We start from the raw sequence: 914,184 nt of genomic DNA, 5'->3' as shown, positions 1-914,184 counted from the left end.
TTTTTCTCAACTCCCTTCGGGTCACGTTGCGGGGCCGTCGGAGCAGGGAACGAACGCTGCGCGTCATAGACGTCGTCGCAGCGTCTCTTCTGCCCCTACAGCCCCAGCCCCCGCATCAGCGCCTCAGCCCGCGCGCTCACTTCCGGTGTCATGTGCATCGGCCTACCCCATTCGCGCTGCGTTTCGCCGGGCCATTTGTTGGTGGCGTCCATTCCCATCTTGCTGCCCAGGCCGCTCACGGGTGAGGCGAAGTCCAGGTAGTCGATGGGCGTGTGCTCCACCATCATGGTGTCGCGCGCCGGGTCCATGCGGGTGGTGATGGCCCAGATCACGTCCTTCCAATCGCGCACGTCCACATCGGCATCCACCACCACGATGAACTTGGTGTACATGAACTGGCGCAGGTGGCTCCACACGCCCATCATCACGCGCCGCGCGTGGCCTGCGTAGGCCTTGCGGATGCTGACCACCGCCATGCGGTAGCTGCAGCCTTCGGGCGGCAGGTAGAAGTCCGCGATCTCGGGGAACTGCTTTTGCAGCAGGGGGATGAACAGTTCGTTCATTGCCAAGCCCAGCACGGCGGGCTCGTCCGGCGGTTTGCCGGTGTAGGTGCTGTGGTAGATCGCATCGCGCCGCAGGGTGATGCGCTCCACGGTGAGCACGGGGAATTCGGCGCATTCGTTGTAGTAGCCGGTGTGGTCGCCATACGGCCCTTCCAGCGCGTGCTGCCAGCCGCTCGCATGGTTGGCGTCGGGCTGGATGTGGCCTTCGAGCACGATCTCGGCGGTGGCGGGCACTTGCAGCGGCACGCCTAAAGCAGCAGTCACTTCGGTGCGCGCACCGCGCAGCAGGCCTGCGAACTGGTATTCGCTCAACCCATCGGGCACGGGCGTGACGGCGCCCAGCAGCGTGGCGGGGTCGGCCCCCAGCGCCACGGCCACGGGGTAGGGCTGGCCGGGGTGCTGGGCGCAGTGGTCGGCAAAGTCCAGCGCGCCGCCCCGGTGGGCCAGCCAGCGCACGATGACCTGGTTGCGCGAGAGCACCTGCTGGCGGTAGATGCCCAGGTTCTGCCGGGCCTTGCGCGGCCCTCGCGTGATGGTGAGGCCCCAGGTGATGAGCGGGGCCACATCACCGGGCCAGCAGTGCTGCACGGGCAGGCGCGCCAGGTCTACATCGGGCCCTTCCCACACTTCTTGCTGGCAGGGGGCGTTGCGGCCCACGGTGTGCGGTGCCATGTTCCACAGGGTCTTGAGCAACTGGCCCATGCCCAGCATGTCTTTGAAGCCTTTGGGCGCCTCGGGTTCTTTGAGCGTGGCGAGCAGCTCACCCAGGGCGCGCACGCCGCGCAGGTCGGGCACGCCCATGGCGCGGGCCACGCGCTCGGGTGTGCCAAACAGGTTGGTCAGCACCGGCATGCGGTGGCCTGTGGGCTGGGTGAACAGCAGCGCCGGGCCGCGCGCGCGCAGCACGCGGTCGCTCAGCGCGGTCATCTCCAGGTGGGGCGATACGGGCTCATTCACGCGGCGCAGCTCGCCCGTGGCTTCGAGCTGGGCCATGAAGTCGCGCAGGTCTTGGTAGGCCATGGTTTTGAATAAAAAAGGCCTCTAGCGCTTGATAGGTAAGCGCTGGCAGCTATGAAATTGATAGTTTTTGACGCGCGGTGGTGAATCTTCCCCACCCGTTCGGGCTGAGCCTGTCGAAGCCAGGGCGCAATGTCCCTGCGGCGCTTCGACAGGCTCAGCGTGAACGGTTTGTTGAGCGTTCACGGCGATGCCATGGCTGTCTCGTTAGGCTGAACAGGCAGCCCGGCCCAGCGTGTGGCCAGGGTGTGGGGCACGTCGATGAGGTCGAGCACCCGGGCCACGCTGGCGTCCACGATGTCTTGCACGCTGCGCGGGTGCTGGTAGAAGGCGGGCAGGGGCGGGCAGCAGATGGCGCCCATCTCGGTCACGGTGAGCATGTTGCGCAGGTGCACCAAGTGCAGCGGGGTTTCGCGCACCATCAGCACCAGTTTGCGGCGCTCTTTGAGCATGACGTCGGCCGCGCGGGTGAGCAGGTTGTCGCTCAGCCCGTGGGCAATGGCGGCCAGGGTGCGCATGGAGCAGGGCGCCACCACCATGGCGTGGCTGCGAAAGGACCCGCTGGCAAGTAGGGCGCCCACGTTGCGCACGTCGTGCAGTTGGTGGCCGGGGGCCAGGGCCTGCAGCGCGGCGGGGCCGTCCACACCGCATTCGTGTTGCAGCGTGCGCCAGCCTGCGTCTGACACCACCGCATGCGCTTCGATGCCCGGCTGGCCGTGCAGCGCCTGCAGCAGCCGCACGCCGTAGGTGGCACCGCTGGCGCCCGAGATGCCGACGACGATGCGGGCCGAGGTGCTGCAGGGGGCGGCTTCGGCATCAGCCATGGGCAGTCTCTGGGCGGGGCTGTGGGTGGTGGGGCGCGCCCGCCAGCGGTTCGTAGTGCAGGTCGTCCAGCACGCGCTCCAGCACCAGGGCGGCCTGGGCGGGGTCGAAGTCTTCATGGGCGCGCTTTTTGACGCCGTATTGCTGCAGCTGGTAGTGGCGTGCGGGGTCAATGCCGTGGCGGGCCAGGGTGCTTTTGACGCACACCAGCGGGCAGCCATCGAGCGCAATGATGGGGCGGCCCGAGCGCACGGTTTTCATGAGGTGGGGCACATCGCCGCCCACGCCCGCAATGCACGACATCTCGGCCGCGCCGCAGCGGTCCAGCCGCAGGGCAACGTGGTTGGCCAGTTGTGCCGCGCTGGAGCAACCCGAGCACGAATACACGAGCGGCAGGGGGGCGTTGGCGTGGGGGCTTGCGTGGGTGGGGGGGCTGGGCGGGCGCAGGTCGCCGGGTTCGGTGTTCATACGACAGGCCTCCTCAGGGCTTGGGGAACAGGCGCGCCAGCATGGCGCGCGGGGCCCATTGCGCGGGGTCGAGCACGGGCAGCTCCAGGGCGTCGAGCGCGTTCTTCACCACCAGGCCCAGCTCGGTGTCGCCCTGCATGGACAGGCGGCGGCTGAAGAACAGCGTGTCCGGGTCTTGCTGGCGCTGGGCCAGCAGCACAAAGTCGTGCGCACTGGCGCTGATGGTGAGATCGGGCGCGTTGGCCGCTGGGGACGCACCGGGGGCATCGGCCGCTTTGGCCGCGCCGCCGGGGCGGGCGGGGCTGCAGGGGGCAAAGCGCTGGCCGTTCCAGGCAAAGTCAAAGGCCACGCGGGCATCGCGCACCTCAATGCGCAGCTTGCGGTGCAGCAGCAGGGCCAGCACGTCGGCGGGCAGGTGGCGGGCCAGCGCCAGGTTCAGCGCGGTGACGAGCAGCACCGAGCCGGGGTAGGCCGGCAGGCGCGAGAGCACGGCGCCCACGGGCGCGGGCAGTTGCCGGGGGCGGGCGGTGTGGTGCTTGGCGGAGGACGGGTGTGTGGTGGGGTGTGCGGGCGGGTACATGGCGGTCCAGAGGAGGGTGTGCGGCGGGCCGTTCAGGCTGCCGAGCGTTGGGCGGTGTGCTGTGCCTGGTGCAGGTCGCTGCGGCCTTGCTCTAGCCCGGGGCGGCCGTGCCAGAAGCCGTTGCATGGCCAGTCGGGCATCAGCGCCAGGATGCGGTTTTGGGCGTGCGCGGCGTTGGCGGGTTGGCGGCGCACTTCGTCAAACAGGGCAATCACCTGCTCCATGTGCTGGGGCTGGGGGCTCAGTCGCACCAGGTCCACGCCCAGGGCTTGCATTTGGGGCAGCTCTTCGATGAGGTTGTAGACGCGGGCCGACTGCGTTTGCGTGCCGTTGAGCACGAGGAAGCCCTCTTTCTCGCGCGTGCGCATGGGCAGGCCTTCGGGGTGCTCCATGCAGCTGAAGCGGCAGTCGTCCTTGGGCTGGTTGTAGTGCCTCGCGGTGAAGCAGCGGGCCGAGTACGCCAGCGGCAGCCGCCCGTAGGCGAAGACCTCGGTCTGCAGGCCTGCGGGGCGCGCGGCCTGCACCACGGCCAGGTCTTGGTGGCGCATCTCCAGCGGCATCACCCAGCGGCTGGCGCCCAGCTGGGCCATCCATTGCACGGCCTGGGGGTTGTAGAGGTTCAGGTGCGGCCCGGCCACAAAGGGCTGCTTGCCCGCCAGGCAGTGCACGGCGCCCATGTCGTTGGCCTCGACGGTGAATTCGCCGTTGGCGGCCAGCTTGTGCAGCCAGGCCACGTCCGAGCCCGATTCGAGCAGCACCTGGCTGGACATGACGACCCGCTTGCCCTTGCCCTGCAGGTGGCGGGCCAGCCCGAGCCAGTCGGACAGGCGCAGCTCGTGGCGGCGCGAGCACACGGTCTCGCCCAGGTAGACCTCGTCCACGGCCGTGTCGGCCATGGTTTCGTAGAACGCAAAGACGGTGTTGCGCGGCCAGTAGTACTGCAGGGGGCCCAGGGTGATTTTCATGGTGGGGGACTCCGTGTGGTGGGAGAGCGGGCGCTGTGCGCCTCTTGGCTCTTGTGTTGCGTTAGCGCTGCGTATCAGTGGCGCCCCGGGGGGGGCGGTGGCTTATTTCCAGGGGCGGTGGTAGGCGCCCAGCGTGTGTTGCTGGCCCTCGGCCACCTGGTCCAGCTGGGCCATCCAGTGGGTTTTGGGGGCGTAGCGGTGGGGCTGGGCCATGCAGTGGTCGATGGCCTCGCGCCACACGCGCGTCACGTCGGTCACGTAAGCGGGGCTGCGCTGGCGGCCTTCGATCTTGATGGCGCGCACGCCGATCTTGACCAGCTGGGGCAGCAGCTCCAGCGTGTTCAGGCTGGTGGGCTCTTCGATGGCGTAGTAGTTTTCTTCATCGGCCACGTCAAAGCGGCCCTTGCACAGCGTGGGGTAGCCCGCGTTCTCGCCGGGGGCGTAGCGGTCGATGAGCACGCCGTTCAGGCGCGACTCCAGGCCCTGCGGGGTTTCTTGCCAGCGCACGGCTTTGGGCGGCGAGCATACGCCGTGGGTGTTGGGCGATTCGCCCGTCACGTACGACGACAGGGCGCAGCGGCCTTCCACCATCACGCACAGGCTGCCAAAGCCGAAGACCTCGATCTCGACCGGCGTGCGCTCGATCACCTGGCGCACCTGCTCCATCGACAGCACCCGGGGCAGCACGGCGCGCACCACGCCAAACTGCTCGCGGTAGAAGTTGATGGCCTCGAAGTTGGTGGCAGAGCCTTGCACCGACAGGTGCAGCCGCAGCTGTGGGTGGTGCTGGGCGGCGTACTGCATGAGGCCGGGGTCGGCCAGGATGACGGCGTCCAGCCCCATGTCCACGGCCTTGTCCACCGCGCTGCGCCAGGGGCCGGGGTTGGAGGCTTGCGGGTAGGTGTTGAGCGCCATGAACACTTTGCACCCGCGCTGGTGGGCGTAGCCAATGCCGTTGGCAATGGCGGCTTCGTCAAAGTTCAGCCCCGCAAAGTTGCGGGCGTTGGTGGCGTCGCGCAGGCCCAGGTAGACGCAGTTGGCGCCGTGGTCTACGGCGGCTTTGAGCGCGGGCAGGCTGCCTGCGGGGCAGACGAGTTCGGGGGAAAGCTGGGCAGCCTCGGGGGCGGCGGCAGGGGCTGCGGAGGTGGCTGCAGCAGGGGTCAAGGGTTCCATGGCAAGCGTTTCATCGCCAGCACCGGTAGGGTGCCAAGGCATTGGCCGCCACCTTAGTCAGCCCTGCGTGCGCAGCCGCTGATCTTCATCAACCGGGCTGCAGAATGCCAGACAAATTTGATCGGGATTTGACGCGCCTGCCGGTCCAGCGCCTGCGCTGTGGCGCCGGGGGCACGGGCTGTGCTGCCAGCGGACCGGATCGGCTGGTTGGGGTTGCTATTAAAAATATAGCTGCTAGCGCTTATTGGATAAGCGCTAGAGGCTTTTTTTCTGAGTGGTTGCTTGCCTCAGGTAGAGCGTTCGCCCTGAGCCCGTCGAAGGGCTGTTTGCAAAAGACGCCCTGGCTTCGACAGGCTCAGCCCGAACGGCTGGGGGATGAGCAGACTGAGGCAGGACGCCAATGAGGCATTTTTTCCTCAAAACCGGGTTCAGTATTTCACGCCAAAGCGCGCCAGCAGCCAGTCCTGCAGCATCTGCAGCACGGGCATGGCGTACTCGGGGGTTTCGTTGAACAGCTCGTGGAAGGCGCCTTCAAAGCAGTGCGACTGCACCACGGCTGGCGGCGCTGCCTGCGCAAAGGCGCGGCTGCCTGCGGGGTTGACCAGCCGGTCGGCCCCCGCCCACATCAGCAGGGTGGGCACGGCCCATGTGGGGGCGGTGGCCACAGTGGCGGGGCCTGCGTCGGCTATGAAGCGGGCCAGGCGGGCGCTGATGCGGTCATGGCACTGAGGGTCGGCCCGGTAGTCGGCCACCACCTGCGCGTCGTGCGAGAGGTAGTGGGCGTCCAGCCCGTTGCCCACGCGCAGGTTGGGGGCGATGCGGGGCAGGGTGGACACCAGCAGCTTTTGCACCGCGCCCAGGCCTGCATCGAGCGCGGGGGACGACAGCACCAGCGCATCCACCGGGCACAGGTTGAGCGACACCAGCCGCGCAGCGACCAGGCCGCCCATGCTGTGGCCCAGCAGCACCAGCGGCAGGCCGGGCGGCAGGCGGGCGCGGGTGCATTCGACCATGTCGGCCAGGTCGTCCAGCAGGCGCGTGTCGCTGGTCAGGCCGCCGCGCGGGCCGGCCGATGCGCCGTGGCCGTAGTGGTCGTAGCCGCGCACGGCAAAGCCCCAGGCGTTGAGCTGCTCGGCCAGCGCGCCGTAGCGGCCCGCGTGCTCGCCCAGGCCGTGCACCAGCACCACCAGGCCGCGCAGGGGGGTGTTGGCGGCCACGGGCCATTCGTGCAGAGCGAGGTTTTCCCCATCGGCAGCGGTGAAGGGGCTGAGGGTGGAGGGTGAACAGTGCTGGGGCATACCGGGGCGCTGGGTGGCGGGGGTGGGCGCGGTCAGCGCAAGGGTTCAGGGGGCTGCGGTCGCGCTGGTGGCCGCCTGGGCCTGCGCCATCGTGGCAATCACATGCGCCACCGAGGCCGTGAGGCGCTTGGCGTAGGGCACATGCAAAAACTCGTTGGGGCCGTGCGCGTTGCTCTTGGGGCCGAGCACGCCGCAAACCATCATTTGCGCGGTGGGAAAGCCTTCGCTGAGCATGTTCATCAGCGGAATGGTGCCGCCCTGGCCGATGTAGCCGCAGGGCGCACCAAAGTGCGCCTGCGAGGCTTCGTTGAGCGCCTGCTCGAACCAGGGCGTGGTGGCCGGGGCGTTCCAGCCCGTAGCGCCGCTCAGGCTCTGGAAGGTGACCTTGGCCTGGTAGGGCGCGTTGTCTTCGAGCAGGGACTTGAGTTCTTGCACCGCCTGGGCCGCATCTACCAGCGGGGGCAGGCGCAGGCTGAGCTTGAAGGCGGTGTAGGGGCGCAACACGTTGCCCGCGTCTTGCAGGGCCGGAAAGCCTTCGGCGCCGGTCACGCTGAGCGTGGGCTCCCAGGTGCGCTTGAGCAGCGCCTGCAGCGGGTCGGTGGTGGTGGGCAGCGCAAAGGTGGTGGAGCCGCCGCAGTCGTAGTGCGCCCACGGAAAGCGCCGATACACCTCTTCGCCCAGGATGGCGGCGGTGGCTTGCGCCTGGGCCAGCCGCTCGGCGGGCACTTCGCAATGGAAGCTCTGGGGCAGCAGGCGGCCGGTGGCGCTGTCTTCCAGGCGGTCGAGCACCTGGCGCATGATGCGAAAGGACGAGGGCACCAGGCCCGAGGCGTCGCCCGAGTGGATGCCTTCGGTGAGGATTTCGACCTTGAGCGTGCCACTGGCCATGCCGCGCAGGCTGGTGGTGAGCCACAGCTGGTCGTAGTTGCCCGCGCCGCTGTCCAGGCAGATCACCAGGCCCACATCGCCCAGGCGGGGGCGCAGGGCGTCGATGTAGGGCATCAGGTCGCGCGAGCCGCTTTCTTCGCAGGTCTCGATCAGGCCCACGATGCGGGGGTGCGGCACGTTCTGGCGCTTCAATTCCTGCACGGCGGCGATGCTGGCGTACACGGCGTAGCCGTCGTCTGCGCCGCCCCGGCCGTAGAGCTTGCCGTCCTCGTACTTGGGCGTCCAGGGCCCCAGGTCGTTGCGCCAGCCGCTGAATTCGGGTTGCTTGTCCAGGTGGCCGTACATCAGCACCGTTTGCGGGGCGTGGGCCTGGGTGGCTTCGATCTCAAAGAACAGCACGGGGGTGCGGCCGGGCAGGCGCACCACTTCCAGGCGCAGGCCTGCCACTTTTTGCGCTTCGACCCAGGCGGCGGCGTTGCGCACCACGGTGTCGAGCAGCCCTTGCTCGGCCCAGTCGGCCGCAAACATGGGCGACTTGGCGGGGATGGCAATGTAGTCGGTGAGCTGGCCCACGATGTCGCTGTCCCACGCCTGGCTCACCCGCTCCAGTGCCAGGGTGGGTTCAAGGGCTTGGGTGGGGACACGGGCGTTCATGGCGGGCTCCTGTGGGCGGTGGAAAAAGCACCATTCCAACACAAGCGCGCGGGGGCTGCCATCGAATTTGGCGTATTCCGACCATGGGCCGGGGTGCATGGTGGGGCCGCTGAAAGGGGGCGCTGCCGTGGCGGCCGCCCCGACCTGCGGGCCTTAAAAAAGCCCGGGCTGTGTCTCAGGCCCCGAGACAGCGGCCGCCTGCGATGCGGGGCGGCGCAGCACCTCGCCCACCTCCACGCGGTTGCGCCCACGGTTTTTGGCTTCGTACAGGGCGCGATCGGCGGCAGAGATCAGCATGTCCCAATGGTCGCCAGGCTGCAGCGTGCCGCCAAAGACGCCAATGCTCACCGTGATCGGGATTTCATGGCCCTCGTGGATGAAGCTGGAGGCCTCGACCGCTTCGCACAGCTGCAAGGCCAGCAGATAGGCGCCCTTGATGGTGGTGTCGGGCAGCACCACCAGGAACTCTTCGCCGCCGTAGCGGCCCACCAGGTCTTGCGAGCGCACCCGCTCGCGCAGCACGTTGACCACGCTGCACAGCACCTGGTCGCCCACGGGGTGGCCGTAGCGGTCGTTCACAGCCTTGAAGTGGTCAATGTCCACCATCATCGCGGCGATGGGCTCGCGGGTGCGGATGGAGCGGGCCACGTCGCGGTCCAGCGCCGCAATCACGGCACGCCGGTTGGCCACACCGGTGAGCGAGTCCACCGCTGCCATGCGCCGGTTGCCTGCGTCGGCCCGGTCACGCGCCATGAACACAAAGCCCATCGAGGCCACCAGCACCACGGCAAAGGTGGTCATGAATGTCATGGTTTGCACCGCGCTGGATTGCAGCAGCTCGCTGCCCGCCAGCGGGCTCACGCCCACCAGGGCCACGCGCAGCAGCAACACCAGGGTTTGAAAGCCCAGGGCCCCCACCACCAGCCAGGCGCCGCGCCCCCCCACGGTACGCCAGCGCACCAGCAGGCTGCCCAGCAGCCACAGGTTCAGCGCGCACAGCAGCAGCCCCGCCACCACCACGCGGGCCGAGTAGCTGCCCAGCAACAGGGCCATGCAGCCCGCCATCAGCAAAGGCAAGGCCAGTGTCAGCCGGCGCGGCAGTGCGCGCCCCTGGAACTGCAGCACCGCAGCCAGCATGGACAGGTACACGCCCACCAGCACGGCGTTGCCGACCACCACCGACAGCAGGTCAGGAATGCGGCCGCGCAGGGCAAACAGCAGGTGGGTGACCGCATTGAGCAGCAGCCCCAGCGCCCACAGCCGCACGCCGTCGTCCTGGCGCCCCCAGCCCACCACGGCCATGCCCCCGGCGGTGACGAGGGATGACAGGATGATCATCACCAGCATCGTGGGAACGTCGGCGGCGGCAAGGAGCATGGGGCGGGCGAGATGGCTGGTGTTGGATGGCGCAAGCCTTGTGCATGGCGCACCCACGGCCAGTGGGGCGGTGCAGACAGGCGGGCAGGCGGACAAAGGTCGGCCCGGGTCAGGCCGCTGTGGTGTTTCATGTTGGCATGAAATCCGCACCCAGGGCAATAGGCAAAAGCGCTAGAAGCTATTATTTTAATAGCATGCGACGGGGTCGCTCCTGTGGCGCCTTGGGGCTTAGGGGTGCATCCCGCAGAATGGCCCACCGCACGGCGCCGCAAGTGCGCAGCGGTCTGCGCCATGCGACCGTGGATTTGTGCGGTTCCAAGGAGGTATCAGATGTCTCGCCAAGTGTTGGTGGTGCTTGGGCACCCTTGTTCTGACAGCCTGTGCGCGGGCCTGGCCACGGCCTATGCTGAGGCCGCCCGTGCCGCGGGGGCCCAGGTGCGTGTGCTGCGGCTGGGCTCGCTGGCGTTTGACCCGCTGCTGCATGCGGGCTACCGCCAGGTGCAAACGCTGGAGCCTGACTTGGTGGCGGCGCAGCAGGACATCCTCTGGGCCCAGCATTTGGTGTGGGTGTACCCCATCTGGTGGGGCGCCATGCCTGCGCTGCTCAAGGGCTTCATCGACCGGGTGTTTTTGCCCGGCTTTGCCTTCAAGTACCGCGAGGGATCGTCCCTGTGGGACAAGCTGCTGGCCGGGCGCACTGCCGAGCTGTTGGTCACCATGGATTCGCCGCCCTGGTACTTTCGCTGGGTAACGCGCATGCCGGGCCACCATCAGATGAAGCGGGCCATCCTCGAGTACAGCGGCATCCGGCCGGTGCGGGTGCACAGCTTTGGCCCGGTGCGCAGCGCCAGCCCCACGCGCATCGCCCAGTGGCTGGAGAAGGCGGGGCAGCTGGGCTCGCGCCAGTCTTGAGGGGGCGGACGGGCTGGTTGGGGCGGCTCAGGCGTTTTCGAAGCGGAACACGGCCGTGCCCGCCAGTGCATTGGGCAGCCAGCGCACCTCGCGCCCGTCCTGCAGCCCAAAGGAGTCGAGGATGCGCAGGCGGTTCTTGTGCGCCAGCACCTCAAAGTCTTTGTAGGTGCCCACGCGGATGTTGGGCGTGTCGTACCACTGGTAGGGCAGGCGGCGCGTGACGGGCATGCGCCCTTGCAGGATGGACAGCCGGTTGGGCCAGTGCGCAAAGTTGGGGAAGGCCACCACACCGGTGCGGCCCACGCGGGCGGTTTCGCGCAGCATGACCTCGGCGTTGCGCAGGTGTTGCAGGGTGTCGATCTGCAGCACCACGTCAAAGCTGTTGTCGCCAAACATGGCCAGGCCTTCGTCCAGGTTGAGCTGGATCACATCGACCCCGCGCTGCACGCAGGCCAGCACGTTGGCGTCGTCAATCTCCACGCCATAGCCGGTGCAGCCGCGCTCGCGCTGCAGGTACGACAGCATGGCCCCGTTGCCGCAGCCCAGGTCCAGCACGCGCGAGCCCGCTGGCACCAGGCGCGCCAGGGCTTCCAGGGTGGATTTTTCGCTCATGCAAACTCCTTTGCAATGCTATCGAAATAAGAGCGCATCACGCCCATGTAGCGAGCGTCATCGAGCAAAAAGGCATCGTGCCCGTGGGGCGCGTCGATCTCGGCGTAGCTCACGCGGCGGCGGTTGTCGAGCAGGGCCTTGACGATCTCGCGGCTGCGCTGGGGCGAGAAGCGCCAGTCGGTGGTGAAGCTCACCAGCAGAAATTTGGCCTGGGCGCGCGCCAGCGCCAGGGTGAGGTTGTTGGCGTGCGCGCGGGCCGGGTCAAAGTAGTCGAGCGCCCGGGTGATCAGCAGGTAGGTGTTGGCGTCAAAGTATTCGCTGAACTTGTCGCCCTGGTAGCGCAGGTAGCTTTCGATCTGGAACTCGATGTCCTGCGTGCTGTAGAGATAAGCCCCCACGCTCTGCGCTGGCGCGTCATCGCCGCCCCCCAAGGGGGCTTTTTCGAGCACCTGGTGCCTCAATTGACGACCAAACTTCTCGTTCATCACGTCGTCGCTCAGGTACGTGATGTGGCCAATCATCCGCGCAATGCGCAACCCGCGTTTGGGGATGACGCCGTGGCGGTAAAAGTGCCCGCCGTGGAAGTCCGGGTCCGTCACGATGGCGCGGCGGGCTACTTCGTTGAAGGCAATGTTCTCGGCTGTCAGGTTGGGGGCGCTGGCCACCACCACAGCGTGGCGCATGCGCTCGGGGTGCTGCAGCGTCCAGCTCAGGGCTTGCATGCCGCCCAGGCTGCCGCCCAGTACGGCGGCCAGTTGTGCGATGCCCAGGCGGTCAAGCAGGCGGGCCTGGGCGTTGACCCAGTCTTCCACCGTCACCACCGGAAAGTCCGCGCCGTAGATCTCGCCCGTGTCGGGGTGCGCATGCATCGGGCCGGTCGAGCCGAAGCACGAGCCGAGGTTGTTGACGCCAATGACGAAAAAGCGGTTGGTGTCCACCGGCTTGCCGGGGCCGATCATGTTGTCCCACCAGCCCTCGCTCTTGGGCTGGCCCTCGTACACACCCGCTACGTGGTGCGAGGCATTGAGGGCATGGCACACCAGCACGGCGTTGGACTTGTCGGCATTGAGCGTGCCGTAAGTCTCAAAGGCCAGGTGGTAGTCGCGGATGGACGCGCCGCTTTGCAGCGGCAGGGCCTCCGGAAAATGCATGGATTGGGGCGTGGCAATGAACGACATAAAAAAACCCGGCATCGCTAAAAACGAGGCCGGGCGGGTATGTCGGACGGGTCTTTAGCAGGATTTATAAAGCGCCCGCAAGCTGTGGCAAATCGGCGCGTTCGGTAAATATACCAAAAGCACCCCAGCCTGCGCTACCCGATTCCGCCTGCTGTCTGGCTTAACCTGCCGGAGCAAAGATTGCCAGCAAGCCCAGCACCAAAAAGATCACTGCAGAGACCACGTGCACTGCGCGGATCGGCACCTTGCGCGTGATGCGGTCGCCCAGCCACACCACGGGGGCGTTGGCCAGCATCATGCCCAGCGTCGTGCCGGCCACCACCCACAGGTAGGCGTTGTACTGCGCTGCCAGCATCACGGTGGCGATCTGAGTCTTGTCGCCCATCTCGGCCAGGAAGAACGCCACCACCGTGGTGCCGAACACTCCCCAGCGCGGTTTGCCATCGGCATCGCCCTCGTCGAGCTTGTCCGGGATCAGCATCCACACCGCCATGGCGATGAACGATGCGCCCAAAATCCAGCGCAGCACCTGCGGGCCGATGAAGGTGGTGACCCAGGCGCCGACGGCACCCGCCAGGCCATGGTTGACCAAGGTGGCGACCAGAATGCCCAGAACAATGGGCCAGGGTTTGCGGAAACGGGCTGCCAATACCAATGCGAGCAGCTGGGTCTTATCGCCCATCTCGGCCAAGGCGACGATGGCGGTTGAAACAAAAAAAGCTTCCATGGTGGGGGTTCAATCCGGCCGGATTGTGTTGAGACGCGCATTGACTGCACCCCGACTCCGGCCATTGGATCGGCATGCAGTCAATGGTCTCGCCCAGCATTCAAGCCGCATACGCCATAGGTTTTCAAGAAACCCAAGTGTGTTGACGCATGCCCCGGCGCATTGCGCAACCGGCGGGCTACTCCCCAAAGACCCGCGAATTTTAGCGCAATGCAATGCCTATTTTCCCGAACAAGAAAAACGCGGGTACAAATAAAAAGCCACAACACCCATAAAGTGATTAATAATGGATCGGTCCTTATGTCGAGCTTTGCGCGGCACAAGGGCGCCGAAGTAAGCGGTGATTGGTCAGTTTCGCGTCTTTGAAGTCGTCACAGGTTTGTTGATTGCGTCGGGCTCCATCGCGTTTTCATGTTTTTTGAGGAGTCCCTCCATGGGCAACAAACTTTACGTGGGCAATCTGCCCTATTCTTTCCGCGACCAAGATCTGGAACAAACCTTCAGCCAGTTCGGCTCCGTGGGCAGCGCCAAGGTCATGATGGAACGTGACACCGGCCGCTCCAAGGGTTTCGGCTTTGTCGAAATGGGCAGCGATGCCGAAGCACAAGCCGCCATCCAAGGCGTGCATGGCCAAAATTTTGGCGGCCGTGACCTCGTGGTCAACGAAGCCCGTCCTATGGAACCCCGCGCTCCACGCAGCGGTGGCTTCGGTGGCGGCAATGGTGGTGGCGGCTACGGCGGCGGTGGCCGCAGCGGTGGCGGCGGCTACGGCGGTGGCCGTGAAGGTGGTGGCGGCGGTTACGGCGGTGGCCGTGGCGGCTACTAAGCACTTCGCTGCTTAAAAGCACCCCGTTCGGGCAGGCGTTCAGTCTGCTCCGCAACAATCAAGGAGCCCTCGGGCTCCTTTTTTTATGCCTGAGACTTTGCCGCCACACTGGCTGGCTCCCATGCATCGGCTTGCTTTTTTTTTAATTTTGTGGCGCATAATGCCAAAGCGAGTTTTCCTCGCTTTTGGTTTGCGGTGATCCGTCAGTTTCGCGCTGAGAGCGTCATTGAGATTAGCTGGCTGCGTTTTCGGGACTCCATCGCTTTATTCATGTGTTTTTGAGGAGTCCTTCGATGGGCAACAAACTGTACGTCGGCAACCTGCCTTACTCGGTGCGCGACAGCGATCTGGAACAGGCCTTTGGCCAATTCGGTGCCGTGACCAGTGCCAAGGTCATGATGGAGCGCGACACAGGCCGCTCCAAGGGCTTCGGCTTTGTCGAAATGGGCAGCGATGCCGAAGCACAAGCCGCCATCCAGGGCATGAATGGCCAGCCTTTGGGTGGTCGTGGCATTGTGGTCAATGAAGCACGCCCCATGGAGCCACGTCCTCCACGCAGCGGTGGCTTCGGCGGCGGCGGTGGCGGCTTTGGCGGTGGTGGTCGCAGCGGTGGCGGCGGCTACGGCGGTGGTCGCGAAGGCGGCGGCGGTGGCTACGGTGGTGGCCGTGAAGGCGGTGGCGGCGGCTACGGCGGCGGTCGTGAAGGCGGCGGCGGTGGCTACGGTGGCCGTGGTGATGGCGGTGGTCGTGGTGACGGCGGCTTCCGCAGCCCCTACGGCTCGGGCCCACGCAACGGTGGCGGCGGTCGCAATGGCGGCGGCGGTGGCTACGGTGGCGGCAACAGCGGTTACTGATCCCATCCTGGGCTATCTGGCCCCAAGATACGCAAAAAGCCCCTTCGGGGGCTTTTTTGTTGTCTGTGCGCGGTGGAATGCGGGGGTTGTCAGTGTCCGGTTTCGGTTTGGCGGCGTTTGCGCGGCCGACCGGCCAGCAGTTTGTCAAACACGGCATTGGGCAGGGCGCGCAGCAGTTTGGCCACCACGCCCATTTGCCAAGGGATGACGCGGTAACTGTCTGCTGTGTCGATGGCCCGGAAGGCTTGGTCTGCAAAATCCTGGGGCTGCATCAAAAACGGCATGCTGTACCGGTTTTCGCGGGTCAATGGGGTGTCGATGTAGCCGGGCGACAGGGTGACCACACGCACGCCAAAGGGACGCATTTCGCCGCGCAGGCTTTCGCAGTAGCTGATGACCGCGGCTTTGCTGGCGCAATACGCGCCGTGGCCGGGCAGGCCCCGGATGCCGGCCACGCTGCCAATGCCCACCAAGGTGCCGCTTTTGCGCTCTGTCATGCCCTGCACAAAGGGGTGGAAGGTGGCGGCCATGCCGATGTTGTTGGTGGCAAAGGTGCGGGCCATGACATCCAGGTCGTCGCGGTCGGCGGTGTCCATGCCCACGCTGATGCCCGCGTTGGCGATCACCACATCGGGCAGGCCCTGGCGCGCCAGGCAGTCTTTACCAGCGGCCACGATGCTGTCGGTGATGGCCACATCGGCACTATAAATTTCATAGCTGCTAGCGCTTATTCCATTGGCCTCAGCCCATGATTTGACTTCGGCTGTGCGCCGCGCCACCAAGGCCAGGCGGTGGCCCGCCTGGTGAAAGCGCAGTGCCAGGGCCTGTCCGATGCCGCTGGAGGCGCCGGTGATGAATGCGAGGGGCTGGGTCATGGCGTTTGCTTGTGCGGTGGCGCAATGGCGCTGGGGTTACTTGGGCGCCGCCGTGCCGCCGGGCATGAGCATGCCGCGCACCCTGCCGCTCAGTTGCAGCACCTGGTCGAGGTTGTTGTACTCCATGGCGTCTGCCGTGAAGCGGTCGCTACCCCGGGTGAGTTGGACTGGCTGATTGGAACGCACCTTCTCCTCCTGGGTAAATGCGTGCAGAAATTCGCCACGGAACTCCAGCCGGGGCTGCGCGGATGCGCCCTGGCGCGCGGGCACGGCCTCGCGCGTCACGATGGCGTTGCCAAACAGCTGCACCTCGGAGCCGTCGGCGTTGCTCAGGGCCCGGTCCGATGTGGCGAAAGTCAGACGCCCGTCGAGGGCAATGGAGCGCATGCGGGCTTTGTCGATTTCCAGGGTGTCGGTGGCGGGGAAGTGGCGAGCCGTGTCGCCCTGCACCTCGCTTTGGAGCCGCCCCTTGGCATCAAAACTTTTGACGGCAAAGGTTTTCATGGAATAGTCCGGCTGGTCTGGCGCCACCTTGGGGGCGGTGGCCGCCAGTGGGGTGGGGGCATTGCGCACCAGCCACCAGGTGCCCAGGGCCAGCAGGCCCATGAGGAGCACCGGCAGGTACAGCGAGAGCCGGTCTACGGCTTGCAGCATGCGGCGGCGCATCATGCGGCGTAGTCCGAGAGCAGGCGGGCGTAGGCGCCTGTGGCCACCAGCAGCAGGTCGCAAAATTCGCGCGCTGCCCCCTCGCCACCGCGTGCCTGGGTGGTGTGGTGCGCGCATTGGCGCACCTCCACATGGGCGTTGTGCGGAGCGCAAGCCAGTGCGCTGCGCCGCATCACGGGCAGGTCGGGCCAGTCGTCGCCCATGGCCGCTGCTTGCGACCAGTCCAGCCCCAGGCTGGCGAGCACTTGCTCGGCGGCGGGGCGCTTGTCTTCGGTGCCATAAATGGCGTGCTCCACCCCCAGGGCCTTCAGGCGCAGGCGCAGCGGGGCGGAGTCTCGCCCGGTGATGATGGCGGGGGTGATGCCTGCCTTTTGCAGCAGCTTGATGCCGTGGCCGTCCAGGGTGTTGAAGCGCTTGAGGGTTTCGCCCGCTTCGCTGAACAGCAGGCCGCCGTCGGTGAGCACCCCGTCCACATCAAAAAAGGCCACGCGCACGCTCTGGGCGCGCAGCAGCAGCTCGGGGGGGAATTGCAGCACGGGAAAGGTTGCGTCAGAGGTCATTACACAGCATTTGAACAGGCACGGCCAAAGCCAGTGCACCCGTGGAACCGGCTTCGCCGGGCCGGGGGGGGCGTCCCTCTTGGGGGGAAGGCGCGAAGCGACTCAGGGGGGTCATATCACTTTTGCCCGCATCAGATCGCCAATGTGCACCACGCCGGTCAGTGCGCCGCCCGCGTCCACCACCAGCACGCTGGTGATGCCATGGGCTTCCATCATCTCGGCAGCGTCCACTGCCAGTGCATCGGCCGCAATGCGGCGTGGCGAGGGGTGCATGACCTGGGCCGCCGTGGCGGTGCGCAAATCGGCTCCTGCCTCGATGCGGCGGCGCAGATCGCCATCGGTGAAGATGCCCAGCACCTGGCCGCCTGCATCCACGATGGCCGAGGCGCCCAGGCCTTTGGCACTCATCTCGCGCATCAGGTCGCTGAACGACGCGTCTGGCGCGACGCGGGGCACCTGGCTGCCGCTGCGCATGACGTCGCTCACGTGCGTGAGCAGTTTGCGGCCCAGCGAGCCGCCCGGGTGTGAGCGTGCGAAGTCTTCCGGGCGAAAGCCGCGGGCGTCCAGCAAGGCCACGGCCAGGGCGTCGCCCATGGCCAACTGGGCGGTGGTGCTGGCCGTGGGGGCTAGGTTCAGGGGGCAGGCTTCGCGCTCCACGCTGCAGTCCAGCACCAGATCGGCATGGCGAGCCAGGGTGGATTGCAGCCCGCCGGTCAGTGCGATGAGGGGCGCGCCCAGGCGCTTGAGCACGGGCAGGATGGCGGTGAGCTCGCCGCTTTCGCCGCTGTTGGAGATGGCCAGCACCAGGTCTGCGCCAGTCACCATGCCCAGGTCGCCGTGGCTGGCCTCGGCGGGGTGCACAAAAAACGCCGGGGTGCCGGTGGAGGCCAGTGTGGCGGCAATCTTGCGGCCCACATGGCCGCTTTTGCCCATGCCCATCACCACCAGGCGGCCGGTGGTGCGCAGCACCATCTGTACGGCCTGGGCAAAGCGCTCGTCCACGCGTGCGGCCAGCCCGGTCAGCGCGGCGGCCTCGATGTCAAAGGTCTCGCGGGCCAGTCGCAGGGCTTGCTCTGCGTCGAAATGGGGGAGCGTGGAGGGGCTGACGGTCATGCCGGGATTCTATCGACCGGGGCGCCATTGCTGGGTGATAGGCGTCTCAACGCCCCTGTGCCTCGTATAGCATCACCCTATGTCTTCACTCGCCCTGACTTTGCTGTACCTGCTGGCCGCCGTGCTGGGGGTGGTCGTCTGCCGCAGCCTGAAGCTGCCGCCCATGTTGGGGTATCTGGCGGCCGGGGTGTTGATCGGGCCCCACGCCATGGCGCTGGCCCAGAACTCCGAGGGCGTGCGGCACCTGGGCGAGTTTGGGGTGGTGTTCTTGATGTTTGCCATTGGGCTGGAGTTCAGCCTGCCCAAGCTGCGGGCCATGCGCCGCCAGGTGTTTGGCCTGGGGCTGATGCAGGTGCTGCTGACCATGGCGGTGGTGGCGGGCGGCGGGATTTTGCTGTCTTACGCGGTGGGCGGTATCTGGGACATGGGCTGGCAGACGGCGCTGGCATTGTCGGGCGTGCTGGCCATGAGCAGCACGGCCATCGTGGTCAAGCTGATGGCCGAGCGCGCCGAGCTGGAGAGCGAGCATGGGCGCCGCGTGATGGGGATCTTGCTGTTCCAGGACCTGGCCGTGGTGCCGCTGCTGGTGCTGATCCCGGCGCTGGGCTCGTCGTCCGACCAATTGCTGGTGGCCCTGGGCTGGGCGCTGCTCAAGGCGATGGTGCTGGTGGGGGTGCTGCTCACCGGCGGGCAGCGGGTGATGCGCTGGTGGCTGACCCTGGTGGCGCGCCGCAAGAGCGAAGAGCTGTTCATGCTGAACCTGCTGCTCATCACCCTGGGCTTGGCCTGGCTGACCGAGCTGGCGGGCCTGAGCCTGGCGCTGGGGGCCTTCATTGCCGGGGTGCTGGTGTCCGAGACCGAATACCGCCACCAGGTGGGCACGGACATCCGGCCCTTTCACGATGTGCTGCTGGGCCTGTTTTTCATCACCATCGGCATGATGCTGGACTGGCACATCCTGGTAGACCGCTGGGCGCTGGTGCTGGCTTTGCTGGCTGTGCCGCTGCTGGTCAAGCTGCTCATCATCATGGTGCTGGCCCGGCTGATGGGCGCCACCACGGGCGTGGCGCTGCGCTCGGGCCTGTTTTTGGCGCAGGCGGGAGAGTTCGGGTTTGTGCTGCTGTCGCTCACGCAAGACCATGGCCTGGTGCAGCCTGCGCTGATGAACCCGATCCTTGCGGCCATGGTGCTGTCGATGCTGGCCACGCCCTTCCTCATCATGCACAGCAACCGCATCGTGATGAAGCTGGTGGCCAGCGACTGGTTGCAGCAGTCGCTGCAGATGACCACGATCGCCCGCAAATCCATCAACACCAGCAAGCACGTCATCATTTGCGGCTACGGCCGGTGCGGCCAGAACCTGGCGCGCATGCTCGAGCGCGAGAACATCCCCTACATGGCGCTGGACCTGGACCCCGACCGCGTGCGCCAGGCTGCAGCGGCGGGCGATTCGGTGGTGTATGGCGACGCCACCCGGCTGCAGGCTCTGATGGCGGCGGGTCTGGTGCGCGCCAGTGCCGTGGTGGTGACCTACATCGACGTGCCCGCAGCCCTCAAGGTGCTGGCCAACACCCGCTCGCACGCACCGCAGGTGCCTGTGGTGGTGCGCACGCAGGACGACGCGCACCTCGACAAGCTGCAGGACGCCGGGGCCACCGAAGTGGTGCCCGAGGCCATCGAAGGCTCGCTCATGCTGGCCAGCCACGCCCTGGCGCTGGTGGGCGTGCCCATGCGCCGGGTGCTGCGCGTGGTGCAGGACCAGCGCGACGCGCGCTACAACCTGCTGCGCGGCTACTTCCACGGCGCCGACGACGACACCGTGAACGAACGCGACCAGGAGCGCATGAGCACCGTGAGCCTGCCGCTGGGCGCCAAAGCCCTGGGCAGCCCACTGGGTGACCTGGCCCTGCCCGCCGTGGGCGTGCGCGTGGTCAACCTGCGCCGCGCCAACGGGCACCAGTCCAGCGTGGTGGACAGCGCCGTGCTGCAAGAGGGCGACACCCTGGTGCTGTCGGGCCACCCCGCTGCCCTGGCGTTGGCCGAGGACAAGCTGCTGCGCGGTTGATGGTGGTCTGCCCTGGGCCGCAGTGCGCCGTCTCCTGTGGCCCGGATCTTCGGCTTTGGGGTCGGGCGATGGCCTGTGGGATGTTGGGTCGGCCTCTTTGAACTTGAAAGATCCGTTCGGGTTGAGCTTGTCGAAACCTTGCGCGGCGCTTCGACTGCGCTCAGTGAACGGTTCAAGTAGATCCGTGCCGGATCAGTAGCAAAATATTGAATGAAATCAGGCCCTGTCGCTTATTGATAAAGCGCTAGAAGCTATATTTTCAATAGCAAACTAGAGCAGGTCGGCAGGCCCAGGCCGCCCGAACAGGTAACCCTGGAACTGCTGGCAGCCGTTGCGCAGCAAGAACTCGCGCTGGCCCTGCGTCTCCACGCCCTCGGCCACCACGTCCAGCCCCAGGCTCTGGGCCAGGGCGACGATGGTGCAGGCAATGGCGGCGTCGTTGGGGTCGGTGAGCACGTCGCGCACAAAACTCTGGTCGATCTTGAGCTGGTCCAGTGGCAGGCGCTTGAGGTAGCTGAGCGACGAGTAGCCGGTGCCAAAGTCATCCAGCGAAAACCCCACGCCCCGCTGGCGCAGGGACTGCATCTTGGCAATGCTGTCTTCCACGTCGTGCAGCAGCAGGCTCTCGGTCAGTTCGATCTTGAGCTGCTGGGGGGGCGCACCGGTTTCCTTCAAGGCCTGCCACACCTGGGCGACAAAGTCCGGGTCGCGGAACTCCTGTGCACTCACGTTCACGGCCACCGTCCAAAAGCGGGTGGCGGGCTGCTGGTGCCAGTGCGCCAGTTGGGTGCAGGCCATGCGCAGCACCTGCTGGCCCAGCGGCAGGATCAGCCCGGTTTGCTCGGCCAGGGGGATGAATTCGCCCGGCGACACCATGCCGCGCTGTGGGTGGCGCCAGCGCACCAGCGCCTCGGCGCCCAGCACCTGCCCGCTTTCATTGACCACTGGCTGGTAGTGCAGCAAAAACTCGTTGCGCTCAATGCCCCTGCGGATATCGCCCTCCAGGGCCGAGCGTGCCGAGGCCGCTGCCTGCATGGCCGGGTCAAAAAAGCACAGGGTGTTGCGGCCCTGGGCCTTGGCCTGGTACATGGCCAGGTCGGCGCGCTTGAGCAGCTCTTGCACCGGCTGCGCCTGGTCGCGAAACAAGGTGATGCCAATGCTGGGCGTGCTGTGCAGCACCGAGCCCTCCAGCGCGTAGGGCTTGTTCAGCTCCAGCCGCACCTTTTGCGCCACCAGCTCAGCTTCCACCGCCGCCTGCGTGGGGGCTTCGTGCAGGTCCTGCAGCACCAGCACAAATTCGTCGCCCCCCAGGCGGGCCACGGTGTCGCTGGCCCGCACGCTGGCGGTGATGCGCTGGGCCACTTGCACCAGCAGCTGGTCGCCCCACTCATGGCCCAGGGTGTCGTTGATGCCCTTGAAGTTGTCCAGGTCCAGAAACAGCAGGGCACCGTGCTTGCCGTCGCGCGCGCTGGTGGCCACGGCGCGCTCCAGTCGGTCCGTGAGCAGGCGCCGGTTGGGCAGGCCGGTGAGCTCATCGTAAAACGCCAGGCGCTGGATTTCGGCCTCGGCCCGCTTGCGCTCGGTGATGTCGCGGGCAATGCCCCGGTAGCCAGCGAACTGGCCCTGTTCGTCGTAAAAAGGCTCGCCGCTGACCGACACGCACATCATCTCGCCCGAAGGGGTCTGGCGCTGGATTTCAAAGTCGTGGAACACCTCGCGGGCTTGTAGCTGGGCCCGGTGTTCCACCCACAGCGTGTCGTTCACAAAGGTGTTGTCCAGCTCCCAGCGGGTGCGGCCATAAAAGGAGTTGTCCTGGATGCCGACGGCGTCGCTCGATCGCCCGTCCAGCCGCACAAAGCGCAGCTGCGCGTCCTGCTCCCAATACCAGTCTGACGACAGGTGCGTGAGGCTGCGCCAGCGGGCTTCGCTCTGGCGCAGGGCCTCCACCGTGCCCAGGTAGTCGGTCACATCGGTGAAGGTGCGCACCCGGCCGCCGTCGGGCATGGTGCAGGTACGCACCTCCAGGTAGCGGCCGCCCTGTGTGCGCCGCACATAGCTGTCGGGCACGCTGTGGCCGCGCCCCTGGGCGGCGTATTCGGCCTGCACATAGGCGCGTGCCGTGGCCTCGATCAGCTCAAACCCCATGCCAAAGTCCCCGCGCTCGGTCTGAAACCGCACGATGTCTTCGTGGCTGGGCTGGTTGGCCAAAAAGGCCTCGGGCAGCTCCAGCAGCTCCAGGTAGCGCTGGTTGTAGACGCGGATCTTGCCGTCGGCATCGACCTTGACGATGCCCTGCGACACGCTGGCCAGCGTGGCGTGCAGGGCGTTGGATTTTTCGCGCAGCAAGGCACTGGTGCGCAGCAGCTCGGCGTCCAGCTGGCGCCGGTCTTCCTGGGCGCGGCGCGCCATCTCCAGCTGCCCCACGGTGTTGAGCAGCGGCTGCATGAACGGCACATCCTCGGCGGCATAGCCGTGGTGGCTGTTGGCCAGCAGCACCATGGCCACCATGTCCTGGGCGGCGTGGATGGGCAGGCACAGGCAGGTGCGCAATGCGGGCAGGCCGGGGGGAGCGTTTTGGCAGCGTGGGTCGGTGGCTGCGTTGTCTGCAATCAGGGGCTGCTCGCTGGCCAGCACCGTGCCAATCAGGGAGTCTGGCTCGTCAAAGACCAGGGCGTCTTGCGAGCGCCGCACGGTTTGCATGCGCGCGGCCTCATCCCAGCGGATGTCCGTCATCGCGTGCACATGCAGGGCCGGGGCGCGGTCGGGGTGGTGCTGCACATGGCCCACCATGCCAAAGCTGCTGCGGGTCAGCTCCATCAGCTCTTCGAGCAGGGCGTCAAACGCCGCCTGGGGCCGGGCGCTGGCAATGAACACCGCCTGTGCCCGCGAAATGGCCTGCAGCAAACGGTGCTGGCGGTTCAGCATGGCCTCGGCAGAGCGGCGCGCGCGGGCGCTGGTGCTGCGCTCCAGCACGGCTTCAATCTGCGCGGGCAAGGCCAGCAGGTAGTTCATCCCGGGGTCCTGCACCGCAAAGTCGGCAAAGCCGTGGCGCATGGCGTGGGCGGCATGGCCCTCCTGGCCAGGCCGCACCAAGATCAGGGCCGGCACGCCGTGCAGCGTTTCCAGTACGTCAAATGCACCACCGTCGTCCACCTGCTGGGTGCACACCACAATGTCCACCGCCTGCTGGCGCAGCCGTTCGCGGGCGGCCTGCACACTGCTGGTCACGTCCACCCGCCAGCCCAGCCAGGGGTCTGCCAGCGCAGAGACCAGCGCTTGGGCGTGTTCCCTATCGTTGTCAATCAAAAGGACGGTGATGGGCATGGACTGTGGTGGAGGGCAGGCAGCCAGGGGCGCGAGAACATCCGTTAGGACTTAGAACAGGTTCTTACGCAAATCATGAGGCAACAGCCGCCTTTGCTTGGGGCTGAACGGCTTGGTTGTGCCCTGTTTTGCGTCAGTCATGTCCGGTATCCGCGCATCGTGCCTACCATTGTGCAGAGAACTGGCCGATATCGCACACAATTTGGAACAATACGCCCCCTTCGTTGTGGCGCAGCGCCGCACAGCGGCTTTTCGATAGCGCCCTGGCGCCGGGTTCGTCCGGCCGGGGCGCTTTTTCCCGTGTTTCAGGATTCACCTTGCGGCCCCAGGCCGTTTTTGCTATGCAGTCATTCAGCGTCAACCAGTACCTTCGTCAACACATCCGCACGGTGCCCGATTGGCCCGCGCCGGGCGTGCAGTTCCGCGACATCACGCCGCTGCTGCAAGACCCCAAGGTGTTTCGCGTGTTGATCGACGCCTTTGTGCACCGCTACATGGACAAGGCGCTGCGCCCCGATGTGGTGGCCGGGCTGGACGCGCGGGGCTTCATTCTGGGCGCCGTGGTGGCCTACGAGCTGAACGTGGGGTTTGTGCCCATCCGCAAAAAGGGCAAGCTGCCCTTCACCACGGTGGAGGAAACCTATGAGCTGGAATACGGCAGCGCTACGGTAGAGCTGCACACCGATGCCGTCAAGCCCGGCGACCGCGTGCTGTTGATCGACGACCTGATCGCCACCGGCGGCACCATGATGGCCGGGCGCCGCTTGCTGGAGAAGCTGGGCGCCACGGTCACCGAGGGGGCCGCCATTGTCGATTTGCCCGAGCTGGGTGGCTCGGACCGGCTCAAAGCATCGGGATTGCCGCTGTTTACCCTGGTGGATTTTGCGGGCCATTGATGTCCGTTACCGCCTGCATCTGGCCGCCTTCGGGCGGCTTTTTCGTTTATTGCGCGCGAATACCATCTTTGTAAAACCCCGTGTTTTGACTTTGAGGGTGTGAATCCGTAGACTTTCCCTGTGTTTCACTACCTGCCACGCAGGTGTTCAACCCTTGAGTGAAGTGCCGCCGGGAGTCGTGCATGCGACTCTGTATTGCCAACGCATTGGCAATGGCAGCACCCGGAGCGGGCCTTCGTCCGCTCCAACCATGTCGAGCGAGCTGGTCTCGCGCAGCGGCCCGTCCGCTACTCGACCCTTGCGCACGTCTGCCGCGTGCCATCCGGGTCGGTCTCTGTAAATCCCACGTTTTTTCGTGCTGCTGTGCACGCCGCAAGGCGCTGCCTGGCTGCTGCATCGCCAAGGCGTGGGCTTGTCGCCCTCCTCGGACCCTGCGCTCGTGTGGGGCGGCTTGTGTCGTTCAATCGGGAGGAGAAAGTCCATGGCAAAACAAATCGTTATTGATCACGTGTTCAAGGTCTTTGGAGACGATCCACAAGAGGCCCTGGCGCTGGTCCGCCAAGGCCTGAGCAAGCAGGAGGTCCTGGCCCGTACCGGGCAGTCCATCGGGGTGTTTGATGCCCACTTGTCGATTGAGGCGGGCGAGATTTTCGTGGTCATGGGCTTGTCGGGCTCTGGCAAATCCACCCTGGTGCGGCTGCTGAATTTGTTGATTGAGCCCAGCGCCGGGCGCATCCTGGTGGATGGGGTGGACATCGCGCAGTTGCCCGACGCGCAACTGCGGGCGCTGCGCCGCAAAGACATCAGCATGGTGTTTCAGTCGTTTGCCTTGATGCCCCATATGACGGTGTTAGACAACACGGCCTTGGGCCTGGAGTTGGCCGGTGTCGATCGGGTTCAGCGCCAGGCGCAGGCAGCCCAGGCGCTGGAGCAGGTGGGCCTGGCCGGGTGGGGTGACAGCTACCCGGACGAACTCTCTGGCGGGATGCAGCAGCGCGTGGGGCTGGCCAGGGCGCTGGCATCGGACCCCTCGATCCTGTTGATGGACGAGGCGTTTTCGGCGCTGGACCCGATCATCCGCACCGAGATGCAGTCAGAGCTGCTGCGCCTGCAAAAGGTGCGGCGGCGCACCATCGTCTTCATCTCGCACGACTTGGACGAGGCCATGCGCATTGGCGACCGGATTGCCATCATGAAAGACGGGCAGGTGGTGCAGGTGGGCACGCCCGACGACATCCTGCGCAACCCCGCCAATGACTATGTGCGCAGTTTCGTTCGGGGCGTGGACGCGGCTGCCGTGTTCAAGGCCTCGGACATCGCGCGAAAGCCCCTCACCGTGGTGGCCGAGCATGCCGATCGGGGCTCGCGCGCGGCGTTGAAGATGCTGCAGGACCAAGACCGTGAGTACGCGTATGTGGTCAGCCCCGCGCAGCAGTTCCTGGGCGTGGTGTCGGTGGAGTCGCTTCGCTCGGCTTTGGCGGGGCACCAGGGGCCCTTGGGGTTGGCGCATGCCTACCTGCCAGGGGTGCAGCCCGTTGTGGCCGACGAGCCCGTCAGCGAGTTGTTTGGTCGTGTCGCCCATGCGCCGTTTGCCATGCCCGTGGTGCAGGCCGATGGCCGCTTCGGCGGCGCCATCAGCAAGACCACCTTGCTCAAGTTTCTGGACCGAGACACCCCGCCGGTGCCTCCTTCTGGGCCTCCCTCTGGGGCCGATGTGGCGTCTACGCCTGTGCATTGACAGCCGACGAAACGCTCCGATTCCAGAACTTGAAAGAACCTGACCCATGTCTGACCTGACGCTTGAAAAAACCCCCTACGACAGCACCCCACTGAGCGCAGCGCCGTCCGCACCACCACCCTCCAATGACGCACCGGTGGCCGACAACCCCTGGGCCAATGCGGACGCACCGTCCCTGGCATCGCCCGATGTCGCTGCCGACGCGGCATCTGCCAACCCCTGGGGCGAGACTGTGGCCGTGCCCGATGCCGGGGGGGATTGGCTGGGGGCGGCCCCCGCAACCCCCACGGGCGCCCTGGACGCACCGGCGGGTATTGACAGTGCCGACCCAGGGTTTGCGCTGCACGCGCTGTGGGATGGCAGCCTGCCGGTGGAGTCCTGGATCAACCAGGGGCTGGGCTGGGTGGTCCTGCACTTTCGACCATTTTTCCAGACCGTGCGCGGTCCGATCGACAGCACGCTCACCGCAATGGAAGGGCTGCTGCAAAGCGTGCCCACCTTGTGGATGGTGGCGCTGCTGAGCCTGTTGGCCTGGCAATGCGCAGGCCGTGGCGTAGCCATCGGCGCGATGGTTTCATTGCTGCTGGTGGCCCTGCTGGGCATCTGGTCCGAAGCCATGGTCACCCTCTCCCTGGTGCTGACCTCGCTCGCGTTTTGTCTGGCCATCGGGCTGCCGCTGGGGATTGTGCTGGCCCGCAGTGACCGGGCCCAGCGCTGGATGCGGCCCTTTTTGGATGCGATGCAAACCACTCCGGCGTTTGTGTACCTGGTTCCCGTCGTGATGCTCTTTGGCATTGGCAACGTGCCCGGCGTGGTGGTCACCATCGTCTTTGCGCTGCCTCCGCTGGTGCGGCTGACCAATCTGGGCATCCGCCAGGTGCGCCCTGACCTGATCGAAGCGGCCCGCGCCTATGGGGCATCGCCCTGGCAGATGCTGGTGAAGGTGCAACTGCCGCTGGCCATGCCCTCCATCATGGCGGGCATCAACCAGTCGCTGATGCTGTCGTTGTCCATGGTGGTGATCGCTTCCATGATTGCCGTGGGTGGTCTGGGCCAAATGGTGCTGCGCGGCATCGGGCGGCTGGACATGGGGCTGGCCACCGTGGGTGGCCTGGGCATCGTGCTGCTGGCCATCACCCTGGACCGGATCACCCAGGCCATGGGCCAAGCACGCCGTGGTGCGCGCCACTGGTGGCAGGTGGGCCCGGTGGGTTGGGTGGTCCGGCTGTGGGCGCGTTTGCGCCGGGCTCCAGCGCACCGAGCCACCACCGCGCCTGCAAATACAGACAACGCTGGCGCGCACCCGCTGCCTGCAGCCCAGGCTGCGGCGTGAATGGAGCGCGCCAGCCTGCGCGCCTCCCTCTTTTTCTCTTCTCCACCGTGCGTGCCCGTTGCCACAACGGGCGTGCAGGCCTTTTGCATTCATTCACCCGTGAAGGAGCTATTTCATGCACCCCCAAATTTTGATGACAGGTGTGTACCGCCTAACCCGTAACCGCCTGGCGGCGGCGCTGTCTGTGGGTGTCCTCTCGCTGGGCTTGGCGGGTGCGGCGCAGGCCCAGGGGCTGCTGCCTGGTAAGGGCACCACAGTCCAACCCATTCAGAGTTCTATCGCAGAGGAGGCCTTTCAAACCATGCTGGTTTCCAAAGCGCTGGAGACGCTGGGCTACACGGTGAAAGCCCCCCAAGAGACCGAATACGCAACCGGGCATCTGGCCCTGGCCAACGGCGATGCGACCTTCATGGCCACCCATTGGGACCCGCTGCATGCCGACTTCTATCGCAACGCGGGGGGCGATGACAAACTGTGGCGGCAGGGGGCTTATGTGCGCAACTCTTTGCAGGGCTACCTCATCGACAAGAAGACGGCGGACCAATACAAGATCACCCACATCTCGCAATTGTCCGATCCGGCGCTGGCCAAGCTGTTCGACACCAATGGCGACGGCAAAGCCGATTTGACCGGGTGCAACCCTGGCTGGGGCTGCGAGCTGGTCATTGAGCACCAACTCACTGCCTACCAGCTGCGCGGCACCGTCACGCACAACCAGGGCAGCTACGCCGCGCTGATTGCGGACACCATCGCGCGCTACAAGCAAGGCCAGCCCATCCTGTACTACACCTGGACGCCTTACTGGGTCAGCGGTGTACTGCAGCCTGGCAAAGATGTGGTCTGGCTGCAGGTGCCGCACTCCTCCTTGCCGGGCGATCAAGCCAAGCTCAGCACCAGGCTGCCGGATGGGAAGGACTTTGGCTTCACGGTCAACACCCAGCGCATCGTGGCCAACAAGGCGTTTGCCCAAAAGAACCCCGCTGCGGCCAAGCTCTTTGAAGTCATGCAATTGCCGGTGTCGGATGTCAACGCACAGAACCTGCGCATGCGCGATGGCGAGAACAAACCCCAAGACATCGAGCGCCATGTGAAAGGGTGGATCCAGGCCCACCAAAAAACCTTCGACGGGTGGGTGGCGCAGGCGCTGGCGGCGGCGCGGTAGGCGTTAGGAGGACTCAGGCGCCGCAGCGCGCCTGCTCGGCCAGACGCTGCATGAGCCAGCCTGCAAAGTCATTCCAGTGGGTGCGTGCCATGGTGGTGCTCCGCACGGTTCAGGCTGCTGCTGGGGCGGTTGGGGCGGCTTGCGTCATTGGCGCGTTCTGCCTGCGTGCCCAGGCCTTTTCGTGAAAGAAGAAGGCCACCGCCTGCACCGTAGGCTCCAGCAAACTCAGCGTGAGCGACGCGAGCAAATTGCCCGTGACGACATAGGCGACCATGGCTGCGACACCAATGTGGATGAGGTAGTAGCTGCCCGTCTTCATGAGCATGGTCTTGTTCTGGCGGGCGATGCGGCGGATGTGGGACATGGCGGGCTCCTTGAGGGACGGTGTGCTGTGGGGACTGGTTCAAATGGTAGGCATTCTCAATAGCAAACACCAATTGGCATTGGCTAAACAAAAGATAGTCACTATGAATAAGCGGGCGTGATGGCCCTGCAATGCCGTGTTGCCGCTTGCCCTAAATCCATACGCCGCGTGCTCTTTCTTCGCAACACCCCCGTTGCTATGATGGTTGTCTTTTCAACAGCGCAGGCGCGCAAGCGCTACTGGGAGCACACATGGCCCTGATGGACTTCATCAAGAAACAGTTCATTGACATCATCCAGTGGACTGAAGACAGCGACGGCACCCTGGCGTGGCGCTTCCCGATGCGCGACATGGAAATCCAGAACGGGGGCACGCTCATCGTTCGCGAGTCGCAGATGGCGCTCTTCGTCAACGAAGGCAAAGTGGCCGACGTGTTTGGCCCTGGTACGCACAAGCTCACCACGCAGACGCTGCCCGTCCTGACCTACCTGAAGAACTGGGACAAGCTCTTTGAGTCGCCCTTCAAGAGCGATGTCTACTTCTTCAGCACCCGCCAGCAGATCGACCAGAAGTGGGGCACGCCCCAGCCGATCACCATCCGCGACAAGGACTTCGGTGCCGTGCGCCTGCGCGCCTTCGGTAACTACGCCTTCCGCGTGGCCGACCCCAAGCTGTTCCACACCGAAATCTCCGGCACCCGCGAGGCATACACCGTGGCCGAAGTGGACGGCCAACTGCGTGGCCTGGTGCTGCAAAACATCAGCAACGCCATCGCCAGCAGCGGCCTGCCGTTCCTGGATTTGGCGGCCAACCAGATTGCGTTTGCCGACGCGCTGGCCAAAGAGCTGCAACCCGCCTTTGCCAAGATCGGTCTGCTGCTCGAAGCCATGACCGTGCAGAACGTGTCGCTGCCCGAAGAGCTGCAAAAGATCCTCGACCAGAAGATTGGCATGGGCATGGTCGGCAACGACATGGCCAAGTTCATGCAGTACCAGACGGCGCAAGCCATCCCCAAATTTGCCGAAGGTGCGGGCAACGGCGGTGGCATTGCGGGCGACGCCATGGGCCTGGGCGCTGGCGTGGCGCTGGGCCAGGTGCTGGCGCAAAACCTGCAGCAAGGCCTGCAAGGCGGCGGCGCCCAGGCCGCCCCAGTGCCCGCAGCACCCGCAGGCGTGCGCCCCGACGAGGTGATGGCCACGCTGGAAAAGTTGGGCGACCTCAAGGCCAAGGGCATCCTCACGCAGGAAGAGTTCGACGCCAAGAAGGCAGAGCTGTTGAAAAAGCTGGTCTGACCGGATTTGCTATTGAATCAATAGCTGCTCGCGCTTGTTGAATGAGGGCTGGAGGCATTTTTTTGCCTTCAGCCCTTGTTCGCAGGTGACGCCTACTCGCTCACCGCCTTCCCATCGCCTGCCCATGGCCACAGACCCAACCCAGCGCGCCTACCGCGCCCCTTGCCCCGGCTGCGGCGCGCCGGTGGAATTCAAGAGCGCGCAATCCACGCACGCCGTGTGCGGCTACTGCCAAAGCACCGTGGTGCGCAGCGGCGACGTGCTCACGCGCCTGGGCAAGATGGCCGAGCTGTTCGACGACCACAGCCCGCTGCAGCTCATGGCCAGCGGGCGCGCCAAGCTCGATGGCAAGGAGCAGCCCTTCACCCTGATCGGGCGGCTGCAGTACAAGACCGATGCCGGGGTCTGGACCGAGTGGGTGGCGTTTTTGCAAGACGGCACCATGGCCAGCCTGGGCGAAGACAACGGCGCCTACGTCTTCACCCGCAAGATCAACCCGGGCCGTGAGCTGCCCGAGGCCAGCCGCTTTCGCCTGGGGGCCACCACCGCCATCAACGGCAAAAGCTACAGCGTGGCCTTCAGTGGCAGCGCGCAGCTGTTGTCGGCCCAGGGCGAGCTGCCCAAACTGCCGCCCCTGGGCCAGCCGTTTGACATGGTGGAGCTGCGCAGCGCCGATGGCGAAGTGCTCAGCATTGACTACGGCCACACGCCGCCCAATCTAGAACGCGGCACCTCGGTGCTGCTCGAAGACCTGCAACTGCAAGGCCTCAAGGACGAATCGGCCAAAGAAGAAAAAGGCCGCCAGTTCAACTGCCCGCACTGCGGCGCGCCGGTGCAGGTGCAGCTGTCCACCACCAAAAGCCTCACCTGCGGCTCGTGCGCCAGCCTCATCAACCTGGACAGTGGCGTGGGCGGCGAGCTGCGCGCTGCCGAGCAGGACGAGCCCGTGCAGCCCATCATCCCGCTGGGCACCAAAGGGCAGCTGCAGGGCGTGCACTGGCAGGTGGTGGGCTTTCAGCACCGCATGGGCGTGGAGCCTGGCGACGACGAACACTTTGGCTGGAGCGAGTACCTGCTCTACAACCAAAAGCGCGGCTTCGCGTTCCTGGTCGACTCCGAAGAGGGCTGGAGCATGGTGCGTCCCACCACCGGTGCGCCGCAGCTGGCCTCCAGTGGCCGCACGGCCACGTACATGGGCACCAAGTACGACCTCAAATACACCTACGAGGCCGAAACCACCTACGTGCTGGGCGAGTTCTACTGGCAGGTGAGCCGGGGCCAGAAAACCTCCAACCGCGACTTCGCCAGCAGCAAGGGCCTGCTGTCGCTGGAACAAAGCGCCAACGAAATCACCTGGTCGTCGGGCGACAAGATCAGCAGCGACACGGTGGCCAAGGCCTTCAAGCTCGACGACAAGAAGGACGTGCTCCAGCGTGACGACACCGGACCCTTCGTGGCCAAGTCGGGCATGGGCTGCGGCACCATCATCCTCATCGCGGTGGTCATCATCATCGTGCTCATCCTCATGAGCCGCTGCTCCAGCTGCGACCCACGGGTCGAGAACTGCTCCTCATCGGGCTACCGCAGCTCGGGCGGCTCGTACGGCGGGTATTCCTCCGGCGGCGGGCACAAGTAGCCTGCGGCAGTCATTCCAAAACTCTCAGTCTTTCCCTCTTTTCAAGGAGCAACCACCATGGTCGGAATCGAATGGCTCAAGCCCGCAGCGTTCCTCGGGTCCATCCTCTACGCACTCATCGGCGTCGTCATCTTCTGGGTCTGCTTCATCGTGGTGGACAAGATCACCCCCTATGACCTGTGGCGCGAAATCGTGGAAAAGCAGAACCAGGCCCTGGGCTTGGTGGTGGCCGCCATGTGCCTGGGCATCAGCATCATCGTGGCGGCAGCGATCCATTGACGCCTCCCGTCGGCTGCCTTGTGCCGCCAACGGTGTGGTGAATGCCCTGGCCGACCCCAACGGGCTGTCCTCGCATGCGGGCAGCCCGCTTCTTTTATTTTCTTGAGCGCCGACATTGAAGCCGCGCTGGGCGAAGCGCGATGTACGCATGAATGCCCGTATTTGCCGACGATTTGTGTTTGTCCAGCAAGCGATAGCATTCCATTTGAATCAGATAACCTGAACCAGGAACCCGTTTGATGTTCTCGCCCACCTCGTTTGAAGATCTGGCCCTGCTGCGCGAAACGGTGGAGCTGGAATGCAAGCTGGCCCAAGGTCAAAATGGCCAGGGCGAGGTGCCCAAGGATTTCTGGCCCACCTACTCGGCCATGGCCAACGCCCATGGGGGTGTGGTGCTGTTGGGAGTCCGCGAGAAGGATGGGGTATTTTCTATCGCGGGTATCCCCAACCCGGCGAAGGTGCGGGCTGACCTGTTCAACAATCTCAACAATCCGGGTAAGGTCAGTGTCAATTTGTTGGCCGATGCCGATGTGCAGGAACTGGTGTTGCAGGGAAAAACGGTGGTGCTGGTTCGCATCCCCCAGGCCACGCGCAAGCAGCGGCCTGTTTTCCTCCACAACCAACCTTTGGAGCACACCTACAAGCGGCTCAACGATGGCGACCGGCTTTGCGATGAGGAAACCGTCAAGCGCATGCTGGCAGAGCAGGTAGAAGATGAACGGGATGCCCGCATCCTGCCGCACTTTGGCATGGATGATGTCGACATGGAGAGCCTGCGCATCTACCGCCAGATGCTCAAGGACGAAAAGCCCGGCCATCCGTACCTGGAACAGGACGACTTTGCCTTGATGCAGAGCCTGCGCGGTTGGCGCCTTGACCGGGCCACCGGTGTGGAAGGATTGACACTGGCTGGTTTGCTGATGTTTGGCCGCTGGTCGGCCATTCAGGAGGCGGTGCCGCACTATTTTGTGGACTACCAGGAGCGGCCAGAGGCCAAGACAGAGCTGCGCTGGGTGGACCGATTGGTGCCAGATGGCACCTGGTCAGGCAATCTGTTTGATTTTTACCGCCGGGTGTACCGCAAGCTGGTAGCAGACCTGAAGGTGCCTTTTGGCTTGAAGGATGGGCAGCGTCAAGACGATACGCCGGTGCATGTGGCCCTGCGCGAGGCGCTGGTCAACACGCTGGTGCATGCAGACTATACGGGGCGGGTGTCCGTGCTGGTGGTCAAGCGGCCGGATATGTTTGGCTTTCGAAACCCCGGTGGTTTGAGATTGCCGCTGGAGCAGGTGATCCGGGGTGGCGAGAGCGATTGCCGCAATCGCATCCTGCATCAGATGTTTTTGTTGATTGGCCTGGGAGAGCGTGGTGGCTCGGGCATGCCCAAGATTTTTAGCGGCTGGCAAAGTCGGCATTGGCGCCAGCCCTTGTTACGTGAAAAGGATGTCCCAGAACAAACTCTGCTGGAGTTGCACATGCTCGATTTGCTGCCTGAGCCTGTGCTGGAGGCATTGCGCGCCCGGTTCGGAGCAGCATTTGACCAAGTGGATGCATTGGGCAGGGTCATTTTGGCCACAGCCATGATTGAACGCGTGGTGAACCACGCTCGCATGGCCGAGATTTGCACGGACCACCCACATGATCTGAGCCGGGCGCTCGCTCGGCTGGAGCGCGATGGAATGTTGCTGTCTCAGGGGCAATCCAAGGGCAAGGTCTACCACCTGCCGGGTGCAGCGCCGGTTTCCCCGGAGCAGGTGTTCGCGTTCTTGGAGAGCTCTGGTAGTAGCGAGCCGAGCTTCGGTAGTAACGCGGGTAGCTCTGGGAGTAGCGAGGACAGCTTTGGGAGTAACGGGGTAAACCCGGCCGATGGGGGAAATGATTCGACTGATGCGGGCTTAGGACCAGCGAGCCGCGACGAAAACGGGTGCTTGATCTCTCCGCTGCTGGACGCACCCGTGGTGGACGCGCTGTCCGAACTGACCCCTCTACTGCGCAGCGAATTGTTGCAGCGCGCGACTTTACCGAGGAAAAAGGCGCGATTGGATAGAGATAGCATGATTTCCGTCATCCTTGCGGTATGTGATGGACGCTATGTCCGTCTGAGTGTTCTTGCTGAGTTGCTCAGCAGGAATGTGGACGGCCTGCGCAAAGGCTACCTGGACACGCTGGTCAAAGACAACCGCATCCTGCGTGCCTTCCCGGGTACGCCCACCCACGAAATGCAGTCTTATCGCACCGCAGAGGTCGGTAGCAAGGGCTCGCACCGCTCATCACCAAGCAATGGCACTTTCTCTCCCTGTGAGGGTTCGAGTGCATAAACAGCCTTGTTTTGGTACACATATCGGCCAGAAGGACCTCAATGACAGAAGACCTGCATGAACGAAAGCCCCTGGTCTGGTGGCAAGACTTGGTGAACATCCACCTGAGCCTGAACCCGTCCGTTGAGACCGCACAGGTGACGGCAGAACAGAAGCATATGGCCAGGAAGATCTGCGAGGCCCCGGACCGGGGAGGGCGGCTGGAGGTGCAGCAAGCCCAGATATTGGATGAAGCGTGGTTGGCGTGATGGCAATTGCGACCTCCACTCCCCAGCAGGCTCCCCGCCCCATCGACATCGCCCTGCTCATCAGCGTCTTCGTGGTGGCGGCCTGTGGCCTGCTGTACGAGCTGGCGGCGGGGGCGCTGGCGTCGTATGTGCTGGGCGATTCGGTGCTGCAGTTCTCCACCATCATCGGCACCTACCTGTTTGCCATGGGCGTGGGGTCGTGGTTGTCGCGGTACTTTGAGCGGCAGTTGCCCGCGCATTTTTTGCGCATTGAGCTGCTGGTGGCGCTGATCGGCGGGGCGCTGCCCGCCACGCTGTTCCTGGCCAATGCGTATGCGCCGGGGGCCTTTCGGTTTTTGCTGTACGGCATGGTGCTCATGGTGGGCACGCTGGTGGGGTTGGAGATCCCGCTGGTCATGCGCATCTTGAAGCGCAACACCGCCCTCAAGGACCTGGTGTCGCAGGTGCTCACGTTCGACTACCTGGGCGCACTGGCTGTGTCCATGGCCTTTCCGCTGCTGCTGGTGCCGCACCTGGGGCTCATCCGCACAGGGCTGCTGTTTGGGTTGATGAATGCGGCCGTGGCGCTGTGGGCGGTGTGGTTGTTCCGTGCCGAGCTGCGGCGCCTGCGCGCGCATGCGGCGGCCTGCGTGATGGTGCTGCTGGCGTTGTTGGCGGGCTTTGCCGGGGCGGACCACATCACCACCTTGGCCGAAGACAAGTTCTACCAGGACCGCGTGGTCTACAGCACCGCATCGCCCTACCAGCGCATTGTGGTCACCCACGGCAAGGCGGGGCACCGGCTGTTCCTCAATGGCAACCTGCAGTTTGCCGAGCGTGACGAGTACCGCTACCACGAGGCCCTGGTGCACCCGGCGATGGCGGCGCACGGCCGTCCGAAGCGCGTGGCCGTGCTGGGCGGCGGGGACGGCATGGCGGTGCGCGAGATTCTCAAATACCCCTCGGTCGAATCCGTCACGCTGGTCGAGCTGGACCCGGCCATGACCCGCACCTTCACCGAGCACCCCACGCTGGCGCGGCTGAACGGCGGCGCGCTGAAGAACCCCAAGGTGCACATCGTCAACACCGACGCCTTTCAGTGGCTGCAGCAAGGGGAAGACACTTTTGACGTGATCGTGGTGGACTTTCCAGACCCGACCAATTTTTCGATTGGCAAGCTCTACACCAACAGTTTCTATTCGCTGCTGGACAAGCGCCTGTCGGCCAGCGGTTACGCCGTGGTGCAAACCACCTCGCCCCTGGTGGCGCGCCAGAGTTTTTGGACGGTGGTGAGCACCATCGAATCGGTGGGCCTGCGCACGGCCCCTTACCACGCCCATGTGCCCAGCTTTGGCGAGTGGGGCTACGTGCTGGCCAGCCGCCGCCCCTGGCGCATGCCCGATGCGCTGCCCGGTGGCTTGCAGTTCCTGAGCCCGCAAACGCTGCCGCTGCTCTTCGACTTTCCGCTGGACATGGCGCGTGTGCCTGCCGAGGTCAACCGCCTGTCCAACCAGGTGCTGGTGCACACCTACGAGCGCGAGTGGGGCAAGGTGGTGGCGCACTGAGCCTGGCTGCCCTGCGTGTACACCGCGCCGTGTTCACGTGGGGCGCTCAGGCTTTGTCGATGCGGTGCAGTTATTCCCGCTACCATGCCAAAAAACAGGCGGTAACCGCTGGAAACAAGCGCCTTGGGCGCGGTTCACAAAACGCCCCTGGCGCCATGGCGCCGCTCTGCTGCGCAGGACTTGCCGGCCACGGAGCGCTTGGCCTGGGCTGCCTTGCTGGGTTTTGTTCACCGCACCAGGCTCCGATCACACAGGTGGACTCCATGCTGGACCAATTTTTCATTAGCAAAGCGCAGGCCTATCCCTTGCTATGGGCGCAGCACAACCCCTGGCTGGTGGCGCTGTCGGTGGCGATGGCGATGCTGGCCTCGGTGCTGGCGCTGCAAATGGCCGCCCTGGCGCGCCGGGCCGATGTGGGGTTCACCCGGCAGTTGGCCCGGGGCTCGGGGGCTCTTGCGCTGGGCGGAGGCATTTGGTCCATGCACTTCATTGGCATGCTGGCCTTTGCGGTGTGCGCCCGGGGGCGGTTCGATGCGGTGACCACCGTGCTGTCCATGCTGCCCAGCGTGCTGGCTTCGTGGGTGGCGCTGGGGCTGTTGATGCGCCGTGAGGTAGGCCGCATGGCGCTGGTGGCGGGTGGGGTGTTTGTGGGTGCGGGCATTGGGGCCATGCACTACATCGGCATGGCGGCATCGGAGTGGGCCCCCGTCATGCGCTATGACCCTTGGGGCTTTGCCGCATCGGTGCTGGTGGCGGTGCTGCTGGCCATTGTGGCGCTGTGGGTGCGCTTTGGGCTGGAGCGCGCGGTGCGCTGGCGCAGGCAGCGCCTGAACTGGGCGGCGGGCGCGGTGATGGGCCTGGCGATTGCGGGCATGCACTACACCGGCATGGCCGCCCTGCGCTTCATCGATGCCCCGGACGAACCCGAGCTGCTGGCAGCCTCTGCCGGAAGCACGCCGCTGGCGCTGGCCATTGCGGGCGTGGCGGTGGTCATCGGGCTGCTGGTGGTCGCCATCAACGCTGGCCTGCGCTACCGCCAGATGTTCATGAAGGTGCGCCAGAGCGAATCGCGCCTGCGGGCCATTGCCGACACCGCAGCAGACGGCATCGTGATGATCGACGCGCGGGGGCTGGTGCAGTCGTTCAATGCGGCGGCCGAGCGCATCCTGGGCTGGCACCCCAGCGAAGTGGTGGGGCAGAACGTGTCCATGCTCATGCCCGAGCCCGACCGCTCGCGCCACGATGGGTACCTGCAGCGCTACCTCCGCGGCCAGGGCGGCAGCATTGTGGGCTCCAGCAGCCGCGAGGTGCAGGCCCTGCGGCGCGATGGCAGCACCGTGCCCATCCGCCTGTCGGTGGGGCGTGTGCGGCTCGATGGTGACCCGGTGTTTGTGGGCTTCATCGGCGATCTGAGCCAGCGCCGTGCCATGGAGCAAGAGCTGCAACGCAGCGAACAGCGCCTGCGCTCCTTGATGGGCAATATCCCCGGGGTGACGTTTCGCTGCAGCTACGACGCGGACTGGACCATGCTGTTCATCAGCGATGCCGTGACGGCCCTGACCGGCTGGCAGCCGCAGGACTTTCTGGAGGGGCGTGTCAACTTCACGCAGCTCACCTTGCCCGAAGAAGTGCCCCGCCTGTGGGAAGAAGTGTCGGCCGCCATCGCGCAGCGCCGGCCCTACCACGTCGAATTTCGCCTGCTGGACCGCCAGGGCCGTGTGCGCTCGGTGTCTGAAAGCGGCCGCCCCGTGGTGGGCGACGATGGCGAGGTGCAGTGGATCGACGGCGTGATCATGGACATGACGGTCTTCAAAGAGCGCAACGCCGAGTTTGAAAGCACCGTGCGCGCCATTGACCGCGCCCTGGCGGTGGTGGAGTTCGACCTGCAAGGCAACGTGCTCACGGCCAATACCAATTTTCGCGAACTCATGGGCTATCGGCTGGACGAAATCGTGGGCCAGCACCACCGCATGTTCTGCGAGCCGGCCTATGCGCAAAGCGCCGCCTACACCGAGTTCTGGCAGCAACTGCGCGATGGCAAGCTGGACGGCGGCGAGTACCAGCGCCTGGGCAAAGGCGGGCGGCGCATCTGGATCCAGGCCACCTACAACCCCATCTTCGATGCGCAGGGCCAGCCCTTCAAGGTGGTGAAATTTGCCACCGACCTGAGCGAGCGCCGCGCCATGGAGCAAGAGCTGCGCGCCGCCAAGGAGCGTGCCGAACAGGCCGCTGCCGCGCGCAGCACCTTCCTGGCCAACATGAGCCACGAAATCCGCACGCCCATGAACGCCATCATCGGCTTCACCGAAGCGCTGCTGGACACCCCCATGGAACCCCAGCAGCGCCGCCACCTGGGCACGGTGCAGCATGCGGCGCGCTCCATGCTGCGCCTGCTCAACGACATTCTGGACACCGCCAAGCTCGAAAAAGGCGCGGTCGAGCTGGAGATTGCCGACTTCTCGCTGCAGGAAGTGTGCGAGCAGATTTTGGCTTCGCTGCGCATCCATGCCGCCAAGAAGCAGCTGGAGCTGCAGTGCCTGGCCACCGAGCAGGTGCCCGCCTACCTGCGTGGTGACGCGCTGCGGTTGCAGCAGGTGCTGCTGAACCTGCTGGGCAACGCGCTCAAATTCACCCAGCAAGGCCATGTGCTGCTGCGGCTGGACTACCAGGACGGCTCGCTGGTGATGGAGGTCGAGGACACTGGCATTGGCATCGCAGCCCAGCACCTGGACCGCATCTTCGACCCCTTTGCGCAGGCCGATGCGTCCACCACCCGCCAGTTTGGTGGCACCGGCCTGGGCACCACCATCTCTCGCCAACTGGTCGAACTGATGGGCGGCACCATCGGCGTGCGCAGCACCCTGGGCGTGGGCACCACGTTCACCGTGCGCCTGCCTCTGCCCGTTGGTCAGGCCACCGAGGCCGTTGCCACCCCCAGCCATGCGGCGCAGCTACCCCCGCTGCGCGTGCTGGCCGTGGACGACGTGCCCGCCAACATCGAACTGCTGCAAATCCAGCTCCACCGTGGCCGCCACCAGGTCACCGTGGCGCGCGACGGCGAAGAGGCTGTGCAGGCGTATGCACAGGGGCGCTTTGATGTGGTGCTGATGGACCTGCAAATGCCCGGCATGGACGGCCTGGAGGCCACGCGCCGCATCCGCACGTTTGAGCAGGCGCAGCACCGCAAGCCTGTGCCGGTGATCGCCTTGTCGGCCAGCGTGCTGGAGCAAGACCGCCGCAACGCCCGCGCGGCAGGCATGGACGGCTTTGCCAGCAAGCCCCTGGAGCCCGCGCGGCTGTTCCGCGAGATCGCACGGGTGCTCAACCTGCAGCCCGATGCGGCCTCGGACTGGGGCGCACTGACCGCAGCGGCTGCGCTCAGCAGCCCCGCAGTGGCGCCCGCCCCCCAGGCGCAGGGCGTGATCGACTGGGAGCGCGGCACCCGCCTGTGGGGCCAGCGCGCGCTGCTGCGCGATGCCATTGCGCGCCTGGTGGGCGAACACGAGGCCACCCCCGCAACACTGCAGGCCCTGGTGGCCCAACGCGACCTGGACAGCGCCCGGGCCCTGGCCCACCGCCTGCGCGGGGCCGCGGCCAACCTGGCGCTGGTGCCGCTGCAAACCTTGTCCCAGCGCATTGAGGAAGCCGCCCGCGCGCTGGACCGCACCGCCCTGGTCCCGCTGGTGGCCGCCCTGCCCGCCGCCATGCAGGCCGTGCAGCAGGCCCTGGCCAGCGAGGCCGATGCCGCCGCTGCACCCGCCCCCGGTGTGGGCCAGCACGCGCCGCTGGCGCCTGCGCAGCGTGCGCAGGCCCTGGCGGCGGCGCAGGCCTTGGCACAGGCTTTGGCACGATCGGAATTGGCCCAGCCGCCTTTGGACGTGCTGGCGCAGCTGCTGCCCGGCGACGCCATGGAGCGGCTGCAGGAAGCGATCGATACTTTTGACTTTGACCAGGCGCTGGTGCAACTGCAGCAGCTGCGCACCCACTGGATCGACGAGCCCACGGAGACCCCCGCATGAACCAGGCCCCTGACCAGCGCCCCCGTCTGCTGCTGGTGGACGACGAGCCCACCAACCTGCAGGTGCTGCGCCATGTGTTGCAGGCCGACTACCGCCTGCTGTTTGCCACCGACGGCGAGCGCGCACTGCAGGTGGCGCGCGAGCAGCAGCCCGACCTGGTGCTGCTGGACATCATGATGCCCCACATGGACGGCTACGCCGTGTGCCACGCCCTCAAGGCCGACGCCGCCACCGTCCACATTCCCGTGATCTTCATCACCGCGCTGAGCGACAGCCAGGACGAGACGGCGGGCTTTGACGCGGGGGCGGTGGACTACATCACCAAGCCCGTCAGCCCGCCTGTGGTGCGCGCACGGGTGCGCACGCATTTGTCGCTGGTGCGCATGGACGAGCTGCGCCAGACCCGCCTGCAGATCGTGCAGCGCCTGGGCCGCGCGGCCGAATACAAGGACAACGAGACCGGCCTGCACGTCATCCGCATGAGCCACTTTGCCCAGCGGCTGGCGCTGGCGGCGGGCTGCAGCCCCGCCTGGGCCGAAGACCTGCTCAACGCCGCGCCCATGCACGACGTGGGCAAGATCGGCATCCCCGACGCCGTGCTGCGCAAGCCCGGCCCGCTGGACGCCAGCGAGTGGGACACCATGCGCCGCCACCCTGAGATTGGGGCCGAGATCATTGGCCAGCACCCCTCTGGCGTGCTGCAACTGGCCCGCGAAATCGCCCTGGCCCACCACGAGAAGTGGGACGGCAGTGGCTACCCCAACGGGCTGGCGGGCGAGGCGATTCCGCTGTCGGCCCGCATCGTGGCCGTGGCCGATGTGTTTGACGCCCTCACCACCCGCCGCCCCTACAAAGAGCCCTGGCCCGTGCAAGAGGCCATGGACCACATCACCGCCCAGGCGGGCAAGCACTTTGACCCGGCCCTGGTGGCGCTGTTCATCCCGCTGCTGCCCCAGCTGCTGGAGATCCGCGCCCAGTGGGCCGACTGACCATGCAACGACGCCACTTTGTGACCGGGGCTGCCGCCTCGGTGGCCAGCCTGTCTGCAGCCTCGCTGCTCAGCGGCTGCCAGAGCCCGCCGCCCGCGCTGGAATACGCCTTTGCAGGCATCGACATGGAGCGTGGCCACGCGCTGCGCGACCTGCTGGCCCGGGGCACCTTGCCAGAGCCCGCCGTGGTGCGCCGTGCCCAGGTCATCATCGCCGGGGGCGGTGTGGCGGGGCTGGCCGCCGCGCGCAGCCTGCGCCTGGCCGGGGTGCACGACTTTGCCCTGCTGGAGCTGGAAGACACCGCAGGCGGCAACAGCCGGGGCGGCGCCGTCAACGGCGTGGCCTGCCCCCTGGGCGCGCACTACCTGCCCGTGCCCGGCGACGATGCGCCCGAGGTGCAAGACCTGCTCGAAGAACTGGGCCTGCGCCAGCGCGTGGCCGGGCGCTGGGAATACGGCGGCGAGGGCGGCCGCCACTTGTGCCACAGCCCGCAAGAGCGCCTGTACTTCGAGCACGAGTGGCAAGAAGGCCTGCTGCCCGTGCAAGGCGTGGGCGAATCCACCCTGGCCCAATACCGCCGCTTTGCCCAGGCGGTAGACGCCGCCAGCCGCGCCGCCCGCTTCACCATGCCGCAGTTTGCCGCTTTGAATGCAAAAACCGGCTTGGCGACCGTCCATCAAGCGCTAGATGCTATGACTCTGGAAGCATGGCTGCAGCAGCAAGGCCTGGACGATGCGCACCTGCGCTGGTACCTGGACTACTGCTGCCGCGATGACTACGGCGCAGGCATTGCCCGCGTGTCGGCCTGGGCCGGGCTGCACTACTTTGCCAGCCGCCACGGCTTTCACGCGCCCGGCGAGGCCGTGGCCGAAGACCGCGAAGGCGTGCTCACCTGGCCCGAGGGCAATGGCTGGCTCACCCAGCAGCTCGTCGCACCGCTGAAGGCGGCAGGCCAGCTGCGCACCGCCACCAGCGTGCTGCGCATTGCCGAAACCCGGCGTGGCGTGGAGGTGGACGCCTACAACCACCAGACGGGCAACGTAGAGCGCTGGCAGGCGCCGCGCTGCGTGGTGGCGCTGCCCGTGTTCGTGGCCGCCCGCGTGGTGCAAAGCCCCCCCGCGTTTTTGGCGCAAGCCGCCCAGCGCCTGCAGTGGGCGCCTTGGGCCGTGACCAACATCCACCTGAATGCGCCGCTGACCGACCGCCCCGGCGCCGCCCCGGCGTGGGACAACGTCATCTACGGTGACACCAACCCTGGTGGCCTGGGCTACGTCGATGCCTCCCACCAAAAGCTCGACCCCCGCCCTGGCCCCACCGTGCTCACCTGCTACCAGGCCCTGGGCGATGTGGCCGATGCGCGCCAGCAACTGGCCACCCACAGCGCCGAACATTGGGGCAGGGCGGCCCTGGCATCGCTGGCGGGCCCGCACCCCGATGTGCTGCAGCGCGCCACCCGCGTGCAGGTCACCCGCTACGGGCACGCCATGTCCATCCCCGTGCCGGGGGTACAGCAGTTTTTAAGTCAAATCGGGTTGCAGGGCGCACAGGGTAAGCGCAAGCTGCTATTGAATGGAGAGCGCCAGCGCCCCATCCCCACCCCGGCCACCGCGCGGCTGGCCTTTGCGCACAGCGACTGGTCGGGCTACTCGGTGTTTGAAGAGGCTTTTACGCGGGGGCACGCGGCGGGGCTGTGGGGTTAGGGATGAAATAGCCTTCTAGCGCTTGCTAATAAAGCGCTAAAAGCTATTAAAAATATAGCAATTTGTTTGCAACTTCCCTGTTGCGATGCCGGCGCTCCAGTGGCGTAGCTAGCACCCATGGTGCGCCTGCGAACAGACGGCGGTGCCCCCGCGTGAGACAGTGACTGCAGAGGCTGCCGCCCGGTGGCTTTTACCTTCTGAGGGTCTGTTCCATGCGCCGCCAAAAAAACCATATCCAACGCCTTCGCCGCACGCGCAGACGCGCGCGCTCTGTTGCCCTTTGTGGTGGCGTGCTGGCTTTGCTGGCCTTGCAGGGCTGCCAGCACGTGGACACCACCACCTCCTGGGCGCTGGTGAGTCCGGCGCCCAGCGCCTACCTGGAAGACAGCGTGCTGACCTCGCGCGTGAAGGCCGCGCTGCTGCTCTCGCCCGTGCAAAACAGCATCTACATCGGCGTGGATGTGCGCCAGGGCGTGGTGTTGCTCAGTGGCCGGGTGGACGATGCCACCCAGCGCGACCTGGCCGTGTTTGTGGCCCAAAGCGTGCGCGGCGTGCACAAGGTGGACAGCTTCATCTTCATGCCGGGCGTCGCCTACGCCGCGATGGACTATGGCAGGCCCGATGAAGGGTTGGAAGCCGCGCAGTCCACCTCTGACGAGCTGCCCACACTCAGCAGCCCGTTGGCTGCCGACGATGCTGGCGGCAGGTCGTACAGCCCCACGGTCTCGCCCATGAGGGCCTTGGCCTACCGTGTTTTGGGTATCGGCAGCATCCAGGACGAGTTGCTCATCAAGCCTTGAGTGTGAAAAAGAGGCTGCGCGGGGCAAGGGGGAGGCATTGGCCCTTTCCATGCTGTGTCTCCTGCAAGCTCTTCCTCATCGCGTCCCTTCCCATTCAACGTGTTCAGCCCGCCATCCCCTCCAGCGCCTACGCACCCACGTGCATCAGGCGCTGGTAGATGTCTTTGTCTGCCGCATAGCAACTGCAGGCCTCGGCTTCCAGGGCCTTGCGGTTGAGCACGGTAAGTTCTCCCCGGTGGTACGAGATCAGCCCGCTGTCCTGGAACAGGCTGGCGGCCTCCGTCACCCCCACGCGGCGCACGCCCAGCATCAGGGCCATGAACTCTTGTGTGAGGTGAAAGCTCTCGGTGCGTGAGCGGTCCTGGCTCATCAGCAGCCAGCGGGCCAGGCGCGGTGCAATCAGGTGGTAGCGCTGGCACGCCGCAGCCAGCGTTTGCTGGTGCAGCCGCACCAGCAGGCAGGCCTGCAGCAGCTTTTGCAGGGGGGGCAGGGCATCGCATTGCGCACGCAGGTCGTTGGTCCCAATGCGCCAGCCAGCCCCCGCGCCCTGCACCAGCGCCCGCCAGGGGGTAGCGGCCAGCCCCAGCACCAGCTCTGAGCCCAGCATGCTTTCGGCCCCCAGCATGCCCACCTCCAGCGCGGGGTGGCTGTCCACATCAATCACCAGTGACAAAAACCCCTCGGTCGGAAAGTAAGCGTGGCGCAGCGGCTGCCCGCGCACACTCAGCTCGGTGGACAACGACAGTTCACACAGCTCGCAGTGGCCCAACAGTTGTTGGCGTGCCGCCTGCGGCAGCTGGCGAAGGAGTTTGTTTTCAGGGCGGTGCATGCAGTGCGCTTCACAAAGGAATCAGCGCAGTCCGAAGGGGCCGCAGCCTGAGGACTGCACGGTGGCCTGCCCCTTCCATCATGGGGTGGCAGCACGCCGTGCCAGTCTGCGTTCAGTGTGGGCGCTTGTGGTGGGTGTGACTGTCTGATACCGCACACAGCGCAGTGCGCACAGCGGTCTAGCTGGCGACTCCCTTGGGGAGCAGCCGGTCGTACTCTTTTTTCACCACCTCGTAGCACTCGCAAGTGCGTGCCTCTAGGCCAGGGCGGTTGCGCACGTTGATGTGCCCCCGGGCGTAGCTGATGAGGCCTGCCTTTTGCAGCTTCATGGCAGCTTCGGTCACCCCTTCTCGGCGCACGCCCAGCATGTTGGCGATCAGCTCTTGCGTCATCACCAGTTGGCTGCTTGGCAGCCGGTCCAGGCTCAGCAGCAGCCAGCGGCACAGTTGCTGGTCAAGTGAGTGGTGGCGGTTGCACACGGCGGTTTGCGCCATCTGGGTGATGAGGGCCTGGGTGTAACGCAGCATCAGGTGCATGACGGGCCCCGAGCGCTCAAATTCCGCCTTGATGGCCTGGGCGCTGAGCCGGTAGCCCCGTCCGGCGCTTTGCACCACGGCCCGGCTAGGGGTCGAGCCGCCGCCCATGAAAATCGACACGCCCACCACGCCTTCAAAGCCCACCACAGCAATCTCTGCCGATGCGCCGCTCTCCAGCACATACAGCAGCGACACGATGGCACTGGTGGGAAAGTACACATAAGGCATGTGCGCGCCGGACTCGTACAGCACCAGCCCGAGCGACAAATCCACAGGCTCCAGCAGTGGCAGCCAGCGTTGCATATCGGCTGGGGGCAGGGCGGCCAACAGCCGGTTGTTCAGGGGGTTATCGGTGGCGTGAATGGCGGGCCCCTTCGTCGTCGTGAGGAGGCGTGGCAGCACCCCGGGGGGACGGCACGCCTCCCCGGGTGCCGCCACGCTGCGCGAAGCCCAGTGTGCGATGCCGGGCCGCGCGCAGTCTGTACGGTACCGCACATAGGGTACGCCCCCCGCAAAAAAGACGGTGCAGAGGCTTTGCTAGGCCGAAAGTGACCCCGCTTCGTCCACCCGAGGGGGCGTGGGCTGGGGGGCTGCGCCAGGTGCGCGGGGATCCAGGGAGGCAAGGGGCGCCATGGCTGGGGCATACAGGGGGACTACAAAGCACGCGCTGCCGGGCAGGTCGGCCCAGCGCAGGGGCTCGCCGGCCTGCAGCAGGCGCGCGCCAGCGGGTGCGTTGGGCGGCAGCAGGTACAGCGCCATGGCCGACGTCACCCGCACCAGCAACAGCCGCAGGGTGCGCTGGCCGCGCACCAGGGTGATTTCGGCGCTCGGCCAGTCGTGCGGCATGCAGGGCGCTAAAAACAGCTCGTGGGCGCTCATCTGCAGGCCCAGGAGGGATTCCACCGCCGCCCGGTGCAGCCAGCCCGCGGCGCCGGTGTACCAGCTCCAGCCGCCGCGCCCCACATACGGTGGCTGACTGTAAACATCTGCCGCCATCACATAGGGCTCCACCCCGTACGGCGCACCCCACACCGGGTGCTGTGCGCGGTGGGCGGGGCTCAGGTAGGTGAAGTACCGGTAGGGCACGCGGGCTGCCTCAGCGTTGCGGGGGTCTTGCACGCCCAGCGATGCAGCGGCCATCAGCGCCCACACGCCTGCGTGGGCGTACTGGCCCCCGTTTTCGCGCACGCCCGGTGGGTAGGCCTGGATGTAGCCCGCGCTGGGCTGTGCATGCACCAGCGGCGGCTCCAGCAGCTGGATCAGCCCGGCACCCGGGTCAACCAAGTGCGTCTGCACGGCCTGCATGGCGCCATGCTGGCGCACCAGACTGGCCTCGCCAGAGAGCACTGCCCAGGCCTGTGCAATGAGGTCAATGCGCCCCTCGGACCGGGTGCGTGTGCCCAGCGGTGTGCCGTCGTCAAAAAAGGCGCGCAGGTACCAGTCGCCGTCCCACGCGGTGGTGGCCAGCGCTGCACGCCAGCCGGCCAGGGCATCGCCCCAACGCTGCACGCGGGCCAGGTCGCCCTGCTGGCGGGCCAGCGCAATCCAGGCGCGGGTGATGGTGCACAAGAACCAGCCCAGCCACACCGATTCACCCTGCCCGCCATCGCCCACGCGGTTCATGCCGTCGTTCCAGTCGCCGCCCCCCATCAGCGGCAGGCCATGGGCGCCCACGTTCAGGCTGTGATCGATGGCGCGGGCAGCATGCTCGTAGATGCTGGCGGTGGTGGCGCTGGTGTGCGGGGTTTCGTACACATCTTCTGCCCCTTCGGGGATCTCGGCGCCTTGCAAAAAAGGCACCTGCTCGCCTAGCAGCGCACTGTCTGCGGTGTGCTGCAGGTAGTGCGCGCAGGCAAAGGGCAGCCACAGCAGGTCGTCTGAAAAGTGCGTGCGCACGCCCGCGCCGCTCGGTGCGTGCCACCAGTGCTGCACATCGCCCGCCTCAAACTGGCGCGATGCGCACAGCACGATCTGCGAGCGCAGCAGGCCGGGCTGCGCCCACACCAGGGCCATGGCATCTTGCAATTGATCGCGGTAGCCCGTGGCGCCGCCCGCCTGGTAAAAGCCCGCCTTGGCGTACAGGCGCGATGACACGGTCTGGTACAGCAGCCAGCGGTTGACCAGCACATCGAGCAATGGGTCAGGGGTGCGCACTTGGGTGGCACCCAGCAGGGCGTTCCAGTGCGCCAGCGTGGCGTGCTCGCGCTCGGCCGCAGCCACGCCAGCGGCCTGCTGGGCGAGCGTGCGGGCAGCGGCCTCGGTGGCGGCATAGCCCAGCAGATACACCCGCGCAAACGAGGCCCCCGGGCGCAGCGTGACCAGGCGGGACAGCGCGGCGCACGGGTCCAGCCCAAAGCCGCTGCGCTGGCCCAGTTGCAGCGGCAGCACCAGGCGGCCCTGTGCGTCCCAGAACTCGCTGCGGTCACAGGTCCAGTCGGTGCTGTCGTTGGACCGCTCCTCCTCTCCCGCCCCAACCGATGCTTCGCAGAAAAACGCCGTCCCCCCGCCCAGCCCTGCGCCCGCTTCGGTCTGGGTGCACAGCAGGCCCAGCAGCCGCTCTGGGCTCGGTTCAGTGTCATCGGCCGGTTCAAAGCAGGGCCGGGTGGCCAGCGTGGCGCGGTCGCTGCGCTTTTCGCCCAGCATCCACTCCACCATGGCCACGGTGCGCAAATGCGCGCGCTGCGTGCCCAGGTTGGTCACCTGCACATGCACCTGCTTGACGGCGGTGGCAGCGTCCACACACCAGCGCACCACCACCTGCAGTGGCCCACGGCGGTGGGTGATGGTGGTGGTGCCCTGCGCATGTTCCACGCGGTAGGGTACGCCCGCGCCCCAGGCCGAAGGCGTCAGGCTCCACACCTCGCGGGTGCGGCGGTCTTGCAGCAGCAGCCACTCGGCGGTGGGGTCTGCCACGGGGTCGTTAGACCAGGCCGTGAGCTGGTTCAGGCGGCTGTTGCCCGCCCAGGTGTTGCCCCCGCCCGTTTCCGACACCAGGGTGCCCAGGTGCGGGTTGGCCAGCACATTCACCCAGGGCCGGGTGGGCCGCAGCTGCGGCGACACCTCAAACCCGAACGTGCCGGTGCCAGGCGCAAACTGCCCCACGGGCGCGGGCACGGCGGTGTGTGCCGCATGGGTGGGCACGTCGTCGGTCGCGCCACCGCGCCAAGGGTTGGCCCCCGCACCGGCACCCCTGCGGGCAGCACCGTGCGCCGCCACCCAGGCCTTGACCTGGTGCATGAGGGCGTGGCCATCGGCCTGCAGCGTGATGCGTGCCAGGCTGGCCAGGGTGCCCAGTTGCTGGGCCGATAGCTCCTCCAGCCGCAGCACCCGCAAGCTGGTCACCGCCGGGCCGCTGTGGGCGAGCAGGTCGGTGTCGTGGTGCTCGCGCAGCAGCGTCAGCTCGCGCTGCAGCGGCATCAGGTAAGAGTGGGGCTCGCTGCTGAGCACCACCAGGTCGCAGGCCACACCGCCGTGCGCCCATTCGCGCAGGGCCTGGGCCAGGGTGCGCAGCAGTCCCATGCCTTGGGGTGGCCCGGCGGTGACCAGCACCAGCGGCCGCTCGCCCGACAGGCCCAGCTGCCACAGCACGCGCCGGTCACACACGCGCGAGGGCGCTGGCGGCACGGCCAGCACGTGGGTGCCGGGCGCATCCACCTTGGGCAGCGTCAGCACCAGGGCGGTGGTCAGCATTTGCAGGGCGGGCAGGTAGTCGCGGTGCGGGCGGTGCGATGCCCACTGGATGCTGGCCAGCGTGGCCGACATGGCCGAGGCGCGCTCCACATAGCTGGGCTGGCGGTATTTGTCCACGATGGCGCGCAGCGTCACCGCGTTGGGCGAGGCCGCCGTGCCAAAGGTGATGCACGCCTGCCCGCCGGGCTCCAGGCGCAGGCGCACCCCCAGCGCCGCCACAGGGTCCAGGCCCGTGTCCAGCACGGTGGGCTGGTTCGGTTCATTCGGATCTGTGGGCACGGGCTGCAGGTACGCCAGGGGACGGGCAGGCGTGTGGTTGCGCCCCAGCCAGTGCTGGCGGTCGGTCTGGTAGAGCAGGCCCAGCACCTGGCCCTCGGCATGGGCCACAAAGTGGGCGGCGTGCAGCGTGGCTTCGGTTTGCAGGCGTGGGGTGCGCTCAAAGTGCAGCGCCTGCTCGGCAGGCAGCCAGTGTGCGGTGACAAAGAGGTTGGAGAAGGCCGGGTGGGCCTCGTCGGCGGCATGGCTGGTCAGCGTGATGTCCAGCGCCGAGATCAGCTCCAGCTCCAGCGTCTCCGTGCCCAGGTTGCTCACCTCCACGCGGCGCAGCTCGATGTCGTCCTCCGGGCTCACCCACACGGTGGTGTGCACTTTCAGGCCGGGCCACAGGGCGTCAAAGCACACGCGGTCGGTGTGGAACACGCTGCGGTACACCGCTTGCGCATCGGGTGCGGGGTGGCTGGTGGTGGACACCGGCACGCCCCCGGCGGCGCGCACGTAGATGAAGCTGCCATGCGCGTCGCGCAGGGCGTCGTCGCGCCAGCGGGTGATGCCGGTCTGGTGCCAGCGGCTCCAGCCCGCGCCGTTGGGGCGCAGCGTCACGCTGTAGCGGCCGTTGCCTAGCAGGTGGGTGGGCTCCAGCGCCTGTGCACCGGGCACTACAGCGCGTACATGGTCGGGCGTTTTTTGCTGGCGGGTGTGCAGCGGCAGGCGGGGCGGCGCCAGGCGCAGTGAGGGCAGCTCGCGTGGTGCACGCTCTTGCAGCAGCGGCAGCACGGCTTCGATGCGGGCATGCGCCATGCCCCAGCGCTGGGCCACCCCGTCCAGCAGCACATTGGCCAGCGCCACGATGGTCATGCCCTGGTGGTGGGCCATGTAGGTGTGCACCAGCGTGTAGGGTGCGCCGTGCGTCTGGCGCTCGGGGGTGAAGTCCAGCGCTTCGTAAAAACCATAGCGCCCGCGTGCCGACAGGGCGGCCAGGGTGCGCAGGTTGCTGCAAGCCATGCCCGCATCCACCTGCGTGGCCAGGGCCGTGGCGTAGGGGGCAATCACCAGCTCGCCCACTGGTGCGCGCCGCAGCGCCAGGCGCGGCACGCCCTGCGGGGCGTACTGGTAGGCCAGCGTGTGGTCGCGCCCGGCGTAAGCGCATTCTGAAATGCCCCAGGGCATGGGCAGGGCGCTGCCCGTGGCGGGGTGGCGCAGGGCTTCGGCGCTGTGGGCCTGGGCTTGCGCCTGCACGTAGTCACGGTGCTCGCGCAGGGCCGATCGGCCCGCCTCGCCCAGTGCGCTCAGGTGGGGCTCGGCCATCACCAGCGCGGGCATGAGGTACTCGAACATCGAGCCCGACCAGGACCGCAGCACGGCGCGGTGCCCGCTGGCAAAGAACGGGCGGCCCAGCGCGGCCCAGTGGCGCACGGGCACGTCGCCCTTGGCCACGGCCAGCAAGCTGGTGGTGCGCGACTCAGACGCCAGCAGGTCATAAAACGATGCGTCCAGCTGCTGCTCTTCCACCCGGTAGCCAATGTGCAGCAGGTGCCTCCGTGGGTGGTACAGAAACCGGAAGTCGGCCTCCCACGCCAGTGCATCCAGCGCCTCGGCCACTGCCATCAGGCGCTGGGCGGCCGCCTGCGCGCCGCTGGGCTGCTGGGCGGCAGCGCGGTCGCGCTCGGCCGATTGCAGCGTGGCCAGGTGGTCTGCCAGCAGCCACTGCAGCTCGTCGTGCGCGGTGGGCGGGGTATGCACGATGGCCGGGTTGTGCGGCAGCGCCATGCTGTGCAGCTCTTGCTGGGCGCGCGCCAACAGGGCGTTGTAGGCGTCGCTCAAGGCGGGGTCGGGTGTCGGGTCGGACGCTGGTTGCACGGGCTCTGCATTGGGCATGCCCAGCAACTGGCACAGCGCGCTTTGGTGCAACAGGCTGCGGGTGCCGTGCTGCAGCGAATCCAGCCAGGGCTGCAGCCGCGCCCTAGAGGCGCGCACGGCCAGCACGCTGGCGGCGGGGTTCAGCGGGCCTGATGGGCTCAAGGTGTCGTGCGCCAAGGCGCTGCAGGCCTGGGCCACGGCCACCAGGTGGGCGCTGAGGTTGCCGCTGTCCACGGTGGAGACGTAGCGCGGCAGCAGGGGCTGCAGCGTTTCGGTGTCGTACCAGTTCAGAAAGTGTCCCCGGTGGCGTTCCATGCTCTGCAACGTGGCCAGGGTGGCCTCCAGGCGCAGCAGCAGGTCTTGCGTGCCGATCCATCCAAACTCACGCGCGCAGGTGGCGCTGAGCAGGTACAGACCGATGTTGGTGGGCGAGGTGCGGTGCGCCAGCATTTCGTAGGGGGCGGTCTGCAGGTTGTCGGGCGGCAGGTGGTGGTTGGCAGCGTCCACGCAGCGCTCAAACAGCCGCCAGGTGTCGCGCGCCACACCTTCGAGCAGCAGACGGTCTGGCGCCTTCAGCGCCTGTGCGCTGCCGCGTTGGCGGGCGGCGTTGGCACCCCACACCAGCAGCGGCGCCAGGGCCCACAGTGCCAGCACCGGCCACGCCAGTGCGGGCGGCACGCTGTCCCCACCCCAGGCCCACAGGACGGCCGCAGTGGCCAGGGCCAGCCAGGGCGCCAGGGTGTGGCGGCGCAGGGTGGGGCCCAGGCGGGTGACCAGGTTGTTCTGGGCGGTTTCGGCGGTGGTCCACTGCAGCAGGTTCAGGCGGCTGGCGGCTTGGCGGTGCACGGTGCGCACCACGGCGTCGGCCATCAGCCAGGCTTGCTGGGGCAGCAGCGCCAGGTGCCACACGCCGCTGGCCAGCGCGCGCAGCAAGTCGGCCCCTGCGGCATGGGCAAAGCGCAGGCCCACCAGCCCAAAGCGGGCGGGCACGCCACCCGCCAGCGCGCCCATCAGCGGTGCGGCCATGTGGGCCGCCAGCACCACGGCCAAGGTGGCGGCCAGGGGCAGGCCCACGCCTGCAAAAGACAGCCACAGCAGCAGCAGCGAGGCCGGGGCCAGCAGCGAACGGCGCAGGTTGTCTGCCATCTTCCAGCGGTGGATGGGCGACAGCCCCCAGCGCCGGGCGTGCCGCAAAAAGGGCCACAGCTGCCAGTCGCCCCGCGTCCAGCGGTGCAGGCGGGCGGCGGCGCTGTCGCTGTGTTCGGGCTCAGCCTCTACCAGCGTGACATCGCTCACCACGGCGCAGCGCGCCAGCGCGCCTTCGAGCAGGTCGTGGCTGAGCACCTGGTCGGCGGGCAAGAGCCCGCCCAGCACCGCGTGCACGGTGGCCACGTGCAGCAAGCCCTTGCCGGTGAAGCTGCCTTCGGCAAACACGTCCTGGTACACGTCCGAGGTCATGGCGCTGTAGGGGTCCAGCCCCTGTTGCCCCGCAAACAGCCACTGCCACAGGGTGGCGTGGCGCTGCGCTGGCAGCGGCGCCAGCACGCGCGGCTGCAAGATGCCGTAGCCCTGCACCACGCGCAGGCCGCTGGCGTCGAGGCGGGGCTGGTTCTGCGGGTGTTCGGCCACGCCCACCAGGCTGCGCAGGCGCCCTGGGGGCAGCAGCGTGTCGCTGTCGAGCGTGAGCACGTAGCGCGTGTCTGCGGCCAGTTGCGACAGTGTGCCCAGCGGCATGAAGGCGCCGGGCATTTCGGTGGCCAGCTCGGCCACCAGTTGTTCGAGCTTGCCGCGCTTGCGCTCCCAGCCCATCCATTGCTGCTGCGTGGCGCTGTAGGTGCGGGCGCGGTGCAGCAGCACAAAGCGGGGGGGCTGGCCAGCGGCCACCGGGTGTTGGGCGTTCAGGGCCTGCAGCTGTGCGCTGGCCTGTGCCAGCAGTTCGGCGTCTGCGGGCAGGGTGGGGCTTGGGGCGTCCACGTCGTCGCTCAGCAGGGCAAACTGGGCGCAGGGCTCGGGGTTGGCCAGGTAGTGCAGGTGCATGCGGTGGGCCAGTCGCGCAATGGCGCCGGGGCTGCTGAGCAGGGCGGGCACGGCCACCAGGACGCGCGCGGTGGGCGGTATGCCGCCGGGCAGCAGGTAGCGCGGCATGTAGCTGGGGCGAATGGACTCGCCCACCAGGCGGTTGACCACCGCCACCACGATCTCTGATGCTGGCAAAAGCAGCAGCAACGCCACGCCTGCGAAGCTGCCCAGGCCGGCCAGCCAGGCCAGGTCTGCGCCACCGTCTTCCACGTCTGCAGCCATGAATGCCGCTGGTGACGGCCACGGGCCAGGAGGCCAGGTGGGCAAGGCATGCCACAGCGGCGCCAGCCACCAGGCCAGCAGGGCCAGTGTGCCCACCAGCAGCGCGCCCAGGTACCAGGGCACGCGCAGGGCGCGCACGGCGGCGTGCCACAGCGCAGCGGCGGTGATGGCGTGGTGGCGCACGCCCAGGGCTTGCTCCAGCGCGGCCCGGCCCGGCCCTTGCAGCCAGTAGCCCGCCAGGGCGCTGTGCTGGTTGCTGAGCGGTGTGTGGCTGGGCGCTGCGGCTTCACTGCCCGTGCCCACCCCGCTGCCCATGTGCGCTATCAGCGTTTGCGCCACGGCCGCTTCGCCGCAGTGGCTGCGGGCCGACAGGCGCTCAATGCCGTGCAGCGTGGTGTTGCGCGTGGCCTCGTCTTCTGCCGCAAACACGGGCGACTGCAGCATGGCGCGCAGCACCAGGCTCGTCTGTCCCACGATGTCGCTCCAGTCGGCCGCGCCAATGAGCCGCAGCGCCGTGACGGCATTGCCCATGCTGAGCTGGTTTGCGGCCTGGTTGATCTGCTGCTGGGTTTGCAGTGCAGCCAGGTCGGGCACCGCGCCTGCCAGCCACTGCTGCACGGGCCATTGGGGCGCTGCCGCGGCCGCTTCCCTGCTATCCCCACTGGTGCCGCCCTGCGCCCTGCGTCCCGCCATGGCTTGCGCCAGGTGCACCAAAAACACGGACCCCACGCCGCGCCGCTCCATGGCAGCCCAGGCGGCCTCAAGGGTGGGCACCGTGAGGTCGTCGCAACGGGCTGCGCACAGGCTGGCAAGCTCTTGCGCGGCCTTGTGGCTGGCCAGCCGCTCCGCCAGGCGGCGCAGGTTTTCAATCAGCACCACGCGCAGCGTGGTGGGCAGCGCCCACAGCTCGCCCTGGCTCAGCTCGCAGGTCTCTTGGTAGGCGTTCAGAAAATGCACCAGCAGGGTTTCATCGAACGCGCTGTCGGTGTGCGCCACAAACGACCAGGCCACGCCATACACGCGCGGCAGCCCCACCAGCGGGGCGTTTTGCAGCACGGGCAGCGAGCGGTAGTAGCGCGGTGGCAGTCCGGCGTGGATCTCTTTGAGCTGGCTCTCGATCAGGTGGAAGTTGTCAAACAGCCATTCGGCGGCGGGGCTGATGGTGTGCTCTTCATGGGGCGCATCAAAGAGGTAGCGGTGGGCCGAGCGCAACGCGCGGATGTTGCTTTGCAGCCGGGGGTAGAACGTGGCCCGCCCAAACGGGGCCCTGCGGGCGCGGTGTGTGTTGCCCAGGTGCCTGCCATGCTCTTCAAAGCGCGCCAGGCCAAAAACCTCGGCGCGCACTGGCTCCAGCACGGCGCCAGCGCGTGCGTCCAGCATGCGCTCCATCGCGGCTGGAACCCAGGGCCACTGCGCGCGCAGCGCCCTGCGCGCCGCGCTCACAGCGCCAGCGATACCGCACCCACCAGCAGTGTGATGACCAGCACCACGGTGACCACATGCTCAGCCACCACGGCCTGCAGCCACAGGGCGCCCGTGAGCAGGCTGTCCATGGGCCCACGCAAGGCGCCGCAGTGCTGCAGGTGCTGGCCCAGGCTGGACAACTCCAGCAGCGACACATCGGCAGGGTGCCCTGCACAGGCGGTGTCCCAGGCGCAGGTTGAGGGGTGGATGGGGTGGGTCATGGCGGCCTCCTGTGGCGGGTGAACGGCACGGCGGCGGTGCCGCCCTGCTCTGGTTCACTTGTACCGACCGGATGCAGGGGCGTCTGTGCGTTGACGAACACAACCTGGGCCCTTGGCACTGGCAACTCTGCTGGGGCACCATGGAGAAAAAGGCTGTGTAGGTAGAGTGAAAAAGAGGCTCTAGCGCTTGATATATAAGCGCTAGCAGCTATCAAAAATGTAGTGCGTTAGGGTGCTGAAGAGACAGTGCAGTGAAGGAGGGTGCCCACTTCGCCGCCTGGCTAGCCTGCGCCGCGCTGTCACGCCATGGCGCTCGGTCTGTCATACCGCCGTCACAGCGCGTGGGCAAGCTCTCGCTTGTCTTCATCTTGTTGTGTTTTTGGACTGTCATGCCCGTTCTGTCTGCATCCTCCATCGTCTCCCGCATCGCTGCCAACATGGCCCACGTGGCCCACGCAAGCAATGCCACCGCCATGGCCCTGCTGGCCGTCACCGCACGCGCCTGGGCGCTGCCCGTAGCTCAGCCTGCCCCCATCGCGCTGGCCAAGTAATCCACCCACGTCCGCACGCGGCTGGGCAAAAACCGGTTGGGCGGGTACAGCAGCCATGCCGTGCCTGAATAGGCCGTGTCGTGCCGCCATGCGGTCAGCACCCGCACCAGCGCGCCGCTGGCCAGGGCCGCTTGCGCCGCAAAGCCTGGCAGGCTGGCAATGCCCAGGCCTGCAATGGCCGCCTCGCGCCGCATCTCGCTGTGGTTGACCACGTAGCGCCCGTGCACTGACACGGTGGCTTGTTCCCCATCCTGCAGCGGCTTTGGGCCTGCTGGGTCGTTTCTCTTTCCCTTGGTTGGCGCCACGCGCTGCGTGAACCGCCAGCGCCGGTCGCTCGGGTCTTCGCCCAGGTAAATGCAGTCGTGCGCGGCCAGCTCGCCCGGGTGCTGCGGCGTGCCGCGGCGCGCCAGGTAGGCGGGGCTGGCGCACACGATGTGCTCCACCGCCTCCAGCGGGCGGCCCGCCAGCCCGGGCGGGGGCGTGTCGGTGATGCGAATGGCCAGGTCCACATCCTCGGCAAACAGGTCCACCACCCGGTCGGTCACCACCAGCTGCACATCGACCTGCGGGTGCGCCGCCAAAAACGGGGGCACCAGTGGGTGGATGCGCTGGCGCCCATAGGCCTTGGGCACGCTCATGCGTACCAGCCCCTGCGGAGTGTGGGTGTGCTGCTCGGCCAGTTGCAGCACCTCGCGGGCGGCGCTGTCCAGTGCCTGGCAGCGGGTGTAGGCGGCGTGGCCCGCTTCGGTCAGCCGCAGCTTGCGGGTGGTGCGCTCGAGCAGGCGCACCTGCAGCAAGCCTTCCAGCCGCGCCACCTGCCGGCTCACGGCCGACGGTGTGGTGCCCAGTGCCCGCGCCGCGCCAGAAAAACTGCCCGCCTCCACCACCCGTGCAAACACGGCCATGTCGGTCAGGTGCGCCAGGTGCGCGATGGGTGCCAAGGCTTCATTTGTGCGCATGGGGAACAAATGTTGTTCTGAAAGGCGGGATTATCAGCGTGGCTGCGCAAATTTACGATCGCAGGCATGAACTCTCCCGCCGCCGTGCACAGCGCCCCCTCCCTGGCAACCGCCCCATCTCCTCTGCTGCGCGGTGCCGACCTGGCCCTGCTGTTGGTGGCCATCGTCTGGGGCACCAGCTACGGCGTGGCCAAGGGCGCGCTGGCGTTTTACCCGGTGCTCGGTTTTTTGGCCGTGCGCTTCTTGCTCACCACGGCCTTGCTGGCACCGGTGGCGCTGCGCGGCACCACGGCCGCGCAGCGGTGGGGCGCGCTGCGCAAGGGGCTGCCGCTCGGGGCTTTGTTGCTGTCCATCTTTGTGTGCGAGACCTATGGCGTGGCCCACACGCCCGCCAGCCGCGCCGCCTTCCTCATCAGCCTGTGTGTGGTCTTTACCCCCGTGGCCGAATGGGCGCTGATGGGCCAGCGCCCCAGCCGGGCCGTGTGGATGTGCGTGGCCGTGTCGCTGTGCGGCGCACTGCTGCTGGCCGGGGGCTGGCAGGGCGCCTGGAGCGGGGGCGACGCCCTCATGCTGGCCGCCGCCGTGCTGCGCGCCCTCATGGCCTGCGCCACCGCGCGGGCGGCCCGCCACATCTCGCCCAGCGCCGCACCAGGGGCTGCGCCAGTGCCCGTGCTGCTGCTCACCACCGTGCAGTCGGCCGTGGTGGGCTTGGGCACTCTGGCCATGGGCTGGGCGCTGCTGCCGCAAGGCCTGCCGCCGCTGCCCACTTGGGCTGCTGCCAGCGCCTTCTGGTGGGCCACCGCCTACCTGGTTCTGGGCTGCACCGTGTTCGCCCTGGTGGCGCAAAACTGGGCCCTCAAACACACCAGCCCCAGCCGCGTGGGCCTGCTCACCGGCACCGAGCCCGCCTGGGGCGCGCTGTTTGCCGTGGCCTGGCTGGGCGAAAGCCTGGGGCCGCAAGGCTGGCTGGGCGGGGCGCTGGTGGTGGGGGCTGCGCTGTGGATGTCGCGGCGGTGAGGGGGCGCTGCCGGATATAGTTTTCACTGACCCTTGATCGGTGCCTGCGCCACCGACCCAAGACCCGTAACGTTATTCGAGGACGCCCTTGCAACGCGAAGCTTTGACGGTTACAGACCGATTGCAGTACGGCCTGATTGCTCTGGCATTTGGCGCGGTGGTTGGTGCCTTTGCCGCCGTGGCGGCGCTTGGTTTGTTTGCGTCATTGGGTGGGGTGCGTCCGTTCAATTTTTGGATGATTGGATTCAGCGCACTCTTCTTTTTGGGCCTTGGTTGCCTACGAGGTTCAGAGGCCGCAGATACGGTGGCTGATGCACTGACGGCCACGGGGTTGATCGTGCTGGGCGCGTTTGGCTCCTTGGGCAGTGGCGCGGGCGTGGACGGTCGAGTGAGTTGGCGACCTGGCCTTGGGTGGGTCGTTTTCTACATTGGTGCAATGGCTTTGTTGGCCGTGTGCATCTGATGTGGCGGTGCACGCCATGCTCGCCATAGAGAGGCCAAGATGATGGGTTGGGAGTTCGCTTTCGTTCTTGTGTGGCTGCTGCTTCCTCCTCTTGTTTTAGCCAGCGCTGCTTTGGTCTTGCTCCGTCGAGTACGTGCTCGTCGCACTGTGTCCCAGACGATGGGTGCGGTGACGATTTTGGTGGTGGTTTCCTTCGCTCTGGCGTTCGCGTTCGTCGCTTGGGGCCCTCCTGGCTTAGGGCCTAGCCTTGGCGTGCGCGACGAGCCGGTCATGTGGGCGCCATTCGCGTTCATTGCGGTTGCTTTGGCTTTTCCCATAGCGGCTTGGTGGGCCTCTAGACGGCAGCCGGTTCGTTGAAAAGAACTCGCAGGACAGGCGGTGCCATGAGGCCGCCGCAGTCTTGTGTGGATCACGGGCTCATGTGATCAGGCGCAGTGGATAGGGCTTGATCGGTCACACCTGCGTCACATCCCCCCGGCAAGGTTGCGCCTTTCATTTTGTGCACCCATTGCCACCATGTTTTCCAACACGCCTGCTCTGCTCACCCTGAATCGCCTGGCCGCCTGCGCGGCTTTGGCTTGTGCGGCCTGGTCGCCTGCCCACGCCCAGCAAGCCTTCCCCGCCGCGCTGGCGGGCCATGCCGTGATGCCTGCCATGACGGTGATTGCTGCCCCCGCCGATGCCCCGGCCGATCTGCGCCATGCGGGCAAGTTCACCACCGCGCAGCGCGTCGAGAAGCTGGGTTCGGTGGCGGGCCTGTCGGCTGGGCGCCCCACGGGCATTGGCCTGCCGTTTGACGGCCAGCCCTTGCAAGGCCACTCGGGCATCAAGCGCATGGCGGATGGCAGCTTTTGGCTGCTGACCGACAACGGCGCGGGCTCCAAGGCCAACTCGCCCGATTTCATGCTGCACCTGAGCCACTACACAGTGGACTTCCAAAGCGGCCAGTTCAGCCGCCAAAAGACCATCTTCCTGCACGACCCCGACAAGAAGGTGCCCTTTCGCATCACGCAAGAAGGCACCGACAAGCGCTACCTGACGGGCGCGGACTTTGACCCCGAGAGCTTCCAGTTCGCAGGCGGTGCGCTGTGGATTGGCGACGAGTTTGGCCCATTCCTCATCAAGGCCGATTTGAATGGCAAGGTGCTGGCGGTGTTCGAGACGAAGGTGGACGGCAAGGTGGTGCGCTCGCCCGATGCCCCCGGCGTGCTGATGCCCGGCGCGCCCGATGCCAAGCCCACCGCGTTCGATGTGAAGCGCTCCAAGGGCTTTGAAGGCATGGCCGCCAGCAAGGACGGCAGCAAGCTCTACGCCCTGCTCGAAGGCGCGCTGTGGAACGACGCCGCCAAGGCCTACGAGAACGTGGGCGGCAAGCAGTACCTGCGCGTGCTCGAATTCGATGTGAAGACCGAGCAATGGACGGGTCGCCACTGGAAGTACGTGCTGGAGGCCAACCACCACGCGATTGGTGACTTCAACATGATCGACGCCAGCATGGGCCTCATCATCGAGCGCGACAACGGCGAAGGCACGGCCGACAAGGCCTGCCCCACGGGCCAGCAGCGCACGGATTGCTTCCACGACCTGGCGCAGTTCAAACGCGTCTACAAGGTGGAGCTGAACGACGCCAACGTGGGCGGCGAAATCCGCAAGGTGGGCTACATCGACCTGATGGCCATCCAGGACCCGCAGCGCCTGGCCAAGAAACCACTGAACAACGGCGTGCTCACCTTCCCGTTCTTCACCATTGAAAACGTGGACGTGGTGGACGACAAGCACATCGTGGTGGGCAATGACAACAACCTGCCTTTCAGCTCCAGCCGCGACCCGAACAAGGCGGACGACAACGAGCTGGTGCTGCTGCAGGTGGAGGCGCTGCTCAAGGCGCGTTGAACTTTGCGCTGCCTGCGGTTGGATGTGCGACTGCCCAGACACCGTGCCCTGGCTTCGACAGGCTCAGCCCGAACGGGTAGGGTGTGGCGGGGTCGGGCGGGGGATTGGTGCACCTACCGACCGTTCGGGCTGAGCTTGTCGAAGCCTTGCGCAACGCGTGAGCGCTCAGTCCAGCCAGCCTTTGGGCGCCTTGTCGGCCTTCTTCTCGACCGGGTTGGCCAGCAGCGACTGCGCGGGGTACTGGCGCAAAAACTCTTTGGCCTTGTCGGTGCGGGCGGTCAGCCAGGCGTCGTAGGCGCCCTCGTTCAGGATGACGGGCATGCTCTTTTCGCTGCCCGGGGGCTGGTAGCGGTTGAGCAGCGCATGGTTGTTGGCGTTCACGGTGATGAGCGCGTAGCTGATGATCTCTTCGCCCTCGGCCCCCTGCCAGCGGGCCCACAGGCCTGCCAGGCCCATGGGTTTGCCGTCGACCCGGGCAATGCGGGTGGGCACGGGCTTGCCCTTGCGGTGATCGACTGCATAAAAGGCCTGCATGGGCACGATGCAGCGCTGCCCCGCCAGCCAGGCTTCGCGAAAGGCGGTGCCGGTGCCCAGCAGGTCGGACTTGGCCGTGGTCAGCTTGGGGGCACGCAGCTTGGCGTCCGACGCCGACTTGACCCAGTGCGGCACCAACCCCCATTGCGCGGGCACCAGCACGCGGGTGCGGTCGGCGGGTGGGGTGGGGGCCGGGGCCTCTGCGGGGGGCGCATCGGCCGCCACGGCCTGGGGCGCAGCCGCCGTCACCTCAGGCCCTGCAGCTGCGGGCGCCCGCAGGGCGGTGGCCACGGGCCGGTGCACGATGAAGAACCCCGGCTTGCGCGGCCACAGCATCCGCTCGGCAGGCACCTCGGGGGGCTCCACGCCAAAGGCCTCGCGGTAGGTGTCTTCGGGGTGCAGGGTTTCGTACTGGGTGGTCATGCGCGGATCGTACCGTGGAAAGCCTGGGTTTGGGTTAAAAATGCCTTCTAGCGCTTATCTAATAAGCGCTAGAAGCTATGAAAATAATAGCGTTTGGTGCGGTGCAAGGGCGTGCCTCACCCTTGCGATGACCTGCGTCAAGCCGGGTGTCGCCTGCGTTCTGACAGGGGCCTGCGCGGTTTTCACAATGCCCGCATGGACTTCAACCCCTCCCCCCTGGCGCGGCAGTTGTGCGATCGGCTCAACGCCTTCATCGACCGCTACGTGCTGCCCTACAACGCCGCCTGGCATGCCGCCGTGCAGGCGGGCGACTACCCGCCGCCGTTCCTCGAAGACCTCAAGGCCCTGGCCCGCGAAGAGGGGCTGTGGAACCTGTTCTTGCCCACGCTGTGCGATGACGAGCCCGGCACGCGCCTGTCCAACCTGGACTACGCACCGCTGGCCGAAGCCATGGGCCGCTTGCCCTGGGCGGCCGAGGTGTTCAACTGCAGCGCGCCCGACACCGGCAACATCGAGCTGCTGCACCGCTTTGCCAGCCCTGCGCAGCGCACGCAGTGGCTGCAGCCGCTGCTGCACGGCCAGTGCCGGTCGGCCTTTGCGATGAGCGAGCCGGACGTGGCATCGTCCGACCCCACCAACCTGCAGACCACGGTGCGGCGCGAGGGTGAAGTCTTTGTGCTCAACGGCCGCAAGTGGTTCATCACTGGCGCGGCGCACCCGCAGTGCCAATTGCTCATCGTGCTGTGCCGCAACGCCGATGGGGACGAAGACGCCGCCAGCATCGACAGCCCCGGCAGCCTGGGTGGCCCCCGCCACCATGACCCCCACCACTGCCACAGCATGGTGCTGGTGCCCCTGGGCACACCGGGCGTAGAGGTGGTGCGCAACATTCGCGTGCTGCACCACCACGCGCCCGAGGGGCATTGCGAGATTCGCCTGCACAACGTGCGCGTGCCCGCCACCGCCTTGCTGGGCGCCTGGGGGCAAGGCTTTGCCATGGCGCAGGCGCGCCTGGGGCCAGGGCGGGTGCACCACTGCATGCGCACCATCGGCCAGTGCGAGCTGGCCCTCCAACTGGCCGCTGAGCGCGCGCTGGAGCGCCACGCCTTTGGCAAGCCGCTGTCTGAACAAGCCAATGTGCAAGAGTGGCTGGCCGACTCGCGCATCGAGATCGACCAGGCGCGCTGGCTGGTGCTGCACACGGCCTGGCTGCTGGACCAAAGCCCGCACGGGGAAGAAAGCGGGGTGAAAACGGGGCAGGGCACTGGACAAGGCGCAGGGCCAGAAGCGGCCAACGCCCGGCAGGTGCGCGCGCAGGTGGCGGCCATCAAGGTGGTGGCAGCCCGGCTGCAGCAGCGCGTGGTGGACCGGGCCATGCAGATTTTTGGCGCCATGGGCCTGTCGCCCGATACGCCCCTGGCCGCCTTCTGGACCTGGGGCCGCGCCCTGCGCCTGATGGACGGGCCTGACGAGGTGCACCTGCGCACCGTGGCCCGCCAAGTGCTGGCCCAGGCGCGCGCTGGCTTGGGCAGCCACACGGCTTACTTCACCACGCCCGAGCAGCTGGCGGCCCCGCCGCGCCTGCAGGCCTGAGCGGCTTGGGGCTTCAGCCGCGCAAAAACTGCCCCAGTACGCCCATCAGGTCACTGCTGTTGCCCAGGCCGCCCTGGGGCACCTGGCCCTGGGGCGTGAGTTGGTCCACCAAGCCGGGCAGCAGGTGGCTGAGCTGCTGGGCCACATCGGCCGGGGCTGCGCCCACCTGGCTGCCCAGTTGTGACAGGGTGCCCTGGCCCAGCACGCTGGCCAGTTGCTCGCCCGAGATCGGCAGGTTGGTGCCCGTGCCAATCCACGACTGCAGCACATTGCCCAGCCCCGCTTGCTGAAAGCGCTCTACCAGCCCCGCCAGCCCGCCGTGCGCGCCATCGTTGCCCAGCAGGGACAGCACGGCTTGCACCAGCTGCGGGTTTTGGGCGGCCATGCCCAGCAGCCCGCCCAGGCCGCCGCCTGCGGCAGTGCCCCCGGTCTGGCCTGCGTTGTTCAAGACTGCGCCGACGACTGAATCGAATAAACCCATGGTGCTGCTCCCTGTGAAACCGTTGAAAAGGCGGGCGGGGTGGCCCACCGCTGCGCGGCACGGGCTGAGGGCCGGTTCGGGCTCTCAGCCGTGTGCGTGGGGCAGTGTGCCGCAAGCCACCATGGGCTTGCTGGGCCAATGGTCAACTTGTGCAAACTGGCGGGGCCGGTTGATTCAGTCTCTTTGAACTTGAAATCTCCGCTCGGGCCCGTGCCGAATCCATAGCGGGCAGAACAGGCAGAGGGCCGCCGCCTGGGCTCTTTGAACAGTTCTTCGAGCCGCCTCGAACTGCGGCTAGCCGCGTCTAGCCGCTCTTAGCCGCAGCTGCCCAGCGTTTTGCCCGCCATGGCGGGGCGCAGGGTGGCCAGCCACTGCTGGCGTTGTGCATCGGTCACAGCGGGCAGCTTGAGGGTGAAGCCCGGGGCGGCCTGGCGCTCCAGCACCACGCGGGCGGTGCGCACGCCCTGGGCGTTCAGGGTGGTCAGGCCCCGCTGTGCGGCCTCTTCGGTGGAGAAGCGGCCCAGCGAAAGGCCCAGCTCCAGCGTGCCGCCCGCGCGGTCAAAGTCCACCTTGCGGGCGCGCAGCTCGGCGCGCTTTTTGTCCAGCGTGTCCTGGTCGTCAAAGCGGCCCATGTAGATCATCCAGCGCCCGGTGATGGGCGTGGGCTCCAGCGTCCAGCTGCCCTGGGGCAGGCTGGCGGCGGCGGTGCGCAGGGCCGCCGCCTGCTTGTCGTCAAACACACCGGCCTGCAGGCATTCGCCCGCATCGGCGGCCGGGGCGGCTGCGGCCGTGGCAGAGGCCCCGGCATCGGCCGCAGCCGCCGGTGGGGCGGGCGGCGTGGGGGCGGCGGTGGTGCCTTGCGTGCGCAGCACTTTCAGGGTCTCGGGGCGGATCTGCTGCTGCATGCGCAGGGGCTCGGCTTGCTCGGGCTGGGCCAGGCCTGCGCTGCGCAGCCAGCCCTGGGTGTAGGCGTAATAACCGGCATTGGCCAGCAGCAGGGCGATGACGGCAAGGCGCAGCATGGGTGGGGGCTTCTCTCGGTTCAGTTCAAGGTGGGGGTCACAGCGGGGCGGCCACCACGGCAGGGCGCACGCTGATCTCGGCACTGGTCACGGCCTGCATGCCCTGGGCGGTGTGCACCAGCAGCGCGCCGTCTTCGCCCACGCCATGGGCGGTGCCGGTCTGGCCATCGCTCAGCGTCACAGGGCGACCCTGCAGCACATCGCGCGCAGCAAAGCGGGGCTGCACGGGCGCAAAGCCGCAGGCCTCAAAGCCCTGCAGCATGGCCACCAGCGGGGGCACGATGCGCAGCAGGGCGGCGGGCGCATCCAGGCCCGGCTCCACGTCCTGCAGGCTGCCGGGGGGCATGCTCATGCCCTCGGCGCTGCGGGGCTGCACATTGATGCCAATGCCCACCACCACGTAGCGGGCGGCGGTGCCATGCTGGCTGGCGCCGGAGGCGGCTTGTGCGGCCTGGGGCGATACGAAGCTGGCGGTCTCCACCAAAATGCCGCCCAGCTTGCGGTCGCCGCTCAGCCACAGGTCGTTGGGCCACTTCAGGCCAATGCGGGGACTGTGGCCGGGCTGCAGCGGGGGCAGGGCGGGCTGCAGGCTCTCGGCCACGCTCACGCCCACGGCCAGCGACAGGCCGGACCAATCCTTGGGCGCCAGCGGCAGGCCCAAGGACAACATCAACGACGCGCCTACATCGCTCTGCCACACCCGGCCCAGGCGGCCGCGTCCGGCGGTTTGCTGCTCGGCCACCAGCAGGGTGGGCTCGGTCTGCCCGGCACGGGCGCGGCGCATCAGCTCGGTGTTGGTCGAGTCGATGCTGGGCAGCACCTCGACCGTGAAGCCCGGCAACAGCGGGGCTACGGCCTCCCAGACGGCCTCGGCGGGCCAGCGGATGGGGGCGGTCATGCCTTGCCGCCCTTGTCGCCCTTCGTGGCTTTATTGGCCTGGGGGCTCTTGACTTTGCTGCGTGCAGCGCGGGGCTCTGGCGGGGGCAGGTCGGGCATGGGCGGGCGCCAGCCGCGCTTGGGGGCCAGCAGCGTGCCCCGGCAGGTGGCCGCGCCGCACCAGCAGGGGTATTCGGCCTTCAGTTTGGGGGTGTAGCGCTCTTCAATGATCAGGCCGTAGTCGTAGTTCAACTCGTCGCCCGCCTTGATATTGCGCAGCGCGGTGATGAAAATGCGGCCGTCCTGCTCGTCGGCAAAGCAATTGGGATCGCAGCTGTGGTTGATCCAGCGGGCCGAGTTGCCGCCGTAGTTGGCGTCGATCACCCGGTCCTCGTCCACATGGAAGTAAAACGTGTGGTTGGGCTGGCTGGGGTCGTGGGGGTGGCGGTCTTGCGCTTCTTGCCAGCTGATGATTTCGCCGGTGTATTCCACCAGCACCTCGCCAGCGGCGATGTCCTGCAGGGCAAAAACCCCTCTGCCGTGCACGCCCGAGCGCCTCGTCTGGATGCGGCGGCCGGAGTGGGCGTTGGGGTCGGCGGGCGTTGCATTGCGGGCCATGGCAAAAACTCTGTTAACTTGATGGTGCACACATGTGTGTGCGTGCGCGTGTATGCGTGTGCATGCGCGTGAGAGCCGAATTGTAGAAGCGCCCGCAACCCGGGCAACCAGAACGACTGGCGAGAGCCCCAAAATGACCAAGACCCTGGTAATTGCAGAAAAACCCTCAGTGGCGCAGGACATCGTGCGCGCCCTGACCCCCGTGGCGGGCAAGTTTGACAAGCACGAAGACCACTTCGAGAACGACCGCTATGTAGTCACCAGCGCCGTAGGCCACCTGGTGGAGATCCAGGCCCCCGAGCAGTTCGATGTGAAGCGCGGCAAGTGGAGCTTTGCGCACCTGCCCGTGATCCCGCCGTTTTTTGACCTCAAGCCCGTGGACAAGACCAAGAGCCGCCTGAACGCGGTGGTCAAGCAGGCCAAGCGCAAGGACGTGTCTGAACTCATCAACGCCTGTGACGCGGGCCGCGAGGGCGAGCTCATCTTCCGCCTGATCGAGCAGTACGCCGGTGGCGCCAAGCCTTTGGGCAAGCCCGTGCGCCGCCTGTGGCTGCAATCGATGACGCCCCAGGCCATCCGCGATGGCTTCAACGCCCTGCGCTCTGAGCAGCAGATGGCGGGCCTGGCCCACGCGGCGCGCAGCCGCTCTGAGGCCGACTGGCTGGTGGGCATCAACGGCACCCGCGCCATGACGGCCTTCAACTCGCGCGACGGCGGGTTCTTCTTGACCACCGTGGGCCGGGTGCAGACGCCCACCCTGTCGCTGGTGGTGGAGCGCGAAGAAAAGATCCGCAAGTTCATCAGCCGCGACTACTGGGAAATCCACGCCACCTTCGGCGCCCAGGCCGGTGAATACCCCGCCAAGTGGTTTGACCCCAAGTGGAAGAAGGGCGAGGACGCTGAAGCCAAGGCCGACCGCGTTTGGTCTGCCGCCGAGGCACAGTCAATAGCCAACGCCGTGCGCGGCAAGCAGGCCACCGTCACCGAAGAGAGCAAGCCCACCACCCAGGCATCGCCCCTGCTGTTCGATTTGACCAGCCTGCAGCGCGAGGCCAACGGCAAGTTCGGCTTCAGCGCCAAGACCACGCTGGCCCTGGCACAAAGCCTGTACGAGCGCCACAAGGCCCTGACCTACCCGCGTACCGACTCGCGCGCGCTGCCTGAAGACTATTTGCCGGTGGCCAAGCAGACCTTTGAAATGCTGGCCGACAGCGGCATGCGCCACCTGGCGCCGCACGCGCTCACCGCGCTGAACAACAACTACGTTCGCCCGTCCAAGCGCATCTTCGACAACAGCAAGGTCAGCGATCACTTTGCCATCATCCCCACGCTGCAGGCACCAAGCGGCCTGAGTGAAGCCGAGCAAAAGCTGTACGACCTGGTCGTGCGCCGCTTCATGGCCGTGTTCTTCCCGAGCGCTGAATACACCGTGACCACGCGTATCAGCACCGTGGCCCCGCACAGCTTCAAGACCGAAGGCAAGGTGCTGGTCAAGCCGGGCTGGCTGGCCATCTACGGCAAGGAAGCCGCCGAAGAAGTCGAAGGCGGCAAGGACGGCGACAAGGGCCAGAATCTGGTGCCGGTCAAACCCGGCGAAAGCGTCAACACCCTGGCCGTGGACCCCAAGGGCCTCAAGACCAAGCCCCCCGCACGCTACTCCGAAGCCACACTGCTCGGCGCCATGGAAAGCGCGGGCAAGCAGATCGACGACGAAGAACTGCGCAGCGCGATGCAGGAAAAAGGCCTGGGCACCCCCGCCACGCGCGCGGCCATCATCGAAGGGCTGCTGACCGAAAAGTACATGCTGCGCGAAGGCCGCGAGATGATCCCGACGGCCAAGGCCTTCCAGCTCATGACCCTGCTGCGCGGGCTGGAGGTGGAAGAACTCTGCCGCGCTGAACTCACGGGTGAGTGGGAATACAAGCTCTCGCAGATGGAAAAGGGCCAGCTCAGCCGCGAAGCCTTTATGGCCGAGATCGCCGCCATGACCGAGCGCATGGTGAAAAAAGCCAAGGAATACAACCGCGACACCATCCCCGGCGACTACGCCATGCTTGAATCGCCCTGCCCCAACTGTGGCGGTACGGTGATGGAGAACTACCGTCGCTACGCCTGCATTGGCAAGCCTGCCAATTCGTCCATCCAACACAGGACGGAAGGAACACCACCCTGCGGCTTCAGCTTTGGTAAATCGCCCGCAGGCCGCACGTTTGAAACGGCCGAGGCCGAGCAGCTCCTGCGCGACAAGAAGATCGGCCCGCTAGAGGGCTTCCGCTCCAAGGCGGGCTGGCCCTTCACGTCCGAGATCGTCATCAAGTACGACGACGAGGCGCACAACTACAAGCTCGAATTCGACTTTGGCGACGACAAGAAGGGCGAAGAGTCCGGCGAGATTGTCGAGTTTGAAGACGCCGCCCTCGGCCCTTGCCCCATCTGCGGATCAGAGGTGCACGAGCATGGCAGCAACTACGTGTGCAGCAAGGCCGTGCCCACTGCAGCGCAGCCCACACCGAGCTGCACCTTCAAGAGCGGCAAGATCATCCTGCAGCAGCCCGTGGAGCGCGAGCAGATGCACAAGCTGCTGGAGACCGGCAAGACCGACCTGCTCGACAAGTTCGTGAGCATGCGCACGCGCCGCAACTTCAAGGCCCACCTGGCGTGGGACAAGGAGGCGGGCAAGGTCAACTTTGAGTTTGCGCCCAGCAAGTTCCCGCCCCGCCCGGGCGCTGCGGCCAAAACCGCCGCCGCCAAGGCAGGCAAGACCACCGCAGCCGCCAAAAAAGCCCCTGCCAAAAAGGCCGCAGCCAAGTCCACCGCCGCAAAAGCCCCGCGCAAGGCCGCCGCAGGCAAGGCCCCCAGCGCCGCCCTGGCCGCTGTGATTGGCAACGAACCCGTGGCACGCCCCGAGGCCGTCAAGAAGATGTGGGAATACATTAAGACCCACAACCTGCAAGACCCCAAGGACAAGCGCACCATCGTCGCCGACGACAAGCTGCGCGCCGTGTTCGGCAAAGACAGCGCGGGCATGTTCGAGCTGGCAGGCATCCTGGGCAACCACCTGGGCGGCGACGCATGACCGCGCTGGCCTGCGCACGGGTCTGGGCGCTGTGCGCAGCCCTGGGCCTGCTCGCAGGCTGCGCAGGCACACCTGTCGCCGGGGGCGATGCCCCTGGCCCCTTGTACAAACGCAGCGCAGGTAGCAGCAGTGGCCCCCAGGGCAACGCTGTGACGGACATGGGCGGTGGCAGCAGCGGCGTTACCGTGTATGGCGAGATTGACGTGGGCGTGGGCCGGCGGCGCTGACCTTCGCGCGGTGCCTACAGCGTTTGCATGCAACCCGCGCCCCGTACCGGGGGCGCCGGTGCACGTTCGATCCGTCAGGGACTGAGCCGCGGCCCAAGCCCGAACCGTTCGGGCTGAGCCTGTCGAAGCCATGGCACGGGCGGTGTGCTGCAACAGGCCCCGCGTGAAAGGTTGTGTCGATTTTTTGAATGCCCACCTGCATGCCCGGCATACCCGGTAAGAGGACCCCCGTTGGCCACCGTTCACCCCTACCAACCCAAGCACATCACCCCCACCGACGAGCAAGTCGCCGTGCAGATGTCTGCCGAGCGCACGCTCATCATCGAGGCCAACGCAGGCGCCGCCAAAACCACCACGCTGGCGCTGCGCATGGCCCAGGCGTGGACCACCGGCATGCCGCCCGAGCGCTGCCTGGCCCTCACCTACACCGACACCGCCTGCCAGGCCCTGCAGGCCGCGCTGCGCAAAATTGGCCTGCCCGCGCCCGTGGTGCAGCGTTTTCGCATTGCCAGCTTTGACGCCTTTTGCGCCGCCATGCTGCAAGAGCCCTACGCTCCGCCGGTAGAGCAGATCGACACCATGGAGGCCCTGCGCCCCTACGTGTGGGAGGCCGTGCAGCGCGTGGAGGCCAACGAATACGAGCGCTGGCCCGAAGAACTGCAGCTGCCCAGCGCGGGCGATGCAGGCTTTATCGAAGACTTTCTGGCCATGGCTCTCTGGCTCAAGGGCACGATGAAAGACGACCTGGAGCGTGACGACGGCCCGGCCACGCCTGACTATGCGGGCGACCTGGGGCTGGGCTACACGCAGCTCAAGGTGTTCCGCGCGTACGAACGCATCCGCCGCCGTGAGCTGGCCGAGCAGCCGCTGTTTCGCGGCCCCTACGACGCCACCTACGACCTGGCCCGCCGCCTGCTGGAAGGCGACACCGCCGCCAGCCTGCCGCACTGGCCGCGCAACCTGCAAATGGTGCTGGTGGACGAGATGCACGACATGAACGCGGCCTCGTTCCGCGTGCTGCGCGAGCTGCTCGATTCGACCCCGTGCCAATTCTGCGGCGTGGGCGACCGTGACCAGGTCATCTACGGTGCGCACGGGGCCGATGCCGTGTTCATGGGCGACGCCATCACCGCGCACACCGGCCGCCCGGTGGCGCGCCTGCCCCTCACGCCCAGCCACCGCTTTGGTCGCAAGCTGGCCATCAAGGCCGGGCGCTTGGCAGACAAGCCCTACGGCTCTTTGGCTGCGCACGACACCGCCGTACAACTGCTGGGCTACGACGACGAGGCCGAATGTGTGGACCTGATCGCCCACCAGGTGCAGCAGTGGCGCACCGCTACGCGCGGCAAGATGGCCGGGCTGGCCGTGCTGCTGCGCCACCCGGGCCAGTCCATCGCCATCGAAAACCGCCTGCTGGCCGACGGCGTGCCCTACACCATCAGCGGTTTTGAAAGTTACCTGCTGCGCCCCGAGGTGCTGCTGGTGCGCGGCCTGCTGGCCGTGGCCACCGATAACTTCGACAGCGTGACCGAGCCGCGTACGCGAGAAAAGCTCATGCGCGCCCTGGTCTTCTTCTGCGGTGCGCGCATCGTGGTCAAGGGGCGCGAGCACGAATCGCAGCACGACCTGCTGGCCGACGCCATCCGCAGCGTCACAGACAACCCGCTGTTTCTCGAGAGCTTCTTCACCAACCAGATCGTGCCCAACGTTGAGCCCGCCATGCAGCGGCGCCTGCGCAACGCGCTGAAGGTGGCCAAGGAAGCCCATGGCCCCGATACCCTGGCCCGCCTGCTGGAGGCCCTGCAGATCGAGGCCGTGGTGCGCGAGGTGTTTGTCTCGCGCCAGCGCCGTGCCGACGCCCTGGCCAACCTGGCGGGCCTGAGCCACGCCGCCCAGGCCTTTGGCAGCGCGCGCGACTACTTTTTGCACCTCAACGCCGCCGAGCAGCGCCAGCGCGAGCTGCGCAGCACCGCCAGCCTGGTGCTGGCCCACATCGGCCATGTGAAGGGGCTGGAGTTTGAGCATGTGCTCATCCCCTACCTGGAGCAGGGCGCCTTCCCCGACCCGCAAGCACCCTTTGCGCAAGAAAAGAACACCTTGTATGTGGGCATGACCCGCGCCCGCCAGCAGCTCACCCTGCTGTCGCGCCGCCAGCACCCCAGCGTGTTTGTGGAGCAACTGGGCTACGCCGCCAGCCCCAAAGCCACAGCTGCTGCCGCTGCCAAGGGTGCGGACGCAGGCGACACGGCCGTGCCCGGCGCCCGCACTGCAGCGACCTGAGCCGCATCCACCGCACACCACACACCGGAGCCCACACCATGCGCAGCCCCCGCCAACGCGCCTTCTGGACCTTGCTGGCCGTGCTGCTGCTGGCCGCCGCCGTCGCCGCGTGGTGGACGCGCGACCAATGGGCCGGGCAGGTGCAGCCCTGGGCCGAGCAGGCCTGGCGCAAAGCCACCCGCCCCGGTGCAGACACCTTGCCGCAGGACCGCAAGGCGGCATCCGCTAACGCAGGCGGTGCCGGCAGTGCGCGCGGTGGCGCATCGGCCCCCGTGGCACCCACCCCCCGCAAATGCGTGCAGCAAGGGCGCACCATCTACACCGACCAGCCCTGCCCACCCGGCAGCCAAGAGCAACTGCCGGACGGTGGCGCCGTGACCACGCTGCCTCGGTAAGGCGGCTGGTCTACTGCGGGTAAGGCAGCGCACGCCCCGCGCCGCCCTGTCCGGTCGGCGTCAGTCCCATCGCGCAATGTCACCACAATGTCATTGCGCGTCCCTAGAGTCGCGCGTTTTTCCCACCACGGAATCACGCCATGAAAGCCCTCACATCCCTTGCCGCCGTTTGCTTGTCTGCCCTGGTCCTTGCCGGTTGCGGTGGCAGCGATGACGCGCCCGCACAGCCCCAGGTCATTGCCCACCGGGGCGCCAGCGGCTACCTGCCCGAGCACACCCTGGGCGGCTACGAGCTGGCCATCCGCATGGGAGTCGACTTCATCGAGCCCGATCTGCAAATCACCAAAGACGGCGCACTGGTCGCCATCCACGACGACACCCTGAACCGCACCACCAACGTGGCCACGCTGTTTGCGCAGCGCAACGGCGGCTACAAGGTCGCCGACTTCACCCTGGCCGAGATCAAGACCCTGACGGTGATCCCCACCGGCACGGGCAAGACCAGCTACCCCGGCTTCACCCCCAGCGCCGCCAGCCCCTTCACGGTGCCCACCTTCCAAGAGGTGGTGGACTTTGCCAAGAAGCAAAGCAACGCCGTGGGCCGCGAAGTGGGCATCTACCCCGAGGCCAAGCAGGCCGACCCGGTGATGGAAGACGGCATCCTGAAAACGTTGAACGCCAACGGCTACAACGCTGGCAGCAAGCTCTTCATCCAATCCTTCAGCGACGCCACCCTGCGCAGCCTGCGTGCCAAGCAGATCGCGCAGAACAACAAGATGCCGCTCATCTTGCTGGGCGTGGCCACCAAGGCGGCCGATGGCTCGCTGCGCATGGGCGTGGTGGGCAGCACCAGCGTGACCACCCTCACGCTGCAAGAGGTGGCAGGCTTCACCGAAGGCGTGGGCGTGCTCATCAACAACACCACCTACCCCCTCACCAAGGCCTTCATCGACCAGGCCCACGCCGCTGGCCTGAAGGTGCACGGCTGGACCTTTGCCCAGGCCGACGCCACCCTGGCAGCGGCTGAGTTCCGCCAGTTCCTGGACATGGGCATGGACGGCATGTTTGCCAACTACCCCGACCTGGCTGTCACCGCCCGCAACACCTACGTGCAAGGCAAGTAAGGCCACCTGAGCACCCCAGGGGTTGGCACCCCTGGGGCTGTCGGTGCAGCATTTGCTTCATTTTTTATAGCGGCCAGCGCTTATTTATTAAGCGCTGGCCGCTTTTTTCATGCCCAATCCATCGCGCGCAATGAAGCGCAGCAAAAGGGGTTGAGAACGCAACAAAAAATGTTGCTTGAATGTCAAATAGAAATATTTGGTTACGAGATTTGGTTAACAATCCAGCCTCTCGCATTCCGTCATTGGTGTTAACCCTAGGTCTTGGGTGTCTGCTTCGGCGGGTCGCGTTGTCCTGATTTGTTTCCAACCCGTCTAGTCCCCCTGGGGCCCCATCTCTCTATGCGACTGAAAACCAAACTGACATTGGCCTTGATCCTGATGTGGCTCGGGCTGTTCTTGCTCGGTGCGTGGGCCGCGTTCCATGCCCGCTCTGTGGTCACCGACGAGCGGCAGGCCGCCGTCAACCATGTGGTGGACTTGGGCTACAGCCTGGTGGAGTCGTATGCCGCAGAGGTGGCCGCCGGGCGCCTGGAGCTGCCCGCCGCCAAAGAGCAGGCCCTGGCCCGGCTGTCCAAGCTGCGGTTTGACGGTGGCAAGAACTTCCTTTTCGTCATCGACTCGGCGCCGCTGATGCTGATGCATCCCACCGGCGGCAACCTCATTGGCACCAACGTGGGCGACCGCAAGGACCCCGACGGCGTTGCCTACTACCGAGAGCTGGCCGCCATGGGCCAGAAGAACGGCCAGGGTTTTGTCTCCTACCAGGCCGGCGTGACACAGCCCGATGGCAAGGTCGAGCGGATGCCCAAAGTCACCTACGTACGCTACAACAAAGCGTGGGACTGGCACATCATGGCGGGCGTGCTGGTGGGCGACATCCAGGCCTCCTTCTACAAAACCATCACCAAGCTGCTGGCCATCGTGCTGGTGCTGGGCACCATCATCCATGTCTCCATGCTGCTCATCATCCGCAGCGTCACGGGCAGCCTGGGTGGCGAGCCCGCGCAGGCTGGTGACGTGGCGGGCCGCATTGCCGATGGCGACCTCACGGTGGTGGTGCCGGTCTCGGGCAAAAACCCGCACAGCCTGATGGCCGCCATGCACACCATGCAAACCCGCCTGGCGGGGCTCATTGGCAACATCCGCAACGGCACCGAAGAAATCCGCCACGCCGCCAGCGAAATCGCCTCGGGCAACCTCGACCTGTCTTCGCGCACCGAATCGCAAGCGTCATCGTTGCAGCAAACCGCTGCCAGCATGGAGCAGCTCACCAGCACCGTCACACAAAACGCCGACAACGCCCAGCGCGCAGGCGAGCTGGTGCACAACGCCGCTGCCATTGCCGAGCGCGGCGGCGCCGTGATGGGCAACGTGGTGGACACCATGCGCGGCATCACCGACAGCTCCAACCGCATCTCTGAAATCATCGGTGTCATCGACTCCATCGCCTTCCAGACCAACATCCTGGCGCTGAACGCAGCGGTGGAAGCCGCCCGCGCAGGCGAGCAAGGCCGTGGCTTTGCCGTGGTGGCCAGCGAAGTGCGCAGCCTGGCCGGGCGCAGCGCCCAGGCCGCCAAAGAGATCAAGGGCCTGATCGACGCCTCAGCAGGCAAAGTGCGCGAAGGCTCTGGCCTGGTCGACCGCGCGGGCACCACCATGACAGAAATCGTGGGCGCCGTGCAGCAAGTGCGCGTCATCATTGACGAGATCACCGCCGCATCGCAAGAGCAGCGCGCAGGCATCCACCAGGTCAACCAGGCCGTGGCCCAGATCGACCAGGTCACCCAAGAGAACGCCGCCCTGGTCGAAGAATCTGCCGCCGTGGCCAACGCCCTCAACGACCAAGCCCGCCAACTGGCCGAGCTGGTGGCCGTCTTCCGGGTGCCCGGCGCCAGCGCGCAAGTCGGCACCAACCAGGGCGCCGGTGCCCTGCGTCAGCCTGGCCGGGGCCAAGAGCCCACCCTGCGCCTGGCATGAGTGTGGCCTGAGGCTGCCTGAGGTTGGGGCGCAGCGCACCTTGCGTGCCATGGCGCCCGCTTATCTCTCTTTTGCAGCCCTGCGCGCACAGCGCCCCGCACACCACACCAAACCACACCATGCGACGGGCGTGCGCTGCGCATCTGGTGGGTCGGTGTCGGCACCTATTGCCTGCGCCGCCCAGCTTGCCCACCATGGCCTCACCCGTGCCCCACCACACCGTTGGCATTCCATCTGTCCACCCGTTCCAGCCCAAGGGTTTCACGATGCACCTCCACCTGACTCCTTCGCCCGCACCGGTCCGCATGGCCGCCCCTGCGGCCATTGCCCCCACGGCCCACCGGCCCCAGGCCACCCTGCTGGCCCGGTGGCTGGCACCCCGCCCCGCACTTGCCAGCCTATGGCAGGGCGGCTGGGTGGCTGGCGCGCTGGCCCTGTGCGCCGCAGCCCCCGTGCAGGCGCAGGTCACGCAGTTTGAAGTGCTCAGCACCCAAGCCCCGGCCCTGCAGGCCCGCAGCTTTGGCGAGCGCGGCACCGCCCGCAAAATCACCGCCCGCGCCACCTTTGCGGTCGACCCCGCAGACCCCCGCAACGCCGCCATTGCCGACATCGCCCTGGCCCCGCGCAACGCCGCAGGCCGCGTCACCGGCGTGGCCGACGTCGTCATCCTGCAGCCCCAGCGCCCCAACGGCACCCTGCTCATCGAAACCCCCAACCGGGGCCGCAAGCTCATCGGCCCCGGGTTTGACGACGCCCCCACCAGCTACGGCCGCCTGAGCGAGCCCGCCGACGCAGGCGCAGGCTTCTTGCTGGCCCAGGGCTACACCCTGGCGTGGATCGGCTGGCAGGGCGACCTGCCCGTGAGCGGCGGCCAAGGCGCCGCAGCGCTGGGCCTGAACGTGCCCGCGCTGCCAGGCATCACCGGCCCCTCGCGCGACGAATGGGTCTTCACCCCCAAGCAGACCGAGGCCGAGCAGACCGTCAAGCTCGCCTACCCCGCCGCCACGCGTGAAGGCGCCCAGCTCACCGTGCGCGCCCGCGTGCAAGACCCCCGCACCCAGCCCGCAGGCCTGGCCTGGCGGTTTGTGGACGACCAGACCATCGCCATCACCCGCCCAGCCAATCAACCGGCAGACGCCATCTACGAATTCACCTACACCGCCCGTGGCGCCAAGGTCATGGGCCTGGGCTTGGCCGCGCTGCGCGACATCGCCCACTTCTTGCGGCACGACACCAGCGCCGCCAACCCACTGGCCGCGGGCGGCCAGCCCACCATGCAAACCCTGCTGGGCACCGGCATCTCGCAGTCAGGCCGCGTGCTGCGCGACTTTGTGTACCTGGGCTTTAACGAAAGCGCCGACCACCGCCCCGTGTACGACGGCCTGCTGCTGCAAATCCCCGGCGGGCGCCGCAGCTACACCAACGCCCGCTTTGCCCAGCCCGCCCGCAACCCCGGCCCCAACAGCGACGACCTGTACCCCGTAGACCAATTCCCCATGGCCTACGCCACCAGCACCGATGCGCAAACCGGCCGCACCGACGGCCTGCTGCAACGCTGCACCGCCACCAGCACCTGCCCGCGCATCATGCAGGTCGACTCGGAATACGAAATGTGGGCATCGCACGGCAGCCAAAGCGTGACCGACCCCCAGGCCCAGCACCTGCCCCTGCCTGCCAACGTGCGCGCCTACTTGGTGGCAGGCACCCCGCACTTCGCCGCGTTTGACGCCCTGGCCAAGCCCGAGGCAGGCTGCCTGCTGCCCACATCGCCCATCTACGTCGGCCCGCTGATGCGCGCCTTGCTCACCAGCATGAACGACTGGGTGCGCCACGGCACCGAGCCACCGGCCAGCCACTACCCCAACGTGGCCGACGGCACCCTGGTGCCCGCCGACCACACCAGCTACCCCGGCCAATACCAAGGCCTGCGCACCCTGCTGGGCTACCAGGGCTACGCCACCCCATCGTGGCGCACCGACAGCGCCAGCGGCCTGCCCACCGTGCTGGGCCACTACCCCGTGCTGGTGCCCCGCACCGACGCCGACGGCCTGGCCCTGGGCACCGTGCGCCTGCCCGCCGTGGCCGTGCCCCGCGCCACCTACGTGGGCTGGAACGCCAAGACCACCGCCCCCATCGATCCTCTGAACCCCTCCGGCATCTGCACCCAGCAAGGCGGCACCTTGCCCCTGGCCGCCACCCGCGCAGAACGCCTGGCCCGCAAAGACCCCCGCTCCTCCATCGCAGAGCGCTACCCCACGCCAGACGCCTACACCGCCGCCGTGCGCGCCGCCGCCTGGCGCCTGGAGCAACAACGCCTGCTGCTCCCCGCCGACGCCCAGGCCGCCGTGCGCGCGGCAGAGGCAGGCACCCTGGCCCGCCTGCCCTGAGCACCCGCACGGCCACCCCGCTGCACACGGCGTGCACAGCGGGGCGGCAGCGTGTCGGTGTATTAATTTGCTATTGAAAACATAGCTGCTAGCGCTTATTCAATAAGCGCTAGAGCCTGTTTTTGCATAAATTGACGTACCTACCAACTTTGGCAGTTGCGCAAACCGATCCCTGACCCTACAGTGTTTTAACAATTACACACATATTCAGCTCAGGAAAACTGCCAGCAGCATGGCGACATTGATACCGGCACTGGGTGCGTGCTTGCCGCGCATGACCCGTGGAGAAAAACGCCTGGCTGACAGGCCGCAAGAGAAAGCCAACGACTCGCTTGCATCGAGGCCGCACCACCTTGGGCGATGCGCGCCCTCTGCTGCGTGATGGACTTCGCCACCATCACGCAATTCGGCGGCGCCTTGGCCGCCTTGATTCCGCTCGTACTGATCGTTGGCTTTGCCGTTGTCATCTGGCGCACGGTGTCGCTGCACACCCTGCTGCGGCGCCTGTGGCTGCTGGTGCACGGCAGCGAAGAAATCTCAGACCCCAAGATCCGTGCGTATGTGGACGAGCAGACCAACCTCATGTCTTTTCGCATGTTCTCTGGCGTGCAGGCCGCCAGCCTGGAAGAAGCGCACCAGTTGATTGCGTGGGCACAACTCCACCGCGTTGATTTGCGCCAAATCGCCGCTTGCGGACGTTACTTCGACACTGGGCTGCGGCAGGTGCGTAAGCAAGACTTTCCTTCACGCCCTTACCTTTTTGCCCAGATTGCAGTGTTTGCCGTGTCCCTTGTCGGATCGATGGTCTTTGCTTGGCTGCTGCTGATTCCGCAAGTGCCGTTCACCTTCAAGGCGAGCGAGCGGACCTTCCTCGCCACCGAGTTCAGCGCGCAGACCTTGTGGCCCCCCTTCTTCTTCAACAGAAACCCATTGAAAAAAAGCGACTGCGATCAGCCGTTGGCAACGAACGCGGCGCGCACCTCCTTCACCGAGGCGGAAGTGAAAACGTTGTGCGAGCTGTTGCCTGCCGACGAGTGGCCAGAGCATCTGGCAAGCAAGCTGAAAGAGCAGCGCTGGTCTTTGATTGTCTGCACGTTGTTCTTTCTGGCGCTGCTCGGTTACGTGGCAGTGGTGGTGAACAAGGTCATTGCGGCCAAGGATCTTTTGGCCCGTGGACTGACACCAGCGTTACCGGGGGCGCAGGCCGAGCTGGATTTCTCTAGCGCGAAAGACTGACATGACGGACTTCGACTGTTCAAAACGGAGGCGTATCGGTATGACTTCGCTTTGGGACAAAGCGGTGCTGTGCGCCGACCGGAAAACCATGGACCTGTGCGCCAGCGCCCTGACCCAGCGCAAGCTGCCGCACCGCGTGCGCAAGAAGAGTGGTGAGTACCGGCCCGGCGCGGATGCGATTCAGGTGATGACCATGAAGGTCAGTAAAGGTTTGGAATTCCCTGTGGTAGCGCTACCCGGCGTGGGGCATATGCCTGCGCCTAGGGAGGATGAGAAGGAAGCGGCGCGTGTGTTTATGTAGCGGCGACTAGGGTGGCGTAGAGGTTGGTGATCGGGGTAGGTGGGGCCGGTATTTTTGGCTTGAAGTTTCCCGGTTCCCAAATGAAAGCCGATTAATCCCAAATAAACAAAATATCCAAAGATATAGGTAGCGCGAAAAGTCACCATGAAAAAACTAACTGTCAATTTACAAAACTGCTATGGGATTCAGTTCTTAGAACATACATTCATCTTCGACAAATACCCAAGAGAAACAAATTCCTATGCCGTGTACGCTCCAAATGGCTTGATGAAAACATCTTTCTCAAAGACTTTTCAAGACATTTCTGCTGGAAATACGCCAAAGGAAGAACGCTATAACCGCCCATCAACTTGCAAAGTTGAAATTAATGGTGTAGCAGTACATAAAGAACTCATATTTTCTCTAAAATCCGAAATTGACATAAGAGAAGAAAGTCAATCAATCACCGACATCCTTGTCAACCCAGAAAATAAATCCGAATACGACAAGATATTAATTGAATTGGATGCTGCAAAAGAAAAACTAAAAACATCCCTGCAGAGAATATCCAAAGTAAAGAAAAAAGATGTAGAGGAATTCATTCTGCGTGATTGGAATCAAGATGATTTTCCAACCTGTATCTCAAGCATTCTTAAAACACCATCAACAGAAGAATTAAAGTCATTTGAATATGGTGCCATTTTTGATCCAAAAGCAATTGAGGTATTCAATAGTCCAGAGTTTATTGCAAAAGCAAAAGAATTTAATGAGCGCTACCAGGAGCTTTTCAACCAAGCGGGGACAATATATACAAAAAATATTTTTAACCCAAGCAAAGCTGAAACAGTACTTGACACCCTAGATCGACAAGGTTTTTTTGGCGGCGGACATCTGATTCAATTGCGGGGAGAGTTAGCCCCTATTGGAAAGGAGGCACTTGAAACCAAGCTCAAAGCAATTCACTCTCGAATAGATGAAGATGAAGCGCTGAAGAAGCTTCGTGTGAATTTGTCAAAAAATGCGCAGACACAAGCACTTATTCAATTAATTGAAAATCTATCCGCTGTCGAAGTAGATTTTCTTCTTGAAAATATTAAGCCCGCAAACCAATCCAAATTCCGTCAAGCGCTTTGGCATTACTACCTTCAAAACAACATAGATGGGGCCGCATACATTGAGTGCCATACGAAAAGCAAAGGCGAGCTTCAGCGAATCGAGGCATTGGCGGCCTCTGCTGTTCCGCAGTGGACACAAGCTGTGGGACTTTTCAATGATAGATTTCTGGACATGCCCTTTACTCTCTCGGTGCCAAATCAGGTACAAGCCGCACTCGGCAAAGAAAGTGCAAAGCTCCGGTTCACATTTAAAGATGGCCCAGATAAAGTTGAATGGTCACGCCAAGAAGTTAAAACTCTTAGCCAAGGCGAAAGGCGGGCGCTGTATCTTTTGAACTTCATCTTTGAGGTGGAAGCAAGAAAATTACGCCAACAAGAAACTATTTTTATTATCGATGATATTGCAGACTCTTTCGATTATAAAAACAAGCATGCAATCATTCAGTATTTATATGATGTTGGTAAAGTTCCATATTTTCGCCAAATAATTCTTACCCATAACTTTGACTTCTTTCGAGCACTTTCAGATAGTTTTGTTCATAGAGATAGATGTCTAATGACAAATCGCGGGCCGACGGGAATTATTCTTACCAAGGCCGATGGAGTTAGTAACTACTTTATCGGCATGTGGAAAAACAATGTCGCGAAGGATGATGCAGTCTTATGTGCAACAATTCCATTTACTCGGAATCTTATTGAATACACCAAGGGTGCGGCAGATGATGATTATTTGGATTTAACTTGTTTACTTCACTGGAAAGAGCGTACCAGTACAATTACCGTTGGAAAATATTTTGAAATCTACAATAAACTTTTTGGCACTGAGCACGACACTAGTAGTGCAGTGATCATGACGGATTTGATTTTTGCAAAAGCAGAAATTATTTGTCAAAAGCTTAGTCATGATGGCTTGAACTTGGCTGACAAAGTTATTTTGTCAATTGCAATACGTCTTCAATCTGAAGTATTTATGATTAAAGCGCTTCGCATTATAAAAAGTGACGAAAATTACTGGTGCACTGTAAATAATCAATTTGGTGAATTGATCAAGGAGCTCACTGAATTGAAGCCCACATCGTCGGCACTGCAAGTACTAGGCAAAGTAAGTATCACTGTAAGCTCAAATATACACCTTAACTCGTTTATGTATGAGCCAATCCTCGATCTATCAATCGACCACCTTATTAGGTTGTATAAAGAGATTAAAAATTTGGCGTAATTTTCAATTTTAGACATCAATTTATTAGCAGCATTAGAAAAATATAATCAACGAATGCAGGGGCGCACAAATGAATGGTAATTACGAACTTATTCGAGCAGCAATCCAGAACAAGCAGCAAGTTTTTGCCACCTTTGGCGGCTATGCTCGTGAACTATGTCCTCACGTAATTGGTACAAAAAATGGCAGGCCGCAGGCCCTGTTCTACCAATTCGGTGGCGGTAGTAGTAGCGGAACCATCGTCCCCGGTTCCCCGGGAAATTGGCGTTGCCTTCCCATAGAGGGTCTGAGTAATGTCAGTGTTCGTGCAGGGCAGTGGCACTCTGGGTCAAATCATTCGCGCCCACAAACCTGCGTGGACATCGTCGATGTGGAAGTCACATAGTCCTCGGAGGACGGGTTGATGCTACTTCTGCAATAACTGAAACGCATATTTCACGAGGGCTGTAGGCCAACTTTGCTTACGGCACTAGCGTTTGCTCGCCCCCTCACGCTGCCGGCAGTTTCAAGGACTCTCGCCCCGCCCCAACTTCGCCAACAGCTCCGCCATCCGCTTCTCCCGCGTCTCCGGCCGCTTGGCACTCTGCAACCGGTGGTAGATGGTGAACAGGCTCTGGCGTTTGAGCGTGGCGTAAAAAGCCTGGGCAACCGGGTCTTTTTGCAGCGCCGCCAAAAAGTCTTCGGGCATCACCATGGTGGCGCTGCCGGCGTAGGCGGTGGCCCAGCGTCCGTCGCTGCGTGCGGCTTCTACCTGCGCCAGGCCAGCGGGTTGCATGCGCCCTTGCGCTATCAGCCGCTCGGCGTGCTGCACGTTTTTTTGCGACCAGTTGGATCGCGCACGGCGCGGCGTGAGGCGTTGCAAAAACGAGGTGTCGTCCAAGCTCTTGCGTATCCCGTCGATCCAGCCCCAGGCGATGGCGGCCACCACGCAGTCGTCCCATGTCACGCTGGGTTGGCCGGTGGCCTTTTTGAAGATGCGCACCCACAGCTCCGTCTCGCTGGCATGGTGGGCCTGCAGCCATGCGTGGAGCTGTTCTGGCGCTTCAAAGGTGTGGTGTGTCTTGGTGCTCATTTTTTTATAGCTGCTCACGCATATTCCATAAGTGCTAGCCGCCAATTGCTTAAACCTGCGGCAAATACTGCTCCAGCAGCACCTGCACCGCATCGGCCTGCAACACGTCCCGCCGCCGCTTCAGCGGATCTCGGTCAGGTTGCCCTGCCATCCACCGCTTGAAGGCTACAAAGGTGGCCGGGTGCACGGTGTGCATGCGGGCCATGGTGCCGTTGGTGGCGACGATGACGGCAGAGAACCCCGGTGAGTCCAGCAGCACGCTGGCGCGGCGGGCCTGGGCCACCCAGAAGTCCTCATCCGCGTCGCTGAGCTTGATGGGGTGGGGGTCGTCGTCGGTGCGCTCGCGGCGGATGATGTCCACCTCAAAGCCGTCTTTGTTCACGGCGGTGTACTTTTGGCTTTGCCTGATACGAAAGGTGGGGTCTACTTTTTTCAGCACCCCCAGCATGGAGCTGTCCACCCGGGCGAGTTGGGTGGAGAAAGTGATGCGTTTGCGGGTGTCCCACAGCAGGTCAATGTCGCGCGTGGCGAGTGCGTCGGCCTCTAGCCGCACCCCGGCGGCGGCCTCGTAGGCGTAGAGGGCGTGGGTGCCCACCACCCGAAAGTGCTCGCTCAGGTGGGTGCTGGCCAGGCGGTTGAGCAGCGCCACCACCAGCGGGTCTACCCTGCCGACACGCAGGGCGCGGTTCATGCGCTGTTGCTGGTCTAGCGCAGCTTTCAGGCCGGTGAGCCGTTCGGCGCTGGCCTGCTTTCTTTGCATAAATTTGTCGTAGATGGCCTGCGTCTCGGGCGTGCGGGGCCCCAGGCTGGTTTCGGCCCCGGCGGGCGAGGTGCGCACCAGGTATTGCGCTTGCGGCGATGACGCTGGCCCCGCGTGCCAGTACATGCCGCCGCGCACCTGGGCGGCTTCTTCGGTGGCTTCGGCCAGCGCGTCAAACACGGCAACGGCGTCGATGTACTGGCGGGTGATGACAGGGCTGAGTTCGAGCATTTCGGTATATTTTGTGTTTTTAGATTTTTTACCGAAAAGTGAATATTGACAATAAGTTAAGTTACTTTTTTCGATTCATTTTTCGATGCGATCAGCTTGCATGCGCCCATAGGCGGCGCGAATGCGCTACAACCCACCCCTCAGCACATTGATGAGTACAGGCTCCCCCATGGCAACCGCTCCCATCCTCGGCCTCAGCCACCTCACCTTCATCGTGCGCGACGTAGACCGCACCGCCCGCCTGTTCTGCGAAGGCCTGGGCGCGCAGGAGGTGTACGACAGCCAGGGCCGCAACTTCTCGCTCTCGCGCGAAAAGTTTGTGCTGCTGGGTGGGCTGTGGCTGGCGTTCATGGAGGGCGATCCACCGGCAGAGCGCACCTACCGCCATGTCGCCTTTGCCGTGGCCGACGAGGATTTGCCCGCCTGCGAGGCGCGGCTGCGGGCGCTGGGGGCAGAGGTGAGGCCGCCCCGCCCACGGGTGGAGGGCGAGGGGCAGTCGCTGTACTTTTACGACTTTGACAACCACCTGTTTGAGCTGCACACCGGCACGCTGGAGCAGCGGCTGGCGCGGTATGCGCAGGGGTAGGGCGTAGGGTTGGTCTGCCGCTGCGCCGTCAGGCGGGGGCGCTTCTTCTAATCACCGCGTTTTGTGCGGTGAATACCGCTGCAACACGGCTCAAACGCGTGTGCAGAAACCCATTCTGCTGCGTTTTTAATAGCTGCTTGCGCTTATTCCATGAGGTCTAACGGCTGATATGGCTCAAATTTTCTGCGGCTATTTGCCGAAAGCCGTCGGATATGCGCGCATCGGCGCTGGCGGCGGCCCAGAAGCTGCGGGCCAGGGCCTGCGCCTGCGGCCACTCGGGCAGGGTGGCTGCGGTGGGTTGCAGGGGGCGGGCTGCAAAGTCGCGCGGCACCAGCTCGCCGCCTACGGGGGCGTAGAGCATGGGCAGCGTGTCGTAGGCGGGGGCCAGGGCCCAGTCGTCACCGTCCAGCAGCAGCGAGATGTTTCCGTAGTGCCGGTCGGTGTTGGCGATCAGCTCGCCATACGCCTCCAGCAGGCGCAGGGTGCGCGCGTCGGCAGGGCGCAGCAGCCCGCGCTCTTGCATGCGGTTGGCGGTGGCGGCCCAGTTGTCCATGGCGCCCACGTATTCGGCGTCGTACACCTTGAGCGACACCATGCCGATGCGCCCCAGGCCCTGCGGGTTGGCGGCGTTGATGGGTGTGCGGTCGAACCGCTCCACCTCCAAAAACACGCGGCCTGCGCCGGTGCTGATGCGGCTGGAGGCGGCGGCAATGCCGGCACTGGCCAGCGTGTGCAGGGCCAGGTGTTCGCAGACCAGCAGGTCGCGGGTGCGCAGGTCGGTGGGGGCGTTGCCCGCAGGCGAAAACTTGACCAGCACATGGCGAGCAACTTCACCCGAGGCGTCGCCCCCCACGATGGTGCAGAACTTGGGCTGCTCGCCCCCGGCGGACGAGCCGCCGATGCTGCCTTGCATGGCGGCATCGGCCAGGGCCGGGTAGTCGGCAGGCGATGCCGCACGGCTGGCCCGCTGCGGCAGGGTGTGAAAACGCGCAAACGCGGCCTCGCCCACCACCAGGTTGCCGGGCAGGTCGTCGCCGCACAGGGCCAGTGCACGCAGCACGTCGTCATCGCTCCAGAAGCGGGGGTCGTTGGCCAGCTGCAGCTCAGGGTGGGTGGTGGCAAAGGTGCGGCCCATGAAGCCCTGGGGGCGCATGTCGTCCAGAAACCAGGGCAGGCCGTCAAAGCGCTTAGAGAGGCCGTCTTCTTCGTCCACCCACACGGCGCCGCTGGCCAGCGGCACCATGCGCGCAAACGGGCTGGGCTGACCCTGCGCGTTGATGCGCATGACCGGCACGCTGCGGCCCACATCGCGCACGGTGCGGGGCAGCACATAGCGCTGTTTGCGGGCGGCCCCTACCTTTTGCACTTCGCCCGACTGAATGAGTGGGGCCAGCGCGCGCGACACGGTGGGCTGGCTCACCCGTAGCTGGTCTTGCAGCTCGGCGCTGCTAAGTGCCCCGCCCTGGCGGCGCAGGGCTTGCACGATGCTGGCGGAGAGGTCTGGGGTTGGAGGCATGAATAATTATATGAATAGATTTATTTTTATAAAAATCATTATTTATCAATGAATTACAGCCATTTGTGAATAGATATTGGTGGCTGTGGCTTTACGCTACGGTACCGAGAGTTGGAGCCTGTGCCAAGTCGGCAGGGAGGCAGGCGGTGGGGGCGCTAGCTGTCGCATCCCGGACGATCATATGGTCGCTTGCGAAACAGATGCTGATGCGTCTGGTACCACTCTTTCATAGCCTGCATCGGTGTACTGCTCTTGAGCGCTGACTGCGGCAACTGGTGGTTGTACAGGGCCACATAGCGCAGCAGGGTCTGCTCCATATCCTCGCGGCTGTTGAACCTATGGGTCTTCAGAACGTCCGCAATGCGGCCGTTAAACCGCTCCACCATGCCGTTGGTTCTGGGCGTCCTCGGCTTGGTCAAGCGGTGCTCTATGCCCAGCTCCTGGCACAGTTGGTCGAACTCATGGTTGCCGCTGGGTTCGCGTTCCTTGCTGGCAAACAGACGGTCCGTGAACTCTTTGCCGTTGTCGGTCAGCAGCCTGTTGATCCTGATCGGACAGGCCTTGTGCAATGCCTTGAGGAAGGCCTGTGCACTTGCTGCAGTCTTGTTGGTTTTGAACTGCACGAACACCCATCGCGTGGCCCTGTCGATGGCCACGAACAGGTAGCGTCGGCTGCTCTCATCCTGCATCTGGGGCAAGTACTTCACATCCATGTGCAAGTAGCCTGGCTCGTAGCTCTTGAAGGCCTTGTAGGCCAGCACAGGCTGCTGGGGTTTGAGGGCATTGAGGTTGCCCGCTCCATGGCGGCGAAGGCACCTGTCCAGCCCGGAGCGCGAGACATGGGCGCAGATGAACTCCCGTGTCACGGCCAGCAGGTCATCCAAAGGCAGCAGCAAGGTACGTCGCAAGTGAACCACCACGGTTTCTTGCGCAGGCGTGAGCACAGTTTGCAGGTAATGGGCCGTGTGCGAGCGGTCTGCAAAGACGGAACGCTTCTTCCACTTGTAGACCGTCTGCTCAGTGATCCCAAAGCGTTGGGCCAGGACGCTGGCTGGTTCATTGCTCGCTGCGATCTCGGCACGCACGGCAGGTGTGGTACGGGCGTTCTTGTGCAGGGCTATCAGCATGGAGTCACTCCTGGGGTGGATTGCAGGGACTCTATCAACTTCTTCAAAACAGCTCGGGCCATAAAGAGCGGATAGCGTTTAGAGTCTATGCAATCGTCCGGGATGCGACAGCTAGCGCAGGTTCAGGCAGGTTCGCTACAGACAGAGACGCTGTGAATACATGAAATGCCATGATTTTTCATATTGGCGGCCTCATTTTTTGCCAACGGCTATTCATCAATGGCCTTGTGCGTGGGGCATTGCTTTATCGATTTGGCATGAACGCATGAACGCACGAAAGCCCCCAGGCACTTCGCATAGCGCAAACTGCGTTGGGGGCCTTCTGTAGGTGCCTTGTCAGGCACCTCTGGCTCAGATCTTGATGAACTGGCTGGCCGACAACGCGCCAAACGGCAGCTCTGACAGGCTGCCGCCCGCAGCCAGCGTGCCCAGGTCGACCGGGAAGTAGCCGATGGCGTCCAGCACCTTGCGCACTTCTGCCTTGGCTGCTGCGTCGTCGCCCGCGTAGAACATGGCGCGTTGGCCGCCGGAGACTTGGGGCTGGGCCAGCACGTTCACATCCAGGTGGTTGAACGCCTTGACCACGCGGGCGCCGGGCACGAATTCGCTGAACACTTCGCTGGACGAGCGCCCGCCCAGGTCGATGGCCTTGATGCCGTAGGCCGCCAGCGGGTTGGTGGGGTCTTGGGCGTCTGGCGAGTTGGGGTCCAGAAACGCCACGGGGTTGGTGCCATCGATGACGATGCGACCGTTCCACGCAGGCAGGCCGCCCAGGGCCTGGCCCAGGTCTTCCCAGCGCACGGCGATGAGCACGATGTCTGCGGCGGCAGCTTCTGCCACGGTGCCCGCTTTGATGGTGGGGCCCAGTTCGGCTACCAGCGCGGCCAGTGATTCCGGCCCGCGCCGGGTGGAGAGGGTGGCCGACAGGCCTTTGCTGGCCAATGCGCGTGCCACGTTAGAGCCGAGTGCGCCTGAGCCGATGATGCCGATGTTCATGGTGATTTCCTTGTCAATGAGTGAAGTGGGTGGAGGGAAAGGGAACGGTGAAAAGTCGAATGTGGAGGGGGTGTGAAAGGGATTAACCCAGCCGCCCGGCTTGGCGCAGTTGCCCTGCAATGCGCCGGATTTCTGTGGTGCCCTGCCGCAGTGCTGCCTGGCTGGTGTGCACGGAGTAAGTCCCCATGACCAGCTCATGCGGGTGCGGCACGGCAGAGCCCAGCACGAAGCGGGTGGCTTGGGTGGCCACAAAGTCGATGCTTTGGTGGGTGGGCTCAAACGCCACCAGCTCGCCTGCCGCAATGGGTTCGCCCGCCGTCAGCGCGCCGGTGGCCACAGCCGCCCACGCCACGGTGTGGCCGGGGGGCGGGGTGTAGGTCCAGCGTTCGCCCTGGGCCAACTGCACGGCCAGATAGGTCATCCCCTCGGGCGCCGCCACGGGGCTGTGCACTGCGCCGTATTCGCCCAGCAGCACCCGCACCGGGCCCACCTGGGGCACCAACTCGGGGGCCAGGTACTGGCTGTGGGCGGGGGCGTTTTCCAGCGCGGCGGGCAGGGCCACCCACAGTTGAAAGCCCCGGCCTGCTGTGTCGCCCACGGGGGCGCCGGTGTGCCACACGCCGTTGCCAGCACGCATCCATTCCACACCGCCTGCAGGCAGCAGGCCCGCTTGACCGGTGCTGTCTTCGTAGCGCACATCGCCTTCCGACAAAAACGTGACCGTGGCGATGCCCGAGTGGGGGTGCATGCCAAAGCCCTGCTGCGCTGCGCCGGGCTGAAAGTGCACCAGGTCCAAAAAGATGAAGGGCTTGAGCACCTGGCCCAGGTCCCCAGGGCTCATGAGGCGGGTGATGGGGCCGTGCGTGGTGCCACGGGTGCGGTGGGTGATGGCGCGGGGGGCGGTGGCGGGTGCCGACATACAGAGAACCTTGGAGGTGTTGAACTGATGCCTGTAGCTTAAAAATTCATCGATTAATTGACTAGATAGCGCAATATGATTGCACTCGTCCATTAATCGAATGAATGAATGAATGAGTGAGATCATGCTGGATCTGAACGACGTGGCCATCTTTGTGCAGGTGGTGCGCTGCGGCAGCTTTGCCGAAGCCTCGCGCCGCCTGGGCGTGCCGCCCAACACCCTGAGCCGCCGGGTGCAGCAGCTGGAAGCGCAGTTGGGCACCCGGCTGATGCAGCGCTCGACCCGCCACCTCACGCTCACCAGCGCGGGCCAAGTGTTTCTGGAGCGCTGCAGCGGCGCTGTGGAAGGGCTGATGGATGCGGGCGAGGAACTGCTGGCGGTGAACCAGGAGCCCAGCGGCCTGGTGCGGGTGGCGGCCCCGGCTGATTTTTTTGATTTCTTTGCGATGGAGTGGCTGACCGAGTTCCTGGTCGCCCACCCCAAAGTGCGGGTGGACTTTGTGCTGAGCGACGGCCGCGCGGACCTGATTGCAGACCGGATTGATGTGGCGTTTCGCGGCGGCATTCTGGAGGACTCGGGCCTGTTTGCCCGCAAGGTGCTGGACGCGGGCAGCGACGGCCTGATGGCCAGCCCGGCCTACATCGCCCGCCGGGGTGTTCCGGCCACGCTGCAAGACCTGGCAGGCCACGACTGCCTGGTGTTCAGCCACCCCAGCGGCAAGGCCACCTGGCGCGTGACAGGGCCGGAGGGCGCACCGGCCGAGGTGCAGGTGACTGGCCGCTTCAGCGGCAACGCGGCGCAGGCCCTGCGCAAAGCCGCGCTGGCGGGCTTGGGCATTGCGCTGCTGCCCTCCACGCTGACGCAGCGCGATTTGCGCGCGGGCCTGCTCGTGCCCGTGCTCCCGCAGTACCACCGGCAGGGGCACGGCGTGCACATGGTCTACCCTAGCAGGCGCTACCTGCCCCTGGCGGTGTCGGCTTTCATTGAGCTGGTCATCAGCAAGATGGGAGCGATGCAGGAACTGCCGCCGCAGGGGGAGGGGGGATAAGGCATGAGGTCACTGGAGCTGTTCACGCTGAGCCTGCGCCAGCGCTGCGCAGGGCTTCGACAGGCTCAGCCCGAACGGGTATTTGTGCCACGATGCCCAGCGGTTTAAAGGCCGCAGTGCGGGCCTATGAATCCGGTACGAACCTGCTGGATCCGTTCACGCTGAGCTTGTCGAAGCGCCGCGCAAGGCTCGGGCAGGCTCAGCCCGAACGGATGTGTCCGGCAGCGGCCCTACACCACCAGCCGCGAATGCCCCACGCCCCCGCCTTTGACGACCCGGATCTGCGCCGGGATGCGCTCCTTCAGCGCTTCGACGTGGCTGATGATGCCGATCATCTTGCCGCTGGCGTTGAGCGAGTCCAGCGCGGTCAGCGCCACCTCCAGCGTGTCGCCGTCCAGCGTGCCAAAGCCTTCGTCCAGGAACAGCGAGTCGATGGACGTTTTGTGGCTCACCAGATCGGACAGCGCCAGGGCCAGGGCCAGGCTGACGAGGAAGCCTTCGCCGCCCGACAGGGTGCGGGTGTCGCGCGCTGCGTCGCCTTGCCAGGCGTCGACGATCTCTAGCTCCAGCTCGCCCGTGGTTTTGCGGCGCAGCAGGTAGCGGCCGTGCAGGCGCGCCAGGTGCTGGTTGGCCAGTTGCAGCAGGTGGTCGAGCGTGAGGCCCTGGGCAAACTTGCGGTACTTGTCGCCTTTGGCAGAGCCGATCAGCGCGTCCAGCCGCTGCCACACATCGCTGTCTGCGGTTTGCTGGCCGATCTGCGCGAACAGGGCCTGCTGGTTGGTGCGCTGCTGGGCGTCTTTGGCCAGCAGGGCGCGGTGGGCGCCAATCTGTTCGCTGAGGGCGCTGCGCTGGGTTTCCAGCGCGGCCAAGTGGGCGTTCAGCGCATCCAGTGTTTGCGGGGTGAGCGCTTGGGCCTGCAACTGGGCGTGGCGGGCCTGTGCGGCCTGCAGCAGAGCGTCGGCGCGTTGCTGGGCGGCCAGCAAGGCTTCCCTTTGGGCTGCCAGGCTTTGGCGTTCGGGCTCGGGCAGCAGGGCGGCTTCAAAGGCGGCCAGGTCGGCAAAGGGGCTGGCCTGCAGTGCGGCGTGCCATGCGTGGGTGGCCGCCTCCAGCTCGGTGGCTTGCTGGGTGCGCGTGGCCTGTGCCTGGGCTTGGCGGCCTTCCAGGGCGGCCAGGGTGCGTTGCAGGCGCTCGATCTCGGCCACGCTGGCTTGCAGGGCTGCGGCGGCATCGATGGCGCCGTCTTGGTCTATGTCGTGCGCTGTGTCGTGGGGCTCGCCCGCCCATGCCGCCTCGGTGGCCGCATGGGCCGTGGCTTGCAACGCGGCCCAGCGTTGCGACCACTGCTGAGCTTGCGCCTGGGCTGCATCGCACTGCGCTTGCAGGCGCGTGATGCGCTGGGCCAGTGTGTGCAGCTCGGCCTGGGTGTCGCGCCAGCGCTGCCATTCGGCGTCCCGCGCTTGCAGCCAGGGGGCGGGGTCTGCGGGCAGGTCGTAGCCTGCGGCTTGCAGGGCGGCGCGCAGGTGGGCCTGCAGCGTGGTGCTTTCGGCCTGGGCCGCCGCGATGGCGTCTGCCAGGGCGGCTTGGCGTGCTTGTGCTTCGTGCACGGCTTGCTGCTGCAGCGCCAGTTGGTGCGTGGCGGCTTGCAGGGTTTGGTCGCACTGGCCGGCGGCGGCCTGGGCTTGTTGCACGCGCTGGGCGGCGGCCTCTGCACGGTGCAGGGCGCCCTCCAGTTGGGCCTGGGTGGCCTGGGCGGCGGTGTGGCCTGCGGCGATGCGGTCGGCGTGCTGCCAGTCTTCGGAATGCAGGGTGTGCTCGGCACCCAGCGGCCCGATGCGGGCGGCCAAGGTGGCCCAGTCGGCCCAGTTGGCCTCCCACTGCGCGATGCGCTGGGCAGTGGCGTGCTGCTGCGCCTGGCGCTCGGCCAGCCGGGTTTGGCTGGTGGTCAGGGCTTCGGCCACGGCCTGGCCTTGGGTGGTGATGGCCTCCAGCTCGGTCTGTTTTTGCTGCAGTGCGGCTTCGGTGGCCGATACGTCCAGCGCTTGGTACGCATCGATGGCGGGGTGCGCCGTGGCGCCGCACAGCGGGCAGGGCTCGCCGGGCTGCAGGGCGTGGCGGTGCTGGTCCAGGCTTTGGATGCGGCGCTCTTGTTCCAGCAGCTGGCGCTTGTCGGCCACCTGTTCCTTGAGGGCGTTGTACTGCGCGCGAAGTGCCTGGCGTGTGGCTTCTTGCTCTGTGGCGGCGGCTTGCAGGCGCAGCACTTCGGTGCCCAGCGCGGTGTGCTGGTCTGCCAGCTCGCGGCGCTGCTGGGCCTGTTGCATGGCCTGCTGCCACGCGGCTACGTGGCTTTGGGCGTGTTGCCAGCGCTCGCGCAGCGTGGCAATGCTGTGGCCGCCCAGCGCGTCGGCGTGGTCTGCCTGTGCGGCGTGCAGTGCGGCGGCGGCAGTGGCCTGGGCCTGTGTTGCGGCTTCTACGTGGCCGTGCTGTGCTGTGGCTTGTGCGCCGCGCTGGGCAATGTCCGTTTGCAGCGCTTGCAGGGCCTGTTGCTGCTCGGCCAGGCGGGTGTGCCGTTGCTGTTGCTGTTGCAGTAGCTGGCGCCATTCGCCCAGGCGCTCGCCCAGGTGGGCGTGCTGGGCGTGGGCGCTGCAGTAGTCGGTGTGGCGCTGCTGGGCGGCCTCGGCCTGTGCCAGCTCGGCCTGCGCAGCGTGGGCCACGCGCTGTGCCTGTATGGCGGCGGTGCGTTGGTGTTGGGCGTGCAGGCCCGCTTCGGCCCGGTGCTGCGCTTGCAGGCTGGCCAGCAGGGCATCGCTGCTGTGGCAGGCGGCCTGGGCCTGCTGCCACGCGGCGTGCGGTGCGCGCAGGGCCTGGGCAGGTTCGCTGTCGGCCAGGCGTTGCAGGCTGGGGGCGGCGGCCTGCAGGGCGGCGGTGGCTTGTTGCTGGCCCGTGGTGGCGTCGTGCACGGCCTGCGCGCTGTGGTCCACGTCGATGTGCCACTGGCGCTGCGCGCTGGTGGTGGCGTGGGCTTGCTGCACCTCGGCCAGCGTTTGCGTCCATGCCTCCTGCTCGGCCTGCATGGCGGCGATGCGCTCGGCGGGCAGCAGCTCCACGCCGTCGGCGCGGGCCTTGAGCTGGTTCAACTGCTCGCGCGCGTCACGCGCCTGCTCGAACACGCGGCGGGAGATTTCGCCATAAATGTCGGTGCCGGTCAGTTCCTCCAGCAGCTCGGCGCGGTCGTTGGCGCTGGCGTTGAGGAAGGCGGCGAACTGGCCCTGCGCCAGCAGCATGGACCGCGTGAAGCGCCCAAAGTCCAGCCCGGTCACATCGGCAACGCGCCGCAGCTTGTCGTTGCTCTGGCTGCTGAGGATGGTGCCCAGGCCCGTGGCCGGTTCCACCTGGGCCAGCTCGACCTTGGGGTCTTGCAGCGCGCCGTCCACCTTGTCGCGGGCGCGGCGCTGGCTCCAGAAGGCGCGGTACACGGCGCCCTTCACTTCGAACTCCACCTCGGCCAGGCAGTCGGCGGTGTGGCGCGTCATGAGGTCGTTGGCGGATTTGGAGACGCTACTCAGGCGCGGCGTCTGGTGGTACAGCGCCAGGCAGATCGCGTCGAGCAGCGTGGACTTGCCCGCGCCCATGGGGCCGGTGATGGCGAACAGGCTGTTCTCGGTGAACGGCGGCTGGGTGAAGTCGATGGCCCACTCGCCCTTGAGCGAGTTGAGGTTTTTGAGGCGCAGCTTCAGGATCTTCATGCGGTGCCTTCCTCGGTGGGGTCGGTGGGGCTGGTGATGCTTTGCACCACGGCGCGGTAGCGGGCCTCCAGCGCCTGCTGCAGCTCGGGCGCCAGGGTCTCGGCGGCCAGGCGGCGGGCAAACACGTCGTGGGGGCTCAGCTCGTCCAGCGTCTCCTGGGCGGCCGACTGCAGCGCGGCGGCGGCGCTGGTGCGCTGGCGGCGCACGCGCAGCACCTCCACGGGCAGGCCCTGCACCATGGCGTTGATGCGCTCGGGCAGGTCTTGCAGGTAGTCGTCTTCGGCCACGGTCACTTCCAGCCACGCGTGCTGCTCGGCCGTGCCTTGTGTGGCGGCGGTGGCAATGGCTTGCGGCAGCGCGGCCAGGTTGCCGCTGACGGCGATGAGCGCCTGAAACCGGGGCACGGGCAGCGGCGTGACGCCCGCGAGCCCGCTGGCGTCCAGGTCCACCAGCAGCACTTCCTTTTGCTGCTTGGCCTCGTCAAACCCCAGCGCAATGGGCGAGCCGCAGTAGCGGATGTGGTGCAGCCCGCCCACCTTTTGCGGTTGGTGGATGTGGCCCAGGGCGATGTAGTCCACCGGCGGAAACGCGGCCGTGGGGAAGGCGTCGAGCGAGCCCACATAAATCTCGCGCACCGAGTCGTTGCTGCTGGCGCCCACGGTGGTGAGGTGGCCGGTGGCGATGAGCGGCACCACGCGGCCCAGCGTCTGCTGCAACTGCGCTTGCCGCGCGCGGCCCGCATCCACCACCGCCTGGTAATAGGCCTGGAGGGCCGCTTGCAGGGACTGCTGCTTGTCCTGCGCGCTTTGCCCCGCCTGGCTTTGCCACACATCGCGCGGGCGGATGAAGGGCACGGCGCAGACGATGCAGCCGGGCTCATGGCTGCCGCCAGCATCGCCGCGCTGGGGCAGTACCACCACATGGTCGGCCGCATCGCCCACGGCCCCCACCACGGTGGTGTTCAGCACCGCCAGCAGCGCACGGCTTTCGCCCAGCGTGGCCACCGAGTCGTGGTTGCCGCCCAGCAGCAGCAGCGCCACGCCTGCGCGGTGCAGGCGCACCACCAAGTGGCTGTACAGCTCGCGCGCGTAGCTGGGGGGCGCGCCGGTGTCGAAAATGTCGCCCGCAATCAGCACCGCATCCACCGCATGCGCATCGACCTGCACCAGCAGCCAGTCGATCAACGCCTGGTGTTCGGCCTGGCGGCTCTTGCCCATGAAATGCTGGCCCAGGTGCCAGTCGGAGGTGTGAAGGATGCGCATGGGGTACTACGGTTTTGATAGCTTCTTGCGCTGATCTAGATTGCGCTAGAGGCCAATTTGACCTGATGGGATTTGTGCCTCCGCCCGAACGGGTGGGAGAGGTCTCTCAGGGGTTTTGTCGATCAGGCCATTTGACCAGAAGACAGGCGGTGCTGCGCCTTGCTTGCGGGGCGCCAACCCAGGTGCACTGGCCTTCACCCGCTCAGGCCGGGGGCGTGCCCTGCGCCACCCGCGCTTCGCGCAGCAGCCAGTGGGCGATGGCCTGGGTGTGGGGGTTGTCTTTGCCGCGCGCGGGCAGCAGCAGGTGGTAGCCCGCGGCCATGGGCAGGTGCTGGGGCCAGGCTTTGACGAGGCGGCCTTCGGCGATGTCGTGGGCCACCAGCACCTCGTGGCCCATGGCGATGCCCAGGCCCGCCACGGCGGCCGATAGGGTCAGCTCGGCGTCTTGCAGCTTCAGGTGGCGGATGCCGGTGAGCTGCGGTGCGTTGCAGGCCGCCAGCCATTGCGGCCATTTGCTGCTGCGCAGCGCGTCGTGCAGCCAGGGGAAGCGCCCCAGGTCTTCGAGCGTGCGCACGGGCCGTTCGTGGGCCAGGCGGGGGGCGATGACGGGGACGAGGCTGTCGTGCATGAGCAGCTGCGCACCGGGCAGCGATCCGTCGCCGTAGTGGATGCCAATGTCAAAGCGCTCTTTGCGGTAGTCGGCGTCCCAAATGGAGGTGGCCAGCTCGATCTCGGCATCAATGCCTGCCAGGCGCAGATGGGCCAGGCGGGGCACCAGCCAGCGTGCGGCAAACGAGGGCATGGCCAGAATCTTGACGCTGTGCGGGCGCTGCGCGTGGCTGGCCAGGCGGGCGGTGCCGCGCTCGAGCTCTTGCAGGGCGCGCTGCACGGTCTCCAGGTACAGGGTGCCCGCCGGGGTGAGCTGTATGCGCCGGTGCCCGCGCAGCACCAGGGTTTGGCGGGTGCTTTCTTCCAGCAGGGCGATGTGGCGGCTGATGGCCGACTGGGAGCAGCCCAGGTCGTCGGCCGCCGCCGTGAAGCTGCCGCACTGCGCCACGGCCCGAAAGGCATGGAGGGCGGCGATGGTGATGTCGCTCATGGGCTGCTGGGGGTGGAAGGCACGGGGGCACGGTGGGCGGTGAGGCCATCATAAAACCCGTGCAGCCCCCCGACCACCGGGGGCGGGGCTTGCAGATCAGGCGGGCAGGGCCTTCAGTGCGGCCACCACGGCTTCGCCAAACGGCTTGGCAGAGGCCGGGTTCTGGCCCGTGATCAGCCTGCCGTCCACCACCACGCGGCTTTGGAAGATGAGGGCCTCTTCAAACGCTGCGTTTTCTGCACGCAGGGCGGTTTCCAGCTCAAACGGAATGAGCTTGTCGTACTGGCGCGATACCTCCTCTTCGTTGGTGAAGGCGGTGAGCTTGCGGCCCGCGATGAGAGGGGTGCCGTCAGACAGCTTGAGCCCCAGCAACCCGGCGGGGCCGTGGCACACCGCGCTGACGATGCCGCCGCGCTCGTACACGCTGCGCACCACGGTGTGCAGGCGGCTGTTGCGCGCAAAGTCCCACATCGGCCCGTGGCCGCCGACCAGCATGACGGCGTCGTAGCGCGTGGGGTCCACATTGGCCAGCTTGAGGCTGTGCGCCAGCTGGTTGCGCAGCGTGGGCTGAATCCAGAACCAGCTGTTGCCCTCGTCCTTGAGGTCAAACCCATCAAAGGGCGGCATGCCGCCTTGCGGGCTGGCGATGTCGAAGGCGATGCCCGCCTCGGCAAACACTTTGGCGGGGTGGGTGAGCTCGGGAAACCAGAAGCCTGCCACCAGGTCTTTGCCTTTGCGGTCGTGGCTGGAGACAACGATGAGGATGCGGGGCGCCTGGCCGTTGGCCGTGCGGGCATTGGCGGCGCCGTGCACCGAAGCCAGGGTGGCGGCAGCGGCCAGGGCTTTCATGGCAAAGCGGCGGTTCAGGGAGGTCATGCGGGCTTCCTTGCAAAAAGAGGTTCAAAGGGGCGGCGCAGTGATGGGGCAGGGGGCCATCGCCGCCGGGTGATGGGTGGCGATGGCGGCCGCAGATGCGCAGCCCCGTCCACCACCGCAGACACGATTGGACGGTGGAACCGGGGTGCCTGCGATGCGCCGGGCACGGGTCATGCCATGCAGTGGGTGCATGCCTCGCCAGGGCACACCCGTGCCTGGTTGGCTCCGCTTTGGTGGGGCGCTGGTGCAGTGCCGGTGGCGCGATGGCCCCGGCAGCTGTGAAGGCCCTGGCTATGGCCGGTGTCGGCAAGTGCTTCTGTTTTGATAGCAGCTAGCGCTTATTGGGAGAGCGCTTGAGGCTAATTTCATCTAAATTTTTGCCCATTCCGCCAGCTTGCGCTGCAGGTCTTCCTTGCTGGGCAGGTAAAGCTGGTATTCCTTGGCGTGGATGTTGGCGTCTTTGGGCAGGGTGATTTCCACCAGGGCCTCGTGCTTTCTCTTGCACAGCACGATGCCGACCGTGGCCGCTTCGGCGTCTGTTTTGACGTGGCGGTCAAAGTAGTTGACGTACATCTGCATCTGGCCCAAGTCCTGGTGCGTGAGCTTGCCCAGCTTGAGGTCGATGAGCACATAGCAGCGCAGCAAGCGGTTGTAGAAGACCAGGTCTACAAAGAAGTGCTCGTCGTCGAATGTGAAGCGCTTTTGCCGCGCCTCGAACAGAAAGCCTTTGCCCAGCTCCAGCAGGAAGCGCTCGATTTGGCTGATGATGGCTGCCTCCAGATCGGATTCGGAAAACCGGGCCTGCTCAGATAGGCCCAGGAACTCCAGCACCAGGGGCTCCTTGAGCAAGTCGCTGGCGCGGCTGACGGTTTGCCCTTGCTGTGCGAGTTGGCGGATACCTTCTTGGTCGCGGCTCAGGGCCAATCGCTCGTAGAGCCCGCTTTGAAACTGGCGCCGCAGATCTCGCAAGGTCCAGTTCTGCTGGGTGGATTCGATCTCGTAGAAGCTGCGTTCCTCGGCTTTCTTGATGCCCAGCAGAAAGACGTAGTGGGACCAGCTGAGGGTGAAGGGGCGTTGAGATTGTCCAGACGCTGTCTGGCCCATCTGAAATGGCGCTGTGCCAGACGCTAGCGCAGATCGTCCAGACGCTGTCTGGACGATTGCGACGCGCTCCCGGTATGCCAAGTAAAAGCTGCGGCAATACGCGATGTTGCTGCGCCCGAAGCCTTTGCCAAACTCAGCAGTCAGCCGTTCGGACAAAAGGGTGAGCAAAGCATCTCCGTAGGCGGCTCGCTGTTCCCCTTGCTGCTCAAACTCGACGATGTGGCGCCCAATCTCGAAATTGGTGTGCACCTGCACCAGATCGACACCCCGCGCTATGGTGCTGCGGGCCGATTCGATCAGCGAGCGGATGCGGGTGAACAGCTCGGAGGTGGGGTCGGCCGCAACGGGGGCGGTGCGGGGCGTTTTCGGCATGCCTGAATCCTCCATAGCGGGGCAAAGGGTGTAAAAGGCTGTATTTTTGCACAGTGTTTTAAGCGTGGGCACCATGCCCGCGTTGGCTCGCCGCTGCGCGCCGCCTTTGCGGCGGGCGCAGGGCTGCGCACCTCAGCGTGCTGGCTGTGCGGCGCCCTCTGCTTTGGTTTGCGCTGCCAGCTTCGCTGCCGCCCGCCGCCCCGCCCACAACCCCTCGGCCGTGTACAGCGCCAGCGCCGCCCAGATCAGCACAAAGCCCACGGCGCGCGGGCCGGCGAAGGGCTCGTCGTACAGAAACACGCCCATCAGCGCCAGGATGGAGGGGGTGATGTATTGCAGGAACCCCATGGTGGACAGCGGCACGCGCCGCGCCCCGGCGGCAAACAGCAGCAGCGGGATGGCGGTGACGGGGCCGCTCAACACAAAGAAAAGCCAGGTGTGCGTGTCGTGTGCGGGCCAATGCTGGGCGATGCTGTCGGGGCCGGTGGGGCCCAGGCACAGCAAGGCCACCAGGGCCAGGGGCGCGAGCAGCATGGTCTCCAGCGACATGCCTTCCAGCGGGCCCAGCACGGCCACCTTGCGCATCAGGCCGTAGAAGCCAAAGGTCAGCGCAATCAGCAGCGCCAGCCAGGGCACATGGCCCGACTGCACCGCCATCCACAGCACGCCGCTGGCGGCCACGGCAAAGGCCAGCCACTGGGCCCTGCGGGGGCGTTCGTGCAAAAAGACAAAGCCCAGCGCCACGTTGACCAGCGGCAGGATGAAGTAGCCCAGGCTGGCGTCCAGCACATGGCCGTTGTTTACGGCCCAGATGTAGCTGAGCCAGTTGGCAGACAGCAGCAGCGCCGACACTGCAAACTTGCCCAGCAGCGCGGGGCTGCGGCGCACATCGCCCAGCCAGGCAAACCGGCGCAGCACCGCCAGCACGATGAGCACAAACACCAGCGACCACACCATGCGGTGCAGCACCACCTCCAGCGCCGTGGCGGCTTGCAGTTGCTTGAAGAACAGGGGGAACAGGCCCCACAGGACATAGGCCGACAGGCCGTACAGGATGCCGCTGGACATGGCGATAAGGCAGTTGCTATCGAAGAGGGGTGAGAACCTGTTCACGGACTTTTCGCGATCTCCGCAAAGATCGTGAACAGGGTCCAAGGACAGGGGGAGTGGATTCGCCGCCCACCACGGCGTGGCGGCGCGCCCCGTTTTTTCTTCTTTGGCACTGGTGGCTGCGGGCAGCAGCCGGGGCGGGCTGCACGGTAACACGAACGGACAGAGCGTACGAACGGCGGGCAGGGCCGCGTCACGCGGGTTGCAGCGCTGCGCCGGGCGGCCAGCAGGCCGCTTGCACGGCCTGCCCCCTTCTTTGGTTGCTCATGTTTTGATAGCTTCCAGCGCTTTGAGGATAAGCGCTGGGGGCCTTTGGGCTTACTTGCCGCTTTGCCACGCCACCAGGGTGGCCTGGGCGCATTCGTGCATCACGGTCAGTGCGCGTTGGGTGGCGTCTGCGCCAATGACGAAGGGGTTGGCGGAGCGGCTGCGCGCAGGGTGCTGGCTCTGCCCGGTCTGCTGCATCAGCGCCAGCTTCTCCACAGCCTGGTCAAAACCGTTGTGGTTCGAGATGAACACATCCACGTTCTGCGCACGGGCCACATCGCGCACGCGGGCCGTGGCGTCGATGTAGGCCTGCAGGCGTTCCATGCGGTTGGGTTGGCGGCCAAAGTTGAACGAGGTGCCGCCCCACAGCAGCGTGCGGTGCACCTGGCTGCCCTGGCGGGCGCTGAACAGCAGGGATATCGTGCCCATGGTGTGCCCGGGGGTCAACAGGATGTCGATGGCGGTGTCGCCCAGGCGCAGGCGGTCGCTGTCTTTCAGGGCCAGGTCGGTGGCGGGGTTGCGCACGGGCGGGCGGCCCCAGTCGGGGCGGTCAAATTCGAGCTGGGTGGCGGTCATCTCCCAGTCGGGTGCGCCCATGTGCACAGCGGGAGCGTAGCGGCGGCGCAGGTAGCCCACGCCGCCGTAGTGGTCGCCATGGCCGTGGGTGACGATCACCATCTTGATCTGCGCCGGGTTCAGGCCCAGCCTGCGCATGCCAGCTTCGATGATGTGCTCGGCCTCGTCGTCGTTGTCCATGGCATCGACCAGGATCAGGCCCTGGCTGGTGGCAATGACCCAGGCGCTGACCCACTTGTTGCCCACAAAGTACAGGTTGTCAAACGCCTGGCCGGGCGGCGGTGCGGGCAGGCGCATGAGTTGGTCGCGGGGCATGGCTTTGGGGTCGGCCATGGCGGGGTCGGCCACTTCGCCCAGGCGCAGGTAGGGCAGCAGGTCGGTGCCCGCAGCCTTCTTGGCGGCGGCCAAGTGGCTTTGCACGCCGGGCAATTGCGCCGCCGCAGGGCTGATGCCGCCAGCCACCATGGCGCAGCAGGCGCAGCCCATGGCCAGCATGCGGCGTCGGCCGGTGTTCAGGCCCTCGGGCGCGGGGGCGGGCGTTCCCTCCAGAAATCGGAACAGCTTCATGGGCAAGTTTCTCCAGTGTCCAGTGATCAGGTTGGCATGAACCAGGCTTGCTCGCCTGCAGGGGCGGCAGATGGTTATTTTTAATACCGGATGCTGGAGTGGGGCACCGCTGCAAAGTTCCGCCTGTGCCGTGCGGGTGGGCGGCGCAGGTAGCAGGTATTCGCTATTGTTTTGGTAGCTGGTTGCGCTTATTGTGCGGGCGGTGCATGTGCTTTTGGTTCAAACCTTGACCGACGCACCCGTGGCATAGAACTGCCCGCCCGCCACGTAGTGCAGCGTGCGCAGGCTGTCGGGGGCGGAGTCAAACTCCCAGTGCCCGTTGCGGAACACGCGGTCGTCGGCCCAGGCGCCCACCACTTCGCCAATGAACAGGTCATAGGCCTGCTGGTTGTGCGGCTCGGGGATCACGCGGCACACCAGCCAGGCGGCGCAGCCTTGCACCAGGGGCGGGCTGTGCTCTGCCGCGATGTCTGGCAGCGCAGGTGCGTCAAACAGTGGCACGGCGTGGCGCTGCAGCTTGTCGGGGTGGGTGTGGGCGCTTTCGGTGCCGATGGCTTCGGTCAGCGCGGCCATGGGCACGGTGGGCAGTTGCAGGGCAAAGTGGCCGCTGGCCTCGACCAGTTCGCGGGTGCGGGTGGCTTTGTCGAGCACCACGGTGACCTTGGGCGGGGCAAAGTCCAGCGCGCAGGCCCAGGCGGCGGCCATCACATTGCGCTGGCCCGCGTGCGCAGCCGACACCAGCACGGTGGGCCCGTGGTTGAGCAGCCGGTAGGCTTTGTCGAGCGGCACGGGGGTGAAGTGGGTGGGGGCTGTGGAGGCTGCGGAGGAAGGTGTCGTCATGGTGTGCGCTGTCGCGGTGGTTTCAGGGCGGGGCTGAGAGCCTGTTTACGATCCCCTGCGAGATCGTAAACAGGCGCTTGGGCCAGGATGGCGGCTGCGGGTACGATCCGCGCAACCTTTGCCCGCTATTGGGCGCCCCCTTTGGAGATCAAAACAATGTTCAGTCACGTGATGCTGGGTGTGAATGACCTGGAAGTGTCCAAGAAGTTTTACGACGCCGTCCTCGGCACCTTGGGCGTGCCACCCGGTGTGGCCAATAAGAACCGCTACTTTTACCGCAGTCCCACGGGCACGTTCTGCATCTCTACCCCCATCAATGGCGAGACTGCCACGCATGGCAATGGTGGCACCACCGGCTTTTTGGCCACATCGCCCGAGCAGGCCGATGCCTGGCATGCCGCAGGCGTGGCCAGCGGTGGTGTGACTTGCGAAGACCCACCCGGCTATCGCGAAGGCCCCAGCGGCAAGCTGTATCTGGCCTACCTGCGTGACCCCACGGGCAACAAGCTGTGCGTGCTGCACCGGCCCGCTGCTTGATTGGTTTGCTCTATTTTTAAGAGCTTCTGGCGCTTGATTGGTAAGCGCTAGAGGCTCTTTTTGTTTTGAATGATGGGATGGCTGCGGATGCAATCTGCCAGTGCAACGATGTTTGACGAGGCGTACTACCAGCGCTTTTACTTTGACAAGAAAACCAGCGTGGTAGACCCGGCCCACACCGAGCGGCTGGGTGCGTTTGTGTGCAGCTATCTGCAGTACCTGCGCGTGCCGGTGCTGCGCGTGCTGGATGTGGGCTGCGGCATTGGCCTGTGGCGCGACGTGGTGGCGCGGCATTTCCCCACCGCGCAGTTCCATGGCGTGGAGTTCAGCAGCTACCTGTGCGAGCGTTTTGGGTGGGAGCGTGGATCGGTGGTGGACTACCGCGCACACGACCCGGCCGAGCCGTTTGACTTGGTGATTTGCCAGGGCGTGCTGCCCTACCTGAACGAGGCCGATGCGAAAAAGGCCCTGCGCAACCTGGCCCGCCTGAGCCGAGGCGCGCTCTACATCGAAGCCGTGGCCCGCGAGGACTGGGAAGACGACGTGGTGGACGAGCAGGTGACCGACCCGCGCATGCACAAGCACCCCGCCAGCCTGTACCGCCGCACGCTGGCCGAAGGCTTTACCGAACTGGGCGGCGGTGTGTGGTTGAGCGAGCACGCCGAGGTGCCCCTGTTTGCTTTGGAGAAGGCGGGGCGGCTCTGATGCCGTTGCCACCCCTCGCCCCGCAGGCGCTTGGCGGCCCCCAAGCGCCCGCAGCTTCCCCTGCGCGCTCTGAATCCCCGTCGCCCCATGCCGTGGCCCGCCTGCGCACGGCGCGGCTGGCGCGCAGCGCCAAGCCCTTTTTGGCGCGCGGCGGCCCGCGTGGCGAGCGCTGCCCTGGCTGCCGCCTGGTGCCCAGCCACTGCCTGTGCGGCGTGTGCCCCGTGGTGCCCACGCGCGCCGGGGTGTGCCTGCTCATGGCAGACATCGAGCCCCTCAAGCCCAGCAACACCGGCTGGCTGATTGCCGATGTGGTGCCCGACACCTTTGCCTTTGGCTGGGCCCGCACCGAGGTGGACCCGGCCCTGCTGGCCTTGCTCGCCGACCCGCAGTGGCAGCCTTACGTGGTCTTCCCTGGCGAGTTCGTGGCGCCTGAGCGGGTGGTGACCGAGGTGGCCTTGCCCCCTGAAGGCGCCACCGACAGCAAACGCCCGCTGTTCATTCTGCTCGATGCCACCTGGCCCGAGGCGCGCAAGATGTTCCGCAAAAGTCCGTACATCGACCGCTTTCCGGTGCTGAGCCTGCAGCCCGAGCAGATCTCGCGCTACCAGCTGCGCCGCTCGCGCCGGGAGGACCACTTCTGCACCTCGGAAGTGGCAGGCCTGTGCCTGGACCTGGCGGGCGAGCCGCTGGCCGCGCAGGCGCTGCAGGCCTACCTGGACGTGTTCACCCACCACTACCTGCAGGCCAAGCACCAACTGCCGCCCGACTGGCAGGGGCCTGAGCACCAGCGGCTGCGCGATGTGACCGCTGGCGGCTGAGGGGCTTGCGCGCCGGGCGCAAAATGCACCGATGAAAGCACCCCCCCGCCTGCAGTCCCTCATCGAGGAAGGCCTGATCGACACCGTGGTTCGGCAACTCATGAGCGGCAAGGAGGCCATGGTCTTTGTGGTGCGCTGCGGTGATGAAACGCGCTGCGCCAAGATCTACAAAGAGGCCACCCACCGCAGCTTTCGCCAAGCCGTCGATTACACCGAGAACCGCAAGGTCAAGAACTCGCGCTCGGCCCGCGCCATGGCCAAGGGCAGCAAGTTTGGCCGGCAAGAGCAAGAGGCCGCCTGGCAAAGCGCCGAGGTCGATGCGCTCTACCGCCTGGCCGCTGCGGGCGTGCGCGTGCCGCAGCCCTACAACTTTCACGACGGCGTGCTGCTGATGGAGCTGGTGACCGACGCCCACGGCGACGCCGCCCCGCGCCTGAACGATGTGCGATTTACGCCCGAAGACGCGCGCACCCACCACGCCACGCTGGTGGGCGAGGTGGTGCGCATGCTGTGTGCGGGCGTAGTGCACGGCGACCTGTCGGAGTTCAACATCCTGCTGGCGCACCTGCCCGGCGACGACGACCAGCCCGCAGCGGACGGCCCCGTCATCATCGACTTGCCCCAGGCCGTGGACGCTGCGGGCAACAACCACGCCCAGCGCATGCTGCTGCGCGACGTGGCCAACCTGCGCGACTTCTTCGGCCAGTTCGCCCCCGAGCTGCGTACCACCCAATACGGTCCCGAAATCTGGAGCCTGTACCAAAGCGGCCTGCTGACCAACGAGACCCCACTGAGCGGCGTGTATGCCCCCGACCACGTCGATGTGGACATGCAAGCCGTGCTGCGCGAGATTGACGACGCACGCGACGAAGACGCGGCGCGCAGGCTGCGCATGGCGGCGGGCTGACGGTTTCACGACCGCGTGGTGCTGCGCAACGCCCGCATGGCGAAGGTGCTGGGGTCGCGTGATAGCTCCTGATTTGATAGCTGCTGGCGCTTTTGTATTAAGCGCTAGAGGCCAATTTGGCTTGTCAAAGGTGCGCCCCGCTGTGTTCATGCGCGCACGGGTGCCTTACAGTAGCCGCCCTGCAGCACGCAATCCCACCCCACACCCCGGCCCCCGAGGGCTGCCCCCACATGACCAAAGAACTAGCCCGCCAACGCGAACTCAACCCCATGACCCTGTGCGAGCCCTGCCAGGGCATCCAGCGCAACTGGCGCAAGGCCCCGGGCCACGCCGAGCTGGTGCAGCGCGGCAACCGAAAGGAAGACCGCGAGCAAGGCTCGGTCACCATCACCCGCTATGTGTGCGACCGCTGTGGCACCGCCTGGGAATATGAAAACGACAAGTCCAACCAGAAGGCTGGCTGGTCGGTGGTGGGGCGCTGAGCGCTGCCCTGCCGTCGCAGCAGCAGGCCGTGCTGCTGCAAAAGTGAAATAGTGCACAACATGTGCCATTAAGCGTTGCAAAGGGCGATGTTTGGCGGTTGAGGCGCATTGGCGCGGCGCACAATGCGCCCGCTCCAGGGGCCTTTGAACAGGTTCGGGCAGGCATGAAAGGGGAGGAGCCCTTAGAACCTGTTCAAAATCTTTTCGGGGATCGCATTGGAGTGCAATCGGGATGAGTGGATGCTTCGGATGTGCCGCATGGGCTCGTGCCCATGCAAGCAGCCGGGGCGTCCAATCGCCCGATTTCACTCCAACCCGTAGGGCAAGTGCCTTGCCGGGCGGTTTGCGGCGTTGCGGCGCTTGTGGATAGCTGAGCTATCCACTGCGCACCGCGCCTTGCATCCCATCCCGGCAAGGTACTTGTGCGACCCCGAAAAGACCTTGAACAGGTTCTTAGCCTGGGAGCATGTTTCAACCGACTAAGGATTCCTGATGAAATTCAACTCGCTCGTGCTCGCATCGTTGGCCTTGGCCGGCGCTTCTTTGGCCCACGCTGGCAAGGCAGAACGCGACTTCTACACCGCCGAAGTGGAGCCCGCTGTGCGCAGCGCGGCCGGTGCGCTCAAGCAGTCTTGCGGTTGCGATGTGAAGATGGACGTGCAGATGAGCACCTTCCAGACCGTGGACCACCTGCGCCAAGTGCGCTATGTGGCCGAATCCATTACGGAAAAAGCCCGCGGCTACTGCACCGATGCGCCCTCCAAGGCCGCTATCTGCAAGCTCAAGACCCTGGAGATTGCCCGCACCGGCACCGCAGCCTTCAAGTTTGCAGGCGGCAAGGGCACGGCCAGCACCGACGAAAGCTCTTACCCCCACTGGGACATGATCACGACCGTGCTGGACAAGTAATGGCCTGACGCTGCGCGGGCCCCCAAGCGGCCTGCGAATCCCCAGCGATTTTGTCCTGCACACAGCCCAACGCCCCGGACCGTATTGCACGGTGCCGGGGCGTTGGCTTATGGGGCATAGCGAGGTGCGGCGCTCAGCGCTGGGTCAGAACGACTCCCAGTCTCCGTCGTTGGAGTTCGCGCTGGCGGGTGTCTGTTTCGCCGGGGCCGCCAGTGGCGCAGACCGTGCGGGAGGGCGTGCTGCGGTGGCGGGCGAGTGGGCTGCCCGGTGGGGCAGTGCCCTGGGTGCCGGGGCCTTGGCCGTGCGCATCATGGGCGCGCGCACGGCGGGGGCGGCAGCGGCAGACACCGCCCTGCGTGGCGCCGGAGCGGGTGCCGCAGCAGGCTGCCATGCTGCGTGCTGCCCCATGGCCTGGCGGGTGTCGTTGTCTGCCAGGCTGAAGACCGCCACCGATGTCACCAGTGCGTGGGCTTGGTGGTTCAGGCTGCTGGCGGCTGCGGCCATTTGTTCGACCAGTGCGGCGTTTTGCTGGGTGGCCTGGTCCAGCTGGGCCACGGCCCCGCCGATGTGGCTGATGCCGGTGGTCTGCTCGCGCGTGGCGGCGCTGATCTCGCCGATCAGGTCGGCCACGCGGCTGACCTCGCCCACGATCTCGGTCATGGCCGAGCCTGCGGTGTTGACCAGGGTGGAGCCCGCTTCCACCTTCTGCACGCTGGCCTCGATAAGGGTTTTGATCTCTTTGGCGGCCTGCGCGCTGCGCTGGGCCAGCGTGCGCACCTCGCCTGCCACCACGGCAAAGCCCCGGCCTTGCTCGCCGGCGCGGGCGGCTTCCACTGCAGCGTTCAGCGCCAGGATGTTGGTCTGGAAGGCAATGCCGTCGATCACGCTGATGATGTCGGCGATCTTGCGCGAGCTGGTGGTGATGTCGTCCATGGTGGTGACGACCTGGCCCACCACGGTGCCGCCATGCTCTGCGGCCGAGCGGGCGGCCGATGCCAGCTGGCTGGCCTGGTGCGCGGTGTCAGAGTTCTGTTTGACGGTGGCCGTCATCTCTTCCATCGACGAGGCGCTTTGCTGCAGGTTGCTGGCCTGTTGTTCTGTGCGGTGCGACAGGTCGGTGTTGCCCGTGGCAATCTCTTGCGAGCCCGCTTCGATGGAAGTGGCCGATGCGCGCACGCTGCTCACGATGCTGGCCAGGGCCGCCTGCATCTCGCCCAGCGAAGCCAGCACACTGCTGGCGGGCGCGGTGGCGCTGCCCGGCACGGGGCCCAGGTTGCCCGATGCCACGCGTTTGGCGGCGGCGCTCAGCTCCAGCGGGTCAGCCCCCAGCGATCGCATCAGGCTGCGGTTGATCAGCGTGGCCAGCGCCAGGGCGGCCAGCACGGCGGCGATGGCGGCCAGGATGAGCGTGAGGCGCTTGGTGCTGAACTTGTCCGCCGCCTTCTGGATTTCCTTGTCGCCCGATGTGGCGATGAACTTGGTGTATTCCGACGTGGTGCCGATGAGCTGCTTGAGCAGCGGCTGGCACTCGGCGTTCATCTTGGCCGTGGCCTCGTCCTTCTTGCCTGCCAGGGCCATGCCCACAATGTCCAGCGCCACGGGGCCGTATTTGGCTTCGATGGTTTCGAGCTTCTGGAACAGTTCGCGCTCTTGCGCCTGGGCTTCCTTGGAATCGGCCAGGGCCTTTTTCAGCAATGCCAGGCGCTCTTGCACGCGCTCGTGGGCGGCCTTCACGGCCACGGTTTCTGCGCTGATGTCTTCGGGGTTGTTCAGCAAGATCAGGTTGCGCGCCGCAATGGCGCGGGCGCTGGCGGCCGCCCGCACGTCGCGGGCCAGCCCGCCGCGGCTGAATTCGTCGCTGACAAAGTCCTGGAATTCGCGCTGGGATTCGCTGAGGCTGTGCACTGACAGGATGGACACCCCGATCAAGATGGCGATGAGCACCGAAAATGCGATCGTCAATTTTTGGGTAATGGTTTGGTTGTGGAAGTTCATGGCCTGCGGGTCACCCGCGTTTAGCGGTGGGAAGGGGTGTCATTGCTTTTGACAATTGATTGACGTTTACCTGTTTTGCATGCAAATGATGCAATTTGTTGTTGTTTTTACCGGCGTACGCAGTATGCGATGGCTGTTGCCCATAGGGTGTAGGACGCCGCAGACATCAGAGCGCCACGCAGGGGTATCGGGCGGCGCCGTCTGCGCAGACCGTTTTGAGGGCCCGAATTTTTGGGTGTTGCGGGCGGTGGCGCCCATGCAACCTTGCGGCCGGTGGGTGCTCAGACCCTGGGTGCGTTGGCCTGCCCCGCGCCCTCTCTTTTTTTTCTGAACAGGTGGCCCAGCCCATGCATCGCCGATCTTTTTTGAACCACTTGACCGCCGCCTGCGCACTGGCCAGCCTGCCAGGCCTGGCCCAGGCCCAGCCGCGCTGGACGGTGCCGCTGGACCAACTGCAAGAGCGCGTGGCCCAGCGCTTTCCCCTGCGCTACCCGGTGCAGGGCATGCTCGATTTGACCGTGCACACGCCCCAGCTGTCCCCGCTGCCTGTTGCCAACCGCCTGAGCGCCGCCATGGCCGTGGACGCCGCAGGCCAAGCCCTGCGCCGCACCCACAGCGGGCAGCTGGTGGTGGAGTTTGCGCTGCGCTACGAGCCCAGCGACCGCACCGTGCGCGCCCACCAGCTGCGGCTGGCGCGGCTGCAGTTCCCCACCCTGCAGCCTGCGGTGGTCGATCTCCTCAATGTCTACGGCCCCGCGCTGGCCCAGCAGTCTTTGATGGAAGTGGTGCTGCACCAGGTCAAACCACAAGAGCTGGCGCTGCTGGACGGCCTGGGCCTGCAGCCGGGCGCAATCACAGTGACGGACAGCGGGCTGGAAGTGGCATTTGTTCACAGGCCCCCAGGGTGACCGAGGTGCCGTGCAGGGGGCGTGTTTGTCCTATCCAGCCCATGCTGCCGTCTCACCTGGAGGCCCCACCAGTGGGGCCCTGCGCGGGGATCACCTTGTCTGGTGTGCGCGGGGCGTCCTCACCGGTTTTGCCTGAGCGAGACCCAGTTCCTGGGGCGTGAGGGCATACGCGGGATTGTTGGCCAGCATCTCCACGGCCAAGTCGATGAAGGCACGAACCCTTTCGGGCAGTGCTTTGCGGTTCCCGTAGTACACGTACAAGCCCAGGTGCTGCGCTACATGCTGGGGTAACAGTGGCACCAAATGTCCGCTGCGCACCAGGGGGGCGGCCGTGGTTCCCACCAGTTGCCCTACTGCGTGGCCGCCCAGTACCGCGCGGGCCTCGACTTCGATGTCATTGGTGCAGAACGCGGGCAGGATGTCACGAGCGACGATGTCATCGCCTACCTGGAATTCCCAGGGCATGGGCTTGCCGGTGGCAGCGTGGCGAAAGCCACTGCAACGGTGCTGGGCCAGATCAGCGATGCATGTGGGCGCTCCGTGGCGAGCGATGTACGCGGGTGAGGCGCAAACGATGAGTTGCAGGCTTAGCAGCCGCCGCGCCACAACGCCCCCTTCGGGCGGGTACCCCGAGCGAAAGCCCACGTCCACGCGGTCTTCCACCCAGTTGCCAATGCGGTCGTCCAACTGCACATCAGGCTCCACTTGCGGGTGACGGCGACAGAATTCGGTGATGACTGGCCAGACCACTTCCAGCAAGATGGAGCGCGGCGCCACGATGCGCAGTGGCCCAGCCATCGCTTCGCCCCCTCTGCGCGCGCCCTGTATGGCCTGTTGCAGCGTTGCCAGTCCCGGTTGTGCAGACGCCAGGAACTGCCGGCCCTCCTCGGTCAGGCTCAGGCTGCGCGTGGTGCGGTGAAACAGCCGCACCCCCAAATGGGACTCCAGTTGCCCCAGCAATTGGCTGGATGCCTGGGGCGTGAGGCCTTGTGCGGCTGCTGCCTGGCGCAGGCTGCCCATTTCGGCGGCCTTGGCAAAGTTGAAGATGGCACGCAGTTCGTTGATGGCCATGGGGTGTGATTGCCAAAGAGGGAGCGCAGTCGATGTGGATTGGCAACCATGCGTTGCCAATGAATCCGTGAATTATGGGCTATTCAAATGGCAATGCCGTCCCTAAAGTTCATCGCTGCGGGCGCGGTAAGACGCCCATCCACCCCTGATGGGGCCTTTTCCACACCACCACTCACTCCTTCATTCGCCATGGCCGTTGCTGCTCCTTCCTCCACACCCCATAACACCTCTTCCTACCCCCGCGTCTGGATGATCACCGGCGCCTCGCGCGGTATCGGTGCGCGCATCGCCGAGGCCGCGCTGGCCCAGGGCGACGCCGTTATCGCCACGTCGCGCGACGCCGCATCGATCGAAAAGCGCTTTGGCGGGCACGATGCCCTGTTGCCCCTGGCGCTGGACGTGACCGACGAGGCCCAGGCCCGCCATGCCGCAGGCGCGGCGCTCGACCGTTTCGGCCGCATCGACGTGCTGGTCAACAACGCGGGCTACGGCCTGCTGGGCGCGGTGGAAGAGGCCACCGCCGACGAGGTGCTGCGCCTGTACGACACCAATGTGTTTGGCCTGCTGCATGTGACCCGCGCCGTGCTGCCCGCCATGCGCGCGCGCCGCGCCGGGCATGTGGTCAACATCTCGTCGCTGGGCGGCGTGCAGTCGGCCGCCGGGTTTGGCCTGTACTGCTCCACCAAGTTCGCGGTCGAGGGCATCACCGAGGCGCTGCACGCCGAGCTGGCGCCGCTGGGCATCCACGCCACCGTGGTGGAGCCCGGGTACTTCCGCACCGAGTTCCTGGACAGCGCCTCGCTGGCCGTGTCGCCCCGCGTGCTGGACGACTACGCCGAGAGCGCCGGTGCCGTGCGCGAGGCCGCACGCCGCATCAACCTGAACCAGCCCGGCGACCCTGTGCGCCTGGCCCAGGCCGTGATGCAGCTGGTGGCCAGCCCCCACCCGCCGCTGCGCCTGCCGCTGGGTACCGATACGTTGCAAGCCATTGCCGACAAGCATGCCTTTGTGGCGAAAGAGACGGCGCAGTGGCGCGCGGTGGCTGCGTCCACGGACTTCCCAGTGCAGGAGACGGCGCTTCAGACGGTGTGAGTCAATGCTCCTGTTTTGGTAGCTGCTAGCGTCCTGCCACCGTGCGGCAGGGGCTGTTTGGGTCCCAATCTTTGGGCCTGGGTGCTGCGGGGGCTGCCGACGCTCACACCGGCCGTGCAAACTCCATCACCCAGTTCACCTCCCAGGTCGCGCCTCCGTCGTCCGAAAACGCCTGCTGCCAGCGCGGCGCGCCGGTGTGCATCTGCGACCACTCGAAGCGCACGCGCACCGGGCGGCCCTCGAACAGCTCCTCGCCTTCAAACAGGCCCACGCCATTCTGAAAACCACCCATCACGGGCGGCAGCAGCTGGCCGGTGGCAGGGTCCAGGCCGCCCGTGAGGTTGTCGATCCAGTAGATGCTCCAGCGCTGCGATGCCGGGCAGTACACCCGCAGCGACATACCCACATAGCCCGGCTTCCACGCGAGTGGCGTGAAGTCGTCGCAGTTGCCGATGCCGCCGGGCAGCGGGCGCGCGGTGCCGGTGGCGTCGAACACCTCCCAGTCGTGGCAGCCCGCCAGGCGACGCACCAAGCGCGTGTTGCGGATGCGCCAGGGGCCCATGAGGAAGTCGAAGTCGCGCGCGGCGCTGGGGGCCACGGTGGGCGAGGGGATGGTGATGAGATGGGGCGTGGTCATGGCGGTGCTCTGGTGGGGCTTCATGCGTGCAAGGCGCTGCGCGCCGTGGGCTGCAGGCGCAAGGTGTGGGGCGGGCCCGCCAGCCAGCGGGCCAGGCCCGGGGCCAGGCCGCGCTCCCAGGCGCCGCTGCTGGTCACGGCCTGGGCGGCCGCTGCGCTGCCAAACAGGGCCAGCGCCAGCAGCACGGGTTCGCCCTCGCGCACGGGCAGGCGAGGGAAGGTGTTGGCGCTGGCCTCGGTGCAGTACCACGCCACCTGGCGCGCGCCACTGCGCTGCAGCAGCGGGGCCATGCGGTGGTGGCAGAAGTCAAGCAGCGCGGGCGTGTGGCTCTCGCGCAGGGGGAAGACAGTGGCGGTGAGCACGCCCGGTGCCGCACCGCTGCAGCCCGGCGCGGGTCGTGCGTGCTGGGGCAGGGCGATGGCGGCGCCGGGCCAGGCGGGGCGCAGCAGCAGCACGTTGTCCGAATCGACCATGGTGGCGTTGGCCGCGCTGCGGTGCGCGGCCCACACCGGGCCGCCATAGAAGCCTTCGAGCGCGCGGCGGCGGGATTCCATGCTGGCAAAGCCGCGCAGCCACACAAACATGTCGGGCCGGTCCAGGTCGCGGAACTGGCCCAGCACGCGCATGCCGTGGGCCTCCTGCGTTTCCACGAACTCGCGGTCGAACAGGTCGATGAGCACCTCGCGCTGCTGCGGGTGCAGTGTGTACTGGCGCAGCTCGACGACAGCACATTCGTCGGCGGCGGGCGCTGCTGCGCAGGGAGGGGGTGGCGTGGCCATGAGGGCTTCGGGCATGGGGGGCTCCTGGTGAAAAGGGGCAGAGAAACACAACGAGCCCGCAGTCTGCGCCGCCATACATGCCACCTTGTGGCAGGTATTTGGGATATCTTTGCGCATCGCCTTTTAGAGCGGCTAACAAACTCTTCTGGCGTCGTTGCCGCGTCTTGTCGCACTACGCGTACTGCCTGCGACGCAGCGCCTAGCCAGAACCGCTTCGCTGAGTTTGTTAGCCGCTCTTGTCGCACCCACCACACCCTTTTTGCACCATGCGCGCCAGCCGCCTGCTTTCCCTTCAGATGCTGCTCGAAACCCGGGGCCGCATGAGCGCAACCGCGCTGGCCGATGCGCTGGAGGTGTCGGTGCGCACGCTCTACCGCGACGTGGACCAGTTGAGTGCCGCCGGTGTGCCCATCTATGCCGAGCGGGGGCGCCATGGCGGTTTTGCGCTGTTGCCGGGCTGGAAGACCACGCTCACTGGCCTCACGCCGTCCGAGGCGCAGGCCGTGTTCTTGAGCGGCCTGCCCGGCCCCGCGCAGGACCTGGGCCTGGGCGGCGATGTGGAGGGTGCGCGCCTGAAGTTACTGGCCGCGCTACCCGCCGCCTGGCGCGAGGACGCCCAGCGCGTGAGTGCCCGCCTGCACCTGGACCCGGTGGACTGGTACCGCGAGAGCGACCCCACGCCGCACCTGCCCACGGTGGCCGCAGCGGTGTGGAGCGGCCACCAGATCGCGATGCGTTACACCAGTTGGACGGACACCGTGGAGCGCACTGTGAGCCCGTTGGGCTTGGTGCTGAAGGCGGGCGTGTGGTACTTGGTGGCCATGCCCACGGGCGCGGACGAGCGCGCGCCTCGCACGTACCGGGTCTCAAACATCCTGGCGGCCACCGTGCTGGGCAAATCGGCCAGACGCCCCGCGCGCTTTGACCTGCCCGCCTATTGGGCCGCATCGATCCAGCGTTTTGAGTCGGGCCTGTACACGGGTGAGGCCGTGCTGCTGGCCACGCCCGCTGGCCTGCGGGGCCTGCGCGTCCTCAGCAGCGCCGTGGCGCGCGCAGTGGCCGCCGCGCCACCGTCCCGCCGCAAGGATGGCCGCACGGCCGTGACGATCCCCATCGAGTCGGTGGAGCATGCCTGCGGGCAGCTGATGCGGCTGTCACCCCAGGTGGAGGTGCTGCGGCCCGCGGCATTGCGCCGCGCGCTGGTGGTGCGGGTGCAGGCCACGGCGCGGCTGTATGGGCTGGTTGCCAGATGAGGGATCGTGGGCTTTGCTATTAAGTCAATAGCTGTATCGGCATGATGGATAGGCGCTACCGGCCGATAACGTCATAGGAGCCCGTTCAGAGTCTTTTGGGAGCCGCACAAGTACCTTGCGCATCTCTGCCCAAAAAAACCGTTGTGTGACTCCTGGAATATCGTCAACAGGTTCTCAGAGCCCTCGTTCCACCATGTCCAGCAGTCGCTGGCTCAGCTGGTCCAGCATCTGCTGGGGCGTGCTACGCAGCGGCCCGTCGATGGCGAGCAGCGCCATGCCATGCACCGTGGACCAGGCCAGGTATTCGGCCCCGGGGCGGCGTGCGGGTGGCAGGGCGCCCGCAGCCACCAGGTCGTCCAGCGCAGCGCTCAGGTGCTGGAAGGGGTTGAGTCCTGTGGCGCCGCCCATGGCGGGGTCTGGGTTTTGCTGCACCGTGAAGCGGCCACCGAAGGCGGTGCGAAAGAGCCCTGTCTCGGCGTGCGCAAACCGCAGGTAGCCCGCGCCCACGGCGCGCACCTTGGCATGGGCCTGCTCTGTGGGTGTGCCGGTGGTGGGCACTTGGGTCAGTTCGGTTTCCATGGACCGCGCGGCGGCGGCCACGGCAGCAGCGCGCACGGCACCCAGCAAGTCGTCCCGGTTGGCGAAATGGCGGTACGCCGCATTGGGCGCCACACCCGCGCGGCGTGTGGCCTCGCGCAGCACCACCGCATCCGGGCCGCCCTGGCGCGCCAGTTCGATGCCTGCGTCCAGCAGCGCACGGTGCAGGTCGCCGTGGCGGTAGGTGGTGCGTGCGGTGGGCTCACTGGATGTGGCGGCTTTGTTGCGGGGGGTTACGGTCATGGACAGCTTGGATGTGGACACTGTCCATTATCTTTGCTATTGTTTGTGGACGGTGTTCACAATGACGTTGGCACCGTTGCCACTCCGTCCGTTCCATCCCGCAGGAGATCCCATGAGAGTTGAGCCCTATCTGATGTTTGAAGGCCGCTGTGAAGAGGCCCTGGACTTCTACCGCAGCGCGCTGGGCGCGCAGGTGACCATGCTGATGCGCTACAAGGACAACCCCGAGCCCGCCGCCGGGCAGGGCTGCAGCGAAGGCCCTGGCCCCGGCCCAACGCCCGAGATGGTGATGCACGCCGCCTTCACGGTGGGCGAGACGGTGCTGATGGCGTCCGACGGCATGGGCTCGGGCAAGCCCACGTTCCAGGGCATCTCGCTGGCGCTGAGCCCGGCCAGCGAGGCCGAGGCGCAGCGCCTGTTCAACGCACTGGCCGAGGGCGGGCAGGTGCAGATGCCGCTGTCCAAGACGTTCTTCTCGCCCGCCTTTGGCATGGTGGCCGACAAGTTCGGCGTCAGCTGGATGGTGGTGGTGCCCGCATGAGCGCGCTGGCGTCCACCCCCGCAGGCGCTGCCATCCTCGCCCTCTACGGCCACCCGTTTTCTTCCTACACCCAGAAGGTGCTGACCGCGCTGTACGAGAACGGGACACCCTTTGAGCTGCGCAACCTCGACCCCGCAGCGGCGGACAACCATGCCCCCGACTGGCTGCGCCGCTGGCCGCTTGCCAAGTTTCCGGTGCTGGTGGATGGTGACCGCACGGTGGTGGAAAGCAGCATTGTGATCGAGCACCTGCAGCTTGCGCACCCGGGGCCGGTGCCGTTGATTCCGCTTGATCCCAAGGCGGCGCTGGAGGTGCGGTTCATGGACCGCTTCTTTGACCTGCATGTGATGGCCCCCGTGCAGCACGCGGTGAATGCTGCGTTGACCGGCGACCCCGAGCGCCGCTCAGAAGGCGTGGCCTGGGCGGCCGACAAGTTGGACAAGGCCTATGCCTGGCTGGAGGGCGCATGGGCTGGGCGGACCTGGGCTGTAGGGGACCACTTTTCGCTGGCCGACTGCGCAGCAGCCCCCTCGCTGTTCTATGCCGACTGGACGCACCCCATCGCCGCTACCTACCCGCAGCTGCGCGCGTACCGTGCCCGGCTGCTGGCACGCCCCTCGTTTGCACGCGCGGTGGAGGGCGGGCGACCTTACCGCCACTACTTTCCGCTCGGTGCGCCAGACCGCGACTGAGCCACAGAGTGACTGACTGACGGAGCGAGCGACGGGCGGTGTGCAAACGCGCCGCCATCCACCCCACCAGGAGACCCATCGATGATGAATCCAGAACCCCATGCCCTGCACCGCTGGCTGCACCAGTTGTTGGGCGACTGGACCTGTACCTCCGAGGCCGACATGGGCCCTGGCCAACCCCCTGAGCGCGGCACCGGCACCGAGCAGGTGCGGGCGCTGGGCGACTACTGGGTGCTGTGCGAAGGCACCGGCACCATGCCCGGCGGTGGTGAGGCTCGCATGCTGATGACCTTGGGCTACGACCCCGCGCAGCAGGTGTTTCGCGGCAGCTGGGTGGGCTCGATGATGGCGCACATGTTTGTGTACAGCGGCACGCTTGACGCCGACCAGCGCGTGCTGACGCTGGAGACCGAAGGCCCCAGCTTCACGGGCGACGGCAGCACCACACGCTACCGCGACACCATCACCCTGCTGAGCCCGCAAGAGCGCACCCTCACCTCCGCAGGCCTGCAACCGGACGGGCAGTGGAACACGTTCATGCGCGCCAGCTACCGGCGCGTGGGGTGAGTGTTGCGCTGGCAAGTGGTGATTTGCTATTGAATGTGTAGCTGCTAGCGCTTTTGGAGACTGCGCTAGAGGCTGAAATGGCTTGCATGTTGGGTGGGTGCCGGCCACCGTGGGTTGGGGCCGCACCTGCGCAAACCGCAGGCAAGTTGGTACCCACAGCGCCTTAGGGCACACGGCGGCAGGAGGGGCGGGTTCAGGCCTGGGCGGCTGAAATACCTTGTAACGCAACCCTTGGGGTTTGGCCGGAGGCAGCGCCAGATAATCCTTCGGCCTTGTCCTCCTCTGCCACCATCCATGCCGACTGAAAACGCCCTAGCGCCTGTGCTGCCCACCGATCTCTTTGAAGAGCGAAACCGCCAGAGCGAAGAGATGCTGGTGTATCGCCACGCTACATCACATGAAGTGCCCGTCGTCAGCCTGCGCGTGCAATGGCTGGTGTTGGGTGGGCTGGTTGTGGTGGCGCTGGCTTTTGTGGCGTGGATGCTGCTGCGCACGTTTCCCAATCTGGTCCACATGAGCTGGGATGAGTGGCGGGACATGGGTGCAGCGTTTTTGCAAAAAATGCAGAAAAAAGACGCAGCGTGGTTACCTTGTCTGTACCTGGTTTGGGCAATGGTGTTCTGGGGAGGACGCTGGCTGTGGAATCGCCACCTCAGGCTATACATCACCCCGCAAGGCTTGCGCCAAGAGCACCGGATGCCGCTGGGCTTGCACCACCTGTTTGGGCAGAACTGGCAGATTGAGTGGAGCGAGGTGCGCGGCATCACGACGCGCCGTACAGATGTCTTGAACGGGAATATCAGCCCGATGGCATGGGCAGAGATCGTGCTGCAACTCGGCAAAGGCCGGCAACGCGTGCTCCGCCCTGCCTTTTGGTTTCGGCCGGGCGATCCGCCACGCCCGCGTCTGAAATCGGTATACGGCGTGTGGTCGATGTCACCGCCTTGGTCGGGGCCAGACAACCACAGCCAACTGACGCGGGCGTTTGCCAACCTGCGCCTGGTCAGCGCGATGCAGAGCCACGCCCCCCTGCCGGATGTGGCCTTGCCGTGGCCGGGCATTCCAAACTCCTTCAGCACCGACCTGAACCGCCAGCCCGAGGTGCTGACCCTGCTCGGCGGTGCAGTCCTGGTGTTTGTGGTGGGCCTGTTTTTGATGGTGGCCGCCCCCAACGTGCACCTGCACGCGTCTCCGGGCTGGGTCGCTCGCGCTACATGGGCCGTGGGCACACTGGCCCTATGGGCGGCGGCGTGGCAGGCGTGGCGTCGCTATCTGGCCTCGCAACCGGTTCCGGTGCCCACGCAGCGGCCTGCCGTGCCTTTGTCCAAGCCCGCCCTGGCCTTTGCTGCGGTGTTGTGGATGGCAGCGCTGGCCTTTGTCATCGAGCCCTTGCTGGTCCACTCCGCCTTGCTGGGCCGCGCCGATGCGTGGCACACCCACCGCTTTGCGTTGGGGGGCGGCTGGGCCAAACCTATCGGCCCCGAGGCGGCCCACATCCCGCCCATCGAGTTGCCCGGCGCGCAAAGCCGGCTGGCCTGGATCAAACCCGGCAGCGAGGCCGACCTGGCCACGGTGGAGGGCCGCTGGGGGCTGTGGATTTTCAACGACGCGCCTTTGCGCGCTTTGGCCACGCAGCAGGGCGTGCGCTGATCGCGCAGAGGGCCGATGGCAGTGGGCACTGTCCTGTTCGCAGGGCGCATTGTTCCAGCGGCCGCACTAGTGCTGGGGCGCGCGGGCCCCATATTCACCCTGCGTGCCGCCCGACAGGGGCGGCGCATTTCATAAGGAGCCAGCATGTCGTCCGCCCCCACCGCCCCATCCACTGCCGCCAGCAGCCCCGTGTTGCAGACCCAGCCCCTGGGCCCGCTGTGGCCCACGATGGATCCGTTTCTCTTCTGCGCCCACCACGACGACGCCTACCCCGCTGGCGACGGCGCGTTTGCGCCCGCCGTGTCGCGGGAAGGGCGCCAGATGGGCAGCGACTTCAGCCGCAAGGACGGCTGGAGCATGTACCACGGCGACACCGTGCCCGGCTTCCCGGGCCACCCGCACCGGGGCTTTGAGACGGTGACGTTGGTGCGCAAGGGGCTGATCGACCACGCCGACTCGCTGGGCGCGGCCGCGCGCTTTGGCGGGGGCGATGTGCAGTGGGTTACGGCGGGCAAGGGCATCCAGCACTCTGAGATGTTCCCGCTGCTCAACGCCACCGAGCCCAATCCGCTCGAACTCTTCCAGATCTGGCTGAACCTGCCTGCGAAGAACAAGATGGTGGAGCCGCACTTCACCATGCTGTGGAACGAGCGCATCCCGCGCCTGCAACACCGCGACGCTGAAGGCCGCCTGACCACCGTCACCGTGGTGGCTGGTGCGCTGCCAGGCGCCGCTGCCCCGTTGAGCCCGCCGCCCGAATCCTGGGCCTCGCAGCCGGATGCGGACGTGGCCATCTGGACGCTGCACCTGGAGCCCGGCGCACGCTGGACGCTGCCCGCCGCCACTGGCCAGGGCACGCGCCGGATGCTGTACTACTTTGTGGGCAACGGCCTCACCGTGGGCCCGCAGGCCCTGGCGGGCCACGCCGCACTGGAGATCGTGGCCGGGCAAGCCTGGGAGCTGGTCAACACCGGCACCACGGCGGTGGAATGCCTGCTGCTGCAAGGCCGCCCCATTGGCGAGCCCGTGGCGCAATACGGCCCGTTTGTGATGAACACGCAGCAGGAAATCATGCAGGCCATGCAGGACTACCGCCGCACCCAGTTCGGCGGCTGGCCCTGGCCTGAGAGCGACCCCGTGCACGGGCCTGAGGCGCGCCGGTTTGCGCGCTACCCGGGGTCTGACCGCGAGGATGACCCGGTGCTTGGCTGAGCCATGCGTGGGCATGGGTTTCCCACGGGTTTGGTGGCCGCCCTGGGTGGACGGCGCTGCGGGTAACATGGCGGCGCTTTTTACATTCAGGGGGTTTGCATGCGTCTTTCTAGTTGTGTTCGGCAGATGGGGTTGGCCGTAGCACTGTCTTCGGTGGTGGTGGGGACTGCCTGGGCGGCGCAGCCCAGCGACAAGTCCATTGCGGCCTTGCTGGCGGTGACCCAGAGCGAGCAGTTGATGGAAGACATGAGCGCCCGCATGGCCCAGTCCATGCACCAATCGATGATGGGCATGTTCCAGAACCAGAAGCTCAATGCGCGGCAGATGGAGGTGCTCGACAGCATGTCGCGCGAGATGGGGGTGCTCGTGCGCGATGAGATGAGCTGGGAAGTCCAGCGCCCGCAAATTGTGAAGATCTACCAATCGGTGTTTACGCAAAAGGAAGTGGATGCGCAAATTGCGTTCTACCGCTCGGCGGCAGGCCAATCGATGGTGAAGAAAATGCCCCAAGTGACGGAGCAGAGCATGGCCCTCATGCAAGAGCGCATGAAAATCATGATGCCGCGCTTTCAAGCCTTGGCCGAAAAGGCCGCTGCGCAAGTCCAAGAACTGAAATCCGACCCCGCGCCTGCGGCCCCCTAACTTTTCTCTGTTGAACCATGACTTCCATTACCAAAGACTCCGCAGTCACCATCACCTACAAGGTGACCACGCCCCAAGGCAAGCCGCTCGACTCCGGCAGCCTGGCCTACCTGCACGGTGGCTATGAAAACATCTTCCCCAAGGTCGAAGCCGCGCTGGAAGGCCAGGCCGTGGGTTTCACCGCCAACATCGACCTGGCCGTGGAAGACGCCTTTGGCGCCCGCGATGAAAGCCTGGTGCGCACCATCCCCAAGAGCGAGTTTCCACCCGGCGTGAAGGTGGGCGGCCAACTGCAGGGCGTGGGCGCAGACGGCCAGCCCGCCGTGTTCAACGTGGTCAAGATCAAAGGCCCTGAAGTGCACCTGGACGGCAACCACCCCTTGGCGGGCGAAGCGCTCAAGTTCAGCTGCAAGGTCACGGCCGTGCGCGCTGCCAGCGCCGAAGAAATCGCCCACCGCCACGTGCACGGCGCCCACGGGCACCAGCACTGATTGGGCCACCCCGCCGTGCAAGGGTTATTGGACCGCCTGGGCTATGCGCTGATCGGCCTGTTCTTTGGCGCCCTCATCGGCGTGGCGGGCTGGTGGCTGTATGGCGTGGCGCATTCTGTGCGCTACCGAGGCCCGGGCATGGACCCGCTGCTGCGCCACTGGGTGCAGTACGGCGGTGCCATTTTTGGCGTGCTGGGCTTCCTCCTGCGCGAGCGTGCGGCCGATGTGGTGGCCGACACGCTGTCTGCGATGCTCCACTTCGAATTCAACCCCGCGCCCGGCCGCGTGGCGTCTGCCGTGCTGGGCGGCGTGGTGTTGGTGATTGCGGTGGCGGCGATCTGGTTCACCAGCCCGATCAAAGGCTAGCCCATGGCTGGCGTTGCCGACCCAGCACTGGGCCTCTACATCCAAAGTGTGGAGGCCGAGGCCAAGCTCGATATTTGCGCAAGCCCATCGGTCGGCATGGGCTCAGATTTTGGTCGGGCGTTCCAGGCTTGGCGAGCCGCCCATGCAGCCGCACTGGCCGAGGGCGCTGCGATGGCTGCAGAGCGGGGCATGACCGGTGGGACCCGCCCCAGCATTCAGTCCTTCGCGCGCATGAATGCGCAGACGTTGGCGTCCTTGCCCCTCGATGACCGGCAGCGCCGTTGTAACGAGCTTCTGGCATTTTTCAGTGGCAAAGAGGCCCGATAGATTGCTCATCTATTGATAGCTGCTAGCGCTTGATTGGTAAGCGTTGACGGCCAAAATGACATAAAACTCAGCGCCCCTTTCGGGTCAAGCCTTTGCCCTGTAGCACCGGCTCGGCCGCCAGCCGCTCGCGCGCAAATTCCACAAACGCCCGCACCTTGGCGGGCGCACGCCGCCCGGCGGGGTAGACGATGTGCACGGGCACCGGCGGTGGCTCAAACCCGGCCAGCACAATGCGCAACCGTCCCGCGCGCAGGCTGGCCGCCGCCTGGTAGGCGAGGCAGCGCGTGAGGCCCAGGCCCGCCTCGGCGGCGGCAATGTCCACCTCGTTGGCGTTGCTGATCCATGCGATCTGCGGCTGGCCCACCAGCCCTTCGCCAAACTTCCAGGGCGCAGCGGCGCGGGCGTCGAACGAGAACGCAATCGCTCGGTGCTGCGCTAGGTCCTGCGGGTGCTGCGGCTCGCCGTGGCGTGCCAGGTACTCGGGCGAGGCCACCACCAGCCGCCGCAGTGCGCCCACGGGCAGGGCGGTGAGGCCCGAATCCGGCAGGTGGGCAATGCGCACGGCCACATCCATGTCTTCTTCCAGCAGGTGCACCAGGCGGTTCACAAACAGCGTGCGCGCCTGCACGCGCGGCTGGGCCTGCAAGAAGCTCTGCACGATGGGCGCCACATGGTGGATGCCGAACATCTGCGGTGCCGTGATGGACAGCAGCCCCTGTGGCTGCACTTGCGCGCCACTGGCGGTCTGTTCGGCCTCTGCCAGGTCGCTCAGGATGGGGCGGCAGTCGGCCAGAAAGCGCTCGCCCGCCTCCGTCAGCCGCACCCAGCGCGTGCTGCGCTGGAACAGCAGCACACCGAGCCGCGCCTCCAGCGCCGCAATGGCGCGCGTGACGGCCGCCGCCGAGCAGCCCAGCCGCCGCCCCGCCACGGCAAAGCCGCCCGCATCGGCCACGGTCACAAAGCAGCGCAGGGTGTCGAGGTGGTCCATTGTTGCGTCTCTCGAAATTCTGAAAGACGCACTATCGCTATTCACGCCGCCAAGTGCAATAGATAAGGTTGAGTCCTTCACAGAACCTGTTTTGACAAGGACGTACCCCATGGCCGCCACCCACCTTCCCGCCGCCCCGCTCACGCTGCACCGCACCGCCATCTCCGGCCACTGCCATCGTGTGGAGCTGCTGCTGTCCCTGCTCGGCCTGCCCCACCGGCTGGTGGAGGTGAACCTGTTGCAGGGCGAGCACCAATTGCCCGCGCACCGTGCACTCAACCCGCTGGGCCAGGTGCCCGTGCTGGTGGATGGCGACGTGGTGCTGAGCGACAGCAACGCCATCCTGGTCTATCTGGTGCAGCGCTACGCGCCCGGCAGCGCATGGATGCCGCAAGACCCCGTAGGCCAGGCGCAGCTGCAGCGCTGGCTCAGCCTGGCGGCAGGCTTTCTAGCGGCGGGCATTGGTGGGCCGCGCTTTGCGACGTTGACGGGCAAGCCCATCAACGAGGTCGCCCAGGCCCAAGGCCGACGGCTGCTGGACTTCATGGAAGCCGCGCTGCAAGGGCGCGACTGGCTGCTGGGCGGGGCCACGCCCAGCCTGGCCGATGTGGCCATGGTCAGCTACACCTCGCAGGCCCATCTGGCAGGCCTGCCGTTGCCCACCGTTTACCCGCGCATCGCCGCCTGGGTGGCACGCCTGCAGGCGCTGCCCGGCTATGTGCCGTTGCTGGACCACCTCAGCGGTTTGACTCCTCAGCCTGCGGAGGCCGTATGACCGCCCTGCCCACAGGCGGCAGCGAAGGCCCCGCCCCCAGCGCCTGGCACGCCGGTGAACAAGCTCTGCAAGCCCGCGCTGGCGTGCACGAGCGCATGGCCGCCGTGGGCGAGGTGGTGGTGCGCGACCACATGCCGGACCAGCACCGCGAGCTGTTTGAAAAGCTGCCCACGCTGCTGCTGGGTGCACTCGACGCACAGGGCCAGCCCTGGGCCACCATGCTGGCGGGCCCACCGGGCTTTGTGCACACGCCCCACGCGCAGCGCATGGACATTGCCGCGGCTATCGACCCGGCCGACCCCGTTGACCCCGTTGACCCAGTGATGGCGGCGTTGGCCGCGCACGGCACCGGCGCACCCGTGGGCGTGCTGGGGCTGGAGCCGCACACACGCCGCCGTAACCGCATGAACGGCCATGTGGTGCGCTGGGGCGCGCAGCAGGGCCTGTCGATCACGGTGGCGCAGAGCTTTGGCAACTGCCCCAAGTACATCCAGGCCCGCGCACCGGGCCTGCGCGCCGCCGTCACTCCACCCCAGCCTGCCCAGCCGCTGGGCCCGGCGCTGGATGCGGCGGCGCTGGCGCTCATCGCGCGCAGCGACACGCTGTTCATCGCCAGCGCCTCGGCCGCCCGGCCTGGCCTGCAGCGCGGGGAGGGCGTGGACATGTCCCACCGGGGGGGCGAGCCCGGCTTTTTGCAGGTGAGGCACACGCCCCAGGGCCTGGAACTGTGGCTGCCCGATTACCCCGGCAACCTGTTCTTCAACACCCTGGGCAACCTCGCGCAGCACCCGCTGGCCGGACTCTTGTGGGTGGACTACGACGATGGCGGCCTGCTGCACGTGGCCGCCCGCGCCGAGCTGCTGTGGGGCGAGGCCGAGCGCGCCCCATGGCCCGGCGCGCAGCGCGTGCTGCGGTTGTTGGTGCTGGGTGGCGTGTGGCGCGCCCAGGCACTGCCCTGGCGGTGGACGGCGGCGCAGCCTGCGCCGCAGTTCAGTGCGATGCGCCAGGCCGAGGGCGTTCAGGGGCGGCGCCCATCCACCTGAACCGTTCACGCTGAGCCTGTCGAAGCGCCGCGCAAGGCTTCGACAGGCTCAGCCCGAACGGGGTTTCATGTGCAGAGGCCTACTCATTCCAGCTCCACGGGTCTTGGGCGCTTGAGCGGCGCAATCATCTTGCGCGGTGTGGTGGGCTCGGCCGCCACCATCTGCGCGCTGCGCTCGTGCGCCGTCTGCGCCAGCTCGGTGATGAGCGCGGCTTCGGGCAGGTTGTGCCAGTAGCGCGTGGGCATCTCCTTTTTCATCATGGTCAGCTTGAGCCGCGCGGGGTTGAAGATGTGGCGGTAGTAGGTGAGCCACAACGCCTCGCCTGCGTCGGGTGGCGGCGTGTCGCTGCGCTGTGCGCCCGGGCCGGTGTGCAGCTGCTGGCCGTCCCAGCGCACGCTGGCGTCGGGTGTGAGGATGGCCCAGCGCATCTGCGTGAACCGGCGGATGAAGAAGCCCGCATTGGCCTCGGTGATGTAGTGGTCGGGCTCGAACCAGGCCATGTGCAGGGTCTCGCCATCGGGCTGGGTCACGGGGCGAAAGCGCACAAACGCGTGCATCTTGTGTTTGTCGCGCGCCACGGCGCGGACCATGTGGTGGGCCAGCATGCGGTCCGCGTCCAGCGGGTCGTGCCGCGCGGCTTCGGCTTCATTGCCGCCTTGCGCCATGCGCCACAGCAGGCGGTACATCAGCGAGAAGCGGCCCGGGTCGCGGTGCAGGATGAGCTGCTCGCACAGGTGCACAAAGTCGGGCGGTACGCGCAGCGCGGGCGCATCGGGGCTTGGTGGTGGCAGGACGTTGTGGCTGTGAGGCTCGGGCGCAAACAGGTCGCTTGCCGCATCGGCTTGGCAGCGCCAGTCCACGGCCTGTGGGGGTACGTTGGCTTGCACCAGGGCGCGTGCCGCTTGGCGAAAGCCGGGCCAGTCGGTGGGGTGGTCCAGCGTGATGGTGTGGCGCTGCATGCGGGCCTCTCCAGCTCAAAACAAGCTGCGCTGCACCGGCGGCGGCGCCAGTTGCGCCGCCAGGTCGGCTGCGTCCAGCGCACGGCCGGGGCGGTAGTCGGCCGCCTCCACAAAGGGCAGCACCTTCTTGAGCGGCACATGCAGCCGCGCCAGGTCGGCATGCCGCAAGCGGCGCACGCGGCGGGCGGCCAGCAGGCGGTCCACCGTCTGTACACCAAAACCCGGCACGCGCAGCAGCAGCTCGCGCGGGGCGGTGTTCAGGTTGACCGGAAAGCGCTCGCGGTGCGCCAGGGCCCAGGCCAGCTTGGGGTCCATGTCCAGCGCCAGCATGCCGGCCTGGCTGCCTGTGGCGCCTTGGCTTGGCGGCACGATTTCGTCGTGGGTGAAGCCATAAAAACGCATCAGCCAGTCGGCCTGGTACAGCCGGTGCTCGCGCACCGTGGGTGGTGCGGCCAGTGGCAGGGCGCGGGCCGCATTGGGAATGGGGCTGAAGGCTGAGTAGTACACCCGCCGCAGCCGGTGCACGCCATACAGTCGTGCGCTGGTGGCGAGGATGGTGCGGTCGTTGGTCGCATCCGCCCCCACGATCATCTGCGTGCTCTGCCCGCCGGGCGCAAAGTGCGGCACGCTGGCCCGGCGCGTGGTGCGCGATTGCGGCATCGACACGATGGCCTGTGCAGCCTGCTCCTTGCGCGCGGCGCGCGATTCGCCAATGTGCACGGCCATGCGGGCCATCGACCGGTCAATCGCGGCGCTGTCTTTTTCTGGCGCCAGGGCCGTGAGGCCTTCGGCTGTGGGCAGCTCGATGTTGATGGACAGGCGGTCCGCATAGCGGCCTGCGCGCTCCATCAGCTCCGGCGCTGCATCGGGCATGGTCTTCAAGTGGATGTAGCCGCGAAAGTCGTGCTCTTCGCGCAGCACGCGGGCCACCTCCACCACCTGCTCCATGGTGTAGTCGGGGCTCTGGATGATGCCGCTGGACAGGAACAGCCCCTCGATGCAATTGCGGCGGTAAAAGTCCAACGTGAGCTGCACCACTTCATCGACTGTGAAGCGTGCGCGGGGCACGTTGCTGGTGACCCGGTTCACGCAGTACAGGCAGTCGTACTGGCAGAAGTTGGTGAGCAGAATCTTGAGCAGCGAGATGCAGCGCCCGTCCGGCGCGTAGCTGTGGCAAATGCCCATACCCTCGGTGGACCCCATGCCGCGCCCGCCCACGGAGTTGCGCGGCGCAGCACCGCTGGATGCGCACGAGGCGTCGTACTTGGCGGCGTCGGCCAGGATGGCGAGTTTGGACTGTAAATTCACTGTATGAATTTACAGTATTTGGAGGCTGGGTACCAGCCCTGGGGGAAAATTCCCTGGGGCGTGATCGTTCAAAATTGATAGCTGCCAGCGCTTTATGGACGGGCGCTAGAGGCCAAAAAAGTGCTAAATCGTAGGTCGGATTAGCGCAGCGTAACCCGACACCATCGCTCCCGCCGTTCCCTGTCGGGTTACGCCCATTGGGCTAACCCGACCTACACCGCTGCGTTACACCGCCTCCAGCGCCATCACCGCCGTGGCGGTGTTGGAGATAGGGATGTGGTAGTTGCTGTGCACCCGGCGCACGCCCGCACTCGCAGTGGCCAGGGCGCCCCGCATGGCCAGCCACATCAGCAGCTCCACGCCCTGGGTGCCGGTTTTTTCCACCAGCTCGTGCACGCTGAACTGCGTGGCCCATTCGGGGTTGGTGGTCAGGCTCTCGATGAACTGCAGGTCAAACGCCTTGTTGATGAAGCCCGCGCGCTCGCCGTCGAGCTGGTGGCTGAGGCCTCCTGACGCAATTACTGCCACCTTCTTGTTGCTGTCCCAGCTCTGGATCGCCTGGCCCACGGCCTTGCCCAGGGCGTAGCAGCGCTTGGCCGATGGCAGCGGGAACTGCACGGTGTTGATACACACTGGCACCACCGTCACGGGGCAATCGCCCTCGGGCCAGAAGAGCTTGAGCGGCAGCGTGCAGGCGTGGTCCACCAGCATCTCCTGGCAGGTGGTCACGTCAAATTCCTGATCGATCAGCGTGTTGATGAGGTGCCACGACAAGTCCACCTCGCCCGGGAACGGCGGCAGCGTGGGGATGCCCCAGCCTTCGTCGGCGTTGTTGTATTGCGCCGCTGCGCCCACGGCAAAGGTTGGCATCTTGTCGAGAAAGAAGTTCAGGCCGTGGTCGTTGTAGAACATCACCACCACGTCCGGCTTCTTCTCGCCCAGCCATTGGCGGATGGGCGGAAAGCCGTCGAAAAAGGGCTTCCAGTACGGATCGTTCTGCAGGCCCTTGTGGATGGCGTTGCCAATGGCCGGGATGTGCGAGGTGCCGAGGCCGCCGATGAGTTGTGCCATGTGAGTCTCCAGTTCAGTGTTTGAGGGCGTGGTGGGCTAACCCGCCGCGCGCGTTGCGCAGCGTTGTGGCTGCTGGGGTTGTTGGGGCTACTGCTGCCCCCATCCGTTCGGGCTGAGCCTGTCGAAGCCGGGGCGCGTTGGTGGTGCGGCGCTTCGACAGGCTCAGCGTGAACGGGTGGGGTGGTGCTGGAAAGAGGTGGGCTCAGCGCAGGTCAGTCCCGTCCTGCCGCCACCAGCATCGCCTTGAATTCGTCTTTGGTCATGCCCGTCTGCTGCGCGCCGATGTCCTGCATGTCCAGCTTGAAGATGCCCGCGAACTTGGCCAGGTAGTAGGCGTTGCCGCCTGCGGCAATCAGCTGCAGCACGTTCTTGGCGCGGATGGCGGCTGCTTGCTGCTCGTTCAGGCCGTACTTGCGCATGTACGCCTCTTCATCGGCCACAAAGGCCTTGCGATTGGCCTCGTCGTTGAACGAAAAGCACATCTTGTTCAGCGCATAGCCCTTGCGGGCCTGGTCGCCGTCGAACGGCGTGGTGCCGGAAATCGGGGGCTGTTTGGAAGGCATGGTGTCTCCAGGTCTTGATGTAAGTCAGCGCAGTGTCAAGGCGCCATTGCCAAAGATGAAGGGGGCAAAGATCATCGAATGCATGAGCAAATTCGATGGATCACAGCTGGACGGGCACCTGCTGAAGCTGCTGCTGGCGGTGCTGGAGACGGGCAGCATCACGGCGGCGGCCGAGCGCCTGGGCGTCACCCAGTCGGCGGTAAGCCACCTGCTGGACAAGTTGCGTGCCATCACCGGCGACCCGTTGTTTGTGAAGCGCGGGCGCGGCATCGTGCCCACCGCCCGGGCCGAGGCGCTGGCCCAGCCTGCGCGCGACATGCTGCACCAGATGCAACTGTTTGCCCACGGGGCTGAGTTTGACCCAGCAGCGTGGCAGACCGACCTGACGATTGCCGCCAACGACTTTCAGCGTGATCTACTGCTGCCCGCCCTGGCCGCGCGCCTGCGCACTGCCGCACCGGGCGTCACCCTGCGCATCGTGCCCAGCGGCGCGCCCAGCGCCGAGCTGCTGCGCTCGGACGCGTGCCAGCTCGTCATCAGCCCCCGCCCGCCGGATGGCACCGACATCGTGCAAAAGCGTTTGTTTGAAGACCAGTACCGCGTGTTCTACGACGCCAGCGTGCGCAGCGCGCCCGCCACCGAGGCCGCCTACCTGGCCGCCGACCACGCCACCGTGGCCTACGAAGCGCACCGGGGGCTGGACCTGGACCGCCAGCTGCAGGCCCACGGCGTGCGCCGCCGTTTTTCCGTGCGCGTGCCGGGCTTTGCGGCGCTACCGGCCTTTGTGCGTGGCACGGCGCTGCTCACCACGGCCCCGTCGCTGCTGGCCCGCACGGCCCTGGCAGGCCTGGCCAGCGCGCCCGTGCCGGTGGTGTGCCCGGCCATGCCGATGTATCTGATCTGGCATGCGCGGTATCAGCAGGATGCGGCGCATCGGTGGCTGAGGGCCGAGGTTGAGGGGGTGGTGGGGCCAGTGTTGCAGGTATCCAGTTGACGCATGGGGGTGTTGCGGCGGCTGTGGGCGCGGGCCTTCACAATCGTTGGCCAACGAATTCTTGACCTTTAGGCAGGGGAGTGGGGAGGGAATGATGAACGTCAAAAACCGAATGGCCGCAATGTTGGCCATCGCGCTGTGGGGCGCGCTACCAGTTGCGCATGCGCAAGCACCTTACAGTCTGAAAACAGTGGAATCGAACCCGGTTCCGCGCACCGAGATGCTCAACCTCTGGCGGGAGGTCGCGTTGCAGCAATGTGCCGATGCGCGCAAACGATTCAACCTATCGCACGACGACTGCTTGCGTGAGGTGGGCAAGCGGGCCGATGCTTGTACTGCGGCCCAGATGTCTTCGACACCGGCCATCGTGTCCAGCATGGCCGTCTCCAAAGATGTGGGACGCAAATACCTGCATTGCGCAGTGCCGTTCTATTTCTGCAAAGGCGTCGAGGTCAAAACCGAAAAAGAGGTGCTTGAGCAGTGCCGTTGATAGGCCGCTGAGCGCCGCTTCAGTGACCTTCTTCGACGCGCTGGCGGTCCTTGCGCAGTGCCGTTTTCAGCAACCGCGTCGCCCGGTCCTTGAGTCCCACCGGCTTGCCCGGCCGCACCGGGTGCTTGCGTGCCTCCACACAGGCCGCCAAAAAGTCCTGCAGGATGGCCGTGTCGTCCAGCGTGTCCGAGCCTTTTTTATGAAACTCCGGGTGCCACTGGGTGGCCGCGATGTAGCCGCGCCCGGGGGCGGGCTTGAGGCGGATGGCTTCGGGCACGCCGTCGGGTTCGCTCAGGGCTTCCACCTCAAACTCGGGTGCCACACGCTTGATGCCCTGGTGGTGGATGCTGTTGACCCGTGCGCGGGGCAGGTCGGGGTAGAGCTGGGCCAGGTGTGAGCCGGGAACGATCTGGATGTCGTGGAAGTGCTGGTCGTAGGTGGTGGCGTTGCGGTGCTGTCGTGCGCCGGGGTGCTGGGTTTCGATGTCCTGGTACAGCGCGCCGCCAAAGGCCACGTTGATGAGCTGCAGGCCCCGGCACACGCCAAAGATGGGTTTGCCCACTTCGGCAAAGGCTTTGACCAGGGCCAGGTCGTAGATGTCGCGCACGCGGTCGCCCACCCATTCTTCACGCAGAGGTTCTTCGCCATAGTTGCCGGGCCACACGTCGGCGCCGCCGTGCATCACCACGCCATCCAGCCACTCGGCATAGTGCTGCAGCGTCACATCGCCGCGCGCCGTCTCGCCCGTGGGGCAGGGCACCATCACGACGATGGCGCCGGACGACATGATCCAGTGCGCGATGGATTGCTCGACGTACTGCAGCGTCTTATTGGTGAACAGGGGGCGGGTGGGGTCTGCGTGCTGGAAGCAGGCGGACAGGCCGATTTTGAGGCGGGGGGCGTCGGGCATGGCGGGGTGGTGCTGAAGGTGCGCTGGCGAGGGGGCGCACAGGCCAAGCATGGTTGTAGCACCTCGCTGCCCGTGGCGGTGTAGGAGAGCGTCGGCTTCCGTTGCCGCATCTGAGAACCTGTTCAAAGTCTTTTGGGAGATTGCATTGGAGTGCAATCGGGATGAGTGGATGCCTCGGATGCGCCGCATGGGCTCGTGCCCATGCAAGCAGCCGGGGCGTTCAATCGCCCGATTTCACTCCAACCCTTCGGGCAAGTGGCTTGCCGGGCGGTCTGCGGCGTTGCAACGCTTGCCAATAGCACGGGCTATTGGCTGCGCGCTGCGCCTAGCAGCCCATCCCGGCGAGCCACTTGTGCAACTCCAAAAAAACTTTGAACAGGTTCTTAGGCCCGGCCTACCTGCCGGTTGGGCGATGGACGACCTGGCGCAGCACCCGCAGGCCCTGCAGAGCCTGGTTAGGCATGAAAATGGCCTCTAGCGCTTGTTGAATAAGCGCTAGCAGCTATACAAACCATAGCGTTTGGCCCGCTCAGGCAGTGACCAGCTCCGGCGCCTGGCGGGCGGCCTCTGCTGCGGCAGGCTGGGCTTGCAAGGCGATGCCGGGGCGCGTCAGCAGCGCGTGCAGCTGCACCACCTGGCCCACCATGATGAGGGCAGGGGGCTGCACCTTCTCGGCCACGGCCAGTGCGGGCAGGGTGGCCAGGGTGGCGGCCAGGCAGCGTTCGTTGGGCAGCGTGGCGTTTTCCACCACGGCAGCGGGTGTGTCGGCGGGCAGGCCGTGGGCGATGAGCTGGCTGCAGATGGCGGGCAGGGCACCCACACCCATGTAGATCACCACGGTTTGGCGGGGGCGGGCCAGCAGTTCCCAGTCCAGCCCCACGGTGCGGTCTTCGCGCAGGTGGCCGGTGGCAAACACCAGGGTGCAGGCGTGGTCGCGGTGGGTCAGTGGGATGCCCACCGACGCCCCTGCGCCTTGCGCTGCCGTGATGCCGGGCACCACGTCAAAGCCAATGCCCGCCTGTGCCAGGGCCTGCACTTCTTCGCCGCCGCGCCCAAAGATGTAGCCGTCGCCGCCCTTCAGGCGCACCAGGCTGCGGCCGCTTTGGGCCAGGCGCACCATCAGTTCAATGATCTGCTCTTGCGGCAGGGTGTGGCGCGAGGACTCCTTGCCCACGTAGATGCGCTCGGCTCCGGGGGCGATGCAGTCCAGCACGGCGGGGCCGACCAGGTGGTCGTACAGCACCAGGGTGGCGCTTTGCAGCGCGCGGTAGGCCTTGCGGGTGAGCAGATCCGGGTCGCCGGGGCCCGCGCCTACCAGCGTGACATGACCCGCCTGCGGGCATGGGCTTTGGGCCGCGCAGGCCCTGTCTGCGGCGGTGCCGGTCGCGTCGTTCATCGGGCTCATCGTGGATCTCGTTGTGTGATGGGAACAGGCCCGATGTTTAAACGCAATGCACCGCCCGACCTTGACTTAGTTCAAGGTCGGCGCTTGCAAGCCGCGAGACGATGCGTTCATTGGCGGTGACGACTGGCGCAGGGCAAGCACTTGTCTTGCGCATGCCACGCCGCCCACGCTCCCCACGGTGAAGACATGACACACAACCCCCTCTCCCCGCAGGCCAGCCCGGTGCGTGCGCGCCTGGGCGCCGCCTGCCTGGCCTGGTGTGCCGGCCTGGGGCTGGCAGGCATGGCTGCCGCGCAGCCCGCCCAACCCGTCCCCGCTGCCCCCAGCCCCGAGCGCCAGGGCGCGCTGGTGCGCATGGTGCGGCAAGACTGCGGCTCGTGCCACGGCATGCGCCTGACGGGCGGGCTGGGCCCGGCCCTCACGCCCCAGGCGCTGGAGGGCAAGCCCCTGCTGTCCATGGCCTCCACCATCTACGGCGGCCGTCCTGGCACCCCCATGCCGGGCTGGAGCGCCATGCTCACCCAGGACGAAGCCCAGTGGGTGGCCCAGCAACTGGCCGATGGCTTTCCTGAAGAACCCCGGAGACCCGTGCGATGAACCCGATTCCCCTTCCTGCCATGCACCGGCGCGGCTGGCTGTCCTTGGCGGCCAGCGCTGCGGTGGCGGCATCTCCCCTGTGGGCCAGCGGCTGCGCGGCCCTGGCCGATGGCGCAGCACCTGCCGCCGACACCCTGCGCGGCACGGGCGATCTGGGTGTGGTCATCCAGCGCGCACGGGGCGCCATCACGGTGGTCAACACCAGCCAGCGCACCTTGCTGGGCGAGGTGACCGGGCTGGGCGATCTGTCGCACGCCTCGGTGGTGTTCTCGCGCGATGGGCGCTATGCCTATGTGTTTGGGCGCGATGGCGGCCTCACGCAGGTGGACCTGCTGCGCGAGCGCACGGTGCACCGGGTGATGCAGGCGGGCAACTCCATTGGCGGCGCCATCAGCGCCGATGGCACGCTGGTGGCGGCACAAAACTACGTGCTCGGCGGCGTGAAGGTGTTTGACGCGAAAACCTTGGCCCTGCTGGCCGACCTGCCCGCCACCTACGGCACTGGGCAGCGCTCGCGCGTGGTGGGCCTGGTGGACTTGCCCCAGCGCCGCTTTGCCTACAGCCTGTTCGATGCCGACGCCATTTGCATTGCCGACTGCGCCGACCCGGCCCACCCGCGCGTGCACACGCTCGAAGGCATTGGCCGCCAGCCGTACGACGCGCTGGTCACCCCCGACGGGCGCTACTACATCGCAGGCCTGTTTGGCGAAGACGGCCTGGCCATGGTGGACCTGTGGGAGCCCAAACCCGTGGTGCGGCGCATTCTGGCGGGCTATGGCCGGGGCCAGCAGCCTTTGCCGGTGTACAAAATGCCGCACCTGCGCGGCTGGGCCGTGGCCGGGCGCCATGCCTACCTGCCCGCCATTGGCCGCCACGAGGTGCTGGTGGTGGACACCACCACCTGGCAAGAGGTGGGCCGCATCCCGGTGGCCGGGCAACCGGTGTTCGTGATGGCCCGGCCCGATGGCCGCCAGGTGTGGGTGAACTTTGCCGTGCCCGACTACGACCAGGTGCAGGTCATCGACACCCCCAGCCAGCGCGTGGTGGACACGCTGCGCCCCGGCAAAGCGGTGCTGCACATGGAGTTCACGCCGCGCGGCGACGCGGTGTGGATCAGCTGCCGCGACGACCACCTGGTGCGCGTCATCGACACCGCCACGCGCCAGACCCTGGCCACGCTGGCGGTGGACGCCCCCAGCGGCATCTTCTTCACGGCGCGTGCGCAGCGCATGGGGTTCTGACATGCAAGCCGTGCCCGACCCTGCTGCGCCATCCCTGGCCAGCCCAAGCCCAAGCCCTAGCCCCTATCCCAGCCCAGCGCAGCGGCTGTCGCTTCTCAATGCCTGGCAGCGGGGCTTTCCGCTGTGCGATGAACCGTTTACCGTGGTGGGCGCGGCCCTCGGCATGCCCAGCGCCCAGGTGCTGCAGGCCTACCGGCAGCTCGCGCAAGAGGGCGCCCTCAGCCGCATTGGCGCCGTGTTTGCGCCGGGCAGCGGCGGTGCTTCGGTGCTGGCCGCCATGGCCGTGCCGCCCGACCGGCTGGAGGCCGTGGCCGCCGTGGTCTCGGCGCACCCTGGCGTCAACCACAACTACGAGCGCGAAAACACCTACAACCTGTGGTTTGTGCTGACCGGCGCCAGTGAGGCCCAGGTGGAGCAGGCGATGGTGGCGCTGGAAGCTGCCACGGGCCTGAGCGCACTGCGCCTGCCCATGCTGCAGCCCTACCGCATTGACCTGGCCTTTGACTTGGCGGCTGGCCTGACAACGGGGCCGTGCATTGGCCCCGTCGCTGTGGGCTGCGCTGCGCTGCCCGCCTCACAAGCCCCCCATGGCCCGCGCGCTGCGGCCACGGCAGTGTTGGCCGATGCCGATTGGCCCCTGGCTGCGCTGGCCGAGGCGGGTTTGCCCCTGGTGGAGCAGCCCTACGCCGCATGGGCAAAGGCCCTGGGCACCACCGCCGCACAGGTGCAGGCGCGCCTGCAGCAGTGGGTGCACACCGGCGTGCTCAGCCGCTTTGGCGTGGTGGTGCGCCACCACGAACTGGGCTTTGCCGCCAACGCCATGACGGTGCTGGACGTGCCCGATGCCCAGGTGGATGCCGCAGGCCGCGCCCTGGCCGCCCAGCCGGGGGTGACCCTGGCCTACCGCCGTGCCCGCGCCACGGGCTGGCCGTACAACCTGTATTTCATGGTGCATGGCGCCCACCGCCAGGCGGTGGAGCAGGTGCTGGCCAGCGCGCTGGAGCGCAGCGCCCTGGCCGATGTACCGCGCGCGGTGCTGTTCTCGCGCCGCCGCTTCAAACAAACGGGGGGGCGCCGCTTTGGGTCTGCCACCCCGGTGGCGCCGCAGGGGGTTGTGCAGGGGGTGGCCGATGCCGTCCATTGACGACCTGCGTTTGATGGCCTACCTGCACGGCGGCTTTCCGCTGGTGGACGAGCCCTATGCCGCCGTGGCGCAGGCCCTGGGCACCTCCGAGCAGGATGTGCTGCAGCGTCTGCAGCGTTTGCTGGGTGATGGTTACCTCAGCCGCTTTGGCCCGCTGTTCCAGATCGAACGCGCAGGCGGGCAGTTTGTGCTGGCCGCTTTGTCGGCCCCCGAGGCGCAGTTTGACGCCGTGGCCGCACAGGTGAATGCCCTGCCCGAGGTGGCCCACAACTACCGGCGCGAGCACGCCCTGAACATGTGGTTTGTGGTGGCAGCCGAGTCGCCCGCGCTGGCCCGCGAGGTGCTGCAGCGCATTGAAGACACCACGGGCCTGAAGGTCCACGCCTTTCCCAAAGAACGTGAATACCGCGTGGAGCTGCGCCTGCCGCTGCTGCCGCCCGGTGAAGCGTTGCCCCCACCGCTGTACCCGCCCCAGGAGGTGCCCCATGGCGCTGGATGCGTTTGACCGCGCGCTGATTGCCGCCACCCAGGCTGGCCTGCCCCTGGTGCCCCGCCCCTACGACGCTGTGGGCGCTGCCCTTGGCGTGAGCGGTGAGCGCGTGCGCCAGCGGCTGGGTGAGCTATTGCACACCGGTCTGGTGCGCCGCATAGGCGCCGTGCCCCACCACTACAAGCTGGGCTTTACCGCCAACGGCATGAGTGTGTGGGACGTGGCCGATGAGCAGGTGGACGCGCTGGCCCAGCAGGTGGCGCTGCTGCCGGGCGTGAGCCACTGCTACTTGCGCCCCCGCAGCCTGCCCGTGTGGCCCTACAACCTGTTCGCCATGCTGCATGGGCGCAGCCGCGATGAAGTGGCCGAGCAGGCCGCCCACCTTGCCCAGCTGCTGGGGCCGCACTGCCGCCAGCACGACATTCTGTATTCAAGTGCAGTGCTCAAGAAGACAGGCCTGCGCCTGAAGGAAGACTAACCATGTTTCGCATCAGCCAATACATGCGCGAGCTGGCCCAGGCCGAAGCCACGGGCCAATACCCTGTGCCCTCTTTGCGCCGGGGTACGCAAGGCCGCAAGGCCCCCGGCCCGGTGGTCATCTGGAACCTGATCCGCCGCTGCAACCTCACCTGCAAGCACTGCTACGCCCTGTCGGCCGACCACGACTACGCGGGCGAGCTGAGCACCGAGGAGGTGTTCACCGTGATGGACGATTTGCGCGCCTACAGCGTGCCGGTGCTGATCCTCTCGGGCGGCGAGCCACTGATGCGCCCGGACCTGTTCGACATTGCGGCGCGTGCGCGCGCCATGGGTTTTTATGTGGGCCTGTCGACCAATGGCACGCTCATCGACGAGCCCATGGCCGACCGCGTGGCCGCCGCAGGCTTTGACTATGTGGGCATCAGCCTCGATGGCCTCAAGCCCACGCACGACAAGTTCCGCCGCCTGGACGGCGCGTTTGACCGCAGCCTGGCCGCCGTGCGCCACCTGGACGCACGTGGCGTGAAGGTGGGCCTGCGCTTCACGATGACCTCGATGAATGCGCACGACCTGCCCGCCTTGCTGGGGCTGATGCGCGAGGAGGGGGCGCAGAAGTTCTACTTCTCGCACCTCAATTACGCGGGGCGCGGCAACATCCACCGGGGCAAGGACGCGCACTTCACCGCCACACGCGAGGCGCTGGATTTGCTGTTTGAGCGCGCCTGGCAAGCCGCGCTGGACGGGCGCGACGAAGACTACGTGACCGGCAACAACGACGCCGACGGCGCCTACCTGCTGCAGTGGGTGCAGCAGCGCATGCCGCGCTGGCACGCCGATCTGCGCGCGCGCCTGCAGGCCTGGGGCGGCAACGCCAGCGGTGTCAACGTGGCCAACATCGACAACCTGGGCCATGTGCACCCCGACACCATGTGGTGGCACCACGACCTGGGCAGCGTGCGCAAGCGGCCCTTCTCTGCCATCTGGGCTGACACCAGCGATCCGCTGATGGCGGGTCTCAAAGCCCACCCCCGGCCGGTGGAAGGGCGCTGTGCGGCGTGCCAATACTTCAGCCTGTGTGGCGGCAACACCCGGGTGCGCGCCCAGCAACTCACCGGCAACGCCTGGGCGCCTGACCCCGGCTGCTACCTGAGCGATGAAGAGACCGGCACCGAGCACCTGGCCATGGCTGTGCCAGTAGCCCAGCACCCCGTGCATTTCATGGAGGTGAGCCATGCGCAGTGACCACTTTGCCCGCACCGCGCGCTGGATTGCGCTGTGCCTTGCCGCCGCCACGGGCGTGTGGACTGCCTCGGGTGCTGTATGGGCGCAAGCCCCCGCGCCCAGCGCTAACGCGGCTGTTACGGCCGCTACGGCCAACCTGCCCAATGCACCGGCCCTGTACCAGCAGCACTGCGCTGTGTGCCACGCCCCGCAACGCACGGGTGCCATGGGCCCAGCCCTGCTGCCCGAGAGCCTGGAGCGCGTGCGCCCGGCCGAGGTGCTGCGCGTCATCGGCCAGGGCCGCCCCGCCACACAGATGCCCGCGTTTGCCGCCACGCTGAGCGCCGCCGAAATCCAGGCACTGGCGCAGTGGGTGCGCAGCCCCGCGCCCGTTGCGCCCACCTGGGGCGACGAGGACATCCGTGCGTCCCGCGTGGTCACCCCCGCGCCTGCCGATGAGCCCGCCAAGCCGGTGTGGTCTGCCGACCCCATGAACCTGTTTGTGGTGGTGGAAGGGGGCGACCACCATGTGTCGGTGCTCGATGGCGACAAGCTCGAAGTCATCACCCGCTTTGCCAGCCGCTACGCCCTGCACGGCGGCCCCAAGTTCACGCCCGATGGGCGCTATGTGTTCTTTGGTTCGCGCGATGGCTGGATCACCAAGTACGACCTGTGGCGCTTGCGTGTGGTGGCCGAGGTGCGTGCGGGCCTGAACATGCGCAACGTGGCCGTGAGCGGCGACGGGCGCTGGGTGATGGCCGCCAACTACCTGCCGCGCAATGTGGTGCTGTTCGATGCCGACCTGAACCTAGTGCGCAACTACCCCTCCACCACGCTGGACGGCAAGCAGGCATCGCGCGTGTCGGCGGTGTACGACGCCACGCCGCGCCGCAGCTTTGTGGTGGCGCTGAAGGATGTGCCCGAGCTGTGGGAGATTTCGTATGACCCGGCGGCCGCGCCCATCCACGACGGCTATGTGCACGACTACCGCATGGGCGAGTCGATTGCCAAGCCTGGCTTCCAAGGTGTGCGGCGCACGGCGCTGGAGGAGCCGCTGGACGACTTCTTCTTTGACCAGACCTACACCTACGTGCTGGGCGCCACGCGCCCACGGCAGGCGGAAGGCGCTGGCGCTTCAAGCAAGCCTGATGCAGCAGCCCCAGCGGCGGCGGCCCCTGGCGCCACCGCCCAGGTGGTGAACCTGGACATCCGTCGCAAGGTGGCCGACCTGCCCATTGCCGGCATGCCGCACCTGGGCTCGGGCATCACCTTTGCCTGGAACGGCACCACCGTGCTGGCCAGTCCCAATCTGCAAGGGGGCGCCATCGACGTGGTGGACATGAAGACCTGGAAGCCCGTGCGCACCATTACCACGCCCGGCCCCGGCTTTTTCATGCGCAGCCACGAGAAGACGCCCTATGCCTGGACCGATTCCATGATGAGCCCCAACGCAAAAGACACGCTCACCATCATCGACAAGCGCACGCTGGCAGTGGTGGCCCAGGTGCGGGAGCCGGGCAAGACGCTGGCGCACATCGAGTTCACCAAGGACGGTCGCTACGCCCTGGCCAGCGTGTGGGAGATGGACGGCGCCGTGGTGGTGTACGACGCGCAGACCTTCAAAGAGGTCAAGCGCCTGCCCATGAGCAAGCCCGTGGGCAAATACAACGTGTGGAACAAGATCTCGCGCAGCGAAGGCACCTCGCACTAGGGGCCTGTTCACCGATCGCTGCGCAGGGCTTACAAATCCAGCACCAGCAGCTTGCTGCGCGCGCGTGAGCAGCAGGGCAGGAACTGCTCGTTGCTGGCGCGCTCTTCTTCGGTCAGGTACATGTCGCGGTGCTCCACCTCGCCCTCCAGCACCCGGGTGATGCAGGTGCCGCACACCCCTTGTTCGCACGCGGTCATGATGTCCACGCCGTGCACGCGCAGGGCGTGCACCACCGAGGTGTCTTTCGCCACGGTGTAGGTCTTGCCGGTGCTGGCCAGGCGCACTTCAAAGGTTTGGTCTGCCGACGTGTCTTGCTCGGGGGCGGCAAAGTATTCGAGGTGGATGTGGTCTTGCGGCCATGCCAGGTTCTTGGCGGTGTTGACCACATGTTCGATGAATCCTGCCGGGCCGCACACATACAGGCGCGTGCCGACTGGTGCATCGGCCAGCAGGGCCAGGGCGTCCAGCTTGTGCCCGCCACTGTCGGCGTAAAAGTGCACGTGCGGTGCCATGGGCGATGCCGCCAGTTCGTTGGCAAAAGCCGTGCGCTCGGGCGAGCGGGTGCAGTAGTGCAGCGCATAGCTGGCCCCGGTGCGCTGCAGCCGGTCTGCCATGCACATGAGGGGCGTCACGCCAATGCCCCCAGCCACCAGCAGCGTGTGCGGCGCGGGGTGCAGCGCAAACAGGTTGCGGGGTGTGCTGATGGTGATGAGGTCGCCCTCGTGCACGGCATCGTGCATGCCCACCGAGCCGCCGCGCGAGGCGGCGTCGCGCAGCACGGCTATGCGGTAGCGGTGCTGCTCGTGCGATGCGTTGCACAGCGAATACTGCCGCACCAGGCCGCCCGCGCTGGCGGGCAGGTGCACATCGATGTGCGAGCCTGCGCTGAACGGCGGCAGCGGTGAGCCGTCGGCGCGGGCCAGCTCAAAGCTGGTGATGCCTTCGGCCTCGGCCTGCTTTTGGGTGACGCGAACGAGCAAGGTTTCCTGGGCGGTCATGCGGTTTCCTTGAAGGTCTGCTCGGCGGCGAGCAAGCGGTCCAGAATACGGCGCGACTGCACACCGCCCGAGTCGATGTTGAGCATGAGCAGCTTGCGGTCAGGGTAGCGCAACAGGTTCTCTTGCTGCAGCTCCAGCATCTCCTGGTCCTCGGCAAAGATTTTGCCTTGGCCGTCGCGAATCTGGGTCGTCAGCGACGGGTCTTGCGGCTTGAAGTTGCGCGCCATGCCCCAGAAGTAGTGGATCGAGGTTTCGGTCTCGGGCGTGATGAAGTCCACCACGATGCTGGACGCCTTCTTGTCAGCGGGCGCATCGTAGCCGCCATGGCCTGCCAGTGCCACGCCCACCTCGATCAGCACATGGCTGGGCGGCGTGAAGTGGCAGATCTGCCAGCGGTCCACAGGTTGGTCGTCGGGCAGGCCATTCATGCGCAACGCCATCTTCCAGAACGGCGGTGCTTCAATGCCTTCCATGAAGCGGCTAGTGATCACCTCGTCGCCCTCCACGCGGGTCTTGCAGGGCACCTCGTCAATTTCCTTTTGGCCGATGCTGGTGGAGTGCACATAGGTCTCGTGCGTCAGGTCCATCAGGTTGTCGATCATCAGGCGGTAGTCGCAGGCAATGTGGTACAGCCCGCCGCCGTAGGCCCATGCGGGGTTGTTGGCCCAGGGCAGGTGGTGGATGGTGGCCGGGTCGGCCAGGGCGGCATCGCCCGGCCACACCCAGATGAAGCCATAGCGCTCCACCACCGCAAAGCTGCGCGCCTTGGGAAAGGCCTGCACCCGCTGGCCGGGCATGGAGACCGACTTGCCCGTGCAGTCCACCCTGAGGCCGTGGTAGCCGCACTGCAGGTGGCCATCGCACACCTTGCCCAGCGATAGGGGGGCACCCCGGTGGGGGCAAAAATCGTCCAGCGCCGCGACCTGGTCGGGGGCAGGGCGGTAGAGCACCATCTTTTCGCCGCAAATGGTGCGGCCCAGGGGTTTGTCGGCGATCTCGTCAGGCGTGCAGGCCACGTACCAGGCGTTTTTGGGGAACATCGTGTTTGTCTCCTTGTTCGGGGGGGCGGGGCCTGCGGTCTGAATGCCGCTTTCGCCCAAGGCGGAAGGCCCTGTGTCAGCGATGGCATTGTGCAAAGTGTTGGATTTTATGTATACAGAAAAATACGATCTGGCTGTTATTGCAATTTGGCATACATCGTAAGTTGTTGTTTTGCATGCATTTCAAAGTGCGGCGAGATATTTTTGGATAGATTTTGTATACATTGATGGCGTTCAGTGCGACTTTGTATGCAAAACCCCATGAATCCATCAGACCTTTCTTCTGCACACCCTTCGACAGACGCAGGGGCCTCGCAGGCGGTGCGTGCGCAGCTGCGGTTGCGCGAAATGATCCTGGCGGGGGACCTGCCCGGAGGCGCCCGCATTGCAGAGCTGACGCTGGTGGAGAGGCTGGGAGTGTCGCGCACCCCCATCCGTGAGGCCCTGCTGCGCCTGGAGCAAGAAGGTCTGCTGCATGGCCTGCCCAGTGGAGGCTATGCGGTGCGCACGTTTTCAGAGACCGATGTGGCCGATGCCATTGAGCTGCGCGGCACCATGGAGGGTTTGGCTGCGCGCTTGGCGGCTGAGCGCGGGGCCGATGCGTTGCTGCTGGCCCAGGCCGCACAGTGCCTGGACGCCATTGACCAAGTGCTGCAACCGCAGGCATTGGACGACGATGGGTTTGCCCGCTATGTGGCGCTGAACGCGCAGTTTCACCACCTGCTGGCCCGCATGGTGGGCAGTGACCTGGTGGTGCGCGAGCTAGAGCGCATCAAAAGCCTGCCGTTTGCCTCGCCCTCGGCCTTTGTGGTGGTGCAGACCCATTCCAACGCGGCCCGCGACATGCTGGTGATTGCCCAAGACCACCACCGCCAGGTGCTGGACGCCATTGAACGGCGTGAAGGCGCACGCGCAGAGGCCATCATGCGAGAGCACTCGCGCATCACCCGGCGCAACCTGCTGGCGGCTGTGCAAAGCCCCCACCTCAATGGCCTGCCCGGTGTGAACCTGATCCGCGAGCGCGCCGCGGCCGTGGCGATGCCTTGACCATGTAGCGTGGCAAGCTATAGCCGAGATGGCAGCTATTGCATTTGGCGATAACTAAAAGTTGGAAACCTCGCTTGTGCAATAGCCAGACTGGTTTCACACTGCGGCCTGCATTTTTCTGTATACAACGATTATTTCCACAGGAGACAACGATGCAAAAACGCACTCTTTTGCGTGCCTCGGCTGCGGCCGCCCTGATCTTGGGCGCTGGCATGCCGGGCGCCTGGGCCCAAGATGGCACGTTCAAGATCGGCCTGATCCTGCCCATGACCGGCCAACAAGCCACCACCGGCCGCCAGATCGAGGCCGCCGCGCGCCTCTACATGGCGCAAAACGGTGACACCGTGGCGGGCAAGAAGGTGCAGCTCATCATCAAGGATGACACCAGCCTGCCCGACGTGACGCGCCGTCTGGCGCAGGAGCTGGTGGTGAACGAGAAGGTCAACGTGCTCGCCGGCATGGGCATCACGCCCTCGGCCATGGCCACGGCCCCCTTGGCCACGCAGTCCAAGACCCCGCTGGTGGTGATGGCCGCCGCCACGTCCAGCATCACCGAGGCATCGCCCTATGTGGTGCGCACCAGCTTCACGCTGCCCCAGGTGTCGGTGGCCTTGGCCGACTGGGCACCCAAGAACGGCATCAAGAAGGTGGTGACCCTGGTCAGCGACTACGGCCCGGGCATCGATGCCGAGAAGTATTTCAACCAGCGCCTGACCTTCAACGGTGGCCAGGTGACCGAGGCGCTGCGTGTGCCACTGCGTAACCCTGACTTCGCTCCCTTCCTGCAGAAGGTGCGCGACGCCAAGCCCGATGCGCTGTTCGTCTTCGTGCCCTCGGGCGCGGGTGCGGCCGTGATGAAGCAGTTCTTGGAACGCGGCATGGACAAGGCCGGCATCAAGCTGATTGCCACCGGCGATGTGACCGATGACGACCAGCTCAACGACATGGGCGACGGCGCTTTGGGCGTGGTCACTTCGCACCATTACTCGGCCGCGCACCCTTCGCCGCTGAACAAGAAGTTTGTCGAGGCGTTCGAGAAGGCCAACAAGGGCCTGCGGCCTAACTTCATGGCCGTGGGCGGTTATGACGGCATGCGCGTGATCTATGAAGCGCTCAAGGCCACCAAGGGTGCGGGCGGCGGTGATGCGCTGCTGACCGCCATGAAGGGCCAGATCTTCGAGAGCCCGCGCGGCCCCGTGTTCATTGATGCTCAGACCCGTGACATCGTGCAGAACGTGTACCTGCGCAAGGTGGAGCGGGTGAACGGGCAGCTTTTCAATGTGGAATTCGACGTCATCAAGGACGTCAAGGACCCTGGAAAAACTAAGTAACTCCCTTAGGCGCTGCGCGCCTTCCCCCTACAGGGGGACGCCGCCGGTGCGGTGGCGCGGCCCTTGCACGGCGGCCGCTGGCGCAGGGCGCGCCGGTTGCGAGGGGCGGTGGCCTTCCTCCACCCGTTCGGCCCGGGCTTGTCGAAGCCGGGGCGCACGGATCGAGTGCTCGGCTTTGGTGATTCGTCGCACTTCCACAGCCCTGAGCAGGGGGGTGCACTTTTGTCTTCAATGAAGTGATTTCATGCTGACCATTCTTTTCGACGGCGTTGCCTACGGCATGCTGCTGTTCATCCTGGCAGTCGGCCTGGCCGTGACCATGGGGCTGATGAACTTCATCAACCTCGCGCACGGCGCCTTTGCTATGGCGGGGGGCTACATCACTGTGCTGCTCATGCAGCGGCTGGATGTGCCCTTCCTCGTCTGCCTGCCCATCGCCTTTGTCGGTACGGCCCTGCTGGGCGGCGTGCTGGAGCGCACGCTGTACCGCCCGCTGTACCACAAGGCCCACCTGGACCAGGTTCTGTTCTCCATTGGACTGGTGTTCATGGCCGTGGCCAGTGTGGACTACTTTGTGGGCTCCACGCAGCAGATCATGCAGCTGCCTGAATGGCTCAAGGGCCGCACCGAAATTGGCAGCGGTGCCCTCATGCTGGGCATGGGGCACTACCGCCTGTTCATCATCGCGGTGTGCGCTGCGCTCACCGTGGGCCTGCAGTATGTGCTCACCAAAACCCGCTTCGGCAGCCGCCTGCGCGCCAGCGTGGACGACCAGCGCGTGGCCGCAGGCATGGGCATCAACGTGAACATCGTGTTCCTGTCCACCTTCGCGTTCGGCTCGGGCCTGGCGGGCCTGGGCGGTGCGCTGGGCGCCGAAGTGCTGGGTCTCGACCCGAGCTTCCCGCTCAAGTTCATGATCTACTTTTTGATCGTGGTGGCGGTGGGCGGTACGTCCTCCATCACCGGCCCGTTGCTGGCCGCGCTGCTGCTCGGCATTGCCGACGTGGCCGGCAAGTACTACATCCCCAAGCTGGGCGCCTTCATCGTGTACAGCCTCATGATCCTGATCCTCATCTGGCGCCCGCAGGGCCTCTTTGTGCGCAAGGGGGGCAAGTGATGGCGAATCCGCAAAACACCTTGCTGCAGGCCCGGCGCTTTCGCTGGTGGGAGCCCGTGCTGTGGCTGCTGGCCTTTGCCGCGCCGCTGGCGTTGCCCAGCCATGCGCTCATCATCAACGAGATCGCCATCGTGGCGCTGTTCGCGATTTCGCTGGACCTCATCCTGGGCTACACCGGCATCGTGTCGCTGGGCCATGCGGCCTTCTTTGGCTTGGGTGGCTACGCGGCCGCACTGTTTGCCAAGCATGTGATGCCCGACCCGCTGGTGGGGCTGGCCGTGGGCATTGGTGCCGCAACTGTGCTGGGCGCGGTGGCGTCGCTCACCATCCTGCGCGGCACCGACCTCACGCGCCTCATGGTCACGCTCGGCGTGGGCCTGGTGATGCTGGAACTGGCCAACAAGCTCGACTGGCTGACCGGTGGCGCCGACGGCCTGCAGGGCGTGATGATGGGGCCGGTGCTTGGCCAGTTCGAGTTTGACCTGTACGGCCGCACGGCCGCGTGGTATTCGCTCACCGTGCTGCTGGTGTTCTTCCTGCTCGCGCGGCGCATCGTGCAGTCGCCTTTTGGTGCCACGCTCAAGGCCATCCGCGACAACCGGCTGCGAGCCATGGCCATCGGTATCCCCGTGACGGCCAAACTCGCGCAGGTGTACACGCTGGCCGCTGCGCTGGCCGGTGCCGCGGGCGCACTGCTCACGCAGACCACGGGCTTTGCCTCGCTCGACCTGTTCGAGTTTCACCGCTCGGCCGACGTGATGCTGATCCTGGTGATCGGTGGCGTGGGCTGGCTGTACGGCGGCATCCTCGGCGCCATTGGCTTCAAGCTGCTGCAGGACGTGATCTCGTCCATCACGCCGCAGTACTGGACTTTCTGGATCGGCCTGTTCCTGGTGGTGCTGGTGTTGGTGGGGCGTGACCGCCTGTTCCGTCCCTGGACCTGGTTTGGCGCCGGTCGCAAGGCCGGGGCTGCCTCCAAAGCGGGAGGCCATTGATATGAACACGACAACCTCCAGCACCGTGCTGTCGGCCAAGGGTTTGGTCAAGCGTTTTGGCGGTATCACGGCCACCAACAACGTCACGCTGAACCTGCAAAAGGGCGCGCGCCATGCGCTCATCGGCCCCAATGGCGCGGGCAAGACCACGCTCATCAACCTGCTGACTGGCGTGCTGGAGCCCACCGAAGGCTCCATCACCCTCGAAGGCCAGGACATCACGCGCCTGGCGCCGCACCAGCGTGTGCAGCGCGGCATGGTGCGCACCTTCCAGATCAACCAGCTGTTCGACACCCTCACGCCACTGGAGACACTGGCGCTGACTGTGTCGCAACAGCAAGGCCTGGGCGGCAAGTGGTGGCAGCCGCTGGGTGCGCGCAAGGCCGTCACCGAGCGCTGCGAGCAGCTGCTGGAGCAGTTCCACCTCACCTCGGTGATGGCCGAGGAAACGCGCGTGCTGGCCTACGGCAAGCGCCGCCTGCTGGAGATTGCGATTGCGCTTGCCTGCGAGCCCCGCGTGTTGCTGCTGGACGAACCCGTGGCCGGTGTGCCAGCGGGCGAGCGCGAGGAGCTGCTGCAGACCGTGGCGGCCCTGCCCGCCGATGTGTCAGTGCTTTTGATCGAACACGATATGGACCTGGTTTTCAGCTTTGCCAACCGCATGACGGTGCTGGTCAACGGCACCGTGCTCACCGAGGGCGACCCGGACACCATTGCCAACGACGCGCAGGTGAAGGCCGTGTACCTCGGCCATGGGGAGGACGCGCATGTCTAAGACCGATCTGCTGCATATTGACGGTTTGAGTGCAGGCTACGGCGAAGCCGTGGTGCTGCAAGGCGTGTCACTGGCCCTGCCCGAGGGTGACACGCTGGCCCTGCTGGGCCGCAACGGCACGGGCAAGACCACGCTCATCAACACGCTGGCCGGGGCCACGCGCCAGCACGCGGGCAGCGTGACCCTGGGCGGCATTGCGCTGCACAAGTTGGCGTCACACGAACGTGCGGCCGCCGGCATCGGCTGGGTGCCGCAGGAGCGCAACATCTTCAAGTCGCTCACCGTGCACGAGAACCTCACGGCCGTGGCGCGCCCGGGCCGCAAAGGGTCGACCGCACGGCAGTGGACGCCCGAGCGCGTGTACGAAATGTTCCCGCGCCTGGCCGAGCGCAAGACCAACCTGGGCACGCAGCTGTCCGGTGGCGAGCAGCAGATGCTGGCCGTGGGCCGCGCGCTGGTGCTCAACCCGCGCCTGCTGCTGCTGGATGAGCCGCTCGAAGGCCTGGCGCCCATCATCGTGGAAGAGCTGCTGCGCGCCATCCGCCGCATCACCCGCGAGGAAGGACTCTCTGCCATCATCGTGGAGCAGCATCCGCAGGCCATCCTGGCCATCTCCGACCGCGCTGCGGTGCTGGACCGGGGCACGGTCGTGCACACTGGAGCGGCCGACGACTTGAGTGCGCAGCCCGAGTTGCTGGCGCGCTTGCTGGGTGTGGCAAGGTAACGGCACGCCATGACGATCCCACGCAGAACCTGCCTGGCCGCACTGGCCGTTTCGCTGGCTTCGGGTGCGCGCGCCCAGGCTCCGTTTCCCTCACGTCCGATCCGCATCGTGGTGCCCAATGCAGCAGGCGGTGCGGCAGACATCACGGCGCGCACCGTGGCGCAAAAGATGGCGAGCCCGCTGGGGCAGAGCATCGTGATCGAGAACAAGCCCAGCGCGGGCGGTGTGGTGGCCGGAGACCTGGTGGCCCGTGCCGAGCCCGACGGGCACACCCTGCTGCTGGTGAGCAGCGGCACGGCCGTGAGTGCGGCGCTGTTCCAGACCCTGCCCTTCGATACCCTCAAGGACTTTGCGCCCGTGTCGTTGCTGGCCACCTTTGATTTGGCGCTGGTGGTCCGCGAAGGCAGCCCCTTCAAGACCCTGGCCGATCTGCTGGCCTATGGCCGTACCCACCCGGGCAAGCTCAACCTGGGCACCCCGCAGATTGGCACCACGCAGCACCTGGCGGCGGAGTTGTTCAAAGCCACCGCCGGGCTGGATGCGCAGATCGTGCCGTTCAATGGGACCCCTGGCGTCATCACCGCTGTGCGGGGTGGCGAGGTGGACGTGATGGTGGACATTCTGGGGGGCTTGATGCCGCAAATTGGTGCCAAGGCACTGCGGCCTTTGGCTGTGCTGGGGGCGCAGCGTGCGGCGCAACTGCCCGAGGTGCCCACGGTGCGTGAAAGCGGTGGTGCTTTTGCCTCCTTCAATGTGACCTCCTGGAATGGGCTGGCCGTGCCCTCCAGAACCCCTGCTGCCGTGGTGGAGCGGCTGTCGCGCGAGGTCAACGCCGCGCTGGCGCAACCTGACGTGAAGAAGCGCCTGCTGGAGCTGAACCTGAATGCGCAGGGCAGCACACCCGCCCAGGCGGGGGAGCACTTGGCTGCCGATATTCGCCGCTGGAACGACGTCATCGCCCGTGCGCGCATTGCCCGCCAATGAGCGGGTTGAGCGCTTGAAAAGCCACCAAATCGAACCCTTGTCATGGCCAATGCATGTCGTGGAGCCCAGGCCGTGATGGCCTGGTCTGTTTTTCGCGCGCCGCATACCGCAGGTGCCTTCAGGCCAACGAAGGATCTTTGGCGTGCTTGATATTTTGTCCATCACGGGCCCCATCTACCTGATCATTGCCCTGGGCTATGGCGTGACGCGCTGGGGCTTGTTTGCCAAGGCCGACATGCGTGTCTTTGGCAAATTTGTCATGCACCTGGCCTTGCCTGCCATGCTGTTCAGTTCGCTGTCGCAGCGCCCTGTCAGAGAGGTGCTCAACCTGCAGTACCTGGGGGCCTACGCGCTGGCGTGTGGCCTGGTGCTGCTGTTGGGCTTTGCGTGGATGCGCTGGGGGCGGCGCCAGACCATGAGCTTCAGCAGCATGGTGGCCATGGGCATAGGGTGCCCCAACAGTGGTTTTGTGGGGTACCCGGTGGCCCTGCTGGTACTGGGGGGCTCGGTGGCCAGCGTCAGCCTGGCGCTGAACATGGTGGTGGAGAACCTGCTGTTGATTCCGGTGCTGCTGGTCTTGTCTGACCTGGGCGACCGCCGCAAAGGTGCCTGGCATGCGGTGTTGTGGCAAAGCCTCAAAGGGCTGGCGCGCAACCCGATGGTGCTGAGCATTGCGGCGGGCATTCTGGCGTCATGGGCCGGTGTGGCGCTGCCTGCAGCGTTGTCGCGCACGGTGCAGCTGTTTGCGCAGGCCAGCGGGGCGCTGTCGTTGTTTGTGATTGGTGGCAGCCTCGTGGGGCTGCACATCAAGGGCACGCTGGGCACGGTGGCGCAAATCAGCGTGGGCAAGCTGGTGTTGCACCCACTGGCCATGCTGCTGGTGCTGGGCTGGCTGGTGCCGGTGGACGACCCGCAGCTGCGCACAGCAGCCTTGCTCAGCTGCGCCATGCCCATGCTGGGCATTTACGCCATTCTTTCGCAGCGCCATGGGCACGAAGGCATCAGCTCGGCGGCCCTGCTGGTGACCACTGTGGCCTCGTTTTTTACCCTGAGTGCGTTTTTGTGGTGGCTGGGGCTGGCGCCGGTGTGAGGGCCTGCCAGCAGGCGCTTAGCCCTTGAACACGGTCGCCACAGTTTGGCGTACCAGGTCCAGCGCCGCCTTTTGCACCTGTGTGGACGGCCTTTGCAAGCTCGTGGCCAGCGACAGCGCAATGCGCAGCGGTGGTGTGCCAATGGCCTGCGCGGTGTAGGCGGACGGGCGCGGCGAGTTGAGCAATGCATTGCGCGAAAGCACGGCACTGCCCGCGCCGTCGGCCACCAGGTCCAGGATGGCCGACACCCCATCGATCTCCAGCGCGATCTCAGGGCGGCAGCCGATCTGCGCCATTTCGGATTCGACATGCATGCGGATGGCGTTGGGGCGCGACGGGATGACCAGCGGCAGCGCGGCCACCTCGCTCAAGGCCACGGGGCCGGGAGGCGGGTCTTCCGACAAACCCGGAGGGCGGGCGCGCACCAGCACCAGGTCCTCGTCCAGCAGGTGCTCCACGTCGATGTCGCGCGAGGGCTGCCCGTTGTAGAGCACCACGATGTCCAGATGCCCGCTGTTGAGTCCTTCAAGGATGGCTCCCGACAAGCCTTCGCTGATGGACAGCCGCGCCTCGGGTAGCACTTGGCGAAACGCACGGGTCAGGGGCACCGTCATCACCCGGGCCACGCTGTTGGGCAGACCAATGGCTACGCGCCCGGCCAGCGCGCCGCGCACCCGGCCCAGCTCTTCGCGGGCCCGCTCCACCTGGTGCAGGATGCCCCGCCCGTGCTCCAGCAGCACCTTGCCCGCTTCGGTGGGCGTGGCGCCCCGGCCATTGCGCACCAGCAGGTTTTGCCGCAGCTCCACTTCCAGCAGGCGCACCTGCCGGCTCAGCGCAGGCTGGGCGATGTTGAGCACCACCGATGCCCGGGTGAAGCTGCCCAGCTCGGCCACCCGCACGAAGTACTCGATTTGCTTGAGGTCCATCGCCTGTGCCTTGTCAAAAGGGGTCTGCAAACTAGCAGGATTTTGAATATCTCTGCATCACCAATTGCAGAATGATATATCTGGTAGTGCCGCAGACTGCTGTCGCAGCGGGGCAGCCCTGTTCACAATGCGGGTGTTTTCACCTCCGGTAGAGGGGTGATGTGGCGCACTGCTGGGTGTGCGCCACGGTGGCCACGGGATGCCTTTCCTGGGCCTTCAAGGAGACAACATGACTATCGATATCAAAGGCATTTCGTCCATGGCCACCCGCCAGGTGCTGGCAGAGCTGGTGGCCTTGTACGCGCAGCAGTCATCCGACCGCGTGGGCATCGAATCCGTGGGGGGCGTGGACGCTGCCAAGCGCGTGCAGGCGGGGGAGCCCTTTGACGTGGTGATCCTGGCGTCGGATGCCATCGACAAGCTCGTGGCGGCAGGCCATGTGAGCGCGCCCAGCAAGGTCGATCTGGTGCATTCCGGTGTGGCCGTTGCCGTGCAGGCCGGTGCGCCGGTGCCAGACATCGGCTCTGAAGACGCCTTGCGCGCAGCGGTGCTGGCCGCCCCCAGCATCAGCTATTCCACCGGCCCCAGCGGGGTGGCCCTGGCCCAGCTGTTTGAGCGCTGGGGCATTGCCCAAGAGATTGCGCCGCGCATCGTGCAGGCCCCCCCAGGCGTGCCTGTGGGCACCCTGGTGGCGCGCGGTGAGGTGGCACTGGGCTTTCAGCAACTGAGCGAGCTGCTGCATGTGCCCGGCATCACCCTGGTGGGCCCGCTGCCCGCCGCCATCCAGATCACCACCACCTTCTCCGCAGGCGTGGGCGCTGCCTCTGCCCAACCTGCGGCAGCGCAAGCCCTGCTGGCCTTCATGGCATCGCCCCAGGCCGCCGATGCCAAGCGCCGCCAGGGCATGGACCCAGCCTGAGCAAGCGGCCCGCACCATTTCAAAACAATCACAACCAACTCAGAGACATTTGCAATGCAGGCACACGGCAAGGACACCGACGTCCAGACTTTTCTTGATGCGCACCCGTTTTCAGCCTACCAATGGCTGATTTTTGCGCTGTGTTTTGTGGTCGTGCTGCTGGACGGCTTTGACACCGCCGCCATCGGCTACATCGCGCCCTCTCTGGTGGGCGAGTGGGGGGTGAGCAAGCCCGCCCTGGCGCCCGTGCTGAGCGCTGCGCTGTTTGGCCTGGCCGCTGGCGCTTTGGTGGCAGGCCCTTTGGCCGACAAGCTGGGCCGCAAGCGGCTGCTGACCGGGTCCGTCTTCCTGTTTGGCGCAGCCTGCCTGGCTTCGGCGTTTGCACCGGGGTTGACCGAGTTGACCGTGTTGCGCTTTGTCACCGGCATTGGCCTGGGCGCGGCCATGCCCAACGCCGTGACGCTGATGAGCGAATACTGCCCATCGCCCCGCCGTGCCTTGCTGACCAACGCCATGTTTTGCGGCTTTCCGCTCGGTGCGGCCTTTGGTGGCTTCTTGGCAGCGTGGATGATTCCCCTGTGGGGCTGGCGCAGCGTGCTGGAGCTGGGCGGTGTGGCACCCCTGGTGCTGGGCGTGCTGATGTTGCTGCTGTTGCCAGAATCGGCCCGCTACCTGGTGGCGCGCGGTGCGGCCACCGAGCGCGTGCGGGCCATTCTGGTGCGCATTTCTGCCTCTGCTGCGCAGGTGGGGCGCTTTGTGGCCGGTGAGGCGCAGGCCGCCCAAGGCGCCAGCGGCCTGGGCGTGGTGCTGTCCGCCCGTTACCGCTGGGGCTCGCTGCTGCTGTGGGTGACCTACTTCATGGGCTTGGTGATCTTCTATGCGCTCATCAACTGGATGCCCATCTTGTTCAAGGAAGGCGGCATTGAGCCGCACACCGCCACCCTGGTGTCTGCGCTGTTCCCCCTGGGGGGCGTGGGCGCGGTGTTCTTTGGCTGGCTGATGGACCGCTTCAACGCCGACCGCATCATTGCCCTGGGTTACCTGCTCACCGCACTGGTCATCTATGCCATTGGCCATGCCCTGGGCAATGTGGGACTGCTGGTGGTGGTGGTGTTTGTGGCGGGCACGTTGATGAACACGGCCCAGTCTTCCATGCCTGCACTGGCTGCAGCCTTCTACCCCACCAGTGGCCGCGCCACCGGTGTGGCCTGGATGCTGGGCATTGGCCGCTTTGGTGGCATTGCGGGCTCGTTCCTCGTGGCCCAGCTGTCGGCGGCCCACATGGGCTTTGGGCAGATTTTTGCGGTGGTGACCATCCCCGGCCTGATCGCGGCTGCTGCGGTATGGGCCAAGCAAATGATCTACCCCACGCAAGCGGCCCCCTTGTCCGCCGTGGCGGGCTCGGCAGCCCACTGACGGCGCTGCGATCCCTGTTGTCACTGATTTTCGATTTCCTAGGAGCAAACCCATGAGCCTCATCATCGACTGCCACGGCCACTACACCACGGCCCCCAAGGCGCTGGAGAACTGGCGCAATGCGCAGATCGCCGGTATCAAGGACCCCGCCGCCATGCCCAAAGTGGCAGACCTGAAGATCAGCGACGATGAACTGCGCGAGTCCATCGAGACCAACCAGCTCAAGCTGATGAAAGAACGCGGCAGCGACATCACGCTGTTCAGCCCGCGCGCCAGTTTCATGGCCCACCACATTGGCGACTTCAACGTCTCCAGCACCTGGGCCGCCATCTGCAACGAGCTGTGCCATCGCGTCTCCACCCTGTTCCCCGACCATTTCGTGCCCGTGGCCATGCTGCCGCAGTCGCCCGGGGTGGACCCTGCCACCTGCATCCCCGAGCTGGAAAAGTGCGTGAAGGAATACGGTGCCGTCGGCATCAACCTGAACCCAGACCCCTCGGGCGGCCACTGGACCAGCCCGCCGCTGACCGACAAGCACTGGTACCCCATCTACGAAAAGATGGTGGAGTACGACCTGCCCGCCATGATCCACGTGAGCACCAGCTGCAACGCGTGCTTCCACACCACAGGCGCGCACTACCTGAACGCCGACACCACGGCCTTCATGCAGCTCATCCAGGGCGATCTGTTCAAGGACTTCCCCACGCTCAAGTTCCTGATCCCGCACGGCGGCGGCGCGGTGCCCTACCACTGGGGCCGTTTCCGTGGCCTGGCGCAGGAGATGAAGAAGCCGCTGCTCGACGAGCACCTGATGAACAACGTGTTCTTTGACACCTGCGTGTACCACCAGCCCGGCATCGACCTGCTCAACACCGTGATCCCGGTGAAGAACGTGCTGTTCGCCAGCGAAATGATCGGCGCGGTGCGCGGCATCGACCCCACCACCGGCCACTACTACGACGACACCAAGCGCTACATCGAAGCCTCCAAGATCCTGAACGCTGCTGACAAGCACCAGATCTACGAAGGCAATGTGCGCCGCGTGTTCTCCCGCCTCAACTCCCGCCTGCAAGCCAAAGGACTGTGACCATGTACGAACTCGGCGTTGTTTACCGCAACATCACCCGCGCGGACCGCACAGCGGCCGATGGCCTGGCTGCCCTGGGCTCAGCCACCGTGCACGAAGCCATGGGCCGCGTGGGCCTGCTCAAGCCCTACATGCGCCCCATCCAGACGGGTGTGCAGGTCAGCGGCACGGCCGTCACGGTGCTGCTGCACCCCGGCGACAACTGGATGATGCATGTGGCCGCAGAGCAGATCCAGCCCGGCGACATCGTGGTGGCTGCCATCACCGCCGAATGCACCGATGGCTACTTTGGCGACCTGCTGGCCACATCCTTCCAGGCCCGTGGCGCACGCGCACTCATCATCGACGCGGGGGTGCGCGATGTGCGCACGCTCAACGAGATGAACTTCCCGGTGTGGAGCAAGTGCATCTCGTCCAAAGGCTGCATCAAGGAAACCATCGGCTCCGTGAACATTCCTGTGGTGTGCGCTGGCATGCTTGTCACGCCCGGCGATGTGATCGTGGCCGATGACGACGGCGTGGTCTGCGTGCCCGCCGCCCGTGCTGTGCAAACACTGGAAGCCGCGCAAAAGCGCGAGAGCTTTGAAGGTGAAAAGCGCGCCAAACTGGCCAGCGGCGTGCTGGGCCTGGACATGTACAAGATGCGCGAGCCGCTCGAAAAGAAGGGCCTGCGCTACATCGACTGACCCGGTTCAAGACAGCAAAAACAATACCGACAATTCCAAGACCAGGAGACAAGCTGTGAACATGTACCCCCAACCCGACCACCCCTTAGCCACCCGCCGCAGCGCCCTTGTGGGCGGCTTGGCGCTGGCCGCGGCCCTGGCCTGCGCCACCACGGCGCATGCCCAAGGCGCTGCGGCAGATGCCGCCTGGCCCACCAAGCCCGTGCGGCTCATTTCGCCTTACCCAGTCGGGGGTGGGCCCGACGGTGTGGCGCGCCTGCTGGCCGACAAGCTCTCGCGCAAGTGGGGCAAGCCGGTGGTGGTGGAAAACCGGCCGGGCGGCAATGGCTTCATTGCCATCGATGCGTTTAAGCGCGGGGCCAAGGACGGGCATGACCTGATCCAGCTCGACAGCGTGCATTTGGCCGCCTACCCGTACATGTTCAAGAAGCTGCCCTACGACGCGGGCAAAGACTTTGACGTGTTGGCCACCATGTTCAAGAGCTACATGTTCTTTGTGGTGCCCACCAACAGCAAGTACAAGACCGTGGCTGACATCGTGGCCGACGCCAAGGCCAACCCCGGCAAGCTCGACTATGGCTCGTGGTCCATTGGCAACCCCGTGCACCTGGGCATTGAGGAGCTGCAGCAGCGCACCGGAACCAAGATGGAGCATGTGCTCTTCAAGGAAACCACCCAGCTGTATGTGGCGGTGGCCAATGGTGAGCTGCCTTTCACCCTGGGCACGGCGGGCACAGCTGGCCCGCTGTACCGCGCGGGCAAGGTGCGCTTTGTGGCGGTGGCTGCGCCCTACCGTTTGTCGGCTTACCCCAATGTGCCCACCGTGGCCGAGGCCGGTGGCCCCGCAGCACCCTATGAGGTCAGTGGCTGGAATGCCATTGCGGGCCCCAAGGGGTTGCCCCCAGCCGTGGCCGAGAAGGTGGGTGCAGACATTGCCGAGGCGCTTTCCACCCCCGATGTCAAAGAGAAGTTCGACTCGTTTGGCTACGAACCCTTGACCCTGGACCGGGCCAAGCTGCAGGCCTACATCCAGAGCGAATCCGCACGCCATGAGGCCATCATCCAGCGCGCCAAGATCGAGATGGACTGATGTGGTGCCTGAACACAACGTTGAAGCCATGGGAGACAACCCGATGACCATGTGGAACACCGAAGGCACCCGCCGTGGCGTGGTGCAGGCTGCAGCCCTGTGTGCTGCGCTGCTGCTGCCCACCTGGGGCTTTGCGCAGGCTGCTTACCCCACCAAGCCCGTGAAAGTGGTCGTGGGCTATGCCGCCGGGGGGGCGGTGGATGCGGTGGCCCGCACCATCGGGCAGGCGCTTTCTGCCAGCCTGGGCCAGGCCTTCATTGTGGAAAACAAGCCCGGTGCGGGCACAAACATCGCCGTCAAATCCGTGATTGCGGCAGAGGCCGATGGGCACACCTTGCTGATGGCCGCCAATGCGTTGGCTGCGAACATGGCCCTGTACCAGCCTGCACCGTTTGATGCCGAGCGCGACCTGGTCCCCGTGTCCCTGGTCGGGCGTGTGCCGGTGGTGCTGGCCGCCAATGCCCAGACGCCCTATGCCAACGTGGCGGCCTTGCTCCGGGCCGCAAAAGACAAGCCCGGCAGCATCTCCTTCGCCTCCCCGGGCAATGGCTCCACGCCCCACATGGCGCTGGAGCTGTTTGAGCGCACCGCAGGCATCCAGTTGCAGCACGTGCCTTACCGTGGTGGCTCGCCGGCCATCACCGATGTGATTGGCGGGCAGGTCCCGCTGATTGCGGTGAACGCCCTGGAGGTGCAGCCGCATGTCAAAAGCGGCAAGCTGCGGGTGCTGGCAGTGCTCAGCCCCAACCGGTCTGCGATCTTCCCGGACGCGCCCACCATGGCGGAGTCGGGCTTCCCCGGCTTTGAGGCCTCGGTGTGGTACGGCCTCGTGGCCCCGGCTGCCACGCCTAAGGCTGTTGTGACCAAGCTGCACGCCGAGGTGCAAAAAGCCCTGCAGACCAAGGAAGTGCGCGAGCGCATGACCCAGGTGGGGGGCGAAGTGATCCCAGGCAGCAGCGAGATGTTTGCGGCGCTGATCAAAGCGGAGCGCCAGCGCTATGAAAAGCTGGTGCGAGAAGCCAACATCCAACCTGATTGACCAAGGCCCGTGCCACCTGATTCTGAATGGAATGGCAGAGCCCAGCGGCAGCACGTTCGCACGGTGCGCAGCCGTGGTGCCCGGCCCGATTTTTAACAAACCTAGCAAGTGAGCAAATCCATGCAATTTGAAAAAACCCCAGGCTGGCTCGACTGGTACGCCGGTCCTGCCAAGCCGCAGTTCAAGGTGCCTGCCGGTGCGGTGGACGCCCACTGCCATGTGTTCGGCCCCGGCGCGGAGTTTCCCTACGCCCCCGAGCGCAAGTACACCCCGTGCGACGCCAGCAAGCACCAGCTGTACGCCCTGCGCGACCACTTGGGCTTTGCGCGCAACGTGGTGGTGCAGGCCACCTGCCACGGTGCGGACAACCGCGCCATGGTCGATGCATTGACCCACTCGGGCGGCAAGGCACGGGGCGTGGCCACCGTCAAGCGCTCGGTCACCGACGAAGAGCTGCAAGCCATGCACGACGCCGGTGTGCGCGGTGTGCGCTTCAACTTCGTCAAGCGCCTGGTGGACTTCACGCCCAAGGACGAGTTGATGGAAATTGCCGCGCGCATCCACAAGCTCGGCTGGCACGTGGTGATCTACTTTGAGGCGGTAGACCTGCCCGAGCTGTGGGACTTCTTCACCGCACTGCCCACCACCGTGGTGGTGGACCACATGGGCCGCCCTGATGTGAACAAGCCCGTGGACGGACCAGAGTTTGAGCTGTTCCTCAAGTTCATGCGCCAGCACCCCAATGTGTGGAGCAAGGTGAGCTGCCCCGAGCGCCTCTCCGTGACCGGCCCCAAGGCGCTGAACGGCGAGCAGAACGCCTACACCGATGTGATCCCGTTCGCCCGCCGCGTGGTGCAAGAGTTTCCCGATCGCGTGCTGTGGGGCACCGACTGGCCGCACCCCAACCTCAAGGACCACATGCCCGACGACGGCCTGCTGGTGGACTTTATTCCCCACATCGCGCCGACGGCCGAGCTGCAGCAAAAGCTGCTGGTGGACAACCCCATGCGCCTTTACTGGCCTGAAGAAGTCACTGTGAAAGACTGACACCATGTCCCTTGATAAACCCTACTTGGACGTGCCCGGCACGACCATTTTTGATGCCGAGCAAAGCCGTAAAGGCTACTGGCTCAACCAGTTCTGCATGAGCCTGATGAAGGCCGAGAACCGCGAGCGCTTCAAGGCCAACGAGCGCGCCTACCTCGATGAATGGGCGATGACCGAAGAGCAAAAGCAGGCCGTGCTGGCGCGCGACCTCAACTGGTGCATCCGCCTGGGCGGCAACATCTACTTTCTGGCCAAGATCGGCGCGACCGATGGCAAGAGTTTTCAGCAAATGGCTGGCAGCATGACCGGCATGACCGAAGAGGAGTACCGCAACATGATGATCAGCGGCGGCCGCTCGGCCAATGGCAACCGCGTGATCGGCGAAGACGGCGACGCACAGGCACACCGCCAGCCACAAGGCGCTGTCGGCAAGAAAGGAAACTGACCATGGCCAAGATCACCGCCTCCGTGTTTACGTCGCACGTGCCTGCCATTGGCGCTGCGCTGGACCTGGGCAAGACACAAGAAGACTACTGGAAGCCCGTGTTCGCGGGCTACGACTTCTCCAAACAGTGGATGAAGGACAACAAGCCCGACGTGATTTTTCTGGTCTACAACGACCACGCCACGGCCTTCAGCCTGGAGATGATTCCCACGTTTGCCATCGGCACGGCCGCGCAGTTCCAGCCCGCCGACGAAGGCTGGGGCCCACGCCCCGTGCCTGTGGTGCAGGGCCACCCCGACTTGGCCGCGCACATTGCGCAGTCGGTCATCCAGCAGGACTTTGACCTCACCATCGTCAACAAGATGGACGTGGACCACGGCCTCACCGTGCCGTTGTCGCTGATGTGTGGCCCACAAGACCCCAAGACGGGTGCCTGGCCCTGCCCGGTGATTCCGTTTGCCGTCAACGTGGTGCAGTACCCCGTGCCCAGCGGCCGCCGCTGCTACAACCTGGGTCAGGCGATTCGCAAGGCCGTGGAGAGCTACGACGAAGACCTCAATGTGCACATCTGGGGCACGGGTGGCATGAGCCACCAACTGCAGGGCCCGCGCGCGGGGCTCATCAACAAGGATTTCGACAACGACTTTCTCGACAAGCTCATCAACGACCCCGAGGCCGCCGCCAGCATCCCGCACATCGACTACGTGCGCGAAGCGGGCAGCGAAGGCATCGAACTCGTGATGTGGCTCATCGCCCGCGGCGCCATGGCCGATGTGGCCGGTGGCAAGCCCCCGAAGCTGGCGCACCGCTTCTACCATGTGCCCGCATCCAACACGGCCGTCGGCCACCTGATTCTGGAGAACCACTGACATGACCACCAAAACCATCAAAGTCGCCCTGGCGGGCGCTGGCGCCTTCGGTATCAAGCACCTGGACGGCATCCAAAACATCGACGGCGTGGAAGTCGTCTCGCTGATCAGCCGTGACCTGGAAAAAACCCGTGAGGTGGCCGCCAAGTACGGCATTGGCCACGTCACCACCGACCTGGCTGACAGCCTGGCGCTGCCCGAGGTGGACGCCGTCATCCTGTGCACCCCCACGCAGATGCACGCCGAGCAGACCATCGCCTGCCTGAAGGCGGGCAAGCATGTGCAGGTCGAGATTCCGCTGGCCGATAGCTTGAAGGGCGCCGAAGAAGTCGTGGCTCTGCAAAAGCAGACCGGCCTGGTGGCGATGTGTGGTCACACCCGCCGCTTCAACCCCAGCCACCAGTTTGTGCACCACAAGATTCAGAAGGGCGAGTTCAACATCCAGCAAATGGATGTGCAGACCTACTTCTTTCGCCGCACCAACACCAACGCGCTGGGCCAGGCCCGCAGCTGGACGGACCACCTGCTGTGGCACCACGCTGCCCACACCGTGGACCTGTTCGCCTACCAGGCCAACAGCCCCATCGTGCAGGCCAACGCCATGCAGGGCCCCATCCACCCGACGCTGGGCATTGCCATGGACATGAGCATCCAGCTCAAGGCCGCCAATGGCGCCATCTGCACGCTCTCCCTGAGCTTCAACAACGATGGCCCGCTGGGCACGTACTTCCGCTACATCGGCGACACGGCCACGTACCTGGCGCGCTACGACGACCTGTACAACGGCAAGGACGAGAAGATCGACGTGAGCCAGGTGGATGTGTCGATGAACGGCATCGAGTTGCAAGACCGCGAGTTCTTCGCCGCCATCAAGGAAGGCCGCGAGCCCAACGCCAGCGTGGGCCGGGTGTTTGCCTGCTACCAGGTCTTGCACCAGCTGGAGCAGCAGCTCAACGCCGCTTGATTTCAAGCCAAATAGGCTGCTAGCGCTTATTGAATAAGCGCTAGAAGCTATATATTTGATAGCAATTACTGGTGGGCTGCATGCCGCCAGCTCCGCTGCCAGGGTTTCTTTCAGCCCCCGGCCACACGCTGCCCCGGTGCAATGGTGGGCGGTGCCGCATTCAGCGTCTCGATCGCAAAGCCCGCCGCCGCCTTGTAGCGGACCATGAAGCCCTCGCGCTCCTCGCGCGGCAGCACATCGTCGATGTGGTCGAACACCCCGCCGCAGCGCTCGTCCACCAGCCCCAGCAGCCCAAACGGGCCAGAACCCCGGTTGCGCAGCACCAGCGCCGAGATGTCCTTGCACAGCTTGTCGTCGTAGGCGCGCAGCGCCTGCGGGCCCACGCCATGCGCGACCAATTGAGCGCCCAGCACGCGCGCATCCACAATGGCCTGGCTCGCACCGTTGGAGCCCACGGGGTACATCACATGCGCCGCATCGCCCAGCAGCGCCACGCGGCCGTCCACCCAGGTAGGCACCGGGTCGCGGTCGATCATGGGGTACTCAAACACGTCCTTCGCGCCGCGCAGCATGGCGGGCACGTCGAGCCAGCTGTAGTTCCAGCCGTCAAAGTGGTGAATGAACTCTTCCAGCGCCACGCGCCGATTCCAGTCGCCTTGCTGCCAGCCGCCCTGGTTGTCCACCGTGATCTCGGCAATCCAGTTGATGGTGGCCAGGCCCGTGGCCGGGTCGGGCGGCGTGATGGGGTAGCACACCACGCGGTGCCGCAGCGAGCCCACGCCCACAAACGAAGCCCCTGTGCGCACCGGCACCCCCGGCGTGGTGCCTCTCCACATGATGGCGCCACCCCACTGGATGGGCGGCTGCGTGGGATGCATCTGCGCCCGCACGGCCGAGTGCAGGCCATCGGCCGCAATCAGCAGCGAGCCCGCCATTTCCCGCCGCTCGCCATCGCGCGTTTCGATGATGGCGGTCACGCCCTCCGCATCCTGCCGGTAGCCCACCACACGGTGCCCCAGTTGCACAGCGTCGTTTCCCAGGCGCTCTCGCACGGCGTTGAACAGCATCATCTGCAGCTGTCCCCGGTGCACCGAATACTGCGGCCAGTGGTAGCCCGCATCCAGGCCCCTTGGCTCGGCATACACCTCGTTCCCGTTGCGCCCCACCAGCGCCCATTCGCGCGCCTGCAGGCCAATGGTGTCCAGCACCGCGTTGCCAAAGCCCAGGTCGTGCAGCTCCCGCACGGCATTGGGCTGCAGGTTGATGCCCACGCCCAGCGGCTGCAGTTCGGGCACCGTTTCAAAGACGATGCAAGGCACGCCGATCTGGTGCAGGGTGAGGGCCGTGGCCATGCCACCGATGCCGCCACCGGCAATCAGCACGGGGCGGGGGGAGGAGGTGTGGGAAGGAGTGGTGCCAGACATGGCGAGATTGTCCATCCAATGGCGGGCGAGGCTTGTCGCGAACGCCGCAGGCGAATGGGGAGAATGGGTGGGGGTTTAGCGAGGTGGTCTAGAGCTGGCCGATAGCAAGCTTGACCAGCTCAGCAGTTCGGTCCACTTCACTCGCTGTTCTGAAGCGCACTTCGATCCAGGGTGAGGAAGGCGAGCGGGTTGGGTGGTGAACGGAACCAGTGGGGTGAGCCAATCCCTCGGCTTGGATGACCTTCTTGGTCAGTCGCACATCAAGCTCGTTGTCATTGTGAAAGTGCGCAAACTCGCGCCCCTGATAGAAAAGGGCTGTTCCGCCCGACACGGGGGAGGGTTCGGCCGTCAGCCCGTCGATGGTGGCAAGTGCCTGCAGAAGTTGTTGCTTGAGCATGGGCGTGGGCTGCGTGGGGTTTGGAGTTTTGAAGGTCTGGTGTGGCGACGTGCTTGCGGCTTAACATGAAAGTGATCGGCCGCCGAAGGCTGTCCGGTTGACTGACATGTTGAGTGGAAGCCAGCGGTTAGGAGCATGTGCATTTCTCTCGATACACGCCCCGGGCAGACATTGGGTATTCTTTGTCCGAGACTACCTTCCCCACTCGAGGCGCACACCGTGTACGGCACTCAGTATGAGCGTCTCGGAGCGGCGGTAGAAAGGGCACAAGTGCCAGGGCTCCTCCGATGAGCAGCGCGAAGGCGAGAAACGTGGCTACTCCCGACGGGATCCGGCGAAGAACGTCGCGAACGCGCGCCAGATGTCTCATGCCATTTAACGCAATTTAGACAGTAAAACCTGCGGGATCAACTGGCGCGCGCGGGGTATTCTGGACACGGCTTCCTCCTGAAAGCGGCTTGCAGCTTGGCATTGCGGTCGATGCACTGCTCAAAGAGCAGGTATAAAAATCCGTGAAGCCCGGCAGGCTTCACCGCTGCCCACTATAGCTTGATGGCCTGCGCTCTGCGTCTGGCGGTCACCACCCCTTCACACCCAAGCCCTAGCCACCCGCTGGGTTGCCGCGCTTGCCGTAAGCTCACGCCATGCAACAAAGAAACCTTGGACCCTTCTCCGTCTCGGCCATTGGCCTGGGCTGCATGAACCTCTCGCACGCCTATGGCACGCCGGTGTCTGCCGAGCAGGGCGAGCGTGTGCTGCTGGCCGCGCTCGATGCGGGCGTGACGCTCTTCGACACCGCCACACTGTATGGCTTTGGTGCCAATGAAACCCTGGTGGGCCGTGTGATGAAGCCGCACCGCAGTCGCTTCACCCTGGCCAGCAAATGCGGCATGCAGGGCGTGGATGTGAATGGTGATGGCAAGCTGGTGCGTGTGATCGATGGTCGCCCCGCCACGTTGCGCCAGACCTGTGAGGACAGCCTGCGCCGCCTGCAGACGGATGTGATCGACCTGTACTACCTACACCGCTGGGACAAGAGCGTGCCCATTGAAGACAGCGTGGGCGCGCTGGCCGACCTGGTGCGTGCGGGCAAGATTCGCAGCATTGGCTTGTCGGAGGTGTCAGCCGCCACGCTGCGCCGGGCCCATGCCGTGCACCCGATTGCGGCCCTGCAAACCGAATACTCGCTGTGGACGCGCAACCCTGAGATTGCTGTGCTCGATGCGTGCCGCGATCTGGGCGTGGCCTTTGTGGCCTTCAGCCCGGTGGCGCGTGGCTACCTGTGCGGTGATTTGACGGACGTATCGACCCTGGACGCCAAGGACATCCGCCGCAGCATGCCGCGCTTTGCGCCTGACAACTATGCGGCCAACCTGAAGCTGCTGGACAGCTACCGCGCCATTGCCACGGAGGTGGGCTGTTCGCTGGCGCAGCTGGCCATTGCGTGGCTGCTGCACAAGGGGGAGCACATCATCCCCATCCCGGGCACGACCAGCGTGGAGCATCTGCACGATGACCTGGGCGCTGCGCAGGTGCAACTGTCGCCCAGCGTGATCGATCGGCTGCAGGCGCTGTACACACCGCAGGCCGTGGTGGGCGGGCGCTACAACGCGCAAAGTGCCAGCGAGGTGGATACCGAGAACTTTGCGGCCTGAGGGCCGTGAGCAAGGCCTAGGGGCCTGGCCTCGGCACAACGTTGTGCGGGGCAAGGCGCGATGCCCAGGGCCTTTTGCACCCGCTGCGGTGCAGGCAAAAAAAAGCCGGAGCCCCTGACGGAGCCCCGGCTTTAAAGGTGGTAGTTTTCTCTATCGCTTCTTCAACTCAAATCTTCGGCAGGGCATGAATTACTTGGAAATCACGCGCACCATTTCCAGGCACTTGTTCGAATAGCCCCATTCGTTGTCGTACCAGCTCACGATCTTCACGAAGGTTCCGTCGAGGGCAATGCCTGCGTCGGCGTCGAAAATGGAGGTGCGGGTGTCGCCACGGAAGTCAGTAGCCACTACCTTGTCTTCAGTGTAGCCCAAGACGCCCTTGAGTGCGCCTTCGGACTGCGCCTTCATTTCGGCCTTGATTTCTTCGTAGGTGGCGGCCTTGTCCAGCTCCACCGTCAAGTCCACCACCGACACGTCGGAGGTGGGCACGCGGAAGGACATGCCGGTCAGCTTCTTGTTCAGCGCTGGAATCACCACGCCCACGGCCTTGGCAGCGCCAGTGCTCGAAGGGATGATGTTTTCCAGAATGCCACGGCCGCCGCGCCAGTCTTTGTTCGATGGGCCGTCCACGGTTTTTTGCGTGGCAGTGGCTGCGTGCACAGTGGTCATCAGGCCGCGCTTGATGCCCCACTTGTTGTTCAGCACCATGGCCACGGGGGCCAGGCAGTTGGTGGTGCACGAGGCGTTGGACACGATGGCCTGGCCAGCGTAGCTGGTGTGGTTCACGCCAAACACGAACATGGGGGTGTCGTCCTTGGAGGGGGCCGACAGCAGCACCTTCTTGGCGCCCGCATCGATGTGCTTCTGGGCCGAGGCCTTGTCCAGGAACAGGCCGGTGGATTCGATCACGATGTCGGCGCCGACTTCGTTCCACTTCAGGTTGGCGGGGTCGCGCTCTTGCGTCAGGCGGATCTTCTTGCCGTTGACGATCAGGGTGTTGCCCTCGACAGCCACGGTGCCGTCAAAACGGCCATGCACCGAGTCGTACTGCAGCATGTAAGCCAGGTAGTCGGGCTCCAGCAGGTCGTTGATGCCCACCACTTCAATGTCGCTGAAGTTCTGGATGGCCGAGCGCAGCACGTTGCGGCCGATACGGCCGAAACCGTTGATACCAATCTTGATCGTCATAGCTAGTAGTCTCTCCAAGGTTGCAAAGTCGAAATCAGAAACCTGCCGCCCCGCGCCCGCTGGCAGCGGGGCGCAGCGGGCAGTAAGAGTGTCAGCGGGCCTTTTTGGCGAGCTTCAGGCGTGCAGCGCCAATGGCGACCAGCACCGTGTTGGCCACGTTTTCTTCGGTGAAGCCGAAGTGCTTGAACAGCACCGGCGCAGGGGCCGATTCGCCGTAGGTGTCGATGCCGACCACGGCGGCGCAGCCGTATTTCCACCAGCCGTCGCTCACGCCCATTTCCACGGCCACGCGGGGCACGCCAGCAGGCAGCACGCTGCTCTTGTACTTGGCGTCTTCGCGGTCAAACGTCGTGGTGCTGGGCATGGAGACCACGCGCACGGCGATCTTCTTGTCGGCCAGCAGGCGCTGGGCCTTGATGGCCAGCTGCACTTCAGAGCCGGTGGCGATGATGACGGCCTGGGCCTTCTTCTTGAGGCCCACGTCGGCAGGCTCGGACAGCACGTAGGCGCCACGGCTGATGTCGCCCAGCACGCGCTTGGGGGCTACGGCCGAGAGGTGTTGCAGGTTTTGGCGCGACAGGGCCAGCACGGTGGGCTTGGTGCGGTTGGACAGCGCCACGCTCCAGGCCACGGCGGTTTCGGCCGTGTCGGCAGGGCGCCAGACGTCCAGGTTGGGGATCAGGCGCAGGCTGGCCACGTGCTCAATGGACTGGTGCGTGGGGCCGTCTTCGCCCAGGCCGATGGAGTCGTGCGTGAACACATGGATCACGCGCTGCTTCATCAGCGCGGCCATGCGGATGGCGTTGCGGCTGTAGTCGCTGAAGGTCAGGAAGGTGCCGCCGTAGGGGATGAAGCCGCCGTGCAGCGCCACGCCGTTCATGATGGCGGCCATGCCGAATTCGCGCACGCCGTAGTTGATGTGGCGGCCACCGATCTTCTTGCCTTCGGCCACTTCGGTCTGCACCACAGCGCCTTGCTGGTCAAAGCGCAGGTTGGGCGTGCTCTTGGTGTTGGTGAGGTTGGAGCCGGTCAGGTCGGCCGAGCCGCCCAGCAGCTCGGGCAGGGCGGCGGTGAAGGCTTCCAGCGCGATTTGGCTGGCCTTGCGGCTGGCCACGGTTTCGCCCTTGGTGTGGGCGGCCACCACGGTGTCCACGGCCACTTGGGCAAAGCGGGCGGGCAGGTCGCCCTTCATGCGGCGGGTGAACTCAGCGGCCAGCTCGGGGAAGGCCTTGCTGTAGGCGGCAAAGCGGTCGTTCCAGGCGGCTTCGGCCTTTTGGCCGCTGGCCTTGGCGTCCCAGCCTGCGTACACGTCTTCGGGGATGGCGAAGGGCTCCGCCGTCCAGCCCAGGGTTTCGCGGGTGAGCTTGATTTCTTCAGCGCCCAGGGGCTCGCCGTGGGCCTTGGAGGTGTTGGCCCGGTTGGGGCTGCCCTTGCCGATGTGGGTCTTGCAGATGATGAGCGAAGGACGCTCGGTTTGCTTCTTGGCTTCGGCAACGGCATCGGCCACCTTGTCGGCGTCGTGGCCGTCGATGGGGCCAATCACGTTCCAGCCGGCCGAGACAAAGCGCAGGGCGGTGTTGTCGGCAAACCAGGGGGCCACTTGGCCGTCGATGGAGATGCCGTTGTCGTCGTACAGAGCGATCAGCTTGTTCAGCTTCCAGGCGCCTGCCAGAGAAATCGCTTCCTGGCTGATGCCTTCCATCAGGCAGCCGTCGCCCAGGAAGGTGTAGGTGTTGTGGTTGACGATGGCGTGGCCGTCGCGGTTGAACTCAGCGGCCAGCAGCTTTTCGGCCAGCGCAAAGCCCACAGCGTTGGTGATGCCCTGGCCCAGCGGGCCGGTGGTGGTTTCCACACCGGGGGTCACGCCCACTTCAGGGTGGCCTGCGGTCTTGCTGTGCAGCTGGCGGAAGTTCTTGAGCTCGCTCATGGGCAGGTCGTAGCCCGTGAGGTGCAGCAGCGAATAAATCAGCATCGAGCCGTGGCCGTTACTCAGCACGAAACGGTCGCGGTCAAACCAGTGGGGGTTGGTGGGGTTGTGCTGGAGGTGGCGAGCCCACAGGCCCACGGCCATGTCGGCCATGCCCATGGGGGCGCCGGGGTGGCCGGAATTGGCTTGTTGAACGGCGTCCATGGCCAATGCGCGGATCGCATTTGCCATCTGTTGAGATTGCTGGGTGTTGGCCATGGGGTCTGGGGTTCAGGTGGGTGGAATCAGGGAAACCGCCTATTTTACCGGGGCCGCAGCGCTCACTTCGCTCGGCTTGCCCTGCGCACCGTGTCGGTACCCCGCGTTGGGGGCAGTCGATGCACTACAGTGCAGCCCCATGCACGGATTGCACCTCACCGCCGACCTTCACGGATGCCGCTGCGCGCCGCTGTGGCTGACCGATGCCACCGCCCTGGGGCAGGCCTGTCTTGCGGCGGTGCAGGCATCGGGGCTGCAGGCGGTGGGGCAGGTGTTTCATGCCTTTCCGGCCACGGTGCATGGCCCCGGCGGCGTTACGGCCACCGTGCTGCTGGCCGAGTCGCACCTGTGCGTGCACACCTGGCCCGAGCAGGCCGCCGTGACGCTGGACGTGTACGTGTGCAACTTTGGCGCCGACCACAGCGCCAAGGCCCATGCGCTGATGAACGCGCTGCTGGCCTTGCTGGACGCAACCACCGTGCAGCGCCACGCCTTGCAGCGGGGCGAGTTGGCCCCTGCGCCCAGTGCCCATCAATCGCCAACTGCGCCCGGCACTGCCGTGGCCTGATCCCCATCGCTTTGGAGCCCCTTTTGTCGCCCCAGTTTTCCTCTCCCTCCGGCGCTCACCAGGTGCCCGCCATGCTGCTGGCCGCAGGCCGTGGCGAGCGCATGCGCCCGCTGACCGATACCTGCCCCAAGCCCTTGCTGGTGGTGCAGGGCCAGCCGCTGTTGCAGTGGCACTTGCAGGCTCTGGCGCAGGCCGGGGTGCGCCAGGCGGTGATCAACACGGCGTGGCTGGGCGAGCAGATCAGCGACCGATTTTTAAGTCATTTTGGCCTCCAGGGCGCACTGGGTAAGCGCGAGCAGCTATCAATTTCATACTCGCACGAGGGCGTGGACTTTGGCGGGGCGCTGGAGACGGCGGGCGGCATTGCCCGTGCGCTGCCGCAGTTGGGGCCGGTGTTCTGGCTGGCGGCGGGCGATGTGTTTGCGCCCGACTTCACGTTTGACGCCGCTGCCGTGCAGGCCTTTGAGGCCAGCAACCGCCTGGCCCACCTGTGGCTGGTGCCCAACCCTGAGCACCACCTGCGCGGTGACTTTGGCCTCTCGCCCGAAGGCCTGGCGTTGAACCTGCCTGCAGACGACCCAACCCCCCGGTTCACCTACAGCACCATCGCCTTGCTGCGCGCCGAGTTGTTTGGGCTGCCGTGGTGTGACATCCCGCCGGGTAACCCTGGCGGCGTGGCCCAGCCCTTGGCGCCCTTGCTGCGCCGTGCCATGGACCTCAGCCGCGTCAGCGCATCGCTCTATACCGGCCGGTGGACCGATGTGGGCACGCCCGAGCGCTTGGCCCAGCTTCAGCGTTGACATCGCCTGGGCCACCGGTGGCCCAGACCGTCATTTGGATGCGGCGGGGGATGGAGGCACGGCGGTCGCTGCCGATGCGGCTGGTTGGGTCGGCAACGCCGGGGCACTGGCGGCTGCGCTGGCGCCCTCTGCGGTTTCGGGGGCCGCAGGTGCTACGGGGGCGGGCAGCACCCACACCGTGTCGCCTTCAATTGGCGCTGCGGGCTGCACGGTGACGGGGGGCGCGGCTTCGCAGGTTTTGAACAGCCACTGGCTGGGTGCAAAGCGCGCATTGGGGCCGTCCGGTGGCGCCTTGCCCACTTCGGCGCGCACGTCGTAGTCGATGTGCGGCACCTGGAAGGTGGCGATCTGCCCTTGTTTGCAGTTGATGTAGGGGACGACCTTGTTGGGCACCCAGCTTTGGCTGGCGGTGTCATAGCGGTACACCGGGCCGAGGCGCTGGTTCTCTGCCAACTCCATGCGCATGGGCAGGGCTTGCAGCGCGTTGACCTGCACGCCCGCCACCTCCACCGGCTGCGGGAATCGCACCGCATCCAGGCCATGCAGGGCCAGCGGGCGGGTGGGTTCGCCCCGGTCAAACGGGTCGGTGCGGTTGACGAGGCTGCCCGCAGGGATCAGCAACTCGCCGTACTGGAAGTCTTGCGGCAGCACAAAGCGCTCGCGGCTCGCGCGCACGGCGGCGCTGTCGTGCCAGGCTTGCTGCTTGCTTTGTGACAGGTACATCTTCACGCCCAGCCAGCCATTGCACAGCACCGCCACCACGACCATGCCGATCACTGCACCGGGCGTGAGCAGCCACTTCTGCGGCACATCAACCCAGCGGTAGTAAACGCCGTAGATCAGCAAGAGGGCTGTGATCACCACCCCCAGGGCGGGCACGAAAGTCGTCAGGAAAAAGTTCGACATGGATAGGTGCAAATGGGAAGAAGGCCGTGGTGCCTGAGCGTCCGCATCAGGGACTTTGCCAGGAGGGGTCGGCAGGTTTTGGGCCGTGAGTATCTGGACCAACGGGAGTGGATTCTCTGCGACAACCCGGGAGCGGTGTCGGTTGGGCTCAAAATGTGCGCATGAATGCAACGCAATCCATCTACGCCCAGCGCCGTGCCCGCCTCGCCTCGATGCTGGGCGCTGGCGGCATCGCCATCGTTCCCACCGCGCCCGAACGCCCGCGCAACCGGGACACCGACTTCATCTACCGCCACGACAGCTACTTTTATTACCTGACCGGCTTTACCGAGCCCGGTGCGGTGCTGGTGCTCACGGCCGAGGGGCACAGCACGCTGTTTTGCCAGCCCAAAGACCTGGAGCGCGAGATCTGGGACGGCTACCGCCTGGGCCCCGCCGCCGCGCCCGAGGCCTTGGGAGTGGACGCTGCACAGTCGGCCGCCGTGCTGGACGCCCAGCTGCCCCGCCTGCTGGAAAACCGCAGCTGCGTCTGGTACCCGTTTGCCACGCATGCAGGCCTTGCCGCGCGCGTGGAGGGCTGGCTCAACGCCGTGCGGGCTCGTGTGCGCTACGGAGCCCTGTGCCCCACCGAGCAAAGCGATGCCTGCACCTTGCTCGATGAAATGCGCCTCATCAAAGACGCGCACGAGCTGGACACCATGCGCCGCGCCAGCCAGATCAGCGCCCAGGCCCACATCCGTGCCATGCAGCGCTCGGCCCGCATGCTGCGCGCGGGGCAGGATGTGCGCGAATACCACCTCGATGCCGAGCTGCTGCACGCCTTCCGCGAAGGCGGCTCACAGTACCCCGCGTATGGCTCCATCGTGGCGGCCGGTGCCAATGCCTGCGTGCTGCACTACCGCGCCGACGCGGCCCCGGTGCGCGATGGCGAGCTGGTGCTGATCGACGCGGGGTGCGAGCTCGACGGCTACGCCAGCGACATCACCCGCACTTTTCCGGCCAACGGAAGGTTCACCGGCCCGCAGCGCGCGCTGTACGACCTGGTGCTGCAAAGCCAGGTGGCCGCCATTGCCGCCACCAAGGCCGGCGCCCGCTTCAACGACCCGCATGACGCCACGGTGGCCGTGCTGGCGCAAGGCCTGCTCGACGTGGGCTTGCTCGACAAGAACAAGTTCGGTACCGCGCAGGACGTGATCGAAAAGCGTGCCTACTTCCAGTTCTACATGCACCGCACCAGCCATTGGCTGGGCATGGACGTGCACGACTGCGGCAGCTACGTGGAGCCCGGCGAGGTGGGGCAAACCAGCGAGCGCAAGGACCCGCTTTCGGGCGAGACCATCACCAACCGCCCCAGCCGCGTGCTGCAGCCCGGCATGGTGCTGACCATCGAGCCAGGGCTGTACGTGCGTCCCGCCGAAGGGGTGCCAGAGTCGTTCTGGAACATCGGCATCCGCATCGAGGACGACGCTGTGGTCACCGACAGCGGCTGCGAGTTGATCACCCGCGATGTGCCGGTGGATGGCGATGAGATCGAAGCGCTGATGCGCGATTGACCCGTCACCCGGGTGAGTTTCCGGGCGGCGTGTCAGGGTTTTCTGGTAACGGGGATGTAACCGGTTTCGTGTGAAAATTGAAACCCGATTACATCCACGCGAAAGAGACACACCATGGCCATTCGCCGCGCCACCAAGATCGTTGCCACCCTGGGCCCCGCTTCCAGCGACCCGCAATTGCTGGAGGCGATGATCCGAGCGGGCGTCAACGTGGTGCGGCTGAACTTCAGCCACGGCAAGGCGCAAGACCACATCGACCGCGCCGCCACAGTGCGCGCTGCGGCCCAGCGCGCTGGGCGCGAAGTGGCCATCATGGCCGACTTGCAGGGCCCCAAGATCCGCGTGGGCAAGTTTGCCGAAGGCAAGGTGTTTCTGGAGCCGGGCGCCAAGTTTGTGCTGGACGCTTCGCGCACCGAGCCGGGCGACATCAACGGCGTGGGCCTGGACTACAAGGAGCTGCCCCGTGACGTGAAGGCGGGTGACCTGCTGCTGCTCAACGACGGCCTGATCGTGCTCACGGTGGACGCTGTGCGTGGCGAAGAGGTGCACACCACCGTCAAGCTCGGTGGTGAACTGTCCAACAACAAGGGCATCAACAAGCAAGGCGGCGGCCTCACCGCACCGGCCCTCACGGCCAAGGACATGGAAGACATCCGCACGGCCATGAGCTTCCAGGCCGACTACGTGGCGGTGAGCTTTCCGAAAAACGCGACCGACATGGAAATGGCCCGCCAGCTGTGCAACGTGGCCGCGGCCGAATACCGCCACAAGCCCGGCCTGATCGCCAAGATCGAGCGTGCCGAAGCCATCCCGCACCTCGAAGCCATCCTGCGCGTGAGCGACGGCATCATGGTGGCGCGTGGCGATCTGGCGGTGGAGGTGGGCAATGCCGCCGTGCCCGCACTGCAAAAGAAGATGATCCGCATGGCGCGCCAGCTCGACAAGGTCGTGATCACCGCCACGCAGATGATGGAGAGCATGATCACCAACCCCGTGCCCACCCGTGCCGAGGTGAGTGACGTGGCCAACGCCGTGCTGGATGGCACCGACGCTGTGATGCTGAGCGCGGAGACCGCTGCAGGCAAGTTCCCGTTGGAGACGGTGATCGAGATGGCCACCATCTGCGCTGCTGCCGAAGCCGCAGAAGACCACCCGCAAGACGCCGACTTCACCGGCCAGACCTTTGGCCGCATTGACCAGTCCATCGCCATGGGCGCATTGTTCACCGCCCACCATCTGGGGGCCAAAGCCATCGTCGCCATGACCGACAGCGGCGCCACGGCCCTGTGGATGAGCCGCCACCGCATCCACATTCCGATCTATGCGCTGACCCCCAAGATCGCCACCCAGCGCAAGATGGCCATGTACCGCAATGTGCGCCCGTTGCTGATGGACACCAGCGCGGACCGCGACACGGCCCTGGAGCAGGCAGAGCGCCACCTCAAGAGCCGCAACATCGTGCAAAAGGGCGATGTCTACGCCATCACCTGCGGCGAGCCCATGGGCGCGCCGGGTGGGACGAATATGCTGAAAATCTGCGTTGCCAGCTGAGCGGCGCTTGCGTCACCAGCCAGCCCGTGGCGCCAGCGGCCAGGATGCCGGTGGTTGCGCCTGCCAGCACATCCAGCGGAAAGTGCACGCCCAGGAAGACGCGGCTCCAGGCAATGGCGGTAGCCCCTAAAAATGCCACCCCTGCCCACCGGGGCATGCGGCACAAGGCGAGGCTGGTGGCCAGGGCAAAGGCCTGTGCTGCATGCATGCTCGGGAAGCCCGCCCTGGCGCCATGCTCCAGCCACTGGATGCCCAAACCCAACTGGGCCGGGCGAGGCGCCGGAACCCCCCAGCGCAGCAGGTGAACGCCGACCCAGGTGACGGCCATGGCCACCAAAGCCTTGGCGATCACCCACCGGTGTTCGCGAGTTCCCAGCGCGCACCACAGCGCCAGGGCCGCACCCACCAGCAAGGGCAGGGTGACGGAGACCCAGCGGGCCAAGGCAATGAGAAACAAGGGGGTTGCAGGCCCCGCGTTGATGGCCTCAAAGAGGCTTTGATCAAGAGTGAGCACGGTGCTGCGAAGCCCCCAGGGTTGCAGGGGTGCTGTCAAGAAAGACGGCGTGCTGTCTCCAGGCCTGGAACGCCATGTCCCACAGCCAGCCAGCCGTCCAGCACAGCCAAGCGGTCCAGAGGGTGTGGCTCATGAAGTGGGCACCGCGCACCTGCTGCGCGCCGCCCAGAATGAAGCCTGCCAGCAGCGATGCGCCCAACCACACCCAGGCGGCCCTTGGGTGCCTGCGCCGCAGCGCGAAGTAGCCCCCTAAAAATGCGAAGCCTGCCGAAGCGTGCCCCGCCGGAAAGCAGCGTCCGCCGCCGCCGTCCAGAATGCCCAGCGCCCAGTGCGACACGTGCCGGGCCACTCCGCCAAACTCCGCCAGGTCCCAGGGGCAGCTGGTATTGCTGATGTTCTTGAAAATGCTGATCACGGCCAAGGCCAGCAAGGCGCTGCTGGCCAGTTGCAGCCGCTCGCTCAGCTGAAGCTGCCGCAGGATGCCCTTGGGCCACCACACCCCCAGCGCCAGCAGCAACACGACCACCCAGCCCAATCGGCGGGCGCCTTCGTGCATGACATGCACGAAAAACCACTGCTCCCGCAGCGGAAAACCGGCTTCTGACCCAAAAAGCTGGGCCATGGCGAGGTCTTGCCCTGAGGCGTCCCAGGCAATCAGGCAGGCAAAGCAGGCCAGGGTCCATGCCAGCAGGGTGCGGTTGCCGGGGTAGTCCAGGCTGGAGCGGGGGGTATCAAGCATGCCCGCACTGTAGGAACGGGGCCTTAACAGCTTCTTAAAGTGCAAGAAAATGCAAATGGCAGTGGGTGGCGGGGCTCCCGTTGCCAAAGTTTGGAGTGGGGGCGCGCCGGGGTCGACGTGGTGTGCAGCGACAATGCCCCTATGCGAATCCTCGTGATTGAAGACGATGCAGGCATTGCCGACGGCCTACGCACCACGCTGCAGCAACGCGGTTACGCCGTGGATGTGTGCGGCGATGTCGCCAGTGCCTGGAATGCCCTGCGCACCGAGCGCTTTGACGCCATCTTGCTGGACCTGGGCTTGCCCGATGCCGATGGCGGGGTGCTGCTGCAGCGGCTGCGCTCGGCGCCTGGCAGTGCAGGTTCTGCGCTGCCCGACCCCGCCACGCCGGTGCTGATCGTGACCGCGCGGGACCAGGTGCAGCAGCGCATTGCGGGGCTGGACATGGGGGCCGACGATTACCTGGCCAAGCCGTTTGATATTGACGAGCTGGATGCGCGGCTGAGGGCACTGCTGCGCCGCGCCGCTGGCCGCGCGGCGCCGACCATTCGCCACGCAGGCATCGAGATGGACCCGGCTGCCCGCACGGTGCGGTTCCAGGGCCAGCCGGTGGACATGTCACCGCGCGAGTTTTCGGTGCTGCGCGTGCTGCTCGAGGCGCGTGGCCGGGTGCTCTCGCGCCAGCAGATCGAAGAGCACCTCTACAGCTGGGACGCCGCCATTGAAAGCAATGCGGTGGAAGTGCACATCCACCACCTGCGCCGCAAGCTGGGCAGCGCCAGCATCATGACCATGCGCGGTGTGGGCTACTTCATGCCCCAGGAGCCCACATGACCGCCCCTGCCGCCCCCCGTGCACCCACATCCGGCGGGCGCGCCTCCCTCACGCGCCACCTGTTGCTGTGGTCCCTGGGGGCGCTGGTGGTGGTGTGGGGCAGTTTTGTCTTTCTGGGCTACAAAACCGGCGTTCACGAGGCCGATGAGCTGACCGACGGGCATCTGGCCAGCGTGGCCGCCTTGCTGCTGAACCTGCGCGCTTTTGAAGCCGTGGACGGCGTGCACGCCACCGAACGCACCCCGCTACCAGGCCTGAAGGCGCACGACTACCAGCAGTCCTTGAGTGTGGCGCAGTGGGATGCGCAGGGGCGCCTGGTGGCGGTGAGCGGCTCGGCGCAATTGCCCCCGTTCGATGCACGCGAGGGGTTTATTGACCTGCAACTGGGCACACCGCCCGTGGCCTGGCGCGGTTTTTCGCAATGGAACGTGGAGCGCACCCGCAAGATCATGGTGCTGGTGGCGGTGCACGAGCGCGATGAGCTGGCAGAAGACATTGCCGAGCAAATGATCGAGCCGGGTCTGTGGCTGCTGCCTGTCATTGCGCTGGCTTTGGGGCTGGCCTTGCGCCGGGGGCTCAAGCCGCTGTATGCCCTGTCGGACGACGTGGCCGCGCTGGACCCGGCCATGGACCACCGCCTGGCCTCCCAAAACGCCTGGAAAGAGTTCGAGTCTGTCGAAGCCTCCATCAACACCCTGCTGGACCGCCAGCAGGCCGCCATGGCCCGCGAGCGCCGGCTGGCCAATGAAGTGGCCCATGAGCTGCGCACACCCCTGTCGTCGATTGCGCTGCAAGCCAGTGCGCTGGACGGCGGCCTGGCGCCGGACGCCCAGGCGCAGGCTTTGGCGCGCATTCGGCAAGACGCCCTGCGGGCCGGGCATGTGCTCAACCAGTTGCTGGCCCTGGCCCGCGCCAGCCGTGCTGAGCTGGACAGCGCGACGGCCCAGGTAGACCTGGCCGCCATGGCGCGCGGTGTGTGCGCGGACTATGCCCAGGCGGCCTGGCAGCGGGGCGATGAGCTGGAAGTCAGCGCCCCGGCCAGCCTGTGGGTGCAGGGGCATGCCGTGCTGCTGGACCTGGTTTTGCGCAACCTCATCGAAAACGCCCTCAAACACACGCCCCCAGGCACCCACATTGCGGTGCAAATGGCAGAAGACAGGGCCGAGTACAGTGGGGCCCCGGCGGCTTGGCTGCAGGTGTGCGACGACGGTGCGCAGCCCCACCCTGCCCAAGGCGGCGCGCCCGCCCCCGTGGTGGCGGTGGACAGTCTGCACCTGGGCCATGAAATCGTGACCCGCGTGGCCCAGGTGCACCGCGCCCGGTTTGGCCAAGCCCCTGCGCCAGTGCCATTCACCACCTGCTACCGTCTGGATTTCCTGAAGGAGCCTTTCCCCGCACCCAGGTAAAATCACAGAGTTACCAAGCGGTTACCAACTTCCGCTTGAAAAATTGCCAGCCCGTGAAGGGCCCTGGCGCCTCCTCACCCACCCACAACGGACCCAACGACCATGCCTCTCGTCTCCATGCGCGAACTGCTCGACCATGCCGCTATCAACGGCTATGGCATCCCTGCATTCAATGTGAACAACCTGGAGCAAGTCCAGGCCGTGATGGCGGCCGCAGACGAGGTGGGGGCCCCGGTCATCCTGCAAGCCAGCGCAGGTGCCCGCAAGTACGCAGGCGAGCCCTTCATCAAGCACCTGATCCAGGCGGCGGTCGAGGCTTTTCCGCACATCCCGCTGGTGATGCACCAGGACCATGGCACTTCGCCCAAGATCTGCCAGGGCGCGATTGACCTGGGCTTTGGCTCCGTGATGATGGACGGCTCGTTGATGGAAGACGGCAAGACGCCTTCGTCCTTCGATTACAACGTGGATGTGACCCGCAAGGTGGTGGAGCTGGCACACAAGTACGGCGTTACCGTCGAGGGCGAGCTGGGTTGCCTGGGCAACCTGGAAACCGGCGATGCGGGTGAAGAAGACGGCATTGGCGCCGAAGGCAAGCTCGATCACAGCCAGATGCTGACCGACCCCGAGGAAGCCGCCCAGTTCGTCAAGGCCACGCAACTGGACGCACTGGCGATTGCCATCGGCACCAGCCACGGCGCGTACAAGTTCAGCCGTCCGCCCACAGGCGACATCCTGGCCATCAGCCGCGTCAAGGAAATCCACGCCCGCATCCCCAACACCCACTTGGTGATGCACGGCTCGTCCTCCGTGCCGCAAGAGCTGCTGGCCATCATCAACCAGTACGGCGGCAAGATGAAGGAAACCTACGGCGTGCCCGTGGCCGAGATCCAGGAAGCCATCAAGCACGGCGTGCGCAAGATCAATATCGACACCGACATCCGCCTGGCCATGACCGGCGCGGTGCGCAAGTTCCTGGCCGAGAACCCTGAAAAGTTCGATGCCCGCGAATGGCTCAAGCCCGCCCGCGAAGCCGCCAAGCTGGTGTGCAAGCAGCGCTACCTGGAGTTCGGCTGCGAAGGCCAGGGCTCCAAGATCAAGGGCCTGAGCCTGCAGACCATTGCTGCGCAATACGCTTCGGGCGCTCTGGCCCAGGTGGTGAACTGATGGAGATACGCGGGTGAGGCGCCGGGGCGCTACCCGCAGTGGTCTGCCCGCCCGCACAGCCCGCAAGCACCTGGTGCTTTCGGGCTTTTTCTTTGGGGGCCAGGAGCCTGTCGGACTTGGAAATCGTCGGCTGCAAACCGACCGCAGCGGTCCATTTTTTACCGCCTTTTTGCCCCATAGCTCGGCTATGGGGCTGCAAATTCGGCAAAAACTGTCCTCGCTGGGGCCGCTTTTCGCTGTCGACGCTCCAAGCCCGACAGGCTCCTTGCGTTCATTGGCTGACACAACGCAGCAAAGTCGCCGCCAAGTGCGGTAAACCCCCCATGCCGCCAAAACAACTTCATGTAAGCTGCCGTTCAGAAATCTGAACGACCACCGGGTTCCCCAACGTGAGGAGATGACATGTTCATAGGAGTGCCTGCAGAGACGGTGGCCGGGGAAACCCGGGTCGCGGCAACGCCCGAGACCGTCAAAAAGCTCACCGCCCTGGGGCACGGCCTGCGTGTGCAGTCGGGGGCGGGCCTGGCCGCCAGCGTGACCGATGCTGCCTATGAGGCCGCAGGGGCCGAGATCACCGACGCCGCAGGCGCCTGGGGTGCCCCTTTGGTGCTCAAGGTGCGCTGCCCGTCGGAGGCCGAAGCCCCCTGGCTGCGCAGCGGTACCACCCTGGTGGGCATGCTCAACCCCTTTGATGCCGCCGGTCTGCAGCGCTTAGCGGCGGCGGGTGTCACGGCCTACGCCCTGGAGGCCGCGCCACGCACCACCCGTGCCCAGAGCATGGACGTGCTCTCTTCCCAGGCCAACATTGCGGGCTACAAGGCCGTGATGATCGCGGCCGACCGCTACCAGCGCTTTTTCCCCATGCTCATGACGGCCGCTGGCACGGTGAAAGCCGCGCGCGTGGTGGTGCTGGGTGTGGGCGTGGCGGGCCTGCAGGCCATTGCCACGGCCAAGCGGCTGGGCGCGGTGATCGAGGCGTCGGACGTGCGCCCCAGCGTCAAGGAGCAGGTGGAGTCGCTGGGCGCCAAGTTCATTGACGTGCCCTACGAAACCGCCGAAGAGAAAGAAGCTGCCGAAGGCGTAGGCGGCTACGCCCGTCCCATGCCCCCCAGTTGGCTGGAGCGCCAGAAGATGGAAGTCGCCAAGCGCGTGGCGCAGGCCGATGTGGTCATCACCACAGCGCTCATCCCAGGCCGCCCGGCGCCCGTGCTGGTCACGCCCGAAATGGTGCAGGCCATGAAGGCAGGCTCAGTGATCGTAGACCTGGCCGCCCCGCAGGGCGGCAATTGCCCGCTGACCGAGCCCGGCAGCACGGTGGTCAAGCACGGCGTGACGCTGGTGGGTGAGACCAACCTGCCCGCCCTGGTCGCGGCTGATGCGTCGTCGCTGTACGCTCGCAACGTTCTGGATTTTTTGAAACTCATCATCAACAAGGAAGGTGCCCTGCATGTGGACATGCAGGACGACATCGTGGCCGCCTGCCTGATGGCCCACGAAGGCACCCTGAAACGCGCATGACCCTTTCGACACGCATGACCTTATTTACCCGGCTGACCCGTTTGAACACTGCCTCCCTTTTTTCTGAGCCCGCCCGTGCGGTGGGCGCCCTGCGCCAGTGGGGCCTGCGTGCCGTGGTGGTGGTGGGCGTGCTGGCCACGGTGGCCTGTGCCCCTGTCAAGCCTGCAGCCACCCCTGAATACCCCGTAGGGCGTGCGCGGCTGGCCCTGCCGGAAGGCACCTGGGAAGACCTGGGCCAAAGCACCGTGGCCCTGCCCGTGCGCCCCGCCCCGGGCACCATCCCCTTGCAGACCCGTGCCGTGGGGCTGCGCGGTGCCGACAAGGAACTGCTGGCGGTGGCGCTGGTGCAGACCAATAGCACCAACTACCCCCGTGAGCAAACGCTGTGGACTGGCACCTGCCCCCGCCAGGACGGCGTGTGGGTGGAAGACGCCGCCCAGGCCAGCCCGGTGCGTGTGGACTGCCTGCGCCTCAAGCGCTGGGCCAACAACCGCGACTGGCTGGACAAGAACCAGCCCGAGCTGGTGCGCTGGATGGCCGACCACAAAGTGACCTTCACGCGCCCGGTGTCGCACCTCAACTACCGCTACGCCACCCAAGGCGGTGCGTATGTGGAAGTGAACATCGTCGCCGACCAGCGCCTGGTGCGCCCCAAGACCATCAACAACGAAGAGTTTTTGCGCGCAGGCTACCCCGCGCAGGACTGGGCCCAGAAAGTGGCGCAGGCCGCACGCCAAAGCGTCAGCATGATGGACGGGTATCTGGCCTTGCCAGCGTTCCCGATTCCTGAGTCGAAGTTGTGAGCCATCCCTGGGGTGCTTCGCGCCAGCGGATGACGATATTGCCTTTGCCAGCCAGGGCTCCCGGGGCCCTGGCCAATCCCGGTTAACCCCGTCCCCACAGGAGAACCCCATGGATGCTGTCTCGCCCACGTTGATCAACCTCATCATCTTTGTGCTGGCCATCTATGTGGGCTACCACGTGGTGTGGACGGTGACGCCCGCCCTGCACACCCCGCTCATGGCGGTGACCAATGCCATCTCGGCCATCGTCATCGTCGGGGCCATGCTGGCGGCGGCGCTCACCGAGACGCCACTGGGCAAAACCATGGGGGTGCTGGCCGTGGCACTGGCGGCGGTGAATGTGTTTGGCGGCTTCCTGGTCACCCGGCGCATGCTGGAGATGTTCAAGAAAAAAGAGCGGAAAGCGCCCGTGGATAAAGCGCAAGAAGCTATCAAATAAGGAGCGGATGGCATGAGCATGAACCTTGTCACGCTGCTGTACCTGGTCGCCAGCGTCTGCTTTATCCAGGCCCTTAAAGGGCTCTCGCACCCCACCACCTCCATCCGGGGCAACCTCTTTGGCATGGTGGGCATGGCCATTGCCATCCTCACCACGGCGGCGCTGATCGTGGAGCTGTCGGGCGGCAAGGCCGAGGGCATGGTGTATGTGCTGGGTGCGCTGCTGGTGGGCGGCGCAGCGGGCTCGGTGATGGCCAACCGCGTCGAGATGACCAAGATGCCCGAGCTGGTGGCCTTCATGCACAGCATGATCGGCCTGGCGGCGGTGTTCATTGCCGTGGCCGCTGTGGCCGAGCCCTGGGCCTTCCAGATCGTTGCCAAGGGCCAGCCCATCCCGGTGGGCAACCGGCTGGAGCTGTTCCTGGGTGCGGCCATCGGGGCCATCACCTTCAGTGGTTCGGTCATTGCGTTTGGCAAGCTCTCGGGCAAGTACAAGTTCCGCTTCTTTCAAGGTGCCCCCGTGCAGTTTGCCGGGCAGCACTTGCTGAACCTGGTGCTCGCGCTGGCCACCGTGGGGCTGGGGCTGCTGTTTGTCGCCACCGAAAGCTGGAGCGCCTTCTTCGCCATGCTGGCGCTGTCGTTCGTGCTGGGCGTGCTCATCATCATCCCGATTGGTGGGGCGGACATGCCGGTGGTGGTGTCCATGCTCAACAGCTACTCGGGCTGGGCGGCAGCGGGCATTGGCTTTAGCCTGAACAACTCCATGCTGATCATTGCGGGCTCGCTGGTGGGCAGCTCGGGCGCGATCCTGAGCTACATCATGTGCAAGGCCATGAACCGCTCGTTCTTCAATGTGATTTTGGGCGGCTTTGGCGGCGACACCGCCACTGCAGCAGCGGGCGCTCAGGTGCAGCGCAGCGTCAAGACCGGCAGTGCCGACGATGTGGCCTTTGTGCTGGGCAATGCCGAGACCGTGGTCATCGTGCCCGGCTACGGCCTGGCGGTGGCGCGCGCGCAGCATGCCGTCAAAGAGCTGGCGGCCAAACTCACCGAAAAAGGCATTACCGTGAAATACGCCATCCACCCCGTGGCAGGGCGCATGCCGGGCCACATGAATGTGCTGCTGGCCGAGGCCGAAGTGCCCTACGACCAGGTGTTCGAAATGGAGGACATCAATGGCGAATTCGGGCAGGCAGACGTGGCTATCATTCTGGGCGCCAACGATGTGGTGAACCCCGCTGCCCACACCAAGGGCAGCCCGATTTACGGCATGCCCATCCTCGAAGCCTACAAGGCCAAAACGGTGATCGTGAACAAGCGCTCCATGGCCGCAGGCTATGCGGGCCTGGACAACGAGCTGTTCTACATGGACAAGACCATGATGGTCTTCGGCGATGCCAAGAAGGTGGTCGAAGACATTGGAAAGGCCTTGGAGTAAGCCCCTCCCCGAGAACGCCGCCCGCAGGGATGGCCTTCGGGCGACATCACAGAGTTTTTTAGCAACCACGGAGCACCACCGGCCACCACAAGACCGGGCTCCACCGACAGAGAAGTTTGGAGAGACACGCATGACCGACCGCCCCTGGCTGGCCGCCTATCCGCAAGGCGTACCCGCTGACATTGACCCCACCCAATACGCCTCCCTGGTGGCGCTGATGGACGAGGCCTTTGGCCGCTACGCAGACCGTGTGGCCTACAGCTTCATGGGCAAGGACATCAGCTTTGCGCAGACCGACGCGCTGAGCCGTGCGTTTGCCGCCTACCTGCAGGGCCAGGGCCTGGTCAAGGGCGACCGTGTGGCCATCATGATGCCCAACGTGCCCCAGTACCCCGTAGTGGTGGCCGCCGTGCTGCGTGCCGGCTTTGTGGTGGTCAACGTGAACCCGCTGTACACCCCGCGCGAGCTGGAGCACCAGCTCAAGGACTCGGGCGCCAAGGCCATCGTCATCATCGAGAACTTTGCCTCCACGCTGCAGCAGTGCATTGCCAACACCCCCGTCAAGCACGTGGTGCTGTGCGCCATGGGCGACCAGCTGGGCTTCCTCAAGGGCATGCTGGTCAACTACGTGGTGCGCAACGTCAAGAAGCTGGTGCCCGAGTACAGCCTGCCCGGCGCGGTGCGCTTCAACGACGCCATCGCCCAGGGTGAGCGCGGCAGCTTCAAGCCTGCCGACATCAAGCCCGACGACATTGCCCTGCTGCAGTACACCGGCGGCACCACCGGCGTGAGCAAGGGGGCAGTGCTGCTGCACCGCAACGTGATTGCCAACGTGCTGCAGGCCGAGGCCTGGAACGAGCCGGTGATGAAGTCGCTGGCCGCAGGCGAGCAGCCCACCAGCGTGTGCGCGCTGCCGCTGTACCACATCTTCGCCTTCACGGTGAACATGATGCTGGGCATGCGCACGGGCGGCAAAGTCATCCTCATCCCCAACCCGCGCGACCTGCCTGCGGTGCTCAAGGAGCTGTCCAAGCACACCTTCCACAGCCTGCCTGCGGTGAACACGCTGTTCAACGGCCTGGCCAACCACCCCGACTTCAACACCGTCAACTGGAAGAACCTGAAGGTGTCGGTGGGCGGCGGCATGGCGGTGCAAGGCGCGGTGGCCAAACTGTGGCTGGACAAGACGGGCTGCCCCATCTGCGAAGGCTATGGCCTGTCGGAGACCTCGCCCATCGTCAGCTGCAACCCCGTCACGGCCAAGGAGTTCACCGGCACCATCGGCGCGCCCCTGCCCAGCACGCTCATCAAGCTGCTGGACGACGAGGGCCGTGAAGTCACCACCCTGGGCCAGTCGGGCGAGATCGCCATCAAGGGCCCGCAGGTGATGGCGGGCTACTGGCAGCGCCCCGACGAAACCGCCAAGGTCATGACCGAAGACGGCTACTTCAAATCGGGCGACGTGGGCGTGATGGACGAGCGCGGCTACTTCAAGATCGTGGACCGCAAGAAGGACATGGTGCTGGTCAGCGGCTTCAACGTGTACCCCAATGAGGTTGAAGAAGTGGTGGCAGCCCTGCCCGGTGTGCTCGAATGCGCTGTGGTGGGCGTGCCCGACGAGAAGACTGGCGAGGCCGTGAAGCTGGTCATCGTCAAGAAAGACCAGGCCCTCACCGAAGCCCAGGTCAAGGAATTCTGCAAGGCCAACCTGACTGGCTACAAGCAGCCCCGCGTGATCGAGTTCCGCACCGAGCTGCCCAAGACGCCCGTGGGCAAGATCCTGCGCAGAGAGCTGCGCGACAAGAAGTGACCCGAAGGGGCACTTCTTGCGGCGAAGGCTCATGTTGCGTAGCAACGTGAAGCGCAGCGGCCGCAGCCACAAGCGGTTGCACATGCACATCGTTTGAAAAAGGAACGGCCCCGCTGGGGCCGTTTGTCATGGCGCAGTGGCTTGCGCCGTTACCTATCCCGGAACATTTCCTTTATGACCACCGCCATCCTCAGCGCCCTGCCCGAAGAACAAAGCTCCCTGCTACCGCACCTGGCGCAGCCCCAGCGCATCGTGCATGCCGGGCGCGCTTTTTGGCGGGGCGACTGGCAGGGGCGCTCCGTGGTGCTGGCGCTGTCGGGTATTGGCAAGGTGGCCGCGGCCACCACGGCCACCGCACTGGCCGAGCGGTTTGGCGTGGCGCGCATCGTGTTCACCGGCGTGGCCGGGGGTGTGGGCGACGGCGTGCAGGTGGGCGACGTGGTGGTGGCGCAAGACTATGTGCAGCACGACATGGACGCATCGCCCATCTTTCCGCGCTGGGAGCTGCCCGGCTACGCCCGCACCCGCCTGGGCTGTGACGCGGCACTGAGTGCTATGCTTTTGGAAGCTGCCAGCGCCTATGTAGAAAGCTCTAGGGGCCTATTTGATTTCAAATTGATCACGGGCCAGCCAAGGGTGCACCACGGGCTGGTGGCCAGCGGCGACCGCTTTGTGAGCGCCGCCGCCGAGGCCCAGGGCCTGCGCACTGCGCTGCACGACGCCGGCCACGATGTGCTGGCCGTAGAAATGGAAGGCGCCGCCGTCGCCCAGGTCTGCCACGACTACGGCCTGCCCTTTGCCGCCATGCGCACCATCTCCGACCGCGCCGACGACACCGCGCACGTGGACTTCCCCGCGTTTGTGAACACCGTGGCAACACGCTACGCCGAACACATCATGCTGGGTTTTTTGCAAATGCTATGAAATTCATAGCTGCTAGCGCTTATTCAGAAAGCGCTAGCGCTCAATTTGATGGATGTTTTGGCACTGCCAAAGAAAGCCCGGCGTAGAAACTGGCGCGCAGCCATGTCAGTGGCCGCCGCGCAAGGGCCGCCCCGCCGCGCTGGCGGCGTCCCCCCTAGGGGGAAGGCGCGCAGCGCCACAGGGGGCTTCTTACTTCAACCAGCCGCGCTTGCGGAAGTACCACATCGGGCCGAGCGCGCTGGTCACCATCAGTGCCAGCACGTAGGGGTAGGCTGCTGCGCCCAGCAATTCCAGTTCAGGGAACTTGAGGTTCATGCCATACACGCTGGCAATCAGCGTGGGCGGCAGCAAGGCGACGCTGGCCACCGAGAAGATCTTGATGATCTTGTTCTGGTTGATGTTGATGAAACCGACCGTGGCGTCCATCAAGAAGTTGATCTTGTCGAACAGGAACGCGGTGTGGTTGTCCAGCGACTCGATGTCGCGCAGGATCTGGCGCGCTTCTTCGAACTGCTCGGCGTTAAGCATCTTGGAGCGCATCATGAAGCTCACGGCGCGGCGCGTGTCCATCACGTTGCGGCGGATGCGGCCGTTCAAGTCTTCCTGGCGGGCGATGGCGCCCAGTACCTCACCAGCCAAGGCGTCGGTCACGTCGCCGGCCAGCACCTGCTTGCTGACGGTTTCCAGCTCGTCGTAGATGTTCTCCAGCGTGTCGGCCGAGTATTCAGCGTCGGCGTCGAACAGCTTGAGCAGCACTTCCTTGGCGTCTTCGATGAGGCCGGGCGCGCGGCGTGCGCGCATGCGCAGCAGGCGGAACACGGGCACGTCTTCGTCGTGGATGGAAAACAGCACGCCCCGGCTCTTGAGGTTGGCGTTGTGCTGGTTGAGGATGAAGGCCACGCGCACCGAGCGGGGGTCCTCGTCGTCGTCGATCAAGAAGTCGCTGCGGATGTGCAGCTCGCCGTTGTCTTCTTCGTAGAAGCGGGCGGATTCTTCAATGTCTTCGTCCATCGCATCCTCGGGGATGGACAGGCCGTAGTGCTGCTTGATCCAGCGTTTTTCTTCGAGCGTGGGGGCTTCCAGGTCCACCCAGATCGGCTGGAACTTGGTCAGCTCTTCCAGCGATTCAATTTCTTCCTGAAACAGCCGGCCGTTGGCGAGCGTGAAGATGTTGAGCATAGGCTCACTCCCTTGTCATATGGCATCTGCGGTGTGGGGGGATAGGGTTGCTTTCAACCCCACGTGGCGTGCCAGGGAGCTGAAAGCTACCAACTCGGGTAGGTTTCCAAGGAGCTGTCTCCGTTTGTTGATTGAGCCCGCGATTATGGCACCCGACGGCCGCGCGCGCCCATGGCCTGCGGCGGCCTGGCCGCAAAAAAAGCGAGGAGTGGACGGGGCTCCACGTGCCTGTGGGCGCCCCCTTGCGAGACCGTTTACCGGTGCTTAACCCTTGCGCACCAGCGCCAGCGCGCGGCACAGGTCGGCCCAGGTGGCGGCCTTGGCGTCTTGCGAGCGCAGCAAGAAGGCCGGGTCATAGGTGACCACGGCCGGGCGTCCGCCCACGGTGTGGGGCACGGCACGCAGGCGCCCCAGGGGCTCGGTGCGGCCCAGGGCCGCACGTGCGGCCACGTGGCCCAGCACCAGCACCATGGCGGGTTGCAGCGTGTGCACTGCTTGCTCCAGCGCTTGCGCCACATCGGTGGGGGCATCGTCTTCGGCCGCCCGTGCGCCCGGGGTGGGGCGGGCCAGGGCGGCCAGAAACACCCGGGGGTGGCGGTGCAACTGCATGGCACGCAGCATGTTGTCCAGCAGCTTGCCGGTGTCGCCGCCCAGGGGCTCGGTGGCCGATACGCCTTCGGTCACGATCAGCCAGCTGGCGCCCAGGGTGCTGGGGGTCTGCGCTGGGTCGGCCGTGGGGTACAGCGGCTGCGGGGCATGCAGGCGCAGGGCCGGGGCTGCGGTGGCGGGTGCGCCCAGGCCCGCGGCGGGTGCAGCGGCAGGGGCGGGCCTTGCGGGCGCGGCACTGGGAGCCATGGGAGCGCGGGCCGCTGGGGTGGCTGTGGCCTCCGGCCGCTGGGCCGGAGGGTGCTGCGCAGGCGGGTGTGTGGTGGCCAATGGGGGTGGTGCGGGCGGCTGGGCCGTGCTGGCCGCAGCGGCGGGGGGCAGGGTGGCCACCGGCACAGGCGTGGTCGCCTCTGCGCGGGCCCACACGGTCACCCCCATCTCTTGCAGCATGGCGCGCTGGCGCGCATCGAGGTTCAGGCTCATACAGGTAGGCTCACAACAAGGGGCTCAGAGGCTGAGAGTTTTTTGCCAGTGTCCGAAAGGTGCGACAAAACACCGCTGATCGAGGCGCAAAGCACAGCCATAGCGCGGGCTATGGCGCGCATTTGCAACGACGAGCAGCGGTGTTTTGGCGTGCAAGGCGGGCATAGGCATAAGACTCTCAGCCTCTCAGGGCGATCATTCACAGCGGCAGACTCATCACGACGGCATCTTCCCGCTGCCCTTGGGCGGCGGGGTAGTAGCGCTTGCGTTCGCCCACGCGCCGAAAGCCGTGGGTTTCATAAACATGCTGGGCGCGCAGGTTGCTAGCGCGCACCTCCAGCCACAGCCATTGGGCCTGGCGCCCGCGCGCCCACAGGGCCAGGGCGTCCAGCAGCACCCGGGCCCACCCCTGGCGCTGGTAGGTGGGGGCCACGGTGATGTTGAGCAGGTGCACCTCTTCCACCCCCAGCATGGCCACAAAGTAGCCCAGCAGGTGTTCACCCGCCATCAGCAACTGGCATTCGTAGCCCGAGGCCATGGCGTCGGTGAAGTTGCCACGCGACCAGGGGTGCGAGTAGGCGCTGAACTCCACGTCCAGCAGGGTGTCCAGGTGCGCCAGCGTGAGCTTTTCAAAGCGCACTTCCACAGGCGCCGGGGGGGCCTCGGCGGTAGGGTGGGCCAGGGAGGCGGGCATGGCGCTCATGGGGCAGGCGGGCTGGGTTGGGTGCTGGCGGCCAGGCTGGCCTGGGCGCGCATCGCCTCGCGCTCGGCCGTGGTGTTGGCCACCTTGTCGCGGATGTAGCGCGGCAGGGCTTCGCTGGCAGGCACGGCGCCGCCAGCGGCCAACAGGGCGGGGGCCAGGCGCAGCAAGGCGGTGGCCGTGGGCAGGGCCAGCACATGGCGGGCCTGGGGCAGCAGGCGCTCGCCGTACGGGGTGTGGGCGTTGCCCGCTACGGCCCAGGTGGCCAGGTCGGCATCGGGCAGGGCCAAGGCCTCAGGGGCGCAGAGGCCAAAGTCGGCGTCGGCCTGCCAGCGCTGGGTGGCGTCGCTCCAGGTGCAGCGGGCGCTGTAGACCTCGTTCATGCGCGCATCCAGCACCGCCAGCACCTGGGTGCAGCCATGCTGGCGGCGGGCTTCCTCGGCCACGGCCAGCAGAGTGTCGACCGGCAGCACCGGCACGCCCTGGCCGTGGCGTGCCCCAAAGGCCAGGCCCTGGGCCACGGCGCAGGCGGTGCGCAGCCCGGTGAATGAGCCCGGCCCCCGGCCAAACACGATCAGCTCCAGGGTGTCAAAGCTGAGCCCGGCCTCGGCCAGCAGCCGCTGAATGGCCGGAATCAGCGCGGCAGAGGCTTGAGGCCCCCCGGGCGCGGTGTGCTGCCACACCGCATCGCCGCGCTGGACGGCGATGGAGAGGGTGTCGGTGCTGGAGTCAAAGGCGAGCAGGTTCATGGGCCGGGGCGGTCAGGGCGGGTGCGTGGCGCACCGCAAAATGGGCAGAAGGCGGTGGATTGTCCCCCATTGCCCTCAGCCCCCTGGTGTGCCTGCATAACACCCGACAGGATACCTGCGGCGGCAGAGGGCCGCCGCCCGCCCTCTGACTCAGCCTGGGATCAGAAGGATTCCCACTCGTCGTCGTTGCCAGGCTGCGGCGCGCGGCTGGCGGGCTTGGCGGCGGGTTTGGGTGCTGCGGCCAGGGCGGGCGCTTTGGCCGCCTGGGGTTGCGTCACCTTGGGGGTTGCTGCCTTGCTGGGGGCTTTGGTGCTGGCAGCGGGGCGTGCCGGGGTGGGCAGGCTGCGCGCTGCAGGGGCGCTGCTGTGCGCCATGGGGGTGTGGCTCTGGTCTGCCGTCAGCTTGAATACGGCCACCACCTGCACCAGGTCGTGGGCCTGGTTGCGCAGGCTGCTGGCGGCGGCGGCCATTTCTTCGACCAGGGCGGCGTTTTGCTGGGTGGCCTGGTCCATCGACGTGACGGCCTCGCCCACCTGTGCCACGCCTGCGCTTTGCTCGTTGCTGGCGGCACTGATCTCGCCCATGATGTCGGTCACGCGGCGGATGCTGCTGACCACTTCGTTCATGGTGGCGCCCGCCTTGTCGACCAGCGAGGTGCCTTGCTCCACGCGCTCCACGCTGGCGTTGATGAGGCTCTTGATCTCCTTGGCGGCCTCGGCGCTGCGGCTGGCCAGGCTGCGCACTTCAGAGGCCACCACGGCAAACCCGCGTCCCTGCTCACCGGCGCGGGCGGCTTCCACGGCCGCGTTCAGCGCCAGGATGTTGGTCTGGAAGGCGATGGAGTCGATCACGCTGATGATGTCGCTGATCTTGCGGCTGGCGTCGTTGATGCCCTTCATGGTCTCGACCACCTCACCCACCACCGCGCCGCCTTGTACGGCCACGTTCGAGGCTGTGAGCGCCAGCTGGTTGGCCTGGCGGGCGTTGTCGGCGTTGTTGCGCACGGCAGAGTTGAGCTCTTCCATGCTGGCGGCGGTTTCTTCCAGCGCGCTGGCCTGGTGCTCGGTGCGGGCGCTCAGGTCGTTGTTGCCCTGGGCGATTTCGGCGCTGGCGTTGGAGACCGACTCCGAGCCCCGGCGCACGTTGTTGACCACATTGGCCAGGTTGTTCTGCATGAGCGCTAGCGACGACATCAGCTCGCCCACTTCGTCCTTGCCATGCTCTGGCACCTTGGCCGTGAGGTCGCCTTCGGCCACGCGCTTGGCCAGGTCAGACGCCTGGGCCAGCGGCACCGTGACCGAGCGGGCCAGCAGCCACGAAAACAGCGCGCCCAGCGCCACGCTCAACACCCCCAGGGCCACCAGAAGGCGGCGGCTGGTGGTGCGGTTGTCTTGAATGGCCTGGCCCAGCTGGTCCACTTGCTCGCGCTGGTTGCGCTGCAGCTCGTCCATCTTGGCGGCGTATTTGTTGGCGTCGGGGATGAACTGCTTTTCCAGCAGCGCATTGGCTTCGTCCACCTTGCCTTCCTTCTTGAGGGCAAAGATGGTGTCCCGGTTCTTCAGGTAAATCGTGCGCAGCTCGCCAATTTCCTGGAACAGCTTCTTTTCAGAGTCCAGAAACATCAGCGCCTCGACGGCCTTTTGCAGCTCGCCCGAGCTTTTGGACGATGCCTTGCTGTCCTCGGCAAAAAAGTCGGCCAAGGACGGGTCACTGCTGCGCGCGACGGCGGCGGTGCGCGTGATGCCGGTGCGCAGGTTGCGCGACCAGTCACTGACCAGACGCTCGGTTTTCACCGGGTTTTGCACCATTTCTTCGGTCGCGTCGGCCAGGGCGTTCAGCCGCGAGATGCTCAGCGCGATCACCCCTATGGACAGCAGCAGGACCAGGGCAAATCCAAGCGCAAGGCGCTTGGCGACGGAGAGGTTGGAAAGCTGTTTCATCGAGGCACCCTGTGGTATCAGTTGGTTTTGTGGGGAATGACTGGCCCTGTCGCTGCTTACCGCGTGGACGGCTGGGGGCCGGCTTCACCGATGCACTGCAGGGCCCGCGCGGTCTCCGAAGCGCCGGGTCATTTGTTGCTTAGTGTAAATATTTGGCGGCCCGCGTGGGGGCTCAATGTGAACTTCTAGACTCGGAGCATGAGCCAACGAATGACAGACAAAGCCCCCTGGCGCCGCACCGTGCGGCAGGGGTTGGTGTGCGGTGCCCTGGCCTGCGGGGCTGCTTGGGGCGTGGGGGCACAGGCCCAGACGGTGGGGGCAGCGCTTGGGGGGCTGCCGCCTGAGATCGAGGCGGCGCTGGCCCGCAGCAAGCTGCCGCGCGACGCCATCAGCGTGCTGGTGGCCGATGCACAAGGCGGTGCGCGCACCGCACCGCGTCTGTCTTACCGGGCGCAGGTGCCGGTCAACCCGGCTTCGGTGATGAAGCTGGTCACCACTTACGCGGCGCTGGACCAGCTGGGCCCCGCCTACACCTGGAGCACGCCGGTGTTTGTGGAGGGCCCGGTGCAGGGCGGCAGCCTCAAGGGCAACGTCTACATCCAGGGCCAGGGTGACCCCAAGCTGGTGGTAGAGCGCCTGTGGCTGCTGATGCGGCGCCTGCAGACTCAGGGTATCCAGGTCATCGTGGGCGACATCGTGCTGGACCGCTCGGCCTTTGACGTGCCCGAGCAAGACCCCGGCCGCTTCGATGGCGAGCCCTTGCGGCCCTACAACGCGTCGCCTGACGCATTGCTGCTGAACTACAAGTCCAGCGTCATGACCTTTGTGCCCGATGGGCCCGCCGGGGTGGCCCGCATCCAGTACGACCCGCCGCTGGCAGGGGTGCAGCGGCCCGCCACGGTGGCATTGGCTGCCGCTGGGGCCGAGTGCGGCGACTGGCGCGGCGCGCTGCGGGCCGAGCTGGGCGACCCGCTCAAGGTGAGCTTTCAGGGCGCGTACCCCGCGTCGTGCGGCGAGCGCGTGTGGCCCGTGGCCTACCCGGCGCCGCGTGACTTTGCCGCCCGTGCGGTCGAGGGCATGTGGCGCGAGTTGGGCGGCAAGCTCACCGGCACCGTGCGCGACGGCAAGGTGCCCGCCGGGCTCAAGCCCGCGTTTGTCAGCACCTCGCCCGCGCTGGCCGAGGTGGTGCGCGATGTGAACAAGTACAGCAACAACGTGATGGCACAGCATGTCTTTCTGGCCCTGGCCCGCCAGAAGGGCGGCGTGGCCACCATGGACGGCGCCCGTGAGGCGCTGCGCCAGTGGTGGCAGGCCCGCTTTGCCGATGTGGACGCCCCCGTGCCCGACAACGGTGCAGGCCTGAGCCGCGAGGCCCGTGTGACGGCCCTGGGGTTGGGGCGCATGCTGCAGTCCGCCTGGGCATCGCCCGTCATGCCCGAGCTGGTGGCGTCGCTGCCCATTGCCGGGGTCGATGGCACCCTGCGCCGCAGCCAAAGCCGGGGCGCCGCCCACCTCAAGACCGGCAGCCTGCGCGACGTGATGGCCGTGGCGGGCTACGTGCACGCCCAAAGCGGCAAGCGCTATGTGCTGGTGGCCATCGTCAACCACCCCAACGCCAATGCCGCCCGGCCTGTGCTGGACGCCATCACAGACTGGGCGGCCCGGGATTGATTTGCTATTAAATTAATAGCTATTAGCGCTTTATCGGATTGCGCTAGAGGCCAATTTGGTTCAAAGTGGTTAGCGCTGCCCCTTGTTGCTCTACGCCACTTCCTCCCATGCCTTTGTCTGACCTGATTGGCTACCTTGCCGCCACGCTGACCACCTGCAGCTTTCTGCCCCAGGCCCTGCACACGTTTCGCACACGCGATGTGAGCGGTATCTCGCTGGGCATGTACAGCGTGTTCACCTCGGGCGTGGCGCTGTGGCTGGCCTACGGCGTGGTGCTGCAGGCCTGGCCCATCGTCATCGCCAATGCCATCACCCTGGTGCTGGCCAGTGCCATCCTGGGGATGAAGCTGCGCTTTGGCGATCGCCCGGCAGGCTGAGCCCGCGGCACTGGCAGGCCGTGCACGGCCTTGTCGCCTAGGTGTCACCTGGGGCCCGGGTGCCTCGTTATCCCCTATGGATGCTGCAGCGCAGGTGCGCGCACCATGCGCGGTCTGCGTGACCCATCCACCATCCATGAGAGGGAATGTCCATGACTCCATTGCGCCTTACCTGTGTGGCCGCTGCGGCGGCCTTGCTTGCTGCTTGCGGCGGCTCTGACGATTCTGTGCGGGGCGAGCTCATCGACCCGCCCACGGTGCTCACCACGCTCACGGTGGCGCAGATCGATGCTGCCACGGCCGCCAGCGGCCTGCAGGCCCTGAGCGGCAAGGCCAAGTGCGATGTGAAGGTGGTGGCACTGAACTACCGCACCCCGGGCGTGAAGGACGGCGAGATGAGCAACGCCTCGGGGGCCATGCTGGTGCCTGCGGGGGCTTGCGCTGCCGCTGCGCCACTGGTGGTCAACGCGCGGGGCACCGAGGTGCTGAAAACCCGCACCCTGGCCAACCCGCAAGACCCCGAAACCTTTTTGCTGGTCGCCATGTATGCCGCCCAAGGCTATGCCGTGGTGGCCACCGACTACCTGGGCTATGCCAAGTCCACCTACGGCTTTCACCCCTATCTGCACGCAGACTCGCAGGCCACCACCATCATCGACTCGGCACGCGCTGCGCGCAACGCAGCCGACACCGTGGGCGCCAAGCTCTCGGGCAAGGTGATGTTCACCGGGTACTCGCAGGGCGGGCATGCCTCCATGGCCGCCCACCGGGCGGCCGAGCGCGACCACGCGGGCGAGTTCAACGTGGTGGCGGGCGCCCACCTGGCCGGGCCGTACAACATGTCGGGTTCTTTGCAGGTGCCCAATGCTGTGGCCGGGGTGCAGTTTTTCGTCCCCATGATCGTTACCTCTTGGCAAAAGGTGTACGGCAACATCTACCTGACCCCGTCCGAGGCCTTCAAGGCACCCTACGCCAGCTACATCGAAACCCTGCTGCCCAACCCCACGCTGACTTACACCACCCTGGTCACCAGCGGCAACCTGCCCGGCGGTACCCCCACCCAGGCGCGCGATGCGTTGTTCCAGCCCGCCTTTCTGGCCTCGGCCCAGCAGGGCGGCAACAACCCGCTGTACCTGGCAGGCAAAAAGAACGACCTGCTGGGCTGGACGCCCAAGGCCCGTGTGCTGCTGTGCGGCGGTGCGGGTGACCCCACCGTGCCGCCTGCCGTGCACCAGGTGGTGATGAAGGCCGACTTTGACAAGCGCGGCGTGACCAATGTGACCTCGGTGGATGTGGATGCAGCCATCCAGACCACCTACGGCCCCGGCGGCAAGGCGCCCACCGATGCCACTTCAGCGGCCTTTGCCACGTACTACGGCAACTACCACGGCACGTACGAGCCGCCGCTGTGCCATGCGCAGGCGCGCGGCGTGTTTGATGCTGTGAAGTAGCCCGGCCCAGGCCTGCGTCAGCCGGGCCCACTTTGCGACCCTGGCCTTACCGGTGTTTTCCCGGTGAGGCCTTTTTTTATTCCTGCGTAGAATCGCCTGAAAATAGAACGGTCGTTCTATTTTTTGTTTATAGCAGGACAGATACCAATGAATTTCCAGCGCAAGGCATTGTGGGTTTCACTGGCGGCGGCAGCGCTGCTGGCAGGGTGTGGCGGGGGCGGGGCAGACACGACCCCTGTGGCCCCCATCCGGGGCATCAAAGTGGTGGGCGACAGCCTGGCCGACAGCGGCACGTTTGGCTACAAGTTCACCGTGCAGGGCACTGCGCCCACCGGCACTGGCGCCACGGCCCTGTGGGTGGACCGTGTGGCCGCCAGCTACAGCCAGACGCTGTGCGCACGCTACGCATCGACCGACGGCGTCAGCTTTGCCACCAAGGCGGGCTGCACCAACTACGCGGTGGGTGGTGGGCGCATCAACAACGTCAACGCACCCACATCGCCGGTGTCGATCACCCAGCAGATCAAGGACGCGGGCGCTGCGGGCTATGTCGCTTCCGATCTGCTGCTGGTGGATGGCGGCTCCAACGATGCGGCTGATTTGATTGGTGCCTACCTGCGTGCCGGCACCGACGGCGGTGCTACCTACAAGGCGCTGCTGGGCACGGTGCTGGACGCCGCTACCGTCAATGCCGCGCTGGCAGGGGGCTCGTCTGGCCTGGCGCAAGTCGGTGGTGCGTACATGAAGGCCTTGGCCGCGCAGTTTGCCGCCACGCTCAAGGCCAACGCCCTGGACAAGGGCGCTACGCGCATCGCCGTGCTGAACGTGCCTGACATCCTCAAGACCCCGCGCTTCAAACTGGTGGTGGCTTCGATTGCCGCCGCCCAGGGCACAGCGGCCAGCGTGCAGGCCACGGCGGTGTTTGACGCCTGGATCCAGGCCTTCAACACCCAGCTGAGCGCCAGCTTTGCGGGCGACAGCCGTGTGGCCATCGTCAACTTCAACGAATCTTCCAAAGACCAAGCAGACCACCCAGCCCAGTACCAGCTGAGCAACACCACCACGCCTGCCTGCCCAGCGACTGGCCGTGGCAGCGACGGTTTGCCCACCTACAGCTTCCCCACCTGCACGGCCGCCGCACTGTCGGCTGCGCCGCCGGTGGGTGTGACGGGTGGGGCTGACTGGTGGAAGTTCTACGGCTTCTCGGACAGCTTTCACCCCTCGCCCTACGTGCACCAGCTGATGGGGCAATTGGTCTCGCGCTCGTTGTCCCAGGCAGGCTGGCTCTGAGATGGCCGCAGCACCACACCAAGGAAGCTTCATGCAGCATTTCTCCAAGACCGCCCTGACGGCCTCTCTGACCCTTGCCGCCGTGCTGGTGGGCGCCAGTGCCAGCGCCCAGGTGGCGGGTACTTTCAGCGCCCGCGCTGGGGTCACCCACATTGCGCCCCAGGTCACCAGTGGCAACCTGTCCACCCCCAGCTTTCCGGGCACCACGGTGGATGTGGGCTCGGCCAGCGCCCTGACCGGCGGGCTGAACTACATGGTCACCGACCACTGGGCTGTGGACCTGCCCGTGGGCCTGCCGTTCAAGCACAACTTCTACGGCGATGGCGCTATTGCGGGCACGGGCAAGCTGGGCGAGACCAAGGTCGTGCCGGCCACGCTGTTTGCGCAGTACCGCTTTGGCGAGGCCAATGCGCAGTTCCGCCCTTACCTGGGCCTGGGCGTAACGTACAGCCGGTTCTTCAAGAACCGCTCCACCGCCGCGCTGACGGCCGTGACCGGCGGCAACCCAGCCAACCCCACCACTGCATCCATCGACAACAAATGGGGCCTGACACCCCAGGTGGGCTTTGTCTGGAACTTCAATGAGCGCTGGTTTGTGGACGCGGCGTACTACAAGAGCTTCCTGAAGACCACCACGCACCTGTCTTCGGGCCAGTCGATCCACATCAAGCTCAACCCCAACGTGTTGGCGGTGGGCATTGGTTACCGGTTCTGAGGCTGCAGCACGCTGCGCTAAATACTGCGCCGAGCAGGCACAAAAAAACCGACCCTTGGGTCGGTTTTTTTGTGGTGCCCAGAGGGCTGATTACCAGCGAGCGCGCAGGCGGTCGTAGGCGTAGGTGCCGAATTGGCGGTGCGCCGAGGGCGTCATGTACACCGAGTCAGCAAACGCATACTTGTCCTGGCTGGCGCCAGACAGCAGGGTCGAGGTGGTGCACAGCGAGGAGTTCACCTTGCCGGTGCCAATGCCGATGCCGTTCGTGGAGTCCACCGAGTTGCACACCGCTGCCGTAGCGTTGCTGAAGCCGTAGCTCGACGGGCTGCTGGTGTACAGGTTCACGTAGTAGGCCAGGTCCACGTACAGCACGTTGGAGCCCAGGTCCACAATGCCGACGAGCAGGCCCTCATTGAAGGCGCTGCTGGCCTGGTTCAGCACCGTGGTGCGGCCAATTTCGGTCGCCCAGGGGGTCTTGCTCAGGTCGTAAGTGCCCGCCACCATCACGTACTTGCCGCCGGCATTGACCAAGCGACGCACTTGTGCGGCGAGGTCTGTGCCTGCCTGGCGCGAGGCGGTGACCATCTGCTCGGTGGTCATGGTGCCTGCGTTCACAGCGGCCATGTTGGCGATCACGTCGCTGATGCCGCCGTTGACCATCACCAGGTCGTCATTGGTGAAGGTGTTGCTGGCCAAAAAGCTGTCGATCTGCTCTTTCACCGTCAGCGTGCTGCTGTTGCCTGCTGCGTCGGGTTTGGCCGTGATGCGGGCATTGCCTGCTGCGTAACTCTTGCCGCCAGCCGACGAAGCGGTCAGGCCCTTGCTGTAGCCAGCGGCCACTTGCAGCGTCCAGTTGTTCACGGTGCCGTCATTGACGGTGTAGCGTGTGCCTTTTTGGCCCACATCGCTCATGCCGTCGCCGAAGGCAACCATCCGCTGGGGCGAGATGGCCGATTCGGTGGTGCTGGAACCGCAAGCCGCGAGCAACGCGGCCGACGCACATGCGGCGACCATGAAGGTGCGGCGCATCCAATTTGCTGCCATGTATTTCTCCAGAAAAGTGGGGGGTAGTTTAACGATGCGAAAGTAAAGCCGTGTAAACCGCCGTTGCGGTGCCCAAAGCAGCTTCAAGCCGCCGCTGCGCGTTGCAGCCGGTCGCGCACGCCTTCCCAGTCGGGGGTGGCAGGCGGGGTTTCAATCCAGATCAGCTTGACGCCCTGGTCGTCAAAGGCGCGCAGCGCCGCAAACAGCTGCTGGGCCGTGGCGCTGGCGTCGTCGGGCATACGGCGCATGACCAGCTTGGAGGACTGGGTGCGCAGCGCAGCGCGCGCGTACACCGCAATGTGGGCCGCATCAGCGCCCAGCAGGTCCAGCCCGGTTTGCAGGGCCTTGGCGTCCATCAGCCGCACCTTGGCGGCAGGGGCGTAATGCGCCTCCAGCGTGCCTGAGGCGCGTGGGGTGTGGCTGGGCAGGTCTTCTTTGGACAGCGGCGCCACACCGCAGGCCTGCTGGATCTGCTCGCGTGTGATGGCGCCGGGGCGCAGCAGCACGGGCACGCCCCGGGTGCAATCGACAATGGTGCTTTCAATGCCCACTTGGCAGGGGCCGCCGTCGAGCACCAGCAGGGCTTCGCCCAACTCGTCCTGCACATGCTCGGCGGTGGTGGGGCTCACGCGGCCAAAGCGGTTGGCGCTGGGCGCGGCCACACCCCACACGGGGGCATCACCGGGCACGGCGGCATCGCTTGGCGCGGCGCAGGCCACCAGCAGCGCATGCGCCACCGGGTGGGCCGGGCAGCGCAGGCCCACGCTGTCCTGCCCGCCGGTGGCGGCGGTGGCCACGCCGGGCAGGCGCGGCAGGATGAGGGTGAGCGGGCCGGGCCAGTAGGCATCGACCAGCTTTTGCGCAAACGCGGGCACGTCGCTGGCAAAGTGGGCAATGCCTGCGGCGTCGGCCACGTGCACGATCAGCGGGTGGTCGCTGGGGCGGCCCTTGGCCGCAAAAATCTGTGCCACGGCCGTGTCGCTGCTGGCGTCGGCGGCCAGGCCGTACACCGTTTCGGTGGGCAGGCCGAGCAGGGCGCCGCTGCGCACCGCGCGTGCGGCGGCGGCAATGGAAGCAGGCTGGGTGCCGTCAAGAATCATGGTCAAAACGGGTCAATGCCTAGCAGCGCCGCTGCTTGCAGCGCTGTGGCGCGGGCGGCCTCGGGCGTGGCGGCGGTGATGTTCAGATGCCCCATCTTGCGGCCGCGCTTGGCGTCGTGCTTGCCGTACAGGTGCAGGTGGGTGCCGGGCAAGGCCAGCACTTCGGCCCAGGGCGGGGTCTGCGCGGCGTTGCCGTGGGCAAACCACAAGTCGCCCAGCAGGTTGAGCATGACGGCGGGACTGTGCTGGCGCGGCTGCGTCAGCGGCAGGCGGGCCATGGTGCGCACCTGCAGCTCAAACTGCGACACGTCGCAGGCGTTCTGGCTGTAGTGGCCGCTGTTGTGCGGGCGCGGGGCGATCTCGTTGACCACCAGGCTGCCGTCCTGCAGCACAAAGAATTCCACGCACAGCACGCCCACGTACTGCAGGCCTTCTGCTACAGATTTTGCAGCTGCTACCGCTTGTACAGCAAGCGCTGGGGGCAGATTTTGTTCGTGAACTTCGGTCACCGCCAGAATGCCATCGCGGTGCAGGTTGCGCTGCACGGGCAGGTGCACCATGGCACCGTCGTGGCCACGGGCGACCAGCACGGAGCATTCGAGCTGCAGCGGCAGCATTTTTTCCAGCACGCAAGGCACCTGGCCGACGGAATCCCACGCGGCGGCCAGCTCGGCGGCCGTCTTCACGCGCACCTGGCCTTTGCCGTCGTAGCCCATGCGGGCGGTTTTCAGGATACCCGGCAGCAAATTAGCGGAAACCGCTTCGAGTTGGCCGGCCGTTTCGATCACCGCATACGGCGCGCAGGGCACGCCGCAGGCCACAAAGTGCGCCTTCTCCCGCGCGCGGTCTTGCGCCACTGAGACTGCGCTGGCGGCGGGCGACACAGGGCGCTGCGCGGCCAGTGCAGCCAGGGCGGCAGCGGGCACGTTCTCGAATTCGGTCGTCACCGCATCGGCCACACGGGCCAGCTCGGCCAGGCCCTGCGGGTCTTCATAGCCGGTCTGGATGTGGTGGTGGCTCACCAGCCCGGCGGGGCTGGTCGGGTCGGCATCGAGCACGGCGGTGAAGTAGCCCATGGCCTGCGCCTGGTGCACAAACATGCGGCCCAGCTGGCCGCCGCCGAGCACGCCCAGTGTGGATCCCGGCAGGAGGGGCTTTGCAGCGTCGGTCATGCGGAGGGCGGTAGGGTCATGTTGCGGGCCACCTCGGTCTGCTCGGCGCGGAAGGTTTCCAGGCGCTGGCGCAGCTCGGGGCTTTCGTTGGCCAGCAGGGCCACGGCAAACAGGGCGGCATTGGCAGCGCCTGCGGTGCCGATGGCAAAGGTGGCCACGGGAATGCCCTTGGGCATTTGCACAATGCTGTGCAGCGAATCCACGCCTTGCAGGTGGCGGCTGGCCACGGGCACGCCCAGCACGGGCACGGTGGTTTTGGCGGCGATCATGCCCGGCAGGTGGGCTGCGCCACCGGCGCCCGCGATGATGGCTTTGAGGCCCCGGCCTGCAGCGGCTTCGGCGTAGGCAAACATGTCGTCGGGCATGCGGTGGGCCGAGACCACGCGGGCCTCGTGGGCGATGCCGAACTGCTCAAGAATTTGCACTGCGTGCTGCATGGTGTCCCAGTCGCTGCTGGAACCCATGACGACGCCGATCTGAATGGGTTTCATGGTGTGTGGGGTGGCGAAGCGGTGGCCCTGGGGACCGGCCCCGGGCATCCGCCCGCAATGGGTGGAACCCGCGATTTTACTTTTTGCTTTGCCGTGCGGGGCATTGGGTCATGGGGATGCGCCAAAATAGCGCGAACTTGCCCTTCAACGGCGCTCTTGACGAGCCTTTCACAGGCCTACCCGGCCCGCTTTTCCCATGATCGACATCACCGTAGAGAATTTTGAAGCCGAGGTGGTTGCCGCCTCGATGACCGTGCCCGTGCTGGTGGACTTCTGGGCGCCTTGGTGCGGCCCTTGCAAGTCCCTCGGGCCGGTGCTGGAAAAGCTCGAAGTGGAGTACGCCGGCCGCTTCAAGCTGGCCAAGATCGACTCGGACCAGGAGCAGCAGCTGGCGGGCATGTTCGGCATTCGCAGCATTCCCACCTGTGTTCTGCTCAAAAACGGCCAACCCGTGGACGGCTTCATGGGCGCGCTGCCCGAGGGCCAGGTGCGGGCCTTTTTGGACAAGCATGTGCCCAGCGAAGGCGCACTGGTGGCCGAGGCCGAGGTGGACGAGGCGCACGAGCTGCTCGAATCCGGCGACACCCAGGCCGCCCTGGCCAAGATGGCCGACGCCCTGGCCGCCGACCCGGCCAACGACGATGCCCGCTTTGACTATGTGCGCCTGCTGATTGCCACCGGCGGCTACGAAGAGGCCGAAGCCCTGCTGCAAGAACCCCTCAAGCGCATTCCGCAGCCGCTGCGCTTTGATGCGCTGTGGCGCTGGCTGGACGCCTTGCAGTTTGTGCAGAACGACGACCGGGGCAACTGGCCTCTGGAGCAGTTCGATGCGCTGATCGCCCAGAACAAGCGCGACTTTGACACCCGCTTTGCCAAGGCCCGCGTGCTCATGGCCGAAGGCGAATGGGCCCCGGCCATGGAAGAGTTGCTGGAGATCATCATGCGCGACAAGGCCTGGAATGCCGAGGCGCCGCGCAAGACCTATGTGGCCATCCTGGAGCTGCTCACCCCGCCCCAGCCCAAGGCCGACCCGGCGGCTGCGGGCAAAACGGCGGGTGGCATCGAAGTGATGGGCAAGGCCGCCCTGGAGCAGGACGAGGTCACCGTGATGCTCAACGGCTACCGCCGCAAGCTGAGCATGGCGCTGAACTGAGCAGCAGCAGGGCCGTTGCGCCGATCCCTGGCCACCCAGGCATGCGCTGGGCGCGGGCACAAAAAAAGGAGGCTGGGCCTCCTTTTTTTGTGTGCGGTTGCATCGCTCTGTGGTGCTATTGTATTTATAGCTGTTTGCGCTTGTTTGGCGGAAGTTCCAAGCCTTTTTAGGCTGAATGCATTGTGCAATCAGCGCGGGCAGCTATCTTTTGCATAGCGCCCGGCGGGGCTTGATCATGCCGTCAGCCGCTCCAGCGCTTCGCGGTACTTGGCGGCGGTTTTTTCGATCACGGCCTGGGGCAGGCGGGGCGAGGGGGCGGTCTTGTCCCAGGGCTTGCCGTTCACCTGGGCTTGCTCCAGCCAGTCGCGCACAAACTGCTTGTCGTAGCTGGGTGGGTTGGCGCCAGCGGCCAGGGCGGTTTCGTAACCTTCCACGGGCCAGTAGCGCGAGCTGTCAGGCGTCAGCACTTCGTCCATCAGCACCAGCGTGCCGTCGGGCGCCAGGCCAAATTCGAACTTGGTGTCGGCAATGATCATGCCTTTGGTCAGCGCAATCTCGGCGGCGGCCTTGTAGATGGCGATGCTCAGGTCGCGGATGCGGGTGGCCAAGTCCAGGCCAATCATCTCCACGGTGCGCTCAAAGGTGATGTTCTCGTCGTGCTCGCCCATCGCGGCCTTGGCGGCGGGGGTGTAGATGGGCTCGGGCAGCTTGGCTGCGTTGGTCAGCCCGGCAGGCAGAGGCACGCCGCACACGGCTTGCGATTCTTGGTATTCCTTCCAGCCACTGCCGGCCAGGTAGCCGCGCACCACGGCTTCGACCGGGATGGGCCTCAGGCGCTGCACCAGCATCGAGCGGCCACGCACCTGCTCGACTTCGGCGGGGCTCACCACGCTCTCGGGGGCGTCGCCTGTGAGGTGGTTGGGGCAAATGTGACCGAGCTTGTCGAACCAGAACAGCGCCATCTGCGTGAGCAGCGCACCTTTGCCCGGAATGGGCTCGCCCATGATCACGTCAAAGGCCGAGAGGCGGTCGCTGGCGACCATCAGGATGCGGTCGTCGCCCACGGCGTAGTTGTCGCGCACCTTGCCGCGTGCCAGCAGGGGCAGCGATGTCAGGGCAGAGGTGTGCAGGGCGGGGTTGCTGGGCTGTGTCATGGTGTCGGTTGGGCAATCTGCGCCGGTGGGCGCGCAGCATACGAAGGCAACGGAGGGTCGGTCGCTGCAGCGGTGCACGGCGGGGTGTTCGTGGCATGTGCCGCAGCAGCAGGATTTTACTTGGCTTGCTCGCCCGCGCCCCGACCAGCGAACAGCCAGCCGCTGTGACACCGTTGTGGCACATTGGGCGCCCCTCTCTGCTTTGGCTTAGGCACTGTTTGTGAACCCACCTTCTGCACCCACCCCCCTCACTGCGCGGCGCGAGCTTTGGCTGCTGCTGACCCTGGCCGGCATCCAGTTCACCCACATCCTGGACTTCATGATCATGATGCCGCTGGGGCCGCAGTTCACTCAGCTGTTTGGCATCAGCGATGCGCAGTTCGGGCTGCTGGTGTCGGCGTACACGCTGTCGGCCGGGGTGTCGGGGCTGCTGGCATCGACCTACATCGACCGGTTTGGGCGCAAGCGCCTTTTGTTGGTGCTGTATGCGCTGTTCGGGCTGGCCACGCTGGCCTGCGGTGTGGCGCCCACGTATGCCACGCTCATGGTGGCGCGGGTGCTGGCGGGCACGTTTGGCGGGGTGCTGTCTGCGCTGTGCCAGACCATCGTGGCCGACGTGGTGCCGTTTGAGCGGCGCGGCCGGGCCATGGGCATTGTGATGACCTCGTTTTCTGTCTCCACCGTGGCGGGCGTGCCGCTGGGGCTCATCCTGGCCGAGCACTGGGGCTGGCACATGCCGTTTGTGTCGATTGCCGTGCTGTGCGGTGTCTTGCTGGTGTGTGCGGCCCGCTCTTTGCCCACTATGGACCACCACCTGGCGGCAGGGCAGGCCCGCACCGCCTTCGGGGGCATCGGGCAGGTGCTGCGCGATGTGAACCACCGCTGGGCGTTTCTGTTCTCTGCGCTGCTCATGTTCACCGGGTTCACGGTCATTCCGTACATCACCATTTATCTGCAGGCCAATGCGGGCGTGCGTGCCGACCAGATGCCGCTGGTGTACCTGTGCGGCGGGGTTGTCACGCTTTTTACCGCCCGTTTCTTTGGCCACCTGACCGACCGCCGGGGCAAGGTGATCACCTTCCGCTGGCTGGCCTTTGCCGTCATGCCCACCTTGCTGGGCATCACCCTGGTGCGGGGCGTGCCGCTGTGGGCGGTGCTGGTGGTGTCTACGCTGATGTTCACCTTCATGAGCGGCCGCATGATCCCAGGCATGGCCCTGGTCACCTCGGCCGCCCAGCCTGCGCTGCGCGGCACGTTCATGACGCTCAATGCCTCGGTGCAGTCGGCTGCCATGGGCGTTGCGTCTCTGGTGGGTGGGGTGCTGATTGGCCGCGACGCACAGGGCCTGGTGCAGAACTACTGGATGGCCGCCGTGGTGGGCATGGTCGCCAGCCTGGGGGCCGTGTGGGTGGCGGGGCGCCTGCATTTGCATGGGGCTGCGGGGGCTCCGCGCCCTTGAGCACGTAAGGGGTTGCCGCAGCGGCTCACGCCCCTTCAGAACTGTGCTGACTCACGCATTGTGAGGGGTTTTTGGCCGTTTGGCACCTTCGGCCCGATAACCCGCCGATGCACATCGGAATGGGATTGCAATTAGCACAGTCCAGGGGCATAGTGAAGTCACGTCAACGGATGCATCCAGTTCGCCGGGCCGCCACTCTGATCCAGTGCGGCAAATGTTTTTCACCGAGAGCCACAGGAGACTTACCTATGAATTTGACGATCAGCGGTCACCACCTCGAAGTTACCCCTGCCTTGCGCAACTACGTCACCACCAAGCTCGATCGGATCACGCGCCATTTTGACCAAGTGGTTGATGTCAAGGTACTGCTGACAGTTGAGAAGCAAAAGGAAAAGGAAAAGCGCCAACGAGCGGAATGCAACATCCACGTCAAGGGCAGCGACCTGTTTGCCGAAAGCTCGCACTCTGACCTCTATGCCGCTGTGGATGAACTGGTCGACAAGATGGACCGCCAGGTAGTGCGTCACAAGGATCGCCTGCAAGACCACCACCACGAAGCGGCCAAGCGCGAACTGCACGCTTGATGCACCTGCCCGTCAGGTGCCCACACAGCAACCGCCCCATGGGGGCGGTTTTTTTCTGGGCCACGCGGCTTTACTCAGGGTTTTCGCCAGTGTGTGCATAATTGTTACCTCCATGAACCGACTCGCCTCCATCCTCCCCGCCGCTCAAGTCCTTGTGAGCGTGGACGCTACTAGCAAAAAACGTGCTTTTGAAGAAGCGGGGCTGCTTTTCGAGAGCCAGCACGGCCTCTCGCGGGCGCTCATCACGGACAGCCTGTTTGCCCGTGAGCGCCTGGGGTCTACCGGCCTCGGTCATGGCGTGGCCATCCCCCACGGTCGCATCAAGGGGCTCAAGGCCCCCATGGCGGCGGTGTTCCAGTTGCTGCAGCCCATCGGCTTTGATGCGCCGGACGAAATGCCGGTCAATCTGCTGATTTTTCTGCTGGTGCCCGAAGCGGCCACCCAGAAGCACCTGGAAATCCTCTCTGAAATCGCCGAACTGCTGAGCGACTCTGCCCTGCGCGAGCGGCTCAAGGCATCGACCGATGCAGCCGAGTTGCACGGCATGATTGCCGGATGGCAATCCACCCAGACCGCCTGATCCTTCCGATCTGTCCGGCGCGTTTCCCGTTCCACCCAGCGCCCTGTCGCTGTGAACTGCTGTGAGTTGCCGTGAAACCTAACGTAGTCAGCGCCGACGTCCTGTTTGAAGAATTTCGCGGCTCCCTCAAATGGGAGTGGGTCGCAGGCCTGGGTGCCTCTGAGCGCCGGTTCGATGAGGTGGCTGTGCGCTCCGCGCGCTCGGGCGCCGATTTGGTGGGCTATCTCAATTACATCCACCCCTACCGCGTGCAGATTTTGGGTGAGCGTGAGGTCGCCTACCTCAGCAGCAGCGAATCGCCCGACGATTGCAAGCGCCGCATTGCCCGCATCGTGACGCTGGAGCCGCCCGTGCTGGTGCTGGCCGACAACCAGGTGGCCCCCGATGCGCTGGTGTCCATGTGCGAGCGCGCGCAGATTCCGATGTTCTCCACGCACGAGTCCTCGGCCTTCGTCATCGATGTGCTGCGTGCCTACCTGTCCAAGCATTTTGCCGACCGCATCACCATGCACGGCGTGTTCATGGACATTCTGGGCCTGGGCGTGATGATCACGGGCGAGTCAGGCCTGGGCAAGAGCGAGCTGGGCCTGGAGCTGATCTCGCGCGGCAATGGCCTGGTGGCCGACGATGCCGTGGACCTGTTCCGCATCAACCAGACCACCATCGAGGGTAAGTGCCCCGAGCTGCTGCAAAACCTGCTGGAAGTGCGCGGCATTGGCCTGCTCGACATCCGCGCCATCTTTGGCGAGACGGCGGTGCGCCGCAAGATGCGCCTCAAGCTCATCGTGCACCTGGTGCGCAAAGAGACGCTGGAGCGCGACTACGAACGCCTGCCCTACGAGCCGCTCACGCAGGATGTGCTGGGCGTGCCCGTGCTCAAGGTCGTCATCCAGGTGGTGGCCGGTCGCAATATCGCCGTGCTGGTCGAAGCCGCGGTGCGCAACACCATCCTGCAGTTGCGCGGCATCGACACCTACCAGGAGTTTGTCGACCGCCACCGCCGTGCGATGGAACGCGACACGGGTGGTTAAATCAGATTGCTATTGATTTGGTAGCTGTTTGCGCTTGATGGACAAGCGGTAGAGCCTGTTTGGGCTCAAATCGGGCCTGCCAGAGTGCCTTTGCCCACCGAACCCTCGCCCCGGGATTCGCTGAAACAGGACATCCCCACCCCCAGCGCGAAGACACCAGCACCAGAGCGCCCAGAGTGCCCAAGCGTCACAACCCATTTGCGCCCCGAGGCCGTAAATACTGGCGCTCCCTCAACGCCAGTGCACCCGTGGAACCGGCTCCGCCGGGCCACCGGGTGCGTCCCCTTGAGGGGAAGGCGCCGAAGGCGACTCAGGGGGGAGTTATTTGCTAGCGCAGGCAGCGCACTGGCCGTACAAGGCCATGGTGTGGTCTTGTACCACCCAGCCTTTGGACTTGGCCACGGCCTGCTGGCGCTTTTCGATTTCAGCGTCGTAAAACTCTTCCACCTTGCCGCAGGCCGTGCACACAAAGTGGTCGTGGTGCTGGCCTTCGTTCAACTCGTAGACGGCCTTGCCGCTTTCAAAGTTGCTGCGGATCAGGATGCCCGCCTGCTCAAACTGCGTGAGCACGCGGTACACCGTGGCCAGCCCGATGTCCGAGCGCTCTTCCAGCAGCACCCGGAACACATCTTCCGCCGTCATGTGGCGCTGCGCGCCCTTCTGGAAGATCTCCATGATCTTCAGGCGGGGCAGGGTGGCTTTGAGGCCCGTGCTCTTGAGTTCGTCGATGTTGGTCATGGCTGCTGGCTCCTTGCGGCTGTGCGGTTGCGGGAGAGGGGCCCGCCCATGCAAGGGAAGGCTGCCGCTACAATGGTTTGATCATATCCTTTGCCCTTTTCCCCATGCCAGACAAAGCTTGTTGCAACGCCCGCCTGGGTCGCATTCTTTTGGCCAGCGCTGCGCTCGCTGCCTTGGCGGCATGCGGCAGCCTGGACGGCGCCAGCCGCCGTGTGGCCAGCGTCGTCACCCCCTACAAGATCGACATCGTGCAGGGCAACTTCGTCTCGCGCGAACAGGTGCAGGCCTTGCAGCCTGGCATGAGCCGCCAGCAAGTGCGCGAGTTGCTGGGCACGCCCCTGATGACCAGCCTGTTCCACGCGGACCGCTGGGAGTACGTCTTTACCATCAAACGCCCCTCGGCCGAGATGGAATCGCGCAAGCTCACCGTGTTCTTCCAGGGCGATGCCCTGGCGCGCCATGAGGGCGACGAGATGCCGTCGGAGACGGAGTTCGTGGCCACGCTGGGCTCGCACAAAGGCAAGCCCAAGGTGCCCACGCTGGAGGCCACCGAAGCCCAACTGGCCCGCTACCCCGCCCGCAAGGTCGAGGCCACTCCCGCCACGCCACAGACTCCGGCTGCGGCCATGCCATCCGAGCCACAGCCCGCACGCTACCCACCGCTGGAATCGACTGCCCGCTGATGGGGCGCAGACCCCGGCGCTGACTTGATTGCCCGCGCGGGCCCGGCCTGAACGGGCCCCGCCTTTTGCCCAGTGCCCGCGCGCCGCGCTGCCGCTTGCAGCCCCTGCGTTGGCCAGACTTGCTGCCGTTTTGATGGCAGCCTTTATTGCAGGATTGACATGTCCGTGAACCCCTCTGCCACTGCGGCCACCCCCTCCACCCCTTGCCGCATTGCGGTGGCCGGCGCCTCGGGCCGCATGGGCCGCATGCTGATCGAAGCCATCCGTGCCAGCGACGACTGCGTGCTGGCCGGAGCGCTCGACCAGGCCTCCAGCCCCGCCGTGGGCTCGGATGCCTGCGCCTTTTTGGGCTATGCCAGCGGCGTGGCCATCACGGCCGACCTGAAGGCCGGCCTGCAAAACGCCGACGTGCTCATCGACTTCACCCGCCCCGAAGGCACCCTGGCCCACCTGGCGGTGTGCGCAGAACTGGGCGTGAAGGCCGTCATCGGCACCACCGGTTTCACCGATGCGCAAAAGGCCGAACTCGACACCTACGCACAGCGCACGGCCATCATGTTTTCGCCCAACATGAGCGTGGGCGTGAACGTCACGCTCAAGCTGCTGCAAATGGCCGCCAAGGCCATGGCCACGGGGTACGACATCGAAATCATCGAAGCCCACCACCGCCACAAGGTCGACGCGCCCTCGGGCACCGCGCTCAAGATGGGCGAGGTGATTGCCGAGGCTTTGGGCCGCGACCTCAAGGACTGCGCCGTGTACGCCCGCGAAGGCGTGACGGGCGAGCGCGACCCGTCGAGCATCGGCTTTGCCGCCATTCGCGGTGGTGACATCGTGGGTGACCACACCGTGCTGTTTGCGGGCATTGGCGAGCGCATCGAGGTCACCCACAAGTCCTCCAGCCGCGCCACGTATGCGCAGGGCGCCCTGCGTGCCGTGCGCTTCCTGGCGGCCCACAAGACTGGCATGTTCGACATGTTCGACGTGCTGAACCTCAAGAACTGACGCAGGCCCCGCGATGGACGCCCTTCACTGGTGGCGCCAGGGTGATGCCGTGACCCAGGGCGCCGCCGTGCTGCTGCTGGCCATGTCGGTGGCCAGCTGGGTGGTCATGCTCTGGAAGGCGCGCCTGGTGCTGCGCGCAGGCAGCGACGTGGCCCGCTGCACCGCTGCCGTGTGGCAGTCGCCCTCACTCGACGTGGCCGCACAACGGCTGGCCGTGCTGGACCCGCAGGCGCTGGTGCTCCCCCTGGTGGTGGCCGCGCAGGGCGTGGCCCAGTCTCCTGCGGTTTCAAGCCCTGCCGCCACCCTGGCTTCGGCAGGACCCTTGTCGCAACAACTCACGCGCGTGCTGCGCGATGCCCTGCACGGCGTGCTGGGCCGTCTGCAATACGGGCAGGTGCTGCTGGCCACCGTGGGTGCCACGGCCCCGTTCGTGGGCCTGCTGGGCACGGTGTGGGGCATCTACCATGCGCTCACGGCGCTGGGTGGGGGCGGTCCCGTCACCATCGACCGCATCTCCGGCCCTGTGGGCGAGGCCCTGGTCATGACCGCCGCTGGGCTGGCCGTGGCCATTCCGGCCGTGCTGGCCTACAACGTGTTTGGCCGTTTGATTGGCCGCATCGAGGCCGATCTGGAAGGCTTTGCGCTGGATTTGCGTGAGCTGCTGGCGAGCCCGGGCATGCCCTCTCCCCAGGCCGGGCCTTCGTCCTCAGACGGCACACAGCCATGAGCTTCGGTCGGCTCGAACGCACCACGGGCGCGCAGCCCATGAGCGACATCAACATGACCCCGCTGGTGGATGTGATGCTGGTGCTGGTGGTGATCTTCATCCTGACCGCTCCTTTGCTGGCCAGCTCAATCCGGCTCGATTTGCCCAAGGCCGAGGGCACCGGCCCTGCCGTGGCCCCCGAGTTTGTGACCGTGGTGGTGGACGCCGCAGGCCAGGCGTATCTGGACGACCAACCCGTGTCGCAAGCGGCCCTGGCCGTGCGCCTGCAGCGCATTGGCGCGGCCCAGCCTGACACTGAAGTGCAGTTGCGCGCCGATGCCACCGTACCTTATGGCCGCGTGGTCGAGGTCATGGGCGCAGCCCACCAGGCCGGGCTGCAGCGCATTGGCTTTGTGGCCGATCCTGCCAAGGCCGGTGCGCCTTAGTGTTCTTGGTTGCTATTTAATTTGTAGCTGCTTGCGCTTATCAGTCAAGCGCTGCAGACCAATAAGGCTTCGGGTAGGACTTTAATCTGCCAGCAGCGAGACCGCTTGGGCATCCAGGCGCAGGAGCGGCTTGGCCCTGACACTGCTCGCTCGCCGTGCCGTTTGCCCCGTGTCGGTCCGCTTCACCGCCTAAAATCCACCGATTGCAGCCCAGAGTGGGCTTGCACCGTCCTCTCACCTTCAAGCTCCCATGCAAGACAAATACTCCCACCAAGAGGTTGAACGCGCCGCGCACAGCCACTGGACTGCCCGCGACGCCTACCGCGTGACGGAAGACACCAGCAAGAAGAAGTTCTACGCCTGCTCCATGCTGCCCTACCCCAGCGGCAAGCTGCACATGGGCCACGTGCGCAACTACACCATCAACGACATGCTCACGCGCTACCTGCGCATGAACGGCCACAACGTCTTGATGCCCATGGGCTGGGACGCCTTCGGCCTGCCCGCCGAAAACGCGGCGCTGAAGAACGGCGTGCCACCGGCCAAGTGGACGTACGAAAACATCGCGTACATGAAAAAGCAGATGCAGGCCATGGGCCTGGCCATCGACTGGAGCCGCGAGGTGGCCACCTGCGACCCCGAGTACTACCAGTGGAACCAATGGCTGTTCCTGAAGATGCTGGAAAAGGGCATTGCCTACCGCAAGACCCAGGTCGTGAACTGGGACCCGGTGGACCAGACCGTGCTGGCCAACGAGCAGGTGATTGACGGCAAGGGCTGGCGCACCGGCGCCACGGTCGAGAAGCGCGAAATCCCTGGCTACTACCTCAAGATCACCGACTACGCCGAAGAGCTGCTGGGTTTTGTGACCGGCGACAAGCTGCCCGGCTGGCCCGAGCGTGTGAAGCTGATGCAGGAAAACTGGATCGGCAAGAGCGAAGGCGTGCGCTTTGCCTTCACGCACGACATTGCAGGCGACGACGGTGCGCTGATCGGCGACGGCAAGATGTACGTGTTCACCACGCGTGCCGACACCATCATGGGCGTGACCTTCTGCGCCGTGGCGCCTGAGCACCCGCTGGCCGCCCATGCCGCCAAGACCAACCCCGCGCTCAAGGCCTTCATCGAAGAATGCAAGAGCGGCGGCACCACCGAAGCCGAGCTGGCCACGCAAGAGAAAAAGGGCGTGCCCACGGGCCTGTTCGTCACGCACCCGCTGACCGACGAAAAGGTCGAGGTCTGGGTCGGCAACTACGTGCTGATGGGCTATGGCGACGGCGCCGTGATGGGCGTGCCCGCCCACGACGAGCGCGACTTCGCGTTCGCCCTCAAGTACGGCATCGAGATCAAGCAGGTCGTGCTGGTCGATGGCGAGCACTTTGACTACCACCAGTGGAACGACTGGTATGGCGACAAGCAACGCGGCGTGACCATCAACTCCGACAGCTTCAGCGGCCTGTCGTACAAGGAAGCCGTGAACGCCGTGGCCCATGCGCTGGAGCAAAAGGGCCTGGGCGAGAAGAAGACCACCTGGCGCCTGCGCGACTGGGGCGTGAGCCGCCAGCGCTACTGGGGCACGCCGATCCCGATCATCCACTGCGACGAGCACGGCGCTGTACCCGTGCCCGAAAAAGACCTGCCCGTGGTGCTGCCGCAAGACTGCATCCCCGACGGCTCGGGCAACCCGCTGCACAAGCACGAAGGCTTCCACGCGGGCGTGACCTGCCCCGTGTGCGGCAAGGCTGCCCGCCGCGAGACGGACACTATGGACACGTTCGTGGACAGCTCGTGGTACTTCATGCGCTATTGCGACCCCAAGAATGCGGACGCCATGGTGGCCGGTGGTGCCGACTACTGGATGCCGATGGACCAGTACATCGGTGGTATCGAACACGCCATCCTGCACTTGCTGTACGCCCGCTTCTGGACCAAGGTCATGCGTGACCTGGGCCTGGTCAAGGTCGATGAGCCCTTCACCAAGCTGCTCACACAAGGCATGGTGCTCAACCACATCTACAGCCGCCGCACCGCCAAGGGCGGCAAGGACTACTTCTGGCCGCACGACGTGGAGCATGTGCTCGATGAAGGCGGCAAGATCATCGGTGCCAAGCTCAAGAACGAAGCCACCAGCGGCGACGGCCTGTTGCCCGTGGGCACGCCCATCGACTACGAGGGCGTGGGAACCATGTCCAAGTCCAAGAACAACGGCGTGGACCCGCAGGACCTGATCGAGAAGTACGGCGCCGACACGGCCCGCCTGTACACCATGTTCACGGCCCCGCCTGAAGCCACCCTGGAGTGGAACGACGCCGCCGTGGAAGGCAGCTACCGCTTCCTGCGCCGGGTGTGGAATTTCGGCGTCAAGCTCGCCGCCATTGACCGCGATGCCGCCATCGCCAGCGTGGCCGGTGCCAGCAGCTTGCAAGACGTGCAGTTTGGCAAGGAAGCCAAGGCCCTGCGCCTGGAGATCCACAACGTGCTCAAGCAGGTGGACTACGACTACCAGCGCATGCAGTACAACACCGTGGTCTCCGGCGCGATGAAGATGATCAACGCGCTCGAAGACTTCAAGGCCACCGATTCGGCCGGCGCCCAGGTGGCGCTGATCGAAGGCTTTGGCATCCTGCTGCGCAGCCTGTACCCCGCCACCCCGCACATCGCCCACAGCCTGTGGGAAAGCCTGGGCTACGCGGGTGCCCTGGGCGACCTGCTGGACGCCGCCTGGCCCCAGGTGGATGCCAATGCGCTGGTGCAGGACGAGATCGAACTCATGCTGCAGGTCAACGGCAAGCTGCGTGGCTCGATCCTGGTGTCCGCGCAAGCCGACAAGGCCGAGATCGAGCGCGTGGCCCTGGCCAGCGAGGCTTTTATCGCCCAGGCTGCCGGTGCCGCGCCCAAGCGCGTCATCGTGGTGCCAGGCCGCCTGGTGAACGTGGTCGTGTGAGGTGAAGCAGCCCGCGCCCTCCAAAAGAAAGGCGCTGCGGGCTGCAGTCCATGAGGGGCCTGCGGGCCCAGCCAACGCAACAAACAACTGATATGCAAAGACGCACTCTGCTGACCCTGGTTCCTGCTGCCGTGCTGGCGGGCTGCGGCTTTCGCCTGCGTGGCGTGCCGGAGTTCGCTTTCTCGTCGCTTTACATTGCGGCGCCCACGGGCTCGTCGCTGGCGCGCGAGTTGCAGCGCACGCTCGATGGCTCGGGCAGCCAGCTCAAGGTGCTGCGCAATGCGGCCGACCTGCCCACCGCGCAGGTGGTGATCGACCTCCTCTCGGAGCAGCGCGATCGCGTGGTGGTGGGGCAGAACGCCTCGGGTCAGGTGCGCGAAGTGCAGCTGCGATTGAGGGTGAAGTTTCGCCTGCGCACGCCGGGCAGCGTGGAGATGATCCCCGAGACCGAGATCCAGCAGCAGCGCGACATGACGTACAGCGAAACCCAGGCGCTGTCGAAAGAGGCCGAAGAAGCCTTGCTCTACCGCAACATGCAGACCGACATCGTGCAGCAACTGCTGCGCCGCCTGTCGGTGGCCAAACTGCCGCAGTGACGGTGCGGTGTCTCTGTTTTCTATAGAAAAAAGCCTCTAGGGCGCATTCATGAAGCGCAGCCAGCTATTGTTTTAATAGCTGGCTGTTCTTTCTTCGGCGCAGATCAGGGGGCTGTTGTGCTGTGGGCCCGCCGCACAAAGCGGCCTGCCCTTGCCCCGGTGGCGCGCTGCGCAGCGGTGTAGCTCAGCACACCGTTCACCCACACCTGCTCGATGCCTTCGCTGAACTGCTGGGGCTGCTCGAACGTGGCCAGGTCGCGCACGCGCTCGGGGTCAAACACCACCACATCGGCCATGTGCCCTGCCTGCAGCAGGCCGCGCCCGCCGAGGCGAAAGCGCTGGGCCGACAAGCCCGTCATCTTGTGCACGGCCTCTTCCAGTTGCAGCAGGCCCTTGTCGCGCCAGTAGCAGGCCAGCACGCGCGGGAAGGCGCCCCACAACCGGGGATGTGGCCGCTCGTCGTGTGGCAGACCGTCCGATCCGATCATGGACAGCGGGTGCGCAATCACACGCTCCACATCGTCCTCGCGCATCTGAAAGTAGCAGGCTCCACCGGGCTTGAGGCGCACGGCGGCCTTTTGCTGGGGCACACCCCACTCGCGCGCAATGTCCGCCAGGTAGCGCCCGGCCATCTCAGGGTGCGGCTGGCTGCCGGTGATGAGGATGTCGATGATGCCGTCCACCAGGTCTTCGCGCAGCACGGTGGAGCCGGCGGTGTAGGGGTACACGTCCATCGCAATCTCCTGGCCCTGTGCCAACTGGTCGATCAGTGGCAGCGTCTCGCGCGTGCGGCCCCAGTTGGCAGGCCCGGCGCATTTGTGGTGCGAGATGACCAGCGGCAGGCCCGACTGCCGCGCGGTGAGTGCGGCCTCTTGCAGCGCAGGCAGGATGCCCGCCAGCTCGTCACGGATGTGCGTGGCATACACGCCGCCGTGGCGCGCCGCCACCGAGGCCACGGCCACCAGTTCCTCCACATCGGCCGCATAGGCCTCGCTGTAGAAGATGCCCGACGAGAGGCCCAGCGCCCCGGCGGCCATGGCTTCTTCCATGTCGGCGGCCATGGCCGCGCGCTCGTCGGCGGTGGCAGTCTGCCGCAGGTCGGCCAGGTGGCGCATGCGCAGGGCCGTGTGGCCCATCAGCGCGGCCACGTTCACGGCGGGCTGGGCGGCGTCTACGGCACGGGCGTAGTCGGCCATGCTGGCGTGGCGAAACTGCAGGCGCCCTAGCAGCGAGAGCGGGGCGAGCGGGCTGTCGGTCACTACCGGCGCCAGCGAAATCCCGCAGTTGCCCACGATGACCGTGGTGATGCCCTGTGAGAGCTTTGGCAGCATGGTGGGCGCGTCCAGCACGGCGGCGTCGTCGTGCGTGTGCACGTCGATGAAGCCGGGGGCGATCACGCGGCCGGTGCAGTCCACCTCGGTGAAGTGTTCGCAGGACCGCGCACGGGCCAGGGCGGTGGGGTCGATCTGGCCGTGCGGGGCCAGGGCGGTGATGCGGTCGCCTTCGATCAGCAGGTCGCCCACCCAGCCGAGGCGGGTGGTGCCATCCACGATGCGGCCATTGCTCAGCAGCGTTGCGTGCGCCATGTCATTCCTCTGCGGCCAGGCCGCGCGATGGGTCAGGGGCTTGGCTGGCGGCGCTGGAGTGGCTCTGGCCCGCGTGGCTGTCAAACGCGCCGACGTATTCGGCGCTGTCAAAACCGTGTTTGTGCAGCAGCTGCTTGAATTGCTGCAGCCCGCGGGTGGCCACGGGGCCCAGCTTTTGCGCCAGGCGCACGGTCAGGATTTCAATCACCACCAGGTGGGCCAGATAGGCCTCGGTGCCTACGCGCATCACCGCGTCCTGCGGCACCGACACGGCCAGCACCAGGTCGGCCACCTCCGCCAGCGGCGTGCCGGGCTGCGTCAGCGCCACCACGGTGGCGCCTTGCGAGCGGGCAAACCGCGCGGCCTCCAGCGCATAGGGCATGCGGCCCACGTGCGAGATGACAAAAGCCACGCCATCGGGCCCCAGCGTGCTGGCCGACACGAGCTGCTGGTGCGCATCAAAAATCGCGTTGGCCGTGCAGCCCAGGCGGAACAGGCGGCTTTGCAGCTCGCTGGCCATGAAGGTGGAGGCGGCACCGACCGAGTAACAGTCGATGCGTCGCGCCTGCGCCAGCCGCTCGGCCACGCGGTCGAGCACTTCGGCGTCGATGCTGCGGCCCAGCTCGGTCAGCGACGACACGGCCGCGTGCACGATCTTGCTGGCCACGTCCTGGGCGCTGTCATCGGCCAGCACGCTGCGGTGCAGGTGCGAGCCCGAAACGGCCAGGTCCTGCGCCAGGGCGACCATGAATTCGCGCACCGAGTCGTGGCCAAAGCTGCGGCAGGTGCGCACGATGGTGGGCATGGACACGCCCGCCTGCTGTGCCAGTTGCTCCACGGTGGCGACCACGGCGGCGCGTGGGTCGTCCAGCACCACGCGCACTACGCTGCGCTGCGCCTCGGGCAGGTCGGGCTGGCGCTCGCGCAGTTGTTGCAGCAGGCTGGTAGAGGTAGCTTTGGACATGGTCAAAAACGGGTGCTGATGGCGCGGGTGATGGTGCCTTCGTCGTCCACGACGGGCAGCCAGCGCCATTTGTCAAAAGTGGTGCAGGGGTGCGAAATGCCCAGGGCCACCCGGTCGCCCACGGCGGGGGCGGGGCCTGCAGCGGGGTCGTAGCGCAGGTAGGCGTGGTGGTCGTTGAGCGCGCTCACCGTCCACCCGGTGGGGGTGCTGGCAGCGCGGCGCTCGTGGCGCGGCGCCCAGCGCACGGGCACGGGCATCTCCAGATCGTACGAGACATCGCGCCGCCCGCCGGTGAGCAGGGCCAGCCCAGGCTCGGGCACCGATTGCACCATGGTCCACACTTCGAGCGCAGGGCGCAGCGAGGCGTCCAGCCCCTCGCGCTGCTCCACGTGCTTCAGAAAGCGCTGGTAGTTGCCATGGTCGTGCGTGATGTAGCAGCCCGAGCGCAGCACGCCCAGCACGGGCTTGGACAGCCCTTGGGTGCGCAGCAGCGGGATGACCAGGTCGAACACCGCGGAGCCGCCCGCCGTCAGCAAAATCTCTGGGTCGGTAAACAGGCCCTGCGCGTCGCAGGCGCGGGCTACCTCGGTCACGCGGCGCACCAGCGCTGTGACCTCGCGTGCGTCGTGATCGCTGTCACAGCGGGCCACGCCGCCTTCGTAGCATTCCACGCCGCCCAGCTGCACGGCGGGCGATTGGGCCATGGCCTGGGCCAGCGCCAGGGCTTCTTCCAGCGTGCGGCAGCCGGTGCGCTGGCCTTGCACGCCCATCTCCAGCAGGCTGTCCAGGCGCCGTTCACCGCGCGCGGTGTGGCCACGTCGCTCGGCCCAGTCTTCAATGCAGCGCAGCTGCGCCAGGCTGTCGATGAGGAACCACACGCGCAGATCAGCGTGGCGCTGCAGCAGCGCGTGCAGGCCGTCCAGGTCGGCATCGCACAGCACCTGGTTGGCAATGATGGCGCGGCGCGCACCGGCTTCCACCCCCACGCTGAGCTGGTACACGGTGGCAAAGGTCAGCCCCCAGGCGCCCGCCTGCAACTGCTGCGCAAACAGCTCGGGCGACAGCGTGGTCTTGCCGTGCGGGGCCAGGGCCACGCCCTTGCGCTCGGCGTAGGCCTGCATCCAGGCCAGGTTGTGGGCCAGAGCGCTTTCGCGGATGACGGCAATGGGCAAGGGCAGATCGCCCGCCAGCACGTTCCAGCCGCGCTGGCCCAGGTCGGCGGGGCGGCAGGGCGTGGCGTGCATGGGGTAGCCCTTGCAGCGGTGGTCAAGCAGGAAGTCGGTCATGGGGCGGGATGAGAAGGTGCGGTTTTCCAGCAGGCGTGCAGGTGGCCGGGGGCCACCTCGCGCAGTTGCATGTCGGCGCTGGCGCAGCGCGCCTCGGCCTGGGGGCATCGGGTGCGGAACACGCAGCCCGAGGGCGGGTTGGCCGGGCTGGGCAGGTCGCCTTGCAGCAGCGCAATGCTGCGGCGCTGGGCGGGGTCGGGGATGGGCGCTGCGGCCAGCAGGGCCTGGGTGTAGGGGTGCTGGGGCTGGGCGTACAGCGCCTCGGTGGGGGCGATCTCCATCACCCGGCCCAGGTACAGCACCACCACGCGGTCGCACAGGTACTCCACCACGTCCAGGTCGTGCGAGATGAACAGCAGCGTGAGGCCCAACTGCTCCTTCAGTTCGCCCAGCAGGTTCACCACCTGCGCCTGGATGGACACGTCCAGCGCCGACAGCGGCTCGTCGGCCACGATGAACTGGGGCTCCACCGCCAGCGCGCGGGCAATGCCGATGCGTTGGCGCTGCCCGCCTGAGAACTCGTGCGGAAAACGCTCGGCATGCTCGGGCCTGAGGCCCACCTGCTCCAGCAACTGGTGGACGCGCGGCAGGCGTGCGGCGCCCTTGGCCAGGCCGTGCGTATCCAGCGCCTCGGCCAGCACATCGCGGATGCGCATGCGCGGGTTCAGGCTGGCGTAGGGGTCCTGAAAAATGATCTGGATCTGCGAGCGCAGCGGCCGGTATTGCGACTGCGAGAGCTGGGCCAGGTCTTGCGGTGCGGGGCCGCCGTGGTAGCGCATGGCACCACTCGTCGGGTCCACCAGGCGCGTGAGCAAGCGGCCAATGGTGCTTTTGCCTGAGCCCGATTCGCCCACCAGACCGAGCGTTTCGCCCCGGCGGATGGTGAAACTCACATCGTCCACCGCGCGCACGGGGTGCGGGCCGCTGCCAAAGTGTTTGCGCAGGTGGGCAATTTCCAAAAGCGGTGCGGCGGTGTCGGTCGGTGCCATGGGCTGTGGGGTGTTCAGGACGGCGTTCATGCGCTCACCTCGGTGGGTTCGGCGTGTTCCTCGCGGTGCAGGCAGCGCACCATGCGGCGCGGGCCGGTGGCTTCCAGCGCAGGCATAGCGTGGGTGCAGTCGGCCTGCTGGCGGGTGCAGCGCGGCGCAAAGGCACAGCCGGGCGGGGGCGCGAGGGGGCTTGATACCTGGCCCGGAATGGCCACCAGCTTGCGCCGCCCGGCGGCCGCTGCAGGGTCCGTTGCCTGCGCTTGCCGCCGCGCCACACCGGGCAGGCAGGCCAGCAGGCCGCGTGTGTAGGGGTGCTCGGGCCGTGCAAACAGGTCGTGCACGCGGGCCGATTCGACAATGCGCCCGGCGTACATCACGGCCACGGCGTCGGCGTATTGCGCCACCACGCCCAGGTTGTGCGTGACGAACAGCATGCTCATGCCGGTCTCTTTCTGCAGCCGTCCCATCAGCGCCAATATCTGCGCCTGGATGGTCACGTCCAGCGCCGTGGTGGGCTCGTCGGCAATCAGCAGTGTGGGGTTGCAGGCCATGGCCAGCGCAATCATCACGCGCTGGCGCATACCGCCCGAGAGCTGGTGCGGGTACTCGTGCACGCGCTGCGCAGCGGCGGGGATCTCGACCAGCTCCAGCATGCGGCGGGCGTGGGCCAGCGCGGTGCTGCGGTCCATCTTCAGGTGCAGGCGGGCCGACTCTGCAATCTGCTCGCCCACTGTCAGCACCGGGTTCAGGCTGGTCATGGGCTCCTGGAAGATCATGGCCAGCTCGTTGCCGCGCAGCGTGCGCTTGTCGGCCTCGGGCAGGGCCAGCAAATCGACTTTGCGGCCGTCGCGCTGCACGAACCAGGCCTGGCCCGTGACCTGCGCCTGCGAGGTGCGGGCGTGCAGGCCCATGAGGGTGAGGCTGGTGACGGACTTGCCCGAGCCCGACTCGCCCACCAGCGCCAGCGTCTCGCCGGGGTGGATGGCAAAGGACACATCGGCCACGCTCTGGATGCGGCCCGCATCGGTGGCAAAAGAGGTGGACAGGCCGCTGACTTCGAGCCGGGGCGCGGCGCTCATCGTGGGGGAGGTCATACGGTCTTCTTCAGTTTGGGGTCGAGCAGGTCGCGCACGCCGTCGCCCAGCATTTGCAGCGACAGGGCCGTGAGCACGATGGCCACGCCGGGGGCAAAAATGGTCCAGAACGCCTTGTCGGCGTAGTCCAGGCTGCCCGCGATCATGGTGCCCCAGGTGGGGATGTCGGGCGGCACGCCCACGCCGAGGAAGGACAGGCCCGCCTCGGCCAGGATGGCGTAGGCAAAGATGAAGGTCACCTGCACCAGGATGGGCGACATCAGGTTGGGCAGGATGTGGCGCCACAGGATGAGGTGCGTGCGCACGCCCAGGGCGCGGGCCGCGTCCACAAACAGCAGCTCGCGCAGCACCAGCGTGGTGGCGCGCACCACTCGGGCCACGCGCGGGGTGTAGACGATGACCAGCGCCAGCATCACGTTCCACAGGGACACGCCCAGGATGGACACGAGGGCGATGCCCAGCAGGATGTCGGGGAAGGACATCATCGCGTCCACCACGCGCATCAGCGGGGCGTCGAGCTTGCGAAAGAACCCCGCAAACATGCCCAGCAGCGTGCCCAGCAGCACGGCGCCTGCGGCGGTGACCAGGCCAATCAGCAGCGAGTAGCGCGCGCCATGCACGATGCGCAGCAGCACATCGCGGCCCAGCTCGTCGGTGCCCGCCCAGTGCGTGCCTGAAGGCGCGTGCAGCCGCTCGCTGATGGACAGGGCGTTGGGGTCCGCATCGGACACCCAGGGGAAGACGACAGCGATGCTGGCCACCAGCGCAATCACGATGGCGGAGGCCAGCACCACCTTGCGGGCGAACAGTCGGCGCAGCACGGCCCGCAGGCGGTGCCAGAAAGAAGGGCTCGGGTTCATGGGGCTTCCAGGCGGATACGGGGGTCCACCAGCGTGTACAGAAAGTCGATGGCCAGGTTGATGAAGACGTAGATGGCGGCAATCACCAGCAGCGTGCCCTGGATCACGGGGTAGTCGCGCCGCAGCACGGCCCGCACCACCAGGTTGCCCACGCCGGGCAGGTTGAAGACGGTCTCGGTTACCACGGTGCCGCCAATCATCAGCGCCATGGTCAGCCCCAGCACAGTGACGATGGGCACCAGCGCATTGCGCAGCACATGCTTGACCATGATGGTGCCCTCGGGCAGGCCCTTGGCGCGGGCGGTGCGCACGTAGTCTTCGCCCAGGATGTCGAGCATGGAGGCGCGTGTGAAGCGGATGATGAGCGCCGAATTGAGCAGGCCCAGCACCAGCGCGGGCAACATCAGGTGCTGCAATCGCTCGCCCAGCGTGGCCGTGGGGTCGCCGTAGCCCGAGGCCGGAAACCACCCCAGCTTGACCGCAAACAGCTGGATGAGGATGAGACCCAGCCAGAAGCTGGGCACGCTGGCGCCCAGCATGGCCACGCCGCTCACGGCCTGGTCGGTGGCGCTGCCGCGCCAGACGGCGGCGGCCATGCCGCAGGGCACGCCCACCAGCGCCGCAATGCCCACGGCAAACAGCGCCAGGAACAACGTGGGCTCCGCCCGTTCCAGCAGGGCCTGGGCCACGGGGCGCTGCAGGAACAGTGACTGCCCCAGGTTGCCCTGCAGCAGCTCACCCACCCACAGCCCAAACTGCACGGGCAAGGGTTTGTCCAGCCCGTACTGCGCGCGGGCCTGGGCAATGTCGGCGGCGGTGGCCTGGTCGCCCAGCAGCAGCGCCACCGGGTCCCCAGAGGCCAGCCGCGTGAGGCAGAACACCAGCACCGCCACCAGGGCCAGCACCACCACGGCGCCGCCCAGGCGCTTCAACAGAAATCGCATCATGGTGCTGTCTGCCCCTGCTTACTTGGCCAGTCCTGTGTTCCAGAAGAACGGCCAGATGGCCGGTGTGTAGCCTTGCAGCTTGGCCGAGCGGGCCGACAGGCCGTTGAACTTGCCCACTTCGATGAACGGCACTTCGTCGTACACCACTTGCTGCACCTTGCCCCACAGCGGGCCGCGCTTGGCTGGGTCGGTCTCCTGGTTGAACGCGGCCAGACTGGATTTCTTGGCGTCAGACTCCCACCAGCCGGGCGCACCGTCACCCAGCTGCGGGGGCGAGAGCATGGGCTCGGGGAACAGGCCCGAGTGCGTGAAGTACACGTCCCACAGCTTGGGGTCGTTGCGGCGCTGCACCAGCGTGGCCCAGTCCACCACCTGCAGCTCGGTCTTGAAGCCCGCCTTCTTGAGCTGCTCGGACATCACCAGCGCCATGTTGTAGTGGAACTCGTACTGGCGGCTGGCCATGATGCGCACGGGCTGGCCGCCGTAGCTGGCCTTGGCTGCCTGGTCCTTGGCGGCTTGCGGGTTGCGCTCGTTGTAGAGCTTGCTGCCCGCGTCCGAGTAGTACGGCGTGCCCTTGGGGAAGAAGTTGGGTTCCACCACAAAGAAGCGGTTGTCGCCAAAGCCTGCGGCCAGCAACTCGCCTGTGCCCACGGCGGTTTGCACCGCGCGGCGCAGCGGCTGCGAGGCCAGCACGCCTTCCTTTGTGTTGAACACGATGTACGGAAAGCCAAAGTTCTTGGTCACGATGGGCACCACGGCCGGGGCGCCTTTTTCGATGCGGCCAATAGCCTCCACGGGCAGCAGGTCGGCGTACTGGAACTGGCCCGAGAGCGCGCCTTCGACGCGTGTGTTGGCGCTGGGCACGGGCACAAAGCGCAGCTCATCGAGCAGCGCCTCGCGCTTGCCTGCGTAGCCGCTGGCGGCTTCCTTGCGGCTGGCATAGCCGTCAAAACGCACCAGCACGGTGAACTGGTCGGGGCGGCGTTCCTTGAACTGGTAGGGGCCGGTGCCGACGAAGTCTTTGAGCTGCGGCGCAATGCTCTCCTTGGCCATGATGGCGGCCATGCCGCTGGGCAGGGCCAGCTGGGCCAGCAGCGGTGCGTAAGGATTTTTCAGCTTCAGTTCCACAGCCAGGGGGCCTTTGGCGGTGAGCGAGGCCACTTCTTTGCCCACGGCCTTGCCGCGGGGGTTGAGCTCCATCCAGCGCTGCAGCGAGGCCACCACATCATCGGCCGTCATCTCGCGCCCGTTGTGGAACTTCACGCCCTTGCGCAGGGGGATGGTGTAGGTCAGCCCGTCTTTGGAGACGGTGGGCAGGCCCTCGGCCAGCATGGGGGCGATGGCCCAGTTCGCGTCGAAGGTGTACAGCGGCTCGTACACGTGCTGCATGATGGTGCCCACCAGGTCGGCGGTGCTCACCATGGGGTCCAGGCCCTGGGGCTCGCCCACCATGGCGAGGTTGGCGGCGCCGCCCTTGGACGGGGTGGCGGTGGCCGTTTGGGCCCAGCTGGCGCTGCAGGCCAGGGTGAGGGCGGCGGTCAGCGCCGCTGCACCCAGCAGGTTGCGGCGGCCCCGCAGTTCAAGCGTTGGCAGCGGATGCTGCACCAGGTTGGTTCCAGACGTTTGCATTGCACACCTCGAAGTAATAGGATTACACGAATAAGCACATTTGATGCCAGAATTGCGAGCGATATGGGCATTTCTGGAAGGAAGTGTGTAATATCTTTACTCAAAGGAGCGTTTTCCATGCCAGTAGAAACCCTCGGCCAAGCGCCGCTCGCGTCCGATCGCCTCGCACGCCCCCTCTCGCCCGCCACCCGCGCAGGCGACTTCGTTTTTGTCTCGGGCCAGGTGCCCACCGATGACCAGGGCCAGGTCGTTGTCGGCGGTATCGAGGCGCAGACGCGCCAGGTGTTCCAGCGCGTCAAGGACGCCCTGGCCCTGGCCGACTGCACGCTGGCCGATGTGGCCAAGGTCAGCGTCTGGCTGGCCGATGCGCGGGACTTTGGCAGCTTCAACCGCGTGTACATGGAGTGTTTTGGCGACCACCGCCCCGCACGCTCCACGGTCGAATCGCGCCTGATGATCGACGCCAAGGTCGAGATCGACGTGACGGCCTACAAGCCGCGCGGCTGAGCCATGACTGCGGCCAAACAACCCGTGTGGGACGTGGTGGCGCTGGGCGAGGCGCTGGTGGAGTTCAACCAGACCCGCCCTGGCGAGCCGCAGTACCTGCAGGGCTTTGGGGGCGACACCAGCAACGCGGTGATTGCCGCCGCCCGCGCGGGCGCACGCACCGCTTACCTGACACGCCTGGGCAGCGATGCCTTTGGCCAGGCGCTGCTGGACCTGTGGGCGCGTGAGGGCGTGGACACCTCGGCGGTGGAGCGCGATGCGCAGCACCCCACGGGCATCTACTTTGTGACGCATGGTGCAGCGGGGCACGAGTTCAGCTACCTGCGCGCGGGCTCGGCCGCGAGCCGCATGGCACCTGCGTGGTTGCAGGATGCATCGGCGAATGGGCCCGCCACCGTGCTGCAGCAGTGCCGCATCCTGCATGTGTCGGGCATCTCGCTGGCGGTGTCGGCCTCGGCGTGCGACACGGCTTACGAGGCCATGCGCGTGGCCCGGGCGGCCGGTGCGCGCGTGGCGTTCGACCCCAACCTGCGCCTCAAGCTCTGGCCCCTGGCGCGTGCGCGGGCCTGCATTGCGCATGCGGTGTCGCTGTGCGACATCTTCCTGCCGGGGCTCGATGACATGGCTGCGCTGCTGGGCCTGCACGATGCCGATGCGATTGCCGACTGGGGCCACGCGCAGGGCGCGGCCACGGTGGTCGTCAAGCTGGGGGCCGATGGGGTGCTGCTGAGCAGCGCCGACCCCGCCGTGCCGCGCCAGCGGGTGCCGGGCCGCAGCGTGGCGCTGGTGGACGCCACGGGGGCGGGCGATTGCTTTGACGGCAACCTGCTCGCGCGCCTGGCGCTGGGCGACGACCTGGCCGCTGCGGTGGCCTATGCCAACACGGCGGCATCGCTGACCGTGCAGGGCTTTGGCGCCGTGGCGCCGCTGCCTACGGCGCAGCAAGTGCGGGCGGTGATGCCGGGGCTCTGACAAGCCTTGCTTTGCCCTGTGTAGGCGGGGATTGAAGTAAAAATAGCTGCCAGCGCTTATGGGGTAAGCGCTAGCAGCTATTGTTTTGATAGTGACTTGCGCTGTCTAAGCAAGCACGCTGGCCATCACACAGGCCGTGTGCGCATCAGCGTGCTCTTGCCAAACAGCGACTCCACCAGGTCCACCGCCAGCACAGCGGTTTTGTTGCGCACGTCCAGCGCGGGGTTCAGCTCCACGATGTCGAGCGAGGCCAGGCGGCCGCTGTCGGCAATCATCTCCATGCACAGCTGTGCCTCGCGGTAGGTGGGGCCGCCGGGCACGGTGGTGCCCACGCCGGGCGCAATGTCGGGGTCCAGAAAATCCACGTCAAAGCTCACATGCAGGTGGGTGTGGGCGTCCATGCCCGCCAGGGCCCGTTCCATCACCTGGCGCATGCCCACCTCGTCGATGGCGCGCATGTCAAACACCTCCAGGCCCTGCTCGTGCACAAAGCGCTTTTCGCCCTCGTCCACGCTGCGAATGCCGATCTGCCGGATTTGCGAAGGGTGCAGCGCCGGGCCGCCGCCGGGCATGGCCGCCAGCTGGGTCAGCTCGGCCGGGCCAAAGCCGCACAGGCAGGCCACGGGCATGCCGTGCACATTGCCGCTGGGGGTGAGTTCGCTGGTGTTGAAGTCGGCATGCGCGTCAAGCCACAGCACGCGCAGCTTTTTGCCGCTTTCTGCGCAGTGGCGGGCCACGGCGCTGATGCTGCCCAGGCCCAGGCTGTGGTCGCCGCCCAGCAGGATGGGCAGGTGGCCCAGTTGCAGCTCGGCATACACGGCGTCGTACACCAGCCGGTTCCACTGCGCCACTTCGGGCAGGTGGCGGTAGCCGTCCACCGGGGGCTGCCAGGGGTTGGAGGGGCCGCTCAGGTTGCCCCGGTCAAACACCTGCAGCCCGTGCGACTCCAGCGCCGCCTGCAGCCCCGCCACGCGCAGGGCCTCAGGGCCCATGGATGCGCCGCGCGCGCCCGCGCCAATGTCGGTGGGCGCGCCAATCAGGCTGGTGGGGTGGGCGGGACGCAGGGCCGGGTGGGGGGGCGGGGGCTGTTGGGTCATTGCAGGCTTTGGGGTGTGTTGGGGGGAGGAGTCGTGGAATTGTCCTGCACTGCCCCGCCAAAGAACAGCGCCCAGGCTGCGCACTTCGCATGCTCTGGCGCGCAATTTGCGTAGCCCAGTGCGGCAGATTGCGCAGTTGGTGCCGCATGCCGCCATGGGGCTCAGCTGACCGCGGGCTGGCTGCACGAATGCCTGCCGGGGCTGAGGGTTTGTCCCCGTGCCTGGCAGGTGCCATTGGGCCGCCGTCTCGCTTAGGCTTGTCACCTGTTTGTAATGGAATGTTTCGGAAAGGGCGCATGGCCCGGCAAGCATTCCGCGAAGCGCAGCAAACCGCAGGAGACAACATGCAGCTCGACAATATCCGCGTTTCTCGCAAACTTTGGTTTGCGTTTTTGGGGTTGATGTTGGCCATGGCCGTGGTGTCGGGCTTGGCGCAAAACCGCAGCAACACTGCCATGTCGCGCGCCATTGACGCCGTGGCCGACATCGATGGGCGCCTGGCCTCGGTCATCCGCTGGCGTGGTGCCACCGGTACGGCCAATTTGATGGTGCATGGCATCGCCATCACCACCGACGAGGCGCTGGAGAAGCAATACGGCGCGCAACTCAAAGAGGCCATCGCCGGGATCGGGAAGATCCAGGAGGGCATCAGTGCCGGTATCTCCGACCCGGCGGACAAAGCTGCCATGGACAAGATCCAGGAAATCCGCAAACGCGTGCTGGCCGGTGTTGGCAAGATCCGCGAGCTGCGCGGGGCGGGTGATATCGCCGCTTCGCAGCGCTTTGCCAAGGAGGAGTTCACCGCGCTGATCAACCAGTACGAAGGCGCGCAAGACGAGTTCATCGCCCTGCTGGAACGCCGCCGCGACGCGGTGCGTGAAGACGCCACCACCCAGCGCATCCGCGCCGGGGTCATCGGTGCCATCACGGCGTTGCTGGTGTTTGGCGTGGGCACGCTGCTGGCCTGGTGGCTGGTGCGTTCCATCACCGCGCCGCTGCAGCAAGCGGTAGACACCGCCAACGCCATCGCCGCAGGCGACCTCACCCGTGAGCTGCAATCGGGCCGCAAAGACGAACTCGGCCAAATGCTGCGCGCCCTCTCGGACATGTCCACCCGCCTGCGCGGCGTGGTGAGCGAAGTGCGCCAGGGCGTGGACTCCGTCTCCAGCGCCTCGGTACAGATCGCCAACGGCAACCACGACCTCTCGGCCCGCACCGAACAAACCGCCGCCAACCTCGAAGAAACCGCATCGAGCATGGAAGAGCTCACAGCCACCGTCACCCAATCGGCCGACACCGCCCGCCAGGCCAACCAGCTCGCAGGCACCGCCGCCCAGGCCGCAGCCCGTGGCGGAGAAGTGGTGGGCCAGGTGGTTACCAGCATGCAGCAGATCACCGAAAGCAGCCGCAAGATCAGCGACATCATCGGCGTCATTGACGGCATTGCCTTCCAGACCAACATCCTGGCGCTGAACGCAGCGGTGGAAGCCGCCCGGGCCGGAGAACAAGGCCGAGGCTTTGCCGTGGTGGCCAGCGAAGTACGCAGCCTGGCCGGGCGCAGCGCCGAAGCCGCCAAGGAAATCAAAGCCCTCATCGGCAAATCGGTCGAAAACGTCGAAAGCGGCTCCGAACAAGTCACCCAGGCAGGCAAAAGCATGGACGAAATCGTCGCCAGCGTGCGCCGCGTGAGCGACCTCATTGGAGAAATCACGGCATCGTCCACCGAACAACGCGACGGCATCGGCCAAGTCAACCAAGCCGTGGCCAACCTGGACCAGATGACCCAGCAAAACGCCGCGCTGGTGGAGGAATCCACGGCAGCCGCTGCCTCCATGCGCGACCAGGCGCAGCGGCTGGCCGAAGTGGTGAGCGTCTTCAACGTGGGCGCCAGCACCCGCGCGAGCGCCCCGGCCCCCCGGGCCGCCCCTGCCCAACGCTTTGCCCCGGCCCCCGCCCGGGCCGCAGTGGCGGGCAGCAAGGCGGCGCCAGCGGCCAAGCTCACCAGCAGCGCCAAGGCACCCGCCAAGGCCAAGGCCCCAGCGCCTGCGGCGGCCAAGGGCAATGACGATGAGTGGGAGAGCTTCTGAGGCTGCGGGGCAAGGGCTTGCTATTGAAGTGATAGCTTCTAGCGCTTACAGATAAAGCGCTAGGGATCCTCTGCACGAATCGAGCGGAAAGTGTGCGCTGCGGATCGGGATGGGCTGCAAGGCGCAAAGCGCAGCAATAGCTGTAGCTATTGCGAGCATTTGCAACGCGGCAGACCGCCCGAGGCCGCAGATGCACACGGCGCGGTGATTTGTGCAGAGGATCCCTAGAGCCTGTTTTTGCTATGAAATGGCCGCACGGGCCCAGCGCCTGCCTTGCCCGGCCAGCCAGGGCGATAAACTTTGCCCATGCAAGTCGCCCTGGCCCAACTCTCTACCCACCTCCAACGGGCCCTGTCGCCGCTTTACGTGCTGCACGGCGACGAGCCCTTGTTGCAGCAGGAAGCCGCAGACGCCATCCGCGCCACCGCCCGTGCCCAGGGCTACACCGAGCGCAGCAGCTACACCGTGGCCGGGGCCCACTTTGACTGGAGCGCCGTGCTGGCCGCAGGCGGCTCACTCAGCCTGTTTGCCGACAAACAGATCGTTGAAATCCGCATCCCCTCGGGCAAGCCTGGCAAAGACGGCAGCGTGGCCCTGCAGCACGTGGCCGAATCGGCCCGGGGCAACGACAGCACGCTCACCATCGTCATGCTGCCGCGCCTTGATAAAGCCACCAAAACCGGTGCCTGGTTTGCCGCGCTGGAGGGCAATGGCACATCGATCCAGATCGACCCCATCGAGCGCGGCATGCTGCCGCAATGGATTGCCCAGCGCCTGGCCCAGCAAGGCCAGCGCGTGGTGGCGGGCGAGGAAGGCCAGCGCACGCTGCAGTTTTTTGCCGATCGTGTGGAAGGCAACCTGCTGGCCGCGCACCAGGAGATCCAGAAACTGGCTTTGTTGCACCCGGCGGGTGAACTGACCCAAGCCCAGGTCGAAGCCGCTGTGCTCAACGTGGCGCGCTACGACGTGTTCAAGCTGTCTGAATCGGTGCTGGCCGGGCAAACCGCCCGCGTGCAGCGCATGCTCGACGGCCTGCAGGCCGAGGGCGAGGCCGAAGTGCTGGTGCACTGGGCGCTGGCCGAAGACATCCGCGCCCTCAAGCGCGTGAAAGACGCGATGAACGCCGGCCGCCCCTTGCCCATGGCGCTGCGCGAGAACCGCATCTGGGGCCCCAAGGAGCGGCTGTTTGAACGCATCCTGCCCAAGGCCAGCGACGCCGCTTTGGCTCGCCTGCTGCAGTCGGCCCACACGGTGGACGGCATTGTCAAAGGCCTCAAGCAGCCCGACTGGCCTCAAGACGGCTGGCAGGCCCTGCAGCGCCTGGCCTTTCAGCTGTGCCGCCTGACCAGCGCGGCACGGTGATGGCGGCCGCTGCTGCCTCCCAGCCACTGCCGCAGGGCTCCCCGCCTTTGCGCCTGCCCAACGACGACGCCACCAACGGCTGGTCCGCCATCCTGCCCCCGCGCACGCCGCGCCCTGCGCTGCAGGGCGAGGTGGTGGCCGACTGGCTGGTGCTGGGCGCGGGCTTTGCGGGCCTGGCCGCCGCGCGCCGCCTGGCCGAGCTGCGCCCCCACGCCCACATCGTGGTGGTGGATGCAGGCACCGTGGGCAAAAACGCCTCGGGCCGCAACTCGGGCTTTGCTATTGATGTGCCGCACAACATTGGTAGCTCGCTCGAAGAACTGCGACAGGCCGCGCACTACCAAGCGTTGCTCACGGCGGGCATGAACGACCTGGAGCTGCTGGTGGCGCAGCACCGCATCGACTGCCAATGGCGCCGCGCCGGCAAGTACCACTGCGCCGTGTCGCCCGCGGCCGAGCGCACGCTGCAGCACCATGTGCAGGAGCTGCGCGCCCTGGGTGCGCCGCACGAATTGCTGGACCGCAACGCCCTGGCCGCGCGCCTGGGCACCCGCTACTTTGCCGCCGGGCTCTACACGCCGGGCACCGTGCTGCTCAACCCCGCCGCGCTGTGCCGGGGCCTGGCCGATGCGCTGCCCGCCAACGTCAGCCTGCACGAGCAAACGCCCGTGCAGCGGCTGGACCTGTCCAGCGGCAAGGTGGTGGCGCACACCCCGCAGGGCCGTGTGTGTGCGCCGCAACTGTTGCTGGCGGCCAATGGGTTTGCGCAGCAGCTGGGGCTGTTCGGCAGCGCCTGGGGGGCGGAGACGTTTCCGCTGGTCACCTTTGGCTCGCTGACTGCGCCACTCACGCCTGAGCAGCGCAGCCGCCTGGGCGCGCCCGAGGGTTGGGGCGTGACGCCCGCCAGCGCCATCACGGGGGCCACGCTGCGCTACACGGACGATCACCGCATTCTGGTGCGCCAGGGCTTTGAATATGCGCCGCAGTTCCGCGTCAGCCCTGCGGTGCGCGAGCGGGTGCGGCGCGAGCATGCGGCTGTGTTTGCGGCGCGTTTTCCGCAGCTGGCCGATGTGGCGTTGGAGCATTTTTGGGAAGGCTCGATTGCCATCACCCGCAATGGCGCACCGCGCTGGGGGCGGCTGGCGCCGCAGGTGCATGGCGTCGCCGGATGCAATGGGGCGGGGGTGGTGAAGTTCACTGCGCTGGGGGCGTTGGCGGCGGATTTGGCGCTGGGGCAGGACCACCCGTTGCTCGCGCATGCTTTGGCGTTGGGCGGGCCGACGCGCATGCCGCCCCAGCCGTTCATGGGGCTGGGGGTGCGGGCTTATATTGCGCGGGAGAAGTGGTTGGGGCGGGCGGAGGTTTGATGAGTTTTTGGCTGCTAGCGCTTGTGGGTTAAGCGCTGGCAGCTATGAAATTGGTAGTGGTTGCCCTTGTTTCTTGTCCCTCGGTCACACCCCATCCGTTCGGGCTGGGCTCGTCTAAGTTTGGGCGCTCCGCCCAGACATCGTCGTAGGTCGGGTTAGCCCGCAAGGGCGTAACCCGACGCCCCCGTTGGAGGCGGAGTTGATGTCGGGTTACGCTGCGCTAACCCGACCTACACGGTTGGGTGATTTGACGCATGGTTTTCAACTTAAAACTCCGATGCGTTCAGGCCAAACTTCTTCCCGATGCCTGCCACCTTGGGAACAAGATCAAACCGTACTGATGATGAATAGCTTATGACCGCACATTGTTCATACAGCTCTAGAACAAACGGACGAGCAACTTCATCTGACCCAAATACCGCCTCAATCTCATTTTTGAAATCATTGATATCTGCATGACCAATGGCCGGATGGTGGCCGTGCGTCGCAAAACTTTCGGTGATATCTCCGAACTTCAATTTCGCTTGTTTTCGCTTCGCAGGCGTATCAAAGGCTTCTGACCAGCGCCACAAGAGTAGGTTATGGTTCATCGTGCAATGACGTCTAGCGTGCCTTGGGCTTTTTCTACCCACACCGTTAAGTTCGCCACCAGGTCTTTTTGGCTGAAGGAGCAGCTTTCTTCCGAGAACAAGGCGCTCGATTCAAGCCTGTCCAGCAGGTTCAGCAGCACCTCGCTGTAGCGCGGGGGCAGGGCGGTGAGCAAGGTGGTTTGCTGGCGGGCCAGGGTGCTCAGGGCGGCGGCGGTGTGGTCGCCGCGTTCAAAGGCTTGCAGGGCTTGGGCCAGGGTGGTGAGCTGGGCTGATGCGGTGTCGGTCATGGTGGTGCGGTGGTGTGCAACGGGGCAGGGCGCAAGGGTAAAGCCAACTGCGGCAAAATCGCAGGATGAATGCTCTCAACGTCGCTGAATACACGCACACCCTCGGTCTCCAGGCAAAAACGGCCTCTGCGCTGATGGCGAAAGCGCCGGCAGCTATCAAAAACAAAGCATTGCTGGCCCTGGCCCGTTTGCTGCGCGAGCAGACCGAGGCGCTGCAGGTGGACAACGCCCGCGATCTGGACCGCGCCCGCGCTGCGGGTTTGGCCGAGCCGATGGTGGACCGCTTGAAGCTCAGCCCCAAGGTGCTGGAGACCTGCGCCCAGGGCTGCGAACAACTGGCCGCCATGGCCGATGTCATCGGTGAAATCATCGGCATGAAGCAGCAGCCCAGCGGCATCCGCGTGGGGCAGATGCGGGTGCCGATTGGCGTGTTCGGCATGATTTACGAGAGCCGCCCCAACGTGACCATCGAGGCCGCGTCCTTGAGCATCAAGAGCGGCAACGCTTGCATCTTGCGCGGTGGTTCCGAAGCCATTGATTCCAACCGGGCCCTCGCCAAGCTGGTGCAGCAGGCGCTGGCTGAGGCGGGTCTGCCGCAAGACGCGGTGCAACTGGTGCAGACCACCGACCGCGAGGCCGTGGGCCAGCTCATTGCCATGCCGCAGTTTGTGGATGTGATCATCCCGCGCGGCGGCAAGGGGCTGATCGAGCGCATCAGCCGCGATGCCAAGGTGCCCGTGATCAAGCACCTGGACGGCAACTGCCACACCTATGTGGACGACCCCTGCGACATCGCGATGGCCGTCAAGGTGGCCGACAACGCCAAGACCAACAAGTACAGCCCCTGCAACGCGAGCGAAGGCCTGCTGGTGGCGCGTGGCGTGGCGGCAGATTTTCTGCCCCAGATCGGCGCTGTGTATGCCGCCAAGGGCGTGGAGATGCGCGGCTGCCCCGAGTCGCTGGCCATCTTGCAATCGGTGGCTGGTGCCAAGCTGGTGCCTGCTACGGAGCAGGACTGGAGCGAGGAATACCTGGCCCCCATCATCAGCGTGAAGGTGGTGGCGGGTGTGGATGAAGCCATTGCGCACATCAACCACTATTCCAGCCACCACACCGATGCCATCCTGACGCGCGACCACATGCACGCCCAGCAGTTCCTGCGCGAGGTGGATTCGGCCAGCGTGATGGTGAATGCCAGCACACGCTTTGCCGATGGCTTTGAGTTTGGGCTGGGGGCGGAAATCGGTATCAGCACCGACAAGTTCCACGCGCGCGGGCCGGTGGGCATTGAGGGCCTGACTTCGCTCAAGTACGTGGTGCTGGGCGAAGGCGAAGTGCGCGCCTGAGCGGCGCTGGGCCGCTGTGTGCATTTACTCCTTTTTTGATAGCTGCTTGCGCTTATCTATCAAGCGCTAGCGGCCTTTTTGCCTCAATCGCTGACCCCTCATGAAAATCATCATCCTCGGGGCGGGCCGTGTGGGCGAGAGCGTGGCCGACAGCCTGGTGTCCGAGCGCAACGACATCACCGTCATCGACACCGATGCCGAGCGCCTGCGCGATCTGGAGTCGCGCTTTGACCTGCGCGGTGTGGTGGGCAACGGCATCGAGCCCGCTGTGCTGGCCGAGGCCGGGGCGCGCGACACCGACCTGCTGATCGCCTGCGCGGCGCAGGACGAGACCAACCTGGTGTGCTGCAAGATTGCGCAGCTGCTGTTCAACGTGCCCACCCGCATTGCGCGGGTGCGCTCCACGGGGCTGGAGGGCGATGCGCGCCTGCTGGGCGCCGAGGGTTTTGCGGTGGACCGCATCATCTGCCCCGAAGAATCGCTCACGCGCTACATCGGCAAGCTCATTGACTACCCCGAGGCCATGCAGGTGCGTGAGTTTGCGGGCGGGCGCGCTTGCCTGGTGTCCGTGCGCGCGCGCCACGGGGCGCCGATGGTGGGCGGCACCATTGCCGCGCTGCGCGCCAGTGCGCCCGAGGTGGCGGTGCGGCTGGTGGCCATCTACCGCCGCTTTCCTGACGAGCCCGATCGCTTTGTGGCCTGCGCGGGCGACACGCGCATTGAGCCCGGCGACGAGGTGTTTGTGCTGGCGGCGCAGGAGCACATTGCGCATGTGCTGTCGGCCCTGCACCGGCGCGATGCGCGCCATGCGCACCCCGTGCGCCGCATCATGATTGCCGGAGGCGGGCGTGTGGGCCTGCGCCTGGCGCAGCAGCTGGGCCAGCAAGAGGGGCGGTTTCACCTCAAGGTCATCGAGTCGGACCCGCAGCGCTGCGTGGAGCTGGCCTCGGTGCTGCCGCACGACGTGCTGGTGCTTCAGGGCGACACCACCGATGAAGACCTGCTGGGCGACGAAGGCGTGGAAGAGGTGGACCTCTTCCTGGCCGTGACCGATGACGATGAGGACAACATCATGTCCTGCCTGCTGGCCAAGCGCATGGGCGCGCAGCGGGTGCTGGCGCTCATCAACCGCCGCAGCTACGCCGATTTGATGCACGGCACACAGATCGACATTGCACTGTCGCCCGCGCAGGCGATGCTGGGTGAGCTGCTGGCCTTTGTGCGCCAGGGCGATGTGCAGGCCGTGCACAGCCTGCGCCGAGGCGTGGCCGAGGCGCTGGAGATCGTGGTGCGCGGCGACCGCAGGAGTTCGCGCGTGGTGGGCCGCAAGGTGAGCGAGCTGCACCTGCCGCGCGATGTGCACATCGGCCTCATCGTGCGGGGCTTGCCGGACGCCACGGCGCCTGCGGGCGAGGGCGGCGCGGTGCTGCCTGAGCCGCAGGTGATCATCCCGCGCAGCGCCACGGTGCTGGAGAGCAACGACCATGTGGTCTTCTTCCTGCCGCACAAGCGCCTGGTGCGCGAGGTGGAAAAGCTCTTTCGCGTGAGTGCGACGTTTTTCTGACGCAGTGGGGCGACGACCATGACGGACATGTTTCCCGTCCTGCGCGTGCTGGGCATTTTGGTGATGATCTTTGCGTCGTCCCTGGCCCTGCCCACGGCCGTGTCGTGGTGGATGCAGGACGGCATCTGGTTTGTGTACCCGCTGTCCATGGCCGCCACGGCGTTTGCCGGAGGCTGGCTGTGGTGGAGCTTTCGCGTCTTCCGGCGCGAGCTGCAGCCGCGCCACGGGGTGATGCTGGTCTCGCTGGTGTGGCTGCTGCTGCCCTTGTTTGCCGCGCTGCCGCTGATGCTGGCGGGGCATTTCATCGGGCGGCCGCTGTCGTTCACGCACGCGTACTTTGAGGCGGTGTCGGGCCTCACGACCACTGGCTCCACGGTGATGAGCGGGCTGGACGCGTTGCCGGTGTCCGTCAACATCTGGCGCACCTTTTTGCAGTGGCTGGGCGGCATGGGCATTTTGATTTTGGCGGTGGCCGTGCTGCCGCTGCTGGGCGTGGGCGGCAGCCAGCTCTTCAAGGCCGAGGCCGCCGGGCCGGTGAAGGACGCCAAGCTCACGCCGCGCATGACCGGCACCGCCAAGGGGCTGTGGGGCGTGTATGCGCTGTTCTCGGTGGCCTGCGCGCTGGCCTACTGGCTGGGCGGCATGGCGCCGCTGGATGCGGTGATGCACATGTTCACCACGGTGAGCCTGGGTGGCTTGTCGCCGTACGACGCGAGCTTTGGGCACTTTCAGTCGCCGCTGCTCGAAGCCATTGCCATCGTTTTCATGCTCGTGGCCAGCTGCAACTTTGCGCTGTACTTTGTGGCCCTGCGCAAGGGCGACTGGCGCGGCTTTTGGCGCGACCCGGAGCTGCGCGCCACGCTGGGCACGCTGGTCGGCGGCGGGCTGGTGGTGTCGCTGCTGCTGTGGGCCAAGGGGGTGTACGAGCCGCTGGCCGCCCTGCGGCACGGCATGTTCAACACCGTGTCGCTGGCCACTACCACGGGCTACGCCACGGTGGACTACCTGGGCTGGCCGGTGTTTGCCCCGGTGCTGATGCTGCTCATGTCGGGCGTGGCCACCAGTGCGGGCTCCACCGGCTGCGGCATCAAGATGGTGCGCATGCTCATTTTGGTCAAGCAGGCCCGCCGCGAGATGACGCGGCTGGTGCACCCGCGCGCGGTGCAGCCGGTGCGCCTGGGCGATGCGGTGGTGGACAACCGGGTGATCTTCTCGGTGCTGGCTTTCATGCTGGTGTACGGCGCCACGGTGATCGGCCTGAGCATGGTGCTGCTGCTGACCGACCTGGACCCGTTGACCGCGTTTTCTGCCGTGCTGGCCAGCGTGAACTGTGCGGGGCCGGGGCTGGGCAGCGTGGGGCCTGCGTCCAACTTTGCGGTGCTGACGGATTTTCAGATCTGGGTGTGCACGCTGGCCATGCTGTTGGGGCGGCTGGAGATTTTGAGCTTCATGGCGGTGCTCACCCCCGCGTTCTGGCGGCGTTGATCGCTGGCGGCAAGGCGCACCATTTTTTTGTACTGCGCGCCAGGGGTTGGCATTGCGAAAGCGGCGGGCGTCCCCATATCCCGAAATCCCACCTCCCTACAATCGGTTTCAACTGTGTCCCCCGAGGGCTTTTATGGTTCCGCATCTCATCACGGCCCTCACCGGGCCGATCAACGAGCTTGAACAGCGCATTCTGGATTCCATGCCCGCCATCGAGCGCTGGTTTCGCCTGGAGTGGATGGAGCACACGCCCCCGTTCTATACCTCGGTGGACATCCGCAACGCGGGCTTCAAGCTGGCCCCGGTGGACACCAACCTGTTTCCTGGCGGCTGGAACAACCTGACCAAGGAAATGCTGCCGCTGGCGGTGCAGGCGGCCATGGCGGCCATCGAGAAGATCTGCCCCGAGGCGCGCAACCTGCTGATCATTCCGGAGAATCACACGCGCAACACCTTCTACCTGGCCAATGTGGTGCAGCTGCAGCGCATCTTCAACATGGCGGGCCTGAATGTGCGGGTGGGCTCCATCAGCCCGGAGATCAAGAAATCCACGCTGATTGAGTTGCCCAACGGCGATTCGGTGACGCTGGAGCCCGTGGTGCGCAACAAGGGGCGCTTGGGGCTCAAGAACTTTGACCCCTGCACCATCTTGCTCAACAACGACCTCTCGGCCGGTGCCCCGGGCATTCTGGAAGACCTGCATGAGCAGTATTTGCTGCCGCCCCTGCACGCCGGCTGGAGCGTGCGCAAGAAGAGCACGCACTTCAAGAACTACGAAGAGGTGGCCAAGCGCTTTGGCAAGATGCTGGGCATCGACCCTTGGCTCGTGAATCCGATGTACAGCCAGTGCAGTGGGCTCAACTTTGCCGAAGACTCGGGCATGGACGCACTGCAGGCGTCAGTGGATGCGCTGCTGACCAAGGTGCGCCGCAAGTACAAGGAATACGGCATCAACGAAAAGCCGTTTGTGGTGGTCAAGCCGGACAACGGCACCTATGGCATGGGCATCATGACGGTGCGCGACGCCAAGGAGCTGGATGCGCTCAACCGCAAGACCAAGAACAAGATGGCTGTCATCAAAGACGGCCAGACGGTTTCGGACGTGATCATCCAGGAAGGCGTGCTGACCCAGGAGCGGGTGAACGATGCCGTGGCCGAGCCCGTGGTCTACATGATGGACCGCTACGTGGTGGGCGGCTTCTACCGCATGCACGCTGAGCGCGGCGTGGACGAAAACCTCAATTCCCCAGGCGCCAGCTTTGTGCCGCTGGCCTTTGAGCACAGCACGCACATGCCCCAGCCTGGCGTGCGCCCTGGGGTGAGCGCACCCAACCGCTTCTATATGTATGGGGTGGTGGCCCGCCTGGCCATGCTGGCGGCCAGCTACGAGCTGGAGGCCACCGACCCGGATGCCGAGGTTTACGACTGACGCTGGGGTGTGAAGGAGCCGCTGCGGCGTGCCCGCTTCAAATGCTTGCCATTGTTTGACGGCAGGCGCCAGGGGGCAGTTGCTGCGGTGCAACATCTGGATACGCCTTGATGGGGGGCGTAGCCATGCAGCGCAAAATAGCGCTCTCCCAAATTATGGAACCCTGTCCGGCGCACGAGTGCGGCGGGGTCGCTCCAGTGCAAAGCTCTTCCAAATCCTCGCTCGCAGCCCTGACGCTGGGCGCGATCGGCGTCGTTTATGGCGATATCGGCACCAGCGTGCTGTACGCAGTCAAAGAGGTGTTCGGCTCGGGGCATGTGCCCTTCACGCACGAAAACATCTACGGCATCCTCTCGATTTTCTTCTGGACCCTCACGGTCATCGTCTCGCTGAAGTACGTGGTGCTGGTGCTGCGGGCCGACAACAACGGCGAAGGCGGGCTGATCGCCATGCTGGCCCTGGCTTCGCAAGCGGTCAAAGACAAGCCCAAGCTGCGCGGTGTGCTGCTGGCGGTGGGGATTTTTGGCACTTCGCTGTTCTACGGGGATGGGGTGATCACACCGGCCATCTCGGTGCTGTCTGCGGTCGAGGGGCTGGAGGTGGTCTCTCCCCACTTCAAGCAGTACGTCATCCCCATCACCCTGGTCGTGTTGTTTGGCCTGTTTGCCGTGCAAAAGCGGGGCACCGGCGGTATTGGCAAGTTCTTCGGCCCCATCACGCTGGTTTGGTTTTTGACACTGGCGGTCTTGGGGGTCTTCCATATCCAGGGGCACCCTGAAATTCTGTGGGCCATGAGCCCGCACCACGCGCTGCTGTTCATGTGGCACCAGCCAGGCACCAGCTTCATCATCTTAGGCGCCGTGGTTTTGTGCGTGACCGGTGCCGAGGCGCTGTATGCCGACTTGGGGCATTTTGGCAAACGTCCCATCCGCCTGGCTTGGTTCAGCGTGGCCATGCCTTCGCTCACGCTCAACTACTTTGGCCAGGGCGCTCTGCTGCTGGCCGAGCCAGAGGCCGTCAAAAACCCCTTCTTCATGATGGCGCCCGATTGGGCTTTGATCCCCCTGGTGGGCTTGGCTACGTTGGCCACGGTCATTGCATCGCAGGCCTTGATCACCGGGGCCTTCAGTGTGACCAAGCAGGTCATTCAGCTGGGGTACTTGCCGCGCCTGAACATCCAGCACACCAGCGTGCGCGACACGGGCCAGATCTACATGCCGCTGGTGAACTGGGGCCTGTTTGTGGCCATTGTGCTGGCGGTGGTGATGTTCCGCTCGTCGAGCAATCTGGCAGCGGCCTACGGTATCGCGGTGACGCTGGACATGCTGATCACCACCACGCTGACGTTTTTCGTGATCCGATACGGATGGGGTTACCCGCTGGCGCTGTGCGTGGCGGCCACGGGATGTTTCTTCATGGTGGATTTGGCGTTCTTCGCGTCCAACCTGCTCAAGCTGCTGCAGGGCGGCTGGTTCCCGCTGATGATTGGTGGCGCGGTGTTTACGCTGATGATGACCTGGAAAGAGGGCCGCCGCCTGCTCAATGAGAAGCTGCGTGCAGACGCGATTGACCTCAAGGACTTTCTGGAGTCCGTGTTCATCAGCCCGCCCACCCGGGTGGATGGGACGGCCATCTTTTTGACGGCCGAGCCTGGTGCGGTGCCCAATGCACTGTTGCACAACCTCAAGCACAACAAGGTGTTGCACCAGCAAAACCTGTTTGTGACGGTGCGCAACCATGAGGTGCCCTGGATTGGTTTGGACAAGCGGCTGCAGGTGGAGTCGCTGGGGCACGATTGCTGGCAGGTGGTGGTGCATTACGGCTTTAAAAATGACCCCGACCTGCCCCGGGCGCTGGAGGCGCTGCGTGGGCGGGGCTGCGATGTGGAGCCCATGACCACCAGCTATTTCCTGTCGCGCGATACCGTCATCCCCACCATTGGCAGCGGCATGGCCCACTGGCGCGAAAAGCTCTTTGCCCAGATGCACCACAACGCCAGCGGCGCCGCCGACTTCCTGCACCTGCCCAACAACTCGGTGGTGGAGTTGGGCTCCAAAATCGAAATCTGACACCGTTTGCCTCGGTCCTCCGGCTGTCGGGCCGGGTGGTCCGCAGCGGGGTGCCAGAATGCGCCCCCATGCAATTTTTCAAAGATATCAGCCTGTCGGCCTTTGTCGCAGGCTTTGTGGCCGTGCTGGTGGGCTTCACCAGTTCGGTCGCCATCGTGTTTCAAGCGGCCCAAGGCTTTGGAGCAACGCCTGCCCAAATCACCTCCTGGATCTGGGCCCTCGGCCTGGGGATGGGCCTGTGTTCATTGCTTCCCTCGCTTGTTCTGCGCAAACCGGTGATGGTGGCGTGGTCTACCCCTGGCGCCGCAGTGCTGGCGACTGCAGGCGTGGCGGGTGGTTTCTCCATGGGCGAGGCGGTGGGTGCGTTCATGGTGTGCTCGGTGCTGGTGGTCTTGGTGGGTGTCACCGGCCTGCTGGAGCGTGTGGCCGATCGCATTCCTTCAGAAATTGCCTCGGCTTTGTTGGCCGGGGTATTGACCCGGTTTGGCATCCAGACCTTTGCGGCGCTGCAGACCGCGCTGCCTCTTGTCTTGCTCATGGTGGGTTCCTATCTGGTGGCACGCCGTTTGTTGCCGCGCTATGCCGTGGTGATCACGCTGGCGGCGGCCATCGCCTGGGTGGCGGCTTCGGGGCAGGTGGCGTGGTCCATGGGGCCGATGCAACTGGCCATGCCCGTGCTTGTTGCCCCGCAATGGAGTGTGGCGGCTGCTGTGAGCCTGGCGATTCCTTTGTTTGTGGTCACCATGGCATCGCAGAACCTGCCGGGTATTGCGGTGATCAAGGCCTCCGGCTATGAGCTGCCTGTGTCCAAACTTATCACTCTGACTGGTGTTGTGTCTCTTCTGCTGGCGCCTTTTGGGGCGTTCGCGTTGAACTTCAGTGCCATCACGGCAGCCATCTGCATGGGGCCGGAGGCGCATGAGGACCGCAAGCGGCGCTACACGGCTGCGGCCTCGTGTGGCGCGCTCTATCTGGTGATCGGCTTGTTTGGTGCCGTGGTCACCGGAGTGCTCACTTCCTTCCCCAAGGAACTCGTGGTGGCCATTGCGGGGATTGCCTTGTTGAGCACGATTGGCAATGGGCTGGCGTCTTCGTTGAAGAACGAGACCCACAGAGAGGCGGCGTTGATTACGTTTCTGGTCACGCTCAGCGGCGTTACCTTGATGGGGATCGGTTCTGCCTTCTGGGGTGTGGTCGCCGGCAGCTTTGCGCTATTTGTGCAACAGTATGGGCGTTCTACCTCAAGCGCTATGGGTTCGTGAATTGCCCTTGGGGTTCGTGCCTGGTCTTCTGACGCGACCCGGCCTTGCCCGCCCTCTGTGGGGTGCTGCGTTGTCCCTCTTCATTTTTGAGCCACCATGAAATTCCTGTTCATTGCTGACCCGCTGGAAAACTTCAAGATCTATAAAGACACCACCTTTGCCATGATGCGGGAGGCGCAGCGGCGGGGCCACAGCCTGGCAGTCTGTGAGCCAAGGCATGTGGGTTGGGTGCGTGGCGGCCAAGTCACGGCCCAGGTGCGGCACATCACGCTGACGGGTGACAAGGATGCCTGGTTCTCTGTGAAGTCGGAGGAAACAGTTGCTTTGGCGGGGTTTGGTGCGGTCTTGATGCGCAAAGACCCGCCTTTCGACAGCGAATACTTCTATGCAACGCACATGCTGGAGCAGGCGGAGCGTGAGGGCGCCAAAGTGTTTAACAAGCCGCGCGCTTTGCGGGACCACCCCGAGAAGCTGGCGATCATGGAGTTTCCGCAGTTCATCGGCCCCACGATCGTGACGCGAGACGCCGCTGAAATCCGCCGTTTTCATGCTGAGCATGAAGACATCATTCTCAAGCCCCTGGATGGCATGGGCGGTATGGGGATCTTCCGGGTGGGGCCTGATGGGCTGAACCTGGGTAGCATCACCGAGACGCTGAACCGTGATGGGGCGCAAAGCGTCATGGTCCAGAAGTTTTTGCCGGAAATCGCAGCAGGCGACAAACGGGTGCTGATCATTGGCGGCAAGCCTGTGCCTTTCTGCCTAGCGCGCATTCCCCAGGGGGGCGAAGTGCGCGGCAACCTGGCCGCCGGTGGCAAGGGAGTTGCACAGCCCCTGGCGGCCAGAGACCGGGAAATCGCTGAGGCGCTGGGTCCTGTCCTGCAGTCTCGTGGGCTGTTGCTGGCTGGCGTGGATGTGATCGGTGATTGCGTGACAGAAATCAATGTCACCAGTCCCACCTGTTTCCAGGAGATATTCGACCAAACGGGCTGCGACGTAGCGAGCCTCTATATAGATGCCTTGGAAGCAGCCTTGGCATAAAGTCCAAGGGCAGGTAATACGTTTGTTTAAAAACCTTCGTTTGCTTGATTTGTGCTCTAAAACGGTGCTATGATCGAGGGCTTCGCTACTGAGACGGTTTAGATTGTTAGGGTAGCGAAGGGGGTTGCAGAAAGTTGGGTTTTTGTTGTCGGCGGGTTAAAAACTGTTGTACAATCTAAGGCTGCGCTAAATGCGGTAGTTGTTCTGAAAAGGGTAATTGCTGCAAACTGCAAAGACCCTCAAGTTTGACGGGACTTTAAAACCTGTGCTAGAATTCAAGGCTCAGCTGATTGCAGCTAAGTCGGGAAAGCAAAGAAAACTTCGGTTGCTTTGTGATCCGGTTCATTAAAAATATACAGCCGATAAGCGTGGGCGTTTGATGGCGAGTGCCAAGTTCTTTGGAACTAGTGCTTAGCACTACAAACGCTCATGAGAATAGAAGTGAAGTTCACTTCAATTCCGTTTTTATGAGTTAAGTCGAAAGACTTTAAATTTATCAAGATCGAACTGTAGAGTTTGATCCTGGCTCAGATTGAACGCTGGCGGCATGCCTTACACATGCAAGTCGAACGGTAACAGGTCTTCGGATGCTGACGAGTGGCGAACGGGTGAGTAATACATCGGAACGTGCCCGATCGTGGGGGATAACGAAGCGAAAGCTTTGCTAATACCGCATAAGATCCAAGGATGAAAGCAGGGGACCGCAAGGCCTTGCGCGAACGGAGCGGCCGATGGCAGATTAGGTAGTTGGTGGGATAAAAGCTTACCAAGCCGACGATCTGTAGCTGGTCTGAGAGGACGACCAGCCACACTGGGACTGAGACACGGCCCAGACTCCTACGGGAGGCAGCAGTGGGGAATTTTGGACAATGGGCGAAAGCCTGATCCAGCCATGCCGCGTGCAGGATGAAGGCCTTCGGGTTGTAAACTGCTTTTGTACGGAACGAAAAGACTCTGGTTAATACCTGGGGTCCATGACGGTACCGTAAGAATAAGCACCGGCTAACTACGTGCCAGCAGCCGCGGTAATACGTAGGGTGCAAGCGTTAATCGGAATTACTGGGCGTAAAGCGTGCGCAGGCGGTTATATAAGACAGATGTGAAATCCCCGGGCTCAACCTGGGAACTGCATTTGTGACTGTATAGCTAGAGTACGGTAGAGGGGGATGGAATTCCGCGTGTAGCAGTGAAATGCGTAGATATGCGGAGGAACACCGATGGCGAAGGCAATCCCCTGGACCTGTACTGACGCTCATGCACGAAAGCGTGGGGAGCAAACAGGATTAGATACCCTGGTAGTCCACGCCCTAAACGATGTCAACTGGTTGTTGGGTCTTCACTGACTCAGTAACGAAGCTAACGCGTGAAGTTGACCGCCTGGGGAGTACGGCCGCAAGGTTGAAACTCAAAGGAATTGACGGGGACCCGCACAAGCGGTGGATGATGTGGTTTAATTCGATGCAACGCGAAAAACCTTACCCACCTTTGACATGTATGGAATCCTTTAGAGATAGAGGAGTGCTCGAAAGAGAGCCATAACACAGGTGCTGCATGGCTGTCGTCAGCTCGTGTCGTGAGATGTTGGGTTAAGTCCCGCAACGAGCGCAACCCTTGCCATTAGTTGCTACGAAAGGGCACTCTAATGGGACTGCCGGTGACAAACCGGAGGAAGGTGGGGATGACGTCAAGTCCTCATGGCCCTTATAGGTGGGGCTACACACGTCATACAATGGCTGGTACAGAGGGTTGCCAACCCGCGAGGGGGAGCTAATCCCATAAAGCCAGTCGTAGTCCGGATCGCAGTCTGCAACTCGACTGCGTGAAGTCGGAATCGCTAGTAATCGCGGATCAGAATGTCGCGGTGAATACGTTCCCGGGTCTTGTACACACCGCCCGTCACACCATGGGAGCGGGTTCTGCCAGAAGTAGGTAGCCTAACCGTAAGGAGGGCGCTTACCACGGCAGGGTTCGTGACTGGGGTGAAGTCGTAACAAGGTAGCCGTATCGGAAGGTGCGGCTGGATCACCTCCTTTCTGGAAAACTGCATTCAATATTGAACGCCCACACTTATCGGTTGTTGGAACAAGCTGCTGACTTGCGAAGTCATTCGCAAGAAGGCGGAATGGGTCTGTAGCTCAGCTGGTTAGAGCACTGTGTTGATAACGCAGGGGTCGTTGGTTCGAGCCCAACTAGACCCACCATATTCCAATAGACGGATACGTGAGAGGAAACTGGGGGATTAGCTCAGCTGGGAGAGCACCTGCTTTGCAAGCAGGGGGTCGTCGGTTCGATCCCGTCATCCTCCACCACCAACAAGCATCGGACTTCAACACCAAAGCGGCTTTGCAAAAGGCCACTTTGTTGTTGATCAATATCGATTGATCAATCGGCTGTTCTTTAAAAATTCATAGAGTCGAATCAGAGTTGTCAGAGGAAACTGTACATTCGTAAAGGTTTAGTGCAGACCGTGCCTCTGATGACAATTTTTTGATTGCGTCAAAACGAATATTCAATAAGCGAAAGCTGATTGAAATTCAGTAATGACGAATGTTCTCAGATGAAAGGTAGAAATACCTAGAGTCGAGGAATTATTCACATTACGGCATAACGCGTCAGGTGAAAGACCTGGCAAGTCCTTGAAAATAATGGCGATATCTCGAAAGAGATGTCAAAGTTATAGGGTCAAGTGACTAAGAGCATGTGGTGGATGCCTTGGCGATTACAGGCGACGAAAGACGTGATAGCCTGCGATAAGCTTCGGGGAGCTGGCAAATAAGCTTTGATCCGGAGATTTCTGAATGGGGAAACCCACCTCGCAAGAGGTATCGCATACTGAATACATAGGTATGCGAAGCGAACCGGGTGAACTGAAACATCTCAGTAGCTCGAGGAAAAGACATCAACCGAGATTCCGAAAGTAGTGGCGAGCGAAATCGGAAGAGCCTTCTAGTGATAGCACGACTGTTAGCAAAACGGAATGGAAAGTTCGGCCATAGCAGGTGATAGCCCTGTATGCGAAAACAGACGTGTGGTACTAAGTTAGAGAAAAGTAGGGCGGGACACGAGAAATCCTGTCTGAATATGGGGGGACCATCCTCCAAGGCTAAATACTCGTAATCGACCGATAGTGAACCAGTACCGTGAGGGAAAGGCGAAAAGAACCCCGGGAGGGGAGTGAAATAGATCCTGAAACCGCATGCTTACAAAAAGTAGGAGCCCGCAAGGGTGACTGCGTACCTTTTGTATAATGGGTCAGCGACTTACATTCAGTGGCAAGGTTAACCGAATAGGGAAGCCGTAGAGAAATCGAGTCCGAATAGGGCGAATCAGTCGCTGGGTGTAGACCCGAAACCAAGTGATCTATCCATGGCCAGGATGAAGGTGCCGTAACAGGTACTGGAGGTCCGAACCCACTAGTGTTGCAAAACTAGGGGATGAGCTGTGGATAGGGGTGAAAGGCTAAACAAACTTGGAAATAGCTGGTTCTCTCCGAAAACTATTTAGGTAGTGCCTCAAGTATTACCGTCGGGGGTAGAGCACTGTTTAGGCTAGGGGGTCATGGCGACTTACCAAACCTATGCAAACTCCGAATACCGACGAGTACAGCTTGGGAGACAGAGCACCGGGTGCTAACGTCCGGACTCAAGAGGGAAACAACCCAGACCGCCAGCTAAGGTCCCTAAAATTGGCTAAGTGGGAAACGAAGTGGGAAGGCTAAAACAGTCAGGATGTTGGCTTAGAAGCAGCCATCATTTAAAGAAAGCGTAATAGCTCACTGATCGAGTCGTCCTGCGCGGAAGATGTAACGGGGCTAAGCCAGTTACCGAAGCTGCGGATGTGCAATTTATTGCACGTGGTAGGAGAGCGTTCTGTAGGCCTGTGAAGGTGTCTGGTAACGGATGCTGGAGGTATCAGAAGTGCGAATGCTGACATGAGTAGCGTTAAAGGGGGTGAAAAGCCCCCTCGCCGTAAGCGCAAGGTTTTCTACGCAACGTTCATCGGCGTAGAGTGAGTCGGCCCCTAAGGCGAGGCAGAGATGCGTAGCTGATGGGAAACAGGTCAATATTCCTGTACCGATCAATAGTGCGATGTGGGGACGGAGAAGGTTAGCTCAGCCAACTGTTGGATATGTTGGTTCAAGCCTGTAGTCGTGCCTGGTAGGCAAATCCGCCGGGCTTAGATGAGGGGTGATAACGAGTCTGCTTGCAGACGAAGTGAGTGATACCCTGCTTCCAGGAAAAGCCACTAAGCTTCAGCTATTGACGACCGTACCGCAAACCGACACTGGTGCGCGAGATGAGTATTCTAAGGCGCTTGAGAGAACTCAGGAGAAGGAACTCGGCAAATTGATACCGTAACTTCGGGAGAAGGTATGCCCCAAGTAGGTGAACTCGTACAGAGGGAGCCCAAAGGGGTTGCAAAAAATCGGTGGCTGCGACTGTTTAATAAAAACACAGCACTCTGCAAACACGAAAGTGGACGTATAGGGTGTGACGCCTGCCCGGTGCTGGAAGATTAAATGATGGGGTGCAAGCTCTTGATTGAAGTCCCAGTAAACGGCGGCCGTAACTATAACGGTCCTAAGGTAGCGAAATTCCTTGTCGGGTAAGTTCCGACCTGCACGAATGGCGTAACGATGGCCACACTGTCTCCTCCTGAGACTCAGCGAAGTTGAAATGTTTGTGATGATGCAATCTCCCCGCGGAAAGACGGAAAGACCCCATGAACCTTTACTGTAGCTTTGTATTGGACTTTGAACAGATCTGTGTAGGATAGGTGGGAGGCTTTGAAGTGAGGACGCTAGTTCTCATGGAGCCAACGTTGAAATACCACCCTGGTGTGTTTGAGGTTCTAACCTAGGTCCATTATCTGGATCGGGGACAGTGCATGGTAGGCAGTTTGACTGGGGCGGTCTCCTCCCAAAGCGTAACGGAGGAGTTCGAAGGTACGCTAGTTACGGTCGGACATCGTGACGATAGTGCAATGGCATAAGCGTGCTTAACTGCGAGACTGACAAGTCGAGCAGATGCGAAAGCAGGACATAGTGATCCGGTGGTTCTGTATGGAAGGGCCATCGCTCAACGGATAAAAGGTACTCTGGGGATAACAGGCTGATACCGCCCAAGAGTTCATATCGACGGCGGTGTTTGGCACCTCGATGTCGGCTCATCTCATCCTGGGGCTGTAGCCGGTCCCAAGGGTATGGCTGTTCGCCATTTAAAGAGGTACGTGAGCTGGGTTTAAAACGTCGTGAGACAGTTTGGTCCCTATCTTCCGTGGGCGCTGCAGATTTGAGGAAGCCTGCTCCTAGTACGAGAGGACCGGAGTGGACACACCTCTGGTGTATCGGTTGTCACGCCAGTGGCATTGCCGAGTAGCTAAGTGTGGAAGAGATAACCGCTGAAAGCATCTAAGCGGGAAACTCGTTTCAAGATGAGATCTGCCGGGGCCTTGAGCCCCCTAAAGAGTCGTTCAAGACCAGGACGTTGATAGGTCAGGTGTGGAAGCGCAGTAATGCGTTAAGCTAACTGATACTAATTGCTCGTGAGGCTTGACCCTATAACTTTGATAGCCAACGCTCAAGCAGTCATGCTTGTGTGAAAAGCTCAAAGATTGTTATGCCAAGTTGACGCAGTCAAAACACATAAAATCTGATTCCAAACTCTATGAATTCGCTAGGCTGTTCCATGAACAGCCCAGCACCAAGTTATGCCTGATGACCATAGCAAGTTGGTACCACTCCTTCCCATCCCGAACAGGACAGTGAAACGACTTTGCGCCGATGATAGTGCGGGTTCCCGTGTGAAAGTAGGTCATCGTCAGGCTCTTATAGCCCCAATACCCCCCAGTCCATAAGGATTGGGGGGTTTTGCGTTTGGGGCTATCGAAACGAACACTATCCCCAACCTCGGATGGAGAGAAACTAGCCTTGCTCTAGTGGCGGCTGCTGTTCGAGTATCCGGCGCCTTCGCTTTTGATGCCTGCGCGCGCCAGTAAGCCAGATCGCCTGTTCTGCGCGCTCGTTGTGTCAGGACTGCGGACAGTTCAATCAGCTCCGCCTCACCCCATCAGCAAAAACAGCCAATTCACCAGAGTTGAAGGCGGTCCAGCGCTCGTTGTTGGTCAGCGGCGCAGTGACGATGATGGCTACGCGGTCCGTGGGTTGTGTTTCTTTGGCGAAGTCAATGCGTACATCTTCGTCAGACAGTTGTGCCTCGCTGAAGGGGTGGTGGCGTTCGATGTAATGAAGCTGGGTTGTGGCGTGGGCCCACAAGGCCTCGCCGTTGGAGAGCAAGCAATTGAAAGTTCCATGGGGCGCAATGTAGCGTGTGAGCTCTTTGAGAGTCAGTGTGAGTTCGTCAATCGGTGGCAAGCAGGCATGTGACTTGGCCAACTCCTGCATTAGCCAGCAAAAAACATGTTCGCTGTCGGTGTTGCCCACGGGATGGAAATGGGTGTGCAACCGGGGGCGGAAGTCTTTCAAATCGCCGTTGTGGGCAAACACCCAATAGCGCCCCCACAGCTCGCGCACGAAAGGGTGGCAGTTTTGCAGTGCGACCACGCCCTGGGTGGCCTTGCGGATGTGGGCAATGACGTTGCGGCTCTGGATGGGATAACGCCGAATCAGGTCTGCAATCGGTGAATCTACCGCAGGCAGATGGTCCACAAAGTGCCTGAGGCCCCGATCTTCAAAAAATGCGATGCCCCAGCCGTCGGAGTGGTCGGCCGTGTTGCCGCCCCGTTGGGCAAAGCCCTTGAAACTGAAGGTCACGTCCGTGGGCGTGTTGGAGTTCATTCCCAGCAGTTGACACATGATGAGCGCGATTAAATGTTAGTTTGCAGATTTTGGGCCGGCTGCGGGTTTTTCTCGCAATTGCCACGCGGCCACCATGGCGATCAGGCACAGCGCGGCCAGCATGAGGAAGGTCTCTCCGAAGGCTGCAATCCTTTGGGGATTGCTGGGCCCCAGCGACAAGGATGCGCCATGGGCGGCGATGCGCCACTCCAGAACAATGCCGCACAGGCTCACGCCAGCTGCGCCACCGAGCATGCGCACAAAGCCAATAGCGCTGGAGCCTTGGGAAATCAGCGCCTTGTCCAGCGGGCGCATGGCTCCCAGGTTGAGCGAGGGAAGAATGAAGCCCAGGCCGATGCGCCCAAGGATGGCGAATGCGATAAGCATCCACAGCGTGGACTGCAAGCCGATCAGTAGCATGAGCGCGAACGAGGCGGCTAGCAGTGCCAGGCCCGCACTGACCAGGACATGGGTGGGATGGCGGTCTGCCAAGCGGCCTACCCAGGCAATGGTGATGGCCAAAACAATGCCTGCCGGCAGCATCAACGTGCCCACGTGCGAGGGAGTGAGCTCCAGCCCAAGTTGCATGAACACCGGCAGCAGATAGGTGGAGCCAAACAGGGCGGTGCCGTAGATAAAGGCCACGATGCTGCCCATCGCAAATTGGCGAAATTGGAAGAGCCGTAAATCCATCAAAGGCTTTTTTCCCAAGCGCGCCATGCGCTTTTGCCAGGCAATGAACCCGAAAAAGGCTCCCACCGCCACCAGCAGCAAGACACCCGCTTCCGCGCCCGTGCCGCCATGCAGCGACACCAGCCCGTTGAGCAAGCACAAGGTCCCCACTGTGCCCAGTAGCAGGCCGCGCCAGTCCAGCCCTTCACCGGATCGATTGGCGGGGACTCCCCCCGGGGCTGTCATGGGCACAAACCGGTAGGCCAGCCAGATGGAGGCCAGGCACAGTGGCACCACCATGAAGAAGATGGAGCGCCAGCCGAACCAGTCGACCAGCAGGCCGCCAATGCTGGGGCCGATCGCTGGGGCCAGCACCACTCCCATGCCAAAGATACCGCTGGCGCGGCCTTGTTCATGGGGCTGAAATGCATAAAGAATGATGACGGCAGGAATGGGCTGCACGACCCCTGCGGCCAGGCCTTCTGCCACGCGGGCCAGCAAGACCAGGCCAAAATTCTGTGCCAACCCACCCCCTACGCCACCGAGCAGCAGGATGAGCATGGCGCCCACATACGTAGCCCGGTACCCATAGCGTGCCAGCAGCCACGGGGTGGTCAGCATGGACACGGTGGTGGCGACCATGAAGCCAGAGGTCACCCATTGGGCGCGCTCTTGCCCCAACGTGAAGTAATGGCTCATGTCCGGGATGGCCACATTCACAATGGTGGACGACATGATGGAGGCCATGGTGCCCACCATCACCGAAAGCAGCAGCAACCACCGATAGCGTTGGCCGTAGCGTTCTTGCAATACGGCCAGCGAGCCGGATGGTTGCGTGCCCATGGAAATGCCGGTCAGGGTGGGGTTAGCTGCGCTCAGTCCACAGCGTGCCGCCGGTGGCCCAGTTTTCCCGCTTCACATCGGTGATGAGAATGTCGACCGACTCGGGCGAGCCGCCCAGGATTTCGACCGAGACGCGGGTGATTTCTGCGACGAGCTTTTTCTTCTGCTCGATCGTGCGGCCTTCCATCATTTCGATGTGATAGGTGGGCATGGGGGGAGTCCTTTCGGGTTTAAAACGCTAAAGACCCATCATATCGGCGTGGTCCGTGCCTAGTGCCCACTCGGGTTTGCCTTGGCTAGCCCGCCACCCTGTGGCGGGTGGGCCCGGGTGGCGCAGGCGGGGCACAGGCAGGCCCTGCCTTGCGAAGCTTGGGGGATGGCCTGCAATGCCGTGGGCTCAATGGGGGTCGCGGTGCACCAGCACGCCTCAATGCCCAGCCCCGCTTCCATGGCGCACTGGTTGCTTTGGCCGCACAGGGGGCACGACGATGGGTCTGGGGTCACGGCGTTCAATCAGGATGAGGGGGCAGAGGGCTCGTGCAGTGTAGGGGGCTGGCGTGCCTTCTTGCCAGCCCTCGGCCCGAGGGCGCCGTGCCCAGTGTCAGGCCGCGATGGACAACGCAGCGCCGGGATGGCGCTGCAGCCGGCCGGTGTCTGCATTGCCCAAGCTGAACACCGCCACGGCCTGCACCAGCTGGGTGGCCTGGGATTCCAGCGAACCTGTGGCGGCGGCCGCCTCTTCCACCAGGGCGGCATTTTGCTGGGTGACCTGGTCCATTTGTGCGATGGCCCGGTTCACCTGCTCCAGGCCGCCCGTCTGTTCCTGGCTGGCCGCGCTGATCTCGCCCACGATGTGGGTCACGCGCTGCACGCCACTCACCACGTCGCGGATGACGGTGCCTGCTTCCTCCACCAGCCGGTTGCCCGCGTCCACCTGCTGTACCGAGTCGTCGATCAAGCCCTTGATCTCCTTGGCAGCCGCCGCACTGCGCTGGGCCAGGGTGCGGACTTCGCCAGCCACCACGGCAAAGCCGCGTCCCTGCTCACCTGCGCGGGCGGCTTCCACGGCCGCGTTCAGGGCCAGGATGTTGGTTTGGAAGGCAATGCCATCGATGACCGAGATGATGTCCACGATTTTGCGTGAGGCGGTGTGGATGCCACCCATCGTGCTCACCACATTGCCCACCACGGTGCCACCCCGCTGGGCCAGGCTGGAGGCGTCTTGTGCCAACTGATTGGCTTGCCGGGCGTTGTCCGCGTTTTGCCGCACGGTTGCGGTCATCTGCTCCATGGACGCTGCCGTCTCTTGCAGCGCACTGGCCTGCTCTTCCGTGCGGCTGGACAGGTCCAGATTGCCCCGCGCAATTTCGCTGGAGGCGAGCGCAATCGTCTCTGCCCCCTGGCGCACTTGCCCGACGGTGGAGCGCAGTTGCTCGCTCATGGCGTCCAGTGCGCGCAGCAGTTGGCCGGTTTCGTCGCGGGCGCTGGCAGCGGCACCGGCCTGCGTGCTCAGATCCCCACTGGCAACCGTCTGGGCCACCACCACGGCGCGGTGCAGGGGGCGGGTGATGCTGCGGGTGATGATGTACGCCAGGGCCGTAGCGGTGAGCAGTGCCAACGCGCCCAGGCTGATCATGAGCACGCGGCCCCGGGTGTAGCCACTTTGCACGTTCGCTGCGGCGGTATTGATGCTGGTGCGCTGCTGGTCCAGCAGGGCTTGCAGGCTGTCCAGATAAGCCACGCCTGCGGGGCGGAAATCGCTGTTGAAGCGTTTTTCTGCCTCCTCGGCCTGACCATCGGCTTTGGCTTTGTTCACCGCGTCGCGTGCCGCAATGTAGCGCTGGCGGGCTTGCGACAACGTGGCAAACAGGGCCTTTTCCTCGGGCGTCTCCAGCAGGGCCTCGATTTGCTTTTGCTGCTCTGTGGAGTTGCGCGAGGCCTCTGCGTTTTCAGGGGCGAAGAAGGTCGCCAGGGACGGATCGGAGCTCTTGGCCACTGCGGTGGTGCGGCGCACGCTGGTGTGGATGGTGCGGTACCAGTCGGAGACCAGGCGCTCCTTGGTCAGCGGCCGCTCCATCATGGCGTCGGTCTCGCTGGCAATGGCCTGCAGCTGCCAGATGCCGATGCCCAAAATGGCCGCCGTGAGGAAAATCACGGCAGAAAATGCCAGCGCCAAGCGGCTGCCGATGGAGAGGTGGTGGATGTGCATATCAAATCGAGGGTTTACCCTAGTGTTTCGACATGATTTATCGCAAACTTTAGCCAAATTGCGTCTTGGTAGCCATGTTCTGTGGTGTATGCGGCTCCGCTTGCGGTGCGTGAATGCCTTGAATTTGGCATAAAAAAAGCTGCTAGCGCTCGATATATAAGCGCTAGCAGCTATTGTTTTTATAGTGAATCTTTACTTTGCCAAGGCCTTCACCTTCAGGCGCCAGGCATGCAGCAGCGGCTCGGTGTAGCCGCTGGGCTGTTCCTTGCCTTTGAAGACCAGATCGCACGCCGCCTGGTAGGCCATGCTGGTGTCGAAGTGGCCGGCCATGGGCTGGTAGAGCGCATCGCCAGCGTTTTGCTTGTCCACCTTGGCGGCCATGCGCTCGAAGGTTTCGCGCACTTGCGCCTCGGTCACCACGCCGTGGTGCAGCCAGTTGGCCATGTGTTGGCTGCTGATGCGCAGCGTGGCGCGGTCTTCCATCAGGCCCACGTCGTTGATGTCGGGCACCTTCGAGCAGCCCACGCCCTGGTCCACCCAGCGCACCACGTAGCCCAGAATGCCCTGGGCGTTGTTGTCCAGCTCTTGCTGCTTTTCGGCCTCCGTCCAGTTCGGGGTGCCAGTGACGGGGATGGTCAGCAGGCCGGTCAGCAGGTTGTCGCGCTCGGCGTTCACGTCGGTCTTTTCCAGCTCGATCTGGATGTCGCTCACCTTGACCTGGTGATAGTGCAGCGCGTGCAACGTGGCGCCCGTGGGGCTGGGCACCCAGGCGGTGTTGGCCCCGGCCTTGGGGTGGCCAATCTTCTGTTTGAGCATCTCGGCCATCAGGTCGGGCATGGCCCACATGCCCTTGCCGATCTGCGCCTTGCCGCGCAGGCCACAGCTCAGGCCCACCAGCACGTTGTTCTTCTCGTACGACTGGATCCAGGCGCTGGTCTTCATGTCGCCCTTGCGGATCATCGGGCCGGCCAGCATGGCGGTGTGCATCTCGTCGCCGGTGCGGTCCAGGAAGCCGGTGTTGATGAAGGCCACGCGGCTTGATGCGGCGGCAATGCAGGCCTTGAGGTTGACGGAGGTGCGGCGCTCTTCGTCCATGATGCCCAGCTTGACGGTGCTGTCGGGCAGGCCCAGCAGCTTCTCGACGCGGCCGAAGAGTTCAGCGGCAAAGCCCACTTCGGCGGGGCCGTGCATCTTGGGCTTGACGATGTAGACGCTGCCCTTGCGGGAGTTGCGGATGCCGTTTTGTCCATGGCCCTGCAGGTCGTGCAGTGCAATCGCCGTGGTCACCACGGCATCCATGATGCCTTCGGGGATTTCGCGCACGGCACCCTGAGCATCGGTCCAGAGGATGGCCGGGTTCGTCATCAGGTGGCCCACATTGCGCAGGAACATCAGCGAGCGGCCATGCAGGCGCACTTCTCCGCCTTGGGGTGCCGTGTAAACACGGTCAGGGTTCAGCCCGCGTGTGAAGGTCTTGCCGCCCTTGGCAACCTGCTCGGTCAGCGTGGCCTGGATGATGCCCAGCCAGTTGCTGTAGCCCAGCACCTTGTCCTCGGCGTCCACGGCGGCCACGGAATCTTCCAGGTCCAGGATGGTGGACAGGGCCGCTTCGAGCACCAGGTCGCTTACGCCCGCGGCGTCGGTCTGGCCGATGGGCGTTGCGCGGTCGATCTGGATGTCCAGGTGCAGGCCGTTGTGCTGCAGCAGCACCGACGACGGCGTGGCGGCATCGCCCTGGTAGCCCTTGAACTGCGACGCGTCCTTGAGGCCTGTGGTGCTGCCGTTGGCCAGTGACACGACCAGATGGCCGCCTTCGACACGGTAGCCGGTGGAGTCCTTGTGCGAGCCGCTGGCCAACGGCGCGGTGTCGTCCAGCACTTGGCGTGCAAATGCAATCACCTTGGCGCCGCGCACGGGGTTGTAGCCCTTGCCCTTTTCCGCACCGCCTTCTTCGCTGATGGCATCGGTGCCATACAGCGCGTCATACAGGCTGCCCCAGCGGGCGTTGGCGGCGTTCAGCGCATAGCGTGCGTTCAGGATGGGCACCACCAGCTGCGGGCCGGCCTGGGTGGCCAGTTCGTCGTCCACGTTGGCGGTGGTCGCCTTCACCTCGACTGGCTGGGGCACCAGGTAGCCGATCTTTTCGAGAAAGCTGCGGTAAGCCACCATGTTCTGGATGGGGCCTGGATTGGCCTTGTGCCAGGTGTCCAGCTCGGTCTGCAGGCGGTCGCGCTCGGCCAGCAGGGCGATGTTGCGGGGGGCCAGGTCGGCCACGATGGCATCAAAACCCTTCCAGAAGGCGGCGGCATCGACCCCCGTGCCGGGCAGCACCTTGTCTTCGACAAAGCGGAACAGGGAGTTGGCCACTTGCAGGCCGTAGACGGTGGTGCGATCGGTCATGGTGCGTGCCTCTAGCGATGGTTGCAATGGTTGAAAGGGGGTCTTTCCCAGTTGCCAGGGGGCATGGGGAACAGCTTGTGGGCCAATGTATTGCAAATGTTTGACGATATAAAGATCATCAAAATCTCAAAACCAATGACTTTTATGCAAAAGTGAGGCCATGGACAAACTCAAAGCGTTTGAATCGTTCGTGTCGGTGGCCACACGCGGCAGCCTCACCGCAGCGGCCAAGGCCGAGGGCGTGGCCCCGGCCATCATGGGCCGCCGCCTGGATGCGCTGGAGGCCCACTTGGGCGTGAAGCTGCTGGTGCGCACCACGCGGCGCATCAGCCTCACGCACGAGGGCAGTGCCTTCCTGGAGGACTGCCAGCGCATGCTGTCGGACGTGGCGAATGCCGAGGCCAGCGTCTCTGCGGGCGGGGTGAAAGCCACGGGGCAACTGCGCATCACCGCCCCGGCGGGTTTTGGCCGCCGCCATGTAGCCCCGCTGGTGCCGCGCTTTCGTGAGTTTCACCCGGATGTGACCATCTCCCTGAACCTCAGCGACCGCGTGGTGGACATGGCGGGCGAGGGCTACGACTGCGCCGTGCGCGTGGGGGACCTGCCCGATTCGTCCTTGGTGAGCGTGCGCATTGCCGACAACCGCCGCCTGTGCGTGGCCACGCCCGCCTATTTGCAGCGCCACGGCACGCCCCGCCACCCGAGCGAGCTGGTGCAGTTTGACTGCCTCACGCTCTCCAGCGAAGCTTCGCAAGTGCGTGGCTGGGCGTTCCGCATCCCAGCGGAGGGCGGCCATGAGGTGCTGCACCTCAAGCCCGGCGGCCCGCTGGATTGCTCCGACGGCCAGGTGCTGCACGACTGGTGCCTGTCGGGCTACGGCATTGCCTGGCGCAGCACCTGGGAGGTGGAGTCCGAGATCGCAGCCGGGCGTCTGGTGGAGGTGCTGGGCGAGTTTGCTGCGCCGCCCAACGGCATTTACGTGGTGTTCCCGCAGCGCAAGCACTTGCCCTTGAGGGTGCGGCTGTGGATCGACTACCTCAAGCAGCAATACGCACGGCCCGCGTTCTGGGAGGGGCGGTGATGCCCCTTCGCGTTCCCCTCCACGCGTCCCATTTTCCCACCCAGGCCGCCCGCGCCGTGGCAGACTGAGCCCATGTCCGAGCCCACGCTCCTCGTCGCTGACGACCACCCCCTGTTCCGCGCTGCCGTGCTGCATGTGCTGCGCGAGCGCCTGCCGCAGTTCCGCACATTGGAGGCGGCCAGCGCCGCCACCCTGGGCCAGGCGCTGCAAGAGCACCCCGAGGTGGAGTTGGTGCTGCTGGACCTGAGCATGCCCGGCACGCGCGGCTTCTCGGCACTGCTGCATGTGCGCGGCGAATATCCCGAGTTGCCGGTGGTGATCATCTCGTCCAACGACCACCCGCGCGTCATCCGCCGCGCGCAGCAGTTCGGTGCGGCGGGCTTCATCCCCAAGTCGGCCCCCGCCGAGGCCATGGGCGAAGCGATTGCCGCCGTGCTCGACGGCGGCAGCTGGTTCCCGCCCATGGCGGCCGAGCGCTCCGAAGCCGACGCCGAGCTGGCCGCGCGCCTGGCGCAGCTCACTCCGCAGCAGTTCCGCGTGCTGCTGTGTTTGGCGGATGGTTTGCTCAACAAGCAGATCGCCGCCGAGCTGGGCCTGGCCGAGAACACCGTGAAGGTGCATGTCACCGCCATCCTGAAGAAGCTGGCTTGCTACAGCCGCACGCAGGCGGCGGTGCTGGTCAAGAGCCTGGAGGCAGAGGACGGCTCTGCAGGCTGATGCCACGCATTGGATGCGGTGCCGGATTGCCGATGTTTGAATGAAATAGGCCGCTAGCGCTTATCAATAAAGCGCTGGCAGCTATCAAAAGCGAAGCGAATTGCCAAGGCAGTGAATCAGGCGCAGCACGGGGCGCCGCGCCAGCGGCTCAGGGGGGTGAGCCTGGCTTCAACCTGAGCAAGGTCTGGCTCACCAGCGCCCGCAGTGCGGGCGCACGCACCGGTTTGGCCAGAAAGCCCCAGCCGCGCTCGGCGGCTTGGCGGCGCAAGGTGGCATCGCGCTCGGCGGTGACCAGGATCACGGCGGGCGCCTGGCCCCAGCGTTGGCACAGCTCGGTATAGACCTCGGGGCCGAGGTGGCTCGCGCCCAGGTGCACGTCCAGCAGCACCAACTGAGGCGCCAGGCCGGGCTGGGCTTGCTCCAGCGCTTGCAGCGCGCCCCCCGCCAGTGGCACCGCGCAGCCCCAGCGTTCCAGCAGGGCCTTCGTGGCGGCGCAGGTCGGGCCGTCGTCCTCAATCACCCAGGCGCTGCTGCCTTGCAGGGGCGCATCGTCGCCGGGCTGTTGTGTGGTTGCGGGGGCGGCGGCCTGCTGTGCCGCAGCCGGGTCGCCCAGCGGCACGCACACCCAGAACACGCTGCCACGCCCTAGCTGCGATCGCAGGCCAATCTCGTGCCCGAGCAGGCGGCCCAGGCGCTCGACGATGGCCAGGCCCAGGCCTGTGCCCCGGTCGTCGGCGCGGCCCTCGTCCAGACGGCGGAATTCCTCAAAAATCTCGCGCTGCAGTGCCTCGGGGATGCCGGGGCCTTGGTCATGCACCTCAATGCGCAGGTGTTCGCCGTCCGCCCGCTTCACCCGCCGGCAGCCCACCACGATGCGCCCGCGCCGACTGTAGCGGATGGCGTTGGAGACAAAGTTTTGCACGATGCGCCGCAGCAGGTTCTCGTCGGTGCGCACTACGGCGCGCGTGGGCACGCAGCTGAGCTTTAGCCCCTGGCTCTCGGCCAGCACGCCAAAGTTGTGGGCCAGCACCTGCAGCAGTGGGCCCAGGGCTACGTCGTGGATGTGCACGTCGAGCTGGCCCGATTCCATGCGCGAAATGTCGAGCAGGCTGCCCAGGATGGCGTCTTGCGCGGCCAACGCGCCTTCGATGCTGTCGGCGGCATGCTGCGCTGCATCCCCCTGCAGATGGCTGCGCAGCAGCGAGGTGAACATGCGTGCGGCGTTCAGTGGTTGCAGCAGGTCGTGCACGGCGGCGGCCACAAAGCGGGTTTTAGAGCGGTTGGCCTGCTCGGCCTCGCGCCGCGCGGCGTCCAGGTCGCGGGTGCGGTCGGCCACGCGCTGCTCCAGCGCATCGGCCAGCGATCGCAGTTCGCGCGCAGCGTTCTTGTAGCTGGTGATGTCGGCGTAGCTCGTCACAAACCCGCCCTCGGGCAGTGGGTTGCCCCGGATCTCCAGCACGGTGCCGTCGTCCTTGGCGCTTTCGTGCAGGTGGGGCGTGCCACTGCGCAGGTGTTCCAGCCGCCGCTCGATGGATTCCTCCACCCGGCCGGGCCCCAGCAGCCCACGGCGGGCGTTGTGGCGCAGCAGGTCGGCAATGGGGCGGCCCACCTGCATCAGGTCGGCCGGGTAGCGAAACAGCTGCACGTAGCGCGAGTTCCAGGCGACCAGGTTCAGTTCGGCATCGATGATGACCACGCCTTGCGGCAGGTGCTCCAGGCTGCGGCTCAAGCCCGTGTCCGTCTGCTGGGCGGCCTGCTGCGCGGCCTGCACGATGCCGTCCTGCGCGGTGCGCAGCTCTTGCGCATGCTGTTGCAGCACAGTTTCCAGCTCTTGGCGGCTGCGCTGGCGCAGGCGGGCCAGGCGTTGGCGCTGGCGCACAAACAGCACCAGCAGCGACAAGGCCAGCCAGCCGCCCCCGCCAGCCGCAGCGGCCCAGCGGCTGTCGACCAGGCTGCTGTGGGTTTCATGCACCAGGTGCAATTGCCAGGGGGTGCCGGGCAGCGGCTGGGTTTGCCACAGCGCGCGGCCGGGCAGGGGGGGCAGATCGGCAGAGAGCAGGCGCACCAGCCGGCCGCCGTTGTCCAGACGGTCGTCCACCCGCAACTCCAGCGGCCGCAGGGGTTGGTCGGAGTACTGCCGCGTGGCCGTCAGCTCGCGGCGCTCTTCGTCGTCCAGGGGCTCCAGCAGGCGGTAGCGCCAGGCGTCCTGGCTGGCCAGAAAGACGACCCCGTGCGCGTCCGACGCGAGCACGATGTCGGGCGTTTGCAGCCACTCGCGCTCCAGCTCCTGCAGGGCAATCTTGATGGCCACCAGCCCCAGGATGTGGCCGGTTTTGTCGCGGATGGCCTGCGACAGGAAGTAGCCCGCCTCGCCGGTGGTCACGCCAATGCCGTAGAAGCTGCCGCGCCCCTGGGCCAGCGCCTGCTGCACGTAGGGGCGAAAGCTGTAGTCCACGCCCACGTTGCTGGTGGCGGTGCGCCAGTTGCTGGCGGCCACGGCCAGGCCCTCGCGGTTGAGCAGGGTCAGGGTGGACGACTGGCTGGCGCCGTTGGCCTGCTCCAGCTTGAGGTTGAGCTGCTCGACCTCGGCCGGGCGCAGGGGGCGTTGCAGGGCGTTTTGCAACTGCGCGTCCAGCGCCAGCACCTCCGGCAGGGTGCGGTAGCGGTCGATGCGCTGGGCCAATGTCTGGCCATACAGGCCCAGCTGGCGCTGCACGCTGTCGCTTTCGTCGTGCAGCGACCGGTGCCACGCCCATTGCCCGGCCATCAACATGCTGCCCACCGTGCCGGCGAGCAGGATCAGCAGCGTCCAGAGTTGGCGAAGGCGGGGCGTAGACATGTCTGAGGGGGGCGTGGTGGAGAGGGGGCTGTGCAGTCTGGGGCGGGTGAGAGTGTGCCGCACCCTCTTGGGGACTAGGTAATTACCCTATATGAGCACGCATGCTCTCCTATGGGGCAGCTTGGGACTAATACCAATAGGTTATCGGCTGAAACAAATTGCAGCGGTACAAACGGCACCCTTAACGCGCACCTGTCGCACCCCGGTGGTGCGCCCCGCGATTTTTGGAGACCCGCCCCATGCACAACCATTCCGCTCCAGCCGCTTCGACCTTGAAGCTGCCCTTCTATCGGCAACTGTACTTCCAGGTGGTGTTGGCCATCGTCCTGGGCGTGCTGTTGGGCCACTTCGAGCCCTCTTATGGCGAGGCGCTCAAGCCGCTGGGTGATGCCTTCATCAAGCTGGTGAAGATGATCATCGCCCCGGTGATCTTCCTGACCATTGTGACCGGCATCGCAGGCATGTCCCAGCTCTCCACCGTGGGGCGCGTCTTCGGCAAGGCCATGGCGTACTTCCTGTTCTTCTCCACGCTGGCCCTGGTGGTGGGCCTGGTGGTGGCCAATGTGGTGCAGCCTGGCGCGGGCATGAACATCAACCCCGCTGACCTGGACCAGACGGCCGTCAAGGGCTATGTGGCCAAGTCGCACGAGATGACGCTCACCGGCTTTGCGCTGGACATCATCCCCAAGACCCTGGTCAGCCCCTTCGTGGGCGACAACATCCTGCAGGTGTTGTTGGTGGCCGTGCTGTTCGGCGTTGGCCTGGCCATGGTGGGTGAGCCTGGCCGCCCGGTGTTGAACTTCCTGGAAGCCCTCACGACCCCCGTGTTCAAGGTGGTGGGCATTGTCATGAAGGCAGCACCTCTGGGCGCCTTCGGGGCCATGGCGTTCACCATTGGCAAGTTTGGCCTGGGCTCGCTGGTCAACCTGGCGTGGCTGGTGGGCTCGTTCTACATCACCTCGCTGCTGTTCGTGCTGGTGATCCTGGGCTTTGTCTGCCGCCTGTGTGGCTTCTCGGTGCTCAAGCTGTGCCGCTACCTCAAGGCCGAGCTGATGCTGGTGCTGGGCACCTCGTCGTCCGAATCCGCCCTGCCATCACTGATGGAAAAGATGGAAAAGGCCGGCTGCAGCAAGTCGGTGGTGGGCCTTGTGGTGCCCACGGGTTACTCCTTCAACCTGGACGGCACCAACATCTACATGACGCTGGCTGCGCTGTTCATCGCCCAGGCCACCAACACCGAACTGACGCTGGGCCACCAGGTGGCGCTGCTGCTGGTGGCGATGCTCAGCTCCAAGGGCGCGGCCGGCGTGACCGGCGCGGGCTTCATCACCCTGGCCGCCACCTTGGCCGTGGTGCCCGAAGTGCCTGTGGCCGGCATGGCGCTGATCCTGGGCGTGGACCGCTTCATGAGCGAATGCCGCTCGCTGACCAACTTCATCGGCAACGCCGTGGCCACCGTGGTTGTCTCGCGCTGGGAAAACGCGCTGGACCACGAACGCCTGGACGCCGCACTCAACGGCCACGCACTGCCTGCCCCCGTCGTAGCGGCCGCCGCACCGGTGGTGACTGCCGACGTGCCTGTGGGGGCTGTGGCACGCACGGTGGCTTGATCCGCCTCCCCTGGGGTTCGACCAACGCGGCGCAGGCTTCAGGGCCTGCGCCGCGTTTTTTCTGGGGCCGTGTGGGATTTGCCTCAAGCACAATGGCGTTCTCACCGGGGCATACCAAGGAAACTCCATGACTCTCGAAGCCGTTTTGGCCGCATTGCACTTGCTGGCCATCCTCACGCTGGTGGTTTTTTTGACCAGCGAAGCCGCACTTTGCCGCTCGGAATGGATGAGCCCCGCCGTGGTCAAGCGCCTGGCGCGGCTGGACCTGATCTACGGCATCACGGCCGTGGTGCTTTTGGCAACGGGTCTGGCGCGCCTGTATCTGGGGGTGAAAGGGCTGTCCTGGTATGTGTCACAGCCGCTGTTCCACATCAAGATCACCTTGTTCGTGCTGATGGGATTGATCTCCATCAAGCCCACGCTGACCTTTCGCCGCTGGCTCAAAGTGCTGAACAGCACGGGTGCATTGCCCGGCGAGGCCGAAGTGCGCAGCACCCGCCGCTGGGTCATGGTGCAGTCCCACATCCTGCCCGTGGTTGCGGTGATTGCCGTGTTCTGGGCGCGTGGGTGGTAACGGGCACTGAGCGCGGTACATAGCCCCAATGAAAAAGCCCGCCAGACGTGAGTCTGGCGGGCTTTTCCGTTTGGGGTGGGCGGATAGTGGGAACCGCCCAGTCCCTCACTTCTTGAGGCACTCGCTCATGAATGCCTTGCGTTCGTCGCCCTTGAGTGTCTTGGCCTTGGCGTCTGCATTGCAGGTCTTCATCTTGTCTTGCTGCGTCGCAGGCTTGTTGCTCAGGCAAGTCTTCATGAACGCCTTGCGTTCATCGCCCTTCTTGTCCGCCGCTTCTGTGTTGCAGGTGGCCATTTTGGATTGTTGCTTGGTGTGCGCTGCCGCTGGTGCAGAGGCAGGCGCCGCAGGGGCGGCTGCCACGGGCGCTGCTGCTGCCGGTGCGGCGGCGGGGGCTGGAGCGGTCTTGGCTGCAGGTGCTGCGGCCCCAGCGGCGGCGGGTGCATCGGCAGCATGGGCTGCGCTGATCGAAAGGGCCAGGCTCAGGGCGGTCAGAGAGAGAAGCTTTTTCATAGGGGCTCCAGAATGTTTTAGGAACATCGATAACCAATCCGGTATGGATGGTAGGGTTTCAACGCGCCAGATTCTGGCGGCGCTGACAGTTCCGCATCATGGGGCCTGTTTCTTACGATCTGTTGCGCTTCACGCCAATCGGTGACTTATCGATCATGGCCCGGCTCACTTTGAGGCAGTGGCGGGTGTTGATCGGTGCTTTCGGGCCGCTGTGGCCCCTGGTCTGTGGCGTGCTTGGTCACTGCGTTTACAGCGCCACAGGTGGCGCCCCGTAAAATCCTCCGATGCTCTCTGTCAAAAACGAACTTCTGGCCACATTGGCTACCGCGCTGGACGCCATTTCGCCCGGCGCAGGCGCCAAGGCGGCCTTTGAATCCCCTAAGGTTGCTGCCCATGGCGACTTTGCCTGCACTGCAGCCATGCAATTGGCCAAGCCCCTGAAGCTCAACCCCCGTGCGCTGGGCGAGCAACTCAAGGCCGCGCTGGAGGCTACGCCCGCTTTTGCCCGCTGGGTGGCGGGCATTGAAATCGCCGGGCCAGGCTTTCTGAACATCCGCCTGCAGCCTGCCGCCAAGCAAGAAATCGTGCGCGAGGTGTTGGCCGCTGGCGAGCGTTTTGGTTATCAGCCTGACAACGGTCAGCGTGTGCTGGTTGAGTTTGTGTCGGCCAACCCCACGGGCCCGCTGCACGTGGGCCATGGCCGCCAAGCTGCGCTGGGCGATGCCATCTGCAACCTGTTCAGCACCCAGGGCTGGAACGTGCACCGCGAGTTCTATTACAACGACGCGGGCGTGCAGATCGACACCCTGACCAAGAGCACGCAACTGCGCGCCAAGGGCTTCAAGCCCGGCGACGACTGCTGGCCCACCGACAGCGAAAACCCGCTGGCCAAGAACTTCTACAACGGTGACTACATCGCCGACATTGCAGAGGCCTTCAAGGCCAAAGCCACCGTCAAGGCCGATGACCGCGAATTCACCGCCAATGGCGATGTCGAGGACTACGACAACATCCGCCAGTTTGCAGTGGCCTACCTGCGCAATGAGCAGGACAAGGATTTGCAGGCGTTCAATCTGCACTTTGATGAGTACTACCTTGAATCCAGCCTGTACACCAGCGGCCGCGTCGAGGCCACGGTGAACAAGCTCGTGGCCAACGGCAAGACCTACGAGCAAGACGGCGCGTTGTGGCTCAAGAGCACCGACTATGGCGACGACAAAGACCGCGTCATGCGCAAGCAGGACGGCACCTTCACCTACTTCGTGCCTGATGTGGCGTACCACATCGCCAAATGGGAGCGCGGCTTCACCAAGGTCGTCAATATCCAGGGCACTGACCACCACGGCACCATCGCGCGGGTGCGCGCTGGCCTGCAGGCGGCCGATGTGGGCATTCCACAAGGCTACCCAGACTACGTGCTGCACACCATGGTGCGCGTGGTGCGCGGTGGCGAAGAGGTCAAGATCAGCAAGCGCGCGGGCAGCTACGTCACACTGCGCGATTTGATCGAGTGGACGAGCAAGGACGCCGTGCGCTTCTTCCTTTTGAGCCGCAAGCCCGATACCGAGTACACCTTTGATGTGGACCTGGCTGTGGCCCAGAACAACGACAACCCCGTGTACTACGTGCAGTACGCGCATGCCCGTATCCAATCGGTGCTGCGGGCTGCCTTGGCACATGCGCGTGGTGACCGTCCGGATGTGTCGGGTGGACAGCTTGAAAAGTTATCTACGGCAGATGCTCTGAATGACGTTGGTGGGCAGGTCAGCGAAGCGTCACTATCCAATGTGTGCGATTTGCTGGATATCGGCGTTGCCGATCTTTCTCCACTCGAAGGCCCGCAGGCCCAGGCCCTGATGCTGCAGCTGGCCAAGTACCCCGAGATGCTCACGGCCGCAGCCGACGGCGAGGCCCCGCACGACGTCACTTTCTATCTGCGCGACTTGGCATCGGCCTACCACAGCTACTACGATGCCGAGCGCATTTTGGTGGACGACGAAGCGATCAAGAAAGCCCGCCTGGCGCTGGTTGCCGCGACGGCGCAGGTGTTGCACAACGGCCTGGCCGTGCTGGGTGTGTCGGCTCCGGCCAGAATGTAAGCAGGAACTACCATGAAGAAAAAGCAGTTGGGCGGAACCATCCTGGGTTTCATTCTGGGCGTTATCGTGGGGCTGGGTTCTGCCCTGGCCGTGGCTGTGTATGTGACCAAGGTGCCCGTGCCGTTCTTGAACAAAGGCAGTGCACGCGGGGTGGACCAAGACGCCGCCGAGGCCCAAAAGAACAAGGACTGGGACCCCAACTCGCCGTTGCGCAGCAAGTCTGCGGCCAAGGCCGCTGCGCAGGCGGCGGCTGCCGCATCGGCCCCCGCCGCCAGTGGCCCGGTGACGCCAGCCCAGACTGCTGCCGCCACGCCAGACCCCAAGGCGACGGCCGCATCGGCCCCTAAAGCGGCTGCCAGCAAGCCGGAAAAAACCGACACTGCCAAACCCGCCGCCACCAGTGCCGACCCGCTGGGCGACCTGGCCAAAGCCAAGGCCGCAGAATCCGGTGGGGCCGACCCCTACGATTATTTTGTGCAGGCCGGGGCCTTCCGCACCCAGGCCGATGCCGACGCCCAGCGCGCCAAACTGGCCATGATGGGCTGGGAAGCCCGGGTGAGCGAGCGCGAGCAAAATGGCCGCCCGGTCTTCCGCGTGCGGGTGGGCCCGTTCGCCAAACGGGATGACGCTGCCGCCCTGAAGGACAAACTGGACGACACCGGCGTGGAGTCCGCGCTGGTGCGCGTGCAGCGCTGACGTTTTTGCGCCCGGCCGTTGCTGAACTTTTTCCAGGTACGCAGCTCACATCCCCAAGACCAGATCAAGGAGTGTTCTTTTCATGAAACGTCGCGAGTTTTCCCTGTCCGCCGCTACAGCGGTTGCTGCCTCTGCCGTCACGCTGCCCATGGCCACCCCCGCTGTGGCGCAAGTGCGCCAGTTCAAGGAGGGCAAGGACTTCCAAAAGCTCTCCAAGCCCGTCGCGACCGAAGCGGCTGCCGGCAAGATCGAAGTCATCGAGTTCTTCTGGTACAGCTGCCCCCACTGCAACGCCTTTGAGCCCGTGCTGGATGCCTGGATCAAGGCGGCATCCAAAGACCTGGTCATTCGCCGCGTGCCCGTGGCGTTCAACGCCAGCTTTTTGTCGCAGCAAAAGCTGTACTACGCCCTGGAAGGCATGGGCAAGCTCGACGCTGTGCACGCCAAGGTGTTCCGCGCCATCCACGTGGAAAAGCTCAAGCTGACCAAGGACGAAGATATTTTTGCCTGGGTGGGCAACCAGGGGGTGGACGTCGCCAAGTTCAAGGAAATCTACAACTCCTTCAACGTGGCCAACCAGGCCCGCCGTGCGGCCCAGTTGCAAGCCGACTATGGCGTCGAAGGCGTGCCCTCCATGGGCGTGGCAGGTCGTTATTACACCGATGGCACCATGGCTGGCAGCATGCAAACCGTGCTGCAAGTGGTGGACTATCTGGTGAGCTCGGTCCGCAAGGGCTGATGCGCCTGCGGCATACGCCGTGCCACCTCGCTACCAAAAGCCCGCGCAAGCGGGCTTTTTTTGTTCTGGGGTGCAATGCATGGCTACAATGATTGCAAGATTCGTGCCCTCATGAAACATCGCATTACCCCCCTCCTTGTGCTTGCAGCCTTGACCTGCGCCTTTGGCGTGGCGCAAGCTGAAAAGGCCGACCGCAGCAAGCCCATGAACATCGAGGCCGATGCGCTGCGCCACGATGAAGTCAAGCAAACCAGCGTGTTCTCTGGCCGCGTGGTCATGACCAAAGGCTCCATCGTGCTGCGCGGTGCGCGGCTGGATGTGCGTCAGGATGCCGAGGGCTACCAGTCCGGCATCGTCACGGCCGAAGCGGGCAAACGCGCGTTCTTCCGCCAAAAGCGTGACACTCTGCCGGGCGCGCCCGAAGAGTTCATCGAAGGCGAAGGCGAAGTCATCGAGTACGACGGCCGTACCGACAACGTGCGCTTCATCACCCGTGCCGAGCTGCGGCGCTACCGTGGCGGGGCCTTGAGTGACGAGATCACCGGCGCGGTTGTCGTCTACAACAACCTGACCGATGTCTTCACGGTCGATGGCCAAAAGAAGGCCCTGCCCGCCAGTGGCTCTGAAGGCCAGGCCAGCAGCGGTGGTCGCGTGCGGGCCGTGCTGGCCCCCAAAGACCCCAAGACGCCTGCTTCGGCACCGGGCTCCAGCGCGACCAGCCCGGCCCCTGCGGCCTCGGCGCCCGTGCTGCGGCCCAGCACCTCTTTGGGCGGTGCCACCCAGTGAGCGATCGTTCCGTGCAAGCCTCGGCAGCGGGGCCGTCTTCCAGTCGCCTTGAGGTCGCCCACCTGGCCAAGTCATACGGCAGCCGCAAGGTGGTCAAGGACGTGTCCCTGGTGGTGCAAAAAGGCGAGGTCGTCGGTTTGCTGGGCCCCAATGGGGCGGGCAAGACCACCTCGTTTTACATGATCGTGGGGCTGGTGCGCAGCGATGCGGGGGATATCCGCATCGACGGCCAATCGGTGGCGCACATGCCCATCCACAGCCGTTCGCGGCTGGGCCTGTCGTATTTGCCGCAAGAAGCCTCCATCTTCCGCAAGCTGACGGTGGAAGAGAACGTGCGCGCGGTGCTGGAATTGCAGCGCGATGAACACAACGCCCCCCTGTCGCGGGCGGCGATTGAAGAGCAACTCACCTCGCTGCTGCAAGAGCTGCGGGTGGACCACCTGCGCGCTTCGCCCGCGCTGGCTTTGTCGGGTGGCGAGCGTCGCCGCGTCGAAATCGCTCGCGCCCTGGCCACGCAGCCCCGCTTCATCCTGCTGGACGAGCCCTTTGCGGGCATTGACCCCATCGCGGTGATCGAGATCCAGCGCATCATCGGTTTCCTGAAGGCGCGCGGCATTGGTGTGCTCATCACCGACCACAACGTGCGCGAAACGCTCGGCATTTGCGACCACGCCTTCATCATCAGCGATGGCCGTGTGCTGGCGCAGGGCACGCCGGCTGAGATCGTGGACAACGCCGAGGTGCGCCGTGTGTACCTGGGCGAACACTTCCGCATGTGATGGCTTGGCGCGGTGTGGCTATGCGGTGTGTGACGGATCGTGCGGTGTTGCGGGGAGCTGAGGCATGAAGCCCGGCCTGTCCCTGCGGGTCTCGCAGCACTTGGCCCTCACGCCGCAGTTGCAGCAGTCCATCCGGCTGCTGCAGTTGTCGACCCTGGAGTTGGGGCAAGAGGTTGAGCAGATGCTCGATGAAAACCCCTTCCTGGAGCGCAACGCCGATGAAGCCGTGCGCGAAGAGTTTGGCTTGGAGCACGCCGACACCCCCGTGCAGGCGGATGAGTACAGCGCAGACGATGCTATCTATTCAGGAGCTACCAGCGCTTCATCCACAAGCGCTGAGGCCACTTCTGATGCGCAAAGTGACGCCTCGGGCGATGCCGACTACACCAGCAGCACTGCCTCTGACGAGCCCGATTGGGGCGGGGACGGCACGGTGGAGATGGCGCCCAATGAAAGCGAGTGGGGTGGCGATGCCCCCCCGCGCACCCGCAACGACATGGAGGGCGACGAGGCCGACGCCACGGAGCTGGCACGCTCGCAAGAGTCCCTCACCGCCTTTTTGCACCGCCAGGCCCTGGCGCTGCGCTTGTCCGAGGTGGACCGCGCTGCCCTGCGCTTCCTCATCGAATCGCTGAACGACGATGGCTACCTGGAAGAGCCGCTGCAAGAGCTGGCCGTTAGCCTCGCGGGCCCGGATGACCTGGAGCAAATTGACGAGCTGGTGCACCGCTTTACGGTGGCCCAGCGCCTGCTGCAAACCCTGGAGCCTGTGGGCGTGGGCGCCCGCAACCTCGCCGAATGCCTGACCCTGCAACTCAGCGCCCTGGCGGCCGACCCTGACAGCGAGGCCCCTGCGGCCGTGGTGCAGACCGCCTTGCTGATCTGCCAGCAGCCGCTGGAGATGCTGGCCCGCCGCGACGTGCGCCGCCTCACCCAGGCCTGCACCGAAGGCGGCGCTGCGGGTGAAGAACGCACCCGCGCCGCCATGGCCCTGATTGCCCGGCTGGAGCCGCGCCCCGGGCGCCGCTTTGCCGACGTGGAGCGCAACATCATCATCCCCGATGTGATCGTGCGCAAAGCCGGGCGCGCCAATGGCAACAGCGGGCAGCAGAACTTCATCGTGGCGCTGAACCCCGACGTGATGCCGCGCCTGCGCGTGCACGATATCTACGCCGGTGCCCTGCGCGGCCACAAGGGCGGCGAGGGCCACCAGGGCATGCAGCAGCGCCTGCAAGAGGCGCGTTGGTTCATCAAGAACATCCAGCAGCGCTTTGACACCATCTTGCGTGTCTCGCGCGCCATCGTGGAGCGGCAAAAGAGCTTCTTCACCCACGGCGAGCTGGCCATGCGCCCGCTGGTGCTGCGCGACATTGCCGACGAGCTGGGCCTGCACGAGTCCACCATCAGCCGCGTGACCACGGCCAAATACATGGCCACGCCCATCGGCACCTACGAGCTGAAGTACTTCTTCGGCTCCGGCCTGGGCACCGAAACCGGGGGCAACGCCTCCAGCACGGCGGTGCGCGCCCTCATCAAGCAGTTTGTGGCCGCTGAAAGCCCCACCAAGCCCTTGTCAGACAGCCAACTGGCTGAAATGCTCAAGGAGCAGGGCATTGAATGCGCCCGCCGCACGGTGGCCAAGTACCGCGAATCGCTCAAGATTGCACCAGCCAATTTGCGCAAGTCGCTCTGAGAGCCTGCCACCGGCAGGTTCCAGAGCCCTCGGGCTTGAGCCCGGGTCTACTTGGCGGCAGGGGCTCGCCGCAAAGACCGCAGCATCTCCAGCGCCAGTGCCGTGGGCTCTTCCGCCTGGCCGTTGGCCAGTACCGTGAAGGTCACTTGCAGTTCATTCATGCCCAGGGCGCCTTGGGTCAGGTGCTTGAAGCCGCCTGCATCCGGGGCCCGGTCCGTGGCCGAGAAGTAATACCCCACCTTGCCCGAGGCCCCGAGGTCTTTGAGCGGCAGCTCGGCCTCCACGGCTTTGGGCTTGGCCCGCGTGGCTGCGCCTTGCACCTGTGCCCGCAGCTCGCTGGGGGTGGCGGGCTGTGCGCCATTCACAGGCCAGATGGGGGTGACCACCATTTGCAGTGCGCTCGCGTCGGGGCCGCTGATGGCCACCGAGGGCGGCAGCTCGGCCCGGGGGCGGCGGACTTGGGCGTGCCATTGGGCGGGGAGGTCGATGACCAGATCGTCGTGGCCGGGCAAGGCCACCCGCAGTTCTTCGGCATGGACGGGCAGGGCGCAGGCCAGGGCCAGCAGGGTGATGAGTCGGCGGAGCATGGGGCGAAACAGGGTGGGAGTCAGAGGTACAGCACTGTAACCACCTGCGTGGCTAAGAGCGGCTGACCAAACTTCCCTGGCGTCGTTGTCCCGCCTTGTCGTACTCCTTGTACTGCCTGCGGCGGAACGCCTAGCCAGGGCCGCTTCGCTGAGTTTTGTGAGCCGTTCTAAAGCACCCGGCACCGCAGAACCCAGGCCCATCCGGCATTCGCCGGGCCACCTTGGCAGGGCCATTGCGCGGGGCAGCCGCTAAAATCGCCGCTGTGGCATAGGGCGGGTAGCAGGTGCAGGTGCCGGGGCCGCCTTGCCAAAGCGCGTTGCCACCCGCCAGAGCCCCGCCTGGATGTGGCGAAGCCCCATTGAACCTGCCGAACTTGCCACTGGGCCTGCCACCGCCGGGCCACTCGTTGCCCCCCGGCCGGGCATACCCCAAGGGCGCTGCCCACCAGCCACCACCATTCACTCCCTTCGCGCGATGTCCCGCATTGTTTTCGACCTTCCCGAGCAGCTTGGCTTTGCCACCGAGATGCAGATCTACATCAGCCACGTGAACCAGGGCGGGCACCTGGACAACGCGCAGCTGCTGAGCCTGGTGTCTGAGGCGCGCGTGCGCTTTTTTAAGTCGCTGGGCTATCCGGAGGCCGATGTCGGTGGCCTCTCCACCGTGGTGGGCGACATCGTGGCGCAGTACCAGTCTGAGGGTTTTCATGGCGAAACCATGCGGGTGGAGATGGCGCCGACCGACTTCAACCGCTATGGGTTCGACCTGCTGTTTCGCATGACCGAAAAAAACAGCGGCCGGGCTGTGGCCCGTGGCAAAGTGGGCATCGTGTTTGTCCACCGCAGTGACCGCAAGGTAGCGCCCATCCCCGACTTCATTCGCCAACTGCTGCTGGCGCGTGCGCCAAGCGCTGCGGGGGCTTCCACACCGCTTTAAACGCCAGGGCGTGCCCTGACCGCGTATCCTGACGCCCAATTTATGAACCAACTCCAACTCTTTCTTCCCTGCGCCGCTGGTGTAGAGGGCTTCCTTGCCGATGAGGTGCACGGCATCACCGGCCTCACGGGGCAAGACCTGCTGGTAGGGCGGGGCGGCGTGCTGCTGCGCAGCTCGTGGCGCCATGCGCTGCAGCTGAACCTGCACAGCCGCCTGACCCAGCGGGTGCTGGTGCAACTGGCGCACCGCCCCTACCGCTCAGAAAACGACCTGTACGCCATGGCCAGCGAGGTGGCCTGGGAGATCTGGTTCACCACGCGCCAGAGCTTCAAGATCGAAGTCACGGCCCAGCACAGCCCGCTGCAGAGCCTGAATTTCGCCGCCCTCAAGGTGAAAGACGCGGTGGCCGACCGCTTCCGTGCCAAGTCCGGTGTGCGCCCCGATGTGAATACCCAGTGGCCCGATGTGCGCATCCACCTGCACCTGACCACCGACGAAGCCACGATCTACATCGACACCTCGGGCGAGCCGCTGTTCAAGCGCGGCTGGCGCGAGGACAAGGGCGACGCGCCCCTGAAGGAAACCCTGGCCGCCGCCATGATCGCCGCCAGCGGCTGGGACCCGCACGGCGACAACCCCCAGCCCCTGTACGACCCCTGCTGCGGCAGCGGCACCATTGCCGTCGAAGCCGCGCAGATCGCTTGCCGCATCCCCGCGGGCATGCTGCGCCGCTTTGCGTTTGAAAAGCTGCTGCCCTTCCAGGCGCACGTCTGGACTGCTATCAAAAACGAAGCTGACAGCGCCATCTGCAAGAGCCCTGTGCCCATTTTTGGCAGCGATGTGGCCCACCGCATGGTGGACTTTGCCCAGCGCAACGCCGAGCGCGCGGGCGTGGCCGACGCCGTGCAACTGCGCGGTGGCGATGCCCTGCAGCGCATGCCGCCGTGCGAGCAGCCCGGCGTGATGCTGCTCAACCCGCCCTACGGCGAGCGCATTGCCGCCGCAGGTAGCGCAGGCCGCAACGCCAGCGAGCGCGCCGCTGACCGTGCCCAGGGCATGGCCGTGGGCCGCGAAGAGGCGCACACCGACGATGGTGGCGAGTTCTTCAGCCAACTGGCCACGCACTGGAAGAAGAACTACAGCGGTTGGACGGCCTGGATGCTGACGCCCGACCTCAAGCTGCCCGGCAAGATGCGCCTGAAGGAATCGCGCCGCGTGCCCATGTGGAACGGCCCCATCGAATGCCGCATGTTCCGCTTCGACCTCATCAAGGGCTCGGTGCGCGCACCCCGTGCAGGGGCTGTGGGCGAGGGCGGCGGTGCCCAACCCCCGGCAAGCCATGGCCAGTAAACCCCTGCGCGCCGTGCTGGCGCTGCCCGCCCATCCGGTGGGCGACGAGCCCGTGCGCGCCCTGGTGCTGGACACCAACATCGTGCTCGACCTGCTGGTGTTTGCCGACGAGGCCGTGGCCCCGGTGCGGGCGCTGCTGGCCGCAGGCCGCCTGCAATGGGTGGCCACGCAGGCCATGCGAACCGAGCTGGCCCGCGTGCTGGCCTACCCGCAAATCGTGCCGCGCCTGGCGTACTACCAGCTCACCGCCGCCGATGTGCTGGCCCGCTACGACGCGCAGGTGCGCTGGGTGGACGTGGCTCCGCGCGTGTCGGCCGTGTGCAAGGACGCCGACGACCAGCAGTTCATCGACCTGGCCGTGGCGCACCGCGCCATCTTGCTCAGCAAGGACAAGGCCGTGATTTGCATGCGAAAAAGGCTGCTAGCGCTGGATACGCAAGCGGTAACAGCTATTGTTTTGGTAGCAAATGAGGCCGCCATGGCCGCAGAGGTTGCTGCAGCGTAACCCTACGCGTGGGTGGTGTGGTGGTGGTTTTGTCGGGGGGCTGTCGGGTGACGCCTTCGGCTAACCCGATCTACGCCGTTGAACCCTTGCTGGGCCTTGCTGCGCCCCGTAGGTCGGGTTAGCGCAGCGTAACTCGACGTTCTTTGGTTTGGACGCGGCCTGACGGGTGATGCTTGCGGTTCGCCCGATCTGCATCTGCCTGCATCTGAACCCGCCTCTCAGGCCATCAAGTCATACGCCGCGCGCACGCGCTGCACATCGCGCCCCAGCTTGCGGCTTTGGGGCAGGTGGCGGGCCAGGCGCAGGCGGCGCACGCTTTGCGCCATCACCGCTTGCAGGGCCGGGCCCCGGGCCGCAATCCACTGCGCCCACAAGGGGCGTGCGTCTTCCAGTGCGCCGCACTGGCGCAGGTAAATGGCGGTGGAATGCGCGTAGCACAGCGCATCGCGCCCATGGCACAGCGGCAGCGGCAGCACGGCCATGGGGTCGTCTTCAAAGTCCACGTAGCCCACCACGCCATCGGGGCAGCGCACCAGGTTGCGGGCAAAGGCCTGGCTCAAGCAGGCGCCCTGGTTGTGCACCAGCTCAATGGCGCGCAGCCCCTGCACCCACAGGCGCAGCACGGCCTCAGGGCCTGCGGGCACGGCCGCCTCGATCTCGTTGCCCAGCGAGGGCGTTTGCTCGGCCGGGCGCCCCAGGTGGCGCATCAAAAAGCCGTTGTCTTGCGCGGCCAGCACGGTGGGCACGCGCAGGCCGCGTGCGGCCAGGTCGCGCAGGCGCTGCACCTCGGTGGCGATGGCAATGTTGCCGCCCAGGTTGGGCACAGGCTGCAGCACGGGCAGGCCAAACAGCAGCGCCAGCGCGCCCAGCACGCGGTAGCGCGCCATGCCGTGCGGCGTGTTGGCTTTTTTCACCCACACCTGCTCGTCGCCCAGGCGGTAGCAGGCGGCATTGAATTGCTGGGTTTGCAGCTGGCGGGCCAGGAAGGCGGCGTAGTCCACCGCCGGGGCGGGGGCGGGCACCTGCAGGTGCTCAGAAATGGCGGGCAAATTCATGAAGGCGGACAGCGGGAAGCGAAAGCGGAAGGCGCAGACGGCAGGCTACACCGCAGTGTGGGCCTGAAAACTGTAGGAGTTGGCCAGGGGCCAGTATTGGCGGAACACATTGTGCTGCGCCTCCAGCGGCCCCAGCAGCGCGCCAGGCTCCACGCGCGCGATCAGGTTGGAGAGCAGGCGCACCTCGGTGTCGCTGATGCGGCGCACGATGTGGTGCGCGGTGATGTCGCTCGGGTGCATGAGGCCCGCCGCCTGCACCAGCTCTTGCAGCGCATGCAGCGTGCTGCGATGGAACTGCGCCACGCGCGTGGCCTTGTCGGGCACCACCAGGGCCTGCTGGCGCTGCGGGTCTTGCGTGGCCACGCCTGTGGGGCAGTGGCCGGTGTGGCAGTTTTGCGCCTGGATGCAACCCAGCGCCATCATGAAGCCGCGCCCGGCGTTGCACCAGTCGGCCCCCAGCGCCATCATGCGGGCAATGTCGAAGGCGCTGATCACCTTGCCTGCGCAGCCAATGCGCACCCGCTCGCGCAGGTTCACGCCCACCAGCGTGTTGTGCACCAGCAGCAGGCCCTCTTGCAGCGGGGCTCCGACGTGGTCGGTGAATTCGACCGGCGCAGCACCCGTGCCGCCCTCGGCCCCATCGACCACGATGAAGTCGGGGGTGATGCCGGTCTCCAGCATGGCCTTGACGATGGCAAACCACTCCCACGGGTGGCCCAGGCAGAACTTGAAGCCCGTGGGCTTGCCGCCCGAGAGCTGCCGCAGCCGGGCGATGAACTGCATCATCTCCACCGGTGTGCTGAACGCACTGTGCCGTGCGGGCGAGATGCAGGCATGGCCCTCGGGCACGCCCCGGGCGGCGGCGATCTCGGCCGTCACCTTGGCGCCGGGCAGCACACCGCCGTGGCCGGGCTTGGCGCCCTGGCTCAGCTTCAGCTCGATCATCTTCACCTGCGGGTCTTGCGCGTTGGCCGCAAAGCGCTCGGGGCTGAAGCTGCCATCGTCGTTGCGGCAGCCAAAGTAGCCCGATCCAATCTCCCAGATCAAATCACCGCCATGCACGCGGTGGTGCTCGCTGATGCTGCCCTCGCCCGTGTCGTGCGCAAAGCCGCCGTTCTTGGCGCCCAGGTTCAGCGCCTTGATGGCCTGCGCCGACAGCGCGCCAAAGCTCATGGCCGAGATGTTGAACACGCTGGCCTGGTAGGGCTGGGTGCACGGCGCCACCGAGGCCGATGCCGCATCCGGGCTGCCGCCAATCCACACCCGAAAGTCGTGCGAGGCCAGTTGCGTGGGCGCCATTGAGTGGTTGACCCACTCATAGCCCTGCGCCCCCACATCCAGGTGCGTGCCAAAGGGGCGGTTGTCCGGGTCGCCCTTGGCGCGCTGGTACACCAGCGAGCGCTGTGCGCGCGAGAACGGCGCGGCCTCGCTGTCGCTTTCAATGAAGTACTGGCGCACCTCGGGCCGCACGTATTCGAGCATGAAGCGGATGTGGCCGATGACCGGGTAATTGCGCAAGATGGCGTGGCGCTGCTGGCGCACGTCGTAAATGCCCAGGGCCACCAAGGCCGCCAGCACCGCCAGCGTGGCCAGCCACACCAGGGCAGGCCCCCAGACCACCAGGGCCACCGCATTGAAGAGCAGGGCGGCAATGCACAGCGCAAAGGCTGTGTAGCGCACCGGGTAGAGCTGGTTGAGTTGGTGGATCATGGCGGTCGCTAGAGGGGTTCGGGATGCGGCGGGCTACACTCGCCGCCTTGGCGCGGCGCGCACCCGCCGATTTTGGGGCCGCTTTGCGCCCCGGCCGGGCGGGCCGGTGCGAGGCATCATAAGAGCTTTGCCACCTGCGCGCCCCGGCTGCCTTCCCCCTATCGGAGCCCTCATCCATGACCCCCACCGAATCCTCCACACCGCAGGCCGACGCCGACCTGACCCCTGCCAACGCCGCGCCTGCCGACAGCACCGTCGGTTTGGCCCCTGAAGAGCTGGAAGAGCTCGACAACCTGCTGGACGACCTGCGCACACGCGGCGAAGAAATCCCGCAGTGGGAGTTCTGCGACGGCTTCATGACCGCGCTGATCTGCAGCCGCCGCCCCATCGCCCCGGCCGAATACCTGCCCATGCTGCTGGGCGACGGCGCTGAGCTGGAAGTGGCCGACGGCGAACCCCTGCCCCTGCTGCCCGCCTTTGCCGATGCGGCCCAGCAAGCGCGCTTCATGGAGCTGTGGATGCGCCGCTGGAACGAGATCGTGACCCAGCTCGACACCGACGTGAAGACGCTGGACGACGACCGCACCTTCCAGCCCGAAGCCATGGACATGCGCGGCGCCGTGGCCAGCCTGCCCGAGGAAGAACGGGCCGAGATGGCGGGCCAGGAAATCCCGTCCTTTGGCCAGGTGTGGGCCCTCGGCTTCATGTTCGCCGTAGAAAACTGGCCCGAAGACTGGGCCGCCCCCCGTGACAAGGAAGCCGCCAAGTGGCTGGACGATGCGCTCAGCAGCGTCGTCGCCCTGACGGAAGACGACACCGGCAAGCCCGAAGTCTGCATGTACAACGAAGACGGCCCTCCCAGCACCAGCCAGGCGCGCGTGGAGACCTTTGGCGAAGCCATCTGGGCCGTGTACGACCTGCGCCAGCTGTGGAAGAGCATGGGCCCCCGCGTGGAGACCCTGCGCAAAGCCCCAGAGCCTGGCCGCAACGACCCTTGCCACTGCGGCAGCGGCAAGAAGTACAAGAAGTGCCACGGAGGATGAGTACAACCCCCTAAGGCGCTACGCGCCTTCCCCCTTCTCTCGAATCGCTATGCGATTCGGGAAGGGGGACGCCACCAGCGCTTGCAAGCAAAGCGCCGCCCGCGCAGGTTGGCGGCCCTTGCGCGGTGGCCGCTGGTAGGGCTGCGCGCATCGACGAGATCGGGATTGATGCGAACTTGTGACCCCCTATCCTCGGTGAGATGTAATGTGTTTTTGCTATTTAATTTATAGCTGCTTGCGCTTTTTAGGTAAGCGCTAGAGCCTTTTTTGTTTGATATGTCTCGCAGCGCGCCTTCGGGCGCGCTTTGCTTTGCAGCTTCCATGAATCCATCTTTCCTCACCCGCCTGCGCGCCGAATGGGCGCCCAGCATTCCCCGCGAGCTGCTGGCCGGGGCCGTGGCCACCTTTGCGCTGATCCCCGAAGTCATCGCCTTCTCCTTCGTGGCGGGCGTGGACCCTTCGGTGGGGCTCTTTGCCTCGTTTGTCATCAGCCTGGTCATTGCCTTCACGGGCGGGCGGCCCGCCATGGTGTCGGCCGCTGCGGGCTCGGTGGCGCTGGTGGCTGCGCCGCTGGTGCAGTCGCACGGGCTGGGCTATTTGCTGGCGGCGGGGTTGCTGGCCGGGGCCGTGCAGGTGGCGTTTGGGCTGATGAAGCTGGGCGTGCTGATGCGTTTCGTGTCCAGTTCGGTGCGCACGGGTTTCGTGAATGCGCTGGCCCTCCTCATCTTCGCCGCGCAGCTGCCGCACTTGCACGGCGCCAGTGTGGCCACCTGGGGTGCGCTGGCGCTGGGGCTGGCGCTCATCTATGGCCTGCCGTGGCTGGGCCAGCGGCTGGCGTGGCCTGCGCTGTCCGTGATCCCGTCACCGCTGATCTGCGTGGTGGTGCTCACGGTGCTGGCCTCGGCGCTGGGGCTGCACCTGCCCACCGTGGGTGACCTGGGCCGACTGCCCGATGCGCTGCCTGTGTTTGCGCTGCCGCAGGTGCCCGCGTCGCTCGACACGCTGCGCATCATCCTGCTGCCCGCGCTGGCAATTGCCATGGTCGGCCTGCTCGAATCGGTGCTCACCGCCGCCGTGGTCGATGAACTGACCGACACGCCCAGCGACAAGAACCGCGAATGCGCGGGCTTGGGGCTTGCCAACATCGCAGCCAGCCTGTTTGGCGGCATTGCGGGCTGCGGCATGATCGGCCAGGCCGTGGGCAACGTTAAGTACGGCGGGCGCGGGCGCCTGTCCACGCTGTTTGCCGGGGTGTTCCTGCTCATCCTCATGGTGGCGCTCAAGCCCTGGGTGTCGCAGGTACCGGTGATTGCGCTGGTGGCCATCATGGTCATGGTGTCGGCCGAAACGTTTGACTGGAAATCGCTGAGCGCCCTGGTGCGCCACCCGCGCCTGTCCAGCGCCGCTATGCTGGCCACCGTGGCCGTCACCATCGCCACGCACAACCTGGCCGCTGGGGTGGCCGTGGGTGTGGTGCTCAGTGGCGTGTTCTTTGCGTTCAAGGTCTCGCGCATGCTCGATGTGCGCATGCACGACGATGCCCAGACCGGCCAACGCACTTGGCACGTGTCCGGCCAGGTGTTCTTTGCCTCGGCCGATGCGTTCATCGAGGCGTTTGACGTGCTGGGCGCCGAAGGCCGCGCGGTGTGCATTGATGTGACGCACGCGCACTTCTGGGACATCACCGCTGTGGCTGCACTCGACAAGGTGGTGCAGCGCTTGCGCCACCACGGCTGCACGGTGCAGGTGCTGGGGCTCAGCGAAGCCAGTGCGGTGCTGATTGACCGTTTGGGCGACGACGCGGTGGCGGGCCGCTTGCGGGGCGATCCAGCCGCCGGTTGAAAAGACGGGGAACAGGCGCTTACATCAGCAGCGTCAGCAGGTGCTGCTGGTCCGGCGTCTCGCGCCGGTCCACCACGCGGTGCTTCACCACCGTTTCATGGGTTTCCAGCTGCTGCCGGTCGGTGCTGCGCACGGCACTGGTGAGCTTGTTATCGGCTGCGCTGATCAGGGTGCTCACGGTGCGGTGGTCCTGGATGGCATACCGGTCAAAATTGCCTGAGAGGATGTCGAGTGCGCCGTCATAGCGTGCCTTGGCGTAGTTCGATTGCAGCTGCTCGCTTTGCGTCTGAATGATGCCTGCCGTCTTTTCCTTGCGGTCCGCATCGACGGTGGTCTTCTGGCTGATGGCGTATTGCGCCTTGCCCTGCTCGTTGACATTGCCCCAGCGGTTGTCACGGCTGAAGTCGCCGCTGAAGCTGGCCTCAAAGTCCACCAGGCCGCTGAGCAGGGGCTGCACCTTCTCGACCAGGGCCGCGTCCACCGCGCTGGTCTCGCCCACGGGGGTGTCGCCCGCCGTGGTGGGCGCTGCACCGTGCAATTGCGAAAAGCTGCTTTTGAACAAGGCCACCAGCTTTTCATCGGCGTGGCTGCGGTCTGCTGCGGCATCGATGAGCTGCAGCTGCTGCGCAATGGCCGCCTGGCGCTGCTGCGCGCTGCCCGTTTGAAAGGGTGGCGTAGCGTCCAGCCGCAGGTCCATCTTGCCCGCAGCGCCCTGGTACGACAGCGAACTGCCGCCATCGCCCAGGTGCAAGGCAAATGACCCCAGGGCCGCCGAAGCCGTGGGGTTCTGAATGTCCAGATTCAGTTGCGAAAACGCGCTGCGGTCATAGGCCAGCAGGCCCGAGAGATCGATCTCCGGCGCATCGGCATCGCCCAGCCCGGCCAGCGTGTCCTCCAGCCCTTGCGACAGCGCGGCCAGTGCCCGGCGCTCTGTCTCGCTCAGCGGCCCGGTGCTGCTGACGGACACCTGCAAGCCCTGGCTGCTGCCCTCGCCCAATGCCCCTGGCTGCCGGTTGACCGCAATCTGCAAGTCCACCGTCTGCCCCGACCGTGTTTTGATCTGCAGCGTGACGGTGGTGGCGCCTTTCTGAAGGCGGTCAAACTGCTCTTTCAGGGGCTGCGTTGGGTCTGCCGCCGACAGCAAGGTCTGCTGGTAGTTCAGTGGCGATGTCGATGGGGCGGAAGCCATCGACAACAGCGCACTGCCCAGGCCGTTCCATTGGCTGGCCAGGGTGCGCTCGGTGCTGCGAAACTCGTTGTGCGCCATCTGGCGGCTGATGGCATCGCCAGCGGGCGCGGTGGCCCAGGCCTGCACACGCTGTGGCTCTGCCGCCGGGCTGTCGGGCAACTCAGCCTTGGGCCCCGATCCCCAGGCGACCGACACCAGCGGTCCGTAGGTGTTGTCGGGCGGCACCGCCCGGTCTTGCGACTGCGTGCTCCAGATGATCGACGCCGTGGGCACTGCATCGTCTGTGGCCCCGGTCTGCACTGCGGCTGCGGTGGATGCAGAGGCCAGGGCATCGCCGCCCGCCTCTTGCACCCGCTGGCGCAACACCTCGCGATCCATAGAAGGCGTTGGCACGGCCCCGCGCGCGGCAGACAACAGCGATAGCGACGTCAAGGGCGTTCCCTCCCGGGGTGTTGGTTTGACAAACAGTTATCTATTTATCGGCGCGTTGGGGGCAATCTGTAGGGCGAATGGGCGCCAGGGGCGACACATGCAGGCTGGTGGCCCCGCCAATGCGGTAGCTAGGCGTGCTACCCATGCTGCATGGTGAGATTGCTATGTATTTGATAGCTATTTGCGCTTGATTAGAAAGCGCTAGAGGCCTGTTTGGTTTGTACTCGGGCCACTGCGTGCAGCTGGTGTGAATGTGGCTGCTGGGTGAACAGGGTTGCGATGGGGTGCTTTGGGCCCAGCGCAGCTGTTCAGAAGTGCCGCCTGAAAGCCGCCATTGACTTGCTGCAGCGGCTGCTGGAAATCACGGTATCTGCCTACGGCAAGCTATAGTTTGCTGACTTAGCGCGTGCCGAGTTTCATGGAATTTTTATACCTGAACTTTTGAACAGCTCATCGCTTGCAAAGCTATGCTGCAAGCGGCCTCCAGGAGGAATCAGTGTCCAGATTATCCCGCAGGTTTTACGGTCTAAATTACGTTAGGCGCCATGTCCACTATCACTCGAATTGCGAGCACTTCTTTTCTGCTCATCGCAAGTAGCAGCGCGATTGCGACCAACTATGACGGCGCTACGACGGCCTTGATTGGCCTCCCAACTCTTCTTCTATTCAACGCTCTTCTTGGACTGTTCATGGCATTGAGATACAGCTGGCTGAGAAATCTGATTGCAACCGTGGCACTGGTCCCCCTGCTTATTCTCTGGATTGCTCTGTCGAACGACGCGCTTTCGGAGTTCAATCGCCCCGGCGACGGTTGGATACTGAGTGCCTTGTATTTCGGCTTGGTAGCAATGTCCGTGTTTCTATACTACAAACTAGTCAGCCGCCGACACAGCGGGCAGCCGCATCCGAAAGCCGCTGACGGTGGCGCCTAAACCTTCCGACAAGCGGACCTCCACAAGCTGCGCTTGTGGTTCCCTCCGCGCTGCACGCTCCGGCGTCCGCTTACTTCCACGTTGAACACCCGCTTCCACCTGCCACCACCGGCTGCTCCTGGCCGTCAGTTGAAATTCGTACTTGGCTCTTCGGTTCCCTCGGGACTCCAGAACCGCCACACGCCGACCTCCTTGCCATCGCGATAGCAACCTTCTGCTGCAGGTTGGCCGTTCGGATGGTAGTCACGCCAAAGCCCGCATTCCTTGCCATCTTTGTAATGGCCTTCCGAAATCATGGTTCCATTTTCATCGTACTCAACGAAGAGACCGTGTCGAACCCATCGCGTGCCGTCTGCTGCCATCACCCTCGCATAGCGGAACCTGATGACTCCTGACTCGTGGGGAATCTCGGCGATGTTCAGCTCAGTATTGATGTTCATACTATTTGTGTGGGGGAGAGTTGACAGAGGATTGGGAACGTCAACTGTTGGCCGATAGTACTCACTCGCGGACGCGTCCCGCATGAGCCTGCAGCGGACCTTCTCGCTGTCTCAGACTCTATTGCCCGTGAACAGCAACCCCCCTCACCCCTGCGCCAAAAACTTCTTCAAGTTCCCCGCCGCCGTACTCCGCACCTTGCGTTTGAGCGAAGGCGACCAGCCCAGCAGCACGCCCGGCAGGCCCAGGGCCTGGCGCGACCATCGCCAGAAGCTGAAGCGGTCGCGGTGGGTGGCGATGAGCCCGTCGGGCGTGAAGGTGAAGGTGCCGTCGATGATGTTGTGCACCTTGCGCCCGGTGGCGCTGAAGAGGTAGTGCGCCTCCCAGTGCGCGCGGCCGCCGTTGGCGTCGGCTTCGATGCCGTTGAACTCCAGCTTCCAGTGCTCGGCCGCGCCGGGCTTTTGGGTGGCGCTGCACAGCATGCGCCACATGCCGCCCACCTGCTCGCGGCCCTTGAGCGAGAAGGCCTCGTCGTCAAACGTGGCGTTGGGCGCGTAGCAGGCGGCCATGGTGGCGTGGTCGAGCTGGCTGAAGGCGGTGTAAAAGCGCTGCAGGGTCTGGGCGTTGGGGTGCATGGGGTCTCCTCCTGAATGTGGGCGCCCATGCTACCCGCTGGGCGGTGGCCGCACTGCCGCCTGGGCGACGCTGGCCGCAGTTCAGCACGCCGCCCGGCCGCCGTATCAGCTCTGCGCGACCTTGAGCCGGGGCACGGCACCATCTGCAATGGCTTCGCCAAACGGGCTCAGCAGCGTGGCGCCCACCTTCTCTTGCACCGCCACGGGCAGCAGGGGGAACACCAGCTCGGCAAAGCGGTAGGCCTCTTCCAGGTGCGGATAGCCTGAGAGCACAAACGTGTCAGCCCCCAGTGCCGCGTATTCCTTCAGGCGGTCTGCCACTTGCTGCGGGTTGCCCACCAAGGCCGTGCCCGCGCCGCCGCGCACCAGGCCCACACCGGCCCACAGGTTGGGGCTGATCTCCAGCTTGTCGCGCTTGCCGCCGTGCAGAGCGCTCATGCGCTGCTGGCCTTCCGAGTCCAGGCGCGCCAGTGCCGCCTGTGCGCGGGCCACCGTGTCGTCGTCCAGCTCGCTGATCAGTCGGTCGGCGGCGGCCCAGGCTTCTTGCTCGGTCTCGCGCACGATCACGTGCAGGCGCACGCCAAAGCGCACGGTGCGGCCCTTGGCGGCGGCGCGGGCGCGGATGTCGGCAAACTTGGCTGCCACATCTTCGGGGCGCTCGCCCCACGAGATGTACAGCTCCACCTGCTCGGCCGCCAGGTCGTGCGCAGCGGGGGACGAGCCACCAAAGTACAGCGGCGGGTGCGGCTGCTGCAGCGGTGGAAAGAGCTGGCGCGCACCTTTGACTTTGATGTGCTCGCCATCAAAGTCCACCGTCTCGCCCGCCAGCAGGCCTTTCCACACGGTGAGGAATTCGCGCGCATGGTCGTAGCGTGCATCGTGCGAGAGAAAGGTGCCATCGGCCTCCAGGTCGCCCGCATCGCCCCCGGCCACCACGTTGATGAGCAGGCGCCCGGCCGAGAGGCGGTCCAGCGTGGCGGCCATGCGCGCATTGGCCGTGACGGAGAACGTGGTGGGCCGCAGCGCCACCAAAAACTTGAGCGTGCGCGTGACGGCCGCCAGGTTGGAGGCGATGACCCACGAGTCCTCGCACGAGCGCCCTGTGGGCACCAGCACGCCGCCGTAGCCCAGGCGCTCAGCCGCCTGTGCAATCTGCTGCAAATAGGTTTGGTCGACCGCCCGCGCTTGCTGCGTGCTGCCAAGGTAACGGCCATCGCCGTGGGTGGGAAGGAACCAGAAAACGTTGAGGCTCATGAGGGACTTTCAGCATCAGGAATGAAGGAAAGCCCCATTGTTCGAATGCGCCTGCACCACCGTTTGATCTGCCGCAAACCCGCATGGGCACTGGGTTTGCTTGCATCGGTGGGCGCATATGCATGCTCGGTTTTTGCATAAGCGGGGTGTGCATTGCACCCCTGGCAGACGCCGTGCGCGGGACGGCTCAGGCGCTTGCGTGCAGCAGCGCGTTCAACCGCTCGCAGGCCCAGTGCAGCGTCTGCTGGCGCACGGCGGCGCGGTCGCCGTCGAAGCGGCGGGTGGCGGTGGTCACGGTGCCGTTCACGTTCCAGCCAAACCAGACGGTGCCCACGGGTTTGTCGGCGCTGCCGCCTGTGGGGCCTGCAATGCCGGTGACGGCCACGGCCACCTGGGCGCGGGAGTGGGCCACGGCGCCTTGGGCCATGGCGCGGGCCACGGGCTCGCTCACGGCGCCGTGCTCGGCGATCAGCGCAGCGGGCACGCCCAGCAGTTCGGTCTTGGCCTCGTTCGAGTAAGTGACGAAGCCGCGCTCAAACCACTGGCTCGAACCTGCCAGGTCGGTGCAGGCGGCGGCGATCATGCCGCCGGTGCAGCTCTCGGCGGTGGCCAGCATCCAGCCGCGTGTAAGCAGGGTGGCAGATATTTGAATCAAATTAGCCTCTAGCGCTTGATTGGTAAGCGCTAGCAGCTCACTTTTTGATAGTGATTGAAGTGTCGGTGCGGACAGGCCGGTGGGGTCTGCGGGGCTCATGCCAAGAACCTCCACAGTGCAATCACCAGCAGCGTGCAGAAGCCGGCCACAAAGTCGTCAAACAAAATGCCCCAGCCACCGCGCCAGCCAAAGCCTTTGAACAGGCTGTCGGCCCAGCCCACGGGGCCGGGCTTGGCGGCGTCAAAAAAGCGGAACAGGGCGAAGGCCACGATCTGGCCCGTGAGGCCCATGGGCATGGCCAGCCACAGCACGAGCCAGAAGGCCACGATTTCGTCCCACACGATGGCGCCGGGGTCGGCCACGCGCAGGTTGCGGGCGGCGGTGGTGCAGGCCCACCAGCCCACCAGGGCGCCGCCTGCGATCAGTGCGCCCATTTGCCAGGCATTGAGCCAGGGCTTGAGCACCGAAAACGACATCCAGCCCCACAGCGTGCCCACGGTGCCCGGCGCGATGGGCGAGAGGCCCGAGCCAAAGCCCAGCGCAATGGCGTGGGCCGGGTGGGCCAGCATGAAGGCGGCGCTGGCGCGGCGGGGCGCGCCCTGGCCGGGGGCTGCGGCTGCAGGGGTGGGGGAATCAAAGGTCATTGGCGTTCCTGCACTTCCAGGTCTTTGGCGTAGCGGATGGTGTGCTCGGCGCTGAACTGCGCGGTGGCGCCTGCGGCCAGGGGCTGCTGCCAGGCCACGGTGCCGGGGGTGCGGTTCCAGGCCAATTCGGCGGGTTGGGGCTGGTAGCGCGATTCGACCTCGATTTTTTCGTTGCGCGATTGGGGCGCGGCATGCAGCACCTGCAGCGTCACAGGCGTCTTGTGGCGGTTCTCCAACGTGTAAGCGCGGCGGGTGCGGCGTTCCACACGCGAGCCGGTGAAGCCGGTGCTGCCCGTCAGGTCTTGCACGGGCTCGGCGCGCACGGTGATCAGGTCGTCGCGCCCAAAGGCCAGGCTGCTGGTGCCATTGGTGCCGGTTGTGTTGGCTGCGGTGGCAAAGTCGATGCGGCCTGTGCCCACAAAGGCGCCATCGCGGTACAGGTTGGCTGTGCCCACGGGCCACACTCCGGGGGGCGGTGTCAGCTCGGCCACCAGGTAGGCGGCTTCTTCCACCGCGGGGGCGGTGCGGGTGAGCAGCGTGGCGGGCGCGGTGTAGTTGCCCAAGGCCAGCGTCACACGCTGGCCGTTGGACGGAACGGTGATGCGCTGGGGCACCGCAAATTCAGTGGCAAAGGCCTTGTCGGTGCTGCTCACTTCAAAGCTGGGCAGCGCCTCGTCGGCACTGGCGCGGCGTGCCACGGGCGATGCGGGCGGCGGCGGGGCTGCCATGGCCATGGCAGCGGCGGGCATGGCCACCTTGGGCATGGGCGGGGCGATGTCCAGCGTCCAGGGGCGGGGCAGGCGGCCCTGGGTGGCGCGCCCGGGCTGGCCGGTGGAGAGGGTGAGCTGCACATTGCTCCAGTCCTCGCCACTGTTTTGTGCCACCAGGGCCTGGCGCTCCAGCAGCACGCTGGGTTTGGCGGCGTCCAGCGTTGCCCGGTAGGTGGGCTGCCAGCCGGTGCCGCGCACCTGGTAGGACAGGCGCAGCTCGGCCTCGCGGTCAGTGGCCAGCGTGACGGTGACGGAGACCACCTGTGCGCGCTGGCTGGCCGTGCGCTCGCGCTCGGCGGTCAGGGGCTTGAGGGCCAGTTCCAGCGCCTCTTGCTTGCGCTGCAGTTGGTGGGCGCGGGTTTGCGACTCTTGCGCCGATTTGCGCAGTGCGTCGGCGGTGGCAGCGATCTGTGCGGGTGTGGTGGCTTGCAGGCGGCCTGCGGGTGTTTCGGTGCCGGCTCCCCCGGTCGCTACGTTCTTCAGGTAGCCATCGACCAGTTGCAGCGAGGCGGCTTCGGCCTTGATGGCGGCAATCTGGTCTTCCAGCTCGCGGATGCGGCCATCGAGCGGGCTGGCGCAGGCGGCCACCACGTCGCGGTCTTCGGTGCGCACATTGAATTCGCCCACGCGCACTGCGGGGTCGGCGTTGATCTGCAGGCTTTGCGCATCGAGCGACGCGGGCAGGCAGCCCAGCGTGATGCTGCGCGCGCCTGCGGGCACCTTGGCCACGCGCTCGACCGTGGCGCTGCCGGGGTACACGGTGACGCGGGCAATCCGCGAGGCGGTGTCTTGCGCCAGCGCCGGGCTGGCGGCGGCCCACAGGGCGGCCAGTGTGGCCAGGGTGGTCATGGCGGCAGGGGGCAAGGGGCGGGCAGGTGTGGTGTGCTTCACGGCGGGGCTCCTGGGGGGCAGAGGGGCAAAACGGCGCAGGCGCTGCGGCGCCCGCTTTGCGGTGGGTGGAATGCTAGCAGTGTGGGGCCTTGCGAAAACGCGGGGGGCGCAGCGCTTTACGGCTTGTTTATGTTGGGTTAAGGCGCCCTTCATCCCCTGGGACTATGGTGGCAAGACCGACAAAACAAGGACAGGGTCGATGATGAAAAAGGTTTTGGGAAGCACGCTGGCATTGGCCGTGCTGTTGTGGGCGATGGCCGTGCCGTGGCAAGACCCGGTGACGCCGGTGATGAATGTCTGGTGGTGGCGCAACCAAGTGCTGTTGCTGACCGGGCTGGGTGCCTGGGCGCTGATGTCGCTGATCATGGTGCTGTCGCTGCGCCCCGCGTGGCTGGAGCGGCCGCTGGGCGGCATGGACAAGGTCTACCGCCTGCACAAGTGGGCGGGCATTGGGGCCATCGTGCTGTCGCTTTTGCACTATGGAACGCAGCTGTCCAAGAGCCTGCTGGTGGCCTGGGTGGGCCGCCCTGTAAAGGCCCCGCGTGCTGACTGGTGGCTCAACACCTTCCGCCATTTGGCGGAAGAGATGGGCGAGTGGGCGGTGTGGTTCCTGGCGGCCATGCTGGTCATCACGCTGTGGCAGCGGTTTCCGTACCACGTGTGGCGCTACCTGCACAAATTGCTGGCGGTGGTGTACCTGGTGCTGGCCTTCCATGCCGTGGTGCTGGTGCCGCCTGACTGGTGGGCGCAGCCTGCGGGCGCGTTCGTGGCCGTGGCCACGCTGGCGGGCGTGTTGTGCGCCGTGCGTTCGCTGGCCGGGCGCATTGGCGGCAGCCGCCGCCATGCGGCGCAGGTGGTGGCGGTGCAGGCCCACCCCAGCGGCGTGGTGGAGCTGGAGTGCCAGGTGCAGGGCGCCTGGAAGCACCAGGCCGGGCAGTTTGCCTTCTTGACCCTGCAGGCGGGCGAGGGGCACCACCCCTTCACGCTGGTCAACGCCGATGCAGGCGATGGCCGAGTGCGCTTTGCCATCAAGGCGCTGGGCGACTACACCGCGCAGCTGGCCCAGCGCGTGGCCGTGGGCCAGTCGGTGTGGGTGGAGGGGCCTTATGGGCGGTTCGACTTTCGCCAAGACCGCGCACCCGAGCAGGTGTGGGTGGCGGCAGGCATTGGCGCCACACCGTTTGTGGCGTGGCTGGAATCGCTGGTGGCTGACCCGGCCCAGGCCCCGGTGGTGCAGCTGCACTACTGCGTGCGCCATGCGGGCGAGGCCGTGTTTGCCCAGCGCATGCAGCGGTTGTGTGCGCAGTTGCCCAGCGTGACGCTGCACGTGCACCACAGCGACGCTGCGGGCCCGGTGGCCGCCGAGGCGTTGCTGGCCAGCGCCGGGCCGCAGGCCAGCGTGTGGTTCTGCGGGCCGCAGGGCTTTGGCCAGGCGCTGCGCAGCGCCATGCAGCGCCTGGGGCGCCGGCCGCGCAGCTTTCACCAAGAGCTGTTCCAGATGCGCTGATGGGCGCGCTGCGCCGCACGGCCCGGTACGGATCAGGCCGCTATTGTCAGGCCATGGGTGTCAGGCCACGGGCGTCAGGCCACGGGCGTCAGGTAAGCGATCAGGCGGCCCATGCGGCGGATCCACTCTGAGGTGACGATGAACTGCGGCTTCTCACGCTTCACGTAGGGCTCGATCTCGGGTGGGTTGTCGGCCGGGTAGGGCGAGGTGTCGTACACATCGCCCACATGCTTGCTGCGGTAGGCCGTGCCCGTGTAGGCGGTGCTGGGGCCGTCTGCCTTGTAGGGGTTGACGATCTCGGGCACGGGCGAGGTCCAGTAGTTCTTGGTGCCCAGCTCGGTGAGCAGCGTCTGCACCTCGGTATCTGGCACGGTGGGCGTGGTCATCACGGCGCCAGCGAACAGATCGGGGAAGTCCACCTCGCGGATCGAGAAGTACTTGGGCAGCGCGCGGGTGCCGGTGGTCTTGAGCGGTGACTTGGCCACCATGGCCGCGATCTCGGCGCTGGTCATGGCGTTGAGCTTGTTGTAGGTGGCCTCCAGCGTGGCGATGTTGATGGTGCGGCCCGCCGAGTAGTGGCTGATGGTGTTGGTGTAGTCCTTGTCGGCGTAGTAGGCGCCGTTGTGGATGTTGGAGCCGTAGCGGTGCATGTACAGCCCGTCGTTGGTGCCCAGCTCGATGAAGGTGGGGTGCGTGCGGCCCCCGGCGAGCAGCGGGTTCTTGGTGGCCGCATCGGCAGGCAGCGGGCAGCTCTTGAGCCAGGCGATCGCCTCGGGGATGCGGGCCAGGTACTTCTTGTCGCCCGTGAGCTGGAAGTAGTTGAACAGCTGGTTGATGTTGGTCTGCGTGGTGTGCGTGGCCAGCGAGCGGGGCTCGTAGCTGCGCGCACCGGCGGGCGCGCCTGCAGGGCGGCCGCCCGTGGGGCGCGAGAGGTGCTGCAGGCTCCAGCCCGCCTGGGGGCCGGGCTGCTGCATCAGGCGCATGCATTCCATGGCGCGCTCGATGTTGCTGATCAGGCGCGTCTCGCCCAGGGCAATCACGCACAGGGTCAGGAACTTGATGTTCTCGCCCATCACGTCGTCGTTGAAGGTGACGTGCAGGGTGTAGTCGCCATCGCCCATGCCCGCAATGCCGCCGGGCGGAATCTGCCCTGCATTGGGCTGCGGCATGCTGCTGACCGAGCCGGGGAAGTGGGGGAAGCGCTGCGGCCAGCCACCGTTGGCAATGCCGTATTCAGGCCCAAACTGGGACTTGACCATGAAGTCGATGGCCTTTTGCAGCGGCGCCAGAAAGCGAGTGTCACGTTTTTCGAGGTACATGCGCAGCATGAGCTGCGAGGCCACGGCGGTGCCTGCATCGTCAAACGTGGCGTTGCCGTAGTAGTGCTGAAACTCTTCGAGCCGCCAGCCGTTCTTGCCAATGGTTTCATACCACTTCTTGAGCGACTCTTCGCCCGCAAAGTCGTGGATGTAGTTCCACCCGCCCGAGCTGTGCTGCGCGGCCGCAATGGCCAGGGCGGTGCGCTCGGCGGCCTGGTAGTAGCGCTCGTCGCTGGTGGCGTGGTAGGCGTCCAGGTACACATGGCCCACCGAGGGCGTGCCGGGCGGCTGGATCCAGCACATGGTGCGGTAGGCCTCCATCTCACCAAAGGTCTGCTTCAGGTCGGGCGAATACGACCACACGTAGCCGCCCTGGTAGGACACCACTTCGTCCATGTACTGCGCTGCGCGCTTGAGGCCTGCGGCCGCTTCGGCCTTGGCGCCGCTGAACTCCACGCCCCCATTGCTGCCTCCGCCGCCGCAGGCGGTCATCAGCAGCGGTGAAAGGGCTGCGGTCAGGGCAAAGTCTCTGCGCTTCATGTGTCTGTCTCCTCATTGAATGGATGTGTGCCTGGGGCAGCCCGCAAGGGGGCGCCACAGGTCCGGTCTGGATGCCGATGCTGTGTGGACATTACTTAGAGAAATGATGTCGTACAACAAGCGGCGATTCTCTGGAGTTTGATTTGCCACATGAATGGCGTTTACCCGTATGGCTGGTTAGCAAATGTTGCTGAAAAATGGGATGCATTCGCAGATGAAATGCTTGTCGTCCCACTAAAAAATGAAACGAAGCGGTATGCGCTAAAAGAGTGTCAAAGGCAAATTGCAAACTGAAAAGCAGGTGGCGTGGGTGCCTTCCATCCCGCAATCGGTATCCAGTGATGTGCAAATTGATATGACATCGTACTAATAAGTAATAACCGAGGATGGTCCGCCCAAGGGGGTCGAGCCCACAAAAAAGGAGTGAGGAGATGACACACCAACTGCTGCGGCAGGCCCGCCAATGGGCGGCCCCGCTGGCGCTGGGCCTGGCCTGCGCTGTGGCGCCTGCCAGCGCGCAAACCAAGCTGCGGGCCTGGAATATTCACCCCGACGGCTACCCCGTGACCGAGGCGATGAAAAGCTTTGCCGACCAGGTGAACAAGGGCACGCAGGGGCGTTACCAGATCGAGGTGTTCTCCAACGCCACGCTGGGCGATCAGCCCAAGGCGGTGCAGATGCTCAAGAGCGGCGAGATCGACCTGGCCGAGTTCAGCTCGGGCCCACTGTCCGACGCGGTGCCGGGTATCAAGGTGCTGAACCTGCCGTTTCTGTTCACCGACTCGGCCCACATGTTCCGCCACCTGGACGGCAAGCTGGGCGAGCGCTTTGCCTCCAACCTCAAAGGCGCTGGCTTTGTGGTGCTGGGCTGGTACGACGGCGGGGCGCGCTCGTTTTACTGCGCTGGCCGCAGCCCGAACAATCTGCGCGATCTCGCGGGGGCGTCCATCCGCGTGCAGCAGTCGGAGATCTACATTGAAATGGTCAAGCTGCTGGACGCCAAGCCCGTTCCACTGCCCTTCAAAGAGGTGATGGCCGGATTTGAAAAGGGCACCATCGACTGCGCCGAGAACAACATGCCGTCGTACGAGGCGACGGGCCATTACAAGGTCGCCAAAAACGTGTACGTGACCAACCACGTGGTCTCGCCCGAGGCGCTGGTGGTATCGGCCGCGCTGTGGGGCAAGCTGTCAGAGGCCGACCGCAAGGTCTTTCAAGACGCCGGTGGCAAATCAGCCCTGCTGATGCGCGAGCTGTGGAACAAGCGTGTGGCCCAGGCGCAGGAGACCACGGCCAAGCAGGGTGCGCAGTTTGTGCGGGTCAAGGACGTGTCGCCCTTCGTGCGCCGCATGTCGCCGCTGTACGGCAAGTACATGAACGACCCCACCACGCGCGAAGAGCTGCTCAGCATCATCGCCAACAAGTGAGGGCGCGGGGCCGCGCTGCCCGCTGCGCACGGGCGCGCGTGCCGATCAGCGCACCCATCTGCACGCTGATGGGTGCGTCAGGCGAAGTGATCGAACGAGGCGAAGCGGTGCTCCACCCGCTGGCCCTGTGCATCCACCAGCCGCAGCCCGGGCTCTGCCTGCACCTGGCCAATGCGTGCCACGGGCGTCTGGCTTTGCGCGGCGGCCGCCGCCACGGCGGCGCGGTGCGCTGGCGGGGCGGTGAACACCAGCTCGTAGTCGTCCCCGCCTGCCAGCGTGCACTGCTGCAGCAGCGGTGCGCTGGTTTGAGTGTCAAATAGGCCTGTAGCGCTTGATAAATAAGCGCTAGCAGCTATCAATTTGATAGTTTCATGGGTGTGGATGCACGCCCCTACGCCCGAGGCCTTGAGGATGTGGGCAAAGTCGCCCAGCAGGCCGTCGCTAACGTCCATGGCGCTGCTGGCAATGCCGCGCAGCGCCAGGCCCAACGCCACGCGGGGCGTGGGCCGCTCCAGCCGCAGGCGGGCCTGGGCCAGCAGGTCGTCAGGCAGGTGGATGTGGCCGAGCAGCGCTTCCAGCGCCAGACGTGCATCGCCCAGCGTGCCGCTCACGTAGATGTCGTCGCCCGCCCGTGCGCCACTGCGCAGCAGGGCCTGGCCCGCAGGCACCTCGCCAAACACGGTGATGCAGATGTTGAGCGGGCCCTGCGTGGTGTCGCCACCCACCAGCTCACAGCCGTGCGCATCGGCCAGCGTCAGCAGCCCGCGTGAGAAGCCCGCCAGCCACGCTTCATCCACCCGGGGCAGGGCCAAAGCCAGCGTGAAGGCCATCGGCTTGGCGCCGCAGGCGGCCAGGTCCGACAGGTTGACGGCCAGCGCCTTGTGGCCCAGGGCCTCGGGGTCCACATCGGCAAAGAAGTGGCGGCCCTCGACCAGCATGTCGCTGCTGATGGCCAGCTGCATGCCGGGGCGCGGGGCCAGCAAGGCGCAGTCGTCGCCTACGCCCAAGGCGGCGTGGCGCACGGGGCGCGTGAAGTAGCGCGCGATCAAGTCAAATTCACCCATGCTCCGATTGTCGGTGGGTTGGGGGCTGCAACAGTCGATCCGTCGGGGGCTCAGACCGGCACGCCGCGAAAGCGCTGCGCTGCCTGGCGGCTGACCTCGGCCAGCAACTGCTCTTCGCGCTGGCGCTCGCGCAGCCAGCGGGCATCGTTCTGGCCGGCTTCGGTCTCGGTGCGCAGCAGGTGCAGCGCGTTGGCGGCGCCTTGCACGGCGGCGTGGCCTGCAATCTGGTTCATCGTCTGCAGGATGTGCTCGCGCAGCGGCATGTGTTCACCCGTGGCCGGGTCCACATACACCGCGTCCAGCCCAAAGCGGCAGGCCTGGAAGCGGTTGTAGGTGTAGACGAGGTAGTCGTCTTCCTGCGGCATGAAGGGCTGGTCGGCCAGGAACCATGAGCCCAGGGCCTGCACGTAGCCTGCCAGCGCGGCAGCGCGCTCGATGGTCAGGGGAGTGTCGAACACGCGGATTTCGATGGTGCCGAATTCGGGCTTGGGGCGGATGTCCCAGTAAAAGTCCTTCATGCTTTTCACGACCCCGGTGCGGGTCATCTTGTCGAAGTACTGACCAAACGCTTCCCAGGTCAGTACAAACGGTGCGCGGCCCGACAGCGGGAACGCAAACACCGAGTTCAGCCGTGCCGAGTCAAACGCCGTGTCTTGCCCCTGCACATAAGGGCTTGACGCGGACAGTGCGATGAAGTGCGGGATGTAGCGCGACATGCGGTGCAGCATGAGCAGCGCGGCGTTCGCGTCGGGGCAGCCAATGTGCACGTGCTGGCCGAAGATGGTGAACTGTTTGGACAGGTAGCCATACAGCTCCGACAGTTCGCGAAAGCGCGGCTTGTCGTAGATGCGGCGCTCGTGCCATTGCTGGAACGGGTGCGTGCCACCGCCCACCACGGCGATGTTGAGCTTGTCGGCGCTTTTGACCAGCGCGTCGCGGATCGGCGTGAGCTGGCCCACCACTTCGCTGGCCGAGTGGCAGATGCCCGTGGAGATTTCGATCATGCTGTTCGTCATCTCGGGCACCACGCTGCCGGGCAGCGGGGTTTTCTTCATCAGGCGCAGCATGTCCTCGGCATAGGGGGCCAGGTCGTAGTCGTTGGTGTTGACGAGCTGCAGCTCCAGTTCAACGCCCAGCGTCAGCGGTTCGGAGTGGTGAAAGGCTTCAAGACTCATGGGACTCTCCGTTGCGGCCACCGCGCAGCAGCGGTGCCCAGGGTTTCGAGCTTTCGCCCGCACGGTAAATGGCCACGGTGGCAATCACGGCGCCCAGCACCTCCATCAGCAAGATGGCGGGCAGCGCCACGCTGGCAATCTGGTAGCCGGTGGAGGGTGAGGCGACCACGAACTGCGAGGCAATCAGCAGAGCAATGGACGACATGGGCGTCATCGCGCAACCCACCCACAGCGCCTGGCGCCAGCTGGCACCGCTGCCCACATTGCCCACCGCCACGCCCAGCGCCTTGGCCAGCAGGCGCACGGCAATCAGGGCCAGCACCACGCCTGCGACGGGGCCGCTCCAGTCGGCCTGCGCGGCCACGGTGGAGACCAGCACAAACATCAGCATGGTGAGCAGCGAGGACGCATTGCCCAGCTGCCGTGGCCAAGCCCAGGGCCGGGGGTTGAGCTGCTTGAGCAAAATGCCCGCCAGCAGCGCCGCCAGCGGGGCCGAGCCGCCCATGTGGGCCGCCACTGCCGTGCCTGCGGCAATGAGGGCCAGCAGCAGCATGGAGGTGTTCTCGCTCGTGGGGCTCATGAAGCGCAGCGCCGTGCGCAGCACCAGCGCCAGCACGGCGGCCACGATGATCGATACGCCCAGCACCACCACAATGGGGTACACGGTGCTCATCAGCGTGGCGCTGTGGCGGTTCATCTGCTCAGACCAGGCTGAGCCGAGCGTGAGGGCGTACAGCGTGGAGAGCGTGGCCAGCACCACCGCGCGTTCGGTCACCGGGCCGGCCGCGCGGGTGTCGGCCACCACGCGGGTCAGCACTGCAGGCGACGCAGCCAGCGCCACCAGGGCCAGGGGGCCTGCCACTTGCGCTGGCTGGTCCAGCCACAGCAACATCCCATACACCGCGAAGTACGTCAGCGTGGATTCGGCAATGCTCTGCACCAGCACCATGGGGTTGTGCCGGAACCAGCGCAGCGAGATGCGCCCACCGCACTCAAACAGCACGATGGCAATGCCCAGCTCCAGCAAAAACAGGCCAATGCCCTGCAGCGGCCACACCGCCCCACTGAAGCCCGCCAGGCCTGCGGCCGTGCCGACCAGCGAGTAGCCGAGCACCTTGGGCAGGCCCGAGTGCCGATGCACCAGATAGCCCACCATGGCCGCCACGGCCAGCAGCAGCGACCACTGCACGGTGGGCAGCCCCGCCGAGGGCCTGAGCCACTGGGCCCAGAAGCTGAAAAGTTCGTTCATTGCATGCGCCCTTTGTGCGATTCGGGACAGGCCCGGAGGTGGATGAAAGGCCCTGTTGTGCCCGGTGGGCGCAGACAGCGGCGCGGCTTGGGGGCGGCCGATGGCGAATGGTCGGCCTGGGGTGGCCGCCCGTGCCATGGTGACAAAGGCCTGTGACTTGGGTAGAACACCCGGGTAGTGCACCCGGCCAGCGGCCCGGTATGCGGGGTGTCTTACAGTGCGCGCAGGCACTGCCCAAGTGCCGGTGAATTTACTGCTTGAAGCAGTTGTATCGTGTAGGACGGATACGCAGATCACGCGCCGCACCCTGCGGGACGGTGGTGGGCGATCTGCGTGATAAGGCGCGTCAGCGTGCGCGCTCGGGCCGGAAGAAGCTCAGCGGTGCGGTGCGCAGGCGCGCGCGAATGGCAGCGTAAATGCGTGAGCGGTCTACCCCGCTCACGCTGCGCGCGCGCATGGCCAGGTTGAAGGCCAGGTAGAAGCTCACCCCCACATTGAGGGCGCCCAGCAACGGTAGGGTTGCCACAGCCCACCAGAAGGAGGGCTGGTGCAGCACATCCAGCCCCAGGGTGGCGCTGGCGGCGGCAATCTGCCCGGCCGACAGCGTGACGTGCCGCACGTCCAGCCCCAGGCCAAAGAAGGTGGCAATCACCGGCACCAGGCCCAGCATGAAGCCCAGCGAAATATTAGCCGCAAAACCAGAGATGTTGTCGCGCAGGAAGTGCGCCCAGCGCGCGGCCCGAGGTGCTCCCAAAAAGCGGGTGATGCGTGGGTTGTAATGGATGGCCGAGTCCAGCCGCGCCAGCACAAACCAGTTCTCAGCCCAGCCCGCGATGATGCTGGAGGCAAACAGCAGCACCCCGGTGAAGGCCGCAAACAGCACCGAAGGGCCGAGCAGGTGCAAGGACTCAAGGACATGTTCGGCCTGCTTGGTGTTGATGGGCGGCTGGCCCAGGGTGTGGAGCATCAGCAGCGCAATGCCCAGCACCACCGGGTACACCACCAGCACGTTGCCCAGCACGGCAGCCACTTGTGATCGCACCAGGTGGGTGATCTCGTCCACAAACGACTCGATGGCATCACCCGTGCCCAGTTCCTTGAGCTTGGCGGCCATGGCGGGTGCCGTCATGGCGGGCTGCTTGGTGGCCACGGTGAAGTGCAGCAGCTGCACCAGCACAAAGCTCACGGCGTAATTGAATCCCGCCCAAAAACCCGCCCAGAAGGCGGACAAGGCCAGTGCATACAGCGCAAACTTGGCCAGGGTGGTGAAGGCAATCACCAGCCCGCCGCCCGCCGCCTTTTTGACCATGGAGCGGTATTCGGCCGCCGTGCGGGTGATGTAGTGCTCGCCCGTCTCGGCGCTGCGCTCGGCCACCTTGGCGGCCACTAGCGATGAGTTGGACGCATACAGCGCCCGCAGGCTGCGCCGCTCTTGCCCCACCTGCACCAGCGAGGCCATGAGCTTGGCGGCCGCAGCGGCGGGCTTGGGCGAGAGCAGGCAGTCCAGCAGCAAGCGCACGCGCAAAATGCGCTCGCGCAACTGGCGCAGGCGAAACACCAGCCCCACCGAAATCCCGTTGTCTTCAAAGTGGGTGTACACCGTGGCTGCGGCGGCGCGGCAGGCCTCCAGTCGCTCGCGCAGGCGCTGCGCGGCTTCGTTGAGGCGGTCGGGTGTGCGCAGGGCGTGCTGCACTTCCACGCGCAGGCTCTCCACATCGCTGATGAGGGCATGAAACGGCTGCGCATCGCGTGCGGCTTCGCTCATGCGCAGCCGCAGCTCAGGGGCAAAGCCGGTCGAGAGAATCTGGCCTGCGCAGTACGTCATGGCGTTGAGCAGGGCCCTGTGCCAAGGCGAGATGCCTGTGCCCTCTGCGGGCGCCAGCAGCGCTGCCAGGCGGTTCAGCTGGGTTTCGTCCAGTGCAGACACCCATTGGGCATCGAATTCGTGCGGCAGGGCCAGTACGAACAACTCCGAGGCATCGATGGTTTCTGGCGTGCCGGGCAGCCATTTGGTGCGCAGGCGCACCGCCAGCTCGCTGACCAGTGCGGTGCGCGGGGCAAAGCCAAAGTCGGCCAGCAAGGTGGTGATGTCAACGGTATCGATGAGGCGGGCCCACCAGGCCTGCAGGCGGGCCTGCAGCTCGGGGCGCGCCTGCACGGCGTCCAGAAAAAGCTGAAACCGGGCCACCGCACCGGGCACCGAGTCGCGCTGGCCGCGCACCCAGTCCAGCAGGTCGATGAGCCAAAGATGTCGGTGCGCCAGATCGGCCTGGGGTTGCAGCGCAGCCAGGATGCCGGCCAGGTCGTCGGGGCGGCTCAATGCAGCACCCTGGTGCCCAAGGGCTGGCCCGAGGGGCCGTGCTGGATGGCCTCCAAAACGAACAGAGGCACGGGTGTGTCGAAGGGTTCACCATCTTCTGCCACACAGTGGAAGGTGCCGTGCATGGTGCCGCTGGAGGTGCGCAGGCGGCAGCCGCTGGTGTACTGAAAGGCTTCACCGGGCTTGAGCAGGGGTTGCTGGCCCACCACGCCCAGGCCTTTGACTTCTTCGGTGTGGCCACGGGCATCGCTGATGATCCAGTGGCGCGAGATCAGCTGTCCGGGCGCATCCCCCGTGTTGGTGATGGTGATGGTGTAGGCGAAGCTGAACACCTCGCTGTCTGGCTCCGATTGCTCGGGCAGATACTCGGGCAGGACTTCCACCGCAAACTGGTACTTTGACATGGGCCGGATGGTAACCGTGGCGGCCCATTTGCGGGGGCTTGCACCCCTGTAAAACCCCAGGGATCGAGCTTTGCGACAATCGGGGGATGAGCCGCACCTTCCAAATCGCCCCCTCGATCCTCTCTGCCGACTTTGCCCGCCTGGGTGAAGAAGTGCGCAACGTCATTGCCGCTGGCGCCGACTGGATCCACTTTGACGTGATGGACAACCATTACGTGCCCAATCTCACTTTCGGCCCCATGGTGTGCCAGGCCCTCAAGCCGCATGCCAAAACGCCTGCGGGCGTGGCCGTGCCCATCGACGTGCACCTGATGATCCAGCCGGTGGACGCCCTGGCCGCCGCGTTTGCCGACGCGGGTGCGGACTACATCAGCTTCCACCCCGATGCCTCGGGCCACGTGCACCGCAGCATCCAGGCCATCCGCTCCAAGGGCGTGAAGCCGGGCCTGGTGTTCAACCCGGCCGAGCCGCTGGATGTGCTGGACTGGGTGATCGACGACATCGACCTCATCCTGATCATGAGCGTGAACCCTGGCTTTGGCGGCCAGAGCTTCATCGACTCGGCCCTGCGCAAGATCGAAGCCGTGCGCAAGCGCATCGACGCCTCGGGCAAGGACATCCGTCTGGAGGTGGACGGCGGCATCAAGGCCGACAACATCCGCCGTGTGGCCGATGCGGGCGCCGACACCTTTGTGGCGGGCAGCGCGATTTTTGGCAAGCCCGACTACAAGGGCGTGATCGACGCCATGCGCGTGCAACTGGCTGCATAAGGGCCGCTTGATGGCGGGCGGGGTGGCCCACCACGGCTGGTGGGGCTACCCCAGCCGTTGAAACGTGAGCACAAACGCCACGCCACCTTCGGTGTTGCGGGCATTGATGGTGCCGCCCATCTTGGCCATGTAGGTTTTGGCCACAAACAGGCCCTGGCCCCGGTGTTCGCCTTCGCCCAGCGGGGTGGGGCTGTCCGGGTCTGATACGCCCAGTTCAAAAATCCGCTCCAGCAGGTCTTCGGCAATGGTCGAGCCCTGGTTGTGCAGCGTGGCGCTGGCCGTGGATTCCGACGCGGTGAGCGTCAGCCTGATGGGGCTGCCCGTAGGGCGGTAGCGGTCGGCATTGCGCAGGATGTGGGTCACCACGTCTTCGAGCGCAAACTCGTCGGCCCGCACGATGACCGGGCCAGGGTGGCTTGGGCCCAGGTCGTACACCACATCCAGAATCCCTGCAAAGTGGGCGTTGTCGGCCACGTTGCGCAAGAAGGCATCCAAGTCCAGCCGCCCCTCGGGCACATCGGCAGCTTGCAGTGCCTCGGCGGGCGATGCTGTGCCATACAGCACATGGATGGCCTGCTGCATGCGCTGCACATAGCGGTGGCCGGGGTCTTGTGGGCCGTTCAGCGCCATCAGCGACTGCAGGGGCGACATGATCTCGTGCCCTACGGCGTGCCACATGTCGCGCTCTTGTTGGGCGCGCAGCTGCTCGCGCTGCAGGTCGTCCTTCACGCGCTGCAGCAGGTCGGCCAAGCCACCGGCCAGAATGCCCAGCTCGTCCGAGCCGCGCAGGTCCGACACATCCAGGTCGCCAAGCCGGGGCCCGGTGTGGCCGGGCTGCACGTTGTACGACACAGCGGCGGCGCGGCGGGTGAGGGCCGTCACGCGGCGGATCAGGCCCACCTCGACCACCAGCCAGGCCAGCGCAATGGCGCCCAGCATGGCACCCAGGTACCACGACAGGCGCGTGGCCACAGCGGCCAGGCCTTGCTCCACGCCGCGCAGGTGGCCGGTGAAGTTGACCACGTAGTTTCCCGTGGGCGTGTCCAGAATGTCCAGGGCCGTGGGGGCGGCGGGCGTGGCTGCTGCCGGGCCCACACCTGCGGCCTCCAGCGGCAGCCAGCGGATCAGGCGCAGCAGCCAGGGGGCAGATGGATCGGCCTGCACTTCGATGCCCTTGAGGGTGATGGCGCTGGCCTCGTCACTGCCCAGCTTGCGGATCTGCACACGCTCGCCCGGCAACAGGCTGCGCGAGAGGTCTCCCAGCGATGCGGCCAGTTGCGCGCCGGGTGCGTCGCTGTCGAACAGTGGTTTGGTGTCCTCGCCCGGCGCCAGCATCTCCACCCGCACACGCATCTGCCCCAGGTCTTCCGGCGGCCAGACCAGGCGCTCGTCCTTGCGGAACAGGGCTTCGCGGAATAGTTCGACCGGCAGGCGGATGGAGTAGTGGGTGCGGCGCAGGCAGTCGGAGGTGATGGCTGCCCCGCCAGGGGGGTGTTGCACCGATGGGGGCGGCAGGTCGCGGCACTGGCCGTTTTGCCACAGCCAGCCGCGAAAGTCGCGCACCGGCCGCGCGCGGGCGTCGAGCAGCGGCGTGCCGTTGTCCACAAACCCCGTCAGGCGCCCGCGCACGGCCGCGCTGCCCTGTGGGGTCATGGCCTCATACGGCGCAATCCAGCGGTAGGTGGCACCCCGCATGTCGAGGCTGATGCGCGCACGGTGTGCCTCGGCGGGCACCAAGGCGCCGCGCTCGCGGGGCGTCAGTTCGCCTGCATAGAAGCTGCCCACCAGGTAGATGAAGCCGCCCGCATAGGGGTTGTTGCCAATCGCCGCGCACACTGAGGCGCCATCGGGGTATTGCACGGAGCAGCCCGCCATCTCCACGGCTTGCTGCGATTTTTGCGGGTCGTCAAAGTCGATGGCAGCGTAGGGCAGCAGCAGCGGCGCTAGCGGCGTCACGCCCTGGCCGAGGTGGCTGGCATTGAGCAGCGCCAACTGGCCCGAGGGGTGGCGCAGCCGCGCCATCACCTCGGCCTGGCTGCGCACAAACCCATGCTGGTAGGCCTGCCAGGCGCGTTCTTTTTCGTCCTTGAGCACCACCACGCTCAGCGCCACCGTGGCCAGCGCCAGCAGCACAAACACCCCGCGCACGAGGATGCGCAGGCGGAACGCGGGCAGGCCCAGGCGGGGCATTTCCAGACGCGATATTTCAAGTGCGGGGTGCAGTAGGCGTTTCACTCCATTCCTCTCGCGTGAAAGTACCGTGCAGGGCTGCCAAAACTGGCGTGGCCCAGGCCAGGGCCGCCGCGCAAGGGCCGCCCCGCCGCGCTGGCGGCGTCCCCCTGCCCGCATCGCGCAGCAATGCGAGAGCGGGGGGAAGGCCCGCAGGGCCTCAGGGGGGTGTTCACTTTACCGTCCAGCGGAAGCCGCGCATGGGCACGTTCTCAATGCCTTCAAATCCGGGGTCCACTTCACGCAGCGCCTCGCGGATGGTGCTCACGTGTTTGCGCACGTTGTCGCGGTTGCGGCCGCTTTTCACCACCTCGAAGAGTTCGTCATACGACACCACCTCGCCACTGCGTTGGTGCAGCGTGGCCAGGATGCGCTGGGCCGTGAGCGGCAGGTTGATGCGCTCGCCGCGCCAAGTGGGGGTGCGTTGCCACAGCGGGTCCAGCACCAGCGCATCGCCCGCCGGGGCGGGAGCTGTGCTGGCCGGGGCCTGTGCCTGCGTGGTGCGCAGGATGTCGAGAAAGGTCTCGATGAAATCGGCCTCTTCGAACGTGGTTTTCTGCAGGTAGTCCCACGCGTCCAGCGCCTTCATGATGCTGCGGTAGATGGCCGCAGGCATGGCGGACACCACCAGCACCGGCGTGCCCTGGCGCAGCTTGTTGATGGCGTTGATGAGGGCCACGCCCGCATGGCGCTCGCGGCCCAGTTCGATGTCGAGCACCACGGCGTCGTAGTGCTCGCGGGCCAGCGCAGCTTCGGCCTCGTCGCGGGTGAACCACTGATCGATGACGATGCCGCTCTTGGCGCTGCGTATCCACCCGGCCAATTGGTTGCTGGTGGGCAGGTCGTCTTCGATCACGGCAATGCGGGTCATGGGCAGGGCGGGGCAGTAGAGGGGTGGGTGGATTATCCCGGCGCCCCGTTCTGGGCGGTGTGAGTTTTTCTTCCGGGGCCGGAAGGTTCGTGCGACAGGTGTGAGCGCATTGGGGGCTGCACTGCGTTGTTGCTTCCGGGGTGGATCCGAACAATCGGTCCTCAATGAGTCAGCCACGGCGGCGGCTCAGAAGCACAACAACACCGAACCAACCTGAGAGAGAAACACCATGAAAGCCACCTGGAATCGCATCGTGCAGACCCTGAAGGGCCACCGCTCTACCCCTTTGTCCGAAGCAGGCTCGGAGCCCTTGCTGGAGGCTGAATTGCAAAGCCCTGTGGCAGCCGATGCACGCGGCGCCGAAGCCCCTCACCTGAACTGGGCCTACCTGCTGCCCACCGCCCGCACCGTGCGCTGGCTGACCGCTGGCGCTGTGGTGGCCGCCGCAGGCCTGATGGTGTACCGCAATCCGCCGGTGCAACACTTGGCGCAAGGCGACCTCGGTGTGCGCCTGAATCAGTTCACCGGTGCCGTGAGTCTCTGGCGCGATGGCAGCGTGTGGGTGGTGCCCGGCCTGCACACGGTGCGCGTGTTCTCGCTGCGTGACCAGAGTTACCGCCCCGAAGTCATGCGCCAGGCCACGGGCAGCGCGCCGCTGCAGTCGGTGGAAGGCCTGTCGCTGGGCCTGGACCTGAGCGTGCGCTATGCCCTGGACCCCAACTCGCCCGCCGTCAAGGCCGGCAACCTGCCCGACAACGTGGGCGTCGACATCGTGGAGCCCGCCGTGCAGGGCCTGGTCTACAAGGTGTTTGCCCGCTACACCGTGCGCGAAATCTTCTCGTCCAAGCGCGCTGAGATTGCGCAGATCATCGAAACCGAACTGCGTGCCCGCCTGGCTGCCGATGGCGTGACGCTGCGCAGCCTCCAAATCGGCAAGGTGGACCTGCCCGCGGAGTACCGCCGCGGCATGGACAGCCTGCTTGCCGAAGAGTTGGCGTCCGAAAAAATGCGCTACACGCTGGAGCTGAAAGACAAGCGCGTGCGTGAAACCGAACTGGACGCCAACGCCGACAAGGTGCGCCGCGAAGTGGCCGCCGAGGCCGCCGCGCGCGAGCAGGTCATTGCCGCCAAGGCCCAGGAAGAGGCCATGAAGCATGTGCTGCCCTTCAAGCAGCGCCAGATTGAGCAGCGCCAGCTGGAGGCCGAAGCCGAACGCGTGGCCCGTGTCAAAGCCGCTGAAGGCAGTGCCCAGGCCCGCCGCATCGAAGCCAACGGCGAGGCCGACGCCCGCCAGAAGCTGGCCGAGGCCGAGGCCTACCGCATGGACCGCGTGGGCAAGGTCAATGCCGAGCAAATGGCCCGCGAAGGCGCACTGGTGACCCAACACCCGCTGCTCATCCAGAAGACGCTGGCCGACAAGCTCTCGGACAAGATCCAGGTCATCATCGCGCCCCCGCCCACCAATGGCGACTTCATCGGTGCCGCACTGCTGGGCGGTAACCGCAACGCCCAGGCCGGGGCCGCACAGGCTGCAGCCGTGGCCGACGACGCCACCACCACCCAAGCCGTGGAGCAGTGAACATGAACGCGACCTTCGCAACTTTGTTGGCAGCCGTGGCCAGCGCCGCAGTGACCGTGGCGGCCGAGGCCGCCCCCCAGCCATCGCCTGGCGCTCAGGGCAGCGCCATCGTGGTGCAAGACCAAGCCAACCTGCGCGCTGCACCGCGCGATGGTGCCCAGCAGCAGGCCAGCCTGTGGCAGGGCGAAGTGCTCGAAGTGCGCGGCGAACGCCTCGACTATTTGCAGGTGTGGGACCACAAGCGTGAGCGCGGTGGCTTCATCCGCGCCAGCGATGTGCGCCGCGTGGCCCTGACCGAGGCAGAAGGCCCCGCGCTGCTGGCTGTGATGCACTTTGTGCAGGACACCCCGGGCGCCGAAGCGCTGGGCATTGGCCTCACCGCCGCTTACCTGCAGGCTGCGCCCGCCAAGGCCCTGGCGGGTGTGGAGGGCGCCCAGGCTTTCGATGCCCTGGGCACCTTTGCCGACCGCTTGGCGCGCCGTGCCTCGGTGGCCGTGCCGGGCAAGGCCTCGGGCGCTACCTTGTCGGCACACCTGGAGGTGGCCAATGGCTACGGCGTGCGCTTTGCCACCTACGAGGTCGAAGGCCGCATGCAGGTCTGCTACGAGGGCGAGGCCTTTCGCCGCCTGCTGGCCATGCCCGTGGCCGATGCCGAGCAGCGCGCCCGTGCCGTCCTGGTGCTGACCCGCCCCGAATGCATCAACCCCGACCTGCCCGCACACGAGCGTGCCAAGGTCACCACCTGGCAGGCGGAGGTGCTGGAGCGCGTAGACGTGGCGGGCCTGCCCGGCTACCTGCGCAACCGTGTGCAGATGCGGCGCGCCAGCGTGTGGGGCGCCGCAGCCTTCCAGCAGGCGCGTAAGAACGCGGCCGACCCGGCGGTGGCCGCGGCCGCCGCACGCGCCCTGACGGAATTCACTGGCGTGAGCAAGGCCGACCTGCCCGACGAGGACCAGAGCGCCTACAACGACGCTGCCATGCGCGTGAGCGCCGTACGCTGGGCGCTGGTGCCTGCTGCGGCGCCTGTCGCTACCGCCGCCGGAGCCCGCCCCACACTGTTGACCGAGCCTGGCGCCCCCGGCGAAACCTGCGTGCTGCTGGTGGACGCGCAGCACAGCGCCAAGGCCCCGCTGCTGCGCCGCTGCACCTACGGCGTGGTGTGGACTGCATCGGCCAGCACCAACCGCGAAGGCACAGCCTTGGCCCTGGCCGTGCAGCCCATGGAAGGCTGGCGCGAGCTGTGGGTGCTGCGCAAGACTGAAGGTGGCTGGCTGGCCGATGTGCTGCCGCCCGCCGCCGCCACGCCCGAGACCGGCGTAGCCGAATGGGCGGGCTGGGTGCCCGGCGGCCAGCAGATGCTGGTGGCGCGCGAAGCCCGGGGCCAGGGCCGATACCGCAAGAGTTTTGAGGTGGTGCGGCTGGAGGGCTTGACCACCGAGCGCGTGACGGGCGATGTGGCTGCGCTGCCCTTGTTCCAGCGTTGGCAAGACCCCGCCTGGAAGCGGCAGACGCTGAGCTTGCGGTGAACACCTCCTGAGTCGGTGGGGGTTGGTGCCACTGTGGTCAACCTGGCATACGCGCCAACAATCGAAGGCTTGGCGCCCACCTTGGGTCCATTGCGCGGGAATGGGCTCAAGGCAGACGCCGAAGCACGGCGCCGAAGTAGGTGGAGGCCAGAAGCGGCCATCCGAAGAAACACAGGCGAAACACCACCGTCCCACCAGAAGCCACGATCAATGCGACAGAGACAAGGCTTCCGCACACCAGGCCAGCCCAAGCAGCGCGGCGGTTGAACGACAGATCTCCGCGAAGCAGGCTGTAGTACAGGCTCCAGAGTGTGGTGAGGCCGAACCACCCAAGGGCCATGGCGATTGCCAGCGTAAAAGCGAAAGAGGTGTCGGCAGCCCTTGACCATGCGTCCACCACGTATCCGATGCCTTGCAGTGTCCAGAAGCCAGCGCCCAGGGTGCTGGGCAGAAGAACAAAGAACCCGATAAGACGGAGTGCGATCGTGCTTGGCATGTGATTCAGTAAAAGGCTCGACCGGGATCCGTGGCTTTCCGTGGAAGAAGCGAAGCATCCCTGATTCCAGTCTGGCAGGCGTATGGACGGCGTAAAACCCGACTTGCTTCATGCGGATCGCGTCAATCCGCCATCGACCCGCAAGCTCTGCCCGGTGATGTAGGCCGCACCCTCCGAGGCCAAGAAAGCGATGGTCGCCGCCACCTCATCGACCTTCCCGTACCGCTGCAGGGGCACGGACGCGCGGCGCTCCTCCCACTCTGGCAGGCTGTCGATCCAGCCCGGCAAGACATTGTTCATGCGGATGTTGTCATGAGAGAAGCTGTCCACAAAGATGCGTGTGAACGAGGCAAGGGCTGCTCGAACCACCGAAGATGCCGGGAACAGCGCGCTAGGCTCCAGCGCCCAGGCCGAAGAGATATTGATGATCGCGCCGCTGCGTTGCTGCTGCATCAGCGGTGCCACCAAGCGGGTCGGTCTAATCACATTCAGAAGATAGGTGTTCATGCCGTCGAGCCATTGCTCGTCCGACAGTTCCAGCAACGGAGCGCGTGGCCCATGGCCCGCACTGTTGACGAGCACGTCGATGCGCCCCCAGCGCTCCCTCACTCGGTCCACCAGACGCGTGAGGTCTTCTATCGACTGGTTGGAGCCCGTCACGCCAATTCCGCCCAGTGCCCCTGCCAGCGCCTCCCCCTTGCCGGAAGACGAAATGATGCCGATGTGAAAGCCATCCGCCGCCAGTCGGCGCGCTGCGGCTGCCCCGATCCCCGTTCCACCAGCGGTAATCAATGCTACTTTTTCTACTGCCATAGTCACCCTTAAATGCTTTGAAGATGCGTTCGGAAATTGTTGAGTATTTCGTCCTATGGTGGTTTGGAGATTGGGGCAGGGCAGCTGTTTCAATCCAGTAGAAAATCTACACCCATGATTAATCCTCTGGGCCGCACGCCCTCACTCAATGCCTTGCGGGCCTTCGAAGTGGCGAGCCGCCATCTCAACTTCCGCCTTGCGGGTCTGGAACTGGGCGTGACGCAAGGCGCGGTGGCGCAGCAGATTCGAGCACTGGAGGCTGAACTGGGCCTGAAGTTGTTCGAGCGCCATCCGCGCACGCTGGCGCTCACGCAGAACGGGCAGCGCTATGTGATAGGCGTGCGCCGTGCGTTTGAGACCTTGGCGCAGGCCACCCAAGGCCTATGCCCCGAGCCGCAGCACCTGACCATCAGCGTGACGCCCACCTTCGCCACCAAATGGCTCATGCCCCGGCTGGGCGACTACACCCGGGCTTATCCTGGTATGGATTTGCGCATTCTTGCGACGGAGCGCTTGTCTCACTTCCACACCGAAGCGGTAGACCTTGCTGTGCGTTATGGCCGCCCGCCCTTCGGGCCCGGGCTTCAGGCCGACTTGCTGTTTGACGAGTGCTTGGTGGCGGTGGGGCACCCCCACACAGCGGGTGAGAATGCCCCGCATGTGCTGGTGCATGACTCCCAGTCTTCGTGGGATCAGTACTTTGAGCAATGCAGGCCCCAGGCGCGTGAGGCAGCAGCGCAAGGCATCTGGTTCAACCAGACGACCTTGGCCATCGATGCCGCGCTGATCGGGCAAGGCATAGCGCTTGTCCAAAGAGATTTTGTGGCGCAGGATTTGGCCGCTGGACGATTGGTCCAGGTGTTCCCGCAGGAGATGAGGACAGAGGCAGGCTACTACCTGGTATGCCCACGCAAGCAACGGCAGCCAGAGGCCGTGGCGGATGTCAGGAGGTGGCTTGGGGCCGTGGGCCGACAGGCGAGTGTCTGAGGTCGGTGGCTTTACCATCCTCCACGCTACCAACTCTATTGCGCTGTTGTGAACTTTATTCCTTTGCTTCCGTCCCGTTTGGACGCCGTCATCGTCGACTTGGACGGGACCATGGTGGACACCATGGGCGATTTCAACGAGGCGCTGAACCGGATGCTGCGCGAGCTCGGGTTGCCTGCCATCGAGGCCGAGCGCATCGAGAGCATGGTGGGTAAGGGCTCGGAGCATTTGCTGCGATCCGTGCTAAATCATGTGCTAGCGCACATGGATAAAGCGCAAGCAGCTATCAAAGCAGAAGCATTATTTCCCCAGGCCTGGGCCAGCTACCAGCGGCATTACCTGGAGATCAACGGCAGCTATTCAGCGGTGTACCCCGGTGTGGTGGAGGGGCTGACAGCCCTGCACAGCGCGGGCCTGCGCATGGCTTGCCTGACGAACAAGCCGCTGTCATTTGCGCGGCCTTTGTTGCAGGCCAAGGGGCTGGCGGGGTTTTTCGGCCAGGTGTTTGGGGGCGACAGCTTTGAGCGCAAGAAGCCCGATCCGCTGCCCCTGCTCAAGACCTGCGAAGCGCTGGGCAGCCAGCCTGCGCGCACGCTGATGGTGGGCGACTCCAGCAACGACGCACAGGCCGCCCGTGCTGCTGGGTGCCCCGTGGTGTTGGTGACCTATGGCTACAACCATGGCCAGCCGGTGCGCGGGGTGGATGCCGATGGGTATGTGGACGCGCTCAGCGCATTGCTTGGCAGTTGATGCGGATAGCGCTGTGGCACCACTCCATTGGTCGGATCAGGCCGGCTTGCCCAACAGCGCGTCTTTGAGCTTGAAGTCGGCGGGCAGGTTGCCCAGCCAGATGCCCAGCAGGGCGTTGAAAAACTCAGGCTCCTTGAACGGCTCGCCCTGGGGCTTGCCCTTGACCGTGATCACCGTGCCGGTGCCCGGAATCCAGTCGATCATGAACTGGTCGCCCGGCTGCAGCTTTTTGTGCTCTGAAAAAATCTGGCTCATGCGCAGCACGCCTGGCACGATGCGCGAGAACGCGGCGCGGTCCATGTTGTCTTCCATGCCGCGTGAGAACAGCTTGCCCAGTTCGGTGGAGTCGATCTCGCGCAGCATGGTGATGCTCATGCGCTTGGGGCCACGCTGGGCGGCCACTTCCTGGGTGGTGGAGGCTTTCTTTTCCAGGTACAGCCCGGCGGTGTAGACCTTGAACACGGCCTTGTAGCGCACCCCAGCGCCGTTGAGTTGCAAGGCCGTATCGCCCAGCGCACTGGTGGCGTCGTACTTCACATCGGCCACCGTCACGGCCTGGCACCAGGCACTGCTTGCCAGAATGCAGGCGCACAGGCCCACCGCCCATCGCTCCATGAGTTTCATGCACAGCTCCCTATAGGAAAAGAATGATCAGAAAAGAACGATCGTTCGTTTCAAATTGTTGCTGCACCGTGAGCGCATCGCAACAGGGTTTTCGATGGGATGCCAGCAGGTTGTGTTGTGCTGAGGGGCTCTGTCAAAAATCAATGACCGCGTTTGCTACACTTTGGCCCATGTTCATTCATCACGTGTTCATCACAGGTTGCAGCGACCGGGGAGCCTGGCCCTGGCGTCAGCCTGTCCTTTTGAACGCCTGATAGCACCTGGGCAACCGCCCCAGCGTGCACCCGTGGCCTCCACCCCGATGCGGTGAGGCCGATTGAATGGACCGCAGCGCCCCTTTTTCATTGCACAGGGACACGCGCTGCGACAGCAGGGAGCCCTCCCCGTGATTACAGAACTTGAATTCAAAAGCCTGGCCAGCGAAGGCTACAACCGCATTCCGCTCATGGTCGAGGCCTTTGCGGACCTGGAAACCCCGCTCTCGCTGTACCTGAAGCTGGCGCACACCAAGGACGGCGGCAAGCACAGCTTTTTGCTTGAATCCGTGGTGGGTGGCGAGCGTTTTGGTCGCTACAGCTTCATCGGCCTGCCCGCACGCACGCTGCTGCGGGCCAGCGGCTTCGGCGCAGCAGCGCGCACCGAGGTCGTCACCGATGGCCAAGTGGTCGAGACGGCCACCGGCAACCCGCTGGACTTCATTGCCGACTACCAAAAACGCTTCAAGGTGGCCCTGCGCCCCGGCCTGCCGCGCTTTTGCGGCGGCCTGGCGGGCTACTTTGGCTACGACGCCGTGCGCTATATCGAGAAAAAGCTCGAAACCACCTGCCCGCCCGACACCCTGGGCTGTCCCGACATCCTGCTGCTGCAGTGCGAGGAGCTGGCGGTCATCGACAACCTCTCGGGCAAGCTCTACCTCATCGTGTACGCCGACCCGGCCCAGCCCGAGGCCTACACCCGCGCCAAAAAGCGCCTGCGCGATCTCAAGGAGCAGCTCAAGTATTCGGTGAGCGCTCCGGTGGTCAAAGCCACCGAGAGCCACCCCGCCCAGCGCGACTTTGCCAAGGCCGACTACCTTGCCGCCGTGAACCGCGCCAAGGAGCTGATTGCTGCCGGCGACTTCATGCAGGTGCAGGTGGGCCAGCGCATCCACAAGCGCTACACCGAGTCGCCCCTGTCGCTGTACCGCGCGCTGCGCTCGCTGAACCCGTCGCCGTACATGTACTTCTACGACTTTGGCGACTTCCATGTGGTGGGCGCCAGCCCCGAAATTTTGGTGCGCCAGGAGAAGACCGAAGAAGGCACCAAGGTCACCATCCGCCCCCTGGCGGGCACCCGCCCGCGTGGCGCCACGCCCGAGAAGGACAAGGCCACCGAGGTCGAACTCATCAACGACCCCAAGGAACGCGCCGAACACGTGATGCTGATTGATCTGGCGCGCAACGACATCGGCCGCATCGCCAAAACCGGCACCGTGAAGGTGACTGAGGCCTTTGCCGTGGAGCGCTACAGCCATGTGATGCACATCGTGAGCAACGTGGAAGGCATCCTCAACGAGGGCATGACCAGCATGGACGTGCTCAAGGCCACCTTCCCCGCCGGCACGCTCACCGGCGCGCCCAAGGTACATGCCATGGAACTCATCGACCAGCTGGAACCCACCAAGCGCGGCCTGTACGGCGGCGCCTGCGGCTACCTGAGCTACGCGGGCGACATGGACGTGGCCATTGCCATCCGCACCGGCATCATCAAGAACGGCACGCTCTATGTGCAGGCCGCTGCGGGCGTGGTGGCCGATTCGGTGCCCGAGCTGGAGTGGAGGGAAACCGAGCACAAGGCCCGCGCGTTGCTGCGCGCCGCCGAACTGGTCGAGGAGGGCCTGGAATGACCCGCGCCATTGCCAAAGTGAAGGCCTGCACCACCATGCAGGACGTGCGCCGCGAAGTGAACGCGCTGGACGACGTGCTGGTGCCCTTGCTGGTGGAGCGCGTGGGCTACATGACCCAGGCCGCACGCATCAAGCAAGGTGTGGAACAGGTGCGCGATGAAGCGCGCATCGAGGCCATCGTGGCCCGCGTGCGCGAGCGCGCCCAGGCCGAAGGCGGCGACGCCGATGTGATGGAAGCCATCTACCGCAGCCTCATGGAAGCCTGCATTGCCTATGAACACCGCGAGTTCGCCCGTCTGCGCGAGCCCGCCCTTGCCGGGAGCGCCGCATGAAACTCTTGATGGTCGACAACTACGACAGCTTTACCTACAACATCGTCCAGTACTTTGGTGAACTGGGCGCCGAGGTCGAGGTGTTCCGCAACGACGAGATCACCGTGGCCGAGATCGAGGCGCGCCTGAATGCCGGGCAGCTCGACCGCTTGGTCATCTCGCCCGGCCCTTGCTCGCCCGCAGAGGCGGGTATCTCTGTGGCTGCGATCAAGCACTTTGCCGGCAAGCTGCCTATCCTGGGCGTGTGCCTGGGCCACCAGAGCATTGGCGCGGCCTTCGGCGGCAACATCATCCGCGCGCAGGAGCTGATGCACGGCAAGACCAGCGTCATCACCACCACCCAAAAGGGTGTGTTTGCTGGCCTGCCGGAGAAGTTCACTGTCAACCGCTACCACTCTCTCGCCATCGAGCGCGCCACCTGCCCGGATGTGCTCGAAGTGACCGCCTGGACCGACGACGGTGAAATCATGGGCGTGCGCCACAAGACGCTGGCGATCGAAGGCGTGCAGTTCCACCCCGAGAGCATCCTCACCGAACACGGCCACGCCATGCTCAAGAACTTTCTGGAGCAGCGCGCATGAACTTCATCGACGCCCACCAGCTGGTGATGTTCATCGCCGCAGGCTGGCTGCTCAACCTCACGCCCGGGCCCGATGTGCTCTACATCGTGACCAACGCGCTCAAGTCCGGCTCCCGCGCGGGCATCGTGGCGGGCATGGGCATCACGGCCGGGTGCTTTGTGCACATCTTTGCGGCCGCTGTGGGCGTGGGCGCGCTGCTGGCCGCATCGGCCACGGCGTTCACGGTGCTCAAGTGGGTCGGTGCTGCGTACCTGATGTGGATGGGGGTGCGCATGCTGTTGTCCAAGCCCGGTGCCGACGGGGGCAACAGCGCAGCGCTGGCGGCCGCGCAGGCGGCCCCTGCGCAGCACACACCGCTGCGCAAGGTGTTTCTGGGCGGTTTCTGGACCAATGTGCTCAACCCCAAGGTCGCGATCTTCTTCCTGGCCTTTGTGCCGCAGTTCATCGCGCCGGGCACGGACAACAAAGCGCTGGCCTTTGTGCTGCTGGGCGTGCTGTTCAACCTCAACGCCATCCCCGTCAACGTGGGCTGGGCGCTGGCCGCATCGTGGATGGCACGGCGTGCCGGGGTGATCCAGTGCAGCATGCACTGGCTGGACCGCGTGGCGGGCGCCATGTTCATCGGCTTCGGACTCAAGCTGGCCCTGACGGACCAGCCCTCCGCTTAAACACCAGGAGACATTCCATGCCCATCACCCCCCAGGAAGCGCTGCAGCGCACCATCGAGCACCGCGAAATCTTCCACGACGAGATGCTGCACCTGATGCGGCTCATCATGAACGGCGAACTCTCGCCCGTCATGACCGCATCCATCATCACGGGCCTGCGCGTGAAGAAGGAAACCATTGGCGAGATCACCGCCGCAGCCCAGGTGATGCGCGAGTTCAGCACCAAGGTCCACGTCAAGGACGCGACCCACATGGTGGACATCGTGGGCACGGGCGGCGACGGTGCCAACACCTTCAACATCTCCACCTGCTCGATGTTCGTGGCGGCCGCAGCGGGCGCCAAGGTCAGCAAACATGGCGGGCGCGGTGTGTCGAGCAAAAGCGGTAGCGCCGATGTGATGGAGGCCCTGGGCATCCACATCAACCTCAAGCCTGAGCAGATTGCCCAGTGCATTGCCGAGGTGGGCATCGGCTTCATGTTTGCGCCCAACCACCACCCAGCCATGAAGAACGTGGCCCCGGTGCGCAAGGAACTGGGCGTGCGCACTATCTTTAACATCCTGGGCCCACTCACCAACCCCGCAGGCGCACCCAACATCCTGATGGGCGTGTTCCACCCCGACCTGGTCGGCATCCAGGTGCGCGCGCTGCAGCGCCTGGGCGCCGAGCATGCGTTGGTGGTCTACGGCCGCGATGGCATGGACGAAGTGAGTCTGGGCGCCGCGACGCTGGTGGGCGAGCTGAAGAACGGCCAGATCACCGAATACGAGATCCATCCCGAAGACTTCGGTCTGGCCATGTCCAGCAACCGTGCCCTCAAGGTCGAGACGCCCGAGCAATCGCGTGAGATGTTGATCGGTGTGCTCAAGGGCGAGCCGGGCGCTGCGCAGGACATCGTGTGCCTGAACGCAGGCGTGGCCTTGTACGCCGCCAATGTGGCCGACTCCATCCAGGCTGGCATTGCCAAGGCACGCGCTGCTATTGCCTCCGGCGCCGCGCTGGCCAAGCTGGAGCAGGTGGTCATGCGTACGCACGCGCTGGCGGGCTAAGCAGCCATGTGGCACGACCCTGGTCTGTGGATTGTGCTGGGCGTTTCCGCGCTGTTCATTGCGGTGGGGGTGGTGCTGCACCGCGTGTTCGTGCGCGTGCTGAAGGGGCCTGAGGGGGGCCGTGTGGCCCCATCCCCTGAGGACAAGGCAGAGTCGTGAGCGCTGCTCGTCGTCCCTTGATACGGCAGCACAGCCTCAACGGCCTGGCTGCGGCGGTGGAGCAACAGCCTCGCCTGTGGTTGCCGCAGCACGCGGGAGGAGGGGCTTGGGTGCCCGGGTGGGAGGTTATGTCCTTATGGGTTGCAGCGTCCGGTTTCTTCTTTTCTTTGGTCTCATCGCTGCGTCTTGGCTGGGTTGGTTGGCTCGTTTGGATGTTGGTGCTCGGCGCTTTGGCGGCGTGGGCCACATGGGCCTTGGGGCGCAAGCGCCAACGCAAAAAGCAACAGGGTTGGGAGGTCCATTTCGAGCAGCGCACGTTGACCCCGGTCGGGCTGCACGGTCACTCCGTCATCACCCTGGGGCCAGACTACAGCCTGGGTTGTTTCCCGGGCGGTGATGGCGAAGAGGCCGCGTGGCTGTTGGAGCTTCGGCACGTACGCCGGGGGCCTGTGGCTGCTTTGGCGCTGATCCATGCGAACGCAGGCAAACCCGACGAAATGGCGACCTTGGACCGTTTTGTCAGCCGCCTCGCGCAGCGGCTGGAGATCCGCCGCTCGGGCGCACCGTTGCCGGGCTTGCCAGGGCCGGAAAATACCTGAAGCGAATGAGGGCGGATGTTGTGGGCCAAACGGCCTGCCCGATCGTTCATTTTTGAAAGAGAAACCATGTCTGACATCCTCAACAAGATCGTGGCCGTCAAGCACGAAGAAGTGGCCGTTGCCAAAAAGCGCCTGCCGTTTGACGTGATCCGCGCCGATGCCGAGAGCCGCGTGCTCACGCGCGACTTTGAAGGTGCGCTGCGCGCCAAGATTGCCAAGGGCCAGGCGGCCGTGATTGCCGAGGTCAAGAAGGCCAGCCCCAGCAAGGGCGTGCTGCGCGCTGACTTCGAGCCCGCTGACATTGCGCAAAGCTATATGGAAGGCGATGGCAAGGTCAGCGCGGCCTGCCTGTCGGTGCTGACTGATCGGCAGTTCTTCCAAGGCCAGCCCGATTACCTGAAGCAGGCCCGCGCCAGCACCACGCTCCCTGTGCTGCGCAAGGACTTCATGGTGGATGCGTACCAGATCTACGAATCGCGCGCCATGGGCGCCGACGCCATCCTGCTGATCGCCGCCTGCCTGGACGACGCCCAGATGGCCGACTTTGAAGCCATCGCCCGCAGCCTGGACATGGCGGTGCTGGTGGAAGTGCACGACCGGCCTGAGCTGGAACGCGCGCTCAAGCTCAAAACCCCGCTGGTCGGCATCAACAACCGCAACCTGCGCACGTTCGAAGTCACGCTGGACACCACGCTCTCCATGCTGAAGGACGTGCCCGCTGACCGCCTGCTGGTCACCGAGTCCGGCATCCTCAAGCCCGCCGACGTGAAGACCATGCGCGACGCGGGCGTGCATGCCTTCCTGGTGGGCGAGGCCTTCATGCGTGCCGACGACCCTGGCCTGGCGCTGGCCAAGCTGTTTCAATAATTGCTATTGATTTGATAGCTGCTTACGCTTGTTAAACAAGCCTTAGAGGCACTTTTAATCATGAATACCGCATCTGAGGACTTTGCTGCCACCCAATTGCAGACCGCCAACCCTGTGCAATGGCCTGTGGCTGCGGGCTGGCAGCCGCTGGTGGACGGGTTCTTTGGTGGCCCCGTGGGGCAAAAGCTGTTGGCTTACCTGCAAGGCCGCATCGAGGCGGGCGCGGCCATCTTCCCTCCGCGCCCTCTGCGGGCGCTGGAGCTGACCCTGCCCGAGGCCGTGCGTGTGGTCATCCTGGGGCAGGACCCGTACCACGGGCGCGGCCAGGCCGAGGGGCTTGCATTCTCTGTCGCCTCTGGGGTGCGCCTGCCGCCCTCGCTGCAAAACATCTTCAAGGAAATGCAGCGCGACCTGGGGGTGCCATTCCCGCCGTTTCCGCAGCCTGGTGGCAGCCTTGTTAAGTGGGCACAGAACGGCGTGCTGCTGCTCAACACCTGCCTTACTGTGGAAGAAGGGCAGGCCGCCAGCCACTCTGGCAAAGGCTGGGAGCTGCTGACCGACGCGGTGATCCGCCACGTGGCCGAGGGCGACCGCCCCGTCGTCTTCATGCTGTGGGGCGCACACGCACAGTCCAAGCGCGCCTTTATTCCGCAGGATCGCGGCCACTTGGTGCTCACCTCCAACCACCCCTCGCCGCTGTCCGCCTTGCGGCCCCCGGTGCCCTTCATCGGCAACGGACATTTTGGGCAGGCGCGTGAGTTTCGGGAGCGGCATCGGGGGTGACTTTTGCGCAGAGCATGGGTAGCTGCTGCTTTCTGACCTTCCGTGGGAGCGCTGGATGGCTCTGGCGCTGACATGGCTCCTCGCGAGGTAACCCCCAAAAAAGCAAAGGGCGCCTAGAGCGCCCTTTGCTTTTGAGAGGGGCACAGCCGCTAGGCCATGCTCTGCACCTCAAGGGTCCAGCAGGTGCACCATGGCGGTGGATTTTCCGCCTTTGCCATCGCTGATGGTATAGGTGAAGGTGTCTGCGTAGAACGGGGCCTTGGGCGTGAAGAGAATCTGCGATCCCATGATTTGCACGGTACCCGACAGGTTGTCAGGCTGCGTCACTCCAACGATCGAAAGGGTATCGCCATCCGGGTCCGTATCGTTGGCCAGCACAGAGAGCATGACGGCGGTCGTTCCACTGACCCAGTAGGTATCCCCCACGGCAACTGGCGCGCGGTTAGACGCGTTGCCCGTGACTTGAACCACGACCTGAGCAGTCGATGTCAGTCCTTGCTGGTCGCGGATGGAGTAAGTGAACTTGTCAGCTCCTGCGTAATTGCTCGGTGCGATGTAGACAACCTGCGAGCCTTCGATGCGCACACGGCCCTGCGCTGGTTGTCCCACAGAGACCAGCGTCAAGGTGTCTCCCTGGTCCGGGTCTGTGTCATTCGCCAAGATGGGAAGGGTGGTGGTGGAGCCTTGTGCCACCTGATAGCTGTCATCGGTGGCCGTAGGCGCTCGGTTGACCCATGTACGGCTTCGATTTTCCGTCTGCGTTTCTTCTTTGGTGCGATACACATCCACCGTGCGTTTGTGCAGCGCTGGTGTGCGCAGGGCTTGACGAACCCAGGCCGGGGGTTGGTCCACCAGTTCGCGCTCGTAGGTGACGGCAGGGGGCTGAGGGGCGACTGCAGCGGTTGTCGTGGACGCAGGGGCGGGTGCAGGGGCCACCACTTGCTCTTCGTCCACAAAGCTGTAGAACTCCAATTCCACGCGGCGGTTCTTCTCGCGGGTGGCTGGCTCTGCGGGGTACTTGGGGTCGCGCTTGCCTCGGCCTTCTGCCAGGGACTCGGTCGCGCCAAATGCGCCGGCGGCAACCAGGTAGTCACGCACCGCAGTGGCGCGCTGCAGGGACAGCTTGTCGTTGGCGGCGTCGCTGCCCAGGTCGCAGGTGTGGCCAATGATGAGTACGTTGCCTTCGTGCCCCTGGGTTTTGAGTTGCTGGGCCACGCGGTCCAGCTCTGCCTTGGCCGAAGGGGTCAGGCGCGCGCTGTTGAATGCGAAGAACGCCTCGGCCGTCATATTGGCCTTGGTTTTCACCCACTGTTTGACAGGCTCTTGCGGTGCCTGGTTCTGGGCCATCGCTGGCTCTGTAGAGGGCGCTGCGGCAGGTGCGTCAACGGGGGTGACGCGGAACAGGCGCTCTGGTTGGCTGTTGTTGCCCCCCAGCGCATAGCGGTATACCACCATCGCACGGGTTTCATTGCGGGTGGTGTCCAGGTCGCCGCTCTTGAAGATGCGGTCCACCTGCAGTGCGACGCTGTGGGGTGTTCCCACAAACGCCTTTTCAGCCATCAGCGATACCGTGTGCTGGTGTGCATTGCTGCGGCCCCATTCGTAGTCGTACCCGGCAGTGATGCGGACTTGGCGGTTGTCAAATGTGCGACCAGCCCGCACGCCAACACCGTAGTCGTAGGCTTTTTCGTAGAACCGCGTGCTTTGGGTACGGGTAATGGTGTCGATATAGGGGCGACCGTCTGCGACCCCAGTTTCGTCCAATGTTGTTGTGCTGGACGTCGTGCCCATGAGGCGGCGTCCTGTGATGGCCCGGCTCAAATTCAGGTTGCCAAACCAGTCGCTTTCTTCGCGGCCATAGCCCAAGGTGATCTTGCGATCCCGGGTGGGGTTCTGGTCGTGGGCCAGAAAGTATTTGTGTACCGTAGCACCCTGCAGCTGGTGGTAGCTGAGCTTGAGGCCACCGGAAGACTGGGCCACCCAACCTTCGCCCAGCCAGGCGCTGTTGGCCTGTTCGTGCAGCACGGCTGAAAGCTCTCCCTGGAACTTGCCGCCTTTGGAGTAGCCAATGGAGAAGCGTGCAGCATCACCGGAGTACAGCAAGCTGCCATCGGGTTGGAGGGTGACGGAACCTTGGGCCTGCGCGGGCTGAACACAGAATGGTGCGATCAGAGACAGCAAGAGCAAGGGAAGTCGGGATGGGCGATGCTTGCGGGGCATAGATCAGCTCAAAGGGTAGAGGGGGCAACCACCAAAGGAACCCTGGGTTGCTCGGGCAGCTTCGCTTGCGCAGCCAATGCAGGCGGTGGGTGGCTCGCTCGGCAAGCCAAGCAGGACACAGCCTGACTCCATCCAATCTTGGACGGGCTTTGTTTCTGAGTGGGCTGGGGTAGGATTCTAAAAGCGTATGGCCCAAACCCCATGGGCAGGCTGCAAGTGTTGTGAATGCGCCATAGGGGGCAGGCACATGGCCGGGGCAGACCCAGGGCTGATTTCGCCGCGATGCCTGCCTTTGGCCTGTTTCACAGAGTTGGACGATCGCACCGAGTCCGGTGCCTTGGGTTTACTCCGCCACCGGTGCCCGTGGTGCCGCTGGCGCTTCACAGCCTGCGGCCTGGCCCAGGCCTTTGAGGTAGCTGCGGCGGATGGTGCCTGCGGTGATGGAGGCTTCGACCTCTCGGGCGTACTTCTCTGCCCCGGTGAGTTTGCGCACCCAGCTGCGCATGGGCACGATGCCTTCTGCGGCACCTTTGACGGCACCGATCGCGCCCTTCTTGGCGGCGCCTGCGCCACGTTCGATCAGGCTGGGGTTGCGGTCGGTGGACGGGGTGTCCAGGTCGGCGCCCAGCACGGTGTCCAGTGCCTGGATGTGTTCGGCCAGTGCTGTGCAGCTGCGGTCGGCGGGGGCGGCGTAGGGAGCTTGCCGTGCAGCGGCCAGCACGGCCGGGATGTCGGCTTTGACCAGGTTCAGATCGCCCAGGGGCGAGGTGATGGCTTTGCCGACTTCAGTGGCGGTCTGGCTGCCCGATGAGGCGGATGAGGCTGTACTGGCCGCAGAGGTTTCAGGCGCAGCGGTGGGCACTTGCTGGGCTGGGGCAGATGCGCAGCCGCCCAGAATCAGTGCAGCAGACAAAGTGCAGGGGATGACCGCAAAGCGCGAAACCAAAGAGTTCATGAGGGCTGGTCCGATAGAGGTGAAGCACGTCCTGTGAGGGCATGCCTGTGGTTTTGGCAATCAGGCTCCCGCACGGGGTGGCCAGATCGCCTGTGTGCGGGGGCTGGCCACCCGTGTGCAGGGCTGGCTGAGTGTAGGTGGCCTGTGCGCCAGCCACGCACCGGCGCTGTGTCGGCAAACCCACACTCTGTGCAGTTTTGCCGAGTTTGCGGGGCTGGATGGGGCGGCTCAGCGGGCCGTTGGGGAGGTTTGGGGCGCCTCTTTGGAGGCCTGGGCGCTGCGCTCCAGCAGCATGGCGTCGCCGTAGCTGAAAAAGCGGTAGCCCTGGGCGATGGCGTGGCGGTACAGGCCCATCACATGGGCGTAGCCCGCAAAGGCGCTTACCAGCATCATCAGCGTGCTTTTGGGCAGGTGGAAGTTGGTGATGAGCACATCCACCACCTGGAAGCTGAAGCCCGGGGTGATGAAAATATTCGTGTCGCCCGTCGCCAGGCCGGTGCGCGCCCAGGATTCAAGCGTGCGCACGGTGGTGGTGCCCACCGCCACCACGCGCCCGCCGCGCTGGCGGCAGCGCTCGAGCGCTGCCAGTGTGGCCAGGGGCACTTCGTACCACTCGCTGTGCATCTGGTGCTCGGCCAGGTTTTCGGTCTTGCAGGGCTGGAAGGTGCCTGCGCCCACGTGCAGCGTGACACTCGCGCGTTCAATGCCGCGTGCGGCCAGATCGGCCAGCACGCCTTCGTCAAAGTGCAGCGCGGCGGTGGGCGCGGCCACGGCGCCGGGGGCGCTCGCAAACACGGTCTGGTAGCGCTGGCTGTCTTCGGCTTCATCTGGGTCGTGGTCGGTGTTCTGGTGGCGCTCGATGTAGGGCGGCAGCGGCAGGTGGCCGTGGCGGTCCATCAGCTCCCAGGGCGATTCGCCTGCGGGGCCCAGCAGCGCAAAGCGGAAAAGCGGGCCGTCCTCGGTGGGCCAGCGGCCCAGCAGCAGTGCGTCAAAACCCCCGCCCTTGCGGCCACCCGCCATGTGCACCAAGCTACCGGGCAGGGGCTTTTTGCTGACCTTCATGTGGGCTACGACTTCATTCCCCTGGTTTCCGGCCTCGGCGGGCAACACGCGTTCAATCAGCAGCTCCAGCTTGCCGCCGCTGGCTTTCTCGCCAAAGATGCGCGCTTTGACCACGCGGGTGTCGTTGAACACCAGCAGGTCGCCCTCGCGCAGCAGGCCGGGCAGGTCGCGGAAGATGCGGTCCACCGGCTGCATGGCCCGGCCGTCCAGCAGGCGCGAGGCGCTGCGTTCGGGGGCTGGGTGCTGGGCAATCAGTTCGGGGGGCAGCGAGAAGTCGAAGTCGCTGAGGGTGTAGGCGCGAGGGGCGCCGGGGGCTGCGGGCGTGATGTCTGTCATGTGCTTGAGGGCCGAACGGGCCCGTGCCAAGAAGGAAGAGTAAAAGACGGGAGAAACGTAGCCGTCAAAACGGGGGCGCTACGGGGGCGCTATTGTCCCACGGGGGCGCACGGCAACTGCGGCCTGCAGTCAGCCAGGGCTGGCCACGGCTTGCGGCGCAGGGACTGTGGCAAGCAGACTGAGGATCTTGTCGTGCTGGGCCAATGCCGTACCGGGTGCCAGCAAAGCCGCAGCCCCTGCGGCCACACCCCAGCGCAAGGCGTCAGGGGGCGCGTCACCCTGCGCCAGCGCCCAGACCAGGGTGGCCAAAAAGCAATCGCCCGCGCCCGTTGTCCCGGTGGCGGCGGGCACATTCAGCGCCGGGGCCTGCCACACACCGTGGCGGGTGGCCAGCAGGGCTCCGTCTTCGCCCATCGATAGCGCCACCATGTCGGCTGCGCCGCGCAACACCAGCGACTGCGCCGCCTGGCTTTGCTCCGGCAGGCTGGCCAGGGGCTGCTGCAGCAATTCGCGCAGCTCCCGCAGGCTGGGCTTGACGAGGGTGACGCCCGCCTGCAGGGCGGCGGCCAGGGGCGGGCCCGAGGTGTCCAGCACCACGTGCCTGCCCTGGGCCTTGGCCAGGCGGGCGGCCTGGGCGTAAAAGTCATCTGGCACACCCGGCGGCAGGCTGCCGCTGGCGATGACCCATTGGGGTGCTGCAGGCAGAGTGATCGGTGGGGGTGTGCGCAGCAACTCCAGGCCTGCCTGCCAGTCGGCGGGCCCTACCGTGGGGCCCGGCAGCACAAAACGGAATTCGCGTCCGGTGCAGGTCTCCAGCACCGACAGGTTTTCGCGGGTGTCGCCGCTGATTGGGTGCACCATGGTCGGCACGCCTTCGCGCGCCAGTAACTGCTGCAGCTGGGCGCCCGCAGGGCCGCCTGCCAGGGCCCAGGCTTGCACTGGGGCGCCCAGACGGTGCAGCACCCGGGCCACATTGATGCCACCGCCACCGGGGTAGCGTTGCACGCCGGCGCAACGCAGCTTGTGGGTGGCTTGCACTTGCTCGGTGCGGGTGGCAATGTCCAGCGCCGGGTTGAGCGTGAGCGTCAAAAAATGGGTCATCGCGGGCTGTGGGGCAAGCCGTGGAGCGGCTGGGAATCCGAGGGGCGCCTGGGGCCGCCCCAGCGTTGCTTTACCAGGGGCGCTCGGGCATTCCGGACCACAGCTCGTTGAGGTCCGGAAAGCGCCATTTGTCCGGATCTTCCCGGGCCACTACTTTTTCATTGCAGCCGGGCTCTGCTAGGTCCACCACCTCGGGCGGGATGCGCAGGTCCGACTTGGTGGAGAAAAACACCTTGACGCGGGGCGAGGTGAGCGATTTTTCGCCCTGCTCCATCACCACCCCAATGCGCCCGGACGTCAGCCGCACCAGCGAGCCTACGGGGTAGATGCCAATGCTTTTGACGAAAGCCTGGAACAGGCGCGGGTCAAAGTGGCCCTTGGTCCATTCGGCCATGCGGCGCAGCGATTCAGAGGGGTCCCAGCCGCGCTTGTAGGGGCGATCGGAGGTGATGGCGTCGTACACGTCGCAAATCGCCGTCATGCGGGCAATCAGGGTGATTTCGTCGCCCTTGAGCTTGTCGGGGTAGCCCGATCCGTCGATTTTTTCATGGTGGTGCAGGCAGGCGTCCAGCACAGAGTCTTCGACACTGCCGCCCTCCTTGAGCATGTTGTAGCCCTCGACGGGGTGGCTTTTGATCACCTCAAATTCGTCGTCGGTGAGCTTGCCCGGCTTGTTCAGCACCGCCAGCGGGATGGCGGCCTTGCCCAGGTCGTGCAGCAGGCCTGCCATGCCCGCACTGCGGGTGTGTTCCTCGCTCAGCCCCACTTGCTTGGCCAGCGCCACCATCATGGCGCACACGGCCACCGAGTGCATGTAGGTGTAGTCGTCTGCCGTTTTCAGGCGAGCCAGGCTGATCAGTGCACCCGGGTTGCGGGTGACAGAGTCAGAGATTTCTTCCACCAGATTCTGCGCACTGGCCGAGTCCACCGCCTTGCCCAGGCGCGCTTCATTGAACATCGACACCACCGCGCGCTTGGATTCACTGCAAATCGAGGCGGCCACCCGAAGCTCGTTTTGCATCGTCGCGGGCAGGCGACCCCGTGGGGGCACGGGCGGTGGTGGCGGTGGGGGAGGGGGGGCCATGACGATGGCCGGCATGTCCTCCAGCAGCGCAAACTCCGAGTCGATCTGCAGATCCGCCTCTTCGCGCGACACCGAGGTCACGCCAGCGGCCACGTCCAGGCCCTTGGACGTATCGATCCATACCTCGTCAATGGCCGTTGACTGGATGCGTGCCAGATCCTTGGGGTCTTTCAGCACGAATTTGGCACGCCAGAAGGGGTGATCCATCCAGGACCCACAAAATTCGTGCAGGTACATGCCCAGGGTGAGGTGTTGAATACTGATTCGCTTGAGCATGACAACTATCCAGATCGCAGACTGCCGGAAACACGGAGAACAAACAGTAACCATGTTAGCCTTTTTGTCAGACAACGCCATCGCCAATTGCCACCCCCTTTGAAGAAAATGCCCGCAGCCCCCAGGGCCACCGCCCCGGCAGCCCAGAGTGCTGCCCAAAAAGCCATGCAGAAGCTGGGTCTTCGGCGCGACATCGACCTGGCCCTGCACCTGCCGCTGCGCTACGAGGACGAGACCCGCATCACCCCCCTGGGCAGCGCGCGCGACGGGCAAACCGTGCAGATCGAAGCCACCGTGACCGCCAGCGAGGTGCAACTGCGCCCGCGCCGCCAATTGCTGGTGCAGGTGGAAGACGCCACGGGCACTTGCGAGCTGCGCTTTTTCAGTTTTTACCCATCGCACCAAAAGACCCTGGCGGTGGGCGCGCGCTTGCGCATCCGGGGCGAGGTCAAGGGCGGGTTTTGGGGGCGGCAGATGCTGCACCCGGCGTTTCGCCAGGCGGGTGGCGAGCTGCCCGCCGCGCTCACTCCCGTGTACCCCACCACGGCCGGTTTGGCGCAGCCCTATCTGCGCCGTGCGGTGGTGAATGCGCTGGCGCGGGTGGATTTGTCAGACACCCTGCCGCCGGGGGCAGAGCCGCCTTTTGCTGTTTTTAGGCATCAAAATGGCCACCAAGGCGCATGGAGCTTGCGCGAGGCGCTCATCTTTTTGCACCACCCAACGCCCGATGTGGCACTGTCCACGCTGGAAGACCACAGCCACCCCGCCTGGCAGCGCCTGAAGGCCGAGGAGCTGCTGGCCCAGCAGCTGTCCCAATACCAGTCGCGCCGCGAGCGCGACCGCCTGCGCGCCCCGGTGCTGCGCCCGCAGATGGGCCAGGAGGGCGCGTTGCCCCTGCACGAGCAGCTCATGGCGGTGCTGCCGTTCGACCTGACTGCCGCCCAGCGTCGCGTGGGGGAAGAGATTGCGGCCGACCTGGCCCGACGCGTGCCCATGCACCGGCTGCTGCAGGGCGATGTGGGATCGGGCAAAACCGTGGTGTCGGCCCTGGCCGCGTGCCTGGCCATGGACGCGGGCTGGCAGTGCGCGCTGATGGCCCCCACCGAAATCCTGGCTGAGCAACATTTCGCCAAGATGATCGGCTGGCTCGAACCCCTGCTGGCCGCGCGCGGCCGCAAGGTGGCCTGGCTGGTGGGCGGGCAAAAGAAAAAGGACCGCACCGCCATGCTGGCGCTGGTGGCCAGCGGCGAGGCTGCGCTGGTGGTGGGCACGCATGCTGTGATTCAGGAGCAGGTGCAGTTCAAGAACCTGGCGCTGGCCATCATCGACGAGCAGCACCGCTTTGGCGTCGCGCAGCGGCTGGCGCTGCGGCAAAAGCTGGCGGCAGGCGTCGCCGCCGGGCCGCCCCAAGGCGATGCAGCCCCCTCGGGGGGCAGCGACCCGCGCAGCGGCGGAGCGTGGGGGGCTGTTGCCAGCATGGAGCCGCACATGCTCATGATGAGCGCCACGCCCATCCCGCGTACCTTGGCTATGAGCTACTACGCCGACCTGGATGTGTCGGTGATCGACGAGCTGCCGCCAGGCCGCACGCCCATCGTGACCAAGCTGATTGCCGACAGCCGCAAGGACGAAGTGATCGAACGCATCGGCGCGCAAGTCGAGGCCGGGCGGCAGGTCTACTGGGTGTGCCCGCTGATTGAAGAAAGCGAGGCGCTGGACCTGAGCAATGCCACGGCCACCCATGCCGACCTGAGCGAGGCCTTGCCGGGCTGCATGGTCGGCCTGCTGCACTCGCGCATGCCCACCGCCGAAAAGAAGGCCGTGATGGCGCTCTTCACCAGCGGCCAGATGGGCGTGCTGGTCAGCACCACCGTGATCGAGGTGGGCGTGGACGTGCCCAACGCCTCGCTCATGGTCATCGAACATGCCGAGCGTTTTGGCCTCTCGCAGCTGCACCAGCTGCGCGGCCGGGTGGGGCGCGGCGCGGCGGCGTCGGCGTGCGTACTGCTGTACGCCACCAACGACAGCGGCCGCGTGGGCGAAACCGCCAAGGAACGCCTGCGCGCCATGGCCGAGACCAACGACGGCTTCGAAATCGCCCGGCGCGATCTAGAAATCCGCGGGCCGGGCGAGTTTTTGGGCGCACGCCAGTCCGGCGATGCGCTGCTGCGGTTTGCCGACCTGGCCACCGACACCCATCTGCTCGAATGGGCGCGCGAGCTGGCCCCCCAGATGCTGGACCGCTACCCGGAATTGGCCGCCAAACACGTGGCGCGCTGGTTGGGGGGAAAATCGGACTATCTCAAGGCCTGAGACGCTCGTAACTGTTGTGCGCCAATGGATTTCGATGGAAGGTGCGGACAGCACGGTAAGTGCCTAGAATTGCTGGATGGACGCACAGCCCCTTTTCATTAGCTTGCACGACGAGTCTGCCGGATATGAGATATCCCCGGACAGAGTGCCCCTGGCAGTCTTGCGAACTTTTGTCAAAGACGTAGAGGAGTTCCTTCGAGGAGATGGCGCCGAAGTGGATTTACAGGCGCTGGACGTAGGGGTGGTTAAAGGCTCGCTGGCGATCCAGACGGCCCCTGTGTCGTCGCCAGGCCTTCTGCGGGATCTGCTGCAGCTTGCGGCCTCCGAGCGTTTGGATGGTCTCGATAAAAAGCGCCGGGAAGTGGTGGAACGGTGGCAAAAACTCGCGCGAGGGGCGCGCCGCTGCGTGTTTCGAATTGCCGTCCCAGGCATTCCGCAACGGGACATCAGCATCAGCGCTGCTACTGACTTCCATGCGGACGACGCAGACCAGTGGGTCCAGGTTGAGCGCTACCTGCAGGGTGAGATTGTTGAAATGGGCGGACTTAAGAAAGTCAATGCGCATATTCGTTTGCCCGATGGCACTTTGATTCCTGTGGAGTCGGATCGCGAATTTTTCCGCAGCGATACGGTGAATCGCCTATACAAGGTCGCCATGGCCCGCATCAGTGCGGAGTACAACGTGGTGACGCGAAAGTACCGCAATGCGCGGTTGCTCGGTTTTGAAGAGCACCAGCAGACTTTGGACGAAGCGCAGTTGCGCCGTTTGACGGAGCGAGGTGCGAAAGCCTGGAGGGGCGTGCCTAGTGCGAGCGATTGGGTGGACTCTCTGCGGGGAGGTACGGTTTGACCTCGATTCTCCTGGATACGAGTTACTTGATCACGCTGGCAGACCCTGGGCGCGCGCACCACGAGACAGCCAAGCGTTATCTGCGCGAGGCGTTGGCTCAGGGCTGTCCTTTGTATTTGTCTGCCGTGGTCGCTTCAGAGTTTCAAGTGGGACAACCTGTGAGCGACCTCCCTTTGCGCAATTTTCACGTATTGCCCTTCAATATCGACCACGCCATGACCTCCGGTAATTTCATGCGTGCGCTGTCGCGGGATACGGGCGACGACCGGGTGGCAGTGAAAGACGACGTCAAATTGCTGGCGCAAATGGTGTGCGAGTCCATCACGCACATCCTCACCGAAGATTCAAACACCCTGGTGAAGTACCTGGGAAGACTCCGCAACCAAGGTCAAGCATCTGCGCAGGCAATTGTTCTGGCGGAAGGTTTTGATGCTGCCTGGTTCAATGGGGGGCAAAAACACCTCCTGGATGAATAGCACTGCTGGCAGTTCACCATGACACTCACCGAACTCAAGTACATCGTTGCGGTGGCCCGCGAGAAGCACTTTGGCCATGCGGCCGACGCCTGCTATGTGTCGCAACCCACGCTCTCGGTGGCCATCAAGAAGCTGGAAGAAGAGCTGGATGTGAAGCTGTTCGAGCGCAGCGCGGGCGAAGTCACGGTGACCCCGCTGGGCGAAGACATTGTTCGCCAGGCGCAGAGCGTGCTGGAACAGGCAGCGGCCATCAAGGAAATCGCCAAGCGCGGCAAGGACCCGCTGGCCGGGCCGCTCACGCTGGGGGTTATCTACACCATCGGGCCCTATCTGCTGCCCGAGCTGGTGCGCCAGTCCATTACCCGCACGCCGCAGATGCCGCTGATGCTGCAGGAGAACTTCACCGTCAAGCTGCTGGAGATGCTGCGCACGGGCGAGATCGACTGCGCCATCCTGGCCGAGCCCTTCCCCGACACCGGCCTGGCCATGGCGCCGCTGTATGACGAGCCCTTCATGGCGGCGGTGCCCAGCACGCACCCGCTGGCGGCCAAGAAGTCGGTTACGGCGGCTGAACTCAAGAACGAAACCATGTTGCTGCTGGGTGCGGGCCATTGCTTCCGGGACCATGTGCTGGAGGTGTGTCCCGAGTTCGCACGCTTTGCGAGCAATGCTGAGGGCATCCGCAAGTCGTTTGAAGGCTCATCACTGGAGACCATCAAGCACATGGTGGCCGCGGGCATGGGCGTGACGCTGGTGCCGCGCCTGTCGGTGCCGCGCGATGCGCTGCTCACCGTGTCACGCCGCCGCAAGAGCGACGAGAGCTACATCCGCTACCTGCCCATTCAGGAGAAAGACGGCGGCCCGCCACCCGTGCGGCGTGTGGTGTTGGCCTGGCGGCGCAGTTTCACGCGCTACGAAGCCATTGCCTCGCTGCGCAACGCCATTTACGCTTGCGAACTGCCGGGTGTGACGCGCCTGTCCTGACGCTGGCTGGCGCGGGGTGTGGGGCCTGCTGGCCCGTCGCGGCGGTCGATGGGGTGAAACTTTTTGTTACCCCCGCTCCGTCACTGGGCGGGGCTACACTCGCGCCGCGCTGGCACCGCGTGCCCGGCGTTTGCATTGTGTTTGCATTCCCCTGACCCGCAACGTTGCCGACCACATGGCAACGGCGGCTTATGACTCCAAGAAGAGAGAGGTTCTCATGAAGAAGCTTTGGCTCACCGCCACGCTGGTGGCTGCCCTGTCCGCCTGTTCCACTGTGCCCCAGGCCAGCGGCCCCCTCAAAAAAGCCGAGATGGACCGCATTGCGGCATCGCCCGCCGCCATGTCGGCCACCGCCGCGTCCGGCAGCTTCAGCCAGTTCCTGGCGTTGTCGGCGCAAATGCAGCCCGAGCTGGCCCCCGCCGTGGCGGCCTACAACAGCAAGGCCACGCTGCAGGGCGATGACCTCGTCAACATCAGCCGCCTGCTGGGCCTGTACAACCGCCTGAAGAACCAGACCGCCGTGATCGACGCCACTGCGCGCATGGTGGCCATTCCCACGGTGCGAGCCGACAAGGTGCCGCCGCACGAAGACCAGCACATCATTGCCTTCGGCACCTTGGTGGAAGGCATGGCCAAAGAGTTTGGCCTGCAATACCGCAACGTGGACAACCGCATCTTTGAGGTGAAGCTGCCCGGTAGCGGCCCCGAAGAGTTCGGCATCCTGACCCACGCCGACGTGGTGCCCGTGGTGGCCGACGAATGGGTGCTGGACGACGGCACCAAGCTCGATCCCTTCAAGCTGACCCGCGTGGGTGGCAACCTGTACGGCCGGGGCTCCATTGACGACAAGGGCTCCATCGCCACCGTGCTGTACGCCATGAAGGCAGTGAAGGAAAGCGGCCTGCCGCTGGCCCGCACCATCCGCCTCATGATCGAAACCACCGAAGAAACCGGTGGCGACGCGATGAAGTACTACCGCACCAAGACCACGCTGCCTGAGTACAACATCGTGCTCGACAGCAAGTACCCCGCCGTGGTGGCTGAAAAGGGATCGGGCGCGCTGCGCACCACTTTCACTCTGGGCGCCGCCGCAGGCAACCAGCCCACCATCGTGGCCATGGCGGGCGCCGCATCGGCCAACGCCGTGCCCCAGACGGCCACGGCCCGCCTGCGTGGCGGCAATGCCGACGCCACCGCCCGCCAGCTCAGCGCCGGCAAGGACGCCTTTGTCGGCAAATACACCGGTCAGGGCGGCAAGTTCAGCATCGATGTGGCGCGTGAAGGCGCAGACGTGCTGGTCAAGGTCACAGGCGTCTCGGCCCACGGCTCGCGCCCCGAAGAAGGTGTGAACCCGCTGCCGCGCCTGGCGCTGTTCCTGCAGCAATCGGGGGTGGCTGTGGCCGCCAATGGCTATGCCCAGGCCGTGCGCTACATCGCTGATCTGTATGGCGTGGACTACCTGGGCCGCACCATCGGCCTGGCCTACAGCGACGACTTCATGGGCCCGCTGACCATGTCGCCCAACCTGATCCGTGAGAAAGACGGCAAGGTCGATGTGCTGGTGAACGTGCGCATGCCCCGTGGCAACACGCCCGAGGCCCTGGCCAAGGCCACCACCGAACGCATCAAGGCCTGGGGCACCCAGGCCGGTGTGGCGGTCGAGGTGGACCACAACCAAGGCAACTGGATGGCCCGCGACCCCAAGGGCGCCTGGCTGGCCACGCTGCTCAACACCTTTGGCGACACCACTGGCCTGCCCGCGCAGCCTGTGCCCACGGCTGGCAGCACCACGGCCAAGCTGATGCCCAACGCCATCAACTTTGGCCCCGCCATGCCTGGCAAGAAGTACACGGCCCACAACGCCAAGGAGTTCAAGGAAGTGGTGGACCTGGACGCGGACATGCAGATGTTCACCGAAATGCTGGTGCGCATCGGCAACCTGCCGCAAATGCAGTGAACCTGCGGTTGGGGGCCTCCCGTGTGTTTTCTGGGCCCCGGTTCTTGATCCAGGTGCAAGCCACCGGCATCGGCTGACAGGCGATGCCGGTGGCTTGCGCTACAGTGGCTGAGGACTCCGCGCGCAGCGCTCACACGGGCCAGTCAGCGCGGGGCGTTTCATGTTTCAGCACGGAAGGACCCCCATGGCCAAAGCTCCTGGCAAAGCCGCACCCGGCAAGACCTCTGCCCCCAGCATCAACATCGGCATCAGCGACAAGGATCGCGCTGCCATCGCCCAGGGCCTGTCGCGCCTGCTGGCCGACACCTACACCCTGTACCTCACCACCCACAACTTCCACTGGAACGTGACGGGCCCCATGTTCAACACGCTGCACACCATGTTCATGGCGCAGTACACCGAGCTGTGGAACGCGGTGGACCCGATTGCCGAGCGCATCCGTTCGCTGGGCCACGTGGCTCCGGGCTCGTACGCCGAGTTTGGCAAGCTGGCCACCGTGCCCGACGCCCCCGCCAAGCCGCCCAAGGCGCTGGACATGGTGCGTGTGCTGGTCGAAGGCCACGAGGCCGTGGCCCGCACTGCGCGCAGCCTGTTCCCTCTGGCCGACAAAGCCAGCGACGAGCCCACGGCCGACCTGCTGACGCAGCGCCTGACGGTGCACGAACAGACGGCGTGGATGCTGCGCTCGCTGCTCGAAGAGTAAGAGCGGCTAACAAAACCCTTCTGGCGTCGTTGCCGCGTCTTGTCGTACTACTTGTACTGCCTGCGACGCGGCGCCTAGCCAGAACCGCTGCGCTGGGTTTTGTTACCCGCTCTAAGCCAGCCGCTGCGCTGTGAACCGAACGCCCGGCGGCCGCAAGGCCCCGGGCGTTTTTCTGGCCGGGCCGATGCCGGGCCTGCATCTGGGAAAATCCCGCCCCATGACCGCCGCCACCACCGTCCCCCGCAGCCGCTTTTCGCTTTATCTCGACCTCATCCGCTGGGACCGCCCCGCCGGCTGGCTGGTGTGCCTGTGGCCCACACTGTCTGCGCTGTGGATTGCGGCCGATGGTTTCCCCGGCTGGCACCTGCTGGTGGTGTTTGTGCTGGGCACCTTCCTCATGCGCAGCGCCGGCTGCTGCGTGAACGATGTGGCCGACCGCGACTTTGACAAACACGTCAAGCGCACGGCGCAGCGGCCCGTGACCACGGGCGCCGTGTCGGTGAAAGAGGCGCTGGGTTTGGGCGCTGTGCTGGCCCTCGTGTCGTTTGGCCTGGTGCTCACCACCAACACCGCTGCCATCCTCTGGTCCGTGCCTGCCGTGCTGGTGGCCATTGCCTACCCGTTCACCAAGCGCCTTATCTCCATGCCGCAGGCGGTGCTGGGCATTGCGTTCAACTTTGGCATCGTCATCGCCTTCGCTGCGGTGCAGGGCAGCGTTCCCGCCGTGGCGTGGTGGATGTGGCTGGGCAATATGTTCTGGGTGCTGGCCTATGACACCGAATACGCCATGGTGGACCGCGACGACGACCTCAAGATCGGCATCAAGACCTCGGCCATCACCCTGGGCCGCTTCGACGTGGTGGGCATTGTGCTGTTCTATCTGCTTTTCATAGGAATTTGGGCTGTGGCGCTTGCTCCTTATGCGCTGGGTGCTATTTTTTATATAGCAATTGCTGCAGCGCTGGCACAGGCCGTGTGGCACTTCACGTTGATCCGCACGCGCACCCGAGAGGGCTGCTTCAAGGCGTTTCGCATCAACCACTGGCTGGGCGCCACGGTGTTTGCGGGCATTGCGGGCAGTTACCTGCTGCGGTGGCTGGGGGGGGTTGGGGCTTGAGGCTGCACGGCGCCGCAGCGGCCTGGCGATCGCTTGGAGGCCTCTTAGGCGGAGCGCGTCAAAGTGGCCCCAGTTTCTGCACTCGTGGCGCGGATGGTTGCAAGGTGTAAGGATTGTTGGGAGGTGTGTGGATGGCGCTTTGTGGCGCTTTCCTGAGCAGGGGGGCTCGATAAGATCGTGCGCCCTGTGCAGTCTCGGTTGGCCGAGCGATGGGCGCCGGTTCCCCTTCCTTGTCCCCCTTTCCTCGTCTGGCTTGCATGAAATCACCCACTTTCCCCCGTGCTGCACGTTGCCTGTTCACCGCAGCCGCGCTGCTGAGCCTGGCGGCCCCCGCGCTGTCTGCCGACTACAGCCCCTACCCCAAGGCCGGTGTGTATGACGCCAGCGACAGCCGGTTCGAGCGCGTGTTGACCGTCAAGCCCAATGGCAAGTTCACGCTGGAGGTCTCGGAGATCGGCAAGCCGGGCCAGTTGCGCAGCGGTGCTGGCGAAGGCCGTTTGTCCGACGCGCCTGGCGGCTGGAGCTTCAGCGAAGGCCGTTGCAGCATGACCTTGAAGCGCGCGGCAGGTGGCATGCAGCTGCATGTCGAGACCTGTGCCAGTGCCTGGGGCGATGTGCCGTTTGACGGCAAGTACCAATTCAAGGGCGAAGCGGCCCCCATGCCTGTGGCCAAGGCGGCGCCCGCACCAGCGGCTGCCGCGCCGTCCGCTGCGCCCGTGCCCCTTGCCGCCCCGCAGCCTTCCGGTGGGCCCTTGCCATCGCGCAAAGAACTGCGCCAGCAATGGTCCAACCTGTCGTCTGACACCGTGGCGGGCAAGAGCGCGGGCTTTTGGGCCCAGTCGACCGCAGGCAGCACCGCCGGCAATGGCCTGGAACGGTTTTCCCGGGCGGGCTTTGTGGTGGATGTGACGAGCGACTATGACCGCTTGCCCCCCGCAGAAATGGCCAAGTCCCCGCTGAAACTGGTGGAGGTTCCCCTGCCTATGGTCTCCGCCAAGGAGGGGCTGGAGTTTGAGGTCGATTGCAGATTTGGCAAGTTCAACAAGGTGGTGGCCATCAACGTGAGCAGCCTGGGCAAAGGCAACCAAATGACCCGCAAGCGGGCCAGTGCGTGGGCCTTGGACGACCGTTGGCAGCCTGTGGAGATCAAGCCCGCCCACAAGGCCAAGTGCCCGCAAGGGATGTATTGAGCGGGACCCGCGCCGCCCCTTTGAAGCAGCCCTGGCGCCCGCCGCAGCGCCATGGGTTCGCCATTAAACTCGGCCGCTGCCGATGAACTCCCAGAGACGCCCATGACCCGCAATCCACTGACCGCTACTGTGATTGGCGGCAACGCCGTCGTGACGCAACCCCCCGCTCAGGAGGCGCTGTCCGTGGCGGCGGTTTCGGCCGCTCCTGTGGCGTTGCCTGCGCACTTTCCCGTCACGCTCCACGCCGATCAACAGCAGCTGGTGCAGCAAAACCTGTCGCAGGTGGACTTTCTGACCCTGCCCACGCGCGAGGTCGTCACTCTGGGCGGCGACGTGGAAACGGCCCTGCACCGCACGCTCGATGGTTTTCTCTCGCGCATCGACCATGGCAACGATCCCAAAATCTTCAAGCTGATCGCGAACCTCAAAGAGGCCGTCGACAAGGAAGACCTGCCCGCGCTGGCGCAGCGCATCCTGAACCCCGAGCCCACCTTGCTCTCGCGCATTGGTGGCCTGTTCAACAAGGCGGCTGCCGCCAAGGCGCTGGCCGCCGTGTGGGAGGAAACGCGCCGCATCGCCCTGGGCAAGACCAAGACGCTGGTCGATGTGGTGCAAAAGATGGATGGCGAGCTGCGCCAGGAGCAGCACAAGCTCGACACCGAAATCCGTGCGCTGGAGCAGCTCAAGGAGTCGTACCGCGACCGCTACAGCGACTTTGTCGTGGTGGTGGCCTTCTTGTCGCTGTTTTTGGCGCGTGCGCGCGAGCAGGTGGCGCAGGCCGAGTTGAGCGCCCAGCCCGGCAATCCGCAAGACACGGCCCACGTCACCGAACTCAAAGACAAGCTGCAGGCGCTGGAATCGCGCGCGTTGGCGCTCGAAGGCACGCTCAGTCGCCTGCCTGCCGACCAACTCGTGATCCGGCAATTGCAAAACGCCGCCATTGCCACGCTGCAGGAAACCACCACCACCGCATCGAGCCGCTTTGCCAGCATCAAGATGACGCTGCTCACCCTGCATGGCGCGCTGGTCACCCAGTCGGTGCAGCAGTTGGCCGACCAAGGCGCCGCGCTGGACCAGAACCTGGCCGGTGTGCGCTCGGCGTTGATGAAAGACGTGGTCACCAAGGCCGCCAACGCGCCGGGCGACAACCGCCTGGCCCAGGCGCAGCAGCTGCAGGCCATCGTGGCCGACACCGCGCAGCTGGTGGGCGTGGTGGAGCAAGCCCGTGCCGACAACCAGCAAAAGTTTGCCCAGGCCCGCGAGATGTTTGCCCAGGCCCGCCAGGACATGCTGGCCGTGGGCCAGCAGCTGCGCCCCGACCAGGCCCTGAAATACTGACCCTGGCCCCCGCCCCGCGCAATGCGCAATGCGCAGTGAGTGCGGGGTGCCCAGACACCCCCTGATGTTGTCCCGAAGGAAACCGACATGGCCCTTGAACTGAAGCTCTCCAAGCCCGGCGATACCGCCCCCAAACTGTCTCTGAACCTGGCCAAGCCTGCGCGCTTCACGGTGGAGCTGTCGTGGGATTCGGCGCACGACTTGGACACCCATGCGCTGCTGGCCACCAATGGCGGTGGTGGCGCCAAGGTCACCAGTTTTGACCAGGTGCTGAGCACCTACAACGCCAAGAAGACCAACCCGCAAGGCGTTTTGACCACCAACGCCGATGGCTCGTTCTCCACGCCCGAAGGCGGCATCACCCACTCGGGCGATGCACGCACCGGCGTGAACCTGGACGTGGACGAAACCCTGTCGATTGACGGCAGCAAGATCCCTGCGGGCGTGAACGAGATCCCGATCTTCGTGACCATCCACGCTGCAGCTGGCGCCAACTTCTCGTCCGTGAAAAACGCGGGCATCCGCATCAAGAACGACCAGGGCCTGGTGCTGGGCGAGTACCTGCTGTCCAACGAATTCGGTCCTTTCAACGCGGTGCAGATGGGCAGCCTGCTGCTGGACGGCAGCGGCTGGCATTACCTGGCCGCAGGCAGCGGGTTCAACGGCGATTTCAACTTCATCCTGTCGCACTTTTCGTGAGCGGCGAGGCGGGGGCGCAGTCCGTGTTCTGTAACGCCCCCTTTGAATCCATGCCCCTTGCCGGATGAAGCCCAAAGTCATCACCCACACCCCTGCCAGCCCGCAGGCGGAAGCCGCCGCCACGCCGGGGCCTGACGCCGCAGGTGGCGCGGGCTTGCGGGCCACGGTCATTGCGCCGGGTGGGGTGCCTGCCACGGTGCAGGGAGCATCGCGCCCCGCGCCCACCACGGTGGCGCCGCAGCCGGGTGTTGCACCCATTGCATCGCCCAGTGCTTCATCCGGGGCGCAAAAGGCCCCGCCCTCGGTGGTGCCGGGCACGATTCGCCGGGGTGTGGAGGTCAGCCTGCCGGAGCTGGTCCAGCGCTTTCCGGCCGCGATGCCCGAGGCGCTGCAGCAAGCCCAGCGCCTGCTGCAGGCCACCATCGTCGATACCCTGAGCGCAACCCAGGCCGCCCGCTGGGGCGAAGAGGCCCAGCAGCGCTATGGCGCGCTGGTCGATGCCTCGTTGCAGATCACCCAGGCCACCACGCTGCAGACCAGCCTGCGCCATGTGGCACGTTTGCATGCGCTGCTGCAAGGCATTGCCGACGAATGGCTGGCCCCCGCCAAGTCGCCGCTGCTGTTCTGGAAGACCAGCGCTGGGCCCGCCGCGCTGTTGCAGGCCAGCCAGGGCGAGCTGGCGCAACTGCGCCAGCACCTGGCCGAGGCCTTGCCCGCCCTGCGCAGCCTGCAGGCCGAGCTGCAAGGCATTGGCAGCGAACTGGCTCCGCTGGCCGTGCGGCTGGAGGCGCAAAGCCTGGCCGCGCACTACCTGGCCGATCTGCTGGACTCTGGCGCCGATCCACGCGCCTATGCCTTGCTGCAACGCGCCAGCGCGCTGGCGCAGACCGTGCTGCACATCCATGGGGGCCTGCAGCTGCGCCAAGGCAGCCAGCACAGCCTGGATGGGCTGATCCACCGCATCCAGGACACCGTGCTGATGGCCCTGCCTGCGTGGACAGAAAAAGTGGCCCTGGCCACCCAGGCGCGGCAGTTGAACGACACCGAACGCTACGCCCTGGCGCAGCAACTGCAAGGCCTGCTGGGCCTGCTCCACCTCTCTTAACTTGACGGACGACCGAACATGGCGCTCACCCTGGACCTGAACAAATCGCAACAAGCCCTGGTGCTCAACCTGGCCAAGGCGGGCGTGAGCGAACCGCCCAAAGTGGACGTAGCGTTTGTGATGGATGTCTCCGGCTCGTTTGACGACGAGCACCGCCAGGGCGTGACGAACGACCTGCTCACACGCCTGATCCCCTGGGCCGCGCTGTTCGACCCGGACCAGAAGATGGAGGTCTACACCTTCTCCAACGGCCCCCGCAATGTGCACCATGCCGCCGATGTGAGCGCCAAGAACTACGCGGGCTATGTGCAGCGCGAAATCATTGGTTGCCCCGGCTATATGGGGGCGACCGACTACTCGTATGTGCTGGAGAGGGTGTTGACCGACTTCGGGTGGATGACCGAGAAGCCCAAGGGTTTTCTGAGCCGCTTGTTCGGCGGCGGCGAAGCCCCGCCACCTGTCGCCAAGCCGCGCCAGACGCTGATCTTCTTTGTGACCGATGGCGAAAGCGCCGACGAGGCCCGGACCACTGCGCTGCTGTCTGCCTCACAGGCGCGGGGCGACGGGGTGTACTTTCACTTTTTGGGGGTGAGTAACCAGTCCGCCCAGTTCCCCTACATCCAGGGCCTGGGGGACAAGTTCAGCAACGTGGGCTTCACGGCGGTGAACCGGGTGCGCCAATGGGTGCAGCAGCCGGACGATGCCATCAACCAGTCGCTCATCAGCGACGAGCTGGTGGCCTGGCTGAAGGCGGGGCGTGCCTGAGGGGCGTTCGCTGTTTGGGGTTGATTTGCTATTAAAAATATAGCTGCTAGCGCTTATTCAATAAGCGCTAGCAGCTAATTTTGCTTGATGTTTTAGGCGTCAGCCGCCGAACTCGTTGCCCAGCTCGTCCGCCCGCTGGCGCGCGGCTTCCATAGCGCGCTCAAAGGCCGGGCCCACACCAGCGCCTTCCATGGATTGCAGCGCCGCGTAGGTGGTGCCGCCCTTGGACGTGACGCGCTGGCGCAGCACGGCCGGGGGCTCGTCAGAGCGGCGGGCCAGTTCAGAGGCGCCCACAAACGTGCCCACGGCCAGTTGGTGCGCCTGCTGCTCGCTCAGGCCCATGCCTACCCCGGCGCGGGCCATGGCTTCGAGGAAGTAGAAAACATAGGCCGGGCCCGAGCCGGAGAGGGCCGTGACGGCATCCAGCTGCTTTTCGCTCTCCACCCACAGGAACTCGCCGGTGGACGCCATGATGGCTTCCACACTCTGGCGCTCGGCTGGCGTCACGGCAGGGCGGGCGTAGATGGCGCTCATGCCCTTGCCCACCAGGGCCGGTGTGTTGGGCATGGTGCGCACGATGCGCTCGGTGCCGAGCCATTGCGCGATGCTGCTGGAGCGGATGCCTGCGGCCACGCTCAGGTGCAGGGCGGCCGGGGTGTGGGACTTGGCCTGTGCGGTCGCGTCCTTGAAGGTTTGCGGCTTGACGGCCCAGACCACGATGCCTGCGCGCTGCAGGGCGGGGCCGGCCTCGGCCTGGGCTTCAATGCCGTAGTTTTTGCGCAGCGCCTCGCGTGCTTCGGCCCAGGGTTCCACCACCTCGATCTGGCTGGCAGGCAGGCCCTGGTGGATCAGCCCGCCAATGATGGCGCTGGCCATGTTGCCGCCGCCGATGAAAGCGATGACGGGCAGGGTGGAGGCAGAAGCGGGGGCAGAGGAGGTGCTCATGGTTCAGGCAATAGATGATGGTCAACGCAGGCATGCGATGGTATCCGCGTTGCATGGTGGGCATGGGAGTTGATGGCAAGCAGATCAGCACCAGAATCGCGCCAATCCACTCTATCCCCCCTCCGTTCGGTGAGGTAGCCCGCCTGCGATCTGGGCGCGGCCCATGCCGGTGCTCCCGCGCAAGGGCAGCCCCGCCGCGCTGGGAGCGTCCCCCTTCCCGAATGGCGCAGGCGCGCAGCGCCTCAGGGGGATGCACTCTATAAAGCCGTGGTTTGTCGCACCGCATGCTCCCAGTTCGCCATTAGCTCTTGCGCACGGCTGCTGCTGAGCGTGGGCACAAAACGGCGGTCGGCGCGCCACAGGTGGGAGAGTTCGCTGGTGCTGGCGTACACGCCGCTCGACAGGCCTGCCAGGTAGGCCGCGCCCAGCGCCGTGGTCTCGATGACCGCAGGGCGCACCACCGGGATGCCCAGCAGGTCGGCCTGGAACTGCATCAGCAGGTCGTTCACACACGCGCCGCCATCCACGCGCAGCTCGCTCACCGGGGCGCCACCGGCGGCCACGGCGTCGCGGCTCATGGCCAGCAGCAGGGCGGCGCTTTGGTAGGCGATGCTCTCGAGCGCCGCGCGGGCAATGTGGGCAATGGTGCTGCCGCGCGTGAGGCCCGTGATGGTGCCGCGTGCGTCGGGCTTCCAGTAGGGGGCGCCCAGGCCGGTGAAGGCGGGCACCATCATCACGCCGCCCGAATCGGGCACGCTTTGCGCGAGGGACTCGACCTCGCTGCTGTTGGTGATGGCGCGCAGGCCATCGCGCAGCCACTGCACCACGGCGCCGCCCACGAAGACCGAGCCTTCCATGGCGAACTCGGGCTGGGTGGTGGCTTGCGCCGCGCTGGTGGTGAGCAGGCCGTTCTGGCTGGTCTGGAAGGTGTTGCCCGTGTGCATGAGCATGAAGCAGCCCGTGCCATAGGTGTTCTTTGCCATGCCCGCCGTGAAGCAGGCCTGGCCGAAGAGTGCGCTTTGCTGGTCGCCCGCCACGCCGCCGATGCGGATGGGGTGGCCCAGCAGGTCGGCCGCCGTGTCGCCAAAGTGGGCGGCCGAGGGCAGCACTTCGGGCAGCAGCGCCTTGGGGATGCGCAGCAGCGCCAGCAGCTCGTCGTCCCACTGGTTGGTGTGCACATTGAACAGCATGGTGCGCGAGGCGTTGCTCACGTCCGTCACATGCACCTGGCCGTGGGTCAGCTTCCACATCAGCCAGCTGTCGACCGTGCCAAAGGCAAGCTCGCCGCGCTCCGCCGCCTCACGCGCACCGGGCACGTGGTCCAGCAGCCACTGCAGCTTGGTGCCGGAGAAGTAGGCATCCACCAGCAAGCCCGTCTTGGCCTGGATGGTGGCAGCGTGGCCTTGGCTTCGCAGCTGGGCGCAGGCGGGTTCGGCGCGGCGGTCCTGCCACACGATGGCGTGGTGCACGGGCTGGCCCGTCTTGCGGTTCCACAGCACCGTGGTTTCGCGCTGGTTGGTGATGCCCACGGCACGCACGGCGCTGGCCGCAATGCCCGCCTTGGCCAGCGCATCGCGTGCGGTGGCAAGCTGGGTGCGCCAGATTTCCAGCGGGTCGTGCTCCACCCAGCCGGGCTGGGGGTAGATCTGCGGCAGCTCCAGCTGCGCCTGGGCCACGATGTGGCCGCGTTCATCGAACACGATGCTGCGGGAGCTGGAGGTGCCTTGGTCGAGTGCGAGCAGGTAGGTCATGGTCAAAAGAATTCAGGGGTTCATGCAGCTACCGTGCAGATGACGCCAGCGTCTTGCAGCAGGGCAGGGAAGGGCTCAGGCGGCGGCGCATCAGTGAACAGCCGCCCAATCTGATTGAGCGTGGCCAGTTGCACCATCGCTGGGCGGTTGAACTTGCTCTGGTCGGCGGCCAGCCACACCTCGCGGGCCTGGCCGATGATGGTTTGCGCCACTTTCACCTCGCGGTAGTCAAAGTCGCGCAGCGAGCCGTCGGGCTCGACGCCCGAGATGCCGATGAGGGCGATGTCCACCTTGAATTGGCGAATGAAATCCACCGCCGCTTCGCCCACGATGCCCCGGTCGCGTGGGCGCACCACGCCGCCGGCCACGATGACCTCGCACTCGGGGTTGCTGCACAGGATGGCCGCCACGTTCAGGTTGTTGGTGATGACGCGCAGGCCGCGGTGGTGCAGCAGGGCCTTGGCGATGGCCTCGGTGGTAGTGCCGATGTTCAGGATCAGCGAGCAGTTGTTCGGCACCTGTTCGGCCACGGCGCGGGCAATGCGGGCCTTGCCTTCGGCGTGCAGGGTTTCGCGCTGGGTGTGGGCCAGGTTCTCCACCGTGGAGCTGGGCACACGCACCCCGCCATGAAAGCGCGTGAGCAGGCCCGACTCGGCCAGCCGCTGCACATCGCGGCGCACGGTCTGCAGGGTCACGCCCAGGGTGTCGGCCAGTTGTTCCACGGTGGCGGACTTGCGGGTGCGCACTTCTTCAAGCAGTTGCAGTTGGCGGGGGTTGGTGTTCACGGGCAGACGGATGGGTTGTGCGTTCGGGGTGCTCGCCTGGGTGGTGCAGGCAGCGTTTTGTCATCGAATCGTAACGAAACTGAAATGAAAAGAAAGCGAACGCCGTACGCTTTGCTGGACTTTAAATCGAACGAAAACGAAATGATTAAGGGTAAACCTGGATTCGATTCGAATCAAAAAGAACAAAAATGAAAAATATCGAAAATCACGGGCGGCTGGCATCCATGCAGGTCGTCTTGTCACACAGGCCGTTGGGCCGGAAGAGGATGCTTCATGCAGCTGGCACTGGACAGCATCAGCAAAAGGGTGGGGGCGCAGACCTGGCTTTATGACATGAGCCTGGCCTTGCAAAGCAATGCCGTGACGGTGCTGCTGGGCGCCACCCAGGCAGGCAAGACCAGCCTGATGCGCATCATGGCGGGGCTGGACACGCCCACCGCAGGCAAGGTGACGGTGGATGGTGTGGATGTGACGGGCATGCCTGTGCGCGAGCGCAACGTGGCTATGGTGTACCAGCAGTTCATCAACTACCCCTCGATGAAGGTGTTTGACAACATCGCCTCGCCACTGAAGCTGCGCGGCGACAAGGACATTGACGCCCGGGTGCGTGAGTTGGCCGGTCGGCTGCACATCGACATGTTTCTGGACCGCTACCCGGCCGAGTTGTCGGGCGGGCAACAGCAGCGTGTGGCGCTGGCGCGTGCACTGGCCAAGGGCGCGCCGCTGATGCTGCTGGACGAACCCCTGGTGAACCTGGATTACAAGCTGCGCGAAGAGCTGCGCGAAGAACTGACGCAGCTGTTTGCCGCAGGCCAATCCACCGTGGTGTATGCCACCACCGAGCCGGGCGAGGCGCTGCTGCTGGGCGGCTACACCGCCGTGCTCGATAAAGGTCGGTTGCTGCAATACGGCCCCACGGCCGAGGTGTTCCACGCGCCCAATTCGCTGAGTGTGGCGCGCGCCTTCAGCGACCCGCCGATGAACCTGATCCCTGCCACGCCCTTGGCGCAAGGCGTGCGGTTGCAAGGCGGTAGCGATCTGGCCATTCCACTGCCCTCAGGCAGCGCCGCTGGCGCCTTGACGGTGGGCGTGCGCGCCAGTGCCCTGCGCGTGCATGCGCGCCCCGGCGACGTGAGTGTGAGCGGTGTGGTCGAGCTGGCCGAAATCTCGGGCTCGGACACCTTTGTGCACGCCCACACGCCCTGGGGCGAGCTGGTGGCGCAGCTCACTGGTGTGCACTACTTTGAGTTGGGCACAGGCATCACCTTGCACCTGGACCCGGCGCAGGCCTATGTGTTTGGCGCAGATGAGCGCCTGGTGTGGGCGCCTGCCCGCCACCTGGCCGTACAAGGAGGTCGCTGAGATGGCGCGTATCAGTCTGGACTTGGCGCATTCGTACAAGCCCAATCCGCAGCAGGACAGCGACTACGCGCTGCTGCCCCTGAAGATGGAATTTGAAGACGGCGGCGCCTATGCGCTGCTGGGCCCCTCGGGCTGTGGCAAGACCACCATGCTCAACATCATGTCGGGCCTGCTCGTGCCATCGCACGGCAAGGTGCTGTTTGATGGCCGCGACGTGACCCGTGCCAGCCCGCAAGAGCGCAACATTGCGCAGGTGTTCCAGTTCCCGGTGATCTACGACACCATGACGGTGGCCGAGAATTTGGCCTTTCCGCTCAAGAACCGCAAGGTGCCTGAAGCCCAGATCAAAGAGCGCGTGGGCGCGATTGCCGAGATGCTGGAGATGAGCCACCAGCTCAACATGCGCGCAGCGGGCCTGTCGGCCGACCAGAAGCAAAAAATATCGCTGGGCCGTGGCCTGGTGCGATCGGACGTGGCGGCCGTGCTGTTCGACGAGCCGCTCACTGTGATCGACCCGCACCTCAAGTGGCAGCTGCGCCGCAAGCTCAAGCAGATCCACCATGAGCTCAAGCTCACGCTGATTTACGTGACGCACGACCAGGTGGAGGCACTGACCTTTGCCGACCAGGTGGTGGTGATGACGCGGGGCCGCGCGGTGCAGGTGGGATCGGCCGATGCGCTGTTTGAGCGGCCCCAGCACGTGTTTGTGGGGCACTTCATTGGCTCGCCGGGCATGAACTTTTTGCCTGCACAGTCGGACGGTGCTGAGCTGACCGTAGCGGGCCATCGCCTGGCGGCCCCCGCAGGGCGTGCGCTGCCCACGGGTTCGCTGCAGGTCGGCATTCGCCCCGAATACCTGGCGCTGGCCGCTGCGCAGCAGCCCGGCGCATTGGCCTGCAGCGTGGCGCAGGTGCAGGACATCGGCACCTATCTGATGCTGACCGCGAAGGTGGGCGAGCACACGCTCAAGGCCCGCTTCAGCCCCGAGACGCGGCTGCCCTCGGCAGGCGACACGGTGTGGCTGCAGGTGCTGGGTGAGCACACCTGCTTTTACAAGAATGAGGAGTTGCTGGCATGAGCGCAACCACCAAACCCGTGAACCAGAAGGCCTGGTTCCTGATCCTGCCGGTCATCCTCTGCGTGGCCTTCTCGGCCATCTTGCCGTTGATGACGGTGGTGAATTATTCGGTGCAAGACATCATCAGCCCCGAGCGCCGCGTGTTTGTGGGCACCGAATGGTTTGCCGCCGTGATGCGCGACGAGGAGCTGCACTCGGCCTTGTGGCGGCAGATCACCTTCTCGCTGGCCGTGCTGGCGGTGGAGATTCCGCTGGGCATTTTGCTGGCGCTGTCCATGCCCGCGCAGGGCTGGAAGTCGTCCGCCGTGCTGGTGGTGGTGGCGCTGTCGCTGCTGATCCCGTGGAACGTGGTGGGCACCATCTGGCAGATTTATGGCCGGGCCGACATCGGCCTGATGGGCCGCATGCTGCAGGAGATGGGCATTGAATACAGCTACACCGGCAACGCCACGCAGGCCTGGCTGACGGTGCTGCTGATGGATGTGTGGCACTGGACGCCGCTGGTGGCGCTGCTGGCCTTTGCCGGGCTGCGCTCCATCCCCGACGCGTACTACCAGGCTGCCCGCATCGATGGCGCCAGCAAGCTGGCGGTGTTCCGCTACATCCAGTTGCCCAAGATGCGCGGCGTGCTGATGATTGCGGTGCTGCTGCGCTTCATGGACAGCTTCATGATCTACACCGAGCCCTTTGTGCTCACAGGCGGTGGGCCGGGCAATGCGACCACGTTCCTCTCGCAGTACCTCACGACCAAGGCGGTCGGCCAGTTCGACCTGGGGCCTGCCGCAGCGTTCTCGCTGATCTATTTCTTCATCATCTTGCTGCTGTGCTTCATCCTCTACAACTGGATGCAGCGGGTGGGCACCGTCAGCGACGAAGGGGCTGGCCATGCATGAAAAACGCTTCCAAAAACGCACGCTGTTCCTGATCGCGTACCTGCTGTTTGCGCTGTTGCCCATCTATTGGATGGTGAACATGAGCTTCAAGACGAATGCCGAAATTCTTTCGACGTTCTCCTTTTTTCCGCAGCACTTTACATGGGACAACTACAAGACCATCTTCACCGATGAGAGTTGGTATTCGGGCTACATCAACAGCCTGATTTACGTCAGCATCAACATGGTGATCACGCTCACCGTGGCCCTGCCAGCGGCCTATGCGTTCTCGCGCTACAGCTTCCTGGGTGACAAGCATGTGTTCTTCTGGCTGCTCACAAACCGCATGACGCCGCCGGCCGTGTTTTTGCTGCCGTTCTTTCAGCTCTACACCACCGTGGGGCTGATGGACACGCACATTGCCGTGGCGCTGGCGCATCTTTTGTTCAGCGTGCCGCTGGCGGTGTGGATTTTGGAAGGCTTCATGAGCGGCATTCCGCGCGAGATCGACGAGACGGCCTACATCGATGGCTACAGCTTTCCGCGCTTTTTCCTCACCATCTTCCTGCCGCTCATCAAGGCCGGTGTGGGCGTGGCGGCGTTCTTCTGCTTCATGTTCAGCTGGGTGGAGCTGCTGCTGGCCCGCACGCTGACCAGCGTGAACGCCAAGCCCATCGTGGCCACGATGACGCGCACGGTGAGCGCCAGCGGCATGGACTGGGCCACGCTGGCGGCGGCGGGTGTGCTGACCATCGTGCCGGGTGCGATCGTGATTTGGTTTGTGCGCCACTACATCGCCAAGGGTTTCGCGATGGGACGGGTGTGACAAGGGAGACAGAACTATGAACCACAGCAATTCTTCGCAGAGTGCGCAGGCTGTCCCCTGCCAGCGGCAGCCGTGGAACGGGCTTGGCCCGGCCACCGGCTGCGTCCCCCTGGGGGGAAGCGCCGCAGGCGCACAGGGGGGGCACCATGTTTGACTGGATGGCTTGGACGTTGCCCGTGGCGGTGTTCTTCATCTGCATCGTGCTCATGCTGATCGGCATGGCGGTGTGGGAGGTGAAATCGCCCACAACGATGCGCAAGGGCTTTTTGCCGCTGGAGACCACGCGCGGTGATCGGCTGTTTATCGGGCTGCTGTCGGCGGCCTATGTGAACCTGATTTTTGTGGGCATCAGCGGCAAGCTGGCGCAGTGGTTCAGCTTGGATGGCGATCCGTCCATCTGGATCAGCTTTGTGCTGTCGATGGCGCTGCTGGCGCTGGTGATGCGCAAGGGGTGATGGGCGCTTGGGCATCTGTGCGGTATCAAAACGATAGCTGCCAGCGCTTATTTGGTAAGTGATTGAGATAAAAAAGTATCTGAAACATAGGTGCAGCAAGCGCTAGCAGCTATTGTTTTTGATGATGACAAGCCCCGGCCCGATTCCCCCCAGGGCCGGTGTTCATCCACCATGGGGGTTCCATCTGAGGAGACAACAATGAAGATGCAGTTCACGGCGATCGCGTTCGCCGCCGCCACCCTGGCCCTGGGGCAAGCCGCCTGGGCCGGCGAGGCCGAAGCCAAGAAGTGGATCGACAGTGAGTTCCAGCCATCCACGCTGAGCAAAGACCAGCAGATGGCCGAGATGAAGTGGTTCATCGACGCTGCCAAGAAGCTCCAGGGCAAGGGCGTCAAGGAAATCTCGGTGGTGTCCGAGACCATCACCACCCATGAATACGAATCCAAGACGCTGGCCAAGGCGTTCGAGGAAATAACTGGCATCAAGGTCAAGCACGACCTGATCCAGGAAGGCGACGTGGTCGAGAAGCTGCAGACCTCCATGCAGTCGGGCAAGTCGATTTACGACGGCTGGATCTCCGACTCGGACCTGATCGGCACGCACTACCGCTACGGCAAGATCATGAGCCTGACCGACTACATGAGCGGCACCGGCAAGGAGTGGACCAACCCCGGTATCGATATCAAGGATTACATCGGCACCAAGTTCACCACCGGACCTGACGGCAAGATGTACCAATTGCCCGACCAGCAGTTTGCCAACCTGTACTGGTTCCGCGCCGACCTGTTCGAGCGCAAGGACATCAAGGACAAGTTCAAGGCCAAGTACGGCTATGACCTGGGCGTGCCACTGAACTGGTCTGCCTACGAAGACATCGCCGAATTCTTCACCAACGACGTCAAGCAGATCGACGGCAAGGCCATTTACGGCCACATGGACTACGGCAAGAAGGACCCCTCGCTGGGCTGGCGCTTCACCGATGCCTGGCTGTCGATGGCCGGCACCGCCGACATCGGCGCGCCCAATGGCCTGCCGATCGACGAGTGGGGCATTCGCGTGGCCGACGACAAGTGCACGCCCGTGGGCGCCAGCGTATCCCGTGGCGGCGCGACCAACTCGCCAGCCGCTGTCTACGCCCTCACCAAGTACGTGGACTGGATGAAGAAGTACGCACCCAAGGAAGCCACGGGCATGACCTTCGGCGAGGCCGGCCCTGTGCCTGCCCAGGGCCAGATCGCGCAGCAAATCTTCTGGTACACCGCCTTCACCGCCGACATGACCAAGCCCGGCCTGCCTGTGGTGAACGCCGACGGCACCCCCAAGTGGCGCATGGCCCCCGGCCCGAACGGCCCCTATTGGAAGCAGGGCATGCAAAACGGCTACCAGGACGTGGGCAGCTGGACCTTCTTCAAGGACCACGATGCCAACAAGACCGCTGCTGCCTGGCTCTATGCCCAGTTCGTGACGGCCAAGACCACCTCGCTCAAGAAGACCCTGGTGGGCCTGACCCCGATCCGCGAGAGCGACATCCAGTCCAAGGCCATGACCGATGCAGCGCCCAAGCTGGGCGGTTTGGTGGAGTTCTACCGCAGCCCCGCCCGCGTGGCATGGTCGCCCACCGGTACCAACGTGCCCGACTACCCCAAGCTGGCCCAGCTGTGGTGGAAGAACGTAGCCCAGGCCGTGACGGGTGAAAAGACCCCGCAAGGCGCCATGGACACGCTGGCCGACGAGATGGACCAGGTGATGGCCCGCCTGGAGCGCGCTGGCATGGCCCATTGCGCGCCCAAGCTCAACAAGAAGGAAGACCCCAACAAGTGGCTCAGCGACAAGCAAGCGCCCTGGAAGAAGCTGGCCAACGAAAAGCCGAAGGGCGAAACCATCGCCTACCAGACCCTGCTGGACGCCTGGAAGGCTGGCAAGGTGCGCTGATGCGCGGGTAGTTTGATGGCAGCGCACGGCACAGCAAGGTGTGCCGTGCCTGCCGCCCTACCTGGGGCGATGGTGGTGGGCAGCCCCAGGGTGGTTGTGTCTTTTTTGTTGCCTCTTTGGCCTTGCGCCCGCCTGGAGCTGGCGCAAGGTTTGTCACCCAAGCCCTCCACTGGTGTTACAAAATCAAGGGTTAACCCTTAAAAACTGTGGCCTCCCATGGACAATCAGCACCCATGACCAATGTTTCAGCCCCCCTTCCCACCCCGCGTGCCGAACTTCTGGACCGTTTGGCCCAGCCGCACTTGTATGACCTGGCCGTGATTGGCGGGGGCGCCACGGGCCTGGGTGTGGCCTTGGATGCGGCGGCGCGTGGTTTCAGTGTGGTGCTGGTGGATTCGCACGATTTCGCCAAGGGCACCTCATCCCGGGCCACCAAGCTGGTGCACGGTGGCGTGCGCTACCTGGCGCAGGGCAATATCTCCCTGGTGCGCGAGGCCTTGCACGAGCGCACCACGCTGCTGAGCAACGCCCCCCACCTGGCGCAGCCCCTGCCGTTTGTGATGCCGTCCTACCGCTTTTGGGAGACGCCCTTCTACGGCATCGGCCTCATGATGTACGACGCCCTGGCGGGCAAGGCCGGGTTGGGTGCCACGCAGTTCCTGGGGCGCGAACGTACCTTGCAGTGCCTGCCCACGGCCCGCAAAGACGGACTCAAAGGCGGCGTGAAGTATTGGGATGGCCAATTTGACGACGCTCGTCTGGCCCTGGCGCTGGCGCGCACCGCCGCCAGCCGCGGAGCGCTGCTGGTGAACTACTGTCCCGCCAAGAAGCTGGTCCATGAAGGTGGGCGGGTGGCTGGGTTCGAGTGTGAAGACATGGAATCTGGCCGTGCTTTCACGGTCAAGGCGCGCTGCGTGGTGAATGCCACGGGTGTGTGGGTGGATGGTCTGCGCCAAATGGACGGGGAGGCCATTGGCAAGCCCGTCAAGCCTATCGTGGCGCCCAGCCAGGGCGTTCACATCGTGGTGGACAAAGAATTTTTGCCGTCAGACCATGCGCTGATGGTGCCCAAGACGGCGGACGGACGGGTGCTTTTTGCGGTTCCGTGGCTGGGCAAGCTCATTTTGGGCACCACAGACAGTCCCCGCCAGGATGTGGTGCGCGAGCCTTTGCCGTTCAAGGAAGAAGTCGCCTTCATCCTGAACGAGTCTGCCCGCTACCTGACCCGCGCGCCCAAGCCCGAGGACATTCGCAGCATCTGGGTCGGGTTGCGCCCCTTGGTCAAGCCGCAGGACGATGACGGCGGTAACACCAAGAGCATTAGTCGGGAGCACACCGTGCTGGCCAGCCGCAGCGGCCTGGTCACCGTGACGGGCGGCAAGTGGACGACCTATCGCGCCATGGCCGAAGACGTACTGCAAAAGTGCTTTGATACTGGGGCTTTGCCGCCCAAGGCTGCGGGTGTGACCAACCAGCTGCCGCTGGTGGGTACCCCGACCGAGGCGGTGCGCCACCGCATCAGCGACGCGCCAGGCATGCATTCTTATGGGGCAGATGCCGCGCAAGTGGCGGGTTTGCCAGGGGCATCCAATGCCTTGGGCGGTGGATTGACCGAGGCGATGGTGCGGTTTGCTGCACGCTTTGAATACGCCCGAACCGTCGAGGACGTGCTGGCGCGCCGCTCGCGCATGCTGTTCCTGGACGCCCGCCTTGCCCAGGAGGTTGCCCCTGCCGTTGCAGAGATCCTGCGAGAAGAGTTGGGTGGCGACCCGCAGTTGCCTGCTTTTTTGGCATTGGCACCACAATATTTGCGCCCAGAAATGTGATAGGCGCTTGACTTGGCGCTTTGGGTTTGCAATAATCAAAGGCTTCGCGTTTAAAGCGTGAAGTTTCTGCCCAGCGGGAAGTGCTGCAAATGGTTTGCGGTGCGGACGACGGGCCCAAGACTGACTGGCTGATTTGCAGCCCTTGAGAAGTTCTCTGGGGCTGTTGTCTTCTGGTGCAAGTTGGGAATATTGAAATGATCCAGACAGAATCTCGGTTAGAGGTTGCCGACAACACCGGCGCTAAGTCCGTCCTTTGCATTAAGGTGCTGGGTGGCTCTAAGCGTCGCTATGCAAGCGTTGGCGACATCATCAAGGTGAGCATCAAAGAAGCCGCTCCACGTGGCCGCGTCAAAAAAGGCGAGGTTTACAGTGCAGTGGTGGTTCGCACGGCGAAGGGTATTCGTCGCGGCGACGGCTCGCTCGTCAAATTCGATGGCAACGCTGCGGTGTTGCTGAATGCAAAGTTGGAGCCTATCGGCACCCGCATCTTTGGACCCGTGACGCGCGAGCTGCGTACCGAAAAGTTCATGAAGATCGTGTCCCTGGCTCCTGAAGTTCTCTAAGGACGCGCCATGAACAAGATTCGCAAAGGCGACGAAGTCATCGTGCTGACAGGGCGCGACAAGGGCAAGCGCGGCACAGTGTCGCTGCGCAAAGATGACTCTTATGTGGTCATCGACGGCATCAACCTGGTCAAGAAGCACGCCAAGCCAAACCCCATGAAGGGCACAACTGGCGGCATCGTTGAAAAGGCTATGCCAATCCATCAGTCCAACGTGGCCATCTTCAATGCGGCTACCGGCAAGGCTGATCGCGTGGGTATCAAGGTGCAGGCTGATGGTTCGCGCATTCGCGTGTTCAAGTCCAGCGGCGCTGAAATCAAGGCGGCCTAAGGGGTAAACATGGCACGACTGCAAGAAATTTACCGCGACAAAGTCGCTCCCGAGCTGACCAAACAGTTCGGTTACACCTCGCCCATGCAGGTTCCACGTCTGACCAAAATCACCCTGAACATGGGTGTGAGCGAAGCCGTGTCGGACAAGAAGGTGATGGACAACGCCGTGGCTGACCTGACCAAGATTGCTGGTCAAAAGCCTGTGGTGACCAAGGCCAAGAAGGCTATCGCTGGTTTCAAGATCCGCGAAGGCCAAGCCATTGGTTGCATGGTCACGCTGCGTGGCGTGCAAATGTATGAGTTCCTGGACCGTTTCGTGACCGTGGCATTGCCCCGCGTTCGTGACTTCCGTGGTATCTCTGGCCGTGCCTTTGATGGTCGTGGCAATTACAACATCGGTGTCAAGGAACAGATCATTTTCCCTGAAATCGAGTACGACAAGGTTGACGCTCTGCGTGGCCTGAACATCAGCATCACCACAACGGCCAAGACCGACGAAGAAGCCAAGGCGCTTCTGGCTGGTTTCCGTTTCCCGTTCAAGAACTGAGGCGAAGCATGGCTAAAGTAGCTTTGATCCAGCGCGAACTGAAGCGCGAAAAACTGGCTGCCAAGTACGCAACCAAGTATGCGGAACTGAAGGCAATTGCTGGCGATGCCAAGCGTAGTGACGAAGAGCGTGAAGCTGCTCGTCTGGGCTTGCAAAAGCTCCCACGCAACGCCAACCCAACGCGTCAGCGCAACCGTTGCGAAATCACCGGCCGCCCTCGCGGTACCTTCCGTCAATTCGGTCTGGCCCGTGCCAAGATCCGTGAACTGGCTTTTGCAGGCGACATCCCCGGTGTCACCAAAGCCAGCTGGTAAGCAGGCAGGAGAGATTAAACATGAGCATGAGTGATCCCATCGCTGACTTGCTGACCCGCATCCGTAATGCACAGATGGTCTCCAAGGCCACGGTTCTGGTGCCTTCTTCCAAAGTGAAGATCGCCATCGCCCAAGTGCTGAAGGACGAAGGTTATATCGACGGCTTCCAAGTGAAAACTGAAGCTGGCAAGTCCGAACTCGAAATCGCCCTGAAGTACTACGCAGGCCGTCCAGTGATTGAGCGCATTGAGCGCGTCAGCCGCCCTGGTCTGCGTGTCTACAAAGGCCGTGATTCCATTCCACAAGTTATGAACGGTCTGGGTGTGGCAATCGTCACGACTCCTAAGGGCGTGATGACTGATCGCAAAGCGCGTGCTACCGGTGTCGGTGGCGAAGTGCTGTGCTACGTGGCCTAACCGCGGCATTGAGGAGTAACTGAAATGTCCCGAGTAGGAAAAATGCCCGTGACCATCCCCGCTGGTGTGGATGTGTCGATCAAAGATGACCAGATCTCCGTCAAGGGTTCTGGTGGCGCACTGACACTGGCACAAAACGTGTTGGTCAAAGTGTCCAGCAATGATGGCAAGTTGAGCTTCGAGCCTGTGAATGACTCGCGTGAAGCCAACGCCATGAGCGGTACGCTGCGTCAGCTGGTCAACAACATGGTTGTTGGCGTGAGCAAAGGCTTTGAAAAGAAGCTGAGCTTGGTTGGTGTGGGTTACAAAGCTGCTGCATCCGGTTCCAAGTTGAACCTGGCTGTGGGTTATTCCCATCCCGTCAATTTCGAAATGCCTGCTGGCATCACTGTCGCAACACCCACCCCTACCGAAGTGGTAGTGAAGGGTGCCGACCGTCAGCGCGTGGGTCAAATTGCCGCTGAGATTCGTGCTGTTCGTCCTCCCGAGCCTTACAAGGGCAAGGGCATCCGCTACGCGGATGAGAAGATCACGATCAAAGAGACCAAGAAGAAATAAGGAGCTGCAACATGTTGACAAAGAAAGAGCAGCGTCTTCGTCGTGCCCGTCAAACACGCATCCGCATTGCCCAGCAAGGCGTGGCCCGTTTGACTGTGAATCGTACGAACCTCCATATCTACGCCAGTGTGATTTCCGGCGACGGCAGCCAAGTGCTGGCCAGCGCTTCCACGGCAGAAGCCGATGTGCGCAAGTCCTTGGGCGGTTCGGGCAAGGGTGGCAATGCCGCTGCAGCCCAACTGATCGGCAAGCGCATCGCTGAAAAAGCGAAGGCAGCAGGCGTTGAGAAGGTTGCATTTGATCGTGCAGGTTTCGCTTATCACGGTCGCGTCAAGGCTTTGGCCGATGCAGCCCGCGAAGCTGGTCTGCAGTTCTAAGCGGAGCGGAATAAAAAATGGCTAAATTTCAACCCAAAGTGCAGAGCGAAGGTCAAGACGACGGTCTGCGCGAAAAAATGATCGCGGTGAACCGCGTGACCAAAGTCGTGAAGGGCGGCCGTATTCTCGGCTTCGCTGCACTGACTGTGGTCGGCGACGGTGATGGCCGCGTTGGCATGGGCAAGGGCAAGTCCAAGGAAGTGCCTGCTGCCGTGCAAAAGGCGATGGAAGAGGCTCGTCGCAACATGGTCAAGGTTTCGCTGAAGAACGGCACCATTTTCCACAACGTGACTGGCCACCATGGCGCCGCTGTTGTGATGATGGCTCCCGCTCCTAAGGGTACCGGCATCATTGCTGGCGGTCCTATGCGCGCAGTCTTCGAAGTGTTGGGTGTGACGGATATCGTGGCAAAGAGCCATGGTTCTTCCAATCCTTACAACATGGTTCGTGCAACGTTTGACGCGCTCGTCAATTCGACCACCCCGTCGAATGTGGCAGCCAAGCGCGGCAAGACAGTCGAAGACATCTTCGCCTGAACCGGAGCCTGAATATGACAACGCAACAAACCGTCAAGATTCAACTGGTGCGCAGCCCGATTGGCACCAAAGAGTCGCACCGCGCCACCGTCCGTGGTCTGGGTCTGCGCAAGCTGAACAGCATCAGCGAATTGCAAGACACGCCCGAAGTGCGCGGCATGATTAACAAGATCAGCTATCTGGTCAAAATCGTCTGAGAGATCGATCATGGAACTCAATAGCATCAAGCCCGCAGACGGCGCCAAGCATGCCAAGCGCCGTGTAGGCCGTGGCATCGGCTCCGGTTTGGGCAAGACCGCTGGCCGTGGTCACAAAGGTCAGAAGTCCCGTTCGGGTGGTTACCACAAAGTGGGTTTTGAAGGCGGTCAAATGCCTTTGCAACGCCGTTTGCCCAAGCGCGGTTTCAAGTCCCATTTGCTGAAGTTCAACGCAGAAGTCACGCTGTCTGCTCTGGACCAACTGGGTCTGCCTGAAGTCGACGTTTTGGCTCTGAAGCAAGCCGGTCTGATCGGTGAACTGGCCAAGGTGGTCAAGGTCATCAAGAGCGGTTCTTTGACCAAGGCTGTCAAGCTGACGGGTGTGGGCGCAACGGCTGGTGCCAAGGCAGCGATTGAAGCTGCTGGTGGCTCTGTAGCCTGATAGCGTTCCTCAAGGAAGGCATCTGTGGCAACTAGCGCAGCTCAAATTGCAAAGACCGGCAAGTTCGGCGATCTCCGTCGCCGTCTGGTTTTTCTGTTGCTTGCGCTGGTCGTGTATCGCATTGGGGCCCATATCCCTGTGCCAGGCATCGATCCAGCGCAACTTCAGCAATTGTTCAGCGGACAACAGGGCGGCATCCTGAACCTGTTCAACATGTTCTCGGGTGGTGCTCTGTCTCGTTTCACGGTCTTCGCTCTGGGGATCATGCCGTACATTTCGGCATCGATCATCCTGCAGCTGATGACCTACGTCATTCCCACCTTTGAGCAATTGAAGAAGGAAGGCGAAGCGGGCCGCCGGAAAATCACCCAATACACTCGTGCGGGTACCTTGGGGCTGGCTCTGTTTCAGTCGTTCGGTATTGCTGTAGCGTTGGAAAGCTCTGCTGGTCTGGTTCTCAGCCCCGGTTTTGGTTTCCGCATGACAGCGGTGGTCAGTTTGACTGCAGGCACCATGTTTTTGATGTGGTTGGGTGAACAAATCACCGAGCGTGGCTTGGGGAACGGTATCTCGATACTGATCTTCGCTGGCATCGCTGCGGGGCTTCCCAGCTCTATCGGTGGTTTGCTGGAACTGGTTGGTACTGGTGCAATGTCCGCCCCTGCTGCGATTTTTATCGTGTTGGTGGTTGGTCTGGTAACATACTTTGTTGTGTTCGTTGAACGAGGGCAGCGCAAGATCCTCGTGAATTATGCCCGCCGTCAGGTTGGAAACAAGGTTTACGGTGGTCAGGCTTCGCATTTGCCCCTGAAGTTGAACATGGCTGGTGTGATTCCGCCGATCTTTGCATCGTCGATCATTCTGTTGCCTGCGACAGTGGTGAACTGGTTCAGTGCTGGTGATTCAATGCGCTGGTTGAAGGATATCTCTGGTGCTCTGACCCCTGGTCAGCCCATCTATGTGATGTTCTACGCCGCTGCCATTGTTTTCTTCTGCTTCTTTTACACAGCGCTGGTTTTCAACAGCCGTGAAACTGCAGACAACCTGAAAAAGAGCGGTGCCTTTATTCCTGGCATTCGCCCTGGTGAGCAGACTGCCCGCTACATTGACAAGATTCTCGTTCGCTTGACTCTTGCCGGTGCCGTCTACATCACCTTTGTGTGTTTGCTGCCGGAGTTTTTGATTCTCAAGTACAACGTGCCGTTTTATTTCGGCGGTACTTCTCTGTTGATCATTGTGGTGGTGACCATGGACTTCATGGCCCAGGTTCAAAACTACATGATGTCGCAGCAGTACGAGTCTCTGCTCAAGAAGGCAAACTTCAAGGGTGGCAGTGGTGGTTAAGGTGCCGCAATGACCACTACCAAGTGGTCATTGATTGGCACGAATAAGTTAAGTGAGCGCCCCACGAATTTTCGCGGGCACGCATTGTGTTCCGTGCAGAATAGCCGGGACGGATGGAAAAGTTTTAGGAGAATGCAATGAGAGTTTCGGCTTCGGTCAAAAAAATCTGCCGCAACTGCAAGATCATCCGCCGCAAAGGTGTGGTGCGCGTGATCTGCACGGATCTGCGTCACAAGCAGCGCCAGGGTTGATTGGAAAGTATTAGAGGACGCATATGGCACGTATCGCTGGCATCAATATTCCGCCCCACAAGCATGCGGAAATCGGTCTGACCTCCATTTTTGGTATTGGTCGCACCCGCGCTCGCAAGATTTGCGAAGCAACTGGCATCGCTTACTCCAAGAAGATCAAAGATCTGACGGACGGCGACCTGGAAAAAATTCGCGAGCAAATCGAGCAGTTCACCATTGAAGGTGACCTGCGCCGCGAAACCACCATGAACATCAAGCGCTTGATGGACATTGGCTGCTACCGTGGTTTCCGCCATCGTCGTGGTTTGCCGATGCGTGGTCAGCGTACGCGTACCAACGCCCGTACTCGCAAGGGTCCGCGCAAGGGTGCAGCTGCACTGAAGAAATAAAGAGATTGAAAGATCATTATGGCTAAGTCTCCTGCCAATAACGCAGCTCAACGCGTTCGCAAGAAGGTTCGTAAGAACGTTTCGGATGGCATCGCTCACGTGCATGCATCCTTCAACAACACGATCATCACCATCACCGATCGCCAAGGCAATGCATTGTCTTGGGCTTCGTCCGGTGGTCAAGGTTTCAAGGGCTCCCGCAAGTCCACTCCGTTTGCTGCTCAGGTAGCTTCCGAAGTGGCCGGTCGTGCAGCCATTGACCAAGGCATCAAGAACCTGGATGTTGAAATCAAGGGTCCTGGTCCTGGTCGTGAGTCTTCTGTGCGCGCTCTGGGCGCCCTGGGTATTCGCATCACATCGATTTCCGATGTGACGCCTGTGCCGCACAATGGCTGCCGCCCTCAAAAGCGCCGCCGTATCTAATTCTCCCAAGCCCACCGCCACCTGTAGACGCGAAAGCGCTCCAGGTGGCTCCCGCAATGGTTTGCGGTAGATGACATAAAAGGAAGCTCAAGTGGCACGTTACCTCGGCCCCAAGGCCAAACTCTCCCGCCGTGAAGGCACGGACCTGTTCCTGAAGAGCGCTCGTCGCTCGATCGCCGACAAGTCCAAGTTCGACTCCAAGCCTGGTCAGCACGGCCGCACTTCAGGTGCCCGTACTTCCGACTACGGCCTGCAACTGCGCGAAAAGCAAAAAGTCAAGCGCATGTACGGCATTCTGGAAAAGCAATTCCGCCGCTACTTTGAAGCTGCTGACGGCAAGAAGGGCAACACTGGCGCGAACCTGCTGTTCCTGTTGGAGTCCCGTCTGGACAACGTCGTGTACCGCATGGGCTTCGGCTCCACGCGTGCAGAAGCCCGTCAGCTGGTGTCGCACAAGGCGATCACTGTGAACGGCCAATCGGTCAACATCCCTTCGTACCTTGTGAAGGTGGGTGATGTGGTTGCTGTGCGTGAAAAATCCAAGAAGCAATCCCGTATCACTGAAGCTCTGCAACTGGCCGCCCAAGTAGGCATGCCAGCGTGGGTCGATGTGAATGCCGACAAGGCAGAAGGCGTCTTCAAGAAGGTGCCTGATCGTGATGAGTTCGGTGCAGACATCAACGAATCGCTGATCGTTGAGTTGTACTCGCGCTAATCACTCGAACTAATTTTTCGAGTAAACCGTTCCTAAACCGCGAGGCATCGCGGTTTAGGCGCTTCACCAGCCTTACCGGTGTAACGAGCTGGGGGTATTGAGAGGAAGTCTGAATGCAAACCAATTTGCTGAAACCCAAGGCGATCAATGTTGAGCAGCTTGGCCACAATCGTGCCAAGGTGGCTTTGGAGCCGTTCGAGCGTGGCTATGGCCATACGCTGGGCAATGCCATTCGACGCGTTCTGCTTTCGTCTATGGTGGGTTACGCAGCGACTGAAGTGACCATTGCTGGCGTGCTTCACGAGTACTCGTCGATTGACGGTGTGCAAGAAGATGTGGTGAACATTCTCTTGAACCTGAAGGGTGTGGTCTTCAAGCTCCACAACCGCGATGAAGTCACACTGAGCCTGCGCAAGGATGGTGAAGGCGTGGTGACTGCCCGTGACATTCAGACGCCCCATGACGTGGAAATCGTCAACCCTGATCATGTGATTGCACACCTGTCGCAAGGCGGCAAGCTGGACATGCAGATCAAGGTGGAAAAGGGCCGTGGTTATGTGCCCGGCAGCATGCGTCGTTATGCCGACGAAGCAACCAAATCCATTGGCCGTATTGTTCTGGATGCGTCTTTCTCTCCAGTCAAGCGGGTCAGCTACACCGTGGAAAGCGCTCGTGTAGAGCAGCGTACCGATCTGGACAAGCTGGTGGTTGAAATTGAAACCAACGGCGCCATCACTGCGGAAGATGCAGTGCGGGCATCTGCCAAGATTTTGGTGGAACAACTGGCAGTGTTTGCTCAGTTGGAAGGCGGCGAGTTGACCGCTTTTGAAACACCTTCGGGCCCACGCGGTGGTGCTACGTTCGATCCTATCCTGCTGCGCCCTGTGGACGAGCTGGAATTGACCGTGCGTTCGGCCAACTGCCTGAAGGCTGAGAACATCTATTACATCGGTGACCTGATTCAGCGCACCGAGAACGAGTTGCTCAAGACGCCTAATCTGGGTCGCAAATCGCTCAATGAGATCAAGGAAGTTCTGGCTTCCCGTGGCCTCACTTTGGGCATGAAGCTTGAAAACTGGCCACCAGCTGGCCTGGACAAGCGTTAAGTTATAATTTCGGGTTCCCCTTTTCGGGAACAGTGCATTGGGCAGTACCTGATACGGCTGCCTAATTTAATCAAAGTAAAAAGGAAAGCACCATGCGCCACGGACACGGCCTTCGCAAACTCAATCGCACCAGCTCGCACCGCCTTGCGATGCTGCAAAACATGATGAACTCGATCATCGAGCACGAGGCCATCAAGACCACGGTGCCTAAGGCCAAGGAACTGCGCCGCGTGATCGAGCCCATGATCACCCTGGCCAAGGTTGACACCGTTGCCAACCGCCGCCTTGCCTTCAACCGCCTGCGCGACCGTGACAGTGTTACCAAGCTGTTCAACGACCTGGGCCCCCGCTTCAACGCGCGTCCCGGTGGCTACACACGCATTCTGAAGATGGGCTTCCGCGTGGGTGACAATGCGCCCATGGCCCTAGTTGAATTGGTGGACCGCGCTGCAGAAACTGAAAATTCTTCGGCAGCAGCCGAATAATAGGGTATAATTTAAATCTACCGCGCGATGGAGCAGTCTGGTAGCTCGTTGGGCTCATAACCCAAAGGTCGGAGGTTCAAATCCTTCTCGCGCAACCAAACATGGCGAAAGCCGTATCAAAAAGCCCTCTTTTAGAGGGCTTTTTTTTGCCCGTTTGTAAAGGTGTCGGTCGTGGTCCATCTTTCGATGGGTTGCCATAGCAGTTTAGAGAGTCAGTGTGCCGCAGCCCAAGATGGCGTGCTGCTGAGCGGTCTCCCGAGCCGTCCTTTGCGGTGCTTTGAATGGGGCGCTAAGACTCGCGTCAGTGCGGCACTTTCGGGGTGCCGTCCTCTGAGCAATGGAGTAGTTGCCTGCGTTCAGTGACCAAACAGGTCCGATCTGGCGGACTCCGTGATGGCCACGACGCAGGGGTGGCTGATGCGGCGCTCCACAGAAATCGCAAAAAACTCCTCCACCAATTCGCTGGAGCGGCCAATGGCTTCCACGCCAAATTGAGTCTGGGTCTCTTGTTCCAGCACCGTCGGTGACGTGAAGATGCCCCGTCCTTCCCGCCCAAAAGCATTCATGAGCGCGCTATCGTCAAACTCGCCCACGATGCGTGGCTGCAGGTGGTGCTTGTTCAGCCAGTGGTCCAACTGCTGCCGCACTGAAGATTGCGGCCCCTGGATGAGCATGGGGGCGCCATGCAGACACTGTGGAAATGGCCCCTGTAGCTCGTTTTTGAGTGCTGGTGCGCAGAAGAAGCTCATGCTGGACGATCCGAGCGCATGGTTGAAGGCCTTGACGCCGATTTTCTTGGAGGCTGGCTCATCGGCCAGCAGCAGGTCCAGCCGGTGGATGCTGAGTTGGGCGAGCAGTTCGGGGAACTTGCCCTCATGGCAGGTCATGTGCACCTGCTCCTTCATGCCCAGCGCGGGCTCCAGCAGGTGGTAGGCGACGGATTTGGCGACCGAATCTGCCACCCCCACCTTGAACTCCAGAGGTTTGGAGTGCCCCCGAGGCAGGCGAATGGATTTTTCCAACTCATCGCTCAGCGCAAATATCTGTTCTGCGTAGCCCAAGGCAATGCGCCCCTCGTTGGTCAGCTCCAAGCCCCGGCCGCGCTTGCGAAACAGCTCATGCCCTAGCCACTCTTCCAGTTGATTGATCTGCCCGGACAGCGTTTGGGGGGTGGTGTGCAGTTGTTCTCCGGCGCGCATGACGCCACCGGCCTTGGCGGCTGTCCAGAAGTACCGGAGGTGTTTGAAGTTCATGGTGCTGCCTTATTGATCGCAAAAGTCGAAGTGTTTTTATCAATAAAACGAATATACGCGAAGTGTTGAACGCACTACAGTGGGTTTCTGGCAAGGCGATGAGAGCCTTGCCAGTCGTTTCACAGATGGGTGTTCACAAGGAGTTGCCATGCGTATTACGACCCGAGGAAAAGTCGCTGTATCGGCCATGACGGATCTGGCTTTGCATCAGAGGATGAAGCCGGTGTCGCTGACGACGATCAGCCAACGTCAAGGCACGTCGCTGTCGTACCTGGAGCAATTGTTTAGCGCGTTGCGCCGTGCCGGCCTGGTGGAAAGCACCCGTGGCCCAGGCGGCGGCTACGCCCTGGCGCGCCGTGCCGAGCAGATTGCCGTGGCCGAGATCATTCTGGCGGTGGAGAACATGGACGTGGACGACTACCAGCCCCTGACCGCCCCCCAGGTGGCGCAGCTCAAGGCCATGACTGGCGAGCTGTGGGTGTCTTTCAATGCCCGCGTGCTGGAATATCTGCAATCGGTCTCGCTCAAGGACCTGATGGAGCAAGCGCAAGCGCAGGGCGTGGTGACTGCCCCTGAACCCGAGGCCAAGACCTTGCGGAAAACCTCTGGGATTGCCCCGGTGGCCCGCCCTTTGATGGCGCGGTTGCAAATTCCCAATTCGGTGTTTGCCTTGGGGTCCTTGCCGCTGGCCCCTCGCCGCTGAGCGCAAAGCCCTGAGTAGAGGCGGGCGAAGGTCGCGCCGCCGTTGCGGTGGCTCAGAAAAAAAGGCCTGGGATTGCCCCAGGCCTTGCGCCGCTGCGGTCGCCTGTGGGGGCTAATCAGGCCATGGACGGGTCCGCCGCCATGTTGTCAAACTTCTTGAAATACTGGCGCGCCATGGCGACCAGTTGGGCGTCGCTGGGGTGGTCTGCAGCCACCGAATCGACCACGCAGGCCGCTACGGCGGCGCTGTGTTTGCTGCACCAGTCGCGGAACTGGTTGCGCGCCAAGCCGGGGCCGCAAAGCAGCACCTCGTGCGAGCCCTGAAGGGCCTGCGCCACATCGGTAAAGAAGGCGCTCGCGTCATCGCCCTTGCCCTGGTGCTTGTGGTGGCTGCGGGACTTGATGCGTTGTGCTTGCACATGTTCGCGGTCAAACATGACGACATGGGCTTCGGAATGGTCCATCCAGACAACAGCGTGAAAAGTGCTCATGGGTCTACTTTCTTGAAGTGAAGAAAAAGGGAAACGGGTGATCGAATAACACCTGTGCGGTGGGTGTGCTGCGGCCTAGTGGCCCGGCCTGTGGTGGGCCTCAATGGCCTCCTGGCAGTGCACGCAGCGCGCAACCTCTGGGGTGGCTTTGAGGCGGGCGGCGGCAATGTCCTGGCCGCAGTCGGCACACTCGCCATAGGTGCCTGCGTCCATGCGGGCAAGGGCGGCGGCGATGGCATTGAGGTGCTCTGCCTCGCGGTCTTCCAGGGCAAATTCCAGCGTGCGCTCTGATGCGACCTGGGCTCGGGAGTCTTCTGCCTGCGTGAAATGCTCAGCCGCGGCCTCTACCCGGCCCGTGGCCTCGCCGCGTTGCTGGGCCAACTGGGCTTGAATGCCCGCTTGCTGTTCCAGCAGTTGTTGGCGGTACGAAGTGGCTTGTGTCTTGTCCATGCGGTCAACTCCTGCAAGTGATGGGGAACGGCTCACAAAACTCTTTCGGCGTTGTTGCTGCGTCCTGCCGCACATACCGTACTGCCTGTGACGCGGCGCCTCGCCAGAACCGCTTTGTCGAGTTTTCTTTGCTGCTCTGAACGCTTTCATGGTGCGCTGGTCTGATGCGCGATGCGTTGACAGAGGTCAAGCTCTGAACAGGCCCGCACCTGGCTGTGCGATGGCTGGCGTGCCAGCCACGTGGTGAAGCCATCGCATGACGCCGATCAAGGGTTTTGCGGGATGCGCTTCTACAATGCGCGTTATGCAAACCATTCGCAGCCTCCGCTGGCTCGCCCGCCTTGTGCTGGCGTGGTTTGTTTTGTCGATCGGCGTTGCGGTGGCGTCGCCACTGGTCAACCCCCAGGCGATGGAGTTGATCTGCTCGGGTTCGGGCGCGATCAAGATGCTGATCAAAACCGACGATGGCGCCAAGGAGCTGCCCAGCCACACGCTGGACTGCCCCCTGTGCGCGCATGTCGGCGCACCGCCGCCCACCTCCCAGGCCCAGCTGCCTGTGGTCCATCCCCTGGCGCATGCGTTGCGCCCCATTCCTGCCGCGCACATTGCTGCGCGCACCGCCGCGCCGCTGCCGCCGCGCGGGCCCCCTGCGTTCTTCTGATTTGCTATTTGTTTGATAGCTGCTTGCGCTTGATTGATAAGCGCTGGCGGCCTATTTGGCTTGTTATCAGGAGTTCCCATGCGCAAAAGCCGCATGGCGCTGGCCGTGGCCAGTGCCTTTCCCCTCGTCCTTGGCATCGCGTCCGCCGGGGCTTCATCCGCATTCGCCCAGACCGCTGACAGCACCAGCACCACCAGCCATGCCCCCGCCAAGGAACTGGGCGTGGTCACCATCACCGGCGGCCAGCCCACCTCGCTGCCCACGCAGATCCCCACCACCATCGAGGGCGTGACGCGCGAGCAGATCGAGCATTCGATCAACGCCACCGACAGTGAAGACGCCCTCAAGTACCTGCCCAGCCTGCTGGTGCGCAAGCGCTACATCGGCGACTACAACCACGCCGTGTTGTCCACCCGCGCCTCGGGCACGGGCAACCCGGCGCGGTCCATGGTGTTTGCCGATGGCATTTTGCTGAGCAACTACCTGGGCAACGGCCCCACCAACGCGCCACGCTGGATGCTGGTCACGCCGGAAGAAATTGAGCGCGTGGACGTGCTCTACGGCCCGTTTTCGGCCGCCTACGGAGGCAACTCGGTGGGCGCAGTGGTGGACTACGTCACGCGCATGCCGACAAAGTTCGAGGCGCACGGGCAGGTCAGCTATCAGCACCAACCCTTTGACCTGTACAACACCAACGGCACCTACGGCGGCAAGCAGGTGAGTGCCTCGGTGGGCAACAAAAATGGCGACTGGTCGTGGTTCCTGAACTTCAACCAAACCGACAGCGAAGGCCAGCCGCTTACCTTCCCCACGCGCCTGGTGTCTGCGGGGACCGTGGGCAATGCGGGCACGCCGGTGACGGGCGCAGTGCTGGGCAACAACCGCAGCAACCAGCCGTGGTATCTGCTGGGCACGGCCACCCAGTACCACACGCAGCAAGACCACATCAAGGCCAAGATCGCCTACGACTTTTCGCCCACCGTGCGCGCCACCTACACCTTCGGCTGGTGGCACAACGAATCCGAAGGGCGGCCCACCAGCTACCTGCGCGATGCCAATGGCAATGCGGTCTACAGCGGCACGGTCAACATCAATGGCCGCTCGTTTGCGCTCGCGCCCACGGACTTCAATGTGTCCAACGAAGACCTCACACATTTCATGCACGGCCTGTCGGTCAAGAGCCGCACGCAGGGCGTGTTTGACTGGGAAGTGGCTGCCAGCCTGTACGACTATCAGACGGACACCCTGCGCGCCGCTACCGTGGCGCTGCCTGCCGCGCTGAGCGGCGGGGCAGGGCGCATCGTCAACAGCAAGGGCACGGGCTGGAACACGCTGACCGCCAAGGGCACCTGGCGGCCCGATGGGCTGCAGGGCACGCACATCGTGGACTTTGGCTTGCAGCGCGACAGCTACAGGTTGCGCACCATAGAGAACGCCACCAGCAACTGGATCAGCGGTGATGCAGGCGCCCGCAACCAGGCCTTCAACGGCGACACGCAGCTCATTGGCCTGTGGGCGCAAGACACCTGGAAGATCGCGCCACGGTGGAAAGCCGTGCTGGGCGCCCGCGCCGAGCGCTGGAGCGCCAGCAACGGCCAGACCGGCAACGCCACCACCACGCTGAGCCACCCCGAGCGCAACGAAACCTATGTGTCGCCGAAGGCTGCCGTGGCCTACCAGGCCAATGACCTGTGGGTGCTCAAGGCCTCCACCGGACGCGCCGTGCGCATGCCCACCGTGGCCGAGCTGTACCAGGGCGGCATCAACGGCAGTGGCACGCTCATCAACAACGACCCCAATCTGAAACCCGAAAAGAGCTGGACCACCGAGCTGACCGCCGAGCGGGACATGGGCAATGGCCTGCTGCGCCTCACGGCCTTCTTTGAGCGCACCAAAGATGCGCTGTACTCGCAGACCAATGTGCTCGTCACGCCCAACGTGACCAACGTGCAGAACGTGGATGCCATCCGTACCAAGGGCATTGAGCTGTCGTACCAGGCCGCCAATGTCTTTGTGCGCGGGCTGGAGCTGGGCAGCAGCCTGACCTGGACGGATTCCAAGATCACGAAGAACGACAAGTTCCCGGCCAGCGTCGGCCAATGGCAGCCCCGCATCCCCGAGTGGCGCGCCACTGCGGTGGCCACCTACCGGCCCGACGCCACCTGGTCGTACACCCTGGGCGCGCGCTACAGCGGCAAGCAGTACAGCACGCTCGACAACAGTGACCCCAACGGTTTTGCCTACCAGGGCGCGAGCCGCTACTTCACCACCGATGTGCGCGTGCGCTACCAGATCACCAAACAGGTCAGCGCTGCCGTGGGCATCGACAACCTCAACAACTACCAGTTCTGGAACTTCCACCCCTACCCGCAGCGCAGCTACATGGCGGAGCTGAAAGTAGATCTGTAAACCCCCTGAGCGGCTTGCGCCGCATCCCCCCAGGGGGACGCCTCCAGCGGCCCGGCAAAGCCGGTTCCGCGGTGGCACTGGCCTTGGCGAGCGTCAGTTTTTAAGGCAATGAACCGTTGAAACGAAAAGGTCGAAATATGAAAGCGAATACTATGAAAAAGATAGCTTCTTGCGCTTGTTTGATAAGCGCTACAGCCCTGTTTGGCACTGCATCGGCCCATGTGGTGCTTGAATACCAGGTCGCCCCGGCGGGCGCCAGTTACAAGGCCACCTTCAAGGTCGGTCACGGCTGCGGTGCATCGCCTACGCGGCAGGTGGTGGTGGACATTCCTGAGGGCTTCAAGGGCGCACGTCCGCAGCCCAAGCCGGGGTGGACGCTGGAGGTGCAGCGCAGCAAGCTGGCCACGCCCTACACCAGCCATGGCCGCAGCGTGACGGAGGACACCACACGCATCACCTGGACAGCCAGGACTGCTGAAGACGCGCTACCCAGTGCCCACTATGATGAATTTGTGCTGGTGGGCCAGACGCCCGACAACGCCGGTTCCATCTACTGGCCCGTACGCCAGGTGTGTGCAGAGGGCCGCAATGACTGGACTGAAGTCCCCAAGGCGGGCCAGAAGCTGCACGACCTCAAGGCCCCAGCCGCTCTGCTGGAAGTGTTGCCCCAGGCGGGCGGCGCGGGCCACCAGCATTGATGGCAGCACCACCCTCTTGGTTTTCTATCGTCTCTGTGTCTTTCTTTTTTTTAGGAGTGATTCCATGTCTTTGATCCGTACCACTGTGGCCCTGGCCTGCCTGTTGAGCGCCGTTGCCTTGGCCGGCACTGCTTTTGCCCAAACCGCCAGCGTCAAGGTCGAAGGGGCCTGGGCCCGTGCCACCGTGCAGGGCCAAAAAGGCACCGGCGCCTTCATGAAGCTCACGGCCCCCGAAGGCGCCAAGCTGGTGGGCGCCTCGTCCCCTGCCGCTGGTGTGGCCGAGGTGCACGAGATGAAGATGGACGGCGACGTGATGAAGATGCGTGCCCTGCCAGTGCTGGATTTGCCCGCTGGCAAAACCGTCGAACTCAAGCCCGGCGGCTACCACATCATGCTGCTGGACCTGAAGGCCCCGCTGGCCAAAGACACCACCGTGCCCGTCACGCTCACCTTCAAGGACGCCAAGGGCGCCGAAAGCAAGCAGGAGCTGAACCTGCCCGTGGCCACCACGGCCCCCGGCGCTGCGGCGGCGCCCGCAGCGGCAGACCACCAGCACGGAGCCCACAAGCACTGAGCACCCTTGCACCCGGCCCTGCAATCTGGGGTCGGCACGCATCGCCATGTGCCGCCTGGTGGAGTAAGCTGCCGAGCATCCTCCACCAGAAAGCGCAGCGGCCATGAGCGATACCTCCCACTTTGGTTTTGGCAAATTTGTCCCCGGCTTTGACTTCCTGCAAAGCCTCGCCAAAGGCGCGTCCAGCGGCATTCCGCAAATGCCCCAGCTCTCCAACTGGGTGGCCCCCACCCTCAGCGTGGAAGAGCTGGAAAAGCGCATTGACGAACTCAAAGCCGTGCAGTTCTGGCTGGAGCAAAACAGCCGCGCACTCACCGCCACCATCCAGGCACTGGAAGTGCAGAAGATGACGCTGGCCACCTTGCAGGGCATGAACATGAGCATGGGCGACGTGGCCAATGCGTTCAAGTTCCAGGGGGCTGATTCGGTGATGCAGGGCATGCAAAAAGCGGCAGAGACCTTCAGCGGCGCAGCCCGTGCGGCCGCCAGCCCGGCCCCGCAGCCTGCCGCGCCAGAGCCTGCCCCGGCACCGACACCCCCGCGCCCCCACCACCGCCCGCAGCCCCCAGCCCCGCGGCAGAGGCCGCCGCAGAGCCCGACGCCCCCAAGCCCGGCGTAGTGGACCCCTTGCACTGGTGGAGCGCGCTGACCACCCAGTTCCAGGAGATCGCCTCCCACGCTCTCAAGGACGCGGCCCAACACAGCAGCACCCTCGACAGCACCCAGCACTTTGCCAAAGACGCGCTGAAAAAAGCCACCGACATGGCCAGCCACCTGGCCGCGCAGGGTGTGCACAGCCTGCAAGAAGCGGCCCGTGCGGCGCAGGCACCGGCCAAGGCGGCATCTGCCAAGAAAGCCCCGGCCAAGAAAGCACCCGCCAGGAACGCCGCCGCCCCCAAGGCCGCCGCCAAGCCCGCCCGCCGCGCCCCTGCGGCCAGCCCCAAAGTGGCGGCAAAGAAACCTGCCGCCAAAAAGCCAGCCGCCGCCAAAAAGGCTGTTCGCGGCCGGGGCTGAACTCCCGAGCAGCGCGTGGTCAAGCCCAGCGCCTGGGCGCAGACGCCGCTGGCGCGCTAAAGTCGTTGCACTATGACCCTCTTTCCTACAGGCCACGCCACCCATCCCCAGTGGCGCATGGCGGCAGCGCTGGTGCTGGCGCAGCTGCGTGCGCAAATGGCGCTGCCCATGTATGCCGCCGCGCCCACCCTGGGGCTGCTGTACATCACCGACCATTACGCCAACGACTCGCGTGAACTGCTCGACTACCTGGCCAGCGAGCTGCCCGAGGTGACCGACTGGAGCGGCACCGTGGGCGTGGGCGTGTCGGCCAACAACGCCGAGTATTTTGACGAGCCCGCGCTGTCGGTCATGCTGCTCGATGTGCCTGCAGACCAATACCGCGTTTTCTCTGGCGTGGCGCCGCTGCCGCGCCACCCGGCCAGCGGCTTTGTGGCCCAGACGGCGCTGGTGCACGCCGACGGGCACACGCCCGAGCTGGCCGAGTTGCTGCACGAAATGGCGGGCCGTACCGAGACGGGTTACCTCTTTGGCGGCTTGAGTGCCAGCCGCGCGGCCAGCGTGCAGTTTGCTGTGGCGGGCAACGGCAACATGGCCGGGCAGGGCGCTGCCAGCGGGGTGTTTGATGGCGGCCTGTCGGGCGTGGCCTTTGGCCCCCGCGTGCCCTTGCTCTCGCGCGTGACCCAAGGCTGCCAGCCCGTGGGGGCCCTGCGCACCATCACTGCCGCCAACGACAACGTGGTGCTGGAGCTGGACCACGAACCTGCGCTGGACGTGCTGCTGGACACCCTGCAAGTGACGCTGGACGGTGGCGACCCCCAGCCCGCGCTGCGGCGGGTGCGCGCTACGCTGGCCGGGCTGGTCGATGCGGGCACCCAGCCCATGGGGCGCCAGCGCACCGGCCACTTTGGCACCGACACGCGGGTGCGCCACATCGTGGGGCTCGACGGCGCCCGCCGTGGCGTGGCCCTGGCCGAGCCAGTGCAGCCCGGCATGCACCTGGCGTTTTGCCAGCGCAATGTGGCGGCGGCGCGGGCCGATTTGATGCGCATCTGCGCCGAAATCCGCGAAGAACTATCGCCCGAGGAACTGGAGCACGCGCCGCTGGAAGAGGGTGGGGCCCGCACCGCTGATGCCGCTGGCACGGCGGCCCCAGCGCCCGGCACCAATGGCCTGGCAGACACGCCGCCGCTGGCGGGGCGCACCATCCGGGGCGCCATTTACGTGAGCTGCTCCGGCCGGGGCGGCCCGCACTTTGGCGGCCCCAGTGCCGAGCTGCACATCGTGCGCCATGCACTGGGCGATGTGCCCTTGGTGGGCTTTTTTGCAGGCGGCGAAATCGCGCACCGCCACCTTTACGGCTACACCGGCGTGCTCACGGTGTTTACTGACGCTTGAGGTGCGCCATCGGCCCGGTGGCGCTGCGCTGGCGGGCCGCTGCGCGCTTCAGCCCCCTTCGGTCGGCAGCCCTTCGGCATCCCACTCTGGCAGGCCGCCGCGCATCCAGTACACGTTGGCAAAGCCCTTGTCGGCGGCCACCCGCGCGGCTTTGTACGATTTCCAGCACTCCGCTCCGTTGCACGAAAAAATCAGTGGCTTGGTGCGGTCCAGCGACTCCAGGGCTTTGAAGTCATCCTGCTCCGCATTGAAGGCCACGTCCTTGAGGCTTTTTTCGCCATAGGCCGCCCACACCGCACCGCGTATGCGCTTGGTGCGGTATTCCTTCTCGGTGCGCGTGTCCACCACCAGGGCGCCCTGGGCCTGCAGCTGCTGCGCGTCCTTGGCGGTGATGCGTTTCACGCCGGGCAAGGCGTTGGGGGTGAACAGCCCCAGCTCTGCCACCTTCTGGTACTCCTGTGCCTCGGGGCGCAGGTCAATGGGGGCCAGGCCCGCGCTGGCCGATGCGGTGCTGAGCCACTGCGACAACTTGCTGCGCACATCGCTGGGCAGGTCCTTGCGCATCACGGCACTGAAGCCGCCGGGCACGGGGCGCGATGTGGCGAGCACCTTGGCCACGCCGGGGTAGGTCGTGGCCCACAAGGCCCACTCCTCGGCGCGCACCACGGTGGCATCGGTGGTGCCCAGGGTCAGTGCGCTCAGTCCAGCCTGCGGGTATTTTTCGTGCCGCACCGCCTTGAGGTCTTTGAACGACAGCCCGGCTTCGTTCAGCATGCCGCGCGCCATGTAGGTGTAGACCGAGTCCTGCTGCGGCAGGTACAAGCGCTTGCCTTTCATGGCGGCCACGGTTTCGATCTGGGCCAGGCCCACCAGCACATAGTGGTCAGACTTTTGGGTGCAACCCACCAGCTCGTAGCCGCGCTGCAGTGCCGAGGCCGCCACCTGCGGCGGGCCAATGAAGATGTCAAACCCCGCGCTGCGCGTGGCGCGCATGACGTCAGCCAGGTCTTCGGTGGTGGTCACCTTCACGGCCTGGCCCGTAGCCTGGGAAAGGCCTGCCTCCAGCGCGCTGCGCAAGATGGAATGCCCGGCTTTCTTCTCGGTGGGTTCCACCGCCACGATGGCAGTGAGCTGTGCGTGCGCGGCGCTGCTGGCCAGCAGGCACAGCCCCAACACGAACGGCACCCAACGCATACGAACACTCTGGCTCATGGTTGTCCCTCCTCATTCACAGACATGGGGCTGCACGGGCCTTGCGGACGAGGCCTGCGCGGAAATCTGTCGCTTTTTATTGTTGTCTAACTGTTAAATATGCACCGGCATGCTTCGGTGTCAACGCCTGTTACGCAACTGTTTCTGTTGCTTACATGTGTGTGGGCGAGCGGTGTGCAGCAACCTGGCCTGCCCTCCAGAATGGAGCCGGTTTGCCGTTTGGCAGCGCGCCCCCAGAGCCTCTTGCACCCCCGGTGCCACGCCGGCTCGCAGCTGCGGGCGCATTGTTTATTCCACCCACAGGAGTGCTTCATGAACCCTTCGTCCACCCTGCCACGCCGCCACCTGCTGGCTGCCAGCGCCGCCGCCTTGAGTGCTGCGGGCCTGGCCAGCTGGACGGGCGCTGCCAGTGCCCAGGCTGCTGCAGCGGCCGCCCCCAAAGCGCTGCCCGCCTACGCGGGCTGGAAGAGTGGCAATGCCCTGATCGTGCACACCAGCAGCACGCTCGAAACCCGCCGCGCAGCCTTCGGCACCAGCGTGATCACGCCCGTCAACCAGCTGTATGTGCGCAACAACCTGCCCGCGCCCGACGCTGCCATTCTGGACAACCGCGATGCCTGGATGGTGCGTGTAGAGGGCGTGAAAACCCCGCGTGAACTCACCCTGGCAGAACTGAAGACCCTGGGGCTGGAAACCGTGGCCACCGTGCTGCAGTGCTCGGGCAATGGGCGCGGCTTTTTCCCCAGCAAGCCCAGCGGAACGCCCTGGACGGTGGGCGCCGCAGGCTGCGTGGTCTGGAGCGGGGTGCCCGTGCGCAATGTGGTGGCAGCCCTGGGCGGCCTGGCCGGGGGCATGGCCTACGTGACGGGCACCGGCGGCGAAAAGTTGCCCGAAGGCGTAGACCCGCTGACGGTGCTGGTCGAGCGCTCGGTGCCCCTCAAGGCAATGGACGACGCCATCCTGGCGTGGGAGATGAACGGCGAGCCCTTGTCGCTGGCGCACGGCGGGCCCTTGCGGCTGATCGTGCCGGGCTACCAGGGCGTGAACAACATCAAATACATCCGGCGCCTGGCGTTCACCGAGGCCCAGTCGCAGGCGCGCATCATGCAGCACGGCTACCGCATGACGCCGCCCGGCGCCAAGGCCAGCCCCGACCAGCCCTCGGTGTGGGAGATGACGGTCAAGTCCTGGATCAACGGCCCCTTGCCCGAGGGCGGCGCGCTGAAGCCTGGCCTGGTGCAGGTGCACGGCGTGGCCTTTGGCGGCACCCGCGGCGTCAAGGGCGTGGAGGTATCGGTCGATGGTGGCAAAACCTGGCAAGCCGCCCAACTCGTGGGCCCGGACCTGGGGCGTTTTGCCTGGCGCCAGTTTGTGCTGCCGGTGCGCCTGGGCGCGGGCACCCATGTGCTGGCCAGCCGGGCCACTGACGCCGCTGGCAATGTGCAGCCCGAGCAGCGCGAGGAAAACGTAGGCGGCTACAACAACGCCAGTTGGCTGGACCACGCCGTGACGCTGGTGGTGGCCTGAGGTGCTGGTGGTAGTTGGAGTGCGCCGCGCAGTGGCCCAGGCCGGTGCCTTGTGGCTGCTGGCCAGCCTTGCGGGCACGGGCTGGGCTGCGGACCCTGCGGAGTTGGTGCGCGGTAAACAGCTCTTTTTGACGCTGCAGCCTGCCTGCGCTGTGTGCCACACCTTGCAGGCGGCGGGCGCGCAGGGGCAGGTGGGCCCTGTGCTGGACGAGATCCAGCCCAACGCCGAGCGGGTGCTGCGAGCGCTGCGCAACGGCATTGGCGCCATGCCCTCATTTGCCGAGAAAATGACCGAGCAAGACATGCAGGCCGTGGCCCGCTTTGTGGCGCAGTCCACGGGCGCCAAGCCCTGATGGATCAGCCGCCTTCGTCACTTTGGTGCCCTAACCCCCTTTAAAAGGTTTTTGAATGACGTCTGAATCTGTTGCGCTCGCTCCCTTTGATGCCCTGGCCAGTGCCGCCGTGTTGACCCAGGCACGCCTGGGCCAAGGCCCCCGGCCATTCGACCTGCCCGCTGCGCTGCAGCCGCAAAACGCCGCGCAGGCCTACGCCGTGCAAGACGCTGTGGTGCAGGCGCGGGGTGTGGTGGCGGGCTGGAAGGTGGGGGCCTCTGGGCCGGAGGCACCCCCCTCTCGGGGCGCGCTCACGCAAGACTCGGTGTGGGTCTGCGCCCAGGGGCAGCCGCAAGCGTTGTCCTGCGGCGGCAACGTGGTCATCGGGGTGGAGGCCGAACTGGTCTATGAACTGGGCACCGACCTGCCCCCGCGTGCGCAGCCCTACTCGCGCGCAGAGGTGCTGGCGGCCATGCGCTCTGCCCGCGCCGCCATTGAAGTGTGCGACACCCGCTACGCAGCCTGGGGCGTGCAAAGCGCCTGGAGCCGCCTGGCCGACCAGGGCAGCCACGGCGCGCTGGTGGTGGGCTGCGGCCTCACCAGTCCGGCAGACCTGGCGGCCCTGGACCCGCTGACGCTGCCCGTGGGCCTGTGGGTGAATGGCGCCCTGGCCGTGCAGCGCGCCGCCTGGGGCAACCCGGCGGGCGACCCGCTGCGCTTGCTGGTGTGGCTGGCCAACGAGGGCGCCCACAGCCTGGGGGGGCTACGCGCAGGCCAATGGGTGACCACGGGCTCGTGCACCGGCAACCTGCTGGTGGCCCCGGGCTCCGTGGTGGTGGCTGAGTTGGGTGGGGTGGGGCGCGCAGAGCTGCGTTGCATTGCGTAGTTCGGTGGGGCTGAACTGACCATGCAACGGGCCAGCCGGGATCAAGACGCGCCTTGGTGCCTTTGCTTTGTGCCTTTGTTCTGACCCGACCATGCGCCCAGCCAAGACTGGGCGCATGGTTTTCGCTCCATATTTCATTCAATAACGGTGCCCGTTGTCCGGGCGGCGGTCATGCCGGTTGGGCACACCGTCACCGTCCCGGTCGCGGTCGTAGCGGTTGGGGATGCCATCGCCATCGCGGTCCCATCCGCCGGGCTGCATGTGCCAGCGGCCGTCGCGCTCTTGCCATTGCACCGGCCGGTAGTGGTAGCCCGGGCGGGCCTTGACCCAATAGCCATTCATCCACACATGGCGGTGGCCGCGCCATTCCCAGTGCCCTGGCACCCAGGCCATGCCGTGCCGGGGGCGGGGTGTGGCTTCGTGGCGGGGCGGCGGTGGTGCCTGTGTGTACTGCACCTGCACGTTGCCTGCCTGGACCACCACGGCCGAGCTTTGCGCGTGTGCGGGGGCCAGGGTGCACAGGCTGAGCAAGGCCAGCGCTGCGGCCGTGAGTGCGTGGTGGGCATTGCGCGGGTTGCGGGCTGTGTGTGCCATGGTGTTTGCTCCTTCAGAACAGGTTCTCAGAACCGGAGCCTTCATGGTGCCGCTGGTACGTCAAGCGTTTGTAGGCGCAGTGCGAAGTGTTGTGACGGAATGTGCCGCGGCTACTGCAGCCGCCCCAGCATGGCCCGCACGATGCGCCGGTGAAAAGGCTTGACGACGGCCATGTAGACACGCCCCAGCGCGTTGTGGATGTGCACCACCGAGCTGACCACCACCATGGGGGCTTGCCCGGCAGGGGCGTATTTGTGCAAGGACACCTGCACGTCCAGGTGCTTGTCGTCCTGGCCCATCACCACCTCGGTGTCACTGAGGTGGCGGATGAGGAAGATGCCCACCCGATCGCCCACTTGGTAATCGCTGGCGTTCCGCGAGAGCTGGCCTGTTGCGGTGGGGTGCCGGTCGTGCAACTGCCCCAGGTCCTTGAGTCCGACCATGCGCACCAGCCGGTTGCGTGCCGCCATCAAGTGCTGCGTCCAGCGCGGTGTTTGGGCGACCAGGTCCAGCCAGGTCTGCAAGGCGCTGCGGGCTGGGGCGGGGTCGGCCACCTGGTAGGCGTCGTAAAACTGTGCGGCGGGCAGGCTGGCATGGATGGCCGTGCCCGGTGGCACCTGCGTTGCCTGAACGGGTGGGCGGGGCTGTGTCGTGGGCATGTTGGAGGTGTTTTGGGAGGGTTTTGGGGCTTGGCGCTTATGAATAAAGCGCTGGCAGCTATTAAATTAATAGTGATTGTGTAGAGGCATCAGGCCAACAGGCCGTCAGCCCGCCATGCGGCGCATGCTGGAAAACACATCAAACTCCCAACTGCGCATGGCCAGCAGCACGGTGTAGCCCTCCAGCTCGCGCGGGGGCAGCTTTTGGTCGGCCAGGTGCTGCTGCGCAAAGTCCTGCGCCACGCGCTGCATGCGCTCCATGAAGGCGGGGGCCAGTGCCCGGCTGATGGAGCCGTGCACCAGCAGCACGCCTTCGCCAGGGCCGTCAAAGCCCCCGGCAAAGTAGTTGAGCAGCGCGTGGTCGCGAAAGTAATGCATTACCGGCCCGTGGGGGCGCCAGCGGAAGGTTTTGGCCAGCTTCAGGCGGTAGCGGTTCAGCGGCCGCAGCTCGATGATGCCGATGCGGTCGAGTTGGGCCAGGTACTTGATGCCCTCGGCCTCGGTGAGCCGGTAGGTGGCCACCACCTGCTCCAGCGTCCACTGGCTGAGCACGCAAATCGCCATCAGCAGCAGCTTCTTGTCGCCCACCACGGCGGCTTCCTGCTCTTGCGTCAGCTCTTTGAGCAGCGGCTGCTCATCGGCCACGCGCCGGGCCAGGTCGGCAAAGTCCAGCGCCAGGGCGCGGCAGATGGCGTCGATGCGCGACAGCGGCATGTCCCCCTTGGCCAGCATGCGCTTGACGCTGGACTCGGCCATGCCCAGCGCCTGCGCCAGGTCGGCATAGGTCATCTGCGCGTGCTTCAGCTCTTTTTTCAGGGCGGCAACAAGATCGGCGGTCGTGCTCATGGGCGGCTCATCGGTGGTGGCGATTGGGTATCGATTATGGATACCCGAAGTGCTTTGGGTAGCCCTGCACGCGACTTTTTGAGGGGGAAACCTATGGGCCTTTGCACACTGCGTTCCATCTTGTGTTGCCGCCCTGAAAGGGGCTCTTGCCATGAACGCTGTCCATTCCTTGCCTTCATCCACCCGCCGCTGGCCCGCACTGCAGCGTGCCGAGTGGGGATTTCTCATCGCCGCCATCGTGCTGCTGGCCTTGGCCGTGTGGGGCCCCCACCTGCCCGCCAGTGCCCACCAGCACAACTTTGCCGACCAGCGTGGCTGGTGGGGCCTGCCCTGCGCGCTGGATGTGCTCAGCAACCTGCCGTTTGCCGTGGCGGGCGTGTGGGGGCTGGTGTGGCTGCGCCGCCTGGGTGCCCTGCGGTTGTGCCTGGCCACCCGCGCCACGGCGGCGCTGTTCTTTGTGGGGCTGGTGGTTACCACCGCAGGCTCTAGCTGGTACCACTGGCGGCCGGACGATGCGGGCCTGCTGTGGGACCGCCTGGGCATGTCGGTGGCGTTTGCCGGGCTGCTGGGGCTGGCCGTCGTGGGCCGCATCAGCCCCCGCGCCGGGCTGGCCACAGCGTTGGGCCTGCTGGTGGCCGCACCGGCTGCCGTGCTGGTGTGGTCCCACACGGGCAACCTGCTGCCTTGGGCGGTGGTGCAAATCGGCGGCATGCTGGTGGTGTTGGCCTTGGCATGTTTGCCCCACCGCCATGGTGCACTGGCGTTGCAGCTGGGCGCCGTGATCGCCTGGTATGCCGCCGCCAAGGCGATGGAACTGGCAGACCACGCGGTGTACGAAGCCACGGCTGGCTGGGTGTCGGGCCACACCCTCAAGCACCTGCTGGCCGCGGGCGCTGCCTTGCCTGTGCTGTTTGCCATGGCGCGTCTGCACCACAGCCGCTATATCGCTGTGCCCGTGCCACGCCGCGCCATGCAGAATGGCGGGCAACGTGGGCAGTGACACCGTGCGCACCGCACACCACCCTACAAAAAGCCTTGAGGAGAACCGCATGACCCCCCAGCACGGGCAGCCCGCCGCGCACTCTGCGCACCCGGCCCACGAAGAGCCCAACCAGTTTGCCCTGCTGCGCCAGCGCCGGTTTGCGCCCTTTTTCTGGACGCAGTTTGCAGGCGCAGGCAACGACAACCTGTTCAAGTTCGCCTTCACGGTGATGGTGACCTACCAGCTCAGCGTGTCGTGGCTGCCGCCGACCATGGCGGGGCTGGTGATCGGTGCACTGTTCATCCTGCCGTTTTTGCTGTTCTCGGCCACCTCCGGCCAGCTCACCGACAAGTTCGACAAGACGCGGATGATCCGCTTCGTGAAGAACCTGGAGATCGCCATCATGGCGTTGGCGGCCGTGGGCTTTGTGGCCAACAACGTGCCGGTGCTGTTGTTGTGCACCTTCCTCATGGGGCTGCACTCCACACTGTTCGGGCCGGTCAAGTTTGCCTACATGCCCCAGGTGCTGAGCGAGCGCGAGCTGACGGGCGGCAACGGCATGGTGGAGATGGGCACCTTCGTCGCCATCTTGCTGGGCCAGGTGGCCGGTGGCCTGCTGGTGGCCATCCCTGGCATTGGCCACACTGCGGTGGCCGTGGGCTGTGTGGCCCTGGCGCTGGTGGGGCGCTTGGTGGCGCAGTTCATTCCATCCGCCCCCGCCACCGATCCCAGCTTGGTCATCAACTGGAACCCTTTCACCGAAACCTGGCGCAACCTCAAACTGGCGCACGGCAACGTGGTGGTGTTCCGTTCGCTGCTGGGCATTAGCTGGATGTGGTTCTTCGGCGCAGTGTTCCTGTCGCAGTTTCCGGCCCTGGCCAAAGAGGTGCTGCACGGTAACGAGCAAGTCGCCTCGCTGCTGCTGGTGGTGTTCTCGGTGGGCATTGGCGTGGGCTCGCTGCTGTGCGAGGTGCTCAGTCGCCGCCATGTCGAAATCGGCCTCGTGCCCCTGGGCGCTATCGGCATGAGCGTGTTTGCGGTGGATTTGTACTTTGCCACCCGCAGCCTGCCCGCTGCCGAGATGATGGGCGCTGCCGCCTTTCTTGCGCAACACCAGCACTGGCGCGTGCTGCTGGACCTGGCACTGCTCAGCCTGTTTGCCGGGCTTTACAGCGTGCCCATGTACGCCCTGATCCAGATGCGCAGCCAGCCCACGCACCGTGCCCGCATCATCGCGGCCAACAACATCCTCAACGCGCTGTTCATGATCGGCAGCTCCGTCATCGCCGGGGCCTTGCTGGGCGCAGGCTTCACGGTGCCGCAAGTCTTCCTGTTCACCGGCATCGCCAATGCCGTGGTGGCCGCCTACATCTTTTTGCTGGTGCCCGAATACCTGCTGCGCTTTGTGGCCTGGGTGCTGTCGCGCTTTGTGTACCGCTTCAAGGTGCGCGGCGATGAGCACATTCCCACCACGGGCGCGGCCATCCTGGCGTGCAACCACGTGAGCTTTGTCGATGCCGTGCTGCTCATGGCCGCCAGCCCCCGGCCCATCTACTTCCTGATGGACCACCGCATCTTCCGCGTGCCGGTGCTGGGCTGGTTGTTCCGTTTGGCCAAGGCCATCCCGGTGGCGTCACAAAAGGACGACCCCGCCACCTACCAGGCTGCGTTTGACCGCGCCGCCCAGGTGCTGCGTGAGGGCGATTTGCTGGCCATCTTCCCCGAAGGCGGCATCACCAAGGACGGTGAGCTGCAAGAGTTCAAGGGCGGCATTATGAAGATCATCGAGCGTGCCCAGGCCGACGGTGTGCAGGCCCCCGTGGTGCCCATGGCGCTGACCAACCTGTGGGGCTCGTTCTTCAGCCGCGTGGAGCAGGGCACCGCCATGGCGAAGCCTTTCCGTCGGGGCATGTTCAACCGCGTGGGCTTGAATGTGGGGCCTGCGATGGAGGCCACCCAGGTGCAGCCCGCCGTGCTGCGCGAGCGGGTGGCGGGGTTGCTGCGGGCATGATGAGATAGGTACTCAGTGCGCAGCCGCAGTGGTGGCTGCGCACCCCAGTCCTTCACTCCGCCCGGATATTGGCCCGCTGCGCAATCGCGCGCATGCGCGGCAGTTCGTCGTCAATGCGGGCGGCCACGGCGGCGGCGCTTTCGTAGGCGTGCTCCAGGCCACTGGCCACCAGTTTGCTGCGCACCTCGGGGTCTGCCAGGGTTTCAGACAAGGCCTTTTGCAGCTTGGCCTTGGCATCGGCGGGCGTGCCGCGCGGCGCCACGATGGCCAGCCATGAATCTGCCGAGAAGCCTGGGTAGCCGCCTTCGGCCACGGTGGGCACATCCGGCAATTGCGTGGCACGCGTGGCACCCGTCACCGCAATCGCCTTGATCTTGCCGCCCTTGAGCTGCGGCAGGGCCGCTGCCACGGTGTCGACCGAGAGTGGAATCTGCCCGCCGATCAGATCGTTCATCGCGGGGGCGCTGCCCTTATAGGGAATATGCGTGACCTTGATGCCCAGGGCCGACCACATCAGCTCGCCCGCAAAGTGCCCGGTGGTGCCGTTGCCGAACGATCCATACACATACTTGTCGGGGGTGGCACGCACGGCCGCCGTCAGCTGCTTCAGGTTGCCCACGGGCACATCCTTGTGGGCCAGCAAAATCAAGGGCACGCGCGCCACCATGCCGATGGGCTCGTAGCTCTTGACCGGGTCGTAGGGCAGCTTGGGGTTGAGGGCCGGGTTCACCGTGAAGGTCGAGCCCGAGCTGATCAGCAGCGTGTACCCATCGGCCGGTGCATTGGCCACGAAGGATGCTCCCACGATGGTGCCTGCACCGCCTTTGTTCTCGATCACGATGGGCTGGCCCAGGTGGTCGCCCAGCTTTTTGCTGATGAGCCGGGCCACGATGTCCACGGCCCCGCCGGGTGGAAACGGAACGACCAGTTGAACGGGCTTGGTGGGGTACGTCTGTGCCTGTGCGGCAGGTGTCAGGGTGCAGGCGGCCCATGCTGCAATGGCCACTGCGGCGCAGGCGCGCCGGGTTGGGCGTAGATCACTCTTCATATCCATGCTCCTCTTGCTGATGACTGCCAGAGAACGCAACCCTGCGCACCGATGCGCGGATGGGGCAGGATTGCGGAATGCCGGGCCGCGCAGCGGCCCGAAGGAGTGGGGCTGCGATCAGCCAGCGGCAGGCTCAGCCGTTGCGGAACAGGAAGCTGTAGGCGTTGAGCGCTGGCACGCCGCCCAGGTGGGCATACAGCACGCGCGAGCCTTCGGGGAACTCGCCTTTGCGCACCATGTCGATCATGCCGTGCATGGACTTGCCTTCGTACACCGGGTCGGTCAGCATGCCCTCCTGGCGCGCGCACAAGCGAATCGCTTCGAGCGTGCCCTCGTTGGGCAGGCCGTACTCGGGGCCGCCGTAGCGCGTGTCCAGCACCACGTCCTCGGCGGTGATCTCCTGGCCCAACTCCACCAGCTTGGCGGTGTTCTGGGCAATGCGCAGCACCTGGGCATGCGTCTTCTCGGGCTTGGCGGAGGCGTCGATACCAATCACCTTGCGCGCGCGGCCATCGGCCGCAAAGCCCACCACCATGCCCGCCTGCGTGCTGCCCGTGACCGAGCAGACCACGATGTAGTCGAACTGGAAGCCCAGCTCTTTTTCCTGCTGGCGCACTTCTTCGGCAAAACCCACGAAGCCCAGGCCGCCGTACGGGTGCTCTGAGCAGCCTGCGGGAATCGGGAAGGGCTTGCCCCCGGCCTTCTTCACGTCTTCCATGGCCTGCTCCCAGCTGGGGCGGATGCCGATGTCAAAGCCCGCAGCGTCCAGGCGCACATCAGCGCCCATGATGCGGCTCATCTCAATGTTGCCCACGCGGTCGTACACCGCATCGGAGTAGTTCACCCAGTTCTCCTGCACCAGCACGCACTTCATGCCCAGGTGCGCGGCCACGGCGGCCACCTGGCGCGTCTGGTTGGACTGGATGCCGCCAATCGACACCAGCGTGTCGTAGCCACCCGCAATCGCTTCGGGGATGAGGTATTCGAGCTTGCGCGTCTTGTTGCCGCCAAAGGCCAGGCCTGAATTGCAGTCCTCGCGCTTGGCATACAGGTGCACCTTGCCGCCCAGGTGGGCCGACAGGCGCGGCAGCGCCGTGATGGGCGAGGGGCCGAAGGTGAGCGGGTGGCGGGGGAATTTTTGCAAGTTCATGGCGTTTTCCGGTCGATGGAAGGGGAATGCAGGGGGGGGATGCAAGCGGGCTTGCAGTGCCTTCATCGTAGAAAAATGCCTGAATCAATGGGTTGTGAATTTGCGGTGAATTTCGGTGTTTTGGTTTTTCATATGAAAATTAGTCATTGCTAAATTTCTTGAAAATAGCCATGTGCGCAACAAAAGTTCGTGCCAAGAATGTGCAACAGGCGGATGTGTCCGCCGAGCTGGACCGCACCGACAAAGCCATCCTGCGCCAGCTGCAGCGCGATGCGTCTCTGTCCAACGTGGCCCTGGCCGAGAAGGTGCACCTGAGCGCCCCCGCCTGCCTGCGCCGGGTGGAGCGGCTCAAGCGCCTGGGGCTCATTGACGGAGTGGTGGCGCTGCTCAACCCCAAGGCCGTGGGTGCGGGCATGCTGGTGATGATTGGCGTGGTGCTGGACCGGTCCACGCCCGAGTCCTTTGCCGAGTTCGAGAAAGCCGCCATCAAGATCTCGGGCTGCATGGAGTGCCATGTGGTCACCGGCGAGTTTGACTACTTCATGCTGGTGCGCACACGCGACAGCGAGAGCTTCAACCGCCTGCATGCCGAGCAGCTCATCTACCTGCCCGGCGTGCGGCAGGTGCGCTCGTTCATGGTGCTGCGCAACGTGTTGTCCTCCACCGAGCTGCCGCTGGCGCTTTAACGCCCCTGAGGCCAACCTCCCCCAACTTGGCGCTGTCAGGGCGCAGCGCGCAGGCGCCCCTTCAGCGCAGCCCAGGCAGGGCCTCCAAACACATTCACCAGCAACCCGGCCATCAGCAGCCCAGCGCCCGCAAAGTGCACCGGCAGCAGTTGCTCGCCAAACACCAACCAGCCCGTCGTCAGCCCCACCACGGGCACCAGCAGCGTGAAGGGTGCCACGCGGTTCACGGGGTAGCGGGACATGAGGAAAGTCCACAGCCCAAACCCCAGCAAGGTCGATACCCAGGCGATGTAGCCCACCGCTGCCAGCGAGGTGAGCGAGAGGTTTTGCACAGCGGCCAGCACGGCGCTGGCCCCGTCCATCCACACCGCCAGCGCTAAAAACGGCAGCGGCGCCACCAGGCTGGACCACACGATGAACGCAAACTGGTTCATCGGCCCATAGCGCCCCACCGCCCGCGTGGCGATGTTGCCGCAGCCCCACAGCGCTGCGGCAGCCACGGTAAGCGCAAACCCCGCCAGTGGCATCGAGGCCCCGTGCGCGCTGCCAATCAGCACCAGCCCGGCCCCGGCCAGCACCAGCCCAGCCATCTGATTGCCGTGCCAGCTCTCACGCAGCCACCAGGCCGCCAGCAGCAGGGTAAAGAACGACTGCGACTGCAGCACCAGCGACGCCAGCCCCGAAGGCATGCCGATGTGGATGGCCGTGAACAGCAACGCAAACTGGCCCACCGCCATCGTCATGCCATACAGCAGATAAAGGCGCAGCGGCACCTTGGGTGGCCGCACAAAGAGCAGCGCCGGAAACGCCGCTAGCAGGTAACGCAGCGCACCCAGCAGCATGGGAGGCACGCCGTTCAAACCCACTTTGATGACCGCAAAGTTCAGGCCCCAGACCACGATGACGAGCAGGGCCAGGCACAAGTCGCGGGGGCGCAGGTTGGAGTTGTTCATCGGGCGAAGTTCAATGCACTAAGAGTGCGCTTTATTGTGGCGATTTCTTGGCGCCGTCTCCATGCGTCTACGGCCATGCATCGTTCTGAAACAGACAAGGTGGTTTTCAGCGGGCGGCCTGCATGCGATGCTGAAAAGTCGTGTTGGCTCTCACGGGCGACTCAGGATGTGCGGAAAGGTGAGGCCGTAGTTGGCGGCAACCCCGGGCGTCGCATTGGGGTTGGTCAACTTGAGCAAGGCGGCACCGATCACCGGGCGTGCGGGACGGTTTTGGGGGACCAAGGACATCCAACCATTGGTAAATCCCCTTTTAAAGTACCAGCGAGCTACCGAGCTTGACACGACAGATGGGCCGTTGCTGAACGAGACAACGGTGGCCGTTCCGCAGCTGGTGACGGACGGATCAGGCACCAAGAAAATCGCTCCGCTAAGGCGCAGGGTGCCCTCGCGGCTGGCGACTTTCTCGTCGTAAGCCTCGCAAGCTTGGTAGGACTGCGCAATCGTAGACCCGCTGTCATAAAACTGGGGTCGTCCGATGCTGGCTGGCGGCACCACGGAATAGACAAGCGCGGTTGACGCGTCCTGGCTGTAGTCGTAGCCCACGCTGTAACGCTTAGTGGGCATGGACAGAATCCAGTCTGTCTGTGCGGAAATGGTCGCGTCCTGCGCGTATTGATTTCGCACAGATCCGGTCAGCAGGCGCTCAGTAACGTCTGCAGCTGTTTGTCGCGCGTTAATGTCTGACGGCTGCAGGTAATAAGGCGTCGAGAGATCCGGGAGGTCGTGGAACAGGGCCTGCACGACCTGCGATGTGGTGGGTGAGGATGTTGCGCCTTCGAGAGTTTTAGAACGGCTGGCCATACCCGCTGAGACGAGCAGTGGGTCCGCTGTGTAACGCTCTGGCTGCGCGACCATCTGTGCCGTCTGCGGGAACACCGTGAAGTTTCCTCGTGACGGCGCCCCTGCGCTATCCACTGCCACTACCGAGGTTGCGGCGCCCGACAGAGTGGTGGAGCCAGGTACATCGATGATGTACCAAGTCGCACTGAGACCTCCCGAGGGGGTCGCGAAGCCCAGCTCGGCGGCCTGCGCTTCATTGGTCATGTCCTTGGAAAGGGCTGCCTCCAGCGTCGCTGGCGTACAGCGTGCCGTTTCATTGATCATTTGGGTGGCGAGGTACAGGCTGGAATGGGCATCCGCCTGTGCGCCGTAAACACTGGCCGATGGGATATCGGCCATCAATAGGGCCTCGGCCATGCCTTCTCGAGTATTGTTGTGCAGCGTCTCTTGGTTCCAGGCAGGGTTCAACCGGTCAATCATGAAAGGCTGTGCTGCCGCACGGTCAAGCGCTGGGTAGGTGCAGGTGTGATCCGCCGTCGTCAGTTGCGCTCGGCCGTCGGGGCCGGCAGTGAGGGCCGCGGTCCAGACGTCGCCAGGCGTCAGCAGGACATGCAAACTCAGCAGGCTGTCGCCGTTGCCAGCACCACGAAAGCGCAGTTTGACGGCCTTGCCGTTTTCGAAATCCGTGTTGATCAGGTGCAGGACCGTCATCTGCCCGCGCTGCACTGTGAAATACGGAAACAGCATGTGGTGGCCCGGGGCGGTTTCTGAGATCCGATAGGCCACTGCGTTGCTCGTTCCCAATGTGGTGCGCGATGGGGCTGGGCCTGTACCCGTGATCACGCCAGCGATGGCCCCCGTGGACACAATGTGCAACGCGCACAGCGCTGCGCCCAGTGCCGCGGCCCGCAGAGCTTGCCTTGTCGTCATATACCTCTCCCTGTCCATCTGTTGTATTGGAGGCAGGCAGTGTAAGTTGACCATGGACTCTGCAACGGTTGAGCGAAAACGTGTGTGAAAGTGCCGCGAGATGGCTCTGCGTCATGTCCCAGACCTCAGGCATTCATTTATGTTGTGGACTCCATGGCGAAAGCCAACCCAGCATTCGCCTGCAGCCGCGCGATCAGCGCATCGCCCATCGCCGGTGCTGTGGTCCAGATGCCGCCGGGGGTGGTGGTGGCGTCTTGCAGCAGGCAGACGGCGGCCTCGGTGATCATCTTGGAGGTGGAGTAGCCAGCCCTCATCCGTTGAAGGAATAAACGAGTATTCCCAGCGCTGGAATCACCACCAGATCCTGCTCATGGCCTGTGGTGAAGAAGGCCCCTTGCTTGTCTGCAGCCTGCTGCGCTTGCTGGAGCAATTCGGGCGGATCGCCGGTGCAGCTTTGTCCCCGAAAGAGGTACTCATTGTCTGGCGCTGGCGTGGTGTTCCAGGGCTTGTACTGGTGGTATGGGTTGCTATCCCGGCCCAGGCGGGCCGTTTCAAGGTGCGCCAGACCGTGGCTGCGTATGCGCGCCAAGTCTTTATCGGACAGCCTGAAAATTGCAAACCCACAGCCTTCTCTGAAGCTGCTGATCTCATCGTGGTACAGCAACTCCAGCGGCCCCAACTGGGCAGGAATCGCCTGGCGATACAACGAGGCCTGCCAATGGCTGCACCCCTTCATGGGGACCAGGATCAAGACGAGCAGGGCGCAGGCCCAGGAGGCAATACGCAGTGCGGGAACGGGTAGGGTGTATCCAAGGAGTCGGCAGGACACGGCGTTCACAGCGCGGGCCAGACCCTTGGCCAGGAAGAAGGCTGCTGCCCCAAAGAGGGCCAAGCACAGCAGACTGAACCCTATCCCGATGGCGAGAATCATGGCGACCTTTCAAGATGTCGAAGCGTTGTGTTCGGCAAGTCTTGAAGCGCTGTGTGAGGTCAGCATGAAGTGTGTGAGCTGCAGGTGATCTCCTGTAGCGGCGCGGGGGTTGCCGAGTTTCTCGTTGAACCTACCGCCTCCTGGCCTGCCCGTCAGGCCGTCCCCTCCACCCCAAACTTCAACCCCGCATGCGCTTGCAGCCGCGCAATCAGCTTGTCGCCCATCGCAGGTGCCGTGGTCCAGATGCCGCCCGGCGTTGCTGTGGCGTCTTGCAGCAGGCAGACGGCGGCCTCGGTGATCATCTTGGAGGTGGAGCCATAGCCAGGGTCACGGTCGCCTTTGACGCCCACGCGCAGGGTGTTGCCTGCGGCGTCGGTGCCCAAAAAGAGCACGTCGTAAAAGCCGCTTTCGCGCTCCTCGCGCGAGGGGCCTTCGCCCGGCTTGGGGCCTTGATCGGAGCCCATCGATTTGTCGCCCGCCACGGCGTTGGCGAAGGCTTCACCCTTGTCGCCGGGGCCGGTGACGAGCATTTCGTCGTACACAAAGTCCTGGCCCCAGGCGTGCTGCAGTAGCAGGTTGGAGCGGTGCACGTTGCGCGTGTTGATGGCCGCCATCACAAACGGCGCCACCCAGATGCCCGCGCCGTTCACCGTGCCCAGGGCTTCGTCCACCATGGGCTTGTGGCCCGAGGGCTGGCGCGGGCCCTCGAACCCCGGGGTCAGCGCAAAGGGGTTGCGCAGCAAATCCAGCACGGCGGGGTTGGCGGCCGAGGCCACCAGCGTGGCCTTGAGGCTGGCGGCGGTGCCGCCTGAGAAGGTGCCCTTCATCTTGCGCACGCGGCCGCGCACCCTGGGGGCGGGGTGGCCAAAGCGCTGGGCAAATTCCTTTTGCAGCAGGTACACGCCCAGATCGAACGGGATGGAGTCGAACCCGCACGAGAACACGATGCGCGCGCCGCTGGCCTGGGCGGTGGCTTCGTGCGCGTCGATCATTTGGCGCATCCAGGCGGGTTCGCCGCACAGGTCCACATAGTCCACGCCGCTGGCGGCGCAGGCGGCCACCAGTTCGTTGCCATACAGCTGGTAGGGGCCCACTGTGGTCAACACCAGGCGTGTGGTGTTCATCAGCGCTTGCAGGCTGGCGGGGTTGGAGGTGTCGGTCACGACCAGTGGGGTGTCGGCGGGGGCTCCCAGTTCGTCGCGCACGGCGGCGAGCTTGTCGGCATTGCGCCCGCCCATGGCCCAGCGCAGGCCGCTGCCTGCGGGGTAGCGTTGCAGCAGGTATTCCACCACCAGGCGGCCTGTGAAGCCGGTGGCGCCGTGGACGACGAGGTCAAAGGTTTTGGTCATGGCAATGGGGTTCAAAAAATAGGGCTGCGATGCCTGGATGGGAGGTGGGTGCGTGGGGTGCGCCAGGTTCGCGGGCATTGTCTGGGCAGCCCGGTTGCCAGGCTGTCGCGCAGGTGCATGGGTGGCAGTGAAGCGCTTTGTCGCAGCTCCCAGGAGTGGGTTTGGCGCAGAAAGTACAAAAAAACGGTACTTTTTGGCCGGTGGGCAGGCACTGTTACGTTCGAACGCAGACACGCAAGTTACGAGTTGGCACTATTCGCATCGTGTTCAACCCAGGCTCCTTCATGGAGCACCCCCATCCCATGCGACTCTTTCGCCGCAATGTTGTCTCCGAGGCCATCGCCGTGGCCCCGCCCCGCCAGGCCCTGACCAATCCATCCTGGGCCACCCCCCGGTGGAAGCAGGCGCTGGCGCGTGTGCTGTTGACCGCCGGGGTGTTGGGCGCGCTGGCTGTAACGGCTGTGACGCCAGCCCACGCGCACAGCGAGGCGTCTGCAGTGCTGTCGCTGCTGCCGGTGGCCTCGGTGGTGGCGGTGGCTGGAGGGGTTTCGGCGGCGGCCGGGGCCGTGGTGGCCTTGCCTGCAGCGCTGTCGGTGACGGGCGCCGTGCTGGTGGTGAAGTCGGTGGAGGCGTCTGCCGCGGGCACGCTGTATGTGCTGGAGCGTGCCTCTGACGGGGCCCGGGTCAGCGTGGAGGTGGTCGGGCGCGGGGTGGGGGCCTCGGCCCAGGCGGTGGGCACCACCGTGACCTGCAGCGTGATCGGCACCGGAGTGGTGTTGTCGGTGGCGGGCGAGGCGCTGGCCTTTGTGCCCAATACCATTGGCCGTGCCCTGCTGCACAACGAACGTTTGTAAGGCACCCCACACCATGATCCCGATGACGACTTCTTTTGCGCCAGTGTCCCGAACGCCCGTGCCGGCCCCCGCGCAGCGCAACCCTTTGCCTGGTCTCCCTGCTGTGTGGGGCGTGGCGGTGCTGGCCGGTGCCGCCCTGCTGGGCGCAGCCCCAGCCCATGCAGGCCGCGCTTGTGACGAGCGCAAGCCCGTCACTGCCCAGGTGATCGAGCGTGGCATGGCGCTGGCGGCGCAAACCTCGCAGGCGCTGGATGCCGAGAACGAGCGCAGCGGCGCCACGGTGGTGCTGATTGGCCGGGCCGGGCAAGACCTGAGCAAGTACGGCCTGCGCTACTCGCACTTTGGCTGGGCCTACAAAACGCCCGAAGGCCCCTGGCGCGTGGCGCACAAGCTCAATGAATGCGGAACGGCCGTGGGCCATGTGTACCGGCAGGGCCTGGGCGAGTTCTTTTTGGACGACCTGTGGCGCTTTGAGGCCGTCCTGGCCGTGCCCAGCCCCGCTGTGCAGGCCCAGTTGCTGCCGGTGCTCAGCGACAACGGCCGCGCCACCATGCTGCACGCCCAGCCCTACAGCATGGTCAGCTACGCGTGGGGCACCAAGTACCAGCAGTCCAACCAGTGGGCGCTGGAGACCCTGGCCTTTGCCATGGAGCCCGCCACCGTGCGCACCCGTGAGCAGGCCCAGGCGTGGTTGCGCTTCAAGGGCTACGAGCCCACGGCGCTGAAGCTGGGGCCGCTGACCCGGCTGGGCGGGCGCGTGGGCTCGGCCAACATTGCGTTTGACGACCATCCCAACGACAAGCGGTATTCCGATCGCATTGAGACGGTGACAGTGGACTCGGTGCTGTCGTGGATGCAGCGCACACAGCTGGCGGCAGCGCCGGTGGGTGTGCAGGCCAAGCGCTGAAGCCATGCGTTTGCAGTCAAGAAAGGCTGCTGACGCTTATTGATAAAGCGCTGGAAGCTATTGAAAACATAGCAAAAAAGTGGGTGGCCATGCGCAAGTCTGTGCGCTTGCAAGCCGTGTAGGTCGGGTTAGCGCAGCGTAACCCGACGTCAACGCAGCATGCCCTGTGCGCGTCGGGTTACGCCCTTGCGGGCTAACCCGACCTACGGGGCAGGGGGGCCTGGCTTCGACAGGCTCAGCCTGAACGGGTGAGGTACACCTGCAGCATGTGAATGATTTGGTGAAAGTGGCTGCCAGCGTTTGTTAATAAAGCGCTAGCAGCTATTGAAAACATAGCAAAACAAAGTGAGGTAGCCATGAGCAAGTCTTTGCGTTTGTCAGAGAAGTGGTTTCGGCGGGGGCTGTGGCTGGTGGCCGTGGCGTTTGCCAGCTTTCTGATCGGGCTGGGGGGCACCGTGGTGGGCGATTTACCCAAGGTGGAGCGGCCCCTGCGGGTGGATGACTTTCTGGACAAGGCGCAGGCCCAGGCGCTGCGCGACAAAATCCGCACCCAGCGCGAGGCCGAGCAAGACGCCCAGACCGCGCTGGAGCAGGCCCAGCTGCAGCACCGCAAGGCCCAAAGCGACAACCAGGCCGAGCGCGAAACCTTCAACAACTGGCTGGCCACCCGCCGCGTGACCGAGCGCGCCGAGCACGACCCCGAGGTGCTGGCCCGCACCCGCCAGCTGGACCAGCTCAAGCAGGCCGAGCGCCAGGCCCTGCGCGCTGTGGAGGCCCAGCAGCAGGCCGCGCTGGATGCCCGCCAGACAGCAGCGGCCACGCAAAGGCAGCTCAGCGATCTGGAAACCGATGGCTACGAGCGCCTGCGTGTGGAAAGCCGCAAGGTCGAGCTGCGCGTGTTTCTGTACCGCCTCGCCCTGACCCTGCCACTGTTGGTGGCGGCGGGCTGGCTGTTCGTCAAAAAGCGCAAGGGCACCTACTGGCCGTTTGTGTGGGGCTTCATCTTCTTTGCGCTGTTTGCCTTCTTTGTGGAGCTGGTGCCTTACCTGCCCAGCTACGGCGGCTACGTGCGCTATGTGGTGGGCATTGGCATCACGGTGCTGGTGGGGCGCTACGCCATCCTGGCGCTGAACCGCTACCTGGAGCGCCAAAGGCTGGCTGAATCCCTGCCCGACGCCCAGCGCCGTGAAGAACTGGGCTACGACGTGGTGATGGCCCGTCTGGCCAAGAGCGTGTGCCCCGGCTGCGAGCGGGCGGTGGACCTCAAGAACGAGGCCATCGACTACTGCCCCCACTGCGGCCTGTGCCTGTTTGACCGCTGCGGCCACTGCAGCACCCGCAAGAACGCGTTCTCGCGCTACTGCTTTTCGTGCGGTACGCCCAGCGCTGATGAAAGCGCGGCTGATAGCGCAGCAGAGGGTGTTGCGCAGATGCCCCAAGGGGCCGCCGCGGGCCGCCCTGCAGGCCCCGCCCGTCCATAGAATCAACGACAAACCGAGGAGAGAAGCGCATGTCCAACCCGACCCCCGTGCAGACCGCACAGCCTGTACAGAGCGCGAGCGCCGCAGGCACCTTTCAGCTGACTCCACCCGAGGTGGTGCAGCCCGTCAGCAACGAAGTGGCCAGCACGGCCGTGCCATTGGCCCCCGAAGTGGCGCGCGCCGTGGAAGACCAGGTGAGCCGTTTTGTCGACAGCCTGATGTCCGAAGACGTGCAAAGCGAAGGCTTTCGCGCCAAGCTCGACAGCGCCTTTGCCCTGGGGCGTGAAGAAATCTCGGTGGCCGCCAGCCTGATGCAGGGGCGCTTCATGGAGCGCAACTTTGTGGGCGTGGAAGACGGCACGGCCTTTCGCGCCATCCAGGACATGCGCCGCCAGCTCGACACGCTCAACCCCGGCAAAGAGGGCGACCTGTTCCAGCCGCAAAAGCTGCTGGGCTTTATCCCCTTTGGCAATCGGCTGCAAAACTACTTTCGCCGCTTTGAAAGCGCCGGCGGCCAGCTGCAAAAAAGCATGGAGCAGCTCTATGCCGCACGCGACGACATGCAGCGCGATGTGGTCGAGATCGAAGCCACCCGCACCAAGCTGTGGGACGCCATGCAAAAGCTCACCGGGGCCATGCGCTTTGCGCAGGTGCTGGACGAGCGGCTCATGGCCAAGGTCGAATCGCTGAGGGCCACCGAGCCACAGCGCGCCAAGGCGCTGGAGCAAGAGGTGCTGTTTTATGCCCGCCAGAACCTGCAAGACATGTTGACCCAGCAGGCCGTGTGCACCAACGGCTACCTGGCGCTGGATGTGCTCAAGAAGACCGGGCGCGAGATGATGAACGGCTGCTCGCGCGTGGCCACCACCGGCATGAGCGCGCTGGCCGTGGCCCAGACCGTGGCGCGCGCCACGGGCAATCAGATCAAGGTGATGGACATGCTCACCGGCGTGAACAGCACCATCGAGAACCTGATCGCCGAGACTGGCCGCCAGCTCAACACCCATGTGGACAAGACCACGCAGTTTGCGCAGAACCCCATGGTGGGCATCGACAAGCTCAAGGAAATGTTCGACCAGACCTTCAAGGCCATGGACGCGATGGACGACTTCCGCTCCAAGGCCATCGTGGTGATGGGGCAGAACAACGCGATGATCGCGTCCGAAATCCAGCGGGCAGAGCAATACATCGACAAGGTGCGCATGGAGCAGGCCAAGAAGGCCACTTCGTCGCAGCTCAGCGGGCCCGTGAAGCTCTGACTTTGCTTGTTTCCCGTGTCTCTTCCGTGTCCCTTATTTTTAACTTGACGAAGGAAAACTGAAATGGCAACCCGCTACATGGTTCAACGCGACACCACCGCATGGCGCCTGCAAGTGCGCGTCTCTTTTGCCTTGTCGGTGCTGTGCGCCGCCATCGGCGTGATCAACTTGCCCGGCCAGGAGCTGGACCGCGCCTTCCTGGCCATCGGCCTGTTCTTTTGCCTGTTCAGCACCTTTGCCGTGGCCAAGACCCAGCGCGACAACCGCGACGGGGCGGTGGACACCTCGCAGTGGGTCATCACCGTGTGGGTGGCCTTTGCAGCGGCCATCTTGCTGACCGGCTGGGGCCTGTGGCGCATGAAGATCGACGAATGGCAGAAGTACTACATGCTGGTGAGCTGGCTGTTCCTGGTCAGCTCCACCTTCACGCTGTCCAAGACCGTGCGTGATGCGCAAGAGGCAGAGCTGCTGGAGCGCCGCGCCACCCGCGCCCGCGAAGGCAGCGACGCGTCCTGATCCCCGCGCCGGCTCCTGCGCAAGCTCATCCCCACCCGTTCGGGCTGAGCTTGTCGAAGCCGGGGCACAGTCTGAGCAGCCCTTCGACAGGCTCAGGTTGAACGGGTAGGGGGTGATCAGCGCGATTTCTTCGATTCGAGAAACCGCTGCTGCCTTGCAAGCACTTCGGCCGCACTGCGGCCGATTTTCTTTTCGCGGGCCAAGATTTCACCGTGCAGCAGGGCCAGTTGCTGCAGCAGCGCATCGTGGGCCGAGGGCTGGCCTTCGTGCAGCACCTGGCGGCGCTGTGCTGCGGGCACCCGCAGGTAGGCCTGCAGCGTGTCGGGCAGGTAGCGGCGCAGGCACTCGCGCAGAAACAAGCGGTCTTCCACGGTGAAGTGTTCATCGTGCGTGGGCCGCTCGTGGCCCATGCGTTGGAAGGCTTCCTTGGTCTCCAGCAAGTGCTGCGTGGCCTGCTCGCCCAGCTCGGGGGCGGCGGCCTCCAGGGCGCGGTCAAAGGCTTGCAGGGCTTCTGTGTCAAACAAAGCTGCCGCTGGGGCCAGAGCACTGTGGGCAGGCCGTGCGGGGCGTGTGCGCCACCAGCCCATCGCACCCAGCAGGGTGGCGCCCGCGCCTGCAGCCAGCGGCAGCACTGCCGACTGGATCACCCCCAGCAACACCACCACCGCACCGCCCGCCGCCAGCACGCTGGTGGCAATGTGCAACGCCGAGGGCGCCACATGCGCCTGCGGCGGCGCGGCAAAGTAGTCGGCCAGCGGCGTGCCCAGCTGGGTGCGCGCATGCGCGCGGTGCAGCCGATCGGCCAGTTCGGTGTGGGCCGGGGGCTCCTCGGTGGCGCGGGCCTGGCGCTCGTGCAGCAGCGCAGTGCGCCGGTTGACGGGGCCGTCACCGGCGACAAAGCGCGAATCGTCCTCGGGAGAGTTCATCAAAAAAGCCTGATGGGTAAAAGGGCGCAATGGCAAGCGCGAAGCCGATTACAAAGGCGCCGGGCTGCAAAGGCAAGCCCGTGGCCTGTCGGTGTGCGATTTTGAATCAAATTGGCCTGTAGGGCTTGATTGGTAAGCGTAAGCAGCTACAAAAAATATAGCGATTGCAAGCCCTGCACAATGGACTTCAAAAGGGGGAACGCATGGACATCGAGTTTGCCACCCCGGCGCAGGTGGCTGGGGACTTTGCTGCAGTGTTGGTGGGCCTGGGCATCACCTTCACCGCCATGGTGCTGGCGGCCTGGGTGGGCGGGCGCCAGCTGGCCACTCTGCTGCGCGGGCGCTGGGTGGTGTGGGGCTATCTCGGCCTGTGCTGTGTGGGGGCGTTCTGGGCGTATGCGAGCCACTGGGGCCGATTTGTCGCACTGCATGCGCAGGCCACTGCGCTGGAGCTGCGCTACGCCGGGTCTTGGCAGTTGCCGGTGCGCCTGCAGGCCGACGAGATTCACACGGTGCTGGTGGGCTGGGGCAAGCCCGGCAGGCCTTGCTATGTGCGGGTGGTGCTCAAAGATGGCAGCAGCCACCGCAGCAGCGACTTGCCCGCCCCCGCTGCGCAGTGCCGGGCCTTGCAGGCGCAGCTGCTGGGCTGGCAGCAAAGCGTGGTGCAGGGGGGCGCGGGCCCTGCACCGTAGTCACCCAGATCAGTCTGGCGTCGCGCCCGACTTCTTCACCAAATCAGCCCAGCGCGGAATCTCTTTGTCCATGTGCGCGGCCAGCTCTTCGGGCGTGCTGCCCACGATGTTCATGCCCAGCTGGTCGTGCAGTTTGGCTTGCACATCGGGCTGCTTGAGGGCTTTGACGATTTCGGCGTTGAGCTTTTGCACGATGGCCTTGGGTGTGCCCTTGGGGGCGTAGATGGCCTGCCACGACGACATCTCAAAGCCCGGTACGCCGGACTCGATCATGGTGGGCAGCTCGGGCGCGAGGGTGATGCGCTTGCCGGTGGTGACGGCCAGCAGCTTCACGCGGCCGGCCTTGGCCAGGGGCAGGGCGGCGGTCATCTGGTCGAACATGAAGGACACCTGGCCTGCAGCCACGTCGGTGAGTGCGGGGGGCGTGCCCTTGTACGGGATGTGGGTGAGCTTCACGCCAATCAGGTCGCCAAACATTTCGCCCGCCAGGTGGGTGGAGGTGCCCGCGCCCGAGGACGCGAACATGCGCTTGGTCGGGTCTTTCTTGAGAAGCGCAATCAGCTCGGCCACGTTGTTCACGCCCAGCGAGGGGTTGATGATGAGCACGTTGGGCAGCGTGGCCACCAGGGCCACGGGCTCAAAGTCCTTGACCGGGTGGTACGACAGGTTCTTGTACAGGCTGGCGTTGATGGCGTGCGTGCTGATGGTGCCACCAAACAGCGTGTAGCCATCGGGCGCGGCCTTGGCCACAAACGATGCACCAATGCCGCCTGCCTGGCCGGGCTTGTTCTCGACCACCACGGCCTGTTTCAGCGACTCTTGCAGCTTGTTGGCGATGGTGCGGCCAATGATGTCGGTGGAGCCACCGGCGGTGAAGGGCACCACGTAGCTGATGGGCTTGGCCGTGGGCCATTCAGGCGCCTGGGCGTGGGCCTGGGTGGCCGTCAGTGTGCCCAGTGCGGGCAGCAGCGCTGCAGCGCACAGAGCCAGCGCGGCGCGGCGCAGTGGGTGGTGAAGGGTTAATGGAACGGGTTGCATACATGTCTCCTGCAAAGGATGAAAAGGCCAGGGCCTCTGCGGGCCCTTGGATGGGGATGAATGTGTCGAGCCTTCAGCGCCCGTGCGCCTGCCGCCACGCGGCAAAGTCGGTCAGCGTTTGCGGGTTGGTGGGCGGGTACAGGCCGATGATGGTGCGGCCCTCCATCACCTTCTCGGTCACGAAGTCTTCAAACGCCGTCATCTCGGTCGCCTCGGCGGCAATCTCATCGGCCAGGTGGGCGGGGATGACGATGACGCCTTCGCTGTCGCCCACCACCACGTCGCCGGGGAACACAGCCACGTCACCGCAGCCAATGGGCACGTTGATGTCGATGGCCTGGTGCAGCGTGAGGTTGGTGGGGGCCGAGGGGCGGTGGTGGTAGGCAGGCATATCGAGCGCCGCAATGTCTGGCGTGTCGCGAAAGCCGCCGTCCGTCACCAGCCCGGCCACGCCGCGCTGCATGAGGCGCGAGGCGAGGATAGAGCCGGCCGAGGCGGCGCGTGCGTCCTTGCGGCTGTCGATGACCAGCACGGCACCGGGGGGGCAGTCTTCCACCGCCTTGCGCTGTGGGTGGTCGGGGTTCTGGAACACGCTGATGGGGTTGAGGTCTTCCCGCGCCGGGATGTAGCGCAGCGTGAAGGCTTCGCCCACCATGTTGGCGCGGCCGGTGCGCAGCGGGTGCACGTCTTGCAAAAACTGGTTGCGCAGGCCGCGCTTGAAGAGGGCGGTGCACAGCGTGGCGGTGCTGACTTTGGCCAGCAAGGCGCGGGTGGTGGAGTTCAGTGCCATGGGTGTGGGGCTCAATGCAAAAAGGGTTGGGGCCGAAGGGGCGGGTGCGGATTCGCGTTCAATTCATCAGAGTCCAAGCCAGAACCCCAACCGTTCGGGCTGAGCTTGTCGAAGCCTTGCGCGGCGCTTCGACAGGCTCAGCGTGAACGGCTTTGGGGTCGTGGAGTGCATACGGGCATCAGAAAATGTCGGGCTCGGGCACAGGCGCGCCAAAGCCGGTTTCGAGAAAGTCAAAGTCGCAGCCCTGGTCGGCCTGCAGGATGTGGCGGCTGAACATCCACCCGTAGCCGCGTTCAAAGCGCGGTGGCGGCGGCACCCAGGCAGCGCGGCGGCGTTCCAGCTCGGCGTCGCTCACCTCCAGGTGAATGCGGCGCGCTGGCACGTCCACGGTGATGAGGTCGCCGGTCTGCACCAGCGCCAGCGGGCCGCCGATGTAGGCCTCGGGCGAGGCGTGCAGGATGCAGGCGCCGTAGCTGGTGCCGCTCATGCGCGCGTCGGACAGGCGCAGCATGTCGCGCACCCCTTGTTTGACCAGCTTGGTGGGGATGGGCAGCATGCCCCACTCGGGCATGCCGGGGCCGCCCTGGGGGCCCGCGTTGCGCAGCACCATGATGTGCTCGGCCGTCACGTCCAGGTCGGGGTCTTCCACCGCGGCCTTCATGGTGGCGTAGTCGTCAAACACCAGCGCCGGGCCGGTGTGCTGCTGCAGGTGCGGTGCGCAGGCGCTGGGCTTGATGACGGCGCCATTGGGCGCCAGGTTGCCGCGCAGCACGGCCAGGGCGCCTTCGGCGTAGATGGCGGTTTCGGTGGTGCGGATCACGTCGTCGTTGAACACCTTGGCGCCTTCGATGTTCTCGCCCAGCGGCTTGCCGGTGACGGTGGCCGCGCCCAGGTGCAGGTGCTCGCGCATGCGCGACATCAGGCCCAGCAGGCCGCCTGCGTAGTAGAAGTCTTCCATCAAATACGTGTCGCCGCTGGGGCGCACATTGGCCAGCACGGGCACGCGGCGGCTGGCGGCGTCAAAGTCATCGAGCGTCACGGCGCAGTGTGCGCCCGCACGGCGCGACATGGCCACCAGGTGCACGATGGCGTTGGTCGAGCAGCCCACGGCCATGGCCACGTTGATGCCGTTGAGGAACGACTCGCGGCTGAGCAGCTTGGCCGGGGTGTCGTCCTGCCACACCATCTCGACAATGCGGCGGCCGCTTTCGGCGCTCATGCGCACATGGTTGGCGTCGGGTGCGGGGATGGACGATGCGCCCGGCAGGGTCATGCCAATCGCCTCGGCAATCGCCGTCATGGTGGCGGCGGTGCCCATGGTCATGCAGGTGCCGTGGCTGCGGGCAATGCCAGCCTCCACGCCCAGCCATTCGGTCTTGCTCAGATTGCCAGCGCGGCGCTCGTCCCACAGCTTCCAGGCGTCCGATCCTGATCCAAGGATCTGCCCGTTGTAGTTGCCGCGCAGCATGGGGCCTGCGGGCACAAAGATGCAGGGCAGGCCTGCGCTCATCGCGCCCATCAGCAGGCCGGGGCCTGTCTTGTCGCAGCCGCCCATCAGCACCGCGCCATCCACGGGGTGGCTGCGCAGCAGCTCTTCCGTCTCCATGGCCAGCATGTTGCGGTAGAGCATGGTGGTGGGCTTGACGAAGGCCTCGGCCAGCGAGATGGCGGGCAGCTCGATGGGGAAGCCCCCGGCCTGCAGCACGCCGCGCTTCACGTCTTCGACCCGCTGCTTGAAGTGGCCGTGGCAGGGGTTGATGTCAGACCAGGTGTTGACGATGGCAATGATGGGCTTGCCCACCCAGTCCTCGGGCGCGTAGCCCATTTGCATGATGCGGGAGCGGTGGCCAAAAGAGCGCAGGTCGTCCGGGGCAAACCAGCGGGCGCTGCGCAGGGAATCGTAGGTGCGGCGTGTCATGAAAAACATTAAAGCACTAATATATTAGTGCGTCAATGCGACAATCCCGCCCATGCCCGTGATTGAAAAAGTGATCGAAAAAGTCCGCCTGGACCGCTCGCGCCATGCCGCGCCCCAAGTGTTTGAAAAACTGCGCGAGGCCATCGTGGCGCTCGACCTGGTGCCCGGCACCGTGCTGGCCCGCGCCGAGCTGGCCGAGCAGTTCGGCATCAGCCAGACCCCCATCCGCGACGCGCTGCTCAAGCTGGGCGAAGAAGGGCTGGTCGACATCTTTCCGCAGCACGCCACCGTGGTCAGCCGCATCGACATCAGCGCTGCCAAGCAGGCGCACTACCTGCGCCGTTCCATCGAGCTGGAGGTGGTGCGCACCCTGGCCCAGCAGCCCGACCCGGCCACGCTGGAGCGCCTGCGCGCCCAAGTGGAGCGCATGGTCCTGGTGATGGGGCCCGAGCACTACAGCGAGTTCGTGGCCGCCGACCAGGACTTTCACCGCCTGATGTACGAGGCGGCCGGGGTGGCCGGCCTGTGGGACTTGGTGCGCCGCATGTCCGGCCATGTGGACCGGCTGCGCCGCCTGCACCTGCCCACCGAGGGCAAAACCGCCGCCGTGGTGCAAGACCACCGCGCCATCGTCGATGCCATTGCGGCGGGCAACCCGGCCAATGCCCAGGACCAGCTGCGCGCCCACCTCTCCGGCACGCTGAGCCAACTCGACGAGATTTGCGCTCGGCACCCGGACTACGTGGTGGCGTGAGTCTCTGATTGCGTCAGGCGCCCGGCCCCGGCGGCGTGTGACCTCGCCACCAGACGCGCCACCGAGTGCCCAGCCGCCGCTTGATGGCACGGGCCGCCCGCCAGGGCCACGACGCCCGCACGCGCACCAGCAGCGGCTCTTTGAAGTCCACCCAGCGTTGGTACAGCCAGGCAAACCAGTGCAGTTGCATGAGGGCCGGGCGCGTGAGTGTGAACAGGCGGGCCAGCACCGCGGTGCCCACCACCTTGGCCCCCAGGATGATGAGCATGCCCAGGCCTACATGGCCGTGCCCCATGGCCCACAGGGCCAGCAGCTTGATGGGCAGCAAGGTGAGGGATGGCAACACAAACAGCGCCAGCGCGGCCCAGGGCGGCAGTGAGCGCACAAACCCCTCGATCCACCGAAACCCAGGCCAGCGACCGATGCGTGCCAGCACGCGCTGCAGAGGCTCCCAACCCCATTCCTCGAAGGCCACCAGCACGGCCAGCAGCCAGGTGCCCAGGTGGGCCAGCCAGCGCAGGGGGATCAGAAGCCAGTGGGGTTTAGGCATCAAATAGACCTCTAGCGCTTATTGATAAAGCGCTGGCAGCTATTGAAGTAATAGCGTTCAAGGCCCCATGCTCCGGCACATGGGGCCTGCAGCAAGAGGGGTGCAAGCCGCTTAGGTGAAGCCAAACGGCGGTTTCTCAAGCCAGGGCCTAGTGTCCTGAGTTGGAGATTCGTTTCATAAAGATGCCGAGAATCGCCGCCATGCTGCGTTGCAAATCCTCGCGATAGCTACGGCTATCGCTGTGGTTTGCGCCTTGCCTGACGACGATTTCGACTTCTTTATTTCATCAACGAACTTCCAACTCAGGACACTAGCAGGGCCTCGGCTTTGCCGTGATCTGGCTGCCTTGGCGTTACGCAGGCGATTGGATGCCCGCTACCTTCACCACCCGGCGCCAGCGCTCGATTTCCTTGCGGATGAAGTCGGTGTAGTCGGCAGAACGGGACACGATGAGCACCAAGCCTTGGGCCTCCAGTTGTTTGCCGACATCGGTGCCTTTGAAGGCGCTTTCCATGGCTTTTTCGAGCCGGGTGACTGCGGCCGGCGGAGTGCCCTTGGGGGCCGAGATGCCCACCCAGGACACGGCCTTGAAGCCCGGGTAGCCCGCCTCGGAGATGCTGGGCACATCGGGCAGTTGCGGGTTGCGGAACAGGCTGGTGACGGCCAGTGCCCGCAGCTTGCCGCTGCGCACATGCGGCGCCACGGCGTCCAGGTTGGTGAACATCATGCCGGCCTTGTTGTCCAGCACCGCGTCCAGCGCGGGCTTGGCGCCGGTGAAGGGCACGCCTGTCAGCCCCAGCGTGGTGCAGTTGCGGGCGCCGGAAGAGCCGCTCACGCAGGTGCTCACGGTTTGCTTGAGCAGCTCCATCGACAAATGGCCCGACGAGGCGTGCACCTGGGCATAGGTGAGTTTGCCGGGGTGGGCCTTGCCTGTTTCGATGAGGTCTTGCAGCGACTTCAGGGGCGATGCGGCGCCCACCACCAGCACGTTGGGGCCTTCGGACAACTGCGAGATGTGCACGAAGTCCTTGAGCGAGTCGTAGTCGAGGTTGGGGTTCAGCGCGTGGCTGATGGCGTTGGTGCCCACGCCTGACAGAACCAGCGTGTAGCCATCGGGCGCAGCCCCGGCGGCGGCCTTGGTGCCCTTGGCGTCGGTGTTTTCCACCTGCACCGGCTGCCCCAGCTTTTGTCCCAGCTCTTTGGCCATCAACCGGCCCAACTGGTCACTGCTGCCGCCTGCCGGGAAGGGAATGATCAGCCGCAAGGGCTTGGTGGGCCAGTTCTCTTGCGCCACGGCGGGCAGGGCGAAAGAGGCGGAAAAAGCGGCGAGCACGCACACCGCTGCTCTCAAAAATGGCATGGTTCAGTCTCCAGTCGTTGTTGTTGTCGCCATGCGGGCATGGCGTGCGGGTCAGCGGCCTGGGTTGCCCCAGCGCTGCCGCCTGCACTGGGGCGGGAGTATAGGAGTTGATGTCTGATGTCGTACCACTGGAGAACCCTTGGCTGGAACCCGTGCGCAGGTCACTGAGGGGGTGGCCTGATCTGGCGGGCGCCTAAACCAGGCTGCGCAAGGCTTCTCGCAAGCCGGGGTAGGCGAAGGCAAATCCCTCGCGCTGCAGCCGGGCGGGCACGACGGTTTGCCCATCGACAAACAGCTGTGCCATCTCGCCCAGGGCCCAGCGCAGGGGCGCTGCGGGCACGGGCAGCCACACCGGGCGGTGCAGCAACTGGCCTGCAGTGCGGGCAAAGGTGGCCTGGGGCACGGGCTCAGGGGCGGTGGCGTTGTAGATGCCCTGCATGGATGGGCTGTTCTGCGGGCTGTTGGGCGTGCCGAGCAGCGCGGTGGTGATGAGCGTGAGCACATCGTCGCGGTGGATCCAGCTCATCACCTGCTGGCCAGAGCCCATGCGCCCGCCCAGCCCCAGCCGGATGGGCAGCAGCAGCGGCGGCAGCGCGCCGCCAGGCCCCAGCACCACGCCCAGGCGCAGCACCACTTGCCGGGTGCCCAGGGCGGTGGCCTGCGCGGCGGCTTGCTCCCAACGCACGCACAGCTCTGACATAAAGCCCTGGCCGGGCGCGCTGGTCTCGGTGAGGGTCTCCTCGGCCGGGCGTACGCCATAAAAGCCGATGGCCGAGGCCTGCACCCACACCGATGGGCGCTGCCCTGTCTGCTGCAGCCACTGGAGCACGGCCTGGGTGGTGCCCACGCGGCTGTCCAGCAGCACCTGGCGGCGTGCGGCCGTCCAGGGGGGGCCGACCACGCGGGCCCCGGCCAGGTTCACGATGGCGTCGATGCGGTCCGTGGCGGCAATGGCGTTGAGCGCGGACACACACCGCACGCCTGCGCCCAGTTGCCGGGCGGCCAGCGCGGGGTGGCGGCTCCAGACGGTGACGGCGTGGCCCGCTGCCATCAGCCGCTGCACCAGGGCCTGGCCGATGAACCCGGTGCCGCCTGTGATCAAGACCTGCATGGTGAGATTTCCTTGTGTCTGCGTGTAGGGGAGGATGCCCCGTCGCGCCCATTGTGCGCAGCCTGCGGGCGCTGGGACTTGTGCGTCCCGGATGGCCCTCGCCAGCCCGTGTTTTGCCATCGCTCAAAGCGATGTGTGACATCTTGTATCGAGATGCTGAAGGGGGTGCCTGTGCCCAGGTGTGTGGGCGCCGGTTTTTAAAATCGAGGGTTTTCCCTAGGCGGGAGTCCGGGCGGTTGCCTGCCTTCTGCTGCGAAAGGTTTTGATGTCTGCTTCCCCCGCCAGCGCAGCCGATGCGCCGCACACCCCTCCCCGCAACTCACCCCAAAAGGTGGCCGTGGCCTCGCTGATCGGCACGGCCATCGAGTTCTACGATTACTACATCTACGCCGCTGCGGCGGTGCTGGTGTTCAACTCGCAGTTTTTCCCCAAGGGCGATCCGGCCGTGGCCACGCTGCTGTCGTTGTCCACCCTGGCATTGGCGTTTTTGGCGCGGCCCATTGGCTCGGCGCTGTTCGGCCACTTTGGTGACCGCATTGGTCGCAAGCGCACGCTGGTCGCCTCGCTGCTGACCATGGGCCTGTCCACGGTAGCGATTGGCCTGCTGCCGGGTTACGACCAGATCGGCCTGGCCGCGCCGCTGCTGCTGTGTGTGTTCCGCATCGGCCAGGGCATTGGCCTGGGGGGCGAATGGGGCGGTGCCGCACTGGTGGCCACCGAGAACGCGCCCCCCGGCAAGCGGGGCTGGTTTGGCAGTTTCCCGCAGCTGGGAGCGCCCATCGGGCTGTTTGCGGCCAATGGCGTGTTCTTCATCATCACCGCCCTCATTGGCCCCGACGCCATGATCGCCTGGGGCTGGCGCATTCCGTTCGTGCTGTCCATCGTGTTGGTGGCGGTGGGGCTGTATGTGCGCCTGACGCTGCACGAAAGCCATGTCTTCCAGGACGTGGAGAAAAGCGGCCGCAAGCTGGCAGCCCCCGTCAGCGCCGTGTTCACGCAGCATGGCGGCAAGGTGCTGCAGGGCGCACTCATCATGACCACCACCTACGTGCTGTTCTACTTGATGACGGCGTTTGTGCAGGTGTACTCCAAAAGCCCGGCGGGCGTTTCGGCCGCAGGCCACCCCACAGGGCTGGGCATTCCGGCCAACACGTTCACGGGTATCTTGTTGATAGGGGCCATCGTGTTTGGCATCTTCTGCATGGTGGCGGGCCACCAGGCCGACAAATGGGGCCGCCGCCGCTGGATGATGGCTGTGACCGTAGGCATCATGGCCTTTGGCGCCCTGATGCCTGCGTTGCTCACGCATGGCACGCCAGGCTCGGTGCTGCTGTTTATCGTGATCGGCATGGCGCTGATGGGCTGCACCTTTGGTCCCATGGCAGCCTTGCTGCCCGAGCTGTTCCCGACCGAGGTGCGCTACTCGGGCGCATCAATGGCCTACAACCTGTCGTCCATCGTGGGGGCCTCATTGCCCACCTTGATTGCGATTGACCTGAACAAGTCCTATGGCCTGGGCGGCGTGGGCTTGTACCTGGCGGCCAATGGCTTGTTCACTCTGGCTGCGTTGTGGACCAGCCGCGAAACCAGCCAGATCGACCTGGCCGACGTAGGCCGCTGAGCTTCCGTGCTGGCCCGGGAGGGTCAGGGCTTGCTGGCGTCGGCGGGCTCAGCGGTGGGCGGCAGCTGGTCTGCTGCGACCACCCGATTGCGACCCTGGCGCTTGGCCTCGTACAGGGCCTGGTCTGCCAAGTGCTGCCACTGTGTCCAGTTGCCTCCAGCCTTGCGGATGCAGGCCAAACCGATGCTGACCGTGGCGCCAAGGGGGCCTGCATCGGTGGCAACGTTCAGCCTGGCCACTGCGTCGCACAACCGCTGGGCCGTCACCCCTGCGGCATCGGCGGGGGTATCGGGCAGGTAGACGACAAACTCTTCGCCTCCAAAGCGGGCCAGCACATCCGACTCGCGCAACTGGCTGCGCAGGCATTGCGCGCAGGCGGCCAGCACCCGGTCGCCTGCCGCATGGCCGTGCATGTCGTTGGTGCGTTTGAAGTGGTCCAGATCGATCAGCATCACGGCACTGCCTGCAGGAAGCTGCGAAGGCAGGCGCGATGCCAGCCACAGCCGATTGCCCACGCCGGTCAGTGCGTCGGTGTGGGCCAGTTGTTCCAGGCGTTCCGAGGCCCGTTCGCTCGATAAGGCGGCCACCATGAGGGCAACGCCGAAGTGGCAGAACATCTGGATGTAGAACGCCCATGCAAAGCCGCTGGCGTGCGCACTTTCACTCACGATGAAGCCCAGCCGCAGGGCATAGATGCAAGCGCTGAGCAAAAGGAAAGCTGCGAGCGGACCACGGGAAGGTTGGGGCTCGACACGCCGGTCCCGCCAGACATCCCAGGACGCCAGCAGCAGCGCCACGGTGGCCGTGGCGTGGAACACGCCCGCGCGGTGCAGATTGTTCAGCGGGAATTGCGTGAGCACCCCGATGATGAACAGCGTTGCGGGGATGGAGATCAGTGTCTTGATGGGGATAGTGCGCCTGCCGCTGAATGCCCGCATGCTGGCCCAGAACAGCGGGTAGGCGACTGTGCCCAGCAGCAAGCTGCCATGCGTCCACAGCCAGGGGGGCAGCGCCAGGTATTCACCCCTTGCGGCCAACTCGGCCCCCAGCGCCAGCAGCAGGTAGGCCAGCGCCAGCGGCTTCAACCCTCTGGGGCGGCACGAATGCCGACTGACGTGGTAGATGCCCACTGCACCTGCGGCCAAGGCAGTTTTGTAGACAAGAAGGACGGTGGGGAGGTGAATGCTGAAGACCATGATGTGGTCTGAAGAGGTGGCGCGGTCTACCTTTGTCCCAGGTTTTTGGCACCGGAACGGCGTGGATGAGGCGCTTAGATGTAACCGATGGGTGTGTCGTCAGTGAGGCATGCCGGCCTGCCTGTAGGGGCAAAGAGGGTGAGCCGGCATGCTTTGTTTTAAACGCCCCGTGCCCGGTCGGCCTTGAACTGGGCGCGGAACTGGCTGAAGGTGCCCGCGTCCAGCGCCTCGCGCACTTCGCGCATCAGGTTCAGGTAGTAGTGCAGGTTGTGCACGGTGGTGAGCATGGGGCCCAGCATTTCGCCGCAGCGGTCCAGGTGGTGCAGGTACGCGCGCGAGAAGCCGCCGCGCCCGCCCTGGTCCCAGGCCACGCCGTCCTTGCCTGCGCAGGCGTGGCAGGTGCAGCTGGTGTCGAGCGGCTGGTGGTCTGACTTGTGGCGTGCGTTGCGGATCTTCAGGTCGCCATAGCGGGTGAACAAGGTGCCGTTGCGCGCATTGCGCGTGGGCATCACGCAGTCAAACATATCCACGCCTTCGGCCACGCCCTGCACCAAGTCTTCGGGCGTTCCCACGCCCATCAGGTAGCGCGGCTTGTGGGCGGGCAGGCGGTGGGGCGTGTGGGCCATGATGTCCAGCATCTCGTCCTTGGGCTCGCCCACGCTCACACCACCCACGGCGTAGCCGGGGAAGTCCATCTCGACCAGCGCTTCCAGCGACTCCTGGCGCAGGTTTTTGTACATGCCGCCTTGCACGATGCCGAAGAGCGCATTGGGGTTCTCCAGCCGCTGGAATTCGTCGCGCGAGCGCTTGGCCCAGCGCAGGCTCATCTCCATGGATTTGCGCGCCTCGGCCTCGGTGGTGAGGTGGCCCTTGGTCTCGTATGGCGTGCACTCGTCAAGCTGCATCACGATGTCGCTGTTGAGCGTGGTCTGGATCTGCATGCTCACCTCGGGCGACATGAAGAGCTTGTCGCCGTTGACGGGGCTGGCAAAGGTCACGCCTTCTTCGGTGATCTTGCGCATGGCGCCCAGGCTCCAGACCTGGAAGCCGCCCGAGTCGGTGAGGATGGGCTTGTCCCACTTCTCAAAGCCGTGCAGGCCGCCAAAGCTCTGCATCACGTCGAGGCCCGGGCGCATCCACAGGTGAAAGGTGTTGCCCAGGATGATCTGCGCGCCCATGTCGTGCAGGCTTTGCGGCATCACGCCCTTGACGGTGCCGTAGGTGCCCACGGGCATGAAGATGGGGGTCTGCACCACGCCGTGGTTGAGCGTGAGGGTGCCACGGCGAGCGTGGCTGGAGGGGTCTGTTTTGAGAAGGTCGAACTGAAGCATGGGTGCAATTGTCCCAGAGCCTCGGCCGAAACCTCCAGACACCGGAATTTGCGCTGAGTTTGCTCTGTATCTGAAAGGGCTTGCGTAGCGTGACTACACTGGCTAGAACCTGTTCACGGTCTTGTCAGGGTCGCACAAGCGGCGTGCCGGGATGGGCTGCTAGGCGCAGCGCGCAGTCAATAGCCCGTGCTATTGGCAAGCGGTGCAACAACGCAGACCGCCCGGCAAGCCACTTGCCCGCAGGGTTGGAGTGAAATCGGGCGATTGGACGCCCCGGCTGCTTGCATGGGCACGAGCCCATGCGGCGCATCCAAGGCATCCACTCATCCCGATTGCATTCCAATGCGATCCCTGAAAAGATCGTGAACAGGTTCTTTCAGCAACGCACAAGGAGAACAGCATGCTCAAGATTCTGGTGGCGGTGGACGGTTCGGAGTTGTCGCTTGATGGGGTGCAACACACCCTGCAATTGCTGAAGCAAGGGCTGCAAGCCAGCGTGGTGCTGGCCCATGTGCAAGAGCCCGCCACGTTGTACGAGCTGGTCACTAGCCGCGACCCGGACCTGATCGCCGCAGCGAGTGTGGAGGCGGGTGAACACCTGCTGGCCTCAGCGCGCGCGCTGCTGGATGCGGCGGGCGTGGCCTACGAAACCGACATTGGTGTGGGTGACGTGGCCCACACGCTGGTGGACATGGCCGAGCGCAATGGGGCCGACCTCGTGGTCATTGGCGCCAAGGGGCATGGGGCCTTGAGCAGCGCGCTGCTGGGCTCGGTGTCGCAAGAGGTGGCGCGGGCGAGTGCCGTGCCGGTCACCATCGTCAAGCACGCCCAGGTGGTGGAGCTGCTGGACACAGAAGACTGAGGTTTGCCCGCCCGGTGGTCTTTGCGATCGCCCAGCAAAAAGGCCGCGATGCGGCCTTTTTTTGTGCCCCGCACTACGGCGGCGGGAGGAGGGGGTGGCCTGCTCAGGCGGCCTTGCGAAACGGCTCGGCAGGGCGCTGCAGCTTTCCGTGGGGCAAGGTGGCCAGGCGCGAGAACATGCGGCGCACGTAGCCGCTGACCCACAGGCATTTATTGAGTTCGTCCACCGGCAGGGGGCCAGACACCACGACGATGTCGTTGGCCTCTTGCTGTGCCCCTGCGGCGCGCAGGCGGCGGCGGGTGTTGTTGGCCCAGGACTGGATGCGGGTGGGGCTGCCGTGCTGGTGCACCTGGCCCGTGTGGGCGTCAAAGGCAATGGCGACGGTGTCCGTCTTGAGCTTGAACCTGCGCTCACCCGTGACGGCGCTGGGCGTTTCACGCATGTCGTACAGGTAGTAGCTGCCTGCTTTGAGCTGGTATTGCATGTCCATGGGTGTGTTCCTCTTTGTCGGCATTGTCGAGGGCGCACTGGGCAGGCAATGGCTGGTAAAACGATGGGAAAGTGGCTCTTATCGAGCGCTTTTCACAGAGGGCTACGCCTGTTGTTGTGCGCGTGCCATTGTGGCGGCCAGTCGGCACCATTCTGTGAAACTTGAGGAAGTTGTCGTAACGAGTTGTGAGCGGACGTTAGGGCCGCGTTCACAGGTGGTCTTTGCACCGAGCCCTGCGCAGTTCGCAAGGGGGCGCGGCGCACGAAATGGGCGCTGCCCCAGCGCGGGACGCCGAGCAAGGGCCGCCCCGCAGCGAGGGCGTCGTCCCCCTTCCCGACTCGCGCAGCGAGGAGAGAGAAGGGGGAAGCGGCGCAGCCGCTCAGGGGGATGACCGCTAGAAATCCACCAGACTCAACCCCAGGCTGAACACGGTGCGCTTGCGGTTGTAGTCGATCATGCTGTCGCCATAGCCGCTGAACAGCGCGGTGTGCAGGCGCAGGTTGCTCTTGCTGCCCCACAGGCCGCTGCCCAGGGTTTGCATCCATTCCAGCCGCACCGAGCCCCGGCCGCTGCTGGACAGGGCGCTGCGGAAGGTGGCGCCCAGCGTGTTGTCCTTGTTGGCGTTCCAGAACACGGCCAGCTCGCCCCGGCCGACATAGTCGCTGATGCCAGGGTTGTCGTCACTGTCCGCGCTTTCAGACAGGCGCTTCCACAGCTTGGCGTTCACGCTCCAGCGGTTGTCCAGCTCCATGCCGCTCATCAGGTAGACGCGGTTCCAGCTGCGCGACAGGGGCTCACTTTGGCCGTTGGATTGGTGCACCAGACCCACGCCGCTGTAGCGCCAGCGCCAGCCAAAAGGCAACTGGGCGGTGGTGGGGTAGACGTACATCACCTCGGGCTCGTGGTCGGTGGCGCGGAAGGGGCGCGAGATTTGGGGCGTGAACAGCTGCCAGTACGACTGCTGCGAGTAGCCAAACCACACTGAGTCCTTGAGCGTGGGGTGCCCCTGCGTGAGCAGCCCCTGCGCCAGCTTGGTGCGCACCGACAGCTGGATGCGGTTTTCGGTGGTGCGGTAGGGCGTGCTCTCGGTGGCCGAATGGCCGGGAGACGGCGATGTGGGCTGGCGGTTGACCGAGTCAGACGCCACCACCGACACGGTGATGGGCCGGTAGCCCCGGAAGCTGAAGGTGCCGCAATCGCTGCCCGACTCCAGCTCCCAAAAGCGCGAGAGGTCGCTGTACTGCGGGTCGCGGCAGCCTTCGGTGCGGGCCACTTCGATGATGCGGGTAGCGGGCAAGGTGGTGTCTACCGGCGTGGCAGGCGCGTTGGCATCGGCCACCGGCGAGGCTGCTGCTGAGGCCGATGCCGATGCTGCAGGGGCCTGCCAGGCCTGCTGTCCGGCCCAGGCGTCAAAGCAAGCCAGGCGTGCCGTGCTGTCGCCCGACAGGGCGGCGCAGCGGCGCCAGGCGGCGTCGTTGGCCGAGGCGGTGGAAGCCGTGGAAGCGGGTGTGCCGGGCGCGGTCTGCGCCATGGCGGCAGCAGGGGCCAGCAACAGTGCCAAGGCCGCAGGCCAAGCGCTGCGGCGGCCCGAGTGGGCGGGGGTCACTGCCAGCCCGCCTGCTTGCGCAGGATGAAGGGCTGCTGGGTGTTGGGTGTTTGGGCGTTGTTCCATGTTCCGCGTATTTCCTTGCCGCAACTGCCTTCCACCACCCGGCCTGTCCAGGTGGCGCTGATGTTGGTGCCGTTGATCGATTCTTCCAGCGTCAGGTCGCCGTCATCGACGTCGCCACTGACCTGGGCCGTGGCGCCGCTGCGCTGCACGGTACCACGCACGCTGTGTGCCAGCTCCGGGTGCGGGCCCAGTTGCAGCACCGCCTGGGTGGGGGGTTGCGGGGGCGATGCACCGGCCGTGACCGTTGGCAGTTCCGCGTGCCAGCGCCCTTGCAGGTGCTGGTGGGTCATGGCCACCGCCGCCGTGCAGGCTGCGCCGGATTGTGGGTTGTTTTGGCCGTTAGCGCTTGTAGGACAAGCGCTGATAGCTATCAAAATCAAAGCGGCTGATGCCAAAGAGCGGTGGAGTGGCAGGAGGGCGGAACGGGGCATGGCGTGGCTTTGCTGGGGTGCGGCACCGCTCAGGCGGCGGGCGGTGTGCCGGCTGCCTGCGCCTTCTTGGCGGCAAACTCGGCGCGCAGGGCTTTGAGCTTTTCGCGGGGGTCTTCGCGCACGGTGGTTTTGTCCAGGCCCATCTCGGCGATGAAGCGGCTGGGCTGCGCGGCCACCATTTCGCGGCCCTTTTTGCGGCGCTTGGTCCAGCTCACGGCCAGCGTGCGCTGGGCACGGGTGATGCCCACGTACATCAGGCGGCGCTCTTCCTGCAGGCGCTGCAGCGTGTCGTCACTTATCTTTTGCTGGCGGCCTTCATCGTCGTCGAGCTTGAAGGGCAGCATGCCCTCGGTCACGCCCACCAGCACCACGTGGGGCCACTCCAGCCCCTTGCTGGCGTGCAGGGTCGACAGCGTGACCATGTCCTGGTCCTTCTCGCGCTCGCTGATGGTGGACAGCAGCGCAATGGTCTGCGAGACCTCCAGCAGGCTCTTGGTTTCCTTGGCCACCACGGCGCCGGCCGTGTCGTCGATCTGGCCGCCCGCGCGCTGCGCCATCCAGTCGCAGAACTCCATCACGTTGCTCCAGCGGGCGGCGGCCACCTTCTCGCTGTCTTCGTTGTCGTACAGGTGCTGCTCGTAGCCGATTTCCTTGAGCCAGTCGTTCAGAAACGTGCGGGCATCCTCGGCGCCGTGTGTGCGGCGCGCGCTGTATTCCAGGTAATTGATGTAGCGGCCAAACTCGTGCAGCCCGTCCATGGCGCGCTTGGGCACCGCTGCAGGCAGCATGCCGTTGAACAGTGCGCCAAACATGCTCTGCTTGTGCTGCGTGGCAAAGGCGCCCAGCGATGCCAGCGTGGTGTGGCCGATGCCGCGCTTGGGCGTGGTGATGGCGCGCAAAAACGCCGGGTCGTCGTCGTTGTTGATCCACAGGCGAAACCAGGCGCACAGGTCCTTGATTTCGGCGCGGTCAAAAAAGCTGGTGCCGCCCGACACCTTGTACGGCACGTTGGCCTTGCGCAGTGCTTTTTCAAACGGCTTGGCCTGGTGGTTGGCGCGGTACAGGATGGCGAAGCTCTTCCAGTCCGGAATGGGGTTGAGCGAGGCACGCAGGCTCAGGATGCGCGCCACGGCGCGGTCGGCTTCGTGCTCCTCGTTGTCGGCGTCCACCACGCGCACCGGCTCGCCCTCGCCCAGTTCGCTGAACAGTGTCTTGGGGTACAGCTTGGGGTTGGGGCCGATCACGTTGTTGGCTGCGCGCAGGATGGCGCTGGTGGAGCGGTAGTTCTGCTCCAGCTTGATGACCTTGAGGTGCGGGTAATCGACCGGCAGCTTCTTGAGGTTGTCCAGCGTTGCGCCGCGCCAGCCGTAAATGGACTGGTCATCGTCGCCCACGGCCGTGAAGTGCCCGTCCTTGCCCACCAGCAGCTTGAGCAGCTCGTACTGCGTGGCGTTGGTGTCCTGGTACTCATCGACCAGCACATGGCCCAGCGCCGCTTGCCACTTGGCGCGCACTTCCGGGAAGTCCCGTAGCAGGCGCAGCGGCATGCCGATCAGGTCGTCAAAGTCCACGCTCTGATAGGCCGTCAGGCGCTCTTCGTAGCGCGCCATCAGTGTGGCGATGATGCGCTCGTTGTCGTCCGCCGCCTGCGCCAGAGCCTCTGCGGAGGTCAGGCCCATGTTCTTCCACTTGCTGATCACCCACTGCCACTGGCGCGCCGTGGCCATGTCGGTGGTGCCGCCCGACGCGTCTTTGAGGATGCCCGTCACATCGTCGGCATCCAGGATGCTGAACTGGGGCTTGAGGCCCAGCACATGGCCATCTTCGCGCACCATGCGCACCCCCAGGGCGTGGAAGGTGCACACCAGCACATCCTTGGCACGGCGGCCAATCAGGTGCTGCGCACGCTCGCGCATTTCAGAGGCCGCCTTGTTCGTGAAGGTGATGGCCGCAATGCGCTTGGGGTCCATGCCTTTTTCGATCATGTGGGCGATCTTCATGGTGATCACCCGCGTCTTGCCCGAGCCTGCGCCGGCCAGCACCAGGCAGGCCCCATCGGTGTAGTGGACAGCCTGGAGCTGGGCGAGGTTGAGACCGGCAGACATGGAGCGCTAGATGGGGGGTAGTGAGAGGGGGGGAGCGGGCATGCACAGCAGGTGCAAGGGGGGCGAATGATACCCCGCGTTGATTTCAGGCCACAGGCGGTGGCTGCTGTGTATCGGCTCGCCCTGGCCAATTGTTAACTAGCGTTAAAGGGCGTCGCGAATCCGGATTTGCCCGCTCGATTTTGGGGCCGCGGCCTTATTCTTCTGGAATCTGTTGCGGATTGTGCCGGGCGCCGCCACGGGGTTTTTTACCAGTTGGTGGCATGGACGCAGACAACGCGATTCAATAGCGCGGTGCGAGCCGGTTGTTGAATGGGTTTATGGGGGTGTTTCCTCCATGGTCACTGGTTTCTGTCACGCGTTCCAGGCCCTTTCGCTCCCTCCCTCCACGAGACCAGGTATGAAAAAGAATTTGAGTGGTGACATCGCAACCGGTTTGCTGTCGCCCGCCCTGCGGGCCCGTTTTCTCGAACTGTTTTCCGTCGCTTCGCGCAAGTCGGTGTTTGCCTGGCGCGAAGCCGCGCTTTCGCGGGCGCAGGTGTTGGTGCTCGATGCTTCTGCGGGCGAGGTCGATCTGCCGCACTGGCCCCCTTGCGTCATCTGGGTGGGCGAGCAGCCCGCGCGCTGGATGCGGGCGTCCACCTGGGTGGGGCGCTTGCCGCCGGACTACACCGTGGCCGATTTGATTGACATGCTGGACCGTGCCGCCGTCTTCTTGATGGACTGGAAGGCCCGCCAACCCCAACCCGCCTTCGTGCCCGTGGGCGCCCAGACTCTGGCGACCGGCCAGGGCGCTGATGCCACGGCGCGTTACCGCCTGGCCAGCTGGGTGGCGCTGGCCGCCCCCTTCAACGGGCCCAGCTACCTGCGCGCCCTGGCCATGCTGGCCCGCGAGGCCGTGACGGTGGCACAGCTGCAAGAGCATGGCGGCCTGGCACCTGAACAAGCGAGTGCTTTGCTGGTAGAGCTGCGCCAGCGCGGTGTGCTGCGCACCCAGGTGGCTGCGGTGCGGCCCGTGGGCGCGCAACCTGGGCACCCCACGCCGGGGGCGGGCCAGCGGCGCTTGGTGCAGCGCCTGACGCACTGGCTGCGTGGAGCCATTCGCACATGACACACCCTTCAACCCCCGCTCAGGGCCCCGGCGGAATGCACCGCATTGCCTTGCTGGGCCCCATGGGCATTGGCAAAACCACGGCCATCCATGCGCTGTGCGGCAGCGACATGGTCTCCACCGATGTGCCCAACCTCGACCGTGTGGCCCACACCAAGGAATACACCACGGTGGGCGCCGAATTTGGCGAGATCGACCTGGGCGATGGCGAGCGTGTGCAACTGTGCGGCTGCCCCGGGCAAGACCGGTTTGACTTCATGCGCCAGTGGGTCATCTCGGTCTCGGTGGGCATCTTCGTCATGGCCGACCTGCATGCCCCGGACGCCCTGGAGTCCACCAGCGCCTTGCTGCACGAAGCTGCCGCTGCGGCCCTGCCTCCAGTCACTCTGGTGCTCAGTGCGCGCGCGGCATCGCAAGAGCAGATCGAGTCCTTTGCCGCAGGCCTGATGGCGGCGGGGCATGGCGTCGTGCCGGTGTTGCCCGTGGACGTCAGGGACCGAAATCAGATGTTGCAGGCCCTGGGGGTTTTGGTGACGATGTTGTCATTGCGTAACGAGTCTCTATGAAGCCATCCCACCCCTCTATCCCGGCGTCTTTGGTGACCTCTTCCAAGCAAGCGTTAGACAGCTATGCCGCACCCATCGATGGGTTGCAGATGGCGCTGCTCACCACCCCCGACGGCTTTGAGATCGCTTCGCTGCGCAATCGCTCCGACCTGCAAGTCAACCGTCTGGCCGCCATGGCCAGCTCGCTCATGGCCATGGGCCGTGCGGTGGGGCGTGAGATCCAGGTGTCCAACTGCAACCGCCTCACTTTTGAGGCCGAGGGCAACGTAGTGGTCTTTCAGGCCATTGGCGGCGATTTTCCCTGCATCCTGTGTCTGGTGCTTAGGCCCGGGGCCGTGCTGGGTCGGGCGCTGTGGGCTGCCGGAGAAATCTCCCAAACCCTGGCTGGGCAGCGCTGATGCTGCGGGCCAGGCAGGCCGCTGGCCTGTGTTGAATTTGAGGGTCGGGTGTGGCGTTTCATTGGCAGCCATGCCTGTTTCATAACAAAGCCAGTGCGATCTAAGGAAAGCAAATGTCCAATCTGAATGAATCCCTGAGCCAACTCATCGCTGTCGATGGTGCCCTGTGCGCTGCCATTGTCGACAGCTCCAGCGGCATGTTGCTGGGCAGCGCTGGTGGCGGCGTTGACATGGAGCTGGCAGCCGCTGGCAACACCGAAGTGGTCCGCGCCAAAACCAAGACCATGCGCGCGCTGGGGCTGGACGATGTGATCGACGACATCCTGATCACTCTGGGCAAGCAGTACCACATCATTCGCCCCATGGCCAGCAAAGAAGGCATCTTTATGTATCTGGTGCTGGACAAGTCCAAGGCCAACCTGGCCCTGGCGCGCCGCAAGGTGCAAGAGGTCGAAAAGTCCCTGGAGTTCTGACATTCAGGGACTAGGTCTGTAACACTTGTTTGCACTCCCTTGCGGGAAATCCCGCTTGGGGGCTCTGGTGCTTGTCGAGATACTGCTTCGCACATCCCGGCATTCCAAAAATCAGAGAGAACAATACAGTGCAGGCCTTTCGCTTCTCCTTCCGTTTCCCTTCCCCCGTTTCTCGCTTTTCCCCCCGCCTTTCCAGCCCCCTGACCTTGCGGCCTGCCGCACCGGTCTCCTTGTTGCGTGCCGCGCTGGTCGCTGCGGGGGCTGTGCTTGCGCTGAGCAGTGCCCCCTGGGCCCAGGCCCAGGGCTCGCATGTGCCTGTGCGCATCGGTGTGATCGGGCCGTTCACCGGTGCCTCGGCCGATTTTGGCGTGCCCATGCTCAACGGTATCAAGCTGGCGGTCGAAGAAATCAACGCCGTGGGCGGCTACATGGGCCGCCCGATGGAACTGGTGGTGAAAGACGACATGGCGGACCCCGCCCGGGGGCGCCAGGCCGCGCAAGAGCTGCTGTCTGAAAAAGTGTCCGCCGTGCTGGGGTTTTGCAACTCCGGCGTGGCCTTGAAGTCGTTGGATTTGTTCCAGCAAGCCAAAACCCCCCTGATCGTGCCCTGCGCCACGGGCTCGGCCATCACCAGCACCTACCCGGCCCCAGAGAGCTACATCTTCCGCGTGCAGGGGCGCGATGCGCTGCAGGCGCCCATGATGGTGGACGAGGTCGTCAAGCGCGGCTGGGACAAGGTCGCGATTTTTGCCGACACCACCGGCTACGGCGAAGGGGGCTACAAAGATGTGGTGGACGCCCTGGCGGCCAAGAACCTCAAGCCTGTGCATGTGGCGCGTTTTCCGCTGGGGGTGAAGGACCTGAGTGCCGAGCTGTCTGCCGCGCGCAATGCGGGCGCCAACGTGATCTACAGCTACACCGTCGGGCCAGAGAACGCCGTCATCGCCAACGGCAAGAAGGCCCTGGGCTGGAAGGTGTCCCAAGTCGGCCCCTGGACGCTGTCCTTCCCCTTCTTTCTGGACGGTGCCAAAGACGCGGCCGAGGGCGCGCTCACGGTGCAAACCTTTGTGGCCGAGCCCAGCAACGAGCGCCGGGCCTCGTTCCTGTCAGGCTACAGCCGCAAGTTCCAGCGCAAGCCCGCCGTGCCCATGGCCGCCGCCAACGCCTACGACGCCACCTACCTGCTGATGTATTCGTTCCTCGGTATCCGCGACGGCAACCTGACGGGCCAGGCCATCAAGGAATCGCTGGAAGGCAAGATGAAGACCTACTACGGCGTGGTCACCACCTACGACCACCCCTTCAGCGCCAGCGACAAAGACGCCATCACCCGCAACATGCTGGTGGTGGGCATGGTGAAGAACGGCGCCATCACCTTTGCCTACCCTGAGGATGCCAAGCGCAACCTCATCGTGCAGCGCAAGCAGTGACCCGGTGCCAGCTCTCTCCACCCACGAGCCCACCCACCTGACTTTGCGCTGACCACCTCAGGGGCTGCAGGCCCCGGGGCCAGGCGCTGCAAGGACAATGCAAGCGTGCTGTCCGTTCTCACCATCACCTTTCCCTTCTTCGCCCTGGTGCTGTGTGGCTATCTGGCCGCCCGGCTGGGGGTGTTGCCTCAGCCCGCCATCCCAGGGCTCAATGCGTTTGTGCTGTTTTTCGCGCTGCCGTGCATGCTGTACCGCTTTGGTGCCAGCACGCCCATTGGCCAGTTGCTCGACCCTGCCGTCGCAGGCGTGTACCTGCTGTGTGCACTGGTCATGGTGGGGGCCACCATGGCTTTGACCCGCAACGCACGCCTGGGCTGGAACGATGCCGCCTTTGGCGCGCTGGTGGCGGCCTTCCCCAACACCGGCTTCATGGGCGTGCCGCTGCTGGTGGCGCTGCTGGGCGCGCAAAGTGCGGGGCCAGCCATCGTCACCATCGTGGTCGATATGGTCATCACCAGCTCCCTGTGCATTGCGCTGTCGCGCCTGGATGGGGCGGGCACCCACGGCGTGGGTGTGGCGTTGCGCAGTGCCTTCAAGGGCATGGCCACCAACCCCATGCCCTGGTCGATAGCGCTGGGGGCGCTGGCATCGGCGCTGCAGTTCAAGCTGCCCGGCCCGGTCGACAAAACGGTGGCCATGCTGGCCGATGCGGCGTCGCCCGTGGCGCTGTTCACCATTGGTGCGGTGCTGGCCCGCTCGCAGATGAACGCGCATGAACAGGTGCCTGCGCGCGACTACGTGCCCATCGCCCTGGCCAAGCTGCTGGTGCACCCGCTGCTGGTGTGGGGCGCAGGCACTGCGGCCATGGCCTTGGGGGTGCCGCTCACGTCCTTTGCGCTCACGGTGCTGGTGCTGCTGTCGGCCCTGCCCAGCGCCAGCAATGTCTCGCTGCTGGCGGAGCGGTTTGGCGCCAACAACGGGCGCATCGCCCGCATCATTTTGGTGTCCACCGCGCTGGCGTTTTTGAGCTTTTCTGCGGCTGTGGCGCTGCTTGCCTGAGTCCCCAGAACGGCCAGACACCAAAATGGTGCGGCTGGGGGATCGCAAATAGGTTCTGAGGGTTTTCCCTCGGTAGAGGCCCCGCACCCACGTCGGCACGCTTGTTGCGTCAAAATGTTTCCGCAGTGTGACACTGCAATCCGTTTTGACATCACAGGAGTCTGGAATGAAGAAAAAAGTGTGGCTTTGGGCGCTGACGCCCGTGGCCGTGGCCTTGTCGCTGTATGGGTGCGGAAGCGGCTCCGACTCTGACCTGATCGTAGACACCAACGCCCAGAGCTGTTCCATCGTCTCCAGCACGGGCGCGCCCGTGGTGGTGGGCTCGGGCCTGGCGGGCGACCCCGCAGCGCCCGAGGCGGCCTCGGGCTACCGCCTGGGCTACAAGGCCAAGCAATCCAGCAACTACATGGTGGTGGCCAACACCCCGCTGGCCACCAAGGCCGGATGCGACGTGCTCAAGGCCGGTGGCACCGCCGTGGATGCGGCCGTGGCCGTGCAGGCCGTGCTGGGCTTGGTCGAGCCGCAGTCCAGCACCATCGCAGGCAGCGCGTTCATGATGTATTACGACGCCGCCACCAAGAAAGTGGTGGCCTACGACGGCCGTGAAACCGCCCCTGCAGCCGCCACCGGTTACTACCTGGTGCGTCAGAACCAGACCGACGCCTCTTCAACCGCGCCCGTGCCCAGTGCCCGCCGCAGCGGCCGCTCCATCGGTGTGCCCGGCGTGATGCGCATGCTGGACTTGGCCCACAAAGAGCACGGCAAGCTGGCCTGGGGCCAGTTGTTCAATGAAGGCGTCAACCTGGCCACCAATGGCTACAAGATTCCCACCCGCATGGGTGACGCCATTGCCTCCAACGCAGCCAGCCTGCGCCTGGACGCCAACGCCGTGGCGGCCTACTTCAACGCCGACGGCACCCCCAAGACCAGCGGCACCGTGACCACCAACCTGCCTTATGCACAGTCGCTGCGCACCATCGCGTCCGGCGGTGCAGAGGCCATGTACTCTGGCGCCATGGCCGATGCCATCGTGGCCAAGGCCGCCCAGTCGGTGGGCGATGACACGGCCAAGACGCCCATCACCCCTAGCCTGATGACCGTGGCCGACCTCAAGGCCTACCAGGCCAAGAAGCGCGAGCCCGTGTGCACCACGTACCGCAGCAGCTACTACGTCTGCACCATGTCGCCACCTTCGTCGGGCGGCATCGCCATTGCGCAGTCGCTGGGCATTCTGGAGAACTTCGAGCTGTCCAAATACGGCCCGACCAACCCCGCCAACGAAGGCGGCGTGCCCAGCGTGATGGGCGTGCACCTGGTGTCTGAAGCCGAGCGCCTGGCCTATGCCGACCGCGACAAGTACGTGGCCGACACCGACTTCATCCCGCTGCCTGGCAACGGTGTGTCGTCCATGATCGACAAGGCCTACCTCAAGCAGCGCGCTGCCTTGATCAACGCCGATGGCAAGTCCATGGGCACGGCCACGGCGGGCAACCTGGGCGACGTGCCACTGGGCGTGGACAAGACCGTGGAGAAGGGCACCACCCACTTCTCCATCGTCGATGCCTACGGCAACGTGGTGTCGATGACCTCCACCGTCGAGTCCAGCATGGGCTCGTACCACATGGTGGGCGGCTTTTTGCTGACTAACCAGCTGACCGACTTCTCGGCACAGCCCGCAGACACCGCCGGTGTGCCCGTGGCCAACCGCGTGGCCCCTGGCAAGCGCCCCCGCAGCACCATGGCCCCCACGCTGGTGTTCAAGGGCACTGCGCCCGGCGACTTTGTCATGGCCACCGGTTCGCCCGGCGGCGGCACCATCATTCAGTACGTGCTCAAGACCGTGGTCGGCGCGCTGGACTGGGGGCTCGACGCTCAGCAGGCCACCTCGCTGGTGAACATTGGCGCCACCAACAGCGCCACCACCAACGTGGACGGTGCCAATACGGCGCTGGACCTCACGGGGCTGATCGACGGCCTCAAGGCCAAGGGCCACACGGTGAACAACGGCGCGCAGTCCAGCGGCGTGTCCACCATCATGCGCGTCAACCGCAACGGCCAGACCAAGCTCGAAGGCGGCGTAGACCCCCGCCGCGAGGGCATTGTGCTGGGCGACGGGGCACTGTGATGCCCGTGGCCCGATGACAGCGATGTGATCCAGGCCTGAACGAGGCTGCGGCTTTTGGGGCCGCTGCCCCAAGGCATGAACGGCGCACTGCCCAGGCAGTGCGCCGTTTTGTTTTGTGCGGCCCCGTGTCAATGATTCATTGCGTTATCCGCAGGTTTTGCTGGGTTGCCATTTGGTGCTTTGCACTTGGCGAGGGCGCTTTCAGAATCCGCCCTTTTTCAACGCTGGTGAACAAATGAAGCAATGGATGGTTTGGATGCGGCAAGGTGTGTTGGCCGCCGCTGCAGGGGTGATGGCGCAAAGCGTGAGCGCGCAATCGATGGGGACGGTGGCTTACTCACCGCTGGCTGCCCAAAGCGTGCCGACCTTGTCGGAATGGGCATTGATCGCCATGGCCGCAGTGCTGACGGCGTGCGCCTATCGCACCATGAAGCGCCAGGGCCATGCGGCCCTCAAGGTTTTGGCGGCGGGCCTGCTGGCCTGCGCGGCCTTTGTGGGCGCGCAATGGAGTGCACCGGCCCTGGCTGTGATGGGACCTGCCGAGGTGGTGCTGGACCAAGCTGCGGGAGGGACAGGCCACCTTCCCCATAAGACCGCTTTGTTTTTTGGTGACCGCTTTTATGTCTACACCGTCCAGAACACGACGAGCCAGCCCCAGCGCATCACGGCGCTGACGCCTGCCACAGGCGGGCAGTTCAAAGTGCCTACGGGGTACTCGCCGCAATGCACGGTGGGCCTCATCTTGCAGGCGAACGAGGTGTGCTACCTGCGGTTGTACAACGCTTCCATGCCCAGTTGACGGCTGCCTGAGCAGAGGGCCGCCAGCCCTTTAACCCGCCTTGCGCCCCACCAGATAAGTCACGCCCTCGGGGCCATAGTGCTCGGTGTGGGGCTCGTGGGCGGGTAAGTGAAAGATGTCACCGCTGCGGTAAGTGCGCTCAGTGCCTTGTGCGGCGATGCGGATCTCGCCCGCCAGGATCAAGGCCTTGGCCTCGAAGGGGTGGGTGTGGTCGGCCATCATCCCGTGGGCTTCGCGCTGCACGGTGACTGGGGGCTCAAAGCCTTGCACGGCCAGGGTCTGGGCAAATGCATCGGGGGCCATGGTTGTCTCCTCTGGGTCTTGAATGGGTTTTGACTGGAGGTTGGTGTGGTTTTGCTACTGTTTTTATAGCTTCTGGCGCTTTCTGTGAAAGCGCTAGAGCCGAAATTTACTCAATAAACAAGCGGCGCTGGCGGTGTTTGGCTCTGCGTCGTGCAGGCGCTCAAACCGTCCGCAGGCCCACATCTACCAGCCAGCACACCGGGCACCATGTGCCCATGGTTTTGTCCTCAGGGCATTTTCAATCACATCGCACAGGGGCCCTTGCACAGGGCGGTTGCTGTTTGAACAGGTTCTTAGCAAGCCCGCTGCACCGATTCCACCAGGGCTTGCCGGGCGTGGTACAGCGCATACGTGGTTCCTGCCCAGATTGCCCCTTCGACGCAGAGCTGAAACAGAAAACCCGGCTTGTACATGCGCGTGGCCATGGTGTACAGCGCCTTGGGCACGATCAACAGGGGGACTGCCAGCGAAGCGGCATAGGCCATTGCCTTCCAGTCTTGCAGATAGGTGCCCATGGCGGTTTTGGGATGGCAGCGGAGGATGGCGCCGTGGCGCTGCCAGTCGCCATAGGCCTCCAGCAGCATCATCACGTTCAGAAAGCTGAAGACCGCCATCGGCACCAGCCAGAGAAGGAGCAGGCTCATATCAGACGGGTTCCAACTGGCTTCGTCGACCCGCTCGGCTTTCTGCTGCGGGCTGTCATTGCGGCGCATGCCTTCGGTGCGGATCACCTCCTCGGCCGCGTCCACGGCCAGGTCCAGCCAGTGAGTCCATGTGCGCACACGGGGCTGCTGCCCCAGTGCAGCGGCGTAGACGCAGGCGTCGTCCACGCACACCTGCTGCTCGGGCGTGATGCGGTGGCTGGGCAGATACCAGTCCGGGGACTGGTGCGGCAGCCGAACCACAAAGACGGTGGTGGTGACGTACGTCTCTTGGAACATACCCGTGGGCTGGTGGTCAAGCTCGATGGCCATCCAGTCATAGCCCCGGTGCTGGCCTTTGACGATCCATTCAGGCCGCACGCCAACCAGGCCCAGCCGCTCCCACAGAGGCGCCGAAAAGCTGGCCAGCAGACCGCTTGGCGGCCTCTCTTTGACGGCCATTTACAGTTTCTCCAGATCGGCATCGTCCTGTGCCGTGCGCATGGCCTGGAGCCCCACAGACAGGGTGAGGGCGGCGCACAGGAGCAGGTTCCACGGGCCAGGCACGCCAAACACGGCAAAGCCAGCCCCGATCACTGCCAGCACGATGGCCATGCGCAACCAGGGCAGGCCCTCGCAGAGCCTGAGCATAAAACCCAGAGCCAGGTAGATGGCGGCCAGCATCAGCGGCCACCCGAAGATGCTGTAGACCATCAGCACCGCAAGGCCTGTCCCTTTGGCTTTGATGAACCACGATGCCCAGATCCAGTTGGTCGCCAGGGTGGCCACTGCAACGGCGATGGTGGTCCACAGCGGGGGCAGGAGGTTGGTGTAGTAACGCATTGGGGTAGGGATGGACGGTGTCCGGAGTATGTACTGTGGTGGCGGTGTCCGGGAGTGTCCTGGGGCGTGCTGCCTGTGGTGTCAGATTTCAGCCCCTGCCCAGCCAGGGGCTACCGGCAGTAGCGCCGTGCAATACCTTCGATAAGCGCCCTCTTGGATCCGCGCAGATTGGCTGTTCCGCCTATCGATTGAGCGCTTCTGCCCCTGGACTTTTCCGCAAATGCAGCTCAAATCGTCAGCGGGTCCACATCCACCAGCCAGCGCACCAGGCCCTTGTGCTCTGGCTGGCTGCGCGTGGTTTGCAGCACGGGCTGCCATGCGGCCAAAAAGCGCTGCAGTGCGGCGCGGCTGCTGCTTTCCATCAGCATCTGTGCGCGCTCTACATTGGCCACGCGCTGGATGGTCAGCGGCACGGGCGGGAACAGGGTCACCAGCTCCAGCCCGGGCAGGCCTGCCGCGTGGGCTGCAGCGGTGGCTGCGCTCAAAAATCCCTGGGCCACTTCCTGCGTGCGCGCGTCGGCCCGCACCAGGGCCTGGTAGGCAAACGGGGGCATGGCGGCCTCTTGGCGCTCTTTCAATTGCTGCGCGGCAAAGGCCTCGTAGTCGTGTCGGCGCAGGGCCTCAAACACGGCATGGTCGGGGTGAAAGCTCTGCACCCACATCTCGCACGGCGTACCTTGGGCAGCCATGTAGGCGGCGTCGCGCCCGGCGCGGCCTGCGGCCTGCATGAGCAGCGCAAACAGCCGCTCGGGCGCACGAAAGTCGCTGCTGAACAGCGCGCCATCGGGCTGCACGGCGGCCACCAGCGTGATGCGGCGAAAGTCGTGGCCCTTGGCAATCATCTGCGTGCCCACCAGCACGTCCACCTCGCCCGCGTGCACCTGGGCCAGTTGCGCCTCCAGCGCGCCTTTGGCCTTGGTGGTGTCGGCATCGATGCGGGCCACGCGGGCGGCGTTGCCGTCAGCGCGTTGCACGTTGCGCAGCAAGGCGGCCAGTTGTTCTTCCAGCTGTTCGGTGCCCCGGCCCATGGGGTGGATGTCGGGGCTGCCGCAACTGGGGCAGTGCGCTGGCACGCGCACCGTGAACCCGCAGTGGTGGCAGCGCAGGGTGCGGTCGGTCTTGTGGAACACCTGGTGCGCGCTGCAGTGCGGGCAGTCGCTTTTCCAGCCGCAGTCCACGCAGTGCAGCACGGGGGCGTAGCCTCGGCGGTTGAGCAGCACCATGCTCTGCTCGCCGCGCGCCACGCGCTCGGTGATGGCCTGCAGCAGCGGCGCGCTGAACACGGCACGCCGGGGTTGCTGGTTCATGTCCACCCGCCGCACGCGGGCCAGGGCGCCTGCGCCAATGCGGCTGGGCATGTGCAGCCGCATGTAGCGCCCGCCCTCGGGGTCTTCGGGCGTGGGCGGGCGGCTGGCGTGCCAGCTCTCTAGCGACGGCGTGGCCGAGCCCAGCAGCACCTTGGCGCCCTGCTCGCGCCCCCGCCAGATGGCGAGGTCCCGCGCTGAGTAGCGGGCGCCTTCTTGCTGCTTGTAGCTGGGGTCGTGCTCCTCGTCGACCACGATGAGCTTGAGCCCCGGCAGGCTGGCAAACACGGCCATGCGTGTGCCCAGCACAATGCGCGCCGCGCCACTGTGCGTGGCCAGCCAGCTTTTGAGGCGCTGCGGGTTCGTCATGCCGCTGTGCAGCGACACCACGGCGCCCGCACCAAATCGCGGGGCAAAGCGGCCCACAAAGCGTTCTTCGAGCTGGGGCGTCAGGTTGATTTCGGGCACCATCACCAGCGCCTGGGCCGTGGCGTCGGCCTCCAGCATCTCTTGCACGCAGCGCAGGTACACCTCGGTCTTGCCGCTGCCGGTGCTGCCAAACAGCAGAAACGGGCCTTTTTCTGCAGAAATTCGGGCCCTGGCGCTTTCCTGTTCAGCGCTAAGTGCTATGTTTTGTATAGCGTTTTGTGGGTCGCCCAACTCTTCTGTTGTTCCTGCTTTTCCCGCTTTCCCTGTCTCTTTGGCCGGGCGGCGCAGGCGCCGGGCCAACTGCTCGGGTTGGAGGTCGCGCAACTGCGGGGGCAGGGCGGCCAGGGCCACTTCGCCCAGCGCACGCTGGTAGTAGCGCGCCGCAAACGCCACCAGGCGGCGCCAGTGCGCATCCAGCGGCGCCACGCCCTCCAGCACCCCGGTCAGGGCGCGCAGGGTGGCGCCATCGGGCAGCTCGCCAGTGGCCTCTTCGGCGTCCCACACCACGCCCAGCACCTCGCGGCGGCCCAGGGGCACGCGCACCAGCGTGCCCGCAGGCAGGGGCGCGTGGCTGGCGTAGCTCAGCAAATCCCCGACACCGCTGTGCGAGGGGGTTTGCAAAGCCACTTGGATAATGAATGGGGCGGGGGCAGACAAGGCGACGGTGAGATGGGATGAGCGAGACGCTTGATTGTCGCTGCCAGTGCCTGCGGGTAAGAGCAGGTTTCAAGTTCACAGACGATTCACAAGTCTTCCAGTCTTTCTGTGGATAACTTTGTTGAAAGCCTGTAGCCACCCGCGCTAAACCCGCATGGCGTAAGGCTTTCAACAGAATGCCCAGGAAATGGGCAGCGCAGAAAAAATCCTTATGAATCAATCATCTGAACGATTTTTGCGGGTTTTTTCTGTGTTAGTGCCTGGGCTGGGTGGGTGTGGCTGCCGTAGCGGGCGCCGTGTGCATAAGTCAGTGCGCGGCTGGCGTCAATAGCGTTGGCCCCGGTCAATTTGTGCTAGCGCCGTGCGGTGAAATTCCTGCTTCAGATGCACTGTGTGGGCTAAATGGTTGATTTTTCAGGGGTTTGCGAGAAATCCCAAATTTCTGTGGATAACTTTGTTGATATCCGCTGTGCACCGCGCGCTAGCCCCGTGAAATCGGGCCTTTCAGTGGTTTGCCTATGAAAAAGGCAGTGGTGTCGATGTGAATAAAATCAACCACTTAGCGATGCCTTGGCGATTTTTTCAAGAAAATTGCGCCGGATCAGAAAAAAGAGGCTGGGTGCGGTGCACCTGTGCGTAGGTGCCGCGTCGTGCACTGTGCTGGGGCAGTGGCTGCCGTGTTGAGGTGGCGGGCGAAAAGGGTGTTTTGTTGGACAAGAAAACCCAAAATTGGACGCTGGGTGCCATGGGCTTGCTGGGGCTCGCCGGGCTGCTTTTGGGCCTCTGGGCCCGGTCTGCGCACCAGCCTACCGAGCCTATTGCGGTGGCCGAGCGCTTTTTGGGCCATTTGCAGCAGGACCACTACGCCGAGGCCTGGGCCCTGACGGCGCAAGGGGGCTACACGGGCGCCACACCGCAGGCGCTGCAGGCCGTCGCCGCCAGGCACAGTTGCCGGTCGGGGCGCGTGGTGGGCACATCGCCATTGCAAACCCATGGAAACCGCCTGCGCCGGGCACTGCGCGGGCAGCGCGTGGACATGGACGAGGTGCGTGTCGAGTTTGAAGGCACTTGTCTGCTGGGTGTGCGCCTGCGCTGGTTGCCGGGCCGTGGTTGGCGGGTGGTTTACTTTGCCAGCCACGCGGGGTAGCCGATCGTGTGTGGGATCCTGCCGTGCCGCCATGTGTGGTTTTGCTACTGTATTAATAGCTGCTTGCGCTTATTGCATGAGCGCTAGGGGGCAATTTGGCATATATCCACGTGTGCACACACTCGCCCATCGACGGGTTCCATCGGGTGCCGTGCACTCATCCCGCTTTTCTGTGGATAACTTTGTTGAAAGCCTGTAGCCACCCGTGCTAAACCCGCGTGGCATAAGGCTTTCAACAGAATGCCCGGCAAATAGGCAGTGTAGAAAAAATCCTTATGAATCAATCATCTGAAGGGTTTTTACGGGTTTTTTCTGTGCTAAGGCTTGCCACCCAGTGGTGGCTCTGCTGCCTGCCGCTGCGTGTGCATAAGTGCAATGCCCAGCGTCGTCAATAGGTGGGGCCTGCGCAATGTGTGAGCGGCCGTCACCAGTGCTTGGTGTAGTGGGTGCACTTTGATCGCTAAGTACTTGATTTGGCGAGGGTTTGCAAGAAATCCAGAATTTCTGTGGATAACTTTGTTGATATCCCCTGGATGCGCGCCGCAACCCCTTGAAATGCTGGGGTTGGGGTAGGTTGCCTAGCAAAGTGGCAACCGGTGTGGTGCTATACGAATCAACCACTTAGCTGCGCCAGGCCGATGGCGTTTGAAAATATCAATCGCCACCGGCCTAGCGTTTGGGATTTTTAGGTGTGCACCATGGCTGTGCACAACCGGGCCTGCGCAGGCCCGGTGGATTCCGGCAGGGCGGGGTCCCGTTCAGCCGCGCTGGCGCTGCGCACGCGAGTGGCTGTGCACCGCTTCCACCAGTGCCGACACATGCTCGGGCGGTGTGAACTGGCTGATGCCGTGGCCCAGGTTGAAGATGTGGGTGGGGCCGGTGGTGGTGCGGTCGGTGTGCGGTGTGCCAAAACTGTCGAGCACATGGCGCACCTGCTGCTCGATTTGCGCAGGCGGCGCAAACAGCACGTTGGGGTCGATGTTGCCCTGCAGCGCCTTGCCGGGGCCACCCACCTGGCCACCGACGATGGCACGGGCGCGGCCCAGGTTGGCCGTCCAGTCCAGGCCCAGCACCTCGCAGTCGATGTCGTTCATGTCGTCCAGCCAGATGCCGCCGCCCTTGGTGAAGACGATGCGGGGCACGTCGGTGCCGTCCACGCCGGTGCGCTTGAGCTGCGCCAGCACCCGCTTGGTGTAGGCCAGGCTGAACTCCTGGAAGGCGCCATCGGCCAGCACGCCACCCCAGCTGTCAAAAATCATCACAGCCTGGGCGCCTGCGTCGATCTGGGCGTTCAGGTAGGCGGCCACGCTGTCGGCATTGATGGCCAGGATGCGGTGCATCAAGTCGGGGCGCGCATACATTAGGCTTTTGACCAGGCGGTAGTCGTCGCTGCCCTTGCCTTCGACCATGTAGCAGGCCAGCGTCCAGGGGCTGCCCGAGAAGCCGATGAGGGGCACACGGCCATTGAGTGCCTTGCGGATGCTGGTCACGGCGTCGAACACGTAGCGCAGCTTGTCCATGTCGGGCACGGCCAGCTCAGCCACAGCGGCTTCGTCACGCACCACCTTGGCAAAGCGCGGGCCCTCGCCCTCGGCAAACGTCAGTCCCAGGCCCATGGCGTCGGGCACGGTGAGGATGTCGCTGAACAAAATGGCTGCGTCGAGTGGGAAACGCTCCAGCGGTTGCAGCGTCACTTCGGTGGCGTACTGGACGTTGGTGGCCAGGCCCATGAAGCTGCCCGCCTGGGCGCGCGTGGCCTTGTACTCCGGCAGGTAACGGCCGGCCTGGCGCATCAGCCACAGGGGGGTGTAATTGGTGGCCTGACGGCGGCACGCGCGCAGGAAGGTGTCGTTGGTGAGGGGGGCATAGCTCATCCGCTGATTGTCGCAGGGTGAGCGCCAGACCTTCCAGGCCCTGTGGCGCGCACGCCTTGGGGATTGCGTCCACATTGATCTAGGGCAAGACTGCAGACCTGCCTGGCCTGTCTCGCCGCATTACGCGCTTCAGCGTTCTGCGATGTAGTGCGACATGCTGGCGCTTTCGCCGGGCGCGAGGAAGGTGCGCACCTCGGTCTCCAGGGTCTGGTCGGCCACTGTGGCGCGGGCGCGTTGGTGCAGGTAGTCGGCCCACGATTCCACGATGAACCGCTCCACGTAGCGCGAAGGCTCGCCCAGGTCTTTGTACACGCGCCAGAAGGTGGCGCCATCGCGGCGGCGTGGGGCCTTGAGGCGGCTGATCGATTCGAGGAAGGCAGCATCGGCGCCGGGCGCAATGCGGTAGCCAATTTCCACCGCCACGGGCCCGGCCTCGGGCAGCGGCTCGGCTTCGATGAACAACTCGTCCCACGGCGTGGCGGGGGTTACCTCGTGCAGGGCCCCCATGCGCAAGGGCATGGAGCGCGCCAGCAGCAGGCCAATGCCCATGGCCGCCGCCGCCACGCACAGCGTGGGGGTCAGGCCCACCACGTCCGACACCGCGCCCCAAAACGCCGAGCCAATCGCAAACGCCCCCAGCGTAGACACCATGTGCAGCGCCACTGCCCGCGAGCGCACCCAGGGGGGAGCGCTGGCCTGGGTGGCCGTGTTGAAGGTGGACATGGCCGACATCCACGCCGCGCCACCCAGCACCATGGCCAGGTACACCAGTGGGGCCGATTTGGTGAGTGCCGCCACCAGCATGGCCGCTGCAAACACCAGGCAACTGACCAGCACAATCGCATCCAGGCTGAAGCGCGCGCGCAGCTTGCCAATGACCAGGCCCACGGCCACCGCCCCGGTGCCCAGGCAGCCCATCAGTAGGCCAAACCCTTGCGCACCCGTGCCCAGCTGGCGCGCTGCAATCACCGGCAGCAGCGCCCACAGGGCCGATCCCGCACCGCTGAACGCCATTACCCTCACCAGCTGGGCGAGGATCAGCTCAGAGTGCCAGGCAAAGCGCAGGCCGCTGAGCATGCCGCCCCACAGCCGCTCTGGCGGCAGGCGCGACGGCGGGTGCGCGCGAGGCGGCCAGCGGCGAATCGACTCCCACATGACCACCGTGGACAGCACCGACACCGCAAACACCCACCCCGCACCCAATTGCGCAAACACCAGCCCGGCCAAGGTGGGGCCCACGGCGCGGGCGGCGTTGTAGGCAATGCTTACCGCCGTGATGGCCTGGGGCCATTCGTCGCGCGGCACCGGGTCGATCACCGACGAGTTCCAGGCCGGGGTCAGCATGGCCGTGCAGCACCCGCCCCCAAACACCAGCAGCAGCACCGTGGCGGGCCCACCCCAGCCCGCCAGCACCAGCAGCGTGAGCAGCGCAAACGCCAGGGTCTGGGCGATCAGCGCGCCAGAGATCAAGCGCCGGCGGTCAGTCGTGTCGGCCAGCACCCCGGCGGGCAGCGCCAGCAAAAACATGGGCAAAAACACGGCGGTTTGCACCAGCGCCGCCAAAAATGAGGAGCCCGTCAGCTCCACCATGAGCCAGGCCGCCGCCATGGCCTGCATCCCGTTGCCAATGAAGAACACGCCGCCACACAGCCACATGCCCCGAAAGGCAGGCTGGCGCAGGGGGCTCCACAAAGAAGTCGATGAAGACATGGCGTTGGCGTGTGCAAGAGGGGCCGCAGACGGGCGGCGGGTGGCGGAAAAGGCCGGAGGCAGTGGCGTGTTATGAGCAGTTTTGGGCCACGCGCCACAGCATATCGCTGTACCAGTGCCTCTGCAGGGCAAAGGCCTCACCCAGTTGGCAAACGGCATGATCTTGCTCGGCTGGGGCTTAGAGCAACAATCATCCCAAATTTCTGTGGATAACTTTGTTGACATGCTGTCGGCACCCGCGCCAAACCCGCATGGCATAAGGCTTTGGACAGATTGCCTTGTAATTGGGCAAGGCAAAAAAATCCTTATGAATCAATCATCTGACAGGTTTGGGGCGTTGGGCTTGTGGTAGGCGCTGGCATGCAGCCGCGCATGTCGCGCCCACCGATTTGTGTGTACAAGTGCGGCCGAAGCGGTTTCAGCGCTACCCCGGTTGCAGGTCTTTTTTTCTGTGGATTGTGCAGATTGCACCGCAAGTGCTTGATTTGCCAGGGCTTTCGCCGGAAGTTCAGAGTTTCTGTGGATAACTTTGTTGATATCCCGGTGGCACCCTTCGCAAGGCCTTGTCAGCATTGGCTTTGCTTGCGTTGCCTGAGAAAAAGGCAGGCAACGCGGCGCTATACAAATCAATGGGTTACGGCGATTTTTCCATCTCGCCTCACTTTGTGGCGCCGTGGGCCGTGATGCAGGCCGCTGCCCTTTTTGTGTGCGTAACTGTCCGTGTTGGGTGCAGGGCCGATGTGAGGTGAGTGGCCTAGGCTGTGTTTGAACGGGCGCTCAGCCCGCTGGGCTCAGCAAGCGCAGCAGCAGCGGGTGCATCACCTTGCGGGCGCTGTAGATGAGGTGAAAGTGCTCCTCCACCTCTGGCGTGGTGCCCACGTGCACCAGGCCGTGGGTGGCTTTCAGGTGCTCGCCCAGGAACACGGGCGCAGGCATCACGCCCATTCCGGTGGCCGCAAAGGTGCTCAGCAAGGCACTGTCTTCAAACTCGCCCGCAATGCGGGGGCGGATGCGTTCGCGCTCCAGCCAGTGGTCGATGCGCGCCCGCATGGCGGCGTGGTCGGTGGGCAGCAGCACCGGCACCACCCCCAGGCTTTTGGGAAAGGCGTGGCTGGCCGCATCGGCCCACACGGCAGGGGCGTACCAGGCCACGGCGCTGGTGCTCAGCAGCTGGCTGGTGGTCTTCAGCGCGGGGTTGGGGGGCGCGGGTCGGTCGGCCAGCACGGCATCGAGCTTGTGCATGGCCAGCTCGCCCAGCAGGGGCTGGAACTCGCCCTCATGGCACAGCAGTTTCAGATGGGGCTCGTCCAGCACCGGGGTTAGCAGCCGGTGCACCGCCAGCTTGGCAATGCCGTCCGATATGCCCAGGTTCAGCCGCAGCGTGGGGCCCGTGGCGGCTTCGCGCACCCGGTGGGGCAGTTGCTCGCCCAGGGCAAAGATGTGGTCGGCCTCGTGCAGCGCAGCCACCCCGGCGTCGGTCAGCACCAGGTTGCGCCCTTCGCTGCGCAGCAGGCTCACGCCCAGCGCTTTTTCCAGCTCGCGCACCTGGGCGCTGATGGTTTGCACGGCCATGTCCAGCCGCTCGGCAGCGCGGGCAATGCCACCCTCTTTGGCCACCACCCAGAAGTAGTACAGGTGGCGGTAGTTGAAGCTTTGGCTCATGGTGACCTCGGGGGCATGGTGCGGTTGGGGCAGTCCAGTGGAATGCATTGGTTCGTAAAAACCGAACCAATACTATCAATATGACAGGTTTTTAAAGAGTGGTTGTGTCCCTACAGTGCGGGGCTGTGTGCGGGCTTCCCGCATGGGCGGGCAAACAACTTTTTGGAGAGGACGCATGGAAACAATAGGAACCTGGTGGATGTGGGCGGGTTTTGCCGTCTTTGTGGTGGTGGCCATCGGCATTGATTTGCTGGTGATGGAGCGCCAGGGGGCGCACAAGGTCACCATGGGCGAGGCGCTGCGCTGGAGCGTGCTGTGGTTCTCGCTGGCGTTTGTGTTTGTCGCCATCCTGTGGTGGTACCTGAACGGCACCCAAGGCCGCGAGGTGGCCAACACGGTATCGATGCAGTTCATCACCGGCTATCTGGTGGAAAAGAGCCTGTCCATCGACAACATCTTTGTCTTCCTGATGCTGTTCAGCTACTTTGCGGTGCCACCCCAGTACCAAAAGCGTGCGCTCATCATCGGCATCATCGGCGCCATCGTGCTGCGCACGCTGCTCATCCTGGCAGGCGCCTGGCTGCTGGCCACCTTCCATTGGCTGCTGTATGTGTTTGGTGCGTTCCTCGTCATCACCGGCGCCAAGATGTGGTTTGCTGCGGGGCAAGAGCCTGACATCGCGACCAACCCGGTGCTCAAGTTCCTGAAAAAGCGCATCCGCATCACCGACCAGTTCGATGGCGAAAAGCTCTCCACGCTGATCAACGGCGCCAAGCACTACACCCCGCTGTTCGTGGTGCTGGTGCTCATCGGCACCACCGACATCATCTTCGCGGTGGACAGCATCCCCGCCATCTTCGCCATCACCAGCGACCCGTTCATCGTGCTCACGGCCAACATCTTTGCCATCCTGGGTCTGCGCGCTTTGTACTTCCTGCTGGCTGACCTGGCGAACCGCTTTCACCTGCTGGCTTATGGCCTGGCGCTGGTGCTGGTGTTCATCGGCAGCAAGATGCTGCTCATCGACCTGGTCAAGATCCCGATTGGCTACGCGCTGCTGGTCACTGCGTCGCTGATTGCAGGCTCCATCATCCTGTCGCTGCGCAGCTCGGGTGAAAGCGCGCACGGCGGCCAGCCCGCTGCTCTGCCCCCCAAGGACTGAAAGGCGCACACCATGGACATGCTTGAATCGGTAATGGTGTGCATGCTGGTTGCCCTGCTAATCGCCACGGTAACGGCCCGCTGGGCGGGCAGCGAGTTGCGAGACGTGGGGCTGCTGGCCACTTTGACGACGCTGTGGGGCGCAGGCACTGCGGCCGCAGTGCTGATGGGTTGAGGGGCCCATGATGCAAATGCTGTGCACCCTGCGCCGCTGGCTGCGTGGGCTGGAGCCACAGGTGCGGGGCCGGATACAGGGGAGCTGGCTGGCACGCTTTCAGCCCTGGCTGGAGCAGCGGGCGATGTTCCGCTTTCAGCGCCAGCCCCTGGCGCGGGGCGTGGCGGCCGGCATGTTCTGTGGACTCATCCCCGGGCCGCTGCAGATTCCGGGCACCGTGCTGGTGTGCGCCTGGCTGCGCGGCAACGTCGTGGCCGGAGGTGTGGCAACGTTCTACACCAACCCCCTCACCACCGTGCCGCTGTACGCGCTGGCCTTTTACCTGGGGGCCTTGGTCATGCCGGGAGAGCAGCCCCTGCCTGCGTGGGGCAGCGTGGCCCCGGATGGTGACTTCTCTGTGCAAGCGCTGGCCACCTGGATGCAGGCCTTGGGCACGCCGCTGCTGGTGGGCTTGCCCACCTTGGCGGCCCTGATGGCTCTGCTGGGCTATGCCGCCGTTCAACTGCTGTGGCTGACCCCCGCGCTGCAGCGCAGGCGCCGTTGGGCACGCGGGCGCTAGCCTGCTGCTTTGTGGGCGCTGGCCCCAGCGTCAATGGGGTGGCAACAGACCAGCAGCCCGCAGCCGCTGGTGCTCCACCAGCGTGCAGTGGTCTTGCACCACCGCCAGCCCGGCCGCCTGGGCTTTGGCCAGCGCGGCATCGTGGCGCACGCCAATTTGCAGCCACAGCGCTTGGGCGCCAATGGCGATGGCTTCGTCGGCAATCGGGGGCACGGCGGCGCTGTCCCGGAATACATCCACCAGGTCAATGCGGTGGTGCTTTGCGGCTTCGGTCAATGAAGGCCAGCAGCGCTCGCCCAGCACTTCGTCGGCCGCAGGATTGACGGGCACGATGCGAAACCCTTGCGCCTGCAGGTACTGCGCCACATGGTGGCTGTCGCGTTCAGGTTTGGGCGAGAGGCCGACGATGGCAATGGTATGGGTGCGCTCAAAGATGGGCAGATGGGGATCGGCTGGCATGCGAGGGTCCTGTCTTTGTGGCCCATTGTGGCAAAGGGGGCGGCAACCCTGCCGGCAGCGAGGTTGGGGCGCAGGCCGGACAGCTCCGGAGCGGCGGGCCCTTTGCTGCATACTCCTGCGCGGGCGGCGGGCCGGACACGATCTGCGCGCTGCCCCTATCCTGAGGAGTACCTTTCCAATGAAAAAACAAGCTATGAAAAAACAAGCCCTCGTGCTGGCGCTGGCCGCCTGCGGTCTGACTGCCGCCTTCTCCGTGTCTGCCCAAGAGCGGGTGCGCATCGGCTTCATGAGCCCCGTGACCGGCCCCCAGGCCGCCAACGGCATCGACAACCGTGACGGCGCTTTGCTCGCCCTCAAGGAAATCAATGCCAAGGGCATCAAGGTGGGCGGCAAGGCCGTGCAGTTCGAGCTGGACATCAACGACGACGGGGCCGACCCCAAGCAGGGCGTGCAAGTCGCCCAGCGGCTGTCTGACCAGAAGGTGAAGTTCGTCCTGGGCCCCTACAACTCGGGCGTCACCATGCCCGCGTCCCGTGTGCTGGCCGATGCAGGCATGGGCGTTTTCACCGTGGCGTCCAACCCCAAGGTGACCGAGCAGGGCTATGCCACGCTGTTCCGCATTGGGGCCAGCGACAACCAGCTGGGCGCCAAGATGGCCACCTACGCGGCGCAAGACCTGAAGATCAAGACCGTGGCCGTGATCGACGACCGCACGGCCTACGGCCAGGGCGTGGCGCGCGAATTCACCGAACAGGCCAAGCGCCTGGGTCTGAAGATCGTCGCCAATGAGTTCACTACCGACAAAGCCACCGACTTCAGCGCCATCCTGACCAACATCCGCGCCGCCAAGGCCGATGCCGTGTTCTACGGCGGCTACTCGCCCCAAGGCGGCCCGCTGCTCAAGCAAATGCGCGCGCTGGGCATTACGGCGGCCCTGCTGGGCGGCGACGGCATCTGCTCGTCTGAGACCGCCATGCTGTCGCAGGTCACAGGTGACCTCAACACCTTCTGCACCCAGGGCGGCTCCATGCTCGACCGCAGCGACAAGGGCCAGAAGTTTGCCGCCACCTACCGTGCTGAATACAAGCGCGATCCGCTGACCTACGCAGCCGCGTTCTACGACGGCATGCACCTCATCGCCGCGGCCGTGGAAGCCACGCAGTCGCTGGACGTGAAGAAGGTGACCGAGCACATCGCCGCTGGCAAGTACATGGGAGTGACGGGCGAGTTTGCCTACGACGCCAAGCATGATTTGCGCTCCTCGGCCGTGACGGTGTTCACGTTCAAGGGCAAGGACGTGGTGGCGCTCAAGAGCTTGTAAATCGCTGAGGGCGGTCTCTTAGACCGTGCCCAAGTGATCGCAAAAAAAGCCCGGTTGCTGTGAAGCAACCGGGCTTTCTATTTCAGGCCTCACAGTTCAAAGCCTCGCCAAGGCCTCACGCAGTTCGCGCTCGCTCAGCACCTCGGAGAAAACCACCGGCTGCTTGCCAGGCGCATGCAACACATACACCGGCACCCCATTGCGCCCCAGCTGTGCCAGGGCGGTGGTGATGCGCGGGTCGCGGCGCGTCCAGTCGGCGCGCAGCAGGGCCACGTTCTTGGCTTGCAGGTCGGCCAGCACCTCAGCGTTGGCCAGGGTGGTTTTCTTGTTGTACTGGCAGGTCACGCACCAGGCGGCGGTGAAGTCCACGAACACGGGGCGGCCGTTGGCCACCAGTTGCTCGGCGGCGCCGGGGCCCCAGGGCTGCCAGCTTTGCGCGGTGATGGCCGTGGTGGCGGTGCTGCTGGCGGGTGCTTCCGCAACGTCTGCCATGCGCGTGACGTGGGGGCCAAAGGCCCACAGCAGCAGGGCCATGGCCACGGTGGCCACGCTGCCCAGCCAGCGCCGTGCGCGGCCTTGCAGGGCCAGTGACCAGGCCAGCAGGCCCAGGCCCACCAGCAAGATCAGCAGGGCGGCTGCGCCGTCGATGCCGCTTTGTTGCCCCAGCACCCACACCAGCCACACCACGGTGGCGAACATGGGGAAGGCCATGAAGCGGCGGAAGGTGTCCATCCATGCGCCGGGGCGGGGCAGGGCGCGGGCCACGGCGGGCCACAGGCTGGCGGCCAGATAAGGCAGCGCCAGGCCCAGCCCCAGGGCCGCAAACACCGCCAGCGCCTGCACGGCAGGCAGCGTGGCCGTGAGGCCCATGGACGCGCCCATGAACGGCGCCGTACAAGGCGATGCCACGGCCACGGCGAGCACGCCGGTGAGGAAACTGTCGGCCACCGGGTGGCGCGCCTGCAGGCTGGTGACGGAAGACGGCAGCATGTTCCCAAACTCAAACACCCCCGCCAGGTTCAGCCCGATGAGGGTGAACAGCCCGGCCAGCGCGGCCACCACGGCGGGCGACTGCAGCTGAAAGCCCCAGCCCACGGCCTCGCCCGCAGCCCGCAGGCCCAGCATGAGGGCGCCCAGCGCCAGGAAGGACAGCACCACGCCAGCGGTGTAGGCCAGGCCGCTCGCGCGGTGGGCGCGCCGGTCTTGCGCGTGGCGGGTGAAGCCCACCACCTTGATCGCCAGCACCGGAAACACGCAGGGCATGAGGTTGAGGATGAGCCCGCCCAGCAAGGCGCCTAGCAGTGCGGCGGTGAGCGTGAGGCTGGAGGCCCCCGAAGGCGCCAAGGGGCCGCCACTGCCGCCATTGCCACCACTGCCCGATGCGATCGCCGCATTCGCTTGCAGGGCGGCCTCTAGCGCGGGCGACACCGCGGCCTTGGTGGCTGCCGCAGGCCAGGTGCCCAGCACCTGCAGCTCGGCCCGGTAGCCGGGGCGGGGTGTGGCGCCTTGCACGCGCTCGGCCAGCACCACGGGCAGCAGGGTGGGGCTGCCGCTGCGCTGCTCGGCCAGGGGGATGCGTGCGGTCCAGACCGCGCCGTCCCACTTCTGGGTGCCGGGGGCGGCGTTGTGCAGCACTTCAGGCGTCTCGGGGTACAGGTCCAGCGTTTTGCCGTGCAGCGCGGCGGGCAGGCCTTGCACCCGCACCTGCAGGCTGTCGCCGTCCACACGGGCCTGGCGGGCGTCGCTGGCCGTGGTGCTGGGCAGTGCCTGGGGTTGCGCCTTGAGGGCGGCGTCAAAGGCGGCGCCGTTCAGCGCGGTGGTGCTACGGATGGGGAGCTGCAGGGTGAACTGGCCCTCTTCGGGAATGCACTCTTTGCGGCACACCAGCCACGAGGCTTTGAGCTGCACGGTGATGTCTTTGGCCAGCGGACCGGGGGCAAAGGTGCTGGGCACCGTGACGGGCACGGGCAGCAGCACGGTGCCTTCGTAGCCGTAGTTGGCCAGGGTGCCGATGGCAATCTTGTGGGGCACGGGCCAGGCGATGTCGCCCGCATCCAGCCCGGCGGGCAGCTGCCAGGTCAGCTCGGTGGGCAGGCCAGAGTCGCCGGGGTTCTTCCAGTAGGTGTGCCAGTCGGGCTGGTGGGTGATTTGCAGGCCCAGCCACAGCGGCTGGCCGGGGGTGACGCCCTGCGGCGCGTGGGCGATCAGCTCGGCCTGCACATGCGGTGTGGTGACGGTGCTGCTGCCTGGGTTGGCAGGTTTGGGGCCAAATTGGGCGCTAGCGCTTATCCCTAAAGCGCTGGCAGCTATAAAAAAGAGAGTGGCTGCGAGGCGGTGGGACAGGCGTGAAGGCATGGTGCAGTGTGGGAGCGGGCGGGGCGGGTTTGGTTCCGGCCCCGCCATGGTTTCGATTCTCAACGCGTCATTGTGCTTTGAGCCGGTGCACCCTGTGAAACTGGCGCGGCGCCAGTACCAGTGCCCCCGCGCAAGGGCCTACGCCGGCCGCACCGCCCCGCCGCGCCGGGGGCGTCCCCCTCCCGCGCAGCGAGAGAGGGGGAAGGCGCCGCAGGCGACTCAGGGGGGGAGAACCTGTTCAAAGTCTTTTTGGAGTTGCACAAGTGGCTGGCCGGGATGGAATGCAAGGCGCAGCGTGCGGCCAATAGCCCGTGCTATTAGCAAGCGGTGCAACGCCGCAGACCGCCCGGCCAGCCACTTGCCCGAAGGGTTGGAGTGAAATCGGGCGATTGAATGCCCCGGCTGCTTGCATGGGCGCCAGCCCATGCTGCGCATCCGAGGCATCCACTCATCCCGATTGCACTCCAATGCAATCTCCAAAAAGACTTTGCACAGGTTCTTACTGCGTCGCCAGGCTCAGTTCCGCATGCGGTGCGCCCTTGGGCACCTGGCTGCCGGTTTTGGGGGCGGCCAGGAAGAGTCGCTCGGCAGGCAGCTTTTGCGCGGCCAGATAGCTCTGGATGGCGTGGCCGCGCTGGGCGGCCAGCTCGGCCGCCATGGCTTCGGTGGCGGGCTGGTTGGCCATCAGCAGGGCTTCCATCTCGGGCACGGACAGGTCTTTGGCCAGGCCCACCAGGTTGCGGGGCTTGGGGATGCTGGCGCGGCCATAGGCGGCCTTGAGCAGGGCGGGGTACTCGTCGGCGGTGACGGGCTCGGTGCTGTCTGGCTGGGCGCGGCGCTTTTCTGCGCGCACCAACTGCTGCAGGCGTTCGCGTTGCAGGCCCTCGCGCTCTTCGGCCAAGTTGGCGGTGCCTGTCACGGTGAGCTTGAGGGTGGGGCGGTCGGCCAGGGCCTTGGCCACCTTGCCCAGGTTTTGCTGCGCCTCGGGGCTGAGGGTGGCGCTGCCGGGGGCAAAGGCCACGCTGCTCATCTCCTCACCGCCGCCAAAGGCGCTGGCCAGCAGGCTGAAGGGCGAGGTCAGGGCCTTGCCGATCAGGTTGAGGATGACCTTGCCGATCACCGGCCCCAGGCGGAACTGCGGGTCGTTCAGCGAGCCGCTGATGGGCAGGTCCAGGTCGATCACGCCGCGCCGGTCGGCCAGCAGCGCCACGGCCAGGCGCACGGGCAGGCTGTTGGGCGCGCCCGCCACGGGCTCGCCAAAGGTCAGCTGGTTCAGCACGATGCGGTTGTTGGCCGTCAACTGCCCGTTGGGCAGCACCTTGTAGGCCACGTCCACGCTGAGCTTGCCGCGTTCAATGCCGTGGCCTGCGTACTTCACCGCATACGGCGACAGCGGGGGCAGGTCCAGGTCGCGCACCTTGCCTGCAATGTCCAGCGCCAGCGGCTGGGCCAGGGGGTTGAGCTTGCCCGTGACCTCCAGCGAGGCCGAGCCCTCGGCGCGGCCCAGCAGCTCCAGCGTGGCCAGTTGGGGCTCGCCGCCCGGTGCCTCGGACGAGAAGGCGCTCAGCTTGCCGGTCAGCTCGCTCAGGTCGGCCGAGTAGTTGGGTTTGATGAAGAAGTCAGAAAACAGCACCTTGCCGTTGACCAGGCTCACCGGGCCGAACTGCACCACGGGCGCCAGCGGGTCGCGCGCTGCCGTCTGCACGGGCTGCGGGGCCGATGCCGCAGACGCCGCAGGCGCGGGTGCCGAAGCTGCTGTGGCGGATGCCGTGGTTGCAGGTGCCGTTGCGGTGGCCTCGGCATCGCCCTTCACGATGTCGCGCAGGTTGATGCGCCCGGCCTCGTTGATGGTGATGCGCGCGAAAAAGTCCTGCAAGCTGGTCTCGCTCACCTGCACCTTGGGGGCGGTGCCGGGGGCCGTGGCCACGCTCAGGCCACGCAGGTTCAGGCTCTTCCAGGCCAGCAGTTCCTCGCCCACCTGGGCTTCGGTCAGTGGGGTGGATGCGCCCGTGCTGTTGGCCTTGAGTTCTTCAATGGCCGCATCGCCCGCCAGCTTCAGGCTAGGGCCTTTGTCAGACTGCGCAAACGCCACCTGCCCCCGAAAGCCCACATCAGCGCGCAGCAGCTCAATGGCCAACTGCTGGGCCAGGTAGCCGTCCAGCCCGTGCACGGGTACGCGGGTGGCGTCCAGCTTGCCCTGGGTGGCCAGGGGCTGCAGGGCCAGCGTGCCCTGGTAGTCGATCTTGCCGGCCGTGCTCTTGGCGTTGCCCTTGCCCGCCGCTGCGCGGGCGCTCAGCGTGAAGGCGCCGGGCTTGCCGCTGTCGGTGGCCAGGTTCTTGGCGCTCACGTCCAGGGCCGATACCTCCAGGGCCACGGGGCGGGGCTGGGCGTTGTCGGCAAAGGCCACGGTGCCGCCTTGCAGGGCCAGTTCGCCCACGCGCACCACCCAGGGGGTTTCGGTGGGCGTTTTTGCTGCCGTGGTCTCGCTCGCTGCGGTGGGTGTCTGTGCCTGGGCCTTGGCCCAGCGCTCAAACATCCAGCGCCCGTCGCTGCCGCGCTCCACGGCCAGTTGGGGGGTGTTCAGGCTCAGCGATTCCAGCGTCACGGTGCGCTCGTCCAGCGGCAGTTGCAGGCCCTTGACCTCCAGCTTGGCCAGGCTGACGAGGGGCTTGTTGCCCTGGCGCAGGGCCAGTTGCTCCAGCGCCAGCGGGCCCGCAGTCACGGTGAGGCCGGTGGCAGCTTTGCTGCCGGTCGGGGCCTGCCATTGCAACCCCAGGGTGCCGGTGAGCTGGCCTGCCAAGCTGGGCTCCAGGTACTGCGCCACGTAGGGCGCCGCCAGTTGCAGCGCCAGCGCTTCGGTGGTGATTTGCAGCTGCGCTTTTTGCTCGGTGGCCTCGCCTTCAAACGCCAGCTTGCCTTCAGGGGCCGCTGGTGTGTCTGTCTTCGCTGCCACCGCTTTGGCCGCACCTGCCTTGGCTTTGCCCGTCTGTCGGGCGGGGGGCACGGTGGCGTTGGTCGCGCTGGCCGCACTGCCTGCATTGGCATTGGGCAACACCATGGCGCCTTTGAAGGCCACGGGCTTTTCCAGCGGCAAGGCCAGCCCGGTCAACTCCAGCGCCAGTTGCTGCGCCTGCAGCGCGGCGGCGGGACGGGTGGTTTGGTCATCCCAGTGCACGGTACCTTGGTGCACTGTGGCGCGGGCCACGGTCACCTTCCAGGGGGCGGGCGGTTGTGTGGCTGGCGGGGTGGCTTGCTTGGGGGGGGTGCTGGATTTGGCCGTGCGGCTGGTGCTGCTGGATGCGCTGGTGGGGGCCGATGCGGCTGCGCTGGCGGGCTCGCTGCCCTCGGCACCGGCTGCGGCGGAGGCCGCTGGTTCAGGCGCTGCAGCCGTCGCGGTGGCTGCGCTGGGTGCCCCTGCGGCCGGGCTGTTGCCCAGTTGCGCCAGGTTCAGCAGCCCGGCGGCATCGCGGCGGGCGTGCAGCACGGGGGCGGCCAGCTCCACCTGGGCCAGGTCCACCACTTGGTCCAGTGGGCGCACATCGGCCATGTCCACGGTCAGGCGCTCATAGGCCAGCAGGTCCTGGCCTTCGCGGTCGGTCAGGTGCACATCGCGGGTCTGCACCTTGCCCGATAGCTTCACTGCCATGCGCGGCGCCTGCTCAAAGGCCAGCTTCACGTCCACGTCCAGCGTGGCGGCCTTCAGCCGAATGGGCAGGCTGGCGGGGAGGTAGCCCAAGTAGGGGGCCAGGTTCAGGCCCTCCCAGCGGATCTGGGCGTCGGCATGCCCCGTTTGGGCGAACGGTGTGCTCTGGGCCGACGAGTCAAAGCGGCTGCCCTCCAGCGTAAAGGCCAGCCGGGGCTCCACGCGCACTTCCTTTTTATCGGCCAGCGTGCTGATGAAGGGCACAGAGAGCAGCAGGTCCTGCACCGAATGCGTCTTGCCCACGGCGTTGTCGGTAAAGTCCACGCGCCCGCCCTGCAGCAGCAGGTTGTACAGCGCCAGCCGCGCGGGCTCGGTCGAGGGGGGTTGTGCCGGTTCGTCCTTGGGTGCCGTCAGCTTGGCAATCACATCGTCCACGTCGTAGCGGCCCTGGCCCAGGTGGGTGATGCGCAGCACGGGGTTTTCCACCGTGAAGGCATCCACCACCGGCGCCAGGCGCAGCAGCGACTGCAGCTCGGCATCGACATACACGCGCCCAATGGTCAGCTGCGCTGGGCCTGCCTCGCTACCTTTGGCACCTGCCACGGCAATGTCGCGCAGCGTCAGCTCCAGTGACCAGGGTTTGAAGTCGAGCGACCCCACCGTGACGGTGCGGCCCAGTTGCTCGCTGGCCAGGCGCTCCAGCGGCCCTTTGACCAGGGCGGGGACCGACAACCACGACAGGGCCCACACCCCCAGCAGTGCGGCCAGCGCCCGTGTGGCGGGCTTGAACCAGCGGCGTTGCCGCAGGGCGATGAGTTGGGGGTGGCCGAGCAGGGCGCGCAAAGGGGCTGGCATGGAGGGTCAGAAAATGAAGTGGGCTGGGGCCCTGCGCACCGTGGTGTGCTGCGGGCCCGTGGCTGGTTTCAACGCGGGCAGAGTTGCAAAGGTAACAGCGCCCGGCATGCTGCAGAAGTATCTTTTTGTAGTGCGTTGCGGTGTCATGGCGCAAAGCCCAGCACCACCCTGCGGGTGGTGGCGGATATTGTGTGGCTTCTGGTGCGCCCCCACTGGCGCTGCGCGCCAATGGGTGCACCCCGAAGAAAAGCGCCATTCGCTGCGCTCATGGGGCAAAGCCCAACACCACCCTGCGGGTGGTGGCGGATATTGCGTGGCTTCTGGTGTGCCCCCACTGGCGCTGCGCGCCAATGAGTGCACCCCGAAGAAAAGCGCTATTCGCTGCGCTCATGGGGCAAAGCCCAACACCACCCTGCGGGTGGTGGCGCTTTTCTTCTCAATCTTTGTGACCACCACGGTGCCGATTTCCGAGGTGTTGGCCACGTGCGTGCCGCCGCAGGGCTGCAGGTCGATCAATGGCGCGTCGCCATCGCCGCCAATGCGGATGGTGCGGATGCGCCCCGTGCCCCGGGGCGGTTGCACGCTCATGCTTTTGACCAAAGTGGGGTTGGCGTCCAGCTCCTCGTCGCTGATCGACGCCACCGTGAGCGGGTGGGCCGCAGCCACCAGCGCGGCGATGGCGGCGGTGAGTTGCTCCTTGTCCAGCGGGTCGGTCATGGCGAAATCCAGCCGGGCATAGTCGGGCGTGATGGAGCAGCCATTGACCAACTGCGGCACCACGTGGCACAGCAGGTGCGAGGTGGTGTGCAGCCGCATCATGCGGTGGCGGCGCTCCCAGTCGATGCGCGCGGTGACGGCGGTGCCGGGTGCCAGCGTGGCCAGCAGGGCTTCTTGCCCCGGTGTGGGCACATGCACGATGTCGCTGGTGGGGTTGCCCTCGGCGTCCTTGCCCTTGCGCGTGTCGGCAATCGCCAGCTCGGCGCCATCGGCCAGCACCAGCACCCCACTGTCGCCCGCCTGGCCGCCGCCCAAGGGGTAGAACACGGTGCGGTCCAGCACGATGCCCGCTTCGGTCACGGCGGTGAGTTGGGCGCTGCATTCGCGCAGGTAAGCGTCTTGGCGAAAAAGGTCTTGGGTCATGGGGCGATGTTAGCGGGCGCTGGCCAACTGCTCGTTCCTGCTGTGGCTGCCTGCCGCACCGCTACCATGCGGGGCATGACTTCTGTTGCCGCCACATCCCCCTTGCCCTCCCGCTTCTGGGCCGACCTCTCCACCCGCGACTTTGCTGCGCTGCAAAGTACTGGCCAGGCCGAACAGGTGGTGGCCGTGCTGCCCGTGGCTGCCGTTGAGCAGCACGGCCCGCACCTGCCGTTGTCGGTCGATGCCACGCTGCTGCAAGGCGTGATCGACGCCGCCCTGCCGCACCTGGGGGCCGATGTGCCTGCGCTGTTTTTGCCTCCGCAAAACATTGGCCTGAGCACCGAGCATGCCAATTTCGCAGGAACGCTCACCCTCTCGCCCGCCACGGTGATCGCCTTGTGGACCGAGCTGGGGGCCTGCGTGGCGCGGGCAGGGGTCAAGAAGCTACTGATCTTCAACAGCCACGGTGGCAATGTGGCGGTGATGGACATCGTGGCGCGCGAGCTGCGCCAGCGCCACGGCCTGCTGGTGTACAGCGCCAGCTGGTTCAGCCTGCCCCAGCCGCCCGAGGTGCAAGGCCTGTTCAGCGCGGCCGAGCACCGCTTTGGCATCCATGCGGGTGACATTGAGACGTCAATGATGTTGCACCTGGCGCGCGGCACCGTTCGCATGGAACATGCGCAGAGCTTCCGCTCCACCTCGCAGGATCGGTCCGAGCGCCACGCCATTTTGGGCAACGGCAAAAGCGCCAAGATGGGTTGGGCCATCGAGGACTATCACGAGAGCGGCGCTGTGGGGCAGGCCGATGCGGCTACGGCCGACAAAGGCCGTGCGGTGGTTGAGGCTGCGGGCGAGGCCTTGGCGGCCCTGCTGGCCGAACTGGTGGCGTTGCCGCTGGAGACGGTGCGGCGGTAGGTTTTTGGCTTTTTGGGCTGTTTTGCCCGTCCAATAAGCGCTAGAAGCTATTGAATTGATAGCGTTTGCGGGCCGCCCTGGCGCAACCAGGGGGCGCGAGATGGGCTGCGGCGCGGACCAGCGCCACGCGCAACTGCCAGCGTGGCTGCGCCAATTTCATCCCCGGTCCACGCGGCATTGGAAGCAATTGAACTTGGAGCGTATGTGCACATACGCGACCTCGGGGTCGGCCAGAATCTGGCGGCACCTGTCGGTGAGTTCCTTGCCCGCAACGATGGCCCCCGTTTCGTACCGTATCCAGTGGTTGTGCCCGTAGCCGCGAATCACAGCCGGGTCCAGGTAGACAAACCAGTCGGGCAGCCGGTCTGCTTGGTAGTGCTCGCAATCGTGCGCATGCAAAAAGATCGGCCCCGTTTCTGCATAAGGCTGCAAGTCGGCAAAGGGGCGGTAAGAGAGAACGCGCATGGCGTCGCCGGGCGCGATCAGCTGCAGGCAGTGGCGGCACGGGTTGGCCTGGCCTTGGGCCACGGTTTGCAATGGCGTTTGCCCATTCGCGTCGTCGCCGCCCGCTTGCAGTCGCCGCGCCACCTCGCTCGGAATCCCCTGTACGGACAGTTTCATGGCTTCACCTCTTCGGTCGTGGTTGGGTCAGCCGCCATTGCACTGCGGCGGCGGGTTCCACGCGCGCTGCTTTCGGACATGCCTTTCCCGGCCCCACCCGGTGGTGGTGCGACAGAACAAGAGTGCACTGGGGATACTGGGGATACTGGGGGCACTGGCGGGGTTGCGCCTTGGCATGCCCATGCCGAATCCGTCTTTTCGCGTGCCTCGGCTTCGACAGGCTCCATCCAAACGGCGGCGGCCCGGGTTGGTCTGATTGCTATGAAGTTGATAGCTTGCAGCGCTTGATCCCAAAGCGCTAGCGCCCAAATTCCTTTGAATTGATCTCCATCACCCCTGCACTTTGTAGCCCCACCGCAACCCCCAGCCACCCGCCATAATCTGCGGCATGCACCGCCTGCGCACCACCCCCTTCCTCGCCCGCCTGGTGCTGGCGTGGTTTTTGGGCGTGGTCGGGCTGGCGGGTGCGGCGCCGCTCATCCACCCGCAGTCGCTGGAGCTGGTGTGCGGAGCCTCCGGCGCCGTCAAGCTGGTGGTGGTGAGCGCGGCGGGCGACGATGCATCAACGCCCCGCCAGCAAGCGCTGGGCCCGCACGGGCTCGATTGCACTCTGTGCCTGCAGCTGCAAGCGCCCCCGCCCAGCCTGCCGCCCGTGGCGGTGCCCCGTGTGGCGGCGCAGCCTGTGCCCGTGCCCTGGCAGGCTCGGGTGTTCACGGCCTCATGGCGCGGCGCGCCGCTGCCTGCGCGGGGGCCGCCGGGGTTCACAACGGTCTGACTTTGGGGTGCATGCGGCAGGCGCTTGGTTCGCCTGCGGTGCGCCGTTCTTGACCCGATTCTTTTTGCGCTGATCCCGAGACCGATCGCCCATGGGGCCCGGCTTTGTTGCGCGCCTGTAGCGATCCTGGTGGGGCCGCAGGCGTGGGCGGAGTGGGCCGCGTGCAGGTGTGCCGTGCCGGGGGCGCGTAGTGAACCCTTTGCCAACCATGTCTTCCTATCCTTCTACGGGCGTGCGCTTTGCGTGCCCTGCACGGCCTGCACGCTCCCTCATCGCTGTCGCCGTGGGTGCCGCCATCGCCTCGCTCGCTGCATCTGCCTGGGCCCAGACCGCTGTCTCCGAATCTGCCAACGACGCCGCCCTCACCCTGGGCACTATCACCGTGCAGTCGACTCCCTCGGGCGCGCTCAATGTGCGCAATGTGTTCAGCTCGGTCGATATCCTGGGCGCCAGCGTGCTGCAAGACCAGTATGTGGACTACAGCTGGGAGCTGCTCGCCCGCGCCCCCGGCGTGCAGGTCACGCAGTTCAAACAGGGCACGGACGCCGGGCGCTTTTCCATGCGCGGCTTCAACGGCGAAGGCCGGGTCAACGCCGTCAAGCTGCTGATCGACGGCATCCCCAGCAACGACAACGCGGGCGGCATGCCGTTTTTGGACGCGGTGTTTCCGCTGGACATCGAGGCCATCGAGATCGTGCGCGGCACCAACGACCCGCGCTACGGCCTGAACAACATCGCAGGCAATGCCAACGTCATCACCCGCCAGGGCGGCAACGACGGCCAGGCCAGCGTGACGCTGGGCAGCTACGGCACGCGCGAGCTGCAGCTGGCCAAGGGCTTTGAAAGCGGCAACTGGAGCCAGAACTACTTTGTGGCCACCCGCGAATCCGATGGCTACCGCGACCATGCCGAGGCCGATAAAAAGGCGCTGGCGGGCAAGTGGTTCTACACCAGCGACGGCGGACAGTGGCGCGCGGGCGTCGTCGCCCGTTACTACAAAAACAAGGCGCTTGAATCCGGCTACCTCACCGCCGAGCAGGCCGCCCGCGCCCCGCGCAGCTCGCCCGCCTACGCCGCGTGGGACCGCAGCGAACGCGAGACCACGCAACTGAGTGCGCACCTGGACGGGCAACTGCCCAAGGACCTGGCCTGGACCGCCAAGGCCTACACCCAGCACTACGAGAACCAGCGCTTTGTGCGCTTTTCACAAGCGGGTGTGCAGCAAGAGCGCGATGGCGATGAAACCCACAAAGGCCTGATCACCACGCTGACCTGGCGGCCCAAGGTGGCGTGGGCGCATGCCTTCACGCTTGAAGGCGGCTTCGACGCCCAGTGGCAGGACAACGCTGCCCAGCGCTACCGCACCGTGCAGCAGGCGCGCACCTCGCAGATCCGCGACTGGGACTTTGACCTGAACACCCGGGGCGCCTACGTGCAGGCCGTGGTGCAGCCGGTGCAGGCACTCAAGATCATTCCCGCGCTGCGCGTGGACCGCGTGAACGGCAGTTTTACCGACGGGCTCACCCACACCACATCGCCCGTGCACGACTACGGCACCATCACCCAGCCCAAGATCAGCGTGGCCTACGCCGTGCGGCCCGACACCAGCGTCTACGCCAACTGGGGCCGCACCTTCCAGATCGGCACGGGCATCGACAGCTACCGCACCGCATCGCAAAGCCGCAACCTGGACCCATCGCTCAACGATGGCTGGGAGGCGGGCGTGAAGTGGCAACCTGCTGCAGGCATCGAAACCCGCGTGGCCTATTGGGAGCAACGCGCCAGCGGTGAAGTGGCCCGCGTGCTGGGCGTGAACGGCCTGCCCGACCCCGGCGGCCAGGGCAATGTGGGCCGCACCCTGCGCAAGGGCGTGGACCTGCAGCTCAACGCACGCCTGAACGCGCAGTGGAGCGGCTGGGTGGGCTACTCGTCGCAAATCGCACGCATCGTTGAGCCCGACCCCAGCGCCCCCGCCACGCGCGGCAAAGAGATTGAAAACGTGCCGCACTACCTGGCCACGCTGGGCGTGGACTATCAGGCCAGCACGCAGCTCAAGCTCAGCGGCTGGGCCAATGCGCAAGGCAACTACTACCTGGAGCGCACCAACACCCTGGGCCGCACCGGGGGCTACGCGCTGCTCAACCTGGGTGCCACCTGGCGCCTGTCGCCCACGCTGGAGGTGGGCGTGCAGCTCAAGAACGTGACCAACCGCAAGTACGTCTATGCGTGGTACGACAGCGGCTCGTCCGGCTACTCGCCCGGCGATGGCCGCAGCGCCTACGCCAGCCTGAACTGGAAGTTCTGACCATGGCGCGCGCTCTCACTTCTGAGGCCGATGGGCAGGCAGGGCCGGGCCATGCGCTGACCCACAGCAGCCTGTACCGCGCCGTGTGGCGCTGGCACTTCTATGCCGGGCTGCTGGTGCTGCCCCTGCTGATTTGGCTGGCGGTGACGGGCGCGCTCTACATCTACCACGACGCCATCGACCAGCGCGTGCATGCCGACTTGCTGACGGTGCCCGTGCCCGCAGCGCCTGCGGTCGAGCCAGCATCGCACAGCGCGGTGCTGGCCGCTGCCTTGGCAGCCCAGCCGGGGGCGTGGTTCAAGTACACGCCCGCCGCCGCACCGGGCCAATCTGCCGAGGTGGGCGTGCGCACGGTGGATGGGGCCAAGGTGGCCGTGTACCTGAACCCCGCCAACGCCCAGGTGCTGGGCACCCTGAGCGATCGGGGCACGCTGGGCTGGACGATCCGCAAGCTGCACAGCCTCAAATACTTTGGCCCCGTGCAGCGCGGTTTCATCGAGATGGCGGCGGGCTGGGCTGTTCTGCTGGTGCTCACCGGCCTGTACCTGTGGTGGCCGCGTGGGCCAGGCAAAGCGGGGCGGGGCGGTGTGGTCAGCGTGCGCGGCACCCCGCGCCAGCGTGTGTACTGGCGCGATCTGCATGCGGTGACCGGGCTGGTGGTGGGCGTGGGCTTGCTGTTCCTGGCCATCACTGGCATGCCCTGGTCCGTACTGTGGGGTGCCCAGGCCAACGCATGGGCCAACGGCCACAACTTTGGTTACCCCGCTGGCGTGCGGGTGCAGTTGCCCATGTCCGGTCAGCCCCTGGCCGATGCGGCGCACCTGCCGTGGACGCTGCAGCACACGCAGCAGCCGGGCGGTGCAGGCCATGAAGACCACCAATCACATCAAGCCCATACCCAAACCAATGCCGAGGCAGAAGACAACCCACACGCCCTGCATGGCGAGGGGGCGGCTGCGCAACCTGCACCCGCAACTGCTGGCCCTGTACGCGCTGCGCTGGACATTGACTCTGTGATGGACCGGGTGCAGCGCCTGCAACTGGCCCCCGGCTACACCGTCAACCCGCCCCAGGGCGCGCAGGGCGTGTTCACCGCCTCCGTCTACCCGCACGACCTGGCCCGCCAGCGCGTGGTGCACCTGGACCAGTTCACCGGCCAGCCGCTGCTCGACATGTCGTACGCCGACTACGGCCCGCTGGGGCGTTGGCTGGAGTGGGGCATCAACATCCACCTGGGGCAGGAGTGGGGCGTGGCCAACCAGCTGCTGCTGGTGGCGGTGTGCGCGGGCATTGTGCTGCTGTGCGTGTCGGGCGCGGTGATGTGGTTCAAGCGCCGGCCTGCGGGTGGTGTGGGGGTGCCGCCGTTGCCTGTGCAGCGTCGCGCTCTTGTGGGTGTGGTGGTTGTGCTGGCGGTGGGCGGGGTGGTGTTTCCGCTGGTGGGGGTGTCGATGGTGGTTTTGGCGGCGGTGGATGCTTGCGTGGTGAGGTGGGGGCGTAGGGTTTGAGGTGTTTTGGGGCCCTAGCGCTTTATTGGTAAGCGCTAGCAGCTATGAAATTTGTAGTTATGCCCTGAGCCTTTCCTGTCCGTTCGGGCTGAGCTTGTCGAAGCCAGGGCTCGTTGGTTGGTTTGGACGCATGCCTTTGCTGAGGGCGGGTGCCGGGATGTGCGCCCGGCGGCGCACCTTCTTTTGGCGCAACCCGCTGCGCGGGTTGTCTTGCGCCGCCAAGGTGCGCTGCGCGCACGGGGCTCTCGTGTTGAAACACTCCAGCCCCAAAAGAAGGCAAAAGAAGGCGACCCCAAGTCTGCGACCCCTTCGCGGAGCGAAGGGGCAAACCTGCGTCTGGGCAGTTGCGGGGTGCGCTGCGGAACTCACTGCGCGCCGTGGGCGCTTCGTTCGGACAGCCGCAGCGAGTCAGTTCACGAAGCATGGGCGCTGCGACGCCCATGCCACCCCGCAACCGCCCCGCCGCAGGCGCAGCCACAGGGGGTGGACAGCCGAACACCAAAACAGCCACACGGGTCGTTGCTGCGCTCGACCCCACCTCTCGGGCGCAAGCGCCACGAGCTGCGCAGGCAGGGCCGAGCGAAGCAATGGCCCGAATGGATGTTGGCTGTCCCGCCCCTTTGTATGCGCCGAGGAGCGCAGCGGCCAGCGGATCAGGGCTCGCGACTGTCTGAGCGCAGCGAGTTTGAGCGAGGCCCCGCTGGACGCGAGCACCGCAGGTTGCCCCAGCGCGCAGCGCTGGGGACGCAGACAGTGGGGTCGCCCTTTCTTTGGTGACTTTCTTTCGGCGACGCGAAAGAAAGTTACTGCGCCGCCGGGCGCACTCCCCGGCTCCCGCCCCAGGCACAGGCATGCCGCAAGATCAACACACAAGCCCCGGCTTCGACAGGCTCAGCCCGAACGGGCGGGGGGGCGAACTGGGCAGATGCCCCGCGACACCCCGTTCAATCACTATCAATTTAATAGCTGCTTGCGCTTATTTGAAAAGCCATAGAGGTCTAAAAGACTCAAAAAAATCAAGCATGCGTCACCCACCCCGCATGCTCCACCTCATTCAAATGCGGCAAGGTATTGAACGTCTGCAGCATCAACCGCTTGGGCGAAATCGAGAACTCTGTCACCGCGCTGTTGCGGATGCGCATGTTCAGTGCGATCGTCACCTCAGGCGCGGTGCCCAGCACCTCGCCCACCGCCGTGGAGATGGGGCCGCCGCTGCTCACCAGCAGCACGTTCTGGCCCGCATGGTGGTGGCGCACATGGTCGAGCGCGGCGCGCACGCCGCCTGCAAATTCGTCCCAGGTGGGCATGCCCTGGGGGCTGATGACGCCCGCCATCCACTGCGCCAGCGCGTCGCACAGGATGCGAAAGTGCGCGCGGTAGCGCTCGGGTGTGTCGGCTGGGCCCAGGGGTTGCGGGTGGATGGAACTGATGAGTGCGTGGCTGTCGTACTCATTGAGGCCGGGCAGCTGCAGCACCTCGGGCTGGATCTGCAAGCCCTCGGCAATGCCCTCCAGCGTTTGCGTGTGGCGGCGCAGTGTGCCGGTGATGACGGCATCAAACCCCTGCCCGCGCGATCGCCAATGCTCGCCCAGGCGCACCGCCTGTTGGCGGCCCAGGGGGCTGAGCTGGTCATAGTCTGCAGCGCCAAACGAGGCCTGGCCATGGCGCACGAGGTAGAGGGTTCCCATGTCCCAATTGTGCGGACGTGTGGGGGCGTGCGCTTGTCGCAGGTGCGACGCGCAGCAGGCAATAGTGCTACTGCGGGAGACTGTTGACGACTTGCAGACCGTAGCCGTTGAAGATGTACAACTGATTTTTTGGGCCCACAGCTATCGCGCCTACCGGATGCAAAGGTCCCAGCGGCAGCACGTTGCCTGCATAGCCGCTTCCGACGATGGGTGTGGCGACTCCAGTGCCGCTTATACGTTCCACGCGGGGGCTGTATTGCGAAGCTCCGTACACATGTCCTGAAGCGCTGATAGCCAAGGTGCCAGAGTACCCAAAGGGGTTCGCGAGCGTTTTACCAGTCTCGACCTGCACTAGACCATTCGTGGTTCTCGTGTAGGTGTTTCCCGAGGTATCTGCCGCGATCGTAAGCGGCGCATCGGGCACCGTGGTGACCACGCCTTGAGGTGAAATTCGCCGTGCGACACGGTCTGAGACGTGCAGTGTCCCGCTTCGATCAACGAAGATGGCGCTCGCTTGGACAAAGCGGGCTTGGGTCCCCGTGCCGTCGACATGTTGGCCAGCAGAGCCTCCCACTACGCCCGCAAAGATAGACACGGTGCCATCTTTCGCGACTTTCCACACGCCCGCTCCTTGGCCTGCGGGAAAAACCGGATACCCGGGGGTGGCGAACACAGCGCCGGTGTGACCGTCGCTGACGAAGACATTCCCGTTGAGATCGGCAGCGATACCAGTAGGACGAGCAAAGGACTTCAGAGGCTGGTTGTCCGCGGGTACATCGCCCCGTGCAAGCGTACGAACTACTCCTTCTGGTGTGATTGCGCGCAGCAGCGGCACATCCAACCGAGGGCAGGATGGGTTCAAGCTGCTGCTGTTGCGCTCGATGACGTAGATCGTTCCGTCGGGCCCCACCGTCATTGCGTAAACATCGGTGAACCTGGCTTCGCTGCCGTTGCCATCCTTCGTGCCACACGCCGCAGAGTCTCTGGCCAGAGACCCAGCTACCAGTTGCAATACCGGGGTTGGTGGTTCTGGTTCGGCCACTGGCAAAGCGTTGCTACCGCCACCACAGGCACTTATCAACGCTGCGAGCATCAGCACAGCGCTGAAAGCAGTGGTGCGGGAGGTTGGAGTAGCCGTCATCTTGAGGAGCCTTTCAATGGGTTCAGTGATGCGGGTTGTCTCGCCCAACTGGATCGTGCGGCCCGCCATTGCCAGATAGGATAGACGCAAACATTGGGGCGTCCACATTCCCTCCGCTCAGTGCCAGTCCAACCACCTGGCCCCTCAGCAAATCTTTGTCCTGCAGTGCAGCCGCCAGCGCGGCAGCGCCCGCCCCTTCAGCTACGTTGTGCGTATCAGTGAACAGTGCGCGCATGGCGGCGGCCACTTCGGCGTCGCTCACCTGCACGATGCGGTCGATGTGCGGGGCCAGCACGGCCAGGGCCTCGGGGTCGGCCACGCGGCAGGCCATGCCGTCGGCGAGCTGGGTGGTCACCGGCGCCTCGACCACGTGGCCTGCGGCCAGCGAGTCGGCGTAGGTGGTGGCGTGGCTGCTGACCACGCCGACCACGCGCACGGGGTGCTGCAGGGCCAGCTTGGCGGCGATGGCCGAGCATGCGCCTGAGCCCTGGCCGATGGGCACGTAGACCACATCGAGCTGCGGCACGGCGCGCAAAAATTCCCACCAGTAGGTGCTTACGCCACGCAGCAGGTCGGGGTGGAAGCTGGGCACCATGTGGGCGCTGCGCTGGGCTGCGATCTGTATGGCGTGCTCGCGCGCTTCCTGAAAGTCGTCGCCGTGTTCGATGAGTGTGACGCCCAGCGCGCGCATGGCGGCGTTCTTCTCCACCGAGTTGCCACGCGGCACGACGATGGTGCAAGCCACGCCGTGGCGGCGCGCGGCCCAGCCCATGCTCTGGCCGTGGTTGCCGCGCGTGGCGCTGATGACTTCAGAGGGCAGCGTGCCGCGCTGGGCGAGCTGGTCAAAGTAGGTCAGGCCGCCCCGGATCTTGAAGGCGCCCACGGGCGTGTGGTTCTCGTGCTTGAGCCAGCAGTCGGTGCCCAGGCGCTGGCTGAGCAGGCCCCAGCGGTACTGGGGCGTAGCGGCGAAGTCGCGGTACACGACCTGGGCGGCGGCTTCGATGTCGGCCAGGGTGGGCAGGAGGGATGCGATGTCGAGGCGGGCGTTCATGCGGTGGCTTTCTTTTCAGTCAACAGTTTGAGGGCGAGCAGACCGAGGACGGTGCCCATGAAGTAGCGCTGGGCGCGCATCCATGCGGCGTTGCGGTTGAGGAACAGGGCCACGCGGGCGGCGCCCAGCACCAGCAAGGCGTTCACGGCGGCGCTGGTGCTGATCTGCACCGCGCCGAGCGTGAGGCTTTGCAGCAGCAGCTGGCCGCGCTCGGGGTGCAGGAATTGTGGGAAGAACGACAGGTAGAACATCGCGACCTTGGGGTTGAGCAGATTGGTCATGAACCCCATGAGGAACAGCGTGCGCGGGCTGTCGTGCGGCAGGTTGCGCGCTTCAAACGGTGCGGCGCCGCCCGGTTTGATGGCCTGCCAGGCCATCCACAGCAGGTAGGCGGCACCGGCGTAGCGGATGGCGTCAAACGCCAGCGGCACGGCGGCCAGCAGCGCGGTGAGGCCCAGCGCCGCCGCCAGCAGGTGCACGACAAAACCCAGCACCACCCCGGTCAGCGAAATGAGCCCGGCACGCGGCCCCTGGGTGAGGCTGCGCGAGACGCAGTACACCATGTTGGGGCCGGGCGTGAGCACCAGCACGAGGGCGGCGAGCGCGAAAAGCAGCAGTTCTTGCGGCGAAAACAGCATGGTCAGGTCTCCGGGGTGAAGGATGTGATGGCCACAGGCCCGCGCGGGGTGGCGAGCTGCGCAGTGAGGCGCGGTGCATCGCCGGGGGTGATGGCGACGCCGGTTCCTATCCCGATGGCTGCGCACGCCGCTTGCAATGTGGCCGCCTGCGGGTGCTGCAGCGTGAGCTGCTGCAACTGCACACCGCTGGCAGGCAGGCTGTCGCAAGGGTGCACGGCGCCCCATTGGATGAGGGTGGGCAGGCAGCCGTCCATCAAGCGCAGGCCGTCATCGCGCACGGTGATCTGCCACTGCAGCAGGCCGTTCGGCGTGGGGCGGCTGGCGGTGAGGATGGGGCCACGGTCCATGTCCAGCGCCTCCAGGGCGGCGCACCGCTCGGCCACGTCGGGCACGCTGGCCACCCAGTGGATGGGCTGCGGGCCGTGGCGCGCCACCTGCTCCTGCAGCGTGGGATCATCCATATCAAACCAGCGTCTAGCGCCCGCTGGTCGAGCGCTGGTAGCTCCTGGATTGATAGCAATGACCTCCAGGTAGGCGCGTGGGTGCGCGGGGCTGCTGATGTTGACGATGCGGTTGTGCGTGCCCATCAGCGGGTGCTCGCCACCCGCCGTGGGCGTGATGCCCAGCGTGCGATCGCACCAGGCTACGCCGCTGGCCAGGTCGGCAGCCAGCACGACCAAATGGTCTACGCAAGGGGCCAAGGGGTTCGCTGTCATAGCAGCACCTCGCCCGACACGCAGGTCACGCTGCTGCCGCCCACCCAGATGGTGTCGCCGTCTTGCTCCACATACACGCGCCCGGCGCGGCCCAGGCAGGTGCCCTGGCTGGCCACGTACTGCGCGGGGGCGAGGCCTGCGCCGATCAGCCACTGCGCCAGTGCGGCGTTCAGGCTGCCGGTCACGGGGTCTTCGGCCAGGCCGTTGTTGCCGGGGAAGAAGGCGCGCACTTCAAAGGCGATGCCCTCGGCGTCGGTGCTGCCTACCACGCCGACCTTGCCACGCGGCGCGGAGGCGCCGCTTCCTGCTGTAGGTCCCACCACGCCCACGTCCAACTGGCCCAGCACGCTGGCGTCGGGCTTCAGTGCCAGCACCTGCTCGCTGCTGCGCAGCATCACGCCGCGCCAGTTCGGGCCGTTGTCGCACCAGGCGTGGTGCAGGATGTCGCTGCGCGCCACGCCCAGGCCGCGTGCGATCAGCACCACATCCTCTTCCGCCAGGGGGCCGCTCTTGATCAAGGGGGGCGCGGCAAAGGCCAGTTGCTCGCCTTGCTGGCGCAGCGTGACCAGGCCCACGCCGCATTCCTGCACCACCTTGCCTGCCGCCTGGGGCTGGCCGCCCGCCTTCAGCCAAGCATGGCAGGTGCCCAGCGTGGGGTGGCCGGCAAACGGCAGCTCGCGCCCAGGGCAGAAGATACGCACGCGGTAGTCGGCGCCAGCGGCGCGGCCTTCGGGGGTGGGGGGCAGCACGAAGGTAGCTTCAGAGAGGTTGGTCCAGTTCGTGAACGCCTGCATGGCCTCGGTGGACAGGCCCGTGCCGTCCAGCACCACGGCCAGCGGGTTGCCACGGTAGGCGGTGGCGGTGAACACATCGACTTGTTGGAAGGGGCGGTGGTGCATGGGCTCTCCTGGTTGCGGTGAAACGTGAAACTGGAAACGTCAAAAAAAGGGGGCGGTGTGCGCACGCCGGGGGCTGGCCTGGGGCCATGCCTGCGCACCGCAGCGGGTCAGAAAATGGGTTGTCGGGGGCCGCTCACATCAGCACCGTGCCTTCGATACAGGTCACCGCGTGGCCGCCCACCCACACTTGGGCGTGGCTGTCTTGCGCGATGCGGATGCGTGCGGCGCGGCCCAGGCTTTCACCCTGGGACGCGAGGTAATGGGTGGGGGCCAGGCCCTCAGCAATCAGCCACTGGGCCAGGCTGGCGTTGAGGCTGCCGGTGGCAGGGTCCTCGTTGTTGCCCATGGGGGCGGCAAAGGCGCGCACCACGGCGCAGGGGCGATCGGGGTCGTCGCCCGCATCGGGGGTGACGTGGATCACGCCCACGTCCTGGCCTAGGTCCTTGAGGCGGGCGTGGTCCGGGCGCAGGCTGCGCACGGTGGCGGCGCTGTCCAGCAGCAGGCCCAGCCACACGGGGCCGTTGTCCAGCATCTGGCTGGCGCGGATCTGCGAGGGCTTGAGGCCCAGCGCACTCGCAATCAGGGGCACCAGCGCGGGGCTGGCGGGGCCGCGCACCAAGGGCGGTGCAGCAAAGGCCATGCTGCCGTCGTCCTGCAATCGGATGCGCACCAGCCCGGCGCCGCACTCTTGCACCACCAGCCCTTCTTCACGCGGGGTGTTGCCCGCCTGCAGCCAGGCGTGGCAGCTGCCCAGTGTGGGGTGGCCTGCAAATGGCAGCTCGTAGCCGGGGGTGAAGATGCGCACGCGGTAGTCCGCCCCTGCGGCGCGCGCGGCCTCGGTGGGGGGCAGCAAAAACGTGGTCTCCGACAGGTTCGTCCAGGCAGCAAAGCGCTGCATGGCGGTGTCCGTCAGGTGGCTGGCATCGATCACCACGGCCAGGGCATTGCCGTCGCCAGGGCGGTTGCTGAACACGTCAATTTGCTTGAATGGGCGCGGGTACATGGCCGGTGGCCTTCCCTTCGGTCAGGCCAGGGGTTGGTCCAGCACCCCCCGCGCGCCAGCACGGGTGCTGACGGTGCGGTACCAGCGCTCCAGCGCCGGGCGTGCGGGCCGCTCTTGCGGCAGGCCCCACCAGCGGTGCAGCTCGCAGCCCACGGGGATGTCGGCCATGGTGAAGCGCTCACCCGCCATGAACGGGTGGGTGGACAGGTGCTGCTCCAGCATGTCCAGCAGAGGCTCGGTGGCGGCCACCGAGGCGGCAATCAACGCACTGTTGCGCTGCGCCACGGGTGTGCGTATCCACTGGATGAAGGCATCGCGCCCGGCGGGGTTGAGGGTGGTCTGCTGCCAGTCCATCCACTGCTCGGCCACAAAGCGGGCGGGCAACTCCTCGGGGTAGAACTTGCCGGGCGCATGCCGGGCGCACAGGTAGCGCACGATGGCGTTCGACTCCCACAGCACCAAGCCGGTGTCGTCGTCTTCCATCAGCGGCACCAGGCCGTTGGGGTTGCGTTGCAGATAGTCGGCCTCGCGCACCAGGCCAAACTGTCCGCCCGCGTCGGTGCGCTGCAGGGGCAGGCCCAGCTCTTGCGCAGCCCACACCACTTTGCGCACATTGATGGACGACAGGCGCCCCCACAGTCTCAGCATGTTGGATCAGCCCTTGCGCTCGCGGATCGCGGCGGCGAGTGCAGCGATGCCGGTGGCAATTTGCTCTGCCGTGGACGTGACAAACGACAGGCGCAGCGTGCGCTGGTCGGCGTTGTCGGCATAGAAGGCCGCACCGGGCACAAAGGCCACGTTGCGCTCTACCGCCTTGGGCAACAGCTCGATGGCGCTCATGCCTTCTGGCAGGCGCACCCACAGGAACATGCCGCCGTCGGGGCGGTTCCAGTGCACGTCCAGGCCCTGCATCTCCTTCGTCAGCGCAGCCAGCATGGCTTCGCACTGCTGCTTGTACAGCGCGCGGATGGTGGGCACATGGCGGTCCAGGAAGTTGCCCTTCATCACCTCGGCCACCAGGCGCTGGTTGTAGCCGGGCGTGTGCAGGTCGGCCGCCTGCTTGGCTTGCAGCAGCTTGGGGTACACCGCCTTGGGTGCCACCACAAAGCCCAGGCGCAGGCCAGGGGCCAGCACCTTGGAGAACGAGCCCATGTAGATGCAGCCCTCGGGGTTGCGGGCCGTGAGCGGTGCGGGTGGTGGGTTGTCAAACCACAGGTCGCCGTAGGGGTTGTCTTCCACCAGCGGCAGGTTCAGCTCGGCGGCTGCCTTGACCAGCGCAGCGCGGCGCGCATCGCTCATGGTGCGGCCGGTGGGGTTCTGGAAGTTGGGCAGCACGTACAGGAATCGTGCCTTGTCGGCACCCGTGCCCACCTTGGCTTTCAGGTCGTCGATGAGCACGCCTTCATCATCGCTGGCCACGGACACCACGGCGGGCTCCATGGGGGTGAAGGCTTGCAGCGCGCCCAGGTACGTGGGGGTTTCGACCAGCACGCGGCTGTTTTCGTCGATCAGCACCTTGGCGATCAGGTCCAGCGCCTGCTGCGAGCCGGTGGTGATCAGCACCTGGTCGGCATCCACATCCCAGGGCAGGAAGTCGGCGATGGCTTGGCGCAGCGGGGCAAAGCCTTCGCTGGCGGCGTATTGCAGGGCGGCCGGGCCGTCGTTGGCCAGCACGGCGGCCGAGGCTTCGGCAAAGGCCGATACCGGGAAGGTCTTGGGCGAGGGCAGGCCACCGGCCAGGCTGATGATGCCGGGCTTTTCCGTGACCTTCAGGATTTCGCGGATGACCGAGGGGTTCATGCGCTCGGCACGGCGTGCCAGGGTCCAGGTGCTGGTCTGTGGAAGGTCGTTCAGTTTCACTCTCGTTCTCCTAGGGGTGTGCGCAGGTGTCCACCCAACATTGCAAAGTCATCAGAAAAAATCAAAAACCCGTGCAAAACGGCGCCGGGGTTCAGTCCACCACAAACAGGGTAGCCCCCTGTGGTGCGGTGGACCGGTGTGGTTCCGCATTGTCCGCCACCTGGTAACTCATACCGGGCTTGAGGGTGAACTGGCGGCCATCTTGCAGTTCGGTGTGCAGCTCGCCGCTCAGGCACAGCAGCACATGGCCTTTGGTGCACCAGTGGTCAGAGACGTAGCCCGGCGTGTACTCGACCATGCGCACGCGCACGTCGCCAAACTGCTGCGTGCGCCAGAAGGCTTGGCCCGCCTGTGCGCTTTTTTCTTCGCGGGGCAGGGCGGCCCAGTCGGTGGTGGCAAAGGGGATGTGGTTGAGCTTCATGCGGGCTTTGTGGCAGTGGTTTTGGCGGTGGTGGCTGGAGCAGGGTGGGAGGCGATGGGCATCTTCTTGCCCACGTACACCGTGGCGATCACGGCCAGGGCAAACACCAGTGTGGTGGCGTCCAGCCGCTCACCGGCCAGGGGCACGGCAAACAGCAGGCTCAAAAACGGCTGGATCAGCTGGATCTGGCTCACCCGCACGGCACCCAGCGCCAGGGCTCGGTACCAGGCAAAAAAGCCGATCCACATCGAAAACAGCGAGACATAGACAAAGCCCATCCAGCTGGTGGCCCGGATCTCGGTGGCATGGCTGGGCGCAAACCAGGCCGCCACCGGCAGCGTGAGCGGCAGGCTGCACACCAGCACCCAGCAAATCACCTGCTCGGCCCCCAGGCGGGGTGTGAGGCGCGCCCCGCCGATGTAGCCCAGTGCGCCCGTGGTCATGGCAATCAAGAGGTAGATGTTGGCCGCGCCTAGATAGATGCCGCCCGCGCGCCACACCATGAAGCCCAGCACCAGGCCGCTGCCCACCACGGCGCAGGCCCAAAAACCTTTGGAGGGCCGCTGGCGAAACCACAGCGCGCCCAACACGGCGGTAGACAGCGGCAGCAGCGCCGTGACCACGGCCCCGTGCGTGCTGGGCACATGCCGCAGCGCCAGCGCCAGAAACAGCGGAAACCCCACGATGACCCCAAACGCCGTGACCGCCAGCAGCGGCCATTCGGCCCGCACGGGCCACTTCAGCCGCCCCTGCGCGCGCTGCCACAGCAGGTAGCCGATGGACAGCACGCCCGCCACCGCGGCCCGGCCAAAGGTGACGAACCAGGGCGAGAGCTGGGGCAGCTCGGCACTGCCCACGGCCAGCCGCGTCATGGGCAGCGTGGCGGCAAACAGCGTGATGCCCACTATGCCCCACAGCAGGGCTTCTTTTTCTTGGGCGGCGTTCATAGGGTGAGCATCCAGGTGGCGGTGAGCACCAGCACCAGGGCCAGCGTGCGGTTGAACCACAGCAGGCGTGTGCCCTGCGCCAGCCACTGCCGCAGCAGCGATCCCACCAGCGCATACACAAAGTTGCTGGTGAAGGCGAACACCATCATCACCGCGCAGATGATGGCCAGCCGCTCGCCCGGGTTGGTGGCAGGCTGCCCGGCCGCGTTGACCACCCAGCCTGCCGACAGGGTGAGCGCAAGCATCCAGGCCTTGATATTCACAAACTGCAGCCCCACGCCTTGCCAGAAGGTGACCTGCAGGCGCGAAGCATCCACGGTGCTCATCTGCCCGGCGCGGGCCAGCTTGGCCGCCAGCCACAGCATGTATGCCACCCCCAGCAAGGTCACGGCCCAGCGCAGTGCGGGCACCCCGGTGATCAGGGCGCCCAGGCCCAGTCCGCTGGCCAGCATCAGCAGCGTCCAGCCCGTGGGCACGGCCAGGCAAAAGCGCAAGGCACGGGCCAAGCCCAGGTTGGCGGCCAGTGCGGTCGACAAGGTGGTGTTGGGCCCCGGAGAAAAGCTCATGGCGGTGCAAAACAGCAGCAGGGCGGTGAGTTCGGCGGCGCTCATGGGGTGGGGCAGGGAAGGTCTTGTTGTCGGGAACGGACATTCAATGTAATCTTACGAACCAATACACAATCAGTACAGACAGTCAGCGCACTTTTCAATCTGTATTGCCTGGTAGAACAGTACACAAACCCCTGCGTTCGGGATAACCCTATGCTGATGAAGTCGTCCACCCAGTCGCTCACCGAGCAGCTCTCTGCCCGGTTTGCCGAGCGCATCCGCAACCGGCTGCTCGCCCCCGGCGCGCGCTTGCCCTCGGTGCGCCAGTGCGCGCAGCAAAACGGGGTCAGCCCCTCCACCGTGGTGTCTGCGTACGACCAATTGCTGGCGCAAGGGCTGGTCGAAGCGCGCAAGAACCGCGGCTTTTTTGTGCGCGAGAACGGCCGCGCCACCGATGCCATGCGGGACGCAGCCGATGCCGACGGCGTGGATGCGGCGGCGGTGGACCCGGCGCTGGAAAGCTCTGCCGCCAACTGGAGCACCGCCCACTGGTTTGCCGCCCGGGCCGCCGGGCGTGCGGCGCCAGGGGTGTCGCCGGTGAACGCCACTGCCCTCATCCGTGGCATGTTCCACAAGATCAGCGACAAGCCGCAGCCCGGCATGGGCGTGTTCCCGCCCGCGTGGCTGGAGTCCACCTTCATGCCCGCCGCCGTGCGCAAGGTCACCCATTCGCGCAGCCTGCAAGACTTCTCACTGCAATACGGTGAGCCACTGGGTGATGCGGGTCTGCGCCGCCTGCTGGCCAAAAAGCTCTCCACCCTCAACGTGCACACGGTGCCCGAGCACATCATCACCACGGTGGGGGCCACGCACGCGCTCGACATCGTCAGCCGCACGCTGCTGCGCCCGGGCGATCCGGTCATGGTGGAAGAGCCCGGCTGGGCGGTGGAGTTTGCGCGGCTGGCTGCCTTGGGCATGCACATCCTGCCTGTGCCGCGCCGCGCCGATGGGCCCGATCTGGAGGTGATGGCCCGCTACTGCGAAGTGCACAAACCCAAGCTGTACGTGAGCGTGAGCGTGTTCCACAACCCCACGGGGTATTGCCTGTCGCCTGGCAGCGCCCACCGTGTGTTGCAGCTGGCCAACCAGCACAATTTCCATGTGGTCGAAGACGACACCTACAGCCACATTGCCCCCGAGCACGCCACGCGCCTCACTGCGCTCGATGGCCTGCAGCGCACCATCTACGTCAGCGGCTTCGCCAAAATCCTCGCGCCCAACTGGCGCATCGGCTTCCTGGCTGCGCCGCCAGGGCTGATCGAGCCCTTGCTCGACACCAAGCTGCTGGCCACCCTCACCACCCCCGCGCTGCTAGAAAAAGCCCTGGCCCTGTGCATCGAGCAAGGCCAGCTGCGCCGCCATTCAGAGCGCATCCGCACCCGGCTTGACGCTGCCCGCTCGCGCAGCGTCAAGCTGGCCCTGCAGGCGGGCTGCACCTTCGCAGCAGAGCCCGTGGGTCTGTTCGGCTGGGTGGACACCGGCGTGGACACCGACGCCTTGGCCCAGCGCATGCTGGACGAAGGCTACCTGCTCGCCCCCGGTGCCCTGTTCCACGCCGAGCGCAAACCCAGCACCCTCATGCGCATCAACTTCGCCACCACGCAGGAGGCCGCTTTTTGGCAGACCTATCAGCACGTGGTGGCGGCTATGAAATAGTTGCGATGGGTCGTCGGTGATGAACGGGAGAGGAGGCGTAGGTCAGCGCCCATCCATCGCCCCTGGGCCCATACCCCAGCCACAAAAAAAGCCCCGCAGGTGCGGGGCTTTGACAGAGCGTTCAAGTCGGAATGGGGACAACGGCTGATGGCCCCTTTCAACGCGTCACTGCGATGGCGGCTTGGGCGCCCCCTCGGGCTTTTTGAAACCCTTGGCCGTCATGCATGCCTCAAACGCCGCATCGCCCGGCTTGCCCTGCGCCTGGCAGGCTTCAAACGCAGCCTTCAGCTCCGCACTCATCGGCGGCCGATCACCCCCAGGTGGGCCGCCCGCAGGCTGTGCCCAGGCCCCCGAGGCCAGCAAAGTCAACGAAAGCGCAGCCGCTTTGGCAAAGTTCATGGTGTGCTCCTTTCAGCAAACACCGATTGTGAGAAAGCCACGGTGAACCCCGCGTCAAGCGGTGTGAGGGCAGGGTAAAGTGCTGCAAATTTTTAAGAATGGCCGCTGGTTTTGGGGTTGAATATGCCGATAAGGCGCAAGAATAAAGCGCGAGCAGCTATGTATTTAATAGCATCCGCATGCGATGGCATTCACCGCCCCATAGGTGTTCTTCCCAGCTAGGGTGATTCCCAGCTAGGAAGCATCCCAGTTACGCACAGCGCAGTGCATCGGCACACTGCGCCGCCATGCAAGTCACATCGTCCGGCGCCGCCGCAGTGTGGGATACCCCCACCATTGAGCCCATCATTCCCTCATCGGTCGACGCCTACGACCCCGGCAACCCTGACAACGGCGGCACCCTGGACAGCCCGCCCCAGCAGCAGGACGGCAGCGCAGGCTACGACACCGTAGAAACCAAGCCCTTGCCACTAGGCCCCGCGCCGGGCTTTGAAATCCTCTACACCAAGCCCTTGCTGGTAGACCCCGCAACGGGTGAGGGGCTGGAGCTGATGCACACCAAGCCCTTGCAGATCAGCTTAGACGGCAGCGGCCCCGAGGCCTGGGGCGTGAACAAACCGCTGCAGATCGACGGTGCGCAAGGCGTCGAAATCGCCTACACCAAACCCCTGCTGATAGACCCTGCAACGGGCGAGGGGCAAGAGCTGTTGCACACCAAGCCCCTGCAGATCACACCCGAGCACGCTGCCCAGCAGGCCGCCACCCTGGGCCAACTGCCCCTGCCCCCGGGCATTGCAGCGCAAGTGGCCCCCACGCAGGCGGCCAGCCCCGACGCTGCCACGGCCGTGGCCGCCCCCAAAGCCAGCGCCATGGAGATTGCCGCGCTGGAGCTCTTGCTGGCCGAGCCCGCCAACCAGGAAATGATCGCCCAGTTTGGCCCCCCGCTGGCGCCACTGAACACCGGCACCGACGTGGGCAGCGGCATCCAGGCACGCTTTGGCACAGACCTGGGTGCGCGACTGACGCAGCTGCAGGAAGCGCAAAACAACGTGCGCGGCCAATTCCTCAAAGCCCTGGACGAAGCCCAGCAACACCCTGGGCCCAATGTGGCTGGCAGCGAACTCATCGAGCGCCATGAAAACTGGCGAGACGGTGATGTAACGGAGAAGTCGCTCTATACCGTCACCTACCCGCCAAGCGCCTCTCAGGAAAGTGATCTCAAAGCAATCGACGAGCGATTGAAGTTTGGCATGAGCGGTCGCGTGGGCACCGATTGGCACATGACCGACCCCGCCGAATTCGCCAAAGCCTACGCCGCAGGCGACAGCCCCGCGCAAAAGGCGTTTGCCAGCTTGCACGGCAAGGAGCCACTGCAGTTCCACGAAGCCGAGGAATACGGCGGCGGTGACGCTGGGCCATTCATTAACCCAGCCTACTACACCCTGGGCGAAAGCAAGCTGGTGGCTGGTGGCCAGACCGTGGACGACAACGGCAACCCTGGCGGCTGGCGTGACGCCACCCTGGAAAAAACCCAGCTCACCCCCGAACAAAACCGCAGGCTCATCAACAACGAATACCTGTGGTTTGACCCCGTCAACGGCTGGAGCACGGACCTGGAGAACAACATCCGGCCCAGCAACAGCTTCATCGACAAAGCCTTCCCACTGGTGTTCGCTGGCGTCATGACGATGATGACGGCGGGCGCCTTCGGCATCACCGCTGCCAGTGCCAGCACCAGCCTAGGCCAGAGCATGGCCCTGGGTGCTATCAGCAGTGCCAGCATGCAGCTGACCACCGGCGGCAAGCTCGACCTGGGCAACATCCTGCGCTCGGCCCTCACTGCAGGCGTCACCTTTGGCGTAACCAAGTTCACCGGGCTGGGCAACTTACTGAGCAGCACCGATACAGCCACCCGCACCCTGGGCCACCTGGGCAAAGCAGGTCTGCAAGGCCTGCTGCAAGAAGCCACTGGCGGCCAATTCAAAGACGGCCTGGCCAACAGCCTCCTCTCCAGCGTGGCAGGCGAAGTGGGCAAGAGCCTGGACAGCCACATCGCCGACCTCAGCGACAAGGGGCAGTTGAACGTGCAAGAAGCCAGCACCCTGCGCCTGATGAGCCGCGCCGCCAGCAGCGCCGTGCGCGTGGCAGGCAGCGGCGGCGACGCGGCAGGCTTTGCCAGCGACTTCCTGGGCGGCTTGATGGAAGAAGCCAACCCCTTTGCAGGCAAAGCAGATGCAGGCGGCAAGGCTGATAAAGCGAACAAGCCCGACAACGAATGGGTGCAAAGCCTGGGCGCCAGCGACGTGGACCCCACCCAGGCTCAAGGCCTCAAGCCCGGAGGCAGCCTGCAAGGCCTGCGGGTCTCGGGTGATGCGCTGTCAGGCTGGGGTGATGGGATTGGTGGGGCTGGTCATGGCCAGTCGCGGGACGGGCTTGGCAACGCGTTGGGTGGTTCTTTGCTTGACGACGCTAGCAATCTAGATGGACCAGCAGAGGGCGCTCTGTCCAGTGCGCAGGAAAGCTTCAGGAAAGACGAGATCCAAGAACAGAACTGGAACGCTCGCACACAAAATGCGCTGGCGCTTGCTGGCCCAGGTCGCTGGGAAGACGACATGCCTTTATCGGCAGCGGATCAGTACGTTCAGAACTCTGGGGGTGAGGTGCTCAACTTAGCCGTCCGATCTGACACCCTTACAGGTCCGTCCTATAACGGTGTCAGCGCGAACGCTGGTCAAGGGACTTCCGACGATCCACGTGTTTCAGGCGATCTGGAAGTTCGCGAGTCAGCAGAGACCATGCTCCCTGAAGACCTGCGGCGCTTTGAGCTGGAGTACCGAAACAGGAATGAGCAAATTGAGCCAACTACAGGAAGCGCACTGGCGGATGAGGCCATCCAGCGCGCAGCAGGTACCGTCCTGGGGGTCGCAAGCATCGTGCATGGCGGTGCTCAGTTGGCTACCGACCAAATGTGGGCAATCGGAAATGCGGTCTCCGGCGGCTGGTTGGCCAACAACGTGCCCGCAGCACAAGCTGCCACGGATCGCAACATTGAGCTAGGCAATTCGCTGCTGAACCTGCCGGGACAGCTATCACGGGGCGCGCTGCGCGCCGTGACCGGCAATTGGTACGGCGCGGCTCAGGATGCAAGCAACGCTTTGCAGCTGAATGAGATCCAGGCGGCCAATGCCAGGGGAGACTACCTGAGCGCCCAGGTCATGACCACGCAAGCTGGCATTAATGTGGCGGGTCTTGCTATGGGAGGTGTGGGTGCTGCTAGGGCAGGATTGGAGCTTGCGGCAGTGCAGAATGTGCGCAATGGGGCGCAGTTGGCGGCTCAGAAGGCCGCGGAAAATCTGTCAGCGCCGCGTCAGCTGAATTCGCAGTTTGGGGGACTTAGGATTGGCAGTGCGGAAATAGGATCCTCTAGGGGCACTGAGGGTCTTCCGGTTCCTCGTGTAGATGTAAGCGATAGATTTGAAATAAAACCGTACAACGGTGTGATGGATATCGATTACCTTGATGCAGAGAATGGCACTCATGGACTGAATGCATATCTAGACCGTAACGGTCGACTATCCTTTGAAGTTCGCGCGCAAGGTGATGCGTCTACTCATGGATCCGGAACGGATATGTTCGCGAGCTTGATGAAGCGACTAAGTAAACAAAATATTCAAGTCAACGGAATTACTGGCACCTGGGTGTCAGGAACAGACAGCGTGAATGCCGCCCAGTTTTCAAGAAACGTTGCCGCAGGAATGACTGCAGAACAGGCAGCGCTCAATACATGGACGGGCAAGTTAGCATCACGATATGGCTACACCACTGTTTCGGGCCCTGATCCAATTGGGGGAGTCCAATTTGCACATTTTAAGAAGCCGCTCAAACCATGAACGTACTAATCAACGGTATTAAAGCTTCAGAGCATTTCCGAGAAATGCTGACGATGAATCCGGAACTGACGGGTAGAGAATTGTCGCAACTATTCGTTGCACAGTTTCCGGAAATTAATGGTGCGGCGGTGCAACTGATTCGACGCTGGGTGGGAGTACATGGCGGTATTTCAGACTCCGACTTAAACACGGGTTTGCTACATTTTTTGGATGAGGCAGGATATCTTAAGAAGTAGCTGTCCGCATAAGGCGCAGGGGTCAAAGCATTCACCTTGCCTCAGGCACGCTCTTCTCTTATGTCAAATCGCGCTCCAGCGCTGGACTTGAACCCGCCCTTACTTTTCAAGAGCAATCAGCTATCAATTAAATAGCGTTTGTTCACCGAATTCCCTCTAGCATGCGCCTTCGCGGCGTTGGTCATTTCGCGTAGCCTCGGCATAGCCACGCGCAGCGAATGCGATGGCTGGCCCCTGGTGGGAGGGTTGGTGGCTTGGTGGGTGCGGGAATGGATGGCTGGGCAACCCAACCGCAAAACCACGGCAAAACTGGGTAGGTACACAACTGACTGATGGGCCAACGCAAAAGGCAAGACCTGACCCCGCATATGCGCGCTTGGTCTGAGCGATGAGGATGTTCGCATCCTTAAGATACTGCGCGACAAGGGGCTATGACCATGGGACAGGAATTATTGATTCGTGAAGTCTTTCGCTTCAGTAGCGGAAGAACCATTTTTGCTTGTGAGGGCGCTACGATTTCGGATGCCTTTGCTGGCCGACAAGCTCGGCTGGTGGTTGATGGACAACCTCGCCAGAGTATCTCGTTAGCGAGTGAACGCAGCATGCTTAATCAGACGAAACATCTCACCGAACGCGCACTTGAAACGCTTGACAGCGTGAACCTTGAACTGGAAGAGGTGCAAAACGGAAGATGCCGCCTTGTTCTGGATTAAGGCAACGCGGAACAAGGCAATTGCCCAAGCCATTCCCGAATGGCAAAGTTTCTCAAACTTTTTTGGCCTATTGCACTGCTCATTTGGGTAGTTCGCTGGGCCTCGAGGTTCGACTCCTGCACTTAGCGGCGCACCTGCCCCTGCAAATGCTCTTGGCACAGGTAGATGCTGGCCATCGCTAGAGCAGTGAACGCTCGCGCAGCGTTCTTGCGCGAGGGCAACGGGGGCAGGTCTTGCATCTCGCCCCCAGGCATGCTTTTCAATTGAGCCAAATCACGCTCAAGCGCCTACTCTTCAAGCGCAATCAGCTATCAATTGAATAGCGTTTGTTCACTGAATCCTCCTCAATCTGCGCCTTCGCGGCTTTGGTCATTCCGTGCAGCCTCAGCACAGCCAGCCGCAGTGAACGCGACGGCTGGCCCATGGTGGAAGGGTTGGTGGCGTGACGGGTGCGGGAAGGGATGTCTGGGCAACTCAACGGCAAACCCAGGGCATGACTGGGTAAGTGAAAAACCGTCTGATGAAGCTGCGCAACCGGCAAGACCTGTCCCCGGCTAGGCCGGAGGCGTAGCCCCGCTTTGGCTCACCCCCTTCTACACGCTGGAACTGCGCGCTCGGTCGGGGCGGTTTCTTTGGCTGCGTGGGCCACGGGTGACGGGGCGGCTGTTGCTGGGGGGTGTGGCTGTGAAATGGGTAAAAAATGGCTCTAGCGCCCTATATATAAGCGCTAGCAGCTATGAATAAGATAGCGATTTCAAATGCGCAGGCGCTTGCCGCGCGGTGGGTTGTGTTTGCCACGGCCGTTGTCGCCCGCTGGCCGTTGGGGCGGGGCGCGCGACGTGCGGGGGGGGCCAAACTGCGGCGAAGTGCCCCAACCAATTGCAAACAAAAGCAACATTCTTTTCACGCCCCCTTATGGTGCAGTAACACCTGCAGTTACTTATCTGCCAATGGCGGGCGAAGCGGGGCGATTGCGGTAGAGGTATTTGCTGTAATGGGCGGGTTTTGCGTGGCAGGGGATTATCTGTTACGTGAATTTACAGAAATATCGTTTTTCTACATAAGGCAATCATGAAAAAGATCCAACTAACTGGCTTGGCTTTGGCTACCTTGGCGGCATGCGCTCCTGCTTGGGCGCAATCGACTGTGACGATTTATGGTGCAGTGGATACGGCCATCGGCAAATTTTATCAAGCAGATTCAACCCAAATTAAAGAATACAAGACGAGCCTTCAAAGTTCGTCGCGCGTTAATCTTCAGGATAGTTTTGTTGGATTTAAAGGCGTCGAAGAGTTGGGTGGCGGATTGCAAGTGGGTTTTCAATTGGAGCAAAAACTCGATGCTTCCAGTGGATCCGCTGACCCGGAAGGCGCTTTTGCCCGAAGTTCTAATGTTTGGCTGGGCGGAGGGTGGGGTCGTATTACTTTGGGTAGGGCAATTACCCCGAGCTACAACGCCATGGCTGCGTGGGATCTGATGGGCGCTGGCAATAATTCCATCGCTTTGAGAACTTTTGGTGCCGTAGGTACTGGAGGTCAGCGCCAATCCAATCAAATTAGCTACCGTACACCACAACTGGGGGGGCTAATTGTTGAGGCTGCGTATACGCCAAAAGAAAACAACCGTAGCAAAATTGATTTGGGTGCCACCTATGCGACAGGCCCACTGATTATGGGGGTGGCTTACAACAAGTTTAGTGACTTAGATGCGAATTATGCTTTTGGTGCTAAATATCATTATCAGAATTTTGAGTTTTCTGGTGGATATTATCATTCTCGCAACGGCAATTCATATTCTGAAAATACGTTGCAGGTTGTGCCGAATGCTATTTTCGGATCTGATGGAGTTACATTGGGCGGTAAAGCTACTTGGGGGCAGTTCTCTGCAGGAGTAGACATTGCGAGAGAGATAAAAGCCGAGTCTGTGGTTGGTAATACGCGCTTTGATGAAAAGAAATATACCAATGTTTTGATTAATGGAGCCTATGCTTTTTCAAAACGGACGAAGACATATGTTAATTACATGCGAGCTGGTGGATTTAACAACTATGGCGTTGGACTGAGCCACAGCTTCTGATCGCGTGGCACTACGATTTGAATCTGTGTTGATACAACCTTCCTGATGAGTGATGGCTTCGTTGGAGGTGTGACTACGTCGGTCATGCCCCCCATTCTGCAACCTCCGGCGCCAGAGTCGCCGGTGCAGCTTCCGGCGCTCGATCCCCCCATACACTTACCGATCCCCCATTCGGTGCCACTCCTGCAGGAAATGACTCCGCAGGCGCTGGCAAGCCGCCCGATGCTGATGGGCATGGCGACACTTCTCCTTCCCCTGATCCTTCAGCCGATGGCTCCCGTGGCGACGCGGGGGCTGCGGGGTTGCCGGACGCTGGCGGCACCGGGGGGCATGGGCAAGGTGGTGTGGGTGGGCTGGCGGTGCTGGGGCAGGATCGGTGGGATATTCCAGCGCTGACGACGGGTGCCCGGTAGCTGGTTGTTAGTGCCTACTTGCATGTGGGGTGAACGCCTGATGGCGTTTGGCCCTTGGGTGCTGGTATGGAGGCAGTTGGGGCGGTGGCGTGTAGCTGTGGCCGCCTGCCCGATAGCTTGTGTGCGAGGGCTTGCTGCACAGCTCCGTAGGGCGCGGGCCACGGTGTGACTGGCTCACGCCTGGTGTCCCGCGTTGGAAGTTCGTTGACGAAATAAAGAAGTCGAAATCGTCGTCAGGCAAGGCGCAAAACGCAGCGCCCACTTGCCGCTCGATTCGTGCAAAGGAACCCTGGCCGTCAAGGGGCTGCGGCGCTGCGCTGCGCATTTTGGGTGCGGGCGCTGGGTGCCCTGGGGGTGGCGGCTTTGCTCACCGCTGAGCCTGTTATGTCGCCTGTTTGGCGGCTGTTTGTCGCCATGTGGGGGCGAAGTGAATTGCAAACAAAAGCAACATTCTTTTCACGCCCTCTTATGGTGCGGTAACACCTGATGTTGCTTATCTGCCATTGGGCCGCGAGCACGGTCGATAGGGATGGGGGTATTTGCTGTAATGGGCGGGTTTTGCGTGGCAGAGGATTATCTGTTACGCGAATTTACAGAAATATCGTTTTTCTACATAAGGCAATCATGAAAAAGATCCAACTAACTGGCTTGGCTTTGGCTACTTTGGCGGTATGCGCTCCTGCTTGGGCGCAATCGACTGTGACGATTTATGGTGCGGTTGATATGGCAGTGGGGAAGGACTTCCAAGTAGATGCCTTACAAATTAGGCCGGGAAAAACCGGTTTGCAGAGCGCATCGCGAGTGAATCTCCAAGACAGTTATGTGGGATTTAAGGGCGTTGAAGATCTTGGCGGTGGTCTACAAGTGGGATTTCAACTGGAACAAGGCTTGGATGCCTCTAATGGAATAGCGGACCCCGAAGGTGCTTTTGCGCGCGGGGCCAATCTTTGGATGGGTGGTGGTTGGGGGCGTTTGACGCTGGGCCGGGCGCTTACTCCCAGCTACAACGCCATGGCAGCTTGGGATTTGATGGGGGCTGGAAATCATTCTGTCGCTATTAATACTTTTGGCGGAGTTGGATTCAACCGCTACAAGCGCCAATCCAATCAAATAAGCTACCGCACTCCACAGTTGGGTGGTCTAGTTGTCGAGGCGGCATACGTGCCAAAGGATGACAATATGTTTGAAGGTGCTAATCGCAGCAAATTTGATCTTGGGGCGGTATATAAGTCAGGGCCTTTGACTGTTGGCGCTGCCTATAACAAAGTTAGTGGGCAGGAAGCTAACTTCGCCACTGGTGCCAAGTATCAATATCAAAATTTTGAATTTGCTGTGGGGTATTTTCAGGCGCGAAATGGTCAGTTTTATGATGATGTGACATATCAGCGGGTTACCAATGGAGTTATTGGCACAAATGGAGTGACTCTCGGTGCCAAGGCAAGCTGGGATCGATTTAGTGCTGGATTTGATATTGCGAGAGAGACGAAATCTGAGTACACCGTTGGAAGCTCTCGTTTTGACTCTAAAAAGCAGACAAATTTTGTGATTAATGGGACGTACGCATTATCCAAGAGAACTCAGGCATATGTGAACTATCTGCGTTGGGCGGGTGTTAATAACTATGGTGTTGGGCTGAGCCATAGTTTTTAATTCTCATACTGATCGGTGAAATGTTTTTTATGTGCAATAACCCCTCGTAAAAATGGCGGGCCCCTCTCTTTCACCGGTTGTTTCTTCTCCGTCCCCTGTTGAGGTTCCATCGCCGCCTGTACCGGTTCCAGATACGCCGGTACAGTCTCCAGTACCCAATACACCCACCGACCCCCCATTGGGCGCCACTCCTCCAGGAGACAACCCCGCGGGCATTGGCAAGCAACCCGATGCTGTGGGGCGTGGCGACTCTTCTGCTTCCTCTGGTTCTTTGGCCGATGGCTCCCGTGGCGATGCGGGGGCTGCGGGGTCGCCGCATACCGGCGGCACCGAGGGGCAGGGACAAGGTGGTGGTACTGGCACTGCGGATGCGGGTGGCCCGGGCATGGGCGGTGGCACCGGTGTTGGAACTGGACCCGGTGCTGGTGTCGGTGCCGGTGCAGCTGGCTCGAGCGGGCTGGGTGGCGGTTTTGCGCCCTCCGATTTTTCGGGGGTGGTGGGCTCCGGTGGGGCGGGCTATTCCAGCGCTGGCGATGGGCGTCCGGTGGCTGGCGGCAACGTGCCTGCGGGCTACACGCCCCATGGCGGTTCGCCCCCGGGCGGTAGCCTGCAGGGCGGCCGGGGTGGTGGGGCTGCTGGCCAGACGGGGGCGGGACAGTCGCCGTTTGCGCAGGGGGCTGTGGGTGGTTCGTCGGTGCCGGGGCAAGGTGTGGGCTGGGGCTTTGGCGTTGGCCAGGGCGGCGGCCAAGGTGCAGGGCGTGGGCAGCAGGGCGTGGGCCAGAACATGGGCCAAGGTGCTGGCCCGTGGCCGGGCGTTGGGGCTGGCGTTGGGGCCGTGGGTGCGGGTGTGTCGGCCCAGGGGCGGGGCGCCGGGGGCGTGTCTGCTGGTGTGGCCGTGGGTGTTCCGGCGGGCGTTTCGGTTGGCGTGGGTGTCAGGGGTGATGCTGGGGCTTATGCGTCGGCTTCGGTCTCGGTGAAGAGCGCCGTGGGGGCGCCTGCTTTCCAGGTGCAGTCTGCCGGGGTGGCGAACACGCCCGCGCAGTCGTCGTCGTCAGCGCAATCTCAAGCGCATTCCTCAGCGCAATCTCCATCACCAACACAACAAGGCCAAGGGTTGGCATCGGCACAGGCGGGTGGGGCCCAGGGCGTGGCTGCGCGCGGTGCGGGTGGTCAGGGTGTGCCTGCGGATGCCCGGGGCGGCGCGGTGGCGGTGGCTGCTGGGCGTGCGGGTGGGGCGCAGTCGGCGGTGGTGCAGGCGCAGGCTGCGTTGGCCCAGGCGGTGGGGCGCACCATGGCGGGGCAGATGACTGCGGGTGGCGCTGCGATGGCGTTGGCCCAGGCGCAGTGGGCGCTGCGGGCATCGCGGCTGGGCGATGGGGCCATGGCTGCGGGCGCAGACCGGCTGGGGGCGGCGCGTTCGCCCGAACTGGCGCAGCGGGCTGGGCGGGCCGATGGGGTGGCGCTGGGTGCGCGGCAGCGTCCTGATGGGGCGCAGGCGCTCATGCAAGGGCCGGGGCAGGGCCGTGTGGCCGATGGGCGGCGTGCTGATGCGCGCGGTGCTGAGGGGCCTGTGGTACGCCCTGGGCAACTGGCCCCTGCGATGGGTGCGGCCGTGGGCGATGCGGTGGCGCGTGAGGATGGTGCGGCCGAGCGGCGTGCGCGGGCTGGCGACGCGGCGGATGTGCCGCATGCGATGGCGATGGCCTTGGCTTTGGCGCCAAAGGTGCGGCGGCGGGCTTCGCAAGACCGTGTGGAGCGTGTGGAGCGTGATATGCCGCGCCACGGGGCGCCGGAGCTGGAGGACGAGGATTTGTTGGACGCCTGGGGCGATGGTGATGGCGACCCAGGCGATGGTGCCGATGGCGCGGATGCCGAGGCGGGAGCGGACGGGGCGCAGGCTGGGGCCGATGTGAGCCGGGAGGCGGCGGCCCAGCATTACCGGGCGCTGTGGGTGTGGCTGCAGGCGAATGCGCAGCAGGTGCTGCTGCGTGAGCTGGAGGCGGGCCGCTGTGTGCTGGTGCTGGCGCCGCCCGATGTGTCGCACATGCGGTTGTGGGGCCATGTGCTGCGCCCCGATGGTGCGGGCGCGGGTTTGACTGCGGGCTCTGCTGGCCAGGCATGGCCGTTGATGGCACGGTGGTCGGCCACGATGCCTGCGGACACGCAGTGGCGGGTGTGGCGTTTGCGGCAGGAGCTGGATGCGGCGGGGCGTTGGGGGCTGGGGGCTTCGCGGCCTGATCGGCACACGCCGCTGCTGGTGGTCAATGGCGCGGCAGAGTCTGCTGCGGGCGGGCCGGGTGCGTCAGAGCGCATTGCACTGCAGGAGCCGCGCCGTTTGCGGCGGTTGCTGGGATCGCAGTGGACTTTGGTGGCGCTGCGGGTGCCGGTGCCGCTGGACGGTACGGGGGCGGCTGGGCAGGCTGCAGTTTGATGGCGGTGTGGGCGCCGTTGATGGCGTTCGCGTCGTTGGTTGCTGCAGTGCCGTGATGTCCGCGCTGGCACCGTTTCAATGGTTTCAGATGGGGAAGATATGGAGCGTTGGCAGGTGAGCCTGACGGATGGGGGGAGTCTTTCTGTGGTGGTGCGTCTGCTCGATGCGCTGGGCGATGCCGCGGCTGTGTTGGATGTGGTGGGGGCGGGGCGCCTTGTGTGGTGCAGTGCGTCGTTTGCCGATTTGCTGCCCTTGGCGGGTGGCGTGGTGCCCGAGGGACTACCGTTGGGAATTTTGGCCGCACGCCTGGAGGGCTTGGCTGCCGGTGTGGCGGCGGCGCGGGCTGCGCATGCGGTGCATGTTGCCCCCGCAGGGGGCGAGCAGGGCTGGGCGGGAGCGCTGGGTTTGAGGGGGTTGCCGGGCCAGGAGCCCAGGTGGCTGGCGGCGCGGTTGTGTGCGCTGGAGGCGGATGTCGCGCGAGTTTCGGGTGGGCGTGACAGCGGGCTTTCAGGGCTTTGGGTGCTGCGCTTGGGGGCGGAGGTGGAGCTGGGCAGTGCGACGCGGCGGCACATGGAGGACCGGGAGCGTTTGCTGTTTACCTCGCGCAGCTTGGCGGTGGGAGAGATGGCGAGCACTTTGGCGCATGAGTTGAACCAGCCCTTGGGGGCGGTGGGCAATGTGCTGCGTGGCTTGAAGGCGCGCCTGGCTGCCGTGCAGGCGCAGCCTGCGCCACCCACGCCGCAGGCGCTGCAGCAGTTGGCGCAGGGGGTGCAGTTGGCGTCGGACCAGGTGCAGTACGCGGCCCGCATCATTGGACGGGTGCGCGACTACACGCAGTCGCACCAGCCCCGGCGCGAGCGGGTGGATGTGATGGGCTTGTTGCACAACAGCCTGACCCTGTTGGACTGGGACTTGGCGCGCCACCATGTGCAGTTTTCGGTGTCAGCGGATCTGCTGGAGGGCGCTTGTTTGCCGCCGGTGGCGGGTGATGGCGTGATGCTGCAGCAGGTGTTGGTGAACCTGCTGCGCAATGCCATCGATGCCATGGTGGAAACGCCCGTGGCAGAGCGCCGCCTGGATGTGGTGTGCCGTGTGGATGCAGTGGATGACCGGGTGGAGATTGCGATCACGGACGCTGGTTGCGGGGTGGGGCAGGATGCGGCGGCGCAGCTTTTCATGCCCTTTTTCTCCACCAAGCCCACGGGCATGGGCGTGGGGCTGAACATCTGCCGCAGCCTGATTGAGCTGCACCAGGGCCGCTTGTGGTTTACGCCCAATGCGGTCCGTGGGTGCACTTTTTATGTGGCGTTGCCCGTGGCGTTGATGGACGAGGCAGAGCAGCTACCTGAATTTCTCGATTCGAAAGACTTTGTCGCATGACCGAACAGGCTGTTTCCGACGTGCCACGCACGCTGTATTTGTTGGACGACAACACGGATTTCCGCACCACGGCCAAGTGGTGGCTGAGCGGTGCGGGCTATGAGGTGGTGGATTTTGAGGATGGACAGGCGGCCATTGCTGCGCTGCAGGCGCTCAGCGCACAGGAGTTGGGTCGCTCTTGTCTCCTGCTGGATGTGCGGATGCCCGGCATGAGCGGGCTGCAGGTGCACGATGCGCTGATTGCCTGCGGCGTTGCGGGGCCCGGGGGGGCGTTGCCCATCATCTACATGACAGGGCATGGCGACGTACCGCTGGCGGTGCAGGCGATGGAAAAAGGTGCGGTGACGTTTTTGGAAAAGCCGTTTGAAGAGAGCGCGCTGGAGTCAGCCCTGGCCCGTGCGTTTGCGCCTCGCGCGGACGCGGCCCCACAGGCTGCGCCTTGTCCTGAGTTTCAGCGCCGATTGGCAGGGCTTACGGTGCGTGAAACCCAGGTCATGCAGGGTGTGGTGGACGGCAAGATCAGCAAAGTGATTGCCCGAGACCTGAACATCAGCTCCAAGACCGTGGAGCTGCACCGTGGCCGGGTGTTGGCCAAGATGCAGGCAGAGTCGGCCATTCACCTCACGCGCATGGTGGTGGAGCAACGCGTGCTGTGAGCTGGCTGTCAGACGCCCTCACGCAATCAACCCCCCAGCTCAATACGCCACCGTAAAGCGCTGCTGCAGGTGGCGCGGCGCTTCCAGCTCGTCCACGATGGCGACGGCGAGGTCGGCCACGCTGATCTTGCCGGGCTGCTCGCCATTCATCAGGGGCGATTCAGTGCCCAGGCGGTATTGGCCGGTGCGCTCGCCGGGCTCTAGCAAGATGGCGGGGGACAGGAAGGTCCACTGCAAGGTGGATTCCTGGCGCAACAGGTTCAGCGCTTCGCGGGCGGCCAATGCGCCGTTTTTCCACTCGGCAGGGAACTGGGGGGTGTCCACCAGTTGCACGCCAGGCGCCACATACAGGCTGCCAGCGCCGCCCACCACCAGCAGGCGTTGCAAGCCTGCGGCTTTGGTGCCTGCGGTGATGGCGCGGCTGCCGCGCAGGAATTCGTCGTGCAGGTCGGGGTGCGTCCAGCCGGGGTTGTAGGCGCTGGCCACGGCGTCGGTGCCGCGCACGGCCTGGGCCACCTGGGCGGGGTCGGTTACGTCGGCTTGCACCACGCTCAGGCCTTCGCGCGGGGCGATTTTGCTGGGGGTGCGTGCCAGGGCCGTGACGCGGTGGCCGCGCTGCAGCAGTTCGTTCAACAGGGCGGTGCCCACAAAGCCGGTGGCGCCAATCAGTGCGATGTGCATGGTGTGTTCCTGCAAGTCTGAGTTGCTATTCCAAGTGAAGATGGAGCAAGGTTATGGCTAACAACGCCCCCGCGGTAGAGGGCAAAATTGGCTTTGTCTTTGAAGCTGTGCTTCACAATGGGCTGAATTGGCCGGGTTGGCCCGTTTGCTTGGTGCGCTGGGCCATGGGAAATCAAAGGGTGAAGCAATGGACGATCTCAAGCGCATGGCGGTGTTTGCCACGGTGGTGCAGCATGGCTCGATGACGGGCGCGGCGCGGGCCCTGGGCATGAGCCCTTCGGCCGTGAGCCAGCAGGTGCGCCAGTTGGAGCGCGAGGGCGGCGTCACGCTGCTGCACCGCTCTACCCGCAAACTGGCGTTGACCGAGGCAGGCCAGCGCTACCACGCGCAATGCGCCGCCATGTGCGCGGCGGCCGAGCAGGCGCGGGCCGAGTTGGCCGCCTCGCGCGATGCGCCCAGCGGCGAGCTGCGCCTGTCGGCCACGGTGGGTTTTGCGCGGCACATTGCGCCTGCGCTGGGCGACTTGCTGGCGCAGTACCCAGCGCTGCGTCTGCGGCTGCTGGTAGACGATGCGCCCATCGACCTCATCAACGCCCGTGTGGACCTGGCCGTGCGCTTTGGCCGCCTGGCCGATTCGAGCTGGGCGGCGCGCCGGTTGGGGGCGTTGCAGTGGTGGCTGTGTGCGTCACCCGGTTGGGTGGCGCAGCATGGTGCACCAGACACGCCCGATGCGCTGCTGGCCCACAGCTGGCTGGGCTTTGCGCGCGAAGGCGGTGGCCTGCTGCTGGACTTGCACCATGCCGATGGCGCAACGCGCAGCCTGCGGGTGCAGCCACGCATTGCCAGCAACAACCAGTTGTCGATCCAGCAGATGTGTGAGTCCGGTCTGGGTTTGGCGCTGATGGGCAGCATGGATGTGCAAGACGCACTGGCCAGTGGGCGGCTGGTGCGGCTGCTGCCGCGGTGGTCGTTTGGCACGCTCGATATCTGGGCCGTCACGCCCCAGCGCGACGCGCAGCCGGCCAAGGTGCGCCAAGCCATTGCGGCATTGCACAGCTACCTGGTCACGCAGCCTGGGGTGCTGGAGTAGCCGTATGGATTCGGCATGGGCGTGTTGGACACCTGCGGGAGCCTGCTTGAATCGCCCAAGCCGAGCGCAGTGGATGCGCCGCGCAGGGTTTCGACAAGCTCAACCCGAACGGATATTTCAGGTTCAAAGAGGCTGACTCCGTAAGCGCAGGGGATGCTGTGGCCGCAATGGCCTCAGCGGCTGGCCGGGGGGCGTTCCACTTCCAGCTCGCTCAGCACCCGCAGCAGGGCGCGGTTGACCTCTTCCAGGTCCATCTCGTGTTCTTCGCACAGGCGGCGGATCACGCTGGCGTCGTCTCCCTCCAGCGCGCAGGCCATTTGCAGGCTGGGTGCGTAGGGGCCGGTGCGCAGCACGGTGGCGTCGTAAATGCGCTCGGACAGCGGAATGCGGTGCAGGATGGTGCCCAGGGGCTCGCGCAGCAGCTCGTCCATTTGCGACAGCAGCGCGCACAGGTAAATCTCGCGGCGCAGCTCGTTTTCCATGCCGGGGTTGAGCAGCTGGGTGGTCAGGTGCGCGCGCATCACCATCGCTTCGCGGATGGGCTGCATGCTGGGCTCGGTGCTGGAATGCGGTAGCTGGTCAGACAGCCAGCGCTGGATGGAGCCATAGCCCATCATCACCAGCCCGCGCCGCAGCGAGTCGATGCCGGTGCGCAGCCCAAGCGCAGCCGAGTTCGTGTAGATCATGAACCGGTAGGCCAGGATGGGGTCCTCGCTCATGATGTCTTCGAACGTTTCCAGCGATTGCTCGGCGTCGATGGCGCGCATGAGCTTGTGGATCACTGCGTGCGAAGGCTGCTGCGGCGTGTGGCGCATGCTGTAGAGCACGTCTTCGGCGGGCCAGCCAGCCAGAGCCAGGGCGTTGTTGTCCAGGCAATGCTCCATCAGCGCGCGGCTGGCCACGTTTTCGTACATCTGCCCCGCCAGGATGGGGCTGAGGTTGCGCGGCGGTGGCTTGGGGCTGCCGGGCTGCTGCGGTGCGCGTTGCAGGGCCGCAATGGTGTCTTCAGGCCGCAGGGTGAGCAGGCTGTTGTCAAAGCAGCGGGCTATTTCGGCGGGGGGCAGGGTGGCGATTTCGCCGCGCCACACCAGCTTGAGGCCCCGCCGGTGGGCTGCGCGCACCTGGTTGAAGATGGTGGAGTCGTTCAGCCAGTCGTTGCGCACCTCAATCCAGGGGGCGCCGCGCGGCGCGCTTTCAAGCAGGCTGGAGAGTAACTGGTGCGTTTGGGGCGACAGCAGCAACGGTGGCGAGCTGGCCGACCACAGCTCTTGCAGGGTGCGCAGCAGGTGGCCTGCATCGACCATCGTCGAAGATTCGTTGTGCAAGTACAGCTGCACACCGGCAAGTTTGCGGGCGCGGTTCCACAAGGGGCGGTAGCCCAGAATCAAACTGCCAAGAACGGATTGGACCATGTGCTCTCAGGCGATGTGGGCCGTCTGGCCGACCCGGCGCGCTGCGCGGGTCGGAACGCTAGCCGATGTAGTTGAACAGCGAAAGCTTCTGAACCGATGCATAGGTCTGCAGCGCTGCCTGGTAGCCCGTCTGCTGGTTCTGGAAGTCCGAAATGCCTTTGATCATATCCAGATCCTCGGCCCTGGAACGGTCGGCTTCCAGTTGAACGGAGCGCTTGTCCTGGTCGCCGGTGATGCGGTCTGCGCGGTTGAGCAACTCGCCCGCGTAGCTGCGGATATTGCTCAGGCGTTCAAGCCCGATGTCGATGTTGGCCAGCGCCTGCCCCGAGGCCTGTGCCGCCACGTTGGAGTTAGGGGCCGCCTTGAGCTCGGTGATGGCTTTGTCTATGACGCTGAACAGGCTGGCGTTGGGCGAGATATTGAGTGTGTCGCCATTGGCGGGCGCCACGGTGATGGTGCCGTCCACCGCCTTGGTGGGCGTGGCCGTGATCTTCATCGACATGCCGGTGGGCAGCCCATTGATGCTGAACTCGTTCTTCTCGCCGATCTTGATCGGGTTCAGTGTCTGCGCAGCGGGGGGCACAAAGGCCGGGTCGGTGCTGGTGATGTTGTAGGTGGCCGACAGGGTGTTGGTGGCCGGGTTGAGCGTGACGCCAGAAAAACTCACGCTGTAGGTGTAGGCCTGCCCGGTGGCGGGGTCTTTGTTGAAGGTGGTGCCTGGGGCAATGTCAATGGCCGAGGTGTTCAGCGCGCGGCTGGGCTGCGCGCCCGTGGGCACCGAGCCGGTCGTGGCGCCGGGCAGGATCACGGTGCTGGTGCCTTGCGTGATCGTTGCGTGAAAGCTGCCATCGCGGTTGGCATCGAACATGAAGGCGGCATCCCCATCCAGGGTGTTGGGGATGGACACCCCGGTACTGGCGTTCTGCCCGGCTTGCCCAGCGAAAAGATAGTCGGGCGTGCCGCTCAAGGGGCCCATGAAGGGCGATTGCGCGCTGCCCAGGGCGCCCAGCAGCGGCAGGCCATTGGTGTCGGTGCGATTGGCCACGGCCGTGAGCTGGTCGCGCAGGCTCTGCAACTGGTTGGCAATGGTGGCGCGCTCGCTGCTGCTCAGGGACGCGTTGCCAGCGTTCACCATCAGTTCACGGACCTCTTGCACCAGGCTCACGGCATCGCCCACCGATGACTCGGCCTGGGCAATGGCGTTGCGCTGGGTTTCCAGTGCGCGCTGCTCGGTCTGGATGCGGGTCATGCGGGTCATCGCCCGCTCGGCCTGGGCGGCTGAGACAGGGTCGTCGCTGGCGCGCACCACGCGTTTGCCCGAGGTCAGGTTCTCTTGCAGATTGACCAGCGAAGCCTGCCGCGCCGACACGTTGCGGATGGAGTTGTCATACATGTTGGCGGTGCCAACGCGAAAGATGGTATTGCTCATGTCAGGCTCCTACGGAGGACTTCAGAGGGTGTCATCGACCCAGGTTCTGGATCAGGGTGTCAAAGACACTCTGCGCAATCTGCAGCATTTTGGCCGACGCTTGGTAGGCCTGCTGGTACTGCAACAGCTTGGCCGCCTCTTCGTCCAGGTTGACGCCGGACACGGAGGTGCGGTCGTTTTCCAGGTTCTTGGCGATGGTGGTGGACAGCTCGGAGGCAAACAGCGCGCTTTGCGTGCGTGTACCCACCTGCGCCATGGCGCTGGCGTAGCCGTCGCTCATGGTGGATTCGTCAAACATCTTCACATCGCGCAGGTTCATCAGCGCCGTGGCGTTGCCTGCATTGCGGGTGTAGTTGTCGCCGTACTGGGGGTCCAGCGCATTGCCCACCTTCACGGTGTCACCCGTCTTGGGCGTGCCTTTGAGGGTGATCTCCCAGCCGTCGATGACGATGGGCGTGCCCGCCGTGTAGGCCAGGCCCGTGGTGCCTGATGGGGGGGTGGTTGAGCCTGTCACGCTGTAAGTCGTTGGTGGGCCTGCTGTGAAGGTCAGCTGCACACCGGCGGGGATTGGAGGGGCGGTGAACCCGCTCTTGGCCGTGAGGCTGGACAGCTGCAGCGTGCCTGCGTTGGATGTGCCCATGGCCGCATTCACCGGGTTGGCCGCAGCCAGGTCGCGCGGCGAATACACCAGTGCCTGCATGTTGGCCGCGGCCGTGCTGAAGGGCTTGAACAGCATGCGTTCACCCGCAGCGCCGGTGGCCGTGAGGTTGAAGGTCAACCCATCAATCTGCTGGCTGGCCAGGTTGGCCGCGTTGGTGAAGGCTGTGGCCTTGCCGTCGGACAGGCGCACCACTTGCCCGGCGGGGGGCGTGGTGAAGCGGATTTCGTAGTCCGACGCGGCGAACTGGGTGGCGTCGGTGAAGGTGACATTGCCCACGGCCGTGCCGTTGGTGGTGCCTGGCATGCTGGTGGGCAGGGCAAACAGGTCTTTGCCCAGCTGGCCGTCCAGCGTCAGGCCCTGGTTTTGCTGCTCGTTGAGCGTCATGCCGATGGCCATGGCCATGCGCCCGAGCAGGTTGCGCCCTTCGGCCAGATCGGTGTTGTTGAACTTGAGCAGGCCGGTCACACTGCCGCCGCCCAGCGTGTTTTCGTCCAGTTCGATGGAGGGTGAGCCGGGTCGGTTGAAGAGCAGCTTGAGCTGCCCGCTGGCGGGGAAGGTGGAGGAGTCTGCAATCGAGACCGTGGTGGCCGTGGTGCCCAGCACCAGGGGCTGGCTGCCCCCCACGAACAGGCCCACGGTGCCGTCGTCGGCTGGGATCTGTGTGGTTTGAACGTACTGGTTGATCTCGCGGATGATCTGGTCGCGCTGGTCCAGCAGGTCGTTGGGCGTTTGCCCGTTGCCGGTGGCGCGGGCAATCTGCTCGTTCACCGAGGCCATTTGCTGGGCCAGGTTGTTGATGGTGTTGGCGCTGTTTTGCAGCTGCTGGGAGACGGTGTACTGGATCTCGTTGATGCGATCGGCCGATGTGCGCATGCGGGCCGCTGTTTCATCGATGCGGGTGAGCACCAGCGTGCGCGCCGACAGGTCGGTAGGGGAGGCCACGACGTCCGAGAACGCATTCATCATGTCGGTGATGGCGGCGCCCAGCCCGGCCGTGCCGCCGCCGAAAATCTCTTGCAACTGGCTCAGCCGCTCGGCCCGCACCGTGTCGGCGGCGCTGACCGAGCCCGCTGCGGCCGACTGGCGGGTGAGCAGCTCGCTTTGGTTGCGCAAAATGGTTTGCACATCCACACCTTGGCCGATGTAGCCGCCGCCCGTGAACTGGCCCTGCACGGTTTGCAGCACCACGGTCTGGCGCGAGTACCCGGGCGTGTTGACGTTGGCAATGTTGTTGCCTGCGGTTTGCAGCGCGACCTGGTTGGCCATCAGGGCGCGGGCGCCTACGTTGAGCAGTCCCATGATTTACCCCGCTTCCATCACGCTTGTGCCTTTTGGGCCCGCAGTGCGCTATGGATCGCACCGCTGAGCTTTCTGGCGTATTCCGGGTCGGTGGCGTAGCCCGCCTTTTGCAGCTCGGTGGCATAAGCCACAGCCGAGCCCGTCTTGGCGGTGGCTTGGGCCTTTTCGTAGCGGGGGCTGTTGGTGATGAGCTGGGCGTAGTCCCGGAACGATGCTTCGTACGAGTCGTAGGCGCGGAACTTGGCCACCACCTTGCGGGGCACACCGTCCACGTACTCGGTGGTCGTCACCTCGGCCACCTTGCCTGTCCAACCCTTGCCGGCCTTGATGCCGAACAGGTTGTAGGAGGTGGAGCCATCCTTGTTGCGGATCTCGCTCTTGCCCCAGCCGGTTTCGTGGCCTGCCTGGCCCAGCATGAAGCTGGCGGGGATGCCGCTTTCCTTGGCCACGGTTTCGGCCGTGCTGCTCAGGTGCTGCACAAATTCATCGCGCCCTTTGGGGGCGGGGGTGGTGGTCACGCCCGCGATGCTGGCGGAGCCTGTAGCCGCCTTGGTGGCCGCAGTGCTGCGCCCAGTGACTTGCTGCAGGCTCAAGGTGGAGGGCACGGAGAACGTGGGCTCGGCCGCACCCATCTGGCGCGACAGTTGCCGGGCGATGGCCTCAGACAAGCCCCCGGGCTGGCCCGACATCTGCACCGACAGTTGCTGGTCCAGCATGTCGGTGCCCAGGTCGCCTCCGGCGCTGTCGAGCATGCCCGACTTCATGGTGGCCTCGCGCATGCTCTTGATCAGCTCGCGCATGAACAGCGACTCAAACTGCTTGGCCGCCTCTTTGGTGGCCTCGGGGCTGTTTTGTCCGGCTTCGTACTTGAGGTTGTTGAGCGAGCGCGTGTCCACCGCCAGCGCCTGGTGCGCGCCGGTCGATGTGGACGAGGGCAGGGTCACGGCCATGTCAGATCACCTCCAGCTCCGCATTCAGCGCACCTGCCGCCTTGATGGCCTGCAAGATGGCCAGCAGGTCTTGCGGCGTGGCGCCCAGCTGGTTCAGTGCGCGCACCACATCGGCCAGTTGGGCCGAGGGCGGCATCTGGATGATGTTGCCCGGCTCCTGGTTGATGGTGATGTCGCTCTTTTGCGTGACCACGGTTTGCCCTTGCGACAGCGGGTTGGGCTGGCTGATGACCGGGGTGGAGCTGATGGTGATAGACAGGTTGCCGTGCGCAATGGCGCATGAGCCCAGCGTCACGGCCTGGTTCAGCACGATGGAGCCGGTGCGGGCGTTGATGACCACCTTGGCGGCGGGGGTGGAGTTTTCGAGTGGCAGCTCTTCCAGATCGGCAATGAAGCCCACCCGCGCGCCTGGGTCTTGCGGTGCGCGCACCTGCACGGTGCGCCCGTCCAGGGCGGTGGCCAGGCCGTTGCCCAGCTTGGCGTTGATGGCCTGGGCCACCTTGCGTGCGGTCTGGAAGTCCGATGCATTCAAGCCCAGGTTGATGGTGTCGCCCTCGTTCAACGGGGTGGGGACCGACCGCTCGACCTGGGCGCCTTGTGGAATGCGACCGGCCGACAGGTGGTTGATTTGCACCTTGCTGCCTCCTGCCGAAGCGCCAGCGCCGCCCACCACCAGGTTGCCCTGGGCCAGGGCGTAGATCTCGCCGTCGGCGCCGCGCAGCGGGGTGGCAATGAGCGTGCCGCCCTTGAGCGACTTGGAGTTGCCCATCGATGACACATTCACATCCAGCATCTGCCCCGGCTGGGCAAAAGCGGGCAATTGGGTGGTGACGATCACAGCCGCCACGTTCTTGAGCTGCAGCTGCGAGGCCGTTCCGGGCGGCAGGGTGATGCCCATTTGCTGCAGGTAGTTGGACATGGCCTGCGTGGTGTAGGGCATCTGGGTGGTCTGGTCACCCGTGCCGTCCAGTCCCACGACCAGGCCGTAGCCTGTGAGCTGGTTGCTGCGCACGCCTTGCACCGCCGCCACTTCCTTGATGCGCACGGCGTGCGCGGTGGGCGCGGCGGCCGCCAGCACTGCGGCCAGCAGGAGCCAGAGTGCACGCAGCTTGCGCGGCCAAAGGGAGTGGGACGAGGCTTTCATGGCTTCCATTGTGGGTTGCCATGGCAAAAACTAAAACCCAAAAAGAAGCCGGTTCACCAGCCTTTTGCCTGCGATCTGCGTGGTGCCCGCCGCTTCAAGCGTGGGCGCCGCCCTAGACGCCACTTGGCGAGAAATATCAATAAAAATGCCACCTAGAGCGCACTAGTAAAGCGCTAGCAGCTATAAATTTGATAGTAATTGAAGCGTCTGGTGCGTGCGGCACGTGCAGTCGGGACATGAAAAAGCCGCTGGCCCCCTGCGCATGCAGACAGCCAGCGGCGCTTTGGCACCGGCATTCGCGGATCAGAACGGCGTGACCTTGTTGAAGAACCGGCCCAGCCAGCCCTGTGCCTGCACCTCGCCTTGCGAGCCACGGCCGCGCGACTCGATGCGCACGTTGGCCACCTGGGTGGAGTTGATGATGCTGCCTGGCTGCATCACGCGCGGATCGATGGTGCCGGAAAAGCGCAGCACGTCCACGTTCTGGTTCACGCCGATTTGCTTCTCGCCAGCCACCACCAGGTGCCCGTTGGGCAAGACATCGATCACAGTGGCGGTGATGGAGCCAGAGAAGGTGTTGGCGCTTTCGGTGCCGCCCTTGCCGGAGAACGCGTTGCCAGACTTGGCGCCGAGTCCCAGCTTGCCGACATCGCTTGCCCCCACAAAGGGCAGTGCTGTTACGGCATTGGAGACGTTGGCCGAGCGGTCCAGTGTGGAGGAGGACTCTTGCTTGGCCGTCACGTTTTCCACGATCTGGATCGTGACCAGATCGCCCACCAGCCGGGCCCGGCGGTCTTCAAACGCTGGCCGGTAGCTGGCGGTGTTGAACAAACTTCCGTTGGCTGGCTGAGGCGCCGCACGCGGCGCAATGCTGAGCTGCGGCGGAGTGGTGGGCAGGATGTCCACAGGCGGTGTTGGCGACAGGCTGGCGCAGCCCGTGGCCAGCAGGCTGGCGAGCACGCCCGTGACCGCCCAAAGCCCATGGCGTGGGCGGGCAGTGTGTGTGCAGGCGGTGTGTGTGCCTGCGACCAAGGGGGCTGCAGTGGTGCGGTTCATGGCGTGCCTTCCTGGGGGCCTGGGGTAGGGCCCGTGGTGCGTGTGGGTTACAGCTGGCTCAGCTTGGCCAGCATTTGGTCGGTGGTGGTGATGGCCTTGGAGTTCATCTCGTAAGCACGTTGGGTCTGGATCATGTTCACCAGTTCTTCCACCACGTTGACGTTGGACGACTCCAAAAACCCTTGCTTGATGATGCCCAGACCGTTGGTGCCGGGCGTGCCCTGCTGGGGCTGGCCCGACGCCGCCGATTCCTTGAACAGGTTTTGCCCGATGGGCTCCAGCCCGCCAACGTTCACAAAGCCCGACATCGCCAGGGTGCCCAGTGGCTGGGGAGCGGTGTTGCCCGGCACGGTGGCCGACACGGCGCCATCGCTGCTGATGCTGATGCTGGTGGCATTGGCGGGCACGGTGATGCCATTGGCCACCGGCAGGCCGCCCGAGGTCACCATGCGCCCTTGCGCATCCACCTTGAACGAACCGTCGCGGGTGTAGCCGATGGTGCCGTCGGGCATGGTCACTTCAAAAAAGCCATTGCCGTTGATGGCCACGTCCAGGTTGTTCTTGGACTCTTGCAGGCTGCCCTGCTCAAAGTTGCGCCCGATGGACACCGTGCGCGCCCCCAGCCCCATGTGCAGCCCGGTGGGCAACTGGTTTTGCTCGGTGGCGGCGGCGCCCACCTGGCGGTAGTTCTGGTAGGCCAGGTCTTCGATGTTGGCGAAGTTGCGCTTGAAGCCCGTGGTGGACACGTTGGACAGGTTGTGCGAGTGCAGGTCGATATTGGTCTGCTGCACAGTCATGCCGGACTTGGCGGTGTAGAGGGCGGTGAACATGGCGGTTTCCTTGCGTTCGGTTCAGCGTGGGGCGACGGGCTTGGCCTCAGCCATTGAGGCTGAGCAACTGCGCAGCCGATTTGTCGTTGGTTTCTGCCGTTTGCAGCAGCTTCATCTGTTGCTCGAACTGGCGGGACGCGGCGATCATTCCCACCATGCTCTCCACGGTGTTCACATTCGAGCCTTCCACCGCGCCGCTGAGCATGCGGGCCGTGGCGTCGTTGGGCATGGGGTCGCCAGACGCTGTGCGAAACAGGCCGTCGTCACCGCGCTTGAGCGGGTCTTCCGCCGTGGGAGACGCCAGCTTCAGCCGCCCCAGTGCCTGCGGGGGCTGCCCTGCCGTCTTGGCCGTGATGGTGCCATCGGCGCCCAGGGTTACCTCAGCGCGGGGGGGCACGTCAATCGGGGCGCCGCCGTCAGACAGCACCGGCAGGCCCGAGGGCGTGACCAACTGGCCGGTGGCCGACACATCGAACGAGCCCGCACGGGTGTAGGCCTCCAGCCCGTCGAGCCCTTGCACGGCAAACCAGGCGTTGCCCATGGCCATGGCGTCGAGGTTGCGGCCAGTGGTCTTGGCGGGGCCTGCCGTGTTCAGGTAGCCCGAGGTGGCCTCCAGCGCGAAGACCCGCGTGGTCGATCCATTGCCTTGCACGGGCACCGAGCGGAAGGTGGACATCTCTGCCCGAAAGCCGTTGGTGGACGCATTGGCCAGGTTGTTGGCCAGCACCGACTGCCGGTGCTCTGCGGCTTTGGCCCCTGTCATGCTGGTGTAGATGATGCGGTCCATGGCGGCTCTCCGTTCTCAGTGCGCTCGCGTCGTCAGCATCAACGCAGGTTCACCAGGGTGGACATCACCTGGTCTTGCGTCTTGATGGTCTGGGCGTTGGCCTGGTAGGCGCGCTGGGCGGTCATCATGTTGACCAGCTCGGCCGTCAGGTCGACGGTGGAGTCTTCCAGGGCGCCTGAGCGCAGGCCACCAAAATTGCCATCGGTGGCGGTGCCCACGACGGGTTGGCCGGATTCAAAGGTCGACACCCATTTGTTACCGCCCACCGAGGCCAGGCCCTGGGTGTTGCGAAAGCTCGACAGCGCGATCTGCCCCTCCGAGCGGGTCACCCCGTTGGAATAACGGGTCATGATCATCCCGTTGTTTTCGATGTTGATGCCCGTCAGCTCGCCAATGGTGTAGCCATCCTGGCTGAGGTTGGACACGGTAAATTTCGACCCCCCCTCCGAAACGTTGTCCAAGCTCACGGCCACGTTGAATGCTGGCAGGTTGTTGGGGTTGGGGGGGCTGGGGTTGACGCTGAGTGGCAGCTGGAACCCTGTGGCCGGAGGTGTTGCGGCGGGGCCGATGATTTTGCCGGTGTTGTCGAAGGTGATCTGCCCAATGGCCGTGGCGACCACTGGGGGCACCGCCGTGGGGTCGTCCAGCTTGTCGTACACATCCCAGGTGTTGGCGGTGGCGGTTTTCTGGAAGTACAGATTGACGGGCTTGGCCACGCCTTGGCTGTCGTAAACGTTGATCGATGTGCCGTACGTGGCACGTGGTGTGGCGGGCACGGGGGGCGTCGCCGTGGGGTTGCCCGCTGCGTTGGGGGCAGTGGCTGGCAGATTGAAGTCGGCCGTGATCTTTGTTGTCTGCTTGGCCGGAATGGGCTGGGCTGTGGGGAACACCAGCGGTATCGGGTCGGTGCCGGTGCGCAGGCCGGTGACAGGGTCTACGGGGTAACCCATGACCTTGTCGTTGTCGTTGGTCACCATGTTGCCTTCCTTGTCCAGCTTGAAGTTGCCGGCGCGCGTGTAGGCCAGCGTTCCGTCAGGCTGGGTCACGGTGAAGAAGCCATTGCCATTGATGGCCACATCCAGGCTGTTGCCTGTGATGGTCAGGTTGCCCTGGGTGAATTGCTGCGCCACGTTGGCGGTTTCCACGCCAATGCCGGCATTGTTGCCGCCCGCTGAGCCGATGGCTGACGCCACCATCTCGGCAAACTCTGCACGCGAGGCCTTGAAGCCGGTGGTGTTGGCGTTGGCAATGTTGTGGCCGATGACGTCCAGGTTCTTGCTGGCGGCGTTCAGGCCAGAGAGGCCTTGCTGGAAACTCATGGTGTTCTCCTGGTTGGGCGGTGCATGCGATGCGTTGGGGGCTGGCGTTACACCAGGGCCTTGATCTGGCTGTAATTGATGGTCTTGCCGTTGGACAGGCTCAGCACCAGCTGGCCGTCTTCAGCGCCTGCAGCGGTCACCTTGGACAGCGCGAGCGCGGTGGAGTCGAGTTTGGTGGAGCCGTTGACGGCGGTGACGCGGAACTGCAGGCCTTCGGTAGAGCCCGTGTACTTGCTGGCATCCCAGTCAAAGGTGTGGCGACCGGCGCTTTGTGCGCCCAGGTCGACGGTGTCCACCACTTGACCGCCAGCGGTCAGGATCTCGACCTTGACCCCGGTGGCTGCAGAGCCCAGCTCGAACCCGCCCTTGCCGGTCTTGTCGGTGATGGACACGCTGTTGCCTTCGGTCATCACACTGCGGCCCACCAGGGCCGTGCCCTGCATGACCTGCAGCGAGTTGAATTGCGCTGACATGCTGGCCATGGTCTGGTTCAGCTGCTGGATGCCCGTCACGGTGTTGATCTGCGCCATTTGCGATGTCATCTGGGCGTTGTCCAGAGGGTTCATCGGGTCCTGGTTGTTGAGCTGTGCCACCAGCAGTTTGAGGAACCGGTCCTGCGCTGCATTGGGGTCGGTGTTGGGGTCTGCCACGCTGGTTGTGGAGCTGGACGTACCGCTGGTGGAGGAGGTCGAGGTGGTGGCTTTGGTCGAACTGAGGATCATGCTGAAGTCTCCTGGGGCTTACTGGCCCATTTGCAGGGTTTTGAGGAGCAGCGACTTGGCCGTGTTCATGACCTCGACGTTGTTCTGGTACGAGCGCGAGGCGGAAATCATGTTCACCATTTCCTCCACGGCGTTCACGTTGGAATGCGTCACATAGCCCTGCTCATCGGCCGAGGGGTGTGAGGGGTCATGCACCTTGCGACCGGGGGCATCGCTTTCCTTGATGGAGGTCACTTTCACGCCCGCAGCGGCGTCCGAACCCATGGGGGCCGTTTGAAACACCACCTGGCGCGCCTTGTACGCCTTGCCATCGGGGCCTGCCACCGCATCGACGTTGGCCAAGTTGCTGGCCACGACGTTCAGGCGCTGTGACTGCGCGCTGATGGCGCTGCTGGACACATTGAAGATGGAGAACATGGACATGGGGCGTCTCGCTTTCTGCGCTGGCTTACTGGCCCTGGATGGCGCTGAGCATGGTTTTGGCGTTGCCGTTGATGAAGCGCAGCGTGGCCTCGTAGCGCACGGCGTTGTCCACGAAGTTCGAGCGCTCGCGGTCCAGGTCCACCGAGTTGTTGTCCAGCGCGGGCTGGGTCTGCACGGCATAGCCCAGCTTGCTGGGGCCTGAGAGTGTGGATGCCGAGCCCGAACCTGTGGTGGTGGCCTGAAAATGCCGGGGGTCTGACGTGGCGGTGCTCACGGCGGGGCCTGTGCCGCCGGTGGCCAGGTTCTTCACGACGCTGCTGGCATCCGATTCAGTGGCTTCGCGCAGGGTTTTGGCAAAGTCGAAATCCCGCGACACGTAGCCGGGGGTGTCTGCATTGGCAATGTTGCTGGCGATGATGCGCTGGCGCTCGGCGCGCAGTATCAGCGCGTTGCCTTGAAATCCCAGCTGGTTGGTCATCTTGTCAAGCATGGTTGCCTCACATCCTGTATCGCTTGCCGCCACGGCCCGGTGCGGGTTTTGGCGTGGTTCGATTATGGAAATGGCGGCTTTTTTCTAAAGCCCGAAGAACGCGGAAATGGCTGGGCAGTTTCGGGCTTTGCCCTGGGGCTTGGCGGCCTATAGTGAATGCGTTGGAATGGCCCGCAGGCCTGGGTGCTGTACCCAGAGCTCTGCTGCGCTGGCGGTGCTCCCTGGCAACCGTGCACGGGCCCTTCAGGCGGACGGCGTGGCGCTGTCCGTCCCACCGCGCCGCGGTTTGTCGGCGCTTTTACCGGAGAGCGCACCATGCCTTCCCTTTCATCCCTGCGCAGCGTTGGCCTGGCCCTCATGGCACTTTGGGGGGTATTGGCCGTGGGCGCCGCCCAGGCCCAGGCGGTGGCTGACCCCGCCGCCGAGCTGGGCAACCTGACCCAGCACTGGCTGGACGACGCCCTGGCACGCAACCAGGCGGCAGGCACCACGCTGCGCATGGAAGTGAGCGTGGGCGCGCTGGACAGCCGCTTGAACCTGGCCCCCTGTGCCCGGGTGGAGCCGTATTTGCCTGCAGGCTCGCGCCTGTGGGGGCGCACCCGGCTGGGGCTGCGGTGCGTCGAGGGGCGTTCGCCCTGGAATGTGTTCTTGCCCGTGACCATCAAGGCCTGGGGCCCCGCCTGGGTGCTGACCGGCAACGTGGCGCCCGGCGCCGTGCTGACGGCCAACGACGCCACGCAAGCCGAGGTGGACTGGGCGGCCGACTCCGCCCCGGTGGTGGCCAACCCTGAGGCCTGGGTGGGCCAGACCGCCTCGCGCCAGTTGATGGCCGGGCAGGCCTTGCGCCAATCCATGGTCAAGGCGCCCAGCATTTTCCGCGCAGGTGCGCAGGTGCGTGTTTCTGCCCAGGGGCCGGGTTATGCTGTGGTCTCTGCAGGGCAAGCGTTGTCCGCAGGCACCGTCGGGCAGACTGTGCGCGTCAGAATGGACAATGGTCGCGTTGTGAGCGGCATTGTGGCTGAAGATGGAACAGTGACCATCACTCTTTGAGGATTTGCCCGCACAAATAGCTAAAGTCCGCCCAAAACGGGTCGAAAACATTGCTACTGAGCCCCACATCACACGGGGTGGTGGAGAGAGCGATGAAGATAGGTCAAAAACCGGAACTCCCGGGCGCATTGGCGCAGACGGGGCTTGCCAAGCAAGCCAAAAGTCCAGCCCCTGCTGCGGAAGGGGTGGCAAAAGGCGCTGCTGCTGCGCAAGCCGCCGGTGTGCCTGTCACGGTGTCCAGCTCGGCCCGCGCCCTGGAGCAGCCTGGTCGCACCACCAGCGATTTCGACGCCAAGCGCGTGAGCGAAGTGCGTGCTGCCATCAATAACGGCACTTTTTCGGTGGATGCGGATGCGATTGCGGACAAATTGCTGTCCAATGCGCAAGAAATCTTTTCTCGCGCCCGCGGATAAACGCCTGATCCCAGGCTTTGTCTAGCGCACCACCACCATGTCGTTAGAAGAAGCCCTCACCACGGTAGAGCAACACATCGAAAAGGTGTCTGCCGCCTTGCTGGCACTGGACGCTCCCTCGCTGGAGATTGCCAGCACCGCGCTGCGCGATGCGGCAGCGCGCTTTACCTGGGTGCTGGAGCAAGCGCAGCACCAGCAAGTTTCTGAATTTCCCCCCCAATTCCAGCAGCGCCTGGCAGCTGTTGGCCAACATTTGGCCATCCAGCGAGACAACCTGGCCCGTGTGGCGGTGTTGACCGACCGCCAGGTGGCCGTGGTGGTGCCGCAGGCCGATGGAGCCCAGACGGCCACCTATGGCAACCCGCAAGCCGCAGGCGCGAAGGCGGGCGGCGTAGCGCGCATCTATCGCTCGGTGGGTTGAGCGGACGGCCGCCACTTTCCGTGCGCAATCTGGCGCAGGGTTGAATACCTTGGGTTTGAGGTTGCTATAAAAATAATAGCTGCTAGCGCTTTATTTACAAGCGCTAGCAGCTATTTTTTTAAATGTGGCCGGGTCAGTGGCTGCGCATCTTGGCGCGCAGGCGGGCGATGGACTGGCTGTGCAGCTGGCATACGCGCGATTCGGTCACGCCCAGCACGGCGGCAATCTCTTTGAGATTCATGTCGTGCTCGTAGTACATGCCCATGATGTGCTGCTCGCGCTCGGGCAGGCTCTTGATGGCGTTGACCAGCGATGTGCGCAGCCGCTGGTCGCGCAGCAACTCCACCGGGTCGGCCGCAGCGTCGGCCACGTGGCGGTCCAGAAAACCGTCATCGTCCTCGCTGTGGGTCATATCTTCCAGGTACACCAGCTGCGTGCCGCGCACCTTGCCCAGCAGGCTTTGGTAGTCGGCCAGGCTCAGCTCCATCTCATCGGCAATTTCAGACTCCAGCGGGCTGCGCCCCAGCTTTTGCTCCAGCCGGTGCACGGCGTGCTCAATGTCTTTTTGGCTCTTGCGGGAGCTGCGCGACATCCAGTCGCCCTCGCGCAATTCGTCGAGCATGGCGCCACGGATGCGCTGGGTGGCAAAGGTCTCAAACTGAACGCCTTGGGCCATTTCGTAGCGCGACAGGGCATCCGCCAAGCCCATCATGCCGACCTGGATCAGGTCGTCCAGTTCCACGTTGGGAGGCAGCTTGGCAATCATGTGGTGCGCAATCCTCCTCACCAGCGGAACATGCTGGCGGATCATCGCATCACGATCGAGCTGGCCTTTGGCGGTGTACATCAGATCAGTGGCTCCAGACGGTGGACGTTGGCTCAGGCGTGCCCGACAAACCCGTCACGTGGCTGGATGGTAGCGCAGTCAGCGGTCCACTGATGGTGCCCGCGTTTTCCAGCAGTTGCAAGGCCAAGCGTTGAACGTCATGAGGGTTATTGGCCGAGACGGTGGTCGTGCGCACGCGCCCGCCCAGGTGTCGTTCGGCGCAGTCTTGCAAGGTGCGTAACGCTCCCAGCGTGCGGCGACGTTCGCTGGCGCCATCGCCTTGCAGCACCGAGGCCACGGTGCAGGGCAGGCCGGAGTGCGTGGCAATCTGCTTGAGGCTTTTGTAGCAGGACAAAACACCGGCGGAGCCGCCCTCCATCACTGCCAGCGGGATGGTGCTGGTGTGCGTAAGCAAGGGGCCTAACAGCCCTGCCGGGGCGTGCAGCACCAGCAGCCCGTAGGCGCGGAAGTACGGCAGTAGCCCTTGCAGCGGAGGGGCGCCTTCGGTGTAGGCCTGCCGCTGCAGCTGGTGCAGGCCCCGCGCCGCAGGGATCACGGCCACCGAGGTGACCGAGGCGCTGGCGCTGGTGCCCAGGCCGTCGTTCCAGGGGGCTTGCTGCAGCACATGGCTCAGGCCTGGGGTGTCGTCCGTTTCCAGTGCGGTACCGTCCAGCACCATCACGGGGTAGCCCAGGCGCTGCAGGTTGGCGCAAATCTGCCAGAGCATCTCCAGCCCGCTGGAGGCGCGCTCCTGGCTGGCCACCGCCAGCACGCGCAACTGGGCTTGCGGCGTGAAGCTGCTCAGGCCTGCCGCCTGGTGAAAGCCTGTATCAAGCATCCACAAGTCCTTTCTCTGTCAGGGCCTCGGGGGCGTTCGAGAAGTAGTAGTTCAGGTCGGACGCCTTGGGGTCAAACGCCGACTTCACGGGCGCGCGCATGGAGGTGCTGATGAGTTTGTGCGCTTCGGCGGGTTCCCAGTCTTCAGGCACCCGCTGGCCGTTGGTGACGCCGCGCAGCACCATCTGGTGGCGGATCAGCGCGTCAATCGAGGGCCCCAGCTTCACGGCTTCGTCCACCTTGGACAGGATGGCCTGCTGCGAGCCAGCGGTCTTGAAAGAGGTGAGCACATCGTCCAGCGTGTCGCCGTGGCAGCCGGCATTGAGCACCAGCAGCCGGTTCACGCGGGGCAGGTCCAGCACGTCCAGCATGCTGCGCTTGCGGGGATCGCGCGGCGCGACGCCAGTGGTGTCGATCAGCACCATTTTCTTGCCACTGAGCAGGCCCAGCAGGTCTTGCAGTGCGGCACGGTCGTGGGCCAGGTGCGCCACGATGCCCAGCATGCGGCCATAGGTGCGCAGTTGTTCGTGGGCTCCCACGCGGTAGGTGTCCAGCGTGATCAGGCCCACACTGCCAGGGCCATGCACGCGGGCGCACAGCGCGGCCAGCTTGGCGGTGGTGGTGGTTTTGCCCACGCCGGTAGAGCCGACCAGGGCAAAGATGCCGCCTTGCTCGTACAGCGGCGCTTCGTTCTCGTCGGTCTTGAGGTTGCGCTCGAGCACATCCATGAGCCAGCGCACAGCGTCGCCTGCCGACAGGTCCTCGGGCATGCGCTCCAGCACGGCGCGGGCCAGCGCGGGCGAGTAGCCTGCACGGATCATCTTCAGCATCAGGTTCGACTGGATGGGGTTTTGCTTGGCCTGGCCCAGCCAGGCCATGGTGTTGAAGCGGTCTTCAATCATCTCCTTCATGGCGTGCAGCTCGTTCATCAGGCTTTGCTGCTGGGCCATGGAGGCAGCGGGCGCTGCGGCTTCGGCCTTGCGGCGAGGAGGCGGTTCTGGCAGGTCCATCGGGATGGAGCGCAGAGGGTTGTGGCGCACCACGGCTGGGGCAGCGGGGCGCTCGCGGGGGAAGTCGCGGTCTTGGTCGCGGCTGCGCTCGGCAAACGTTGGCGGTTCGGCCGGGCCGTTCATCACTTCATGGCGGCGGCGCAGCATGCGTTCACGCACGTAGTCCTGGAAGGACAGCGTGCTCATGGCCAGTTGTTCGGTGTCTTCTTCCACCGGATTGTGGCGGTTGGCAGTGGCCGCAATCTGCATGGGGCGTACCGGTGCACGGGCGGCGCTCTTGGGGGCCAGCAGGGGCTCGTGCAGGGCGCCGCGCGAATCCTGAAAATCACGGCCACCTTGCAGCGACTTGCCTTGCGAGCCCATGGAGCCCGTCGGGCCGCCTGCGTTCTGGGCTGCGTTGTCGAGTGCCGACAAGGTGTCTTCTGCAGTAGCCACCACTTCCACGCCGTTGGCGGTGGGGCGGTTGGACAGGATGAGGGTGCCCTCGCCAAAGGCCATGCGCGCCTTGGCCAATGCCTCGCGGGAGGTGGGGGCGGTAAAGCGTTTGATGTTCATGCTGATGCACCTTTGAGAATGGGCCCAATCCGGATGGTGTGGGTCTCAGGAATTTCACTGTGCGCAAGCACCTGCAGGCGGGGGGCGACGCGGCGCACCAGGCGGGAGATGGCGTTGCGGATCTGGTCAGGCACCAGCAGGCAGGCGGGCAAGCCCATCTCCTCCTGCTTGAGTGCCACTTCGGCCGCCTTTTGGGTCAGGATGTCGGCGACGCCAGGGTCCAGCGCGGGGCCGGAGGCGTTGCCCAAGGCCTGCACCAGAAGGCGTTCCAGCCCAGGCTCGATGGCGATGACGTTGAGTTCGCGGGTGGGGCCGTAGATCTGCTGGACGATGGCAGGCGACAGTGCAATGCGCACGCGCCGGGCCAGCTCCACAGGGTCTGCGACGGAGCCTGCATGCTCTGCCAGGGTTTCGATGATGGTGCGGATGTCGCGGATGTGCACAGACTCTTCCAGCAGCAGCTGGAGAACTTTCTGGAACGTTGCGATCGAGACCATTTTCGGAACCACTTCTTCGATGAGCTTGGGGGCCAGTTTTGCCACGTGTTCCACCAGTTGCTGGGTTTCGGTGCGACTGAGGAGCTTGGCTGCCTGGACTTGCATCAAGTGTGACAAATGCGTCGCCATCACGGTTTCTGAATCAACGACGGTAAAACCCGCCATTTGTGCCGCTTCCTTTTGCCGGTCGTCAATCCAGTGCGCAGGCAAACCGAAAGCGGGGTCGGTGGTGGGGGTGCCGATGAGGGGTGTGGTGATGCCGCCGGGGTTGATGGCCAGGAACATGCCGGGGAAGGCTTCGCCCTCGCCCACCACCACGCCGCGCAGGGTGATGCGATAGCCGCTGGGCTTGAGTTCGAGGTTGTCTCGCACGTGCACGGCAGGGGGCAGGAAGCCCACCTCTTGCGCAAACTTGCGGCGGACGCCCTTGATGCGGGTGAGCAGGTCGCCCTGGCGGCTCTTGTCCACCAGCGAAATCAGTCGGTAGCCCAGTTCCAGGCCCAGCAGGTCAATGGGCTGCAGGTCGTCCCAGGTGGCCTCCCCATCGGCTGCGATGGGGGCGGGCGGGGCTTCGGGCTCTGGCGGGATTTGCTGGCGCTGGTACAGCACCCAAGCCCAGTAGCCCAGCGAGCCGCCAATCACCAAAAACACGATGTGCGGCATGCCAGGGATGAGGCCCAGCATGATCAGAATGCCTGCCGTCACGCCCAGCACACGGGGCGACATGAACAGCTGCTGCACGATCTGGCGACCCATGTCCTGCTCTTTGCCCACGCGCGAGACCACCATGGCAGCCGCCACCGAGATCAACAGGCCAGGAATCTGCGCCACCAGTGCATCACCGATGGCCAGCAGGATGTAGCTGTCGGCAGCCTGCTTGGCCGTCAAGCCGTGCTGAAGAATGCCGATCGTGAAGCCGCCCACGATGTTGATCAGCAAGATCAGGATACCGGCCACCGCATCCCCGCGCACGAACTTGGAGGCGCCGTCCATGGAGCCGAAGAAGTTGGCTTCTTCGCCCACTTCAGCGCGGCGGCGCTTGGCTTCCTTTTCGTCGATCAGGCCTGCGTTCAGGTCGGCATCCACGGCCATTTGCTTGCCTGGCATGGCGTCCAGGGTGAAGCGGGCAGACACCTCGGCAATACGCTCGGCGCCCTTGGTCACCACGATGAAGTTGATGACCACCAGAATCGCAAACACGATCAGACCGACAGCAAAGTTGCCGCCGATCAGGAAGTGCCCGAAGGCCTCAATCACCGCGCCAGCGGCGCCGGGGCCCGTGTGGCCTTCGAGCAGCACCACGCGGGTGGAAGCCACGTTCAGCGACAGACGCATCAGGGTGGTGAGCAGCAACACGGACGGGAAGGCTGCAAAGTCCAGTGGCCGGATCATGTAGGCCGCCACCATCATCACCATCAAGGCCACGGCGATGTTGAGGGTGAAAAAGGCGTCCAGCAGCCAGGCGGGGATGGGCAGCACCATCAGCGCCAGGATCGCCACCACCAGCAGTGGTGCGGACATGCCTTGCAAGACGGAGGTGTTCTTGCCTGCCCACAGCCTCAGGGAGTTGACAGAGGTGTTCATACAGCAGCGCCTTTGGCAGAGAGCTTGTTCAGTGGATCCAGCTCAGGGGGGACATAGGGCTCAATCAGCTCGCCAGGCATGCGGCCTTCGCCGCGCAGCGCGGCCTTGAGTCGGTACACATAGGCCAGCACCTGGGCCACGGCGGTGTACAGCGTGGCAGGAATGGCCTGGTCCAGTTCGGCGTGGGCATACAGTGCCCGCGCCAGCATGGGCGATTGCAATACGGGGATTTCGTGGCCCTTGGCCAGATCACGGATGCGCATGGCCACCAGGTCGGTGCCGCGTGCAATCACCTGGGGCGCGGCCATGGTGGCTTCGTCGTACTTCAGGGCCACGGCGTAGTGGGTGGGGTTCATCACCACAAAGTCGGCCTTGGGCACGGCGCTCACGCTGGCGCGGTCTGCCAGCTCGCGCTGCTTTTGGCGGATGCGTCCCTTGGTGTGAGGGTCGCCTTCGGATTCCTTGTGCTCTTGCTTCACTTCTTCGTGGGACATCTTGAGCCCGGATTTGAAGAAGAAGGCTTGCAGTGGGATGTCTACCAGCGCCGCCAGAAACACCACCAGCAACAGCATGCTCACACCGGTGGTGAGCCAGTCGGCCATGAAGCGGATGGCACTGGTGGAGGGCTGGGCCACCAGCATGGCAATGCTTTCGATGCTGTTGCCCATGTATTTCCATGCCACGAACGACAGCACAGAGGTCATGAACACCATCTTGGCCACATTGGCCAGTTGCTGCTTGGAAAACAGGTTGGTGAAACCGGTGAGCGGGTTCAGGCGGCTGAACTGGGGGGTGATGGGCTTGGCGCTGAAAATCCAGCCGCCCGCGCCCACTGCGCTGATGATGGCCGCTGCGCTGGTCAGCAGGGCGAAGACCACGCTGGCCACCAGGCCCACCATCACCATGACCTGCATGCGCTCCAGCATGGAGGCTGGGGTCATGACCACTTTGGCATCGAACATCAGCTGCCGACCCAGGGCGTGCTGCAGGTGGTCCATCAGCGTGGGAGCCAAGGCCAGAACGCTGGCAGCGCCAACCCCCAGGATCGCCAGGTGCGACAAATCGCGCGAGCGCGCGCCCTGGCCATCCTTGCGCGCATTCTGTAATTTGCGCTCCGTGGCGGGTAGTTCTTTGTCTTGGCTGGAGTCCATGATGGCATGACGGCTGGTGTCATGCCATTGTCGTGAGCGACCCGAAAACCTAAAGGCTGAAAAGGGGCCGCTGGGGCCCCTTTTTCAACGATGCAAAAACGCTGGTTCGATCAGAATCCCAAACTGGCGAGCAGATCGTCCACTTGGGATTGGTCGGTGACGATGTCGGGCGTGTTCTCTGGGTCTACCACGGGACCTTGCAGGCGCGCAGGCTCGGGAGGTGCCACTTGCACATGGGCGCTGGAGGGGGCTGTTTGAATGAGCAGCTGTACCAGCTGGTCTTCAATCGTTCCGGCCAGATTCACCACCCTGGCAATGACTTGGCCTGTCAGGTCGTGGAAGTCCTGGGCCATCATGATTTCGGTCAGATGCGCATCGGCTTCCTTGGTAACGCGCTCCACGTCGGTCAGGAAGTTGAAGATCTCACCTTTGGCGACGGCTGCCACGGGGTCTTTGACCAGGGAGTCCACCACACGGCGGGTTTCCGAGGCGATGAAGTCGTGTTGCGCTTTGGCCAGCTCCACCCGGCTGAGCACTTTCTCCGCCGCTTCGCCGGTGAGGCGTGCGATGTAGGAGAGGCGGCTTTGCGCGTCGGGCAGTTCACCCATGGAGCCCCGCAATTTTTCTGCGAAACCCAACTCATTCAGTGAATCGTGGAGTTGCCGTGTCAGCTGTCCAATTTTCTGATGGACATCTGCAGCGGGCTCTGCATGGGGGATTTCTGGCGTGTCCATGGCGTCACATTCCCATCTTTTTGAGAATCAGCAGAACTTTTTCTTCCAGGGTGGCTTTGGTGAACGGCTTGACGATGTAACCCGCAGCGCCCCCTTGGGCGGCCGCCACGATGTCTTCCTTGCGTGCTTCGGCCGTCACCATCAGCACGGGCAGGTGCTTGAGTTTGTCGTCTTTTTTGATTTCGGCCAACAATTGAAAGCCGTTCATGTTCGGCATGTTGATGTCAGACACCACAAAGTCGAACTTGCCGTTGCGAAGTTTGTTGAGTGCTGCGACGCCGTCTTCAGCCTCGTCGGCGTCCGCAAACCCGCTTTCCTTGAGCAGGTTACGGACGATGCGGCGCATGGTGGAGAAGTCGTCAACGATGAGGAAGCGAAGGGCTGTGGTCACTTGGGACCCTTTCGGTCGAAAATGGCTAGAGGTATTGTCAAGTGTGGCAGGTTTTGTGACAAGGCGTAACGTCTACCTGCCTTCGTCAGGATTTTCCCGCTTTTCAATCGTCAGTTCTGTCGATGTTACGGTGGGAATCCCTTTCCCCATGAGTCTTTCTTCTGCCTCACGGGTTAATACCGTGATGGTAATGCGACGATTGGCTGCAGAGCGTGGGGTGTTGGGTTCCAGCAAATCGCTGGCGGCCAGTCCGACCACGCGGCCCAGTTTGGCATCGGGCATGCCAGCGGCCACCAGTTCGCGGCGTGAGGCGTTGGCGCGGTCAGACGACAACTCCCAGTTGCTGTAGCCACGCTCGCTGTTGCCGTAGGGCACTGCATCGGTGTGGCCGGCCAGGCTCACGCGGTTTTCCACGCCATTGAGGGCGGCCCCAATCTCTCGAAGAATGTCGCGCATGTAAGGCTTGACGAGCGCGCTGCCGCTGTCAAACATGGGGCGATTCTGGTCGTCCACGATCTGGATTTGCAACCCGTCCGGGGTCACGTCGATCCGGATCTGCGATTTGTATTCGTTCAGGCGCGGGTTTTCTGTGATCAGCGCATCAATCTTGGCCTGCAGTGCCTTGATGCGCTGGGCGTCCAGGCGGGCTTGCTCGGCCTTCATATCGGCCTCGTTGAGCTTCTTGGGCTTCTCGGATGTCGTTTCGGCCCGCTTGACGTGCCCGGCGCTCTGCGTGAGGTCGGTGCCACCACCGCCAGTGAGGATGCTGGAGCTGGACCCCGAGCCTGGGCCGCCCTGCAGCGACACCTTCAGGGGGGCGCTGAAGTAGTCCGAAATACCTTTGCGGTCGCCATCGGTGGTGGAGCCCAGAAGCCACATCAGCAAAAAGAACGCCATCATGGCCGTCACGAAGTCGGCGTAGGCGATCTTCCAAGCGCCGCCATGGACTGCATGGCCGCCCTTCTTGACGCGCTTGATGATGATGGGCTGGAGTTTCTTTTCTGCCACAGCAAGGTCCGGTTACTTCTTGCCCTTCACGTGCCCTTCCAGCTCCGAGAAGGTGGGGCGGTCGGTCGAGAAGAGCACTTTGCGGCCAAATTCAATGGCTGTGGCTGGGTTGTAGCCCTGCATGCTGGCCAGCAGCGTAGATTTGATGCACTGGAACTCTTTGGCAGCGTCTTCGGTCTTTTGCTCCATCAAGCCGCCCAGGGGCTCCACAAAGCCGTAGGCCAGCAAAATGCCCAGAAAGGTACCCACCAGGGCCGAGGCAATCATGCCCCCGAGCACTGCAGGGGGTTGGCCCACCGAGCCCATGGTATTCACCACCCCCAACACGGCTGCCACGATACCGAACGCAGGCAACGCACCTGCCAGGCGGGCAATCGCCGCTACGGGGGCGTGTGCCTCTGCATGGTGGGTGTCAATTTCGGCATCCATCAGCGCCTCGATCTCATGCGAGTTGAGGTTGCCCGACACCATCATGCGCAGGTAGTCGGTGGTGAACTCGATCACATGGTGGTCATGCCCGACCACTGGGTATTTCTTGAAAATCTCGGACTCGTGGGGGGCTTCCACGTCTTTTTCAATGGCCATCAGGCCTTCCTTGCGGGCCTTTTGCAGGATGTCGTACAGCATGGCCAGCAGTTCCATGTAGCGGGCCTTGGTGTACTTGCTGCCCTTGAGGGCATCCGGAATCGCCTTGAGCGTGGCCTTGAGGACCTTGGGCTGGTTGTTCACCACAAATGCGCCCATAGCGCTGCCGCCAATGGTGATCAGCTCGAAGGGAAGGGCCGTCAAGATGACCTTGATATTCCCGCCGTGAAAGATGTACACGCCGAAGATGCAGACCATGCTGACGACGTAGCCGATGATGACAAACATGCTGGTGCGGTGGTTGTGGTGGCGTGAGCCTGCCTTCGGTTGGGTAAAGAGGGGGGCGGCACGCCGAGTTCGCGCACCTGTAGTTCACTGTATCTGATTGTGCGCGAACCAAACAAGCAAGCAAGTGGCAAACCACCGCTCTCATTCAGGCTTGTTGGCTGGGTGTGGTTTTTGGGTTGCATGGCGGTGGGGCCTGTGTGCACCGCAGCGGCGGCCTGGGTGTTCCCGGTTTCTCTGCTTTTTCCACCTTTACACCCTGTGGGCAATGCTTATGCTCACCCCGTTGCGCCTTCGGCAGGCTTGGTGGCACCGCTGTGGGTGCTGCAGGCCCCCGGGGCTGTGTTTAAACACCCAGGACTCCCTGACTGATGCAAGCCACTCCCTCTACCGATGCTTCTGTTGCCACGTTTGCTTCTGAGTCTGACGGCCAGGCCAGCGCGCAGGCTTCCAACCCGGTGCAGGCACTGCTGGTGCAGACCATGGCCCTGGCGCTGGATTGCCACCGGGCCCAGAACCTGGCCCAGGCGGAGGAGCTTTACCGTGCGGTGCTGAGCCTTGCGCCCGACCATGCAGACGCGAACCACAACCTGGGGGCGATTGCGATGGAGTGCGGGCAGTTTTTGGCGGCAGTGCCGTTTTTTCAGGCCGCCTTGCAGGCCAACCCCAAAAACCGCCAGTACTGGGTGAGCTTGGTGGACGCACTCATCCAGGCGGGTGAACACACCCTGGCGGAAGATATTTTGGAAGACGCCCGCCGTGCGGGCTTGGCGGGTGACGCTGCGGGCGAATTGGTTGAACGACTGGTCGACGCCGTCATGCGGCGCACGCGCAGCGCCCGGCCACCCCAAGGGCGCATGGCGTCCGCAGACCAGGTTGCCGAACTCAACCGCCTGTTTGAGGCGGAGAAGTTTGACGACGTGTTGCGCTTGGGCCGCAAGATGACGCGCCAGTATCCCCAGTGCCCCATGGGTTTCAAGTCCTTGAGTGCGGCGCTGATGCAACTGGGGCAGATGGACAAGGCCGTTGCGCCGATGCGCCAGGCGCTGCAGCTCAATCCCCGGGATGTGGACATGCTCAGCAACTATGGCCTGGCGCGTTCTCTCAAGGGTGATCTGGTGCAGGCCGAGGTGCTACTGCGCCAGGCCGTGGGCCATGCGCCGCGATTCCCGCAAGGCTGGTTCAACCTGGCCATCGTCTTGCGTGGGCAAGCGCGCTTGCAGGCGTCTGAGCAGGCCTACCGGCAGGCTCTGGAGGTGGGGGGCGATGACCCCAAGGTGCTGCTCAATCTGGGGCTCCTGCTGGGCGAAATGCACCGATTCACCGAGGGGCAAGCGTGCGTGCGCCGGGCCTTGGCGCTGGACCCGAACATGGTGCATGCACATGTGGGCCTGGGCATGTTGCTCAAGGACCAGGGGCGATTGCCTGAGGCCCTGCAGGCGCTGCAAAGGGCGCTGGAGCTGAGTCCGGCAGACCCAGGCGTGCACAGCAGCTATCTCTTTGTGGCCAACTGCATGCCCGAGATCGATCCGCTGGAGCGCTTTGCGGCCTACCAGCGTTTTAACCAGTATTTTGGTGAGCCACACCGCAGCGCATGGCGCCCCCACACCAATGACCGCAACCCTGAGCGTCGCCTGCGCGTGGGCTACGTGGCACCGGTGTTTCGCACCCATGCCTGCCGTCCGTTTCTGGAGCCCTTGCTGGAGCGGCATGACCATGACCGCGTGGAGCTGTTTGCTTACGCAGGGCCGTTTGAATTGGAAGACGAGGTTACCGATCACTACCGCACGTTGTTTGAGCACTGGATCGATACCCGCCAGATGAGCGATGACGAGCTGGCAGCACGCATCCGTGCCGACGGTATCGATGTCCTGGTAGACATTGCCGGGCAGACCAAGGGCCATCGGCTGGGGGGCTTTGCGCGCAAACCGGCGCCAGTGTCCCTGCATTGGCTGGACTCGGGTTACACCACAGGCCTTACGGCCATTGATTACTACCTGACCGACGCCATGACCGTGCCCGAGGGCTCGGAACACCTGTTCTCCGAAACCCCCTGGCGCTTGCCGCGTGCGCCCTTCGCCTACCGCCCAGGCGGCCAGGCGGGTGACGTCAGCGAACTGCCTGCTTTGGCCAATGGCTATGTCACCTTTGGCACCCTTACGCGCGCTGTGCGGCTCAATGACCGTGTGGTGCGGGCATGGGCTGCGTTGCTGCACCGGGTGCCCGGCTCCAGGCTGGAGCTCAACAGCGGCAACTTCTGCCAGGCCGAGGTGCGCGAGCAATGGTGGCCCCGGTTCGAGGCGCTGGGCATTCCCCGCGACCGCGTCATCATGGGGTTTGAAAGCCCGCCCTGGAACGTGCTGCGCCGGGTGGACATTGCGCTCGATTGCTTTCCGCAAAATTCGGGCACCACGCTGATCGAGTCACTGTATATGGGGTTGCCGTTTGTTTCGCTGGCGGGTGTACCCAGCATGGGAACGCTCGGAGCCTCGGTCCTGTCTGCCGTGGGGCACCCAGAGTGGATTGCCCGCAGCGAAGCCGAATATGTGGACAAGCTGGTGGCGCTGGCCAGCGACTTGCCCAGCCTGGCCCAGACCCGCCGTACCCTGCGCGCGCAGATGCAAGCCTCGGCGTTAATGGACGAAGCCGGTTTTGCCCGCGATGTGGAAGACGCCTATGCACAAATGTTTGCCCGCTGGTGCGCCAAGCAGGGCTGATAGCCGCAGATGCACCGCCTTTCACTCCCCACACTGGCTTTGCCGCACGGCAGTGCCTCACTATGCTTGAAACCATGAAAGCCGTACTGCTCGCTGGCGGGCTCGGAACCCGCATCTCCGAAGAGTCACACCTCAAGCCCAAGCCGATGATCGAGATCGGTGGGCGGCCCATTCTGTGGCACATCATGAAGATGTACGCCGCGCATGGCGTCAACGACTTCATCATCTGCCTGGGCTACAAGGGCTATGTGATCAAGGAGTATTTCGCCAACTACTTCCTGCACATGTCTGACGTGACCTTTGACATGGCCAACAACCGCATGGAAGTGCACCACCGCCATGCCGAGCCCTGGCGCGTGACGCTGGTGGACACGGGTGAGAGCACCATGACTGGCGGGCGCCTGCGCCGGGTGCAGGAATACCTGGAGCCCGGCCGGCCGTTCTGCTTTACGTATGGCGACGGCGTGGCCGACTTGGATATGAGCGCGCAATTTACCTTTCACCGGTCCCATGGTCGCCAAGCGACTGTCACTGCGGTGCAACCCCCGGGCCGCTACGGTGCGCTGGTACGCAACGGCGACGTGGTCGCGGGCTTTGAGGAAAAGCCCCGGGGCGATGGTGGCTGGATCAACGGCGGCTTTTTTGTGCTGCAGCCCGAGGTGATTGACCTGATCGACGGGGATGCGACGCCGTGGGAGGCAGAGCCTATGCAGCACCTGGCACAGAGCGGGCAACTGCAAGCCTTCGAGCACGCGGGCTTTTGGCAGCCCATGGACACCCTGCGCGAAAAGAATTTGCTCGAAGAGCTGTGGCAAAGCGGGCAAGCCCCGTGGAAGTGCTGGTAATGGCCGCTGTTGCAAAGCCCGCCCCTTCTTTCTGGCGCGGCAAGCGCGTGCTGCTGACCGGGCACACCGGCTTCAAAGGCAGCTGGCTGGCCCTGTGGCTGGCCCGCCTGGGGGCCGAGGTGACGGGCCTGGCCCTGGCGCCCGCCACCGAGCCCAACCTGTTCACCCTGGCCCGTGTGGCCGACGACGTGTATGCGAGCCACGAGTGCGATGTGCGCGACGCCCAGGCCGTGGCCGCCCACATGCAGGCGGCGCGCCCGCAGATCGTGCTGCACCTGGCCGCACAGGCGCTGGTGCGCGCGGGCTACGCCGACCCTTTGGCTACCTACGCCACCAACGTGATGGGCACGGCCCATGTGCTCGATGCGCTGCGGGGCCAGGCCGGTGTGCGCGCCGTGGTGGTGGTGACCACCGACAAGGTCTACCGCAACCGCGAATGGGCCTACCCCTACCGCGAAGACGACCCGCTGGGCGGCCACGACCCCTACAGCGCTAGCAAGGCGGCGGCCGAGATCGTCACTGCCAGCTACCGCGATGCCTTTTTGGCCGCGCAGGGCGTGGCCGTGGCTACGGCGCGGGCGGGCAATGTGATTGGCGGGGGGGACTGGGCGGCCGACCGCCTGCTGCCCGACGCCGTGCGCGCCTGGAGCGCCGGGCAGCCGCTGCACATTCGCCACCCTGAGGCCACGCGCCCCTGGCAGCATGTGATCGAGCCGCTGGCCGCCTACCTGTGCCTGGCCGAGCGCCTGTGGGCCAACCCCACCCATGCCGGCGCCTACAACTTTGGCCCACTGCCGCACGAGGCCGCCACCGTGGGACATGTGGTCAAAATGGCCTCTAGCGCTTATCCATCGAGCGCGACCAGCTATGAAAATCATAGTAAAAGCCCGCACGAGGCGGGCTGGCTCGCGCTGGAAACTGCCCACGCTCGCCAAGCCTTGGGCGTGGCCCCCCGCTGGGGTCTGGACACCGCCGTGGCCCGCACCATGGCCTGGTACCGCGCCCAGCACGGCGGGGCCGATGCCCGCGCTCTGTGCCTGGCCGACCTGGAAGCGTGGGAGGCCACCGCGTGAGTTCGCGTTTCTTATGCACCCCCTTGCCTCTGCACGGCTTGGTGCGCGTGCAGCGCCAGCCCTTGCAAGACGCGCGCGGCCTGTTCGAGCGCATGTTCTGCGCCGACGAGTTGGCCGCCGTGGGTTGGACCCAGCCCATCGCCCAAATCAACCACAGCATCACCCGCCAGCGCGGCAGCGTGCGCGGCCTGCACTACCAACGCCCGCCCCATGCCGAGATGAAGCTGGTGAGCTGCCTGCGCGGCGAGGTGTGGGACGTGGCGTTGGACTTGCGGGCAGGCTCGCCCACCTTTTTGCAGTGGCACGCCGAGCGCCTGTCGCAGGGCAACGCCTGCGCGTTGCTCATCCCGCCCGGCTTTGCGCACGGCTTTCAAGCGCTGACGGAAGACGCGGAATTGCTCTACCTGCACTCCGCCGCCTACGCGCCCGGCGCAGAAGCGGGCCTGAATCCGCTGGACCCACGCTTGGCGCTGCCCTGGCCGCTGCCGGTGGGCGAGATGTCCGAACGCGACCGCAGCCACGCGCTGCTGACCGAATCGTTTGAAGGAGTGCGCCTGTGAAGTGCCGACACTGCGGCCAGCCGCTGCACCTGCCGTTTTTAGACCTGGGCAGTGCGCCCCCTTCCAACGCTTACCTGAGCGAGGCTGCCCTGCGCGCGCCCGAGACTTGGTTCCCCCTGCGCGTGCAGGTGTGCACGCACTGCTGGCTGGTGCAGACCGAAGACCACGCCGGGCGCGAAGCGCTGTTCACGCACGACTACGCCTACTTCAGCTCGTTTTCTACCTCCTGGCTCGCGCATGCCAAAGCCTATGTGCAGGCCATGCAACAGCGCTTGGATTTGGGCGCGGGCAGTTGCGTGGTGGAGGTGGCATCAAACGACGGCTACCTGCTGCAGTACGTGCAGCAGGCGGGCATCCCGTGCTACGGCATCGAGCCCACGGCCAGTACGGCCAAGGCGGCGCGGGCATTGGGGCTCACGGTGGTCGAGCGATTCTTTGGCGTGGCCCTGGCCGACGAGTTGGCCAGCGCCGGGCGGCAGGCCGACCTGATCGCCGCCAACAATGTGCTGGCCCATGTGCCCGACATCAACGATTTTGTGGCGGGCTTTGCGCGCCTGCTCAAGCCCCACGGCGTGGCGACGTTTGAGTTTCCGCACCTGCTGCGCATGGTGCAGGGCTGCCAGTTCGACACGGCCTACCACGAGCATTACTCGTACCTCTCGCTCACCGCGGTGCAGCGCATCTTTGCGGCCAATGGGCTGGTGGTGGTGGATGTGCAGGAACTGCCCACCCACGGTGGTAGCCTGCGGGTGTTTGCCGCCCGTGCCGACGCCGCTGCCCACCCACAGGCCACGCCCGAGGGTGCCGCCCGCGTGGCGCAACTGCTGTCCACCGAAGCGGCTGCGGGCCTGTTGGGCGAAGGTTTCTACAGCGATTTTCAGCCCCAGGCCTTGCGGATCAAGCGCGAGCTGCTATCGTTTTTAATGCAATGCCAGGCCGATGGCCTCACCGTGGGGGCCTACGGCGCCGCGGCCAAGGGCAACACGCTGCTCAACTTTGCAGGCGTGCGGCCCGACCTGCTGCCCTACGTGGTGGACAAAAACCCCGCCAAGCAGGGCCAGTGCCTGCCGGGCAGTCGCATCCCCATCGTCGATGAAGCCCATTTGCGCGCGCACCGGCCTGACCGGGTGCTGATCCTGCCTTGGAACCTGCGCGGCGAAGTGGCCGCGCAGCTGGACTGTGTGCGCGGCTGGGGCGGGCAGTTTGTGACCGCCGTGCCGCAGCTCGAAATTTGGTAGCGCTGCATCTGCACGCTGCCGCTGTTGAATCAACCACCGAAGGAGACCGCCATGATTCCCGTGTTCAAACCTTTGATCGAGAAAGAAGAAATCGACGCCAGCCGCGAGTCGCTGGAGCTGGGCTGGCTGGGCATGGGCAGTTACGTATCGGGCTTTGAGAAGAAGGTCAAAGAGATCCTGAAAGCCCCCGACCGCCACGTCGCCGCCGTGAGCACCGGCACCGCAGGCTTGCACATTGCGCTGCTGCTGGCGGGTGTGGGGCCGGGCGACGAGGTGATCGTGTCGGCCTTCAATTGCTCTGCCGACTACCAGGCCATCACCTGGGTGGGGGCCGATATCGTGTTTTGCGACTGCGACGACCACACGCTGGAACTGGACCTGGCCAAGGCCGAGAGCCTGGTGGGCCCGCGCACCAAGGCCATCATCGTGATGGACTACGACTGCATCATCAGCGACCACGAAGCCATCGCCGCCTTTGCCGAGCGCCATCAGCTGCGCGTCATCCACGATGCGGCGCACTCGTTTGGCTCCAGCTACCAGGGGCGCATGGTGGGTAGCTTCTCGGACATCTGTGTGTTCAGCCACGACCCGGTCAAGACTGTGACCTGTCTGGACGGCGGCACGATCGTGGTGCGCACCGAAGAAGAGTTGCGCCGCGTGCACGAGCTGCGCTTGCTGGGCATGCAGCAGCCCGCCGAGGTCATGTACCAGAACAAGCGCGCCTGGACGTTTGATGTGGAGCGGGTGGGCTTTCGCTACCACATGCTCAATATGCATGCGGCCATTGGGCTGGCGCAGCTGGGCAAGCTCGACGTGATCCAGGCGAGCCGCCAGGCCGCATCGCGCCGCTACAACGAGCGGCTGCAGGGGCTGCCCCTGGTGCGCACACCGCGCACCGACTTTGCCGAGGTCAACCCCTTCCTGTACTACATCCGCGTGCCCGCTGAGCACCGCGACGCGCTGCGCGAGTTTTTGAAGGCCAACGGCGTGGACACCGGCATCCACTGGCAGCCGGGCCACTGGTTCTCGCTGTGGAAGGACTGCCGCGCCGGGGATTTGTCGGTGACGGACAGCGTGGGCAAGGAAATCCTCTCGCTGCCCCTGCACTCGCGCATGCCGCTGGAGACGGTGGATGCCGTGGCAGAGCAAGTGCATCGCTACTTTGCTCAAGCCTGAGGGGGCTTTGATGGACACGCCAAACCCCACCCCCGGGCAGCAACTCTTTGCCGCCCTCAAGCAAACCACCCGCGCCGGGCAGCCGGGGCTGGTGCTGCCAGTAGGCCAGCCGCTGGCCGCAGTCATCCGCCCCATCGCCACCGTGCCGGGGCACACCGATGCGCTGGATGTGCAATTGCTGACCGAGTGGCGCAACCGCCACGTCAAATCGTTCCTGACCGAGTTTGTCTCCACCCCCGAGCGCACCTCGGGCTGGCTGGCCGGAGCGGTGCACGCCAACGCGGGCAAGATGCTGTTCATGGTGGAAACCCCTGACGGTGAGCGCGTGGGGCATGTGGGCCTGGGCTTTATCGACTGGCAGCGCGGCTATGGCGAGGCGGATGCGATCGTCAGTGGTGGCAAGTCGCCACCAGGGTTGATGAAGGCATCGCTGCTGGCATTGATGCGCTGGGCGCGCGATGCGCTGGGGCTGCAGACCTTGGCCGTGCGCGTGCGCTCAGACAACTCGGCCGTGGACTTCTACCGCAAGGTGGGTTTTCGCGAGTACCAGCGTGTGCCCATCGTGGCCAGCGTGGTGCCCGGCGGTATCGACTGGTCGGAAGACCCGCAGGCGGTGGACGCCCCGGCCAGCTTGGTCTATATGCAACTGGAGCTGCCCCCGGCTTGAGGCATTGGCTGAAGGGCTCCCACAGGAACTTTGAATGATGGAAATCTTGCGGATGGACCGCGACCGGTTGCTGCGCTACGTGGCGCAGCAACTGCACCACACCCTGCCCGACGATTTCGACCCCCGGCCAGACCTGGATGCGCACCTGGACGAGGCGCTGGCCCGGCTGCAGGTCTGCATCAACGCCGTGCGCCCCTGGCGCGAGAACCAGTTTGACCCGCTGCATTCGACCCAGTACTGCAGCTTTCTGTACTTTCTGGCCCACACCATCTGGCGCCGCACAGGCAGCACCGACACACCGACGCGGCTGTTCTTACTGAACAAGGCGCTCAATGGCATCGATCTTTTCTACGAGATCGAGATGCCCCCCATCTTCTTCATTGGCCACTCGGTGGGCATCGTCTTTGCCAAGGCCACTTACGGCAACTATTTAGTGGTGTACCAGAACTCCACCGTGGGCAAAAACCACGGCGCAGCCCCGGTGCTTGGCGAGGGGGTGGTGATGTATGCGGGCACCGCCATCATCGGCGGCTGCCAGGTGGGCGATGGTACTGTGCTGGCGCAAGGCACGAGCCTGGTCAACACGGCCACGCCCGGCCACTGCACCGTGTACCCCGGCCAAAGCGGGCAGGTGGTCTTCAAGCCCACGCGCCGCGATCCGTTGCAGGACATCTTCCGGCGCTGAGCTGTTTGCACGCTGGGGTGTCGCCAGCGGCCCGCTGGCGAGCGTGGGGGCCTGCATTGCCCGGTGTTCCACGCGTGCGGCCTTGCGCAGCCGGAGGCAGGTTTTTGATAAAAAATGGCTCTAAGCCAATGGTAATAAGCGCTGGCAGCTATTGTTTTTGATGCCTTTGTTGCGCTGTGGCCGCCCTCGTGGAGCCAGGCAACAAAAAACCCCGGTACCTTTGACGGCCACCGGGGTGTGAGGGCAGGGTGGACTGCAGGTCCACCAACCTGCCATCCAAGGGCAATGGCGCTTTTTTACTTGAGCAGCGACAGCACGCCCTGCGGGATCTGGTTGGCCTGGGCCACCATGGCTGTACCGGCCTGTTGCAGGATCTGGGCGCGCGACAGGTTGGCGGTTTCTGCCGCAAAGTCGGCATCCAGAATGCGCGAGCGTGAAGCTGACAGGTTTTCAGAGGTGATGTTCAGGCTCGAAATGCTGGTTTCAAAGCGGGCTTGCAACGCGCCCAGTTTGGCCCGCTCACCGCTGATGAAGGCCAGCGCGGAGTCCACGGTCTTTAGCGCCTCGGTCGCTTTGCCAAAGGTCGTGATGTCCAGGTCCGACACCTTTTGCAGCGTGGATGCCGAATCGGCAAACACGTCGGTGGCAGCTGCGGTGGAGTTGTCGATGGCAAACGACTTTTCCGAATCCAGCGTGATGTAGCCGCTGGTTATGGTGCTGTCAGCGGTCGAGTCCGCAGCCAGGGTCGATGCGGCGCCAGAGTTGGTGCCGTCGGCCGCCAGCTTTTGTACCGTCACGGCCCCGGAGTTCACCACGGCGGTGTCGGCCACGCGGACGTCATTGCCTGTGGCATTCGTCAGGATGATGGCGGTGCCGGTGTTGTCCAGTGCCGCCGTTACCCCGGTCTTGGACGACTGGTCGTTGATGGCTGCAATAGCGGAAGACAGGCCGTCCGCTGTGTTGGCGGCGCTCAATGTGAAAGAAACGGCCTGATCGGCGCCATTGTCAGAGCGCAGATTCAGCGAGTAGGCACCCGCTGCGCTGAAGGCCAGCTTGACTTCTGTGCGGGCGGTCGCGGTCACGCCAGTGTCGGCTTTGACAAAGTTCACGTTGTCAGCCACCGTTTTGGCGGTTTGGTTGGCGGCGACGTTGACCACCTTGCTGCCGATAGAACCATTGATGGTGACGGCCGCGCTGGTGACACCGTTGGCACCCCATGCGCCAGAACCAGTGGCGACACCTGGAGACTGGACTTGGTTGTTGCCGTACACCGTGGTGCGCAGATTGGCCGTGGCCGCTGTGATGGTCTGGTTGGCGTTGGCGCCCACTTGGAATTGCTGGGTTCCAAACGTGCCGTCCAGGAGTTTTTGTCCGTTGAACTCGGTGGTTTGCGAGATGCGATCGAGTTCGGCCACCAGTTGCGAGACTTCTTGCTGCAGCGCCTTGCGGTCGCCGGAGCTATTGGAGGCATTGGCCGATTGCACCGCCAACTCGCGCACCCGCTGAAGGATGTCGCCGGCAGATTTCATGGCCCCTTCCGTGACTTGCGCCAAGGATATACCATCGTTGGCATTGCGTGCCGCCTGGTTCAGCCCGCGGATCTGGCTGGTAAAGCGCTCTGAAATCGCCAGTCCGGCCGCATCGTCCTTGGCGCTGTTGATGCGCAAGCCTGACGACAGGCGTTGGATGGAGGTGTTCAGCGAACTTTGGCTCATGCCGAGGTTGCGCTGTGCGGTCAACGATGCGACGTTGGTATTGATAGTGGCTGCCATTGCGTTACTCCTGCAGAGCTGAAGACAAACATTTCTGCCGGTTTAAGCGTTGCCCCTCCGGCGGACTTCTTGGGAACGATGGATGAATTGTGGGCAGCGGCTGTTTTTGTGTTAGGGCGATAAGACACAGAAAAACCGCTCAATCTGTGCGTTTGCCCCTAAAGTTTTCCCAGGAACACCCGAAAACCTAAGCAACGGGACGCATGACACAAGAGTGAGGCCCGCCGTTCACCCGAAAGCCCTGGAGCTGCTGGTGAGCACTGTGGCCAGGTAGACCTGGCGTCCAGTTGGCGGAAACGCCATATTCAGTCAGTTCTTTTCAGGAGATTTGCCATGGCAGCCACCATCAATACCAACGTTGCATCCTTGACCGCTCAGCGCAATCTGGGCGCAAGCCAGAGTTCGCTGAACACTTCCATCCAACGCCTGTCGTCGGGCCTGCGCATCAACAGCGCCAAGGACGACGCCGCTGGCTTGGCGATTTCGGAGCGCTTCACCTCGCAGATCAAGGGCCTGAACCAGGCTGTGCGTAACGCCAACGACGGTATCTCTTTGGCGCAAACCGCTGAAGGCGCGCTCAAGGCTTCTGGCGACATCCTGCAGCGTGTGCGTGAACTGGCCGTGCAATCGGCCAACGCCTCCAATAGCGCTGGTGACCGCAAGGCGCTGCAGCAAGAAGTCTCGCAGCTCGTCTCTGAGCTCGATCGCATCTCGCAAACCACCGAGTTCAACGGACAAAAGCTGCTGGACGGTAGCTTTGGCACCCAGCAATTCCAAGTGGGCGCCAACGCCAACCAGACCATCACAGCGGCTACCGGTAACCTGCGCACTGCGGTGTACGGTAACAATCAAGTCGCTGCGGCTGGCGCTGCGGCCACCTCGGGTGCTTGGGGTGCCAATGGCGTGACCAGCTCGGCCGTGACCATCAATGGTTCTGTGGGTAGCAAGGTGGTCAACGTGGCCGCCAACGATACCGCCAAGACCATTGCTGACAATGTGAATGCAGTGAAGGGCGATACCGGCGTGACCGCTACGGCGCGCACTGAAGTGAGCTTGACATTTGGTGCTGCAGGCTCCTACTCGCTGAACCTGCGCTCTGACAACAGCACAGACCAAGCTGTGTCTTTCACGCTGAGCGCTGCAGGCACTGCCGACGGCTTGTCTGCCGCGGTTTCTGCCATCAACGATCAAAGCTCCAAGACCGGCGTGACGGCATCGTTGAACTCGGCTGGAACGGCCGTGGTGCTGACAAACGCTACCGGCAATGACATCCGTGTTGCTGACACCGCAGTGGCAAACTCTGGTGCTGTCACGGTGCAAAAGCTGGCAGCCGATGGCACCAACTCGGGCGCTGCCGCCACTTTGGCCGCAGACACCACGGCGAACAACGCCGTATCGAGTGGCTATATCACGCTGGACTCTGACAAGTCTTTCTCTGTGGATGCCTCTACAGCAGCGGCGACAGATGCGTTTGCTGACGGTGCTTCTACCTTGAAGAAGGTTTCTGATCTGGATGTGACCACCTTCGCCAAGGCCACGGATGCGCTCAAGACGGTGGACTCGGCCCTGTCGTTCATCAACGGTGAGCGCGCCAAGCTCGGCGCTTTGCAGTCTCGCTTCGAAACCTCGATTTCGAACCTGCAGGTGACTTCTGAAAACCTGTCATCCTCGCGTTCGCGTATCTTGGATGCTGACTTTGCTTCGGAAACCGCTAACCTGTCGCGTGCCCAGATCCTGCAACAGGCCGGTACCGCCATGGTGGCCCAGGCCAACCAGTTGCCTCAAGGTGTGTTGTCTCTGCTGCGTTAAGCGAGTCGCAGCAAGAGGTGTAGAAACACCTTGATTGGCATGGCGGCGGCAGTTTTCTGCCGCCGCCATTTGGCCTTTCAACGCCGGAAGGCGGTAAAGCGTTTGGACGTGCAAGCCGGGAGCGTCCGAATTGAGGGGTTTCCTGGCGTGTTTACGGGCGTTCTTGGTGCGTGATCGGCGCCATAATTTCTGTAGAAGCAGTTCAGGAGGTTCCCATGGCTACTATTTCATCCGTTGGTGTCGGCGCCAGTGGCCTGAATGTCAAAGACATCATTACCAAATTGGTGGACTTGGAAAAAGCGCCTCTGGACACTTTGACAACTCAGAAGGCAACGGTCAGCACCAAAATTTCTGCTTTCGGGCAGATGAAGTCGCTGGTATCCACTTTGTCGGACGCTGCCAGTAAGCTCAGCAGCGTGACGGGCTGGAATGCGGTTTCCACAACATCCTCAGACAGTAAATACGTCAGTGCTACCGCCGTGGGCGGCACCTTGCCCACCACTTTCAGCGTGGAGGTCCAAAGTCTAGCCAAGGCGCAGGCCACCGCCTCTTCTGCACTCTTGCCCGTGGGCGGTGCGTTGGGTGCTGGCACGTTGCGGCTTGAGTTGGGCAAGTGGAGTGTGTCTCCGTCTTCGTTCACACCAGGCTCGGGCGTGCCTGTCGATATAGATATTTCGGCCTCTGACAAGCTCAGTGATGTGGCCAGCAAGATCAATGGCGCCAATGCCGGGGTGACGGCCAGTATCCTCAGCGACGCTTCAGGCGAGCGGCTGTTGCTGCGCAGCAAGACCACGGGCGAAGCTGCTGGGTTCCGTCTGAGCGCCATGGAGGGGGGTGATACTGATATCACCAGCGCAGCCAATACAGATGCCTCGGGCTTGTCGCGCCTGGTCAATGGCAGCACGGTGACGCAGGCAGCGGCCGATGCCAAGGCCACTGTGAATGGCATTGCCGTCTCGTCCGGTACCAATGCTTTTACCAATACCGTATCAGGTGTGACGTTCAATGCGGTGCAAGTTACGGCCGCGCCAATTGAGATTTCTGTGGCGCAGGATACTTCGGCGGTTTCGACCAATATCGATGCATTTGTCTCCGCCTATAACGCCATCAATCAGCTGATCAATGAGGCGACCAAGTTTGACTCGACAGCAGGCAAGGGGGCTTTGTTGCAAGGGGATTCGACGACGATATCCCTGCAGAACATGTTGCGTTCAGCTGTGCAGTCTGTGACGACGGGCTCTTCGGTGTTTCAACGCTTGGCGGATGTGGGCATCACCCAGCAGCGCGGCGGCGATTTGGCGGTGGACAGCACCAAGCTGAAAAAAGCCATGACCGAGAACATGGACGAACTCAAGAACATGTTCCGCAATACGGGCGGGGGCTCAGCTGATGGCATCGCAGTCAAGGTCAAGGCCATGGCCACGAACTTGCTCTCTGATGCCGGTTTCTTCAAATCCAAAGACAATGCCTTGCAATTGGCGCTCAAGCGCAATGCGGCTGAAGTGACGCGGGTGAACGAAAAAGTGGATGCATTTGAGAAGCGGATCACCGCACGCTACAACGCGCTGGACACCCAGATGTCCAGCCTGACGGCCTTGAATGCCTACATTTCTCAGCAAGTCACCACATGGAATAAATCCTCGGGTTGATGGCCTTTAGTTTGCGTGGCATTGGCCGATAACTAAATCATCACCTCGGAAGGATTGTCAGCATGTTTACCGCCCACAACCCTCGTGCAGTCAACGCTTACCAGCGTATCAATGTAGAAACCAGCATGCACACCATTGACCAGCACCAGCTGGTCAGTCTGTTGTATGAAGGCGTGCTTGGTTCCGTGGCCACGGCCAGGGGTGCATTGGCGCGCGGCGATGTCCAGGTCAAGTGCAACAGCATTGCCAAAGCCATCCGCATCATTGAAGAGGGTCTGAGCACGGCGTTGGACCGCGTCGATGGTGGCCAGTTGGCGGAAAACCTGGGCGCGCTGTATGACTACTGTGTGCGAAAGCTGATCTCTGCCAATGCGCAAAACGACGACGCCATGCTGCAAGAAGTCATGCGCTTGATCGAGCCCATCGCTACGGGTTGGAACGAAATCAAAAAGAACGCCATGTCTCCGCAAGTTGCTGTGCCAGCCATGTCTGGGAAGCCAGTGCTGATGGAGGCTTAAATCATGTCCAGCATGTTGATTGATTACTACAAAGCCATTGAAGACAGCAGCGCCAAGATGCTGGAGGCCGCCAAGCTCAAGGATTGGGATGGGGTGGTGCGCTATGAAGGCGCTTGTGCTGTGCTGATTGAGCAATTGCGCTTCAAGTCGCAAGAGCATGAGTTGTTGCCTGAGCACCGCCGTGAGAAGACGCGCATCATGCAGCGCATCTTGCGCAACGATGCCCAGATCCGCTGCTTGGCCGAGCCCTGGTTGGCCCAGTTTGAGCACCTGTTTGAAGGTCAGCCGCAGATGATGCATTGACTCCCTGGCCCCGTGTGCCGGGGCTTGGTGATCGATCACCCATAAAAAAAGCGCTTGCAATGCAAGCGCTTTTTTTATGGGTTGGCGGGAGGCTCACACCTGCATGTTCATGATGTCTGTGTAAGCCTGGACCATGCGATTGCGAACGTGCAGCGTGGCTTGGAAGCCAACCTGTGCTTTTTGAATGGCCACCATGGTCTCTTCCAAGCTGACCGCAGGGTTCTCCATCTGCACTTCTTTTTGCAGCTCGGTTGATCGGTTTTGTGCTGCGCTGACCGACTGCAGTGCGCCTTTCAGCGCACTAGAAAAGCCGACGTCGTTGCTGTCTGCCTGGGGGGCGATTGCGCGGCGTGCCAGGCCGGCGCCCGCCAAGGGGGCTGTGGAGCTGGAGATGCGAAGGTCCATGGCAGTGTCCGTAGGGAATCGGGGTATGCTGCAATCCTATCCAGGGCGCAGGTACCGATCCTGCGGAATAGATGGACAAAGGCGCGGCTTATCCAGCCAACGTCGGAGAGCCTTCGCCGAATAATCGCTCCAACGCTAGGTCTTTCGCCGGGCCTGTCATATTGGAAAGCAAGATGTCTGCTGTTGCTGAAGTCCCTCTCGTCACCCCCCCCGCAAGCCCCAACTGGCTGCAGCGGCTGTCTACTCTGGACCGGGGCCAGCGTATGCGCTTGGGTGCTGGCGTGGCGCTGCTGGTGGCAGCAGCCGTCGCTGCGACGGTGCTGGGGCGGCAGCCGGATTACAAGGTGCTTTTTGCGAACTTGAACGACAAAGACGGTGGCGCCATCATCGCCCAGTTGTCGCAAATGAACGTTCCCTACAAGCATGCCGATGGCGGTGGGGCGATCTTGATTCCTTCGGAGCGTGTGCACGATGTGCGCTTGCGCCTGGCTACGCAGGGCCTGCCCCGTGGTTCTGTGGCCGGGTTTGAATTGATGGAAGCCAATCGATTTGGCATGACCCAGTTCCAGGAACGCCTGAACTTCCAGCGCGGGCTTGAGGGTGAATTGACCCGCTCCATTCAGGCGCTTTCTTCGGTGCAAGGTGCCCGTGTGCATTTGGCCTTGCCCAATCAGAATGGGTTTTTCCGCGAGCAGCAAAAGCCTTCGGCTTCAGTCTTGGTGAGTTTGCACCCCGGCCGCATGTTGGACCGTGCTCAGCTGGCGGGTATCGTTCACTTAGTGGCTTCCAGCGTGCCAGAGCTGGCGCCTTCTGCAGTCAGCGTGTTGGACGACACTGGCAAGCTGCTGTCTCAATCGCCCGATGCAGCCGCCAACAATGGGGTGGATGCGCAGCAGCTGTTGTACGTGCAGCAGATCGAGCAGCAGTACACGCGCCGGATCATGGACATCTTGGAGCCCGTGGTGGGGCGCAACAACGTCAAGGCACAGGTCAGTGCCGAGTTGGACTTCAGCCAGACCGAATCCACTTCGGAGCAATTCCGTCCCAACCAAACACCCGACTCCAGTGCCGTTCGCAGCCAGCAGGTGCTTGAGAGCAAAGGCAATGCCAATAAGACGGCCACCGGGGTGCCTGGTGCTGTCTCTAATCAACCTCCTGCCCCGTCCACTGCGCCAGTCAATGGTGCCAATCCAGCGCCCGCAGCTGGTGGCCAGCAAGGGACAGAAGAGTCCAACAGCAAGCGCGAGTCCACCACCAACTATGAGGTGGACAAGACGGTGCGCGTGACCCGGGGCAATAACTGGGCCATCAAGCGCCTGAGCGCCGCCGTAGTGGTCAACTACCAAGCTGGGGCTGAAGAAAAGGGTAAACCGTCGGTCAAGGCACTGACGCCAGAGCAACTGGAGCAGATGACGGGTTTGGTGCGCGAGACCATCGGCTTTAACAAAGACCGTGGTGATTCGGTGAACCTGATGAATACGCCGTTCCTCATGGATGAAGCCCCAACGGCAGCTGTGCCACTGTGGAAGCAGCCTGAAGTGCTGGACTTGGCCAAGACCTTTGCTTGGCCGCTGGGGGCGGTGTTGTTTGCCGCGTTGGTCTTGCTGGGTTTGGTGAGGCCTGCCTTGAAGGGCTCCACGGCTAAGCCTGTGGATGTCACACCAGTGGCAGGTGGTCAGCTCAATGCGCTGGAGTCTGAGGAGCCCGATCGTCCCGCGTTGCCTGCACCGGCCAAGAAGGATGAAGTCGTGGAGGTGACCCCAGAGCAACTGCGCCTGGAAGAAGCGCGGGTATTGGCCAAGGCCAATCCGGTGGCCGTTGCGAATATCCTGAAAACCTGGGTGCATGGCGATGGTGCCTGAGCCCATGACTGACTGGACGATTTTCCATGGATGAACAAGGTCTCAACGACGCGGCGATTTTGCTGATGTCTCTGGGCGAGGAAGAGGCCGCAGAGGTTTTCAAGCATCTGTCACCCAAAGAGGTGCAGAAGCTGGGCGAAACCATCGCTCGCATGAAGTCGGTCTCGCGCGAAAAAGTGGACAGCGTGATCAACCGTTTTTCGGATGCAGCATCGGCGCAAAGCCTGCTGGTGTCTGACACGGGTGACTATGTGCGTTCTGTGCTGCGGCGTGCGCTGGGCGACGACAAGGCTTCTTTGCTGATCGACCGGATTTTGCAGGGCGGGGATGTCTCGGGCATTGAAAGCCTGAAGTGGATGGACCCTCTTTCGGTGGCGGAATTGCTGCGCAATGAGCACCCCCAGATCGTGGCCGCGATTTTGGTGCACCTAGACTCTGAGCAGGCGGCTGCGGTGCTGATGCAACTGACAGACCGCCAGCGCAGCGAGGTATTGCTGCGCGTTGCGACCCTTGAGGGTATTCAGCCTACAGCCTTGAAAGACCTCAACGAGGTGTTGTTCAAGGTGCTGGCCGGTGGCGACAAGATTCGCAAGAGCTCGCTGGGCGGGGTCAAGGCCGCTGCGGAGATCATCAACTTGCTGGGCGGCAATATGGATGCTGTGGTGCTGGAGTCCATTCGTGGCTACGACCCGGATCTGGCCCAGAAGATCATGGACAAGATGTTCGTGTTCGAAGACGTGCTCAAGCTCGACGACAAGGCGATCCAGACCGTGCTCAAGGAAGTTGCTTCGGAAACGCTCATCGTGGCGCTCAAAGGGGCCGTTCCAGAGTTGCGCGAGAAGTTTCTCTCCAACATGTCTTCGCGCGCGGCAGAGGCCTTGCGCGACGACCTGGAGTCGCGTGGCCCGATGCGGCTGTCCGAGGTGGAAGCGCAGCAAAAGGAAATCCTCAAGACCGTGCGCCGTCTGTCGGACGAAGGTCAGATTGTGATCGGCGGTGGTGGTGATGATGCCTTCGTCTAATCAGCGTTACTACTCCCGCTTCATCCCCAGCGAAGAGGTGGGTGCCGTCACGCAGTGGAAGTTTGGCGCGGTGGATGGCTCTGATTTGGTGGAGCCAGAACCTGAGCCAGAGGCGTTGCCGGAAGTCCCGGTGATTGATGAAGCGGCGCAGTTGGCCCTTGTGCAACAGGCTTGTGATGATGCCTATGCCCAAGGCTTTGCTCAGGCGCAGGCTGAAACGGCCTTGGAATGGCAGCGCCGCATGGATGACTATGTGGCACAGCAAGGGCAGGAGCTGGCGCAAAGCCTGCATGCTGTGTCGCAGTCTCTGGACGCGTCTTTGGCGGGTATCCAGCAAAAGATGGCCCAGGATGTCTTGGCCCTGGCCTGCGATATCGCCCGAGAAGTGGTGCGCCAGGAGTTGTCTTGCAATCCGCAGGTTTTGCTCCCGGTTGTTCAGGAGGCGGTCGGTATGCTGCTGTCTGAAGGGCGGCTCGCCGTGGTGCGCATGAACCCGTCAGACATGGAGGCGGTCCAAGCACCGCTGACTTCATTGGTTGGGGGCTCAGGGGTGCAATGGCTGCCTGATGCAGCGATTGCCGCAGGTGATTGCCAGGTTGAGTCTGGTGGCACGGTCGTAGATGCGACGCTTGCCAAGCGCTGGGATCGCGCTGTGGCTACTTTGGGGCTGCAGTCGCCCTGGCAAGAGCCCTCTTTGGAGGGGGATGAGCATGCCGATTGAACCTGCCTCGTCTTGGGAGCGGTTTATGACCGACGCACGTGAACGCGTGGCCGCAGGCACCCCGCTGGAGACGCGTGGAACCCTCACGCGCTTGACGGGGTTGGTGCTGGAGGCTGCCGGTATCCGCGTACCTGTCGGTTCGCAGTGCATGGTTCAGATGCCTGGCCATGCGTCGGTGTTGGCTGAGGTGGTGGGCTTCTCGTCTGACAAGGCATTTTTGATGCCTGCTGGAGATATCCATGGTTTGTCCAGCGGGGCGAGTGTTGTGCCTGCTGCGCCCTATGTGCCTACACCGCGTCTGGGCGAGACGGCACGCCCTGTTCCACGGGCCGGGGTGCTGCGGCTGCCCATGGGGGATGGACTTCTAGGCCGCGTGGTGGATGCGCAAGGGCTGCCTTTGGACCATGGCGGGCCTGTGCAAGACGTGGTGGCTGAGCCGATGGACCGCCGTCAGATCAATGCCATGGACCGTGATCCGGTGCGTGAGTCGTTGGACACAGGGGTGCGTGCCATTAATGCATTGCTTACCGTAGGGCGGGGGCAGCGCCTGGGTTTGTTTGCAGGCTCTGGTGTGGGCAAAAGCGTGCTGTTGGGCATGATGGCCCGTTACACCCGTGCCGATGTCATCGTGGTGGGGTTGATTGGCGAGCGGGGCCGCGAAGTCAAGGAGTTCGTCGAAGATATTTTGGGGGAGGAGGGCCGTGCCAGATCGGTGGTGGTGGCCGCCCCTGCCGATGCGCCGCCTCTGCTGCGGATGCAAGGCGCTGCTTACGCCACGGCTGTGGCTGAGCACTTCCGTGACAAGGGCAAGCACGTGTTGCTGCTGATGGACTCGCTGACCCGCTATGCCATGGCCCAGCGTGAAATTGCGTTGGCCATTGGTGAGCCACCGGCGACCAAGGGGTATCCCCCTTCATGCTTTGCCAAATTGCCTCAGTTGGTGGAGCGCAGTGGCAATGGTCTGCATGGCGTGGGGTCGATCACGGCTTTCTACACGGTGTTGTCGGAGGGGGATGACCAGCAGGATCCTATTGCTGATGCGGCGCGGGCGATTTTGGACGGACACATTGTTTTGTCCCGGGCGTTGGCGGAGTCCGGGCATTTCCCTGCCATAGACATTGAGCAATCGGCTTCGCGCGTGATGCACAACGTGGTATCCAGGGGGCACTTTGATTTGGCTCGACGCTTCAGGGCGGTTTACTCGCGCTATCAAAAGAGCCGTGACTTGGTGCAGGTGGGGGCGTATATGAGTGGCTCAGATCCAGCCCTGGATGAAGCGATCCGGTTGCAACCCCAAATGGCCGCATGCCTGCAGCAGGACATGTTTGATGCCGCGTCCATGGACCAGAGCGTTGCAGCCATGGCTGCAGTGCTTGACAGTTAGCCCTGGGGGATGTCATGTCTGCCCTGAATGCTCTGATGGTGGCCGTGAGCGTTGCGGAGCGTAAGCGCGATGAGGCGCGGCAAACGCTACAGAACGCCCAAGTGGCACAACAAGCGGCGCTGAACCAGTTGTCGCAACTGGAGGGCTATGCACAGGAGATCCAGGGGCGTTGGGGGGCCAAAGAGGGAGCCACCCTCAAGCCCGAGGTGATGTACCACCACAACCAGTTCATGGGGCGCTTGGGGCATGCTGCGGGCCTTCAGTCAGGGGTGGTGCAGGAGCAGGTTCAGCGGGTAGATGCCGCATCTCGGCAGCTTTTGGCGACTGAGCTGCGTTTGGCCAGTTTGCGAAAGGTGTTGGAGGCGCGTCGCCGTGATGTGGCGTTGCAGCAAGCACGCCGCGAACAAAAGCAAACGGACGAGCGAGCCGCAATCAAGTACCACAGTACTGCCAATGGCCCTGTCGGGCAGGAGAGTTGAAATGGAACAGTCTCGAATTACCAACCAGCAGTCCTCACAGGGTGCCCATGCCGCCGTCCGTGCCAAAGGCGCAACCAAGACCGCTAACGACGCTGTGCAGGATCCGGCGGCGCAAGGGGGCTTTATGGCCCTGATGGCTGCATTGGGGGACGGACTGCCTGCCGATGATGCGACAGAGCCATCGGATATTGGCGCGATCATCGACCCTTTGTCTGCTGCTGCCGGGCAGATGTATGACCCCGCTGCACTCTCTAACGTGCAGGGCTTCTTGGCATCTGCACTGGGAAGTGCTGCTCCCAGTGCCAGTACCAGTGGTTTGCCGGGGGCGGTTGGTCAAGCGGGGGGCGACGGTTTGGTGGGTAGTTCTCGCGTTGCTTGGGCTCTGGATCCCATGGATGATGGCTTGGTTGCGCAAACCGCTGTGTTAGACAAGCTGGGTGATGTCAAGGACGGCGATACCGCAGCAGGCTTGCTGGCTCAAGGACGCCCCACACTTGTGCGCGGCACCACGAGTTTTGCTCAACGCAGTGAAGCCCTGAGTGCACTGGCGGGTTCCCTGGCTGGGAAGTCGGGAGGGGCAGAGCCAGGTAAATCCGCCAATGGGGCTGCTGATGCTGCGACGGTACTGTCAGGGGCCCTTGCTTCCGTGGCGCCCACGCGTGAGTCCGGCGTTGTGCATGCAGTGCGTGAAGGTTTGGGAGGGCGAGAGTCTTTGGGGCTGGCTGGGCTGGACAGCGCAGCTGTGTTGGCAGAACTACAAGGAAGTGGCGGGGCTGAAAGCTGGCTGCGTGACTCCAGCGATGTAGGCGCGACGAACTATGGAGGTGAAGGGGGCTGGGGCGCGCAGGCTCTGGAGCCAGATGCAGCCCGTTCCGATGGTGGTACGGCAGTTGCCGGGGGCTCGGATGGATTGGTGCCCCCCGGAGCGGAAGATGCGTTGGCCGAGCAGGTCACCTACTGGGTGAATCAGAAAACCCAGAATGCAGAAATGACATTGACGAGGGACGGCCAACCTGTGGAGGTTTCAGTTTCTCTGTCTGGTAACGAGGCCCATGTGACTTTTCGCAGCGACCAGGAGCAAACTCGCCAAATGCTGGACGGCAGCATGGCGCAATTGAGTGACATGCTGCGTGATCAAGGTTTGATCTTGTCGGGTGCCAGTGTGGGGACTTCGGCGCGTGATGGCCAATCGCGGGGGGGCGAGGCCCAGCAAGGGTCAGATTCACGCACGGGCCAAGCGAAGGTTGTTGCGGCGGATAGCGCCACGGAGCGTAAACCAGCCGGGGTGGATGGGCGCCGCGCACTGGATGTATTTGTTTGAGTGTGCCCACAGGCAGCCGCAGACGCTTGTTCTGTGGCGCCGTCGATAGCGTGAGGTGCCGGACAGTCATGGTTTTGGGCTTTTATTCTGGCTATTATTGGTTGAGTACCCGCCCGACAATGCAACCTAGCGTCTGGTCATTGCCTTGTTGGGCATGATTGGGCAGCTGAACACAGCAAGGAATCCGCCCCGTGTCTGCCAATGCACCCGCCGCTCCGGCCAAGGAGAAGACCAAAAGCAAGAAGATGCTGGTGATCATCATTGTGGTGGTCGCTTTGCTGGTGGTTGCAGGTGGCGCCGCCGCTTGGTTTCTTTCCAGTCGTGCCCATCCCAAGGATGACGAGGCCGCAGAAGAGCCCGCGCCAGCTAAAGAGGCCGCCAAGACGCCACCAACTTTTTTGCCCATGGACAACATGGTGGTGAATTTGGCTGACCCTGGGGGCGAGCGCTTTGCGCAGATTGGCATCACTCTGGAGGTGGTTGATGCCAAAACAGCAGACCAGGTCAAGCAGTACTTGCCTTCGATTCGAAGCGGCATCCTGATGGTGGTGTCGCAGCGAACATCGGGCGAATTGCTCCAGCGCGAAGGCAAGGAGAAGCTGGCCAATGACATTCTTCGGGAAGTGTCCAAACCACTGGGGTTTTCAGTGCCCGTTGCTAAGAAACGGGTGGTTGCTGAAGGTGAAGAAGAAGATCCCGAAGAGCGCGCTGCGAGGCGCAAGGCCGATAAGAACCCAGTGAAACGGGTACTCTTTTCGAGCTTCATCATTCAGTGACGCGCAAGGGGGTCATCTATGAGTGATTCGTTCCTGTCGCAAGAAGAAGTTGATGCACTTCTTGAGGGGGTCACGGGCGAGAGCCAGAAGTCGGTAGAGGAAGTCGCCGAGGCCGGCTCGGTCCGTAACTATGACATTTCGAGCCAAGAGCGCATCGTACGTGGCCGCATGCCGACGATGGAAATCGTCAACGAGCGGTTTGCACGCAATTTTCGTATTGGGCTCTTCAACTTTATTCGCCGCAGCCCAGAGATATCGGTGGGTACTGTCTCCGTGCAGCGCTACAGCGCGTTCTTGCGCGAACTGGCTGTACCTACGAACTTCAATATTGTGGCCATTCGTCCGTTGCGTGGCAGTGGTTTGATTGTGTGTGAGCCTTCGCTGGTGTTCGGCATCATCGACACCTTGTACGGCGGGGTGGGAAAATTCCAGACCCGTATCGAGGGCCGGGATTTCTCGCCCACGGAACAAAGGGTGATCAATCGCTTGGTGGACGTGATCTGTGCGGAATACAAAAAAGCATGGCACGGTATTTACCCGCTGGAACTGGAGTATCAGCGTTCAGAAATGCAGCCCCAGTTTGCCAATATTGCAACCCCGAGCGAAATCGTGGTGTCTACGGCGTTTCAGTTGGAAATCGGGGACCTGTCCGGTGCGATTCATGTGTGTATGCCCTATGCCACATTGGAGCCTATCCGTGATGTTTTGTATTCATCGACCCAAGGCGACTCCATTGAGGTAGATCGCCGCTGGGTCCGTGTTTTGACTCGTGAGATCCAGGCCGCTGAAGTAACGCTGGTGGCCGAACTTGCCAAAGCCGATGCCACTGTGGAGCAATTGCTGGCGATGAAGCCAGGTGACTTTATTGAACTGGACCGAGAGCCGCGTATCAAGGCCTCTATTGGTGGGGTTCCCATTTTTGAATGCCAGTACGGAACGCACAATTCTAAATACGCTATTCGCATTGAAGAGTGCTTGCGCAGTGCAGACATGAGCTGGCTTGGAGAAAAAGATGTCAACTGAAGAAAACAACAAAGACGCTGCAGACGATCCATTTGCTGGTTGGGCTGAAGCACTGGAAGAGCAAAAGCGTGACGACAAACCTGCCGATGCAGAGCAGGGGGGGCCTCTGTCCGGAGAGCCCGTACGGCCTTTCTCGGGTGGCAGTGATGGAACGGTCAATGACATCAATATGGTGTTGGACATTCCTGTTCAGCTGTCCGTGGAATTGGGTCGCACCAAAGTTCCGATCAAGTACATCCTGCAATTGGCTCAGGGGTCCGTGGTGGAGCTGGATGCTTTGGCGGGTGAGCCAATGGATGTGCTGGTGAACGGCTACCTGATTGCCCAAGGCGAAGTGGTGGTCGTGAACGATAAGTTCGGTATCCGTCTCACCGATGTGGTGACGCCCTCAGAGCGTCTGCGGCGCGTGAGCCGTGGATAGTCCCGGTATGACCCAGACCTTGTCGGTTGTTGTTCTGTTCATTGCAGGCATGGCGTGCTTGCCATGGTTGGTGCGTTGGGTGCAACAACGAAAGGGCGCCTCGGGCGTCTCTGGTGCCGCGGCTGCGTCCAAGGTGCTCTCTGCAGTGGCCATAGGTCCTCAGCAGCGGGTGGTGACAGTGGAGGTGGGGCCTGAACACGCCAGAACACTACTGGTTTTAGGGGTGACTGCGCAGCATGTGAGTTGCTTGCATACCATTCCGGCCTCCTCGGTTCCCCTCCCGACAGTAGAGCGACACATCTCTTTTGCGCAAGAAATAGCGCAGGCATCAGCTTTGAAAGAAACAGATGCGTAGCCCAGCGCGCTGCGGTCTCGCGTGGGCGCATGGGATGCGGCCTTTACTGGCGTTGGCTGGGGTTGCTACAGGGCTGGTGCTGGCACTGGCGCAGTCGCCCGCCATGGCCCAAACGGCAGGAAGTTCTTTGCCGATCCTGGTGGGGGCTGGCTCTGGCGGTAATAGCTATTCTGTGCCGATCCAGACACTGCTGTTTTTCACGGCGCTTTCCTTCTTGCCTGCCGTGCTGCTATTGATGACAGGCTTTACGCGCATCGTGATTGTTTTGTCGCTTCTCCGGCAGGCGCTGGGCACCCAATCGGCTCCCCCCAACCAAGTCATCATTGGACTCTCCCTTTTCTTGACGATGTTCGTGATGGGGCCGACTTTGGACAGGGTGTACCAGGATGCGTATGTGCCTTACACCGCGAATGCCATTGGCTTTGAACAAGCGTTGCAAAAAGCAGAGGCGCCCATGCGCGAATTCATGCTTAAGCAAACGCGGCAGTCAGACTTTGCCTTGTTTTCCCGTTTGGCTCGTTTGGGGTCTGATGTGACCGCCGAAACAGCGCCGCTGCGGGTGCTGGTGCCGGCGTTTGTGACCAGTGAGTTGAAATCTGCTTTCCAGATAGGGTTCATGATCTTCATCCCATTTCTGGTCATCGATATGGTGGTTTCCAGTATCTTGATGTCTTTGGGGATGATGATGCTGTCCCCTGTGCTGGTTGCCCTGCCTTTCAAGCTCATGCTGTTTGTGCTGGCCGATGGATGGAACCTTCTCCTGGGTTCATTGGCTGCCAGCTTTGTGACTTGACCCGAGGAGCTTACGGTGACTTCTCAGATGGTTTTGACTATGGGGCGAGATGCCCTGACCTTGTTGCTCATGATCTCGATGCCCGTATTGGGCGTTGTCATGGCGGTGGGCTTGGTGGTCAGCATTTTTCAGGCAGTGACGCAGATCCATGAGGCGACGCTGGCTTTTGTGCCCAAGCTGATCGCAGCCATGATTGTGTTTGCCATTGGTGGCCCGTGGATGATCAGCACTTTGGTGGATTACATCCGTCGGACCATTGAATCCATTCCTAGCGTTGTCGGTTGACGTTGGATTGCATGTGATCACCTTCAATGAGGCGCAGCTAGTTGCTTGGCTATCGCCAGTGCTCTGGCCATTTTTGAGGGTGCTGGCGGTATTTTCAGTGGCGCCGATTTTTTCTATGCGCATGATTCCCATGCGGGTCAAGATTGGCTTAGCGTTTCTTGTTGCCCTCTGTGCCCAGGGTATTTTGGTCAATCAGCCAATTGTGGATATCAATGGGAGAGATGCGATTGGGGCCGTCGTGCAGCAGGTGGTGATTGGCTTGTCGATTGGCTTCGCTGTCCGGTTGGTGTTTTCTTCTGTGGAGTTGGCGGGGGAAATCATTGGGCTGCAGATGGGGTTGAATTTCGCTTCGTTTTTTGACCCGGCAAGCAATGCACAAATCAGTGCGGTGGCTCGCTTTTTCGGCAATGTGTCCATGTTGTTGTTCATCGTGGTCAATGGGCACTTGATGGTGGTGATGGCGGTCGTCAAGAGCTTCGATCGATTTCCCGTGAACGGCAATTTTTTAAGTGCCTTGAATCAGATGCGGTTGTACGAACTAGGGGCATCGCTGTTCTCGAGCGCTTTGTGGATTGCGCTGCCGATGATTGCCTTGCTGCTGTTCGTCAATCTTGCGTTGGGGGTGATATCCCGTGTTGCACCACAGATGAATATTTATGCCGTTGGGTTCCCAGTGACACTCACGGTCGGGATGCTGGGTATTACAGCCACCTTACCCATGCTCGAGCAGCCTATCTTGACGCTCATGCAGCAGGCGGTGGACATTTTTGCCGCACAGAGATAGCTCTCGTTTGTTGCTTTGACAGATACAGAGCGCTTGCCGCACCCGGCCAAACGTCTGCTAGACCAGTTGGTTGCGTATTGCGTACACCGTCAGTTCCGCGTTGTTGGTGAGTTGCAGCTTCTCAAGGACCCTGGATCGATAGACGCTCACCGTCTTGGGGCTCAGCATCAGTTCTTCTGCGATATCCGACAGGCGACGGCCTGATGCAATTTTGATGAGTGTTTGTAGTTCGCGCTCAGACAGTGCAGCGTGCGGTGTTTCTTGCACAGGCTGCGAAAGACTTTCTGCCAGCATCTGCGCCACCTCGGCAGTCAAATACTTGCGTCCCTGCATGACGGTGCGAACCGCTGCAATCAGTGCCACGGGATCCCCTGCCTTGTTGGCATACCCTTGGGCGCCTGCTTTGAGGCATCGCAGGGCGTATTGGTCTTCTGGGTACATGGACACCACCAGTACCTTGATCTCCGAATTTGTCTCTTTCAGGCTTGCCAACACTTCCAGCCCACTGCGGCCAGGCATGTTGAGATCAAGGAGCAAAACGTCGCAGGGCGCGCTGCGCAAAACTTCCCGAAGCTCTGAGTAGCTGCCAGCCTCTCCTGTGACTTGAATGTCATGGGCTTCAATCAACGTGTCGCGGATGCCCCGACGCAGTACGGCATGGTCATCGCACAGAACAACATTAATCGCCACAAACTTACCCCTCTTAGTATTTTGTTGGTGACGATGTTAGCGGGACTGTCAGCGTGATGCATGTGCCTTTTGTGGGTTGACTGCTGATATCCAGCCAGCCGCCAACAGTGCGAGCTCTTTCTTGAAGCCCTTTGAGCCCAAAGGCTTTGGGCTTGGTTCGCATTTCGGGGCCCATGCCGCATCCGTTGTCTGCAATTTCCAACGTCAGGACGCCCTCGTAGTCGGATAAGTCGATGCTCACTTTGCTGGGCTGCGCGTATTTGCCGATATTGGTCAATGCCTCTTGGGCGGTGCGGTACGCCACCAGTTGGATTTCTGGACTGACATGGATGTCTTCCTTGTTGAGGCGCACTTGCGTCGGGACGTCTGTTCTTCTCTCAAAACCTGATGCCAGCCACTTGACGGCCGCGGCCAGCCCTTGCTCCAGCACCGGGGGGCGCAAGTTCATCATGATGCGCTGGCTGGCACCCACAGCATGCTGCAACATGTCTGTGGCCGCCGCTGCATGCTCTTTCATGGCATCGGTCGTGGCGTGCCGACCTATCCATGCGATGTCAAAGCGAACGGCGGTCAGTGCTCCGCCGATGTCATCGTGAATTTCGCGTGCGATGGCTGCGCGCTCTTGCTCAATGGATGTCTGTAAGTGCTCCGCTAAAGCCGCCAGCCGTTTTTGAGACTCTGCCAACTCTGCCACGGCCAGCTCACGGTCTTTATTGGCTTGGTGCACTTCAATGGCGCGCGCCATGACATGGGGGAGTCGGCCAATGTCGTCTTTGAGAAGGTAGTCGGCGATGCCGAGGTGCATGGCATCGACCGCAGCAGCTTCGCCAACCGCTCCTGAAACCAGGACGAAGGGGGGGCGGTGATGCAATTGCGCAACATGTTGCCATGCATCAAGCGCCGTAAACCCGTTGAGCCTGTAGTCCGCTAGGATGATGTCGAATGACCTCAGGGAAACAAGTGCCGCAAAGGCATCCAGAGAGTCAACCGGTGTGATGGCTGCTGAGGGGTAAGACCGAAGAATGACGCGGTGCACCAGTTTTTGATCAGCAAGCGAATCTTCAAGGTGGAGTATTTGAAGCTGTTGCTCTGGTGCTATCGTGACCATAGGGGCGTTATCATAGGATACATTTTGGAACAAACAAGGGTGTTTGTCCGATTGAGGGGGTTGGTTGCCCAGCGTCCAATAAGTTCAGGCAATTGGGCTTGCTAGTAGCAAAATGTCCATAAAACGCCGTCTTTGATGGCACGCGCGTGCTTTGTGGCTGCTTTTGCGATGGAGAAACGATGCAATCTACGCTAACAACGCCTGGAGGGCCAGGGGTTCAAGTTCCTGTCATGGTGGCAGCAGAACTCCAGGACTCGTTGCTGGTGGTCATGCACGACTTGCACCGCTTGGAAGGGCTGCTTAGTCATGCAACAGACAACTTGCTCGAACGCTTTGGCGAGGCCAATGCTGTTTTGACGGATTCCTTTGTTGCAGACTCCCCTGAACTGCAGGCTGCGAAGAATGCCTTGCGCAGTGCTGTGACTGAATTGCAGTTTCAGGACATGGCATCTCAGTTGATTTGGCACACCACCAAGGTATTACAAGGCTGTGCTTTTCGCCTTGCTTCAGAGGCCATGGGGCAAGAGGAAGGTGAAGAAGCTGCACCCTTTGCCGAAATGGCGCCCGACAGGCCAAACCCTGTTACACAGAGCGAAATGGATGCTGGTTCCGTCGATTTATTCTGATCGTCACGTTATTGGCTAACCTAAATATTCAAGTCAGTTGGAGCCTTACATGCAATCGATACTTGCCGTAGATGATTCACCATCCATGCGAAAAATGGTGTCTTTCACCTTGACTGGTGCGGGTTACCACGTGGTGGAGGCGGTGGATGGGCAAGATGCCCTTGAAAAAGCGGAAAGCCATGACATTCACCTGGTTTTGGCGGACCAGAACATGCCAAGGCTGGACGGTATCGGCCTCACGCGAAAACTCCGTGAGCATCCAAAGTTCAAAACTATTCCTATTTTGATTTTGACAACCGAGTCCAGTGACCAAATGAAGCAGGCAGGGCGCTCTGCGGGTGCTACGGGGTGGTTGGTTAAGCCTTTTGATCCCAATCGACTCATTGAAGTGATTCAAAAGGTAATCCGCTAAAGCGGCCTAGTTTAGAAAATCAAATAGGAGCCAACCATGGCAGAAACCTACCAAGAAGGATCTGGGTCAGGCGCTGATTTTGATCTGAGTCAGTTCTATCAGATCTTTTTCGAAGAGGCTGGAGAGAATCTGGACCAAATGGAGCAAATGCTTTTGGATCTGGATTTAAGCAACGCCAATGATGAAGAACTCAACGGGATTTTCCGCTGCGCTCACTCCATAAAGGGGGGGGCTGCAACTTTTGGTTTTTCTGATGTGGCTGAGTTGACTCATCAGATGGAGTCGCTTCTCGATAAGCTGCGTCGACACGAGCTTCAGCCCATTCCACAAATGGTAGACGTTCTGCTGGAGTCGGCAGATGCCTCTCGCAGTTTGCTGGCCCGGCATCAGGCTGGTGGGCAAGGTGAAGCTGTCTCCACCACTGCTTTGGTGAAGCGCATCAGTGACCTTGCTGCAGGCCTTCCTCCGTCTGATTCAACGCCTTTGGCTCCGCCTGCTGCTGCGCCGGCTCCCGTTGCTTCTCCCCCGGTTGTAGCCGCAGCACCAGCGCTAGCACCTCATGTCCCTGGTCAGATTCGGCAACTGGAGATTCACATTGGACCGCTTGAGCGCCTTGAGCAAGCCGATGCGATCAAAGAGTTGTTCCGTGACATTGCTGGGCTGGGCTCCATTCAGGATATTTCGGGTGCAGTTCCTGACATGCGTGTGTTTGCGGTAGAGACAACGTCCTCCACTGAAGACTTGCTTGACCTCTTTGCTTTCCATGTGTCCAAAGATCAAGTCCGTTTCGTTGATGCTGGTGCCGCGGCGGTCACCGCTTTGCCTGACGCGGAGATGGTCTCTGTAGCCGCGTCCGATACCGACGTGGCCTATGGGTTTTTTAATGATGCACCAGGAGCTCCCGCTGCCGCTGCAGAGGTCGCACACGCTGTGGTTCCTGTGGCCGATGAAGCACCCCGCGCCAAGGCCGTGGCGCCTAAGTCGTCCGAGCAAAAGGCGCCATCGCAAGCACAGATGGAGTCAACAACTATTCGTGTGGCCGTGAACAAGGTGGATCAACTGATCAATCTCGTCGGTGAGTTGGTGATTACACAAGCCATGCTGGCGCAGAACAGCCGGGGTTTGGATGCTGGTGCGTACCAACAATTGCTAGCTGGTTTAGCAGATCTGGATCGCAACACTCGAGATCTTCAAGAGTCGGTCATGTCGATTCGCATGATCCCCATGTCTATTGTGTTCAGCCGTTTCCCTAGGATGTTGCGAGATTTGGCAAACAAACTGGGTAAAAAAGTGGATTTGGTGACTTTGGGTGAAGCCACTGAATTGGATAAAGGACTGGTTGAGAAAATCACAGATCCCTTGACGCACTTGGTCCGGAATAGTTGTGACCATGGGATTGAATTGCCTGCAGATCGATTGGCGAAAGGCAAGTCTGAGCACGGGACGATCACTTTGTCGGCATCCCACCAGGGCGGATCGATTGTGATTGATGTCCGCGATGACGGTCGGGGCTTGTCTCGTGAAAAGATACTGAAAAAAGCCCAAGAGCGTGGGCTTGATGTATCTGATCAGATGACGGACTCAGAAGTGTGGCAGCTGATTTTTGCCCCTGGATTCTCTACAGCCGAAGAGGTTACGGACGTGTCTGGTCGCGGTGTCGGTATGGATGTTGTCAAGCGGAATATCGCCGCACTCAATGGCTCTGTTGAAATCGACTCAGCAGAAGGCTATGGCATGAAGGTTTCCGTGCGCCTTCCATTGACACTGGCCATCATGGATGGGATGTCGGTTGGGGTCGGAGAAGAGGTTTATATCTTGCCGCTTTCCTCTGTGGTTGAGTCTTTCCAGGTCAATGCTGATGATGTGAGTACGGTTGCGCAAGGCTCCCAACTGGTTAAAGTTCGTGATGAATATATGCCTGTCATCGCGCTGGAGAAAATATTCCAAGTCCCACGATTTGATTTGAATAAATCAAGCAATATTATGGTCGTGGTGGAGGCCGATGGCAGTCGTGTTGCGCTGCTTGTAGACGAATTGCTTGGACAACACCAAGTTGTGGTGAAAAACCTCGAGTCTAATTACCGCAAGGTTCCAAATGTATCCGGTGCTACTATTTTGGGCGATGGAACCGTTGCATTGATTTTGGATACGGGTGGCTTGGTTCGCCGGGCGAGGCATTAAATAGAAATTGTGGTCAGTGAATTTGGTTTTGATCGCAATTTGAGGAGCTGTTATGAGTGTTGTTGGAAAAACTGCAGATGTGGCTCCAGCTGGGGCCAGGGAGTATCTGACTTTTCGGTTGGATCAAGAGGAGTACGGCATTGATATCTTGAAGGTTCAAGAAATCAGAGGGTACGAGCAACCAACTCGTATCGCCAATGCCCCCGCATTCATTAAAGGGGTCGTGAATCTCCGAGGAACTATCGTTCCTATTGTTGATATGCGACTCAAATTCAATTGCGCGCAGGCAGATTACAATAGTTTTACTGTTGTTATTATTTTGAATTTGCGCAATAGAGTCGTCGGAATTGTTGTGGATTCTGTGAGTGATGTCATGGAGTTGACTGCGGACAGTATTCGTTCTGCGCCTGATATTGAAAGTGCAATTGATAACAGTTGCATCTTGGGACTGGGGTCCGTGGGAGAGCGGATGCTAATTCTTCTGGATATTGAAAAGCTGATGTCTGGTGTCGATATGGGGTTGGTCACGGTTGACGAGTAATTTGTGAAATTTACTTGTCTGCACGTGGTGCAGATGAAAGGGCTTGTGTTGGCTTGCTTGTGATTGGCAAGAAATATGTGCTAGCAAATATTCCCTTCGGATGAAATATGCCCCAAGCCACTAACGCATTAAAAAACACCCGTGCACCCGTTGCTCGAATTGATGTAGAGGGTAATGGTGCAGCATCCACTGGACCTCTTGCACAGGGCAGAGAGTTTGTGTGGACAAATGCTGATTTCGCCAGAGTTCAATCACTGATTTACCAGCGTGCGGGAATTAGTTTGCATGATGGAAAACATGCAATGGTTTATAGCCGGCTTTCCCGCCGTTTGAGAGAGACGGGGCATGCTAGTTTCCATGACTATTTAAGCTGGCTTGAAACCAATGATGGCCCTGAATGGCAGGAATTTGTCAATGCGTTGACGACAAATCTCACAGCTTTTTTTCGGGAGCAGCATCATTTTGAAATATTTGCCTCCCATCTTCAAAGCCGCCCCTCGGGAACTCAATGGAAGGTTTGGTGCAACGCTGCATCTACTGGTGAGGAGCCCTATTCTATTGTCATGACGGCCTTTGAAGCGCTGGGTTCGAACCCCTCTTTTAAATTGGTTGCCAGCGATATTGATTCCAAAGTTTTGGCAACTGCTGGAAATGGGGTTTATCGTCTTGACAGCATGAAGGGGGTTAGCCAAGACAAGATGCAGCGGTTTTTCTTGAAGGGAAAAGGCGCTAATTCAGGGATGGTGCGAGTCAAGCCGGAGTTGCGTCGGTTGATTGACTTCATGAGCGTGAATTTGATCAGGGACGATTGGCCTTTCAAAGAGCCCTTTGATGTGGTTTTTTGCCGGAATGTCATGATTTATTTTGATGCTCCGACGCAAAGGCGCGTTCTGGAAAAAATTCACCGTGTACTGAAGCCAGGTGGGATGCTTTTTGTCGGGCACGCTGAAAATTTCAGCGAATCCAAGGATCTTTTTACTTTGCGGGGGAAGACGGTTTATGAACGCCGTTGACCTTGTTGAACAATAAAGCCACCGTTCCCATGACCAACTTTCACTCTGGTGTACCCTCCAGTTCTGGTGCTGCTGGAATGGCATCTCAGGCTGCCCTTGAGCGGCGTAGAGCTCCGCGAATAGCACCATTGAGTGCGGATATTTATTCTGCTGGAGGGGCGGCAAGGGACTCTTCGTTAGATGAATTGAAGGCCCGGCCTAAACGCCCTGGTGAAGCATCTTTTTTCTACCTAGATCATCATTTTCAGCACAACGCTGTCAAGGTGTTGCCCGGCGAGTATTTTGTTGCCAATGAAAATATGGTGATCATGACTGTTCTGGGGTCATGTATTGCGGCCTGTTTGTGGGACAGTCGTGCACACATCGGTGGCATGAATCACTTTATGCTTCCTGATGGAGATATGGCTGACTCATCTGGCCGATACGGTTCTTATGCAATGGAAGTGTTGATCAATGAAATGCTGAAGCTGGGCGCCCGGCGAGAAACAATGCAAGCCAAAATATTTGGTGGCGCGCAGGTTATGCATAATTTCACAACAATGAATGTCGGTGAGCGAAATACAAATTTCGTACTGAATTACTTGCACACGGAGAGAATTCCGATTGTTTCTGAAGACGTTCTCGATATTTATCCCAGGAAGGTAGTTTTCTTCCCGGTCACTGGCAAGGCGATGGTCAAGCGATTGGCCCATGCCCATCCAGATGTCGCGCAAGAAGTTCGGGGCAATGCTGCCACTGTCGCCAAGAGCAATGCGGGTGGCTCTGTGGACTTGTTTTGATAAAAGGTCGAGTTGATGAGTAAGAAAATTCGGGTGGTTGTTGTGGATGACTCGGCTCTGGTTCGTAGCCTGCTTGCCGAGATCATCAACCGCCAGCGTGATATGGAGTGCATTGGAACAGCCAACGACCCTCTGATCGCAAGAGAAATGATTCGGGAACTCAATCCTGACGTGATTACCTTGGATGTTGAAATGCCTCGGATGGATGGCATCGATTTCCTGGGGCGGTTGATGCGTTTGCGTCCCATGCCTGTTGTGATGATTTCCACACTGACAGAGCGGGGCGCTGAAGTGACTATGAAGGCGCTGGAGTTGGGCGCCATTGATTTTGTTGCGAAGCCGCGTGTGGGGCTGGCCAATGGTTTGAATGATCTGGCCGAGCAAATTGTGGACAAAATCCGTGTTGCTGCTGTTGCGCAAGTGCACCGTGGCGTCATCCGCGAGACGCCTGCTCAGGCGCCTGCGCCTCTGCACGCGGGTGGGGCCGCTGCAGCCCCCGTGTCTGCCATGGGGTTGTTGGGACGTCTGTCCACTGAAAAGCTTATCTGCATTGGCGCATCCACAGGCGGGACTGAAGCCATCAAAGAGGTTTTGGTGCAGATGCCTGCGGATTCCCCAGCGATTGTGATCACACAACACATGCCGCCAGGCTTCACCACCAGTTTTGCCGCCAGGCTCAATGGGCTTTGCCAGATCATTGTGAAAGAGGCGGTGAATGGTGAACGGATATTGCCTGGGCATGCTTATATTGCGCCCGGCGGAAAGCAGTTTCATGTGGCGCGCAGTGGCGCCAACTACGTAGCAGTCGTTGATGATGGGCCTGCCGTCAATAGGCACAAGCCTTCCGTTGAGGTTTTGTTTAAATCAGCTGCTGCAGTGGTTGGGCGCAACGCCTTCGGCATTATGCTGACGGGAATGGGCAATGACGGCGCCGCTGCGATGCGAGAAATGAAGGACGCTGGCAGCTACAACTATGTGCAGGACGAGGCCAGTTGTATTGTGTTTGGCATGCCTAGGGAGGCCATAGCGCATGGTGCTGCGGATGAGGTTCTTCCGCTGGGCCAAATTGCGGGGGCGCTGTTGACCAAGTTGAGGGGCTCTTCGGATCGGGTGCTGCACCGCATTTGATCCTGAGAGCAGTCCATCGGGCGATGATCGCCCGAGTGGGTGAGAAAAAGCACCTGGCAATCGGTGGAGTAGTTCGGTTGCCAAGTGCTTTTAGGGCTAGGCAGACAGTGCTTCCCAGCGCTCTAGTGCCAAGAGCAGCTCTTCTTCAATGGCTGCGACCCTTGTCATCATTGCTGTTGCCTTGATCCCATCAGATGCATACAGGCTGCCATCGGCAAGCTGCTCGTTTAGCATCTTTTGTTCTGCCTCTAGCGCCTCGATGGTTGCCGGTAGTTGTTCCAGTTCTTTCTGCTCTTTGTAGCTCAGCTTCTTTTTTGATAGCTGCTCGCGCTTATTAGATAAGCCCTGGACTGCTGTTGGAGCTGGAATCTCCGCAGAAACCTTTTTGTTGTCTGCGGGGGCTTGAGCGCGGGCACGCTTGGATTGGATCAACCAGTCCTGAACGCTGCCTTCGTACTCCCGCCAGTGAGCGTTGCCTTCGAATGCAATGGTGCTGGTGACGACGTTGTCCAGAAAGGTTCGATCATGGCTGACCAAGAAGACGGTGCCCGGATAGCTTTCTAGCAGTTCTTCCAGCAGATCCAGGGTGTCGATGTCCAGATCGTTCGTCGGCTCGTCCAGCACCAGAACATTGGCCGGCCGTGCAAACAGCCTTGCCAGAAGCAATCTATTGCGCTCTCCCCCTGAGAGTGAACTCACCGGTGAATGAGCGCGGGCTGGTGAGAACAGGAAATCGCTGAGATAGCTTTTGACGTGTTTGCGTTGATTGCCAATCTCAATCCACTCGCTGCCAGGGCTGATGAAGTCTTCCAGCGTCGCATCGAGATTGATGGCATGGCGCATTTGGTCAAAGTACGCGATCTGAAGATTGGCTCCTTGCCTGATGCTGCCCTCGTCGGGTTGGAGTTCACCCAAAATGAGTTTCAGCAAGGTGGTTTTGCCCGCACCATTGGGACCGATCAAGCCGACTTTGTCGCCGCGCAAAATAGTGCCAGTAAAGCCTTGGACAATCTGTTTGGGGCCAAATGCCTTGCCCACATCAGTGAGTTCTGCAACGATCTTGCCTTGATATCCGTTGCCTGATCCGGTTGCGACGTCCATTTTGACGCTGCCCACCACGTCGCGCCGTGCTTCACGCTTCTGGCGCAACGCTTCTAGTCGGCTGATTCGGCTTTGGCTTCGGGTGCGTCTTGCTTCCACACCTTTGCGAATCCACACTTCTTCCTGTGCCAGCAGTTTGTCGGCTTTGGCCGCGATGACGGCCTCTTGCGCTAGCTGCTCTTCCTTCTGGAGTTGGTACTGAGCGAAGTTGCCAGGATACGAGCGCAGCTGGCCTCGATCTAATTCCACAATCCGGGTTGCAATCCGATCAAGGAATGCCCGATCGTGTGTGATGGTGACTACGCTGCCTGGAAAGTCCAGCAGCAAATCTTCCAGCCACTCAATGGAGTCCAGATCCAAGTGGTTGGTCGGTTCATCCAACAGCAATACATCGGGGCGTGACACGAGTGCTTGGGCTAACGCCACTCTCTTCTTGGTTCCTCCCGAAAGAGTGCCCACGACCGCTTCAGGTGGAAGGTGAAGCCTTTGCAGAGTTTCTTCCACGCGCTGCTCCCAGTTCCAGGCATCAAACGCTTCAATTTCTGATTGCAGGGCGTCCAGGTCTACGCCCTCCTCGGCTGCCAGGTACTGCTCTCGTATTGCAATCACTCGCTGCAAGCCGGCGGATGCTGCCTGGAAGATCGTAGCTTCGGCGTCTAGGATGGGCTCCTGTGCCACATACGCAATGCGTACGCCTTGCTGTACCTGCAGACTGCCGTCATCTGGCTTTGCCAGTCCTCCCAGAATCTTGAGCAAGGACGATTTCCCTGCGCCGTTGCGGCCAATCAGACCTACACGCTCCGTCTGCTCAAGAGAGAAGCCTGCATGGTCTAGTAATGCAACGTGGCCGAAGGCCAGTTGCGCATTGATGAGTGTGATGAGTGCCATAAGACCTGAATTATGAGTGGCTCACTCGATTCACCCTCTGAGGCGGCGCTCTGTCTGCTGCTAGGGGGTGCCGGGTTTGCGGAGTAGGTTCTTAACAATCTCTTGCTGAGTTGTTTGAGTCTCTAAAACGGTGCTATGATCGAGGGCTTCGCTACTGAGACGGTTTAGATTGTTAGGGTAGCGAAGGGGGTTGCAGAAAGTTGGGTTTTTGTTGTCGGCGGGTTAAAAACTGTTGTACAATCTAAGGCTGCGCTAAATGCGGTAGTTGTTCTGAAAAGGGTAATTGCTGCAAACTGCAAAGACCCTCAAGTTTGACGGGACTTTAAAACCTGTGCTAGAATTCAAGGCTCAGCTGATTGCAGCTAAGTCGGGAAAGCAAAGAAAACTTCGGTTGCTTTGTGATCCGGTTCATTAAAAATATACAGCCGATAAGCGTGGGCGTTTGATGGCGAGTGCCAAGTTCTTTGGAACTAGTGCTTAGCACTACAAACGCTCATGAGAATAGAAGTGAAGTTCACTTCAATTCCGTTTTTATGAGTTAAGTCGAAAGACTTTAAATTTATCAAGATCGAACTGTAGAGTTTGATCCTGGCTCAGATTGAACGCTGGCGGCATGCCTTACACATGCAAGTCGAACGGTAACAGGTCTTCGGATGCTGACGAGTGGCGAACGGGTGAGTAATACATCGGAACGTGCCCGATCGTGGGGGATAACGAAGCGAAAGCTTTGCTAATACCGCATAAGATCCAAGGATGAAAGCAGGGGACCGCAAGGCCTTGCGCGAACGGAGCGGCCGATGGCAGATTAGGTAGTTGGTGGGATAAAAGCTTACCAAGCCGACGATCTGTAGCTGGTCTGAGAGGACGACCAGCCACACTGGGACTGAGACACGGCCCAGACTCCTACGGGAGGCAGCAGTGGGGAATTTTGGACAATGGGCGAAAGCCTGATCCAGCCATGCCGCGTGCAGGATGAAGGCCTTCGGGTTGTAAACTGCTTTTGTACGGAACGAAAAGACTCTGGTTAATACCTGGGGTCCATGACGGTACCGTAAGAATAAGCACCGGCTAACTACGTGCCAGCAGCCGCGGTAATACGTAGGGTGCAAGCGTTAATCGGAATTACTGGGCGTAAAGCGTGCGCAGGCGGTTATATAAGACAGATGTGAAATCCCCGGGCTCAACCTGGGAACTGCATTTGTGACTGTATAGCTAGAGTACGGTAGAGGGGGATGGAATTCCGCGTGTAGCAGTGAAATGCGTAGATATGCGGAGGAACACCGATGGCGAAGGCAATCCCCTGGACCTGTACTGACGCTCATGCACGAAAGCGTGGGGAGCAAACAGGATTAGATACCCTGGTAGTCCACGCCCTAAACGATGTCAACTGGTTGTTGGGTCTTCACTGACTCAGTAACGAAGCTAACGCGTGAAGTTGACCGCCTGGGGAGTACGGCCGCAAGGTTGAAACTCAAAGGAATTGACGGGGACCCGCACAAGCGGTGGATGATGTGGTTTAATTCGATGCAACGCGAAAAACCTTACCCACCTTTGACATGTATGGAATCCTTTAGAGATAGAGGAGTGCTCGAAAGAGAGCCATAACACAGGTGCTGCATGGCTGTCGTCAGCTCGTGTCGTGAGATGTTGGGTTAAGTCCCGCAACGAGCGCAACCCTTGCCATTAGTTGCTACGAAAGGGCACTCTAATGGGACTGCCGGTGACAAACCGGAGGAAGGTGGGGATGACGTCAAGTCCTCATGGCCCTTATAGGTGGGGCTACACACGTCATACAATGGCTGGTACAGAGGGTTGCCAACCCGCGAGGGGGAGCTAATCCCATAAAGCCAGTCGTAGTCCGGATCGCAGTCTGCAACTCGACTGCGTGAAGTCGGAATCGCTAGTAATCGCGGATCAGAATGTCGCGGTGAATACGTTCCCGGGTCTTGTACACACCGCCCGTCACACCATGGGAGCGGGTTCTGCCAGAAGTAGGTAGCCTAACCGTAAGGAGGGCGCTTACCACGGCAGGGTTCGTGACTGGGGTGAAGTCGTAACAAGGTAGCCGTATCGGAAGGTGCGGCTGGATCACCTCCTTTCTGGAAAACTGCATTCAATATTGAACGCCCACACTTATCGGTTGTTGGAACAAGCTGCTGACTTGCGAAGTCATTCGCAAGAAGGCGGAATGGGTCTGTAGCTCAGCTGGTTAGAGCACTGTGTTGATAACGCAGGGGTCGTTGGTTCGAGCCCAACTAGACCCACCATATTCCAATAGACGGATACGTGAGAGGAAACTGGGGGATTAGCTCAGCTGGGAGAGCACCTGCTTTGCAAGCAGGGGGTCGTCGGTTCGATCCCGTCATCCTCCACCACCAACAAGCATCGGACTTCAACACCAAAGCGGCTTTGCAAAAGGCCACTTTGTTGTTGATCAATATCGATTGATCAATCGGCTGTTCTTTAAAAATTCATAGAGTCGAATCAGAGTTGTCAGAGGAAACTGTACATTCGTAAAGGTTTAGTGCAGACCGTGCCTCTGATGACAATTTTTTGATTGCGTCAAAACGAATATTCAATAAGCGAAAGCTGATTGAAATTCAGTAATGACGAATGTTCTCAGATGAAAGGTAGAAATACCTAGAGTCGAGGAATTATTCACATTACGGCATAACGCGTCAGGTGAAAGACCTGGCAAGTCCTTGAAAATAATGGCGATATCTCGAAAGAGATGTCAAAGTTATAGGGTCAAGTGACTAAGAGCATGTGGTGGATGCCTTGGCGATTACAGGCGACGAAAGACGTGATAGCCTGCGATAAGCTTCGGGGAGCTGGCAAATAAGCTTTGATCCGGAGATTTCTGAATGGGGAAACCCACCTCGCAAGAGGTATCGCATACTGAATACATAGGTATGCGAAGCGAACCGGGTGAACTGAAACATCTCAGTAGCTCGAGGAAAAGACATCAACCGAGATTCCGAAAGTAGTGGCGAGCGAAATCGGAAGAGCCTTCTAGTGATAGCACGACTGTTAGCAAAACGGAATGGAAAGTTCGGCCATAGCAGGTGATAGCCCTGTATGCGAAAACAGACGTGTGGTACTAAGTTAGAGAAAAGTAGGGCGGGACACGAGAAATCCTGTCTGAATATGGGGGGACCATCCTCCAAGGCTAAATACTCGTAATCGACCGATAGTGAACCAGTACCGTGAGGGAAAGGCGAAAAGAACCCCGGGAGGGGAGTGAAATAGATCCTGAAACCGCATGCTTACAAAAAGTAGGAGCCCGCAAGGGTGACTGCGTACCTTTTGTATAATGGGTCAGCGACTTACATTCAGTGGCAAGGTTAACCGAATAGGGAAGCCGTAGAGAAATCGAGTCCGAATAGGGCGAATCAGTCGCTGGGTGTAGACCCGAAACCAAGTGATCTATCCATGGCCAGGATGAAGGTGCCGTAACAGGTACTGGAGGTCCGAACCCACTAGTGTTGCAAAACTAGGGGATGAGCTGTGGATAGGGGTGAAAGGCTAAACAAACTTGGAAATAGCTGGTTCTCTCCGAAAACTATTTAGGTAGTGCCTCAAGTATTACCGTCGGGGGTAGAGCACTGTTTAGGCTAGGGGGTCATGGCGACTTACCAAACCTATGCAAACTCCGAATACCGACGAGTACAGCTTGGGAGACAGAGCACCGGGTGCTAACGTCCGGACTCAAGAGGGAAACAACCCAGACCGCCAGCTAAGGTCCCTAAAATTGGCTAAGTGGGAAACGAAGTGGGAAGGCTAAAACAGTCAGGATGTTGGCTTAGAAGCAGCCATCATTTAAAGAAAGCGTAATAGCTCACTGATCGAGTCGTCCTGCGCGGAAGATGTAACGGGGCTAAGCCAGTTACCGAAGCTGCGGATGTGCAATTTATTGCACGTGGTAGGAGAGCGTTCTGTAGGCCTGTGAAGGTGTCTGGTAACGGATGCTGGAGGTATCAGAAGTGCGAATGCTGACATGAGTAGCGTTAAAGGGGGTGAAAAGCCCCCTCGCCGTAAGCGCAAGGTTTTCTACGCAACGTTCATCGGCGTAGAGTGAGTCGGCCCCTAAGGCGAGGCAGAGATGCGTAGCTGATGGGAAACAGGTCAATATTCCTGTACCGATCAATAGTGCGATGTGGGGACGGAGAAGGTTAGCTCAGCCAACTGTTGGATATGTTGGTTCAAGCCTGTAGTCGTGCCTGGTAGGCAAATCCGCCGGGCTTAGATGAGGGGTGATAACGAGTCTGCTTGCAGACGAAGTGAGTGATACCCTGCTTCCAGGAAAAGCCACTAAGCTTCAGCTATTGACGACCGTACCGCAAACCGACACTGGTGCGCGAGATGAGTATTCTAAGGCGCTTGAGAGAACTCAGGAGAAGGAACTCGGCAAATTGATACCGTAACTTCGGGAGAAGGTATGCCCCAAGTAGGTGAACTCGTACAGAGGGAGCCCAAAGGGGTTGCAAAAAATCGGTGGCTGCGACTGTTTAATAAAAACACAGCACTCTGCAAACACGAAAGTGGACGTATAGGGTGTGACGCCTGCCCGGTGCTGGAAGATTAAATGATGGGGTGCAAGCTCTTGATTGAAGTCCCAGTAAACGGCGGCCGTAACTATAACGGTCCTAAGGTAGCGAAATTCCTTGTCGGGTAAGTTCCGACCTGCACGAATGGCGTAACGATGGCCACACTGTCTCCTCCTGAGACTCAGCGAAGTTGAAATGTTTGTGATGATGCAATCTCCCCGCGGAAAGACGGAAAGACCCCATGAACCTTTACTGTAGCTTTGTATTGGACTTTGAACAGATCTGTGTAGGATAGGTGGGAGGCTTTGAAGTGAGGACGCTAGTTCTCATGGAGCCAACGTTGAAATACCACCCTGGTGTGTTTGAGGTTCTAACCTAGGTCCATTATCTGGATCGGGGACAGTGCATGGTAGGCAGTTTGACTGGGGCGGTCTCCTCCCAAAGCGTAACGGAGGAGTTCGAAGGTACGCTAGTTACGGTCGGACATCGTGACGATAGTGCAATGGCATAAGCGTGCTTAACTGCGAGACTGACAAGTCGAGCAGATGCGAAAGCAGGACATAGTGATCCGGTGGTTCTGTATGGAAGGGCCATCGCTCAACGGATAAAAGGTACTCTGGGGATAACAGGCTGATACCGCCCAAGAGTTCATATCGACGGCGGTGTTTGGCACCTCGATGTCGGCTCATCTCATCCTGGGGCTGTAGCCGGTCCCAAGGGTATGGCTGTTCGCCATTTAAAGAGGTACGTGAGCTGGGTTTAAAACGTCGTGAGACAGTTTGGTCCCTATCTTCCGTGGGCGCTGCAGATTTGAGGAAGCCTGCTCCTAGTACGAGAGGACCGGAGTGGACACACCTCTGGTGTATCGGTTGTCACGCCAGTGGCATTGCCGAGTAGCTAAGTGTGGAAGAGATAACCGCTGAAAGCATCTAAGCGGGAAACTCGTTTCAAGATGAGATCTGCCGGGGCCTTGAGCCCCCTAAAGAGTCGTTCAAGACCAGGACGTTGATAGGTCAGGTGTGGAAGCGCAGTAATGCGTTAAGCTAACTGATACTAATTGCTCGTGAGGCTTGACCCTATAACTTTGATAGCCAACGCTCAAGCAGTCATGCTTGTGTGAAAAGCTCAAAGATTGTTATGCCAAGTTGACGCAGTCAAAACACATAAAATCTGATTCCAAACTCTATGAATTCGCTAGGCTGTTCCATGAACAGCCCAGCACCAAGTTATGCCTGATGACCATAGCAAGTTGGTACCACTCCTTCCCATCCCGAACAGGACAGTGAAACGACTTTGCGCCGATGATAGTGCGGGTTCCCGTGTGAAAGTAGGTCATCGTCAGGCTCTTATAGCCCCAATACCCCCCAGTCCATAAGGATTGGGGGGTTTTGCGTTTGGGGCTATCGAAACGAACACTATCCCCAACCTCGGATGGCCACACGCTAACTTTGCTCCAGCAGGCTAACTTCTGCTCGGCGAAGGGATCAAAGCCGCTCAGCCGACTGCTCACAGCATTACTCCAGCTACATCGTCCGCTTTGCGATAGCATTGACGAAAACGTAAACGTCAATTTGAACCGAGTGGTGCTTTTGGGCTCCGCGACACGGTTTCCTTCAGCATGGCTAACACCTACACCATCAGCGAGCTCGCCAAAGAGTTCGACCTCACTACACGGGCGATCCGTTTTTACGAAGACATGGGCTTGTTGCAGCCCGACCGCACGGGGGTGGGGGGCGGGTGCGGATTTACAGTGCGCGTGATCGAACGCGTCTGCGTTTGACACTGCGGGCCAAGCGTCTAGGCCTCTCTCTGACGGAGGCCAAAGAGATCATCGATCTGTATGACAGTCCCAGAGATACGGGCGTGCAGTTGAAAAAATTTTTGGATGTGCTTGCAGTCCATCGCAAGCAGTTGGAGGCGCAATTGGCAGACCTCCAAGCCAATCTGGAAGAAGTTCGTGACCACGAAAAAGAGGCGCGTGCGTTGTTGTTGAAGTCAGAAAAGCAAAAATGATTCATAATTGACGTTTACGTAAACGTCAATTCATGGTGCTTTCGTGACCGCTTCTAAGTTCGAGCCTCGGTGCACATCATTCCAGTCCCGTGTTGAAGACAGCTTTCGCAAACAAGGCGCGATGGCAACGCTCGGCGCTCGCTTGGCTGCTATTGCACCAGGGGCGGTCGATATTGAACTGGACTGGGCTGCCGGACTGACCCAGCAGCACGGCTTTTTGCACGCCGGATTCGTCTCTACTGCGCTGGACTCTGCTTGCGGTTATGCCGCCTTGACGCTCATGCCTGAGGATGTTGCGGTCCTCACCATCGAGTTCAAGATCAATCTGCTGGCACCCGCTTCGGGAGAGTGCTTTCGCATGGAAGGTCGTGTGCTGAAGTCTGGGCGCACGATCACCGTATCTGAAGGCCGTGCCTTTGCACTGCAGGCGGGGCATGAAAAGCTCATTGCCACCATGGGCTGCACCTTGATGGCGGTAGCGGGGCGCGAGCAACTGCGTGATTGACACCAACCATTCTGATAAGGAGACAACCCCATGAGCCTTCCATCCAACCTTCCTGGTTTGAACTTCCAACTGGGTGAAGACATCGATGCTTTGCGAGATGCCGTGCGGGATTTTGCGCAGTCGGAAATTGCGCCCCGCGCTGCGGAGATCGACCACACAGACCAATTTCCGATGGACCTGTGGCGCAAGATGGGTGACTTGGGCGTGCTCGGTATCACCGTGCCCGAACAGTACGGTGGCGCCGCCATGGGCTATCTGGCCCACATGGTGGCGATGGAGGAAATCTCGCGCGCCAGCGCTTCGGTGGGGCTGTCTTATGGTGCACACAGCAACCTGTGTGTGAACCAGATTAATCGTAACGGGAATGGGGCACAAAAGGCCAAGTACCTGCCCAAGCTCATCAGCGGTGAGCACGTGGGCGCCCTGGCCATGAGCGAGCCTGGCGCGGGCTCGGACGTGATCAGCATGAAGCTCAAGGCCGAGGACAAGGGCGGCTACTACCTGCTCAACGGCAGCAAAATGTGGATCACCAATGGCCCGGACGCCGACACCCTGGTGGTCTATGCCAAGACGGAGCCCGAATTGGGCGCGCGCGGCGTCACGGCTTTCCTGATCGAGAAGGGCATGAAGGGGTTTTCCATCGCCCAAAAGCTCGACAAGCTCGGCATGCGCGGCAGTCACACCGGCGAGCTGGTGTTCCAGGACGTTGAAGTGCCCGCCGAGAACGTGCTGGGTGGGGTGAACCAAGGCGCCAAGGTGCTCATGAGCGGCCTGGACTACGAACGTGCCGTACTGACTGGAGGGCCTTTGGGCATCATGCAGGCGGTGATGGACAACGTCATCCCCTATATTCACGATCGCAAACAGTTCGGGCAGAGCATTGGTGAATTCCAGCTCATCCAGGGCAAGGTCGCAGACATGTACACCGTGCTGCAGGCGGGACGCTCGTTCGCCTACACCGTGGCCAAGAACCTGGACATGCTGGGGACGGACCATGTTCGTCAGGTGCGCAAGGATTGCGCCAGCGTCATTCTGTGGTGTGCCGAAAAGGCCACCTGGATGGCCGGAGAAGGCGTGCAGATTTTTGGCGGCAATGGCTACATCAACGAATACCCCTTGGGTCGCTTGTGGCGCGATGCCAAGCTGTACGAAATCGGCGCTGGCACCAGTGAGATTCGCCGCATGCTAATTGGCCGTGAGCTGTTTGCCGAGACCTGCTGACCGATATTCCCAAAAACCAAAGGACACCATGCCCACATCCATCGACGACCTGTTTGTACACAACCGCGCCTGGGCGGCCCAGATGGAGCGCGAGCGGCCCGGCTTTTTCACCAGCTTGCTGGCGCAGCAAAAGCCCAAGTACATGTGGGTGGGGTGTTCCGACAGCCGGGTGCCGGCCAACCAGATCACGGGGCTGGAGCCGGGCGAGGTCTTTGTCCACCGCAACGTGGCCAATGTGGTGGTGCCTACCGATCTCAACTGCCTGTCCACCATCCAATATGCGGTGGACCAGTTGCATGTGGAGCATCTGATGGTGGTGGGTCACTACGGCTGTGGTGGCGTGCTGGCGGCGTTGGAGGGCATTCGCGTGGGCTTGGCAGACAACTGGATCCGCCACGTGACGGACGTGCGTGACCGCCACCGCGACCTGATCGCTTCGGTGGAGCCGCAATGGCGCCACGATGTGCTGTGCGAACTCAATGCCATCGAGCAGGTGGTTAACATTGCGCAGACCACCGTGATGCTGGACGCCTGGGGCCGTGGCCAGAAGGTGACCTTGCATGGCTGGTGCTACGGCCTCAAGGACGGGCTCATCAACAACCTGCACATGACGGTGGACAGCACCGAAGGCCTGGACGCCCTGTACCGCGCGGCCATCGCTGGCGTGGCTGCCACGCGGCGGGGTTAAGGCGCCAGAACGGGCCCTGGGCAATCCGGCGATCAGCTCCCACCTGCGCTGCCATGTTTCCCCAGCGGCTCGACTCTCCCCAGGCTTATGCCATCGCCAAGGCGATGATGGATGGTTTTAACCGCCATTACCGCTTGTTTCGCACCGAATCGGCCCGTGCCAAGCACCGGTTTGAAACCGCCGACTGGCTGGGCCAGCAGCGGGCGCAGCGCGAACGCATCGAGTTCTACGACCTGCGCGTCAAGGAGTGCGTGCGCCGCCTGGAGAAAGAATTTGGTGCGGGGGCGCAGCCCATGGCCGTCTGGCACCAGGCCAAGCTCCATTACATCGGGCTGCTGGTCAACCACCACCAGCCCGAGCTGGCCGAGACGTTTTTCAACTCGGTCACCTGCAAGATCCTGCACCGCACGCATTTTCAGAACGACTTCATTTTTGTGCGCCCGGCCGTCAGCACCGAATACATTGAGAGTGACGAGCCCACGGCCAAGCCCACCTACCGCGCCTACTACCCCTCGCGCGATACGCTGCACCAGACGCTGATCACCATCGTCGAGAACTTCGGACTGCAGCGCGCTTTTGCCCATCTGGAGCGCGACACGCGCCATGTGCTGGCCGCCATGCAAACCCGGCTGGCGCAGGTCAAGTTGCGGGCCAACTTCCAGATCCAGGTGCTCACCAGCCTGTTCTTTCGCAACAAGGGGGCCTACGTGGTGGGGCGGATCATCAATGGCTTCACCGAGGTGCCCTTTGCCCTGCCCATCCTGCACGACGACCAGGGCCAGTTGACCATCGACGCCGCGCTGTTTGGCGAGGAAGACCTGCAGATTCTGTTCAGCTTTGCGCGGGCGTACTTCATGGTCGACATGGAAGTGCCCAGCGCCTACGTGCAGTTTCTGCGCAGCCTCATGCCGCGCAAGCCTCGGGCTGAAATCTACAACGCACTGGGCCTGGCCAAGCAGGGAAAAACACTGTTCTACCGCGATTTTCTGCAGCACCTGCGGCACTCCACCGACCAGTTCCGCATTGCGCCCGGCATCAAGGGCATGGTCATGCTGGTGTTTGACTTGCCCAGCTTCCCGTACGTCTTCAAGCTCATCAAAGACTACTACCCGCCGCAAAAGGACACGACGCGCGAACAGGTCAAGGGCAAGTATTTGCTGGTGAAGCAGCACGATCGCGTGGGTCGCATGGCCGATACGCTCGAATACAGCGAGGTGGCGTTTCCGCGCGACCGCTTCAGCGACGAGCTGATTGCCGAGATCGAGAAATTTGCGCCCAGCCAGCTGGAGATCAGCGACCGTGATGGCGATGGCCAGACCGAAGTCATCATCAAGCACCTGTACATCGAGCGGCGCATGATCCCGCTCAACATCTACCTGCAAGAGGCACTGGACGCAGGCCCTGATGACCCGCATGCACGCCAGCAGATCGAGCGCTGCGTGATCGAGTACGGCAACGCCATCAAAGACATGGTGGCCGCCAACATCTTCCCGGGCGACATGCTGTGGAAGAACTTCGGCATCACCCGCCACGGCAAGGTCGTGTTCTACGACTACGACGAGATCGAATACCTCACCGATTGCAACTTCCGCCGCGTTCCCCCGCCCCGCAGCGAAGAGGACGAGATGAGCGGCGAGGTCTGGTACACGGTGGGCCCACGTGATGTGTTTCCCGAAACCTTCGGCCCCTTCCTGCTGGCCCAGCCCGTGGTGCGCGATGCCTTCATGCAGCACCACGCCGACCTGCTGGATGCCGCCTTCTGGCAGGCGCACAAAACCCGCATCCAGGCCGGCCATGTGATCGACGTGTTTCCCTATGACCAGGAGCGGCGTTTTGTGCACGCCCCCGCCTGAAGGGTGCGCACGCACCGACCGCAGTTCCCCCTGCTTCTTTCCACTTTTTAAAACAGGAGACCTCCATGCCGACACCTCAAGCCCCCGCCCACCAAGACCCCATCGTCATCACCGGTGCCGCGCGCACGCCCATGGGCGCGCTGCAGGGCGACTTTGCTGCGCTGGCCGCGCATGACCTGGGCGGCGTCGCCATTGCGGCTGCCGTGCAGCGCGCGGGCATTGCCCCCGGCGCCGTGGGTGAGGTGCTGTTTGGCAACTGCCTGATGGCAGGCCAGGGCCAGGCCCCCGCACGCCAGGCAGCCTTCAAGGGCGGCTTGCCCAAAGAGGCGGGCGCGGTCACGCTCAGCAAGATGTGTGGATCGGGCATGAAGGCCGCCATGATGGCGCACGACATGCTGCTGGCCGGCACGCACGACGTGATGGTGGCGGGCGGCATGGAAAGCATGACCAACGCCCCCTACCTGCTGCAAAAGGGCCGAGGCGGCTACCGCCTGGGCCACGACCGCATCTTTGACCACATGATGCTCGATGGCCTGGAAGACGCCTATGAGGCCGGCCGCTCCATGGGCACCTTTGGCGAAGACTGCGCCGCCAAGTACCAGTTCACCCGCGAGCAGCAAGACGCCTTTGCCACCGCCAGCGTGCAGCGCGCCAAGGCAGCCACAGAATCCGGCGCATTCGCCGTCGAGATCGTGCCCGTCACCGTCAAGACCCGCGCGGGCGAGGTGGTGGTGTCGGTGGACGAAGGCCCAGGCAAGGTCAAGCTCGAAAAGATCGCCACCTTGAAGCCCGCCTTCAAGAAAGACGGCACCATCACCGCCGCCTCCAGCTCCAGCATCAACGACGGTGCTGCGGCGCTGGTGCTCATGCGCCAGTCCACCGCCCAGCAGCTGGGCAGCCAGCCTGTGGCCCGCATCGTGGCCCATGCCACGCATGCGCAAGAGCCCGAGTGGTTTGCCACCGCCCCCGTGGGCGCCACGCACAAGGTGCTGGCCAAGGCGGGCTGGCAGGTGGGCGATGTGGATCTGTGGGAAATCAACGAAGCCTTCGCCGTGGTGCCCATGGCCCTCATGAAAGAGCTGAACCTGCCCCACGACAAGGTCAACGTCAACGGTGGCGCCTGTGCGCTGGGTCACCCGATTGGTGCCAGCGGCGCGCGCATCATCGTCACGCTGATCCATGCCCTCCAGGCCCGTGGCCTGCGCCGGGGCGTGGCCACGCTGTGCATTGGCGGTGGCGAGGCCACCGCCATGGCCATTGAGCTGGTGTGATGGCCCGCCGCTGGCCTTGATGTAAAGCAGCCCATCCCGCGCGGAGTGGGCTGCTGCTTCTGAAATACTACGGGTTTTCACCCCTCAGGAACCCCATGCCGTCCACTCCCCACATCGCCGCGTTCTGGCGCGATTTCGCAGCCGCCGAAGCCACCCTCCAGGCCGTGCCGCTGCGCGAGCGCGTTGAGCAGGCCAACGACCTGCTGACGCCCCATGTGCAGGGCCTGGCGCTGGAGATGCAGGGCGGGCCCGACGATGAGGTGATCGAGCTGATCGTCACCGCCCACGGCAGCATCGAGAACTTTCCGCTGCTCTCGCAGGTGGTGGCCGCCGCGCCCAAGCTGGCGCACTACCGCGTGACGGCGTTCCGCGAGCGCAGCAAGCACCCCGACTTTCCGATTGGCATGGACGGGTTTGAGCTGTCCACCAACGACGTGCTGGTGGCCCTGCAGCAAGACAACGGCCAGGTGGCGCTGGAGCTGCGCTTTGCCCGAGAGATTCCGCACGACTTCGAGGACCACGCCCGCCACATGACCTTCATCATGATGGACCACGTGCTGGGCGAATTCGACTTTTCTGTGAAGGTGGGCGCGGTGGACTTTGTGGGCGAAGACTACGACCAGGACGTGACTTGGACGCCCCTGAGCCAGCTGCAACCTGTGTTCGATGCCTACTGGGTGCAGACCTTGGGGCGCACCGGCCACTTCCCCACGGGCGAGCCTGCCTGGGATGGGCTGGAGCTGCAGTTCAACTGCGCGGTGGACGATGAAGGCAACGACGTCGAAGACGACGAGGACGCGGACGGCAGCGAAGGCCCGCAGGAAACCGGCGTGGTGATGATCAACACCAGCGCCAACGCCGTGGCCATGCGCGCCGACCTGGCCTACGCCCTGACGCTGGACCTGGCCGTGCCCGACAGCGACACCCTCACCGCCGTGCAAGACCTGCACGACCAGGCCGCCACGCTGCTGCAGGTGCCGCAACTGGGCATCTTGGCGATGACGCTGATGCGCGCTGGCCGCCGCCAGGCCCTGTATTACGTGAGCGATGAGCAATTGGCCAAGCAAACCCTGGCGCCTTTGCTGCTGCGTGACGAGGCCGCCTCGCTGGAGCTGAAGGTGGGGTTTGACCCCGCATGGTCGGGCTACTTTGAGTACGCGGGCTACCTGTCCTGATCCTTCTTAACCCTTTGTCCACCCGCTGGCGGGCCACGTCCGCCGTCACCGCTAAAGCGCTGGAGTCCCCATGATCGAAACCCTGGAGCAACTGCGCAGCCTGTACGCCCAACCCGCCGAGCGGGCCCTGCGCAAACAACAGCCGTTGCTGGACGCCCATTGCCGGCACTTCATCGCCCTCTCGCCGTTTTGCGTGGTGGCCTCCGCCGGCGCGGCCACGGCGCAGAGTGAGCACGTCGGGCAGGGCGGGGCGCTGCTTGATGCGTCCCCGCGCGGCGGTGCCCCAGGCTTTGTCAAAGCGCCCGATGCCCATACGCTGTTGCTGCCCGATTCGGGTGGCAACAACCGGCTCGATACGCTGACCAACCTGCTGGCCGACCCGCGCATCGGCCTGCTGTTCATGATTCCCGGCGTGGACGAAACCCTGCGCGTGAATGGCACGGCCCGGCTGCGCGAAGAGGCAGCTTTCACCGACCTGTTTGCCTCCGAGCGCCAGCGCCCCAAGCTGATCATTGAAGTGCAGGTAGCCGAGGCTTACCTACACTGCTCCAAGGCCTTCATGCGCTCGCGCTTGTGGCAGACCGATGCGCAGGTGGACCGCAGCGTGCTGCCGTCCATGAACCAGATGATCCACGACCAGATCGGTCTGGCTACCGAGCCTGAAACCCACGCTGCCATGCTGCAGCGCTACCGCGCCCAACTGGCGCAAGAGCAGCAATTGGGCGATGCGTGACATGGTGCACCCCCTGAGTCGCCTTCGCCGCCTTGGTGCAGCCGCCAGAGGCGGTTGCTCTTCGAGGACGTCCAAACCTGCGCAGGCAGGTTTGGAGCCGCGCCTCTCTGCCCCTGCAGGGGGACTACACCCTCGCTGCGGGGCGGTCCTTGCCAGGTGCCCCTCGCCTGGGCCGTGCCAGTTTTGTGGACTGCGAGGGGTGCGTCGAACGGTGTCCCCATGCGATGGAGTTGCTGTAAATGCTCCTATATTTGTAGCTGCTTGCGCTTGATGAATAAGCGCTAGAGCCTCATTTCATTCCAATTTATCCATGAAATCCATCCTCATCATCGGCGCCTCCCGTGGCATTGGCCTGGAGCTGGTGCGCCAGTACACCGAAGCGGGCCGCCGCGTCATCGCCACGGTGCGCGACGACGCCGGGCGCGATCGCGTGCAGGCCCTGGGCGCTGACGTGCTCACTGTGGATGTGGCGAACCCTGCCAGCGTCAGCGGCCTGGCCTGGCAGCTGGACGGCGAAAAGCTCGACCTGGCGCTGTACGTGGCGGGCGTGATCCGCCGCCCCAACGCGCTCACCCCGCCCACACAGCAAGACTTTGATGCCGTCCTGCGCACCAACGTGCTGGGCGCCATGCAGGCCATCCCGCAGGTGGCACCTTTGGTCGCGGATGCGGGCGGCGTGTTCGCGTTCCTGTCGTCTTCCATGTCGCAGATCGGCAGCGTGCCGAACAGCGAATCGTGGCTGTACCGCACCAGCAAGGCGGCGCTGAACATGGCTGTGGCTTCCGCCCAGCACAGCTACCCCGGCGCCACGCTGGTCACCATCGACCCCGGCTGGGTGCAGACCGACATGGGCGGCGGCACCGCGCCGCTGTCGGTGGAGGACAGCGTGCGCGGCCTGCGCGCCACCTTGGCCAGCGTCACGTCGGCCGACAAAGGGCGGCTGCTGCACCACGATGGCCGCCGCGCCAGCCACTGGTAGGCCGCCGCCGCAACCCCCTCATCACATATAAAAACTCTGGAGACAAAACCCATGCTGCTCACCCAAGACCAGGAAATGATCCGCGACGCTGTGCGCGACTTCGCCCAAACCGAGCTGTGGCCCCACGCCGCGCGCTGGGACAAGGAGCACCACTTCCCCAAAGAGGCCCACCAGGGCCTGGCCGCCCTGGGCGCCTACGGCATTTGCGTGCCTGAAGAGTTTGGCGGTGCACACCTCGACTACCTCACGCTCGCGCTGGTGCTCGAAGAAATCGCGGCGGGCGACGGCGGCACCAGCACCGCCATCAGCGTGACCAACTGCCCCGTCAACGCCATCCTCATGCGCTACGGCAACGCGCAGCAAAAGCGCGACTGGCTCACGCCGCTGGCGCGTGGCGAGATGCTGGGCGCGTTTTGCCTGACCGAGCCGCATGTGGGGTCTGACGCGTCCGCGCTGCGCACGACGGCAGTGAAGCAGGGCGATGAATACGTCGTCAATGGCGTCAAGCAGTTCATCACCAGCGGCAAGAATGGCCACGTCGCCATCGTCATCGCCGTCACCGACAAGGGCGCGGGCAAGAAGGGCATGAGCGCTTTCCTCGTGCCCACCAGCAACCCTGGCTACGTGGTGGCGAGGCTCGAAGACAAGCTGGGCCAGCACAGCAGCGACACGGCGCAGATCAACTTCGACAACTGCCGCATCCCGGCCGAGAACCTGATCGGTGCCGAGGGCGAGGGCTACAAGATCGCCCTGGGTGCGCTCGAAGGCGGCCGCATCGGCATCGCCGCGCAAAGCGTGGGCATGGCGCGCAGCGCGTTCGACGTGGCGCTGGCGTATTCCAAAGAGCGCGAGAGCTTTGGCACCGCCATCTTCAACCACCAGGCCGTGGGCTTTCGCCTGGCCGAGTGCGCCACGCAGATCGAGGCCGCGCGCCAGCTCATCTGGCACGCCGCCGCGCTGCGCGATGCGGGCAAACCTTGCCTGAAGGAAGCCGCCATGGCCAAGCTGTTTGCCAGCGAGATGGCCGAGCGCGTGTGCAGCGCTGCCATCCAGACGCTGGGCGGCTACGGTGTGGTGAACGACTTCCCGGTGGAGCGCATCTACCGCGACGTGCGCGTGTGCCAGATCTACGAAGGCACGAGCGACGTGCAGAAGATCCTCATCCAGCGTGCGCTGGCCTGAGGTCCACCCTTTGCAGGGTAGTTGCTATTGATTTGGTAGCTGCTGGCGCTTGCTGAATAAGCGCTGGCAGCCATTTTGGTTTAAATATTCAGGGTGTGCTGCGCGGCTTCAGCACCACCGTGATCTGGCCATTGGTCTCGATGGTGGCGCGCTCCACCTCGTGCAATGCCAGGCAGCCGCTGGCGCGCAAGGCGGCGCCCAGGTCGTCGGCGGTGATCAGCTCCTCGCGCATCAGCCGCTCGTTCACCTGCCCCTTGTCCACCAGCACCTGGGGCGTGCCGTCCACCCACCGGGCCAGCCAGGGCGAGCGAAAGGTCAGCTGCGCCAGCACCACATGGCAGCCGATCAGCGTTAGGGCCGAGATCAGCCCGCCCACCAGCGAGTTATCGCCCGCGTTCATCGAGTTCTGCACCGCGTTGGACAACACCAGCAGCAGCACCAGGTCAAAGGGCGCGTACTGCCCGGTTTGGCGTTTGCCCGTCAGCCGCAAAAACACCAGCAGGAAGACATACACCACCATGCCCCGCACGACAAACTCCCACCACGGCACGCTCATTTGCCACATCGCACTACTCCTTGTTGCACCTTGTCTGGCGCTGCCAGTCTAGGGCCTGGCTCCTCTCGGCGAAAATCAGCCTTGTTTGCCGCACTGGCGCCCTCCGCGCAGCCAGTGTGTTGTCCACCTCCACTGAAAGACCCCCACCATGCAGCGCCGCCATTTCCACCAAGCCAGCGCAGGGGCGCTGGGTGCCCTTTTGTTGGCTACTTACTCCCGTGCCTGGGCCCTGTCACTGGGCGATTTGACCAATGCCGATGCCTCCAGCGGCCTCAAGGCCGCACTGGCGCAAGGCGCGCAGGCAGCGGTGTCCCTGCTCGGGCGCACCGACGGGTTTTTGGGCAACCCGCAGGTGCGCATCGGCCTGCCGGGCTACTTGCAAGACGCGGCCAAGGTCATGAAGTCCATGGGCCAGGGCAAGCGCATTGATGAGCTGGTCACCTCCATCAACCGCGCAGCCGAGGCCGCCGTGCCCATGGGCAAGGATCTGCTGGTGGGTGCCGTGCAGTCCATGAGCGTGACCGACGCCAAGAACATCCTGGCGGGCGGCGATACCTCCGTCACCCAGTTCTTCGTCACCAAGACCCGCGCCCCGCTGGCCGAGCGCTTTTTGCCCGTGGTGAACCAGGCCACCGAGAAGGTGGGCCTCACCCAGAAGTACAACGCCTTTGCGGGCAAGGCCGCCAGCTTTGGCCTGCTCAAGCCCGAAGAGTCCAACCTGGCCACCTACGTCACCGGCAAAACGCTGGACGGCCTTTTCTTCATGATCGGCGAGGAAGAGCGCAAGATCCGCCAGAACCCCGCAGGCGCGGGCAGCGCCATCCTGCAAAAGGTGTTTGGGGCCTTGCGTTGAACCCCAAGAAAGCGGCCCCTGCCACGGCGGCCTGCCCCTGTGGCCGCCAGCAAGGCACGGGTGCCAAAGCCCAGCCCGCGGCGTATGCCGATTGCTGCGGCCGCTACCTGGACCACTGGGACACTGCGGCGGCCCCCGATGCCGAGCACCTCATGCGATCGCGCTACACCGCCTTTGTGCGTGAGCGTGCCGACTACCTGCAGGCCACCTGGCACCCCAGCCACCGCCCCGAATCGCTCGATTTTGACCCTGCTACGCAGTGGCTGGGCCTGGAGGTGCGTGGCCACTGGGTGCAAGACGCCGACCACGCCGAAGTCGAATTCGTCGCCCGCCACCGCCTGGGCGGCCGCGCCGTGCGCTTGCACGAACGCAGCCGCTTTGTGCGCGAAGGCGGGCGGTGGTTTTATGTGGACGGAGATCACCGCTGAGCGCTTGGTGATCAGGATGGGGCTGCACAGCCCGCATGGTGACGCCGGGAAACACCGGTGCGCCCAGAGAACGTGAGAGGGATGGAATGAACCATTGGATGACCGTGGCCGCTGCGGCAGCCTTGCTGGCCGTGGCCTTGCCCCTGTGGATGTGGCTGGCCATGGCCCGCAGCCTCGCGCAGTTGCGGCTGCAGCCCGTGGCCGTGCAGGTGCTGGACCGCGCTGCCGTGCCTGCGCCGCACCGGGGCATTCTCGATGCCGCAGCGGGCGATGTGATGGCCATGGGGTTCACCTACGGCTACAGCCTGCAGTGCAGCCCCACGGCCTGCATTGCGGGCATGCCCTGGGTGTACAGCGATGTGTACGTGTCGGCCGATGGGCGCACGCAGTTGCAGGTGTCCCCCTCCACCTTGCCCGAGGCCGGGCGCGCCTGCACGTTCCAGTGGGCCACCGTGTGGGCCGATGCCGGGCCGCATGACCTGACGGTGCATTGCTTTCGCCACTTCCTGCTGTGGTGGCCTGCCACCTGGCAGGTGCACGACGACTACCTGCCATCCGTGCCCCAGGCCTGGGCCGGGCACCAGCGCCGCGTAGACGCTGCCTGCGCTGCAGGCCGACAGCCGGTGACCGATGTGGCTGCGGTGCGCGAGGTGTGCCTGGGCTTGCTGCAAGGCATGCTGCCCGAGGGGCAGGCCCGTGGCTACCTCACCCCCTTCACGGCACCGATCTCGGCACCGGTGGCTGCGTCCCCGCTCAGCGAAACCGCCGCACCCACTTTGCCGCTGTGGCGCATGCGCGGATGGGCCGCGCTGCGGCAGGCGCCCACGCTGGTGCGTGGCATGCGCCGCGCCGCCCAGGTGATGGCGCGCTCGCCTGTGCCTGCCGCTTCCTTTGCAACCTCGGCTCCTTTGTCCGATGCCGTCTCGCCAGCGGGCGTGGACGCAGCATTGCATGCAGACCTGCAGGCCTTTGCGCAACACCAGTCGCACCAGGCCGAGGTGGCCGCCCGCCCGCGGCGCAAGTGGCTGGCACTGGGCACCACGGCCGCCCTGTTTGTGCTGGTGGGGGGCGTGTTGATGAGCTGGCGCAGCGCCTTGGTGCTGTTGGTGGTCATCGGTTTGCACGAAGGTGGACATTGGCTGGCCATGCGCACGCTGGGCTACCGCAACCTCTCGGTGCTGTTCATCCCGGGGCTCGGCGGTGTGGCCCTGGGCCACAAACCCAGCGCATCCACCTGGAACAAGCTGGCGGTGTACCTGGCCGGGCCGGTGCCAGGGCTGTTGCTGGCCATGGGGCTGATGGGCGCATTGGCCAAGGGCTGGCTGGCGCCGTCTGCGTGGGTACCGGACTTTGTCCTGATGTGCCTCATCATCAATTACCTGAACCTGCTGCCCGTGCATCCGCTGGACGGCGGGCGCGTGGTGGAGTCGCTGCTGTTCGTGCGCTGGCCTGTACTGCGCTTTGTCTTTGTGCTCGCAGGCATGGTGGCATTGGGGGCCCTGGGCTGGTTGCTGCACGATGCCATCACGCTGGCCCTGGCGGGGCTGTTGGCCCTGGGCTTGTCCCACCACTGGCGGCTGATGCGTGTGGACCGCCAGGTGCCACGCCCCGCAGCGGGGCAGGCCTTGACCGAGGCCGAGGCGGCGACCCGGGTGTTCACCGCCCTGCAGCAGCCGCAGTTTGCCCGCTGGTCCTTCGCGCAACGCCTGGGCGCTGTGCGGGCCCTGCTGCCCGAGCTGCAGGGCACGCGCCTCGGGTTGCTTGGCACCCTGGCGGGTTTGGCGCTGTATCTGGCTTGCCTTGCGCTGCCCGCAGCGGCGTTGTGGGCCACTGGGGCAGGGCCCTTGTTCATGGCGGCGCGCTCGGCGCCCCAGTACCTGCCCGATGTGGTCGATGAGACATCCCCACCCACCTACAGCGCACCTGCCAGCGGTTTTGTCACCCCCGAGGAATGGACGCGCCGCCTCGAAAAAGCCGACACCCTGCCCGAGTCCCAGCGCTTGCCGCTGTACTTGGAGGCGGCAGACGATGCCCTGGAGCTGGAAGACACCCAGGCCGCGCTGGACCGTTACCAACAGGCCTGGGCACTGGCCGAGCCATTGCCTGCCAGCAACCCGCTGCGGGCGCGCACCTTGCTGGGGCTGCTGCAGGCGACGGAAGACCCGCAAGAGTCCCGCGCCTGGGGGCTGCGCCTGCTGGCCGAGATGCCTGCGGACGCCGATGCGTCGCTGCGCCTGTTGCAGGCCCGGGCCGAGTCTTCGTTGGCCCACAGCGCGGCCTCGCTGAACGAATCCATCGAGCACATGCAACGCGCGCTGGCCCTGTGGGAGGCGGCTGACGCCGCGCCACCCGCTGGCCCACCCGCTGCCACACGCTCTGGCCTCTCGCCCTCGTTCTACAGCGCGGCCACGGCGCGCTCCGCCTTGTCGCGCTGGCGAATGCAGCAGGCTGGGGAGGGTGATGCCCAAGAGGCAAAGCAAGAGGCCCAGCGCCTGCTGCAGCGCAATGTGGATGCCTGGCCAACCCCCGCCGAAGGCGACCGCAGCCGCGGCGCCTTGGCTGCGCGCGTGGGCCGTGCCGATGCGCAGCTGGACCTGGCCTGGCTGCTGATGGACCAAGGGCATACCGATCGTGCTGTGCCCCTCACCCAGCAGGTGCTGGCGCAGGTGCCTGCATCGGTCACCGCCAGCTGGGTGCACCTGCAAGATCGGGCGCTGGAGACACTGGTGTGGTCGGCCATGGCCCGCCAAGACCCTGCCAGCCTGCGCTCCCACTGGCAGGCCTGGCTGCAGTCCGCCCGCAATGCGGCGTCGCCCAGGCGTGATGCGCTGTGGCAGCTGGACCGGTGGGCCGTCATGCAGCGACTGGGCGACGCTCGCCAAGCCCAAGAGGCCCGTGCCGACATCCTGCGCCGCGCCAAGCCCGGTGCATACTGGGCCATGCGCTGGTGCGGCCCCCCGGCGTCGGCCCTGCAAGCTCCTGAAGTGTCCGGTGTTCGCGAGCTGGCGCGCCGCGAGGCCGCGCAAGCCACGGGCCTGTGTGAGCGGATGGCAGAGCCTGCAGGCAACCCCCCAAACTGAAAACCCCCTCCCGACGGGCATCCCCCACGGGTACAAGCGAGTGTGAACGGATGATGCAATTTGACGCGGTATTGTTTGACTGCGATGGCGTGCTGGTCGACAGCGAACCCATCACCAACGGCGTGCTGTGCGCCATGCTCAACGAGGCCGGTTGGGCCATCGGTGCGCAGGAGTGCATGGACATCTTCATCGGCAAGACGGTACGCAGCGAGGCGGCCCGCATCGAGCTGCACACCGGCCAGCCGCTGACGGACGCCTGGATGGCCGCGTTCTATGCGCGGCGCAACGCTGAGCTGGAGGCCCGCCTCACGGCCATCGAGCACATCCACCCCACCATCGAGCGGGTGCACGCCCACCACAGCGGGCGCATCGCCTGTGCCTCGGGGGCCGATCGGCTCAAGGTCGAGATGCAACTGGCCAAGGTGGGGCTCACCCCATTTTTTGACGGCCGCATTTTCAGCGGCCACGAAATGCCCGCCACCAAGCCCGCCCCCGATGTGTACCTGGCCGCTGCGGCCGCTTTGCAAACCCCGCCGCAGCGCTGTGCCGTGGTGGAAGACACCGTGACCGGTGTCACGGCCGGTGTGGCCGCCGGTGCCACCGTGTTTGCCTACGCCCCGCTGGACGACGGCGCCGCACTGCGCGCAGCAGGGGCCGTGCAGGTTTTTCGCGGCATGGCCGATCTGCCTGCATTGCTGGGCTGCTGAGCGCAGCCGTTCCATGTTTCACCGGGTTGCCAACGTGCCTCTTCACACAAACACCCATCAGTGCCTGAGCCTCCTGCGGCGTTGGATGGCCCACTCAGCGCTCATCGTGGGGCTGGGGCTTTTGAGTGCCTGCTCATCCGTGCGGCCCTGGGTCAACGAGCCCTTGCCCGCAGAGGACCAGAGCGTGCCCCTGCGCAAGTCCGAGCGCGACCCGTCCATCCTGGTGGCCGTGACGTTGTCGGGCGGCGGCGCGCGCGCTGCGGCGTTCGGCTTTGGGGTGCTGACGGAGATGCAGCAAACCCGCTTTGAATGGGACGGCCAGCCCACCACGCTGCTGGATGCGACCGATGTGGTCAGTGGCGTGTCGGGCGGCAGCATTGTGGCCGCCTACTTTGCCGCCCACGGCATCGAGGGGCTGCCGCGCTTTGAGCAAGACTTTTTGCGCCAGAACTTTCAGAACAGCCTCATCACCCAGGCCCTGCGGCCCGGCAACCTGATCGACCTCACCTCGCCCTGGTTGGGGCGCACCCACTTGCTGGCCCGCCGCCTGGACGAGCTGTACGAAGGGCGCACCTTTGGCGATGTGGAAAAGCGCCCACGCCACCCGCAGCTCTTCATCACCGCCACCGACATGTCGCTGGGCACGGGGTTTGAGTTCACCTGGGAGCAGTTTGCGTTGATCTGCTCCGACCTGCGCAAAGTGCCCTTGTCGTTTGCGGTGGCGGCTTCCTCGGCCGTGCCCTTGTTGCTCAGCCCCGTCACCCTGCGCAACTACGCCGACCAATGCCCCGAGCGCCAACGCACCACCACCGTCGCCGCTGAGCGCGCTGCTGCCAACGACTACAGGGCACGCTTGTACCGCGCGCACGAGGTGAGCTACCAGGACGCAGAGCGCAGGCCCTACATCCACCTGGTCGATGGCGGGCTGGCCGACAACCTGGGCGTGCAGCGCTTGCTTGACCGTGCCATGGCCGGTGGCGGCCTGCGCGAGACCTTCAGCGAGGTCGGCATCCCCCCGCGCAGCATCCGCAAGCTGGTGCTGATCACCGTGAATGCCGAGCGCGACCCCTCGTACCACATCGATGCGCAGGACACCGTGCCCAACATTGCGCAGGTGGTGGACACGCTGCTGTTTGGCGCCGGTTCGCGCTCCACCCGCGAGACGCAGGAGTTTCTGCGCGACATCACCCAGCGCTGGCGCAAATCCCTGGCCGAGGGCGCACGCGGCGGCTTTGATGCGTTTGCCGACGATGCCGAGGTCCACGTCATCCCCGTCAACCTGCGCGATGCCCCAGACGCTGTGGCCCGCCGCAGGCTGCTGCAAGTGCCCACAGCGTTCTCGATTGCACCCGACGAAGTCACGGGGCTCATCGAAGCCGGGGGCAGCGTGCTGCGCCATTCGCCAGAGTTTCAGGCGCTGGTGCAGTCGCTGAAGGGGGCGGCGGTGCCACCTGCACGGCTGCAGGCGCAGGATTGAGCGGCAGACCACTCTGCCTGGACCGAACTGGCTGGGAGCCGCCAAGGAGGTAAAGGCGCGGGGGGGCACAAAGAACCCGCAGTCGCACCCACGGCCGTTCAAGGCCGTGTGTCGGGGGCCGGGGTGGTTGGCACGTCTTGTTCTTCTGCCGCACGCGTTTGCGCTGCCATGGCCCGCTGGTAGCCAGGCCGCGCCTGCAGCCGCTGCCAATAGGCCTGCGTGGCCGGGCCAAACTGCTCCACCAGCCCCAGGTGCTGAGCCAACAGCAGCGCATACCCCACCGCCACATCGGCCGCCGTGAAGCGGCCCGCACACAGGTAGTCGCTGTGCGCCACGGTAGCTTCCACCGCCCTCAGCCGTGCCAGAAACCAGCGCGTGTAGTCCTCCACCACCTGCGGCTGCTTGCGCTCTGCGGGCTCAAAGCGTCCATAGCGCAGCACCAGCGTCTGCGGAAACGTCAGCGTCGCATCGCTCATGTGCAGCCAGTTCAGATAAGCACCATAGGCCGGGTGCGTGGGCGCCACATCCAGCCCCGCGTCAGGGTGCGTGGTGGCCAGGTACTGGCACATGGCGGCCGATTCGGTCATTCGTACATCGCCCTGCACCAGCAGCGGCACCGTGCCCAGCGGGTTCTCGTCGAGGAACCACCGGGCCTTGGCACGGGGCGGGAAGGGGAGCATGTGGAGTTGGTAGGGCAGTTGCAGCTCCTCGAGCATCCACAGGGGGCGGAAGGAGCGGGCGCTGACGCAGTGGTGGAGGTGGAGCATGGGGGGACTTTTCAGAATTGCAGTTGTCTCGGCATCGAGAGTCCTGCAACATTACAAACGGCTGCGGTCGTGAAAGTTACTTAGCTCGTGAGAAATTTAAGTCATGGAACCATACCTTTTTAGTGGCGTCGTGTTGCCAGAGCGTGCTCAGTTGTCTCTCCAGTTTGTCGTTGGGTTTTCTCATTTGGGCTCAAACATCAACGGCATTGCAAAGGTGAGTATTGTTTTAAATCAGGTTGCTGTTTGGGTAGAGAGTGAGCATGACTGGGATCTCTTCGATCTGCGTAACGTTGTAAGGAACATCATTCAAACTCAGTTGGCAATGGTGGGCTATCTCAAAGGCTACGCCTATGACCTAGGGAAGGTCAGCACGAATCACTTGGAAGTGAGCTACTCCCGGCCGTGAGATAAAGCCAGCCCCGGCAAGGCGCCCAAACGCTGTCCAAGCGCCTCCTGGGGGAAGCAATTCCCCGATTTCCTGGGCATTACGCCCCTTGCACACGCACTTGCCCCATGGCCAGCAATTCGTGCCTGACCATCCACAAGTTGGACAGGGCAAACAGCGTGACGATCTGCGCCGTGTTCTTCCTCAAACCACGGTAGCGCACCTTCACATAACCAAACTGCTGCTTGAGCACGCGGAACGGGTGTTCCACTTTGGCCCGGATGCGCGCCTTGGTGCGCTCGAATTGGTCGATCAGTGCATCAAGAGGCTTGTCCTTGTCCAACGCCCGGCGCAATCCTGGGCGCATGGCCACATGCCAGCGTACGCCAGGCCTGGCGTCAGGCCGCCTGTCCACGCCTTGATAGCCCGCATCGCCAAAGGCATCTGTCTCCTGCCCGTGCAACAGGCTGTTGGCTTCGACGATGTCGCTGACGTTGCCAGCCGTGCCCCGCACTGTGTGTACCAGACCCGAGTCCGCATCCACTGCGATGTGGGCCTTCATGCCGAAGTACCACTGGTTGCCCTTCTTGCTCTGGTGCATCTCGGGGTCTCGCGCCTTGTCTTCGTTCTTGGTCGAACTCGGCGCTGCAATCAGCGTGGCATCCACCACGGTGCCCGCCTTCAACTGCAATCCCTTGGCCTGCAGCAGCGCGTTGACCGTGGCCAGGATTTGTTCGGCCAGCTTGTGGCGCTCCAGCAGGTGGCGAAACCTCAGGATGCTCGATTCGCTGGGAATGTGTTCGTCCCAGTGGGATAGGCCTGCAAAATCACGGAAGGCAGGCACGTCGTGCAGCGCTTCCTCCATGGCTGGGTCGCTGAGCTTGAACCATTGCTGCATGAAATGGATACGCAGCAGGGTCTGCACTGCAAAGGGCTGCTGGCCGCGGCGACCACTCTCGGGGGCGTAAGGCTCGATCAGCGAGACCAGTTCAGCCCATGGCACCACCAGCGCCATCGCATCCAGGAATTCGCGCTTGCGTGTGCGCTTGACGGTGTTGCTCATGCCCAGGCTGCTTTGCTTCATGCGTGAATTGTCTCGCCTTCACGCCCGCTCAAACACATCGCATCGGGATTCGTGCAGAGAATCCCTAGAGCTCAGCCGTGTCCTGTGTCAAAGCCGTGGAATCGATTATGTTTTTGGTATCGACGTGCCCTGCATTGCCGAGCAAGGGAACACAGTCAATTTGCAAGAGGCACTGTCGACGCTCAGGGAAAAGACTCTAGGTCCCGATGGCGTATTCCTTCATCGCTGTTTCAACGATCTTATTTTTGCGATGAAGCACGCTGATGACACGGGCTTCTATTGCTACCGAGCAATTGAGTCGTTGCGGCATCACTGCGCATCGCTGCACGGTCTATCTGCAGCTGATAGGTCGAAGCAGTGGAAAAAATTTCGAGAATTTGCTGGAATTGAGGAATCCACTCTTCTAGCAATTAAGTCAGCTGCTGACCCATTGCGTCACGGAAACGTGTCGGCGGTTAGTTCTGAAGAGCGAGCGAAGTTGTTTTCGAGTACCTGGGCGATGGTCGGTGCGTATCTCGCCGTAATTCCCGTCCCTGCAGGCTGTCATTTGAGGCCTACGAGCCCTGAGGGGGCTGATGTCCTTACACCCTCGCCTCCCTCCGAAACTCCGCAGGCGACTGCCCCGTCCACCCGCGAAACGCGCGGATAAAACTCTTCTCGTTCTCAAACCCCGCTGCCTCCGCCACCTGCTTGATGGGCCGCTGTGTGCGGTGCAGCAGCTCCACTGCGCGGGTGCGGCGCACCTCGTCTTTCAGGCCCTGCAGCGTGGCGCCTTCCTCCTTCAACTGACGGTGCAGGGTGCGCGGCGACACATGCAGCAGCGCGGCCAGTGATTCGGCGCTGTGCTGGGGCAGGGCGTGGGCGGGCTGGCCCGGCAGGGGGGCGGCCAGCAATTGGCGCACGCGCTGCACCAGCAGGCGGTCGCGGCGGTAGTGCAGCACGGTCAGGGGCAGGGCGTGTTGCAGCATCTGGCGCAGGGCCTGTTCGTCGCGGCGCAGGGGCAGGTGCAGGTAGCGGGCGTCAAAGTGCAGGGCGGTGCGTGGCGCGTGGAAGGTGACGGGGCCACGGAACAGCACGGCGTAGGCATCGGCATGCGGGGGCGCGTCAAACGCAAATTCGGCAGCGGTGAGGGGGATGCGCGAGTCCACCATCCAGCAGGCCAGGCCGTGCGCGTTGCGCAATACGGAGACCAGGCAGAACTCGCGCAGCGCGCCCAGGTCGCGGGCCTCGGTGATGGCCAGGGTGGCGGTGTCGCCCTGGGTGGTGAGGTGCAGCGCAATGTCGTCTGCCAGCAGGCCATGGTGGCGGCACCAGCGGGCCAGGGCCACCTGCAGCGTGGGCGAGCTGATGCTGGCGCGCGCCAGCATGCCGTAGCTGCCCCAGGGCAGGCGGCGGCTGAACCAGCCCAGGGCTTCGTCGTCCAGCTCCTGCATGGCGGCGTCGGAGATCTGCTCCATCTGCCAGGCGGTGATGCGGGCGCTGTCGTCCTGCAGCAGCTGCGGCGCAATTTGTGCCTGGGCCAGGGCGCGCGCGGGGCTCAGGCTGCGCCGCTCGTACGCCAGAACAATGGCGCGCACGAATGCGATAGGCGTTGCCGCAGGTGCAATGGGCGCAGCGGTGGGGGCTGCGGCGGGTGGCGCCAATCGGTTGCTGGGATGGTGGGTCGGTTTCACGCCGCAGAGTGTGCCAGCCGTGGCACGATTTGCAACCATTGTGGCAACCTGGCCGGGGCGTGGGCTTCTATGCTTGCCTATGCTTGCGAATCGCCCGCCCGCGTGTTCTTGAGGCTTGGGCCGGATGACAGAGGAGACAAACCCGTGACGACTGCAGCCGCAACGAACCCCGCACCGCTGGCAGACAGCTACGCCCGTGGTGCCACCGATGTTCCCCTGATTGAGCAGACCATCGGCGCCTTCTTTGCCGACATGGTGGCCCGCCAGCCCGAGCGCGAGGCGCTGGTGAGCAGGCACCAGGGCCGCCGCTACACCTATGCCCAATTGCAGACCGAGGCCTACCGCCTGGCCAGCGCGCTGCTGGGCATGGGGCTCACGCCCGGCGACCGCGTGGGCATCTGGTCGCACAACAACGCCGAATGGGTGCTGATGCAGCTGGCCACCGCGCAGGTGGGCCTGGTGCTGGTCAACATCAACCCGGCGTACCGCACGTCTGAGGTGGAATACGCGCTCAACAAGGTGGGCTGCCGTCTGCTGGTGAGCATGGCGCGCTTCAAGACCAGCGACTACCTGGGCATGCTGCGCGAGCTGGCGCCCGAGTGGCAGCACCAGCAGCCCGGCCAGCTGGGCTCCGTGAAGCTGCCCCACCTGAACACGGTGGTGTGGATTGATGCACCCGGCGTAGGGGAGGCGGGGCAGGGGGCCGACGAACCGGGCCTGCTGCGCTTTTCCGACCTGCTGGCGCGCGGCAACGCGGCCGACCCGCGCCTGGCGCACATCGCAGCCACGTTGAAGGCCACCGACCCCATCAACATCCAGTTCACCAGCGGCACCACCGGCTTCCCCAAGGGCGCCACGCTCACGCACCGCAACATCCTGAACAACGGTTTCTTCATTGGCGAGTGCATGAAGCTCACGCCCGAGGACCGGCTGTGCATCCCCGTGCCGCTGTACCACTGCTTTGGCATGGTGCTGGGCAACCTGGCCTGCCTCACGCATGGCTCTGCCATCGTGTACCCCAATGACGGATTCGACCCGATCACCGTGCTGCAGACTGTGCAGGACGAGCGCTGCACCGGCCTGCACGGCGTGCCCACCATGTTCATTGCCGAGCTGGATCACCCGCGTTTTGCCGAGTTCGACCTGAGCACGCTGCGCACCGGCATCATGGCGGGCTCGCCCTGCCCCACCGAGGTGATGAAGCGTGTGGTGGAGCAGATGCACCTCTCGCAGATCACCATCGCCTACGGCATGACCGAGACCAGTCCCGTGAGCTGCCAGAGCAGCACCGACACGCCGCTGGACAAGCGCGTATCGACGGTGGGCCAGGTGCAGCCGCACCTGGAGGTGAAGATCGTGGACCCTGAAACGGGTGCCGTCGTGCCCCGTGGCGAGCGCGGCGAGTTCTGCACCAAAGGCTATTCCGTCATGCGCGGCTACTGGGGCGATGAGGCCAAGACCCGCGAGGCCATCGACGAAGGCGGCTGGATGCACACCGGCGACCTGGCCACCATGGATGCCGAGGGCTATGTGAACATCGTCGGCCGCATCAAGGACATGGTGATCCGTGGCGGCGAGAACATCTACCCGCGCGAGATCGAAGAATTTTTGTACCGCCACCCGCAGGTGCAGGACGTGCAGGTGGTGGGCGTGCCCGATGCCAAGTACGGCGAGGAGCTGTGCGCCTGGATCATCGCCAAGCCCGGCACGCAGCCCACCGAGGACGACATCCGCGCCTTCTGCAAGGGCCAGATCGCGCACTACAAGGTGCCACGCTACATCCGCTTCGTCACCAGCTTCCCGATGACGGTGACGGGCAAGATCCAGAAGTTCAAGATCCGTGACGAGATGAAGGATCTGCTGGGCCTGGAAGAACAAAAGACTGCTTGAAGAGCCATAACGTATGACCATTCTCGACACCCAACTCAACGCCCGCTCGGCGGACTTTCTGGCCAATGCCGCTGCCATGCGCACACTGGTGGATGACCTGCGCGCCCAGCTAGACAAAGTGGCCCAGGGCGGCGGCGAAGCGGCCCGCGCCAAGCACACGGCGCGCGGCAAGCTGCTGCCGCGAGAACGCGTGCAGATGCTGCTGGACCCGGGAACGCCGTTCCTCGAACTGGCGCCGCTGGCCGCGCTCAACATGTACAACAACGATGCGCCCAGCTCGGGGCTGATTGCCGGCATTGGCCGCGTGAGCGGCGTGGACTGCATGATCGTGTGCAACGACGCCACGGTGAAGGGCGGCACCTACTACCCGCTCACCGTCAAGAAGCACCTGCGTGCGCAAGAGGTGGCGCAGCAGAACCACCTGCCCTGCATCTACCTGGTGGACTCCGGCGGCGCCAACCTGCCCAATCAGGACGAAGTCTTCCCCGACCGCGACCACTTCGGCCGCATCTTCTTCAACCAGGCCAACATGAGCGCCATGGGCATCTCGCAGATCGCGGTGGTCATGGGATCGTGCACGGCGGGCGGCGCCTACGTGCCTGCGATGAGCGACGAGTCCATCATCGTCAAGAACCAGGGCACCATCTTTTTGGGCGGCCCGCCGCTGGTCAAAGCCGCCACGGGCGAGGTCGTCACGGCCGAGGACCTGGGCGGTGGCGACGTGCACACGCGCCTGTCGGGCGTGGCCGACCACCTGGCGCAGAACGACCTGCATGCGCTGCAGTTGGCGCGCAATGCAATACGCAATTTGAATAAAAATAAGCCTCTAGCGACCGCAGATCAAGCGCCAGTAGCTCCTAAATTTGTAGCTGAAGAGCTGTATGGCGTGATCCCGGTGGACACGCGCAAGCCCTTTGACGTGCGCGAGATCATTGCCCGCATCGTCGACGGCAGCGAGTTTGACGAGTTCAAGGCACGCTACGGCACCACGCTGGTCACGGGCTTTGCACGCATCGAAGGGATGATGGTCGGCATCATCGCCAACAACGGCATCCTGTTCAGCGAATCGGCCCTCAAGGGCGCGCACTTCATCGAGCTGTGCTGCCAACGCAAGATTCCGCTGGTGTTCCTGCAGAACATCACCGGCTTCATGGTGGGCCGCAAGTACGAGAACGAAGGCATCGCGCGCAACGGCGCCAAGATGGTCACGGCCGTGGCCACGGCGAGTGTTCCGAAGTTCACCATCATCATCGGCGGCAGCTTTGGCGCGGGCAACTACGGCATGTGCGGCCGCGCGTACTCGCCCCGCTTTTTGTGGATGTGGCCCAACGCGCGCATCAGCGTGATGGGCGGCGAGCAGGCCGCTGGTGTGCTGGCCACGGTGAAGCGCGACGGCATCGAAGGCAAAGGCGGCCAGTGGAGCATGGAGGAGGAAGAAGCCTTCAAGGCCCCCATCCGCCGTCAATACGAAGACCAGGGCCACCCCTACTACGCCACCGCGCGTCTGTGGGACGACGGCGTGATCGACCCCGCCGACACCCGCCGTGTGCTGGCGCTGGGCCTGGCCGCCACGCGCAATGCGCCGATCGAAGACACCAAGTTCGGCCTGTTCCGGATGTGAGCCTGGTTGCGCGGTGCTATTTCCAATTGCTATGAAGCCCTCTGGTGCCTCCCTGTTGCCCGTTGTTCCATCGCGCTGGCTGCTGGGTGCCGCCTTGACGCTGTGCTTGGGGTTGGGGTTGGGGTTGGGGTTGGGGTTGGCGCAGGCGGCCCCCGAGATGCAGCGGGTGAAACTGCCATTGCCGTCCGGCACTGTGCTGCGCGCCCACTGGCTGCCAGCGCCGCAGTCTGCCGCACAGGCCCAGCCCTTTGCCCAACCTGCGGTGCTCGCACTGCATGGCTGCGGAGGCTTGTACGCCAAGGGCGGGGCGCTGTCCTCGCGCTACAGGGAGACGGCTGAGACTTTGCACGCCGCAGGCTATGCGGTGCTGATGCCCGACAGCTTTGGATCGCGCGGTTTGCGCGATGTATGCCAGACCCGCTACAGCGACCGGACCTTGAACGTGAACGACCGGGTGCAGGACGCTCGCGCTGCCCTGGTGTGGCTGGCGGCGCAGCCGGGTGTGGATGCCCAGCGCATCGGCGTGATGGGCTGGTCCAACGGCGGAACCACCACCTTGAACCTGCTCGTGCAGCGGCACACCCGCCCCCAAGAAGGTGAGCCCGCGCTGGCCGGTGCGGCGGTGTTTTACCCAGGCTGCGGGCCCCTGCTTAAACACCGGGCCGTGGCAGACAGCGTGCCGCTGCTGATGCAGCTCGGTGCGCTGGACGACTGGACCCCGGCCCAACCCTGCGTGGACTGGGCCACCACCCTCAAGGCCCGCGCGGGCAGCGATGTGACGGTGCATGTGTACGAGGGCAGCTACCACGGCTTTGATGGCAAAGACCCCGTGCGCCTGCGGGGGGATGTGCCCAACGGAACGTCCGCCCAGGGGGTACACCAAGGGGGCAACCCACAGGCACGAACCGGATCTCAGGCAGCCCTGCAATCTTTCTGGAGCCGGGTGCTGGGCGCTCGGAAGGCACCATGAACCCCACAGCCCATTTCAGTCAGCTGGCCCGCTACAACCAGTGGGCCACCGCCCGCTTGCTCGATGCCGCGGCGGCCTTGCCTGAAGCGGACTATCGCCGCGATGTCGGGCTGTTCTTTCGCAGCATTCACGGCACGCTCAACCATCTGCTGGTGGGTGAGCATCTGCTGTGGTTTGTGCGATTTTCGGAAGGTACATCGCCCCGGGTGGCGCTGGATGCTGAAGTGGAGGCAGACCGGAAGGCCCTGGCACTGCGCTTGCTCGAAGGCGCAGCCCGATGGGCACCGCTGATCGCCTCTTTCTCGCAAGACCGTTGGAGTGGAACGCTGGACTACACCACCATGCGCGGCACCGCCGCGTCGCTGCCCTTTGCTGCAACGCTGGCGCATGTGTTCAACCACGGCACCCACCACCGGGGCCAGATCACCGCCGCGCTGACCGCCCTGGGCCAGCCCTGTCCTGAGCTGGACCTTGTCTATTTCCTGCAGGCCGAACAGGCCGGAGTCACCCCATGAGCAGCAACCTGCAAATTACCTACCAAGGCGCCGTGGCGCGCATCACGCTCACGCAGCCTGAGATCCGCAACGCCTTCAGCGATGAGGTCATTGCCGAGATCACTGCGGCCTTTCTGGAAGTCGGAGGGCGTGCCGACGTGCGCGCCGTGGTGCTCGCCGCAGAAGGCCCTGCCTTTTGCGCCGGTGCCAACCTCCACTGGATGCGCCGCATGGCCGACTACACGCGCGACGAGAACATTGCCGACGCAGGCAAGCTGGCCGAGATGCTGCGCGTGATTTACGAGTGCCCCAAGCCCACGATTGCGCGGGTGCAGGGCGATGTGTACGCCGGTGGCATGGGCCTGGTGGCCGCGTGCGACATGGCCGTGGCGGTCGATACGGCAGGTTTTTGTCTGAGCGAGGTGAAGCTCGGGCTCATCCCCGCCACCATCAGCCCCTATGTGATCCGCGCCATGGGCGCGCGCGCTGCGCACCGCTACTTCCTGACGGCCGAGCGCTTTGATGCGGCCGAGGCGCTGCGCACCGGTTTTGTCCACGAGGTGGTGGCGGCGGACCAGCTGGATGCCAAGGTCGATGAACTGCTCAAGGCGCTCACCAGCGCCAGCCCCAACGCCGTGCGGGTGTGCAAGAAGCTGGTGCTGGATGTGGCCGAGCGTGAGATCAACGCAGGCTTGATCGCTGCCACGGTGCAGGGCATTGCCGACATCCGCGCCAGCGACGAAGGCAAGGAAGGTGTTCAGTCCTTCCTGAACAAGCGCAAGCCTAGTTGGTTGGGCTGATCGGTACAGGCAGGCCATGGACACCCTCTGGTTCAACATCGTGCAGTGGCTCCACACGCTGGGACTGCATGTGGATGGCGGCACTGCGCGCGCCGTGGGCGACGCGGCAGCTACAGCAACTGCGAAGCTCGACATGCCCAGCCTGCTGGCGCTGGCCGCCGCACTGGGCTGGGCCAGCGGGTTCCGGCTGTATGCCGTGGTGTTCCTGGTCGGCATGATGGGCGTGCTGGGCTGGATGCCCCTGCCGCTAGGCCTAGTCATGCTGCAGCACCCGCTGGTGCTGATGGTCAGCGGCTTCATGCTGATGGTGGAGTTTTTTGCCGACAAGGTGCCCTGGGTGGACAGCGCCTGGGACGCCATCCACGCCTTCATCCGCGTACCTGCGGGCGCTGCGTTGGCCTACGGCGTGTTCGGTGCCGACAACGCGACCATGGCCGTGGTGGCGGGACTTCTGGGCGGCTCGCTCTCTGCCACGGCCTTGGCCACCAAGATGACCACCCGCGCCGCCGTGAACACCTCGCCCGAGCCTTTTTCCAACTGGGGGCTGTCTTTCTTTGAAGACGGGCTGGTAGTCGCCGTGGTGTGGCTGGCCACGCAGTACCCGGTGGCGTTTGGTGTGGCGCTGGTGGTGATGGTGGTGGTTTCGGTGCTGCTGCTGGTGGTGCTGTTCAAGTTTTTGCGCGCCGTGGTGCGGCGCCTTTCCTCTTTCTTTTCTGGTTCTGCCAAGGTGGCGTAAATGTTTACAAAAATCCTGATTGCCAATCGCGGTGAGATCGCCTGCCGTGTCGCCGCCACGGCCCAACGCCTGGGCGTGAAAACCGTCGCCGTGTATTCCGACGCCGACGCCAACGCCAAACACGTGGCTGTCTGCGATGAGGCCGTGCACATCGGCGGCAGCGCGCCCAAGGACAGCTACCTGCGCTGGGAACGCATCATCGAGGCCGCCAAGGCCACGGGTGCGCAGGCCATCCACCCTGGCTATGGTTTTCTGAGCGAGAACGAAGACTTCGCCAAGGCCTGTGCCGACGCGGGCCTGGTTTTCATTGGTCCCCCCGCCAGCGCCATCAATGCCATGGGGTTGAAGGCCGAGTCCAAGCGCCTCATGGAGCAGGCACAGGTGCCCCTGGTGCCCGGCTACCACGGTGCTGACCAGGACCCGGCGCTGCTGCAACGCGAGGCGGACCGTATTGGCTATCCCGTGCTCATCAAGGCCAGCGCCGGCGGTGGCGGCAAGGGCATGCGCGCTGTGGACAAGGCCGAGGACTTTGCGGCGGCGCTCGACTCCTGCAAGCGCGAGGCCATCAACAGCTTTGGTGACGACGCGGTGCTGGTCGAAAAGTACGTGCAGCGCCCGCGCCACATCGAGATCCAGGTGTTTGGCGACACGCACGGCAACTGTGTGTACCTGTTTGAGCGCGATTGCTCCGTGCAGCGCCGCCACCAGAAGGTGCTGGAGGAAGCGCCTGCACCGGGCATGACGCCGGAGCTTCGCGCCCGCATGGGCGAGGCCGCTGTGGCCGCCGCCAAGGCTGTGAACTACGTGGGCGCGGGCACCGTGGAGTTCATCGTCGAGCAGCCCGGCGGCTACGACGCCCCCGAGCAGATGAAGTTCTACTTCATGGAGATGAACACCCGCTTGCAGGTGGAGCACCCTGTGACCGAGGCCATCACGGGCCTCGACCTGGTGGAGTGGCAGCTGCGTGTAGCGTCGGGCGAGCCCTTGCCGCTCCAGCAGCAAGACCTGCGCATCACAGGCCACGCCATCGAGGCCCGCATCTGTGCCGAGAACCCCGACAACAACTTCCTGCCCGCGACCGGTGCGCTCAATGTGTATGCGCTGCCCGATTGCGTGACGTTTGAACGCGGCGCGGTGCGCGTGGATTCCGGCGTGCGACAGGGCGATGCGATCAGCCCGTTCTACGACTCCATGGTGGCCAAGCTCATCGTGCACGGCGACACGCGCGAACAGGCGCTGGCGCGGCTGGACGAGGCGCTGGCCCAGACCCACATCGTGGGCCTGGCAACCAACGTGCAGTTTTTGCGCCGCGTGGCACGCACCGATGCGTTTGCCAGCGCCAAGCTGGACACGGCGCTGATCCCGCGCGAGCAGGCCGTGCTGTTCCACCAGGAGCCCGTGGGCTTGCCCCTGGCCGCTGCGGCGGCCGTGGCGCAGGCCCTGCTGAATGAGCGCACGAGCGAGGGCGTGGACCCGTTCAGCCGCCGCGACGGCTTTCACACGCATGGCGTGGTGCAGCGCCGGTTTGAATTTGAATTTGGCGGTGAACACGCCAAGGCGCTGCTGACTTACGAGCGCGGTGGCTGCTTGCACTTGAAGGTGGGCGAGGGCGACGCTGCCGTGTCCGGTTCGCTGGTCTTTGGCGCAGCGCCCCAGGGCGCCATCGAGTTGCAGTTCGCCGGCCAGCGCACGCGCGCTGCCGTGTATGCCCAAGGTGAGGTGGACCACGTGTTTACCCCGCTGGGCGCCACGCAGATCACGGCCATCGACCTGCTGGCCCATGCGGGTGAGGCGGCTGCAGAAGGCGGGCGCCTCACGGCCCCGATGCCCGGCAAAGTCGTGTCGTTTGCCGTGAAGGCGGGCGACAAGGTTGCCAAGGGCCAGCCGCTGGCCGTGATGGAAGCCATGAAGATGGAGCACACCATTGCCGCCCCGGCCGACGGTGTGGTGCAGGAGCTGCTGTACGCGCCTGGCGACCAGGTGACCGAGGGGGCCGAGCTGCTCAAGCTGGTGGTGGCTGAAAAGGCATAAGCCTTGCGAGGACACCCCGCGCGTGACAGCGCCCGGGGTGCAATGCCGTTACGCTTGGGCGCCATGAAAATCACCTTTTGCTGTACCGACACCAAAGCCGAGCCCTGGCTGCAGGGCCTGGCCGCCGCGCTGCCCGGCGCTGATATTTCCGTGTGGCAGCCCGGCGCGCCGCAGGCCGACTATGCCGTGGTCTGGGCGCCGCCCCAGCAGTTCATGGACGAGCAGCAGGGCCTCAAGGCCTGGTTCAACATCGGCGCGGGGGTGGATGCGCTACTCAAGCTGCGCCTGCCACCCGGCGCGCTGGTGGTGCGGCTCGATGATGCGGGCATGGCCGTGCAGATGGCCGAGTACGTGAGCCACGCGGTCATTCGCCACTTCCGCGAGTTCGATGGCTACGAGGCCGACATGGCGGAGGGCCGCTGGGGCTACCGCAAGCCCCGTCTGCGCAGCGACTTCTCCATCGGTGTGATGGGCCTGGGGGTGCTGGGCGAGCGGGTGGCCAAAGCGCTCGCGCAGTTTGACTTCCCGGTCAACGGCTGGAGCCGCAGCCCCAAGGCCATCGAGGGCGTGCGGGCCTTCACCGGCACAGACCAATTCAATGATTTCCTGGCTGCCAGCCGGGTGCTGGTCAACCTGCTGCCCCTCACGCCCGACACGGCCAACGTGATCAACAGGGATGCGCTCGCCCGCCTGCAGCCCGGTGCCTACGTGATCAACGTGGCGCGTGGCGCGCACCTGGTGGACGAGGATTTGCTCGCCGCCATCGACAGCGGCCATGTGGCGGGCGCCACGCTGGATGTGTTTCGCACCGAGCCGCTGCCTGCGGGCCACGCGTTCTGGAACCACCCGCGCATCACCATCACCCCCCACACCTCGGCGCGCACCCTGCGCGAAGAGAGCATTGCCCAGATCGCGCGCAAGATGGCGGCGCTGCAGCGGGGCGAGGCGATTGCCGGGGTGGTGGACCCGGTGCGTGGGTATTGAGCCGTAGGGTCAGTGCGGTGGCTCAGTCCACCGTCACGCCCGCATCGCGCACCAGCTTGCCCAGGCGTTGGGCATCGGTCTTGATCAGCGCACCAAAGTCCGCAGCGCTGCCCGCCACCACAGGGGTGCCAATGGCCTCCCATTTAGCGCGGAAGGCGGGCTCCTTGAAGATAGCGTTCACCGTGGCATTGAGCTTGTCGATGATGGGCTGCGGTGTGCCTGCCCGCACGGCAATGCCATGCCAGCCGGTGATCTGGTAGCCCGGCGCGCCAGCCTCGGCCAATGTGGGCACAGTGGGTAGCACCTTGGCGCGTTCGCTGGAAGTCACGGCCAGTGGTATCAGCTTGCCTGCCTGAATATGGGGCAGCGAGCTGCCCACGATGTCAAACATCACATTGACTTGGCCGCCGATCAGATCGTTGAGCGCCGGGCCCGCGCCCCGGTAGGGGATGTGCGCCAGCTTCACACCCAGCGTGCTGTTGAACAACTCGCCCGCCAGGTGCTGGGGCGTGCCGTTGCCCGCAGAGGCGTAGCTCAGCACCGGCTTGCCCGCTTTGGCCATGGCCAGAAACTCGGCCAGTGTTTTCACCCCCAGCGATGGGTGCACTTCGAGCACCAGCGGAAAGGCCGACAGTTGCACCACCGGGGCCAGGTCAGTCAACGGGTTGAAAGGCATGCTGCTGTACAGCGATGCATTCACCGCCATGGGGCCACTGGCAGCCAGCAGCAGTGTGTGGCCGTCGGCGGGGGCCTGCTTGGCGACCTCTGCGCTGCCGGTGTTCCCGCCTGCGCCCCCTTTGTTGTCCACGATCACGGTCACACCGAGCCGGCTTTGTAGCTCGGGCTGCAGCATGCGAGCCATCAGGTCCGTGGGGCCGCCGGGCGGGTAGGGCACGACGAAGCGGATGGTCTTGCTGGGCCAGGTGTTGGCTGCTGCTTGTGCGGCGACTTGGCCTGCGAAGCCCAGGGCCAGCGGAAATGCGCAGGCGGCGTGCAGCAGGGCGCGCCGGGCTGTGCGCAGTGAGGGTAAAGGCGTTGGGTGGGGCATGTCTGTCTCCTGGAGGATGAAACCCATCTGATGTGGGCTGATGGTGTTGGATAACGGTTCTCAGGCTGCGTCGAAGCGCTTTCGGATGTCGGTGGCAGTGGCCAGTGGGCGCCCCAGCGCCTGCGCGGCTTCCACCGCCTGGCGCACCAGCGCGGTGTTGTCGGGGGCCACGCTGCCGTCCTTGCACAGCAGGTTGTTTTCAAACCCCACGCGGGCGTGGCCGCCAAACACGGCGGCGGCGGCCACGCAGGCGTTCTCTGCCGCCCCGAAGGCGCACACGGCCCAGGGCTCGTTGCCGTCATGGGCGTTCAGAAACGGTAGCAGGTCGCGCGGGCTGGAGGTCTGGCCCGCGCTGTAGCGGCCCAGCACAAACAGCAGGAACCAAGGCGCATCCGGCACCACGCCACTGGCGCGCAGTGCCTGCCAGCGGCGCAGGTCGACCACGTCATACAGGATGACCTGCACCATGGTGCGGCGCTGGGCGAGGCCAGTGAAGAAGCGCTGCAGTCCGGCTTCGCCGATCTCGGGCTTGTCTACTTCGCGCAGTCCAATGGACACGGCCTCGGGTTGCAGGGCCTCCACCATGGCGATCTGCGCGGGGGCCTGGTACACGCCTGCGGCTTCGCTGGTGATCTGGATGACCATCGCGTCGCCCACGGCCTGGCGCACAACGCGCTGCGCCTCGCGATAGCCTTCGACATCGAGGCTGTGGCGGCCTTGCGCGTCGCGGATGTGCATGTGCAGCATGGCGGCTCCGGCATGAAGGCAGGCCTTGGCCGTGGTGGCCAGCGTGGCCGGTGTGATGGGCACGGCCAGGTGGTCGGCGGGCTGCTTGTAGGCGCCGTTGGGCGCCACGGTCACGATCAGTGGGTCAACCCACTGGCTGGCAATGGTGGGTGATGCGGGCGATGCACTCATGCGCGGGCTCCAGTGGTCGTTGGGGTGTCAGTCGGTGACGTATCGGTGGGGGGCTCGATGGTGGGCAGCTCGCTGGCAAGCAAAGCCAAGCCCTGGCGCAGCAGGGTGTCGTAGCGCGTGCGCTCGGCCCGCTTGCGGTCTTCGGGCCAGTCAAAAAAGCCCTTGCCCGTCTTCATGCCGAGCTGACCCTGCGCCACCTTGTCGCGCAGGGCCTGGGCGGGCACGTCGGTGTTCGACAGCGTGGGGTACATGGTGGCGGCTGCGGCGGTGTGCACCTCAATGCCTGCGTGGTCGCGCTGCAGCACTGGGCCTGCCGCCAGAAAGCGGAAGCCAAAACCAAAGCGCACAGCGGCGTCCACGTCTTCGGGCGAGGCAATGCCTTCGTCGATAAGCGCAAAGGCCTCGCGCGAGAGCGCGTGCTGCATGCGGTTGGCCAGAAAGCCCGGCTTGTCTTTCTTGACCAGCACCGGCACGCTGCCGCAGCCGCGCATGAAGGCGTGCAGCCAGGTGCCCAGTGCCGGGTCGCTGCGCTCGCCCAGCACCACCTCCACCAGCGGCACCAGATGGGCGGGCATGAAAAAGTGCAGCCCCAGCATGCGCTGCGCCGTAACCAGCCCCTGGGCAATCGCGCTGATGGGAAAGCCCGAGCTGTTGCTGGCCAGCACGGCGTTGGGGGGCGCCACGGTTTCCAGCTCGGCAAACAGCTTTTGCTTGGCTGCCAGTTGCTCGGTGATGCATTCCACCACCAGCACCACGCCGCTCCAGTCCACGTCCTGCAGGCTGGCACACGCTTGCACCGGGCCAGCGTGGGTGGCCTGGCCGGCAGCGGCAAGCTCCTGGGCGATGTGGGGCAGCAGGTGGTCGCGGCGGGCGGCGTGGGGGTCCACCACCGTGACCTGCGCGCCGCCACGGGCCAGGACCACGGCCACATCGGCCCCCATGGTGCCTCCGCCTACCACCACGGTGCGCGCGCTGCGCGGCGAACTGTTCTCCATCGTGTCTCCTTGTTGCTCTCAATCTGCTCAAGCGGTGTGCTTGCGTTGAATTCAGTCTAGGGGCCCCACATTGCGCGGTCCAGACGTCTTTTTCGATAGACTGATCTGTTATGAAGATCAATTGGTCCGCCCGCGAGGTGGATGTGTTCCTGTCGTTGGCTGAGACGCTGAGCTTTCGGCGCACGGCCTTGCAGATGCACCTGTCGCAGTCGGCGGTGTCGGGCACGGTGGCTCGGCTGGAGGAGATGCTGGACGTGCGCCTGTTCGAGCGCACCACGCGCACCGTGCAGCTCACGCTGGCGGGCGAGGTGTTTGCCGAGCAGGCGCGGTTTCTGCGCCACCAGATGGAGGAGACCGTGCGCCGCGTGCAGGAGGTGGCGCAGCTGCAGGTGGGTCGCATTGCGCTGGCGGCGCTGCCGTCGCTGGCAGCCGGGGCCGTGCCCCGCGCGTTTGCCCGGTTCGCCACACAGCACCCGGGCGTGCAGATGGAGCTGATCGACAGCCTGGCGGGCCCAGCGTTTGACATGGTGCGCGCCGGGCGGGTGGACTTTGCCCTCACCGCCGCCAACCCCGCCTATGCGGACCTGGACTACACCCCGCTGGTGTCCGACCGCTTTGTGCTGCTGATGGGGCGCACGCACCCGCTGGCCCGAGGGCGCAGCGCCATTGCCTGGGCGGATGTGGCCGAGCTGCCGCACATCTCCATGCCCGCGGGCACCAGCGTGCGGCAATACGCGCAAGAGGCCCTGCTGACGCACCGCATCCGCTTTGAACCCCGCTACGAGGTGGAACACCTGGCCACCATCGCGGCCATGGTGGCGGCGGGGCTGGGGGTGAGCGCGCTGCCCGAGTTGGCCGCCCAGGTGGTGCGCCGGCCCGAGGTGGTCACACGCCCGCTCAAGGCGCCCGTGCTGCACCGGCCCATCGGGCTGATCACGCTGCGCGGGCGGCCGCTGTCGCTGGCGGCGCAGGCCATGGTGGCCTTGCTGCGGCAGGAGGTCGAGGGTGATCACACCCGGGCTGGCTGATGGCGCGTCCGGCGAATGGTCTGGCACGATATGGGGTGGTCCTGTGGCGGCGGTGGCGAGACAATGGCGGCATTCCTTGATCCCCATTTGGTAGCCCCATGAGCATTCCCTCTCGCGTCCACCTCATCGACGTTGGCCCCCGTGACGGCCTGCAGAACGAAAAGACCCCGGTGCCCGCCGCCGTCAAGATCGAGCTGGTGCACCGCCTGCAGCAGGCCGGCCTGAAAGAGATCGAAGTCACCAGCTACGTCAGCCCCAAGTGGGTGCCGCAGATGGCCGACAACCACGAGGTGATGGCGGGCATTGAACGCCAGAGCGGCGTGGCGTATTCGGTGCTCACACCCAACCTCAAGGGGTATGAGGCGGCGGTGCTCGATAAGCCCGATGAAATCGTCGTTTTTGGCTCCGCCAGCGAGGCCTTCAGCCAACGCAACATCAACTGCAGCATTGCCGAGAGCATTGAGCGCTTTGCCCCCGTGGTGCAGGCAGCGCTGGCGGCAGGCATCCGCGTGCGGGGGGCCATGAGTTGCACCGTGGGCTGCCCCTACGAGGGCGAGATTGCACCCGAGCGCGTGGCTTACCTCGCAGGCCTGCTCAAAGGCATTGGCGTGCAGCGCGTGGATGTAGCCGACACCATTGGCGTGGGCACGCCGCGCAAAGTGCAGAAGGCGCTGGAGGCGACGCTGCAGCACTTTGGCATCGACGATGTGTCGGGCCACTTCCACGATACCTACGGACAGGCGCTGTCCAACACGCTGGCGGCGCTGGAGCTGGGGGTGTGGAACTACCAGTCGTCCGTGGCCGGGCTGGGCGGTTGCCCCTATGCCAAGGGCGCCACCGGCAATGTGGCGACCGAGGATGTGGTCTACATGCTGCACGGCATGGGCATCGAAACGGGGATTGACCTGGACCAGCTGATTGACGCTGGCGCTTACATTAGCGGCTTTCTGGACCGCAAGCCCCACTCGCGTGCGGCCAATGCCCTGCTGACCCGGCGTGCGGGTTGAGCGCAGAGAACCTGTTCAAAGCGCGGTGCGTGCTGCGTCGCGGTGGATCTTGAGGATAGACCTATGTGTGGAAGTGAACTGACCCCCTTGCCCGATGGCGTGCAGCGCGTGGCTGCCGCCTTGCTGGACAAAGGCCACCCGCATGCCCCGCGCATGCTCGACAACTCTGCCCGCACGGCACAGGAAGCCGCCGACGCTTTGGGCATTGCCGTGGGGCAGATTGCCAAGAGCATCATTTTTCGGCGCAAGAGCGACGACGTGGCCGTGCTGGTGGTCACCTCGGGCGACCGGCGTGTGGACGAAAAGAAGGTCGAAGCCCATGTGGGCAAGGTGGGCCGCGCCGATGCGGACTTCGTCAAATCGCGCACGGGGTTTTCGATTGGCGGCGTATCGCCCGTGGCCCATGCCACACCGCCCGTGACGCTGATTGACCAGGACCTGCTGCGTTTTGACGTGGTGTGGGCTGCTGCGGGCCATCCGCACGGGGTGTTTCCTCTGCACCCGAGCGACTTGCAGCGCCTGACGGGCGCCCCAGTGGTGGACGTGGTGCAGGCGGTGGCACCTGCGGCCCCGGTGGACGCCCCAGCCACAGGGAGCGCTGGCGCATGAGTGCTACTGAATCCATAGCTGCTCGCGCTTTATTGATGAGCGATGCGGGCTATTTTGATTTGAACTCTGACGAGGTGGTGCCATCGCCGTGCATTTCGGTGTGCCGCCTGACGGACGACCGCACGCGCTGCGAAGGCTGCTTTCGCACGATTGACGAAATCCGCGCCTGGTCGGGCGCCGACAGTGCGCAGCGGCGTGCCATCTGGGTGACGTTGTTGCAGCGGGCTGGCGTGGCCCTGCCTGCGCCGTTGGCCGCGCATGGCGTTGCGTCTTGAATTGGCGCGAGTCCTATAGATCCGTTCACGCTGAGCCTGTCGAAGCGCCGCGCCGTGCGTGATCGGGTTCAGCCTCTGTGTGTAACCCAGGAGCTCAGCCCATGAAGCACATCACGTTTTATCTGGACTTTGTGTCGCCCTACGCCTGGCTGGCGTTTGAGCGTTTGCCCGATGCGCTGGAGGGCCTGAGCTATAGCGTGGCCTACCAGCCGGTGCTGCTGGGCGCCTTGCTGCAGCAGCACGGCAACCCCGGCCCGGCGGGCATTGCCCCCAAGCGCGACTGGACCTATCGCCACGTGACCTGGCTGGGCCATGCGCAGGGCACGCCACTGCAGATGCCTGCGCGCCACCCGTTCAACCCGCTGCCATTGCTGCGCCAGGCGCTGGCGTGCAGTGACGACGGCCGCATCAACCGCTTTGTGGCGGGCGCGGTGCTGCGCCATGTGTGGCAGGGCGGGCACGACGCGCTGGACGCCGAGCGGCTGAAGGTGCTGGCCGCGCAATTGAGCGAGCAGATGCGCCTTGGGCAGGACATGCACAGCGATGCCCCCAAGGCGCTGCTGCGCGCCAATACCGAGGCGGCGCAAGCCGCCGGGGTGTTTGGCGTGCCCGCGTTTGGGGTGGATGGCAAGGTGTTTTGGGGGCTCGATGGCTTGCCCATGCTGCGGGCCTACCTGGCGGGGGACGCCTGGTTTGATGGCCCGCAGTGGGATGCGGTGCAGCAGGTGCCATCCGGCTTGCCGACGCCCGCCGAACGCAAGGCCTGAGTTTCCTTTTGCTATCGAATGTATAGCTGCTTGCGCTTGTAGATAAAGCGCTGGCGGTCAATTTATCTTGGGTTTTGGCAAAGTGCCTGCCCGGACCGCTGGGCCGTGCGATTGCAAGCCCCCAGCAAGCGCGCGGTGGTGCAATGGTCGCACTTGGTTGCACACCTTGGAGACAGCCCCGCATGCCCAACGCCTTTCCGTTTTCCCTGTCGCCTTTTGACTGCCTGGACCCGGACGAACAGCGCCAGGTGCGCGGCAGTGTGGACATCGCCTACTTTCCGCAGAACGCGGTGATCCTGGAGCCTGGGGCGACGCCGTTGCACTTGTTTGTCATCGTCAAAGGCTATGTGCAGCAGCTCGACGATGGCGACGTGGTGGCAACCCTGGGGCCGGACGATTGCTTTGACGGGCGCAGCCTGGTGGCCGGGCGCGTCAGCAGCCGGTTTGTGGCGGCGCAAGAGGTGGTGGCCTACCAGCTGGCGCGGCAGACGGTGATTGAGCTGATTGCCAGCAACGCCACGTTTGGCGCGCTATTGTTTTCTGACCTGGGGCACAAGCTCAGTGTGCTGGCCGAGCGCCAGCAGCCGCGCGAGCTGCCGTCGCTGAGCCTGTCGCGCGTGGGCGAGGCCTTTTTGCGGCCGGTGCACAGCGTGGATGCGGGCACCGACATCCTGAGCGTGGTGCGCCTGATGCGCGAGCAGCGCACCTCCAGCGTGGTGGTGCTGGACGCGGTGGCGGGGCGTAAGGGGATTTTCAGCCGCACCTTGCTGCAGCAGGCCATTCTGGATGGGCGACCCCTGCAGTCCATGCCCGTGGGGGACTGGTCGAAGTACCCGCTGATCGAGATCCGCTCCACGGAGCCGCTGGGTGACGCCATGGCCATCATGCTGCACCACCGCATCCACCGTCTGGTGGTGGAAGAGGGCGGGCAGATGCTGGGCGTGCTCGAAGCGCTGGATTTGCTGAGCTACCTCTCCAACCAGTCGCACATCGTCACGCTGCAAATCGAGCAGGCCCGCGACCTGGAGAGCCTGGGCAGCGCGGCGCTGCAGATCAGCAAAGTGATTGCGCTGCTGTTTCGCAGCGGCTCGCGGGTGGGCTTGATTGCGCGGCTGGTGCAGCAGCTCAATGCCCGGCTGTTTGAGCGGGCCTGGCAGCTCATTGCGCCGCCTGAGCTGGTGGCCAACAGCTGCCTGTTTGTGATGGGCAGCGAGGGGCGTGGTGAGCAGTTGCTCAAGACCGACCAGGACAACGGCCTGGTCTTGCGTGAGGGCTATGCACCCCCGGCCGATCTGGCCGAGATCTGTGCGCGGTTTTCGGAAGCACTGGGCCAGTTTGGCTACCCCCCGTGCCCTGGCGGCATCATGCTCAGCAACCCCGCCTGGCGCCGCTCGGTGCCCGATTTTGTGGCCGCGCTGCGCCAATGGGTGTGGCAGCCCAATGGCGACAACCTCATGCACCTGGCCATTTCCATGGACGCCCACGCCGTGGCGGGTGACGCCAAGCTGCTGGCCCAGGTCAGTGACAGCCTGCACCAGTCGGCCACCGACAATGACGCCTTGCTGGGCCGGTTTGCCGCTGCCATCGACGCCTTTGGCTCGCATGGCGGGTGGCTGAGCAAGCTGTTCTCGTTGGGCGAATCGCCCGCGCCGCTGCACTTGAAGAAGGAGGGGCTCTTTCCCTTGGTGCATGGTGTGCGCAGTTTGGCCCTGGCGCACCAGGTGCGAGCCACCTCGACCACGGCGCGGGTGCAGGCGCTGGTGGACCTGGGGGCCTTGTCGCCGGGCGAGGGTGAGGACCTGGTGGAGGCACTGCACGTGCTCATGGCCCTCAAGCTCAAGACCGGACTGGCCGAGCAGGCACAGGCAAGGCCGGTGAGTGGCACGGTCACGCTGCCGCAGCTCAGCAGCCTGGACCGCGATCTGCTCAAGGACGCACTGGGCGTGGTCAAGCGCTTTCAGCAGTTGCTGCGCACTCGCTTTCACCTGGGGGCGCTGTGATGGGCAGCGCGCTGACGGGCTGGGCACGCCCAGGCGCCGATGGGCAGCGCCCGCAACTGGTGCCCGGCTGGGGGGCGCTGCGCCGCCGCTGGCTGGCCCACCGCCTGCGCGATGCCCGCTTTCAGCCACTGCTGCAGCCGCCGCCTGCGAATGAGTGGGTGGCGCTGGACTGCGAAACCACGGGCTTGGACGTCCGCAGCGACGAGATCGTCTCCATCGGCGCCGTGCGCATTGTGGGAGACCGTATCCTGACCAGCGAGCGGCTGGAGCTGCTGGTGCGGCCCGAGCGCGCCGTCTCTGCACACAGCGTGCGCATCCACCGCCTGCGCACGCAAGACCTCGCCGACGGCCTGCCGCTGCACGAAGCGATTGAGCAACTGCTGGCCTTCATCGGCAGCCGCCCGCTCGTTGGGTACTACCTGGAGTTTGACGTGGCCATGCTCAACCGGGCCGTGCGGCCCTTGCTGGGCATTGGCCTGCCGCAGCCGTGCATCGAGGTGTCGGCGATGTACTACGACTACAAGTTCCACCAGTTGCCTCCCTACCAGCAGCACGCCAACGCGGACATCGACCTGCGCCTGAGCACCTTGATGCGCGACCTGGAGCTGCCTGAGCGCGATGCGCACGACGCCGTCAACGATGCGGTGATGGCGGCGCTGGCTTTCATCAAGTTAAAGCACTTGCGCTCTTCCTGAGGGCCGCAAGGGATGTCTTGCATCACCCTCTCGAGGCCGCACTGTCACAGACTGCAGGGAGATATGCAGGGCATCCCCAGGGTTGGGAAATGGTGGTGCGCCGTGAAAAACGTTGCAGAATTTTGACGGATGCGTTTCAAAGTGTTGTGTAAATGCATAAATCAAGGCGATGGTGGCAATTTGCCGCCAGTTCGGCAGGGTGTAACACCTAAAATTTCGCAAGTTGTAGCTGCAGCTCGGGCGGAGACCCCGCACAAGCTGAGATGCCACTCCTCCTGATGGACTAAAAGCAAACAAGGAAACCTCATGCAAAAGACGAATCGTTTGGCACTGGCTGTGCTGGCTCTCCTGGGCACCACCACCGCTGCTTTCGCTCAAAGCAGCGTTACGCTGTATGGCCGTGTGAACACCACGGTGGAACGCCAAGAAGTGGGCGATGTCAAGACCACTGGCTTGTTCAACAACTCCTCGCGTTTCGGCTTCAAGGGTTCTGAAGACCTGGGTGGCGGCCTGAAGGCTGGCTTCCAACTGGAAAGCGGCTTCAACTCTGACACTGGCGCTTCCGCCACTACTTTCTTCGGCCGTCAAAGCGAAGTGAACCTGTCCGGCGGCTTCGGTGCCGTGCGTCTGGGCCGTTTCACTGCTGAGTCCTACTACGCCACTGCTGACTACGTCAGCATGCACAACCATGACACCGGTTCGTCGTCCGATGCGTTCTACGCATACGTGATGCCCGATGCCAACAAGATTGCTTACCGCACTCCCACTTTCGGTGGCCTGACCATTGACGCCGCTGTGGCTCTGCACGAGCAACCTACTGGCAAGGCTGGCAAGAACGCTTTTGATCTGGCTGCCAACTACAACCTGGGCGCTCTGGCCCTGGGCGCTGGCTACTCCAAGCAAGGCGACGTGAACCAATTCGCAGCCCGCGCTCTGTACACCTTCGGTGCTTTCACCGTTGGCGGCTACATTCAGCGTGACGAAGACGCTTACGTCCTGAACGGCGGCAAGCGCAACACCTTCCGTCTGGCTGGTGCTTACAACCTGGGCGCTTCCGAATTCCACGTGAACGTGGGCCGCGCTGGTGAGTACAAGAACCTGAACGACAGCGACGCTACCCAATACACTCTGGGCTACAACTACAACCTGAGCAAGCGCACCAAGGTGTACGGTTACTACACCCACGTGAACAACAGCCGCAACGCTGCTTACCAATCTGGCGTTGCTGGTGCTGACTTCAGCTCCGTGGCCGTTGGTATCCGCCACAACTTCTAATTGGGCTTCAATGCTGGCAGCCTAGGCTGCCAGTCTTGGCTTGATAGAGAAAAAGCCTCGCATCCTTTGGGATGCGAGGCTTTTTTGCTTTGGGTACTGGCAACGGAGGTGATGGCGGGGGGCAAGCCGGACCGCTGGGGAGGCTATCTTGCCCATCCCCGCTCATCTGCTGTGCTGTTTGCCGTGTTCTGCCGAGTTTCCAGGAGGGCAGGGGTTTTGGGGCTGTATGGCGTGGATGTGCGAGATGAGCATCCACTCCAGTGAGTTCTGGCAATCGCCATCTCTTGCCGGAACATCTGTTTCAGCCGTCTTTGAAGGTGTCGATCTGCTGGACACTTGGGTACCTGCTGGCCTTTCCCAAGGGCTTTGGCAGGCGCTGCCATCCCCACGGAGGGCTTAGTGTGGAGAGACCGCGCGTCCTCGCCTGCGGACTGGCTTCAGAAGGAATTTGGGGAGATGAGGGCAGGCACTGTGGGTGCTGCCGTATGCCCTATGCCCCCTGCGCGTTGGCAGGGGGCTTTGGACGGGCTGTTGCCGCCCTTGATGAGTGAGTTTGGCGGGAGCCTGGTGGCGGCGCTTCGCGGCGCCTGAAGTACCGCCAGGCCCGGCAATCGCTCAGTGGCCCGATGCGCCGGAGGCGCCCAGCCCGGTTTCCGAGCGCACTTGCTGCGCAGGGAAGGCGGCTCGTTCGCGCTGGGCGTTCGCGCTGCGGTCAAGCAGCGAGAAGATCCAGATGCCCGCGAAACCAATGGCCATGGAGAACAAGGCGGGCGAGGTGTAGGGGAACAATGCGCTGCCTTTGGGGTTGCCCAGCACCGCTTCCCACACAGAGGGTGATACCACCGTGAGGCCCACGGAGGAGACCAGCCCCATGAAGCCACCGATCACAGCGCCCTTGGTCGTGCAGTCCTTCCACAGCACGCTCATGAAGAGCACCGGGAAGTTGGCAGATGCGGCAATGGCAAAGGCCAAAGACACCATGAACGCGATGTTCTGCTTTTCGAACACGATGCCCAGCACCACGGCCACAAGGCCCAGCGCCAGCGTGGTGATGCGGGATACGCGCAGTTCGGCGGCGCTATCGGCCTTGCCTTTCTTGAACACCGTGGCGTACAAGTCATGCGACACCGCAGAGGCGCCCGACAGTGTCAACCCTGCCACCACCGCCAGGATGGTGGCAAAGGCCACGGCAGAGATGAAGCCGTAGAAAACGTCGCCACCCACCGACTTGGCCACCAGCACGGCGGCCATGTTGGCGGTGCCTGCGCCGCCTTTGATGACGCCCGTGACGGTGTCGGCAAACTCGGGGTTGGTGAGCACCAGTGTGATGGCGCCGAAGCCGATGATGAAGATCAGCACATAGAAGTAGCCGATCCAGGTGGTGGCCCAGAACACGCTCTTGCGGGCTTCCTTCGCATCAGGCACCGTAAAGAAGCGCATCAGAATGTGGGGCAGGCCGGCCGTGCCGAACATCAGTGCCATGCCGAAGCTGATCGCGGAGATGGGGTCTTTGATAAAGCCACCGGGGCCCATGATCGCCAGGCCGATCTTGGCGGCTTCTTCGGCAGGCTTGCCAGAGTTGGTGGCAATCGCGGTCTTCACCGCAACGCCCTTGGCAAACAGCGCCTCGGGACTGAAGCCAAACTGCGCCATGACCATGAAGGCCATGAAGGTCACCCCGGCCAGCAGCAGGCAGGCCTTGATGATCTGCACCCAGGTGGTGGCTGTCATGCCGCCAAAGAGCACATACACCATCATCAGTCCACCGACCAGCACCACCGCGATCCAGTAGTCCAGGCCAAACAGCAGCTTGATCAGCTGGCCTGCGCCCACCATCTGGGCGATCAGGTAAAACGCCACCACCACCAGCGTGCCGCTGGCGGCAAACGCACGGATGGGGGTTTGCTGAAAGCGATAACCCGCTACGTCGGCAAAGGTGAACTTGCCCAGGTTGCGCAGCCGCTCGGCCATCAGGAAGGTGATGACGGGCCATCCCACCAGAAAGCCGATCGAGTAGATCAGGCCGTCGTAGCCCGACGCCATCACCGCCGCAGAGATGCCCAGGAACGATGCGGCCGACATGTAGTCGCCTGCAATGGCCAGGCCATTTTGGAAGCCGGTGATGCCGCCGCCGCCGGTGTAGAAATCAGCCGCCGAGCGGGTTTTGGCTGCGGCCCATTTGGTAATCCAGAGCGTGCCCGCCACGAACAGACCGAACATGATGATGGCGGTCCAGTTGGTGGACTGCTTGGCCGCTTCACCCACATCTCCACCGGCTGCATGGGCCAGAGGGACGAAGGCCAGCGCGGCGAGGGCTGCCGCAGTGGCAGCGAAGTTTTGCGTTTTCATCGTGCGGCGTCCTTGAGGATGGCTTGGGTCAATGCGTCATAGCGCCCATTGGCGCGGCGCACATAGATGCCAGTGATGACGATGGTGAACACGATGACGCCAAAGCCCAGCGGGACCCCCAGCGTGGTGACACCGTTACCGATGGGCTGCGCGAGGAAGGGCTTGTTGAAGGCGATCAGTGCGATGTACCCGTAATAAACGAAAAGCATCAATGCGGTAAGCAGCCAACCAAAACGGTTGCGCTCGCGCTTGAGCTCCAGGTACTTCGGGTGGCTCTGAATTCTTTCTGCCACGGGGTCGGTCATGTTCATCTCCATAGGTTTCGGGATCTTCTGCAGCGCCATGCGAATGCCGCTACATGCCGAGAACGATTCTGAAAACGGGGACTGACCGCCCACTTACGCAGGGCGCGCGTTGGTCTAGGGGTTTGTCCTTGGCAGGGTTCCCCCGTAGGGGCGGGGTACGGATTTACCCCAACGCCTTGCGTCGCCCATTGGACAGAGTCCGGCGTTTTCACTCGAAAAAACGCCGATTTCTCGCATGAAGAAAAACGCCATAAGGGTTGGCACTGATCCTGGCTTCCTGCGCCGGAGAATTGTTTTTTGGGGCGGAAACAGGTGTGTGACTTTGTCAGTTTTCGGTCAGATAACAGCTTGATATTGCGCCTCACGGAGCGGCGAGGCTGTTTGGTGTATTGCCTTTTACGCATCCGAAAAAACCTATACAGGAGACACACACCATGGCAACAACCCATCCCGCACCGCGGCCGATGTCGCCCGAAGAGAGGAAGGTCATCTTCGCGTCGTCACTCGGTACCGTCTTTGAGTGGTACGACTTTTACCTATACGGCTCGCTGGCCGCCATCATTGCCAAGCAGTTCTTCAGCGGGCTGGATGCGGGCTCTGCCTTCATCTTTGCCCTGCTGGCGTTTGCGGCGGGCTTCATTGTTCGCCCCTTTGGTGCCATCTTCTTTGGCCGCCTGGGCGACATGATTGGTCGCAAGTACACCTTCCTGGTCACCATCTTGATCATGGGTTTGTCCACGTTCATCGTGGGCATCTTGCCCACGTATGCGTCGATCGGTGTGGCCGCTCCGGTCATCCTGATCATCCTGCGCTTGCTGCAAGGCTTGGCGCTGGGGGGCGAGTACGGCGGTGCAGCCACCTATGTGGCCGAGCACGCACCGCACGGCAAGCGCGGCGCCTACACGGCCTGGATCCAGACCACTGCCACACTGGGGCTGTTCCTGTCGCTGATGGTGATTCTGGGCACCCGCACTGTTCTGGGTGAAGAAGCCTTTGCCGACTGGGGCTGGCGTGTTCCGTTCATCGTGTCGATCCTGCTGCTGGCCATCTCGGTGTGGATTCGCCTGTCGATGAACGAATCGCCTGCCTTCCAGAAGATGAAGGCCGAAGGCAAGACCTCCAAGGCCCCGCTGACCGAGTCTTTCGGCCAGTGGAAGAACCTGAAGATCGTGATCTTGGCACTGGTGGGTTTGACCGCTGGCCAGGCCGTGGTCTGGTACTCGGGCCAGTTCTATGCGCTGTTCTTCCTGACGCAAGCGCTGAAGGTCGATGGCGCCACTGCCAACATCTTTGTGGCCGTTTCGCTGCTGATTGGCACGCCATTCTTCATCGTGTTCGGTTCGCTGTCGGACAAGATTGGCCGCAAGCCCATCATCTTGGCAGGCTGCCTGCTGGCCGCGCTGACGTACTTCCCTGTGTTCGGTGCACTGACCAAGGCGGCCAACCCTGCCCTGGCCGAAGCCCAGGCCAAGAACCAGGTGATCGTGACCGCTGATCCCAAGGAATGCTCGTTCCAGTTCAACCCCACTGGCACTTCCAAGTTCACCAGCTCTTGCGACATCGCCAAGCAGGTGCTGGCTGGCGCTTCGGTGAGCTATGAGAACGCCGTGGGCGCCGCTGGCACCCCCGCCTCCATCAAGATCGGTGAAACCGTCATCGCCTCGTACACCAGCAAGGGCCTGCCCGCTGACGAAGCCAAGAAGAAGGACGGCGAGTTCAAGAAGGCCGTGGCCGATGCGCTCAAGGCCGCTGGCTACCCCACCAAGGCCGACCCTGCCCGTATCGACAAGGTCATGGTCACCGTGATCCTGACCTACCTGGTGCTGCTGGTGACCATGGTGTATGGCCCCATCGCCGCCATGCTGGTGGAAATGTTCCCCACCCGCATCCGCTACACGTCCATGTCCTTGCCGTACCACATCGGTAATGGCTGGTTCGGCGGCTTGCTGCCCACCACGGCGTTTGCCATCGTGGCCCAGACCGGCAACATGTACAACGGCCTGTGGTACCCCATCATCATCGCCGGTGCGACGGTGGTGATCGGTGGCCTGTTCATCAAGGAAACCAAGGACGTGGACATCTACGCCAACGACTGAGCCAGGCGCTGACGCGCTGATGTGCTGAGTACAGGGCCTGCTGCACGCAAGCCCTGTGTTGAATCAAGAGGCTTCGGGTGTCCGCGCCACCGATCTGGGTGGCTGTGCTCCGCCTGAGGCCTCTTCGTTGAACAACCCCATCTCAGGAGATAAGTATGTGGAAGATTGCCGTTGGTTTTGCTCTGTTCGCGGCGCTGTCGATTTTTGTGATCATCAAGGCCGGGGACAAGGCCGACATGGGCGGTGAAAAGCACGGGGCTGATGCCGTGCACGCCCCCGAGCCCGCCGCAGCCGCCAGCACCCCCGCTCCGGCCGCCAGTGCGCCTTGATGCGACCCGGTAGGGTAGTCTGCGCTGCTCGCATCACTCGCGTCACCCAATGAAAAGGCCCGCGTCCTTCAAGGACGCGGGCCTTTTCATTGGACTGATGCCATTCTTGGGGGTCAGCGTTTGAATTTGCCGTCGGCGCCAATGATGGCCAGGTCTGCAAAGTCCAGCCCCGAATGGTCAGTGGCGCTGTAAGACAACTCCAACCCACCCAGGTCCAGCTTCTTGATGCTCTCCAGGCCCGCCTGCAGCTTGGCCCGGTCAGGCTTGGGGCCTGCGCGCTTGATGCCTTCGACCAGCACCTTGGCGCTGACAAAGCCCTCCAGCATGGCCGGGGTGAGGTCCGCAATGTTCTTGGCTTTGGCCAAGTCCATGGCCTCCTTCACCAGCGGGTAGTTGAGCGAACGCTCTGACGGCAGCACCTGGGTGACTACAACCCCCCGTGCGCTGTCGCCCAGTGCCTTGATGAAGCCGCCCGAGGCGTTATTGGACAAGGTCACGATCTGCCCGGTAACGCCCGCGCCGCGCAGCGCCTTGATGCCATCTACCACCGCCGCACCGGTGCCCACAAACACCACGGCTTGGGGCTGCTTTTGCGCCACGCGCGGTGCCAGTGCCGTGAAGTCGGGTTTGGTGCGGTCGAACTTCTCCACAAACAGGGCTTCCAGCTGGTTGGCTTTGAAGCCTGACATGGCGCCCGCGAGGGCGTCCGAGCCGAAGGTGTCGTCCACGTGCACCACGCCAATGCGCTTAATGCCCAAGGTGTTCAGGTGGGAGATCGCCTTTTCCACCTCGTGCTGGTAGGGCGCGCGCACGTTGAACACGTATTTGTGCACAGGCTTGTGCAGGGCTATGGCCCCGGTCGATGGGCCCACCAGAGGCACGCCATGCTGCTCCAGCAGCGGCAATATGCCCTGCGTGTGGGGGGTGCCCCGGGTCATGAACAGACCCAGCACGCCCTTTTGCTCGATCAGCACCCGTGTGTTGTCCAGTGTCAGCTTGGTGTCGAATTTGTCGTCGAGCGTCAGCAGCTCAATCTTCTGCCCGCCCACGCCGCCCCTGGCGTTGACATGGTCCAGGTACAGCGAGGCACCTTGGGATGCCTCTTGCACGGTGGCAGCGGCCGATCCGGTGACCCCCACCGTCTGCCCAATCAGGATCTGGGCCTGGCAGGTGCCCCAGGCCAGCAGGGCTAGCGCCAGGCCGGTGCGCAACCATGGAAGGAATGGCTTCATGGGGATGTCTCCTTTGTCGTGTCTGCGGGTGTCCGCAGTGTATTTACAAAGGGTGACACTGACCTTCCATAGGGGTTTGGGCTGTCAGCAAGCCGCCAGCCTGGGGTGAGGGTCTGTTAACGATTCCCTGCGGAATTGTCGACGGGCCCTCCGTTCAGCGCCGGAACTTGCCGTCCGTACCGATGATGGAAAGATCGGCAAAGTCCAGCCCCGTATGGTCGTCAGGGCCGTAGGTGACTTCCAGCCCGCCCAGGTCGAACTTGCGCAGGCTCTCTAGTGCCACTTGCACCTTTTCGCGGGTGGGCTTGGGTCCGGCGCGTTTCAGGCCTTCCACAAGCACCTTGGCTGCCGCAAAGCCTTCCAGCATGGCCGGACTGATGTCGCCCAGGCCCTTGGCACGCGCCAGCTCTTGTGCCTCTTTCACCATGGGGTAGGTCACTGCGCGCTCATTGGGGTAGACCTGGGTCACGATCACGCCCCGTGCATTGGCCCCCAGGCTTTTGATAAAACCCGCCGAGGCATTGTTGGACAGCGTCACGATCTGCGCGGCAGAGCCTGCGGCGCGAATGGCGTTGTTGGCATCCACTACGGCAGAACCCGATGCAATGATCAAAACCGCTTGCGCGTCGGCTTTGGCGAGCTTGGCCGCAATGGGCGTGAACTCTGGCTTGGCCCGGTCGAACTTCTCTTGCAGCACGGGGGTGATCTTGGCGGCGACCAGGCCCTTTTGTGCCCCGGCCAGGCCATCGGCACCAAAGCTGTCATCGGCATAGACCACGCCGATGCGAGAGATGCCCATGGAGGCCAAGTGGGTCATGGCCTTCTCGGCCTCACGCTGATACGTGGCGCGCACATTGAAGACATATTTGCGCACGGGCTGGTGCAGCACCATGGCGCCGGTGGAGGGCGCCACCAACGACACGCCATGCTTGTCGAGCAGCGGAATGATGGCCTCGGTGTGCGGTGTGCCCCGGTTCAAAAACAGCGCCAGCACGTTGTTGTCTTCGATCAACTTGCGGGCGTTATCGGCCGCCAGTTTGGGGTCAAACTTGTCGTCCAGCGTCACCACCTCGATCTTTTGTCCATTGACACCGCCTTTGGCGTTGACGCTGTCCAGGTACAGCTTGGCGCCGTCTGAGGTTTCCTTCACGCCAGCCGCCACCTGGCCGGTGAACCCGGCGGTCTGCCCAATCAAGAGTTGGGCATTTGCAGCGCCCAGCGCCGCGCACAGGGCCACGGCAGCCCCGCATTGTTTCCATGCACGCATGGTTGTCTCCTTGTGTTTCTTTGTTACCGGTACTTTAACGGACTCTTGTAACCAACTGAAAGCGCCCTTGCTGGGCGCACTGGTTTGCGCGGGCCCGGTTTTTGGGGTCTCATGCTGCTGCCATGGCGTTGTCAGCAGGGGCTGCCTAGAATGTTTCGCCTCACTCCCCAACGTCCACCTACAAAGCACTCCATGACCCAGGGAACCATCCGCATCCGTGGCGCACGCCAGCACAACCTCAAGAACCTGGACCTGGACATCCGCACCGGCGAGTTGACGGTGGTCACCGGCCCCAGCGGCTCGGGCAAATCCAGCCTGGTGTTCGACACGCTCTACGCCGAGGGCCAGCGCCGGTATGTGGAAACTTTCAGTGCTTATGCACGCCAGTTCCTCGACCGCATGGACAAGCCCGCCGTGGACAAGGTTGAAGGCGTACCCCCGGCCATTGCCATCGACCAGACCAACCCGGTGCGCTCCAGCCGTTCCACCGTGGGCACGATGACGGAGCTGAACGACCACCTGAAGCTGCTGTTCGCGCGTGCCGGCCAGTTGTTCGACAAGCAGACGGCACAGCCGGTGCGTCACGACACGCCCGAGACCATTTATGCGGAGCTACAGCAGCGCAGCGCCGCAGCGGGCGACCCGCGCATCGTTCTGACCTTCCCGGTCGAGTTGCCCGCCAACACCAGCGCAGAGCAGGTCGAGCAATGGCTGTCTGCCAGTGGCTTCACCAAGGTGCAGGCCGAGCGCGAAGTGGCCACACCCACCGGCCCGCGCAAGGTGCTGGATGTGGTGGCCGACCGCTTCTGCTTGGGAAATGCCGAGAAGGTGCGGGTGATCGAAGCCATCGAGGTAGCGCTCAAGCGTGGCACGGGCAGGTTGAACGTCTATGTGCTTCCCTCCACCCAGACCGTTCAGCCTGAGCCTGTCGAAGGCCGGGGCAGCGCTTCCACAGGCTCAGCGCACACGGAGCCCGCACCCGAACTCTGGCGCTTCTCCACCGGCCTGCACTGCCCCGACAGCGACCTGCGCTACAGCGACCCCATCCCCTCTGCCTTCTCGTTCAACTCCGCCGTGGGCGCGTGCGACAGCTGCCGGGGCTTTGGCCGCGTGATTGGGGTGGACTACGGCCTGGTCATCCCCAACGACAAGCTCACCCTGCGCGCAGGTGCCATCAAGACCATCCAGACGCCTGCATGGAAGGAAGCGCAGGACGACCTCATGCGCCACGCAGAGGCGGCGGGCATTCCGCGCGACACGCCCTGGTACAAGCTCACTGACGACCAGAAGAAATGGGTCATCGGCGGCGCGCCCGGCTACAAGGACGGCCAGTGGAGCAAGCAGTGGTATGGCATCAAGCGCTTCTTCGAATACCTGGAGAGCAAGGCCTACAAGATGCACATCCGCGTGCTCTTGTCCAAGTACCGCAGCTACACGCCATGCCCCACCTGCGCCGGTGCACGCCTCAAGACCGAAAGCCTGCTCTGGCGCATCGGCCGCAAGGAAGACGCCGATGCGGTGCTAGAGCCTGGCAAACGGTTCATGCCCGAGGGGGTGCAATGGTCGCGCGAGCAGCTCGAGGCGCTGCCCGGCCTGTGCCTGCATGACCTGATGCTGCTGCCTATTGACCGTCTGCGAAGGTTCTTTGATCGCATGCAGTTGCCGGTAGGCGACGATGCCAAAGGCGGCGATGCGCAAGCGCTCAAATTGCTGCACGAAGAAATCACCACGCGCCTCAGATACCTGTGCGACGTGGGCATTGGCTACCTCACGCTCGACAGGCAAAGCCGCACGCTCAGCGGCGGCGAGGTGCAGCGCATCAACCTGACCACCGCGCTCGGGACTTCGCTGGTCAACACGCTGTTTGTGCTTGACGAACCCAGCATCGGCCTGCACCCGCGCGACATGCACCGCATCACCGAGGCCATGCTGCGCCTGCGCGACGCGGGCAACACCCTGGTGGTGGTGGAGCACGACCCGGCCGTGATGCTGGCAGCCGACCGCATGATCGACATGGGCCCTGGCCCCGGACGCCTGGGCGGGCAGATCGTTTTTGACGGCACCACGGCCGATTTGCGCCAGGCCGATACGCTCACCGGTGCTTACCTTGGAGGCCGCAAGCAGGTGGGCTTTGGCTTCAAACGCATGGTGACGGAATCGACCCCGCGCCTCATCCTGGAAGGCGCGCGCGAGCACAACCTGCAGGATGTGACAGTCGAATTTCCGCTGCAGCGCCTGGTCACCGTCACCGGCGTCAGCGGCTCGGGCAAGTCCAGCCTGATCCAGGACGTGCTCGCCCCCGCGCTGCTGCGCCACTTCGGCAAGGCCACGGATGCGCCGGGCGCGCACGACCGCATGCTGGGCGCCGACCACCTGTCGGACGTGGTGTTCGTGGACCAGTCGCCCATCGGCAAGACGGCCCGCTCCAACCCCGTGAGCTATGTGGGGGCATGGGACAGCATCCGCGAACTCTTTGCCGTGGCGCCGCTGTCCAAGCAGCGCAGCTACACCGCCGCCAAGTTCAGCTTCAACAGCGGCGATGGACGCTGCCCCACCTGCGGGGGCTCAGGCTTTGAGCATGTGGAGATGCAGTTCCTGTCGGACGTGTACCTGCGCTGCCCCGACTGCGATGGCAAGCGCTACCGGCCCGAGATTCTGGAAATCACCATCGAACGCGGCGACCGCAGCCTCAACGTGGCGGACGTGCTCGCCCTCACGGTGGCCGAGGCAGCCGACTTGTTTGCGGGCGACCGCGATGTGATCCGTGCGCTGCAGCCCATCGTCGATGTGGGGCTCGAATACGTGGCGCTGGGCCAGCCCGTGCCTACCTTGTCTGGCGGCGAGGCGCAGCGCCTCAAGCTCGCGGGCTTCCTGGCCGAGGCCGCGCGCAGCGCGTCCAAATCGCGCCAGGCGGTGGCGCGCAAGGGCACGCTGTTTTTGTTCGACGAGCCCACCACCGGCCTGCACTTTGACGACATCGCCAAGCTCATGCGCGCGTTGCGCAAGCTCATCGATGCGGGGCACTCGCTCATCGTCATCGAGCACAACCTGGACGTGATCCGCGCCAGCGACTGGCTTATCGACCTGGGGCCGGAAGGCGGCTACGCAGGCGGCCTCGTCGTGGCCGAGGGCACGCCCGAGGACGTGCGCCAGCACGCCACCTCGCACACCGGCCTGGCACTGCGCGACTATGAGTTGACGCTGGGCATTGGCGGTCACTCGGTGCACGAAAAGGCCGCAGCGCTACGAAAAAGAGAGCTGGTAGCGCTTGATGGTAAAGCGCTCGAGGCCAAAAATGCCATACAAATCGTCAACGCCAAAGAGCACAACCTCAAGAACCTGAGCGTGGACATTCCGCGCGGCAAGTTCAACGTGGTCACCGGCGTAAGCGGCTCGGGCAAGTCCACGCTGGCGTTCGACATCCTGTTCAACGAAGGCCAGCGCCGCTACCTCGAATCCCTCAATGCCTATGCGCGCTCCATCGTGCAGCCTGCAGGCCGGCCCGAGGTGGATGCGGTGTACGGCATTCCGCCTACCGTCGCCATCGAGCAGCGCCTGTCGCGCGGCGGGCGCAAGTCCACCGTGGGCACGACCACCGAGGTGTGGCACTTCCTGCGCCTGCTGTATGTCAAGCTGGGCACGCAGCACTGCGTGAAGGACGGCGCCGCCGTGCAGCCGCAGACGCCCGACAGCATCGCCGCGCAATTGCTGAAGAACTTCCGGGGCCAGCACATCGGCCTGCTCGCGCCGCTGGTGATGAACCGCAAGGGCGTGTACACCGAGCTGGCCGACTGGGCGCGTCCGCGCGGCTACACGCACCTGCGGGTGGATGGCAACTTCTTGCCCACCACCAATTTCCCGCGCATCGACCGCTTCAAGGAACACACCATCGAGCTGCCTGTGGCCAGCCTCGATGTGTCGCCCGAGAACGAAGCCGCACTGCGCACCGCATTAGCCGACGCGCTCACGCATGGCAAGGGCGTGGTGCATGTGCTCAGCAGCATCGGCACGCTGGCGGAGGCCATGCAAAGCGGCGCTGCCACAGCGGGCATTGGCCACCTGCAAGCGTTCTCGACCAAGCGCGCCTGCCCCGTGTGTGCCACCAGCTATGCCGAGTTGGACCCGCGCCTGTTCAGCTACAACAGCAAACACGGCTGGTGCCCCGACTGCGTGGGCACAGGCGTCAAGCTCACCAAGGACCAGCGCAAGGTGTTTGACGACTCGGTGCAGGACGACAAGGAAAAAGGCCGCGAGCAGACCTTTGCCGAGCCCGAGGTGGAAGACTTGGCCGACACCGCCTGTCCTAGCTGCAGTGGCACGCGGCTAAACGCCACAGCAAGAGCGGTCCGATTTGCCGGTGTAGGCATCACCGATATCGCGGCCCTCTCAGTGACCGATGTGCGCCGCTGGATCGAGACCCTGCGCATCGAAGGTGGCATGACCCAGCGCGAGGCCGACATCGCCCGCGACCTGGTGCCCGAGATCCAGTGCCGCCTCGAATTTTTGGAAGAAGTGGGCCTGGGCTACCTCACGCTGGACCGGGGGGCGCCCACGCTCAGCGGCGGCGAGGCGCAGCGCATCCGTCTGGCCGCGCAGTTGGGCAGCAACCTGCAGGGCGTGTGCTACGTGCTCGACGAGCCCACCATCGGCCTGCATGCGCGCGACAACCAGATTTTGCTCAACGCCCTGCACAAGCTGGGCGACAAGGGCAACACGCTGGTGGTGGTGGAGCACGACGAGGACACCATCCGCCGCGCGGACCACATCATCGACATCGGCCCGAGTGCGGGCAAACGCGGTGGGCGCCTGGTGGCGCAGGGCAGCGTGGCCGACATCACGGGGGCCGAAGACTCGCAGACCGGCCGCTACCTGCTGCACGCGATGAAGCACCCGCTGCAACTGCGCCGCAGCATGTCGGCCAGCGAGGTCAGTGCCGAAGCGACGGCTGCCTACGCCCGGGTCGAAGCCGCAGCGCCCACCGGCCGGCAAAGCGCTGCCGTCAAGAAGCGCGCAGCCCAGGCCGCATCGCTGGCGGCTGACGCGTTGACCGAGGCCAAGGAACGCGCGGCCATGCGCTGGCTCACCGTGCATGGAGCGCGGCTGCACAACCTGCAGAACGTGACCGCTACGGTGCCGCTGCACCGCCTGGTGGCGGTGACGGGGGTGAGTGGCTCGGGCAAGTCCACCCTGGCGCGCGATGTGTTGCTGGCCAATGTGCAGGCCTGGGTGCAACAGCGCAGTACCAAGGCCGGGCGCGATGCCATGGATGCAGGCAAGGCGCCGCCGCTGGTGGGTTGCACAGGCCTGTCGGGCTTCGAGAGCATCGACCGCGTGCTTGAAGTGGACCAGACGCCGATCGGCAAAACGCCGCGTTCCTGCCCCGCCACTTACATCGGCTTCTGGGACACCATCCGCAAGCTGTTTGCCGAAACGCTGGAGGCCAAGGCGCGCGGCTATGCCGCCGGGCGCTTCAGCTTCAACACCGGCGAAGGCCGCTGCCCCAGCTGCGAAGGCGCGGGCGTGCGCACCATCGAGATGAGCTTCTTGCCCGACGTGAAGGTGCCCTGCGAGACCTGCCACGGCGCGCGCTTCAACCCCGAGACGCTGGCCGTGACCTGGCGCGGAAAGAGCATTGGCGATGTGCTGCAGATGGAGGTGGACGAGGCCGTGGGCTTCTTCGCCGCCATGCCCAGCATTGCGCACCCACTGCAACTCTTGCAGGACGTGGGCCTCGGCTACCTCACGCTGGGCCAGCCGTCACCCACGCTGAGTGGTGGCGAGGCCCAGCGCATCAAGCTGGTGACCGAACTCACCAAGGTGCGCGACGAGGTGGGCCGACGGGGCCAGAAGGCGCCGCATACGCTGTATGTGCTGGACGAGCCCACGGTGGGGCTGCACATGGCCGACGTGGACAAGCTCATCCGCGTGCTGCACCGCCTGGTCGATGGCGGCCACAGCGTGATCGTGATCGAGCACGACCTCGACGTGATCGCTGAGGCCGACTGGATTCTGGACCTGGGGCCTGAAGGTGGCAACGCGGGCGGTCGCATTGTGGCGGCTGCCACGCCCGAAGACGTGGTGGCTGCGGGCACGCACACCGGCAAAGCGCTGGCGGCGGTGTTGGCGCGCTGAGCCTGCGCTTCACGGGCCACCGGTCGCGTTCTGGCCGATGGCCGTGCGGCAGAGTGCTGCACGTTGTGGATGGGGAGCGCACAACCGTGCTGCCCGATGTCCTACGCGCGGCGCTGAACATGGCGCACGCGCTGTGTGGTGTTGGATTCCTACGATGGGTTTCAGGGGCTTTGTCCCTGTTTCCATCCACTTTCGAGGATATCCAGCACCATGAACTCCCTCTTCAAAACCTGTACCGCTGTTGCTGCAGCCTCTGTGTTGTTGGTCGCCTGTGGCGGTGGCAATGACGACGACCCGACGCCCAGCAATGAGCCTGGGGTGCTCACCGTGACTGAATCCACGGTGGATGGCCTCAACGGGGTCTACGGCAACGGGGCCTTGAATCTGACGGACGTCGAGCGCTCCAACCCCATTGGTTCCACGCCCGAGCTGTGCGCCTTCCGCTTTGATGGTGCCAACAAGGTGGGTTCGTCGGCCACGGCGTTTGGCGATCTGCGCTACCGCAGCAATACCGAGGCACTGTACGTGGCGTACCTCACCTTTGCTGGCCGTGAATTTGCCAGTGGCGACGCCATTGACACGGCGGTGGTTCGCAGCCTTGACCGTGTGGAGCTGACGCGCAAGGTGCTCACGGCCACCGATGGGTCCGGGGCCACGGTACGTGTCAGCGGCATTGTGCCCATGCGCCCTAACCGACCTGCAGGTTGTTGATGCTGCCCCCGCCCTGCGCGCCAGCGGGGCCCCTCTGCAAGACTGAGATACTCGGGTTTTGACCGCCGCTGGATCTGCGGCGGCAGAACAATCTCAGGGGGTGGGGATGCAGGTGAAGCAAGTGAAGCCTTGGCTGGCAGTGGCGGGTGCTGGCGTGGTGCTGGCGGGTTTGGCCGCAGGAATCTGGTTTGGTGGGGTGCAGCAGCATGTGGCAGGTGCGCAGCCCTTGAGCGGTGGTGCAGGGCAGCCCGCAACGGCCAGTGCCGTGGGGCGAGGGGATGCGGACAGCGCGCAGCGCGATCAGGCCATGGTGCCGCTGCGCGAGGTGCTGGCCAATTACCGCAAGATCATCGTGCTGCTGGCCGATGAGGCCAAGCTGGGGGCGGCGGAGAAAGCTGCCGCCAACCAGGCGGGCATGGCGCTGTTCCACGCCAACATTGCCAAAGCCAAAGAGCTGGTGGCGTTGCTGGAAGAGGGCCCATTGGCCGCACCGCGTGTGCGGCTGCAGGTGCTGCCCGCGCTGCTCGACTATGTGGAGAGCGACCCGGAACTGTTTGACGCCGACCGGCTGGCCTTTCGCGAGGTGTTGCGCCAGTGGCAGGCCATCATGGCACGCGACGGCACTTTGCCCGCCATCAAGCTGCACAAGCGCATTGGTGAAGACCTGGATGCGCTGGCCGAGATCGAGCGCAACTACGAAAAAGAAATCCGCGAGGTCTTTGGCCGCTTTGAAAGCCGGGGCATCACCTTGAAGCGTGAACGCTGGGACGACTACGTGGCCCAGTTGCAGCGCCTGTACCCGCGCGAGGCCATCCTGCGCGACCATGGTGTGGTGTTGCCATACCCCGAGCCCGCCGCTGCGCCAGGGGCCGGTGACAAGGGCAAAGGCAAGGCCAAGAACACTGAGGGCTCGGAGTTCTCGGGCCGCGACCTGCCCCCCAAGACCATCGTGCTGACCTTTGACGACGGCCCGCACGGCACTTACACGCCGGAGATCGCGGCCATCCTCAAGCAGTACGACGTGCCAGGCGTTTTCTTCCAGGTGGGCAGCAACCTGGGCACCGTGGGGGCCGATGGCAAGCCGCATTTGAATGCGCGTGCCCAGGTCAGCAAGCAGCTGCAGGCGGCGGGCCATGTGCTGGCCAACCACAGCCTCACGCATGCGCAGTTGTCCAAGCGCAGTGGTGATGCGCTGCGCGATGAAATCCTGGTGACGGACAAGCTGCTGACCTCGGTGGACGAGCGCCGCTCCGTGCTGTTCCGCTTTCCGTACGGCGCGCGCAACGCCGAGGGCATGGACATCCTGAGCGCGGCGCACCTGCGCTCAGTCATGTGGAATGTGGACTCGCTGGATTGGGCCGACCCGGTGCCTGCATCGATTGCGCAGCGCGTGCTGTCGACGCTGGAGAAGGAGGGCAGGGGCATCATCCTGTTCCACGACATCCACGAGCGCACCGTGAAGGCGCTGCCTGGCATCCTGTCCAAGTTGGTGGCCGATGGCTACCAGTTCGCCACCTGGGATGGCAAAGCCTTTGCGGTGCCCAAGGGCGCGCAAGCCGCTGCAGCGGCGGCTCCGGGCCCCGCTGCTGCGGCGGGTGGCTACAGCCAGTCGTGGGCGATTGTGGTGGGCATTGACGAATACGCCCGCTGGCCGCGCCTGCAGTACGCCGTGCGCGATGCGCGCTCGGTGCGCGAGACGCTGATCCAGAAGTTCGGCTTTGCGGCCGAGCGCATCGTCACGCTGGAGAACAAGGAAGCCACGCGCACCAACATCCTGGCCGCCTTCCACGACAAGCTGGCCCATGGCGGCATGCAGAAGAACGACCGCCTGTTCGTCTTCTTCGCCGGGCACGGCGCCACGCGCAAGCTCACCTCGGGGCGTGACCTGGGCTACATCATCCCGGTCGATTCCGACCCACAGCAGTTTGCGACCGACGCCATTCCCATGAGCGAGCTGCAGAACATTGCCGAGAGCGTGACCGCCAAGCACACGTTGTTTGTGATGGACGCCTGCTACAGCGGCCTGGGCCTGACGCGCGGGGGCGGCAATGGCAACTTCCTGCGCGACAACGCCAGGCGCGTGGGGCGGCAGATGCTGACGGCCGGTGGCGCTGACCAACTGGTGGCCGATGGCGGGCCCAACGGGCATTCGGTGTTCACCTGGGCGCTGTTGCAGGGTCTGGGCGGCAAGGGCGATTTGAACGGTGACGGCATCATCACCGCCACCGAGCTGGCCGCGTATGTGGCGCCTGCTGTGGCCTCAGCCTCCAGCCAGACGCCCGCGTTTGGCAGCCTGCCGGGCTCCGAAGGTGGCGACTTCGTGTTTGAGCTGCCCACCGAAACCGAGTTCTTGAGCGCGCAGAGCACCCAGCTGGGCAGCGAAGCGATTGCCATGAACACCAAGCTCGACGCGGGCAAGCCTTCCGCTGTGCCAGCGCCGCAGTCTGCTGCCTCTGGTGCCGCAGGCCCCGTGCCCAAGGTGGTGGCGCCCGTGGTGGTGAAGGACCTGCAGGGCAACGACCAGAAGATCACGCCCCCGCAGGCGGTGGCGTTGTCCAACCGCCAGCTGGCACAGCGCGCCAACGACCGGGGCCTGCAGCTGTACCGCGAAAAGCAGTACGAGCAGGCCGAGGCCCAGTTCACCGAAGCCCTCAAGCTGCGGCCCGACTTTGCGCTGGCCGCCAACAACCTGGGCTTCATCTACTACCGCCAGGACAAGTTTGTAGAGGCGGCGCGCTGGTTTGACAACGCCATCCGCATGGACCCCTCGCGCGCCGTGGCCTACCTGAACCTGGGCGAAGCCCATGAAAAGGCGGGGGATGCCGAGCGTGCCAACAAGGCTTATGCGACCTATCTGGAGCTGGTACCCAAAGGCCCCGCTGCGGACAAGCTGCGGGAGCGCCTGGGGCAACGCTGAGGGGCGCCGGGCCGGAGCATCGGGCGCTGGGCGCCGTGTCCGGCGCTGTCCTACAGGCAGGTGGGTGGCTGTCTGATGTGGCCAGTGGGGCGCCGTGCCTACGATAGCCCCAGTGCCCAGCCCGCTGATCCCGCAGCCCCCGTGGTCGGTGATGCAGGTTGTCAGCACGGGGTTACCCCTGGGACCGGTCGTTCTCTCCTCCCTCCCCTCTTTGACCGGTCTTTTTATCCCGCTCCCCAGTCCCTGGGCGAGCGGGATTTTTTATTGCAAGGCATGCACAATCAAACGCCCACGCTGAAGTGCCTGCGCAGAATGGGGGATGGCTTCCCCCGGGCGCTTGCCTCCTCCGCTCTGACGGGCCCTGCACCATGCTCCCATTCCTTCACCGCCGCCACTTATCGCATTTCCCGTATTTCCGGTACTTTCGATACTGTGGGCCGCAGTGTGCCGAGCCACGCCCCAAAGCAGTGGGCCCAGGCCCCACACGGTGAATGACATGGATACCCCGCAAGCGCCCGGTCCTCACCCTTCGCCCCCATCGGGCCAAGTGGTGTGGCTGCACCCCGCCGCGCCGCCCAAGCCTGCAGAGGGTGCGCCCTGCAACGGCTGCGGCCTGTGTTGCCTGGCCGAGCCCTGCCCGTTGGGTGTGCTGGTGTCACGCCGCCGCCATGGCGCCTGCGTGGCCCTGCGCTGGAGCGATGCCGACCAGCGCTACTGGTGCGGCATGGTGGCCGACCCGGCCAGCGTGACCGGCTGGCGCCACCCCTGGGTGGTGCGCGGCTTGTCGCGCCTGGCGTGGCGGTGGATTGCCTCGGGCGTGGGGTGCGATGCGCAACTGCAGGTGCAGCCCCCATCTTCTGAGAAGTAATTTGCTATTGAAATGATAGCTGCTAGCGCTTATCTATCAAGCGCTAGGTGCCAATATGGTTTGAAACTCTGCAGCGGGCGGCTGTGTGGCCTGCATGCCCAGCCGTGGTGCCAAGTGGATGCCTGCCAGCATGCAACGCACCGAGCCCCCGGCCAGTTCGATGGTGGGCACGGCCAGGGGCAGCAGGGTGGCGTGCTGCTCCACGGCTTGGCGCTGTGCGGGCGTGAGGCTGGCGGCAGCCCGCGCCGACAGGGCGAGCACGGGGCCTGCCGTGCCCTGCAGCTCCAGCGCGTTGGCGGCAAAGTCTCCGATCTGCTCCGGGCTCAGGTCGATCACGGTGCGGCCGCTCTCCCACAGCCGCTCCTGCACCTCGCGCCGCCGTGCCGCGTCGCTGACCATGTGAAAGCCACCCATTGCAAAGCCGGTGCCAATGCACAGCATCACGTTGGTGTGGTAGCAGGGCTGGCCTGCCGCATCGGCCGTGGCAAACACCAGGGGCTCGTACTGGAAGTGGGTGCAAAAGCGCTCCAGCGCCACCGGGTTGGCCCGGTGCGACTGGGCGGTGTAGGCCACGCGGCCGATGTGGTCGAGCACCATGGCGCCTGTGCCTTCGAGGAACACGCCGTCCTGCTCCAGACCGGAGTAATCCACCACCTCTTGCACGCGGTACTGGGCTTTGAGCTGCTCGATGATGTCGTGGCGCCGCTCGCGGCGGCGGCTGGGCGCGTACATGGGGTACAGCGCCACATGGCCGCCCGCGTGGGTCGAGAACCAGTTGTTGGGGAACACCGAGTCGGGCGTGCCGGGCTGCCCCGGTGCGCTGGTGTCGTCAAACAGGTGCACGCGCACGCCCGCCTGGGCGATGCGGGCGGCCGCCTCGGTCACCTCGGCATGGGCGCGGCGTGCCAGCTCGGTGGGCGGCGCACCGCTGCTGCGCTGGTAGGCGTTGTCGGCGGCGGTTTCGGGGTTGGGGTGGAAGTGGTGCGGGCGCACCATCACCACGGCGGCAGGGGCTTGCATGGACGGGCGTGGGCGCTGGCCGTGGGGCAGGGCAGTGGGCCGGGCAGTGGGTGTCGTCGCAGTCATGGCGGTGCTGTGTCGGTATTCACGCCACGCGGCGCAGGGCCACGCGCTGGCGGTCTCCCCGGGTGCGGCCAAACAGGTCTTTGGGGTCGCCATCGGTGGGCACCAGCTCGACCTCAGTGCCTAGGTGGCGGGCGGTGGCCAGCTGGTGCACGTAACGCAGGGCCGAGTAGTCCTCCAGCGCAAAGCCCACGGAGTCAAACACCGTCACCTCCTGTGCCGATTGGCGTCCTGCCGCCTGGCCGCTGAGCACGCGCCACAGCTCCGTCACCGGGTGGTCTGCGGGCAGTTGCTGGATGTCGCCTTCGATGCGGGTTTGCGGCTCGTATTCCACAAAGATGCGGGCACCGCGCAGCACATCGGCGTGCAGCTCGGTCTTGCCGGGGCAGTCGCCGCCCACGGCGTTCAGGTGCATGCCGGGCTCGATCATGTCGGGCGTGAGGATGGTGGCGTTGGCCTTGTCTGCGGTGATGGTGGTGACGATGTCGGCACCCCGCACCGCCTCGGCAACCGATGCTGCTGGCACCACGCGCAGGCCGGGCATGGTGGCCAGGTTGCGCTGCAGTTTGGCGGTGGCGGCGGGGTCGATGTCGAACACCTTCAGCTCGTCCACCCCCAGCAGCGCATGGAACGCCAGGGCCTGGAATTCGCTTTGCGCGCCGTTGCCGATGAGGGCCATGCGGCGTGCCCCGGGGCGGGCCAGGGCGCGCGCCGCCATGGCCGAGGTGGCGGCCGTGCGCAGCGCGGTGGTCAGCGTCAGCTCGGACACCAGCAGCGGGTAGCCGGTGGCCACCTCGGACAGCACCCCGAAGGCCATCACCGTGGGCAGGCCGCCCGCTGGGTTGTGGGGGTTGCCTGGGTGGCCGTTGACGTACTTGAAGCTGTAGAAGGTGCTGTCGGCCACGGGCATCAGCTCGATCACACCGCCTGCGCTGTGGCTGGCCACACGGGCGGTTTTGTCAAAGTCGGGCCAGCGCAGGTAGTCGCTTTGCAGGTGCTCTGCCAGCTCGGTCATGAAGCGGGCGGGGGTGATGTCGTGGACCAACTGGGCCAGGGTGGGCAGGTCGATCAGGCGGGTCATGGGGTGTCTCCAGTTCAGCGTTGTGGTGTGCTGAGGGGAATTTTCCGGAGGGCGTGCGCCAGCGAACAGCCCACAAGCTGCTCAAATAGTCCTGTAAATTGGCGTTTTGTCTGATCGAGGTGGCTAAATGTTCAAAATCGATGACACCGACCGCGAGATCCTGAGCATCCTGCGGGCCGATGCCCGCACCCCGGTGGCGGTCCTCGCGCAAAAGCTGCGCATTGCCCGGGGCACCGTGCAGAACCGCCTTCGCAAGCTGGAGGACAGCGGCGTCATCACCGGGTACACGGTGCGGCTGCGCCCGGAGTCCGAGCCCCAACGCATCCGGGCGTGGATGAGCATCGCCGTCGAAGGCAATGCCGCACCCGAGGTCATCCATGCCCTGCGCGGTGAGCCTGCTGTGGGCACCTTGCACACCACCAACGGGCGCTGGGACATCGTGGCCGAGGTGCGCTCTGAAAGCCTGGAGGCGTTCGATGCCGCGCTGGGGCGCATCCGCCTGACCCCGGGCATTGCCAATACCGAGACCAGCATCCTGCTGTCCACCTACAAGGCGTGAGGCTCAAGATGGGCAAAGCAAGCTAAGCCCACGGGGCGTGAAACTGGCGCGGTGCAGGTAGGCGACCGCCGCGTAAGGGCCGCCCAAGCTGTGCAGCGGCGTTTCACTTTCGTGCGCTGGCGGTGTTCCCCTTCTCTCGAATTGCGTAGCAATTCGAGAGAAGGGGAAGGCGCGAAGCGACTCAGGGGGTTGTGCCACATTCGCGACAGCGCCTAGGGGGTTTCCGCATGCCCTGGTAGCCGTGTCTGCAGTCCAATGGCGCAGTCTTTGTTTTGCTTGTTCAGGAGCCCCGCCATGCAACGTCGCCAGATCCTCCAATGGGGGGCCGCCAGCCTCGCCGCCCCGGCATTTTTGGCGCAGGCCCAGAGCTTTCCAAGCAAGCCCATCAAGCTGGTGATCGCTTTCCCGGCCGGTGGCCCCACCGACATCACCATGCGCTCGCTGGCCGACAACGCCAGCAAGATCCTGGGCCAGCCCGTGATCGTGGAGAACAAGCCCGGCGCCGGTGGCACGCTGCCCGCGCAGGCGCTGCAGGGCGCGGCGGCCGATGGCTACACCGTGGCGCAGATTCCGCTGGGCGTGTTCCGCCTGCCCTACACCACCAAGATCAACTGGGACCCGGTCAAGGACATCAGCTACGTGCTCAATGTCACCGGCTATGCCTTCGGCCTGGTGGTGCCGGCCGACTCGCCCCTCAAGACCTGGACGCACTTTGTGGCCTGGGCCAAGGCCAACCCCGGCAAGCTGAGCTACGGCTCCACCGGCACCATGACCAGCCCGCATCTCACGATGGAGTTGATTGCGCAGAAGCTGGGGCTCGAACTGCTGCACGTGCCCTACAAGGGCAGTGCCGACCTCATGCAGTCCATCCTGGGCGGGCAGATCATGGCGGCGGCCGACTCCACCGGCTTTGCGCCGCAGGTGGAGGCGGGCAAGCTGCGCGTGCTCAACACTTGGGGCGCCGAGCGCCTGGCCAAGTTTCCTGATGCACCTACGCTCAAGGAGCTGGGGCTCGATTTGGTGCAGAACTCGCCCTTTGGCATTGGCGCGCCCAAGGGCACGCCCGAGGCGGTGGTCAAGCGCCTGCACGATGCCTTCAAGCAGGCGATGGAGCAGGACAGCTACAAGACGGCGCTGGCCCGCTACGACATGGTGCCGATGTACATGAGCACGTCGGCCTACAAGAAGTTTGCGCAGGACACGTTCACGCGCGAGAAGGCGCTGGTAGAGAAACTGGGCTTGGCCAAACCCACCTGAGGCCAGGCCCTTCGGAGGGTGCAATGCGTTCCGTGTGATGATCCGCAGCATTGAACGGAATACACACGATATGGCATCCCCCTCCGACAGCATCAGCATGGCCCTGTTCTGCGACTTTGAAAACGTCGCCCTTGGCGTGCGCGATGCACAGTACGAAAAGTTCGACATCAAGCCCATCCTGGAGCGCCTGCTGCTCAAGGGCTCCATCGTGGTCAAGAAGGCCTATTGCGACTGGGAGCGCTACAAGGGCTTCAAGGCCACCATGCACGAGGCGAATTTCGAGCTGATCGAAATCCCGCATGTGCGCCAGTCGGGCAAAAATTCGGCCGACATCCGGCTGGTGGTGGACGCGCTGGACCTTTGCTACACCAAGTCGCACGTCAACACCTTCGTCATCATCAGCGGCGACTCGGATTTTTCGCCGCTCGTGTCCAAGCTGCGCGAGAACAACAAGCAGGTGATCGGCGTGGGCGTGAAGCAGTCCACGTCCGACCTGCTGATCGCCAACTGCGACGAATTCATCTTCTACGACGACCTGGTGCGCGAAAACCAGCGTGCCCAGGCCCGCCGCCAGAGCCCTGGCAGCAACCCGCCACCAGCACCCCGCCGCAGCCCTGAGGAGGAACGCAGCCGCAAGGAAAGCCAGGACGCACGCCGCACCCAGGGTGTGGAGCTGGCGGCCGAAACTTTTGAGGCCCTGCTGTCTGAGCGGGGTGACACCGGCAAGATCTGGGCCTCGGTGCTCAAAGAGGCCATCAAGCGCCGCAAGCCTGATTTCAGCGAAGGACGCTACGGCTTTCGCACCTTTGGCAACCTGCTGGAAGAAGCCCAGGCACGGGGCCTGCTGGAGTTTGGCCGCGATGAAAAATCGGGCGCCTATGTGTTTCGCAGCCTGGGCCAAGGCGCGGGAGGGGGCACCTCTGTGAGGCAGGACTTGCGGCAGGATCCGCGACAGACCGCACAGCCGTATGCCGCGGCAGAACGCGCAGACCACAGCGCCCCTGCGCGGCATGACTTTCATGCGGTGGCAGTCGCGCTAGAGCGGCCAGTGGGAGGCGGTGATGCCCCTAGCACCGCAGGCCGGTCGCGTGGTCGCCGTGGCGAGGCTCAGGGCCGTGCAGAGGCAGTTTCAGAGGCCTTGGCGGAGAGCGATGAAGGCATGCAGGCCGCATCGCACCAGCCTGCGGCAGAGCCCCCGATGGACCGTCCGGTGAGCCGCTATTTCTCGACGCCTGCAGTGCCTGTCGCTGCGGAGTCGACCGTGCCGCCCACCGATGGGGTGGCCCACGCTGAGACCACGGCGGAGGAGCAGACCACAGCGCAGGAGGCTGCGGTGACAGGCCCAGGCGATGAAGCCAATGAGACCGCGCCCGCGACCAGCCGCCCTCGGGCCCAGGGGCGCAGCAGTGCGGGCAAGGGCGCAGCAGCGGGCAGCAGGGCGGCAGCCCCGCGCGCGCGCAGTGCAAAGAGCACAGGGGCCGCCCAGCCCGCCCTGCCCATTGCAGCGGAGGCCCCATCGCCTGCCGAGGCACAGGCCCAAGCCCCTGCCAAAGCGCCAGCGCGCCCGCGCAGCCGGGCGCGCAAGCCAGCGGACAAGTCGGCAGGGTAAGAGCGGCGAACAAAACGAAGCGAAGCGGCCCTGGCTAGGCGTTTCGCCGCAGGCAGTACAAGCGGTACGACAAGGCGAGACAACGACGCCAGGGGAGTTTTGTGAGCCGCTCTCAATCGGGCAGCGCTGCGGTGTTGTGCGAATGGGCTGTCAGCCCAGCACGGCCCACCGTGCGCGCACTTCGTCGTAACTCGGGGGTGTGCAGCCCGCCCGTTCCACGCAGTGGCTGGCGCTGGCCAGGGCGTGCTGCAGCGTGCTGCGCAGGCGTGCTGCGTCCAGGGGCGCGGTGAGCCCGCCGGGGCGCAGGGCCAAGGCCTGCTGACCGCGCTCTGGGCCCGCCAGCAAGGCGGTGATCAGCCCCGCCAAAAAGCAGTCGCCCGCGCCCACGGTGTCCACCACCGCCAGCGGCGCAGCCTCGCGGGCGTGCTCTGCCAGGCCATCCCTTTGCAACAGCCAGGCACCATCGGGCCCCAGTGTCAGCGCCAGCCACTGCGCTGGCGTGTGCTGCAGCAGGTGGCGGGCGCGCTCCAGCGCGTTGGCGCCCGGCGTGCCCAGGGCCTCCAGATCGTCGTCGCTCACCTTGATGAGGTGGGCTTGCTGCAGCGCGGCCATCACGTTGGCGCGGTAGGCAGGGGCATCGTCCACGGCCGACAGGCGCAGGTTGGCATCGACCACCACCATGCGCCCCGCAGCACGCTGGGCGGCCAGCCAGGGCTGGTAGACGGCGGCATCCTGGGCCACCAGGGCCAGGCACCCCGTGGCCACCACTTGCAGGCCGGGGTGTGCGGCGCAAGCGGCGTTCAGGGCTTCGGCTGTCACGGCCCGGTCGGCCACGCCGTCGCGGTAAAAGCTGTAGCTGGCCTTGCCTTGCGCATCCAGCGCAGCCAGGGCCAGCGCGCTGGGCTCGCGCACGGGGGAGGGTGCCGCCAGCGTGACCTGCGCCGCCTGCAGCCCTTGGGCCAGCTGCCGGCCCAGCAGATCGCCCGACAGCGGGTTCAGGTACAGCGTGCCCACCCCTTGCAAGCCCAGCGCCCGCGTCAGGTTGTACACCGCGCCGCCAGCGCAGGGGCGCAAGCGGCCATCGGGTTCTTCGATCAGGTCAAACAGTGCTTCTCCCGCCGTGGCTACCAGCAAGGGGGACGGCCTTAGGGGCGACGATGTCAGACCTTGTGATGGGGTGGCTGCAGCGCTGGGCTGGGGGGTTGGGCCTGTGGCGTGGGCCGCTGTTTGGCTAGGGAAAACCATAAGTAAATCCACTTGATTTATTAAGTTGTGGCGCACTATAGTTCGATCCCATCCACCCGGCAAGGGTGGTTGACCCGAGGGGCCGCAGCTGACGCGCCACCGGGTGTTTGCAGCCTATTCACAGGAGACAACCGTGATGCAACGTGCCCCCGCTTTCGTACTTTCTGCCATCGCTCTGTCGGGCGCTATGGCCTGTGGTCTGGCCCAGGCGGCCGAGCCCGTGATCGGCCTGATCACCAAGACCGAGACCAACCCCTTCTTCGTGAAGATGAAAGAGGGCGCGACGGCCGAAGCCAAGAAGTTGGGCGCCAAGGTGGTGTCTGCCGCAGGCAAGACCGATGGCGACAACGCAGGCCAGGTCACGGCCATGGAAAACCTGATGGCCGCAGGCGCCAAGACCATCCTCATCACCCCCAGCGACGCCAAGGCCATCGTCCCCGCCATCAAGAAGGCACAGGCCAAGGGCGTGATGGTGATTGCGCTGGACAGCCCCACCGACCCGGCCGACGCGACCGATGCGCTGTTTGCCACTGACAACTACAAGGCCGGCGAGCTGATCGGCCAGTACGCCAAGGCCGCGCTGGCGGGCAAGAAGCCCGTGATCGCCATGCTGGACCTGCACCCCGGCCACCCCGTGGGCGCGCAGCGGCACAACGGCTTTTTGAAGGGCTTTGGCCTGCAGGCCAACGATGCCAAGAGCAACGAACTCTCGCGCCCTGCCGAGGTGGCTTGCATGGCCGACAGCTTTGGCGACCGTGCCAAGGGCCAGACCGCCATGGAGAACTGCCTGCAGAAGAACCCCGACATCAACCTCGTCTACACCATCAACGAGCCCGCAGCAGCCGGTGCCTACAACGCCCTCAAGGCGGCAGGCAAAGACAAAAGCGCCCTCATCGTGTCGGTGGACGGTGGCTGCGCCGGGATTGCCGATGTGGGCCGGGGCGTGATCGCCGCGACCAGCCAGCAATACCCGCTGCGCATGGCTGCGCTGGGCGTGGCGGCGGGCGTGGAATACGCCCAGTCTGGCAAGAAGGTGAGCGGCTACACCGACACCGGCGTGACGTTGATCTCTGCCAAGCCCCTGCCGGGTGTGGACAGCAAGGATGTGAAGACGGGCACCGATCTGTGCTGGGGCGCGAAGTAAGCCTTTGGCTCCTCGCTGCTGACCGCGTTGCGCCGGGCCGATGCCCGGCGCGCTGACTGACCGACCTCCTTTCAAGCCATGAACACCACTGCCTCCAAGCTCCCGCCGCTGGCCACGCTCGGGCCTTTCATTGCGCTGCTGCTGGCCTGCGGCTTCTTTGCGCTGCAGAGCGACCGGTTTCTGACCGGCCAGAACTTCGCCCTCATCCTGCAGCAGGTGATGGTGGTGGGCGTGATCGCCATCGGGCAAACGCTGGTCATCCTCACGGCAGGCATTGATTTGTCGTGCGGCATGGTGATGGCGCTGGGCGGTGTGGTCATGACCAAGGTAGCGTCGGACTACGGTCTCTCGGCCCCCGTGGCCATTGCCTGCGGCATGGCGGTGACCACGCTGTTCGGCATGGTCAACGGCCTGCTGGTCACCAAGGTCAAGTTGCCCCCGTTCATCGTCACGCTGGGCACACTCAACATCGCCTTTGCCGCCACTCAGCTGTATTCGGGCGCCCAGACCATCACCGAGATTCCAGAGGGCATGACCTTTCTGGGCAACACCTTCCAGCTGGGCGGTACCGCCGTGGTGTGGGGTGCGGTGCTGATGCTGGCGCTGTACGTGTCCATGTGGTTCTTCCTGCGCAACACGGCGCCCGGCCGCCATGTGTATGCGGTGGGCAATAACCCCGAGGCTACGCGCCTCACCGGCATTGCCACCGACAAGGTGCTGCTGGGTGTGTACATGCTGGCCGGGGTGTTCTATGGCCTTGCCGCGCTGTTGTCCGTGGCGCGCACCGGCGCGGGCGACCCCAATGCCGGGCAGACGGAAAACCTGGACGCCATCAGCGCCGTGGTGCTGGGCGGCACCAGCCTGTTTGGCGGGCGCGGTGTCATCCTGGGCACGCTGGTGGGGGCGCTGATTGTGGGCGTGTTCCGCAACGGGCTCACGCTGATGGGCGTGTCGTCCGTGTACCAAATCCTCGTCACCGGCATCCTCGTGATCCTGGCCGTGGCCACCGACCAACTCTCGCGCAAAGGAGTGCGTTGATCATGACCGCCTCCACACATACAGCGAACACCCCGCTGGTCATGCAGGCCAAGGGCCTGGTCAAGCGCTACGGGCAGGTCACCGCGCTCGACGGCGCTGACTTTGAGCTGCGCGCGGGCGAGATCCTGGCCGTGATTGGCGACAACGGCGCGGGCAAATCGAGCCTGATCAAGGCGCTATCGGGTGCCACCGTGCCCGATGAGGGTGAGATCTTGCTCGACGGCCAGCGCATCCAATTCAAAAGCCCCATCGATGCCCGCAAGGCAGGCATCGAAACCGTGTACCAGGACCTGGCCGTGGCCCCCGCCATGACGATCGCCGAGAACCTCTTCTTGGGCCGCGAGCTGCTGCGCCCCGGCTTGCTGGGCAGCGTGCTGCACATGCTCGACAAGAAGAAGATGCTCGAAGAAAGCGTGGCCCGCATGGCCGAGCTCAAGGTCGGCATTCGTTCGATGACGCAGGCGGTCGAAACATTGTCGGGCGGCCAGCGCCAGTGCGTGGCCGTGGCGCGCGCTGCAGCGTTTGCGCGCCACGTGGTCATCATGGACGAGCCTACCGCTGCCCTCGGCGTGAAGGAGGGCAACATGGTGCTGGAGCTGATCCGCCGTGTGCGCGACAAGGGCCTGCCCGTGATCCTCATCAGCCACAACATGCCCCATGTGTTCGAGATTGCCGACCGCATCCACATTGCCCGCCTGGGCAAACGTGCGGCCGTGGTCAACCCCAAAAAGATCAGCATGAGCGACACCGTGGCCGTGATGACGGGCGCCATGGCCGCGTCTGACCTGCCCGCCGAATGCCTCGCTTGAAGACGCAGCCATGCTGAAAAACATTGATCCCCTGCTGACCCCCGATCTGCTCAAGGTGCTGGCCGAGATGGGCCACGACGACGCCATCGTGCTGGCCGATGCCAATTTCACCGCCATGAGCCTGGGCGTGGGCAAGCCCGTGCTGCGTCTGCCGGGCATTGGCATGGCGCGCGCCGTGCAGGCCGTGGCCAGTGTGCTGCCCCTGGCGCAAGATGTGCCGCACCCCGTGGCCTACATGCAGGTGGGCGGCACCGAGGCGCCGTACCAGTCTGCCCTGCAGCGCGAGACGCTGGCCGTGCTGGCACGCGAGGGCGTGAGCAGCGCGCAGGCCGAGGGCGTGGAGCGCTTTGCCTTCTACGAGCGCGTCAAAAAGGCGTATGCCATCGTCGTGACGGGTGAGCTGCAGCCCTGGGGCAATTTCCTGCTGCGCAAGGGCGTCATCGGCGAAACTCTGCGGGATTGATCGGGCTCGTGTTCAATCACCGGGAACCGTTCGGGCTGAGCCCTTCGACAGGCTCAGCGTGAACGGTTTTGTATTTTCGAAGGCCACTTGGTATGAACCTCCCGCCCGCGATGCTGGAAACTGACCCATCCCCACCCCCTGCAGACTTGGGCGAACCTCCCAGCAACGGCCCGGCCCTGCTGCGCCAGCGCGGCTCCAACCACGTGGGGCTGCGCCAGTTCAACGAGCGCGTGGTGCTGCAGGCCCTGCGCACCCACGGCAGCCTGGCCAAGGCCGAGATGGCCCGCGTCACAGGCCTCACCGCACAAACCATCGGCCTGATCACCGCCAGGTTGGACGAAGACCAACTGCTGCGCCGCGAAGCCCCCGTGCGTGGCCGTGTGGGCCAGCCCTCAGTGCCCATCGGACTGAACCCGGACGGCGCCTTTGCCATCGGCATCAAGATCGGCCGCCGCAGTGCCGACTGGCTGCTGGTGGACTTCACGGGCCATGTGCGTGAACGTGTGGTGCTCGACTACGCCTTCCCTGACATCGACGTGCTGCTGCCCGCCATCCGCACGCACCTGCACCAGTTGCTCGATGGCCTGGGCCCGCTGCGCTCGCGCGTGGTGGGGGTGGGCGTGGCCGCGCCGTTCCAGCTCGGTGGCTGGCACCGCATGCTGGGGCTCACCGAGGCGCAGTCCGAAGCCTGGAACAACATCGACCTGGCCGAGCAAGTGCAGCAGATGACCGAGCTGCCCGTGAGCTTTGCCAAGGACACCTCGGCCGCCTGCGTGGCCGAGCTGCTGCAGGGGCGCGGGCGCGACATCCCGAGTTTTCTGTACCTGTTCATGGACACCTTTGTGGGCGGCGGACTGGTCATCAACTCGCACCTGCACCGGGGCCTGCATGGCAATGCGGGCGCGGTGGCCTCGCTGCCGCTGGCACCCGCCCAGCCGGGCCAGGCCCCCGCGCAGCTCATCAGCCAGGCTTCGCTGTGGGAGCTGGAGCAGCGCTTTCGCGAACATGGCCTGGACCCCATGGCCGCCTACGACAAGCGCGTGCTGCAGGCCCCGTGGCTGGAGCACAGCCGCGCCTGGATCGCCCACGCCGCGCGGGCGCTGGCGCATTGCGTGGTGTCGGGCGCGGCCTTTCTGGACCTTGATGCCGTGGTGCTCGATGGCGCTGCCGCCCCCGAGCTGCTGCAAGCTCTGTGCGAAGGTGTGCGCCAGTCACTGGCCGACTACAACTGGGAAGGCCTGCACCAGCCGCCCCGGCTGGAACTGGGCAGCATCGGCTCAGACGCTCGTGCCCTGGGCGGTGCACTGCTGCCATTGCACGCCTGCTTTGCGCCAGACCATGAGATTTTTCTCAAGGCGTGATGCCCGCGCAGCACGATCATGGACTCGACCTCTTTGAACTTGAAATATCCGTTCGGGTTGAGCCTGTCGAAACCCAGCGCGGCCTTGGACTCTGCGCTCAGTGAGCGGTTCAAGTAGGCCCAGGCCGGATCAATAGTGTTGATTTGCTATTGAATCAATAGCTGCTTGCGCTTGATTGGCGGCAGATACAGCTTGTTTTGGCATGAGGTGCATGTCCCTCATCTGCTGCGAGGGGCACTGATCAACGGTTGGCCAGGATGGCCCGCGCCACTTCAGCAAACCCCGCGCCGCGCTCGCCCTGCGTCACATAGCGCGGCAGGTGCTGCAGCTGCGGCACAAACCGCGCCACGTTGGCCACGCCCACGCTGTGCTCAAAGTGCTGGAACATCAACTGGTCATTGGTCGAATCGCCCACATACACCCAGCGGTCCATCTCCGCATCCAGATTCCGCCCCCACAGCTCGCGCACAATCCAGCGCGCGCCTTCGAGCTTGTTGTGATCGCCAAACCAGCCATTGATGTGGATGCTGCTCACCGTGGCGTTCATGCCCGCCGCACGCATGAGGCGCACGGCATGGTCGATGGCATCCTGGGGCAGGTGCGTGAACTCGCTGTGGTCAATCGCAATGTCCGTCTCCCGCCCCGCCGAATCCGTAGCCCGTCGCGCCCCAGGCACCTCGGCCTCAATCTGCGCCAGTACCTCTTGCATGCGCGCAAAGTTGCCTTGCCGAACCGCAGGAGCCTGTTGATATGATTTTGATAGCTGCCAGCGCTTATTTGATGAGCACTGGAGGCCGATTTCATTCAAATCTTCTGCCGCCCGCCGCAGTGCAACAGCCCCGTTCTCCGCCACGATGGCATCCACCGGCCACTGCGCCGCAAACGGCTCACTCCAACCCACTGGGCGACCGGTGATGGCCACCACACTCAGCCCTGCGGCTTTGAGGTCGGCCAGCGCTTGCAGGGCATCTGGGGTGATGGCGCCATCGGTGGTGAGGGTGTCGTCGATGTCGGTGAACACCCCGCACAAAGGGGGATATGGCTTGCCGAGCCAGCTAGCAAGGGGAGGAATGGGCGAATGCACGGCAATGCCCTCCGTTGTCGCCTCAGCAGTTGTCATTGCTTGGCGAATTCGATGATGGCCTGGTAAAAATGATCGGAGCCGTCTTTGGGGTTGTCAGACCGTAGTTCCATCCGGTTCACGCCATGCTCAGCCCCTCCCTTGAAGCGGTCGGGGATCACGGAGAAGTAGTACGGGCTGATGAATCTTGCGCCACCGTTGTAGTGCGACTGCATCGCAGCCACATGCGTACCATTGAGTTTCCACTGCTGTGGGTTGAACTCTGGAACCCCGTAGTCGGTGATTTTGCGCTGCGCAATAAACTCCCGCACCCATGCACTGTCGGTGGCACCACCGTACATGTTCAAACCTTGCTTCCAGGGTGCGCTGCCGTTCAGAGTTTGATCGGCCGCGAAAAGCTGGGGATTCCAGGAAGAATTGACGCGGGGAACGATCTGGTGTGAGTACAGCTTTTCTGCGGGTAGGCCAGCACGCAGGGCGCGGTCATAAAAAACATTCAAAAAACCATATACCTGTGACTCTCGGTACAGATTCCAGTCGCGGGCCAAGGGGTTGTAGTACACGTCCTGCAAGCCGCGTGGCATATCGAGCCAGGTCCGTACGCCAGGCAGTTTTTTGGAATTCTGAACATCTTTGATGGCCGTGAATCGCACGGGCTTCACCGGCCCTTGATCTCGGGCCACCACGGCAAACTCCACCTCTCCCACTTTGTATTGCGCTCCCCGCGATTGCGCTATCACTTGGGCCGTGTACCGGCCTGCGGGCAGCGCACTGTAGTCGTAGTCAATGCGGTAGCCCGTGTTAGGTGTGGTGATGGATTCTTCGGCTCTGTATACGTCCAGCCGGTTCATCCCGCGCTCAACAGGGCCTACCCGTTGCCCATTGACGTACAAATCCAGTTGCTCGATTGTTTTGTTGGGATCCCATAGCCATCCCGCAATAGGCAGCGTGCCGTCTGCATGGGCATCGTAGTGTTCGCCGAATGACGTCAGCTTTTCTTTGCGAATGTCTTTCGAGGGGGCCGGCACAACATCAAATGAGGCGTAAGCGAACCCGTTGCGGGCGTTGAATTGTTCAATGCTCTTGTACTTGTTTCGCAGCCACTGACGAAAGCCCGCGACTGAGCTGCTGCTGTAATCCGTTACCTGGATGTCTTGGTAGCTTCCCATGCCTCCTTCAAAGTTGGGAAACATGTGATGCAGCTCCCCTGCCAGGGTGTAGGCCACAATGCGGCTTTGTACGGCCTTGGGCAACGCCTTGATGCGCTTGGCTAGGTAGTCCAGTGCTTCAAATCGGTACTGGTTGACTGGAATGGCTGCATCTGCGGACAGCGTGTACGGGATGATCCGATAGCCAAAGTAGTTGAGTTCCAGAGGCTTGCCGTCCCGCAACTGCATGAGGTTGACCGGGTCTTTGCGCAGTGCGTCCGCCAGCGGGCTCACGGAGTCAAAGTGATCTGCAGAAAAGTACACCACCACAGGGCGTTTCACTTCTGCAATGACATTTAAAAATTGGTCGACCTTGGCCTTGTCGATGGCCCAGCCTTGAGGTGTCTTCTGATAGATCGATAGCAACTGCAAGGTGGCTGTGTAACCTACTTGCACGCTGCCCTTGGCCCCCCCGGGCTCCAGCGTGTCCAGCAGACGCGATATGGCGGCCGAGCCGTTGCGCTTGCGTTGGCTGCAATAGGCGTAGGCTGCATCAATGTCTTTCACGCTTGCATCAGCGACAGCCTCATCACACAGGTACATCCCCTCTACCGTGGGGGCGATGACCATGGGCGTGCGCTGGATTTGCATGGGTTGCTGCGCATGCGCAGGTATGCCGTTGGCTATCAAAAATGCGAGCGTCGCAAATCGCAGGTTCAGTATCTGATTCATTGGGTATCGCCCTTAGCCGGGGACTCTAACGAAAGGCTTAGGGGTTCGGTAGGGAGATTGCTCACGTCGTAGTGCAAGAAAGCAATCAGGCACTGAATGCCAATCAGGATCGGTAGCGCCGCTAACATGACCGTGCCGCTGGTTGCTGGGTGGTTGGACAGCGCGCTATCGAGCCAGTGCATAGCTCCAAATGCCGAGCCAACGATCACCAGCAATGTTCCAAAGATGCTGTAAAGCGTGCCGACATTGAAGTCCCTCACCAGGTAGTTGTACACATACCGGCGCCACAAGCGTGACGCGTGCTTTCTCAAAAACTCCGGCAGCACTTTGCCAATCTTGAGGTTGGACTCCTCGTCGGCATAGACAGAGTCCATGGGGATGTCTTTGACAACGGCGCGCAGCGTGTTGAGTCGAAACAGCATGTCTGTTTCGAAGAAATAGCGCTTCTCCAACTTGTCCAACGGCAGCTCTGCCAGCACACAGGTTCGAGCCGCCGTGTACCCGTTGGTGGGGTCCATGATGTTCCAATATCCGCAGCTGAGCTTGGTCATGAAAGACAGCACCGCATTGCCGAACAACCGAATGGGCGGCATGCTTTGAACGGATTCAGGACGGAAAAACCGATTCCCCTTGGTGTAATCCGCTTCTCCGCGCAGCAATGGGCGGACAAACTTGGGCAGAAGAGCGGGGTTCATTTGTCCGTCGCCATCAATCTTTACCACGATGTCCATGCCGTCGGCGATGGCTGCTTTGTAAGCGGTGACGATGGCCCCACCAACGCCCCGATTCTCTGGATTGAACAGCACCCGTACGCGTGGGTCTAGATTATGTTGTTTTATATACTGACCGCTGCCATCGGGACAAAAATCGTCCACAGCGTAAATGGTTTCTACTTCTGGGCCGATTCCATTAATAACGTCCAAAACATGTTGGGTGACTTTGTAGCACGGGATTGCGACTGAAATTCTCATAGAATTCTCAGCTTGTGGATGCTAAAGCTACGCCTGCCAAAATAAGTAGCCCTCCAGCCAATGTTTGCCAATGAAGAGGTTCCCCTAAGAAAATCCAAGCCAGTGTGGGCACAATAATAAATGCTAAACCCATGAATGGATAGGCTAAGTGTAATGGGGCACTACGGAGAATCCAAACCCACCCAATTGTAGTCATCGCATAAAGTGCCAGTGAAGCAAGCAGCCAGCTGTTGAGCATCCAGTCCATCAGGCTTGGGTGCGGTGGAAGTGCCGTAGCAGCCTTTTTGAATAAGAGTTGGCCTATTGAAATAAATGTTACGCATGCCAGGCTGGATGCTATTAATATTGAATTCATTGGTTTGCTATCAATGTACGAGGTGGGAATTTGCATCCCATGGATGACGACTTTCTAAAAACTGCGTGTTTTTCCACTGGAGCACTGTGCCCACAGGGCAGTTCAATACAGTTCGCAAACTACCTGGCTGATGCGGCCGTAATTCATTGTTTGCGTGAGTTACAAGCTGCTCTGTCTTGCCGTTTCCGGAGAGCGCTAAAAGTAATGGTCTGCGACTAATGGGTTGAAGGATTTTGCCTTCGTCAGTTTGGTATGAAATCTCTGCTTTGCGACAAGCGCCGCCTTGAGGGGGGGTTAAGGTCAGCTCTGTTTTCCATAAGCCGTTGAAAACTGCTGATTCTGTAATTTTATTTATGGATTCCTGATTTATTGTGACCTGAAATGCAGCGGGGGATTCTGTGACGATCCACGTATTTTTTTCTTTGTAAACCAATCCATATGTTTTTGTTTGACTGTTGAGGCTTATTTCTAAGTGTGAAATATTTTTCCCCAAATGGTCTGGGTCGATTTTTATTTGCTCTCTATTTTTGATTGCGTTGAAAATGATGGGGGTAGAGAAAATTAGGAGTGCAATCTTTAAGAGAATTTTAAAAATTTTCGCATCGGAATTTGTTGTGAAACCTATTCTCCATTGATAGCTTTTGAATGTGCTCTCAAAATTTAACGATGCAAGGATTTTGGAGAATCCATAAGAAGTTATAAGAATAAGCCAAGGGTCTAGAAGTGCTGAGCTATACCGACTATTGTATAAAATAGGTAGCAATTGAGCTAGCATAAGAAAAAATATACAAAATAAAGCCGCTGAAAAAATTTCTGTGGCTGTCCAAGGGGGGCTTTTTGCAAAAAATGAGCCACTGTGTTTTTTTTCTTGAATTTTTTTGTGAATTGCTGTCAGCATAAAAGTACCAACAGTTAATATTTCAAAAATTCGCATCTTCCGCAGGGCACTGCCAAACGCATCTACCTGTGAGGGGTGGTGCATCAGCCACCACCAAGCTTTGCGAGCGAAAAATAAGAGACCTTCAAAAAAAGACATCGACTTTATTTGCCATAGAGCCGCATTTTTTGCGATTCTATCCACTGCAATGCTTAGGTGATCACCCTCATTTAAGGCTGTAATTCCTAAGATATTTACATCGTAATTTAATCCAAGGAACGGTGGCTCTGTTCCTTGGAATAGGGGGTGGGTGCCTAGGTAAAGACCTGTGCCTGACCCTGTTCCCAGTCCCCAAAGGCCAAAGATTATTCCATTTTTAAAAATCCATATGGCAGGGATAATTAGTGAAAGCGCTAGGCTGATTGCCATCGCACGACATGCGTTTGAGGTTTTGTCTATTTTTTGGGGTTGGCGCATGTTTGATGTTCCCATTTGTATCAAGCATGTGATTAGCAAAATGGGGGCGATAATTTGCAATACCGGCCGCGATAGCAGGGTAATAGTCAGCATCAATGCCGCAAGCCATATCGTAGTTGCATTGATTTTTTTTTGAATGATTATTTTTGCTGAAAAATAAACCCATCCAAAAACACCAAAGAGAAAAATAGGCTCGGTCAATTCTGTGGCGAAATATCGAGGTAACTCTGGGTGAATAGCCCAAAGAAACATCGCGAGTATTCCAGCGCGCAAGCCGCCAAGTAGGAGGCTGGTGTTCCACAAAAAGTAGACGCACCCTAGCCACAAGCCACCGTTCGCCAAGCGAATCCAATAGGGCTCCGCACCCCAAAGGGCAGGCCAGAGATAGGCGAGCGGCACCACCCGATAGCTTGCGGGGGACAGAAAGAATGACCAACCCTGTTCCAAAAACAGTCTTGCCGCAGGCAGGTAGGTTTGCTCAGCGTCGGCGTGCACTACCTGATTGAATCGATGGTGTATGTTGATCCAGCCCGCGATTGCCGCCAGAGCGGGCCACAGCCATGCGCTGCGACCTCTGAATTGAGCGTTGGGGAAAAAAGGACTCATGAATTGGCCTGCAACGCCAACCCCGCATGCTCCCGCAGCGGATGAAAGTGAATCTTCGGAAACCGCTCCTGCGCCAGCCGCACGTCGTACGGTGAGGTGCATAAATACGCCAGCGTGTCGGCTGCGTCGTGGGCCATGCGCAGGGGGTAGGCGTTTTCAAACTCGCGCAATTCGGCGGGGGTGTTTGCGGTGATCCAGCGGGCGCCTGTGTATTGGCAGCCTTCCAAGCGCACGTCGGCGTCGTACTCTGCTTTCAGGCGGTGTTGCACCACTTCAAACTGCAGTTGGCCTACAGCGCCCAGGAGCATGGCGCCGCCGGCGTCGGGTTTGAAGACCTGGATAGCGCCTTCTTCGCCCAGTTGGGCCAGGCCTTGCTGCAGTTGCTTGGTGCGCAGGGGGTTCTTGAGGATCACGGTCATGAACAGTTCCGGCGCGAAGAAGGGCAGGCCCGTGAATTGCAGGTTGGCGCCATCGGTGATGGTGTCGCCCAGCTGCACGCCGCCGTGCGTGGTGAAGCCGATGATGTCGCCCGCGTAGGCTTCTTCCACCGCTTCGCGGCGCTGGCTCATGAAGGTGACCACGCTGGTGGGGCGCAGTTCTTTGGCAGTACGCTGTACCTTGAGCTTCATGCCGGGGGTGTACTTGCCCGAGGCCACGCGCACAAAGGCGATGCGGTCGCGGTGGTTGGCGTCCATGTTGGCTTGCACCTTGAACACCACGCCGGAGAAGCCTTCGTCTTCGGGCTGGATGGTTTTGACCACCGGCTGCTTGTTGACTTCGAGTGTGCTCACGCGGGGGCCAGGGGGCGGGGCCATGTCCACCAGCGCGTCCAGCACTTCCATCACCCCGAAGTTGTTCACGCCGGAGCCGAAGAACACGGGGGTCAGCTTGCCGGCCAGGAAGGCGTCGTGGTCCCACGCGGGCGATGCGCCCACGGCCAGTTCCATGCTCTCCAGCGCGGCATCAAATTCGGCGCCGAAGCGTGCGCGCAGCGTGGTCTCATCGGACAGGGGGATGGCCTCGAAGTCCTGCGGGCGGCGTTCGCTGCCGGACTCGAACACCGTCATGGTCTTGGTGCGCAGATTGATGATGCCGCCGAAGGCCTTGCCCTGGCCCACAGGCCAGGTCATGGGGCAGCAAGGCATGCCCAACTCGCGTTCGACCTCGTCCATGATGTCCAGTGGGTCGCGTACTTCGCGGTCCATCTTGTTCACGAAGGTGATGATGGGTGTGTCGCGTTGGCGGCAGACCTCGATCAGGCGGCGGGTCTGCGCTTCCACGCCGTTGGCGGCGTCAATGACCATCAGGGCCGAGTCCACCGCCGTGAGCACGCGGTAGGTGTCTTCGGAGAAGTCCTTGTGGCCGGGGGTGTCGAGCAGGTTGACCACATGGTCGCGGTAGGCCATCTGCATCACCGACGATGCCACCGAGATGCCGCGCTGCTTTTCGATTTCCATCCAGTCGGAGGTGGCGTGGCGGCTGGCCTTGCGGCCTTTGACGGCCCCGGCGATCTGGATGGCGCCCGAGAACAGCAGCAGCTTTTCGGTCAGCGTCGTTTTACCCGCGTCGGGGTGGGAAATGATGGCAAAGGTGCGGCGGCGCCGGGTTTCTGGGGCGTGGGACACGGAAGTTCCTGGAATGGGAGGGCAAGCGCTGCAGGTTGCAGCATTGCCAGATCAGACTTTGCAAAGGTCTGTTGTTGCGCTGAAGAACAGCGCAGTTAACAATTATTTTACCTATGCGTGAAACTGCGGCTGTGCAGGTTGTTCCCTGGTGTGCAAGGTCTGCGCAGGCGCTGCAGGCTGAATCGTACCTTGGTGGTCTCTTCGATTCGTGTCCGGATCGTTACCTGCCAGAACGGGTGCCCGTTGAAAGTCTTGCTTCTATAATCCGCCCATCCGAGGAGCGTTGCAGCGCCCCCTGCTACCTGCGGGGCGTGAGGCTCGGAGTCATCAAGCAACGACGCTCATCCACTTTTCGTGCGGTGAGTTGCATCTTCCCCCGTCAAGTGGCTTTTCAAACCTGCTTTGGAGCACACCATGAACGCACGCGTCAACGCCCCGGTCAACACCGACTGCATCATTGCCGACATCGGCCTGGCCGAATGGGGCCGCAAGGAAATCCGCATCGCTGAAACCGAGATGCCCGGCCTGATGGCCATCCGCGAGGAATTCGCGCCCAAGCAATCGCTCAAGGGTGCGCGCATCACGGGCTCGCTGCACATGACCATCCAGACGGCGGTGCTGATCGAGACACTGCAAGCGCTGGGCGCTGAAGTGCGCTGGGCTTCTTGCAACATTTTCTCCACGCAAGACCACGCTGCTGCCGCCATTGCCGCTGCGGGCACTCCCGTGTTTGCCGTGAAGGGCGAGACGCTGGTCGACTACTGGGACTACACCCACCGCATTTTTGACTTTGGCGCTGCCGGTACAGAGGGCGAAGGCCCCAACCTGATTCTGGACGACGGCGGCGATGCCACGCTGCTGATGCACCTGGGCAAGCAGGCCGAAAAAGACCAGAAGGTTTTGGCCAACCCTGGCAGCGAAGAAGAGCGCATCCTGTTTGCCGCCATCAAGGCCAAGCTGGCGGTCGACGCCACCTGGTACAGCCGCAAGAGCGCCCAGATCATTGGCGTGACTGAAGAGACCACCACAGGCGTGCACCGCTTGAAGGAGATGTCGGCCAAGGGCAACCTGATGTTCCGTGCGATCAACGTGAACGACTCGGTGACCAAGAGCAAGTTCGACAACTTGTACGGCTGCCGCGAATCGCTGGTGGACGGCATCAAGCGCGCCACCGATGTGATGATCGCTGGCAAGGTGGCGGTCGTGGCTGGCTACGGCGATGTGGGCAAGGGATCGGCCCAGGCTTTGCGTGCCTTGAGCGCCCAAGTGTGGGTGACCGAGATCGACCCTATCAACGCCCTGCAAGCCGCGATGGAAGGCTACAAGGTCGTGACCATGGAATATGCCGCCGACAAGGCCGACATCTTCGTGACCACCACGGGCAACCGCGACGTGATCACTTTCGAGCACATGAAGGCCATGAAGGACCAGGCCATCGTCTGCAACATCGGCCACTTCGACAACGAAATCCAGGTTGCCAAGCTCGAAGAGCACTGCCAGTGGGAAGAGATCAAGCCCCAGGTGGACCATGTGATTTTTGCCGATGGCAAGCGCATCATCCTGCTGGCCAAGGGCCGTCTGGTGAATCTGGGCTGCGGCACAGGCCACCCCAGCTTTGTGATGTCGTCGAGCTTTGCCAATCAGACGATTGCGCAGATTGAACTCTTCACGCACAGCGACTTCTATGAAAACGGCAAGGTCTATGTGCTGCCCAAGCACCTGGACGAAAAAGTGGCACGCCTGCACCTGAAGAAGGTGGGCGCCATGCTGTCGGAGCTGACGGACGAGCAAGCCGCCTACATCGGTGTGCCCAAGCAAGGCCCTTACAAGCCTGACACCTACCGCTATTGATGGCTGGGGTGGGAAATTGCTCCTGATTTAGGAGCTGCTAGCGCTTATGTAGTAAGCGCTAGCCCCTGTTTTTATCTGAATTTTCGTCGACCGACGAGAGAGAACGCATGCGCGCAGACGTATTTTTGGTGGAAGGTGGCCATGCGGCCACGCGCTCGCAAGCGCAGCGCTTGATCGCCTCGGGGGTGGAGTGGCGCCTGACGCCCTTGTCGCCCTGGAACAAAGTGGCCAAGAACGGGGATGACATTCCGTCGGTGGCCGAGGTGCGGCTGCTGGACGATGCCGAGGCCAAATACATCTCGCGTGGCGGGCTCAAGCTCGAAGGCGCTTTGCAGGCCACGGGCCTGGCCGTCCAAGGGCTGCGCTGCCTGGATGTGGGGCAGAGCACCGGGGGCTTCACAGACTGCTTGCTGCAGCACGGTGCGACCCAGGTGGTGGGCGTGGACGTGGGCCATGGGCAGTTGCACGAGCGCCTGCGGGGCGATGTGCGCGTGGTGGGCGTGGAAGGGCTCAACGCCCGGGCGATGACGGCTGAGTCGCTTCTGGAAGGCTGCGAGGCGGCCTTGTCCGAAGAGCTGGTGCAAGACCACGAAGACAACGACACCCAGCCGGTGGCCCCCTACAGCTGGATGCGCAATGGCGGCTTGATCGATGAAGAGTACGACGACAGCGACGACGCCAAAGAGCAAGACGTAGAGACCTTCAAGGCCGAACGAGCCGCCAAGGCCCGCGCGCGGGCTGAGGGCACTTTGCCCGTGGTGCGCCAGCGCCGAGAGGGGCGCAAGGATGTGCAAGTCACGCCCGTGTTTGACCTGGTGACGGGTGACCTGTCGTTCATCTCGCTGACCTTGGTGCTGCCCGCCCTGGTGCCCCTGATGGCGCCGCAGGGCCGTTTGCTCATGCTGGTCAAGCCGCAGTTCGAATTGCAGCCTGGCCAAGTCGGCAAGGGCGGCATTGTGCGCGACGAGGCTTTGTATGCCGTCGTGGAAAAGCGCATCCGTGATTGCTGCGCAGAGCTGGGCTTGCAGGTGCTTGCGTGGATGGAAAGCCCCATCCAGGGCGGCGATGGCAACCGGGAATTTTTTGTGGATGCAAGGAGGACGGCATGAACGCTGCCAAGACAGAAGCCACCGGATTTCCGGTGAGTCTGGAGTTTTTCCCCCCGAAAACCCCCGAAGGGGCTGAAAAGCTGCGCGCTGTGCGCCAGCAGCTGTATGCGCTGCACCCTGAGTTTTGCTCCGTGACCTATGGCGCCGGTGGCTCCACGCAGGAGGGCACGTTCACCACGGTGCGTGAAATCCTCGCTGAGGGCGTGAGCGCCGCATCGCATTTCTCGTGCATCGGCGCCACTCGCCAGTCGGTGCGTGAGCAACTGGCCGTGCTCAAGGGCATGGGGGTTCGCCGCCTGGTCGCCTTGCGGGGCGATCTGCCCAGCGGCTACGGTGCGGGCGGCGAGTTCCAGTACGCCAGCGATCTGGTTACCTTCATCCGCGAAGAAACGGGCCGCGACTTTCATATCGAGGTGGCTGCCTACCCAGAGGTGCATCCCCAGGCACGTTCGCCAGAGGCTGACTTGAAGGCCTATGTGGCCAAGGTGCAGGCGGGTGCGGATGCCGCGATCACCCAGTATTTCTACAACAGCGATGCCTACTTCCGGTTTTTGGAAGACACCCAGAAGCTGGGCGCCAACATCCCCGTGGTGCCAGGGATCATGCCCATCTCTAGCTCCACGCAGTTGATGCGCTTCTCCGACGCCTGCGGTGCTGAAATCCCCCGCTGGATTCGCTTGCGTCTGCAGGGTTTTGGCGACGATACCGCCAGCATCAAGGCGTTTGGCCTGGACGTGGTGACGGACCTGTGCGATCAACTGCGCAGTGCGGGCGTGCCTGCCTTGCATTTCTACACCATGAACCAAAGCGCCGCGACTTTGGAAATCTGCCGCCGTCTGGAGCTGTAGGCGTGCCGCTGCGACAGGGCGCCCTCTGGGCGCAGGCACACTGCCGCGCAATGGAATCCCTGCACGCTGCGCTGGCACTGGCGTGGCGGTGTGGTGGCTGCGCAGCCATTTGGGTCGGCTTGGCTGCATCCACAGATGCGCTGGCGCAGGGCCTGGCGCCAGCAGCGGCACCCGTCGCGGCCGGTGTGCCTGCCGTGTCTGCAGCGCCAGAGGCCAGTTCCCCCGCTTTGGTGGAGGTTCCCGCTCCGTCTCCCGCCTCGGACGCGCTGCGCGCAGCACAGCGTTCGTCCATTGATTTGCTGGCGGATGTAGATGGTGCGGAAGAGGACGATGACGCCGACGTGCAGCCCAGCGAGACCGGGCTGGCCTCCTGGTATGGACCAGGCTTTCACAAGCGGCGCACGGCCAGCGGGGAGCGCTTTGACATGCATGCCCTGACGGCCGCCCACCGCACGTTGCCGTTTGGCACGCTGGTCTGCGTGCGCAGCCAGGCCACAGGCCGCGGAGTGGTGGTGCGCATCAACGACCGCGGCCCGCATGTGGCCAACCGGGTGCTGGATTTAAGCCGTGGCGCGGCGTTGGCGCTGGGCATGGGCGGCTTGGGGCTTAAACCGGTGGATGTGTTTCCGCTGGGCTCGGGCGAAGACACTTGCCCGCCCAAACGCCCTGAGTAGCTTGGAACGGTGGCCTGGCCTGTTGGAGGGGCGGGCCAGGGCATGGATGGTCAGCCCCCGGATTCCAGCGTATGTGTGGCGTGCTTGTCCTGGGCCAGCAATTCCACCATTTGTGGCAGCGCTTCTTTCAGTGCGGCTTTCAGCGTGAAGGGTGGGTTGATCAGGAACATGCCGCTGGCAGGCAGGCCTGGGCGCTTGACTTCGCCTGCTGCGTCTTCCGTAATCTTGCTGGATTTGACGGTCAGCGTGGCGTGCAGCCAGCTCTTGCCGGCCTTGGTGGCCATGGTCTTGAGTCGGCGGGGCAGGTCATGGGCCTCGGGGCGCGGAATGATGGGGTACCACACGGCGTACGTACCCGTCGCAAAACGCTTGAGCGAATCGGCCACCATGTCCAGCACCTTGCCGTAGTCGCTCTTCATTTCATAGCTGGGATCGCACAACAGCAAAGCGCGGCGGGCCGGTGGCGGTAAGAATTTCTTGATGCCTTCAAAGCCGTCTTCATGCAGCACGGCCACTTGCCTGCCCGCATTGAGCTGGGCCACATTGCCCGCCAGTGCGCGCATGTCGGTCGGGTGCAACTCAAACACCTTGAGCTTGTCGTGTTCGCGCAGCAGCCGTTGGCTGATGAAGGGGGAGCCGGGATACACCTTGGTCTTGGTGCCCTGGTTGAAGGCGCGCACCATGTCTACGTAGGCTGCCAGCGCCGGGGTCAGGGGCGGTACTTCCGGGGCGACCAGCCGCAAGATGCCATCGGCGGCTTCGGCGCTGGTGCTGGCGTAGTCACCGTCCAGGCGGTACAGGCCGGCGCCCGCATGGGTGTCCAGCACGGTCAGTGCCGCGTCTTTCTCCGTAAGGTATTGCAAAGTGGCAATCAAAACGGTGTGCTTGAGCACATCGGCATGGTTGCCCGCGTGGAAGGCGTGGCGGTAACTGAACATGTCGCTATGGTAACGATTGCGGGCCGTCTCTTGGGGCGTACCCTGATCTATCTCGGCCAGTGGTGCGTGCGTTCAAGGCAAAATCGAGGGCATTCGGGCAGGCTGTGATGTTTTTGGCAGACAGTCTGCTTTTTGTTGCCTTTGTACCTGCGGTGATGCAGCATCATCGCCTGTGTCAGCGGGCTGGCGCTGGGCTGGTGCCCGCTGAATTTTGCTTTAGACGCTGGACTGCCACGCTTTTTTCACCATGACCGAACGTTCCAGTCAAACCTCTGCCAGCGGCGTAAGCCACGTCGATGCGCTGCCCCCTGGCACCCGCTTGGCGGAGTTCGAGATTCTGGCGTTGCTAGGGGTGGGTGGCTTTGGCATGGTCTACAAGGCGTTTGACCACTCGCTGCACCGCGCTGTCGCGATCAAGGAATACATGCCCTCGGCCCTGGCCGGACGTGCTCAGGGGCAGTCGCTGTGGGTGCGCTCTTCGTCAGACCAGCAGACCTTCCAGGCGGGCCTGGCTTCTTTTGTGGGCGAGGCGCGTCTTCTGGCGCAGTTTGACCACCCCTCCCTGGTGAAGGTGTTCCGCTTTTGGGAGGCGAACAACACGGCCTATATGGTCATGCCCCTGTACAGCGGCATGACGTTCAAGCAAGCCAGGGCGCAAATGCGCATTCCGCCGCCAGAGGCCTGGCTGCGCAAGGTGCTGTGGTCCGTGCTCGGTGCCTTGCAGGTGTTGCATGAGGGCAAGACGCTGCACCGCGATATTTCGCCGGACAATATTTTCTTGCAGGACTACGGCCCCCCAGTGTTGCTCGATTTGGGGGCTGCACGCCATGCCATCAACGACCAGGGGCGTCAGCACACGGCGGTGCTCAAAGTCAATTACGCGCCTATCGAGCAGTATTCCGAGTCCGATGAGGATCTGCGCCAGGGGCCGTGGAGTGACCTCTACTCTTTGGCGGCAGTGGTGCATGGTTGCCTGTGCAACGACACTCCGTTGCCCGCCACCTTGCGCTCCATCCGTGATCGCATGGTGCCGTTCTCTCGCGTGGCCAAAACCGTCAAGCGCCAATTGGGCGTGGAGTATTCCGCGCCCTTTGTCGCCGCCATCGGCCAGGCATTGGCATTGCGCCCCGAGGATCGGCCGCAGAGCATTGAGGCCTTTTTGCACGCCATGGAGATGGAGTCGCCCCCCGAGGGGGTTGCCGATTTCGACTTCCGGGCCGATTTGGAGGACATCTGGGTAGAGCCTGCCGATCAGCCGGGCCCTGGTTTGGTGACCCCGACGGTGGATGTGACCTCTGCGCCCAAAATCATCGCGGATATCCAGGCGCAGACGGAAAAGGTGTTGGGGGTGCAAGACGCTTCGGTAGCCAATGAGGCATCCTTGCGCAAAGCCCCTGATGGGGATGCCTCGTATGCAGCCTCAGGGCCCGATACGGTGGCGGTAGATGCGGCAGACACCGTTTTCATGGACCCTGGGGACACCGTGGTGCAGGACGAGCATGGGGCAAGCCACGCCGCAGACGCGCGCGCGGCGGCAGCTTCCTCATACAGGGGCCGTGCCAGCAAGTCGGGCGGTGTGCAGGACGCGACGCCTCGGCGTGCGCATCGCGCCTCCGGGGCGCGGCGCAGCCGTGGCTTGGGCTGGGGCGTCGTTTTGGTGGCGTCTTTGTTGGTGGTCGGGGCTGCCGCTTGGTGGACCCACGGACGCAAAGCGACTGTGGAAGACGACATCATCACAGAGCTGGCGCAGCCTGCGATCGCACCACCGATGCCGGAGGCATCGGCCCCTGACACGACTGCGTCGGAGCCGTTGCTTGTGGCCAGCGAGGTCTTGGCCGCAACTGCGTCGGCTGCCGCGGTCGATGCGTCCCCGGCCTCGACAGCTTCGGCTGCAGTCCCCCCGGCAAAGCCAACGGCGCGCAGTGCTGCGGCCAAAAAAGCCCAACCCGAGCCAGCGCCTGCTCCCCAGGTGGTGGAAGCCCCACCCCCGCCACCCCCGCCGCCGCCAGAACCCAAGCCCAGGCCCACCCCTGTACGGGCTCCCAGTCCCCAAGAGGTGTGTGCCAATGCGAGCTTTTTTGCAAAGCCCATGTGCATTCACCAGGAGTGCCAAAAGCCTTCGCAGGCTGGGTTAGCCATCTGCGTCGAAACGCGCAAGCGCTACGAAGCGGACGAGCAGCGTGCGCGGCAAATGTCCAACTGAGCCGATCATTCTGGGCGCTGGCCGCGCCTCGGTTCTTTGTTGAACAGCCTTTCTGAGTGGTCGGTGTTCTTTCTGTCGGCAGATCAGGCTTGTGCTAGTTGCGTTGAACTTCGTATAATGGCAGGCTTCGCAGCGATTTAGTGGCCCCGCGGCGAACACTTCTTACCACCTAAGAGGCTTCCTTCAGAGAAGCACCGACCGTGGAAAAGGGCCCTCAAACCCCTCTTGAAAAGAGAAACTCATGTCTACATTCAGCGCAAAGCCCGCTGAGGTCGTGCACGAGTGGTTTGTGGTTGACGCGACCAATAAGGTCCTCGGACGAGTAGCCAGCGAAGTTGCTCTCCGTTTGCGCGGCAAACACAAGGCCATTTACACGCCTCACGTCGATACCGGTGATTTCATCGTCGTTATCAACGCAGCACAACTCAAGGTCACTGGCACCAAGTCCCTGGACAAGGTGTACTACCGTCACTCGGGCTATCCCGGCGGTATCACGGCCACCAACTTCCGCGACATGCAAGCCAAGCACCCTGGCCGTGCTCTGGAAAAGGCTGTCAAGGGCATGCTGCCCAAGGGTCCCCTTGGTTACGCAATGATCAAGAAACTCAAGGTGTATGGCGGTGCAGAGCATCCCCACGCCGCCCAGCAGCCCAAAGTGCTGGAAATCTAAGGAGCCTTGAGATGATTGGTGAATGGAACAATGGCACCGGCCGTCGCAAGTCCAGCGTCGCCCGCGTGTTTCTGAAAAAAGGCTCCGGCAAGATCACTGTGAACGGCAAGGACATCCAGTCCTATTTCGGCCGTGAAACATCGATCATGATTGCCAAGCAACCCCTGGTGCTGACCAACCATGTCGAAACTTTCGACATCCAGGTCAACGTCCATGGTGGTGGTGAATCCGGTCAAGCCGGTGCAACCCGCCACGGCATCACCCGCGCTCTGATCGACTACGACACGACGCTCAAGCCCGCACTGAGCCAAGCCGGCTTCGTGACGCGTGACGCCCGTGAAGTGGAACGTAAGAAGGTCGGTCTGCGCTCTGCACGTCGTGCAAAGCAGTTCTCGAAGCGTTAATCTTCGCGACCTTGCGAGGCAGGGGCCTGCACCCTGTCTCTCAAAAACCGCCTTCGGGCGGTTTTTTCGTTTATGGTGCGCACTTCGCAAAGAGGGATGGACCGTTCATGCGTTTTCGTTTGCTTCGCCGTCGTTTGACGATCAGTGCGCCTCGCGTGGCGGTGCGTAGCGCACTGCCTTGGCCTCTGCGTTGGCTGGTTCTAGCCTTGGTGATGGGGCTCAGTGGCGCAGCGGCGTTGTGGGCGTTTGAGTTTGGAAAATCCATCGCTGGCCTGGAGTCTGGTACCCGTGATGACATCGTGCGTCTGCGCACAGAGGTGGAAGAGCTGCGGGAGCAGTCGCAGCAACGCCAGACCTTGTCGCAGACCGCCGAGAGCCTGCTCACCGCTGACCGCGCGACCCTGGAGCGTTTGACGGCCCAAGTGCGGCAACTGGAAACTGAAAACCGCATGCTGCGGGATGATCTGGGCTTTTTTGAAAAGCTGATGCCCGTTTCCAATACGGACGGCGTAGCCATCCGGGGCTTGCAGGCGGAAGTGGTGGGTGGGGTGCAATTGCGGTGGCAGGTGCTGGTGATCCAGGCGGCGGCCCGCAACGCGTCTGACTTCAAGGGGCGGCTGGAGTTGGTGGTGACCGGTACCCGGGAGGGCAAGCCTTGGACGCAGATTTTGCCGTCCGAGGGGCTGCCGCTGCAATTTCGGCAGTACAGGCGTCTGGACGGCTTGCTTCCGCTGCCTGTGAATGTCGTGGTAAAAACTGTGACTGCCCGTGTTTTGGAGGGGCAGGCGGTGCGTGCAGTCCAGGCCACTGAGTTGGATTGACATCGATGGCGGGGCTTAGCTGCGCCCCTGGTGCCCGCAGGCGCGCACTAGGCCATGCCAGTCGCTGCCAAGCATTCGGCAGACTTTAGATCACCCATGTGTGGGGCATTCTGTGGCTTGCCCTGATCCCTTCCTTCATTTGGTGCCTTGATGTGCACTTCAGGAGTCCCTTTATGTTCTCGCGTAAAAAACAGCCTCCCATCAAGAGTTTGATTGCCCATGGCACCCGGATCGAGGGCAATGTGCTGTTTGAGGAGGGTATTCGGATTGATGGCGATGTCATCGGTGATATCCGCGCCGCCACAGAGCAGCCCAGCATTTTGGTGATTTCGGAGACAGCACGGGTGGATGGGGCGGTGCATGCGGACCATGTCATCGTCAATGGCTCGGTGGTGGGGCCTGTGCATGCCGCAGAGCTGTTGGAGCTGCAGCCCAAGGCGCGCATCACTGGCAACGTGCACTACCGTGCGCTGGAGATGCACCAGGGTGCCATGATTGCCGGGCAGCTCTTCCCTGCCGCCGTGTTGGTGGAAGAAAAGCCCCCACTCAAACTAGCGTCAAACAATTCCTGAGGCGGTGGCGCTGCCGTGTTGCAGTACCATCCCAGCCAAATACTGAACCCGGAGTTCCCCATGAGCGCTGTTGCCGAAAATGTCTCCACCGAGATGCCTGCCCCGATTCTGTTCACGGACAGTGCCGCCGCCAAGGTGGCCGATCTGATTGCTGAAGAGGGCAACCCCGATTTGAAGTTGCGGGTGTTTGTGCAGGGTGGCGGCTGCTCTGGCTTCCAATACGGCTTCACTTTCGATGAGATCACCAACGAAGACGACACCACCATGACCAAAAACGGTGTGTCGTTGCTGATCGACGCCATGAGCTACCAGTACCTGGTGGGTGCAGAGATCGACTACAAGGAAGATCTGCAAGGCGCCCAGTTCGTCATCAAGAACCCGAACGCCACCACGACCTGCGGTTGCGGTTCGAGCTTTTCGACCTGATCAACAGATGTCGCCCCTTTTTGAGGGGGCTTATGCGGGGTAGATCGCCCCGAGTACACGGGCGCCTTGGGCGCCCGTGACGTTTGGCAGGCTGCCCGTCAGCCCTTGCAGGGTTTGGCGGGCCAGCCAGGCAAACGCGCTGGCTTCGACCTGCATGACAGGCAGGCCCAGGGCGTCCGAGGGTTGTACCAAGACGGTGCCCAGCAGGGCCTGCAGTCTTTGTATGAGGTGGGTGTTCAATGCACCCCCACCGCACACCGCCAAGCGGGTGCCGCCTTGCCCATGCAGGGTGGCGCTGTCGGCGCAGGCGCGGGCGGTGAATTCGGTGAGCGTGGCCTGCACATCCGCAGGTGGGATGCCGGGATGGGCCTGTAACTTGGCATCCAGCCAGTGCACATTGAAAAGATCGCGCCCGGTGCTTTTGGGCGGCAACTTCTGCAAAAACGGCTCCTGCAGGAAGTCGGCCAACAGCCCTGGGTGCACGGAGCCGCTTGCAGCCCACTGGCCTTGCGCGTCGTAGGGGTGGCCTGTGTGCCGCTGGCACCAGTGGTCCATGAGTGCATTGCCCGGGCCGCAATCAAAGCCGATGACGGGGCCGTGGGCGGGCAGGATGCTGATGTTGGAAATGCCGCCGATGTTCAGTGCCATCACTGTCTCTGTGGCGCTTCCAAAGATGCCTTGGTGGAATGCAGGTACCAGCGGTGCGCCTTGGCCGCCTGCGGCAACGTCTCGGCTGCGAAAGTCGGCCACGACCGCAATGGCCGTGAGCTCTGCCAGCAGGGCGGGGTTTTGCAGCTGCAGGGTGTAGCCCGTGCCGTCAAATTCCTGGGGGCGGTGCCGCACCGTCTGGCCATGGGCGCCTATCGCGCGCACTTCACTCGCCTGGACATGGGCGTCCTGGAGCAGGGCGTTGACCAGCGCGGCGTAGATGCGAGACACCGCATTGCCTGCCAGTGCAGCGCGGTGCAGCTCGTCGGCGCCCGGGGTGTTGAGTGCGAGGAGGTCGCTCTTGAGCCCCTCTGGGAAGGGCTGGGTGCGGTAGCCCAAGACCTGGAGTTGGGGCCCTGCAAAGTCCACCAACACCGCATCGGCACCATCGAGGGAGGTGCCAGACATCAGGCCAATATAAAGCTCGCGCATGGATTAGGCCGTCAAGCGGTGTGAGGCAAGCTGCGGCCGGCTGGGGCTGGCCGAGTGGGCTTGGTGTTACTGGGCGCTGGCTTGCTGAATCAGCTCTGCCGATGACAGCTGGATGCGCATGGCAGATGCCAGGCGGTCAAACGCAGCACGGGCGGAGGCCGACACGGGGGCGGCTGCTTCGCTTTGCTGGGCGATGGTTTGCGGATCCTGGTGCTGGCCGTTGATGCGGAATTCAAAATGCAAGTGCGGGCCTGTCGCCCAGCCGGTGGAGCCCACGGCCCCCACGGTTTGGCCTTGCGAAACCGATTGCCCGTTCTTTACGTCGATGCGGCTCAAATGGGCATAGACGGTGACGTGCTGGTTGCGGTGCTTGACGAAGATGACGTTGCCAAAACCGTTTTGCACGCCAGCAAACTCCACCACACCATCGCCCACCGTGCGCACTGCGGTGCCTGTGGGGGCTGCGTAGTCGGTGCCCAGGTGGGCGCGCCAAGTTTGCAAAATGGGGTGCAGGCGCATCTTGAAGCCGCTGGTCACCCGGGAGAACTCGACCGGCGATGCCAGGTAGGCGCGGCGCATGCTCTCGCCTTCCAGGGTGTAGTAGGCGCCCTTGGAGGCGTCGGTCTCCTGGAACCAGACGGCCTGGTGGGTCTTGCCGTTGTTGCGGAACTCGGTGCTCAGCACGCGGCCGCTGCGCAGGGGCTCGCCATCGGCCTCCAGCGTTTCGTACACCACGGCAAAGCGGTCTTCCTTGCGCAGCGAACGGTGAAAGTCGATGTTGCCTGAGAAGATCTCGGCCACTTGCACGGCCACGCCATCGGGGATGTTGGCGGCGTCGGTGGCGGCAAAGAGGGAGCTGCGGATCACGCCCCCGGCCAGGCGCGTGCCTTTGGTCAGTGGTGCGGTTTCGATGCGCGAGGAAAAGCGCTCGTCCTGGCGCTCTACCACCAGGCGGCGGAAGGTGCCGCTGTCATCGGGGGCCCAGCGTGCCGTCAGGCGTACCAGACGGTGGTCGTCGGTGGTCTCTGCCGAAATCAGCCGGCCAGCTCGGCCCAGCAAATTTTGTCGCACAGCATTGTCAGAACGCAAAAAAGCGGCTGCTGCCGGGTCTGCCACGCCCATGCGCTGCAGCAGAGACTCTGCCGTGTCGCTGCTGCGGGTTTGTTCAGAGCGGTACAGCGAAAAACCGGGGGCGTCGAGCGATTCCAGGGCCAGGTTTTCTGCCAGCGATTCGACGGGGTAGCTCACCGTCTTGGTGGGCAGCTCAGAGGCGTCAGGCCCCAGCGAGGCCACGGCGAATGCGCCACCGCCGCCGGTCAGCAGCAAGGCTGCGATGGCGGCAGTGATACGTCGAGGGTGTTTTTGAGCGGTCTGGGACAGTCGATCAAGCAAAGCCAAGCTGGCGGTGGTCAAGCCGTGAATCAATGTTCTATCCCCAGAGGTGAGTGTGTCTTCGCTCAAGACCTGGGCCAGGGGCCCTGCGGAAGTCGGAGGCACAGAGATGCAAACAAGGCAATTTTCAGCGGGCGAAACCCGGGCTGAAACGGCGGGCCTACTAGAATCCGCCTTTGCAATGGAGCCCGAGTATAGCGGCGCGTCATCCTCAGACATCGAAAAAAACCCTTATGAATCAATCAGCTGTTACAACAAGCCCGCTGTCCGATGGTGTACGCCAGGCCCTCGAAATTTCGCTGCGCGGCGTGGAAGAATTGCTGCCGCAGGATGAGTGGACCAAGAAGCTGGTGCGTTCGGAATCCACTGGTCAACCCCTGCGCATCAAGCTGGGCCTGGACCCCACGGCCCCCGACATTCATATCGGCCACACCGTGGTGCTCAACAAGATGCGACAGTTGCAAGATCTGGGCCACCAGGTGATCTTCCTGATCGGTGACTTCACCACCTTGATCGGTGACCCTTCGGGGCGCAACAGCACGCGCCCGCCGCTCACGCCCGAGCAAATCAAGTTCAACGCAGAGACCTACTACACGCAGGCCGCCAAGGTTCTGGACCCTGCGCGCACCGAGATCCGCTACAACAGCGAGTGGTGTGATGCCCTGGGTGCGCGGGGCATGATCCAGCTGTCGGCCAAGTACACGGTGGCGCGCATGATGGAGCGCAACGACTTTCACCAGCGTTTTACCGATGGCAGTTCCATCAGCCTGCACGAGTTCTTGTACCCGCTGCTCCAGGGCTACGACTCGGTCGCCTTAAAGAGTGACCTGGAGCTGGGTGGCACGGACCAGAAGTTCAATTTGCTGATGGGCCGCCATCTTCAGCAGGAGTATGGGCAGGAGCCGCAGTGCGTGCTCACCATGCCGCTGTTGGTGGGGCTGGACGGTGTGGACAAGATGTCCAAGTCCAAGAACAACTACATCGGTATCACCGAAGAGCCCAACACCATGTTTGCCAAGGTGCTGTCGATTTCGGACACGCTGATGTGGGACTGGTACACGCTGCTGTCGTTCAAGAGCCTGGCCGAGATCGCTGCGCTCAAGGCCGAGATTGCCGGCGGGCGCAACCCCAAGGACGCCAAGGTGATGCTGGCCAAGGAGATCACCACGCGTTTCCACAGCGCGGCGGCGGCCGATGCGGCGGAGCAGGATTTCACCAACCGCAGCAAGGGCGGCGTGCCGGAGGACATCCCCGAAGTGGCGCTGACGGGCGCGCCACTGGGCATTGGCGCGCTGCTCAAGCAGGCCAACCTGGCCCCCTCGGGCAGCGAGGCCAACCGCCTGATCGATGGCGGCGGTGTGCGTGTGGACGGCAACGTGGTCAGCGACAAGGGCTTGAAGCTGGATGCTGGCACCTACGTGGTGCAGGTGGGCAAGCGCAAGTTTGCGCGTGTGCAGCTGGGCTGATTCGGATTCAGGTAAAAAAGGGCGCTAGCGCCCTTCAAATAAGCGCGGGAAGCTATCGAAAGTGTAGCGTCCTGCGCTTTTTTTATGGGCGTCATGCCTTGGCACAACCGCGGCGTCCACGGTGTTGGGGTTCTGAAGCGGGCTTTTTGGCGCCCGTTCCTATTTCTGCCAGCGCAAAGGGGGTTCTGCCGCTGCCGGGCGGGCTGCCGGTGGGAGGCTGCTGACCACCTGGTTGCGGCCCTGCTGCTTGCCCCGGTACAGCGCCTCGTCGGCACGGTGCACTGCGTCCAGCAAGCCTTCGTCCGCCTGCACGGTGGCCACGCCGATGGTGACGGTGACCTGCAAAGGCGGCGTGTGGCCGGGTTTGAACAGGTCTGCACTGATGGCCTGGCGCAGCCGCTCTGCCAGGTGGTCGGCGCCCGGTGCGTCGGTGTCGGGCAGCAGGATCAGGAACTCTTCACCGCCCCAGCGGCAAATGCTGTCGCTGGCGCGGGTCACCCCAGCGCCCGGCGGTAAAAGTCCTGTAGCACCTGGTCGCCCGCCTTGTGCCCCAGGGCGTCGTTGATGCGCTTGAAATGGTCGATGTCGCACAGCAGCAGGGCAATGGGTTGTGCCTGCCGGGGCTGGCGGGCCAGTTCTGCGCGGCCAATTTCCATGAGCCTGCGGCGGTTGATGGCGCCGGTGAGGGGGGCGGTCGATGCCTGCCGGGTCAACACCGCTTGCGCCTGGGTCACCACGTTGTAGTAGCCCCGGGACAAGATGATGAACGCCAGCAGCAACGTGATGATGTTCTGGTAGCGCAGCAGGCTTTCCAGCGTGTTGCCCAGGGCGTAGACGGGTTCGTTCTCGCTGCTCCAGCCGTCCAGCCCCAGATAGATGAACGACAGGCACACTGCAATCGTGTACTTGAGCGTTTTGTGGTCGCTCGATGACAGCATGGCCACCAGGATGACCGGCAGCATCAGGTAATGAAACCCGCTGCCCCAGCCGATGAACACCGTGGCAGCCACGGCGTGCACGGTGATTTCGCCAATCAGCAGCAACGTGGCCGCCCGCAGGTGCCCTCCGGGGCGGGCCAGCCAGAATGCCAGCGCATGCGTGGCCACGCTCAGCACATTCAGCGCCGCCAAGGCATCGACGCTGGCCCAGGCAAACAGCGCGATGTACAGGCTGTGCACCAGCACGCACAGCGCAGACGCATGCCGGATCAGCAGGCGAAAGTTGTCTGGTGGGGGCTCGATGGTGTGCATGGGGCCAAGGGGCTGGTGCGGTGTGTGCGGCGGGTGGTTGTGGATGCGGTGTTGGGTGGGGCGGCAGGGGCTGAGTGAACTAGGTCCCCAGTGTCCACCTGCGTGGGCGGGTTGTGGCTGGTGTTTTCACGGGGGCCTTGGCGCTGCTTGACGGTGCCCTGCGAGATCGCCCACAGGGCTCCTTGTACAGGTTCTCAGTCCAAATGGTCTTGCGTATCGGGGTCGGGCACATCGCCAATGGCGGCGCGGGTGGCGGCGGCCTGGGTCTCCAGCCAGGTGCTGAAGGCCTGCACCTCGGGCCGGTGCCCACTGCGCGGGCCCACCAGCATCCAGTAGGCCAGCGGCGAATCCAGCCGGTGCCCCGGCAGCACCTCGATCAGGTCGCCCGAGGCCAGCGCGTCGGCAATCAGCGGCATGCGGGCCAGCGCCAGCCCCTGGCCGCTGAGCGTGGCCTGCACGATCTGGTGCGCATAGTTGAAGTACAGCCAGCGCTGGGGCTGCAGCTTGGGGCACTGCTGCACATCAAACCAGCGCCGCCAGCTCAGCCACTCCAGGTGCTGGGTGCGGTGCGCGTCGCCCGCTTCAATCAGGGTGAACTGGGCCAGGTCGGCCGGTTTGCGGATGGGGGGCGCTGTTTTCAGCAGCCAGGGGCTGGCCACCACGGCCAGTTGCTCGCCACACAGGCGGCGTGCGCCCTGCATGCCGGGGCCGGGCAGGGCGTAGCGCAGGGCAATGTCCACGTCCGAGGTGTCCAGGTCCACGCTCACGTCGCTGGCATCAATGCGCAGGTCAATGCCCGGGTGCTGGTGCTGGAACTCTTCCATGCGCGGAATCAGCCACATCGACGCAAAGCTGGCCCAGGTGGTGATGGCCACGCTTTTGCGCCCGGCGGTCTGGCGCACCAGGCGCACGGCGGCGTCCATGCGCTCCAGGGCGGGCACCACGGCGCGTTGCAGTTGTGCGCCCGCGCTGGTCAGCTCCACCGCGCGGGTGTGGCGCAGAAACAGGGGCACGCCCACTTCTTCTTCCAGCGCCTGGATCTGGCGGCTCACGGCCGATTGGGTCAAGGCCATCTCATCGGCCGCGGCCCGGAAGTTCAGGTGCCGGGCCACGGCCAGAAAGGCGCGCCAGTGCCCTACGGCGACGGGACGGGTGCGTTGGATGGCGGGGGCGTTGGGGTCGTTGGACATGGCGCGGCGGTGGGTGTATTCATGCGGTCTTCGCATCAATAGGGTAGCGCGTTTTCATTGGACGCAAAGGGTTTGCAGTCGGATCATTGGGCCTCATTAAAGCCCTTCGTGGCAGAAAGGAGTCCCACATGCCATGCCATGTTGTTCCCGCATCGCAATCCTCCGTGAGCCCCGCCAGCCCCGCCGCCCTGTTGGCGGGATGCTGGAAGCTGGAGGCACGCCGCGCCCTCTCACTGCGCCCGCGTGAGCCTGGTGTGTTGGAAATTGCCCAGGGCCGGGCCTGGGTCACGCTGACCGGGGCCGCGCAGGCCTTGCCCGCAGACCATGTGCTGCATGCCGGAGACCGCCTGAGCCTGTTGCCCGGCCAGCATGCGGTGGTCGAGGCCTGGGGGCCGCCTGGCGCGGTGGATGCTGCTGGCGCGCTGGCCTTTCGCTGGGACTGTGCCCTTCCCGCAGCAGGCCTCGTGGCATCTGCCCCTGTGCGTGCCGAGGGGGCGGCTGCCGTGGTGGTGTGCTGGGACCGCGCTGTGGCGCAACCCCTGCGCGATTTGCGCCTGGCCCTGGGGCAGGGCGGCCGCGCCGTGGTGGGGGCTGCGGCCGATGCCGCGGGTGCGGTGGGGCGGCTGGTGCTGGGCCTGGCGCGGTTTGCGGCCTACCGCCTGGGAGGGGCGTGGCCGCGCAGACTGGCCTGAGTCCGTTAGTGCATTTTCACAATCAAATGGGCTGCTAGCGCTTGCAGATAAAGCGCTAGCAGCTTCTATTTTGGTAGCGAATGGTGGGCAATTGGTGGGCGGTTGGTTGGTGGTTAGTGCGTGGGCAGTGGGCGTTTGTCAGCCGCCATTGGCGCCGATAATGCGGGCAGGCCTGCGCAGTGGCGGCACTGCGGGCCACTTCACACCCCCCATTCCATGACGCAACTCGACATTCTCATCATGGCGGCCGGCAAGGGCACGCGCATGAAAAGCCGCACGCCCAAGGTGCTGCAACGCCTGGCTGGGCGCCCGCTGCTGCACCATGTGCTGGACCAGGCTGCGCACCTGCAGGCCCGCAGCGCCATCGTCATCACGGGGCACGGTGCTACAGAAGTAGAAGCAGCTACCGCTGGTGCCGCAAGCGCTGCAGGCAGTTTTGACCTCAAGTTTGTGCGGCAGGAGCCGCAGTTGGGCACCGGCCACGCGGTGCAGCAAGCCGTGCCCCACCTGCGTGACGATGGCACGGCGGTCGTCCTCTCGGGCGATGTGCCCCTGACCCAGGCCGACACCCTGCGCGCCCTGGTGGCCGCCAGCGAAGGCCGCAAGCTGGCCCTGCTGACGGTGACCCTGCCCGACCCCACGGGCTACGGCCGCATCGTGCGCAACGCCGAAGGCGCCGTGCAAGGCATCGTTGAGCACAAGGACGCCACCGAGGCCCAGCGCGCCATCACCGAGGTCTACAGCGGCATCATGGCCGTGCCCGCGCGGCTGCTCACCCCCTGGCTGGCGCGGCTCACCAACGACAACGCGCAGGGCGAGTACTACCTCACCGACATCGTCGCCATGGCCGTGGCCGACGGTGTGCCCGTGGTCGCCCACCGCATCACCGACGCATTGCAGGTGGCGGGCGTCAACAGCCCGCTGCAACTGGCCGAGCTGGAGCGGGCCCACCAGCTGCGCCAGGCCCGAGCCTTGATGGAGCAAGGCGTGCGCCTGGCCGACCCCGCCCGCTTTGACCTGCGCGACGACACCCGCACCGGCGTGCGCGGCGAGCTGGTCTGCGGGCAGGATGTGGAGATCGACGTGAACTGCGTCTTCACCGGCCGTGTGGAGCTGGGCGAGGGTGTGAGCATTGGCGCCAACTGCTGCATTGCCAATGCGCGCATTGCGGCGGGCGCGGTGATCCACCCCTACACCCACATCGACGGCGAAAAGGCCGGAGCCACTGTGGGCGAGGGCGCCTTGATCGGCCCCTTTGCCCGCCTGCGCCCCGGCGCCCAACTGGGCCGCGAGGTCCACATCGGCAACTTTGTGGAAGTGAAGAACAGCACGCTGGCCGACGGTGCCAAGGCCAACCACCTGGCCTACCTGGGCGACGCCACGGTGGGTGAGCGCGTGAACTACGGCGCAGGCAGCATCACCGCCAACTACGACGGCGCCAACAAGCACAGCACGGTGATCGAGGCCGATGTGCACGTGGGCAGCAACTGCGTGCTGGTGGCGCCGGTGACGATTGGCGCGGGTGGCACGGTGGGTGGCGGCAGCACCATCACCAAGAGCACCGAGCCTGGCGCACTGAGCGTAGCGCGTGGCAAACAAGTCAGCATTGCCAACTGGCAACGCCCGAAGAAGCAGCCGAAGGCTTGAGAAGCTGAGAACCGAGCGCCATGCTTGACGAAGACATGACCCCCGACCTCACCCCTGACCAGTTGCGCGCCGCCCTGGCTGCGAGCCAGCAGCAGGTGGCCGACATGGCGGCTGCGCAAGAGGCGTTCTTGCGCGTGGTCTCGCACGACCTGCGTGCGCCGCTGCGCCACATCACGTCGTACGGCAAGCTGGTGCGAGAGGTGCTGGGCGACCTGCCTGCCGATGTGCTGCAAAGCCCGCCGCTGCAAGAGGCGCAAGAGTTCGTCGGCACCGTGGAGCAGTCGGCCCGCCGCATGGCGCTGATGCTGGACGGGCTGCAGGCCCTGTCGCGCGTGGGCCGCGCACCGCTGCAACTGCAGCCGGTGGACCTGGCCGCAGCGGTGGCCAAGGCGCGGGCCGCCCTGTCCGCGTTGGCGGGCGCCGACGCTGTGCAGTGGGCGGTGGCCACCGGCCTGCCCACCCTGCAGGCTGACCCGGCCCTGCTGCACGAGTTGCTGGTGCAGTTGTTAGGCAACGCCCTCAAGTTCAGCCAACGCCAACCGGCTGCCTGCGTTGCCGTGCGCGCTGTGCCTGCAGAGCGCGGCACCGGCTGGGTGGCATGGGAGGTGCAAGACAACGGCGTGGGCTTTCACCCCGAGCGCGCTGCGGGCCTGTTCGGCATCTTCCAGCGCCTGCACCGCGAAACCGAATTTGACGGCGTGGGCGCAGGCCTGGCCGTGTGCAGCACCATTGCCGAGCGCCATGGCGCCCACATCACCGCCACGGCGGCGGTGGGGCAGGGTTGCACCGTGCGGGTGGAGTGGCCTGCGGCAGTGGTTTGATTTGCTATTGAAAATATAGCTGCTAGCGCTTATTGGGTAAGCGCTAGCGGCACTTTTGTTTCAAACTTTGCCCGCTTGGTGCTGAAGAACGCCTTGACGTTGCGCACGTTCGCATCGGCGGTGAACAGCCGCTGCGACAACGCCAGGTAGCCCGGCATGTCGCGCGTGTGCACCACCAGCACAAAGTCGGGCCCCGGCGACACGCGCCAGCACTGCTGCACCTCGGCATCGGCCACGGCGCGGGCTTCAAAGGCATCCAGCGCCTCGGTGCTTTGGCGGTCCAGGCTCACTTCCACAATGCAGGCCAGCCCGTGGCCCTGCACGGCGGCCAGTCGGTCGGGCTGCAGCAGGGCCACCTGCCGCTCGATCAGCCCCACATCGTGCAGCCGCTTGACCCGCCGCAGGCAGGTGGGGGGCGACACATGCACCCGCTCGGCCAAGGCCTGGTTGCTTTGGGCGGCATCGTGCTGCAGCAGGTCCAGCAACTGCAGGTCAATGGCATCGAGCGATATAGATTCCATGATTGCTTTATTTTTGAAATTTAATTTCTCCGTAGTGAATTGTAGAAATTAAATTTCAAAATTGAAGATATGTTGAGTGCATATTTCTTAGGTGCCTGCCTACCATCGCCCCATCGGTTTTAACGGAGGCATCCACCATGTGCGGCATCGTCGGCGCGGTATCCACGCGCAACATCGTTCCTATCCTTGTGCAGGGCCTGCAGCGGCTCGAATACCGCGGCTATGACTCGTGCGGCGTGGCGGTGCATGCCGCCAGCCTCGATGCCTCACGCCACGGCACGCCCCAGGGTGGCTTGCAGCGCGCCCGCAGCACCGCCCGCGTGGCCGCGCTGCTGGAGCAGGTGGCCACCGACCATGTCGATGGCGCCACCGGCATCGCACACACCCGCTGGGCCACGCACGGCGCGCCCGCCATGCACAACGCCCACCCGCACTTCAGCCACGGCACGGGCGATGTTGCCAGCCAGCCAGGCCGGGTGGCGCTGGTGCACAACGGCATCATCGAAAACCACGAAGAACTGCGCGCCGCCCTGCAGGCACGCGGCTACGTGTTTGTGAGCCAGACCGACACCGAAGTCATTGCCCACCTGGTCGACAGCCTCTACCAAGGCGATTTGTTTGAGGCCGTGCAGGCCACCGTGGCCCAGTTGCACGGCGCCTATGCGATTGCGGTCATCCACAAGGACGAGCCGCATCGCGTGGTGGGCGCACGCGCAGGCTCGCCGTTGATCTTGGGTGTGGGCAAGGACGCCAGCGCCGGGGCGTCGGCTTCCCGTGAACACTTCCTGGCCAGCGACGCCATGGCCCTGGCGGGTGTGACGGACCAGATCGTCTACCTGGAAGAAGGCGACCTGGTGGACCTGCAACTGGGCCGCTATTGGATCGTGGGCAAGGACGGCAATGCCTTGACGCCCGCACAGCGCCCCGTGCGCACCGTGCTGGCCCACAGCGGCGCGGCCGAGCTGGGGCCCTATCGCCACTACATGCAAAAGGAAATCTTCGAGCAGCCGCGCGCCATCGCCGACACGCTCGAAGGCGTGGAAGGCATCGTGCCCGAGCTGTTTGACGGTGCAGGCCTGCACGGCGAGCCCGGTGCCGCCGCGTGGCGCGTGTTCAAGGAGATCGACAACGTCCTCATCCTGGCCTGCGGCACCAGCTACTACAGCGGTTGCGCCGCCAAATACTGGCTCGAAGAGATCGCGGGCATCCCCACCCAGGTGGAGGTGGCCAGCGAATACCGCTACCGCACCAGCGTGCCCAATCCGCGCACCCTGGTCGTCACCATCAGCCAAAGCGGCGAAACCGCCGACACCCTGGCCGCGCTGCGCCACGCGCAAAGCCTGGGCATGCAGCACACGCTCACCATCTGCAACGTCGCCACCAGCGCCATGGTGCGCGAATGCAAGCTGGCCTACATCACCCGCGCGGGCGTGGAGATTGGCGTGGCCAGCACCAAGGCCTTCACCACGCAACTGGCGGGGCTCTTCTTGCTGACACTGGCCCTGGCGCAAAGCAAGGGCCGCCTGACGGCAGAGCAAGAAACCGCCCACCTCAAAGCCATGCGCCACCTGCCCGTAGCCCTGCAGGCCGTGCTGGCCCTGGAGCCGCAAATCATCAGCTGGGCCGAAGACTTTGCGCGCATGGAAAACGCACTCTTCCTGGGCCGGGGCTTGCACTACCCCATCGCCCTGGAAGGCGCGCTCAAGCTCAAGGAAATCAGCTACATCCACGCCGAGGCCTACCCTGCGGGTGAACTCAAGCACGGCCCGCTGGCCCTGGTGACCAGCGCCATGCCGGTGGTGACCGTGGCGCCCAACGATGCGCTGCTGGAAAAGCTCAAGAGCAACATGCAGGAAGTGCGCGCCCGCGCCGGTGTGCTCTACGTGCTGGCCGACGCCGACACCCACATCGAAAGTGCCGAAGGCCTGCACGTGATCCGCATGCCCGAGCACTACGGCCCCCTGAGCCCGCTGCTGCACGTGGTGCCGCTGCAGCTGCTGGCCTACCACACCGCCTGCGCACGCGGCACCGATGTGGACAAGCCACGCAACCTGGCCAAAAGCGTGACGGTGGAGTGAGGCTTAGAAACGGTGGGTGACGCTGACCGTAAAAAAATAAAGTGTCAAAGAAAAATAAAAGTTGTCAAAACAAGCTGATTCAAACAAAAAAAGTCAGTCGAGCGCAAATATCGCTTGACGGGAAAATTCCACATTAAGAAATAAAAGCACCTCGGTTGAGGCGCTTTTATATTTTCAGATCACAAAGCTGTGGGGGAGTTGGATGGGCTGCTTCAGGCTGGTTGCTGTCACTCAACACGCAGTCGTTGAACGACTGCTGTGATCGAGAGCAGACAGTGAAGAACATCATCAGGCCGTTCTTCTGAACCGCAAGAACTGACACAGCTAGCGTGGTCACTTGTGGACAACGTCATCTAGAAGGCGCATGGTTTCGCCCCGCCCACTCGATGGGAGACCATCATGGAATCCGTTGCAACTGTCGTTCATCGCGAGCCCTGGAATAAGGGAAAGATCGTTGGTCAGAAGGCGCCCTTCAAGCCCAAAGACATTTGTGCGCTGCGCGTGCGTCTTCAGATGGAGAACCGGGTGCGCGAGCTTGCGCTCTTCAACCTGGGAATAGACAGCAAGCTGCGCGGATGCGACTTGGTCGCCCTTAAGGTCCGCGATGTTTGCCATGGCGACCACTCGTGAAGCGCTTCAGCAATGGATCAAGACCGCTAGGCTGCAATCGGAAAACTATCTCTTTCCGAGCCGAATTCACAAGTCACCGCATCTCGGGACGCGTCAGTACGCCCGGATTCTTGAGCGCTGGGTGTTGCAGCTCGGTTTGGATCCAGCAGAGTATGGAACGCACTCCATGCGGCGCACCAAGGCTACGCTCATTTACCGCAGAACGAAGAACTTACGTGCGGTCCAGCTACTCCTTGGCCACCCAAAAATCGAGTCAACTGTCCGATACCTTGGCATTGAGGTCGACGATGCTCTTGAGCTATCTGAACAGACCGAGATTTGAGTTGAGAAAGCGAAAATGAATCGCCCAATGCCCTCATAGTGGCAGCAATGTATCGACCTTGGGTGAGGCAGTGCGCTCGATGGCAGCTGCTTTCTGCGCCAGCGAGAACTTGGGCTCCCTGCCTGCGTAGCCCATCGGCAAACCGAGACGTTGCTAGCACTCACGAAAACACACCCCGTCAAGGAATTCTTGGTTGAGTAACCCAACTGACGGGAGGTTGGCCTGACGCATTTGCCCAGCTTGATGGGGCGCTCAACGGGGCGGATTTTGTCTTCTTAGGAATATATGAATACCTGCTGGTAGTCCAATTTTTTCCGTATGCTAATTGTGAAGATTAAAAATTCTCAGCCTGTATCGCAAGTGCCAGCGATGAATTGTTGCTCGAAGCACGGAGAATGCTCCGCGGACAATGGCAAAAGCCACATTTTTCGACCGAAAGATCGCCATATTTTATTGTCGAGCGATTGAGTTTGAGCTATCTTTCTCTGCTGCGCCAAATAAAAAATGTAGACGATTTTTTATTGGCAAAATATAAAAAATAAGCTATTTATATTTTATAAATTGACGCTAGGGGAGATTTAAAAATGGTACAGAAAAAACCACATGCTGGTCTTCAGCCTGGCCTACATACATCAGCATTCCCGCGCTGGCACAGTCGGGTCTTCTCAATTCTGCTGGTGTTGGGTGCTTTGTTGAGTGCTCCTGCGCACGCATCACCAGCAGTCTCCGCGTCTATTGCGGCCACAGGGGTGGCGGAAGCCCATGCGGTGCAACCCGTTCTGGGTGCGGATGAAGTGCTGTTTGTTGAAGACAATGTCAGCGAATGGCAATTGCTGGCCTTCGGGGTGCGGCCGCACATTGAAGTGGTCCGCCTCAATAGCCAGGGCAATGGTCTGCGTGAAATGTCGGCCTATCTCCAGGGCCGCAGCGGCCTGAGCGCCATCCACCTCATTTCTCACGGAAGCATGGCCCAGTTGGATCTGGGCAGTTTTTCGTTGAACGCAGCCAACCTGTCCGCACAGGAAGGCATGCTCCAGCAGATCGGGCAAAGCCTGCGAGAAGGCGGCGAGCTGTTGCTATACGGATGTGAGGTTGCTAAAGGCGAAGATGGAAAACGCTTCGTACAGGAATTGTCTGCATTGACACGGGCCAATGTTGCCGCGTCTGACAACCTCACTGGCGCAAAGGCATTGGGTGGCGATTGGCTTCTGGAATCCACCACCGGTAAGACTCGTGCGGAATCGGTGCTGACAGCGGAAACCCGGGCGCTGTATAGCCATGTATTGCCGACTACGCTGACCACACCGACCACGATCACATTCACAGGTGCAGTACAAGGCAATACGACGAGCAGTTATGACTTTGATGGCATCACCTTCACGGTCAATGGCGCAGGCCAGGTGGACATCAACGGCGGGGCTGGCCCAGATGTAGCGTCGTTCCTGGCTACTACCCTCAGCGGCTTCACTGGCAACGGCATCATTGGCGACTACAACTGGACCGGTAGTACCGCGAACAGCGTCACCAGCTTTACATTGGCAGGCAATGCCCAAACCAAGTTCAAGCTGACGTCTATGGACATCGCAACGGGTAATGGTGGGCCCGCACAGATTTTCACGGTCACCGGGTACACCGGCGGTCCTGGCGGAACCCAGGTCGCCCAAATTACGGGTTTTGACATATCGGTGCTGACGACGCAAAACTACAGCCCTGGTGTGAATGCCATGACAGCCACACGCATCGGGCCCAGCGATGGCAGCGGATGGGGATTGCACCTTGACTTCACCGGCAGCAAGTGGCAATACATTGACACCATCGTTTTCAGTGCTAATGCCGCGCAAAACGATGTCTTGCTCGCGTTTGACAATATCGTTTTGGACAACCCCGTTGCACCGAGCCCTACCGCGACCACAGGCGCCGCCACCAGCATCACCACCACTGGCGCGACCCTGAACGGTACCGTCAACGACAACGGCGCATCCACCACCGTCACCTTCGAATACGGCCTGACCAACGCTTACGGCAACTCTGCAGCCGCCACCACCGGCGGCACCGTGGGCGCAGGTGCTGGTGTCACCGCTGCCTCCGTGGCCATCTCCAGCCTGAGTTGCAACACCACCTACCACTTCCGCGTCAACGGCGTCAGCAGCGCAGGCACCACCAACGGCAATGACGCTACGTTCACTACCAGCAAGTGCCCGCAGACCATCACCTTCAACAACCCCGGCACCCAGTCGTTCGGCACCACGCCCACGCTGCCTGCCACCGCCACATCGGGCCTGGCACCCACCTTCACGACCACCACCTCCGGTGTCTGCACCATCACCTCCGGCGGTGTATTGACCACCGTGACCACCGGCACCTGCACCATCAATGCCAACCAGACCGGTGATACAACTTACGCCCCAGCACCCCAGGTCCAGCAATCGTTCACGATCGCTGCAGTCGCATCCGGCGCGCCCACCATCGGCACGGCGACAGCGAGTGATGCCCAGGCCTCGGTCACCTTCACCGCCCCGGCCTCCAACGGAGGGTCTGCCATCACCATCTATACGGCAACGGCCAGTCCTGACGGCGCGACCGGCACCTGCGCTGGACCTGCTGCCTGCACCATCACCGTCGCAGGCCTCACCAATGGCACGGCCTATACATTCACCGTCACCGCAACCAACGGTGCCGGCACCAGCACTGCATCGGCTGCGTCCAACAGTGTCACGCCCAAAGGTGCGCAGTCCATCACCTTCAACAACCCTGGTGCTAAAAACTTCGGCACCTCGCCCACACTGACGGCCACCGCCACGTCCGGCCTGACACCCACTTTCACGACTGGCACTGCTGGTGTCTGCACGATCACAACCGGCGGCACGTTGACCTTGGTGACGGCCGGTAGCTGCACCATCAATGCAGACCAAGCGGGCAATGGCAGTTTTAATGCCGCTGCGCAGGTCTCGCAAACCTTCACGGTCAACGCTGTAGCCCCCGGGGCCCCGACGATCGGCACGGCCGTCGCTGGTAATACCCAGGCCTCGGTCACCTTCACCGCACCAGCGTCCAACGGTGGCGCACCCATTACCATCTATACGGCAACGGCAAATCCTGGCGGCGCGACCGGCACCTGCGCAGGTCCTGCTGCCTGCACCATCACGGTGACAGGGCTCAACAATGGCGTGTCCTATACCTTCACCGTCACCGCGACCAACGGTACAAGCACTAGTTCGGCGTCTGCGGCATCGAATGCCGTCACACCCAAGACGGTGCAGGCGATCACCTTCGGTAACCCCGGCACACAGAACTTTGGCACGACCCCGACGCTGACCGCCACGGCAACATCCGGCTTGGCCGTGACCTTCACATCAGCAACAACGGGCGTCTGCACCATCAGCACCGGTGGCGCACTGACCTTCGTGACTGCCGGCACCTGTACCATCAATGCAGACCAGGCCGGTGATGCCAGCTACCTGGCCGCCCCGCAGTCTGCGCAAACCTTCTCCGTAGCCTCGGTTGTGCCCGGTGCACCCACGATCGGCACGGCTGTTGCCGGTGATACCCAGGCAACGGTCACCTTCACCGCCCCGGCATTCACGGGTGGTTCCGCCATTAGCGGCTACACCGTCACCTCCAACACGGGTGGGCTTTCCAACGTTGGCGCTGCAAGCCCCATCACTGTGACGGGTCTGAGCAATGGGGTTTCCTATACGTTTACAGTCACTGCAAACAACACTGCGGGTACGGGCGCGGCGTCTGCGGCATCCAATGCGGTCACGCCCAAGGCCGCGCAAATCATTACATTTACCCAGCCACCCGCACAGAACTTTGGAAGCACCCCAACGTTTACCGCGACGTCCGACTCCGGACTGACTCCGACCTTCACGTCTTCGACCATGGGCGTGTGCACGATCACTACGGGTGGCGCACTGACCTTCATAACGACTGGCACCTGCACGATCAATGCAGACCAGGCCGGCAATGGCAGCTATCTGGCGGCCCCACAGGTGTCGCGTAGCTTCGCGGTCAACGCAGTGGTTCCAGGCGCACCCACCATCGGTGTGGCCACGGCGGGTAATGCCCAGGCCAGCGTGTCATTCACGGCCCCGGCAGTCAGTGGTGGCGCACCGATCACAAGCTATACGGTGACATCCGCGCCTAGCGGTATCACCGCCACCGGCGCCTCTAGCCCCATCGTCGTACCCGGTCTGACCAACGGCACGTCGTACACCTTCACGGTGACCGCCAACAACTCCGCAGGCGCTAGCGCTGCATCGGCTGCATCTGCCGCCGTAACACCCCAGTTGCTCACTGTGTCGGGCACGGTGCCTGGCATGGTCGGCACGGCTACGGCGACCCTGTCGGGAGGCGGCTCATCCTGCACGCTGAATCCCACCAGCGGTTTTGCGAGTTTGTCCAACCCGGCTCCTGCGGGCAAAACCATGCCTTATGGGGAATACGCATTCCAGTCCACCAGCTGCGTTGGGACGGTGACGATGGCGATTACATACCCACAAGCCCTCCCGGCCGGCATTCAGTTCTGGAAGTACGGCCCTGCTACAGCGGCGGTGGGCGGGGTGGTGGCTGCATCTAGTTGGTTCCAGTTCAGCGGTGCGTCACTCAGCGGCGACCGCAAGACGGTGACCTACAGCATTACGGATAACGGCGTGGGTGACTCGGATGGAACAGTCGGTAGCATCAGCGATCCGTTCGCCCCGTTGGCGGTGCCTGTGGCGAGCGACGCCGTGGGGATTCCTGTAGATGCACCGTGGGCGTTAGCGCTGCTGTCGGCGATGCTCGGACTGATGGTCTGGCACAAGCAGCGCCAGCGTGCCCGCGAGTAGCTGGCACGAAGTTAGCGTGACGTCCTGATGGTGAGTGGCAACGTGTCCGGATCTACGGGCACGTTTTATCTAGGTGGAAAATGCCGGACACATCACCACCGCGAGTGTCAGCTGTGAGTGTTTTATGTTGGGGTGAGGTCTAACAGGGGCGCTTCATCATGTACCCGCAAAGCTGTGATCGGCGCGGACATGAACTTCGAAGGGAGTGCGTACAGTGTTCCCACCAACGACTGCTTGGCGTCAGAAACTAGCCGAGCACATGGGAAGCTCAACAGACAGCAATCGCTGCAAACCGGCCCTCAGGCATCTGGAGCACAGTCCCCTAAAACTGGCAAAGCGCTCAACATCAGACTTCGAGCCTCGTTCCATCAGGTGTGATGCCCACGAATATCAAGGCTCACATCCGATGTTTACTGCAACGCAACTCCAACCGTCCCGGCATCCAAGTTCAGCGTAGCCACCAGATCTTGGAAGGGGTAGCATGTACCAATGCCCAAGACAACAGAGCCCAAACGCGAAGGTGGATCACGGCCCCCAGACGCCGATGAGGATCTCGCTTGGCTAAACGCGGCGCCCGTTGGCCGTGAATTCGGCAGTCCTGACTACGAACGTTTGATGGCATTGGACCAAGCGGCATTCGCGGCATTCCATTCTTGGGACCGTGTTCGGCAGTGGTTGGCCACGCCAAACCCGCAACTCAACGGCGAGTGCCCCGACGATGTTGCTCGCAGTCCTGACGGACTCGGCAAGGTTCTTTCCGCTCTAGTGGCGGCAGGTGACTTGGGCAGCGATGACATTGAGTCCGGCGGCGAAGGCTGAACAGCGCCAAAGTGCGCTCAATTCGCATTGCCATTGGCTCGCCGCTTAAAGCAACTCGCCCGTGGTCTCTGGACGCTGCGTACGTTGGCCGATCAACAGCGAAGCCTGTATTGCTCGTCTCGCGCTTTCTTCCGCTCCGATCGCACCCAGTCCAAGTCGTAGTAGCGGCTACCTGCTCGCCCCATGGAGTCCAGCATGGCCACGCGTTCATTCAGTGCTGAACACTGGGCCTTGGTGTTCGCAGACGATGGGGATTGGGATACCTGGGGGGCGCCGCTGTAAGCGGGTGCTGGACTGCGCGTCAGCTCCTCAGCCTCGTTTCTTTGCCTACGAGCTTCTGCGACTTGGTTGTCCCAGCCGACGCCGCTGGAGACGGTGGCGCTGCGCTCCAATGTCCAGCCACGGGTGGCACACTTTTCAGGGATCCAGTACAGACTTCCCCCCGGTGCTCTGCACAGGTAGATGACCGTGGTCTTTGGGCCGCTCAGGTCACTCAGCGTGGGTGATACGTCCACGGCGCGCCCCCCTTTGCAGGGCTCTTGGGTGTAGGTGTTCCCACACCGGTAGACCTCTTGGGCCTGCGCTCCGAACGTGCACACAAACACTGCCGCAAACAACGCCAGACGGTTCATCAACTTCTCTCCCTGGCTGTGAGTGTATCGATCTGTTAACGATTGATTTGGTGGTCAAATCGCGGCCCCTTTGTTGATCAATGTTCCGTGAAATCTCTTGCCTTCCGCCCAGTGGCTGCCGCACTGGCATTCGTGTTTCTGTCTCCGTTTTCCGTCCAGGCCCGAGGTCATTTCGACCAGACTCCTCTCACGGTTCCTCATCCCACCAGTTTTGCCCAGTGCCGCCAGTTTTTTGTAGATGGGCGTCCGCCTGTCGTGCCTCAGCGCCCAGCACTGCGGGAGCTTTGCTATGAGTCTTTTGCGGTGCTGCACAGCGGTGAGACCAAGACTCCGGTGTATGTCGCTCAGCGCCTGAATCGCAAGTCCATCGAGGAGGCCAACGAGAAGCGAGCTGATCGCTTCTTCGCCGATGCACGCTTGCCCGCAGCAGAGCGCGCAGAGCTCGAGGATTACAAGCACTCGGGGTATTCGAGAGGGCACATGGCACCCGCAGGGGACATGTCGACACCCACCGCAATGGCCCAGTCGTTCAGCCTGGCCAACATGGTCCCGCAGAACCCTCAACAGAACGGCGGCTCCTGGGCAAAGATTGAACAAGACACCCGCAAGTACGCACTGCGTGCGCGTGGCGATGTGTATGTGCTCACGGGGCCGGTGTTTGAGCGAGGCGCGCCCACCATTGGTGAGGGCCGGGTGCGTGTTCCCCGGTATCTGTTCAAACTGGTCTACGACGCCACCACTGGCAAGTCATGGGCGCATTGGCAGGAGAACCGTGAAGGAGAGCGGGTATCGGCTCCTATCAGCTATGCGGAGCTTGTGCGGCGCACGGGAGTGGCGTTTCTTCCGGCGACCGCCCGATAGGCCTGCGGCTAAAGCTCAGCTTATGGAGTCTCTGCCGCCTGCTTGGCAGAAGCGAAGACAGGCATGCCCCATGCTTGCATGACAACCCCTCAGGCCATCCTGTGAGATGGCCGGAGCGGGATGCGGGGCGTGGCACTATGGAGAGTCCACCAACGGGCATTGAGAAATTTCAAGCGGTGCAAACGACCATGAAGCTCTACGTACTCTCAGACCTCCACGCTGAATCGGCCGTTTTCAGACCCGATGCACAGGCCTTGCAGGCAGCCGATGTGGTCGTGCTGGCGGGGGATATCCATAACGGCGAGTACACCCCGTTTTGGGCCAGAGAAGCCTTCGGAGACAAACCCATCATTTTGGTCGCCGGGAACCACGAGTTCTACGATCGGCACTGGGAGCGGTGCTTGATGGACATGCGCAAGGCCGCAGGCCAGTGTGGCGTCCATTTCCTGGAAAACGAGACCCTCACGATCGACGGTGTGGATTTCTTAGGGGCCACTTTTTGGACCGACTTTGAATTGATGGGCGCACAAAACAAAGAAGAATCCATCCAGGCTGCCAAGCGGTTCATGGCCGACTACCGCCAGATCGCTGGCTGCACGCCCGAACGCACCATCGAGCGCCACCAAGCCAGTCGCACTTGGCTGGCCAGCGAACTGGCCAAGCCGCTTCAAAGAACGCGGGTCGTAGTGACCCACCATTACCCCACCCCTAAGTCAACGGCAGCGGAGTACAAAGGTGAGCCTGCCAATGGCGCTTTTGGCTCGGCCCTGGGGCGCGAGTTTTTTGAAAACACCCACCTTTGGATTCATGGCCATACCCACACCTCGTTCGACTACCTGGAGCACGGCTGCAGAGTTGTCTGCAACCCTCGGGGGTACTTGCGCCGGGGAGGGCATTTTGAAAACGGCCAGTTTGACCCAGGGCTGCTACTGACGGTGAATGCCGTCAGTTGACGCCCGCATGGAGCCCGTCAAGCCGGCTGCGGCTCTGGGTAAAAGATGCCAGCGTCGTCAATGCGACCACGCTCCTTGGCGCCAGTGCGGGCGTCGGTGCGGATTTCCGCTGGACGCCCTCAACGGTGCGAGGGGCGTCTGAATCAATATGACTTGGTTTTGTGCCGCTTGGTTAGCCGCCTTGCGGCCACCGCTTCAGGACGAGCGCGTCTTGCCGAAAACCAGAAGGTGACGATGAAAAGCCTCCTCGCTCTGCTGTTGGTCAGCGCCTGCTTCCAGGCGCAGTCCGCCGACCTGCCTCCCTGCGACAAGGCGGTGCGTTTCAGCGCGGCTTGGTTCGCCGACCCGGAAGTGGACAACGCCAAACCGGCCGCCGAATTGACGAAGATCGGCGCGGGCGCCGGCCGCAGCGGTACGCAACTCGGCCACGTCGTTGTCGAGACCAAGCTGGCTGTCATGCCGCAGACCAGTTGCCAGGGCGTCGTCGTGCGGCTGGATTACATCAAACCGGTGCTGCGCGTGGCCAGCGAGATCCCGCCGGGCAGCTGTGCCTATGCACACGTGATGAAACACGAGCAGACGCATGTGCGCATTTACCGCGACATCGCGCGCCAGTTCCGCGAGCTGGACTATCCCTGGGCCTCGGGCGGCAGCAGCGCGGGCATCCTGGTCTACGCGAAACAGGAGCTCGGTCGCCTGATGCAAGCCCAGGTGCAGTTCGATAACCCAGAGGAATACGCCAGCAACTTCAGTGCGTGCGGCGGTGAGATCGGGCGGCTGGTGAAGCCCGCGGCGTCTACCAAGTCGGTGCAGACACCGGGTTGAGGCAACCGCCTTGCGCGAAGGCTGATTGGTCGCGCCTTGGGCTGGACCAGACTGATGCCGACGGTCAGGCGTGCTGCCGCCGAGACCGGAGTGAGCCACCGCGCCTACCTTCGACTGCGCCACTTGCTCCGCCCCCGCACCCAACAGGCGTGTGGGTAGAGAGCCACTTGCCTGGCTCACGGGGGTGTCGGCACATGCGTATTCCGGACGCACCTGAACACTGAGTCCATTTCGACCTGACCACTCTGCCGGCACCGATGACAGGGCGCTAACCCCCTGTCCAAGCGCTCCTCTAAGGCAGAATTCGGCCAATAGCTGACATTGAATCGGCTTGAGTCTTTTTTCCCATGACTTCACTCGATCTTTTCGCTCGGCCTTTGCGGTTTTGCGCATGCATTGCTCTAGCGCTTACTGGGTTGTCATTGTCGGCAATCGCATACTTCATCGCATTCCACACTGAATCTCAACCGATCCGTAACTTGGGAGGGGATGATCGTGCCCGAATTGTGGCAGCCAGCAGCTTTGTCGATAGCCACAGGAAAAAGGTGGGACAGCTACCGACGGATGAAGATTTTTCGTTGTGGGCCAAGGCGGCTCCTGGCGAGTTGAGATATGAGGGTGTCGGCTTTCGTTACCAAAGAAACGCCGACAGCACCTACACATTTGATTGGTACGGAGGACGGGGGATCATGTTGTGGTGGAAATCTGATTCAGCAACTTACTTCGCCAATATATCCAAAGACTCCTATTTCTTGTTCGGCAGCAAATGGGCCGATTTATCGGTATTTTTTGGGTTCGCTGTCCTGGCTTTTTGGAGTGCCCGAAGGTCCATCGCTGAAGCGAAAAAAGGGTGATAGGTCTGAGAGAAAACTGGATGGCGGCTTCGGGCCCTGAGCTGTCTTTCGGGAGTGCCACCCGGAAGCTGCCGTTGATTCAAAACAGATGAATTAGTGCTAGAGAGCACGCAGTAGGTGAACTCGGTTGGGCTTACTGTCACGCTATAGTTTGCCGACTTAATGCTTGCCGGGTTTCATGAGAAATTTATACCTGTCTATTTACACAGCATCCTGGTTCGCAAGCCAACAGGCAAGCGGGTTGCGGCACTTTTTTTCAAAAGCTGTATCGTCACACCCCGGATGTATCAACCGTGTTTTGCCGTCTACATTGAGTTAGGCGTCACCTTGATCGACAGCTACTATTTCAGCATCCGGGTTCTAGTGAACCACCCGTCCATGTCTGTGGCTGATTTGACGCGTGCGATGGGTGCGGACCCAGACCATTCGCGCACGCGTGCCGATGGGCTTGGTGCGTCTTGGTCGATGGTCGACGAGACAACTGGCAAGAGGGACTTCTTCTCCGAAGTGTCGGATGTAATCTCTTGGCTCGAAACTAGAAGCACCGACCTCCAGCGGGTACTAGCAACGGGTGGCTCTATTGAAGTGATCGTGCAACTGCCAGGCGACAGAAACACGGGCGATTCGTGGAAGCCGGCCGACATGGGTCGAGCCGCAGCCCTTGGTGTTTCGCTAGGAATTGAAGTTTTCCCAAGAATTCGGGGCGTGACTAGTGACGCCTAACTGGTCGCTGGAGTGGACCGAAACCGGCTGGCCGCACTCCGCTCAGCAGGTCATCATCGCTCCGTGCGGCCAGCCCGTTTCGGCCCCTCAGCTCCAACGTTAGCCAGCTACTGCTATGCCAGACAAAGCACTTACCGAAAGGCTCCACACGGAAATCGTTGTCCAGTGTGACGCGGTTGATTGCGGTGAGGTGTTCGTTGCAAGCGAAGCGGCCCACGAGCCGATTGAATCTTGGGCAGAGCGTGCCTCTGCCGAAGCCGAGGCACAGGGGTGGTCGGTTTCAAGTCAAGGCGTCTTGCTGTGCCCAAAGCACGGTTCGCTTGCTGGAAATTTGGCTAACCTTTTGCTCCATCCACCCCCCTTCGGCGGCGGCTGAGCGCGGACGTTAGGCCGCACAAACGCCACCTTCCCAACCCTGGCCGTTCAAGGACTCCTTCTCCATGCACTCCCCTCCCGAGCGGCTGCACGCATTGGACGCCGTGCGCGCTTTCGCACTGCTGCTCGGCGTGGCCTTTCACGCCATACAGTCTTTCGTCCCGGGCCTGCCGCCGGGACTGTGGGCCACCATTGACAACTCGCCCAGCCCCTTCTTGGCCGGGGTCAGTTTCGTGTCGCACAGCTTCCGGATGACGCTGTTTTTCTTCATCGCCGGCTACTTCGCGCGGCTGATGCATCAGCGCCTGGGGGCGCGGGCCTTTTGGCTCCAGCGGGCGCAGCGCATCGGAGTTCCCTTGGTGGTCGGCTGGATTCTGATCTTCCCGGTCCTCGCCGTCATCTGGCATTGGGGAGCGATGAAGCTCGCGGGCGGTGCGCCGCCTGTTGCCGTGTCACCTTTCGAAGGCTTTGGCGCTTTCCCACTTATTCATCTTTGGTTCCTTTATCAGTTGCTGTGGCTCTATGCAGGCGCGCTGCTGTTACGCGGGTTGATCGTCCGGCTGGACCGTGGCGAGTCGCTTCGCAAGGCCCTCGACCGGATGACCACCGGAGCTCTGCGCTGGCCGTTGGGCGCCCTGCTGCTAGGTCTGCCGCTGGCCGCTTGTCTGATGAGCCTGCCCACATGGGTGCCCCAGGCCGGCATCCCTACACCGGACCGGTCGTTGATCCCGCTGCTTCCCGCCGCCGTGGGCTATGGCATGGCCTTCGCCTTCGGCTGGCTGGTTCATCGCGCGCCGCACGCCTTGGTCGCGATGCGCCAAAGCTGGGTATCACACCTGTGCTTGGCCCTCTTCGCTTCGTTGACCTGCCTGACCCTGTTGGGGGCGCATCCCGGCGTGGCCATGCCCAGTCAGATCAAACAGATGTTCACGCTGGCCTTTGTGGTCTCCACCTGGGCCTGGAGCTTTGCCCTCACCGGCTTGGCCCTGCGTTTTCTGGCCGGCCACAGCGCGCTCATCCGCTACCTTGCCGACGCGTCCTACTGGATCTACCTCGCCCACCTGCCCTTGGTCACGGCGATGCAGGTTTGGGTCAGCACAGGGCCACTGCATTGGGGCCTCAAGTTCCCCTTCATCCTTCTCGCCAGCTTGGCGCTCTTGTTGCTGAGCTATCACTTCTTGGTGCGATCCACCGCGATCGGCGAAGTGCTCAACGGTAGGCGCGCGGTGCGTCATACGCTGGCAGCCGCTCATACTGGGCATCGGTCGGAAGCTTCTTGAGCGTGTTGCTATCTACTTTCGGCTCACACAACCGCGTGGCAACGTTGAGCGCCCGCTGTCGTTTGAGTTGACCGGCTGCTCCTGGCCGGATTCTGCCCCATAGCGAGGGATGCTAGAGGGCCCGTTGCAGACCTTTGGCCTACCCGGCAGCAGACGACTTGCCGGTATGCATCATCTTGATCTGAGGATTAGCTTTCACTAAGGTAGCCCCCCTCCACCTGCTGCTGCTGATTCTTAAAGATGGCCATAGCGGTCTTCATTCGCATGAAGCCGAATTTCCTGTAAAAAGGCTCTTTGCCAGGGACCGCATACAAGATGATTTTCTTGTGACCGGATGACATTTCCACTAAGTTACTGACAACCTGTTTGCCGAGGCCTGTGCCTTGATAGCTGGGCAATACCGCAACGTCGCATATGTACGAGCAATCTCCACCATCAGCGAGCGCTCGTCCCACCGCCACGAGCTTCGCATTCTCGTAGACGAAACACTTGAACATGCTGTTTGAGAAGACTTTCTGCAGAAGAAGCGGCGGCTTCTCGCCTAGTGGAGCGGCCCGATAGAGTGCAGAAAGTTCTTCCCAGTCGACTCCATCGGTGGAGTGTTTCCATTCGAGTGGCATTTGTGGCTCCAATGTCCGCATCTGGCCGATGACAGCCATCGCATCAGTGGCAGCCAGGGCCCCAAAGCGGCCCCCGTATTGCGGCACCTGTACCACTAGGTTTGGGGCAGCTCTCGGATCTCTACCGTGCCGCCAGCCTCGTACACTGGATTGCCTGCTAAAAACTCTTTTGCGCTTTCGAGGCTGGCTGCACGCACTCGGATGAAGCCGCCGAGATCATTGTCGGTCGGTTGACCCGAGTGATTTTTCCTGAGGCGCTCTCCACGCCCTATCGAGCTACCCCCATCAAATTGGCCAGTGCTGCGGAGCTTTGCAATGTACTGCGCCCAGCAATTTGAGTCGTCGGCGGCTTCCGTGTCGGGAGCGTCCTGATGCATCAAAAGAATGTATTCGTTCACTTGTGATCCTCTTAGTCCGTGTCAAGCACGCTCGATATTCGGCCGCTGCTGTAGATGAATGCTCCTGGCCGCTTGGGGCCGCGGACTGAGGATACTTGCAGTGGGTGTTTATGGTGCCGGACTGACCGGTCACCATCGCCGGAATGCGCAGCACATGAGTCAAAAGTGGCTTACTTCTGCATCGGCGCCAACAACATGTGCTCTCGCGCCGCCATGAAGTCGGCTGAGGTCTTCAAACCTGAGCCAAAGAAGGTAGACCAATCGGTTGGGCGCGGGGTCAACACCAGGGTCTCGCCATCTCGACGGATAAACAGCCCACGTACGGACTCGGGAAACCTGCATCCGGGCGGCAGCACGACCGTCTGTGAGCCATTGGTGCGGTCAATGCGGGCTGTCCGCAAAGGTGCGGATGGGTGCCTTTTAGCCACGTCGTTCCTTAAAAAAGCCCCCTTCGGCAGATCCTCATTGGCCACAGCCTGGAGGGCCAGTATCTGCGCAGGAGAGAGGGGACCATCGTCGGATTCGTAGCCCTGGGGCACCCTCATTGCAGAGCCGCCTTGCAGGTCATCACGCAAATCAGGCTTTGAAGCATTGATGCGGCTATCGGAGGATGGGTTTGCCATGACGATCCGATCAGTATATGGAATCGGTGCGGTAATTGGTATGGTCCCGCCCTGTGTCTAACCAGAGCATAGAACGTCTGATCCGCCTCGCCCGGTGACGAGAGAGCCTCTTTTTCACGATCCTCCCAGTTCAAAGGGGGCTGGAGGCCACGACCGCCTCAGTGGGAATGCGCCGCTGTTCATTTTTTCGCCATGTTCATTGCAAATGAACACGCGCAATAAATGAACAGATCCCAAAGAAGCCCAAGGGCACCCAGCCGTGGCCCGTCCTATTGAGTTTGCAGCCAACGGGCCGCAAGATCACAATGCCATATGGCCCACCTCAGCGAAACGTCACCCCCGCAAGATCTGATCGACCTTGTGCAGCAGATCGTTGAAGAATCAGGCTGCACGGAAGGATTCAACGCACAGGCCTGGCTGCAAGGGTGGCTCGCAGCGCCACTGCCCGCATTCGGAAACCGCCGTCCAGGCGACCTCCTGCAAGAGCCCGAAGGGCTGGCCTTGGTCCAATCGACACTGCTGCAAATCCAAAGTGGCAGCTACGCCTAGTCGTTTCCCAAGCAGATCTATCCCCGTCGCCGCACTGGCTCGGCCGTTAGGCCTTAGCTGCCATGCGAATCTTCTTCTCTGCCACGCGCGGCCCCATCCGCAGAGCTTCTTCAATTTTCGCCAACTGCTTGGCGCGTGGGTGGGCTTGGCCTTTCTCCCACCGGGAATACGACAGAGGAGACACCGCCAGCAAAGACGCCATCTCCAGTTGGGTGGCGCCAAGGGCCTGGCGCATCTGCGCCAGCATCGCGGGATTGAACACAAACGCTTCGCCCGAGGCCCGCTTCGCCACTTTGGGCTGACCAGACGGGAGCGCGGTTTGCACTGCCTTGGTCTGGCGTAGGGCCACCTTCAGTTGCGAGGTGAGGTTTTTGACGTCACGCTTTAACGCCGCAATCTCTGAGCGATGGCTGGTGATCGCCTTGCGCATGCTCTGCAGCTCAGGCTTGAGCTCTTTGCGCGCCATGCGCACCACTTCAGCCCGGAATGCGTTGGAAAAGGTATTCATACGCCCGATGGTATCTGGGATGGCATCCGCAAGCATCGCGCACAGCCGCTGGTACGTTGCATCTGGAAGGCTTGGAAAGAACAAGCCATCCTGTGCTTCCCTCTCGTTCATTCGCCCCTGAGCAGATTCCTCAACCCTTTGACTTGGATGCCCTTTGCCTCTGTTGTGTGCCTTTGAGCATTTGCATGGGGCTGATGGAGACACGCGGCTTGAAGCTCTCAAGCCAGGACGTCTTGCCCAGAGCACGAACCACCCGGATTAGCGTTTCCACACGCGAGCCCGATCCTTCCTCAAGGTTTCGCAGGGTCTGCTCAGAAATCCCAGCCTCCGTGGCCAACACCTTCATGGTCAGGTTCTTGCGCAATCGCTCGTGACGGATCTGCTCTCCAAGATCACGTTCAAGTTCTGAGGGGGTTCTGTGCTCCGTCATTCAACCTATGAATTGTCATGCGTTAAGGCCAAATGGTAGCCACGACAGCTCGTTCTTTGATGCGGCATGCCCGATGACTTGAGTGTCTTTAACCTATGCAATTTCATAGGTTGAATGCCAAAAGAACCCATAACACCCAACTTTTTATAGATTGACTGCACGAAGAAACAAGTCATCCTCAGAAAAAAGAAGGAGGCTCCGCGCAGGTGCGCTGCGGTGACCTTCGGGGAGGATCGGCGCTGGTGAGACATGCAAAAAACCGCCCGAGGCCAATGGCCAGAGGCGGTTTTTGCTTGGATGCCCAGGCAGGCCTGGGCGGCCTATTCGACCTATTACTTGCTGGCTTTGTCAGCCTTGCGCTTGGCTGCCTTGGGGTCCACCACGGCCTTGAACTTGGCACCGGCCACGAACTTGGGCACGGTGGTTGCGGGGATCTTCAGGGCTGCGCCGGTGGATGGGTTCTTGCCCGTGCGAGCGGCGCGCTTGGCGGACTTGAAGGTACCAAAGCCCACGAGTTGGACGGCGTCGCCCTTTTTGACGGCGGTTTGGACGGTATCAATGAAGGACTCCAGCACAGCTGCGGCCGCTACTTTGGAGAGGTCGTGCTTGGAGGCCAGGATTTCAACGAGATCAGCGCGGTTCATAGGTGGTAGGTGGGTGAATGCAAAAGAGGTGCTGTTTATACCGCCGTCTGCTGTCTGGTGGGGACGTGGTGGGGAAGCAAATCGCAACAATGCGACTGTGGGGCACCTGGTTCCTAACATGCGCATGTTATCGACCATGCGCATGGTGCAAATGTTGGACACGACTCTCAAGAGGCGGCCTCGCGGGATACACCCCGGAGCAACAGAAGCGCAGCCCCGAACGATACTTAAATATAGATTTCGATAGAAAACTATATTTAAGTATCGTTGCTCCGAGACATGCAAGCGCCGTGGCTCCTCGGTGGCCCGACCTGTGTGCCAACATCGCCACTCCCCCGGAGGAGGCTGCTGGCTAGCCTGCAGTTCGCAGAATCCTCAGCACAACTGGCGCATCCTCTCCTTCAATTGCTCCCCGGCTGAAGCGGTGAGGCCCGTCTTGCCATTCACCAGGAACAGCGACTTGCAAAACGGCCGAAACAACCATGAGCGGTCATCCCAGGCCAGCCAGGGCAGGTAGGCCATGTCGTTTGCCCTCAGCCACGCCTGGCACTCGGCCTCCCGCTCGTAGCTGACAAGGGTGGCAGGAATATCAATCAGGGTGTTGAAGCGGGGGGTATCTGCAATCACCCTGGCAGCGATGTCTCCAGAAAACCGGCTGCGCAGTTGGTCGAGTGGCTTTTGCAGCCGCCAAGTGCTGCTGATCACCACCTGCCACTCAGGCACTTGCCGCAGTGCGTCTTCCAGCACGGGCAGGCAGCTGAAGTGTTTGGACTCATGGCAGTGTTCGGGGTGCAGTACCCCATCAAAGTCCAGAAACAGTATGGGCATGGTGATACCTCGGAAGTCATCCTAGAAAGCCGCACGCACAGGGGCAATGGAATGGGCAAAATACAACCCAGTTGTGATGGACTTGAGGCTGCTGTGAGAGCCCTTGTCCCCCAACGCCTGGAGGCTTCAATGCAGTTTGATTTTGTGAACGATCGCCTGGCCCCAAGTGTTGAATCCCAGCCCACCGTGGCGCTGCGCCACTGGCGCATTCTCGTGCGGGGCAATGCAGATCTGCACCTGATCGCACAGCTCGATTCGGGATCGCTGCGCGTGACCTCCACGCTGCAATGCGTGGAGCTGGCGCAGGGCACTGTCACAACAGAGTCGGGGCGCAGCTATCGGCTGTGCGCGCCGCCCGAGAAAGACGAAGTGCTCCTGAGCCTGATGCGGCGGTACGCCTTGAGGGAAATTCAAAGTGTTACTGGTGATGTGAGCGAAGAGGTCTGGCGGGCCATCAGCAGCGGTGCATGGCCTGCGGGGATGGAGCCTCTTTTACCCAGGGTCCAGCGAGCTTAGACTGGGCGTCTGCTGCGGACTGCACGATCACCCGCAAGGACTCAATGGCACGGGTTTCTATGACTAGGTGAATCTTTGTGAGCTAGCACCTATGGCCGCGCAAAATCCTTTCCAAGAAGGCATCTTTTGCCAAGGTCCAAGATTCATACGGATGTTCTCTCGCAACAAGACAACTTAGCTCAGAAATATTTCGAGAAAAATCAAGAAGTTCAGTGCGACGAGAATGCCCAACATCAGTTTGGACAAAGAAGGGAATGCCCAGGGTTTGATATCGCCTGCGACTGAATTCATGCGGCCTTCGACCTTCAGCCCGGATTCCTCAATCTGGGTGCAGACATTGGTTTCAAAGGTTGCCAAGTCTCCAGAAAATGCAGCTGATTTCCCGAGCACCTGCGCAAGCAGCCTAGCTTGTAGTTCTGCTTGCGCTTCAGGCACACCCGCCCTCATCAATTGCCGAGAATAGGCAAGCGTGTCGAAGGGTATGTTCATGCGGATAAGGATAAATCACCTCCGTCTCAGGTGAATCAAAATGCGTGCACAGACGAGGTGGATCATCAAGGGCGCTTGCTCGTTATCAGAGCACCGACGTCGGCTTACCTCCCAACCGAAGTCGGCCACAGGTATCAGCGATACGCTTTTATGTCGAGGGTCAGAGCATGCAGGCCGCCTTGTTTGCCGCACCCCGCCTAAATGAAAACCACGACGCCGGACGTCGGCTCTGCAGCGATTGCGGTCATCCAACTTTGGCCGCCGAACGCGTACTATCGGCCATAAGCAGCCGGTCACCTTAATGCTGATTACCACGCAAACTTGACACCCGGTCGATAACTTCTGGCTAGAAATCAACAGTCTCGCTACTCATCTAGCAGCATGCGTGTCTCGAGCATCTACGTGTTTCTGACTCACCTCTTGGTGGGGTATTGGTTGCTCATTGGCGGCTCCGTGCAAAAAAGTACCTTTTTCCAGTCGTCATGCACCGCCTTGTTTTTAGCGTTTATCGCATCAACGTGCAAAGACCAGTGCACTAACTTCTTGTATGACCAATCCGAACGCCTCTTCCAAGACAAATCCGAGGCGATGAAGCGTGGATCGACTGTCCCGAGGAAAAGCTCAAAGTATAGGAATGCATCCTCCTCTGACGAAGTTGAGAGGAAAAGCCCAAACCAGTGAAAACACGCCTTTGATCGAACATAGCGGTCATAAGAGACCACTTTCACTTGCGCAAGCCACCGACCGAGGCCTGTTGACACGTTGATGCGCTCCCAGAGTCTATCGTTGACCTCCGAGGGCACCAAGAAGCCTGCCATGGTGATTCCTCGGGCGACATAGCCTGCCATTTCCATCGCCAAATCCGACTCGATTTGCTCCAAGAGCTTGTGCTCAAGATTCGACCTCTGGAGCCCTGAAGCGTAGGCGCATAGTTTGTCATCAGTGTTCGCGTCTGCGAGAACACTAGCCCGCAGTCTCTGACCCGCCTCCGTAGCTACGCTCAACGCGGCGTCTCGGATACTTCCAAGATGGAAAACTGACTCCGATTCATCCTCGAGCATCGCTTCGACCAGTTGCGCTGAAAGCTCAGGTCGATTTTTCGAGATTGCTTGAATCGACTCGATCAGCGGAAAGTGCTCCGCCCCCCCAAAGATCATTCGTCGATTCTTTTTCTCCAAGAACGGCGACAACCACCCAGCGAGCTGCTCCCCGAATCTCTCAACAAGTTTGTCCCAACCAGAGTGCTTATTAAGAAGAGATCTGGGAAAGGTCCCCGATCGAGTGGTTGCAAGATAGGAAAGCTCATCTCGCACATGTCCAGCGAAAAGCTCAAGGTATCCGGCCGTATCGGGAAAGGCCTCAACAAACTCCCCGAGTGCTTCAGGATGCACACGGCGCTTGCATTCGTCGACTGAAATAGGATCTGAAGTGCACGCAAGCAACATCGAACCGCAGGCTTTCTCCTCTCTGGATTTCGCTTGCGAGCAGCACCAATCGCTGGCTGCCAACGCATTGGCAAGTCTTGACGACTGCGTTTCAAGGCCGAACCGAAGAACCCTCTCACGTACACCAGTTGAGGTATGACCCAAGTACGGTTCAAGAGCGAGACTGTCCAAGTCCTCTGCATTCTTTACCGCGCAATCAAGATAGTCCAGCCAAAATATTAGTTCGCTTTCGGAGGAGCTATTTTTCAAACGAGTCTTCACTTCGCGACCTGCTTCAGCACTAATCCTTACCAGCAAGTTCGCGTAGTAAGCGGGCATCGCCTGCTTCGGAGACAAGTCCAAGAGCGAGACCTGCGCGGCAGAGGAGACCTCAAAAAAGCTTATGAACTGCAGATCCCAATTCCATTCTTCTCCTTGATCTCGAGCTCGGCATGCAGCATTTTTCCATCGCTGCAACTGGCCTAGATTCATCACCATGACAGACTGGGGCAATGCTGCAGCTAGGACTGCAATATCACTCCCTTCTGTTGAAGGAGAACATAGCTTATCGAGAATTCCTTCCACGCCGTCCCGTTCAAGCTTGATGCGCAGTGACGGAGACCATCGGGAAAGAACATGTCTCGTAGTAACTGGAGCAATGTGGGAAAAGCTTCGAGGTGAAGCTTCCGGCTTTGGCACAGCAAACTCTAGAGCAGATGCTTCAATCTCCTCGAGGTAGTTTTGAGGCAAGACTGACTGCGGATCGGTAGGTCTTGGAAAGACTATATCGCCCGCGTCTAGGCCCATCGGAATGATCCCCAGCGCTGTGAGAGTGGCGCCAGCACTTGGCGTAGACAACAGCTCCAAGAGGCTGCGGGCAGCTTCAAGACCCACTTCGCCAAGTGGTGCAAGCTCTTTGGCTCTCTGCAAGAGCGCTTGCTCGGTCGCTTCGAAGTCGTTCTCGTTCCATCGGAGCAGCCATGCGAACATTTTCTTCTGCCGAAATTGCCCCATGACGCCTCGGGTTATAGCCCACGCTGTTATGGGTCGTAGCAAAGGCACGCGCGGTAGCCAAGACATCATTTCGATGGCTCGATAACATCCCCATGCTCTGCCTGAAGCCTCGACTTCCCGAATCTCGACTCCAAATATGGGGGCATCAGCGTTGGCTATCCATTCCTCATAACGACGCTGAGTCTGTGCTCTACGAACTCTAGCTTGTTCATCTTCAGGAATCTGACCAAGCACCTCACCCTCAAGTGGATCAAGCCAGAAGCCTTCAAACCATCGGGTTAAGCGAGCCTCACATGCCTTCTCGACAGAAGTCCACTTGAACGAGTTCGCGAATGCCTTTATTAGTACCTCATGTTCGCTATGACGCCCAGATCTGTTGAACCACCAGCGCTCTGCGATGTCCAGAACTGTCTCTGGGAACAAGCCGAGGCATCTCCAAAAGCTCTCAAAATCAGGTTGGCCAAAGTTTTGCGCAGCAAGCCAGTAGGTCAAAAGACTGCGACGCACCACCTCGGGTGTTCCCTCCTCCATCATTGCAAATGTGCTTGCACATCGCAGGATCTTCACGCTGAAATCAGAGCCTTGATAGGCATCGAGTGCCTCATCCAGATTGCTCCGCACTTGCTCCTCTGACTCTGCAGCGCGGAGCTCCGAGATGAGAGCCAAGCCTAAAACGTAGGGAAGCTTGCTCTCAAGTACTTTGAATTGGTGTGCTCTTCCAGAAGAGGTCACCCACCCACCATCGATGATCTCACTCAAGACACCCTCATACCTAGAGAAGTCATCTCCGCTGTCCATTGCGAGCTCGTCGAGGAGCTGCCTTCTGGAGACTTCACTACCCTCAATATTGTTCTTATAGCGTCGAGCAAGGCCGGCAACGAACTCTCTAAACTCCTCCTCACTCAGAACCTTCAGAGCTTGTGGCTGTCTTCCTCGCCAGTCTTCATACACGACGCGCTCTGGCGTTATGTCCCCGCTTTCTTCGAGTTCCTTGCGTCGGCGCAGGGCCTGTCGACAAGCCCTAGGGTTGCGAAGTAGGTGCAATAGTGCTTTGGGTAGCTCGCGCATGACCAAACCATAGGTCGCAAGCAGTTGCTCCAACTCTGCATCATTAAAGGGTTCAACGGGAACTTCGACCGGCTTCGTCGAAAGATCTTGAAGACGCTTCAGCCGGAAATTGAAAAAATCAGGACGGACGGTTAGCAGTACCGCCGCCTTACCTTTTCGATCCGCACCGGCAATAGCAAGCACCAGCTCTGACCAGCTTGGGTACATCCAGTTCTGATTGAGACCATCAATGATTACCAGCAGGTTGGGGCGCAGAGCCTCAGCTGATAGCCAGCGAACTACCCTGCGCTTCCAGAAAGCCTGGTCCCGAATCTGAAAGGCTGTATACAGTGCAGATGCAATAATTGCATCGGCATCAGCCCCACCTACGTTCTTAGCTGGAACGAATACTGCCAACGGAAAGCTAGGATCTGAGTCGATGCGTCCCAGCACCCAATCCAATGCTGCCCAAGTTTTCCCAACGCCTTCTTGACCAAGAAGCGCGCCCACCTTGGCGCTATGATCAGTCCACCAACAGTCAAGCTTCGCACTTATTTCACCCCGCCTGATCCTGTGCGAATCGGTGCCGAGCAACGCTGCATGGGAATCAAAAGCCAACCTCGAGACATCTGCTTCCCTCATTCGAGACTTCAGCCATTCCTGCATCTGTTTCTTGGCCGCGGCCAAGCCAACCAGTGGGCTTTGTAGGCGACTCAGTAAACGTTTGGACGCCGAATCGAATAGCTTGTGATTGCGAACGAAGTCCAATGCATCCGTCAGTGCTTTTGAGGACTGCAGTCTTACATGGATTGCAGCGGGTGACATCGCGCAGAGAACTGCAAGCAACGGTGGTTCTGTTGCTGTCGGATCCCAGTCCAGTACCAGTACATCGATCCCTGCGGATGCACCGACGGCTTCCAACTCCTTGACATCTCCACCGCTTATGGGACGAGTCGCCGCGAGCACCCATACGTCAAGCGTCGGAAAACTATCTACCGCGTCACGGATTTTGGACTTCAGCTGATCTAGTGGCAGTGACGTCGCTGGCGCGTAGTGCTTACCTTCAATACCCACTTCTAATCCATTCACTGGGGTGTCTCCGACTGCGTCCACCCCACCCTGCGGTCCGTTCTTCATCAACCGAAATCCCATCCCGGTAACTTCAGTGAACATGTCCCGGACCAATCCCTCAAACCCGTCGGACTTCGTGGCATTGAGGTCTCGCATTGCAGCAAACAAAGGATCTAACTCATTCATACTTCTTCTTTACTATCTGATTGAGTGGTAAAGGTCGTCTGTAGGCCTTCGATTCAGGTTGGCGATCCCACTCTACATCTGTCTCGCTCTAGCAATCAGGAGGCCAGTACGCCAGCGCAACCTGATGAGATGTATCTATGATGAGAAGTAACGGGTGAAGAGACGTTCCATGCTGTGCTGCGCAGGGGTATTGATCGCCAGTATCCCATTTGATATCTGATGTTTTGGAGGGCCTTATTCAGTGAAGATCAGAAGAATAAAAATCAAGAACTTTCGAGGCGTGAAAGAACTTGACTGGAGCCTCCCCAACACCGACATCTTCTGCCTGATTGGCAAAGGTGATTCTTCCAAGTCCACCATCTTGGAGGCCATCAGGTATGCCTTCTATCCTCAGTGGAACCTGACTCTCAGCGACTCTGACTTTCACCAGTGCAAAGTCGCAGAGTCAATCGTCATTGAAGTCACCATCGGGGCCTTGACCGAAGCCTTCTGTGCCTTGGACAAGTACGGTCAGTACCTCCGTGGCTGGGATTCCACGACCCTCAAACTCACTGACGAGCCTGAAGATCACTTGGAGAGTGTTCTGACCGTGCGGCTGACGGTCGACAAGGATCTTGAGCCTAAGTGGTTGGTTGTCTGTGATCGACACCCTGACGGTGTTCCGTTCAAGCAAGGCGACAGGAACAAGGTCAGCGTTGGCCTCATCGGTGCCTACAGCGAGAAGCAGCTCTCGTGGGCTACAGGCACGGCGCTGGCAAAGCTCACTGAGGCCCAGAGTCTGAATGAGCTGCTGGCAACGGCCTCTCGCACAGCCAGAGCCTCTTTGGATGCCAACAGGCCTGTCACTCTCAAGAACTTCGATGAGGCGGCTGAGAAATCGCAGGAAATTGCAAAGCGGTTGGGGGTGCCGGTATCGCAGGCTTACAAGGCTCACCTCGATCTGGCTTCTATCAACCTGAAGGTAGGTGGGTTGGCACTCCATGACGGTGACATTCCTCTTCGCCAGCTAGGTCTTGGGTCAAGGCGAATGCTGCTGTGTGGCATTCAGAAGATGGGGTTGGAGGAGGGACACATCACCTTGTTTGACGAGGTGGAGTTTGGCTTGGAGCCGCACCGAATCACCCGTCTTATCAAGCATGTCCGAGAGGACAAACGAGGCCAATACTTCCTCACCACGCACTCGCCCACGGTCCTGCGGGAACTAACCGTGAATGACCTGTACATCGTTCACAGCAAGGAAGGTGTCGTGCGGGTCATTCCCGCTTACTGCGAAGGATTGGCTGCTCACGAGGCGCAAGGAAGGATTCGCTCTAGTGCGGAAGCGTTCTTGTCCAAGAAGGTCGTCGTCTGTGAGGGAGCTACAGAGGTCGGGTTCATGAGGGGCTATGACGACTATCAGGTCGGCAAGGGCAACGATCCATTTTCCTATCACGGCGTGTCCCTGCTGAATGCAGGTGGGGCGAGCAAGATCAAATCTCTGGCAGAGGCATTCAAGCTGCTTGGCTATGACGTCTGCGTTGTCGCTGACGGGGATGCAGAGAAGCAGTTTTCTCCTGCTCATGAGGCTGAGTTGAGAGGCAAGGGTATTTCGGTCCATGTGTGGACCGACAAGCTCTCATTGGAGCAACGAGCGTTTCAGGATTTGCCATGGATCAGCGTGATTGCGAGTGTGCAACTCGCTCAAACTGTTCCTAGCTTGTCTGTCTACGACAATGTGCGCTCTTGGTTGAAGATGCCGCTGGATGAAGACGTCGCCAAGTGGGGGGACAGTCCTGAACTTAGGCTCGCTATCGGAAATGCAGCGAAAGGCAGCGACTGGTTCAAGGACATCACCCGTGGCGATTTGTGGGTGCAGGCTATCAGCCCTGCATTCGATGATGCAAATTTCTCAAAAAAGGACATAGCCACGAAGCTCGCCCAGCTTTGGGCTTGGGCAGAGCGTGTCTGAAGAACTGGCCCTCAAGCTCAACGACTTCACTACCAAAGGGTATGTGATCGCGCCGGCTGGCTACGGCAAGACGCACCTCATTGCCATGGCAGTGAAGGCGGCCAGCAAGAAGCAACTGATCTTGACCCACACCTTCGCGGGTGTGAACTCCATCAAGGCCAAGATGACGGCTCTTGGCGTGCCGTCCTCCAAATACCAGATTGACACGATTGCGAGCTGGTCACTGCGGCTCTGTTTGGCCTATCCGAAGACTTCGGGCTGGAAGGTAGAGCACCCCACAAGCAAGCAGTGGAACAAGCTCTACGAGTGCTGTTCAGGGTTGCTGGGGAAGCAGTTCGTTCGCCGCGTCATCGCTGCCACCTATGCCGGCGTCTATGTGGATGAGTACCAGGACTGCTCCGATCTGCAGCATGGCCTTGTCTGTGCCTTTGCTGAGTTCATGCCCTGTCGAATTTTGGGCGATCCGATGCAGGCCATCTTCGACTTTGGTGGTGATGAAGACAAGCCCGTTGATTGGGCCGTGAGTGTCTATCCGACGTTCACTTGCCTCGGTCAGCTAGAGACGCCGTGGCGCTGGAAAACGACCGGCGATCCGAAGCTTGGGGATTGGCTAAAGAAGGCGAGGGAGACCCTGGAACAGGGACAGAAGATCGATCTTTCAAACGGTCTGCCTGCCTGTGTAATACGAGCTCACACCACTCCAGAATATTTGGCGTCAAAGCAGTACTCCTCACTGATGGGTTTGCTGGGTCAGCAGGAGAGTGTGATTGCCCTTCATGGCGGCGATCAGCAGTCCAAGAACATGACCCATCTCTTGGCAAGAACTATGGGTGGCAAGTTCTCTTCCATTGAAGAAGTCGAAGGCAAAGATCTTCATTCGTTCATCAAGAAATTGGTTGCAGCCAAGACAACCAAGCAAGGCTTCCTGCTCGCGTTGGAGTTCGGCAAAAAGTGCTTCACTGGGGTGGCGAAGGCCCTGACTGCTGGCACCCAGAAGGGCGAGGTGGCAAAGCAAAGCAAGGTGACCAAGTATCCATTGGTCTTGCATGCCGCGAATGCTTACCTGAAGGAGCCGACCAGTGCTCACCTTAGAGCCTTCTTCCTGGCGTTGAAGGACAACCCTGAAACGTCAGCCTACCGTCGTGATCTGCTGTATCGCTTCCTCAACGTGCTGAAGATTCACATTGACGGTAGCGGGGTAACGCTGACGGACGCGGCAAACCTTTATCAACGCGACATGCGGCACACGGGGAGGCCGATAAGCCACCGCAAGCTCATTGGCACAACGCTGCTTGTGAAGGGACTGGAGTATGACCATGCGGTCATCCTTGACGCTGACTCACTGGGCGCCAAGGATCTGTATGTCGCAATGACACGTGGCGCCAAGACTTTGACCATAGTTGGTGAACAACGGCACCTGCCGGCAAGGTAACGACATGACGAAGAAGCTCTTGTTGGTTGACTTGGAGAACAAGCACAAGGTCGATCTCTCTCCGCTGGATGAGAGCTTTAGGGCCATCATCTTCGTAGGTGCCAACCAGAATCCTCCCAAGGCAGCGAAGAAGCCTGCCACGGCCCATAGGTTCAGCCGTGTGGACTTCCTGAAGATTTCAGGTGCGGGCAAGAACGCCTTGGACTTCCACATTGCCTTTGAGTTGGGCCGGACCTTTGAGACGGCTCCAGACACCGAATGCTTCGTGCTCAGTGGCGACAAGGGCTTCGATCCGTTGCTCAACCACCTGAACGCCAACGGCATGAGCTGTCGAAGGGTGGAGAGCATTGCAGAGCTTGTGCCTGTCAATGTTGTGCCGCTCGTGGCTCATGACCAGGTGGTGTGCCCGTTCTGCAATAAGGCCAGCACGATTGAGCACCACGGTGGGCACTGGTGCAGCAACTGCGGCCGGTTCGCCACGGCGCCAGATCCCAAGCTACTGCCGTCAAACCAGAAGGGCTACAGGGAACCTGAGCGCAACAAATACGGGGACAACGCTATCTACTACGAATGCGGCTGGTGCCACCAGCGCACTGACATGACGGGTGGCATCTACGACGACGGCGAATGGATGTGTGGGGGCTGCATTGCTAGATATGCAAAATAGTCAGGAGCAGTCTCCTTGGCTGAAAAAACTTCCCCTTTGAACGTCTGCTGCTAAGCAGAGCTGTCACCGCTATGCCCATGGGTGGGCGGCTGTTGTCAGCCTCAAACGGTCACACGAGGAACGTTCCTAGGTCACATCCAATGACCGTCGTACAGCATATGATTGCCCGCAACCAGCACCACCGGCTCAGCTGGAAACGTCTGGCGAGCCCATGCGGCTACCCGACTGCTCTTGTCGATGTCCCCGGCCAGTTCACCATGTCGGCAATGGCCGTTGCTACCGAGTCTGGTTTGAACGGGGAAAATTCCACATGCAAAAGGAAGGAGCAAGGAGCTTCATCTGCGCATCATTGGCGGAATCAACCTGAATCGCCTACATGGTCCGCCCAAGGAGAACAAGCGTTTACGTCGTGATGGTTTGAAGGGTTTGCTGCCTTACATCCGGGCTGTTGATGCAGTGGCTGCTGCTGCCCATGATGGCTATTCGCGGCTGGGGTTCCTATCTCCGGGATGTACTCAAGGTACTGGCGATTCATCGGAATTCCCCAACCCGGTTTGACCGTCATTCCATCAATACGCTTTGTGCAGGTTCTCCTTCAAATCGGTTTTGTAGGTCAGTGGCGCGCCGCGCTGACGGATCATGCACTCACCGTCTCAAGCGGATTCCAACGGGTCCGATCGAAGGCCGTGCCCCTGGCTAGAACCGCCCACGCGGTGCGCGCCATCTTGTTGGCCAACGCCACCACCACGACGTTGTAATGTCGCCGCTGCAGCAACCGTTCAATCCAGTCAGATTTTCCGGATCGGGCAATCACGGCCCTGGCGCCGGCGATCAACAAGGTTCGCAAGTAGGTGTCTCCGCGCTTGGAGATGCCCAACTGCTGCGTCTTCCCCCCAGTGCCCACGTGACGAGGGACCAACCCTACCCATGAGGCGAACTGCCGCGCGGATTTGAATGTGCAGAAGTCTCCGACCGCCGCCACCAGCGCCGAGGCTGTCAGGTCTCCGACACCAGGAATCTGCTGAATGGCCTGCATCTGCCGGTCCTCTCGAATCATGGCGCCCAGCCGCTGGCCAATCTGGTCGATGTCATCTTGCAATCCATCGATGCGTTTGAGCTGCTCCTGGATGCAGATGACCAGATCGGCAGGCAGATGACCCTTCTCCTGGGCCTCGGCGATTTCTGCCTGGATCATCTTAAGCAATTGGTTGTGCCCCACGGGCATGGCAATGCCGAACTCGGCCAAGATGCCTCGCAGGGCATTGGTTTGCATGATGCGCATCTTCATCATTTGACGGCGCATGCCGTGCATTGACAAACAAGCTTGCTGGCGCTCCGATTTCACGGGGACCGGCAAGATGTGCGGCTGCTGTGCCGCCACCCAGATCGCCTGTGCATCCATCGCATCGGTCTTGTCACGCAGCAAGAAGGCTTTGACATGCTGGGCCGGCAACAGCTTGACGTCATGTCCCAGCGCCCGGATCGTCCTGGCCCAGTAATGCGATGACCCGCAAGCTTCCATCGCAACCAAGCTACGGGTGCATTTGGCGAAGAATTCCGTGAGTTTGGCGCGTTTGATTTGGCGTCGCTGGATCTCGCCCGACTCCACATCAACGATGTGCAGTTGGAACACCGACTTTGCCAAGTCCAGACCAATGACGGGCAGATTCAGAGTCGATTGCATGGTGGCCTCCAGGATCAGTGGTTGCGAGGGTTGCCACTCTGGCACTTTGCAACTGGACTGGCGACACCTACCCCGGTCTACAGGAGGGTGACTGCAGTGCAGCGCCAAAGGTGGGCGGACCATGCCATCTCCGGTTTTTGAGGAGGCTCAACACTCTGAGAGGATTGAGCCATGAAGAAGACGAACAAGTTCTCGCCCGAGGTGCGTGAGCGCGCAGTGAGAATGGTGCAGGAGCAGCGCGGGGAGTACCCATCCCTGTGGGCTGCCATCGAATCCATTGCCCCCAAGATTGGCTGCGTGCCGCAGACCCTGAACGAGTGGGTCAAGCGTGCCGAAGTTGATGCAGGCACGCGAGAAGGCGTCACCACAGCCGAAGCCCAGCGGGTCAAGGAGCTGGAGCGCGAGGTCAAAGAACTGCGCCGGGCCAACGAGATATTGAAGCTGGCCAGCGCGTTTTTCGCCCAGGCGGAGCTCGACCGCCGGCTCAAGTCTTGAGGGCCTTTATCGACCAGCAGCGCAATGCTTTCGGGGTCGAGCCGCTCTGCAAGGTCTTGCAGGTTGCCCCGTCAGCGTATTGGCGCCACGCCGCGCTGGTGCGCGAGCCTCACAAACGCTGCGCTCGAGCGAAACGCGACGAATTGCTGATGCCGCAGATTCAACGAGTCTGGCAGGCCAACATGCAGGTCTACGGCGCTGACAAGGTATGGCGCCAACTGGGGCGCGAAGGCGTGACCGTGGCCCGCTGCACGGTAGAGCGTCTGATGCGCAGCATGGGACTGCGTGGTGTGATGCGCGGCAAGGCCGTACGAACCACCGTCAGTGATGGCAAAGCACCATGTCCATTGGACCGGGTCAACCGGCAGTTCCGGGCCGAGAGGCCGAACCAGTTGTGGGTGAGCGACTTCACTTACGTTTCGACTTGGCAGGGCTGGCTGTACGTGGCCTTCGTCATTGATGTGTATGCCAGGCGCATCGTGGGCTGGCGAGTCAGCAATTCGATGCGTACCGACTTCGTGCTCGACGCCCTGGAGCAAGCCCTCTATGCCCGTCAGCCTGAGCGCGATGGCAGTTTGGTTTGTCACTCCGATAGAGGCTCGCAATACGTCAGCATTCGCTACACCGAGCGACTGGCGGAAGCTGGCATCGAGCCTTCGGTGGGCAGCAAGGGCGACAGCTACGACAACGCCCTGGCCGAGACCATCAACGGCCTGTACAAGGCCGAACTGATTCACCGCCGGGCTCCATGGAAAACCAAGGAAGCAGTCGAGTTCGCCACGCTCGAATGGGTATCGTGGTTCAACCACCATCGCCTGCTCGAACCCATCGGGTACATCCCGCCGGCTGAGGCTGAGGCAAACTACTACCGGCAACTCGCCAGTCAGGCCACTGCGGAAGTGGGCTGACTTAAACCAAAAAGCCTCCGCAGAAACCGGGGCGATTCAGTGTTTGCTTCACCGACGCAAGTAAGTATCCCTAAGCCTCTCCAGTACGAAGTATTGCGTTCCCCCCCATGTTGAATTGCGCGTCGCGCAGCAATGTGTAATAGTAGAACAATGTTCGTATATCCCACATCTCAAGGAGAGCTAATTCGAGCCGCGCGCGGTACCCGCACGCAGGCTGAATTTGCGAAGTTGCTAGGTTGCGATCGATCTTGTCTCTCGCGTTATGAGAGGGAGCAGCTCGGTGCTTCCCCCATGGTGATCAGTCGGTGCTTAGACATCGTTGCGAAGTCGATGAGGAGCAGCGAGGAGACGCCTAGGCCGTATGAGCGTGCGCTCGCGCAAGCGCGCCGTGTTGTTGCAGAACTGGAGAGGTTGGGGGAAAAATGAATCTGCCGCTCTTGGCTCCAATGCCACATGAATTCGTGCTTGCCCACGCTGGGCGGATTGGATTCTTTTTCCGTGGTCAGATTCCAAAGAGTCAAAGGCACCGGCTCATTGAGAGGCTTGCGGAGAAGCACTGCGAAGGCGCTGCCGCGTTCTCTCTGCTGGAGCAGGTGGCCACGATCGCGGGAATGAACGCCTCAGACTACGCGAGGCAGCATAGCCTTTTGCCTGCGCTACGAGTCGCAGAGCGGGATACAGCGCCAGCCCTTCATGGATCTGCAGTCAGGCAAGGGATCACAAAACTCGTCGGATCACGACTGCATACACACAAAGTGCACCTGTGCCCCAAGTGTGTCGCAGAAGATTTGTCGCACTGGGGCTTTAGCTGGTTTCGACGTACCCACAATCTTGTAGGCGTTGAGGTCTGCCCCGTACACGGCGAGGCTTTGCACCGGGTGAAAAATCCAGACCCGTTTTCACTTTTGCCGCAGCACTGGGTTGAACTGGGTGAAGTCGAGCGTGTCGAGTTTGACTCCGCGAGCGACGCTGAGCGCCAGTTTCAAATTCGGCTGCAAGAAGTCTATGAGATGTTTCTGGATCGAGATAGGCCGTTCGACTTGTCCGCAATCTATGGCCCATTGGCCCGCAGGGGGCGTGAACTCGGTCTGAGGAACAGCCGTACCGGGGTGAAGCCGCCGCTCAGCGACTACGTTCTGAACTCTGCGCCGCGAGCTTGGCTTGTTCGCCATTGGCCAGAGCTTTGCAAGAAAGAGTCTGGAGAGTTCTTTAGCCCGTTGGATCGACTTCCCGGCTCCTACGCGACTCCAGGCTCTGGTTTCGCATATGCCGTAGCGCTTGCGACACTCTTCGAATCAGCGGGAGAAGCCGCACAATCGCTGGCAACTCCGGTGGCACGACGGATGCCAGATGAGAAAGCGGCAATGAAGTCTCAGTACTCAGTGGAGTACTGGACCACGGAATTTTTGGAAGTATTCGTAAGTTGCGCAGGAAACATAGCTGCGATTTCAAAGCAGCTTGGCCTTGACAGAGACTATGTGGCAAGGAAAACAAAAAGCTTGGGTTTGCCATCCTTGAAGGGGGTCAGATCCTCGCCTAGGTGGCGTGCACTGGAAAGGTTTGGTGCCGGGGAAAGCCTTGCAGCGGCTTGCTCGGCTGAGGGCGTAGACCTCGGGCTTGTTGAGGAACTGCTGCGTGTGGCGAGTGGCACGCTGGTCCGGGCAGTGAAGTCAGTTAAGAACGAAAAGCTCCAGAGGTCACCGCGCGAGAGAGAGCAGATATCGATAGGGCTGCGGTCTTGATCAGGAACTCATGTGTAACGCAGTGCACTGCGGCGCATAGGGTCAACGATGCCATGTAGTACAAAAACTGGTGGACGCCGAGAACGGCACAGCTCATGGACAGTGCTTTCTCAAGAGTTGTCTGCGGTGCCCTCGAGCGTTGATTGTCCCTGGTGCCTTTCACCTCGCCGTCGCGTCATACACACCTCACGGATCGCCAGTTGGGTAAGGGGCAGTTTGTGCATGACTGACATCACTTGACGCAGCCCCTGAACCTGGGTGCACAGTTCCGCCAGTGTCGGGTGAACCCAGTGAGCCCTTGGTGGTCGCTGAGGCTGTGTGCGTGGCGAGCGGCGCTGTGGTCGGCATCGGCTTCTCTCTGGGAGGCGAAACCGGGGAGGCCTATCGATCTATGCTTTTCTGCATGGCTGTCCCGAAGGACTATATCGCGCGGCTCTATGGTATTCCGCCAGACAAACTGAACTGGCAGATGAGAGGAATCAGTAGTGCATTCACCTCGGACCGGGGACCAGCCGGTCACAGAAAATTCGCAGAGCGCCTCGAGCAACGGTTCCCCATCAAAACCATTGCACCTTCGTATGATGGCAAAGCGAAGGCGCCCGTTGAAACAACCCATCCCAAGTCAACCAAACTGGAAGGGGCGCCATCGTATGTGCTGAGCGACCTGAATGTGATGGGCATGATCAAGCGGGAGGTCTTCCGTGCGGCTGCCAAAAATCATTCAAAGGACATTTCAGGTCGACTCAGCGAGCAGGCCATCCATGACTTCTACAACGCGCGGCTAGTCGCCACGCCGCATAACTACTGGCAGTACCTCTCCGCGCGCATGCGTACCCATGCCCGCCAGATCAGCCTGGAGGAGGCAGTTCGATCGTTCTGGACTCCCGTGAAGCTGGCTGTTGACCGCGACGGCGTGAAGTTCAGGCACAGGCACTACAGCTCCAGGGCAATGCTCGAATCTCCGCTCATGAAAATGGTGGGTCTGACAAAAGGGCTCAAAGTTCAGGCCTATGTGTTGAGTCTTGTAGCGCGGGTCATCTGGGTGGATGTCAGCGGCAGTCTGATGGAGCTGGAAGCCACATCTCGTGCGAGGGTGGATGGCGAAGACGTCCTAGTCCCCATCAGTCAGCTCGCCGAGACGGAAAAGCTGTTGAGGCAGATTCAGTCTAAGACCCGTGAGAGCGCGCAGGCTGCCATTAGTCGCGCCGAATCGGATTTTCAGGACGTGACAGGTGTCCGCTGGGATGCTGGACAGCGCAAGAAAGGCAGTCCTCCGAGGCCAAAGGGCAGCGCTGCGCATGAGGCGAAGGTAGTAAAGGGGAGCACATCAGGCGGGAGAGCAGCATGAGTATCAGTCCAAGGGTCAAGCAGTACTCATTCAAGCTATCTGACGCTGAGATTGATCAGATCATCAGCGTACCGCCCAAAAAGATCGAATGGGGCGATGCAGATGTCCAAGTTCGGGCAGGCCTTTTGGAAAGCGGCCTAAGAAGGTTGGTCCTGCCTGACGCCCAGATGCGTAGTTTGCTGCGTGAATTAGCCGGAAAAGTCCAAGCCCATGCCGTTTCGCACATGGAGTTTGACGCCGCATATATCAAGGGCTTGTATTCCAGGAATCCCTGGGGTCGCTCTCGCCCATCAGCAATCTGCTTTACTGGGCTGCAGGGTGTTGGCAAATCTCAGGTGCTCCAATCTTTGTCTCAGGTCCTGATGGCAAGATCCGAGCAAATGAGTGTGCGGGGACATGCGGGCATTGATCTTATCCCTATGTGGTTGATGACGCTTGCGCAAGGCGACGGGCTCAATCAACTGCTGCGCGAACATGTCGACCCTACGTGGCAGTTTCCCGAATCCCAGAAAGCTGTCGGTGATGGCTCAGACCCCAAGAGTTGGACCGTCCCCAAGATTTTGGAGTTTGCTCAGAGAGCGTCATGGCGGCATGCGACTTGTCTGGCCGCCATTGATGAGTTTCAGTGGATCTCCGCCAGCAGCAGCGCAAACGCTCGCGCTGCGAGCGTGCTATTGAAGCTCCATGGCATTGGGCCGATTCTGGTCTACGGTGCGAATTTCAGTCTTGGACATAAACTGAAAAAGCGCCTACCGGAGGACTGTGATCGACTTTTGTCGTCTCCTGTCATCATGAGACCGTTCAATCCCCTTTGCCCTGACCTGACGGCATATCTGAAGGCATTGCAGTCGGTCGCGCCGGACGTACTTGTCTTTGATCCTGTAGACGACCAAGAGAGCATTTATCTTCTCACGTTCGGTATCCGACGCAAGATAGTCGAGTTACTTGTAGCAGCTTACAAGATTGCATGTCGCCAGGGTAAGGCTGGCAAAGTTGGCGTTTCGGAGCTGCGTGATGCCTATCGGTCTGAGTTGTATGCCATCCATCGGGCGGATGTAGAAGCGTTGTTCAGGCAGCACGTCAGCGGCAGGATGGAGATTGAAGCGCTGTGGTGTCCGTTCGGATCAATGGAGCATTCCAAATCCAACGTGTCTCAAGCCACTGCGATCATTGATGCATTCGAAAAGAGGGTGGAGGACGACTATCTTCGAGAATCATTGACACCATCTGAAGGACAAGCGTGGGATGCACTGCGGTCCCAGGGCGCGCGTGAGGGTAAGCCGACAAAAGTCCTTCGTTTCCGAAAAGGGAAGGCGACCAAAGAAGACCTTCTCGCCGGGGCAGCGATTTTGGATAGGTTTTCGTGAAAACTGGAAGCCTTCAGCCGCAGTGAGTCGCCAAAGGTTGTTGTACCAATTCGTCGGTTACGTTGTCGGCTCTGCAGCGACCGCCATCACTCCGCGGACTTAGTGTGAAACAAATTTCATGGCCTTGGGTGGCTTTGCCACCGAAGTCATGTAACTGAGCTGCATGTCAGGGGCGACCATACACATGCTCAATCTGGAGCAGGTGCAGGGCTTACCCCGACGATGCGACCACCGATCATGGTCTACTTGATGGCAAGCGGCCCACCGACCACATCGGCTGCTCCGATTTTTTTCACACCCTCAGTTTTTGACACTTTTTGTTTTTGAAAGATCAAGCCAGTCCGCTGATTTCATGCACTCTGACACATTCTCAAAAATATTGGCTCAAGTGGAAAGATGTGACACTCTATATTTTTACGGTCAACGCCAACGCCCCAGCGCAACACGTCGCTGGACACGCTGCCGTCACCGCGTTTGACTTCCAGTTGCCGCACTGCGGTGTACAGGCGTGTGCGCTTGGACAGGTCGTACGTCACCATGGCGCTGATGCCGCTGGCGTCGATCACCTTGCGGTCTTGTGCGTCGCGGTTAAGCGAGCTGGCGTAGCCCAGGGCCACGGTGGCTTGCCCAAAGGGCACATCCACGCCCACCTGGTATTCGTTGGCGGTTTGGCCGCCAGTCACGCGGTGGTCGGTTTGCCTTTGCAATGACGCAACCACGGTGAAGGCCTTGAAGCGGTGCTTGCCGGAAACCAGGTGGTAGCGGTTCTCGCCCGTGGTGTAGAACTCGCGCTGAAAGGAATAGCCCACGCGCGTGGTGTCGTCGTCATAGATCACATTGCCTGTCACGGTGCGGGGGGCGGCGGTGGCGGTGACGCCACCTTCGCCCATGCCCACGCTGACAGCGGCGCTGAAGTCGCGGTACTCGGGCGTTCCGTACTGGATGGTGTTGTTGGTGCGTGCGAGGTAGTCGCTTCCGCTCACTGGGGGCAACCCGTTGCCTGCGGTGGTGCTGGCGGACCAGGTTTGGCCTGTCGATGCAAAGCCGGACGAGTCGTACAAGTGGTTGATGGGCCCACGCAAGGCGTCGTAGGCCGTCAGCATGCGTCCGAGCTTGAGTTCGCCAAACGGTCCGCTCAGGCGCACAAAACTGTTGCGGTTGAAGCCGCCGTTGGAGGCAGACACGGTGCTGATGCCCCCGGTGTCGATGGCAATGCCTTGCTCCAGGACGAAGTTCAGCTTCAGCCCGCCGCCCAGGTCTTCGGTGCCCTTGATGCCCCACCGGCTGGCTTGGGCGCCGCCGCTCTCCACCATGCCCACCGTGCCGGTGGCTGCACCGGCCTTGGTTTTCTGTACACCAGTCCAGCCATCCACGATGCCGTAGAGCGTGAGGTGGTCGCTTTGGGCGTGTGCTGCCGTGGGGCCCCAGCCCAGGCAGGCGGCCAGGGCCAGCCCGCAAGTGGTGGCAGGGGCACGCAGGGATTTCAAACTTCGCACAAGAGTCTCCTTTGATTTATTAACATCAGTCGTCTGACGTGTTGGAGTGTGCGCAAAGTTGAAAATTTAGGGATTCGGACAAACCCGAGGTGGACCAGGGATCCTCTGCGCGAATCGCGCGGCAAGTGGGCACTGTGGATCGGGATGGGCTGCAAGGCGCAAAGCGCAGCAATAGCCGTAGCTATTGCGAGCATTGGCAACGCCGCAGACCACCCGAGCCCGCAGATGCACACGCAGATGCACGCGGCACGGTGATTGGTGCAGAGGATCCCTATGCGTCTCCGCGGGCAATGCGCAGTCGCTCGCGGCTGTGGATCAGGTGCATGAGCATGGCGGCGCGGGCGGCGGCGGCATCCTGGCGGCGGATGGCGTCGTAAATCTCTTCGTGCTCGCGCTGTGTGATTTCCTTGTTGTGCTCCAGCGAGGCGAGGGGTGCTCCGAATGAGGGTGCCTGGGGCGGTGTGTCGGCAGGGGTTGCGCGGGGGCGCGGAATGGTGGCGCTGCCCAGGTTGCGCAGCACCTCTTCAAAGTATTCATTGCCTGTGGCGCTGGCAATTTGCATATGGAAGTTGAAGTCGTCTTCCGTGGTACTGGCGCCTGAGCGCCGGTGTTGCTCAAAAGCGTCCAGCGCCGCCCGCATGGCGATGAGGTGGGCGTCTGTGCGGCGCAGGGCCGCCAGGTGGGCGGCCTCTGACTCGAGGCTGATGCGCAGCTCCAGCATGGCCAGGACTTGCTGGATGCGAACGTCGCGTGCCGTGGCGGCCAGCAGGGGGCGTGTTTGCTGTGAGCTCTCCAGCACAAAGGTGCCCACCCCTTGGCGTGTGGTCACCAGACCGCTGGCCTGCAGCCGGGAGACGGCCTCGCGCACCACAGACCGGCTGACGCCAAATTCGCGCATCAACTCGGGCTCCGGGGGGACGCGGTCGCCTGGCTGGAGTGTGCCGTTGTGAATGCGTTCGGTCACGCCGTCGACCACGCGCTGGGGTTGGCTGATGGCGCGCGCTGGCGGGGTTGGGGTGGAGGTTTGTGCACTCATGAGGGGGGTGGCCGGTGTGTTTCGACTATATCTTGCGGTGCTGGGTTTAGGGTTTGTCCTGATTCGCTGGGCGTATGTCTAACTAACAATCAACTCATCAGACGACTGACGAGAAAATCTTATGAAAATCGAGCGTGTCACAGGCACCGTATTCACCTTTCCTACCTTCCGCGTCGTAGACAGCGCAGGGCATTCCCATCCAGGGCCTGAGACGCAAGGGCGCATGGCCATGCTGACCATCACCACAGACGATGGGCACCAAGGCCACGCCTTTGCCCCCCCTGAAGTGATTCGGCCGTATGTGGTGGAGTCCTATGCGCGCAAGGTGCTGGTGGGGGCCGACCCCTTCATGCGTGAAAAGCTCTGGATGTCTTTGGAGCATTGGCAGCGTGGCAGTGCGGGTCAATTTACCGACCGGGCTTTGGCTGCCATCGAGCAGGCGCTGTGGGACTTGGCCGGGCGTGCGCTGGGGCAGCCGGTCTATCGGTTGCTGGGCGGCTATCGGGACAAGGTGCCCGCTTATGGCAGCACCATGTGCGGTGACGAGTTGAAAGGGGGCTTGTCCACCCCCGAGGAATATGCGGCCTTTGCCGAGAAATTGGTGGCGCGTGGCTACAAGGCCATCAAGCTGCACACCTGGATGCCTCCGGTGTCGTTTGCGCCAGACCCGGGCATGGACATCAAGGCCTGTGCGGCCGTGCGTGAGGCCGTCGGGCCCCACATTGCGCTGATGCTCGACGGCTACCACAACTACAGCCGCATGGATGCGCTGCGCATCGGCCGCGCGCTGGAGAAGCTGAACTTTGCCTGGTTCGAGGAAATGATGAACGAGCAGAGCATGGCGTCCTATGCCTGGCTGTCGTCGCAGCTGGACATTCCCATCGTGGGGCCTGAGAGCCTGGGCGGCAAGCACCACAGCCGTGCGGATTGGGTGCGCGCCGGGGCCTGCGATATTCTGCGGGCGGGCGTGCCGGGCGTGGGCGGGATCACCCCCACCCTGAAGGTGGCCCACTTGGCGGAATCGTTTGGGATGGACTGCGAAGTGCATGGCAACGGCGCCGCCAACCTGGCGGTGTGTGCTGCCATTCGCAACTGCCGCTGGTACGAGCGCGGGCTGCTGCACCCATTTTTGGAATACGACGACAAGCCTGCCTACCTGCGCAGCCTGCCCGACCCGATGGACCGCGATGGCTTTGTGCATTTGTCGCAGCAACCGGGCCTGGGGGAGGATATTGATTTCGAGTACATCGAGGCGCACGCCGTGTCTCGCTACTGATGCCGGGGCGGTTGATTCAGGCTGCCACCCCGTTGCCCTTGTGCGTCCCTCGCGTCCTTTAACTACTTTCAGCTTTCCCAAGCGCATTTGCCATGCCAAGCCAATTTGAGAGCATGCCCTCCTCGCCTGCGTTGCTGCACCGTCGGCAATGGATGGCGATGGCGTTGACCGCAGGTGCCGCCACTGCGTTATGGCCAGCCGCCCACGCAGTGGCCGTGCAGGTAACGCCCTCTGCCACGCCGCAAGACCAGCTGATCATGGGGATCAGCATGAACAACCTGCTGTCCCTGGACCCGGCCGGTGCGACGGGAAATGGGGTGGTGGAGATTGCGGCCAACCTCTACGACTTCCTTATCGAACTCCATCCCGAGGACACCACGCGCATTGAGCCTGGACTGGCGCAGCGCTGGGAGGTGGGGGGCGATGGGCGCAGCCTGGTTTTTCACCTGCGCGAGGGGGCGCGGTTTCAGTCTGGTGCGCCCGTCACTGCGCAGGATGCGGCCTGGTCGCTGCACCGGGTCTTGCGCCTGAACCTGGCACTGGCCACGCCTTGGAAGGGCTATGGCTTTACCGCCAAAAATGCAGAGCGCCAGATTCGTGCTTTGGACGAGCGCACCTTGCGCATCGATTTGCCGATTGCCACCGATCCGAAGATGGTGCTCTACACCTTGGCCACGTCGGTGAGCGCCGCCGTGCTGGACCGGCAGACCGTGCTCTTGCACGAAAAAGACGGTGACTTGGGCGCTGCCTGGCTCAACACCCATGCTGCGGGCTCGGGAGCGTTCCGGCTCGACCAGTGGCGGGCCAAAGAGATTTTGATGATGAGCCGCTTTGACGGGTACTGGCGCGGGCCTGCCCGATTGCGCCGGGTGGTCATGCGGCACATGACGGAATCGCAGTCGCTGCGCCTCATGCTGGCGCGTGGCGATCTGGACATGGCCACGGGGCTGTCGGTGCCGGACATCCAGGCGCTCAAGACCACGCCCGGCATGGTGGTGCACACAGTGCAGCGCGGGACGATGTACTACGTGGCCATGAGCATGCAAGACAGCAAGTTTGCCGATCCGCGGGTGCGGCAGGCGGTGCGCAGCCTTATCGACTACCAGGGGATTGACCGTGCCGTGATGCCCTTTTACGGGCGGCTGCAGCAGCGGCCTGTGCCCCTGGGTTTGTCGGCCACGTTGCCGCAGCCCGGGTATGTGCTGGACGTTCCGGCAGCGCGAGCGTTGTTGGCGCAAGCGGGTTTGGGCGACGGGTTTGACACCACGATCCGGGTGGTGGCCGAAGCGCCTTTCATCAACATTGCCACCAGCGTGCAGTCCACCTTGGCGCAGGCGGGTATCCGCGCATCGGTGCTGCCGGGCACGGGCAACCAAGTCTACGGGGCCATGCGCGAGCGCAAGTTCGAGATCGTGGTGGGGCGGGGTGGGGGTGGGGCCGAGCCCCATCCTCACTCCAGTTTGCGGGCCTTGGCCTACAACCCTGACAACCGCGATGCCGCCCGCCTGACCAATTTCCAGGGCTGGCGGACCGGGTTTTACAGCCCACGGTTGAACGGGATGATTGAGCAGGCCTTGCTGGAGCCAGACCCAGGGGCGCAACAGCGGGCGTACCAGGCCATTCAGCGGGTATACGAAGACGAGGTGGGGCCCATCTTGCCGATCTCCCAGATGGTGGAGACCGTGGTGTACCGCAACACCGTGCAAGGCTATGTGGGGCACCCCTCGGCAACCACCCGTTTGCATGGGGTGTTCAAGGCATCGGCGCCATTGGGTGCGGCGGGCCATGGCTGAATGGAAGGCACTGCGCTACCGGGTGATCGTGGGCCTTGAAGCCGCCCTGATGGCGGTGCCAAAGGTCTTTGACCCGAGCGCGGATGGGCCTGCCGAGCGTTTGTTCAATCAATAGACTGTCTGAATAAAGACAGCACGGAGACAGATTCACATGTCCACATCCATAGCCTTGCCTGCACACGGCGAGTCTCGTGCACGCCGCTTTGCGCGCCAGTTCCATTCGGTCGGGGCGCGGGCGCTGACGGTCTTGATGACTTTGCTGGGCCTCTTGGCGCTGACCTTCGTCATTGGCCGGGTCATGCCATTGGACCCGGTGCTCTCCATCGTGGGGCCCGACGCCGACCGATCGACCTATGAACAGGTGTACCGGCAACTGGGGCTGGACAAGCCCTTGTGGGTGCAATTTGGCTACTACCTGCGCGACCTGTTGCACGGCAACCTCGGGCAAGCGGTATTGACGGGCCACCCCGTGGTGAGTGACCTGGCGCGGGTACTGCCCGCAACGATAGAGCTGGCCACGCTGGCCATCTTGTTGGGAACGGGCCTGGGGGTTCCCTTGGGCGTGTACGCCGCCACGCGCAAGGGGCGCTGGGGTGACCATTGCATGCGCTTGTTCAGCCTCATGGGCTATTCCACGCCGGTCTTCTGGTTCGGCATGATGGGGTTGCTGGTCTTCTATGCCTGGCTGGGTTGGGCCGGAGGCATCGGGCGGGTGGGGATTGCCTTTGAGGGGGCCGTACCGGTCGTCACGGGGTTCTTGTTGGTGGACACCCTCCTGTCAGGCGACGTTGCGGCCTTTCGCAGTGCCTTGCGGCACATCACCTTGCCCGCGTGCATCCTGGGGTTGCACTCCATGGCCTACATCAGCCGCATGACGCGCAGCTTCATGCTGGCCCAGCTGTCGCAAGAGTATGTGCTGGCCGCAAGGGTCAAGGGCCTGCCGGAGCGCACGGTGGTGTGGGGCCACGCCTTTCGCAACATCCTGGTGCAACTGCTCACCATCGTGGCGTTGGCCTACGGTGGGTTGCTGGAAGGGGCAGTGCTGATTGAAACCGTTTTTGGGTGGCCAGGTTTTGGCCAGTACCTCACCAGCAGCCTGTTGCTGGGCGACATGAGTGCTGTCATGGGCTCGGTGCTGGTGGTGGGGGTGATCTTCGTGGTGATCAACCTCGTCACCGATGCGCTGTACCGGGTGTTTGACCCCCGCACCCAGCAGCAACGCTAAAGCCCACGCCGTCGCTACCGCTTACGCCCAGGGAATATCCCGATGAACACCTCTCAGACCTTGAACCCTTCGGCCGATGTTGCCGCTGTGCCCATAGCCATGTCCCAGTCTGCCCCCACCACCCAAGCCACCACCGCCACCCAGGCCCTGCTGCGCGAGCTGGCACGCATGTCGCGCCGTTTGCTGCGCAACCCGCTGACGGCCGCCGGTGTGGCTGTGATTCTGGGGCTGGTGGCAGTCGCGCTATTTGCGCCGTGGATTGCAACCCAAGGCCCCTATGCGCAAGACCTCTCTGCGGCCTTGCAAGCGCCCAGCGCTGCGCACTGGTTTGGCACCGATGAGTACGGCAGAGACGTCTTCTCTCGCCTGGTGCATGGCGCGCGCATCACGCTGTATGTGGTGGCGTTGGTGACCGTGATCGTGGGGCCCATTGGCTTGCTGGTGGGCATTGTTTCGGGCTACTTTGGTGGATGGGTGGACACCGCCATGATGCGCGTGACCGATATCTTCCTGTCGTTTCCTGGCTTGGTGCTCGCCCTGGCGTTTGTGGCGGCCTTGGGGCCTGGCCTGGACCATGCTGTCATCGCCATCGCATTGACCAGCTGGCCCCCGATTGCGCGCTTGGCCCGGGCCGAGACCCTGTCGCTGCGGCACGCCGACTTCATCACCGCAGCACGCCTGCAAGGCGCGTCTGCCTCGCGCATTCTGCTGCGGTACATCGCGCCGCTGTGCCTCTCGTCGGTGGTGGTGCGTCTGACCATGAACATGGCCAGCATCATCCTGACGGCGGCGGGGCTGGGCTTTCTGGGGCTGGGGGCGCAGGCGCCGCTGCCCGAGTGGGGGGCCATGATTTCCGAGGGGCGCAGGTACATGCTGGATTCGTGGTGGCTGGTGGCTGCACCCGGCGGTGCCATCTTGCTGGTCAGCCTCGCGTTCAATCTGCTGGGTGATGGCCTGTATGACGTACTGGACCCGCGCAGCGAATAAGCACCAAGGAATCGAGGCACACATGACAACCTCCAGCGAATCCCCTCTTTTGCAAGTGCAGGATCTGCGCGTGCAGTTCACCTCGCCCGACGGCAGCACATCCAACGCCGTGCGCGGAGTCTCTTTCGCGCTAGGGCGCGAGAAGCTCGGCATCGTGGGCGAATCGGGCTCGGGCAAATCCACTGTGGGCAGGGCCTTGCTGGGGTTGCACCCGCGCAATGCCAAGGTAGACGCCACCCGATTGCAGTTTGACGATGTCAACCTGCTGCAGGCCAGCGCGGCACAAATGCGCGGGATACGCGGGCGGCGCATGTCCATGATCATGCAAGACCCGAAGTACTCGCTGAACCCGGTCATGCGCGTTGGCGACCAGATTGCAGAGGCCTATCTGGCCCACCACCGCGCCAGCCGAGCACAAGCGCGCCAGCAGGTGCTGGCCATGCTGGAGTCCGTGCGCATCCGCGACCCTGAGCGGGTGTACGGGCTCTATCCCCACCAGGTCTCGGGGGGGATGGGGCAGCGCATCATGATCGCCATGATGCTGGTCCCTCAACCCGAGGTGGTGATTGCGGACGAGCCCACGTCCGCGCTGGATGTCTCGGTACGCATGCAGGTGCTGGACGTGCTCAATGAGCTGGTCGCCAGCAGAGGGCTGGGCCTGATTTTCATCAGCCACGACCTGAACCTGGTGCGCCACTTCTGTGACCGTGTGCTGGTGATGTATGCCGGGCGCGTGGTGGAGAGCATTGCCGCTGCAGACCTGGGCCAAGCCCGCCACCCCTACACCCGTGGACTGTTGGAGGCGCTGCCCAGCATGCAGAACCGGCGTGAGCACCTTCCCACCCTGCAACGCGACCCAGCCTGGGTTGACGGAGTCGCCGCATGATTGACGTTGAACAACTGAGCCTCTCTTTTGGACAAGGCCCTGGCGCCGCACGCGTGCTGCACGATGTCTCGTTTTCTGTGGCACAAGGAGAGTCCTTTGGCCTGGTGGGCGAGTCTGGCTCTGGCAAGACCACCTTGCTGCGCTGCCTGGCGGGCCAGTTCATGCACTGGAGTGGCGCCTTGCGTCTGGGAGGCCAACCGCTGGGGCGTACCTTCGATCGCGCCAGGGCCCGCATGGTGCAGATGGTCTTTCAAGACCCCTATGGCTCACTGCACCCGCGCCACACGGTGCAAACCACGCTGGCCGAGCCGTTGCAAATCCACCAGATGGACGCCCAGGATGAGCGCATTGGCGCGATGCTGCGCAAGGTCGGGCTGGACGACAGTTTCAGGCACCGGTATCCGCACCAGCTGTCTGGGGGGCAACGGCAGCGCGTGGCGATTGCGCGGGCACTCATCTTGGAGCCTCGGGTGCTGCTGCTGGACGAGCCGACCTCGGCATTGGATGTCTCGGTGCAAGCTGAAATCCTCAACCTGCTCGTATCGCTGCGCAAGCAGGAGGGCCTGACGTACCTCTTGGTCACGCACGACCTGGGCGTGGTGGCGCACCTCTGTGATCGGGTGGGGGTGATGCAGCAAGGCCGCATCGTTGAAGCCATCGACACTGCCTCCCTGTGCTCCGGGGCTGCCCAGCATGCCTACACCCAGATGCTGGTGGAGACCACTCTCATGCACGGACTGCACGTGCATGCGCAGACGGACGATGCGTGCGCCACGCCCGCCTGACCTGCGGGCTACCGCCTAAAGCGCGGATGCCACGTTGGCGCCGCCGCCACACATCAGCCCTGCTTTGGTGGCGGGCTCTTGGGCAGGGCACGCAGCTTCCATCGCAGCGCTGCGCCCGCCATCGTGGCGGCAAAAAGGCCGATGGCCACCGCATTGAGCAGGGCGCCGTTGCCTCGCCATGTGAGGTCATGCAGGCCAGCGAACAGCCGCACCACCAGTGACAGGTGCAGTGCCAGCAGGGGCAGATAGAAAAGGCGGCTGAACGGCAGCTTGATGCGCGCGATGGCAGGCAGGATCACTGGCGCATGGCCCATGATCATGCTCACGATAAAGCCCAGCCCCAGCGCGTGCAGGGCGGCGTCGCGCAAGGGCCAGCCCAGGGCTGTGGCCACCCAGGCGATCCCTGCCAGGGCCAGCCAGGCGTAGCCACCCAGCAGGCAAACGGCCATATAGCGTGGCAGCCCTGGGGCAGCCACGGTGCGCCGTGCAATGTCAAAAACGCCTAGCCACAGCGCCAGCAGCAACAGCGAAAGGCCGTAGAGCACACCACCTGTGCGCGCCGAGAAGATGGTCGCGCTGGCCCCTGCGACCAGGGCGATCAGCAGCACGCCCAGCGCCAGCTGGGCGCCTGGCCGCCGGCGCATGAGCCGCGTCATCTCCAGCCGCTCGGCGGCAATCGTCATCACCAGGAAGGCAAACCACCAGGGCAGGCAGGCCGTGTTGCCCGGCTGGTGCCAAAACAGCAGGCAACCCACCAGCCATGCCAGTGCGCCCGCAAGCAACAGCGCGGTGTGGGCTGCACGCTGGCGCTGCACTACCACCAGGTTGACCCCGACAAAGACGGCGGCCGCGATGCTGAGCAAGACGGCTGCCAGAGCGGTTTCTGCCGCCATCAGGCACAGCCCGCCCGCGCCGGACGCGGCGGGTGCCAGCCAGGCAAACAACCGCTTCACAGCCACGGCCCGTTCGATGCCGATGACGGTGCCCATGAACCCGCACACCATCAAGGCGCCGTGGGCCACGGCGGCGTGGCCTGCCCAGCCGGTGGGCGCCATGGCCTGTGGGAGTGGCACCCCTGCACGCAGCAAACCACCGGCCATGCCCCCCAGCAAGGCCGCCATGCCGAGAGCCAGCACCACCAAGGGCCAGGCGCTGGCTTTGGCTGCCGCCGCCGGGTTGCGGGCGAGGTGGGTGGGCGGGGGAGGGGTCACCATCCCATGAAGCGCTTGGCGCTCGGGCTCATGCGTTCGGTGGTCCATGGTGGCTCCCAGACCAGTTCCACCTGAATCTGCAAATCGGGCGGCATGTCGCGGTCCAGTTCGGTTTCGATCTCTTCGATGATCAGCTCGGTCACCGGGCATGCCGCAGAGGTCATGGTGACCAAGGCATGGAGCTTGCCTGCGGCCACCGTGATGCCGTAGATCAAGCCCACATCCACCACATTCATGGCCACCTCCGGGTCCACCACGCGGCGCAAGGCGGTCAAGATGGGCTGACGCAGCTCCTCAGGGCCGTTGTAGGGAAAGGGGGCTGGATCGGTGTGACTGGTCATGAGGCGCTGCCCTGGCTGCGGTTGGGGTGGTCGAGAGAGGCCATGGAGTCGATGGCGTGGATGGGGGCCAGGCCCGCAGTCTCAATGCCCGATGCGCCCCACAGCGCATTAAACATCAGGCCAGACCGCATGGAATCACCCGCCCAGGGCTGGCAAACGCCATAAAAACGCCATAACGTAGGCACAATGCTCTGCGTCAAGCGCTGCAACTGATGTCCTCATGAAACTGGGTCCCTTTTCTCCGCACTGGTTGCGCACCACGCGCTCACGGTTGACGTTGCTGTTTGGCGGCACGGCGGTCATCACGGGCCTGGGGTTTGGCCTGGTGGTCGATCAGGTGTTGAGCAAGCACTTGACAGACCTCAGTGGCCAGTCGCTGATGAATGCCAGCCAGCCCATTGCACTGGCACTGGCCCAGGGCATTCAGGAGCGCGAGCGCGAAATATCGTTGCTCAGCCACCAGCCTCTGCTGACACGCACCGAGGGCTATGCGCCCCAGCTGCAAGCGCATCTGGAGCAGATCAAGGTGTCCTATCCGTTCTATTCTTGGATCGGGGTGACCGATGAGCGGGGCGTCGTCCAGGTATCGACGGGCAACCTGCTGCTGGGGCAAGACGTGTCGGCGCGCCCCTGGTTTGGGGCCGGGAAGAACGGCCCTTACATTGGCGACGCGCACGATGCGGTGCTGCTGGACAAACACCTGCGTGAGCCAGGCAGCCAGGTGCCCTTGCGGTTCATGGACTACGCATCGCCTGTGCGCGGGCAAGACTCGGTCTTCAAAGGGGTGATCTCAGCCCATGTGAATTGGGCCTGGGTGCAGGACATCATCCGCCGCTCCAGTCCTGTCACTGCCGCTTCGCAGGGCATGGAGGTCATGCTGGTTAACAAAGACGGCGTCCTTAACGCCGCGGGGGCGGTGGAGCTGCCACGCTCCGCCCTTCCGTCGCTGCCCGCTGAGGGGACTTTTACGCTGATGGACTGGGGTACGGCATCCGACAGCCGGTACCTGACAGGGGTGGTCCGGGTGCCTGGCCCTTCGGTTGAGCGGCTGGACTGGCTTCTCGTGGCCCGGCAGCCCCTGGAGCAGGCGCTGCAGCCCATCACGCGCTTGCACGTGATTTTGGCGTTCTTGCTGGCCTTGATGACCATCGTGCTGGTGGGCGTGGCCTACTGGACGGCACGGCGTTTCAGCCAGCCTATCGAGCGATTGGCCGATGCCGCCAAGCAAATTGAGACCACGGGCAATGTGGATGCGCTGGATTTTCGACTCGAAACCGTGGAGTTCCAGCGGCTGCGGGCGGCGCTGCAGCACATGACCCAAGGCCTGGTTGCCGGGCGGGCGGCACTGGCCAGCGCCAATGCCGAGTTGGAACAGCGGGTGCAAGACAGAACCCAGGCACTGCGCCAGAGTGAGCAGCGCTACCTCACCATTTTGGAAGACCAGACCGAGATCATTTGCCGCTTTGATGCTGGCAACCGTCTCACGTTTGTCAACGATGCTTTTTGCCGGCTGTTTCAACTCAAGAGAGAGGACATCCTCGGGCATGTCTGGGCCCCAGTGGTGCACCCGGAAGATCTGGCGTTGGTGGAGCGCAAGCTCAAGGAAATCTCTCAAGAAAAACCCATCGTCACGGTCGAAAACCGGGTCGTGACGAGTGATGGCACGGTGCGTTGGTGCCACTTCAACAACCGGGCGCTGTTCGATGAAGCCGGGGTGTTGCTGGAGTGGCAAGCCGTTGGGCGGGACATCACTGAAAGCCGGGCCCTGCAAGCCGAGCTGGACAAGGTGTCCGAGGGCTTTCGCGATCTGTATGACAACGCGCCCTGTGGTTACTACGCGCTGAACCGGGACGCCAAGTACGTTCACCTCAACCACTTGACCTTGTCCTGGCTGGGAATGGAGCGCGAAGACGTGATCGGCAAGCTGGGGCCGCCGGACTTTTTTGACGACGAGGACAAGGCGCGGTTTGCACAGCTGTTCCCCATCTTCCTGCAGACGGGCCAGATTGGGCCGACCGAGTTCACGCTCTACAGCAAGCACGGTGAGCAGCGCAGGGTGAGCGTTTCGTCCACGGCCATCAGGGATGAAGCGGGGGCATTCGTGTTGAGTCGCTCCATCATGTACGACGTCACCGAATTGAGTGTGGCCCGGCAACAGTTGCGGGACCTCAACGCGGAGCAGCAGGCCATGCTGGAGAACGATCTGATCGGGATCGCCAAGGTCAAGGACCGCACCATCCAGTGGCGCAACCCCGCGCTGGAGCGCATCTTTGGCTATGAACCCGGCAAGCTGCAGGGCAGCACCACCGAAGCAATGTACCTGGACCAGGAAGATTTTCTGGCCTTTGGCCGGGATGCCTACGCCGTGTTGGCCTCAGGGCAGCAATACCGTCGGCAGCGAAAAATGCGCAAGCGCAATGGCGAGTTGGTCTGGATTGATGTGAACGGCGTGGCGCTGAACAACCAGGGCGAGTCGTTGTGGCTCATGCAGGACATCACCGCCATGAGGCAGTACCAGGAGCAGGTGGAACACATCGCGTTCCACGACAGCCTGACCCGACTGCCTAACCGGCTGCTGCTGGCCGACCGCATGGCCCAGGCCTTTGCGCTGTGCGACCGCACCCAGGCCATCGCGGCGGTGTGCTATCTGGACTTGAATGGCTTCAAGCCCATCAACGACCGCTATGGCCACGACATGGGCGACGAAGTGCTGCGGGTGACCAGCCAACGCATCCAAGAGCAGCTGCGGGCCAACGACACAGCCGCGCGCATTGGCGGGGATGAGTTTGTGCTGCTGCTGACCGCACTGTCTGACGCCTCGGAAGTCAAACCCCTGTGGGCGCGGATGCGCCAGGCCATCGAGCAGCCGATTGAGTTGGGCGAGGGGCGTGTGGTCCGCGTGTCTGCCGCGGTGGGCATAGCGTTCTATCCCGCCGATGGCAAGACCATCACCGAACTCATGCGCAAAGCCGATGAGTCCATGTACGTGAACAAGGGCCATGTGTCGGCGGAGCGCAGTCACTGAACGCCGTGGCACGGCAGCCTCTCCCAATGTGGGGTCGCCTTCGTCGCCGTTCTTGCTGCCCCTGCCGTCGGCCCCCATCGGCAATAGGCAATGAAGCTATAGGGCTAAGCGACCTTGCGTTGCTCGGCCCGTGGCACTGCTGCAATCAGACTGCGGGTGTACTCGTGCTGCGGCTGCGCCCATATGCTGCGGTGATCGCCGGTTTCCACGAACCGCCCCTGGTGCATCACCAGCACACGGTCGGCGATGTAGCGCACCACGGCCAGGTCGTGCGATATGAACAGGTACGAGAGTTGGAACTCCTCTTTCAGCTCTACCAGTAGGTTCAAAATCTGGGCCTGGATCGACACATCGAGTGCCGATACCGGCTCATCGCAGATCACCAGCGATGGCTTGACCACCAGGGCACGGGCGATGCCGATGCGTTGGCGTTGCCCGCCAGAAAACTCATGCGGATACCGGTTGCCCGCGTTGCTGGGCAGGCCCACACGGTCCAGGATGGACGCGATGCTTCGCTGTCGGTCCTGGCGTGAGCGGTTGCCGTGCACGTACAGCACGGTGTCCAGAATGTCGTACACCGTGCGGCGCGGGTTGAGCGAAGCGTAGGGGTCCTGGAACACCATCTGCATGCGCTGGCGCCAGGGCTGCAGGGCGTTGCCTTTGAGTGCCGTCAGGTCGGTGCCCTCGAACACGATGCGGCCTGCCGCAGGCTGGACCAGATGCAGCAGGGTCTTGGACAGCGTGGATTTGCCGCAGCCCGATTCGCCCACCAGCCCCACCGTCTCGCCCACGCCGATGCTGAACGACACATCGTCGACCGCGTGGACCACGCCAGTGCGCGTGGCGTAGTCGGTGCGCAGGTGCTCTACCGCCAGCAGGGGTGCAGCCTGTGCTTTGCGGCCCGTATCTCGCGGGCGGGCTTTGGGGGTGTGCAGGTCAAAGCTGCGCAGGCCGGTTTCAGGGTGCTTGCGTGACTGGATTTCGGGCAGGCGGGCTTCGGTGTAATGCAGGTCCTGGCCCGCATGCAGCGATGCGCCCAGCAGGCCTCGGGTGTAAGGGTGCGCGGGGGCCGCAAAGAGTTGGGCCGTGCTGGCTTCCTCCACCTTTTCGCCGCCATACATCACCGCCACGCGGTCGGCCCATTGAGACACCACACCCAGGTCGTGGGTGATGAGCAGCAGCGACATGGACAGCTCGCGGCGCAGCCGGTCCAGCAGCTCCAGGATCTGTGCCTGGATGGTCACATCCAGAGCGGTGGTGGGTTCGTCGGCCACCAGCAAGCGGGGGTGGCAGGCCACGGCCATGGCAATCATCACGCGCTGGCGCTGGCCACCCGAGAGTTGGTGGGGGTAGTCGTCCACTCGGCGCTGCGGCTCGGGAATGCGCACCAGGTCCAGCAGCTCTATGGCGCGTTGGCGGGCTGCCGCTGCAGAAATGGATTCGTGCTGGCGCAGCGTTTCGATGATTTGCGTGCCCACTGTGTAGACCGGGTTCAGCGAGGTCATGGGCTCCTGGAAGATCATCGAGACCTCGCGGCCACGCAGCTTGCGCAACGCATCCAGCGGCAGCTGCACGATGTCGCGCCCGTCCAGCAGAATCTGGCCGCTGACCTGCGCCCCCGGTGCCAACAGGCGCAGCAGGGCCAGTGCAGTGGTTGATTTGCCGCAGCCTGACTCGCCCACCAGCGCCAGGGTTTCGCCCTGGTGCAGCTGCAAATCGAGCCCGCGCACGGCATGCAGCGTGCCTTGCGATCCCTTGAAGCGCACATCCAGCTGGCGAATATCAAGCAGCACAGGGTTGGTCTGCCTGGGGGCCAGGCTGTGCAGTGTGTGGGGCTGTGTGCTGGGTGTCATCGCAGGCCTCTGAGGCGGGGGTTGAATGCGTCGTTCAGGCCGTCACCGACCAGGTTGAGCGACAGCACGGTAAAGATGATGGCGGCACCCGGAATGGCGGTCAGCGTCCAGGCCGTGCGCAGCTGCTCGCGCCCTTCACCAATCATGCTGCCCCAGGAGACCACGTTGGGGTCGCCCATGCCCACAAAGGCCAGGGCCGACTCGATCAGGATGGCCGTGGCCACCAGCACCGATGCCGTCACGATGACCGGCGGCAGGGCGTTGGGCAGGATTTCCTGGAAGATGATGCGCAGGTCTGAAAAGCCTTGGCTGCGTGCCGCCAGGACGAACTCCGATTCGCGCAGCGAGCGGAACTCGGCCCGCACCAGCCGGGCAATCACCGGCCACGACGCCAGGCCGATGGCCAGCACGATGACCTTGACCGATGGCTGCCCGATGGCGACCAGCACGATGACCAGCAAGAACGTGGGAATGGTTTGGAACAGCTCGGTCAGTCGTACCAGCAGGTCGTCTACCCGCCCGCCAAAGTAGCCTGCGACCGAGCCGACAAGGACTCCGATGAGCACGCTGACGGTGGCTGCCGACAGCCCCACCGCCAGCGACACCCGCGCGCCGTGCACGATGCCTGCTGCCACGTTGCGGCCCAGCGAATCGCTGCCCAGCGGGAACTCCGCCGACTGCAGCGGCGCCAGCAATGGGCGAGTGGCCATGTCGAGGGGGTCTCCCGGAAACAGCACGCTGGCGAGCAGGGCCAGACCCGCCACGAGCAGCAAGATCAGCACGCCGCTGACCGCCGCAGGATTGCGCACAAAAGCCCAGAGCGCCGCATGGCGCTGCACGGGCACTGGCGAGAAGGGATCGAGTGCGGGGGGCGCCTCGGAGGCGCCCCGGATGAGCCGCAGAAAGCGACGGGGGGAGGCGGTATGGGTGGTCATGGCAAGGGGTGGGCGTAGGCCAATCAGGGGTGGGGGAGGTGGGGGCTCAGCGCACCTGGATGCGAGGGTCCAGCCAGGCGTGCAGCAAATCCACCAGCATGTTGGCGGCAATGACCAACAGCGAAGACAGCAGCAAGATGCCCAGCAGCACGTTGTAGTCGCGTGCCTGCACCGACTCCAGCGCCAGGCGGCCCAGGCCGGGCCAGCTGAACACCGACTCGACCACGATGGCGCCGCCCAGCAGTGTTCCAAAGTGCATGCCCGCCACGGTGGTGACGGGAATCAACGCATTGCGCAGCACATGGCGCAGCGTGATGGCGGCGGGCGACAAACCCTTGGCTGCGGCCGTGCGCACAAAGTCCTGGTGGCTGACTTCCAGCATGGCAGCACGGGTCAATCGCGAGAAGATGGCGACAAAGAAGCCCGCCATGGCCAGGGCTGGCAGTACCAGGTGGCGTGCGGCGTCTTGCACCAGGGCCCAGCCTGTCAGGCCTGCGCCAATGGTGAGGTTGCCGCCCGTGGGCAGCCACCCCAGCTTGACTGAGAACAGCACGATGGCCATGAGCCCGAGCCAGAACCCGGGCGTGGAATACAGCAGCAGCGCCAGCACCGAAAGCACGCGGTCTTGCCATCGGCCCACCCAGGTGGCCATGGCGGTGCCCAGCAGCACGCCCAAAGCCAGCGCCAGCGACAGCGCGGTCACCATCAGCAGCAGGGTGCTGCCCAGGCGTTCCCCGATCAGGGACAGCACCGGCTGGTTGTGCCGTGGCGAGATGCCCAGGTGCAGGTGCGCCAAGTTGTTCAGATAGGCCAGCAGGCGTTCCAGCACCGGCAAGTCCAGCCCGAAATGTGCGCGCAGCTGGGCCATGGTTTCTGCGGTGGCTGCACCCGATTCGGCGGCGATCACGTCGGCCGCATCGCCGGGCACCAGTTGCAGCAAAAAGAAATTGAGCACGACCACGCCCAGCACGGTGGGAATGGCCTGCCAGGCCGTTCGCCGCAAGGTGTGGCCAACGCGGGTGAGGGTGGTCATGGTGAGCGTTCAGACAAAGAAGTGCCGTGCAGCAGGCAGTGCCCCACAGGGGCACTGCACCGCATCAGGGGGCTGCGAAGTACAGGTCGGCAAAGTTGCCGCGAATGTGGTCGCCCGTGGGGGCGTAGTCGCGCACCTTCTTGGCCACCACCGTGATGTTGGGGTTGGCCCCGAACTCGATGGAGGGGATGTCCGCGGCCACCACCTTCTGGAAGTCCGAGAACAACTGGCGGCGCTTGGGCTCGTCCACCTCGATGGCGGCAGCCTCCAGCAGGCGGTCGGCCTCGGGGTTGTTGTAGTGCGGGGCGTTCGAGAACGGCAGACCGATCTTGAAGTTCTTGGACCAGAAGATGCGCTGCACGCCCACCGACGGGTCGAAGATGTTGGTCAGGCTCTCGGCCGCCAGATCCCACTCCCGGTCGGTGTAGGCCTTCTTCACGTAGGTGGCAAAGTCGTAGCTCTCCACCACGGCATCGATGCCAATGCGGCCCAGCGACTGGCGAATGAAGTCTGCCGAGCGGCGCTCTACAAAGGGGTTGTAGGCCAGGCGCAGCTTGAGGCGGGTGCCGCTGGCGTCTCTCTTGAAGCCCGCGGCATCCAGCGCGGCTTCGGCCGCCTTGGGGTTGAAGGCCACGCGTTGCACGCTGGCGTCGTGGTAGCGGCTGAGCGCGCCAATGGGCGTCGCAGACAGCTTGCCGTAGCCATACCACACGGTGTTGTTGTAGGCATTGGTGTCAATGGCCTGCGCGATGGCACGACGCACTTCAATGTGCTTGAGCGCGGGCGTGTCGAGGTTGAAATACACCTGCTGGTGGTTGCCCACATAGTGCGAGATGCGCGTGTCGATCTCCACGCCGGGCAGCTTCTTGAAGCGCTCGACATCCGACAGCGGAATGCCCGCGCTGCCGCTGCCCAGGTCCAGGCTGCCCGATTCGAGCCCCGCTGCGCGTGCCACGCCATCGGTAATGAAGCGCACAACGATCTTGTCGAGGTAGGGCTTGGGCTTGTCCCAGTAGTTCGGGTTGCGCTCGAGCAGCACGTGGCTGCCCTGCACCCATTCCTTGAACACGAAGGGCCCCGTGCCTACGGGCGCGCTGTTGTGCTTGTTGGTGTTGATGTCGGTGCCTTCGTACAGGTGCTTGGGCACGATGGGCGACTCGCTGGCGGCCAAGGCGGTCAGCAGAAAGGGCGATGGCTTGGAGAGCACCACCACGGCCGTGTGGGCGTCGGGTGTTTTGACCTCGGCCACATTGGCGAAGGTGCCACGGCCACGGGGGTGTACCTGTTTGAGGGTCTGGATTGAATAGGCCACGTCGGCCGAGGTGAAGTCCTTGCCGTCATGCCACTTCACGCCCTTGCGCAGGGTGAAGGTGTATTGCAACCCGTCTTTGCTCACGGCCCAGGCCGTGGCCAGCTGGGGTTTGGGTGCCAGGTTCCAGTCATAGGTGAGCAAGCCTTCGACCACCTTGGGGCCGATTTCGGTGTTGCCGCCCGCCGTGGTGGTCAGTGGCACCAGCGAAGAGGGCACCGGGTTCAGCGCCCAGTTGAGCGTGCCGCCGTGGCGCGCCTGGGCCATGGCCGACAGGCTGGCCAGGCCTGCAAGGCCGAGCACGACGGCGATGCGTTTCCATGGGGTTGCGGGGCGCTTGGGGGGGCGGGACATGGAATTCCTTTGCATGAGAGTGTGTTGAGATCACCCTCAATGTAGGCAGGCCCCCCGGGCACGACAACGAACGTTTGTGAGTAAGCAAGTGATTCTTTGTACTTACGCAGTTGCTGTACCAGGGGGCTCCTATAGCGCTTGCCGCGCCTGTGCTGCCACGTGCTCGCGCACGCTGCGTGCGGGGCGGCCCAGCACACGCGCCACGGTGGGCGTCACCTCGTGCGCCGCCCCGGCAGCAATCAGTTGCCTGAACTGAGCATGCACCTGTTCATGGAATGCGGGCTGATGGGTTGGCCCACCAGTTGCCAGCCCGGGTGCCTGCACAGCCACCGTGCGGCCCAGTGCGGCGCTGGCCACGTTGGCCAGGTCCGCCACATTGAGCGACTCGGGCCCCGTCAGTACCCAGGGATCGCCGTCGGGTGGTGCCTGCACGGCGGTCTCCAGCAGGGCCGCCACGGCCACGTCGGCAATGTCGCGGGCATCGATGTAGGCCACACGGGCGCCGCCAAAGGGATCGGTGAGGGCATTGCCCTGCTGCAGTTGCGCGCCCAGGTGCCCCAGGGCCACCTGGGCCCAGGCGTTGGGCTGCAGCACCACGTGCGCAATCCCTGACTGTGCGAGTTGCCGTTCCACCGCTGCATGCAGGTCGCCTGACAGCGAGCGCCCCGGCGGGTGGATCGTCCAGGCCGAGCCCGAGAGCTTGACGATGCGTTGCACGCCCGCGCGTTCGGCGGCAGCAATCGCATGGCCCTGGTGCACTGCCAGCAGCGGGTCAATGGGCGAGAGCAGGAACAGGTGGGTGACGTCGCGCAGCGCGGCATCGAGCGTGGCGGGTTCGCCCAAGTCGCCTGCCACCACCTCCACCGTTGCTCCCAGCAGGCTGCGTGCACGCCCAGGCTGCCGGGCCAGCACCCGCACGGCCACCCCCTGCGCCAGCAAGCGTGGCACCAGCCACTGGCCCAGCTTGCCCGTGGCGCCAGTCACCAGCACCCGAATGCTGCGCACGGAAGATTCAACGGTCATGGCACTGGCTCCTGTTCTGCGCCTTGGGCTGGGTGTGGGCGGTACTGGGTTCACGCGGCCAGTGGCAGCGCGGTGGCCTGGCTGCGCAACTGGGCCAGCGGGCGTGGGTCCACCCAGCGGTCCAGCGCAAAGTCGGCGGGCAAAAAGCCCCATTCGAGCAAGAAGTCCTTGAAATGGCCGATGGCATCCACCAGGGGCGCCTCCAGGCTCAAGCCCAGGTGGCGGTGCACTTCGGGGCCGTTGGACGCCAGCACCGCTTCTTCGGTGGTTGCGATTTCGCGGGCCACAAAGCGCAGGGTGTCGTCGGGGTGCTGCTCGGCCCAGTGGCTTGCGCGCTGCACCACTTCGAGGAGGCGCACCACGAGGTCGGGGCGCTGGTCGGCCAGCGCGGCGTCCACCGTGAGCGTGCGTGGCGTGCCGTTGTTGATGCGGACCTTGGGATCGGGGTAGCTGCCAAAGTCGGCCACCACCTGGGCACCGATCAGGTTGGCCACCACGATGCCTTCGGCCCCCTTGACGAAGATGGCGTCGGCTTCGCCGCGCACCAGCGCCTGCACCTCGGCAAAGTAGGGGTGGCGGCGGCGCAGACCGTGCAGGCTGGGCTCGCCCGCCGCGAGGATGACCGACTCCTCGATGGGCAAGTCCACCAGCGTCACATCCTTGTGCGTGAGCCCGGCCAGTGACAGGCCCGACACCGCCCCTTTGAGGGCCGTGGCGCGGTGAAAGTCGATGAGGTCGTTGACCCGCCGGGGGATGGCGATGCGCTGGCCCGCCAACTGGGCGGCACTGGTGATGCCGCTGCCCGGCAGGGTGATGAGCGCCTGGAACTCGTCCGTCCAGGTGATGGCCACCAGCCGTGTGTTGCGCCCGCTGGCCCGTGCCCAGATGGGCGGAATGTTGCCACCCTGGCGGAAGGACCAGGCTAGGTGGTGGTCAAAGTGGCTCTCGCGCACGCTGCGGTCCTTGGAGTCGATGATCGATTCGATGCCAATGCCCTCCTGCGCGAACGTCTCGGCCAGCCAGCCCAGTCGCGCGGCAATGCCCAGGGGCGAGGGCACGGGGCAGCGCGTGTACCAGAGTTTGTCGGGCTGGGCTTGTGGAGGCTGGTGGGCTATGGTGGTGTGCGTTGTCATGGGTGGCTTCCTCTGAGGGGGCTTACGCTTTCGCCAGCCACACGCTGGCCAGGTTGCCCGCAGGCCCGTCGCCGCCCACGGTGTGGTTGCGCACACGGCGGTCGGCAATGGTGTAGGTGTCGGGCGCCACGAGGTTGATGTCGGGCAGGTCACGGATGATCAGGCGCTGGAACTCGGTGATGAGCTGGACGCGCTTGGTTTCGTTCGTCTCGATGGAAGCCGCTTCGAGCAGGCGGTCCACTTCGGGGTTGCTGTAGCCCGAGCCGTTGGAGAACGGCAGGCCGCGCTTGAAGTTCTTGGACCAGTACAGCCGCTGGATGCCCACGGTGGGGTCGAAGGTGTTGCTCATCGCGCTGATGTGCAGGTCAAAGTCGCGGTCGTTGTAGATGCGCTTGATGTAGGTGGCAAAGTCCTGCGAATTGATCTGCAGCTCGATGCCGATGCGCGACAGGCTTTGGCGCAGGAACTCGGCCGTGCGCTGGCCGCCTTCGTTGGGGATGGGCGTGGCGCGCAGCTTCAGGCGCAGGTTGCCCCCGGCCTTGCCGCGTGTCAGGCCTGCGTCGTCGAGCAGTTTTTCGGCCTGCTTGACGTCATACGGCAGCACCGGCAGGTTGGGCACGTAGTATTTTTTGAGCGTATCGCTCACCGGGCCTGGGATGAGCTTGCCCTGGCCGTACCACGCCACCTTGAGCAGGTTGTCGCGCTGGATGGAGTGCGCGATGGCCTGGCGCACCCGCAGGTCCTGCAGCGCCGGGGTTTCGAGGTTGAACTCGGTGCGGTAGATGGTGTTGATGTATTGGTAGCCGTTGGTCTCGAACACCAGGTTCGGCTTGGCGCGCAGGCGCTCCACGTCGCCCAGCGACACGGGCGAGCTGGGCGCCAGGTGCACCTCACCGCTTTCAATGGCCGCCGAGCGCGCTGCCGCGTCGGGGATGAAGCGCACGATCAGCCGGTCGATGTAGGGCTTGCCTTCATCCCAGTAGGTGGGGTTGCGCTCATAAATGATGTGGCTGCCGCGTGCCCACTCCTTGAAGAGGAAGGGCCCCGTGCCCACCGGCGCGTTGTTGGCGGGGTTGGCATCGGCCTTGCCGTTGCTGTACAGGTGTTTGGGCACGATGGGCGTCTCGGACGCTGCCAGGGCCGACAGCAGGTAGGGCACGGGCTTGCTCAGGCGCAGCACCACGGTGTGTGCATCGGGGGTCTGGATCTCTGTGAGCGCGGCAAACGTGGCCCGGCCACGGGGGTGAAACTCTTTGACGATGTTCAGCGAATGCGCCACATCGGCCGAGGTGAATGGCTTGCCGTCGTGCCACTTCACGCCCTGGCGCAGCTTGAAGGTGTACTGCAACCCATCGGGCGTGCTGCTCCAGGCCGTGGCCAGCTGGGGGCGGGGGCTCAGATCGAAGTCGTAGGTCAGAAGGCCTTCCGTGACCTTGCCCGAGACCAGCACCGAGGCTCCCGCAGTGTGTGCAATGGTGGTCAGCGTGGGCGGCTCGGGGAAGACGAGCAGCGTGAGGGAGCCACCGCGTTGGGGGGCCTCCGCACCTTGGGCATGGGCCCAGGGCACCAGCCCCGCCAGGCCCAGGCCTGCCGATCCTTGCAAGAAGGCGCGGCGCGATGCGTGGTGCTGCGTGGCAGCGGCAGCGCGGGTGTACAGATGGGTTTCAGAAGACATGGTGGTTGGCAATCCGAGAAAGGTGAAGGGACCTGTGGGGCGGCCCACTAGACGGGCTGCAGTGCAGCGCGGCCCGCATGGGCGCGCAGCAAGGCATTGGGTGGGGCATGGACCAGGCTGCACAGCACGTTGCGGTGGTGGCGCTCCAGCGGGTTGCGCCTTGCCAGGCCGTGGTTGCCAGCGAGCTCCAGCGCCTGCCCCACCGCCCGTGCGGCGTTGTCTGTGACCACTTGTTTGACCAGCGCCCCCAAGGCCTCGGGGGCGGTGCCTGCGTCATAGGCCTGGGCATGGCTTTGCAGCAACCAGTCGTTGGTGGCCAGCAGCACTTCGATCTGGCCCACTGCGTCTTGCACCGTGGGCAGGCTGGCCAGAGCGGCGCCTGCCAGCGCACTGGGCTTGCGCTCGTTCAAAAAGCGCACCAGCCAGTCGCGCGCCGCATGGGCTGCGCCGTTGTAGACCGCACCGACCTGGCTGAAGTACCAGGCGATGGCTTGCGCATCGCGCCGCAGGCCCAGTTGGGCGGGGCGCAGCCCCACGGCGTAGCCCAGGGGGATAGCCACCTGGTGCAGCACCACATCGTGGCTGGCGGTGGCCCGCATGCCCACCGGGTCCCAGGTTTCGATCACCTCCACCCCGGGGGCGTGGCGGGGCACCATAAAGCTGCCCAGCCGGGGCTCGGGCTCGTCGGTGGTGGCCAGCACGCTGATCCACGACAGCAGTGGCACCCCGGTCACGTACAGCTTGTGGCCCGACAGCTGCCAGGTGTCGCCCACGCGGCGCGCCACGGTGGCAGGCAGACCGCCGTGCGAGGGGGAGCCCAGCGCAGGCTCCACCTGCGCGGCGTTGAGCAGCGATCGCCCTTGCAGCGATTCGGCAATGAGTTGGTGGGCCAGTGCCTGGGGCCATTCGCCTTGATTCAGCCGCAGGCTGCGCGCCATTTGCCCATGCAGGCTGTAGTGCATCGACAGGATCAAGGCCACCGAGGGGTCTCCGTAGGCAATGGCGCTGACCACCTCGCGGGCCACGGCCAGGCCCGCGCCATGGCCGCCGTGTGCGCTATCGATGGTCAGCCGCAGCAGGCCTGCGGCGCGCAGCGCCTCCAACTGGGCCTCGGGCGGCTGGCCCGTGGCATCGTGGTGGGCTGCCAGTTCGGCGAATGCGTGGCCCAGCTGGCGTGCGCGTTCTATCAGTGCGGCATGGTGGGGGGCATGCACGGCGGCCCTGGGCGTGGGGCTGTGCAGGGGTTGGGACAAGTCGCTCATGGCCGTTACAGGCGCAGGCCGGCTTGCTTGAGCAGCGGCAGGATGCGGTCGCCAAAAAACTCCAGGTCGGGCTTGAAGTCAAAAAAGCTCAACTGCAGGCCGTCCACGCCCGCTTGCTTCAGGGCCACGAACTGCTCCACCACCTGCTCGGGTGTGCCGATGACTTCGATGTTGCCGCCAATGGCACGGCGCTTGGGCGCGTCCACGCCCACCCGGCCCCTCCAGGCATGGGCATCGCTGTCAAAGCCGTTGAAGCCCTCGGGGGTGCGTTGGTCCTGGGCCGCCACGATGGCGTCGTGGTAGGCCCAGGTGTCTTGTTCGGTCTCGCGGCTGATGACCATGGGGTTGAGCAGCGTGCGCACCTCGCGCCCTTGTGCCCGGGCTGCCGCCTTGATGCGCGCCGTGTGCGCTGGCAGTGCGGCAATGGCACTGGCAAAGTCCGACCCCGCCGGGCTGGTGATGAACACGATGTCGGAGTAGCGGGCGGCGTACTCGATGCCTGCATCGGAGCCCGTGGCATTGACCAGCACAGGGCGGCCAAAGCGCGGCTTGGGTGAGACGAAAGCGCCCTGCAGCTTCCAGGAAGACTCGCCCTGGAAGGAGTAGTTGTTCGGGTCGGACCACAAGCGCTGCACCACCTCGATGAATTCAGCGGTGAGTTCGTAGCGGCGGTCATGGTCGATGCGGTCCCAGCCGAAGGCCTCGTGCTCCACCGCGCGGTGCCCCGTGACCACATTGATGCCCCAGCGCCCGCCAGAGATGTGGTCCAACGTGGCCCCCCACTTGGCCAGGTGCAGCGGGTGCAGGGGGCCGTACAGCACGTGGATGGTGGAGATGAGGATGATGCGCTGCGTGATGCTGGTGAGCGCGGCGGTGGTCATGAACGAGTCGAGTGCGTTGCCATCGAACACGCCGCCGTAGCCCCCTTTGGGCAGCCACTGCGACAGTGCAAACACCAGATCGAAACCCAGGGCCTCGGACTTGAGGACCAGGTCGCGGTTGTAGGCGAACTGCCAGTCGGTGGTGCGCGGCAGGGTGGATGCGCTCCAGCCCCCTGCCTGGATGGGCAAGAACAAACCCAGCAACAGCGGCTGCCGAAGGGCCAGGGAGAGGGGGCTGTCCGCGTAGTCGGTGGGCGCCGGGAAGTGGTCTGCGCCGACGAGGGCGCCGGCACGGTGGGTGATGAGGGTCATGGAATGGCGGTGCGCAGGCCCCGGTGCGCCGGGGCGTGCGAGGGGTTGAAGACCCAGCCATTGCACTCAATTCGCTGCCCGAGTGCAGCACTCTTTTCGCATTTGCTTATGCGGATGTGTGCAAATTGGTACCGCTCGCAGCGCTTGTTTTTATGGGCTTTGTTGCTCTTAAAAACAGAGCGGCTATCGATATTTGCTGCGCGCATATCGCGCCATGCGCAGCGGCCGTGTCGTGCCTATCATGTAGCTGTGTGCTGGCAGCGGCACCGTGCCTTGATTCACCACCCCTCGGAGTTTTCGTTGACCACTTACCACTACCTGGGCCGCAGCGGCCTCAAAGTCTCGCGCCTGGCCCTGGGCACCATGATGTTTGGTGGCCCCACCGATGAGGCCACATCGCACGCCATCATTGCCCGAGCCAAGTCGCAGGGCATCAACTTCATCGACACCGCCGATGTGTACCAAAAGGGCCGCACCGAAGAGGTGGTGGGCCGCGCCCTGCAGCACGACCGCCACGACTGGGTGTTGGCCACCAAGTTTGCCAACCCCTTGGGCGCTGGCCCCAACCGGGGGGGCACATCGCGCAAGTGGATCGTCGAGGCGGTGGAGGGCAGTCTGCGCCGCCTGGGCACCGACTACATCGACCTGCTGTACTTTCACCGTGCCGATTTCGATGCCCCGCTGGGCGAGGCGGTGCGCGCCATTGGCGACCTGATCCGCGCGGGCAAGCTGCGCTACTTCGGGGTGTCCAACTTCCGTGGCTGGCGCATTGCCGAGGTGGCCCACCTGGCCGACGCTGAGGGCATTGACCGCCCCATTGCCAGCCAACCGCTGTACAACCTGGTGAACCGCACGGCCGAGGCCGAGCAACTGCCCGCCGCCGCTGCCTACGGCCTGGGCGTGGTCTCTTACAGCCCGCTGGCCCGTGGCGTGCTGACCGCCAAGTACGACAACGGCGTGGCCCCGGACCCTGAGTCCCGTGCTGCCCGCGCCGACAAGCGCTTGCTGGAGACCGAGTGGCGGCCTGAGTCCATCGCCATTGCGCGCCAGATCCGCGACTACCTGGCCGCACGCGGCATCAGCCCCACCGACTTTGCGGTGGCCTGGGTGCTCAACAACCAGCTCATCACCTCTGCCATCGCCGGGCCCCGCACGCTGGAGCAGTGGGAGGGCTATGTGCGCGCGCTCGACTACCGCATCACCCCCGAGGACGAAGCCCTGGTGGACCGCCTGGTGGCGGCAGGCCACCCCTCCACCCCCGGCTTTACCGACCCCGGCCACCCCGTGGAGGGCCGTGTGCCCCATGTGGCAGCGGCCCCGCAGGCGTTGTGACCGATGGCCCACGAAGTACTGCAGATTCCGCGCGATCGCGCGGCCGTTCTGGCGGGCATTCCTGCGCTGGCCGAGGCCGTGGCCCAGGGGGCGGCCCAGCGCGAGGCTGAGCGCACGCTGCCGCATGCCTTGTTTCGGCGGGTGCGCCAGTCGGGCCTGGGCGCGCTGCGCATTGGCCAGGCCGATGGCGGGCCAGATGGCTCGCTCGAAGACCTGATCGGCGCGCTGGCCACCTTGGCCGCAGCCGATTCCAATGTGGCGCATGCGCTGCGCATCCACTTCAACGCCACCGAGGCGCTGCGCCTGGCGCCGCCCAGCCCCTACCGCCAGCGGCAGATCGACCGTGTGTTGCAAGGTGCGCTGTTTGGCGGCGCCTACACCGAGCGCGGCACCGAGCGCGCGGGCCTCACGCACACCGCGCTGCAGCGCGACGGTGCGGATTTCCGGCTCAGTGGGCGCAAGTTCTACGCCACAGGCACGGCGTTTTCTGATTACGCGAATGTGAGCGTGCTGGACGACGACGGGAACATGGTCACGGTGAACCTGCCGGTGGACCGCGAGGGCATCGAGATCCTGGACGACTGGGACGGCTTTGGCCAGCGGCTCACGGCCAGTGGCTCCATCGTGTTCACAAACGTGCGGGTGTACGCCGACGAGGTGCAGGCGCGGGACGCCGCCACGCTGGTGGGGCGCCATACCTCGGCGCTGCGGCAACTGCACCTGGTGACCACGGCGGCCGGTGCGGTGCGCAATGTGCTGTCTGATGCGACAGGCTATGTGCGCGACCACGGGCGCCCCGCCATGCACAGCCCCGCAGCCACGGCGCGCGAGGACCACTTCAACCAGCTGGTGATTGGAGAGCTGGCCGCCGCATCGCACGCCATTGATGCCCTGGTGCTGGACAACGCCCGCCAGCTCGACCGGTCGGCCCAGGCCATTGCTGCGCAAGCGCCGCAGGCAGAGGCCCTGGTGCTGCAAGGTGCCCTGGCCACGGCCAAGACGCAGACGGTGGTCAGCCGCCTGGCGCTGGGGGCGGCGGAGCGCATGTTTGAAGCCGGTGGCGCATCGGCCACCGCCAGCCGCCACAACTTTGACCGGCACTGGCGCAACATCCGCACGCTGTTCAATCACAACCCGCTGCTGCAAAAGACCCGGGTGCTGGGCGACTACCACCTCAACAGTGTGACCACGCACCTGCAGGAGGGGCGGGTGTTTTGAGGCGGCGGGCGCTTCAGGCTCACGGTTTTGAATGAAATGATGCGCTAGCGCAATCAGATAAGGCGCTGGCAGCTATTGTTTTAATAGCATTTGCGGCCTGCATCGCCACGGCGCAGTGGATTGGGGGCACCCGCAACGCGCTGCGGGGTTGGTTGCACTGGCGCACACGGGCCGCATGCCCCGGGCAGGCCAAGGGGCCATGCGCCGCCTGCCGCCATCCGCTGCCTGCCGCCTGCTGCCTGCAGCACGCGGGCTGCAAAGTCGGGTAACTTCGGGGCAGAGCATTCCTTGACCCGGGCATTTGGCCCATCACCCCCCAACGCACATGACCCGCGCCGCCCCAGCCCTTGCCCTCACGGCCCCAGTCTCCATCACCCCAGTCTCGGTGGCCGCCCTTGACCCCCGCATTGCGGGCCCGCGCTGGCAGCACGCCTGCGCCTGTGTGGCCCCGCAAGGAGAGCGCGCATGAGCGCGACCCCACCCCTGGCCGCCAGCGGTGCCCTCGGCGAGGCCGCACCGGTGCCACGCACCTACGGGCTGGTGGCACACCGGCGGCACCGCACCGCGCATGGCAGCGCGCACACCTGCGCATTGGCGCATTGGGCCCATGCAAGCGAGCCCGCTGTGCGGGCCCTGCAACTGCGCATTGCTGCCGTGGGTGGGGCTGCCGATGCGCTGGAGCGGCTGGGCTTGCTGCAGACCTTGCCCGCATTGCACCGCCTGCCGTATGGGCACGAGGGCGGGTTGATGAAGCTGGTCTCCCGCGTGGCAGGGGGCATTCGGCCTGAGGATGAGCTGGCCGGTGTGGTCTACCTGATGGACCCGCTGGACCCGTCCTCGCTGTACCCCGAGGCGCAAGCGCTCAAGCGCCAATGCATCACCCACCGCAAGCCGCTGCTGCTCACCGTGGCTGCGGCCATTGAATGGATGGCGGTGGAGTGGGCCAACGCCGGTGGCCCCGCGTTGCGTGGTGGCGCGGCAGGCGGCATCCGGCCCCTGGCACAGCAGGCGCTGGCCTTGATTGCGCACGACTCCATGAAGGCGCGCATGGTGGAGTTTGCAGACCAGCATTTCGAGGTGCTGTCGCGCACGCCGGTGCGCTACGCCACGGGCACCACGGGGCGCAAGCTCAATGAACTGGCGTGGGCCCGGGGTTGGCCTGCCGACATGCCCTGGGTGCACCCGTTTCGCAGCGGCCCCATGGGCGGCGATGCCCAGATTGCCGAGCTGGTGCTGGACCGCCGCTGCCAGAAGGTGGTCTTTTTTGAAGACGTGCACGTGGCCCGCCAACACGAGGCGGACATCCAGCTGCTGGAGCGCGCCGTGTGCTCGGTGGGCGATGAGGCCGCCTGCCTGCACACCTTTGACATGGCCGATGCCTGGGCGAGGGCCTGGCGCTAGCGCGTGTTGCCGCTAGCCCCGTGCGGCCTCAAGGGTGCCAGTGGCTGGCACGCGCAGGCACTGCGCTGGTGGCCGAGGTGTTGCCAGCCAGTGCATAAGACAAGGCATTGGCGGCGGTGACCACGGTCTGTGCCAGGGTCTCCAGCTTGGCCATGGGCAGGCGCGATGCGGGCCCGGAAATGCACACCGAGCCCAGCAGGCGCCAGTGCATGCCAAACACGGGGGCCGACACGGTGGCCACGCCTTGCTCGCGCTCGCCAATCGAGCAGTGGTAGCCGCGCCTGCGGATCTCCTCATACACATCGCCCGGCTCGCCTGAAAACGCCAGGATCACGCGCCCGGGCGAGCCTTTGTCCAGCGGCAACCCCTCGCCCATGCGCGCGTGGTGGCGCAGGGCTTGCGGCCCTTCCACCCGCACCAGGCAGGTGCGCACATTGCCTTCGCGCACGTAGAAAGCGGCGCTCTCACCGCTGGCCTGGGTGAGGGCGCGCAGCGCGGGCTCCAGCACGTTTTGCACATCAAAGCCTGCCTGGTAGCGCGCGCCCAGCCAGCCCGCTGCAGGGCCCAGGCGCCACTCGCCATCGTCGCGCTGCACCATGTACCCCGACAGGGCCAGGGTGCGTGCCAGGCGCAGCACGGTGGTTTTGTGCAGGCCGCAGCGGCGGCTCAGCAGGGCCAGCGAGAGGTGCGATTCACCCAGCGCAAAGGCTTCGAGCAGCTGCAGTGCGCGGGTCACGGCAATCACCCCGCCGCTTTCCTTGGTGGCATCGCTGTCTGTGGGGGGGGCAACGGCGGGTGAAGGGGCCGCAGCAAGGGGGGGCAAAGGGGCCGCTGCGGCTGGAGGGCGGGCGCGTGGCAGGCGGTTGCTCATGGTGCAATGTGTTTCGTTGTGCGAAACGCAATTGTATGGGTTGAAACGTTTTTATAAAGTCGCGCCACACCACGCAGCAAGCGTGGGACCGGTACACCCATCACGGAGACAAATCGCCATGCCTATTTCCACGCCCACGCGTTCCTTGCGTTCGCGCCTGCTTGTGGCCGCCGCTGCAGCCGTTGCCCTGGCTCTGCCCACCGCCTCGGTGCTGGCGCAAGCCGCTTACCCCAACAAGCCCATCCGCCTCATCGTGCCCTTTCCGCCCGGCGGCGGCACCGACATGATTGCGCGCACCGTGGCGCAAAAACTGGCGGACCAGAACAAGTGGAACGTCATCGTGGACAACCGCCCCGGCGCAGGCGGCAACCTGGGGGTGGACGCCACCGCCAAGTCCGCGGCCGACGGCTACACGCTGGTCATGGGCCAGACCAGCAACCTGGCGATCAACCCCTCGCTCTACGCCAAGCTGCCCTACGACCCGATCAAGGACCTGGCCCCTGTGGCGCTGGTGTCTTCCTCGCCCATCGTGATGGCGGCACCGGCCAACTCGCGCTTCAAGACTTTTGCCGACGTGGTGGCCGCGTCCAAGGGCAAGCCCGATGCGCTCACCCTGGGGTACTCGGGCAACGGCACCGTGGCCCACCTGGCGGGTGAACTTGCAGAAAACGCCGCAGGCATCCAGCTGCGCCACATCCCCTACAAGGGCGCGGCCCAGGCCATGACGGACCTGGTGGGTGGGCAGATTGATTTGTACATGTCGTCCGTACCCACGCTGCTGGGGCAGGTGCGCAACGGCAAGCTCAAGATCCTGGCCATCACCTCGGCCAAGCGCTCATCGCAACTGCCCGATGTGCCCACGCTGGCAGAGCAGGGCTACAAGGGCTTTGAGGCCGTGACCTGGTTCGGCATCCTGGCGCCCGCAGGCACGCCCGCCCCCATCGTGGCACAGCTCAACAAGGCCATCAACCAGGCGCTGCAGCAAGCGGATGTGGTTGACAAGCTCAAGTCCGAAGGCGGCGATGTGCTGGGCGGCACGTCAGAGCAGTTCAGCGCCTTGCTGCGCACCGAAGTTCCTCGCTGGGCCAAGATCGTGAAGGACTCGGGCGCCAGCCTGGACTGATAGCGCCGCGCCACGCTCATCCCCGCTGACAGCCCATCGCCATGACCCGCGATTGCTTTGCTACGCCCGTACCGTTCTCGGCGGGTACGGCCGCACCGCACACCGCGCTGCCTGCGGGGGCGTGCGACAGCCACATGCATGTGTACGACCAGCGCTTTCTCGCAGCGCCGGGGGCCAAGCTGCGGCCGCCTGATGCGTCGGTGCAGGACTACCGCGCGCTGCAACAGCGCATCGGCACCCAGCGCACCGTGCTGGTCACGCCATCCACCTACGGTTCGGACAACCGCTGCATGTTGCTGGGCCTGGCCGCGTTGGGCGAGCAGGCCCGGGGCGTGGCTGTGATCGATGGCAGCGAGAGCGATGCCCAGCTGCAAGCCCTGCACGACGCGGGCGTGCGCGGCGTGCGGCTCAATCTGTCGCTGGGCGTCACCGGCACGGTCGATGCCATCGTGCCCCTGGCCCAGCGCGTTGCACCGCTGGGCTGGCACTTGCAACTGCTGATGCCGCCCGATGTGCTGGCCACGCTGGGCGATGTACTGCGCCGTGTGCCCGTGCCCTTGGTGTTTGACCACCTGGGCCGCATCGCACCCGAGCGAGCCGGGAAGCACCCAGCCCACGCACTGCTGCTGCAGCTGATGGGCGAGGGCAGGGCCTGGGTCAAGCTCTCGGGCGGCTACATCGTCAGCGCCACCCACGCGGTGGACGACCCGGCGCTCGATGCACTGGCCGCCAGCTACCTGCGTGCCGCACCGCAGCAGGTGCTGTGGGGCAGCGACTGGCCCCACGCCACCGCCAGTGCTGGCCTGCACCCCGTGCCGGACGACGCAATGCAAATCGACGCGCTGGCGCGCTGGTGCGATCAGGCCGGTGCGGATGCCCTGCGCCGCGTGCTGGTCACCAACCCTGCCGCGCTCTACGGCTTCTCGCCGGTCTCGACTTCTTCATCCCCCACCCCTGTCTGAGGGCCTTGCACCATGACCTCTTTGGTATCTCCCCTATCCACGCACGGCGCGCAGCGCCGCCACCTTCTGACCACCCTGGCCCTTGCGGGCGCTGGCGTGGGCACGGGGCTGCCCGCCTGGGCGCAAAACGATTGGCCTGCGGGCAAGCTCATCACCTGGGTGGTGCCGTACCCCGCTGGCGGCAGCACCGATGTGCTGGGCCGCAACATCGCCCTCAAGCTGGGCGCGGCCCTGTCCACCAACGTCATCGTGGACAACAAGGCCGGGGCCACGGGCACCATTGGCGCGGCCTATGTGGCCAAGGCTGCGCCCGACGGGCTCACGCTGCTGGGCACCTCCATCGGCCCGCAGGCCATCGCCCCGCACCTGATGGCCAAGCTGCCCTATGACCACATCACGGCGTTCGAGCCCGTGATCACCGTGGGCACCATCCCCCACATCCTGGTAGTGGGCGCCAACCAGCCGTTCAAGACGGTGGCCGACCTGCTGGCCGCCGCCAAGGCCCAGCCCGGCAAGCTGGCGTTTGCCTCGGGTGGCAACGGCACCATCTTGCAAATGCAGGGCGAGCTGCTGCAGCAGCAAACCGGCGCGCGCTTTATCCATGTGCCCTACAAGGGCGACACCCCCGCGCTGCAAGACACGCTGGCCGAGCAGGTGCAGTTCATGTTTGCCCCCGCAGCCGCTGCACTGCCGCATGCGCAGTCGGGCAAGTTGCGCGCCCTGGCTGTGACCTCGGCCTTGCGGCTCAAAGCCTTGCCGACCGTGCCCGCTATGGGTGAGGTGGGGCTCAAAGACTTTGTGGTGGAGCAGTGGCAGGCCGTGTTTGCGCCCGCCAAGACGCCCGCCGCCATCGTGCAGCGCCTGAACCGCGAGATCGCCGCCGCGCTGAAAGACCCCGCCCTCATCGCCCTGGCCGACAAGCTGGGCGTGACGCTGGTGGGCGGCACGCCCCAGCAGCTGGGTGACCTGCAAAAGGCCGACTCGGCCAAGTGGGCCAAGGTCATCAAAGACGGAAACATCAAGGCCGACTGATACCCGCGATCCACCCATTGTCAAAAAAAGCAAAACGCTGCTTCTTCGTTTTCACTACCTCAACCGGACCACTCCCATGAGCCAACTCCCTGAAATCATCCGCACCATTGACCGCGTGAGCGGCGACGTCGTGGCCCAAGCCGCCACCTACCAAGCCGCCATCCTGGCCGACGTGGCAGGCCGCCGCGGCACCATGCATGGCCGCGTGGCGCCTGTACACCAGAACATGAAGGTGGCTGGCCCCGCTTTCACCGTGGAAGTGCGCCCTGGCGACAACCTCATGATCCACGCCGCCATCGCCCTGGCCCAGCCGGGTGACGTGCTGGTGATTGACGGCAAGGGCGACCAGACGGCGGCGCTGATGGGCACGCTGATGCTCAGCGCCTGCAAAAAGCGCGGCCTGGCGGGTGTGATCGTGGACGCCGCCATCCGCGACAAGCTGGAAATTCTGGAGCTGGACTTCCCCGTGTTCAGCGCGGGCTTCAACCCCGCAGGGCCGACCAAGTACGTGCCCGGCCGCATCAACCACCCCATCAGCGCCGGCGGCGCGGTGATCAACCCGGGTGACCTGGTGGTGGGCGACGCCGATGGCGTGGTCGTCATCGAGCGCGAAAAAGCCCCCGTCATGCTGGCCCTGGCCGACAAGAAGGTGGCCGACGAAGCCGCCCGCATCGAAGCCATCGCCCGTGGTGACACCGCATCGAAATGGCTGCCTGCAGCCCTGCGCGCTGCGGGTGTTTTGAAGGAAGGGGAATCGCTGTGAGCAACGCTACCCACCCCGTCATCATCGTGACCGGCGCCGACCTGGCGCAACAAGCCCTAGATCTGCTCACAGGCTACGAGATCGTCTACGCAGGCAAGACGCCGACGGAAGAGGACATGGTGGCCCTGTGCGGTGCGCACAACCCCGTGGCCATCATCGTGCGCTACGGCAAGGTGGGCGCTTCGGTGATGGACGCGGCCCCCGCGCTCAAGGTCATTTCCAAGCACGGCAGCGGCACCGACACCATCGACAAGGTGGCTGCCAAAGCCCGTGGCATTGAGGTGGTGGCCGCCGTGGGCGCCAACGCCGCCGCCGTGGCCGAGCAGGCCTTGGCCCTGTTGCTGGCCTGCGCCAAATCGGTGGTGGCATTGGATGCGCGCATGCACGCTGGCCACTGGGACAAGGCCACGCACAAGAGCCTGGAGCTGGGCGGCCGCACCGTGGGCCTGGTGGGCCTGGGCGCCATCGGCCTGCGTTTTGCCAAGATGGCCGACGCCCTGGGCATGCGCGTGATCGGCTTCGATCCGTTTGCCAAGAACCTGCCCGCCTATGTGCAGGCGGTGGACCTGGAGACGATCTGGCGCGAATCGGATGCCATCTCGTTGCACTGCCCGCTGACCGACGAAAACCGCAACCTGCTGAACGCCACCACGCTGGCGCAGTGCAAGCGCGGCGTGATTGTGGTGAACACCGCACGTGGTGGCCTGATCGACGAGGCTGCGCTGCTCGCCGCCGTGCGCTCGGGCCAGGTGATGGCAGCGGGGCTCGACAGCTTTGCGGTGGAGCCCATGACGGCGGGCCATCCCTTCCAGGGCGAGAAGCACTTCATCCTCAGCCCCCACATTGGCGGCGTGACGAGCGATGCCTACGTGAACATGGGCGTAGGCGCCGCCCAGAACCTGCTGGCCGTGCTGGCCCGCAGCGCTGTGGCGGCCTGAGCGCCGTTCCATCCACCCAAACAAAGGGCCCTGGGCCGCGCGCGCATCGGCGTTGCGCTGCACCAGCGGCCCTCGGAGACAAGCACCATGCCACAGCGTTTTAAGAAAAATAGGCCGCTAGCGCGCTTGGATAAAGCGCTGGCAGCTATTGTTTTAGTAGTAACAGCCACCACGGGCATGCTGGGCGCGGCACCCGCGCAAGCCCAGGCGCAGGCGCAGGTGCAGGTGCAGGTGCAAGGCACCTGGCCAGACAAGCCCCTTAAGCTGGTGGTGCCGTACCCGGCCGGTGGGAATGCCGACAACACCGCGCGCCTGCTGGCCACGCAACTGGGCCAGCGCCTAGGCCAGCAGGTGGTGGTGGACAACCGCCCTGGCGGTAGCGGCACCATTGGCGCGGCGGCGGTGGCCAAGGCCCCGGCCGATGGCTACACGCTGCTGCTCGATGCCACGGCCTTCACCGTCAACCCCAGCCTGTTCCCCAAGCTGCCGTTTGATGCGACCAAAGACTTTGCGCCCATCTCGCTGGTGCTGCAGGTGCCACTGCTCATGGTGGTGCCCACCAACTCGCCCTTCCAGTCGGTGGCCGATGTGGCCAAGGCCGCCAAGGCGCGGCCAGGCCACCTGACCTACGCATCGGCGGGCAACGGCGGCGCGCAGCACCTGGCGGGCGAGCTGTTCAAGCAGGGGCAGAAAGTGGCCATCACCCACATCCCGTACCGGGGTGGGGCACCTGCGCTCACCGACCTGATCGGTGGGCAGGTGGACGTGATGTTTAGCGCCACCACCGCCAGCGGGCCGTTCGTCAAAAGCGGCAAGCTGCGGGCGCTGGCCATCACCTCGCCCCGCCGTGCTGAGGGCTGGGAGGCCGTGCCCACCGTGGCCGAGTCGGGCGTGCCGGGCTTTCAGGTCAGCGAGTGGAATGGCTTGTTCGCCCCCGCAGGCACGCCGCGCCCCGTGCTGGAGCGGCTGGAGGCCGAAACCCGCGCCATCGTGGCCAGCCCCGAGATGAAGAAGCGCTTTGCCGAACTGGGCGTGCAGGGCGTGGGCTCCAGCGCGCAGGAGTTCAGCAGCTTTTTGAAAGCCGAAACCACGAAGTGGGCCGAGGTGATTCGCACCAGCGGCATCCGCATTGATTGAAGGAGTCTTCGCCATGTTGAAGAAAAATACGCCTCTGGCGCTCGTCCCTCAAGCGCTGGTAGCTATGGTTTTGATAGCGTATGGCACCGCTCATGCACAAGCAGGTGCGGCAGGCTACCCCACCAAGCCCGTGAAGCTGGTGGTGGGCTTTGCCGCCGGTGGCCCCACCGACGTGGTGGCGCGCGCCTTTGCCGACCACGCCAGCAAGGCGCTGGGCCAGCCGTTCATCATCGATAACAAGCCGGGTGCGGGCACCATCATTGCCGCCCAGGCCGTGGCCAGCGCCCCGGCCGATGGCTACACGCTGCTGTTCGGCGCCACCAACCACACCATGATTCCGGCGCTGTACCAGGGCCGCGTCAAGTTTGATGCAGTGAAGTCCTTCCGCCCGCTTTGCACGGTGGCCAGCAGCCCCACGGTGCTGGTGGTGGCCCCCAGCCTGCCGGTGAAGACGCTGGCCGATTACCAGTCCAAGGCCCGCGCCGAACCCGGCCGCGTGACCGCAGGCACCGCCGGGGTGGGCAGCTCGGGCCACTTTGCCACCGAGATCTTTGCCCGCGCCCAGGGCCTGCAGCTCAACCACGTGCCCTACAAGGGCGCGGCGCCCGTGGTGACCGACCTGATGGGCGGCCAGCTCGACAGCTCGTTTGCCACGCTGGGTTCGGTGCTGCCGCAGATCAAGAGCGGCAAGCTGCGCGCGCTGGCCGTGGGCGCGCCCCAGCGCTCGGCCCTGGTGCCTGAGGTGCCCACGTTTGCCGAGGCGGGCGGTGGCAACTACGCTGCCGACGTGTGGTACGGCGTGCTGGCCCCTGCGGGCTTGCCCGAGCCCATCGCCCAGGCGCTGGAGCGCACGGCCGCCGACTTTGCCAAGAGCGCATCGGCCGCCGAAAAGCTGCGCGGCCTGGGGCTGGATGCCGAATCGGTGTGTGGCAACGCCTTTGCGACCCGTGTGGCCCGCGAAGTGACCACCTATAGCCAGATTGCAAAAGCGCTCGATCTCAAAGCTGATTGAGCCGCCCTGTTGTAGAACCTAGAACTGATTGGAGACACGCATGTTTCGCTTCCTCAAACCCCTGATCGCTGCCTGTGCCCTGGCCGCAGGTGTGGCCCACGCCGCCTTCCCCGAGCGGCCCATCACCATCGTCGTGCCCTACGCCCCCGGTGGCGCGGCCGATGCCGTGGCCCGTGTGGTCGCTACCCGCCTGGGCGCCAAGTTGGGTGGCAGCGTGATCGTGGACAACAAGGCCGGTGCCAGCGGCACCATTGGCGCCAGCTTCGTGGCCAAGGCCTCGGCAGACGGCTACACCATGCTGTACGACGCCACGCCGTACTCCATCAACCCGCACCTGTTCCCCAAGATGCCGTATGCCGCCAACGCGCTGCAGCCGCTGTCGCTGGTGCTGCTGGCGCCCAACGTGCTCATCGTGAAGGCCGATGCCCCCTACAAAAACGTGGGCGAGCTGATCGCCAAGGCCAAGGCGCAGCCGGGCAAGATCAACTTTGCCTCGGGCGGCAGCGGCACGGTGCAGCGCCTGGCGGCGGAGCTGATGGCCCAGAAGCTGGGCCTCGATATGGTGCACGTGCCCTACAAGAGCGGCGGCCCGGCCATCACCGATGTGATGGCTGGCCAGGTGGACTTCATGTTCGGCACCGTGGCCGCCACCTACCCGCATGTGGCGGGCGGCAAGCTGCGTGCGCTGGCTGTATCGGCACCCGAGCGCTCCAAGCGCCTGCCTGATGTGCCTACGGTGGCCGAGGCGGCCATCCCCGGTTATGAGGCTTATGAGTGGAACGGCGTGTTTCTGCCAGCGGGCGTGCCTGCCGACGTGGCCACCAAACTGCAGCAGGCCCTGCAAGAGGTGCTGAAGGAAGACGAAGTGAAGCAGCGCCTGGCCGACCTGGGCGCCCAGCCCATCGGCTCCACGCCCGCAGACTTCGCCGCCTTCCTGAAGAAGGAAGACGCGAAGTGGGGCGAGGTGGTGAAGAAGGGCAATATCAAGCTGGACTGACCCATGCCTTTGCCAGCGCTGACCACCCCCGTGCCGCACTCCGTGGGCCTGAACCGCCCGCAGCGCCAGTTGCCGCCCGGCGCGTGCGACAGCCACATGCACATCTTTGACCCGCGCTTTGCGCCGTCAGCCCATTGGCCGCGCACGCCGCCGGTGGCCCCTGTGGCGGTGTACCGGCAGCTGCAGGTGCGCCTGGGCACCACGCGCACGGTGGTGGTCACTCCATCGACCTACGGCACCGACAACGCCTGCACGCTGGATGCGCTGGACCAGTTGGGCGACGCTGCACGCGGTGTGGCCGTGGTGGGCGAGGACGTGAGTGCCGACGAGCTGGCCCACCTGGCTGCGCGCCGTGTGCGCGGGCTGCGGGTCAATTTCGTCTCGCCCCAATCGTGGGGCACCACCACGCCCGCCATGCTGGCCACCCTGGCCGGCAAGGTGGCCGAGCACCCGGCGTGCGCGGGCTGGCATATCCAGGTCTTTGCGCAGCCGGAGCAACTCATCGCGCTCGCGCCGCAGTTGCATACCCTGCCCGTGCCCCTGGTCATCGACCACCTGGGCCGCATCGATCCCGCCGAAGGCGCGGCCGCTCAGGCCTACGGCGTGGTGCGCGGCCTGCTCGATGGTGGCAACACCTGGGTCAAGCTCTCGGGCGCCTACATGCGCTCGACCGTGCACGGCCCCAGCTACGCCGACACCCTGCCGCTGGGCCAGGCCCTGGTGCAGGCTGCGCCCGAGCGCCTGGTGTGGGGCAGCGACTGGCCGCACACCACCGAGACGCCCGGCACTGTGAACGATGCCGATCTGGTGGACCTGCTGCAGGCCTGGGCTGGCAGCGACGCGGCCATGGACCGCATCCTGGTCGACAACCCGGCGCGGCTGTATGGTTTCGATGCCGTTCCCGCCGCCTGAACGAATTGGAAAGACCCCACCATGTTTTTGTTGCAAGCCCCTGAGGTCCGCGATCTCGACCTGTTCACCTCCATGCCCGAGCCCTTTCGCCGCCGCGAGCGCAGCGACTGGGCCGACGCCAACCGGGGCGGCACCATCACCGATTCGTTTCTGGAAGGCCCGGTGTTCGACGACGCAGGCAACCTCTACGTCAGCGACATCCCCTGGGGTCGTGTCTTTCGCATCAACCCGCAGGGCGACTGGGCGCTGGTGGCCGAGTACGACGGTGAGCCCAACGGTCTCAAGTTCTTGAAGCCCGGCACGCTGCTCATCACCGATTACAAGAACGGCCTGATGCAGCTCGACGTGGCCACGGGCGCCGTCACCCCTTACCTGCAGCGCCGCAACAGCGAGCGCTTCAAGGGCGTGAACGACCTGATCTTTGACGCCGAAGGCAACCTCTACTTCACCGACCAGGGCCAAAGCGGCCTGCACGACCCGAGTGGCCGCCTGTATCGTCTGCGGCCCAATGGTCAGCTCGACTTGCTGCTGCACAACGTGCCCAGCCCCAACGGCGTGGCCCTGTCGCCCGACGGCCGCGTGCTGTATCTGGCCGTGACGCGTGGCAACTGTGTGTGGCGCGTGCCGCTGCTGCCCGATGGCAGCGTGGCCAAGGTCAGCCAGTTTTTTACCTCGTATGGCCCCAGCGGCCCCGACGGCCTGGCGGTGGACGCCGAAGGCCACCTGTTGGTGGCCAACCCGGGCCTGGGCTATGTGTGGGTGCTCAACCACCGGGCCGAGCCCGTGCAGGTGCTGCGCGGCGCGCCGGGCAGCTCGACCACCAACCTGGCCTTTGGCGGCGAGGGCCGACGCACGGTGTATGTGACCGACTCGACCCATGGCCGTGTGCTGCGCGCCGAAATGCCTGCGGCGGGCTTGCCACTGCACCGGGCATAAAAAAACCGCCAGTGCTTTACAGCACCTGGCGGCTCTTTCAGACCCCGGTTCAGACCGATGTCAGTGCGGGCTTACTTGCCTGCTTTTTCAGCCTTGCGCTTGGCGGCCTTGGGGTCCACCACGGCCTTGAACTTGGCACCGGCCACGAACTTGGGCACGGTGGTTGCAGGGATCTTCAGGGCTGCGCCAGTGGATGGGTTCTTGCCAGTGCGTGCAGCGCGCTTGGCGGACTTGAAGGTGCCAAAGCCCACGAGTTGGACGGCATCGCCCTTCTTGACGGCAGTCTGGACGGTGTCGATCAGGGTTTCCAACACAGCGTTGGCGGCTGCTTTGGACAGGTCATTCTTGGAAGCCAGGATTTCAACGAGTTCTGCGCGGTTCATAGATGCTCTAGGTTAAAAAAGTTGAAGATGCCCGGTTTATAGCGCAATCGCCGCTGCTTGCGTTGCTTGCGCTCAGTACCGCAGCGGATTTTCTGGCAAAAAAGAGGGGCATTGCCCCCGTCAGCGGGACTTCAGGCGCCCCACCCAGAAGTCTCCGGCAAATTGGACCAGGCTCACCAGCACGATGAGCACCGCGATCACGGCGACCATCACGGTGGTGTCAAAGCGCTGGTAGCCGTAGCGGATGGCCAGGTCGCCCAGCCCGCCGGCGCCCACGGCGCCTGCCATGGCCGATGCCCCAATCATGGACACGAGGGTGATGGTGAAGCCCCCGACGATGCCGGGCAGGGCCTCGGGCAACAGCACATGGCGCACGATGTGCCAGCGCCTGCAGCCCATGGCCTGTGCGGCTTCAATGAGGCCCTTGTCCACCTCGCGCAGGCTGACTTCGGCAATGCGCGCAAAGAAGGGCGTGGCGCTGATGGACAGCGGCACCACCGCCGCCCACAGGCCAATGGTGGAGCCCGTGATGAGCCGTGTGAGCGGGATCAGCGCCACCAGCAACACAATGAACGGGGTGGCGCGGAACGCGTTGATGATGGCCCCGGCAATGCGATTGAAGCGGGGCCAGGGCAGGATGCCACCGGGGGTGGTCAGCACCAGCAGCACCGCCAGCGGTGTGCCTGCCAGCAGCGCAATGCCGCCGGAGACGCCGACCATGGTGATGGTGTCCAGCAGCGCCAGCCACAGGCGCTCGAGCATGATGTCAGACATAGCCAAGCTCCTTCGCGTGGTGGGCCAGGTGGCCCAGAACCAGGGTTTCCGCCGGGACGCTGCTGCGCGTGGCGATGATGAGGCGGCCATGGGCATGGCCCTGGATGCGGTCAATGCCGCCATGCAACAGCTGCGCCTTGTGGCCCAGCGTGTCGGCAATGCGGCCCAGGTCGGGCTCGATGCCGCCCTCGCCGGTGAATGTGAGCTGCAGCACGCGCAGCGCCTCGCCTGTTGCGGGGGGCGCAGGCTGAATGCTTTGCTGCAAATCGTGCGGAAGGCCCTGCTCCACGGTGCGCAGCAGGGCGCGGGTGGCATCGTGCTCGGGTTGCCCAAACACCTTCCACACGGGGCCTTGTTCGGCAATGCGCCCTTGCTCCAGCACCACCACCTGGTCACAGATTTCGCGGATCACGCTCATCTCGTGGGTGATGAGCACGATGGTCAGGCCGAGCTTGCGGTTGATGTCGCGCAGCAGCGCCAGGATGGCGTGGGTGGTCTCGGGGTCCAGCGCCGAGGTGGCCTCGTCACACAGCAGGATGTCGGGGTGGTGCACCAGGGCGCGGGCAATGCCCACGCGCTGCTTTTGCCCGCCCGACAGGCGTGCCGGGTACACGTTCTGCTTACCGTCCAGCCCCACCAGGTGGAGCAGTTCGTTCACCCGCTCGCGCACCTGCGCGGGCCGCACACCGGCCACCCGCAAGGGCAGGGCCACGTTGTCAAACACGGTCTTGGCCGACAGCAGGTTGAAGTGCTGGAAGATCATGCCCACGCGTCGGCGCAGGGCCACCAGCCCGTCTTCGTCCAGCGTGGCAATGTCTTGCCCCGCCACATACACACGCCCGGTGCTGGGGTTTTCCAGCCGGTTGATGGTGCGCAGCAGACTGGATTTGCCCGCCCCGCTGCGCCCGATGATGCCGAAGATGCTGCCCGCAGGCACCGACAGGTCAATGCCCTGCAGTGCGTCGACGGCCCCCGTGCTGGCGGCGTAGACCTTGCCGACCTTGTCAAAACGGACGGCATAGTGGCGGGGCGAGCCGGTGGTGTCTGCCCCGCTGGCGGGGGATGCCGTGGCCACCGTGTGGGGCGTGGGGAGGTGGGTGGTGCTGGGGGGCTTTGCGTGAGGGCTTTGCTCGCGAAAGTACGCAATACCGGGCAGCAAGATGCGGTTCAGTGACATGGGGGGCTCCTGGTCAGGGCTGTGGGGCGGTGCGCGTGGGGCGTGCTGCCGTCGGTGGCTGTCAGCCTTTGGGTTGCCAGGCCAGCGTGTAGAGCTTGGCGTCGTTGGCGTTGGACTTGAACAGCTGTTCGCGCACGGCGGGCGACTCTTGGTAGAGCTGGATGAAGCGCAGCACCCGGGCGTCTGCCACTTTGTCCTGGCGCGTCACGAAGCGAATGGCGTAGTAGTTGTCCGAGATGCCGGAATACAGCAGTGCCGAGCTGGCAATGTCGCGCTTGCCTGCGGCCACAAAGTGGCTGGGGTAGCCCTGGGCCAGGTCCAGGTCGTCGATGGCGCGCACCAGCTGGGGGCCTTCCACTTCCAGCAGCTTGAGCTTCTTGGGGTTGGCCACCACGTCGTTGACGGTGGCGCGGGTGCCCACGCCGTCTTTGAGCTTGATGAGACCGGCCTTCTCCAGCAGCAGCAAGCCCCGGCCCTGGTTCACGGGGTCGCTGGCCACGCCCACTTTGGCGCCTTCCTTCAGGTCCTCAAAGCGTTTGATGCGGTAGGAGTACAGGCCGATGTTGGACAGCACGCCCACGCCCGCCACGCCAAATTTGTAGCCGCGTTCTTTGATGGCGTTGTCCAGAAAAGCCTGGTGCTGAAAGTAGTTGACGTCGATGTCCCCCGAGGCCAGGGCTTCGTTGGGGGTGGTCCAGTCGGTGAACTCGACCAGCTTCACGTCCAGCCCTTGCTTCTTGGCTTCCTGGATGGCGACTTGCACCGAGTCGGCCAGTGCGCCGGGGGTGACTCCGACCTTGAGCGTCTGTGCGGTGGAGGCCAGGCTCCAGGTGGCCAGCAGGGTGCCGGTGAGTGCGCTTGCGATGGCCAGGGCGATGCGTCGGGTGGTGGTGTGCATGGGTGGGTTCCTTGGGGTGGGTTGCTGCAGGGGCGGCAGTGCCTTACTTGCTGAGCCAGGCCAGCGTGTAGAGCTTGGTGTCGCCGCCAAACGATGTGTGGGTTTGGTCGCGCACGGCTTGTGCTGACTGGAAGATCTGCACAAACTTGCGCACCCGTGGGTCGTTGACGTTGTCTTTGCGTGTGACGAAGCGGATGGCGTAGTAGCTGTCCGAGGCCCCGGTGTAAAGCAAGGCCTTGCTGGCCACCTCAGGCTTGCCTGCGGAGACAAAGTGCGCGGGGATGCCCTGGGCCAGGTCCACGTCCTCAATGGCGCGCACGAGTTGGGGGCCTTCCACTTCAATGAACTTGAGCTTTTTGGGGTTGCTCACGATGTCATTCACCGTGGCCCGGGCGCCCAGTCCTTCCTTGAGCTGGATGAGCCCGGCTTTCTCCAGCAGGCCTAGGCCCCGGGCCTGGTTGACGGGGTCGTTGGCCACGCTCACGCGGGCGCCGTCCTTGAGTTCGCTGAAGTTCTTGATCTTGTAGGAGTAAAGGCCAATGTTGGGCAGCACGCCCACGCCGACCACATCAAATGGGTAGCCGCGCTGGCGGATGGCGTTGTCCAGAAATGCCTGATGCTGGAAGTAGTTGATGTCCAGATCGCCAGAGGCCAGGGCCTCGTTGGGTGTGGTCCAGTCGGTGAACTCGATCACCTTCACGTCCAGCCCTTGCTTGCGGGCCTCGGCCGCTGCGGCGTGCAGGGCGTCAGCATGCACGCCGGTGGATGCGCCTACTTTCAAGGTCTGTGCCTGTGCGCCCACGGCGATGGCCAGGGTGGCAAACAGGGTGCTCAGGATGCGTGCGGGGTGGGTCATGCGGGGCTCTCTTCCGTGGTCGGTGTGGTGGTGGGTGTGGTGCTGTGTGCCGTGGCCGGTGGATGGGCCGCCGCAGGGGCGGCATGCCGCCAGCGGGCGGCGGGGTGTTGGTCGGGCAGGCGGTTGCCTTTGCCAAACAGCTTGTGGCGCAGGCTGCCCTGCGTGTAGCTGCTTTTGTGCAGGCCCCGGTTCTGCAGCTCGGGGACGACGATGTCGATGAAGTCCTCAAAGCTCTCGGGCACCACGGTGCGTGTCAGGTTGAAGCCGTCCACGCCGGTGTCGTCCACCCACGATTGCAAGGCATCGGCCACTTGGTCGCCGGTGCCGACGATGGCGGGGTAGCGGCCTCCCAGGGCGTATTGCTCCAGCATGCCGCGCCGCGTCCACCCCTGGCGCTTGGCCAGGGCCACGGCCGATTGGATGGAGTTGGTCTGGCCATAGGCAATGGGCTCGTCCAGCCCATAGCGTGCAAAGTCAATGCCGGTGCCTGCGGCGAAGTGGGCCAGGCCAGCCTCGGGGTTGGCATAACGGCGGTACTCTGCGTCTTTGTCGCGGGCCTCGGCCTCGGTGCGGCCGGGCACCACGCTCACGCCCAGCACGATCTTCAGGTCCTCTGGCGCGCGGCCTGCGTCCGCAGCGGCTTGCCGCAGGGCGACCACGCTCTCGCGCACGAGTGCTTTGTTGTTGCCCGAGATGAAGACGGCCTCGGCATGGCGGGCGGCAAAGGCCTTGCCCCGGTCGGACGTGCCTGCCTGGTAGATCACGGGCGTGCGCTGCAGTGACGGCGCTGTCAGGTTGACGCCCTCCACCTGGTAGTGGTGCCCGTGGTGCGCGATCTTGCGCACGGCGGCGGGGTCGGTGTAAATGCGCGCGCCCTTGTCGGCTTTGACTGCGTCGTCGCGCCAGCTGCCTTCGAGCAACTGGTAGAACACGTCAAGGAACTCCTCGGCCTGGTCGTAGCGGTCGTCGTGGCCGATTTGCTGGGGCAGGCCAATGGCGCGGGCTGCGCTGTCGAGGTAGCCGGTGACCACGTTCCAGCCAATGCGGCCTGTTGTGAGGTGGTCCAGCGTACCAAAGCGGCGGGCCAGCAGGTAGGGGTGTTCGGTGGTCGGGTTGACGGTGACGCCAAAGCCCAGGTGCTGGGTGACGGCCGCCATGGCCGAGACCAGCACCACCGGGTCGTTCACCGGCAGCTGGATCGACTCGCGCAAGGTGAGGTCGATGCCCGCCTGGTACACGTCGTACACGCCCACGATGTCGGCGATGAACAGGCCGTCGAACAGCCCGCGCTCAAGGGTGCGGGCCAGGTCGGTCCAGTAGGGCAGGGTGTTGTACTCGGTGGATCGGTCACGCGGGTGCGTCCACAGGCCATGGTTGATGTGCCCCACGCAGTTCATGTTGAACGCGTTCAGGACGATGGGCTTGCGTTGGCGGGTGGTGGGTGTGGGGCTCATGGGGGACCTTAGGCTGCAGTGGCCAATGCGGCTTGCGCAGGGGTTGCGAAGGGACGGGTGCTGGGCGCTGTGGAGGGGGCCGCGTGGACGGGCGGGTGGGCCTCGTCTGTGGCTGTGGTCAGGCTGCGGGCCAGGCCTGAGAGCACGGCATCGGCCTGGGGTGGGTTGAAGCGGTGGCACTGCACGTCGCGCAACATGCGCTCCAGCGGGTGCTGGCGCGAAAGGGCTTGGCCGCCAACGATCTCTACCGCCAGTTGCACCACTTGCGTGGCGCAGCGGCCCACGGCCACTTTGGCCACGGCCACGGCGTCGCCCAGGTGTTCTTGCAGGTGTGGGTTGCGTTCCCAGTGCTCGGCTACGCCGTAGAGCTGGCTGCGGGCGCTGGTGAGCAAGAAGGCGATCTCGCCCAGCTTGGCCTGCACGGCCGGGGCGTCGATCACGGCTTGGCCGCCCAGGCTGGCGGCGCGGTAGTTGCGGGCAAATGCCAGGGCTTCATCGCGGGCGGCTTCGGCAATGCCCAGGTACAGGGCGGGCAACTGCAGGCCCCAGGCCCGGCTGCCGATGGAGAAGCTGCTGGGGCGATCAGGCCCTGGGCCGTAGCGGTGCACCAGGGCGCTGTCGGGCACCCAGACGTTGCGCAGCTCGATGTCGTGGCTTTCGGTGGCGCGCATGCCCGCCGTGTCCCAGGTGTCGATGATGTGCACCCCCTCGCCGCGCGGGACCAGAAACTCGCCATAGGACGCTTCGCCCTCGATGCGGGCGTACACCACCATCTGCGCCAAGGCCGGGGCCGATGAGCAATAGGCCTTGCGCCCCTGCAGCACCCAGCCTTGGGCGCTGCGCCGGGCCACGGTGCCCGGGGCTGCGCCGCGCATGAGGTTGCCGTGGTCGCGTTCGGTCACCAGGATGTTGATCAGGTGGCCTTTGTGCACCACGTCGTACGCCAGGCGGGCGAAGGCCTCGGCGGGCCACGAGGCGGTGTGCGAGAGGCAGCCCAGCGCCATGAGGTGCCAGCCCAGGCACAGCGCGGTGGCGGGTGCCACGCGCCCCAACTGGTTTTGCCAAAGCAGCGTGCGGTACAGCGAAAGGCCTTCGCCGCCCAGGGCCGTGGGCAGGGTCAGCGCCAGGGCGCCGTCGGCGCGCAGCAGGGCGAGGTGGTCGTGTGCGAAGCGGCCGTCACGGTCATGCTGCGCCACGCTGGGCGCCATCTGGCGGGCCAGTGCGTCAGCGCGCTCAATGATGGCCTGGTCCAGGGCATCGCGCACGCGGGTGTCCAAGGTGCTCATGGGGGTGTTGCGGTGCGGGGCAGCCAGCGGTGATGTCAAAACAGGCCGGATGTGGGAGGCTGGGTGCCGGTCAGCAGCCAGTTGCCCACGGCTGCAGCCTTCCATTGGCGGGGGTTGTGGTTGGCCACGGTGCGCGCGTTGCGCCAGTGCCGGTCCAGGTTGTGGGTGCGCAGCGTGGCGGTGGCGCCAGCCACGTCAAACACCAGCTCTGCGGCCTTCAGGGCCGCCTGCACGGCAAAGTGCTGGGCCTGGGCGACTTCGATGGATGCGGTGGTCAGAGCCTCTTGCGTCAGCCCCGCGTGCCAGGCGGCATCGATGGCCAAGGCGGCGCGCAACACGGCGCCTTCGGCGGCATAGGCCTGCGCTGCAATTTGGCCCACGGTCTCTTGCACATAGGGATCGTCCACCGAGCGGGTGGCCGTGCTGTGCTTGATGGGGCGGGCGTGCTCGCGGGTGAAGGCGATGGCGTCGTTGAGCGCATTGCGGGCGATGCCAGCCTCCACCGCAGCCAGCACCAGCTGGTAGTACGGGGGCAGGGGCGAGCGCCGGTCGCGGGGCATGGAGGGGCGAATCTCTTGCGGTTGCACTTCGACCTGCGTGAACACCGTGGTGCCGCTGGCCGTGAGGTGCTGGCCGATGGCGTCAAAGTCGTCCACCAGGTCCAGGCCAGGGCGTGCGCGTGGTACGACGAAGCCGGTCTCCTGGCCGCTGTCGTCCAGGGCGAAGGAGCTGACCCAGTCGGCGTACAGCGCGCCAGTGCTGTAGAACTTGGTGCCGGTGATGTGCCGTTGGCCTGTGTGCGGGTCTTGTGTGATGCGTGCGGTGATTTGCCCATTGGGGCCGCCACGCTCCCACCCTGCGTTGCCAAAAATTTCGCCGTCCAACAGGTGGGGCAGCCAGTGCTGCAGCTGTGCGGCATCACCTGCCGCCAGCAGGCTTTCGACAAAGCCAAAGCCGGGGCGCAGGGCTTGCGCGATGTTGGAGTCGGCGGCGGCAATGTCCAGCAGCAGCTCGAACAGGTCGCGCACCGTGCCCCCTGGCCCTCCGTGCTGGCGGGGGATGCGCAGGGTGAACAGGCCTGCCTCGGCCAGCGTGCGTATCCAGGCGTAGGGCAGTTGCCTGCTTCGTTCGCGGTGGGACGCGCCCGCCGCGATTTCGGGCAGCAGCACTTTGATGCGTGCCCGCAGTTCGGCGGCATCGCCGGGCACTTGCACCACGCCGGTGCGGTGCGGGACAAAGCCGGGTTCTGGCGTGGCGGGGGCGGCGCGAAGGGCCGTGGGGGTGGGCGATGCGCGGTCTGCGGTGGTGCTGGTGTGGCTCATGGCGGGCTGAGGGATCAAAAGTGTCGGTCGATGATCCAGCGACCTGGCCTGCGCGCCAATGAATCATTCCGTCTATCCATATGTGGAGCCCGACGCTGGGGCTGCCTGCCCTGTCAAACCCTGGTCGCAGTGTTGGTCCCGGTGGGGGCATTCAGAGAAGAGTTTTTGATAAAAAAGCGGCTCTAGCGCTTGATTGATAAGCGCTAAAAGCTATAAAAATAATAGCAATTGATGCTTGGGAAGGCGTTGGTTGCGTGCAGGCCTCTGGCGGCGGGTGAGCCGCCAAAGGGGCGCGGCAGAGTCGGCTGCGTGGCGCGAACCAGGCGTGCAGGCTGTTTACAAAATCCAGCAGTTTTTCTGGGGTTGCGTTGCTGTAATCGGGGGGCTCCCAACCCCCGCATGGGGGAACACCAACAAGGCGCATGCCGTGGGGCCTGATGGGCTAGCGCTGTATTCAAAACACCGAGAGAGAGGGATTTCCCATGATGTATTCCGTATTTCGCAGGCACCGCTGGGCGGTGGCTGCGCAGGCTTTGGCCCTGCTGGCCGCTGGGTGCGGCGGAGGCGATGGCGCGCAGTCGGGCGTGGCCGATGCGAACCAGGCCGCAGAGGCGGTGACAGCGCAGGCCAAAGCGGCAACGGCCGAGGTGGAGCTGGTGGCGGTGCAAGCCACGGCCAGCTCGGCGGAGCGGGGCGACTTGTCAGCGGCGGCGGCAATCGACAAGAACCCGGCAACCCGCTGGGGCAGCAGCTTTTCAGACAACCAGTTTTTAGTGCTGGACTTCGGCAAAACGGTGGCCATCGACCGCGTGAAGATCCAGTGGGAGGCCGCCTATGCCAGCAGCTACCTGCTGCAGGTGTCTAACGACCAGGTCACCTGGACCACGGTGAAGGCAGTGACGTCGGGGCAGGGCGGTGTAGAGGATTGGAGCGGCCTGGCCGCCAGCGGGCGCTACCTGCGCATGCAGGGTGTCAAGCGCTCGGGGGGGTACGGGTATTCGATTTATGAAATCAGCGTTTTCTCAGGCGGGCAGGTGGCGCCAGTGCCCACTCCGGTGCCAACCACTCCCACCGACCCCACGCTGCCGCCCGATGTGCTGACGCGCCCTGGGGCCGCGCTCAGGCCTGTGGCGGTCACAGCGTCGTCGTCAGAGAACGGTGGCACGGCGGCAGCCATGGCGGTGGATGGCAACGCCAGCACGCGCTGGGCCAGCAAGTTTGAAGACAACTCGTGGATCCAGTTTGACTTTGGCCAAGTGGTCTATCTGGGCGCGATGAAGCTGGTGTGGGAGAACGCCTATGCCAAGGAGTACGCCATCGAGACCTCGGACGACGGCGCATCGTGGGCGCCGCTGCGCTATGTGGGCAAGGGCACGGGCGGCACCGAGGAATTTTTGAACCTGGGGGCCAAAACCCGCTTTGTCCGCATCCGTGGGGTGGCGCGTGCGACGCAGTATGGTTATTCGCTGTTTGAGGTGGAGTTCAAGGCACCGGGCAGCGACAACACCATTGCCCCCGTGGCGCCTGTGGCGCTGGCCTTCCCAGCCAACGGCGCGGGCCTGGTGCCGCTGCCCAAGGCGCAGGAGCCGCTGGAGACCCTCCAGTTCAAGCTGGCCGATGGCACGCTGGTGACGCGCTTTGGTGCCCGTGCGATGGGACGCCATGGCCGTGAGCGCGGTGAGGAGTGGAACGAGGTGGGCTACGGCCCCAATGAAACGGTGGACGCTGCCACCGGTGCGCCGCGCGACAAGGGGCCGGGTGCCTATCTGCCCTTTGTGCCGCAGTATTTCAAGAACCGCACCTGGGGCCTGGAGATTCTGGACAACAGCCGGGTGCCGGGCGTGACCAAGCCGACCTTGCAGGTCAACCAGTTCAACACGGTGGATTTTCTGGTGGGCGGCATTGCGTTCTTCCGGGGCTTTGACCGGGTGGGGGTGACGGGCTACGGATGGATGAACCCCGGCGAGGTGGTGGGAACCCCCAGCATTTGCCCTCCCATGCCTTACCCGGCCAACGGCAAGCTGGGTAATCCGATTTGCTCCTTGCTGATCAAGAATTACCCAGGCCACAGTGCGTTGGATGCCGATGGCTTCCCCAACGGGAAGAACGTGCCCGCCCGTTCGCTGGTGGTGGGGGATGTGATTGAAGTGGCGCCTTCCATGTTCTCTACGCGGGAGGCCATGGCCGCACGGGGGGACGATGGCGGCATCCGTTACTACTCGGGCGAATGGGTCTATGTGGTGGGCACGGGGCTGGTGCCCTGGTATGGCGTGCAGCCTCGGCTGAACTCGGTCCCGTTGCCTGCAGACACCCTCACCGGGGGGCTCGGGTCTGTGTCGTACAACTATTCGGACAATGGCGACCAGATGTTCCAGCAGCCCCAGAACCACACGGGCATGCAGAACATGCAGCGGTTTGTGGAGGGGCGGCGCATCATCCACACGAACTTCACCACCGGTGACCACAACGAGCCAGGCAATGACCGCTATGCCGCGGCGGTGGGGTTGCAGGGCACACGTTTCAATCAATCGGCCTGCGTCGCTTGCCACGTCAACAATGGCCGCAGCCCGGCGCCCCTGGCTGCCAATCAGCGTCTGGATCAGATGGCCATTCGCACCGCTTCGCTGGGCGCCAATGGGCAGCAGTTGACGCATCCGGTGTATGGCGCCGCCATCCAGATGAACGCGGTAGCGGCCGGTGGCAGCAAGCGCGATTGGGGCAACGGCGTGCGGGTGTCAGGCTTTCAAAAGCGCACGGTGCGCCTGGCCGATGGGCTGGTGGTGGAGTTGTCCAAGCCGACGCTGGCATTCGATGGGCCGGTGCCTGAGGTCTATTCCTTGCGTGCTGCGCAACCGATGCTAGGTGGTGGGCTGCTGGAAGCGATTGCAGAGGCCGATGTGCTGGCGCGGGTGCGCAGCGCGCCGGACGAGGATGGCGTGAAGGGGGTTGCCAACTACGTGCTGGACCCCGAGACGGGCGAGACCCGCTTGGGCCGTTTTGGCTGGAAGGCATCGAAGGCGAGCCTGCGCCACCAGGCGGCAGCCGCTCTGGTGCTGGACATGTCCGTCACCTCGCCGGTGTACCCGCAGCGCGCTTGCGTGGGTGGGGCTGCCACCTGCAAGTCTGGGGCAGCGGAGCGCGGTATCTCTGAAGCGGATCTGCAATCCATCTCCAACTACCTGGCCCTGGTGGCCGTACCCGCCCAGCGCAGTTTGCCCAGTGGCTTCCCCAAAGGCGTGGCGCCGCTGGACGAGCACCGGGTGGATTCTGCCCAGGTGACTTTGGGCTCCAAAATCTTCCAGTCGGTGCGCTGCGCCGCATGCCATGCGGCTGAGATGAAAACGGGCACGGGCCATCTGATGGCGGAACTGAGAGGGCAGACCATTCGCCCCTACACCGACCTGCTGTTGCACGACATGGGGGCAGACCTGGCCGACCGGTACGCAGAAGGGCAAGCACAGGGCGCCATGTGGCGCACCGCGCCGCTGTGGGGCATTGGCTACTCCGACAAAGTGATGGGCAACGGCGGCAAGGCGGGTTATTTGCACGACGGCCGTGCCCGTACTTTGACGGAGGCGATCCTTTGGCATGGTGGCGAGGCCGAGCGTGCGCGGCAGCGCTTCGAAAAGCTTGGAACGGCGGACAGGGACGCACTGCTGGCGTTTCTGAGATCGCTGTGAGAACGGGTATCCCCAGGGTGCCAACACCGTAGAGTCCGCTGCGCTAACAGCAAAGCCCTGCCCCTCGATGTGAGGGGCAGGGCTTTTTTGTTGATGGGCTGAGTGGGCGGCGCCTATTTGGCGGGCTTTTCCGCGTCGGACTTGGTCGTTGGATTCAGCGTCTCAGGCAGCGTGGCGCGATGCTGTGCTTCTGGCGCGCTGGGAAGGTACAGCGGCCCGCGCTGTCCACAGCCCACAAAGGCTGCCGCACTGACTGCAAGGACAATGACCCTGACTAGAATTTGGGTTGCTTTCAACATGTGCGAATTGTAATGACCGATCTTGAATTCATGGATATCGCCGAGAAGCTCCTGGGCGCAGTCGAGCGCAGTTGTGACTCGATTAACGAAACCTCAGATGCGGACATCGACAACCAGCGGTCGGGCGGGATGATTACCATCACCTTTCCTAACCGCAGCCAGATCGTCATCAACCTGCAAAAGCCGCTGCACGAGGTCTGGATGGCTGCCAAGTCGGGGGGCTATCACTACCGTCACGATGGCAGTGTTTGGCAGGACACCAAGGGCGGTGGTGAGTTCTTTGCATGCCTGAGCCGCGATGCCTCTGCGCAAGCAGGAATGCGCCTGGCGTTTCAGCAGGATTAGTCGCTTTCCAAGCAAAAGGCTCCACTTGAACGTGGGGCCTTGCCTTGGGTGGGGCTGTTGTGAGCAGCGGATTGACAGGGCCGGGAAGAGTGTTCCCAGGCCCTTTTTCTCAATTGCGGAACAAATCGAGAATGCGTTTGCGCTCTTCGGTCACAGGAGGCTGGGCGGCGGATGCAGCGGCGGGGCCCGTAGTGGGCGCTGCAGAGGGGTTGCGGTCTTCCAGCCCGACGCTTGGAACGCCGCTGCGGGCATATTCTTCGTAGAACCATTCACCGCCCATGTTCACCAACCCAGCGGGCACTTTGGGCTCTGAGACAGGGACTCCCTTGAGTGCGCGCTCCATGAAGCTGATCCACACCGGCAGGCTCAGCCCACCGCCTGTTTCACGGCTGCCCAGATTGCGCGGGGTGTCGTAGCCAATCCATGTCACTGCCGCCATGGTCGGCTGATAGCCCGCAAACCATGCGTCCACCGAATCATTGGTCGTCCCGGTCTTGCCAGCCAAGTCAGGCCGCTTGAGCGTGGCTTGCGCCCGGGCAGCCGTCCCAGAGCGGGTCACCTCTTGCAGCAGGCTGTTCATGACGAAAGCATTGCGAGCATCGATGGCACGGTTTTGCTCTTCCAACACGGGTGTGGTGGTCTCGGACAGGACACGGCCCTTGTGATCGGTCACCTTGGTGATGAGCCAGGGGTTGATGCGGTAGCCGCCATTGGCAAAGACCGAGTAGGCCGACGCCATTTGCAACGGAGTGACCGAGCCCGCTCCCAGCGCCATGGTCAGGTAGGCGGGGTGTTTCTCGGGGTCAAAGCCGAAGCGCGAAACCCACTCTTGCGCCGTCTTGGGACCGACGGCCTGCAGGATTCGAATCGAGATCATGTTTTTGGAGCGCGCCAAGCCCGTGCGCATGGTCATGGGCCCGTCGTACTTGCCGTCGTAGTTTTTCGGTTCCCAGGGTTGTCCGCCCGTCACACCCGCATCGAAGAACAGCGGTGCGTCGTTGATCACAGTGGCAGGCGTGAAGCCTTTTTCCAGAGATGCTGAGTAGATGAACGGCTTGAAGCTGGAGCCAGGCTGGCGCCAGGCCTGCGAGACGTGGTTGAACTTGTTCTTGTCGAAGTCGAAGCCACCGACCAGGGCCTTGATGGCCCCGGAGCGTGGATCAACCGCCACGAACGCGCCTTCTACTTCAGGCAGTTGGGTGATTTCCCAGGTGTTTTTGGGTGTCTTCACAATCCGGATGATTGCGCCCCGGCGAATCTTGATGTTGGGGGGCGCTTTGTCGCTCAAGCCGGATTGAACGGGCTTGAGTCCATCGCCTGTGATTTCAATGGCATCGCCATTGCCTCGGGCCACCACCACTTTTTTGGCGGACGCCTCCAGCACCACGGCCGCCAGCACGTCACCGTTGTCCACGTGGTTGGTCAGCGCATCGTCGATGGCTTCCTCAACCTCCTGGCCAGTGCCAGCAGGAAGCGAGACAAACTTTTCCGGGCCCCGGTATTGCTGCCTGCGTTCATAGTCCATGATGCCGCGGCGCAGTGCCGTGTAGGCCGCTTCCTGATCGCCCGCGTTCAGTGTGGTGTAGACGTTCAGGCCGCGCGTGTAGGCTTCGTTACCGTATTGGGTGAAGATCAACTGGCGTGCCATCTCGGCTACGTATTCCGCGTGCACGCGGGTGTTGCTCAGACCGGAACGGATCTTGAGCTCTTCCTTCTTGGCATCCACTGCCTCTTGCTCGGTGATGAACCCGTTTTCTTCCATGCGCTCAATGATGTAGAGCTGCCGTGACCGAGCCCGCTTGGGGTTGCTGATGGGGTTGTAGGCCGATGGCGCTTTGGGCAGGCCCGCGAGCATGGCGGCTTCCGCAATCGAAATGGATTTCAGCGGTTTGCCAAAATAGGCTTCAGCCGCAGCAGAAAAACCATAGGCACGGTTACCCAAATAAATCTGATTCATGTAAATCTCAAGAATCTGATCTTTGGAGAGCATGTGCTCAAGTTTGAATGTGAGTAATATTTCGTAAATTTTGCGAGTAAATGTCTTTTCTGAAGACAGGTAAACATTTCGGGCCACTTGCATGGTAATGGTGGATGCGCCCTGGCTTTTTACCCGGCCCATGTTGGCCAGACCCGCGCGCACCATGCCCTTGTAATCGACGCCGCCATGCTGAAAGAAGCGGGTGTCTTCAATGGCGAGCACCGCGTCTTTCATCACCTGCGGAATTTCCTGAATCGGCGTGAGATTGCGACGCTCCTCACCGTACTCGCCCAGCAAGGCTCCCTCGGAGGAGAACACCCGCAGCGGCAGCTTGGGGCGGTAGTCCGCCAAGTCAGACACATCGGGAAGGTTGGGGTAGGCAACGGCCAGCGCTATGGCGATGGTCAAAGCCAAGCCAAAGGCTGCGGCGGCGGCAAGGCCTGCACACCAAAGCAGAATTTTCAGAATGACACTCAACCATCGGCTGCCTGCGCTTCTTTTGGACGTTTTTTGCTGAGGGGTCTGGTCGGGAGAGGGGGGCGTCATATCGCTCCGAATGGCTGTTCGCAGCATTATAAAAATGCTGACACAAATTTACGGTCTGGAACTTGTCTTTGGGGGCTCGGCCGTATCCATTCTTCTGGATTGGCGAGATTGTGGATGCTACGGGCGCTGAAAAAATCGTCTGGTTTTGGCAACGCTCTGTAGTTCAAAGGCGGGCAAAATTCTTTGCTGGAGAACTATCTTACTGATAGCATTGAAGTGAAGTGTTAAGTTTTGTTGCGTCATTTTGACAAGTTACAGGGGACCAATCTTGATCTCAATGGGATCTTTGTTCAGTCGCCAGGCTGCGCCTCTGCTGGGTATCGACATCAGCTCATCCAGCGTCAAGCTGGTGGAGTTAGGGCGGGACAAGGCGGGAGGCCTTGTTCTGGAACGTTGCGCTATTGAACCGCTGGAGCGGGGATGGATCACTGACGGCAACATCGAAAAGTTCGATGAGGTTGCTGAGGCAGTGCGTCGCCTTGTGAAAAAAAGCGGGACACGCACGAAGAACGTGGCGTTGGCTTTGCCTTCATCTGCCGTGATCACCAAAAGAATCACTTTGCCCGGTGGAATGACCGAGCAAGAGCTTGAAGTGCAGGTGGAGTCTGAAGCCAATCAATACATTCCTTTTTCTTTGGACGAAGTGAGTTTGGACTTCTGCGTCATCGGCCCTAGCAAGAGCTCGCCGGGGGATGTTGAAGTTTTGATCGCTGCTTCCAGACGAGAAAAAGTGCAGGACCGACAAGGTCTTGCGGAAGCCGCAGGCCTCAAGCCCATCGTTGTCGACATTGAGTCGAACGCCTCCAGATTGGCTGCGGGTCGTCTCATTGAAGCACTTCCAGGCAAGGGCTCCAATGCGATGGTCGCGCTGTTTGAGGTGGGGGCTCTGACGACAAGCATGCAAGTCATGCTGAATGAAGAGGTCCTGTACGACAGGGATCAAGCCTTCGGTGGTGCACAGCTGACGCAGTTGATTGTTCGTCAATACGGATTTTCTGTCGAAGAGGCGGAAAGCAAAAAACGAAGCGGTGACCTTCCAGAAGATTATCAGTCGGCTGTGTTGCGTCCTTTCGTTGACAGCATGGCACAGGAAATTGTGCGTGCGCTGCAGTTCTTCTTCACAAGTACGCCCCATAACCGCGTTGATCACATTTTGCTTGCAGGAGGATCTGCTCCTCTGCCTGGTTTGACAGAAGCCGTGACACAGCAGTCGGGATTTGCATGCAGTTCCGTCAATCCGTTTGATGGCATGGAAATCGGTAGCGGAGTACGTCTGAAAAAGATGGTGCGTGAGGCGCCGTCATATCTCACCTCTTGTGGGTTGGCAATGCGGAGGTTCCTGCGGTGATCTTGATCAATCTACTTCCGCACCGTGAAGCCGCGCGAAAGCGCCGCCGCGAAGCGTTCCAAGCTGCGTTGTTCGCATCGTTTTTGATGGGTTTGGTCATTGCTGGAGCCATCTATTGGTGGTTGCAGTTATTGATCACTGAGCAGCAGGACAAGAATAAGTTCCTCAAGCAAGAGATTGCTGTTCTTGAAAACCAAATCAAGGAAATTGCCACGATTGAAGATGAAATCGCAGCCTTGGTTGCGCGACAAAAGGCTGTCGAGAATCTTCAGTCAGATCGGAATATTCCTGTTCATTTGCTCAATGAGCTGGTCAAGCAGCTACCAGATGGCGTGTTTATCAGCAATTTCAAGCAGACAAACAAAACTGTAACGATGCAAGGCATGGCTCAGTCCAATGAGCGAGTTTCAGAGCTGCTGCGCAATCTCTCTAGTAACACCCCTTGGATTTCCAAGCCTGAACTGGTTGAAATTGTGTCTGCGAATGTGCCTCTGTCAGCCAAAGATCAGCGTCGCGTTTCTGCCTTCAAAATGACATTCACGTTGATGAGCCCTGTCGATTCGGCAAAGTCTTCAGATGTGGCGGCTGGCAAGGCCGGTGTGACGGGGAAACCATAAAATGGCCAAGAAAAAATCCTCGCCGCAATTTGATTTTGCGGAATTCCAAGGAAAACTAACCAGACAGTTTAGCGGACTGGATACCAAGGATCCATCTCTTTGGCCTGCTCTGCCGCGGGCGCTGCTGTATGTTGTCACCGCAGTCGTTGTCGCTGTTGTTCTTTGGTTTGTTGTCATCAAAGACTACGAAGCCGAGTTAGAGACGGAGCGCAACACTGAAATTACATTGCGCGCAGATTATCAAAAGAAATTGATAAAGGCCGTCAGCCTTGATGCGTTGAAGAAACAGCGCGAACAAGTGCAGCAATATGTGATTCAACTGGAGAAGCAGTTGCCTAGTAAAGCTGAAATGGCGGCACTTTTGTCGGACATCAATCAGGCAGGCTTGGGGCGGAGTCTTCAGTTTGAACTTTTCAGGCCAGGGCAACTGGTGGCAAGAGACTACTACGCTGAGTTGCCCATTTCGTTGAAGGTCGCGGGTAAATACCACGACATTGGTGCTTTTGCGTCGGATGTGGCCCATCTTTCGCGGATTGTGACCTTGAATGATTTGTCGGTGACAGCTAATCCCAAAGATCCAAGCGCTTTGACCTTAGAGGGTACTGCTCGCACTTTCCGTTATTTGGATAGTGAAGAAATTCAAGCCCAACGTAAAGCAACTGCGACAAAAGCAGGAGGCGCTAAATGAGTGCTTGTAAAGCATTATTGGCTGTAACGGTCGTTGCTCTAACTTCTGGGTGTATTTCTTCGGGAGAGGATGATTTGCGCCAGTGGATGGCCAGCGAACGTGCTCAAGCGAAACCTAGAATCACACCGATTACAGAGCCTAAGAAATTCGAACCACAGGCCTACACCGTGGCCTCTGAGTTGGACCCGTTCAACTCGCTCAAATTGACGCAGGCTTTGAAGCGTGATTCCTCGCAGACCGGGGCAAATGCAGCGCTCATAGCGCCAGAGCAAATCAGGCGCAAAGAGCCTTTAGAGGCATTTCCATTGGATACGATGGTAATGGTTGGTAGTTTGAGTAAGAGTGGAAAGCCTACCGCTTTGCTCAAAGTCGATAAGCTTTTGCATCAAGTTCAGGTCGGAAGTTATTTGGGGCAAAACTACGGACGTATCCTGAGTATTTCTGAATCAGAAATAAAAATTCGAGAGATTGTTCAAGATGCAACCGGAGATTGGACAGAGCGAATGACTTCACTTGACCTACAAGAGGGTGCCAAAAAATGAAGCAACAAAGTGATTCCATAATGAAAGTTTTCCAACATACAGCTGTTGCAATCTGCATCACTTGTTTGTCAACAGCTGCGCTGGCACAGCAAGCTATTCGGTCTGTGACCGGTTCATTGCAAGGCGGGGCTGAGGTTCTTCGGGTTGATTTGGCAGAGCCTCTTGCAGGTTTGCCAACCGGCTTTGCGACTCAATCTCCTGCACGCATTGCTTTGGATTTTCCAGGGGCCTCCAATGCAACTGGAAAAAATGCTGTTGACATCAATCAGGGTAATTTGAAGTCTGCCAATGTCGTGGAAGCTGGTGGGCGTTCGCGTATCGTCCTCAATTTGAAGCAGCCTACGTCGTATCGGGCTGAAATTCAGGGTAGTGCGCTGCTTATCATGCTAGATCCCGTCAGTGCTTCTTCAAGCGCTCCTGTGCAGCAAACTGCAAAGTTTGCCGATAGCTATAACAATGAAGTTTTAACACTGAAGGACATCGACTTTCGGCGAGGTGCTGATGGGGCTGGCCGAATTGTTGTTGAACTGCCAAACAATCAGATTGGCGTGGACCTCCGGCAACAGGGTAAAGGTTTAGCTATCGAGTTTTTGCGATCAAGCTTGCCCGAGGGGCTGCGTCGGCGTTTGGATGTAGCTGATTTCGGGACTCCTGTTCAGTCAATCACCACGACTCAACAAGGCGACAAGGTGCGTATGCTTGTCGAGCCCATAGGTGATTGGGAACATAGTGCCTATCAGAGCGACAATCAATTTGTCATCGAAGTTCGGCAGAAGAAAGTTGATTTATCAAAATTGACTCAAGGCCCCAATTACAGTGGTGAAAAGCTTTCTTTGAATTTTCAAAATATTGAAGTTCGATCTCTGTTGCAGGTGATTGCTGATTTTACTAATTTCAATATTGTCACTTCTGATACGGTTACCGGTGCACTGACCCTTCGATTAAAGGATGTACCGTGGGATCAAGCCTTGCAGATCATTATGGATGCCAAGGGATTGGGGATGCGCAAGACCGGTAGTGTTTTGTGGATTGCGCCAAAAGATGAAATAGATGATCGCACCAAAAAAGATTATGAAGCGGCACTTTCAATTCAAAAGCTAGAGCCATTAAAAACCCAAGCATTTCAGCTGAATTACGCTAAATCGGCCGATATGGTGACGCAGTTGACTACCAGTTCGTCTAGCAGCGGTGGTGGTGGAACGTCCAATAGATTTCTTTCTGAGCGAGGAAGTGCTATATCTGAGCCTCGCACCAATCAGCTTTTTGTCACGGATACTCCAAGCAAATTGGAGGAGGTTCGTAAGTTGCTATCAACGCTAGATGTCGCAGTGCGTCAGGTGATGATTGAAGCACGCATTGTTGAGGCTCGCGATACTTTTGGTCGCTCTCTTGGGGTAAAACTGGGCGGAGGTGATCTTCGCGCACAGTTGGGCGGTGATGGCGGCTATGGGATCGGTGGAAATAACCGTGTCGCTTTTGGTACGAGTTACGCAAACGCCACAAGCTCGGCGGGATATGGAACTACAGTCAACACTGGTGGAACATTTGTTAATTTGCCGGCATCGCTTTCTGGTGTTGATAATTTTGGATCTTTCGCTCTTTCTATATTCAATTCGGCAGCGAATAGATTTTTAACTCTTGAACTCTCTGCCATGGAGGCGGATGGGCAGGGGAAGATTGTGTCTAGCCCGCGTCTGATCACTGCTGATCAAACCAAGGCTTTGATTGAGCAGGGTACAGAGTATCCTTACTCCGTAACCGCTCCGAATGGAGCTACTACCATTGCGTTCAAGAAAGCAGTTTTGAAGTTAGAGGTTACCCCTCAGATTACCCCCGAGGGAAATATTATTCTTGATTTGGATGTCAGCAAGGACAGCAGGGGTGAGACCACAACTCAGGGTGTTGCTATTGATACAAAGCACATTAAGACGCAGGTCCTGATTGAGAATGGCGGAACGGTGGTAATTGGCGGTATTTTTGAAATGGAAGAATCCAATCAGGAAAATAAGATTCCTTTATTGGGCGATGTTCCTGTTGTTGGTAATTTGTTTAAAAATAGAACAAAAGAATCGGTCAAGCGCGAGATGTTAGTTTTTATAACGCCAAAAGTTATTACGGATCGCACCGTTAGTCGTTGATTCTTTTTGAAAAGAGGGTGTTGAATTATGAAATTTTTCGGAAATTTATTTGCGATAGCGACTATCGCACTCCTTGCGTCTTGCGGTGGCGGCGGTGGCAGCGCTGGTACGACGCCCGGTGGTACTGCAGCCACTGTTGCAAGTTTTGACTACGTGTTAGATAAGAGTTCTATTTCAAATTCTGGTGCGGATGAGGCGACATTGACTGCGACAGCACTGGATGCAAACAACAATCCTGTGTCAGGTGTGGATTTCAAGGTCAATTTGAGTTCTGGTATTTATACGCCAACGAATACGACTACCGATACGTCGGGGAAGGCCGTTGGAAAGATTTCGATGGGCGGTAATAAATCGAATAGAACTATTACTGTAAATATGACTGTAGGTGGCAAGGCAAAGACTGACACCATCACCGTGACGGGGAGCGACATTGCGTTGTCGACAGTACCTGCAGCGCCTGCACCGGGGGCTAGTGTTGTTTTGACCGTCAAGGTTGTGGATGTCAATGGCGTGGGTATTGGTAATACTCCTATTTCTCTTTCTGGAAGCTTGGGGTTCAAAGGCACTGTGACCACGGACTCCACAGGTACTGCAACAGCGAATTTGTCGGCTGCTCCCACGACCGTAGGGACCTACACCGTAGTAACAGCGGCATCGGGGGTCACGAAAAGCCGTGAAATTCAGATCGTGGGTCCTACTGGTAGCGTGCCGGATGCGGTTGGCGTGATTTCAGCAGCGAGCCTCGCGATTACGCCAAATACCATTGCACCAAATCTGAACGGTGCTACGACAAATAAAGCTGCTTTGCGTGCAATATTTCAAGATGCGTCAAACCGTGCGATTAAAAATATTCGAGTCAGATTTGAAATTGTGGAGCCTAGTTTGGGTGCTGGTGAGCAAGTTTCTACCGGATCTGCAACCGTCTATACGGATCAAAATGGTGTTGCAACAGCTGATTATATTGCGGGGACCCGTTCTAGCCCAACGAATGGAGTATTGATTCGCGCATGTTATGCATTAACGGATGCTGCAATTGCAAATGGTGCTTGCCCTGATTCACGGTCCGCAACGATGACGGTGGCGAACTCTCCACTTTCTATCACGTTGGGTGATAATAATTTGCTCGCTGCGGGGGCTAATAATTTGACATACATTAAGAAGTTTGATGTGGCTGTTGCTGATGCGGCTGGTAATGCTGTTTCAAATGCTCAAATTTCTGCAAGCGTAGATTTGCGATATTATAGAAAAGCTCTTGGAATTGATGTTGTCGGTGACGCGATTACTTATACAAGCACACCTTTTATCTGTTTGAATGAGGATACCAATCGCAATGGCCTTTTGGATGCTGGTGAAGATGTCAATAGTAATGGTGTCATTGAGCCGAGAAAAGCTGATGTGATTATTTCTTATGTCGGTGGGCAAGTGACTGGTACTAACGGTCGAGCAACTATCCAAGTTGAATATCCCCAGAGCGTTGCTTATTGGATTGACTATGCTGTAAAGGTAACGACCAATGTTGCTGGCTCTGAAGGTTCTGTAGAGAAGCTCTATCTGACCCAAGGACTTGAGGGTGATGTTACTAATGGCTCTTTCAGAAAGCCACCCTATGGATCCTCGGCGTGCAATTCCCCCAATTAAATTGTAGGTGATTGTTCAAAAAGAGCAGCTAGTCTGCTCTTTTTGCTTTTGTGAATTGATATTGAATTTTTAAATATGTATCGCAAATTCTCAAGTGTTTGTGTCGGTTTAGAGGGGCGATCTTATTTGATTGAAATATGTCAAGGTTTTTTTGATGCAGGTGATGATTTTTACATTCCATCAGGCTCTTCTGCATTGATTGTTACGAATGACATTGTTTCTCCAATTTATACCAATCTATTGATTGGAAAAATAGATAATAAATTTTCTAATGTTCTTGTTTTGGTTTTGCAGGATGGTGAGTCCCAGAAAAACTGGAATTCTTTAAGTAAAATATTCGACTGTCTTTTGGAAAATGGTTGTGATCGTAAGGCAGTAATTTTTGCCCTCGGTGGTGGTGTTATTGGGGATATGGCCGGTTTTGCCGCATCGACCTATATGCGCGGTATCCCGTTTGTGCAGGTGCCTACGACGCTTCTGGCGCAAGTGGATTCTTCTGTGGGTGGAAAGACGGCTATCAATCATCCCCTGGGCAAAAACATGATTGGATCCTTCTATCAGCCACAGCTGGTAATCTGTGATGTCGACACGCTGGACACACTGCCTGCCCGAGAGATGAGTGCAGGTATGGCGGAGGTGATCAAGTACGCGCCCATCTACGATGCTGACTTCATGGACTGGCTTGAATCATCAATGGATGGATTGATGGCCAAGGATCATTCTTTGCTGGCATATGCCATCAAGCGATGCTGCGAGATTAAAGCCCTGGTGGTTGCGGAAGATGAGCGAGAGTCCGGCCTGCGCGCCATCCTGAATTTTGGTCACACTTTTGGCCATGCCATTGAAACAGGCATGGGCTACGGTGTTTGGCTTCATGGCGAGGGTGTGGCTGCCGGCATGGTTATGGCGGCAGAGTTGTCTCGCCGTTTGGGGATGTTGGATGCTGCGTTCGTTGAGCGTTTAAAAGCGCTGATTCAGCGCGCGGGGTTGCCAATCAAGGGCCCGGTTATCGACCCTAAGGACAATGCAGGTCGCTACCTAGAACTGATGCGCATCGACAAGAAATCGGAAGCTGGTGAAATCCGGTTTGTGTTGATCGATGGGCCGGGCAAGGCTGTGGTCCGTCCAGCGCCAGACGCTTTGGTGCGTGAAGTGATCGACGCCTGTTGTGCTTAATTGCTATGCTTTTGATAGCTTTTAGCGCTTTCTGTTAAAGCGCTAGAGTCAGTTTTAAATGGAACTTCCATTGCTTGCTCCATACGCCTGTGATCCTGCGTTTAGCCGGGGGCGCCAATACCCAGAGATTGCCGCGCCAACGCGCACGGAGTACCAGCGGGACCGGGATCGGATTGTCCATTCCACGGCGTTTCGGCGGCTGGTTTACAAAACGCAGGTCTTCTTGAACCACGAAGGGGATTTATTTCGTACTCGGCTGACCCATTCTTTGGAAGTCGCACAGTTAGGGCGGTCTATTGCCCGCACGCTGTGCATTAACGAAGACCTGGTCGAGGCGATTTCGCTGGCGCACGATTTGGGGCACACGCCGTTTGGGCATGCGGGGCAGGATGCGTTGAATGAATGCATGAAGCCCTTTGGGGGCTTTGAGCACAATCTGCAAAGTTTGCGGGTGGTGGACCGCTTGGAAGAGCGCTATCCCGCCTACGATGGTCTGAACCTGAGTTTTGAGACCCGAGAGGGAATTTTGAAGCACTGTTCGCCTGCAAATGCTCAGTTGCTTGAGATGAGCGAGCCGCAGGGAGTGGGGGCGAGGTTCTTGCAAAAAATGCGACCCAGCTTGGAGGCCCAGTTGTGCAATCTGGCGGATGAGATTGCGTACAACGCCCACGATATTGATGATGGTGTGCGTTCTGGGTTGCTCTCCATGGCCCAGCTGGAAGAAGTGGCCTTGTTTGATCGCTATCGCGCAGAAGCGCTGAAAGAACACCCTCAGCTGGCTTCACCATCTATGCAGCGGCGCTGTTTGCATGAGTCGATTCGTCGCATGCTCAGTGCGCAGGTGTATGACGTGATTGCAGCAACGCGCTTGGCACTGGATGAGTGTCAGCCTGCCGATGTCCAGGCTGTACGCAGGATGCCTGTGCTGGTGCAGTTCAGTGCATTCATGCGTGAGCAATCCTTGGAGCTCAAGCGGTTTTTGTTTCGGGCTTTGTACCGCCATCCGCAAGTGATGGAAACCACGGGTAATGCCAAACGCATCGTGCGGGAGTTGTTTGCGATCTATGTGGACCGGCCTGCTGAGATGAAGCCGGCTTATGCCGATAAAGCACAGCAGGGGGATGCGCAGGCTCGGGCTGTGGTCGTGGCCGATTACATCGCTGGCATGACCGACCGGTTTGCCATTCGGGAGCACGAGCGTTTGTCTGGTCTGCGTCTGATGGGTTGATCCAGAACGAGGCAGAAAGGGGCACGCATACAATCCGCCTCTTTCTTGCTGCGGCTTTGGCCTCTTTGTGCGATGACTTCGACCACCCCAGATAGCTCTAGCGCGACCCTTTTGGCCCAGGATGGCTTGGAGGCGATCGTGATTGAAGACACCGTCCGTTGGCTGGAGCGCGCCGTGATTGGGCTCAACCTCTGCCCCTTTGCCAAGGGTGTGCATGTCAAAGGGCAAGTGCACTATGTCGTCAGCGCGGCCACGGAGGCCGACACCTTGCTGGCGGATGTGCGTCGGGAGTTGCTGGCTTTGTCTGATATCTCCCCGGAGGTTCGAGACACCACGCTCCTGATGGCGCCTCGCTGCATGGCTGATTTTCTGGACTTCAACGATTTCACTGCGTTGGTGGACGATTTGGTCCAGTCGTTGGATTTCGATGGCCTGCTGCAAGTGGCTTTTTTTCACCCACAATTTCAGTTTGCTGGCACGCAGCTGGACGATGTCTCCAACTGCACCAACCGAACGCCGTACCCCACCTTGCACCTGCTGCGCGAAGAGAGCATTGACCGGGCGGTGGCGGTGTTTCCAGAGGCGGACGCCATTTTTGAGCGAAATATCGAAGTTCTGGAAGGTCTTGGCACGCAGGGCTGGGCTGAGTTGGATGTGGGGGCACGCTGTCCCGTGCACGGCGTCATGGATCGCTCTGGTGAAGGAAAGTAAGGCATGGCAAGCTCACAAACAAAACGCAAAGGCATGCCGGATGCAGGTCGCGCATCCAGCGGGGCGGCTGGCGGTAAAAAGCCGTCAGAGCCATCTTCTGTGTTGGACGAGTTGCGCCCAGGGCAGTCTGTTGAGCTGCTCAAAGAGCTGCACATACTGACCCGCGATGGCCGCCTGAACCAAGACACCCGTCGCAAGCTCAAGCAGGTCTACCACCTCTTCAATTTCATCGAACCTTTACTGAAAGAGTTTTCAGAAGAGGGGCGCAGTCCTGGACTGGCCGACCACGGGGCTGGCAAGTCCTACCTGGGTTTTATCCTGTACGACTTGTTCTTCAAGCAACTGGGGCGCGGGCATATTTACGGCATTGAAACGCGTGCCGAGCTCGTGGAGCGGTCGCGTGGATTGGCGTCCCAGCTGGGCTTTGATCGCATGTCGTTTTTGAATCTCTCTGTGGCCGAGTCCATGGGGGTGGCAGAGTTGCCAGAGCAGATGGACGTGGTGACGGCTTTGCATGCCTGCGACACCGCCACCGACGATGCCATTGCGTTTGGTCTGCAAAAGCGGGCCCGTGCCATGGTGCTGGTGCCCTGTTGCCAGGCTGAGATGGCCGCTTGCTTGCGCCGCGATAAGGCGCTGCAGTTGGCACGCACTCCGTTGGCAGAGCTGTGGCGGCATCCGCTGCACACCCGCGAGCTGGGCAGCCAAGTCACCAACGTGTTGCGGTGCCTGTACCTGGAGGCGCGTGGCTATCACGTGACGGTGACGGAGCTGGTGGGGTGGGAGCACAGCATGAAAAATGAGCTGATCATTGCCCGCTACACCGGGCAAAAGAAGCGCAGCGCGGTAGAACGCTTGGCAGCCTTGTTGGATGAGTTTGGCCTTCAGCAGTCCATGGGTCACAGATTTGGGTTGGAGGCAGAGGCGGTGCTGTCATAACCGCCATTGGGTGCAGGCGCACGCCGGAAATAGGGGACGCATTTATCATCGTCCCTTTTTGCCGCATGGCCGCTTTGGCCAACGCCTCCCATGGCCCGTTTGCCCCGACTGACTTTGCCCGGTTACCCGCACCATGTGATTCAGCGGGGCAACAACCGCCAGCCCATTTTTGCCGATGCCGACGACTTTGAAGTCTTTCTGGCGCAATTGACCGAGCAGGCTCTCAAGCATGGCGTGGCAGTGCATGCCTATGCGCTGATGGAGAACCACTTCCACTTGCTGGCGACACCTGATTTTGCAGACGGGCTGCCCAAGATGATGCAATCTGTGGGCCGCACTTATGCCCAGTACTTCAACCGCCGCCATGGTCGCACCGGCACTTTGTGGGAAGGGCGCTACCGCTCTACGGTGCTAGACGCTGAGGCTTATCTTTTGCCTTGCATGGTGTTTTTGGACCTGAATCCGGTGCGTAGCGGCTTGGTGGTGCAAGCTTCTGACTATCGGTGGTCCAGTGCATCCCATTGGCTGGGCCTGCGCAATGACCGCCTGCTTTCACCCCATGCTCGCTACTGGGCGCTGGGCAACACTCCCTTCGCGCGCGAAGCCGCCTATTTGGCCCTGCTCGAGTCTGGCTTGGCCGCATCGCAGCAAAAGTCTCTGGTGGACTCTGCTTTGAACGGGTGGGCGCTGGGGTCTGCGACGTTTTTGGAGGAAATCCAGGCGAAGACAGCGCGCCGCGTGACCCGCTCTCAGCCTGGAAGGCCTCGCAAAGCGCAGACTGACCACTGATTGCGAGCTGCCCAAAGGGATTGGTGCGCCCTAATTTGATATGTCCCCAATAATTTGTTGATGAATTTTGTTGGAATTTAAATAGTATCTGACCCTATTTAATTTGCTTGCATCCCATGTTGCATTGCACTAATCTCGGCATCCCTGCGAAAAATATGAGGAGTGCGCCATGACCACGGCTGCCGAGATCCAGCATCTGCAACAACACGGTTTGTATTCATCGGGTAACGAACACGACGCCTGCGGCCTCGGGTTTGTGGCCCATATCAAGGGCATCAAGCGCCACGACATCGTGACGCAGGCCTTGAAGATTCTGGAAAACATCGACCACCGTGGTGCTGTGGGGGCCGATCCGCTGATGGGCGACGGCGCCGGCATCCTGATCCAGATTCCCGACGCGCTGTACCGTGAAGAAATGGCCAAGCAAGGCGTGACCTTGCCTGCCTCTGGCGAATATGGCGTCGGCATGATCTTCCTGCCCAAGGAGCATGCCTCGCGTCTGGCTTGCGAGCAGGAGATGGAGCGCGCCATCAAGGCCGAAGGCCAGGTGCTGCTGGGCTGGCGCGATGTGCCGGTCAATGTGGACATGCCCATGTCTCCCACCGTGCGCAAGAAGGAGCCCATCCTGCGCCAGGTCTTCATCGGCCGTGGCAACGACGTGATCGTGCAGGACGCGCTCGAGCGCAAGCTGTACGTGATCCGCAAGACGGCCAGCGCCAACATCCAGGCGCTCAAGCTCAAGCACAGCAAGGAATACTACGTTCCATCCATGTCCAGCCGCACCGTGGTCTACAAGGGCCTGCTGCTGGCCGACCAGGTGGGTGTGTACTACAAGGACCTGTCGGACGAGCGCTGCATCTCGGCCATCGGCCTGGTGCACCAGCGTTTCTCCACCAACACCTTCCCCGAGTGGCCGCTGGCCCACCCCTACCGCTATGTGGCGCACAACGGTGAAATCAACACCGTCAAGGGCAACTACAACTGGATGAAGGCCCGCGAAGGCGTGATGGCCTCGCCCGTGCTGGCGGCCGACCTGCAAAAGCTCTACCCCATCAGCTTCGCCGACCAGTCCGACACCGCTACGTTCGACAACTGCCTGGAACTGCTGACCATGGCGGGCTACCCCATCAGCCAGGCCGTGATGATGATGATCCCCGAGCCCTGGGAGCAGCACACCACCATGGACGAGCGCCGCCGCGCCTTCTATGAATACCACGCCGCCATGCTGGAACCGTGGGACGGCCCGGCCTCCATCGTGTTCACCGACGGCCGCCAGATCGGCGCCACGCTGGACCGCAATGGCCTGCGCCCCTCGCGCTACTGCATCACCGATGACGACCTGGTCATCATGGGTTCCGAGTCGGGCGTGCTGCCCGTGCCTGAGAACAAGATCGTGCGCAAGTGGCGCCTGCAGCCCGGCAAGATGTTCCTGATCGACCTGGAACAAGGCCGCATGATCGACGACGACGAGCTCAAGGCCAACGTCGTCAACACCAAGCCCTACAAGCAGTGGATCGAGAACCTGCGCATCAAGCTCGATAGCATCGAAGCCGGTGCCCAGGCTGCTGCACCCCAGGCCGCTGACCTGCCTCTGCTGGACCGCCAGCAGGCCTTTGGCTACACCCAGGAAGACATCAAGTTCCTGATGGCGCCCATGGCCAAGAACGGCGAAGAAGGCATCGGCTCCATGGGCAACGACAGCCCGCTGGCCGTGCTCTCGGGCAAGAACAAGCCGCTGTACAACTACTTCAAGCAGTTGTTCGCCCAGGTGACGAACCCACCGATCGACCCGATCCGCGAGGCCATCGTGATGTCGCTCAACAGCTTCATCGGCCCCAAGCCCAACCTGTTGGACATCAACCAGGTCAACCCACCGATGCGGCTCGAAGTGAGCCAGCCCGTGCTCGACTTTGCCGACATGGCCAAGCTGCGCGACATCGCGCAGTACACCCAAGGCAAGTTCAAGAGCGCGACCATCGACATCACCTACCCGCTGGACTGGGGCCGTGAGGGCGTGGAAGCCAAGCTGGCTTCGCTGTGCGCGCAGGCCGTGGACGCCATCAAGGGCGGCGCCAACATCCTGATCATTAGCGACCGCGCTGTGAGCGCCACGCAAGTGGCCATTCCCGCGCTGCTGGCGCTGTCGGCCATCCACCAGCACTTGGTGGGTGCAGGCCTGCGCACCACGGCAGGCCTGGTGGTTGAGACGGGCACCGCCCGCGAAGTGCACCACTTCGCCGTGCTGGCGGGCTACGGCGCCGAAGCCGTGCACCCCTACCTGGCCATGGAAACCCTGGCCGACATGCACAAAGAGCTGGGCGGCGACCTGTCGGCCGACAAGGCCATCTACAACTACGTCAAGGCCATCGGCAAGGGCCTGTCCAAGATCATGTCCAAGATGGGCGTGAGCACCTACATGTCCTACTGCGGCGCCCAGCTGTTCGAGGCCATCGGCCTGAACACGGAAACCGTGGGCAAGTACTTCACCGGCACCGCCAGCCGTGTGGAAGGCATCGGTGTGTTCGAAATCGCCGAAGAAGCCATCCGCATGCACAAGGCGGCGTTTGGCGACGACCCCGTGCTCGAAACCATGCTGGACGCCGGTGGTGAATACGCTTGGCGCGCCCGGGGTGAAGACCACATGTGGACGCCTGACGCGATTGCCAAGCTGCAGCACAGCACGCGCGCCAACAACTGGAACACGTACAAGGAATACGCCCAGCTGATCAACGACCAGAGCAAGCGCCACATGACGCTGCGCGGCCTGTTCGAGTTCAAGATCGATCCCGCCAAGGCCATTTCGATCGACGAAGTTGAGCCCGCCAAGGAAATCGTCAAGCGCTTTGCCACCGGCGCCATGTCGCTGGGCTCCATTAGTACTGAGGCCCATGCCACGCTGGCCGTGGCCATGAACCGCATCGGCGGCAAGAGCAACACCGGTGAAGGCGGCGAAGACGCAGCGCGTTATCGCAACGAACTCAAGGGCATCCCGATCAAGAAGGGCGACACGCTCAAGAGCGTGATCGGTGTGGAAAACGTCGAAGTCGATCTGCCTTTGCTGGACGGTGACTCGCTGCGCAGCCGCATCAAGCAGGTGGCGTCGGGCCGCTTTGGCGTCACGGCCGAATACCTGTCGTCGGCCGACCAAATCCAGATCAAGATGGCCCAGGGCGCCAAGCCCGGTGAAGGCGGCCAGCTGCCGGGTGGCAAGGTCTCCAACTACATCGGCAAGCTGCGCCACAGCGTGCCGGGTGTGGGCTTGATCTCGCCACCACCACACCACGACATCTACTCCATCGAGGACTTGGCCCAGCTGATCCACGACCTGAAGAACGTGGCGCCTCACGCAGGCATCAGCGTCAAGCTGGTGTCTGAAGTGGGCGTGGGCACCATTGCGGCGGGCGTTGCCAAGTGCAAGAGCGACCACGTGGTGATCGCCGGGCACGACGGCGGCACGGGCGCTTCGCCCTGGTCGTCCATCAAGCATTGCGGCGGCCCCTGGGAAATCGGCCTGGCCGAAACCCAGCAGACCCTGGTGCTGAACCGCCTGCGCGGTCGTATCCGTGTGCAGGCCGACGGCCAGATGAAGACCGGCCGCGACGTCGCCATCGGCGCGCTGTTGGGCGCTGACGAGTTCGGCTTCGCCACCGCTCCGCTGGTGGTCGAGGGCTGCATCATGATGCGCAAGTGCCACCTGAACACCTGCCCCGTGGGCGTGGCCACGCAAGACCCCGAGCTGCGCAAGAAGTTCTCGGGCAAGCCCGAGCATGTGGTGAACTACTTCTTCTTCATCGCGGAAGAAGTGCGCCAGATCATGGCCCAGCTGGGCATCAAGAAGTTCGACGACCTGATCGGCCGCACCGACCTGCTCGACATGCGCGCTGGCCTCTCGCACTGGAAGGCACGCGGCCTGGACTTCAGCCGCCTGTTCGCTCAGCCCAGCGTGCCTGCCGACGTGCCGCGCTTCCACGTCGATGTGCAAGACCACAACATCGAGCACACGCTGGACCGCAAGCTCATCGAGCGCAGCCAGCCCGCCATTGAAAAGGGCGAGCGCGTGCAGTTCATCGAAGTGGCCCGCAACGTGAACCGCTCCGTGGGCGCCATGCTCTCGGGGGCTGTCACCCGCGCCCACCCCGAAGGCCTGCCTGACGACACCATCCGCATTCAGCTGGAAGGCACGGGCGGTCAGTCGTTCGGTGCGTTCCTCACACGCGGCATCACGCTGTACCTGATTGGCGATGCCAACGACTACACGGGCAAGGGCCTGTCGGGCGGCCGCGTCATCGTGCGCCCCAGCATCGACTTCCGCGGCGACGCGGTGCGCAACACCATCGTGGGCAACACCGTGATGTACGGCGCCACCACGGGTGAGGCCTTCTTCAGCGGCGTGGCCGGTGAGCGCTTTGCGGTGCGCCTGTCGGGTGCCACGGCGGTGGTCGAAGGCACGGGTGACCACGGCTGCGAATACATGACCGGCGGCACCGTGCTGGTGCTGGGCAAGACCGGCCGCAACTTCGCAGCGGGCATGAGCGGCGGTGTCGCCTATGTCTACGACGAAGACGGCCAGTTCGACACGCGTTGCAACATGTCCATGGTCACGTTGGAGCGCATCCTGCCTGCCTCGGAGCAAGAGGCCACGGTGCCGCGCGCCATCTGGCATAACGGCCAGACGGACGAAGCCCAGCTCAAGAAGCTGCTGGAGGACCACAACCGCTGGACGGGCAGCAAGCGTGCGCGCGAACTGCTGGACAACTGGGCGGCATCGCGTGGCAAGTTCGTCAAGGTCTTCCCGACCGAGTACAAGCGTGCCCTGGCTGAAATTTATGAACAAAAAGTGCTGGAGGAGTCCGCTACACCAGCGGTAGCTGCTACCAAAAAAGAAGCGGCCCCTGCCAAGTAAGGCAGCGCCGTTCACCTTCGCACAGCATTCATAAACAAGGACACCGTCATGGGAAAAACTACCGGCTTCATGGAATACGAGCGCATCGAAGAGGGCTACAAGCCCGTTGCCGAGCGCTTGAAGCATTACAAGGAATTTGTCATCGGGCTCGATAGCGCCCAGGCCAAGGTGCAAGGCGCGCGCTGCATGGACTGCGGCACGCCGTTCTGCAACAACGGCTGCCCGGTCAACAACATCATTCCGGACTTCAACGACCTGGTGTACCACCAGGACTGGAAGAGCGCGATCGAGGTGCTGCACAGCACCAACAACTTCCCCGAGTTCACCGGCCGCATCTGCCCCGCGCCCTGCGAGGCCGCCTGCGTGCTCAACGTGAACGACGACGCCGTGGGCATCAAGTCCATCGAGCACGCGATCATCGACCGCGCCTGGGAAGAGGGCTGGGTCAAGCCCCGCCCTGCCAAGCACCAAACAGGCAAGAAGGTCGCCGTGGTGGGCTCGGGCCCTGCAGGTTTGGCGGCAGCACAGCAACTGGCCCGTGCAGGCCACAGCGTCACTCTGTTTGAAAAGAACGACCGCGTGGGCGGCCTGCTGCGCTATGGCATTCCTGACTTCAAGATGGAGAAGTCGCACATCGACCGCCGCGCCAAGCAGCTCGAAGCCGAAGGCGTGGTCATCCGCACCAGCGTGTTCGTGGGCGCCGCCAAGGACGGCCTGGGCAAGGACTCCAAGGTCACCAACTGGGCCAAGGAAACCATCACACCCGAGCAGTTGAACAAAGAGTTCGACGCCGTGCTGCTGACCGGTGGCGCCGAGCAATCGCGCGACCTGCCTGTGCCCGGCCGTGACCTCGATGGCATTCACTTCGCCATGGAGTTCCTGCCCCAGCAGAACAAGGTCAATGCAGGCGACAAGCTCAAGGGCCAGATCCTGGCCACGGGCAAGCATGTCATTGTGATCGGTGGCGGCGACACCGGCAGCGACTGCGTGGGCACCAGCAACCGCCATGGCGCGGCCAGCGTGACTCAGTTCGAGGTGATGCCCCAGCCCCCCGAGGTGGAAAACCGCCCGCTGACCTGGCCCTACTGGCCGCTCAAGCTGCGCACCAGCTCCAGCCACGACGAAGGCTGCGTGCGTGAGTTCGCGATCTCCACCAAGGAGTTCACGGGCGAAAAGGGCAAGGTCAAGAGCCTGACCACCGTGCAGGTCGAGTTCAAGGACGGCAAGCTGGTCGAAATCCCTGGCACCGAAAAGCACTACCAGGCCGACCTGGTGCTGCTGGCCATGGGCTTTGTGAGCCCGGTGGCCGCCGTGCTCGACGCCTTTGGCGTGGACAAGGACGCCCGTGGCAACGCCCGCGCCACCACCGAGTTCGACGGCGGTTATGCCACCAACGTGTCCAAGGTGTTTGCGGCCGGTGACATCCGCCGGGGGCAGTCGCTGGTGGTCTGGGCCATCCGCGAAGGCCGCCAGGCCGCCCGTGCGGTGGACGAGTTCCTGATGGGCTACTCCGACCTGCCACGTTGATAGAGCCCGCAGCGCTTGCGCTGTGGCCCACCCAAGCGCCCTGCGGGGCGCTTTTTCTTTTGCTATTTATTTGATAGCTGCTAGCGCTTATCAAATAACCGCTAGGCCATGGTTTGGCTCAAAGTGCCCTTGGCGTCGCAAGCGCCCATGGGGTACGGGCAGCGCCATAGCGGACAATAGAGGGTTTTGCGCTGCAGGTTGCCTGCGCGCGCTGGGTTTCCTGTTTGTGATTTGAGAGCCGATAGCCATGAAAAAAACCGCCGCCGCCCTGGCCCTGCTGGGTGCCCTGATTGCTGGATGCAGCAAAACCGACAACCCCGCACCTGCTGCTGCGCCAGCGCCTGCCGCCGTCACCAAAATCGTGGTGGGTCTGGACGACAACTTTCCGCCCATGGGCTTTCGCAACGACAAGAACGAGCTGGTGGGCTTTGACATCGACATGGCCCGCGAAGCCGCCAAGCGCCTGGGCGCCGAGGTGGAGTTCAAGCCCATCGACTGGAGCGCCAAAGAGGCCGAGCTGTCGGGCAAGCGCGTGGACGCCTTGTGGAACGGCCTGACCATCACCGAAGAGCGCAAGCAGAACATTGCCTTCACCGCGCCGTACATGGAAAACCACCAGATCATCGTGGTGGCCGCGCAGTCCAACGTCAAGACCAAGTCCGACCTGGCGGGCAAGGCCGTGGGGGCCCAGGAGGGCAGCAGTGCGGTGGACGCCGTGAAGAAAGAAGACGCGGTCTTCAAGACCTTCAAGGAGTTCAAGACCTTTGGCGACAACGTGACCGCGCTGATGGACCTGTCCACCGGCCGTCTGGATGCGGTGGTGGTCGATGAGGTGGTGGGCCGCTATTACGTGGCCAAGAAGCCCCAGGAATACGTGGTGCTGGATGCCCACTTTGGCACCGAAGACTACGGCGTGGGCGTGCGCAAGGACGACGCCGCTTTGCAAGGCAAGCTGGACAAGGCCCTGGCCGACATGAAGGCCGACGGTGCTGCCGCCAAGATTGCCGAGCAATGGTTTGGTAAGAACATCATCAAATAACAAGGTACAACCCCCTGAGCGGCTGCGCCGCTTCCCCCTTCTCTCGCCTCGCTGCGCGAGCCGGGAAGGGGGACGCCACCAGCGCGGCGGGGCGGCGCGGCCAGCTCAGGCCCTTGCGCGGTGGCCGCTGGCTTGGGCCGCGCCCGTGCTGACGGCCGCGTACAAAACATACTGAACTGTCGCGACAGCATGGACTACGTTCTCTCCCTCCTGGGACCGCTGGCGCAGGGCGCCACGGTCACCCTGAAGCTGTTCGCCATCACGCTGGCGCTGGCCGTGCCGCTTGGGCTGGCGCTGGCGCTGGCGCGGGTGTCGCGCAGGAAGGCCCTGTCGGGCTTCGTCAACGGCTACATCTGGCTCATGCGGGGCACGCCGCTCATGCTGCAGATGCTGTTCATCTACTTTGCGCTGCCGTTTGTGCCTGTCATTGGTGTGCGGCTGCCGGATTTTCCGGCGGCAGTGGTGGCCTTTGCGCTGAACTATGCCGCCTACTTTGCAGAGATCTTTCGTTCGGGCATTCAGTCGATCGACCGGGGTCAGTATGAAGGCGCCAAGGTGCTGGGCATGACCTATGGGCAAACGATGCGCCGCATCGTGCTGCCACAAATGGTGCGGCGCATTTTGCCGCCCATGAGCAACGAAACCATCACCCTGGTCAAAGACACTTCGCTGATCTACGTGCTGGCCCTCAACGACCTTTTGCGCGCAGCGCGGGGCATTGTGCAGCGCGACTTCACCACCACGCCCTTTATCGCGGCGGCGGCTTTTTACCTTGTCATGACCCTGGTGTTGACCTGGGGCTTCCAGCGTCTGGAGAAGCGTTATGCCAAGCACGACGAGTGAGCATGGGGCCGTGGACAACCCAGGCCAGCCCATGATCGAGGCGCGCGGTATCCACAAGGCCTTTGGCCGGGTGCCTGTGCTGCGCAATGTGTCGCTCACGGTGGGGCAGGGCGAAGTGGTGGCGCTGATCGGGCCTTCGGGGTCGGGCAAGAGTACGTTTTTGCGCTGCCTGAACCACCTCGAAACCATCGACCGTGGCCACATCGCCATTGAAGGCCAAACCTTGGCCCAGACCGATGCTGCCGGGCGTTGCAGCTACGCGAGCGAGACCGAGGTGCGCCGCATCTGCCGCAAAACTGGCATGGTGTTCCAGCACTTCAACCTGTTTCCGCACCTCACGGTGCTGGAGAACCTCATCGAAGCGCCCATGGTGGTGCAGGGCATGGCGCGCGATCAGGCCGTGGCCCGTGCCGAGGCTTTGCTGGATAAAGTGGGGCTGCGCGCCAAGCAGGACAACTATCCCTCGCGCCTGTCGGGTGGGCAAAAGCAGCGCGTGGCCATTGCCCGGGCGCTGGCCATGGAGCCCGACATCATGCTGTTTGACGAGCCCACATCGGCCCTGGACCCTGAGCTGACCGGCGAAGTGCTGCGCACCATGCGCGCCTTGGCCCAGGAGCGCATGACCATGCTGGTGGTGACGCACGAGATGGGTTTTGCCCGCGAAGTGGCGCACACCGTGGCGTTCATGGACCAGGGCGAATTGCTGGAAACCCGCCCTGCGGCTGAGTTTTTTGCGGGGCCGGGGCATGAGCGCAGCCGCGCTTTCTTGAACCACATGCTGTGAGGTCGCCCCGCACTGGCCCGGTTTTGGCGAACACAGCATTCGTGTTTGGGAAACAAACAAACACGAATGTATGTATGTTGCCTTGCGTTACCATAGCGGCCGTTGTGGCGAATCGCTGTCCGCGACAATCCGGGTTTGCCCCTGTCTTCTCGACTCTCCCTTCTTTTTGAATGCCTGACGCTTCTGCCCTCGTTGATTTGCGCAACGTGACCTTCTCCTATGGGGACCGGGTGATCCTGCGCGACGTATCGCTGCAAGTGCCGCGAGGCAAGGTCACGGCGCTGATGGGGGCCTCGGGCGGTGGCAAAACCACGGTGCTGCGTTTGATTGGCGGGCAGCAGCGTGCCCAGCATGGTCAGGTGCTGTTTGATGGGCAAGAGGTGGGCCGCATGGACACGGCAGGCCTGTTTGCTGTGCGTCGCCGCATGGGCATGCTGTTTCAGTTTGGCGCGCTGTTCACCGACCTGAGCGTGTTTGAAAACGTGGCCTTTCCGCTGCGCGAGCACACCGATCTTTCTGAGGCACTGATCCGTGACGTGGTGCTCATGAAGCTCAACGCCGTGGGCCTGCGCGGCGCGCGCGACCTGATGCCCAGCCAGATCTCCGGCGGCATGGCCCGGCGCGTGGCGTTGGCCCGCGCCATCGCGCTGGACCCAGAACTCATCATGTACGACGAGCCTTTTGCGGGGCTCGATCCGATTTCGCTGGGCACCACAGCCCAGCTGATCCGGCAACTCAACGATGCCATGGGGCTGACCAGTGTGCTGGTCTCGCACGACCTGGCCGAGACGTTCCGGCTGGCCGATCACGTCATCATCTTGGGCGCCGGTGTGGTGGCCGCGCAGGGCACGCCCGCCGAGGTGATGGCCAGCACCGATCCGCTGGTGCACCAGTTTGTGCATGCCTTGCCCGTGGGGCCTGTGCCTTTTCATTACCCGGGGCCTGACGCTGCGCAGGATTTTGGCCCTCTCACAGGCACCCGCTCATGAACTGGTTCCACCCCGCAAGCGTGGGCTTTGCCGTGCGCTCCAAGTTGGCCGATGTGGGGCATGGCGCCCGCCTGTTTGCCCGGCTGCTGCAACTGGTGGGGGCTGTGTTTGCGCGGCCCGCTCTGGTGCGCGACCAGGTGCATTTCCTGGGCAACTACTCGCTGGCCATCATTGCCGTGTCGGGCCTGTTTGTGGGCTTTGTGCTGGGGCTGCAGGGGTACTACACGCTGCAGCGCTATGGGTCTTCCGAGGCGCTGGGCTTGTTGGTGGCCTTGTCGCTGGTGCGTGAGCTGGGGCCCGTGGTCACCGCCTTGCTGTTTGCAGGCCGTGCGGGCACGTCGCTCACGGCCGAGATCGGCTTGATGCGCGCGGGCGAGCAGCTCAGCGCCATGGAGATGATGGCGGTGGACCCGGTTCGCCGCATTCTGGCGCCGCGCTTTTGGGCGGGCGTCATCACCATGCCTTTGCTGGCTGCTGTGTTCAGCGCGGTGGGGGTGATTGGTGGATGGGTGGTGGGTGTGCTGATGATCGGTATCGATCCCGGCGCGTTCTGGAGCCAGATGCAAGGCGGCGTCGATGTCTGGAAAGACGTGGGCAATGGCGTGCTCAAGAGCCTGGTGTTTGGTTTCACCGTGACCTTTGTGGCGCTTTTGCAGGGCTTTGTGGCCCGCCCCACCCCTGAGGGCGTGGCACGGGCCACCACCCGCACGGTGGTGATTGCCTCTCTGTCGGTGCTGGCGCTGGACTTTGTCCTCACGGCCTTGATGTTCAGTATTTGACCCCGGTCCGGCCGGTGGTGGAAGGAAGCAGCGATGCAACGCTCAAAAAATGATGTGTGGGTAGGATTGTTTGTGATGCTGGGGGCGGTGGCGCTGGTGTTTTTGGCGCTGCAGTCGGCCAATTTGCTGAGCCTGAGCTTTCAAAAGGGCTACCGCATCACGGCGCGTTTTGACAACATTGGCGGACTCAAGCCCCAGGCAGCCGTGCGCAGCGCGGGCGTGCTCGTGGGGCGCGTGGAATCCATCACGTTTGACGACAAGACCTTCCAGGCGCGGGTCACGCTGTCGATGGAGGATCGCTATGCTTTCCCCAAAGACAGCTCGCTGAAAATCCTTACCAGCGGCCTGCTGGGCGAGCAGTACATCGGCATTGAAGCCGGGGCCGATGAAAAGAACCTGGCTGCGGGCGACACCGTCACCGCCACGCAGTCGGCGGTGGTGCTCGAAAACCTGATCGGGCAATTCCTCTACAACAAGGCCGAAGACGGCAGCAAGCCCGCCGCAGCGGGGACGACCAAATGAAAACGACATTGACAGCCACGCGGGTGGCCCGCTCCACAGCGTTGCACGCCTTTGCTGCGCGCCAGGCCCGCCGAGCCATTCCTTTGCTGGCAGTTGCCGCCTTGGCAGGCTGCGCCACGGGGCCGCACTCCAATCCGGACGACCCGTTCGAGTCCTACAACCGCAGCATGACCCGCTTCAATGACCATGTGGATGAGGCGGTCCTCAAGCCGGTGTCCACGGCCTATGTCGAGGTGACGCCTGCACCCGTGCGCACTGGCGTGAGCAACTTCTTTGGCAACCTGGCCGACGTGTGGTCGTTTGTGAACAACGTGCTGCAACTGCGCGCCGAAGGCGCCGCCAACAGCTTCATGCGCGTGAACGTGAACACCCTGTTTGGCCTGGGTGGCTTGCTGGATGTGGCCAGTGAACTGGGCATCGACCGCTCGCGCCAGGACTTTGGCCTGACGCTGGGGCGCTGGGGTGTGGGCACCGGGCCTTACGTGGTGCTGCCGCTGTTGGGGCCCTCCACGTTGCGCGACACGGTGGCACTGCCTGTCGATGCAGCTGGCAACCCGGTGCGGTATGTGGACCCTGTGGCGGCGCGCAATTCGCTGTACGCGCTGCGCATCGTCGATACGCGGGCCAATTTGCTGCGTGCGGGGGCGGTGATCGACAGCGCTGCGCTCGACAAATATTCCTTCACGCGGGACGTGTTCATGCAGGTACGCCAAGGGCAGTCGAGCGAACCTTTGTTCCGGGACGATGCCGACAAAGGCGCCAACGACGGCATGCTGCCCCCAGAGCCTGACCGTTGAGCAGCGCAGGTTGCGCGTGGCTGGGCTGAGCAGCTTGGCCTGAATGTTGCAGTTGCTTGCACCTTGGTACACGGCTGAAGCCTCTGTGCAGGTGGATGACCACAAAATCCTACGAAGGGCCGCACGGTGTGCGGCCGGAGCTGAAAAGACATGATGAATCGACGTTTGTTGGGCCGTGTGGCCCTGGTTGCTGGCACCGTTTTGGCCCTGGGCTTGCCCATGGTGTCCATGGCAGCCGATGAAACACCGGATGCGCTGATCAAGCGCCTGTCGGTGGATGTGCTCAACACCGTGCGCGGTGACAAGGCCATCCAGGCGGGGGACATCAACAAGGTGATCGCACTGGTCGACAAGACCGTGATGCCCAACGTCAACTTCCGCCGCATGACCGCTGCGGCTGTGGGGCCAGGCTGGCGCCAGGCCACGCCTGAGCAGCAAAAGCGCTTGCAGGAAGAGTTCAAGATCCTGCTGGTGCGCACCTATGCCGGTGCCCTGGCCCAGGTGAACGACCAGACGGTGCAGATGAAGCCCCTGCGTGCCGGAGCCGAGGACAAGGATGTGCTGGTGCGCACCGAAATCGTGGGCAAGGGCGACCCGATCCAGCTGGAATACCGGCTGGAGAAGACGCCGGGCGAGGGCGCAGGCTGGAAGATCTACAACCTCAACGTGCTGGGTGTGTGGTTGGTCGAGACTTACCGCAGCCAGTTTGCGCAGGAGATCAATGCCAAGGGCATCGATGGCCTGATCGAAACCCTGGTGGCGCGCAACAAGTCCAACGCCGCCAAGGGCTGAAGGCGCTGATAGCGCTGTTTGCACACTCCTGAGGTTCTCAAGCCCATGACCACCACTGCCCCCGCCGCGCTGCGCCTGCCTGCCGAGCTGACCCACCGGCAGGCCACGGCCTGCCTGGCCCAGTTGCTGCAGTCCCTGAAGGGGGCTTTGCCCGGCAGCGCTTTGGTGGTGGACGCCGCGCCCCTGCAGGTGTTTGACACCTCGGCGCTGGCGGTGCTGCTTGAATTCCGGCGCGAGGCGCTGGCTTCGGGCCTGGGGTTTGGCGTGCAGGGGCTGCCCGGGGCGTTGGCGGGCATGGCCGGCCTTTATGGGGTAGATGGCCTGCTGAACCACGCAGTTTGATGGGCGCAGGCGAGCGCAGATGTTGCCCAAGCCTTAAAATCAGGGGCTTCATGCCCGCAGTCTCATTCCAAGCCATCTCCAAGACCTTTGCTACGCCCAAAGGCCCTTTCCAGGCACTGAACCAGGTCAGCCTGGACATTGAACAAGGCGAGTTCTTCGGACTCCTCGGCCCCAACGGGGCCGGCAAAACCACCCTCATCAGCATCCTCGCCGGGCTGGCCCGTGCCAGCAGTGGGCGCGTGCTGGTGCAAGGCAGCGATGTGCAGGCGAACTACGCCGACGCCCGCCGCAAGCTGGGCATCGTGCCGCAGGAGCTGGTGTTCGACCCGTTCTTCAATGTGCGCGAGGCGCTGCGCATCCAGTCGGGTTACTTCGGCGTGAAGAACAACGACGCCTGGATCGACGAATTGCTCGAAAACCTCGGCCTGGCCGACAAGGCCAATGCCAACATGCGCCAGCTCTCGGGCGGCATGAAGCGCCGTGTGCTGGTGGCCCAGGCGCTGGTGCACAAGCCGCCCATCATCGTGCTCGATGAGCCCACCGCAGGCGTGGATGTGGAGCTGCGCCAGACCCTGTGGCATTTCATCGCCCGGCTGAACAAGGAAGGGCACACCGTGCTGCTCACCACCCACTACCTGGAAGAGGCCGAGGCCCTGTGTGGCCGCATCGCCATGCTCAAGGCGGGGCAGGTGGTGGCGCTCAACCGCACGTCCGAGCTGCTCAAGGCCGCTTCGGGCAGTGTGTTGCAGTTCAAGACCGACGCCATGCTGCCCCCCGCGCTGGCTGCCGTGGCCCGGGTCACCGGCCGTATCGTGCAATTGCCTGCGCACGACGCCGCCGAGATCGAGAACCATCTGGCTGCGCTGCGCATTGCGGGCGTCGACGTGCAGGACATGGAGATCCGCCGGCCGGATCTGGAAGACGTGTTTTTGCAGGTGATGTCCGGTACCTCGGCATCGAACATCCGCCTGGAGGGCGTCGCGATATGACGGGTTGGCAAACGCTGTTTTACAAAGAAGTTTTGCGGTTCTGGAAGGTCAGCTTCCAGACCGTGGCCGCGCCCGTGCTCACCGCCGTGCTGTACCTGCTGATCTTCGGCCATGTGCTCGAAGACCATGTCAAGGTCTACGACCGCATCAGCTACACCGCGTTCCTGGTGCCCGGCCTCGTGATGATGAGCGTGCTGCAAAACGCCTTTGCCAACAGCTCGTCCAGCCTCATCCAGAGCAAGATCATGGGCAGCCTGGTGTTTGTGCTGCTCACGCCGCTGTCGCACTGGGCCTGGTTTGTGGCCTATGTGGGCTCGTCCATTGTGCGGGGGCTGGCGGTGGGCTTGGGGGTGTTTGTCGTCACGCTGGCGTTTGCGCGGCCCGAGTTTGCGGCACCCCTGTGGATTCTGGTGTTTGCCCTGCTGGGGGCTGCGCTGCTGGCCACGCTGGGGCTGATTGCCGGGCTCTGGGCCGACAAGTTCGACCAGATGGCGGCGTTCCAGAACTTCATCATCGTGCCCATGACCTTTCTGTCGGGCGTGTTCTATTCGATCCAGTCGCTGCCGCCTTTTTGGCAGGCGGTGAGCCACCTCAACCCGTTCTTCTACATGATCGACGGCTTCCGCTATGGCTTCTTTGGCCAGAGCGACACGTCCCCCTGGCTGAGCCTGGGCATCGTGGGCATTGCCTGGCTGGCCGTGAGCGCGCTGGCCGTGCACCTGCTGCGCACCGGCTACAAAATTAGAAACTGACATGACTGACGCAAAACAAGGTTCAGGCAAGCGCTTCCCTCTAGGGATCCTCTGCACGAATCACCGCGCCGCGTGCATCTGCGGAATCGGGCGGTCTGCTGCGTTGCAAATACTCGCAATAGCTACGGCTATTGCTGCGTTTTGCGCCTTGCAGCCCATCCCGCTCCACAGTGCACACTTACCGCTCGATTCGTGCAGAGGATCCCTATGACGAGGCGGATGTTGCATCCCGATTTGCGCCAGTCCTCACTGACTCCGAGCGCCCCTCTATGACCGCTGACCAACTCAAAGACCTCATCGCCGCTGGCATCGCTTGCGAACACATCACGCTCGAAGGCGATGGCCGCCACTGGTATGCGACCATCGTTTCGGCCACGTTCGAGGGCCAGCGCACCCTGCAACGCCAGCGTGCGGTGTACGCCACCCTGGGCAACCGGATGCAGACCGACGAGGTGCATGCCTTGTCCATGAAAACGTTTACCCCCGCCGAGTGGGCGGCCCAGCAAGCCTGAGTGGTTTGCTCCTGTATTGATAGCTGCTAGCGCTTATTGGATAGGCGCTAGAGGCACTTTTTATTATTATTCTGGTTTTTTGAGATGGACAAACTCCTGATTCGCGGCGGCCACCCCTTGCAAGGCGAGGTGCTGGTGTCTGGTGCCAAAAATGCCGCCCTGCCGGAGTTGTGCGCCGCACTGCTCACGGCCGAGCCCGTGACCCTGCTCAACGTGCCCCAGCTGCAGGACGTGAGCACCATGCTCAAACTCATCCGCAACATGGGCGTGACCGCCGACCGCTCGGACGACGGCACCGTGCGCATCGACGCCAGCGCGCTCAACACGCCCGAAGCCCCGTACGAATTGGTCAAGACCATGCGCGCCTCGGTGCTGGCGCTGGGCCCGCTGCTGGCGCGCTTTGGCGAGGCCACGGTGTCGCTGCCCGGCGGATGCGCCATCGGTTCGCGCCCGGTGGACCAGCACATCAAGGGCCTGGCCGCCATGGGCGCCGAGATCGTGGTCGAACACGGCTACATGATCGCCAAGCTGCCCGCCGGCTGGAAGCGCCTGAAGGGCGCGCGCATCACCACCGACATGGTCACGGTGACGGGCACCGAGAACTTCCTCATGGCCGCCGCGCTGGCCGAGGGCGAGACGGTGCTGGAAAACGCCGCGCAAGAGCCCGAGATTTCGGACCTGGCCGAGATGCTGATCGCCATGGGCGCGAAGATCGAAGGCCACGGCACCAGCCGCATCCGCATTCAGGGCGTGGACCAACTGCACGGCTGCACCCACCGCGTGGTGGCCGACCGCATCGAGGCCGGCACCTTCCTGTGCGCTGTGGCCGCCACGGGCGGAGATGTGGTGCTGCGCCATGGCCGCGCCGACCACCTCGACGCTGTCATTGAAAAGCTGCGCGAGGCCGGTGCCACTGTGCAGGCCGTGGACGGCGGCATCCGTGTGCAAAGCGCTGGCGGGGCCACGCTCAAGGCCCAGGGCTTTCGCACCACGGAGTACCCCGGTTTTCCCACCGACATGCAGGCCCAGTTCATGGCGCTCAACTGCATCGCCCAGGGCACGGCCACGGTGACCGAGACGATTTTTGAAAACCGTTTCATGCACGTCAACGAGCTGGTGCGTCTGGGCGCCAAAATCCAGGTGGACGGCAAGGTGGCAGTCATTGAAGGCGTGCCGCGCCTGTCGGGCGCTACGGTGATGGCCACGGACCTGCGCGCTTCGGCCAGCCTGGTCATCGCGGGCCTGGTGGCCCATGGCGAAACCATGGTGGACCGCATCTACCACCTGGACCGTGGCTATGACTGCATGGAAGCCAAACTGCGCGGCATCGGTGCCGACATCGAGCGAGTAAAAGCATGAGCACCAACATGATCACCCTGGCGCTTTCCAAAGGCCGCATTTTTGAAGAAACCCTGCCCCTGCTGGCCGCTGCAGGTATCGAGGTGCTGGAAGACCCCGAAAAGTCGCGCAAGCTCATCTTGCCCACCAACCAGCCTGATGTGCGCGTGGTGCTGGTGCGTGCGTCCGACGTGCCCACCTATGTGGAATACGGCGGCGCAGACCTGGGCGTGACGGGCAAGGACACCCTGATCGAACACGGCAGCCAAAGCCTGTACCAGCCGCTGGACTTGCGCATCGCCAAGTGCCGCGTGAGCGTGGCTGTGCGCAAAGACTTTGACTATGAGCGCGCTGTCAAGCAAGGCTCTCGTCTGAGGGTGGCCACCAAGTACACCTCCATCGCCCGCGAGTTTTTTGCCACCAAGGGCGTGCACGTGGACATGGTCAAGCTCTACGGCAGCATGGAACTGGCCCCGCTCACGGGCCTGGCCGACGCCATCGTGGACCTGGTCTCCACCGGCAACACGCTCAAGGCCAACCATCTGATCGAGGTGGAGCGCATCATGGACATCAGTTCGCTGCTGGTGGTCAACCAGGCGGCGCTCAAGCTCAAGCGCGAGCCGCTGCGCCGCATCATTGATGCCTTTGCGTCTGCCATCCCTGCCGAAAAGAACTGAACCGCACCCCGCGCACCACACTATGAATTTAGTAGCTGCTCCCGCTCGTCTTTCAACCGCTGCAGCCACTTTTGAGGCTGATTTTGCAGCCCGTCTGCATTGGTCTGCCGACACCGATGCGGCCATCGAGCAGCGCGTGGCCGACATCCTGGCCGACGTGCAAAAGCGCGGCGATGCGGCGGTGCTGGAGTACACCGCCCGCTTCGATGGCCTCTCGGCCCCCGACATGGCGGCGCTGGAGCTGACCCAGGCCGACTTCAAGGCCGCGTTCGACGCCATTCCGCAGGCCCAGCGCGACGCGCTGCAGGCCGCTGCCAAGCGCGTGCGCAGCTACCACGAGGCGCAAAAGAAGGCCTCGGGCGAGAGTTGGAGCTACCGCGACGAAGACGGCACCCTGCTGGGCCAGAAGGTCACGCCGCTGGACCGTGTGGGCATCTACGTGCCCGGCGGCAAGGCCGCCTACCCGTCCAGCCTGCTGATGAACGCCATCCCGGCCCATGTGGCGGGCGTGCAAGAGATCATCATGGTTGTGCCCACGCCCGTGCGCGGCAGCGTGGCCACGGGCGGAACGGGCGAGGGCACCTCGACGAAGGGCGAGCGCAACGAGCTGGTGCTGGCAGCCGCCTACGTGGCCGGTGTGACCCGCGCCTTCACCATCGGCGGTGCACAGGCCGTGGCCGCCCTGGCCTACGGCACGGCCACCGTGCCCAAGGTGGACAAGATCACCGGCCCCGGCAACGCCTACGTGGCCAGCGCCAAGAAGCGCGTGTTTGGCACCGTGGGCATCGACATGATTGCAGGCCCGAGCGAAATCCTGGTGCTGGCCGACGGCACCACGCCGCCCGACTGGGTGGCGATGGACCTCTTCAGCCAGGCCGAACACGACGAGCTCGCGCAGAGCATCCTGCTGTGCCCTGACGCCGCCTACCTCGACGCCGTGCAGCGCGAGATCGACCGCCTGCTGCCCACCATGCCGCGCGCCGAGATCATCGCCAAGAGCCTTACCGGCCGGGGTGCACTGATCCTGACGAAGGACATGGAAGAAGCCTGCGCGATCAGCAACCGCATCGCACCGGAACACCTGGAAGTGAGCAGCACCGACCCACACCGCTGGGAGCCGCTGCTGCGCCACGCGGGTGCGATCTTCCTCGGCGCCTACACCTCCGAAAGCCTGGGCGACTATTGCGCAGGCCCCAACCACGTGCTGCCCACCAGCGGCACGGCACGCTTCTCGTCCCCGCTGGGCGTGTACGACTTCCAGAAACGCAGCAGCCTCATCGAGGTGAGCGAGGCCGGTGCCCAGGTGCTGGGCACCATCGCCGCCGAGCTGGCCTATGGCGAGGGCCTGCAGGCCCACGCACAGGCGGCCGAGATGCGCCTGAAGACCCCCCTCAAGCCGCGCTGATCGCCCCGCGCGGCAGCGGCTGCGACGGTGCGGCGGCTGCAGTGGGTACTGCGCTCAGTGGTGGCGCTGGCACCGTCACTGCGGGCGGGTAGGTCGCGCCCGCCTCGGCTTGGTGCCGCGCCCACAGCAGGCGTGCTGTGCGTGGCCCCTCGGCGCTCACCCGCAGGCGGGCAGGGCCGGTGAAGGACAGGCGCTGGCCTGCTTCCAGAAAATAGTCTTCCAGCAACCCGTCGCAGGTGACCCAGACGCGGCCGTCTTCCACTTCCAGCAAAGCGATTTCGCCCGCGCGGAAGTCCAGCACCTGCACGGCCTGCCGTGGCGGCAGGGGTTGGCGCTTCCATTGAAGGGACAGGGCACCCGGCGCAGGTTGGGCAGCGGTGGGCGGCGAGGGGATGGGGCGGGGCTGTGTGTTCATGGCGTCCACTGTGCGGGCAGGCGGCGCTGAAGGCCAGCCACAGGCAGGCGCTATCTGGGGCAGTACAGATGGGCAGTAGAGTGCATCTGTACTGTACGCACCCATGCAGCTCTGTACTGGCTGCCTGTGGGCTTGTCAGTACAGAATGCAGCCATGGCCACCGATGACTCCCCACCGCTGTACCTTCAAATTGCCGAGCAGCTGGCGCAGCTGATTCGCAACGGCACCTTGGCCCGGGGCGAGAAGCTGCCCTCGGTGCGTGAACTGGCGCGCCAGCACGGCGTGGCGCAAACCACGGTGGTGCAGGCCTACCACTGGCTGGAAGATGCCAGGCTGGTCACTGCGCGCCCGCGCTCAGGGTTTTTTGTGGCGGCGCGGCCTGTGAGTCTGCCCGAGCCCAGCACCCCGCGCCCCATGCGCAGGCCGCGTGACGTGTCGGTGGACTGGCTGGGGCAGCGCATTCTGGGGCGCCAGCAGCCCGAGGGCATGTTCTCGTTCAGCAGTGGCACCCCCGGGCCGGATCTGTTCAACCCTGACCGCGTGCGCCGCGCCGTGACCCGGGCGGCGCAGAGGCACCGGCACTTGCTGTGCACCTACCCGTCGTCGTCCGGCCATGAAGAGGCCCGCCGTGCCTTGGCGCGCTATGCCGTGGGATTGGGTTGCAGCCTGGACCCGGAGAACATCGTGGTCACTGGCGGCTGCATGGACAGCATTGCCCTGTGCCTGCGCACCGTCACCCAGCCAGGCGATGTGGTGGCGCTGGAGTCCCCCACGCATTTTTCGTTTCTGGAGGTGCTGCAGGGCCTGCACCTCAAGGCGCTGGAGATTCCCACCCACCCACGCCACGGTTTGTCGCTGGATGCGTTGCAACTGGCGCTGGACACGCAACCCGTCAAGGCCGTGTTGGTGGTGCCGACCCTGAGCAACCCCTTGGGCAGTTGCATGCCGCAGGGCGAGCGCAAGCGGCTGGCGCAGATGGCCTCGCGCCACGGTATCGCGGTGATCGAGGACGCGATCTACAACGATCTGGTCGAGGTCAATGAGATGCGCCGTGCCGTGAAGTCCTACGACACCACGGGCCACGTCATGCTGTGCGACTCGTTCTCGAAAACGCTGGCACCGGGGCTGCGCCTGGGGTGGGTGGAGGCCGGGCGCTGGGCCAGCAAGCTGCGGGGCATCAAGGACTTGCAGGCGGGCGGCCAGTCCGCGGTGCTGGAGCTGGCACTGGCCGATCTGATCACCCAGGCGGGCCATGCGGCGTCCATGCGCCAACTGCGTGCGGCGGTGGCGGCCCGCATGGACGCGGTGCGCAGCACCATCGCAGCGCATTTCCCGCAAGGCACGCGGGTCAGCGATCCGCCGGGAGGGCTGCTGCTGTGGGTGGAGTTGCCACGCGGAATGGATGCCAACCGCTTGCACGAGGCCTGCTTGCCCGAGCGCATTTTGGTAGCGCCTGGCACGCTGTTCAGCGCCAGTGGCCGCTTTCGCAACTGCCTGCGCATCGGGGTGGGCGGAGATTGGTCGCTGGAGCATTTGCAGGCCCTGGCACGCGTGGGCGACATGGCCTGCCACCTCTGGGCCGAGCCTGCTGCGGCCTGACGGACTGCAGGGCGCGCACGGCCGCCTGCAGCCGCGTTGGCCCGAATCTGCTCAGCCTGCGACTTGCCGCAAGGCAGGGCGCATTTGGCGCGTCACAGGGTCGATGTGGGCCGTGGGGATTTGGTAGGCACGGTCGTCAAACAGGTCAATGCCGCACTTGAGGTTTTCGATCCAGTCGAAAAAGTCGTTGATGGCCTGCTTGCCCATGATGGGGGCGCCGTGTTGGGGCACCAGCATGGCGATGTCCAACTGCCGTGCCATGGCCACCCACAGCCGCAGGATCTTGTTAGACACCATGTAGCGGCGGTGAAAGCCTTCCATGCGCGGGATGTGCGCCTTCAGGTCGGTGATGGGGCGAGCGGCTTCTGCTCCAGACATCATGGACACCGCCAAGTCGCCTGTGAAAAGGATCTTGCTGACCGGGTCGTAGAAGTGGAAGTTGCCTTCGGAATGCATGAAGTGTGCAGGCAGCAGCACCAGCTCGTGCCGACCCAGGGGCAGATGGCCGCCGCCGTCGGGCACGCCGATCACGCGGTTCTCAGTCTTGCCCACCTTGGTGAAGTGCGGTGCAAAGCGTTCCCACACCCGCGAGATGACCAGCGTGGCCTTGGTGCTGGTCATCCAGCGGTCCAGCGAGGCAATGATGTCTGGGTCGGCGTGGGAGGCGATCAGGTACGACAGCTTGTGTGGGGGGAAATGCTTGGTCATCCCCATGAACAGCTCGTTGAATGCCAGGTTGCCACCGGGGTCGATGATGGCCCCGGTGTCATCGTCCACGATCAAAAACTGATTGGCCTGCACTGCCTGTCCATCTTCCTCGATGAGGTCGGTGAACATGAGACAGGCGTGGTTCTTGTCACGATAGAGTTCGATGGCCATGGCAGTGCGTTGGAGCAGTAAAGCGCCGACTGTACGAGTGCCCCCAAAAAGCCTAATTGATTAATATCAAGTCCGTCACGATCAAGACACAATTTGCGGCGGAGGCTTGAGAATCACCACTCTGCGAAGCTGCCGTCCCGGTGGCGCCACACCGGATTGCGCCATTGGTGGCCTTGCTGGGCGCGCTCCTGCACATAGGCCTCGTTCACTTCAATGCCCAGCCCCGGCCCTTGCGGAATGGCCACCATGCCGTTTTCGTAGGCGAACACCTGGGGATTGCTCACATAGTCCAGCAGATCGTTGCTGGCGTTGTAGTGGATGCCCAGGCTTTGCTCCTGGATGAAGGCGTTGTAGCAAACCCCGTCCAGCTGCAAGTTGGCCGCCAGCGCAATCGGCCCCAGCGGGCAGTGCAGTGCCAGCGCCACGTCGTAGGCCTCGGCCATGGCGGCGATCTTGCGCGTTTCGGTGATGCCGCCCGAGTGCGATGGGTCGGGCTGGATGATGTCCACGTAGCCTTCCGACAGGATGCGCTTGAAGTCCCAGCGCGAGTACAGCCGCTCCCCCAGCGCAATGGGCGTGGACGACAGGTGGGCCAACTCCTTGAGGGCCTCGTAATGCTCGCTCAGCACGGGCTCTTCGATGAACATCAGCCGATACGGCTCCAGCTCCTTGAACAGCACCTTGGCCATGGGCTTGTGCACACGCCCGTGAAAATCCACGCCAATGCCCACGTTGGGCCCCACGGCCTCGCGCACTGCGGCCACGTTCTGCAGGCAGCGCTCCACCTTGTCAAACGTGTCCACGTACTGCAGTTCTTCGGTGCCATTCATCTTCACGGCGGTAAAGCCTCGGGCCACCGCTGCCTTGGCGGCGGCCGCCGTCTCGCTGGGGCGGTCGCCGCCAATCCAGCTGTAGACCCGGATGCGGTCGCGCACATTGCCCCCCAGCAGTTCAGACACCGGCACGCCCAGGGCCTTGCCCTTGATGTCCCACAACGCCTGGTCAATGCCCGCCAGCGCGCTCATGTGGATGCCGCCGCCCCGGTAAAAACCGCCCCGGTACAGCACCGTCCAGTGGTCTTCGATGCGCCGGGGGTCTTTGCCGATCAGGTACTCGCCCAGCTCTGCCACGGCGGCGGCGACGCTCTGGGCGCGGCCTTCCAAAATGGGCTCGCCCCAGCCCACGATGCCCTCATCGGTTTCGATCTTGAGAAAGCACCAGCGGGGTGGCACAAGGTAGGTGGTCAGTCGGGTGATTTTCATGGATGCAAAAAGGACCGTAGAGGGTTGGGTTCAAACCGCGCTAGTGGGATACGTGTGGCGCCAGGCCTGGACGAATGCAGCCGCGTTGCGGGCCACTTGCTCGGCGCTGTCGCCGGGGCGGTACAGGGCCGAGCCCAGGCCAAAGCCGCTGGCCCCCGCCGCGGCATAGGGCGCCAGGTTGTCGGGGGTGATGCCGCCCACGGGCAGCAAGGCCACGGGCGGGCGCAGCACGGCGCGCCAGGCCTTGAGCACCGCCGGGGCCAAGGCCTCGGCCGGGAACAGTTTGAGCACATCGGCCCCTGCGGCCAGCGCCGCAAAGGCCTCGGTCAACGTGGCCACCCCGGGGGCGCAGGCCAGGCCCGCCGCCTTGGCCGCGCGGATCACCGTGGGGTCGCTGTGCGGCATGACGATGACTTGCCCGCCCGCAGCGGCCACGTCGGCGCAGGCCTGGGGCGTGAGCACGGTGCCCGCGCCCACCAAGCAGTCAGCGGGTAGCGCATCGCGCAGTGCGCGGATGCTGGCCAGGGGCTCGGGGGAGTTGAGGGGGACTTCGATGGCGCGAAAGCCAGCGTCGTACAGCGCGTGGCCAATGGCCACCACCTCGTGGGGCTGCACCCCGCGCAGGATGGCGATCAGGCCGCACTGCTGCAGGGCCTGGATCAATGGCGTGTGGGTGGGATTCATGCGGCTTGGCTTTGGGTTGTTGGGGTGGGCAGCGGGCAGGGGGCTATCAGTCCAGCAGCCTGGGCGATGTGCCACAGGCCGCTCACAGTGGCCTGTGCGGCCACCGTGGGGGCGTTGAATCCATAGGCCTGCAGGGCGATGGCATAGCGGCGGCACAGGTCAGCCTCGCCGCACAGCACCAGGGGCATGGGCGAGCCACTCGCGTGTGGGGCAGGCGGGTACAGGTGCGCCAGGCTGGCCATCTCGTGCCCAATCAGCAGGCCCGAGAGGTAGTCGGCCTGCGCGGTCGCTGGCAGGGCGCCGGTCAGGCCCAGCGTGCGCGTGCTGAAGATGTGCGACAGCAGGCCCAGTGCCGCATCGCTGCCGCGTGCCACCTGCAGGCCTTGCGCAAACGCGGCGTCGTCGGGCGTGGCGGGCGCTTGCATCGTCTTGCCCAGGATGGTGTGGCCGCGCAGGGCGGCAAACACCTCGCCCGTCATGAAGGTGTGAAACTGCTCGATGCGGTGCTGCCGTGCCACCACCCATTTGCTGTGTGTGCCAGGCAGGCCCACCAGCACCGGGTCTGGGCCCGCCAGGGCGGCATCCGCCAGCACGCCCAGCACCTGCGTTTCTTCCCCGCGCATCACATTGGGCAAGGCCCCGCGCTGCAGCAGACCGGGCACGATGTGCACGGGCATTGCGTTGCCACGGCGCACCACGGTCAGCCCGCGTGCCAGGGCGTCGAGCGAGGTGGGCGCGTCCAGGTACTTGGCCTCACGCCAGCCCTGCGCGCTGCCCACCATGCCGCAGGCCAGCACCGGCACAGAGGGCAGGGCGGCCAGCCAGTCGCCGCAGGCGTCTTGCAAGGCACGCTCGAAGGCCGCACCGGGTTCCGTATCGGTGTGGCCTGCCGGTGCCGGGGGCAGGTTCATGATGCCCCAGGGGCGGTGGCGCTGTTCCAGCACCTGTCCTTGGTCATCCAGGCGAAAGGCACGCAGCGCGCTGGTGCCCCAGTCCAGGGCCACCAGGCGGGTGTGAGAGAGGTGGGCGGTGTCTGCCATGGCGGCTCACTGGCCCCAGCGCAGCACCAGCGGGTCCAGGCGGCGCGCAATATCGATCAGGCCGCGCCGCACTTCGGGGTGCATGGCCGGGAAGGGGTGGCGGCCTGCCTCGCAGGCGATCACGCCGCCTGCTTTCATCAGCGCCTTGGCAGTGAGGATGCCGCCCTGGCGGTTCTCGTGGTTGATGAGCGGCAGCCAGCGTTGGTACAGCGCAAAGGCCAGGTCTGCGTCGCCCTGGCGGTGCGCTTCGATGATGGGGCGGATGCCATCGGGGAAGGCGCCGCCCGTCATCGCGCCCGTGGCCCCGGCATCCAGGTCGGCCAGCAGGGTGATGGCCTCCTCGCCGTCCCACGGGCCTTCAATGGCGTCACGCCCCAAGCGGATCAACTCGCGCAGCTTGCTGGCGGCGCCGGGTACCTCGATCTTGAAGTAGGCCAGGTTCTCGATCTCTTGTGCCATGCGCGCGAGGAAGGGGGCCGACAGCACGGTGCCGCTGGCGGGTGCGTCCTGCACCATGATCGGGATGTCGATTGCGTCGGACACGCGGGCGTAGAACTCGTAGATCTGCGCCTCGGGCACGCGGAAGGTGGCACCGTGGTAGGGCGGCATGATCATCACCATGGCGGCACCCATGTCTTGCGCGGCGCGGCTGCGCTCGGCACACACGCGGGTGCCGTAGTGGGTGGTGGTGACGATGACGGGCACGCGGCCGGCCACATGCTCCAGCGATGTGCGGGTGAGGACTTCGCGCTCGGCATCCGACAGCGAGAACTGCTCGGAGAAGTTGGCCAGGATGCAGACGCCGTCCACGCCAGCGTCGATCATGAAGTCGAGGCAGCGCTTCTGGCTGTCGAGGTCGAGTGTGCCGTCTTCGTGGAAGGTGGTGGGCACGACAGGGAAGATGCCGCGATAGCGAGGGTTCTGGAGGGAATGCGTGACTGGCATGGCGGAGGATGGGTGGAAATTTGAATGAAATACGGCTCTGGCGCTTATCTGGAAAGCGCTAGTAGCTATGAAATGTGTAGCATGTCCTGTAGCTGATGGGCCACCGGTATCAGTGAGAGTGGCGCGGTACGGCGGCGCCCCGGCAGCCGACCAGGAAGTCGAAGTCGCAGCCATCGTCGGCCTGCAGCACGTGGTCCACATACAGGCGCTGGTAGCCGCCGCGTCCGCCGTTGTCGGTGCCCGCCAATGCGGCCAGGCGCGCGGCCAGTTCCTCGTCGCTGATGTCGAGATGCAGGCGGCCTTGTTCGCAGTCCAGCTCGATGAAGTCGCCGTCGCGCACGGCGGCCAGGGGGCCGCCGGCAGCAGCCTCGGGCGCCACGTGCAGCACCACGGTGCCGTAGGCGGTGCCGCTCATGCGTGCATCGGAGATGCGCACCATGTCTTTGACGCCCTGGCGCAGCAGCTTGGGCGGCAGGCCCATGTTGCCCACCTCGGCCATGCCGGGGTAGCCCTTGGGGCCGCAGTTCTTCATCACCATCACGCAGCTCGCGTCGATGTCCAGGTTTTCATCGACGATGCGCTCCTTGTAGTGCTCCAGGTTCTCGAACACCACGGCGCGGCCCCGGTGCTTGAGCAGCTCGGGCGAGGCGGCCGAGGGCTTGAGCACCGCACCACGCGGCGCCAGGTTGCCGCGCAGGATGCAGATGCCGCCATCGGCAATGAGCGGGTTGTTAATCGGACGGATCACCTCGTCGTTGTACTGCGGGGCTTCGCGCACGTTGTCCCACAGGCTCTTGCCGTTGACGGTGAGTGCGTTGGGATGGGGCAGCAGGTTGTTCTCACCCAGGCGGCGCAGCACGGCGGGCAGGCCGCCCGCGTAGTAGAACTCTTCCATCAGGAAGCGGCCCGAAGGCTGCAGGTCCACCAGCGTGGGCGTGCCGCGGCCGATGCGCGTCCAGTCCTCCAGGTCCAGCTGCACGCCGATGCGGCCCGCGATGGCCTTGAGGTGGATGACCGCGTTGGTCGAGCCGCCGATGGCCGCGTTGGTGCGGATCGCGTTCTCGAAGGCTTCGCGGGTCAGGATCTTGGAGAGCGTGAGCCCTTCGTGCGCCATCTCCACGATGCGGCGGCCGGACATGTGGGCCAGCACGTAGCGGCGCGCATCCACGGCTGGGATGGCCGCGTTGTGCGGCAGCGAGGTGCCCAACGACTCGGCCATGCAGGCCATGGTGCTGGCCGTGCCCATGGTGTTGCAGGTGCCTGCCGAGCGCGACATGCCGGCCTCGGCCGCGAAGAACTGGTGCTCGTTGATCTCGCCCGCCTTCAGCGACTCGTGCAGGCGCCAGACGGCTGTGCCCGAGCCAATGTCCTTGCCATCCAGCTTGCCGTTGAGCATGGGCCCGCCCGTGACCACGATGGCCGGCACGTCGCAGCTGGCCGCGCCCATCAGCAGCGCGGGCGTGGTCTTGTCGCAGCCCACCAGCAGCACCACCGCGTCGATGGGGTTACCGCGAATGGCTTCTTCCACATCCATGCTGGCCAGGTTGCGCGTGAGCATGGCCGTCGGGCGCAGGTTCGATTCGCCGTTGGAGAACACCGGGAATTCGACCGGAAAGCCGCCGGCCTCGTAGATGCCGCGCTTCACGTGCTCGGCGATCTTGCGAAAGTGCGCGTTGCAGGGCGTCAGTTCAGACCAGGTGTTGCAGATGCCGATGATCGGGCGGCCGTCGAACTCATGGTCCGGGATGCCCTGGTTCTTCATCCAGCTGCGGTACATGAAGCCGTTCTTGTCGGCGGTGCCAAACCATTCGGTGGAGCGGAGTTTGCGCTTGGGGGTAGTCATGGTGGGGGTCAGAGAGAATCAGAGAGGGAGAAAGAGAGCGTTGAATCAGTGGCGCTGGGCGGTGCGGTGCGTGAGCAGGCGTTGCAGCAGGCAGAAGACAAACAGCAGCACCCCGACGACGATGCGCGTCCACCAGGAGCTGAGCGTGCCGTCGAAGGAAATCAGGGTCTGGATGATTCCGAGCATCAGCACGCCAAACAGCGTGCCCGCCACATAGCCCACGCCGCCGGTGAGCAAGGTGCCGCCAATCACCACGGCGGCAATGGCATCGAGCTCCATGCCCGTGGCGTGCAGGCCGTAGCCCGATAGCATGTAGAACGTGAACACCACCCCTGCCAGCGCTGAGCACAGGCCCGACAGCGTGTACACGCCGATGAGCGTGCGGCGCACTGGCAGCCCCATCAGAACGGCCGAGTGCTCGCTGCCGCCCACGGCATACACATTGCGGCCAAAGGGCGTGCAGTGCGCGATGAAGGCGGCCACCAGCAGCACGCCCAGCGCAATCAAGGCACCGAGCGAAATCGACATGGACTCACCCAGCGTCCAGCGCCACTGGGCCATGTCAGAGTAGCCCTCGTGGGTGATGCTGATCGAGTCGATGCTGATGAGATAGCACAGGCCGCGCGCGAGGAACATGCCCGCCAGCGTCACGATGAAGGGCTGCAGCCGAAACCGCTCGATCAAAAAGCCCATGCAGGCCCCAAACACCGTGCCCATGGCCAACACCAGTGCAATGGCGGCGGTGGGGCTCCAGCCATGGCGCTCCACCAGCGATGCCAGCACCATCGTGGTCAACGCCACCACCGAGCCCACAGACAGGTCGATGCCGCCCGACAGAATGACGAACGTCATACCCACCGCCACGATCACCAGGAAGGTGTTGTCGATCAGCAGGTTGAGAAACACCTGCGCCGAGAAAAAACCGGGGTACAGCACAGAGCCCGCCGTGGCCATGACGGTGAACAGCGCGATGGTGGTGGCCAGGGGCAGGTATTTGGGGTTCAGGCGCGGGCGCCATGCGAAAGCGGCTGAGGGCGCAGGGGCTTGGCTTGGTGCCTGTGTCTCGGTCGGCGGGGCCGCGTTCATCAGGGGTTGGGGCAGGCTGCTCATGCCGACACTCCTGTCACTGCGGGGCGGCGAGCCATGGCACCCACGCTCGCCCGAAACTCGGGGGATTGCAGCAGCATCACCAGGAACACCACGATGGCTTTGACGACCAGGTTGATCTCTGGCGGCACGCCCAGGGAGTAAATGGCATACGTGAGCGACTGGATGATGAGCGCGCCCACCACACTGCCCACCAGGCTGAAGCGCCCGCCTGTCAAGGCCGTACCCCCGAGCGTCACCGCCAAAATGGCGTCCAGCTCCAGCAGCTGGCCTGCGTTGTTGCCATCAGCGCTTTTGACGTTGGAGCAGATCAGCAGCCCGGCCATGCCCGCGCAGACCCCGCAAAACGCATAGGCCGCCACCACCAGGCGCCGGGCCTGCACCCCGGCCACCCGGGCCGCCGCAGGGTTGATGCCCACAGCCTGCACAAACAGCCCCAGCGCCGTGCGGGTGACGGCCAGGTAGAGCACGGCAAACACGGCGGCCACCACAAACAGCGAGAACGGAAGCCCCAGCAGGTAGCCGCCCCCGAGAAAGAAAAACGGCGTGTAGTAGATGGTGATGATCTGCCCATCGGTGATGAGCTGGGCAATGCCCCGGCCCGCCACCATCAGGATCAGCGTGGCAATGATGGGCTGCATGCCCACCTTGGCCACCAGCGCGCCATTCCACAAGCCGCACAGCAGCGCAACGCCCATGGCCCCGGCAATGGCCACGGGCAGCGGAAACCGGCTCTCGGTGCCCGACACCGCACCGCCAACCATCCACGCCGCCACCGCTGCGGCAATGGCCACCACCGCACCGACCGAGATATCGATGCCGCGCGTGGCAATCACCATCGTCATGCCCAGCGACACCAGCACCAGTGGGGCTGCGCGGTTGAGGATGTCGATCAGGCTGCCGTACAGGTGACCATCGCGCCACTCAATGTGCAGGAAGCTGCTGTTGAAGGCAGTGTTCACGCCCAGCAGCAACAGCAGGGTGATGAGCGGCCAGGCCAGCCGGTGGCGCAGCAGGGCGGTCACAGGGAAGATGGTGCTACGTTCAGACATAGAGGTCATCCATGGCGCTGCGCAAGACACTGGCGCGGCCTGGGCGAGGGCAGCCGAGCAAGGGCCGCCGCGACATCCCAATGTCGCTTCCGCTCCGTGTGAGGGCTGCGTCCCCCTGCCCGCATCGCTTAGCGATGCGAGAGCGGGGGGAGGCCGCGAAGCGGCTCTGGGGGGGTTCTCTATGTCAAGCATGTTGTTCTGCGGCAATCAATTCATACACATCGTCTTCGCTGCTGCCCGCAGGCAACTCACCCACCTTTTCGCGTTCGCGCAGCACCACGATGCGGTGTGCCACGCGCACCACTTCGCTCATTTCGGAGGAGATGAACAGCACCGCCATGCCCGCCTGTGCCAGACGCAGGATCTGCTCCATGATTTCCTGCTTGGCGGCTACGTCGATGCCGCGTGTGGGCTCGTCCAGGATCAGCAGGCGGGGCTCTGTGGCCAGCCAGCGCGCCAAAATGGCCTTTTGCTGGTTGCCGCCCGACAAGAGGCCAATAGGCGTGTCCACGCTGGCGGCTTTGATGCCCAGCAGTTGCACGTAGCGCTGTGCCATCTCGGCTTGCTCGGCGCGCGACAAAAAGCGTGAAAGCCCCAGGCGGGCCTGCAGCGCCAGCGCAATGTTCTCGCGCACCGACAGCTCGGCCACGATGCCGTCGGTCTTGCGCTCTTCAGGGCACAGCGCCAGGCCGCTGGCAATGGCGTCCATGGGGCTTGCGAAGGTGATGGCTTTGCCGTCCACCCGCAGCACACCCCGGTCCGGGGCTTCCATGCCAAACAGCAGCCGTGCCAGCTCGGTGCGGCCCGAGCCCAGCAGCCCCGCCAGCCCCACCACTTCACCCGCCCGGATCTGTAAGTCCAGTGGCTTGAGCTGCCCCGCCTTGCCCAGGCCCTCGGTTTGCACCAGTGCGGGCGTGGCGGCGTCCACCGCATTGGGCGCGGGGGCATGGGCGCTTTGTGCGGCCAGCTCTCGCCCCAGCATGGCGGCAATCAGGGCTGGCGCGGGCAAATCGCTGGCCAGCCATTCGCCCACCCAGCTGCCGTTGCGCAGCACGGTGATGCGGTCAGAGATGGCATACACCTGGTTCAGAAAGTGGCTCACGAACACGATGGCCAGCCCCTCGCCGCGCAGCTTGCGCAGCACCTGAAAGAGCTTTTGCACCTCGTCGTCGTCCAGGCTGGAGGTGGGTTCGTCCAGAATCAGCACGCGCGATTCGATGCTGATGGCCCGCGCAATCGCCACCAGCTGCTGCACGGCCACGGGGTAGTCCGACAGCAGGCGCGTGACGTCGATGTCCAGCCCCACGCGCTGCACCAGTGCCTGGGCGCGCTGGTGTACTGCGCTCCAATCGATGCGAAAGCCCTGCGCCCAGCCGCAGCGGGGGTAGCGGCCCGCAAAGATGTTCTCGGCCACCGAGAGGTTGGGGCAGAGGTTGACCTCCTGGTACACCGTGCTGATGCCCAGGCGTTGCGCCGCCAGGGGCGAGTTCGGCCAAACGGCTTCTTCCCCCAGTCGCATCTGCCCGCCGCTGGCTTCCAGCACGCCCGTCAGCACTTTGATCAGCGTGGACTTGCCCGCACCGTTCTGTCCCATCAGCGCGTGGATCTCGCCCGGGTACAGGTTGAGCTGCACATCGCGCAGCACGGGGATGCCCGCAAACTGCTTGTGGATGCCCGAGAGCTGCAGCACGGGAGTTGGGGATGGGCTGTTCATGGGGTTACAGACATCCGTGGTCGTCCGCATGGCCTGCCAAACTGGCGCGGCCAAGCGAGCGCCCCCGTGCAAGGGCCGCCCCGCCGCACTGGGGGCGTTCCCCTCCCGAGTCGCGTAGCGAGTCGAGAGAGGGGGAAGGCGCGAAGCGACTCAGGGGGTGCTTCATTCTTCATGCTTTGTTTTTGTTGTAAACGTCGACCAGAACGGCGGCCAGCAGCACCACGCCTTTGATGACCTGCTGGTAGTCAATGCCAATGCCCAGGATGGACATGCCGTTGTTCATCACGCCCATCACAAAGGCGCCAATCACCGCGCCCATCACCTTGCCCACGCCGCCTGAGGCAGAGGCCCCGCCAATGAAGCAAGCGGCAATCACGTCCAGCTCAAAGCCCAGGCCTGCCTTGGGCGTGGCGGTGTTCAGCCGCGCGGCAAACACCAGGCCTGCCAGGGCGGCCAGCACGCCCATGTTGATGAAGGCATAGAACGACAGGCGTTCGGTCTTGATACCGGAGAGCTTGGCGGCTTTTTCATTGCCGCCCATGGCGTAGATGCGCCGGCCAATGGTGGTGCGGCTGGTGACAAATTCAAAAAACACGATCAGCAGCGCCATGACGACCAGCACGTTGGGCAGGCCCTTGTACGAGGCGAGCAGGTAGCTGAAGGCAATCAGCAGCAAGGCAAACACCGCCGTCTTGATCGCGAAGAAAGCCGCAGGCTCGGTGTGCACGCCGTGCTTGAGGCGGTTGGCACGCTCGCGCACCGCCGATACCGTGAGGGCCACAGCCACTGCCAAGCCCAGCACCATGGATGTGATGCGCAGACCTTCGCCGTTGGCAAAGTCGGGAATGAAGCCCGAGCTGAGCATCTGAAACGACTCAGGAAAGGGGCCCACCGACTGCCCTGCCAGCAACGCCAGCGCCAGGCCCTTGAACACCAGCATGCCTGCCAGCGTGACGATGAACGAGGGAATGCGCGAGAAGGCCACAAACCAGCCTTGCACCGCGCCAATGAGGCCACCGCACACCAGGCACACCAGGGTGGCGGGCACAAAGTGCCACTGGTACTGCACCATCAACACTGCTGCCAGTGCACCAATGAAACCGCACACCGAGCCCACCGACAGATCGATGTGCCCCGCCACGATCACCAGCAGCATGCCCAGCGCCATGATGACGATGTAGCTGTTTTGCAGGATCAGGTTGGTGAGGTTGAGCGGCTGCATCAGCGTGCCGTCGGTCATGTACTGGAAGAACCCCATGATCGCGACCAGCGTGATCAACATGCCGTATTCGCGCAGGTTGTGTTTGGCGTGGTCAAGCAGTGACCGCGTTGAGAGGGTGGTTCCACCCGAAGCGGGCGTGGCCGAGGCCGTGGTAGTTGTCTGGCTCATATTTTTTATACGTTGCGTTGCTGGTTACTGTCCGCTGCGTGGGCATGGGTGCGAGGCGCATCGGCTGGGGCATTGACAATCGCTCGCATGATTTTTTCTTGCGACGCCTCAGTCGTGGGCATCTCGGCCACCAAGCGGCCTTCGTTCATCACGTAGATGCGGTCGGAGATGCCCAGCAGCTCGGGCATCTCTGACGAGATCACGATCACGCATTTGCCCTCGGCCGCCATCTGGGCGATGAGGGTGTAGATCTCGTACTTGGCGCCCACGTCGATGCCGCGGGTGGGCTCGTCCAGGATCAGCACCTCGGGGTTGGTGAACAGCCATTTGGCCAACACCACCTTTTGCTGGTTGCCGCCCGAGAGGTTGAGCGTCTTTTGGTCCACGCCCGAGCAGCGCAGGCGCAGCTTGTGGCGGTAGTCCTGCGCCACCTGGTGCTCTTTGCCGTGGTCGATCACGCCCGCTGTGGCCACCCCTTGCAGGTGGGCCAGCGAGACGTTGAACTGGATGTCTTCGTTCAGCACCAAGCCGTTGCCCTTGCGGTCTTCGGTCACATAGGCCAGGCCGTTGTGTATGGCCTTTTCCACGGTGCTGACATCGATGGGCTGGCCATTGCGCAGCACCTCGCCGCTGATGCGGCGACCCCATGAGCGGCCAAACAGGCTCATGGCCAGCTCGGTGCGGCCCGAGCCCATCAGCCCGGCAATGCCGACGATCTCGCCGCGCCGCACCTGCAGGTCAATGCCTTTGATGAAGGGCTGCTCGTTGCGCTGGGGGTGGTAGGCGCGCCAGTTGCGCACCTCAAAGGCCACCTCGCCGATGTGGGGTTGGCGCTGCGGGTAGCGGTCGGCCATCTCGCGGCCCACCATGGCCTGGATGACGCGGTCCTCGCTCACCGCCTGCGCGTGGCAGTCCAGCATCTCGACGGTGCTGCCATCGCGCAGCACTGTGATGGAGTCGGCCACGTGGGAGATTTCATTGAGCTTGTGCGAAATGAGGATGCAGGTGATGCCCTGGCTTTTGAGCTCCAGCAGCAACTCCAGCAGGGCGTGGCTGTCGGTTTCGTTCAGGCTGGCCGTGGGCTCGTCCAGGATCAGCAGCTTGACCTTGCGCGACAAGGCCTTGGCAATCTCGACCAACTGCTGCTTGCCCACGCCCAGGTGGGTGATGAGGGTGTCGGGCGACTCTTTGAGACCGACCTTGTGCAGCAGGGCCTGCGTCATCTGGTGTGCGGCCATCCAGTCGATCACGCCCCGCTTGGCGGGCTCGTTGCCCAGAAAGACGTTTTCGGTGATGGACAAGAGGGGCACCAGGGCCAGCTCCTGGTGGATGATGGCCACGCCCAGGTGTTCGCTGTCGCGAATGCCCTGGAACTTGCGCTCTTCCCCCTCAAACACGATGGCGCCGCTGTAGCTGCCGTGGGGGTAAACGCCCGAGAGGACTTTCATCAGCGTGGATTTGCCCGCGCCGTTCTCGCCCACGATGGCGTGGATTTCTCCGGCGCGTACCCGCAGGTTGACCTTGTTCAGGGCAACGACGCCAGGGAAGGTTTTGCGGATATCCCGCATCTCTAGCAACATGGTGGTGTCTGATCTGGATGGCTCGTGCACGGAGGCTTACAGCCGGTGATCGATAGGGCGGGATGGGACCGGGCACCCGTGGTGCGTGGCCCCACCCCTCGGGGTGCAGGCTTACTTGACCTGCGCTTCGGTGTAGTAGCCGCTGCCGATCAGCACGCCATTCCAGTTGGAGGCATCCACCGCCACGGGCTTGAGCAGGTATGAGGGCACCACCTTCACGCCGTTGTTGTAGGTCTTGGTGTCGTTGATCTCGGGCTGCTTGCCCGTCAGCACCGCGTCCACCATGTTGGCCGCCACCTTGGCCAGCTCGCGGGTGTCCTTGAACACGGTGGAGTACTGCTCGCCCTTGAGAATGGACTTGATGGAAGGCACCTCAGCGTCTTGCCCGCTGACCACGGGGCAAGGCTGCTGGGCGGTGCAGTAGCCCACGCCCTTGAGGGACGACAGGATGCCGATGGAGATGCCGTCATAGGGCGACAGCACGGCGTGCACCTTGTCCTTGCCGTAGTAGGCTGAGAGCAGGTTGTCCATGCGCGCTTGCGCCACGGCGCCGTCCCAGCGCAGCGTGCCCACCTTGTTCATGCCCAGCTGCTTGCTGCGCACCACCAGCTTGCCGCTGTCCAGGTAGGGCTGCAGCACGCTCATGGCGCCGTCATAGAAGAAGAAGGCGTTGTTGTCGTCGGGCGAGCCGCCAAACAGCTCGATGTTGAACGGGCCCTTGCCTTGCTTGAGGCCGAGCTTGTCCACCAATGATGTGGCTTGCAGCACGCCCACCTGGAAGTTGTCGAACGTGGCGTAGTAGTCCACGTTCTTCGATCCCTTGATGAGGCGGTCGTACGCGATGACCTTCACGCCCTTGTCGGCGGCGCTTTGCAGCACGCGCGACAGCGTGGTGCCGTCAATCGACGCAATCACCAGCACCTTGGCGCCCTTGGTGATCATGTTCTCGATCTGGGCCAGCTGGTTCGGAATGTCGTCTTCGGCGTATTGCAGATCGGTCTTGTAGCCGCGCTCCTTGAGCACCTTGACCATGTTGTCGCCATCGGCGATCCAGCGCGCAGACGACTTGGTGGGCATCGAGATGCCGATGCTGCCCTTGTCCTGGGCCGATGCCAGCGATGTGGCGCCCACGGCGGCCAGTGCGACGGTGGCCAAGACGGCCTTGAAAATTGCTCGCTTCATTTGATTCTGTCTCCTAGTGTTGTTTTGATGGGCTGAGGCTCGGGTACGCCGGACCTTATGAAACTGTCGCTGCCCCAGGCGAGTGCCACCGCGCAAGGGCCGCCCCGCCGCGCTGGTGGCGTCCCCCTCAGGGGGAAGACGCCGCAGGCGGCTCAGGGGGAATCAATACTTCCGCTTAGGGAACTCTTGTGCCGCGATTTCCATCGGGAAGATGCCTTCTTCGGTCACGATGCGCTTGGGCACGGGCTTGCCGGCCTTGATGTCTTTGACGGCGCTCATCAGCTGTGGGCCCAGCAGGGGGCTGCATTCCACCGACACGTTCAGCTTGCCAGCCATCATGGCTTCAAAGGCGCCCTTGACGGCATCGATGGAGATGATGGTGATGTCCTTGGCGGGCTTCATGCCCGCTTCTTCGATGGCCTGGATGGCGCCAATGGCCATGTCGTCGTTGTGCGCGTACAGCACGTTGATCTTCTTGCCCTCGGCCTTGAGGAAGGCTTCCATCACCTCCTTGCCCTTGGCGCGGGTGAAGTCGCCGGTTTGCGAGCGCACGACCTTGAACTTGGGGTCGGCCTTGATGATTTCTTCAAAGCCCTTCTTGCGGTCGATGGCCGGGGCGGAGCCCACGGTGCCCTGCAGCTCGACGATGTTGACTTCGCCCTTTTGGTCCTTCATCTTCTCGACCAGCCAGCGGCCAGCCTTGCGGCCTTCTTCCACAAAGTCCGAGCCCATGAAGGTGACGTACAGCGAGGTGTCCTTGGTGTTCACGGCGCGGTCGGTCAGCACCACGGGGATCTTGGCGGCCTTGGCCTCGCGCAGCACGGGCTCCCAGCCCGATTCGACGACGGGCGAGAAAGCGATCACGTCCACCTTCTGGGCAATGAAGGCGCGGATGGCCTTGATCTGGTTTTCCTGCTTTTGCTGCGCGTCCGAGAACTTGAGTTCAATGCCCGCCTCTTTGGCGGCAGACTTGATGGACTCGGTGTTGGCTGTGCGCCATTCGCTTTCGGCCCCGACCTGGCTGAACCCGAGCACCAGGGGCTTTTGGGCCCAGGCGGTGGGAGCCAGCAGCCCGGCGGCCGAGGCGCAGGCGATGACGGACCCGAAGGTGCGGCGATTGATGGTCATGGTGTGTTGTCTCCTGTCTGTTGTTGCTATGGTTTGGGTGAGGGGGAACGCTGCAGGTGCGTTGCGTGGCGCCGCGTCTTTCAGACAGGGGCGGCGCTGTTGCGCACCGTAAATAGGTGGTGGGTTCAGGCCAGCATGTAACCGGTCTTGACGGTGGTGTAGAACTCGGCGGCGTAGCGGCCTTGTTCGCGGGGGCCGTAGCTCGATTCCTTGCGGCCGCCAAACGGCACATGGAAGTCCACGCCTGCGGTGGGCAGGTTCACCATGGTCATGCCCACAGCGGCATGGCGCTTGAAGTGCATGGCGCGCTTGAGCGAGGTGGTGCAGATGCCTGCGCACAAGCCAAACGGGGTGTCGTTGGCCAGCGCCAGCGCGTGGTCGTAGTCGTCGGCCTTGAGCACGCAGGCCACGGGGCCGAAGACCTCTTCGCGGGCAATGCGGTGCTCTGGCTGTGCCAGGAACAGCGCTGGGCTCATGTAGTGCCCGGGTGTGGGGCGCTCCAGCAGCTCACCGCCCCACACATGCTCGGCGCCTTCGTTTCTGGCGATGTCGAGGTAGCTTTGGTTGTGTGCCAGCTGGTGGCTGTCCACCACGGGGCCCATTTCGGTGCCGCGCTCCAGCGCATGGCCGACCTTGAGGGTCGAGAGCCGCTGGCGCAGCCGCGCGACAAAGGCTTCGTGCACGGGGGCTTCCACAATCAGGCGGCTCGATGCGGTGCAGCGCTGCCCGGTGGAGTAGTAAGAGCCTTGCAGTGCGCAATCAATGGCCTGCTCAAAGTCAGCATCGGCCAGCACCACCAGCGGGTTCTTGCCCCCCATCTCCAGCTGCACCTTGGCGCGGCGCAGCGTGGCCGAACGCAGGATGCGCTCCCCCGTAGCGACCGATCCGGTGAAGCTCACCGCGTTGACCAGCGGGTGCTCCACCAGCGTTTGGCCCACTTCGCGGCCGCTGCCCATCACCATGTTGAACACGCCCGCAGGCAGCCCGCAGCGGTGGATGATCTCTGCCAGCGCCCAGCCGCAGGCCGACACCAGCTCGGCAGGCTTGAAGACCACGGTGTTGCCGTAGGCCAGGGCGGGCGCAATCTTCCAGGCCGGAATCGCCATGGGGAAGTTCCAGGGCGCAACGATGCCCACCACCCCGACAGGCTCGCGGGTCACATCCACCTGCACGCCCTGGCGCACCGAGGCCATCAGCTCGCCCTGAATGCGCAGCGCCTCGCCCGCAAAGAACTTGAAAATCTGCCCGGCGCGGGCTACCTCGGCTACGGCCTCGGGCAGTGTTTTGCCTTCCTCGCGGGCCAGCAGCGTGCCCAGCTCGTCTTTGCGGGCCAGCAGCTCGTTGCCCACCTGGTCCAGCACATCGGCACGCCGCTGTGGGGCGCTTTGGCTCCAGTAGGGAAAGGCGTCTGCGGCGGCGCGGATGGCTTGCTCGGTCTGGTTGCGGTCGGCGCGTGCGTACTCGGCTACCACTTCACGGGTGTCGGAGGGGTTGGTGCTGACCCCCGTGGTGGTGCCAATCTCCCAGCGACCGTTGATGAGGTTTCTGGGGGTTTGCTGCATATCGCCGAGTCGCATGGAGACCTTTGCTATGGATGAGTGGCAAAGTCTAGGTTGTGTTTGGATATCAATCCAATCGTTTTTTCGGCAAAATAGATATCACTCTCTGCATTCTGGAAAACCCCATGAGCAACTACAACCACTGGTTCATCCGTGCCCGCTTGAAAACGCGGCAGCTGCTGTTGCTGGTGGCCTTGGCCGAGGAGGGCAACATCCACCGGGCCGCCCAGGTGCTCAGCATGACCCAGCCTGCGGCCTCCAAGCTGCTCAAGGACCTGGAGGATGTGCTGGAGGTGCCGCTGTTCGAGCGCTTGCCGCGCGGCATGCGCCCCACCTGGTACGGCGAGACCATGATCCGGTACGCGCGCATGGCACTGGCCAACCTGAACCAGGCGCACGATGAGCTGGTGGCGCTCAAGTCGGGCCATTTTGGGCAGGTGGGGGTGGGGGCCATCACTTCGCCCGCGCTGAGTCTGCTGCCCGCCGCGATTGCCTTGGTCAAGCAGGAGCACCCCAGCCTGCGCATCACGCTGGACATCGAAACCAGCCCGGTGCTGCTGGAGCGGCTGGACCAGGGCAAGCTGGACATCGTGATGGGACGGCTGTTTGCCGAGCACGACAAGGGCAATCTGCGCTACGAGCCTTTGACCGAGGAGATGGTCTGCGCGGTGGCCCGGCCGGGGCATCCGCTGTCGGGCATGACGGGGTTGACGCTGCGCGATGTGGTCTCGGCCGGCTGGATCGTGCCGCCTGCGGGCAGTGTGCTGCGCCACCGGTTTGACCTGATGTTCCAGCAAGACGGCCTGGCCCCACCGACCAATACGGTGGAGACCTCGGCCTTGCTGTTCATCACGCGCATGCTGCAGCAAAGTGACATGGTGGCGGTGCTGGCGCTGGATGTGGCGCAGTACTACGCCTCGCATGGCATCGTGACGGTGTTGCCGTTGGCGATGCCGTGTCACATGGATGCGTTTGGCATCATTACCCGGGCCGATCGGTTGTTGTCGCCAGCGGCCAAGGTGATGATGAAGGCGATCAAGCAGACGAGTCTGGTGCAGTATGGTCGGCGGTTGGAGTTGGGGGATTGATGGTTTGGAGTGAAATGTGCTGCTAGAGCTTGTGGAATAAGCGCGAGCAGCTATTAAATTTGTAGTGATTGTCTGGGCTTTTCTCTGCCCGGTCGCACCCCTGTCCGTTCGGGCTGAGCTTGTCGAAGCCAGGGCGTGTGCGTTGATCGGGCAGCATGCCTTTGCCCAGGGTGGGGGCCGGGTTGTCGCCCCGGCGGGCGACTCACTTTCTTTTGCTTCGCCAAAAGAAAGTAAGCAAAGAAAAGGCGACCCCAAGTCTGCGACCCCTTCGCTTTGCGAAGGGGCAAACCTGCGTCGTGGCGGTTGCGGGGTGCGCTGCGGAACTCACTGCGCTGCGTAGCAGCTCCGCTCAGACAGCCGCAGCGAGTCAGTTCACGAAGCATGGGCGCTACGACGCCCATGCCACCCCGCAACCGCCCCGCCGCAGGCGCAGCCACAGGGGGTGGATAGCCAAACAGCCGAACATCCCAACAGCCACACGTGTCGTCGCTGCGCTCGACCCAGCCAGCGCTGCACCCAGCGCGTGGCGCATGCGCCCGCGAGATGGGGCCGAGCGCAGCGATGGCCCGAAGGGATGTTGGTTGTTCGGCTGCCCCATCCCCTCTGTATGCGCCGAGGAGCGCAGCGGCCAGCGGATCAGGGCTCGCGACTGTTTGAGCGCAGTGAAACGAAGCGAGTTTGAGCGAGACCCCGCTGGACGCGAGCACCGCAGGTTGCCCCAGTGCGTAGCGCTGGGGACGCAGACAGTGGGGTCGCCTTCTTTTGCCTTCTTTTCTTGGCGATGCAAGAAAAGAAGGTGCCCCGCCGGGGGCACATCCCGGCACCCGCCCTCAAATCAGGCACGCCGCAAGATCAGCGAGCAAGCCCCGGCTTCGACGGGCTCAGCCCAAACGGTCGAAAACGATCAATGCAGTTGCTATCAAATTAATAGCTGCTAGCGCTTTGTAGATAAGCGCTAGAGCCTATTTTGACTAAAAATCAAACCCACCCAGCATCCACCTTGAACTCCTGCGCCGTGCACATGGCCGCATCGTCCGATGCCAGAAACAACACCATGCGGGCGATGTCATGCGGCTGCAGCTTGTCGGGCAGACACTGGTTGCGCGCCAGCTCCTTCTCGCCCTCCGCATCCAGCCAGAGCTTGATCTGGCGCTCCGTCATCACCCAGCCCGGCGACACCGTGTTGATGCGAATGCGGTCCTGCCCCAACGTCTTGGCCAGCCCCCGGGTCAGCCCGTTCACCGACGACTTGGCGATGGCATAGCACGGGTAGCCTGTGCCCTTGCCCTGCCAGCCGGTGGAGCCCAGGTTGATGATCGAGCCCGCCCCCAGCCGCCGCATGCCGGGCACCGCCGCCTGGATGGCGAAGAACGCGGGGCGCTCGTTGATGGCGATGCGCTCGTCGTAGTAATCGGGGGTCACGGACTCCAGGCTGTGCCGGTCGTCGCTGGCCACGTTGTTCACCAGGGCCGAGAAGTCGCCCAGGGCCGCCGCTGCATCGTGGATGGCGGCCTGCAGGGCTGCAATGTCCTTGACATCGCAGGCACGCCACCACGGCCGGGGCAAGCCTGCATCGGCCAATTGCTGCACCAGGCGTTCACTGGCCTCCTGGGCCACGTCGATGAAGGCCACCTTGGCCCCTTGCTCTGCAAAGGCCGACACGATGGCCGCCCCAATGCCACTGCCGCCGCCGGTGACGAAGACGCTGCGGCCATTCAGGCTGGGAAAGCGTGCCATGGCAGGGGTGGATGGGGCAGGGGCAGAAGCGCTTGAAAAATTTGACATATCAATTTAAATATCAATCAATGAATAAAAATAAGTATTCAAGTATCAATTGACGTTGATAAGATGCCCGCCGTCAAGAGGCATCGCCCTGAGCGGCCCCTAAAACGGTTCAAAAAACACAACGGAGACAAACGTGGGCCTTTTGAAAACACCGGGCGCGGCGTGGGCCATGCCCCCTGTGGGCGCTGTGCGCTGCGTGCACGCCGCAGGGGCGGCCTTGGGCGAGGGCGTGCTGTGGTCGGTGCGCGAGCAGGCCCTGTATTGGGTCGACATCCTGGGGCGGCAGTTGCACCGCTGGCGCCCAGGCGATGGCGGGCGTGCCCAGTGGTCTTTTGACGAAGAGATCTCTGCCGTGGCAGAGCGCCGCGATGCCCCTGGCTTGCTGGTCACCCTGCGCCGGGGCTTCGCCTGGTTTGACCCGGCCACGGGCGCCGCGCCGCGCTATGCGCACCAGCCTGCGACCGAGCCACCGGGCAACCGATTCAACGATGGCAAGTGCGATGCCCAGGGACGGTTTTGGGGCGGCACCATGGACTTTGACTGCCAGCAACCCACGGGGGCGCTGTATCGCTACGACCCCGACGGGCAGTGCTCGCGGCACGACGAAGGCTTTGTCGTTACCAACGGCCCCACCTGGGCCGGTGCAGCGCAGGGCGGGCACCTGTACTTCAACGACACGGTGCAGGGCTGCGTGTACCGCTACGACTTTGACGCCGAGCGCGGCAGCGTGTCGAACAAGCAACTGTGGCTGCGCCTGGCCGAGGGCGATGGCGTGCCCGATGGCATGACCACCGATGCCCAGGGCCGCGTGTGGATTGCGCACTGGGGCGGTGCCTGCGTCAGCTGCCACCACCCGGAGACGGCGCAAGAGCTGGGGCGTGTGCACCTGCCCACCAGCCACGTCACCAACTGCGCCTTTGGCGGCGCAGACCTGCAGACGCTGTTCATCTCCACCGCCCGCACGGGCCTGTCGCCAGAGCAACTGGCCGCGCAGCCTTTGGCCGGTGGCCTGTTTGCCGTGGATGTGGGCAGCCCCGGCGTACCTGCGCATTTGTTTGGCGGATAGGCGCAGGCCATGCGCAGTCCTGCCTGCTCTGCACCCGCTCTGAGCCTCCCTTGATCGAAAGACACAACCCCGTGACCCTTGCGTCCAACCCAGCCTCCCACCCCGTCGTCTGGCTGCACCATGCCGACCAGCACCTGGGCCTGGTGCCCACCTTGGGCGGCAGCGTCGCTGCCTGGCAAATGGACCATGCCGCCAGCCCCGAGGGACGGTTGAACCTCTGGCGCCCCTGGGATGGCGCTGCGGCGGACCTGTACCAGATGGCCTCGTTTGCCATGGTCCCCTGGTCCAACCGCATCAGCGGCGGTGGTTTTGCGCAGGGGGGGCAGTTCCACCCGATGCAGCCCAACCGGGCGGGCGAGCCGTATCCCATCCATGGCGATGGCTGGCTGCAGCCCTGGGGTGGGCGCCAGGTGGCGGACGACACGCTGGAGATGTCGCTGCGCTCTGACCGCTTTCAGTGCAACCCTTATGACTACGAGGCGGTGCAGACCTTCCGCTTGGTGCCCGGTGGGCTGGACCAGCAGGTGCTGGTGCGCCACCTGGGTGCAGAGCCCATGCCCTATGGGCTGGGTTTGCATCCCTGGTTTTTGCGCACCCCACGCACCCGCGTCAGCGCCCCGGTGGCCTCGGTCTGGCTGTGCGGAGATGACCCCATTCCTGTGCGCGAGACGGCGGACTTCCCGCCCGGTTGGGACTTGAATGCCGGCATCTCGGCCCACGGCGATCTGATCGACAACGCCTACACCGGCTGGGGCGGCACGGCGCAAATCGATTGGCCCGAGTGGGGCGTGCGGCTGCAGGCGCACATGCCGGACTTTGCACAAGACGGTGGGGCTGCGCAGCACTACTGCCTGATTTACCGGCCGCCGCAAGGCTCGGCGTTTTGCTTTGAGCCCATCACCCAGCCCATTGATGCCTTTCACCTGCCCGGCCAGCCAGGCCTGCGGGTGCTGGCCAAGGGGGAGGCGCTGCGCCTGAGCGTGCAATGGCGGTTTGGGCCCCTGGCCACTGCATAGGCGGCGGGGGTTGCGTCAGGTCACTGGCGCCGGGTTGAACAAGACCAGCGCGTTGTGCAACTTCCACTGCTCTGCCCAGGTCTTCTTGCGGCCACTGGCCACGTCCAGCATCAGGTGGAACAGCTCCCAGCCCACCTGCTCGATGGTGGCAGAGCCTTCGGCAATGGTGCCCGCGTTCACGTCCATCAGGTCGTGCCAGCGCCGCGCCAGGTCACTGCGGGTGGCCACTTTGATGACGGGGCACTCGGCCAGGCCGTAAGGCGTTCCGCGCCCGGTGGTGAACACGTGCAGGTTCATGCCTGCGGCCAGCTGCAGCGTGCCGCAAATGAAGTCACTGGCCGGTGTGGCCGCATAGGTCAGGCCCTTGGCTTGCAGCTTTTCGCCCGGGGCCAGCACGTTGGCGATGGGCGCCGAGCCGGACTTGACGATGGAGCCCATGGCCTTTTCCACAATGTTGGACAGGCCGCCCTTTTTGTTGCCTGGGGTGGTGTTGGCACTGCGGTCCACGCTGCCGCGCTGCAGGTAGGCGTCGTACCATGCCATCTCGCGCACCATGGCCTGGGCTACCTCGGGGGTGGTGGCACGGGCGGTGAGCTGGGCAATGCCGTCGCGCACCTCGGTGGTTTCAGAGAACATCACGCTGGCGCCGGCGCGCACCAGCAGATCGGTGCAAAAGCCCACGGCCGGGTTGGCCGTGACGCCCGAGAACGCATCGCTGCCACCGCACTGCACACCCACCACCAACTCGCTGGCAGGCACGGTTTCGCGGCGGCGGGCATTCAGGCGCCGCAGGTGGGCTTCGGCCTGGCGCATGATGGATTCCACCATCGACATGAAGCCCACATGGGCCTCGTCCTGCAGACACACCACGTCCAGTGCGGCAGGGGTGTTGCTGCGCTCGTCCACCAAGGGAATCGAGCCTGGGGGCAGCAGGCGCTCGGGCTGCAGCTTTTCACAGCCCAGGCTCACCACCATGACCTCGCCGCCAAAGTTGGGGTTGGAGCTGATGTTGCGCAGGGTGCGGATCGGGATCACAGCGTCGGGCGCATCAATGGCCACACCGCAGCCGTAGCCGTGCTCCAGTGCCACCACATCGTCCACATTCGGGTACTTGGGCAGCAGTTCTGATTTGATGCGCTGCACGGCAAAGTCCGTCACGCCCGCCACGCACTGCACGGTCTGGGTGATGGCCAGAATGTTGCGCGTTCCCACCGATCCATCGGCGTTGCGGTAGCCCTCGAAGGTGAAGCCCTCCAGTGCGGGCTGCATGACGCCCCGGGTGGTCGCCATGGGCAAGGCGTCCAGCTCACGTGCCTCGGGCATTTTCAGCAGGCGCTCGTGCACCCAGCTGCCTGCGGCGATGGCATCGATGGCGTAGCCAATGGGAACGCCGTAGCGCAGCACGGCCCCGCCAGCGGGCAGGTCCACCAGCGCTACCTTGTGCCCTTGGGGCACCTTGTCACGCAAGGTCAGGCCTTCAGGCAGCGTGGTGCCGGCAGGCAGGCCGCCATCGTTGGCCACGATGGCAACGTTGTCGCTCTCGTGCATCCGGATGGTCAGGGGCTTCAGTGTCTCTGAGAGTGGGGTTTCGGACATCCATGTCTCCTATGATCGGTCGCTTCGCGTGCAGCCTGTGGTCTTGCATCACGGGTTTGGTAGCGGTACCATTTTAAACCACCAATGACAGAAAAAGACAACCCCAAGCGTTCCCGCCGCAGCAGCGGGGCCATCACCCTGCGTGACGTGGCCAAGCTGGCGGGGGTGGCGCCCATCACCGCATCGCGCGTGCTCAACACGCCAGACCAGGTGTCTGAAGAGGTGCGCCAGCGCGTGCTCGAAGCCGTGCAGCGCACGGGTTACGTGCCCAACCGCATGGCCGGTGGGCTGGCCTCGGCCCGCAGCCGCCTGATTGCGGCCGTGGTGCCCAGCACAGTGATGTCGGTGTTCATGGAAACCATTGAGTCGCTCAACAGCACCCTGTTCGATGCGGGCTACCAGCTCATGCTGGGCCAGTCGGGGTACTCTGCCGCGCGGGAGGAGTTGCTGCTGGAGGCCATCATCGGCCGCCGCCCCGATGGCATTTTTCTCACCGGCATCATGGGTGCGGGCAAGGGGCGCACGCGGTTGGTGGCGTCGGGCATTCCAGTGGTCGAGACCTGGGACCTCACCCCCACTCCCATCGACATGCTGGTGGGTTTTTCGCATCTGGACATTGGCCGGGCCGTGGCGCGCTTCTTCATGGAGCGGGGGCGCAAGCGCTTCGCGCTGGTGACTGCCGACGATGAGCGGGCAGGGCGCCGTGCCGCCGCGTTTTCAGAGGCCGTGGTGCAGGCGGGACTGCCGCCGGTCACCACCATCAGTGTGGGTGCGCAGCGTTCACTGCGCAGTGGCCGCGATGCCCTGGGGCGCCTGCTGCAGCAATGCCCTGAGGTGGATGCCGTGTTCTGCAGCTCCGACCTGCTGGCGCTGGGTGTGGTCACGGAAGCCCGCGCCCGCCAGTTGTCTGTGCCCGGTCAGTTGGCCATCATGGGCTTTGGCGATGTGCCTTTTGTGGCCGACCTGCTGCCCGCCTTGAGCACGGTGCACATCAATGGCGCGCACATTGGTCATCTGGCGGCACGCTACCTGATCGACTGCGCCGAAGGGCGGTCGGTGGATCGCCGGGTGGTCGAGGTGGACTTTTCCATCGTGGAGCGCGATACCACCTGAGTGCCTTTTGGGGCCATTTGCAAGGCGGGCTCGCAGGTTTGCGGCTTGTGTCGTCGCGCGCTATTGATGGCCCAGATTTCAGGGAAAACCCTCATTAAACCCTCGTTGACGACCCAATTTGGTACCGCTACCATTTGCGCATTGAAGATTTGGTAGCGGTACCAAATTCGGGCTTTGAGAAAAGGTGCGCCATGAGTCGGCAAGCACCCAGGGCCTGGATGCAGGGCCGCATCTACCGCAGCGCCCGCATGCTGTTGATGTGAAGGGCGCGCGGCCCACGCCTCTTTCCAAAACCTGTAGGAGACAACCATGAAGAAACTGCTCTGCACTCTGGCTGCAGCCCTCACGCTGGGGTCGGCGTTTGCCTGGCCCGACAAGCCTGTCACCCTGGTCGTGCCGTTCCCACCCGGTGGCTCCACCGACCTGATCGCCCGCACCCTGATTCCCAAGCTGCAAGACAAGCTGGGTGGCACATTCATTGTGGACAACAAGGCTGGCGCGACAGGCACGATTGGGGCAGGCGCCGTGGCACGTGCCCCGGCGGACGGGCACACGCTGCTGGTTTCTTCGTTGGGCCCTTTTGTGATTGCGCCGCACCTGCTGACCAAGGTGCCCTACGACGCCCTCAAGGACTTTGACTACCTCACCGTGGCGGTGCAGGCCCCCAACGTGCTGGTGGTGCCCGCATCCTCGGCCCACAAGTCCCTGGCCGATGTGATTGCCTTTCAGAAAGCCAACCCCAACAAGATGACCTTTGCCTCCTCGGGCAACGGCAGCAGCGACCACCTCACGGCCGAGCTGTTCTGGCTGCAGACCCACACCAGCGGCATCCACGTGCCCTACCGTGGCGGCGGCCCCGTGATGACTGACCTGTTGGGTGCGCAAGTGGATGCGTCCTTCATGAACATCAACACCGCCATGCCGCAGATCCAGGCGGGCAAGCTCAAGGCGCTGGCCATCACCAGCGCCAAGCGCTCCCCTCTTCTGCCCAACGTGCAGACGCTGGAAGAAGCGGGCATCAAAGACGCCAACGTGTACTCTTGGCAAGCGATTGCGGCCCCCCGTGGCCTGCCCGCAGACATCAAGGCAAAGCTCAACGCCGCCATTGTTGCGGGGCTGAATGACCCCCAGATCAAGCCCAAGCTGCTGGAGCTGGGCTTTGAAATCGTGGGCAACACGCCCGAGCAATTCGCCGCCTTCCAGGCCGCAGAGTTTGCGCGCTGGAAGAACCTGATCGCCGCACGCAACATCAAGGCCGATTGATGCCTGCGCAGCCGCTGCCTCTTGGGGCCGCGGCTGCGTTTTTGCACCGGCGCCGTCTTTGTGCGCGCCCACGCCAGCCAAGCTCTTTTCATCTCTGAACCTATGTCCAACGCATCTACCCCCCTTGTTACCGAACTCCGTGTGATTCCTGTGGCTGGCCGCGACAGCATGCTGCTGAACCTCAGCGGTGCGCATGCCCCGTTTTTCACGCGCAACATCCTGGTTCTCACGGACAGCTCGGGCCACACCGGGGTGGGTGAGGTGCCTGGTGGCGAGAAGATTCGCCAAACCCTGGAGGACGCCCGCGCCCTGGTGGTGGGGCAGCCCATTGGTTCCTACCAAAGCGTGTTGCAGCGCGTGCAGCAGAGCTTTGCCGACCGCGATGCCGGTGGCCGTGGCTTGCAGACCTTTGACTTGCGCACCACCATCCACGCCGTGACGGCGGTGGAATCGGCCCTGCTGGACTTGCTGGGTCAGCACCTGGAGGTGCCGGTGGCTGCCCTGTTGGGCGAGGGGCAGCAGCGCACCTCGGTGGAAATGCTGGGGTACCTGTTCTATGTGGGCGACCGCGCACTGACCGATTTGCCCTACGCCACGGACCCAGGGGCGGAGAACGACTGGTTCCGCCTGCGCCACGAAAAGGCGATGAACGCCCAGGCCATCGTGCGCCTGGCCGAGGCGGCCCGCGAGCGCTATGGCTTCAACGACTTCAAGCTCAAGGGCGGCGTGCTGCGCGGCGACGAAGAGGTGGAGGCCGTGACAGCGCTGCACGAGCGCTTCCCCGATGCCCGTGTGACGCTGGACCCCAATGGCGGCTGGCTGCTCAAGGACGCGATCCGCCTGGGCCAGAAAATGCGCGGCGTGGTGGCCTATGCCGAAGACCCCTGCGGCGCCGAAGACGGCTTCAGCGGCCGCGAAGTGATGGCCGAGTTTCGCCGAGCCACCGGCCTGCCCACGGCCACCAACATGGTGGCCACCGACTGGCGCCAGTTCACCCACGCGCTGTCGCTGCAGAGTGTGGACATCCCGCTGGCCGATCCGCATTTCTGGACCATGGCGGGCTCTGTGCGCGTGGCGCAGACTTGCCGCGACTGGGGCCTGACCTGGGGTTCGCACTCCAACAACCATTTCGACATTTCGCTGGCCATGTTCACGCATGTGGGTGCCGCAGCGCCGGGCCGCGTCACGGCCATCGACACCCACTGGATCTGGCAAGACGGCCAACGCCTGACCAAGGACCCACTGCAGATCGTGGGCGGCCACGTGCAAGTGCCCCAGAAGCCGGGCCTGGGCGTGGAGCTGGACATGGTCGAAGTGGAAAAGGCCCACCAGCTGTACCTGCAGCATGGCCTGGGTGCGCGCGACGATGCCATCGCCATGCAGTACCTGATCCCGGGCTGGAAGTTCAACCACAAGATGCCCTGCATGGTGCGTTGATGTGGCCTGTGCGAAGCGGCTCCCGGGTCCTTCGCATGACGTGAATCGCTGTCGGCTGCTACCGGCAGCAGGTGTGGGAATCCAGCCTGCGCACCACGGGGTGGTGTGGGGCATCGTGGGCCTGGCCGGCGCCCCGAGATTTTGGGTTCGCTAGCACCTGGCATGCCAACGATAAAAATGGAGACAAGCATGCAACCATCCACCCAGAAACCGCGCCGTCAATTCCTCAAGGCGGCAGCAGGCACCGGGCTGGCCGTTTTGGGTTCAGGGGCTTTGGCGCAGTCTTTCGACTTCAGACCCAACCAGCGCTATCCCGATCCGGCCGTTCAGATCCTGGACCCCAGCTTCGCCAAATACCGTATCTACAGCAGCACCGTGGAGCAGGTCGCCACAGGCATGCGCTGGGCCGAAGGCCCCGTGTACTTCCCAGAGGATGGAGGCTATGTGCTGGTCAGCGACATTCCCAACAACCGCATCATGAAGTACAGCGAGCGCGACGGCAGCTTCACGGTGTTCCGTCAGCCTGCCAACTGGGCCAATGGCAATGTGCGTGACCGGCAGGGGCGCCTCATCACCTGCGAGCACTCCGTCACCCGCCGCGTGGTGCGCACCGAAAAGGGCGGGCGCCTGACGGTGCTGGCCGACAGCTATGAGGGCAAGAAGCTCAACGCGCCCAACGACATCGTGGTCAAGTCCGACGACACCGTCTGGTTCACCGACCCCTTGTTTGGCATCAACGGCGAGTGGGAAGGCTCCCGCGCCAAGCCAGAGCAAGCTACGACCAATGTCTACCGCATCGGTACCGACGGCAAGCTGACGGCGGTCATCACCGACATCGTCAATCCCAACGGCCTGGCCTTCTCGCCTGATGAGAAGAAGTTGTATGTCGTTGAGTGGAAGGGCACGCCCAACCGCAGCATCTGGAGCTATGACGTCAATGCCGACGGCGCGGTGGGCAACAAGACCAAGCTGATCGACGCCGCTGACCAAGGCGCTCTGGATGGCTTCAAGGTGGACCGCGACGGCAACCTGTGGTGCGGTTGGGGCAGCAATGGCGCGCTGCAGGCCGAGGCCTCGGAGCAAGGCGGGCGCAAGGTCTTCCCGCTCAAGGGCAAGCCCGAGGAGCTGGATGGGGTGATGGTCTTCAACCCCCAGGGCAAAGCCATTGCCCACATCCGCTTGCCCGAGCGCTGTGCCAACCTGTGCTTTGGCGGCCCGAAGAACAACCGCTTGTACATGGCCAGCAGCCACTCGCTGTATGCCCTGTACGTCGAGGCCCACGGCGCGGTGTAAGGCGCAGGCCTGGGGCTGCGTTTGTGAGGTCTGCCAGCCCTGGGCTTGTTCTCCGGGGCTGCGTAGGGATCGCTCAGGACTGCCCCTTGGCCAATTGCCATAGCTCTTCGGCCAGGGGCGTCATCTCCCCTCTTTGGCGGTACAGCCGAATGTCGACCGGCACGTTCCAGGGGTCTGGACCCGCAGGCACCAGCAGGCCGCTGCGCAACTCCTCTGCCACCAGGCTCTGGGGAAGCCACGCTACGCCACGCCCCTCCAGCACCATGGTCTTGAGCAGCACGGCATGGTGCGAGGTGAAGACCGTGGGCGCATCGCCGAATGCCGCTGTCTGCGGGGCATCCTTTTCCAGCCGAGACAGGTGCGAGCGCATGATCCTGCCCAGGCCCGAGGCATCGCTGTAGGCCAGCATTTGCAGCGCTGGCGTGTCGCTGGCGCCCTGCATGGGCTTGGCCTGCGCCTTGGCTGCAGACACGGGCCGCAGCATATCGCCCGAGAGCCGAAGCATGGGGTACGGCGCCTCGTCCAGACGGCTGGGAGCATCGGCATGCCCATGGCACAAAACGAATTGCACGCGGCGCTGCAGCATCAGGTCTTCGCAAGCGTGTGAACTGTCAGAGAGGGTTTGTATCGGCCCCACCTGCAGATGGGCTTCCACCCCAGACAACCAGCGTGGGAAAAACGTGAGCGAAAGCACGTGGGTGGCCGCAAAGCGCAGGCTGGCTTGCGCCATGTGGTGGGCCGCACGGGCCTTGGTGCGGGCGGCCTCCAACTGGGCCAGCACTGCTTCGATCAGTGGCTCAAAACGTTGCCCAGCGGCGGTGAGTACGGCAGGGTGCGCGCTGCGGTCAAACAAATCCACCCCCACCCATTCCTCCAGCGCGCGGATATGGCGGCTGAAGGCCGGTTGGGCGATGGCGCGGGCCTCTGCCGCACGCGAAAAATTGCCGCTTTCGCACAAAGCCAGAAAGTCTTCCAGCCATTCCAGGTCGAGGGGGCGATTGCCAGGTCCCATGGGGTCTGCTTTCTGCGGTGTCTACACGAGGTGGTGGGGGCTGGGTGCACAGATAGATGTATGCGATTGGAGTATTGGACGCCAGGCGGCACTGAGGAAATGATGTCTTTCGTGACGCACAAAGCCTTGTCCAACGCATGCGCCGCAAGCCGCTTGAATTATCGGTGGGTCTTGGCGCCTTGTACGGCCCCAGCGCTTTGCTTGGGGGGCCATTGGCAATGGCTTCGAGCGCACGCGCTTTCATTGTTCCAACCCCGCAAACACCATGAAGATCGTCAACATCCTTGAATCCACCCGCCCCATCAAGTCAGACATCCGCAACGCCTACATCGACTTCTCGAAGATGACGCTCAGCCTCGTCGCTGTGGTCACCGACGTGATCCGCGACGGCAAGCCGGTGATCGGCTACGGCTTCAACTCCAATGGCCGCTACGGCCAGGGCGCTTTGATGCGCGAGCGCTTCATCCCGCGCGTGCTGGAGGCCGAGCCCGCCAGCCTGCTGGATGACACCGGTGAGAACCTGGACCCGCACAAGGTCTGGGCCCGCATGATGATCAACGAGAAGCCCGGCGGCCACGGCGAGCGCTCGGTGGCCGTGGGCACCATCGACATGGCCGTGTGGGACGCCACGGCAAAGATTGCGGGCAAGCCGCTGTTCCAGCTGCTGGCCGAGCGCTACGGCAACGGCACGCCTAACCCGCGCGTGTTCGTCTACGCGGCCGGTGGCTACTACTACCCCGGCAAGGGGCTCGAAGCGCTGCAGCGTGAAATGGAAAGCTACCTGGCGCGCGGCTACTCGGTAGTCAAGATGAAGATCGGCGGCGCCACGCTGGCCGAGGACTGCGAGCGCATCGAGTCGGTGCTCAAGATCCTGGGCCCGGGCCAGCAGCTGGCGGTGGACGCCAACGGCCGGTTCGACCTGGCCACCGCCATCGACTACGGCAAGGCCCTGTCGCAGTACCCGCTGTTCTGGTACGAGGAAGCAGGCGACCCACTGGACTACGAGCTGCAGGCCAAGCTGGGCGAGGTCTACCAAGGCCCGATGGCCACGGGCGAAAACCTGTTCTCGATGCAGGACGCGCGCAACCTGATCCGCCACGGCGGCATGCACAAGGACCGGGACTGGTTGCAGTTCGACTGCGCCCTGAGCTATGGTCTGGTGGAGTACCTGCGCACGCTGGACATGCTCAAGGAACATGGCTGGTCCCCCAGCCGCTGCATTCCCCACGGCGGGCACCAGATGTCGCAGGCCATCGCCGCCGGCCTGGGCCTGGGCGGCAACGAGAGTTACCCCGACCTGTTCCAGCCCTATGGCGGCTTCCCCGATGGCGTGAAGGTCGAAAACGGCTACGTGACGTTGCCGCCGCTGCCGGGCATTGGATTTGAGGGCAAATCAGACTTGATCGCTGAGATGCGGGCGCTGGCCTCCTGAGCTCAGAGCACCCGCACTCCAAATTCCCCCACCAGCGCGGCCGCTTGGTCGCCAGAGATGATGGCGCCCTTGAAGAAGGGTGCAACCTGCGCCAGTTTCAGGCCGCCCAGGTCTACGCCGCGCAGGTCGGCGCCGTCAAAGCGCGTATTTTTCAAATGGGCGTCTCGCAAGCTGCCGCCTTCAAACAGCGCATCCCGAAAATCGCAGCCCCCCAGATCGGCCTCGGACAGGTCAAGCTGCGCCAGGGTTTGCTTGCGAAACGACAGCCCCCGCAAATCGGCACCCACGAGCAGTGATTCGTGGAACTCCAGCCCCAGGGTGTGCGCCTCGCGAAAGTGTGCCCCGGTGAGTTTGACTTCGGCAAACAGCGCGCTGGACAGCCTTGCGCGTGTCCAGTCGGTGTTGTTGAGGTCGCAGCGGTGCCAGCGCGCATCGGTGCAGTCTGCGCGTTGCAGTTGGGCCCGCGCAGCGCGGCAGTCAAGCCAGCGGGTGCTGGTGAGGGTGGCGGCTTCCAGTGCGGTGTCTGCGAAGGTGCAGCCGATAAAGGTGGCGCCGCGCAGGTCCATCTGCGACAAATCCTCGCCGTCAAAGGTGCAACGCTCAAACTGCAGTGCTGCAGGGACTTCGGCCACCAGGTGTTGCAGATCGGCCCGCGACAGGTGTTGATCGGTTACGGGGCTGGTGGCCGTGGTGGTGGCTGTGGTGCAGGGGGTGGAGGTCATGAACAACGAAACCATGGGGCGCAGAAGGCGGTGGGTGAAAAGCCCAAGAGGGCAGGGTGCCGCAGGGCTTCAGTGCCCCGTGCTGCGGGAGAACAGGTGAATCACCAGCACTCCCGCCAGAATGAGGCCGATGCCCAGCAGCGCTGCGGTGTCCAGGCGCTGGTCATAGAGTACCCAGCCCACGGCAGACACCAGCACAATCCCCACGCCTGACCACACGCCGTAGGCGATGCCCAGTGGCACCGTCTTGAGCGTGAGCGACAGCGCATAGAACGCCGCCACGTAGGCCACGGCGGTCAGCGCCGAGGGAAGGGGGCGGGTGAAGCCCTCGGAGGCTTTGAGGGCGCTGGTGCCAATCACCTCGGCCAAGATGGCGGCGCCCAGCAGGGCGTAAGCGGGCAGGGGCATCAGTCTTCTTTCTGGCCGCACAGTTGCAGCAACAAGGCCAGGATGCGGGCGCGGTGCGCGTCGTCCAGGGCATACACATCCAGCATTTGCGAAAACCAGAAGCCATCTGCGGCCATCCGGCACACCAGCAGCCGGTCTGCCGCGCCAGGTGTTTCGGCGTCTGCGGCCAGCTCGGTCTGCATGGTCTGGTGCCAGCGCTCGCGTGCTTCGGGCAGGGTCAAGGCCAGCAGGCCAATGGCCCGCTGGGTCTCGACCTGGTTCAGTTGGTTGTGGGTGTCAAAGCAGGTGCGAATGTAGGCGCGGGCATGGCGGCCTGCCCCGGCGGGTTCACGTTCAAACGCCAGTGCCAGGTTCGCCTGGAATTCTTCAAACAGCTGGTCGCACAGCGCCTGCAGCAAAGCCTGCTTGCTGCGAAAGTGGTGCTGCAGGCCGCCCTTGGTCACGCTGGCGCGGCGGGATACGGCGTCCAGCGTCACGGCGTGGGGGCCTTCCTGCACCAGGATGTCACGCACCACCATCAGTAACTGGCTGCGGATCAGTTCGGGCTGTTTTTGTCGGCGGTGGGCTTCTGTCATTACTACAAACCATCCGTATGGAATGTTTATTGTAGGGGTGGCCTCGGGAGGCGAGACGGGTCTGGATCAATGTCCCCGGGCGCCCGTGGGGCCTTCACTGGACATTTCGTCCAGTGTGGTGGCCAGTGCACCTGACAAGCCTGAGAGCGCAGCCTGCGTTATATCCGGTAACAATCCGTGCCAATCACAGCACACCATCGCCCCTGACCCCATTCCCCCGCCATGTCCCAAAACGTTCACACCCTGCACCTGTTCTTTGAAGACCCCATCCGGCTCAAATACTGCCAGCTGGTGTTCCAGTACCTGCAGTCCGACAACCCCGAGCAGGCCGAGCGCTGGGCCGAAAAGCTGGGTGGCGCAGACCTGGCCAAGCTGTGGGACAGCGACTGGTTCAACCACGGCGTGCGTGCCCAAGGCCCGGGGCTGGTGCTGAACTTTGATTCGAGTACGCACGACGGGATTCCGCTGCAAATGCTGGAAGAGCTGTTTGCCCATGGCCTGCGCTCTGCCGTGGCCGAGGTGTTTTACGACCAGGTGGGTGAGACCGAGCGCATGTTCTTCGAGCAAGGCATGTGGGTCACCCGCCAGTCTTTCTATGCCAGCAACCCCACCCTGAAGGCTGTGGTGGAACGCGCTGACGACGATACAGAAGAGAGGGCGGGAGAAGAAGACGAGGAGGGTGCCAGCGACGGCACCAAGAACCCACGCAAGCCGGTGCCCGTTGGCACCCTGCGCACCCAGCAGGACGAACGCGAGCGTGAAGGCCGCGAAGCGGTGGATGCCATGGTTGGCATGTTCAAGGACATGCGCGAAAGCGGCGTCAACCCGGTGGACGGAATCATGGGCATCTTCATGCTGAAGGCGGGCTTCAAGGGGCTGGTGCACGCCGCGCTGTTCACCTTGGTCACGGTGCTGCTGTTCAAGGGCTTTTGGTTGTGGATGGGCCTGGGCCTGTTGCTGGCGGTGGTGCTGCCGCTGTATTACATGAGCACGGAGCGCAAGTCGCTGTTCTCCTGAATGAGCGTCTGATGGCCTGGGCCGCACACAACACATTGAAAACACAGAAACGAGGGAGCAAAAACAATGTTGACCGAGATTGAATGGTGGGGTGGCGTGCTGTTTATCGTGGGCGCTGTGGTGTATCGCATGGCCATTGGTGCGCTGGACAAGGATGCAGGGTTTGATGCCAACCGGCTGCTCTCGCACGTGTTCTTTCTGGCCCCGGCTGTGGTGCTGGCGGGCTACTTCTACCCGCTGGAGCGCCCGGGGTTGCGTTACGCCTACCTGGGCGTGCTGGCGGTGGCACTGCTGGCCATGGTGGCTACGCTGGGTATGGAAATCTGGGACAACATCCAGACCGCCAAAGAGGCCAAGGCCGCAGGTACGGGTCAAGGCAGCGCCAGTGCGGTGACAGACGCCCCCGAGACCCGCATGCTGGAGCCAGCTGCGCTGGCATCGGTGCAAGCGAGCCAGGGGATGCAAGGCCAGGGCGAAGGCGGTGAGGGCGATGGCGAGGACGATGACGAGGAGGTCGGCACCTTCTACACCGTGCTGGGCATGCTGCTGCTCTACAGCCCGGTGTTTGTCGTCTGCGCTTTGGGCTGCTACAAGGCTTGGCCCATGGTGCAATCGCTGCTGCAGCGCTAAGCGCTTTTTCAACGGCCTGCATCCACAGACAGGCATGCCTTGCGCGTGTCCTGTTCAGGCCGTTCCCTTTTCCAGCCCGTACCTCCTTTTCCTCCATGGCCAGCGATTCTTTCTCCGTGCTTCTCTCGCTTTACATGCGGCGCATCCGTGCCAGCGCCTCGGGGGTGGCGACGGAGATTGGCCTGAGCCGTGAAGCCGTGAACAACTGGCGCAACGGTGTGTCAGTGCCCAACCCCCGCTCGCGTGACCGCGTGGTGGCCTGCACCCGCTACCTGCGCCTGACGGAGACCGAGTCCAACCGCCTGCTCAGTGCGGCGGGCTTTGAGCCCGAGTTTCCGCTGCAGGCCGAATCGGTGGGCGCACAGCCGTTTGCGGCGTTCCAGGACAGGCTGTTTGCCCAGCTGGCCCAGGCCATGCCGTACCCCATCTCGCTGCTGTTGTCGCCCGCGCACTGGGGCCAGCCGCCGTTTCGGCAAGAGCTGCTGGCCCGTGCCCGCGCGCAGTATGGCGATGGCGCGGTGCTGCACATCCAGCCGCCCTACAGCGTGAGCACGGCGGCCGACGAATACTTTGCCGCCATCGGCCGCCAGTGCGGGCTGGGCGAAGTCACCTCCGACTACGAATTTGAAGCCGCGCTGGAACAGCGCCTGCTGGCGGGCGAGCGGCTGTTTTGCCTGGTCAGCCGCTTTGAGCAGGGCACCCCTGCACTGCGCGAAACCCTGGCGGGCATTTTGCGCAGCCTGAGCGAAATGCACAGCGGCCGCCTGCACCTGCTGCTGTGCGGCGGCGAGGCGCTGGCCGACCTCAAGTACCGCAGCGGCGACCTGTCGCTGCTCAACATTGCCCAGGTCAACCATTGGCCCGAGCCCACGCTGGACGACCTGGTGGTGCTGGCCCGCCACCGCTGGCCCGAGCAGCCCTGGGCTGTGCCCGTGCTGGCCGGGCTGCAAGACCTCAGTGGCGCGCACCCCGCCTTGTTTGAAGAAGGGCTGCAATGGCTGGTAGACCACGGCACCGCTGCACTGCAGGGCGATGTGGTGGCAGCGGGCGAGCTGCGCAGCCACCTGCTGGGCAGTGCGCGCCTGTGGCAAACCTTTTTGCCGCTGGCACAGGCTCCGGCCTCGCGCCAGCGCCTGGCGCAGCTGCTGCAGGCCCCTGACCTGGGCCGTGCCCGGCCCTACCTGCAAGACGATGACCTGCGCCGATTGTTTTGGGGCAACCTGGTCCAGGTGCGCGGTGCGGGCGATGCGGCGCGGCTGCATTGGCGCTGCCCCATCGTGCGCGAGGCTGGCTTGATGGTGCTCGAATCATGCTCGAACGAATGAGCCCGCTGCTCTCGCGCCCTGTGCTGCGCGGCGTGGTCATTGCCGTGGTGACGCTGTTTGTGGCCAGCGCCATCTTCACCCCCCAGCTCAACCCATTCACGCGCAGCGCTTTCCTTGCGGCCATGAGTGTCGGCCCGGTGTGGGGCGAGGTGACGCAATGGCGCGCCGCCATGATCGATGCGCGCAACGAGCTGGGTGACTGGCCGCCGGACATCCAAAAATACGCCCCGCCCATTGCCAACGCCAAGCTGCGCGTCACTTCGCCACGCCCCAACGTGTTGCAGGGTGACATTGCCAACCACCCCGAGCTGGGCAAGATCGCGGGCACGCAGGTGATCATGGAGTTCCATCCTGACTCCTATACCTGGAGCTGCCGCCGAGGCAATCCGCCCGTGCCGCCAGGCTACCTTCCCATCAATTGCGATGACGGCGTTACCGACGATAGGGAGCCGAGCAAGCCATCTGCCGCGTCCGCTTCTGACCCCTTTGGCTGGCTGCGGTCATTGATCATTGGGTGTGCTGTGATCTTTTGCGCCGGGGCGGTGGTGTGGGTGGTGCGCCATCCCCTGATTGGCTCAGGCCAGCTGCGCCCCGCGCGCCTGCGTCGCACGCCCCTGAACCGCCTGCCGAAAATCGACCGCCTGCTGCGCTGGATGGGGCGGCTGGACGCCACCTTGCAGGCCGCTGAAGTCCGCACGGCAGACTGGCGCCGCGCTGTGTTATGTGCCCAGGCGAACGGGCTTGACTACGCCACTGGCCTGGCCCAGGCCCTGGCTGACAAAGTGGTGGCCCGCCAGCAGACCAGTGCCGATTGGGCGCTGCCCGGCGTGGTGCTGGAGTGGCAGTTTGCCCCCGACCTGCCCGTGTCGCTGGACCGCTGCCTGGTGCTGGTGCCCACGCCGGGGCTCGACGAAGCCGCCTTGGTGCAAAGCCTACGCGCTGCGCAGACCGGCAGCGACGTGCTGCTGGTGCTGAGTGAGCACAGCCTTGAGGCCCCGTGCCCCCTGCTGCGCGCCCACTGCGAAGACAGCGCCAACCTGCATGTGATGGTGGACAGCGCCAGCCTCACCGAATGGCTGCTGGGCGGCCAGGCCCTGCAGGTGCTACTGCGCCTGCTGTCCACCCAGCTGCGCATCACCCGCATCTCGCCGTACCAGACGCGCGGTGGCGTCACGCGCGAAGGCTCGTTCTTCGGCCGCGCGCAGCTGCTGGCCCGCGTGGTCACCCGCGAGCCCGCCAACTACCTGGTGGTGGGTGGGCGCCAGCTGGGCAAAAGCAGCTTGCTCAAGGCGGTGCAGCGCCGCCTGCAGGGACACCCGCACACCGTGTGCCATTACGTGTCGCTGCGCGACCACCGGCTGGCCCCGCGCCTGGCGCTGCAACTGGGCCTGCCCGCCGCCACCGCGCTGGAGGACATCGTGGCCCACCTGCAGGCGCAGGCGATGGGCAAGCGGCTGGTGCTGCTGATTGACGAGGCCGACCAGTTCTTCCGAGCCGAGTCAGACCAAGGCTATGCACAGTTGTCCACCCTGCGCTCGCTCAGCGAAGAGGGGCGCTGCTGGTTCATGCTGGCAGGGTTCTGGGATTTGTATGCCACGGCCGTGCTGGATTACCAAAGCCCCCTGCGCAACTTTGGCGAGGTGCTGACCATTGGCGGGCTGGAGCGCGCGGCCTGCCGCGAACTGGCCACCGAGCCACTGCGCCGCCTGCGCCTGGGCTTTGCCAGCGATGCGCTGGTCGAGCGCCTCATCGACGCCAGCGGCCAGCGCGCCAACTTGGTGGCCATCCTGTGCCAGGAATGCCTGGAAGCGCTGCAGCCCGGCGAGCGCGCCATTGAGGCCCACCACCTTGCCCAGGCCCTGGCCTCGCAGGCCGTGCAAGACGCACTGGCCGGCTGGGGCCGCCTGAGCCAGGACGAAGCCGCCTGCCGCCTCGACCGTGTGGTGGTCTACCACACCGCCCAGTCTGGGCAGACCAGCCTGGTGGCCCTGGCACAGCTGCTGCAAAGCCATGGCATCACGGCCGATGCGCAGGCCCTGCGCCAGTCGCTGGCGCGCCTGCAACTGGCCTACGTGCTGCGCAAGCAAGAGGCCGAATACCGTTTTGCCATCCCGCTGCTGCAGGGCCAGTTTGAGCCCAGCGAGGTGGAGCAGCTGCTGCGCCAGGAGTTGGCTGTGTTGGGCAGGGACTCACGCTCCGCTGCATGAACCGCAACATCGAAACATGCCTGTGTTGAACCGGGTGAATTTTTGACCGAGGAACTTTCAATGACCGTACCAAACCCATCTGTCACGCCTGCATTGCCTCCTGAGTCCCGCTATGCCTCGGTGGTCCAAGACCACAAAGCCCTCTGGGGCGCCGTGCAAGATCGAGCGCACGAAGAAGAGGGCGACGGGCTGGTCGCAGCCATCGCCTTGCATGCCTCGCGGGCCCTGGTCGCTTATGTCGAGTACGGCGAAGACATGGATTACCCCGAGCTGCGTTTGCTGGATTTGCGTACGGATGAAGTGATCGCCATCGACAGCGAGGATCTGGCCGACTCTCCCATGATTGATGGCATGGCCTTTACTGACGGAGACGCGGGACTGTTGGAGCTTCAGTTTCGCAACGGCGACACGCATGTGGTGACGCTGGATTTTGACGGCCCATCGGTCCGCTGGTAAACGGCAGGAGACACCTCGCCATGGCAAGCTCTTCAACGGTTGTCCTTGAACATGATTCAGGGTTCGAACACATCCTGTCGTCCATAGACCGCTTGGTCCGCTCCGGCGTCCACCCCGACCGCATCAGCGTGTCCCAGTACCCCGCGTCGCACTGGGCCTGCAGCCCCCGCTGGGCGCACTACGATGGTCCTGACGAGGCCGCCGTGGCCCAACGGGTGGATGCGCAAATGGCCTTGCTTGGCTTGCTTCTGGAGCATGGCGCCGATCCCAACAAGCGCAAGAATCGCAATGACACGCCTTTGGCCTTGTGCTGCGGGCAGTTGTGGGGAGGCGCTGGGGGGCGCTCTTTGGAGCGGCTGGATTTGGTGCTGGCAGCAGGGAGTGACCCCCGCAAGACCAAGGACCCCGCGCTGTGCACCGCCCTCGGGCTGGAGGACATGCGTGGCGAGATTTGCAACATCCCATTTCGCGTGGATGCCCAAGTGGGGCATGCCGAAATGGTGTTCCAGGCGGTCGATATGCTGCTGGCGGCCGGTGCTGACATTGAGGCGATGGATCACCGCGAGATGTACAACCCGATCCTCATGGCCGCCTACATGGGGAGTGTGCCGTTGTTGCGCTTTTTGAAGGACCGCGGCGCCAATGTGCACTTCACCACCCCCGCAGGCACCAACGCGCTGATGCACTGTGCTGGCGATGTGGACGGTCTGAACCTGAGCCGCGCTGGCATTTCGGTGGCGTGGCAGCGAGGGGTCGACCCTGTCGCCACCACCCGCCAGCTGCTCGACTGGGGCCTGGACCCCGCTGCAGCCAATGCGCGCGCTCGCACCCCACTGCGCCTGGCCGTCAGCGCAGGCAACCTGGATGTGGCCGCGGTGCTAGCCGAGGCCCTGGCGGCCCAAGGCAAGCTCGTGGCTGCCGATGTGCGCTTGTTTCGGGGCACCGAATACGAGTCCCGTGTGGCGGCGTTGACCACCTCCGTAGCGCCCAAAAAGCCCGCCAAGCCCAAGGCCACAGACGGTACCGCCCAGCGCGCCACCTGGGAGCGCGCGCCCGGATTGATCGACGGGCCCACGGACTGGACCGCCAGCCAATACCCCGATTGGCTGCGCACCTGCCTCAAGGGCGTGATCGCCCACCTTGGCTCGGGCGCAGATCCGCGCGTGCCGCCTGGCGTGCTGTACCTGGAATACGACGACTACTTCCGTGGCCTGAAGCTGTCGCGCACCAAGTCGTACCTCAGCCGCAGCGGCGCGGTGGAAATGGGTGTCCATGTCTTCGATTGGTCTGTCATGCGCATCCGCTTCTCGCAGGTGGAGGGCGACGACTGGGTGCTGCGCGAGGCGATTGATTTGCCCATGGCGCCTGGCGCACCACCTGCCACCGAGGTGCTGTGTGACGCCATCGGCCAGCTGTGCGCCCGCTACCTCAATACCCAGGCTTGACGCCGGTTGAACGCGTGCACGCCGCCCCATCCACCCCCTTTTTTCACAGCCCGACGCAATGACCACCAAGCCCAAGTGGACCGACCGCATCTTTAGCCCCATCCGCGTGCTGAACCACGCCGACGGTCTGCACCTGGAGAAATTCACCGATGCCGATCTGGACCAGATCGCCGACTGCGATGACATCCTGGACATCCACCTGCGCAGCAACCGCACGGCGCAGCCGGTCGATCTTTCCCGCTTGGCGCACATCCAGGGGCTTCGGCGTTTGAGCCTGGATCGCATGCAGTTCACCAACCTGCAGGCCCTCAAAGCCTTGCCGCACCTGAACTCGCTGACCATTGAATACTGCGACTTCAAAGACTTCGAGGCACTCAACGGGCTCAATGTCGAGACGCTGTTCGTGTGGAACAACAAGTTCACCCACTTCCCGGCGGGGCTCCAGTTGCCCAGGCTGGAGAGCCTGTACCTGTCGCACAACCGCATCGCGGACCTGTCGTTCGTTGCCAGCTACCCCACCCTCAAATGCTTGCATGTGAACGGCAACCGGATCACCGACCTGGCACCGTTGGCTGGCTGCGCGGCCTTGGAGACCCTGTGGGTCGATGACAACCCGCTGACCACACTGGCGCCCCTGGCAGGTCGGCGCTACCAGCGACTGCATGTCAGCAACGAGTTGACCGCGGAGCGTGCGGCTTTGCAGCTGGAGTTGCCCGAGGAGCCGTATGTGCGCGACCCGGAAAGCATCGAAGCCTCGCGCATCGCGAAGCTGATGGAGGCCAAGGATTGGCCGCAGCTCTACGCCATCACCGACGTGGCGTTGTTGGGCGACGCGTTCGCTAGCCTGGTGCATGGGCACTTTGACGAGGAGATGGTGCGCGGCGCGCTGGCACACCCGGCCGCCGGCGCGTTCGATGCGATGGTGACCCACGGCCTGCGCCCGCACTATTGGGAAGAGTCCAAGCTGCTGGTGTCGGTGCTCAGCAGCTTTGGCGAGCGCTTGGTGGCCCCGCTGACCCATAGCTTTCACGCCGAGCTGGCCTTTTACCCGGAGTACGAACCGTTTTACGCGGGCAAACTCAAGCACGAGCACGCCACCATCGCCCGAATCCTGGTGGAAGCTCCGATCCCCGCGTTTGCCGACCTGTTCCTGGCGTTCTTCAACCTGCGCGAGGGCTTCTCCGAAGCTCACCTGCACCATTACAAGCAGCTGCTCGATGGAGTGGGCAAAGTGCAGTCGCCGCAGTTGGTAGAGCCCGTCATCGACATGCTGCAGTTCGAAAAGCACATCCTGGGCGGAGACTCGGCGTTCATGAAAAAGGTCTTCAAGGCCATTGGCCAGCTGGGCGCGAGGGCCGATGCGGCCGTGCTGGCTGGCCGCTTTGATGTGCCCGCCGAAGCCCGCACCGATGTGGCCGAGGCCTACGAGGCCACCCTCAAGAAACTGGAAAAGAAAAAGAGCTGATGCGCTGCAGCCCGCTGCTGCATACCGCTGTGTTTTGCTTCTGCTGTTGAACCCGCCCCATGTCTGAATCCCGCCTGCACTACACCGTTTATTTTGCGTCCCGCACGCAGGCCGCTGCCTGGGCTGCCGAGGCCCAAGCAACGGCCGACATGCCGTTGAGCGAACAAGCCCAAGTGCTGGGCGCCATGCTCGGCCTGGGCGAAGACGCCGGCGTGTCGTTCGAGTTCGCGGGCGCCGCGCAGCTGTGTGCCGAGCTGGCTGTCCTCGGGCCATGGAGCCTGCTGGCTGCTGAAGGCTGGCCACCCGGGCTGGTGGAGCGGGGGGCCAAGCTGCTGAGCTGCGAATGGCACAACGGCCCCAAGGCAGAAGGCCTGTGGCTCAACGGCCCCAAGCCGGTCACGCGCAAGCAGTTTGAGGCCGCTGTGCGCAAGCTGGACCCACTGGAAGAAGTGCACCAGTTGCTTTCCAAAGAACAATACGGCGCGTTCTTGAACCTGGTGCACCACCACGGCCTGGACTCCAACACGGTGCTGTACCATCGGCCGCTCATCGTGCATTTGCTCACGCCGCAGGCGGGCAAGGCCAGCGGCGTTTTGCCCACCGAGGCCATCATCGCCCTGCTGCAAGCCGGGGCGCGGCCCGACCCCCTGGCCCTGGTCACCCGCATGCCCAGCTTCACCTTGCCCGTGTTTCCGCTGCATTGCGCGGCCTACGCGTTTGACATTGCGCTGATGCAGGCGCTGGTGGACGCAGGCGTGGACGTGAACGCTGTGGACGACGAGGGGCACACGCCCTTGATGCAACTGGCCGATGCAACGCACTATTTGAGCAAGCCCGTCTCCATGGCCGTGCAGGCCGCGCAGTGGCTGCTGGAGCGGGGCGCAGCGGTCAACGCCGTGAGCCAGCACGGGGATTCGGCCCTGGCCGGGGGCGTGCACCAGGCGCTGCGCGATCTTCTGGTAGCGCACGGTGGCCGGGTGGTCTGGCCGCACTACGCGCTGGAGTACGACGCCCCGCAGCAGCAACTCAACGCGATCTCGTACCACGACCATGCGCGGCTGGATGAATTGCTGGCGCAGGCGCCGCCGGACGAAGCCCATCGGCATGGCTTGCTGAGCAGGGCGGTGGACGAAGGGAACCTCCCAGCGTTGGACCGGCTGTGGAGGCCGGGGGACCATGCGCTGATGTGCATCGACACAGCCCCGGAGCCCCGGTTGCTGGCGGAATGCACCACGAAGCACGAAGGCACGGACGTGGCCACGATGCGAGACCTGGTGCAGCGCAGCGCGCCCGAGGCCTTTCCCACGCGCGATACCGCATGGCTGAATGCCGCCAACAGCTGCCTGAAGGATTTCACCAGCCGTATCGTGGACCGGCCTGTGGCGTTGCTGGAGATGGTGCTCGCGCTCGGCTTGCCCGCCGAGCCACCGGCCGATGCGCAGCACACTCCCTTGGAGGCTGCTATCAACGCCCAGTCCGAAGCCAAGGTGGCGCTGCTGCTGGCCCACGGTGCCAACCCAAACCGGGTGCTGTACCACGGGGGCAATGCCTTGCATGAGGCGTTGGAGTGCAAGGCGACCCACTGCCTTCCCCTGCTGCTGCAGGCGGGGGCTGACCGCACCCACTGCGACTGCCAGGGCCGCACGCCGCTGCAGCTGGCGGTGTCCAAGCGCAACAAGGCCGCGCAGAAACTTCTGGCGGTCTGATGGTGTGCGCCTGTTCTCTCAGATTTTGAATAAAAAATAGGCTCTAGCGCTTATTCTGTAAGCGCTAGAAGCTATCATTTTTGATATTCACGCCGCCTTGCGCTGGGCCTGTGCGTAGCGGCTGGCGGGGCGTTGCAGGCCCAGGTTTTCGCGCAGCGTCTTGCCCTCGTAGGCGGTGCGAAACAGCCCGCGCCGCTGCAGCTCGGGCACCACCAGGTCCACAAACTCGTTGAGCGACTGGGGCAGCACGGGCGGCATCACGTTAAAGCCATCGGCGGCGCCGTTTTCAAACCATTCCTGCATGCGGTCGGCAATCTGCGCCGGGGTGCCCACCACCACCCAGTGGCCGCGCGCACCGGCCAGGTATTCGTACAGCTGGCGCACGGTGTAGCCCTCGCGCCGCGCCAGTTGCAGCACCACCTGGGCGCGGCTGTTGATGCCCTTGGGCGGATCGGGGATGTAGGGCGGCGGCGCGTCCAGGTCCCACTTCGACAGGTCTTCGCCAGGCCAGAAGGGGGCCAGCGTGGCCAGCCCCACGGCGGGGTGGATCAGCGCCTGCAGCTCGGCCCATTTGGCCTGGGCTTCGGCCTCGGTGCGGCCAATGACGGGGGAGATGCCGGGCAGCACCAGCAGCTCTTCGGGCCTGCGTCCGTACTTGGCCATGCGGCCCTTCACGTCGCGGTAGAAGGCCTGGGCTTCGGCCAGGCTGGTCCAGGCGGTGAAGATGGCCTCGGCGCTGGCGGCTGCCAGCTCTTTGCCATCCTCGGACGAGCCCGCCTGCACGATCACCGGATAGCCCTGGGGCGGGCGCTCGATGTTCAGCGGGCCTTCCACCTTCAGGTGCTTGCCAATGTGGTTGAGGGTGTGCACCTTGTCCGGGTCCAGGTACACGCCGCTGGCTTTGTCGCGCAGGAAGGCATCGTCGTCAAAGCTGTCCCACAGCCCCTTCACTACGTCCACAAACTCGTGGGCGCGTTCGTAGCGCACCGCGGGGTCGGGGTGGGCGTTCAGGCCAAAGTTGCCGTGCACGTTGTCGGCGCTGGTGGTCACCACGTTCCAGGCCGCGCGGCCCTTGCTGATGTGGTCGAGCGAGGCAAACTTGCGCGCCAGCAGGTAGGGGTCTTCGTAGGTGGTGGACGCTGTGGCGACAAACCCAATGTGCTGGGTGACCGCCGACAGCGCCGCCCACAGCGTGACGGGCTCGAAGTGCGACAGGCGCCCCTGGCGGCTGAACGATTCGTGGTCGCCATGGTTGCGGATGCCCGGGCTGTCTGCCACAAACACCTGGTCAAACAGACCGCGCTCTGCCGTCTGCGCCAGCTCGATGTAGTGGTCGATGTTGACGCCCGCATCGGCCTGCGCGCCGGGGTGGCGCCAGGCCGCAATGTGGTGGCCGGTGGCCATGATGAAAGCGCCGAGGCGCAGTTTGCGTGGAGTGTTGGGTTGGGTCATAGGGATGTCGATGGTTTGAACCGAGCGCGCAGCCTGCGAAACCGGCGCGGCAAGTGCCAGTGCACCCGTGGCACCGGCTTCGCCGGGCCACCAGGTGCGTCCCCCGAAGGGGGAAAGCGCCGCAGGCGACTCAGGGGGCTATTTGCAGGGGCTACTCGGTGATAGTGATGCGGTGCAGCTTGCGGTGCTGGGGGAAGAAGTCACCCACCGCGTAGTGCTGGGTGGATCGGTTGTCCCACACCGCCAGCGTACCCGTTTGCCAGCGCAGGCGGGCCTGAAATTCGGGCACCTTGGGCAGCTCAAACAGCTGGGCCAGCAAGGCATCGCTTTGCGTGCGGTGCAGGCCCTTGATGTGGCTGGTGAAGGTGGGGTTCACATACAAAATCTTCTTGCCCGTGACCGGGTGCACGCGCACCACCGGGTGCTCCACCGGCGGGTATTTGGCGCGGGCGGCTTTCAGCTCTTCGCCGCTGGCGTCCTTGCGCAGCAGGTATTCGGTCCAGCCACTGATCTCCCAGGTGTGCACGGCCGTGAGGGTTTCCAGGTAGGCCTGCAAAGGCGCTGGCAGGCTGGCGTAGGCGGCCGTGAGGCTCGCCCACAGGGTGTCGCCGCCGGTGGCCGGAATCACCTGGGCGTACAGGCTGGTGCCCAGCGGCGGTTGCTCGCGCCAGGTGATGTCGGCGTGCCAGTTGTTGGAGGCCTTGGGCCGCTCGGCCGTGCTTTCCACAATCTCGATCTCGGGGTGGCTTTCCAGGCGCGGGAAGAAGGCCTTGACCTCGGCCACGCCGCCAAAGGTGCGCGTGAAGGCGATGTGCTGCGCAGGGGTGAGCTGCTGGTTGCGAAAGAAGATCACCTCGTGCTCTGCCAGCGCAGCGCGCAGTTCCTGTTGCGTCGTGGCGTCCAGTGGCTGGGTCAGGTCCAGGTCGTGGATCACGGCGCCAATGGTGGGCGTGTACGGCTCCACCGTGAAGCGGGTGTACGTGGGGTTCAGGTCGTTGAGCTTGGACATGGGTTGCCTTTCTGCACCGGGTTGCTGTGTGTGGGCCGCCTGGTGGAGCCCACCAGCGTGCAATCACTGTAGGCAGGGGCTTTGCGCCAGCGAACGAAGCAGTTCGCATATGCATAGTTGGCAAACACAGCAGTGCATGGAGGTTCGTGTCTTTGCTTATGACCGACTCATGGCGGCAGATGGATGGCACGAATGCTTCGTTGGCGCAGTGGCCGGGCGCCGTCCCAATCGGGTCTCCGTGCAACCTCGGGGCCATGGGTGCATTGCCCCGGCTTCCAAGAACCTGTTCAAAGAAAGGCCTCCATGTTTGTGAACGTTCGCCGCCTACAGGCCCTGCTGGCCCTGACTTTGGCCACTGCGCTGCCTTGGCTTCCCCTTGGCCTGCATGCGCAGGCACCAGCGCAGCCAACGCTGCAAACCATCCGCATTGGCGTGGCTACCGGCGGTGTGGGTTCTGACCCGGTGCGCCACGGCGGGACATCGGCCGCGCTGGCCTACACCGATGGAGCGGTGGAGGAGGAGTTCAAGAAAGACGGCATCAAGGTGCAGTGGATCTTCTTCAAAGGCGCAGGCCCCGCGGTGAACGAGGCGCTGGTGAACAAGCAACTGGACTTTGCCTGGCAGGGCGACCTGCCCTCCGTCGTGCACCGTGCCAGCGATGTGAAGACCAAGATCATCCTCGGCAGCGGCGTGCGCACGGGCCTATATCTGGCGGTGCCCCCCGATTCGCCCATCCAGCGGCTGGAAGACCTCAAGGGCCGCAAGGTGGCCGTCTTCAAAGGCACCAATCTGCACCTGGCCGCCGTGCGCGCTTTGGCCGACAAGGGCTTGAGCGAACGGGATGTGAAGCTGGTGAACCTGGACTTGCCCAGTGCCGACGCCGCCCTGGCCACCAAAGACATTGATGCCGCCTTTGGCTATGTGAACGTCTTTGCCCTGCATGACAAGGGCCTGGCCAAGGTGGTCTGGTCGGCTTCGGCGGATTCGTACAAATACACCCGGCAGACGGTGCTGTTGGTGACCGATGACTTTGCCGCCCGCCACCCCCAGGCGGTGCAGCGTGTGGTCACCACGGTGCTCAGGTATGCGCACAAATACTCGGATGAATCACGCCGTGCCGACCTGTTTGCCCTGTGGGGCAAGGCGGAGTACCCCGAGAAGGTGTGGCGCGAGGATTTCATTGGCCAGCCACTCAAAGTGCGTCTGTCGCCGCTGCTCGACCCTTTCCTGGTCGCACGCTACAAGGACGCGGCCGACGAGGCCTACAAGCTCAAGCTCATCCGCAAGAAGCCCGAGATCGAGTCCTGGTTTGACCGCCGCTACCTCCAGGCGGCCCTCAAAGAGCTGAAGCTGGAGGGGCACTGGCCTGTGTATGCCGCAGGCGGTGAGTTGCTGCAATAAAGCGAGGCGGCCAAGCCCGCAAACCCTCAGATGCCCACGGGGCGGCATCGGGGTTTTGAGGGGCTGGCGGCGCCGGCGTTTGCCGTTCCTCATAACCACGGGGCACGAGCTCACGCCCAAAACAGCTAAGTCAAAGCATATTGCAAATTACCATTTATTTTTATATCGATCGTCTTCTACATTTCTTTTGGTTGTTATGTGACCGGTCCCTGCCGTCAGGGGTTACCGGCTTGACGCGAAAGGATGTGCAGAGATGCCTTTTCACCCCGCTGTATTGGAGGCGCCGGCCACTGCTGTATCGGCCCCGGCTGCCAGAGCCACAGGCAAAGCGGCGGGGCGCCCTGGCCTGGCATGGCTCGGCTTGACCTGGCTGTGGGCCTGGCCGTTTCCGCTGGCGGTGCTGGCCCTGTGGCAGCTCTCCAGCGTGCTGGGCTGGGTGCCAGAGCAGGTGCTGCCGCCACCGGCCGCCGTCTTTAAAACCTTCTTCGACCTGGCCGCCACCGGCGAGCTGTGGGACCACCTGCGCATCAGCATGGTGCGGGTGTTCACGGGCTTTGGCATCGGGTTGGGCGCCGGGCTGGCACTGGGCGTGGCCATGGGGCTCTCACCCTCGTTCCGCGACTACGTGTTTCCGCTGTTCAAGGCCTTCAGCCAGGTGCCGGTGATTGGCTGGCTACCGCTGCTGATTTTGCTGGTGGGCATTGACGAGGGGCTCAAGTTCTTGCTCATCGCCAAGGCCGCGCTGGTGCCGGTGGCCATCAACACCTGCCAAGGCATCCAGAACGTGCCGCAAAAACTGGTGGAGGTGGCGCAGGCCTATGGCTTCACCCGCTGGCAAATGCTGCGCAAGGTGGTCTTCCCGGCCGCCACGGCCCCCATCTGGAACGGCGTGCGCTATGGCCTCACCCACGCCTGGCTGGCGCTGGTGGTGGTGGAGCTGTTGGCGTCGTCCGAAGGCATTGGCTTTCTCATCGTGTATGGCCGCCAGCTGTTCCAGCTGGACGTGGTGTTGGCTGCTGTGCTGGCCGTGGGCATCGTCGGCTTTGTGCTGGACCGGGCCTTGGCCGCGACCGAAACCTGGCTGCTGCGCTGGCGCAAGCCCGGCCTGTGACAAAGCAAAGGGCGCCCATGTCTGATACCTCTTCCCTCCCGACGTCTTCAACCCCTGCATCGTTAGGTTCTGTGGCTTCCTCCAACGTTTTTCAGAAGGTGCCGCAGCGCTTGCGCGGCTGGGTGCTGCCTGCGGCCATCGTGGCCCTGTGGTGGGCGGCGGTGCAATCGGGCTGGTCTGAATCGCCCCTGCTGGTGTCGCCCGGGGCTGTGTGGCATCGAGGGGTGAGCCAAGTGCGCAGTGGCGAGCTGTGGGTGGCCTTGTCGGCCAGCCTGTGGCGCATGGGCTGGGGCTTTGTGATCGGCTCGGCCGCTGGCCTGGCCGTGGGGGCCTTGCTGGGCTGGTCGCGCTGGGCCGAGCGGCTGGTGGGCCCCACCTTCCACACGCTCAAGCAGATCTCGCTGTTCGCGTGGATTCCGATGCTCTCCATGTGGTTCGGCCTGGGCGACGCCGCCAAGATCGCCTTTGTGGCCATGGCCGCGTTCTTCCCGGTGGTGCTCAACACCTTTGAGGGCCTGCGCAGCGTGCCGCGCGAGTACCTGGAGGTGGCCCGGGTGTACGAGTTCAGCGTGTGGCAAACGCTCACCCGCGTGATCGCGCCCGCCGCTGCGCCATCGCTGTTCACCGGCCTCCAGCTCTCACTCATCTACACCTGGCTGGCCACGCTGGGGGCCGAGTACCTGCTGGCCTCAGGCAAAGGCATCGGCAACACCCTGATCGACGGGCGTGAGCACTTCTGGATGGACCTGGTGCTGTTCGGCGTGGCGGTGATTGGCCTGGTGGGCTTTGTGCTGAACGCCGCATTGTCTGCCCTGGAGCGCCGCCTGCTGGCCTGGCGCGAGCGCACCGTGGCGCAGTACTGAGCCCGTCCATTGCCCATTTTTCTGAGGAAGCACCCACCATGGCGCATGCCGCAACCCTGGCCATACAAGGCCTGAACAAACAGTACGAAGTCAAGGGCGAAGCGCTGCCCGTGCTGCAGAACATCGACCTGACCATTGCGCCGGGCGAGTTCGTGAGCATCGTCGGCTCCAGCGGCTGCGGCAAGTCCACGCTGCTGCGCCTCATCATGGGGCTGGAGGGCGACTACCAAGGGCAGTTGCTGCTCAGCGGCCAGCGCATCAGCGGCACCAGCTTGAACCGGGGCATCGTGTTCCAGGAGCACCGTTTGTTCCCCTGGCTCACGGTCGAGAAGAACGTGGCCCTGGGCCTGCTCAACGCGGGCCTGACCGAAGGGCAGCAGCGCGCCACCGTGCGCGACCACATCGAGCTGGTGGGCTTGCAGGGCTTTGAGAAGGCCTACCCGCACCAGCTCTCGGGCGGCATGTCGCAGCGCGTGGCCATTGCGCGTGCGCTGGTCAACCGGCCCGACATCCTGCTGCTGGACGAGCCCTTTGGCGCGCTCGACGCCATGACCCGCGCCCACCTGCAGCAAGAGCTGCGCCGCATCTGGCAGCAAGAGGGCATCACCATGATTTTGGTGACGCACGACGTGGAAGAGGCCGTGTACCTGGGCGGCCGCGTGGTGGTGATGGAGCCACGCCCTGGCCGCATCCGCCGCGTGGTGCCCGTGGACTTGCCCCACCCGCGCGAGCGCACCTCGTATGCCTTCACCACCGTCAAAGACAGCGTGATGCGCGAGTTTGCCGCCCACCCCGCCGCCGACCTGGCCGAGCCCCCCTTGCAGCGCGATGTGCACCTGCCGCCGCCAGCGCAGTGGCAATTTGCCATTTGATGGCGCGCCGGAATCTGTTCGCTTTCTTCCCCCTGCCCAAAAGGCCTTGTATGACACAACAAAAAAATCCCTCCCCCTCTGCCCCTTCCCTGGCGCGTGCTTGGTCTCGCCGGGCCGTGTTGGCCAGTGGTGTTGCCACCCTGGCGGCGCCCATGGTGCTGCGCGCGCAAACCCCGGCCAAGGTCATTCGCATTGGCTCGCCTGATTTGGGCACGGCGGGCAAACCATCGCCTGGCAGCAGCGTGCTGGCCGTGGTGCAGGCCCACAAGTGGCTCGAAGAAGAGTTTGAAAAAGACGGCATCAAAGTCGAGTGGAACTTTTTTCGCGGGGCGGGCCCGGCGGTGCACGAGGCGGTGTCTGCCAAGCAGCTGGATGTGATCTCGCTGGGAGACCTGGCCGCCGTGATTGGCCGCGCACGCGGCCTGCCAACGCGCTTCATCACCGCATCGGGCCGGGGCAGCAACAGCTACCTGGCCACCGCACCGGGCGTGTCCATCCACACCGTGGCCGACCTCAAGGGCAAGAAGGTGACCGTGCTCAAGGGCACGGCCTACCAGCGCCCATTCGACAACCTGCTGGCCAGCGCTGGATTGACGGAAAAAGACGTCAAGCTCATCAACATGGACTGGCCCAGTTCCAAGGCCGCCGTCGTCGCCGGGCAAATTGACGCCACCTTTGGCGGCGCCGACCTGTTCCTGCTCAAGGACAAGGGCGTGAACATTGCGCTGAGCACCAAGGGCCGTGGCCCCGCCTACACCATCAATGCCGGCATTTTGGCCACGGATGACTTCCTGGCCCAGCAGCCCCAACTGGCCCAGCGCCTGGTGCGCCAACTGGTGCGCGGCGCGCAGTGGGCGTCGCAAGAGAAAAACCGCGACGCACTCATCAAGCTGTATGCCGACAACAGCGGCAACCCCGAGGTGGCCTTCCGCGAAGAGCTGGCGGGCGATAGCCTGGGCGCCCGTTTCTCGCCATTGCTGGACGACGGCTTCATTGCGGGCTACCAGGGCGTGCAGGACGACGGCCTCAAGCTCGGCCTGATTCGCCAGGGCTTTGATGTGAAGGCCTGGTTCCAGCCCGCACTGGTGCAGCAGGCCATCAAGGACCTGAAGCTGGACAAGCAATGGGCCGAGACCGATGCCACCGGCAAGGCCAAGGGGGCTGCATGAGCACCGTTTCCACCCCGGCCACCGCTGGCACACCTGCCACACCCGCCACAGCGGCGCAGCGCCCCAACATCATCTTTGTGCTGGCCGACGACCTGGGCTGGGCCGACCTGAGCGTGTACGGCCAGACCGACTTCACGACCCCGCACCTGGACGCCCTGGCTGCCGAGGGGGTGCGCTTTACCCAGGCCTATGCCAACTCGGCCGTGTGCTCGGCCACGCGTTTTGCGCTCATCACCGGCCGCTACCAGTACCGCCTGCGCGGCGGGCTGGAAGAACCCCTGGTGCGCAAGGCCAACGTGCACGGCCTGCCGCCCGAGCACCCCACGCTGCCCTCGCTGCTGCGCGATGCGGGGTACGAGACCGCCTTGATCGGCAAGTGGCACTTGGGCAACCTGCCGAACTTTGGCCCGCTCAAGAGTGGCTACAACCGCTTCTTTGGCAACTACGGTGGTGCCATCGACTACTTCACGCACAAGCCCGCTGTGGGCGAGGCGGTGCCGCGCGACCTGTACGAGGGCGAGGTGCCGGTGGAGCGTGTGGGCTACTACACCCAGCTGCTGGCCGATGAGGCATCCGACTGGCTGCGCGCGCGCGATACGGGCAAGCCGTTCTTCTTGTCGCTGCACTTCACTGCGCCGCATTGGCCGTGGGTGGGGCCCGAGGACGAAGAAGTGTCGCGCAACCTCAAGGACATCTTTCACTACGACGGTGGCAACCTGCAGACCTACGCCAAGATGGTGCGTTCGCTCGACCGCGCCGTGGGCCAGGTGGTGCAGACCCTCAAGGAGCAAGGCATTGACGACAACACCATCGTCGTCTTCACCAGCGACAACGGGGGCGAGCGCTTTTCCAAGACCTGGCCCTTCACCGGCCAGAAGACCGAGCTGCTCGAAGGTGGTATTCGCGTGCCGACGCTGCTGCGCTGGCCTGCGGGCCTGCAGCCCCAGGTGAGTGAGCAGGTCACCGCCACCATGGACTGGCTGCCCACGCTGCTGGCCGCTGCCGGTGTGCAACCCGACCCGGCCTACCCCCCTGACGGTGAAAACATCCTGCCCGTGCTGCAGGGCCAGGCACCGGAGCATCCGCGCACGCTGTTCTGGCGCTACAAGTCGCAGCGCCAGCGCGCCGTGCGCGAGGGGCGCTTCAAGTACCTCAAGATCAACGACAACGAGTTCCTGTTTGACGTGGAGGACGACACGCTCGAGCGCGCCAACCTGCGCAGCAAGCACCCCGAGGTGTTCGAGCGCCTGCGTGCCGCCTGGGATGCGTGGAACGCGCAGTTCCTGCCCATCACCGACGAGGTGGTGACGCACGGCCTTTCGCCCGACATCCAGGCCGACCGCTATGCGCCCGACCTGACGCGGCGCGGCATGTAGGGCTTGCGTGGCTTGCAGGGGCGGTGTGCCGTGCCCACCGCCACCTGCCCTTGCCGAGTGCTGACTGTGAACCCCCCCTTGCGAGAGAACAATCCAAAATGAACTTCCAACAATTGCGTTCCGTTCGCGAGGCCGTGCGTTGCGGCTTCAACCTGACCGAGGTGGCCGCCTTGCTCTACACCTCCCAACCTGGCGTGAGCCGCCAGATCCGTGAGCTGGAGGAAGAGCTGGGCGTCGAGATTTTTGTGCGCGCAGGCAAACGGCTGACGGGCCTCACGCCCCCTGGCCAGGCGGTGCTGCCGATTGTGGAGCGCCTGCTGCAGGATGCCGACAACCTCAAGCGTGCCGGGCAGGACTACAGCTCCAGCCACGAAGGGCGCTTGTCTATCGCGGCCACGCACTCGCAGGCGCGCTATGCCTTGCCCCATGTGGTGCGCGATTTTCGGGCCATGTTCCCGCAGGTGTCGTTGCACCTGCACCAGGGCTCGCCCAAGCAGGTGGCCGAGATGCTGCTCAGCGGCGAGGCCGACATTGGCGTGGCCACCGAGGCGCTGTCGCACTACGACGCCCTGGTCACCCTGCCTTGCTACCGCTGGACGCACAGCATCGTGGTGCCTCCAGGTCACCCACTGCTCGATGTGCAGGGGCCCGTCACGCTGCAGCAGCTGCAGGCCTTCCCCATCATCACTTACGAGCTGGGCTACACCGGCCGCTCGCACATCGACGAAGCCTTTGCACGCGAGGGGCTCAAGCCCGATGTGGTGCTCTCTGCCATGGACGCCGATGTGATCAAGACCTACGTGGAGTTGGGCATGGGCGTGGGCATTGTGGCCTCCATCGCGGTAGACCCCGAGCGCGACCGACACCTGCGCATGCTCGATGCGCGCCACCTGTTCGAAGTCAACGTCACCCGCCTGGGCGTGCGCCGGGGCACCTGGCTGCGCGGCTATGCCTACAGCTTCATCGAGACCTTTGCCCCCACGCTGACCCGCGAGGCGGTGGAGCGTGCCGTGCGGGATGTGCCTACGCCAGAGTGACGGGGCGTGCGCGGCGTCTTGGGCAGGTGAGGCGCCGCATATCCATATCTGTTTTGATTCCTTCGCGCTGCGGGCAGGCCTTCCTAAGCTGCTGGTGCGACCAGCGACGACGTATGCCGGATGCTGGTTTTCATTCACCACTGCCCCAGGCCGCACCATGACCCAAACCCCATCGTCCCCCGCTTCCAATCGTTCATCCCATCCCCGCCAACTGGTCTTCGGCTTCGTCTTGCACGGCGTGGGGGCGGGCTGGGGCGACTGGCGCCATCCCAACGCGGTGGTCGATGCCAGCGTCAACTTTGGCTTCTACAAAGAGCAGGCGCAACTGGCCGAGAAGGCGCGATTTGACTTTCTGTTTGTGGCCGACAGCGTGCACATCACCGAGCGCTCCAGCCCGCATTACCTCAATCGCTTTGAGCCCCTCACCATCCTGTCGGCCCTGGCCGGAGCCACCTCGCACATTGGGCTGGTGGCCACGGTGACGGCCAGCTACAGCGAGCCCTTCACGGTGGCGCGCCAGTTTGCGTCGCTCGACCACATCAGCGGCGGGCGTGCGGGCTGGAACGTGGTGACCTCGTGGCTGGACGGCAGCGCCCGCAACTACAGCCGCAAAGAGCACTACGACCATGGCGTGCGCTACCGCCTGGCGCAAGAGCACCTGGACGTGGTCCAGGGCCTGTGGGATTCGTGGGAGGACGATGCCCTGGTGCGAGACAAGGCCACGGGCCAGTTTCTCGACCCCGCCAAGCTGCACCGGCTGGACCACCAGGGCGAGTTCTTTTCGGTGGAAGGGCCGCTGAACATCAGTCGCTCCCGCCAGGGGCAACCGGTGATCTTCCAGGCCGGTGCGTCGGAAGACGGCAAGCGCTTTGCCGCGCAGCGCGCCGATGCCATCTTCTTCCATGCCGACACGCTGGAAGAAGCCCAGGCTTACTACCGCGATGTGAAGGCCCGTGTGGCCGCCGAGGGGCGCGACCCAGCCAAGGTGTTCCTGCTGCCCGGCATCCGTCCCATCGTGGGCCGCACTGCCGAAGAGGCCGAGCGCAAATACGAAGCATTGGCCGCCCTGGTGCCCATCGAGAACGCCATTGCGGCCCTGGCCCGGCCGTTCAACGACCACGATTTTTCCAAATACCCGCTGGACGCGCCTTTCCCAGACCTGGGCGACTTGGGCCGCAACAGCCAGCAAAGCGCCAGCGACAAGATCAAGCAGCACGCCAAGGCCCATGGCCTCACGCTGCGCGAGGTGGCCCTGTGGCACGCCCGCCCCAAGCGCACGTTTGTGGGCACGGCCGAGCAGGTGGCCGACGAGATCCAGCGCTGGTTTGAGCAAGGCGGCGCCGACGGCTTCAACTTCTTCGAAGCCCTGCCCAACACCTCACTCAAGGACTTTGCCGAACTGGTGGTGCCCGTGCTGCAGGCGCGCGGCATTTACCGCAAGGAGTACACGGCCCCCACCTTCCGGGGCAACCTGGGCCTGCCCGTGCCTGTCAACCGCTACACCGCTGCGCGTGCAAAGCCGGGCAAGGTGGCAGACCCTTTGCCCGAGGCGGTGGCCGCATAGTTCGCGCGGGGGCACCGTCCCCATGCCCCGCTGAAAGACAAAAGGCCCGGAGTGAAAGCTCCGGGCCTTTTGTCTTTCCAGCACCCTGGCGCTGCAGGGCATCCGGCCATCCTGGCGATCGCTCAGATCACCCGGAACCCATGCGTGCCGTCACGCCCCAGTTGTTCCACCAGTCCAAACTCCCAGTCCAGATACGCCTGCATCGCCTCGCGTGGGCTGTCCGTGCCTTCGTAGGGGCGGCGGTAGCGGTCAATGCGGGGCGAGGCCAGGTGGGTTTCGCCTTGCTCCAGTGGCAGGCCTTGGGCAATCCAGGCCAGGGTGCCGCCTTCGAGCACCTGCACCGTGGCGCCGGTGAGGCGGGCCACATCCACCGCCGCGTAGCGGGCCAGCAGGCTGCTGCCGCAGGTCAGCACATAGTGCGGCGCTTTGGGAATGGTTTGCAGGGCCTGCGCCAGTTGCGAGCGCACCACAAACCACGCGCCGGGGATGTGGCGCAAGGTGTAGTTGGCGCTGGTGGTCAGGTCTAGCACCACGGTCTGGCCGGGGGCCTCCCGCTGTAGGCGCTCTGCCAGGTCGGCGGGGGTGATCCACTGCGCGGGCTCCAGCAGCTCAGGCACGGGCTGGGGTGCCGGGCGGGTGTCGTGGAAGTCGGCACTCTGCAGGCCGTCCAGCACCCACACATCCCAGCCCATTTGCGCCAGCCACGATGCACTCATGTTGGCGCGCACACCGTCGTCGTCCACCAGCACCAGGCGGGCTCCACGCACGGGGGCGGTGTGGTCGGTCTCTTGCACCAGCTGGCCGCCGGGCGCATTGCGAAAGCCCGGCACATGGCCCCGGTTGAATTCTTCGGGCGTGCGCACGTCCAGCAAATAGGTGGTGCGCTCGGCCTGCTGTGCAAAGGCGTGCAGGTGCTCGGTGCGGGCGCGCTTCACTGCGGCGCGGTCGGCCACTTGGCGGGCGCCTTGCGCTGCGGCGGCGCGCTGCTCGGGCGTGTCGTGTGTGTGGTGCGTGGGCTGGGTGTCAAAGCGGCGGCTGGCGCCGCGTTCCAGCTCCTGGCCCGCCAGCAGCCAGCCAATGGTGCCGTTGCGCAGCGCCGCAATGGGGTTGGGCAACCCGGCGTTGATGAGCGACTGCGTGCCGATGATGCTGCGTGTGCGGCCCGCGCAGTTGACGATGATCTGCGTCTCAGGCCGGGGTGCCAGCGCCCGTGCGCGCAGCACCAGCTCGGCCCCTGGCACGCTCACGCCGGTGGGGATGTTCATGGTCTGGTACTCGTCAAACCGGCGCGCGTCCAGCACCACCACGTCGGCCTTCTGGTCGATGAGGGCCTTCACTTCTTGCGCAGGCAGCGAGGGCGTGTGGCGCTCTGCCTCTACCAGCTCGCCAAACGATTTGCTGGGCACGTTCACGTCGATAAAGACCTCGCCCCCGGCATCGCGCCAGCCTTGCAGGCCCCCGGCCAGCAGCGCCACATCGGTGTAACCCAGGCGCTGCAGAGTGCGTGCTGCCGGTTCTGCAAGGCCTTCACCATCGTCATACACCACGATGGCCGTGCTGCGCCGGGGGATGCGGGTGTAGACCTCGATCTCCAGCTTGCCTGCCGGGAAGTTGGCGGCAAACAGCGGGTGGGCCTGGGCAAAGGGGTGTTCTTCGCGCACGTCGATCAGGGCAATCTCCTGCTGCGCCAGCAGGGCGTTGCGCACATCGGCGGTGGTCTTCAGGGGCACATGGGGCGCTTCTTGCGATAGGGGCTGGGCTTGGGTCATGGGGGTGAGGCAAAGAAATCTGAGGGGGCGATTGGGGCGATTCAAGGGGCTGGCTGGGACGTTGCGGTGGCTGCGCGCAGCGCGGCATTGCGCTCGGCCGACAGGTCCCACAGGTTGGGCAGCTCGGTGTTGCTGTAGCCCGAGACAAAGGGCTTGCGCGTGCCGTCTTCCAGGTACACCGACCGCTCCACCGCGCCAATGTTGGCGCCATACACATGGATGCTGATGGACGTCTGGTTGGCCAGTGCGTTGCTCACGCGGTGCACATCGCCAATGCGGGGTGACACCGCCTCCACCTGGCCCGGCAGCAGCCGTGTGGGCGCGCCTTCGGGGGCCCAGCGGCCTTCCGGGGTTTTGGCGTAGTGCTGGGCCACCTCTGCGCCGCGCAGCATGCCAATCAGGCCCCACACCGTGTGGTCGTGGATGGGGGTGGACTGGCCCGGCCCCCACACAAAGCTCACGACCGAAAAGCGCCCCAGCGCATCGGCGTGCAACAGGTACTGCTGGTAGCGGTCGGGGTGCGGCTTGGCATAGGCGGCGGGCAGCCAGTCGTCGTGCGCCACCAGACGGCCCAGCAGGGCGCCGCCGCGCTCCAGCACATCGGGCTCGGTGGGGTTGCGCTGCAGCAGCGCGGCCAGCTCCTGCACAAATTCGCGCAGGCGGGCGAGGGTGGGGGTTGTGCTCATGTTCGCATTGCACCGCATTTGCGGCTTTTGTGCTGCTGAAACTTTTGCATATCGATGCGTGATTTTGTTCGTTCTCCCGAGCGCGGGTTGGCCTTGCAATAGCGCCACGGTCGATAGGCACGGGTTCATCCCTGCTTTGGCGTTTCACAGGCTTCAACAGTTTCACCGCATTCACAGGAGGTTCGCATGGGCAAGGATCAAGGGACAGCAGCATCGGGTGGTTGGTCGCGGCGGCGCGTGCTGCGCACGGCAGCACGCGCAGGGGTGGCCGGTGCAGCGGCCGTGGTGGGCAGCAGTGTGCTGGCCCAAGGCAGCAAACTGCGCCCCCTCACGCTGGCGTGGAACGCCAACGCGGTGTGCCTGTCTGCCGTGCCCGTGGCCATTGAGCGCGGCTTTTTTGAAAAGCAGGGGCTCAAGGTCGAGCTGGTGAACTTTGCAGGCTCTACCGACCAGTTGCTTGAAACCATTGCCACCGGCAAGGCCGATGCCGCCGTGGGCATGGTGCACCGCTGGATCAAACCGCTGGAGTCGGGCCTGGACGTGAAGCTGGTGGGCAGCAGCCACGGCGGCTGCTCGCGCCTGGTGGGCTACAGCCCGGCGGGCATCACCAGCATTGCCAAGCTCAAGGGCAAGACGATTGCAGTGTCTGATCTCAACAGCCCTGGCAAAAATTTCTTTGCGGTGCTGCTGACCAAGGCCGGGCTGGACCCAGAAAAAGACGTGAGCTGGCGCCAGTTCCCCGGCGACATGCTGGGCCTGGCGGTAGAAAAGGGCGAGGCCCACGCCATTGCCGATGGCGACCCCAACCTGTTTTTGATCGAGCGGCGCACCAAGGGCCTGGTGGAGCTGGCCACCAACCTCTCGGGCGAATACGCGGCCAAGACCTGCTGCGTGGTGGGCGTGGGTGGCAAGCTCATCCGCTCCGACAAGCCTCTGGTGGCTTCACTGGTGCGCGCCATCAACCAGGGCTCGGAGTTCGTGGCCGACTATCCCAACGAAACAGCGCGCATCTATAGCCCCTATTCCAAGGTGCCGGTGGAAGACCTGCGCGCCGTGCTGGGCACCCTGACGCACCGCAACCACCCCAGTGGCGTGGCGCTGCAAAAAGAGGTGGAGTTCTACGCCCGCGACTTCAAGCTGGTCGGCGTGCTCAAGCCCAGCACCGATGCCGCGCGCTTTGCGCAGCATGTGACGGTGGACGTTCTGGCCTGAACGCGCGCAGGAGTTGCACCATGGCACACAGCACCACCCTCACACCCACGGGCCTGCCAGTAGCGGTTCCTTCCGCCTCAGGTCCCTCTGCACCGCTGGCACGCCCATCCCTCCCTGCCTCCGCGCACGGAACGCCCAAGGCTGCGCCTGTAGCGGCTGCACCCTCCGCCCGCCTGTGGTGGGTGGGCCTATTCGCCGCACTGGGCTGGACGGCGCTGGGCGCCATCACTTGGTTCTGGCCTAACCTGCCCGTGGGCTTTAGCGACTGGGCCTACACGCAGGAATTTGCCGTGGCCGCCTGGGGCGTTGCCGCTGTGCTGTGGCTGCTGGTGGCCTGGCCAGGACTGCTCGGGCGCCAGGCCGCACGCTTGCGCGGCGCAGGCCCCTGGCTGGTGGCCATTGCCGTAGGCCTGGCGGTGTGGGAGGTCTACACCGCCAAGCTGGGCACGCTGCCCCCGCCTTTCTTCGCCCCGCCGCAAAGTCTGGCCGAGGTGTATGTGACCGACTGGGCGCGGCTGCTCGACAGCGCGTGGAACTCGCTCAAGCTGCTGGCGCTGGGCATTGCGATAGGCGCGAGCGTGGGCTTTGTGGTGGGCGTGCTCATGGGCTGGTCGCGCCGTGCCAATTACTGGATTCACCCCGTGCTGCGGGTGCTGGGCCCGGTGCCCACCACGGCGCTGCTGCCCATCTCGTTTTACTTTTTCCCATCGAGTTGGTCCACCGCCATCTTTCTGATTGCGCTGGGCACGGCCTTTCCGGTGGCCATCCTCACCTGGTCGGGTGTGGCCAGCGTGCACAAGAACTACTACGACGTGGCACGCACCATGGGCGCATCGCAGTGGTTTCTTGTGCTGCGCGTGGCGATTCCGGCATCGCTGCCGCAGGTGTTTGTGGGCCTGTTCATGGGCTTGGGCGCGGCGTTCTCCACGCTGGTGGTGGCCGAGATGCTGGGTGTCAAATCGGGCCTGGGCTGGTACCTCACCTGGGCGCAGGGCTGGGCCAGCTACCCCAACATGTATGGCGCGCTCATCATCATGGCGCTGCTGTTTTCGGGCGTGATTTCGCTGCTGTTTGTGCTGCGTGACCGGGTGTTGTCCTGGCAAAAGGGGATTGTGAAATGGTGACCTCAACCCACGTCCCTGCAGCCCCCGCTGCGGAAGCTAAGGCGGCCACCTCCACGGGCGCGCGCATCGACGTGCGCAACGTGAGCCACTGGTTTGACCTGCCTGGCGGCGCCCTGCAGGTGATTGACGAGCTGGACCTGACCATTGAGCCCGGCGAGTTTGTGGCCCTGCTGGGCCCCAGCGGCTGCGGCAAATCCACCCTGCTGCGGCTGGTGGCGGGGCTGGAGCCCGCCACGGCGGGCGAGCTGCTGCAAGACGGCGCACCCATCACCCAGCCTGACCCATCGCGCATCGTGGTGTTCCAAGACCCCACGCTGTTCCCCTGGCGCACCGTGTGGGACAACGTGGCCCTGGGTCTGCAGGCGCGGGGCTTGCTCAAAACCCATCGCCATCGCGTGGACCAGGCCCTGCAACTGGTGGGGTTGGAGGCCTTTGGCAAGGCCTTTCCGCACCAGCTCTCGGGCGGCATGGCGCAGCGTGTGGCGCTGGCACGGGCCCTGGTCAACGACCCCAGCCTGCTGGTGCTGGACGAACCCCTGGGCAAGCTCGACTCGCTCACCCGTCTGGCCATGCAGACCGAGCTGGTGGACCTGTGGCAGCGCACCGGCTTTTCGGCCCTGCTGGTCACGCACGATGTGGAAGAAGCCCTGTTCATGGCGCAGCGCGTGGTGGTGCTGTCGGAGCGGCCCGCCACCATCCAGCAGGTGCTGGTGAACGACTTGCCCTACCCGCGCCACCGGGGCCACCCGCGCCTGGCCGAGCTGCGGCACCAGGCGCTGGCACTGCTGGGGCTGGACGCGAGTTGGTGACGACCGCGTTTGACTTTGCCACAGCCCTTTGCCGCAGCGTGGGCGCTGCATGATGGCCTGGACCTTGCCCGCTGATCTGTTGGACGCCTTGCTGGCCCTGGCCCAGCGCAGCCAGCAAGCCCTGCAAGCAGCACTGCACGCCGTGGGCTGGCTGCCCGAGGTGCACGGCCAGCCCGCGTGGCCGTGGGCGCAGCGCCTGGCGGCCGAGGTGCTGGCGCAAGAACCCCAGCTGGCCCGCCAGGCCACAGTGCTGCTGGCGGGTGTGCTCGGCTTGGGGGTGCTGGCCCTGTTGGCGCTGCGCTGGCGGTGGGCGCGCTGGGCCTTGGCCCCGGCTTTGTTGGTGGTCGCCTTGACTGCTCCTTGGCCCGCGCTGGCCCTGCTGCAGGCCCCGGCTGTGCCCACCAGTTGGCACCGCTCGCCCACGGGGTTCACGGTGCAGTCCATCACGCAGGGGGCGCACATCTACCAGCAGCAGTGCGTGCGCTGCCACGGTGCTGACGGCAAGGGCGAGGGGCCCGATGCCGCAGGCTTACCCATGTGGCCGCCCACGCTGAACGGATCGTTGCTGTGGAAGCGGCTGGAGGGCGAGCTCTTCTGGCGCGTGCGCCACGGCATGCAGAGCGCTGCGGGCGTGCAGACCATGCCCGCCTTTGCCGACCTAGCCGACGAGCAGGTGTGGCAGGTGCTGGACTACCTGCAGGCCCACGCGGCAGGCCAGCTGCTGCGCGACACCGGCGCCTGGGCCCAGCCCGTGCGCATGCCACAGGCACGGGTGCACTGCCGCAATACGGGGGCCACCAGCGTGCGCCAGCTGCAAGGCCAGCGCCTGCGCGTGGTGCTGGGCGGCACAGCGGCCGCGCTGCCGCCGGACGACCCGCGCCTGCTCACCCTGTGGGTGCCCGCCCAGGCGGTGGCGGCTGCCGACCCTGCCGACCGCGCCGAATGCACTGTGCAAGAGCCCGATGCCCTGCCTGTGCTGGCCTGGGTGCTGGGGCAAGTGGCCGATGGTGAGCAGGGCCTGCAAGGCGTACGTGGCGCGCAAATGCTGGCGGACCGCAACGGCTGGCTGCGCGCCCGTGCGCTGCCAGGGCAGGGCGGGTGGTCGGAGGATGACCTGGTCTGCCGTGCCGCTGGGCCCGCCAATGCGGCTCCCACCCGGCCAGTAGCATCCACACCGCCCGCAGCTGATGGCCTCGAAGCCCTCATCCGCCGCATGGACGCCGAGCCCGTGCGCCTGCGCCGGGGTGGCTTTCCACATTAGGGTGTGTGGTGCAGTGGTGCACCGTTTACTCACAATTTGATAGCTTCTAGCGCTTATGGATAGAGCGCTAGGTGCCGTTTGGGTTAAATATCTTGGCGCTATGCCACCCCATGCGAGGCCACGCACAGCTTGTTGCCATCCGGGTCCCGAAAGTACGCACCGTAGTAATTCGCGTGGTACTCGGGCCGCAGGCCCGGGCGGCCTTCGCACTGGCCGCCCAGGGCGAGCGCCAGCGCGTGTGCGGCATCCACCTCGCCTCGTGTGGCGGCCATAAAGGCCACCATCTGGCCGTTGCCTGGGCTGGGGACTTCGCCGTTGAAGGGGCGGGCAATCACAAACAGCGGCCGGGGCCCTGGCGTGGACTCCCACCCCGCCCAGGGCCGCGCGGCATCGCAAAAGCGCTCTTGGGCGCCCAGCGTTGCCAGCACCGGCCGGTAAAACGCCAGGGCGCGTGCAAAGTCGGAAATACCCACGAACACATGGGAGAGCATGGCGTTATTCCTCGGTGCGGGCTACGCCCGTTGCGACTGGCTGAGCAACACCACTTGCAGCCGGTCCAGGTTCTGTTCGTTGGCAGGCACCACAAAGTCGCGCAGCTGGGCGGCCACCTCTGCACTGTCAAACGTTTGGGCCCACGCCAGGTGCGTGTGGTTTTCACCTTGCGGGCGCAGCTGCACCGTCAGCGTGAAATGCGGGGCCACCACATGCTCAATCACCACCAGTGCATCGGGCTCGATGGCCCGGAAAACGCACTCGTTGGGGTAGTGCTTGCCGTCCGGGCCGTGCATCACAAACACCCACCGCCCTCCAGGCGTGAAGTCGAACTGCTCAAAGGCATTGCTGAAGCCAGCAGGCCCCCACCAGCGGGCCAGTAGCTCGGGTTGTTTGAACGCTTGAAACACCTTGCGCGGGCTGGCGTGCAGCACGCGTTCGGTGGCCAATGTGGCGGCGCTGGCTTGGGGGGTGGATGGCATCGGGGGCTCCTGGCTGGTTGAGGGGGCTCGTCCTGTCCGTCTGTGGTTGCGCCTCGGTGCGGCGCAGTCACGCTTGCAATGTCCTGGGCTCGCCACCACACGATCAGCACCTTTCGCCGCTTTCCCCGCTTTCGCGGGTTTTGCGTGCTGTGCTTGCCTTGCGGTGGCCAGGTATGCAAAGCCAGAGTTTACAAACACGTTTTTCTTCGTTGGCGTGGCCGGGGCGGGCGCAGATCATGGGCTGCAACTTTTCCCCCTCTTCCCTGTTCCAGGAGCCCGCTATGTCCGTCCAGTTCATCGGCATGATCCAGCCGCACGAAGTCTCTGAAACCATCACCCGCAAAGGCCCGGCAGTCGATCCAGCCTACGTGCGCGTGTTTGCGCAGGCGCACGAGCACGCAGGCTTTGACCGCATTCTGGTGCCCGCCAGCTCCTCCAGCCCTGACACGCTGCTCACGGTCAATTACGCCGCTGCCGTCACCGACAAAATCAAGTTCCTGCTGGCCCACCGCCCCGGCTTTGTGGCGCCCACGCTGGCCGCACGCCAGCTCGCCACGCTCGACCACTACACCGGCGGCCGCGTGGCCGTGCACTACATCACCGGCGGGTCGGACGAAGACCAGCAGCGCGATGGCGACTTTGTCGGCCACGACGAGCGCTACGCCCGCACCGACGAGTACCTGGGCCTGCTGCGCCAGGTGTGGACGGCTGACAAACCCTTTGACCACGAAGGCGCGTACTACCGCGTCAAAGGCGCGTGGTCCGAGGTCAAGCCCGTGCAGGCACCCTACGTGCCCATCTACTTTGGCGGTGCATCCGCCCCCGCCTTGCAGGTGGCGGGCAAGCACGCCGATGTGTACGCCCTGTGGGGCGAATCGCTGGAGCAGGCGGGCGACCTGGTGCGCCGCGTGCGTGCCGAGGCCGCGCGCCACGGCCGCACCGTGCAGTTCAGCATCTCGTTTCGCCCCATCCTGGGCGCCACCGAAGACGAAGCCTGGGCCCGCGCCTACCGCATCCTTGAAGAAACCCGCCGCCTGCGCGTGGACCAAGGCTACGCACGCGGCGGCCCCCAGCAAAGTGAGGGCGCTCGCCGTCTGCTGGCCGATGCCGCCAAGGGCGATCGCGTGGACGAACACCTGTGGACGGCCATTGCCCGCGAAACCGGCGGACGCTCCAACACCACCTCGCTGGTCGGCACACCTGAGCAAGTGGCCAATGCCCTGCTCAAGTACTACGACCTGGGCATCACCACCTTCCTCATCCGGGGCTTTGACCCGCTGTTGGACACCATCGCCTACGGCCGCGACCTGCTGCCCCTGGTGCGCGCCAAAGTGGCCGAGCGCGAAGCCGCACGCGCCGCCCAGCCCGCCGAACGCAAGGCCGCGTGATGCCCGTGCATCCCCTTGCCGACGTGCAACCCACGGAACCTGCAAACGCTATGAGCCCGTTGATTCCCACCGCCCCGATCCACCCCGCACACGGCACCCGCCGCCGCTGGCTGCAGCAGATGGGTGCCGCATCGCTGGGCATGGCAGGCACCTTGTCGGGCGCTGCCACCTGGGCTCAAACCAGCGCCCAACCCAGTGGCCAGGCCGCCCTGGTGCTGGGCGACCAAGCCGGTGGCCTGCGCGCCCTGTTCGAGGCATCGCGCACGCTCGACGGCGCGTCCTTTGCCTGGCGCTGGGCCAACTTTCAGGGTGCAGCCCCGCTGTTTGAAGCGCACCGCAGCGGCGCGGTAGACACCGCCATGGCGGGCGACCTGCCCGTGCTGGCCGCCGCCGTGGGCAAGACCCCGCTCAAGATCGTGGCCACCCGCGTCGGCCAGCCCGACTCGCTGGGCATCGTGGTGCAAGGCGACTCGGCCCTGCGCAGCGTGGCCGATTAAGAACCTGTTCCAAGTCTTTTTGGAGTTGCACAAGTGCCTTGCCGGGATGGGATGCTAGGCGCAGCGTGCAGCCAATAGCCCGTGCTATTGGCAAGCGGTGCAACGCCGCAGACCGCCCGGCAAGACACTTGCCCGAAGGGTTGGAGTGAAATCGGGCGATTGGACGCCCCGGCTGCTTGCATGGGCACGAGCCCATGCGGCGCACCCGAAGCATCCACTCATCCCGATTGCACTCCAATGCAATCTCCAAAAAGACTTGGAACAGGTTCTACGGGCAAGACGGTGATCGTCTCGTCCGCACGCGGCAGCATCTCGCAATACCAGCTCTACGGCGCGTTGGAAGAAGCGGGCGTCAAGCGCGAAGAAGTCACCGTCAAGTTCGTGCTGCCCACCGATGCCGCCGCCGCCTTTGCCTCCAGGCAAATCGACGCCTGGGCCATCTTCGACCCGTACTACACCATCGCCCTGCAACAAGGCGGCCGCATCCTGCGCGACGGGCGCGGCATCAACACCGCGCTGGGCTTCATCACCGCCACCGACACCGCTCTGGCCGACCCCGCCAAACGCGCTGCCATCGTGCAGTACCTCGACCGCCTGGCCCGCGCAGGCGAGTGGGCCCTGGCCAACCGCGAGGCTCAGAACCTGTTCAAAGTCTTTTTGGAGATTGCATTGGAGTGCAATCGGGATGAGTGGATGCTTCGGGTGCGCCGCATGGGCTCGTGCCCATGCAAGCAGCCGGGGCGTCCAATCGCTCGATTTCACTCCAACCCTTCGGGCAAGTGTCTGGCCGGGCGGTCTGCGGCGTTGCACCGCTTGCCAATAGCACGGGCTATTGGCCGCGCGCTGCGCCTTGCATCCCATCCCGGCCAGACACTTGTGCAACTCCAGAAAGACTTTGAACAGGTTCTTCCCCAGGTCTACACCCAGCTCACCCGCCTGCCTATCGAGGCTGCTCGCACCATCACCGGCCGCGCCGCCATCGCGGCGCGGCCAGTGACGCAGGCCGACGTCACGGCCCTGCAAACGGTGGCCGACCGATCCGCGCGCGACGGCATCTTGCCTGTGCGGGTGGACGTGGCGGCGATCACGGACGCGCAGGTGTGGCGCGGGGCTGCGTGATTGGGTTAGAGCCTTAAATTTGAAGAAAAAATGGCTCTAGCGCTTGATGGCTAAGCGCTAGCAGCTATTGAAATGAGAGCGATTTTGATCGCTGCTTTGGCTTCCTCAAGGCTGGAGGGCGTGGGGCGGAGCCCCGCAGCTTGCCGGGCCCATGCCATCCCCGCCGCTCTGAACGTCTCAGGCTTTCTTTTTCTCCAAACGCGCCAGCGTGGCTTCATACGCCAGCAGCACATCCGGTCTTTCTTCAGCGGCCGCATTGAAGCGGCTGGCCAACGCGGCGGCATCGGCCTTGCGGCCCAGTTGGCCAATGGCCTTGAAGATCTTTTTCATGAACGCGGGGTCGCCGCCGATGATTTTCTGCTCAAAGCGCAGCAGGTCGATGATGGGCTCCACCAACTGCGCAGACTGGGTCTTGCCCACCACGTCGAGCAGGTGCTTGCAGAGGTACAGATAGTTCTCAGAGAAGCCCTCGCGCTCGTTGAAGAAGGCGAGGAACAGCTCGGTGCAGGCCGGGCTGGCGATACCCGACAGGACGCACATGATGATCTCGTGCTCGGACTCCATCTTGCCGACGTAGAAATCCTCCTGGTAGGTGGGCCGTGCCAGCGCTGTGTAAAAGCACTCGGTCATCGGCGCGATGGTGCGCTCGCCGTATCCACAGAGCACGTGCACCAGCAAGTCCGACATCGCTTGGTCTGGGCGCAGGCCGTTGGCGACCATGGCGTGGAATGCGCCCTCCGCCGGGTGCGCCAGTGCACCGCGCAGTGTCGCTGCGTCACCACGCCGATTCAATAAGCTGGCGAAGGCCCGGCCCAGCAGCGCCAAATCGGTGATGGCGTAGAGCGCTGGCCAATCATTTTTCGCCATCAGGTCGGCCACGTGGCGCGTTGCCTTAAGGTCTTCTGCGACGGGCTCCCCCCTGGGCCATTCATCCTGCTTAAGCCGCAGGGCGATCTGCTCTTCGCGGTGCTGTGGGTCTGCGTAAAAGCTGGTGAATTTTCTGCCCGCTAGCGGTGCCAGGCTGGTGACGGGATTTTCCTGCACGTCCAGGTCCACCACGGCCGGGCATGCGGCCAACGGGGACAGATCGGTGATCTGGTTGCGCTTGAGCTGCAGCGTGGCCAGGCCGGGGTAGCTTTGCACAAAGCCCAGGTCTGAGATGAGGTTGTCCGATATGAACAGGGCCTTGAATTGCGGCAGGTCCAGCCCCGCCGGAAACGCTGTCAGCTTGTTGTGCCACAGAAACAGGTGGCTCAACACCTTGAAGCCGTTGAGTGCATCAAAGTCTGAGAACCGGCAGTTGTCGATGATCAGCGTCCCCAGGCGGGGCAGTGTCCGCAGCGCCTGGAGGTTGGTGAACTTCAGCCCCTCCAGCTCCAGCTTGCGCAGGCTGGTGATGTGGGCGATGCGCGCCAAGTCCAAGGGCTCTTTCATCTTGCTGCGGTCCAGCGTCAGTTCGAGCACATCGTCGCAGTCGGCAATTTGGTCCAGTTCTTCACTGGTGAAGCGCTCCAGGCGCAGGCCCTTGGAGTGGTTGAGTACCTTGACGCGGGAGTAGATCGAGTCGGTCCACTTGGATTTGAGCTGGGCCATGGTGTCAGGTTGGGTGTGATGGAACAGTGGGCACAAAGCGCCCGAAAAGCGAGCTGCCAGCGTGAAGCGGGCTGCGTCCGTTGATCATAGGGGGCATCCCTGCGAACGCAGTGGACAGGTTGTCCAGTGGGCGCGTTGTATCAGCGGGAAGACGGATTTGGCCAAGTCGCGACGGCCACCTCCATGGGATACACGCCGAACTTCATTTGTTGTTGAGCCGGGTCTCTGCACCAATGAAAACCAGAGGGCCAATGTGGCGCAAAAAAGCAGAGTGAGTCGATCCCCTCAGTCGATTGGCACAGCCAAAGCTTGTGCTTCCCTTGCTTCGCTCCGACTGCACCTTGATTGTTCGTTTGGCGTCTACAGTTCGCCCAATGAAAATCGCACTTCGAATCGCCTTTCTCCTGTTCGTGGTTGTTCCGGTTGCGGCTTGGTTCATTGTCAAGCCAGTTCGCGTCATCGCACCGGCTGCCTTCGGGATGCAATGCGCCAACAATTCCGTCTGCGTGGAGACCCCGGAGAAACTGCCGGAAGCAACAACGCTCTATCGCGAGGCGCTCTCATTCGTTCACAACCATGTCGGCCCCATGAACGGCCAACCTTTGGTGGTGTTCTGCTCAACGCAAACCTGTGCCGATCAGTTTGGCTTAGGGGCCAGGTCTGCCGTCACCGTGGGCACCATGGGCACTGTCATCGGCCCTAAGGCTTGGCATGTGCATTACGTACGGCATGAACTCATTCACCATTTGCAAGGACAACAGTTTGGTGTCTTGCGTCGTGTCTTCATGCCACCTTGGCTGATTGAGGGCATGGCCTATTCACTGAGTGAAGACACCCGTGCCACGTTGGCAGAGCCTTGGCAGGAATACCGTGATCAGTTCAACAAATGGCTTGCGTCGGTGGGCCGGGAGAACCTGTGGAGTGCTGCAAGTAGTTTGTAGTCTTCGTCGTCTGCGCTCTGAGTCGCACTAGCGGCCCGAATCTGTTCTACAGAGAGACCTAAGCCAAGGTCCGCATCTGGCTCACCCGCTTGCCCGCTGAGCCCGTTCGCATCATCACGGACCTTGCCGTGGCCTCCAGGCCGGTCACTCTGATTGCTTTGGGCCCTGAGCAGTCCGTCTCAAAACAGCGGCAAGGCGGACAGTTGATGAGTCCGACCCTTCACTTACGGGCCTGCTTGTCGCGCAGGCTATATTGGTCGCACAACTGCGATTGATCGAAAGACCAGCTCTATGCGTGTATCGCTTGTCATCAGAAATTCAGCAATCGCCGTATTCATCGCATCACCGGTGGCGCTTTCTCTTGGGTCGGTGTACTCCGCTTTGCTTGCCCCTAACGACATTCGAGAGCCTGCAACAGCTTGGGTGCTCATCGCCCTGGCATCAATGGCGACGGCAATCAATCTTCACCTTTCGTTTTTACGTCCTGCGCTGTACGCCATGCTCCATGGCAAATCAATGAAAGGCTACAAGCATGCTTCTGGGATTCCCCTGGTTGGTTCAATCCTTGTATCGATTGCAGTGTTAGTCGCCTGGGGAAAGCTGTCGGTAGCTGCCACGAGTTTGCTGATACTTTTCGCCGACACCGGGAGCGTTTTTTGGTTGTTTGCAGCCCTTGCTCGTGACAGATCATTTTGGAGCGAATCGTAAGGCGCTTGACTCGTTACGCGAACTCCTGGCTTGCTGCCGCCGTGAAGAAATCAGTCAGAAGGATGTGGCGCTTGCGTGCTGGCAGGGTCAACGCATTCAGGCCGAAGGCCCAAGGTGTGTTCTTTGCGCGCCTGTTCAAGGGATGGGACCCAACCGCCATCGGCTTCAATCTCGCCGATGCAACCCCAGCAGTCACCGCCGCAATCTTGAGACAACAGGTCGCCGCGCCTGTCTAGCTCGCGCCCACAAATTTGACACTTTGCCATTGGTCTTGAGTATTCAGCATGAACGGCCGGTTGTGGCCGAATCCCGCCTTCAACCTGCGTCAATAGAAAGCAGCGGCCACCGCGCACCAAACCGCTTCGATTCGATGCGTTGTTGATAGGTTGACACGCTTGCCCTGAGCGGATTGTGTCTGACCCGAAGGTCGAACAAGTCTTCAAGCCCATGGGGTGCGACCACTCCTATCGAATCCTCGGCGTCCAGGTTCACGCCGACACAGGTGGCGAATTCTGGCCACGTTGCCACGCCTTCTTCAAGGGAACCGAGCGCAGGCACTACCTGTCCGAGGTGATCGGCGAACCAGTGGTGCACCGTGGCCTGGTTGGTGACCTCCCATTTCAAGGCTGGCAGGAGCGAACGCAGACGGCTCTCAAGACGGGCCTCTTGATGGGGTGCGTCAGCCGCGTCATCGAAGTAGACGACATCGACGTCTTCAAGGGCGGACGGTTTGTCAAACCCATGGAGGGTGTCCCACACCAGCGACCGTACGGCACCAGCGCCGATGCACCAAGAACCCAGGCCTAGCGAGCGGACTGCCACCAATGCAGACATCAAGCCTTCGGAGGACCGCACCATTGCAACCAGCCTTCGCTCCAGCTCTGGTTGGGGGTTTTGACTGCGTGGCATGGTTCTGTTTGATGTCGGGAATGCCAAGCTGTGGCGGCGTCGCTGGTGAAGGTCTGCGCTGCGGCAGACCACCATAAGTTGTGCAGGACTTCTCTAGCCCTGCTGCCCAGGTGCAATCTCAAAAACATCTCCGTTCGTCGGTGTTGCCGACTCGTGATAGATGTCGTACAGATACTGCGCCAGCTCGGCCGGAGGCACATCAGAGGGGATCGCGAGGCCTGCGGCGCGGCGCTTGCCTTCGTTGCCTATGTGGTAGGCGGTCCAGGCGGTACCTGAGCGTTCGATGGCGATGATGCGTCCAAAAACATTAAAGCGGTGCGACATGGAGGAGGCGGCTCCTTTGGTAACTGCGTGACAAGTGGCTTGCTTTGGCGGGGGGCAATGGTCTCATGACCCCACCGCCCGCATCCCCACCAACCCCGGCATCGCCCCCCGCATTGCCTCCAAAAACAACCGCAGCCTTGCCGGATAAAACCGCGCATACGGGTACACCAGGTACACCGGCAGCGGCGCCGCATGCCAGTTGGGCACCAGGTGCAGCAAGTGCCCCTGCCGCACGTCGTTGTCCACGATCCACGCCGATGAAATACACGCCCCTAGTCCGGCCAGGGCGGCGCTGCGCAGGGCGTACAGGCTGTCGGTGGCCAAACGCGGGGTGATGCCGAAGGTGTGGGCTTCGCCGCCGGGCTCTTGTGTCAGCGTGACCTCGCGGCGGTAGAAGGTGCTCAGGGCCAGCCAGGGCAGGGGCTGCAGGTCTTGGGCGTGCTGGGGCGTGGGGCGCCCGGCCATGAGGGCGGGGGCGGCCAGCACGATGCGGGGCACTTCGGCCAGGCGCACCGCGACCACGCTGGGGTCGTCCACCGCGCCGACCTGGATGGCGCAGTCGATGCCTTCGGCGATGAAGTTGGGGCGGCGGTCGTGCAGCATCCATTCCACGTCCACCTCGGGGTAGCGGCGCAGGTAGGCCATCAGCGGGGCGATGAACTGGTCTTGCCCAAAGGCGTGCGGCGCCAGCACGCGCAGGGTGCCGCGCGGGGTGTCGGCCGTGCCGCGCAGGTCGTCCTCCATGGCGCGCCAGTCTTCCAGCAGGGCCTTGGCGTGGGCAAAGCAGCGGTCGCCGTCTTCGGTCAACTTCATCACGTGGGTGGAGCGCTGCAACAGCTTGATGCCCAGGCTGCGCTCCAGCGCCTGCAGGCGGCGGCTCACGGTGGGCTGGCTGGTGCCCAGTTGCTGGGCGGCGGCAGACAGGCTGCCGGTCTCGACGATGCGGATGAAGGTCTGCATCAGCTCGATGCGGTCGGCGCCGGGTGGCAAAGCATTGGTCATGCATGCAGCGTATAACAAATCTGCAGCGCAGCCCACTACCCAGCGCGCCGCCACTTGAGAACAATCGGCCCCTTCGTTGGCTGAACAGGGGTTGAGATGTCTTCCATTCAAAGTGCGCATGAAAACGGTGCGGCGGGTGCAGAACGGGCTGTGGGGGTGGTGAGTGCGCCGCTGCTGTTGCTGCTGGCCACCACGGCGGGGCTGAGCGTGGCGTCGCTGTACTACAGCCAGCCCATGCTGGGCGTGCTGGGGCCCGACATGCAGGCCGACAGCCGCGTGGTGGGGCTGGTGCCCACGCTCACGCAGCTGGGGTATGCGCTGGGCATCTTGCTGCTGGCGCCGCTGGGCGACCGGTTTGACCGACGCCGCATCATCGTCATCAAGTCCATCGCGCTGATGCTGGCGCTGCTGCTGAGCGGCCTGGCGCCTGGCATGGGCGCGCTGCTGGCGGCCAGCCTGGCCGTGGGGCTGGCGGCCACGGTGGCGCAGGACGTGGTGCCCGCTGCTGCCACGCTGGCCCCGGCCGCACAGCGCGGGCGCATGGTGGGCATTGTGATGACGGGGCTGCTGCTGGGCATCTTGCTGTCGCGCGTGGTCAGCGGCTTTGTAGCGCAGCAGTGGGGCTGGCGCACGGTGTATGTGGCGGCGGCGGTGGCCATTGCACTGCTGACGGTGGCCGTGTGGCGCGGGCTGCCGCGCTTTGCGCCGACCACGCAGCTGGGCTATGGCGCGCTGATCGGATCGATGGTGGCGCTGTGGCGCCAGCACTCTGCGCTGCGCCGTGCGGCCTGGGCGCAGGGGCTGCTGGCCGTGGGCTTCAGTGCGTTCTGGTCCACGCTGGCGGTGATGCTGCACAGCCAGTTTCAGCTGGGTACGGCGGCTGCGGGTGCGTTTGGCCTGGCCGGGGCGGCGGGGGCACTGGCCGCACCGTTGGCCGGGCGCCTGGCCGACAAGCGCGGGCCCGAGGTGGTGACGCGCTATGGCGCCGGGCTGGCCGCCGCGTCGTTTGCAGTGATGGCGCTGGCACCGCTGCTGCCTGCGCAGGCCCAACTGGGGTTGATTGTGGCCAGTGCCATTGGCTTCGACTTTGGCGTGCAGGCCACGCTGGTGGCGCACCAGACCATCGTGTACGGCATCGACCCTGCGGCGCGCAGCCGGCTCAATGCGCTGTTGTTCACCGGCATGTTCATCGGCATGTCGGCCGGAGCGGCGCTGGGCAGCCTGGCGTTGGCGCAGTGGGGCTGGCTGGGCGTGGTGGCCCTGGCCACGGCGGGGTCGCTGGCAGCGCTGGGTGTGCGGCTGGCGGGCCGGTGATGAGCAAAAAGTGCCTCTAGCGCTTGCGGATAAAGCGCTAGAAGCTATTGAAATGATAGCGATTTGGCCAGCGCTAACGCCCAACCGCTGGGTTCGCACACCGGTGGATCAGGCCTTTTGCACGTCGATGTGGTACAGGCCCCAGGGGCACAGGGCAAAGCGTTCCTTCAGGGTTTTGCCCTGGAAGGCGGGCAGCACATCGGCGTCATACACGGCCCACTGCGGGCCCAGGCCACCCAGGGCCATGGGTTGGCCGTCAATGTGGGTGGCCACCAGCATGCGGTAGGCATGGGCATCGGCCAGGCTGATGTTGACGGTGTAGCCATCCACGGCGCGCAGCACCAGTTGCACGGGGCTGTTGGCGGGCACGCCCGCAGCGGCCAGCACGGTGGTGAGCAGCGGGCCCTGCAGGGTGTGGCGCTGGGCGTCGTACTCCAGCGTGGGCCGGATGGTGACCTGGGGCATGCGCTGCAGCGCGGCAGCGTCCAGCGCGTAGGCCGCGTTGAACTGAATGCCGTGCTTGCCCATCATCTGGTCGATGGTGGTGTCCAGCGCGCCCCGGTTGGGCTGGGTGATGGCGCCGCTCACGGTCAGCAGCGTCGGGCCGCGCAGGGCGGCTTTGGGGGCTGCTTTCTGGGCCGCCTGGCTGGCGCTGGCCGCACCCCACAGGCCTGCCAGGCCCACGCCAGCCGCCACAAAATTGCGTTTATTCATCGCTGTCATCCTGGTCCCCTTCTGCGTCGGTTGAGGGCCGGATGGTAAGCGGTCAGCGTGCCGTGCCGTGCTGGGCTGGCTGTGTTTTATGCAGCCTTTGCCACCTGTGCGGCCAGGGGCGCGACCAGCGCGGTCTTGAAGCTCTTGTCCCACAGCGGCGCCACCTGCGCAGGCCCGTCCAGCACGCCCAGTTGCAAAAAGGTGTCGGCTACGGCCTGGTGGCCTTGCACCACGCTGTCGTCCACGGCGCGCAGGTCGTAGTCGTTGCTGCGGTTGTTCCACAGCTCAATCAGGTCGCCCACGGCTACGCGGGTTTCGGCCGACTGGGCCTGGGCGTAGGCCAGGTAGTTGCTGTTGGCCCACAGGTAGGCGCGGCGCAGGCGTTGCAGGTAGTCGGCAATGGCGGCGTGTTTGAGCGGGTCGTCCACCGCACGCGGGTTGGCGTAGATGGGGAAGTTGCCCGAGAGGTAGCCCAGCCCGGTTTTGAGCACGCGCGCGCCATAGCGCAGTCGCGCCAGCTGGCCGTTGTAGCCATAGATGGCCCAGGCGTCCAGGTCGCCCCGGTCAAAGGCCGAGAGTCCATCGGCCGGGGTGAGGTTGATGGCCTGGATGTCGTTGAAGCTCAGGCCCGCCTCGGCCAGTTGCTTGCTCAAAAAATAGTGCGATGTGGTGGCACGCACATAGCCCACGCGCTTGCCCTTGAGGTCGGCAATGCGCTGGATGGGCGCGTCCTTGCGCGCCAGCGTGACCTGGTTGTTGAGGTCTTCGCGTACCACGGCGATGAAGCGCACCTGCGCCTTTTGGCGCGCGGCAAACAGGGCCGGGATCTCGCTGCCCGAGCCCACGTCCAGTGCATCGCCGTTCAGGGCCTCGATGTGCAGCACGCCGTTGTTGAGCTCGCGCCACTCGATGCGGTACGGCGTTTGCCCCAGGCCTGCAGCGGTAATCAGCGGGCGCCACAGGCCCTTGTAATAGCCGATGCGCAGCGTGACTTTGGAGAGGTCGGCCGCCGTGGGGGCCGGGGGTGCGGCCCAGGCGGGCATGCTGGCCGTGGCGGCCCAGGCGGCGGCGCCCAGGCTGGCTTGCAGGAGGTGGCGGCGGTTCAGTGGATGGGTGTCAGACATGGCAGTGGGGCAGGCAGGTTAGCCGGGTCGATGGAGAAGACCGCGAGATTCGGCCAAGCGCGGCCACTGTGCAAAGACTGTTGCGTAGCATCGATATGCAAGAAATGAGGGCGTCTTGCCGCTGCCCTGCCGTGGCTGCGGGCGCCGCTGCTGCACATGCCAAAACCGCATGTGGTCACGCGGATTTCTTCGTTGGCGGTGGGGGCGCGGGCTTCTATGGTGGGTGCGCACTGCCTTCTCTTCCTTTTTGAAACCACCCCCACTGAAAGCCGCCGCCATGTCCGCCGTTCTCAAGCCCGTGCCCGATGTTTCCGCCGATGCCTCCGTCCACTCTGCGCCCACGGCCCTGGCCGTCAACCCCCATCCGCAGCGCAAAGACTGGTTTGACCCGGCCCCGGCACGCCCTACGCTGGAGGCAGAGCGCCGCTACCGCAAGGAGCGCCTGGCCGTGGCCTTTCGGCTGTTTGCACAGTTTGGTTTTGACTACGGCCTGGCGGGCCACATCACGGCCCGCGACCCCGAGCGGCTCGACCACTTTTGGGTCAACCCGCTGGGCATCCACTTCTCGCAGATCAAGGTGTCTGACCTGCTCTTGGTCAACGCTGCGGGCGAGATCGTGGTGGGCGAGGGGCCGCTGAACCGTGCGGCCTTCGCCATCCACGCCGCCCTGCACGAGGTGCGCCCCGACGTGGTGGCGGCCGCCCACACCCATTCCACCTACGGCAAGGCCTGGTCGGCCCTGGGCCGCAAGCTCGACCCGCTTACGCAGGACGCGTGCGTGTTCTATGGCGACCATGGCCTGTTTGACGACTTCAGCGGCGTGGTGCTGGAGACGGACGAGGGCTTTCGCATTGGCAAGGCGCTGGGCCAGTACAAGGCCGTGATCTTGAAGAACCACGGCATCCTCACGGCCGGGCCTTCGGTGGAGTCGGCCGCGTGGTGGTACATCGCACTCGAGAACGCCTGCCAGGCCCAGCTGCTGGCCGAGGCGGCCGGTACACCCAGCCCGATTTCGCCCGAGGTGGCGGCGCTCACGCACTCGCAAATCGGCCGCCCCGGCGGGGCCGAGCATGCCTTCCAGAGCCTGTACGACATCGTGGTGCGCCAGCAGCCCGAGGTGCTGCAGTGAATGCGCCACTGACCTGGGAGCAGACGGCGCGCACGCTGGCGGTGGAGTTTGCCAGCCGCGCTGCGGCGCACGACGCCGATGGCAGCTTTCCATTCGAGAACTTTGAGGCACTGCACCAGGTCGGTCTGTTGACGCTGGCCGCCCCCCAGGCGCTGGGCGGGCAGGGCGCTACGCTAGCGCAGCTGGGCAGCGTGATTGGCGCCATTGGCTACGCCTGCCCGGCCACGGCTTTGGTGCTGACCATGCAATACATCCAGCACCGCAGCATGGGCCGCGCACCCGTTTCGCGCCTAGCACGTTCGTGGCCCGAGCCACTGGCGCGCAAGCTGGTGGCTGAGGCGGCGGCGGGCGTATCCCTGGTCAACGCCCTGCGCGTGGAGCCCGAGCTGGGCTCGCCCGCACGCGGCGGCCTGCCCGCCACCGTGGCGCGGCACACGCCCGAGGGCTGGCGCATCAGCGGCCACAAAATCTATTCCACCGGCTCGCCCATCCTGCGCTGGTACAGCGTGTGGGCCCGCACCGACGAGGTGGTTCCCCGTGTGGGTAATTTTTTGGTGCAAGCGGGTCTGCCCGGCACGCGCATGGTCGAGACCTGGGACCACCTGGGCCTGCGCGCCAGCGGCAGCCACGACGTGGTGTTGGACGATGTGCTCATCCCGCTGGACCACGCCATCGACCTGCGCGCCCCGGCCGACTGGGCTGGCGGCGAGCCTTGGCTGCAGGTGGAGATGGCGGTGATGCTGGGCGCGCTCTACACCGGCGTGGCCCAGGCGGCACGCGACTGGCTGGTGCGCTTTCTGCACGAACGCAAGCCCGCCAGCCTGGGCGCAGCGCTGGCCACCCTGCCGCGTGCGCAAGAGGCCCTGGGCCACATCGAGGCGCTGCTGCTGACCAACCAGCGCCTGGTGGCCAGCCTGGCCCGCGATGCGGACGAGGGTGCGCCCCTGTCGGCCGTGCACAGCGGCCTCATCAAATCCATCACCACCGGCAACGCCGTGCAGGCGGTGGAGCAGGCCCTGGCCTTGACCAGCAACCACGGCCTGGCCCGCAAGAACCCGCTGGAGCGCCACCTGCGCGACGTGCTGTGCGGTCGCATCCACACCCCGCAAGACGACAGTGCCCGCGTGGCGGCGGGGCGCCTGGCGCTGGGGCTGTGAACGTGGCCGCTGTGCCTTCTTCCCTCTCTTCGCCTTCGCCTTCGTTTTTGCCACGCCCCGTGGTCATCAACCAGGCGGGCCCCGCTGCAGCGCATGCCGTGCAGGCTGCGGGCCTGGGCGTGCAGCTGCTGGACGCAGAAAGCGATGCCCCCTGGGCCGTGGCCGCGCAGGGCGATGTGCTGTTGACCGGCCCGCGCAACGGCTGGCTGAAGCCACCACCAGCGCGGCCCGCAGGCTGGCCTGGGCGCCTGCGCTGGGTGCATGTGACATCGGCCGGGGTGGACTACTACCCGCCCTGGCTGTGGGACGTGCCGCAGGTGAGCTGCTCGCGTGGCGTGGCCGCAGTGCCCATTGCCGAGTACGTGCTGGCCGCCCTGCTGGACCACGCCAAGACCTGGACCAGCCTGCGGGTGCACAGCCCGCAGCAGTGGCGGGCCACGTTCGATCGCGCCACCCACAGCCCGCTGGCCTTGTTGCAAGGGCAGACGCTGGGCTTGGCGGGCTATGGCGCCATTGGCCAGGCCATCGCCCAGCGCGCTGCAGCGCTGGGCCTGCGCACGCTGGCCTGGCGGCGCACGCCTGCGGCATCGGCCGCAGCGCCGCAGCACCCGTCTCGCGCGCCTGCCGATGCGGTGCAGTGGGTGGATTCGCTAGAGGCCTTGCTGGCGCAGTCAGACCACTTGGTGCTGGCCTTGCCGCTGACGGCGCAGACCCACCAGGTGCTGAACGCGCAGACATTGCAGCACGCCCGCCCTGGCTTGCACTTGGTCAACATTGCCCGTGGCGCGCTGTTGGACCAGACCGCTTTGCTGCAGGCGCTGGACGACGGCCGCATCGCCCGTGCCACGCTGGACGTGACCGACCCCGAACCCCTGCCCGAGGGCCACCCGCTGTACCACCACCCCCGCGTGGTGCTCACTCCGCACCTCTCGTGGTCTGCCGCCAATGCGCCTGCGCTCACAGCGCAAAAGTTTGCAGACAACCTGGGGCGCTATGTGCGCGGCGAGGCTTTGCACGATCTGGTGCGGGGCCACGGTAGTTACTGAAAGCCTGGGCATGGCCTGCCGCCGCGCAGTACCGAACGGCCGCAGGACACCGCCATTGCAAACCGCATATCCAACTGCAAAACGCTTCGTTGGTGTTTGGGGGGCGGGCTGATGCAATGGGTGCAAGTTCATCTTGCCCCTCATCTGATCTGCCATGACCATGCAACGCCGCCAGTTCCATCGCCTGCTCACCGCCTCGGTGTCAGCCGCCTCTTTCCTCTCGCCCGTGCTGGTGCATGCACAGGCCAAAACCGTGCTGCGTGCGGGCGACCAAAAAGGTGGCCTGCGCGCCCTGCTCGAAGCGGCGGGCGAGCTCAAGGACCTGAGCTACGACATCAAGTGGACGGAGTTCCCCGCCGCTGCGCCGCTGGCCGAGGCCCTCAACGCCGACGCGGTGGACTTCGGCCCCATTGGCGATGCGCCGCTGCTCTTCACCCTGGCCGCAGGCAGCCGCGTCAAGGCCTTTGCCGCCAACCGCTCGGACCCGTATGGCACGGCCATCCTGGTCACGCCGCAGTCCACGCTCAAGGACGCCAGCAGCCTCAAAGGCAAGAGCATTGCCACCAACCGGGGCTCCATCGGGCACTACGTCACGCTCAAGGCGCTGGAAGCGGTGGGGCTCACGGCCGACGATGTGCAGATCAAGTTCATCCCGCCCGCCGATGCCAAGCTGGCGCTGACGCAAGGCGCGGTGGATGCCTGGGCCACCTGGGAGCCCTACACCGCGCTGGCCGAAACCAGCAAGCACGCGCGCGTGCTGGTCAGCGGGCGCGGCCTGTCGTCGGGCCTGAGCTTTTTGGCGGCCACCGAATCGGCCCTGCAAAACAAGCGCGCCGTGCTGCAAGACTTCAAGGCCCGCGTGGAGCGCGCCCAGGTCTGGTCGTACCAACGCCCGGCCGAGTTTGGCGCCGCACTGGCCCGTGTCATCGGCATCCCCGAAGAGGCCGCGCGCCTGCAGTTTGAGCGCCGCGCCACCCGCTGGCTGCCGATTGACGCGCAGGTGGTGGCCGACCAGCAGCGCACCGCAGACTTCTACCTGAAGGTGGGCCTGGTCAAGCAAAAGCTCGATGTGAGCAAGACGTTTGACAGCCAGTTTTCGCAGCTGGCCTGAGAGACTTGCGGTTCAAAGAGATGGCCCAAGTGCGTGGACCCCGTGGATATTTGAAGAAGCAATTCCGTTCACGCTGAGCCTGTCGAAGCGCCGCGCAGGGCTTCGACAGGCTCAGCCTGAATGGATTGGGGGTGACGTATTGCAATGGCTGCGCGGAAAAAGAAAGGGGCTGGATATCCAGCCCCTTTTTGTTTCTCGTGGTGTTTGCGGTTCAGTGCTTGCCCTTCCACGGCACCAGCACCCGCTCGGCCAGGCGCATGGCCAGGGAGAAGGAAAACGCCAGCGCGGCGATCACGCCGATGCCGACAAACACGGCGTCGGTGGCCAGGAAGTGCGAGGCCGACATGATCATGTAGCCAATGCCCCGGGTGGATGCGATCAGCTCGGCCGCCACCAGCGTGCCCCAGCCCACGCCCAGGGCGATGCGGATGCCGGTGAGGATTTCGGGCAGGGCCGAGGGCAGCACGATGTGGGTGAACAGTTGCCCCCGCGTGGCGCCCAGCGACAGGGCGGCGTTGACCCGCTCCAGCGGCAGGGCGCGCACGCCGGCCTGGGCCGACAGCACCACGGGCGCAAACATGGCCAGGGCCAGCAGGGCGATTTTGGAAGTCTCGCCAATGCCCAGCCAGATGATCATGAGCGGCAGGTAGGCCAGTGGCGGCAGGGGCCAGTAGAACTCGATGGGCGCATCGGGCACGCCCTTGGCCCAGCGGTTCAGCCCCATCAGCAGGCCCAGTGGTACGCCCAGGCCCACGGCAATGACGGCGGCGCTGACGATGCGCGTCAGGCTGGCGGCCACATGCTCCCACAGCGTGGCGTTGGCATAGCCCTCGGTGAAGATGGTCACGCCCGTGGCCCACACCTCGGCAGGCGTGGGCATGAACAGGCTGGGCACCCAGCCGGTTTGCGCCACCAGCCACCAGGCCAGCAGCAGGGCCAGCGCGGCGCCGATGCTGATGGGCACGGTGGAGCGCTCACCCACGCCAAAGCCCCGGGGCTTGACGGTGCGCGGGGCGGGGGGAATGGGCGCAGGGGGCGGCGTTGCTGCGTTGCCGTACTCGTCGCCTTTTTCTGCGGTGGGCAGCAGGTAGTTCAACACCAGGTCGTTCATGCCAGGGCTCCTTGTTTGGCGTGCGCAGCGGCGTACTCAGTGTTGTCAGCGCTGTGGGCGCTGTCGGTGTGTTCTGAGCGGTGGACGATGTCGCGGATCTGTTCGCGCAGCTGCGCAAAGCCGGGCAGGGTCTTGATGGCCTTGGCGTTGCCTTCCTGGGCAAAGCGCTGCACGTAGTCCAGGTCAAACCGGGCCACGATGCGCCCTGGGCGGGGCGACATGACGATGACCTCGGTGCCGAGAAAGATGGCTTCCTCGATGGAGTGGGTGATGAAGAACACCTGCTTGCCCGTGCGCTGCCACACGGACACGAGCAGCTCTTGCATCTGCTCGCGTGTCATGCTATCCAGGGCGCCAAAGGGCTCGTCCATGAGCAGGATGTCGGGGTTGGGCGCCAGGGCGCGGGCCAGGCCCACGCGCTGGCGCATGCCGCCAGACAGCTCATACGGCGCGGCGTCGGCAAAGTCTTGCAGGCCCACCAGCTCCAGCAGCTCTTGCGCACGCTCGCGCCGCTGGCACCGGCAAACTGCAGGCCCAGGGCCACGTTCTCCGCCACCGATTTCCAGGGCAGCAGCGTGTCTTTCTGGAACACCACGCCCCGGTCTGCACCGGGGCGGGTGATGGGTCGGCCGTGCAGCGTGATGCTGCCTTCGGACAGCGGCAAAAACCCCGCCATGGCGTTGAGCAGGGTGGACTTGCCGCAGCCCGAGGTGCCCAGGGCCACCACGAAGCCGCGCGGCGGGATGTCGAGCGAGACCCGGTGCAGCGCCTGCACCGCGCGGCCGTCGCGGGCCTCAAAGAAAACACTGGCATCGCGCACAGACAGCATGGTGGGACTCCGGTAGTGGTGGTTCAGGGCCTAGAGCGACTCAGAAAACTCAGCGAAGCGGCCCTGGCTAGGCGTTTCGCCGCAGGCAGTACAAGCAGTACGACAAGGCGAGACAACGACGCCAGGGGAGTTTTATGAGTCGCTCTTACTTCAGCGCTGTGGGCGTGACGTACTTGGCGTAGCTGCCTTGCACCTGCGAGATCTTCTTTTGCTCCTTCAGGAAGGCCGAGGTTTCCTTGAGGATCTTGGCTACGCCGGATTGCTCGCCGCCGCCCAGCCAGGCTTCGCTGACTTGCTCGCTGCGGGGCACCAGGTTCAGGTTCTTGAGCCCGGCGGCCTGGTCGGCAGGGGTGCCGCCCAGCAGTTTGGCCAGTTGCTTGGTGTTCTCGCTGTCGGGGCCCCAGGCAGCCTTGTCGGTGGCGAAGGACTGGCTGTATTTGTCGATGACGGCGGCATAGTTCTTCAGGAACTCGGGGTGCTCTTTGGCAAATTTGCCTGTGGCCACCCAGGCGCTGAAGGTGGGGGCGCCTTTTTCAGCCACGTCTTTGGAGGTGACCAGCACGGTGCCGTTCTTTTTGAGTTCGGTGAGGGCCGGGTCCCACACAAAGCCGCCGTCGATGTCACCCCGGTTGTAGGCGGCCACGATTTCGGGCTGCGGAATGGCCAGCACCGTCACGTCTTTTTCGGTGAGGCCCTGGTTTTTGATGAGGGCCAGCAGCTGGTAGTGGTCGGTGGACACGGGCGCTGCGGCCAGGCGCTTGCCCTTGAGGTCGTTCACTGTCTTGATGCCCGAGCCGTTGCGCACCACCAGGGCTTCGTCGGTGCCTGAGATGGAGGCCAGGTAAAAGCCCTGGATGTCCAGCCCGCGCGAAGCGGCTGCTGCGTAAGGGCTGGAGCCCACATAGCCCACTTGCACATCGCCCGAGGCAATGGCGGCCACCACGTCGGCGCCCGAGTTGAACTTGCGAAAGTCGATCTGGTAGCCCGTGGTCTTGGCGAAATCGCCATTGGCAATGGCCACGGCCGAGGGCAGGGCGTCGGTCTGGTAGCCCACCACCACTTTCTTGTCGGCGGCCAGGGCGCTGAAGGCGCTGGCCAGGGCGAGGGTGCCTGCGGCGGCGATGGCCAGGGGTTTCCAGAATTTCATGAAAAGGTCTCCGTGTCGGTGATCGGGGTGATCGAGGGGTTGGTCCCTGCGGTGCAGGGGCGTCACGGAAATCCTATGTTTAGATGAATAAGTTGATATGGAAGGAAATCAACATAGCAAATGCAAATAACGAGCTTGGTGCGCCGCGCGGTTGGCGGGATGCTTGAGGCCACTTTCAGCCGCCTTTAGCCATCTTTCACCGCCTTTTGCCACCCTCTGCATTTGCCGCCACCATGACCTTGCACATCCAAGCCCTGGGCCCTGCCATTGGCGCCCTTGTCACCGGCATCGACCTGACCCAGCCCGTGAGCGACGCCCAGCGCGATGCGCTGCTGGCCGGGCTGCTCCAGCACCATGTGCTGTTCTTTGAGAACCAGCCCGTCACCCCCGTGCAGCAGCGCGACCTGGCCCGGCGCTTTGGCGAGCTGCACATCCACCCGGTGTACCCCACGCACCCGGATGCGGTGGAAATCATCGTGCTGGACACCGATGACAACAACCCGCCCGACAACGACAACTGGCACACCGATGTGACCTTCATCGACAAGCCGCCCATGGGTGCGCTGCTGTCGGCGCGGCACCTGCCGCCCTCGGGCGGCGACACGCTGTGGGCCAGCGGCATTGCGGCGTATGAGGCGCTGTCAGAGCCGCTGCGCAAGTTGCTCGATCCGCTGCATGCCGAGCACAGCTTTGTGCAGTCGTTCCCCGCCTGGCGCTATGCCCGCACGCCTGAGGAGCGCAAGGTGTGGGAGAGCGCTGCGGCCAAGTACCCCGACATCCCGCACCCCGTGGTGCGCACCCACCCCGTCAGCGGCAAGCGCGGCCTGTTCGTCAACGAAGGCTTTACCAGCCGCATCGTGGAGCTGGACAAGAAGGAGAGCGACGCGATCCTGGCCTTCCTGCGGGTGCACATCGCCAAGCCCGAATTCACCGTGCGCTGGCGCTGGAAGCAATACGACCTGGCCTTCTGGGACAACCGCCTGACCCAGCACTACGCCACGGTGGACTACCTGCCCCACCGCCGCGTGATGCACCGCGCCACCGTGCTGGGCGACGTGCCGTATTGAATCGGCTCGCCCACCCATTGCTATGAAATGAATAGCTGCTAGCGCTTGTTGAATAAGCGCTAGAGCCTGTTTTTATTGAAAGCCCCCCATGACCACCGCACAGGACACTCTGACCCTCGCCCCAGAACTGCAAACCCTCCACACCGCTGCCCAGGCCGAGGGCCTGGCCTACGCCGGTGGCGTGCCCCCCGCACTGGCCTGGCGCCTGGTGCAGGCCAACCAGGCCGTGCTGGTGGACGTGCGATCGAGCGAAGAGCGCAAGTTTGTGGGCCATGTGCCCGGCAGCCTGCACGTGGCCTGGGCCACCGGCACAGCGCTGGTGCGCAACCCGCGCTTTGTGCGCGAGCTCGAAGCCAAGCTGGCCAAAGAGGGCGGCAAGGACGCCGCCGTGCTGCTGCTGTGCCGCAGCGGCAAGCGCTCGGTGCTGGCGGCAGAGGCCGCCGCCGCTGCCGGGTTTGCCCATGTCTTCAATGTGCTGGAAGGCTTTGAGGGCGAGATCGACCCCCAGCTGCACCGGGGCGGCAGCGACGGCTGGCGTTTTCACGGCCTGCCCTGGGTGCAGGACTGACAGGTTGCAACGAGGAACGAGCAATGGCCATCTTTGACATTGAACAGATCGTGCAATCGCTGCACGGCGTGCGCCGCGACTGGCGCGATGCGCAAAAGCGATCGCAGGAGCCCGGCGGGCGCGAGTTTCCGTCGCGCGATGCGCTGGCGCGGGTGGTAGAGCAGCTCAAGGGTGCGCTCTTTCCCATGCGGCTGGGCCCGCCCGACTTGCGCCAGGAGAGCGAAGACTTCTACGTGGCCCACACGCTGGACGCCGCGCTGCACACCCTGCACGCGCAGATGGTGCTGGAGCTGAAATACGGCGCACGCCACCAGCCGCGCGACGCCCAGGACGTGGAGCAGCAGGCCCTGAAGGCCGCGCAAGACCTGGCCCAGTCGCTGCCCGACATCCGCCGCCTGCTCGACAGCGATGTGCTGGCCGCCTACCAGGGCGACCCGGCGGCGGGCAGTGTGGACGAGGTGCTGCTGTGCTACCCCGGTGTGCTGGCCATGATCCACCACCGCATTGCGCACCGCCTGTACCTGCTGGGGCTGCCGTTGCTCGCGCGCATCGTGTCGGAGCTGGCGCACAGCCAGACGGGCATTGACATCCACCCTGGTGCACAGATTGGCGCGGGCTTTTTCATCGACCACGGCACGGGCGTGGTGATTGGCGAGACGGCGGTGATTGGCAAGCGCGTGCGCCTGTACCAGGCCGTGACGCTGGGGGCCAAGCGCTTTCCGACCGATGCCGATGGCGTGCTGCAAAAGGGCCTGCCGCGCCACCCGCTGGTGCAGGACGACGTGGTCATCTACGCGGGCGCCACCATTTTGGGCCGTGTCACGCTGGGCAAGGGGGCGGTGATTGGCGGCAACGTGTGGGTCACGCACGACGTGCCTGCGGGCGGCCATGTCACGCAGGCCAGCGCCCAGGCATCGGGCCGCTTCCCGTCCATCCTGGCCGAGGTGGCGCTGTGACCACGCTCGTCAAAGGCTTTGGCATTGCGGTGCGCCAGTCGCGCGAGGCGCAGGGCTGGTCGCAAGAGCGGCTGGCCGAGCAGTCGGACCTCAACCGCTCGTATGTGGGCGAGATCGAGCGCGGCAGCGTCATCGCATCCCTGCACACCGTCGAAAAACTGGCCGGTGCATTGGGCGTTGCGCCCTCGGTGCTGGTCACACGCGGCGAGTCCGTGCACCAGAGGCAACTGGTACGCGGCCTGCAGTTGGCGGCTATAGCCTGTTGAGGCGGAGCGCTGGAACTTTGACACTGCAGCAGTCACTGGCTGGCCTGTGCGCACCCTGGTCTGCACCGAGAGGTGGGGATGTGGGGCGCTGTATCGGGCGGGCGGGTTTTCTGATTTTTTTCTTGTTTGTTTTCAACCTCACGGAGTATTCACATGTCGGCAACAGTGGGCGGAACCACCGCACTCAGCGATAGCGGCGCACGGCAACTCGCCAATGCAACCAAGACGGCACCCCAGCTTTCCACCATCTCGCCGCGCTGGCTTACGCACCTGCTGCAGTGGGTGCCGGTGGAGGCGGGCATCTACCGCCTGAACCAGGTCAAGAACCCCGAGGCCATCAAGGTGGCCTGCACCGCCAAGGAGAAGGAAAACCAGCTCCCCCGCACCTTCGTCGATTACGAAGAGAACCCGCGCGAGTACTTCCTGAACGCGGTGAGCACCGTGCTGGACGTGCACACCCGCATCTCCGACTTGTACAGCAGCCCGCACGACCAGGTCAAAGAGCAGTTGCGCCTGACCATCGAGACCATCAAAGAGAACCAGGAAAGCGAGCTGATCAACAACGCCGACTACGGCCTGCTGGCGCAGGTGACGGACGAGCAGCGCATCTTCCCGCTGACCGGCGCACCCACGCCCGATGACCTGGACGAGCTGCTGACCAAGGTGTGGAAAGAGCCCGCCTTCTTTCTGGCCCACCCGCTGGCGATTGCCGCCTTTGGCCGCGAAGCCACGCGCCGTGGCACGCCACCGCCCACGGTGAGCCTGTTTGGCTCGCAGTTCATCACCTGGCGCGGCGTGCCGCTGATTCCGTCGGACAAGGTGCCTGTGGCCGATGGCAAGAGCAAGATCTTGCTGCTGCGCGTGGGCGACAAGCGCCAGGGCGTGGTGGGCCTGTACCAGCCGGGCCTGCCGGGCGAGCAAAGCCCCGGCCTGTCGGTGCGCTTCATGGGCATCAACAACCATGCGATTGCGTCGTACCTGATCTCGCTGTACTGCTCGCTGGCGGTGCTCACGCCCGACGCGCTGGCCGTGCTGGACGATGTGGAGATCAACAAGTACCACGACTACCCAGACACCTACAAATAAGGTGGCCGCGCGGTGACGAACCTCTCTCACACATCCTCTGCGGTGCCGCAGTCTCCGCTGGACACGGCTGCGCTCGCCCGCATGGCCTCGGCCCTGTTTGCGGCCCTGCCGGGCGAGCCGCCGGACCTGTCTGGTGCAGCCTCTGCCGTGCCGCGCCCTGCTGCGGCGGGCTTTCCGCCCGGCGTGCAGGCGCCGGTGAACCTGGCCCCGGCGGGCTCGCCCCTGGCCAGCCCGGCCGGGCTGGGCCCCTCGGTGCCAGGCACGCCCATCCCGCAAGGGCAGATTCCGGGCAGCAACCTGGTGCCCGCATCGCCCACGCCCGTGCTGTCGCTGGCGCACCGCGCCCCTGCGCTGGTGCCGCATGCCTCGGCGGGCAATGGCCTGCCCGATACGGTGGTCAGCACCTTGCCTGCCTACGAGCCGCGCTTGGGCTCGGGGGCGTTGGGCGTGGCGCCGGTGGCGACTGCACCCTCGGCTGGCTCGGTGCCTGCTGCCTCGGCAGCATCCGCTGCGTCCTCCGCCTCTGCGCCGTACTACTTTGTGGGCGAGCGCCCATCCGGTGTGGCCGTGCCGTCAGCGCCAGAGAGGGGTGATGGGCTGGATGCCTTGTCGCGCCTGCCGTTCCAGTCGTTTGATGCAGCCCATGTGCCCCAGGTCACATCGCCCACGGCAGGCCCGGGTGTGCCCAGCACGGTGCCATCGGCCGAGCCGCAGTTCTACTTTGCCAATGCCGTGGTGCTGCCCGGCGGCTACACCACGCCAGGCCACCCTGCGGCGCAGCAGGCGGGGGCGGTGCCTGTGGTGGCGGGCAGCGCGCACCCAGCGTTTGATGTGCATGCCATTCGCCGCGACTTTCCGGTGCTGTCCGAGCGGGTGAACGGGCGGCCTCTGGTGTGGTTTGACAACGCGGCCACCACGCACAAGCCCAAGGCGGTCATCGACCGCATCAGCTATTTTTACGAGCACGAAAACTCGAACATCCACCGCGCTGCGCACGAGCTGGCCGCCCGCGCCACGGACGCCTACGAAGGTGCCCGCCAGCGGGTGAAGCACTTCATCAATGCGCCGGATGTGAACGAGGTGATCTTTGTGCGCGGCACCACCGAGGCCATCAACCTGGTGGCCAAGAGCTGGGGTGCGCAGCACATTGGCGAGGGCGACGAGATCATCGTCAGCAACCTGGAGCACCACGCCAACATCGTGCCCTGGCAGCAGTTGGCGGCCGCCAAGGGCGCCAAGCTGCGCGTGATTCCGGTGGACGACTCGGGCCAGGTGCTGCTGGATGAATACCAGAAGCTGCTGAACAGCCGCACCAAAATCGTGTCCGTCACGCAGGTGTCGAATGCGCTGGGCACGGTGGTGCCGGTCAAAGAGATCGTGGCCATGGCCCACCGCGCGGGCGCCAAGGCGCTGGTCGATGGGGCGCAGTCCATCTCGCACATGCGGGTGGACGTGCAAGACCTTGGCGCGGACTTCTTTGTCTTCTCGGGCCACAAGGTGTTTGGGCCCACCGGCATCGGCGTGGTGTGGGGCAAGCGCGAGGTGCTGGAGGACATGCCCCCCTGGCAGGGCGGCGGCAACATGATTGCCGATGTCACGTTTGAGAAAACGGTGTTCCAGCCCATTCCCAACAAGTTCGAGGCAGGCACCGGCAACATCGCCGATGCCGTGGGCCTGGGCGCGGCCATCGACTACGTGAACCGCGTGGGCATTGAGAACATTGCCCGCTACGAACACGAGCTGCTCGAATACGGCATGCAGCACCTGGGTGCCATCCGGGGCGTGCGGCTGATTGGCACGGCGGCCCACAAGGCCAGCGTGATGTCGTTTGTGCTGGCGGGCTACACCACCGAAGAGGTGGGCAAGGCGCTGAACGAAGAGGGCATTGCTGTGCGCACGGGCCACCACTGCGCACAGCCCATCCTGCGCCGCTTTGGTGTGGAGACCACGGTGCGCCCGTCGCTGGCGTTCTACAACACCTTTGACGAGATCGACCGCCTGGTGGCGGTGGTGCAGCGCCTGGCTGCGCAGCGCCGCGTGTAACGGGGGCAAGGCTTGTCCTTGCCTACGCCTCACCCCCATCCGTTCACGCTGAGCTTGTCGAAGCGCCGCGCAGGGCTTCGACAAGCTCAGCCCGAACGGATATGGGGGCACAAACATATCTAGCCTGTACATAAAAAAGCTGCCTAGCGCTTATCAATCAAGCGCTAGAAGCTATCTTTTTAGTAGCGTCTGGTGCGCAGGCTGTGCTCAGTCAGCCTTCAGCCCGCGCTCGTACCAGCCCTTGCTGCGGTTGACGATGTGCACCACCAGCAGCATCACGGGCACTTCGATCAGCACCCCCACCACCGTGGCCAGCGCGGCGCCGGAGTGAAAGCCGAACAGGCTGATGGCGGCAGCCACGGCCAGCTCAAAGAAGTTGGACGCACCAATGAGGGCCGACGGGCAGGCCACGCTGTGCTTTTCGCCCACGGCGCGGTTGAGCCAGTAGGCCAGGCCCGCGTTGAAGAACACCTGGATGAGGATGGGCACGGCCAGCAGGGCGATGACCAGCGGCTGCGTGAGGATCGCCTCGCCCTGGAAGGCAAACAGCAGCACCAGCGTGGCCAGCAGTGCACCGATGGACCAGGGGCCGATGCGCTGCAGTGCGGCATCGAGCGCCGCCGGGCCACGCGCCAGCAGGGCGCGGCGCAGCGCCTGGGCGATGGCCACGGGGATCACGATGTACAGCACCACCGAGGTGAGCAGCGTGGCCCACGGCACGGTGATGGCCGACACCCCCAGCAGCAGCGCCACCAGCGGCGCAAAGGCCAGCACCATGATGCTGTCGTTGAGCGCCACTTGTGACAGGGTGAACAGCGGGTCGCCCCCGGTCAGGCGGCTCCACACAAACACCATGGCCGTGCAGGGCGCAGCGGCCAGCAGGATGAGCCCGGCGATGTAGCTGTCGATCTGCTCGGCAGGCAGCCAGGGGGCAAACCAGTGGCGGATGAACAGCCAGCCCAAGAGCGCCATCGAAAACGGTTTGACCAGCCAGTTCACCACCAGCGTGACGCCAATGCCCCGCAGGTGCTGGCGCACTTCGCCCAGGGCGGCAAAGTCCACCTTCATCAGCATGGGGATCACCATCACCCAGATCAGCACGCCCACGGGCAGGTTGACCTGGGCGACTTCCATGCGGCCAATGGCCTGGAAGGCCCCGGGCCACAGCTGCCCCAGCCCAATGCCCACCACGATGCACAGGAACACCCAGACGGTGAGGTAGCGCTCGAACACGCTCATGGTTTGGGGGGCGGGAGGGCTGGCGGGGGCCGTGGTTGTCATGGGGCTCTTTGGGCAATCGGTGTGAGAGGGGATCAGTGGGCTGACAGCTCGCGGGCGGAGCTTTGCAGCACGGTGTGCTGCAGCTTGTCGGCGGGCAGGCTGGTCAACAGCGACAGGCGGCGCTGGATGGCGTGCAGGGTTTTGCGAAAGGCTTCCAATTTTTCGGCCTCGCTGCCATCGCCTTCGGAGGGGTCGGCATAGCCCCAGTGGGCGGTGGCCGGGTGGCCGGGCCAGAAGGGGCACACCTCGCCCGCTGCGTTGTCGCACACGGTGATGATGAGGTCCATGTGGGGCGCGCCGGGGGCGGCAAACTCGTCCCAGCTTTTGCTGCGCAGCCCTTCGGTGGGGATGCCGGCTTTTTGCAGCACTTGCAGGCCCAGTGGGTTGGGCTGCTGGTTATTGCGCGGGCTGCTGCCAGCGGAGTACGCCTTGAAGCGCCCTTCGCCCATGGTGTTGAGCAGCGCTTCGGCCAGGATGCTGCGCGCCGAGTTGTGGGTGCACAGAAAAAGAACGTTCAGGGGGGTGGCGGATTCGGTCATTCGGGGCCTCAGGTCAGCAGCAATGGGAAGAAGAGGATTTGGACGGGCCGCAGCACGCGGCCTGTGTGGAGGCCTGGGGTGCCGCAGCTGCTTTGGGGGCGCAGCAGGCGCCTTGCGCCGCCGCTGCCGCTTCATTGAACACAGGAATGTTTTCGAGCGTGTGAAAGTGCTCCCACGCCACGCCTTGTGGGTCGGTCACCCAGTGCTTTTCGCTGCGGGCGTAGCAGCAGGTGGTGGCGCCTTCGTCCAAGAGCGCCATGTCGGCGGCGCTGGCGCGGGCTTTCAAATCGGCCAGTTCGGCCGCGTCGTCGACCTGAAAGCCCAGGTGGTCCAGCCCCGGCTGGCTGCCTCGGGTCGAGATCGCAAAGTTCACGCGCGGGTCTTCCAGCATCCATTTGGCGTAGTCGGCCTCCACCCGCGCAGGGGCGGCGGCAAACAGGCGCGAGTAGAAGGCGATGCTGGCGGCAAGGTCGTCAACATGCAGGTGAACGTGAAAGCGCTTCATGGTGGGGCTCCTTGGAACAGGTTTTTGGCGGCAGTAAAAAGGGGAAGGCTCAGCAGGCACAACCAGCGGTGGCGGCGCTGGGCAGGCAGGCCTGGCCCTGGCAGCAGTTCTCGGTCAGGTAGCCGATCAGCGCGTTCATGCGCTCGAACTGGGCGCGGTAGATCAGGTTGCGGCCAGCGCGCTCTTGCGCCACCAGCCCGGCGTGGGTCAGCTCTTTGAGGTGGAACGAGAGCGTGTTGGGTGCCACGCCCAGGGTCTCGCTCAGGGCGCTGGGCGTCAGGCCCTCGGTGCCCGCCACGACCAGGGCGCGAAAAATCTCCAGGCGCGAGGCTTGGGCCAGTGCGGCCAGGGCTTTGACGATATCGTTGGTTTCCATAATTCAATGATAATTGAAATATGGAAGTGATGACAAGAAAAAAGCACCGGCTGGCGGTGCTTTGGGGGGAGCAGGTTCTTAGCCTCGGCGCGGGGGTTACATCCCCAGCGACTTGAGCAGGTCGTCGGTGTCGCTGTCGCCGCTGGCCGTTGTCGATGGGACGGGTGCGGGCGCGTTGTGGGACTGGGCCATCAGGGCGTCGGGGTCTGGGGCTTCCTGGGCCTCGAAGTCGTAGAGCTTGATGAACTCGGTGCGGTCCATCGCCAGTTCCAGATAGAAGATGTTGTTGTTGCCGGTGTAGAAGGTCACGCGGCGGGCTTCGGGGTTGTCCAGGTTGGCGTCCACGCTCAGCATCACTTGCTTGTTCAGCACCAGCATCTTGGGCTGGTTCTGGGTGATGTGGGTTTGCAGCTCGCGGCGGATCTTGCCGGTGAAGTCGCCCACCACCTGGTTCATCAGCTCGCCCATCACGTTGCTGACTTCGTCCGAGGTGTAGGAGGTGACCAGGTCGTCCTTGGACATGCCCATGCTCAGCAGGTAGCTTTGGTACAGCTCCATCGCGGCCGAGGCCGAGAAGTTGATGATGACCAGCCCGGAGAAGCCGCCATCGAACAGCACGAAGCAGCCGATGTCGGGTTTGAGGCAGGTTTTGGAGATGCGTTGCACCATGCCGGAGTAGTGCACCTGGCTTTGCGTGGCGACGGAGAGCACGCGCGTGACGGAGTTGCACAGGCTCATCAGCAGGTCTTCGGTGCCGAATACGACGGGTTTATCTTGGTGGCTCATGGTGGCTGGAGTCGGTGCGTTGATCAGGAAAGTCTGTGGCGTAGCATAGGCCATGAAAGCCTTTGCCACCAGATGCATTGCCCTGGTTGTGGGGCTGGGCGCAACAGGAGGTGTGTGCTTGCTGACATCGCGAGTGGGCGGCGGTCAGGGCACGGTGGGCAGGGCCGGCTGCACAGGCTGGCCGTGCAGCCACTGCTGCAACAGGGGCTCGGCCGCGATGGCCTTGGAATACAGGTAGCCCTGGGCCTCGTCGCAATGCAGCTGGGTCAGCAGCGCGGCCTGTGCGGCGGTTTCCACGCCTTCGGCGACGGTCTCCAGCTTCAGGGCTTTGGCCATGCCGATCACGGCAGTGACGATGGCGCGGTTGCCTGCGTGGGTGTCCATGTCCCGCACGAACGACATGTCGATCTTGAGCTTGAACACCGGAAAGCTCTGCAGCCGCTCCAGCGACGAGTAGCCGGTGCCAAAGTCGTCGATGGACAGGCAAAAGCCCACCTCGACCAGGCTGGATGCCACCAGCCGCGCCTTCTCGGGCTCGTTCATCAGGGCGGATTCGGTCATCTCCAGCTCGATCATGCCGGGCGCTACGCCCTGGGCGCGCACCAGACGCTCTGCACGTTCAGCAAAGCCTTCGTCCATCATCTGCGCGGCCGACACGTTGACGGCCACGCGGGGCACCACGGCAGCCCCGGCTTGCTGCCAGTAGGCAATGTCGCGGGCGGCCTGGGTCAGCGTCCAGTCGCCCAGCTCGCCGATGAGGCCGCGCTCTTCGGCCACGGGGATGAATTCGCCGGGGCTGATCCAGTGGCCATCTTCATCGCACCAGCGCGACAGCGCCTCCACCCCGCACAGTGCGCCGGTGGCCAGGTGCACTTTGGGCTGGTAGTGCAATTGCAGTTGCGACTGCGCCAAGGCGCGGGCCAGCTTGGTGCCCAGGGAGATGCGGCGCTCCAGCTTCAACCCCAGCAAGTCGGAGTACAGGTGGCTGCCGCCCCCGCGCGCCTTGATTTCGTACATGGCGATGTCTGCGTGCTTGAGCAGGTCTTCCACGTCCTCGCCCTGGTCGGGGAAGGTGGCCACGCCAATGCTGGCCCCCACCTCGAACTTGAGGCTGTCGATGAGCACCGGGCGGGTGAGCGCCGCTTGCAACTGCTGGGCACGCAGCAGTTTGTCTTCGCCTGGCGCCAGGACGTACACACACATGAACTCGTCGCCGCCCACGCGGGCAAAGACGTCGTCCTTGGCGCAGGCGGCGCGAAAGCGGGTGGCCAGCTCGGCCAGCACGTTGTCGCCCACGATATGGCCGTGGGTGTCGTTGATTTCCTTGAAACGGTCCAGGTCTACGAACAGGACGGCGGCCGATTGGCCGTGGTGCTGCGCGTGGTAAAGCATTTGCTGCGCCAGCATCATGCCGTTGGTGCGGTTGGGAAGCCCTGTCAGCGAGTCATAGAAGGCCAGGCGCTCCATGGCCTGCTCAGTGGTTTTGCGGTCGGTGATGTCCAGCACCGTGCCGTAGCCGCGGATCGGGTTGCCTTGGTGGTCCTTCTCGATCACGCCACGCGCTTCAATCCAGCGCAGACCGGGGTTGGAGTGCACCCGGCATTCGTAACGAAAGCGCCCCACCCGTTGCGCGGCTGTCCATTCGCCATCCACCCGTTGGCGGTCGTCTTCGTGCACGCAGGTCAGAAAGTCGGGGTAGGTGAATGGTTTGGCCACAGGCCAGCCCAGCAGGCGCGCTGCTTGGGGGGTGAGGGCGAAGGTGCCATCAAAATGGGTTTGCCAGGTGCCGATGTTGGCCACGGCCTGGGCGTTGAGCAGGTCGCGCGTGAGCTGGGTTTGCTCGCGCAGGTCTTCAAACACCAGCAGCAGGCGCTGGTCTTGCCCCTTGTCTTGCATGGGCAAGGTGTGTGCGGTGATGCTCACGGGCACGGCCAGCGGGTTGTGGTGGGGGCGCACCTCCACGGTGTCGCGGGCGCTTTGCTGGCGCAGGGCGGCGTCGATCAGGGTGGTGATGTTGGTCACGTCCATCACGTTGGCCAAGGGGCAGCCGCGCAGGCTGTTGGGGGCAAAGCTGAACAGCTTTTCAAAGGCGCGGTTGGCAAACACCACTTTCAGATCGGGGGTGGCCACCATGGTGCCGTAGGGCAGGTTGGCAAAGGCGGCGCCGTAGTCGCGCAGGTCGGCAATCAGTTCGTCGCGGTGGGCAATGTAGCTGTCAATGGCCAGGCCCACGTCCAAAAATATCACCTTGATGAGGGCCTGGAAGGTGTGCAGCAACTCGTCGGGCGAGGCACCGCTCAGCCCCTGCGCGATGCGCGGCAGCAGCTCGGTCAGGTAGTGGCTGTAGGCCCCCAGGTACCAACCTGGCGACAGGCCCACCTTGGCATGTACCAGGCCGACTCGCAAGCGGTCGTCGAGATAGGCGCGGTCGTACACCCCGGCAATCAGGGACTTGAAATAGCTGGACTGGGATTTTTTGAGACGGGCAAGGGTGCCTTCGTCCGGAATGAGTGCACGTGTTTCGCTGAAGGACAGCAGGTGCTCGTAAAACGATTCGATGAAGCCGGGGGCTTTGTCGCCCAGCAATCCGTTCAGGCGCTGTAACGCGTTCTCGTCCTGCGGCGTCAGCGACAGAAAATCCTTGCGGCGTTGAAAGTCTCGGCTGAGGTCCACAAAACTGCCTGTCAATGGGTTACCGAATGCGTCGAACGGAATGAGGACGCTGGCTGGCCAGCCCCATCTTGCGCCAATTTACCACCCTGGACAGATTTTGTTTACATTCCGAAACTTTGGGGTGTCATGGGCTATTGACGCTTGACGCCCGAAGCGCCTTCGGGCAGCTCAGCAAGCCGTTCATTTCTGAAAAATAACGGCATCGAGTTCCAGCGCGCGGATGCTGGATGCAGCCGACTCGGCCTCAGAGCGCGAGGCAAAAGGCCCCACCCGCACCCGGGTGCGGGTGCCTTTGGCGCTGTCCAGGGTCTGCCGGAAGGCGGGCAGGCCTTCGTTGAGCAGGCGGGACTGGGCTTTGCGCGCATTGCTTTCGTCGGCAAACAGACCCACGTTGATATAAAAACCAGGCGCGGCGCCCACGGTGGTGTCGCTGGCGGCAGAGGCCTTGCCCTCAGCCTGGCGGGCCGCGGAGGATGCGGCAGGTGTTTTGCCTGCTGGCACAGGCTTGGCGCGCGTGGGCTCTGAGGCCTTGGCTGCCACGGCTTTGGAGGCTGCCGCCTGCTGTGCGCTGGCTTTGGGCGCCGGCGCTTCCTTGGCTTTGTCCGCAGGTTTTTCTGTGGGCTTTTCGGTGGCTTTTGCCGCTGGTTTTTCGGCCGGCTTTTCGACGGGTTTATCCGCTGGCTTGGCCGGTGTTTTCTCGGTCGCTTTGCCAGCGACAGAGGCCGTCGCTTGAGAGGCTCCCTTGGCCCCATCGGCAGGGGCTTTGTCTGCTGGTGCTGCAGTGGGCTTAACGGCAATGGCTTGCGGTGGTGCTGCGGTCACGGCGGCTGCGGGCGGCGCATCTTCTGCGGCTGCGGCCACGGCCACTGTGGGGGCACTGGGCGGTTGCGGCTTGGGCTGCGCAGCGGCCGTGTCGGCCTTTTCTGCCACAGGGCGGCTGGCGGGGGTGAGGGTGGGAGAGGGGGTGTTCCAGCTGGCGCTGGGGGCCGCGGCCTGCGGCGCTGCCGCCTGGGCTGGCGACTCGCCCGTGAAGGTGCCTTGCGGGAAGACCAGGTAAGCGAGCAGTGCCGCACCCGCCAACAATGCATGCCCTGCGATGACCCAGGTCAGCCGTTTGCGCGACACCGCCTGCTTGGCCAGCAGGTCACAGGCCTCGGGGATGTTGGCCGATGCGGCCAGTGCTTTGGTCACGCGTTTGCGGATGTCGGCGTGCAGGATGGCGTGGGCATACAGCCCCGGCACCACGCTGCCCAGCACGGCAAAGGCGCCCACCACGCCCCATTCCACCGCCTGCGGCCACTGCAGCAGCGGGCGGCCCAGGCCAAACACCAGCAGCGCCACGCCTTCGGCAGCGGCCACATACACCAGTGCGGCGCCCCAGAGCTGGCGGTACACCATCCAGCCCAGGGTGAAGAAGCAGGCGGCCCAGTGCCAGCTGGTCAGGGTGCGGCCCATGGCGTCGAGCCGGGCAAACGCCTGAACGTAGCGCTCCGTGTTCACAGGGCCCAGCGCGGCCCGGTAGAGGGTGGTGACGGCGCTGTCGGAAGGGGAGTCCAAGGACATCAGAGGAATGTGGGGGGCATGAACCGATGGGGCGGGCATAGTCCATTCTGGCATGCCCTGCCAGGATTTGATCGGTGGAAAAGCGCGGTTTGGGCGGTGCCCGGGCCGCGCGGGGGCTCTTGCTGGCCCCGTGTGGCACTTTGATGTGCCAAAAATGGCGCTGGCGCCTGATAAATAAGCGCTAGCAGCTATCAAAAAATGAGTAAACCGCAGGCCCCGCTGGAGGCCGTCATATCACGGGTCACCCGTTCCTGTGAAAACGCCTCAGGCCCCGCGCACCATGGCCATGATTTGTCCGGCTTCCAGCGTGGCGGCCTTTTGCCGGATTTGCGGCAGGTACTGCGTTTGCATTTGCTTGGCAGGACCGAGCAGGCTCTGAAAGGTGTCGCGCAGCAGGGCTGTGTCCATCGTGCGCCCCCCGGCGTAGTAGCGCTTGGCCACCTGGCCCAGTGCGTAGGTGGTGGCAAATGAAAACGCCATGCCTGTGGCCGCGCCACCCAGCCCGCCCAGGGTTTTGCCTGCCACCTTGCCCAGCAGGCCGCCCAGCAGCTTGCGGCCAAACTGCTCGACATACTGCGATGCCATGCCCACCCCGGCGGCGGCGATGAATTCCTTGATGTGGCCCCGGTCCAGTTCCACGCCTTGTGCCTTGCCGATGGCGTGCACCATCTTGATCTGCAGCGGGATGATGGCCATCGAGGCCCAGGACTGGGGCAGCAGCTCCAGCGCGCCATTGAGCAAGGCGTAGTTCAGGATGGATTTGTCCAGCTCGGCATCGTGCGGTGTTGCGCTGGGCGGGGTGCCTTGCGCTGCCACAGGCAGTGCGGAGCGGGTAGGCGTGCCTGCGTTGTCCAGCGCCTGGGCCAGGGCCTGTTCTTCCTGGTCAAAGGCGGTGGTCTGCTGAGCGCCCAACTGCAAGGCTTGCTTGAGCGCTGCCAGAAACTCGCGCTCAGCGGGAGTCTGCTGCCCGTCTACATCGCACACGCACACGGCCATCTCGTAGGCCAATTGGCGGTGGGCTGGGTCTTGCAGCGCAGCCGTGGCCGCTTGCAGGCTGGTGCGGCGCAGCAGCACGTCCTGGTACAGGCGGGGCAGGTCGGGCAGGTTGCCGTCGGCGGCCAGCGATTGCGCGATGCGGCGAATCTCCTCGCGCTCGGTGTCGTCCTTGGCCCCATCGGCAAAGGCGGCCAGCATGGCGATGGTGAGGACGGACTGTTGCTGTCGCAGGTTCATGGGGCTCTCTCTACGGGGGCAATGAATGGGCGCGCTGGGGCTGGCGCGGGGGGGAAGCCTCGCATATCGGGGGGCTTGGGGCCGCATCAATGGCTGGCGGTGTGGGGTTTTTGGGGCCTGCTCCTGCTTGGCTTTTGAGGTCATCGCAGCGTGCCCTGCACCCTGGCCGGTTGCGGCCTACCATGGCGGCTTTGCATGTGAAGGGCCACCCATGACCACCACCCTCAAGATCGATTTCGTGTCCGATGTCTCCTGCCCCTGGTGCATCATTGGCCTTCAGGCGCTGGAGCAAGCGGCCGAGCGGCTGCAGGGCCAAGTGGCGCTGGATTTGCACTTTCAGCCGTTTGAGCTGAACCCGCAGATGGGCCCCGAGGGCCAGGACATTGGCGAGCACCTGCAGGAAAAATACGGCGCCACGCCCGAGCAAAGCCAGAAGAACCGTGACGCCATCGCCGCGCGCGGGGCCGAGTTGGGCTTCACCTTCCGCATGGACAAGCGCAGCCGCATCTACAACACCTTTGACGCCCACCGCCTGCTGCACTGGGCCGAAGAACAGGGCTTGCAGAGTGCGCTGAAGAAGGCGCTGTTCCAGGCCTACTTCACCGACGGCCAGAGCCCTGGCGACCACGAGGTGCTGGTGCGTGTGGCGAGCGACGTGGGACTGGATGCGGCCCAGGCGCGTGAGGTGCTGGCATCGGGCCGCTATGCCGACGAGGTGCGCGAGCGCGAGCAGTTCTATCTGCAAAACGGCATTCACTCGGTGCCCGCCATCATCGTCAACGAGCGCCACCTGATCCAGGGCGGCCAGCCGGTGGAGGTGTTTGAGCAGGCGCTGAGGCAGATTGCTGCAGAGGCCTGAGTGGTTTTCAAAAATGATAGCTGCTAGCGCTTATAGATAAAGCGCTAGAGGGTATTTTGATGTTGAATGAAAAACGCCCCGCAGCGATGACCGCTGCGGGGCGTTTGTGGTGAGGCGGGCGGCTTACTTGCGCACAGGGATGGCCGTGGCCCGGTCCACTGGTACGGCGGTGAGGCTGTTTTGCGGCGAGCCATCGATGAGCTTTTCGGAATACGTCAGGTACACCAGCGTGTTGCGCGGGGCATCCACCATGCGCACGATGCGCAGGCGCTTGAACAAGATGGACATGCGTTCGCTGAACACTTCTTCTTGTTTCTTGAGCGGCTCGGGGATGCTGATGGGCCCCACCTGGCGGCAGGCGATGGACGCCTCGGCACGGTCTTCGGCCAGGCCCAGCGTGCCCTTGATACCGCCGATGCGCGCCCGCGAGACGTAGCAGGTTACGCCCTGCACGCCGGGGTCGTCATAGGCTTCCACGATGATGTCGTGGTCGCGGCCAATCCACTGGAAGGCGGTGTCCACCGTGCCAATCTTCTCGCCCGATGCGGCCAGGGCCACCCCCGGCACGGCGGCTCCCAGCAGGGCCAGGGCCGCCAGCGTGTGGCACGCCATGCGGCGGGCGGACGTGGGCGCCATCATGCGGCAGGCCCGGCTTCGGTGCAGCGCTGCGCCAGATGGGCCAGCGCTTCCTCCACCTGGTCCACCAGCACCAGGCACAGGTCGCCCGGTTGCAGGCGGGCCAGTGCAAAGTCAATGGCCACAAATTCGCCCCGGATTTCTTCGACATGCTTGGTGCGGCTGGCGCCCGCCAGGCCTTCGCGCAGCAGCGCCATCACCTCGCCGTCGCCCCGGCCGCGCTGGGCCGCGTCCTGGTACAGGATCACTTCGTCAAAGGCGGCGCCCAGGATCACGGTTTGCGCACGGATGTCCTCATCGCGGCGGTCACCCGCCCCGCTGATGACGACGCTGCGGCGGTTGCCGGGCAGGGCGTCCACAGCCTGCACCAGGGCGCGCATGGCGTCGGGGTTGTGGCCGTAGTCGGCAATCACGGTGGCGCCGTGGTAGTCCATCACGTTGAAGCGGCCCGGGGCGTTGTCGCTGTCGTTCACAAAGCCCGACAGGCCGCGCCGAATGGTCTGCCAGGGCACGCCCGCAGCCCAGGCCGCAGCCACGGAAGCCATGACGTTCTCGACCTGAAAGCCAATGCGGCCGTTGCGCGTGATGGGGACATCACGCAGGTGGATGGATTCGCGCCACGAGCCTTCGGACGCCACGACCGAGTCACCGTCCACATACACGGTGCGGTGGCCTTGCGCGCGGTGCGTGGCCATCACGGGGTGGTGGCGGTCCAGCGCAAAGTAGATCACCTTGCCGGGGCACGCCGATGCCATGGCCGCCACGATGGGGTCGGTGGCGTTGAGCACGGCATAGCCCGTGGGGGCCACGTTCTGCACGATCACGCGCTTGAGCACCGCCAGGTCTTCCACCGTGGTGATGTAGTTCATGCCCAGGTGGTCGCCTTCGCCAATGTTGGTCACCACGGCCACTTGGCAGCGGTCAAAGCCCAGGCCTTCGCGCAGGATGCCGCCACGGGCGGTCTCGAACACGGCGGCGTCCACCTCGGGGTGCAGCAGCACGTTGCGGGCGCTCTTGGGGCCGCTGCAATCGCCGCTGTCGATCTGGCGGCCGTTCACGTACACGCCGTCGGTGTTGGTCATGCCCACGCGCAGGCCCTGGGCCGTGAACAGGTGCGCAATCAGGCGTGCGGTGGTGGTCTTGCCGTTGGTGCCGGTCACGGCCACGGTGGGAATGCGGCCGTCGTCGCCATGGGCGTAGAGGCGGTCCACCATGGCCTGGCCCACGTTGCGGGGTTTGCCGTAGCTGGGGGCCAGGTGCATGCGCAGGCCGGGGGCGGCGTTCACTTCCACAAAGCCGCCGCCTTGCTCTTCCAGCGGGCGCAGCACGGTTTCGGCCACCATGTCCACGCCGCAAATGTGCAGGCCCACCATCTGGGCGGCCGCAATGGCGCGGGCGGCCACGTCGGGGTGCACGTCGTCGGTCACATCGGTGGCGGTGCCGCCGGTGGACAGGTTGGCGTTGTTGCGCAGGATGACGCGCTGGCCCTTGGCGGGCACCGAGTCGGGGGTCAGGTCTTGCATGGCAAGGCGGGCCACGGCAATGTCGTCCAGGCGGATCTTGGTGAGCGAGGTGGCATGGCCCTCGCCACGGCGTGGGTCTTGGTTCACCACTTCGACCAATTGGCGCACCGTGTGCTGGCCGTCACCCAGCACCTGGGGCGGCTCGCGGCGTGCGGCGGCCACCAGTTGGTCGCCCACCACCAGCAGGCGGAAGTCGTGGCCGGGCAAAAAGCGCTCGACCATCACGGTGCCGTAGTCGGCGGCGTTTTTGTAGGCTTCTTCCAGCTGGGCGCGGTCGGTGATGTTCACCGTCACACCCTTGCCCTGGTTGCCATCTTGCGGTTTGACCACCACGGGCAGGCCGACCTTGAGGGCCACTTCCCAGGCTTCTTCCACGGTTTCGACGGGTTTGCCCAGAGGCACGGGCACGCCCGCAGCGTGCAGCAGGCGCTTGGTCAGGTCTTTGTCCTGGCCAATGGATTCGGCCACGGCGCTGGTCGAATCGACCTCGGCCGCCTGGATGCGGCGTTGCTTGGAACCCCAGCCAAACTGCACCAGGCTGCCGCGCGTGAGGCGGCGGTAGGGAATGCCACGGGCCACTGCGGCTTCGACGATGGAGCCCGTGCTGGGGCCCAGGCGCTCGTCTTCGTCCAGCTCGCGCAGGTCGGCCACGGCCTTTTCGGCGTCAAAGCTGCCGTTGCCCAGCGCTGCCTGGATGAGTTGTTGTGCGTCTTCAAACGCCTTGCGGCCCACGGCTTCTTCGCTGTATTCGACGACCACCTGGTACACGCCCACATCGGTGGTGGCGGTGGTGCGGGCGAACGTCACAGGGCAACCGGCCTGCGCCTGCAAGGCCAGGGCCGCGGTTTGCAGCACATGCGCCAGCGAGATGTCGCTGTCGCCGCCTTCCGGGTGCAGCACCCCGATGGCTGGGAACAGGGCGCGCAGGCGCGCTTCAAAACCGGCGATCTTGCCAATGGCGCGTTCGGCCTCGCTGCAGGTCACCACGGCCTCAATGGCCATGTGGCGGCTCCAGAGATTGGGGCCGCGCAGGGCCCGGGTGCGGGTTACGTCCATGAATTTCTCTCTCTATGTTCCGTCAGTGTGCGGTGCTGTGCGCTGTGCACTCTGGTGTCATCGCGTGCAACAAGAAGGGGGTGTCTGCCAAGGTGGCTCTGTGCGGCTCAGTGGGTGCCCAGGGTCGTCACAGACGCGGGGCGGGGGCTCACCGGGGCTTGCAGCTCGGGCTCAAAGGTCTTGATGCCAGCGCCGATCAAGTCGGGTGCAATGTCCAGCGCCCAGGCTGCGCCAATGGCGGCCAGCAAGGCGTCGGTGTTGGGCACCACGGCGTTGCGGCCAAAGGTCAACTCGCCCAGGGTGCCCAGCACATGTTCAGCGCTGCCCGTGGCCAGTACCACACGACCGTTCTTCACCAGCACGGCGCGGCCGTTGTCCTTGGCGCGGTGTTCCACGATGGCGGGCAAATCGGGGTTCTGCGCATACAGCACCACGGCGCCATCGCACAGCGGGGCGAGGGCTGCCACCTGGTCGATGGCGGCATTGAGCACGGCGGCGCCGTCGTCCAGCACCACATCCACCTGGGTGCGCAGCACCTTGGTCATCTGGTCTTGCTCGTGCACATCGAATTCGGCCAGCGCGCCCAGGCCGTCCATGTCGGTCACCACGCCTACCTTGCAGCGGTCGTAGGCCAGGCCATCGCGCAAGATGGTGCGGGCATCGCTTTCGATCACAGCGGCTTGCACCATCTGGTTCATCAGCAGGCGGTGGGCCGCTTCCCAGTGGGCGCTGTCGGCAGACTCCACGCGGCGGCGGTCCAAGAACAGGCCATCGCGGCACGCCAGGCCGGTGTGGTGGCCGCCCAGGTGCAGCAGCCATGCCACCACGCGGGCAATGGTGGCCGTCTCGCGGGTGCCGGCCACGCCGACCACGGGGATGCGGCCTGCCGTGCCTTCCTGGTGCTCTTCGGAAGGGAACAGGTGCTCTGCAATCGCCTGCCCCACGGGGCGGGGGGCGCCCACTGCGGGCTTCAGGTGCATCAGCAGGCCAGGGCCTGCGTTCACTTCCACAATCGCGCCACCCTGGGTGTGCAGAGGCTTGGAGATGTCCTTGGCCACCATGTCGATACCGGCAATATCGAGGCCCACCACCTTGGCGGCGAGCTGGGCAATGTAGGCGACCTCGGGGTGCACGTCATCGGTGCAGTCCACCGCCACGTTGCCGTTGCGCTGCACCACCACCTGGCGGCCTGCTGCGGGTACGGAGTCGGCGTCCAAGTCCTGGCGCTTGAGTTCAAGCAGCACTTTGGTGTCGGTGGTCAGATCGATGATTTCGAGCGGGTACTCTTCCTCGTAGCCCCGGCGTGGGTCGGAGTTGAGCTGGGTGTCGATGAGTTCCTTGACGGTGGAGCGGCCATTGCCGGTGATGCTGACAACCTCGCCCCGTGCCGCTGCCACGACCTTGCCACCCACCACCAGGATGCGGTGCTCGTCGCCAGGGATGAAGCTTTCCACCATCACGTCGCTGCCCTCGGGGTAAGCCACGTGGTAGGCCGCTTCGATGTCTTCTTTCTTGCGCAGGTCCAGCGTCACGCCCCGGCCATGGTTGCCGTCAGACGGTTTGACGACCACGGGCAGCCCGATGTCTTGGGCGGCTTCCCAGGCTTCTTCGGGGCTGTTGACCACCTGGCCTTCCGGAATCGGCACGCCGCAAGCCTTGAGCAGGCTCTTGGTGAGGTCTTTGTCACTGGCGATGCCTTCGGCGATGGCGCTGGTGCGCTCGGTCTCGGCCGTCCAAATGCGGCGCTGGCTGGCACCGTAGCCCAGTTGAACCAGGTTGCCATCGTTCAGGCGGATGTGGGGGATGCCCCGGTCGGTGGCGGCCGTGACGATGCAGGCGGTGCTGGGGCCAAGGTACTGGTCGTCTACCTCGGTGCGCACGCGGGCCACGGCGGCTTGCACATCAAAGGGTTCGTCGTTGATGGCGGCCATGATGAGCGCATGGCCCTGGGCCAGCGCCACACGCGCCACGCTCTCGTCGCGGGCACGGAAGACCATGCGGTACACGCCGCGCACCGAGGTGCTGCGGGTTTGGCCAAAGCCGGTGGGCATGCCCGCCAGGTTCAGCAGTTCAATGACGATGTGCTCGAGCACGTGGCCGCACCAGGTGCCTTCTTGCAGGCGCTGCAAAAAGCCGCCGCGCTCGCCCACGCCACAGTGGTGCTCGATCAGGGCGGGCAGCCAGGCGGTCAGGCGTTCGTTGAAACCAGGCAGTGCGTTGGAGGGATGGTCTTCCAGAACCCCGAGGTCCAGCCAGACTTCCAGCACGGGGCGGTAGGTCCAGATATTGGGGCCACGCAGGTAGTTGATGCGAAGCAGTTGGATGTCGTCGATTTTTGCCATGGATCGGAGCGGTTCAGAGACACCGGACGGGCCGGACAGGGTTGCAATTGTGCGCCCGGTTGGGCTGGAAATTGGCGGGAAGAGGAGATGTAAGTGTCAGCTTTCGTAGGAGGGCCGTGTTTCGGTCAAAATTCCCGCATCTGCACAGGCTGCAGTTTTGGACTGTGGACTGCTGAAAAACAAAGAATATGCAACATCACCATTCTGTAGACGCCTCGGGTGTCTTTTCTGGCCCTTTGGGGGCCGATTTGCGGGCCATGCTCGCGCCCCAAGAAAACGTGTTGGCTACGTTACAGGTTGACCTGAGCGTGGATTTGCGCTTTGCCAAGGGCTGGGTGGTCGTCACCGCCAACCGCCTGATGGCTTGCGATGCGGGCTCCACCACCTGGCAAACCTGGGCTGTGGGAGAGGGGCTGTCGCTGAAGATGCAAGACCACGGTGGCGTGGGCACGCTGGAGCTGCACAGTCCCGAAAAGCGCCTGGCGTTCTGGCGATTCACCCTGGGCAACCACCCGCAGGCGCTGCGCCTGGTGCAGCGGTTTGAGCAGCAACGGGCGTATGCGGCGGACCCGGCGAGCGCCGCGCAAGAGGCCGACGACCCCGCCTGCCCCATCTGTCACACCCCGCTGCCGCCCGACACCGAAGAGTGCCCGGCCTGCGCACGCGCCCAACCCCCGCAAACTTCCACCTGGGTGCTGCTGCGCCTGTGGCGTTTTGCGCGGCCCTACCGCAAGCAATTGGCAGCAGGCTTTGCGCTGACGATGGCGTCCACGGCTGCGACCTTGGTGCCGCCGTACCTCACCATCCCGCTGATGGACGACATCCTGATTCCCTACCAAAACGGTCAGAAAATCGACCCTACCTTGGTGATGGTGTACCTAGGCGGGCTGCTGCTGGCGGCGCTGGCGGCCTGGGGCTTGTCTTGGGCGCGCACCTACATCCTGGCGCTGGTGTCTGAGCGCATTGGCGCTGACCTGCGCACCACCACGTACGAGCACCTGCTGCGCCTGTCGCTCGACTACTTTGGCGGCAAACGCACGGGGGACCTGATGGCCCGTATCGGTTCGGAGACGGACCGCATTAACGTGTTCCTGTCGCTGCATGCGCTGGATTTCGTGACCGACGTGCTCATGATTTGCATGACGGCGGCCATCCTGTTCTCCATCAACCCCTGGCTGGCGCTGGTCACGTTGGTGCCGCTGCCGTTCATTGGCTGGATGATCCACACCGTGCGCGACCGCCTGCGCACCGGCTTTGAGAAGATCGACCGCGTGTGGTCTGAAGTGACCAATGTGCTGGCAGACACCATTCCCGGCATCCGCGTGGTGAAGGCCTTTGCACAAGAAAAGCGCGAAGCCCAGCGCTTTCGCGATGCCAACCAGCACAACCTGGAAGTCAACGACAAGCTCAACAAGACTTGGAGTCTTTTCACACCCACCGTTTCGCTGCTCACTGAAATCGGCTTGCTGGTGGTGTGGGCCTTTGGCATCTGGTTGGTGTCGCACAACCAGATCACGGTGGGTGTGCTCACCGCGTTCATTGCCTACATTGGGCGCTTCTATGGTCGGCTGGATTCGATGAGCCGCATCGTGTCCGTGACGCAAAAGGCTGCCGCGGGCGCCAAGCGCATTTTTGACATCCTGGACCACGTCAGCAACGTGCCCGACCCGGCCCAGCCCGTGAAGGTGGACAAGGTAGAGGGCTCCATCACCATGCAGGGCGTGGGCTTTCGCTATGGAAGCCGTGCCGTTATCAAGGGGTTGGATCTGGAGATCCGCGCGGGTGAAATGATCGGCCTGGTGGGCCACAGCGGCTCGGGCAAGAGCACGCTGGTCAATCTGATCAACCGCTTCTACGACGTGAGCGATGGCTCCATCCAGGTCGATGGCATCGATATCCGCCGCTTTGCGGTGGCGGACTACCGCCGCCACATCGGTCTGGTGCTGCAGGAGCCGTTCCTGTTCTTTGGCACCATTGCCGAGAACATTGCCTACGGCAAGCCCCACGCCACGCGCGAAGAAATCGTGGCGGCTGCGCGTGCTGCCCATGCCCATGAATTCATCCTGCGCCTGCCGCATGGTTACGACTCGCTGGTGGGTGAGCGCGGCCAGGGCCTGTCGGGCGGTGAGCGCCAGCGCATCTCGATTGCCCGTGCGCTGCTGATCGACCCCCGCATCCTGATCCTGGACGAAGCCACCTCGGCCGTGGACACGGAAACCGAGAAGGAAATCCAGAAGGCGCTCGATAACCTGGTGCAAGGCCGCACCACCATTGCCATTGCCCACCGCCTGTCCACCCTGCGCAAGGCGGACCGCCTGGTGGTGATGGACCGTGGCGAGGTGGTGGAAGTGGGCCCGCACGACGAGCTGATGGAAAAGCAGGGCGCTTACTGGCGCCTGTATGAAGCCCAGGCCCGCCGCGCCGAAGAGGATGCCCAGGCCGCTGGCGTGATCATTGACAGCAGCTTGCTGCACCCCGCCCACCCTGCGGGCAACCCTTGAGACAGAAGAAGAACCATGACTGCCCAGACCACTTCCCCTGTCTCCTCATCCACCGGTTTCTCGGGGCAATTGCACCGCAACCCCCATGGCCGCTTGGTGCTCACCCTGCCTGATGGCACCGCACATGAGGGTGTGGTGCCCGTGCGCGCGTTCCCCATTGCTGCGCCCCATGAAGGCTTGTCCCTGGTGGGCGCAGATGGGCATGAGCTGCAATGGATCGATCGACTGGACACCTTGCCAGCCCCCCAGCGCCAATTGCTTGAAGAAGAGTTGGCAGTTCGGGAGTTTGTGCCTACTATCGAAAAAATCATTGCAGTGTCTAGCTTCTCAACCCCAAGCACCTGGGATGTGCAGACCGACCGAGGTGCCGCCCGGTTGGTGCTCAAGGCCGAAGAAGACATTCGCCGCCTTGCGGGCCGTACCCGGCTTTTGATTGCGGCGGGCGAGGGGGGGCAGTTCAAGGTGCCCGACACCACGGCGCTGGACAAGCATTCGCGCAAGTTGCTGGAGCGCTTTTTGTAAGCGGCGATGGTCTGGGTGGCGGGTAGTTTCTAGGGGTAAACCCTAGATTTGGGCCAATTGGCAAAAAAGGCCTTAATTTGCCCTTCTTTTTGCCGAAATGAAGTACGAAGAAGGTGGCAGAGCCACCGCATGTTTTCACTTCACCACGGGCCACTGCCATGCAAATGCCACCTGTCGACCGATCGCCGAGTTGGCGTCCTCAGGGCGCTGATTTGTATTCCACTGGCGCCTCCGGCGCCCCTGCGGTGCGTCCCATCAACGCACCCAATCCCGTCGAGTCTGCGGACCGACTGGGCGAGGGGGCGACCGTGCGAGAGCCTGACAAGCCGTCTGCCACCGATACCCAGAACCGTGACTGGACCGAAGTCAAGAAGAAGGAAACGGTGGAGGAGCCGCCTGAGCCGCCCAAAGAGCCCATCTACAAGCAACTGCTGGAGCTGATCCAGTCGATGTGGCGCGCCAGCGGTAGCGCCGTGGAGGTGGCGCAGGACATCAACAAGATGACCCAGCAAGAGCGGCTGGCCCAGCAGGTCAAGCAAGAAGAGCTGACTTACTCCGACCCCAAGATCAAGCGCACGGCCGGGCTCTGACCGAGGCCTGGGGCTCTGCCGGGCCTGTGTTTTATTCCGCCTTGCCGCCTGCGCTGGCGTTTTCAGCGGGCGTGGCTTGTTCCGGTGCCTGGTTGTGCGAAGGCTGGGCCGCCTGGGCGGCTTTCTGGCGATCGCGCTCTGCACGGTATTTGGCGGCAAAGGCGCGCACTTCCTCGTACGAAACGTAGTTGTCGTGGTCGGTGTCGGCCTCGTCAAACGCTGCCGAAAGGCGGGGGAATAGCTTGACCTCAGTGCGGCTGAGCTTGCCGTCGCCATTGAAATCCAACATCTTGAACTCGCGCATGGCCTTTTGCTCGCCCTTGCTGGGGGCCGCGTTGGCGGTGCTGGTTTCTGTCGGGGCGGGGGCTGGGCTTTGGGCCAGCGCCAGGCTGCACGCCAGGGCGGTGCCGCAGGCCAGCAGGGTTTTCAGAAAAGACATGGGCGCGCTCCTGGGTGGTTCGGGGGATAGCTGCGGGCAGGTGGGCGTCATCAGGGCCCTGCAGACCCAGACCCCATCGCTCCCGTTGGGTCGTCAGGGCAGCTTGGGACTTGGCAACGCATTTGCAAGCGTGTGAGTCCGCTGGCTCACCAAAGGTTGCAGTTCTTCACCGCCGTTTACCGTGACGGTATGGGCGCCCGCATCGCCAGGGCCCGATTAGTCCGGGGTGCTTGGCGCGCTGGAATGGGCCGGGGTGTTGGCGATGCCGCTGCTCACATGGCCCGATGGCACATGCTGCGCTGCCGAGTTGACGTGCCCCGTCTGGTCGTCAAAGAAGAAGTCGGGCTCAAATTCGCGCAGGAATGGGCCTTTTTCGAGCCCGCCCAGAAACATGGCCTCGTCCACCGCCAGGTTCCACTTCATCAGGGTGTTGATGGCGCGCTCATGTGCCGGGGCGCTGCGGGCCGTGACCAGCGCAATGCGCAGGCGCATGCCCGAGGCACCCGCTTGCTGTTGCAGCTGGTGCAGGGCGGCCAGCAGGGGCTTGAATGGGCCGCCAGACAGCGGCAGGGCCGCCTTGCTGATTTCGTGCGTCTGGAAGGCCGCCAGCCCTTCGGCCTGGTACACGCGCTCGGCTTCGTCCGAGAACAGCACCGCATCGCCGTCAAACGCAATCCGCAGCTCGTTGGGGTAGTCCACCCCGGCGGCCACCGATTCGGTCAGCACCCGCGCCGCAGGGAAGCCCAGCGCCAAAGCGGCGTTCACATCTTGCTCGTTGGCCGATAAAAAAAGGTGCGCGCCCAGCGGCCGCAGGTAGCGGAAGGGGTCGCGCCCCTGGGTGAACACGCCGCGCTCCAGCGGCAGCCCAGCCTCCTTGGCCGAGCGAAAAATGCGCAGCGCACTGACTGGGTCGTTGCGCGAGAGGATGACCACCTCCACCCGCCGCGCCTGGGGCGTGTTGAAGGCCAGCAGCTTGCGCACCAGCTGAAACGCCACGCCGGGTTTGGCGGGCACCTCCAGGCGCGCTTGCTGCAGCTCCATGTAGGCCCGCGGGTCCAGCGGGTCAAAGACGCGGTTTTCTTCTTCAAAGTCAAACAGCGCGCGTGACGAGATCGCCACCACCAGTTTGTCGTCCAGCGTTACGGCCATGGTGTGGGTTCCGGAGGGGCTTTATTTCACAAACTTGTTCAGCTCAATGATGGGCTGCATCACCGCCAGCACGATGGTCATCACGATCAGGCCCATGCTCACGATGAGCAGCGGCTCCAGGATGGTGGCCAGTTGCAGCGAGCGCCGCTGCACTTCGGTCGAAATTTGCGTGGCGGCGCGCTGCAGCATCAAGGGCAGTTGCCCCGTCTGCTCGCCCAGGCGGGCAAACATGGACACCAGCCCCGGAAAGCGCTTCTTCTGTGCCAGGGCCGATGCCAGCGGGGCGCCTTCGCGCACCAGCACCAGCGCATCCAGCGCATCGGCGCGCATGGCGCGGTTGTTCAGTGTTTCGGCGGCGGCCTGCAGCGCCTTCAGGATGGGCACGCCCGCCCCTGCCAGCATGGCCAACGTGCCAGCAAAGCGGGCCGCGTTGTAGCCGCGTGCCAGTTTGCCCACCACGGGCAGGTTCAGCCAGGCGGCGTCAAACTTTTCACGAAAAGACTCGAAAGTCAGCGCCCAGCGAGCGCCAGCAGCTATCAAAATGAGAGTGATCAGCATCAACCAGCCATAGTGGCGGACCAAGTCGCTGATGGTCAGCATCATCACCGTGAGAAACGGCAGCGCCCGCTTGGTGCCTGCAAACACGCTGGCCACCTGGGGCACCACATAGCCCACCAAAAACAGCACGATGACGATGGCCACCACCGTCACGATGGCCGGGTACAGCGCCGCGCCAATGAGCTTGGCCTTGAGCGCCTGGCGGTCTTCCAGGTCATCGGCCAGGCGCTCGAGCACCATGCCCAGGTCGCCACTGTGCTCGCCTGCGCCGATCACAGCGCAGTAGATGTCTGAAAATTCACGCGGGTGTTGCCCCAGCGCCCGGGCGAAGGTCGAGCCTGCATTCACCTCGGCGCGCAGCGCCGCCACCAGGTGGCTTTGCCGGTCGTCGTCGGCCTCTTCGCTCAGCGCGGTGAGCGCCCGCTCCAGCGGCAGGCCCGAAGACACCAGCCCGGCCAACTGCCGGGTCCAGATCGCCAGCGCCGTGGCACCAAACACCGGGCGGGTGAACAGGCGCTGCCCCAGCGCGCTGCTGCCCCCTGCGGTGTTTTGTCCTGTTTGCACCAGCTCCACCGACATGGGCACCAGCCCCTGGGCGCGCAGCATGCCGCGTGCGGACTTGGCGGTGTCGGCCTCCAGCAGGCCTTTGCGGGTCTGGCCCTGGGCGTCTAGGGCTTCAAATGAAAAAGCGGGCATGTATCGGGTGGCAAGCGGTGTCGGGTTGCAAAGTGGGCAGGGCAGGGCGCTGCGCCGCCCACGATGGTAGCCGCTTGGTGTGAACCAAGGGCGGCCCAGGGCCCCAGCGTTTATTGATATCTTTTCTGATGGTCGCACAATGCCTCTGCGCCTGCGGCACGGGGCGGCAGGCCATGTCAGTCAAACACCAGGGAGTGAAGCATGCTCAAAACCAAAGTGGGACTTGTGACCGGGGCTTCTTCAGGCATTGGCCGCGCCATTGCACTGCAGTGGGCGCGCGAGGGCGCCAAGGTGGTGGTGTCCGATGTGAACACCGCTGCGGGCGAGGAGACTGCGGCGCTGGTGCGCGCCCAAGGGGGCGATGCGCTGTTTGTGGCTGCCGATGTGGGCAGTGCCGCTGATAGCGAAGCCTTGGTGCAGCGCACCGTGGCGCACTATGGGCGGCTGGACCTGGCCTGCAACAACGCTGGCATTGGCGGCCCGCAGGCCCCCACGGCCGACTACCCGCTGGACGGCTGGGCGCAGGTCATCAACATCAACCTCTCGGGCGTGTTCTACGGCATGAAGTACCAGATCGCGGCCATGCTGCAGGGCGGGGGCGGCGCCATCGTCAACATGGCGTCCATTCTGGGCGCCGTGGGGTTTGCCACGGCACCGGCCTACACGGCCGCCAAGCACGGGGTGGTGGGCCTGACCCAGGCCGCCGCGCTGGAGTACAGCGCCCAGGGCGTGCGCATCAATGCCGTGGGCCCGGCCTTTATCCACACCCCCATGATCAGCGGTCTGGAGGCCAACGCCGCCGTGCAAGCCATGCTGGTGGCCTCGCACCCTATCGGCAGGCTGGGCCAGCCCGAGGAGGTGGCCGAGCTGGTGACCTGGCTGGCGTCGGACAAAGCCTCGTTCGTCACCGGGGCGTATTACCCCGTCGATGGCGGCTATCTGGCGCGGTGATGCGTGCAGAGGGCCCCTAGGCTCAGGCCAGTGCGGTGGGCTCGCTCGCCATATCGGCGAGTGCCTGCGCGGCGATGTCCAGCGAACGCAAGCGCAGTGCCGGGTCGTACACATCGCACACCAGGATCAGCTCGTCGGCCCCTGTGTCCTGCACCAGCCGGGCCAAGCCCTCGCGCACGGTGTCGGGCCCGCCGATCACAGCGGCCGCCAGAAAGTCGCCAATCGCCGCACGCTCTTGCGGCTGCAGCCGGGCCGCAAAGCCCTCGATGGGGGGCTGCAGGCTGATGCGGCTGCCCGTCAGGATGCCCAGCACGCGCTGGTAGGTGCTGCTGGCCAGGTACTCGGCCTCGTCGTCGGTGGGCGCTGCAATCAGCGGCACGCCAATGGCCACATGGGGCTTGGGCCAGGCGGCCGACGGGCGGTACAGGTTGCGGTACAGGTCAATCGCCTGGTGCAAAAAGCGCGGCGCAAAGTGCGATGCAAAGGCATACGGCAAACCCCGCTCGGCCGCCAGCTGGGCGGAGAACAGGCTGGAGCCCAGCAGCCAGATGGGCACATTGGTGCCCGCCCCGGGCGTGGCCACCAGCCGCTGGCCGGGTTCGGCCGGGCCCAGCAGGCGCTGCAGTTCGGCCACGTCTTGCGGAAAATCGTCGGCCGTCTCTACCCGGCTGCGGCGCAGGGCGCGCATGGTGGTGGGGTCGGTGCCAGGGGCGCGGCCCAGGCCCAGGTCGATGCGGCCGGGGTACAGCTCGGCCAGCGTGCCAAAGGCCTCGGCCACCACCAAGGGGGCGTGGTTGGGCAGCATCACCCCGCCCGAACCCACACGGATGCGCGAGGTGCCCCCTGCAATGTGCCCCACCAGCACGGCCGTGGCCGAGCTGGCAATGCCCGCCATGTTGTGGTGCTCTGCCAGCCAGTAGCGGGTAAAGCCCAGCGTCTCGGCATGCTGGGCAGTGCGCAGCGCAATCTTCAGGGCCTCTGCCACCGTGCCGCCTTCGCGCACGGCGACCAGATCAAGCATGGACAGGGCGGGGCGGCGCAGGGTGGGGGCAAGTGCAGTGGTCATGCCTTCATTGTCTGCTGGTGCCAGCGCGGCTGCTGGGCGCGGGCGCTAGCCGCTGTCCGCAGCGGGGTTGCTGCGGCAGGGGGCGAACGGGAGTGCATTTTTTTGATAGCCAAAACACAGGTTGCGATACAAAATGTTTCACGGAGGTGTATTCGCACTTTCGCAGTGCCCTTTCCCTCGTTCATTTCCCCGTTCATCAACCAAGGCAAAGCATGGGTTTTTTCAGCCGTTTTTTCAAAATCCGCGAGCAAGACCCAGACAGTGCAGAGACCACCTGGGCCTTGGAGGACAACGGCAGCGAGCTGGTGCTGGACCCAGAGTACGCCGCCACCCTGATGACCGAGCTGGACCTGGACGCCGCCATCACCAGCCATGAGGCCTGGCGCATGCAACTGGACGACCTGGTGCACGGCCGCTCCCCCGAAGTCCCGCAGATTGACCCCACCTGCCAGGCCGACCGCTGCGATCTGGGACGCTGGCTGGGCGGCACCGGGCGCCTGCGGCTGGGCCACTACCCGGCGTTTGACATGTTGGTGGCCCGCCACCAGTACTTTCACCAGCAAGCCGCCGCCGCGATCGACTTGGCCCAGGCTGGCGATGGGGCCAAGGCGCAGCACCTGTTCAACACCAGTTGCCGCCATGCATCCAACCAGGTGCTGTTGCTGCTCAAAGAACTCAAGCGCGGCCTGGGACGCTGAGCGCAGCGCAGCATTCAGTGCTGAAAATTCAGCGCTTTTTGCTATGGATAAGTGAGCTGCTTGCGCTTGATTTGCAGGCGCTGTGGAGCAATTCTCTTGGTATTTTGCATGCCCCTGGCGCGTCATATACCCCAGATGACGCCCCATCCGTTCGGGCTGAGCCTGTCGAAGCCAGGGCGCTCTGTGCGCAACGCCTCGCCGCCTTTGGCTCCTTCACCCTTCACCCTTCAGTAACTCCGCCCGCCTTTGTACATCGCGTGCTGGCGCCGGTTCAGCGTAGCGGCTTCGCCCAGGCGGCCCATGGCGGCGCCTGCGTGGGCGTGGGTGATGGCCATGCCCAGGCCGTCGGCCGCGTCGGTGCCCGGCAGGCCGGGCAGGCTCAGCAGGCGCCGCACCATCTCCTGCACCTGGCTTTTGGCCGCGCGGCCATGGCCCACCACGGCTTTTTTCATCTGCAGCGCGGTGTACTCGGCCACGGGCAGGTTGCTGGCCACCAGGGCCGTGATGGCCGCGCCCCGCGCCTGGCCCAGCAGCAGGGTGGATTGCGGGTTGACGTTGACGAACACGATTTCGACCGAGGCCACATCGGGCTCGTAGCGGGCGGCCACCTCGGTAATGCCGTCAAACAGAATCTTGAGCCGCCCAGGCAAGTCGCCCAGCGCCAAGGTGGTGGTGCGAATGGTGCCGCTGGCCACATAGCTGAGCTTGTGGCCATCCATGTCCACCACGCCAAAGCCGGTGGTCTGCAGGCCGGGGTCAATCCCTAAGATGCGCATTTGCTATTGAATTTGTAGCTGCTAGCGCTTATTGAATAAGCGCTAGAGGCCAATTTTGTTTAAAGCCCGAAGTACCAGCGTGCCGAGTGGAAGAACACGGGGGCGGCAAAGCACAGCGAGTCCACCCGGTCCAGCAGCCCCCCCGCGCCGGTGACCGACATGCCCTGCATGCCCCAACTGGTCACGCCCCGGTCGCGTTTGAGCGCCTTCATCACCAAATGCCCCAGGCTGCCCGCAAAGCACGCCAGCAGCGCCATGCCCAGCGCCTGCCCAGGCTTAAATGGCGTGATGAACGACAGCAGCCCGCCCGCCAGCCCGCCAGCGGCCACACCGGCCAGCCAGCTCGCCCACTGAAAGCTCTGGCTCACCTGCGGCGCCACCGGCTTGTGTGGAAAGCGCCGCCCCAGCAGGTGCTGCACCAGCATGCAGGTCTGCACCACAAACACCAGGAAGAAAACGAGGAAGGCACCCTTTTCGCGGTAGCCCGGAAAGTCCAGCAGCAGCAGCGCGGGCACATGGCTCATGCCATACACGCAGACCATGATGCCCCACTGCAGCTTGGCGTTGCGCTCCAAAAAACGCTCAGGGTCGTTGGCCAGCGCGCTCACCACCGGCAGCGCCAAAAACACGTACACCGGGATGAACACCGTGAACAGGTCAAACATCTTGCTGCCCACGATGGTGAACTGCAGCGGCAGCACCACAAAGAAGGCCAGCACCAGGCTTCGGTGGTCGCCACGCCGCGTGGGCGAGAGCGTGATGAACTCGCGCAGCGCAAAGAACCCCACGATGGCAAACAGCACCGTGGCCACCGTATCGCCCAGCGCCCAGCCAATCCAGAACACCGTGGCCATCATCCACGAGGTTTTGATCAGGCCCCAGAAGCGCTTGGCTTCCTGCATGCGCGCATCGGCCAACGGGTCGTCACTGGCATGCTCGCGCAGCGTTTTGGCAAAGCCCCACAGGGTGGCCAGCGAGAGCACACCAAACATGACGATGAACAAGGCACCAATCTGCTGCGAGGGGGTGAGGTTGCGCAAAAAACTATTCATCGGGTCACACCTCGCGCAGGGCCATGACAGCGCGGCGGGCGCGGTCAAGAAACGGGCGGCGCTCTTCGCCAGACTCCAGCGCAATCGGTGCGCCAAACGTCACCGAGCACAGGATGGGCACAGGCACTACCTCGCCCTTGGGCATCACCCGCTGCACGTTGTTGATCCATGCAGGCACCAGCACCACGTTCGGGAACATCTGCGCCAGCTTGAACAGGCCGGACTTGAACGGCTGGGGCTCATCGCCGTGGCCGCGCGTGCCTTCCGGGAAGATCACGATCGAATCCCCACTCTCCAGCGCGCGCACCAGCGGGGTGAGCGGGTCGCCCTCAGGCAGCGCAGCGCGCAATTCCTCGGGGCTCGGCTCACGGGGCGGCGCATCGGGCGCCGGGTCGGGGCCGCCAGCGGCGGCGGTTTCGGCCTCGGTGCTGGCCGATGGCACGGCCAACGCTGCTGTGGCCTGCGCGGCATCGGCCACAGCGGGGGCCGCAGGGGCGGCTGAAGACGCGGCGGCTGCACCGGGCGTGCGTGCTGCCGGGCTGGCTTGCCGGTCCACATACACCGCGTTGAACACCGCCGTGGTGATCCACTGCTTGAACGGCGTCTTGGTCCAATAGTCCTTGGCCGCAATCGGGCGGGTAATGCTGCGCAACTCCTCCGGCAGCGCCGCCCAGATCAGCACCATGTCGGCATGGCTTTGGTGGTTGGCAAAGTAGATGCGCTGCTCCGCCTTGGGCGGGCACCCGTACCAACGCGCCTGGGACCCGGTGAGGAAACGCACCACGCCCAGCAAAAGGAAACTCATTAACTTGGCAAGCATGGCGGGGATGATACGGGGCAGGCGCGGCACCGATCTAATGGTTGGGATGGGGCAGTTCAGGCGGGCGCGTGCGGAAGTGCTGCGATGAGTTCGAGCCACTGGGCCCGCGGCATACTGGGACGCAAAAATACCGGGGTGCCTGTTGCATCAACGCCCTGCACAGCGAAGGCATTCTTTGCCTGATCGATTCCGATGGTGACAATGGCAGTGATGGATTTCCCCTCTCAACAAACAAGTGAGATGCCTTGTCTCTCAATTGCGCGGGGCACTTGGGGTGTGGAAGTCCCTTTCATTCGTTACGCATCGAGAAGAGCATGAGTAAATTTCCAGTCGCCGTTGATCCGGAGCTTGTAGGGGAGTATCCAGTTTTAAGCAAATCAGGCGGGGGTTACTTCTTTGATGAGGTTCTTGAGTATCGGGTCTGGTGCCACCCCGAGGGCGGCGCTCCAGATGAATGTGAAGGAGGCGATTACTACTGTGCCTTCAGCGCGTACGAAGATGCGCTGGAATTTTCACAAGACACTCCAGGCTCGGAGGAGCCCTTGGTTCTCATCCGCCAGCGGGAATGGATTAACGAGCCTAGCCCCGGCACCCTTATCCATGAAAAAGGAGAGCGCATTGCTGAGTGGCGCGTGGAGTGGTTGGAGTCCGGTCCTCGCCGCGCAGGCGAGATTGAGGCCTTCATTGCGGCAAGCGGTAATGCTTAGCAACTCGTATATGGACGCCATCTCAAAAGCAAGAGCCTGAGCGATTGGGATCAGAGGGTAGAGTACCTGCCGTTGTATACCCGGCATCTGTTGTGTACTTGTTGGTGGTCTTTGGCTCCACAAGAATCTGCGCCACCGTTTCGCCTGTCAATACAAACGGTTGTTGAACTCACGTTCTTTCGGCCGCAAGAGTGATCGGCGCAGTGCGGTGTGGGAGGAACCCGGTTGGCCAAGATGGTTGATCCTGTCGACGCAAGTGCACCACCAGCGATGGCTGTGGCGTGGTGTGTGGCCTGCACGCTTGTCTGTCTGGCATCAGAAAGCCCTGCAAGCCTCCTTCGCTGCGCTGTTGCATAGAATCCGTGCTCCGTTTGTTTGGCGGCGTGCGTCCTGATCTCTGGGGTTTGCGCTGCCGCCCCCGTGTGCCATCTGCGCGGGCCTAGGGTCTGCTTGCGCGGGCTGTCCTCCCTTTCCTTTTTTCTCATCGATCCATGTTTCGATACGCTCGGTCATTGCTGCGTGGGTGCTTCCGGGGCCTCTGGTGTGCGGGGGCTTTGTTGGTGATGTTGGGCGTGTCCCACGTACAGGCGCAGCCTGCTCCGGGCGGCGTGTTTGGTCCGGTGCCGCCCAAGGCTGTGGCGGCAGAGCCTGCCAGTGCTGCTAGCCCTGCGCTGCCGACCGCGCAAACCATGCTGATGGGGCCGCCTGCGCCGCAGCCTCAGCCTGCCGCGCAGGCAGGTGCGACCAGCCCCAGCCCTAGCCGCCTTTCCGCAGTGATGCGGCTCTTCATGCGGCCGCAGGGGTATTTGCTCATTGTGGGTGGCGGGGATACGCCAGTGAGCGTGCAAAAGCGGTTTGTAGCGCTGGCGGGGGCGGATAAGGCGCGGATTGCCGTGTTCCCCATGGCCAGCTCCAAATCGGACGAAGAGGCGCAAGAGGTGGCCCGCGATTTTGCGCTCCTGGGGGCCGAGGCGCAGGTGGTGGACTTTCGCCCGGGTGAGGCCAACAGTGCGGCGGTGGTGCAAATGCTCGAAGGCTTCACCGGCTTTTGGTTTTCGGGTGGCGACCAGTCGCGCCTGTCTGGCCTGCTGGTGGGCACGCGTGCCTTGCAGGCGGTGGAGGCGCGCTACCTGGCGGGCGCGGTGGTGGGCGGTACGTCTGCCGGGGCCTCGGTGATGAGCCGCCTGATGTTGACGGGCAAATGGCGCACGCCGCGCAACTCTGAAGAAGAGGAGCAGATCAACATTGCCCGTGGCATGAAGGAGCTGGCCCCTGGGTTTGGCTTCTTCAAAGGGGCCATCGTGGACCAGCATTTCATGCACCGCGCCCGTTACAACCGGCTCATCAGCGCGGTGCTGGACCACCCTCAGCTCATCGGCGTGGGCATTGACGAGGAAACGGCTTTGCTGGTGCGGCCGGACGGTATGTGGGAGGTGCTGGGCAATTACTACGTCAAACTGTTTGACGCCCGCCGTGCCCAGATCGTGGACGACGATGGCCCCATGGCCAAGGCGGCGGACATCCGCATGCATGTGCTGCCCGAGGGCGGTTTGTTCGACCCACAGCGGCGCAGGGTGACGTTCCAGGAAATGCACATTCCATGAATCTGGGGGCATTACCCCCAGATGCGGTACGCCCAGAACGCCTCTTCACGTAGGATGCCGTCATACAGCGCCTGCGGCGTAAAGCCGGTGATGCGGCGCGTGACACGGCACAGGTGCGACTGGTCGGCATAGCCTGCCCCAGCCGCGACTTCAGCCCATGACACGGTGCCTTGGTCTACATGGGCGGTCAGCGCATCAAAAAAGGCCTGCTCTGACTTGCCCATGCCGCGCAGCTCCCGCAGGGGCAGTCCGGCCCAGCGCTTGATGCGCCGCTCTAGCTGGCGCAGGCTGCGGCCGGGGGCGGACAGTGCCGCGCGTTGGGCCAGATGGTTGGCCCAGTCGGTGTAGCGGTGTGCACTGTGCAGGGTGGTGGGTCGGCAAGCCTGCCAGCGGGGCTCCAAAAAATCTTCCAGGCAAGCCAGGCGGCTGGCGCTGTCGGGCTGTGATTGCACGGCTTCCAGGAGGGGGTGCCAGTCAGGCGGCAATGCGGCCTGGGCATCGACAAAGCGGTTGGTGAGGGCTTCGGGCTCCAGCCCTGTCAGTTGGTGCAGCGCATCGGGCAGCAGCAACACCATCATGCCTTCGGTGGGGTCAGGGCACCAGCTTGTGCTGGGCGCCGTCTGTGGGCCACTGAGCACCCAGCGGCCGGGCAACGGAGCGCGCTCGCAGTCCAGTGTGGCCGCCGTGCCTGGGTTGCGCGGGACCAGCGTCTCGCCTTGGCCCTCAAACCACCAGCTCAGGCTGCACAGGGGCGAGGCCGGGAAGTGGTTGAGCCGCTGCGCGTCGGTGAGCTCATACCCCATGGTGCTGCGCACCATGGCGGCGCGCAGGCAAGAGGTGAGCGAGGCCCTGGGTAGCCAGAGTTGGCCTGAAGGGATCAACCCGGGCGGGTGGTCTGCAGATAAAGGTGCCAAGGTGGCCATGGCCGCGGAGTGTACCCAGGAACCCTCTGCACAAATCACCGCGTCGTTTGCATCTGCGGTCTCTGGCGGTCTGCGGTGTTGCAAATACTCGCAATAGCAATAGCAATAGCAATAGCAATAGCGATAGCGATAGCGATGGCTATGGCTATGGCTATGGCTATGGCTATGGCTATGGCTATGGCTGCGCTTTGCGCCTTGCTGCCCATCTCGATCCGCAGCGCACCCTTGGCCAGCGCGATTCGTGCAGAGGATCCCTGGCCTCAGGTGTCGTATTCGTTCAATACGCGCAGCACCGGGTGACACACCATGCGGGGCATGAACACCTCCGTACACGCATCCCCCTCCGTCCAGACCGGGCTGACCTCTGCCACCGCTGCCATGGCGGCGGTGGCAGACCCAGCTGATGTTCCTCGCCCCCTGCAGCCCAGCGGCCCGTGCAGCCCCTGGTGGGGCCTGCCCCTGTTGCGTGACATGCGTGCCGACTATCTGGGCTTTGTCACGCGCCTGCACCAGCAGCACGGCGACCTGACCCGCATGCGCCTGGGCTACGAGGATGCGTGGGACCTGATGCACCCCGACCTGGTGCGCGAGGCGCTCATCACCCATGCCGACCAGCTGATCCGATGGGAGCGGGGCATGGAGGTGTTTGAACAGGTGTTTGGCCAAAGCGTGCTGGTGACCGAGGGTGCCACCTGGCAGCGCCAGCGCCGCATGCTCATGCCCGCCTTCACCCCCAAACGCGTGGCTGGCTACGCGCAGCTCATGACCGATGCCGCCCGCCGCGCACTCGACGCTGCCGTGCCTGCGGGCCAGGGGCGCGCGCTGGTGCCGGTGGACGCGCTGTGGACGGATGTGGCCATGGACGTGATCTTGCGCACGCTGTTCAGCGAGTCGGCCCAGGCCGATGCACGCGATGCCGCCTGGGCCACGCAGACGCTGTCGGAGGCGGCCTTCCGGGAAATGTTCATGCCCTTCACACTGCCCGACTGGCTGCCCCTGCCGGGCAAAGCCGACAAGCGCCGGGCCCTGCGGGCGCTGAAGGGGCTGGTGCAGCGGCACATTGACGCCCGCCAGAGCGAAGCCCCTGTGGCCGACGGGGCCTCGGGTAAGCCCGAGCGCAGCGACTTGCTGCACATGCTGCTGGCGCTGCGCGACGAAAGCACGGGCGAAACCCTGTCGCCACAGGAAGTGCTGGACCAGTGCCTGGTCACCTTCCAGGCTGGGCACGAGACCAGTGCCACCACCTTGCTGTGGTGGACGACGCTGATGGCCCAGCACCCCGAAGCCGCCGAGCGCGCCCGGGCCGAGGTGGACGCGGTGCTGCAAGGCGGTGTGCCCGGCCCAGAGCACCTGGCCCAATTGCCTTGGCTGGGCGCCACTCTCAAGGAGGCCTTGCGTCTGTACCCGCCCATTGCTGCGCTGATGAACCGCCGCACCACTGCCCCCATCACCCTGGGCGGGGTGGCCGTGCCGCAGGGCGCCCTGCTGCGCATCACCCCTTGGGTGCTGCACCGCGATGCGCGCTGGTTTGCGCAGCCCGAGCAGTTCCAGCCTGAGCGCTTTCTGGACGGCGCACCGCCCATCCCCAAGGGCGCGTGGATTCCCTTCGGCCTGGGGCCGCGCGTGTGCATTGGCCAGCACTTTGCGATGCTGGGATGACGCTGCTGGCCGCCATGCTGCTGCAGCGCTACACCGTGCGCTGGCCTGATGCCGCGCCGGCTTGCGCGCCCCGCTTGAACGTGACGCTGCGGCCTGAGGAGCGGGTGTCTGTCTGGCTAGAGCGCAGGGGCTGATCTTGGATGGCGCATAGACACGGCTTATGTTGGTATTGCCCGCGTTGATCTTCCCGCTGGTCTTGGTGCTTGCCTTGCAGAAGCTGTACCAGATCCCCAAACAGCTTTGGCGGGCGGAACTCCACTTTTGCCCACAGCGGCGCGGCTGGTGGGTGATGGCCTGCGGCGTTGCCTACCTGGCTTTGTTGGGTTGCACCCTCAGGCTCGGCTTTGTGCTGGTGCAGGCAGGGTGGGCCTCAGACGAGCCCTTGTCAGCCTTTGGGGCGGTACTGGGCTGGGTGGCCGCCTATCCGTGCGTCTATGTGGGGGCAGCTTGGGCTTTCTATCATGGCCTGAAACCTCGGCCTGGGGTGGTGGGCTGAGCGATGCAGGGCTACCTCGGACAAGGTTCTACGGCAGCTCCGCACTCCCCATCCGCCCCAGAATCGTCCGCGTGCGCCCTGCCAGGTAGGCCGAGCCGGGCGTTTTCTCAAACCGCTTGGGCGCGGGCAGCATCACGGCCAGGCGGGCGGCGTCGGTGGGGGTGAGCTGGGCGGCGTTTTTGCGAAAGTAGTGTTGGGCGGCGGCCTCAGCGCCGAACACGCCTTCGCCCCATTCCACGTTGTTCAGGTAGATCTCGAGGATGCGCTCTTTGCTCAGCAGCTGCTCCAGCAGCAGGGTCAGCACAAATTCCTGGCCTTTGCGCAGCAGGGTGCGCTCGCCTGACAGCAGCAGGTTTTTGGCCAACTGCTGGGTGATGGTGGAGCCGCCACGGATTTTGGGGGCGCGCACGGGGCGGTCGGGGGTGCGGTTTTGGGCTTTGGCCACCTGGGCTTCGGCCTTGGCATTGCGTTCCCAGGCTTTTTCGATGGCGGTCCAGTCCACGCCTTCGTGGTTCACAAAGCCATCGTCTTCCGAGGCAATGACGGCGCGCTTGAGGTGGTCGGAAATTTTGGCGTAGGGCACCCACTGCTGGCGCCAGGGGATGCTGCCTTTGCTGCTCAGCAGCGTCCAGGCTTCAGACCGCTCGAAGGTGGTGGATTCGGGGTTGACCACCGCCATGGCCGCAATGCGCAGCACAAAGAACAGTTGCAGGGCCACCAGTGCGATCAGCACCAGGCCCAGCCAGCGGGCCAGTGCCTTCATGGTTGCATGGCTCCAAAAGTGGGGCGCTGCTGATGGCTCTCCTTGAACCGTTCACGCGGAGCTGGTCGAAGCGCCGCGCAAGGCTCGGGCAGGCGCAGCCCGAACGGCCTATCCAGTTCATGCAAGTTCATGGCGATTCATGACTCAGGTGGTCTGGCGCATTTCTTCCAGCACCTGGGCGGCAGGCGGGCGCACCCCGCGCCAGATGGCAAAGGCCTCGGCGGCTTGCTCTACCAGCATGCCTAGGCCGTCGCGCGCGGTGGCGCCGTGGGCGCTGGCCCAGTCCATGAAGCCTTGCGCGGCAGGGCCGTACATCATGTCGTAGGCCAGGCTGCCAGGGCGCAGCACGCTGGCGGCCACAGGCACTGCTTCACCGCTCAGGCTGCTGGCAGTGGCGTTGATGATGACATCAAAATCACCCTCTACCGCTTGTGGAGAAAGCGCGAGCAGCTCTGCTTTTTGTAGCAAGGCCAGTGCGCCATGCGATGCCACCAGCGCCTCGGCCTTGGCCACGGTGCGGTTGGCAATGGTGATGTGGCGCGCCCCAGCGTGCAGCAGGGGGCCCAGCACGCCTGCGGCGGCGCCGCCCGCGCCCACCAGCAATACGCGGGCGCCTTGCAAGGGCACACCGGCGTTGCGGGTGATGTCGGCCACCAGGCCCAGGCCGTCGGTGTTGTCTGCGTGGATGCTGCCGTCGGCCTGAAAGCTCAGCGTGTTGGCCGCGCCTGCCAGGTGCACGCGTTCGCTGCACATGGTGGCGAGTTGGGGGGCTTCAAACTTGAACGGCACGGTGACGTTGCAGCCGCGCCCACCCTGGGCGGCGAAGTTGCGCACGGATTGCGCGAAGCCGTCCAGCGGCACCAGGCAGCGCTCGTAGTGGACGGCTTGGCCCGTCAGCTCGGCAAAGCGGGCGTGGATGGCGGGCGAGCGGCTGTGGGCGACGGGGTTGCCCATCACGCAGTACAGGTCGGCGGGGAGCGGCGAAGTGGTCATGGGAACAACAAGGGCTGCATGCTGGGGGCGGGGCAGAGGCTGAGGGTTTCTCTGCCTCTCAGGCCAGGGCCGCCGCGAAACTGGCTTGGCCAAGCCGCTGGCGGCGTCCCCCTGAGGGGAAGGCGCCGCAGGCGACTCAGGGGGGCTACCTCACACTCGTTTCCAGCGTCTGGTCGCGGGTGAACTTGAAGCGGGCGACCATGGCCACCTGGTCGGCCTTGGCTCGCATTTCGGGGGTGAAGTGGCCAAACGGGGCTGCCGAACGGGCGATGGCTTCGGCCCGGCGGTCCAGGGCGCCCTTGCCAGAGCCTTGCACCACTTCGGTGGAGAGCACGCGCCCGTCGTGGTTGACGGTGACGATCATGATCAGCTCGCCATAGAGCTTTTTGCCGCCCTGTTCGGGGAAGTTCTCGGTGCCTTTGTCTTCCACCTTGCGACGCAGCGCGTCGTAGTAGATGGCGTAGGCCTCTTCGCGCGTGGCGGGGCTGATGTAGCGCTTTTTGGGGCGCGAGTTTTCTTCGTTGATGCGCTTTTCAATCTCGGCCAGCAGCTTGACGAGCTGGCGGCGCTTTTCTTCTTGCGACATCTGCTCGCCGCTGTCGCTTTGTTTGCGCGGGTCGGGCTCGGGCATGGTGGCCAGCTGCTTGCGCAGTTGCGTGAGCAGCTGGGTTTGCTGCTCTTGCATGGCGTCCATCTTGCGCTGCATCTCTTCAAAGTCGTCGCCCACCGCCGTCAGGGCCGAGTAGGGCAAGGGGCTGGTGGCCCGGCCCTGGGCCGCTTCACCGCCGCCGGCCAGGTTGGACTGGGCGATGGCCTGGGCTTTTTCAGGCCGTTCGTTGGACTTGGCGTTGACCAGGATGACTTCCAGCGGCGTGTCCTGGAACACGCGGTTGAAGCCCTCGGGGTCGATGAAGCGCACGGAGATGAGGGCCGCGTGCACGGCCACCGACACGCCCAGTGCAATCTGCAGCGTGCTGAAGGAGCGAAAGAGCGAGCGGAGGTTCACGGCGTTGGGTGGTCAGCGTTGGCGTTGGTGGGGGTGTCGGCCTCATTGACGTCCACGGCAATGGCGATGGGGCCAGCCACGGCTTCGTCGTCGCCGTCGTCTTCCAGGGGGGCATCATCGCTGGCATCGGTGGGGTCGTCCAGCCGCTCGAGCACAGTGCCGTGCAGGTCCAGCGTGATCTCGTCCACCTCGCCCAGCTTGACTTTCAGGCGTGCGCCGCGCGGCAGGTTTTGCGCGCCCAGTACCGGGAAGACCAGCGGAATATCGTCCGCCCGCACCAGGAAGCTGCCGCCCGGGCCTTCCTTGAAGACGGTGGCGTTGAGCTCGGTGATGCCGTTCTGCTCGACGTACTTGAGCGTCCAGAAGCGCTCCATGCCGCCCTGGTAGCCGTTGTAGGCGCTGTAGGCGCCGTCAAAGCTGCTGATGATGGAGAACAGGTCGGCATCCTTGGGCTTGAACGGCGCTGCCAGCGCGGCCGTGGCGCCATGGCGCGCGCAGGCAATGATTTGCCACTGGTTGACCAGGTCGGTGTAGCGGCGCAGGGGCGAGGTGGCCCACGAATAGGCTTTGACGCCAATGCCCGCGTGCGGCAGTGCCTTGGTGCCCATGCGCACCTTCACACCCGGCGCCATGCTGGCCTGGCTGCGGTAGATGCCGGGCACGCCCAGCTCGGCCATCCAGCTGCCCCAGGTGCTGTTGGCCACGATCATGGCCTCGGCCACGATGAGGTCGAGCGGCGCACCGCGCTGGCGCACGCTGATCTGCACCTGCTCGTCGCCCGTGGGCTCGGCGCCGTTGTTGCCGACGAGGCGGAAGTTGTAGTCCGGCCGGTTGAAGTTCTCGGGCTTGCCGCGCACCACTTCGCGGCGGGCCTTGAGGTCCTTGGCCAGGCGGTGCAAAAATGATAGCTGGGGGCGCAGGTCAGACAAGCGCTGGGGGTCGTTTTGATGCTCAAACGCCGGGTTGGAGAGCCATTCTTCGGTGACCACCGCATCCAGCTGGTCGTGGCGCAGGTTGGCCACCACGTGCACGCGCTCGAGCTTGGTTTCAGAACTCTTGAACTCCAGCGTGGCTTCGTCGATGGTGACGTACAGCGACACGGCCGGGTTGGCGCGGCCTTCGTCGAGCGTGTAGGTCTGCACCACGTCGTCGGGCAGCATGGTGATCTTGTAGCCCGGCATGTACACCGTGGACAGGCGCGCGCGGCCCAGCTGGTCGATGGCGCTGCCCGGCTGGATGGCCAGCCCGGGCGCGGCGATGTGGATGCCCAGCACCACGGTGCCCGTGCCCAGGCCTTGCACCGAGAGCGCGTCGTCGATTTCGGTGGTCTGCGAGTCGTCGATGGAATACGCCTGCGCGGGGGACAGCGGCAGGTCGCCCTCAATGACGGGCGCGGTGACGGCCGGAAAGCCCGTGCCCTTGGGGAAGTTCTCGAACAGGAAGCGCTTCCAGTGGAACTGGTAGGCCGAGTCGATGGCGCCGGCCTTTTGCAGCAGATCCAGTGGCGCGGTGTGCGTGGCGCGGCTGGCCTCGACCACGGCCTTGTATTCGGGCGCGTTCTTGTCGGGCTTGAACAAGATCTTGTAGAGCTGCTCGCGGATGGGTTGCGGGCATTCGCCCCGGCCCAGGGCTGCGGCCCAATCGTCGATCTGCGCGAGGATGGCTTTTTTCTTCTCGATGGCGGCCAGGGCTTGCTGCAGGATCTCGGCCGAGGCCTTCTTGAAGCGGCCTTTGCCCGCGCGGCGGAAGTAGTGGGGGGCGTCGTACAGGCGGAACAGGGCGCCTGCCTGCTGGACCAGCGTGGCGTTTTCCGAGAAATAGTCGCGCGCTAGGTCGGCAAAGCCAAAGTCGTCCTCGGGCGCAAATTCCCAGGCCAAGTCCAGCTCAATGCTCTCGGCCACGGCCTGGGCCTGGGCGATCAGCTCGGACGGAGCGGGCTTTTCAAACTTCAAAAGGATGTTGGCGGCCTTGACCTTGACCCGCTTGCCCGAATCGAGCTCGACCTGGGCTGAGCTCTCCGCTTCGGACAGGATACGTCCGGCCATGAATTTGCCGGCTTCTTCAAACAGTGCATGCATCCGGGGATTCTCCCATGGGCGATCAGGTGCTCTGGTTACCGTTGGCTGCAAGGTTGTTTTTTGGCCGCGCGGCGGTGGGCGCCCCCCGTGTCACTTCGTCTTGATCGGCTTTTGGGTTTTTGCTATTTATTTGATAGCTGCTTGCGCTTATCTAAAAAGCGCTAGAGGCCTATTTGGCATGGATTGTGCGGATCGCCACTATCATCCCCACCCTTCACCCCGTCTTTTCGGCCCCTGGCCCCATCTCCCGCGCGTTTTTCTGCGCGGCTTTAGTGCGTTCCCCGCCGATTTCGCGAACCCTTGCCGATGCCGTTCCCTGCTTTTGCAATGCCTTTGGGCCTGTTTGCCGTGCTGGCCGTGGCCCTGCCGTTTTTGTTTGCGGTGACGGCGCCGCCGTCGCCCAACTTCTGGCCACTGGTGTTTGCCTGGGGTTGTGGCGGCGTGCTGGCGGTGGGGGCGCTGGTGCGGGGTGCCCAGGTGCAGACCCGTGCGCAGGGCGGTCGCCTGTACCGGCAGGCCGCCCTGGTTTTGGCCTGGGGCCTGCTGCTGGCGGCTGTGGTGGGGGGCGTGGTGGGCTTGCTGCAGTACCTGGGGGCAGAGCCCTGGGGCTCGCCGTGGATTCACCCCTCCAGCCCGGGGCAGGCGGTGGGCAACCTGCGCCAGCGCAACCAGCAGGCCACGCTGATGGCCATGGGGGTGTGGGCGCTGCTGTGGCTGTGGGTGCGTACCGCGCAGGCTGCCCCGCGCTGGCACCGCGCCGGGCGTGGCTGGGCGCGCTGGCTGGGGGTGTCTCTGGCGGCGCTGCTGCCGCTGCTGGCCTTGGCATCGGCGGCCACGGTGTCGCGCACCGGGGCGCTGCAGTGGGGCGTGATGGTGGTCTTGCTGTGCCTGTGGCGCGGCACGCCCGCCAGGCGCGCCTTGCCCGTGGCGCTGCTGGGCCTGGCGGTGTATGTGCTGGCGGCCTGGGCCTTGCCCCAGGTGCTGCTGCACCTGACCGGGGTGCAGGGCGAGGGGCTGTTTGCGCGCCTGGCAGGCGATGGGCGCCAGTGCGCCAGCCGCCAGGTGCTGTGGTCGAACATGCTGCACCTGATTTCGCTCAAGCCCTGGACGGGCTGGGGCTGGGGCGAGATGGGTTATGCCCACTATGTGACGCTGTTCCCGGACGAGCGCTTTTGCATGCTGCTGGACAACGCCCACAACCTGCCCCTGCACCTGGCCGTGGAACTGGGCCTGCCTGCCGCACTGCTGCTGTGCGTGGGGGGTGCCACGGTGGTGGCCCGTGCGCGCCCCTGGCGCGAGACCGACCCTGTGCGCCAACTGGCCTGGGGCTTGCTGGCCCTGGTGGGTGCGCACAGCTTGCTTGAATATCCGCTGTGGTACGGCCCCTTCCAGGTGGCGACGGTGTTTGCGCTGCTGTTGCTGCTGGGGCGCTGCGGTGGGGGCTGGGCGCGGAGGGGTTGGTGGCTGTGGCGCCTCGGGGCGTTGGCCTGCCTGGTGGGTGTGGGCTTGCTGGCCACGGCCGCCTACCAGTACCGCACCGTGAGCCAGCTCTACAAACCGGCAGACCAGCGCCCGGCAGCCCTGCGCGATGTGCGCGCCGTGCCCGTGCCTTCGGGCACCCTGTTCCCGGACCAGGTGCGCTTTGCCTGGCTCACTACGCATGCGCTGACGGCGGCCAACGCCCCACAGATGCATGCCGCAGCACTGGCGTTGCTGCATTTTTCGCCTGAACCCCGGGTGGTCGAGAAACTCATCGCCAGTGCCCAGGCCCTGGGGCGCGACGATGAGGTGGCCTTCCATGTGCGGCGCTATCGCATCGCCTACCCGGCAGACCATGCGCATTGGCTGGCAAGGCAAACCCGATGGGCTCCAGCCAGTGGTGCTGAAGACATGACCGAAGAGCGGGAGCCTGAGTCCAGCACCGCCCCTTGAGCAAGCGCGGAGTCCGCCTAAGCCAGATCCAGAAAACGGGTGATGCGTGGCAGGTGGTCTTCAAAGTCGCTCAGCGCATGCTCGCCGCCCTCCAGCAGGCACAGCTCGGCCTGGGGGTAGCGGGCTGTCATTTCGCGCCAGTCCAGCACCTCGTCGCCCTTGGCGATGATGGCCAGCTCGGGCGCCCGGGCGGGCTGGCCGCGCAGGTCCAGCGCTTGCAACTCGGCAATGTATTCCGGGAGAAAGTAAAACCGCTCCTCGGGGTTTTGCCAGGTGGTTTGCTCGCCGATGTAGCGCGCCAGGTCCCGGGCCGGGTTCACGGCGGGGTTCAGCATCACGCTGGGGCAGCCCGCATGCTGGGCCACCCAGCTGGCGTAAAACCCGCCCAGTGACGATCCGATCACGCCCATCGCCTCCCGAGGCCATTGGGCAATGCCCTGCACCACCAACGCCATCGCTGCCTGGGGCGATGGCGGCAGCTGAGGGCACCAAAAGGTGACTGCTGGATGGTGCTGCGCCACATGGGCTGCCATCTGGCGCGCCTTGGCCGAGGCGGGTGAAGAGCGAAAGCCGTGCAGGTACAGGAGGTGGGTGGTGGTCATGGAGGCACGTAGGGGGACGGCATAGGGCAGGGGAATCACTGCTTTTTGCGGGGTGGCTCAGGCATAAGATATTCGGCACAAGGTGCGCTGCGCCGTGCAGTGCCTTGTTTTGCTACCTGCACCATGACCGATTTTGCCCCGCTTTCCGCTGCCAGACGATGGGCGCTCGGATCAGGCGACAAGCCTCCCGCCTCACTGGGCCGGTTTGAGTTAAAGACGCAACTGGGCCGCGGTGCCCAGGCCACGGTGTGGCTGGCGGTGGACCCGCGCCTGCAGCGCGAGGTGGCCATCAAGCTCATGCGCCCCTTGCAGGACCAGGACCCCTCCGTACTGGAGCCGTGGCTGCGCGAGGCGCGCCATGTGGGGCGCCTGGCCCACCCCAATATCGTTCCGGTGTTCGAGGCCGATGTGCAGGGCCTGCAGCCCTACATCGTGTTTGAGTATGTGCCCGGCCGCACGCTGGCCGCGCACCTGGCCCAGCAAGGGCGTTGCACGCCGCACGATGCCGTGGCGTTCATGCTGGAGGTGCTGGATGGCCTGCAAGCGGCGCACCAGGCGGGCATCGTGCACCGCGACCTCAAGCCCTCCAACATCATGGTTGATGTCCACCGCCATGCCCGGGTGATGGATTTTGGCGTGGCGGCGCCGGTGCAGGGTGCTTCCGATCCGCAGCAGATCAGCGGCACACCTGCCTACATGGCCCCGGAAGCCGTCGAAGGCGCCGCGCCCACCCCGGCCATGGATGTGTATTCCGCCGCGTTGGTGCTGATTGAACTGCTCACGGGCAAACCCCTTATTCACCAGACGGACCCTTGGCAGGCGCTGTACCGCGTGGCCCATGAAGACCTGGCGCTGCCTGACGACCTGGGGCCGGGCGTGGACGACGGCCTGAGGTCAATTTTGCAGCGCGGCATGGCGCGCCGACCCAGCGAGCGCTACGCATCAGCGGCCGAGTTTCGCGATGCGCTGCGCGCCTGGGCTGCCCCAGCGAGCGCCCCCACGGCGGCGAGCAATGCCACGCTGGATTTTTTGCTGCGGCGCATGCGCCACAAAAGCGATTTCCCTGCGCTGTCGGATTCGGTGGCGCGCATCCAGCGCGTGGCCAACTCGGAAGACGACAGCATCAGCGACCTGACCCACGAAATCCTGAAAGACGTGGCGCTGACCAACAAGCTGCTGCGTCTGGTCAACAGCGTGCACTACGCCCACGCCAGCCGGGGCACCATCAGCACGGTGTCGCGCGCGGTGAGCTTGGTGGGCTTCAATGCCGTGCGCAACATGGCCCTGAGCCTAGTGCTGCTGGACCACATGCAGGACAAGGCCCACGCCAGCCAGATGCGCGAAGAGTTTTTGCGCGCCATGATGGCCGGGTCGGTGGCGGCGGAGCTGTGCAGCACCAGCCAGGCCGCCGAGGAGGCCTTCATTGGCGCCATGTTCCAGAACCTGGGGCGCATGCTGTGCGAGTTTTACTTTCCCGAGGAGGCCCGGCAGGTGCGCAGCCTGGTGACCTCGGGGCGGATGGAGGGCGGCGAGGAGTCTGCCGCTTTGCAGGTGCTGGGGCTGGGGTTTGAGGACCTGGGCGTGGGGGTCGCCCGTGTCTGGGGGCTGCCTGATAGCCTGCAGCGTTGCATGCGCAAGCCGCTGGGTTCGCCCACGCAGCGCGCCCCCGAGCAAGGGGTGGAGCGCTTGCGCTGGGCGGCCATGGCCGCCAACGAGGTGGCCAGTGCATTGCTGTTCAGTGAACCTGCCCAACTGGAGGCGCAGTTGGCGCAGGTCGGCACCCGCTACGCGCGCACATTGGCCTTGTCGGCCGAGGCGATTGCAGAGGCCACCCTGCGTGCGCGCCACAAACTGGTGGCACTGGCCGAGGCGCTGGATTTGCGGGTGGAGCCAGGATCGCTCGCGGCCCGGTTGCTCAAGCTCCCCCTGGCAGCTGGTGCCGTGGCGGCGCCTGATGACGCCATCAGGTCCCATGAACTCAAGGCCAGCGAGAGCCAGCCCCTGCCTGCCGTGTTGGCATCCCAGGCCGGTGGCGCGGTGTCGGTGGCGCAGGTCAATGAAGTGCTGGCCGCAGGCATTCAGGACATCACCAATGCCATGGTGGACAGCTTTCAGCTCAACGACGTGCTGCGCATGATCTTGGAGACCATGTTCCGCGCGCTGGGTTTTCGGCGCATGGTGTTTTGCCTGCGCGACGCCAAGACGGAAGTGCTGACTGGTCGGTTTGGTCTGGGCGAAGGCAGCGAGGTGGCCGTGCGCGCCATGAAGGTGCCGCTCAAGGCCCCGGGCGACCTTTTTGCGGCCGTGTGCCTGCGCGGCGCCGATACGCTCATCAACGACGCCACAGAGCCGCGCATGCAGGCACGCCTGCCGCAGTGGTACCTGGGCGGCATCAACGCGCCTTCGTTCTTGCTGCTGCCGCTTCAGATCAAGGGGCAGACTTTTGCACTCATTTACGCCGACCAGTCTGCGGTGGGCGGCATTGTGGTGGATGACAAGGCCCTGGGCTTGCTGCGCACACTGCGCAACCAGGCGGTGATGGCCTTTCGGCAAGCGGGCTGAGGTCAGGCAGCCCGATAATCGCGGGATGGCCGCCGTTTTTGAAAAGACCTCGCTCTCGCAGCGCGTACTGCCCCTGTTCAGGGGGTTTGACCTGCCCTTGCTCCTTGTGGTGCTGATGCTGGCGTGCGCCGGGTTGGTGGCCATGTACTCCTCGGGTTACGACCACGGCACGCGGTTTGCAGACCATGGGCGCAACATGCTGATCGCCGCCACCCTCTTGTTTTTGGTGGCACAGGTGCCGCCCCAAAAGATCATGGTCTTTGCCGTGCCGCTTTATGCCGCAGGCGTGGCGCTGCTGTTTGCTGTGGCACTGTTTGGCATTACCAAGAAGGGGGCGACCCGCTGGCTGAGCATCGGCGTCACGCAAATCCAGCCCAGCGAGATTTTGAAAATCGCCATGCCCTTGATGCTGGCCTGGTGGTTCCAGAAGCGCGAGGGGCAATTGCGCCCGCTGGACTTTGCTGCCGCCGGGCTGCTGTTGGCCATGCCCGTGGGCCTGATCATGAAGCAGCCAGACCTGGGCACCTCGCTGCTGGTGCTGGCGGCGGGGCTGTCGGTGATCTTTTTTGCGGGCTTGTCGTGGAAGCTGGTGCTGCCCCCCGTGGTGTTGGGCGGCATTGGCATCGCGCTCATCGTGTGGTTTGAGCCGCAACTGTGCGCCGATGGGGTGCGCTGGCCCGTGCTGCACGACTACCAGCAGCAGCGCATCTGCACCCTGCTGGACCCCACCCGCGACCCGCTGGGCAAGGGCTTTCACATCATCCAGGGCATGATCGCCATCGGCTCCGGCGGCATCACCGGCAAGGGCTTCATGGCGGGCACGCAGACGCACCTGGAGTTCATCCCCGAGCGCACCACCGACTTCATCTTTGCAGCCTATTCCGAAGAGTTTGGTCTGGCCGGCAACCTGTTTCTGGTCGTGTGCTTTTTGATGCTGGTCTGGCGTGGGCTGTACATCGCCCTGGGCGCCACCACCCTGTTTGGCCGCCTCATGGCCGGGGCGGTGTCGATGATTTTCTTCACCTACGCTTTTGTGAACATGGGCATGGTCAGTGGCATCTTGCCCGTGGTGGGGGTGCCGCTGCCGTTCGTCAGTTATGGCGGCACAGCCATGGTCACGCTGGGGCTGGCGCTGGGGATTTTGATGTCGGTGGCACGGGCGCAGCGCCAGGAGCCAGAGAAGGCGCGCACGCCGCTGTAGCGTTCACTCACTTTGCCTGTGGCCCCTGCGCAGAGCCCGCCACGGCGTAGGGACAAGGGTCGCCACCCTTGCCGGACGGGGGGGCTGCGGTTAAAAACCGGGCTGTTGGTTTTCACATCCCCTGGAGGTGTTTCCGATGGCAGCGAAGTTTGAGCTCAAGAAGACGACCAATGACAAGTTCGTTTTCAACCTGCTGGCCTCCAATGGCCAGGTGATTTTGACCAGCGAGACCTATGACTCGCACGCGGGTGCCCTTCAGGGCATCGAGTCGGTCAAAAAGCATGCCCCGAACGACACCCGCTACGGTCGGCTGTGTGCCCGCAACGGGGCCCCTTATTTCACGCTCAAGGCGGCCAACGGCCAGGTGATTGGCCAAAGCCAGATGTACGCGGGCGCCAAGGCCCGTGATGCCGGGATTGAGGCAGTGCAAAGCCACGCGCTGGCGGCCAGCCTGCATGACCTGACGGCGCCATAGGCTCTGGCTATCCGCTGGGGGCCTGTTTCCCCCTTGCGCCGCGCGGGCGGGGCGGGGCGCCTAAAATGCAGCGATGACCTTTCGCTCCTCTACTGCTGCGCCCCAGCGTGCCGCCACCACCCAACGCATCGATGTCGCCCGTGAACTGCTCCTGACGCCCTTTGGGCTGGACGAAGGGCACCTGGCGCGTGCTCTGGCAGAAATCCGCGCCCACCAGGTGGACGACGCGGACCTGTACTTCCAGTACACCCGCAGCGAAGGCTGGAGCCTGGAAGAGGGGATCGTGAAAACCGGCTCCTTCAGCATCGACCAGGGCGTGGGCGTGCGCGCCGTCAGTGGCGAGAAGACCGCGTTTGCGTATTCCGACGATATTTCTGAAGCCTCGCTGCTGGACGCCGCGCGCACGGTGCGCTCGATCTCGTCAGCGGCGCAGGGTGGCCGGGTGCGTGTGCCCGCCAAGAAGATTGCCACCAGCCGCAGCCTCTACCAGGGCGTGGACCCGATTGCCTCGCTGGACAGCACCGCCAAGGTGGCCCTGCTGGAGCGCTTGGAGCAGCGCGCCCGCGCCAAAGACCCGCGCGTGGCCCAGGTCATGGCCGGGCTGGCCAGTGAATACGACGTGGTGCTGGTGGCCCGTGCCGACGGCACCCTGGCGGCCGATGTGCGCCCGTTGGTGCGTCTGTCGATCACGGTGATCGCCGAGCAAAACGGCCGCCGCGAAGTGGGGTCGGCTGGTGGCGGTGGCCGCTTTGGCCTGGCGTATTTCGACGACGCCTTGCTAGGCAAGTATGTGGACGAGGCTGTGAACGCAGCCTTGGTGAATCTGGAGTCGCGCCCCGCACCGGCGGGCGAAATGACCGTGGTGCTGGGTTCGGGCTGGCCCGGCATTTTGCTGCACGAGGCCGTGGGACATGGCCTGGAAGGGGACTTCAACCGCAAGGGCTCCAGCGCCTTCAGTGGCCGCATTGGCCAACGCGTGGCCGCCAAGGGTGTGACGGTGCTGGACGACGGCACCATTGCCGACCGCCGTGGCTCGCTGAATGTGGACGACGAGGGCAACCCCAGCCAGCGCAATGTGCTGATCGAGGACGGCATCTTGAAGGGCTACATCCAGGATTCGCTCAACGCCCGCCTCATGGGTGTGGCCCCCACGGGCAATGGCCGCCGCGAAAGCTACGCCCACATCCCCATGCCCCGCATGACCAACACCTACATGCTGGGTGGCGACAAGGACCCGCAGGAAATCATTGCCAGCATCAAAAAGGGGCTGTACGCCAGCAACTTTGGTGGCGGCCAGGTGGACATCACCTCGGGCAAGTTTGTGTTTTCTGCCAGCGAAGCCTACTGGGTGGAAAACGGCAAGATCCAGTACCCCGTCAAAGGCGCCACCATCGTGGGCAGCGGCCCTGAGTCGCTCAAGAAGGTGACCATGATCGGCAACGACATGCGCCTGGACAGCGGCGTAGGCACCTGCGGCAAGGAAGGCCAGAGCGTGCCCGTGGGCGTGGGCCAGCCCACCCTGCGCATCGAAGGCCTGACGGTGGGCGGCACCGCCTGATGTGATGGCGGCGTGACCCCTGTGCGGGCTTAAAAACCTGTTCAAAGTAGCTTGCTCTGGGGGCGTGTGTTGGTTGCACGCCTTGGCGAGTGGGTAAACCTCTCCACAGACGCCACAGCCCGGCGCAAAATGGCCGCATGCCTGCGTCGCGCACCCTTTTGCCGCAAAGTCTCCAGTCGTTCGGGGACATCAGCCGCTTTTTGCGCGAAGGGGTGGCCGACGAAGACTCCCGCCAGCTGCGCGATAGCCTGGGCCATTTATCGGGGTTGATTGAAGACGCCGTGCGCACACGGCGCACCAGTACCGATACCGAGGCCATTCAGCGCACAGCGGGGGCCTTGTTCCAGGGGGCTCGCGAGCACCAGTTGCTACTAACGGGGCTGGGCTCTGCTTGGCATGGCTTGTACGAATTCACCGCCTACCAGCGTGCCCTGTGGGAGCTGCGCACCGCCATCGCCGCCTGGAAGGAGGCGCTGGAGCAGCGCCACGCCAGCGAGGCAATCTGCTTCGACAAATTCGAGCTGCTGGCCTGGCGCACCCTGGGCGAGGCGCTGCTGTTGATCGACATGTACGAGTGCGACGGGCGCGTGGAAACGCCCACGGAGCAGAGTTCCGCACGCCCGCCGCCTTCTTGGTGGCAGCGTGCGCGCCGCTGGTTGGGGCGGGGCCACTGAACGGCGGTGGGGGGCCTTTGCGCGCCGCTCAGCGCGCCAAAATCCGAATTCCAATCGCTTGGTAGTAACCCTTGGCTGCGCGATTTTGTGTGGCTTTTTGGGCCCAGCTTTGCGCAACGGGCTTGCGGAACCACCCGGGGGCTGTGCTACATTGATTGACATGCAAGTTCGCAGCGCGTTTTATTTTTGGTTTTTTATCTCGGTCCTAGGCGGATGAGAGGAAAACGCGCAAGCAACTAAAACACCTCCCCATACCAACCGCCGCAGCTGCAAAGCCCGGCGGTTTTTGTTTTTTCAGCCCCCTGTTTTTCACCCTTTCAATCCACACGAGGAAGCCAACATGAGCGTGCAAGCCAACCCCACCAGCGATGCCTGGTACCGCAGCGTCGACAAAACCAGCCAGACCGACGACGAACGTATCAAGGACATCACCGTGTTGCCTCCTCCAGAGCATCTGATCCGCTTTTTCCCCATCAGCAATACGCCGGTGGAAGGGCTCATCAGCCAGACCCGCAAGAACATCCACAACATCATGGCCGGCCAGGACGACCGCCTGCTGGTCATCATTGGCCCTTGCTCCATCCACGACCCTGTGGCCGCGCTCGACTACGCCCGCCGCCTGAAGGTGGTGCGCGAGCAGTACAAGGACACGCTGGAGATCGTGATGCGTGTGTACTTCGAAAAGCCTCGCACCACCGTGGGCTGGAAGGGCCTGATCAACGACCCCTACCTCGATGAAACCTACCGCATCGACGAAGGCCTGCGCATCGCGCGCCAGTTGCTCATCGACATCAACCGCCTGGGCATGCCTGCAGGCAGCGAGTTCCTGGACGTGATCTCGCCCCAGTACATCGGTGACCTCATCAGCTGGGGCGCCATTGGTGCCCGCACCACCGAAAGCCAGGTGCACCGCGAGCTGGCCTCGGGCATCTCGGCGCCCATTGGCTTCAAGAACGGCACGGACGGCAACATCCGCATCGCCACCGACGCCATCCAATCGGCCAGCCGGGGCCACCACTTCCTGTCGGTACACAAGAATGGCCAGGTGGCCATCGTCAACACCAATGGCAACAAGGACTGCCACGTCATCCTGCGCGGCGGCAAGACGCCCAACTACGACGCCGCCAGTGTGGCCGTGGCCTGCAAGGACCTGGAAGCCGCCAAGCTGCCCGCCACGCTGATGGTGGACTGCAGCCACGCCAACAGCAGCAAGCAACACGAGCGCCAGCTTGATGTGGCGCGCGACATTGGTGGCCAGATCGCCAGCGGCTCGCGCAGCGTGTTCGGCGTGATGATCGAAAGCCACATCAATGCCGGTGCCCAGAAGTTCACCCCCGGCAAGGACGATGCTTGCGCGCTGGAATACGGCAAGAGCATCACAGACGCCTGCCTGGGCTGGGACGACTCGCTGGCCGCGCTGGCTGACCTGTCGGCCGCCGTGCAGGCGCGCCGCGCACGCTGAGATGGGGGCGGGGTGGCGTTGTGTGGCGGGCTGCTGTGTCAGGGAAAAGACCCAGGCAGCAGCCCTGGCGCAGCGTGTAAGCTCTGTTGACGGAGAGTCGTCGGAGAGCGGCCAGGCGCGCAGCCCGGCCGTTTTTCAAGGGCTCTTTGAACCAGTTTTCACCCTCCCGACGCATTCAAGAAGAGGTACCCCATGCACAGTGAAGTATCGGTCCGCCTGGCGGCAGACCAGGAGTTCCGTTTTGACCTGGCAGGCGCCGAGCCCATGGCCCACGAGGCTGGGCGCCTGTGGCTGGACGAGCAATTCACCGCGCTCGACTGCGAACCCCTGCGCGCCAGTGGCAAGGTGCTGCTGGCCGACAAGGTGTTGACTGTGGCGCAGGCCGCAGGTGCCAGCTTGCTGTCGCAGCCTGACTGGGGCCAGCGGTTTGCACGCGCTGCCAGTGCCGCACTGGCCCGTCCCATTGTGCGGGTGGACGTGCCCGCCATGGCCGTGACCTATTGAGTCGGCCTACCCATGCAGACTCTGCCCATAAGGTGGCAGAGCATTTGAAGGAAAAATAGGCTCTTCTAGCGAATGCTAGTGATGAATCTTTAACAGGCGCGCTGCGCCCCCATCTCCCAAGCATGACGCCCTTGCGTTCGCCCCAGGAGAAGGCCATGCGACAGCAACAGATGACGCGCTTGATCCACAGCCTGCCCCAGCTGACGCACCACCAGCGCCTGCAACTGGCAAGCCGCCTGCAGGCGCTGATGGATCGCAGCCAAACCAGTGCCATCATTGAGGCGCACGCCAGCGATGGCCGAGCTTGCCCACACTGCGCCAGCTCCCGGCTCGTCAAGAACGGCTCGGCCAATGGGCTGCAACGCTTCAAGTGCCGACAGTGCAAGCGCACCTTCAACGCCCTGACGGGTACGCCGCTTGCGCGGCTGCATCTGCGGGATAAATGGATGGGCCAGGCACAGGCCCTGGGCGAAGGGCTCTCACTGAACCAAACAGCCCAGCGATTGGGTGTGGCGCAAAGCACCGCCTTTCGCTGGCGCCACCGCTTCCTGGTCTGCCCCAAGAATCTGCAGGCACGCCAACTTCTGGGCATTGCCGAGGCAGATGAGTCCTACTTCCTGGTCTCCTGCAAGGGACACAGGGGGTTACTGCGCCGTCCTCGCAGACGTGGTGGAAAGGCGCTGGCGGGCTGCAAGGGCTCGGAGTACACCCCGGTGCTGATGGCGCGAGACCGAGCTGGAGCAACGGCAAACTTCATCTTGCAAACAAACCAAGCGGTGAGTGTGCAAGCGGCGCTCAAGCCCTTGCTGGCGCCAGACGCCATCCTGTGCACCGATGGCAGCGTCACGCTGGCCAGCGCTGCGCGGGCTCTGGGAGTGCAGCACCAAGCGGTGAACGTGAGCAAAGGCCAACGGGTAAAGGGGCCCTGGCATGTGCAGAACGTCAATGCCTATGTCAGCAGGCTGCGAGGGTGGCTGCAACGATTCAAGGGTATTGCGACGAAGTACCTTGATTCGTATTTGGGGTGGTTCAGGCTGTTGGACCGATCAGGCCCCAAGGGGCTGCAGCCCGCGCTGGTGCTGGCGGCGGCCATGGGAAACTAAAGCGTCACTAGCATTCGCTAGAAGAGCCGAAAAATAGCTTCTAGCGCACTATCCATAAGCGCTAGAAGCTATTGTTTTTATAGCGCGTGACATGCGCTGATCGAGCGGACAGTAGGGCGAATCCTTAACCCCTCAGCGATTCCAGCAGGCGCGCGTGGATGCCGCCGAAGCCGCCATTGCTCATGCACACGATGTGATCGCCTGGGCGGGCTGCTTGGGTGACTTGCGTGACCAGCGTGGCAATGTCTGGCGCGGTTTGGGCGCGCTGGCCGGGGCCTACGCCCAGCGGGGCGAGGGTGGCCGCAGCATCCCAGTCCAGCCCGGCGGTGTGGCAAAACGCCAGGTCGGCAGGCTCCAGCGCCCAGGGCAGTTGGCTTTTCATGGCGCCCAGCTTCATGGTGTTGCTGCGGGGCTCGAACACCGCCAGGATGCGTGCCTCAGGGCTCAGGCTGCGGCGCAGCCCGTCCAGTGTGGTGCGCAGGGCCGTGGGGTGGTGGGCAAAGTCGTCGTACACAGCAATGCCGCGCACCGTGCCGCGCAGCTCCATGCGGCGCTTGACGTTCTCAAACTGGCCCAGGGCCGCAGCGGCCACTGCGGGCGCCACCCCCACATCGTGCGCCGCTGCAATGGCAGCCAGGGCGTTGAGCTGGTTGTGCACGCCGGTCAGCGCCCACTCCACCCGCGCCACCTTGGCGCCTTGGTGCAGCACATCAAAAGCCTGCGGGTTGCCCTCGGCGCTGAAGTCGCTCACGGTGGCGCCAAAGCTGCTCACCTGGCTCCAGCAGCCAGTGTTCAGCACGCGGGTCAGGCTTTCTTCCAGCCCATTGGCCACCACGCGGCCCGAAGGCGGCACGGTGCGCACCAGGTGGTGGAACTGGCGCTCGATGGCGGCCAGGTCATCAAAAATGTCGGCGTGGTCAAACTCCAGGTTGTTCAGCACCGCCGTGCGGGGGCGGTAGTGCACAAACTTGCTGCGCTTGTCGAAGAAGGCGGTGTCGTACTCATCGGCCTCGATCACGAACAGTGGGCGTTGGCCTTGTGCGTCTGGGCCAGGCTGTGGGCGCTGCGCAGCGCCCAGCCGGGCCGAGATGCCGAAGTTCAGCGGCACCCCGCCGATCAGGAAGCCGGGCTGCAACCCGGCGCTTTCCAGAATCCACGAGAGCATGGAGGTGGTCGTGGTCTTGCCATGCGTGCCCGCCACGGCCAGCACATGGCGGCCTTGCAGCACATGCTCGGCCAGCCATTGGGGGCCGCTGGTGTAGGGCAGTCCTGCATCCAAAATGGCTTCCATCAGCGGAAATTTCGGGCTGCCATCGGCCAGCCGGGCACGGCTGACCACGTTGCCCACCACAAACATGTCGGGCTGCAGCGCAAGCTGGTCGGCGCCAAAGCCTTCGATCAGCTCAATGCCCAGGGCGCGCAGCTGGTCGCTCATGGGGGGGTAGACCCCGGCATCGCAGCCCGTGACCTTGTGCCCTGCCTCGCGGGCCAGCGCCGCCAGGCCGCCCATGAAGGTTCCGCAAATTCCGAGTATGTGTATGTGCATGGCCGGGGATTCTAATGAGGGCCTGCGGGGCTCTGGGGCCGGGTTGGCGCTCAGGCGAAGAGTCCGCACCCCTGCGGTGCCGATGTCCCTCTGAAGAGGTAGCAGGGGCGCGGAAATCTGCAGGGGGCGTTGCACCCCCTGCGGTGATCAGGCCTGGGTGTAGGCCGTCTTGACGGTGGTGTAGAACTCGGCAGCGTAGCGGCCTTGCTCGCGCGAGCCGTAGCTGCTGCCCTTGCGGCCACCGAACGGCACGTGGTAGTCCACCCCGGCGGTGGGCAGGTTCACCATCACCATGCCCGCTTGGGCGTGGCGCTTGAAGTGCGTGGCGTGCTTGAGGCTGGTGGTGGCAATGCCGCTGGCCAGGCCAAAAGGCGTGTCGTTGGCCAAGGCCAGGGCCTCGTCGTAGCCCTTCACGCGCTGCACGCTCACCACGGGGCCAAAGATTTCTTCGCGGTTGATGCGCATCTCGGGTGTGGTTTCTGTGAACAGGGCGGGGCGCAGGTAGTAGCCAGGGGCGCCGTCGGCGTTGGTGGCCAGGGCTTCGCCGCCGTGCAGCTTGGCGCCTTCCTTCTGGCCGATGGCGATGTACTCCAGGTCTTGCGCCAGCTGGCGGTCGTCCACCACAGGGCCGATGTCGGTGCCAGCCTTGCGGGCATCGTCCACCTTCAGGGTCTTCATCTTCTCGACCATGGCGGCCACGAAGCGGTCATGGATGCCTTCGGTCACAATCACGCGGCTGCTGGCGGTGCAGCGCTGGCCGGTGGAGAAGAAGCCGCTGTTGAGCGCAGCGCCCACGGCCACGTTCAGGTCGGCGTCGTCCAGCACCACAAAGGGGTTCTTGCCGCCCATCTCCAGCTGCACCTTGGCACCACGGCCCACGCAGGCAGCGGCCACGCGCTGGCCGGTGCCGACGGAGCCGGTGAAGCTCACGCCTGCGATGCGCTCGTCTTCAAGCAGCACGGCGCCCACTTCAGAGCCACGGCCCATCACCAGGTTGAACACGCCTGCGGGCAGGCCCGCGCGGTGCAGGATGTCGGCCAGCGCCCAGGCCGAGCCAGGCACCACTTCAGCGGGCTTGAACACCACGGTGTTGCCGTAGGCCAGGGCCGGGGCAATCTTCCATGCAGGGATGGCGATGGGGAAGTTCCAGGGGGTGATCAGACCGATCACGCCCAGGGGCTCGCGGGTGATTTCCACGCCCACGCCAGGGCGCACCGAGGGCAGCACCTCGCCACCGGGGCGCAGGGCCTCACCGGCGAAGAACTTGAAGATGGCCGCAGCGCGGCCCACTTCGCCAATGGCTTCGGGCAAGGTCTTGCCTTCCTCACGGGCCAGCAGGTCGCCCAGCTCGGCCTTGCGGGCGATGATTTCGTTGCCGACAGCGTCCAGGATGTCAAAGCGCTGCTGGGGTGTGGACAGGCTCCAGGCCGGGAAGGCGGCGTGCGCGGCGGCCACGGCTTCCAGAGCCTGTTCGCGGCTGGCGACGGCGTAGTCGCCGATCACGTCGCGGGTGTCAGACGGGTTGGTGTTTTGGTAGGTACGGACGCCTTCGGTCCATTGGCCGCCGATGAGGTTTTGTTTCATGGTCACTTGGGTGGGTTGGTGAGAAGAAAAAGGGAAGAAGCGGTTGATAGCGTTGAGTGGCGCTGAATAGCGTTCAATGCGCGGCAGAGACCAGTTGTCCCGTGCGTTCAAACGCCTCCAGGTTGTCCATCACCCGCTGGCCCATGGCCTGGCGGGTTTCGTGCGTGGCGCTGGCAATGTGCGGCAGCAGCACCACGTTGTCCATGCTCAGCAGGGCCTCGGGCACCTGGGGCTCGTTCTCGAACACGTCAAGCCCGGCACCGGCAATACGGCCGTCTTGCAGGGCGCGGATCAGCGCGGCTTCATCCACCACCGTGCCGCGCGCCACATTGACCAGGAAGCTGCGGGGCCCCAGGGCGTTGAGCACGGCTTCGTTGATGAGATGGCGGGTGGCCGGGCCGCCGGAGGTGACCACCACCAGGAAGTCGCACCAGGCGGCCAACTCGACCAGCGAAGGCTCGTGCGCCCAGGGCACCCCAGCCACGGGGCGGCGCGTGTGGTAGCGCACTTCCATGTCAAAGCCCAGGCCACGGCGCGCGATGGTCTGCCCGATGCGGCCCAGCCCCACCACGCCCATGCGGGCACCGCTGACCTTGCGGCCCAGCCCAAAACTGTTGCCGCCCAGGCGGGCCCATTGCCCAGCGCGCACAAAGCGGTCGGCCTCGGCGGTGCGGCGGGCCACGTCCAGCACCAGCGCAAACGCGGTGTCGGCCACGCAGTCGTTGAGCACATCGGGGGTGTAGCCCACGGCAATGCCCCGGGCCTTGGCCGCATCGACCGGCACTTTGTCCAGGCCCACCCCAAAGCTGGAAATCACCTTGACCGAGGGCAGTGCAGCCAGGTGCTGGGCCGACAAGCCAATCGCTGCACTGGTGACCACGGCATCAAACTGTGCTCCTTGCGCAGCCAGGAAGGCGGCCGGATCGGGTTCGTCGGTCAGGCGGTGCACGTTGTAGCGGGCGTGCAGGGCTTGTTCCAGCGCGGGTACCAATTTGCCAGCCTGGAGGATGCGGTTCAAGGTGTGCATGGGGTGGGTTCAGTGCAGTGGGTGCAGCGGTGGTTTGGCGTGCAAGGCGGGCATAGGCAAAAGACTCTCAGCCTCTCAGGTGGGGCGCACGGCCTGGCGGGCCAGCAGGCGCCATTGGCCGCCATCTTTTTGCCAGACGGTCAGTACCTTGATGGTGACGTTACCAGGGGTGCCACGGTCATTGGTGGCACCCGCCAGGGTGTGGCGCACCACGGCCACGTTGCCCGAGATGCTGATGGTCTGGTCCGAGAGCGTGATGGAGACAAAGTCAGAAGACTTGTCCATCAGCGCGCCGATGAAGCTCGCTTGCGTGTCCACCTTGCCGCCCGAGTGCCCATAGCTCAGCAGGGGGCTGGTCAGGCCGGTCAGCGTGGCCTGGTCCGGGTCGACCATGGCGACGCGCAGCTTCTCTACGACCGAAGTCACGGCTTGCTCTTCGGCAGAAGCCTGGGCGTGGGCCACCAGGGGGGCGGTGACCAGCGCGGCGGCCAGGGTCACGCCTTGTGCGCAGCGCAGGCTCCAGCGGGAATTGAATGGGTTCATGGTTGTCTCCTCAGGATGGTGGTTGGAAAAGCAGAAAGCCCCAGAGGGCTGGGGCCGGGATGGCGCTTGGAACCTGTTCAGAAGTTCGTGCGCCTTTTGGTTATGCGTTCTGCGTGGGGCGGCTTACTGGGGCCCCAGGGGGGCCATCAGTGCGCGCAGTTGCTCGACTTCAGCGGGCTTGAGGTCGGACAGCGGTGGGCGCACGGGGCCAGCGCTGTGGCCGATGATGGTGGCGCCAGCCTTCACGATCGACACGGCGTAGCCTTCACCTTGGTTGCGCAGGGCAATGTAGGGGATGAAGAAGTCGCGGATCAGGCGGTCGCAGGTGGCGGTGTCGCCAGCAGCGTGGGCGTTGTAGAACTCCATCGCCGTCTTGGGGATGAAGTTGAACACGGCCGACGAGTACACGGGGCAGCCCATGGCCTTGTAGGCACCGGCAAACAGCTCGGCGGTGGGCAGGCCGCCCAGGTAGGCGAAGCGGTCACCCAGCGTCTGGCGGATGCTGACGAACTTCTCGATGTCGCCAAACCCGTCCTTGAAACCAATCAGGTTGGGGCAGGTGTCGGCCAGCACTTGCAGGCTGGCGGGTGTCAGGCGGCAGCCGCCACGGTTGTAGACCACCACGCCAAACTTCACGCTCTTGCACACGGCTTGCACGTGGGCAATCAGGCCTTCCTGGCTGGCTTCGGTCAGGTAGTGGGGCAGCAGCAAAATGCCTTGGGCGCCCAGGCGTTCGGCTTCTTGTGCATATTGAATGGCCAGAGTGGTGCCGCCGCCAGCGCCCGCGATGATGGGGGTGCGGTTCTTGCACGTGGCCAAAGCCACCTTGATCACCTCGCTGTACTCGCCGGGCTCCAGCGAGAAGAACTCACCTGTGCCGCCTGCGGCGAACAGGGCCGAAGCGCCGTAGGGCTGCAGCCATTCCAGGCGGTCAGCGTAGGGCTTGGGGGCAAAGCGCAGGTTGCTGTCGAAGTCGGTCAGCGGGAAGGACAGCAGGCCAGCTTGCAATACGCTTTTGAGTTCTTGAGGGGACATGGTCGGGCTCCGTAGGAATGAAAAGGGTGGAATTCCTGCTACCAGCTAAGAACAGCGGCTCAGTGGCCTGGTCTCAGGAACATGAGGGATTCATGTTGTATGTCATCGTACAACATGAATCGCAAAAATAGTGTCCGGGTTAATACGGATAAGACGATGTTTTGTGGCGTCAGCTGGCTTCGGCCTGTGCGCGGCGTCGGCGTTCGCGGCTGTTGGCCAGGTGGGTGCGCATGGCGGCGCGGGCCGCATCCGGGTCTTGGCCCACGATGGCGTCAAAAATGTTTTCGTGCTCACCGTTCACGCGGCGCAGGTATTGGCGGCGTTCGTCGCTTTGGTCGTCGGCGCTTTCCAGCCGTGCGCGCGGGATGATCATGCTGCCCAGCGAGCCCATCAATTCCGTGAAGTGGCTGTTCTGGGTGGCGCGCGCAATCTCCAGGTGGAACTGAAAGTCTGCTGCCACGGCATCGCGCCCTTCGTCCACCGCCTGGGCCACGGCGTTCAGGGCCTGGCGCATGGTGTTCAGGTTGGCGTCGGTGCGGCGCAGGGCGGCCAGGGCGGCGGCTTCGGTCTCCAGGCCAATGCGCAACTCCAGTACGGCAATCACATCGCGCAGGGTGCTGAATTGCTCGGGGGTGATCTTGAAACCAGGGTTCTGCCCCATGCCCAGCACAAAGGTGCCAATGCCGTGCCGCGTCTCTACCAGGCCCGAGGCCTGCAGCTTGGAAATGGCTTCGCGCACCACGGTGCGGCTGACGTCGAACTCGGCCATGATGGCTGCCTCGGTGGGCAGCTTGTCGCCCACAGCCAGGCGCCCATCACGGATGCGGTCGCCCAGGGAATCCACCAGCTCCAGGGCCAACGTGCGTGGTTTGCGGCGAAGGGCGGGTTCTGTGTTCATGTCTCGGTGTTATCCCTATGTGGATTCGTGGTACTACGTAGTACATTGCATTTCGTTGTACGACAACTGATGACGTTCAACCTATCAAGTGCGTCACTGTACCAAGAACCTGCCGAATTGCCATGCCTAGTCACCCGACGTCGATCCGATTCAACCGTATCTTGCTCACTGGCGCCGCCGGTGGCTTGGGGCGCGAACTGCGCACCCGCCTCAAGGCCTACTGCACCACGTTGCGCCTGTCTGACATTGCCGACCTGGGCGACGCCCAGCCGGCAGAAGAACTGCACCCCGCCAAGCTCGAAGACGCAGCAGCCGTGTATGCGCTGCTGCAGGACGTGGACACCGTGGTGCACCTGGGCGGCGTGTCGACCGAGCAGCCCTGGGAGCCCATCTTGCAGGCCAACATCATTGGGGCCTACAACCTGTACGAAGCGGCCCGCAAGCAGGGTGTCAAGCGCATTGTGTTTGCCAGCTCCAACCACGTCACGGGTTTTTACCGCCAGGACGAGGTGGTGGGCCTGAAGGATCCCGCCCGCCCTGACGGCCTCTATGGCCTGTCCAAGGCCTTTGGTGAAGACCTGTCGCGCTTTTACTTTGACCGCTACGGCATCGAGACCGTGTGCCTGCGCATTGGCTCGTCCTTCCCTGAGCCGCGCAACCGCCGCATGCTGGCCACCTGGATGAGCTACGACGACCTGGAGCGCCTGGTGGTGGCCAGCCTCACGGCCCCCGTGGTGGGCCACAGCATCATCTACGGCATGGGCGACAACACCACCACCTGGTGGGACAACACCTTGGCGCGCCACATTGGCTACCGCCCGCAAGACAGCACCGAGCCCTTCCGCGCCAAGATCGAAGCGGCAGACCCCACCCCCGACATGAGCGACCCTGCCGTCATCTTCCAGGGTGGCCCCTTCGTGCGCACGGGGCCTTTCGAATGACACAGCCCACCGTTGACGTCCTGCTGCCCGGCCACCTGGATGCCGTGGGCGAAAGCCCGGTCTGGAGCGTGGCCGAGCAAGCCCTGTACTGGGTGGACATTGAAGCCCCTGCCTTGCGCCGCTGGTCCCTAGCCGATGGCCAGCTCACGAGCTGGGCTGCGCCAGAGCGCATTGCCTGCGTGGCCCTGCACGCCAAGGGCGGGCTGATCGCAGGCATGGAAACGGGCGTGTTCCATGTGCGCCCCGGCGCTGCCGGCTTGCTCGATTGCACGCTGCTGGCCATGGTGCACCACCCTGAGCCTGGCATGCGCTTTAACGACGGGCGCTGCGACCGCCAGGGCCGCTTCTGGGCGGGCACCATGGTGCGCGACATGTCGCTGGCCCGGCCTGCGGGCGGCCTGTACCGCACCGATGCCGCCGGGCTCTCAGCCCCGCTGGTGCAGGGGCTGGTCACGCAAAACGGCCTGGGCTTCAGCCCCGATGGCCGCACCATGTACCTGAGCGACAGCCACCCCACGGTGCAAAAAATCTGGACGCTGCCGCTGCACGACGACGGATCGGTGGGCGAGCGCCGCCTGTTTGCGGACATGACAGACCTGCCCGGCCGCCCCGATGGCGCGGCCGTGGACGCCGAGGGCGGCTACTGGATCTGCGCCAACGACGCAGGCCTGGTGCACCGCTTCACGCCCGATGGCCGTCTGGACCGCTCCATCCGCGTGCCAGCCAGCAAGCCCTCCATGTGCAGCTTTGGTGGCCCCAACCTGGACCAGCTCTTCATCACCTCCATCCGCCCCGGCCAGCCCGTGGGCGATGACGTGGCCCATGGCGGTGCGGTGTTCGTCACCCGCCCTGGTGTCTGCGGACTGCCCGAAACCCCTTTTTCATCGACCACATCGGGGCAATGACCCCGTTACCCAAGGAGACAAGCATGAAATTTCCACACCTGTTGGGCCGCGTCACCGTAGCCATCGGCATTGCGCTGGGCAGCCTGGCTGCGCAAGCCACCGAGTTCCGTTCCTCCGACATCCACCCCGATGACTACCCCACCGTGCTGGCCGTGCGCCACATGGGCGAAGAGCTGGCCAAGGCCACGGGCGGCAAGCACTCCATCAAGGTGTTCTCCAAGGGCGCCCTGGGCATCGAAAAAGACACCATCGAACAAACCAAGCTGGGCGCCATCGCCATGACGCGGGTGAACGTGGCACCGATGAACAACATCTGCCCCGCCACCATGGTGCCCACCATGCCCTTCCTGTTCCGCGACAAGGAACACATGCGCAAGGTGCTGGACGGCGCCATTGGCGATGAGATTCTGAAAGACTGCGAATCCCAAGGCTTTGTGGGCCTGGCGTTTTACGACAGCGGCGCGCGCTCCATCTACACCGCCAAGAAGCCTGTGAAGACCCTGGCCGACGTCAAGGGCATGAAAGTGCGCGTGCAGCAAAGCGACCTGTGGGTCTCGCTGCTCGAAGCCATGGGCGCTAACGCCACCCCCATGCCATTTGGCGAGGTATACACCGCGCTCAAGACCGGCCTGGTGGACGCTGCGGAAAACAACTACCCCAGCTACGAAAGCTCGCGCCACTTCGAAGTGGCCAAGTACTTCAACAAGACCGAGCACTCGATGGCTCCCGAGATCCTGCTGTTCTCCAAGCGCGTGTGGGACAAGCTCAGCGCCGATGAGCAAAAGGCCATCCGCGCTGCTGCCAAGGAATCCGTGATCTACATGCGCAAGCTGTGGGACGAGCGTGAAGAGAAGTCGCTGGCCATCGTCAAGGCCGGTGGCGCTGAAATCATCGAAGTGGACAAGACCCCCTTCAAGACGGCCATGAAGCCCGTGTACGACAAGTTCCTGAAGGACCCCAAGCTGCAAGACATGGTCAAGCGCATTGAGGCTGTGAAGTAAACGCCCGCAAGGGTCTGCAAGTGGGCTGCGGGGGTGTCTCCGCAGCCATTTTTGAAATCACTCGTATGTTCAATCTCTACACGCGACTGTGCGCCTTCATTGCCCGCACCTGCCTGAAGGTCGGCGTCGCTGGCATGGTGTTGCTGGTGTTTGCAGTGCTCTACCAGGTCATTGGCCGCTACATCTTCAACGACACCCCCACCTGGGCAGAAAGCGGCGCGGTGCTGCTGGTGCTGTACGTCACCATGCTGGGCATGGCCGTGGGTGTGCGCGATGCAGGCCACATCGGCCTGGAGTCCTTTTTGGTGCTGGCGCCCGAATGGCTGCGCCTGAAGATGGAAATCCTGATCCACGTGCTGGTGCTCGTCTTTGGCGTGGTGATGGCCTGGAATTGCGGCGTGCTGGCCGAATCCGTCATGGACTACAAGATCCCCACCCTGGGCATCTCTGAGGCGTTCAAGTACGTACCGCCCGCGTTTGCCGGTGTGCTTGTGGCGCTGTTCTCGCTGGAACACATCATTGCCCTGGTGCGCGGCACCGAGGTCGAGCCTGCCTGGCACTGAGCCCTTTTTCCCCAGACACCCACCGAGACTTTCATCATGGCGTTGACCATTCTGTGCGTGAGCTTCACGCTGCTGTTGCTGCTGGGCGTGCCCGTGGCGTTTTCGATTGGCCTGTCCTCACTGGCCACCATCCTGTACGAGGGCCTGCCCCTGGCGGTGGGCTTCCAGCAAATGATTTCGGGCATGAACCCGTTCTCGTTCCTGGCCATCCCGTTCTTCATCTTTGCGGGCGAAATCATGATGTATGGCGGCATTGCCGACAAGATCGTGGACTTTGCCAAGAGCGTGGCCGGCCATGTGCGCGGCGGCCTGGGCATGAGTAATGTGCTGGCTTGCACTCTGTTTGGCGGTGTCTCGGGCTCGCCAGTGGCCGACGTGTCGGCCATGGGCGCCGTGCTCATCCCGCAGATGAAGAAAGAGGGCTACCACGCTGACTACGCGGTGAACGTGACCACGCACGCCTCGCTGGTGGGTGCGCTCATGCCCACCTCGCACAACCTCATCATCTTTGCGCTGGCCGCAGGGGGCAAGGTGAGCATTGCCGCGCTGATCCTGGCAGGCATCGTGCCCGCTGTGCTGCTCACCGTGTGTAACCTGCTGGCAGCCTACCTGGTGGCCGTCAAGCGCGGCTACCCCGCTGGCACCTTCCCTGGCTGGGCGATCGTATGGATTTCGTTCAAGGCGTCGGTGCCCGGCCTGGCCGTGGTGGTCATCATCATTGCGGGCATTTTGTCGGGGGCCTTCACGGCCACCGAGTCGGCCTCGGTGGCGGTGGTGTGGGCCTTGTTCCTGTCGGCGGTGGTGTACCGCCGCCTGACGCGTGAACAGTTCCTCAAGGCCGCCTCCAAGGCCGTCAAGACCACGGGTACCGTGCTGCTGCTGATCGGCATCTCGTCCATGTTCGGCTACCTGATTGGCCTGTATGGCGTGGCCGAGTTGACGGCCGAGGCACTGCGCTCTTTCAGCACCACACCGTGGGTGATTTTCCTGTCCGTGAACGTGATCCTTTTCATCCTGGGTACCTTCCTGGACATGGCGGCCACCATCCTGATCTGCACGCCCATTTTCCTGCCCATCTGCCAGCAGTTCGGCATGACCACCGAGCAGTTCGGCATCGTCATGCTGATCAACTGCGCATTGGGTCTGAACACGCCCCCCGTAGGCACCACGCAGTTCATCGGTTGCACCATTGGCGGCATCTCGGTGGGCTCGGTGATGAAGACCATCTGGCCCTTCTACGGCGCACTCATCGTGGCGCTGGGCCTGGTCACCTACGTGCCTTCGTTCTCGATGTGGTTGCCCAACCTGATCTTGAAGACCGGCTGATAGTTTGCTGAGGAGAAGCCGCAAGGCCTTAACGGGCGGGTGCCTAGCGCTCCCGCCCGTTTTTTCCTTGGGGCGGCCTCGTGTTGTTGTTTTCTTTGCTGCGGCGGGTTGGCGCAGCGCATTTGGATGAAAGACCGTTGCATGGGAATCTCCCGCTTTTCTGACCGAAAAACCGTTGTGGCCCTGGCGCTGCTGTGCTGCCTGCTGTGGGGCAGCTCCTACCCGGCCATCAAGACGGGCTATGAATGGTTTGGCATTGCCGCCCACGATGTGCCCACCAAACTGGTGTTTGCGGGCTGGCGCTTTCTGTGGGCGGGGCTGGCCCTGCTGGCCCTGGCACTGGCCACGCGCCGCCAGGTGTGGGGGCTGGGTGCGGGTGCCGCGCGCCAGCTGGTGGTGCTGGGGCTGGCGCAGACCACACTGCAGTACGTCTTCTTCTACGTGGGGCTGGCATACACCACCGGGGTCAAGGGCTCCATCATGAACGCCACGGGCACGTTTTTCAGCGTGCTGCTGGCGCACTGGATCTATCACAACGACCGTTTGAGCCACGCCAAGATCTGGGGCTGCATCGTGGGCTTTGCGGGGGTGATGGTGGTCAACCTGGGGCGCGGCACGCTGGACATGGACTTCACCCTGCTGGGCGAAGGCTTTGTGGTCATTGCCGCCCTGGTGCTGGCCGCTGCCAGCATCTACGGCAAGCAGGTGTCGCAGCGCATGGATTCGATGGTCATGACCGGCTGGCAACTGGCCCTGGGCGGTGCGGCGCTGCTGGCCATTGGCTGGGGCTTTGGGGGCTCGCTCACCGGCTTCACCTGGCAGTCCACCCTGCTGCTGGTGTACTTGGCGCTGCTGTCGTCGGCCGCGTTTTCGCTGTGGAGCTTGCTGCTCAAGCACAACCGGGTCAGCCAGGTCACCGTGTTCAACTTTTCCGTGCCGGTGTTTGGGGCGGTGCTGTCGGCCATCTTCTTGGGCGAGGCGCTGCTGGAGTGGAAGAACCTGCTCGCTCTGGTGCTGGTGTGTGCGGGCATCTGGCTCGTGACGCGCGATGCCCCGGCCCCTAAGACACCCTCTGTGCCAGCCAAATAAAATTGGCACATGGCTTACACACTTTCACGCGACGCGTTTCAACAAGAGCTGCACGGCCAGCGCACCGACCTGTTCACCCTGCGCGGTGCGGGTGGCCTGCAGGTGGCGGTGAGCAACTACGGCGCGCGCCTGGTGCAAGTGGCCGTGCCAGACGGGCAGGGCGGCCTGGTGGACGTGGCCTTGGGTTACGACAACCTGCAGGGCTACCTCGATGGACAGCTCTCCATGGGCGCCTTCATTGGCCGCTGGGCGGGGCGCCTGCGCGCGGGGCAGCTGCATGTGCCCGGTGGCTGCACCCTGCAGTTGCCCACCAACAGTGGCCCGCACCACCACCATGGCGGCCCGCTGGGCAGCCGCTTTCAGGTGTTTGGCGTCACCGAAGTGCAGCCCGATGCCATGGTGCTGACCCACACCTTCCGCACCGAAGACGACGCCGTGCCCGGCACCGTGCGCCTGACGCTGCACCTGCAGATCACCCCCGACAACGCGCTGCACATGGACTGGATGGCCGAAGTGGCCGATGCCCCCACGGTGTTCAACCCCACGGGCCACGCCTTCTTCAACCTGGCGGGCGCGGGTAGCACCCTGGGCCACACGCTGCAGATCCCGGCCAGCCGATATGTGCCGCTGGCGCCCGATGTGTGCCCCACGGGCACCCTCGAATCGGTGCAGGCCACGCCGTTCGATTTTCGCCAGCCCCGCAGTGTGGCCGATGCCACCGCGCTGCCCCACGAGCAACTGGCGCGGGCGGGCGGGCTGGACCACTACCTGGTGCTGGACGATGCCTCCCCAGTCTCCTTCCCCCCCGCTGCCACCCCTGGGCTGCGCCTGGCCGCGCAGCTGGCCGACCCCGCCTCGGGCCGGGCCCTGCAGGTCTGGAGCACGGCCCCCGGTGTGCAGGTGTATGCAGGCCACGGCCTCAAGGCCGACCCGGCCCGCGACTTGGGGCGTGGGCCAGGGCAGGGCAACTGGCTGTGGCAGCCGGGCGACGGCATTTGCCTGGAGCCCATGGAATACCCCAACGCGCCCAACCACCCCGCCTTCCCGGTGCAGTGGTGGTTGCCGGGCGATGTGGTGCGGGGCGCCATCGTCTACCGGTTCACGGGGTGATGGGCTGCCTCAGCGGCTTGTAGAGACCGAGTTTTTCAGTCTTTTTGGCCTCTAGCGCTTGATGAATAAGCGCTAGCAGCTATAAAAATAGGAGTGCTTGGCTCTTGCTAGACCGGGCGCAGAGCACGCCCTCGCCGCCTAAGTTTCGTCTAAGTGTCCCTGCCCACACTGCCTTCCATCGCAACCCTGATAGGAAAGGCAGACCATGAACTCCATCGCAAGCACACCCCGCCGACTCATCCTGGCCCTGGTGGCCGCCGGGGCTCTGGGCGGCACGGGCGCGGGGCTCCTCATGGGGTACCGGGCGCAGGCCAGCACGCCAGCCATCACCGCCCCCGCAGCCCTGCAAGCCGCACCGGCCAGCGGCGTCGCATTGCCCAGCTTTGCGCAAATCACCGCGCAAAACGGGCCCGCCGTGGTCAACATCAGCGTGACGGGCTCCACCAAAACCGCCCTGGCCGAAGACGATGACGACGACGGCCAGCCCGCATCGCGCCGGGGTCCCCAGTTGGATCCGAACGATCCGTTCTACGAATTCTTCCGCCAATTCGGCATTCCGGGCGCGGGTGCGCAGGGCCAGCGCAATGTGCCCACGCACGGCCAGGGTTCGGGCTTCATCGTCAGCGCCGACGGGCTGGTGCTGACCAACGCCCATGTGGTCAAGGGCGCCAGCGAGGTCATCGTCAAACTCACCGACCGGCGCGAGTTCCGCGCCAAGGTGCTGGGCTCAGACCCCAAGACCGATGTGGCCGTGCTCAAGATCGACGCCAAGGACCTGCCCACCGTGCGCCTGGGCAGCACGCGGGATTTGCAGGTGGGCGAATGGGTGCTGGCCATCGGCTCGCCCTTCGGCTTTGAAAACAGCGTGACGGCGGGCGTGGTCAGCGCCAAGGGTCGCTCGCTGCCAGACGACAGCCTAGTACCTTTCATCCAGACCGACGTGGCGGTGAACCCCGGCAACTCGGGCGGCCCGCTGTTCAATTCGCGCGGTGAGGTGGTGGGCATCAACTCGCAGATCTACAGCCGCTCGGGCGGCTACCAGGGCGTGTCGTTCTCCATCCCCATCGAGCTGGCCGCCAAGATCAAAGACCAGATCGTTGCCACTGGCAAGGTGCGCCACGCGCAACTGGGCGTGGCCGTGCAAGAGGTGAACCAGGCGTTTGCCGAATCGTTTGGGCTCGACAAGCCTGAGGGCGCGCTGGTGGCCAGCGTCAGCAAAGGCAGCGCGGCCGACAAGGCTGGGCTGGAGCCGGGCGATGTGATCCGCCAGGTGGACGGCCAGCCCATCGTGGCCTCGGGCGACCTGCCCGCCTGGGTGGGGCAGGCCCAGCCCGGCCAGCAGGCCCGCTTGTCGGTGTGGCGCAAAGGCAAGCCGGTGGAGCTGACCGCCACCCTGGGCGATGCCAGCGACAAGACCAAAAAGCAGGCCAACGCCGAAGACGCCGTGGGCAAAGGCCAACTGGGCTTGGCGCTGCGCCCGCTGGACCCGCAAGAGCGCCGGAGCCTGGGCGATGGGGGCGGCGTGGACGGCCTGGTGATCGAGCAAGCCCGTGGCCCTGCCGCCGCCGCCGGTGTGCAGCCGGGCGATGTGCTGCTGGCGATCAACGGTGCCGCAGTCAAAGACATCGCCCAGGTGCGCGCCGCCATGGCCAAGGCGGGCAAGTCGGTGGCGCTGCTCATTGAGCGCGACGGCGACAAGATCTTTGTGCCGGTGCGGCTGGGGTAAGCGGCAAAGAGGGCGGGGCCGTGCAATCTGCCTTGACCCCGACCCGCTCGGGTTGAGCCTGTTGAAGCTGGGAACTGGTTACGGCGCCACTTCGATAAGCTCAGTGTGAACGGATTGGGGTGAATAGATTGGCTGAATCGATCAGCTGAATGCCAGGTGCCGTGTTTCCAGCCCCCGTCACTCTCCTGCCCGTTCGGGCTGAGCCTGTCGAAGCCGGGGAACAGCCTCGGCACCCCACCATTCGCTATGCTTGCCTACCATGCGACTGCTACTCGTTGAAGACGACCCCATGATCGGCGAAGCCGTGCAAGACCTGCTGCGTGCCGAACAGTACGCGGTGGACTGGGCGCGCGATGGCGACGCCGCCGACACCGCCTTGCGCACCCAGGCCTATGACCTGGTCATGCTGGACCTGGGCCTGCCCAAGCGCGACGGCCTGGCGGTGCTGCGTGACCTGCGCGCCCGCAAAATCCGCACCCCTGTGCTGGTGGCTACCGCCCGCGACGCCGTGGCCCAACGCATCGAGGGGCTGGACGCCGGGGCTGACGACTACGTGCTCAAGCCCTACGACCTGGACGAGCTGCTCGCCCGCATCCGCGCCCTGCTGCGCCGCGCGGCGGGCCGGGCCGAGCCGGTGTACGAGCACCAGGGCGTGTGCATCAACCCCGCCACCCGCGAGGTGACCGTGCAGGGCGCACCCGTGGTGCTGTCGGGCCGCGAATGGGCGGTGCTGGAGCCACTCATCGCCCGCCCCGGCATGGTGCTGTCGCGCCAGCAGCTCGAAGACAAGCTCTATGGCTGGGGCGACGAGGTCAGCAGCAACGCGGTGGAGGTCTACATCCACGGCCTGCGCAAAAAGCTGGGGGCCGAGCTGGTGCTGAATGTGCGCAGCGTCGGCTATCTGGTACCGAAGGCATGACCCCCCTGAGCGGCTTCGCCGCATCCCCCCAAGGGGACGACAGCCTTTGCTGCGGGGCGGCCCTTGCTGGCTGTCCCCCGCGCAATCCCACGCCCTGGGCATGCGACGGGGCAACACGCAGATGGAGGGGTGGATTGAGATGACGAACGTGCAAACCACTCCCTGGCGCAGCGCGCTGCAGTCCATGCTCCCCCGCTCATTGCGCATGCAGCTGCTGGTGTTCCTGCTCGCGGCCATCGTGTTGGCCGGGGCGGTGCAGGGGGCGCTGGCCTACCGGGCGGCGCTGGCCGAGGCCGATGCGCTGTTCGACTACCACATGCAGCAAACCGCGCTGGCCCTGCGCTCGGGCCTGCCGGTGGATGCGCAAGGCCTGGGCCCGGGGCTGGACCCGGAGGACGAGAACCACGAATTCGTCGTGCAGGTGTGGACCAACGAGGGCCTGCGCATTTTTGAATCGGCCGTGGGCGCGGCGCTGCCGCAAATCGCGGTGCTGGGCTTTACCGATGTGAAGGCGCGGGGCGGCACCTACCGCGTGTTTTCGATGCAGACGCGCTCGCAGGTCATCCAGGTGGCGCAGAACATGGCCGCGCGCCAGGGCATGGCCCGCAGCCTGGCGCTGCGCACGCTGGCGCCCCTGGCCATCATGGCGCCGCTGCTGGTGCTGGCCGTGTGGTGGGGCGTGAGCCGGTCTCTGGCCCCGGTGGAGCGTGTGCGCCGCCAGCTCGCTCGGCGGCAGGCCGACGACCTCTCGCCCGTGAACGACGCTGCCCTGCCCGATGAAGTGCAGCCGCTGGTGGGCGAGCTGAATTTGCTGTTCGAGCGCGTGCAGCGCGCCTTTGAGGCACAGCAGCACTTTGTGGCCGATGCCGCGCACGAGCTGCGATCGCCCCTGGCCGCGCTGCGCCTGCAACTGCAAGGCCTGCAGCGTGCGGGTGACGATGCTGCTCGCTCCGCTGCCGCCGAGCGCCTGTCCGCAGGCATTGACCGGGCGACCCGGCTGGTGGAGCAACTGCTGACCCTGGCCCGCCAAGAATCTGGCACCGCCCCCGCAGAGCCCGTGGACCTGCGTGCGGTGGCGCAACTGGCACTGGCCGACGTGGCCCCTGCCGCCCAGGCGCGCGGCATGGACGTGGGCCTGCTCGAGTCAGACGCCGCCCCGCTGCCCGGCAACGCCGAGGCGCTGCGCATGCTGGTGCGCAACCTGCTCGACAACGCCATCAAATACACGCCGCCGGGCGGCCAGGTGGATGTGCAGGTGCGTGCAGAGGGCGGTCATATCGTGCTGACGGTGGAAGACAGCGGCCCCGGCATTGCGCCCGAGCACCGCGAGCGCGCCATGCAGCGCTTTGTGCGCGTGACGGCTGACAGTACCCCGGACAGCGCCCCCGG

At 64.2% G+C, this 914,184-nt stretch carries 811 protein-coding genes, 5 tRNA genes, 6 rRNA genes, 9 pseudogenes, 2 riboswitches and 1 other annotated feature (1 of these 834 only partly in view); of the genes and pseudogenes, 496 read left to right on the top strand and 335 right to left on the bottom strand.

Going from position 1 to position 914,184, the window contains the following annotated elements:
- Positions 1–95: 95 nt before the first annotated feature.
- From ubiD to CLU88_RS14045, 9 genes are all read right to left on the bottom strand, one after another.
- Entirely contained in the window at positions 96–1,583 is a 1,488-nt protein-coding gene (gene ubiD, locus CLU88_RS14085; RefSeq protein ID WP_099657131.1) for a 4-hydroxy-3-polyprenylbenzoate decarboxylase, read from the bottom strand.
- 179 nt (positions 1,584–1,762) lie between these two features.
- A complete protein-coding gene (locus CLU88_RS14080; RefSeq protein ID WP_099657130.1) occupies positions 1,763–2,404 on the bottom strand; it encodes a UbiX family flavin prenyltransferase in 642 nt (213 codons plus the stop codon).
- Positions 2,397–2,870 (bottom strand): putative zinc-binding protein, encoded by a 474-nt coding sequence (locus tag CLU88_RS14075; protein ID WP_233205468.1) that lies wholly within the window; start codon positions 2,868–2,870, stop codon positions 2,397–2,399. Before CLU88_RS14075 ends, CLU88_RS14080 begins: the two co-directional genes overlap by 8 nt.
- 13 nt (positions 2,871–2,883) lie before the next feature.
- Positions 2,884–3,450, bottom strand: coding sequence for an SCP2 domain-containing protein (locus CLU88_RS14070; protein WP_099657129.1), 567 nt, complete (start codon positions 3,448–3,450; stop codon positions 2,884–2,886).
- Between the two features lie 32 nt (positions 3,451–3,482).
- On the bottom strand, positions 3,483–4,415 hold the full coding sequence (locus tag CLU88_RS14065) for a U32 family peptidase (protein WP_099657128.1): 933 nt from the start codon (positions 4,413–4,415) through the stop codon (positions 3,483–3,485).
- A 102-nt stretch (positions 4,416–4,517) separates the two neighbouring features.
- Entirely contained in the window at positions 4,518–5,588 is a 1,071-nt protein-coding gene (locus tag CLU88_RS14060) for a peptidase U32 family protein (protein WP_233205467.1), read from the bottom strand.
- A gap of 428 nt (positions 5,589–6,016) precedes the next feature.
- Complete coding sequence (locus CLU88_RS14055; RefSeq protein ID WP_099657127.1) at positions 6,017–6,886, bottom strand: alpha/beta hydrolase; 870 nt, start codon at positions 6,884–6,886, stop codon at positions 6,017–6,019.
- A 45-nt stretch (positions 6,887–6,931) separates the two neighbouring features.
- Positions 6,932–8,428 carry a M20 family metallopeptidase gene (locus CLU88_RS14050; protein ID WP_099658874.1) on the bottom strand — a complete coding sequence of 499 codons (1,497 nt, stop codon included), beginning with the start codon at positions 8,426–8,428 and terminating at the stop codon, positions 6,932–6,934.
- 153 nt (positions 8,429–8,581) lie between these two features.
- The gene (locus CLU88_RS14045; RefSeq protein WP_099657126.1) at positions 8,582–9,805 is read right to left on the bottom strand and encodes a diguanylate cyclase; all 1,224 of its coding nucleotides are present in this window, start codon (positions 9,803–9,805) and stop codon (positions 8,582–8,584) included.
- A gap of 330 nt (positions 9,806–10,135) precedes the next feature.
- On the opposite strand from CLU88_RS14045, the gene CLU88_RS14040 reads away from it, so the two are divergent.
- Positions 10,136–10,717: an NAD(P)H-dependent oxidoreductase gene (locus tag CLU88_RS14040; protein ID WP_099657125.1), complete on the top strand. Its 582-nt coding sequence runs from the start codon at positions 10,136–10,138 to the stop codon at positions 10,715–10,717.
- Between the two features lie 27 nt (positions 10,718–10,744).
- Here the strand turns inward: CLU88_RS14040 and metW are convergent, their stop codons facing one another.
- The 3 genes from metW to CLU88_RS14025 form a co-directional block, all read right to left on the bottom strand.
- Positions 10,745–11,329: a methionine biosynthesis protein MetW gene (gene metW / locus CLU88_RS14035; RefSeq protein WP_099657124.1), complete on the bottom strand. Its 585-nt coding sequence runs from the start codon at positions 11,327–11,329 to the stop codon at positions 10,745–10,747.
- A complete protein-coding gene (locus tag CLU88_RS14030) occupies positions 11,326–12,507 on the bottom strand; it encodes a homoserine O-acetyltransferase (RefSeq protein ID WP_099658873.1) in 1,182 nt (393 codons plus the stop codon). The genes metW and CLU88_RS14030 overlap by 4 nt, the downstream gene beginning before the upstream one ends.
- Before the next feature lie 160 nt (positions 12,508–12,667).
- Positions 12,668–13,234: a TMEM165/GDT1 family protein gene (locus CLU88_RS14025; RefSeq protein WP_099657123.1), complete on the bottom strand. Its 567-nt coding sequence runs from the start codon at positions 13,232–13,234 to the stop codon at positions 12,668–12,670.
- Positions 13,235–13,250: 16 nt separating this feature from the next.
- Positions 13,251–13,433, bottom strand: a riboswitch (yybP-ykoY riboswitch).
- Between the two features lie 234 nt (positions 13,434–13,667).
- Between CLU88_RS14025 and CLU88_RS14020 the strand changes: the two genes are divergently transcribed.
- Entirely contained in the window at positions 13,668–14,060 is a 393-nt protein-coding gene (locus CLU88_RS14020; RefSeq protein ID WP_099657122.1) for an RNA-binding protein, read from the top strand.
- Between the two features lie 293 nt (positions 14,061–14,353).
- On the top strand, positions 14,354–14,914 hold the full coding sequence (locus CLU88_RS14015) for an RNA-binding protein (protein WP_099657121.1): 561 nt from the start codon (positions 14,354–14,356) through the stop codon (positions 14,912–14,914).
- 89 nt (positions 14,915–15,003) lie between these two features.
- On the opposite strand, the gene CLU88_RS14010 is transcribed toward CLU88_RS14015, so the two are convergent.
- From CLU88_RS14010 to CLU88_RS13995, 4 genes are all read right to left on the bottom strand, one after another.
- Entirely contained in the window at positions 15,004–15,789 is a 786-nt protein-coding gene (locus CLU88_RS14010) for an SDR family oxidoreductase (RefSeq protein ID WP_099657120.1), read from the bottom strand.
- Positions 15,790–15,825: 36 nt separating this feature from the next.
- Positions 15,826–16,455, bottom strand: coding sequence for an LPS export ABC transporter periplasmic protein LptC (lptC, locus tag CLU88_RS14005; protein WP_099658872.1), 630 nt, complete (start codon positions 16,453–16,455; stop codon positions 15,826–15,828).
- Positions 16,455–17,015 carry an HAD family hydrolase gene (locus CLU88_RS14000; protein ID WP_099657119.1) on the bottom strand — a complete coding sequence of 187 codons (561 nt, stop codon included), beginning with the start codon at positions 17,013–17,015 and terminating at the stop codon, positions 16,455–16,457. Before CLU88_RS14000 ends, lptC begins: the two co-directional genes overlap by 1 nt.
- 111 nt (positions 17,016–17,126) lie before the next feature.
- Positions 17,127–18,128 (bottom strand): SIS domain-containing protein, encoded by a 1,002-nt coding sequence (locus CLU88_RS13995; protein ID WP_099657118.1) that lies wholly within the window; start codon positions 18,126–18,128, stop codon positions 17,127–17,129.
- 79 nt (positions 18,129–18,207) lie between these two features.
- Between CLU88_RS13995 and CLU88_RS13990 the strand changes: the two genes are divergently transcribed.
- Positions 18,208–20,193, top strand: a complete 1,986-nt coding sequence (locus CLU88_RS13990) for a monovalent cation:proton antiporter family protein (RefSeq protein ID WP_099657117.1) — start codon at positions 18,208–18,210, stop codon at positions 20,191–20,193.
- Positions 20,194–20,463: 270 nt separating this feature from the next.
- Here the strand turns inward: CLU88_RS13990 and CLU88_RS13985 are convergent, their stop codons facing one another.
- A complete protein-coding gene (locus CLU88_RS13985) occupies positions 20,464–23,517 on the bottom strand; it encodes an EAL domain-containing protein (protein WP_099657116.1) in 3,054 nt (1,017 codons plus the stop codon).
- 341 nt (positions 23,518–23,858) lie between these two features.
- Here CLU88_RS13985 and CLU88_RS13980 point away from each other — a divergent pair, with 341 nt between their 5' ends.
- The 4 genes from CLU88_RS13980 to proX all read left to right on the top strand — a co-directional run bounded on the left by CLU88_RS13980 (position 23,859) and on the right by proX (position 28,646).
- A complete protein-coding gene (locus tag CLU88_RS13980; RefSeq protein ID WP_099657115.1) occupies positions 23,859–24,413 on the top strand; it encodes an adenine phosphoribosyltransferase in 555 nt (184 codons plus the stop codon).
- Between the two features lie 481 nt (positions 24,414–24,894).
- A complete protein-coding gene (gene proV / locus CLU88_RS13975) occupies positions 24,895–26,151 on the top strand; it encodes a glycine betaine/L-proline ABC transporter ATP-binding protein ProV (protein WP_099657114.1) in 1,257 nt (418 codons plus the stop codon).
- A 46-nt stretch (positions 26,152–26,197) separates the two neighbouring features.
- Positions 26,198–27,484 (top strand): glycine betaine/L-proline ABC transporter permease ProW, encoded by a 1,287-nt coding sequence (proW, locus tag CLU88_RS13970; RefSeq protein ID WP_099657113.1) that lies wholly within the window; start codon positions 26,198–26,200, stop codon positions 27,482–27,484.
- 115 nt (positions 27,485–27,599) lie between these two features.
- Positions 27,600–28,646 carry a glycine betaine/L-proline ABC transporter substrate-binding protein ProX gene (gene proX, locus CLU88_RS13965; RefSeq protein WP_099657112.1) on the top strand — a complete coding sequence of 349 codons (1,047 nt, stop codon included), beginning with the start codon at positions 27,600–27,602 and terminating at the stop codon, positions 28,644–28,646.
- Between the two features lie 109 nt (positions 28,647–28,755).
- On the opposite strand, the gene CLU88_RS13960 is transcribed toward proX, so the two are convergent.
- Positions 28,756–29,010 (bottom strand): DUF2061 domain-containing protein, encoded by a 255-nt coding sequence (locus CLU88_RS13960; protein WP_099657111.1) that lies wholly within the window; start codon positions 29,008–29,010, stop codon positions 28,756–28,758.
- A gap of 251 nt (positions 29,011–29,261) precedes the next feature.
- On the opposite strand from CLU88_RS13960, the gene CLU88_RS13955 reads away from it, so the two are divergent.
- The 10 genes from CLU88_RS13955 to CLU88_RS13910 all read left to right on the top strand — a co-directional run bounded on the left by CLU88_RS13955 (position 29,262) and on the right by CLU88_RS13910 (position 43,835).
- On the top strand, positions 29,262–30,302 hold the full coding sequence (locus CLU88_RS13955; RefSeq protein WP_099657110.1) for an SPFH domain-containing protein: 1,041 nt from the start codon (positions 29,262–29,264) through the stop codon (positions 30,300–30,302).
- A 124-nt stretch (positions 30,303–30,426) separates the two neighbouring features.
- Positions 30,427–31,938 (top strand): DUF4178 domain-containing protein, encoded by a 1,512-nt coding sequence (locus CLU88_RS13950; protein WP_099657109.1) that lies wholly within the window; start codon positions 30,427–30,429, stop codon positions 31,936–31,938.
- 57 nt (positions 31,939–31,995) lie between these two features.
- Entirely contained in the window at positions 31,996–32,217 is a 222-nt protein-coding gene (locus tag CLU88_RS13945) for a DUF350 domain-containing protein (RefSeq protein ID WP_099657108.1), read from the top strand.
- A 239-nt stretch (positions 32,218–32,456) separates the two neighbouring features.
- Complete coding sequence (locus CLU88_RS13940; RefSeq protein WP_099657107.1) at positions 32,457–34,535, top strand: RNA-binding domain-containing protein; 2,079 nt, start codon at positions 32,457–32,459, stop codon at positions 34,533–34,535.
- Between the two features lie 41 nt (positions 34,536–34,576).
- Entirely contained in the window at positions 34,577–34,783 is a 207-nt protein-coding gene (locus CLU88_RS13935; protein WP_099657106.1) for a hypothetical protein, read from the top strand.
- On the top strand, positions 34,783–36,327 hold the full coding sequence (locus CLU88_RS13930; RefSeq protein ID WP_099657105.1) for a polyamine aminopropyltransferase: 1,545 nt from the start codon (positions 34,783–34,785) through the stop codon (positions 36,325–36,327). The genes CLU88_RS13935 and CLU88_RS13930 overlap by 1 nt, the downstream gene beginning before the upstream one ends.
- Positions 36,328–36,590: 263 nt before the next feature.
- Positions 36,591–40,346 (top strand): PAS domain S-box protein, encoded by a 3,756-nt coding sequence (locus CLU88_RS13925; protein ID WP_099658871.1) that lies wholly within the window; start codon positions 36,591–36,593, stop codon positions 40,344–40,346.
- Entirely contained in the window at positions 40,343–41,335 is a 993-nt protein-coding gene (locus CLU88_RS13920; protein ID WP_099657104.1) for a two-component system response regulator, read from the top strand. Before CLU88_RS13925 ends, CLU88_RS13920 begins: the two co-directional genes overlap by 4 nt.
- Positions 41,336–41,337: 2 nt before the next feature.
- Positions 41,338–43,035 (top strand): NAD(P)-binding protein, encoded by a 1,698-nt coding sequence (locus CLU88_RS13915; RefSeq protein ID WP_099657103.1) that lies wholly within the window; start codon positions 41,338–41,340, stop codon positions 43,033–43,035.
- Between the two features lie 212 nt (positions 43,036–43,247).
- Entirely contained in the window at positions 43,248–43,835 is a 588-nt protein-coding gene (locus CLU88_RS13910; protein ID WP_099657102.1) for a BON domain-containing protein, read from the top strand.
- Positions 43,836–43,962: 127 nt separating this feature from the next.
- Here CLU88_RS13910 and CLU88_RS13905 read toward each other — a convergent pair whose 3' ends face one another.
- The 4 genes from CLU88_RS13905 to CLU88_RS13890 all read right to left on the bottom strand — a co-directional run bounded on the left by CLU88_RS13905 (position 43,963) and on the right by CLU88_RS13890 (position 55,011).
- Positions 43,963–44,664, bottom strand: coding sequence for a Crp/Fnr family transcriptional regulator (locus tag CLU88_RS13905; RefSeq protein WP_099657101.1), 702 nt, complete (start codon positions 44,662–44,664; stop codon positions 43,963–43,965).
- Positions 44,665–44,842: 178 nt separating this feature from the next.
- Positions 44,843–45,502, bottom strand: a complete 660-nt coding sequence (locus CLU88_RS13900; RefSeq protein WP_199173454.1) for a Crp/Fnr family transcriptional regulator — start codon at positions 45,500–45,502, stop codon at positions 44,843–44,845.
- 234 nt (positions 45,503–45,736) lie between these two features.
- Positions 45,737–54,706, bottom strand: coding sequence for a GH36-type glycosyl hydrolase domain-containing protein (locus tag CLU88_RS13895; RefSeq protein ID WP_099658869.1), 8,970 nt, complete (start codon positions 54,704–54,706; stop codon positions 45,737–45,739).
- A 59-nt stretch (positions 54,707–54,765) separates the two neighbouring features.
- Positions 54,766–55,011 (bottom strand): hypothetical protein, encoded by a 246-nt coding sequence (locus CLU88_RS13890; RefSeq protein WP_099657100.1) that lies wholly within the window; start codon positions 55,009–55,011, stop codon positions 54,766–54,768.
- 389 nt (positions 55,012–55,400) lie between these two features.
- Between CLU88_RS13890 and CLU88_RS23000 the strand changes: the two genes are divergently transcribed.
- On the top strand, positions 55,401–55,562 hold the full coding sequence (locus CLU88_RS23000) for a hypothetical protein (RefSeq protein ID WP_158235604.1): 162 nt from the start codon (positions 55,401–55,403) through the stop codon (positions 55,560–55,562).
- Here the strand turns inward: CLU88_RS23000 and CLU88_RS13885 are convergent.
- Positions 55,532–56,521 carry a LysR family transcriptional regulator gene (locus CLU88_RS13885; protein ID WP_099657099.1) on the bottom strand — a complete coding sequence of 330 codons (990 nt, stop codon included), beginning with the start codon at positions 56,519–56,521 and terminating at the stop codon, positions 55,532–55,534. The genes CLU88_RS23000 and CLU88_RS13885 overlap by 31 nt on opposite strands.
- A gap of 66 nt (positions 56,522–56,587) precedes the next feature.
- Between CLU88_RS13885 and CLU88_RS13880 the strand changes: the two genes are divergently transcribed.
- The 3 genes from CLU88_RS13880 to CLU88_RS13870 all read left to right on the top strand — a co-directional run bounded on the left by CLU88_RS13880 (position 56,588) and on the right by CLU88_RS13870 (position 59,894).
- The gene (locus CLU88_RS13880) at positions 56,588–57,538 is read left to right on the top strand and encodes a DMT family transporter (RefSeq protein WP_099657098.1); all 951 of its coding nucleotides are present in this window, start codon (positions 56,588–56,590) and stop codon (positions 57,536–57,538) included.
- An 88-nt stretch (positions 57,539–57,626) separates the two neighbouring features.
- Entirely contained in the window at positions 57,627–58,001 is a 375-nt protein-coding gene (locus CLU88_RS13875) for a hypothetical protein (protein ID WP_143226008.1), read from the top strand.
- Positions 58,002–58,517: 516 nt separating this feature from the next.
- The gene (locus CLU88_RS13870; protein ID WP_099657096.1) at positions 58,518–59,894 is read left to right on the top strand and encodes an esterase-like activity of phytase family protein; all 1,377 of its coding nucleotides are present in this window, start codon (positions 58,518–58,520) and stop codon (positions 59,892–59,894) included.
- A gap of 165 nt (positions 59,895–60,059) precedes the next feature.
- On the opposite strand, the gene CLU88_RS13865 is transcribed toward CLU88_RS13870, so the two are convergent.
- Positions 60,060–60,851 (bottom strand): SOS response-associated peptidase, encoded by a 792-nt coding sequence (locus CLU88_RS13865; RefSeq protein ID WP_099657095.1) that lies wholly within the window; start codon positions 60,849–60,851, stop codon positions 60,060–60,062.
- A 195-nt stretch (positions 60,852–61,046) separates the two neighbouring features.
- Here CLU88_RS13865 and CLU88_RS13860 point away from each other — a divergent pair, with 195 nt between their 5' ends.
- Complete coding sequence (locus CLU88_RS13860) at positions 61,047–62,444, top strand: acyl-CoA dehydrogenase family protein (RefSeq protein WP_099657094.1); 1,398 nt, start codon at positions 61,047–61,049, stop codon at positions 62,442–62,444.
- Positions 62,445–62,457: 13 nt separating this feature from the next.
- Here CLU88_RS13860 and CLU88_RS13855 read toward each other — a convergent pair whose 3' ends face one another.
- The 4 genes from CLU88_RS13855 to CLU88_RS13840 all read right to left on the bottom strand — a co-directional run bounded on the left by CLU88_RS13855 (position 62,458) and on the right by CLU88_RS13840 (position 65,441).
- Positions 62,458–62,925 carry a YidB family protein gene (locus tag CLU88_RS13855; protein WP_099657093.1) on the bottom strand — a complete coding sequence of 156 codons (468 nt, stop codon included), beginning with the start codon at positions 62,923–62,925 and terminating at the stop codon, positions 62,458–62,460.
- A 314-nt stretch (positions 62,926–63,239) separates the two neighbouring features.
- Positions 63,240–63,947 (bottom strand): sporulation protein, encoded by a 708-nt coding sequence (locus CLU88_RS13850; RefSeq protein ID WP_099657092.1) that lies wholly within the window; start codon positions 63,945–63,947, stop codon positions 63,240–63,242.
- A 37-nt stretch (positions 63,948–63,984) separates the two neighbouring features.
- Positions 63,985–64,845 (bottom strand): biotin--[acetyl-CoA-carboxylase] ligase, encoded by an 861-nt coding sequence (locus CLU88_RS13845; RefSeq protein ID WP_099657091.1) that lies wholly within the window; start codon positions 64,843–64,845, stop codon positions 63,985–63,987.
- Complete coding sequence (locus CLU88_RS13840; RefSeq protein ID WP_099657090.1) at positions 64,842–65,441, bottom strand: SET domain-containing protein; 600 nt, start codon at positions 65,439–65,441, stop codon at positions 64,842–64,844. The genes CLU88_RS13845 and CLU88_RS13840 overlap by 4 nt, the downstream gene beginning before the upstream one ends.
- 133 nt (positions 65,442–65,574) lie before the next feature.
- Here CLU88_RS13840 and CLU88_RS13835 point away from each other — a divergent pair, with 133 nt between their 5' ends.
- The 10 genes from CLU88_RS13835 (at position 65,575) to CLU88_RS22825 (ending at position 80,757) form a co-directional block, all read left to right on the top strand.
- On the top strand, positions 65,575–68,517 hold the full coding sequence (locus CLU88_RS13835; protein WP_099657089.1) for a DNA topoisomerase III: 2,943 nt from the start codon (positions 65,575–65,577) through the stop codon (positions 68,515–68,517).
- Positions 68,514–68,744, top strand: coding sequence for a hypothetical protein (locus tag CLU88_RS13830; protein WP_099657088.1), 231 nt, complete (start codon positions 68,514–68,516; stop codon positions 68,742–68,744). The genes CLU88_RS13835 and CLU88_RS13830 overlap by 4 nt, the downstream gene beginning before the upstream one ends.
- Before the next feature lie 231 nt (positions 68,745–68,975).
- Complete coding sequence (locus CLU88_RS13825) at positions 68,976–71,024, top strand: UvrD-helicase domain-containing protein (protein ID WP_099657087.1); 2,049 nt, start codon at positions 68,976–68,978, stop codon at positions 71,022–71,024.
- Positions 71,025–71,062: 38 nt separating this feature from the next.
- Positions 71,063–71,419 carry a DUF4124 domain-containing protein gene (locus CLU88_RS13820; RefSeq protein ID WP_099657086.1) on the top strand — a complete coding sequence of 119 codons (357 nt, stop codon included), beginning with the start codon at positions 71,063–71,065 and terminating at the stop codon, positions 71,417–71,419.
- A gap of 140 nt (positions 71,420–71,559) precedes the next feature.
- Entirely contained in the window at positions 71,560–72,543 is a 984-nt protein-coding gene (locus CLU88_RS13815) for a glycerophosphodiester phosphodiesterase family protein (RefSeq protein ID WP_099657085.1), read from the top strand.
- Positions 72,544–72,882: 339 nt separating this feature from the next.
- Positions 72,883–74,520 carry a methyl-accepting chemotaxis protein gene (locus CLU88_RS23455; RefSeq protein WP_099657084.1) on the top strand — a complete coding sequence of 546 codons (1,638 nt, stop codon included), beginning with the start codon at positions 72,883–72,885 and terminating at the stop codon, positions 74,518–74,520.
- A 266-nt stretch (positions 74,521–74,786) separates the two neighbouring features.
- Positions 74,787–76,907, top strand: a complete 2,121-nt coding sequence (locus CLU88_RS13805; RefSeq protein WP_199173453.1) for an alpha/beta hydrolase domain-containing protein — start codon at positions 74,787–74,789, stop codon at positions 76,905–76,907.
- Positions 76,908–77,288: 381 nt separating this feature from the next.
- On the top strand, positions 77,289–78,143 hold the full coding sequence (locus CLU88_RS13800; RefSeq protein ID WP_143226007.1) for a DUF6216 family protein: 855 nt from the start codon (positions 77,289–77,291) through the stop codon (positions 78,141–78,143).
- Between the two features lies 1 nt (position 78,144).
- The gene (locus tag CLU88_RS13795) at positions 78,145–78,444 is read left to right on the top strand and encodes a hypothetical protein (protein ID WP_233205466.1); all 300 of its coding nucleotides are present in this window, start codon (positions 78,145–78,147) and stop codon (positions 78,442–78,444) included.
- 144 nt (positions 78,445–78,588) lie between these two features.
- Entirely contained in the window at positions 78,589–80,757 is a 2,169-nt protein-coding gene (locus CLU88_RS22825; protein WP_143226006.1) for an AAA family ATPase, read from the top strand.
- 505 nt (positions 80,758–81,262) lie between these two features.
- Here CLU88_RS22825 and CLU88_RS13780 read toward each other — a convergent pair.
- Together CLU88_RS13780 and CLU88_RS13775 are read right to left on the bottom strand one after the other, a co-directional pair.
- Complete coding sequence (locus tag CLU88_RS13780) at positions 81,263–81,829, bottom strand: YdeI family protein (RefSeq protein WP_099657080.1); 567 nt, start codon at positions 81,827–81,829, stop codon at positions 81,263–81,265.
- Between the two features lie 49 nt (positions 81,830–81,878).
- Entirely contained in the window at positions 81,879–82,820 is a 942-nt protein-coding gene (locus CLU88_RS13775; protein WP_099657079.1) for a GSU2403 family nucleotidyltransferase fold protein, read from the bottom strand.
- A 169-nt stretch (positions 82,821–82,989) separates the two neighbouring features.
- On the opposite strand from CLU88_RS13775, the gene fosX reads away from it, so the two are divergent.
- Entirely contained in the window at positions 82,990–83,406 is a 417-nt protein-coding gene (fosX, locus tag CLU88_RS13770; RefSeq protein WP_143226005.1) for a FosX/FosE/FosI family fosfomycin resistance hydrolase, read from the top strand.
- Between the two features lie 157 nt (positions 83,407–83,563).
- On the opposite strand, the gene yjjJ is transcribed toward fosX, so the two are convergent.
- The 4 genes from yjjJ to CLU88_RS13750 form a co-directional block, all read right to left on the bottom strand.
- A complete protein-coding gene (gene yjjJ, locus CLU88_RS13765) occupies positions 83,564–84,922 on the bottom strand; it encodes a type II toxin-antitoxin system HipA family toxin YjjJ (RefSeq protein ID WP_099657078.1) in 1,359 nt (452 codons plus the stop codon).
- Between the two features lie 155 nt (positions 84,923–85,077).
- Positions 85,078–86,049, bottom strand: a complete 972-nt coding sequence (locus CLU88_RS13760) for an IS481 family transposase (RefSeq protein WP_099657077.1) — start codon at positions 86,047–86,049, stop codon at positions 85,078–85,080.
- 351 nt (positions 86,050–86,400) lie between these two features.
- Positions 86,401–87,045, bottom strand: a complete 645-nt coding sequence (locus CLU88_RS13755) for an NADPH-dependent F420 reductase (protein ID WP_099657076.1) — start codon at positions 87,043–87,045, stop codon at positions 86,401–86,403.
- An 82-nt stretch (positions 87,046–87,127) separates the two neighbouring features.
- Entirely contained in the window at positions 87,128–87,964 is an 837-nt protein-coding gene (locus CLU88_RS13750; RefSeq protein WP_099657075.1) for a pirin family protein, read from the bottom strand.
- Positions 87,965–88,088: 124 nt separating this feature from the next.
- On the opposite strand from CLU88_RS13750, the gene CLU88_RS13745 reads away from it, so the two are divergent.
- Entirely contained in the window at positions 88,089–89,012 is a 924-nt protein-coding gene (locus CLU88_RS13745; protein WP_099658866.1) for a LysR family transcriptional regulator, read from the top strand.
- 230 nt (positions 89,013–89,242) lie between these two features.
- On the opposite strand, the gene CLU88_RS23545 is transcribed toward CLU88_RS13745, so the two are convergent.
- A complete protein-coding gene (locus CLU88_RS23545; protein WP_369827696.1) occupies positions 89,243–89,740 on the bottom strand; it encodes an SbcC/MukB-like Walker B domain-containing protein in 498 nt (165 codons plus the stop codon).
- Between CLU88_RS23545 and CLU88_RS23540 the strand changes: the two are divergent.
- Positions 89,728–89,850 (top strand): annotated as a pseudogene (locus tag CLU88_RS23540) (hypothetical protein); the annotation flags it as partial. The gene CLU88_RS23545 and the pseudogene CLU88_RS23540 overlap by 13 nt on opposite strands.
- A gap of 2,287 nt (positions 89,851–92,137) precedes the next feature.
- Here the strand turns inward: CLU88_RS23540 and CLU88_RS23535 are convergent.
- The 8 genes and pseudogenes from CLU88_RS23535 to CLU88_RS13705 form a co-directional block, all read right to left on the bottom strand.
- Positions 92,138–92,755 (bottom strand): annotated as a pseudogene (locus tag CLU88_RS23535) (AAA family ATPase); the annotation flags it as partial.
- Positions 92,752–94,017 carry an exonuclease subunit SbcD gene (gene sbcD, locus CLU88_RS13735; protein WP_099657073.1) on the bottom strand — a complete coding sequence of 422 codons (1,266 nt, stop codon included), beginning with the start codon at positions 94,015–94,017 and terminating at the stop codon, positions 92,752–92,754. The pseudogene CLU88_RS23535 and the gene sbcD, both read right to left, overlap by 4 nt.
- Positions 94,018–94,219: 202 nt before the next feature.
- Complete coding sequence (locus CLU88_RS13730) at positions 94,220–95,116, bottom strand: LysR substrate-binding domain-containing protein (RefSeq protein ID WP_099657072.1); 897 nt, start codon at positions 95,114–95,116, stop codon at positions 94,220–94,222.
- Positions 95,117–95,212: 96 nt separating this feature from the next.
- On the bottom strand, positions 95,213–95,992 hold the full coding sequence (locus tag CLU88_RS13725; RefSeq protein ID WP_233205465.1) for a type 1 glutamine amidotransferase domain-containing protein: 780 nt from the start codon (positions 95,990–95,992) through the stop codon (positions 95,213–95,215).
- Between the two features lie 369 nt (positions 95,993–96,361).
- On the bottom strand, positions 96,362–97,468 hold the full coding sequence (locus CLU88_RS13720; RefSeq protein ID WP_099658864.1) for a YhcG family protein: 1,107 nt from the start codon (positions 97,466–97,468) through the stop codon (positions 96,362–96,364).
- 132 nt (positions 97,469–97,600) lie between these two features.
- On the bottom strand, positions 97,601–98,536 hold the full coding sequence (gene rarD, locus CLU88_RS13715; RefSeq protein WP_099657071.1) for an EamA family transporter RarD: 936 nt from the start codon (positions 98,534–98,536) through the stop codon (positions 97,601–97,603).
- 360 nt (positions 98,537–98,896) lie between these two features.
- Complete coding sequence (locus CLU88_RS13710; protein WP_099657070.1) at positions 98,897–99,988, bottom strand: MBL fold metallo-hydrolase; 1,092 nt, start codon at positions 99,986–99,988, stop codon at positions 98,897–98,899.
- Between the two features lie 219 nt (positions 99,989–100,207).
- Complete coding sequence (locus tag CLU88_RS13705) at positions 100,208–100,828, bottom strand: flavin reductase family protein (protein WP_099657069.1); 621 nt, start codon at positions 100,826–100,828, stop codon at positions 100,208–100,210.
- Positions 100,829–100,984: 156 nt separating this feature from the next.
- On the opposite strand from CLU88_RS13705, the gene CLU88_RS13700 reads away from it, so the two are divergent.
- From CLU88_RS13700 to CLU88_RS13670, 6 genes are all read left to right on the top strand, one after another.
- The gene (locus tag CLU88_RS13700) at positions 100,985–101,365 is read left to right on the top strand and encodes a VOC family protein (RefSeq protein ID WP_099657068.1); all 381 of its coding nucleotides are present in this window, start codon (positions 100,985–100,987) and stop codon (positions 101,363–101,365) included.
- 87 nt (positions 101,366–101,452) lie between these two features.
- Complete coding sequence (locus CLU88_RS13695) at positions 101,453–102,070, top strand: class I SAM-dependent methyltransferase (RefSeq protein ID WP_099657067.1); 618 nt, start codon at positions 101,453–101,455, stop codon at positions 102,068–102,070.
- Entirely contained in the window at positions 102,070–102,888 is an 819-nt protein-coding gene (locus tag CLU88_RS13690) for a tRNA-uridine aminocarboxypropyltransferase (RefSeq protein WP_099657066.1), read from the top strand. The genes CLU88_RS13695 and CLU88_RS13690 overlap by 1 nt, the downstream gene beginning before the upstream one ends.
- Before the next feature lie 31 nt (positions 102,889–102,919).
- Positions 102,920–103,795: a PA4780 family RIO1-like protein kinase gene (locus tag CLU88_RS13685; RefSeq protein WP_099657065.1), complete on the top strand. Its 876-nt coding sequence runs from the start codon at positions 102,920–102,922 to the stop codon at positions 103,793–103,795.
- 230 nt (positions 103,796–104,025) lie between these two features.
- Positions 104,026–104,277: a hypothetical protein gene (locus CLU88_RS13680; protein ID WP_099657064.1), complete on the top strand. Its 252-nt coding sequence runs from the start codon at positions 104,026–104,028 to the stop codon at positions 104,275–104,277.
- A gap of 492 nt (positions 104,278–104,769) precedes the next feature.
- Positions 104,770–105,186, top strand: a complete 417-nt coding sequence (locus CLU88_RS13670) for a hypothetical protein (RefSeq protein ID WP_099657063.1) — start codon at positions 104,770–104,772, stop codon at positions 105,184–105,186.
- A 144-nt stretch (positions 105,187–105,330) separates the two neighbouring features.
- On the opposite strand, the gene CLU88_RS13665 is transcribed toward CLU88_RS13670, so the two are convergent.
- A complete protein-coding gene (locus CLU88_RS13665; RefSeq protein ID WP_099657062.1) occupies positions 105,331–107,181 on the bottom strand; it encodes a methyl-accepting chemotaxis protein in 1,851 nt (616 codons plus the stop codon).
- Positions 107,182–107,528: 347 nt separating this feature from the next.
- On the opposite strand from CLU88_RS13665, the gene CLU88_RS13660 reads away from it, so the two are divergent.
- The gene (locus CLU88_RS13660) at positions 107,529–108,089 is read left to right on the top strand and encodes a DUF1439 domain-containing protein (RefSeq protein WP_099657061.1); all 561 of its coding nucleotides are present in this window, start codon (positions 107,529–107,531) and stop codon (positions 108,087–108,089) included.
- A 90-nt stretch (positions 108,090–108,179) separates the two neighbouring features.
- On the opposite strand, the gene CLU88_RS13655 is transcribed toward CLU88_RS13660, so the two are convergent.
- On the bottom strand, positions 108,180–109,160 hold the full coding sequence (locus tag CLU88_RS13655) for a LysR family transcriptional regulator (RefSeq protein ID WP_099657060.1): 981 nt from the start codon (positions 109,158–109,160) through the stop codon (positions 108,180–108,182).
- 189 nt (positions 109,161–109,349) lie between these two features.
- Between CLU88_RS13655 and CLU88_RS13650 the strand changes: the two genes are divergently transcribed.
- Entirely contained in the window at positions 109,350–110,252 is a 903-nt protein-coding gene (locus CLU88_RS13650) for an oxidoreductase (protein ID WP_099657059.1), read from the top strand.
- A gap of 103 nt (positions 110,253–110,355) precedes the next feature.
- On the opposite strand, the gene CLU88_RS13645 is transcribed toward CLU88_RS13650, so the two are convergent.
- Complete coding sequence (locus CLU88_RS13645; protein WP_099658863.1) at positions 110,356–110,889, bottom strand: hypothetical protein; 534 nt, start codon at positions 110,887–110,889, stop codon at positions 110,356–110,358.
- A 20-nt stretch (positions 110,890–110,909) separates the two neighbouring features.
- The gene (locus CLU88_RS13640) at positions 110,910–111,683 is read right to left on the bottom strand and encodes an NIPSNAP family protein (RefSeq protein WP_233205464.1); all 774 of its coding nucleotides are present in this window, start codon (positions 111,681–111,683) and stop codon (positions 110,910–110,912) included.
- A 251-nt stretch (positions 111,684–111,934) separates the two neighbouring features.
- Here CLU88_RS13640 and CLU88_RS13635 point away from each other — a divergent pair, with 251 nt between their 5' ends.
- The gene (locus CLU88_RS13635) at positions 111,935–112,921 is read left to right on the top strand and encodes a YafY family protein (protein ID WP_099657058.1); all 987 of its coding nucleotides are present in this window, start codon (positions 111,935–111,937) and stop codon (positions 112,919–112,921) included.
- Between the two features lie 174 nt (positions 112,922–113,095).
- On the opposite strand, the gene CLU88_RS13630 is transcribed toward CLU88_RS13635, so the two are convergent.
- The gene (locus CLU88_RS13630; protein WP_099657057.1) at positions 113,096–113,761 is read right to left on the bottom strand and encodes a TetR/AcrR family transcriptional regulator; all 666 of its coding nucleotides are present in this window, start codon (positions 113,759–113,761) and stop codon (positions 113,096–113,098) included.
- Positions 113,762–113,873: 112 nt separating this feature from the next.
- Here CLU88_RS13630 and CLU88_RS13625 point away from each other — a divergent pair, with 112 nt between their 5' ends.
- The 9 genes from CLU88_RS13625 (at position 113,874) to CLU88_RS13585 (ending at position 120,249) form a co-directional block, all read left to right on the top strand.
- Positions 113,874–114,302 (top strand): VOC family protein, encoded by a 429-nt coding sequence (locus tag CLU88_RS13625; RefSeq protein WP_099657056.1) that lies wholly within the window; start codon positions 113,874–113,876, stop codon positions 114,300–114,302.
- Positions 114,299–114,994 (top strand): glutathione S-transferase family protein, encoded by a 696-nt coding sequence (locus CLU88_RS13620; RefSeq protein WP_099657055.1) that lies wholly within the window; start codon positions 114,299–114,301, stop codon positions 114,992–114,994. The genes CLU88_RS13625 and CLU88_RS13620 overlap by 4 nt, the downstream gene beginning before the upstream one ends.
- 81 nt (positions 114,995–115,075) lie before the next feature.
- Positions 115,076–115,561 carry a DUF1579 domain-containing protein gene (locus CLU88_RS13615; RefSeq protein WP_099657054.1) on the top strand — a complete coding sequence of 162 codons (486 nt, stop codon included), beginning with the start codon at positions 115,076–115,078 and terminating at the stop codon, positions 115,559–115,561.
- Between the two features lie 294 nt (positions 115,562–115,855).
- A complete protein-coding gene (locus CLU88_RS13610; protein ID WP_099657053.1) occupies positions 115,856–117,211 on the top strand; it encodes a hypothetical protein in 1,356 nt (451 codons plus the stop codon).
- Between the two features lie 144 nt (positions 117,212–117,355).
- Positions 117,356–118,423 carry a pirin family protein gene (locus CLU88_RS13605; protein WP_099657052.1) on the top strand — a complete coding sequence of 356 codons (1,068 nt, stop codon included), beginning with the start codon at positions 117,356–117,358 and terminating at the stop codon, positions 118,421–118,423.
- A gap of 99 nt (positions 118,424–118,522) precedes the next feature.
- A complete protein-coding gene (locus tag CLU88_RS13600) occupies positions 118,523–119,065 on the top strand; it encodes a DUF2059 domain-containing protein (RefSeq protein WP_099657051.1) in 543 nt (180 codons plus the stop codon).
- 17 nt (positions 119,066–119,082) lie between these two features.
- The gene (locus CLU88_RS13595; protein WP_099657050.1) at positions 119,083–119,556 is read left to right on the top strand and encodes a peptidylprolyl isomerase; all 474 of its coding nucleotides are present in this window, start codon (positions 119,083–119,085) and stop codon (positions 119,554–119,556) included.
- A 15-nt stretch (positions 119,557–119,571) separates the two neighbouring features.
- Positions 119,572–119,922 (top strand): hypothetical protein, encoded by a 351-nt coding sequence (locus CLU88_RS13590; protein ID WP_143226004.1) that lies wholly within the window; start codon positions 119,572–119,574, stop codon positions 119,920–119,922.
- Between the two features lie 3 nt (positions 119,923–119,925).
- Complete coding sequence (locus tag CLU88_RS13585; protein ID WP_099657048.1) at positions 119,926–120,249, top strand: hypothetical protein; 324 nt, start codon at positions 119,926–119,928, stop codon at positions 120,247–120,249.
- A gap of 67 nt (positions 120,250–120,316) precedes the next feature.
- Here CLU88_RS13585 and CLU88_RS13580 read toward each other — a convergent pair whose 3' ends face one another.
- Positions 120,317–121,237, bottom strand: a complete 921-nt coding sequence (locus CLU88_RS13580; protein ID WP_099657047.1) for a LysR family transcriptional regulator — start codon at positions 121,235–121,237, stop codon at positions 120,317–120,319.
- Positions 121,238–121,346: 109 nt separating this feature from the next.
- Here CLU88_RS13580 and CLU88_RS13575 point away from each other — a divergent pair, with 109 nt between their 5' ends.
- Complete coding sequence (locus CLU88_RS13575; RefSeq protein ID WP_099657046.1) at positions 121,347–122,012, top strand: glutathione S-transferase family protein; 666 nt, start codon at positions 121,347–121,349, stop codon at positions 122,010–122,012.
- Positions 122,009–123,055, top strand: a complete 1,047-nt coding sequence (locus CLU88_RS13570; protein WP_099657045.1) for a pyridoxamine 5'-phosphate oxidase family protein — start codon at positions 122,009–122,011, stop codon at positions 123,053–123,055. The genes CLU88_RS13575 and CLU88_RS13570 overlap by 4 nt, the downstream gene beginning before the upstream one ends.
- A gap of 83 nt (positions 123,056–123,138) precedes the next feature.
- On the opposite strand, the gene CLU88_RS13565 is transcribed toward CLU88_RS13570, so the two are convergent.
- The 4 genes from CLU88_RS13565 to CLU88_RS13550 form a co-directional block, all read right to left on the bottom strand.
- A complete protein-coding gene (locus CLU88_RS13565) occupies positions 123,139–124,014 on the bottom strand; it encodes a TIGR03915 family putative DNA repair protein (RefSeq protein ID WP_099657044.1) in 876 nt (291 codons plus the stop codon).
- A gap of 15 nt (positions 124,015–124,029) precedes the next feature.
- Positions 124,030–125,322, bottom strand: coding sequence for a putative DNA modification/repair radical SAM protein (locus CLU88_RS13560; protein ID WP_099657043.1), 1,293 nt, complete (start codon positions 125,320–125,322; stop codon positions 124,030–124,032).
- 225 nt (positions 125,323–125,547) lie between these two features.
- Positions 125,548–126,393: a class III extradiol dioxygenase family protein gene (locus CLU88_RS13555; protein WP_099657042.1), complete on the bottom strand. Its 846-nt coding sequence runs from the start codon at positions 126,391–126,393 to the stop codon at positions 125,548–125,550.
- A 212-nt stretch (positions 126,394–126,605) separates the two neighbouring features.
- Positions 126,606–126,956, bottom strand: coding sequence for a protocatechuate 4,5-dioxygenase subunit alpha (locus tag CLU88_RS13550; RefSeq protein ID WP_099657041.1), 351 nt, complete (start codon positions 126,954–126,956; stop codon positions 126,606–126,608).
- Between the two features lie 73 nt (positions 126,957–127,029).
- Here CLU88_RS13550 and CLU88_RS13545 point away from each other — a divergent pair, with 73 nt between their 5' ends.
- Positions 127,030–127,950, top strand: a complete 921-nt coding sequence (locus CLU88_RS13545; RefSeq protein WP_099658861.1) for a LysR family transcriptional regulator — start codon at positions 127,030–127,032, stop codon at positions 127,948–127,950.
- Positions 127,951–128,044: 94 nt separating this feature from the next.
- A complete protein-coding gene (locus CLU88_RS13540; protein WP_143226003.1) occupies positions 128,045–128,440 on the top strand; it encodes a hypothetical protein in 396 nt (131 codons plus the stop codon).
- 19 nt (positions 128,441–128,459) lie between these two features.
- Here CLU88_RS13540 and CLU88_RS13535 read toward each other — a convergent pair whose 3' ends face one another.
- Together CLU88_RS13535 and cobA are read right to left on the bottom strand one after the other, a co-directional pair.
- Entirely contained in the window at positions 128,460–129,350 is an 891-nt protein-coding gene (locus CLU88_RS13535; protein ID WP_099657039.1) for a gamma-glutamyl-gamma-aminobutyrate hydrolase family protein, read from the bottom strand.
- A gap of 529 nt (positions 129,351–129,879) precedes the next feature.
- Complete coding sequence (gene cobA / locus CLU88_RS13525; protein ID WP_099657038.1) at positions 129,880–130,755, bottom strand: uroporphyrinogen-III C-methyltransferase; 876 nt, start codon at positions 130,753–130,755, stop codon at positions 129,880–129,882.
- 282 nt (positions 130,756–131,037) lie between these two features.
- Here cobA and CLU88_RS13520 point away from each other — a divergent pair, with 282 nt between their 5' ends.
- Genes CLU88_RS13520 through CLU88_RS13490 form a run of 7 tightly spaced genes read left to right on the top strand, consistent with a single transcriptional unit; the run spans position 131,038 to position 137,639 of the window.
- Positions 131,038–131,352, top strand: coding sequence for a cytochrome c (locus CLU88_RS13520; RefSeq protein WP_233205604.1), 315 nt, complete (start codon positions 131,038–131,040; stop codon positions 131,350–131,352).
- A 20-nt stretch (positions 131,353–131,372) separates the two neighbouring features.
- Positions 131,373–132,593 (top strand): cytochrome D1 domain-containing protein, encoded by a 1,221-nt coding sequence (locus CLU88_RS13515; protein WP_099658860.1) that lies wholly within the window; start codon positions 131,373–131,375, stop codon positions 132,591–132,593.
- Position 132,594: 1 nt separating this feature from the next.
- Entirely contained in the window at positions 132,595–133,737 is a 1,143-nt protein-coding gene (locus CLU88_RS13510; protein ID WP_158235603.1) for an Lrp/AsnC family transcriptional regulator, read from the top strand.
- Positions 133,724–134,242, top strand: a complete 519-nt coding sequence (locus CLU88_RS13505) for an Lrp/AsnC family transcriptional regulator (protein WP_099657036.1) — start codon at positions 133,724–133,726, stop codon at positions 134,240–134,242. The genes CLU88_RS13510 and CLU88_RS13505 overlap by 14 nt, the downstream gene beginning before the upstream one ends.
- Complete coding sequence (locus CLU88_RS13500; protein ID WP_099657035.1) at positions 134,223–134,705, top strand: AsnC family transcriptional regulator; 483 nt, start codon at positions 134,223–134,225, stop codon at positions 134,703–134,705. The genes CLU88_RS13505 and CLU88_RS13500 overlap by 20 nt, the downstream gene beginning before the upstream one ends.
- Positions 134,706–134,707: 2 nt before the next feature.
- Positions 134,708–135,949, top strand: coding sequence for a heme d1 biosynthesis radical SAM protein NirJ (gene nirJ, locus CLU88_RS13495; protein ID WP_099657034.1), 1,242 nt, complete (start codon positions 134,708–134,710; stop codon positions 135,947–135,949).
- Entirely contained in the window at positions 135,939–137,639 is a 1,701-nt protein-coding gene (locus tag CLU88_RS13490; protein WP_099657033.1) for a nitrite reductase, read from the top strand. The genes nirJ and CLU88_RS13490 overlap by 11 nt, the downstream gene beginning before the upstream one ends.
- 29 nt (positions 137,640–137,668) lie before the next feature.
- Here the strand turns inward: CLU88_RS13490 and CLU88_RS13485 are convergent, their stop codons facing one another.
- Both CLU88_RS13485 and CLU88_RS13480 read right to left on the bottom strand, forming a co-directional pair.
- Entirely contained in the window at positions 137,669–138,637 is a 969-nt protein-coding gene (locus CLU88_RS13485) for a PDR/VanB family oxidoreductase (protein ID WP_099657032.1), read from the bottom strand.
- Positions 138,634–139,677, bottom strand: coding sequence for an aromatic ring-hydroxylating dioxygenase subunit alpha (locus CLU88_RS13480; RefSeq protein WP_099658858.1), 1,044 nt, complete (start codon positions 139,675–139,677; stop codon positions 138,634–138,636). Before CLU88_RS13480 ends, CLU88_RS13485 begins: the two co-directional genes overlap by 4 nt.
- Before the next feature lie 261 nt (positions 139,678–139,938).
- Between CLU88_RS13480 and CLU88_RS13475 the strand changes: the two genes are divergently transcribed.
- The 8 genes from CLU88_RS13475 to CLU88_RS13440 all read left to right on the top strand — a co-directional run bounded on the left by CLU88_RS13475 (position 139,939) and on the right by CLU88_RS13440 (position 147,740).
- Complete coding sequence (locus CLU88_RS13475; protein WP_099658857.1) at positions 139,939–140,724, top strand: GntR family transcriptional regulator; 786 nt, start codon at positions 139,939–139,941, stop codon at positions 140,722–140,724.
- 152 nt (positions 140,725–140,876) lie between these two features.
- The gene (locus CLU88_RS13470; RefSeq protein WP_099657031.1) at positions 140,877–142,055 is read left to right on the top strand and encodes an ABC transporter substrate-binding protein; all 1,179 of its coding nucleotides are present in this window, start codon (positions 140,877–140,879) and stop codon (positions 142,053–142,055) included.
- A gap of 244 nt (positions 142,056–142,299) precedes the next feature.
- Positions 142,300–143,172: a branched-chain amino acid ABC transporter permease gene (locus CLU88_RS13465; RefSeq protein ID WP_060984885.1), complete on the top strand. Its 873-nt coding sequence runs from the start codon at positions 142,300–142,302 to the stop codon at positions 143,170–143,172.
- Positions 143,172–144,167 (top strand): branched-chain amino acid ABC transporter permease, encoded by a 996-nt coding sequence (locus tag CLU88_RS13460; protein ID WP_099657030.1) that lies wholly within the window; start codon positions 143,172–143,174, stop codon positions 144,165–144,167. The genes CLU88_RS13465 and CLU88_RS13460 overlap by 1 nt, the downstream gene beginning before the upstream one ends.
- Before the next feature lies 1 nt (position 144,168).
- Complete coding sequence (locus CLU88_RS13455) at positions 144,169–144,942, top strand: ABC transporter ATP-binding protein (protein ID WP_099657029.1); 774 nt, start codon at positions 144,169–144,171, stop codon at positions 144,940–144,942.
- A complete protein-coding gene (locus tag CLU88_RS13450; protein WP_099657028.1) occupies positions 144,935–145,666 on the top strand; it encodes an ABC transporter ATP-binding protein in 732 nt (243 codons plus the stop codon). Before CLU88_RS13455 ends, CLU88_RS13450 begins: the two co-directional genes overlap by 8 nt.
- Before the next feature lie 9 nt (positions 145,667–145,675).
- Complete coding sequence (locus tag CLU88_RS13445) at positions 145,676–146,650, top strand: tripartite tricarboxylate transporter substrate binding protein (protein WP_099657027.1); 975 nt, start codon at positions 145,676–145,678, stop codon at positions 146,648–146,650.
- Positions 146,651–146,792: 142 nt separating this feature from the next.
- A complete protein-coding gene (locus CLU88_RS13440) occupies positions 146,793–147,740 on the top strand; it encodes an AEC family transporter (protein WP_099657026.1) in 948 nt (315 codons plus the stop codon).
- A gap of 18 nt (positions 147,741–147,758) precedes the next feature.
- On the opposite strand, the gene CLU88_RS13435 is transcribed toward CLU88_RS13440, so the two are convergent.
- On the bottom strand, positions 147,759–148,667 hold the full coding sequence (locus CLU88_RS13435; RefSeq protein WP_099657025.1) for a LysR substrate-binding domain-containing protein: 909 nt from the start codon (positions 148,665–148,667) through the stop codon (positions 147,759–147,761).
- 229 nt (positions 148,668–148,896) lie between these two features.
- On the opposite strand from CLU88_RS13435, the gene CLU88_RS13430 reads away from it, so the two are divergent.
- The 10 genes from CLU88_RS13430 (at position 148,897) to CLU88_RS13385 (ending at position 158,229) form a co-directional block, all read left to right on the top strand.
- On the top strand, positions 148,897–149,586 hold the full coding sequence (locus tag CLU88_RS13430; RefSeq protein ID WP_199173451.1) for a substrate-binding domain-containing protein: 690 nt from the start codon (positions 148,897–148,899) through the stop codon (positions 149,584–149,586).
- Positions 149,587–149,640: 54 nt separating this feature from the next.
- Positions 149,641–151,002 carry an MFS transporter gene (locus tag CLU88_RS13425; RefSeq protein ID WP_099657024.1) on the top strand — a complete coding sequence of 454 codons (1,362 nt, stop codon included), beginning with the start codon at positions 149,641–149,643 and terminating at the stop codon, positions 151,000–151,002.
- 52 nt (positions 151,003–151,054) lie between these two features.
- A complete protein-coding gene (locus CLU88_RS13420; RefSeq protein WP_099657023.1) occupies positions 151,055–152,089 on the top strand; it encodes an amidohydrolase family protein in 1,035 nt (344 codons plus the stop codon).
- Between the two features lie 2 nt (positions 152,090–152,091).
- Positions 152,092–152,775 (top strand): 4-carboxy-4-hydroxy-2-oxoadipate aldolase/oxaloacetate decarboxylase, encoded by a 684-nt coding sequence (gene ligK, locus CLU88_RS13415; RefSeq protein ID WP_099657022.1) that lies wholly within the window; start codon positions 152,092–152,094, stop codon positions 152,773–152,775.
- A gap of 61 nt (positions 152,776–152,836) precedes the next feature.
- The gene (locus CLU88_RS13410) at positions 152,837–153,865 is read left to right on the top strand and encodes a tripartite tricarboxylate transporter substrate binding protein (RefSeq protein ID WP_099657021.1); all 1,029 of its coding nucleotides are present in this window, start codon (positions 152,837–152,839) and stop codon (positions 153,863–153,865) included.
- A 43-nt stretch (positions 153,866–153,908) separates the two neighbouring features.
- The gene (locus CLU88_RS13405) at positions 153,909–154,904 is read left to right on the top strand and encodes a tripartite tricarboxylate transporter substrate binding protein (RefSeq protein WP_233205463.1); all 996 of its coding nucleotides are present in this window, start codon (positions 153,909–153,911) and stop codon (positions 154,902–154,904) included.
- A 120-nt stretch (positions 154,905–155,024) separates the two neighbouring features.
- The gene (locus CLU88_RS13400) at positions 155,025–155,951 is read left to right on the top strand and encodes an amidohydrolase family protein (protein ID WP_099657020.1); all 927 of its coding nucleotides are present in this window, start codon (positions 155,025–155,027) and stop codon (positions 155,949–155,951) included.
- Positions 155,952–155,955: 4 nt separating this feature from the next.
- Positions 155,956–156,396, top strand: coding sequence for a protocatechuate 4,5-dioxygenase subunit alpha (gene ligA, locus CLU88_RS13395; protein ID WP_099657019.1), 441 nt, complete (start codon positions 155,956–155,958; stop codon positions 156,394–156,396).
- A 2-nt stretch (positions 156,397–156,398) separates the two neighbouring features.
- On the top strand, positions 156,399–157,265 hold the full coding sequence (locus tag CLU88_RS13390; protein WP_099657018.1) for a class III extradiol dioxygenase subunit beta: 867 nt from the start codon (positions 156,399–156,401) through the stop codon (positions 157,263–157,265).
- Position 157,266: 1 nt separating this feature from the next.
- Complete coding sequence (locus tag CLU88_RS13385; RefSeq protein ID WP_099657017.1) at positions 157,267–158,229, top strand: Gfo/Idh/MocA family oxidoreductase; 963 nt, start codon at positions 157,267–157,269, stop codon at positions 158,227–158,229.
- Between the two features lie 110 nt (positions 158,230–158,339).
- Here the strand turns inward: CLU88_RS13385 and CLU88_RS13380 are convergent, their stop codons facing one another.
- Together CLU88_RS13380 and CLU88_RS13375 are read right to left on the bottom strand one after the other, a co-directional pair.
- Entirely contained in the window at positions 158,340–159,653 is a 1,314-nt protein-coding gene (locus tag CLU88_RS13380; RefSeq protein WP_099657016.1) for a flavin-dependent oxidoreductase, read from the bottom strand.
- A gap of 88 nt (positions 159,654–159,741) precedes the next feature.
- A complete protein-coding gene (locus CLU88_RS13375; RefSeq protein WP_099657015.1) occupies positions 159,742–160,050 on the bottom strand; it encodes a luciferase family protein in 309 nt (102 codons plus the stop codon).
- A gap of 644 nt (positions 160,051–160,694) precedes the next feature.
- Between CLU88_RS13375 and CLU88_RS13370 the strand changes: the two genes are divergently transcribed.
- Positions 160,695–161,705, top strand: coding sequence for an aldo/keto reductase (locus CLU88_RS13370; RefSeq protein ID WP_099657014.1), 1,011 nt, complete (start codon positions 160,695–160,697; stop codon positions 161,703–161,705).
- A 189-nt stretch (positions 161,706–161,894) separates the two neighbouring features.
- Here CLU88_RS13370 and gap read toward each other — a convergent pair whose 3' ends face one another.
- Together gap and tkt are read right to left on the bottom strand one after the other, a co-directional pair.
- The gene (gap, locus tag CLU88_RS13365) at positions 161,895–162,893 is read right to left on the bottom strand and encodes a type I glyceraldehyde-3-phosphate dehydrogenase (RefSeq protein ID WP_099657013.1); all 999 of its coding nucleotides are present in this window, start codon (positions 162,891–162,893) and stop codon (positions 161,895–161,897) included.
- Positions 162,894–162,984: 91 nt separating this feature from the next.
- Positions 162,985–165,078, bottom strand: coding sequence for a transketolase (gene tkt, locus CLU88_RS13360; RefSeq protein WP_099657012.1), 2,094 nt, complete (start codon positions 165,076–165,078; stop codon positions 162,985–162,987).
- A gap of 139 nt (positions 165,079–165,217) precedes the next feature.
- Here tkt and CLU88_RS13355 point away from each other — a divergent pair, with 139 nt between their 5' ends.
- A complete protein-coding gene (locus CLU88_RS13355; RefSeq protein WP_099657011.1) occupies positions 165,218–165,646 on the top strand; it encodes an S-adenosylmethionine decarboxylase family protein in 429 nt (142 codons plus the stop codon).
- A gap of 71 nt (positions 165,647–165,717) precedes the next feature.
- Positions 165,718–166,446, top strand: coding sequence for a nucleotidyltransferase family protein (locus CLU88_RS13350; protein WP_099657010.1), 729 nt, complete (start codon positions 165,718–165,720; stop codon positions 166,444–166,446).
- Between the two features lie 30 nt (positions 166,447–166,476).
- Here CLU88_RS13350 and CLU88_RS13345 read toward each other — a convergent pair whose 3' ends face one another.
- On the bottom strand, positions 166,477–167,352 hold the full coding sequence (locus tag CLU88_RS13345; RefSeq protein WP_199173450.1) for a hypothetical protein: 876 nt from the start codon (positions 167,350–167,352) through the stop codon (positions 166,477–166,479).
- 161 nt (positions 167,353–167,513) lie between these two features.
- Here CLU88_RS13345 and CLU88_RS13340 point away from each other — a divergent pair, with 161 nt between their 5' ends.
- Positions 167,514–168,905 carry an aminopeptidase P N-terminal domain-containing protein gene (locus CLU88_RS13340; RefSeq protein WP_099657009.1) on the top strand — a complete coding sequence of 464 codons (1,392 nt, stop codon included), beginning with the start codon at positions 167,514–167,516 and terminating at the stop codon, positions 168,903–168,905.
- Between the two features lie 114 nt (positions 168,906–169,019).
- Positions 169,020–170,456 carry a pyruvate kinase gene (pyk, locus tag CLU88_RS13335; RefSeq protein ID WP_099657008.1) on the top strand — a complete coding sequence of 479 codons (1,437 nt, stop codon included), beginning with the start codon at positions 169,020–169,022 and terminating at the stop codon, positions 170,454–170,456.
- On the opposite strand, the gene CLU88_RS13330 is transcribed toward pyk, so the two are convergent.
- On the bottom strand, positions 170,389–170,970 hold the full coding sequence (locus CLU88_RS13330) for a phosphatase PAP2 family protein (protein WP_099657007.1): 582 nt from the start codon (positions 170,968–170,970) through the stop codon (positions 170,389–170,391). The genes pyk and CLU88_RS13330 overlap by 68 nt on opposite strands.
- A complete protein-coding gene (locus CLU88_RS13325; protein ID WP_143226002.1) occupies positions 170,957–171,709 on the bottom strand; it encodes a phosphatase PAP2 family protein in 753 nt (250 codons plus the stop codon). Before CLU88_RS13325 ends, CLU88_RS13330 begins: the two co-directional genes overlap by 14 nt.
- A 141-nt stretch (positions 171,710–171,850) precedes the next feature.
- Between CLU88_RS13325 and CLU88_RS13320 the strand changes: the two genes are divergently transcribed.
- From CLU88_RS13320 to CLU88_RS13280, 9 genes are all read left to right on the top strand, one after another.
- Entirely contained in the window at positions 171,851–172,543 is a 693-nt protein-coding gene (locus CLU88_RS13320; RefSeq protein ID WP_099658854.1) for a response regulator transcription factor, read from the top strand.
- Positions 172,540–173,949 (top strand): histidine kinase dimerization/phospho-acceptor domain-containing protein, encoded by a 1,410-nt coding sequence (locus CLU88_RS13315; RefSeq protein WP_099657006.1) that lies wholly within the window; start codon positions 172,540–172,542, stop codon positions 173,947–173,949. Before CLU88_RS13320 ends, CLU88_RS13315 begins: the two co-directional genes overlap by 4 nt.
- Positions 173,950–174,051: 102 nt before the next feature.
- Positions 174,052–175,116 carry a class II fructose-bisphosphate aldolase gene (fba, locus tag CLU88_RS13310; RefSeq protein WP_099657005.1) on the top strand — a complete coding sequence of 355 codons (1,065 nt, stop codon included), beginning with the start codon at positions 174,052–174,054 and terminating at the stop codon, positions 175,114–175,116.
- Positions 175,117–175,518: 402 nt separating this feature from the next.
- Positions 175,519–176,634, top strand: a complete 1,116-nt coding sequence (locus CLU88_RS13305) for a Re/Si-specific NAD(P)(+) transhydrogenase subunit alpha (RefSeq protein WP_099657004.1) — start codon at positions 175,519–175,521, stop codon at positions 176,632–176,634.
- 14 nt (positions 176,635–176,648) lie between these two features.
- Positions 176,649–177,437 carry a hypothetical protein gene (locus CLU88_RS13300; RefSeq protein WP_233205462.1) on the top strand — a complete coding sequence of 263 codons (789 nt, stop codon included), beginning with the start codon at positions 176,649–176,651 and terminating at the stop codon, positions 177,435–177,437.
- A gap of 109 nt (positions 177,438–177,546) precedes the next feature.
- On the top strand, positions 177,547–177,876 hold the full coding sequence (locus CLU88_RS13295) for an NAD(P) transhydrogenase subunit alpha (protein ID WP_099657003.1): 330 nt from the start codon (positions 177,547–177,549) through the stop codon (positions 177,874–177,876).
- A gap of 12 nt (positions 177,877–177,888) precedes the next feature.
- Positions 177,889–179,313, top strand: a complete 1,425-nt coding sequence (locus tag CLU88_RS13290) for an NAD(P)(+) transhydrogenase (Re/Si-specific) subunit beta (RefSeq protein ID WP_099657002.1) — start codon at positions 177,889–177,891, stop codon at positions 179,311–179,313.
- Between the two features lie 130 nt (positions 179,314–179,443).
- Positions 179,444–181,123 carry a long-chain-fatty-acid--CoA ligase gene (locus CLU88_RS13285; RefSeq protein ID WP_099657001.1) on the top strand — a complete coding sequence of 560 codons (1,680 nt, stop codon included), beginning with the start codon at positions 179,444–179,446 and terminating at the stop codon, positions 181,121–181,123.
- A gap of 174 nt (positions 181,124–181,297) precedes the next feature.
- Entirely contained in the window at positions 181,298–182,047 is a 750-nt protein-coding gene (locus CLU88_RS13280) for a 5'-methylthioadenosine/adenosylhomocysteine nucleosidase (RefSeq protein ID WP_099657000.1), read from the top strand.
- 189 nt (positions 182,048–182,236) lie between these two features.
- Here the strand turns inward: CLU88_RS13280 and corA are convergent, their stop codons facing one another.
- The 5 genes from corA to CLU88_RS13255 all read right to left on the bottom strand — a co-directional run bounded on the left by corA (position 182,237) and on the right by CLU88_RS13255 (position 187,704).
- Positions 182,237–183,226, bottom strand: a complete 990-nt coding sequence (corA, locus tag CLU88_RS13275; protein WP_099656999.1) for a magnesium/cobalt transporter CorA — start codon at positions 183,224–183,226, stop codon at positions 182,237–182,239.
- A gap of 264 nt (positions 183,227–183,490) precedes the next feature.
- The gene (locus CLU88_RS13270; protein WP_099656998.1) at positions 183,491–184,315 is read right to left on the bottom strand and encodes a uracil-DNA glycosylase family protein; all 825 of its coding nucleotides are present in this window, start codon (positions 184,313–184,315) and stop codon (positions 183,491–183,493) included.
- Between the two features lie 199 nt (positions 184,316–184,514).
- A complete protein-coding gene (gene rimI, locus CLU88_RS13265; RefSeq protein ID WP_099656997.1) occupies positions 184,515–185,018 on the bottom strand; it encodes a ribosomal protein S18-alanine N-acetyltransferase in 504 nt (167 codons plus the stop codon).
- Positions 185,015–185,764 (bottom strand): tRNA (adenosine(37)-N6)-threonylcarbamoyltransferase complex dimerization subunit type 1 TsaB, encoded by a 750-nt coding sequence (gene tsaB / locus CLU88_RS13260; protein ID WP_099656996.1) that lies wholly within the window; start codon positions 185,762–185,764, stop codon positions 185,015–185,017. Before tsaB ends, rimI begins: the two co-directional genes overlap by 4 nt.
- Positions 185,765–185,925: 161 nt before the next feature.
- On the bottom strand, positions 185,926–187,704 hold the full coding sequence (locus CLU88_RS13255; protein WP_099656995.1) for a methyl-accepting chemotaxis protein: 1,779 nt from the start codon (positions 187,702–187,704) through the stop codon (positions 185,926–185,928).
- Positions 187,705–187,914: 210 nt separating this feature from the next.
- Between CLU88_RS13255 and dacB the strand changes: the two genes are divergently transcribed.
- From dacB to CLU88_RS13230, 5 genes are all read left to right on the top strand, one after another.
- The gene (gene dacB / locus CLU88_RS13250) at positions 187,915–189,375 is read left to right on the top strand and encodes a D-alanyl-D-alanine carboxypeptidase/D-alanyl-D-alanine-endopeptidase (protein WP_099656994.1); all 1,461 of its coding nucleotides are present in this window, start codon (positions 187,915–187,917) and stop codon (positions 189,373–189,375) included.
- Positions 189,376–189,482: 107 nt separating this feature from the next.
- Entirely contained in the window at positions 189,483–189,752 is a 270-nt protein-coding gene (locus CLU88_RS13245) for a SemiSWEET transporter (RefSeq protein WP_099656993.1), read from the top strand.
- Between the two features lie 152 nt (positions 189,753–189,904).
- Positions 189,905–191,203, top strand: a complete 1,299-nt coding sequence (locus tag CLU88_RS13240) for a lipase family protein (RefSeq protein WP_099656992.1) — start codon at positions 189,905–189,907, stop codon at positions 191,201–191,203.
- 147 nt (positions 191,204–191,350) lie between these two features.
- Positions 191,351–192,493, top strand: coding sequence for an SGNH/GDSL hydrolase family protein (locus tag CLU88_RS13235; protein WP_099656991.1), 1,143 nt, complete (start codon positions 191,351–191,353; stop codon positions 192,491–192,493).
- Positions 192,494–192,524: 31 nt separating this feature from the next.
- Positions 192,525–193,208: an OmpW family protein gene (locus CLU88_RS13230; protein ID WP_099658852.1), complete on the top strand. Its 684-nt coding sequence runs from the start codon at positions 192,525–192,527 to the stop codon at positions 193,206–193,208.
- Positions 193,209–193,298: 90 nt separating this feature from the next.
- On the opposite strand, the gene CLU88_RS13225 is transcribed toward CLU88_RS13230, so the two are convergent.
- From CLU88_RS13225 to purE, 4 genes are all read right to left on the bottom strand, one after another.
- Entirely contained in the window at positions 193,299–194,252 is a 954-nt protein-coding gene (locus CLU88_RS13225; protein WP_099656990.1) for an SGNH/GDSL hydrolase family protein, read from the bottom strand.
- A gap of 83 nt (positions 194,253–194,335) precedes the next feature.
- Positions 194,336–195,352, bottom strand: coding sequence for an L-threonylcarbamoyladenylate synthase (locus CLU88_RS13220; protein WP_099656989.1), 1,017 nt, complete (start codon positions 195,350–195,352; stop codon positions 194,336–194,338).
- A gap of 2 nt (positions 195,353–195,354) precedes the next feature.
- A complete protein-coding gene (locus CLU88_RS13215) occupies positions 195,355–196,524 on the bottom strand; it encodes a 5-(carboxyamino)imidazole ribonucleotide synthase (protein ID WP_099656988.1) in 1,170 nt (389 codons plus the stop codon).
- Positions 196,521–197,015 carry a 5-(carboxyamino)imidazole ribonucleotide mutase gene (gene purE, locus CLU88_RS13210; protein ID WP_099658851.1) on the bottom strand — a complete coding sequence of 165 codons (495 nt, stop codon included), beginning with the start codon at positions 197,013–197,015 and terminating at the stop codon, positions 196,521–196,523. The genes CLU88_RS13215 and purE overlap by 4 nt, the downstream gene beginning before the upstream one ends.
- Positions 197,016–197,211: 196 nt before the next feature.
- Between purE and trxA the strand changes: the two genes are divergently transcribed.
- Positions 197,212–198,168: a thioredoxin gene (gene trxA, locus CLU88_RS13205; protein WP_099656987.1), complete on the top strand. Its 957-nt coding sequence runs from the start codon at positions 197,212–197,214 to the stop codon at positions 198,166–198,168.
- Between the two features lie 233 nt (positions 198,169–198,401).
- Here the strand turns inward: trxA and CLU88_RS13200 are convergent, their stop codons facing one another.
- Positions 198,402–199,322: a phosphoribosylaminoimidazolesuccinocarboxamide synthase gene (locus tag CLU88_RS13200; RefSeq protein ID WP_099656986.1), complete on the bottom strand. Its 921-nt coding sequence runs from the start codon at positions 199,320–199,322 to the stop codon at positions 198,402–198,404.
- Between the two features lie 220 nt (positions 199,323–199,542).
- Here CLU88_RS13200 and CLU88_RS13195 point away from each other — a divergent pair, with 220 nt between their 5' ends.
- From CLU88_RS13195 to hprK, 4 genes are all read left to right on the top strand, one after another.
- Positions 199,543–200,781 (top strand): MFS transporter, encoded by a 1,239-nt coding sequence (locus CLU88_RS13195; protein WP_099656985.1) that lies wholly within the window; start codon positions 199,543–199,545, stop codon positions 200,779–200,781.
- 248 nt (positions 200,782–201,029) lie between these two features.
- A complete protein-coding gene (gene hpf / locus CLU88_RS13190) occupies positions 201,030–201,365 on the top strand; it encodes a ribosome hibernation-promoting factor, HPF/YfiA family (RefSeq protein ID WP_099656984.1) in 336 nt (111 codons plus the stop codon).
- A 112-nt stretch (positions 201,366–201,477) separates the two neighbouring features.
- Entirely contained in the window at positions 201,478–201,945 is a 468-nt protein-coding gene (locus tag CLU88_RS13185; protein WP_099656983.1) for a PTS sugar transporter subunit IIA, read from the top strand.
- Positions 201,946–202,016: 71 nt separating this feature from the next.
- Positions 202,017–202,976 (top strand): HPr(Ser) kinase/phosphatase, encoded by a 960-nt coding sequence (gene hprK / locus CLU88_RS13180; protein ID WP_099656982.1) that lies wholly within the window; start codon positions 202,017–202,019, stop codon positions 202,974–202,976.
- Between the two features lie 321 nt (positions 202,977–203,297).
- Here the strand turns inward: hprK and fur are convergent, their stop codons facing one another.
- Positions 203,298–203,714: a ferric iron uptake transcriptional regulator gene (gene fur, locus CLU88_RS13175; RefSeq protein WP_099656981.1), complete on the bottom strand. Its 417-nt coding sequence runs from the start codon at positions 203,712–203,714 to the stop codon at positions 203,298–203,300.
- A gap of 104 nt (positions 203,715–203,818) precedes the next feature.
- Between fur and CLU88_RS13170 the strand changes: the two genes are divergently transcribed.
- From CLU88_RS13170 to lptE, 6 genes are all read left to right on the top strand, one after another.
- A complete protein-coding gene (locus CLU88_RS13170; protein ID WP_099656980.1) occupies positions 203,819–204,397 on the top strand; it encodes an outer membrane protein assembly factor BamE in 579 nt (192 codons plus the stop codon).
- Between the two features lie 159 nt (positions 204,398–204,556).
- Positions 204,557–205,402: a 4-hydroxy-tetrahydrodipicolinate reductase gene (dapB, locus tag CLU88_RS13165; RefSeq protein WP_099656979.1), complete on the top strand. Its 846-nt coding sequence runs from the start codon at positions 204,557–204,559 to the stop codon at positions 205,400–205,402.
- Positions 205,403–205,415: 13 nt separating this feature from the next.
- Positions 205,416–206,129 (top strand): MotA/TolQ/ExbB proton channel family protein, encoded by a 714-nt coding sequence (locus CLU88_RS13160; protein ID WP_099656978.1) that lies wholly within the window; start codon positions 205,416–205,418, stop codon positions 206,127–206,129.
- Positions 206,126–206,554: a biopolymer transporter ExbD gene (locus CLU88_RS13155; RefSeq protein ID WP_099656977.1), complete on the top strand. Its 429-nt coding sequence runs from the start codon at positions 206,126–206,128 to the stop codon at positions 206,552–206,554. The genes CLU88_RS13160 and CLU88_RS13155 overlap by 4 nt, the downstream gene beginning before the upstream one ends.
- Positions 206,555–206,804: 250 nt before the next feature.
- Entirely contained in the window at positions 206,805–209,498 is a 2,694-nt protein-coding gene (gene leuS, locus CLU88_RS13150; RefSeq protein ID WP_099656976.1) for a leucine--tRNA ligase, read from the top strand.
- Between the two features lie 92 nt (positions 209,499–209,590).
- A complete protein-coding gene (lptE, locus tag CLU88_RS13145; protein ID WP_099656975.1) occupies positions 209,591–210,094 on the top strand; it encodes an LPS assembly lipoprotein LptE in 504 nt (167 codons plus the stop codon).
- Positions 210,095–210,198: 104 nt separating this feature from the next.
- Here lptE and CLU88_RS13140 read toward each other — a convergent pair whose 3' ends face one another.
- The 8 genes from CLU88_RS13140 to CLU88_RS13105 are packed head-to-tail and all read right to left on the bottom strand — an operon-like array spanning position 210,199 to position 219,449.
- Complete coding sequence (locus tag CLU88_RS13140) at positions 210,199–211,680, bottom strand: amidohydrolase family protein (RefSeq protein WP_099656974.1); 1,482 nt, start codon at positions 211,678–211,680, stop codon at positions 210,199–210,201.
- Between the two features lies 1 nt (position 211,681).
- Positions 211,682–212,644 carry a MurR/RpiR family transcriptional regulator gene (locus CLU88_RS13135; protein WP_099656973.1) on the bottom strand — a complete coding sequence of 321 codons (963 nt, stop codon included), beginning with the start codon at positions 212,642–212,644 and terminating at the stop codon, positions 211,682–211,684.
- A 2-nt stretch (positions 212,645–212,646) separates the two neighbouring features.
- Positions 212,647–213,930: an amino acid deaminase gene (locus CLU88_RS13130; protein ID WP_099656972.1), complete on the bottom strand. Its 1,284-nt coding sequence runs from the start codon at positions 213,928–213,930 to the stop codon at positions 212,647–212,649.
- Positions 213,927–214,949: an ABC transporter ATP-binding protein gene (locus CLU88_RS13125; RefSeq protein WP_199173448.1), complete on the bottom strand. Its 1,023-nt coding sequence runs from the start codon at positions 214,947–214,949 to the stop codon at positions 213,927–213,929. Before CLU88_RS13125 ends, CLU88_RS13130 begins: the two co-directional genes overlap by 4 nt.
- Positions 214,946–216,013, bottom strand: coding sequence for an ABC transporter ATP-binding protein (locus tag CLU88_RS13120; RefSeq protein ID WP_099656970.1), 1,068 nt, complete (start codon positions 216,011–216,013; stop codon positions 214,946–214,948). Before CLU88_RS13120 ends, CLU88_RS13125 begins: the two co-directional genes overlap by 4 nt.
- Positions 216,010–216,873, bottom strand: coding sequence for an ABC transporter permease (locus CLU88_RS13115; protein WP_010466583.1), 864 nt, complete (start codon positions 216,871–216,873; stop codon positions 216,010–216,012). The genes CLU88_RS13120 and CLU88_RS13115 overlap by 4 nt, the downstream gene beginning before the upstream one ends.
- Positions 216,870–217,820, bottom strand: coding sequence for an ABC transporter permease (locus tag CLU88_RS13110; protein WP_099656969.1), 951 nt, complete (start codon positions 217,818–217,820; stop codon positions 216,870–216,872). The genes CLU88_RS13115 and CLU88_RS13110 overlap by 4 nt, the downstream gene beginning before the upstream one ends.
- Before the next feature lie 18 nt (positions 217,821–217,838).
- Positions 217,839–219,449, bottom strand: coding sequence for an ABC transporter substrate-binding protein (locus CLU88_RS13105; protein WP_099656968.1), 1,611 nt, complete (start codon positions 219,447–219,449; stop codon positions 217,839–217,841).
- 117 nt (positions 219,450–219,566) lie between these two features.
- Between CLU88_RS13105 and CLU88_RS13100 the strand changes: the two genes are divergently transcribed.
- Entirely contained in the window at positions 219,567–219,956 is a 390-nt protein-coding gene (locus tag CLU88_RS13100; RefSeq protein WP_010466576.1) for a RidA family protein, read from the top strand.
- A 3-nt stretch (positions 219,957–219,959) separates the two neighbouring features.
- A complete protein-coding gene (locus CLU88_RS13095) occupies positions 219,960–220,928 on the top strand; it encodes a sugar kinase (protein ID WP_099656967.1) in 969 nt (322 codons plus the stop codon).
- Positions 220,929–221,053: 125 nt separating this feature from the next.
- Here CLU88_RS13095 and rocF read toward each other — a convergent pair whose 3' ends face one another.
- Positions 221,054–222,025 (bottom strand): arginase, encoded by a 972-nt coding sequence (rocF, locus tag CLU88_RS13090; RefSeq protein WP_099656966.1) that lies wholly within the window; start codon positions 222,023–222,025, stop codon positions 221,054–221,056.
- A gap of 344 nt (positions 222,026–222,369) precedes the next feature.
- On the opposite strand from rocF, the gene CLU88_RS13085 reads away from it, so the two are divergent.
- From CLU88_RS13085 to CLU88_RS13075, 3 genes are all read left to right on the top strand, one after another.
- Complete coding sequence (locus tag CLU88_RS13085; protein ID WP_099658850.1) at positions 222,370–224,112, top strand: methyl-accepting chemotaxis protein; 1,743 nt, start codon at positions 222,370–222,372, stop codon at positions 224,110–224,112.
- Between the two features lie 306 nt (positions 224,113–224,418).
- Entirely contained in the window at positions 224,419–225,474 is a 1,056-nt protein-coding gene (gene holA / locus CLU88_RS13080; RefSeq protein ID WP_099656965.1) for a DNA polymerase III subunit delta, read from the top strand.
- The gene (locus CLU88_RS13075) at positions 225,447–226,841 is read left to right on the top strand and encodes an FAD-binding oxidoreductase (RefSeq protein WP_233205461.1); all 1,395 of its coding nucleotides are present in this window, start codon (positions 225,447–225,449) and stop codon (positions 226,839–226,841) included. The genes holA and CLU88_RS13075 overlap by 28 nt, the downstream gene beginning before the upstream one ends.
- A 266-nt stretch (positions 226,842–227,107) precedes the next feature.
- On the opposite strand, the gene CLU88_RS22820 is transcribed toward CLU88_RS13075, so the two are convergent.
- Positions 227,108–227,431: a hypothetical protein gene (locus tag CLU88_RS22820; protein WP_143226001.1), complete on the bottom strand. Its 324-nt coding sequence runs from the start codon at positions 227,429–227,431 to the stop codon at positions 227,108–227,110.
- Positions 227,428–227,718, bottom strand: a complete 291-nt coding sequence (locus CLU88_RS13070; protein WP_099656964.1) for a hypothetical protein — start codon at positions 227,716–227,718, stop codon at positions 227,428–227,430. Before CLU88_RS13070 ends, CLU88_RS22820 begins: the two co-directional genes overlap by 4 nt.
- Positions 227,719–227,783: 65 nt before the next feature.
- On the opposite strand from CLU88_RS13070, the gene CLU88_RS13065 reads away from it, so the two are divergent.
- The 12 genes from CLU88_RS13065 to rrf (CLU88_RS13010) all read left to right on the top strand — a co-directional run bounded on the left by CLU88_RS13065 (position 227,784) and on the right by rrf (CLU88_RS13010) (position 243,739).
- Entirely contained in the window at positions 227,784–229,064 is a 1,281-nt protein-coding gene (locus CLU88_RS13065; RefSeq protein WP_099656963.1) for a glutamate-5-semialdehyde dehydrogenase, read from the top strand.
- 100 nt (positions 229,065–229,164) lie between these two features.
- Positions 229,165–230,628 carry a Trk system potassium transporter TrkA gene (gene trkA, locus CLU88_RS13060; protein WP_099656962.1) on the top strand — a complete coding sequence of 488 codons (1,464 nt, stop codon included), beginning with the start codon at positions 229,165–229,167 and terminating at the stop codon, positions 230,626–230,628.
- A gap of 18 nt (positions 230,629–230,646) precedes the next feature.
- Positions 230,647–232,113, top strand: coding sequence for a TrkH family potassium uptake protein (locus CLU88_RS13055; RefSeq protein ID WP_099656961.1), 1,467 nt, complete (start codon positions 230,647–230,649; stop codon positions 232,111–232,113).
- A gap of 133 nt (positions 232,114–232,246) precedes the next feature.
- Positions 232,247–233,542, top strand: a complete 1,296-nt coding sequence (gene gshA / locus CLU88_RS13050) for a glutamate--cysteine ligase (RefSeq protein WP_099656960.1) — start codon at positions 232,247–232,249, stop codon at positions 233,540–233,542.
- 155 nt (positions 233,543–233,697) lie between these two features.
- Entirely contained in the window at positions 233,698–235,611 is a 1,914-nt protein-coding gene (locus CLU88_RS13045) for a potassium transporter Kup (RefSeq protein WP_099656959.1), read from the top strand.
- Positions 235,612–235,679: 68 nt separating this feature from the next.
- Positions 235,680–236,873: a benzoate/H(+) symporter BenE family transporter gene (locus CLU88_RS13040; RefSeq protein WP_099658848.1), complete on the top strand. Its 1,194-nt coding sequence runs from the start codon at positions 235,680–235,682 to the stop codon at positions 236,871–236,873.
- A gap of 96 nt (positions 236,874–236,969) precedes the next feature.
- The gene (gene gshB / locus CLU88_RS13035; protein ID WP_099656958.1) at positions 236,970–237,914 is read left to right on the top strand and encodes a glutathione synthase; all 945 of its coding nucleotides are present in this window, start codon (positions 236,970–236,972) and stop codon (positions 237,912–237,914) included.
- Positions 237,915–238,418: 504 nt separating this feature from the next.
- Positions 238,419–239,947, top strand: a 16S ribosomal RNA gene (locus CLU88_RS13030).
- A gap of 91 nt (positions 239,948–240,038) precedes the next feature.
- Positions 240,039–240,115: transfer RNA gene (locus tag CLU88_RS13025), tRNA-Ile, on the top strand.
- Between the two features lie 32 nt (positions 240,116–240,147).
- Positions 240,148–240,223, top strand: a tRNA-Ala gene (locus tag CLU88_RS13020).
- A gap of 371 nt (positions 240,224–240,594) precedes the next feature.
- A 23S ribosomal RNA gene (locus CLU88_RS13015) occupies positions 240,595–243,473 on the top strand.
- Between the two features lie 153 nt (positions 243,474–243,626).
- Positions 243,627–243,739, top strand: a 5S ribosomal RNA gene (gene rrf, locus CLU88_RS13010).
- Together the 16S, 23S and 5S rRNA genes with 2 tRNA genes alongside form the textbook arrangement of a ribosomal RNA operon.
- A gap of 224 nt (positions 243,740–243,963) precedes the next feature.
- Here rrf (CLU88_RS13010) and CLU88_RS13005 read toward each other — a convergent pair.
- The 6 genes from CLU88_RS13005 to CLU88_RS12980 form a co-directional block, all read right to left on the bottom strand.
- Positions 243,964–244,728 (bottom strand): class II glutamine amidotransferase, encoded by a 765-nt coding sequence (locus tag CLU88_RS13005; RefSeq protein WP_099656957.1) that lies wholly within the window; start codon positions 244,726–244,728, stop codon positions 243,964–243,966.
- An 18-nt stretch (positions 244,729–244,746) separates the two neighbouring features.
- Entirely contained in the window at positions 244,747–246,225 is a 1,479-nt protein-coding gene (locus tag CLU88_RS13000; RefSeq protein WP_099656956.1) for an MFS transporter, read from the bottom strand.
- A gap of 22 nt (positions 246,226–246,247) precedes the next feature.
- Positions 246,248–246,436 (bottom strand): 4-oxalocrotonate tautomerase, encoded by a 189-nt coding sequence (locus CLU88_RS12995; RefSeq protein WP_092699432.1) that lies wholly within the window; start codon positions 246,434–246,436, stop codon positions 246,248–246,250.
- Between the two features lie 59 nt (positions 246,437–246,495).
- Complete coding sequence (locus tag CLU88_RS12990; protein WP_304528993.1) at positions 246,496–246,729, bottom strand: cysteine-rich CWC family protein; 234 nt, start codon at positions 246,727–246,729, stop codon at positions 246,496–246,498.
- A 97-nt stretch (positions 246,730–246,826) separates the two neighbouring features.
- Positions 246,827–248,434, bottom strand: a complete 1,608-nt coding sequence (locus tag CLU88_RS12985; protein ID WP_099656954.1) for a methyl-accepting chemotaxis protein — start codon at positions 248,432–248,434, stop codon at positions 246,827–246,829.
- A gap of 192 nt (positions 248,435–248,626) precedes the next feature.
- Positions 248,627–250,834, bottom strand: coding sequence for a malate synthase G (locus CLU88_RS12980; protein WP_099656953.1), 2,208 nt, complete (start codon positions 250,832–250,834; stop codon positions 248,627–248,629).
- Positions 250,835–250,994: 160 nt separating this feature from the next.
- Here CLU88_RS12980 and CLU88_RS12975 point away from each other — a divergent pair, with 160 nt between their 5' ends.
- The gene (locus tag CLU88_RS12975) at positions 250,995–251,915 is read left to right on the top strand and encodes a LysR family transcriptional regulator (RefSeq protein WP_099656952.1); all 921 of its coding nucleotides are present in this window, start codon (positions 250,995–250,997) and stop codon (positions 251,913–251,915) included.
- 72 nt (positions 251,916–251,987) lie between these two features.
- Entirely contained in the window at positions 251,988–252,632 is a 645-nt protein-coding gene (locus tag CLU88_RS12970) for a response regulator transcription factor (RefSeq protein ID WP_099656951.1), read from the top strand.
- 148 nt (positions 252,633–252,780) lie between these two features.
- On the opposite strand, the gene CLU88_RS12965 is transcribed toward CLU88_RS12970, so the two are convergent.
- On the bottom strand, positions 252,781–255,471 hold the full coding sequence (locus tag CLU88_RS12965; RefSeq protein ID WP_099656950.1) for a PAS-domain containing protein: 2,691 nt from the start codon (positions 255,469–255,471) through the stop codon (positions 252,781–252,783).
- A 239-nt stretch (positions 255,472–255,710) separates the two neighbouring features.
- Between CLU88_RS12965 and CLU88_RS12960 the strand changes: the two genes are divergently transcribed.
- Together CLU88_RS12960 and CLU88_RS12955 are read left to right on the top strand one after the other, a co-directional pair.
- Entirely contained in the window at positions 255,711–257,081 is a 1,371-nt protein-coding gene (locus CLU88_RS12960; protein ID WP_099656949.1) for a dicarboxylate/amino acid:cation symporter, read from the top strand.
- 127 nt (positions 257,082–257,208) lie between these two features.
- On the top strand, positions 257,209–257,655 hold the full coding sequence (locus CLU88_RS12955; RefSeq protein ID WP_099656948.1) for a DUF2214 family protein: 447 nt from the start codon (positions 257,209–257,211) through the stop codon (positions 257,653–257,655).
- Between the two features lie 105 nt (positions 257,656–257,760).
- Here the strand turns inward: CLU88_RS12955 and CLU88_RS22815 are convergent, their stop codons facing one another.
- Positions 257,761–258,165 carry a PsiF family protein gene (locus tag CLU88_RS22815; RefSeq protein WP_143226000.1) on the bottom strand — a complete coding sequence of 135 codons (405 nt, stop codon included), beginning with the start codon at positions 258,163–258,165 and terminating at the stop codon, positions 257,761–257,763.
- Positions 258,166–258,449: 284 nt separating this feature from the next.
- On the opposite strand from CLU88_RS22815, the gene argS reads away from it, so the two are divergent.
- The 6 genes from argS (at position 258,450) to CLU88_RS12915 (ending at position 264,957) form a co-directional block, all read left to right on the top strand.
- The gene (argS, locus tag CLU88_RS12940) at positions 258,450–260,264 is read left to right on the top strand and encodes an arginine--tRNA ligase (RefSeq protein WP_099656947.1); all 1,815 of its coding nucleotides are present in this window, start codon (positions 258,450–258,452) and stop codon (positions 260,262–260,264) included.
- A gap of 12 nt (positions 260,265–260,276) precedes the next feature.
- Positions 260,277–260,960, top strand: coding sequence for an SPOR domain-containing protein (locus CLU88_RS12935; protein WP_099656946.1), 684 nt, complete (start codon positions 260,277–260,279; stop codon positions 260,958–260,960).
- Positions 260,961–261,042: 82 nt separating this feature from the next.
- Entirely contained in the window at positions 261,043–261,699 is a 657-nt protein-coding gene (locus tag CLU88_RS12930; protein ID WP_099656945.1) for a thiol:disulfide interchange protein DsbA/DsbL, read from the top strand.
- 111 nt (positions 261,700–261,810) lie between these two features.
- Positions 261,811–262,485 (top strand): lipopolysaccharide transport periplasmic protein LptA, encoded by a 675-nt coding sequence (gene lptA, locus CLU88_RS12925; RefSeq protein WP_099658846.1) that lies wholly within the window; start codon positions 261,811–261,813, stop codon positions 262,483–262,485.
- Positions 262,482–263,264 carry an LPS export ABC transporter ATP-binding protein gene (gene lptB, locus CLU88_RS12920; RefSeq protein WP_099656944.1) on the top strand — a complete coding sequence of 261 codons (783 nt, stop codon included), beginning with the start codon at positions 262,482–262,484 and terminating at the stop codon, positions 263,262–263,264. The genes lptA and lptB overlap by 4 nt, the downstream gene beginning before the upstream one ends.
- Positions 263,265–263,328: 64 nt before the next feature.
- On the top strand, positions 263,329–264,957 hold the full coding sequence (locus CLU88_RS12915; protein ID WP_099656943.1) for an RNA polymerase factor sigma-54: 1,629 nt from the start codon (positions 263,329–263,331) through the stop codon (positions 264,955–264,957).
- Positions 264,958–265,004: 47 nt separating this feature from the next.
- Here the strand turns inward: CLU88_RS12915 and CLU88_RS12910 are convergent, their stop codons facing one another.
- Positions 265,005–265,544 (bottom strand): hypothetical protein, encoded by a 540-nt coding sequence (locus CLU88_RS12910; protein ID WP_099656942.1) that lies wholly within the window; start codon positions 265,542–265,544, stop codon positions 265,005–265,007.
- Positions 265,545–266,019: 475 nt separating this feature from the next.
- Between CLU88_RS12910 and CLU88_RS12905 the strand changes: the two genes are divergently transcribed.
- Genes CLU88_RS12905 through CLU88_RS12895 form a run of 3 tightly spaced genes read left to right on the top strand, consistent with a single transcriptional unit; the run spans position 266,020 to position 268,336 of the window.
- Entirely contained in the window at positions 266,020–266,481 is a 462-nt protein-coding gene (locus CLU88_RS12905) for a thioesterase family protein (protein WP_099656941.1), read from the top strand.
- 42 nt (positions 266,482–266,523) lie between these two features.
- Positions 266,524–267,831, top strand: coding sequence for a class I SAM-dependent RNA methyltransferase (locus CLU88_RS12900; RefSeq protein ID WP_099656940.1), 1,308 nt, complete (start codon positions 266,524–266,526; stop codon positions 267,829–267,831).
- Complete coding sequence (locus CLU88_RS12895) at positions 267,821–268,336, top strand: putative toxin-antitoxin system toxin component, PIN family (RefSeq protein ID WP_099658845.1); 516 nt, start codon at positions 267,821–267,823, stop codon at positions 268,334–268,336. The genes CLU88_RS12900 and CLU88_RS12895 overlap by 11 nt, the downstream gene beginning before the upstream one ends.
- Positions 268,337–268,554: 218 nt before the next feature.
- Here CLU88_RS12895 and CLU88_RS12890 read toward each other — a convergent pair whose 3' ends face one another.
- Positions 268,555–269,391, bottom strand: coding sequence for a hypothetical protein (locus CLU88_RS12890; RefSeq protein WP_099656939.1), 837 nt, complete (start codon positions 269,389–269,391; stop codon positions 268,555–268,557).
- Positions 269,392–269,436: 45 nt separating this feature from the next.
- A complete protein-coding gene (locus tag CLU88_RS12885) occupies positions 269,437–271,101 on the bottom strand; it encodes an FMN-binding glutamate synthase family protein (protein WP_099656938.1) in 1,665 nt (554 codons plus the stop codon).
- Positions 271,102–271,277: 176 nt separating this feature from the next.
- Between CLU88_RS12885 and CLU88_RS12880 the strand changes: the two genes are divergently transcribed.
- Together CLU88_RS12880 and CLU88_RS12875 are read left to right on the top strand one after the other, a co-directional pair.
- The gene (locus tag CLU88_RS12880; protein WP_233205460.1) at positions 271,278–272,144 is read left to right on the top strand and encodes a UPF0149 family protein; all 867 of its coding nucleotides are present in this window, start codon (positions 271,278–271,280) and stop codon (positions 272,142–272,144) included.
- Between the two features lie 321 nt (positions 272,145–272,465).
- Positions 272,466–273,986, top strand: a complete 1,521-nt coding sequence (locus CLU88_RS12875; protein ID WP_099656937.1) for a SulP family inorganic anion transporter — start codon at positions 272,466–272,468, stop codon at positions 273,984–273,986.
- Positions 273,987–274,005: 19 nt separating this feature from the next.
- Here CLU88_RS12875 and CLU88_RS12870 read toward each other — a convergent pair whose 3' ends face one another.
- Positions 274,006–275,607, bottom strand: a complete 1,602-nt coding sequence (locus CLU88_RS12870; RefSeq protein ID WP_143225999.1) for a hypothetical protein — start codon at positions 275,605–275,607, stop codon at positions 274,006–274,008.
- 545 nt (positions 275,608–276,152) lie between these two features.
- On the opposite strand from CLU88_RS12870, the gene CLU88_RS12865 reads away from it, so the two are divergent.
- On the top strand, positions 276,153–276,539 hold the full coding sequence (locus tag CLU88_RS12865) for a hypothetical protein (protein WP_099656935.1): 387 nt from the start codon (positions 276,153–276,155) through the stop codon (positions 276,537–276,539).
- 125 nt (positions 276,540–276,664) lie between these two features.
- Here CLU88_RS12865 and CLU88_RS12860 read toward each other — a convergent pair whose 3' ends face one another.
- The 6 genes from CLU88_RS12860 to CLU88_RS12835 form a co-directional block, all read right to left on the bottom strand.
- Entirely contained in the window at positions 276,665–276,979 is a 315-nt protein-coding gene (locus CLU88_RS12860) for a toxin-antitoxin system YwqK family antitoxin (protein WP_099656934.1), read from the bottom strand.
- A 144-nt stretch (positions 276,980–277,123) separates the two neighbouring features.
- On the bottom strand, positions 277,124–277,612 hold the full coding sequence (locus tag CLU88_RS12855; protein ID WP_099656933.1) for a nuclear transport factor 2 family protein: 489 nt from the start codon (positions 277,610–277,612) through the stop codon (positions 277,124–277,126).
- Between the two features lie 105 nt (positions 277,613–277,717).
- The gene (gene ssuD / locus CLU88_RS12850; RefSeq protein ID WP_099656932.1) at positions 277,718–278,866 is read right to left on the bottom strand and encodes an FMNH2-dependent alkanesulfonate monooxygenase; all 1,149 of its coding nucleotides are present in this window, start codon (positions 278,864–278,866) and stop codon (positions 277,718–277,720) included.
- Positions 278,867–279,053: 187 nt separating this feature from the next.
- The gene (locus CLU88_RS12845; RefSeq protein ID WP_369827695.1) at positions 279,054–279,482 is read right to left on the bottom strand and encodes a CinA family protein; all 429 of its coding nucleotides are present in this window, start codon (positions 279,480–279,482) and stop codon (positions 279,054–279,056) included.
- A 134-nt stretch (positions 279,483–279,616) separates the two neighbouring features.
- Positions 279,617–280,165, bottom strand: coding sequence for a phosphatidylglycerophosphatase A (locus CLU88_RS12840; RefSeq protein ID WP_099656930.1), 549 nt, complete (start codon positions 280,163–280,165; stop codon positions 279,617–279,619).
- Positions 280,162–281,784 (bottom strand): DUF4139 domain-containing protein, encoded by a 1,623-nt coding sequence (locus CLU88_RS12835; protein ID WP_099658843.1) that lies wholly within the window; start codon positions 281,782–281,784, stop codon positions 280,162–280,164. Before CLU88_RS12835 ends, CLU88_RS12840 begins: the two co-directional genes overlap by 4 nt.
- 244 nt (positions 281,785–282,028) lie before the next feature.
- On the opposite strand from CLU88_RS12835, the gene CLU88_RS12830 reads away from it, so the two are divergent.
- The gene (locus CLU88_RS12830; protein WP_199173447.1) at positions 282,029–283,333 is read left to right on the top strand and encodes a ferric reductase-like transmembrane domain-containing protein; all 1,305 of its coding nucleotides are present in this window, start codon (positions 282,029–282,031) and stop codon (positions 283,331–283,333) included.
- A 74-nt stretch (positions 283,334–283,407) separates the two neighbouring features.
- Here CLU88_RS12830 and CLU88_RS12825 read toward each other — a convergent pair whose 3' ends face one another.
- Positions 283,408–285,192, bottom strand: coding sequence for a pectate lyase (locus tag CLU88_RS12825; protein ID WP_099656929.1), 1,785 nt, complete (start codon positions 285,190–285,192; stop codon positions 283,408–283,410).
- 431 nt (positions 285,193–285,623) lie between these two features.
- Here CLU88_RS12825 and CLU88_RS12820 point away from each other — a divergent pair, with 431 nt between their 5' ends.
- Positions 285,624–286,619, top strand: a complete 996-nt coding sequence (locus CLU88_RS12820; protein ID WP_099656928.1) for a TRAP transporter substrate-binding protein — start codon at positions 285,624–285,626, stop codon at positions 286,617–286,619.
- A 77-nt stretch (positions 286,620–286,696) separates the two neighbouring features.
- On the opposite strand, the gene thiL is transcribed toward CLU88_RS12820, so the two are convergent.
- From thiL to apaG, 5 genes are all read right to left on the bottom strand, one after another.
- Positions 286,697–287,683, bottom strand: a complete 987-nt coding sequence (gene thiL, locus CLU88_RS12815) for a thiamine-phosphate kinase (protein ID WP_099656927.1) — start codon at positions 287,681–287,683, stop codon at positions 286,697–286,699.
- Positions 287,684–287,733: 50 nt separating this feature from the next.
- The gene (locus CLU88_RS12810; protein ID WP_099656926.1) at positions 287,734–288,858 is read right to left on the bottom strand and encodes a YbdK family carboxylate-amine ligase; all 1,125 of its coding nucleotides are present in this window, start codon (positions 288,856–288,858) and stop codon (positions 287,734–287,736) included.
- Positions 288,848–290,107 (bottom strand): cation:proton antiporter, encoded by a 1,260-nt coding sequence (locus CLU88_RS12805; RefSeq protein WP_099656925.1) that lies wholly within the window; start codon positions 290,105–290,107, stop codon positions 288,848–288,850. The genes CLU88_RS12810 and CLU88_RS12805 overlap by 11 nt, the downstream gene beginning before the upstream one ends.
- A gap of 346 nt (positions 290,108–290,453) precedes the next feature.
- Positions 290,454–292,427 carry a site-specific recombinase gene (locus CLU88_RS12800; protein ID WP_099656924.1) on the bottom strand — a complete coding sequence of 658 codons (1,974 nt, stop codon included), beginning with the start codon at positions 292,425–292,427 and terminating at the stop codon, positions 290,454–290,456.
- The gene (gene apaG, locus CLU88_RS12795) at positions 292,424–292,831 is read right to left on the bottom strand and encodes a Co2+/Mg2+ efflux protein ApaG (RefSeq protein WP_099656923.1); all 408 of its coding nucleotides are present in this window, start codon (positions 292,829–292,831) and stop codon (positions 292,424–292,426) included. The genes CLU88_RS12800 and apaG overlap by 4 nt, the downstream gene beginning before the upstream one ends.
- An 86-nt stretch (positions 292,832–292,917) precedes the next feature.
- Between apaG and rpe the strand changes: the two genes are divergently transcribed.
- Entirely contained in the window at positions 292,918–293,601 is a 684-nt protein-coding gene (gene rpe, locus CLU88_RS12790) for a ribulose-phosphate 3-epimerase (protein ID WP_063462344.1), read from the top strand.
- A 45-nt stretch (positions 293,602–293,646) separates the two neighbouring features.
- Here the strand turns inward: rpe and CLU88_RS12785 are convergent, their stop codons facing one another.
- Positions 293,647–295,836: a HAMP domain-containing sensor histidine kinase gene (locus CLU88_RS12785; RefSeq protein WP_099656922.1), complete on the bottom strand. Its 2,190-nt coding sequence runs from the start codon at positions 295,834–295,836 to the stop codon at positions 293,647–293,649.
- 166 nt (positions 295,837–296,002) lie between these two features.
- On the bottom strand, positions 296,003–296,701 hold the full coding sequence (locus CLU88_RS12780; RefSeq protein ID WP_099656921.1) for a response regulator transcription factor: 699 nt from the start codon (positions 296,699–296,701) through the stop codon (positions 296,003–296,005).
- Positions 296,702–296,930: 229 nt separating this feature from the next.
- Between CLU88_RS12780 and CLU88_RS12775 the strand changes: the two genes are divergently transcribed.
- Positions 296,931–298,280: an SPFH domain-containing protein gene (locus tag CLU88_RS12775; RefSeq protein ID WP_099656920.1), complete on the top strand. Its 1,350-nt coding sequence runs from the start codon at positions 296,931–296,933 to the stop codon at positions 298,278–298,280.
- 2 nt (positions 298,281–298,282) lie between these two features.
- Complete coding sequence (locus tag CLU88_RS12770) at positions 298,283–299,806, top strand: hypothetical protein (RefSeq protein ID WP_233205459.1); 1,524 nt, start codon at positions 298,283–298,285, stop codon at positions 299,804–299,806.
- A gap of 106 nt (positions 299,807–299,912) precedes the next feature.
- Here CLU88_RS12770 and CLU88_RS12765 read toward each other — a convergent pair whose 3' ends face one another.
- Complete coding sequence (locus CLU88_RS12765; RefSeq protein ID WP_099656919.1) at positions 299,913–300,302, bottom strand: hypothetical protein; 390 nt, start codon at positions 300,300–300,302, stop codon at positions 299,913–299,915.
- Between the two features lie 108 nt (positions 300,303–300,410).
- On the bottom strand, positions 300,411–301,115 hold the full coding sequence (locus CLU88_RS12760; RefSeq protein WP_099656918.1) for an SDR family oxidoreductase: 705 nt from the start codon (positions 301,113–301,115) through the stop codon (positions 300,411–300,413).
- A 114-nt stretch (positions 301,116–301,229) separates the two neighbouring features.
- Here CLU88_RS12760 and CLU88_RS12755 point away from each other — a divergent pair, with 114 nt between their 5' ends.
- Positions 301,230–302,102, top strand: coding sequence for a LysR substrate-binding domain-containing protein (locus tag CLU88_RS12755; protein ID WP_099656917.1), 873 nt, complete (start codon positions 301,230–301,232; stop codon positions 302,100–302,102).
- Between the two features lie 48 nt (positions 302,103–302,150).
- Positions 302,151–302,852, top strand: coding sequence for a phosphoglycolate phosphatase (locus tag CLU88_RS12750; RefSeq protein WP_255410663.1), 702 nt, complete (start codon positions 302,151–302,153; stop codon positions 302,850–302,852).
- A gap of 36 nt (positions 302,853–302,888) precedes the next feature.
- On the opposite strand, the gene CLU88_RS12745 is transcribed toward CLU88_RS12750, so the two are convergent.
- Positions 302,889–303,476, bottom strand: coding sequence for a chalcone isomerase family protein (locus tag CLU88_RS12745; RefSeq protein WP_099656916.1), 588 nt, complete (start codon positions 303,474–303,476; stop codon positions 302,889–302,891).
- A 385-nt stretch (positions 303,477–303,861) separates the two neighbouring features.
- Between CLU88_RS12745 and trpE the strand changes: the two genes are divergently transcribed.
- The 9 genes from trpE to CLU88_RS12705 all read left to right on the top strand — a co-directional run bounded on the left by trpE (position 303,862) and on the right by CLU88_RS12705 (position 310,399).
- Positions 303,862–305,361: an anthranilate synthase component I gene (trpE, locus tag CLU88_RS12740; RefSeq protein WP_099658839.1), complete on the top strand. Its 1,500-nt coding sequence runs from the start codon at positions 303,862–303,864 to the stop codon at positions 305,359–305,361.
- Positions 305,358–305,693 (top strand): chorismate mutase, encoded by a 336-nt coding sequence (locus CLU88_RS12735; protein WP_099656915.1) that lies wholly within the window; start codon positions 305,358–305,360, stop codon positions 305,691–305,693. The genes trpE and CLU88_RS12735 overlap by 4 nt, the downstream gene beginning before the upstream one ends.
- Positions 305,690–306,274 carry an aminodeoxychorismate/anthranilate synthase component II gene (locus tag CLU88_RS12730; RefSeq protein WP_099656914.1) on the top strand — a complete coding sequence of 195 codons (585 nt, stop codon included), beginning with the start codon at positions 305,690–305,692 and terminating at the stop codon, positions 306,272–306,274. The genes CLU88_RS12735 and CLU88_RS12730 overlap by 4 nt, the downstream gene beginning before the upstream one ends.
- Positions 306,271–306,942, top strand: a complete 672-nt coding sequence (locus CLU88_RS12725; protein ID WP_099656913.1) for a LysE family translocator — start codon at positions 306,271–306,273, stop codon at positions 306,940–306,942. Before CLU88_RS12730 ends, CLU88_RS12725 begins: the two co-directional genes overlap by 4 nt.
- Positions 306,943–306,959: 17 nt before the next feature.
- Positions 306,960–307,991: an anthranilate phosphoribosyltransferase gene (gene trpD / locus CLU88_RS12720; RefSeq protein ID WP_099656912.1), complete on the top strand. Its 1,032-nt coding sequence runs from the start codon at positions 306,960–306,962 to the stop codon at positions 307,989–307,991.
- 6 nt (positions 307,992–307,997) lie between these two features.
- Positions 307,998–308,150, top strand: a complete 153-nt coding sequence (locus CLU88_RS23110; RefSeq protein ID WP_143225998.1) for a cytochrome c biogenesis protein ResB — start codon at positions 307,998–308,000, stop codon at positions 308,148–308,150.
- 128 nt (positions 308,151–308,278) lie between these two features.
- Entirely contained in the window at positions 308,279–308,749 is a 471-nt protein-coding gene (locus CLU88_RS12715) for a hypothetical protein (RefSeq protein WP_143225997.1), read from the top strand.
- Positions 308,750–308,815: 66 nt separating this feature from the next.
- Positions 308,816–309,616: an indole-3-glycerol phosphate synthase TrpC gene (trpC, locus tag CLU88_RS12710; protein WP_099656910.1), complete on the top strand. Its 801-nt coding sequence runs from the start codon at positions 308,816–308,818 to the stop codon at positions 309,614–309,616.
- A 60-nt stretch (positions 309,617–309,676) separates the two neighbouring features.
- Positions 309,677–310,399 carry a uracil-DNA glycosylase gene (locus tag CLU88_RS12705; RefSeq protein WP_099656909.1) on the top strand — a complete coding sequence of 241 codons (723 nt, stop codon included), beginning with the start codon at positions 309,677–309,679 and terminating at the stop codon, positions 310,397–310,399.
- A gap of 168 nt (positions 310,400–310,567) precedes the next feature.
- Here the strand turns inward: CLU88_RS12705 and CLU88_RS12700 are convergent, their stop codons facing one another.
- The 5 genes from CLU88_RS12700 to CLU88_RS12680 all read right to left on the bottom strand — a co-directional run bounded on the left by CLU88_RS12700 (position 310,568) and on the right by CLU88_RS12680 (position 317,433).
- On the bottom strand, positions 310,568–312,619 hold the full coding sequence (locus CLU88_RS12700; protein WP_099656908.1) for an Ig-like domain-containing protein: 2,052 nt from the start codon (positions 312,617–312,619) through the stop codon (positions 310,568–310,570).
- Positions 312,620–312,962: 343 nt separating this feature from the next.
- Entirely contained in the window at positions 312,963–313,574 is a 612-nt protein-coding gene (locus tag CLU88_RS12695; RefSeq protein ID WP_233205458.1) for a hypothetical protein, read from the bottom strand.
- Between the two features lie 228 nt (positions 313,575–313,802).
- Positions 313,803–314,972: a tRNA preQ1(34) S-adenosylmethionine ribosyltransferase-isomerase QueA gene (queA, locus tag CLU88_RS12690; RefSeq protein WP_099656907.1), complete on the bottom strand. Its 1,170-nt coding sequence runs from the start codon at positions 314,970–314,972 to the stop codon at positions 313,803–313,805.
- Between the two features lie 129 nt (positions 314,973–315,101).
- Entirely contained in the window at positions 315,102–316,073 is a 972-nt protein-coding gene (locus CLU88_RS12685) for a 1-phosphofructokinase family hexose kinase (RefSeq protein ID WP_099656906.1), read from the bottom strand.
- A gap of 70 nt (positions 316,074–316,143) precedes the next feature.
- Positions 316,144–317,433: an HD-GYP domain-containing protein gene (locus CLU88_RS12680; protein WP_099656905.1), complete on the bottom strand. Its 1,290-nt coding sequence runs from the start codon at positions 317,431–317,433 to the stop codon at positions 316,144–316,146.
- A 108-nt stretch (positions 317,434–317,541) separates the two neighbouring features.
- Between CLU88_RS12680 and recG the strand changes: the two genes are divergently transcribed.
- The 12 genes from recG (at position 317,542) to CLU88_RS12620 (ending at position 330,930) form a co-directional block, all read left to right on the top strand.
- Positions 317,542–319,746: an ATP-dependent DNA helicase RecG gene (gene recG, locus CLU88_RS12675; RefSeq protein ID WP_099656904.1), complete on the top strand. Its 2,205-nt coding sequence runs from the start codon at positions 317,542–317,544 to the stop codon at positions 319,744–319,746.
- A gap of 76 nt (positions 319,747–319,822) precedes the next feature.
- Positions 319,823–320,596: a hypothetical protein gene (locus tag CLU88_RS12670; RefSeq protein WP_099656903.1), complete on the top strand. Its 774-nt coding sequence runs from the start codon at positions 319,823–319,825 to the stop codon at positions 320,594–320,596.
- Positions 320,593–321,072, top strand: coding sequence for a hypothetical protein (locus CLU88_RS12665; protein WP_099656902.1), 480 nt, complete (start codon positions 320,593–320,595; stop codon positions 321,070–321,072). The genes CLU88_RS12670 and CLU88_RS12665 overlap by 4 nt, the downstream gene beginning before the upstream one ends.
- A gap of 18 nt (positions 321,073–321,090) precedes the next feature.
- Positions 321,091–322,056, top strand: a complete 966-nt coding sequence (locus CLU88_RS12660) for a LysR substrate-binding domain-containing protein (protein ID WP_099656901.1) — start codon at positions 321,091–321,093, stop codon at positions 322,054–322,056.
- A gap of 217 nt (positions 322,057–322,273) precedes the next feature.
- Positions 322,274–324,013, top strand: a complete 1,740-nt coding sequence (locus CLU88_RS12655; RefSeq protein ID WP_099656900.1) for a dipeptidase — start codon at positions 322,274–322,276, stop codon at positions 324,011–324,013.
- 184 nt (positions 324,014–324,197) lie between these two features.
- Entirely contained in the window at positions 324,198–324,716 is a 519-nt protein-coding gene (locus CLU88_RS12650; RefSeq protein WP_056647935.1) for a Dps family protein, read from the top strand.
- Positions 324,717–324,933: 217 nt separating this feature from the next.
- Positions 324,934–325,833 carry a 4-hydroxybenzoate octaprenyltransferase gene (gene ubiA, locus CLU88_RS12645; RefSeq protein ID WP_099658837.1) on the top strand — a complete coding sequence of 300 codons (900 nt, stop codon included), beginning with the start codon at positions 324,934–324,936 and terminating at the stop codon, positions 325,831–325,833.
- 257 nt (positions 325,834–326,090) lie between these two features.
- Positions 326,091–327,023 (top strand): hypothetical protein, encoded by a 933-nt coding sequence (locus CLU88_RS12640; RefSeq protein WP_199173446.1) that lies wholly within the window; start codon positions 326,091–326,093, stop codon positions 327,021–327,023.
- Positions 327,024–327,125: 102 nt separating this feature from the next.
- Entirely contained in the window at positions 327,126–328,361 is a 1,236-nt protein-coding gene (locus tag CLU88_RS12635) for a hypothetical protein (RefSeq protein WP_143225996.1), read from the top strand.
- Between the two features lie 87 nt (positions 328,362–328,448).
- Positions 328,449–329,060, top strand: a complete 612-nt coding sequence (locus CLU88_RS12630; RefSeq protein WP_099656898.1) for a TerD family protein — start codon at positions 328,449–328,451, stop codon at positions 329,058–329,060.
- Positions 329,061–329,124: 64 nt separating this feature from the next.
- The gene (locus tag CLU88_RS12625) at positions 329,125–330,165 is read left to right on the top strand and encodes a hypothetical protein (RefSeq protein ID WP_099656897.1); all 1,041 of its coding nucleotides are present in this window, start codon (positions 329,125–329,127) and stop codon (positions 330,163–330,165) included.
- An 18-nt stretch (positions 330,166–330,183) separates the two neighbouring features.
- The gene (locus CLU88_RS12620; RefSeq protein ID WP_099656896.1) at positions 330,184–330,930 is read left to right on the top strand and encodes a VWA domain-containing protein; all 747 of its coding nucleotides are present in this window, start codon (positions 330,184–330,186) and stop codon (positions 330,928–330,930) included.
- Positions 330,931–331,029: 99 nt separating this feature from the next.
- Here CLU88_RS12620 and proC read toward each other — a convergent pair whose 3' ends face one another.
- The 3 genes from proC to CLU88_RS12605 all read right to left on the bottom strand — a co-directional run bounded on the left by proC (position 331,030) and on the right by CLU88_RS12605 (position 334,411).
- A complete protein-coding gene (gene proC, locus CLU88_RS12615; protein ID WP_099656895.1) occupies positions 331,030–331,875 on the bottom strand; it encodes a pyrroline-5-carboxylate reductase in 846 nt (281 codons plus the stop codon).
- A 257-nt stretch (positions 331,876–332,132) separates the two neighbouring features.
- On the bottom strand, positions 332,133–333,626 hold the full coding sequence (gene glpK, locus CLU88_RS12610) for a glycerol kinase GlpK (RefSeq protein WP_099656894.1): 1,494 nt from the start codon (positions 333,624–333,626) through the stop codon (positions 332,133–332,135).
- A gap of 20 nt (positions 333,627–333,646) precedes the next feature.
- Positions 333,647–334,411, bottom strand: a complete 765-nt coding sequence (locus CLU88_RS12605; protein WP_099656893.1) for a DeoR/GlpR family DNA-binding transcription regulator — start codon at positions 334,409–334,411, stop codon at positions 333,647–333,649.
- Between the two features lie 273 nt (positions 334,412–334,684).
- Here CLU88_RS12605 and CLU88_RS12600 point away from each other — a divergent pair, with 273 nt between their 5' ends.
- From CLU88_RS12600 to CLU88_RS12480, 25 genes are all read left to right on the top strand, one after another.
- Positions 334,685–335,773: an ABC transporter ATP-binding protein gene (locus tag CLU88_RS12600; RefSeq protein ID WP_099656892.1), complete on the top strand. Its 1,089-nt coding sequence runs from the start codon at positions 334,685–334,687 to the stop codon at positions 335,771–335,773.
- Between the two features lies 1 nt (position 335,774).
- Positions 335,775–336,851, top strand: a complete 1,077-nt coding sequence (locus tag CLU88_RS12595; RefSeq protein ID WP_099658836.1) for an ABC transporter ATP-binding protein — start codon at positions 335,775–335,777, stop codon at positions 336,849–336,851.
- Complete coding sequence (locus CLU88_RS12590) at positions 336,848–337,744, top strand: carbohydrate ABC transporter permease (RefSeq protein WP_099656891.1); 897 nt, start codon at positions 336,848–336,850, stop codon at positions 337,742–337,744. Before CLU88_RS12595 ends, CLU88_RS12590 begins: the two co-directional genes overlap by 4 nt.
- Entirely contained in the window at positions 337,737–338,549 is an 813-nt protein-coding gene (locus tag CLU88_RS12585; protein WP_099656890.1) for a carbohydrate ABC transporter permease, read from the top strand. The genes CLU88_RS12590 and CLU88_RS12585 overlap by 8 nt, the downstream gene beginning before the upstream one ends.
- Positions 338,550–338,695: 146 nt before the next feature.
- Positions 338,696–339,004: a DUF2160 domain-containing protein gene (locus CLU88_RS12580; RefSeq protein WP_099656889.1), complete on the top strand. Its 309-nt coding sequence runs from the start codon at positions 338,696–338,698 to the stop codon at positions 339,002–339,004.
- A 198-nt stretch (positions 339,005–339,202) separates the two neighbouring features.
- On the top strand, positions 339,203–340,936 hold the full coding sequence (locus CLU88_RS12575) for an ABC transporter substrate-binding protein (protein WP_099656888.1): 1,734 nt from the start codon (positions 339,203–339,205) through the stop codon (positions 340,934–340,936).
- 233 nt (positions 340,937–341,169) lie between these two features.
- A complete protein-coding gene (locus CLU88_RS12570) occupies positions 341,170–342,762 on the top strand; it encodes a glycerol-3-phosphate dehydrogenase/oxidase (RefSeq protein WP_099656887.1) in 1,593 nt (530 codons plus the stop codon).
- Positions 342,763–342,956: 194 nt separating this feature from the next.
- The gene (gene rplN, locus CLU88_RS12565) at positions 342,957–343,325 is read left to right on the top strand and encodes a 50S ribosomal protein L14 (protein WP_007861702.1); all 369 of its coding nucleotides are present in this window, start codon (positions 342,957–342,959) and stop codon (positions 343,323–343,325) included.
- Between the two features lie 9 nt (positions 343,326–343,334).
- Positions 343,335–343,655, top strand: coding sequence for a 50S ribosomal protein L24 (rplX, locus tag CLU88_RS12560; protein WP_099656886.1), 321 nt, complete (start codon positions 343,335–343,337; stop codon positions 343,653–343,655).
- Positions 343,656–343,664: 9 nt separating this feature from the next.
- Complete coding sequence (rplE, locus tag CLU88_RS12555; protein ID WP_099656885.1) at positions 343,665–344,204, top strand: 50S ribosomal protein L5; 540 nt, start codon at positions 343,665–343,667, stop codon at positions 344,202–344,204.
- A gap of 8 nt (positions 344,205–344,212) precedes the next feature.
- A complete protein-coding gene (rpsN, locus tag CLU88_RS12550) occupies positions 344,213–344,518 on the top strand; it encodes a 30S ribosomal protein S14 (RefSeq protein WP_099656884.1) in 306 nt (101 codons plus the stop codon).
- A gap of 20 nt (positions 344,519–344,538) precedes the next feature.
- The gene (gene rpsH, locus CLU88_RS12545; RefSeq protein ID WP_005793636.1) at positions 344,539–344,934 is read left to right on the top strand and encodes a 30S ribosomal protein S8; all 396 of its coding nucleotides are present in this window, start codon (positions 344,539–344,541) and stop codon (positions 344,932–344,934) included.
- A 24-nt stretch (positions 344,935–344,958) separates the two neighbouring features.
- Positions 344,959–345,492 carry a 50S ribosomal protein L6 gene (gene rplF / locus CLU88_RS12540; RefSeq protein WP_099656883.1) on the top strand — a complete coding sequence of 178 codons (534 nt, stop codon included), beginning with the start codon at positions 344,959–344,961 and terminating at the stop codon, positions 345,490–345,492.
- Positions 345,493–345,503: 11 nt separating this feature from the next.
- On the top strand, positions 345,504–345,869 hold the full coding sequence (gene rplR / locus CLU88_RS12535; RefSeq protein ID WP_099656882.1) for a 50S ribosomal protein L18: 366 nt from the start codon (positions 345,504–345,506) through the stop codon (positions 345,867–345,869).
- Between the two features lie 17 nt (positions 345,870–345,886).
- Complete coding sequence (gene rpsE, locus CLU88_RS12530) at positions 345,887–346,405, top strand: 30S ribosomal protein S5 (RefSeq protein ID WP_069103887.1); 519 nt, start codon at positions 345,887–345,889, stop codon at positions 346,403–346,405.
- A gap of 14 nt (positions 346,406–346,419) precedes the next feature.
- Positions 346,420–346,602 carry a 50S ribosomal protein L30 gene (rpmD, locus tag CLU88_RS12525; protein WP_044399276.1) on the top strand — a complete coding sequence of 61 codons (183 nt, stop codon included), beginning with the start codon at positions 346,420–346,422 and terminating at the stop codon, positions 346,600–346,602.
- Between the two features lie 10 nt (positions 346,603–346,612).
- A complete protein-coding gene (gene rplO, locus CLU88_RS12520; RefSeq protein ID WP_099656881.1) occupies positions 346,613–347,044 on the top strand; it encodes a 50S ribosomal protein L15 in 432 nt (143 codons plus the stop codon).
- Positions 347,045–347,068: 24 nt separating this feature from the next.
- Positions 347,069–348,388, top strand: coding sequence for a preprotein translocase subunit SecY (gene secY / locus CLU88_RS12515; RefSeq protein WP_099656880.1), 1,320 nt, complete (start codon positions 347,069–347,071; stop codon positions 348,386–348,388).
- A 137-nt stretch (positions 348,389–348,525) separates the two neighbouring features.
- The gene (gene rpmJ / locus CLU88_RS12510) at positions 348,526–348,639 is read left to right on the top strand and encodes a 50S ribosomal protein L36 (protein WP_005793651.1); all 114 of its coding nucleotides are present in this window, start codon (positions 348,526–348,528) and stop codon (positions 348,637–348,639) included.
- A 23-nt stretch (positions 348,640–348,662) separates the two neighbouring features.
- Positions 348,663–349,028, top strand: a complete 366-nt coding sequence (gene rpsM / locus CLU88_RS12505) for a 30S ribosomal protein S13 (protein ID WP_099656879.1) — start codon at positions 348,663–348,665, stop codon at positions 349,026–349,028.
- Positions 349,029–349,046: 18 nt separating this feature from the next.
- Positions 349,047–349,451, top strand: a complete 405-nt coding sequence (gene rpsK / locus CLU88_RS12500) for a 30S ribosomal protein S11 (RefSeq protein ID WP_005793662.1) — start codon at positions 349,047–349,049, stop codon at positions 349,449–349,451.
- Between the two features lie 91 nt (positions 349,452–349,542).
- Positions 349,543–350,166, top strand: a complete 624-nt coding sequence (gene rpsD / locus CLU88_RS12495; protein WP_099656878.1) for a 30S ribosomal protein S4 — start codon at positions 349,543–349,545, stop codon at positions 350,164–350,166.
- A gap of 113 nt (positions 350,167–350,279) precedes the next feature.
- Positions 350,280–351,272 (top strand): DNA-directed RNA polymerase subunit alpha, encoded by a 993-nt coding sequence (gene rpoA, locus CLU88_RS12490; protein ID WP_099656877.1) that lies wholly within the window; start codon positions 350,280–350,282, stop codon positions 351,270–351,272.
- Positions 351,273–351,364: 92 nt separating this feature from the next.
- Entirely contained in the window at positions 351,365–351,757 is a 393-nt protein-coding gene (gene rplQ / locus CLU88_RS12485) for a 50S ribosomal protein L17 (protein ID WP_099656876.1), read from the top strand.
- Positions 351,758–351,778: 21 nt separating this feature from the next.
- Positions 351,779–351,855: transfer RNA gene (locus CLU88_RS12480), tRNA-Met, on the top strand.
- A 258-nt stretch (positions 351,856–352,113) separates the two neighbouring features.
- On the opposite strand, the gene nhaR is transcribed toward CLU88_RS12480, so the two are convergent.
- Entirely contained in the window at positions 352,114–353,010 is an 897-nt protein-coding gene (gene nhaR / locus CLU88_RS12475; RefSeq protein WP_099656875.1) for a transcriptional activator NhaR, read from the bottom strand.
- Between the two features lie 148 nt (positions 353,011–353,158).
- On the opposite strand from nhaR, the gene CLU88_RS12470 reads away from it, so the two are divergent.
- Positions 353,159–353,713, top strand: a complete 555-nt coding sequence (locus CLU88_RS12470; protein WP_099656874.1) for an Rrf2 family transcriptional regulator — start codon at positions 353,159–353,161, stop codon at positions 353,711–353,713.
- Positions 353,714–353,828: 115 nt separating this feature from the next.
- Here CLU88_RS12470 and CLU88_RS12465 read toward each other — a convergent pair whose 3' ends face one another.
- Together CLU88_RS12465 and CLU88_RS12460 are read right to left on the bottom strand one after the other, a co-directional pair.
- Positions 353,829–354,203, bottom strand: a complete 375-nt coding sequence (locus CLU88_RS12465) for a hypothetical protein (RefSeq protein ID WP_099656873.1) — start codon at positions 354,201–354,203, stop codon at positions 353,829–353,831.
- A 75-nt stretch (positions 354,204–354,278) separates the two neighbouring features.
- Positions 354,279–354,653 (bottom strand): TraR/DksA family transcriptional regulator, encoded by a 375-nt coding sequence (locus CLU88_RS12460; protein WP_099656872.1) that lies wholly within the window; start codon positions 354,651–354,653, stop codon positions 354,279–354,281.
- Between the two features lie 295 nt (positions 354,654–354,948).
- On the opposite strand from CLU88_RS12460, the gene CLU88_RS12455 reads away from it, so the two are divergent.
- The 7 genes from CLU88_RS12455 to CLU88_RS12430 all read left to right on the top strand — a co-directional run bounded on the left by CLU88_RS12455 (position 354,949) and on the right by CLU88_RS12430 (position 361,407).
- Complete coding sequence (locus CLU88_RS12455) at positions 354,949–355,314, top strand: DUF2946 family protein (protein WP_099656871.1); 366 nt, start codon at positions 354,949–354,951, stop codon at positions 355,312–355,314.
- A gap of 78 nt (positions 355,315–355,392) precedes the next feature.
- A complete protein-coding gene (locus tag CLU88_RS12450; RefSeq protein ID WP_099656870.1) occupies positions 355,393–357,723 on the top strand; it encodes a TonB-dependent receptor in 2,331 nt (776 codons plus the stop codon).
- A gap of 152 nt (positions 357,724–357,875) precedes the next feature.
- Positions 357,876–358,421 (top strand): YcnI family protein, encoded by a 546-nt coding sequence (locus CLU88_RS12445; RefSeq protein ID WP_233205457.1) that lies wholly within the window; start codon positions 357,876–357,878, stop codon positions 358,419–358,421.
- A gap of 64 nt (positions 358,422–358,485) precedes the next feature.
- Positions 358,486–358,995, top strand: a complete 510-nt coding sequence (locus CLU88_RS12440) for a copper chaperone PCu(A)C (protein WP_099656868.1) — start codon at positions 358,486–358,488, stop codon at positions 358,993–358,995.
- Positions 358,996–359,098: 103 nt separating this feature from the next.
- A complete protein-coding gene (locus CLU88_RS23275) occupies positions 359,099–359,614 on the top strand; it encodes a PhaM family polyhydroxyalkanoate granule multifunctional regulatory protein (RefSeq protein ID WP_233205456.1) in 516 nt (171 codons plus the stop codon).
- Positions 359,614–360,009: a hypothetical protein gene (locus CLU88_RS23270; RefSeq protein WP_233205455.1), complete on the top strand. Its 396-nt coding sequence runs from the start codon at positions 359,614–359,616 to the stop codon at positions 360,007–360,009. Before CLU88_RS23275 ends, CLU88_RS23270 begins: the two co-directional genes overlap by 1 nt.
- A 72-nt stretch (positions 360,010–360,081) precedes the next feature.
- Positions 360,082–361,407, top strand: coding sequence for an FIST N-terminal domain-containing protein (locus CLU88_RS12430; RefSeq protein WP_099656866.1), 1,326 nt, complete (start codon positions 360,082–360,084; stop codon positions 361,405–361,407).
- A 48-nt stretch (positions 361,408–361,455) separates the two neighbouring features.
- On the opposite strand, the gene CLU88_RS12425 is transcribed toward CLU88_RS12430, so the two are convergent.
- Positions 361,456–362,619: a rhodanese-like domain-containing protein gene (locus CLU88_RS12425; protein WP_199173445.1), complete on the bottom strand. Its 1,164-nt coding sequence runs from the start codon at positions 362,617–362,619 to the stop codon at positions 361,456–361,458.
- A 312-nt stretch (positions 362,620–362,931) separates the two neighbouring features.
- Between CLU88_RS12425 and CLU88_RS12420 the strand changes: the two genes are divergently transcribed.
- From CLU88_RS12420 to CLU88_RS12410, 3 genes are read left to right on the top strand one after another with little or no spacing between them, the layout of a single operon-like run.
- Complete coding sequence (locus tag CLU88_RS12420; protein WP_099656864.1) at positions 362,932–364,146, top strand: sulfite oxidase; 1,215 nt, start codon at positions 362,932–362,934, stop codon at positions 364,144–364,146.
- Between the two features lies 1 nt (position 364,147).
- Positions 364,148–364,498 carry a cytochrome c gene (locus tag CLU88_RS12415; RefSeq protein WP_369827642.1) on the top strand — a complete coding sequence of 117 codons (351 nt, stop codon included), beginning with the start codon at positions 364,148–364,150 and terminating at the stop codon, positions 364,496–364,498.
- 55 nt (positions 364,499–364,553) lie between these two features.
- On the top strand, positions 364,554–365,363 hold the full coding sequence (locus CLU88_RS12410; RefSeq protein ID WP_099656863.1) for a 2-keto-4-pentenoate hydratase: 810 nt from the start codon (positions 364,554–364,556) through the stop codon (positions 365,361–365,363).
- Between the two features lie 138 nt (positions 365,364–365,501).
- Here the strand turns inward: CLU88_RS12410 and CLU88_RS12405 are convergent, their stop codons facing one another.
- From CLU88_RS12405 to CLU88_RS12395, 3 genes are all read right to left on the bottom strand, one after another.
- Positions 365,502–365,957, bottom strand: coding sequence for a thrombospondin type 3 repeat-containing protein (locus CLU88_RS12405; protein ID WP_099656862.1), 456 nt, complete (start codon positions 365,955–365,957; stop codon positions 365,502–365,504).
- A 110-nt stretch (positions 365,958–366,067) separates the two neighbouring features.
- Positions 366,068–366,616 carry a DUF2867 domain-containing protein gene (locus CLU88_RS12400; protein ID WP_099656861.1) on the bottom strand — a complete coding sequence of 183 codons (549 nt, stop codon included), beginning with the start codon at positions 366,614–366,616 and terminating at the stop codon, positions 366,068–366,070.
- Positions 366,617–366,721: 105 nt separating this feature from the next.
- Positions 366,722–367,462, bottom strand: a complete 741-nt coding sequence (locus CLU88_RS12395) for a helix-turn-helix transcriptional regulator (RefSeq protein ID WP_099656860.1) — start codon at positions 367,460–367,462, stop codon at positions 366,722–366,724.
- A 151-nt stretch (positions 367,463–367,613) separates the two neighbouring features.
- On the opposite strand from CLU88_RS12395, the gene CLU88_RS12390 reads away from it, so the two are divergent.
- The gene (locus CLU88_RS12390) at positions 367,614–368,462 is read left to right on the top strand and encodes a hypothetical protein (RefSeq protein ID WP_099656859.1); all 849 of its coding nucleotides are present in this window, start codon (positions 367,614–367,616) and stop codon (positions 368,460–368,462) included.
- Positions 368,463–368,511: 49 nt separating this feature from the next.
- The gene (locus CLU88_RS12385) at positions 368,512–370,455 is read left to right on the top strand and encodes an MFS transporter (RefSeq protein WP_099658834.1); all 1,944 of its coding nucleotides are present in this window, start codon (positions 368,512–368,514) and stop codon (positions 370,453–370,455) included.
- A 52-nt stretch (positions 370,456–370,507) separates the two neighbouring features.
- On the opposite strand, the gene CLU88_RS12380 is transcribed toward CLU88_RS12385, so the two are convergent.
- Positions 370,508–371,503 (bottom strand): tripartite tricarboxylate transporter substrate binding protein, encoded by a 996-nt coding sequence (locus CLU88_RS12380; protein ID WP_099656858.1) that lies wholly within the window; start codon positions 371,501–371,503, stop codon positions 370,508–370,510.
- Between the two features lie 133 nt (positions 371,504–371,636).
- The gene (locus tag CLU88_RS12375) at positions 371,637–372,653 is read right to left on the bottom strand and encodes a 1-aminocyclopropane-1-carboxylate deaminase (RefSeq protein ID WP_099656857.1); all 1,017 of its coding nucleotides are present in this window, start codon (positions 372,651–372,653) and stop codon (positions 371,637–371,639) included.
- Between the two features lie 170 nt (positions 372,654–372,823).
- Between CLU88_RS12375 and CLU88_RS12370 the strand changes: the two genes are divergently transcribed.
- Positions 372,824–373,339: an Lrp/AsnC family transcriptional regulator gene (locus tag CLU88_RS12370; protein WP_099656856.1), complete on the top strand. Its 516-nt coding sequence runs from the start codon at positions 372,824–372,826 to the stop codon at positions 373,337–373,339.
- 35 nt (positions 373,340–373,374) lie between these two features.
- Here the strand turns inward: CLU88_RS12370 and CLU88_RS12365 are convergent, their stop codons facing one another.
- From CLU88_RS12365 to CLU88_RS12345, 5 genes and pseudogenes are all read right to left on the bottom strand, one after another.
- Positions 373,375–374,292: an EamA family transporter gene (locus CLU88_RS12365; protein ID WP_099656855.1), complete on the bottom strand. Its 918-nt coding sequence runs from the start codon at positions 374,290–374,292 to the stop codon at positions 373,375–373,377.
- 150 nt (positions 374,293–374,442) lie between these two features.
- Positions 374,443–376,062, bottom strand: coding sequence for a surface layer protein NpdA (locus tag CLU88_RS12360; RefSeq protein WP_233205454.1), 1,620 nt, complete (start codon positions 376,060–376,062; stop codon positions 374,443–374,445).
- A 137-nt stretch (positions 376,063–376,199) separates the two neighbouring features.
- Positions 376,200–376,373: pseudogene (locus tag CLU88_RS12355) on the bottom strand (saccharopine dehydrogenase); the annotation flags it as partial.
- On the bottom strand, positions 376,373–376,993 hold the full coding sequence (locus CLU88_RS12350; RefSeq protein WP_099656854.1) for a hypothetical protein: 621 nt from the start codon (positions 376,991–376,993) through the stop codon (positions 376,373–376,375). The pseudogene CLU88_RS12355 and the gene CLU88_RS12350, both read right to left, overlap by 1 nt.
- Before the next feature lie 152 nt (positions 376,994–377,145).
- Entirely contained in the window at positions 377,146–378,342 is a 1,197-nt protein-coding gene (locus CLU88_RS12345; RefSeq protein WP_099658832.1) for a trans-acting enoyl reductase family protein, read from the bottom strand.
- 302 nt (positions 378,343–378,644) lie between these two features.
- On the opposite strand from CLU88_RS12345, the gene CLU88_RS12340 reads away from it, so the two are divergent.
- The 5 genes from CLU88_RS12340 (at position 378,645) to CLU88_RS12320 (ending at position 383,359) form a co-directional block, all read left to right on the top strand.
- On the top strand, positions 378,645–379,196 hold the full coding sequence (locus tag CLU88_RS12340) for a hypothetical protein (RefSeq protein ID WP_233205453.1): 552 nt from the start codon (positions 378,645–378,647) through the stop codon (positions 379,194–379,196).
- 22 nt (positions 379,197–379,218) lie between these two features.
- On the top strand, positions 379,219–380,103 hold the full coding sequence (locus CLU88_RS12335; RefSeq protein WP_099656853.1) for a DUF2145 domain-containing protein: 885 nt from the start codon (positions 379,219–379,221) through the stop codon (positions 380,101–380,103).
- Positions 380,104–380,459: 356 nt separating this feature from the next.
- Complete coding sequence (locus tag CLU88_RS12330; protein ID WP_099656852.1) at positions 380,460–381,584, top strand: serine endopeptidase; 1,125 nt, start codon at positions 380,460–380,462, stop codon at positions 381,582–381,584.
- 29 nt (positions 381,585–381,613) lie between these two features.
- On the top strand, positions 381,614–382,843 hold the full coding sequence (locus CLU88_RS12325; RefSeq protein WP_099656851.1) for a toxic anion resistance protein: 1,230 nt from the start codon (positions 381,614–381,616) through the stop codon (positions 382,841–382,843).
- A gap of 63 nt (positions 382,844–382,906) precedes the next feature.
- Entirely contained in the window at positions 382,907–383,359 is a 453-nt protein-coding gene (locus CLU88_RS12320) for a YiaA/YiaB family inner membrane protein (RefSeq protein WP_099656850.1), read from the top strand.
- A gap of 116 nt (positions 383,360–383,475) precedes the next feature.
- Here CLU88_RS12320 and CLU88_RS12315 read toward each other — a convergent pair whose 3' ends face one another.
- The gene (locus CLU88_RS12315) at positions 383,476–384,285 is read right to left on the bottom strand and encodes a hypothetical protein (RefSeq protein ID WP_099656849.1); all 810 of its coding nucleotides are present in this window, start codon (positions 384,283–384,285) and stop codon (positions 383,476–383,478) included.
- Positions 384,286–384,488: 203 nt separating this feature from the next.
- Here CLU88_RS12315 and CLU88_RS12310 point away from each other — a divergent pair, with 203 nt between their 5' ends.
- Positions 384,489–384,977 (top strand): hypothetical protein, encoded by a 489-nt coding sequence (locus tag CLU88_RS12310; RefSeq protein WP_099656848.1) that lies wholly within the window; start codon positions 384,489–384,491, stop codon positions 384,975–384,977.
- Positions 384,978–384,986: 9 nt separating this feature from the next.
- Here CLU88_RS12310 and CLU88_RS12305 read toward each other — a convergent pair whose 3' ends face one another.
- From CLU88_RS12305 to araD, 3 genes are all read right to left on the bottom strand, one after another.
- Positions 384,987–386,015: a tripartite tricarboxylate transporter substrate binding protein gene (locus CLU88_RS12305; protein WP_099656847.1), complete on the bottom strand. Its 1,029-nt coding sequence runs from the start codon at positions 386,013–386,015 to the stop codon at positions 384,987–384,989.
- Positions 386,016–386,088: 73 nt separating this feature from the next.
- Positions 386,089–386,805, bottom strand: a complete 717-nt coding sequence (locus CLU88_RS12300; protein ID WP_199173444.1) for a ribonuclease activity regulator RraA — start codon at positions 386,803–386,805, stop codon at positions 386,089–386,091.
- A gap of 178 nt (positions 386,806–386,983) precedes the next feature.
- Positions 386,984–388,723: an L-arabinonate dehydratase gene (gene araD, locus CLU88_RS12295; protein WP_099658829.1), complete on the bottom strand. Its 1,740-nt coding sequence runs from the start codon at positions 388,721–388,723 to the stop codon at positions 386,984–386,986.
- 52 nt (positions 388,724–388,775) lie between these two features.
- Here araD and CLU88_RS12290 point away from each other — a divergent pair, with 52 nt between their 5' ends.
- A complete protein-coding gene (locus tag CLU88_RS12290) occupies positions 388,776–389,477 on the top strand; it encodes a GntR family transcriptional regulator (RefSeq protein ID WP_099656846.1) in 702 nt (233 codons plus the stop codon).
- Positions 389,478–389,490: 13 nt separating this feature from the next.
- Here the strand turns inward: CLU88_RS12290 and CLU88_RS12285 are convergent, their stop codons facing one another.
- From CLU88_RS12285 to CLU88_RS12275, 3 genes are all read right to left on the bottom strand, one after another.
- Positions 389,491–390,027, bottom strand: coding sequence for a hypothetical protein (locus CLU88_RS12285; RefSeq protein ID WP_233205452.1), 537 nt, complete (start codon positions 390,025–390,027; stop codon positions 389,491–389,493).
- A gap of 352 nt (positions 390,028–390,379) precedes the next feature.
- Positions 390,380–391,387: a tripartite tricarboxylate transporter substrate binding protein gene (locus tag CLU88_RS12280; protein WP_099656845.1), complete on the bottom strand. Its 1,008-nt coding sequence runs from the start codon at positions 391,385–391,387 to the stop codon at positions 390,380–390,382.
- Positions 391,388–391,580: 193 nt separating this feature from the next.
- A complete protein-coding gene (locus tag CLU88_RS12275; RefSeq protein ID WP_158235602.1) occupies positions 391,581–392,498 on the bottom strand; it encodes a TIGR01777 family oxidoreductase in 918 nt (305 codons plus the stop codon).
- Positions 392,499–392,763: 265 nt separating this feature from the next.
- Between CLU88_RS12275 and CLU88_RS12270 the strand changes: the two genes are divergently transcribed.
- Positions 392,764–394,119, top strand: a complete 1,356-nt coding sequence (locus CLU88_RS12270; protein WP_099656843.1) for an MFS transporter — start codon at positions 392,764–392,766, stop codon at positions 394,117–394,119.
- Positions 394,120–394,142: 23 nt separating this feature from the next.
- Here CLU88_RS12270 and CLU88_RS12265 read toward each other — a convergent pair whose 3' ends face one another.
- Positions 394,143–395,315: a GGDEF domain-containing protein gene (locus CLU88_RS12265; protein WP_099656842.1), complete on the bottom strand. Its 1,173-nt coding sequence runs from the start codon at positions 395,313–395,315 to the stop codon at positions 394,143–394,145.
- A 158-nt stretch (positions 395,316–395,473) separates the two neighbouring features.
- Positions 395,474–396,646 carry a tRNA guanosine(34) transglycosylase Tgt gene (tgt, locus tag CLU88_RS12260; protein ID WP_099656841.1) on the bottom strand — a complete coding sequence of 391 codons (1,173 nt, stop codon included), beginning with the start codon at positions 396,644–396,646 and terminating at the stop codon, positions 395,474–395,476.
- A gap of 400 nt (positions 396,647–397,046) precedes the next feature.
- Here tgt and CLU88_RS12250 point away from each other — a divergent pair, with 400 nt between their 5' ends.
- Positions 397,047–397,508: a universal stress protein gene (locus tag CLU88_RS12250; protein WP_099656840.1), complete on the top strand. Its 462-nt coding sequence runs from the start codon at positions 397,047–397,049 to the stop codon at positions 397,506–397,508.
- A 103-nt stretch (positions 397,509–397,611) separates the two neighbouring features.
- Here CLU88_RS12250 and CLU88_RS12245 read toward each other — a convergent pair whose 3' ends face one another.
- The 4 genes from CLU88_RS12245 to CLU88_RS12230 form a co-directional block, all read right to left on the bottom strand.
- Entirely contained in the window at positions 397,612–397,998 is a 387-nt protein-coding gene (locus CLU88_RS12245) for a hypothetical protein (protein ID WP_099656839.1), read from the bottom strand.
- A 394-nt stretch (positions 397,999–398,392) separates the two neighbouring features.
- Positions 398,393–399,670, bottom strand: a complete 1,278-nt coding sequence (locus CLU88_RS12240) for a phospholipase A (protein ID WP_369827641.1) — start codon at positions 399,668–399,670, stop codon at positions 398,393–398,395.
- Positions 399,601–399,960, bottom strand: a complete 360-nt coding sequence (locus tag CLU88_RS12235; RefSeq protein WP_233205451.1) for a hypothetical protein — start codon at positions 399,958–399,960, stop codon at positions 399,601–399,603. Before CLU88_RS12235 ends, CLU88_RS12240 begins: the two co-directional genes overlap by 70 nt.
- Positions 399,961–400,130: 170 nt before the next feature.
- Complete coding sequence (locus CLU88_RS12230) at positions 400,131–402,206, bottom strand: ATP-dependent helicase (protein WP_099656837.1); 2,076 nt, start codon at positions 402,204–402,206, stop codon at positions 400,131–400,133.
- A 400-nt stretch (positions 402,207–402,606) separates the two neighbouring features.
- On the opposite strand from CLU88_RS12230, the gene CLU88_RS12225 reads away from it, so the two are divergent.
- The 8 genes from CLU88_RS12225 (at position 402,607) to CLU88_RS12190 (ending at position 410,167) form a co-directional block, all read left to right on the top strand.
- Positions 402,607–403,317 (top strand): hypothetical protein, encoded by a 711-nt coding sequence (locus CLU88_RS12225; protein WP_099656836.1) that lies wholly within the window; start codon positions 402,607–402,609, stop codon positions 403,315–403,317.
- The gene (locus CLU88_RS12220) at positions 403,314–403,883 is read left to right on the top strand and encodes an ATP/GTP-binding protein (protein ID WP_099656835.1); all 570 of its coding nucleotides are present in this window, start codon (positions 403,314–403,316) and stop codon (positions 403,881–403,883) included. The genes CLU88_RS12225 and CLU88_RS12220 overlap by 4 nt, the downstream gene beginning before the upstream one ends.
- Positions 403,880–404,281, top strand: coding sequence for a roadblock/LC7 domain-containing protein (locus CLU88_RS12215; RefSeq protein WP_099656834.1), 402 nt, complete (start codon positions 403,880–403,882; stop codon positions 404,279–404,281). The genes CLU88_RS12220 and CLU88_RS12215 overlap by 4 nt, the downstream gene beginning before the upstream one ends.
- A 113-nt stretch (positions 404,282–404,394) precedes the next feature.
- Complete coding sequence (locus CLU88_RS12210) at positions 404,395–404,754, top strand: hypothetical protein (protein WP_099656833.1); 360 nt, start codon at positions 404,395–404,397, stop codon at positions 404,752–404,754.
- A gap of 206 nt (positions 404,755–404,960) precedes the next feature.
- Complete coding sequence (locus CLU88_RS12205) at positions 404,961–406,184, top strand: ABC transporter substrate-binding protein (RefSeq protein ID WP_369827640.1); 1,224 nt, start codon at positions 404,961–404,963, stop codon at positions 406,182–406,184.
- A 105-nt stretch (positions 406,185–406,289) separates the two neighbouring features.
- Positions 406,290–407,243, top strand: a complete 954-nt coding sequence (locus CLU88_RS12200) for an AEC family transporter (protein WP_099656832.1) — start codon at positions 406,290–406,292, stop codon at positions 407,241–407,243.
- Positions 407,244–407,409: 166 nt separating this feature from the next.
- Complete coding sequence (locus CLU88_RS12195; RefSeq protein WP_099656831.1) at positions 407,410–409,368, top strand: gamma-glutamyltransferase family protein; 1,959 nt, start codon at positions 407,410–407,412, stop codon at positions 409,366–409,368.
- Between the two features lie 235 nt (positions 409,369–409,603).
- Positions 409,604–410,167, top strand: coding sequence for a midcut-by-XrtH protein (locus CLU88_RS12190; RefSeq protein ID WP_099656830.1), 564 nt, complete (start codon positions 409,604–409,606; stop codon positions 410,165–410,167).
- A gap of 30 nt (positions 410,168–410,197) precedes the next feature.
- Here the strand turns inward: CLU88_RS12190 and CLU88_RS12185 are convergent, their stop codons facing one another.
- From CLU88_RS12185 to priA, 4 genes are all read right to left on the bottom strand, one after another.
- Positions 410,198–410,470, bottom strand: coding sequence for a cupin domain-containing protein (locus tag CLU88_RS12185; protein WP_099656829.1), 273 nt, complete (start codon positions 410,468–410,470; stop codon positions 410,198–410,200).
- 293 nt (positions 410,471–410,763) lie between these two features.
- Positions 410,764–411,573: a hypothetical protein gene (locus CLU88_RS12180; RefSeq protein WP_099656828.1), complete on the bottom strand. Its 810-nt coding sequence runs from the start codon at positions 411,571–411,573 to the stop codon at positions 410,764–410,766.
- On the bottom strand, positions 411,574–411,954 hold the full coding sequence (locus CLU88_RS12175) for a hypothetical protein (protein WP_099656827.1): 381 nt from the start codon (positions 411,952–411,954) through the stop codon (positions 411,574–411,576).
- 227 nt (positions 411,955–412,181) lie between these two features.
- Positions 412,182–414,314 (bottom strand): primosomal protein N', encoded by a 2,133-nt coding sequence (gene priA / locus CLU88_RS12170; protein WP_233205450.1) that lies wholly within the window; start codon positions 414,312–414,314, stop codon positions 412,182–412,184.
- A gap of 739 nt (positions 414,315–415,053) precedes the next feature.
- Here priA and CLU88_RS12165 point away from each other — a divergent pair.
- Entirely contained in the window at positions 415,054–415,491 is a 438-nt protein-coding gene (locus CLU88_RS12165) for a hypothetical protein (protein ID WP_143225995.1), read from the top strand.
- A 758-nt stretch (positions 415,492–416,249) separates the two neighbouring features.
- Here CLU88_RS12165 and hemE read toward each other — a convergent pair.
- From hemE to CLU88_RS12150, 3 genes are all read right to left on the bottom strand, one after another.
- Entirely contained in the window at positions 416,250–417,365 is a 1,116-nt protein-coding gene (gene hemE / locus CLU88_RS12160; protein WP_099656824.1) for a uroporphyrinogen decarboxylase, read from the bottom strand.
- Positions 417,366–417,494: 129 nt separating this feature from the next.
- On the bottom strand, positions 417,495–419,075 hold the full coding sequence (locus CLU88_RS12155) for an MFS transporter (RefSeq protein WP_099656823.1): 1,581 nt from the start codon (positions 419,073–419,075) through the stop codon (positions 417,495–417,497).
- Positions 419,076–419,852: 777 nt separating this feature from the next.
- Complete coding sequence (locus CLU88_RS12150) at positions 419,853–420,737, bottom strand: LysR family transcriptional regulator (protein ID WP_099658825.1); 885 nt, start codon at positions 420,735–420,737, stop codon at positions 419,853–419,855.
- A 175-nt stretch (positions 420,738–420,912) separates the two neighbouring features.
- On the opposite strand from CLU88_RS12150, the gene CLU88_RS12145 reads away from it, so the two are divergent.
- The 3 genes from CLU88_RS12145 to CLU88_RS12140 are packed head-to-tail and all read left to right on the top strand — an operon-like array spanning position 420,913 to position 422,632.
- The gene (locus tag CLU88_RS12145; protein ID WP_099656822.1) at positions 420,913–421,899 is read left to right on the top strand and encodes a TerC family protein; all 987 of its coding nucleotides are present in this window, start codon (positions 420,913–420,915) and stop codon (positions 421,897–421,899) included.
- A 12-nt stretch (positions 421,900–421,911) separates the two neighbouring features.
- The gene (locus CLU88_RS23105; RefSeq protein WP_162995887.1) at positions 421,912–422,073 is read left to right on the top strand and encodes a hypothetical protein; all 162 of its coding nucleotides are present in this window, start codon (positions 421,912–421,914) and stop codon (positions 422,071–422,073) included.
- Between the two features lie 7 nt (positions 422,074–422,080).
- Complete coding sequence (locus CLU88_RS12140; RefSeq protein ID WP_099656821.1) at positions 422,081–422,632, top strand: DUF2062 domain-containing protein; 552 nt, start codon at positions 422,081–422,083, stop codon at positions 422,630–422,632.
- Positions 422,633–422,662: 30 nt separating this feature from the next.
- Here CLU88_RS12140 and CLU88_RS12135 read toward each other — a convergent pair whose 3' ends face one another.
- Positions 422,663–423,091, bottom strand: coding sequence for a CoA-binding protein (locus CLU88_RS12135; RefSeq protein WP_099656820.1), 429 nt, complete (start codon positions 423,089–423,091; stop codon positions 422,663–422,665).
- A gap of 193 nt (positions 423,092–423,284) precedes the next feature.
- Between CLU88_RS12135 and CLU88_RS12130 the strand changes: the two genes are divergently transcribed.
- Positions 423,285–424,412 carry a branched-chain amino acid ABC transporter substrate-binding protein gene (locus CLU88_RS12130; protein WP_099656819.1) on the top strand — a complete coding sequence of 376 codons (1,128 nt, stop codon included), beginning with the start codon at positions 423,285–423,287 and terminating at the stop codon, positions 424,410–424,412.
- 96 nt (positions 424,413–424,508) lie between these two features.
- On the opposite strand, the gene CLU88_RS12125 is transcribed toward CLU88_RS12130, so the two are convergent.
- The 3 genes from CLU88_RS12125 to CLU88_RS12110 all read right to left on the bottom strand — a co-directional run bounded on the left by CLU88_RS12125 (position 424,509) and on the right by CLU88_RS12110 (position 432,405).
- On the bottom strand, positions 424,509–426,767 hold the full coding sequence (locus tag CLU88_RS12125) for a protein-disulfide reductase DsbD (RefSeq protein WP_099656818.1): 2,259 nt from the start codon (positions 426,765–426,767) through the stop codon (positions 424,509–424,511).
- A gap of 499 nt (positions 426,768–427,266) precedes the next feature.
- Positions 427,267–431,265, bottom strand: a complete 3,999-nt coding sequence (locus CLU88_RS12115; RefSeq protein ID WP_099656817.1) for a DUF748 domain-containing protein — start codon at positions 431,263–431,265, stop codon at positions 427,267–427,269.
- 387 nt (positions 431,266–431,652) lie between these two features.
- The gene (locus tag CLU88_RS12110; protein WP_099656816.1) at positions 431,653–432,405 is read right to left on the bottom strand and encodes an alanyl-tRNA editing protein; all 753 of its coding nucleotides are present in this window, start codon (positions 432,403–432,405) and stop codon (positions 431,653–431,655) included.
- A gap of 75 nt (positions 432,406–432,480) precedes the next feature.
- Here CLU88_RS12110 and CLU88_RS12105 point away from each other — a divergent pair, with 75 nt between their 5' ends.
- Positions 432,481–433,320, top strand: coding sequence for a creatininase family protein (locus CLU88_RS12105; RefSeq protein WP_099658824.1), 840 nt, complete (start codon positions 432,481–432,483; stop codon positions 433,318–433,320).
- Between the two features lie 156 nt (positions 433,321–433,476).
- Here the strand turns inward: CLU88_RS12105 and CLU88_RS12100 are convergent, their stop codons facing one another.
- The gene (locus tag CLU88_RS12100) at positions 433,477–433,941 is read right to left on the bottom strand and encodes a DUF1203 domain-containing protein (protein ID WP_099656815.1); all 465 of its coding nucleotides are present in this window, start codon (positions 433,939–433,941) and stop codon (positions 433,477–433,479) included.
- Between the two features lie 388 nt (positions 433,942–434,329).
- Here CLU88_RS12100 and CLU88_RS12095 point away from each other — a divergent pair, with 388 nt between their 5' ends.
- The 3 genes from CLU88_RS12095 to CLU88_RS12085 all read left to right on the top strand — a co-directional run bounded on the left by CLU88_RS12095 (position 434,330) and on the right by CLU88_RS12085 (position 438,526).
- Positions 434,330–434,716 carry a DUF2946 family protein gene (locus tag CLU88_RS12095; RefSeq protein ID WP_099656814.1) on the top strand — a complete coding sequence of 129 codons (387 nt, stop codon included), beginning with the start codon at positions 434,330–434,332 and terminating at the stop codon, positions 434,714–434,716.
- Between the two features lie 208 nt (positions 434,717–434,924).
- The gene (locus CLU88_RS12090) at positions 434,925–437,021 is read left to right on the top strand and encodes a TonB-dependent receptor (RefSeq protein ID WP_099656813.1); all 2,097 of its coding nucleotides are present in this window, start codon (positions 434,925–434,927) and stop codon (positions 437,019–437,021) included.
- A gap of 2 nt (positions 437,022–437,023) precedes the next feature.
- Positions 437,024–438,526, top strand: a complete 1,503-nt coding sequence (locus CLU88_RS12085) for a PepSY domain-containing protein (RefSeq protein ID WP_099656812.1) — start codon at positions 437,024–437,026, stop codon at positions 438,524–438,526.
- A gap of 1,016 nt (positions 438,527–439,542) precedes the next feature.
- Here the strand turns inward: CLU88_RS12085 and CLU88_RS12075 are convergent.
- The 12 genes from CLU88_RS12075 to CLU88_RS12020 all read right to left on the bottom strand — a co-directional run bounded on the left by CLU88_RS12075 (position 439,543) and on the right by CLU88_RS12020 (position 449,501).
- A complete protein-coding gene (locus CLU88_RS12075; RefSeq protein ID WP_099656810.1) occupies positions 439,543–440,214 on the bottom strand; it encodes a histidine phosphatase family protein in 672 nt (223 codons plus the stop codon).
- 67 nt (positions 440,215–440,281) lie between these two features.
- Entirely contained in the window at positions 440,282–441,463 is a 1,182-nt protein-coding gene (locus CLU88_RS12070) for a hypothetical protein (RefSeq protein ID WP_143225993.1), read from the bottom strand.
- Positions 441,378–442,406 carry a threonine dehydratase gene (locus CLU88_RS12065; RefSeq protein WP_099656808.1) on the bottom strand — a complete coding sequence of 343 codons (1,029 nt, stop codon included), beginning with the start codon at positions 442,404–442,406 and terminating at the stop codon, positions 441,378–441,380. The genes CLU88_RS12070 and CLU88_RS12065 overlap by 86 nt, the downstream gene beginning before the upstream one ends.
- Entirely contained in the window at positions 442,403–443,044 is a 642-nt protein-coding gene (locus CLU88_RS12060; protein ID WP_099656807.1) for a LysE family translocator, read from the bottom strand. The genes CLU88_RS12065 and CLU88_RS12060 overlap by 4 nt, the downstream gene beginning before the upstream one ends.
- 2 nt (positions 443,045–443,046) lie before the next feature.
- Positions 443,047–443,760: a VOC family protein gene (locus CLU88_RS12055; protein WP_099656806.1), complete on the bottom strand. Its 714-nt coding sequence runs from the start codon at positions 443,758–443,760 to the stop codon at positions 443,047–443,049.
- Entirely contained in the window at positions 443,757–444,659 is a 903-nt protein-coding gene (locus CLU88_RS12050; protein WP_099656805.1) for a PhzF family phenazine biosynthesis protein, read from the bottom strand. Before CLU88_RS12050 ends, CLU88_RS12055 begins: the two co-directional genes overlap by 4 nt.
- Before the next feature lie 133 nt (positions 444,660–444,792).
- Entirely contained in the window at positions 444,793–445,662 is an 870-nt protein-coding gene (locus CLU88_RS12045) for a PhzF family phenazine biosynthesis protein (protein ID WP_099656804.1), read from the bottom strand.
- 21 nt (positions 445,663–445,683) lie between these two features.
- Entirely contained in the window at positions 445,684–446,310 is a 627-nt protein-coding gene (locus CLU88_RS12040; RefSeq protein ID WP_099656803.1) for a glutathione S-transferase family protein, read from the bottom strand.
- 6 nt (positions 446,311–446,316) lie between these two features.
- Positions 446,317–447,522 carry a PLP-dependent aminotransferase family protein gene (locus tag CLU88_RS12035; RefSeq protein WP_199173443.1) on the bottom strand — a complete coding sequence of 402 codons (1,206 nt, stop codon included), beginning with the start codon at positions 447,520–447,522 and terminating at the stop codon, positions 446,317–446,319.
- A gap of 91 nt (positions 447,523–447,613) precedes the next feature.
- Positions 447,614–447,943, bottom strand: a complete 330-nt coding sequence (locus CLU88_RS12030) for a DHCW motif cupin fold protein (RefSeq protein WP_099656802.1) — start codon at positions 447,941–447,943, stop codon at positions 447,614–447,616.
- Positions 447,940–448,890 carry a DMT family transporter gene (locus CLU88_RS12025; RefSeq protein ID WP_099656801.1) on the bottom strand — a complete coding sequence of 317 codons (951 nt, stop codon included), beginning with the start codon at positions 448,888–448,890 and terminating at the stop codon, positions 447,940–447,942. Before CLU88_RS12025 ends, CLU88_RS12030 begins: the two co-directional genes overlap by 4 nt.
- Positions 448,887–449,501, bottom strand: a complete 615-nt coding sequence (locus CLU88_RS12020) for a LysE family translocator (protein ID WP_099656800.1) — start codon at positions 449,499–449,501, stop codon at positions 448,887–448,889. Before CLU88_RS12020 ends, CLU88_RS12025 begins: the two co-directional genes overlap by 4 nt.
- Before the next feature lie 150 nt (positions 449,502–449,651).
- Between CLU88_RS12020 and CLU88_RS12015 the strand changes: the two genes are divergently transcribed.
- A complete protein-coding gene (locus CLU88_RS12015) occupies positions 449,652–451,154 on the top strand; it encodes a PLP-dependent aminotransferase family protein (protein ID WP_099656799.1) in 1,503 nt (500 codons plus the stop codon).
- A 165-nt stretch (positions 451,155–451,319) separates the two neighbouring features.
- Here the strand turns inward: CLU88_RS12015 and CLU88_RS12010 are convergent, their stop codons facing one another.
- Positions 451,320–451,553, bottom strand: a complete 234-nt coding sequence (locus CLU88_RS12010; RefSeq protein WP_099656798.1) for a hypothetical protein — start codon at positions 451,551–451,553, stop codon at positions 451,320–451,322.
- Between the two features lie 287 nt (positions 451,554–451,840).
- Here CLU88_RS12010 and CLU88_RS12005 point away from each other — a divergent pair, with 287 nt between their 5' ends.
- The 3 genes from CLU88_RS12005 (at position 451,841) to CLU88_RS22795 (ending at position 456,392) form a co-directional block, all read left to right on the top strand.
- Positions 451,841–455,443 (top strand): hypothetical protein, encoded by a 3,603-nt coding sequence (locus CLU88_RS12005; protein WP_099656797.1) that lies wholly within the window; start codon positions 451,841–451,843, stop codon positions 455,441–455,443.
- Positions 455,440–455,679, top strand: coding sequence for a hypothetical protein (locus tag CLU88_RS22800; RefSeq protein WP_143225992.1), 240 nt, complete (start codon positions 455,440–455,442; stop codon positions 455,677–455,679). The genes CLU88_RS12005 and CLU88_RS22800 overlap by 4 nt, the downstream gene beginning before the upstream one ends.
- A gap of 431 nt (positions 455,680–456,110) precedes the next feature.
- Complete coding sequence (locus CLU88_RS22795; protein WP_143225991.1) at positions 456,111–456,392, top strand: hypothetical protein; 282 nt, start codon at positions 456,111–456,113, stop codon at positions 456,390–456,392.
- A gap of 122 nt (positions 456,393–456,514) precedes the next feature.
- On the opposite strand, the gene CLU88_RS22995 is transcribed toward CLU88_RS22795, so the two are convergent.
- Positions 456,515–456,664, bottom strand: a complete 150-nt coding sequence (locus tag CLU88_RS22995; RefSeq protein WP_158235601.1) for a hypothetical protein — start codon at positions 456,662–456,664, stop codon at positions 456,515–456,517.
- 799 nt (positions 456,665–457,463) lie between these two features.
- Here CLU88_RS22995 and CLU88_RS12000 point away from each other — a divergent pair.
- A complete protein-coding gene (locus tag CLU88_RS12000) occupies positions 457,464–458,468 on the top strand; it encodes a porin (protein WP_099656796.1) in 1,005 nt (334 codons plus the stop codon).
- A 263-nt stretch (positions 458,469–458,731) separates the two neighbouring features.
- Here the strand turns inward: CLU88_RS12000 and CLU88_RS22990 are convergent, their stop codons facing one another.
- Positions 458,732–458,905: a hypothetical protein gene (locus CLU88_RS22990; protein ID WP_158235600.1), complete on the bottom strand. Its 174-nt coding sequence runs from the start codon at positions 458,903–458,905 to the stop codon at positions 458,732–458,734.
- Between the two features lie 600 nt (positions 458,906–459,505).
- On the opposite strand from CLU88_RS22990, the gene CLU88_RS11990 reads away from it, so the two are divergent.
- The 4 genes from CLU88_RS11990 to CLU88_RS11975 all read left to right on the top strand — a co-directional run bounded on the left by CLU88_RS11990 (position 459,506) and on the right by CLU88_RS11975 (position 464,998).
- Complete coding sequence (locus CLU88_RS11990) at positions 459,506–460,531, top strand: porin (RefSeq protein WP_158235599.1); 1,026 nt, start codon at positions 459,506–459,508, stop codon at positions 460,529–460,531.
- 178 nt (positions 460,532–460,709) lie between these two features.
- Positions 460,710–462,962: a hypothetical protein gene (locus tag CLU88_RS11985; RefSeq protein ID WP_143225990.1), complete on the top strand. Its 2,253-nt coding sequence runs from the start codon at positions 460,710–460,712 to the stop codon at positions 462,960–462,962.
- A 99-nt stretch (positions 462,963–463,061) separates the two neighbouring features.
- Positions 463,062–464,342, top strand: coding sequence for a sensor histidine kinase (locus CLU88_RS11980; protein ID WP_143225989.1), 1,281 nt, complete (start codon positions 463,062–463,064; stop codon positions 464,340–464,342).
- A complete protein-coding gene (locus CLU88_RS11975) occupies positions 464,339–464,998 on the top strand; it encodes a response regulator transcription factor (RefSeq protein ID WP_099656791.1) in 660 nt (219 codons plus the stop codon). The genes CLU88_RS11980 and CLU88_RS11975 overlap by 4 nt, the downstream gene beginning before the upstream one ends.
- Before the next feature lie 39 nt (positions 464,999–465,037).
- On the opposite strand, the gene CLU88_RS11970 is transcribed toward CLU88_RS11975, so the two are convergent.
- Entirely contained in the window at positions 465,038–465,679 is a 642-nt protein-coding gene (locus tag CLU88_RS11970; RefSeq protein WP_099658822.1) for an NAD(P)-dependent oxidoreductase, read from the bottom strand.
- Between the two features lie 187 nt (positions 465,680–465,866).
- Here CLU88_RS11970 and CLU88_RS11965 point away from each other — a divergent pair, with 187 nt between their 5' ends.
- Positions 465,867–466,769, top strand: a complete 903-nt coding sequence (locus CLU88_RS11965; protein ID WP_099656790.1) for a LysR family transcriptional regulator — start codon at positions 465,867–465,869, stop codon at positions 466,767–466,769.
- A 173-nt stretch (positions 466,770–466,942) separates the two neighbouring features.
- Here CLU88_RS11965 and CLU88_RS11960 read toward each other — a convergent pair whose 3' ends face one another.
- From CLU88_RS11960 to flgB, 12 genes are all read right to left on the bottom strand, one after another.
- Positions 466,943–468,181, bottom strand: coding sequence for an HDOD domain-containing protein (locus tag CLU88_RS11960; protein ID WP_099656789.1), 1,239 nt, complete (start codon positions 468,179–468,181; stop codon positions 466,943–466,945).
- Positions 468,182–468,239: 58 nt separating this feature from the next.
- The gene (gene flgL, locus CLU88_RS11955; protein ID WP_099656788.1) at positions 468,240–469,610 is read right to left on the bottom strand and encodes a flagellar hook-associated protein FlgL; all 1,371 of its coding nucleotides are present in this window, start codon (positions 469,608–469,610) and stop codon (positions 468,240–468,242) included.
- 31 nt (positions 469,611–469,641) lie between these two features.
- Positions 469,642–471,570, bottom strand: coding sequence for a flagellar hook-associated protein FlgK (gene flgK / locus CLU88_RS11950; RefSeq protein ID WP_099656787.1), 1,929 nt, complete (start codon positions 471,568–471,570; stop codon positions 469,642–469,644).
- A 17-nt stretch (positions 471,571–471,587) separates the two neighbouring features.
- The gene (flgJ, locus tag CLU88_RS11945) at positions 471,588–472,520 is read right to left on the bottom strand and encodes a flagellar assembly peptidoglycan hydrolase FlgJ (RefSeq protein ID WP_099656786.1); all 933 of its coding nucleotides are present in this window, start codon (positions 472,518–472,520) and stop codon (positions 471,588–471,590) included.
- 1 nt (position 472,521) lies between these two features.
- Positions 472,522–473,673, bottom strand: coding sequence for a flagellar basal body P-ring protein FlgI (locus CLU88_RS11940; protein ID WP_099656785.1), 1,152 nt, complete (start codon positions 473,671–473,673; stop codon positions 472,522–472,524).
- Between the two features lie 294 nt (positions 473,674–473,967).
- Positions 473,968–474,720 (bottom strand): flagellar basal body L-ring protein FlgH, encoded by a 753-nt coding sequence (locus CLU88_RS11935; RefSeq protein ID WP_099656784.1) that lies wholly within the window; start codon positions 474,718–474,720, stop codon positions 473,968–473,970.
- Between the two features lie 47 nt (positions 474,721–474,767).
- Entirely contained in the window at positions 474,768–475,550 is a 783-nt protein-coding gene (gene flgG / locus CLU88_RS11930; RefSeq protein WP_099656783.1) for a flagellar basal-body rod protein FlgG, read from the bottom strand.
- Between the two features lie 46 nt (positions 475,551–475,596).
- Entirely contained in the window at positions 475,597–476,337 is a 741-nt protein-coding gene (flgF, locus tag CLU88_RS11925) for a flagellar basal-body rod protein FlgF (RefSeq protein WP_099656782.1), read from the bottom strand.
- Positions 476,338–476,375: 38 nt separating this feature from the next.
- Positions 476,376–477,656 carry a flagellar hook protein FlgE gene (flgE, locus tag CLU88_RS11920; protein ID WP_099656781.1) on the bottom strand — a complete coding sequence of 427 codons (1,281 nt, stop codon included), beginning with the start codon at positions 477,654–477,656 and terminating at the stop codon, positions 476,376–476,378.
- 47 nt (positions 477,657–477,703) lie between these two features.
- On the bottom strand, positions 477,704–478,378 hold the full coding sequence (locus tag CLU88_RS11915; RefSeq protein WP_099656780.1) for a flagellar hook assembly protein FlgD: 675 nt from the start codon (positions 478,376–478,378) through the stop codon (positions 477,704–477,706).
- A gap of 18 nt (positions 478,379–478,396) precedes the next feature.
- Complete coding sequence (gene flgC, locus CLU88_RS11910; RefSeq protein ID WP_099656779.1) at positions 478,397–478,801, bottom strand: flagellar basal body rod protein FlgC; 405 nt, start codon at positions 478,799–478,801, stop codon at positions 478,397–478,399.
- A gap of 25 nt (positions 478,802–478,826) precedes the next feature.
- Complete coding sequence (flgB, locus tag CLU88_RS11905) at positions 478,827–479,291, bottom strand: flagellar basal body rod protein FlgB (RefSeq protein WP_099656778.1); 465 nt, start codon at positions 479,289–479,291, stop codon at positions 478,827–478,829.
- 315 nt (positions 479,292–479,606) lie between these two features.
- Between flgB and flgA the strand changes: the two genes are divergently transcribed.
- The 3 genes from flgA to CLU88_RS11890 all read left to right on the top strand — a co-directional run bounded on the left by flgA (position 479,607) and on the right by CLU88_RS11890 (position 481,175).
- Entirely contained in the window at positions 479,607–480,341 is a 735-nt protein-coding gene (flgA, locus tag CLU88_RS11900; protein WP_099656777.1) for a flagellar basal body P-ring formation chaperone FlgA, read from the top strand.
- Positions 480,342–480,433: 92 nt separating this feature from the next.
- Positions 480,434–480,754 (top strand): flagellar biosynthesis anti-sigma factor FlgM, encoded by a 321-nt coding sequence (gene flgM, locus CLU88_RS11895; protein ID WP_099656776.1) that lies wholly within the window; start codon positions 480,434–480,436, stop codon positions 480,752–480,754.
- Positions 480,755–480,791: 37 nt separating this feature from the next.
- Complete coding sequence (locus tag CLU88_RS11890; RefSeq protein WP_099656775.1) at positions 480,792–481,175, top strand: hypothetical protein; 384 nt, start codon at positions 480,792–480,794, stop codon at positions 481,173–481,175.
- Between the two features lie 133 nt (positions 481,176–481,308).
- Here CLU88_RS11890 and CLU88_RS11885 read toward each other — a convergent pair whose 3' ends face one another.
- The 9 genes from CLU88_RS11885 to motA all read right to left on the bottom strand — a co-directional run bounded on the left by CLU88_RS11885 (position 481,309) and on the right by motA (position 490,641).
- A complete protein-coding gene (locus tag CLU88_RS11885; RefSeq protein ID WP_099656774.1) occupies positions 481,309–482,022 on the bottom strand; it encodes an RNA polymerase sigma factor FliA in 714 nt (237 codons plus the stop codon).
- A 4-nt stretch (positions 482,023–482,026) separates the two neighbouring features.
- Positions 482,027–482,839 (bottom strand): hypothetical protein, encoded by an 813-nt coding sequence (locus CLU88_RS11880; protein WP_099656773.1) that lies wholly within the window; start codon positions 482,837–482,839, stop codon positions 482,027–482,029.
- Positions 482,832–484,403: a flagellar biosynthesis protein FlhF gene (gene flhF, locus CLU88_RS11875; protein ID WP_099656772.1), complete on the bottom strand. Its 1,572-nt coding sequence runs from the start codon at positions 484,401–484,403 to the stop codon at positions 482,832–482,834. Before flhF ends, CLU88_RS11880 begins: the two co-directional genes overlap by 8 nt.
- Positions 484,400–486,484: a flagellar biosynthesis protein FlhA gene (gene flhA, locus CLU88_RS11870; RefSeq protein ID WP_099656771.1), complete on the bottom strand. Its 2,085-nt coding sequence runs from the start codon at positions 486,482–486,484 to the stop codon at positions 484,400–484,402. The genes flhF and flhA overlap by 4 nt, the downstream gene beginning before the upstream one ends.
- Complete coding sequence (locus tag CLU88_RS11865; RefSeq protein ID WP_099656770.1) at positions 486,481–487,635, bottom strand: flagellar biosynthesis protein FlhB; 1,155 nt, start codon at positions 487,633–487,635, stop codon at positions 486,481–486,483. Before CLU88_RS11865 ends, flhA begins: the two co-directional genes overlap by 4 nt.
- Positions 487,636–487,745: 110 nt before the next feature.
- Positions 487,746–488,369, bottom strand: a complete 624-nt coding sequence (locus CLU88_RS11860) for a protein phosphatase CheZ (protein ID WP_099656769.1) — start codon at positions 488,367–488,369, stop codon at positions 487,746–487,748.
- 4 nt (positions 488,370–488,373) lie between these two features.
- Entirely contained in the window at positions 488,374–488,760 is a 387-nt protein-coding gene (gene cheY / locus CLU88_RS11855; protein WP_099656768.1) for a chemotaxis response regulator CheY, read from the bottom strand.
- A gap of 72 nt (positions 488,761–488,832) precedes the next feature.
- On the bottom strand, positions 488,833–489,768 hold the full coding sequence (gene motB / locus CLU88_RS11850; RefSeq protein ID WP_099656767.1) for a flagellar motor protein MotB: 936 nt from the start codon (positions 489,766–489,768) through the stop codon (positions 488,833–488,835).
- Positions 489,769–489,780: 12 nt separating this feature from the next.
- A complete protein-coding gene (gene motA, locus CLU88_RS11845; RefSeq protein ID WP_099656766.1) occupies positions 489,781–490,641 on the bottom strand; it encodes a flagellar motor stator protein MotA in 861 nt (286 codons plus the stop codon).
- Between the two features lie 368 nt (positions 490,642–491,009).
- Here motA and CLU88_RS11840 point away from each other — a divergent pair, with 368 nt between their 5' ends.
- The 8 genes from CLU88_RS11840 to CLU88_RS11805 all read left to right on the top strand — a co-directional run bounded on the left by CLU88_RS11840 (position 491,010) and on the right by CLU88_RS11805 (position 499,599).
- Positions 491,010–493,355, top strand: coding sequence for a tetratricopeptide repeat protein (locus tag CLU88_RS11840; RefSeq protein WP_099656765.1), 2,346 nt, complete (start codon positions 491,010–491,012; stop codon positions 493,353–493,355).
- A 74-nt stretch (positions 493,356–493,429) separates the two neighbouring features.
- The gene (rfbF, locus tag CLU88_RS11835) at positions 493,430–494,200 is read left to right on the top strand and encodes a glucose-1-phosphate cytidylyltransferase (protein ID WP_099658821.1); all 771 of its coding nucleotides are present in this window, start codon (positions 493,430–493,432) and stop codon (positions 494,198–494,200) included.
- Positions 494,200–495,273, top strand: coding sequence for a CDP-glucose 4,6-dehydratase (rfbG, locus tag CLU88_RS11830; RefSeq protein ID WP_099658820.1), 1,074 nt, complete (start codon positions 494,200–494,202; stop codon positions 495,271–495,273). The genes rfbF and rfbG overlap by 1 nt, the downstream gene beginning before the upstream one ends.
- Complete coding sequence (locus CLU88_RS11825) at positions 495,270–495,833, top strand: dTDP-4-dehydrorhamnose 3,5-epimerase family protein (RefSeq protein WP_099658819.1); 564 nt, start codon at positions 495,270–495,272, stop codon at positions 495,831–495,833. Before rfbG ends, CLU88_RS11825 begins: the two co-directional genes overlap by 4 nt.
- Positions 495,830–497,071: a class I SAM-dependent methyltransferase gene (locus CLU88_RS11820; RefSeq protein ID WP_099656764.1), complete on the top strand. Its 1,242-nt coding sequence runs from the start codon at positions 495,830–495,832 to the stop codon at positions 497,069–497,071. Before CLU88_RS11825 ends, CLU88_RS11820 begins: the two co-directional genes overlap by 4 nt.
- Before the next feature lie 51 nt (positions 497,072–497,122).
- The gene (locus CLU88_RS11815) at positions 497,123–498,247 is read left to right on the top strand and encodes a DegT/DnrJ/EryC1/StrS aminotransferase family protein (RefSeq protein WP_099656763.1); all 1,125 of its coding nucleotides are present in this window, start codon (positions 497,123–497,125) and stop codon (positions 498,245–498,247) included.
- 10 nt (positions 498,248–498,257) lie between these two features.
- Positions 498,258–498,914 (top strand): GNAT family N-acetyltransferase, encoded by a 657-nt coding sequence (locus CLU88_RS11810; protein ID WP_099656762.1) that lies wholly within the window; start codon positions 498,258–498,260, stop codon positions 498,912–498,914.
- A gap of 34 nt (positions 498,915–498,948) precedes the next feature.
- Positions 498,949–499,599 carry a hypothetical protein gene (locus CLU88_RS11805; RefSeq protein WP_233205449.1) on the top strand — a complete coding sequence of 217 codons (651 nt, stop codon included), beginning with the start codon at positions 498,949–498,951 and terminating at the stop codon, positions 499,597–499,599.
- 296 nt (positions 499,600–499,895) lie between these two features.
- Here CLU88_RS11805 and CLU88_RS11800 read toward each other — a convergent pair whose 3' ends face one another.
- Positions 499,896–501,371, bottom strand: a complete 1,476-nt coding sequence (locus CLU88_RS11800) for a flagellin (protein WP_099656761.1) — start codon at positions 501,369–501,371, stop codon at positions 499,896–499,898.
- Positions 501,372–501,704: 333 nt separating this feature from the next.
- Here CLU88_RS11800 and CLU88_RS11795 point away from each other — a divergent pair, with 333 nt between their 5' ends.
- The 4 genes from CLU88_RS11795 to CLU88_RS11780 all read left to right on the top strand — a co-directional run bounded on the left by CLU88_RS11795 (position 501,705) and on the right by CLU88_RS11780 (position 505,650).
- The gene (locus tag CLU88_RS11795; RefSeq protein ID WP_099656760.1) at positions 501,705–503,180 is read left to right on the top strand and encodes a flagellin; all 1,476 of its coding nucleotides are present in this window, start codon (positions 501,705–501,707) and stop codon (positions 503,178–503,180) included.
- 215 nt (positions 503,181–503,395) lie between these two features.
- On the top strand, positions 503,396–504,829 hold the full coding sequence (fliD, locus tag CLU88_RS11790) for a flagellar filament capping protein FliD (protein WP_099656759.1): 1,434 nt from the start codon (positions 503,396–503,398) through the stop codon (positions 504,827–504,829).
- 62 nt (positions 504,830–504,891) lie between these two features.
- A complete protein-coding gene (gene fliS / locus CLU88_RS11785; RefSeq protein ID WP_099656758.1) occupies positions 504,892–505,347 on the top strand; it encodes a flagellar export chaperone FliS in 456 nt (151 codons plus the stop codon).
- 3 nt (positions 505,348–505,350) lie between these two features.
- A complete protein-coding gene (locus CLU88_RS11780; RefSeq protein ID WP_099656757.1) occupies positions 505,351–505,650 on the top strand; it encodes a flagellar protein FliT in 300 nt (99 codons plus the stop codon).
- A gap of 93 nt (positions 505,651–505,743) precedes the next feature.
- On the opposite strand, the gene fliE is transcribed toward CLU88_RS11780, so the two are convergent.
- Positions 505,744–506,055, bottom strand: a complete 312-nt coding sequence (fliE, locus tag CLU88_RS11775) for a flagellar hook-basal body complex protein FliE (protein ID WP_099656756.1) — start codon at positions 506,053–506,055, stop codon at positions 505,744–505,746.
- A 173-nt stretch (positions 506,056–506,228) separates the two neighbouring features.
- Between fliE and fliF the strand changes: the two genes are divergently transcribed.
- The 13 genes from fliF (at position 506,229) to fliR (ending at position 517,281) form a co-directional block, all read left to right on the top strand.
- Positions 506,229–507,917: a flagellar basal-body MS-ring/collar protein FliF gene (gene fliF, locus CLU88_RS11770; protein ID WP_099658817.1), complete on the top strand. Its 1,689-nt coding sequence runs from the start codon at positions 506,229–506,231 to the stop codon at positions 507,915–507,917.
- Between the two features lie 26 nt (positions 507,918–507,943).
- A complete protein-coding gene (gene fliG / locus CLU88_RS11765; protein WP_099656755.1) occupies positions 507,944–508,939 on the top strand; it encodes a flagellar motor switch protein FliG in 996 nt (331 codons plus the stop codon).
- Positions 508,923–509,660 carry a flagellar assembly protein FliH gene (locus CLU88_RS11760; RefSeq protein ID WP_099656754.1) on the top strand — a complete coding sequence of 246 codons (738 nt, stop codon included), beginning with the start codon at positions 508,923–508,925 and terminating at the stop codon, positions 509,658–509,660. Before fliG ends, CLU88_RS11760 begins: the two co-directional genes overlap by 17 nt.
- Before the next feature lie 25 nt (positions 509,661–509,685).
- Positions 509,686–511,044 (top strand): flagellar protein export ATPase FliI, encoded by a 1,359-nt coding sequence (gene fliI / locus CLU88_RS11755; protein ID WP_369827638.1) that lies wholly within the window; start codon positions 509,686–509,688, stop codon positions 511,042–511,044.
- Between the two features lie 14 nt (positions 511,045–511,058).
- Positions 511,059–511,523 carry a flagellar export protein FliJ gene (locus CLU88_RS11750; RefSeq protein WP_099656753.1) on the top strand — a complete coding sequence of 155 codons (465 nt, stop codon included), beginning with the start codon at positions 511,059–511,061 and terminating at the stop codon, positions 511,521–511,523.
- Positions 511,498–512,844 carry a flagellar hook-length control protein FliK gene (locus CLU88_RS23265; RefSeq protein WP_233205448.1) on the top strand — a complete coding sequence of 449 codons (1,347 nt, stop codon included), beginning with the start codon at positions 511,498–511,500 and terminating at the stop codon, positions 512,842–512,844. The genes CLU88_RS11750 and CLU88_RS23265 overlap by 26 nt, the downstream gene beginning before the upstream one ends.
- Before the next feature lie 191 nt (positions 512,845–513,035).
- Positions 513,036–513,620 (top strand): flagellar basal body-associated protein FliL, encoded by a 585-nt coding sequence (gene fliL / locus CLU88_RS11740; RefSeq protein WP_233195025.1) that lies wholly within the window; start codon positions 513,036–513,038, stop codon positions 513,618–513,620.
- 18 nt (positions 513,621–513,638) lie between these two features.
- Positions 513,639–514,643: a flagellar motor switch protein FliM gene (gene fliM / locus CLU88_RS11735; protein WP_099656752.1), complete on the top strand. Its 1,005-nt coding sequence runs from the start codon at positions 513,639–513,641 to the stop codon at positions 514,641–514,643.
- A complete protein-coding gene (gene fliN / locus CLU88_RS11730; RefSeq protein WP_099656751.1) occupies positions 514,633–515,064 on the top strand; it encodes a flagellar motor switch protein FliN in 432 nt (143 codons plus the stop codon). Before fliM ends, fliN begins: the two co-directional genes overlap by 11 nt.
- 7 nt (positions 515,065–515,071) lie before the next feature.
- Positions 515,072–515,419 carry a flagellar biosynthetic protein FliO gene (locus tag CLU88_RS11725; RefSeq protein ID WP_099656750.1) on the top strand — a complete coding sequence of 116 codons (348 nt, stop codon included), beginning with the start codon at positions 515,072–515,074 and terminating at the stop codon, positions 515,417–515,419.
- Between the two features lie 103 nt (positions 515,420–515,522).
- Positions 515,523–516,212 carry a flagellar type III secretion system pore protein FliP gene (fliP, locus tag CLU88_RS11720; protein ID WP_233195290.1) on the top strand — a complete coding sequence of 230 codons (690 nt, stop codon included), beginning with the start codon at positions 515,523–515,525 and terminating at the stop codon, positions 516,210–516,212.
- Positions 516,213–516,227: 15 nt separating this feature from the next.
- Complete coding sequence (gene fliQ, locus CLU88_RS11715) at positions 516,228–516,497, top strand: flagellar biosynthesis protein FliQ (RefSeq protein ID WP_099656748.1); 270 nt, start codon at positions 516,228–516,230, stop codon at positions 516,495–516,497.
- Between the two features lie 13 nt (positions 516,498–516,510).
- Entirely contained in the window at positions 516,511–517,281 is a 771-nt protein-coding gene (fliR, locus tag CLU88_RS11710; protein ID WP_099658813.1) for a flagellar biosynthetic protein FliR, read from the top strand.
- A 57-nt stretch (positions 517,282–517,338) separates the two neighbouring features.
- Here the strand turns inward: fliR and CLU88_RS11705 are convergent, their stop codons facing one another.
- Positions 517,339–517,971 (bottom strand): response regulator, encoded by a 633-nt coding sequence (locus CLU88_RS11705; RefSeq protein WP_369827637.1) that lies wholly within the window; start codon positions 517,969–517,971, stop codon positions 517,339–517,341.
- 13 nt (positions 517,972–517,984) lie between these two features.
- A complete protein-coding gene (locus CLU88_RS11700; RefSeq protein WP_099656747.1) occupies positions 517,985–519,079 on the bottom strand; it encodes an ATP-binding protein in 1,095 nt (364 codons plus the stop codon).
- A 179-nt stretch (positions 519,080–519,258) separates the two neighbouring features.
- Between CLU88_RS11700 and CLU88_RS11695 the strand changes: the two genes are divergently transcribed.
- The 7 genes from CLU88_RS11695 to CLU88_RS11665 all read left to right on the top strand — a co-directional run bounded on the left by CLU88_RS11695 (position 519,259) and on the right by CLU88_RS11665 (position 525,759).
- On the top strand, positions 519,259–519,705 hold the full coding sequence (locus tag CLU88_RS11695; RefSeq protein ID WP_099656746.1) for a hypothetical protein: 447 nt from the start codon (positions 519,259–519,261) through the stop codon (positions 519,703–519,705).
- A 49-nt stretch (positions 519,706–519,754) separates the two neighbouring features.
- Positions 519,755–520,117 carry a response regulator gene (locus CLU88_RS11690; RefSeq protein WP_007853722.1) on the top strand — a complete coding sequence of 121 codons (363 nt, stop codon included), beginning with the start codon at positions 519,755–519,757 and terminating at the stop codon, positions 520,115–520,117.
- Positions 520,118–520,153: 36 nt separating this feature from the next.
- Positions 520,154–522,298 carry a chemotaxis protein CheW gene (locus tag CLU88_RS11685; RefSeq protein ID WP_099656745.1) on the top strand — a complete coding sequence of 715 codons (2,145 nt, stop codon included), beginning with the start codon at positions 520,154–520,156 and terminating at the stop codon, positions 522,296–522,298.
- A 52-nt stretch (positions 522,299–522,350) separates the two neighbouring features.
- Positions 522,351–522,839 carry a chemotaxis protein CheW gene (locus CLU88_RS11680; protein ID WP_099656744.1) on the top strand — a complete coding sequence of 163 codons (489 nt, stop codon included), beginning with the start codon at positions 522,351–522,353 and terminating at the stop codon, positions 522,837–522,839.
- Positions 522,840–522,946: 107 nt separating this feature from the next.
- Positions 522,947–523,852 (top strand): CheR family methyltransferase, encoded by a 906-nt coding sequence (locus CLU88_RS11675; RefSeq protein ID WP_099656743.1) that lies wholly within the window; start codon positions 522,947–522,949, stop codon positions 523,850–523,852.
- A gap of 77 nt (positions 523,853–523,929) precedes the next feature.
- Positions 523,930–524,631, top strand: coding sequence for a chemoreceptor glutamine deamidase CheD (cheD, locus tag CLU88_RS11670; RefSeq protein WP_199173524.1), 702 nt, complete (start codon positions 523,930–523,932; stop codon positions 524,629–524,631).
- 15 nt (positions 524,632–524,646) lie between these two features.
- Positions 524,647–525,759, top strand: coding sequence for a chemotaxis response regulator protein-glutamate methylesterase (locus CLU88_RS11665; RefSeq protein WP_099656741.1), 1,113 nt, complete (start codon positions 524,647–524,649; stop codon positions 525,757–525,759).
- Positions 525,760–525,855: 96 nt separating this feature from the next.
- Here CLU88_RS11665 and abc-f read toward each other — a convergent pair whose 3' ends face one another.
- Positions 525,856–527,748 carry a ribosomal protection-like ABC-F family protein gene (gene abc-f / locus CLU88_RS11660; protein ID WP_099656740.1) on the bottom strand — a complete coding sequence of 631 codons (1,893 nt, stop codon included), beginning with the start codon at positions 527,746–527,748 and terminating at the stop codon, positions 525,856–525,858.
- Between the two features lie 570 nt (positions 527,749–528,318).
- Here abc-f and CLU88_RS11655 point away from each other — a divergent pair.
- The 15 genes and pseudogenes from CLU88_RS11655 to CLU88_RS11585 all read left to right on the top strand — a co-directional run bounded on the left by CLU88_RS11655 (position 528,319) and on the right by CLU88_RS11585 (position 543,915).
- Positions 528,319–529,847, top strand: a 16S ribosomal RNA gene (locus tag CLU88_RS11655).
- Positions 529,848–529,938: 91 nt separating this feature from the next.
- A tRNA-Ile gene (locus CLU88_RS11650) sits at positions 529,939–530,015 on the top strand.
- A 32-nt stretch (positions 530,016–530,047) separates the two neighbouring features.
- Positions 530,048–530,123: transfer RNA gene (locus CLU88_RS11645), tRNA-Ala, on the top strand.
- Between the two features lie 371 nt (positions 530,124–530,494).
- Positions 530,495–533,373: ribosomal RNA gene (locus CLU88_RS11640) — 23S ribosomal RNA — on the top strand.
- A gap of 153 nt (positions 533,374–533,526) precedes the next feature.
- A 5S ribosomal RNA gene (gene rrf / locus CLU88_RS11635) occupies positions 533,527–533,639 on the top strand.
- 274 nt (positions 533,640–533,913) lie between these two features.
- Positions 533,914–534,308, top strand: a pseudogene (locus tag CLU88_RS11630) (MerR family DNA-binding transcriptional regulator).
- Between the two features lie 121 nt (positions 534,309–534,429).
- Positions 534,430–534,813 carry a PaaI family thioesterase gene (locus CLU88_RS11625; RefSeq protein ID WP_099656739.1) on the top strand — a complete coding sequence of 128 codons (384 nt, stop codon included), beginning with the start codon at positions 534,430–534,432 and terminating at the stop codon, positions 534,811–534,813.
- 30 nt (positions 534,814–534,843) lie between these two features.
- Positions 534,844–536,034 (top strand): isovaleryl-CoA dehydrogenase, encoded by a 1,191-nt coding sequence (locus CLU88_RS11620; protein ID WP_099656738.1) that lies wholly within the window; start codon positions 534,844–534,846, stop codon positions 536,032–536,034.
- 28 nt (positions 536,035–536,062) lie between these two features.
- The gene (gene can, locus CLU88_RS11615; protein ID WP_044396931.1) at positions 536,063–536,722 is read left to right on the top strand and encodes a carbonate dehydratase; all 660 of its coding nucleotides are present in this window, start codon (positions 536,063–536,065) and stop codon (positions 536,720–536,722) included.
- A gap of 53 nt (positions 536,723–536,775) precedes the next feature.
- Entirely contained in the window at positions 536,776–538,575 is a 1,800-nt protein-coding gene (gene aceK / locus CLU88_RS11610; RefSeq protein ID WP_099656737.1) for a bifunctional isocitrate dehydrogenase kinase/phosphatase, read from the top strand.
- 65 nt (positions 538,576–538,640) lie between these two features.
- Positions 538,641–539,846, top strand: a complete 1,206-nt coding sequence (locus CLU88_RS11605) for an acetyl-CoA C-acyltransferase (RefSeq protein ID WP_099656736.1) — start codon at positions 538,641–538,643, stop codon at positions 539,844–539,846.
- A gap of 95 nt (positions 539,847–539,941) precedes the next feature.
- Positions 539,942–541,021: a DUF695 domain-containing protein gene (locus CLU88_RS11600; protein ID WP_099656735.1), complete on the top strand. Its 1,080-nt coding sequence runs from the start codon at positions 539,942–539,944 to the stop codon at positions 541,019–541,021.
- Positions 541,022–541,091: 70 nt separating this feature from the next.
- Positions 541,092–541,754, top strand: coding sequence for a pyridoxamine 5'-phosphate oxidase family protein (locus tag CLU88_RS11595; protein ID WP_099656734.1), 663 nt, complete (start codon positions 541,092–541,094; stop codon positions 541,752–541,754).
- 310 nt (positions 541,755–542,064) lie between these two features.
- Positions 542,065–542,733: an SDR family oxidoreductase gene (locus tag CLU88_RS11590; protein WP_099656733.1), complete on the top strand. Its 669-nt coding sequence runs from the start codon at positions 542,065–542,067 to the stop codon at positions 542,731–542,733.
- A gap of 51 nt (positions 542,734–542,784) precedes the next feature.
- Positions 542,785–543,915, top strand: a complete 1,131-nt coding sequence (locus CLU88_RS11585) for an acyl-CoA dehydrogenase family protein (protein WP_099656732.1) — start codon at positions 542,785–542,787, stop codon at positions 543,913–543,915.
- Between the two features lie 88 nt (positions 543,916–544,003).
- On the opposite strand, the gene CLU88_RS11580 is transcribed toward CLU88_RS11585, so the two are convergent.
- Positions 544,004–544,480, bottom strand: a complete 477-nt coding sequence (locus CLU88_RS11580; RefSeq protein WP_099656731.1) for a DUF421 domain-containing protein — start codon at positions 544,478–544,480, stop codon at positions 544,004–544,006.
- A gap of 139 nt (positions 544,481–544,619) precedes the next feature.
- Here CLU88_RS11580 and CLU88_RS11575 point away from each other — a divergent pair, with 139 nt between their 5' ends.
- The 5 genes from CLU88_RS11575 to CLU88_RS11555 all read left to right on the top strand — a co-directional run bounded on the left by CLU88_RS11575 (position 544,620) and on the right by CLU88_RS11555 (position 551,016).
- Positions 544,620–545,324, top strand: a complete 705-nt coding sequence (locus CLU88_RS11575; RefSeq protein WP_099656730.1) for a DUF4197 domain-containing protein — start codon at positions 544,620–544,622, stop codon at positions 545,322–545,324.
- Positions 545,321–545,752, top strand: a complete 432-nt coding sequence (locus CLU88_RS11570) for a YchJ family protein (RefSeq protein ID WP_099656729.1) — start codon at positions 545,321–545,323, stop codon at positions 545,750–545,752. Before CLU88_RS11575 ends, CLU88_RS11570 begins: the two co-directional genes overlap by 4 nt.
- Before the next feature lie 86 nt (positions 545,753–545,838).
- Positions 545,839–548,832, top strand: coding sequence for a site-2 protease family protein (locus tag CLU88_RS11565; RefSeq protein ID WP_143225988.1), 2,994 nt, complete (start codon positions 545,839–545,841; stop codon positions 548,830–548,832).
- A gap of 53 nt (positions 548,833–548,885) precedes the next feature.
- Positions 548,886–549,539, top strand: a complete 654-nt coding sequence (locus tag CLU88_RS11560; protein WP_099658811.1) for an HAD family phosphatase — start codon at positions 548,886–548,888, stop codon at positions 549,537–549,539.
- Positions 549,540–549,624: 85 nt separating this feature from the next.
- Positions 549,625–551,016 (top strand): patatin-like phospholipase family protein, encoded by a 1,392-nt coding sequence (locus CLU88_RS11555; RefSeq protein ID WP_199173442.1) that lies wholly within the window; start codon positions 549,625–549,627, stop codon positions 551,014–551,016.
- 98 nt (positions 551,017–551,114) lie between these two features.
- On the opposite strand, the gene CLU88_RS11550 is transcribed toward CLU88_RS11555, so the two are convergent.
- Entirely contained in the window at positions 551,115–551,783 is a 669-nt protein-coding gene (locus CLU88_RS11550) for a glutathione S-transferase family protein (protein WP_099656727.1), read from the bottom strand.
- A 103-nt stretch (positions 551,784–551,886) separates the two neighbouring features.
- Between CLU88_RS11550 and CLU88_RS11545 the strand changes: the two genes are divergently transcribed.
- Positions 551,887–552,189: a hypothetical protein gene (locus CLU88_RS11545; protein ID WP_233205446.1), complete on the top strand. Its 303-nt coding sequence runs from the start codon at positions 551,887–551,889 to the stop codon at positions 552,187–552,189.
- A 79-nt stretch (positions 552,190–552,268) separates the two neighbouring features.
- Here the strand turns inward: CLU88_RS11545 and CLU88_RS11540 are convergent, their stop codons facing one another.
- Positions 552,269–553,252, bottom strand: coding sequence for an IS5 family transposase (locus tag CLU88_RS11540; RefSeq protein ID WP_099656021.1), 984 nt, complete (start codon positions 553,250–553,252; stop codon positions 552,269–552,271).
- A 581-nt stretch (positions 553,253–553,833) separates the two neighbouring features.
- Positions 553,834–554,964 (bottom strand): AraC family transcriptional regulator, encoded by a 1,131-nt coding sequence (locus CLU88_RS11535; RefSeq protein ID WP_233205445.1) that lies wholly within the window; start codon positions 554,962–554,964, stop codon positions 553,834–553,836.
- 105 nt (positions 554,965–555,069) lie between these two features.
- On the opposite strand from CLU88_RS11535, the gene CLU88_RS11530 reads away from it, so the two are divergent.
- The 8 genes from CLU88_RS11530 to CLU88_RS11495 all read left to right on the top strand — a co-directional run bounded on the left by CLU88_RS11530 (position 555,070) and on the right by CLU88_RS11495 (position 564,451).
- Positions 555,070–556,815 (top strand): AMP-binding protein, encoded by a 1,746-nt coding sequence (locus tag CLU88_RS11530; protein ID WP_099656725.1) that lies wholly within the window; start codon positions 555,070–555,072, stop codon positions 556,813–556,815.
- A 13-nt stretch (positions 556,816–556,828) separates the two neighbouring features.
- Complete coding sequence (locus CLU88_RS11525) at positions 556,829–558,436, top strand: carboxyl transferase domain-containing protein (protein WP_099656724.1); 1,608 nt, start codon at positions 556,829–556,831, stop codon at positions 558,434–558,436.
- Positions 558,437–558,491: 55 nt separating this feature from the next.
- Positions 558,492–559,406 carry a dienelactone hydrolase family protein gene (locus tag CLU88_RS11520; protein ID WP_158235598.1) on the top strand — a complete coding sequence of 305 codons (915 nt, stop codon included), beginning with the start codon at positions 558,492–558,494 and terminating at the stop codon, positions 559,404–559,406.
- Positions 559,403–559,921, top strand: a complete 519-nt coding sequence (locus CLU88_RS11515) for a DinB family protein (protein WP_099656722.1) — start codon at positions 559,403–559,405, stop codon at positions 559,919–559,921. The genes CLU88_RS11520 and CLU88_RS11515 overlap by 4 nt, the downstream gene beginning before the upstream one ends.
- A complete protein-coding gene (locus CLU88_RS11510) occupies positions 559,918–560,700 on the top strand; it encodes an enoyl-CoA hydratase/isomerase family protein (protein WP_099656721.1) in 783 nt (260 codons plus the stop codon). The genes CLU88_RS11515 and CLU88_RS11510 overlap by 4 nt, the downstream gene beginning before the upstream one ends.
- 16 nt (positions 560,701–560,716) lie before the next feature.
- Positions 560,717–561,436, top strand: a complete 720-nt coding sequence (locus CLU88_RS11505) for a DUF4126 domain-containing protein (protein WP_099656720.1) — start codon at positions 560,717–560,719, stop codon at positions 561,434–561,436.
- A complete protein-coding gene (locus CLU88_RS11500) occupies positions 561,437–563,467 on the top strand; it encodes an acetyl/propionyl/methylcrotonyl-CoA carboxylase subunit alpha (RefSeq protein ID WP_099656719.1) in 2,031 nt (676 codons plus the stop codon).
- Positions 563,468–563,530: 63 nt separating this feature from the next.
- The gene (locus CLU88_RS11495; RefSeq protein WP_099656718.1) at positions 563,531–564,451 is read left to right on the top strand and encodes a glyoxylate/hydroxypyruvate reductase A; all 921 of its coding nucleotides are present in this window, start codon (positions 563,531–563,533) and stop codon (positions 564,449–564,451) included.
- Between the two features lie 22 nt (positions 564,452–564,473).
- Here CLU88_RS11495 and CLU88_RS11490 read toward each other — a convergent pair whose 3' ends face one another.
- From CLU88_RS11490 to CLU88_RS11480, 3 genes are read right to left on the bottom strand one after another with little or no spacing between them, the layout of a single operon-like run.
- Positions 564,474–565,499 carry a tripartite tricarboxylate transporter substrate binding protein gene (locus tag CLU88_RS11490; protein WP_099658809.1) on the bottom strand — a complete coding sequence of 342 codons (1,026 nt, stop codon included), beginning with the start codon at positions 565,497–565,499 and terminating at the stop codon, positions 564,474–564,476.
- Between the two features lie 60 nt (positions 565,500–565,559).
- Positions 565,560–566,417: a 3-keto-5-aminohexanoate cleavage protein gene (locus CLU88_RS11485; RefSeq protein ID WP_099656717.1), complete on the bottom strand. Its 858-nt coding sequence runs from the start codon at positions 566,415–566,417 to the stop codon at positions 565,560–565,562.
- Entirely contained in the window at positions 566,414–567,412 is a 999-nt protein-coding gene (locus tag CLU88_RS11480) for a 3-hydroxyacyl-CoA dehydrogenase family protein (RefSeq protein WP_099656716.1), read from the bottom strand. Before CLU88_RS11480 ends, CLU88_RS11485 begins: the two co-directional genes overlap by 4 nt.
- Before the next feature lie 110 nt (positions 567,413–567,522).
- Here CLU88_RS11480 and CLU88_RS11475 point away from each other — a divergent pair, with 110 nt between their 5' ends.
- The 8 genes from CLU88_RS11475 to CLU88_RS11440 all read left to right on the top strand — a co-directional run bounded on the left by CLU88_RS11475 (position 567,523) and on the right by CLU88_RS11440 (position 575,068).
- Positions 567,523–568,440, top strand: coding sequence for a LysR family transcriptional regulator (locus tag CLU88_RS11475; RefSeq protein WP_099656715.1), 918 nt, complete (start codon positions 567,523–567,525; stop codon positions 568,438–568,440).
- 98 nt (positions 568,441–568,538) lie between these two features.
- Complete coding sequence (locus CLU88_RS11470) at positions 568,539–569,447, top strand: hydroxymethylglutaryl-CoA lyase (RefSeq protein WP_099656714.1); 909 nt, start codon at positions 568,539–568,541, stop codon at positions 569,445–569,447.
- Positions 569,448–569,510: 63 nt separating this feature from the next.
- Entirely contained in the window at positions 569,511–570,056 is a 546-nt protein-coding gene (locus CLU88_RS11465) for a YbaK/EbsC family protein (protein WP_099656713.1), read from the top strand.
- Complete coding sequence (locus CLU88_RS11460) at positions 570,053–570,331, top strand: DUF1289 domain-containing protein (RefSeq protein ID WP_099656712.1); 279 nt, start codon at positions 570,053–570,055, stop codon at positions 570,329–570,331. The genes CLU88_RS11465 and CLU88_RS11460 overlap by 4 nt, the downstream gene beginning before the upstream one ends.
- A gap of 101 nt (positions 570,332–570,432) precedes the next feature.
- A complete protein-coding gene (locus tag CLU88_RS11455) occupies positions 570,433–571,098 on the top strand; it encodes a 2-hydroxychromene-2-carboxylate isomerase (RefSeq protein WP_099656711.1) in 666 nt (221 codons plus the stop codon).
- A gap of 182 nt (positions 571,099–571,280) precedes the next feature.
- Positions 571,281–573,098, top strand: coding sequence for a DUF294 nucleotidyltransferase-like domain-containing protein (locus CLU88_RS11450; protein ID WP_099656710.1), 1,818 nt, complete (start codon positions 571,281–571,283; stop codon positions 573,096–573,098).
- Positions 573,098–573,793, top strand: coding sequence for a 3'-5' exonuclease (locus CLU88_RS11445; RefSeq protein ID WP_099656709.1), 696 nt, complete (start codon positions 573,098–573,100; stop codon positions 573,791–573,793). Before CLU88_RS11450 ends, CLU88_RS11445 begins: the two co-directional genes overlap by 1 nt.
- Before the next feature lie 306 nt (positions 573,794–574,099).
- Positions 574,100–575,068 (top strand): porin, encoded by a 969-nt coding sequence (locus CLU88_RS11440; RefSeq protein ID WP_099656708.1) that lies wholly within the window; start codon positions 574,100–574,102, stop codon positions 575,066–575,068.
- A 615-nt stretch (positions 575,069–575,683) separates the two neighbouring features.
- Here CLU88_RS11440 and CLU88_RS11430 read toward each other — a convergent pair.
- Positions 575,684–577,417, bottom strand: a complete 1,734-nt coding sequence (locus CLU88_RS11430; protein WP_099656706.1) for a cation acetate symporter — start codon at positions 577,415–577,417, stop codon at positions 575,684–575,686.
- Positions 577,414–577,722, bottom strand: a complete 309-nt coding sequence (locus CLU88_RS11425) for a DUF485 domain-containing protein (protein WP_099658808.1) — start codon at positions 577,720–577,722, stop codon at positions 577,414–577,416. Before CLU88_RS11425 ends, CLU88_RS11430 begins: the two co-directional genes overlap by 4 nt.
- Before the next feature lie 434 nt (positions 577,723–578,156).
- Between CLU88_RS11425 and CLU88_RS11420 the strand changes: the two genes are divergently transcribed.
- Positions 578,157–579,818: an MFS transporter gene (locus tag CLU88_RS11420; protein WP_099656705.1), complete on the top strand. Its 1,662-nt coding sequence runs from the start codon at positions 578,157–578,159 to the stop codon at positions 579,816–579,818.
- 155 nt (positions 579,819–579,973) lie between these two features.
- The gene (locus tag CLU88_RS23100) at positions 579,974–580,147 is read left to right on the top strand and encodes a hypothetical protein (RefSeq protein WP_162995897.1); all 174 of its coding nucleotides are present in this window, start codon (positions 579,974–579,976) and stop codon (positions 580,145–580,147) included.
- A 113-nt stretch (positions 580,148–580,260) separates the two neighbouring features.
- Here the strand turns inward: CLU88_RS23100 and CLU88_RS11415 are convergent, their stop codons facing one another.
- Both CLU88_RS11415 and CLU88_RS11410 read right to left on the bottom strand, forming a co-directional pair.
- Positions 580,261–581,379, bottom strand: a complete 1,119-nt coding sequence (locus tag CLU88_RS11415; RefSeq protein ID WP_099656704.1) for an ABC transporter substrate-binding protein — start codon at positions 581,377–581,379, stop codon at positions 580,261–580,263.
- 154 nt (positions 581,380–581,533) lie between these two features.
- On the bottom strand, positions 581,534–582,646 hold the full coding sequence (locus tag CLU88_RS11410) for an ABC transporter substrate-binding protein (protein WP_099656703.1): 1,113 nt from the start codon (positions 582,644–582,646) through the stop codon (positions 581,534–581,536).
- A 192-nt stretch (positions 582,647–582,838) separates the two neighbouring features.
- Here CLU88_RS11410 and uvrA point away from each other — a divergent pair, with 192 nt between their 5' ends.
- The 4 genes from uvrA to CLU88_RS11390 all read left to right on the top strand — a co-directional run bounded on the left by uvrA (position 582,839) and on the right by CLU88_RS11390 (position 593,274).
- Positions 582,839–588,778, top strand: coding sequence for an excinuclease ABC subunit UvrA (gene uvrA / locus CLU88_RS11405; protein WP_099656702.1), 5,940 nt, complete (start codon positions 582,839–582,841; stop codon positions 588,776–588,778).
- A gap of 210 nt (positions 588,779–588,988) precedes the next feature.
- The gene (locus CLU88_RS11400) at positions 588,989–589,489 is read left to right on the top strand and encodes a hypothetical protein (RefSeq protein WP_099656701.1); all 501 of its coding nucleotides are present in this window, start codon (positions 588,989–588,991) and stop codon (positions 589,487–589,489) included.
- A 58-nt stretch (positions 589,490–589,547) separates the two neighbouring features.
- The gene (locus tag CLU88_RS11395) at positions 589,548–592,406 is read left to right on the top strand and encodes a polysaccharide deacetylase family protein (RefSeq protein ID WP_233205444.1); all 2,859 of its coding nucleotides are present in this window, start codon (positions 589,548–589,550) and stop codon (positions 592,404–592,406) included.
- A 496-nt stretch (positions 592,407–592,902) separates the two neighbouring features.
- The gene (locus CLU88_RS11390; protein ID WP_099656699.1) at positions 592,903–593,274 is read left to right on the top strand and encodes a hypothetical protein; all 372 of its coding nucleotides are present in this window, start codon (positions 592,903–592,905) and stop codon (positions 593,272–593,274) included.
- A 36-nt stretch (positions 593,275–593,310) separates the two neighbouring features.
- Here CLU88_RS11390 and ctlX read toward each other — a convergent pair whose 3' ends face one another.
- Entirely contained in the window at positions 593,311–594,294 is a 984-nt protein-coding gene (gene ctlX, locus CLU88_RS11385) for a citrulline utilization hydrolase CtlX (protein WP_369827694.1), read from the bottom strand.
- An 85-nt stretch (positions 594,295–594,379) separates the two neighbouring features.
- On the bottom strand, positions 594,380–595,438 hold the full coding sequence (locus CLU88_RS11380) for an ornithine cyclodeaminase (RefSeq protein WP_099656698.1): 1,059 nt from the start codon (positions 595,436–595,438) through the stop codon (positions 594,380–594,382).
- Between the two features lie 127 nt (positions 595,439–595,565).
- Here CLU88_RS11380 and CLU88_RS11375 point away from each other — a divergent pair, with 127 nt between their 5' ends.
- From CLU88_RS11375 to CLU88_RS11365, 3 genes are all read left to right on the top strand, one after another.
- Positions 595,566–595,997, top strand: a complete 432-nt coding sequence (locus CLU88_RS11375) for an Lrp/AsnC family transcriptional regulator (RefSeq protein WP_099656697.1) — start codon at positions 595,566–595,568, stop codon at positions 595,995–595,997.
- A 294-nt stretch (positions 595,998–596,291) separates the two neighbouring features.
- Positions 596,292–597,254 (top strand): tripartite tricarboxylate transporter substrate binding protein, encoded by a 963-nt coding sequence (locus CLU88_RS11370; RefSeq protein ID WP_099656696.1) that lies wholly within the window; start codon positions 596,292–596,294, stop codon positions 597,252–597,254.
- 70 nt (positions 597,255–597,324) lie between these two features.
- Positions 597,325–598,863 carry an NYN domain-containing protein gene (locus CLU88_RS11365; protein ID WP_099656695.1) on the top strand — a complete coding sequence of 513 codons (1,539 nt, stop codon included), beginning with the start codon at positions 597,325–597,327 and terminating at the stop codon, positions 598,861–598,863.
- A gap of 150 nt (positions 598,864–599,013) precedes the next feature.
- Here CLU88_RS11365 and CLU88_RS11360 read toward each other — a convergent pair whose 3' ends face one another.
- Positions 599,014–599,997: a PfkB family carbohydrate kinase gene (locus CLU88_RS11360; RefSeq protein WP_233205443.1), complete on the bottom strand. Its 984-nt coding sequence runs from the start codon at positions 599,995–599,997 to the stop codon at positions 599,014–599,016.
- A gap of 247 nt (positions 599,998–600,244) precedes the next feature.
- Here CLU88_RS11360 and CLU88_RS11355 point away from each other — a divergent pair, with 247 nt between their 5' ends.
- The 5 genes from CLU88_RS11355 to CLU88_RS11335 all read left to right on the top strand — a co-directional run bounded on the left by CLU88_RS11355 (position 600,245) and on the right by CLU88_RS11335 (position 604,923).
- Positions 600,245–601,252: a sugar ABC transporter substrate-binding protein gene (locus tag CLU88_RS11355; protein ID WP_099656693.1), complete on the top strand. Its 1,008-nt coding sequence runs from the start codon at positions 600,245–600,247 to the stop codon at positions 601,250–601,252.
- A 78-nt stretch (positions 601,253–601,330) separates the two neighbouring features.
- A complete protein-coding gene (locus CLU88_RS11350; RefSeq protein ID WP_099656692.1) occupies positions 601,331–602,290 on the top strand; it encodes an ABC transporter permease in 960 nt (319 codons plus the stop codon).
- 2 nt (positions 602,291–602,292) lie between these two features.
- Positions 602,293–603,099, top strand: a complete 807-nt coding sequence (locus CLU88_RS11345) for an ATP-binding cassette domain-containing protein (protein ID WP_099656691.1) — start codon at positions 602,293–602,295, stop codon at positions 603,097–603,099.
- Between the two features lie 10 nt (positions 603,100–603,109).
- Complete coding sequence (locus tag CLU88_RS11340) at positions 603,110–603,562, top strand: RbsD/FucU family protein (RefSeq protein WP_099656690.1); 453 nt, start codon at positions 603,110–603,112, stop codon at positions 603,560–603,562.
- 110 nt (positions 603,563–603,672) lie between these two features.
- Entirely contained in the window at positions 603,673–604,923 is a 1,251-nt protein-coding gene (locus CLU88_RS11335; RefSeq protein WP_099656689.1) for an ROK family transcriptional regulator, read from the top strand.
- A gap of 241 nt (positions 604,924–605,164) precedes the next feature.
- Here the strand turns inward: CLU88_RS11335 and CLU88_RS11330 are convergent, their stop codons facing one another.
- The 6 genes from CLU88_RS11330 to CLU88_RS11310 form a co-directional block, all read right to left on the bottom strand.
- Complete coding sequence (locus CLU88_RS11330; RefSeq protein ID WP_099658806.1) at positions 605,165–605,995, bottom strand: HAD-IIB family hydrolase; 831 nt, start codon at positions 605,993–605,995, stop codon at positions 605,165–605,167.
- 44 nt (positions 605,996–606,039) lie between these two features.
- Positions 606,040–607,884 carry a hypothetical protein gene (locus CLU88_RS11325; RefSeq protein WP_099656688.1) on the bottom strand — a complete coding sequence of 615 codons (1,845 nt, stop codon included), beginning with the start codon at positions 607,882–607,884 and terminating at the stop codon, positions 606,040–606,042.
- Positions 607,881–608,855, bottom strand: coding sequence for a glycosyltransferase (locus CLU88_RS11320; protein ID WP_099656687.1), 975 nt, complete (start codon positions 608,853–608,855; stop codon positions 607,881–607,883). Before CLU88_RS11320 ends, CLU88_RS11325 begins: the two co-directional genes overlap by 4 nt.
- Positions 608,856–608,862: 7 nt before the next feature.
- A complete protein-coding gene (locus tag CLU88_RS11315) occupies positions 608,863–609,093 on the bottom strand; it encodes an EamA family transporter (RefSeq protein ID WP_369827693.1) in 231 nt (76 codons plus the stop codon).
- A 127-nt stretch (positions 609,094–609,220) separates the two neighbouring features.
- Positions 609,221–611,272, bottom strand: coding sequence for a hypothetical protein (locus tag CLU88_RS22790; protein WP_143225987.1), 2,052 nt, complete (start codon positions 611,270–611,272; stop codon positions 609,221–609,223).
- Positions 611,167–612,795 carry a peptide chain release factor 3 gene (locus CLU88_RS11310; RefSeq protein ID WP_099656686.1) on the bottom strand — a complete coding sequence of 543 codons (1,629 nt, stop codon included), beginning with the start codon at positions 612,793–612,795 and terminating at the stop codon, positions 611,167–611,169. The genes CLU88_RS22790 and CLU88_RS11310 overlap by 106 nt, the downstream gene beginning before the upstream one ends.
- 269 nt (positions 612,796–613,064) lie before the next feature.
- A riboswitch (S-adenosyl-L-homocysteine riboswitch) is annotated at positions 613,065–613,145 on the top strand.
- 64 nt (positions 613,146–613,209) lie between these two features.
- Between CLU88_RS11310 and ahcY the strand changes: the two genes are divergently transcribed.
- From ahcY to CLU88_RS11290, 4 genes are all read left to right on the top strand, one after another.
- Positions 613,210–614,646, top strand: a complete 1,437-nt coding sequence (gene ahcY, locus CLU88_RS11305) for an adenosylhomocysteinase (protein ID WP_099656685.1) — start codon at positions 613,210–613,212, stop codon at positions 614,644–614,646.
- Between the two features lie 107 nt (positions 614,647–614,753).
- On the top strand, positions 614,754–615,755 hold the full coding sequence (locus CLU88_RS11300) for a TlyA family RNA methyltransferase (protein ID WP_099656684.1): 1,002 nt from the start codon (positions 614,754–614,756) through the stop codon (positions 615,753–615,755).
- Complete coding sequence (gene metF / locus CLU88_RS11295) at positions 615,752–616,603, top strand: methylenetetrahydrofolate reductase [NAD(P)H] (RefSeq protein ID WP_099656683.1); 852 nt, start codon at positions 615,752–615,754, stop codon at positions 616,601–616,603. Before CLU88_RS11300 ends, metF begins: the two co-directional genes overlap by 4 nt.
- A 50-nt stretch (positions 616,604–616,653) precedes the next feature.
- Positions 616,654–617,277 carry a septal ring lytic transglycosylase RlpA family protein gene (locus tag CLU88_RS11290; protein ID WP_099656682.1) on the top strand — a complete coding sequence of 208 codons (624 nt, stop codon included), beginning with the start codon at positions 616,654–616,656 and terminating at the stop codon, positions 617,275–617,277.
- Positions 617,278–617,327: 50 nt separating this feature from the next.
- Here the strand turns inward: CLU88_RS11290 and CLU88_RS11285 are convergent, their stop codons facing one another.
- On the bottom strand, positions 617,328–618,215 hold the full coding sequence (locus CLU88_RS11285) for a 23S rRNA (adenine(2030)-N(6))-methyltransferase RlmJ (RefSeq protein ID WP_099656681.1): 888 nt from the start codon (positions 618,213–618,215) through the stop codon (positions 617,328–617,330).
- Between the two features lie 247 nt (positions 618,216–618,462).
- On the opposite strand from CLU88_RS11285, the gene CLU88_RS11280 reads away from it, so the two are divergent.
- The 6 genes from CLU88_RS11280 to erpA all read left to right on the top strand — a co-directional run bounded on the left by CLU88_RS11280 (position 618,463) and on the right by erpA (position 623,311).
- Positions 618,463–620,418, top strand: coding sequence for a serine/threonine-protein kinase (locus CLU88_RS11280; protein ID WP_099656680.1), 1,956 nt, complete (start codon positions 618,463–618,465; stop codon positions 620,416–620,418).
- Positions 620,419–620,659: 241 nt separating this feature from the next.
- Positions 620,660–621,088: a 50S ribosomal protein L13 gene (rplM, locus tag CLU88_RS11275; protein WP_099656679.1), complete on the top strand. Its 429-nt coding sequence runs from the start codon at positions 620,660–620,662 to the stop codon at positions 621,086–621,088.
- An 11-nt stretch (positions 621,089–621,099) separates the two neighbouring features.
- Positions 621,100–621,492 carry a 30S ribosomal protein S9 gene (gene rpsI, locus CLU88_RS11270; protein WP_099656678.1) on the top strand — a complete coding sequence of 131 codons (393 nt, stop codon included), beginning with the start codon at positions 621,100–621,102 and terminating at the stop codon, positions 621,490–621,492.
- A gap of 107 nt (positions 621,493–621,599) precedes the next feature.
- Complete coding sequence (locus tag CLU88_RS11265) at positions 621,600–622,313, top strand: DUF6776 family protein (protein WP_099656677.1); 714 nt, start codon at positions 621,600–621,602, stop codon at positions 622,311–622,313.
- 173 nt (positions 622,314–622,486) lie between these two features.
- The gene (locus CLU88_RS11260; protein WP_099656676.1) at positions 622,487–622,885 is read left to right on the top strand and encodes a polymer-forming cytoskeletal protein; all 399 of its coding nucleotides are present in this window, start codon (positions 622,487–622,489) and stop codon (positions 622,883–622,885) included.
- A 60-nt stretch (positions 622,886–622,945) separates the two neighbouring features.
- A complete protein-coding gene (gene erpA / locus CLU88_RS11255) occupies positions 622,946–623,311 on the top strand; it encodes an iron-sulfur cluster insertion protein ErpA (protein WP_099656675.1) in 366 nt (121 codons plus the stop codon).
- A gap of 30 nt (positions 623,312–623,341) precedes the next feature.
- On the opposite strand, the gene CLU88_RS11250 is transcribed toward erpA, so the two are convergent.
- Together CLU88_RS11250 and CLU88_RS11245 are read right to left on the bottom strand one after the other, a co-directional pair.
- Positions 623,342–624,451: an anhydro-N-acetylmuramic acid kinase gene (locus CLU88_RS11250; protein WP_099656674.1), complete on the bottom strand. Its 1,110-nt coding sequence runs from the start codon at positions 624,449–624,451 to the stop codon at positions 623,342–623,344.
- A 66-nt stretch (positions 624,452–624,517) separates the two neighbouring features.
- Positions 624,518–625,876, bottom strand: a complete 1,359-nt coding sequence (locus CLU88_RS11245) for a M23 family metallopeptidase (protein WP_099656673.1) — start codon at positions 625,874–625,876, stop codon at positions 624,518–624,520.
- Between the two features lie 200 nt (positions 625,877–626,076).
- Between CLU88_RS11245 and tyrS the strand changes: the two genes are divergently transcribed.
- Positions 626,077–627,309: a tyrosine--tRNA ligase gene (gene tyrS / locus CLU88_RS11240; protein ID WP_099656672.1), complete on the top strand. Its 1,233-nt coding sequence runs from the start codon at positions 626,077–626,079 to the stop codon at positions 627,307–627,309.
- Positions 627,310–627,468: 159 nt separating this feature from the next.
- Here tyrS and CLU88_RS11235 read toward each other — a convergent pair whose 3' ends face one another.
- The 3 genes from CLU88_RS11235 to CLU88_RS11225 all read right to left on the bottom strand — a co-directional run bounded on the left by CLU88_RS11235 (position 627,469) and on the right by CLU88_RS11225 (position 629,749).
- Positions 627,469–627,807, bottom strand: coding sequence for a GGDEF domain-containing protein (locus CLU88_RS11235; RefSeq protein WP_158235597.1), 339 nt, complete (start codon positions 627,805–627,807; stop codon positions 627,469–627,471).
- Positions 627,804–628,559, bottom strand: coding sequence for a diguanylate cyclase (locus tag CLU88_RS23400; RefSeq protein WP_099656670.1), 756 nt, complete (start codon positions 628,557–628,559; stop codon positions 627,804–627,806). Before CLU88_RS23400 ends, CLU88_RS11235 begins: the two co-directional genes overlap by 4 nt.
- 194 nt (positions 628,560–628,753) lie before the next feature.
- Complete coding sequence (locus CLU88_RS11225) at positions 628,754–629,749, bottom strand: LysR substrate-binding domain-containing protein (protein ID WP_099656669.1); 996 nt, start codon at positions 629,747–629,749, stop codon at positions 628,754–628,756.
- 128 nt (positions 629,750–629,877) lie between these two features.
- Between CLU88_RS11225 and CLU88_RS11220 the strand changes: the two genes are divergently transcribed.
- The 3 genes from CLU88_RS11220 (at position 629,878) to CLU88_RS11210 (ending at position 632,909) form a co-directional block, all read left to right on the top strand.
- Positions 629,878–630,441 (top strand): DUF2917 domain-containing protein, encoded by a 564-nt coding sequence (locus tag CLU88_RS11220; protein ID WP_099656668.1) that lies wholly within the window; start codon positions 629,878–629,880, stop codon positions 630,439–630,441.
- 216 nt (positions 630,442–630,657) lie between these two features.
- Positions 630,658–632,088, top strand: coding sequence for a bifunctional UDP-N-acetylglucosamine diphosphorylase/glucosamine-1-phosphate N-acetyltransferase GlmU (gene glmU / locus CLU88_RS11215; RefSeq protein WP_099656667.1), 1,431 nt, complete (start codon positions 630,658–630,660; stop codon positions 632,086–632,088).
- Positions 632,089–632,108: 20 nt separating this feature from the next.
- Positions 632,109–632,909, top strand: coding sequence for an ATP-binding protein (locus tag CLU88_RS11210; RefSeq protein ID WP_233205442.1), 801 nt, complete (start codon positions 632,109–632,111; stop codon positions 632,907–632,909).
- Between the two features lie 29 nt (positions 632,910–632,938).
- On the opposite strand, the gene CLU88_RS11205 is transcribed toward CLU88_RS11210, so the two are convergent.
- Positions 632,939–633,430, bottom strand: a complete 492-nt coding sequence (locus tag CLU88_RS11205; protein WP_099656666.1) for an Lrp/AsnC family transcriptional regulator — start codon at positions 633,428–633,430, stop codon at positions 632,939–632,941.
- A 137-nt stretch (positions 633,431–633,567) separates the two neighbouring features.
- On the opposite strand from CLU88_RS11205, the gene glmS reads away from it, so the two are divergent.
- Together glmS and CLU88_RS11195 are read left to right on the top strand one after the other, a co-directional pair.
- On the top strand, positions 633,568–635,508 hold the full coding sequence (gene glmS, locus CLU88_RS11200; protein WP_099656665.1) for a glutamine--fructose-6-phosphate transaminase (isomerizing): 1,941 nt from the start codon (positions 633,568–633,570) through the stop codon (positions 635,506–635,508).
- Positions 635,509–635,907: 399 nt separating this feature from the next.
- Positions 635,908–636,460, top strand: a pseudogene (locus CLU88_RS11195) (tyrosine-type recombinase/integrase).
- A gap of 22 nt (positions 636,461–636,482) precedes the next feature.
- On the opposite strand, the pseudogene CLU88_RS23530 reads toward CLU88_RS11195, so the two are convergent.
- Positions 636,483–636,726, bottom strand: a pseudogene (locus CLU88_RS23530) (IS3 family transposase); the annotation flags it as partial.
- Between the two features lie 318 nt (positions 636,727–637,044).
- On the opposite strand from CLU88_RS23530, the gene CLU88_RS11190 reads away from it, so the two are divergent.
- From CLU88_RS11190 to CLU88_RS11150, 8 genes are all read left to right on the top strand, one after another.
- On the top strand, positions 637,045–641,289 hold the full coding sequence (locus tag CLU88_RS11190; RefSeq protein ID WP_099656664.1) for a DUF4347 domain-containing protein: 4,245 nt from the start codon (positions 637,045–637,047) through the stop codon (positions 641,287–641,289).
- Between the two features lie 489 nt (positions 641,290–641,778).
- Positions 641,779–642,108, top strand: a complete 330-nt coding sequence (locus CLU88_RS23525; protein WP_369827634.1) for an antitoxin Xre/MbcA/ParS toxin-binding domain-containing protein — start codon at positions 641,779–641,781, stop codon at positions 642,106–642,108.
- Between the two features lie 770 nt (positions 642,109–642,878).
- On the top strand, positions 642,879–643,601 hold the full coding sequence (locus tag CLU88_RS11175) for a DNA/RNA non-specific endonuclease (protein WP_369827692.1): 723 nt from the start codon (positions 642,879–642,881) through the stop codon (positions 643,599–643,601).
- Positions 643,602–643,675: 74 nt separating this feature from the next.
- Positions 643,676–644,554, top strand: coding sequence for a metallophosphoesterase (locus CLU88_RS11170; protein WP_143225986.1), 879 nt, complete (start codon positions 643,676–643,678; stop codon positions 644,552–644,554).
- A gap of 234 nt (positions 644,555–644,788) precedes the next feature.
- Positions 644,789–645,379: a hypothetical protein gene (locus CLU88_RS11165; RefSeq protein ID WP_099656659.1), complete on the top strand. Its 591-nt coding sequence runs from the start codon at positions 644,789–644,791 to the stop codon at positions 645,377–645,379.
- A 347-nt stretch (positions 645,380–645,726) separates the two neighbouring features.
- The gene (locus CLU88_RS11160) at positions 645,727–646,233 is read left to right on the top strand and encodes a hypothetical protein (RefSeq protein ID WP_143225985.1); all 507 of its coding nucleotides are present in this window, start codon (positions 645,727–645,729) and stop codon (positions 646,231–646,233) included.
- A gap of 162 nt (positions 646,234–646,395) precedes the next feature.
- Positions 646,396–646,956 carry a hypothetical protein gene (locus CLU88_RS11155; protein ID WP_143225984.1) on the top strand — a complete coding sequence of 187 codons (561 nt, stop codon included), beginning with the start codon at positions 646,396–646,398 and terminating at the stop codon, positions 646,954–646,956.
- Positions 646,957–647,396: 440 nt separating this feature from the next.
- Positions 647,397–648,611, top strand: coding sequence for an acyltransferase family protein (locus tag CLU88_RS11150; protein WP_099656656.1), 1,215 nt, complete (start codon positions 647,397–647,399; stop codon positions 648,609–648,611).
- Between the two features lie 188 nt (positions 648,612–648,799).
- Here the strand turns inward: CLU88_RS11150 and CLU88_RS11145 are convergent, their stop codons facing one another.
- From CLU88_RS11145 to CLU88_RS11135, 3 genes are all read right to left on the bottom strand, one after another.
- Positions 648,800–649,231 carry a GNAT family N-acetyltransferase gene (locus tag CLU88_RS11145; protein WP_099658803.1) on the bottom strand — a complete coding sequence of 144 codons (432 nt, stop codon included), beginning with the start codon at positions 649,229–649,231 and terminating at the stop codon, positions 648,800–648,802.
- Between the two features lie 95 nt (positions 649,232–649,326).
- Complete coding sequence (locus CLU88_RS11140) at positions 649,327–649,629, bottom strand: YciI family protein (RefSeq protein WP_099656655.1); 303 nt, start codon at positions 649,627–649,629, stop codon at positions 649,327–649,329.
- 170 nt (positions 649,630–649,799) lie between these two features.
- Positions 649,800–650,252, bottom strand: a complete 453-nt coding sequence (locus CLU88_RS11135; RefSeq protein WP_143225983.1) for a hypothetical protein — start codon at positions 650,250–650,252, stop codon at positions 649,800–649,802.
- A gap of 312 nt (positions 650,253–650,564) precedes the next feature.
- On the opposite strand from CLU88_RS11135, the gene CLU88_RS11130 reads away from it, so the two are divergent.
- Positions 650,565–650,801 (top strand): MbcA/ParS/Xre antitoxin family protein, encoded by a 237-nt coding sequence (locus CLU88_RS11130; RefSeq protein ID WP_099656653.1) that lies wholly within the window; start codon positions 650,565–650,567, stop codon positions 650,799–650,801.
- A 46-nt stretch (positions 650,802–650,847) separates the two neighbouring features.
- On the opposite strand, the gene CLU88_RS11125 is transcribed toward CLU88_RS11130, so the two are convergent.
- The 4 genes from CLU88_RS11125 to CLU88_RS11110 all read right to left on the bottom strand — a co-directional run bounded on the left by CLU88_RS11125 (position 650,848) and on the right by CLU88_RS11110 (position 653,211).
- Positions 650,848–651,420, bottom strand: coding sequence for a helix-turn-helix transcriptional regulator (locus CLU88_RS11125; RefSeq protein WP_233205440.1), 573 nt, complete (start codon positions 651,418–651,420; stop codon positions 650,848–650,850).
- A gap of 19 nt (positions 651,421–651,439) precedes the next feature.
- On the bottom strand, positions 651,440–651,739 hold the full coding sequence (locus CLU88_RS23520; protein ID WP_099656651.1) for a helix-turn-helix domain-containing protein: 300 nt from the start codon (positions 651,737–651,739) through the stop codon (positions 651,440–651,442).
- 332 nt (positions 651,740–652,071) lie between these two features.
- Positions 652,072–652,383, bottom strand: a complete 312-nt coding sequence (locus CLU88_RS11115; RefSeq protein ID WP_099656650.1) for an HU family DNA-binding protein — start codon at positions 652,381–652,383, stop codon at positions 652,072–652,074.
- A gap of 375 nt (positions 652,384–652,758) precedes the next feature.
- The gene (locus tag CLU88_RS11110) at positions 652,759–653,211 is read right to left on the bottom strand and encodes an HAD domain-containing protein (RefSeq protein WP_099656649.1); all 453 of its coding nucleotides are present in this window, start codon (positions 653,209–653,211) and stop codon (positions 652,759–652,761) included.
- A gap of 129 nt (positions 653,212–653,340) precedes the next feature.
- Here CLU88_RS11110 and CLU88_RS11105 point away from each other — a divergent pair, with 129 nt between their 5' ends.
- Positions 653,341–653,727 carry a hypothetical protein gene (locus CLU88_RS11105; RefSeq protein WP_099656648.1) on the top strand — a complete coding sequence of 129 codons (387 nt, stop codon included), beginning with the start codon at positions 653,341–653,343 and terminating at the stop codon, positions 653,725–653,727.
- A gap of 174 nt (positions 653,728–653,901) precedes the next feature.
- On the opposite strand, the gene CLU88_RS11100 is transcribed toward CLU88_RS11105, so the two are convergent.
- Both CLU88_RS11100 and CLU88_RS11095 read right to left on the bottom strand, forming a co-directional pair.
- A complete protein-coding gene (locus CLU88_RS11100) occupies positions 653,902–654,216 on the bottom strand; it encodes a hypothetical protein (protein ID WP_099656647.1) in 315 nt (104 codons plus the stop codon).
- Positions 654,217–654,629: 413 nt separating this feature from the next.
- Positions 654,630–658,958: a hypothetical protein gene (locus CLU88_RS11095; RefSeq protein ID WP_143225982.1), complete on the bottom strand. Its 4,329-nt coding sequence runs from the start codon at positions 658,956–658,958 to the stop codon at positions 654,630–654,632.
- Between the two features lie 241 nt (positions 658,959–659,199).
- On the opposite strand from CLU88_RS11095, the gene CLU88_RS11090 reads away from it, so the two are divergent.
- From CLU88_RS11090 to CLU88_RS11080, 3 genes are read left to right on the top strand one after another with little or no spacing between them, the layout of a single operon-like run.
- Entirely contained in the window at positions 659,200–660,906 is a 1,707-nt protein-coding gene (locus tag CLU88_RS11090) for an ATP-dependent endonuclease (RefSeq protein ID WP_099656645.1), read from the top strand.
- Positions 660,899–662,338, top strand: a complete 1,440-nt coding sequence (locus tag CLU88_RS11085; RefSeq protein WP_099656644.1) for an AAA family ATPase — start codon at positions 660,899–660,901, stop codon at positions 662,336–662,338. Before CLU88_RS11090 ends, CLU88_RS11085 begins: the two co-directional genes overlap by 8 nt.
- 4 nt (positions 662,339–662,342) lie before the next feature.
- Entirely contained in the window at positions 662,343–663,005 is a 663-nt protein-coding gene (locus tag CLU88_RS11080; RefSeq protein WP_143225981.1) for a PIN domain-containing protein, read from the top strand.
- 637 nt (positions 663,006–663,642) lie between these two features.
- Here CLU88_RS11080 and CLU88_RS11075 read toward each other — a convergent pair.
- Positions 663,643–664,677: an IS110 family transposase gene (locus tag CLU88_RS11075; RefSeq protein ID WP_099658802.1), complete on the bottom strand. Its 1,035-nt coding sequence runs from the start codon at positions 664,675–664,677 to the stop codon at positions 663,643–663,645.
- Between the two features lie 183 nt (positions 664,678–664,860).
- Between CLU88_RS11075 and CLU88_RS11070 the strand changes: the two genes are divergently transcribed.
- The 5 genes from CLU88_RS11070 (at position 664,861) to CLU88_RS11050 (ending at position 670,549) form a co-directional block, all read left to right on the top strand.
- A protein-coding gene (locus CLU88_RS11070; protein WP_099656642.1) for an IS3 family transposase occupies positions 664,861–666,092 on the top strand; the annotation gives its coding sequence in 2 pieces (ribosomal slippage) (positions 664,861–665,149 and positions 665,149–666,092; 1,233 coding nt in all).
- Positions 665,139–665,255 (top strand) — a sequence feature (AL1L pseudoknot). (Overlaps the previous gene by 117 nt.)
- Before the next feature lie 132 nt (positions 666,093–666,224).
- Complete coding sequence (locus CLU88_RS23515) at positions 666,225–666,518, top strand: helix-turn-helix domain-containing protein (protein ID WP_369827632.1); 294 nt, start codon at positions 666,225–666,227, stop codon at positions 666,516–666,518.
- Positions 666,515–667,834, top strand: coding sequence for a TniQ family protein (locus CLU88_RS11060; RefSeq protein ID WP_099656640.1), 1,320 nt, complete (start codon positions 666,515–666,517; stop codon positions 667,832–667,834). The genes CLU88_RS23515 and CLU88_RS11060 overlap by 4 nt, the downstream gene beginning before the upstream one ends.
- 298 nt (positions 667,835–668,132) lie before the next feature.
- Positions 668,133–669,182, top strand: a complete 1,050-nt coding sequence (locus CLU88_RS11055; RefSeq protein WP_143225980.1) for a hypothetical protein — start codon at positions 668,133–668,135, stop codon at positions 669,180–669,182.
- The gene (locus CLU88_RS11050) at positions 669,179–670,549 is read left to right on the top strand and encodes an ATP-binding protein (protein WP_099656638.1); all 1,371 of its coding nucleotides are present in this window, start codon (positions 669,179–669,181) and stop codon (positions 670,547–670,549) included. Before CLU88_RS11055 ends, CLU88_RS11050 begins: the two co-directional genes overlap by 4 nt.
- Positions 670,550–670,899: 350 nt before the next feature.
- On the opposite strand, the gene CLU88_RS11045 is transcribed toward CLU88_RS11050, so the two are convergent.
- Positions 670,900–672,045 carry a porin gene (locus CLU88_RS11045; protein WP_158235596.1) on the bottom strand — a complete coding sequence of 382 codons (1,146 nt, stop codon included), beginning with the start codon at positions 672,043–672,045 and terminating at the stop codon, positions 670,900–670,902.
- 271 nt (positions 672,046–672,316) lie between these two features.
- Positions 672,317–673,081 carry a FadR/GntR family transcriptional regulator gene (locus CLU88_RS11035; protein WP_099656635.1) on the bottom strand — a complete coding sequence of 255 codons (765 nt, stop codon included), beginning with the start codon at positions 673,079–673,081 and terminating at the stop codon, positions 672,317–672,319.
- A gap of 121 nt (positions 673,082–673,202) precedes the next feature.
- On the opposite strand from CLU88_RS11035, the gene CLU88_RS11030 reads away from it, so the two are divergent.
- From CLU88_RS11030 to CLU88_RS11005, 7 genes are all read left to right on the top strand, one after another.
- Positions 673,203–674,357, top strand: a complete 1,155-nt coding sequence (locus CLU88_RS11030; RefSeq protein ID WP_099656634.1) for a mandelate racemase family protein — start codon at positions 673,203–673,205, stop codon at positions 674,355–674,357.
- 92 nt (positions 674,358–674,449) lie between these two features.
- On the top strand, positions 674,450–676,150 hold the full coding sequence (locus CLU88_RS11025; protein ID WP_233205438.1) for an ABC transporter substrate-binding protein: 1,701 nt from the start codon (positions 674,450–674,452) through the stop codon (positions 676,148–676,150).
- Entirely contained in the window at positions 676,143–676,265 is a 123-nt protein-coding gene (locus CLU88_RS23395; protein ID WP_255410659.1) for a hypothetical protein, read from the top strand. Before CLU88_RS11025 ends, CLU88_RS23395 begins: the two co-directional genes overlap by 8 nt.
- 36 nt (positions 676,266–676,301) lie before the next feature.
- Positions 676,302–677,375 carry an ABC transporter permease gene (locus tag CLU88_RS11020; RefSeq protein WP_099656633.1) on the top strand — a complete coding sequence of 358 codons (1,074 nt, stop codon included), beginning with the start codon at positions 676,302–676,304 and terminating at the stop codon, positions 677,373–677,375.
- A 99-nt stretch (positions 677,376–677,474) separates the two neighbouring features.
- Positions 677,475–678,362, top strand: a complete 888-nt coding sequence (locus tag CLU88_RS11015) for an ABC transporter permease (RefSeq protein WP_199173520.1) — start codon at positions 677,475–677,477, stop codon at positions 678,360–678,362.
- Between the two features lie 22 nt (positions 678,363–678,384).
- Positions 678,385–679,248, top strand: coding sequence for an ABC transporter ATP-binding protein (locus CLU88_RS11010; RefSeq protein WP_099656632.1), 864 nt, complete (start codon positions 678,385–678,387; stop codon positions 679,246–679,248).
- Positions 679,245–680,033 (top strand): ABC transporter ATP-binding protein, encoded by a 789-nt coding sequence (locus CLU88_RS11005; protein ID WP_099656631.1) that lies wholly within the window; start codon positions 679,245–679,247, stop codon positions 680,031–680,033. The genes CLU88_RS11010 and CLU88_RS11005 overlap by 4 nt, the downstream gene beginning before the upstream one ends.
- A gap of 53 nt (positions 680,034–680,086) precedes the next feature.
- On the opposite strand, the gene CLU88_RS11000 is transcribed toward CLU88_RS11005, so the two are convergent.
- From CLU88_RS11000 to CLU88_RS23390, 3 genes are read right to left on the bottom strand one after another with little or no spacing between them, the layout of a single operon-like run.
- Positions 680,087–681,292 (bottom strand): hypothetical protein, encoded by a 1,206-nt coding sequence (locus tag CLU88_RS11000; protein WP_233205437.1) that lies wholly within the window; start codon positions 681,290–681,292, stop codon positions 680,087–680,089.
- Entirely contained in the window at positions 681,241–681,585 is a 345-nt protein-coding gene (locus CLU88_RS10995) for a metal-sulfur cluster assembly factor (protein ID WP_099656630.1), read from the bottom strand. Before CLU88_RS10995 ends, CLU88_RS11000 begins: the two co-directional genes overlap by 52 nt.
- Positions 681,582–681,716: a hypothetical protein gene (locus tag CLU88_RS23390; protein ID WP_255410658.1), complete on the bottom strand. Its 135-nt coding sequence runs from the start codon at positions 681,714–681,716 to the stop codon at positions 681,582–681,584. The genes CLU88_RS10995 and CLU88_RS23390 overlap by 4 nt, the downstream gene beginning before the upstream one ends.
- Before the next feature lie 89 nt (positions 681,717–681,805).
- On the opposite strand from CLU88_RS23390, the gene CLU88_RS10990 reads away from it, so the two are divergent.
- Entirely contained in the window at positions 681,806–684,610 is a 2,805-nt protein-coding gene (locus CLU88_RS10990) for a PAS domain S-box protein (RefSeq protein WP_099656629.1), read from the top strand.
- 104 nt (positions 684,611–684,714) lie between these two features.
- Here CLU88_RS10990 and CLU88_RS10985 read toward each other — a convergent pair whose 3' ends face one another.
- From CLU88_RS10985 to CLU88_RS10945, 9 genes are all read right to left on the bottom strand, one after another.
- Positions 684,715–686,463 (bottom strand): ABC transporter ATP-binding protein, encoded by a 1,749-nt coding sequence (locus CLU88_RS10985; RefSeq protein ID WP_099656628.1) that lies wholly within the window; start codon positions 686,461–686,463, stop codon positions 684,715–684,717.
- A complete protein-coding gene (locus CLU88_RS10980) occupies positions 686,460–687,398 on the bottom strand; it encodes an ABC transporter permease (RefSeq protein ID WP_099656627.1) in 939 nt (312 codons plus the stop codon). Before CLU88_RS10980 ends, CLU88_RS10985 begins: the two co-directional genes overlap by 4 nt.
- 46 nt (positions 687,399–687,444) lie before the next feature.
- Complete coding sequence (locus CLU88_RS10975) at positions 687,445–688,431, bottom strand: ABC transporter permease (protein WP_099656626.1); 987 nt, start codon at positions 688,429–688,431, stop codon at positions 687,445–687,447.
- Between the two features lie 64 nt (positions 688,432–688,495).
- Entirely contained in the window at positions 688,496–690,094 is a 1,599-nt protein-coding gene (locus CLU88_RS10970; RefSeq protein ID WP_099656625.1) for an ABC transporter substrate-binding protein, read from the bottom strand.
- A gap of 129 nt (positions 690,095–690,223) precedes the next feature.
- On the bottom strand, positions 690,224–691,117 hold the full coding sequence (locus tag CLU88_RS10965; RefSeq protein WP_099656624.1) for an NAD(P)H-binding protein: 894 nt from the start codon (positions 691,115–691,117) through the stop codon (positions 690,224–690,226).
- A 50-nt stretch (positions 691,118–691,167) separates the two neighbouring features.
- Entirely contained in the window at positions 691,168–692,250 is a 1,083-nt protein-coding gene (locus CLU88_RS10960) for an ABC transporter substrate-binding protein (RefSeq protein ID WP_099656623.1), read from the bottom strand.
- A 22-nt stretch (positions 692,251–692,272) separates the two neighbouring features.
- Positions 692,273–693,925 (bottom strand): ABC transporter substrate-binding protein, encoded by a 1,653-nt coding sequence (locus CLU88_RS10955; protein WP_099656622.1) that lies wholly within the window; start codon positions 693,923–693,925, stop codon positions 692,273–692,275.
- A 47-nt stretch (positions 693,926–693,972) separates the two neighbouring features.
- Entirely contained in the window at positions 693,973–695,187 is a 1,215-nt protein-coding gene (locus CLU88_RS10950; protein ID WP_099656621.1) for an acyl-CoA dehydrogenase family protein, read from the bottom strand.
- A gap of 5 nt (positions 695,188–695,192) precedes the next feature.
- The gene (locus tag CLU88_RS10945) at positions 695,193–696,380 is read right to left on the bottom strand and encodes an LLM class flavin-dependent oxidoreductase (protein ID WP_099656620.1); all 1,188 of its coding nucleotides are present in this window, start codon (positions 696,378–696,380) and stop codon (positions 695,193–695,195) included.
- A 300-nt stretch (positions 696,381–696,680) separates the two neighbouring features.
- Here CLU88_RS10945 and CLU88_RS10940 point away from each other — a divergent pair, with 300 nt between their 5' ends.
- The 4 genes from CLU88_RS10940 (at position 696,681) to CLU88_RS10930 (ending at position 700,331) form a co-directional block, all read left to right on the top strand.
- Complete coding sequence (locus tag CLU88_RS10940; RefSeq protein ID WP_255410657.1) at positions 696,681–697,712, top strand: aldo/keto reductase; 1,032 nt, start codon at positions 696,681–696,683, stop codon at positions 697,710–697,712.
- Between the two features lie 3 nt (positions 697,713–697,715).
- Complete coding sequence (locus CLU88_RS10935) at positions 697,716–698,930, top strand: acyl-CoA dehydrogenase family protein (RefSeq protein WP_099656619.1); 1,215 nt, start codon at positions 697,716–697,718, stop codon at positions 698,928–698,930.
- 325 nt (positions 698,931–699,255) lie between these two features.
- The gene (locus CLU88_RS22985) at positions 699,256–699,399 is read left to right on the top strand and encodes a hypothetical protein (RefSeq protein WP_158235595.1); all 144 of its coding nucleotides are present in this window, start codon (positions 699,256–699,258) and stop codon (positions 699,397–699,399) included.
- Positions 699,396–700,331 carry a methylglyoxal synthase gene (locus tag CLU88_RS10930; protein ID WP_233205436.1) on the top strand — a complete coding sequence of 312 codons (936 nt, stop codon included), beginning with the start codon at positions 699,396–699,398 and terminating at the stop codon, positions 700,329–700,331. Before CLU88_RS22985 ends, CLU88_RS10930 begins: the two co-directional genes overlap by 4 nt.
- A 28-nt stretch (positions 700,332–700,359) precedes the next feature.
- Here the strand turns inward: CLU88_RS10930 and CLU88_RS10925 are convergent, their stop codons facing one another.
- The gene (locus tag CLU88_RS10925; protein ID WP_099656618.1) at positions 700,360–701,202 is read right to left on the bottom strand and encodes an IclR family transcriptional regulator; all 843 of its coding nucleotides are present in this window, start codon (positions 701,200–701,202) and stop codon (positions 700,360–700,362) included.
- A gap of 118 nt (positions 701,203–701,320) precedes the next feature.
- On the opposite strand from CLU88_RS10925, the gene CLU88_RS10920 reads away from it, so the two are divergent.
- The 10 genes from CLU88_RS10920 to CLU88_RS10875 all read left to right on the top strand — a co-directional run bounded on the left by CLU88_RS10920 (position 701,321) and on the right by CLU88_RS10875 (position 711,014).
- A complete protein-coding gene (locus CLU88_RS10920; RefSeq protein ID WP_099656617.1) occupies positions 701,321–702,325 on the top strand; it encodes a tripartite tricarboxylate transporter substrate binding protein in 1,005 nt (334 codons plus the stop codon).
- Between the two features lie 41 nt (positions 702,326–702,366).
- Entirely contained in the window at positions 702,367–703,287 is a 921-nt protein-coding gene (locus CLU88_RS10915; RefSeq protein ID WP_099656616.1) for an amidohydrolase, read from the top strand.
- A 12-nt stretch (positions 703,288–703,299) separates the two neighbouring features.
- On the top strand, positions 703,300–704,319 hold the full coding sequence (locus CLU88_RS10910) for a tripartite tricarboxylate transporter substrate binding protein (RefSeq protein WP_099656615.1): 1,020 nt from the start codon (positions 703,300–703,302) through the stop codon (positions 704,317–704,319).
- 76 nt (positions 704,320–704,395) lie between these two features.
- On the top strand, positions 704,396–705,082 hold the full coding sequence (locus CLU88_RS10905) for a methyltransferase (RefSeq protein ID WP_099656614.1): 687 nt from the start codon (positions 704,396–704,398) through the stop codon (positions 705,080–705,082).
- On the top strand, positions 705,079–706,020 hold the full coding sequence (locus CLU88_RS10900; RefSeq protein ID WP_199173440.1) for an NAD(P)-dependent oxidoreductase: 942 nt from the start codon (positions 705,079–705,081) through the stop codon (positions 706,018–706,020). The genes CLU88_RS10905 and CLU88_RS10900 overlap by 4 nt, the downstream gene beginning before the upstream one ends.
- Positions 706,021–706,107: 87 nt before the next feature.
- Positions 706,108–707,157 carry a tripartite tricarboxylate transporter substrate binding protein gene (locus CLU88_RS10895; protein ID WP_099656613.1) on the top strand — a complete coding sequence of 350 codons (1,050 nt, stop codon included), beginning with the start codon at positions 706,108–706,110 and terminating at the stop codon, positions 707,155–707,157.
- A 13-nt stretch (positions 707,158–707,170) separates the two neighbouring features.
- A complete protein-coding gene (locus tag CLU88_RS10890) occupies positions 707,171–708,169 on the top strand; it encodes a tripartite tricarboxylate transporter substrate binding protein (RefSeq protein WP_099656612.1) in 999 nt (332 codons plus the stop codon).
- Between the two features lie 40 nt (positions 708,170–708,209).
- Complete coding sequence (locus tag CLU88_RS10885) at positions 708,210–709,166, top strand: tripartite tricarboxylate transporter substrate binding protein (protein ID WP_099656611.1); 957 nt, start codon at positions 708,210–708,212, stop codon at positions 709,164–709,166.
- A 3-nt stretch (positions 709,167–709,169) separates the two neighbouring features.
- Positions 709,170–710,078: an amidohydrolase gene (locus tag CLU88_RS10880; RefSeq protein ID WP_099656610.1), complete on the top strand. Its 909-nt coding sequence runs from the start codon at positions 709,170–709,172 to the stop codon at positions 710,076–710,078.
- A gap of 21 nt (positions 710,079–710,099) precedes the next feature.
- Positions 710,100–711,014 (top strand): SMP-30/gluconolactonase/LRE family protein, encoded by a 915-nt coding sequence (locus CLU88_RS10875; protein WP_099656609.1) that lies wholly within the window; start codon positions 710,100–710,102, stop codon positions 711,012–711,014.
- A 71-nt stretch (positions 711,015–711,085) separates the two neighbouring features.
- Here CLU88_RS10875 and CLU88_RS10870 read toward each other — a convergent pair whose 3' ends face one another.
- The 8 genes from CLU88_RS10870 to CLU88_RS10830 form a co-directional block, all read right to left on the bottom strand.
- Entirely contained in the window at positions 711,086–711,397 is a 312-nt protein-coding gene (locus CLU88_RS10870; protein WP_099656608.1) for an HU family DNA-binding protein, read from the bottom strand.
- A 120-nt stretch (positions 711,398–711,517) separates the two neighbouring features.
- Positions 711,518–712,171: a methionine ABC transporter permease gene (locus CLU88_RS10865; RefSeq protein ID WP_099656607.1), complete on the bottom strand. Its 654-nt coding sequence runs from the start codon at positions 712,169–712,171 to the stop codon at positions 711,518–711,520.
- The gene (locus CLU88_RS10860; protein WP_099656606.1) at positions 712,164–713,348 is read right to left on the bottom strand and encodes a methionine ABC transporter ATP-binding protein; all 1,185 of its coding nucleotides are present in this window, start codon (positions 713,346–713,348) and stop codon (positions 712,164–712,166) included. Before CLU88_RS10860 ends, CLU88_RS10865 begins: the two co-directional genes overlap by 8 nt.
- A gap of 61 nt (positions 713,349–713,409) precedes the next feature.
- Positions 713,410–714,246, bottom strand: coding sequence for a MetQ/NlpA family ABC transporter substrate-binding protein (locus CLU88_RS10855; RefSeq protein ID WP_099656605.1), 837 nt, complete (start codon positions 714,244–714,246; stop codon positions 713,410–713,412).
- Positions 714,247–714,289: 43 nt separating this feature from the next.
- Positions 714,290–715,102, bottom strand: coding sequence for a MetQ/NlpA family ABC transporter substrate-binding protein (locus tag CLU88_RS10850; RefSeq protein WP_099656604.1), 813 nt, complete (start codon positions 715,100–715,102; stop codon positions 714,290–714,292).
- Entirely contained in the window at positions 715,099–716,556 is a 1,458-nt protein-coding gene (locus tag CLU88_RS10845) for an LLM class flavin-dependent oxidoreductase (RefSeq protein ID WP_099656603.1), read from the bottom strand. The genes CLU88_RS10850 and CLU88_RS10845 overlap by 4 nt, the downstream gene beginning before the upstream one ends.
- Before the next feature lie 8 nt (positions 716,557–716,564).
- Positions 716,565–717,842: an acyl-CoA dehydrogenase family protein gene (locus CLU88_RS22785; RefSeq protein WP_158235594.1), complete on the bottom strand. Its 1,278-nt coding sequence runs from the start codon at positions 717,840–717,842 to the stop codon at positions 716,565–716,567.
- Between the two features lie 35 nt (positions 717,843–717,877).
- On the bottom strand, positions 717,878–719,164 hold the full coding sequence (locus CLU88_RS10830; protein ID WP_099656602.1) for an acyl-CoA dehydrogenase family protein: 1,287 nt from the start codon (positions 719,162–719,164) through the stop codon (positions 717,878–717,880).
- A 482-nt stretch (positions 719,165–719,646) separates the two neighbouring features.
- Here CLU88_RS10830 and CLU88_RS10825 point away from each other — a divergent pair, with 482 nt between their 5' ends.
- On the top strand, positions 719,647–722,844 hold the full coding sequence (locus CLU88_RS10825) for a di-heme oxidoredictase family protein (protein WP_233205435.1): 3,198 nt from the start codon (positions 719,647–719,649) through the stop codon (positions 722,842–722,844).
- Positions 722,845–722,957: 113 nt separating this feature from the next.
- On the opposite strand, the gene CLU88_RS10820 is transcribed toward CLU88_RS10825, so the two are convergent.
- Positions 722,958–723,143, bottom strand: a complete 186-nt coding sequence (locus CLU88_RS10820) for a lipoprotein (RefSeq protein WP_099656601.1) — start codon at positions 723,141–723,143, stop codon at positions 722,958–722,960.
- A gap of 12 nt (positions 723,144–723,155) precedes the next feature.
- Here CLU88_RS10820 and cyaY point away from each other — a divergent pair, with 12 nt between their 5' ends.
- On the top strand, positions 723,156–723,488 hold the full coding sequence (gene cyaY, locus CLU88_RS10815; protein WP_099656600.1) for an iron donor protein CyaY: 333 nt from the start codon (positions 723,156–723,158) through the stop codon (positions 723,486–723,488).
- Between the two features lie 109 nt (positions 723,489–723,597).
- Here cyaY and CLU88_RS10810 read toward each other — a convergent pair whose 3' ends face one another.
- Positions 723,598–726,012 carry a penicillin-binding protein 1A gene (locus CLU88_RS10810; RefSeq protein ID WP_099656599.1) on the bottom strand — a complete coding sequence of 805 codons (2,415 nt, stop codon included), beginning with the start codon at positions 726,010–726,012 and terminating at the stop codon, positions 723,598–723,600.
- Between the two features lie 268 nt (positions 726,013–726,280).
- Between CLU88_RS10810 and CLU88_RS10805 the strand changes: the two genes are divergently transcribed.
- The 28 genes from CLU88_RS10805 to hisD all read left to right on the top strand — a co-directional run bounded on the left by CLU88_RS10805 (position 726,281) and on the right by hisD (position 756,816).
- Positions 726,281–727,360 carry a pilus assembly protein PilM gene (locus CLU88_RS10805; protein WP_099656598.1) on the top strand — a complete coding sequence of 360 codons (1,080 nt, stop codon included), beginning with the start codon at positions 726,281–726,283 and terminating at the stop codon, positions 727,358–727,360.
- A complete protein-coding gene (locus tag CLU88_RS10800) occupies positions 727,357–727,977 on the top strand; it encodes a PilN domain-containing protein (protein WP_099656597.1) in 621 nt (206 codons plus the stop codon). Before CLU88_RS10805 ends, CLU88_RS10800 begins: the two co-directional genes overlap by 4 nt.
- A gap of 1 nt (position 727,978) precedes the next feature.
- Positions 727,979–728,665 carry a type 4a pilus biogenesis protein PilO gene (locus CLU88_RS10795; protein ID WP_099656596.1) on the top strand — a complete coding sequence of 229 codons (687 nt, stop codon included), beginning with the start codon at positions 727,979–727,981 and terminating at the stop codon, positions 728,663–728,665.
- Positions 728,662–729,207: a pilus assembly protein PilP gene (locus CLU88_RS10790; protein WP_099656595.1), complete on the top strand. Its 546-nt coding sequence runs from the start codon at positions 728,662–728,664 to the stop codon at positions 729,205–729,207. The genes CLU88_RS10795 and CLU88_RS10790 overlap by 4 nt, the downstream gene beginning before the upstream one ends.
- A 20-nt stretch (positions 729,208–729,227) precedes the next feature.
- Positions 729,228–731,345 (top strand): type IV pilus secretin PilQ, encoded by a 2,118-nt coding sequence (gene pilQ, locus CLU88_RS10785; RefSeq protein ID WP_233205597.1) that lies wholly within the window; start codon positions 729,228–729,230, stop codon positions 731,343–731,345.
- 27 nt (positions 731,346–731,372) lie between these two features.
- The gene (locus CLU88_RS22780; RefSeq protein WP_143225978.1) at positions 731,373–732,983 is read left to right on the top strand and encodes an Ig-like domain-containing protein; all 1,611 of its coding nucleotides are present in this window, start codon (positions 731,373–731,375) and stop codon (positions 732,981–732,983) included.
- A gap of 75 nt (positions 732,984–733,058) precedes the next feature.
- On the top strand, positions 733,059–734,159 hold the full coding sequence (gene aroB, locus CLU88_RS10780; protein ID WP_099656593.1) for a 3-dehydroquinate synthase: 1,101 nt from the start codon (positions 733,059–733,061) through the stop codon (positions 734,157–734,159).
- Between the two features lie 58 nt (positions 734,160–734,217).
- Positions 734,218–735,387, top strand: a complete 1,170-nt coding sequence (locus CLU88_RS10775) for a deoxyguanosinetriphosphate triphosphohydrolase (RefSeq protein ID WP_099656592.1) — start codon at positions 734,218–734,220, stop codon at positions 735,385–735,387.
- Positions 735,388–735,459: 72 nt separating this feature from the next.
- The gene (locus CLU88_RS10770) at positions 735,460–736,098 is read left to right on the top strand and encodes a DUF1415 domain-containing protein (protein WP_099656591.1); all 639 of its coding nucleotides are present in this window, start codon (positions 735,460–735,462) and stop codon (positions 736,096–736,098) included.
- A 3-nt stretch (positions 736,099–736,101) separates the two neighbouring features.
- Positions 736,102–737,037: an SAM-dependent methyltransferase gene (locus CLU88_RS10765; protein WP_369827630.1), complete on the top strand. Its 936-nt coding sequence runs from the start codon at positions 736,102–736,104 to the stop codon at positions 737,035–737,037.
- Between the two features lie 90 nt (positions 737,038–737,127).
- Entirely contained in the window at positions 737,128–737,826 is a 699-nt protein-coding gene (locus tag CLU88_RS10760) for a transposase (protein ID WP_099656589.1), read from the top strand.
- Positions 737,827–737,995: 169 nt separating this feature from the next.
- Positions 737,996–742,729: a glutamate synthase-related protein gene (locus tag CLU88_RS10755; RefSeq protein ID WP_099656588.1), complete on the top strand. Its 4,734-nt coding sequence runs from the start codon at positions 737,996–737,998 to the stop codon at positions 742,727–742,729.
- A 48-nt stretch (positions 742,730–742,777) separates the two neighbouring features.
- Complete coding sequence (locus CLU88_RS10750; RefSeq protein WP_099656587.1) at positions 742,778–744,256, top strand: glutamate synthase subunit beta; 1,479 nt, start codon at positions 742,778–742,780, stop codon at positions 744,254–744,256.
- 247 nt (positions 744,257–744,503) lie between these two features.
- The gene (locus tag CLU88_RS10745) at positions 744,504–745,295 is read left to right on the top strand and encodes an amino acid ABC transporter substrate-binding protein (protein WP_099656586.1); all 792 of its coding nucleotides are present in this window, start codon (positions 744,504–744,506) and stop codon (positions 745,293–745,295) included.
- 189 nt (positions 745,296–745,484) lie between these two features.
- Positions 745,485–746,138, top strand: a complete 654-nt coding sequence (locus CLU88_RS10740) for an amino acid ABC transporter permease (protein WP_099658793.1) — start codon at positions 745,485–745,487, stop codon at positions 746,136–746,138.
- Positions 746,119–746,922, top strand: a complete 804-nt coding sequence (locus tag CLU88_RS10735) for an amino acid ABC transporter ATP-binding protein (RefSeq protein WP_099656585.1) — start codon at positions 746,119–746,121, stop codon at positions 746,920–746,922. Before CLU88_RS10740 ends, CLU88_RS10735 begins: the two co-directional genes overlap by 20 nt.
- A gap of 170 nt (positions 746,923–747,092) precedes the next feature.
- On the top strand, positions 747,093–747,911 hold the full coding sequence (locus CLU88_RS10730; RefSeq protein WP_099656584.1) for an ABC transporter ATP-binding protein: 819 nt from the start codon (positions 747,093–747,095) through the stop codon (positions 747,909–747,911).
- Positions 747,908–748,690 carry a lipid asymmetry maintenance ABC transporter permease subunit MlaE gene (gene mlaE, locus CLU88_RS10725; RefSeq protein ID WP_099656583.1) on the top strand — a complete coding sequence of 261 codons (783 nt, stop codon included), beginning with the start codon at positions 747,908–747,910 and terminating at the stop codon, positions 748,688–748,690. Before CLU88_RS10730 ends, mlaE begins: the two co-directional genes overlap by 4 nt.
- Before the next feature lie 33 nt (positions 748,691–748,723).
- Positions 748,724–749,212, top strand: coding sequence for an outer membrane lipid asymmetry maintenance protein MlaD (gene mlaD, locus CLU88_RS10720; RefSeq protein ID WP_099656582.1), 489 nt, complete (start codon positions 748,724–748,726; stop codon positions 749,210–749,212).
- Positions 749,209–750,009: a VacJ family lipoprotein gene (locus CLU88_RS10715; protein WP_099656581.1), complete on the top strand. Its 801-nt coding sequence runs from the start codon at positions 749,209–749,211 to the stop codon at positions 750,007–750,009. The genes mlaD and CLU88_RS10715 overlap by 4 nt, the downstream gene beginning before the upstream one ends.
- A gap of 150 nt (positions 750,010–750,159) precedes the next feature.
- Positions 750,160–750,801: a phospholipid-binding protein MlaC gene (locus CLU88_RS10710; RefSeq protein WP_162995903.1), complete on the top strand. Its 642-nt coding sequence runs from the start codon at positions 750,160–750,162 to the stop codon at positions 750,799–750,801.
- A 45-nt stretch (positions 750,802–750,846) separates the two neighbouring features.
- Positions 750,847–751,143: a lipid asymmetry maintenance protein MlaB gene (locus CLU88_RS10705; protein ID WP_099656580.1), complete on the top strand. Its 297-nt coding sequence runs from the start codon at positions 750,847–750,849 to the stop codon at positions 751,141–751,143.
- A gap of 50 nt (positions 751,144–751,193) precedes the next feature.
- Positions 751,194–752,132: an ABC transporter ATP-binding protein gene (locus CLU88_RS10700; protein ID WP_099656579.1), complete on the top strand. Its 939-nt coding sequence runs from the start codon at positions 751,194–751,196 to the stop codon at positions 752,130–752,132.
- Positions 752,129–752,884, top strand: coding sequence for an ABC transporter permease (locus CLU88_RS10695; RefSeq protein WP_099656578.1), 756 nt, complete (start codon positions 752,129–752,131; stop codon positions 752,882–752,884). The genes CLU88_RS10700 and CLU88_RS10695 overlap by 4 nt, the downstream gene beginning before the upstream one ends.
- 269 nt (positions 752,885–753,153) lie before the next feature.
- Complete coding sequence (locus CLU88_RS10690; RefSeq protein WP_099656577.1) at positions 753,154–753,396, top strand: BolA family protein; 243 nt, start codon at positions 753,154–753,156, stop codon at positions 753,394–753,396.
- Positions 753,397–753,480: 84 nt separating this feature from the next.
- Positions 753,481–754,755, top strand: a complete 1,275-nt coding sequence (gene murA / locus CLU88_RS10685) for a UDP-N-acetylglucosamine 1-carboxyvinyltransferase (protein WP_099656576.1) — start codon at positions 753,481–753,483, stop codon at positions 754,753–754,755.
- Positions 754,752–755,411 (top strand): ATP phosphoribosyltransferase, encoded by a 660-nt coding sequence (hisG, locus tag CLU88_RS10680; protein WP_099656575.1) that lies wholly within the window; start codon positions 754,752–754,754, stop codon positions 755,409–755,411. The genes murA and hisG overlap by 4 nt, the downstream gene beginning before the upstream one ends.
- A gap of 22 nt (positions 755,412–755,433) precedes the next feature.
- Positions 755,434–756,816: a histidinol dehydrogenase gene (gene hisD / locus CLU88_RS10675; protein WP_099656574.1), complete on the top strand. Its 1,383-nt coding sequence runs from the start codon at positions 755,434–755,436 to the stop codon at positions 756,814–756,816.
- Here hisD and CLU88_RS10670 read toward each other — a convergent pair.
- Positions 756,803–757,231: a DUF2917 domain-containing protein gene (locus tag CLU88_RS10670; protein WP_099656573.1), complete on the bottom strand. Its 429-nt coding sequence runs from the start codon at positions 757,229–757,231 to the stop codon at positions 756,803–756,805. The genes hisD and CLU88_RS10670 overlap by 14 nt on opposite strands.
- A gap of 153 nt (positions 757,232–757,384) precedes the next feature.
- On the opposite strand from CLU88_RS10670, the gene CLU88_RS10665 reads away from it, so the two are divergent.
- A complete protein-coding gene (locus tag CLU88_RS10665) occupies positions 757,385–758,830 on the top strand; it encodes a PLP-dependent aminotransferase family protein (protein WP_099656572.1) in 1,446 nt (481 codons plus the stop codon).
- Between the two features lie 51 nt (positions 758,831–758,881).
- Here CLU88_RS10665 and CLU88_RS10660 read toward each other — a convergent pair whose 3' ends face one another.
- The 14 genes from CLU88_RS10660 to CLU88_RS10595 all read right to left on the bottom strand — a co-directional run bounded on the left by CLU88_RS10660 (position 758,882) and on the right by CLU88_RS10595 (position 776,213).
- Positions 758,882–759,709, bottom strand: coding sequence for an MBL fold metallo-hydrolase (locus tag CLU88_RS10660; RefSeq protein WP_099656571.1), 828 nt, complete (start codon positions 759,707–759,709; stop codon positions 758,882–758,884).
- A 113-nt stretch (positions 759,710–759,822) separates the two neighbouring features.
- On the bottom strand, positions 759,823–760,971 hold the full coding sequence (gene dgoD / locus CLU88_RS10655) for a galactonate dehydratase (RefSeq protein WP_099656570.1): 1,149 nt from the start codon (positions 760,969–760,971) through the stop codon (positions 759,823–759,825).
- Between the two features lie 30 nt (positions 760,972–761,001).
- Positions 761,002–761,655 carry a 2-dehydro-3-deoxy-6-phosphogalactonate aldolase gene (locus tag CLU88_RS10650; RefSeq protein ID WP_099656569.1) on the bottom strand — a complete coding sequence of 218 codons (654 nt, stop codon included), beginning with the start codon at positions 761,653–761,655 and terminating at the stop codon, positions 761,002–761,004.
- Positions 761,652–762,695 carry a 2-dehydro-3-deoxygalactonokinase gene (locus tag CLU88_RS10645; RefSeq protein ID WP_099656568.1) on the bottom strand — a complete coding sequence of 348 codons (1,044 nt, stop codon included), beginning with the start codon at positions 762,693–762,695 and terminating at the stop codon, positions 761,652–761,654. The genes CLU88_RS10650 and CLU88_RS10645 overlap by 4 nt, the downstream gene beginning before the upstream one ends.
- Before the next feature lie 6 nt (positions 762,696–762,701).
- Complete coding sequence (locus tag CLU88_RS10640) at positions 762,702–763,640, bottom strand: dihydrodipicolinate synthase family protein (RefSeq protein ID WP_099656567.1); 939 nt, start codon at positions 763,638–763,640, stop codon at positions 762,702–762,704.
- 109 nt (positions 763,641–763,749) lie between these two features.
- The gene (locus CLU88_RS10635; RefSeq protein ID WP_099656566.1) at positions 763,750–765,483 is read right to left on the bottom strand and encodes an IlvD/Edd family dehydratase; all 1,734 of its coding nucleotides are present in this window, start codon (positions 765,481–765,483) and stop codon (positions 763,750–763,752) included.
- 45 nt (positions 765,484–765,528) lie between these two features.
- On the bottom strand, positions 765,529–766,569 hold the full coding sequence (gene yjfF / locus CLU88_RS10630; RefSeq protein ID WP_099658791.1) for a galactofuranose ABC transporter, permease protein YjfF: 1,041 nt from the start codon (positions 766,567–766,569) through the stop codon (positions 765,529–765,531).
- A gap of 20 nt (positions 766,570–766,589) precedes the next feature.
- Positions 766,590–767,642 carry an ABC transporter permease gene (locus CLU88_RS10625; protein WP_099656565.1) on the bottom strand — a complete coding sequence of 351 codons (1,053 nt, stop codon included), beginning with the start codon at positions 767,640–767,642 and terminating at the stop codon, positions 766,590–766,592.
- A gap of 184 nt (positions 767,643–767,826) precedes the next feature.
- The gene (locus CLU88_RS10620) at positions 767,827–769,356 is read right to left on the bottom strand and encodes a sugar ABC transporter ATP-binding protein (RefSeq protein ID WP_099656564.1); all 1,530 of its coding nucleotides are present in this window, start codon (positions 769,354–769,356) and stop codon (positions 767,827–767,829) included.
- Between the two features lie 169 nt (positions 769,357–769,525).
- Positions 769,526–770,746, bottom strand: a complete 1,221-nt coding sequence (gene mmsB, locus CLU88_RS10615; RefSeq protein WP_099656563.1) for a multiple monosaccharide ABC transporter permease — start codon at positions 770,744–770,746, stop codon at positions 769,526–769,528.
- Positions 770,747–770,751: 5 nt separating this feature from the next.
- Positions 770,752–772,326 (bottom strand): multiple monosaccharide ABC transporter ATP-binding protein, encoded by a 1,575-nt coding sequence (gene mmsA, locus CLU88_RS10610; RefSeq protein WP_099656562.1) that lies wholly within the window; start codon positions 772,324–772,326, stop codon positions 770,752–770,754.
- A 111-nt stretch (positions 772,327–772,437) separates the two neighbouring features.
- Complete coding sequence (gene chvE / locus CLU88_RS10605; protein ID WP_099656561.1) at positions 772,438–773,508, bottom strand: multiple monosaccharide ABC transporter substrate-binding protein; 1,071 nt, start codon at positions 773,506–773,508, stop codon at positions 772,438–772,440.
- A 162-nt stretch (positions 773,509–773,670) separates the two neighbouring features.
- A complete protein-coding gene (locus tag CLU88_RS10600; RefSeq protein WP_099656560.1) occupies positions 773,671–774,636 on the bottom strand; it encodes an ABC transporter substrate-binding protein in 966 nt (321 codons plus the stop codon).
- Between the two features lie 125 nt (positions 774,637–774,761).
- Positions 774,762–776,213 (bottom strand): aldehyde dehydrogenase family protein, encoded by a 1,452-nt coding sequence (locus tag CLU88_RS10595; protein ID WP_099656559.1) that lies wholly within the window; start codon positions 776,211–776,213, stop codon positions 774,762–774,764.
- A 107-nt stretch (positions 776,214–776,320) separates the two neighbouring features.
- On the opposite strand from CLU88_RS10595, the gene CLU88_RS10590 reads away from it, so the two are divergent.
- The gene (locus CLU88_RS10590) at positions 776,321–777,283 is read left to right on the top strand and encodes a LysR family transcriptional regulator (protein WP_099656558.1); all 963 of its coding nucleotides are present in this window, start codon (positions 776,321–776,323) and stop codon (positions 777,281–777,283) included.
- A 978-nt stretch (positions 777,284–778,261) separates the two neighbouring features.
- Here CLU88_RS10590 and CLU88_RS10585 read toward each other — a convergent pair.
- On the bottom strand, positions 778,262–779,020 hold the full coding sequence (locus CLU88_RS10585) for an SDR family NAD(P)-dependent oxidoreductase (RefSeq protein ID WP_369827628.1): 759 nt from the start codon (positions 779,018–779,020) through the stop codon (positions 778,262–778,264).
- Between the two features lie 217 nt (positions 779,021–779,237).
- Between CLU88_RS10585 and CLU88_RS10580 the strand changes: the two genes are divergently transcribed.
- Positions 779,238–780,134, top strand: coding sequence for an SMP-30/gluconolactonase/LRE family protein (locus CLU88_RS10580; protein ID WP_099656556.1), 897 nt, complete (start codon positions 779,238–779,240; stop codon positions 780,132–780,134).
- 71 nt (positions 780,135–780,205) lie between these two features.
- The gene (locus CLU88_RS10575) at positions 780,206–781,150 is read left to right on the top strand and encodes an aldose 1-epimerase (protein ID WP_099656555.1); all 945 of its coding nucleotides are present in this window, start codon (positions 780,206–780,208) and stop codon (positions 781,148–781,150) included.
- Positions 781,151–781,165: 15 nt separating this feature from the next.
- Here the strand turns inward: CLU88_RS10575 and garD are convergent, their stop codons facing one another.
- Positions 781,166–782,746: a galactarate dehydratase gene (gene garD, locus CLU88_RS10570; RefSeq protein ID WP_099656554.1), complete on the bottom strand. Its 1,581-nt coding sequence runs from the start codon at positions 782,744–782,746 to the stop codon at positions 781,166–781,168.
- A gap of 84 nt (positions 782,747–782,830) precedes the next feature.
- On the opposite strand from garD, the gene CLU88_RS10565 reads away from it, so the two are divergent.
- From CLU88_RS10565 to CLU88_RS10550, 4 genes are all read left to right on the top strand, one after another.
- Positions 782,831–783,859 carry a LacI family DNA-binding transcriptional regulator gene (locus CLU88_RS10565; RefSeq protein ID WP_099656553.1) on the top strand — a complete coding sequence of 343 codons (1,029 nt, stop codon included), beginning with the start codon at positions 782,831–782,833 and terminating at the stop codon, positions 783,857–783,859.
- A 309-nt stretch (positions 783,860–784,168) separates the two neighbouring features.
- Positions 784,169–785,122, top strand: a complete 954-nt coding sequence (locus tag CLU88_RS10560; RefSeq protein WP_099656552.1) for a tripartite tricarboxylate transporter substrate binding protein — start codon at positions 784,169–784,171, stop codon at positions 785,120–785,122.
- Between the two features lie 102 nt (positions 785,123–785,224).
- Complete coding sequence (gene gudD / locus CLU88_RS10555) at positions 785,225–786,559, top strand: glucarate dehydratase (RefSeq protein WP_099658790.1); 1,335 nt, start codon at positions 785,225–785,227, stop codon at positions 786,557–786,559.
- Between the two features lie 189 nt (positions 786,560–786,748).
- Complete coding sequence (locus tag CLU88_RS10550) at positions 786,749–787,852, top strand: SMP-30/gluconolactonase/LRE family protein (RefSeq protein WP_099658789.1); 1,104 nt, start codon at positions 786,749–786,751, stop codon at positions 787,850–787,852.
- A gap of 73 nt (positions 787,853–787,925) precedes the next feature.
- Here CLU88_RS10550 and CLU88_RS10545 read toward each other — a convergent pair whose 3' ends face one another.
- Positions 787,926–788,864 (bottom strand): LysR family transcriptional regulator, encoded by a 939-nt coding sequence (locus CLU88_RS10545; protein ID WP_099656551.1) that lies wholly within the window; start codon positions 788,862–788,864, stop codon positions 787,926–787,928.
- A gap of 265 nt (positions 788,865–789,129) precedes the next feature.
- On the opposite strand from CLU88_RS10545, the gene CLU88_RS10540 reads away from it, so the two are divergent.
- Positions 789,130–790,296, top strand: a complete 1,167-nt coding sequence (locus CLU88_RS10540; RefSeq protein ID WP_099656550.1) for a mandelate racemase/muconate lactonizing enzyme family protein — start codon at positions 789,130–789,132, stop codon at positions 790,294–790,296.
- A gap of 2 nt (positions 790,297–790,298) precedes the next feature.
- Here CLU88_RS10540 and CLU88_RS10535 read toward each other — a convergent pair whose 3' ends face one another.
- From CLU88_RS10535 to CLU88_RS10525, 3 genes are all read right to left on the bottom strand, one after another.
- Positions 790,299–791,018, bottom strand: a complete 720-nt coding sequence (locus CLU88_RS10535; RefSeq protein ID WP_099658788.1) for a pentapeptide repeat-containing protein — start codon at positions 791,016–791,018, stop codon at positions 790,299–790,301.
- 69 nt (positions 791,019–791,087) lie between these two features.
- Positions 791,088–791,420: an SMR family transporter gene (locus CLU88_RS10530; protein WP_369827691.1), complete on the bottom strand. Its 333-nt coding sequence runs from the start codon at positions 791,418–791,420 to the stop codon at positions 791,088–791,090.
- A 5-nt stretch (positions 791,421–791,425) separates the two neighbouring features.
- A complete protein-coding gene (locus CLU88_RS10525) occupies positions 791,426–792,001 on the bottom strand; it encodes a TetR/AcrR family transcriptional regulator (RefSeq protein ID WP_099656548.1) in 576 nt (191 codons plus the stop codon).
- Between the two features lie 222 nt (positions 792,002–792,223).
- On the opposite strand from CLU88_RS10525, the gene CLU88_RS10520 reads away from it, so the two are divergent.
- From CLU88_RS10520 to CLU88_RS10485, 8 genes are all read left to right on the top strand, one after another.
- Positions 792,224–793,018 (top strand): hypothetical protein, encoded by a 795-nt coding sequence (locus CLU88_RS10520; protein WP_099656547.1) that lies wholly within the window; start codon positions 792,224–792,226, stop codon positions 793,016–793,018.
- A gap of 66 nt (positions 793,019–793,084) precedes the next feature.
- Positions 793,085–793,648 carry a hypothetical protein gene (locus CLU88_RS10515; RefSeq protein ID WP_099656546.1) on the top strand — a complete coding sequence of 188 codons (564 nt, stop codon included), beginning with the start codon at positions 793,085–793,087 and terminating at the stop codon, positions 793,646–793,648.
- Positions 793,649–793,743: 95 nt separating this feature from the next.
- The gene (locus tag CLU88_RS10510; RefSeq protein ID WP_099656545.1) at positions 793,744–794,973 is read left to right on the top strand and encodes a hypothetical protein; all 1,230 of its coding nucleotides are present in this window, start codon (positions 793,744–793,746) and stop codon (positions 794,971–794,973) included.
- The gene (locus CLU88_RS10505) at positions 794,958–797,180 is read left to right on the top strand and encodes an AAA family ATPase (RefSeq protein WP_099656544.1); all 2,223 of its coding nucleotides are present in this window, start codon (positions 794,958–794,960) and stop codon (positions 797,178–797,180) included. Before CLU88_RS10510 ends, CLU88_RS10505 begins: the two co-directional genes overlap by 16 nt.
- 60 nt (positions 797,181–797,240) lie before the next feature.
- Positions 797,241–797,636, top strand: coding sequence for a hypothetical protein (locus tag CLU88_RS10500; RefSeq protein WP_143225977.1), 396 nt, complete (start codon positions 797,241–797,243; stop codon positions 797,634–797,636).
- Positions 797,637–797,656: 20 nt separating this feature from the next.
- Positions 797,657–799,081, top strand: coding sequence for an ankyrin repeat domain-containing protein (locus CLU88_RS10495; protein ID WP_143225976.1), 1,425 nt, complete (start codon positions 797,657–797,659; stop codon positions 799,079–799,081).
- Between the two features lie 58 nt (positions 799,082–799,139).
- On the top strand, positions 799,140–800,546 hold the full coding sequence (locus CLU88_RS10490) for a leucine-rich repeat domain-containing protein (protein WP_099656541.1): 1,407 nt from the start codon (positions 799,140–799,142) through the stop codon (positions 800,544–800,546).
- A gap of 59 nt (positions 800,547–800,605) precedes the next feature.
- A complete protein-coding gene (locus CLU88_RS10485) occupies positions 800,606–802,252 on the top strand; it encodes an ankyrin repeat domain-containing protein (RefSeq protein ID WP_099656540.1) in 1,647 nt (548 codons plus the stop codon).
- A gap of 87 nt (positions 802,253–802,339) precedes the next feature.
- Here the strand turns inward: CLU88_RS10485 and CLU88_RS10480 are convergent, their stop codons facing one another.
- Together CLU88_RS10480 and CLU88_RS10475 are read right to left on the bottom strand one after the other, a co-directional pair.
- On the bottom strand, positions 802,340–803,704 hold the full coding sequence (locus CLU88_RS10480) for an LLM class flavin-dependent oxidoreductase (protein ID WP_233205434.1): 1,365 nt from the start codon (positions 803,702–803,704) through the stop codon (positions 802,340–802,342).
- Between the two features lie 151 nt (positions 803,705–803,855).
- Entirely contained in the window at positions 803,856–804,713 is an 858-nt protein-coding gene (locus tag CLU88_RS10475) for a TauD/TfdA family dioxygenase (RefSeq protein ID WP_099656539.1), read from the bottom strand.
- A gap of 303 nt (positions 804,714–805,016) precedes the next feature.
- On the opposite strand from CLU88_RS10475, the gene CLU88_RS10470 reads away from it, so the two are divergent.
- The 8 genes from CLU88_RS10470 to CLU88_RS10435 all read left to right on the top strand — a co-directional run bounded on the left by CLU88_RS10470 (position 805,017) and on the right by CLU88_RS10435 (position 814,106).
- Positions 805,017–806,114, top strand: a complete 1,098-nt coding sequence (locus tag CLU88_RS10470; protein ID WP_099656538.1) for an ABC transporter substrate-binding protein — start codon at positions 805,017–805,019, stop codon at positions 806,112–806,114.
- A 253-nt stretch (positions 806,115–806,367) separates the two neighbouring features.
- A complete protein-coding gene (locus CLU88_RS10465; protein ID WP_099656537.1) occupies positions 806,368–807,225 on the top strand; it encodes an ABC transporter permease in 858 nt (285 codons plus the stop codon).
- A gap of 17 nt (positions 807,226–807,242) precedes the next feature.
- The gene (locus tag CLU88_RS10460) at positions 807,243–808,088 is read left to right on the top strand and encodes an ABC transporter permease (RefSeq protein WP_099656536.1); all 846 of its coding nucleotides are present in this window, start codon (positions 807,243–807,245) and stop codon (positions 808,086–808,088) included.
- Between the two features lie 38 nt (positions 808,089–808,126).
- Positions 808,127–808,960, top strand: a complete 834-nt coding sequence (locus tag CLU88_RS10455; protein ID WP_099656535.1) for an ABC transporter ATP-binding protein — start codon at positions 808,127–808,129, stop codon at positions 808,958–808,960.
- A 50-nt stretch (positions 808,961–809,010) separates the two neighbouring features.
- Entirely contained in the window at positions 809,011–810,129 is a 1,119-nt protein-coding gene (locus CLU88_RS10450; RefSeq protein ID WP_233205433.1) for an ABC transporter substrate-binding protein, read from the top strand.
- Complete coding sequence (locus CLU88_RS10445) at positions 810,126–811,505, top strand: sulfatase (protein ID WP_099656534.1); 1,380 nt, start codon at positions 810,126–810,128, stop codon at positions 811,503–811,505. Before CLU88_RS10450 ends, CLU88_RS10445 begins: the two co-directional genes overlap by 4 nt.
- A gap of 98 nt (positions 811,506–811,603) precedes the next feature.
- The gene (locus CLU88_RS10440; protein WP_099656533.1) at positions 811,604–812,542 is read left to right on the top strand and encodes a CysB family HTH-type transcriptional regulator; all 939 of its coding nucleotides are present in this window, start codon (positions 811,604–811,606) and stop codon (positions 812,540–812,542) included.
- A 157-nt stretch (positions 812,543–812,699) separates the two neighbouring features.
- Positions 812,700–814,106, top strand: a complete 1,407-nt coding sequence (locus CLU88_RS10435) for an LLM class flavin-dependent oxidoreductase (RefSeq protein ID WP_099656532.1) — start codon at positions 812,700–812,702, stop codon at positions 814,104–814,106.
- Positions 814,107–814,228: 122 nt separating this feature from the next.
- Here the strand turns inward: CLU88_RS10435 and CLU88_RS10430 are convergent, their stop codons facing one another.
- Positions 814,229–815,875, bottom strand: a complete 1,647-nt coding sequence (locus CLU88_RS10430) for a rhodanese homology domain-containing protein (RefSeq protein ID WP_099656531.1) — start codon at positions 815,873–815,875, stop codon at positions 814,229–814,231.
- A 41-nt stretch (positions 815,876–815,916) separates the two neighbouring features.
- On the bottom strand, positions 815,917–816,561 hold the full coding sequence (locus CLU88_RS10425; protein ID WP_099656530.1) for a cysteine dioxygenase: 645 nt from the start codon (positions 816,559–816,561) through the stop codon (positions 815,917–815,919).
- A gap of 186 nt (positions 816,562–816,747) precedes the next feature.
- Here CLU88_RS10425 and CLU88_RS10420 point away from each other — a divergent pair, with 186 nt between their 5' ends.
- Genes CLU88_RS10420 through CLU88_RS10405 form a run of 4 tightly spaced genes read left to right on the top strand, consistent with a single transcriptional unit; the run spans position 816,748 to position 820,967 of the window.
- Positions 816,748–817,773, top strand: a complete 1,026-nt coding sequence (locus tag CLU88_RS10420; RefSeq protein ID WP_099656529.1) for an ABC transporter substrate-binding protein — start codon at positions 816,748–816,750, stop codon at positions 817,771–817,773.
- 20 nt (positions 817,774–817,793) lie between these two features.
- The gene (locus CLU88_RS10415) at positions 817,794–818,897 is read left to right on the top strand and encodes an ABC transporter permease (RefSeq protein ID WP_099656528.1); all 1,104 of its coding nucleotides are present in this window, start codon (positions 817,794–817,796) and stop codon (positions 818,895–818,897) included.
- Complete coding sequence (locus tag CLU88_RS10410) at positions 818,891–819,706, top strand: ABC transporter ATP-binding protein (protein ID WP_199173439.1); 816 nt, start codon at positions 818,891–818,893, stop codon at positions 819,704–819,706. The genes CLU88_RS10415 and CLU88_RS10410 overlap by 7 nt, the downstream gene beginning before the upstream one ends.
- A 49-nt stretch (positions 819,707–819,755) precedes the next feature.
- On the top strand, positions 819,756–820,967 hold the full coding sequence (locus tag CLU88_RS10405) for a cytochrome c (protein WP_233205432.1): 1,212 nt from the start codon (positions 819,756–819,758) through the stop codon (positions 820,965–820,967).
- Between the two features lie 98 nt (positions 820,968–821,065).
- On the opposite strand, the gene CLU88_RS10400 is transcribed toward CLU88_RS10405, so the two are convergent.
- Positions 821,066–821,458 carry a VOC family protein gene (locus CLU88_RS10400; protein ID WP_099656527.1) on the bottom strand — a complete coding sequence of 131 codons (393 nt, stop codon included), beginning with the start codon at positions 821,456–821,458 and terminating at the stop codon, positions 821,066–821,068.
- 21 nt (positions 821,459–821,479) lie between these two features.
- Positions 821,480–821,941, bottom strand: coding sequence for an SRPBCC domain-containing protein (locus CLU88_RS10395; protein ID WP_099656526.1), 462 nt, complete (start codon positions 821,939–821,941; stop codon positions 821,480–821,482).
- A 281-nt stretch (positions 821,942–822,222) separates the two neighbouring features.
- Here CLU88_RS10395 and CLU88_RS10390 point away from each other — a divergent pair, with 281 nt between their 5' ends.
- The 3 genes and pseudogenes from CLU88_RS10390 to CLU88_RS10375 all read left to right on the top strand — a co-directional run.
- Complete coding sequence (locus CLU88_RS10390; protein WP_099658783.1) at positions 822,223–823,329, top strand: LLM class flavin-dependent oxidoreductase; 1,107 nt, start codon at positions 822,223–822,225, stop codon at positions 823,327–823,329.
- Positions 823,330–823,379: 50 nt separating this feature from the next.
- Positions 823,380–823,823, top strand: a pseudogene (locus tag CLU88_RS10385) (ABC transporter substrate-binding protein); the annotation flags it as partial.
- Between the two features lie 276 nt (positions 823,824–824,099).
- A pseudogene (locus CLU88_RS10375) lies at positions 824,100–824,462 on the top strand (ABC transporter substrate-binding protein); the annotation flags it as partial.
- Between the two features lie 660 nt (positions 824,463–825,122).
- Here the strand turns inward: CLU88_RS10375 and CLU88_RS10360 are convergent.
- Positions 825,123–826,538 (bottom strand): leucine-rich repeat domain-containing protein, encoded by a 1,416-nt coding sequence (locus CLU88_RS10360; protein ID WP_099656525.1) that lies wholly within the window; start codon positions 826,536–826,538, stop codon positions 825,123–825,125.
- Between the two features lie 374 nt (positions 826,539–826,912).
- Between CLU88_RS10360 and CLU88_RS10355 the strand changes: the two genes are divergently transcribed.
- On the top strand, positions 826,913–827,479 hold the full coding sequence (locus tag CLU88_RS10355) for a hypothetical protein (protein WP_099656524.1): 567 nt from the start codon (positions 826,913–826,915) through the stop codon (positions 827,477–827,479).
- Between the two features lie 291 nt (positions 827,480–827,770).
- Entirely contained in the window at positions 827,771–828,187 is a 417-nt protein-coding gene (locus tag CLU88_RS22775; RefSeq protein WP_143225975.1) for a hypothetical protein, read from the top strand.
- Positions 828,188–828,502: 315 nt separating this feature from the next.
- Here CLU88_RS22775 and CLU88_RS10345 read toward each other — a convergent pair whose 3' ends face one another.
- The 3 genes from CLU88_RS10345 to CLU88_RS10335 all read right to left on the bottom strand — a co-directional run bounded on the left by CLU88_RS10345 (position 828,503) and on the right by CLU88_RS10335 (position 830,422).
- Entirely contained in the window at positions 828,503–829,096 is a 594-nt protein-coding gene (locus CLU88_RS10345; protein WP_233205431.1) for a nucleotidyltransferase family protein, read from the bottom strand.
- A 93-nt stretch (positions 829,097–829,189) separates the two neighbouring features.
- The gene (locus CLU88_RS10340; RefSeq protein WP_099656521.1) at positions 829,190–829,420 is read right to left on the bottom strand and encodes a hypothetical protein; all 231 of its coding nucleotides are present in this window, start codon (positions 829,418–829,420) and stop codon (positions 829,190–829,192) included.
- A 63-nt stretch (positions 829,421–829,483) separates the two neighbouring features.
- Positions 829,484–830,422, bottom strand: coding sequence for a LysR family transcriptional regulator (locus CLU88_RS10335; protein WP_099656520.1), 939 nt, complete (start codon positions 830,420–830,422; stop codon positions 829,484–829,486).
- A gap of 96 nt (positions 830,423–830,518) precedes the next feature.
- On the opposite strand from CLU88_RS10335, the gene CLU88_RS10330 reads away from it, so the two are divergent.
- On the top strand, positions 830,519–831,736 hold the full coding sequence (locus CLU88_RS10330; RefSeq protein WP_099656519.1) for an MFS transporter: 1,218 nt from the start codon (positions 830,519–830,521) through the stop codon (positions 831,734–831,736).
- Between the two features lie 108 nt (positions 831,737–831,844).
- Here CLU88_RS10330 and CLU88_RS10325 read toward each other — a convergent pair whose 3' ends face one another.
- Both CLU88_RS10325 and CLU88_RS10320 read right to left on the bottom strand, forming a co-directional pair.
- Positions 831,845–832,450: a molybdopterin-dependent oxidoreductase gene (locus CLU88_RS10325; protein WP_099656518.1), complete on the bottom strand. Its 606-nt coding sequence runs from the start codon at positions 832,448–832,450 to the stop codon at positions 831,845–831,847.
- Positions 832,451–832,536: 86 nt separating this feature from the next.
- Positions 832,537–833,574 carry an ABC transporter substrate-binding protein gene (locus CLU88_RS10320; protein ID WP_099656517.1) on the bottom strand — a complete coding sequence of 346 codons (1,038 nt, stop codon included), beginning with the start codon at positions 833,572–833,574 and terminating at the stop codon, positions 832,537–832,539.
- A gap of 277 nt (positions 833,575–833,851) precedes the next feature.
- Here CLU88_RS10320 and CLU88_RS10315 point away from each other — a divergent pair, with 277 nt between their 5' ends.
- The 4 genes from CLU88_RS10315 to CLU88_RS10300 all read left to right on the top strand — a co-directional run bounded on the left by CLU88_RS10315 (position 833,852) and on the right by CLU88_RS10300 (position 838,017).
- A complete protein-coding gene (locus tag CLU88_RS10315; protein ID WP_099656516.1) occupies positions 833,852–834,703 on the top strand; it encodes a class II aldolase/adducin family protein in 852 nt (283 codons plus the stop codon).
- Complete coding sequence (locus tag CLU88_RS10310; protein ID WP_099656515.1) at positions 834,700–835,860, top strand: acyl-CoA dehydrogenase family protein; 1,161 nt, start codon at positions 834,700–834,702, stop codon at positions 835,858–835,860. The genes CLU88_RS10315 and CLU88_RS10310 overlap by 4 nt, the downstream gene beginning before the upstream one ends.
- A gap of 11 nt (positions 835,861–835,871) precedes the next feature.
- On the top strand, positions 835,872–836,906 hold the full coding sequence (locus tag CLU88_RS10305) for an NAD(P)-dependent oxidoreductase (RefSeq protein WP_233205430.1): 1,035 nt from the start codon (positions 835,872–835,874) through the stop codon (positions 836,904–836,906).
- Between the two features lie 160 nt (positions 836,907–837,066).
- Positions 837,067–838,017 carry an ABC transporter substrate-binding protein gene (locus CLU88_RS10300; protein ID WP_369803876.1) on the top strand — a complete coding sequence of 317 codons (951 nt, stop codon included), beginning with the start codon at positions 837,067–837,069 and terminating at the stop codon, positions 838,015–838,017.
- 211 nt (positions 838,018–838,228) lie between these two features.
- Here the strand turns inward: CLU88_RS10300 and CLU88_RS10295 are convergent, their stop codons facing one another.
- The 4 genes and pseudogenes from CLU88_RS10295 to tauA form a co-directional block, all read right to left on the bottom strand.
- A complete protein-coding gene (locus CLU88_RS10295) occupies positions 838,229–839,128 on the bottom strand; it encodes an ABC transporter permease subunit (protein ID WP_099656512.1) in 900 nt (299 codons plus the stop codon).
- Positions 839,125–839,499, bottom strand: a complete 375-nt coding sequence (locus CLU88_RS23510) for a hypothetical protein (protein ID WP_369827703.1) — start codon at positions 839,497–839,499, stop codon at positions 839,125–839,127. The genes CLU88_RS10295 and CLU88_RS23510 overlap by 4 nt, the downstream gene beginning before the upstream one ends.
- A gap of 45 nt (positions 839,500–839,544) precedes the next feature.
- Positions 839,545–839,957: pseudogene (locus tag CLU88_RS23505) on the bottom strand (ATP-binding cassette domain-containing protein); the annotation flags it as partial.
- Between the two features lie 145 nt (positions 839,958–840,102).
- Positions 840,103–841,104 (bottom strand): taurine ABC transporter substrate-binding protein, encoded by a 1,002-nt coding sequence (tauA, locus tag CLU88_RS10285; RefSeq protein WP_099656511.1) that lies wholly within the window; start codon positions 841,102–841,104, stop codon positions 840,103–840,105.
- A gap of 233 nt (positions 841,105–841,337) precedes the next feature.
- On the opposite strand from tauA, the gene tauD reads away from it, so the two are divergent.
- The 6 genes from tauD to CLU88_RS10255 all read left to right on the top strand — a co-directional run bounded on the left by tauD (position 841,338) and on the right by CLU88_RS10255 (position 847,090).
- Positions 841,338–842,171, top strand: coding sequence for a taurine dioxygenase (tauD, locus tag CLU88_RS10280; protein WP_099658782.1), 834 nt, complete (start codon positions 841,338–841,340; stop codon positions 842,169–842,171).
- Between the two features lie 88 nt (positions 842,172–842,259).
- Complete coding sequence (locus CLU88_RS10275; RefSeq protein ID WP_099656510.1) at positions 842,260–842,739, top strand: rhodanese-like domain-containing protein; 480 nt, start codon at positions 842,260–842,262, stop codon at positions 842,737–842,739.
- A 23-nt stretch (positions 842,740–842,762) separates the two neighbouring features.
- Complete coding sequence (epsC, locus tag CLU88_RS10270) at positions 842,763–843,695, top strand: serine O-acetyltransferase EpsC (RefSeq protein WP_099656509.1); 933 nt, start codon at positions 842,763–842,765, stop codon at positions 843,693–843,695.
- The gene (locus tag CLU88_RS10265) at positions 843,692–843,961 is read left to right on the top strand and encodes a helix-turn-helix domain-containing protein (RefSeq protein WP_099656508.1); all 270 of its coding nucleotides are present in this window, start codon (positions 843,692–843,694) and stop codon (positions 843,959–843,961) included. The genes epsC and CLU88_RS10265 overlap by 4 nt, the downstream gene beginning before the upstream one ends.
- A 153-nt stretch (positions 843,962–844,114) precedes the next feature.
- A complete protein-coding gene (locus tag CLU88_RS10260) occupies positions 844,115–845,047 on the top strand; it encodes a family 2A encapsulin nanocompartment shell protein (RefSeq protein WP_099656507.1) in 933 nt (310 codons plus the stop codon).
- 81 nt (positions 845,048–845,128) lie between these two features.
- On the top strand, positions 845,129–847,090 hold the full coding sequence (locus tag CLU88_RS10255; protein ID WP_099658781.1) for a family 2A encapsulin nanocompartment cargo protein cysteine desulfurase: 1,962 nt from the start codon (positions 845,129–845,131) through the stop codon (positions 847,088–847,090).
- A gap of 207 nt (positions 847,091–847,297) precedes the next feature.
- Here CLU88_RS10255 and arsB read toward each other — a convergent pair whose 3' ends face one another.
- The 8 genes from arsB to CLU88_RS10215 form a co-directional block, all read right to left on the bottom strand.
- Positions 847,298–848,371, bottom strand: coding sequence for an ACR3 family arsenite efflux transporter (gene arsB, locus CLU88_RS10250; protein WP_233205429.1), 1,074 nt, complete (start codon positions 848,369–848,371; stop codon positions 847,298–847,300).
- Between the two features lie 32 nt (positions 848,372–848,403).
- A complete protein-coding gene (locus CLU88_RS10245; protein WP_099656506.1) occupies positions 848,404–848,910 on the bottom strand; it encodes an arsenate reductase ArsC in 507 nt (168 codons plus the stop codon).
- Positions 848,911–848,923: 13 nt separating this feature from the next.
- Positions 848,924–849,415 (bottom strand): ArsI/CadI family heavy metal resistance metalloenzyme, encoded by a 492-nt coding sequence (locus CLU88_RS10240; RefSeq protein ID WP_099656505.1) that lies wholly within the window; start codon positions 849,413–849,415, stop codon positions 848,924–848,926.
- 49 nt (positions 849,416–849,464) lie between these two features.
- Positions 849,465–849,791 (bottom strand): helix-turn-helix transcriptional regulator, encoded by a 327-nt coding sequence (locus CLU88_RS10235; RefSeq protein ID WP_099656504.1) that lies wholly within the window; start codon positions 849,789–849,791, stop codon positions 849,465–849,467.
- A 96-nt stretch (positions 849,792–849,887) separates the two neighbouring features.
- Entirely contained in the window at positions 849,888–850,577 is a 690-nt protein-coding gene (locus CLU88_RS10230; RefSeq protein ID WP_099658779.1) for a DUF3334 family protein, read from the bottom strand.
- A gap of 144 nt (positions 850,578–850,721) precedes the next feature.
- On the bottom strand, positions 850,722–853,250 hold the full coding sequence (locus CLU88_RS10225; RefSeq protein ID WP_099658778.1) for an EAL domain-containing protein: 2,529 nt from the start codon (positions 853,248–853,250) through the stop codon (positions 850,722–850,724).
- A gap of 180 nt (positions 853,251–853,430) precedes the next feature.
- A complete protein-coding gene (locus CLU88_RS10220) occupies positions 853,431–854,813 on the bottom strand; it encodes an SPOR domain-containing protein (RefSeq protein ID WP_233205428.1) in 1,383 nt (460 codons plus the stop codon).
- 264 nt (positions 854,814–855,077) lie between these two features.
- On the bottom strand, positions 855,078–856,190 hold the full coding sequence (locus CLU88_RS10215; protein WP_099656502.1) for a DUF533 domain-containing protein: 1,113 nt from the start codon (positions 856,188–856,190) through the stop codon (positions 855,078–855,080).
- A gap of 67 nt (positions 856,191–856,257) precedes the next feature.
- Between CLU88_RS10215 and CLU88_RS10210 the strand changes: the two genes are divergently transcribed.
- Entirely contained in the window at positions 856,258–856,905 is a 648-nt protein-coding gene (locus CLU88_RS10210) for a DsbA family oxidoreductase (RefSeq protein ID WP_099656501.1), read from the top strand.
- Positions 856,906–857,028: 123 nt separating this feature from the next.
- Here CLU88_RS10210 and CLU88_RS10205 read toward each other — a convergent pair whose 3' ends face one another.
- From CLU88_RS10205 to cphA (CLU88_RS10195), 3 genes are all read right to left on the bottom strand, one after another.
- Positions 857,029–857,544 (bottom strand): CreA family protein, encoded by a 516-nt coding sequence (locus tag CLU88_RS10205; protein ID WP_369827626.1) that lies wholly within the window; start codon positions 857,542–857,544, stop codon positions 857,029–857,031.
- Positions 857,541–860,120 carry a cyanophycin synthetase gene (cphA, locus tag CLU88_RS10200; protein ID WP_099656500.1) on the bottom strand — a complete coding sequence of 860 codons (2,580 nt, stop codon included), beginning with the start codon at positions 860,118–860,120 and terminating at the stop codon, positions 857,541–857,543. The genes CLU88_RS10205 and cphA (CLU88_RS10200) overlap by 4 nt, the downstream gene beginning before the upstream one ends.
- 107 nt (positions 860,121–860,227) lie before the next feature.
- On the bottom strand, positions 860,228–862,462 hold the full coding sequence (gene cphA, locus CLU88_RS10195; RefSeq protein ID WP_099656499.1) for a cyanophycin synthetase: 2,235 nt from the start codon (positions 862,460–862,462) through the stop codon (positions 860,228–860,230).
- A 188-nt stretch (positions 862,463–862,650) separates the two neighbouring features.
- Here cphA (CLU88_RS10195) and CLU88_RS10190 point away from each other — a divergent pair, with 188 nt between their 5' ends.
- The 3 genes from CLU88_RS10190 to CLU88_RS10180 all read left to right on the top strand — a co-directional run bounded on the left by CLU88_RS10190 (position 862,651) and on the right by CLU88_RS10180 (position 866,075).
- The gene (locus tag CLU88_RS10190) at positions 862,651–864,963 is read left to right on the top strand and encodes an ABC transporter ATP-binding protein (protein WP_099656498.1); all 2,313 of its coding nucleotides are present in this window, start codon (positions 862,651–862,653) and stop codon (positions 864,961–864,963) included.
- 15 nt (positions 864,964–864,978) lie between these two features.
- Positions 864,979–865,485, top strand: coding sequence for a DUF1854 domain-containing protein (locus CLU88_RS10185; RefSeq protein WP_099656497.1), 507 nt, complete (start codon positions 864,979–864,981; stop codon positions 865,483–865,485).
- A 158-nt stretch (positions 865,486–865,643) separates the two neighbouring features.
- On the top strand, positions 865,644–866,075 hold the full coding sequence (locus CLU88_RS10180; RefSeq protein WP_099656496.1) for a hypothetical protein: 432 nt from the start codon (positions 865,644–865,646) through the stop codon (positions 866,073–866,075).
- 31 nt (positions 866,076–866,106) lie between these two features.
- On the opposite strand, the gene CLU88_RS10175 is transcribed toward CLU88_RS10180, so the two are convergent.
- The 3 genes from CLU88_RS10175 to gspF all read right to left on the bottom strand — a co-directional run bounded on the left by CLU88_RS10175 (position 866,107) and on the right by gspF (position 868,917).
- Positions 866,107–866,514, bottom strand: coding sequence for an EF-hand domain-containing protein (locus CLU88_RS10175; RefSeq protein WP_099656495.1), 408 nt, complete (start codon positions 866,512–866,514; stop codon positions 866,107–866,109).
- Between the two features lie 216 nt (positions 866,515–866,730).
- Positions 866,731–867,663, bottom strand: coding sequence for a 5'-nucleotidase (locus CLU88_RS10170; protein ID WP_099656494.1), 933 nt, complete (start codon positions 867,661–867,663; stop codon positions 866,731–866,733).
- A gap of 21 nt (positions 867,664–867,684) precedes the next feature.
- A complete protein-coding gene (gspF, locus tag CLU88_RS10165) occupies positions 867,685–868,917 on the bottom strand; it encodes a type II secretion system inner membrane protein GspF (protein ID WP_099656493.1) in 1,233 nt (410 codons plus the stop codon).
- 201 nt (positions 868,918–869,118) lie between these two features.
- Between gspF and CLU88_RS10160 the strand changes: the two genes are divergently transcribed.
- Entirely contained in the window at positions 869,119–869,868 is a 750-nt protein-coding gene (locus tag CLU88_RS10160) for an SDR family oxidoreductase (protein WP_099656492.1), read from the top strand.
- 22 nt (positions 869,869–869,890) lie between these two features.
- Here the strand turns inward: CLU88_RS10160 and CLU88_RS10155 are convergent, their stop codons facing one another.
- Positions 869,891–870,934 carry an LLM class flavin-dependent oxidoreductase gene (locus CLU88_RS10155; RefSeq protein ID WP_199173438.1) on the bottom strand — a complete coding sequence of 348 codons (1,044 nt, stop codon included), beginning with the start codon at positions 870,932–870,934 and terminating at the stop codon, positions 869,891–869,893.
- A 212-nt stretch (positions 870,935–871,146) separates the two neighbouring features.
- On the opposite strand from CLU88_RS10155, the gene CLU88_RS10150 reads away from it, so the two are divergent.
- The gene (locus CLU88_RS10150; RefSeq protein ID WP_099656491.1) at positions 871,147–871,632 is read left to right on the top strand and encodes a CZB domain-containing protein; all 486 of its coding nucleotides are present in this window, start codon (positions 871,147–871,149) and stop codon (positions 871,630–871,632) included.
- A 227-nt stretch (positions 871,633–871,859) separates the two neighbouring features.
- Here the strand turns inward: CLU88_RS10150 and ruvC are convergent, their stop codons facing one another.
- From ruvC to CLU88_RS10135, 3 genes are read right to left on the bottom strand one after another with little or no spacing between them, the layout of a single operon-like run.
- Positions 871,860–872,408 (bottom strand): crossover junction endodeoxyribonuclease RuvC, encoded by a 549-nt coding sequence (ruvC, locus tag CLU88_RS10145; RefSeq protein ID WP_099656490.1) that lies wholly within the window; start codon positions 872,406–872,408, stop codon positions 871,860–871,862.
- A 59-nt stretch (positions 872,409–872,467) separates the two neighbouring features.
- Positions 872,468–873,460 carry a phosphatidate cytidylyltransferase gene (locus tag CLU88_RS10140; RefSeq protein WP_099656489.1) on the bottom strand — a complete coding sequence of 331 codons (993 nt, stop codon included), beginning with the start codon at positions 873,458–873,460 and terminating at the stop codon, positions 872,468–872,470.
- 4 nt (positions 873,461–873,464) lie between these two features.
- A complete protein-coding gene (locus tag CLU88_RS10135; RefSeq protein ID WP_099658775.1) occupies positions 873,465–874,280 on the bottom strand; it encodes a 1-acyl-sn-glycerol-3-phosphate acyltransferase in 816 nt (271 codons plus the stop codon).
- Between the two features lie 314 nt (positions 874,281–874,594).
- Between CLU88_RS10135 and CLU88_RS10130 the strand changes: the two genes are divergently transcribed.
- Complete coding sequence (locus CLU88_RS10130; RefSeq protein ID WP_099656488.1) at positions 874,595–874,987, top strand: GCN5 family acetyltransferase; 393 nt, start codon at positions 874,595–874,597, stop codon at positions 874,985–874,987.
- A gap of 572 nt (positions 874,988–875,559) precedes the next feature.
- A complete protein-coding gene (locus CLU88_RS10125; RefSeq protein ID WP_158235593.1) occupies positions 875,560–876,591 on the top strand; it encodes a cyanophycinase in 1,032 nt (343 codons plus the stop codon).
- 11 nt (positions 876,592–876,602) lie between these two features.
- On the opposite strand, the gene CLU88_RS10120 is transcribed toward CLU88_RS10125, so the two are convergent.
- On the bottom strand, positions 876,603–877,514 hold the full coding sequence (locus CLU88_RS10120) for a helix-turn-helix domain-containing protein (RefSeq protein WP_143225974.1): 912 nt from the start codon (positions 877,512–877,514) through the stop codon (positions 876,603–876,605).
- A 315-nt stretch (positions 877,515–877,829) separates the two neighbouring features.
- Between CLU88_RS10120 and CLU88_RS10115 the strand changes: the two genes are divergently transcribed.
- From CLU88_RS10115 to CLU88_RS10110, 3 genes are read left to right on the top strand one after another with little or no spacing between them, the layout of a single operon-like run.
- On the top strand, positions 877,830–879,173 hold the full coding sequence (locus CLU88_RS10115) for a cytochrome P450 (protein WP_233205427.1): 1,344 nt from the start codon (positions 877,830–877,832) through the stop codon (positions 879,171–879,173).
- The gene (locus CLU88_RS23255) at positions 879,170–879,307 is read left to right on the top strand and encodes a hypothetical protein (RefSeq protein ID WP_233205426.1); all 138 of its coding nucleotides are present in this window, start codon (positions 879,170–879,172) and stop codon (positions 879,305–879,307) included. Before CLU88_RS10115 ends, CLU88_RS23255 begins: the two co-directional genes overlap by 4 nt.
- A 26-nt stretch (positions 879,308–879,333) precedes the next feature.
- Positions 879,334–879,669, top strand: a complete 336-nt coding sequence (locus CLU88_RS10110; RefSeq protein WP_143225973.1) for a hypothetical protein — start codon at positions 879,334–879,336, stop codon at positions 879,667–879,669.
- 28 nt (positions 879,670–879,697) lie between these two features.
- Here CLU88_RS10110 and mtgA read toward each other — a convergent pair whose 3' ends face one another.
- The 4 genes from mtgA to CLU88_RS10090 form a co-directional block, all read right to left on the bottom strand.
- Positions 879,698–880,432 (bottom strand): monofunctional biosynthetic peptidoglycan transglycosylase, encoded by a 735-nt coding sequence (gene mtgA, locus CLU88_RS10105; RefSeq protein WP_099656484.1) that lies wholly within the window; start codon positions 880,430–880,432, stop codon positions 879,698–879,700.
- A 144-nt stretch (positions 880,433–880,576) separates the two neighbouring features.
- Positions 880,577–881,425 carry a shikimate dehydrogenase gene (gene aroE / locus CLU88_RS10100; RefSeq protein ID WP_099656483.1) on the bottom strand — a complete coding sequence of 283 codons (849 nt, stop codon included), beginning with the start codon at positions 881,423–881,425 and terminating at the stop codon, positions 880,577–880,579.
- 145 nt (positions 881,426–881,570) lie between these two features.
- Positions 881,571–882,431: an energy transducer TonB gene (locus CLU88_RS10095; RefSeq protein WP_099656482.1), complete on the bottom strand. Its 861-nt coding sequence runs from the start codon at positions 882,429–882,431 to the stop codon at positions 881,571–881,573.
- Entirely contained in the window at positions 882,428–884,509 is a 2,082-nt protein-coding gene (locus CLU88_RS10090; RefSeq protein ID WP_099656481.1) for a ribonuclease catalytic domain-containing protein, read from the bottom strand. Before CLU88_RS10090 ends, CLU88_RS10095 begins: the two co-directional genes overlap by 4 nt.
- Before the next feature lie 327 nt (positions 884,510–884,836).
- Here CLU88_RS10090 and CLU88_RS10085 point away from each other — a divergent pair, with 327 nt between their 5' ends.
- Positions 884,837–886,441 carry a Wzy polymerase domain-containing protein gene (locus CLU88_RS10085; RefSeq protein ID WP_233205425.1) on the top strand — a complete coding sequence of 535 codons (1,605 nt, stop codon included), beginning with the start codon at positions 884,837–884,839 and terminating at the stop codon, positions 886,439–886,441.
- A 17-nt stretch (positions 886,442–886,458) separates the two neighbouring features.
- Here CLU88_RS10085 and CLU88_RS10080 read toward each other — a convergent pair whose 3' ends face one another.
- Positions 886,459–887,043: a YqiA/YcfP family alpha/beta fold hydrolase gene (locus CLU88_RS10080; protein ID WP_099656479.1), complete on the bottom strand. Its 585-nt coding sequence runs from the start codon at positions 887,041–887,043 to the stop codon at positions 886,459–886,461.
- Positions 887,044–887,166: 123 nt separating this feature from the next.
- Between CLU88_RS10080 and CLU88_RS10075 the strand changes: the two genes are divergently transcribed.
- From CLU88_RS10075 to CLU88_RS10040, 8 genes are all read left to right on the top strand, one after another.
- The gene (locus tag CLU88_RS10075) at positions 887,167–889,605 is read left to right on the top strand and encodes a serine/threonine protein kinase (protein WP_099656478.1); all 2,439 of its coding nucleotides are present in this window, start codon (positions 887,167–887,169) and stop codon (positions 889,603–889,605) included.
- Between the two features lie 25 nt (positions 889,606–889,630).
- On the top strand, positions 889,631–890,806 hold the full coding sequence (rodA, locus tag CLU88_RS10070; protein ID WP_099656477.1) for a rod shape-determining protein RodA: 1,176 nt from the start codon (positions 889,631–889,633) through the stop codon (positions 890,804–890,806).
- Positions 890,807–890,942: 136 nt separating this feature from the next.
- The gene (locus CLU88_RS10065; RefSeq protein WP_099656476.1) at positions 890,943–891,281 is read left to right on the top strand and encodes a YegP family protein; all 339 of its coding nucleotides are present in this window, start codon (positions 890,943–890,945) and stop codon (positions 891,279–891,281) included.
- Positions 891,282–891,354: 73 nt separating this feature from the next.
- Positions 891,355–892,839 (top strand): metalloprotease TldD, encoded by a 1,485-nt coding sequence (gene tldD / locus CLU88_RS10060; protein ID WP_099656475.1) that lies wholly within the window; start codon positions 891,355–891,357, stop codon positions 892,837–892,839.
- A 137-nt stretch (positions 892,840–892,976) separates the two neighbouring features.
- On the top strand, positions 892,977–893,513 hold the full coding sequence (locus tag CLU88_RS10055; RefSeq protein WP_099656474.1) for a hypothetical protein: 537 nt from the start codon (positions 892,977–892,979) through the stop codon (positions 893,511–893,513).
- Between the two features lie 340 nt (positions 893,514–893,853).
- On the top strand, positions 893,854–894,975 hold the full coding sequence (locus CLU88_RS10050) for a 3-deoxy-7-phosphoheptulonate synthase (protein ID WP_099656473.1): 1,122 nt from the start codon (positions 893,854–893,856) through the stop codon (positions 894,973–894,975).
- Between the two features lie 192 nt (positions 894,976–895,167).
- Entirely contained in the window at positions 895,168–895,479 is a 312-nt protein-coding gene (locus CLU88_RS10045; protein WP_099656472.1) for a hypothetical protein, read from the top strand.
- Between the two features lie 155 nt (positions 895,480–895,634).
- Positions 895,635–896,582: an IS1595 family transposase gene (locus tag CLU88_RS10040; RefSeq protein ID WP_099658774.1), complete on the top strand. Its 948-nt coding sequence runs from the start codon at positions 895,635–895,637 to the stop codon at positions 896,580–896,582.
- 124 nt (positions 896,583–896,706) lie between these two features.
- Here CLU88_RS10040 and mpl read toward each other — a convergent pair whose 3' ends face one another.
- The 6 genes from mpl to CLU88_RS10010 form a co-directional block, all read right to left on the bottom strand.
- Positions 896,707–898,128, bottom strand: coding sequence for a UDP-N-acetylmuramate:L-alanyl-gamma-D-glutamyl-meso-diaminopimelate ligase (mpl, locus tag CLU88_RS10035; RefSeq protein WP_099656471.1), 1,422 nt, complete (start codon positions 898,126–898,128; stop codon positions 896,707–896,709).
- 147 nt (positions 898,129–898,275) lie between these two features.
- Entirely contained in the window at positions 898,276–899,712 is a 1,437-nt protein-coding gene (locus tag CLU88_RS10030) for an aldehyde dehydrogenase family protein (protein WP_099656470.1), read from the bottom strand.
- A 73-nt stretch (positions 899,713–899,785) separates the two neighbouring features.
- Complete coding sequence (locus CLU88_RS10025) at positions 899,786–900,739, bottom strand: 2-hydroxyacid dehydrogenase (RefSeq protein ID WP_099656469.1); 954 nt, start codon at positions 900,737–900,739, stop codon at positions 899,786–899,788.
- A gap of 75 nt (positions 900,740–900,814) precedes the next feature.
- A complete protein-coding gene (locus CLU88_RS10020; protein ID WP_099656468.1) occupies positions 900,815–901,282 on the bottom strand; it encodes a nuclear transport factor 2 family protein in 468 nt (155 codons plus the stop codon).
- A 123-nt stretch (positions 901,283–901,405) separates the two neighbouring features.
- Entirely contained in the window at positions 901,406–902,317 is a 912-nt protein-coding gene (gene kdgD / locus CLU88_RS10015) for a 5-dehydro-4-deoxyglucarate dehydratase (protein WP_099656467.1), read from the bottom strand.
- A gap of 169 nt (positions 902,318–902,486) precedes the next feature.
- On the bottom strand, positions 902,487–903,215 hold the full coding sequence (locus CLU88_RS10010) for a FadR/GntR family transcriptional regulator (RefSeq protein ID WP_099656466.1): 729 nt from the start codon (positions 903,213–903,215) through the stop codon (positions 902,487–902,489).
- 122 nt (positions 903,216–903,337) lie between these two features.
- Between CLU88_RS10010 and CLU88_RS10005 the strand changes: the two genes are divergently transcribed.
- From CLU88_RS10005 to CLU88_RS09960, 10 genes are all read left to right on the top strand, one after another.
- The gene (locus CLU88_RS10005; protein WP_099656465.1) at positions 903,338–904,156 is read left to right on the top strand and encodes an NAD(P)-dependent oxidoreductase; all 819 of its coding nucleotides are present in this window, start codon (positions 903,338–903,340) and stop codon (positions 904,154–904,156) included.
- The gene (locus CLU88_RS10000) at positions 904,153–905,061 is read left to right on the top strand and encodes an SMP-30/gluconolactonase/LRE family protein (protein WP_099656464.1); all 909 of its coding nucleotides are present in this window, start codon (positions 904,153–904,155) and stop codon (positions 905,059–905,061) included. The genes CLU88_RS10005 and CLU88_RS10000 overlap by 4 nt, the downstream gene beginning before the upstream one ends.
- Before the next feature lie 23 nt (positions 905,062–905,084).
- Complete coding sequence (locus CLU88_RS09995; protein ID WP_099656463.1) at positions 905,085–906,062, top strand: TRAP transporter substrate-binding protein; 978 nt, start codon at positions 905,085–905,087, stop codon at positions 906,060–906,062.
- A gap of 65 nt (positions 906,063–906,127) precedes the next feature.
- Positions 906,128–906,625 carry a TRAP transporter small permease gene (locus CLU88_RS09990; protein WP_099656462.1) on the top strand — a complete coding sequence of 166 codons (498 nt, stop codon included), beginning with the start codon at positions 906,128–906,130 and terminating at the stop codon, positions 906,623–906,625.
- Positions 906,626–906,661: 36 nt separating this feature from the next.
- Positions 906,662–907,951: a TRAP transporter large permease gene (locus CLU88_RS09985; protein ID WP_099656461.1), complete on the top strand. Its 1,290-nt coding sequence runs from the start codon at positions 906,662–906,664 to the stop codon at positions 907,949–907,951.
- A gap of 141 nt (positions 907,952–908,092) precedes the next feature.
- The gene (locus CLU88_RS09980; protein ID WP_099658773.1) at positions 908,093–909,040 is read left to right on the top strand and encodes a DMT family transporter; all 948 of its coding nucleotides are present in this window, start codon (positions 908,093–908,095) and stop codon (positions 909,038–909,040) included.
- A 9-nt stretch (positions 909,041–909,049) separates the two neighbouring features.
- Complete coding sequence (locus tag CLU88_RS09975) at positions 909,050–910,150, top strand: aldose epimerase family protein (protein ID WP_099656460.1); 1,101 nt, start codon at positions 909,050–909,052, stop codon at positions 910,148–910,150.
- A gap of 205 nt (positions 910,151–910,355) precedes the next feature.
- The gene (locus tag CLU88_RS09970) at positions 910,356–911,876 is read left to right on the top strand and encodes a DegQ family serine endoprotease (RefSeq protein ID WP_099656459.1); all 1,521 of its coding nucleotides are present in this window, start codon (positions 910,356–910,358) and stop codon (positions 911,874–911,876) included.
- Between the two features lie 259 nt (positions 911,877–912,135).
- Complete coding sequence (locus CLU88_RS09965) at positions 912,136–912,795, top strand: response regulator transcription factor (protein WP_099656458.1); 660 nt, start codon at positions 912,136–912,138, stop codon at positions 912,793–912,795.
- Positions 912,796–912,934: 139 nt separating this feature from the next.
- Positions 912,935–914,184 carry the 5' portion of an ATP-binding protein gene (locus CLU88_RS09960; protein ID WP_099658772.1) on the top strand. The gene runs 121 nt beyond the window's last position, so only the first 1,250 of its 1,371 coding nucleotides appear in the window; it begins with the start codon at positions 912,935–912,937; its stop codon lies off the right edge, out of view.

This window comes from Acidovorax sp. 56 (assembly GCF_002749705.1).
GTDB lineage: Bacteria > Pseudomonadota > Gammaproteobacteria > Burkholderiales > Burkholderiaceae_C > Acidovorax.
This window is presented reverse-complemented; position numbering and strand designations above follow the sequence as displayed.

Coding starts and splice junctions, on each gene's coding strand:
- ubiD (WP_099657131.1), bottom strand. CDS start 1,583: ATGGCCTACCAAGACCTGCGCGACTTCATGGCCCAGCTCGAAGCCACG.
- CLU88_RS14080 (WP_099657130.1), bottom strand. CDS start 2,404: ATGGCTGATGCCGAAGCCGCCCCCTGCAGCACCTCGGCCCGCATCGTC.
- CLU88_RS14075 (WP_233205468.1), bottom strand. CDS start 2,870: ATGAACACCGAACCCGGCGACCTGCGCCCGCCCAGCCCCCCCACCCAC.
- CLU88_RS14070 (WP_099657129.1), bottom strand. CDS start 3,450: ATGTACCCGCCCGCACACCCCACCACACACCCGTCCTCCGCCAAGCAC.
- CLU88_RS14065 (WP_099657128.1), bottom strand. CDS start 4,415: ATGAAAATCACCCTGGGCCCCCTGCAGTACTACTGGCCGCGCAACACC.
- CLU88_RS14060 (WP_233205467.1), bottom strand. CDS start 5,588: ATGGAACCCTTGACCCCTGCTGCAGCCACCTCCGCAGCCCCTGCCGCC.
- CLU88_RS14055 (WP_099657127.1), bottom strand. CDS start 6,886: ATGCCCCAGCACTGTTCACCCTCCACCCTCAGCCCCTTCACCGCTGCC.
- CLU88_RS14050 (WP_099658874.1), bottom strand. CDS start 8,428: ATGAACGCCCGTGTCCCCACCCAAGCCCTTGAACCCACCCTGGCACTG.
- CLU88_RS14045 (WP_099657126.1), bottom strand. CDS start 9,805: ATGCTCCTTGCCGCCGCCGACGTTCCCACGATGCTGGTGATGATCATC.
- CLU88_RS14040 (WP_099657125.1), top strand. CDS start 10,136: ATGTCTCGCCAAGTGTTGGTGGTGCTTGGGCACCCTTGTTCTGACAGC.
- metW (WP_099657124.1), bottom strand. CDS start 11,329: ATGAGCGAAAAATCCACCCTGGAAGCCCTGGCGCGCCTGGTGCCAGCG.
- CLU88_RS14030 (WP_099658873.1), bottom strand. CDS start 12,507: ATGTCGTTCATTGCCACGCCCCAATCCATGCATTTTCCGGAGGCCCTG.
- CLU88_RS14025 (WP_099657123.1), bottom strand. CDS start 13,234: ATGGAAGCTTTTTTTGTTTCAACCGCCATCGTCGCCTTGGCCGAGATG.
- CLU88_RS14020 (WP_099657122.1), top strand. CDS start 13,668: ATGGGCAACAAACTTTACGTGGGCAATCTGCCCTATTCTTTCCGCGAC.
- CLU88_RS14015 (WP_099657121.1), top strand. CDS start 14,354: ATGGGCAACAAACTGTACGTCGGCAACCTGCCTTACTCGGTGCGCGAC.
- CLU88_RS14010 (WP_099657120.1), bottom strand. CDS start 15,789: ATGACCCAGCCCCTCGCATTCATCACCGGCGCCTCCAGCGGCATCGGA.
- lptC (WP_099658872.1), bottom strand. CDS start 16,455: ATGCGCCGCCGCATGCTGCAAGCCGTAGACCGGCTCTCGCTGTACCTG.
- CLU88_RS14000 (WP_099657119.1), bottom strand. CDS start 17,015: ATGACCTCTGACGCAACCTTTCCCGTGCTGCAATTCCCCCCCGAGCTG.
- CLU88_RS13995 (WP_099657118.1), bottom strand. CDS start 18,128: ATGACCGTCAGCCCCTCCACGCTCCCCCATTTCGACGCAGAGCAAGCC.
- CLU88_RS13990 (WP_099657117.1), top strand. CDS start 18,208: ATGTCTTCACTCGCCCTGACTTTGCTGTACCTGCTGGCCGCCGTGCTG.
- CLU88_RS13985 (WP_099657116.1), bottom strand. CDS start 23,517: ATGCCCATCACCGTCCTTTTGATTGACAACGATAGGGAACACGCCCAA.
- CLU88_RS13980 (WP_099657115.1), top strand. CDS start 23,859: ATGCAGTCATTCAGCGTCAACCAGTACCTTCGTCAACACATCCGCACG.
- proV (WP_099657114.1), top strand. CDS start 24,895: ATGGCAAAACAAATCGTTATTGATCACGTGTTCAAGGTCTTTGGAGAC.
- proW (WP_099657113.1), top strand. CDS start 26,198: ATGTCTGACCTGACGCTTGAAAAAACCCCCTACGACAGCACCCCACTG.
- proX (WP_099657112.1), top strand. CDS start 27,600: ATGCACCCCCAAATTTTGATGACAGGTGTGTACCGCCTAACCCGTAAC.
- CLU88_RS13960 (WP_099657111.1), bottom strand. CDS start 29,010: ATGTCCCACATCCGCCGCATCGCCCGCCAGAACAAGACCATGCTCATG.
- CLU88_RS13955 (WP_099657110.1), top strand. CDS start 29,262: ATGGCCCTGATGGACTTCATCAAGAAACAGTTCATTGACATCATCCAG.
- CLU88_RS13950 (WP_099657109.1), top strand. CDS start 30,427: ATGGCCACAGACCCAACCCAGCGCGCCTACCGCGCCCCTTGCCCCGGC.
- CLU88_RS13945 (WP_099657108.1), top strand. CDS start 31,996: ATGGTCGGAATCGAATGGCTCAAGCCCGCAGCGTTCCTCGGGTCCATC.
- CLU88_RS13940 (WP_099657107.1), top strand. CDS start 32,457: ATGTTCTCGCCCACCTCGTTTGAAGATCTGGCCCTGCTGCGCGAAACG.
- CLU88_RS13935 (WP_099657106.1), top strand. CDS start 34,577: ATGACAGAAGACCTGCATGAACGAAAGCCCCTGGTCTGGTGGCAAGAC.
- CLU88_RS13930 (WP_099657105.1), top strand. CDS start 34,783: ATGGCAATTGCGACCTCCACTCCCCAGCAGGCTCCCCGCCCCATCGAC.
- CLU88_RS13925 (WP_099658871.1), top strand. CDS start 36,591: ATGCTGGACCAATTTTTCATTAGCAAAGCGCAGGCCTATCCCTTGCTA.
- CLU88_RS13920 (WP_099657104.1), top strand. CDS start 40,343: ATGAACCAGGCCCCTGACCAGCGCCCCCGTCTGCTGCTGGTGGACGAC.
- CLU88_RS13915 (WP_099657103.1), top strand. CDS start 41,338: ATGCAACGACGCCACTTTGTGACCGGGGCTGCCGCCTCGGTGGCCAGC.
- CLU88_RS13910 (WP_099657102.1), top strand. CDS start 43,248: ATGCGCCGCCAAAAAAACCATATCCAACGCCTTCGCCGCACGCGCAGA.
- CLU88_RS13905 (WP_099657101.1), bottom strand. CDS start 44,664: ATGCACCGCCCTGAAAACAAACTCCTTCGCCAGCTGCCGCAGGCGGCA.
- CLU88_RS13900 (WP_199173454.1), bottom strand. CDS start 45,502: ATGCAACGCTGGCTGCCACTGCTGGAGCCTGTGGATTTGTCGCTCGGG.
- CLU88_RS13895 (WP_099658869.1), bottom strand. CDS start 54,706: ATGCTGGACGCACGCGCTGGCGCCGTGCTGGAGCCAGTGCGCGCCGAG.
- CLU88_RS13890 (WP_099657100.1), bottom strand. CDS start 55,011: ATGACCCACCCCATCCACCCCTCAACCTGCGCCTGGGACACCGCCTGT.
- CLU88_RS23000 (WP_158235604.1), top strand. CDS start 55,401: ATGCCCGTTCTGTCTGCATCCTCCATCGTCTCCCGCATCGCTGCCAAC.
- CLU88_RS13885 (WP_099657099.1), bottom strand. CDS start 56,521: ATGCGCACAAATGAAGCCTTGGCACCCATCGCGCACCTGGCGCACCTG.
- CLU88_RS13880 (WP_099657098.1), top strand. CDS start 56,588: ATGAACTCTCCCGCCGCCGTGCACAGCGCCCCCTCCCTGGCAACCGCC.
- CLU88_RS13870 (WP_099657096.1), top strand. CDS start 58,518: ATGTTTTCCAACACGCCTGCTCTGCTCACCCTGAATCGCCTGGCCGCC.
- CLU88_RS13865 (WP_099657095.1), bottom strand. CDS start 60,851: ATGACCACCCAGTACGAAACCCTGCACCCCGAAGACACCTACCGCGAG.
- CLU88_RS13860 (WP_099657094.1), top strand. CDS start 61,047: ATGGACTTCAACCCCTCCCCCCTGGCGCGGCAGTTGTGCGATCGGCTC.
- CLU88_RS13855 (WP_099657093.1), bottom strand. CDS start 62,925: ATGGGTTTATTCGATTCAGTCGTCGGCGCAGTCTTGAACAACGCAGGC.
- CLU88_RS13850 (WP_099657092.1), bottom strand. CDS start 63,947: ATGCTGCGCCTTGCCGTCATCGCCCTGCTGCTGGCCAATGCCGGTTAT.
- CLU88_RS13845 (WP_099657091.1), bottom strand. CDS start 64,845: ATGACCGCCCCCATCCGCTGGCCCGCCGAGGCCGTCTGGGAGGCCGTA.
- CLU88_RS13840 (WP_099657090.1), bottom strand. CDS start 65,441: ATGGCCCGCAATGCAACGCCCGCCGACCCCAACGCCCACTCCGGCCGC.
- CLU88_RS13835 (WP_099657089.1), top strand. CDS start 65,575: ATGACCAAGACCCTGGTAATTGCAGAAAAACCCTCAGTGGCGCAGGAC.
- CLU88_RS13830 (WP_099657088.1), top strand. CDS start 68,514: ATGACCGCGCTGGCCTGCGCACGGGTCTGGGCGCTGTGCGCAGCCCTG.
- CLU88_RS13820 (WP_099657086.1), top strand. CDS start 71,063: ATGCGCAGCCCCCGCCAACGCGCCTTCTGGACCTTGCTGGCCGTGCTG.
- CLU88_RS13815 (WP_099657085.1), top strand. CDS start 71,560: ATGAAAGCCCTCACATCCCTTGCCGCCGTTTGCTTGTCTGCCCTGGTC.
- CLU88_RS23455 (WP_099657084.1), top strand. CDS start 72,883: ATGCGACTGAAAACCAAACTGACATTGGCCTTGATCCTGATGTGGCTC.
- CLU88_RS13805 (WP_199173453.1), top strand. CDS start 74,787: ATGCACCTCCACCTGACTCCTTCGCCCGCACCGGTCCGCATGGCCGCC.
- CLU88_RS13800 (WP_143226007.1), top strand. CDS start 77,289: ATGGACTTCGCCACCATCACGCAATTCGGCGGCGCCTTGGCCGCCTTG.
- CLU88_RS13795 (WP_233205466.1), top strand. CDS start 78,145: ATGACGGACTTCGACTGTTCAAAACGGAGGCGTATCGGTATGACTTCG.
- CLU88_RS22825 (WP_143226006.1), top strand. CDS start 78,589: ATGAAAAAACTAACTGTCAATTTACAAAACTGCTATGGGATTCAGTTC.
- CLU88_RS13780 (WP_099657080.1), bottom strand. CDS start 81,829: ATGAGCACCAAGACACACCACACCTTTGAAGCGCCAGAACAGCTCCAC.
- CLU88_RS13775 (WP_099657079.1), bottom strand. CDS start 82,820: ATGCTCGAACTCAGCCCTGTCATCACCCGCCAGTACATCGACGCCGTT.
- fosX (WP_143226005.1), top strand. CDS start 82,990: ATGGCAACCGCTCCCATCCTCGGCCTCAGCCACCTCACCTTCATCGTG.
- yjjJ (WP_099657078.1), bottom strand. CDS start 84,922: ATGCCTCCAACCCCAGACCTCTCCGCCAGCATCGTGCAAGCCCTGCGC.
- CLU88_RS13760 (WP_099657077.1), bottom strand. CDS start 86,049: ATGCTGATAGCCCTGCACAAGAACGCCCGTACCACACCTGCCGTGCGT.
- CLU88_RS13755 (WP_099657076.1), bottom strand. CDS start 87,045: ATGAACATCGGCATCATCGGCTCAGGCGCACTCGGCTCTAACGTGGCA.
- CLU88_RS13750 (WP_099657075.1), bottom strand. CDS start 87,964: ATGTCGGCACCCGCCACCGCCCCCCGCGCCATCACCCACCGCACCCGT.
- CLU88_RS13745 (WP_099658866.1), top strand. CDS start 88,089: ATGCTGGATCTGAACGACGTGGCCATCTTTGTGCAGGTGGTGCGCTGC.
- sbcD (WP_099657073.1), bottom strand. CDS start 94,017: ATGCGCATCCTTCACACCTCCGACTGGCACCTGGGCCAGCATTTCATG.
- CLU88_RS13730 (WP_099657072.1), bottom strand. CDS start 95,116: ATGAGCGACATCACCATCGCCGCCCTCCATGCCTTTCGGGCCGTGGCG.
- CLU88_RS13725 (WP_233205465.1), bottom strand. CDS start 95,992: ATGACCTCCCTGAACCGCCGCTTTGCCATGAAAGCCCTGGCCGCTGCC.
- CLU88_RS13720 (WP_099658864.1), bottom strand. CDS start 97,468: ATGCCGAAAACGCCCCGCACCGCCCCCGTTGCGGCCGACCCCACCTCC.
- rarD (WP_099657071.1), bottom strand. CDS start 98,536: ATGTCCAGCGGCATCCTGTACGGCCTGTCGGCCTATGTCCTGTGGGGC.
- CLU88_RS13710 (WP_099657070.1), bottom strand. CDS start 99,988: ATGAAGCTGTTCCGATTTCTGGAGGGAACGCCCGCCCCCGCGCCCGAG.
- CLU88_RS13705 (WP_099657069.1), bottom strand. CDS start 100,828: ATGACGACACCTTCCTCCGCAGCCTCCACAGCCCCCACCCACTTCACC.
- CLU88_RS13700 (WP_099657068.1), top strand. CDS start 100,985: ATGTTCAGTCACGTGATGCTGGGTGTGAATGACCTGGAAGTGTCCAAG.
- CLU88_RS13695 (WP_099657067.1), top strand. CDS start 101,453: ATGCAATCTGCCAGTGCAACGATGTTTGACGAGGCGTACTACCAGCGC.
- CLU88_RS13690 (WP_099657066.1), top strand. CDS start 102,070: ATGCCGTTGCCACCCCTCGCCCCGCAGGCGCTTGGCGGCCCCCAAGCG.
- CLU88_RS13685 (WP_099657065.1), top strand. CDS start 102,920: ATGAAAGCACCCCCCCGCCTGCAGTCCCTCATCGAGGAAGGCCTGATC.
- CLU88_RS13680 (WP_099657064.1), top strand. CDS start 104,026: ATGACCAAAGAACTAGCCCGCCAACGCGAACTCAACCCCATGACCCTG.
- CLU88_RS13670 (WP_099657063.1), top strand. CDS start 104,770: ATGAAATTCAACTCGCTCGTGCTCGCATCGTTGGCCTTGGCCGGCGCT.
- CLU88_RS13665 (WP_099657062.1), bottom strand. CDS start 107,181: ATGAACTTCCACAACCAAACCATTACCCAAAAATTGACGATCGCATTT.
- CLU88_RS13660 (WP_099657061.1), top strand. CDS start 107,529: ATGCATCGCCGATCTTTTTTGAACCACTTGACCGCCGCCTGCGCACTG.
- CLU88_RS13655 (WP_099657060.1), bottom strand. CDS start 109,160: ATGGCCATCAACGAACTGCGTGCCATCTTCAACTTTGCCAAGGCCGCC.
- CLU88_RS13650 (WP_099657059.1), top strand. CDS start 109,350: ATGGCCGTTGCTGCTCCTTCCTCCACACCCCATAACACCTCTTCCTAC.
- CLU88_RS13645 (WP_099658863.1), bottom strand. CDS start 110,889: ATGACCACGCCCCATCTCATCACCATCCCCTCGCCCACCGTGGCCCCC.
- CLU88_RS13640 (WP_233205464.1), bottom strand. CDS start 111,683: ATGCCCGAAGCCCTCATGGCCACGCCACCCCCTCCCTGCGCAGCAGCG.
- CLU88_RS13635 (WP_099657058.1), top strand. CDS start 111,935: ATGCGCGCCAGCCGCCTGCTTTCCCTTCAGATGCTGCTCGAAACCCGG.
- CLU88_RS13630 (WP_099657057.1), bottom strand. CDS start 113,761: ATGACCGTAACCCCCCGCAACAAAGCCGCCACATCCAGTGAGCCCACC.
- CLU88_RS13625 (WP_099657056.1), top strand. CDS start 113,874: ATGAGAGTTGAGCCCTATCTGATGTTTGAAGGCCGCTGTGAAGAGGCC.
- CLU88_RS13620 (WP_099657055.1), top strand. CDS start 114,299: ATGAGCGCGCTGGCGTCCACCCCCGCAGGCGCTGCCATCCTCGCCCTC.
- CLU88_RS13615 (WP_099657054.1), top strand. CDS start 115,076: ATGATGAATCCAGAACCCCATGCCCTGCACCGCTGGCTGCACCAGTTG.
- CLU88_RS13610 (WP_099657053.1), top strand. CDS start 115,856: ATGCCGACTGAAAACGCCCTAGCGCCTGTGCTGCCCACCGATCTCTTT.
- CLU88_RS13605 (WP_099657052.1), top strand. CDS start 117,356: ATGTCGTCCGCCCCCACCGCCCCATCCACTGCCGCCAGCAGCCCCGTG.
- CLU88_RS13600 (WP_099657051.1), top strand. CDS start 118,523: ATGCGTCTTTCTAGTTGTGTTCGGCAGATGGGGTTGGCCGTAGCACTG.
- CLU88_RS13595 (WP_099657050.1), top strand. CDS start 119,083: ATGACTTCCATTACCAAAGACTCCGCAGTCACCATCACCTACAAGGTG.
- CLU88_RS13585 (WP_099657048.1), top strand. CDS start 119,926: ATGGCTGGCGTTGCCGACCCAGCACTGGGCCTCTACATCCAAAGTGTG.
- CLU88_RS13580 (WP_099657047.1), bottom strand. CDS start 121,237: ATGGACCACCTCGACACCCTGCGCTGCTTTGTGACCGTGGCCGATGCG.
- CLU88_RS13575 (WP_099657046.1), top strand. CDS start 121,347: ATGGCCGCCACCCACCTTCCCGCCGCCCCGCTCACGCTGCACCGCACC.
- CLU88_RS13570 (WP_099657045.1), top strand. CDS start 122,009: ATGACCGCCCTGCCCACAGGCGGCAGCGAAGGCCCCGCCCCCAGCGCC.
- CLU88_RS13565 (WP_099657044.1), bottom strand. CDS start 124,014: ATGCAGCGCCACACCATCACGCTGGACCACCCCACCGACTGGCCCGGC.
- CLU88_RS13555 (WP_099657042.1), bottom strand. CDS start 126,393: ATGGCACAACTCATCGGCGGCCTCGGCACCTCGCACATCCCGGCCATT.
- CLU88_RS13550 (WP_099657041.1), bottom strand. CDS start 126,956: ATGCCTTCCAAACAGCCCCCGATTTCCGGCACCACGCCGTTCGACGGC.
- CLU88_RS13540 (WP_143226003.1), top strand. CDS start 128,045: ATGAACGTCAAAAACCGAATGGCCGCAATGTTGGCCATCGCGCTGTGG.
- CLU88_RS13535 (WP_099657039.1), bottom strand. CDS start 129,350: ATGCCCGACGCCCCCCGCCTCAAAATCGGCCTGTCCGCCTGCTTCCAG.
- cobA (WP_099657038.1), bottom strand. CDS start 130,755: ATGAGCCCGATGAACGACGCGACCGGCACCGCCGCAGACAGGGCCTGC.
- CLU88_RS13520 (WP_233205604.1), top strand. CDS start 131,038: ATGGCTGCCGCGCAGCCCGCCCAACCCGTCCCCGCTGCCCCCAGCCCC.
- CLU88_RS13515 (WP_099658860.1), top strand. CDS start 131,373: ATGCACCGGCGCGGCTGGCTGTCCTTGGCGGCCAGCGCTGCGGTGGCG.
- CLU88_RS13510 (WP_158235603.1), top strand. CDS start 132,595: ATGCAAGCCGTGCCCGACCCTGCTGCGCCATCCCTGGCCAGCCCAAGC.
- CLU88_RS13505 (WP_099657036.1), top strand. CDS start 133,724: ATGCCGTCCATTGACGACCTGCGTTTGATGGCCTACCTGCACGGCGGC.
- CLU88_RS13500 (WP_099657035.1), top strand. CDS start 134,223: ATGGCGCTGGATGCGTTTGACCGCGCGCTGATTGCCGCCACCCAGGCT.
- nirJ (WP_099657034.1), top strand. CDS start 134,708: ATGTTTCGCATCAGCCAATACATGCGCGAGCTGGCCCAGGCCGAAGCC.
- CLU88_RS13490 (WP_099657033.1), top strand. CDS start 135,939: ATGCGCAGTGACCACTTTGCCCGCACCGCGCGCTGGATTGCGCTGTGC.
- CLU88_RS13485 (WP_099657032.1), bottom strand. CDS start 138,637: ATGACCGCCCAGGAAACCTTGCTCGTTCGCGTCACCCAAAAGCAGGCC.
- CLU88_RS13480 (WP_099658858.1), bottom strand. CDS start 139,677: ATGTTCCCCAAAAACGCCTGGTACGTGGCCTGCACGCCTGACGAGATC.
- CLU88_RS13475 (WP_099658857.1), top strand. CDS start 139,939: ATGAATCCATCAGACCTTTCTTCTGCACACCCTTCGACAGACGCAGGG.
- CLU88_RS13470 (WP_099657031.1), top strand. CDS start 140,877: ATGCAAAAACGCACTCTTTTGCGTGCCTCGGCTGCGGCCGCCCTGATC.
- CLU88_RS13465 (WP_060984885.1), top strand. CDS start 142,300: ATGCTGACCATTCTTTTCGACGGCGTTGCCTACGGCATGCTGCTGTTC.
- CLU88_RS13460 (WP_099657030.1), top strand. CDS start 143,172: ATGGCGAATCCGCAAAACACCTTGCTGCAGGCCCGGCGCTTTCGCTGG.
- CLU88_RS13455 (WP_099657029.1), top strand. CDS start 144,169: ATGAACACGACAACCTCCAGCACCGTGCTGTCGGCCAAGGGTTTGGTC.
- CLU88_RS13450 (WP_099657028.1), top strand. CDS start 144,935: ATGTCTAAGACCGATCTGCTGCATATTGACGGTTTGAGTGCAGGCTAC.
- CLU88_RS13445 (WP_099657027.1), top strand. CDS start 145,676: ATGACGATCCCACGCAGAACCTGCCTGGCCGCACTGGCCGTTTCGCTG.
- CLU88_RS13435 (WP_099657025.1), bottom strand. CDS start 148,667: ATGGACCTCAAGCAAATCGAGTACTTCGTGCGGGTGGCCGAGCTGGGC.
- CLU88_RS13430 (WP_199173451.1), top strand. CDS start 148,897: ATGACTATCGATATCAAAGGCATTTCGTCCATGGCCACCCGCCAGGTG.
- CLU88_RS13425 (WP_099657024.1), top strand. CDS start 149,641: ATGCAGGCACACGGCAAGGACACCGACGTCCAGACTTTTCTTGATGCG.
- CLU88_RS13420 (WP_099657023.1), top strand. CDS start 151,055: ATGAGCCTCATCATCGACTGCCACGGCCACTACACCACGGCCCCCAAG.
- ligK (WP_099657022.1), top strand. CDS start 152,092: ATGTACGAACTCGGCGTTGTTTACCGCAACATCACCCGCGCGGACCGC.
- CLU88_RS13410 (WP_099657021.1), top strand. CDS start 152,837: ATGTACCCCCAACCCGACCACCCCTTAGCCACCCGCCGCAGCGCCCTT.
- CLU88_RS13405 (WP_233205463.1), top strand. CDS start 153,909: ATGACCATGTGGAACACCGAAGGCACCCGCCGTGGCGTGGTGCAGGCT.
- CLU88_RS13400 (WP_099657020.1), top strand. CDS start 155,025: ATGCAATTTGAAAAAACCCCAGGCTGGCTCGACTGGTACGCCGGTCCT.
- ligA (WP_099657019.1), top strand. CDS start 155,956: ATGTCCCTTGATAAACCCTACTTGGACGTGCCCGGCACGACCATTTTT.
- CLU88_RS13390 (WP_099657018.1), top strand. CDS start 156,399: ATGGCCAAGATCACCGCCTCCGTGTTTACGTCGCACGTGCCTGCCATT.
- CLU88_RS13385 (WP_099657017.1), top strand. CDS start 157,267: ATGACCACCAAAACCATCAAAGTCGCCCTGGCGGGCGCTGGCGCCTTC.
- CLU88_RS13380 (WP_099657016.1), bottom strand. CDS start 159,653: ATGTCTGGCACCACTCCTTCCCACACCTCCTCCCCCCGCCCCGTGCTG.
- CLU88_RS13375 (WP_099657015.1), bottom strand. CDS start 160,050: ATGCTCAAGCAACAACTTCTGCAGGCACTTGCCACCATCGACGGGCTG.
- CLU88_RS13370 (WP_099657014.1), top strand. CDS start 160,695: ATGCAACAAAGAAACCTTGGACCCTTCTCCGTCTCGGCCATTGGCCTG.
- gap (WP_099657013.1), bottom strand. CDS start 162,893: ATGACGATCAAGATTGGTATCAACGGTTTCGGCCGTATCGGCCGCAAC.
- tkt (WP_099657012.1), bottom strand. CDS start 165,078: ATGGCCAACACCCAGCAATCTCAACAGATGGCAAATGCGATCCGCGCA.
- CLU88_RS13355 (WP_099657011.1), top strand. CDS start 165,218: ATGCACGGATTGCACCTCACCGCCGACCTTCACGGATGCCGCTGCGCG.
- CLU88_RS13350 (WP_099657010.1), top strand. CDS start 165,718: ATGCTGCTGGCCGCAGGCCGTGGCGAGCGCATGCGCCCGCTGACCGAT.
- CLU88_RS13345 (WP_199173450.1), bottom strand. CDS start 167,352: ATGTCGAACTTTTTCCTGACGACTTTCGTGCCCGCCCTGGGGGTGGTG.
- CLU88_RS13340 (WP_099657009.1), top strand. CDS start 167,514: ATGAATGCAACGCAATCCATCTACGCCCAGCGCCGTGCCCGCCTCGCC.
- pyk (WP_099657008.1), top strand. CDS start 169,020: ATGGCCATTCGCCGCGCCACCAAGATCGTTGCCACCCTGGGCCCCGCT.
- CLU88_RS13325 (WP_143226002.1), bottom strand. CDS start 171,709: ATGCTTGATACCCCCCGCTCCAGCCTGGACTACCCCGGCAACCGCACC.
- CLU88_RS13320 (WP_099658854.1), top strand. CDS start 171,851: ATGCGAATCCTCGTGATTGAAGACGATGCAGGCATTGCCGACGGCCTA.
- CLU88_RS13315 (WP_099657006.1), top strand. CDS start 172,540: ATGACCGCCCCTGCCGCCCCCCGTGCACCCACATCCGGCGGGCGCGCC.
- fba (WP_099657005.1), top strand. CDS start 174,052: ATGCCTCTCGTCTCCATGCGCGAACTGCTCGACCATGCCGCTATCAAC.
- CLU88_RS13305 (WP_099657004.1), top strand. CDS start 175,519: ATGTTCATAGGAGTGCCTGCAGAGACGGTGGCCGGGGAAACCCGGGTC.
- CLU88_RS13300 (WP_233205462.1), top strand. CDS start 176,649: ATGACCTTATTTACCCGGCTGACCCGTTTGAACACTGCCTCCCTTTTT.
- CLU88_RS13295 (WP_099657003.1), top strand. CDS start 177,547: ATGGATGCTGTCTCGCCCACGTTGATCAACCTCATCATCTTTGTGCTG.
- CLU88_RS13290 (WP_099657002.1), top strand. CDS start 177,889: ATGAGCATGAACCTTGTCACGCTGCTGTACCTGGTCGCCAGCGTCTGC.
- CLU88_RS13285 (WP_099657001.1), top strand. CDS start 179,444: ATGACCGACCGCCCCTGGCTGGCCGCCTATCCGCAAGGCGTACCCGCT.
- CLU88_RS13280 (WP_099657000.1), top strand. CDS start 181,298: ATGACCACCGCCATCCTCAGCGCCCTGCCCGAAGAACAAAGCTCCCTG.
- corA (WP_099656999.1), bottom strand. CDS start 183,226: ATGCTCAACATCTTCACGCTCGCCAACGGCCGGCTGTTTCAGGAAGAA.
- CLU88_RS13270 (WP_099656998.1), bottom strand. CDS start 184,315: ATGAGCCTGAACCTCGATGCGCGCCAGCGCGCCATGCTGCAAGAGATG.
- rimI (WP_099656997.1), bottom strand. CDS start 185,018: ATGAGCGCCATGCCCGCCTCCCTGGCCCACCCTACCGCCGAGGCCCCC.
- tsaB (WP_099656996.1), bottom strand. CDS start 185,764: ATGAACCTGCTCGCCTTTGACTCCAGCACCGACACCCTCTCCATCGCC.
- CLU88_RS13255 (WP_099656995.1), bottom strand. CDS start 187,704: ATGAAACAGCTTTCCAACCTCTCCGTCGCCAAGCGCCTTGCGCTTGGA.
- dacB (WP_099656994.1), top strand. CDS start 187,915: ATGACAGACAAAGCCCCCTGGCGCCGCACCGTGCGGCAGGGGTTGGTG.
- CLU88_RS13245 (WP_099656993.1), top strand. CDS start 189,483: ATGCCTTTGTCTGACCTGATTGGCTACCTTGCCGCCACGCTGACCACC.
- CLU88_RS13240 (WP_099656992.1), top strand. CDS start 189,905: ATGACTCCATTGCGCCTTACCTGTGTGGCCGCTGCGGCGGCCTTGCTT.
- CLU88_RS13235 (WP_099656991.1), top strand. CDS start 191,351: ATGAATTTCCAGCGCAAGGCATTGTGGGTTTCACTGGCGGCGGCAGCG.
- CLU88_RS13230 (WP_099658852.1), top strand. CDS start 192,525: ATGCAGCATTTCTCCAAGACCGCCCTGACGGCCTCTCTGACCCTTGCC.
- CLU88_RS13225 (WP_099656990.1), bottom strand. CDS start 194,252: ATGGCAGCAAATTGGATGCGCCGCACCTTCATGGTCGCCGCATGTGCG.
- CLU88_RS13220 (WP_099656989.1), bottom strand. CDS start 195,352: ATGATTCTTGACGGCACCCAGCCTGCTTCCATTGCCGCCGCCGCACGC.
- CLU88_RS13215 (WP_099656988.1), bottom strand. CDS start 196,524: ATGACCGACGCTGCAAAGCCCCTCCTGCCGGGATCCACACTGGGCGTG.
- purE (WP_099658851.1), bottom strand. CDS start 197,015: ATGAAACCCATTCAGATCGGCGTCGTCATGGGTTCCAGCAGCGACTGG.
- trxA (WP_099656987.1), top strand. CDS start 197,212: ATGATCGACATCACCGTAGAGAATTTTGAAGCCGAGGTGGTTGCCGCC.
- CLU88_RS13200 (WP_099656986.1), bottom strand. CDS start 199,322: ATGACACAGCCCAGCAACCCCGCCCTGCACACCTCTGCCCTGACATCG.
- hpf (WP_099656984.1), top strand. CDS start 201,030: ATGAATTTGACGATCAGCGGTCACCACCTCGAAGTTACCCCTGCCTTG.
- CLU88_RS13185 (WP_099656983.1), top strand. CDS start 201,478: ATGAACCGACTCGCCTCCATCCTCCCCGCCGCTCAAGTCCTTGTGAGC.
- fur (WP_099656981.1), bottom strand. CDS start 203,714: ATGACCAACATCGACGAACTCAAGAGCACGGGCCTCAAAGCCACCCTG.
- CLU88_RS13170 (WP_099656980.1), top strand. CDS start 203,819: ATGCCAGACAAAGCTTGTTGCAACGCCCGCCTGGGTCGCATTCTTTTG.
- dapB (WP_099656979.1), top strand. CDS start 204,557: ATGTCCGTGAACCCCTCTGCCACTGCGGCCACCCCCTCCACCCCTTGC.
- CLU88_RS13160 (WP_099656978.1), top strand. CDS start 205,416: ATGGACGCCCTTCACTGGTGGCGCCAGGGTGATGCCGTGACCCAGGGC.
- CLU88_RS13155 (WP_099656977.1), top strand. CDS start 206,126: ATGAGCTTCGGTCGGCTCGAACGCACCACGGGCGCGCAGCCCATGAGC.
- leuS (WP_099656976.1), top strand. CDS start 206,805: ATGCAAGACAAATACTCCCACCAAGAGGTTGAACGCGCCGCGCACAGC.
- lptE (WP_099656975.1), top strand. CDS start 209,591: ATGCAAAGACGCACTCTGCTGACCCTGGTTCCTGCTGCCGTGCTGGCG.
- CLU88_RS13140 (WP_099656974.1), bottom strand. CDS start 211,680: ATGGCGCACGCAACGCTGCTGAGCAATGGCCGCATCGTGGATGGCACC.
- CLU88_RS13135 (WP_099656973.1), bottom strand. CDS start 212,644: ATGTCCAAAGCTACCTCTACCAGCCTGCTGCAACAACTGCGCGAGCGC.
- CLU88_RS13130 (WP_099656972.1), bottom strand. CDS start 213,930: ATGACCGACTTCCTGCTTGACCACCGCTGCAAGGGCTACCCCATGCAC.
- CLU88_RS13125 (WP_199173448.1), bottom strand. CDS start 214,949: ATGAACGCCGTCCTGAACACCCCACAGCCCATGGCACCGACCGACACC.
- CLU88_RS13120 (WP_099656970.1), bottom strand. CDS start 216,013: ATGACCTCCCCCACGATGAGCGCCGCGCCCCGGCTCGAAGTCAGCGGC.
- CLU88_RS13115 (WP_010466583.1), bottom strand. CDS start 216,873: ATGAACCCGAGCCCTTCTTTCTGGCACCGCCTGCGGGCCGTGCTGCGC.
- CLU88_RS13110 (WP_099656969.1), bottom strand. CDS start 217,820: ATGATGCGATTTCTGTTGAAGCGCCTGGGCGGCGCCGTGGTGGTGCTG.
- CLU88_RS13105 (WP_099656968.1), bottom strand. CDS start 219,449: ATGCAAACGTCTGGAACCAACCTGGTGCAGCATCCGCTGCCAACGCTT.
- CLU88_RS13100 (WP_010466576.1), top strand. CDS start 219,567: ATGCCAGTAGAAACCCTCGGCCAAGCGCCGCTCGCGTCCGATCGCCTC.
- CLU88_RS13095 (WP_099656967.1), top strand. CDS start 219,960: ATGACTGCGGCCAAACAACCCGTGTGGGACGTGGTGGCGCTGGGCGAG.
- rocF (WP_099656966.1), bottom strand. CDS start 222,025: ATGACCCAACAGCCCCCGCCCCCCCACCCGGCCCTGCGTCCCGCCCAC.
- CLU88_RS13085 (WP_099658850.1), top strand. CDS start 222,370: ATGCAGCTCGACAATATCCGCGTTTCTCGCAAACTTTGGTTTGCGTTT.
- holA (WP_099656965.1), top strand. CDS start 224,419: ATGCAAGTCGCCCTGGCCCAACTCTCTACCCACCTCCAACGGGCCCTG.
- CLU88_RS22820 (WP_143226001.1), bottom strand. CDS start 227,431: ATGAACCATAACCTACTCTTGTGGCGCTGGTCAGAAGCCTTTGATACG.
- CLU88_RS13070 (WP_099656964.1), bottom strand. CDS start 227,718: ATGACCGACACCGCATCAGCCCAGCTCACCACCCTGGCCCAAGCCCTG.
- CLU88_RS13065 (WP_099656963.1), top strand. CDS start 227,784: ATGAATGCTCTCAACGTCGCTGAATACACGCACACCCTCGGTCTCCAG.
- trkA (WP_099656962.1), top strand. CDS start 229,165: ATGAAAATCATCATCCTCGGGGCGGGCCGTGTGGGCGAGAGCGTGGCC.
- CLU88_RS13055 (WP_099656961.1), top strand. CDS start 230,647: ATGACGGACATGTTTCCCGTCCTGCGCGTGCTGGGCATTTTGGTGATG.
- gshA (WP_099656960.1), top strand. CDS start 232,247: ATGGTTCCGCATCTCATCACGGCCCTCACCGGGCCGATCAACGAGCTT.
- CLU88_RS13045 (WP_099656959.1), top strand. CDS start 233,698: ATGGAACCCTGTCCGGCGCACGAGTGCGGCGGGGTCGCTCCAGTGCAA.
- CLU88_RS13040 (WP_099658848.1), top strand. CDS start 235,680: ATGCAATTTTTCAAAGATATCAGCCTGTCGGCCTTTGTCGCAGGCTTT.
- gshB (WP_099656958.1), top strand. CDS start 236,970: ATGAAATTCCTGTTCATTGCTGACCCGCTGGAAAACTTCAAGATCTAT.
- CLU88_RS13005 (WP_099656957.1), bottom strand. CDS start 244,728: ATGTGTCAACTGCTGGGAATGAACTCCAACACGCCCACGGACGTGACC.
- CLU88_RS13000 (WP_099656956.1), bottom strand. CDS start 246,225: ATGGGCACGCAACCATCCGGCTCGCTGGCCGTATTGCAAGAACGCTAC.
- CLU88_RS12995 (WP_092699432.1), bottom strand. CDS start 246,436: ATGCCCACCTATCACATCGAAATGATGGAAGGCCGCACGATCGAGCAG.
- CLU88_RS12985 (WP_099656954.1), bottom strand. CDS start 248,434: ATGCACATCCACCACCTCTCCATCGGCAGCCGCTTGGCGCTGGCATTT.
- CLU88_RS12980 (WP_099656953.1), bottom strand. CDS start 250,834: ATGACCGATCGCACCACCGTCTACGGCCTGCAAGTGGCCAACTCCCTG.
- CLU88_RS12975 (WP_099656952.1), top strand. CDS start 250,995: ATGGACAAACTCAAAGCGTTTGAATCGTTCGTGTCGGTGGCCACACGC.
- CLU88_RS12970 (WP_099656951.1), top strand. CDS start 251,988: ATGTCCGAGCCCACGCTCCTCGTCGCTGACGACCACCCCCTGTTCCGC.
- CLU88_RS12965 (WP_099656950.1), bottom strand. CDS start 255,471: ATGTCTACGCCCCGCCTTCGCCAACTCTGGACGCTGCTGATCCTGCTC.
- CLU88_RS12960 (WP_099656949.1), top strand. CDS start 255,711: ATGCACAACCATTCCGCTCCAGCCGCTTCGACCTTGAAGCTGCCCTTC.
- CLU88_RS12955 (WP_099656948.1), top strand. CDS start 257,209: ATGACTCTCGAAGCCGTTTTGGCCGCATTGCACTTGCTGGCCATCCTC.
- CLU88_RS22815 (WP_143226000.1), bottom strand. CDS start 258,165: ATGAAAAAGCTTCTCTCTCTGACCGCCCTGAGCCTGGCCCTTTCGATC.
- argS (WP_099656947.1), top strand. CDS start 258,450: ATGCTCTCTGTCAAAAACGAACTTCTGGCCACATTGGCTACCGCGCTG.
- CLU88_RS12935 (WP_099656946.1), top strand. CDS start 260,277: ATGAAGAAAAAGCAGTTGGGCGGAACCATCCTGGGTTTCATTCTGGGC.
- CLU88_RS12930 (WP_099656945.1), top strand. CDS start 261,043: ATGAAACGTCGCGAGTTTTCCCTGTCCGCCGCTACAGCGGTTGCTGCC.
- lptA (WP_099658846.1), top strand. CDS start 261,811: ATGAAACATCGCATTACCCCCCTCCTTGTGCTTGCAGCCTTGACCTGC.
- CLU88_RS12915 (WP_099656943.1), top strand. CDS start 263,329: ATGAAGCCCGGCCTGTCCCTGCGGGTCTCGCAGCACTTGGCCCTCACG.
- CLU88_RS12910 (WP_099656942.1), bottom strand. CDS start 265,544: ATGCTCCGCCGACTCATCACCCTGCTGGCCCTGGCCTGCGCCCTGCCC.
- CLU88_RS12905 (WP_099656941.1), top strand. CDS start 266,020: ATGTCCCGCATTGTTTTCGACCTTCCCGAGCAGCTTGGCTTTGCCACC.
- CLU88_RS12900 (WP_099656940.1), top strand. CDS start 266,524: ATGAACCAACTCCAACTCTTTCTTCCCTGCGCCGCTGGTGTAGAGGGC.
- CLU88_RS12895 (WP_099658845.1), top strand. CDS start 267,821: ATGGCCAGTAAACCCCTGCGCGCCGTGCTGGCGCTGCCCGCCCATCCG.
- CLU88_RS12890 (WP_099656939.1), bottom strand. CDS start 269,391: ATGAATTTGCCCGCCATTTCTGAGCACCTGCAGGTGCCCGCCCCCGCC.
- CLU88_RS12885 (WP_099656938.1), bottom strand. CDS start 271,101: ATGATCCACCAACTCAACCAGCTCTACCCGGTGCGCTACACAGCCTTT.
- CLU88_RS12880 (WP_233205460.1), top strand. CDS start 271,278: ATGACCCCCACCGAATCCTCCACACCGCAGGCCGACGCCGACCTGACC.
- CLU88_RS12875 (WP_099656937.1), top strand. CDS start 272,466: ATGAATCCATCTTTCCTCACCCGCCTGCGCGCCGAATGGGCGCCCAGC.
- CLU88_RS12865 (WP_099656935.1), top strand. CDS start 276,153: ATGTCCACTATCACTCGAATTGCGAGCACTTCTTTTCTGCTCATCGCA.
- CLU88_RS12860 (WP_099656934.1), bottom strand. CDS start 276,979: ATGAACATCAATACTGAGCTGAACATCGCCGAGATTCCCCACGAGTCA.
- CLU88_RS12855 (WP_099656933.1), bottom strand. CDS start 277,612: ATGCACCCCAACGCCCAGACCCTGCAGCGCTTTTACACCGCCTTCAGC.
- ssuD (WP_099656932.1), bottom strand. CDS start 278,866: ATGAGCCTCAACGTTTTCTGGTTCCTTCCCACCCACGGCGATGGCCGT.
- CLU88_RS12845 (WP_369827695.1), bottom strand. CDS start 279,482: ATGCTGGCCACCGCCGAGAGCTGCACCGGCGGCATGATCGCCGCCGCC.
- CLU88_RS12840 (WP_099656930.1), bottom strand. CDS start 280,165: ATGACCTTTGATTCCCCCACCCCTGCAGCCGCAGCCCCCGGCCAGGGC.
- CLU88_RS12835 (WP_099658843.1), bottom strand. CDS start 281,784: ATGACCACCCTGGCCACACTGGCCGCCCTGTGGGCCGCCGCCAGCCCG.
- CLU88_RS12830 (WP_199173447.1), top strand. CDS start 282,029: ATGAAAAAGGTTTTGGGAAGCACGCTGGCATTGGCCGTGCTGTTGTGG.
- CLU88_RS12825 (WP_099656929.1), bottom strand. CDS start 285,192: ATGAAGCGCAGAGACTTTGCCCTGACCGCAGCCCTTTCACCGCTGCTG.
- CLU88_RS12820 (WP_099656928.1), top strand. CDS start 285,624: ATGACACACCAACTGCTGCGGCAGGCCCGCCAATGGGCGGCCCCGCTG.
- thiL (WP_099656927.1), bottom strand. CDS start 287,683: ATGGGTGAATTTGACTTGATCGCGCGCTACTTCACGCGCCCCGTGCGC.
- CLU88_RS12810 (WP_099656926.1), bottom strand. CDS start 288,858: ATGAGTCTTGAAGCCTTTCACCACTCCGAACCGCTGACGCTGGGCGTT.
- CLU88_RS12805 (WP_099656925.1), bottom strand. CDS start 290,107: ATGAACGAACTTTTCAGCTTCTGGGCCCAGTGGCTCAGGCCCTCGGCG.
- apaG (WP_099656923.1), bottom strand. CDS start 292,831: ATGTCAAAGTACCAGTTTGCGGTGGAAGTCCTGCCCGAGTATCTGCCC.
- rpe (WP_063462344.1), top strand. CDS start 292,918: ATGAGCCGCACCTTCCAAATCGCCCCCTCGATCCTCTCTGCCGACTTT.
- CLU88_RS12780 (WP_099656921.1), bottom strand. CDS start 296,701: ATGACCCGCATTGCCGTGATCGAAGACGACCTGCCCACCAGCAACCAA.
- CLU88_RS12775 (WP_099656920.1), top strand. CDS start 296,931: ATGAAAGCCACCTGGAATCGCATCGTGCAGACCCTGAAGGGCCACCGC.
- CLU88_RS12770 (WP_233205459.1), top strand. CDS start 298,283: ATGAACGCGACCTTCGCAACTTTGTTGGCAGCCGTGGCCAGCGCCGCA.
- CLU88_RS12765 (WP_099656919.1), bottom strand. CDS start 300,302: ATGCCAAGCACGATCGCACTCCGTCTTATCGGGTTCTTTGTTCTTCTG.
- CLU88_RS12760 (WP_099656918.1), bottom strand. CDS start 301,115: ATGGCAGTAGAAAAAGTAGCATTGATTACCGCTGGTGGAACGGGGATC.
- CLU88_RS12755 (WP_099656917.1), top strand. CDS start 301,230: ATGATTAATCCTCTGGGCCGCACGCCCTCACTCAATGCCTTGCGGGCC.
- CLU88_RS12745 (WP_099656916.1), bottom strand. CDS start 303,476: ATGAAACTCATGGAGCGATGGGCGGTGGGCCTGTGCGCCTGCATTCTG.
- CLU88_RS12735 (WP_099656915.1), top strand. CDS start 305,358: ATGACCCGCGCCATTGCCAAAGTGAAGGCCTGCACCACCATGCAGGAC.
- CLU88_RS12730 (WP_099656914.1), top strand. CDS start 305,690: ATGAAACTCTTGATGGTCGACAACTACGACAGCTTTACCTACAACATC.
- CLU88_RS12725 (WP_099656913.1), top strand. CDS start 306,271: ATGAACTTCATCGACGCCCACCAGCTGGTGATGTTCATCGCCGCAGGC.
- trpD (WP_099656912.1), top strand. CDS start 306,960: ATGCCCATCACCCCCCAGGAAGCGCTGCAGCGCACCATCGAGCACCGC.
- CLU88_RS23110 (WP_143225998.1), top strand. CDS start 307,998: ATGTGGCACGACCCTGGTCTGTGGATTGTGCTGGGCGTTTCCGCGCTG.
- CLU88_RS12715 (WP_143225997.1), top strand. CDS start 308,279: ATGTCCTTATGGGTTGCAGCGTCCGGTTTCTTCTTTTCTTTGGTCTCA.
- trpC (WP_099656910.1), top strand. CDS start 308,816: ATGTCTGACATCCTCAACAAGATCGTGGCCGTCAAGCACGAAGAAGTG.
- CLU88_RS12705 (WP_099656909.1), top strand. CDS start 309,677: ATGAATACCGCATCTGAGGACTTTGCTGCCACCCAATTGCAGACCGCC.
- CLU88_RS12700 (WP_099656908.1), bottom strand. CDS start 312,619: ATGCCCCGCAAGCATCGCCCATCCCGACTTCCCTTGCTCTTGCTGTCT.
- CLU88_RS12695 (WP_233205458.1), bottom strand. CDS start 313,574: ATGAACTCTTTGGTTTCGCGCTTTGCGGTCATCCCCTGCACTTTGTCT.
- queA (WP_099656907.1), bottom strand. CDS start 314,972: ATGACAGACATCACGCCCGCAGCCCCCGGCGCCCCTCGCGCCTACACC.
- CLU88_RS12685 (WP_099656906.1), bottom strand. CDS start 316,073: ATGACCCATTTTTTGACGCTCACGCTCAACCCGGCGCTGGACATTGCC.
- CLU88_RS12680 (WP_099656905.1), bottom strand. CDS start 317,433: ATGCTCAAGCGAATCAGTATTCAACACCTCACCCTGGGCATGTACCTG.
- recG (WP_099656904.1), top strand. CDS start 317,542: ATGCCCGCAGCCCCCAGGGCCACCGCCCCGGCAGCCCAGAGTGCTGCC.
- CLU88_RS12670 (WP_099656903.1), top strand. CDS start 319,823: ATGGACGCACAGCCCCTTTTCATTAGCTTGCACGACGAGTCTGCCGGA.
- CLU88_RS12660 (WP_099656901.1), top strand. CDS start 321,091: ATGACACTCACCGAACTCAAGTACATCGTTGCGGTGGCCCGCGAGAAG.
- CLU88_RS12655 (WP_099656900.1), top strand. CDS start 322,274: ATGAAGAAGCTTTGGCTCACCGCCACGCTGGTGGCTGCCCTGTCCGCC.
- CLU88_RS12650 (WP_056647935.1), top strand. CDS start 324,198: ATGGCCAAAGCTCCTGGCAAAGCCGCACCCGGCAAGACCTCTGCCCCC.
- ubiA (WP_099658837.1), top strand. CDS start 324,934: ATGACCGCCGCCACCACCGTCCCCCGCAGCCGCTTTTCGCTTTATCTC.
- CLU88_RS12640 (WP_199173446.1), top strand. CDS start 326,091: ATGAAATCACCCACTTTCCCCCGTGCTGCACGTTGCCTGTTCACCGCA.
- CLU88_RS12635 (WP_143225996.1), top strand. CDS start 327,126: ATGACCCGCAATCCACTGACCGCTACTGTGATTGGCGGCAACGCCGTC.
- CLU88_RS12630 (WP_099656898.1), top strand. CDS start 328,449: ATGGCCCTTGAACTGAAGCTCTCCAAGCCCGGCGATACCGCCCCCAAA.
- CLU88_RS12625 (WP_099656897.1), top strand. CDS start 329,125: ATGAAGCCCAAAGTCATCACCCACACCCCTGCCAGCCCGCAGGCGGAA.
- CLU88_RS12620 (WP_099656896.1), top strand. CDS start 330,184: ATGGCGCTCACCCTGGACCTGAACAAATCGCAACAAGCCCTGGTGCTC.
- proC (WP_099656895.1), bottom strand. CDS start 331,875: ATGAGCACCTCCTCTGCCCCCGCTTCTGCCTCCACCCTGCCCGTCATC.
- glpK (WP_099656894.1), bottom strand. CDS start 333,626: ATGACCTACCTGCTCGCACTCGACCAAGGCACCTCCAGCTCCCGCAGC.
- CLU88_RS12600 (WP_099656892.1), top strand. CDS start 334,685: ATGCAGCTGGCACTGGACAGCATCAGCAAAAGGGTGGGGGCGCAGACC.
- CLU88_RS12595 (WP_099658836.1), top strand. CDS start 335,775: ATGGCGCGTATCAGTCTGGACTTGGCGCATTCGTACAAGCCCAATCCG.
- CLU88_RS12590 (WP_099656891.1), top strand. CDS start 336,848: ATGAGCGCAACCACCAAACCCGTGAACCAGAAGGCCTGGTTCCTGATC.
- CLU88_RS12585 (WP_099656890.1), top strand. CDS start 337,737: ATGCATGAAAAACGCTTCCAAAAACGCACGCTGTTCCTGATCGCGTAC.
- CLU88_RS12580 (WP_099656889.1), top strand. CDS start 338,696: ATGTTTGACTGGATGGCTTGGACGTTGCCCGTGGCGGTGTTCTTCATC.
- CLU88_RS12575 (WP_099656888.1), top strand. CDS start 339,203: ATGAAGATGCAGTTCACGGCGATCGCGTTCGCCGCCGCCACCCTGGCC.
- CLU88_RS12570 (WP_099656887.1), top strand. CDS start 341,170: ATGACCAATGTTTCAGCCCCCCTTCCCACCCCGCGTGCCGAACTTCTG.
- rplN (WP_007861702.1), top strand. CDS start 342,957: ATGATCCAGACAGAATCTCGGTTAGAGGTTGCCGACAACACCGGCGCT.
- rplX (WP_099656886.1), top strand. CDS start 343,335: ATGAACAAGATTCGCAAAGGCGACGAAGTCATCGTGCTGACAGGGCGC.
- rplE (WP_099656885.1), top strand. CDS start 343,665: ATGGCACGACTGCAAGAAATTTACCGCGACAAAGTCGCTCCCGAGCTG.
- rpsN (WP_099656884.1), top strand. CDS start 344,213: ATGGCTAAAGTAGCTTTGATCCAGCGCGAACTGAAGCGCGAAAAACTG.
- rpsH (WP_005793636.1), top strand. CDS start 344,539: ATGAGCATGAGTGATCCCATCGCTGACTTGCTGACCCGCATCCGTAAT.
- rplF (WP_099656883.1), top strand. CDS start 344,959: ATGTCCCGAGTAGGAAAAATGCCCGTGACCATCCCCGCTGGTGTGGAT.
- rplR (WP_099656882.1), top strand. CDS start 345,504: ATGTTGACAAAGAAAGAGCAGCGTCTTCGTCGTGCCCGTCAAACACGC.
- rpsE (WP_069103887.1), top strand. CDS start 345,887: ATGGCTAAATTTCAACCCAAAGTGCAGAGCGAAGGTCAAGACGACGGT.
- rpmD (WP_044399276.1), top strand. CDS start 346,420: ATGACAACGCAACAAACCGTCAAGATTCAACTGGTGCGCAGCCCGATT.
- rplO (WP_099656881.1), top strand. CDS start 346,613: ATGGAACTCAATAGCATCAAGCCCGCAGACGGCGCCAAGCATGCCAAG.
- rpmJ (WP_005793651.1), top strand. CDS start 348,526: ATGAGAGTTTCGGCTTCGGTCAAAAAAATCTGCCGCAACTGCAAGATC.
- rpsM (WP_099656879.1), top strand. CDS start 348,663: ATGGCACGTATCGCTGGCATCAATATTCCGCCCCACAAGCATGCGGAA.
- rpsK (WP_005793662.1), top strand. CDS start 349,047: ATGGCTAAGTCTCCTGCCAATAACGCAGCTCAACGCGTTCGCAAGAAG.
- rpoA (WP_099656877.1), top strand. CDS start 350,280: ATGCAAACCAATTTGCTGAAACCCAAGGCGATCAATGTTGAGCAGCTT.
- rplQ (WP_099656876.1), top strand. CDS start 351,365: ATGCGCCACGGACACGGCCTTCGCAAACTCAATCGCACCAGCTCGCAC.
- nhaR (WP_099656875.1), bottom strand. CDS start 353,010: ATGAACTTCAAACACCTCCGGTACTTCTGGACAGCCGCCAAGGCCGGT.
- CLU88_RS12470 (WP_099656874.1), top strand. CDS start 353,159: ATGCGTATTACGACCCGAGGAAAAGTCGCTGTATCGGCCATGACGGAT.
- CLU88_RS12465 (WP_099656873.1), bottom strand. CDS start 354,203: ATGAGCACTTTTCACGCTGTTGTCTGGATGGACCATTCCGAAGCCCAT.
- CLU88_RS12460 (WP_099656872.1), bottom strand. CDS start 354,653: ATGGACAAGACACAAGCCACTTCGTACCGCCAACAACTGCTGGAACAG.
- CLU88_RS12455 (WP_099656871.1), top strand. CDS start 354,949: ATGCGCGTTATGCAAACCATTCGCAGCCTCCGCTGGCTCGCCCGCCTT.
- CLU88_RS12450 (WP_099656870.1), top strand. CDS start 355,393: ATGCGCAAAAGCCGCATGGCGCTGGCCGTGGCCAGTGCCTTTCCCCTC.
- CLU88_RS12445 (WP_233205457.1), top strand. CDS start 357,876: ATGAAAAAGATAGCTTCTTGCGCTTGTTTGATAAGCGCTACAGCCCTG.
- CLU88_RS12440 (WP_099656868.1), top strand. CDS start 358,486: ATGTCTTTGATCCGTACCACTGTGGCCCTGGCCTGCCTGTTGAGCGCC.
- CLU88_RS23275 (WP_233205456.1), top strand. CDS start 359,099: ATGAGCGATACCTCCCACTTTGGTTTTGGCAAATTTGTCCCCGGCTTT.
- CLU88_RS12430 (WP_099656866.1), top strand. CDS start 360,082: ATGACCCTCTTTCCTACAGGCCACGCCACCCATCCCCAGTGGCGCATG.
- CLU88_RS12425 (WP_199173445.1), bottom strand. CDS start 362,619: ATGAGCCAGAGTGTTCGTATGCGTTGGGTGCCGTTCGTGTTGGGGCTG.
- CLU88_RS12420 (WP_099656864.1), top strand. CDS start 362,932: ATGAACCCTTCGTCCACCCTGCCACGCCGCCACCTGCTGGCTGCCAGC.
- CLU88_RS12410 (WP_099656863.1), top strand. CDS start 364,554: ATGACGTCTGAATCTGTTGCGCTCGCTCCCTTTGATGCCCTGGCCAGT.
- CLU88_RS12405 (WP_099656862.1), bottom strand. CDS start 365,957: ATGGCACACACAGCCCGCAACCCGCGCAATGCCCACCACGCACTCACG.
- CLU88_RS12400 (WP_099656861.1), bottom strand. CDS start 366,616: ATGCCCACGACACAGCCCCGCCCACCCGTTCAGGCAACGCAGGTGCCA.
- CLU88_RS12395 (WP_099656860.1), bottom strand. CDS start 367,462: ATGAGCACGACCGCCGATCTTGTTGCCGCCCTGAAAAAAGAGCTGAAG.
- CLU88_RS12390 (WP_099656859.1), top strand. CDS start 367,614: ATGAACGCTGTCCATTCCTTGCCTTCATCCACCCGCCGCTGGCCCGCA.
- CLU88_RS12385 (WP_099658834.1), top strand. CDS start 368,512: ATGACCCCCCAGCACGGGCAGCCCGCCGCGCACTCTGCGCACCCGGCC.
- CLU88_RS12380 (WP_099656858.1), bottom strand. CDS start 371,503: ATGAAGAGTGATCTACGCCCAACCCGGCGCGCCTGCGCCGCAGTGGCC.
- CLU88_RS12375 (WP_099656857.1), bottom strand. CDS start 372,653: ATGAACTTGCAAAAATTCCCCCGCCACCCGCTCACCTTCGGCCCCTCG.
- CLU88_RS12370 (WP_099656856.1), top strand. CDS start 372,824: ATGTGCGCAACAAAAGTTCGTGCCAAGAATGTGCAACAGGCGGATGTG.
- CLU88_RS12365 (WP_099656855.1), bottom strand. CDS start 374,292: ATGAACAACTCCAACCTGCGCCCCCGCGACTTGTGCCTGGCCCTGCTC.
- CLU88_RS12360 (WP_233205454.1), bottom strand. CDS start 376,062: ATGACGACAAGGCAAGCTCTGCGGGCCGCGGCACTGGGCGCAGCGCTG.
- CLU88_RS12350 (WP_099656854.1), bottom strand. CDS start 376,993: ATGATTCTCGCCATCGGGATAGGGTTCAGTCTGCTGTGCTTGGCCCTC.
- CLU88_RS12345 (WP_099658832.1), bottom strand. CDS start 378,342: ATGACCAAAACCTTTGACCTCGTCGTCCACGGCGCCACCGGCTTCACA.
- CLU88_RS12340 (WP_233205453.1), top strand. CDS start 378,645: ATGCGACTCTTTCGCCGCAATGTTGTCTCCGAGGCCATCGCCGTGGCC.
- CLU88_RS12335 (WP_099656853.1), top strand. CDS start 379,219: ATGACGACTTCTTTTGCGCCAGTGTCCCGAACGCCCGTGCCGGCCCCC.
- CLU88_RS12330 (WP_099656852.1), top strand. CDS start 380,460: ATGAGCAAGTCTTTGCGTTTGTCAGAGAAGTGGTTTCGGCGGGGGCTG.
- CLU88_RS12325 (WP_099656851.1), top strand. CDS start 381,614: ATGTCCAACCCGACCCCCGTGCAGACCGCACAGCCTGTACAGAGCGCG.
- CLU88_RS12320 (WP_099656850.1), top strand. CDS start 382,907: ATGGCAACCCGCTACATGGTTCAACGCGACACCACCGCATGGCGCCTG.
- CLU88_RS12315 (WP_099656849.1), bottom strand. CDS start 384,285: ATGAACTCTCCCGAGGACGATTCGCGCTTTGTCGCCGGTGACGGCCCC.
- CLU88_RS12310 (WP_099656848.1), top strand. CDS start 384,489: ATGGACATCGAGTTTGCCACCCCGGCGCAGGTGGCTGGGGACTTTGCT.
- CLU88_RS12305 (WP_099656847.1), bottom strand. CDS start 386,015: ATGCAACCCGTTCCATTAACCCTTCACCACCCACTGCGCCGCGCCGCG.
- CLU88_RS12300 (WP_199173444.1), bottom strand. CDS start 386,805: ATGGCACTGAACTCCACCACCCGCGCCTTGCTGGCCAAAGTCAGCACC.
- araD (WP_099658829.1), bottom strand. CDS start 388,723: ATGACACGCCGCACCTACGATTCCCTGCGCAGCGCCCGCTGGTTTGCC.
- CLU88_RS12290 (WP_099656846.1), top strand. CDS start 388,776: ATGCCCGTGATTGAAAAAGTGATCGAAAAAGTCCGCCTGGACCGCTCG.
- CLU88_RS12285 (WP_233205452.1), bottom strand. CDS start 390,027: ATGCCTAAACCCCACTGGCTTCTGATCCCCCTGCGCTGGCTGGCCCAC.
- CLU88_RS12280 (WP_099656845.1), bottom strand. CDS start 391,387: ATGCCATTTTTGAGAGCAGCGGTGTGCGTGCTCGCCGCTTTTTCCGCC.
- CLU88_RS12275 (WP_158235602.1), bottom strand. CDS start 392,498: ATGCAGGTCTTGATCACAGGCGGCACCGGGTTCATCGGCCAGGCCCTG.
- CLU88_RS12270 (WP_099656843.1), top strand. CDS start 392,764: ATGTCTGCTTCCCCCGCCAGCGCAGCCGATGCGCCGCACACCCCTCCC.
- CLU88_RS12265 (WP_099656842.1), bottom strand. CDS start 395,315: ATGGTCTTCAGCATTCACCTCCCCACCGTCCTTCTTGTCTACAAAACT.
- tgt (WP_099656841.1), bottom strand. CDS start 396,646: ATGCTTCAGTTCGACCTTCTCAAAACAGACCCCTCCAGCCACGCTCGC.
- CLU88_RS12250 (WP_099656840.1), top strand. CDS start 397,047: ATGCTCAAGATTCTGGTGGCGGTGGACGGTTCGGAGTTGTCGCTTGAT.
- CLU88_RS12245 (WP_099656839.1), bottom strand. CDS start 397,998: ATGGACATGCAATACCAGCTCAAAGCAGGCAGCTACTACCTGTACGAC.
- CLU88_RS12240 (WP_369827641.1), bottom strand. CDS start 399,670: ATGGAACAACGCCCAAACACCCAACACCCAGCAGCCCTTCATCCTGCG.
- CLU88_RS12235 (WP_233205451.1), bottom strand. CDS start 399,960: ATGACCCACCAGCACCTGCAAGGGCGCTGGCACGCGGAACTGCCAACG.
- CLU88_RS12230 (WP_099656837.1), bottom strand. CDS start 402,206: ATGTCTGCCGGTCTCAACCTCGCCCAGCTCCAGGCTGTCCACTACACC.
- CLU88_RS12225 (WP_099656836.1), top strand. CDS start 402,607: ATGAAAAAGAATTTGAGTGGTGACATCGCAACCGGTTTGCTGTCGCCC.
- CLU88_RS12220 (WP_099656835.1), top strand. CDS start 403,314: ATGACACACCCTTCAACCCCCGCTCAGGGCCCCGGCGGAATGCACCGC.
- CLU88_RS12215 (WP_099656834.1), top strand. CDS start 403,880: ATGAAGCCATCCCACCCCTCTATCCCGGCGTCTTTGGTGACCTCTTCC.
- CLU88_RS12210 (WP_099656833.1), top strand. CDS start 404,395: ATGTCCAATCTGAATGAATCCCTGAGCCAACTCATCGCTGTCGATGGT.
- CLU88_RS12195 (WP_099656831.1), top strand. CDS start 407,410: ATGAAGAAAAAAGTGTGGCTTTGGGCGCTGACGCCCGTGGCCGTGGCC.
- CLU88_RS12190 (WP_099656830.1), top strand. CDS start 409,604: ATGAAGCAATGGATGGTTTGGATGCGGCAAGGTGTGTTGGCCGCCGCT.
- CLU88_RS12185 (WP_099656829.1), bottom strand. CDS start 410,470: ATGGCCCCCGATGCATTTGCCCAGACCCTGGCCGTGCAAGGCTTTGAG.
- CLU88_RS12180 (WP_099656828.1), bottom strand. CDS start 411,573: ATGGCCGTCAAAGAGAGGCCGCCAAGCGGTCTGCTGGCCAGCTTTTCG.
- CLU88_RS12175 (WP_099656827.1), bottom strand. CDS start 411,954: ATGCGTTACTACACCAACCTCCTGCCCCCGCTGTGGACCACCATCGCC.
- hemE (WP_099656824.1), bottom strand. CDS start 417,365: ATGAGCTATGCCCCCCTCACCAACGACACCTTCCTGCGCGCGTGCCGC.
- CLU88_RS12155 (WP_099656823.1), bottom strand. CDS start 419,075: ATGTCTTCATCGACTTCTTTGTGGAGCCCCCTGCGCCAGCCTGCCTTT.
- CLU88_RS12150 (WP_099658825.1), bottom strand. CDS start 420,737: ATGAGCCAAAGCTTCAACTACCGCCACCTGTACTACTTCTGGGTGGTG.
- CLU88_RS12145 (WP_099656822.1), top strand. CDS start 420,913: ATGGAAACAATAGGAACCTGGTGGATGTGGGCGGGTTTTGCCGTCTTT.
- CLU88_RS23105 (WP_162995887.1), top strand. CDS start 421,912: ATGGACATGCTTGAATCGGTAATGGTGTGCATGCTGGTTGCCCTGCTA.
- CLU88_RS12140 (WP_099656821.1), top strand. CDS start 422,081: ATGATGCAAATGCTGTGCACCCTGCGCCGCTGGCTGCGTGGGCTGGAG.
- CLU88_RS12135 (WP_099656820.1), bottom strand. CDS start 423,091: ATGCCAGCCGATCCCCATCTGCCCATCTTTGAGCGCACCCATACCATT.
- CLU88_RS12130 (WP_099656819.1), top strand. CDS start 423,285: ATGAAAAAACAAGCCCTCGTGCTGGCGCTGGCCGCCTGCGGTCTGACT.
- CLU88_RS12125 (WP_099656818.1), bottom strand. CDS start 426,767: ATGCCTTCACGCCTGTCCCACCGCCTCGCAGCCACTCTCTTTTTTATA.
- CLU88_RS12115 (WP_099656817.1), bottom strand. CDS start 431,265: ATGCCAGCCCCTTTGCGCGCCCTGCTCGGCCACCCCCAACTCATCGCC.
- CLU88_RS12110 (WP_099656816.1), bottom strand. CDS start 432,405: ATGACCCAAGACCTTTTTCGCCAAGACGCTTACCTGCGCGAATGCAGC.
- CLU88_RS12105 (WP_099658824.1), top strand. CDS start 432,481: ATGACTTCTGTTGCCGCCACATCCCCCTTGCCCTCCCGCTTCTGGGCC.
- CLU88_RS12100 (WP_099656815.1), bottom strand. CDS start 433,941: ATGAAACTGTCCGTACAGGGGATTCCGAGCGAGGTGGCGCGGCGACTG.
- CLU88_RS12095 (WP_099656814.1), top strand. CDS start 434,330: ATGCACCGCCTGCGCACCACCCCCTTCCTCGCCCGCCTGGTGCTGGCG.
- CLU88_RS12090 (WP_099656813.1), top strand. CDS start 434,925: ATGTCTTCCTATCCTTCTACGGGCGTGCGCTTTGCGTGCCCTGCACGG.
- CLU88_RS12085 (WP_099656812.1), top strand. CDS start 437,024: ATGGCGCGCGCTCTCACTTCTGAGGCCGATGGGCAGGCAGGGCCGGGC.
- CLU88_RS12075 (WP_099656810.1), bottom strand. CDS start 440,214: ATGGGAACCCTCTACCTCGTGCGCCATGGCCAGGCCTCGTTTGGCGCT.
- CLU88_RS12070 (WP_143225993.1), bottom strand. CDS start 441,463: ATGTGGACGCCCCAATGTTTGCGTCTATCCTATCTGGCAATGGCGGGC.
- CLU88_RS12065 (WP_099656808.1), bottom strand. CDS start 442,406: ATGAACGCCCGCCTCGACATCGCATCCCTCCTGCCCACCCTGGCCGAC.
- CLU88_RS12060 (WP_099656807.1), bottom strand. CDS start 443,044: ATGCTGTTTTCGCCGCAAGAACTGCTGCTTTTCGCGCTCGCCGCCCTC.
- CLU88_RS12055 (WP_099656806.1), bottom strand. CDS start 443,760: ATGACAGCGAACCCCTTGGCCCCTTGCGTAGACCATTTGGTCGTGCTG.
- CLU88_RS12050 (WP_099656805.1), bottom strand. CDS start 444,659: ATGCACCACCGCCCCTTCCAACAAGTCGATGTGTTCACCGCCACCGCC.
- CLU88_RS12045 (WP_099656804.1), bottom strand. CDS start 445,662: ATGTACCCGCGCCCATTCAAGCAAATTGACGTGTTCAGCAACCGCCCT.
- CLU88_RS12040 (WP_099656803.1), bottom strand. CDS start 446,310: ATGCTGAGACTGTGGGGGCGCCTGTCGTCCATCAATGTGCGCAAAGTG.
- CLU88_RS12030 (WP_099656802.1), bottom strand. CDS start 447,943: ATGAAGCTCAACCACATCCCCTTTGCCACCACCGACTGGGCCGCCCTG.
- CLU88_RS12025 (WP_099656801.1), bottom strand. CDS start 448,890: ATGAACGCCGCCCAAGAAAAAGAAGCCCTGCTGTGGGGCATAGTGGGC.
- CLU88_RS12020 (WP_099656800.1), bottom strand. CDS start 449,501: ATGAGCGCCGCCGAACTCACCGCCCTGCTGCTGTTTTGCACCGCCATG.
- CLU88_RS12015 (WP_099656799.1), top strand. CDS start 449,652: ATGCTGATGAAGTCGTCCACCCAGTCGCTCACCGAGCAGCTCTCTGCC.
- CLU88_RS12010 (WP_099656798.1), bottom strand. CDS start 451,553: ATGAACTTTGCCAAAGCGGCTGCGCTTTCGTTGACTTTGCTGGCCTCG.
- CLU88_RS12005 (WP_099656797.1), top strand. CDS start 451,841: ATGCAAGTCACATCGTCCGGCGCCGCCGCAGTGTGGGATACCCCCACC.
- CLU88_RS22800 (WP_143225992.1), top strand. CDS start 455,440: ATGAACGTACTAATCAACGGTATTAAAGCTTCAGAGCATTTCCGAGAA.
- CLU88_RS22795 (WP_143225991.1), top strand. CDS start 456,111: ATGACCATGGGACAGGAATTATTGATTCGTGAAGTCTTTCGCTTCAGT.
- CLU88_RS12000 (WP_099656796.1), top strand. CDS start 457,464: ATGAAAAAGATCCAACTAACTGGCTTGGCTTTGGCTACCTTGGCGGCA.
- CLU88_RS22990 (WP_158235600.1), bottom strand. CDS start 458,905: ATGCAAGTAGGCACTAACAACCAGCTACCGGGCACCCGTCGTCAGCGC.
- CLU88_RS11990 (WP_158235599.1), top strand. CDS start 459,506: ATGAAAAAGATCCAACTAACTGGCTTGGCTTTGGCTACTTTGGCGGTA.
- CLU88_RS11980 (WP_143225989.1), top strand. CDS start 463,062: ATGGAGCGTTGGCAGGTGAGCCTGACGGATGGGGGGAGTCTTTCTGTG.
- CLU88_RS11975 (WP_099656791.1), top strand. CDS start 464,339: ATGACCGAACAGGCTGTTTCCGACGTGCCACGCACGCTGTATTTGTTG.
- CLU88_RS11970 (WP_099658822.1), bottom strand. CDS start 465,679: ATGCACATCGCACTGATTGGCGCCACCGGCTTTGTGGGCACCGCCCTG.
- CLU88_RS11965 (WP_099656790.1), top strand. CDS start 465,867: ATGGACGATCTCAAGCGCATGGCGGTGTTTGCCACGGTGGTGCAGCAT.
- CLU88_RS11960 (WP_099656789.1), bottom strand. CDS start 468,181: ATGGTCCAATCCGTTCTTGGCAGTTTGATTCTGGGCTACCGCCCCTTG.
- flgL (WP_099656788.1), bottom strand. CDS start 469,610: ATGAGCAATACCATCTTTCGCGTTGGCACCGCCAACATGTATGACAAC.
- flgK (WP_099656787.1), bottom strand. CDS start 471,570: ATGGGACTGCTCAACGTAGGCGCCCGCGCCCTGATGGCCAACCAGGTC.
- flgJ (WP_099656786.1), bottom strand. CDS start 472,520: ATGGCCGTGACCCTGCCCTCGTCCACATCGACCGGCGCGCACCAGGCG.
- CLU88_RS11940 (WP_099656785.1), bottom strand. CDS start 473,673: ATGGAAGCCATGAAAGCCTCGTCCCACTCCCTTTGGCCGCGCAAGCTG.
- CLU88_RS11935 (WP_099656784.1), bottom strand. CDS start 474,720: ATGAACCGCACCACTGCAGCCCCCTTGGTCGCAGGCACACACACCGCC.
- flgG (WP_099656783.1), bottom strand. CDS start 475,550: ATGTTCACCGCCCTCTACACCGCCAAGTCCGGCATGACTGTGCAGCAG.
- flgF (WP_099656782.1), bottom strand. CDS start 476,337: ATGGACCGCATCATCTACACCAGCATGACAGGGGCCAAAGCCGCAGAG.
- flgE (WP_099656781.1), bottom strand. CDS start 477,656: ATGAGTTTCCAGCAAGGCCTCTCTGGCCTGAACGCCGCCAGCAAGAAC.
- CLU88_RS11915 (WP_099656780.1), bottom strand. CDS start 478,378: ATGATCCTCAGTTCGACCAAAGCCACCACCTCGACCTCCTCCACCAGC.
- flgC (WP_099656779.1), bottom strand. CDS start 478,801: ATGTCCATGTTCTCCATCTTCAATGTGTCCAGCAGCGCCATCAGCGCG.
- flgB (WP_099656778.1), bottom strand. CDS start 479,291: ATGCTTGACAAGATGACCAACCAGCTGGGATTTCAAGGCAACGCGCTG.
- flgA (WP_099656777.1), top strand. CDS start 479,607: ATGCCTTCCCTTTCATCCCTGCGCAGCGTTGGCCTGGCCCTCATGGCA.
- flgM (WP_099656776.1), top strand. CDS start 480,434: ATGAAGATAGGTCAAAAACCGGAACTCCCGGGCGCATTGGCGCAGACG.
- CLU88_RS11890 (WP_099656775.1), top strand. CDS start 480,792: ATGTCGTTAGAAGAAGCCCTCACCACGGTAGAGCAACACATCGAAAAG.
- CLU88_RS11885 (WP_099656774.1), bottom strand. CDS start 482,022: ATGTACACCGCCAAAGGCCAGCTCGATCGTGATGCGATGATCCGCCAG.
- CLU88_RS11880 (WP_099656773.1), bottom strand. CDS start 482,839: ATGCTTGATACAGGCTTTCACCAGGCGGCAGGCCTGAGCAGCTTCACG.
- flhF (WP_099656772.1), bottom strand. CDS start 484,403: ATGAACATCAAACGCTTTACCGCCCCCACCTCCCGCGAGGCATTGGCC.
- flhA (WP_099656771.1), bottom strand. CDS start 486,484: ATGAACACCTCTGTCAACTCCCTGAGGCTGTGGGCAGGCAAGAACACC.
- CLU88_RS11865 (WP_099656770.1), bottom strand. CDS start 487,635: ATGGACTCCAGCCAAGACAAAGAACTACCCGCCACGGAGCGCAAATTA.
- CLU88_RS11860 (WP_099656769.1), bottom strand. CDS start 488,369: ATGGACACGCCAGAAATCCCCCATGCAGAGCCCGCTGCAGATGTCCAT.
- motA (WP_099656766.1), bottom strand. CDS start 490,641: ATGTTTGTCATCATCGGCTACGTCGTCAGCATGGTCTGCATCTTCGGC.
- CLU88_RS11840 (WP_099656765.1), top strand. CDS start 491,010: ATGCAAGCCACTCCCTCTACCGATGCTTCTGTTGCCACGTTTGCTTCT.
- rfbF (WP_099658821.1), top strand. CDS start 493,430: ATGAAAGCCGTACTGCTCGCTGGCGGGCTCGGAACCCGCATCTCCGAA.
- rfbG (WP_099658820.1), top strand. CDS start 494,200: ATGGCCGCTGTTGCAAAGCCCGCCCCTTCTTTCTGGCGCGGCAAGCGC.
- CLU88_RS11815 (WP_099656763.1), top strand. CDS start 497,123: ATGATTCCCGTGTTCAAACCTTTGATCGAGAAAGAAGAAATCGACGCC.
- CLU88_RS11810 (WP_099656762.1), top strand. CDS start 498,258: ATGGACACGCCAAACCCCACCCCCGGGCAGCAACTCTTTGCCGCCCTC.
- CLU88_RS11805 (WP_233205449.1), top strand. CDS start 498,949: ATGATGGAAATCTTGCGGATGGACCGCGACCGGTTGCTGCGCTACGTG.
- CLU88_RS11800 (WP_099656761.1), bottom strand. CDS start 501,371: ATGGCAGCCACTATCAATACCAACGTCGCATCGTTGACCGCACAGCGC.
- CLU88_RS11795 (WP_099656760.1), top strand. CDS start 501,705: ATGGCAGCCACCATCAATACCAACGTTGCATCCTTGACCGCTCAGCGC.
- fliD (WP_099656759.1), top strand. CDS start 503,396: ATGGCTACTATTTCATCCGTTGGTGTCGGCGCCAGTGGCCTGAATGTC.
- fliS (WP_099656758.1), top strand. CDS start 504,892: ATGTTTACCGCCCACAACCCTCGTGCAGTCAACGCTTACCAGCGTATC.
- CLU88_RS11780 (WP_099656757.1), top strand. CDS start 505,351: ATGTCCAGCATGTTGATTGATTACTACAAAGCCATTGAAGACAGCAGC.
- fliE (WP_099656756.1), bottom strand. CDS start 506,055: ATGGACCTTCGCATCTCCAGCTCCACAGCCCCCTTGGCGGGCGCCGGC.
- fliF (WP_099658817.1), top strand. CDS start 506,229: ATGTCTGCTGTTGCTGAAGTCCCTCTCGTCACCCCCCCCGCAAGCCCC.
- fliG (WP_099656755.1), top strand. CDS start 507,944: ATGGATGAACAAGGTCTCAACGACGCGGCGATTTTGCTGATGTCTCTG.
- CLU88_RS11760 (WP_099656754.1), top strand. CDS start 508,923: ATGATGCCTTCGTCTAATCAGCGTTACTACTCCCGCTTCATCCCCAGC.
- fliI (WP_369827638.1), top strand. CDS start 509,686: ATGACCGACGCACGTGAACGCGTGGCCGCAGGCACCCCGCTGGAGACG.
- CLU88_RS11750 (WP_099656753.1), top strand. CDS start 511,059: ATGTCTGCCCTGAATGCTCTGATGGTGGCCGTGAGCGTTGCGGAGCGT.
- CLU88_RS23265 (WP_233205448.1), top strand. CDS start 511,498: ATGGCCCTGTCGGGCAGGAGAGTTGAAATGGAACAGTCTCGAATTACC.
- fliM (WP_099656752.1), top strand. CDS start 513,639: ATGAGTGATTCGTTCCTGTCGCAAGAAGAAGTTGATGCACTTCTTGAG.
- fliN (WP_099656751.1), top strand. CDS start 514,633: ATGTCAACTGAAGAAAACAACAAAGACGCTGCAGACGATCCATTTGCT.
- CLU88_RS11725 (WP_099656750.1), top strand. CDS start 515,072: ATGACCCAGACCTTGTCGGTTGTTGTTCTGTTCATTGCAGGCATGGCG.
- fliP (WP_233195290.1), top strand. CDS start 515,523: ATGGCCCAAACGGCAGGAAGTTCTTTGCCGATCCTGGTGGGGGCTGGC.
- CLU88_RS11700 (WP_099656747.1), bottom strand. CDS start 519,079: ATGGTCACGATAGCACCAGAGCAACAGCTTCAAATACTCCACCTTGAA.
- CLU88_RS11695 (WP_099656746.1), top strand. CDS start 519,259: ATGCAATCTACGCTAACAACGCCTGGAGGGCCAGGGGTTCAAGTTCCT.
- CLU88_RS11690 (WP_007853722.1), top strand. CDS start 519,755: ATGCAATCGATACTTGCCGTAGATGATTCACCATCCATGCGAAAAATG.
- CLU88_RS11685 (WP_099656745.1), top strand. CDS start 520,154: ATGGCAGAAACCTACCAAGAAGGATCTGGGTCAGGCGCTGATTTTGAT.
- CLU88_RS11680 (WP_099656744.1), top strand. CDS start 522,351: ATGAGTGTTGTTGGAAAAACTGCAGATGTGGCTCCAGCTGGGGCCAGG.
- CLU88_RS11675 (WP_099656743.1), top strand. CDS start 522,947: ATGCCCCAAGCCACTAACGCATTAAAAAACACCCGTGCACCCGTTGCT.
- cheD (WP_199173524.1), top strand. CDS start 523,930: ATGGCATCTCAGGCTGCCCTTGAGCGGCGTAGAGCTCCGCGAATAGCA.
- CLU88_RS11665 (WP_099656741.1), top strand. CDS start 524,647: ATGAGTAAGAAAATTCGGGTGGTTGTTGTGGATGACTCGGCTCTGGTT.
- abc-f (WP_099656740.1), bottom strand. CDS start 527,748: ATGGCACTCATCACACTCATCAATGCGCAACTGGCCTTCGGCCACGTT.
- CLU88_RS11625 (WP_099656739.1), top strand. CDS start 534,430: ATGGCAACGCTCGGCGCTCGCTTGGCTGCTATTGCACCAGGGGCGGTC.
- CLU88_RS11620 (WP_099656738.1), top strand. CDS start 534,844: ATGAGCCTTCCATCCAACCTTCCTGGTTTGAACTTCCAACTGGGTGAA.
- can (WP_044396931.1), top strand. CDS start 536,063: ATGCCCACATCCATCGACGACCTGTTTGTACACAACCGCGCCTGGGCG.
- aceK (WP_099656737.1), top strand. CDS start 536,776: ATGTTTCCCCAGCGGCTCGACTCTCCCCAGGCTTATGCCATCGCCAAG.
- CLU88_RS11605 (WP_099656736.1), top strand. CDS start 538,641: ATGCCGACACCTCAAGCCCCCGCCCACCAAGACCCCATCGTCATCACC.
- CLU88_RS11600 (WP_099656735.1), top strand. CDS start 539,942: ATGCCGTCCACTCCCCACATCGCCGCGTTCTGGCGCGATTTCGCAGCC.
- CLU88_RS11595 (WP_099656734.1), top strand. CDS start 541,092: ATGATCGAAACCCTGGAGCAACTGCGCAGCCTGTACGCCCAACCCGCC.
- CLU88_RS11590 (WP_099656733.1), top strand. CDS start 542,065: ATGAAATCCATCCTCATCATCGGCGCCTCCCGTGGCATTGGCCTGGAG.
- CLU88_RS11585 (WP_099656732.1), top strand. CDS start 542,785: ATGCTGCTCACCCAAGACCAGGAAATGATCCGCGACGCTGTGCGCGAC.
- CLU88_RS11580 (WP_099656731.1), bottom strand. CDS start 544,480: ATGTGGCAAATGAGCGTGCCGTGGTGGGAGTTTGTCGTGCGGGGCATG.
- CLU88_RS11575 (WP_099656730.1), top strand. CDS start 544,620: ATGCAGCGCCGCCATTTCCACCAAGCCAGCGCAGGGGCGCTGGGTGCC.
- CLU88_RS11565 (WP_143225988.1), top strand. CDS start 545,839: ATGAACCATTGGATGACCGTGGCCGCTGCGGCAGCCTTGCTGGCCGTG.
- CLU88_RS11560 (WP_099658811.1), top strand. CDS start 548,886: ATGCAATTTGACGCGGTATTGTTTGACTGCGATGGCGTGCTGGTCGAC.
- CLU88_RS11555 (WP_199173442.1), top strand. CDS start 549,625: ATGGCCCACTCAGCGCTCATCGTGGGGCTGGGGCTTTTGAGTGCCTGC.
- CLU88_RS11550 (WP_099656727.1), bottom strand. CDS start 551,783: ATGCTCCACCTCCACCACTGCGTCAGCGCCCGCTCCTTCCGCCCCCTG.
- CLU88_RS11545 (WP_233205446.1), top strand. CDS start 551,887: ATGGAACCATACCTTTTTAGTGGCGTCGTGTTGCCAGAGCGTGCTCAG.
- CLU88_RS11540 (WP_099656021.1), bottom strand. CDS start 553,252: ATGAAGCAAAGCAGCCTGGGCATGAGCAACACCGTCAAGCGCACACGC.
- CLU88_RS11535 (WP_233205445.1), bottom strand. CDS start 554,964: ATGGTTGCAAATCGTGCCACGGCTGGCACACTCTGCGGCGTGAAACCG.
- CLU88_RS11525 (WP_099656724.1), top strand. CDS start 556,829: ATGACCATTCTCGACACCCAACTCAACGCCCGCTCGGCGGACTTTCTG.
- CLU88_RS11515 (WP_099656722.1), top strand. CDS start 559,403: ATGAACCCCACAGCCCATTTCAGTCAGCTGGCCCGCTACAACCAGTGG.
- CLU88_RS11510 (WP_099656721.1), top strand. CDS start 559,918: ATGAGCAGCAACCTGCAAATTACCTACCAAGGCGCCGTGGCGCGCATC.
- CLU88_RS11505 (WP_099656720.1), top strand. CDS start 560,717: ATGGACACCCTCTGGTTCAACATCGTGCAGTGGCTCCACACGCTGGGA.
- CLU88_RS11500 (WP_099656719.1), top strand. CDS start 561,437: ATGTTTACAAAAATCCTGATTGCCAATCGCGGTGAGATCGCCTGCCGT.
- CLU88_RS11495 (WP_099656718.1), top strand. CDS start 563,531: ATGAAAATCACCTTTTGCTGTACCGACACCAAAGCCGAGCCCTGGCTG.
- CLU88_RS11490 (WP_099658809.1), bottom strand. CDS start 565,499: ATGCCCCACCCAACGCCTTTACCCTCACTGCGCACAGCCCGGCGCGCC.
- CLU88_RS11485 (WP_099656717.1), bottom strand. CDS start 566,417: ATGAGTGCATCGCCCGCATCACCCACCATTGCCAGCCAGTGGGTTGAC.
- CLU88_RS11480 (WP_099656716.1), bottom strand. CDS start 567,412: ATGGAGAACAGTTCGCCGCGCAGCGCGCGCACCGTGGTGGTAGGCGGA.
- CLU88_RS11475 (WP_099656715.1), top strand. CDS start 567,523: ATGAAGATCAATTGGTCCGCCCGCGAGGTGGATGTGTTCCTGTCGTTG.
- CLU88_RS11470 (WP_099656714.1), top strand. CDS start 568,539: ATGAGCATTCCCTCTCGCGTCCACCTCATCGACGTTGGCCCCCGTGAC.
- CLU88_RS11465 (WP_099656713.1), top strand. CDS start 569,511: ATGTGTGGAAGTGAACTGACCCCCTTGCCCGATGGCGTGCAGCGCGTG.
- CLU88_RS11460 (WP_099656712.1), top strand. CDS start 570,053: ATGAGTGCTACTGAATCCATAGCTGCTCGCGCTTTATTGATGAGCGAT.
- CLU88_RS11455 (WP_099656711.1), top strand. CDS start 570,433: ATGAAGCACATCACGTTTTATCTGGACTTTGTGTCGCCCTACGCCTGG.
- CLU88_RS11450 (WP_099656710.1), top strand. CDS start 571,281: ATGCCCAACGCCTTTCCGTTTTCCCTGTCGCCTTTTGACTGCCTGGAC.
- CLU88_RS11445 (WP_099656709.1), top strand. CDS start 573,098: ATGGGCAGCGCGCTGACGGGCTGGGCACGCCCAGGCGCCGATGGGCAG.
- CLU88_RS11440 (WP_099656708.1), top strand. CDS start 574,100: ATGCAAAAGACGAATCGTTTGGCACTGGCTGTGCTGGCTCTCCTGGGC.
- CLU88_RS11430 (WP_099656706.1), bottom strand. CDS start 577,417: ATGAAAACGCAAAACTTCGCTGCCACTGCGGCAGCCCTCGCCGCGCTG.
- CLU88_RS11425 (WP_099658808.1), bottom strand. CDS start 577,722: ATGACCGACCCCGTGGCAGAAAGAATTCAGAGCCACCCGAAGTACCTG.
- CLU88_RS11420 (WP_099656705.1), top strand. CDS start 578,157: ATGGCAACAACCCATCCCGCACCGCGGCCGATGTCGCCCGAAGAGAGG.
- CLU88_RS23100 (WP_162995897.1), top strand. CDS start 579,974: ATGTGGAAGATTGCCGTTGGTTTTGCTCTGTTCGCGGCGCTGTCGATT.
- CLU88_RS11415 (WP_099656704.1), bottom strand. CDS start 581,379: ATGAAGCCATTCCTTCCATGGTTGCGCACCGGCCTGGCGCTAGCCCTG.
- CLU88_RS11410 (WP_099656703.1), bottom strand. CDS start 582,646: ATGCGTGCATGGAAACAATGCGGGGCTGCCGTGGCCCTGTGCGCGGCG.
- uvrA (WP_099656702.1), top strand. CDS start 582,839: ATGACCCAGGGAACCATCCGCATCCGTGGCGCACGCCAGCACAACCTC.
- CLU88_RS11400 (WP_099656701.1), top strand. CDS start 588,989: ATGAACTCCCTCTTCAAAACCTGTACCGCTGTTGCTGCAGCCTCTGTG.
- CLU88_RS11390 (WP_099656699.1), top strand. CDS start 592,903: ATGGATACCCCGCAAGCGCCCGGTCCTCACCCTTCGCCCCCATCGGGC.
- ctlX (WP_369827694.1), bottom strand. CDS start 594,294: ATGCAAGCCCCTGCCGCCGTGGTGATGGTGCGCCCGCACCACTTCCAC.
- CLU88_RS11380 (WP_099656698.1), bottom strand. CDS start 595,438: ATGACCCGCCTGATCGACCTGCCCACCCTGGCCCAGTTGGTCCACGAC.
- CLU88_RS11375 (WP_099656697.1), top strand. CDS start 595,566: ATGTTCAAAATCGATGACACCGACCGCGAGATCCTGAGCATCCTGCGG.
- CLU88_RS11370 (WP_099656696.1), top strand. CDS start 596,292: ATGCAACGTCGCCAGATCCTCCAATGGGGGGCCGCCAGCCTCGCCGCC.
- CLU88_RS11365 (WP_099656695.1), top strand. CDS start 597,325: ATGGCATCCCCCTCCGACAGCATCAGCATGGCCCTGTTCTGCGACTTT.
- CLU88_RS11355 (WP_099656693.1), top strand. CDS start 600,245: ATGCAACGTGCCCCCGCTTTCGTACTTTCTGCCATCGCTCTGTCGGGC.
- CLU88_RS11350 (WP_099656692.1), top strand. CDS start 601,331: ATGAACACCACTGCCTCCAAGCTCCCGCCGCTGGCCACGCTCGGGCCT.
- CLU88_RS11345 (WP_099656691.1), top strand. CDS start 602,293: ATGACCGCCTCCACACATACAGCGAACACCCCGCTGGTCATGCAGGCC.
- CLU88_RS11340 (WP_099656690.1), top strand. CDS start 603,110: ATGCTGAAAAACATTGATCCCCTGCTGACCCCCGATCTGCTCAAGGTG.
- CLU88_RS11335 (WP_099656689.1), top strand. CDS start 603,673: ATGCTGGAAACTGACCCATCCCCACCCCCTGCAGACTTGGGCGAACCT.
- CLU88_RS11325 (WP_099656688.1), bottom strand. CDS start 607,884: ATGAATCAGATACTGAACCTGCGATTTGCGACGCTCGCATTTTTGATA.
- CLU88_RS11320 (WP_099656687.1), bottom strand. CDS start 608,855: ATGAGAATTTCAGTCGCAATCCCGTGCTACAAAGTCACCCAACATGTT.
- CLU88_RS11315 (WP_369827693.1), bottom strand. CDS start 609,093: ATGCTCAACAGCTGGCTGCTTGCTTCACTGGCACTTTATGCGATGACT.
- CLU88_RS22790 (WP_143225987.1), bottom strand. CDS start 611,272: ATGCACCTCACCGTACGACGTGCGGCTGGCGCAGGAGCGGTTTCCGAA.
- ahcY (WP_099656685.1), top strand. CDS start 613,210: ATGAACGCACGCGTCAACGCCCCGGTCAACACCGACTGCATCATTGCC.
- CLU88_RS11300 (WP_099656684.1), top strand. CDS start 614,754: ATGCGCGCAGACGTATTTTTGGTGGAAGGTGGCCATGCGGCCACGCGC.
- metF (WP_099656683.1), top strand. CDS start 615,752: ATGAACGCTGCCAAGACAGAAGCCACCGGATTTCCGGTGAGTCTGGAG.
- CLU88_RS11290 (WP_099656682.1), top strand. CDS start 616,654: ATGGAATCCCTGCACGCTGCGCTGGCACTGGCGTGGCGGTGTGGTGGC.
- CLU88_RS11285 (WP_099656681.1), bottom strand. CDS start 618,215: ATGTTCAGTTACCGCCACGCCTTCCACGCGGGCAACCATGCCGATGTG.
- CLU88_RS11280 (WP_099656680.1), top strand. CDS start 618,463: ATGACCGAACGTTCCAGTCAAACCTCTGCCAGCGGCGTAAGCCACGTC.
- rplM (WP_099656679.1), top strand. CDS start 620,660: ATGTCTACATTCAGCGCAAAGCCCGCTGAGGTCGTGCACGAGTGGTTT.
- rpsI (WP_099656678.1), top strand. CDS start 621,100: ATGATTGGTGAATGGAACAATGGCACCGGCCGTCGCAAGTCCAGCGTC.
- CLU88_RS11265 (WP_099656677.1), top strand. CDS start 621,600: ATGCGTTTTCGTTTGCTTCGCCGTCGTTTGACGATCAGTGCGCCTCGC.
- CLU88_RS11260 (WP_099656676.1), top strand. CDS start 622,487: ATGTTCTCGCGTAAAAAACAGCCTCCCATCAAGAGTTTGATTGCCCAT.
- erpA (WP_099656675.1), top strand. CDS start 622,946: ATGAGCGCTGTTGCCGAAAATGTCTCCACCGAGATGCCTGCCCCGATT.
- CLU88_RS11250 (WP_099656674.1), bottom strand. CDS start 624,451: ATGCGCGAGCTTTATATTGGCCTGATGTCTGGCACCTCCCTCGATGGT.
- tyrS (WP_099656672.1), top strand. CDS start 626,077: ATGAATCAATCAGCTGTTACAACAAGCCCGCTGTCCGATGGTGTACGC.
- CLU88_RS23400 (WP_099656670.1), bottom strand. CDS start 628,559: ATGCACACCATCGAGCCCCCACCAGACAACTTTCGCCTGCTGATCCGG.
- CLU88_RS11225 (WP_099656669.1), bottom strand. CDS start 629,749: ATGTCCAACGACCCCAACGCCCCCGCCATCCAACGCACCCGTCCCGTC.
- CLU88_RS11220 (WP_099656668.1), top strand. CDS start 629,878: ATGCCATGCCATGTTGTTCCCGCATCGCAATCCTCCGTGAGCCCCGCC.
- glmU (WP_099656667.1), top strand. CDS start 630,658: ATGACGCAACTCGACATTCTCATCATGGCGGCCGGCAAGGGCACGCGC.
- CLU88_RS11210 (WP_233205442.1), top strand. CDS start 632,109: ATGCTTGACGAAGACATGACCCCCGACCTCACCCCTGACCAGTTGCGC.
- CLU88_RS11205 (WP_099656666.1), bottom strand. CDS start 633,430: ATGGAATCTATATCGCTCGATGCCATTGACCTGCAGTTGCTGGACCTG.
- glmS (WP_099656665.1), top strand. CDS start 633,568: ATGTGCGGCATCGTCGGCGCGGTATCCACGCGCAACATCGTTCCTATC.
- CLU88_RS11190 (WP_099656664.1), top strand. CDS start 637,045: ATGGTACAGAAAAAACCACATGCTGGTCTTCAGCCTGGCCTACATACA.
- CLU88_RS23525 (WP_369827634.1), top strand. CDS start 641,779: ATGCCCAAGACAACAGAGCCCAAACGCGAAGGTGGATCACGGCCCCCA.
- CLU88_RS11165 (WP_099656659.1), top strand. CDS start 644,789: ATGAAAAGCCTCCTCGCTCTGCTGTTGGTCAGCGCCTGCTTCCAGGCG.
- CLU88_RS11160 (WP_143225985.1), top strand. CDS start 645,727: ATGACTTCACTCGATCTTTTCGCTCGGCCTTTGCGGTTTTGCGCATGC.
- CLU88_RS11155 (WP_143225984.1), top strand. CDS start 646,396: ATGCTTGCCGGGTTTCATGAGAAATTTATACCTGTCTATTTACACAGC.
- CLU88_RS11150 (WP_099656656.1), top strand. CDS start 647,397: ATGCACTCCCCTCCCGAGCGGCTGCACGCATTGGACGCCGTGCGCGCT.
- CLU88_RS11145 (WP_099658803.1), bottom strand. CDS start 649,231: ATGCCACTCGAATGGAAACACTCCACCGATGGAGTCGACTGGGAAGAA.
- CLU88_RS11135 (WP_143225983.1), bottom strand. CDS start 650,252: ATGGCAAACCCATCCTCCGATAGCCGCATCAATGCTTCAAAGCCTGAT.
- CLU88_RS11130 (WP_099656653.1), top strand. CDS start 650,565: ATGGCCCACCTCAGCGAAACGTCACCCCCGCAAGATCTGATCGACCTT.
- CLU88_RS11125 (WP_233205440.1), bottom strand. CDS start 651,420: ATGAACGAGAGGGAAGCACAGGATGGCTTGTTCTTTCCAAGCCTTCCA.
- CLU88_RS23520 (WP_099656651.1), bottom strand. CDS start 651,739: ATGACGGAGCACAGAACCCCCTCAGAACTTGAACGTGATCTTGGAGAG.
- CLU88_RS11115 (WP_099656650.1), bottom strand. CDS start 652,383: ATGAACCGCGCTGATCTCGTTGAAATCCTGGCCTCCAAGCACGACCTC.
- CLU88_RS11110 (WP_099656649.1), bottom strand. CDS start 653,211: ATGCCCATACTGTTTCTGGACTTTGATGGGGTACTGCACCCCGAACAC.
- CLU88_RS11105 (WP_099656648.1), top strand. CDS start 653,341: ATGCAGTTTGATTTTGTGAACGATCGCCTGGCCCCAAGTGTTGAATCC.
- CLU88_RS11100 (WP_099656647.1), bottom strand. CDS start 654,216: ATGAACATACCCTTCGACACGCTTGCCTATTCTCGGCAATTGATGAGG.
- CLU88_RS11095 (WP_143225982.1), bottom strand. CDS start 658,958: ATGAATGAGTTAGATCCTTTGTTTGCTGCAATGCGAGACCTCAATGCC.
- CLU88_RS11080 (WP_143225981.1), top strand. CDS start 662,343: ATGACGAAGAAGCTCTTGTTGGTTGACTTGGAGAACAAGCACAAGGTC.
- CLU88_RS23515 (WP_369827632.1), top strand. CDS start 666,225: ATGTGTAATAGTAGAACAATGTTCGTATATCCCACATCTCAAGGAGAG.
- CLU88_RS11060 (WP_099656640.1), top strand. CDS start 666,515: ATGAATCTGCCGCTCTTGGCTCCAATGCCACATGAATTCGTGCTTGCC.
- CLU88_RS11050 (WP_099656638.1), top strand. CDS start 669,179: ATGAGTATCAGTCCAAGGGTCAAGCAGTACTCATTCAAGCTATCTGAC.
- CLU88_RS11035 (WP_099656635.1), bottom strand. CDS start 673,081: ATGAGTGCACAAACCTCCACCCCAACCCCGCCAGCGCGCGCCATCAGC.
- CLU88_RS11030 (WP_099656634.1), top strand. CDS start 673,203: ATGAAAATCGAGCGTGTCACAGGCACCGTATTCACCTTTCCTACCTTC.
- CLU88_RS11025 (WP_233205438.1), top strand. CDS start 674,450: ATGCCAAGCCAATTTGAGAGCATGCCCTCCTCGCCTGCGTTGCTGCAC.
- CLU88_RS23395 (WP_255410659.1), top strand. CDS start 676,143: ATGGCTGAATGGAAGGCACTGCGCTACCGGGTGATCGTGGGCCTTGAA.
- CLU88_RS11020 (WP_099656633.1), top strand. CDS start 676,302: ATGTCCACATCCATAGCCTTGCCTGCACACGGCGAGTCTCGTGCACGC.
- CLU88_RS11015 (WP_199173520.1), top strand. CDS start 677,475: ATGTCCCAGTCTGCCCCCACCACCCAAGCCACCACCGCCACCCAGGCC.
- CLU88_RS11010 (WP_099656632.1), top strand. CDS start 678,385: ATGACAACCTCCAGCGAATCCCCTCTTTTGCAAGTGCAGGATCTGCGC.
- CLU88_RS11005 (WP_099656631.1), top strand. CDS start 679,245: ATGATTGACGTTGAACAACTGAGCCTCTCTTTTGGACAAGGCCCTGGC.
- CLU88_RS11000 (WP_233205437.1), bottom strand. CDS start 681,292: ATGGACCACCGAACGCATGAGCCCGAGCGCCAAGCGCTTCATGGGATG.
- CLU88_RS10995 (WP_099656630.1), bottom strand. CDS start 681,585: ATGACCAGTCACACCGATCCAGCCCCCTTTCCCTACAACGGCCCTGAG.
- CLU88_RS23390 (WP_255410658.1), bottom strand. CDS start 681,716: ATGCGGTCTGGCCTGATGTTTAATGCGCTGTGGGGCGCATCGGGCATT.
- CLU88_RS10990 (WP_099656629.1), top strand. CDS start 681,806: ATGAAACTGGGTCCCTTTTCTCCGCACTGGTTGCGCACCACGCGCTCA.
- CLU88_RS10985 (WP_099656628.1), bottom strand. CDS start 686,463: ATGACACCCAGCACACAGCCCCACACACTGCACAGCCTGGCCCCCAGG.
- CLU88_RS10980 (WP_099656627.1), bottom strand. CDS start 687,398: ATGACCACCCATACCGCCTCCCCCCGTCGCTTTCTGCGGCTCATCCGG.
- CLU88_RS10975 (WP_099656626.1), bottom strand. CDS start 688,431: ATGACCACCCTCACCCGCGTTGGCCACACCTTGCGGCGAACGGCCTGG.
- CLU88_RS10970 (WP_099656625.1), bottom strand. CDS start 690,094: ATGTCCCGCCCCCCCAAGCGCCCCGCAACCCCATGGAAACGCATCGCC.
- CLU88_RS10965 (WP_099656624.1), bottom strand. CDS start 691,117: ATGACCGTTGAATCTTCCGTGCGCAGCATTCGGGTGCTGGTGACTGGC.
- CLU88_RS10960 (WP_099656623.1), bottom strand. CDS start 692,250: ATGACAACGCACACCACCATAGCCCACCAGCCTCCACAAGCCCAGCCC.
- CLU88_RS10955 (WP_099656622.1), bottom strand. CDS start 693,925: ATGTCTTCTGAAACCCATCTGTACACCCGCGCTGCCGCTGCCACGCAG.
- CLU88_RS10950 (WP_099656621.1), bottom strand. CDS start 695,187: ATGAGCGACTTGTCCCAACCCCTGCACAGCCCCACGCCCAGGGCCGCC.
- CLU88_RS10945 (WP_099656620.1), bottom strand. CDS start 696,380: ATGACCCTCATCACCCACCGTGCCGGCGCCCTCGTCGGCGCAGACCAC.
- CLU88_RS10935 (WP_099656619.1), top strand. CDS start 697,716: ATGGCCCACGAAGTACTGCAGATTCCGCGCGATCGCGCGGCCGTTCTG.
- CLU88_RS22985 (WP_158235595.1), top strand. CDS start 699,256: ATGACCCGCGCCGCCCCAGCCCTTGCCCTCACGGCCCCAGTCTCCATC.
- CLU88_RS10930 (WP_233205436.1), top strand. CDS start 699,396: ATGAGCGCGACCCCACCCCTGGCCGCCAGCGGTGCCCTCGGCGAGGCC.
- CLU88_RS10925 (WP_099656618.1), bottom strand. CDS start 701,202: ATGAGCAACCGCCTGCCACGCGCCCGCCCTCCAGCCGCAGCGGCCCCT.
- CLU88_RS10920 (WP_099656617.1), top strand. CDS start 701,321: ATGCCTATTTCCACGCCCACGCGTTCCTTGCGTTCGCGCCTGCTTGTG.
- CLU88_RS10915 (WP_099656616.1), top strand. CDS start 702,367: ATGACCCGCGATTGCTTTGCTACGCCCGTACCGTTCTCGGCGGGTACG.
- CLU88_RS10910 (WP_099656615.1), top strand. CDS start 703,300: ATGACCTCTTTGGTATCTCCCCTATCCACGCACGGCGCGCAGCGCCGC.
- CLU88_RS10905 (WP_099656614.1), top strand. CDS start 704,396: ATGAGCCAACTCCCTGAAATCATCCGCACCATTGACCGCGTGAGCGGC.
- CLU88_RS10895 (WP_099656613.1), top strand. CDS start 706,108: ATGCCACAGCGTTTTAAGAAAAATAGGCCGCTAGCGCGCTTGGATAAA.
- CLU88_RS10890 (WP_099656612.1), top strand. CDS start 707,171: ATGTTGAAGAAAAATACGCCTCTGGCGCTCGTCCCTCAAGCGCTGGTA.
- CLU88_RS10885 (WP_099656611.1), top strand. CDS start 708,210: ATGTTTCGCTTCCTCAAACCCCTGATCGCTGCCTGTGCCCTGGCCGCA.
- CLU88_RS10880 (WP_099656610.1), top strand. CDS start 709,170: ATGCCTTTGCCAGCGCTGACCACCCCCGTGCCGCACTCCGTGGGCCTG.
- CLU88_RS10875 (WP_099656609.1), top strand. CDS start 710,100: ATGTTTTTGTTGCAAGCCCCTGAGGTCCGCGATCTCGACCTGTTCACC.
- CLU88_RS10870 (WP_099656608.1), bottom strand. CDS start 711,397: ATGAACCGCGCAGAACTCGTTGAAATCCTGGCTTCCAAGAATGACCTG.
- CLU88_RS10865 (WP_099656607.1), bottom strand. CDS start 712,171: ATGTCTGACATCATGCTCGAGCGCCTGTGGCTGGCGCTGCTGGACACC.
- CLU88_RS10860 (WP_099656606.1), bottom strand. CDS start 713,348: ATGTCACTGAACCGCATCTTGCTGCCCGGTATTGCGTACTTTCGCGAG.
- CLU88_RS10855 (WP_099656605.1), bottom strand. CDS start 714,246: ATGCACACCACCACCCGACGCATCGCCCTGGCCATCGCAAGCGCACTC.
- CLU88_RS10850 (WP_099656604.1), bottom strand. CDS start 715,102: ATGACCCACCCCGCACGCATCCTGAGCACCCTGTTTGCCACCCTGGCC.
- CLU88_RS10845 (WP_099656603.1), bottom strand. CDS start 716,556: ATGAGCCCCACACCCACCACCCGCCAACGCAAGCCCATCGTCCTGAAC.
- CLU88_RS22785 (WP_158235594.1), bottom strand. CDS start 717,842: ATGAGCACCTTGGACACCCGCGTGCGCGATGCCCTGGACCAGGCCATC.
- CLU88_RS10830 (WP_099656602.1), bottom strand. CDS start 719,164: ATGAGCCACACCAGCACCACCGCAGACCGCGCATCGCCCACCCCCACG.
- CLU88_RS10825 (WP_233205435.1), top strand. CDS start 719,647: ATGATGTATTCCGTATTTCGCAGGCACCGCTGGGCGGTGGCTGCGCAG.
- CLU88_RS10820 (WP_099656601.1), bottom strand. CDS start 723,143: ATGTTGAAAGCAACCCAAATTCTAGTCAGGGTCATTGTCCTTGCAGTC.
- cyaY (WP_099656600.1), top strand. CDS start 723,156: ATGACCGATCTTGAATTCATGGATATCGCCGAGAAGCTCCTGGGCGCA.
- CLU88_RS10810 (WP_099656599.1), bottom strand. CDS start 726,012: ATGACGCCCCCCTCTCCCGACCAGACCCCTCAGCAAAAAACGTCCAAA.
- CLU88_RS10795 (WP_099656596.1), top strand. CDS start 727,979: ATGGCCAAGAAAAAATCCTCGCCGCAATTTGATTTTGCGGAATTCCAA.
- CLU88_RS10790 (WP_099656595.1), top strand. CDS start 728,662: ATGAGTGCTTGTAAAGCATTATTGGCTGTAACGGTCGTTGCTCTAACT.
- pilQ (WP_233205597.1), top strand. CDS start 729,228: ATGAAAGTTTTCCAACATACAGCTGTTGCAATCTGCATCACTTGTTTG.
- CLU88_RS22780 (WP_143225978.1), top strand. CDS start 731,373: ATGAAATTTTTCGGAAATTTATTTGCGATAGCGACTATCGCACTCCTT.
- aroB (WP_099656593.1), top strand. CDS start 733,059: ATGTATCGCAAATTCTCAAGTGTTTGTGTCGGTTTAGAGGGGCGATCT.
- CLU88_RS10775 (WP_099656592.1), top strand. CDS start 734,218: ATGGAACTTCCATTGCTTGCTCCATACGCCTGTGATCCTGCGTTTAGC.
- CLU88_RS10770 (WP_099656591.1), top strand. CDS start 735,460: ATGACTTCGACCACCCCAGATAGCTCTAGCGCGACCCTTTTGGCCCAG.
- CLU88_RS10765 (WP_369827630.1), top strand. CDS start 736,102: ATGGCAAGCTCACAAACAAAACGCAAAGGCATGCCGGATGCAGGTCGC.
- CLU88_RS10760 (WP_099656589.1), top strand. CDS start 737,128: ATGGCCCGTTTGCCCCGACTGACTTTGCCCGGTTACCCGCACCATGTG.
- CLU88_RS10755 (WP_099656588.1), top strand. CDS start 737,996: ATGACCACGGCTGCCGAGATCCAGCATCTGCAACAACACGGTTTGTAT.
- CLU88_RS10750 (WP_099656587.1), top strand. CDS start 742,778: ATGGGAAAAACTACCGGCTTCATGGAATACGAGCGCATCGAAGAGGGC.
- CLU88_RS10745 (WP_099656586.1), top strand. CDS start 744,504: ATGAAAAAAACCGCCGCCGCCCTGGCCCTGCTGGGTGCCCTGATTGCT.
- CLU88_RS10740 (WP_099658793.1), top strand. CDS start 745,485: ATGGACTACGTTCTCTCCCTCCTGGGACCGCTGGCGCAGGGCGCCACG.
- CLU88_RS10735 (WP_099656585.1), top strand. CDS start 746,119: ATGCCAAGCACGACGAGTGAGCATGGGGCCGTGGACAACCCAGGCCAG.
- CLU88_RS10730 (WP_099656584.1), top strand. CDS start 747,093: ATGCCTGACGCTTCTGCCCTCGTTGATTTGCGCAACGTGACCTTCTCC.
- mlaE (WP_099656583.1), top strand. CDS start 747,908: ATGAACTGGTTCCACCCCGCAAGCGTGGGCTTTGCCGTGCGCTCCAAG.
- mlaD (WP_099656582.1), top strand. CDS start 748,724: ATGCAACGCTCAAAAAATGATGTGTGGGTAGGATTGTTTGTGATGCTG.
- CLU88_RS10715 (WP_099656581.1), top strand. CDS start 749,209: ATGAAAACGACATTGACAGCCACGCGGGTGGCCCGCTCCACAGCGTTG.
- CLU88_RS10710 (WP_162995903.1), top strand. CDS start 750,160: ATGATGAATCGACGTTTGTTGGGCCGTGTGGCCCTGGTTGCTGGCACC.
- CLU88_RS10705 (WP_099656580.1), top strand. CDS start 750,847: ATGACCACCACTGCCCCCGCCGCGCTGCGCCTGCCTGCCGAGCTGACC.
- CLU88_RS10700 (WP_099656579.1), top strand. CDS start 751,194: ATGCCCGCAGTCTCATTCCAAGCCATCTCCAAGACCTTTGCTACGCCC.
- CLU88_RS10695 (WP_099656578.1), top strand. CDS start 752,129: ATGACGGGTTGGCAAACGCTGTTTTACAAAGAAGTTTTGCGGTTCTGG.
- CLU88_RS10690 (WP_099656577.1), top strand. CDS start 753,154: ATGACCGCTGACCAACTCAAAGACCTCATCGCCGCTGGCATCGCTTGC.
- murA (WP_099656576.1), top strand. CDS start 753,481: ATGGACAAACTCCTGATTCGCGGCGGCCACCCCTTGCAAGGCGAGGTG.
- hisG (WP_099656575.1), top strand. CDS start 754,752: ATGAGCACCAACATGATCACCCTGGCGCTTTCCAAAGGCCGCATTTTT.
- hisD (WP_099656574.1), top strand. CDS start 755,434: ATGAATTTAGTAGCTGCTCCCGCTCGTCTTTCAACCGCTGCAGCCACT.
- CLU88_RS10670 (WP_099656573.1), bottom strand. CDS start 757,231: ATGAACACACAGCCCCGCCCCATCCCCTCGCCGCCCACCGCTGCCCAA.
- CLU88_RS10665 (WP_099656572.1), top strand. CDS start 757,385: ATGGCCACCGATGACTCCCCACCGCTGTACCTTCAAATTGCCGAGCAG.
- CLU88_RS10660 (WP_099656571.1), bottom strand. CDS start 759,709: ATGGCCATCGAACTCTATCGTGACAAGAACCACGCCTGTCTCATGTTC.
- dgoD (WP_099656570.1), bottom strand. CDS start 760,971: ATGAAAATCACCCGACTGACCACCTACCTTGTGCCACCCCGCTGGTGC.
- CLU88_RS10650 (WP_099656569.1), bottom strand. CDS start 761,655: ATGAATCCCACCCACACGCCATTGATCCAGGCCCTGCAGCAGTGCGGC.
- CLU88_RS10645 (WP_099656568.1), bottom strand. CDS start 762,695: ATGGCAGACACCGCCCACCTCTCTCACACCCGCCTGGTGGCCCTGGAC.
- CLU88_RS10640 (WP_099656567.1), bottom strand. CDS start 763,640: ATGCCAGTCACGCATTCCCTCCAGAACCCTCGCTATCGCGGCATCTTC.
- CLU88_RS10635 (WP_099656566.1), bottom strand. CDS start 765,483: ATGACTACCCCCAAGCGCAAACTCCGCTCCACCGAATGGTTTGGCACC.
- yjfF (WP_099658791.1), bottom strand. CDS start 766,569: ATGAACGCGGCCCCGCCGACCGAGACACAGGCACCAAGCCAAGCCCCT.
- CLU88_RS10625 (WP_099656565.1), bottom strand. CDS start 767,642: ATGTCTGAACGTAGCACCATCTTCCCTGTGACCGCCCTGCTGCGCCAC.
- CLU88_RS10620 (WP_099656564.1), bottom strand. CDS start 769,356: ATGAACAGCCCATCCCCAACTCCCGTGCTGCAGCTCTCGGGCATCCAC.
- mmsB (WP_099656563.1), bottom strand. CDS start 770,746: ATGAGCCAGACAACTACCACGGCCTCGGCCACGCCCGCTTCGGGTGGA.
- mmsA (WP_099656562.1), bottom strand. CDS start 772,326: ATGTTGCTAGAGATGCGGGATATCCGCAAAACCTTCCCTGGCGTCGTT.
- chvE (WP_099656561.1), bottom strand. CDS start 773,508: ATGAAGCGAGCAATTTTCAAGGCCGTCTTGGCCACCGTCGCACTGGCC.
- CLU88_RS10600 (WP_099656560.1), bottom strand. CDS start 774,636: ATGACCATCAATCGCCGCACCTTCGGGTCCGTCATCGCCTGCGCCTCG.
- CLU88_RS10595 (WP_099656559.1), bottom strand. CDS start 776,213: ATGCGACTCGGCGATATGCAGCAAACCCCCAGAAACCTCATCAACGGT.
- CLU88_RS10590 (WP_099656558.1), top strand. CDS start 776,321: ATGAGCAACTACAACCACTGGTTCATCCGTGCCCGCTTGAAAACGCGG.
- CLU88_RS10585 (WP_369827628.1), bottom strand. CDS start 779,020: ATGGCACGCTTTCCCAGCCTGAATGGCCGCAGCGTCTTCGTCACCGGC.
- CLU88_RS10580 (WP_099656556.1), top strand. CDS start 779,238: ATGCCCCCTGTGGGCGCTGTGCGCTGCGTGCACGCCGCAGGGGCGGCC.
- garD (WP_099656554.1), bottom strand. CDS start 782,746: ATGTCCGAAACCCCACTCTCAGAGACACTGAAGCCCCTGACCATCCGG.
- CLU88_RS10565 (WP_099656553.1), top strand. CDS start 782,831: ATGACAGAAAAAGACAACCCCAAGCGTTCCCGCCGCAGCAGCGGGGCC.
- CLU88_RS10560 (WP_099656552.1), top strand. CDS start 784,169: ATGAAGAAACTGCTCTGCACTCTGGCTGCAGCCCTCACGCTGGGGTCG.
- gudD (WP_099658790.1), top strand. CDS start 785,225: ATGTCCAACGCATCTACCCCCCTTGTTACCGAACTCCGTGTGATTCCT.
- CLU88_RS10550 (WP_099658789.1), top strand. CDS start 786,749: ATGCAACCATCCACCCAGAAACCGCGCCGTCAATTCCTCAAGGCGGCA.
- CLU88_RS10545 (WP_099656551.1), bottom strand. CDS start 788,864: ATGGGACCTGGCAATCGCCCCCTCGACCTGGAATGGCTGGAAGACTTT.
- CLU88_RS10540 (WP_099656550.1), top strand. CDS start 789,130: ATGAAGATCGTCAACATCCTTGAATCCACCCGCCCCATCAAGTCAGAC.
- CLU88_RS10535 (WP_099658788.1), bottom strand. CDS start 791,018: ATGACCTCCACCCCCTGCACCACAGCCACCACCACGGCCACCAGCCCC.
- CLU88_RS10525 (WP_099656548.1), bottom strand. CDS start 792,001: ATGACAGAAGCCCACCGCCGACAAAAACAGCCCGAACTGATCCGCAGC.
- CLU88_RS10520 (WP_099656547.1), top strand. CDS start 792,224: ATGTCCCAAAACGTTCACACCCTGCACCTGTTCTTTGAAGACCCCATC.
- CLU88_RS10515 (WP_099656546.1), top strand. CDS start 793,085: ATGTTGACCGAGATTGAATGGTGGGGTGGCGTGCTGTTTATCGTGGGC.
- CLU88_RS10510 (WP_099656545.1), top strand. CDS start 793,744: ATGGCCAGCGATTCTTTCTCCGTGCTTCTCTCGCTTTACATGCGGCGC.
- CLU88_RS10505 (WP_099656544.1), top strand. CDS start 794,958: ATGCTCGAACGAATGAGCCCGCTGCTCTCGCGCCCTGTGCTGCGCGGC.
- CLU88_RS10500 (WP_143225977.1), top strand. CDS start 797,241: ATGACCGTACCAAACCCATCTGTCACGCCTGCATTGCCTCCTGAGTCC.
- CLU88_RS10495 (WP_143225976.1), top strand. CDS start 797,657: ATGGCAAGCTCTTCAACGGTTGTCCTTGAACATGATTCAGGGTTCGAA.
- CLU88_RS10490 (WP_099656541.1), top strand. CDS start 799,140: ATGACCACCAAGCCCAAGTGGACCGACCGCATCTTTAGCCCCATCCGC.
- CLU88_RS10485 (WP_099656540.1), top strand. CDS start 800,606: ATGTCTGAATCCCGCCTGCACTACACCGTTTATTTTGCGTCCCGCACG.
- CLU88_RS10480 (WP_233205434.1), bottom strand. CDS start 803,704: ATGACCCAACCCAACACTCCACGCAAACTGCGCCTCGGCGCTTTCATC.
- CLU88_RS10475 (WP_099656539.1), bottom strand. CDS start 804,713: ATGTCCAAGCTCAACGACCTGAACCCCACGTACACCCGCTTCACGGTG.
- CLU88_RS10470 (WP_099656538.1), top strand. CDS start 805,017: ATGTTTGTGAACGTTCGCCGCCTACAGGCCCTGCTGGCCCTGACTTTG.
- CLU88_RS10465 (WP_099656537.1), top strand. CDS start 806,368: ATGCCTTTTCACCCCGCTGTATTGGAGGCGCCGGCCACTGCTGTATCG.
- CLU88_RS10460 (WP_099656536.1), top strand. CDS start 807,243: ATGTCTGATACCTCTTCCCTCCCGACGTCTTCAACCCCTGCATCGTTA.
- CLU88_RS10455 (WP_099656535.1), top strand. CDS start 808,127: ATGGCGCATGCCGCAACCCTGGCCATACAAGGCCTGAACAAACAGTAC.
- CLU88_RS10450 (WP_233205433.1), top strand. CDS start 809,011: ATGACACAACAAAAAAATCCCTCCCCCTCTGCCCCTTCCCTGGCGCGT.
- CLU88_RS10445 (WP_099656534.1), top strand. CDS start 810,126: ATGAGCACCGTTTCCACCCCGGCCACCGCTGGCACACCTGCCACACCC.
- CLU88_RS10440 (WP_099656533.1), top strand. CDS start 811,604: ATGAACTTCCAACAATTGCGTTCCGTTCGCGAGGCCGTGCGTTGCGGC.
- CLU88_RS10435 (WP_099656532.1), top strand. CDS start 812,700: ATGACCCAAACCCCATCGTCCCCCGCTTCCAATCGTTCATCCCATCCC.
- CLU88_RS10430 (WP_099656531.1), bottom strand. CDS start 815,875: ATGACCCAAGCCCAGCCCCTATCGCAAGAAGCGCCCCATGTGCCCCTG.
- CLU88_RS10425 (WP_099656530.1), bottom strand. CDS start 816,561: ATGAGCACAACCCCCACCCTCGCCCGCCTGCGCGAATTTGTGCAGGAG.
- CLU88_RS10420 (WP_099656529.1), top strand. CDS start 816,748: ATGGGCAAGGATCAAGGGACAGCAGCATCGGGTGGTTGGTCGCGGCGG.
- CLU88_RS10415 (WP_099656528.1), top strand. CDS start 817,794: ATGGCACACAGCACCACCCTCACACCCACGGGCCTGCCAGTAGCGGTT.
- CLU88_RS10410 (WP_199173439.1), top strand. CDS start 818,891: ATGGTGACCTCAACCCACGTCCCTGCAGCCCCCGCTGCGGAAGCTAAG.
- CLU88_RS10405 (WP_233205432.1), top strand. CDS start 819,756: ATGATGGCCTGGACCTTGCCCGCTGATCTGTTGGACGCCTTGCTGGCC.
- CLU88_RS10400 (WP_099656527.1), bottom strand. CDS start 821,458: ATGCTCTCCCATGTGTTCGTGGGTATTTCCGACTTTGCACGCGCCCTG.
- CLU88_RS10395 (WP_099656526.1), bottom strand. CDS start 821,941: ATGCCATCCACCCCCCAAGCCAGCGCCGCCACATTGGCCACCGAACGC.
- CLU88_RS10390 (WP_099658783.1), top strand. CDS start 822,223: ATGTCCGTCCAGTTCATCGGCATGATCCAGCCGCACGAAGTCTCTGAA.
- CLU88_RS10360 (WP_099656525.1), bottom strand. CDS start 826,538: ATGGCCCAGCTCAAATCCAAGTGGACCGACTCGATCTACTCCCGCGTC.
- CLU88_RS10355 (WP_099656524.1), top strand. CDS start 826,913: ATGAAAATCGCACTTCGAATCGCCTTTCTCCTGTTCGTGGTTGTTCCG.
- CLU88_RS22775 (WP_143225975.1), top strand. CDS start 827,771: ATGCGTGTATCGCTTGTCATCAGAAATTCAGCAATCGCCGTATTCATC.
- CLU88_RS10345 (WP_233205431.1), bottom strand. CDS start 829,096: ATGCCACGCAGTCAAAACCCCCAACCAGAGCTGGAGCGAAGGCTGGTT.
- CLU88_RS10340 (WP_099656521.1), bottom strand. CDS start 829,420: ATGTCGCACCGCTTTAATGTTTTTGGACGCATCATCGCCATCGAACGC.
- CLU88_RS10335 (WP_099656520.1), bottom strand. CDS start 830,422: ATGACCAATGCTTTGCCACCCGGCGCCGACCGCATCGAGCTGATGCAG.
- CLU88_RS10330 (WP_099656519.1), top strand. CDS start 830,519: ATGTCTTCCATTCAAAGTGCGCATGAAAACGGTGCGGCGGGTGCAGAA.
- CLU88_RS10325 (WP_099656518.1), bottom strand. CDS start 832,450: ATGAATAAACGCAATTTTGTGGCGGCTGGCGTGGGCCTGGCAGGCCTG.
- CLU88_RS10320 (WP_099656517.1), bottom strand. CDS start 833,574: ATGTCTGACACCCATCCACTGAACCGCCGCCACCTCCTGCAAGCCAGC.
- CLU88_RS10315 (WP_099656516.1), top strand. CDS start 833,852: ATGTCCGCCGTTCTCAAGCCCGTGCCCGATGTTTCCGCCGATGCCTCC.
- CLU88_RS10300 (WP_369803876.1), top strand. CDS start 837,067: ATGCAACGCCGCCAGTTCCATCGCCTGCTCACCGCCTCGGTGTCAGCC.
- CLU88_RS10295 (WP_099656512.1), bottom strand. CDS start 839,128: ATGAACGACCTGGTGTTGAACTACCTGCTGCCCACCGCAGAAAAAGGC.
- CLU88_RS23510 (WP_369827703.1), bottom strand. CDS start 839,499: ATGGACGAGCCCTTTGGCGCCCTGGATAGCATGACACGCGAGCAGATG.
- tauA (WP_099656511.1), bottom strand. CDS start 841,104: ATGAAATTCTGGAAACCCCTGGCCATCGCCGCCGCAGGCACCCTCGCC.
- tauD (WP_099658782.1), top strand. CDS start 841,338: ATGACCTTGCACATCCAAGCCCTGGGCCCTGCCATTGGCGCCCTTGTC.
- CLU88_RS10275 (WP_099656510.1), top strand. CDS start 842,260: ATGACCACCGCACAGGACACTCTGACCCTCGCCCCAGAACTGCAAACC.
- epsC (WP_099656509.1), top strand. CDS start 842,763: ATGGCCATCTTTGACATTGAACAGATCGTGCAATCGCTGCACGGCGTG.
- CLU88_RS10260 (WP_099656507.1), top strand. CDS start 844,115: ATGTCGGCAACAGTGGGCGGAACCACCGCACTCAGCGATAGCGGCGCA.
- CLU88_RS10255 (WP_099658781.1), top strand. CDS start 845,129: ATGGCCTCGGCCCTGTTTGCGGCCCTGCCGGGCGAGCCGCCGGACCTG.
- arsB (WP_233205429.1), bottom strand. CDS start 848,371: ATGACAACCACGGCCCCCGCCAGCCCTCCCGCCCCCCAAACCATGAGC.
- CLU88_RS10245 (WP_099656506.1), bottom strand. CDS start 848,910: ATGACCGAATCCGCCACCCCCCTGAACGTTCTTTTTCTGTGCACCCAC.
- CLU88_RS10240 (WP_099656505.1), bottom strand. CDS start 849,415: ATGAAGCGCTTTCACGTTCACCTGCATGTTGACGACCTTGCCGCCAGC.
- CLU88_RS10235 (WP_099656504.1), bottom strand. CDS start 849,791: ATGGAAACCAACGATATCGTCAAAGCCCTGGCCGCACTGGCCCAAGCC.
- CLU88_RS10230 (WP_099658779.1), bottom strand. CDS start 850,577: ATGAGCCACCAAGATAAACCCGTCGTATTCGGCACCGAAGACCTGCTG.
- CLU88_RS10220 (WP_233205428.1), bottom strand. CDS start 854,813: ATGTCCTTGGACTCCCCTTCCGACAGCGCCGTCACCACCCTCTACCGG.
- CLU88_RS10215 (WP_099656502.1), bottom strand. CDS start 856,190: ATGACCTCAAAAGCCAAGCAGGAGCAGGCCCCAAAAACCCCACACCGC.
- CLU88_RS10210 (WP_099656501.1), top strand. CDS start 856,258: ATGACCACCACCCTCAAGATCGATTTCGTGTCCGATGTCTCCTGCCCC.
- CLU88_RS10205 (WP_369827626.1), bottom strand. CDS start 857,544: ATGATGGCGCCCACGTCCGCCCGCCGCATGGCGTGCCACACGCTGGCG.
- cphA (WP_099656500.1), bottom strand. CDS start 860,120: ATGGACGTAACCCGCACCCGGGCCCTGCGCGGCCCCAATCTCTGGAGC.
- cphA (WP_099656499.1), bottom strand. CDS start 862,462: ATGGCAAAAATCGACGACATCCAACTGCTTCGCATCAACTACCTGCGT.
- CLU88_RS10190 (WP_099656498.1), top strand. CDS start 862,651: ATGCAACATCACCATTCTGTAGACGCCTCGGGTGTCTTTTCTGGCCCT.
- CLU88_RS10185 (WP_099656497.1), top strand. CDS start 864,979: ATGACTGCCCAGACCACTTCCCCTGTCTCCTCATCCACCGGTTTCTCG.
- CLU88_RS10180 (WP_099656496.1), top strand. CDS start 865,644: ATGCAAATGCCACCTGTCGACCGATCGCCGAGTTGGCGTCCTCAGGGC.
- CLU88_RS10175 (WP_099656495.1), bottom strand. CDS start 866,514: ATGTCTTTTCTGAAAACCCTGCTGGCCTGCGGCACCGCCCTGGCGTGC.
- CLU88_RS10170 (WP_099656494.1), bottom strand. CDS start 867,663: ATGGCCGTAACGCTGGACGACAAACTGGTGGTGGCGATCTCGTCACGC.
- gspF (WP_099656493.1), bottom strand. CDS start 868,917: ATGCCCGCTTTTTCATTTGAAGCCCTAGACGCCCAGGGCCAGACCCGC.
- CLU88_RS10160 (WP_099656492.1), top strand. CDS start 869,119: ATGCTCAAAACCAAAGTGGGACTTGTGACCGGGGCTTCTTCAGGCATT.
- CLU88_RS10155 (WP_199173438.1), bottom strand. CDS start 870,934: ATGACCACTGCACTTGCCCCCACCCTGCGCCGCCCCGCCCTGTCCATG.
- CLU88_RS10150 (WP_099656491.1), top strand. CDS start 871,147: ATGGGTTTTTTCAGCCGTTTTTTCAAAATCCGCGAGCAAGACCCAGAC.
- ruvC (WP_099656490.1), bottom strand. CDS start 872,408: ATGCGCATCTTAGGGATTGACCCCGGCCTGCAGACCACCGGCTTTGGC.
- CLU88_RS10140 (WP_099656489.1), bottom strand. CDS start 873,460: ATGAATAGTTTTTTGCGCAACCTCACCCCCTCGCAGCAGATTGGTGCC.
- CLU88_RS10135 (WP_099658775.1), bottom strand. CDS start 874,280: ATGCTTGCCAAGTTAATGAGTTTCCTTTTGCTGGGCGTGGTGCGTTTC.
- CLU88_RS10130 (WP_099656488.1), top strand. CDS start 874,595: ATGAGTAAATTTCCAGTCGCCGTTGATCCGGAGCTTGTAGGGGAGTAT.
- CLU88_RS10120 (WP_143225974.1), bottom strand. CDS start 877,514: ATGGCCACCTTGGCACCTTTATCTGCAGACCACCCGCCCGGGTTGATC.
- CLU88_RS10115 (WP_233205427.1), top strand. CDS start 877,830: ATGAACACCTCCGTACACGCATCCCCCTCCGTCCAGACCGGGCTGACC.
- CLU88_RS23255 (WP_233205426.1), top strand. CDS start 879,170: ATGACGCTGCTGGCCGCCATGCTGCTGCAGCGCTACACCGTGCGCTGG.
- CLU88_RS10110 (WP_143225973.1), top strand. CDS start 879,334: ATGTTGGTATTGCCCGCGTTGATCTTCCCGCTGGTCTTGGTGCTTGCC.
- mtgA (WP_099656484.1), bottom strand. CDS start 880,432: ATGAAGGCACTGGCCCGCTGGCTGGGCCTGGTGCTGATCGCACTGGTG.
- aroE (WP_099656483.1), bottom strand. CDS start 881,425: ATGACCACTTCGCCGCTCCCCGCCGACCTGTACTGCGTGATGGGCAAC.
- CLU88_RS10090 (WP_099656481.1), bottom strand. CDS start 884,509: ATGCATGCACTGTTTGAAGAAGCCGGCAAATTCATGGCCGGACGTATC.
- CLU88_RS10085 (WP_233205425.1), top strand. CDS start 884,837: ATGCCTTTGGGCCTGTTTGCCGTGCTGGCCGTGGCCCTGCCGTTTTTG.
- CLU88_RS10080 (WP_099656479.1), bottom strand. CDS start 887,043: ATGACCACCACCCACCTCCTGTACCTGCACGGCTTTCGCTCTTCACCC.
- CLU88_RS10075 (WP_099656478.1), top strand. CDS start 887,167: ATGACCGATTTTGCCCCGCTTTCCGCTGCCAGACGATGGGCGCTCGGA.
- rodA (WP_099656477.1), top strand. CDS start 889,631: ATGGCCGCCGTTTTTGAAAAGACCTCGCTCTCGCAGCGCGTACTGCCC.
- CLU88_RS10065 (WP_099656476.1), top strand. CDS start 890,943: ATGGCAGCGAAGTTTGAGCTCAAGAAGACGACCAATGACAAGTTCGTT.
- tldD (WP_099656475.1), top strand. CDS start 891,355: ATGACCTTTCGCTCCTCTACTGCTGCGCCCCAGCGTGCCGCCACCACC.
- CLU88_RS10055 (WP_099656474.1), top strand. CDS start 892,977: ATGCCTGCGTCGCGCACCCTTTTGCCGCAAAGTCTCCAGTCGTTCGGG.
- CLU88_RS10050 (WP_099656473.1), top strand. CDS start 893,854: ATGAGCGTGCAAGCCAACCCCACCAGCGATGCCTGGTACCGCAGCGTC.
- CLU88_RS10045 (WP_099656472.1), top strand. CDS start 895,168: ATGCACAGTGAAGTATCGGTCCGCCTGGCGGCAGACCAGGAGTTCCGT.
- CLU88_RS10040 (WP_099658774.1), top strand. CDS start 895,635: ATGCGACAGCAACAGATGACGCGCTTGATCCACAGCCTGCCCCAGCTG.
- mpl (WP_099656471.1), bottom strand. CDS start 898,128: ATGCACATACACATACTCGGAATTTGCGGAACCTTCATGGGCGGCCTG.
- CLU88_RS10030 (WP_099656470.1), bottom strand. CDS start 899,712: ATGAAACAAAACCTCATCGGCGGCCAATGGACCGAAGGCGTCCGTACC.
- CLU88_RS10025 (WP_099656469.1), bottom strand. CDS start 900,739: ATGCACACCTTGAACCGCATCCTCCAGGCTGGCAAATTGGTACCCGCG.
- CLU88_RS10020 (WP_099656468.1), bottom strand. CDS start 901,282: ATGAACCCATTCAATTCCCGCTGGAGCCTGCGCTGCGCACAAGGCGTG.
- kdgD (WP_099656467.1), bottom strand. CDS start 902,317: ATGTCCCCTCAAGAACTCAAAAGCGTATTGCAAGCTGGCCTGCTGTCC.
- CLU88_RS10010 (WP_099656466.1), bottom strand. CDS start 903,215: ATGAACACAGAACCCGCCCTTCGCCGCAAACCACGCACGTTGGCCCTG.
- CLU88_RS10005 (WP_099656465.1), top strand. CDS start 903,338: ATGCCTAGTCACCCGACGTCGATCCGATTCAACCGTATCTTGCTCACT.
- CLU88_RS10000 (WP_099656464.1), top strand. CDS start 904,153: ATGACACAGCCCACCGTTGACGTCCTGCTGCCCGGCCACCTGGATGCC.
- CLU88_RS09995 (WP_099656463.1), top strand. CDS start 905,085: ATGAAATTTCCACACCTGTTGGGCCGCGTCACCGTAGCCATCGGCATT.
- CLU88_RS09990 (WP_099656462.1), top strand. CDS start 906,128: ATGTTCAATCTCTACACGCGACTGTGCGCCTTCATTGCCCGCACCTGC.
- CLU88_RS09985 (WP_099656461.1), top strand. CDS start 906,662: ATGGCGTTGACCATTCTGTGCGTGAGCTTCACGCTGCTGTTGCTGCTG.
- CLU88_RS09980 (WP_099658773.1), top strand. CDS start 908,093: ATGGGAATCTCCCGCTTTTCTGACCGAAAAACCGTTGTGGCCCTGGCG.
- CLU88_RS09975 (WP_099656460.1), top strand. CDS start 909,050: ATGGCTTACACACTTTCACGCGACGCGTTTCAACAAGAGCTGCACGGC.
- CLU88_RS09970 (WP_099656459.1), top strand. CDS start 910,356: ATGAACTCCATCGCAAGCACACCCCGCCGACTCATCCTGGCCCTGGTG.
- CLU88_RS09965 (WP_099656458.1), top strand. CDS start 912,136: ATGCGACTGCTACTCGTTGAAGACGACCCCATGATCGGCGAAGCCGTG.